The organism is Microvirga lotononidis, assembly GCF_034627025.1.
In the GTDB taxonomy this organism is placed as follows: Bacteria; Pseudomonadota; Alphaproteobacteria; order Rhizobiales; family Beijerinckiaceae; genus Microvirga; species Microvirga lotononidis.
Genome location: NZ_CP141048.1, coordinates 2030980 through 2947309, shown reverse-complemented (window position 1 = coordinate 2947309; position 916330 = coordinate 2030980). Strand labels below are relative to the sequence as shown.

The window sequence follows — 916330 nt, the reverse complement described above, 5'->3', positions numbered from 1 at the left end:
GCGCGCGGTCATGGCGGTCGAGTCGACGATATCCGTGAACATGATGGCGCGCAGGGCCGGATCGACCTTTCCGCCGGAACAGCAGCCCGCCGTCTCCGGGTCGGAGATGCGCCCGAGAAAGGCCTCGACGGCCGACAGATCGACCTCGATCACGTCGCGGGCGATCTGCCCGTGCGCCTCGTCATGGACCTGCATGGCGGTCTCGATGTCGGGCGCATCGATGAGGCAGAAGGCGGTGCCGCGCGTGTCGTCGAACCAGTAGGTCAGGAACCGCACCCCGTAGCGGTCCTGGACCTCCAGGTCCTGCTGGTGCGCGTGGGCGATGTCGGCGGCAGTCAGGCCCTTCAGCTCGTGCCGGTCCAGGAAGATGGGCATGGTGGATCTCCCTCCGTGCCCCTGGCGCATCGGATCCTAGACCGGACCCAGTTTCGGGTTCCGATCCGACGCACCGGCCCTAACTTACACGCTTCGTCCGCAGCGGGCGATGCCCCTTTCGCCCAGTCCCGAACGGGTGAGCGCCGAAGGGCACCCATCCGTCCGATCCCCCAGTTGTTGAAGGCACGGGAGACGCGCTATGTAAATCGCCTGCCTCATTGCCCTGCTGGAGAGTTCGATGGCCTATCTGCCCGCTGAAAACCGCTACGACGAGATGCTCTACAACCGGTGCGGCCGCAGCGGGTTGCTGCTGCCGGCGATCTCGCTCGGGCTCTGGCACAATTTCGGCGAGGACAAGTCGGCCGCGACCGCACGGGAGATCTGCCGGACCGCCTTCGACCTCGGCATCACCCATTTCGACCTCGCCAACAACTACGGCCCCCCTCCCGGCTCGGCTGAAACCTTGTTCGGCGAGATCCTGCGCAACGACTTCCACGGCCTGCGCGACGAGCTGGTGATCTCCACCAAGGCGGGCTACCGCATGTGGCCGGGACCTTACGGGGAATGGGGCAGCCGCAAGTATCTCCTGTCGAGCCTCGACCAGAGCCTCAAGCGCATGGGCCTCGACTACGTCGACATCTTCTATTCCCATCGCTTCGACCCGAACACGCCGCTGGAAGAGACCATGCTGGCCCTCGATTCGGCCGTCCGGCAGGGCAAGGCGCTCTATGTGGGCCTGTCGTCCTACAACAGCCAGCGCACCCGCGAGGCGCTGGCCATCCTGCGCGAGCTGAAGACGCCCTGCATCATCCACCAGCCGAGCTATTCGATGCTCAACCGCTGGATCGAGGAGGACGGGCTGCTCGACACCCTCGACGATCTCGGCATGGGATCCATCGTGTTCTCGCCGCTGGCGCAGGGCATGCTGACGACGAAATACCTCAACGGCATTCCGGACGAGAGCCGCGCGGCCCAGGGCAAGTCCCTGCGCACGAGCTTCCTCAACGAAGACAACATCGCCCGCATCCGCGGCCTCAACGGCATCGCCGAACGGCGCGGCCAGACCCTGGCGCAGATGGCCCTGGCCTGGGTGCTGCGCGGCGGGCGCGTCACCTCGGCGCTCATCGGCGCCAGCCGTCCCGAGCAGGTCGTCGACTGCGTCGGCGCGCTCAAGAATCCCTCCTTCACGGCGGAGGAGCTCGCCGAGATCGACCGCTATGCCGGCGAGGGCGACCTGAACATCTGGGCGGCCTCGGCGGAGCGGAAAGGACCTGCCCGGTAATCCACAGCAGAGCATCGGTCCCAAAGGGGACCTCCCCTTTCGGGACAGAGCACGATGCGCCATCCTTCAAGGAGCGCATCGTGCGGCGCGCATCCGCATGCCTGCGCGATCCACAAAAGGCCTTAGCTTTTAGACGAATACTCCTTCGGAGGGACTTGAGAAGTCGGTTAACAAGTGGTTAATGCCAAGCTTCATCGGCCACTTGACCTAAGGTCATCCCCATGGATTCCGTCACTGCCCTCGACAATCGTCGGAAAGACAGGCGTTTTCCCACGCATCACCCGGCAAAAATCATGCTGGGTCCTGAGGCGATGATCTCGTGCCTGGTGAAGGACATCTCCACCGGCGGGGCCAGGATCGCGGTCAAGCGGCACATGGATCTGCCGGAAAGCTTCGAGCTGTACATCGCGGCCCATGACCTGCAAGTTCGCCGCGCGCGGGTGTGCTGGCGCAACGGCGATTTTGCCGGGGTCGCCTTCAGCGCCGAGGAGGCCGATCTCGCACCGGCCGCGGAGGCCCCCGAGGCGCTGCGGTTCGAGGTATGCCTCGAACAGGCCGCCATGCCGCCCCATCTCGCATCCAAGCCTGCCCGCAAGAACCTCAAGCTCTATCGCACCACCGCCTGACGGGCGCATTTTTCGGGATCCAGGGCCGCGCGCCGCCTTCCCGCCTGCCTTCCCATGCAGCCGCTGAACGCCATCGCGGAGGCGAAACCAGCGGCCAAGCCCATCCGGGACTTCAGGTTGGCTATCATGTTTCGAGGCCTCGCACTTGGAAGGCTGGGCGAGTGACGGGATCTCCGCACACTCGCGCCAGTTGTCTCCCGTGGGCATATGACCCGTTCAGTAGCAGGGCCCATAGGGGTAATAGCCGCACAGGCCCCCGCCGCCGTATCCAAGGTCCGGATTGGCCGCCTCGGCGGCTCCCATGGCGGTTCCGGCGGCGATGCCGGCCGCCGTGGCGCCGGATCCATACCAGGCCCCTCGATAGACCGGGGCGTGCCAGTAATTGCCGCGCACGACATTGACGTCGCCGACGCGCGCATAGCCGAAGCGGTTGCCGTCGAGACGGTCCGCGCCTCCGAACCGATCGAACCCGCCGCCGCGGAATCCACCGCCGAAGCCGCCGAAATGATCGATGAACAGCGCCGCGGGTCCGCTCGCCCCGGCCAGATTGCCTTCCAGCACCGCAACGTCGAAGGTGAGATTGCCGCCCTCGAGCTTCGGCGATTTCAGCGTCACCACGGCGTCGCTGACCTTCGAGCCGTCACCGCCCAGGACGGACACGGTGGCATTGGGTGGATCCACGGCGAAGTTGTCCTTGCCCTCGTCCCACTGCATGATGAACTGCTCGGTCATCACATGGCCCGCTGCCCGCACGGGCCGATCGGCGAAGACGATCGAGTTCGCCGACACGCCGGTCAAGGTCAGCTTGTTGCCATCGAGCTTCGCTCCGGCTGCGTTGATGACGGCGAGCGAGGGAACCGGACCGGTGGGCGTGACCCGACCGATGGTCTTCGTCAGGGGCGGTTGCGGCCTCGTGCCCGCGTCCTGCGCGAGCGCCATGCCGGCCGTCGCGCAGAGGCTGCCGGTCACCAGAATGAAACAGGCGAATTGCTTGCTGAACATGGCGAGAGCTCCTTCTCGTATTGTCGGCTTCGTCGGGTTCTCCGCACCGACGTCATCACCTTGGGCAACACAGTCTGAACCGAGGCGGCCCGCAATCAGCGCGCCTCAGCCGGGAAGATGACTTTCCAATCGCGTTTCATGTCGACGACGGTCCACCTCTCCTGCGCTGCGGCGTCGAGCGCCTTGTCGAGCCGCCCAACCTTGGAATCCCGGTCATATGCGTATTCGCGCTCCGCATCGGTGTGATGCACGACGACACCGAGGCGACGTCCGCCGGTTTCGGTCGTCCATTGCAGCATTTCGAGATCGCCGTCGGAATTTCCGAAGGCCGCGACAGGACGCAGACCGATATGCTGATCGATCCCCACCGGCTTTCCGGGCCCGTCATCCACGAAGTTGACTTTCGGCAGCCGGAACAGCGTCGGCCTACCGTCACGGCGCTCGAAGGTCGTCACGATGCTGGAGCCCACGATCTGCCCCGACGGGATACCGTACCGCTCCGGCGCAAAGGCCCGCATGAACTCGATGCCTCCGCCTGAGACGATGAATGTCTTGAACCCGTTGGCGCGCATGTAGGCAAGCACTTCAAGCATGGGCTGATAAACAAGATCATCGTAGCGGCGGCCGAAGCGCGGATGCTTGGCGGTCGCGAGCCATTCCTTGGCGATTGTCCTGAAATCGTCCGGCGTCATGCCCGCATGCGTCGCAGCGACGATATCGACGGCGCCATGCTCTCCCATGGCTGCCACCGCCTCCATGTCCCCGTCGAGAACGGCCTTGAAGGGCTGCTTATCCCTCCATTCCGGATGCTGCGGCGCCAGCGTTTTCACCCTGTCGAGGGCGAAGGCGAACTGGACGTAGATCGGCTGCTCGATCCAAAGCGTACCGTCATTGTCGAAGGTGGCGATTCGATCGGATTCGGGGATGAAATCCGGAGATCCCTCCCGGGCTACAGCTGTGACGAAGGCGATGATCGCTTGCTTGACGCTGCCCTCGTTCCAGGAGGGCAGCGGATCGATCTGGGCAGTCGCGGCCGAGATCCAGAACGAAAAGAGAGCGATAATCGAGAGTGCTGCGACGCGAATTCTCGGCCATCCCATCCTGCTCATATTGGCTCTCCATGCCGTGCGCCCCGGAACAGGGTCGGCGCGTTCTGTTCACCCGACTTTGTCGAACGTCCGCCTGGCGGCTATCCGTCTAAGGCCTCATCGGACGTCTGAACTCCTGGGCCTCGACAGGCTCCGGTCCGATCAAGGCGAGCCGTGAACGCGCCGTTCGCTGCTATCTCACGTTCACCCTGTAGCTGAACACCGAGGTGCCGGGTTTCTCGTCGATGCTCTGCCCCGTTGCGGTGATCGCAAAGCTGTCGGGGCCGCTGTAGCCTGGGGCGGGCGTGTAGGTCCACGTGTCCTTGTCGACCATGTTCAGTGTGCCATGCTGCGGCCTCTGGCTGATCTCCGAACGGGTGAGCGTTCCCTGGGGGGTGAGATCGGACATGCATCCCTGTCCCGCCTGGACATCGAACGCAGCGTTCATGTTCGCCCCCATGATCGCTTGGTTGCCCTCGATGACGCACATGGCCGGCGCCTGTGCGAGCGCCGACCCGGCACACAGCAACGCCACTGGGAGCACTACGATTGAAATCGACTTCGTCATGACAGTCTCTCCTCTCGACAAGCCTCTGCAATTGATCGAGGCGTTCCCCCTGCACGGAATCTTCTTTTTGGATGGCGTGGCGAGCATCTCTCGATCGAATACCCGCCATGTCGCATCTCAGGACCGAGGGCCGCGGCTAATCGCTCGCGTGGCTGGCGTTGGCCTTCCTGACCTGTTCCAGCACGCCGCTGAGGTTGTAGGATTCTGAGGCCTGCAAGGGCGGGAACTTCTCGTACGTCAGAAGGTGCTGCACCACGGGGTGGTCGTCCAATCCTTTGATCGTCGAACCGGGACCATAGGGCCGGCGCCAGCTGGCGCCGAAGACGTAGGCCCACCACTGTCCCCAGTCGTTTACGTTCACCGGATAGTTCGGCGGGCTGAAGACGAGCGAGCCGGGCCTGAGCATATGCGGCAGAGCATTCGGATAGTCCTTCGGGTCCGGCTCTCTCTCGGCGAATGTGACGTAGCCGGTCGTGCGGACGAAGTCGCGGAACTGGCGGTTGGTGACTGGGCTCCTGTCGGTCCAGAACCCGTCGTCCGTCACGCGGTGGACAGGTGCCTCCTCGGGATAATGGCGGTCCGATCCCATCCGGAACGTGCCGCCCGGAATCCGGATCATGTCGGTGTGCGAACGGGCGCTGGGACGATGGGCGCAATGGTCTTGGGAAACGACACGCAACATGGGTTGTGCTCCCGTGCCGGCATGTCTGAACTGTCTCTCCGGACGCGGGTGCAAGTCTATTGGGGTCTGCCCTGAAATTGCTGGAGGCGAACCCTGGTTCAGCGCTTCCGTTGCCCTGGCTCCAATGCGAATGGCCATGCTGGGAAAGGCTCAGTTTCCGCGCTGCTCTTACGAGGATGGTCGACAGAAACCGGGTTCAGGGTTTAACCTATGTTATTGACCGAGGACGGTCGCGGTCTTGGTCCCGTTGCGTTGCCCTTGCGGCCGGAGGGCGCCGTCTTGAGCGATGGCACCGCACCGACAATCGCGCGCGCGCTTCCCAACCTGCCTCGGAGTCTACGAGGGCGGGTCGCCCTGATCTTCGCCACCATCATCCTGATCACATGCCTTGTCGCTGCCGCGCTGCTGCTCTCGAAGGCGCGGCATGAACGGGATATCATTCGAGAGCGTACTCTCGGCACGGCATTAGCGTTGTCCTTCGGCTTCGATCAGGAAGTATACGCGGGCAATGCCCTGCTGAAGGGATTGTCGTCGTCGCCTGCCCTGAAGGCCGGCGACGACAGGAGTTTCTACGACCAGCTCAAGGCAACGCCGATTCCCGCGGGATCCTGGCTGATCCTTCAGGACATGGACGGACAGGTCGCCAATACTCTCAAGCCGCTCGGTGCACCGCTTCCCCGGCACCGGGATTTCCCGAATTATCCTGAAGCCATCAACCGGATCCGGGACCGCGGCTGGGCGGTGTCGGGACGGATGGGGAGCCTCGTGAAGCCAGGAACGACCGTCATCGCACTCAGCCTGCGGATCAACCACGATGACGGGACCATGAAGGGCTTCATCACCACCATTCTCTCGCAGGACCATCTCGGCACCATCCTGAGAGGCCAAAACGCTCCCCAGGACTGGACGCTGGGCCTCTATGACCGGAAGCTCCAGCCTATCGTGACCATCAGAGGCAACGAGACGTCGTCGCGACCTCCCATGCCGGACGCCTTGGCGAGGCGTCTCGCGGGCGAAGACGGCGAGACCGCGCACGGTTTGATTGAGGGTGCCGACGAGCGCGGGATCCCGGTGCTGGTTGCGTATCGCAGCTCAGAGGCAACGGATTGGACAAGTGTCGTGACGGTCCCGCTCTCCGTTGTCGATGCACCGCTAGCAGGCGCTCTGCGGCAGATCGCCGGGATGGCCGCCATCCTCCTTGTCGCGGGTGGTTTCGCCGCCTTGTTCACCGCTCGCGAGGTGGAGCGCCCTCTCCAGTTGTTGTCCGATCAGGTCACCGGAGCGCGAAAGCAGGTCAGCGAGCTGTCCTACCAGCTGCTCTTTCTTCAGGAGGAGGAACGCCAGCGCATCGCCCGCGAACTCCACGATTCGACGGCTCAGCATATCGTGGCGGCCAATCTCAGGCTCAACGGCCTGGAAGGCGCGGTCTCGCAATACCCTGCAGCCCGCAAAGCGCTGGCCGATATCGAAGACCTCCAGACCGAGGCGTTGCGGGAACTTCGCATCTTCACCTACCTGCTGCATCCGCCGAACCTGACGAACGACGGTCTTCAGGCCACTCTCCGGGATTTCGCCGAAGGCTTCGCCGGTCGGACGGGACTTGTCGCTCGAATTCGGATTCCCGAGGAGGTCGATGATCTCCCGGCCGACCTCCAACGGACGATCCTGCGCGTGGTGCAGGAGGCCCTCACCAACGTCCACCGGCATGCGGGCGCTTCGCGGGTGTCGGTTGACGCCAGGATCCAATCGGGACGCTTGGTCGTTCGCATCCGCGACAACGGATACGGGATGGTGGGCCGCGACCGGACGGATGGCCCCGTCCGGCTCGGCGTGGGCATCGCGGGCATGCGCGCCCGTCTGGAGCAGTTCGGCGGCGACCTGAAGATCAGGACCGGCCCGCGCGGCACGTCGATCATTGCCATCGTTCCGGTGGCGGCGGCAGGACAGGCGCGGACCCATGCCCGCCGCCTGCTGCACCCGTGGCTGTCCCGTCCGGCGAAGGCCGACAGGGAAGTTCCGTTCTGAAGATTCAGGGTCTGCCGCCAGTGATTTCAGGGTTTTGACAAGGTGGGGCCGACCGCCCGAAGGTATATCCTTTCCGGATTCGGGAACGCCCGAACAGGCCGAACTGTCGTCAAAGGATGTTCCATGAAGACGCGCATCCTGATCGCCGACGATCACGACGTAGTCCGCTCCGGGGTCCGCACGATCCTGGAAGCACATGAAGGCTGGGAAGTGATCGGCGAGGCCCGGAACGGCAAGGATGCCATCGATCAGGCCGTGGCGACCCGTCCCGACGTGGTCATTCTCGATTACGGTCTTCCGCTGGTGAACGGTGTCGAGGCCACCCGGCAAATCCGGGGCCGGGTTCCCGGCATCGAGGTCCTGATCTTCACCATGCACGACACCGACAGCCTGATCAGGGACGTGCTGGAGGCGGGAGCCCGGGGCTTTCTGCTGAAATCCGACGCGAAACAGTTCCTCGTCTCGGCAGTGGAAAGTCTGGCCGCACACAAGCCGTTCTTCACCGGCAAGGTGTCGGAGGCCCTGCTCGAGACCTACCTGTCCAAGGGAACCACGAACGCCTCGGCGCTGACCTCCCGCGAGAAGGCCGTGGTGCAACTGATCGCCGAAGGCAAGACCAACAAGCAGATTGCCGACATCCTCAGCGTCAGCACCAAGACCGTCGAGACCCATCGCGCCCTGGCCCTGCGCAAGCTCAACCTCGACACGACCGCCGCCCTGATCCGCTACGCGATCCGCAACAAGCTCGTGGAGAATTAAAGCATTGTTCGGCGAAGTGGATCCGGTTCGCCGTCAAACAATGCGGCTCCGCACAGAAGGGATGATTCCACGCCAGCGGAAACAGCTCTAGAGCATCGAACGCAAAAGTGGGAACCGGCTCTGCGCACAAAGATGCGACAAAACAAAAACTTAGAGCATCTTCGGTGAACTAGGCCTGTCCGACAGGTCAGCGCCGTCCGAACAACCGCTCGATATCCGTCAGCTTCAACTCGACATAGGTCGGCCGGCCGTGATTGCACTGGCCGGAGAGCGGCGTCGCTTCCATCTCGCGCAGCAGCGCGTTCATTTCCTCGGGCCGCATGCGCCGTCCGGCCCGGATGGAGCCGTGGCAGGACATGCGCGAGAGCACGGCGTCCAGGCGCTCCTCCAGCGGGCTCGATGCCCCCTGCCCCCACTCCGCCAGGGCATCGGCCACGTCCTGCACCAAGGCCTTGATGCGTCCGCCAGCGAGGGCCGAGGGCACCTCGCGGACCAGCAGCGCCCCGTGACCAAAGGGCTCGACCACGAGGCCGAGGCTCTCGAGAGAAGAAGCCTCAGCGAGCACGCGGTCCGCATCGACGGGATCGAGGTCGACCACCTCGGGGATCAGCAGCAATTGCCGGGCGATGCCCGAGGCGGCGCGCTCGCGTTTCAGGCGCTCGTAGACGAGGCGCTCATGAGCCGCGTGCTGGTCGACGATGACGATGCCGTCCTGTGTCTGCGCGACGATGTAGGTGCCGTGGACTTGCGCCCGGGCAGCCCCCAGAGGCGCCTCTTCCGTTTCCGGCTCGATCTCGTGCAGCGTCGCTCGGCTGTCGGCCGACGGGCTCGCGAGATCGGGAAGGTTCGCCTGCCGCTCAGAGAGGCCCGAGGGAGACGCATAGGATCGCTCCGGCCCGTCGAGCGGCGCCTGCCAATGGGCGAAGGCGCTGGTCGGACGGATCGCATGCGTGCGGCGCGGATAGGCCGGAAGCGACGGCAGCCCTCCTTGAGGACGCAGGCTCTCCAGCGTGCGCGCGCCGCCGGTCGAGGACGCCCGGAAGGCATAGCGGGTAATCGCTTCCTTCAGCGCACCGACGACGAAGCCGCGCACGAAGGCGGGATCGCGGAAGCGCACTTCCGTCTTGGCCGGATGCACGTTGACGTCCACCGCCCTGGGATCGAGATCGATCATGATGGCGAGCACCGGATGCCGGTCCGAGGCCATCACGTCCGCATAGGCGCCGCGCACGGCGCCGAGCAGCAGCTTGTCGCGCACGGGCCGTCCGTTGACCACAAAATGGATCGCCGTACCGGTGCCGCGATGATAGGTCGGCAGGCTGGCGAAACCGGTGAGCCGCACGCCCTCGCGCTCGACGCCGATGGACATGGCGTTCTCGTGGAACTCCGCTCCCAGCACCCGCGACAGGCGCCGCAGGAAACCATGCTCGCCGGGCTCCTCCGGCGGATAGGTGAAGGCGGTGATGTGCTCGCCCGAGAGCGTGAAGCGGATCGTCGGATGCGCGATGGCAAGCCGCTTGACGATCTCGGCGACCGCCTGCGCTTCGGAGCGGTCGCTCTTCAGGAATTTCAGGCGGGCAGGCGTCGCGGCGAACAGGTCCGTCACCTCGACGCGGGTACCCTTCGGCGCAGGCGCGGGACGCACGGGGCCCTTCACGCCCGCCTCGACGACGAGCGACGAGCCGGTCTCGGCCTCACCTGTCCGGGTGACGATGGAGAGGCGCGCGACGGCCCCGATGGACGGCAGGGCCTCGCCGCGGAAGCCGAGAGTGTTGATCGAGAACAGGTCACCGTCCGGCAGCTTGGAGGTGGCGTGACGCTCGACCGCCAGCTCTAGGTCCTCCGGCGTCATGCCCCGGCCGTCATCGACGATGCGGATCAGGCGCCGCCCACCGGACTCGACAGCGATCTCGATGGAGGATGCCCCAGCGTCGACGGAATTCTCGACCAGTTCCTTGACGGCCGCCGCCGGGCGCTCGACGACCTCGCCCGCGGCGATGCGGTCGACGAGGATGGGATCGAGGCGGCGGACATGCATGCGAGGTTCGGGCGTTCAGATTCGGGATAGAGAACATAGGGGCTCACGGCGGCGGAAACCAGAACGCGCGGCGTTATTCCCCAGGCTCCGACGGATGAGGCGCTCCCCTTCGTCATCACCGGCCTTGTGCCGGTGATCCCGATTGTCGGAAGCGCCGAGTCTCACAGAAGCGGGATGGCCGGCACGAGGCCGGCCATGACGGTGAAGGATTGTCCGCCCCTCACCCCTGCGCGAGATATTCCTTCGCCAGGATCTTGGCCTCTTCCACGGCGGGCTGGTCGAACGGGTCGACGCCCATGGCATAGCCGGCCAGGATCGTTTCCAGCATGAAATGCATGAGAAGCTCGCCCAGGGCGCGCTCGTCCAGGGTCTCGATGTGGATCTGGCGGGTCGGACGGCTGTTCTTGGCGAAGGTGTCGGCCATGGCGCGACCCTGGGCGGCCACGAGATCGCCGATAGTCTTGCCCGCGAAAGCCGCCTGCCCGGCGCGCTTCGACAACCCCTCGTTCATGACCGGCCCCTTGCCGGCGACGCCGGTGGTCAGCACCGTGAAGAGCTTGTCGTTGGGGCCTGCAAGATAAAGCTGCTGCTGGCTGTGCTGGTCCACGGGACCGATGGCCGCGACGGGCTGCGTGCCCTTGCCGTCCTTGCCCACGCTCTCGGCCCAGAGCTGAACCCACCAACGGGTGAAGCGCTCGAGGCGGTCGGCATAGGCCATGGTGACCGCGATGCCCTTGCCGGCTTTCGCCGCCGCGACGTTTAGGGCCGCCCCCAGGGCGGCGGGCGCGTCCTTGGCCGCCGCTCCGTTGCGGAAGGGCTCATAGGCATCGGCCGCACCCCGACGGATGGCCTCGATGTCGAGGCCGAGCGCGGCGGCCGGCAGAAGGCCCACATTGGTCAGGACCGAATACCGCCCGCCGATGCCGGTGTGATGGTCGAGGAAACGCACGCCCTCGGGCTCCAGGAGATCGCGAAGGGCGTTCTTGACCCCGTCCTTGCGCGGCTCGGACACGCCGAGGAACACATCCTTGGGATGCGCGCGCAGACCCGCCTTCTCCAGGGCCGTGAGCACGGCGATGGTCTGCATCAGCGTCTCACCCGTGCCGCCCGATTTCGAGATCGCTACGAACCGGGTCGAAGAGAGCGGCAGCTTGTGCAGGACGCGGTCGAACGTGATGGGATCGAGATTGTCGAGGAAGTGGATGCGCGGGCTCTCGGTGAACCGGCCGGTGCCAGGCACCGCGTAATCCTTCAATTGCGCCAGGGTCTGGCCGCCGAGGCTCGATCCGCCGACGCCGAGAACGACCACGTCGGTGGCGTCGTCCCGCAGGAAGGCGGCGGCTTCGCGGATGCTCGCCAGATCGTCTGTGGTGCGCGGCATATGGAGCAGCGGCAGCCGGCCCGAGGCATCGTCCTCGGCCAGCCGTTTCATGGCCTCGCCGACGAGCCCAAGCGCGTCGTCGAGCGCCGCCTGCGCCAGACCGCCTCCCCCGATATTGGAGTCAAGGGCAAGATCGATCGATTGCTGCAGGGCCATAAGCGTACTCCGACTCGTTCAAAGCAGGAGCGAAAGATTAGGGCAGAGACGGCCCCGAGGCTAGGGTCGTGGCACTGAAGCTGAAATCTCTGCGTTGCGGACCGCGCCGCAACTCTCAACCTCATCCTGAGGAGCCTGCATGGAGAATCCGATCACGGGCAGGCTCTTGGGCATCAGCTGCCACGCCGGATCACACCCCGGTGGGCCGGCCTGCGATCACTGTGAACATCCGGCCGTCACCGAAAATGCGCTCGGCAGCCCTACGGATGTCGGCTTGCGTCACAGCTCCGACCAGGCCGTTGCGGCGGGCGATGTAGTCGATGCCGAGCCCCTCGAAGGCGATCTGCGCCAGGGTGTGGGCGATCTTGGTCGAGGTATCGAAGCCGAGCGCATAGGAGCCGATGAGGTAATCCTTCGCCTTCTGCAGTTCCTCGTCGGACGGTCCTTCGCTCGTCAGCTTCGCCATCTCGTCGGCGATCACGTCGAGCGCCTCGACCACGCGCTCGTTCTTGGTCGCGGTGTAGCCCCAGGTCATGCTCGCCGAGCGGTAGCTCACAAGCGACGTGCCGACGCTGTAGGCGAGACCACGCTTCTCGCGCACCTCCTGGAACAGGCGCGAGGTAAAAGCACCGCCGCCGAGGATGTGGTTGAGAACGTAAGCCGGAATGAAGCCCGGATCGCGCCAGGCAATGCCGTTCATGCCGAAGCGGATCACCGATTGCGGAACGTCGAGATCGACCACAATGCGCGATCCCAGCTTCTGCAGCGAAGCGGGCTCGATGATGCCGAGCGGTTTCGCGTCGGGCAGGGAGCCGAACACCTTGTCGAGAAGAACCGAGAGGTTGTCGCCGCTGATGGCGCCGACGACGGCCACCTTCACGCGTCCCCGCGCGATGATCGACCGGTGCATCGCGATGAGATCGTCCCGCGTGATCGCAGCCACGCTCTCGGGCGTGCCGGAGGTCGGGCGACCATAGGGATGACCGGCGAAGCCTTCCTCGAAGAAGCGACGCGTCGCCATGACGCCCGGATCGTTCTGCTGGTACTTGAGGCCCGCGATGGTCTGGGCCCGGACGCGCTCGATGGAATCCTGGTCGAAGCGCGGTTCGGCAAGCGCGACGCGCAGGAGCTCGAAGGCTTCGTCCGCATGCTTGACCAGCGTCTTGAGCGAACCGCCGAGCGCATCGTTGCCGGCGTTGAACGACAGCTCGATGGCATGCGCCGCAAGCCGCTCCTGGAACGCATCGGAATCGTATTCGCCCGCGCCTTCGTCGAGCAGGCGAGCCAGCATCTGCGCCACGCCGGGCTTGTCCGCGGGATCGTGCGCCGAGCCGCCTTCGAAGATGAAGGAAACGGCGATCAGCGGCACGACGTCGGATTCGACGTGCCAAGCCTCGACGCCCTTGGCGGAGGTCAGTGCCTTCACCGTGGTCGGAGACGAGGACATGGTTTCGACAGACGCTGTCATGATTACCTCGATTTCTTACGCAGGCGGCCTCAGGAGGCCGACTTCTGCAGATAGCCCGTCACGGAACGGCGGGGGATGAGATAGCGCTCGGCCGCGGAGGCGAGATCGTCCTTCGTGACGGTCTCGATCTCGACCGGCCAGCGGCGCACTTCCTCGATGGTCTCGCCGATGGCGAGCGCCGAACCGTAGATGCGGGCAAGGGAGGACTGGCTGTCCGTGGAATAGATCGTCTCGGCCACGAGGCGCGTCTTCGCGCGTTCGATGGAATCCGCGTCCAGGGCTTCCGCGGGGATCGTCTTGAGCACCTGATCGACGGCTTCTTCGAGCGCCTGCAGCGACACGCCTTCGGCTGGAACCGCATAGACGCAGAAACGCGTGTCCTCCATGGCGGAGGACATGTACCAGGCGCCCGCATTCACCGCGATGCCGCGTTCCATCACGAGCTTGCGGTAGAGATAGGATGTCGGGCCGCCACCGATCACTTCGGCGAGAAGCTCTAGCGCGTAGCAGTCGCGCTGCGAGGCGGTGCGGCAGGATGGAACGAGGTAGAGCCGCTGCATGGTCGGCTGCTCGACCTTCGGATCGGCCACGGTGATGTGACGCGCCGCCACCGGCTCCGGCTCGCGCGGACGCAAACGCATGGGACGCTTGCCCTGCGGGGCGATGCGTCCGTAGGTGGTATCGGCCAGACGGCGTACCTCGTCCTCGCTCACGTCGCCGGCAACGACCAGGATGCCGTTCTCAGGGGTATAGAAGCGGCGATAATAATCGAGTGCATGATCGCGATTGAGCGTCTCGATCTCGTGCATCCATCCGATGATCGGAATGCCGTACGGATGATGCACGAAGAGAGAAGCCGCCATCGCTTCCGAGAGCTGCGCCGACGGATCGGTCTCGACGCGCATGCGGCGTTCCTCCAGCACCACGTCACGCTCGGGACCAATGACGGATTCTTCAAGGAGGAGGTTCGTCATGCGATCCGCCTCGAATTCCATCATGGTCTTGAGGTTCTCGCGGGCGACGCGCTGGAAATAGGCCGTGTAATCGAACGACGTGAACGCATTCTCCTGACCGCCGAGGCCCGAGACAACCTTCGAGAACTCGCCGGCCGGATGCTTCTCCGTGCCTTTGAACATCAGGTGTTCGAGGAAATGCGCGATGCCCGATTGTCCGAGCGGATCGTCGGCCGAACCGTTGCGGTACCAGATCATGTGCGTAACGACGGGAACGCGGCGATCGGGAATGACCACGACATCGAGGCCGTTGTCGAGCGTGAAGGACGACAGGTTGGGACCGCTGCCTTCCGTCCGCCCGAAAGAGGCGGCGTCAGCGCGAAGGAGAGGCTTAGAGGCAGTGTCCATGATGTTTCAACCTTGGCGAGATCAAATCGTGTCGCAGGGTATTTCCTAGGGGATAGTCGAATTAGGAGGCTATGCAAGCGAAGCCGCAAATCTTTCCTGTGCGGCATTGTTTGTCCGGTTTTGTCGGATGGAGGCTTGGCTTTTCACAGCCCCATAACGTTTTCAGGCGAAGCGGGTAGACCCGTTCGCCTGAAGTGAAGTGAAGAGAGACAAAGCTTACTGCCTGCTCTGCTGCTGGCGGAGATAGGCTGATGGACTGTCGGGGTCGCCCGATATGATCGGATCCGAAGAAGCTTTGAGCTTGCGGCCTCCCTGGGCCCTGAGCAGGTCGCCCGGAGGATCGCTCAGGTAGCGACGGTCGAGGCCATTACCCTGCAGTTCCGGCTTCTCCTCCTTGGTGAAGGCGCGGAGTTCGTCGGGTGTCATGCGGGCGATGTCGGCTTGGCGGCCGACGGGCATCTGCGGGCCGGCGGAAGCATTGGGATTACGGCCGGCGCGCATCTCTTCGATCGAGAGGCGCTTGCCTTCGCTGTTCTTGTAGTATTCGGAACTGGTATAGGGCGTGCGGGCCTCGGCCGCGGCCTTGCGGCGGGCCGCCACATCCGGATCCTTGGGCCAGTTGCCGTTGCGGGCCTCGGCGCCGCCACCCGGAGCCGGCGCCGGCAGGTCCATCTTGGGCGGAAGCACGAGCGGCGCGCGCTCGTTATACACGATGGGCGCCTTTTCCTTGGGAATGATGCCGATGGAGCCGAGGATGCTCTTCATCGCCTCGCCTTCCTCGGCTGACGCTCCGGTAGCGACGATCAGAAGCGCCAAGGCCCCCGCACGGCCTATGATTCTCATTCCCTTCATGGCAACCCACCATTCGTTTCTCATTGTAGCCGGAAGGCCTGATCGCTCATTCTGGCGAACATATGGCAGAAGGCGCGATAAAATATCGTTATTTCGCCCGCCGCCCTTCCAGGACGAAGGAGTCATAAAGCAAACCGACCACCCCCGCAACGATGGCCGCGTCGGCCACGTTGAACACATACCAGGACCACGACCCGAAGTGGATCTGGATGAAATCGAACACGGCCCCGAACCAGAGGCGGTCGATGACGTTGCCGATCGCTCCGCCCACGATCAGCCCGAGGGAGGCCGCCAGAAGCTTGGCCTTGGTCCGGCGGATCCAGAAGGACAGGCCGATGGCAGCCAGGATGGAGATGACGATCAGCCCCCAGCGGCCGAGATCGGTGCTCTGCTGGAACAGGCCGTAGGAAATGCCCCGGTTCCAGACCACGATCAGGTTGACGAAAGAGGTCAGCTCGACCGGCTCCTTCACCGGAAGATCGTAGATGTAGAACGTGTAGAGCTTCGTCGCCTGGTCGAGGACGAAGGTGACGAGTGCGATGGAAAAGCCGAGGATCGCCGCGACCGGCAGTCCATTCTGGGCCGCGCGCGCCCTGCCCGTCCCCTTCTGGGAGCGCGGCCGGCTCGCCGCGCGCGGACGCGGCGAGCCGGGTTGAGACGTCATTCCCGCATCGGCAAGCGGTGCGCCGGTATCCTCGGGCTTGCTCATTCGGCAGCCGCCTTCAGCTGGTCCCATTCGCGCAGGGCCGCCGCGTCGCGGGGCGTCACGTCCGGGTACTCGGGATCGCTGCCCACATCCGGCGACACCTTCCACGAGCGGGCGCATTTACGGCCCCGCGCGAGCGCCGGCACGACGGCAACGCCCTTCACGTCGTCGAGACGGAAGGCCTCGGCCGGGCCTTCGCCCTGCACCACCTGAATGCCGGACGTGATGCAGATCTCGGCGAGATCGAGCCCCTGAACGGCCTTGAGCAGGCTCTCATCGGCGATATGCACCACAGGCGCCGCCTCCAGGCTCGCGCCGATGCGCTTCTGGGCACGCTCGATCTCCAGCGCGCCGGTGACGACCCGGCGTACGCGGCGGACCTTCGCCCAGCGCTCGGCAAGCGCATCGTCGCGCCATTCCGCCGGCACCTGCGGGAAGGTTTCGAGATGCACCGACTCGGCCTGCGGATACCGCGCGAGCCAGGCTTCCTCCGCCGTGAAGGCGAGGATCGGCGCGATCCAGGTCGCCACGCAGCGGAAGGTCCGGTCGATCACCGTCAGGGCGCTCTTGCGAACGGTGCTCGAGATCGGGTCGCAATAGAGCGAGTCCTTGCGGATGTCGAAGTAGAACGCCGACAGATCCGTGGTCATGAACGAGTTCAGCAGCGCGATCACGCGCTTGTAGTCGAACGTGGCATAGGCCTCGCGCATCTCGCCATCGAGTTCGGCGAGGCGGTGCAGCACGAAGCGCTCCAGTTCCGGCATCTCGTTCACGACGACCTTGTCGGCCTCGTCGAAATGCGCGAGCGAGCCCAGCATCCAGCGGATTGTGTTGCGCAGCTTGCGATAGGTCTCGATGAAGGTCTTCAGGATCTCCGGACCGATGCGCAGATCGTCCGAGTAGTCGGACGCCGCCACCCACAGGCGCAGGATGTCGGCGCCGGAATCCTGGATCACCTTCTGCGGCGCCACCACGTTGCCGAGCGACTTCGACATCTTCTGCCCCTTCTCGTCGAGGACGAAGCCGTGGGTCAGGACGATGTCGTAGGGCGCGCGGCCGCGCGTGCCGCAGCTTTCGAGCAGCGAGGAGTGGAACCAGCCGCGATGCTGGTCCGAGCCTTCCAGGTACATGACCTGATCGGGCCCGCCATCCACCTTGCGCGTCACCTTGAGGTCGTCGCGCTTTTCGAGCGCGAAGGCATGGGTGCAACCGGAATCGAACCACACATCGAGGATGTCGTTGATCTTGTCGAAATCGGCGAGGTCGTGGCCGCCTGCCTTCAGGAAGCGCGAACCGTCATCCGCATACCACGCATCCGCGCCTTCCTTCTCGAAGGCGTCGGCGATGGCCTCGTTGACGCGTTCGTCCTTGAGGATCTCGTTGGTGCCCTTCTTCACGAACACCGCGATCGGCACGCCCCAGGCGCGCTGACGGGAGACCACCCAGTCGGGGCGGTTCTCGATCATGCCGGTGATGCGGTTCTCGCCCGCTTCCGGCACCCACTCCACCGTCTTGATGGCATGGAGAGCGCGCTGCCGCAGAGTGTCACCGTGGTTGTCCAGCGGCTTGTCCATGGAGATGAACCATTGCGGCGTGTTGCGGAAGATCAGCGGACCTTTCGAGCGCCAGGAATGGGGATATTGGTGCTTGAGGCGACCGCGCGCGATGAGCGCGCCGACCTCGACGAGCTTCCTGATCACCGCCTCGTTGGCGCCCGCATCCTTGCCCTTGTCGTCGTAGATGCGCTCGCCGGCGAAGAACGGCACATCGGGGAAGTAGGACGAATCCGGCGAGACCGTGTGCGGCACTTCTTTGGTACCGCAGGCGGCGAACACGTCGCGGTGCTTCACATAGGTGTTGTAGTCGTCCGCGCCGTGGCCGGGAGCCGTATGCACGAAGCCCGTGCCCGCATCGTCGGTGACGTAATCGGCCGGCAGCACCGGAACGCCGAAATCCCAGTAGCCGTGCGCGCCTTCGAGGCCACGGAACGGATGTGCGCAGCGCTCGATCATCACCGGCAGCACGTCCTTCACGCGCTCGTAGCCGGCGACGCGCGCGGCCGCGAACACATCGGCCGCGAGCTTGTCGGCAAGGACGAGACGGTCTCCGACCTTGGCCCAATTATCGTCCGCCGCCTCGGTGACCTCGTAGAGGCCGTAGGCGATGTTCTCGCCGTAGGCGATGGCGCGGTTGGCCGGGATCGTCCAGGGAGTCGTCGTCCAGATCACCACCGACGCGCCGTCGAGATCACCGTCGAGCGTGTTGGTGATCCTGAACTTCACCCAGATCGTCGTGGAGGTCTTCTCGTGATACTCGACCTCGGCCTCGGCGAGCGCGGTCTTCTCGACGGAGGACCACATGACCGGCTTGGAGCCGCGATAGAGCTGGTCACTCACGGCGAACTTCATGATCTCGCGGGCGATCTGCGCTTCCGCGTCGTAGCTCATGGTCTGGTACGGGTTCGTCCAGTCGCCCTCGACGCCGAGGCGCTTGAACTCCTCGCGCTGCACGTCGATCCACTTCTCGGCGAAGGCCCGGCACTCACGACGGAACTCGACGATGTCCACATCGTCCTTGTTCTTGCCCTTGGCGCGATATTCTTCCTCGATCTTCCACTCGATTGGCAGACCGTGGCAGTCCCAGCCGGGCACGTAGTTGGAATCGAAGCCCAGCATGCCCTGCGAGCGGACCACCATGTCCTTCAGGATCTTGTTGAGCGCGTGGCCGATATGGATGTTGCCGTTGGCATAGGGAGGCCCGTCGTGCAGCACGAAGCGCGGCCGGCCCTTCTGGACCTCGCGCAGGCGCTGGTAGAGCCGGTTCTCGTTCCAGCGCTGCAGGAGTTGCGGCTCGCGTTGCGGCAGGCCAGCCCGCATGGGGAACTCGGTCTGAGGCAGGAACAGAGTTTCGGAATAGTCGCGCGCGGCGCTCTCGGGCTTATCGGTCATGACGGTCAATCGGTCTTGTGTGGCCTGCGATCGGCAGGCGCATCAGGCTTCTCTTAGGGCGAACGGCTAGGATCCCGGACCTTCGCAGATCATGCGAAAGCCGGGCCGATAATTCGCGCCGCACCGATGCGGGCCACATGCAGAGCCTGAGAAACCATGGGCATGGTGAGCCTTTTAGCAGTGCCGGGCCGGATAATAAAGCGTGGTGATTGCCGGGCCGGCTCCCTATTTAAGGACCGGAACCAGCCCTATAGTCACCCAGGCAAATGACGGGCAGGAAGGATTGATCATGGCAGACTCGACCACTACGGCCGAACGGCGCTCGAAAGCCGGTTTCGACCTCACCCCGCCCAGCCCCGAGCAGATGCACGTCCTGGTGGCCAACCTCGACGACGAGGAGCGCCGGGTCCTGCTCGAGCACGGCACGGAGAGGCCTTTCTGCGGCATCTTCAACGAGGCCAAGGAGAAGGGCACCTATTGCTGCCGCCTCTGCGGCCTGCCCCTGTTCAATGCCGGCACCAAGTTCGAATCCGGCACCGGCTGGCCAAGCTTCTTCGACCCCATCGACCGGGATCACATCGCCTTCGTGCGCGACACCAGCTACGGCATGGTCCGCACCGAGATCCGCTGCGCCCGCTGCGAAGGCCATCTCGGGCACGTGTTCAACGACGGCCCGCCCCCGACCGGCGAGCGCTATTGCATGAACTCGGTCTCCATGCGCTTCGTCGCGGAAGGCGACCCGCTGCCGGACGAGCTGGGCCGGGGCGCCCCTGAGGGTGAAACCGTGGGCTGACGGCCCGTGGACGCCACCGTTCATGAGGCGGACAGCCGGGCAGGATCCGATTTCTATGCCCGGCTGCCCGTGTTCGACCATTTCTCCCAATTGACCGATCCGGCGCTCTACATGCCGGTCCCGGACGATTGGGTGCTGGGCCTCAGCGACATCGTGCGTTCGACCTCAGCTGTCGAGGCCGGGCGCTACAAGGAGGTCAACACGGCGGCAGCCGCCGTGATCGCGGCCGTCTCCAACGAGCTCGGCACGAACGCATTCCCCTTCGTGTTCGGCGGCGACGGAGCAAGCTTCGCGCTGCCCGCCAAACAATCCGATCTCGCACGCGAGGTCCTCGCCTCCGTGGCCGCCTGGGTGCGGGATTCCTTCAGCTTCGAGCTGCGCATCGCGCTCGTTCCGGTGTCGGAGATCCGCGCCGACGGCCACGACGTGCGAATCGCCCGCTTCGCGGCGTCTCCCGACGTCTCCTATGCCATGTTCTCCGGCGGCGGCCTTGCCTATGCGGAGCGGCGGATGAAGGAAGGCGCCTTCGCCGTTCCCCCGGCACCGCCCGGCACCCTGCCCGATCTCACCGGACTGACCTGCCGGTTCGACGAGATCAGGCCCCAGCGCGGCATCATCCTGTCCCTGATCCTGCTTCCCGCTCCCGAGGCGGGCCCGGACGCCTTCAATGCTCTGGTCGGGCAGGTCCTGTCGCTCGCCGAGGGCCAGGAGGCCGGGCGGCCGGTGCCGGACGAGGGCCCCACCCTGTCAACGCCCTTCAAGGGCTTCGACATCGAAGCGAAGACCGTCAGGAAGGGTGCGGCGGGTCTCGTCACCCTGGCGAAGCTCGCGGGTCGGCGCCTGATCGCGTTCCTGATCCTCCGGTCGCGGCTGACGATCGGCGGGTTCGATCCAACCCGCTATCGGCACCAGTTCGTCGAGAACACGGATTTCCGCAAGTTCGACGACGGCCTGCGCATGACCCTGGACTGCACCCCCGCCCTCGCGGACCGGCTGGAAACGCTTCTGGCGGAGGCATGGCTGGCAGGGATCGCCCGTTACGGCCTACACCGGCAGGACGCGGCCCTCATGACCTGCTTCGTCCCCTCCGCCACCCGCAGCGACCACATCCATTTCGTCGACGGCGCCATGGGCGGCTACGCCATGGCGGCACGGGCGCTGAAGCCAGCTACGTGAGGGAACATCCCTGGGATGAACCAGACGTGTTTCGGACCAGCAACCGGATATGGCTCGGGTCCCCTCTCCCCCAGGGAGAGGTGAAGGGAGCCCCTCTCGTCAGGCAATCATCGAGACCGTCTTGCCCTCGGCGAGCATTCGCTTGGCCTCGGCTGAGTCGCGGTCCATCTGGGCGATTAGCGCGTCGATCCCGTCGAAGCGCTCCTCGCCACGGATCCAGCCGACGAACTCCACATCCAGCACCTGCCCGTAGAGGTCGCCGGAGAAGTCGAAGAGATGCACCTCGAGCAGCGGGGCGCCGTTGTCGAACGTCGGCCGCCGGCCGAAGCTGGCGACACCGTCGACCGGCCGGCCCGCCACCGAGGCACGAACCGCATAGATCCCGTGCCGGAGACGGCAATCGTCGGGAAGGCGCATATTGGCTGTGGGATAACCCAGTACCCGGCCCCGCTTGTCGCCATGGCGCACCTCCGCCTGGACGAACCAGCGATAGCCGAGAAGCCGGTTGGCCGTGGCGATGTCGCCGGCCTCCAGGGCGACCCGGATAGCGCTGGAGGAAACGGGCTCCGTCCCCTCCACGACCGCCGGAGCGATCAGGCAATCGAGCCCCCGCTCCCGGCAGAGCTCCGCCATGCGCGCCGGGTTGCCTTCCCGCCCGCGGCCGAAATGGAAATCATGGCCGATCACCACGCCCGAGAGCTGAAGCTCGTTCGCCAGCAGGTCCACGAAGCCTGCCGCCGTCAGGGCCGCGAGGTTCCCGCTGAAGCGCCGCTGGAAGACGCCGTCGAGACCGAGACGGGCGAAGATCTTGAGCTTCACGGGCTCGGGCGTGAGGCGAAAAAGAGGCCGGTCGGGCTGGAAGAAGGTGCGCGGATGCGGCTCGAAGGTCACGGCCGCGGCCGGCTTGCCGGAGTTCCGGACCATTCCCAGGAGATATTGATGGCCCCGGTGCACCCCGTCGAAATTGCCGATGGCCGCCACGGCGCCCTTGAGGCTCCGGGGCACGGGCTCGCCGTCGCGGCAGACCGCGAAAGAGGGGGACATCGGAGGAGAAATCTCGGAACTCATCGGTGCAGATATCGGTGCGGGCGCGACCCTGTCGAAAACCGGCCTTCGGGTCAAGGGAACTCGGTTCGGTGAGCCGCCTCGGTGTCATTCCCGGCCGGAGCGGAGCGACGGGAATCCACGATCAGGCGCAGAGCCATGGATTCCCTTCCCGCACGTCGTGCGTTGGGGATGACACCCGGCAAGTACGGCTCACCAGGACAGGACTTCCGCGAAGGCGGTCGGCCTGACGGGCTGCCGATCCACCCAATCCTGCACGTGGTCGGAGACCAGATCACCCTTGTGCAGGCCCAGTTCCTCCGCATGGATGCCGCGGGCGATCATCAGCGAGTCGATGCCGTAGCCCACCGCCCCTGCGATATCGGTGCGGATGGCATCGCCGACGGCGAGAACCCTGTCCTTCGCCATGGCCCGGCCGCTCACTTCGGCCGCGACGGACAGCGCCTGGTCGTAAACGGGGCCATGGGGCTTGCCGGCATAGAAGACATTGCCGCCCATTTCCTCGTAGGCGAGCGCGATGGTTCCCGCGCAGGGCAGGATCATGTTGCCGCGCTCGACGATGAGATCGGGGTTGGCACAGACCATCAGCAGGTCGCGCCGGAGCATGGCTTCGAGCTGAGGCCGGTAATCCTCGACCGTCTCCTCCTCGTCGTTGTCGAAACCGGAGCAGACCACGTAATCGGCCTCTTCGACGGAGCCGAAGCGGACGTCGAGGCCGTCATAGATCGGCATGTCGCGGGGCGGGCCGATATGGTGGACGATTCTGTCGATGCGCTCCTCGATGGCAAGCCGCGTCAGGTCGCCGGAGGTGACGATGGAATCATAGGCCGTGCGCGGCACGCCGAATCCGTCGAGCTGCGTGCCCACCGAGGCGCCGGGGCGCGGCGCGTTCGAGACGAGGACGACCCGCCCTCCCCGGGCGCGAAAACGGGTCAGCGCATCGCTCGCCGCCTCATAGGCTTTGACTCCGTTGTGCAGCACGCCCCAGACGTCGCACAGGACGAGATCGTATCGATCGGCGAGAGTATGCAGGCCCTCGACGTGAGCGGGACGGGACAAGGCGGTCATGAGATCTCACTAACGTATCGCGCGGACCCGCAGGACCGCGTCAGCGACCGAAAGGGCCGCCTTTGTGAAAAGTGGCCCGGTTTTCCCCGCCAAACGATACGTAAGTCAAGTCAATCCGATGCTCCCGCGTCATCGGGCGACCGCCCGATGCGCTGCCTGTCAACCGACGTGCCGCAGAAGAGTCGGCGCATTCTCAAGGCCGAAGGACTGCAGAGCCGGCGGCTCGGAAACTTCGGGCTTGACCGGACGCGGGGTCGCGAAAGCGAAGCCTTGCGCCAGCGGCACGCCGAGTTCGCAGAGCATCGGCACCATGCCGTCATCCTCTACCCGGTCGGCGATCAGCAGGATGCCCTGGCGGCGCAGGGCCGAAGCGAAGTCGCGCACGTCGAGTTCCGGTCCCGCATAGCGGCCATCGGCCCGCTCGGCAGCCTCGATCATAAGGTCCGCCGGCAGCTTCATGAACCGGATGCCGAGATCGGCCAGCCTCACCGGATCGAACCGGAGATCGGTGGCCCGGTCGAGGGAAAACGGCACGCCTCGCTCACGCAAGGCCGCAAGCGCCGCCCGGTGATCCGCGTCGATATAGCGCCAGCTCTGCTGGGACATTTCCAGGACGATCTTGCCGAGAAGATCGGGGCTGGCATCGAACAGTCGGGCCAGCGACCACAGGAAGCCGGGCTCGGCGACGGAATGAGCCGTGAGGTTCACGCCGACGATGGCCTCGCTGCCGCGAGCGACCAGATGGCGAGCGACGGCCATGGTGCGGACCAGCACGCGACGGTCGAAATCCGATGCGTGGCCCGATGCCTCGATGATCGGCAGGAATTCGGATGGCCTGAGAAGGGTTCCGTCCGACAGGCGCAGCCGGGCCAAGGCCTCGTAGAAGCGGATCTTATGCTGCGGCAAAGAGACCACGGGCTGCAGGTGCATCTCGATCCGGTCGGCCTCGAAGGCTTGGTTGACCAACCGCACGCGGCTGATCTCCTCGGCCGAAGGTCGGCGCATGGAAGGCAGCAGGGACGGCTCGGGGAAAGGCGCAGCCTGCATCCGCCCCGACAGCGCCGGGTCGGCTTCATCCCCGTGAACCTGCGGGCCGGCGGACATCGCCAGTTCCCGGAGGACGGTGACCGGGCTGACTGCCCGCACGGACGGACGCAGGACGAGTGGGTCGGCCGGAATCGGCGCCTCCTGATCGCGGGCGACGAGCTGTGTCACCCTCCCCTGCCGCTCCGTCTCGGCCTGCCACCACAGGAAGACGAGGCCGAAAAAGATGGCCATGATCAGGAAGCCGAAAACCGGCAGGATATGACCCGCCTCCATCGGCACATAGGCCGATGCGGCGGCGGCCAGAAAGGCCGGCGTGAAGGCGAGCATCGTCGCCTTCCTGTCCCGCAGGACAGAAATTTTCTTTGTGTTCGTCACCATGGGTGCCCCCGCTCCCCTGGCTCGGCGAATGTGCGCGAATCAGTGTGTTAACAGACAATGAATCAGCGCGAGTCGCGGGGCAAGTTTCGTCTTCCCGAAATGGATATTATTTCACCATTGCGCGTTTCCCTTCCATGAGAACCGCTCGATTCCGGAGCCGGAGAAAGAGGTGTTGTCGATGGAAGAACCTCGGAAGGACCTGCTGATGCAGGTCGACGGAATGACCTGCCAGGGATGCGTCACGTCGGTGACCAAGGCCATTCAGCGCCTCGATCCGGGTGCCACGGTCGAGGTGGATCTCGATCACGGCCGTGTGCATGTGACGACCAGGGCGCAGAGCGTCGAGGTCGCGCGCGCCTTGGACGCGGCCGGCTATGAGGCCCGCGCCATGACCGGATGAGCCGAGGATTGCATCCGGATCATGGCTTCGCCGAAAGTTCTTTTTGCGGCGCCCGGTCACGGCTGTTAGGTTCGCACCCATCAGCCATTTTCGGGGACCATGATGACTGCACAGACATCCAGAGCCGCCAACGACCTCATTGCACCCAACGACCTGGATGCCTGGTGGCTTCCCTTCACGGCGAACCGCTCCTTCAAGCAGCGCCCCCGGATGATCGCCCGCGCCAAGGGCATGTACTATTACACCCCCGACGGCCGGGAGGTGATCGACGGCGCCGCCGGCCTCTGGTGCTGCAATGCCGGTCATAACCGCGATGAGATCACGGCGGCCATCCAGGCCCAGGCGCAGGAACTCGACTATTCGCCGGCCTTCCAGTTCGGCCATGCGGGCGGCTTCGCCCTCGCGTCGCGCCTCGCTCAACTCGCGCCGGGCGACCTCAACCACGTGTTCTTCTGCAACTCGGGCTCCGAGGCCGTGGACACGGCGCTCAAGGTGGCGCTCGCCTATTGGAACGTGAAGGGCCAGGGCAGCAAGACGCGCCTCATCGGCCGCGAGCGCGGCTATCACGGCGTCGGCTTCGGCGGCATTTCGGTAGGCGGCATCGTCAAGAACCGGCAGTTCTTCGGCACCCTGCTGGCGGGCGTCGACCACCTTCCCCACACCTATAACCGGGCCGAGCAGGCCTTCTCCCGCGGAGAGCCCGAATGGGGCGCGCATCTGGCCGACGAGCTGGAGCGCATCGTGGCGCTCCACGACGCCTCGACCATCGCGGCCGTCATCGTCGAGCCGATGGCCGGCTCCACCGGCGTGCTGCCGCCGCCGAAGGGCTATCTGAAGCGCCTGCGCGAGATCTGCGACAAGCACGGCATCCTGCTTATCTTCGACGAGGTGATCTCGGGCTTCGGCCGTCTCGGCACCGCCTTCGCGGCCGAGCGCTACGGCGTGATCCCCGACATGATCACCTTCGCCAAGGGGGTGAATTCCGGCACCGTCCCCATGGGCGGCGTACTGGTGCGCGAGGGTCTCTACGATACCTTCATGAACGGCCCCGATCATATGATCGAGCTGTTCCACGGCTACACCTATTCCGGCCATCCGCTCGCCTGCGCGGCGGCGCTCGCGACCCAGGACATCTACCGGGACGAGAAGCTGTTCGAGCGCGCCAAGGCCCTGGAGCCGGTCTGGGCCGACGCAATCCATTCGCTGAAGGACCTGCCGAACGTGCTCGACATTCGCACCATCGGGCTCGTGGGCGCCATCGACCTCGCCTCGCGTCCCGACGCGGTGGGCAAGCGCGCCTTCGAGGCCATGGATCGCGGCTTCCAGGAATACGGCCTGATGATGCGCATCACCGGCGACACCATCGCCCTCTCCCCGCCGCTCATCATCACCGAGGAGCAGATCGGCGAGATCGTCGACAAGCTCACCAAGGTGATCAAGGCTGTGGCGTAAGCACTGCCGCCATGCCCGGCCTTGTGCCGGGTATCTAAGCCTTTATGGCGTAGCGGTTCAAAGGCGTGGATGGCCGGGCCAAGCCCGGCCATGACGCGTTTATGGGCAGCTGACAACCAACCCTTGCCCCTCCCGGCCACAGGGAGTAGGACCGCAGCACGTTTCTCCCACTTCAACGGCTGCTGTAAAACCATGTCCAAGGCCGACAAGATCAAGGCTCGCGCGCCGCGCGGCTTTGCCGACCGTACTCCCGCCGATCTTTCCGCCACCGAGCGCATGCTGGCGGCGATCCGCGATTCTTACGAGCTTTACGGCTTCGAGGGCGTCGAGACGCCCTTCGTCGAGTACACGGATGCCCTCGGCAAGTTCCTGCCGGACCAGGACCGGCCCAACGAGGGCGTGTTCTCGTTCCAGGACGACGACGAGCAATGGCTCTCGCTGCGCTACGACCTGACCGCGCCGCTGGCCCGCTACGTCGCCGAGAACTTCGACGCCCTGCCCAAGCCCTATCGCAGCTACCGGGTCGGCTGGGTGTTCCGCAACGAGAAGCCGGGCCCGGGCCGGTTCCGCCAGTTCATGCAGTTCGATGCCGACACGGTAGGCGCCGCCTCCGTCGCGGCGGATGCGGAAATCTGCATGATGGCCGCCGACACCATGGAGAAGCTCGGCCTCAAGCGCGGCGACTTCATCATCAAGATCAACAACCGCAAGGTGCTCGACGGTGTGCTCGAAGCCATCGGCCTCGGCGGCGAGGACAAGGCCGGTCAGCGCCTGACGGTGCTGCGCGCCATCGACAAGCTCGACCGCCTCGGCCCCGAGGGCGTAAGCCAGCTGCTGGGCGCAGGCCGCAAGGATGAGAGCGGCGATTTCACGAAGGGTGCGGGCCTCGATCCCAATGCCATCGCACGGGTGCTCGCCTTCACCGACGCCAAGGGCGCAAACAACGCTGCGACAGTCGAGAACCTGCGCAAGGTCGTCGGCGCATCGGCGCGCGGCCTCGAAGGTGCGGACGAACTGGCGGAGATCGCGTCTCTCGTCGCCGCCTCCGGCTATGAGGACCGCGTCACCATCGATCCGTCCGTGGTGCGCGGCCTCGAATACTACACGGGCCCCGTCTACGAGGCGGAGCTGACCTTCCAGGTGCAGGACGAGGACGGGCGCCCGGTGCGCTTCGGCTCCGTGGGCGGCGGCGGGCGCTATGACGGCCTCGTGGGCCGCTTCCGCTCCGAGCCCGTGCCGGCCACCGGGTTCTCCATCGGCGTCTCGCGCCTGCTTTCGGCCCTGCAGATGATCAGGAGCCCCATCGTATCCGGCGCCGAGAAGCCCGGCCCGGTAGTGGTGCTCGTCATGGACCGGGACCAGATCGCCGCCTATCAGCGCATGGTCTCGACCCTACGCCAGGCGGGCATCCGGGCCGAGCTCTATCTCGGCTCGTCGGGCATGAAGGCGCAGATGAAGTATGCCGACCGGCGCCAAAGCCCCTGCGTGGTGATCCAGGGCTCCAACGAGCGCGAGCGCGGCGAGGTCGAGGTCAAGGACCTGATCGAGGGCGCCAAGGCGGCAGGGGCCATCGCGTCCAACGAGGAATGGAAGGCCGCCCGCCCAGCGCAGTTCTCCGTGCCCGAAACCGATCTCGTCAAGGCCGTGCACGACGTGCTGGCGCGCCATTTCGGATGAGCTTGGCCTTTTGGAACCCCTGTGGTTCCATGGGGGTTGTTCCGGAAGCTTGACCATCAGGAGATGAACATGGCGAAGGCCAAGGACAAGGAAAAGAAATCGGGCACGAAGGCGAAGAAAGGCGTCGGCACGAAGCTGGCAAAGACGGCGAAGAAGTCCGGGCTGATGGACCTCATCAACACGGATCTCGGCCGCGAGATTCTGGCCGACGCCCTGATCGCCGCAGCAGGCGCGGCCGCCGCCGCCCTCACCAAGACCCGGACGGCGAAGAAGGCCGGCGCCGCCGCGGCCAAAGCCGGTGAGCAGGGTGTCGACCTGACCCAGACCGCGGCCGGCGCCGTCGCCGGCGTGGTCACGGAGGCCGCCCGTCACTTCCTGCCGGCCCGCCTCGTGGGCGAGGAAGCCGGCGGCGAGCAGGACACCAGGCCGGAGGCCAAGAAGGTCCGGTACGTCCAGCGCTCCAGCGACCACAGCAAGCGCAAGACGAGCAAGGCCAAGGCCGCCAAGAGCGAGAAGAGCGACACCGCCGGGAAGGCTTGAGTTTTCCCTGACACGTCATCCCGGATGCGGCGCGAGCCTGATCCGGGAGACCGACTGAGACGAAGGCGAGCCTCCCTCCCCTTGCAGGAGGCGTGAAGGCCGATCGCCAAGCCGCAGCCGCGCAGCCCGTCGACGAGAACGACGGCTGCGTCGGCTCTCTTTTTCCCTTGAAAAATTCACCCTCCCATGACCGGTTGCCCTGCCTCTCCGGTGGAGCACCCGCGTCGCCTGGCGCATCGTTCGGTGCGTTCGCCCGCATGCGACCGGCATTGCCCGGAAATATTAAACCAATCGGTTGACTATTCCTACGCGTACGCGCATATTCAACCACATGGTTGAATTACAAACATCCCGACTCGATACGGTCTTCCACGCTCTCGCCGATTCCACCCGGCGGCGGATGCTGAGCGATCTCGGCGGCGGCGAGCGCACGGTGAGCCAGCTGGCCGAACCCTTTGCGATCTCGCTCGCTGCTGCCTCGAAGCACATCAAGGTGCTGGAGCAGGCGGGCCTTCTCCGGCGCGAAATCCGCGGCCGCATCCATGTCTGCCGCCTCGATCCCGGGCCGCTGGCGAGCGCGCACCAATGGCTCGGCATCTACGAACACTTCTGGACCGAGCGTCTGGACGTGCTGGAACGGCTCCTTCGCGAGGAGGATGCCCAGAACGCCCCACCCCCAGCCGAAGAAGGAGACGAAGCATGACCGATCTTGCCACCCTCGACGCCTATGGCGTACTGACCGAACCCGCGACGCTCACGATCCAGCGCCTTCTGCCCGGCCCTGTCGACCGCGTCTGGGCCTACCTCACGGACGGCGACCTTCGCCGCCAATGGCTCGCGGCGGGCCACATGGGGACCGTGCCGGGTTCGTCCGTTGAGCTCGTCTGGCGCAACGACGAATTGTCGGATCCGCCCGGAAGACGCCCACCCGGCTTCTCCGAGGAGCACCGGATGGTCTGCCAGATCACCGAACTCGACCCGCTCTGCCGGCTCGCCATCACCTGGGGCTCGACCGGCGGCGTCACCTTCTCCCTGGAACCGCAGGGCTCCGACGTGCTGCTCACCGTGACCCATCACCGCGTCACCGACCGCGCCACCCTGCTCAGCGTCGGCGCCGGCTGGCACGCCCATCTCGATATCCTGGCTGCCCGCGTAGCCGGCGAGGCACCGGAGCCGTTCTGGGAGAGCTGGGGACGGTTGAAGGAGGAATATGAGCGGCGCTTCGCCGATTGAGGAATGTCGATATTCCCGCTGGCCGGTTCGGTCATCGCAGACGATCCACACGATCTGCCGTCCGGACCAAGTTAACGTGACAGCAACTCGTGGAGGCACCGAACTGCCTGTATACCGATAGCGGCGTGGATCTCACCGGTCACATCATGGAGCTGGCCACGCCGCTGTTGCAGAAGCCGCAGGGGCCCCTGCTTCCTTCGGGGGAGAAAGATGCTGCTTCAGCTGCTCCTGTGTGAGCTTTAGGGCACGTGCCAATCTCTCGACCTGGCCGGCTCCGCTCGTGGCGAGATCTGCGCTGGTGATTCTTCTCCAGCTGACGCAGATCTCGTGCACGGCTCTTGCTCCTACATTCGCCGAGGCGCTCTGCAGGCCATGAGCCTCAAGGCGGAACCGATGCGAGTCCCCCGCAGCCGCGGCGCTTTGCAACTCGGCGATAAGACGCTCCGCATCCGAGAAGAATTCCTCCACGAGGTTGAGGACGAATTCTCTCCCTCCCAATTGCTCCAGTTCCGCGAGAAGGGATTCGTCGATGAAGGAGGAATGGGCGTCCGGCTGACTGGTGGCGGCAGGAACCGTGTCCACAGGCCCTGGGGCGGAGGCGAGAACCGCATGCTCGTCGATTGCCTTGAGCAGCACGGCAGGCTGAACCGGCTTGGTCAGACAGGCATCCATCCCTGCAGCACGGCTCTCGGCGACGATCTCGGGCGTCGCGTCGGCCGTGAGGGCGATGATCGGAATGCGGGTACCCGGAGGTTCCGTGAACCGGAACAGGTTGGCAGCTTCGATGCCTGTCATCACGGGCATGTTGATGTCCATGATGACGAGGTCGAACCTCTCCGCCTCCAGGAGATTGAGGGCTTCCTCCCCGTTCTCGACGCATCGGGCGGCATGTCCGCCGCGCTCCAGGATCTTCGAGATCACGAGACGGTTCGTGGCGTTGTCGTCCGCCACCAGGATCGAAAGAGGCTGGGCCGCGACCGGAAGCTCAACCCTGCTCGTCTCGGTCCATATCGATTGAGCCCAGGATGTCTGAGCGGCCGTCACGGACATGGCGGTCCTTGCCTCATCCACCGTGAAATCGAGCGGCAGCACGCTGCTCGACACATGGACCAAGCCCGGCTCAACAAGTCTCCGGGGAGCGTTCGTGCGGATTAGAACCGGAAGAATGGGAAGCGCGACCTTCTCTATCTCGGTGGCCAGCGACGCGGCGGGCAGATCGCTGAAGCAGAACGGGACGACGGGCTCGCCCCGAGCCTGCAGCATCCATTCCTTCGCCTCGGCAAGGTTCCGGGCGATGGGGCAGTCGTCCCCGCCGCCAAGCCGGACCGCGAACCCCTCTGCAAGGGTCGGATCGGCGCAAACCAGAAGCGGTCGAAATGGGCGAGGCTGCTGCTCACTGGGAGCATCGCGGCTCGATGCTTCTTCCATCGGCAGGATGAACCAGAAGGAACTGCCGTGCCCCTCTCGGCTGTCCACGCCGATCCGGCCGCCCATGGCCCCGATCAGCTGCTGGCAGATGGAGAGGCCAAGCCCAGTTCCGCCGAAGCGGTTGATGATGGTTTCGTCGGCTTGGGTAAAGCTGTCGAAGATCCGGCCCAGGGCCTGCGGGGCGATGCCGATGCCCGTGTCGGAGGCGATGAAGCGCACGAAGCGCCTGCCGTTCTCGATCAAGGGATGGGCCGCGAGGGTGACGTAGCCCCGTTCCGTGAACTTGACGGCGTTACCGAGCAGGTTGAGCAGGATCTCCTCGAGATGATGCTTCGGTCCGTGGAGCTGCAGGGGTGTCTGCGGGGCGATATGAATCGTCACCCGAAGCCCTTTCTGCTGGGCTTGCGTGATAACCATCGCGCGGGCGGTAGAAAGCACCTCCAGCAGATCGAGGTCGACCCGTTCGATCGGCATTTTTCCCGCTTCGATGCGCGACAGGCTCAGGAGGCTGTTGATCTGCCGCAGAAGGGACTCGCCGGCGGAACCGATCGTGTGAACGATACCGCGCTGCTCCGCGTCGAGATTCGTCCCGGCCATGAGACTGGACAGGCCGATGACGGCGTTCAGCGGCGTTCTCAGCTCATGGCTGACGCTGGCGAGAAACAGGGTCTTCGCCTTATTGGCGGCTTCCGCCTGGGCCTTGGCGTTGGAAAGCTTCCGGATCAGCGTACTGGCATAGAGCGGGAGCACGATCAGGCTCAGCAGCAGGGTCGCCGAGAGATAGATGTCGTCACGCCAACGCGGCGTCGTGTAGATGACCATGGTGAAGCAGGCCACCGAGACGGCCACCGCAATATAGAGAAAGCGGATGCCGAAGCGAAATCCATTGCCGAATGTGATCCAGAGGTAGAGCAGGAAAAGAACGGACGACGTCTCCCCGACGTAATGGAGCTGCACCGAAGCCGTCGCGAGGTCGCTGACGATGGCGATGATCCGCCGGATCGTCGAGTGATGCGGCCGGAGGACAATGTGAACGGCGATGCCTATCGAGACGATGGCAAAGATCGTTGCGGCGATCAGCGCCTCGCGTGGGACAGAGGGGTTGATCCAGAACGTGTAGGCTGCGATCAGGCTCAGGAAGATGAGTCTGTTGAGGCTCATCTCGTGCTCGCGATCAGGGCTGCTCTTCAGCCGCGACAGGATGTCGGCGATCACGAACCTCGGACCTTCTTGGGCGACGCGTCCTGGTTCCGCAGCAGATAGCGAGGATAATCCCTGAGCAGGGATTCGAAATTGCCCGGCGGCACGGGTCGGCTGAACAGATAGCCCTGGGCCTCGTTGCAGGCATGACTGAGCAGGCAGGCAAGTTGGGGATTGGTCTCGACGCCCTCAGCAATCACTTTCAGCTCAAGGCTCCGGGCCAATGAGATGATGGCTTTGACGATGGCCTCGTCGCGGCTTTCGGCGAGAAGATTCGAAATGAATGAGCGGTCGATCTTCAAGGTGTCGACCTCGAAGTTCTTGAGATAGCTGAGGGAGGAGAAGCCCACGCCGAAATCGTCGATGGCGACCTTGACTCCGAGCTCCTTGAGGCCGTGCAGAACCTGCTTCGTGCGCTCGACGTCCTTGAGAAGGCTTCCCTCGGTGAGCTCGAGTTCGAGAGAGCCGGGATCCAGGCCGGTCTTCTCGAGGGTGTTCTCGACAAGCTGGACGATGTCTTGTCGGAGAAACTGCAGGGGCGACAGGTTGACCGAGATCCTGAACGGATCATATCCGAGGCTCTGCCACTCGGCGGCCTGCGCACAGGCCTTTGCGAGAACCCAGGCGCCGATCTCGTTGATCAGTCCCGTTTCCTCGGCGATGTCGATGAACACGTTAGGCGACGTGAGGCCGAATTCGGGCCTTCTCCAGCGCAGGAGAGCCTCTGCTCCCGCAATGGCTCCCGTCGCGAGATCGATCTGAGGCTGGTAATAGAGCTCGAACTGCTCCTGAGCGATCGCCTTGCGGAGATCGGCCTCCAGGCTGAGGTTGTTCCACGAGATGGTGTCCATCTCGGGCGAGTAGAAACGCAGGGTGTTCCTTCCCTCAGCCTTTGCCTGGTACATGGCGAGGTCCGCAAATCGGAGCAGCTTGTCGGCATTCCCGCTGTCCCGCGGCGCCAGGGTGATGCCGATCGTGCAGCCAATCCTAAGCTCGGTCTCTTCGAGGAGGAACGGTGCGGCCAGAGAATCGATGATCCTGCGTGCCAGGTTCTCCGCGTCCTCCGGGGCTGCGATATTCGCCTGCACGACGACGAATTCGTCGCCGGACATTCGCGCGACGAGATCGGTGCTCGACACCACCCCGAGGAGGCGGCCCGTCACCAGCTGGAGCATGCGATCGCCTCCGGCATGGCCGAGCGCGTCGTTGACCGCCTTGAACCGGTCGAGATCGATCAAGAGGATCGCAAACCGCGCGCCCTCGCTCGACAGCTCCTGCTGAATCCACTCGTTGAGCATTCTTCGATTGGGAAGGTCGGTCAGCGTGTCATGCAGCGCGATGTGCCGCATCGTGCTTTCCGCCTGCTTACGTTCCGTGATGTCGATCGACGTGGTCAGGACGCTCGTCTCCGCACCGGCAAAGGCGGGCATCGAGGTCTTGGTGGTCAGGAAAGCCCGTTCCGCGCCGGAGATGTCGACGATACTCTCCTCGAAGCTCACGGCGCTCCGCTGGTTCTTCAGAATGGAGCTGTGAACCTGTTGATTGAACTCCGACTTGTTGCTGCGCAGAACGTCGCTGAGCAGCCTTCCCGTCAGCGCCTGCGGCGTGGAACTGACGAAATCGGCCAGATGGGCATTCACGAAGACGATGCGGCTGTTTCTGTCGGTGGCACTGATCAGGGCCGGGACCGTGTCGATCACCTGGGCCAGCGCTTCCCGGCTGCTGCGGACGAGCTCCTCCTGCGATCGCTCGCTGATGCGCAGCTGCTGCTCGAGAGCCTGGGCACGGCCTTTGATATGCTGCTGCTGGCGCTGCAGCTTGAGCAGATTGCGCGCGCGGGTGACGAACTCATAATGATCGACCGGCGAGCGGAGAAAATCGGTGGCGCCCGCCTCCAGGGCACGAAGCCGGAAGGCCCTATCATCATAGGCGGTGATGACGATGATCGGAACATCGACTCCGTTGGCGCAGCCTCTTGCATGCCTGGTGAATTCCGCTCCATCCATGCCGGGCATGCGGAAGTCGGTCACGATCAGGTCGGGAGCATTGCCCTGGAGCCATTCGAGGGCCTCGACCGGCGAGGCAAAGGCATGCACCACTGCCCCATTCTCGATCGTCTGGGCGAGTCGGGAATAGATATTGCGGTTCGTGCTTTTGTCGTCGAGGATCAGAATGACTGCCATGTGTTGCCCCCGGCATCCCCCGGATTGCTTGCGTGGTCGCTCTTCGGAATCTGCTGAGTCTGCTCAGTCAACCCCGGCTATCGACCTCGTCCTTCGATGCCATTCCGCGATTCACGCGGTATGTCCTAGCGCGTGACGTTTATCCTTCTCGATAATTTATCCATACCTGCTGCCTGATCGCAGACTTGCATTCCAGGACACCTGAAATCTGCTTAGGACCAGGATAGTATTCATACCGCAATAACGTAGAGAATGCATGCTGCTCTCGCTGAATTTTATGCCGGATTGGTTAATATAGTTCCTTTTAATTCAGTATGATGACTTATAATTTGAAATATAATATCGCCGTCCTGATAATTTTTTCTCATTCAGACTTGGCTACGTTAACCACGCTTTGAGACAAATCTTCCTACGCACTATGAACAGTGCGGTTAAGGGATCATTATCCTTAAGGAAGGTCGCCTTCTCAACGGCGTCGCTCGGCAGTGGGATGAAGCCCGCTGCGTTAAAATTCTCTATGACGGAGAACAGGATGTTATCCCCGCTGGCCAAATCCCAAGGCCGTTCCTATCCCGACGAGCGACCCATTGTAGATCGGGACATCCCGACGCCGTCCGCTCCCGCACCGAAGCCGGTGGCCGAGCCGCCCCGCTCCGGCCTGAACAGTCTTCAGCTGCCGCATATCGACGTGACGCTCGACTTCGACCAGAAGATCTACTGGGCCGCCATGCGCCCGAGCCGGCACCCGATGATCACGATGGAGCTTCTGCAGGACATGATGTGCGTGCAGGAATCCGTGCGCGCGATCATGGAGGAGGGAAACCTCGAACAGCGTCAGCCCCTCGAGTATTTCGTTGCCGGATCCCAGACGCCCGGCGTGTACAATTTCGGCGGCAATCTGGCGTATTTCGCAGATTGCATTCAGCGCAAGGATTCCGAAGGTCTGCGGGAATATGCCTATGCCTGCATCGATGTGGTGCACGGAAATTCGGTCGGGTTCCGTACGCCCCTGATCACGATCGCCCTGGTGCAGGGCGATGCGCTGGGCGGCGGATTCGAATGCGCCCTCTCCTTCGACGTGCTCGTCGCCGAGAAAAGCGCCAAGATGGGTCTGCCCGAGGTCCTGTTCAACCTGTTCCCCGGCATGGGAGCCTACAGCTTCCTCTCGCGGAAGATCGGAACGGCCGCGGCCGAGAAGATGATCATGAGCGGGAAGGTTTACACTGCCGAGGAACTGCATCAGCTCGGGGTCGTCGATGTGCTTGCAGAGGACGGCCAGGGAGAGCATGCGGTCAGGGACTACATCGCCCGCAACCGCCGCAAGCACAATGCCCACAAGGCGATCTACCGTTCAAGGAGGCGCATCGACCCGGTCACTTATGAAGAATTGCGGGACATCGTCGACATCTGGGTTGAGGCCGCCATGAATCTCGACGAGCAGGACCTTCGGAAGATGATGCGGCTCGTGACCGCGCAGGAGCGACGTACGGACAAGCGCGAATAGGCGGCGGCTTCGTATTGGGCCTGCGAACTGATTTGATCATGATGAAGGCAACGGCGCGACAAAGAGGAAACGCGTAGCTGACGGCTGCCGTCTCGCGGCCCGATGCAATACGCTTGAAGCGCTTGAGCGCATCGCTCGCCTGCGGGGCCCATTCCCGGCGACGGACCAAAGCATCGAAGATCTGCCGAAGTACAGGCAATCTTCGAGCCGTTCAGCTCCTGCTCGGCCATACCACGAGCGAGAGCACGTTCGGCATCTTGGGATAGACGTCGCGACGCCTTTCTGATCGCAGAACAGGCTGAGACCTGACCGCAGAAGCGATCCGTCGACGAGACGCCTTAGAGCTGTCTCCACTAGGGTGGAATTATCTCTCTTCTTTGCGGAGCCGCATTTTTTGACGGCGAACCGGATCCACTTCGCCGAAAAATGCTCTAGTCTTCACGCATGCCAGAAAGGTCCGAACGTGAGAGGCTTAAGCAGCCAGGAGTCAAGCGATGTGCCCGTTCCACCCTACCCATCAGGTTCTCACGTCTAGCGGAGCCGTTTGCACTAAGACTTCGGAGGAGGCGTCCTTGCGATCGATGCTATGTCGATCCCGGCTGTATGGCTTCGTGAAATGCGCTTCAAGCCGACGTCCGACAAGCGCGATCGTCCAGCACAGCACAAAGTAGACGACCAGAATAGCACCATAAACCAGATAGGCCGGGCTCCCTCCGCGGGAAATGGTCGTCTGCTCGATGAGGACCTGCGCCGACCTCAGGAGCTCGTTGACCCCGAGAACGGCACCCAGCGAGCTTGCCTGCACCAGCCCGGTCACGAGGCTGATATAGGGCGGTAGGATGACCGGCATGGCTTGAGGAACGATCACCAGGAGAAGTCCCTTCCAGCCGCCGAGCCCAAAAGCCTGGACCGTCTCCCATTGTCCCTTGGGCACGGACGCGAGGCCCGCCCGGATGATATGCGCGCCGTTCGCGCCGCCCCATACCGAGACGCTGAGGGCGCTCGACCAGAACGGATCGAGCGAGATCCCGATGTTGGGCAGGACGAAATAGACAAGCAGCACCGTCACCATCAGGGGTATGTCCCGCAGACATTCCACGATGAGGAAGACGGGGCGACTGAGCCAGCGGGACGGCAGAGAAAGGCCGGCCGCGAAGACGATGGCGAACCCGGTTCCTCCCGCAATCATCACCAGCGACAGGAGCAGCGTGTTGAGGAGTCCGTCGAGCAGGAACGACCTGAATTCGAAAAGAAGCATCGCCTATCTCCCGGCAAACGGGCGGTTGAGCCGCCGCTCCAGCACGTGCCCGAGGCCGGAGAGCGTGAAGACGCAGAGCAGATAGATCACGCAGATGGAGAAGAACATTTCGATGGCTCGAAAGTCATAGGCGATGCGGTCGACGGCCACGAACGTCAGCTCCACGAGCCCGATGGCCTGGAGATAGGCCGAGTTCTTGACCGTGGCCACGATGGTGTTCATCGAGGACGGCAGTGCCGCCCGAGCCGCCAGCGGAAGAACGACCAGAAGGGCATGATGCCAGCGCTTAAGGCCGAGCGACGCCGATGCGTCATGGACGCCATGGCCGATAGCCGCGAGCCCTGCCCGGAAATTCTCGATCTGAAAGGCGCTCGCCCATACGGTCAGCGCCGCGACGCCCGACCAGAAGACCGACAGGCGCAGGCCCAGACTCGGCAGGCCATAGAAGATGAAGAAGATCTGCACGAGATAGGGCGTCCCGCGAATGAACTCCACATAGCTGGTGACGAGATACTCGGCCGGCTTGAAGCCGCTCATGCGGAGCGCCGCCCCGATGGCGCCGATGATGCAGGACAACAAGATGCCGAGGCCGCTCACCATGAGCGTCATCTTGAGACCTTTCATCAGGTCCGGCAGCGCATCGATAATATAAGTGAAATCCATCGTACTCCGCCCTTGCTGGAGATGACCAGAAGAACACCCGAGGCACCGGGTGGGAAAGCCCCACCCGGACTATCGGGCCCGCTTAGTTGGCAGCCGGCGGATCGGTCTCAAAGGACTTGATCATTTCCTTGGCGACGATCGGGTCGGAGACGTAGTTGGGCACCACCTGCGAGTAGAACTTCTCCTCTTTCAGCTTTCTCAGGGTGGCGTTCACGAAGGCCTTGAGTTCCGGCTCGTTCTTGCGGATGCCAACGCCGTTGAACCCGAGATCGACCTCCTCCTTCAGGACGCGGAGATTGGGATAGTTGCTGATCAGCGTCGCGATCGTGACCGCATCACCCACATAGCCGTCGGCTCGTCCCTGCAGCAGTGCCTGGATATTGTCCGCATTGGTGTTGAGCTGCACGAATTGGATGCCGGGAATGCGATCGCGCAACCATTTGAGCTGATTGCCGCCCTTGACGATCAGGATCGACTTGCCCTCGAGCTCGGCCAGCTTCTGAACGGGGCTTTCCTTCGGCACGATGACGTTGCTGCCGCCCCAGTAATAGATGTCGGAGTAATCGATCACCTGCTCACGGGGCGGGGTCTTGCCGAGGGTCGCGATGATCAGGTCGATCTTGCCGCCGGTCAGGGATGGGATGCGCGCGTCGGTGGCAACGCAGCTCAGCTCGGCCTTGTCGGGGGATCCGAAGGCGTAGGTGCCGATTTTCTTCGCCATTTCAACCTCCACGCCCACCGGCTTGCCGTCAGGGCCGGAGGAGCCGAAGGGTGGAGAATCGCATTTGACGCCGATCCGGATGACGCCCGCGTCCTTGATCGCCTTCGGGAGGGATGGAAGATCCTGCGCCATGGCCATCGTCGCGTGCGATGCGCATGTGGCGATGAGGGCCAACGATGCGATGGCTTGGCGAAGCATGCTGATTTGTCGGTTCATGAAGTCGTCCCTTTGGATTTCTGGTTTTGCGACGCGAACGTTGGCCGTTCATCGATTGTTGCCGCAGGATGCGATGTCCTGCGGAAGGTTGGTCGAACTCTAATGCAGGATCTGGCTCAGGAAGGCGCGGGTGCGGCTTTCCCGAGGATGGCTGAAGAATTCGTCGGGAGGGGCGGTTTCGACGATCCGGCCCGCATCCATGAAGATCACCCGGTCGGCCACCTGCCGGGCGAAGCCCATTTCGTGGGTGACGCACACCATCGTCATGCCGTCGTTGGCGAGTTGGGCCATGGTGTCCAGGACCTCGCGTACAAGCTCCGGGTCGAGCGCCGAGGTCGGCTCGTCGAACAGCATGATCTTCGGGTTCATGCAAAGGGAGCGTGCAATGGCCGCCCTCTGCTGCTGCCCGCCGGACAGCTGGCTCGGATAGAAGTGCGCCTTGTCCGGAATGCGCACGCGTTCGAGGTAGCGAAGCGCCAAGGCTTCGGCGTCCTTCCGCGACACGCCCTTCACCCATCGGGGCGCGAGTGTGCAGTTTTCCAGAACGGTGAGGTGTGGATAGAGGTTGAAGTTCTGAAACACCATGCCGACATCCTGCCGGACGCGATCGATGCTGCGCTTGTTCTCCGTCAGTTCGATCCCATTGACGGTGATGCGTCCCTTCTGATGCCTCTCGAGATGATTGATGCAGCGGATCATCGTGGATTTTCCCGATCCGGATGGGCCGCAGACCACGACCTTTTCGCCTTTTCCGACCGTCAGATTGATCCCATGCAGGACCTGTACGGCGCCGAACCACTTGTCGACATTGTTGAACTCGACGCAGATGTCGTGCCTCCCGCCGGGCGGCTGATGTTCGATTTGTCCCATGTCGGCCTCCTGTGCGTGTCGCGCCCCGTGCGGTATTTTGAGAGGCGGCTTTCCGTGCGAGGCGGAGAGCCGGATCCTCGCGTTAGGCGAACCGTCCGGGTCGGAACGTCGCGAGCAGAGGACTGACCTCCCCGGTGACGATTTCCCGGGCCAGCAATTCGCCGGTGATCAGGCCCATCGTGGCGCCGCTGTGGGTAAAGGCCACGAAGTATCCGGGAACGGCATCGAGGGCGCCGAGAACCGGCTCACCGTCCTGCGGCACAGGCTTCGGCCCGACTCCATAGGACTCGACCTCGATCCTCGGATTGCCCTCGAGAACCGCAGAGGCTTCCTCGGCGAGCTTCTGGACCGTTGATGGCTGCACCTCGAAGGTTCCGTCGGAGCGGCGGACGACCTCATCCTCCGACCACGCCGCGTCGAACACGATGGCGCCGTCAGGCGTGGGGCGCACGGCGACGCGCGGCGTATTGAGAACAGCCCGCAGCCCCGTCTTGAGGGGCTTGGACCGGACCAAAAGCGAGATCGGCGTTGCATCAGGGATCGTGACGCCGACCTCCGACACCATCCGGGGCACGGCGGCGCCGGTGGCGACCAGGATCGCATCGGCTTCGAATCTCTTGCCGCTTGCGGTCGACACGGCCGTGGCGCGCCCTCCCCTGATCTCGACGGAAGCACGGCCGGCCTGTGTCGTGATCTCGCCGCCCCGTGTGGCGAATTCGTCGAGCAGCACGCGGATGAGAGATGGCAGGTCGACCCAGCCTTCGCCCGGGTTGAAGATCGCCCCTTGGCGGGTGATCGCGCGCGCGTCGACCCCTGGTGTCACGGCTGCGACCTGTTCAGGGGACAGAAGCTGCGCGTCGTAGCCGATGCTCTGTTCGTGAGCGACGGCTTCGGCGATCCTGTTGGAATCGTCGTCGGCATCCCAGGTGAGGCCGCCGTCGAAGCGAAGCCAAGGCGCTGCCGGATACCGCACGGCAAGGGTGCGGTAGCGATCGATGCCGATCATGCGCAGCTTATGGTACTCGGCGGAGCGGAAACGGGCCGAGTTGAGCCAGGCCAGGGACCGGCCCGATGCTTCGCTGAAGAGATCGGCTTCGGTGACCAGGGTCACGCGAGCACCCAGGCGCGCAAGCTGCATGGCCGAGGACGCTCCGAGAATCCCGCCGCCGATCACAACGACCCGCTGGGTTGAGGATGGAGAGCTCACTGGATATTCCCTTCTGTGTCATTTTTCGTTGAAGGATTGAAGCTGTCAGCCTGAGAGTTCCGGCAGGCCGATCCGCTGCAACGGGGCGATCAGGGGCGCTCCCATTGCCCCGATCCGGCCGAGCGGAAGAGAGCATCGATCACGCGCATGTTGGACACGGCGTCGCCAACGCCCCATTCGAGGGGCTGCTCGCCGAGAATTGCCTGTGAGAAGGCGTCGCCTTGCAGAGTGTACTGGTCGGCTGGCGGGATCGTGACGTGCTCGCGACCGCTGCCGGACAGGTCCCGTCCGTCGTCAATCACGATGGTCGCTTCCATGCTCGCAGGTGCATTGAAAGGAATCTGGATCTCGATTCGTCCTTGCGTGCCGAGGATCTGCACGCGCTGACAGGGCACGAGCTGCGTTGCGCAGGTGAAAGCCAGCTGCCGGCCCTCGGGAAACACCGCAAGACCGCTGCTCAACCGATCCGTTCCCAGCCGAGGATCCACGTCCAGGATGCCGATCACGCGCTCGGGCTCGGCTTCGAACATGAAACGCGCCGTAGCGATGGCATAGCACCCGATATCGTAGAGCCCACCGCCACCGATATCGGCCTGGTTGCGGATGTTGCCTGGGTCGGTCAGGAAATAGGAAAAGATCGTCTGGATGGCGCGCACCTCTCCCAACCTTCCTTCGCGAACGATCTCGCGCGCACGCCGCCATTGCGGATGGAAGCGCACCATGAAGGCCTCGCCCACGAGCAATCCGCTTTTCTTCTGGGCTTCCTCGATCCGCCGCGCCTCCTCGGCGTCGAGCGCGATCGGCTTCTCGCAGAGCACATGCTTGCCAGCCTCCAGAGCCTTGATCGTCAAGGCCGCATGCAGATGGTTGGGCAGCGGATTGTAGATCGCGTCGATCTCGGGATCGGCGAGCATGGCCTCATAGGATCCGTAGGCCCGCGGAATTCCGAGCTCCGCCGCAGCCGCATGAGCCCGGCTCTCGTCTCGGGACGCAATCGCCACGACCTCCGTGAAGGCTCCCGCCTGCATGGCCGGAACGACATTGTTCCGGGCGATCTGGGCGGTGCTCAGCACGCCCCATCTGACTTTATTGGACACTGATCATGCACCTTCGCGGCAGGAGAAAGAACCAGGCGCGACGGGTGCCGCCGCGATACCTGGGTGGATGCGCAGCTTCACTGCACGTACGTCTCGAAGGCGATCCACACTCATCTGAGTTTCCATTTCCGGTGGACTAAGCGATCTGCTATTGTGAGACCGGTCTCAAGGCTATGTGAGACCGGTCTCATCTGTCAACAGGGCCTTCAGCTTGACGTTTCAGCAAAATGTCCCTTAGGTCGACGCGCATGAACAATAGAACAGCCCCGAAACGATTGGTCACTCTCCAGGACGTGGCTCGCGCGGCCGGCGTCTCGAAGGCCACAGCCGCAAGGGTGCTGGGCAGCTACGGAACCGCCAGCCCCGAGATGAGGGAGAAAGTTCTTACGGCTGCGCGGTCGCTGGGCTACCAGCCGAACGAACTCGCCCGCAGCATGACGACCGGCCGCTCGCGAACGATCGGCGTCATCGTCGGCGACATCGAGAACCCTTATTTCGGGCAGGCGGTCCGTGGCATCAGCGATGTCGCGCGCGCGGCCGGCTTCGATGTCATTCTGGCAAACTCCGGAGAGGAGGTCGAAAAGGAGCAGGCCGCGATCCAGGTTCTTCTCGGCAAGAGAGTCGACGGTCTGATCGTCACTCCTGCCTCCATGTCTCATATCCAGCATCTGGAAGGCGTGCAGAGATCGGGCCGCCCCTTGGTCCTGCTGGACCGTGCCGTCCCCAAGCTGAAGGTCGACAGCGTCGTTACCGATGACCGGGCGGCGGCCGCTGCGGCGACGCGCATGCTGATCGAGGCCGGACACAGGCACATCTCCTACATCACGGCGACCGCATCCGACGACCCGATCTACAAAGGACCGCACCAGATCAGCCTGACAACCGTAATGGATCGTATCGACGGTTTCCTGGCAGCGTCCGCCGAGGCGGGAATCGAGCGGCCCGAGCAATATATCCGCCTGGGAGCGACGCGTCAGGGAGGTTCGGGGCGGATCATCGCGGATCTCCTTTCGACGCCGCATCGCCCCACCGCCATACTCGCGTCGGACAATGTGGTCGGTCTCGAGGCGTTCAAAGTCATTCGGGCCATGGGCATGTCGATTCCGGACGACATTTCCCTCGTTGCCTTCCACGATGCGGATTGGACGAGCGTGACGAGCCCGCCGATCACCGTCATCGCGCAACCGGTCTACGATCTTGGCATGGAAAGCGCGCAGATCTTGATCAAGCGCATCAACAGCGCCGCCGGAACGCCCAAACGGATAATGCTGGCCACCAAGCTGATCGAAAGGCAGTCCGTCGGCGCACCGCCTCCCATCGCGAGAAAGGCGAAACTCCAGCCGATGGCGAAGGCGGCGACGGGTTAGGCTTGCTTCGCGAGCACGAAGCGACGACGAACCGCCAAGCGCGCGTCATTGATCGAGGAACCGGGATCCGAGGCTCCGATGCTGAATGCCATCCACCACGTTGCGATCATCTGCTCGGACTACGGCCGCTCGAAGGAATTCTACTCCGAGATCCTGGGTCTGCCGATCATCCGCGAGGTCTGGCGCGCGGAGCGGCGGTCCTGGAAATGCGATCTTCTGATCGGCTCGGCCCAGATCGAGCTTTTCTCGTTTCCCACCCCGCCGCCCCGCCCCTCGCACCCGGAGGCGCGCGGCCTGCGGCACCTCGCCTTCCGCGTGGAGACCCTGGAGCCGATCATCGAGCGTCTGGAAGCCTTCGGAATTGCAGTCGAACCGATCCGCATCGACGAACACACGCAGCAACGCTTCACCTTCTTCACCGATCCCGACGGGCTTCCCCTGGAACTCTATGAAGATAAAAAGGACGGTTCAGGGATAGACTGACCGATCTTCGATTGGAGACGAAAGGTCGGCAACCGACCCAACATTCACCGCCCCGCAAATCGGCAAACGTCGGCTCTTCAGCGCCTTCTGGCGCGACCAGCGCCAGCGGGCCATGCGTGTACCGTCACGGCTCCGGCGCTGAGGCGCAGGCTTGCGCGTCGAGGTGGCCCTTCCGCGGACGAAGGCCCGGAGAGGGCGCAGCCCCTCACCCGCGTTTCAAGGTGCTATCTCTCCCTTCGCAAGGTTGGCGCCCGCCCCTTCCCGGCCCTCGACCCTTCGGCTCATGGCTTCAAAGAGGCAGGCTCAGCGAGCAGCGCAGGCCGTCGGGCTGGAAGCGCAGGTCGAGGCCGCCGCCGAGCTCGTCGCGGATGCTGCGCTCGATGAGGCGCGAGCCGAAGCCGAGGCGCTTCGGGGGCTCCACCATGGGACCGCCCTGCTCGACCCAATCGAGCGACAACCGCCGCCGGCCGTCCTCGTCCATCTCGGCCCGCCAGGAGATGTCGAGCCGCCCATGCGGGATGGAGAGCGCGCCGTATTTCGCCGCGTTGGTGGCAAGCTCGTGCAGGGCGAGGCCGAAGCCGAGGGCCTGCTGCGGCTTCAGGCGGATCGGCTCGCCCGCCATGGTCACCCGGCCCTTGTCGAGCCCGCCATAGGGGATCATCTCCGCATGAAGGATGTCCTCGAGCGAGGCGCTCTCCCACAATTCGCGCGTCAGGATATTGTGCGTGGCCGACAGCGCCATGAGGCGCGCCAGGAACGTTTCCTGGAAGCCGTCGAGATCGCGGCTGCCCCGCCGCGTGTGATGCGCCAGCGACTGGACGACGGAGAGCGTGTTCGTCACGCGATGGTTCAGCTCCTGCACCAGGAGCATCTGCTGTTCCTGGGCGCGCTTCCGCTCCGTAATGTCCAGGCAGGCGCCCACCATGAGAGCCGGTCCGCCCTTGGTGTCCCGCAGCAGGCGGCTGCGGGTATACATCCAGCGCAGGGAACCGTCGGCCAGGATGGCCCGGAACTCGTAATCGACCGTGCTCCCGCTCTCGATCGCGCCGTCGATGCTGCGGCCGATATGCTCCTGATCGTCCGGGTGCACGTAGCGGCGGAAATCCCCCCGCTGGCGCGGCGCCTGCGCCGGTTCGAGGCCGAAGAGGCGTGCGAGGGCCGGGTCCCAGTCGACCGCATTGGCGCGGAAATCCCAGCGCCACGTCCCGGCGCCGGACGCTTCGAGGGTCGCGAGCAGCCTCTCCTGGGCGACTTCGAGCCGGGCCGCCGCGCTTCGCAGGGACGACGCCGCCACGACCGAGAAGGCGCCGCCGAACAGATAGATGATGAGCCCCGTCAGGGTCTGGGCGGAGAACGGTGCCGGTCCGGGGCTTACGGAGAGGAACCAGAAAGTGGCCGCCACGCCCAGGAGCAGCGCTCCCATTCCGGTCCAGCCTCCGGCCACGATGGCCGTGAACAGCACCGCCGGATAGAGTGTGATGTAGGGCAGCTCGTCGCCGAGCAGGGGATCGAGCGCATAGCGGGCGATCATCGCCACGCCGACAGCCCCCACGGCGTGCAGGGATGCGGCAGTCCAGGAAAGCGGGCTAAGCGTCGTGAAACGTATCAGCAAGCGGGGCCTATTCTTTCGTCCCGCTATAACACTACGGCAAAATGAATTCCACCTCTCGAAGGAAGCCCCCGGCCACGGCCGCAGGGCTCCCGTCGTTTAAGGGAGGGACGATCCCTCGATTTGGTTCTAGATCCGCCCCATCAGCAGCAGGATGATGAGGATGAGCAGGACGACGCCGAGAAGGCCGCTCGGCCCGTAACCCCAGCCGCGGCTGTAGGGCCAGGCGGGCACCGCGCCGATGAGCAGAAGGATGATGAGAATGAGCAGAATGGTGCTGAGTGCCATGGAAATACTCCGTCCACAATCTTCGCCGCGAGACGGCGGCGTTCGCTCAAGAAAACTTGACCGTAAGAGAAAAAGTTCCCGCGCTCTTGCCTGTGGATGAGTCCCAAAGGGTCGGGTCGGCAAGCGGAACGATCAGAGCGGCTTGACGTTACTTCCTCGGCGATGGGATGCCGCCTTCAGCGCGCCCTGCGGGAGATCGCCGCCCTCGATGGACCAGGACGACTCGATGCAGAAAAAGAATCCAAATCTGATGCCCTACGACGATCCAGAGCCCGTTCCTGGTCTCAACACGTCCACATCCCCTGCCCTCAGCCGCTCCGTCCAGGCCCAGATCGGCCAGCGTCTGCGCCAGTTCTACGATGCCCTGGCGCTGGGCGAGCAGCCGGTGCCGGACCGTTTCATCGAGATCATCAACCGGCTCGATGGCGTGAAGGGAGAGAAGCAGCAATCATGAGTATCGACATCGATTTGCGCGACTCCATGCTCAAGGCGACGCCGAACCTTCGCGCCTTCGCCATCTCGCTCACGAACAACGTGGACCGCGCCGACGACCTCGTGCAGGAAACCCTGATGCGGGCGATCGCCAATATCGACCGCTTCCAGCCGGGCACGAACATGCAGGCCTGGCTCTTCACCATCCTGCGCAACCTGTTCCATTCCGAGTACCGCAAGCGCCGTCGCGAGGTCGAGGATGCGGACGGCAAATACGCCGCCGCGCTCTCGGTCCAGCCGGACCAGATGCCCCATCTCGATTTCGAGGATCTGCAGAAGGCGCTCGCCCGCCTGCCCCACGACCAGCGCGAGGCGCTGCTGCTGGTGGGAGCCTCGGGCTTCTCCTACGAGCAGGCGGCGGAGATCTGCGGCTGCGCGGTCGGCACCATCAAGAGCCGCGTCAACCGCGCCCGCAACCGTCTCGCCGAACTCATGCACTTCACCGACATGGAGGAGGATCTCGGTCCCGACCGCGTCACCCTCTCGGTGATGCACGCGGTCGCGTGACGGGTCTCAAGGCAAGCCAGGAGCTTACTGCCGACAGGCGCACCCCCGGGAGCGCCTGTGGTTTTAGCGGCGCCGGAACTGCTGATTGCCGCGCTGCGGCGGGCGCGGACCGGAAGAGGCACCCGAATCCTTGTGACGGAAGATCAGTCGGCCCTTTTCCAGATCGTAGGGCGACATCTCGACGGTCACGCGGTCACCGGCCAGGGTCTTGATGCGGTTCTTCTTCATCTTTCCGGCCGTGTAGGCGATGACCTCGTGTCCGTTGTCGAGCTGCACGCGGTAGCGCGCATCGGGCAGAATCTCGGTCACAAGTCCCTCGAAGGTGATTAGTTCTTCCTTTGCCATGCAAAGCCTTTCCCATAACAAAAAAGCCGCCCCTGAACCGGAACGGCTATCTGCAAGAGGACGTGCGGGGCACGCCCTCCGGCATTAAACCTTACGCGTTCTGCAGGTTCACTGCAGACTGGCGGCCGGTGCGCTGGTCGGTCTGAAGCTCGTAAGAGATCTTCTGGCCTTCGCGCAAGCCGCGCATGCCGGCCCGCTCGAGAGCGGTCGCATGAACGAACACGTCCTTGCCGCCGTTGTCGGGCTGGATGAAACCATAACCCTTGGTTTCATTGTACCACTTCACGGTTCCCTGTTCCATTGGGAAATCCTTTTCACTGTCGATTGCACGTGGATGAGGGCCTGGGGCCAGCCACCCGTTAGTCGATAGATGGTAGAGAGAAGGAACGTGCGCCCGGCAGTGCCAAAGCGGGAAGCCCAGTCGTCCGGCCAAATGTCGATGGCCTGTACCTAAGGCACAGATGGGGCAATTACAAGGCAAAGGCCCGGCCGGGAGAGGAACGGCACGGCTGTGGAGAATCAGGGATTCCGGCCGCTCTGGCGGATCCCGGACACGATGTGCTGCAAGGCTTCCTCACCGGCCAGGGTGAAGACGATCTCCTGCCCGTCGGACTTGACGAAGCCCCGTCCGTCGAGTTCGTCCACAGCGGCGTCGCTGGCCTTGTGGCCGACGCCGTCCTTCTGGACCACGCCGCGGATCCGCTGACCGCTCGACAGCTCGTGATAGGCGGCGAAGGCGAAGACCGCCAGCGCGTCGTCGCTCAAACCGGACAGATCCGCCATCTTGCACCTCGGCTCGCTCGAGAATTCCGTTCCGGTCAATGCGGGCTGCGGCCCAAGCGTTCAAGCGCGGCCTTGGAAAAACCTCGGCGGGTTGTGGCGTTCACACCCAGGAACACTCGCCCGGCCTTCACGTTGGTTGCGCGACACCACCCTCCGGGTGGCCCGTTTCATGATGACGAGGAGCACTCCCATGGCCCATGAACGCCGCTACGGAAATCAGGATTTCGACTGGCGCGACCGCGAGGACGAAGGCTACATCGCCCGCCGAGGCTTCGGCAACCGGGCCGCGGGATACGAGCGGGGTTCCCGGTCGGGAGAGGACGACGGCTGGCGCCTGGAGCGTGAAGTCCGCGAGCGCGATTACGGCGACTCGGCCGGCTACGGCAGCGGCGGCTCGTCCCTGGACTGGCGCGATGTGGTCGGCGAGGATCGCGGGGGCTATGAGAGGCCCTTCTTCGGCTCCGACCGCCGCCGCGACCCGGATCAGTTCGGGCAGGACCGGTATGGCCGGAACCGTTCCGGATCGGAGAGCTTCGGACGCGGCTCGCGCGACTACAACGAGGATCGCGGCTTCTTCGAACGGGCGGGCGACGAGGTCCGGTCCTGGTTCGGCGACGAGGGAGCGGAACGCCGCCGCGAACGGGACATGCGCGAGGTCGGCATGCATCGAGGGCGCGGGCCGAAAGGTTATCAGCGCTCGGACGCCCGCATCACGGAAGACTTGAACGATCGTCTTACGGAGGATCCGCATGTCGACGCGTCGGAGATCGAGGTGCGGGTGGAGAACCGTGAGGTGACGCTCACCGGCACCGTGAACAGTCGCTTCGAGAAGCGGCACGCGGAGGATCTGGCCGAGGCGGTCTCCGGCGTCACTCACGTGCAGAACAACCTTAGGGTCCAGCAGCAGGCGGATGCGGGGATTGGCGGTTCTACGATGTCGGGCGTAGGCGCGGCGGGCGCGGGAAGCACCGGCTTGGTGGAAACCTCCGGCGCCGGCCGGGCCGCTTCGACCCGGCGGCGACCGGGCGGCTCTTCGGAAAGCGGGATCTGACCCGCCCTGCCCCGGTTTACCAGGCTGTGCTTCTCCCCTTGGGGGCGAGGCACATCTGTCGTACGAAGGTCGTAGCCTTTCCCTGACACAGGCGCTCCCCATATGGGAGATGGGAAAGACGAGGACGCTTATGGCAGGTATTTCAGTCACGCTCGAAGGCGACAACATCCAACTGGCATTCCAGAAGGGCGAGCAATCGACCGCCGTGGTCATGGATCCTCATGCTGCACGCTCGCTCGTCAGGGCCGTGAGCCAGTTGCTCACCGCCATCGGCGAATCCTCCGAGGAGGGCGGCGACGACACCCCGGAAGAGCTGGTGGACGTGACCTCTCAGACCATCGACGTCGGCATGGACGAGCACGGCATGGCCGTGGTGGCTCTCCAGGCCGGCATGATGCCGCCCTTCCTGTTGCGCCTCAAGGACGACGAAGCCCGCCACATCGCCCAGAGTCTGCTCGAAATTCTCAACAGCCCGCGCGATGTCCGTGTCTCGCACGGAGATCATTAGGGCGTTCTTCGGCGTCGTGGATCCGGTTCGGTGCGCGAGAATCCGGCACAGCTCCAAGCTCAAGAAAGCTTGATCCGGGCCTGCCGATCCTTCCGGCATTGAACTCGGCCGGTACGGAACTTCACTTCGGCCATTCTGTTGTCGAACGCGGGGCATTCTTGGCCGCGCTTGGACAAGGCCATGGCAGTTCACGACCCAGATCTCGTTTCAGGTTCCCATCACGGCGTCCCTCTCATGGATGCCAAGGCGGAACCGACCCTCAAATACCCGGAATCCGAAGCCTTCTATGCCGAGGCTCTTCGGGAGCTGAACAACCTCGGCCTGCCCTTCCTGCTCGCCGGCACCTATGCCCTATCGGCCTATACGGGGATCACCCGGCCGACCAAGGACCTCGACATCTTCTGCAAGGCCGGCGACTACACCCGCGTCCTGTCGCATTTCAAGAGCATCGGCTATTCCGTCGAGATCGAGGACGACCGCTGGCTCGGCAAGGTTTTCAAGGGTCAGTACTTCTTCGACGTGATCTTCGCCTCGTCGAACGGCACCATGCCGATCGGCGACCAGTGGTTCGAGCGCGCGCGCCAGATCGAGGTCTTCGGCACCCCGGTTCGTATCGTCGGGCCGACCGAGCTCGTCTGGTCGAAATGCTTCATCCAGCTGCGCCACCGCTATGACGGCGCGGACGTGGCGCACACGATTCTGAAGGCGCACGACCAGATCGACTGGCATGCCCTGCTCGCCTACATGGAAGTTCATTGGGAGGTGCTGCTCATGCACCTGCTCAACTTCCGTTGGATCTACCCGTCGGAGCGCGACAAGGTTCCGCGCTGGGTGATGGACGAGCTCCTCGACAGGCTTTCCAAGCAGCTCGATCTTCCGCCGCCGCAGATGAAGGTCTGTCGCGGACGAATGTTCTCCCGCATCGATTACGAGATCGATGTCAAGCAATGGGGCTTCGCCGATGTCGGCGGCGAAGGTGAATGGCGGAATGAGTGACGAACCACAGCACGTCATGAAGGTCGCGGCCATGGGCGACCTTCATGTTCGCGAAGACAACTGGACGTCCTATCGCGACCTGTTCGGCGAAATCTCAAGGGAGGCCGATGTCCTGGTTCTTGCCGGGGATCTCACCGATCTCGGCAAACCGAAGGAAGCCGAGCTTCTGGCGCAGGACATCAAGTCCTGCTCGGTTCCTGTGGTCGGCGTTCTCGGCAACCACGATTACGAATGCGGTGCGCACGAAGAGGTGACGCACATTCTCCGCGATGCCGGCATGCGTATCCTCGACGGACAATCCGTCGAGATCGACGGCGTCGGTTTCGTCGGCGTGAAAGGCTTCGCCGGCGGCTTCGGGCGCCGCATGCTGGGCTCTTTCGGCGAGCCGGCCATCAAGCAGTTCGTCGGCGAGACCATGAACGAGACGCTGCGGCTCGAAAACGCCATGCGCCAGGTGCGTGCGAAGCGCTCCATGGTCATTCTCCACTATGCGCCGATCACCGACACGATCGAGAGTGAGCCGCTGGAGATCTATCCGTTCCTGGGCTCGTCACGTCTGGCGGAGACCATCGACCGCTTCAAGGTCAGCGCCATCGTTCATGGCCATGCGCATCGCGGCCGCTTCGAGGGACGCACGCCCGGCGGCCAGCCGGTCTACAACGTCGCCAAGCATATCGAGAAGCCGAACGGCAAGCCTTACGCCATCATCGAGATCTGAGCCGGCGCCGAGGTCGCTGCCGGCTCAGCACGGGCCGACAACCCGGATCAGAATCGCGTACCGGGATCCGTCGGGTTGCCCGGAAGGTAATCGGGTTCGGAGCCTGGCCCCTTCGGATCGGTGATGCCCGGATCGTTGACGGGATACGGCGTGCGCGGTCCCGTCGGACCGATATCCGGCTCCTCGTCGGGCATGGATCCGGGCGGCACCTCGCTCGGGATGTTGCCGCCGGGAACAGGATCGTTGGTCGGCAGTCCTGGATTGGTCATCGTTTCTTCCTCTTTTCCAAAGCCATGACTGGGTCAACAGGAGCGTCCCGCCAGGGTTCCACCGAGCGGAACCCCTCATCTTTCCATCCGTTTTCAGACAGATCCCTCAATGAATGGAGAATGCGATGCCTGACATTAAACAGGCCAAGATCCTCATCATGGCGACCGATGGCTTCGAGGAATCGGAACTCACGGTTCCGCAGGGAAAGCTCGCCGATGCCGGTGCGACGGTCGAGATCGCGGCTCCGAAATCGCGCATGAAGTCCGGCAAGATCTACGGCTGGGACAAGACGGATTGGGGCAAGACCGTCTCCGTCGACAAGGACCTCGAGGATGTGAACCCGGCCGACTACGATGCGCTCGTCCTGCCCGGCGGACAGATCAATCCCGACAAGCTGCGCACCGAGCCCAAGGCGCTCGAGATCATCCGTGCCTTCTATTCTTCCGGCAAGACCCTGGCCGCCATCTGCCACGCACCCTGGCTTCTCATCGAGGCCGGCGTGATCAAAGGCAAGCAATGCACGTCCTATCACTCGATCAAGACGGACGTGATCAATGCCGGCGGCCAGTGGCGGGACGAGACGGTCGTGACCGATCAGGGCCTCATCACCAGCCGCAACCCGGGCGATCTCGATGCCTTCGTAAGCAAGATCATCGAGGAAGTCCGCGAAGGTTCGCATGCGGGCCGGCGTGCGGCGGCCGAATAGGTCCCGTCTCCCCATCCCGAACACAAAAAAGCGGCCGGTGGAGACCGGCCGCTTTCGTATTCGCGTGATCGGGAATTAGGCCTGCTGGATCGCCGAGACCTTCCAGGAACCGCCCTGGTCCCGGCGGAAGGTCCAGAGCTCCGTCGCCTCCTCGACCTTGTTCGGGTCGCCTTCCACCACACGGCCCGTAGCCCGGTCCGTCATCACGTCGGTAATGCCGAAGCGCATGGCGACGGTCGCGTAATCCGTGCTGCCCTCACGCCAGGCTTCCGACAGATCGCCTTGGTTCAGGCGCACATTGGAAAGCTTGTTCACGACGCCGCGGGCCGCGTTGTCGTTGAGCTCTTCCTGGATGTAGCCGGCCATCTCGGGCGTGGCGAGCTGCCAGAGCTTCGCGACGTCTTCGCGCGAATAGGCGTCCTGCATCTCGACGAGGCCGCGCTCGAAGGCAGCGTAATCGCTCTCGCCGATGCCGATCTCGTCTCGCACGCCCGGCCGGGCCTGAGCCTGCTGGGATCGGCCGCCGAGGGCGCCGCCCAGGGCACTGCCGAGACCACCGCCTAAACCAGCCCCCAAACCGCCGCTCATGGGCCGTCCGCCCGTCGGCGGCACGCTGCCGCCCATGGACCGGGCATAGCCCTGATCAGGGCCGGCATAGGCCGGCTCCTGGCGCCTGCGGAACCACTTCATGGCGAATGAGACCAGCAGGACCACGAGGCCGATCTGGAGCAGAAGGCCGAAGATCGAAGCAAGGCCGCCGAGGCCGCCGAAGAAGCCATGGCCGAACAGCATGCCGAGCAGGCCCGCGCCAAACAGGCCGGCCATCAGGCCCGTGCCGAAGCCGAAACGGCGCGGCTGCGCCACGTTCGGGGCCGGTGTACCGGGCCGGGTCATGTTCGGACCCTGGTTCGGAATCTGCGAGCGCTGGATCGGGGCCGCCGCTTCGGGCGCCGTCCGGGTCGCCGGCGGAGGTGTGTAGGTGCGTGCACCGCGCGAGCCGAAACTGCTCCGGCCGCCGACGCGAGCCTCGGCCGCACTTCCGGCAAGGACCAGGGCCGCCGCTAAGGCGACCATCACCCGACTGCGGCGAGAAGCAAATTTCATCATCGTGTCTGTTTTCCATCCCTCTGGAGCACAATGCTCCTTGGGCCCCATGTGGTGATAGCCGGAGGGTTTCGGAAGGGCTGAGCCATTCGATTTTGGCCGCCGCTGTCGCGTTCGTGAAAGCCAGAGGCGACAGCGGCGGCGCGTCGACCTTAACGCCCCTGCTTCTGCTTCAGCTGATCGATCCGCTTCGAGGCCTCGGCCTTGTCGAGACCGGGATCGAAAGCCTTCGGATCGTGGGCCTGCTCGGACAGGGTCTTCAGATACGAGGCTTGGGCGCCGGTCATCGGCTCGTCGCCGGAGACCCACTCGTCCGGATCCTTGATCTGGTTGTCGGAAGGATCAGGATGAACCTTCGGGTTATCTCCCTCTGCGGAAGATTTATGGTTAACCGCAGTGCGGCTTGCCGCTTTACCTTGCGAAGACATGCAGGACTCCTATTGTTCTCATTTTGTTCCAAAGCGAGAACACACTTACAGAGCCTTGGTTCCTCAAGGAAAGGAGGATTAACCCGGCCGATTAATCCCCGTTATCCACAGATACCGACCTCGACTCGCCGCCAAGCTTATGTTCTTGATTCGTTCTAGCACATCGTACGGACCCAGAGGGACGCGTCAGCGAAAAGTGGATCCGGTTTTCCGCACGATGCGCTCATCAATGGCGGGAGCATCGGATGGATCCCAAAAGTGCAAATCCACTTTTGGGTCCGAGGCTCTGGATCAGCAAGCAGGTGGCGGGATGCGCAAACCGACCGGGCTGGAGCGGCTCTACGTCGACTTCGATTCCTTCTTCGCCAGCGCCGAGCAGCACCTTCAGCCGCATCTGCGCGGCAAGCCGGTCGGGGTGATCCCAGTCGATTCCGAGCACACGGGCCTCATCGCCGCCAGCCGGGAGGCGAAGGCCAAGGGAATCAAGCGCGGCACCTTCGTGCGCGACGCCCGCAGGCAATGCCCCGACCTCGTTCTCGTGACCGCGCGGCACGAGCTGTATGTGGACCTGCACAAGGACATCATCCGGACCATCGAGACCGTTGTTCCGGTCAAGGCGGTCTGCTCCATCGACGAGATGCTCTGCGCGCTCCTGCCCGCCGAGTGGTCGCGGGCGCTCGACATCGGGCGGCGCGTCAAGGAGGCCATTGCCGCCGGGATCGGCCCGACCCTCACCTGTTCGGTCGGCCTCGGCCCCAACGACCTCCTGGCCAAGATCGCGGCCGAGATGGAAAAGCCCGACGGCCTCGTGGCCCTTCATCCGGATGATCTGCCGGGACGCCTGCTTTCCCTGGATCTGACGGATATCCCCGGCATCGCCCAAGGCAATGCGGCGCGCCTCGCCCGTGCCGGAATCGCCGACATGGAGGCCTTGTGGCGGCTCCAGCCCAAGGAGCTGCGCCGACTCTGGGGGAGCGTCGAGGGAGAGCGGCTCTGGATGGGGCTCCACGGCTATACCGTGGAACGCCCCGAGACTCAGCGCCGGATGTTCGGGCATGGACGGGTTCTGCCGTCGGACTGGCGCTCCCTGAACGGGGCCTATGCGGCGGCACGGGTTCTCCTCGCCAAAGCTGCGGCCCGCATGCGCCGCGCCGGCTTCTCGGCCCGGACGCTTTCCCTCTGGCTGACGGACAGGAACAGCGCCGGATGGTATGGGGAGGAACGCTTCCGGCCGACCTGGGACGACCCCTCCCTGCTGGCCTCGCTCAGCCGCCTCTTTCTCCATGCCGAACGGGAGGAAATGCATCGCAGCCGCAGCGTGCATGTCGCCCTGCACGATCTGGTGCCGCTGGGCGAGATCGAGGACGATCTGTTCGACCACACGCCGGAGGCGCAGCTCAAACGCCGGATGGAATATCTGTCGACCATCGCCGACCGGCTGAACGGAACCCACCGCAAGACCCTCCTTCACTGGGGGCCCTGGGTCACGATCCCCGGCGGCTATGCCGGGGCGAAAATCGCCTTCAACCGCATTCCCGATGCGGAGGATTTTTAGATCTCGTACCGCCCTGGCCGTGCCTGGACCCGATCCGGGGATCAGTCCCGGCGATCCCGATATGGTTAGGCTCGGTGCTTCAGAGGATCGGGACGGACGGCACTGGTCCCCGGATCAAGTCCCGGGAGGCCATGACGACGTGGTTGTCATTCCCGGCCGGAGCGCAGCGGAGGGGAAGGGAATCCATGGCTCGACGCTTGATCGTGGATCCCTTCCCTCGCTCCGCTCGCCGGGGATGACACCACCGCACGGCCGGGACCACCCCCGCCACGTCATCACCGGCCTTGTGCCGGTGATCTCGATCGGAAAGGCGCGGCGCTTCACCAATCGGGATGGCCGGGTCAAGCCAGGCCATGACGTGGGAGGGTGTCGTCCCGGTCTCGCCAGGACGATCCTTCGAGACGCAGGATGAGGGTGGAGGAGCGCTCCTCCCCTCGAAGGGTGTAAGGCAGTACCCGCGAGCGCGTTACGAACGAGATCGTCGAATGAGGGCTTGGGGGCGTGGCTGCAGGGCGACTTAAGCCGCCTTGCTCTTAGGCTGCACCTCGGCCGAGTAGTCCTCCATCAGCACCTTGGTCATGTTGCCGGGCTGGAAGCGGTAGGGACCGATCTCCGACACGGGCGTGACCTCGGCGGCCGTGCCGGTGATGAAGCACTCGTTGAAGCTCGGGAGCTCCTCCGGCATGATCCGGCGCTCTTCCACCCCGAAGCCGCGACGCTTGGCGAGATCGATCACCGTACGGCGGGTGATGCCATCAAGGAAGCAATCGGCGATCGGCGTGTGAACGACACCGTCGCGGATGAAGAACACGTTGGCGCCGGTGCATTCGGCAACCCGGCCCTGCCAGTCGAGCATGAGCGCATCGGCATAGCCCTTCCGCTCCGCCTTATGCTTGGAGATGGTGCAGATCATGTAGAGACCCGCGGCCTTCGCGGCCGATGGGGCCGTGGCCGGATCGGGACGGCGGTATTCCGCCATGTCGATGCGGATGCCCTTCATCTTCTGAGCCGGGTCGAAATAGCTCGGCCATTCCCAAGCTGCGATGGCAAGGTGGATCTTGTTGTCCTGCGCGGCCACGCCCATCATCTCCGAGCCGCGCCAGGCGACGGGACGCAGATAGGCGTCCTTCATCCCGTTCTTCTCCAGGACGAGGCGCTTGGCCGCATCGATCTCGGCCACCGTGTAGGGGATCTCGAAATCGAGGATTTGGCCCGATTTCTTGAGGCGCTCGGAATGCTCGGTCGACTTGAAGATCTCGCCGCCATAGGCCCGCTCGCCTTCGAACACGGAGGATCCGTAGTGCAGACCATGCGAGAGAACATGCAGCTTGGCGTCCTTCCAGGGTACGATCTGCCCGTCGTACCAGATCCATCCATCACGTTGATCGAAGGGGGTCGCGGACATCGTTCTTCTCCTTGAATGCCGACCTTTGTGGCAACCGGGGCCGTGTAATTTCCGGTTCGCTAACGGGCGATTTCAATTTCATTCATTTCGCCGAAGCGGCTTGACGAGTAACAATCGTCCTGAGATATGTCAACAAGGCTGACATAAAAATTGGGAACAGGATGGTGCCAGACGCAATTCCGGCTTTGAAGGCTCAGCAACCCGGCAAGGATGTTCTGGTCGAGCAGCCCGCCTACGACCTCATCGAATTGTTTTTCTTCGCCTATCGCGACTTCGTCAGCGATCCCGACAGAATCCTGGACGAGTACGGCTTCGGACGGGCCCATCACCGGGTCCTGCACTTCGTCAGCCGGCAGCCGGGCCTGACGATCGCTGAACTCCTGGACATTCTGAGGATCACGAAGCAGAGCCTCAACCGGGTCCTGAAGGAACTCATCGAAAAGGACTTCATCGAGAGCCGGATGGGCACGTCCGACCGGCGCCAGCGGCTTCTCTTCGCCACGTCCAAGGGCCACGATTTGGCCTTGAAGCTCGCCAAGCTGCAGACCCGCCGCATCATGCGGGCCCTGTCGGACATGGACCCGGAGGCGAAGGAAACGGTCAGCCGCTACCTTCTGAGCCTCATCGATCCGGACGACAACGCCCATGTGAAGCAGCTCGTATTCGGTCCCAAGAAAACCTGATAAGCAGGATCCGACAAAGCAGCTTGAAGCCTGATGGACGCACGCATCGACATTCCCGACCATGCCCCGCACGTGCTGGTGGTGGACGACGACCGCCGCCTGCGCGACCTTCTGACTCGCTTTCTCACCGAGAACGGCTACCGGGTCACCGCAGCCGCCAGCGCGGCCGAGGCACGGGCGAAAGCGGGCAATTTCGTGTTCGACGCCCTCGTGCTCGATGTGATGATGCCCGGGGAGACGGGGTTCGACTACGCCCGCTCCTTACGCGAGCATTCGCAGGTCCCGATCCTGATGCTCACGGCCCGGGCGGATGCCTCCGACCGGGTGACGGGACTTGAAATCGGCGCGGACGATTATCTGCCCAAGCCCTTCGAGCCGCGCGAGCTCCTGCTGCGCCTTGGCAACATCCTCAAGCGAGCCCTGCCCGTGCCGGGCGCGCCGGGCGACGACGCACCGGAGATCATCCATTTCGGTCCGTTCTCGTATCGCTTCGACCGCGGGGAGCTGCGGCGCGGGGACGAAATGGTGCGCATCACGGAGCGGGAGCGCGAGATCCTGACGATCCTCGGCAGCCATGCCGGCGACAACGTTCCGCGCGAGGCGCTTGCCGGCAACGGCATCGCGGCCAACGAGCGCACGGTGGACGTGCAGATCAACCGGTTGCGGCGCAAGATCGAGATCGACCCCGCCAATCCCACCTTCCTTCAGACCGTGCGCGGTATCGGCTATCGCCTCGTGATCGACCGATGAAGATCGGAGCGACCCTGCGCTATTCGCCTCTCGACCACGCCGCGCGCTGGTTCGGCCGCTTCCTGCCGAAAGGGCTCTACGCCCGCGCGCTCATCATCATCATCGCGCCCGTCATCCTGCTGCAATCCGTCGTCGCCTACGTGTTCATGGAGCGCCATTATCAGCTCGTCACCCGGCGCCTGTCCTCGGCGGTGACCGCCGATATCGCGGCCCTCATCGACATCTACGAGAGCTACCCGCAGGACAAGGATGCGAGCACCCTGTCCCGCATCGCGTCGGAACGACTGCAGCTCGACGTCGACATCCTGCGCAACACCGACCTGCCGCCGCCCGGCCCCAAACCCTTCTTCGACATTCTCGACGAAACCCTGACCGACGAGTTGCGGCGCCAGATCGATCGTCCGTACTGGATCGATACGGTCGGTCGCTCGAGCTATGTGGAGATCCGCATCAAGCTCGATCAGAACGACGTCATGCGCGTTCTGGCGCGGCGAAGCCAGGCCTATGCATCGAACTCGCACATCTTTCTCGTATGGATGGGCGGCTCGTCCTTCGTGCTGCTCGGCATCGCGATCCTGTTCCTGCGCAATCAGATCAGACCGATCCTGCGCCTCGCCGAGGCCGCCGAGGCCCTGGGCAAGGGACGCGAGATCGAGTTCCGCCCGCGCGGTGCGCGCGAGGTGCGCCAGGCCGGCCACGCCTTCCTCGAGATGAAGCGGCGCATCGAGCGCAACATCGAACAGCGCACCACCATGCTGAACGGCGTGAGCCACGACCTGCGCACCATTCTCACGCGCTTCAAGCTCTCGCTCGTCTTCCTCGGCCAGACACCGGAAGTGGAGGACCTCAAGCGCGACGTGGACGAGATGAGCCGGATGCTCGAAGGCTATCTCGCCTTCGCGCGGGGCGACGGCGGCGATGCGGGCGAGCAGGCGGTCGCGACGGATCTGCGGCAGCTCCTCGAGGAGGTTCAGTCGGATGCAGAGCGGCAGGGCCATGTGACGGAACTCGACATCATCGGGGATCCCATCATCACCGTTCGCCCGGATGCATTCCGTCGCCTTCTTTTCAACCTGGTCGGCAATGCGGCGCGCCATGGCGACCAGATCGAGATCACGGCCAATCACGAAACGCGCTGGCTCGTTCTGCATGTGGACGACGACGGCCCCGGCATCCCGCCCGAGATGCGTGAGGAAGTCTTCAAGCCCTTCGTGCGGCTGGATGAAGCGCGCAATCAGGACGAAGGCGGATCGGGCCTCGGCCTCGCCATCGCCCGGGACGTCGCCCGGTCCCATGGCGGCGACATCGTGCTGGGCGACAGCCCGCTCGGAGGCCTGCGCGCGACGGTGCGCCTGCCGGCCTGAGACCCGTCAGCGCACCTTCTTGCAGTGCATCTCGGGGGCGCGATAGCCCCATACCACAAGCGCTTCGCCCTGATGCTCCCAGAAGCTCTCGTTGCGCCCCTGATAACGCGCACCGCTTCCCGACGGCTGAACATACATCAGCGAGACGCTGTCGCCGCGCTCGGCGATCATGGTCGACGGATCGGTCTGGAAGAACGTGACGACGACCTCGTTGCGCGGATCGCCGTCGCAAGCGAAGGTCACGGGACCGATGCTGGGAACGAGCCGATAGCGCGCCTGCAATTCTGCGATGCGGCGGACATATTCTCCTTCCACGCAGCCACGTCTGTCATCGCTTTTCCAGCACTCGTCGCGTCCCTTGATCCACCCGCGCTGTTCCGCCTGCAGCACGGGTGGCTGCTCTTTCTCCGCTTGACGAGCGGCTTGGGCATAAACGTCGGCAAGCTTGCGATCGAGCGACGACAAAGCCGTATCGGTGCAGATCATCTCTTCGATACTGCCAGCCTTCGCCTTATCGCAGGAGAAGGAAGGCGCCTGCGCCATTGCCGCTTCAGATCCGAGCACCAGGACGAAGCAGCCGGGAAGCACGCCGATCACCTTCCGAAACGCATTCATCGATGCTCCTGACGGACAATACAGATTGTCCTGCCTCGAGGATCGGGCCAGATCTCAGTAAAGCCTCCCGCCCACCGGCACGTCGCGGTCCGGGCGGATCAGCATGACGTCGCCATTGGCATCCGGCACGCCGAGCGTCAGCACTTCCGACATGAACGGTCCGATCTGGCGCGGTGGAAAATTCACCACCGCCATCACCAGCGATCCCACGAGATCGTCCGGGGAATGGTTCACCGTGATCTGCGCCGAGGACCGCTTGGTACCGATCTCCGCGCCGAAATCGATGGTGAGCTTGAACGCGGGCTTGCGCGCCTGAGGAAACGGCTCCACGCCAACGATCCGGCCGACACGAATGTCGACCTTCAGGAAATCGTCGAACGTGATGGGCGCCGCCGTCGAACCCGCCTGATCCATCTTTGCCCCTTGCTCCTGTTCAAATCGCCGCCGCGGGATTCTGCGCATCGCCGTTGCCGTCTTCGGTGCGGCGCGTTTCCGGCCGTGTCGGCCTGCGCCCCTGCATGAGGGCACGTCCGACGGCACGCAGGGGCGCGCTCAGGCGGCGCAGATCCTCGGCTCCTTCCAGGATGCGCTCGGCGCGGCGCAGCTCGCGGTCGAGCCGCGCCATGGTCTTGGCGAGGGTCGGATCGTCGTCGTCGAGCCACGTGCGCATAGTGTTGGCGAAGACCAGGACGGCGCCCTGGAGCTTCAGCTTTCCGAGCGGCCCTTCCGTGTCGATGCCCGCCGCTGCCAGCATGAAGCGCTGGGAATTGAGCGAAACCTGATTGAGAGCGGCGAGCGAGACGGGGTCGTATTGCAGATCCTGGAAGATCCGCCGCAGAGCCTGCTTATAGGGCTCAAGGGCATCGAAGCGGCGCATCAACACATCGAAGATGCGCTCGCGCGCAGGCTCGCCCGCGAGATCGTCGGTCGTTCCCTCCAGCACCTGGCGGTCGATCTGGCGCGACAGCGCGCCGAGGACGGCACCCTTCGAGGGAAAGAGATCGCGGAACTCGGCCAGCGACACATGGGCGGCCTTCGCCACGTCGCCGATCTCGATTTCGTGCCAAGGCTGCCGCGCGGCGAGATCCATGAGCGCCTCGACGATGGCCTTGCGCTTATCCTTGGGAACGTCAGCGGTCATGATCCGTCTCCTGAATATTTGCCGTTGAGACTTAATCTAGGGGCGGACCGCAGCAACCCCAAGGTTCTAGCCCGCGAGTTCCTCGGCCCGCCGCTTGGCCGCCGCCACGGCTTCGCGCATGAGCGCCTTCAGCCCGTCCGGGTCGCGCATGAGGACTTCGAGCGCCGCCGCCGTGGTGCCGCCGGGCGAGGTGACATTCTGCCGGAGCGTGGCGGGCGGCAGGTCGCTCTGGAACAGAAGTTCCCCCGCGCCGGTCACCGTGGCCCGCGCCAGGCGCCGAGCCAGGTCAGGCGGAAGGCCGGCAGCCGTTCCGGCCTCGGCCAAGCACTCGACCAGATGGAACACGTAGGCCGGCCCGGACCCCGAGAGCGCCGTGACCGCATCGATCAGGTCTTCCGAGGGGAGCCATTCGACGATGCCGTTGCTGCTCAGGAGCGCGTCTGCGGTCAGGCGCTGCGTCTCGCTCACCTTCTCGTTCACGGCGGCTCCGGTCGCTCCACGCCCGATGCTGGCGGGCAGGTTCGGCATGGCGCGCACGATGGCACTGGAAGCAGGAAGCCTGGAGCGCAGATCGCCGATCGTCTTGCCGGCCAGGATCGAGATGATGAGGGTCTGCGGTCCGAGAAGGCCGTTCAGCGCAGGCGCGGCCTCGTCGAGCATCTGCGGCTTGATCGCCAGGACCAGCACGTCCGCCGCCGCGGGATCCGAAGGGTTCAGCGCGATGCCCTTCTCGCGGCAGAATCGGGTCATTTCCTCGGAAGGACGCGGATCGAGAACCGTGACGCCCTCAGGCTTCACGCCGACCTTGAGCCAGCCCTCCAGCATGGAGCCGCCCATCTTGCCGGCGCCGACGAGGATGAGGGATGACGGCAGATGCGATACGTTCGACGGCATGGGCTTGACCTGGCAGGATGAAATGATGAGGCCGCACTGTATTCACGGCCGCCCCGCCCTGTCGAGTTGGACCTCAGGCCTCGCCCTCGGTCTCGAACAGGACGGAATCGAGAGCCTCGCGGGCAGACTTGCCAGCCCAGATCACGAACTGGAAGGCCTGGAAATACCGCTCGCAGGCCTCGACCGCGACGCGCAGCATGGTTTCGCACTGCCCGTCGGTCGGATCGGCACCGCCTGCCAGCAGCAGGGCATGGCGGAACATCACCACGTTTTCCGTGCTCCACAGATCGAAATGCCCGACCCAGAGCTGCTCGTTGACGGAGGAAATGAGCTGGAGCACTTCCTGGCGCCGCCGCTCCGGGACCTTGAGATCGAAGGCGCAGGCCATGTGCATGGCCTCCACGTCCTCGATCCACGTAAAGGCGACGTCGTAATCGGCCCAGCGGCCTGCCACGGAGATCGACATCTCGTCCGCTTCGGCCCGGTCGAAGATCCAATGCCGCAGGGAAGCGAGGCGCTCGACCACATCCAGGGGATGCTCCGAGCGGTCGATTTCAAGATGAATCTGCGACATGTCGATCCTGGATGCTGAATTGCCCGATGATGGTAAACATATCGGGCAACACCATTGCGTAGATCCGGGGACTATTCGAAAGAAGTACTCAGAATACCTTCGGTATTCCGCGATCCCGCTGCCGCCGCCTCGAATCAGCTGATGAATCGACAGTCTTAGATTTCAGCCTTCGTCACAATGCGCGGGATTCACCTGTCCACAGCAGGAGACCCGCGCCGGACGCAGGGCGGATTCCCATCGGGATCAGGGCGTCGCGGGGTTCACGCCGGCCGTGGAAGCGAGCTTCGCCTCGAGGTCCTTGACCCGGGCTTCGAGCCGCTCGTTCTCTTCGCGGGCGGCCACCACCATCTCGCGCAGAACCTCGACCTCCTCGCGGGTGGCGACGTCCATATCCTTGATCAGGCGCTCGAACTGGCTGCGGACCACGGTCTCGACCTCCCGCCGGACACCCTGGGCAGCGCCTGCGGCATCGGTGGCGAAACGGGCGAGTTCATCGAAGATCCGGTTGGACGATTGGGTCATGGGAAAATCCACAGCGTTCGACGGGCCCTGAGCCCCTGGAAGCTCACACATGGGCGCATTTGCCACAAACTGCAACAGGGTTGACGTCCTTGGCCCCACGGGTCCAATGGCGATGCTTTCGAACAAGGCCTGCTCATGCCGCTCTCCTTTCCCCTCATCGATCCCGTGGCGATTTCCATCGGCCCCTTCGCGATCCGCTGGTATGCGCTGGCCTATGTGGCCGGCCTCCTGGGCGGCTGGTTCTACGCCAAGCGTCTCGCGGCGAAGGCCGAACTCTGGGGCGACTTGAAGCAGCCCAAGCCCCTGGATGTGGACGACCTCATCGTCTGGGTGGCGCTCGGCGTCGTGCTGGGCGGCCGGATTGGTTACGTGCTGTTCTACAATCTGGGCTCCTACCTCTCCCATCCGCTGGAAATCTTCGCGATCTGGCGCGGCGGCATGTCCTTCCATGGGGGCTTCCTGGGATCGGTGCTCGCCATCGTGCTCTTCTCCCGCTCGCGGGGACTCAACCCGCTGGCCATGCTCGACATGGCATCCGTGGTCACGCCGATCGGCCTGTTCTTCGGCCGCATCGCCAACTTCATCAACGGCGAGCTCTGGGGCCGCCCCGCCCCTGACTTTCCGTACGCGGTGGTCTTTCCCCATGCAGGTCCCGAGCCCCGCCATCCGAGCCAGCTCTATGAGGCTTTCGGGGAAGGCCTGATCCTGTTCCTCGTCATGGCCGTCGCCGCGCGGAGCTTCGGCTTCCGTCGCCCGGGCCTTCTCGGGGGCATCTTCGTGCTGGGCTATGCCGTCGCCCGCATCGTCTGCGAGTTCTTCCGCGAGCCGGACGCGCAACTCGGCTTCCTGTTCGGATCCTCCGTCCAGGCGCTCAGCGGCGGCATCACCATGGGCATGCTCCTGTCCATTCCCATGGCGCTCATCGGCGCGGGCCTCATCGTCATGGCCATGCGCGGCTACACCCGCCCCTCCAAGACCGCCGAGGCCGCGTGAGCCCGATGAAGGATACCTTACGTGAGACGATCGCCCTCGAGGGGCCGATCACGGTCGAGCGCTACATGAGCCTGTGCCTGAGGCACTACTACGCCACCCGCGATCCGCTGGGCGCCGCCGGCGACTTCACCACCGCTCCCGAGATCAGCCAGATGTTCGGCGAGCTTATCGGCCTCTGGCTGATGGAGATCTGGAACGGGATGGGACGCCCCTCCGGCTGCCGGCTCGTCGAGCCGGGGCCGGGCCGCGGCACCCTCATGGCCGACCTGCTGCGGGCGACACGACTGCTGCCCGACTTCAAGGCTGCCGCCACGGTGCATCTGGTCGAGACGAGCCCGTCCTTGCGAGAGAAGCAGCAGGAAGCCCTCGCTGCCTCGGGCTTCTCCCTGCACTGGCATGACCGGATCGAGGACGTGCCGCCGGGCCCGACCCTGCTCGTCGCCAACGAGTTCTTCGACGCCCTGCCCGTGCGCCAGTTCGTCGGCACGGAGCGCGGCTGGTGCGAGCGGCTCGTCGGTATCGAGAACGAGCGCCTGATCTTCGGCCTGCGTCCGGAGCCGGAGCCCGCCCTCGGCGCGCCGTTGAAGCCCGGCGACATCCTCGAATGGCCGGGCGCCTCCATCGACGTGATGAGCGAGCTAGCCGGACGGCTGGGACGCGACGGGGGCGCGGCCCTGATCCTCGATTACGGCTATTGGGGCCCGGCCTTCGGAGACACGCTGCAGGCGCTCAAGGCGCATAAGCCAGTCGACCCTCTCGATGAACCGGGGGAAGCGGATCTTACGACCCACGTCGACTTTCACCGCCTCGCCCAGGCCGCCGTCGTGCAGGGTGCCAGGGCTCACGGTATCGTCACCCAGGGCGACTTCCTCCGGTCTCTCGGCATCGAAGCGCGCGCCACCGCCCTGAAGGCTCGGGGCACGCCTACGCAAGCCGCCACTATCGACCAGGCGCTCTCACGGCTAACGGAGCGCGGACCGACCGGCATGGGTGATCTGTTTAAGGTTTTGGCCGTTACACATGAGACGATCGGCGCCGTGCCCGGCTTGCCTGCCCTGTCTTCCTCTTCCTAAGATTGCGCCATGTTCATTCAAGCCCCTGCCCTCGCGGCCCATTCCGGCATCCGCCACGCCTTCTTCACCCGCCAGGGTGGCACATCGGATGGGATCTACGCCTCTCTCAACGGCGGCATCGGATCATCGGACGACCCTGCGAAGGTGCATGAGAACCGCCGTCGCATGACGCAGGCTCTGGGGGTCGAGCAGGATGCTCTGATCAGCGTGTATCAGGTCCACTCCCCCGATGCGGTGTTCGTCGAGGCACCCTGGCAGGGCGAACGTCCCAAGGCCGACGCGATGGTCACGGCGACCCCCGGCCTCGCGCTCGGCATCACCACGGCCGATTGCGGACCGGTGCTGTTTTCCGATGCCGAGGCCCGCGTGATCGGAGCCGCCCATGCAGGCTGGCGCGGCGCCGTCACGGGCGTGCTGGAATCCACCATCGCGGCCATGGAGCAGCTGGGTGCGCGCCGCGAGAATATCGTCGCGGTGCTCGGTCCGACGATCAGCCAGAAGGCCTATGAGGTCGGACCGGACTTCATCCAGCGCTTCGCCGACGAGGCGCCCGGGCACGAGCGCTTTTTCACGAAAGCCGAGAGGCCGGATCACGCCATGTTCGATCTCCCCGGCTTCATCGGCGCGCGCCTCGAAGCCGCGGGCATCGGCGCCTTCACCGATCTCGGGCTCTGCACCTATTCCGACGAGGAACGGTTCTTCAGCTACCGCCGCACCACCCACCGCAAGGAGCCGGATTACGGCCGGTTGATCTCGGCGATCGCGCTCACTCCTTGATGCCGGCGACGTCGGGCGTTTCCCAGGCGAGATGCTGGCCGCCGTCGACGGCGATCATCTGGCCCGTGACGCTGCGCGCTTGCGCCAGATAGAGCACCGCATCGGCAATCTCGTCCGGCGTGCCGCCGTGCCCCAGCAGCACCGCATCGCTCTGCTTGGTAAAATCCTCGTCGCCCTGGCGCACGTTCGACAATGTCGGCCCGGGCCCGATGGCGTTGACGCGAATACGCGGCGCGAGCGCCTGCGCCATGGTCTGCGTCGCGGTGAACAAGGCGGCTTTCGTCAGCGTGTAGGAGAAGAACTGCGGCGTCGGCTTCCACACGCGCTGATCGACGATGTTGACGATGCAGCCATGCCTGTCGGCGGGAAGCTGATGGGCGAAGTCGCGCGCGAGAAAAGCCGGTGCGCGCAGGTTGACGGCGAAATGCCGATCCCATCGATCCTGCGAAAGCGTCTCGACGTCGTCCGGCTCGAATTCGGATGCGTTGTTGACGAGCAGCGTCAGAGATCCCAGCTCCCGAACGGCCTCCGGCACGATGCGCTCCACCGCTGCACCATCCGCCAGATCGGCCTGGACGACTGCGGCCCGTCCGCCCTGCTCGCGGATCCGCGCCGCCATCGCGTCCGCCTCGTCGGTCGAGCGTCGGCAATGGATCGCCATCGCATAGCCGTCCTCCACGAGTCGTTCGACGATTCGCCGCCCGATGCGCTGCGCTCCACCGGTCACGAGAGCGACCTTGTTCATGTTCAACCTCTTGAAATGTAAGCACGTCACGGCACGTCCGACCGTCGGACAAGAAAATGACATTTTTTCGCTCCGCCGTCGAACCAATGGCCAAGCTGCGCGTTTAGGACTCCGGCGATGACGCAAGGGGAAACTCGCACATTGCTGCCACAATCCTGCCACGGTGGTCTTTGCCGCTGTGGTTGTCAGGTCACAGCCCTCGACGGGTTGTCGCTCTATAAAAGGCCAGTGCTTGGCTTGACCCAGGAGACCGGGTCGAGCTCGCATGACATCGATAGGAAAGAGAAACCATGAAGAAAATTCTTCTCGCCAGCGTCGCTCTCTTCGGCTTTGCCGGAGCCGCTTCTGCTGCGGACCTTCCGCTCCGCGCTGCTCCGCCGGCTCCGATCGTTGCTGCCGTTCCGGTCTTCACCTGGACCGGCTTCTACGTCGGTGCCCAGGTCGGCTATGGCTGGAATGCCAACGACAACGACATCGTTCTCCCGAGCGGGTTCGTGGTGCAGAGCGGCGATTTTGGTGACAGCGGCGACGGCTTCCTGGCCGGTGTCCACGCTGGTTACAACTACCAGCTCGGCTCATTCGTGGTCGGTGTTGAAGGCGATATCGAAGGCGTGTTCGGCGACGACAACAATGACGTGGTCATCATTGGCCCCGGTGGCGGCGTGTTCACGAACTACGGCTTTGCCGGCAATGCTCTCGACTGGCAGGGCTCGATCCGCGCTCGCGCCGGTTTCGCGTTTGACCGTGCATTGATCTACGCGACCGGCGGTTTCGCCTTCGCTGGTGTCTCGGATGGTTTCGGCATCCGTGGCAACGACGACACGCTGACCGGATGGACGCTGGGTGCTGGTGTCGAATATGCCTTCACCAACAACCTGACCGCCCGTCTGGAATACCGTTACACCAACTTTGATGGTGGCGATAACTTCTTCAACAATGTCTCGCTCGGCAGCAACGACATTGAATTCCATACGGTCCGTGCCGGCATCAGCTACAAGTTCAGCACGTACTAAGATCCATCGCTTCGGCGATTGAAAAGGCCCGGTGGCGACACCGGGCCTTTTTGCTTTATGGCGTCACTCGCGTCTTGGCATAGGCCGGCACGCGAGCTTCGAAATCCGCGAGCCATGCGACGAGTCGGGGATAGCTCTCGCGCCAGCGAGCACCGAAGCGGAGGTCGAGGTAACCCAGCGCGCAGGCGAGAGCGATCTGGCCGATATGCAGGGGCTGACCCGGCTCGGCGAGATGGGCCTCCGCATGGTCGAGGCCGCGGCGGACCTTGTCCGCCTGATGCGAGACCCATTTCGGTTCGTGCCTGTCTTCCGGACGGAAGCGTCCTTCGTAGACCTGCAGCAGCGCCGCATCCATGATGCCGTCTGCGAGCGCTTGATCGCGCAGGGCCGAGAACCGCGCGGGGCCATTCGGAATGACGCCACCGCTCCCGGCGAGATGATCCAGGTAATCGACGATCACGCGGGAATCGTAGAGCACGTCACCGTTTTCGAGAATGAGCGCCGGGATCTTGCCGAGTGGATTCTGCTGCCGAATGGAATCCTCAGGGTTGAGAGTATCCGCATCGACGATCTGGATGCGGTCGGTCAGGCCGAGGATCGAAGCCGAGAGTTTGACCTTCCGCCCGAAGGGCGAAGCGGGCGAGGAGCGGAGAACGAGCATGGGTGACCCCTGTTGTTAGAGCGGCAGGAGTCATGAACCCTCGAAACCGGCGCGGCAATTGGTTTTAAGCAGGGGGCCCGAAGGCTTCACAGCGATAAGCGCCATAGCCGCTGCGCGACAGGCGCTCGGCCAAGGCGGGCAGCAGCGTTTCCGCCTCCTGCCGCAGGGCCCAGGGCGGATTGATGACGAAGAGGCCGCTGCCGTTGAGCCGCGAGGGGTCGCGCGGATCGTCCACATAGAGTTCGAGGCGAAGACCGGGACGCGAGCATTCCGCGTGCAGGCGCGCCGCCACCGCGTCGATGGAGCCGGCATCCTTGATCGGATACCACCCGGCATAGATTCCGGTCTGCCATTTGTTCACGGCGGCGAGCAGCTCCGTTCCGAGCCGCTCCAATTCGTTGGGCTTCTCGTAGGGCGGATCGATGAGCACGAGGCCGCGCTTCTCCTTGGGCGGGATCAGCGCATGCAGCGCTGTCCATCCGTCGAGATGCATCACCTTGAGATTCGCGACTTCGTTGAAGGCCTCGCTCAGAACAGCGTAATCGGCCGGATGCAGCTCCACGAACACGCCCCGGTCCTGCCGCCGCAGAAGCTCGCGCACGATGGCGGGCGAGCCGGGATAGATGGTATCGCCATGACGGGCCCGCACGTCGGCCACCACGCTCCTGTAGGGCGCGAGGATCTCCTCCACGTCGGGAGAGAAGGCCTCGTCCAAGCGCCCGATTCCCTCGACCCATTCGCCCGTCCGTCCAGCCTCGTCGCCGGCAAGGTCGTAGAGCCCGATGCCCGCATGGGTGTCGACGACGCGCAGGGGCGTCTCCTTGCGCTGCAGGTAAACCAGGATGCGCACCAGGAGCGCGTGTTTCATGACGTCGGCGAAATTGCCGGCGTGAAAGGCATGTCGGTAGTTCATTTGCGTCCTACGGCATCGGCCCGATGCCCATCTCGTTCATGCGCTTCGGACCGATGCGCTATCTTACGGCCGGAACGGTGATCTCGCCCGCCCGACAGCCGTCGCGGTCGACCTCCGGGCACTGGCGGAATCCGCGCAGGTCCTTGGTCAGGCAGATGCGGACCTCCTGAAAGATCCGCCTTCCGCAGGAAACCGAAATCATGTCGGGACGCAAGCCCGGATTGGCATTGATGAAGGCCCGTTCGATCTCGCTCGGCAGCACCTTCGGCCGGCTGTCCAGGCTGTTGAAACTGTCCGGGACCTGCACGAGGTCCCGGGCCCGCCGGACGGCGCGGAAATAGCCGCTCGGGCTTTCCCCCGTGCAGGTCCCGTGCTTGCGCCATTGGTAGCGGGCCAGATTATCGTCCGGGAAGAGCCCCTTGGCATCGGCCAGGGCCGCCTGTGGGACGAAGCGGCCGCTGGGCTCGCAGAAGCTCGGGAAACCTTGCTCCCATTGCGGCCACAGGCCGTGGGTCACGAAGCCGAGACCGCTGCCTGTGTCACATTGTCGGCTCCGGCTGCCGCTGCTCTCGCAGAAGCCGGGCGACCAGGACAGGGCCAGGACGTAGAAGTCGAACTGCCCCATCGGGGCGCCCCTCGCCTCCCGGGGTCCCTGGGCCGCGGAAGGCAGGATCGAGAAAACAAAGGCACCCGCGAAGGCGAGCCACCCACGCAGGATCAAGGGGCCGCCTGCTTGCAATGGGGCGCATAGGCGTAATCGCGGTCGAGCCCGTCGACGCAGGACTCCGTGTTCCAGCCGATGCCGATGAAGCCGAGATCCTCACGGATCGAGAAGTTGATCCGGCGCTTGAAGCCGTCGGACACCACCACGGTGCCCGTGCAGTAGCGGCGGGGAATGTAGTCGAGCCCCCAGGGGCGCCAGGCGACTTCCTGCACGCGCTCGAAGGCGAGCAGCTGAAGGCTGGAATTCCAGAACCGGCCTTCCTTGTGCGAGAACCGCGAGCTGATGCTCTGGAGCACCGCGGGATCGGCGCAGGCCGGCAGCGTGGCGTCGAAGGGCTCGTCCCGCCGTTCCGCGGGCGTGATCTCGCGCGCAAGCGCAGGGGCGCTCAACAGCATGCAGGAGATGATAGCCGCCAGCCATTTCATTGAAAATGCTCCACCAAGTCTTCAGACCGTGCAACATCGACCATGTGGGCGGCGTTCGCGAAGGTCAAGGTCCGGTTACGCTTTAATAGATGGCGTGGCTGTTGAGCATCATCGGCTGGCCGGCGGACCGCCCCTGCACCCGGGGCGGGGCATAAGTCTGCTCGACCGGACGGGCCATCGGCGGAAGGGGTGCCTGGGAAGCGCCCTGGGCAGGTGAAAACCTTGAGGAACCGGCATTCGATCCCGGCAGGTCGGCCGCATAGCGGCCGGAGGGGGCATGGGGCGCGGGACCGACGGGAGCGGCGATGGTCGGGGACGGGGGCGGCGGTGCCGGCGGGATGTAGGTCTCGCCATCCGCAACGTCCTGCTCCAGGTCGACGGGCGCCAGATCGCCGGAGGACGCTGCGCTCCGGAGGACCTCACGGCTGCGCTCGGGATCGATTCGCGGCTCGAACTTCAGGATCGGCTTGCAGATGCGCCGCTGGCCGCGAGGATCGTGCCGCGCCAGATCGATGTGGAAGTGATCGTAATGGAAGGCGTCCGAACCGGGGCCGAGCACCGTGGTGAAGTAGCGGCAGGCCCCGACGAGGGCCTCGCGCAGGAATTCCTGCGTGGCGGGATCCCCTCCCCGCCAGCCCTTCGCCACGACAATCTCCCGGCCGTCGGCCAGAACGAAGGCCATCACGTCCATGGCGTTTCCGAAGGCGTGCTCGGACACCTTCGCGCCCATCTGGTTGTTGCGGGGGCGGCAGGAATAGGAGCCGGCTTTGATATCGGCGAGCGGTACGCCGAAATACATCTGGGTGGCCGGCCTGACGATCTCGTCGAGCCAGGCATCGATGCTGGGGATGATCGGGCAGGCCAGGGTGACCTTGGATTTCAGCCCGACGGCGCCGTTGTTGAAGGCCGAGACCTTGAACGGATGGTCCATGCCGCAGACGCCCGGCCCGTCGATCTTGGAGCTGAGCGCCATGTAGGCGGAAGGCTGCACGAGACGCTGCGACAGGCACGCCTCTTCGGCCTGCGCGCGCCAAGGCTCGCGCTGCTCGAAACGAAACAGACCGCAACCGGTGAGCCCAAGCCCAACGAGCGATAGGGCAAAAAACGCAACTAACCCACGACGCATGGGCGCGAGACTCGCTCAAGGACGTAAACATCCCGTCAACGGAGGAAAGCCGCCCCGTCGCGCCCGCCCGCATCGGCGACCGGACGGCCCCGCGGATCGGGCTTTTCCCGCAGGATGGGGCACCGGAGCCTGCGCGGTTGTCGTTCCCGCGCAGGCGGGAGCGTAGATCCGCCGAGGGTTGAGGAAAGGGCAAGCCGCGTCGCACCGCGTGCGGCCGCGCCGGCGGGTCCGGGCTTCCGCTAAGCGGCGCCGGGATGACACCCGCGACGTCATCACCGGGCTCGTCCCGGTGATCGCGACAGCCTGAAACGCTGAGCCTGATCGGATCGGGACGGACGGCACACGGCCGGCCATGACGACGTGGTTGTCATTCCCGGCCGGAGCGCAGCGGAGGGGAAGGGAATCCATGGCTCGACGCTTGATCGTGGATCCCCTTCCCTCGCTCCGCTCGTCGGGGATGACACCACCGCACGGCCGGGACCACCCCCGCCACGACATCACCGGCCTTGTGCCGGTGATCCCGATCCGAATGGCGCCGTGCCTCACCGTATCGGGATGGCCGGCACGAGGCCGGCCATGACAGGGTGGGTGCCTGGTGATGGTTTCCTGTCAAAGAGCAGCACCTTGGGGCCCGCAGCTTGCGCTGCGAGCCTTTTCAGGAGATCGAGGGTGGCGTGTCGGGCAGCCCGGCTCGCTTGTGAGTGAGAATGGAAGAGCCGAACTGCTCGTCCCGCACGGTACTTTTAGGCGTTTAGACTTGGACCAGCACAGGGCTGCCAAGGGCCTCCCGTCGCAGGTGTGCGAGACCTGCGGCAGGACCGTTCCCCACCCCACAACTGCGACGCCTCGCGAGCGCGCCCCTCGTCAGGCGGGGATGGGTAACGATATAGCCAAGGTTCATCCCCCTGTCAAGAACAAAGTGAGAACATAACATCACGCTGCTCACACCCTCATCCGTCCTCACCTCCCCGGACTTGTTCCGGGGACCCGTGCCGGTGATCCCGATGAACTGAAGCGCCGAGCCTCATCGTATCGGGATGGCCGGGACGAGCCCGGCCATGACGTCGAGGGCGTCACTCCTGTCCTGTCAGGACGATCCTTCGAGACGCAGCTGCGCTGCTCCTCAGGTTGAGGGCGGAGCGGTGGGAAGGAAGGTGTGGGTGGCCGGGACGAGCACGGCCATGACGAAGGAGGATGCCGTGCCCGGCCCGCGACGGCATCGCTAGCGGAGGGGGCGTGGATCCATCATGGGGGCGGCGCGGTCCATGCCGGGTGTGAGGTCGAACCGATAGGCGACCTCGACAACCATCTGGCCACGCAGATCGAAGGATTGCTCGGCACCCGATTGTCCGCCCAGGGCCTCGTAGAAGCGGCGTGCGGACAGATTGTCCTTCAGCACCCACAGCCCGACCGAGCGGAAGCCGTGCCGGCCGAGATGATCGAGGACGCCGCGCATCAGCCTCAGGCCGATGCCCCGGCGCTTGACCTTGTCGAGCAGATAGATGGCGAAGATTTCCGCCTCGGTGCCGAGCTGTTCGGCACCCTCCCGAATCGGCCCGCCGCGGACGAAACCGACGATCCCGCCGTCATCCGTCTGCGCGACGAGAAGCTTGGCCCGCGGATCCGGCTGCGCGAAGGCGCCTTGCCACATCTGCATTCGCTCCTCGACGGAGAGGCCTGCCAGCGCCTCGGGGCGCAGGAAATCCCTGTAGGATTCGCGCCAGCCCTGGACGTGGACCCTGGCGATCCCCTCGACATCCCCCTCGACCGCGTCGCGGATGAGGATGCTCACTCGGCGGCGTCCTTGATCTTCTCGCGGAACGGGTCGGCCGGGTAGACGCCGAGGATGCGCAGTTCGCGGGAAAAGAACTCCAGCTCCTCCAGGGCCCGCTTGAGGTTCGTGTCCTCCGGGTGACCGTCCACCTCGGCATAGAACTGCGTCGCCAGGAACTCACCTTCGAGCATGTAGCTCTCGAGCTTCGTCATGTTGATGCCGTTGGTCGCGAACCCGCCCAGCGCCTTGTAGAGCGCGGCCGGCAGGTTGCGGACGCGGAACACGAAGGAGGTGACGGTCGGCCCCTGCCCGGCCGGCGTCCAATACGGCGTCTTGGACAGGACGACGAAGCGGGTGGTGTTGTGGGCTTCGTCCTCCACGTTCTCGGCCAGGATGTTCAGACCGTAGATCTCGGCCGCCATCCTCGGAGAAAGCGATGCCCGGGTCGGATCCTTCCACTCCGACACTTCCCGGGCCGAGCCTGCCGTATCACCGGCCACATGGGCTTTCAGCCCGAGCTTGCGGATGATCTTGCGGCACTGCCCCAGCGCATGGACATGGCTGTAGACGTCCTTCACGGAGCCGAGATCCGCGCCCGGGATCGCCATGAGGTGGAAGTGGATCGGCAGGAAATGCTCGCCGACGATGTGCAGGCCCGAGGTCGGCAGCATGTGGTGGATGTCGGCCACGCGCCCGGCGATGGAGTTCTCGATGGGGATCATGGCGAGGCCCGCAATCCCCTCGTTCACGGCCGCCAGGGCGTCTTCGAAGGTCGGGCACGGGAGAGGCTCCCAGTCGGGACGCGCCTCCGAGCACGCCGTGTGGGAATTGGCGCCCAGCTCACCTTGGAAGGAAATAAGCTTGCTCATGATGTCCTCCGGGACCCAATAGTTCTGGCCGCGAGGATCTCGCGCGCCCTGTCCAGATCGTGGGGAGTATCGACGCCGAGCGGCACGTCGTCGACCACGACGGCGTCGATCCGCATGCCGGCCTCCAGCGCCCGCAGCTGCTCGAGCCTCTCGCGCGTCTCCAGGGGGGACGGCTTGAGACCGACGAAACGCTGCAACGCCTTGCGGCGATAGGCATAGAGGCCGATGTGATGATAGAGCGGGCCTTCGCCGTAGGGCGCGGTCGCGCGGGTGAAGTAGAGGGCGCGGAAATGCCCGGCCGAGAGCGGGCTTCCTACCATCTTCACCACGTTGGGATTGGTTTTTTCCTCGTCCCTGACGATGGCGGCCACCAGGGTCGCGATGTCGACCGACGGGTCCGACAGCGGCACGATGGAAGCGGCGATCGCCGCCGGATCGATGGTCGGCAGGTCGCCCTGGACGTTCACGATCACGTCATGCCGCCCGTCCGGATCGAGCTTTTCCACAGCCTCGAAGATGCGATCCGACCCGGAGGCGTGGTCCGCCCGGGTCATGACCGCCTGCCCCCCTGCCCTGGTCACCGCCTCGGCGATCTCGGGAGCGTCGGTGGCCACGGCCACGGGCCCGATTCCCGCCTCCACGGCCCTGCGCCACACATGGACGATCATGGGTTCGCCGGCGATCTCGGCCAGGGGCTTGTTCGGCAGGCGGGTCGCGGCAAGGCGGGCGGGAATGAGGACGATGGGATCGGACATGGGGCTGCTTGTTCAGAAAAGTGCGCGGTCCTTAGCAAGGCGGAGGTCGTTTGTCATGGGCTCGACCCGGATCTTCGGCCGGCTCACCGCGTTCGACACCCGTGCTGCGACCACGAGAACGGCGAAAACTCCTGGAAACCCCATTGTCAAAACCCCATCACTACGGCTAAGCAACGGCCCTGCCGTGGGCATCCGCCCGCGAATCCGTTCTGCTGCGCTGATTTCGCCGGTGTACGAAGGCGAGGAGAGCCTAACTGATGAATATCGAGACCAATAAGATCGCGGGCGCCGTTTTCGGTACGCTTCTCTTCGTGGTCGGCGTCAACGTTATCGCCGGCGGCATGTTTGCTCCCCATAAGCCCGCTGTCCCCGGATACGACCTACCGGCCCCCGAAGCGGCCGCCGCCGGGGGCGCTGCCGCCTCGGCCGAGCCGGCACAGCCGCTTCCGGTCCTCCTGGCCAGCGCCGATCCGGCGAAGGGTCAGGCCCAGTCCAAGAAGTGCGCGGCCTGCCACACCCTCGACAAGGGCGGAGCGAACAAGGTCGGGCCGAATCTTTATGGCGTCGTCGGACGCCCCGTCGCCTCGCATGAGGGCTTCAACTACTCGGCCGGCATGAAGGCCCATGGCGGCAACTGGACCTATGAGGCTCTGGACGCCTTCGTCCACAACCCGAAGCAGGCGACCCCGGGCACCATCATGGCCTTCGCGGGCCTTGCCGGAGCCAAGGACCGGGCCGATCTGCTGGTCTACCTGCGGACTCTCTCGGACAACCCGGTTCCGCTGCCGGCCGCCCAGTAAGTCGTTCACATTGATCACATTTCGGAAAGCCGGGCCTGATGCCCGGCTTTTCTTTTAGGCACTTGCGGCATTTACGGTTTATCCCTTGCGCTCGCCCCCTTGCGCCCAAAATGTAAGCGGGCGCATCGTGCGGAAAAGTGATCCCACTTTTGGGTCCGATGCTTGAACGACAGACGCCTCGCCCTTTCAGGAGACGCCTTGTGATCCGTACCCTTCTGCCGAGCTTCCTCGCTGCCTGCCTCGCCTTCACCCCCCTCGCAGCTCAGGAAGCCCCATGGCGGCACGGCGCGGCCCTCCTGGACGAGCCCAAATATCCGCAAGGCTTCCCGCATTTCGACTACGTGAACCCGAACGCCCCCAAGGGCGGGACGGTGCGTCTGGGCGCGCTCGGCACATTCGACAGCTTCAACGTCGTGGTCGCGGGCGTGAAGGGATCGCCCGAGCAGGGGCTGGGCCTGATCTACGAGACCCTGACCACCTCCGCCCTCGACGAGGCGAACGCCTCCTACGGCCTGCTCGCGGAATCCTTCTCTTATCCGGAGGACTACTCCTCGGTCAGCTTCCGCCTGCGCCCGGAAGCCAGGTGGCACGACGGGCAGCCGGTGACGGCGGACGACGTGATCTTTTCCTTCGAGAGCCTGAAGGCGAACAGCCCGACCTATGCCTTCTACTACGCCAACGTCACGAAGGCCGAGAAGACGGGCGAGCGCGAGGTCACGTTCACGTTCAATCAGAAGGGCAATCGCGAGCTGCCGCAGATCATGGGCCAGCTGATGGTTCTTCCCAAGCATTGGTGGGAAGGCACCGCGCCGGACGGGCGCAAGCGCGACGTGACCCAGACCACCCTCGAGCCGCCGCTCGGCTCCGGTCCCTATCGCCTCAAGAATTTCGACGCTGGCCGCAACGCCACCTATGAGCGCGTGAAGGATTACTGGGGCGAAAAGGTCAACGTGAATGTCGGCCAGAACAACTTCGACGAGATCCGCTACGAATATTACCGCGACGCGACCGTGCTGCTCGAAGCCTTCAAGGCCGACCGTCTCGACTTCCGCACGGAGAACAGCGCCCGCAACTGGGCCACGGGATACGATTTCCCGGCCAGGCAGGAAGGCCGCGTCGTCCTGGAAGAATTCCCGTTCCGCGCCACGGGCGTCATGCAGGCCTTCGTGCTCAACATGCGCCGCGACAAGTTCAAGGATCAGCGCGTGCGCCGGGCGTTCAACCTGGCCTTTCCTTTCGAGGAGCTGAACAAGACGATCTTCTATGGCCTCTACGAACGGCCATCGAGCTATTTCTACGGGCTCGACCTCGCCTCGTCCGGCCTGCCCGAAGGCAAGGAACTGGAGATCCTGGAGAGCGTCCGCGACAAGGTTCCGGCGAGCGTCTTCACGACGCCCTACAAAAACCCGGTCAACGACTCGCCCGAGGCGATCCGCAACAACCTGCGCGAGGCGGACCGCCTGCTCAAGGAAGCGGGCTGGGAGGTGAAGAACGGCCGCCGCGTCAACGCCAAGGGAGAGGTCCTGAGCGTGGAGCTGCTCAGCAGCAGCCCCAACGAGGAGCGCGTGTTCCTGCCCTACAAGGCATCCCTGGATCGGCTGGGCATCGCCGCGAGCGTGCGCACCATCGACGACGTGCAATATACCAACCGCACCCGCTCCTTCGACTTCGACATCGCCACCGGCCTCTGGCCGCAATCGCTCTCGCCCGGCAACGAACAGCGCGAGTTCTGGGGTTCGCAGGCAGCAAGCAGGGAGGGCTCGCGCAACCTCGCCGGCATCGCCGATCCCGGCATCGACGCGCTGATCGACAAGGTGATCTTCGCCACGGACCGCGACGATCTCGTCGCCGCCACGAAGGCGCTCGATCGCGTCCTGCTCGCCCACGACTATGTCGTTCCGCAATGGACGTCGCTGAAGCAGCGCACCGCGCGATGGAACCGCTATTCCCATCCCGAGACCATGCCGCGTTATGGCGGAGCCGCCTTCCCGACCATCTGGTGGTACGATGAAGCCAAGGCCGCCAAGACGGGAGCACCGCGATGAGGGACATCAGCCGCCGGACCATTCTCAGGACCGGAGCGGCAGGTGCCGCTCTTTCCTTGCTGCCGCGCATCGGCTTTGCGCAGGACGGGGAGACCGAAACCCATGGCCTCTCGAGCTTCGGCGAGTTGAAGTACGGGCCCGAGTTCCGACACTTCGATTACGTGAACCCGTCGGCGCCCAAGGGCGGCACGCTGGCGATCCAGATCAAGCAAACCACGGGCAATCAGAACTTCGATACCTTCAACACGCTCAACGTTTTCGTGCTGCGCGGCGACGGCGCGGCCGGAATGACGAGCACCTTCGACAGCCTGATGGCAGGCTCGGGCGACGAGCCGGACGCGCTGTACGGGCTCGTGGCGAAGAGCGTGCGCATTTCCGACGACAAGCTCACCTACCGGTTCATTCTGCGTCCTGAAGCACGCTTCCACGACGGCTCGAAGCTGACCGCGAAGGACGTGGCCTTCTCGCTCGACATCCTCAAGACCAAGGGGCATCCGGTCTACAACCAGCTCCTGACCCAGATGGCCTCGGCGGAGCCGGAAGCGGACGACGTCCTGCGCGTCCAGTTCACGCCGCAGCGAAGCCGCGACATCCACCTCATCGTGGGCGGCATGCCGATCTTCTCCGAACGCTACTGGCAGGGAAAGGATTTCGAGGCGTCCACATTGGAGGCGCCGCTCGGCTCCGGGCCCTACAAGGTCGGCCGTTTCGAGGTCGGGCGCTTCATCGAGTTCGATCGCGTTCCCGATTACTGGGCCAAGGACCTGCCCGTGAATGTGGGGCAGAACAATTTCGAGCACGTCCGCTACGAATATTTCCGCGACCGTACCGTGGCCTTCGAAGCCTTCAAGAACGGAACGCTCAACTACAACGAAGAATATACGTCCCGCATCTGGTCGACGGGCTACGACTTCCCGGCCGTGCGCGAGGGCAAGGTGAAGAAGGAAGAGATTTCGAACGACGCGCCCTCGACGATCCAGGGCTGGTACTTCAACATGCGCCGGGACGCCTTCAAGGATCCGCGCATCCGCGAAGCCATCGGCCTTGCCTTCGATTTCGAATGGACGAACGCCAACATCATGTTCGGCCTGTTCAAGCGCACGACCTCGTTCTTCGAGAACAGCGACATGAAGGCGGTCGGCAAGCCCTCGCCGCAAGAGCTGGCGCTGCTGGAACCGTTTCGCGGCACGCTGCCCGCCGCCGTCTTCGGCGATCCCGTCCTGCCGCCGGTCTCCGACGGGTCGGGCCAGGACCGGCGTCTTCTGCGCCGCGCCGACGAGCTCCTGCGCGACGCGGGATGCAAGCGCGAGGGTGGAACGCTGAAGCTTCCGAACGGGCAGCCCTTCAGGATCGAGTTCCTCGATTTCCAACCCTCGCTTCAGCCGCATACGCAGCCGTTCCAGGCGAACCTGAAGCGACTCGGCATCGACGCCGTTTCGCGCATCGTCGATGCGGCGCAGTACCAGCGCCGGATGGACGAATATGATTTCGACATGGCGAGCCGCAATCTCGTCGGTTCGTCCACGCCCGGCGACAGCCTGCGCATCGTCTACGGCTCGGCCGCGGGCAAGAGGCCGGGATCGCAGAACCTCGCCGGGATCGACAACCCGGCGGTGGATGCCCTCATCGAGACGATCGGCAACGCCACGTCCCGCCAGGAACTCAACGTGGCCTGCCGTGCCCTGGACCGGGTCCTCCGTTCGGGCCATTATTGGGTCCCCATGTGGTACCGGGCCAGCGACTGGCTTGCCTATTGGGACCAGTTCTCGCGCCCCGAGACCAAGCCGCGTCTCTCCTCGGGCGCACCGGGAACCTGGTGGTACGATGCCGAGAAGGCGAAGCGGATCGGAAGAGGATAAGGCTTGGACACGACGCTGACGACACACAGGGAGGCGGACATGCCCCGCCTGATCCTGCGGCTCGAGGGGCTGGCCCTCTTCGTCCTGGCCACGGCCGCCTTTGCCCATATGGGCATATCCTGGTGGCTCTACGCCGTCCTCTTCTTCACACCCGACCTGAGCTTCGCGGCCTATACAGCGGGCCCTAGAACCGGAGCCGTTTTCTACAACGCTCTCCATACCACTCTCGGGCCCGCCATCCTGGCGGGATCGGGCTGGCTGTCGGACAGCTCTCTCTGTCTCGGTGTCGCGGTCATCTGGGCGGCGCATATCGGATTCGACCGCATGCTGGGCTACGGCTTGAAATACTCGTCCGGATTCAACGACACTCACCTTGGCCGCATCGGCCCCAAATCCGCAGGCGCTTGATGCTCGCCTATATCGCACGCCGCATTCTCCTCATGATCCCCACGATCCTCGGGATCATGCTCATCTCCTTCGCACTGGTGCAGTTCGCCCCCGGCGGCCCCGTCGAGCGCATCATCGCGCAGCTGCAGGGGCAGGATTCCAGCGCTTCCTCCCGCATTTCCGGCGGCGGCGGCGATTTCGGGGTTCAGAGTCCCGGCGGCGCGGGCGCCGGCGGCGGCGACACATCCCGCTACCGCGGCGCGCAGGGGCTCGATCCGCAATTCATCAAGCAACTCGAGGCGCAGTTCGGCTTCGACAAGCCGGCCTACGAACGCTTCCTGAAAATGCTGTGGGATTATGCCCGCTTCGACTTCGGCAAGAGCTACTTTCGTGACATCTCGGTCCTGGAGCTGATCAAGGAGAAGCTGCCCGTCTCCATCAGCCTCGGGCTCTGGATGACGCTCCTGTCCTATGCGATCTCGATCCCGCTCGGCATCAAGAAGGCCGTGCAGGACGGCTCCTCCTTCGACATCTGGACCTCCGCGGTCGTGATCATCGGCTATGCCATTCCGGGCTTTCTCTTCGCGATCCTGCTGATCGTGCTCTTCGCCGGCGGTTCGTTCTGGCAGATCTTCCCGTTGCGCGGCCTCACATCCGAAAGCTGGTCGCAGATGCCGTGGTACTGGCAGATCGTCGATTACTTCTGGCATCTGGTGTTGCCGATCACCGCCATGGCGCTCGGCGCCTTCGCCACCTCGACCCTGCTGACGAAGAACTCCTTCCTCGACGAGATCCGCAAGCAATACGTGCTCACGGCGCGCATGAAGGGATTGTCCGAGCGGCAGGTCCTCTACGGCCACGTGTTCCGCAATGCCATGCTCATCGTCATCGCGGGTTTTCCCGGAGCCTTCATCGGCGCCTTCTTCGCCGGGGCGCTTCTCATCGAGACCATCTTCTCCCTCGACGGCCTGGGGCTTCTGTCCTTCGAGTCGATCGTGAACCGCGACTATCCGGTGGTCTTCGCCAATCTCTACATCTTCTCGCTGGTGGGTCTCGCGGTGAACCTGGTCTCCGACCTCACCTATACCTGGATCGATCCGCGGATCGATTTCGAGACCAGGGAGGCGTGAGATGAACGAGAACGTGCCCCTCGTCTCTCCGGCGTCTTCGCCCGTGGCTCCTCCCCTGCCGAAGGAAGGCTTCATCAGGCTCTCGCCGCTCAATCGGCGACGGCTGCAGAACTTCAAGGCCAATAGGCGCGGCTACTGGTCGTTCTGGATCTTCATGATCCTGTTCGTGCTGAGCCTCTTCGCCGAGCTGATCGCCAACGACAAGCCGATCCTCGCCTCCTACAAGGGCGAGCTGCTCTATCCCGCCTTCGTGGACTATCCGGAAGAGAAGTTCGGCGGCTTCCTGGCGCAGACCGATTACCGCGATCCGGTCATCGCCAAGGAGATCCAGGACAACGGCTGGCTGCTCTGGGCGCCGGTGCGTTTCTCCTACAACACGCATAATCTCGACTTGCCCGTCCCGGCGCCGGCGCCGCCCACATGGATGCTCACCGACGAGCAATGCCGCCCCATCGCGGAGCGCACCGGCGGCACCGGCTGCAAGGACATCGAGTGGAACTGGCTCGGCACCGACGACCAGGGCCGGGACGTGGTGGCGCGCCTCATCTACGGCTTCCGCATCTCCGTGCTGTTCGGCCTGACCCTCGCCGGCATCTCGTCCATCGTGGGCATCCTTGCCGGCGCGGTGCAGGGCTATTACGGCGGCTGGACCGATCTCCTGTTCCAGCGCTTCATCGAGATCTGGACCGCAATCCCCTCGCTCTATCTTCTCATCATCATCTCGGCCGTGATCACGCCGAGCTTCTTCGTGCTGCTCGGCATCCTGCTGCTCTTCTCCTGGGTGTCGCTCGTCGGCGTGGTCCGCGCCGAGTTCCTGCGCGCGAGAAACTTCGAATACGTGCGCGCCGCACGCGCCTTGGGGCTGTCGAACGGCACCATCATGTTCAAGCACCTCCTGCCGAACGCCATGGTGGCGACGCTCACCTTCATGCCGTTCATCATCAACGGCTCGATCACGACGCTCACCTCCCTGGACTTCCTCGGCTTCGGCCTGCCGCCCGGCTCGCCCTCGCTCGGCGAGCTTCTGGCACAGGGCAAGGCCAACCTTCAGGCGCCATGGCTCGGCCTCGCGGGTTTCTTCGTGATCGCCATCATGCTCAGCCTCCTCATCTTCGTCGGCGAAGCGGTGCGCGACGCCTTCGATCCGCGGAAGACGTTCCGATGACCGAGCCCCTCCTGTCCGTCCAAGACCTCTCCGTCGCGTTCCGCCAGGGCGGCGGCGACATGCTGGCGGTCGACCGCGTCTCCTTCGACGTCATGCCGGGCGAAACGGTGGCGCTGGTTGGCGAATCCGGATCGGGCAAGTCCGTCACCGCCCTGTCGGCGCTCAAGCTCCTGCCCTACCCGTCCGCGCATCACCCATCGGGCCGCATCCTGTTCAAGGGCAAGGACCTGATCGCCGCCTACGAGGATGAGATGCGAAAGGTTCGCGGCGACGACATCACCATGGTGTTCCAGGAGCCGATGACCTCGCTCAATCCGCTCCACCCCATCGAGCGGCAGATCGGCGAGATCCTGAAACTGCATCGCGGCCTGTCCGATCGCCAGGCCCGCACCCGCACGCTCGAGCTTCTCACGCTTGTCGGCATTCGGGATGCGGAATCGCGGCTCGACGCCTATCCGCACCAGCTCTCCGGCGGCCAGCGCCAGCGCGTGATGATCGCCATGGCGCTCGCCAACGAGCCCGACCTCTTCATCGCCGACGAGCCGACCACTGCGCTCGACGTCACGGTGCAGGCGCAGATCCTGCAGCTGCTTGCGGAATTGAAGAGCAGGCTCAACATGTCGATGCTCTTCATCACCCACGACCTCGGCATCGTCCGCAAGATCGCCGACCGCGTCTGCGTGATGCTGAAGGGCAAGATCGTCGAGCACGGAACGGTCGCGGAGGTGTTCGGCAACCCGCAGCATCCCTACACGCAGCGCCTCCTCGCCGCCGAGCCGAAGGGACGCGCCAATCCAGTGGCGAAGGATGCGCCGGTCATCGTCGATGCCGGGCCGATCAAGGTGTGGTTCCCCATCAAGCGCGGCTTCTTCCAGAAGACCGTCGGCCATGTGAAGGCGGTCGACGGCGTATCGGTGCGCGTGCGCAGGGGCGAGACCGTCGGCGTGGTGGGCGAATCCGGCTCCGGCAAGACCACCCTCGGCCTCGCCATTCTGCGCCTCGTGCAATCGGAAGGCCCTGTCGTGTTCCTCGGCAACCGCATCGACGGCATGCGCGGGAAGGAGATCCGTCCGCTGCGCAAGGACCTGCAAGTGGTGTTCCAGGATCCTTACGGCTCCCTTTCGCCCCGCATGTCCGTGGCCGAGATCGTCGAGGAAGGGCTGCTCGTTCAGGACAAGGGCCTCACCTACGCGCAGCGTCGCGACATCGTCGCGCGATCCCTTCAGGATGTGGGCCTCGATCCATCGACCATGGACCGATATCCGCACGAGTTCTCCGGCGGCCAGCGCCAGCGTATCGCCATCGCCCGCGCCATGGCGCTCGAACCGCAATTCATCATGCTCGACGAGCCGACCTCGGCGCTCGACATGTCCGTGCAGGCGCAGATCGTCGAATTGCTGCGCGACCTCCAGAAGCGGCGCAACCTCGCCTACATGTTCATCAGCCACGATCTCAAGGTGGTGCGGGCGCTCGCGAACCACGTGGTGGTGATGCAGAACGGCAGGATCGTCGAGGAAGGCTCCGCCGAGAACATCTTCGCCGCCCCCCGGACCGACTATACCAAGGCCCTCTTCGCCGCCGCCTTCAACCTCGAAACGGCGGCATCGGACGCCGTTCGGGAATAGCGCGCTTGCGACCAGCCCCCAGGTCTGGATGTCCCCCCCCCTATTGAGGAGCATCGCATCTTTTGCCGTAATGCCGTATCAGTCGTGACTCTCGTGGGTTAAAGGACAAGAATTCATGCCTCGCGCTCTACTCATCGTGCTCGATTCCGTCGGTATCGGCGGGGCCGAGGATGCGCCGGCCTATGGCGATGCCGGAGCCGATACGCTCGGGCACATCGCGGAGGCCTGTGCGACGGGCGGAGGCGATCAGGCCGGTCTGCGCCAGGGGCCTCTCGACCTGCCCCATATGACCGCGCTCGGTCTCGGGCTTGCCTGCGAGGCTTCGACGGGGCGCATGCCGCCGAACCTTGCGCCACGTGGCGCACTGAAAGGCGCCTGGGGCTACGGCGTCGAGACCTCCAAGGGCAAGGATACGCCCTCGGGCCATTGGGAGATCGCGGGCGTTCCCGTCGCCTTCGACTGGGGCTACTTTCCCGATACGATCCCGTCCTTTCCGGAGAAATTGACCGCAGCACTGATCGAGCGCGGCAACCTTCCCGGCATTCTCGGCAACAAGCATGCCTCGGGCACCGCCGTCATCGACGAGCTGGGCGCCGAGCACATGCGCAGCGGCAAGCCGATCGTCTACACCTCTGTCGACAGCGTGCTGCAGATCGCGGCCCATGAGGACACCTTCGGGCTGGAGCGGCTCTATGACCTCTGCCGGATCGGGCGCGAGCTCTGCGACGAGTACAAGATCGGCCGCGTGATCGCCCGCCCCTTCCTGGGCGCCCCCGAAACGGGCTTCAAGCGCACCGGCAACCGCAAGGATTTCGCCACGCCGCCGCCTTCAGACACCATCCTCGATACGCTCACGAAGGCGGGCCGTCCGGTGGTCACCGTCGGCAAGATCGGCGACATCTTCGCCCATCGCGGCACGGGCAAGGAAATCAAGCCCAACGGCAACGATGCCTGCCTGTCCGCGGCCATCGGGGCGTTGAAGGACCTGCCCGACGGGGGCTTCGTCTTCGCCAATCTGGTCGATTTCGACAGCGAGTTCGGCCATCGACGCGACATTCCCGGCTACGCCGCCGCCCTGGAGGCCTTCGACCGGCGCATTCCGGAGATCGAGGCGGCGCTTCAGGACGGCGACCTCGTCATCATCACGGCCGACCACGGCAATGATCCCTCGTGGCGCGGATCCGACCATACCCGCGAGCACACACCGATCCTGAGCTTCGGGCGGGGTGTGGCACTGAACGCCATCGGACGGCGGGAAAGCTTTGCCGACATGGGGGCGAGCGTGCTGAAGCATCTGGGCGTGCCCCATGGCGCCAAGGGCAAGGCTTGGCTTTGATCCGCCACGTGACGGCAGGCACAAGGCCAATTGACGGCATGAAATCGCCTGCGCGCGAGCCTCGATAAGGGCCAAGCTGCCGCACCTTCGGCGCGCGGCATTGACGGCACCGAAACTTTGGATCAGTCTTCCATAGATCGTATGGAGGCTCTCCGACGATCCGTTGAGGGAGTCTTCCCGTTTTCGCGTGGAAGATCGTTCATGAGCTCGCCTAACCGCTCGACCCATATCCGGCTCACCTCTCACCCCGAGCCGAACGCAGGCACCATCAAGCATCCGATCAGATGGGGAGCGCAGGATCCCCAGGAGCGTGGCCCGATCATCGGCACCGTCACCAACCCGGCCGACCGCAACGTGATCGGCGCCCATGGCGGCTCCTATTCGCTCTACCGGGCCCTCGCCATTTCGGCCCGGGCGCTGAACCCGCTGGCGCGGCCGGATCTCCACAACACCCACCCGACCGCCGAGATCGGCCCGCATCCGCAATGGTTCGAGCCGGGCAGGATCGTCTCCCTCGATCCCTGGGGGCACAAGGTGGGCGAGATCTACAAGGACGAGATCGCCGGCGGCCTCGACATCAGGCCCAGCATCGCGGTCACCAAGGCGCGCCTCAACATGCCCGAGATCCTCTCCGCCATGGGGGCGAAGCGCCTCGAGGCGGATGGCGGCTTCCTGCATGAATCGGGCGACATCTCGGTCACGAAGATCGCGGTCGATCCGGTCTGGTACCTGCCGGGCATCGCCCAGCGCTTCGGTTGCTCCGAGGGCGAGTTGCGCCGCACCCTTTTCGAGCAGACGGGCGGCATGTTCCCCGAGCTCGTCACGCGGCCCGACATGAACGTCTTCCTGCCGCCCATCGGCAACACCACGGTCTATGTGGTGGGCGACGTCTCGCGCCTGAGCGATCCCAAGACACGCATCGCCTGCCGTGTCCACGACGAGTGCAACGGCTCCGACGTGTTCGGCTCCGACATCTGCACCTGCCGGCCCTATCTCGTGCACGGCATCGAGGAATGCGTCCGGGAGGCTCAAGGGGGCGGCGTCGGCGTGATCGCCTATAACCGCAAGGAAGGCCGGGCGCTCGGCGAGGTGACCAAGTTCCTGGTCTACAATGCCCGCAAGCGGCAGGAGGGCGGCGACCAGGCCGCCACCTATTTCGAGCGCACCGAATGCGTGGCCGGCGTGCAGGACGCGCGCTTCCAGCAGCTCATGCCCGATGTCCTGCATTGGCTCGGCATCCGCCGCATCGACCGGCTCATGTCCATGTCCAACATGAAGTACGACGCCATCACGGGCTCCGGCATCGAGGTGGTGGAGCGGGTGCCGATCCCGGCCGAGCTCGTGCCGCCGGATGCGCAGGTCGAGCTGGAAGCCAAGAAGGCCGCAGGCTACTACACCCCGGATGGCGCGCCCGACGCGGCCGAGCTGACGCAGGTGAAGGGCCGCGATCTGGAGCGCTTTTGAAGAAGTGCCGTCGAAACGGATGCCGGCTTGGCCGTCGGCGTCCGTTCGTTTTTAACCTTCCCGTCAAACGGCCGGCCGCCGGGACGCTGCGCCGGCTTGAGATTATGCTATCGCTCACGACCCGAAAGCACCGGAGCCCCGTGTGACCGACCAGCCTGACCTGTCTCCCGAAGCCCAAGCCGCGCGAAGCCTTCTCTCAGCCGCCGCCGTGCGCGAACGGTCGCACCAGCTCCTGCGGGTCGGGCTCGAAGGCCGCCTTCGCCATTTCACGGTCGATCCCGCCCGCCTGGAAGCTTGCGCCGACGAAGTCGTCAAGACGATCCGCGAGGCCTATCCGTCGCTCGATATCCCGTTCCATGCCCGCTGGCGCCATTTCTCCGCCGGAGGCCATGACCGCTGGGATGCGGTGATGCACGGCGCTCCCTGGGAAACCGCCGCCGACATGGCCCGTGCCGCCTTCGACCTTGCCATCGTGTCCGTCCTGCTCGATGCGGGCGCGGGGGCGCAGTGGCGCTACGAGGAAGGCCGTACGGGCGAAATCTATACCCGGTCCGAAGGCTTGGCGGTCGCGAGCTTCGACATGTTCGTGAGCGGCGCCTTTTCGAGCAAGCCCGAGGATCCGTTCCGCGTCGATGCCGACGTGCTCATGACATTGACGCCGGAGGATCTGGCCGAAGGTTTTCAGGTCTCGGACGACAATCCGCTCGTCGGGCTCGAAGGCCGCGCCGCCCTGCTGAACCGTCTCGGCCGCGTCGTCGCCACGAACCCCGATATCTTCGGACAGATCGACGATCCCCGTCCGGGCGGCCTCGTCGACGTCATCGCCGGCACGGCCGAGGACGACAGCATCCGGGCGACCGCGATCCTGGAGGCGCTGCTCACCCATCTCGGGCCGATCTGGCCGGGCCGGATCACGCTGGGCGGCGTCGATCTCGGCGACACCTGGCGTCACCCCCTGATCGAGGCGCCGGACGCCACGAAGGGGCTGATCCCCTTCCACAAGCTCTCCCAGTGGCTCTCCTATTCCCTGATCGAGCCGCTCGAATGGGCGGGCTTCACCGTCGTGGACATCGACGGCCTCACGGGCCTGCCCGAATACCGCAACGGCGGGCTTTTCCTCGATACGGGCGTAATCACTCTGAAGGACCCGGCGGACGCAACCCGCCCCCATGCGGTCGATTCCGAACTCGTGGTGGAATGGCGGGCCTTGACCGTGGCCCTTCTCGACCGCATTGCCGAACCGATCCGCGCGCAGCTAGGATTTGCCGCGAAGGACTTTCCTCTCGCCAAGGTGCTCGAGGGCGGCACATGGGCGACGGGACGAAGGCTCGCGAAAGAGAAGCGCGGCGACGGCTCGCCCCCTCTCAGCGTGATCAGCGACGGGACGGTTTTTTAGTGCATCGAACGCAGAAGAGAACCTTGAAGCATCGGATGGCTTCGCATTCCGCTCCGATGGTTTAGATGAATCAGCATACGACGATCAAAGAGGAAAAGAACATGCAGGGCGTCACCGTGGTCGATCATCCGCTGGTTCAGCACAAGCTGACCCTGATGCGGGACAAGGAGCGTTCGACGAAGGGCTTCCGCCAGCTCCTCAACGAGATCGGCATGCTGCTCTGCTACGAGGTCACACGCGACCTGCCCATGGAGCGCATCGAGATCGAGACTCCGATGACCAAGATGGAAGGTGCGCAGATCGCCGGCAAGAAGCTCGTCTTCGCTCCGATCCTGCGCGCGGGCGTCGGCTTTCTCGACGGCATGCTCACCCTGGTCCCCGCCGCCCGCGTCGCCCATATCGGCCTCTACCGCGATCCGGAATCGCTCCAGGCGGTCGAATATTATTTCAAGGCCCCGTCCGATCTCGCCGACCGCATGGTGCTGGTGCTCGACCCGATGCTCGCCACCGCGAACTCGGCCGTCGCGGCCATCGACCGACTGAAGGAGCGCGGCGCCAAGGACCTGCGCTTCGTCTGCCTGCTCGCCGCCCCCGAGGGCATCGAGAAGCTGCGCGGCGCGCATCCCGACGTGCATATCTGGACCGCGTCCATCGACGAGCGCCTCAACGACCACGGCTATATCGTGCCGGGGCTGGGCGATGCCGGCGACCGGATGTACGGAACCCGTTAATCAGGGATCATTGGCTTTGCGCTTCATCGTCGCCGATTGGGGAACGACCCGCTTTCGTGGCTATCTCATCGAGAACGAGACCATTATCGATCAGGTCTCGTCGGATGAGGGCGTGTCGTCCCTCCGACGCGGCCAGCATCGCGATGTTTTCTTGAGCCAATGCGGCCGTTGGCTGAAGGCGGAGCCGGATGCTCCCGTTCTGCTCGTCGGCATGGTGGGAAGCCGCGAAGGATGGGTCGAGGCGCCCTACGCGGCCTGTCCTGCAGGCCCCGCCGAGATCGCCCGGGCGCTCGCGCCGGTGGATCTGGAGAACGGCCGCCAGGGTTACATCATCCCCGGCCTGTTCTGCGAGCCTGCTCCCGGCGCCGCCGACGTGATGCGCGGCGAGGAGACGCTGGTTCTCGGCGCCGGCATCGAGAACGGGTTGATCTGCTCGGCCGGCACGCATCCGAAATGGATCGAGATGAGGAACGGGCGCATCGAGCGCTTCGCCACCTACATGACCGGCGAGATGTACGCGCTCTTGCGCGAGCATTCCATGATCGGCCGCCCGGCCACCGAACCGGAAGACCCGAAGGGTTTCGATCTCGGACTCGATGCGGCACAGCGCAACAGCGGCGAGAACAGGGTCGGCCTGCTGCATCTCCTGTTCAGCGCCCGCGCATCCGTGGTTTCGGGCCGCATGAACAGCAATCTTCTCGCACCTTACCTCTCCGGTCTGCTGACCGGAGACGAGATCAACGGCGCGCTGTCGCAATTCGGCCGCCCTTCTTCCGTCACCATCCTGGCCGCACCGGAGCGCGCGGAACTCTACATCCACGCTCTCGAGCGCCACGGCATCAAGGCAGAGACGAAGGACATGCAGCAGGCCCTGATCGCAGGTCTCGCGCGCATCGTGCGCGAGCATGCCATCGGGTGATGGGCATGACTTCACCCGATCAAAATGTCTTCCAATTCTTCCATCGTTAGGTCAAAGCCGATGCCCCATCCTCTCCTTGCCTCAGCGAAAGATGCCTCGAAGCCGGTCTGGCTCGTGACCGAGCAGACCTGGCCGGACGTTGCAGGGCAGCTCCCGCAACTTGCTCAGGGCTTCGCGAAAGCCCAGGGCTTCGAAGGCAAGGCCGGAAGCCATTGCCTGCTGCCGGGTGCCGATGGCGGCCTCATGGGCGTCGTCTTCGGACTCAACGGCGCCGATGCCAGGCACAACGATCCATTTCTCGTCGGCAAGCTTCCGACGCTCCTGCCGGACGGCGTCTACCGCTTCGAGACGGATGCGCCGAACCCGGCACTCGCCACCCTTGCCTGGCTTCTCGGCAGCTACAGCTTCGGCCGCTACCGCAAGCGAAGCGAGAAATCCGTGCGCCTCGTGACGCCGAAGGATGTCGATGCCGAGGAAGTCTCGCACATTGCGAACGCGGTCGTGACGAGCCGCGACCTCGTCAACACGCCGACCAGCGATCTCGGTCCCGACGGAATCGAGGCGGCGGCGCGCCGGCTCGCGGAGAATCACGGCGCTTCCTTCACCAGCATCGTCGGCGACGATCTGCTGAAGCAGAACTTTCCGATGATCCATGCGGTCGGGCGCGCGTCGGCCATTCCGCCGCGTCTGATCGACTTCACCTGGGGCAAGGCGGATGCGCCGTGCGTCACGCTCGTCGGCAAGGGCGTCGCTTTTGACACGGGCGGCCTCGACATCAAGCCTGCCTCGTCCATGCTGCTCATGCGCAAGGACATGGGCGGCGCGGCCGCGACTCTCGCGCTCGCCTCGATGATCATGGACGCCAAGCTCCCCGTGCGCCTGCGCGTGCTGATCCCCGCCGTCGAGAATTCCATTTCCAGCAATGCCTTCCGGCCCGGCGACATTCTTGCGAGCCGCAAGGGCATCAGCGTCGAGATCGGCAACACGGATGCGGAGGGTCGGCTCATCCTGGCCGATGCCCTGGCGCTGGCGGACGAGGAGAGCCCGGATCTGCTCGTCGATTTCGCGACGCTGACGGGCGCGGCCCGCGTGGCGCTCGGCCCCGAGCTGCCGCCCTTCTATACCGACGACGATGCGCTCGCCGCCGACATCGCCCGCCATGGCTCAAGCGTGAACGACCCCGTCTGGCGCATGCCGCTCTGGACGCCCTACCAGAGCCAGCTCGATTCCAAATTCGCCGACATGAACAACACCGGTGGGCCGATGGGCGGCTCGATCACCGCGGCGCTGTTCCTGCGCCGCTTCGTGGCGGCCGCCAAGGCGTACGTGCATTTCGACATCTTCGCCTGGAACAGCTCCACCAAGCCGGCGCGGCCGGAGGGCGGCGAGGTCCAGGCGGCGCGCGCCATGTTCGCCCTCCTGAAGGAGCGCTACGGGTCCTAAACTCGTAGCATCGTAGCATCCACGCGTTTAGAAGAACGCCGTAACCGTCCAGGAGCTGCCCCGATGAGTTTCGACCGCCGTATCACGCCCTTCCGTGACGATCTCGCCGACGAGCGCCTGCGCGGACAGGTGACCGCCGAGCGCTTCACGGCCGGCATGGTCAGGCGCGTGATCGCGACCTTCTCGCCGCTGCACCGCCACCCGTCCCGCGAGGCGCCGGTGGACACGCAGGCGATCTTTGGGGAAAGCGTGACCGTCTACGACGAGCACGAGGGCTGGGCCTGGGTGCAGCTTCACCATGACGGCTATGTGGGCTATCTGCCGAGTGCCGCTCTCGGCGAGCCCGGACCGGAGCCGACCCACAAGGTCCGCGCCGTCCGCACCTTCGTCTATCCGGGACCCAACCTGAAGCTGCCCTTCCAGGATTACCTGACGCTCAACTCGAAAGTGGCCGTCACGGGAACCGAAGGGGACTACGCGCGCCTCGCCACCGGCGGCTGGGTCTTCGCCGCGCACCTGAGCGGTCTCGATGTCTTCGAGACGGATTACGTGGGCGTCGCCGAGCGATTCCTGCACACGCCTTATCTCTGGGGCGGCAAGACGAGCCTCGGCATCGACTGTTCGGGGCTCGCACAGACCGTCTTGACGGCCGCCGGCATCAAGGCCCCGCGCGACAGCGACATGCAGGAGCGCGAGCTTGGGTCTTCCATCGAGGTGAATCCGGATCTCAGCGGCCTGCGGCGCGGCGATCTCGTGTTCTGGAAGGGCCATGTGGGCCTGATGATGGACGAGACGAACTTCATCCATGCCACCGGCCACAGCATGACCGTGATGATGGAGCCGCTGTCGGCCGCCGAGGAGCGCATCCGCAGGACGAGTTATGGGCCGATCAGTTTGATCAAGCGGTTAGTGTGACGCAACTGTCATGGCCGGGCTTGTGCCGGTGATGACGTGAGAAGGTGTCATTCCCGGCCGAAGCGTCAGCGGAGGGGAAGGGAATCCACGATCAGGCGCAACGCTATGGATCCCCTTCCCTCGCTTTGCTCGCCGGGGATGACATCCTTTAGATGCTCCCGGATCTTCACTGCGCTTCGTCCGGGATGACCAAAAACCGAACGATGCCCCTCAATAACCGCGCTTCCTGTCCACCACGTTCTCGAACGCCTCACCGGCCTCATGGCGGCGGATCTGCTGCGCGATGTAGCGCGCCGTCGCTTCAGGCTCACTCGTCGCCGAGTTGTGCGGCGTGATCGTCACGCGCGGGTGCGTCCAGAGAGGGGAGTTCTCCGGCAGGGGCTCGGTCTCGAACACGTCGAGCGTGGCGGCCATCAGGGTTCCGTCGTCGAGACAGGCGAGAATGTCGGATTCCACCTGCAGCTTGCCGCGCCCTGCATTGATCAGGACCGGTCCGCCGAGCCTGCCGTCGCGCGCGAGCTTCCCGAACAGGGAGCGGTTGAGGATGCCTTTCGTCTCCGGCGTGAGGGGCATGAGAGCGATGAGAATGTCGGTGCGGCCGAGGAAAGGCGCCAGCCCCTCGTCGCCCGCATAGACCTCGAAGCCCTCGACGGATTTCGGCATGCGGCTCCAGCCGGCCACGTCGAAGCCCATCACCTTCAGCTTGCGCGCCGCATCCTGACCGAGCACGCCGAAGCCCATGATGCCGACGCGCACGTCTCCGGCGATCGGAGGAGCGCGATCGGGGTTCCAGCGCTTGGCCTTCTGGTCCTCGTCGAAACGGCGCTGCTCGCGCAGGTACATGAGGCAGTGCAGCACCATGTACTCGCTCATGCGATGAGTGAGATCGTCCTGCGCCACGCGCACGATGGGCACGTCAGGCAGGTCCGGATAGCTCATGAGATGATCGACGCCTGCGCCGAGCGAGAAGATCGCCTCGAGATTGGGTAGGCCGGACAGGCTTCCTGGCTTCGGCCCCCAGGTCGCCACGTAGCGAACGGCGTCCCTGTCGAAATCCTCGCCCAGCACGACGATGTCACGATCAGGCAGATGGCGGGTGAAACGCTCGACCCAGGGCTGCGTCTCCCAGGTGACGGCAACGAGAAGGCTCATGCGGTCGCTCCGATCCGCTCCAGGATGGCGGGGCCGGGAGCGGCCTTGCCGTCGCCGATGGTGTAGGCGGCGCGAACGGCGCGGGCCGCCGCCTCGGCGGCCGCCTCGCTGCGCGCATGCACGATGGCGAGCGGACGCGAGGCATCGACGGTCTCGCCGATGGCCGCGAGTTCCGTCAGTCCGACCGCATGATCGATCGGGTCCTGCGGCCGCGTGCGGCCGCCGCCGAGTGCGACGACGGCGACGCCGATCGCCCGCGCGGCGACTTTCTGCACAATGCCCGTTCGTTCGGCGTGAACGGCACGAACGACAGGTGCTGCCTGCAGGTGAGTTCTGTGCTTTTCCAGAAAATCGGCGGGACCGCCCAGCGCCGTGACCATGCGCTGAAAAACCTCGGCCGCCTTGCCGGATGCAATCGCATGTTCGATTTTTTCGCGCGCGTCCTCGATGCTCGCGGCGAGCTTGCCGAGCAGCAGCATCTCGGCGGAAAGCTCCACCGTCACCGTGTGGAAGCGCTCCTCGCGGCGGCGTCCCGTCAGGTACTCGACCGCATAGATCATCTCGACCGCGTTGCCGGCGGCGGAGGCGAGCGACTCGTTCATGTCGGTGAGAAGCGCGCTCGTGGGCAGGCCGGCACCGTTGGCGACGAGCACAAGGCTCTCGGCGAGCTTTCGCGCATCGCCGGCATTGTCCATGAAGGCGCCGGAGCCGAATTTCACGTCCATCACGAGGCCCTGCAGGCCTGCGGCCAGCTTCTTCGAAAGAATGGACGCGGTGATGAGGTCGATGGATTCCACCGTCGCCGTCACGTCGCGGATGGCGTAGAGGCGCTTGTCGGCCGGCGCGAGATCGGCGGTCTGGCCGATGATGGCGCAACCGACCTCCCGCGTGACACGCCGGAACGTGTCGATATCGGGCTGCGTCACATAGCCGGGAATCGAATCGAACTTGTCGAGCGTGCCGCCCGTATGGCCGAGCCCGCGTCCTGAAATCATCGGCACGTATCCGCCGCAGGCCGCGACCGCGGGACCGAGCGCGAGGCTGACCGTATCACCCACGCCGCCGGTCGAATGCTTGTCGAGCACCGGCCCCGGCAGATCCCAGGTGAGCACGGTGCCGGAATTCATCATCGCACGGGTGAGCGCCACGCGCTCCGGCACGGAGAGGCCCCGGAAGAAGATGGCCATGGCGAAGGACGCCGCCTGTCCTTCGGTGACGCGCCCCCCTGTGAGGCCTTCGATGAAGTGCTCGATATGCGCGGGATCGAGGGTGCCGCCGTCGCGCTTGTGGCGGATGATTTCCTGCGGAAGAAGCGTCATGTCAGTAGGTTCCGGTGGCCGCCGTTCCGGCCCTTCCTTCGATGGCGGCGATCAGCGCGTCGTAGACGCTGCTCGCGCCGATGCGGAATGTCCGCGGCGTCGCCCAGCCCGGCCCCATGATACGGTCGGCGAGATCGAGATAGATCTTCGCATCGGCCACCGTGCGGATGCCGCCGGAGGGCTTGAGGCCGACGGGCTTGCCGGAAGCCTTGATGGCCTCGAGCATGATCTCCGCCGCTTCAGGCGTCGCCGAAACCGGCGTCTTTCCGGTCGAGGTCTTGATGAAGTCCGCGCCCGCCTCGATGGCGAGACGGCTCGCCGCCTCGATCAGCGCCGGATCCTTCAGCTCGCCCGTTTCGAGGATCACCTTGAGCAGACGCCCCTGATCGACGAGATCACGCACGGCCTCCACCATCTCGGCGGCTACGGCAACATCGCCCCGGCGCAGGGCTTCATAGGGCAGCACGAGATCGATCTCGTTGGCGCCGTCGGAGAGTGCCTCCTGCGTGTCGTCCGTGACGCGGCTCACATCCTCGCCACCGGCGGGGAAGTTCACCACCGTGGCGATGCGCACGGGCGAGCCTCGGAGGTTCTCCTGGGACCGCTTCACGAATTGCGGCCACACGCACACGGCCGCCACCGGCCCGCGTGGATCGAGCGCCTTCTTGCAGAGCGCATCGATGGCCTGATCGGTGCAGGTATCCGTGAGATCGGTGAGATCGAGACTGCGCAGGGCGCGCTCAGCTATTTGAGCATCAGACATGGGACAGCTCCGCAACGAAGGACCGAATGAGACGTTTGAACTTCTCCGACGCTTCGGCCGCCGTATCCTTGGTTTCCTGATGCGAGGGCGAAGCGCCTTCGATCCCCGCCGCGAGGTTCGTGACGACCGAAACGGCAGCGACCTTCAGGCCGTAATAGCGCGCGAGGATCACCTCCGGCACCGTGGACATGCCGACGAGGTCGCCGCCGAGAATCTGCACCATCCTGATCTCGGCCGGCGTCTCGAAGCTGGGGCCGGACAGCCAGGCATAAACGCCTTCGGGCAACGCGATGCCGCTCTTCTGCGCGGCGCGCTGCAGGACCTGGCGCAGATCCGCGTCATAGGCGTTGGTGAGCGAGACGAAGCGACCCTCCGTGTGATCGCGCAGCAGCGGGTTTCCACCCGAGAGATTGAGGTGATCGCTGATCGCCACGAGGCTGCCGGGGCGGATGTCCGCACGCACGGAGCCGGCCGCGTTGGTGGCGACGAGAACCGGAATGCCGAGTTCCTTCACGAAAGCAATGGGCAGGCGCATCGCACCGGCATCGCCCGTCTCGTAATAATGCGCGCGGCCCTGGAACAGCAGCACACGCTTGCCTTCGAGCGTGCCGGCGACGAGCTTGCCCGCATGGCCGGAGACGCCGCTCTTGGGGAAATGCGGAATCTCGGCATAAGGCAGGCTCACCGCATCGCTGACTTCGTCGACGAGGGTGCCGAGTCCCGTGCCGAGCACGAAAGCCGCATCGAAATGGCCGTCGAAGCCGCGGGCACGCACGAAGGCGGCCGCCTCTTGAATCATCTGTTGCATCGTCATCGTTTCAGGCCCGAAACGCAGGCCTTCCTTTCATGGTCGCAATCGGTCTCGGATCGAATTCAACGATCCGTCAAATTGTCCGGTCCGAAGGAGAAGGGCAACAGCGCGTCGAGCGTGAAGCGCTTCCGGATTCCCTCCGGCCCCGCAATGTGAATAGGCGTGTCGGACGCGGCGAATTCGCGAATGCGCTGGCGGCAGCCGCCGCAGGGGGTGACGAGATGCTCGCCCTCCCCCATCACGACGATGGCCGCGATGCGGCTTTCGCCGGCCGCGATCATGGCCGAGATCGCGCCCGCTTCGGCGCAGGATCCGACCGGATAAGCGGCGTTCTCCACGTTGCAGCCGACAAAGATCCTGCCGTCGGGCGTGGCGATCGCGGCGCCGACCTTGAAGCGCGAATACGGGGCGTAGGCCTTGGCCTGGATCGCCTTGGCGGCTTCGAACAGAGTGTCCAGCGATGTCATGCTCAGCGCTCCTTCACATAGGGTACGCCGGCGGCGCGCGGCGGGATGGCCTTGCCGATGACGCCTGCGAGCAGGATGACGGTCATGAGATAGGGCAGCGCCTGAATGGCCTGGACTGGCACCTCGCCGATCCCCGGCAGCGCAATGCCCTGCAGACGGATGGAGATGGCATCGAGCAGGCCGAAGAGGATGCAGGCGCCGAGGGCCGGCCATGCCCGCCACTTGGCGAAGATGAGCGCGGCGAGCGCGATGAAGCCCTTGCCGGCCGTCATGTTGTTCAGAAAGCCCGCCGATTGCCCCACGGAGAGATAGGTTCCGCCGATGCCGCAGAGCACACCTCCAATGATCACGGCGGTGTAGCGCAATCCGGTGACGGAAATGCCCGCCGTATCGACGGCGGCGGGGTTCTCGCCCACGGCGCGCAGGCGGAGGCCGAAACGGGTGCGTCCCAGCACGAACCAGGTGAGCGGCACGGCGAGCAGCACCACGTAGACGAGCGCCGAATGGCCGAAGATCACGTCCTCGAAGCGTTGCGCGCCCTCAAGCGGCGGCGTGCGTCCGCCCTGATTGTACCAGGCATTGCCCACGATGGCGGTGAGTCCGGCGGCCAGCATGTTGATGGCGACGCCGGACACGATCTGGTTGCCGCGCTGGCTGATGGACGCGAAGCCGTGGATGAGGCCGAAGACCACCGACGCGCCAATGCCCGCGATCAGGCCGATCCAGGCCGACCCGAAGGCGTATGCCGCTGCTGCGGCCGCGAAGGCCGCCACCAGCATCTTGCCTTCGAGGCCGATATCCACCACCCCCGATCGCTCGGACCAGAGCCCAGCCAGGCAGGCGGCGAGAAGCGGGATCGAGAGACGCAGGGTCGAGTCGAAGATCGTGACGAGAGAACTGAGTTCCATGGCTCAGGCCCTCGCCAGCTTCTGCCGGGTGAGCACATGCGCCACGGCGCGCCGGAACAGCCCATCGAGGGCGCCGGCGAACAGGATGATGATGCCGCCGATCACCACCACCATGTCGCGGGTGATGGCCGGCTGCTCGAAGGCCAGCTCCGCGCCGCCTTGGTAGAGAATGCCGAACAGGAGCGAGGCCAGGATGATGCCCACGGGGTGCGCGCGGCCCATGAGCGCCACGGCGATGCCGACGAAACCGTAGCCGGAGGTGAATTCGAGCAGCAGCCGGTGCTGGTAGCCCATGAGTTCATTGACCGCGAGACCGCCCGCCAGCGCGCCGGAGATGACCATCGCGATGATGATGATGCGCGCGGGCGAGATGCCCGCATAGACGGCCGCCGTGGGATTGGCACCGACGACGCGGATCGCATAGCCCAGGCGCGAGCGGTAGATGAGAAGCCACACGAAATAGGACGCAGCCAAGGCCAGCACCAGGGTGAGATTGAGCTGCGAGGCAGGGATCTCGATCCCGAACGCGGCGAAGACGTCGTGCATGAAGGGAATGTTCGCCGCCTCCGGGAAGGCTCGCGTTTCCGGGTTCATGGATTGGGGCTCGCGCAGCACGTTCACGAGCAGATAGACGATCAACACGCTGGCGAGCCAGTTGAACATGATGGTCGTGATCACGATGTGACTGCCGCGCTTCGCCTGAAGATAACCTGGAATGGCCGCCCATGCGGCCCCGAAGGCGGCCGCGCCCAGAATGCCGAGAGGGATCAGCAGGAAGCCCGGCAGGAAAGTCAGGTTGTTGAGAACCAGCGCGATACCGAGGCCCGCGAGCGTCGCCTGTCCTTCGCCGCCGATGTTGAACAGCCCCGCGTGATAGGCCACCGCGACCGCAAGACCCACGAAGATGAAGTCGGTCATGTAGAACAGGGTGAAGCCGAGCCCCTCCCCGGTGCCGAGGCTGCCCTGGATCAGGTAGCGGGTTGCCGAGAGCGGGTTTTCGCCGATGCCCAGCACGACGAGGCCGGCGACGAGAAAAGCCGCCACCACGGAGATGGCGGGCACGAGGACCGTGTCGGCCCATTTGGGCAGGTCGAGAGGAGCACTCACGTCTGAGAATCCGGCAGGAACATGTGGCCCTGCTCATCAAGAGGGAAAGACGGGTTCCAGGCGACTTCCCAAAGATGCCCGTCGGGATCGGCGAAATAACCCGAATAGCCGCCCCAGAACACATCGTGCAGCGGCTTGACGGGACGCGCGCCGGCCTTCACCGCAAGCGCATAGACCTCGTCGGCCTCTTCCTTGGATCGGGCATTGTAGGCGAGCGTAATGGCGGCAAAGCCTGTGGGCTTGTCCTCGATGCCCGCATCGGCGGCCAGGTCGGCACGGCCGAAAAGACCGAGCGCCAACCCGTTCGCCTGGAAGAAGGCGACGCTGGGCTGGCTGGCGGAGGAGGCCTTCCAGCCCCAGGCCTCGTAGAAGGCCCGGGACTTCGCGAGATCGGCGACGCCAAGGGTGACAAGTGTCAGTCGTGGTTGCATCAGGCGGCCTCGTCCGTCACGCCGGCCATGAGCAGGCCGAGATCCTGCTCGGTGGTCTCGGATGCCTTTCGCTCACCGGTGATCCTGCCGCCGCACATGGTGAGGATGCGATCCGACAGGTTCATGATCTCGTCGAGCTCCACCGAGACGAGGAGGATCGCCACACCCGCATCGCGCAACGCGATCAGGCGACGGTGAATGAACTCGATGGCGCCGATATCGACACCGCGGGTCGGCTGGCCGACGAGCAGCACCTTCGGGTTGCGCTCGATCTCGCGCGCCAACACGATCTTCTGCTGGTTGCCGCCGGAAAACTTGGACGATTTCAGCCTCGGCGCCGGTGGGCGCACGTCGTACTGCTCCATCTTCTTCTCGAGATCCGCGATCAGGCGGTCATGGTCGAGAATGGGCCCGCGGCCGAGATGCGGCTCGTCGCTGAAGCCGAGAATGGCGCTTTCGAAAGCCGGGAAGGCCGGAACGAGCCCCATGCGCAGCCGGTCTTCCGGCACGTGCAGCAAGCCGAGCTGGCGCATGCGATGCGGGTTGTGCTCCGAGGACGGAATGTCCCGTCCCTCAAGCCGGATCGAGCCGAGCGCAGGCTGGCGCATGCCGGCAATGGCCTCGAGAAGCTCGCTCTGGCCGTTGCCGGCCACGCCCGCGATGCCGACGATCTCGCCCGCGCGAACCGTGAACGATGCATTCGCCACGCGCACAACGCCGCGGGAATCGACAACGCTCAGGTCGCCGATTTCGAGCAGCGGCGCACCCGGCGCCTTCTCGGCTTTCTCGACGCGCAGGAGCACGCGGCGTCCCACCATCAGCTCCGCGAGCTCCGGCGGGGACGTGTCGGCGGTCTCGACGCTCGCGACCATCTCGCCGCGCCGCATGACCGAAACCCGGTCGGTGACGGCCATGATCTCACGCAGCTTGTGCGTGATGAGAATGACGGTCTTGCCCTGTTCCTTGAGCGAGCGAAGCAACTCGAACAGCGCATCCGCTTCGGCCGGCGTGAGCACCGCGGTGGGTTCGTCGAGGATCAGAATATCCGCGCCACGATAGAGCGCCTTCAGGATCTCGACGCGCTGCTGCAGGCCGACGGACAGGTCGCCCACGATGGCATCCACGTCGATTTCGAGCCCGTAATCCCTGGCGAGCCGTGCGAGTTCGGCCCGCGCCCTGGCCTCGCCCGCGCGCAGCATGGCGCCGCCCTCCGCGCCGAGCATCACGTTGTCGACCACGCTCAGGGGTTCCACCAGCATGAAATGCTGGTGGACCATGCCGATGCCTGCATGAATGGCATCGTTTGGAGACCGGATGGAAATCGGCTTGCCGTTGACGCGGATCTCGCCGGAATCCGCCTCGTAGAAGCCGTACAGGATCGACATCAGGGTCGACTTGCCGGCGCCGTTCTCGCCGACGATGCCGTGGATCGTGCCGCGCTCGACGCGCAGGTTCACATCCCGATTGGCGTGAACGGCGCCGAAGCTCTTGTTGATGGCAATGAGTTCAATGGCTGGGGACATCGGCCTCGAATGATCTGCCGGCTATGATGAAACGAGAGCCGGATCTTATCGGAAAAACAAAACTCGGTCGAAAAAAGATTTGGCCGCAGGCCCTTGCGGGACCTGCGGCCAAAACATGCCTCATCTTACATCGGGCACTTGGAGTCGGACATGTAGTCGTGCACCTGGATGGAGCCGGACTTGATGCCTTCGGCGGCCTTGTCGGCCGCCGCCTTCATGTCGGGGGTGACCAGCGACTTGTTGTTGTCGTCGAGCGCCCAGGCCACGCCGTCTTCCTTGAGGCCGAGAACCTGAAGGCCGCTCTTGAAGGAGCCCTTCTTGGCCTGGTCGAAGACATTGTAGGTCGCCACGTCCACGCGCTTGACCATGGAGGTCAGGATCTTGCCGGGATGGAGGGCATTCTGGTTCGAGTCGACGCCGATGCCGAGCTTGCCCGCGTCAGCCGTGGCGCGCAGCACGCCCACGCCGGTGCCGCCGGCCGCATGGTAGATCACGTCGGCGCCGCGATCGATCTGGCTCTTGGCGAGCTCGCCGCCCTTCACGGGATCGTTCCAGGCCGCGCCCGTGGTGCCGGTCATGTTCTGGAACACCTCGGCGTCCTTCTTGGCGTATTTCACGCCCTGGACGTAGCCGCAGGCGAACTTGCGGATCAGCGGGATATCCATGCCGCCCACGAATCCGACCTTGCCGGACTTGGAGGCCTGGGCCGCCAGGAGACCGACGAGGAACGAGCCCTCGTGCTCCTTGAAGACGATCGATTCCACATTCGGCTTCTCGACGACGGCGTCGATGATGGCGAACTGGGTCTTCGGGAACTCCTCGGCAACCTTCTTCAGGGCGGATTCCTGGGAGAAGCCGACGGCCACGATGGGCGAGAACCCGTCGCGGGCGAAGCGGCGCAGGGCCTGCTCGCGCTGTGCGTCGTTCTGCGGCTCGAAATCGCGGTAATCGGTGCCGGTGTCCTTCTTGAACTTCTCGGCGCCCGTGTGAACGCCTTCGTTGAAGGATTTGTCGAACTTGCCGCCGAGATCGTACACGACCGCGGGCTTGAAGGCCGCCTGCTGCGCGAAGGCAGCCGAAGCGGTGAAGGCGAGGCCCGCGACTGCGAGGCCGAACTTGGTTACTGTCATCGGCTTAGTTCCCTGTTAGACGCCGGCTTGGTGCCGGTTGCCCCATGACGATGGCACGGCAAGGGTCACAACGCCAAGGCCCCTGTCAAGACGGCATGTTATTTCCCATCAACGAATAGTTGATAGCTAAACCGATTCCCGTAAGGTCACGAGATGCCGCTCACCTCCGATGAAATCGACCGCTATGCCCGCCACCTCGTTCTTCGGGACGTGGGCGGCCCGGGACAACTGAAACTGAAGGCCGCGCGCGTGCTCGTGATCGGGGCCGGCGGCCTCGGCGCCCCTCTGATCCAGTATCTCGCCGCGGCCGGCATCGGTGCCATCGGCATCGTCGACGACGACGCGGTGAGCCTGTCCAACTTGCAGCGGCAGGTGATCCATTCCACGACGGATCTCGGGCGGCCCAAGGCGGAGAGCGCCGCGACAGCCGTCGGGCGCCTCAACCCGCACGTGACGGTCGAGCCCCACCTCATCCGCCTCACGCCCGACAATGCTCGGGACCTGATCGGCCGCTACGATATCGTGGCCGATGGCTCGGACAATTTCGACACCCGCTATGCGGTCTCGGATGCCTGCTTTTTCGAGAAGAAGCCCCTGGTGACGGCCGCCTTGGGCCAGTTCGACGGCTCACTCACCACGATCCGGGCTCATGAGAACGGCCCGGACGGCAAGCCGAACCCCACCTATCGCTGCCTTTTCCCCTCGCCGCCTCCGGCCGGCGCGATCCCGACCTGCGCGGAGGCCGGAGTGCTCGGCGCCCTGGCCGGGGTCATGGGCAGCCTGATGGCCCTGGAAGTGATCCGGGAAATCGTCGGGTTCGGAGAGAGCCTCGTCGGGCGCCTGCTGATGGTCGATGCCCGCGCGATGCGGTTCGATACGGTCAGCTACGGGTGGGATGAAGGGAACCCGTTGAACGGCTCCGGCGTCCGATCACTCGATCCGTAACCCACGATCCCCCACCACGTCGTCACCGGCCTTGTGCCGGTGATCCCGAGTCATCGAGACGCCGTGCTCTTCGGATCGAGATGGCCGGCACAAGGCCCGCCATCACAGGCGAGTTCGGCGGTCATCCCGGGTCTCGCTACGCTCGCCCGGGATGATCGCTGGACTTCACCCGCGCAGCACCGCGCCCGTCTTCTTGCTGACCTCGCCGACGATCTTGGCCGAGACGGCCTCGATCTCCACGTCGGTGAGCGTCTTTTCCGTGGGCTGCAGGGTAACGGCGATGGCCACGGACTTCTTGTCCGGGTCGATGCCGGTGCCCTCGTAGATGTCGAATACGTCGACGTCGACGATCAGCTGGCGCTCGGCACCCTGCGCGGCCTTCACGATGTCGCCGGCGGCCACGTTGCGGCCGACCACGAACGCGAAGTCGCGGGTGAGCGGTTGGAAGTCGGGCAGGTTGAGCTTCGGCTTCATCTTGGTCGGCTTCGCCTTGGGCGGCGGCAGCGCGTTGAGATTGAGCTCGAAGGCGACCAGCGGTCCCTTCAGGTCGAGCGCCTTCAGCACCTTGGGATGGATCTCTCCAAAGGCGCCGACCACGTTCTTGGGCCCGAACTGCAACGTGCCCGAGCGGCCGGGGTGGAACCAGGCCGGACCGCCTGGGACGATCTGGAGACCGCCGGACGGAATGCCGAGCGTCGCGAGCAAAGCCAGCACGTCCGCCTTGGCGTCGAAGGCATCGACGGCCTCTGCGCCGCCGTCCCAGTGACGGCCGACGCCCTCGGCCCGCGCCGTTCCACGACGCACGGCGGCGGCCTTGATCGACTGACCTTCCGGCTCGTCGGACGCGAAGGTCTGGCCGACCTCGAACAAAGCCACGTCGCCATAGCCGCGATCCGCGTTGCGCTGCGCGGCCTTAAGCAGGCCCGGCAGCAGGCTCGGACGCATGTCGGAAAGCTCTGCCGCAATCGGGTTGGCGAGCGCGAGCCGCGCATCGCCGCCGCCGAACAGTTCAGCCTCGCTCTTGGCGATGAAGGACCAGGTGACGGCCTCCACCAGCCCGCGTACGGCCAGCGAGCGGCGGGCGAGCCGCGTGCGCTTCTGGATCAGGGTGAGGATGGGCTTCGCAACGGCGGCTTCGAGGCGCGGCAGCGGCTGCGGCTCGATGCGGTCGACACCCGCGATGCGGATAACCTCCTCGACGAGATCCGCCTTGCCGTCGATATCGGGCCGCCAGGAGGGAGCCGTGACACTGACGCGCTCGCCCGAGCCCTGGATGTCGAAACCGAGCTTCTTGAGGATCGTCTCGGATTCGGCTGGCTGCACGTCGAGACCGGACAGGCGCGGCACCTCCGACCACGGAAACTCGACCGTGAGACGGTTGTCCGGGACCTGACCCGCCACGACGGCCTCGGACGGCTCGCCGCCGCACAGGTCCATGACCAGCTTGGTGGCGAGGTCGAGACCCGGCACGGTGAAGGCTGGATCGACGCCGCGCTCGAAGCGATAGCGCGCATCGGTGATGATCCCGAGCTTCCGGCCGGTCTGCGCGATGTTGAGCGGATCCCAGAGCGCGGATTCGATGAGCACGTCGGTCGTAGCCTCGTCGCAGCCCGAATGCTCGCCGCCCATGATGCCGCCGATGGATTCGACGCCGTTCTCGTCGGCGATCACCACGATGCTCGGATCGAGCTTGTAGGTTCGGGTGTCGAGCGCCAGCACCTCCTCGCCCTCCTTCGCGCGGCGGATTGTGAGGTTGCCCTTCACCTTCCTGGCGTCGAACACGTGGAGCGGACGGCCGCGGTCGAAGGTCATATAGTTGGTGATGTCGACCAGAGCGTTGATCGGACGAAGGCCGATGGAGAGCAGGCGGCGCTGCATCCATTCCGGCGACGGGCCGTTCTTCACGCCGCGCACGAGGCGGAGAGCGAAGGCCGGGCAGAGCTTCTCGTCCTCGATGGTCACCGAGACCGGGCAGGCCTCCTTGCCCGGGACGGGCGCGATGGCGTCACTCTTGAGCGTGCCGAGGCCGGCGGCCGCGAGATCGCGGGCGATGCCGTGGATCGACGTGCAGTCGGGACGGTTCGGCGTGAGGTTGATCTCGATCACCGGATCGTCCAAGCCCTCGTAGGCCGCATAGGGCACACCGACAGGCGCATCACTGGGCAGGTCGATGATGCCGTCGTGATCGTCGGAGATTTCGAGTTCCGCCGCCGAGCACAGCATGCCGGCACTCTCGACGCCGCGAATGGTGCCGACGCCGAGCGTGATGTTCTTGCCCGGAATGTAGGTGCCGGGCGGCGCGAACACGCTCTTCATGCCGGTGCGGGCATTGGGAGCGCCACACACGACCTGGATCGGATCGCCTTCGCCCGTATCGACCATGCACACGCGCAGGCGATCGGCGTTGGGGTGCTGCACGGCGGAGATCACATAGGCCACCTTGTAGGGCGCCAGCGTCTTCGCCTTGTCCTCGACCCCCTCGACCTCGAGGCCGATGCGGGTGAGCGTCTCGACGATCTCGTCGAGGGAGGCCGAGGTCTCGAGATGATCCTTCAGCCAGGAGAGGGTGAATTTCATGACACTGTTCCTTGAGTGTCATCCCGGACTGGCCAATCCAGATCCGGGATCGTGTTCGGAATAGGGAGCTTCACTTATCTTGCTGTCCCGGCGCCTCAGCCGGAATGATGCTTAGGAAGTGAGGCCGCTCACGAGGCTCGGGATGTCGAGCGGGCGGAAGCCGTAATGGTTCAGCCAGCGCACATCGGCCTCGAAGAAGGGGCGCAGGTCCGGCATGCCGTATTTCAGCATGGCGATGCGGTCGATGCCCATGCCCCAGGCGAAGCCCTGGTACTCGTCCGGATCGAGCCCGCAATTGCGCAGCACGTTCGGATGCACCATGCCGCAGCCGAGGATCTCGAGCCAATCGGTCCCCTCGCCGAAGCGGATCTCACCGCCCTTGCGCGAGCACTGGATATCCACTTCCGCAGAAGGTTCCGTGAAGGGGAAGAAGGACGGGCGAAAGCGCATCTTCACCTGCTCGACCTCGAAGAAGGCCTTGCAGAACTCCTCCAGGACCCACTTCATGTGCGCGATGTTGGCCTGCTTGTCGATGACGAGGCCTTCCACCTGGTGGAACATCGGCGTGTGGGTCTGGTCCGAGTCGTGGCGGTAGGTCCGGCCGGGAATGATCACGCGGATCGGCGGCGCCTTGGACGTCATCGTCCGGATCTGCACCGGCGAGGTATGCGTGCGCAGCACCTTGCGCTCACCCTTCTCGTCGGGGGCGAGGAAGAAGGTGTCGTGCATCTCGCGGGCCGGATGGCCTTCGGGGAAGTTGAGCGCCGTGAAGTTGAGATAATCCGTCTCGATATCCGGCCCCTCGGCCACGGAGAAGCCCATATCGGCGAAGATCGCCGTCAGTTCCTCGATCACCTGGCTGATGGGGTGGATGCGGCCGCGACCCTCAGGGGCCTCCGGTACGGGAAGCGTCACGTCGATGCGCTCGGCCGACAGGCGGGCTTCGAGCGCGGCCTCGGCGAGCGTGTCCTTCTTGGCCGCGATGGCGGTCTGCACCTTGTCGCGCAGGCCGTTGATGAGCGGTCCGCGCTCCTTGCGCTCCTCGGGCGTCATGGAGCCGAGGGTTTTCAGGAGTTCGGAGACGGAGCCCTTCTTGCCGAGCGCGGAAACGCGCACGGTTTCGAGAGCCGCTTCGTCGCCGGCGGCATCGACCTGGGTGAGCAGGTCACGTTCGAGTTGATTGAGATCGGTCATCGGTCCCTTGCCAGATGCAAGCGCTTTGAGTGAGGCGCGGCGCGGGAACCGTCAAGTCTTCCGAGCCGCGAAATGGCGACCGACAGCGCAAAAAGGCCGTCAGCGCGAATGGTCTCGGAGAAGGGGGAGTAAGGCGGTGCGGCTGAACAGGCCAGCCGCACCGAAATCTGGTCTATCCGACCTCAGGCGGCCTGCTGCGGCAGGGCGGCCTTGGCGGCATCCACGTAAGCGGCGAAAGCCGCCGGCTCATGGATGGCCATTTCGGACAGGACCTTGCGATCGACCTCGATCCCAGCCTTGCCGAGACCGTCGATAAATCGGGAATAGGTCAAGCCATGCGTGCGGACGGCAGCGTTGAGACGCTGGATCCAAAGAGCGCGGAAGGTGCGCTTCTTGTTGCGACGGTCGCGAGTGGCATATTGCATGCTCTTCTCGACCGCCTGCTTGGCGATGCGGATCGTGTTCTTGCGGCGGCCGTAGAAACCCTTGGCGGCCTTGAAAACCTTCTTGTGCTTGGCGTGGGCGGTAACGCCCCGTTTGACGCGGGCCATTTAAAAAACTCCTTCAAAATCCGGGATGTGGGGAAGAACCGCCTTAGCCGTTCGGCAGGAAGTACTTCTTCACGTTGTACGCATCGCCCTCGAACAGGGTCGTCGTGCCGCGCAGGTTGCGGATCTGCTTCTTGGTCCGCTTGATCATCCCGTGGCGCTTGCCGGCCTGGGCGTAAACGACCTTGCCGGTGCCAGTGATCTTGAAGCGCTTTTTCGCGCCAGACTTCGTCTTCAGCTTGGGCATTTGGCTCTCCTTTGGACAGGCGTCCGGAGCGGCAAGCCGCACCTTGGCCTTTTCATTGCTGCATTGAGCAAAACGAACCGCCACGGCAGCCCTAACAGCCGGGCGGTTCAATGAAGGGCGGCTTATGACAGAAGGACGCTCAAAAAGCAATGGCCGCCGGAACCCCGACGGCCATGAATTTCGCTGAGGCAAAGAGCTCTCTTACCGCGGCGCCAGGACCATCACGACCTGACGGCCTTCGAAGTTCGGCTCCATCTCGACCTTGGCGAGATCGCCCACGTCGGCCTTGACCCGGTCCAGAACCTTCAGGCCGAGCGACTGGTGCGCCATTTCGCGGCCACGGAAGCGCAGGGTGATCTTCACCTTGTTGCCTTCCTCGAAGAAGCCTTTCATGGCCTTCATCTTGACCTCGTAATCGTGGTCGTCGATGCCGGGACGCAGCTTGATTTCCTTGACCTCGACCGTCTTCTGCTTCTTGCGCGCCTCGGCGGCCTTCTTCTGCTCGAGGAAGCGGAATTTGCCGTAGTCGAGGATCTTGCAGACGGGAGGAGTGGCGTTCGGCGAGATCTCCACGAGATCAAGGCCTGCCTCTTCGGCAACCTTGAGGGCATCGAAGAAGGGTACGACACCCCGGTTCTGCCCTGCATCGTCGATCAGCTGCACTTCGCGAACACCGCGAATGTCTCGGTTGGCGCGCGGTCCGTCCTTCTGCGGCACCGGCATGGCTCTCATTGGTCTGCGAATGGCTCGTATCTCCTGTTGAGGGCTAGGCTGCGAACCGGGGACCCCGGAGGAATCCCTGCTGGTAGGCTCAGCCTTGCCACGAATGAATCGACATTTCGCGCAAATCCGCGGGAAGTCAACTTGTTCTATGGGTAAAACGGCCCGCCAGGAGGGCTGAATATACATCAAGGGTGCTCGAAACCATGCGCTCGAGCGAGAAATGCCGTTCCACATGGGTCCGGGCCCTCGTCCCGAGAGCGATCCTGGCGCTGGCTCCCAGGCCCAGCGCTGCCCCGACCGCCTCGGCCAGGGCATCGGCATCTCCGGCCGGGATCCGCCATCCGGTCCGCTCGTGCGGCGGCACGGCGGGCGGGGACAGGACCGTCTCCGGCACGGCCCCTAGATCGGACACGACCACGGGGGTGCCCATGGCCTGCGCCTCCACGGCGGAGCGGCCGAAGGCCTCCGGCTCCGTCGAGGGCACTGTGACGACCGAAGCCGCCAGGAACGCCGCCGGCATGTCGGTGCAGTGGCCCACCCGGCGCACGACGCCCTTGAGCTTGCGTGCCGCGATCAGGCCGTCGAGATCCTTCACATAGGCCTCCCTCCCCTGGGGATCGCCCGCGAGGATATAGGCCACATCGTTGAGGCCGGCGTCGCGCAGCTTGGCCGCTGCTTCGATCAGCACCTTCTGGCCCTTCCAGCCCGTGAGCCGAGCCGCCAGCAGGACCACGCGCTCATGGGGAGCGACCTCCCAGGCCTTCCGCAAGGCCTCGATTCGCTCGGGCGCCACCGCATGGGGTGAGAACGCGGAAAAGTCGGTGCCCCGGTGGATGACCCGGATCCGGTCCCCGGCCTGGGGATAGACCGAGCGGATCAGCTCGCCCGTATAGTGCGAATTGGCGATGACCGCATCGCCCCGCGCCATCACGGAATTGTACAGGACCTTGACCGACGAACGGCCGGAATAGCTGCCGTGATAGGTGGTGACGAAGGGGATGTTCAGGGAGCGCGCGGCCCCGAGGCCGACCCAGGCGGGCGCCCGAGAGCGCGCATGGACGAGGGAAACCCGTTCCTGATGGCAGATCCGGGCGAGCTTTCGCACGTTGACGAGCATGGAGAACGGATTCTTCGTGGCCGCCGGGAACGGGATCCACACGCCGCCCTTGGTCTGAAGCTCGCCGACGAGCCGGCCACCCTCCGTGGCCACGAGGGCCCGGGCCCCGGCATGGACAAGGCCCTCGGCGATATCCACCGTGGTGCGCTCGGCCCCTCCGGCTTCGAGCTCGGGCACGATCTGCAGGATGGTCCGACCCTCCAGCGGATGCATATGAGAGGACGGAAATGCCATCCCTCCGCCGGGTCGCGTTGAAAAACTCACGGATGTAAGAGCCTTCTCAAAAGAATCGTCTAGAAACGGTTGCTTCAAAGCAGTTGAGGATGAGTTAACCATGCCGCAAAGCGTCACGGTAGGCCAGGATGCCCGCTCCGTCGCGGTTTTATTCCGAGAGGGCAAGGGCCCGCCCGTCGTCTGGCTCGGGGGATTCAAGTCCGACATGCGCGCCACCAAGGCAACCGCCCTCGACGACTGGGCGAAGGAGACCGGCCGCGCCTTCCTGCGGTTCGATTACAGCGGCCACGGCGAATCAGGGGGAGCCTTCGAGGACGGCACCATCTCCCGCTGGCTCGAGGACGCGCTGTCCGTCATCGAGCTTTTCGTGACCGAACGCCCCATCCTCGTCGGATCGTCCATGGGGGGCTGGATCAGCCTGCTCGCCGCCCGCCGGCTCCTGGAGACGCGGCCAGAGATCGCTCCCGCCGGTATGGTCCTCATTGCCCCTGCCGTCGACATGACGGAGCGGCTCATGTGGGACCGTTTCCCGGAGGCGCTTCGGAAGAGCGTGCAGGAGACGGGAGTCTACCACCGTCCCTCCGCCTATTCGGACGATCCCTACCCGATCACCTGGAAGCTGATCGAGGACGGACGCCGGCACCTCCTCCTCGACCGGCCGATCCAGACCGGCTGCCCGGTTCACATCCTCCAAGGCATGGTGGATCCTGACGTGCCGTGGGAGCATGCCCTGCGCCTCGTCGAGCACCTGCCGGGAGACAGCGTATCGCTCACGCTGATCAAGGACGGCGACCACCGGCTCTCGCGTCCGGACGACATCGAGCGCCTGGTGAGGGCCGTCGCAGGGATGCCTTGAGCGGCGGAAGAGGAAGGGCTGCACGAGAAAGCCGAGGCGAAAAGCGAACAACCTTTGGTCCGGCCTTTCACTCCATGAGAAGCATATCGTTCGAGCGAAGCCTGAGGGCTCCGCGGAGCTAGAGCCGTTTCCACTCACGTAGAATCATCTCTCCTCTTGGCTTGGACGCATCTTTTTGACGGTGCCCTGCCCCAGCCTCACCGAAGGAGGCCTTAGATCTCCACGCGATCGAGGAGCGGGAGCCCAAAGAGCTGGAGATGGATCCTCCCGCGTCCGACCCGGACGATCCGGATCGGAGCCCCCTTCTCCTCCAGGCGACGTCGGAGCAGAAGCAGTCGCGTGTCGAGATTGTCCTTGATCTGGGGCAACCGCATCGTGGCGGAAAGCCGAAGCTCGCGGTTTGTGAACTCGATCCTTCCCTCGCGCTGATGAGCGTCGAGCATGAACATCAGCAACCGGCCCGCGACACCCTTGATGAGGTATTCGTTGTCGATGAAGATGCTGTCGTCCAGCGTGTGATACGACACGCGAAAGCCTCGCCCCACGGGGGCATCGGACGATGTGCGGTCTTCGGCAACCTGCTCCCGTGCCGCCAGGGCGTCCGCCAGAGCCAGGGAAGCTCCAGCCTGACATGCGATGATCGTCATGACGGCCTTGTCGTCCGCGCCGAAGGCGAGACGCTCCCGGCTTTCGGCGAGCAGAACGCCGGTGACCTTCCCCTGCACGATGATCGGAACGCCTATTCGGCTCATGATGTCCGGCAGGCTCGGCCATGACATCACCCCGCTCAGGTCTCCATCGTCCGATTCCGGGCGGGCCGTGTCGGCAGGCCGCATTCCATCGGTCATATCGGCGGCATCGACGGGACGCCCGTCGGGCGCGACCGCGCCGATCGGCCCGTCATCGAGGCGCATCTCCGGCCCGGCGCCCGCCCGCTCGTATCCGCGACTGCCACGCGGGATCAGAACCCCGCGCGACGCATCCAGGAGAAACAGCAGGAGATTCGTGTATCCGAACCGTTCGCTGAGGCCGTCGAGAACGGTCGCCACGATCTGACCCGCATCATTCTTCCGGGAGATCGCATCCGCAAGGGTGGCGGCATCCAACAATGGGGAGGGCTTCGGCATGGCAGGCGGCGGCGTCAGATCGGAGAAAGCCGGAAGCTTGTGCATCGGGCTTGAAAAGGGGATCCGCCTTCGGGATCCATCCAAGGCCACAATTTGGGAAAAGCGGTCCGCCGGGTGAGGACCCGCAGGATTGCCCTGCGTTCCTCATTCCTCCCTGGGCCGCATTTCCGAGCGGCGAGCCGGATCCTCTTGTCCGAGAGAAGCTCCAGGGCATCGTGCGGAAAAGCGCCCCCGGTTTTCGCTGCAGCGGCCCTCTGGATCTGCGCTGAACCACGCTCGAGCCGAGAAGAAAAACGTCGGACCCAAAAGCGGGTCCACTTTTGGGTCCGATGACGCAAGGGAACGGTGAAAGCCCCCGAAAGGGCGAACAGCTTCCGGAGGCGATCCGAACCACAAACGGTCGGGCGATACGATGCGCCGCGTCGATCATGTTGACGATGGGCCGTCACTCTGACGCCTATGATCGCGCGCAAGGGTCAGGTCAGAGGTCGGGTTTCGCCAGTATGGGGAATGGCCCGGGTCGCCTTGTTCAGCCAGAAGGCGGCCTGCTCGTGCCGCCAGTCCAATCGCAGGACGCTCCTGAAATCGTCGATGGCCTGATCATATTGGCCGACACTCAGGAAAATGCGTCCGCGGATCAGATGGAACCGAACGGTATGGGGCGAGGCATTCTTAAGTTTCCGCAAGGATAGCCTCAAGCCCCAACGTGTGATGTGGGCGGACAATGGCATTCTTGGCAGTTCAATGCAGTCCCGATCTTTAGGCATCGTTTCTTCCCAAGAGTACTGACCGATCCCAGCCACCTCAGTTCGTCGGAGCCGAACGCCCCTCCTCGCTGTGAGAAAAAAATGGCACCGCTCTTCCTCTGCGGAAATCGGAAAAGCGCACGACCTGTCGAAATTGCGCAGCAAACGTTTTGGCCCATTCGATTTGATGCTCGACCAGTCCACGCCGAAACAATGAAAACGAAACTTAGTTTCATGAACCGCGCGAATATTGCGACTCTATTTCAGATAACGTCTCTAGGGCGCTCACTGCTAAGGACCCGATCAAGCCATCACATTCCGATTTCCAGAAAAAGCTGTAGCAGTAGAGCAATGGAAGGGACTGATCACGGTGAGCCGGGGCGCTCTGCTGTTGGCTCTCGGCCCGTGGACTTCAGCGATGGATCGCTTTCGACAGGGTCTGCCTTGGGGTTTCGCCGAACGTGCGCTTGTAGAGAGCCCCGAACTCGCCCAGATGACCGAAGCCGCAGGCGAGCGCAATCTCCGTCACGGTGTCGATAGCCGGGTCCGCCGCGAGCAGCGCCCTGTTCGCGTGCTGCAGGCGAACAGACCGCAGGAAGGCCATCGGCGTCATGCCGCGGAAGCTCTGGAACCCATTCTGCAGGCTCCGGGCGCTCACGCCCGCATAATTGGCGACGTCGGCCAGCGACAAGGACTCGGTATAATTTGCTTCGATATAGGCTTCGGCGCGCTTCACGTAAAAGGGAGCAGCCGCAACTTGTGGGCGCAGAAGCGCATCGGAGTACGTATGGCGTTGGGACAGGAGCAATCCGGTGAGCAGGGATTGCTCGAACTGACGCCAGGCTATGGGCGAGTGCCTGATGAGAGCATCCGGATCGGACAACTCTCTCTCCACATATTCCAGGAGCCTCAGCCAGCTATGCCCGGTCGCGGATTCCAAATCGACACCGATGTCGAAGTCGAGAAAACCGGAGGGCTCATAGCCAAGGAGCTTGGCGCAGCAATCCGCGACCTTCTGTCGGCTCGTGATGAGCACACGATGCTCCGCATCCTTCGGGATTGTGAGAAGCCGCTGCGGCCCGGACGAGAAGATCACGCCCTGCCGCTGAGAGATCGTGAAGGCTTCCCGATTGATCTGAAGCTGGCTGGCCTCGCTCGGGCTGACCACGAAAGCCATCCGATCGTCCGCCTCCTCCGGCGACTGGTCTATCTCGACGTCGCTTTCGACATGAAGCCGGAAGATGCCAAGGTCGAAGTGGCCCCGATATCCGAACATGCCACCCGCCGGCCTTTCGCGCGATGTCGGGGCAAGGCGCTGGGGCGACACGAAGGTATTGAGCGCATTCTCCAACTCTTCGAGCTTGGTCGAACGCCAAGTCTGATCGATGATGAATTCGGTGCGAGGCGCCGCTTCGGCGTCCTGATCCAGCGTATCGTCCATGACCGTCTTCAGAGGAGAACTGGTTTTTCGTTATTCTCTTCGTGAAATATGAGAGAATCCGGCAGCAAAAACCTTGCGTATAATAAAAATCGGCTAAGTTTCTATTAAAAAATAACTAATCTCTTTCATGAAACGTCCGTTCTGCCGGTGATCCGCCACGATCGACTGTTTCCCAGTCCGTCACGAACGCCCCTCGGCGGCTTCACTCTGCGAGGATCCGGCCGACTTTTTTGTCTCTTCATCCATTTCCGATGCCCGGCTGTCTGAGACGAGGCCTCCAAGTCCGCATCCTTGCGCAGATCGGAAGAAACTCCGGCAGGTGTCCTGCCGGAGTGGATGACAAAACCGATCTTTCTCGTCAGATGACCCAGATATCCGTGACCTTGAGCCCTTTGACCTTCACGATCTCCACCGCGGTGCCTTTTCCGGAACCGTCGGCATCGTAGTAAAGCACGCCACCCTTGTAGACCAGGTAGTCGTTCTTGTCCTTTGCCTTGTTGGTCCTGAACATCGATGCATCGAGTTTGACGGGCGCATCGAACGTACCGGCCGTTCCGAGCTTCTTGAACACGGCGTTGTCGAGGAAGATCTTGTCCTGAGCGGACTTGAAGTCATAGATCTGGTCGAAGTTCGTCGCCTTGTTCGTCTTCTTGTTGAAGACGAAGGTGTCGTTCCCCGCGCCGCCATAGAGCTTGTCGTTACCCTCCTCGCCGTACAGGACGTCATCGTCGGCATCGCCCTTGAGAAGGTCGTTGCCTTTGCCGCCGTAGAGGACATCGTTGCCGAGGCCGCCGTACATCTTGTCGTTGCCGGCATCGCCCTTCAGGAAATCCTTGCCGGCATCGCCCTTCAGCGTGTCGTTGCCATTGCCGCCGTACAGGCTGTCGAGACCATCGCCGCCCACGAGGGAGTCGTCGCCGTTCTCGCCATAGAGCTGGTCGTCGCCAGCCAACCCCTTGATGATGTCCTTGGCGGTGCCGGTGCCCCCCTTGAGGATATCGTCCAAGGCAGAGCCATTCAGCTTGTCGGGCTTCTTGGTGCCGCGCTTGTTCAGGGTGACCTGATCGCCGACATTGATGGTGAAGACCTGATCCTGCACACCGCCATGACCGTCGTCGACGCGCACCTTGATCTGGTGGGACTTGGCTTCCTCATAATTGACGCCAGGTCCCGCCAGCACGAGCTTGTTGCCCGAGATGGCAAACCGACCGCCCGCATTCTCGAGGAGCGAGAAGGTGAGCGTCTGCCCATCCGGATCGGTTGCGGAGAGCACGCCGATCTCCGTCGAGCCGGGAGCGGCATATTCCAGGACGAAGTTGTTGCTCAGAGACAGACCCGCCGGGGCATGGTTGGGCTGGTTGGCCGGCGGCGTCGAGGTGACCTTCACGTCCGTGTTCGTCACCGGAGTGGTCGGATGGGCGACATCGGTCACTTTGATGGTGAACGTCGTGGTGACAGGCGCACCGCCGGCCGCCCGATCCGCGGGATCGAAGCGCAGGGCATGAAGAATATCGTTGACCTGCTGGGCAGTCAGATTGTTGCCGAAATCATACCGCTTGACCGTTCCCTGTCCTGGATTCGGAATAAACACGGAAGCGCCATCGGCGGCAATGAGGTTGCCGTCGGCTGCGTTGAACTCGATCGCCAACGAAAGCGTGTCGCTTTCCGCATCGGCGACGATCAGGTTGTCGAAGGCATCGACAGGTCCCTGGTTCGTCGCCGTAAACTCGACCTGACCATTGCCTCCCACCGCGATGGTGGGCAATGAATTGCCGGAATCGGTGTCGTCGTTCATGATCGTGCCCGTGGCAGTGGCACGGGTGATCGTCACGCCGGTCGTGGGGTTCGACAACGAGATCCGGAACGTTTCATTCTGCTCGAAGTCCGTATCGCCCGCCACCTGGATCACGACCTGCTGTGTGACCTGCCCAGCAGCAAAGTGAAGACTTCCATTAGCCGGATGGCCGGGATCGAAAACGAAATCCGTACCGTTTGTCGTGACATGACTGAGAGCCCAATCGACGTCCACCGCCACAGACGGGTCCCCCGACCGCGTCACGGTGAACGTGATCAGAGTCACGCCATTATTACCCTCATGGACCAACTGATCCTCGATGGCGAGGGAAGGCAGCGCCGTCGCCGTCACGGTGAAGTTCGTTCCGGTCACGGCCGTGTGCTGGCCGGCTCCGGTGTGCTGGTCGACCACCGAGTACGCGAACGTCTTCGTGCCCGCCGCCGTCGGCGTGAAGGTCACGGCGTCCAGGAATGTCGTCACCGCGCCGGCTTTGCCGGTGAACGTGAGCGTGCCGGTGCCCGCGTTGTTCACCACCGTCACGCCGCCGCCGCTCGTCAGCCCGCCCCAGGTGCCGCCGCCGGCCGCGAACGTCACCGTCAGGGTGATGTCGTCGTTCTCCTCGTCCGTCAGCACCATGTCCTTGAACGGATTGATCGCCGAACCGACCGTCGCCGCCTGGTCACCCTGGCCCGTGCTGATCACCGCGTTGTCGTTGATGTCCGCCGCCACCGCGATCGCATTGCTCGTCGCCGACCACGTGCCCGCGCCCTGCGGTTTCACCTGCACGGTGAAGGTGGTGGTCTGCCCCGCGCCGGTATAGCTGTCCGCCGGGTTGAACTGCAGCCCCGCCAGCCAGGTGTTGACCTGGGTCAGGGTGCCCGTGAAGCTGTAGATCTTGGTGGTCGCGTCGCCCCCGGCCGTCTGGCCCTGGAACGCGCCGTTGCCCGCCGGGAACGACACCTCCACCGTCAGCTGGTCGGTGGTGTTGCCGTAGCTCACCGACAGGTTGCCGTTGAACGGCGTCGCATAGACCGTGCCCGTCGATTCCGCATTCACCGTCGCCGCCGTCGCCGTGATCGTCGGCAGCGCCACGTCGTCTACCGGGTTATTAGTAACGAAGACCTTCATAGCCTTTGTGAAGGTCTGGTTTCCGGCATCCGTCGTCTTGACACCCACGATGTAGTAACGCGTCGTACCGCCATCATCCGACCTGAGTTTGCTGCCCGGCTGGCCATAACTGTCCCAGTCCAGCTGATTGCTCGCGCTCAGGACATAGACACCGTCAGCGTTCTGCGCGATTGAGAACAACTCATTCGCGTTGTTGGCGACCGTGTTGTCCAGTTGGAAGGTATTGCTGTAGCCTTGGTTTCCGCCCTCGTCCTGATCAACGCCGAACATGCCGGCGAGAGCGCCGGCCTGACCTTCCTGAATCGTCATTGATGCCGGCTGATCATAGCCGTCACTTGGCACAACCGTGAGAATGTCCGTCGACGGTTCGGCCACGTCCGTGAGATTGATCGTGAACTGACCGAGATCGATGACTGCTCCGGAGCCGTTCACACCCTCGATCTGAATACTGTGAAAGGGAAACTGACCATCGTAGTCAAACATGGCTGGGCCGCCTGAGGCGACATAGATCTTGATTTGACCATTCTCAATTGCGAACCGGTAACGGCCACCCTGATTCTGATCGACACCGCCGACCTTCTTCCAACGGTAGGTCAGCGTAGAGTCATAGGTCGTGACGGTACCGATAAGAACATCGGTTTGCTGGTTCTCGGGGAAGATAACGATTTTGTTGTTCGTGGGACTGTTATTGGTGCCGCCAGGCCCCGCGTTCCAATTCAGAATTGCCATTGTTCTTCTCCCGAGTCCAAGGATGAGTTTAAAAAGATGGGTTTTTTGTAACGTAATCTCGTAACGAAGGTCAAGCGCTGGACAACTGTTGACGGGAACCGGGCAACTGCTCCGCAGAACACGCTCGCTCCGTAAAAGACGAGCCGTCCGATACCGGGGCGAACTCACGGCAGTACGCCCCGGCGATGCCTATGGGATGATCAGGAAGTGATCCTTGGTCAGATTTAGTTGGGGAGACAGCTGAGCGATTTGGATCGCCGGTCGGAACAGGCTTCCATCAGGATCGTACCAGAGTGCTCCGGTAATCTTGTTGTAGATGATCCGGTCGAACCTGTCGGCGGCCTTGGAGCCAATGGCGAACTCCGACACATCCAAGGCACCTCCTATCGCACTGGCTGTCAAGCCAGCAAAGACGCCCTTCGACAACCAGATCATATCCGAGGAGGGGCCGGTGACGGTGAAGTCCCTGATCGTGTCCTTGTTGGTCTGCGTGTTCGGATTCGTGTCGAAGACGAACACGTCGTGGCCAGCACCACCTTGCAAGATGTCGTTGCCGTTTCCGCCATAGAGCGTGTCATCCCCCAGGCCACCGGCGAGGTTGTCATTCTCGTTTCCGGCGATGATCAGATCATTGCCGCCTGATCCAGCTGTGATCTCGAGAATCTGATTCACCACAGCAATCGTGAATGTCGCCGCCTCCGACAGCACAGTTCCGTCACTTGCCTTGATGCTAATGTCGAAAGTGTTGGGACTCTGCTCAAAATCGAGAAGCTGAACTCCCTGCTTAAGTGCGACCTTAAATCCGCTTGCTACATCTCCTACGATTTCGAACAAGCCGCTTGGATCGGTGAGTTCGAAACCCACCGCTCCGGGTGAAGACAGATCACCGATCAGCGTTCCTCCGTCGGACATTTCATCGATAAAGATATTGGATAGTGTTGGCGCCAACGGCGTGCCGGTGCCTGCTGGCGACACCGTCACGGTCTGCACCTCAGATACCGCCTGAAGCTCGGGATGAGCTGCGTCGTAAGCCACGATTCTGAACGTGTGGGTCGTGTTCGCATCCGTGTCGACGAGCGCACGGGTCAAACGCACTTGTCCGGAGACCTCATCGATCTCGAACAGACCGTCCGCGCTCGTCAGGCTCAGGTTACCATTCACCAGGAACTTGTAGTGATTGATCCGGAACTGATCGTTCAGCACGTCAGGATCGTTGGATCCGACGAGTACGAGACCCATGTCGTCCGAATCACCGACCCGGAGCGGCGTAAACGCCCCGAAGGTCACTTCCGTCGGCGCCTCGTTCACGTCCTGCAGGTTGAGCGTGATGTCCACATGGGCGGATTCAAGTCCGCTCGCCTGACCGTTACGGTCCTTCGTCCAAACGGTGACGGTCCAGCTGTGTTGAGCCAGCGCCTCGTAGTCGAGGCCTGCACGGAGGGCAATCCGGCCCGTCGCCTGGTCGATGTCGAACAGGCCGCTCTGATCGTCCATGAAGTAGACGAGATCGCCCGGGTTACCATCGTCATGGGCGACGATCTGCGCCACGAATCCGCCGCCCAGGACCGATTCGTCGAAGCCGATTGTCGTGACCGCCGGTCCGGCGCCATTGTTGACGCCGTCGACAACGGGCGCCTGGTTGCTGCCCGTGTCCGTGATCGCGATGTGGATTGTCGTCTCGGTGAAGGCCCCGCGGCTGTCCACAGCCCGGACCAGATATGGAAGATCGGGTATATCCGCATCGACGGAGGCATCGAGTACTTTGACAACACCACCGACGATCTGGAACCGGTTGTCCTGGCTCACCTGATGCAAGGCGTTATCATACCAGAAGCCCACCATCACGTCATCGCCGTCCTGGTCAATGACGCGCAGGGTACCCACCTCGGAGCCGACGACAGCCGTCTCGTCAATTGCCTTCGATACGGCATCGTCCGACCAGCCGGGAACGGCCGGCGCATGATTCACGTCCTCGGCTCCTCCATCGGCCGTGTTCACCGTAGCGGAGGTGATGACCGGATCATGATATTGATCCTGGACCGAGATCGTGAACACGTGCGGGCCGATCAGGCCGTCGATCGGATTGGCGGGATCGTAGTGAGCCGGGTTGTAGAGGAGAACCTGGAGGATGCCGTCCAGCGCATCCGCCGTCCCTGCGAAAGTGATCGTCACGATACCGCCCGAGGTCCGGACCTGCACGCTGGGATCATTTGCGTCGTAGCCGGTCAGCTCTCCCAGGGCACCGTTGAAGGAGATCTTGACGATCAGAGTATCGCCGTCCGTGTCCGTCAGATCGATGCCGCGGAACGGCGCAACGGCAGGTCCATCATCGGTGGCCGCCGTGACCTGCGTTCCAGGGAAGAACGTCACGCTCGGCTCGGCGTTCGGAACCGGATCAGTGCCATGGGTGGTGAACACGGTTACCTGCTTGGAAACCGGCTCGTGGGTCGCGTCCTGAACCGAGATCTCGAAGACCGTGTCCACGCTTGTCGGCGCATTCGCAGCCGAGTCGTCGGTCGGATTGAACGACAGGTTGTGCAACAGCTCGTCCAGACTGTCGGCATAACCGCTCACGGTGTAGGTCCGAATGCCGTTCACGAGCGACGATGTGACCTGCCACCCGTTGAAGCCGGAGAGCTCGCCGGCCGCATCGCTGACCCTGATGGTGAGGACGAGAACATCGTTGTCCACGTCCGAGATGTCGAACCCGCGGAACGGGTAGACGGCGGCGCCATTATCCGTGGCCCACGTGGTCTCAGAGCCCTGGGCGACATCGATGGACGGCGCAGCGTTCGCGGCCCCCGTGCCGCCAGGAGCTGTCACGACAGAGACCTGACCGAACGCTGGGGTATGCGTCGCGTCCTGGACCGTCATCGTGAATGCGGTCGTGATTGAATCCGTTCCCGTCAAGCCATCCGTTGGATCGAACGACAAGCCCTGCAGAATGGCATCCAGTTGGTCCGCCGTGCCCGTGAGAACATAGGTCCGGATCCCATTCGTCTGCGTCCATGCCGTGGGCAGATTGTCTCCCGCCAATGTCCCCGTTGCTGCTTCGAACGAGATCGTCAGAACAAGCACGTCGTTCTCATGATCCGAGATGTCGACGCCGCGGAAGGGATAGACGACAGGCCCGTCGCTGGTTGCATCGGTTGTTTCCGTCCCCGGGAAGATGTCGATGGAAGGCCACCCGTTTCCGGTATCGTCGCCGTTCTGCGTGTGCACGGTCACATGATCGATCACGGGCAGATGCGAGAGATCGCTCACACTGATCGTGAAGACAGTGTCAACCGCTCCGTTGTCGGCAGATCCATTCTCAGGATTGAAAGACAAGTAGTGCAGAACTTCTTTAAGGTAGCTCGCCTTGCCCCTGAAGGTGAAGGAGACAGTGCCGTCCGCATTCGGGACTCCGGTGACCGACCCGGTGCCCTGAAGCTGATCCGCCGCACCTCGGAAGGCGACCGTCAGGACCAGATCGTCGTCCTCGGCATCCGCCAGGTCCACGCCCCGGAACGGATGGACGGCCATACCGTCGTCCGTTGCATCGGTCGTTCTCGTATCCGGCGCGATGAACAGAACGGGGCGTCCGTTCGTGCTCGATTCCGTCACCACCGTCACCGCCTCCGGTGCGTTGGCGAGAGGATGGAGACCGTCGGTCAGAGCGAAGCTGAACGTCGTCGTGACGATCCCGCCGGCGGCCGAGTCATTGGATGCGTCGAATGTGACGCTGCCGAGGAAGGCTTCGAGGTCGCTCTGCCGGCCCTTGAAGGAATAGGCCACGAACTCTGCGTTAGGGTCGGAGACCCAGACATCCACCACACCAGGAACCGAGGTGACGTCCCCGAGGGTTCCATTCGCGGCACGGAATGTGACCGTCAAGACGATCACATCGTTCTCGCTGTCTCCGAGATCGAGGCCAATGAAGGGATTGACGGCGCCGGCACTGCCCTGACCGTTGTCCGAAACCACGAAGTGCTCGGCATTGTCGTCGATTGTCAGTGTCGGCGCCACGTTTGCCGGCGTATCTCGGACGAAGACGGTCAGCGTTTGAGAAGTTGCCTCTCCCTCCTCGTCGAATACGTTGACGGTGAAGTCCGTCGTCCGGTTCGGAGAGCCAACATACTGATCCTTCGGATTGAAGGTCAGCTGCCGAATAATCTGGTTCACCAGATTAATCGATCCCGTGACGATGAAGCTATAAGGATCGTTCTCCGGATCATAGATGTAATCGATTCCTGGCCGTCCCAAGGCGCTTGTAAGAGTGCCGTTGTTGCCGTCAAAGCTGATGACGACCGTAATGTTGCTGTCGGGTCCGGCATCATCCTGGAAGGACACGTTCTGGAACAGCTGGACCGTCGAGGTATCCGGAATGGGGCCCCAGTCGGTCGTACCGCCATCGTCCACGATGATGATCGGGGGAGCATTCCCTGACGCAATGGTGAACGTCACGGCCTGAACGATGGTGTTGGCATCGGGACCGGTACTGTCCGTGATCCTGACCCAGAGCGTCTTCGTACCGGCCGTCAGCGCCCCGTTCACGACGATGTTGCCGCCGGCGTCCACCCTGAAATCAGTTCCCGCATAGACCGTCGTGCCTGAGGCGTCGGTCACGAGTTGGTAGTGGAAGTCGCGGAACTCCGGACGTTCGTCCGGATCCTGAATTGCGATGCTCGCTGCGACCGTATCGGGCTGCGTCCCGACATTGATTCCGCCAACGGGCGTATAGGTCGCCGTCGGCGCCTCGTTCACGTCCGTCACGTAGATCCTCAGAATTTGTGGCTCGGAGGTCAGGTTATGATTGTCGATTGTCGTGACACTGATTTCATACCATCTGGTCTCCACACCGGTATCTGGATCGATCCATCGATGGAGACGCGGGTCGTTACTGTCGTAATCGAGCGGACCGGTAGCTATGACACGCCATGCGCCGTCGCTGTAGCCGAGCGTGAACAGACCTCCGGCGTCGTCGAACATATCAAAACCCTCGGCCGTGTCGCCGAGATCGGGATCAATGGCCGACAGAGTGCCGACAATCGCGCCGGGCTCGATGTCCTCCCGAACGGTGTTGTCCGTAATACTGGCAATAGGCGCAAGATTGCCAACATCGTTGATATCGATCCAGATCGTTGTCCTGGACGTTGCGCCATGCTGGTCCTTGACGATGATCACGTACTCGCGGCTCTCGCCGTTAGGAGCGACCTGGATCGGCGCGTTGGTCCGGATAATCTGATTATTCTCGATGCGGAACGCCCCGTCCGCGCTGGTATCCGATTGACCTGCCCCGACCTCGAAGAAGAACGTGATGGCGTCGTTCTCTGGATCCTCTGCCAGTAGCTCGGCAACATAGCTGCCCCCCGGGATCGTTTCGTCGATGATGCCGCCGTGCATCCCCCAGAGGTTGGGAGCCTCGTTCACATCGTCGACGTAGACCTTGATCTCTTTCCAACCCGATGTGTTGCCAGTATCGGATTCCTTGGCCCTGACCTTGACCAAGAAGAACTTGGCCTCGTTGGGCTGACCTGCGTTCTCAACCGCAAGCCCAGAGGTCTGCGACTCATAGTTAATAGATCCCTTGAAGTAGATCTTGCCTGAGCTTGGGTTTACGTAGAACAACATGCCATAGTCGTTTTCAATCTCGTACGTCAGAGCCCCCCCAATCCATCGTCATCGGAATAAGCTTGGGCAACCTCGACGCCAAAACCTTCAGTATACGCTTGGTCGTCGATCAAATGCAGAACTCCACTGTCACCGCCGACGACTATCGGATCCTCAGGCGGCGTATTTGTCACTTCACTGTCGACCTGGATCGCCACGGCCTGAACGATGGTGTTGGCATCGGGACCGGTACCGTCCGTGATCCTGACCCAGAGCGTCTTCGTGCCGGCCGTCAGCGCCCCGTTCACGACGATGTTGCCGCCGGCGTCCACCCTGAAATCAGTTCCCGCATAGACCGTCGTGCCTGAGGCGTCGGCCACGAGCTGGTAATGAAAGTCGCGGAAGGTCGGACGGGTATCCGGATCGCTGATCGTGACGGTTGCAACGACGGTATCGATCTGAGTGCCCACGGCGATTCCGCCGACTGGCGCATACGTCGCGGTCGGAGCCTCGTTCACGTCGTTCACATAGACCTTCACCGTCGTCGGAACACTGGTGAGGCTCGTATCATCCGTTGCCGTGACCTGGAGCAGGTAATAACGCTTTCCCGTCGCATCGGGTTCGTAAAGATAAGGATCCTCACGTTCGGATTCGTGATTGATCAAACCGCCGTTCCGGACAGTGATCATGCCGGAGAACTCATCGATCGCGAACCGCCCGCCGAGATCGTCAATCAGATTGTACCGGATCGTGGACCGACCGGCATCCGGATCTGTCGCGGACATGGTCGCGACAACCGGATTGTCCTGCACGTTCTCGTTGACCGAATTGACCGTACCGCCGACGATGATCGGCGCATTCGGTGCCTCCGGCCGATCCTCGACCTGGAAGCTGATCGTCAGAACCTGCGATGACAAGCGGCCGTCGGACACCTTAACTTGAAGCGTGTAGGACCGGCGCCCTTGAGCGTCAGGCGGCGAGAGATAAGGATCGTTGGTTGCCTCATAATCGATGAGGTGGGCCGCATCCACAATGATATCACCGGTCAATGCATTGATCTTGAAGCGCCCGCCCAGGGTGTCGAGCAACGAATAGGTCAAGGGCTGGTTGGCGAAGATATCAGGATCTGTCCCGGTGACCTTTGCAATGAGATCGCCCGGCGCCGGGTTTTCCAGGATGCTGGAAACCGGCGCTTGCGAGAAGGATATCGAAGGAGCTTCGTTGACATCGTCCAGATCGATCCGGACCGTCGTAATATCCGATGTCAGGTTGCCGTCGCTTGCCCTGACCTGAACCTCATACCAGCGCGTCGTGACTCCGTTCGAGTCGGTATGTTTCTGAAGAAAGGGGTCGCTGGCAGTATCCGCCTCGAAATTGAAGCTCTTATTCCCCACAGCGTAGATGTTGCCGCTCGCGTCGATCGTAAAACGTCCCCCGAGTGTGCTGACCAGAGAGTATGTTATCGTCTGAGCCGGGTTCGCGTAAATGTCGGGATCAGTCGACTTGACGGCCGCCACAATTCTGTTTGCGGTCAGGTTCTCCTCAAAATGCTGTGTGCTTCCCGGTTGCACTGAGGGCGCGAACGGCTTCTCATTCACATCATCCAGCTCAACCTGAACGGTTGTGATATTCGAGCTTAGATTACCAGCGCCGTTGTCCGTTGCTTTGACCTGGACATAATAGAAGCGTTTCGTGACACCATTGATCGTCTGGATATTGAGATAAGGATCGCTGACAGAATTCGCCTCGAAGTTAAAGCTTCCGCTTGCAAGAGCGATGATGTTTCCGCTCCCGTCGACTGTAAAACGCCCACCGAGACTATCCACGAGCGAGTAGGTCAAGGTCTGGGGCGGAGTTGCGTAGATATCCGGATCCGTCGACTTGACCGTGGCGACGATCGCATTGGTCGCCAGATTCTCGGAGAAATGAAGGAGACTTCCCGCCTGGACGACAGGGGCGGTCGGCTTTTCGTTAATGTCAGTCAGGTAGATGACGACCTTGAGCGGATCCGATGTCATCGTGTTCGTCGCGTCGTCCTTGGCCCGGACGTAGAGTTCATAATAGCGCACGCCACCGGGCGTGCCCTTCAGATAAGGATCTGCCGCCGAACTGGCTTCGTAATCGAGAAGGCCGCCCGACTTGACAGTGATCAACCCATCGCTCGACCTGATTGCAAACCGGCCGCCGAGATCGTCCACTAGCTCGTAAGTAAGAGTTTGGCGCTGAGCATAGGCGTTATCCGGATCCGTGGCGGTGACTTGCGCCACATAAGATCCTGTACCGTAGTTCTCAGAAATTGACCCGACTGAGCTCACTAAGGTGGGAACGTTCGGCTTTTCGTTGAGGTCTTCCAACTCAATTTTGATGCTTGAGACCCCGGACGACAAGACTGGGGAGCCATTGTCCGTTGCCTTGACCTGAAGCGTGTAGTAACGCTTGCCATTCGCATCCGGCGCAGACAAGTTGGGATCTACTGCTGCAAGCGCTTCGAAGTCGAAACGGTTGCCCGTACCACCGCGGGCCATGATCTCGCCCGTTTGCGCATTGATCGTAAAGCGTCCGTCCATATCATTCAGCAGCGAGTAGGTTGTAGTCTGACGCTGCGAGATGGCGTTATCGGGATCGAGCGATTGGACGGTCGCGACAGCATAGTCGCCCGCAAGGTTTTCCGTGAGTTTCAGCGGACCGGATGCAACGGAGGGATTGGTTGGAGCTTCGTTGATATCCCTCACGTTGATGGTGAAGGTCTGATCGGTATAGGTCGATCCAAAACCATCGCTCCCCGCCGTCGTCGCGCGAACAATGATCGTATAGGGCGTCGACACTTCATAATTGAGCTTGGTCCGGTCCGCAACGTAGACCCAGCCAGAGCTGTCGACCCCGATCGCCCCCGTGTGGCTGGAACCAATCAGACTCCAAACAACGTTCGTACCTTCATTCGACGTTGCGCGCAGGTTACCGATCGTCGTATTGTTTGGCGAATTCTCGTCAACGGACCCACCATTAAACCATTGAAGATTACTCGGCGCTTCCAGAACGTTCTTGACAGTGAAGTTGAACGTTGTGGATGTGGTTGCGGGCTCACCCCCCGTCCCTCCGATAGGATCAAAGGCTTCGATCTGAACGCTCACCCTCCAGTTCTGAGACGCCAGCGCCTCGTAGTTCAAATTGGTAGCGTAAAGCTGATTGCCATTCCTGACTTCGAAGGAGGCTGAGTTGGCGCTCCATGTAAGCTGACCTTTAGCACCGCTTGTCGCCAGATTGCCGATATACAAGGCAGATTGATCGTAAGCGACCTCGTTCGTGATCCGGTCGACAGCGGTCGATCCACTCAGAGAAATCGCCCCCAACGCGAGCGTGCCAAAATCTTCTGTAGACGAGTCAGACATCGAGCCGGTCATTGCCATGCGCCCAGTGCTCGTCCCAGGCTCAGCAGCCTCCGACATCACTGAACTCGCTTTGATCGGCTGCTGTGCGGGCTCAACCTTCCGCGCCTGCAGCGCCGCAGGAGCAGATTCTGCTATGAAGGGCGCCGGCGGCAGCTGAACTTGTGTCTTCATGGCGAGCGGCGCAAAAGCGGGATAATGGTCTGCCTTCTGCGAAGCCTCTCCGCTAGAGTGGATTGATGAGACAATTGACGAGAGGTTTGGGAATTCGGAGCGATAATCAAGGACTCTGCCGCTCCCGATTGGAACCTCAGCGGCAACGTCCGACGAGTCAGCTTCCGAGACGACATCGGACGATGCGCTCGCTCCTCTTGCGGCAACGAGCGCCTGCCCCACCCCTTCGGCCCGCTTGTCCCCTTGCTGCGTATCCTCCTCTTCGACGAGAACATCCAGCACGCCATCCACGAAGGTCTCGTCGATCACATCGCCGACATTGATGGCCTCGCCGGCGACTTGGTCGAAAACGGGCTTATTCATGGTGACGTCCCCTTCTGTCCGCTTGCAGACGCCTGAACCCTCAGGGAGATCAGGCGAATGTTACAATATTATTGACATCTAAGGACAATCCGGCCTGGCTGACAGCTCTCCGTTCGGGGAGGATAACGAGAGGGAATGCCGGGTTCGGAATTATTTTCCGAAGCTAAAGGATAATAGGGATCAACAGCAAAACTGCGTCATTCCGCTAAGCAATCCAAGATAACTTAATCAATAAAGCCAACATAAGCGCGTCATGAATCTTATTCAGGCAGTTTATCTGAATTTTAAACTGTATAATAAGCGCACATAGGCTGGTTTTATAAGTCTATACTACGATTATTATGCATCAAGACGAAAATTGTCGCCCACTCCCATGCGCAGCCACAAACTATTTTTGCGCAGATGCAAATTCGAAGACGTTAACTTTGTATTCATTTTTTGGGTCGAAACCGCCCAGCTGCAACCATAAGTCGGAACAAACTACCTTTGATAGTACCACCCTCAAGTCGTGCAAAAGTGCAAAGCTGTAGGCCACTTTCACCTGCCTATCAGCGCGTGCGATGATTGCATCCTGCGCAACGCAAGACCTCCAGCCCGAACCTGACGCAACCGCCGCCATCGATCGATATGCGCTTCCTTCGGTCCAAGGGAGGTTCCGAGACGGAGGTTGTGTCGTCCCATGACAGCATCTTCATTGATGTCGAGGCGACGAACAAACCCATGGCGGGAAGCCGACCGGCTCGAGAACTCGGTTGTGTGCCAGGAGGTGCGACGTCCCTCCAGGTCGCAAAACTCTCCACGACCCGACCTTGAGAACCGGAATTCGGATATTCCTGATGGGACGCGAGCCAAACCGTTCCTGGCAAATAACCGAGCACGATCCGTTCTCGGGAAGCACGACGCAATATTGCTTTCGACGCCGGCTCAGCTCATTCAGCGGATATGAGCACCGCCCGCTGAGCCCGGGATGAGCCCCTGCGAGACCTCAGAAACGCAGCTCGACATTGGATGCGAGACCGAAGGCGCAACTGAGCACTATCGAATGGAAGAGGAGGACGCCCGAAGGCACGACCGTTGTCGTTAATCGCGTTGCGCCGAACCATCTCACGCTCCCCTCAACAGGAGGATCTGCTGCAAAGGATGGAGACTCACAGTACGCGAAGGAATTCAGTCAGCGACTCGGGTGAATAGGGTCAACCCGAAACAGTGGCGCTTGACGGTGGTCACCACAGCTTGGCGGGGATCCAACCTGTGAGGCTTAAGCCTTTGATTTTGAAGTGGTACAGCCGCCCCGGCTCGAACGGGGGACCCCCAGATCCACAATCTGGTGCTCTAACCAACTGAGCTACGGCTGCACGTGAGGCAGGGTGTAATCGCCCGGGCGGGCAATTTCAAGCCCTGTTCGAGATTTCGAAATCTGAAATGAGAATGGCGGGCCCGGGAGCCCGCCATTCTATGGCTCAAGCTTGGGAAAGCTTACTCGGCCGTGGCGCCGGCGGCCTTGAGGACCGGGGTCCAGCGGGCCACTTCGCTCTCGACGAGCTTCTGTAGGGCTTCCGGGGTCCGCTCGGCGTTGCTCGGGATCACGCCGCCGAGGTCGAGGAGGCGTTTCTTGGTGTTCTCGTCGTCGAGGGACTTCATGAGCGCATCGCTGAGCTTCTTGACCACGTCCGGCGGGGTCGCCTTGGGGGCGAAGACCGCGTTCCAGGCACTGACCTCATAGCCCTCGAGGCCGGCCTCCTTGGTGGTCGGAACGTTCGGCAGCACCGGGGAGCGCTCAGGGGTCGCGATCGCGAAGGCCTTGATGTTGTTGCCCTGGATCTGCGGCGCCACGTTGACGATCTGGTCGGTCATGAAGTCGACCGTGTTGGCCATCAGGTCGTTCAGGGCCGGGCCCGTGCCGCGATAGGCGACCATGGTCGGCTTCACCTTGATGACCGAGTTGAAGAAGATGCCCGTGGAGTGCGAGACGGAGCCCACGCCCGCATGGGCCATGTTCACCTTGTCGCTGTTGGTCTTCAGGTACTCGAGGAAGCCCTTCAGGTCGTTGGCCGGAAAGTCCTTCTTGGCCACGATGACGATCGGCGTGCCGGCGGCGAGGCCGATGGGGGCGAAATCCTTGGTCGGATCGTATTTCAGGTTCGGGTACAGGGCGGGCGCGGCGCCGTGGGTGCCCATATGACCCATCATGATGGTGTAGCCGTCTGCTTGAGACTGGGCCGCACGGGTGATGCCCGTGGTGCCGCCGGCGCCGGCCACGTTCTCGATCACGATCTGCTGGCCGAGGGTGCGGCTCATGTGATCCGTGACGATGCGGGCGATCACGTCCGTCGGGCCACCAGCCGCAAAGGGCACGATCATGGTGATCGGCCGGGTGGGATAGCCTTGGGCCTGAGCACCCGTTGCGGCCAAGCCGGCGACAGCGGCAAGGGCCAGTGCGATCGTCTTCATCAGTTTCCTCCCTGGTTTAGGTTATGGTCTTACATGGACAAGGTGGGGTCGAAGGCAAGCTATTCCGTGAACACCTCGTCGCGGCCTTTGCGGATGGAAGGCAGCAGGGCGATCACAAGAAGGATGGCCGCGACGGCGAGCAGGCCGGCGCTGATCGGATGATTGACGAAGGTTTCCAGCGACCCGCGCGAGATGATGAGCGCGCGCCGCAAGTTCTCCTCCATCAGCTTGCCGAGCACGAAGCCCAGCAGCATCGGGGCCGGCTCGAAGCCGAGCTTGATCAGCACGTAGCCCACGAACCCGAACAGCCCGATGAACATCACGTCGGTGGGCAGCGAGTTGATCGAGTAGATGCCGATGGCGCAGAACATCAGGATCGCCGGGAACATCAGCCGGTACGGCACCTTCAACAAGCGCACCCACATCCCCACCATCGGCAGGTTGATCACCAGCAGCATCAGGTTGCCCACCCACATCGACGCGATCATGCCCCAGAACAGGTTCGGGTTCTTGGTCATCACCTGCGGGCCCGGGATGATGCCGTGGATCGTCATCGCGCCGACCATCAGGGCCATCACGGCATTCGGCGGAATGCCGAGCGTCAGCAGCGGGATGAACGAGGTCTGCGCGCCGGCGTTGTTGGCGCTCTCCGGCCCGGCCACGCCCTCGATGGCGCCGCGCCCGAAGCGGCGCGGATCCTTGGCGAGCTTCTTCTCCAGGGTGTAGGAGGCGAACGGCCCGAGCACCGCGCCGTTGCCGGGCAGGATGCCCAGGATCGCGCCGAGGATGGTGCCGCGCACCACCGGCTTGTAGGATTGCCGGAAGTCGTCGCGGTTCGGCAGCAGCCGGCCGATGGCCTGGCGCACCACGTCGCGGTGCTCGGTGTGGTCGAGGTTGCGCATGATCTCGGCGATGCCGAAGATGCCCATGGCCAGCACGGCGAAGTCGATGCCGTCGGACAGGAACGGCAGCCCGAAGGTCATGCGCTCCTCGCCGGTCTCGAGATCGGTGCCGACGGTGGACAGCAGCACCCCGACCAGGATCATGGCGATGGCCTTCAGGATCGAGCCCCGCGCCAGCACCACGGCGAAGACCAGGCCCATGACCATGAGCGAGAAGTACTCGGTCGGGCCGAACACCAGGGCGAGGCCGGTGAGCGGCGCGCCGAGCGCGGCGATGACCAGCGTCGCCACCGTGCCGGCGAAGAACGACCCGATGGCCGCGATGCCGAGCGCCACGCCGGCGCGGCCCTGCTTGGCCATCTCGTGACCGTCGAGCGCGGTGACCACGGAGGTGGCCTCGCCGGGGATGTTGACCAGGATCGCCGTGGTCGAGCCGCCGTACTGGGCGCCGTAATAGATGCCGGCCAGCATGATCAGCGCCCCGGTGGGATCGAGCCCGAAGGTGATCGGCAGCAGCATGGCGATGGTGGCGATCGGCCCGACGCCGGGCAGCACGCCGATCAGGGTGCCGACGAGGCAGCCGAGGAAGGCGAGCCCGAGGTTCTGCAGGCTGAGCGCGACGCCGAAGCCGAGGCTCAGGTTGGCGAAGAAGTCCCCCATCAGATCCTCCCGGAGTGGTCGGCCACGTCCACGGGGCCTGGGTGTCGGTTGCGCGTGGCGAGGAAGATCACGATGGCGCCGGCCGTCATGAGCGCCGCGCAGGCGCGCAGCACCGCCTTCTGCGACCAGTCGGCGGGAAAGAGGCTGGTCAGGGCCTGCGGGAAGACCGGGATCGGCAGGTTGAGCAGGTCGCCGAACAGCACCATGCAGAACGGCGTCAGGCTGAGCGCCAGGATGACGAGCTCGCGCAGGCGCGCCTCGGGGGTGGCATAGCCGCCGAGGATGATGCCGAGCGGCCCGGCCACCAGCAGGCCGAGGCCCGGAAGGGCGAAGGCCCCGAAGGAATAGCCGCGGATGGTCAGGGCGAAGGCGAGGATCGAGCCGATCACGAAGACCGGCCCGCGCAGGCTCCACCGCTCCAGAAAATCGCCGTCCTTGAGGAAGGCGGCGGCGAGCAGCGCCAGACCCGAGAGCCCGACGCCGATGGCGAGCCAGCGGGGCAGCATGGCCGGCCCCATGGCGTTGAGCGTGCCCTGGTCGAGATCGCGCGTCAGCAGCAAGGCAAGGGCTGCAAGGGCGACCAGGAGCAAGCCTCCCGCGAGACTTTGCGGCGCGCGCACCGGCCCACGATGACGCGGCGGCTCGGAGCCTTCGTGAAGAACAGACATGGACGACCTCCCGGCAGGCGCACCAGCGCCCAAGGTTATTGCTACCGATATGGCCCGAGGCCGCACGCTGGATCAAGCTTCTGTTGTCCCGCAGAGAAAGCTTCTCAACAAGACCTGACTGAATGAACAATCCTTAGGGAAAAGGTCTATTAAACTATAGGACAGTCACCCGAACCCTGCAGGAGGTGACTTGATCCCCGGCCTCGACTTGTCTAGATGGAACCTTGTAGCCAGGCCGGGCCCCTCTGGTCGCTCCTTGAGAACAGGAGCGGCGATGTCGGACTGGATGAAAACCAGGGCGGCCTGGGTTCGTTCAAAAAGACGGTTTTGCCTTGCATTTCGGCTCGCGGCCCGAGGAATTCCGGTCCCGACCGGGCACAGATGCGTCTTTTTGAGCGTTTCGCATGCGCTGTCCCTCAACCGACATATGAGGCACTGCATGTTTGATTTCTCACAGCTTTTGGGTCCCGAGGTCATCGCTTTCCTGATGGTGATCGGCATCGATCTGGCGCTCGCCGGCGACAATGCCATCGTCATCGGCATGGCCGCGGCCGGCCTTCCCAAGGAACAGCGCAACAAGGCGATCCTCCTCGGCGTCCTCGCCGCCACCGTCCTGCGCATCGCATTCGCGCTGGTCACGACCCAGCTTCTCCAGATCGTCGGCCTGCTTCTCGCCGGCGGCATCCTGCTGCTCTGGGTCTGCTGGAAGATGTGGCGCGAATTGCGCACGACCCATGAGGAAGAAGAGGCGGCCGAGGAGGCTCTGGAGGGCGCGGACCTCGACAAGGACGGCACCATCGCCGGCAAGGCTCCCCGCAAGACCTTCGCGCAGGCGGCCTGGCAGATCGTCATCGCCGACGTGTCCATGTCCCTCGACAACGTCCTCGCCGTGGCTGGCGCCGCGCGCGAGCATCCCTACATCCTCGCCTTCGGCCTGCTTCTGTCGATCGCCCTCATGGGCATTGCGGCTTCGTATATCGCCCGCCTGCTCCAGCGCTTCCGCTGGATCGCCTATGTCGGCCTCGCGATCATCCTCTACGTGTCGCTCAAGATGATCTACGAAGGCTTCCTCGAGGTCTATCCGCTGATGAACGGCGCCGTCGGCTAAATCGACGGACCCTGGTTCAATCTCGGATTGACGGCGGGGATGCGGGAAGGCAGAGAGCGTGACGCTCATGTCTCCCGCTCTCCGCCCTCATTTTTCCACTGCCGGCCTGCGCCATGGCGCCCGTGCGGCGCTGCCCGCGTTTCCCGGCTTCATCATGTTCGCCGTGGCCTTCGGCACGGCGGCAGCCCAGAAGGGATTGTCGCTCGGCGAAACGCTGGGCCTCTCCGCCTTCGTCTATGCGGGTGCGTCCCAGATGGTCGGGCTCGAGATCTGGCAACAGGCCTGGACGCCTTCGACGGTCCTCACGATCATGACCGTCACGGCCGTCGTGAACGCGCGCATGATCCTCTTGGGCGCAACCCTGCAGCCCTGGCTCAAGAATGAGCCGCTCGCCCGCACGGCCCTCAACCTGTTTCTCATCACGGAAGCCGGCTGGCTGGTCGGCACCCGCTATCATAGCGAAGGCGGCCGCGACGTCGGCGTGCTCCTGGGATGCGGGATCATTCTCTGGGTGGTCTGGCTCCTCGCAACGCTCAGCGGATTCTTCGCGGGAGCCCTCGTGCCGGAGCCAAGGCGTTTCGGCCTCGATCTCGTCATGCCGATCTTCTTCGGCGTCATGCTTGTGCCCTTGTGGAAAGGCGCGAAGGTCGCCCTGCCCTGGCTCGTGGCCGGACTTGTCTCCCTCATCGTCCATGCCCTCGTGCCCGGTTACGTGTTCATCATCGCCGGCGCTCTCGCGGGAGTCGCGGCCGGGATGCTGATCGAATGAACACCGCCGGAGCGATCATTGCGAGCCCGTGGGGCTCCGTTCTCGCCATCGGCGCCATGGCCCTGGTGACGTTCCTGTGCCGCATCGCAGGCGTCGTCCTGATGAGTCGGGTGCGGCTCACGCCGCGCATCGAACGGGGACTTCGCGCCCTGCCCGGCTCCATCATCCTGGCGACGATCCTGCCGGTGGCGATCGACAATGGACTACCGGCGATCATGGCCCTGACGGTCGCCATCGTGGCGATGATCGTCACGCGTATCGACATCGTCGGCCTTCTCGCGGGCCTAGGCACCCTCGCGGTCATCAGGGCTTTTGGTTGAGCCCTGCTTGAGCCGCAGGCGGATGCGGTACATCAATCCGTCGCGAATGTTGCGATAGGCATCGAGCACCTGCTCGCGGGAGCCCTGGGTGATGGTCGGATCGGGCGTGGGCCAGTATTCCACTTCGGCCGCGATGGTCCGCGTCAGTTCGAGCGCCGCGTGATGCGCTTCCGGCGAGAGGGAGATGATGAGGTCGAAATTCAGCCCCTCCCATTCCTCCAGCTCCTGCAGCGTGCGCGGCTTGTGCTTCGATGCGTCGATGCCGATCTCGGACAGGATCGACGCCGTGAACCCGTCCGCGTCGCTTTTGCGGACACCGGCGGATTGCACGTAGATCGATTGGCCGAAGTAATGCCGCGCGATGGCTTCGGCCATGACGGAACGCACCGCATTCATGGCGCAGACGAACAGAACCGAATGGATCCGTTTCGAGCGGGGCTCGTCCAAGCGTCAGCCCTTCCAGTGAAGCGCGAAGATCAATGTAAAGATGCGGCGCGCCGTATCGAAATCGAGGATCAGCTTGCCGTCCAGGCGCTTCATCAGGAGTTCGGCCGCCTCGTTGTGCAATCCGCGCCGACCCATGTCGATGGCCTCGATCTGCGCCGGCGACGCTGAGCGGATGGCCTGATAGTAGCTGTCGCAGATCAGCTCGTAGTCGCGGATCGCTTTGCGGAACGGCGTCAGGGACAGGTGATGGGAGACGAGATGCGCGCCGTCCTGTGCCGTGACCTCGAAGCAGAGCTTCTTCTCGACCAGTGAAATGCGAAGGGCGTAAGGCCCCCCCTCGTAGTTCGGCAGGGCGAAGTGGTTCGCCTCGATGATGTCGTAGATGGCGATGGCCCGCTCATGCTCCTGATCGGGATTGCCGCGGCCGATCGAGGCCTCGTCGAGGGTGACGGCGACCAGCCGGCTCCGCTCCTGCGCTTCGCTCGCCATCCGCCTCCCCTTTTTCCTTAAAGGTTCAGGCGGATCGCAACCGACCGCGCATGCCCCTCCAGCCCCTCCGAGCGCCCGAGCGTGATCGCCGCGGGGCCGAGCGCACGCAGCGCGTCCGCGTCGCATTTCAGGATTGAGGTTCGCTTCATGAAGTCAAGCACGCCGAGACCCGAGGAGAATCGGGCGGACCGGGCGGTGGGCAGGACGTGGTTCGGGCCGCCGACGTAATCGCCGATGGCTTCCGGCGTGTGGCTTCCGAGGAAGATCGAGCCCGCATTGCGGACTTTGGCCGCGAGTTCCTCGGCATTCTCCGTCTCGATTTCGAGGTGCTCGGGAGCAAGCCGGTCCACGAGGGGAATGGCATTCTCGAGCCGGTCGATCAGGATGATCGCGCCGTAATCGCGCCAGCTTGCGCGGGCGATCTCCGCCTTGGGCAAGGTTTCGAGCTGGCGCTCGACGGCCTTCTCCACGGCGTCCGCGAGAGCCGGAGAATCCGTCACGAGGATCGACTGCGAGGCCGGGTCGTGCTCGGCCTGGGCCAAGAGGTCCGCGGCGATCCAATCGGGATTGCCATGCCGGTCCGCCAGGATCAGCACCTCGGAGGGGCCGGCGATCATGTCGATCCCGACCTGGCCGAAGACACGGCGCTTGGCGGCCGCCACATAGGCATTGCCGGGACCGACGATCTTGGCGACCGGCTGCACCGATTCCGTCCCATAGGCCAGGGCTGCCACCGCCTGCGCACCGCCGATGCGGAAGACCTCGTCGACACCGGCGAGGCGCGCGGCCGCAAGGACGAGCGGGTTCGTCTCGCCCTTCGGGGTCGGCACCACCATAGCGATGCGCGGAACGCCAGCGACCTTCGCCGGAACGGCATTCATGAGGACAGAGGACGGATAGCTCGCACGTCCGCCGGGCACGTACAGGCCGACGGATTCGATTGCGGTCCAGCGCCAGCCCAGGGTGACGCCGAGCGGATCCGTGGACATGGAATCCTGCGGGCGCTGGGCCCGATGATAGGTCTCGATGCGCTCCTTGGCCAAGGCCAGGGCTTCCAGCGCCTCCTTGGGGCACTGGCCCTCGGCAGCGTCGATCTCGGCATCCGAAATGCGCAGGGTCTCGGGCTGGAGGGCCAACCCGTCGAAACGGTAGGTGAAGTCGATCAGGGCTTCGTCGCCTCGGGCGACCACATCCTCGATGATGGCCCGGACGGCCTGATCGACATCCTCCGACACCTCCCGCTTGGCCGTGAGGAGAGCGGCGAAAGCCAGCGGGAAGGACGGCTCCCGCGCATCGAGCCTCTGCACCATTACGGGCGCCCCGCCGGCTGCAGCTGCTCTTCGTGCGTGGGGCGGCTTTCGGCGGCCCAGACCGGGCCGGTATCTTTCATCTGCATTTCGATGCACTCCAGGTCCACCTGGATGGCTCCGCCGTCGGCAAAGATCAAGGTGGCAGTGCCCGATGGGGCATTGGTCTCCTCGAACGCAATGGCGAGAAGGTTAAGAACCGCATCCTTGTTGGTCTGGTCGATGCCACGGACGCGCACGCCCGTGACGTTCTCGAAATGCATGCAGGTCAACCGGCGCTGGGGCCTGTCGGCCTCCCAGTCGTAGCGGCGCGTCTGAATGGCGAAACGCCGTTCCTTGGGCAGATAGGCGATATCGCCCACCCGCAGCAGGGAGTCCTGCAGATGAGCGGAGATGACGGCAAGATCTTCCGGATCGAAAGCGACAAGTCTCAGGAGGTCCATGGGCCACCAACCTATTGTTGAACTTTAAGGTTTAGGTAGAGATCCCTCTGCCCCGCTGCAACCTTTCCAGGCGGCTTCTTCTTCATGGTCCGGAAAAGAAAGGGCCGGCAATGGAGCCGGCCCGATCATTCTAGCCTCTCAGGCGCTCGATCTGAGCGCCGCAGCGGGCGAGCTTGGCTTCGAGGGCCTCGAAGCCGCGATCCAGGTGGTAGACCCGGTTGATGGTGGTTTCGCCTTCGGCCACGAGACCTGCGATGACGAGGGACACCGACGCCCGCAGATCGGTCGCCATGACGGGCGCTCCCTTGAGGCCAGCCACGCCATCCACATAGGCGCTGTCACCGTCGAGGCGGATCTGCGCGCCGAGCCGGGCGAGTTCCTGCACGTGCATGAAGCGGTTCTCGAAGATCGTCTCGCGGATGCGGGACGTGCCGTTCGCCCGGGTCATGAGCGCCATGAACTGGGCCTGCAGGTCGGTCGGGAAGCCTGGGAACGGGTCTGTGGTAACATCTACCGGTTGGATGCCATTGCCGTTGCGCCGGATCCTGATGCCCCCATGGGTCGGAGACACATCGGCCCCGGCTTGGCCCAGGACGTCGAGAGCGGCCTGGAGATATTCGGGCCGGGTGTTGTCCAGAACGATGTCGCCGCCCGTCATGGCGACCGCCATGGCATAGGTGCCGGTCTCGATCCGGTCCGGCATGACGTCGTGGGATGTCCCGCCGAGGCTGGTCACGCCTTCCACCACGATCTCCGAGGTGCCGGCGCCCTGGATCTTGGCTCCCATCTTGATGAGGCACTCGGCCAGATCCACCACCTCGGGCTCACGGGCGGCGTTGCGAATGACGGTGGTTCCCCGCGCAAGCGTCGCGGCCATCAGGGCCACGTGGGTGCCGCCTACCGTCACCTTCGGGAAGTCGATCTCGGATCCGATCAGGCCCTTGGGAGCCGTCGCCACCACGTAGCCGGCTTCGATCTCGATGGCCGCGCCGAGCTTGGCGAGCGCCATGATGAGCAGGTCGACCGGCCGGGTGCCGATGGCGCAGCCGCCGGGCATGGACACCTTGGCATGGCCGAACCGGGCCACCAGGGGAGCGATGACCCAGAAGCTCGCCCGCATGGTCGAGACCAGCTCGTAGGGGGCCGTGGTGTCGATGACGCTCTTGGCCGCCAGGCGAATGGTCTGTCCCGTCTCCGAGGACTGGCCGGGCCGGCGGCCGGCGATCGAGTGATCGACACCGAAATTGCTCATGATCCGCAGCAGGGAGGAGATGTCCGCGAGGCGCGGGACATTGCCCAGCTCCAGGGTCTCTTCCGTGAGAAGGCTGGCGATCATGAGAGGCAGGGCCGCATTCTTGGCACCTGAAATCGGAATCAAGCCGTTGAGAGGCGCGCCGCCCCGGATGCGAATGCGATCCATCGAATTCCCCTTACACTGTTTTTAGCGAGCCAAGCGCTATGCGCGTCTCGAGCCCATCCGGCTAGTCGGACGGCTTGTCGCGCTCGTCCGTAACGCTCAAGCTCCCGGTTTCGGTTCCAGGCGCCTTCACGGCTTGCCGTCCACGAGCTTGAGCCTTGCGACGCTTAAGATTCTCTTTCAAGGCCGCCTTCAGCCGGTCAGCTTTCTCTTGCGATTTCACGTCAGTCATGGTTCACGCGACCCATCGTCGCCTTTATCAAATAGAGGCTTCGCAAGCGGCTCTCAACCGCAATATCACGGTTCAGGACTTTGACCCGGATCAATGCGATCTGGCATAATGGGTCCAGGATCCCCGGGCATTGCAGTGCCCACCCGGTGAGATGATGGATTATCAAAACTTCTTCACGTCAGCCCTCGATCGCCTCCAGGCCGAGCGGCGCTACCGCGTTTTTGCCGATATCGAGCGTCTGGCCGGCCGTTATCCCCAGGCAATCTGGCACTCTCATGAAGGTCCGCGCCCCATCACCGTCTGGTGCTCCAACGATTATCTCGGCATGGGCCAGAACCGCGACGTGACCCGCGCCATGGTCGAGGCCGCCTGGCGGCTAGGAACCGGCGCCGGCGGCACCCGCAACATCTCCGGCAACAGCAACCCCATCGTGGCGCTCGAAGCCGAGCTCGCCGACCTGCACGGCAAGGAGGCGGCCCTCGTCTTCACCTCGGGCTACGTCTCGAACCAGACCGGCATCTCGACGCTGGCCAAGCTGATCCCGAACTGCCTGATCCTCTCGGATGCGCTCAACCACAACTCGATGATCGAGGGCGTGCGCCAGTCCGGCTGCGACAAGGCGATCTTCCGCCACAACGACCTCGATCACCTGGAAGAGCTGCTTCGCGCGGCGGGCGACCGGCCCAAGCTGATCGTGTTCGAGAGCGTCTATTCCATGGACGGCGACATCTCTCCGATCCATGCCATCTGCGACCTCGCCGAGCGCTACGGCGCCATGACCTATATCGACGAGGTCCATGCGGTCGGCATGTACGGCCCGCGCGGCGCCGGCATCGCCGAGCGCGAGGGGGCCATGCACCGAATCGACGTGATCGAGGGCACCCTGGGCAAGGCCTTCGGCGTCATGGGCGGGTATCTGACCGGCACGAAGGCCGTGATGGATGCGATCCGCAGCTTCTCGCCGGGCTTCATCTTCACCACCGCCCTGCCCCCGGCGGTCGCAGCGGCGGCCACGGCCTCGATCCGGCACCTCAAGACCTCTTCAGCCGAGCGCCAGCAGCAGCAGCGCCAGGTGGCCCGCACCAAGGCGGTCCTGAGTGGCGTCGGACTGCCTGTCCTCGACACCGTCACGCATATCGTGCCGGTGATGGTAGGCGACGCGGAAGCCTGCAAGGCGGCATCCGACCGGCTGCTGGACAAGCACGGCATCTACATCCAGCCGATCAACTACCCCACCGTGCCCCGCGGCACGGAGCGGCTGCGCATCACGCCCGGGCCGTTCCACTCGAATGCCCATATCGACGCCCTGGCGGCCGCTCTCGTGGAAGTCTGGACGGCGCTGCGGCTTCCGCTGGAGCCAAAAGTCCAGGCGGCCGAATAAAGATCATTTTCAAGCTTGCATGGAGGGCTGCCCTGTGGCAGTAAGCGGCCCTCCCCGTTGGCGCGCTGCCGTAGCTCAGTGGTAGAGCACTCCCTTGGTAAGGGAGAGGTCGAGAGTTCGATCCTCTCTGGCAGCACCAGCCAAAATGCCTTTTAGTTCAAAGGCTTCGTCGCAGGTTCGACCCCACCACGAGGGCGAACAAAGCGGCAGTTCGCGGCAGAACGCGACGGGAACATGCCGCTTCAATCCGTGGAAAATCCGTGGAGCCACCTGGGCCACCGTAGCAACGGCTCAGTTTGATTCGTCCATCCCCGAAAACATGAGTCGGCTGAATCCTGTAGCCACGGTGGAACCGTGGTTCGCGCGTCGCGGTTTAGTCAGTCCATCCGATGAGGTCTGCGCTTATCTGGTGGAACGGGGTTGGGCTCGGCTCGTCCATGGGGCGTCCGGGCCCAATCACTTTGATCGACCGCGTCAGCGATGAGCAGCCGTAAGGCCGAAGACCCGGAGGGGCTGAGCCTGCAAGGTGCCAGCGCGGTGGCGAAGCCAGACGCCCTGCCCTAAACTCCATCCCATGACAGACGATCCCTCCATAGACCCCATCGAAGCCTTCATCTGGTTGCTTGGCGGATTAGGCCGTGATGAGACGGACAGATCCGCCAGGATCGCCAAGCGCATTCATACGGCGATAGGCTCGGATGATATTCATGTGATTGACCGGGCTTGCCGGGAGGCGCTTAAGACTTATCAGAGGCGGTTGATGGGGACGGATCGGCCGAAAGACTAGGCCGGTCATCCTTCCCGATCCCGCGTATTTCATAGGCTGCCAGGAAGAGAAGGCCGCAGATCGCGTGAAGGAGATGGGAGCGCCCGCTTTCCGGGTCTGCTCTCTCCCCCATCCAGAAGGCGATGAGATGCCGCTGGGTGGAGTTGTAATACCGGGACCAGTCGGCGCCGGCACACCAGTTGTCAGGGCCGTATTTATCAGCTCCGAAGCCGAGGATATGGACGACGCCTAAGAGCACGTCCCACGGCAGGAGGCTCCAGCGGGGCTTGCCGGCATCGTCTTTCTTGAATGCCGCAACCTGCATTCGGCCGACCTGCATTGTCCAATGGTCCTCAGGGACACGCTTTGTGGTGACGCTCACTCTTCGCCCCCTTCCTCATCAGGGCTCACGTACCGTTCCTCCGGCGGGACGTAGTAGGCACCCATGATCTCCTCCATGGACTTGGACGGAGGTGGCAGGCGCCAGAGCGTCACTTCATGGGCCGGCACCGTCTTTCCCTCGCGGATCGTCCAGGCCCCGTCTTTCCATTGGACGGAGTAGAGGCCGTAGGTCGGACGCCAAATTTCGATACGGGTTCCGTCTGTTGGCGCGGTCGCGATGGGCTGCATGTCGTCGGGAGGAACTTGGCTCATGCGTAACGCTCCTGCAATGTCTTCATCGAAACACGCGCAAAGTCATCAATGCGCCCATTCCGAATAATAACATCATGTACGCCATACCACCAAGAGGTTTGTGATAGTTTTGCGTAAGGTTCGACGTGTCCGTGTGGAAGACTAGTTCCCACATCGATCAAAGTAACGCCCTGCCCTTCACCTATCTTTGCAAACGTCTGATACGTTGCGCGATGGCTATGGCCTTTAATCAAATCATGCGCTAGATTATTCCCCATGATGTTCGGGCTGCTGTGAGGCTTGCCGATTACATTGAGGGGAACATGGACAAACCCGACGCCACCGATGAACGTGACCTTGCCAAAGTCGTAAGTCTTCCACCGAAATTGAGCGAAGTCCTGAAGGACATCGATCCAAAGGCTGTCTTCAAGCTCAGAGCGGAGGTCTTGGTAACGGCGAACTCGGTCTTCGTGGTTTCCGAGTGTTATAATTCTGGGAATGGTGCTCGGGCCAAGCTCACTGTCGAACAGTTTGAGGCTCTCGCGGAGGCACTCCATGTCGTGCCGCAACGAGGGGCGGCTCTTAGCTTTGACGGAACCGATTGGATCATGGGTCGAGACACTATCAAATGATGCCCAATCCCCAATCTGAACGATATGATCGGGTTGGGTCTCCCCGATATGCCGGGCAATCCACTTCAGCCGGGAGAGATCCTGACCGGGGGCAACGTGCAGATCGCCTATCACGCAAACCCGAATAGCCTCGGCCTCTTCCTTCAGCACCGGAGGAGTCTCAACCGCCCTCAGGTAAGGCACACGGACGCGAGGCTTCTCATTCGAGTTCGCCGCACTACTGGCAGCCAGTACACGTTCAAGCCGGTTGGCGACTGTGCTTCTGGTGAGCCCAAGATCACGGGCGATAGCAGCTTTGTTGCCGCCATGCCGGGCTACAGCCGCCTTGGTCTCTTCGATCTGTTCAGGGGTCAGCCGCATTAAACGTCCCATTGCTGAGAGAGCGCCTCATCACGGATGAAGCAGGGCATCCACGCCCCTTGGTAGGGACAGGTCTTTTCAAGCTTGGAGGGATGGAGTTGGCGCTTGGGTTGCGCGTGTGTCTCCCAGCCCAAGGCCAGGAGGCACAGCAAGCCGACCAGCACCGCAACGACGCGGCCTGTCATGGGAGGCTCCAGTTGTGGAAGGGTCAGCGCGGGAGAAACGGCAGGTATTTGGCGGCTATGCCGGCCGTGAAGCCGCCGATGGCAATGAGGATGCCGAGAAGCCAACGAGCCCCTTTGGCCTGCAAGAGAAGGTCGCGAAGCTCGGTCACGACGTCGTTGGTCTTGTCAAGAGTTTCGGCCAGGTGCTTCACCTGAACCTCCAGGGCGGCGATGCGCTCACGGGTATCGTCGCTCATTTGGCGGCCAGCGGCTTGGCCGCCCAACGACCATAGATGGTCCCGAACCCGCCAAGCACGGACAGCGCCGCCGTCCCGAGCATCTCAGGGTTATAATCGCCATTCGCCAGAGCCGTGGCGATTGTTCCGACACCACCAAAGATCGCACCGATGGCGCCCCACGTTACGCGGGACTTGTACCAAGGCTCGCCATTCGTCAGATGCTCGATGACCGGCACCAGCTCTTTACGGATGGCCGGGGCATCCGATGGGGTCACGGGGTTGGCAGGGTCTTTGACAATGCGGTCAACAAGCGCATCGATGATCTTGGGGGCGGCCGTCTGAGCCACCTGACCCAGGATGATGGGGATAAGAGCCGGGATCATGCGGCATTCCTTTTGAAGAGGCCGGCCAGGAGAGTGGCAAGCCAGGAGGTTTTCGGAGGTTCAGAGATCGGCTCTACGTCAGGGATCGGTGCGGCGGCCATGCTCAAAGCTTCCCGTTCGACCTTCTGAACGCGCTTGGTCCAACCCTTTCCATATTTCGGCCAGGTCGAGATCTTGCGGAGGAACGTCAGGCGCTCGCCGCACAGTTTGGTGATCAACGTTGCCGGGTTCTGCCGATTGACGGCCGCCAGCGTGAGAGGCCCGACATGCCCGTCATCAGCGACACCCACGCATTTCTGAAGCGCCATGGCCGCACGGGCGGGGCCGGAGTTGACGGCGAAGTCAAACACTGCGTGATCAACGCCAGCCGGAAGAGCATCGCCCCTCACCTTCGCCCAATAGTCTCTACGGTAGATGGAAGCCGCCGCTTCCAAGGTCAGGTTCTTGATGTCAAGGGTCGGGTACGCCATCGCACTGATGCCGTACTTCGTCCCCTTCAATTGCCCCTGACCGACGACGCCGCTGGTCCAGTTGCCTCGGTCGGCGCGGTCCATGCTAAGACCGCCTTCGTGGCCGAAGACAAGCGCCAGCGACCGCTCAAGTGTCGGTGCTGCCATTGTTCAATTGTCCTGAAATAAAAAGACCGCCTCTGGGGCGGTGTCCGGTTGCCGTCATTCAGCCGGGGCAACTTCGGCATCTATATATTACGGTAGCAGAAGACCCATCTAAACGCTAGATCTTGCTCGCCTGAACGAACAACTCGTCCATCTGCTCGTCGGTCAATCCGATCTCTACGCCAAGTGCTTGGACATAAGGATTGCCGCGTTCCCAATTGTTCGCATCGGCAAACCAAATCCGCACGATTTCATACGGGTGTGCAGCAACAACGGCCTTCACCTGATCGAGCAGCCCGCCATTGAACAATGCAATCTTTGCCTGTGCGGCCGTCACGACAGACGGGAACGGAGGCTCGGGCGTCGGAGGGGAATAGGGAACCACGCCCCCGTTCTCCCAACGCCTAAAGCCGCCGTTAGAAATGAACTCAAGCCACTGCTCATCGGTGATCTGAATGGCTGCATCTGGAATGTCGGAGCCATTGATCTCGGGCGCATAGAAGGCAGCAGGGAACCCTTCGGCATCGAAAACTGCATATTTCATCTTACTGTCCAATCGCCAGCCAATTAATACGGAACCCGGCACCCGAGCCTGGATTGGGGCGGACTGAGACGGCAAAGCTGGTGGTGGTTGTAACGCTGTTGATAACCCCAATCGACTGTGCGCCTAGGGTGATAACCTCCTGGTCGCCGTTCACCGGGATGACCGTGCGGACGGCTGTCGGGAATGCGATTGGGAAGGTAATTACAAAATTGCCGTTCGCGTTCGTTGTGCCGACCGTCGTTCCCCATTGCAGGATAAGCCCATTGGGGAGCTTCTGATACCCAGTGCCGGCAAGGCTGTTGGCAAAGTCTCCCTTGATGACGGCCATCAAAGCCCGCATGGAGTCGTTCAGCGAGGACGGGGCTTGGCCTTCGGAGAAGATAATTCCCGACGCGCTGTCGGCCGTGGCATTGGCGCTGGCCGTGGTGGACCAACTGGTAACTGGCATATGAAACCTCACAAAAGAAAAAGCCCCGGCTGTTGACCGAGGCTGCTGATGCGCTAAGTTGTTGCGTTAGTTAAAGAATACCCTGCGGATTATTGTCGTTGTACCCACTGAACTCGGAATACGATCCGTCGCCCACGCGGGCTCCGCTCTCGCGTCCCGTGTTTCGCGTCGGCTCTCGATCCGTCCAGTTGCCGTCCAGACCGAACGCCGCAAAATCGTCCGGCGTCAGGTTGGAATAGGCGTTCGCGTAACGGTCGAAGGCATTGGAGAACATGCCGCCAATGTCGAGCCCGCTATACAGCCCATTGGTCACCGCGCCGAACGGACCACCTGTGAGAAAGCCCATCGCCGCGCCTGTCGTCGCCTTGCCGAGCCTCGTATCGAGGAAGCCGGGAGACCAGCCCTGTGCGATCTGCGGATTAGCCATGGCGTCCATGAAGGACGTTTTTTCAATCGGGTCCATCAGGCCCAACGTTGAGCCGATACCCCGCAAGGACGGAGACGGCAGCGACGGCAAGCCGAGATCGAACGACGGGAGGTCGAAGTCCTTCGCCACCTGCTGCTGTGTGCGCGTCGGGCTGGGAGCCGGAGCGGACGGCAGCGAGACCGGAGCGGACTGAGGCGCGGCCCGTGTCACAGCCTGAGGGGCTGACTGCGGTGTCGCAGACGGGAAGTTCGGCCCAAACTCGTCGGGGATATCGCCCATCGGAGCCGTTGACGAAACCGAGGGGGCCTGCGTCACCGAAGCCACGGGAGCCGGAGCCATGGCCGGCGTCTGTGGCGCGATCTCGTTCATCAGGCTTTGTGCGATGGCCTCGTTCGTCAAATCCGGCGCCGTGGTGTTGCGCACCTGCATGGCGCCGTTGAAACGGTCCATGGCGTTGCGGGCTTCCAGCGAGGGAGCGGAGAAGTCAGGCGTTGCACCCCATGGCCCTTCGCCCAAGCCCGCCGAGAAGCCGGAAGGCTGCGGACCTGTCGGAACATCGGAAAGATTGACCGGCGCCGTATCCACGGGCGCAAAGCTCTCCATCGGGCTGGAGTACATATCCGCCGTGATGTCGGGATAGGTGCCGAGTTCCACATCCGAGAAATTCGGAGCGGCCGGCGCCGAAGGGCTGATGCTTGTCAGGGGGTCGAACGCCGTTCCCGCCGTGATGCTGGAGAAGTCCGCCCAAGGATCACCGAGGTACTGCGCCTCTTGGGCCTTGTGTAGTTGCTCCGCATAGGCCGTTGCCGCCTCTGGGGTGTCGAACAACCCGAGGTGTTGGCCCGTTGCCCTGAACTGGTCGATAGCCTCTTCATCGGACAGAAGGCGCCCATCGTCGCTCACAGTCGGGACCAGAGCTTCCACCCCATCCACGTTGATGGACATGGAACGAACCGTGCTGATTGTCCCATCCGGGTTCTCGACCATCGGCCTGTTATCGAGGTCGATATTGCCCGGCGAGAGCAGCCCAGAGGAGACATCAGAGTATGGCGTGATGCCGGAATATCCCGCGAACCCCGCAGGCCCAATTGGGCTATAGGTGCCGAAGTCCGGTTGCCACCCCTCCAAAGAAAAACCCGCCTCGCGGGCGGGTGTCAAATCGGGGATCGAGGAAACGTCTATTCGGTTGACGGGAACCCCTATGTCCCCGAGGAAGGCATCGGCCACGGGGATGCTGGCGGTGGCATTCCCGACAACCTTGTTCTGGAAGGTCTTGTTGGCCTGGATGATATCGACCACGCCACCGAGCTTGCGGCCGTAGTTGCGGTCGGTCGCGTAGCCGGACTTGCCAATGGAGGCGATCTGCTGGTCAACCGTTTGGTTCTTGCCGATATGGCCGTAGCGGCTGTTCCCCATCAGGTCGCCGTAATCCATGAAGGAGTCGAGCGGGTTGCTGTAGGCGCGGAAGCTGTCCGTAACCTTCGTCATCCCCACGCCGGGAATGTCCTCGTGGGTGACGACGGACTGGCCGGCACCCTTGATGCCGAACATATTGTTGCCGGCAACCGACTTGCCCCAGCCGCTCTCTAACGCAGCTTGTCCGAGAACGACCTCGGGAGCCATACCGGTGACTTCGGCCACATCAAGTGCGAAGTCTGTGTAGGCGTCGATGAACTTGTCTTGCGGGCTAACTGCCGAACGCGCCGATTGTGATCTTTTCGCCATTTAGCGTCCTGCGGGTAATGGGGGGAGCCTCTCGGGGAGGCCGTACTTCTCTTGGAGGTGTTTCGGGATCGGCTTATCCCCAACGAAGCGCCGCCACATCCAAATCCTCATCTCTTGCTGTGACGGCTCGGCATCTTGGTCTCGGAACCCGCCCTCTTGGTTAGGGACCTGTCGGAACGGATCAAACTCAGGCGTCTCTTTGGGAGCGGCCATAACAGCGCCTCCGATGATAATTAGAACTGCGATGAAAACGAAACGAGCCATGGCAACCTCCGAACGGGCTATCATGGCTCCAGATCCCTAAAATGGAAATGGCGGCCCTAAGACCGCCATCTCACCCCTGCCTTGCCTGGGCTCGCCTTGCATCGCCTAGCCGTATCTAGCCGCGCCAGACCATGCCCCGCCTCGCCTAGCGGTGCCACGCCGGGCCTCGCCAAGCCGGGCCTGGGATTATACGGCTTGCGCCATGAAGCGTCCGAACTTAGGGCGCCAATCGCCGATACCGACAACGGTACCCGCCGTGCGGACCATTTCCTCGACCTCCGACCGGTTCAACTGCCCCGGAAGAAAATCGATGGAAATCTCACATGACCAGTCTCGGAAGATTGGTCGAGTTCGCATGACCTTGTTCCGCTGGACCTTAACGCCAACTGTCAGCCTGAACCGGTCATCAGCCCACAATTCATTTACCGTTCGCGGGCCTTCATATTCAATCGGGAAGTTACCGACCGACAAAATGCCGGCCTTGGCTTGCTGCCCCTTCTTCTGCTTGCGGGCTGCCTCCACCAAAGCGGCCTCGACAATCTCGCCAGGGATGACGGGCTCGCCATTATCGAGGTACAGGCCACCAAAGAACTCAAGCCGCGCCAACTCCTCAAAGTCTGCGTCAGTCTTTGCCCGCTTGCTGGAAACCTTCTTCATCTCCTTGGCAATGCTGTTCAGCGGGTCCGCGAGTTGTCCATTGTGGCAGATCAGGGGTGATACGCCGGTAAGACGGAATTTCAAGTTTTGATACTGCATGTGCGGTCTCCACGCGCCCCGGAGTTATCCGCTCCACATCACTCACTGCATGAGTGCGGGAAGCGTACCGGCGGCGGCGAATAAGGGTTGTCAGGGCATGGTGGCAGCCATCAGAGCCACCACACAATGTCGTCAGATCATCAACGGTTTCAGTACCCAACACAGCTGGGTAGCAACGGTGGTGAACCTCAAGGTTCTCCGTCGTATTGCACCCACGGCAACGGAACCCATCGCGAGCCAGGGCCTCCTTGCGGAGAGCAGCCCATTTTGGCGATGCGATGTATTCCTCGTAGGTCACGCCCCCATCCTTTGCTCTTCACTGAGCAGCTTCATGCGGGAGTCGATGGACTCAGCCACACTGGCTAGATGGCGAATTAACTCGTTGATCTCCGCGACAACCTTCTGCGCACGAGGATCAAGCTCCTGCCGAACGTTGAACCGGTTGGCTGGAGCCTTCGGAAATGCTATGATGTTTGTAGCTTGAGCCATGACTAGACCTCATTGGCTGAGTTAGAGCCGGGATTAAGAGCACCACCTCTTGCCCGGCTTGTTTATTTATGGCACCATTAAATCATGAAGTCAATTGATGGTACCAAAAAATCTAGGCGAGGTAGACCTTTTGCTGATACGGAGGCCGTAAACCTCCGTCTCTCCAGAAAAATGGTCGATGCTCTTGAGGCTTTCCGACGAGACCAAGAGAAGATCCCGACGAGGCCAGAAGCCATTCGGATGATTATATCCAACTGGTTCGAGAACCACGGCTATTACAACAGATAGTCTAGTTGCGCGTTTGGGTTGCCCCCGCCATATTCACAGCGGGAGCACCATCCATGAGCCAATTGTCCAAGGGGCAATGGGGAGCCATCATCGGCACCGCCGTTGCCATTACCCTGAGCAAATACGACAAACTACCAACTGTTTACGCCGGCGATATCGTCGCAATTTGTATCATCGGCGCCCTGCTATTCTGGTTCCTTCGCCCTCGCGCTGATAGGAGCGGTGGCCAAGTAGTAGGACAGAGCCCGAGCGATAGTCTCGCGTTCAGAGTCGGCAAGAACCTGAAGCGCGTTTGGGGCGGCACGGGTCGCTGACGCATCGCCACCCGCCCGGATGATCCTGGACAGCTTCTCGACATTGGCCGGCGTTGCCCGGTCAGCGAGAAACTTGGCCCCAGCACCCGCCCCGGAGACAGCCAGAGCAGCCGGCCCGAACGCCGCCGCGCCACCAAGCCCCAACATCGCCATCAGGCCGTTGCCCTGTGGGGACAATTTGCCGATAAGACGGGCGATGTTTTGGGCCGTCGAACCCCTAACGATTGCCTCCAGAGCCAGCCTCTCGTCCTTAGTGAAGCCCCGCGCCTTCTTGGGATCGTCCAAGATGCGGCGGAGGTTCTGGCGGATGGCGTTATCCACGTTGCCGCCTGAGCCAGTGGAGTCGGCCCGACGCTGTGCCTTGGCCTTTAGATCATCAACCATTTCGGTCTTCTTGATCCGGGTCCACAGTTCGCGGGCTTCCTTCAGGGCCTTTACGCCCTCTCGGACATCGCCCATGACGACATCACCATACCCGAGATCCCCAACGAAGCCGTCAATCTCGCCGATGATCTTCTTCGCGATTGCTCGCTCAGAGGCGTCCGCGCTGGATGCCGCGTTAGAGGCCACGCGGCGGAACAGGTCCATCCCCTTGAGAGTGATGGGCTGCCCCTGGATGCGGTCCAACTCCTGGAGAGCAGCCCCGATGCGAGGGTGCAGCGCCGGAAGGTAGCCGCGCTCCGCGAGCTGGGTCTCGACCTTGCCCTTGAGGGTTTCTAGTCCCTTTGGCGCGATGACAATTCCAGCATCGTCCGCCTTCTGATATGCCGCTTCGGCCGCCTCTTTGAGTTCCTGACTGGTTGCGATCTTCGGGGCTGCGCTGAATGCGCCGGCCGCCTTGCCGACAGCCTTCGCGATGCCTTCGCCAGCGACGTTGCCAACAGCACCGCCGATGGCACCATAGAGGGCACCATCGCCCACGTCAGTGTCATGACCGGTGGCACTCAGAGCACCGAGGGCGGCACCATCAGCCGCCATAGCAGCCGAGCGGGCTGCTAGTCCCTTTGCCCCCTTGGCGGCGACTCCGGGAACCACGCGAGCGGCTGTGATGCCCGCCTTCGCCAGCCCCACGCCTGGAACGATAGTCGCACCGATATCAGTAGCAAGGCCGGCAGAACCCGCACGGTCGCGGGCTGCCTGCGTCTTGGCCCTTTCTGCGTCCGTACCTTCTCCGCCCAGATAGCCCGCCAGCTTATCGGCATAGCCGAACGTCAGGCCATCAGCCGCGATACGCACGATGTCATCGGCCGCTTCGCCTGCCTTCTTATACCAAGGCCGATTGTCCTCAGTGGGGGCGGTTTGCTCCGCCCCCTTCACACCAATGCTGGAGGCGATCTCCTCAACGGTGGCGTTCTGCTCCTCGGGCGATAGGGATAAGAAAGAGTCATCTACTGTGACTTTCTTATCCCCAATTGTGAGAGTTGCCATTTATTGAGCGCTCCACGACACGCCTGATTTTGTCTTGCCGGTGACAGCGCCTTGAGCACTCTGCCCTCGAACACTGCCTTCGTCATCCGTTGAGCCAGGACCGTGAATGATCTCATTGTAGATCTTCTTCACGCGCTTGAGGTTGCGGGTGAACTGTTCCTCGGTTTGAGACTGCTCAAGGCTTCCGATGGCTGCTCCAAGAAGCTTGTTTTCCGTGTCGGAGACGGCACCCAGAGCCGCGCCAGTGGGAGACGATGCCCGCATCTGCTGAAGCTTGTCGAAGGTAGCATTCGCCTTGATCGTATCGACCAGCCCCGAAACGTCGTGGGCCTGCGTACCGCCCACGTTGGAAAGAACCTGCCCTGTTTTTCCGGTCACGAGGCTGCTACCAAAGATCGGATCACGGGCGTTCTTGGTGATATCAAGAGCCCGGTCGATATCCTGAACTACGATGTCAGCGGCTTGGGCCCGCTGCTGTTGGGCCTGCGCCGCTTTCGAGGCTCCAGTGCCGAAGCCTTGGACGGGGCGGGTTTCAGCAGTCCGGGGATTGAAGTACACTGGCGTCTCAGACCCGTCAGTGTTCTTGACGGTCTTCAGCTCCCATTTGTCTTGGTCTTTGTTCAGACCGAGGAGAGCATTGGTTGCGGCCCCCCTCTGGTCTTCCGGTAGAGAGTTGAACAACCGTTCCTGGAACGACGCATCCTTGCTCTTGTACTTATCCAGAGCCAGCGAGTTCAGCACTTCCGGCATACCTGCAAGCTCGGGGCGGCCAAGCGATTGAGCAAGCTGCTGGTAGGCAACTCGCTGCTGCTGTTTTTCAGCCTCGGCCTGTTTGAGTAGGCGGGTGCGTTGGTCTTGGACCGCGCCCTGAGAATAGCCCTGCAAGCCAGCGGCGAACCCATCACCCGACATGAGCCCGGCAGCCATCCCCAAGAGAGACGCTTGGTTGTTCCGGGCGTAATCCTCAAAGCCCCCGAGGATGCCGTTCCCCTGCGGGAGCCCCATTCCAAGAATTCCGCCACTCATAGGAATGCCCCCATACCTGCACCAAGAATTCCGCCCCAGCCTGCACCAAGGCCGGGGATATTGGCGCCCATTGTTGCGCCCCCAAGAGCACCGCCAAGGATACTAGAGGCCGCGCTAGGTCCGGGCTTGCGCTCAATGGTTGTTGAACCCTGGCCGCCCATGCCGCCAAGGATACCGGTGTACCAGTTCAAGTTCTCTTTCGGGAAGTTTGCCTTTTGATCGATACGAGCCTGATCCCGGCTTTGGATGAAATCACCGATACCCGCGAGGCGAGAGGCACCATCGTAGCGGAGGTTGTTCAACTCCGAAGCGAGGCTGCCCCAACCGAGCTGGTTCTGCGCTCCAGCCGTTGCCAGCGAGCCCAACTGGCCCGCCGCCTGAAGCTGCCGGTTGCGGGAATTCTCGTTGCTCTGCAACATCAGGTCGTTGCTTGCGTTGCCGAGGGACTCGCCCATCTTGGCCCCGATGCCGGCAGAGCCGTACCGACCACCGCCCATAAGGGTTGCGGTCGAAAGTGCGGCACGGTTTTCGCGGTCAGCAATCGCCTGCTTCAGTCGCGGGTCTTCCTGATACGAGCCATTGGCGAAGTTCGTCAGGTAGCCGGCCGCGTCCTGCATGCCCTGCGTCATGCCGCCGTTCCCGAGAATGCCCGACTGAACGCCATAAAGCTGATCGAGGTTCGGAACGCCCTGCCCGGCAAGGTTCCTCGTCATGTCGAACGAGCCGAGGATGTCGCTGTTCAGCGGCGCCTGGCCCGGAAGCTTGGCGTTCTTGTAGACCTTGGCGGCCTGTCCAAGGGCGTTGTTCCACCCCTGCTCCAGGGCCGGGAACATCTGATTGGTAGAGGTGGAGGTCTTTGTAGAACTCCCGAATAGGGTAGCCATTCTTAAGGGTGCTCCAAAAGAAATGCCCGCACGGTGGCGGGCTGAAATCAGGTGATGTGCGAAGGGCACTAAGCGGGGTTGACGACCACGTAAGAGAAGGTGCGCGTCAGGGTTGAAGCTGAGTGAGCAACCGTGAATGATCCCGCTGCCGGAGTGATGCCAGTAATGCCGGCATCGATGGACCAGCCGCCCGCATCACTCGCCACCGGAAGGATAGTGGAGGAGGCGGTCACGTTGGCATCCGCTTTAACCGTTGAGGTGGCCGGGCTGACCGCGAGAGACACCGAGCCGAGGAAAATCGACGGCGTGGCCTCAAGAGCGGCAACCCGCTCCTCAAGGCTCCCGATCTCTTTGACCTTTCGCTTCAGGTCCGTGATGTCGCGGCCCCTTTGGTCGGTTGACCCGAAAGGATTTCCGCCGCTCATTGCTGACCATCCGGTTGTTCAGTCGTCGCCAAGCCCTGAGCGAACTTCCAGGAGGTCTGCGCTGGAATGACGACGCGGAAGGTGTGAAGTCGGGATGAGGCCCGAAGATGCGTCACGCCTGTTCTGGGATGCCGAGAGAATGGCCCCGTCCACACCACCTCGTCGCCGCTGTATTCCTGCTTGCCGACATAGATTGCAGGCGCCGCATCGCCCCAGACCCCTTTGAGGTCAGCCTGCGTGACGATAGCCCGCCCATTCGGGTTGAGTTGCAGCGGGGACACCTCAAGGGTTGCCTGCATCGCCGGTCCCGTGAGCAGCGCCAGCCTGCCGTCCGAGCCGACAGCCGCAACGGTCGGGCGACCGCCCTGGAACTGGCGAGAGTCGAGAGACACGTCCATTCCATCAATCGACGGATAGTTTGCGTCCAACTGCTCCAGGGTCATTCCTGGGACGGCTACGGGCTGCCAGTACTTCGCCGTGACTTCGACAAAGAACAGCCGGTCCAACTCGTAATCATAGCCGAGAAGGCGGTCATATGAGCTTGCCGCCGCGCTGGAGTAATACGCCCAATAGATGCGGGGCGAGTACGGGTCGGCAAAGCCCTGGATCTGTTCTAGGCGGGCCGTATCGCAGTTGGCGAGGAACTCCTTGGCGACGCGGTGCGAGCCAATCGCCCTGTTGCTGCCATCGAGGGCGAGCGTGTATGGCCCGTCCTCGGCCATGTAATAGACCTGCCCGTTTGCCGGGATCGTGGAATAGCCCGCTACTGCCGAGCGAATGCCGGCGATCTCCTCCACGCGCCAAGCGATATTGGGATCACCCTCAACCTGAATGATGCGCCGGGCCTTGCCGCCATCCTGAAGGATGAAGCCGAAGGAACCGAGCGTTCCAGGACCGGCGATATTGCCGCCATCGGGCAAGAGGAATTCATCACAGAGCTGCGAGCCGATGGTCCAGAACTCGGGCTGATTAAAGCCGCTGTTCAGGAAGCGCCTGCGGTTCGTGGCATCGGCCACGAACACGAAGTCCCCGACCGTCCACACATAGCGGGCGACCGGAGGGGAACCGCCCTGCGCTGTGAAGTTCGCCGCCCCGCTCTCGATGTCGATGATCTGGTTGGCATCGCTGCCGTTGACGGCGATGAATTTGCTATCGTATTGCGCGAACTGCCATTGGTTCCCCGGAAGGACGTTGTAATTCCCACCTGCGAGGCGGGAAACATCGTTCCAGGTGCCGGCCGAAAGCCGATAAAGCTTCGTGGATGTGCCGGCATAGACCTGGAACACGCCCGCCTTGGTCTTGGCAAAGCCCATGCCGACGCAGCCAGATGGCAGGGCGTTGGAACCATAGGTCGAAAGCGACGGCATCGGACCCCAGCCAATCGTATTGGGGTAGCAGTTCTTGGCAATGGTGAGGAGCCCGGTATCGAGGCCACCCCGATCCGGCTCCAGCTCTTTGAAGGGGATGATCACGGAAGCGGAATTCCCAAAAGAAAAGGCCCGCAAAAGCGAGCCTGAGAAAAGAGACTGATCGTGCCGGCTACCAGCTCACCCGCATATCCTTGACGTGGTGTTTGAGCGTCTCGGGAACGGCGCGGCGGTAGATGCCGACAGTCGGTTCGAAATGGGTCTGTCCGGTGTAGCCGACATTGATATTCTCGGCCGCGATGATCGTCTGGTTGTTGACGTAGAGCCGTGCGTAGCCGTTGCCCGTGGTGCTGTATTTCCACTCCACCCAGATATCCGTATCGACCCCGCGCGGGAACGGGAAGGACTTGAGATAGACCTCCTGCGGGTTCGATGTGCTGCCGCGCCGAATGATGAACTGGCAGGTATCGTTGCCTTCGAGCGTCAGGGCCACAGCGGGAGAGCCCATGCCGGCGCCGTTGTTGCGGGCGAATGCCTGCATGAGGACGCACCAGGGAGCCGTGTTCTGGGAACCAACCAGCTTGGACTTCCAGCCCATGCTGGAGTTCCACGCGACCGGAACCAGGAATTCGCTCTGAAGCTCGGAACGCTCCGAAGTGACCGGATCTGTCCAGCCTCCCTCGGGCGTCGGGTATCCGTAGCGGTCGCCGCTCCGAACCTCGAAGATGATCTCGTTGTTATCGGAAGAGGACCACGAATAAGGCAGGCGAGGAACGGTAACGCGCCACTTCGCCAGGTCATAGAGGGATGGATCAGACCCGACCGAGCGTTGCCCCCACGGGACGAGCTTGCTGCGGTCGTAGGTGACCGGGTTGACCTGGCTCGCCCAGATATATCCGCTCGCCAGCGCGGGCAGAGTGACCGGAGGAGTGCCACCCACTTCGGCAAGGACGTACTGGTAACCAACGGGTGGTGCGGGAGCCTTGCCGGCGAGACCCAGCGCGAGATTGTTAAGGGCCGCTTCAATGGTGGCGACGGACGAGACATTGGCCTTGGCGTTGATCGCGGACTGAAGCGCCAGGATGCTCGAAGCATCGGCCTTGGCGGACACCGCTGCGGCCGTAGCGTCCTTGCCGGCGTAATGCTGATCACCGATCAGCCGCACGATGTCAGCCCAATCTTCAGGGGTCGGGCCGCCTCCCCCCGGAGGGGAATATGAGCCACCTGCGAAGGCTCCACCAGGAACGTTCGGGCGGCTCATGGCGTCGGACCTTTCACGCGGACGGAAATGCGGGAATACCGCTTGGATTTGTCGAGGGTGTTGACCTCCTCCACGGCCGTCATGCCGCGTTGGTTCCAGGTCACAGCCTCTTCGTAGTTCTTGGCGAAGGCGTACAGTTCGGAGACCGTCAGGAAGAGGTACACGTCAGGATGCTTTGACAGCAGCCAATTGGAGGTGTTGATGTCGGAAAGCGCCGGGATCTTCTGGTAGTAGTCGAGGGCGATTTCCCCGGCATAGGCCGGGTACGTGATCAACGCCGCGCCCTGGATCGTAAAATACTTCGGGACGCCGCCCTCCCCGTTCGGGAAGCGCGAGGCGAGGAAGTTTGGCTCCTGGAACTCCAGCGGGCCATAAGGGAACGCTTCAACCCTGCGCCAGCCGGTATAATCGGTCGGCAGAGCAAGCATCCCGTTATCACTAGTGCCGGTCGAAGTCGCCTCCATTTCAGCGACCCGAAGGTGACGGTTCAACTTGGCCTCAACGAGGCTGATCGCTGTCGGAGCGTAAGCCGTCAGAGAGCTATCCCCCTCACGGCCAACGACACTGAGCGCCGCCTCTTGGAGGCCGGAATAGCTATCCAACGCCATGATTAGACGGTTCCCTCAAATGTGCGGAGTTTCTTGCGGTCGCCATCGTTCCAGAACCGCTTGAGCCACTTGATGTCGTGGTTCTCTTTGGCCTCGGCGTAGCCAGAGCTGAAATACAGCTCCAAGGGGACGGTCCCGATCACCTGACCATCGCCCCATTTGCGGCCCGCGTTCATGGAGCGGTCGGTCGCGGCGCTTTCCAGGATGCTATCGACGGGCATCACCTTCTTGATGGCGGTTCTGCCGTCGCCCAGATCCTGGATGTAGACCTTCATCCCCGAAATCGGGTCGGAGCGGACGAGCAACCAGTCGTTGCCCGTCCCGAAGTTCAGATCTTCGGTGTTCATCAGAACACGGCCTTGGCCTTGTCGGCATCGACGAGAGCCTGAGCCTCTTCGCGCGGGATCTGGATCACGTCGCCGGGCTGGGACTTCTCGTAAATCCTGGTGTTCGGCTCGTCGGGCGGGGTCGTGAACTTGGCGTTCGAGGGGACGTAGCCGTAGAGAAGGCGGACCGAAACGAGGTCTTCGGCTTCGGAGGCAGTTGCAGGCGTTTTAGCCATTGGGGACGCACCTTGTTGGCGTTGAAAAGAAAAAGGGCGGCCCGAAGACCGCCCCAAGTTGTCGTGAGATCAGGAAGGATTAGGTGGAAGCCGTCAGGCCGAAGAGGTCGGCAATGACGCCGAGAGCGGCTTCGTTCTTGACGATAAGCGTCTGCTCGGTGATGAGCACACCCGCCTTCGCATCGGCATTCGGCACAACGTCCGTGTCTTCCGCGATGGGGCGCAGGACGCCCATGGCGAGCTTGCCCGGCTCCAGGAGGAAGGCGTTACGGGCAGCGGCGGCACCGGCACGAGCCCACTGGCGGTTCGGCATGACGGTGATCAGGCCGAAGTCGGACAGATACTCGTCAGCCGCCGCATAAATGCGGGCCTGCTCCTTGCCTTCGACCTTGCCACGGTTGGCAACAACGTTGGCATCCGACATGAAGGTCGAGAAGACGCGCTTGTTGTAGGGCGAGACCATCAGCGTGGTCGGGTTGCCGCCGGCTTGGTAGACAGCCTGGATGTTGTTGTCCATCAGGGCCTTGGTGAAGGCGCGCTGAGTGCCGTTCGTGGCAGCGGTCACAAGGCCCGTGCCGGTGTTGTAGCCACCCGAGGCACCCGTAGCGCCCATGTCGTCGTTCGAGGCAACCCATGCGCGAAGACCGCCCAACTTGCCGGCCGTGGCGCCCGAGGGAGCAACGGAAGCCTGGTTGGACGCCGCGATGACCTCAAGGTCAATGCGGATCTCCTGGCCCTTCTTCAGCTTTTCGCGGTTGAAGTCGGACTTGGCGCCGGCCTTCTTCACCGCTTCCTGGGTCTTGGCGACGATGAAGGACTTGCGCAGGATCTGCGTGTAGTTGCCGACGCGGGTGGTCGGGGTGATGGCGTTGTAGCTGTACTGGTCGCCCTGAGCGAAGGCGTTCGCCGTGTCCGGGTTCGCCAGCGCATCGAGGTTCCATTCCGGCTTGATGCCTTCGACGGTCTCGGAGCCGATGAGCGTCAGAAGCGGCGTCTCGTCAGCGGTGATGATGGAGATCATGTCATCGAGCGTTTCACGATTACGCTTGGACAGATCCGTGGTGTGGGTATTGGAAATAGCGGCCATGTGTCATCCGCCCACCGGGATTGGACCGGTTGGTGCGGCTCCTAGTCTTGTGCGTTGAGGATGGCGAGAGCGTCATCGAAGCTCCCGGTTTTGCGCAGCCGGTCGAACTGTTGCTTCACCTGAGCCGCCTTCTGTTCGGTCGGGCTCACACGCCGTCCGGGGGCCTGGACCTGAACCGGAGGAGCGTCTTTCACCTTCGCGGCGACCTTGGCCTTTTCGGCCTGGAGCTTTTCGTACGCGATGGCGGCTTTCAGCACCCGAAGATGACGATGATCCGCAAGATTGCCGATCTCCTCCGCAGAGAAGCCGAACTTGGGAGCATGGGTCAGGATCTCCTCACGGAAAGCCTTGAAGCCTTCTTCCGTGCGGGTTTCGGGCACAGCGTCCTTGAGGAGTTGGATTTCCTTCTGGATGCGCTGCTGGTTGGCTTCGGCCTGCTCTCTCTTGGTCTGCTCGGTCCGGGCCTGTTCGGCCCGGTTCAGACCGTGCCACTTCTCCGCCGCGTGATTGTAGGCGGCAACCTGCTCCTGATACGTGATGATATCGAGTTCACCACGCTGGACGGCTGCATAATCAGGCTTGGGAGGGAAGTTGGCTTGAAGAACGGCCTTCGCCTGCTGGATGAGGTGAAGTGTCTGCTGTTCTTGGGCTGCAATGGCCTGCTGCTTCTGCTCGAACTCGCGTTCGCGGGCTTCGATTTCCGGCAGTTTGGCCTTGTATTCTTCGGCCTCGTCCCATCGCTTCTTTAGCTCGCTGATGGTAACTTCCTGACCATTCCGCAGACGGGTCTTGGCGTTGCCATGCAGGACTAATTCGGCTTCCGGTTCGGCTTCAGAGGTGGCCTCTTCCTCCTGAGTGGAGGCGTCAGCCTGGCCCGCTTCGACATCCTGTCCCTCGTCCGCAGACGCTTCGGATGCAGCGGTGGTTCCCTCAACAGGGGCTTCATCAGCCGCATTGAGGATCGAAAGAGCCGCGTCGAAGGACATAGGCTCAGAGGCGCCAACCTCCGCAGAGGGGACGCTTTGGGTTTCTTCTTCCATGGGTCACTTGTGGTTCCACGGGCCAGGATCGGACTGACCGTGAGGGGACGCACCCCTTGCGTGGGCTAAAGCCGTATTAGGCGACGGCCGGCGCCTTCTTGGAAGCCTGCTTTCCGGCGATAATCGCGGATCGCAAAGCATCCTTAAACCTACGAGAGGCGATGATCATTCGCCGCCCCTCTAAAATCTTGGCCTCTTCGGTTTCGAGAAGAAGCGCCTCATAGGCTCCCTTCTCTACCTGTTCGCAGTAAGGGGCGACTTCAGCCAGAAGGCGTTCGGCCTCTTCTGCCTTGCGCGTCACTTCGTTCATTCCGGCATTATCCCCAATTCGAGAAGCCCGAGAGCGTCCAGCCGGTCGGCTTTGTGTCGAGCGTCACGCTATCGCCCGCCGTAAAGAGCTGGGCCGCAACGAACACCGTGGGGCTGGCCGTGGTAATGTCGAACGGGTTGACCGTGGTGGACCAATCCGTCCCATTGAACGACGCCTGTGTCAGCTTGCCGTCGATGTCGATGGCGAGGAAGAAGCTCACCGGACGGGCTGTGCTGCCCCCGGTAATCCCAGTCCAGTCGCCCCGGTCACCGCCGTTGTACCAGATGCTATTATCGAGATAATAGGCGATGTCGTTGACGGACGAGCCGAGGTAGGTGTTCAGGCCATAGCTTGCATTGGCAAAGCCGACGCCGCCTTGGGTGATATCGGCCAGGGTCGCAATCGTGAACTTCGCGACCCACTTACCCGAGGTCTTGCCCGAAGCGGAGCGCACCGCCGCCTGTCCGTTGGCGCCGCTCTTGGTGGCGGTCAGGTTGCCGTTGGTCAGATCGACGGAGGCAGCCTTGTCGGCAGCGTTCCATGTGGTGGCGGGGGCGGATTGGGCTCTTACACGCCCTCTCGTCCTCCCGACGCCCAACCCTAGACCCATTCGCATCAGCCCGGCTCCCCGCCCATGCTCACCTTGGAGGTGGCAACGGATACTTGCGCGTTCATCACGCCCATTTCCCGTTTGATCTGCATCTCAGCCGCCATCTGCTCCCGCTTCAACTGAAGCTCGGAGACAAGCTGACGCTCCTTCAACTGGATCTCGGCCGCCAACTGCTCACGTTTCAGGGTCAGATCATTCTCAAGGCGCATCGCCTCGATCTGTGCCGTCTGCTGTGCCTTCTGGCTTTCGATCTGGGCGTTCTGCTCGGCCTTGGCCTGCTCGATCTGGAGCTTAGCCTGGGCTTCCATCATCTTCGGGTCGGGCTGCTGGCTCTTGGCCTGCATCCACTGCTGAAGCACCTCCGGGGTGACTTCCTTGAAGTACTTTTCGGCTACCCGAAGGCCACCAACCTCCACCATCTCGGCGAGGGTCTGGCGGTACTCGGACAGCGAGCACAGCGGGTTGTCAGGCCCGAGGGTCTGAAGGATGATCTCCTGCTTCCCGGCAATCGCCTGGAGCATGACCATATCCCGGTCCTTGGAGCCGGCCCCCAGACCCACGTTGATCGTGCAGTCCATGTCCGCGTTCCAGGGGCGAGGGTCCATCTCCACCCACTTGTCACGCAGGCGGATGACCTTGGGCCGGTCCTGGTTCTTGACCACCAGCTTCAGGATGCAGCTAAAGAGGCGCTGGAAGTCGATCTCCGCCATGTTGCGGGCGTAGAACTCCGTTTGCGTTTCTGAGGCGGCCCTGCCGTCCCGCACGGCCTCTGCCGTCTGGTTCTGGAGAGCGTCAGGCTCAAGGCCCATGGTCTGACGGCCAACGCCCGTTCGGCCCTGCTTGACCCCGTTCCAGTACTCGATGACGGGCAGGATCTTGTCGAAGATCGGAGGCGTGACGTTCGCCTGGATCATGCCAGGCCGTTTGACCCAGATCACCCCGCCCAACTCCCGGTTCACGAGAGCATCGTGGTTGATCACCTCCTCCTGAACGGCCTCGATCATAGGCTCGTTGACATGGTAGGTGTTATTCTGGATCGCACGGGACAGAGCGGTGTTGATCCGCTGGATATCCTGCGTCTCATCGAAGATCGAGCGGCCCCGGCGACGGTGAGCCACCGGATTGGGCGTCAGATCGGTGAACGGGAGAGCATCGCCCCATTCCTCGTTCAGGAGGATCTTGCGGGCCTCGTTCTCCGAGCGGTCGCCAATGACCACAAAGCGGCGCTCAGCCACTCCATCGCCATCGTAATCCACGAGCGGATACCACTCATAGATACAGACCTTCTCCATGCTCTTGTCGGGATTGGCGTTGCCTTCCCAAGTGCGCTTGGAGTCGCGGGCGTTCTTGGCGCTGTCGTCCACGCCTTCGGAATGGGCCGGCAGAGCGTCAACGATAGCCCGGTCATAGCCCTCTTTGACGAGGGTGGAGCGGGTGACGATACGCTCACGGCCAATGCCGGAGATTTCCTCGTCAATCGCCTTGGCATCCCGAGGGATGAGGAGTTCTTCAGGCGGGAGAGCTTCCAGACGAAGGCGACCGGTGCGAACGGTGCGCTTGATCTTTACATCGTGGAGGAGAGAGGGTTCAGGAGCGACAGGGGCTGGCAGCGCCGCGACCGGTCCTGGGCCTCCAACGCCCGGTTCCATGCCAACTGAAGATGCACCCTGGCCTCCATCTGCTCCTGGTACGAGGCCGGGGACAGGTTGGGTAGCGGCGAGGAGTTGTGCGTTTGGTTCTGCGGCTGCATAGGTGCCGCTGGCATCAGCATATTCCGTATGTTCAAGGACTTCGACATCATCGTCCGATACTAGCAGAGTAAAGGCGTCGTCGGAAAGGCCCGTGAAGGTTTCCACCTCATAGCACGGGGTCTTATCCCACCAGTGCATGATGACGCCGTTGCCGAGCCCGAGAGCATCGTCAAACGCGGTCAGGAGAACCTTGTAGCCCCGGCATTCCTTCAGGAACAGATAGTTGATGTAATCCGTCGCCTGATGGGCGTATTCCTCATCGCCTGGGCCTTTCGGCTCGAACTCCACCACCCTGTCCGAGTTGGCGAAGATGCGCATCAGGCCCGGCTTGATCCACGAGATGGTGTCATTGACATCCATCGACACGACAGAGGACTTGCCCTCTTCGGCCGGCAGATCATCCATGATGCCTTCGCGGTACTTGAGCGCCTTATCACGAAGAGAGGCGAGTTCGCTTTCCTCGTAGGAGACGGCATCCGCAATCTGCCCGTCGAGGAGCGCGGAAAGCTCGCTCTCCGACATCTTCTTGCGCTGCTTTGCCATCTATTACACCACCACTCTCGGGTTTCGTTTCGGGACCGAAGTCCGCGCTTCCTGCATGCTCACGGCCATGTACCGGAAGGCGTCAGCCCCGTGGCTCGCCTCGTCATGCAGAGGGTTCTTGCTGTACTGGCCCGTGTCAGGGTCCACGTCGTATCGGTAGCGCCTCAGGCACGTCAGGCCGTCAGCGCACTTGTCCTGGTCGAACCAGCACCGATTGAAGATCGAACGGGCCGCCTCGATGCCATTCGCCACGCTGATCTTCGGGACGATCTGAACGTCCTTGAAGACCGCTTGCACCTGTTGCTGAATGGTCCTCTCGGACCCAAGCAACTGGTTTTCGGCATCGTGAGGCAGCCAGTGAGTGCCCCACAGGTAATTCCTGTCCTGGAGCACCTTCAGGTAATGCCCGAGGGCAAAGCCCCGGTTCTCGTAATAATCGATCAGGCGGAACTCAAAGCCCACCTGCTGGGCGAACCAGATCGCCGTCTTGTCGGCGCGGCCCAAGTCCCAGAAGGTCGAGACCGGCTTGCTGGCGTCGCAGGGAACGCGGGTAAAACGCCCCTCCTCCGTCGCCTTGCGGATCTCGTTGGCGTAGATCGCACCGTCCAGAACCGCCTTGCAATGCCCTTCCCACACCGTGAGATAGGCGTCGTAGTTCGTAGCCCTCAGATGGTCCTTCTCATCAGCCAGAACCGCAGGAAACCACGGATTGTCCGACCAATTGACCTTGATGACCTTAGCGCCCGGAGGCGGGTTCTTCACGAACCGGACGTAGGTCTCGTCCGTGTCAAGCTCCGGGTTGAAGCTGATCCAGATCTCGGAGCCTTCCTTACGGATGGTCGGGATCAGCGTATCCCAGGAATTGCGGCTCACCGTCTGGGCTTCCTCAACCCAGCAGATGTCCACGCCTTCCTTGGACTTGATGTTGTGAACGTTGTGCTTGAGGCCGGCGAACAGGAAGAGGCTTCCGTTCTTGCCCCTGATCTCGTTGTTCAGGATCTCGTAGAAGTCGCCCAGCCCGAGGGCTGCTATCTGGTCCTTCAAGAGCTGGTGAACGGACTCACTGATGCTCTTCTGGATCTCACGAGCACAGAGCACCCGGAGAGGCTTGCCGGCTGCCATGACGAGAAGCGCACGGGCAATACCCCATGACTTGGCCCCGCCACGGCCGCCATAGCAAACCTTGTAGCGGGCAGGTTCGAAGAGGGGCGCCAGCTTCTCGGGGAACTCAACATTAGCTCGCATTGGGCTTGATGAAGGCGACGTTCAACCCGGTAAGCGGGATAGCCCCGCCGTCCGGCCCCGAATGCTCCACCTTCTCCTTAAACATGCCGAGATGCCGGCCTATATCGACCAGAGCGGCCCGTTTATCGTGCATCTTCAGCTTGACGCCCGTCTGCGTAAGCGAGACCTCAGCCACAGCGGCAGCGGTATCATCATCGAGCTTCTCACTCGGCACGAGGCTAACCGGGTAGATGTTCAGGCCATTGGGGTCGGCGTTCTCCGAAGTCTTGTCTCCGGGGTTCGCTCCCCATTTGACAGCCTTGCGGATGTCATAGAAGCCGATCTTAGCCAGCTCGGTCAGAACCCTATCCGCCGTGATGCCAGTGCGCTCAGAGCGGGCTTTCTGAGCCTCCTCGATAGCCGCCATGATGTCAGGTTTTGTCAGGTTCTCGGACCCGACAGAACGAGCGGTTTTCTCGCTATATCCTGCCCTAACGGCCGCCTGTGTGGCGTTCAGGTCAATGAGGTATTCCTCAACGAACCTCTTTTGCTTGTCGGTTAGCATTGGCTCATCTTTGCGGACGCACCGCTTATGATGGGTTCAGTCTCTCGGGCTGTACTTCTCGGCCCTGTAGAGGTTCAGCATGATTGCTCTTGGATCTTGGGGCCTCTGCCGTCCCCATCGGATGTCACGCGGCGAAAGCCAGACCTGGAAGGGCATACGGTCGAAGTAGAAGCCCCTCATGTCTCATCCCCTGGGTCTCTCTGCGGTCCCCAGCGCAAGTCTCGGTCGCCCCGATCCATCACCGGCAACTCATCGAAGTCCTCATCGATCACTGGCGTGTTGCCAATGAGAAGGGGCTTGGCGGATTGGTTGGCTTTTACCTGCCTGTCGATGGCATTGAAGATCTTACGAGAGGCATAGCCCTTCGGGTCGATCTTACGCGCCCTGGCTTCCAGGAAGGCGGTATGGGGAATGACAGTGGCGGTCATTTCTTCAACCCATCTATTTCCCTTGCCAGGATCAGGAGCGATTGCCGGACGTTATCGAACGTCGCCCAGCCGTAGCGCATCTGATGGGCGATCTCCCGCTCAACAGGCCCCATAGACATCCGACGCTCGATCTCTGCCTGGATCGCCATGACGGCTTCATCCATCTGCTCAGGGCTCATGCCTTCAGCCTTACGGCGCCAGAACTTCACTTCTTCACCTCTATGGTGATGGATTGGCCTGAGATGGGGTCGAATACGGTGATCATTTGCCACCCACGGGCCGCTGGACGGCAGAACAAGTAAAATTCAGCGAGTTGCGCTTCGGGCCCGTCTCACTAGGGTAGTACCAAGCGGTCTCTTTCCCGGCGCTAACGCAATCAGCTTCGGTCGGCAGATACCCGACCAGGACGACCCCGTTGCCCCACCAGAGGACTAGAGCGAATACGACTTCCATCACTCAGCCTCCCAGAACCACTGACGAACCGAATGAGACGGCCAGCCCTCGCCATAGGCATACTCAACCCGGAGGTATCGGCCCCAATCATCGGCTCTGATGAGAGGGTTGCCTGTCGGGATGTTCCAAGGACCGCCCATCATGCAGACCGCCCAGGTGGGCTACCAGCCGGACGCGAAGTGCTGATGGCGCCACAGCGTTCAGCGCCAACGAACTTATTCGGGTAGTGGCGGTTGGATCCGAACGGGATGCCCTCTACATGAACCAGCAAGCCAATGGCCTTGGCGATGTAGTGGACGATGCGTACTCGCCACCCATCTTGCGTAATAAGATTCAGGTTTCTCATTTCAGCGCCTTTTTGAGCCAATCGAGGAGCCAGGGATTGTCGCGGTAGACTTGCGTCCAAGCGGTCCCCATGATCGAGACAACCCGCTCTTCGCAGTCGCCTACCTCGATGCCGTAGGCCCACCAGATCGCGTGGGTAACCTCATGCAGAAACGTGTCGCAGACCCTAGAGAGGGTAGCCATATCGCCATCGATCGATATGCGGTTCTCGATGCTGGAGAAGAAGCCATAGCACCGCCCCTCCGCCGCTTGGCGGCTGTCCATCGCGTGAATGGCAATAGAGTGTGGCCCCACACGGATGCTCTCCGGGAGACTGGCAACCAGCTTCGCAGGGGTCATAGGCTCTCACTGTCGGTATTGGGCGCGGCCTGTATTCACCGCCTGTACGCTTGACCAAGAGGTTGCGGGTTGGTCGGCCCAAAGAGGTTTTCAGGGGGGAGCATGTGCATGATGCTCTAGCGGGCTTAGATGAGGGAACAGGCCCGAATGACGGGAGAGGCTAGCATCCTCGTCCAGAGGCGTACTCGTTACCGAGACGCGACCCCCTGAAACTGAATTGGAGTGGAATGAAGTGGTGATCAAAAATGAAAAGCCCGGCAGCTTTGTGGGCTCCGGGCACAATTCTCACGATGAATATTACGTTCTTACGCGCGCCCGCGCGAGTTGTCAAGCGGTATTATCGCTAACTACCTTGAGGCGCGGTTGAAGATCCTCGACATGCATAGCCCACCGCTGCACAGGGCGCGTCTCAAACCGGCAAGACACCACCCCGTCAGGCAGGCGCTTGCTTATCGGCACGAAGAACCGGAAGCCAATAGTCTCATCGATCTCCCCCTCCATCATACCCCGTGTCACCTCGTATTTGAGTTCGTGAAGAAGGCGCTCGATGCGCTCCATGCGGTAGTTCGGCTTATCGCTCATCACATCCTCGCCTGATTGATCGCATTCAGCCCCACCCTCAGGTTCCCCATCTCGTACTTATCCTGAGGGCCGATGTCCTCCACCAGAACGCGCAGAAGGATGGCCCTCAACGGTCCCGTGGTCCGCCCCTGATCCCCGTTCGCATGATAGAGGGCGCTCTGCGCATCCTCCCAGCGGCGCCGGACATCCATAACCCACCCTTCGCTGTCCTCGGGATGAGTACTGTAACCGCCTGTAATGGCCCCGTAGTCGATGGCTCGGACATTCGGGGAAGGAAGCCCCCTCACCTTCGCATGAGCCTTCCAGAGCCAAGCGAAGTACATCCCGGCGTCATACTGGTTCTGGTCGATTTCCTTTTGGAAGAGAAGGCGACCGAGGGCATAGCCGAGGAGCGGGTTGGAAACTCTCTTGCGGGCCTCTTCGAGCCGCCCTTTGCGCTTTGCTGTCAGATACACGTCAACCCCCAGAAGCTGGCGGATGCGGGCTTCTTCGGCCGTGGCCGTGATAGCCCCTGGGGATTGACGGTCGTACCCTGATGCGATCCGCCCTGTCTTGGGGTCTCTGGGGACCCCTTGCTTTCGTGGTCTGCCCCTACGGCTTGAAGCGGATAGCGTCATGGTCTGGCCCCTACGGTCGGATTGGTTTGTTATCTAGATTGGATTGGCGGGTGTTCCGCTCTCATCTTCGTTCGCGGCTGCTAACAGAGCATCAAGATCCGCAGCCGCGAGAGCGCAGAACCCGATAGGTGTCTCGGGATACCATTGGATAGTCCAGACGCTGTCCGTATCGATGGCCTTCTGGCGTTGCTCCGGGCTCACCCAATCGAACCAACAGTTGCCGGCCTCTTGATCTGCCAGCCATTGAGAGACTGTCTGGTAGTAGCTCTTATGGTCGTTGTGGGTCAGGTGAAGCGAACCCTCATGTTTCGGAAACTTGATGCTCATCCCCTATTCTCCATGATTGCCGCCAGCCTAGCGAGACTCTTCCGGCTGGCATCGTTGTCCTTGAGCCAGCCCTGCCGGGGCAGATCCCCAACCCTATGCAAGAGGAGTTCTTCAACCGCTTCATGCAGGCGGAGGCTCTCTTCGAATAATGCTTGGTTGCGAGCATTGAGCCTATCTACAGTACTCCACGCCTCTCCTCGCTGCGACCGAAGCTTCTCTATCTCGTCAGCAGCCTCGTCCACGATGCTCCATATGGTGGCCGCCTCGCTGCTCCGAAGGCGCTCGACTAGATCGCTCATTCCCCATTCTCCAGATGCCAGCTCACAAGGTCACACCAGACGATAATTCCCGCCGCATAAAGACGGCACCAGTCGATATATGAGGCGGGGGTGAGGATCATGGGGCCGAAACCTTGCCTGACACCTCGAACCGCACGAGGCTCCCAGGAACCCACCGGTCACCGATGCGTACCTGACATCGACCATAGAAGGAGTAGCGCCCCTCTAGACCGGCATCCGACGCCTGTGTGAGGCAGAACTCTCTAGCGCTGTTCTCGGAGAGAGTGTACAGGCCATAAATAAAGGCGGCGAGGCACCCGACGGCCCCGACGATGGTTACGACAATGACCTTCATCCCAACCACCCCACAAGCCACAGAAGACCAATGACAGGCAGGATGATCTGCCAGGCGAAGAACAGAGACACGATCCCGAAGGTGACGGTGATCCCTGCGATACAGGAGAGAAGGTCTCTCATTCCCAAGCTCCTAGAACGGAATGCTGTCGTCGGAGTCGAAGCCGCGTCCGCCGCCCTGCTGAGGAGCCGGCCGCCCCTGCCCGTCATTCTCACGTGGCACAAAGGCAGAGATCCAAACCTCGCCCTCGGCATTCGGGAGCGGAAGGGCCTCAAGCTTGATTGAGAAGCCTTCGCCCTGCTTGGACGGGAACATGACGCCGACCTTGGTCCAGCGCTTCTTGCCGTCCTTGTCGGTCTTGGATGTGAGTAGGTCGTAACGATTGCTCATGCTGCTTCCTTCATGTAGCTGATGGCCTTCCGGCCCCGGTCGGTGAGCGTTGCGGTTAGTTTGTCCTCGGAGAGCGTCAGGGCTTTCAGTTGCAAGAGGATATCCACCCTCTGGCCCCTTGCTTCCCCGTTTATCCTCCAGCCGTAGAGGCCGTGGCGGTCCATATCCCTCTCTGCCTTGCCGTGTTGATCGATCAGACGGAGAGTGCGGAGTTCGGCGTCGGTGAATTTCATGCGGCCTCCTTCGCCTTGAGGCGGGCGCGGTATCGGGCATCACAAGCCCTATCCATGGCCCGACCCTTCGGGGTCTTGCGGTAAGCCTTCTTGCTGGCGAGGCGCCTTTCGTATCGATCCGGGTCTAGCCAAAGACCGGCGGTAAACTCGGATATGCCGTACTCGTCCATGAGGGCTTCGATGGTCCAGCCACAGTGGGTCACGAGGATGAAACCTTGCTTGCGGCGTGGGAGACGCTCAAAAGCGGGGGATGCGGGGTCGATGTGCATCATATCGCCCACCCCCATGCAGCCGGCCCCGATTTAATGCGGGGGATGTCGTAGCCCCTGCGGCGAAGGACGCTGATGGTGACCTTCACGACGTTGGAACTCGTGCCGAGGCGTTCGGCAATCACCGGGCGGGGAAGCTTCTGACGGGCGAGCTTGAAGACGCGCTGCTGGAAGTGGGTCATGCGCCCTCTCCCTGATACGACGGGTCGAGTTGCAAGAACCGCTCCGTGTCTTCCTCGTACTTCATGAGGACATCGCCCTTCATGCCAGTGCCCTTGAAGCGGACTTTGGCAATGCGAATGACCGTATGTGGGCTCTCGGGGTTCTCAGGATCACGCCCGACCACCACACCGAGGTCCGGCTTGTTGTACCAATGGGCCGAGCCCTCGCAGTCATAGAGATTCGGCATCCGGGGGTTGTCGCCGGCCACGGCCTTGGTCGGGTGAACGATCACCGTTACGGCCACCTGACGCTCTTTGGCAAACCGCTTGAGCATTCGAATGCCGCGCCCGATGTAGTCGGGCATGGCCTCGCCGGCCGGCTTGGCGTGTTCGACCTCGTTCCAGGGGTCGATGATGAGGTGCTTGATGCCGTGCCGGTGCACAGCGTCGTGAGCCCTCTCGATTACCCATTCCAAGGTCATGTCCTCGTCAATCCCCTCCTCCGGGTCCGCGTCGAGGAAGACGAATGCCTCGTTGAGGAACTGGTCCGTCTCACGAAGTATTTGCCTGTCCTGCAACACGCGGTACAAAGGTAATCCCGAAGCTATGGTTCTCAGTTTATTATGAAGATGCGGGACTGTCGGCATTTCTGGAGAAAACACGGCAGTTTTCCACCCGAAGTTTCGTGCGATGTTGATTGACATCCCCATAGTCCAAGTCGTTTTCCCGTGGCCTGGGATGCCCGTTACAACTGTGAACGCACCCGGAAATAGTTTGAAGTGCTTGTCCACGGTCGCCCATCCGGTCCCAACCGTGCGGATGGGCTCGGCCGGCGGATAGTCCTCAAGCTTGTAGAGGCCCTTCACCGGATAGGGCTTGGCTCCGTTCAGAACCTCGGTCACCCCCTCAGGGCCGCATTGGGTCAGAACCTCGTTCAGATCCTTGCAGCCCTCGGGATAGGTCACGAAGGAGCAGCGGGAGGCACCGAGACGGCGCACCAGCTCGGACGCAAGACGAATGCCTGGCGGGTCATTGTCCACGGCCAGCACGAAACGCTTGATGCGCTTGAGACGGTCGCGGTTGTTGAACATGAACTGAAACTTGCCAGTCTGATCGTCCAGCGGGTTGTTGACGGTAGGCTCGCCCACGGCCGGCGGGGCACCATCAGGGACGGAGACGGTCAGCGGGAAACCGCACTCGATAGCGGTCAGAGCGTCAATCTCGCCCTCCGTGATGATGAGGGGCATGGAGCCCTGCTCAAGTGCCGGATCGTCCAGGGCGTCGGCGTTCCAGAAGGTTCGCTTGCCGCCGGATTCCTGCCAGAACTTCTTGTTAGCTCCCCGGAACTTGGCGCCGACCTCTTTGCCCTGCTCCGTGAAGGGGAACTTCAGGGCGCCATCAACCGTACAAATTCCGAAACGAACCGCTGTTTCGTCCGAGATCCCGCGCTTTTCGAGCCACCGGGTGTGCAGTTCGCTTATCATCGTAAAACCTCCCTCCGCTGAAATCGCATCCGTCGTTGTTGCACCCGTAGGAGACGCCCTCTGCGTCTATCGTGACCCCGAGACATCGCTTGTTGCGGTTGTGCGGCTTGCGGTGGTCGGAGCATTTGGGGCAGCGGGCGTAGAACCGTCCGATTGCCGTTGAGCGGGCCTGAATGCCCAGGTCGGCGAGGATTTGAGCGGCGGTCAGATCCATGTCGCGTTGAGCCTCCGTGCTCGTTCGCTGTGCGTCTCCTGGCGCTTCGGCTGGGCCTGCTGCTTCAGGGCGGCCTCGATCCACGGCACGGCGTCGGCCACTCGGTTTCGTCCGGCATCCTCGATCACCCGGAGAACCCTCACGGCGTCGTCGTTCGCATCCTTGAGCCACTTGCCGAGGAGCCCCCGCAGCTTTCCATCCGGCTTGCCTGTCAGTCCGGCCAGGAGTTTCAATCCCCGGCTGAACAGTTCGCCTCGGGGGTCAGCCAGAACGATCACGTTCTCGGCCAAATTCGAAATCGGGGCGGCAACGCCCGAAACGTTAGTTTCGGAAGAGGGAGAGTTAATTTCTTTAGAGGGTGTGGGAGACCTTTCTTTATCAGAGAGGGAGTCCACAACGCTGGTAACGTCCGATAACGCGTTATCTGCGTTACTATTCGTTACCTGTTCTTGCTTCTTTCTCTCTTTGAACCGACGCTGGCGCTCTGCATTGCCGGCGCGCTTGGCTGCCTTGCGAGCCTCATCCTGTTCGATCTGCTGCCGCTCAACAGCCTCCACAGCAGCCGCGATCTGTTCGACCGTGGCGCCGGTTGCGGCGAGGGCCTTAACGAGTTCGGCGAGCATCGTCATGATTACTCTCCCCTGCCGATGTTCTTGAGTGCGAGGCCGACCGCATCAGCGAGGGAGATCCACTCACCCAGGTCGTCGCCCTGCTTGCTATGGGTTTCCGGATAAGCCTCAACGGAGACGCGGACCCCGGACGGAACGGCATCATCCCAGCGGCAGTGGATGAACTCGCACTTGCTGTCGTCCTCGATGATGCCGCCATGAACGAGGGCATCGCTGATCGGCTTGATGATGTTGTCGAGATCCCGCTTGCGCCGGTCGGGACGCTTGGCGGCAATCTCGATGAAGTACTTGCCCTCGATCCGGCCATTGGCCCTGGCAGCCGCCTTAGCGGTCCACTCGGCGGCTTGCTTCCAGGCGGCATACTGCTTGGACAGGTACGTGGTCGGCCGGCCGCTGGAGCTGCGCCCGTTGCGCCAGAGATTGTTCGTGGACGGAGGATAGTCGAAGGTGACGGTAATCATGCCGCGTCTCCCCTCCACACGCCCATCTTGCGGATGGCGTGAAGAACCGAGGTGTGGTGCACCCCGAAGAACTGAGCGATCTTTTCGAGGGACCAGTGCGGGAACTCCACATAGATGGAGCTGATGGCCTCGTGACGGGCCGCGACGACCAGTGCCGTCCGAGTGCGGCCAAGGATATCGGCTGCTTGTAGACCATGCCTGTTCGCGATCAGACGAACGATGGTCTTGGCGTGGGCCTTAGGGATCAACGTACCCTTCAGGTCGATGATGTCCCGCACGACATCCTGGGCCGGCGCGACAGCCTGACTCATATCGATGCCGGAACCTACACCCTCTGGGAGCGTTACCGGCGCGACAACAGCGTCAGGAACCGCGTGTTCTGCGGGCATATCAACTCGCGTCGGGGTAATCCGGCGCGGGGCATAGCGGCTGCGCGCAACTTCCCTGGCATGAGCCAGAACATCGGCGCCGTTGGTGAAGTGTCTGTGCTGGATCATTTCAATTCTATGCCACCGATGATTTTGCAAAGGTGCGAAATCTTGAGCCGACCGCCGAACGCATCTTGGCTAGGGTCGGACGGCCCTTGAGAACTCGCTTCCACAGAGAGCGGATTGGCTTTGTATCGCCGTCACGCTCCAGGTAGAGGTGCACAAGGTTCAGGAGCTGGTGCCCGTGAAGGGTTGCCTTCGGGCAACGACCGGTAATGCGGCGGAGCCAGCGGGGAGATCCATCCAACTTGTCCGCCAAGAACTTCTGCGCCGCCTCCATGGAGAAGCGTTTCTTCTTCTCGACATCAAGGACGTGAAGAACGAGTGGGCGGACGGCCTCTTTCAGTTCGCTATCAGTGAACATTGGACACCTGTGGCCAAGGAAGCGTGGCAATGTCCCCATCATGAGAGAGGGACACATCGTGATTTACTTCGAAGGGAAAGGACCCCTGGGGTTTATGGCCGCCAGGGGCCAAGGAGTGCGGTTGGGCGTCTTTCAAAATCAGAGCCGACGAGCCAGGGAGGAAAGGTTCGCCGCTGACAATGAAAACAGGCGTCTCATGCAGAGGAAGCCTGCCTTGAGAACCGCTCTCAAGCTGAGAAACTGAAGGCCGGTTGATACCCTCCCCGACAACCGGCAAACGGGGCAAGAACTTCACACCGGGTTCCCTAGTGCGAAGGATGCGGGCTCCCATGGTGAGGAGATCCGCACTCTGGCGACAGCCGCCAAAGCTCGGGGAATAAGGCTGGGGGGCGGGGGCGGTCGCGGCGTTCATGCGGCCGCTCCCGTATTCTGTAGGGGCTCGACCTGACGCCAAAGCGAGGCCGGGGCCTGGGAGCCAAGGCGCTCCAGCTCATCCCGCATCACCGCATAGGCGTCACGAGGGTAAAAGCCACGCCGCTTGGCGTTGGAGATTGAACCAGCCGACTTGCCGGTAAGCCGGGCGATGGCGACCGTACCACCTAATTTGCGGTGCACGTCGCACAGGGTCGGGAGATACTGAAGAGGCTGCTTCTTTGACATGCGGCCAATCTACTAAACGCAGCGTTTAACGTCAAGAGGGGCATAAGGCGTTTAATGAGAATAAACGATACGTGGACTACCGTGGCTCAAACGAATCACCCGTGAACGCGGTAAAGGGATATGGATAACCCGGAGGTCATTGGGGGCCGCATCAGGCGGCTACGACTTGCGCTTGGCTACGATCAGGCCCGCGCCTTCTGCCAATTCGTCGGGTTCTCCGACCAGGCTCTCTACAACTATGAAACAGGAAAGCGGCGGATCTCGCTGGACGAGGTCATGAAGATCGTCACGAAGACCGGAGCCTCACTCGACTTCATTTATCGAGGACTGGAGCACACACTGCCGGGGCATGTGCTCGATAAGCTCGTAGAGTACGACAGACAGGAACAGAAGAAGAGAGCGGCCGGTTAATCGGCCGTTTTCTTAATCGGAACAACGGTTTCGGCCCACAATTCGGTGTCGCGGTGCCTCGGAAGGCGTTCGTCGGTCAGCCAGCGCCGAACATGATTGTCCACGATGTCCCGAACGATCAGGATCTCCGCCTCGTCGGTGGGGAGCTGGATCAGAAGCTGCATGGCAAGCGTCTCCAGCTCCCGGTACCTCTCTGAAGAGACAACAGCCCTAGGGTTACTTTCAAAAATCATAGGAATGCCCCCTGCCTTGTGCCGCTTGATGCCTGCACAAATGGCGTAATGAATGGTTAACGCACAAACCGTAAGCCAACTTTCCTCACTCCGTCCATAAAATCAGTGTCCGCTTTGGACAGTTTTGTTCTCTTTTCGTTCTAATTCAAGAAGCTCGTAATGAGCCCTGTGGATTAGTGTGGACATTCTGTCGCAAACCCATACGACTCCTGGCTCATTCAGCCTGTCGGCCCTGATTAAAGCGTGGCCTTTCGCGTCGTATTCGATCCAACCCTCCTCCCCCAACTCCTCCAGGCGCCGGAGGACGGATGTGCGCGGCATCCCGAGATACTCAGCAAGCTTCTGAACGCGGAATGGCCGCCCCTCGATGGCGCCGAGGGCAACGGCTGAGAGGACAAGCAATCGGTCCGGACGCGGTGGGGATTTCTCTCGCTTGGCTACGGTGAGCGCTCGTGTGAGATCCATCAAAAACCGGAAATAGACCCTTTGAAAATCAACGTTAGGGCTCATTGTCGCAACTCGTTGTTTAAAACAGTTCCAGCCCTAGCACACGGCGCCTGAATGCAAGGCAAATAACGAATTGCCGCACCGTGAAAGTTTTTTACACGTGGCGTTTAAAATAATGCTTGACGATAAACACAGCGTTTAATAGATTGGAGGCATCGGAAATGAGGGAACACACCGATGCCCCGGATCACAGAACTTCTGTCAATGGAAGGCGAAACACTCGCCACCTGGCGCGATATCGCCCCTGGCTGGGATAGCCGTCTCGCAATCTGGGCTCAGGCCCGCAACGAGATTGCCGACATGATCAACGCGCCGCTCCACCTGATCGAGGAAATCGAGGACGAGGACGGTGAGTTCTTCGGCTTCGACGGCGAGAAGCTCGGCTACCTCGTTCACCGCTTCGAGCCCTATCCGTCCGTTTCGCGGCCTCCGGTCGTGGATCTCGGTCGCTTCTTCCAGCAGGCGGCGGAGTAAGGCGATGAAGACGAGAACTGTAACCGTTGATGTCGATGTTGACATTGATCTGGACGATTTCGACACAGGCGATCTGATCGATGAACTGGAGTCTCGCGGGTACATCTGCCTCAAGAACGGCAAGCCCGAAGAAGACCTGATGATGGAGCGGCTCCAGGACGCCGCCGAGTGCCTAATGCGCGGCGACTTCGATGAAGCCTTGATCCACCTCTCCCGCAATCTTGGCCCCGACTTCCGGTCGTTGCCTGATCTGGCCCGCAGGAGCCGCTAACCATGGGCGCTTTCAAAAACATCCACATGGACCAGCAAGCCATGACCGCAGCCATCAACATCATCCGCACGGACATGGCCGATCATCTGAACGAAGGCTTCCCGCTGGAGGCTTATGGAGCGGCTCGGGTTACCGCCGCTCTGATCGCCCACGACATCGACCCATTCGACCTTGGGTTCACTGCGGGCGAACTCATCCGCGTGGCCTTTGCGCAAAGGTGCCTGGAGGCGCTGGCAGCATGACTGACCTCGAATTCTACGTGGCCCTCGGCCTCATCGCGTCCGGTGCTGGGCTGGTGATCTACGGCGCCATCCAGCTTTTCCGTCCCGCTCCGGTCAATCCCATCGATTGGGATGAAGAGGAGCCCTGCGGAGACTGGCCGAACACGGGAGGCTGCCGTGAATGAGGACAGCATCCTCCACCCCTCGCAATGGCCCGATGCCTTCGAAGAACTAGCCCGCTGGATACCAGAGATGGAGCGGGAATTCGAAGAGGCAGAGCAGGAAAAGCAAGTCACCAATCTGGAGCCGGCCGAATGAACGCCCATCAGACATTCTCACAGGAAATCGCTACAGCCGCTCTCGTCGTGAAGGCATTGGAAGACGCCGGCATTACGCCGGACGATCCCGACTATGCAACCCTCATCGAAAGCGAGTGCGACGCCATCGAGCGCATCCGCCGCATCCTTCGGGCCGCCCGTTGCACGGAAGCCAACAGCAAGGCTCTGAAGGAGATCGAGGAGGAGAACCGGGAACGTCGCAAGCGGTTCGAGGCCAAGGCCGAAACCCTTCGGGCCATCGCTCTCCAGGGCATGAAGGCTCTCCAGCTTCCGAAGGTTGAGGCGCCAGACTTCACCGCCTCCGTCACCGCGACCCGGCCGAGCGTTTCGATTGACGATCCCGAGGCCATTCCTTCGCAACTCTGCCGCATCAAGCGGGAGCCAGACAAGACGGCGATCAAGGCTGCTCTTGAACAGGGCGAGGCCGTTCCTGGCGCTTCCCTTTCTTCTGCCTCCCAAACTCTGACCGTGAGAACCCGCTAATGAACGCCACCGATAAGAAAATCTCCGAGACGTTGGCCCGCTTCGATGAACCTATGGCCGGCAACACATGGAAGGTTCAGGGCACGACGGTGATCTATCACAAGGCCCTGGAGCGGATCGCCGCCAAGGCGAAGATCCAATTCGATGTTCCGACCATCCTTCGCGCCGAGAAGGAAGAGGCTGTTTTGATGGTTGTCGGCCGCATGGGCGACCGCATGGAATGGTCCATCGGTGAAGCCACCATCGGCATGAACTACCGCGTTTCCGGCAAGCAGGCTGCCTATCCCTACGCCATGAGCGAGAAGCGCGCCAAAGACCGCGTAATTCTAAAGCTCATCGAGCTTTCCGGTATCCTCTACAGCGAGGAGGAAGCCGACGAGTTCAAGGAGGCTCGCCCTTTATCGACGCCATCTTCCGAACCTTCGGAGAACGAGAAAAAGGCGGTCGTAGCCAGCAAGAGCCGGCAGGACGAGATTACCGACTTCAAGCTGCTGATCGAGGAAGCACGAACCGTCCAGGCCGTCACCGACCTGATGCAGGACGAGGGAACGCAGGCTTGGCTCGAAAAGCTTCCGGCCGGCGAGCGTGACGAGATCCGCGCCTATGCGGTGGACAAGATGAAGTCCCTTGGCTGGCAGCCGAAGAGGGCAGCGTAATGAGCCAGCGTCTTCGCTACCTCGCCAATCAGGTTCGGAACCTGACCTATACCGAAATGATGGAAGTCGCCCGCTGGTTCGCCTTTGCCTGCCAGGAGCGCAACAACAACGACGCCCTCGATAGCACATTCAATGATGAAGACGCCAACGAGTGGGCGCAGTTCCTCAATGATTGGTCTGAAAGCTGGCTGGAGAACAACCCGGAGTCAGACGATGACTAGGGCAACTCTCATCCTTGCCAATGACCAAGTGCGGCAGCGGGCCATCAAATGGATCGGGCAAGCAAAGCCTGGGACCAAGGTTGAGTTCAAGGCTCCGCGTCGCAGTCTCGACCAGAACGCTCTCATGTGGATGCGCCTGGGAGAAATCGCCAAGGGCGTGGAATGGTACGGGCAATACCTCTCGGCCGAGGACTGGAAGGACATTCTGTCCGCCTCCCTCCGCAAGGCCCGTGTCGTACCCGGCATAGATCCTGGAACTTACGTCCCGCTTGGAATGCGGACGAGCGACATGACGAAAGAGGAAATGACAAATTTGCTTGAGCTTATCGCGGCCTTCGCGGCTCAGCAGGGCGTGGAGCTGTCGGCATGAGCTTCATCTGCGAAGACGTGGGAACCACCAAGCGCAAGAAGATGACCAAGACCCGCGCCCTCAAGATCTGGGAGGCTCACAAGGGCATCTGCGTCACCTGCAAGCAGGTCATCGACGCCACCCGCGAGGATTGGTTCATCGAGCATATCCGAGCCCTGGAACTCGGCGGCAAGGACGAGGACCCGAATTGCGGCCCCGCTCACATGAGCTGCAAGAAGGATAAGGACGCGGCCGATCATTCAGCCGCAGCCCAGGCCAAGCGTCGGAAGGCTCATCACCTCGGGATCAAAGACCCCAACCGGAAGCGCATTCCTCAGCCGCCCCGTGCCCCGAAGCGCGAAGGCAAAAAACCCCTTCCTCCCCGTCCCCTTTTTCAGAAAGCCTCCTAATGTCCCAATCTGATTTTGTGAGAGTAGAGAGAGAGGGCGCATCCCTGACGGGACCGGGCTCTTGTCGTTCCGATCAAGCCGCCTCCGGCGTCTTGCCCCTGACGGGCGGCGATCCCTTGCGCGAAGCGGCGCAGCCGGTCGCTGTGCATGCAATCGCGGTTACGCTCACGAAAGACATTCCCAACGGCAAGAACATTCAGACATGCCTCCGTATCTACAACGACGCGGCATCGAAAGATGAGGCTACCGGGCGAGCTATCGCCAGCGCGATGGAGGACAATCCAGAACATCAACTATTCACGGTCTGCGGCGGCGAAATCTTCGTTGCTCGCCCCCGCGTAAGCGATGAGCACTCGAAGAGCGAAGACCGCGATAGCGGGCTGAGTGCGCAGCATGCCAGCGCGGTCGGCATTCATGCCGAGACGCCCGATCACACTCCCCAAATCTCTCCTTCATCTGACAATCTGGTGGAGAGACTGAACAGCCATGCGACTGCGCTTGCTGCGGGTTATCCTCACGCCCGGGAAGTAGTCGCCAGCGACCTTCGCGAAGCCGCCCAAGTTCTCTCCACCCTGAAAGCTGAAAGGGATGAGGCGATCCGCGAGCGTGAGGAAGCCCGCGACCGTCTCGACGAGGTGATGAACGCGACCGAGGAGGGTACGGATGCCCTGATCGCCCGCATCATGGCTATGCCCGATGAGGTTGTTCTGCGGATCAAGCCGGATGACCTGCGTGAGGCCGAAGCCGCTCTCTCCAGCATGAGGAAAACGCTGGAGAGCGTTGACAACTTCGCGGTCAGGATTGCGGGTCGGAAAGACTACGCCATTCCCCTACATGTTCTGGAACAGGTCGAAGAAGCTCTCGGGAAATCCCGCGCCGCCCTCTCCCAGGAGACGGAGGCAGGCAATGGATAAGGCAATCGCCTTCGGCCTCGTTGCGGTTATTGCCGCCCCTTGGGGGAAGCGCACCGCCCACGCCTGGAATGAATACTTCAAGGGCTTGATCTGCGGGATAAGCGCCGTTCTCGCCGTCTACATGATCGCTCAAGGAGAGTGACCGATGACCGCTGATACCTCTATCAGAGAGGCGCTGGAGCGAATTGCTCGCCGGTTCGATTGGGCAGAGCATCCTGGTTCTCTGGAGTATCAAACACGGCAGGAGGCTCTCGCTGCCCTCGCCGCTCTCTCTCAAGAAAGAGGACGGGAGGGTGTGGACGCTCTAACGATTGTCGCGCTTCAGTCGGTAAAGGCCGAGTACGAGAAGCGAGGGTTCAACACTACGGCAGAACATATCAGCCGGGCTATTTCCGCCCTCTCCCCCCACCCAACCCGCCATGTCGCGCCGGATGAGGGAGGTCAGGGATGAAAGAAGATTTTTTATGTGACCTCCGTCGCTTCGCTCCTCGTATCGCAATGCAGGTCAGTACCCCGTCGCAAGGTTGGAGGTGGCTAGATGGCTTGGTCTCTGCTTAATCACATGATTGCCGATAAGGTGAACGAGCTGCTCGACACGCAGAAAGACAGCTATGGACCCGAAGAGGAGCGGTTTTATTCCCGGGAGGTCGCAGCGTCGATCATTCATGCTGCTGTTTGGGGATACTCGTGCCGGTCGAGCAGCACAGCCGGCGTGTATGCTGCCACCAACCTGCTCAATGCGCTTGGACTGAAGTTCTGGTCCTTCGACGACGAGGAGGCCGCTGCGCTTCAAGAGTTTCGAAGGGCACGGGCTAGGTCTCGTCTAGTTGAAGGCACGGGCGGGAATGCCGCCAGCGTCAGGGATGGCAACCCGGAGGGCCGAGACCTTGGGCTCGGGGCGAAGCCTGCCAGCCCGTCCGACGCCCAATCCCAACCTATTCAAAATCAAAGCGCAGAGAGAGAAGGTATAAGAGAATGAGCAAGCTGACCCTTTCGCTCAAGGCCGAGTATTTCAACGCCATTCGTGACGGCTCAAAGCCGGAAGAGTTCAGATTAGTCACGCCCTACTGGCAGAAGCGCCTTGAGGGCCGGGACTATGATGGGATCGTGCTGACCCTCGGCTATCCGAGCCGGGGCGATCAGAGCCGGCGCCTGGAGCGCCCTTGGCGCGGCTACCGCAGGACGGAGATCACGCACCCGCATTTCGGGCCTGATCCGGTCGAGGTCTACGCCATCGATGTCTCCCTAACCCCCTGATAATTCAATCCAGTCGCGCAGAGAGAGAAGGTATCTGCGCTTTGTACAAACCCTGAAGGTACGTACTAACGATCGTTTGAAGACAACTCCTAAACAACCCGAGGACGAACAATGACAGGTAACGAAGCAGAAGTTGAAGAAATCGCCCGCATCATCGCCCGCCGCCTGGGGCACAACGATGACACTGGGATGCATTGGGAACGCTATGTGCTTCCGGCCCAGGCTATCGTTGAGCACTACGAAAAGAAGCGCAGCGCCAAGGGGCGGATCGAGCAATTCGAGCGCAACGAACTCGGCGGCAAGACGCTCAATGAGTTCTTGAGCGGAAAATAAGCCGATAGTTGTCAGAATTGATGTTCTGCGAATCCAGAGGAAAGCAATCATGAAGAAAACCGTCGAAGTGACAATGATCGTAGAAGTCGAGGTGGATGAGAGCAAATTCACTCCCGAGTTTATGCGGGAGTTCCGCGAGAGCTTCTACGACTTTCACGAGGTCGAAGATCACATCATGCACATCGCGCAGCTAGAGGCGCGTGGACTGTTGAGCCCACGTTTTACCGAAGGCTACGGCCCGCTCGCCGACATGGGCATCAAGGCCGACGTGGTGGATCAGTCGCAAGAGATCCCCGAGCCGGTCTGACTTCTTGTCCAAAGGCCGCTTATGCGAATCCAGACAGTAAATAACGAAACATTTTGGGGCAGAAGATGAGAGTTGAGCACCTATCGGACGACGTGACGCTCTACCTGGGAGACTGCCGGGAGATCGTGCCGACGCTTGGCGAGGTGTGCGCAATCGTGACAGACCCGCCCTACGGGCTAGGCAAGCGGCTGAATGGCGGCACCTGGGGCGGATCGTTCGAGTGGGACGCCAACACAGTCGATGAGTTGGGCGCCATCCTGAAGGCCGGCAAGGAATTGATCGTGTGGGGCGGCAATTATTACGGTTTGCCGGCCTCGCGCTGCTGGCTGACGTGGCACAAGCCCGACGCGCCGCCGTCCATGGCCGATGTTGAACTAGCGTGGACGAATATGGATGCGAACAGTCGCCTTCTACGGCACACAATCGCCGCCACACGGGAGCATGATGAGCGGACGGGGCACCCCACACAAAAGCCTCTGCGCGTGATGACGTGGGCTCTTGGTTTTGTTGCGGGCAAGACAATCCTTGACCCGTTTATGGGATCGGGAACAACCGGAGTCGCCGCCGTCAGACTAGGGCGCAAGTTCATCGGCATTGAGATGAACCCAGATTATTTCGACATCGCCCGCGCCCGGATCGCCAAGGCCATTGATCAGCCGGACCTCTTCGCCGCCGCGAATGACGCCCTGCCCCCGAAGCAAGAGGCTTTGAAGCTGTGAACCAGACACCCGGAATCCAGGCAGGAGATAACATGGCACATAAGACCGCTTACATCACGGAACGACTGCGCGACTACAACGAGGGGCCGGGCTGGCCCTCCCTTAAGAAGCAATTCATGCTTGAAGCAGCAGACGAGATTGACCGACTGCGGATGGCACTGGAGGCGATTGCGGACGGCGAAGGAGATGCCCAGGAAATCGCACGGCGAACCCTGGAAAGGGTGAACCCGTGACGGCCAACAAGGTCACAAACCACATGCGCCGCCACATGCGCGAGAACCGCCAGAGCATGAGCCTGAGTGAGTTGGCGGCCATCCACGATGTCGAGCCCTGCACCGTTCGCGATCACACCAAGGACATTGCGCCCCCGCCGGGAGGCTGGAAGCCCAGCGGGCGCAAACCGAAGTTCTGCCGGGACAAGGCCAGACGCCTGGAGGCGCAGGGAGTAAGCCGCGCCGATATTGCCCGACGTTTTGGCGTAACCAAGCCAGCGGTGACAATCGCACTCGGGTCGAAGCGCAACTAGATCCACTTCTTGTCAAAGACGGCCTTATGCGCGGGAGAGTTAACCAAGCCTCCCTCAACTAACCAACTGATTTAACAGCTTTTGAGCGCGGACCCCGAACTTATCTGCGCTTCCCCTACGGTCATGGATGATTGAGGACGATGATGAACGAGGATCTTGAGACGATCAGAGACAGGTTGCTGAGGAAGGCTTGGCCGAGGATCGCCAACCGGGACGGCATTTCAGAGCAGACCGCTCGAATGGTTGCGGTGGCCGAGTTGGAGGAGATCGAAGCCTTTATGCGAGCCGTGGCGCGGGACGAGATGTTCTCTCGGCCACCCTCCCCGCAATCGGGTTCGAGCGACCAGTCGAGCCCAGGTGTGGATCCAAACTATAAGATGTGGAACGAGCCATGACCCACACCACGCAGGTGGAGACGGGGCTGCTTATCAGGATGATGGTGGCTCTCCTCGCGCTCAAGGAAGAGAATAACCGCTTCCGTGAGGCGCTGATCGAAATCAGGTCTGACCCCTATGCCGATATATGGGAACTGATCTTCACCGCAGACATGGCGCTCAAGGACGGCCTCCGGCGCCCTCAGAAGAAGAGGTACTTGCCGTGAGAAAGAAGCCAGTCCCCGTAGCCGAGCGGATGAGGCTTTATCGCAAGAGAAAGCGGGAAGGCATCCTGGATGTCGTTTTTGTTCCGGTGACATTCCCTCAAGCGAATTGGCTCATCAAGCATGGCTATCTCGACCGCAAAACACTGAGCCTCGATATGCCCCCCGACGACCGGCGCAAGGCTATCGGCGAGGCTATCGCGAAACTCGTATCCGCCTCCACCCAAACGAAGGTGGCTGCATGAGCCGACCAGACCTCAAAACCTACTCCATGAAGGAGGTCGCCCAGCGGCTCCACAAGAGCGAGCGGTGGCTGCGTGACTTCCTGCTGACCCTGCCCCGAGGCAAAGAGTACTTCCGCCAGGCTGGACGGACCAAGCTCTTTACCGAAGACCATATCAACCTCTTATTCGATGCCCTGCCATGCCCCTCAAGCTCCACCCGCCGCGCGCGGGGAAATCAACGAACTACACCATACGCGGGACCCACCTCGGGCAATACGTTGACCGATCTGCAAGAACTCCTGACAAGGCGACGGCTCGAAAGGTCCTCAAGAAGATCGAGCGGGACATCGAGGCCGGCACCTTCCGCGAGGAGACAGGGCCAACCTTCGCAGACGCGGCCTTAGCCTACCTGGAGGCTGGTGGGGACGACAGGTTCCTCGCCCCACTGACCTCCCACTTCAAGACGACCCCTCTTACCAGGATCGACCAAGCGGCAATCGATAAGGCGGCAGCCACCCTCTACCCAAACGGGGACAACGCCACCCGCAATCGGCAGGTCTACACGCCCATGTCGGCCATCCTTAAGCGGGCCGGGGTAGATTTCAAAATCAGGAGACCTAAAGGGGCCGAGGGGAAGAAGCGCACCCATTGGCTGTGGCCGGAGCAGGCCGAGAGCCTATTCAGAGCAGCGTCAGTCAGGGACGAGGAGTTCGCGATCCTGCTGGTCCTGCTCTGCTATACGGGGATGCGGCTGGAGGAGGGATTGTCGCTCGACTGCGGCATGGTCCGGCTGGACGATAACTATGCCTATGTGCCGGATACCAAGACCGGAGAGCCCAGGGCCGTGTTTCTGCCGCCTGTCGTGGTGGATGCTCTCAAGAGCCATCCGAGGGGGCTAGACCGGGAGGGTTGCGTGTTCCGGTATCATAAGAGCGGGGCTCTCTATAAGAAGCTGCGAGACGCTCTCAAAGCAGCTTCGATCACCCTGCCGCCTCGGGTGAAGTTTCATGTCTTCCGGCACACCTACGGCACGTGGATGACCCGCTATGCCGGGCTGGACACGAAGGGCCTGACGGACACGGGCACGTGGAAGGACATCAAGTCGGCGGCCCGCTACAGACACGCCGTGACCTCCGAAGAGGCCAAGAAGGCGGCTATGCTGCCAGACCTCACGAAATCGAAAATTGGTGGAAAAGGCGTGGAAAAGAAGTCTACAAAGAAAAAAGAGGAGCACAATGAGCCACTTAGCGAGTGACTATAATCCCTTGGTAAGGGAGAGGTCGAGAGTTCGATCCTCTCTGGCAGCACCAGCCAAACGCCCTTATGCGGTAAGGGTTCTAGGTTCGACACCCCTCACAATCGGGCAGCCCGAGGTCGTCGTGTCACGGCGGAACGGGGTGCGACCATGTTGCTTCCAGTCATGGAAAACCGGCAAAACGGAATCCTGGCCTGCTCCCGCGCTGTCGCAGGTTGAAGGGTGCGAGATGAGCGAGTGGTCTTGGTGCCATGAATGCGGCCGGGAAGAATTCCTCAGTCATCGAGAAGCGCATATCCGTGGCATTGTCGGATCCGATGATTCAAATAGAATCATGACTGACAGTTCGTGCCAGCAGAGCTGGTAGGAAGGCTGCTCGAAGAGCTCGGCCATCCTCCCCGAACCTGAAGATGGAGCCACGAGGCGACGATCAGGCCTCCTCAGGTATCATTGTCCGTGCACTTGCTTCCCGGAGAATGTTGATCGCACGAATTCCCAGGCCGCGACAAGATGACGGCGCAGCGCCTCCTCGGCGCCGTCCGGATCGCGCGCCGTGATGGCATCGAAGATTGCTTCATGCCCCGCATAGTTCATCTGGTCGATATCGGCTCCGCGCTTCATGGAGCGCCAGTGCTGGATAAGCCATTCCACATAGGCTTTGTGAACGGCCGGATAGATGGGATTTCCCGGGATCCGATAGAGAACCGCATGGAAGGCGGCATCGGTTTCGTCGAATTGAGACGAGTTGCCGATCGCCTGCCGATTGGCTTCCAGAGCGGCTCGAAGCTCTTCGAGATCGTCACGTCGCGCATGGCTGGCCGCCCAACGTGCCAGTGCCGCCTCAAGGAAGATCCGGGATTCGAACAGGTTCCAGACCCCGCTGCGATCAACCACGAGATGCCCGATGAGATTGCCGACCTTGTCGATGGCGATCTCGTAATCGGGCTTGCTCACGATGGGGCGATGCCCAAGGCGGGTTGTGACGAGCCCACGATTGGCCAACGACAGAATAGCTTCTCGGACCGCCGACCGGCTCACCCCATATCGCTGCATCAGCTCCCGTTCGGCCGGCAACCGATCGCCCTCCTGAAGGTCGCCGGACTGGATCATCCGCACGAGTTCCTGGGTCACTGCATCCGATCGACGCCCGACCGGCTTCGTGTCGAGCAGCTCCACGCCGTGCCCCATGTCTCACTCCCCTCGCCGGATCACCCGCGTCGACAGGCCTCTCAGTTAAGAAACCTCTCCATCGGCTAGCATATGGTCGGACCAAACTCCAGCCTACCTAAGGTGACGGACAGCTTCGATACGTCTCAAAGTACCATATCTCAGGAGTATTAGAGCATAGTGATCCGCCCTTGACAGTTCATCTTACCCTGTTCCATCCTTCCTTTCGGTCATACCAAACAGATCGGAAAACGACGATTGGTTTGACGTTGCTCAGCCTGAGCAAGCTCGGAGGAAACACGAGTGGCGCCATTTGCAGGCACGAAAGGGTCAGGCTTCCCGGCCCCGCTTCAGGGCGGATGTGTCGACGGGAGCACGCGATGACGGCTCCCACCCTGACCGCCCCCGCTGAAACCGTGACTCACTACCAGATGTACATCGATGGAGCCTGGACGGACGGTCAGGCGCCGGGACGTCTGGATGTGGAAAACCCGGCCAACGAGTTGGTTTTCGCCACCGTCCCAGCCGGCTCGGCGAACGACGCGACGGCCGCCCTGGAGGCCGCCAGGCGTGCCCAGCCTGCCTGGGCGGCCCTCCCACCCATCGTACGGGCCGGCTACGTTTTCGATCTCGCCGCGGCCGTCCGCCGGGAGAAGTCGCATCTTGCGCGGATCGTGGTGCGCGAGCAGGGAAAGCCCCTGAACCAGGCCGAGGGCGAAATCGACGCCGTGGTGACGTTTCTCACCTATGCCGCCGAGAACGCACGGCGCATCGAGGGCGATCTTCTGCCGTCGGACCATCCAAACGAGGATGTCTGGATCCGCCGCGTTCCCTTTGGCGTGGTCGTCGGTCTGACGGCTTGGAACTACCCGGCAGCGCTTGCGGCCCGCAAGATTGGTCCGGCTCTTGTCGCGGGCAACACCATCGTCGTGAAGGGCCACGAATCCACTCCCCTGTCGGCCATCGAGATCGCCCGCCTCGCCCATGAGGTCGGGCTGCCGAAAGGCGTACTCAACGTGGTGACCGGCGACGGGCGCACGGTCGGCGAGGCCCTCGTGCGGTCGCCCCTGAGCGATCTCATTTCCATGACGGGCAGCGTGCGTGCAGGACGGGAGATTTATGCGGCGGGTGCGCAGGACCTCAAGGTCATCCGTTTGGAACTGGGCGGAAAGGCGCCGTTCATCGTTCTGGAGGACGCGGATCTGGATGCGGCCGTCGAAGCCGCCATCGTCTCACGCTTCACGAATTGCGGACAGATCTGCACCTGCAACGAGCGCATGTATCTGCACAAGGCCGTTGCCGAGCCCTTCCTCGATAAGTTCGTCTCGCGGGTGAAAAGCCTGCGGCTCGCCGATCCCATGACCAATCCCGACATGGGGCCGAAGGTGAACCGGCCCGAGGTGGACAAGGTCGAGGAGATCGTCAACGAGGCGATAGGAGCCGGGGCCGAGGTCCTGGCCGGCGGACGTCGATTGACCGAAGGCGAGTTTGCCCGTGGGCACTGGTTCGAACCGACCGTGCTGCGGGTCGACAGCAATCGGGCATCCGTGATGCAGCGGGAAATCTTCGGGCCCGTGGCCCCGGTGATGACCGTCGACAGTTTCGAGCAGGCGCTGAGCTTCGCCAACGACACGAGCTATGGCCTGTCGGCTTACGTGTACACGAACGATCTTCGCCGGGTCATGCGATTGTCCCGTGAGCTTTCGTTCGGCGAGCTTTACGTCAACCGTCCTTGCGGAGAGCTGGTCCAGGGCTTCCACACGGGTTGGAAGCATTCGGGCCTCGGCGGCGAGGACGGCAAGTACGGTTTCGACGGCTACCTGCGCAAGCAGACAACGTATGTCCGTTGGTAACGTCCGGCAGCCATGAACGGCTGCGGCAAGACACGAAGACCCCGGGCAAAGGGGCAAGAACTTCATGGAGGAAAAGCATGCTCAGAAGAACTTTCCTTGCACTCGCGACGGGTGTGGCAGCCCTTGGCATCGGACTCGGCGGCGTGTCGGCGCAGGAGTTGCCGAAGCTGAAACAGAAGGACAAGTACAAGGTCGGGTTCGCCCAGACCGAGTCGAACAATCCCTGGCGCATCGCACAGACCGAGAGCATGAAGGCAGAGGCCGCGAAGCTCGGGCATCAGCTCGTCTATACGGATGCCGCCGGTTCCGCCGCCAAGCAGGTCGCGGACGTCAATTCGATGATCGCCCAGGGCGTCGATCTGATCTTCCTGGCCCCGCGCGAGGAGAAGCCTCTCATCCCCGCCGTGATGGCAGCCAAGAAGGCCGGCATTCCGGTCGTCCTGCTCGACCGCAACGTGGACCAGAGCCTCGCCAAAGCGGGCCGGGACTACGTCACCTTCATCGGCTCGGACTTCGTCGACGAAGGCAAGCGCGCGGCCGAGGCCCTGACCAAGGCCGTGGACGGCAAGGCCACGATCATCCAGCTCGAGGGCACCACGGGCTCCTCGCCGGCCAATGACCGCCGCAAGGGCTTCGAGGACTACATCAAGTCTCAGCCCGGCATGAAGATCGTGGCATCGCAGTCCGGCGATTTCGCCCGCGACAAGGGCCGTCAGGTCGCCGAGACGCTGCTGCAGGCTCATCCCGACGCGACGGCCATCTATGCGCACAACGACGAAATGGCGATCGGCGCGATCGCGGCTCTCGAGGCCGCCGGCAAGAAGCCGGGCAAGGACGTGATCGTCGTCTCCGTCGACGGCACCCGCGATGCGCTGCAGGCCATCGTCGACGGCAAGATGCTCGCGACCGTCGAGTGCAATCCGAAGTTCGGACCGAAGGCCTTCGAGACGTTAGCGCGCTATGCCAAGGGCGAGCAGATCCAGCCCTGGGTGGTAAACACCGACCGCTTCTTCGACAAGTCGAACGCGGCCCAGCTCATCGGCGACGCATACTGAACGCGAGGCGCTGCCTGCGGATGCAGGCAGCGCCTTCTTCGTTTGGCTGAATTGGTACTCGGAACTTTCATGGCGCCGCTCCTCACCATGCATGGCATCGACAAGCGCTTCGCCGGCATTCCGGCCCTGCGCGCAGCCGACCTCGTGGTCGAGAAAGGCGAGGTCCATGCGCTGATCGGCCAGAACGGCGCCGGCAAGTCGACCATGATCAAGATCCTGACCGGCTATTACCGCAAGGATGCCGGCGAGATCCTGTTCGACGGAAGCGCCGTCGAGTTCTCCTCCCCGCAGGAGGCGCAGAAGGCCGGCATCAGCACGATCTACCAGGAGATCAACCTGGTGCCCTATCGCTCCGTGACCGAGAACATCTGCCTCGGTCGGGAGAAGCACCGCTTCGGTCTCCTCGATTGGCCCGCCATGCACGCGGAAGCACGCGCCCTCCTTGCGCGCTTCAGCATCGACATCGACGTGCACCGTCCTCTCATGGTCTATCCGACCGCCGTGCAGCAGATGGTCGCCATCGCCCGGGCGATCGGTTTCGAGGCGAAGCTCGTCATCATGGACGAGCCTACGTCCTCTCTCGACGAACGTGAGGTCGGCGTACTGTTCGGGGTGATCCGCCAACTCAAGGCAGCCGGCGTCTCGGTCATCTTCGTCAGCCACAAGCTCGACGAACTCTACGCCGTCTGTGATCGCGTCACCATCATGCGCGACGGCCGCACGGTGCAGGTCGCTCCGATGAGCCAACTGTCGCGGCTAGACCTCGTCACTTCAATGCTGGGCCGCGAGCTCACCCAGATTCTGCAGGAGCCGCACGATGCGGGCACGTCCGAAGCCGATACCCGGACGCCGGTCCTGACCGTTCGGGGTCTCGCTGTCGGTCGCAAGGTCCGCGACGTCAGCTTCGAGGTCCGTCCGGGTGAAATCGTCGGTCTCGCTGGATTGCTCGGCGCCGGCCGGACCGAATCCGTCCGCGCCGTTTACGGAGCCGACCGGCCGGATTCCGGCACGATCACATTTGCCGGGAGGGATAACGCCATCGCGTCTCCATCCGACGCCATCCTGGCCGGCATGGGCTTCTGCTCGGAAGACCGAAAGCTCGAAGGCATCATCCCCGACATGTCGGTGCGTGAGAACCTCACGCTGGCACTCATGCCGCAACTGGCGCGAAACGGAATCGTCGACGAGGCCCGCAGCCGCGAGATCGTCGACCGCTTCATCAAGCGGCTGGGTATCCGTTGCTCCGGTCCGGAGCAACGGATCCGCGAGCTCTCGGGCGGCAACCAGCAGAAGGTGCTGCTGGCGCGTTGGCTCTGCATGAATCCGAAACTTCTCATCCTCGACGAGCCGACCCGCGGCATCGACGTGGGCGCGAAGGCCGAGATCCTCAGCCTGATCCGGGAACTGGCCGGACAGGGCCTCGGCGTCCTGATGATCTCTTCCGAACTCGAGGAGGTGGTGGACGCGGCAAGCCGCATCTTCGTTCTCCGTGACGGCCACACGGCTGCGGAACTGGAAGGCGATTCCGTGACCGAGCAGAACGTCATGGCCGCCATGGCTCATGGTCATGAGAGTGCCCGGGAGGCGCCCCATGGCTGAAACCGCCACGACACTCCCGCCGGCGCAAAGGGCCCCAGGCATTGACTTCAGATCCCTGCTGACGCGTCATGGGGCCTGGATTGCCCTGGCTCTTCTGATCTTATTCAATCTCGCTGTCACGCCCAACTTCGCCACCTGGCAGACGCTCAACGTCAACCTCACCCAGGTCTGCACCATCGTGATCGTGGGCGTCGGCATGACCCTGGTGATCGCGACCGGCGGCATCGACCTGTCCGTCGGCGCCCTCATGGCGATTGCCGGAGCGCTGGCACCGCTGATCTTTCTCGGCAAGCTCTTCCCCCTGCCCCATCCGGCGCTCGGCATCGCGCTTGCCTTCGTGCTGCCGGCCCTCGCCACCGGTGCGCTCGGCTGGTTCAACGGATGGCTGGTGACACGCCTGCGGATTCAGCCGATCATCGCGACACTCGTGCTGTTCATCGCGGGGCGCGGCATCGCCCAGGTCTTCACCAACGGCAACCTGCAGGTGTTCAACCTGCCGAGCTTCCAGTTCATCGGTCTGGGCCGGGTCTTCGGCATTCCGTTCCAGGCCCTCCTGATGATCGTCATCGTGGCGGTTGCGGCCTGGATGCTCCGGCGAACCGTCTTCGGCAGGCAGATCCTGGCCATTGGCGGCAACGAACGCGCGGCCCGGCTCTCCGGTATTCCCGTCGCGTCCGTGAAGCAGCGGGTCTACCTGATCAGCGGTCTCCTGTCCGGGATTGCGGGTCTCATCGTCATCGCCCGCAACTCCGCCGCCGACGCCAATCTCGTCGGCCTCGGCATGGAACTCGACGCCATCGCGGCCGTGGCCGTGGGTGGGACGCTGCTCACCGGCGGGCGAGCGACGGTGATCGGCACCCTCGTCGGCGCTCTCATCATCCAGCTCGTCCGCTACACGCTTCTCGCCAACGGCGTTCCCGATGCGGCGGCCCTCGTGGCGAAAGCCGTCATCATCGTTCTGGCCGTCTGGCTGCAGCGTCAGAGCCATCGCTGAGGTCGCCGATGAATTCCACCTCCCTCAAGCTGTTTCAGGGAATCGGCCGCTACGGGGTGCTTCTTGCGCTCCTGGCTCTCATCGTGTTCGGCTGGCTTCGGTACGACAATTTCCTCGGCACCTTCAACGTGCTTTCCGTCCTGCGCTACAACAGCATGTTCGCGCTGGTGGCGCTCGGGATGTGTTTCGTCATCATAACCGGCGGCATCGACCTCTCGGTCGGGTCCACGGCGGCTCTGGGCAGCGTCGTCGCCGCCATGCTCTCCCCTTACGGCTGGCTCCCTGGATTGCTCGGCGGACTGGCCGCCGGTCTGGCGGTCGGCGCCAGCAATGCGTTCATCATCACCCGCCTCAACATCCTTCCCTTCATCGCAACACTCGCGACCATGCTGGCCGCGGGCGGATGCGCGTTGCTGCTGGCGGAGAATCAGTCCGTCTCGGTGTCCTATGAATCGGGTTTCACCGAACTCGGACAGGGAGACTTCCTGGGCTTTCCCATCCCGGGCTGGATTGCGCTGATCGCTTATCTCCTCGGCTCCGTCGTCCTCAATCTCACCTCCTTCGGGCGCACGATCCTCGCCATCGGCGGGAACGAGGATGCGGCACGGCTGATGGGGTTGCCCGCAAACCGCGTGAAGGCACTCGTCTACCTGACGAGCGGCGGCCTCGCGGGCCTTGCGGGGGTGATCCTCGCAGCGCAGTTCGGTGCCGGCCAGCCCATCGAGGGCGTCGGCTGGGAACTCTTCGCCATCGCGGCGGTCGTCGTGGGAGGAACGCTGCTGACCGGCGGCGTCGGCTCCGTCGGCTCGACCCTCGCCGGCGTGCTCCTGCTGGGGCTCATCTTCAACATCCTGAATTTCGAGAACGGCCTCGGCTGGATCAGTCTCTCCGCCTATTGGCAATCGGTCATTCGCGGCGCGTTCCTACTGCTCGTCGTCGCCATCCAGGCACGTCTGAGCATGCGCCCCGAGGAGGCCGCGTGAAGGACGGCACAGCATTCGACACCTCAGCCAACGAAGGACGACCATGCCCCGGATCACCTCCATCGAACCCGGCTTCTACCGCATCCCGCTGCCGAGCGTTCTGACCGATTCCATGCATGGCGAGATGCGCGATTTCGAACTCAACACCGTGCGCATCCGCGATGCCGACGGGGCGGAGGGCGTCGGCTACACCTTCACGGTCGGGCGCAACGGCGCCGCCATCGACACGATCCTCGCGCGCGAGCTTCCTGAAATCATGGACGGCGCGGAGGCCGACGAGATCGAGCGCCTCTGGCACAAGGCCTGGTGGGCGCTCCATTATGGTGGCCGCGGGGGGCCGACCGTCCTGGCATTGTCGGCTTTCGACATGGCCCTGTGGGATCTCAAGGCGAAGCGTGCCAACCTTCCGCTCTGGAAGACCCTCGGTGGCTACGACCCACGCGTCCCCTGCTATGCCGGCGGCATCGATCTTTATCTCCCCCTCGACAGGCTCCTGCGGCAGACGGACGATAATCTCGGCAAGGGTTTCCGCGCCATCAAGATGAAGGTGGGGCGCGCCAACCTGTTCGAGGACGTGGAGCGCGTGCGGGCGATGCGCGAACATCTGGGCGTCGGTTTTCCGCTGATGGCCGATGCCAATATGAAGTGGAGCGTCGACGGCGCGATCCGGGCCGCGCGGGCACTTCAGCCTTTCGACCTCACCTGGCTCGAGGAGCCGACCATTCCCGACGATCCGGCGGGTCACGCCCGCATCGTGCGAGAGGGCGGATTGCCGATCGCGGCGGGCGAGAATCTGCGTACGCTCTGGGAGTTCAAGCTCTACGTGGCCGGCGGCGGCGTGACCTATCCGGAGCCGGACGTCACCAATTGCGGCGGCGTCACCCCGTTCATGAAGATCGCCCATCTGGCGGAGGCCTTCAATCTGCCGGTGACGAGCCATGGCGCACATGACGTGACCGTCCATCTCCTCGCTGCCTGCCCAAACCGCTCGTACCTCGAAGCCCATGGTTTCGGGCTCGAACGCTACATCGAAGAACCTCTCAGGATTGAGGAGGGCTTTGCCCTGGCGCCCGACCGGCCTGGTCATGGCATCGCCTTCGACTGGAAGGGGCTCGAGGCCATCAAGGCGTGACGGGTGAAGCCATGACAGAGCGTTTCGACTACATCATCGTCGGCGGCGGCTCTTCGGGATCCGTGGCGGCCGCGCGGCTGGTGAACGAAGGCCGGCGCGTGCTGCTCCTCGAAGGCGGATACTCCCACCGACACCCGCTCCTGGACATGCCGCCGGGCATCTTCAAGATGATCAACGGCAGCAAGTACATGCGGTATCACCATACGGTCCCGCAGGAGCATCTCGACGGGCGGGTCCACGACATCCCGCAGGCCAACGTTCTCGGCGGCGGCTCGTCGGTCAACGCGCAGGTCTACATGCGTGGCCGTCCTTCCGATTACGAAGAGTGGCATGAGATGCTGCACGGGGAGAACGATTATCCCGGCTGGAGCTGGGCCGACGTCCTGCCCCATTTCCGAACCATGGAAGGCAACAACCGCTTCTACAACGACTTGCACGGCGCCGATGGTCCGCTCCTCGTCTCCGACCCCGGCCACATCAACGACATGTCCCGCTGGTTCGTGCAGGCGATCCAGGCATTGGGCGAGCCGTTCAACCCGGATTTCAACGGGCCGACGCAGCGTGGCGTCGGGTTCTATCAATTCATGAACCGGCGCGGCAGGCGCAGCAGCGCCGCCTATGCCTTCCTGGCGCCACTCGCCGACAACCCGAACCTCGTCGTGCGCCTGCAGTCGCGGGTGCGCAGGATCGAGATCGAGAACGGCCGCGCCGTGGGAGTGACCTATCGCGACGCACACGGCGCCGATCACAAGGTCTTCGCGGACGGCGAAGTGATTGTCGCCTCCGGCGCGCTCGTCACGCCGCAACTCCTGATGCTGTCGGGCATCGGACCCGCCGATCAATTGCGGGAACACGGGATCGACTGCATCGCCGACCTGCCCGGCATCGGCGAAAATCTGATCGATCATCCGGAAGTGCCGCTCATTGCCAAGGCGAACGGGCCCTACGGTTATTACAAGCAGGGCGTGGGTTGGCGAATGCTCCTCAACGGCATTCATTTCCGGCTCTTCGGATCGGGCCCGATCCTCTCGGCCGGCGTCGAGGCCGGCGCCTTCGTCAATCCCACCGACCCGAATGCGGAACCCACGATCCAGGCCTTCTGCGTGCCGATCATCTACCTCGACCGCGACACGCTAGGCCTCGTCGACGACACTTACGGGCTGACCATCACGACCGTCGTGGTGAAACCGAAATCCCGCGGCTACGTCCGCCTGCGCTCGGGAAATCCGGACGACATGCCGCTCGTCTCGCCCAATCTGCTCAGGCATCCCGATGACGCACGCGCCATGATCGACGCCCAGCGCTTCTTCATTCGCGCCTTCCAGACGACCCCATTGAAGGAGCGCATCGAGCGCATCTCGATCCCTGATCCATCCGATCTCAGCGACGAGGCGATCATGAAACATTGCCGCCGCTTCGTGAAAACGAACTATCACCCGAGCGGCACGTGCCGGATGGGAACGGCCAGCGATCCGATGGCCGTGCTCGATTCCAGGCTTCGTGTTCGTGGCATCGAGAACCTGCGCGTCTGCGACCTCTCGGCCATGCCTAACATCAACGCGGGCAACACCAACGCTCCCGCCATGATGATGGGAAGCCGCTGCGCCGAACTCCTCACGGAGCACGCCACGGTCAGCACGTCCCAGTTCGGCCCACGCCTGTCCGAAAGGCACGACATGAGCGTCTCCACCTTGAGCTGAGCCGGCATCATTGCCTTCGAAATCGCGCGACCGGTCAAGGCTCACAGGGGACGCCGATGCAGGCCGGTGTGGGGCAACGTGGAGGTGTTGAACTGCCTCCACCGTCTCTTTTGCGTTCGATGGTTCAGACGGAACCTCCCGCATAGGGGAGGCTCCATTTTCCCTCAAGCCGCCATGGCATTTTTGAGGTTTTCGTCGATTTTGTCGAGGAAGCCGGTGGTGGAGAGCCACTTCTGCTCGGCGCCGACCAGCAGCGCGAGGTCCTTGGTCATGAAGCCGGCCTCGACCGTGTCGACGCACACCTTCTCCAGCGTCGCGGCGAAGCGGGCGAGCTCGGCGTTGTCGTCGAGCTTGGCCCGGTGCGCGAGGCCGCGGGTCCAGGCGAAGATCGAGGCGATCGAGTTGGTCGAGGTCTCCTTGCCCTTCTGGTGCTCGCGGTAGTGGCGCGTCACCGTGCCGTGGGCGGCTTCCGCCTCCACCGTCCGGCCGTCGGGCGTCATCAGCACCGAGGTCATCAGCCCGAGCGAGCCGAAGCCCTGCGCCACCGTGTCCGACTGCACGTCGCCGTCGTAGTTCTTGCACGCCCACACATAGCCGCCCGACCACTTCAGCGCCGAGGCCACCATGTCGTCGATCAGGCGGTGCTCGTAGATGATGCCGGCGGCGTCGAACTTGGCCTTGAACTCGTTCTGGTACACCTCCTCGAAGATGTCCTTGAAGCGCCCGTCATAGGCCTTGAGGATGGTGTTCTTGGTCGAGAGATAGACCGGGTACTTGCGCATCAGGCCGTAGTTCATCGACGCACGGGCGAACTCGCGGATCGAGTCGTCGAGGTTGTACATCGCCATGGCGACGCCGGCGTCGGGGAACTTGAACACCTCCTTCTCGATGACGGTGCCGTCCTCGCCCTCGAACTTGATCGTCAGGCGGCCCTTGCCCGGCACCTTGAAGTCGGTGGCGCGGTACTGGTCGCCGTAAGCATGGCGGCCGACGATGATCGGCTGGGTCCAGCCGGGCACCAGGCGCGGCACGTTCTTGCAGATGATCGGCTCGCGGAAGATCACGCCGCCGAGGATGTTGCGGATCGTGCCGTTGGGCGACTTCCACATCTCCTTGAGGTTGAACTCCTTCACCCGGCCCTCGTCCGGCGTGATCGTGGCGCACTTGACGCCGACCCCGTACTTCTTGATCGCCTCGGCGGCCTCGACCGTGACCCTGTCGTTCGTGGCGTCGCGGTGCTCCACGCCCAGGTCGTAGTACTTCAGGTCGAGGTCGAGATACGGGTGGATCAGCTTCTCCTTGATGAAGTGCCAGATAATGCGGGTCATCTCGTCGCCGTCGAGCTCGACGACCGGATTGGCTACCTTGATCTTCGCCACTTGTGGCTCCTAAATGTTTTCGACGTCGGCGGTTGTCCCGCCCTGAAATTGCACCGCAGCGCGCAGGGATGCGCTGCGGTGGTTCAATGCCCCTGCCGCATTCTCACGTTGCGAATGCGGGTTCCGCAGCCTAAACGACCACGACTTCGATCTTTCCGACGCCTTCGACGAAGCCTTCCAGAACATCGCCGCGCACGACCGCGCCGACGCCGGCCGGCGTTCCCGTCATGATGATGTCGCCCGGCTGCAGGGTGAAGAGTCCGGAGAGATAGGAGATCATCTCAGGCACCTTCCAGATGAGCTGGTTGAGGTCGCCCTGCTGGCGCAGTTCCCCGTTCACCTTCAGGGTGACCGCGCCCGAAGTCGGGTGACCAATCTCGCCCGCCGGGACCAGAGGACCGCAGGGGGCGGAGGCTTCGAAGGCTTTGCCGACTTCCCACGGCCGTCCCAGCTTCTTGGCCTCGCCCTGGAGGTCACGGCGGGTCATGTCAAGACCGACGCCATAGCCGAAAACATGGTCGAGTGCAGCTTCCGCCGGGATGTTGTCGCCCCCCTTGGCGAGAGCCACGATCATTTCGATCTCGTGGTGCACGTCGGAGGACTTGCTCGGATAGGGAAACTTGCCGTCCGTGGTTATGTTGTCGGGGTTCTTCTGGAAGAAGAACGGCGGCTCCTTCGAAGGATCATGCCCCATCTCAATGGCATGCTCGGCATAGTTGCGGCCGACGCAATAGATGCGATGGATCGGGAAGACTTTATCGGTGCCCTGCACGGGCAGCGTGGCAACCGGTGCCGGCTGAATGACATAACCGGTCATGGCGAGAGGCGCATTCATCATCTTACTCCTGCGTAATAGTCGATTTTCTTCTCAATGTACTCGATGGCCGCCGACATCAGCATCGCCGCAGCGAAGAGGATGATCGTCAGCGCCCAGAAGTTCTCCATGTCGAAGCTGCGTGAATAAAGCTCAAACAGTTCGCCATAACCGATGATCGCCACCAGAAGCTGGCCGATCACAACACCCTTTACGCCGCGCACAAGGCCGAGTCGGATCCCTGCGAGGATCTCCGGCAATGCGGCAAGGAGAACGATTTTTCCGTAAAGAGCGAAGGGAGAGGCGCCGTAGCAGCGCCCCATTTCGATGAGCGAGTTCGGAACATGCTGAATGCCCGCTCGCGTGTCCAACACGATGATCCACACGGCGAAGAGGAAGACCGTGACGATGACCGTGGTCTCGCCCATTCCGAACAGAATCATCAACACCGGGACGAGAGCCGAGAGCGGCGCGCTGACGAAGATATTGACCCAGATGCTGAACAGCTCGTCCACCGCCTTGAACCGCCCCATCAGTACGCCCAGCGCGACGCCGGCCACGATCGCCAAAACCATGCCCACGGCGAAGCTGTGCAGGGTGATCAGCGCGGCCGCCTGCCATGTGCCGGTCTGCACCATCGCGATGCCGGCCGCCACCACGCTCGAGAGCGGGGGTAGCAGGAACATGAGCCCGGATTGTCCAACCAATTCCCAGATCAAGCACCAGGCGAGCAGGGATGCCATCATCGGCACCCGGTATCCGTAAACGGTCATGCCGTCCTCCTCAGTCCACGTAGTGCTTGAGGCCCTGCCAGATCTCCTCGACCGTATCGAGGTAGCCCTGGTCACGGCGGATGGCATCGGGTGAGGCCGTTCGATCTATCGTCGGCTCAATGATCTGCGCGACGCGGCTCGGCCGTCGCGAGAGAAGCACGATCCGGTCAGACACGTAGACAGCCTCCTCGATGCTATGCGTCACGAAGATGAACGTCTTGCGCTCCTTCTCCACCAGTTGCAGAAGGTCCTCCTGGAACTTGCGACGGTTCTGCTCATCGACCGCCGAGAAGGGCTCGTCGAGCAGAAGCACCTCCGCATTGACGGCGAAAGCGCGCGCAAGTCCGACCCGCTGGCGCATGCCGCCGGAAAGCTCGTGCGGGTACTTGTCCTCGAAGCCTGTGAGGCCGACCTCGGCAATGTAGTGACGAGCGATCGATTGGCGCTCCGCCTTGCCCATGCCCTTCAGTTCGAGACCGAAGGCCACGTTGCGCATCACTGTCGCCCACGGCATCAGGGCGAAATCCTGGAACACGAAGGCGCGTTCCGGACCAGGACCGGTGACGATCTTCTCGTTCACACGCACATCGCCTGACGTGGGTTCGACGAGACCGGCGATGATCTTGAGCAGGGTGGTCTTGCCGCAACCCGAAGGGCCGAGCAATGTCGTGAGCTTGCCGCGGGGAAAGTCGAGATCGATCTGCCGGAGCGCTTCGACGTCGCCGTAGTTCTTGCAGATGCCGCGCACCTCGACCGCCACCTCGCTTTCCGTTCGAGGCATGGCATGGATGGAAGCAGTGGGAACACTCATGTCAGCCTCTCTTCTTTTCAGGGCGCAGCACACGGACCTCGAATGCCTCGAGTGCGGCGAGCGTCAGGGTCGAGACCAGGATGATGGAAACGACGGCGGCATACATTTCCGCGTAGTTGGCAACCGAACGATGATAGGTGATGAGATCCCCGATCCCGGTCGGTGTAATCAGGAGCTCGGCCAGGATGACGCCGATGAATCCCGCAGCGAGGCCGAGGCGCAATCCGGCGAAGATGACCGGACTGGCATCGGGAATGATGACCTTGGTGATCTGCTGGACACGTGTCCCCTGGAACGACCGGCACATGGCCACCAGCGAAGGATTGGCGTTCCTAACGGCCTTGTAGCCGTTCAGGACGATCACCGGCAGGGCGAGCATGATGACGGCAAGGGTCTTTGCCACCAGGCCGATGCCATACACGAACGTGATGAGCGGAATGAGGGCCGCCATGGGGGCCGACTGAAGAACGATGAACAGGGGTGCAACGAGCCATTCCGCCTTGCGCGACAAGCCCATGACGATGCCGAGCCCCACTCCTACCACCGCTGAGATCGCGATGCCGATGATCAGAGGCTGAACGGTAGACCCGTAGGCCGCCAGGAGGCTTCCATCGAGGAGCATCGCGACGAAGGCGTAAAGTGTCTCGAGGAAGGTCGGAAACGCGTAACTGATCGGCACACGCCCGGCGATCTCCCAGATCAGGAAGAAGAGTCCCAGAGAGCCTGCTCTTACGGCGATCGGGTGGCTTGTGAACAGGCGGCTGAGGCTCAAGCCCCACCCTGCCGGCGAATGGACGGCCCGCGCGGGGCCGTTCACGTGAGAGGAAACCATCATGATGTCGGCGCCTTACTTGGAGCCGACTTTGGCCAGGACGCGATCCAGCGGACGAGTGTCCCAGAAGTCCTCGACCTTGAGGCTGGAGGCTTCACCCGTGAGCTGGCCCGACAGGGTGTAGAAGGCGAAGTCGTCCTTCGCGGCTTCGGCGCCACCCCCATTCAGCGGAAATGCTTTGCCTTTCGCGAGCTCATCGAAATAAGGCCCGATGTCGGCGGCTTGCGCCGCAGGCAAGTCCGGCAGCAGCTTGTATTTGGCGCGCCACTCGGAAATCACGGCCGGATTGGCCGTCACCTCGCGCCAGGTGGTGAGAATGGCCTCGACGATTTTATCGACATCCGCTGCGTTCTTCTCAAGAAAGTTCGTGTTGGCGAACAGAGCCTCGTCCGTCGCTTTCACTCCTTCGAGCGGCAGGATGACGAACTTGCCGGGGGCTTGGGTCTCGAGCAGACGGCGGCCGGAGGAATCGACGATGCTGGCCTTGACGTTGCCCTGAAGCAGGGCGCCCGTACGCACCTCGGCGCCTGGAATGTAGCTGATCTTGGAGAACTTGATGCCCTGCCGCTGCTCCATCAGTTTCATGATGGCCTCCGTGCCGGAACCGCGGGAGTGAACGGCGACCTCCTGCCCGTTGAGATCCTTCCAGGTCTTGTAGAACTCGCCGTTGACGGCCGGGTAGAAGCGCAGCGTCGAAAGCTGCATGAACATCCGGATCGGGGCCTTGACCTTCTGGACGAGGGCGTAAGGACCGCCGACGCCGATATCCGCCTGCCCGCCGACCACAGCCTGAGCGGCGATGTCCTCGGACTTCAGATAGGTCATCTCGATATCGACGCCCTGTTCCTTGGCTCGTTCGAAGGCCGCGAGAAGGTGCAGGGACTCCACGCTCGGAATGTCGCCATATACCACACGAACCTTGGCCGCCTCTGCAGCATTCGATGCCGAGAGTGCCACACCAATCACGATCGCTGCGGCGCTGGTCTTCAAGCCCATGATGCTCTTGAACATGTTTCTCTCCCATTGTTTTAGGCGGTTCACCCGCTCTTAGGTTCGGCCGAACCTTTGTCGACCAATATCGTATTGGTTGCAATTGGCTGAGATGGTGTCAAGCATTATTTCTGTTGACGCATTGCAGTATTTCGCTAGAAGATCCAACCAATCCTAAATTGGTTGAGACAACCAGATGCAAATGTACAATGAAGCAGCATCCAATCGGGGTATCGTCACCCAGTTGCGGGCATATCTCGCGCAGGCCGAGCTGCCTGAAGATGGCCGACTGCCGCCCGAACGGGATCTCGCCGTTGCCCTTGGGGTCACGCGGACGGAGCTGAGAAAGGCCCTCGGAACGCTTGAGAGCGAGGGGCAGATCTGGCGTCATGTCGGGAAAGGCACATTCCTGGGAAACCGCCCTACCGACAGCCTTTCCGATATTGCGGCCCTGGCGAAGCGGACCAATCCGGCGGAGCTGATGCGTGCGCGCCTTGTGATCGAGCCCGAGATCGCCAGGGCGGCCGCTCTGACGGCGACGCCGATGCATCTCGCCGAGCTGAGGCTGTGCCAGACCCGGACGCGGGAAGCAGCCACGTGGCGGCAATACGAGAACTGGGATACCCGCCTCCACCGCACGATCGCCGAGGCGACACAGAACACGCCGTTGCTCGGATTGTTCGACATGCTGAACGCTCTACGCCGGGCAGTCACCTGGGGGCGCCTCCGGTCGAACCCGGTCAAGCCGGAGCCCGACCATCACAGCTTCACCGAGCATGAGATGATCATCACGGCCATCGAGAACCGTGACATGAATGCCGCTGCAGCAGCCATGCGCACTCATTTGCAGAGCGTGGAGCGGAACCTTTTGGCGAGGCAGTCGAATCCGGCCGACTGAAGCAGCCTAGAGCTGTTCCCACTTGCGTGGGAACAGCTCTCTTCTTTGTGGAACCGCATTTTTCGACGACGAACCGGATCCATTTCACTGAAAAATGCTCTAGCGATAGCCGGAAGCTTGCAGCTCGAACAGCTCAGCGTAACGCCCGCCCGAGGCAACGAGCTGTTCGTGCGAACCGGCCTCTACGACCCGCCCGTTCTCCAGAACGAGAATCCGGTCCGCCATGCGCACCGTCGAGAACCGGTGCGAGATCAGCACCGCGGTCTTTTCCTGACTGAGATCCCGGAATCGCTGGAAGACCTCGTATTCCGAGCGGGCATCGAGGGCAGCGGTCGGCTCGTCCAGGATCAGTACATCGGCATCCCGCATGTAAGCGCGTGCGATGGCGATCTTCTGCCATTCGCCCCCGGAGAGGTCCGCCCCCTCATTGAACCGCTTGCCGAGCGGCTGGTCATAGCCTCGGGGGAGGCGCTGGATGATGCGATCGGCAAGGCTGCGCTCCGCCGCCTGCTGGATCCGGCTGCGATTATCGGTGTCCTCGATTTGCCCCGTCCCGATGTTCTCGCCGGCCGTGAAATGAAACCGCACGAAATCCTGGAAGATGACGCCGATATGGCGCCGCAGGTCGGCCAGATCGTATTCCCGCAGATCGTGGCCGTCGAGGAGGATCCGTCCCTCGCTCGGATCGTAGAGGCGGGCAAGAAGCTTCACGATCGTCGTCTTGCCGGCCCCATTCTCCCCGACCAGAGCCACAACCTCTCGGGCTTTCAGGGTCAGGCTCAGGTGACGGACCGTCCAGCGATCGGATTCCGGATACCGGAAACCCACGTTCTCGAATACGATGCCCGACCGCAAGGGCTGCGGGAACGGCCGCGGGTTCGGCGGCGATGCGATGCTCGGGCTGACGTCGAAGAAGGAGAACAGATCCTCCAGGTACAATGCCTGCCCGGCAATCTGGGAAAAACCCAGAAGCAAATCCTCAAGGAGACCGCGCAGGCGCAGGAAAGAGCCTGACAGGAACGTCAGATCGCCAATGCTGAACTCTCCCTGCACCGTCCGCCAGACGATCAGGGCATAGGCCAGGTAATAGGCGCATGACGCGAGCGCCGCGAAGAGCGTGCCCCACGCGGCCCGACGGACAGCGAGTCGCCGGTTCTCCACATACATGCGGTCCGCGAAGCCTCTGAAACGCTCGACCAGGAAGGCATTCAGTCCGAAGAGTTTGATCTCCTTCGCTGTCTCGACGCTTGAGCCGAGATACCTGATGTAATCGAGCTGCCGTCGTTCCGGCGTGCGGAAATAGTTGAGCCGATAGCCCTGGGCGTTGAAATGCACCTCGCCGACAAAGGCTGGCAGGAGAGCAAGAATAATCAGAACGATGAGCCACGGCGCGTAAGCGAGAAGGCCCGCGGCGAGCGAAAGGACCGTGAGAACGTCCTGGACCTGCCCGAAAATCTGGGTCAGGAGGGTCGTCCGCCCGGTGACCTGACGGCGGGCACGTTCCAGCCGATCCTGCTGATCGCTGCTCTCGAACTGCTCGAGATCCAGCGTCGTCGCATGCTCCATCAGGCGTATGCTGGCGAAATTGCTGTAGCGTTCCGACAGGAGACTGTCGACAAGGGTACTGGCCCGCCCCAGGAGATCGGCCAGGATCGCCAGCACCAACTCCAGGAAGACCAGCCCGCCGAGAATATCGAGCCGGCCGCTCCCGATCCAATCGCCGAGGCTTACACCTGGCGAGGGAAGCCGGGACTGAGCCACGACCTCGTCGATGATGAGTTTGCCGACATAGAGGACAAGAATAGGCAGGGATGAGCGGCTCAGGCGCAGCCCGAAGCTCGCGATCGTGAGCCCCGGGCTGGCCTGCCAGACCAGACGAAGCAGCGATGGGACGTGACGCAAGGCGCCGACCCGCTCACGCAGGGGGCGGCTGACGGGAGGAACGGAAGCGACCATCCCCTTTAAGATGGGAGTTCGAGCCTCCTCGTCCAGTTGAGAGATGCATACTCCGCTATCAGATCACGGGCCGGCGCTCGCCGGCTTCGTGACCCCGAGCAGCTTGGCTGCCAGTAGCACCAGATAGGCGGGTCGAGACTCCGATACGTGTCCCCAGGTCGGCATTAGTTTCCCCCATCGACCCGGCGCGGATTATGGCCAATGCTTGTCGCCTGAACTGGATGCATCCCTTTTCAGGCTAGAGCTGCTTCCACGACATTGGAAACAGGTCTCCTCTTTGCTTGGCCGCATTTTTTGACGGTGAACCCGACCCACTTCACCGAAAAATGCTCTAGGCATGATCGAGATGCAGTCCCACTCCGCCGCGTTTGGACGTCACCAATTGGTGACCGAGCCATCCCTCCTCCGCAGATGCGGCGCCTCCCAGAACTCGAAGCTCTGCTTTGCGATCAGCTCCTCGTTGACCTCGATCCCGAGTCCGGGTGCATCGGGAACCGGATAATGCGCCCCCACAAGCCGTGGCTGAACAGGGAAGAAGTCCGAATTGTCGAAACCGAGATGCGTTTCCGCAGGGCTCGCGCGGGTTTCGAGCCAGGAGAAGTTCGGTACGGCTGCGGAGAAATGGATCGTTGCCGCCGTGCAGACTGGACCGAGGGGATTATGCGGCATCATGTCGACGTAATGAGTTTCGCTCCAGGCCGCGACCTTCATCGATTCCGTCAAGCCGCCGACATTGCAGACGTCGAGACGATTGAACTGATGGATATCGCGCTCGATGTAAGGCTGAAACTGCCACTTCGAGGCGAATTCCTCGCCGATCGCAAAAGGGATGTCGGTCAGGCGGCGCAGCGCCTCATAGGAACTCGGCGACTCGTCGCGGATCGGCTCCTCCAGGAAATCGAGGGTGCCGGACGGCATCTTCTGGCAGAAACTCGCTGCCTCCGCGACGCTGAGGCGATGGTGGTAGTCGATGCCCAGAACGACGTCCTCACCCAGCGCCTCGCGAGCCTTCACGCACCATTTCGCCGTGGTCGCGATGTGCTCGCGCGGCTCGTAGGTATCCTTGTTCTCATGGCCCGACGGCGAGAGGCGCATCGCCGTCCAACCATGCTCGACGAGCATCTGGGCCTGCTCGATCATCGCCGGGCCGGGCTCCGCGAAGGTGGTCGCGAAAGTGGGAATACGTTCGCGCTGCTTGCCGCCCAGCAGTTCATAGACCGGTACACCAAGAGCTTTTCCCTTAATGTCGTACAGCGCGATGTCGATGGCCGAAATCGCCGCCTGCAGCACGCGGCCGCCTTCGAAATACTGGCTGCGGTACATCTCCTGCCACAGCGCGCCGATCTTGAACGGGTCCCGCCTGCGCAGGAATTCCGCATAGTGTTCGAGTGCACCGACGACGGCTTTCTCGCGGCCCGAAAGGCCGCTCTCACCCCAGCCGGAGATGCCCTCGTCCGTCTCGACCTTCACCAGAAGCTGGTTTCGAATGCCGACCTTGACGGCATAGCTCTTGATCGCAGTGATCTTCATCTCGTCCTCGAATTACCAGTGCCACAGGGTGCCGTCTTCCAGACGGTTCACCGGCAGATAGGCCCGCTGATACGGATATTTCTCCGCCAGCCTTTCATCGATATCGACGCCATGACCAACAGCCTCGCCCGGATGCAGGTAGCCGTCGGACAGGCTCCAGGCGCTCGGGAAGACTTCGAGGATCTGCGGCAGATAGCCGGAATATTCCTGGATACCGAAGTTCGGAACCCACAGGTCGAGGTGGAGGTTCGCTCCGAGGCAGATCGGCGACATGTCCATCGCGCCGTGGCAAGCGGTGCGGACATTGTAGACGCTCGCGAAGTCCATGATGCGCCGCAGGGCCGTGACGCCGCCTGCATGCACGGTCGTCATGCGGATATAGTCGATGAGTTGTTCCTCCATGAGGAGTCGTGCGTCCCAGATCGTGTTGAACACCTCGCCGACTGCCAAGGGCGTCGTCGTATGTTTGCGGATCAGCCGGAAGCCCTCCTGGTGCTCGGCCGCCACCGCGTCCTCGAGCCAGAACAGGCGAGCGAATTCGAGATCCTTGCCGAGCCGGGCGGCTTCGATGGGCGTCAAACGATGGTGAGTGTCGTGCAGGAGTTCGATATCCCAGCCATGGGCCTCCCGTACCGCCTTGAAGAGTTCCGGAACATAGCGCAGGTACTTCGACGTTGACCAAGTTTCCTCATGGGGCACCGCGTCGTCGAGCGCGTTGTTCGTCACCGATTTGGCGCCGGTGCCGTACACGTCCGGAAGTCCGGGGATGCCGACCTGGACGCGGATGGCCTTGTAGCCCTGCTCCTTGCGCTTTCCGACGGCCTCTACGGCTTCGGCGATGTCGCGTCCCTGAGCATGGGTGTAGCACAGCACCTTCTCGCGGCTCGCTCCTCCGAGGAGCTGGTAAAGAGGCATATTGGCAGCCTTGGCCTTGATGTCCCAAAGCGCGGTATCGATGCCGGCGATGGCCGCCATGGTCACGGGACCGCGGCGCCAATAGGCCCCTTTGTAGAAATATTGCCAAATGTCTTCGATACGCCTTGGATCGCGGCCGATCAGAAGCGGCGCGAGATGGTCCTGCAGATAGGATGCGACAGCCAGCTCACGCCCGTTCAACGTCGCGTCACCGACGCCGGTCAGCCCTTCGTCGGTGAAGATCTTGACGGTGACGAAGTTGCGCCCGGGCGAGCAGACGATAATTTTGACCTCAGTGATTTTCATCGATTTATCCGTTGGCTGAGAGCGTGCGGCCGGAATCGTACCGAAACCGATTGTGGATGCGCCGATTGCGTGGATCGGGATGGGGAATGGCGGAAAGAAGCGCTCGGGTGTAATCGTGTGCCGGATCGTTGACGACCTGATCGGTCTCGCCCACCTCGACGATCTTGCCCCGGTACATGACCGCGACCCGGTCGCACATGTAGCGGATCACCGACATATCGTGGGATATAAACACGTAGGAGAGTCCGAGTTCGTCCTGCAGCTTCATCATGAGGTCGAGCATTTGCGACCGCAGAGAGACGTCGAGCGCCGACGTCGCCTCGTCGGCGATGATGAGCCTCGGATTCAAGGCGATCGCCCGGGCAATGCCGATGCGCTGCCGCTGACCGCCGGAGAAGGCATGCGGATAGCGCTCACGCCAGGCCGGCTCGAGCCCCGCCTGCTGCATCAGATCGGCGACACGCTCGTTGAGGACCCCGCCCTTCATGCCGGCGATCTTCAGCGGCTCGGCAATGATATCTCCCACGGTCTTGCGCGGGCTGAGTGACCCCACAGGATCCTGGAAGATCATGCGGACTTCACGGCGGATCTTGACCAGCGTTCCCTTGTCGGTCGTGCGGATATCGACCGTTTGACCATCGGTTCGACGATAATCGATGGTGCCCGACTGAGCGTCGTAGATGCGCAGCAGGCAGCGTCCCATCGTGGTCTTGCCGGATCCGGATTCTCCGACGATACCGAGCGTCTCGCCGGGACGCACGATCAACGAAACGTCGTCGACCGCCCTGAGGCCCGAGGGGAATGTCAACGAGAGATTTCGCACGTCGAGAAGCGGCGGGGTCTCAGCCGGTATTGCTGGACGCGACAGGCGTATCTCGGCCTTTTTCTCAAGCTTCACCACGGAGCCGATCAGCCGGCGAGTATACGCATCCTGCGGCGCGTGGAAGATCTGCTCGACGGTTCCGCGCTCCATCACTTTGCCACGATACATGACGAGGACTTCATCGGCGATTTCGGCGACGACGCCCATGTCATGGGTGATGAAGAGCACGGCCATGCCGTGGCTCTGCTGCAGCTTCTTGATGAGGTCCAGAATTTCGGCCTGGGTCGTGACGTCGAGTGCCGTGGTCGGCTCGTCGGCGATCAGCACGGATGGGTTGCAGGCGAGCGCCATGGCGATCATCACGCGCTGACGCATGCCGCCTGAGAACTCGAAGGTGTAGCGGTCGATGGCGGATTCCGGCCGCGGGATCTCCACCTGTCGCAGAAGTTCGAGAACGCGCTCGCGCTGCTGGTGTTTGGGCGTGCCGAAATGGATGCGTAGCGCCTCGCCGATCTGCGTGCCGATGCGGTGAACCGGTGAGAGCGAGCTCATCGGCTCCTGGAAGATCATGGCGATCTCCTTGCCGCGAACACTGCGGATCTCCTTTCCTCGTGGGTCGAGCTTGGCGAGATCGGTGGTGGAGCCGTCCGCCCGCGTGAGCAGCACGGTCCCGCTCTCGATCCGCCCGGGCCTGTCGACGATCTGCAGGATCGACCGAGCCGTCACCGACTTGCCGGAACCGGATTCGCCCACGACGCAGAGCGTCTGGCCACGTTTCAGTTCGAACGACACGCCGTCGACTGCCATGAAGGGGCCGGTGCGGGTCGGGAAAACCGTCCTGAGGTCCCGCACTTCGAGAATAGTATCCTTCGTCATGCTCATGACACCGACTCGTAAGGATCTGCGGCATCGCGGAGGCCATCGCCGAGGAAGTTGAGGGCGAGAACCGAGATGACAATGGCGGCGGCAGGCGTGAAGAGCAGCCAGGGCGCCTGAGCGACCGCGCGGATGTTCTGCGCCTCCTGCAACAGGACGCCCCAGGAGATGATCGGTGGTTGCAGACCGATGCCGAGGAAGGAAAGCGCCGTCTCGGCCAGGATCATCGAGGGAATGGCCAGCGTCAGTGTCGCGATGATGTGGCTGATGAAGGACGGAACCAAGTGATGGAAGATGATGCCGATCTCACTCATGCCGTCGAGACGCGCGGCAATGACGAAATCCTCGTTCCTCAGGGACAGGAACTTTCCGCGCACCTCACGCGCAAGGCTGGTCCAGCCGATCAACGATACGATCAGCGTGATGACGAAGTAGGTCCGAAGCGGCGGCCAACCCACGGGGATTGCGGCCGCGAAGCCCATCCAGAGAGGAATGGTCGGAATCGATCGCAGCAGCTCGATCAGACGCTGGATCGCAAGATCGATCCAGCCGCCGAAGAAGCCGGAGATACCGCCGATCGTCACTCCGAGGATCAAGCTGACGAAGACCCCCACGAGCCCGATGGAAAGCGAAATCTTGGCTCCGTGAACGACGCGCGAGAAGATGTCGCGACCGAGGCGGTCGGCACCGAAAATGTACAGACTGTCGCCCGGTTTCGGGTTCGTGAGGCCGAAGAGCTTGGTCTGCATCGGAATGAAGCCGAGCAGGTAATAAGGCTGCTGCGCCGGCACGAAGAAGGACACCGGAAGCGGCTTCGACGGGTCGGGCGAGAACTCCCGGCGCATCGATTCGGTGTTCAGAGTCATTTTGAGCTGGCTTACATGCGGCCTGAACGAACCGTCCTGGAACAGCGACAGAACCTGGGGCGGCGCGTACGTGAAGCGTGAGTTCGTGGCGTTAGGATCGGAAGGAGCGATGAAATCCGCAAAAGCCGCGACGAGATACATGAACAGGATCACCACGAGGCTCAGGAGCGCGATCCTGTGTTTCTTGAACTTGAGCCAGAACAGACGCCATTGGCCGGCGACGGCCATGTCCCTGCCGTGCAGGTCGAGTGAGGTCGCTGTCTCGGGCGGAAGGCTGGTGATGTCTGTCATTGGAGCCGGATCCGCGGATCGGTGATGGCGAGCAGGATGTCGGAGATCAGCGTGCCGATGATGGTCAGCACCGAGATCAGCAGGATGAGCGAGCCGGCGAGATACATGTCCTGGGCCAGCAGCGCCCGGAGCAGCAGCGGCCCGGTGGTCGGCAGGCTCATGACGACGGACACGATGATCTCGCCGGAAATGACCGCCGGAAGGATCCAGCCGAGGGTCGAGATCAGCGGGTTGAGGGCAAGGCGCACCGGATAGCGCAGCAACAGCTCGAGTTCCGACATGCCTTTAGCCCGAGCCGTGGTGACATAGGGCTTGGACAGCTCGTCGAGGAGATTGGCCCGCATGATGCGGACTAGAGCTGCAAGGGAGCCGAGGCCGATCACGACGACCGGCAGCCAGACATGCTGGGCGAAGTCGACAAGCTTGCCCAGACTCCATGGCGCATCGACATAATCGGGCGAGAACAGGCCGCCGACGCTCTGACCGAACCATGCCGACATGATGTACATGGCGGAAAGCGCCATCAGGAAGTCGGGTACGGCCAGGAAGAAGAAGGCCAGGAAGGTCGCCGTGTAATCGGAAATCGAGTACTGGCGCACTGCCGACAGGATGCCGATCGGAATGGCGATGGCCCATACGAAGCAGAGCGTGAGGAGCGAGAGCAGCAGCGAGAAGCCGAGACGGTTCCAGATGAGTTCCGTGACGGGCTTTCCGAGCTCGAAGGAGATCCCGAAATCGCCCCGTGTCAGGATTCCCGCGATCCACTTGTAATATTGGAAGTAGATCGGCTGATCGAGGCCGTAGCGCTCGCGCATGGCCGCGACGGTGCCGGCCTCGACGGCGCCGCCCTGGCTTGCCCAGTCGGCCATCAAGGTCGTGAGATAGTCGCCCGGCGGGAGCTGGATGATGATGAAGGCCACGACGGAGACGGCAAACAGCGTCGGGATTGCGAGCACTATTCGCTTGGCGATGTAGCGGAGCATAAGTCTGACCGTTCGACGAGATCGAAGGGGTGTCCGGTGGCGGCACTGAGGCCGCCACCGGCACCGGGAGGAGCCTTACAGGCAGACCTTACTTGGCCGGCTTGTCGAAATACCATTGGGTCAGCGTGGGAGCCGGGTGCCAGAGGTTGCCGGTGATCGGAATGCCGTTGACCACGTTCTTCAGGCTGTTCGAGGTCATCATGTATTTTGGCATGGGACGCGAGATGCCGATGTTGAGGAAGTTGTCAGCCGACAGGTTGAGAAATTCCTTCATCTTCTCGCGGCGGTCGTCGTCCGTGACGGCAGCGTTGACCTTGTCGTAAGCCGCCATCAAGGCCTTGATCTTCTCCGGCGGCTCCTCGCCCGTGGCATGGTTCGAATACCACTCGCTCCATTTCATCGCGAAGAAGATGTCGGCCTTCTGGAACGGCATGTAGCAGCGCGGATCCGTATAGACTTCCGAAAGCCCGCCCACGCAGTTCCAGATATAGGCATCCTGCTCGTTCGCCGACCACATCGTGTTGAGGCGCGCGCGGTCGGTGGTGCGCAGCTGGATATCGATACCGACATCCTTGGCATATTGCTGCACCATCTGCATCACGTCCGGATACGACAGGCCAAACACGTCGGCCACCATGAAGTTGATGGTGAAGCGCTTGCCCGTTTCATCGAGGCGGAATCCTTCGGCATCCTTCTTGGGCATGATCTTGTCGAGGATCTCGGCCGAGCGCTTCGGATCGAACTCGGTGTATTGCTTCGCCTCGCGCTCGTTGAAGAGCTCGTGCTCCGGTTGGACGGCCACCTGCGCGGGAGCACCCTGCCCCACATAGACGAGATCGATGATCTCCTGCCGATTGATCGCATGGCTGAGCGCGATCCGGAAGTCCTTGTTCTGGAAGATCTTGCGCTTGACCGGATCGGTCGAGTTCAAGTTGAGCAGGATGACGGCGTCGTTCGCCGGCAGGTCCTTCACGTCCACGAAGTGGTAGTTTCCGGTCTTCTGGCCATCGAACAGCACGGACTTGAAGGTGGAATTGTTGATGTGGCGGAATGCGAAGTCGAACTCGCCGGACGTCATCTTGAGAGCCATGAGCTGCGGGTCGTCGAGCTTGGCCCAGGTGATTCCGTCGATGTAGGGGAGCTGGTTTCCTGCCGTGTCCACCTTCCAGTAATAGGGATTGCGGGTCGCGACTACGCGTTCGCTATCCGCGTAGGGGACGGTCAGCACCCAGGGATTGAGGGTCGGCAGTTCGAGGTTTTGCCAGAAGGGCGGCTGGAAGGTCAGCGAGATCTTGGAATTGAACAGCGCCACCCAGTCGCCGGCCGCGGGATTGGCCTTCAGGAGCGCCGGAATGCCCTCCTTGTTATACTTCTCATGGAACTGGCTGAGATAGTGCTTGGGATAGATGACCGGCAGGTGCCCCTGACCGTAGGCGAGTTGCTGGAGAAAGAGACCGTAGGGAGACTCGAACTTGAACTCCACGGTCTGGTCGTCGATCTTCCTCACTTTTACTGGCTTGCCCGCCACCGTGAAAGTCGGGTTCTTGGCCGGAGACAACGCGCTGTTCATGAACACGTCTTCGTACCAGAACATGATGTCGTCGGCCGTGAAGGGCTGGCCGTCGCTCCACTTCAGGCCCTTGCGGAGCTTGAACGTATAGGTGGTCGCATCTTCGGAGGCACTGAATTCCTCCGCCAGCGACGGCATGACCTTCTTCCACTGCGGATCCCACCGCACGAGGAGCTCGTTGGCGATGGTGCGGGTCAAATTGTATTGGTCGCCGTTGGCAAGGATCGTCGTGCGCAGGGTGCCGCCATATTTGCCCACCCCGTCGACCATCGTCTCCACATAGGGATGTTCGGGAAGCCGGTCGGCGACGGCGGGCAGCTTTCCTGATTTCACCTTGTCATCGAGCATCGGTGCTTGCTTGTAGTCCGCCGCTTTGGCCGATGTCAGTGCCCCCAAAAGCGCGGCGCCTAACAAGCCTGTCGACATGACGAGGCCGGGCAGCTTGTGCTGAAAGCCCATAGCGTTTCTCCTCTTGGCCGGCTTTTTGCCGGTTCCTCCCAAACAACGGCCTCTTGGCTGTCGTACGGTAAAGTTTTCAAATCGTACATTATTTGTCAATCTGAATGTATGGTTTAAGATAGTTCGACCTTGGCAATGCTGAGGAAAGTGAATAAAGAAACATTTCCATGAGACAGATCGCAACCATCAGACAAACGGCTCCCGAGGATGAGGACACGGGGTCCTCGGTGTATGACCGGCTGCGGGACGACATCATCCATGGGCGCGTCAAGCCGAACGAGCGCCTCAAGGTGTCCGAGCTTGCAATCCGCATGAGCACCTCCACCAATCCGGTGAGGGAGGCTTTGCAGCAGCTGCGCGGTGAAGGCTTCGTCATCATGACGCCGAACCGCGGCGCGCGCGTTCGCCCTATCGACGAGGAGTTCGTACGCGACATCTGCGAAATCGAGGTTCTCATCGAACCGGCCTTGACCCGCTGGTTCGTCGGGATCGTGACCAAGACCGAGATCGAGGAGCTGGAACGCATCCAGGCGGAAATCGAGGCTCTCAATTTCGCGGACGAGATGAAGCACTCCAATCTCGATCTACAGTTTCATCAGCTCATGTACGACCGCCACTACAATCGGCATGCGGTCGACCTCTGGGTGCGCCACCGTCAGATCCTCTGGGCCATCAGCCGCCGCTTCCCGACTTCGCTCAGCCGGCAGGGGAACGTGCTGGAGGAACATCGCGAGTTGATCGCCTGCATCAAGGCGCAGGACGCCGAGGGAGCCGCTCAAGTGATCGCCCAGCACGTCAGCGGTTCCGGTCGTCATATCATGGAGCGCATGCGACTGGCCCGACTCTCGCCGCAGCCGTGAGGAATCTCGGTCCCCGGGCAAGGCTCCCGCGGCAAGAACAACTCCGCTGAGACAGCTCGGCGGAGTTTACGAAGCGAGGAGCGCTGGAGCGTCAAAATCTCCAGGTGAAGCTGCCCTTGAGGGCGTGCTCCTGGGCGTGCGATTCGATCTGCCCGGCATAGGCCACGCCGAGCGTCATGTCCGGGGCAATCCACCAGTCGAGGCCGGCCTCCACCACCAGCGCATTACGGTCGATCGGCGTTCCCGCCGCCGTGAAAGCACTTGCGCCGCCGCTGAAGGCGAGCAGCGCTTCTGGCTCGACATCGCCATAGGCATGGCGCCAGCCGACGAGACCACGCACGATCAGCGGGACCGTGTCGCTCAAACGGGCTTCGGCCCGCAGGCCCAGCGTGGTGGTGGCCAGATCCTGATCCCGCGCATAGCCCGTAAGCGCCGCGGCCCCACCCTTCTCCTGGAAGGCATCGGTGTGCAGCCGCAGGACCGAGGCACCGATGAACGGCTCCACCTGCGCGCCGTTCAGATCGACGCGGTAGCCCAACTCGCCGAAAGCATGCGCCGTCCAGCCGCCATAGGAGGCGCCGAGCTGATCGCGGAAGCCGGGGAACTGCACCTGCCGCTGGGTGTCGATGTCGTGCCGCGCATAGGACGCCCCCAGACGCAGGCGGATCCGGCCCCAGGAGGCCGACCCGTAGAGTGCGCCGAACACGGTCTCGTTCGAGCCCGAAGAGAGACGGCCGTCCACATCGAAGCTGGTGCGGGTGAAGCCGCCCGCCACGCCGAGCCGTAAAGTGTCGGACACCAGAGCGTCGGCACCGAGGATGAACCCGCCCGTGGATGCGTCGAGGCCGGCGGCATCGCCGTTGGAGCGGGAGCGCCCCCAGGAGCCGAAGCCATCGCCCCACAGAGCAAAGCGCCGTTGATCGAGCGTAGACAGGTCGATCGCCACCGGCTCGGGTGCGACGCCACGCGCATCGGCTGCATAGGCGCCCTGCACTTGAGCAAAGCTGGACATCGTCTCGCCCCGCATTCGGCTCATCAGGGTGTTCTGCACCAAGCTGGCGCTACCAATCGCCATTGTACCGACGGACGCGTGCGCCTCGCTCGACAAGGCAACGAACGCTTGCCTGGCTCCCGATACGCTTTGACCAATAATGGCGTCAAAAACCGCGTTTCCTGAGCCCAGCGCCTCCACGGCGTTGGCCACGTTGTACTGGTTGGGCGTCACGCTCACCCAATGGAAGGGGAGAGGCTTCGGATCCGGACGCGGCGGTGCTGGCCGCTCAGGCTGAGACGTCGGAGGCTCCGGCTCAGGCGTTGGAGGTTCCGGCTGCGGCTCGGTCTTGCGCGCGAGTGTCAGGTGCACATCATTGGCGCTGTAGCGCAATGATGGCTCGAGATAGGCGAAGTTGGAACTCACGCCGGCAAAGCTGCCGCTCACGCCTCCGGCGGCGGTCAGAATGGTGTAGGTGGTAGAAGGTTGGTAACTGCCAGTCTCCGCCAGCACCCGCACGGTGCCGTCGTTGAGAGCAGCCGCGCCATTGGCCCGCAGAAGGTCGCTGCCGGACGAATTGACACTCACCTGATAGATCGAGCCGGGGTTGAACACGACATTGCGCGACGCATCGAGCCGGCCGATGGCTGTCGAGCCGGTGCAAGGATGCCGCCATTCTCGACCACGATGCCTCCTACGGCTCCGGTTCGGCCGGGCGAGCCGCCTGTCACCCGCACATCCGAATTGACGAGCGAGCCGTTCACAGCCACCTGGCCGGCTCCTATGGTGGTTTGACCCGAGAACGAACTGGCCCCTGTGACCGTCCAGGTGCCTGAGCCTGTTTTCTCGAGAGAGGTGAAGCCCTGGTACTGGGGCGTGGCTCCCAGAGCCGACGCATCGAAGGTGCCGTCGGCCGTTCCGCTCAAGGCCAGGGTTCCTGTACCACTCTGTACGACGACGTTGCCGGTGATGACGGATCCTGCCTGAAGCTCAAGACGGTTCGCGCCGCCTGTGAATGTGATGGCGTTGGCGCGCCCGTAACTGTCAGCGTTCAAGCCTCCACTGATGATGCCGGAATTCGTGATGGAAAGCTCGGACCCGAAAATCCCCGCGCCGGCGAGACCGTCGGGGCCCGTCGTGCCGCCCCGACGTGCGGAGCCGGCTCCTCCGGCACCCGCCATGCCACCTTGGATCGTGCCTTTGTTGACGATGGTGAGGCCGTTGCCTTGGATTCCGTGCCCCCCGTTGCCCCCCATCGCACCGACGCCTCGCCAATACGCATAAGCACCGTCGCCGCCGTTGCCGCCAAGGATCTGACCGGCACCAGCAATCGTCGCAGAGCCGCCATACGCATCGAAGAACAGCCCCACCCCGCCATCTCCGCCTCCGCCTCCGCCGGCCTGGTATCCGTCACTGTTGCCGCCATGACCGCCGTTCCCGCCCCGATAGACGTAGCTGGTCACGATCCTGCCCGGAACCGGCAAGACGGCTCCGTAGCCCCCTGCGCCTCCACCACCTCCTGAAAGTCGTGGTCCTGTATATCCGCTTGCGCCGGGGTTGCCGGTAAATCCGGCACCGCCCGCCCCGCCGGGAGAGGTCGCAGCACCTGCGCCACCAGATTCACCGCCCGCATGCGCCTTTGCAGCACCCAGCAGCGATGCCAGTAAAACAAATCCGGTGATAGCCGTGGAAGAGGACAGGTTCCGCCGCATACGTCCTGCTGCCGATCGCTTTCGGTCCATGTTTGCCCCCTGGTTTGCGCCGTTGCCGCCGTCCGGAATTCGCCCGAGAGTTGTTCGTGACCGACAGCCATCGCTGAAGAAGCAACGGGTCGGCAACGGCGCATGGATCACGCAGCTGGGAAGCACCTCCGCAGCTCACCCCTAACAAGATCCGGCATGACATTCCCCAGCAACCGGATGGCGCCGCCCGGGAACCCCTCTCCTGCGCCCGGTGTTGACATCACTGATCCGTCCCGATGGGCTCACGTCCTGCCGAGGACTCTATCAGGCCTCCTCGATGTGGGAGTGGCGCGATGTGCCTCTGGTGTCCGGCTGAGACAGCCGACCAAGTTCCGGCACGGCGAAGTCGAGTGCTCCACCTTCTGGCACTTGTCGAGCACCCCGATGCGCTGCCGGCCTCCACCGCATTCCGCCTCGCCCAAGAGATCCTGAGACTGACTCAATCCAATGATACCATATGCCGTTGTGAGGAGATCGCCTCGCCGACCGATTCCGCAGCCGACGCGGAGAGACCGCCATGAGCGCAGATGCCACGAAGAGAGCCCCAGCACAGCAGTCCTGGCTTGATCTATCGGATGAGCTGCTGGCCGAGCTCGAGGAGATGTACAAGGATATCCACGCCCATCCCGAACTCTCGATGCAGGAGACGCGGACCGCCGGCCTCTCCGCCGCTTGGCTGCGCCGGCACGGCTACGAGGTCACCGAGGGAATCGGGGGGACGGGAGTCGTGGGGCTTCTGAGGAACGGCGAGGGAGCAACGGTGCTGCTGCGCGCCGATATGGACGCGCTGCCGATCGAGGAAAGCACAGGCTTGTCCTATGCCAGTCGGGAAAGCGGCATTGACCGTTTCGGCCAATCCACGGCCATCGCCCATTCCTGTGGCCACGACATGCACGTGGCGTGGCTGATGGGCGCGACACGGATCCTCTCCGAGAACCGCGACCGCTGGCACGGCACCGTGATCGCCGTGTTCCAACCGGGCGAAGAGACCGCCCAGGGCGCCCGCGCGATGATCGAGGATGGAATGGTCAAGCGCTTCCCGAAGCCAGACGTGACGCTCGGCCAGCACGTGATGCCGCTCAGCGCCGGGCAGATCGGCTGGCGCAAGGGCACCATGCTCTCGGCCGGAGACAGTTGGGAGGTGACGCTGTATGGCCGCGGCGCGCACGGATCGATGCCGCAGAAGAGCATCGATCCTGTCGTGATGGCCGCCGCCGCGGTCATGCGTCTCCAGACGGTGGTGTCGCGGGAGGTCGCGATGACCGATAGTGCCGTGGTCACCGTCGGCACTCTGCGGGCAGGCATGAGCGAGAATGTGATCCCTGATCGCGCCCTGCTGCGGCTCAACGTTCGCACCTTCAAGGATCAGGTCCGCACCCGGGCCCTCGCCGCGATCCGCCGGATACTGGATGCGGAAGCCGCCGCTTCAGGAGCATCGAAACCGCCCGACTACACGGTGCTCAGCGAGTACCCACGGACTCAGAACGACGAGGCCGCCATGGACCGTGTGGTCGCAGCCCTGGGACATCATTTCGGCTCAAATCGGATCCATGAGATCGAGCCGGCGACCGCCAGCGAAGACTTCAGCCTGTTCGGGGCGGCTTGGGACGTGCCAGTGGTGTTCTGGGTCATAGGCGGTATCGACCCGGACCGCTACCGCGCGGCCGAGCAGGCCGGCACCCTGGACGCGATCCCGGCCAACCATGCCCCGGACTTCGCGCCGGTGATCCACCCCACCCTGCGGACCGGCGTCGAGGCGATGCTCGCGGCCGCGGGCGCCTGGCTGATATCCGAGACGGCTTCGTCGCCAGTGGCCTGAACCGGGCGGATGCCGCTGCGGGCGTTCCTCTCCTGCTCAGTGCCCGGAGGTTTGCATTCCACGACTGGCTTCGAACAGAAACCAGACGCGCTTTTCGGTCTGGTCGATGAACTCCTCGAGCAGGCTCTCGGTCGCGACGTCGTCGTATTCGTCGCACAGGTCGTGCGTCTGCCGCATGAAGGCAGCCAACTGCTTGTTGTCCTCCATCAGCTCGGCGAGCATATCGGCAGGTTCGACATAGCCGGCATCGTTGTCGAGAAGCCGTTGCAGACGCCCGATATGGCCGATCGAGCGCAGGGTGGTTCCGCCGACCTTGCGGGCCCGCTCCGCCAAGGGGTCGCTCATGGCGAAGATCTCGGCCGCCTGTTCATCGAACATCAAGTGATAATCGCGGAAGTGAGGCCCGCTGACATGCCAGTGGAAGTTCTTGGTCTTGAGATAAAGCGCAAAGCTATCCGCAAGAAGTGCGGTCAGCGCCGCTGCAATCTCGTCGGTAGCTTGCGATGACAGGAAGGTTGGGGTCTCAAGCCGGGGCAAGGGACGGCTCTTGCGCTCGGCGACGATGTTGGTCGCGCCCTTTGTCCTGGTGGATTTCCGTGATGAGGGAGCCTTGGACATATGCAATCTCCGCTGGTGGACTGGCGCATCGATCCTCAGCACCTGAAGGCGACAGGTTTCCGAGCACCTCAGGCTGAACCCGCGCGATCCGTCTAGGTTCCAACGTGCCCGCAGGCGCGGGAGGATTACTCACCTGCCGATCTCGCGAACCTTCGATCACGCGCGCGCCATCCGGCACGCTTCAAGGCGCGAGCGTCGATGGCTGCCCCTTCTCGGCACGAGACGGTTGGTAGGGTCTGACCGAGAACGTCTGAAGACGCACGAGAGCCGCGCTCAGACGGGCTGCCTCCTCGTAGCGTGTCTCATCGTGGGGCGGCTGGTTGGTGTGGCCGCTGGCGAGCGCCTCCGTGGTCGCGACCAGCCGGCGGAGGGGTTTGGCGAGCCACGCCGAGAACAGGTAAAGCAGGATCAGACCCACCAGTGCACCGGCGCCGAGAAGCAACCAGAAGGCCTGCGCGATGGCGCGCGTGGGATCGAGCACCGTATTCAGGTTCGCACGCACGATGAGGCTCCACCCGAAGCTGGGCATGTCTTTGAACTGGATCGAGGGAATGACCGCCGCCATGTAATCCTTGGAGTCCGGCCATCTTTCGCGAAGCGCGATGGATGTTCCCTGGCCGGCGGCGACAGCAGAACTCTGGGACAACCTGGTCTCCTGAAGCTCGGGAGGGCCTGAGAGGACGACACGATCGCGGGAGACGAGAAGAGCATCCACCCCCTGCCCTCTCACGCCCTGGATGATGTCCCTGATCATGTTCCAATCGAAATGCGCTCCGATGACGCCGATCACCGCGCCTTGTTCGTTCCTTATCGGGGCAGAGAAGTCGAGAAAGCGGCGCGGCTCTCGGGTCGCGGGGAGAAGCTTCGCCAGAAGTACCGCTTCATGTACATCGACGGCGGCAGGGCCGTTGAGACCTCGGCGGAACCACGGCCTCTCCGCAACGCTTGCTCCTTCCAGTAGGCCCTGCGAGGCGGCAATCACATTTCCTTGCACGTCGGCGACACCGATCCAGGTATAACGGCGATCCACTTGGCTCAACAGCGTGAACTGGCGGCGGACCTCCTCGGGGTCCGCCAGACGAATGACGCGGGCCATCCCTTCGACGTCCTGCCAGAGCTCGTGCATGCGCCGTCCGAGCTGGTCGGCAACGATCTCGCCAAGAAGCCCCAGGCGGGCGCTGTTGGCAACCTCCGCGCGGCGCTGGATCGCGTTCGTGAACATGGCGCCGGCCACGACAGCGGGCACGAGCATGAGCAAGGCGCCGATGACAAATACAAGTGTCTTGATCCCAATGCGCATTCGCGTGTTCCCCTATCCTGCGTCTACCGCGACGCGAGGCCGCGCATCCAGCCTCTGATCATCTCAGGAAGATCCCCCCGCCCGGTTCCCGGCCTGGCATCGGCCGTGTGGAGCTTGCGCAGAATCCCGTCCCGCTGTTCCGGAGACGGCCGCAGGGACAAGCGATAGCCGTCGTTCGTCTCGTTCGAAATACGGATGGCGACATCGCCGACATCCGCAAGTGCGATCGTTCCAAGAGCGCCTACCGTCAGCCCCGACAATCCGCGGATGCGGGCATGGTCCACACCGAGTTCCAGGACCCACGAAGGCAATCGTTGCGAACCGACAGAGATCGTGGCGAGTTCGACATTCTCGCGTTGGGGCCGGTTGACGCGAGGTCTCTCGACGCAGACCAGCATGGTGATGGCGAGCACGACCAGATTGTAGATCGTCCAGAACAGGATGATCCTGATACCATCACCGGCCTTGGCCACATGGCCGAAATGATCCGGAAAGACCAGGGGCAGGAGTATCCCCAGGAGGGTCAGGCCAAAAAGGAGCGCGAAGGGCCTCATCATCGGCCATTGCACGATCGTCTTCGTCCGGTCGCCACCCTTTGCCGTCACGCGGAACTTATGCGGTCCTTTGGTCAACAAACCCATGGTTGCCGCACGCGTAATGGGCCACGCGGCAATGAGCTGGGACACGTCGTTGAGCACAGGCCAGATCATTCCGTGGGAGATCCAGTTCAACGTGATCAGAACGGCCGCATAATACGGTAGATAGTACGAGGTGATGTCCGTCAGCGAGGCATTCACGACGATGATGCCGAAATACCAGTAGAGCAGCGGGCCGATGAGAGCGATGAGACGAAACGGAAAGGTTGTCGTCCAGAACAATAGGGAGTCGACGAGGCTCAGGCGCTGCATGAAGCGCAAGCCATTGGCCCCGAAGGGATTGTAGACGTTGCGGACGATCTCCATCATGCCCAGGCACCACCGACCGCGCTGCACCACATATTCATGCAGCCCCTCCGGGGCGAGACCTTCGGTGAGCGCTTCGTTGAGATAGACAGTGCGATAGCCATGGCTGTCGAGGCGGATGGTCAGCAGGAAGTCTTCCGTCACGCTTTGCGTCGGAAGTCCGCCGATCTCGCGCAGAGCCGAGACGCGCACCATCGAGGAGGTTCCGCAGCATACGGCGATACCCCATGCGTCGCGTGCAGGTTCCAGATGCTCGAAGAAGAAGCGTTGCTCGTCTGGATAGGCGGAGGCGATGTAGAGATTATGCTGGATCGGATCGGGATTGAAGAAATGCTGCGGCGTCTGAACGAGGCCGACTTTCGGATCGTGGAACAGGGCAACGACCCGGCGTACGAAGTTGCGGTGCGGGACGAAATCTGCATCGAGAACGGCGACGAAGTCGGGCGCGTCCGCGTCTTTCATGCGCTGTGTCAGCGTGTAGTTGATGTTGCCGGCCTTCGCGTGCTCGTTGGTGGGTCGCGTCCTGTGCTCGGCACCGTAGCGGCGGCACACATCGGTCAGCCATTCCCTTCGCCCATCGTCGAGCACGAAGACGCGCAGGTTCGGATAGTCGCTCGCCTGCGCACCGGCGAGGGTGCGTTCGAGAACCTCCAGCTCCTCGTTGTAGGTCGCAATGTAAAGATCGACGCGGGGCGGGTCTCCCCCCCACCAGGCAATGTTCCGGCTTGCCTCCTCGTGTCTGTCCTTACGACGCGTGAGGAACAGATAGGCAGACGTCGAAGATACAAGAGCCAGGGCTTCGATTGCGACGAAAGTCCATCCGGCGATGACGTCGAAGGTGAGCCCGTCGACCGCCGGCGGAACTGTTTCCGTGATGCGCCAGATCATATAGCGCCAGCCCAGCACGGTCGTCAGGCCGAGCAAGAGGACGCGCATCCAGGCGCTTTTCGGCGTCGCGAGCGGCAGCAGCAGCAAGGCAAGGCCCACGACGATGGCGACGCCTGCCAGGCTCGACAGGGATTGGTCAAGGACGAGCATCTACAGTCCGAAATCCGCGAGCCTCTGCCTGATGTCCGCAAGCGGCCCGCCCATGAAGACCACGCGGCCTGTGCGTCCGACGGCGCAGGACAGATCCGGATCACCCGCGAGTTCAGGAATGCTCAAGGCAACGTCGAAGCGGGTCAAATGCTCGGGGCTCGGGCCGATGGCGAGGGTGCTGTAGAGGCCGGCCGCACCGGACCCGCCGAGGCGTGTGATGGTTCCCTGCATGACCCGGTCGTCCCCGATCAGCCGGAACTGCGCCGGCATGCCGATCCGGAGACTGGAATAAACCCGCTCGCTCACGCTGGCCGTGACCATCACGGCCGAGCAATCCACGAACCGAACGAGATCCTGCCCCTGGTTGACGTGCTCTCCGCTGCTGACGAGGAAGTTCCAGACGATGCCGGGGTTCTGGACAGAGAGTTCCGCCGAGGTCAGGCGGTTGACCCGAACCCGCTCGGCTGCGATCTGCTCAGAGACCACCTTCAGGCGGCTGCCGACATTGTCGGCCTCCGCCTTGAGTTCGGCCAGTCGGAGATCGAACTCCCGGATCCGCTGGATCGAGAACGGCGCATCGTTGTACGAGTCCCCGATGAAGACTCCATTCTGTGCCGAAGAGAGTTCCGCTGTGAGATAGGTGATGCGCTCGCGGGCGCTGGCGATATCCTGCTTCGCAACGTCGTACTGCGCCTGGGCACGGTCCAGCGTGATGGCAGTCTGGACGCCGCGTGAGTTGAGTTCGCGGGTTCGGTCCAGGGCGCTGTCCGCCTCGCGGAACCGAGCCTCCGCGGAATTCACCGCGGTCTGCGCGTCGGCGATGCGGGATCGGATCTGGCGCACCCGGCCTTCCTGATAGCTTTTGGCTTGGGCATCCAAGACCTTGCGGGCCTCGTCGACGGCAAGGGTCTGGGCTCGCAGCCGAGTGAGATCCGCCTCAAGGGTGGAGCGCGTGCGTTCCAGGTCGATCAGGCGGGCGTCGTCGAACTGGTTGTCGGTGATGCGCACCACTGCCTCTTCAGGCGAGACCCGCGCGCCGATGCTGCGCACCGAGAACTCCGCCAGCCCTTGAATCGGCGCCCGGAGCACCGTGGTTCGGGCATTGATCGCGGCATCGGCGCTGGTCCCGGAAAGGTACTCGCCGACGACCACATAGAGCCCTCCGAGGAGCAGGATGGCCCCCAAGAAGATACGAACGAATTTCATAGGTTTGAGCTCAATCGGGACCTGAGACGGAATTGGGTACGATGACCATGCCCTTGACCCTGATTGAAGACGCACCCGCTATCAGGATACGAGGTCAGTCAAAGACATAAGTCTCAATATGGCCTTTGGTTTCCAATGAGGTAGTTCGAAATAGGTATTTCGAACAAAATCCCTGTGTGAAGCCCGATACTTTGTTCGTCGATGCAAGGGGGCGGTCTTGTTGCTTCTATCGGGTATACTTGAACTCAAATTGTCCGCAGAGACCGATTGAATCGAAGGCAGTCATATGAAGAGAGATCCCAGAGGCAGCACCATCCGTCCTCCTTCGTTCAACCCAACTCTGCAGGAGCAAAAACCCCCTCGACCTCGATGAGAGTGCTGAGATCCTTGAAGCCCACCGATTTTCCCGCCTCTTGAAGGATCATCGCCACCAGAGGTGACTGGATCTCTCTGACGGTGCCTGATTTTCGGCAGACAAACGATATGCTCGTTTCATCTCTCTTTGGTTGTGCCGTCAAATCGGCCAATGCAAATGCGCGACTCGACTTGATCCGGCGTACGAGACCGGACTCCACGAGAAAGTCGAGAGCCCTGTAAACAGAAGCGGCATTTACCCGACGTCCCTCGGTGCTGATGTAAGAGGCGATATCATAGGCGCCGATTGCCCCGCCACGCAGCGCAATCTCGCGAAACACGCGACGCCTTAGAGAGGTGAACTCGAAGTTCTCTTTCATGCAACGCTGTTCGGCCATCCGCTCGAGTTCGTCAACATCTGGATCGGCGTCCTGTTTAAAGAGCGGCATCATTCTGAATTCGTCCTCGACATAGAGTGAAGTCGACAACCATCGTCGAAAGCTGCTCCATGTCCCGATCCTCGACCTTTGAACGCTTGTATGTCGAGCATGGAAGCAATACGCTTTCTCTATTCCATGCTTCGAGGCGTCATACCCCATTCAAAGAACTAGTTTTTGCTTGATTTCACCCGATACTCTGCTCGCTCGTATGCAATACCTACTTGGGAATTGAGGATGCAGTGAGAAATGCCTTTGATTGCGCAAGGGCGTGGACTGGGAGGAGCGGAACCTTTGTGCCGCCGATCCCCATCCTTGGAACCCTCGTAAGATAGTTTCCAGTCAGCGCATGTTCCCCGTATGCCCGAGCGAATAGCGCCCGGGCTGGGGCCAGACGGTAAGGCCATGCGGGCTCTGGCCAACGTGTACGCTCGTCATCTCGCCGGTTGCGGTGTCAATCGCATAAACCACGCCGTCGTAGCGGCCAGACAGCCAGAGCTTTCTTCCGTCCGCACTGACATTACCCATGTCGGGACTGCCGCCACCAGGGATCGGCCATGTCGTCTCGACTTTGCGCACCGCAAAGTCGATCACAGAAACGCTTCCCGGGCCGTGTGGCGGGCCACCGGGCCTATGGGAGCCGCGGTTTGTTACGTAGAGCTTCGTGCCGTCTCGACTGGGATAGAGACCGTGCGTGCCAAGGCCTGTGGGAATGAACCCGACCTCGGTCAGAGAGGCGCCATCCACCAGGAACACCCCGTCGGCCAGCATATCGGCTACGTAGAAGACATTGCCGTCCGGCGATATCCGAATGTCCTGGGGCATGCCGCCTTTCGAGAGCCGGAGGAACCCGACGACGGCATCCCTAACCAGATCGATCTTGACGAGGCTGCCGCCGAACTCGCAGGTGAAAATGACGTAGCGCCCATCGATGGAGAAATCGGCATGGTTGATCCCCGCGCATTGCGGAACCGGCAGGCTGTGCTGCAGCGCCATCGTTTTCGGATCGCGAAATTCGAGTCGGCGATAGGCCTCGGCTACGACGATGGCCGAGCGGCCATCCGGCGTGAAGTACATGTTGTACGCATCGGGCACCGGGATCGGGCGACCAGGCTGGCCGCTGACGGGATCGATCGGCAGGAGGCTGCCCCGCCCGTGTCGCTTTTCCGCGCTACCCGCCACCCATAAGGTCCTGAGATCCCAGGACGGCACCACATGCTGTGGGTTATGTCCCGCCTTGAAACGGCTCACGACCTTGAAGGTCTCTGGATCGATGACATCCACGATGCCGGATTTTACATTGGGCACATAGACCCTCGGCAAAGCCGATCCGGTGGCCGGGTTCAGTTGCCCGGCAGAAGCTTCACTGTAGAGATTGGAGGGATTGATGACCGACGGCATCCCGGGAAGGACGTCGATGGCGGCGGGTTCCGTCGCGCTCTGGGCCGTTGTTCCGTGCGGCGCACAGAGCAGGAGTGCCATCAGGCACAAGGCCATGGGATCTAATCGGATCCGCTGCAACATGCTTGGCTCCAACGAGAGCCAGAATAGCTTCCGCGAGAGAACCGTCAAGTTAACGATATGAGGCGAAAGCGCAGGTCCTCTTTCGGCAGATCATAAAGTCGCCTGAACTCCGGCCTCTCGCTCTGTCCCAAATTGGGCGCAACTTCGTTCGGCATATGCTTCGATGGACCCCGAATCAGAATGATAAGCAGACATCGGTGAACTCCCGAAAAACTGTCCTGCGATCCAACAGGGACTTGCAGTTGCGGATGTCGTCGGCCGGAAAAACCACGTGCAACCGGCATCTCAAGATCCGGCCAAGGCTGAAGCGCGGCACGTCCCGCTGACATTCACAAAGCGAAAAAGGTGCCGCCGGGACTTTCCCCGAGCGGCACCTTTTCATGCCCATACCTCTAATCAGATCACATAGAAATCATGGTAGTAAAGCTTCACCTTGTTGCTGATATTCGCAAACTTCACCTGGGCCGTTTTTCCTGTGCCATCGGCATCGTAGTACAGGTCACCGGTCTTCTTGTCGTAGATGATCCGGTCATCCTTGTCGTGCGCCTTTTTCCCCTCATAGAACATACCCGACTTGAACTTCACCGGCTTGGTTGGCGTTCCCTTGCCCAACTTGGTGAAGATGGCGTTATCGAGCCAGATACTGTCATCCGATGACTTGAAGTCGTATATCTTATCGACGTTCTTGGTCTTGTGCAGGCGTGTGTCGAAGACGAACGCGTCCTTACCCGACCCACCGTACAGCTTGTCATTCCCTTCCAAGCCGTAGAGCTTGTCGTTGCCGCCCTGCCCCTTCAGAACATTGGCGGCAGCATTGCCGCGAAGAACATTGGCGCCATTGCTTCCTACCAGGGGAGCGTTGGTGCCGTCTGCGAGAGACACACTGACGGACGAGGGAAGTCTCGACAGATCATAGGCCGTCTTCAAGAGGACCATGTTGGCTCCCCCGGCATCGATGATCACGTCGCCGGGATTGTCGATGACGAAGATGTCATCGCCCATACCGCCGATCATCGTATCGGCCCCTTCGCCGCCATCGATCCAGTTGCCGGCATCATTCCCTATGATGGTGTTGTTCAACCCATTGCCTGTGAGGGAAAGGGCTCCGAAGCCAGTTGCGGCGAGCGCCTCGAAATCTGCACCAAGCATGAAACTTTCCGTCGTCACTACTGTATCGTAGCCCGACCCGCCTGCTTCGCTAATGAAGTCGGTACCGTCGACATAATACGTGTCGTCGCCCGCTCCGCCATACATGACGTCGCTGCCACCCTGGCCAATGAGGATGTCGTTTCCGTCTCCGCCTTGAAGAACGTTATTGCCGCCATCGCCGTACAGAACGTCGGCAGAGTTACTACCGACGACATTCTCGATGCTGCTGTAGGTGTCACCCTCGGCGTAACCGCCTGAGCTCATTCCACCCAGCACCACCGTCACACCCGCAGCCGAACCCGAATAGTCGACCGTATCGATTCCAGCTCCGCCATAAAACGCATTCGCGCCCGCATCGCCGACAAATATATCGTTGTAGTTGGAGCCGATGACATTCTCGATGCTGTCATAGGTATCCCCTTGAGCGTCACCGCCGGCGCCGAATTTGGCAGCGAGGTTCACCATGACGCCAGCCGTTGACCTGGCATAGGAGACGGTATCGATACCTCCTCCACCACGCAACGTGTCTGCTCCCGCCCCGCCTTCGAGGGTATTGGCATTGTTGTCACCGATCAGCGTGTCGTTCCCGGATCCGCCGATAAGCCCCTCGATTTCTATTGCCATGCCATCGCGGCTATAACGATCGCCGGCCGCCTCGCCTGTGTTCTGGGTAGGGTCTGCGAGCGATGCCGTTATGCCGGTTCTCGCGTTCTCGTAGGATGCGAAGTCGATCCCGGCGCCGCCGACCATGGTGTCGGCGCCCGCCCCCCCCTGCAGGACGTCGTCGCCATTGCCGCCATCCAAGAAGTCGGCGACTGCACCACCGATCAGGGTATCGTTGCCGTTATAGCCGAAGAACTCGTTGTAGGTATCGACGCCGATGAAGGTATCGGCATAGTGAGTTCCGCCATAGGCCAGGATGTTGATAAAGACGTCGCCCTTCGCCTCACCCGTACTCTGGTTCGTATCCTTCAAGTTCAGTGTTATGCCCACACCTGCCTTGGAATACTCATAGGTTGCGATATTCCAGCCTGATCCGCCATCAAGAGTATCGGCGGCTATGCCCGCGCCGCCATAGAGCCGGTCGTCGCCCTCGGCGCCCATGATGCGGTTTGCAACCGCGTTGCCGCCCAGGACATCATTCTCGCTGGTGCCGCGCAGGTTCTCGATTGAGAAATAGGTGTCGCCCAATGCATCTCCTGTATTGGCGAAATCGCCGCCGAGGCTCGCCGCCAGACCTCTACCGCCGTAATAATCGGCCAGATCGGCGTCACCTGCGCCGCCGTCGAGAAGATCCGCGCCTGTACCGCCATGCAGTGTGTCATTCCCAGCGTCGCCATAGAGCTTATCGTTTCCGCCATGGCCGCGCAGGACGTCCCCGCTATATTCGGAGCCGTAATAGATATCGTTGCGTGCGGTGCCTTCGACTGTGACAGGCGCAATGCGAGGATCGAAGATCGAGGTCCTGATCGCTGACCCTCCGGGATAGGTCGGATCATGCCAAGTGATGGCCAAGCGACCGTCGGCCATCTCCGAAATCTCCGGCGCTTTCTGCTGGGAGAATTCCTTAAAGCCTAAGTCGTTGATGAGAGCCTTCTCGCCCAGCGTTCCATCCGCATTGACGATTTGCAGGAATATGTCGCCGTTATCGACCCTGCCATTTCCGTCGCGAGTGGTTTCACTAAATAGAATAGCAATCCGACCTCCCCTGAGCGCCGTCGCGCCAACGAAGTCGTTTTCGTTCAAGCCGCTGGATGAGATCTGAACACCAGTGCCGCCGATCGTATCGAACTTTGCTCTGAGGATGCTCCCTTGGTTATAGATGACGACGAAGTCACCATTGGGATTGCCCGCGGCATCCTTCAGGGCAACGACATCGGACCGAGCCCCCGGGCCGATACTGGTCTGAGCGTCATGATTGCCGTTGAAGGACATGACACGGTAGTACTGGGTACCGCTAATAGAGTAACTAAAGCGTTTTTGATCTGGGCTTGAAGCCATTCGGGTGGGCTGCGCGTTGACTGGGATATGGCCCAGGAGGCGAGCCATGCCCCAGCCCTATTCTCCTGATCTGCGTGAGCGCGTTCTGGTCGCCTGCGCACGCGGCGACCTTCCTCAGGTCGAGATCGCCCGCCGCTTCCAAGTTTGCCCGGCCACCGTGTCGAACTGGCGCCGCCAAGAACGCGAGGAAGGCCGGCGTGCTGCCAAGCCGCACAGCGGCGGCGTGCCTTCGCGCCTGGATGCGGCAGCTCTCGAGGTGCTGCGTCAGCTCGTGATCGAGGACAGTGACGCACTGCTGCGCGAGTACCGTGAGCGCCTGGCCGAGCGCACTGGCGTGACGGTGTGCCTGGCGGTGATCTGCGAGGCGCTCAAGCGCCTCAAGCTGCGTCCTAAAAAAAGACCCTTCGGGCGGCCGAGCAGGAGCGGCCCGAGGTTGCCGCCGAGCGCGAGGCTTACCGCCAGCAGATGAGCGTGCTTCCCGCGGAACGCTTGGTATTCCTGGATGAAAGCGGCGTCACCACCAAGATGGCGCGAACCCATGCGCGCGCTCCACGCGGGCAGCGGGCCTATGGGTCCATCCCGCTCGGCTCCTGGCAGCGGCTGACGGTGTTAGGAGCACTCGCCTGTGAGGGTCTAGTCGCCACGATGAGCATCGAGGCCTCGACTTCTACTTCCGTGCTGCTGGCTTATCTCGAGCAGATTCTAGTGCCGGCTCTCAAACGCGCCAAGCCGGATGCCATTCTGGTGATGGACAACCTGCGCCCGCATCACGCCACGGAGGTGCGGGATCTGCTCGATCAGGCTGGGATTGGACTGCTGTACCTGCCGCGGTACTCCCCGGAGTTCAACCCGATCGAGCCCGCCTGGGCCAAGGTGAAAGAGCGGCTCAAGGCGAAAGCGGCGCGCACTCTCGAAGCTTTGGAAGCAGAACTCAAACCCGCCCTCGACACCATCACTGCAAAAGATGCCCAAGGCTGGTTCAGGCACGCCGGCTATGCCCTACACTGAAACCAAAAGCGCTTTAACCACAAACTGGTTGTCGTTCACGATGGCAACATCGACGTACTGAGCGGCAGATACGGATGTGACCGGCTGGTTAGAGAGGATCTCACCATCGGAATTGTGTACCGCGAAACTGACGCCGGTGCCTGTACGGTAAACCGTGACAAATCCACCGTCGGACCTGCTTGCAACCGCAGGACGGTCCCAGTCACCGATAGACAAACCCGAGGCCAGGGTCTGTGTTTGTTTGATTGTCCCATCTGCCTTAAAGACGCGGGATTTGACGCTCCATAGATTGGACCCGGCTGATTCCTGCCAGCTCACAACGAAGTCGCCCTCGGACCCATAAGCCTGGATTTCGGGATCGTATTGCCTGTCGCCTGCCGTTTCGACGGCTGTTCTGGTGCCGACCATTTGTCCAGCGCCATCATATTGCTGGAAATAGACCCGGCCTTCCGTTGAATCGCTCCAGGATACGACGTATCCCCCGTTCGGCAGATTTGTGATGTTGCTTTTTCCGATATTCGACTTCGCAAAGACGATACTCTCGTCGTGCCAGATCCTGAACGTCATATCTCATCCTTCCCATCTCTAACCGGGCTCGATCCACTTGCGATCGAATCGAGATCCGGCTTGTGTGAGAATGAAATTGGCACGATCGACGGAGGGCCTCCCTAGGCGAACAACTAGGAAATGCGGGGCGAACGCGCTTTACCTCTACCGATGTGTGCTGACGCACTCATCCGTGCCCGCGTCCTCCAGTGCCACTCGTATGGACCTTCTTCCCGTTGAGCCCCCCTGAAGAGTCGGCCCTGTCCCGTTGGTTCACAGTGTCGCGCGAACCATGCCGCTCAGCAGCCCGTCGGGCCAATGAAAGATCTGCAGGATCAAGCTCTGTTGGCCGGCCGATGATTGGTGCGCTAATCCGTTCTCGCGCGAGAGAACCGGATCATGGAAACGCTTGAGCGTCTGAGGACCGCCGCTGTTCCGAATGATGTCGGATCCCCACCACAGAACATTATAAAAATTGATTGGAATCTACGGAATGTTGGACCGGAAAGGCTTTACGACTTTCGAGGGTCCCTGCTTTTCGACAAAAAGACGTTTTGGCAGGGAATGATACTCCATAAAAGATAAGCTTATTCATGGCCACAAGGATTGATACGCAACGCCTTCTACGAAAATTAACCTCAAATCTGCAACTAATGTCCTTTGTCCCAAACAGTCAAACTATATTATATATACCATCAACATGACATCATCAGCTATCGTCATTATCCTATGCGGAGATCAGAGATGATCGGCTTTGAGTAAGGTCTTCTCAATTGGCTAGAGGTTACGAATTCGGGAACTGTTCGTCATAGCCTTAATATCGTCATCTCATAAACCGTGACGACTTCATGATGTCATCATGCCTCGGCAGACAAAGTCTTTCGTGTGTTCGAATTTAATCAGACTGGTTGGGGTAGGTAATGCCTGAGAGTAAAGTAGTCGCCCAAACAATTCTTGTCATCGATCATAACGAGAGCAGCCCAGCAGCGTTCGCGGCATCCCTTCTGAACGAGAAAGGCATCATCCATTTGCATGAAGCGGCGACCCTCAAAACTGTCTAACTCGTGGAGGTGTCAGCGACGTGCTGTCACCTAAGGCTTTCGCTTGTCCAGTTTCGGGCTGCCGGTTTGGGGTAGAAAATGCCTGTGAGTAAAGTAGACGCCCAGACGATTCTTTATGTGGATCAGGATGATTTCAGTCGAGCATCATTCGCGTCATCTCTGCGAGACATTGGTTACTACGTAAAAGAGGCGGCAAATGCGGATGACGCAATCGCATCTTTATCGAATATTCTTCCCGACTTTATTATCTGCGATAGCGCATTGCCCAACATGGCCGCGACGGAGCTGCTGAGGGTCGTCCGTGAAAGATACGACACCTTGGACGGAACGCCATTCATTCTGGTCTCCGATTATGCAGATTCCGAAAGTGTGCTCAGTCTGAGAGAACTCGGTGCCGACGATGTCATCTTGAAGCCTATCGACTTACGCACCATGAAGCTGACGCTTCAAGCATGTCTTGCACAGGTCAAACGCCTGCAGCGGAGTAACGCACACGCTTGGAAACCCGCGGATCCAGAACGCTATGGACGTTACACGGTCGACGTCCAAGTCTCCTTCTCGAACCTTGCCGGAACATTGGACGGAATGTCACGAGGGATCATCTACCTTGATAGCTCCGGCAATATAAAGAACATGAACCGGACTGCTGAAGCTATTGTCTCTGAAGGCAGCTTCTTGAAGGTCGCGTCCGGCCGGCTCTGTGTAATGCAAGCGCCGCCAGCTCGTACCTTGCGGGAGGCCATTCGCGCCGCCACGAGGGATCAGCCAACCGCTAGCGTCGTACCGATTCCTCGCGAAACACAAGCGCCACTTGTTCTTCATGTCTGCCCTCTGGATATCAAAACTGGGACAGGATTACCGACCGTAGCTGTCGTGGTTATCGATCTGTCCGTGAACCCGCCTCTGTCCGCATCAATCATCGCGAAGATCTACGACCTCACGCGCACAGAGGCGCGGATTGCTGTTGCCTTGGCGGATGGGAATAGGCTCGACCAAATTGCAAAACAGTTCAATGTGTCTTCGGCGACTGTATCATTTCATGTCCAGAACCTCTTTCGTAAGACGAGAACGACCCGGCAGAGCGATCTGGTGGCTTTGCTGATGCGGAGTTCGATCAGTGCCCCTGTCCTGCAAGTCGCCGCGTGACGACGAGGAGGCAGGGGTACGCCGCTCTTGAGATGTACGCTCTCAAGAGCAGCGTACCGGAGGTGCTGAACTGGGCGATCTGCGACAGGCGTTCCCAAAACTGGATCTGGGCATCAGCGGTTGCAGCTCGACCGCATTGTGCTTTCAGGACCCGGCGTACTGGCGGGCCTCGCCACGCAACGAAAGAGCCAGCGCCGCAGCAATCACAGCCATTCCGCCGAAGCCGAAAAGATCAGGAACCTCATCGAAGAGGACGTATCCGAAGAACAAAGCAAAAGGGAGCTGCACATAGGAAACCGGTGCCAAAGTCGTAGCCGGTGTAATCTGGTAGGCCCTAAGGCTCATCCATTGACCGACGACGGCAAGAAGGCCGATCAGGAGGAGGGCTGCCAAATCCCATCCCCATCGTGGTGGTATCCAAGTCCACAGAGCCGGCGACGCCAGCAGGCCAGCCATCACGATGTTGAAATGAGCCAGCAATACGGGCTGCGTTTCATGCCTCGTCAGAGACGGCATCATCGCTCCCATGGCGCCATTGCAGATGGCTCCCAAGAGCGCGACGAGCGCCATTGCATGGATTCCCTCGGCGGATGGCCGCATCACGACCAGCATACCCACGAAGCCTAGGAACAGTGCCAACACGGTCGCGCGCGTCAATTTTTCTTTCAGGAAAGCGGATGCGAGAACCGCCGTCCAGAAAGGTGCTGTGAAGGCAATGGCGATAGCATTGGCCATGGGCATGTTCATCACGGACGCCATGCCAAAAGTCATCCCGCCAACGCCGAGCAGCGCTCGGGCCCACGACAACCATGGGCGATTGGGGCGAAGGATCGCGAGTCCATACCGGACGATGAAAGGTGTCAGGAAGAGACAGCCGATCGTCACCCTGACAAACGCGATTTCAAGCGCACCGATATGCCCCGCGAGCGTTTTCGCTATTGCAGCAAGAAGCGTAAAGCACGCCATGCAGCCAATCATCCAGAGAGATCCCTGTATGCCCACGGAGACGCCGCCCGGGGATATTTTCAGCGATCGATCCAAGCCAGCCACGTCGCTGCCGTCCAGGAGAAGTGCGCGCCACCTAACCCTTCACTCGTAGTCGGTTCCCAATATTCGTAGAATCCGGAAGATTGTATGAGCGAGCGAAGGTCTTCGCGGACCCGGCGCGCGAGATCGCTGAAACCGTATTCGGCGAGGCCCACGCCGATCATCCAGTTGACGTTCGGCCACACGGGACCGCGCCAGTAGCGACGTGGTTCGAAGCGCAGGTCCAGCGGCGAAGTGGAGGGCACGAGGTATCGTACCGCCCTGCCCCACTCTTCGAGCGCCTGCACCATGCGCTTGGCCTGAGCATCATCCGCGACACCTGCATAGAAGCCGAGCATGCCGCCGGATGTGCCGATCTCGATCTTCTCTCCGGTCAGCATGTCGAGAGGGACATAGCAGCCCTGTGTCTCACTCCAGAGGCGGCTGAATGCAGTCCGACCTCGTGCAATCCAGCCTTCGATTTCAGCCCGATCATTCTCTATGCCGAGTTGATCGCTCAAAGCTAGGAGGTCTCGGTCGGCGCGGTGCAGCACACAATTGGTGGTGGGATCGAGGACCTTGAATGGCGTTTCTGCCCACAGAACTTCGGGATCCCAGCCCGCGCGTTTGAAACGCGTCACGAGAGCCATGTAGCGGTCGTAATCGCTCTTTTGCGGACGTTGGTCGACGGCGATGTAGGCGGTATCCCGGCGCTCGTAAGGGTCGAGAATATCGGTTGGAACATTTGCCATGGGCGTGTCCCACATGGCGCTGTTGTCCATCCCCGATTCCCACGGATGGTAGATTGCGACAAGGCCCGTTCTTTCGGGATCGCGAGCTGCGCGCCACCAGCGATGTGCGCGAACGAGCACGGGGTAGAGCTCACGGGCGGTCTTTTCGGCGAGGGCCTGGTCGCACGTACACTCGAGCATCCAGCGCAGATGGGTCGCGAGAACCGGCGGCTGCGAGATGCCCGAGGTCGGCGGCTGATGCGATGTGCCCCAGGCTCCGGGGCCGGGGGAATAATTCGGATCGACCTTGTGGAAGATGATATGAGGGATCATGCCGTCGGGCCATTGCCCGGTCGCGAGGCGCCTCAGTTCCTCCCAGGCGCGCGGCTCGTTGAAAGTCTGCCACCCCAGAGCCGAGAAGCCGGAATCCCATAGCCACTGATAGGGGTAGAGCCGGGCAGTCGGCACCGTATAGCCACCTCGGTCGTTGTCGCGCAAAACCCGTTGCGCGTTCTCACGTGTTACGGAGCTGCCCTGGTCCAGCATGTCATGTCCTTTATTCGTTCAAGCTGCGGCCCGAGGCAACCAGCACAGACGGTCGGAATGGGGCCTGAGCCACAGCGTAGCGCCGGCCTTCACCTCAAGATCGGGCGGCACCGTTGCACGCAGCATCTGCCCGTCCACGTCAAGACTCAGGAGCAGGTGCGGGCCGAGCGGCTCGATCACCATCACGTGCGCCGGGAACGCATTCGGTGAATTCGGAGTGACGACGCTCAGATCCTCCGGTCGGACGCCCATGACGGGCTCGCTTGGCAGGTCGACTAAGGCCGCGATGGCAGCCTCCCCTATCAGAACCTGTCCACTCCCTCGCCGCACATTGAGGAAGTTCATGGGAGGATTACCGATGAAGGATCCGACGAAACGGGTAGCAGGGCGCTGATAGACGGCCATCGGAACGTCATACTGCTCCACATCCCCATTGCGCATCACGGCGATGCGATCGGCAAGGCTCATCGCCTCGACCTGATCGTGGGTCACATAGATCGTCGTCGTGCGGCTTTCCTGAAGGAGCTTTTTCAATTCCGTACGCATCTCGAGGCGCAGCAGCGCATCGAGGTTTGACAAGGGCTCGTCCATCAGCAGCACCTCCGGCTCAACAGCCAGGGCACGCGCAACCGCAACACGCTGGCGCTGCCCGCCCGAGAGCTGCGCGGGATAGCGTTCGAGCAGATGGTCGATATGCATGAGCTGCGAAACGCGGCCGACCTGCCGCTTGACGTCGCCATCTGGCTTCTTGGCCATGCGGAGCCCGAAGGCGATGTTCTCGAACACCGTCAGATGCGGAAAGACTGCATAGTTCTGAAACACCATGGCGATGCGCCGCTGGCGAGGCGGCAAACGGGTCACGTCGCGCCCACCGATACGGATGCTGCCGGAGCTAGCTGTTTCAAGTCCGGCGATGATGCGCAGAAGCGTCGTCTTCCCGCAACCCGAAGGCCCCAGAAGTACGACGAACTCCTGGTCCTTGATCTCAAGACGGATCTCTTTCAGGGCGTTGATGGAGCCGAAGCTCTTGCTCACCTGGTCGACAACAATATCGGCCATTACGAACTCCTATCGGCTGGTGACGCCCCAAAGGCTGAAGAGATAGCGGCGAACCGTGAAGATGAACACGACCGCCGGAACAACGAGAAAGAAGCCGCCCGCGAACTTCACGAAAATCGGCGCTTCATCGAGCATGGAAAGCAGAAATGCCGTGAGTGTACGCTCGCGCAGTGTCAGGAGGGTTGCCGCGAATACCTCGTTCCACGATACAACGAAAGCGAATACCGCCGTCGCCGTGAGCCCCGGCAGCGCGAGCGGCAGAAGAACCTTGCAGAAAGCCTTGAAGCGCGAGCAGCCGAGAATCCAGGCAGCCTCCTCCAGCTCGCGCGGAATTCCAACGAAGAGGCTCGATGTCACCAGCACGGCGAAGGGCAGCGCCAAGCAGGCATGGACGATGGCGACAGCATAGGGCGTATCGTACAATCCGATCTCGATGAACCGAACCGCCAAAGGCAGCGCAAGAATCGGCACCGGGAAAGCGCGGGTCAACAGTACAAGCACTCGGTAGCCATTCTTGCCTGGGAAGGTGAAGCGCGCCAGGGCATAGCCGGCGGGTGCACCGAGCGCGAGCGCGAGAACCATAGTGATCGAGGCGGCGATGACTGAGTTCATTGCGGCATTCAGCATGCCGGGCAGCTCGAAGAAGAACGCCACCGACGTCCAGCTGAACTGCTGGGGGAAAATCTCCTTCGGCCATTTGAAGGTCGACCGACGCTCCTGGAGAGCGCTGACGACAAGAAAATACACCGGAAGCAGAGACCAAGCCGCCAGGAAAACCGCTGCGGAGTAATAGACGGCGCGATTGCGGTTCATGGCAGCATCTCCTCGTGGACGCGCAAGAGGCGCAAATAGAGAAGCACAGCGATAACTGAGATCGCGAGGATCAGAACCGCATAGGCTGCGGCAACCCCCGAATTCTGATAGGCGCCCTGCCAGAGATACGCCTCGCCGACGAGCATCGGGAGATTGCGTCCAGCAAGCGCCATGACGAGAGAGAACATCTCGAAGGCCATGACGGTGCGCAGAATCAAAGCTGTCTGGAGACTAGGGCGAAGCAGAGGCAGTGTGACCTTGAAGAAGCGCGTCAAAGGGCCTGCACCGAATACTTCGCTGGCCTCATAATATTCCCTCGGAATCATCTGAAGACCCGCGAAAAGAATGACGAGCACGATCGCCGTGGCACGCCAGACTTCACTAACCACGACGGCGGTGAACAGCATGCCGAGGTTCTCGTGGCTCAGGAGAAGCTGCGGCCCCTGAATGACACCAAGTTCGAACAGGAAGGAGTTGAGGAATCCACGCTCGGTGAAGATCGCAAGCCAAACGATGCCCGCGGCGAGATCGGAGATCCCGAGCGGCATGGCGAAAATGTAAAGGAACGTATCGCGCCCACGGGTCAGCTTCGTGAGCAGCAGCGCCATGGCAAGCGCGAGCATCACCTGAAGGGGCACGACGATGCCAACGATCAGGAAGGTATTGCCCAGAGCAGGTATGAAATGGAGATCTTGCGCCATACGGACGAAGTTCGTGAGTGACCAGTGTCCCTGACCGTCCTGGAAAGCAAGAATTGCGGCATCGAGCATCGGCCAGAGGAAGAACGCCACGAGAAACAGCGCGCTTGGCGCGAGCAGCAGGAAGGGAAGGGACGTGCGATCGGACACAGGCGGAGCCTCGGAGCGGAGGTCTGAGAGAAGGCTTAAGGCCTAGGGCGGCGACAAGGCCGCCCTCGGTCGCTCAGCGACATCAGTCGAGCATGCAGGGAGCGCTGCCTGCCGGATCAGGAGCCCAGCAGGGTGCCTTGGTCTCGGCCACAATGCTGTTCAGGATCTTGATGCTATCGTCCAGAACCTTACTGATATCCTGGTTCTGCACCACGATCTGAGTGAAGGTGTCGAAGAAGACCTTGTTGAATTCGCCGTTCTTTGAGCCGAGGCCTGCTGGGATGAGCGCAGGAAGCGCATCGGCTGAACCCTGCATGGCGGTGATCGCGCCTGCCGCGTTTCGCACGCCCGCCGGAAGGTCGCTCGGCAGATCCATTTTCACGACTGGAAAGAAGCCCGTCTCGACCAGCGTTGCAGCCTGAATCTTCGGCGAAAGCAAGTGGCGCATCACGTCGACGGCCTTCTCGGCAGCAGGACCGCCTTCTGGCAGGGAGAAGCCGGCCAAAACCGGCATGAAGGCGCGCCCCTTGGGACCTGCCGGCGCCGGGAAGGCGACGAAGTCGGTCGGCATGTCGCTGAGCGCCGGCAACAGGCGCGCCACGTGATCCCAGGCGACCATTACGTCGCCCGCCATCAGCGGCTCGTTCATGAAGCCGTAATTGGTCGAGGCCGGGTTGGTGACGGACCAAAGCGCCTTGAGATCAGCCCACATCTTCTGGGCGTCGGGCGAACGCCATTTCTTCAGTGCTGAGCCGCTGTAAGCGGGAAGCGTGTAGCCCTGCAGGAAGCGGTGAAGCAGCCCCTTCGGGCCCGCCGGCAAACCGATCTGCTTCTTGCCGGTTGCCTTTTCGAGGTTTCGACCCCACTCGATGAGTTGCGTGTAGGTGAGCTTGCTGAGGTCGGCCCCCGGCGGCAGCTGTTTCAGCGCATCCTTGTGCGCGACCATGATGAAGGTCGCCTGCATCCACGGGACGAAATATTGCTTGTCCGTCCCGAACTTGCCGAGATCGATCAACGCCTTGTCGAACTGAACGCCATCCAACTTGCCGATTATGTCGTCGACAGGCTTCATGACTCCGGCGGCAACCATAGGCGCCATCTGCCCGTGCAGCGCACCGTAAAGGGCAACGGAGACTTTCTTGCCCTCCTTCTCAGCGATAGCGCGGGTCACCATAAGGCTATCGTCCTCGCCGACGAAGTCCACCTTGTGCGGCGCGTTCTTGAGCAGGACGGAGCGGACCTTCTGCGCTTCCTCCACGGGGCGGAACTGAGTGGACAGGAATACCACATCCTGTGCCTTGACCGTTCCTGAAATTGCGATCGAGGCGATGAACGCCGATGCCAGAACTGTTTTCATGCCGCCCCTCCTAGGAATTCTCTCTGATTTGCTTTTCGTTGTTGATTTTGTAGTCATCACTGCCTCAAGCCGCTTCTGCCCGAGGTGGCCTGACACGGCGGACGGCCGTGGGAGGATCGCGTTACGAACTCCGCCTGCATGAGACAGTTCAGCTGTGAAGCCGGTGCGCCGGTCGAACGGCGCTGAAGCATGTCGACCAGAGTGCACCCGATGTCCCGAACCGGCTGGCGCTGTGAGGTCAGCGGAGGACTTGCGAAGCGTGCATAGGGATTATCGTCGAAGCCGACGATACTGATGCCGCCGTCGCCGACTGGAAGAGATAGCTCGCGACAGGCCTCGATTGCTCCAAAGGCAATATCATCGCTGATGCAGACCAAAGCCGTCGGAGCGTCGGATTGGGACAGGAGAGAAAAGGCTGCCCTCCGCCCGCCTTCCGCATCTGGCGCAGCCTCTGCCATCCATTTTCCGCAAAGCTCCGCGGGAATCCCCTCGGCGACCAGACAATCCCGCCAGCCGGCGGTGCGGTGGCGCACGAAGTTCAGGTTGCGTCCTGTGTGAATCAGGCCAATGCGTCGGTGCCCGGCCTCGATCAATCGCCGGGTCATCGAGAAGAAGGCAGCATGGCCGTCGAGATCGACCCACGGAAAAGGATCGGCTATGGCATCGGACCGGCCGAAGGCGACGAAAGGAAAATTCTCGGCCAAGAGAAGACGGATGCGATCATCGTCAACGCGGGTGCGTGTGACGATGACTGAATCCACCTTTCGTCCTGCGAAGAGCCGCTTATAGCTCGGCTCTTCGTCCGGCCCTGGAGGACAGGACGTCACGATGAGATCCAGACCGTCGCAACGCAGGCGATTTGAGATTCCGGCGAGCAGCGCACTCAGGAACGGGTCGCTGAAATTGCCCTCAGGGGTCGGAAGAACGATGCCTACGGCATTCGCTCGGCCCTGCCGCAGGGAGCGGGCCACGGCATTGGGCGAATATCCGATGCGCTCCGCGGCCTCCAACACCCGGCGACGCGTATCAGGAGCGATATCGGGATAATCGTTGAGGGCGCGCGACACGGTGGTCACGGAGATGCGAAGCTCCTGCGCCAGCCTGCGAACACCCAAGTGTCCCTCCCGGTATCGTTTCGTTCAGAGCCGAAAACGTTTTCGTTTATCAATATAATTACGTTGCATAGACGGATGAACGTGTCAACTATCTTCCAGCTTGCCCCTGCGATCCAATTGGAACGCCGAAACAAGAGATTCGAGGGCTGTCTCGGTTTGGCGCGGGAGTGACCCATTTTCCAAACCGAGGGGGAGAGTAAGCTTGAGCTTTCGAGGATGGCGTTCGCAGGATCAGCCAGTGCCGTTGGGAGAGTGCAGGCTGGTTTCGGGAAGAAGCCGACGAGAGCCTAACTTAGCGCCGCTTCTGCCGATTGGGCCTCAACGGCACAGTGCTGGATAAACCAACACTTCGCGCAAACGCGACGGCCGCTCTCGTCCAAGTGACACCCTACGCCCTCTGTTCGAGAATGGCGATCGAGCGTTGATTGATGGAGCCGGGTTGGGAGCAAAGGCTTCGCAGTGAATGGCAGCCCAAGGCTGATGGAATGGGTCTGGCAGCACGCGAATACGGACTGGCCATACGCTCTTTATCGCTCAGAGAGTTCGCAATCCTGCAAAAAGCTCCGCGAACTCCGACACGGTCCGATGGAAGACCGGCGGCTCGCCGAAGGGCGCAGGTACCGTGACGTCCTGCCCTCCCCTGAACGTCCTGTCGGACCAAACATGGACCCATTCCGCCCCTTCCGGAAGATAGAGGCTCCACTCCGATTTCCCCGCTTGCCACACAGGCGCCACGAGAAGGTCGGAACCGTAGAGATAGGCGTCCTGGATGGCGTAGGTTCGGGGATCCTGCTCGAAATGGAGGAACAGCGGACGCTGTACCGGCAGGCCTCGCGTCGAGGCCTCCGCCACGAGCGATTTCAGGTAAGGCGAGAGATGGACGTAAACTCTCGTCATCCTGGCGAAATGTGCGAGGACCTGAGGGTCCTCGTCGATCTGCAGGTTGTCGCGCGGACGATTGCCTTCGTGGGTGCGCATGACCGGCGTGAACGCGCCCATCTCGGCCCAACGCATGATGAGCTCCGCCGTGCGCACATTGCCGAAGAGGCTCGTGTAGCCGCCGATATCCGAATGGTGATAGGCATTGCCGAGAAGCCCCGACGAAAGCGCTCCCGAGATCACCGTCACAAGGCCGTCGTGTCGTGTGAAGTCGACCGACTGGTCCCCGCCCCACAAGAGCGGGCAATGCTTCTGAACGCCCGTGAAGCCGGCACGCATGAAAAAGAGAGCCTCGCCGGTCTTGCCACGGCTGGCGACCGCACGCGCATTCACCTCGGCCCAGAGCGTCGGCCACGCATTGTGCATCAGCTTCGCGTCGATGCCATTGGATAGCTTCACGTCGATCGGCAGGTACTCTCCGAAATCGGCCATCCATCCGGAGAGCCCGAAATCGAGCATGTTCTTCCCGATCACCCGCTCGGCGAACCAGGCGGCCGCATCCGAATTGGTGAAGTCGACCACCCCGCAATCGAACTCGCCGAAATCCACGAGTGCCGTCTTTCCGTTTTCATCTTTGGCGAAGTAGCCCGCAGCCTCTGCTTCCGGGAACAGTGAGCCGTCGACGGCGAGATAGGGGTTCACGTAGCCCAGGAAACGGATGTCGCGCTCCTCCAGCTCCGCAATCCGCCCGCGCAGATTAGGATAGCGGTCATCGTTCGCCTTCCAGTCCCAGAATAGACGCGCCCCGAATGTAGTGTGGCGCAAGCCGATCCAGTCCTCGCACCAGAGGCCGGATACCTTCGCTCCGGCGGCAACGATAGCCTCGAGCCGCTCGAAGGAGCGGGCGCCATCTTTCAGGCCGATGATCGCACCGTTATAGACCCATTCCGGAAGCGGCGGTTGGCGGCCGAAGCGCTCGGACATGGCTTCGACGAGCGATACGAAGGAAGGCCGCGCCGTGAATTCGATCCGCTCCGGGATGGCCCAAACTTCGATCTCGTGGAAGTCCCCTCGGCGGAAGTCGAAGGCCGAGTAGGCTGTCGTCTCGACATGCAGCGCATAGCGTCGGGACGAGAGATAGGTCGGCTGCGGATAATTGGTGTTCCAGTAGTCGCCTCCCGACTTGCCGGAAACATCGGCCTTGAAGGTGATTTCCATGGTCTTGTCGCGGCCGACCCCTGGCTCCGATGTCCAAAGAGGAAAGCGGCGACCACGCATGTCGAAGTACGACATCTGCTCGCCGCCGCCCCAGACATGCTCGCCCTGTTCCGTCGCGATGCGGATCCAGATCCGGTTGAGAGCACCATCCTCCGAACGGAAGGCGATGGCGCCGTTCTGATCGTCGCCCGAGACCTGAAGGCTCAAACGGGTCTTCTGCCCCGAGGCCGCAGAGAAACCGATCTCGGATCCGACGACGACCGCATGGGCGAGCGGCGTACGTTCGACGACATAGTCCTCGATGTCGAAGTTGCCGCGATACATGTCCATCCGTGCATCGCCGTGCCCCACGAAAAGACACGGCGCATCGATGCGATGTCGCAGGATCAGCCTTCCATCGAGAACGATATCGAAGCCGCCGTCGGTCGTCAGAATCTGCATGGGACACTCTCAGTTCTGGGTCAGGCCTGCGTCGACGATGAAGTTCGCCCCCGTGCAGCCGATGCTCTCGTCGGAGGCCAGGAACAGAGCCATCTTCGCCACATGGCTGCCGTCGAGCCGGAACTTCAAAGCCTGGAGATCGAGAAATTGCTGGTTCAGTTCGGGCGTCAGCCAGAGCTGTCTCTGGCGCTCCGTGAGGATGGCACCCGGGACGATGCAGTTGACCCGGATGTTGGACGGCCCGAGCTCGCGGGCGAGGGTCCGGGTCATGCCATTGATCGCAGCCTTCGCAGTCGTGTACCCGACCATGCCGGGACGGCCCCGCATCCACGAGATGGACCCCAGCATGATGATGGAGCCGGAACCTCGCGCCGCCATCCCTTTCGAGACCGCCTGCGTGGCGAAGAACTGATGATCGAGATTGAGCGCAAGCGCCTGGCGCCAGTAATCGGGTTCGATCTCGGCCATATCGTGCCGATCGTCCTTGCCCGCATTGTTGACGAGAACATCGATGCCGCCGTGATCGCCTTCGATCCTGGCCAGCGCCTCGCGGAGCGCCGGGATGTCGGTGACATCGCACGCCTGGAAGGTCGCGCCCGTTGCACTTGCCAGCGCCCCTCCCGGTTCCTTCGCAATGTCGATGAACGATACGCGTGCACCTTGCGACACGAAGGCTTTCACCATCTCCTCGCCAATCCCCGACGCACCACCCGTGATGACGACGGAGCGGCCCTGGAGAGAATGGTACTGGACGGTTGTATAATCGGATGCCATTGCCATGGGGACTTAAATTCAATCTCAATAGGCTGCGGTCGGAGCATCCGAAGGTGCAGGTTGATCGCGCAGGGCGCCCAGCCACTCGGAGGCGCGGCTCGTCATCATAGCGATGTCGGACGCCACAGCGACGTAGCTGTAGCCATAATCGATGAAGCGGCGCACCATGTCAGGGTTGGGGCCAACGATGCCAACGGGCTTGCCCGCAGCACGGGCCATCTTGGCAGCCTTCTCGATCAGCGCCTGAACTTCGGGATGCGCGATATTGCCGATATGGCCCAGGGTAGCCGCGAGATCGCCAGGCCCGACGAACAGAGCGTCGATGCCAGGAACGGCCGCGATGTCCGGCAGCCGATCGACGGCCTCCGGCGTCTCCAGCTGGACGATCACAGCCACCTGATCGTTGGCACGCTTGAGATAATCCACGGCGCGGCCGAACCGCGACCCGCGATGCACTGCGGCGACGCCGCGAACGCCCTCCGGGGGATACTTCGCAAACGAGACCGCTTGCAGGGCCTCCTCGGCGGTCTGAACGAACGGGAGCATGATCGTCTGAGCCCCGGCATCGAGCACGCGCTTCACGAGCACTTGGTCGTTCCAGGCGAGGCGTACCACCGCATCGGCGGGCGTGCAGCCGATGGCGCGCAGGATATGGGCGAGATCCGACACTTCGATCGGCACATGCTCCATGTCGACGACGAGGAAGTCGAAGCCGCTGTAGCCCATCGCCTCGGCGCTTGCGGGAGCCGCCGCCATGAGCCAAGTGCCCAGCGGCGGGCGTGGCCCCTCGCCCTTCAGCCAGCCCTTGAAGCGGTTCTCAATGTCGATCATGGCGGGTCCCTAGAAGATGGACGGCTCGACCACCGGGCCGGGCGCGCTGAGGAAATCGAAGTCGCAGCCCTGGTCGGCCTGCGAGACATGGCGCTGGTAGAGGGCCGCGAAGGACCGGCCATAGACGTGCGCGGTCGGCTTCCATTCAGCACGGCGGCGCTCCAACTCGTCCCCATCGACCTTCATGTCGAGGCGACCGGCTGCGACGTCGAGCTCGACGAGGTCGCCCGTTCTGAGCAATCCCAGAGGGCCGCCCACGGCCGCCTCCGGGGCAACGTGCAGGATGCAGGTGCCGTAATGGGTGCCGCTCATGCGCCCATCGCAGATGCGCACCATGTCACGCACTCCTTGGCGAAGAAGCTTCTTCGGGATCGGCAGATTGCCCCATTCCGGCATGCCCGGCGCCCCGACGGGGCCGGCATTGCGCAGCACGAGAACCGTGTCTTCCGTGATGTCGAGATCCGGATCGTCGATCGCCTTGTTCATCTCAGCGGGGCTGTCGAAAACGAGGGCCGGCCCGACATGTTTGAGGAATTTCGGATTCGCCGCCGAGGACTTCATGACGGCGCCGTTCGGGGCGAGGTTGCCCCGCAGGAGCGCCAGCGTCTTGCCGCGCGAGAGCGGGACGACGGGATTGTCCTCGCCGCGAATGACATCGTCGTTCCAGCACTCGGCCCCGGCGATGTTCTCACCGAGCGTCCTGCCGTTCACCGTCATGGCCTCCCGGTCGAGATGGCTCTCCAGCTTCCTGAGCAGCGCGAGCAATCCGCCGGCGAAATAGAAATCCTCCATCAAGTATGCGCCGGACGGGAAGAGATTGGCGCAAACCGGAACCCTCCCGGCCATGTCGGACATGTCGTCGAGGGTCAGGTCGACGCCGGCCCGGCGCGCCATCGCGATCAGGTGCACGGCGGCGTTGGTGGAGCCGCCCAGCGCCATGTATGTAACGAGCCCGTTGCGGAAGCTCCTCGCGTCGAGAAACCGCGACGGTTTCCAGTCCTCCCAGATCATCTCGATGATGCGCTCGCCGCAGAGGGAAGCCATGCGCGGATGACCGCTGTCGGCGGCCGGGATCGAGGACGCGCCGGGAAGCGTGAGACCCATGGCGTCCACGATGGACGTCATGGTGGAAGCCGTTCCCATGGTGTTACAGGTACCGATGGAGCGGGTCATCCGGCTTTCCAGATCGACCCAGTCGTCTTGCGTGATGTTGCCGGCCCGGAGTTCGTCCCAATACTTCTTGGTGTGAGTTCCCGCGCCGGTCTTCTGGCCGCGCCACTGCCCGTTGGACATCGGACCCGCCGGGCAATAGATGACCGGGATGTCCATGCTGATCGCTCCCATGAGAAGCCCGGGCGTGGACTTGTCGCAACCACCCAGCAGAACGGCCCCGTCGATGGGATGCGAGCGCAGGAGCTCCTCCACTTCCATGGCGAGAAAGTTGCGGTAGAGCATGGTGGTAGGCTTCACCATCACCTCGCCGACCGAGAGCGCCGGCAGCTCCACCGGGTAGCCGCCCACCTGCCAGACACCGCGCTTCACGGCCTCGGCGCGGTCACGTAGATGCGAATGACACGGGCTCAGGTCACTCCAAGTATTGATGATGGCCACGACGGGCTTGCCGAGGAACTCTTCCCGCCGCAGGCCCATCTGCTGCGTGCGCTGGCGATGCGCGAAGCCGCGCATGTCGTCCGAGGCGAACCAGCGCTGGCTCCGCAACTCTCCGATGGATCGGCGTGTCATTTCGAACAGATCGGATCGTCAGGATCGAACCGTCGCCAAGCCTGTCTCATGGGTAATGTCCTTTCTCGTCGCTCGGTAGCCGATAGGACCCGCTCTCAGTCCTGAAAGGCCGGTTTACCCTGCACGACTTTGATGGATCCCGCCGGCGTTTCAATCCGGATCTGCCCTTCGATGCCGACAGGATGAATCGAGACCGTGTCGAAAGCTGGCCGGTAGGCACCGCTCGTGTCGAGAGACATCACGAAATCCCGACCGCTTCTCTGGAGCTGGAAGCGAAGCTCCAACCGGCCTTTACCCTGCCAGTCCGATGTATCGCCATCATCCTCATAGAGATCCGCGTGGGTGACGTCCTGCGGAGCCCCGAAGACGATCAACTCGCGCTGCGTATCGGTGCTCGGTTTGATCCCGTCGATCTGCCGCGTCACAGGGATGATGGCGCCACAGCGCACGAAAACAGGCAGGCGCCCGAGAGGAGCCTGGACCGTAATGATCTGCCCGCCCTCGAAGTGGCGGCCGTCGTGGAAGTCGAACCAGCCGCCCGCATGTTCCGGCAGATAAACCTGTCGGTCCTGGGCCCCCTCCTCGAGAACGGGCGCTACCAGAATATCCGGTCCCATCATGAAGCTGTCCTGCACATCGAGAGCCGAACGATCTTCAGGGAAGGAGTAGAACAGCGGGCGCACGACCGGCTCGTTCTCGCGTGAGGCACGCCACATCTGGGTGTAGAGATAGGGCATCAGCCGATAGCGCAGCTTGATCACGTCCCGAACCTGCGGAATGACGCTCTCGTGCATCCAGGGAAGGTTGACGATGCCGTCGTCCTTCCAGGAATTCATGACCATGCGTGGCCAGAGCGCGCAGAACTCGACGAAGCGGCAGAACAGCTCAGCATTCGGGCTGGGCCCGTGGAACCCGCCCACGTCATGCCCGATGTTGAACATGCCGGACAGGCTCATGTTGAGCCCTTGAGTCAGATTGAACCGAAGAGTCTTCCAGGCGGTCTCGTTGTCGCCGGACCATGTCTGCGCATAGCGCCACAGGCCCGCCGCTCCCCCGCGCGTGATGGCATAGGGTCGCTTTCCTGGCGTATGGGCCGCCTGCGCCTCGTAGGACAGCTTCGTCATGAGAAGCGGCTGCGCGGCCCGCGCCAAAACCTGCGGGAACGGGCGCCCGTCGCCGTTGCACACTGCATCCTCGTCCCAGATCTCGTATTCGTTGTTGTCGTTCCAGATCGTGACGACACCATAATCCAGGAGGGCGGATTGAATGCCGTTCCGCCACCAGGTGCGGCCATTGGGATTGGTGAAGTCGACGTGGAAGCCCAGGCCGTCCCAGAACTGAGCCACGGCCGGCTGCTCCGTCGCGCCGTCCTTGACGAGGATCCCCTGCTCCATCGCCTCGTTCAGCCGAGGATGATCGTCCAGGAGGCAAGGCTTGAGATTGGTGACCGGCTGCATGCCGGCTTCCTTCAGCCGGCGCATGGTGCCTGCCGGATCGGGAAACTTGTCGCGGTTCCAATTGAAGGCATAGCGGCGATGGCCGATGGAGGTATAGCCCGAGCCGAAATGGAAGCTGTCGCAGGGGATCTGATGATGGCGGCACTTCTCGATGTAGTCGGTGATCCTCGCATCGGCGTCGGGCGCATCCGCGATGGTCATCGACGTGGTGGCGAAGCCGAGAGACCATTTCGGTGCGAAGGCCTGACCGCCCGTGAGCCAGGAGAACCGCCGCACCACATCCGGCACGCTGGGGCCCGCCATCACATAGAAGTCGAGGTCGCCGTCCTGCGCGCTGTAGGACCGGAACGGCCCGTGATAGTTGTCGATCGTGCAGCCGAGGTCCATCTCGCCGACGGCGAGATTGTCGTAGAAGATGCCGTGAGCGCCCGTTGGCCCGTCGACCATGAGGAACGGGATCATCTTGTAGAGCGGGTCGCTGAGCTCCGCATCGAACCCGCAGGGGTCGACGGCGTCGATTTTGAAGCGGCGGCCCGTATGATCGAGAGGCCCCGCCTTGTCGCCCAGGCCGTAATGGCGCTCCTGATCATCGCGCGCCATGACGTGCTGAAGCGCGCCGGTCTTGCGCGACACGAAATAAGCCTGCGTCCGACGATCCTGCAGGAAGGGACGATTCTCGCCGGTCCGGTGCCAGGCAATTCCGAAGGGAGACAAGGTGACGATAGCCGTCAGGCCTTTAGCGGCAAGCACCACGGTACCGTCCTGTTCCGTGACGGATGCTTCCGGGCAGGCAAACCCCTCCACGGAATCCCTTGCTCTGCCTTCGTACGACGGCTCGCCCCCGTTGGGCGCGATGCTCCAGCCCCGATCGAGACGATGGCCGCCGTCACGCTTCAGGATGACCCGTCCGATGTCATGCTCGAGAATCCCGATGCGCATCTGCGTGTTCCAGCCCAATTCGAACACGGCCCAGATTCCGTCGCGGCCGCTATAGCGGCCCTCAGTCAATGCTTTCATCGAAAAAGGTCTCCTCAGGAATATCAGCGAATCCGGATCGCGTTTCCGTCTGCGTCGAACAGGTGAAGCGCATCGCGCTTGAGCCGCAGCCCGATCCTGTGGCTCCGGTCGTATGTGGCCTGACCATTCTGGCGCACAGTGATCTGCGGCAGGCCAGGACCAGACCCATACAGGTATGTCTCGCCACCGAGCTGCTCCACCAAGTCGATCGTGATGGCGAGATCCGCCTCGGTTTCGTCTACGACATCGATATGTTCGGGACGTGCACCCAGCGTGACGCTGTCCCCCGCGGACGCATGCCCGGTCGAAGGCACGGAAATTGTCCGCGCGTCGGCCCCTATCACGACTTGACCCGACGCCGCCACGCGGCCCGGGAGCAGGTTCATGCGGGGCGAGCCGATAAAACCTGCCACGAAAAGGTTGGCCGGATGATTGTAGACTTCGAGCGGCGTGCCGATCTGCTCGATACGCCCCGAATGCAGCACCACGATGCGATCGGCCAGAGTCATGGCCTCGACCTGATCGTGCGTGACGTAGATCATGGTGCCACCGATCTCCCCGTGCAGGGCGGCGAGCTCCTTGCGCGTCGCGACACGCAGCTCCGCGTCGAGATTCGACAGTGGCTCGTCGAACAGGAAGATCTTGGGATCGCGCACGATGGCGCGTCCGATCGCAACGCGCTGGCGCTGCCCCCCCGAGAGAGCCTTTGGCTTGCGGTCGAGGTAATCGGTCAGCCGGAGCATTTGAGCCGCGCGGCGGACGCGCTGATCGATTTCAGGCTGGCCGAGGCCCATGTTCTCGAGAGCGAAGGCCATGTTCTTGTAAACGCTCATATGCGGATAGAGCGCATAGGACTGGAACACCATCGCCAGTCCGCGGTCTGAGGCCGGCACGTTCGTCACGCTCTTCCCGTCGATCCGGATATCACCGCCGCTGACCGTCTCCAGCCCGGCGATGATGCGCAGAAGCGTGGACTTTCCGCAGCCGGACGGACCGACGAACACCACGAACTCGCCGTCGTCGATAGCAAGATCGATGCCATGAATGATCGTAGTGGCGCCGTAGGATTTCTTGATGTCGGTGAGTTGCAGCTCTGCCATGATTCATCCAGTCCGGTTATTTCATCCCGGTATTGGCGATACCGGTGGTGATGAAGCGTTGCAGGAACACGAAGACGAGAGCGACTGGGGTCAGGGTCATCACGGTCATCGCCAGGAGATACTGCCACTGGGTCTGCAATTCGCCCTGGAAGGCATTGAGGCCGATCTGCAGCGTGTAGGATTCCGTCTTCGTCAGCACGGCGAGCGGCCACAGGAACTCGTTCCAACGCCACATGATCGAGAAGATCGTCAGGACCGCAAGTGCCGGTAGGGTCAGGGGCATCACGATCCGCCAGTAGATCTGCCACTCTGATGCCTTGTCCATGCGGGCCGCTTCGATGAGATCGCGCGGCAAGGTCAGCATATATTGACGCAGGAGGAACACGCCCGTCGGCGTCGCCGCGCCCGGCAGGATCACGGCCCAGAGCGAATTGACGAGCCCGAGCTTGGTCACGACGAGATAGACCGGCACCAAGATGATGGTGATCGGGATCATGAGCGTTCCGATCACCATGAGCATGGCGGCGTTCTTGCCCTTGAACTCATAGATCGAAAGAGCATAGGCCGCCATGGAGTTGATCAGAAGCGTGATCAGGGTCGCGACCACGGTCACGAAAACCGAATTGGCGAGAAACCGCGGAAAAGCGAACCGTTGCAGCGGCTCCGAATAATTCTCCGTCGCCAGGGAGAATTGGCGGACGGGGGTGCGTTTGTCGATGGGGACCCTGAATTGCTGACTTGGATTGGCCGGATCAATCATCTGCGCCTGGATGCCGATCCGCCGAACTTGCGCGAGCTCGCGCTTGGTCCCGTCCTCCATCGTCACCGTAAACAAAGGCAGCGGCTGCGGATAGCCTGTCACGACAACCTCCTTCTGCGACAGGGGCAGAAGGGAGGGAGGAAACTCCAGAAGGCTCGCCTGCGTCTTGAACGACGACAGGACCAGCCACAACACGGGCCCGAACATCAGGACCACGCCGAGCAGCAGGTACGCGTAGGCGGCGATGTCGGTCCAGTGCCATCCCTTGGGATTGCGGCGGGCGGAGACGAGATGAGCGATGTTCATAACGGCCTCACGAGGACTTGCGTTGCGTGAAGGCGAGCTGCGCCAGTGTCAGGGCGAAGAGCACGATGCCGAGGACAACGGATGCCGCCGCCGCGAGACCGAAATTCTGAACCTGGTTCGAGAATGCCGTCTCGTAGATGTACTGCACGACCATGAGGGTGGATGTTCCCGGTCCGCCTCCGGTGAGCACGAAGACCTCGTCGAAGGTCTGCACGGCGCGGATCAGGGACAGGACGATCACGACGATGAGGTTGGGCCAGAGCAGCGGCAGGGTAAGGCGCCAGAACACGCGCCACCGGGGCGTCGCGTCCATCTCGGCCGCCTCGTAGATATCCGTCGGAATGGCCTGGAGCCCCGCCAGCAGAATGAGGGTGTAGAACCCCATATGAGCCCAGACCGATACGAAGATGACCCAGAACATCGCCCAGCCGGGCTCCGCCAGAAAGAGCGTCCTGTCGCCGCCCAGGCCCATGATGGCGGCGTTCAAAAGGCCGTCCCGCTGCAGGATCCACTTCCAGATCAACGCCACCACGACGGGAGACAGCAGCACGGGGAAGAAATAGACCGCGCGGAAGAAGCCGCGGCCGCGGATCTTCATGTTGAGCACGACGGCCGTCAGGAGCGACAGCCCTACCATTGCGACGACCTGGAAGAAGGAGAAGAAGAGCGTGTTGTAGACGCCGCGCCAGAAATGGTCCTCGCGGCAGGTGTTCGGATCCACGTAGGACCCGCAATCGAACAGATACGAATACTGGCCGGCACCGACATAGGGACGCTCGGACGGAAACAGGGCCGGACCGCCGGTGACCGAATAGACGAAGTTGATAGCGATCGGCACGAACACGAAGAGGCCGAAGAACACGAGGTTCGGCAGAAGGAAGACATAGGGCATCCGCCGCTCGCCGATGAGGCGCTGCAGACCCGCCATCGGCCAGTCGAGAACCCGGGTGACCAGTTTCAGGACGGGGTTCGTTCCGCCCGATGGCGCGAGGCTTGCTGCCGGAGCCGGCGATGTCGCCGGAGAGGTCTTCGACGTGAGGGTCATGGTGTCCTCAGCCAGAGCGGGAATGCTCCGGGCGCAGTCGCCCGGAGCAGGTTGCAGGCTTTACTTCCTGGTACGCTCAGCAATCTGCTGCTGCACATCCGACTCGATGCGCTGGTAGGCCTCGTCGAGCGTGGACTCGCCGGCGATGGCCTGGCCGAGACGGCTGATCACCGCATTGAAGATCACGCGGTTGTGGACATAGCCCTGAAGCTTGGTTGCGACCGGCGAGAGCTGAGAGACGCCTTCGTTGAAGACCTTCAACGCGGCCTTGCCCTGCGGCGTGGCGCTCTTGTACTCGAGGCCCTTCTTGGCAATGCCCAGGTGTCCCGGCACGAAGAGGGAGCGTTCATAGAACTCCGCTGCGATCGGCTCGCTGGCGAGGAACTCCATGAGGCGCGCGACCTCCTGAGGATGCTGCGTCGTCTTGATGGCCACGAGCGCGGCGCCACCGGGCATGCCGGAGCAGTTGGCGGGCCCGCAGGGCGTCGGAACCGCCACCCAGTCGAAGGCGTCGCCGATCGTCTTGTCGAATTGCCCGATCTGCCAGGAGCCGGACTCGTACATCACGACCTGGGCGTTCTTGAACTCGTCATTGGCACCGCGGTAGGCCGTGCCGGCGACCGAGCCCCAGAGCTCCTTCGACATCACGCCATTCTTGTGCCAGTCGAAAACGAGCTGCGCGCCCTTCTTGAATCCTTCATCGACGACGGCGGGCTCGCCCTTGTCGTTGAACACCTTCGCGCCCTGCGTGATGGCAAGGCTGAAGAACCGATGTCCGGACCGATCGATGGCGATCGGAAATGGCGCCTGCACCTTGGCCGCGACATCCTTCGCGGCTTTCGCCCATTCCTCCCAGGTCGCCTTCGGACCGGGCATGGGAACATTGGCCTGCTCGAACAAGGTCTTGTTCACGAAGGGGCCCGTCAGGGTGAGCTGGGTCATGAAGCCCGGAATCGAGCTCGTGTCGCCCGGGACCCGCATCCATTCGAGGAAGGGGCCGAAATTGGTCTCGAAATAGGCTGCATCCTTCAGATGAGGACGCAGATCGAGCATGTAACGGGCAACGCCTCCGAGATCCGCGACGCGCGCAAGATCCGGCCCCTGCCCTGCCGCGAGCTGGACAGGGAGGTTCTCGTTGATGGCTTTGAACGGGACCTGATCAAGAACGACCTTGATGCCCTTGTTCTGCTCCTCGAATCGGCGAAGAAGATCGGACATGACCTCCCCCTCGTTCCCGTCCGAGTACCAGGTCATCCGCAGCGTTGTTTGTGCTTGAGCATGGCCGACCCCAAGGCTTGCTGCGAATAAGGCGCAGCCCAGGAGCATCGTTGTACCCTTCATGGTTTCCTCCCTTATGTATTCTTATCGAACGTCCAGATTTGCTCGGATCTGTGGCGCCACAGGGGCATCAGATCTCATTGAACCCCTTCTCTGGTAGTCGACGTCATCCCTCCAGCGGAGAAGTTCGCTGAAGCCAGGGTTGGGCGAGATTCCGCTCTACCCATGCATCAATCAGTGACTGCTTGCGGGCGGCACATCCGCCATGATGCCCATCCTGCACTTGGACTTTGGCAAACGTTTGCCTAAACTGTCTATCATTCTTTGGTATAAGCATCCTGGTGAGTGCATCGGAGCTCTCGACAGGACCCGCGAATGTGGTGAACAAGGTGGCATGAACAAGCAGAAGCTCATCGGCCAAGAACCTGTTTCACTGGCGACGGTAGCGGCTCAAGCCGGGGTCTCCGTTGCTACTGTATCACGCATTGTGAACGGCGAAACCCGTCGAGCCTCTGCCGAGACCGTCGAGCGGGTTCAAAAGATCGTGGCAGCGCTCGGCTATCGGCCGAACCATGTAGGCCGGACGTTGCGCAGGCGGGAAAGCCGCGTCGTCGCCATGCTTTCTCCCAACCTCGACAACCCGGCCATGGCCGCCATCGCGGCCTCGGTCGAGACGGCTCTCCGCTCGGCGGGCTACGTCATGATCCTGTGCGACACGCATGATCGTGCCGATCTTCAGGATGAATATCTGCACGTGATGCGGTCGCAGGTCGTTCAGGGCTATATCGTCGTCAACCCGGTACGCAGCGAGGCACTGTCGGCCTCCGTGAGCCGCGGCGACCCCATCGTGTTCGTCGGACGCCGAAACCCCGACGGAGGGGGAGCCTTCGTGGGCATCGACAACCGCCGCGCCGGGCGGGATGCGGCCGACCATCTTTGGGCACGCGGGATCGAGGAATTCGGGGTCATCTACCCAACCCAGGGATCATCGGCGACGCGCGATCGCGTGGGAGGATTCATCACACGCCTTGAGGAGCTTGGCCTGTCCGATGAAGCCGTCCGGCAAGCCGAGGCGCCCGGGCTGTCGCATCTGGAGGTTGGCTACGCTGCCGCTCAGAGGCTCGTGAACGGACACTCCTGGCCCCAGGGATTGTTCTGTCCGAGCGATCTCATGGCCTATGGCGCTTACCGTCTCGCTCTGGAAACCAAGGTCCGCATCCCTGAAGATTGCAGGGTCGTCGGCGTCGACGACAACAAGCTCAATGCCTGGATCGCCCCCTGGCTGACCTCGGTCCACATCCCCTATGCCGATTTCGGCGCCAAGGTCCTGGATCAGTTGCAATCCCTGTGGGCCGGTGAATACCCCTCCGAGCAGCTTCTCCCGCACACGCTTATCGTCCGCTAGAGCATCGAACGCAAAAGTGGGAACCGGTTTTGTGTGGAAAGATGCGTCAAACCCGAAAGTGAGAGCATCGGACGTGCGTTCGATTGCACGTCCGATGCTCTAGCTCGACCCGGGTCCTGCGTCGCAGTTTGGAGACATGTTGAGGAAAGCGGCCCGCATCCACGTAGACGCAGGCCGCTCTACCATCTTGCCTAGAAGCCGCGCCTATTCGGCCGCGACCCCGACGCCGATCTGGCAGGACACGCCCGTGCCGCCGAGACCGCAATAGCCGTTCGGGTTCTTGGCCAGATATTGCTGATGGTAGTCCTCAGCGAAGTAGAACGGCCCCGCATCGAGGATTTCCGTCGTGATCGGCCCGTAGCCCTTGGCCGCGAGTGCCTCGTCGTAAGCCGCCTTGGAGGCCTCGGCAGCCTTTCTCTGAGCCTCATCGAACACATAGATCCCGGAGCGGTACTGGGTGCCCGTATCGTTGCCCTGGCGCATGCCCTGCGTCGGATCGTGGTTCTCCCAGAAGGTCTTCAGCAGGGTCTCGTAGGAGACCACCTTCGGGTCGTAAACCACCAGCACGACCTCATTGTGCCCAGTCAGGCCGGAGCAGACCTCCTCGTAGGTCGGGTTCGGCGTGAGGCCTGCGGCATAACCCGCGGCAGTGATCCAGATACCGTCGCCCAGCTGCCAGAACTTGCGCTCAGCGCCCCAGAAGCAGCCGAGGCCGAATACGGCCTTTTCCATTCCGTCGGGATAGGGCGGTTGGAGGGGGCGATCGTTGATGAAGTGCTTTTCAGCCGTCGGGATCGGGCTGGTGCGGCCGGGCAGCGCCTCAGCGGCGTTGGGCAGGTCGAGTCGTTTGCGGAAGCTGAACATGGAGGTCCCTCGCGTGACCTCGCTGATGTAAGCACTCCTGCGCGTGAGCGCGAGAGCCCCACCGTCACCTTCCCGTGAAAGAACAGGCTCAACGGCCCGCGAGATAACCGATCGGCTCCAGGGGCTTCTGGCCGACCCACATCAGAAGCGCACCCAGCAAGAAGGCCGTGACCGAAGCGGGCATCTGCAGGACATAGGTAGCAATCGGATCCCACAGCCAGGGATATCCGCGCTGAGCGATGCTTCCCTCGAGCTCAGCCAGCCCGTTGGGAGAAAGAACGCCCGCCACCTTCCCGATGGATTCGAACGATACAGCATTGTTGACGATGGATCGGGTGCCGTCGATCACCAGTCCGACGAACCCTGCCGCGATAAGCAGGAGGCCAAGGCTACGCGCTAGGAACTTCAAAGGAAGATACCTCTATGAACAGAGGGGGAATTATCTAGAGCGTTTTGCCGCAATGGCAAAGGCGATTCCGGCTAATTTGTCACAAGTTCGGTCTTGCCTTTCCCCCCGGTTTGGCGATACACGAGCGCTCTGCCGATGATATCGGGGAGAACCTGTCCGTTCCGCACGACGGGCCGAGGTTTCTGGAGCCTTAAGAGGCTCATGCTGGAGGGGTGGCCGAGTGGTTGAAGGCGCACGCCTGGAAAGTGTGTATACGGGAAACCGTATCGCGGGTTCGAATCCCGCTCCCTCCGCCATATCCAAAAAAGAAGTCGTTGATTTGGGTGGAATTTCAGAGAGTTTCTCAGAATGAGCCCACAACTCGACCCATGTTTCTATTTGGCTTCGGCTGATCGCCTTTAGATCGCTCTAGATAACTGGCTAACCCACCACGCTTGGTTATGGACTGCCTCACAGCGCCTGAACGCCAGTGTTCGATGGCGAGCTCGGCGCAGGCGAACTCGAAGGCGTGGCAGAGGAACGACTGCTCCCGCGAGAGCCAGCGTCTCGGCACGATCCACGACCTGATCGGCGGCTGAGCGAAAATTATGTGTTAACCATCTGGACAGAAAGCGAGCTTAGGCATTATCCAAAGCGCAAGACCTTCCGACTTGAAAGGAAGCGCGATGGAAGAAACGGGCAAACGCCACCCGGCCAATGATGCCTTGGCCTATTTGATGAACATGATCGCTCTCGCGTTCAGCGTCAGCTGTCTATGGGTCGTCGCATCCGCCGCGAAGATGTAATTGAGTATCGCTTTCAAGTTTTTCAGCGAGCACGAAATTCCTTGACCGCATCGGCGGCCTGATAGCTCCAATAGGTAAGCTGAACCGCGGCGCGACCGAAGATGCCGCCATTCCATGCCAGATCGAAGGGCGCAAAGAGGCGATAGCGATCGCTTTCGCCCGTTAGTCCTTCCGCGATGACCGTGCCGCCGATCGCGGTGGTGTTCATGCCGTGGCCGCCGAAGGCCGTGCAGTACCAGACACCCGGCTTCCACTGGCCGATTTGCGGCATCAGGTGCCTGGCGTAAGCCATGAGGCCCGACCAGGCGATCTCCACCTGCAAGTCCGACAGTTGCGGATATGTCGTCACCATCTCGCGCCGGAGAAGAGCCGCAATGTCGCGTGGATCGGTCGTGCGCGTCGTGATGCGCCCGCCCCAGAGGATCCGGTTTCCGCCGTCGACGAGTCGGTAATAATCCCCTGCCCGACGATCGTCGAGAATGGCCGCCCGGGTCCGGATCGCGCCCTGCACCAGTTCCGGCGCCTGTTCGGTCAGCAGAACGTAGGTGGCAATCGGCAGGAACGAACGCTGCAGCGCGGGCAGCACGCCACCGGTATAGCCACCCGTCGTGAACACCACATGCTCGGCCGCGATCTCGGCACTTTTCGTGCGCACGATCTTGCGGGCACCATCGAGATCGGCGGCCACCACAGGCGAGTGCTCATGGATCGCCGCCCCGAGCCGGGACGCCTCGCGGGCCAGCGCGCGTGCATAGTTCAGCGGATGGAAGTGGAAGGCGCCTTCGTCGAGGACCGCTTCGTGATACTTGGGAGAGATGAAAAGCTCCCTCACCTCATCCCTGGGCAAGTAGCGGAGCTGCAGCCCGAATTCGCTCTGCTGGCGCTCGCTCGTCTGTTTGAGGGCTCCGCGCGAGTCATATCGCAGCGCCTTCGCGATGCCCGGGACAGAATGCGCATCTCTGATCCCAAGCACGTCGATCGTGTTGCGGACGATCTCCACGCCCTCCATGGAGAGACGAAACAGCTCCCGCGCCTGATCGGGCCCGACCCGGCGTTCTATGGCGACAAGCCCCGTGGCATAGCCGGCGGAGACGAACCCGCCGTTGCGGCCGGAGGCGCCCCACGCCACGCGCTGGGCTTCGAGCAGCACGACCTTGCGCCCGCTGCGCGCCAGCTTCAATGCCGCGGTCAGGCCGGCGAGCCCACCGCCGACGATGCAGACATCCGCCTCGATGCGTCCCGCTGCCGCCGGATAACGTTCCGGCGTGGCGGTGGTGCGGCTGTAATAGGTGTCGGTATAGGCGGGCTGCATGTGTCGGTTAAAGCGCCAGCTCGGAAGCCGCGAGATAGATCTGCACGAGCGTCTCGCAGCCTTCGCGATCCTCTTCGTCGAACCGGTTCGGGTTCGGGCTGTCCAGATCGAGCACACCGAGGACGCGACCGTCCTTGACGAGAGGCACGACAAGCTCGGACCGGGAGGCACTGTCGCAGGCGATGTGGCCCGGAAACGCATGGACGTCGGGAACGACGATGGATTCCTTGCGCTCGACGGCGGTCCCGCACACGCCGCGCCCGACGGCGATGCGCACGCAGGCCGTCTTGCCCTGGAAGGGACCGAGAACGAGTTCCGGGCCACGCATGAAATAGAATCCGGCCCAGTTCAGATCCGGCAGGAACTGATAGATCAGGGCCGACATGTTGGCCGCATTCGCGATCGCATCCGGCTCGCCCTCCAGAAGTCCGGTGAGCTGCTGGGCGAGCGAGGCATAGAAGTCCCGCTTGTTGTCGGAAAGGGGAATGTCTTTGACTTCGAACATGGGATTTTCCTTAAGATTCCAAAAGGATCTTGTCCAGATGCCCTACTCGGCGGCCACGTCGGACCGGGGCGCCTTTGCGAGATCCAACCCCTGATGATCGCAGAGGCGCCGGTAAAGGCCGCCCTTGCGATACAGCGTGAGATGATCCCCCTCCTCCACCATCCGCCCCTTGTCGAAGACGAGGATGCGGTCGAGAGCGCGCACCGTGGAGAGGCGGTGCGCGATCACGATAGAGGTGCGCCCCACCATGAGCCGTTCCATGGCCTGCTGGATCAGAACCTCCGATTCCGAATCGAGCGCCGAGGTCGCCTCGTCCAGGATCAGGATGGGCGCATCGGCCAGGAAGGCGCGCGCGATGGCAACCCGCTGACGTTCGCCGCCCGAGAGCTTCACGCCGCGCTCGCCCACGAGGGTCGAGTAGCCCTTGGGCAAGTTGACGATGAAGTCGTGTGCGTTGGCCAGCCGCGCCGCGCGCTCGATCTCCGCCATGGATGCGCCGGGACGTCCATAGGCGATGTTCTCGGCCAGCGTGCGGTGAAACAGGATCGGCTCCTGCTGCACGATGGCGATCTGCGCGCGCAGGGACGCCTGCTCGCTTTGCGCGATGTTCTGACCGTCGATCAGGATCTTCCCGCCGGTCACGTCGTAAAGACGCTGGATGAGCTTCACGAGGGTCGTCTTGCCTGAACCCGACGGGCCGACGAGGCCGACGCGCTCACCCGCCCGGATCGTCAGTGACAGGTCCCGGTAGAGCGGCGTGTCATGCCCCGCGTAGTGGAACGTGACGTGATCGAACGCGACCTCGCCGCGCGAGATGCGAATGGGCTTCGCATCGGGACGATCCGGCACGCCGACGCGCTCGCGATGAATCTCGACGAGTTCCTCCATGTCGTTCACCGAACGGCGCAGGTTGTTAATATGCATGCCCACGTCGCGCAGGTAGCCGTGGATCACGAAATAGGTCGTGAGCACGTAGGCAAGATCGCCCGGCGTCGCGCGATTGTCCCACCACAGCCAGATCGCGGTGCCGATGATGGCCGCGCGGATGCCGAGCAGGGCGATGAACTGCACCGTGCCGCTGTTGGTGCCTCGCTGCCAGAGACGGCGCGTGCGGCTCTGCCACTTGCGCAGGACCCAGGTGAGGCGCTGGTCCTCGCGGATCTCGGCCCCGAAGGCCTTCACGACGGGATTGCAGCTCAGGGCATCGGCCAGGGTACCGCCGACGCGTGTATCCCAGGCATTCGCCAGCCGCGCCGCAGGCGCGACATAGCGCGTCGCCAGGAAGCCCGTCATGACGATATAGGCGAGCGCGCTCACCCCGATGACGACGCCCATGACCGGCCAGCGCAGGCCGAGCACGATCATCGAGCCGGCAAGCACCGTGAGAGAAGGCAGCAGCGCCAGGAGAAGCGTGTCGTGCATCAGGTCGAGCGCCCACATGCCGCGCGTGATCTTGCGGACGGTGGAGCCGGCGAAGGAATTGGCGTGCCAATCCGTCGAGAAGCGCTGGACACGCGCGAACGCATCCTGCGCCACGCGTCCCATGACGCACAGCGTCAGCTCCACGATGCCGTAGAATGCCAGATGGCGCATGACGATCATGAGCAGACCGAGGCCGGTCATGAAGGCGAACGCGACGAGGGCGGCATGAAGCGCCGCGTCACGGTCGTTGCCTCCCATGGAGATGGCATCGACGAGCCGTCCTGCGAAGACGGGCATGAACACGTCGGCCAAAGTCGAAACCATCATGGTGACGACGATCAGCACCACGTAGCGCGGTTCTTCGCGCCAGTGTTGGAACGTGAATCTCAGGACATCGCGGGTGGCGTCCCCGCTCTTCTTCTGCTGTTTCATGGAAGCGAACAGGCGGCACTCGGAGCGCGCACCTCTCCCCGGAATTTCAAGGAGCGACAGAAGGAACACCCGTTGACGGCGCCCAAGATCGCTCGAAGATCATAAATTGTGAAGGCTTGATAAGGTTTGCCGGGCCTCGGAGCCCCGCACGGTCCGAACTAAAGTTTGGACGCGGGAGGAACGTTCAGCAAGCGGATAGAAGCCATGCAGTCCTCCCTCTCTAGAAATTAAACCTATGCACAAACGTAGTGCAGTTCGTTCAACTTGGCAACCGTGGTTTTGTTTCAGCGAGATCGACGCTTTCAGACGACCTCGAGCGGTCGATGCGGCGCGGGCGGCAATTCGACCTGAACGGCATCGCCCGGCCTTACCTCCCCGGCCTCCAGGACGATCGCCATGATGCCGGACTTGCGGATGAGATTGCCCTGTTCGTCCTTGCCGAGCACCGCCTTCATGAGGCCTTTCTGGAAACGGTCGATCTGGATGCAGGGATTGCGCAGCCCCGTCACCTCGATCACGGCGCCCGAGCCGAAGCGAAGGCGAGTGCCCGCCGGCAGGCCGAGCAGATCGATTCCGCGCATGGTGACGTTCTCGCCCAGGTCGCCGGCGGACACATCGAATCCGGCCTCGCGCAGCTCATCGTGGAGTTCCGCGTGGATCACATGAACCTGCCGCAGGTTCGGCTGGCTCGGATCCTTGGCCACGCGCGAACGATGCTTGACGGTCGTACCGAGATGCGCGTCGCCCTCAACGCCGAGACCGGCGAGAAGCCGGATGACGTCGCGGTTGGGTTTGCTGAAGCTGTGGCTCGCGCTGCTGCTCACGGCCGTGACGATTGCCTGCATGACTGTCCCCCTGCCCTGTCTTGTGTAGCCTCAGAGAACGGTCAGATCCACCGTCTCGAAGCCTCTCTCCGCGAGGTGCTGCGCCAGAACGCGGCGGTGGCAGTTGGCAGGATCACGCTCGAAACAGAGAAGGCAGATCGGCTGGGCCTCGGCCAGCGCCTCGAGTTCCCGAAAGGCCTCTTGGGCCGGTTCGGTCACCAGGACCTCGTTGCAATAGATCCGGCGCATCAGGTCGCCATCCCCGGCGCGCGCCGCCTGGCGCCCTTCCTTGGGCGTTCCAAGCTTGATGAAATGCTGATAGCCGATGCCCTGGTTCGCCAAGGCATCGCGCAGGGCGGACTTGGAGAACCCCCGCTTGCGCGAGAGTGCGACCGCGCGCACGTCCGCGAGCGTTCCGACTCCTGCATCCTTCAAGGTGGCGAGGAAGCGGTCCACGTCCGCTCCCTCGTACCCGATCGTAAAAACCTGCGGCTTTGCCATGCCGCGAAGTTACATGGACGGCTGCGGATGTCGAGGTGCTTCCGGTTGCGTGTAGGGGCGCAGGGCCTCAGGCGTGCGGAAGTCCCGCGGCACTTCGAAATCGCGGGCAACGCCGTGGCTCTGTTCGAGACCGCGCGGATAGCCGGTGCGGTTCGAATAATCCTGCAGCGGCGGCAGCGGATGCGGGCTCTCCCGGCTCAGGGTCTGGGCGCAGTAGACATCGAGCGCCGTCACGCCGGCCACAGCCGCCATGGCGACGCCGACATTGCCCTTCTTCGGGTTGTTGCCTTCGAGAGCCGTGGCGAGCGTTGCAAGGTCGAGCCCGTCGCCCGCGACACGCCCCCAGATCCAGGGCGTCGGATCCTTCGAGGCGAGAATGCCGATACCGGTGGCGATCTCGCGAAGGCCATAGCCGGCAATCAGCCCCTCCTGCCCCTTCATGCCGAGCGTGTGCGCCAATGCGCGAGGCGCGGCGATCTGGGCGATCCCGAGAGCAATGGAGAACAGCCCGAGCCCACGGGCCAGAGTGTCGGTTGCCGTGTCGGCGTGACCACGGCGGCGCGTTCTTTCGGTTTCGTAGCGCATGATCTCACCTGTCAGGGCTTGAGGACGACCTTGATGCAGCCGTCCTGCTTGTCGCGGAAGATCTTGTACATGTCCGGCCCCTCATCGAGGGACACGGTGTGCGTGATGACGAAGGACGGATCGATCTGGCCCTCTTCGATGCGGCGCAGGAGGTCGTCGGTCCAGCGGTTCACATGGGTCTGGCCCGTGCGGATGGTCAGGCCCTTGTTCATGATGGCTCCGAAGGGGATCTTGTCGAGCAGGCCGCCATAGACGCCTGGAACCGACAGCGTGCCCGCGGGGCGGCAGACATAGGCCATCTCGCGCAGAACGTGCGGACGGTCCGTCTCCATCATGGTCGCCTGCTTCACCCGGTCGTACATGGCATCCACCGTGCCGGCGGCATGGGCCTCCATGCCGACCGCGTCGATGCATTTCTCGGGGCCTTTGCCGTTGGTGAGCTCGTTGAGACGCTCGATCACGCTCTCCTCGTCGAAATTGATGGTCACGGCGCCGCCCGCCTCCGCCATGGCGAGGCGTTCGGGAATCCGGTCGATCACGATCACCTGCTTGGCGCCGAGAAGAATGGCGCTGCGGATCGCCATCTGACCGACCGGCCCTGCGCCCCAGATGGCGACCGTGTCGGTCGGCTGGATGTCGCACTGGACGGCCGCCTGCCAGCCCGTGGGGAAGATGTCGCTGAGGAAGAGGAGCTTTTCGTCGGGAATGCCGTCCGGCACCTTGATGTGGGTGGTGTCGGCGAAGGGCACCCGCAGGTACTCGGCTTGCCCGCCGGGATAGCCGCCCGTCAGATGCGTGTAGCCGAAGAGGCCCGCCGTGGTGTGGCCGAAGGCCTTGGCGGCGATGTGACCGTTGCGGTTGGTTCGCTCGCAGACGGAGAAATTGCCGCGCTTGCACTGATCGCACTCGCCGCAGATGATCGTGAAGGGGATGACGACCCGGTCGCCGACCTTCAGCTTGCCTTTGGTCTCGGAGCCGACCTCGACGACCTCGCCCATGGTCTCGTGGCCCATGATGTCGCCGGATTTCATGCCCGGCATGAAGTGGTCGTAGAGATGGAGATCGGAGCCGCAAATGGCGCAGCTCGTCACCTTGATGATCGCGTCGCGGGGATGCTCGATCTGCGGATCGGGAACCGAATCGCAACGGATATCGGTGGTGCCATGCCAAACAAGCGCCTTCATTGAAATCTCCTCACATGCCTGCAGATAGCCAAGCTCCGCCGCTCGACCGCGTTCGTCAGTGGAAAGACTTCTTGGGGGGCTTTGCGTTCCCTTCTAGGCGGCAAAAACTGCCGCTACTCCGCCGCGAGCGGTTGCACATGCTCCGGCAAACTCCGGATAAGTTCGGCCAGAGCAGGCTCAAGCACCTGATGGGCAGCCTCCTCGACGTCGAACCATCGCGCTTGGCGCTGCCCCTTCTCGCGCCACGACTTGAGCTGCTTGGAGACCTCGAGCGGATAGACGTTGACGCGGCACAGGTCGAAATGGGCGGCGCGGCGCTTCCAGTAATCGTAGGAGCCCAGGGGCCGGCTTCCGATCTCGCCCTTGACGCCGGCCTCCTCCTCGGCCTCCTGCGCGGCCGCCTTGTGAGGCTTCTTGCCCTTCATGGGCCAACCCTTCGGAATCAGCCAGCGCTTGGTCTCGCGGGACGTGACGAGAAGCACCTCGACCTTGCCGTTCTTGATCCGGAAAGGGAGGGCCGCAACCTGGCTGAGTTCTTCTTTAGGTGTCTGGGGCATTCGACGAGAGTAGAATTCCTATCAGGATAGTTTGTAACGTAGATGATTTGAGCCGGCTAATAAAGGGTCAATTTGAGAAAGGTGTGACCGCTATCGGCCTCAGGCCGAACGATTCTCCATTCTCTCACGGATCCATGACCGCTTCATAACAATGGACAGCCCGAATTTGATCCAGAAGGACGCCCCCACGCGATGACAACAGAAAGTCTGGATATGAGATTCGCCGCGGCCTGCGCGATCGCCCGCGAGGCGGGCGTGCTGGCGCGCAAGCGCTTCCTGGAGCGGCCCCGCTCGCAGCGCCCCGATTTCAAGGGACCACAGGATTTCCTGACGGCGACCGACGCGGAGGTCGAGGAGCTGATCCGCAGCCGCCTGAGCGAGCTGTTTCCCGGTGATTCGTTCTTCGGCGAGGAAGGCGGCGGCTCCTTCGAGCGCAACGTCTGGGTGGTAGACCCCATCGACGGCACGGCGAATTTCGCCCGAGGGATCCCGCACTTCGCGATCTCCATCGCCTTCGTCCGCGAGGGCCGCGTCGAGATCGGCGTGATCTACGACGTGATGCATGCCGAGCTCTACACCGCTCAGCGTGGACGGGGCGCCATCCTCAACGGCGAGTCGATCCGGGTGAGCGGTCTGGCCCAGATGAACCAAGCTACCGTTGAGGCAGGCTGGTCGTCTCGCCTGCCGCCGGAACCTTACGTAACCGTCGTCGACAATCTGAAGAAGGCCGGCGCCAATGTGCGTCGCGCAGGATCGGGAACCCTCGGCCTGGCCTATGTCGCGGACGGGCGCATCGACGCCTATTGCGAGCTCCACATCAACTCCTGGGATGCCCTCGCGGGACTTCTGATCATCAAAGAAGCGGGCGGCTGGACCAACGATTTCCTGGCCAATGACGGCCTCAGGAAGGGCAATCCCATTCTGGCCTGCACGCCTGAACTGGCTGATGCGCTCACCCGGGCCACGGGAATCGCAAGGGAACCATGAGGGGCATCTTATTCTAAAGATTCAGATTTGATGCACAGGCTAGGCACTTGACCCGCCGTCCCATTGGGGAGAGCTTAGCCGACCAACCAATAACAAGAACGACATCTTGGGAGGATGATATGACAATGAAGAAGAACCTCGCTGCGGCGACCATGCTGGCAGGCACCATGACGGCCCTGTCCTTCATGTCGGCTGGCGCAGCCCAGGCGCAGGGCGCGCTGGTCATGTATTGCGGCGTGCAGGAAGAATGGTGCCGCGCCATGACCACTGCCTTCGAGCGCGAAACCGGCATCAAGGTCTCCATGACGCGCAAGAGCGCGGGCGAAGTCTACGCCCAGGTCAAGGCGGAAGCGGCCAATCCCCGCGCCGACATCTGGTGGGGCGGCACAGGCGACCCGCACATGCAGGCGGCGGAAGAGGGAATCACCGACGAGTACAAGTCTCCGAAGATGGGTGAGCTCCAGGATTGGGCCGTGCGCCAGTGGGAGCAGTCCAAGGGCCGCACCGTGGGCATCTACTCCGGCGCGCTCGGTTTCGGCTACAACACCGACCTCGCCCAATCGAAGAAGATCGGCGAGCCGAAATGCTGGGCGGATCTCTTGAAGCCCGAACTGAAGGACGAAGTGCAGGTCGCGGATCCGAACTCCTCCGGTACCGCCTACACGCTTCTCGCCACCATCGTGCAGATCATGGGTGAGGACAAAGGCTTCGAGTACCTCAAGGCCCTGCACAAGAACGTCAATCAATACACCAAGTCGGGCGCCGCCCCGGCCAAGGCCATGGCGCTTGGAGAGACGACCGCGGGCATCGCCTTCATGCACGATATCGTCACGATGGTCGTCGACAAGGCGCCCGTGAAGGTGGTCGCGCCTTGCGAAGGCACGGGCTATGAGATCGGCTCCATGTCGATCATCAAGGGCGCCAAGAATCTGGACAACGCCAAGAAATTCTACGACTGGGCTCTCACCGCCGATGCGCAGAAGCTCGGCGCGGAAGCGAAGTCCTATCAGGTGCCGTCGAACAAGAACACGCCGATTCCGCCCCAGGCCCCCAAGCTCAACGACATCAAGCTGATCAATTTCGACTTCGCGAAATACGGCTCCTCCGCCGAGCGCAAGCGCCTCCTGTCCAAGTGGGACAACGAGGTGAAGAACCTGCCGAAATAGTCGGGCGCAAGACAACCGACGGCGAGGCGGCTCACCGCCTCGCCGTCGCGCATCGATATCCTGATCATATGACGGCCGGGCATGAGCACCGGCCTCGAAGCGAGAACAGAAGATGTCACGGGCAACCCTTGGCTGGATCGTTCTGGGCTGGGTCGGCTTTGCCCTCCTGCCCTGGTACGGCTTCGACCGCAGCACCGTCCCCACCCTGGCCGATTACTTCGTCAGCGGCTCGGCTCTGATCCATGGTCTCAGAGGTGCGTGGTGGCTCCTGCCGATCCTGGCGCCCTTGTGCCTGGCTCTGGTTCCAGTGATCCGCCCATCGGCGGAATCCAAGGGCAACTGGCTCATCGCGTCGGGGATCCTCGGCCTTGCTCTCGTGGTTCTTCAGGGCTTCTCCATCGGCCTCAATGGATGGACACTGGACATCCTCAGAAGCTTTTTCGGCGCGCCGGGCCCTCATCAGGCGGGCATGGGTTACGGTGCGGCTCTCACCGCGGCCGCCTTCCTCATTATCCTGTGTCACGGCCTTGCGGCTCATGGCTGGTGCCGGGGCGATGCGTTCGTCACCTCGTCCATCGGCGTCGTCATCGCGCTGATCATCGTTTTCGTGTTCTTCCCGGTCTCGACCATTCTCGCAAGCGCCTTCGCCGACAACGACGGCAATTTCGCCCCTTACGAATTCTTCGCGAAATTCATGGACCGCTCGATCTGGGGGCTCGACTGCCTGTCGAGCGACCTGCGCTGCGGCGTGGCGTGGAACACGCTCTTTCTCGGGCTGCTCGTGGGCGTCGGCACCACGGCCCTCGGCCTCGCCTTCGCGCTGATCGCAACGCGCACGGGCTTCCGGTTCAAGAAGCTCCTGCGCCTGATGAGCGTTCTGCCCATCATCACGCCGCCCTTCGTGATCGGCTTGGCTCTGATCCTGCTCTTCGGCCGTTCAGGAGCGCTCTCCGCCGTGCTGTGGGAGTGGTTCGGCGTGCCGCGCTCGCGCTGGATCTACGGCCTTCCCGGTGTTTTCATCGCGCAGCTTCTCGCCTTCACGCCGATCGCATTCCTCGTCCTGATCGGCGTTGTGCAGGGCATCAGCCCGACGCTCGAGGAAGCCTCGCAGACCTTGCGCGCCAAGAGCTGGACGACCTTCTGGACCGTGACGCTGCCGCTCATGCGCCCGGGTCTCGCCAACGCCTTCCTTCTTGGATTCGTGGAAAGCCTCGCGGATTTCGGCAATCCGCTGGTGCTCGGCGGCAATTACGAAGTGCTCTCCACCAAGATCTTCTTCGCGGTCGTCGGCGCGCAGCAGGACCAGGGCCGCGCGGCCGTTCTGTCCATCATCCTGCTCGCGTTCACCCTCGGCGCCTTCTGGCTCCAGCACGCCTGGCTCGGCAAGAAGGTCTACACGACCGTCACCGGCAAGGGCGACGCCGGCATTCCCCTGCCGCTTCCGCGGCGCGTGGCGTTCGCCTCCTACCTCACGGCCATTCCGTGGGCGCTCTTCACTGTCGCCGTCTATGCGATCATCGTGGTCGGCGCCTTCGTCCGCTCCATGGGCCGCGACTACACGCCGACCTTCGAGCACTTCCTCACCGCCTTCCGGGTCGAGCGCGCCGATTGGGGCTTCTACTTCTCGGGTTCGGCCTGGAACTCATTCTTCGCCACCGTGAAAGTGGCCGCGCTCTCGGCACCGCTGACGGCGGCCATCGGCCTTCTCACCGCCTATCTCCTCACCCGCCAGCGCTTCTCCGGGCAGCGCGCCTTCGAGTTCGGCACGCTCCTGAGCTTCGCGATCCCCGGCACGGTCGTCGGCGTGTCCTACATCCTCGCCTTCAACGTGCCGCCCATCGAGATCACCGGCACGGGCTTCATCCTCGTGATGTGCTTCGTGTTCCGCAACATGCCGGTGGGCGTGCGCTCGGGCATCGCAACCCTGAGCCAGATCGACAAGAGCCTCGACGAGGCTTCGTTGACGCTGGGAGCCCGCTCGTCGACGACCATGCGCCGCGTGGTGCTGCCGCTGCTGCGTCCGGCCATCGTCGCTTCCCTGGTCTATTCCTTCGTCCGCGCCATGACCGCCGTGAGCGCCGTGATCTTCCTGGTCACCGCCGAATACAACATGGCGACGACCTATATCGTCGGCCGTGTCGAGGCCGGCGAGTTCGGCCTCGCGATCGCCTATTCCACCGTGCTCATCCTCGTCATGCTGGTCGCCATCGCGCTCATCCAGCTGGCCGTCGGCGAGCGGCGCCTCGGGCGCCGCAGCGCGAGCACCGCCCCCTCCCCCGTTGCCGTGCAGGCTGTCCCATGAACAAGATGTCATCCGTCCATTCCCTGTCCCGCCCCGGGACATCCAAGAAGCAGGCGGCTTCGGTTCAGTTCCGCAACGTGACGAAGCGCTACGGCAACGTCACGGCGGTGGACGACGTCTCCTTCACCATCGAGCCCGGCCAGCTCGTGACCCTGCTCGGCCCTTCCGGCTGCGGCAAGACCACGACTTTGCGCATGATCGCAGGGCTTGAGATGGCGAGCGAAGGCCAGATTCTGATCGGCGGGCGCGACGTGACGAACCTCTCCGCTGCGGACCGTGACGTGAGCATGGTGTTTCAGTCCTACGCGCTCTTTCCGCACATGTCGGTGCTGGAGAACGTCGCGTATGGACCTTCCGTACAAGGCGCCTCGAAGAAGGACGCCTACGAGATGGCCATGGAGAAATTGTCCCTGATCGGCCTCAAGGGACTGGAGAAGCGCGCGCCGTCCGAACTTTCGGGCGGGCAGCAGCAGCGCGTAGCCGTGGCCCGCGCCCTCGTGCTGGAGCCGCAGGTTCTCCTGTTCGACGAACCCCTGTCCAATCTCGACGCGAAGCTGCGCCGCCGCGTGCGCGAGGATATCCGCGAGCTCCAGCAGAGCCTCAACCTCACCGTGGCCTACGTGACGCACGACCAGGAGGAGGCGCTTGCGGTCTCGGACCACATCATCGTGATGTCGAATGCCCGTATCGCGCAGACCGGCACGCCGCGAGAGCTCTACGAGGAGCCCGCCGACCTGTTCGTGGCCGATTTCATCGGCGACGCCAATATCATCTCCGGCGATCTCGTGAGCGTTGCCGGGCCGACCGCCGAGGTGAAGATCGGCAATGTGAGCCTCCAGCTCCCGCACAGGAACGCCCGCCAAGGCACCGTCAAGCTCGCCGTGCGGCCCGATGCCATCTTCCTCGACGAGACGGCAGCCACGACCTCCGGCGCGCTGACCGGCACCGTGCGAAAGGCGTCCTATCTCGGCACCCAGGTGGAATACGAGGTGGACAGCGCCATCGGGGACCTGTTCGTGGTTCAATACGGACGCAAGGAGCCGATTGCTCCGGGCACGCCTGTGTCGATCTCGTTCGCGAACCTGCGTGGCGTCGCGATCGTTCCGAACCCGTGACGCATCGAACGCAAAAGCGGGAGCCGGTTTTGCGCTCGACGCGTGAAGCCGAAACTTGAAGCGTTCAGATCGCCCCTTCATCCGGAATGTTGAGGACCGTGCCGCAGGCTTTGCAGTGCACTGCATCCCGGTCGTGCCGCTGAAGGGCGCAGACGGGGCATGGGAAGCGGACCTTGTCGGGCCTGAGCAGCACCTGCACGAGGCGCAGGAAAAGCGTGACGCCGAAGATCATGATGATGACGGAAATCAGGTGTCCCAGCGTTCCCGTCAGCGTGATGTCGCCGAAGCCGGTGGTGGTCAGCGCCGCGATGGTGAAGTACAGCGCATCGATGTAATTTCCGATGTTCGTGTTCGTCCAGCGCTGCGTCTCATAAACGAAGCCGGTCATGACGAAGATGAAGACGCAGAGATTGACGGCAGCGATGATGAGATCCTCGTTGCGCCGGAAGAAGACGCTGTCGGACCGCAGGCGGGCAAGCAGCTGATAAGTTCTCAGCAGACGAAGCGTGCGCAGAATCCTCAGGAACCCGATGCCTTCCCCGACCACCGGAGCGAGAAAGGACACGATGGCCGCAACATCCGCCAGCGTCGTCGGATGAGCCAGATCCCGCCAGGGTGTCCGGCTGATGGCGATGCGAGCCGAGAAGTCGGCCAGAACGATCAGACCGATAATCACGTCCATCCACTCGAAGGCCGGGGACCGCGGCAGGAACGACGACAGAACGATGAAGAGGATCGTGGCCGCATCGAACACCAGGAGGCCGTAGCGGAACTGATGCGCCTCCGGCGTGTCCCCCTCGTAGAAAAGCCGGAGTCGGTCGATCATCCGCATCGGAAAATCTCGTCGGTGCGGCGGGAAAGAATGCGAACCATCGGTGGGATCACGCTTTATACAGTTTCACAGGTCCTCGATTATCTATAGAGCTGGGCTGCAATTCCAACGGGGTGCCTTCCGGGGCCGAACGTTCTATTCCTGTACGCCAAGATGCGACATTCACTAAGAGGCGTTCCCATGCTCAAAGCACTGATCTTCGATATGGACGGCACATTGGTGCACAGCGACCCCGTCCATCTCAAGGCCTTCGCGGAAGTCCTGGGACCCGAGGGGGTCGTCATCGACGACGAACTCTATCGCACCAGGATCATCGGCCACACGAACGAGTCCATCTTCGCGTCGCTCCTGCCTCATCTGCCGGTCGAAGAGCACGAAGTCTATGCCGACCGGAAGGAGGCGGCCTTCCGCCGCCTTGCACGGGAACTCAAGCCGCTGGAAGGCTTGACCGAGCTGCTCGACTGGGCGGACGACCACCGCGTCAAGATAGCCCTGGTGACGAATGCGCCGCTTCTGAACGCGACCCATGTTCTCGACATTCTGGGCATCACCGACCGCTTCGAGATCAAGATCACCATCGATCAGGTCGAGCGCGGCAAGCCCGATCCGCTGCCCTATCTTACGGCCCTGGAGCGCCTCGGCATTCAGGCCGAGGAAGCCGTGGCCTTCGAGGATTCCCCGTCAGGCATGAGGGCCGCCAAGGCGGCAGGCCTCTTCTCCTTCGGCGTGCTGACCGGCTTGACCGCCGACGAGATGCGGGAGATCGGCGCCGACGGCGCCATCGTGACCTTCCATGACCGGGCGCTCTGGGAGATTCTGGAACACAGGGCCGGCTCCGGCTCGTGATCTGGCGCAGGGCTGCCGGTTGACACCGTTGCCGGGTCTCGCGACCCTGAGCGAATGTCCGGTCTCCCTCCTGTATTTCACACCTGCGCCTCTCTGAAGCGGGACCTCATCGATCTCGGTGTCGCCGCAGGGGACACGGTCATGGTGCATGCCGCCATGAGCCGTGTCGGACGGCTGCTCAACGGCCCGGATGCTCTGATCGGCGCCCTTCTCGATGCGGTCGGCCCCACGGGCACGATCATGAGCTATACGGATTGGGACGCGGCCTATGACGAGTTGCTGGATTCAGCAGGACGAGTTCCGCCGGAATGGCGCGACCACATCCCGGCCTATGATCCCGCCGCCTCGCGGGCCATTCGCGACAACGGGGTGCTGGCCGAGTTCATCCGCACCACGCCCGGTGCCAGACGCAGCGGCAACCCGGCAGCTTCCGTGGCTGCCATCGGCGCCCGCGCCGAGTGGCTGACGTCGGATCACGCTCTCGACTACGGATATGGCGAGGGCTCGCCCTTGGCGAAGCTCGTTGAAGCCGGCGGCAAGGTCCTGATGGTGGGGGCGCCGCTGGATACCATGACCCTTCTCCACCACGCCGAGCACTTGGCTTCCATCCCGGGCAAGCGCATCCGCCGCTATGAGGTGCCGTTCGCCACGCCTGAAGGCGTCATATGGCGCATGGTGGAGGAGTTCGACACCTCCGAGCCTATCGCGGAAGGCTTGGCCGACGATTACTTCGCGACGATCGTGCAGGACTTCCTCGCCACAGGCCGGGGTGCGCAGGGCTGCATCGGTCTGGCTCCCTCGGTCCTGGTCGACGCAGCTCCCGTCTGTGCCTTTGCCGTCACGTGGTTACAGCGGAATGCCGGATTCTAGAGCTTTTCTCGTTGCGCACCGTCAGCTCCAACCGGGGATGACGCGATGAACGATGCTCCATGACGGAACGGAGCACCGGATGGGCCGATCAGGCAGCATCGGACTGTGTCTGTCCGGCCCCATGATCGTCACCGGTCCCGGCGTCGAAGCGGCGCCGCGCGGCCAGGATCTCGTCCCGATTGGCGATCGCCCAGTCGCCCAGCCCCCGGACAGTCTTGAGCAGGGAGCAACCCAGCCCTGTGAGCTGGTAATCCACCCGGGGCGGAATGGTCGGGTAGACGGTGCGCGTCACGAGCCCGTCCCGCTCCAACCCGCGCAGGGTCAGGGTGAGCATCCGCTGCGATATCCCGCTGACGATCCTTCGTAACTCGTTGAATCTCTTAGGACCTTCACCGAGCTGGACGACGACCTGAACGCTCCACTTGTCGCCGACGCGCGACAGGATCTCGGTCACGGTCCCGCAATCGGTGGGCACATGGATGTGACTGGGTGACATGAAAGTGCCTCCTTGCATTACGCTAGGGAAGTTACTTAATGAGCCTCGGTTACAAAACGGAACTTAAGCGTTCCGGCCTTCGAATGCAAACCAAGGACATGTCATGAAGCCCAAGCTTCACATCATCATCGGCAGCACCCGTCCCGGCCGGATCGGTCCGAGCGTCGCCCAATGGTTCAGCGATTATACCGCGGAGCACGGCAAGTTCGAGCCGGTTCTGGTGGACCTGGCGTCGTTCAAACTGCCGGTCTTCGACGAGCCGGAACACCCGATGAAGCAGAATTATCATCACGCCCACACGAAGGCTTGGGCGGCGAGCGTGAGCTCCGCCGATGCCTTCGTGTTCGTGACGCCGGAGTACAACTATGCTCCGCCTCCGGCTCTCGTGAACGCGCTCAACTACCTGTCCCGCGAGTGGAACTACGCCCCTGCCGGCTTCGTCAGCTATGGCGGCATCTCGGGCGGCCTGCGGTCGGTACAGGTCGCGAAGCAGATCGTCACGACCTTGAAGATGATGCCGATTCCGGAAGGCGTGCCCATGCCGATGGTATTCCAGAATCTGGACGAGAACGGCACTCTCAACGCGCCCGAGATCTACCGGACCTCGGCGGCTGCGATGATCGACGAGCTCTTCCGCTGGACGGAAGCCCTCAAGTCCCTGCGCGCCGAGCGCAAGGCGCCGCTGAAGGCTGCAGCTTAACCAAGAGCAGTCCCGGCCAATCAAAAGGCACCGCTGTGACGAACAGCGGTGCCTTTTTTGCATGGCGCGACGCTCAGAGACGCCCGGAGAGCGCATCCTCGAAGAGCTTGCGAGAGCTCTCCTTGGTGATCGGAACGGGGTTTCCGCCCGCCGTGGGATCGTTCGGCGCCATCTCGGACATCTCGTCGAAGCGGGCGGCATCGACCTTCAGGCCTTCCAGCGTATGCGGCACGCCGAGATCCTTGCGCAGCTGGAGCACCCAATCGAGGAACGCCTGGAACGAAGGCTGCAAGCCGATATAGGCGGCGAGGCGCTCGATCCTCTCCTCGATCGCCCTGCGGTTATAGACCAGCACATAAGGCATGAAGACCGCATTGGTGAGGCCGTGATGCGTGTCGTAGAGCGCGCCGGTCGGGTGTGAGAGCGCATGGATCGCGCCCAGGCCCTTCTGGAACGCGGTCGCGCCCATGGCCGCCGCCGACATCAGCTGCGCCCGCGCCTCGATGTCCCGGCCGTCCCGATAGGCGCGCGGCAGGTATTCCTTCACGAGGCGGATGCCCTCCACCGCAATGCCGTCCGCCATCGGATGGTAGCCGGGGGCGCAATAGGCCTCGATGCAATGCGCGAGCGCGTCGAGGCCCGTGCCGGCCGTGATGTGGGGCGGCATGCCCATCGTCAGCTCCGGATCGCAGATCACGATCTTCGGCATCATGAGGGGATGGAAGATCACCTTCTTGGTATGGGTCGCTTCCTGCGTGATCACGCCCGCACGTCCGACCTCCGAGCCTGTTCCGGCCGTGGTCGGCACCGCGATGATCGGCAGGATGCCCTTCGGATCCGCGCGGGTCCACCAATCGCCGATATCCTCGAAATCCCACATGGGCCGGGTCTGGCCCGCCATGAAGGCGATGACCTTGCCTGCGTCGAGCGCCGAGCCGCCGCCGAAAGCGACGACACCGTCATGCCTGCCGGAGCGCAGCACCTCGAGGCCCTTGTAGACATTCGTCTCGACCGGGTTCGGCTTGATCTCGGAAAAGATCGCAGCCCGGAGACCGGCGCTCGTCAGCTGGTCGAGCGCCGCCTTCGTCATCGGTTGCGTGGCGAGGAACGGGTCCGTGACGATCAACGGCGAGGATATGCCGACCGCCTTGCAGGCCTCGGCCAGTTCCGCGATGCGGCCTGCGCCGAAGCGCACGGCTGTGGGGTAGTTCCAGTTGGAGCGAGGGGACGTGGTCATGATGCTTTCAATCAGATCTGACGGAGGTGGTAGGATTTCGGGCGGGTCAGCGACTCGTAGGCCAGCCGCGACAGGCTCGCGCCGCGGCCGGTATCCTTCACGCCGGTCCAAGCTAGCGCGGGATCGAGGTAATCGCAGCGGTTCATGAAGACGGTTCCGGTCTCGATCTTCTCGCCGATCGCCTCGGCGGCATCGACATCGGAGGTCCAGATAGCCGCGGAGAGACCGTAGGGCGAATCGTTCATGAGGCGGATCGCCTCCTCGTCACCCTTCACCTTCATGATGCCGACGGTCGGGCCGAAGCTCTCATCGCGCATCACGCTCATGGAGTGATCGACGTCGGTAAGCACCTGCGGCGCGAGATAGGCCGTATCGCCCACATCGGCAGAAAACGCCTTCGCGTCGATATGCGCCTTCGCGCCTTTGGCAACGGCCTCGGCATTCTGCTGACGCACGAGATCGGCGAAGCGGTTGTGCGCCATCGGACCAAGCGTGGTCGCCTCCTCCAGCGGGTTGCCGAGCACGTACTTGTTGACGAAATCGACGGCCCCTTCGACGAAGCGGTCGTAGTGCTTCTCGTGCACATAGATGCGCTCGATGCCGCAGCAGCACTGTCCGGAATTGAAGAACGCGCCGTCGACGAGGTTCTCGATGGCATGGTCGATATTCGCATCCGCGCGCACATAGGCCGGATCCTTGCCGCCGAGTTCGAGGCCAAGGGACGTGAAGGTGCCGGCCGCCGCGCGCTCGATGGCGCGGCCACCGCCGACGGACCCGGTGAAGTTGCAATGGTCGACGAGACCACCGCCGAGGATGCGGCTCGTCTGGTCATGGGAAAGGTGCATGTTCTGGAAAAGTCCCTTCGGCATGCCGGCGCGGTCCATCGCCATCTGGAAGCGCTCGCCCGCGAGCACCGTCTGCGACGCATGCTTCAGCAGCACGGCATTGCCGGCCATGAGCGCCGGCACGATGGTGTTGATCGCCGTCAGGTAGGGATAGTTCCAGGGCGCGATGACGAGAACGAGGCCCACGGGCTCGCGCTTGATCATACGCCGGAAGCCAGGCTTCTCGTCATCGGCCGGAATGGGTTGCAGGCTCTTCTCCGCGATCGCGATCATGTGGCGCGTGCGCTCCTCAACCCCGCGGAACTCGCCGCCATAGCGCACCGGCCGGCCCATCTGCTGGGCGATTTCCGGCACCACCTCCTGGTTCATGGCGAGCAGCGCATCGAGAAAGGCCGAGACCCTGGCGGCGCGCTCAGGTAGCGGCACGTTGCGCCAAGCCTTCTGCGCATCGCGGGCAACCGCGATCGCCGCGTCGATGGCGGCCTCGGACATGATGGGGCGGCGGACGAGTTCGCGCCCGTCGATGGGGGAAATGCAGACGATATCGGTATCAGCCATGATGTGATGTCCGAAAGACCATAGCCCGCGAGGACCATGGTCTTCTCCTGTGCTTGTTCTGGATAAGTCTTTTAAATGATCTCGAAGTAACGGGCGAGCTGCCAATCCGTGATCGCCTTGCGGGCTTCCCTCTCCTCCCATTCGCGCGTGGCCGCGTAATGATCGACGAAGGTATCGCCGAAGAGCTGGCGGGCCGCCTGCGAGCCCTTCAGGCGCTCGGCGGCCTCGCCGAGGGAACGCGGAAGGGCCCGCTCCTTCGGGTGCTCCACCGCATAGGCGTTACCCTCGATGGGTTCGCCCGGGTCGATCCGATTCTCGATGCCCCACAGGCCGGAGCCGATGGCAGCCGCGAGAGCGATGTACGGGTTGATGTCGGCGGCGGCGACCCGGTATTCCACGCGCTGCGACTTTTCGGAGCCGGGAATGACGCGCAGGGCCGTCGTGCGGTTCTCCACGCCCCAGGCCGAGTCGGTCGGAGCCCAGAAGCCGGGGATGAGCCGGGTATAGCTGTTCACCGTGCAGGCCACCATGGCGAGGATCTCGGGCATCAGCTTCTGCTGGCCGCCGACGAACCAGCGCATGGTCTCCGACATCGAATGCTTGCCGTTCGCATCGTAGAAGACGCCCTTGCCGGTGCGAAGATCGCGCAGGGAGGCGTGCAGATGGCCGGACTGGCCGGGCCAATCGCGCGACCATTTCGCCATGAAGGTGGCCATCCAGCCGCGTCGCTGTGCGAGGATCTTGGTGTAGGTCTTGAACAGGGCGGCCTTGTCGGCTGCCTTCAACGCGTCGTCGACGCGGATCGCGGCTTCCAGAACACCGGGCCCGGTTTCGGTATGCAGCCCTTCGATCTCGAAATCCATCCTGTTCGCGAGATCGAGAAGCTCGTGATAGAAATCCGCGTGAACGCCTGAGCGCAGCACCGAATAGCCGAAGAAGCCCGGCGTGATGTTCTTCAAATCGCGATAGTTCTTCTCGCGCACGGAATGCGGCGTTTCCTCGAACAGGAAGAACTCGAACTCGGCGGCGGCCGATACGGCAAAGCCCATATCCTCCGCCTTCTTCAGCACGCGGCGCAGCACGCCGCGCGGACAGGCAGCCTCCGCATAGCCGTCGAACTCGGCGAGGAAGAACGGCAGGTCGTTCTCGAAGGGGATGAGTCGCATCGTTTCGGGCAGGATCCGCACGGATGCATCCGGATAGGCCGTATGCCAGCCGGTAAGCTTCGTGTTGTCGTAGAGCTGATCGTTGGAATCCCAACCCAGAACCACGTCGCAGAAGCCGAAGCCCTTATCGAGAGCGGATTCGAACTTGTCGCGGGCCATGTACTTGCCGCGCATGATGCCGTCCACGTCGACGACGCCGACCTTCACGAAGGGGAGATCGCGGCTGCGCACATACTCGGCGGCCTCGGCGGCATTCTTGATCTTGGGAGCGTCCATACGAAATACCTTCAGCGGAAAGGGAGGGAGCGCGGCGGCCGCGCTCCCCTGGGATCGTTCGAGCATCGGACCCAAAAGCGGACTTGCACTTTTGGGATTGATCCGGTGCTCAATCCCTTAAGCGGCGCATCGTTCTTGCGGAAAACCGGGTCCACTTTTCCGCACGATGCGCTAGTGCGTCTTGTATTCCGCCTGGCCCTTGGTGAGAGCGAACTCTTCCTCCGGAGAGAGGATGAGCTTGTGGCGTCCGATGATCAGGAAGTAGGCCATCATGACCGCATAATAGATGGCGACACCGATGACGGCCGTCTGGAAGACCGAGTCGGTGAGCTGGAAGTAGAGCGTCACCGCCGCGATGACCATGCAGGTCACTGCCCCGGCGATGCCGAAGGGGCTCTTGTAGGGTCGATGCAGGCCCGGAAACTTCCGCTTCAGGACGATGTAGGACATGCCCTGCATGAAGTAGGCCAGCATCGCGCCGGCGACCGCCATGTTGAGCAGTGTGCCGCCGATGACGGTCGCGCCCGCCTCGGCACCTTGGGCGAACCAGATGATCAGCATCACCAGCAGGCCGAGTGCGGCGCCCGCGATCAGGGCCACGTGGGGGGTCTTACGCTGCCCGTGCGTGACCGACAGGAAGCTCGGGAAGTATCCCGCCCGCGAGAGAGAATAGATCTGCCGCCCGAAGGCGAAGATGATGGTGTGGAACGACGCGATCAGCCCGATCACGGCAACGGCCGCCAGAATCTTGGCGATGTCCGTGCCGAACAGGGTGCGGAAGCCATCGAGCAGCGGCTCGCCGGACTTGCCCAAACCCGCGGCACCCGGCGCAATGCCCGTGTTCAGGAAGAGCACGAGGAAAGCTGAGGCGATCAAGGTCAGGATGCCGGCGATGATGCCCTTGGGCATGTCGTTCTGCGGATCGTGCGATTCCTCGGCAGCGAGCGGAAGCTGCTCGATGGCGAGAAACAGCCAGACCGCGAAGGGCAACGACGCGAGGATACTGCCCACGCCCATGGGCAGGAACGGGCCGTTGCCGTTCGGAAGCTCCGCTCCGTCCGGACCGAGGTTCAGCGCCCAGCGCGAGAACGCGAACTGCCCGGAGAGCAGCACCGACACGTAGAAGAAAGCGAGCACTGCGAGTGCCGCCAGAGTCACGCCCACGGTGACCTTGAACGAGAGCTCGACGCCGATGATGTTGAGGCCGACGAACAGGGCGTAGCAGAGAACCCAATAGACCGGCTGAAAGGCCGGCGCGGTCTCGAAGATCGCCGACAGGTACGAGCTGATGAAGAACACGATCACGGCCGGTGTGAGCACGAACTCGATGTTCTCCGCGATGCCCGTGATGTAGCCAGCCCATGGCCCCATGGAGGTGCGCGCGAACGAATAGGCGCCACCCGTATGCGGCAGAGCGGGCGACATCTCCGCGAGCGAGAAGGTGAGGCCCAGATACATGACGGCGATGATGATGGTCGCGAAGAACATCGCGCCGAAGCCGTTGGTGAGGCCCAGGTTCCATCCGGAATAATGGCCCGAGATGACCGCTCCCACGCCGAGCGCCCAGAGCGACCAGACGCGGGCGTGGCGCTTCAGGCGCCGCGCCTCGAAATAGCTTTCATCCACCGTCGTATAGGTAATTCCGGCCGCGCTTTGTGCTCCGGCCGGCGGGGCGTGCACTCCTGTACTTCCTTGTCCGACTGACATTGAGTTGATCCTCCAAGAAGTTCTGCCTTTCGGGTCACGGCACGTCATGCGCCATGCCCGTCATCAGAGCGTCCGTGCCCCCTCCCTCAAAAGCGGCGCGAGACGGCGAGCCCACAACGCCTGTTCGTCTTGTGTGCGAATCAGGTCGTTGCGGATTTCGATCATCAGCGGAGGAAGGCCGCGCCTCTCGGCGTGGCGCTCGAGGGTGTGGAACACCCGGTCCGCCGGTGAATAGGGTTCGTTCATGCCGACGGCGAGCGCCGGATCCCGCTTCAATCCGGCCTCGACGCTGCGCGCATAGCGCTCGTCGCGGTCGAAGATCAGGCCGATCTGCCACGGACGCGAAACATCCCGGTAGACCGGCGTGAAGGAGTGGATGGAGACGATAGCCGCCAGTTGCCCTGCGGCCTTTCGGGCATCGGCGAAGACGTCGATCGCGTCGTGAAACGCATCGTAGACCTCGCGGACACGGAACGTCCGCTCCGCCTCGTCGAGGTCGAGATTGCCCGGGATCGGCGTACGTTCGCTGATCGTGCAGATCGAGTCCGGGGCGGACGGCTCGCGGTTGAGGTCGAGAACCAGGCGCGAAACGGCGGCATGGATCAGCGGGGCGTCGAGGAGATGCGCGAGCTCCTTCGCCACGCCGAGCGCTCCAGGATCCCAGGCGATATGACTTTCCAGTTCGGCAGGCCCGAGCCCCAGGGTGCCATACCGGGCCGGCAGATGATTGGAGGCATGTTCGCAGATGAGCAGAATCGGCGAGCCCCCTTCCGGGTTCTCGATTCTGGCAACCGGGGCCACCGCCTGCGCGGCAGATTCCTGACCGAATGCCACCCGACTCGCATGTGCCATGCGACCCTCCGTTCCCTGCGGGATGCAGATTTTCAACCCTCGTTTGAACGCTTGGTACGTTTCTGGACGATTTTTGTTGTATGAAATTTTTGATACAGCTTTTAATAACCGTCAAGGTGGGGAGACGAAACATTCCAACATGAAAAGTGACAACGCCATTCCGCCGGTGGATCCGCCGAGCCTAGCCGAACGCATCCGCCTCGACATGGACGGCTTCACGCCCAGCGAGAAAAAGGCCGCGCATCTGCTGCTCAGCCATTATCCCTTTGCGGGCCTCGATACGGTAGCCGAGTTCGCTTCCAGGGCCGGAATATCCGCTCCGTCAGCCTTACGTTTCGTAAGCCGCCTGGGCTTCAGCGGCTTTCCGGATTTCCAGAAACACCTGCGCGAGGAATTGGAAGCCCAACTACTCTCGCCCCTGGCCAAGGCGAGCCCTTCGGACAAGGGCCAGGGCGCCCCTGCGCTGGCTTCCTTCGCCGAAGCGGTGATCGGGAACCTGCGGGCGACGGTGGAGAACATCGCCCCGACCGAATTCGATGCGGTCGTCGCCCTTCTCAGCGACCCGCGCCGGCGGATCCATTTCACGGGCGGCCGGTTCACAGGGGCGCTCGCGCGCTATGCCGAGAGCCATTTCCGGATCGTGCGCAGCCATGTGGATTTCATCGAAGGGCAGCCCGTCGTCTGGCGCGACCGGGTGATCGAGATCGGGCGGAAGGACGTGATCGTCGTCTTCGACATCCGACGCTACCAGGAGGATGTGACAGCCTTCTGCGAGACGGCCGCGAAACAAGGCGCGACCGTCGTTCTCCTGACGGATCCCTGGCTCTCCCCCATCGCCCGCATCGCCCGCCATGTCCTGCCGGCCCATATCGTGGCGCCGTCGAACTGGGATTCCTCGGCCGGCCTTCTTCTCCTGACCGAGGCGCTCATATCGGCGGTCACCAAGCACCTGTGGGACACCGCCAAGCCGCGCATGGAGGCCGTGGAACGGCTGCGGGGCGGGAAGCCGTAAGGCCTATTCCGCAGCCTCTGGCCGGGCTCTCTGCAGCCAGCCGATGAGGAACGGCAGCACCAGTCCGATCCCCAGGAAACGGACGAGGTGGTGGATGCCCACATAGAGCGGGTCGAGGCCGAGGATCAGAGCCAGCACGGTCATGGCCTCCAATCCGCCCGGCGCGAAGGCCACGAGACCGTTGGCGAAGCTGACCCCGGCAAGCCAGGCGGCCACGCTCGCGAAGAGGGCGGCCACCACCATCCCGACCGTGAAGGAGCCAAGCGCGGACACGAGCGCCCTCCTGAGGGTCGAGCGCTGGAGGTTGCGGAACCGGTCGGCGATGAAGAGTCCGATCAGCACGAGGCCGCCCGTGGCGATGGCCGGGGGAATCACGCCGGTGACGAATTCGGTGCCATGGCTCACGGAGCTGACCACGGTCGCGCCGAGCAGGATCGGAGCGGCGACCTTCAACCGCTTGAACACCGTCCCCAATGCAAGTCCGCCGAGCAGGATGAAGGCCATGCCGCCCGGGCTCTCGACGGGAAGTCCCGCGCCGACCAGCGCACCCGTGTTGCCTCCTCCTCCGGTCATGACGACGAGGCTCGGCAGCAGCGCGATCAGCACGAAGAGCCGGAAATTCTGCACGATGGCGATGGCGGCCACCTCGGCCTTCCGGTCGGCCGCGACGGCCAGGACGGTGGACAGCGCGCCGGGGACGGAGGCGAGCACCGCATCGGCCTTGCGCCAGCCCGACATGCGCACCAGCCACGCGCTCGATGTGGCGGAAATCGCCACGATGCCGAGAACCAGCAGGAGGAGACTGCCCGGGTAACGTCCCATCGCCTCGATGGCGGCGGGCGTCACCGCCGCGCCCATCGCGGCGCCCGAGGTCAGCATGGCGGCATCGGCGAGCGCCTTCGGCAGGGGCACGGCCAAGCCGGTCAGCCCCCAGAGCGTTGCCGCGATGGCGGAGCCGGACAGCCATGCGGCCGGAACGCCGAGCCAGTAGAAGACGAATCCGCCGAGGCCGGCAACCAGGATCTGTATGAGATGGGCAAGGATGAGACGCATCACAGCTTCGCTGAATGAACGTCCTTGCTTTTAAGGTCAAATGCCCAGGATGCGCAGATGCCATGCGGCCAAGGTCTGCCCGCGCCGAGGCGCACCGTTGCGAAGATCGCGAAAGCCTGCTGAGATCATGCGCATACAGGCAGGATCAAGGAGGAAACGGTGCTGCACGGAATCGACCCGGCTCTCAATGCGGATCTACTCTATGTGCTCCAGGCCATGGGGCACGGCGACGATCTCGTGATCTGCGATGCCAATTTCCCCGCCGATTCCATCGCGCGCCAGACCGCCTATGGCCGGGTGATCCGCATGGACAATATCGGGTCGCCGCGAGCCATCCGCGCCGTCCTCTCGCTGATGCCCCTCGACAGCTTCGTCGAGTATCCCGCGGAGCGCATGGAGGTCGTCGGCGATCCCGGCGAGCTCCCGGCCATTCAGCAGGAAGCTCAGGCCGAAATCGACGCGGTCGCGCGCCGCGACGCCAGGCGCGACAGCTGGCCAATGGGGTCCGTCGAACGTTTCGCATTCTACGAGCGCGCCAAGAATGCCTATGCCGTCGTGGCCACAGGCGAGCGCCGCTTTTACGGCTGCTTCATCCTCAAGAAAGGCGTGATCCCGCCTCCCTAGAGCATCGAGAGCAAAAGCGGGAACCTGTTTTGCGTGGAAAGATGCAACACGACAAAACCTGAGAGCATTGGACATGCGTTCGATTTCACGTCCGATGCTCTAGACGGCATCCTCTCTTCAGGCCACCAGCCTCGGCAGGGCTTCGCTGATGCGGCGGACCGCCTCCTCCACATCCTCGGGCTTGCGCAGGTAGCACAGACGCAGATAGCCTTCGCCGGCCTCGCCGAAGGCGGAGCCCGGCGCGAGGCCGACATTGGCCTCGTCGATGAGCCGGAAGGCGATGTCCTTCGAGTCCGTCGCGCCCTTGATCTTCAGGAACGCGTAGAAGGCGCCGCTCGGCGGCGGCAGTTCCACGAGCCCGGTTTCCGCGAGGCGTCCGACCACCTCGCGGCCGTGACGGGCCTTGGCGATCTGGTCGGCCAGGAAGTCCTCGCCCTGCTCGATGGCCGCCACGCCCGCGCGCTGGATGAAGACCGGCGTGCCGGAGGTCTGATACTGCACGAGGTTCTCGATCACCTGCCCGAGGGAGGACGGTGCCTCCAGCCAGCCGAGGCGCCAGCCGGTCATCGCCCAATTCTTCGAGAAGGTCTGGACGAAGATGACCTTGTCCTCCGGCTCCATCACATCGCGGAAGGAGGGCGTGCGTCCGTCGATCGTGAGGGCAGGATCATGGACGAAGCGTCCGTAGATCTCGTCGGCCACGATCCACAGGCCGTGCCGCCGGGCGAGATCGAGCGCGGTGCGCAGGTCCGCATGGGTCGCGACCCAGCCGGTGGGATTGGACGGCGAGTTGATGACGAGCACGCGGGTGCGCGGCGTGATCGCCTTCTCGAGCCGCTCGAAATCGAGATGCCAGCCCTCGGCATCGATCGTCATCGGCACGCCGACGGGGCGCGCGCCCGCGATGGTGATCGCGCCGGCGAAGTTCGGCCAGGCCGGCGTCGGGACCAGGACCTCGTCGCCGTTGCCGCCCAGCATGCGGAAGGCGATCTGCATCGCGGGCATACCGCCGGAGGTCACGAAGAAGCGCTCCGGATCGAACGCCTTGCCATAGACCCGCTCATGATAGCCGGCGATGGCCTGACGGAGTTCCGGAATGCCGCGCTGATAGGTGTAGAAGGTCTCGCCCTTCGCCAGCGACTGGGCCGCGGCCTCGCAGATGAAGGACGGGGTCGGCAGATCGCCCTCCCCGACCCAGAGCGGGATGATTCCCGGCTTCAGCCGCCCGTAGCTGAACACGTCGACGATGCCGCTGGTCGGCGCCTGCTCCGCCTCGGGACGCAGGTTGAGAGCGGACGGAACCGGCACGGGCATATTCATGGAGAACTTCCTCGAAAAGAGGCGAACAGGGATGGCCTGTTCGCCGGTTCAAGGCAAGTCCGGAATAGGGCTCATGACAAAAGACGAAGGATCCGATCGAAACCCGTGATGGATGTCAGGTCGTCCGGCCCGTCTTCAGGAGATCGCGGATTTCCGTCAGCAGCTTCACGTCGGCCGGGATTTCCGGGGGCTTTTCGGCGGTCCCGGTCTTCGCATCCTCCGTGCGGCGCAGGCGGTTCATACCCTTGACCAGAAGGAAGAGGATCCAGGCGATGATGGCGAAGTTGATGGCGACCGTGATGAAGTGCCCCCAGCCGAGCACCGCACCCTGCTTCTTCGCCTCGTCGAGGGACCCGGCCGTGACGTTGCCCGACAGGGCCGTGAAGTAGTTCGAAAAATCGAGGCCGCCGGTGACGGCCCCGATGATGGGCATGAAGATGTCCCCGACGAGGGAATCGACGATCCTGCCGAAGGCGGCACCGATGATGATGCCGATGGCGAGATCGATCACATTGCCGCGCAGGGCGAACTGCTTGAACTCATTCCACATGACGGACCCCTTTGCTTTACCCCTAAGCTAAAGCTGCCCGATCTGGGAATTTCGTCAAGCTTCGCGGGCCGCCAGCAGGTCCTGCAGGTCGAGGCGTTGCGTGACCATGGCAAGCTCGCCGTTCGCGGTCTTGGGCCACTGGTCCTCCGGCCGGTCGACATAGAGCTCGATGCCGTTGCCGTCCGGATCGCTCAGATAAAGCGCTTCGCTGACCCCGTGATCGCTCGCGCCCTGCAGCGGAATGCCGGCCTCGGCCAGACGGTAGAGCGCATCCGCGAGGGCCGCCCGTGTCGGATAGAGGATCGCCACATGGTAGAGCCCTGTCGTGCCGGGAGGCGGCGGGGAGCCACCCTTGCTCTCCCAGGTGTTCAGGCCGATGTGGTGGTGGTAGCCGCCCGCCGAGACGAAGGCGGCCTGGGTCCCGTAGCGCTGGATCAGCTCGAAACCGAGCACCCCGCAATAGAAGGCGAGCGCACGATCGAGATCGGCCACCTTCAGGTGGACATGGCCGATCCTGACGCCGGGATCGATGGGACGGGCCACCGGTACTCCGGTGGCATCCTGGTGAAGGGGCTTGACCATGGCTTTGCCTCAGGCTGAGCGCGTGGAGAAAGTGGGAGCAGTCTTGGCCGATCCGGCCCGCACCGCAAGAGCGCCGTCGCCCAGGAGAGCCTGCGCCAAGAGTGCCGCGATCCAGAACGCCAGATATTCCCAGCCGCCATTCGGATTGTTGAAGAAGAAGCCCGCAGGGCCGTGGACGAACGCGATGGCGCCGAGCAGGATCGGGATCAGGGCCAGGGAGACCCAGCGGGTGTAGAGGCCCAGGATGAGGGCGATGCCGCCGGCGGTCTCGGCCGCGATGGTCAGGTAGGCCAGGGCCGGGGGCAGGCCGAGGCTGCCGAAGAACTGGGCCGCGCCGGCCGGCGTGAACACGAACACTTTCAATCCGGCATGGGCAAGGAACACGAGGCCGAGCGTGACGCGCAGGATCAGGGCGGCGTAGGGAGCGGTGCGGGTATCGATCATGAAGGATCTCCTGGGATGATCCTTCCATATGACTTCAAACTGCCAATGTGATAAGCCTGCGATTAGAATATCAGTTCACACGGCGAGAGTGAGATCATCGGATGCTTGACCGCATCACGGGCATGCAGGTTTTCGTTCGCGTCGCGACGCTCGGCAGCTTCTCGGCGGCGGCACGGGCGCTCCACCTGTCGCAGACCATGGTGACGAAGCACGTCGCGGCTCTCGAGGAGCGGCTCGGGGTCAAGCTGCTGCACCGGTCCACCCGCAAGCTGGTGCTGACCGAAGAGGGCCGGGCCTATCTCGCCGCCTGCGAGCGGATCCTCGCCGAGATCGAGGAGGCGGAGGTCTCCGCCAGCCTCGACCGCATCGAGCCCCGGGGAACGCTGCGGCTCAACGTTCCCCTCACCTTCGGCTTCCGGCAGGTCGTTCCGGCCCTGACGGAATTCAGCCGGCTTTATCCCGCCGTCTCGTTCGACCTCGGGCTTGCGGACCGCTATGTCGATCTCATCGAGGAAGGGTGGGACCTCGCGATCCGGATCGGGCGCCTGAAGGATTCGAGCCTGGTGGCGCGGCGGCTCGCCGCCTGCAGGACCACCGTCTGCGCCGCTCCGGCCTATCTGAAGGACCATGGAACCCCGCAGACCCTGGAGGATCTCGCCCGGCACAACTGCCTTGGCTATACCCTGCCGAGCGCCATCGGGGCGAGCCGCTGGGCCTTCGGCCTCGACGGCGACATCGTGGTGTCGATCCAGGGCAACCTGCGGGCCAATAACGGCGATGCCCTCCTGGCGGCGGCCGTTGCCGGACAGGGCCTGATCTATCAGCCCACCTTCATCGTCGGCGACAGCCTGCGCGACGGCAGTCTCGTTCCGGTCCTGACCGCCTATCCGACCTACGAACCCGCCATCCATGCCGTCCTGCCCTCGGCCCGGCAGGCTCCGGCCAAGGTCCGCGCCTTCGTGGCGTTCCTGGCCGAACGTTTCGGGCCGGAGCCTGAATGGGACCGCGACCTGTGACGCCTGCCGTGGTGGCGTTCACATTCGTAAGTCGCTAAAGCTGTTTCGTGTTTGCTTTCGAGGGTTGAGCCTATGGTCGCCACCTGGGCCGTCATACTGTCCGCGCTGGTCTATCTCTGCTTCCTGTTCACCGTGGCCCATTGGGGCGACAATGGCGGGCGGCGCTTCATACAGGGTCCTGCCCGTTCCACCATCGCGGCCCTTGCCCTCGCGGTCTATTGCACGTCCTGGACCTTCTTCGGATCGGTGGGCTTGGCGAGCCATTCCGGCTTCGACTTCCTGGCGATCTATATCGGCCCGATCCTGGTGATCGGACTGGCCTATCCGCTGGTCGCCCGGATCGTGCGGGTGGCGAAGACGCAGAACATCTCCTCCATCGCCGATTTCGTCGCGGCCCGTTACGGCAAGAGCGAGCGGGTTGCGGCCCTCGTCAGCCTGATCGCGCTTGTCGGCTCCATTCCCTACATCGCCCTGCAGCTGAAAGCCGTCTCGTCCTCGCTCGACGTATTCCTGACGGCCGCCAACGAGACCTTCCTGATGAAGCCTCCCTTCATCGGCGACCTCGCTCTCGTGGTTGCTCTCGTGCTGGCGGGCTTCGCCGTCGCCTTCGGCACCCGCCACACCGACGCGACCGAGCACCAGAACGGCCTCCTGCTGGCGATCTCCCTGGAATCGGTGGTGAAGCTCGTCGCCTTCCTGGTGGTCGGCGGCTACATCACCTTCGTGGTGTTCGACGGCTACGACGCCATCGTGCAGCGCCTCCACGAACAGGGCACCACCGCGGACCTGATGAGCCGGACCTCGGGGTTCGGCAGTTACGTCACGCTCATCCTGCTCTCGAGCTGTGCCGCGCTTCTCCTGCCGCGCCAGTTCCATGTGACGGTGGTCGAGAACCACGACATCGCGGACCTGAAGCGCGCCGCGTGGCTGTTTCCACTTTATCTGGTGCTCATCAACCTTTTCGTGCTCCCGATCGCTCTTGCGGGACTTGCGTCGTTCGCCGAAGGCACCGTCGACCGCGACATGACCCTGCTTGCGCTGCCGCTCGCGGACAAGGCGGGCACCATCGCGGTTCTCGCCTTCCTCGGCGGCTTCTCGGCAGCCACGGCGATGGTCATCGTCGATTCCGTCGCCGTGGCGGTGATGATCTCGAACCATCTCGTCATGCCGATCGTCCTGCGGCGGCGCGCCTTCGCAGGGATCGATCCCGGCAATTTCGTGATCGGCGTGAGGCGCATCTCCATCGTCCTGGTCATCCTCCTCGGCTATGCCTATTACCGGGCCTCCGGCGAAGCGGCGCTCGCGGCCATCGGCCTTCTGTCCTTCGCCGCCATCGCGCAGGTCGCGCCGGCCTTTCTCGGCGGGCTCATCTGGTCCCGCGGCACGGCGCTCGGTGCCAGCATCGGGCTGATCGTCGGCTTTCTCACCTGGGCCTATACGCTTCTCCTTCCCAGCCTCGTCTGGGACGGCGTGTTCTGGTCCGACGTGGTCGTCACCGGCCCCTTCGGCATCACGGCTCTCAAGCCGACGGCCCTGTTCGGGGTCGACCTGCCGCAGCTCACCCATGGCGTCGTCTGGAGTCTGACGCTGAACATTCTCTGCTATATCGGCTTCTCGCTCTGGCGGCCGGTGACGGCGATGGAGCAGATCCAGGCCAATATCTTCCTGGGCGAAGCCGCCGCCTCCGCGACGCCGAGTTTCCGCCTGTTTCGTGCCAGCGTCACCGTCGGCGAGCTGCGCGCCACCGTCGCGCGCTATCTCGGCGAGGAGCGCACGACCCGTTCCTTCGAGGGCTTCACCCATAGCCGAGGACAGAACCTCGAACCCCGCGCCGAAGCCGACGTCCATCTTCTGCGCTATGCGGAACACCTGCTGGCTTCCGCCATCGGCACGGCATCGTCGCGCCTCGCGCTGTCCCTTCTGCTGCGCCGCCGCACCGTGTCGACTGAAGCGGCGCTCAAGCTGCTCGACGACGCCTCCGCGGCCATCCAGCACAGCCGCGACCTTCTCCAGCACGCGCTCAACTATGCCAAGCAGGGCATCACCGTGCTCGACAGCGACTTGCGCCTGCTGGCCTGGAACCAGGCCTTCATCGATCTGTACGACATGCCGCCCAACTTCGTGCATGTGGGCATCAGCATGGAGCGCATCGTTCACTACAACGCCTCGCGCGGATCCTATGGACCAGGCAGGATCGAAGAACTCGTCGAAGCTCGCCTGCACTCCTTCCGCCACGACGTGGAGCCGGTGCGCCTCAAGCTCTATCCGTCCGGCAAGGTCATCGAGATCCGCTCGAACCTGCTGCCCGACGGCGGCCACGTGACGACCTATACGGACGTCACCGAAACCGTTCTGGCGGAAGAGGCGAGCCGCCGCGCGAACGAGACGCTGGAGCAGCGGGTCCGCGAGCGCACCGAGGAATTGACGCGCCTCAACGAGGCCTTGCGAAGCGCGAAGGCCGAGGCCGATGAGGCGAACATTTCCAAGACGCGCTTCCTGGCCGCCGCCTCGCACGACATTCTCCAGCCGCTCAATGCGGCGCGTCTCTACGCGGTCTCCCTCGTGGAGCGGGATCGCGAAGCCGGCGACGGGACGCTGGCCGAGAACATCGACGCCTCGCTCGACGCGGTCGAGGAAATCCTGACCGCCATCCTCGACATCTCGCGCCTCGACACCGGCGCCATGAAGCCGCAATGGTCTAGCTTCCGCATCGACGAATTGTTCCGTCAGCTGCAGCGCGAGTTCGAGCCCGTCGCCCGCAACAAGGGCCTGAAGCTCACCTTCGTGCCCTCGTCCCTGACCGTCCGCTCGGACCGTCGCCTCATGCGGCGCCTGCTCCAGAACCTGATCTCCAACGCGATCAAGTACACGCCATCGGGCCGCGTGATCGTCGGCGGGCGTCGGCGCGGCGGCCATCTCGTGCTGGAGGTGTGGGACACGGGCCTCGGCATTCCGGCCTCGAAGCAGCGCATCGTGTTCCGCGAATTCCAGCGCCTCGACCAGGGCGTGAAGGCCGCGCGGGGCCTAGGGCTCGGGCTCTCCATCGTCGAGCGCATCGGTCGCGTGCTCAAGCACCCGATCACACTGAACTCGGAAGTGGGCACCGGTTCCGTGTTCCGGGTCGAGGTGCCGGTGGTGGCGGCTCTTCCGGCGACGGCGGCCGCGCCCGAGGCGCCGAAACCGGCCGCGACGGTGCTTTCGGGCCTGCGCGTCCTCGTCATCGACAACGAGCCCGCCATCCTCGAGGGCATGCGACTGCTGCTCTCGGGCTGGGGCTGCGATACCTGGACGGCATCCGATCTCGACACGGCGCACCAAGCCCTGAGAACCCACAAGGCTCTGCCCGAGGTCATCATCGCCGATTATCACCTGGACGACACGGACGGGCTCGAGCTCATCAAGGCCCTGCGCTGGAAGACCCAGGTCGATACGCCGGCCGTTCTCGTGACCGCCGACCGCACGCCGGCCGTGCGCGACGCCGCCGCGGCCATGAATATCCACGTGCTCAACAAGCCGCTGAAACCGGCGGCCCTGCGGGCCCTGTTGACGCAGTGGCGCGCAACGCGGGCAGCGGCTGAATAAGCCGACAACGCACGTCGTCACCGGCCTTGTGCCGGTGATCTCGATCGTTTGAAGCGCTGCGTCTCACAAAATCGGGATGGTCGGCACAAGGCCGGCCATGACGTGGCTGGCGCTGACAGCGGGGCGCTTCAACCCACCGTCAACGCCCGGTCCACTGCCGCAACCGCGTGGATCGTCGTCGTGTCGAAGAGGGGCACAGCGCTGTCCTCGTCGGAGACCAGCAGCATGATCTCCGTGCAGCCGAGGATGATGCCCTGCGCGCCACGTTCGATCAGGCGCGCGATGATATCCCGGTAGGCGTGGCGCGATTCCGGCTTGATGACCCCAAGCACGAGTTCCTTGTAGATGATCTCGTGCACGATCCGCCGATCCTCTTCGTCCGGCACGATCACGTCGAGCCCATGACGCTCGTGCAGGCGGCCCTTGTAGAAATCCTGCTCCATCGTGAAAGCGGTTCCGAGAAGGCCGATCCGATTGAATCCGGCAGCCCTGATCCTGTCGGCCGTGGGATCCGCGATGTGAAGCAACGGAAGGCTCACGGCCGATGAAATCGCATTGGCGACCCGGTGCATGGTGTTGGTGCACAGGACGATGAAATCCGCCCCGCCGCGCTCCAGGCGCGATGCTGCCTCCTGCATCGCTTGTGCGAGGCTGTCCCAGTCACCCTCGTGCTGCATCCGCTTGATGTCCTCGAAATCGACGGAATACATCAGGCATTGCGCCGAGCGCACCCCGCCGAGCCGCCGGTTCGCCTCCTGATTGATGATGCGGTAATACTCGGCCGAGCTTTCCCAGCTCATGCCGCCGATAAGTCCGATGGTCTGCATGGCGAGATCAGGGGTTCGGCGTATAGGGCGAGCGCCCGGAGCTCAGCGCGTCGTCGAGAAGTTCGAGCCGGTCCTGGCCCCAGAACACCTCGCCGTCGAGCACATAGGCCGGCGACCCGAAGACGTCGCCCGCGACGGCATTCTCCAGGTTGAGGGCATAGATCGCCTCCGTGGTGCTGCCGGTCACCACGTCCATGAGCGCGGACGAGTCGAGTCCCGCCTGTTCCGCCAGCTCGGACAGGACGAGCGGATCACCCAGGTCCCGCTCCTCCTCCCAGATGGCCGCGAAGGCTCGGCGCAGGAAAGCATCCGGGCTCCTGCCGGAGGCCGTGATCGCAATGACGAAGCGGTCGGCGAGGTTCACGTCGAAGGGCCAGTGCTTCGGATTGATATTGAAGGTCAAGCCACGCTTCTCGCGCCAGCGCTGCAGTTCGACGATCCTATAACGCTGGCGCGCCGGATGACGCTGAGCGAGCGGCAGGCCCCCGGTTTCCGAGAAGACCCGCCCGAGAAAGACAGGCTTGTAATTGACCTCGACCCCGTGCTTCTGCGCGACCTCCATGAAGGGCGCGTGGCCGATATAGGCCCAGGGGCTCACGAGGGAGAAGTAGTAATCGATGGTGCGGGGCATGGGTTCGGTTCGCCGGTAGCTGAAACGGTGCCCCCACCTTGGACCATCAGGCGGCGCTCTTCAACGCCTCTTCGGCCCTGAGGAAAGCCTCGACCTCGGGCGACGCCGCAGGCGCCTTCTCCTGAATGCCGACCTCTTCGAGCAGGCGGCTCATGGGCACGAAGCTCTTCTTGCGGCGGTCGTAGACCCCGGCCCTGACGAGGGCGATGGCGTTGAGGATCGGGCTGCCGTCCCTGGCCGTCGAGACCAGCCGATGCTCCATCACCACATGGCTGTCGGACCAGGTGAGGATACGGGTTTCAAGGGTGAAGGACCGGAAGAGCCTGAGCTCCCGCCTGAACCGGATCTGCCCCGCCGCCACCACGGGCACCCAGCCGTGCCTGAAGATGGGCCGCCACAGACCGGAGCGGATCATGATGTCGGAACGGCCGAGATCCATGAGGGTCCAGTAGCGCCCGTTGTTCATGTGGAGCGAGGTGTCGAGGTCATGCGGCCACACCCGGAAGGCCAGGCGTGACACGTCCCGCACCGGATCGAGCCTCGGCCGGAAGAACGAGGCGACGATCAGCTGAAGGACGCGCAGCCACAGGTTCATGCGAGGCCCATTCCGGTCTGGCGCTGGAACAGGATCAGGTCGAGAGCAGGCGCATCGAGGCCGAAGCCCGTCAACAGGCAATGCACCTGCCCGCGGTGGTGCGTCTGATGATTGAAGAGATGGATCAGGGCCGGCGCGAGGGGCTGCTCGATCTCCGCCGGGTTCGTGATCGTCTTGTAGCGGATGCGGCCTGCGAGATCGGCCTCGGAGAGCCCCTCGATATAGGCGACGATCCGCTCGTCTTCCTTCCGGCGCGCGTCCCGAAGATCATCGAAATTCTCGAACAGGACCGCATCGAGCCGGTTCGGCGCCTCGCCCTGCGCCGTAAAGCGCTTCAGCCAGATCCGGTCCGTGGCGAGGAGGTGGTTCAGGGTGCCGTGGACCGATTTGAAGAAAGCGCCGCGATCCGCGCGGTAGTCGGCGTCGGAAAGCTGCGCGGCGGCATCGTAGACGCGCTCGTTGCACCATGCATTGTAGCCCGCCATCATGGCAAAGTGCGGTTTCATGGAAAGGCTCCTTCAGATCGTCCCGATGTTGAAGCGACACCTTATCGTCATCCCGGCCGAAGCGCAGCGAAGATCCCGGATCGTCGGACGAGAGTAGCGCGGATGTCCCCTCCCCCTTGGGGGGGAGAGGGCCGGTCGCGCCATGTTCTGGAAACGATCCAGCGTATTTGATCAAGCCGCCTTCTTTGCTCCGGCGCGGCCGTAGAACGTGTCGCCGGAGGCGGCCATGTCGAGCAGGATCCTCGGCGGGGCGAAGCGGTCGCCGTGCTTGGCCTGCAGGCTCCGGCACAAGTCCACGAAGGCCTTCGCGCCCATGAAGTCGATGTAGGACAGGGCGCCGCCCGTATAAGGCGCGAAACCGAAGCCCAGGATGGAGCCCACATCCGCCTCGCGCGGATCGGTGATCACCCCCTCCTCGAAGGTGCGCGCGGCCTCCAGGGCCTGCGTGACGAGCAGGCGCTGTTTCAGCTCCTGCATGTCGACCAGTTCGGCCTCCACATGCTTCGCCTGAAGATCCGTCAGGCCCGGCCAGAGGCGCTTCTGCCCGCCTTCCGGATAATCGTAGAAGCCTTTCCGGTTCTTGCGGCCGAGACGGCCTTCCTTCTCCACCAGGGTCGTGAGCAGTTCTTCCTGCTCCGGCACGATGGACGTTTCGCCCAGCTGGGCCTTCGTGGCGCGCAGGATCTTGAGGCCGAGATCGACGCCCACCTCGTCGTTGAGCGAGAGCGGGCCGACCGGCATGCCGGCCTGCTTGCCCGCCTGCTCGATCATGGCCGCAGGCAGCCCCTCGGTGAACATGAGGTGGCCTTCGAGAATATAGGCCAGCACGCAACGGTTCGCGAAGAAGCCGCGGGAATCGTTGACCACGATCGGCGTCTTCTTGATCAGCCGCACATAGTCGAGTGCGGTGGCGAGCGCCTTGTCACCGGTTTCCTTGCCCATGATGATCTCCACCAGCATCATCTTCTCGACGGGCGAGAAGAAATGAATGCCGATGAACTGGTCCGGCCTCTTCGACTGCTTGGCGAGACCGGAGATCGGTAGGGTCGAGGTGTTGGACGCGAAGATGCAATCCGGCCGGATCGCGGCCTCCACCTTTCCGATCACCTCGGCCTTGACCTTGGGGTCCTCGAACACGGCCTCGATGACGAGATCGCAATCGGCGAGATCGCCGTAATCGGCGGACGCCTTGATGCGGGATAACAGCGCATCGCGATCCGCCGTCTTGGCGCGGCCCTTCATGATCTGGTCCGACATGAGCTTGTGCGAATGCGCCTTGCCCTTCTCGGCCGCTTCAATGTCGCGGTCGATGAGCACGACGTTGAGTCCGGCATTGGCCGTGACGTAGGCCACGCTGGCGCCCATGAAGCCTGCGCCGACGACACCCACCTTCTTCAGGCTGGACGGCGGCACGTCCTTGGGGCGACGGGCGCCCTTGTTGAGATCCTGCATGGAGATGAAGAGCGTGCGGATCATCGCCGCCGCTTCCTTCGAGCGCAGGATCTTGGCAAACCAGCGCGATTCCACTTTCAGGGCAAGATCCATCGGCAGCTGCAAACCCTGATACACGGATTCGAGGATCGCGCGGATCGCCGGGTAATTGTCCTGCGTCTCGCGGCGATAGATGGCGTTCGCCGGCGGCCAGATCTGCATGCCGGCCGCGGAATAGACCTTGTTGGAGGGCAGCTTGTAGCCCTTCTGATCCCAGGGGGCGACGGCAGAGCCACCTTGCTTGATCCAGTCCCTTGCCGTCTGAACGATCGCATCACGTGGCGCGACCGCATGAACGAGCCCCATGTTGCGCGCCATGAGCGGACGGATCTGCTCGCCCTTGAACAGCATCTGCAAAGCGTCGCCGGTCTGCATGAGACGTGCCACGCGCTGCGTGCCGCCGGCGCCGGGGAACAGCCCGACCTTCACCTCCGGCAATCCGACGCGGGTGGAATCCACGTCGGAGAGAACCCGGAAGTGGCAGGCGAGCGCCAGCTCGAAGGCGCCGCCGAGACACACGCCATGAACGGCAGCCGCGAAAGGCTTGCCGCTCGTTTCGAGACGGCGATAGAGCAGCGAGAGCTTGCGCGATTCCTCGAAGAAGAACTGCATGGCGGTCTCTTCGCCCTTCTCCTTCGCGAGGCGCCCGTATTCGGCGCCGAGGCCCTGGAGCATGGTCAGGTCCGCGCCGCCGGAGAAAGCCTCCTTGCCCGAGGTGATGACGCAGCCCTTGATCGCTTCGTCGCCAGCGACCTTTTCGATGATCTGCTCCAGCTCGCCCATCACCTCGGGCGTGATCACGTTCATGGAGCGGCCGGGCATGTCCCAGGTCGCAAGCGCAATTCCGTCGGCATCGACCTCGAAGCGGAAATTGGTGACGTTCGTCATGGTATTTCTCCCCTTCCCGCTTTCTCAAACCCGCTCGATGATCGCAGCCGTGCCCATGCCGGCGGCGACGCACAGCGTGATCAGGGCCGTCTGCTTGTTCGTGCGCTCGAGCTCATCGAGCACCGTGCCCAGGATCATGGCGCCGGTGGCGCCGAGCGGATGGCCCATGGCGATGGCGCCGCCGTTCACGTTGACCTTCGCTGGGTCGAGATCCATGGCCTGCATGTAGCGCAGCACTACCGACGAGAAGGCCTCGTTGATCTCGAAGAGATCGATGTCGTCCTTGGTCATGCCGGCCTTGCGCAAGGCGAGTTCCGACACGTCGATGGGGCCGGTGAGCATCAGCGCGAGGTCGGAGCCGATGGAGGCAAAGCCCTTGAGGCGCGCGCGCGGCTTCATGCCCATCTTCTCGCCGCCCTGCTTCGAGCCCACGAGCACGGCCGCCGCACCGTCTACGATGCCCGACGAATTGCCCGCGTGATGCACATGGTTGACGAATTCCACGTCCGGATGAGCCGCGATGGCGACGGCGTCGAAACCGCCCATTTCGCCCATCTGGACGAAGGCGGCTTTCAGCTGGCCGAGCGACTGCATGTCGGTCTGCGGCCGCATGTGCTCGTCCTTCGACAGGATCGTGATGCCGTTGACGTCCTTCACCGGCACGATCGATTTGGCGAACCGCCCTTCGTCCCATGCCTTCGCGGCACGCTTTTGCGACTCGACCGCATAGGCGTCGACGTCATCGCGCGAGAAGCCGTATTTCGTCGCGATCAGATCCGCCGAGATGCCCTGGGGCAGGAAGTAGGTCGGAATGGCAATGCCGGGATCGACCGGCCATGCGCCGCCCGATGCGCCCATGCCGATGCGGCTCATGGATTCGACGCCGCCGCCGATGGCGATGTCCTTCATGCCGGACATGACCTGCGCGGCGGCGAAGTTCACCGCATCCAGGCCCGAGGCGCAGAAGCGGTTGATCTGCACGCCCGGCACCTCCTTGCCGAAGCCTGCCTTCAAAGCGGCCGCACGCGCAATGTCGCCGCCGGCCTCGCCGACGGGATCGACGCAGCCGAGCACCACGTCTTCCACCAGCATCGGATCGATCTCGTTGCGCTTGCGGATCGCGTCGAGCGCCGTCACGGCGAGATCGACCGCCGGAACCTCGTGCAATGACCCATCCGGCTTGCCGCGTCCGCGCGGCGTGCGAACGGCGTCGTAGATATAGGCTTCAGCCATGGCGGCCTCCCAGATTTGTTTCGGCGTCATCCCGGGCAAGCGAAGCGCGGCTCGGGATCGTTGTCAGAATTAGGCACTATACTCGTCATGCGATCCCGGCTCTTCGCTCATGCTCCGGCCGGGATGATATATGTCGGTTAGAAGGCCTCCATCGGCAGCGCCATGGTGGTGTCCGCACCGGCGGAAATGCGCGCGAGGCGCATCCCGGTCTCGGGCATCATGCGCTCCATGAAGAAGCGTCCCGTGAGAAGCTTCGCATCCATCCTGTCGGCGACGCCGTTGCCTTGCGCCTTCTTCGCCTGTGCGGCCTTTGCCATCTTGGCCCACATGTAGCCCAGCACCACGAGGCCGAAGAGGTGCATGTAGTCGGTGGCGCCCGCACCCGCATTGTCGGGCTTCGCCATGGCGTTCTGCATGAACCACATGGTCGCCTGCTGCAGATGGCCGAGCCCCTGCTGCAGGGGAGCGATGTAGGCTTTCAGGGTCTCGTCGCCGGCATTCTCCTGGCAGAAGGCGCCGACCTCGTTGAAGAAGGCCATGACGGCGCGTCCGCCGTCCTTGCCGAGCTTGCGGCCGACGAGATCCATGGCCTGAATGCCGTTGGCGCCCTCGTAGATCATGGCGATGCGGGCATCGCGCACGAACTGCGACATGCCCCATTCCTCGATATAGCCGTGGCCGCCGAACATCTGCTGCGCCTTGACGGCATTGTCGAAGCCGAGATCGGTCAGCACGCCTTTCACCACGGGCGTCATCAGGCCCATGTAATCCTCGGCGGTCTGGCGCTGCGCGTCGTCCGACGAGCGATGCGCGATGTCGCTGTTGAGCCCCGTCCAGACGACGAGCGCGCGTGCCGCCTCATTGAACGCCTTGATCGAGAGAAGCGTGCGGCGCACATCCGGATGCACGATGATCGGATCGGCCGGCTTGTCGGGGAACTTCGCACCCGTGAGCGAGCGGCCCTGCAGGCGATCCTTCGCGTAGGCCACGGCGTTCTGATAGGCGACCTCGGACTGCGACAATCCCTGGACGCCGACCGCGAGCCGCGCCTCGTTCATCATCACGAACATCGCGTTGAGGCCGCGGTTCGCCTCGCCGACGAGCCAGCCCTTGGCGCCATCGTAATTCATCACGCAGGTAGCGTTGCCGTGGATGCCCATCTTGTGCTCGAGGGAGCCGCAGGAGACGCCGTTGCGGTCACCGAGCGAGCCGTCGGCGTTGACGAGGAATTTCGGCACGACGAAGAGCGAGATGCCCTTGGTGCCGGCCGGCGCTCCTTCGATGCGGGCGAGCACCAGATGGACGATGTTCTCCGCCATGTCGTGCTCGCCGGCCGAGATGAAGATCTTGGTGCCGGAGATCGCGTAGGAGCCGTCGCCGTTCGGCACTGCCTTGGACTTGAGCAGGCCGAGATCCGTGCCGCAATGGGGCTCGGTGAGGTTCATGGTGCCGGTCCAGGCCCCCTCCACCATCTTCGGCAGATAAGTCCTCTTCTGCTCCTCGGTCCCGTGCACGAGGAGCGCCGCGATGGCTCCCTGGGTCAGCCCCGGATACATGCCGAGCGCCAGATTCGCCGAGGAGATGAATTCCTGCATGATGGTATTGAGGACGGAGGGAAGCCCCTGCCCGCCATAGTCCTCGGGCGCTGCCAGCCCCATCCAGCCGCCGGCCGCATAGGCATCGTAGGCCGCCTTGAAGCCCTTCGGCGTCGTCACCGATCCGTCCGGATTGCGAGTGCAGCCCTCCTGGTCGCCTGACAGGTTCAGGGGCGCGAACGCCTCCTCGCACAGCTTGGCGCCTTCGCCGAGAATAGCCTCCACCATGTCGGGCGTCGCATCGGCAAAACCGGGAAGATTGTTGTACCGCTCAATCGGGAACACGTCGTTCAGGAGGAACATGACGTCTTCGACGGGGGCCTTGTAGACCGGCATTCGGACTCTCCCAGATCGGTTTCCGGTGCCGAATACCCAAAGGAATTCGCACCGGGCAAAGATATAGTTCACATATAAACTATATCCCCGTTTTGGAAAGAGGTAGGGTGGAATATCTTTGGTGGAAGCGAGGGGTCGAGTTTTCAGCCAAGCTGCGACCCTGGCGCCTCGGAGGCCCGCTGGCTGATGGATGATGGACAGCGCCCTGTCCGCCCCTGTCCCGTCATCATCGGCCTCGCGCCGATGATGACGATCGGGAAAGCGCAGCGCTTCACCGACGCGGGATAGCCGGACAAGCCGGCCGTGACATGGCGGAGCACCCTCAGTCCGGGCGAGGCAGCGCAGACTCACCCCAGACGAACAGTAACGCCCACCCGGCAGCAGGCCTCGACCTGCTCTCGAATGGACGTCTTTGCAGGAAATTGAACCGGGACGGAAACGCTGCCGTTCAGGCGGCGGCCGCGAGACCGGCGCGGCGCGTCTGGAGCTCGGCCAGGGCTTCCTCGATTTCCTTCTTCTGCTGTTCGAGGTGCTGGATCTGGCTCTCGATCTGATCGAGAGAGAGCTTGAGGTTCATGGCCGGACCGCTCCCCGCCCTCTCCTCCGCCACCATGGCGCGGATCTCGGTGAGCGTGAAGCCGAGCTGCTTTCCCTTGAGGATAACGGAAAGACGCTCGCGGTCGCGGGCATCATAGATGCGCGCCGTGCCGTCCCGGCGCGGAGACAGGAGGCCGCGATCCTCGTAGAAGCGCAGGGTCCGCAGCGTTACGCCGAACTCGCGTGCGAGATCGCCGATCGTGTAGAATTTGGCACCCTCTCCGGCCTCGCCGGCATCGGGAGTGACGGTAAACTGATTCATGGAACGTCCCATCGATTGTTATTGTCGGAGGATCCGTGCCTGGCACCTATCCTTTGGTAATGCAATAATAGAACATATTCGCGTCATCTTGCAAGAGTATTGCAACTCGGTTGTTCCGCAGAGGCAAAGGGCGCTCGTCCGGTCTGATGACGCAACGGCAGCCGGCTAAGATCCGGATATCGTTGCCGCTAACTCCTCTTCCCTTAACGAGTTTTTTACTACGCCGGACAAAAGTTGCGGCGTCGGGCGAAGGGTTTGGAAGTGGCGTGATTCGCCCCTTCATGTCCCGGATCCGTCAGGCGGGCAGCGGCACGGGGCCATGCCAGCCACACCAGTTCACGAGTATCCCCCCGCGAGTCCCATCATGAGACGACCCGTCCTCTCGAGACCTGACGACCTGGACCTCAAAGCCCGCGAGCTGATCGCCGCCGCGGCCCGCCGGGCCGGCATGAGCCTTGAGGAATGGACCGCCGCCGTGCTCGAAAAGACGAAAGCCCCGCCGGCGTCACCAAACCGGAAGGCCGGGAGCGACCTCGACAGCCTGATCCCCCGGGTGTCTCCTCCGCTCCGCTCCCCACCCGGGCGGGATTATGACACCCTGATGGCGACCGTGGCGCAGGAGAGCGAGCGCCAGGCCAAGGACCAGGCCGCGCAAACCGCGATCGCCCTCGAATCCATGGCCAACTGGATCGAGCAGGCCGAGATCCGTCTCAACGAGGCGACCCGCAGCTCCGTGGATCAGCAGGACCGGATCGCCGGCGTGCTGTCCCAGGCCCTGTCATCGTTGAAGAACCGCCTCGACTCGGTCGAGCGCCAGGTGATCTCGGAACGCGCGGCGCCGGCGCGGATCGAATTCCCCATGGAGGAAGCGCTCAAGGCGCTTGCCCCCGTGTCCGAGACGCTGACCGGCCTGCGGGCAGACATGTCCCGCCTCGCGGCGCAGCTCGAGCAGCCCCAGTCCCTCTGGGCCCCGGCCGTCGAAGGCATCCGGAACGAGATCGACGGATTGCGCAGCGGCATCGAAAGCTTGGCCACCCGCGACGAGATCGCGGCTCTCGGCGCCGCACTCGGCTCCATCGGCAAGGAGCTCGAACAGGGTCCGACGACCAAGGATCTGCGAACGCTCGCCAGCTCGATCAGCGTGCTCTACGAACAGGTCCAGTCCCTTTCGGAGGACGTCAGCGACGGCCTGCACCGGCGCATCGGCCGCGAGATCGATCACATCAAGGGCAAAGTCGATACCCTGGCCGCCACCGGGGTGGACCGGTCCGTCGTCGACTTCCTCAGCGGCCAGATCGTCGACCTGCGTCAGGATCTGGCCCATCGGGCCGAACCGCAGCAGATATCCCGCCTGTCCGACGAGATCGGGATGATCAGCCGCCAGGTTTCGGAGCTTCGCCTCCACCAGGTGAGCAAGAGCGATTTCACCGCTCTGAAGACATCCCTCGACGATGTCTGCTCGGCTCTCTACGTCACCGCCACCGCGCAGGAGACGAGCAAGGTTCCCGAGCAGCTGGAGACCTTGAGCCGGCGCATCGACGCTCTCGTCCGCCGCCCGGATCCCGTGTCGACCGATCTCACCCCGATCAGCGCACAGCTCGCGCTGCTGACCGAGCGCATGGCGAGCCTGTCGGAGAGCCGCGTCGACGGTGGCGATGCGCTCACCGGAACCATCGAGCGGCTGTCCTCGCGGATCGAAGCCGTCGCCGAACGGGAGACCTCTTCCTACGAGCCCCTGATGCGGCGGTTCGACCGCATCGAGCAGGAGCTGCGCGAACTCGGCCGGCCCGCCGACACCGCCGACATGGCGCAGACGCTCCGTTCCATCGACGAGAGGCTCGGACGGATACCGTCTCAACCGGCGGGGCTCGATTCCCTCGAGCAGCAGATCAGAACCCTGACCGAGCGTTTCGAGCAGATGCCCGGGGAGACCCTGCACACGGTCCTGGCCGAGGCCACCGGCCATCTCAGGACGCTTCAGGACGAAGCGGTCGGCATCGCCGAGCGCGCCGCCCGAACGGTGCTCAACGACCTCCGGCCCTCCCTGCCGGCGGCGGACGACTTCGATGCGCTCAAGCATGGCTTCGTCGAGCTGAAGGCGCTGCACAGCCGTTCCGACAAGAAGACGCAGGAAACCCTGCGCGCCGTTCACGACGCGCTCGAGGCTCTCGTCTCCCGCATGCCGAACGAGAACGCGGCCTCCATCGCCGGTGCAGGCCGAACGACACCCGTCCCGGCGGTCGAAGCGCTGCCCCCGGCGGACCGCCTGGAAGCCGCCGTGCGCAGGCTCCATACAGCCACCCTCACCCAGATCGAGGAGACCGCTCCGCCGACCCTGGACATCGCCGTCCGGGATCCCTCCACGGCGCAGGGTCCCGACGCGGCTCCCGAACCCGATCTCGGGCACGTGCGTGCCAACTTCATCGCGGCGGCGCGCCGGGCCGTCCAGAATACGGCACCGGAACTGCCACCGGCCGAAGGCGCCTCCTCGTCCTGGGGGGTGGAGTTCGTGGAGACGGACGAGCAGGAATCCGACGATCCTCTGTCCCCTCCCGGGTCCTTCTTCGAGCGCCTGCGCCGGACCCTCGACAGCCGGCGCCGTCCCCTTCTCTTCGGGCTCGCCTTCCTGATCCTGGCCGCAGGCACGTACCAGATCCTCTCCGTCACCGGGAATCTGCAGGACCTGTCGATGACGCCGGCAAGCCTGGAGGAGCAGGCTCAACCCGCGCTGGCGAAGCGCGCCGACGAGGCACGCAAGATCCCTCCGGTCGAAGAGACGAATCTCTTCCAGTCGTCGAGCCTCGCCACGGGATCCATTCCTGCGGCTCCCGTGCCGGCCGGGCAATTCCTCGTCGATCCGGCGACCATCGACGGCATCCCGGTCGATACCCCGGCATCGTTGCAGCACGCGGCCTTGTCCGGCGATGCGGCGGCGCTCTACGAGATCGCGTCGCGGGCCGCGGAAGGACGCGGCATGGCGAGGGACACGAAAGCCGCCGCCCGTCTGTTCGAGCGTGTCGCCCAGGCCGGCCTGCCTCCGGCCCAGGAACGGCTTGCCATGATGCATGAGAAGGGGGAAGGCATTCCGCTCGACCTCAAGCAGGCGGCCTTCTGGTACGAGCGGGCGGCGCTGGGCGGCAACATCCGCTCCATGCACAACCTCGCCACCGTTCTCGCTTCGGGCAAGAACGGCAAGCCGGACTATGCCGCCGCCCTTCGCTGGTACGCGGAGGCTGCGGAATACGGCCTGCGGGACAGCCAGTACAACCTGGGCATCCTGCTCGCCCGCGGGATCGGGGCGAAGCCCGATCGCTCCAAGGCCTATCAGTGGTTCTCCCTCGCGGCTGATCAGGGCGACACGGAAGCCGTCCAGAAGCGCGAAGAGATCGCCGTGTTCATGAGCCAGGCGGAGCTGAAGGCCGCCAAGGTTGCCGTCGAACTCTGGCGCCCGAGGGCCGCCGACCCCGTCGCGAACAAGCCGCCGGCCGCGCTGCAGGGCCAGACCGCGGTCCTGGATCGGACGCAGGGCAACCGGAGTTGACGGCACGCGGGCTTTGTCATCTTCCGTTCAGAACATGACCGTTACATGGCCTGTATGATGCTGTAACAACGACATGGCTGCACCGGCCATTGGGGGAACCGGGGTGCAAATCTATTTGCCGATCGCCGAGATGCCCGTGAGCGTTCTTCTCATCCTTGGGATGGGTGCGGCCGTCGGTTTCATTTCAGGGCTTTTCGGGATCGGCGGCGGCTTTCTGATGACCCCGCTCCTGATCTTCCTCGGCATTCCCCCGGCCGTCGCTGTGGCGACTCAATCGGCGCAGATCGTCGCCTCCTCGACCACGAGCGTGCTCGGCGCGCTGCGCCGCAACGCCCTCGATCATAAGCTCGGCGCCATCCTGGTCGCGGGAGGATTCGTCGGCTCGGCGCTGGGCGTATGGTTCTTCGCGGCCGCGCGGCGGGCCGGCCAGCTCGATCTCGTCATCGTCGTCTCCTACGTGACGCTGTTCACCATCGTGGGCAGCCTGATGCTCAAGGAGAGCATCCGGGAATTCTGGAGCCGCCGAAAGGGCGGCGCCGTGCGCCCGCGGCGCAGGGCCGGCGAGCATGCGCCCTATCTCGGCTGGCCCCTGCGCATGCGCTTCTACCGGTCCAAGCTTTATGTGAGCATCATCCCGATCGTCGGGCTGTCGCTGTTCATCGGCTTTGCCGGCGCGCTGCTGGGCATCGGCGGCGGCTTCATCGTGGTGCCGGCCCTGCTCTACATCTTCCGGGTGCCGACCAACGTGGTCGTCGGGACCTCCCAGTTCCAGATCGTCTGCACCACCCTCGTCGCCCTCATCCTTCATGCGGTGACGAACCAGGCCGTCGACATGGTGCTGGCGATCCTGCTCATCGTCGGCGGCGTGTTCGGCGCGCAGTTCGGCGCGCGCATGGGCCGCCATCTGCGGGCGGAACTCTTTCGCTTCCTGCTCGCCATCCTGCTGCTGGCCGTCGGCCTGCGCTTCGGCCTCGAACTCGTGATGAAGCCGGATGAGCCGTTCTCCATCACGGTGCAGGAGGTGCGCACGTGAGGCTCGCCGCTGCCATCCTGATCCTTCTCGGCACGATGGTCTGCGCCCACGCGGAAACCCTCATCACATCCCTGTCGAACCACCGGGTCCTGATCAACTCGAACTATACGGGAACGCAGATCGCCGTGTTCGGCGCCATCGAGCGGGACGCGCAGACGATCGCCCGGGCCACGGGCTACGACATCGTCGTGACCGTTCGCGGCCCGCGCCAGTTCCTCACCGTGCGCGAGAAGGAGCGGCTCGGCCCCGTCTGGATCAACCAGGATCAGCAGAAGTTCCCGACGGCTCCGTCCTACCTGAACGTGCTCAGCTCCCGGCCCATCGAGGAGATCACGAGCGATCAGCTGCGCCAGCGCCAGAAGATCGGCCTGAGCGCAATCATCAATTCCGGCGATTTCACGCTGGCGCGCGGTGGCGCGGACCAGCCGTTCCGGGATGCGCTGTACCGGCTCAAATCCGAGGAAGGCCTGTATCTGGAAGACGAGCGCGGCGTGACCTTCCTGACGCCCGAAATCTTCCGCGCCGCCATCGCGCTGCCGGCGACCGCCCCGCCCGGCAATTACGACGTCGACGTGACGCTCTTTGCCGACACCGTGATCCTGGCCCGCACGCAGACCCATTTCGAGCTGGTCAAGACCGGCTTCGAGGAACAGATCGGCGTCATCGCCCGCGACTGGTCCCTGGCCTACGGCCTGACCACAGCCTTCATCGCGCTCCTCTTCGGCTGGCTCGCCAGCACGATCTTCCGGCGGGATTGAAAGGCACCTTCATCCCCCTTTACGCGGCAGAACAGGCGGGCAATCCTGCTGCCGGCAGGAACGAGGGACAGACCATGATGCTCCGGTGTGGAACGGTTCAATTTCATCACAAGGCCGACGACAAGGACTACAACATGTCGGTGGTGGAGCGCTTCGTCCGGGAAGCCGCCGAGGCGCAGGTCAAGGTCCTGGCCTTTCCGGAGATGTGCCTCACCGGGTACTGGCATGTCCGCAATCTGGGACGCGAGAGGCTGGAACAGCTTGCGGAGCCCGTGCCCGCAGGCCCCTCGACCCGAGCCGTCCTTGAACTCGCGGGCCGCTACGACATGGCCATCGGCGTCGGCCTGATCGAGCGCGGGGACGACGGGCGCCTGTTCAACACCTATGTCGTCTGCCTGCCTGACGGGCAGGTCCACCGCCACCGCAAGCTTCATGCCTTCGAGAACGACGCCATCGCCAGCGGCGACAGCTATACGGTGTTCGACACGCCTTTCGGCGTGAAGGTCGGGGTTCTCATCTGCTGGGACAACAACCTCGTGGAGAACGCCCGGGCCACCGCTCTCCTGGGCGCCGACATCGTCATGGCCCCTCACCAGACCGGCGGCTGCCACTCGCGTAGCCCCCAGGCCATGGGTCTCATCGACCCTGCCTTATGGGACAATCGCCATCACGACCCTGAAGCCATCGAAGCCGAATTCCGCGGACCGAAAGGGCGCGAATGGCTGCTGCGCTGGCTCCCTGCCCGTGCCCACGACAACGGGTATTTCCTGCTCTTTTCCAACGGCGTCGGCGAAGACGACGGCGAGGTCCGCACCGGCAACGCCATGATCATCGATTGCTACGGCCGCATCATCAACGAGACCTGGAAGGCGCAGGACGCCCTCGTGGTAGCCGATCTCGACCTCGGCCTTCTGCCGCTCGCCACGGGCCGGCGCTGGATTCGCGGCCGTCGGCCGGATCTTTACGGCCTTCTCACTCAGCCGCAGGGCCACGAACTCGCACCGCGACAGGCGCGCTTCTCCGAGGCGCCCGTGGTGAAGAAGACTGGGTAAGCCAACGGCACATTGTCATCATCGGCACAAGGCCGGTGATCCCGACCGAGTGAAGCACAGCGCTTTTCAAATCGAGGTGGTCAGGACAAGCCCGGCCATGACAGCAAAGGACGACAACTGCTCTGCTCAATCCCGGCAGAGCATCGTCCGGGCAATCGCGAAAATGCGCTCGGTGCCGATGAGATGCGCGGTGAAGCCCTGCGGGAACAGCGGTCGGAAGGCGGCATCGCAGGCGTTCAGCCCGCCCGCATAGGCGCCGAGCGCGGGCATCACGCAGCGCCGGCCGTCCGTGAGGAAGCAGCGCCTCCGGGTGGCGCGCCCGCGCATCACCACCTTGCCGACCGGATGCAGATGGCCGGCGATTTCCGCCTGCTCCCCTGGGGCCGGCTCATGGCGCAGGGTGAGAGACCCGAGCGCCATCTCCTCGACCACCTGTCCCCCGATGCTGTCGGGCAGGATGCGGTCGTGATTGCCCGTCACCCAGATCCACTCGCGCCCCTTCTGCACCTCGGCCAGGGTGGCGCGCTCCTCGGTCCCGAGCCGATCCGGCCCACCGATGTCGTGGAAGCTGTCGCCAAGGGCGATGACGGTCTTGGGATTGAAGCGAAACACCGCGTCGGAGAGCGCGATCAGGGTCTCGCGGGTGTCGTAGGGCGGCAGCATCATGCCACGCCGGGCGAACGACGAGCCCTTCTCGAAATGGAGGTCGGCCACAAGCATGGCGTGGTGCGCCGGCAGGACCATCGCGCCGGTCAGGTCGAGGAGCGCCAGCTGACCGGCCAGCTCGATCTCGTGTGTTGTCTGTTTGTTCTTGCGCAATGCCGTCACGCCAAAGCCTCGTCGAGAAGCGCCGCTTCCGCCTCGGCCAGAATTTCGTCCGCGTTGTCGCTATAGACGCGCTCGCGGCCGATCTCCAGCATGACGGACACGCTCAAAGGAGAAACCCGGTCGAGCGGCTTGTGGATGATTCGCCCCCGGATGCGCTCTAACATCATGCCGAGGCGCCGCACGTCGAGGAGTCCCGTTGCCGCATCCGCCCGCGCGGCGCGCAGCAGCACGTGGTCGGGCTCGTGCTTGCGCAGCACGTCGTAGACGAGATCGGTCGAGATCGTGACCTGCCGGCCGGTCTTCTTCTCCCCTGGAAAGCGGCGCTCGATCAAGCCCGCGATCACGGCGCATTGGCGGAAGGTTCGCTTCATGAGGGCCGATTCGGCAAGCCAGTCCTCCAGGTCGTCGCCGAGCATGTCCTCGGAGAAGAGGTCGTCCATGAAGGTCGGGTCGCGCCCGGCGCGGGCCGCGACGTCGCCCGAGGCATACACGGCGATGCCGTAATCATTGGCCACGAAGCCGAGCGGCTTGAGCTTCGCCCGCTCCAGCCGGCGGGTCAGCAGCATGCCGAGCGTCTGGTGCGCGAGCCGTCCCTCGAAGGGAAAGCAGGTCATGTAGAAGCGGTTGCCGCGCGGGAAGGTCTCGACCAGGAGGTCGCGCGGCCCGGGCACGATCGAGCGGCGGCGCTGCTGCAGGAGCCACTCGGTCATCTGCGGCGGCAGGCGGTCCCATTCGAACGGATCGGCCAGGATCGCCCGCACCCGCGCGGCGAGAAAGGTCGAGAGCGGGAACTTGCCGCCCTCGTAGGACGGGATCATCGGATCGGTGCCGGAGCCTGCCCGCGTCACCAGGACCTCGTCCTCGGAGATGCCCTCGAAGCGCAGCACCTCGCCGGCGAACAGGAACGTGTCGCCCGGGGTGAGCGTCTCGGCGAAGTATTCCTCGATCTCGCCGAGGATTCGTCCGCGCGGCAGCACCGTTCCCGGACGCGAGCGCGCGCTCTTGCCGAGCCGCACCTTGATCATGCTGGATTCGACGATGGTGCCCACATTCAGCCGGTATTGCTGCGCGACCTTCGCGTCGCGCACGCGCCAGAGATCGTCCTTGCCCTTCACGATCTTGGCGAAGCGTTCATAGGCGCGAAGCGCGTATCCCCCCGTCGCCACGAAGGCGACGCAGGCTTCGAAATCCTCCCAGGTCAGGCCCGCATAGGGCGCGGCGGAGCGCACCTCGTCGTAGAGCGCGTCGAGCCTGAACGGCTCGGCGCAGGCCATGCCGAGGATATGCTGGCAGAGAACGTCGAGGGCGCCGGTGCGCGCATCCGGCGTATCCTGGGCGGCCTCGTGCACCGCGTCGAGCGCCGCCCGGCATTCGAGGATCTCGAAGCGGTTCGCCGGCACCAGATAGGCTTCCGACGGCTCGTCCATGCGGTGGTTCGAGCGGCCGATGCGCTGCATGATGCGAGACGCCCCCTTCGGGGCGCCCACATTCACCACGAGATCCACGTCACCCCAGTCGATGCCGAGATCCAGCGTCGCGGTGCACACCACCGCCTTCAGCCTTCCCGCCGCCATCGCCTCTTCGACGCGGCGGCGCTGCGACACGTCGAGGGAGCCGTGATGGAGCGCGATGGCGAGGTTGTCGTCGTTGAGCTTCCAGAGCTCCTGGAACGTGTATTCCGCCTGCAGCCGCGTGTTGACGAACACGAGGGTGGTCTTGTGCGCACGGATCAGATCGTAGATCGCGGGCATCGACAGGGAGGCCGTGTGGCCGGCGAGCGGCAGGCGCTCGTCGAGTGCGAGCATGCGGATATCGGGCTGCGCGCCGCCCTGGACCACGACGAGGTCGGCGAGCAGCTCTTCATCCTCCCCTTGAGGAGGAGGGTCGGAGTGCATAGGCGCTCCGGGATGGGATGGAAGCGCCAACGCCGATAAGGTCGCGCCTCCCACCCCCTCCCGCACCTGCGTTGCGGCCTCTCCCCTCAAGGGGGAGGCGGAATGCTGCGGCACCAGATAACGCCGCAGATCGTCCGGTTCGCGCACCGTCGCCGAGAGCCCCACCGCCGTCGCCTCCGGGGCAATGGCCATGAGCCTTGCCAATCCCAGCGACAGCAGGTCGCCGCGCTTCGAAGTGACCAGCGAGTGCAGCTCGTCCAGCACCACGCGGCGCAGGTCCTTGAAAAACTCCCGCGCCTCCGCATGGGCGAGCAGGAGCGCGAGCTGCTCCGGGGTGGTCAGCAGGATGTCCGGCGGACGCTCGATCTGCCGGGCGCGCTTGTGGGAGGGCGTATCGCCCGTGCGCGTCTCGATGCGGATGGGCAGCCCCATCTCCTGCACGGGCGTTTCGAGATTGCGGGCGACGTCGGTGGCAAGCGCCTTGAGCGGCGAGATGTAGAGGGTGTGGAGCCCTCGCCTGTCCTTCGCCGTGCCCCGCCCCGGCCCCCTCTCGGCCAGCTCCACGAGGCTCGGCAGGAACCCGGCGAGCGTCTTGCCCGCTCCCGTGGGCGCCACGAGCAGCACGGACCGTCCCTGCCGGGCCTTGGCGAGCAGTTCAAGCTGGTGCTCGCGCGGCGCCCAGCCTCGGCTCTTGAACCAGTCACGGAAGATTTTCGGGAGAAGGGACGCTTGCGACATGGGTCCTGAACATAAGGTGCGACGGGCCTTTCGCCAGTGACTTCCCGAGTCAAAGAAATAAAGTTACATATCAGCCACGGGCCTTGGTGTGAACGCCGACCAATGGCCGCTTGCCATCGTCCGTCGGATCCTTTCAGCTGGGACGACGCCAACAACGAGAATGAAAAGGCAGAATGCCATGTCGGACGACTTCCAATTCCAGAATGCCGTCGCCGTCGTCACGGGAGGTACGCAAGGGCTCGGCGAGGCCATCGCCCGCACCTTCGCCGAACGCGGCGCCAAGGGGCTCGTGATCTGCGGCCGCAACGCGGAGCGCGGACACGCCGTCGCGCGGGAGATTTCGGGCCAGGGATGCCACACGGAGTTCGTGCAGGCCGATCTCGAAAGCGTCGAGGAGGCGCGCCAGGTCACCGCGCGGGCGGACAGCGTGTTCGGGCGCGTCGACGCGCTGGTGAACGCCGCCGGCATCACCGACCGCGGCACGATCTTCGACACCAGCCCGGAGCTGTTCGACCGCATGTTCGCGGTCAATGTGCGTGCGCCGTTCTTCCTGATGCAGGAGGCCGCCAAGATCATGCGGCGCGAGAAGATCGAGGGCGCCATGGTCAACATCCTGTCCATGTCGGCCCATGGGGGCCAGCCCTTCATCACGGCCTATAGCGGCTCGAAGGGCGCGCTCGCCACCCTCACCAAGAACGCCGCCTTCAGCCTCATGCCCTGGCGCATCCGCGTGAACGCCCTGAACATCGGCTGGATGAACACGCCGGGCGAGGACCGGATCATACGGCTTTATCACGGCGCCCAGGACGGATGGCTGGAGAAGGCCATGAAGGAACAGCCATTCGGCCGCCTTCTCGAGCCGAAGGAAGTGGCCCGCGCCGTGGCTTTCCTGTGCAGTTCGGAATCCGGCATGATGACCGGCTCGGTGATCGATTTCGACCAGTCGGTGATGGGCTGCTACGAGAGCGCCCCGCATCCCTCGACGCCGGCGCAGTAGACCGACCGGATGAGACATCGGCTCACCTCTCCCTCAGGGAGAGGTGAGCGTGCCGAAGCAGGTCGCCCTGTCGTTTCTTAACGCTGCAGCACCACCAGAAACCCGGGCACCGGCACGCCACGATCCTCCCGCGTCGAGGCGCGTTCGAAGACGATGGGCGTGAACCCCAGGCTGTCCGCGAGCCGGCGAAGGTAAGGCTCGCTGTGCGCGTACCGGGCATCGTCGCCGAGAATATAGCCGTCGCCTTCATGGGCCTGAACCGTGAAGGCGAAGAGGCCCTCGGGCTTCAGCACCCGATGCGCCTGCCGGAAAACCCCATCGAGCGCTGCCATGTAGACGAACACGTCGGCCGCCACGACGAGATCGGCCTCGTACGTCTCACGCCCGCTCAGGAAGGCAACGAGCTCCCCTTCGTGCAGGGCATCGTAGAGCTTCGTCCTTTCGGCCTTCTCCAGCATGCGCGGTGAGAGATCGACGCCGACGATCCCGGCGCAGAGGCCGGCGATTTCCTGCGCCATCAGCCCGGTGCCGCAGCCCAGATCGAAGGTGAGCCCGAACCGGAAATCCCGGATCTGCCTGGAACGGGTCCGGCGCAGGGCCTCAGCGATCAGTGCCGGACCTCGATAGGCGAGACTCCCGGTCAGATGGCGGTCGAACTTCGGCGCGTAATCGTCGAAGAGCGCCCGCACATAGCCGTCGGTGATCGCCTCGTCGGGCGCCACCGCGCCGAGCCTGGCGAGATCGAGGCGCACGCCCAGCGCATCCTCGGGCTCCAGGGCAAGAGCCCGATGCAGAGCCTCGACCGCCTCCTCCCGTGCCCCCAATTCGGCGAGAGAGCGCCCCAGCATCGCGTGGGCGGCCGCAAAATCCGGAGCAAGCTCGAGCACCTGCCGGGCGAGATCGGCAGCGGCCGCGAAGTCGCGCTCGTCGAAAGCCCCGCGGGCATATTCGTAGCGACGGTCGGCCAGAAAGTCGCCGGAGGATCGAACGGAGGAGGTCGATGACATGGCCTTTGGATGCGGGAGAGCCGAAGGGCTGTCAATGGCGCGCCAGCTGCGGCACGCGTGCCGGAGGCACGGGCCGGATCGCGGGGCGGTCATTGCGATTGGAAGAAGGGCACGCCCCCGGCCACGTCATGGCCGGCCTTGTGCCGGCCATCCCGCTTGTGTGAAGCGCCGCGCTTGTCCGATCGGGATCACCGGGACAAGCCCGGCCATGACGTAAAGAGGTGGCGAGGGCAACGTTATGTTCTCACTTTGTTCTTGACAGGGGGATGAACCTTGGCTATATCGTTGCACAGCCTGATCCGACGAGGGGCGCGCTTCGCGAGGCGTCGCACGGTGTGGGAGCAGGCACGGTCCTGTCCGACGGTCACGCAGCCGGCGGCAGGAGGCCCTTGGCAGCCCTGTGCTGGTCCAAGTCGAAACGCCTAAAAGAACCGTGCGCGAAGCGGCCTTCCGGCTCTTCTAGCTAACTTAACACAGCGAGCCGGACGGCCCGTCGCGCCACCCTCGATCTCCTGTAAAGGCTCGCAGCGCAAGCTGCGGGCCCACAGGTGCTGGCTCTTTGACAGACATAACCACCACCCGCCCGTCATGGCCGGGCCTGTCCCGGCCATCCCGGTCCGGTGAGGCTCGGCGTTTCAAGAAATCGGGATCACCGGCACGAGGCCGGTGATGACGTCGCGGATGTCCCTGGCTGTGATGGCAAGGGTGCCATCCCCTCCGACCATGGCGAGCGCGGTGCGACGCCGCTCGCCGCGCCCGGCCTCCTCCGCAGGTACGGGGAGCCGCCTGCGCGGGAATGACAGCTTCGAGGTGCCGGTGCCCGATCCTGCCGAAGAAACCCGATCGGCGCGACCGTCCGGTCACCGATGGAGCCCATCGGCCCGGACGGCATTATCCCTGAACCTGATTTCGACCGGGCGAACCCTATATTCTCAACCCATGGCGCTGCGTTCCACCGACATCCTCACCCAGACCCCGCAAGGGCTCTACTGCCCCCTCGGCGACTTCCACATCGACCCGGTCCGACCCGTCAAACGGGCGCTGATTACCCATGGGCACTCGGATCACGCGCGGTCGGGCCATCGATCCGTCCTGGCGACCCGGGAAACCCTGCTCATCATGGCCGTGCGCTACGGCGAGGATTTCGCCGGCTCGACCCAGGAGGCGCCCTTGGGCGAGGGCCTGCGGATCGGCGACGTGACCGTGCGCTTCACGCCCGCCGGCCACGTGCTGGGCTCGGCCCAGATCGCCATCGAGGCCGGCGGCACCCGGGTCGTGGTCTCGGGCGACTACAAGCGCGCGGAGGACCCGACCTGCCTGCCCTACGAGGTCGTGCCCTGCGACGTCTTCATCACCGAGGCGACCTTCGGCCTGCCGGTCTTCCGCCATCCCGACACGCGGGCAGAGGTTCGCAAGCTCCTGGATTCGGTCGCCCTGTTCCCGGAGCGTGCCCATATCGTCGGCGCGTATGCGCTGGGAAAGGCGCAGAGGGTCATGGCCCTGCTGCGCGAGGAGGGCTACGACAGGCCGATCCATCTCCACGGCGCCATGGAGCGCCTCACCGAATTCTACAAGTCGGAAGGTGTCCCGTTGGGCGAGACCCCGAAGGTCGTGGCCTCCGAGCGGTCGAAGCTCACCGGCGCCATCGTGATCTGCCCGCCCTCGTCGATCCAGGACCTGTGGTCCCGCCGCTTTCCCGACCCGGTCACCTGCTTCGCCTCCGGCTGGATGCGGGTGCGGGCCCACGCCCGCCAGAAGGGCGTCGAGCTGCCGCTGGTGATTTCCGACCATTCCGATTGGGACGATCTGTGCCGCACGATCCGCGAGACCGGGGCCGGCGAGGTCTGGGTCACGCATGGGCAGGAGGACGCCTTGGTCCATTGGTGCACCACCCACGGCATCCGGGCGCGCCCCCTGCACATGCTGGGCTATGGCGACGAGGGCGAGGCGGAGGAGGCCCAGCCCACCCCCGCGGATGCGGGAGGCTCCGCATGAATCGCTTCGCCGCCCTCCTCGATCGCCTCGGCTACGAGCCCCGCCGCAACGCGAAGCTGCGGCTCCTCACCGATTACTTCCGCCACACGCCGGATCCGGAACGCGGCTATGCCCTCGCGGCCATGACCGGCGCGCTCATGTTCAAGGAGGCCAAGCCCGGCCTGATCCGCGGCCTCGTCGAGGAGCGGACCGACCCGGAGCTGTTCCGCATGTCCTATCATTATGTGGGCGATCTCGCGGAGACCGTGGCCCTGATCTGGCCCTCACCGGGGCATGAGAGCGTGGCTCCTGCCTCAGACGCTCCGGCCATCGGCCACAACAACCCGCCGCCCCATGTCCCGACCCTCACCGAGGTGATCGAGACGCTCGCGACGACCGGCAAGAGCGACCTGCCCGGCAAAGTGGCCGAGTGGATGGACGCCCTGGACGAGACCGGGCGCTGGGCGCTGATCAAGCTCATCACCAGGGAGCTGCGCGTCGGCGTCTCGGCACGGCTCGCCAAGACCGCCGTCGCCCAGCTCGGCGAGATCGAGCCGGACGAGGTCGAGCTGGTCTGGCACGGCCTGGAGGCGCCCTACGAGGATCTTTTCGCCTGGGTCGAGGGTCGCGGACCCAAGCCCGAATCCGGCAATCCCGCGCCCTTTCGCCCGTCCATGCTCTCCCATCCCCTGGAGGACGAGGATTTCGAAAAGCTCGACGCCTCCGCGTTCCTGGCCGAGTGGAAATGGGACGGCATCCGCCTCCAGGCCGCCGCCGGCCACGGCAGCGACGGGCGGCCGGTGAAACGAATCTATTCCCGCACCGGAGAGGACGTGTCCCGGGCCTTTCCGGATCTCGTGGAGGCGCTGACCTTCGAGGGTGCCATCGACGGCGAATTGCTGATCGTGCGCGAGGGGCGCGTCCAGAGCTTCAACGTGCTCCAGCAACGCCTGAACCGGAAGGCCGTGACGCCCAAGCTCATCGCGGAGTTTCCGGCGCATTTGCGCGTCTACGACATCCTGTTCGAGGGCGAGGAAGACCTGCGCGGCCTCCCCTTTGCCGAAAGGCGCAAGCGCCTGGAGGCGCTCGTCGCCCGCATCGGCGATCCGCGCATCGACCTCTCGCCCATGGTGCCGTTCGCGACCTGGGACGATCTCGCCGCGGCCCGCGCCGACCCGGCTTCCGTGGGGGCCGGTCTGGACGCGGACGCCATCGAGGGCTGCATGGTGAAGCGGGCGGACAGCCCCTACCTGCCCGGCCGGCCGAAGGGCTATTGGTACAAGTGGAAGCGCGATCCCTACCTCGTCGATGCCGTGATGATGTACGGCCAGCGGGGGCACGGAAAGCGCTCGTCCTTCTATTCCGATTACACGTTCGGCGTCTGGCGCGACGGGCCGGGCGGGGACGAGCTGGTGCCGGTCGGCAAGGCCTATCACGGCTTCACCGACGAGGAGCTCGTGAAGCTCGACCGCTATGTCCGCAACCACACGGTCAACCGCTTCGGCCCGGTGCGGGAGGTGGAATACGGCAAGGACCGGGGCCTCGTGCTCGAGGTCGCCTTCGAGGGGCTGCAGCGCTCGACCCGGCACAAATCCGGCGTCGCGATGCGCTTTCCCCGCATCAACCGGATTCGGTGGGACAAGCCCGCCGGGGAGGCGGATCGGATCGAGACCTTGGAAAAGATCCTGGAGCGCGGCGAGGAGGAGGTCTATCCCCTGCAGGACAAGGAAGCGAAGAGGAAAAAGGGATGAGGATCGAGACCCTGTCCGAGGGCGAGATCAGGCGGCAGGCCAGCGGCCGGACGAGCGTCGGGACGCGGGGGCCGGGCTTGACCGAGATCACCGACGCGGTGGCCGAGTGGGTGTCCGGCACCGGGATCCGGAGTGGCCTGTTGACCGTCTTCTGCCGCCACACCTCGGCCTCGCTCCTGATCCAGGAGAATGCCGACCCGGACGTCCGCCGGGATCTGCTGGCGGCCTTCGACCGGCTGGCGCCCCGCAACGCGGGCTATGTCCACACCACCGAGGGTCCGGACGATATGCCGGCCCATATCCGCACCGTGCTCTCGGGCGTATCCCTGAGCATTCCCGTAACGGAAGGTCAGATGACTCTAGGGACCTGGCAGGGGATCTACATCGCCGAACACCGGGACAGCCCCCAGCGCCGCGACCTTATATTTCACCTGATCGGGACTTAATCCACATGATTGGATATGACGCCCCCGCAGATTGCCTTAGAATAGCCGAGATCAACGTTTGCCGCCTTGCCATCCTGCGAAGGATGCGGATAAGGCTCAGGAAAGCTCTCGTGGGAGAAGACGGAACGTGCAGAGTCAAACCACCACGATCATCATTGCCGATGACCATCCGTTGTTTCGCGGGGCGTTGAGGCAGGCCGTCGCCTCCACGATGCCTCAGGCCAGGGTCGTCGAGGCGAGCGGCATGGATGACCTGAACACGACGCTGACCCAGGAGAGGGATGTCGACCTGATCCTGCTCGACCTGACGATGCCGGGCGTGCAGGGCTTCTCCGGGCTGATGTCGCTCCGGGCTCAATACCCGGAACTGCCGGTCGTGATCGTTTCCGCAACGGAAGAGCCGACCGTGATCCGCCGCGCCATGGATTTCGGCGCCTCCGGCTTCATCCCGAAATCCATCGACACCGACAGCATCGGCGGCGCCATCCAGGCGGTGCTCGCGGGCGACACCTGGACCCCGCCCGATGTGGACCTGTCCGCGTCGGAGGATGCCGAAACCGCCGACCTCGTCCGCCGCCTCGGCACACTGACGCCGCAGCAGGTCCGCGTCCTGACCATGCTGTCCGAAGGATTGCTCAACAAGCAGATCGCCTACGAGCTCGGCGTCTCGGAAGCCACCGTGAAGGCCCATGTCTCGGCCATCCTCGACAAGCTCGGCGTCGACAGCCGCACGCAGGCCGTCATTGCCGCATCGAAGATCGGCGTCACCCAGCGCCCCTCCCCGGCAGGCGCCGACTAGCGCATTGGATGGATCCCAAAAGTGCAAGTCCACTTTTGGGTCCGATGCTCTAAAGCCCCTCGATGAAACCGTCGATCCGCGCCAGCGCCTGTTCCGAGAGCACGCTGTCGAAGCGGATGAACACGTGGCAGCCGCCGGGCCAGACGGCGAGTTCGGTCGTATTCCCGGCAGCCGCCCAGCGGGACGCCATGAAGAGCGTGTCGTCGAGGAGCATGTCCTTCGTCCCCACGGAGAACAGCGCCGGGGGCAGGCCATTGAGGTCGGCGTGGAGAGGGGAAATATCCGGATCGGTCCGATCGCCCACATGGCCGACGAAATTCTCGGCAAAGACCCTCACGTCGTTCGTGTTGAGGATCAACCGCTCAGGTCCCCAGTGCCGGACGCTGGGCGTCAGCCTGAGATCGTAGCAGCCCGCGAACAGGTTCGCGCCCCGGAAAGGCTTCAGTCCGTGCTTGTCCCGAAGACGCAGGATCGTGACGGCCGACAGATGGGCCCCCGCCGACTCGCCGCCGATGAACAGGCGCGAGGTGCCGAACCGGCTCTCCATCTCCCGGATCACCCAGAGGGCCGCCGCCTCGCAATCGTCGAGCGGGGCCGGATAGGGATTTTCAGGCGCCAGGCGGTATTCGACCGAGACGACCGCCAAGCCGCAGCGATCCGCCAGCCGGTCGAGCCAAGGGTCCTGCTCGTCCGCCGTGCCCCAGGTCCAGCCACCGCCATGAATGTGAAGATAGACGCCGCGAGGATTCTCGGGCGCGATGATCCGCAAGGGAATGGGGCCTGCGGGACCATCGATGGCAATCGTCCTGGCCTTGCTGCTCAGCGGCATCAGGGGAAACGGCCCCAGGCCCTGACGGCGCCGCTCCCGCACCAGCGCCGGAGGAACCGACATGGGGTCCGGCAGGGCCGCGAGCTTTGCCACGATCTCGGCATTCTGGGCACGGATCTCGTCGCTGATGGCGGAGGGGTCGAAAACGGCTGGATCGATCATGCGAAGCTCGGTTTGGGTTGCGTTCGTCGCCGGCCCTTGCGATGAAGCACAGGCGACGCCCCAGGTCTATTACGCTTTCTTCCAGTGACGCTTCTGACGAGATGAGGACATGTCCAACCTGAACCGCTTTCTCGGCGGCTCCCCCGGCTCGGTGCTGGTGAAGCTGATTTTCCTGTCTCTCCTCGTCGGCGCCTTCCTGGCCTTTTACGAGATCACGCCGTTCGAACTGATCGAGCGCCTGTTCAATTGGCTCGCCTCCATTTTCAATCTCAGCTTTGAGACAGTTCTCGAGGTCGGCCGCTGGATCCTCTACGGCGCGATCATCGTCGTGCCGCTCTGGCTCCTCTCCCGGCTGTTCGGCAGCCGCCGCTGAGGCGTTCGAGGCTGATCATGGACGGATCGACGAACCCAAGGCGCCTGGACATCTCCCATCGGCGCATCCTGTTACTCGCCCTTCCGATGACCCTGTCGCACGTGACGACGCCCCTCCTCGGGCTCGTCGACGCGACGGTGATCGGGCGGCTCGGCGAGGCGCATCTGCTCGGAGCGGTGGCCTTGGGCGCCGTGATCTTCGACTTCGTGTTCTGGAGCTTCGGCTCCCTGCGCATGGCGACTGCGGGCCTGACCGCGCAGGCGACCGGGGCCGGGAACCGGCATGAGGTCGACCTGACGCTCGCCCGGGCCTTCCTGGTGGCGGGCGTGACGGGTGTCCTGCTGATCCTGCTGCAATGGCCCATCGCGACGCTGGCCTTCTCCATGGCGGGCGCGAGCCCGGCCGTCACGGAAGCGCTCTCGACCTATTTCTTCATTCGCATCTGGGCCGCACCCTTCACTTTGGCGAATTACGTGATCCTCGGGTCCACCCTGGGGCGCGGGCGAACGGATCTCGGGCTGTTGCTTCAGGTGGCCATCAATGTGGCGAACATCGTGTTCACGATGGCGCTGGTCCTCGGCTTCGGTCTCGGCATCGCGGGCGCGGCCATCGGCACGGCCCTGGCCGAAGTGGTGGGTGTCGGCCTCGGCATCGTGGTTCTGCGCCGCCTCGGCTCGAACCCGCTGGCCGTCACACGGCATGAGGTCCTCAACCGGACGGCGATGGTGCAGACGCTCGCCATGAATCGGGACATCATGATCCGCAACGTGGCGCTGATCCTCGCCTTCTCGATCTTCAGCGCGCTCGGCGCGCGCTCGGGCGACGTCACGCTCGCGGCGAATGCGGTGCTCTACAACATGTTCCTGATCGGCGGCTATTTCCTCGACGGCTTCGCTACCGCCGCAGAGACCCTGTGCGGCCAATGCATCGGCGCCCGGGACGAACGCGGCTTCCGGCGCGCCATCCGCCTGAGCCTGGGCTGGTGCATCGGCTTCGGGTTCGCCGTCTCGAGCCTGTTCCTCATCGGCGGCGGCGTGTTCATCGACTTCGTGTCGACGAATCCGGACGTGCGCGCCTATGCACGGGAATATCTGGTCTTCGCCGCCCTGACCCCGTTCTTCGGCGCCGCCGCCTTCGCGTTCGACGGCATCTACACCGGAGCCACCTGGACCCGGTCCATGCGCGACCTGATGGTCATCGCCCTCATCGCTTACGGAGCCATTCTTCTGGTGGCCCACGATCTCGGCAACACGGCCTTATGGATTGCGCTCCTCACGTTCCTGAGCGCGCGCGGCCTCGGGCAGTTCATCCTCTATCCGCGGCTGGCGAAGAAGACCTTCGCCAGCATGTCCTGAATGGGGATCGTCAGAATCGTCCCTGAGCGATCGCCGATGCATCACGGCCAACGGCTTGCGCCAGGGTCGTCCTCTCCGTTCCGAGAACCTGCAGCAGGCCGCGCTTGATGTCGCCGATGAGACCGGGGCCCTTGTAGACCATGGCCGAATAGAGCTGCACCAGGCTTGCCCCTGCGCGGATCTTGCCCCAAGCCGCCTCGGCGGAATCGACGCCGCCGACGCCGACGAGCGGAATCTTCCGCTCCACCCGCAGGAACGTCTCGGCCAGGAGCTTCGTGGACGGCATGAAGAGAGGCTTGCCGGACAGGCCGCCCGTTTCGGATGCAAGCGCCTTTTCCTTCAGGCTGTCGGGCCGGGCAATGGTGGTGTTGGACACGGTCAGCCCGTCGATTCCGCGCTTGAGAGCCGTGGCGACGATCGCATCGAGCGTATCGAGGGAAATATCGGGCGCGATCTTCAACAGGACGATCGTCTTGCGCCTGCCCTGGTCTGCCCTGTCGCGGGCCTCCATGCTGCGGGCAAGAAGGTCATCGAGGAACGCCTCGCCCTGCAGGTCGCGCAAGCCCGGCGTGTTGGGTGAGGATACGTTGATCGTCAGGAAATCCGCCAACCCGCACAGACGCTCGATGCACAGAACGTAATCGGCGATGCGATCCGTCGAGTCCTTGTTCGCCCCGATATTGACTCCGACGATGCCCGGGCGTCCGCGACGGCCGGCAAGCCGCCGGCGGGCGGCATCGAGCCCTTCGCTGTTGAGGCCGAACCGATTGATCACGGCCTCGTCGCGCGCCAGACGAAAGACGCGTGGGCGCGGATTGCCGGCTTGGGGCTTCGGCACGACGCCGCCGAGCTCGACGAAGCCGAAGCCCAGTCCGAGGAGCTGGTCGGGAACCTCGCATTGCTTGTCGAAGCCTGCCGCAAGGCCGACGGGATTGGGGAAGCGCCGGCCGAAAACGTCGGTGGAGAGACGCGCATCGTCCGCAGGCGCGGGCGAAATCGGCATCAGCGACAATCCACGGATCGTCAACTGGTGGGCCGTCTCCGCATCGAGCGCGTGAAGAGCGGGTTTGGCAAAGGAAAAGAGCGTACCGATCATCGGGAAAGATCCGGAAAAATGTGCTGACCATCCGCGCCGAGCGGCAGCGGCTTCACCCATCGGACCGCAGACAAGGGCAGCGGCGCGTAGAGATGCGGGAACAGATCTCCCCCTCGGGACGGCTCATAACGAAGAGCCTCGCCGAGCGAATCGCCATCGATGGCGATCAGCAGCAGATCGTTCTGATCCGCAAAATGCCTTTTGGCCGTTTCGTGGACCTGTTTTTCCGTTGAAAAATGGATGTACCCATCTTGGATATCGACGGGTGCTCCTTCGAAGGAACCGGCGCTTTCCGCCTCCTGCCAAAGCAAAGCAGGGCAAATTTTATAAATAATGCGCATGAAGATTTGAGTATCCGCGCGTCACATCGGGAGCAACCCAAATTAGACATATTGTCTCAATAGTCTGTTGCCAAGCGGCTAACTTTTCGGTCACATTTAATTCCTAATTGTAGGTTCGCTTTCATTAGATTTCGCTCTTAGCGAAGGTTCGTACAATGTTATCTCACGAGCGCGTGTGGGCTGCTATCGATGCATTGGCATCACGTCATGGCATGACCGCATCAGGACTGGCGCGCAAGGCCGGTCTCGACGCGACTAGCTTCAACAAGTCGAAGCGCGTGAGTCCCGAGGGCCGGGAGCGATGGCCCTCCACGGAATCCATCTCGAAGATCCTGAAGGCAACCGGCGCGACCCTGGAGGATTTCCTCCGCCTCGTCGAGCCCTCCGGCTCCTTGCGCCGCTCCATGATCCCGTTGATCGGCATGGAGGATGCGGCCGCCGGCAAAGTCTTCAACGAAGAAGGCATGCCCAACGAAGGCCCCGGCTGGGACGAGATCGAGTTTCCCGATTTCGGGCAGGAAAAGGTTTTCGCCCTCGAGGTCACGGGCGACACCCTCGCTCCTCTCTACCGCGACGGCGATATTCTCATCGTCTCGCCGACGGCCAGCACCCGCAAGGGTGACCGGATCGTCGTCTGCACGACCACCGGAGGTATCCTGGCCAAGGAGCTCAAGCGCCGCTCGGCCAAGACCCTGGAGATGGCGTCCCTCGCCAAGGACCAGGAAGATCAGGTGATCCCGGCCGAGGAGGTCTCCTGGTCGGCCCGGATCATGTGGGCCCGGCAATAGGCGGAGCTCACGCGGCACGTTCCTTCAGGAACGCCTCGTGCTCGCGCACGAGGTCGCCGTTCAGCGCTTTTTGAATCAGCGCCCGCGTCTCCTTCACCCCGTAGAGAGCGATGAACGAGCCGAAGCGTGGACCGCGGGGTTCGCCCAGCAGCACCTGATAGATCGTGTTGAACCATTCGATGGACACGCCCGGACGGTCGGGCGTCGCGCCCTTGGCCTTGAGGTCCTGATAGCGCGGCTCGGCCCGGCCTACATTGTAGATCTCTTCCTGGATCGCTTCCGCCGTCGCGGGCCTCTCCCCGGTCTCGAAGGAGCCGAGCGCCTCTTCCAGGCGCCTCAGCGAAGCGGCTTCGACCTCGTCGGCCAGGCGATAGGCCTTCTGCGGCTTCACGAAATCCTCGAAGTAGCGCACGGCGCGCTTCACGAGGCTGTCGAGTCGGGGATGCGTCTCGGGCGAAACGCCCGGCGCGTACCGGCGGATGAAGCCCCAAAGCACATTGGGATCCTCGGAATTCGCCACGGCCACCAGATTGAGCAGCATGGAGAAGGAAATCGTCGTGCCAGGCTGGTTGCCGCCGCCGGACGAGACCAACTCGGGCGCCGGCGGTTCGCCTGAATGGAGATGCCAGACCGGATTCATCAGGCGTGCCTTGGCATCCTGCGCCGGGTACTTCTCCAGGAAGGTCAGATAATCGTCCACCTGCCGCGGGATCACGTCGAAATAGAGCTTCTTCGCCTCGCGCGGCTTGTTGAACATGAACAGCCGAAGGCTGTCCGGCGTGCCATAGGTCAGCCACTCGTCGATGGTGAGTCCGTTGCCCTTCGACTTGGAGATCTTCTGGCCCTTCTCGTCCAGGAAGAGCTCGTAGTTGAACCCGTCCGGGGGCAAGCCGCCGAGCGCCTTGGCGATCTCGCCCGACAGCTTCACGCTGTCGATCAGGTCCTTGCCGGCCATCTCGTAGTCGACGCCGAGCGCGACCCAGCGCATGGCCCAGTCGGGCTTCCACTGCAGCTTGGCATGGCCGCCGGTCACGGGCGTCTCGAAACGCTCGCCCGTATCGGGATCGCGCCACACGATGGTGCCGGCATCCAGCTTGCGCTCGTCGATCGGCACCTGCATGACGATGCCGGTCTTCGGGTGGACGGGCAGGAAGGGCGAGTAGGATTGCTGGCGCTCCTCGCGCAGCGACGGCAGCATGATCGCCATCACGGCATCGTAGCGCTCGAGCACCGTGAGCAGGGTCTTGTCGAAGCGGCCGGCCTTGTAGCACTCGGTCGCGGACATGAACTCGTAATCGAACCCGAAGGCATCGAGGAACTCGCGCAGGCGCGCATTGTTGTGGTGCGCGAAGCTCTCATGGGTGCCGAAGGGGTCGGGCACCTGGGTCAGCGGCTTGCCCAGCGCCGAGGCCACGAGCTCCTTATTGGGGATGTTGTCCGGCACCTTGCGCAGGCCGTCCATGTCGTCCGAGAAGGCGACGAGGCGCGTCGGGATGCTGTCGCCGGTCAAGACCCGGAAGGCATGACGCACCATGCTGGTGCGCGCCACCTCGCCGAAGGTGCCGATATGCGGCAGCCCCGAGGGACCGTAGCCCGTCTCGAACAGAGCCTCCTTCTTCCCCGTCCGTTTGAGCCGCTCGACGAGCTTGCGCGCCTCCTCGAAAGGCCAGGCATTGGCGGTCTGGGCGGCTTCAATCAGGGCAGGATCAAGGGTCAGAGGGTGAGACATGGGCCTAGTGCTTGCAGGAAATGCTTCCAGAAGCGCGGCACACTAGGGATCAGACCCGCGAGGGTCAATGCGGTAAACCCGTCTTCATCTCAGCGGAGATGGCTTCAAAACGGGCTGATCGGGAAGAAGCGGAGATAAAGTTCGGCGTACTTTCCTTCCTTCCAAAGCTGCTGCAGGGCGAAATCCAGGGCACGGCGCAAGGGTTCATCCTCGGTCCGGGTGACGAAGCCGATGCCCTCGCCGAAGAAGCGGCTCTCCAGGTAAGGCCCTCCCGAGAAGTCGCAGCAGCCGCCCGCCTCCTCTCCCCCGATCCAGAGGGCGAGACCGAGACCATCGGCGAACAGGTAATCGATTTCGCCGGCCTTGAGGGCAGCCTGAGCGGCGGCCAGATCCGGGAAGGGCTTGAGATTGCTTCCCGCCGCGAAGGCCTTGGCGAAGGCCTCGTGGGCCGTGCCCCCAACGACCCCGATGGTCTTGCCCTGCAGCGCTCTGGCTTCGGGTGCCGGCTGATTGCGGTCCTTGCGCACGGCGAACCGCGCCGGAAGCTTGAAATAGGGAGCCGTGACGGCAAAGCGGCTCCGCAGATCCGTCGTGATGGGAATGGCTGCGGCCACCACATCGCCTTGGCGCTCCTGCAAAGCGTCGAGCAGCGTGTCGAAGCGGCGGACCTGGACGGTGCAGGTGAGGCTCAGCCGCTCACAGGCGGCACGGGCGAGCTCCACCGACAAGCCGGTCGGATTGCCGTCCAGCCCCGGGAAATGCAGCGGCGGGAAATCGTCGTCGACGAGAAAGCGGATTGTGCGGTTCGTCGGCAGGTCGGGACGCTCGAGCAGTGCCCTGGGATCCCAGAAGTTCGGGATCGTCACGCCCTCGGCTCGTGCCAGACCCGATACCGACATCAGCAGGAGCACCGGCAAGGCCCGGAGGCATCCGAGGGGGTTGATCTTGGGAAGGAAGCGCGCAACCAATGTAACAATATCTCGAAGCATCAATCGATCATCTCTTGCACGCAACTTGGCACACATCAACAGCGCTCCGTGAAAGCGTCTGCTCATGAGGCAGGGTCTAGCGGAGCCGAGCCCACAGTCAACAGCACTGCCGGTCGAGATCGGGTTCCTGGCACATCATGGCCACGCCCCGGAAACGCTGCGCCAAGCCGCAATCCTCGCCCGTTTCGCCGGGATTTCGGCCGATGAGTTTCTGCTGAAACACAACCTCGTAGGCGAGGACGACTTCTATCGCGCCCTCGCGGCCGAGCTCCGGCTACCGTTCCTGTCCGCCCCTCCCCTGTCGCAGGCCGCCCTTTACCCGGACAGCATTCTGGCGGGCATCGCCCCTTTGGCCGGACTTCAGGCAGGGTTCGTAACGGCCCCTCGCGGTGCCGCGCTCGCCCGTCTCCTTGGCACGAGGCTCCGCAGCCGTACGCTTGCCATCACATCTCCGTCGCGCCTGAGAGAAGCGGTCTTTCGCAGGCAGGGCCCGTGGATCGCCGATCGGGCCGCCTCGGATCTGGCCCGGTGGGCGCCCGAGCTGGCGACCGACCTCGGCTACGGGCAAATCACCGTCCTGTTCGTCGTCCTGACCGTCACCGCGTTCGGCATTGGCCACGCTCCAGGGCCGACGCTGGCGATCATCGGGGCTGCTCTGGGGCCGCTCTTTCTGGGCATGATCGTCCTGAGGCTCGCGGCATCGGTGCTCAAAAACTCCCTCGAACCGAACGACGAGGCTCCCCGTACCGAGGACGCCGCGCTGCCGGTCTACACGATCATCGCGGCCCTCTATCGGGAGAAGCGGGTGGCCGCCACGCTCATCCAGGCCCTGTCGCGGCTCGATTATCCGGCGGCCAAGCTCGACATCAAGCTCGTTCTCGAATCCGACGATAGGGAAACGCTCGATGCCCTTCGGGCCGTCGACCTGCCGGGCAATATGGAGATCGTCGTCGCGCCCAAAGGGGAGCCGCGCACCAAACCACGAGCTCTCAATGTTGCCCTGCCCCTGGCGCGGGGACGCTTCACGGTCATCTACGATGCCGAGGACGTCCCGGATCCCGGTCAGCTGCGCCTCGCCGTTGCCCGGTTCGCCCGCCTGCCGCCGCAGGTCGCCTGTCTCCAGGCGCGACTCACCATCGACAACACGGACGATTCCTGGCTCACGCGCCTTTTCACCATCGAATACGCGGCGTTGTTCGATGTGTTCAACCCGGGTCTGGCCGAGATCGGGAGCCCCATTCCCCTGGGCGGCACCTCGAACCATTTCCGCACCTCGGTTCTCAAGGCAGTCCATGGGTGGGATGCCTGGAACGTGACAGAGGATGCGGATCTCGGCCTTCGCCTAGCACGGCTGGGCTATGAGGTCAGGGATCTTCCCTCATCGACGCTGGAGGAGGCGCCGGTCACCCTGGGCTCCTGGATGCGGCAACGGACCCGGTGGATGAAAGGTTTCGTCCAGACCGCCACGACCCATTCGCGCAGGCCGTGGGTCCTGCTCCGGCAATTGGGCGTCTGGCGCTGTTACGGCGCTCTCGTCCTGACCTGGGGTATCGTGCTCAGCGCCTTGTTCTACCCGCTTTTCTCCGTGCTGTTCCTGGCAGAGTGGTTTTCCGGAACGACCAGGCTTTATGCCTCGCGCTGGGACACCGTCGCCTGGTTCTACAGCCTGACGCTTTTCCTCTCCGGTACGGCGGCGATCATGATCCCGGCCTTGGTCGCCTTGCACAGCCGCAGGCTCTGGCGGCTTTGGCCGTGGCTGCCGCTGCTGCCGTTCTATTACGGTCTCGTGAGCATCGCGGCATGGCGGGGATTGTGGGAATTGGCGACGGCGACGTTCCGATGGAACAAGACGAGCCATGGCCACGCCAGGACGTCGCGCGCCGGATTGGTTCTCAGAAGCACCAGGCGAGAGTGGTCAGCACGAGATCATTGAACACGGCGCCTCCATAGCGCCACCAGAGGATCCCGCCGGAGGCAACCAGGCACAGGATCGTCCCGGCGAGAAGGCCTGTGCGGACCCGCCGTTCCTGCTGGTTGATCTGTCCGGTATCGACATTCATCTCCGCGATCCCACAAGACACTGGAACAACCACTATAGATGGCAGCCCCTCCAAGGGAAAGGGATCAGGCCTCGAGCCAGTTCCGCAATCGGGAGAGGCGAGGTTCCTCTTCCTGGGCAACGGCTTGAGCGAGCGCGGCTCGGCTTCCAACCAGGACGACGAGGCGGCTGGCGCGCGTTACACCCGTATAGAGCAGCTTGCGTCGCAGCATGGAGGCCTGCTGCAGCGCCACGGGAACGATCACCGCCGGATATTCCGATCCTTGAGCCTTGTGAATCGTCACCGCATAAGCGAGCGCAAGCTCGTCGAGTTCCTTCAATGTATAGACGACGAGCCTGTCGTCGAACGCGACCGTGAGTTCGCCGTATTCCCGGTTCACCTCACGCACGATGCCGACCTCGCCGTTATAGACGTCGCGCTCGTAATCGTTCCGGACCTGCATGACCTTGTCGCCGGGACCATAGACCCATCCGGCGCGGTGCAGACTGTCGGGCCCAGGCGGATTGAAGATCTGCTGCAATTCCCCGTTCAGCATATGCGTGCCGAGCCGCCCTCGGTTCATGGGGCATAACACCTGAACATCGCGCACGGGATCGAGGCCGAACTTTCGCGGGATGCGATCGCGCATAAGGATCGTCATCTTGGCCATGGCATCGCCCGGCGTATCGGCCTCGATGAAATAGAGATCCGAATCCGGCCGGTGCGAGAGATCGGGCACGAGCCCGCGATTGATGGCGTGCGCCACGGTGATGATGCGGCTTTCCCGCTCCTGCCGGAACACCTCCCGAAGATGCACCACTGGAATGCCACCGGACGCGATGATGTCGGACAGGATCTGTCCGGGCCCGATGGAAGGAAGCTGGTCCACGTCGCCGACGAGGAGCAGGCAAGCCTCGTTGGGCAAGGCACGCAAGAGAGCCGCCATGAGCCGGATATCGAGCATGGAAGCCTCGTCCACCACGAGGAGATTGCAATCGAGCGGCGCTTTGGCGTTGCGCCGGAACCCGCCCTCGGACGCTTCGAGAAGCCTGTGCACGGTCTTGGCCGGAAACCCCGTGCTCTCGGCGAGCCGCTTCGCCGCACGCCCCGTGGGCGCGCAGAGGGCCACCTGCAATTCGTGCTTCGCGCAGAGATGCGTGAGGCTGCGAATGAGCGTGGTCTTGCCGACGCCGGGACCGCCCGTGACGACAAGCACTTTCGCCTGGCAGGAGGCGATGAGCGCGTCGCGCTGGCTTGCCGAGTAGGAGACGCCAGCGACCTTCTCCGCCTCGGCGATCACCTGTGCGGTGTCGAGACCGCGCCAGGGATGGAAGCCCTGGGCGATCTCCTTAAGGCGCTGCGCGATGAAGATCTCGGCGCCGTAGAGGCTCTTGAGAAAGATGCAGCGACGGCCGTCGAGCTCATCGGCCACAAGCTGACCCGCGGAACATTGGGCGTCGAGCACGGGAGAGAGTTCACTCGTCCGGACATCGAGGAGCGCGCTCGCCTGCTGCAGGAGTTCATCGGCCGGCAAGCCGGAATGCCCGTCCTTCACGGCTTCGGACAGGACGTTGGCGAGACCGGCCTGGAGCCGGATCTCAGCCGTCGGCTCGACGGCAAGCTGCATGGCCACGTGGTCGGCCAGCGCGAATTCGAAACCGGGAATGTCGAGCGCAAGCCGGTAGGGATTGGCCGAAATGATGTCGATGGCCCCGACGCCATAGGCGCGATAGATGCGCGTGAGCAGGAAGCCGCCGATGCCGTGGGCATTGAGGAAGGCGGCGATGTCCTTCAAGGCGCGGTGCTCGGCCCAGGCTTCGCCGATGCCGAGTGCCTTCGCCATGCCGATGCCGTGCACGCGCGTCAGCTCGTGCGGCTTCTTCTCGATGACATCGAGAATGCGCGATCCGAAGGAGGCGATGAGCCGTTGCGCGACGGCAGGGCCGACGCCCTTCAGCAGGCCCGATCCGAGAAACCGCTGCAGGTCTTCCGCGGTCGTCGGCGCCGAGGTCTTCAGCTCGGCGGCGCGGAACTGAACCCCGTGATTGCGATCATGCAGCCACTCGCCGCTCGCCTCGATCACTTCGCCGATGGCGACCGACGGCGCATGACCGACGACGGCAACGGGCCTGCGGTGGCCGCGTGCCTTGACGCGCAGCACGCAGAAACCAGTCTCGTCGTTGTGGAACGTCACCCGCTCGATGGAGCCGACGAGATGCTCGGAGAGGGATAGGGCGTCCTGCCGAAGGGCAGGAAGGGCGGATGATTTCGGCATCGATCAAAAAGACCAGGAGCGCCGGAACGCTACCGCGGGAAGAAAAATGGACGAGACGATTGTCAGATCATCTCGTCCATGATCGCAGCGAAAGTTAGGCTGCCTTTTTGGTCGGCCAGCCGAGTTCGACGAGGCGCGCCTTGGCGAAGTCGCGGATCTCGTCGCGGATGCCTTCCGGCAGATCGGCGAGCGTCTTCTGGGTGTCGGCGTGAAGCATCAGGTCCGTGACCGCATTGATGGTCTTGGCCTTCTTGATCTTCGCCTTCAGATCGTCCTCGACCTTGGCATCGGCAGCGGCCGCTTCGACCTTTCCCTTCTGCGGCTCGGTCTTCTCGAGCTCAACATGCGGGTCGGCATAGCCCGGACGGCCCTGCTTGAACTCGTCGGCCTCCTCCTCGGAATAGACATAGCCGTGCAGCTCGATGAGCTTGAGGATCACGCGGTCTTTCGCGCGCTTCTCCGCCATGGCGTAGACATAGGCGGCCTGCTTGCCGGAGACCCGATAGTTCACGCCGATCAGCGCCTCGCCGATGGACCACTCCACCCGGTCGCCCATGCGGCCGGTCACCTGGATGACGGCCTCGTCGCGCTCGGCGCGAATGATCTTGGGCTCGTCGAAGACGACTTTCGCCTGGGCGGCGATGCGCTCCAGGGTCTTGTGATAGATGACCGCCGTTCCCTGGACGCGCCAGACGTTCCCGGCCATCGGCTCGCCGAATTTCGCAAGCACCTCTGAAATCTTCTTGTCCGTCGTATTCATCCTCGATCCTAACGTTCTCAGGAGCCCGCAAATCGGTGACGCGCTCTTGTCGCAGCCTTGTCCCGGCCAGCGCGTTCGGTATTTGTTCTATAGCAAATTTGAGCCGCCCGGTCCACTTTCAAACTATCTGAATCGGCCAATAAAGCTTTATATCACAATACTTTATACCATGTGCCATTTTGTCCCAATCCTGCCGGATGGCAGCGTATCGCAACGCTGGGCAACTCTATCCTCCGACGGCCACGCAAAGTTTGACCCATCGACTTATGTTCTATATATGTTCTCGTGACCGTCATGGGCAAAGGACAGCCCATCCTTACAAAAAGCCAAGATGGAGGCCCCGATGTCCGCGCAAGCGCTCCTCGACCTTTCGGACAGGCGCCCTGCCCGCCGCTCGGGAACCCGCCGGGCCCAGAAGCGCCCGTCCACGCCGCTCACGCGCAACGCCCTGATCGCCGATTACCTGGCGCTCTGCGAACTCGACGCCGAGGTGGAATCCCTGCGCGCTCCGGCCGATCCGGCGGAGTTCGCCGTCGGCGACGAGACTCTCGAGCACCTGGCGGATTTCGAGATCGTCAGGGACGGCACTGCCTATCTGGTCGACGTGGTGACCGACGAAGACTTGCTGAAGCATCCGCTGCGGGCTGCCGCTATCCACGGCATCGCCTCGTCGGATGGGCGCTCATTCGCGATCGAAACCGCCGCGAGCATCCGGGCCGAGCCGCGTTTCACGACCATGCGCCTGATCCTGGCCTGCAAGCGCACGCCCGTGACGGCAGGCGACCGGGTGCGGGTCCTGCATCAGCTCGATGAGGTCGGAACCATGCGGCTGGTGGATTGCGCCAGCGCCGTCATGAACACGCAGGACGGCGTCGCGGCCGTTCTCGCGCTCGCCTGCGAGGGGCTGGTCGCTGTCGACATCAGCCGCCCGATCCTCCCGGAGACGCAGGTACGCCGGCGCCGCCTGGCCTATAGCGATCCATTCGCCTTCTAAAGCATCGAACGTGAGTTCGCTTCTACGTCCGATGCTCTAAGACTGCGCCGCGTGGCGCTCCACCGCCTCGCCGAGGAGCGAGCGCACGATGGCGCGCACGGCATCCGACGTGTTGTCGGCGTTGAACTTCGCTTCGATCTCGTCACGGACGATCGAGCCGTCGCCGCTCCGCTTCAGTTCCGTGGCGGATTCCGCCTGCAGCAACGTGACGAAGGCGCTTTCCACCTCCCGCGCCACGACGGCTCCATCCGCCGCATCGACGACGCGCCCGGTCAGATCGAATACGTTGCTCTCATAAGGCAGGGCATGCGGCTCCAAGGCACCGCTTCCGTCCAGGATCCAGGCGCGCGGCACGTGATCGACGAGATCGACGGATTGCCGCGTGATGTTGCCGGGATTCATCCAGCGGGTCCGTCCGGCCAAAATGGACTTCTGCGTCTTGTGGATGTGCCCGTTGATGAGGACGTCGCAGCCTTCGACCGCGAAAGGCGGCACCGCGCCCGGATACCCGCCGTCGAAGGCGATGTCGTGATGCGTGAACCATGCGTGCAGATCGACGCCCGTGAAGGAGCCCCGCGCATCGGTCGGGATCGTCTGGCCGTAAGGGGTCATGCCGATGCCGATCCGGCGCGCATCGATCTGGAATTCCGTCACCGGCGCCGATGTGGCCACCACGTCGACCACGTCGCACAGGCCCAGCAAGGCGAGCGAGTCGCTGTCCGTCAGCGTCATGTGCTGGATGTCGTGATTGCCCACATTGACGATGGGCCGCTGCCTGAAGCCCTTCAGGACACGGATGAGCTGGTTCTTGAGAGCCATGTCGGTTTCGACCGGCCGGTCGAACAGATCACCCAGGATCACGACGGCGAGCCCCCGCTCGTTGGCGATGGACACGCAATGCTCCAGCTTGCCGAGCACGGCCTGGGGCCACACGACATCCTTGCGTCGGCCAGGGCGTCTCGAGCCCACATGAGGATCCCCGATCACCAGGATGCCGTTGCAGGCGACGGGGGGAAGACGATCTCCGGACAGGATCATGCGGTCAGCCTCTCCGACGGCGTGGTAGAGTGGGTGGCGTGGGCGTGATGGTCCAGCAGGTTCTCGGGCTTCACGGGCGAGCCGCAGGTGGGGCAGAGCCCGCCAGTCTCTTCCATGAGCTCCGCCATCTCCGCCTGCAAGGATGCGAGCCCCTCGTCGACCTGCGCGATGCGGCTTTGCGCAATCCGAGCACCATTCCGAAGATCCGCCATGTGCCTCAGCATGTTTTGTGCCGAGGCCGTGTTTTCAAGACTTGGAACAGCCTCCGGGAGGCTTCTCAATGCCGCAACCCGGGCCCTGCTCCGGGCAAGATCGCGGCCGAGACCGATGACCCGCTCCGCGATCCGCCGGTGCTCACGCGAGCGCTCCACCCGGCGCGTGATGTCCATCAGCCGCTCGGCTTCAGGCAGCGTTGCCGTGACATCGGTGCGTGCCCGCGCTTTCTCCAAGCGCCGGTGGAGCTCGGTGAGTTGCGTTGCGCGCTGTCGCAGCCCGTGCAGCCGCCCCGAGACCTCCTTGAGCTCGCCGGCCTGGCTGCGGATCGCCGACAGCTTGTCCTTGAGCGCATCGAGGTCATTCATCCCGTCGAGCGTTTCGCCGAGTGCGATCAGCTCCCGCTCGCCGTTGCGCACGAGATCGTTGTCGCGTCGGCAGCGTTCGCGATGAATGACGAGCATGTCGCGGATGTAGCCCGCCTCCTGGCCGATCGAGAGAACGGCGGATCGGCGGGACGGCGTCTCTCCGAGAAGGAAGACGGGGAACTTCTGATGCGCGATGTGAACGTCGAGATCCTCTACCTTGCGGATGCGGATGAGGTCGGCGACCCAATCCGCCACATTGCGGCCGCCCGTCTCGTAGCGCATGCCCTGCTCCTCGACGACGGAACCGTCCGCTTCGTGCAAGGACCAGACGTTGATGGGCGAACGGCGCGGCTGGCGCGTGAAGCGCAATGTCCGACGCCCCGCCACACCGATCTCGACGGTCGCGGCCTTCGCCCCCGCGCGCACGAGACTGTCCCTGGCTTCGCCGTAGAACACTGCGCGCAGCGCCCGAATGAAAGTGGACTTGCCGCGGTTGTTCGGCCCGATCAGCGCATTCACGCCGGGGCTCAAGTGGAGCGTCGCATCCTCGTAGGCTTGCACGTTCACGAGCCGGATGAAGCGCAGACCCGGCTGAGATTCGCTCCATGCAGCGCTGGTGTCGGTGGATTGTACATCGACGCCGGAGACGGGATCGCCGACAATCCGGGCGATGTGGAACGAGCCCGAGAACTGCGACAGGTCGTGATGCGAGACGGCCAGACATTGCACGCCGAGGCGCGCGGCACCATCCTCCAGCACCTTGTAGAAGGACGAGACGCGGTCCGGCGCAATCCAGCAATCCGCTTCGTCGAGAGCAAGAAAGCGGGCGACATCCGCCTTGACCACGGCGATCAGCCGCAGCGCCATTCCGATCACGTTCGTCAGTGCGCCGCCATTGTCCTCCAGGACGTCCTCGAGCGTGCCGTCGGCGCGACGCACGCAGATGTCGAGCGAAGCGAGGCCGCGCTCCGTCGAGAGGTCGAGGGCCGCGGGTTTTTCGCCCGGCAGAACCTCCTGAACCAGAGCGGTGAGCAGCGTCTCGAACGCGGACAGGCTGCGGCGGCTTGCAGAGCCGTGCACGGCCTCGATGAAGGCCTCCACCTCATCCTTGACGGCAAGGCGGCCCTTGGCGAGTTCGATCTCGCGCGTCAGCTCCTGGCGGCGGCTGCGCAGGGCATCGCGTCGCCCTTCCAGTCGCGCCAGGGACGCTTGCGCCCGTGCGACGTCATGATCGATATCAGGACCGATCAACGCTCGTCTCCGAGCTGCTTGAGGCGCGCTTCGACATCGCGCAGGGCGGCGGCGAATTCGTCTGCGAGCTTGGCATTGCGCGCCTGCGCATCCTCGATCAGTCCCTGAAGCTGTCCTTCGTCGTCGGTGCCGAATTCCGACAGGGCGAGAGCCCGCGCCTCTTCCAGTTCGCGCGTGAGACGCTCGACCTCGCCTTCCGCGCGTATCCGCTCCGCCCGCAGTTTATCGAAGGTCTTGCGCATGTCCTCCAGGCGCCGGAGCTGGTCCGTCTCGAAGCGTGTCGGGTTGGTCATGGGGTGGCGAATCCACTGCGTTGGAATGGTCGAGCTTCAGTTATCGCCAGCGATATTTCGCCGCAACGACTTTGCCACTTTTTGAGCGGGATCCGGAGCGATCTCTTCAATCCTGCCATCTGACCCTCCACATAGTATCGGTTACTCCGAGATTACAGTCCCACAGCGCCGACTTTGCTTGACACGGCGGACATCGGGAGTATGTTCTTGGTTTGTTCGCATCCTGTGTATGCGTCGTGGATGTGACGCCATTAGGGCAGCCGCGCCTCACCGCCGCAAAGGATCCTGCGATGACCGCTATGACGGACGAGAGACCGATTTTCGAGAACGAGGAATGGCTCGTGGTCGAGAGCGGTCTGGAGCACAAGCGAACGGGCTATTTCATCGACCGTGACAGCGTCGGCCAGCGGCGCGAGGACGGCCTATGGACGTGGCCGCTGCACATGGCGGAGAAGAGCTGGTGCGCCATCGAGCCGTTCTCCGAGGCGTTCTCCTGCGCAGCCTCCGTCTATGGTGTCCCGGCAGGCGCGGAGCTGGCGCGAACTTTCAAGTTGGCGCGCTGCGAGATCTCGCCCTGGCCGAAGGTTGCGAGGGAGTCCAGGCGGCGATCGAACCCCGTTCCGCTGATCCCGAGAACCTTGCATTCGCAGGACTCAAACCCCATCTTCATTGAGCCGCGCTCTTCGGACAAACCCTTGAATGGTCAAGGTTTTCCAAGCTCGGACGATGTCTGGCGCATCCGCCCGCAAACAGGCGTGCGCCTGTTTCTGAAGAACCCGCGTATCCGTTCCGAACGCCCGAATCCGACGCGAGACGCCGACCTTCCATGGCGGGCGCAGCGCCGGATCCGCAAGACCGGGACAAAGCTCGTCCGGCTGCTTCAGGCTGCCTGGACTCTAAGGTGAGAGCAATGCCGAGCTTCGGCCTCGAAGAAACCATGCGCTACGGCGCCCATGCTTTTCAGGGAGACGCCTCCGGTGTGGACACCATACCTCCCGAGACGGCGGACGAGTTCGCCCAGCTGGTGATCGAAGCGATCTGCCATGCGAGCGTGACGCCCGATATCGGTCGCCGCACGTTCGAGCGCTGTATGCGCGCGCTTGCGGTCGGGTCGACGGCTCGCGTCGGCTTCCGTCACCCGGCCAAGGCCGAGGCGATCGACACGATCTGGAGCGAGCGTGAGCACCTGTTCGGAGACTACAACGCAAGTCCCGACAAGCTGCGCTTTCTCGCGACGCTGCCCTGGGTGGGGACTGTGACGAAACATTCCCTGGCTCGCCGGCTCGGCATCTATGCTGAGCATGGACAGCGGGCCGTTGCTTAAGAACGAAACAACAAGAAGAGGAATCATCCGATGGCCAAGGTTCGCGCAAGCGATGTCGGGTTCTGCGTTGTCGACGACAACGCCAATGTCATCGCCGACAATCTCGTTCACCGCATCCGCGAGGCTGCCGCCGAGATGGAGAGCCAGGTCAACCGGCTCTATCGCGGACGGGAAGCTTACGATCTCGAAGACGGCACCAAGCTCGATCTCGACAAAGCCATCGAGCAGCTGACCTACATGGCCCGCACCCTGCGCGAGGTTCAGAGAGAACAGTCGAAAGTGGTTTATCTCCAGGCAGCGGAATAGACCGGCCTTCTCGAAAGCGGTGTCCCTGGCACCGCTTTTTTTATTACTCGCTCGCTGGTGCCTTCACGGCCAGGATGAACAGCACGAGCGGGGCATGCCGGTACCAGCGTTTCAGCCAATCATGTTTGCGGGCCATTTCTTCGCTCGGGCGCGGCTCCTCGATTCTCACAATTCTGAATCCGGCTTCACTGACGGCGTTGATGTAATCGGAGAGGGTCCGCGGGAACCGCGGCACCTCGAACTTCGGCGCGCCGGTCTTCTGTTCGCCTCCGTCGCGCCTGCTGAACCGCCAATGTTCGACGAAGGGCTCTCTTTCGAAATACTGGCCGACCCGCAATCCGAGATGGCCTCCTGCTTCATCCGCAAGCCACGCGATGGCCGGCGTGATGAAGCAAGGATGGAGAACGCTGAAGCACAAGGCGCCACCAAGTTTGAGCACCCGTGAAGCAGCCTGCATCGAGGCCGACAGATCCGGCCCGTCCATGAGCGCCATGGTTGACAGGGCCGCATCGAACGCACCATCGGCGAAAGGAGCGAGGTCGCCGAAGGAGGCGATCTCGTAGACGATCCCGAGAGGCTCATCTTTTTCCTGCTCCCGGGCACGTCTGATCATCCCACTCGAGAGATCGATTCCCGTCATGACGCCGCCGAGCCTCGCAAACCGGCGTGTATTGGAGCCCTCGCCGCAGCCGAGATCGATCACGCGTTTCCCCGCGATGGGAGGCATGAAGTCCAGGAAGGCAGGGAACGTGTAAAGCTCACGATAAAGGTCGAGCCCGCTTCGGACCTCCTGTGTCCAGATGTCGGCATTCCGGTCCCATGCCGCCGCAACGGCCGCCTCGTCCAAGATCGTATCCGTCAAGGCAGCCTCCCGAAGCTTGGCCAGGATGTTACAGCCTATGTAACCTCCTTATCGACATCGGCCAGAATGGTCCGATCCGGCGTATTCGGAAAGGTGCGCCGTTCTCGGCTGAAGCCATGTCTCATGGTCACGGCCGTGGCTCCACCGGGTTCGCCCCGTTCATTCGTTGCCCTTCCCAGCCTCCTGCCCGGGAATCCGCTCTTGTGTTTCACGTGGAACAAATATAGAACAGTAGGTGATGCCCCTCCTTGAACGGCGCCCGCCGCATGTCCGCACGGAGCGCCAGGGCAGGAATGTGCAACCGACCTGAAAACGTGAGGCATCCTTTTGCCCCAGCCGTTCAGGAGAGACGAAGTGGAGAGGCTGTCATGGCAGGCAGTGTGAACAAGGTGATTTTGGTGGGGAACCTGGGTCGGGACCCTGAGGTGCGGCGTCTGTCGAACGGGGAGCCGGTGGTGAACCTGCGGATCGCCACGTCGGAGACGTGGAAGGACAAGGGCACGGGCGAGCGCAAGGAGAAGACCGAGTGGCACTCGGTGGTGATCTTCAACGAGAACCTAGCGCGGGTGGCGGAGCAGTACCTGAAGAAGGGCTCGAAGGTGTATGTCGAGGGCCAGCTGCAGACGCGCAAGTGGACGGACCAGCAGGGGCAGGAGAAGTACACCACCGAGGTGGTGCTGCAGCGCTTCCGCGGTGAGCTGACGATCCTGGACAGCCGCGGCGGGGGTGGCGCCTCCGAGTACGGCGACGAGGAGCCGGGCCAGATCAGCCGCGGCGGCGATTTCGGACGCTCGTCCCCCATGGAGCGCAGGCCTGAACCGGCCGGCAGCTCGCGCCACAACGACTTCGACGACGACATTCCGTTCTAGAGCTTAGAGCATTCTTCGGCGAAGTGGACCCGGTTCGCCGTCAAACGATGCGGCTCCGCAATAAAGAGAGATGATTCTACGTGAGTGGAAACAGCTCTAGTGCGGGCAAGCGGACTCACTTGTCCGCACGATCCGCTGGCCTAAAGCATCGAACGCAAAGCGGAACCGCCTTCGCGCTCGATGCTCTAATAGCCGACCGTGCCGTGCCAGAATGCGAAGGCGACGGCACCGCCCGCGAGCAGGATGAGCGGGTTGAGCTTCGGACGCCACAACAGAATAACCGCCGCGATGCCTGCGATGGCCCAGGAGGGGACACCAGCCCCCGCGATTCTGAAGATCGCGACCACACCGGCCAGGATCAGCCCCGCTCCGATGGGTGCAAGGCCATTTTCCAGCGCTGTATGCCAGTGGCGTCCGCGATAATGGTTCCACATCCTGGTGACCCCGTAGCAGAGCAGCGACGAGGGAACGAACAGCGCGAGCGTCGCCACGATGGCGCCAGTCCAGCCCGCCACCTTCCAGCCGAGCAGGGTCACGAGCATGGAGCCCGGACCAGGCGCAGCCCGAGCGATGGCGAAGAGATCGACGAATTCCCGGGCGCTGACCCAGTGATAGACCTCGACGGATTGATGCTGGATTCCGGCGAAGATGCTCGGACCGCCGCCGATCGAAACCAGCGAGAACGGCACGAAGACGACGATCAGAGACCAGAGGGCATTCTCACGCATGGGACCGTGCCTTTCGCCACGCGAGACAGATTGAAATCGGGGCCAGCACGAGAACGACCGGAACGAGAGGCCATTGCAGCACACCGACGGCGATGAAGGTGGCGAGCAGAAACAGGAAGGGCAGAATTCCAGTGCTCGCACTGCGCGCCCCCTTGATGGCGACGACCAGCAGCAGGCCAATGGCGGCCGCCGCAGCTCCGCTCATGCCGTCCTGGATCCACGGCATCGTGGATAGCAGATCATAGGCTCCGAGAATGCCGAGGACCGCGAAGAAGGGACCGATCACGAGACCCGAAACGGCGCAGATCGAGCCGGCGGGACCACGCAACCGCTGCCCGATATAGACGGAAAGATTCGTGACGTTCGCTCCAGGCAGGATCTGGGACAGAGCCAGGCCGGAGAGAAAATCCGCGTCGCTCATCCAGCCCCGCACCGTGACCACGTCGCGGTAGATCCAACCGGACAGCCCTCCTCCGAAACTGAAAAGACCGATTCTGAAGAAGACAAGGAAAATGGAGACGAGAGAAACGGGAAGTTTTTCCGAGGACATCACGTTATCGGGAAGTTGTGGCGGCATGGTCAGAACGGGATGGCCACAGCAGCACATCCGGGATGCGGGGGCAATGGTTTGAGGGAGCCAACTCCATCGTCATCGATGTCCCTCGCACTTTGCAATGCCCGTTACGCGTACGACGCGCCGGCGCAGGAATGCACCGGCGGCATCGCGCGGCGACCGAAGTCTGTGGGGCAGCAGAGCGGACGCCTGCAGCCACATGGTCGTCGATGTTCCTGAAGTTGCCGCTGAACGGAGAGCATCGGAGTTCTCAAGACGCTCGTGCAGCCGGACGGTAAAGATCCGAATATCGTTCCCGCAGGATGTTCTTCTGGACCTTTCCCATGGTGTTGCGCGGGAGTTCCTCGACGAAGACAACCCGCTTTGGCAGTTTGAACTTCGCCAAGCGATCTTCAAGCGCCGACAGGATCGTCCTCTCGTCGACCGCCGCCTCCCCGGACCGCACCACCACGGCCGTGACCCCTTCGCCGAAATCCGCGTGCGGCACGCCGATCACCGCGCTCTCGAACACGCCCGGGATGGCGTCGATCTCGTCCTCGATCTCCTTCGGGTAGACATTGAAGCCCCCGGTGATCACCAGATCCTTGCCGCGCCCCAGGATGTGGACATAGCCGCGCTCATCCATCTTGCCGAGATCGCCGGTGATGAAGAATCCGTCCGTGCGGAATTCGGCCGCGGTCTTCTCCGGCATGCGCCAATACCCCTTGAACACGTTCGGCCCCTTCACTTCGATCATGCCGATCTCGTTGCGTGCCAATTCGCGTCCGCTTTCCGGATCGGTGATGCGCGCCGACACCCCGGGCAGCGGCAGGCCCACGGCGCCGGGTACCCTGTCGCCATCATACGGGTTCGAAGTGTTCATGTTCGTCTCGGTCATGCCATAACGCTCGAGGATGGCGTGACCGGTGCGGGCACTCCACGCGCGGTGGGTTTCCGCGAGCAGCGGAGCGGAGCCCGACACGAACAGGCGCATGCCGGATGTCGACTCCTGCGTGAGACCTGGGTGCTGCAGCAGGCGCACATAGAAGGTCGGCACACCCATCAGCGCCGTGGCGCGGGACATCAGCCCGAGGATCTCATCCGCGTCGAATTTCGGCAGGAAGATCATCGACGCGCCGGAGAACAGGGTGACGTTGCTGGCCACGAACAGACCATGCGTGTGATAGATCGGCAGGGCATGGATCAGCACGTCCTCCGCCGTGAAGCGCCAAACCTCCTTAAGGGTCAGAGCGTTGGAGACGAGATTGTCGTGGGTCAGCATCGCTCCCTTGGAGCGGCCCGTCGTACCGGATGTGTAGAGGATCGCCGCCAAATCGTCGCCGGCCCTTGATACCGTCTCGAACGCATCGGGCGCATCAGCGGCGGCCTCCATCAACGTGCCCTGCCCTTCGGCGTCGAGCCCTTCGACGGCGGCGCCCACCTTCGCAGCCAGCGGCTCGATACCTTGACGCTTGGCAGGATCGCAGACGATGAGAGATGGCTCGGCATCACCGATGAAGTAATCCAACTCCGCCAGCGTATAGGCGGTGTTGAGCGGCAGATAGACGGCGCCGGCGCGGACAGTCGCAAGGTACAGAACCAGTGCCGGGACCGATTTCTCGACCTGGACGGCAACCCGGTCGCCGGGCTTTACCCCGCGGCGGACGAGCACGTTCGCCAACCGGCCGGACAGGGCGATCAGATCCGCATAGCTGACGGCCGTCTCGGCCGGCGTCGCGATGGCGGTCTTGGCAAGGTCGGCGATCGAGCGTTCGAGGCGATCAAACAGGTTGGCATTCATGGCGTAAGCTCCGCAGCGGGGCTGGAGTGAATCCGGACAAGGTACGGGAACGGGGCCGTGATCAGGTGGGCACAAGATCGCGGGATGGCAGGTCGGCCCGCAAGGCCTTGCGGACTGCGGACGAAGCGGCGACCGTCCCCTTCTCGGCGAAAGCCTCATGGTTCTTCTCGATCTCATCGAGAGCATAGAGGTAGTTGACCATCAGCCCATGGGACTGCTTCAGGCCCTTCGGCGACACGTCGCCGAGGAAGTTCATGCGCTCCAGCCGTGCGCCGTTGCCGAGATGGAATCGGGCCACCGGATCGATCGGACGGCCCTTGGAATCCTTGGCCTTCAGGAAGTAGTAGGCCGCGGCTGAGAGCAGGACGGCGCGAACGCTCTCCGCTCTCGCCGGATCGTCCTGCCAGGCCGGCTCGTCGAGGACCCGCAACGTTGCCTTGGACGCCTCGTCAAGACAGGCCGAGGCCTCGGCCTTGCGCTCGCGATCGAGCCAGCGAGAGAAGCCCGGGACGGGCGAGAGGGTCACGAAGGTTTTCAGGTTCGGCGCTTCGCCCTTGAGGGTCTCCACCACCTGCTTGATCAGGAAGTTGCCGAAGGACACGCCGCCCAGGCCCTTCTGGGTGTTCGAGATCGAGTAGAACACCGCGGTCGTCGCCTCGGCGGCAGCGATCGGGGTACGGCTCAGGTCGAGCAGCGGACCGATCGCATCGGGAATTGCCCGGGTGAGCGCGACTTCGACGAAGATCAGCGGCTCGTCGACGAGCTGCGGATGGAAGAAGCCGTAGCAGCGGCGATCGCCGGGTTCGAGGCGGTTGCGCAAATCGTCCCAGTTCTGGATCGCATGCACAGCTTCATAGCGGATGATCTTCTCGAGGATGTTGGCAGGCGTGGTCCAATCAATCGGCCGCAGCACCAGAAACCCCCTATTGAACCAGGACGAGAACAAGTGGGTGAAATCGGCATCCACGCACTTCAAGCCAGGATGGCGCGTGATGTGATCCCCGAGCTCTTCGCGCATGCGGATCAGGGCCGCGGTCCCGCCCGGGGCGAGGTTGAGCCGCCGGAACAGCTCCTGCCGCCGTGGCTCGGCGGCCGCATGCAGCGCCTCGAGGGCCTCCGTCCCCTGATCCTTGCGGACCGCCTCGATGGCCCGCTCCACGCGACGACGGTCGGGCCCGAAGCGCTCGGCAAGTGCCTGGAGGAATGCGAGCCGATCCGGCTCCGGCGCGGATTCGTAGCTCGCCAGGAGAGTTTGCGCCAAAGCCACGCCCGAGGCCTCGCCCCTGCGAGAGAGCAACAGCTCGCCCAAGGCGATCAGATCGAGATGCGGGATGGCCTTGCGCTCTCCCTTGCGCCCGAGCAAAGCCCGGCCCCTCTCGGTCAGCGTATCGATGAGATCCCCAAGGAACGTAGAGGCATCGGCTGTTTCAGACCGTGAGCTGTAGAACTTCATGCTTGGCCTCCACCAGATCTTGTTCAGCTGAGGAACGTTGTGTCGAGTTCCCAGCGGAGTACGGCTCGGTATCGCTGGACAGCGGAGTGAACGCGACGGCACGCATACGGAAAGAGGAATGGCTTTAATAACTGCCGGGATCGACGGCAGGCATGGACCGTCCGGGCACCCAACTCGCCGCCAAACAGCTCTTCTCGCCGAGCTATGCCCCTTCCGGGCATCGGCCACCCACTGCACGTTCCCGGCTTTCCGGAGGACGGGATCATGGGTGTTGAAAATTTCATGCGGCCGATTGCTCGGCCAAGGCTGCGATCAGATCCTCAAAGCGCTCACCTTGGATGATGATGTGCGACTTGAGCGCTTGCTCGGCCTGCGCACCGTCTCCGTTGAAGATGGCATCAACGATCCTTTCATGTTCCGCAAGCGATGTCTTCATCCTGTTGACGGCGCGCAATTGCAGGCGGCGGTAAGGACGCAAACGCCTTTGCAAGGTCAGGCATTGGTCGAGCAGAAAGCCATTCCGGCTCGCAGCATAGATCGCCTGATGGAAGCGCTCGTTCTCGTAATAATATGCATCGGTATCGCCGCGTTCCGCTGCGGCTCTGCACTCGTCGTGCGCAGCCTCGATGGCTTTCCTGTCGGCGCTCGTGCACCGGCGGGCCGCCAGCCGCCCCGCCATGGCTTCCAGCTCGGCCATCACCTCGAACATCTGCACCAACTGCTCCGCGCCGACTTGGGCGACGATCGCTCCGCGATTGGGGCGGATCTCGACCAATCCTACGGAGTCGAGTTGTGCCAACGCTTCCCGCACTGGAGTGCGGGATACGCCGAAACGTCGGGCCAGCGATGCCTCATCCAGGCGCTCGCCTGGCCGGAGAACGCTCGTGAGGATCTCATTTTCGATAGCATCCCGAAGCTGGGTTGCGACATTCTTCTTCATGTTCCGCCCTGAGGCCAAACGCGTCCGCCGACGCACATTGCATGCAATAATTTCACTATTGTACGCAATATAACTCTGGATGGCAACTACCTCCGAGATGGCATTTGCCTTAACCGGACGTCTCATATGTCCTAGCTGCGGCACCCGAGAGTCGTGAACTCTGCCGCAGAGGGCCAACGCTGCTTGTCCCAAACTGCAAAGTGCTTGTCCTGAAGTGTCAAGCAGATCGAATTGAAGCTAGGATGCTTAACCTACGGTAAGGTTTGAGCATGAAGACGGTTCTTCTCGGACCTTCGATCCAGTTCCAGCCAAGGCTCAACGTGCCGATTTATCGGACGTTCAGCGGGAGGGGCGCATGCACAGTCGTTACTCGGGCCAGGGCACCCTTCGGTTGATCGGAACGACCTGCATGTTGGGCCTGCTGGCTGCGGTCTGGACGCCGGTCGAAGCGAGCTCCCTATCGTCGGATACCGCATATCTGCAATTCCCGACCAGATTGCTCGAGGGCATTCGGGATAGGCATTTGGAGTACACGCGAGCGGCCGTGCGTGGCCCCAGGGGCGGTGCAGTTGCGCGCGGTCCGCGCGGCGCGGTGGCGCGTGGCCCTCACGGTGGGGTGGCTGCTCGTGGGCCCTATGGCGGAGCCGCGGCGCGCGGTCCCGCCGGCAACGTCGCCGTCCGTCCGGGATATCGCCCTCCCGTGCCAGCGGGCGGGTGGTACCGTCCTCCATCCTATTGGTGGCGGCCCGGGGCAGCGGTCGCCGCCGGCGCGGCCCTTGGGTTCGTAACGGCAGCCGCAGCCACGACCTATGCCGCCTCGCCGTCGCCGGGCACCGGCTATTGCTGGTACTACACCAATTCGCAGCGCACTCAGGGATTTTGGGATGTCTGTCCGAAGTGAGTGGATCATGCCGATCGTCTCTTGTTTACCTTGCCGTCAACGAGTCTCCGTACCGGTGAAACCAGACAGCTGGCCCGACGCGCATTGGAGGAAAAGGCAGGAACCTTGAGTTCATGACTGCCAGGACCTCTTCCGTTCGCAGTAATTCGCCAAGGCACAACGGTCGAGGGCATCGGCCGGGCAGGCTTTGCACCGCTTCTCCGAAGCCGACGGGACATGACGATGCAGGACAACATTGAGCCGGCACACGAGGATCCGAGCAAAGGACGAGCAGAGCCGATTGCGGCGGCGCCGGTCGCCCCGCCCTCGTCCGCTCGAGGAACGATTCCTCCCGGGTACATCCATCTTGGGGTCAGCAAAGAGATCGCCCCGGTCTTGCGCGAGTTCGGCCTTGATCCGAACGCACTCATCCGCGCATCGGGCCTCGATCCCCGCCTGTTCGAGGACAGCACGAATGTCGTTCCGATTGCCGCGCTTGCCCGATTGTACACCCTGAGTGCTGCAGCCACGCGCTGTCCGCATCTTGGGCTGCTGGTCGGCCGGCGCGCCACCATCCTGTCCATGGACTTGGTCGGACGCCTGATGCAGCACTCGGACACCGTGGGCGCGGCCCTGGATGGACTTGTATCCAATCTGAACGTCCAGGATCGCGCCGTCGTGGCCTCGCTGACAAAGGTCGATGGCATGGCATTGCTCACGTTCGCCGTCTACTCGCCGCAGACCGAGAGTACAGAGCAGATCACCGATGCCTCCCTGGCTGTTGCGGTCAATGCGCTGCGGGCGCTGTGCGGCTCCGAATGGAATCCGATCGAGGTGCTCGTGCCCCGCACAAACCCAGCCGATCCGAAATCCTATCGGCAGCATTTTCGAGCACCGGTCCGGTTCAATCAGGAGAGCGCCACACTAGTGTTTCCGGCCGAGGACCTGACGCGCGCCGTGGCTGGCGCCGATCCCCTGCTGCGGGCCGTCCTGGAGGACCGCATACGGCAGCTGAGGACCAACGCGGGTGCCGGCTTCCAGGACGATATCCGTCGGCTGCTGCGTACGCGGATGCTCGGCGCCCGCTCCTCGGCGGAGGATATCGCCGGTTTGCTAGCCGTGCATCGCCGCACCTTGAGCCGCCGTCTCAAAGGCAGCGGCCAGGGCTATCGATCGATGACCAATGAGATCCGGTTCGAGATTGCCCGCCAATTGCTGGGTGACACCGAGGTGCCGCTTGCCGAGATCGCAGCAGCCCTCGGCTATTCCGAGGCCAGCGCATTCACCCGTGCCTTTCGACGCTGGTCCGGCCAGACACCGACAGCTTGGCGTGCAGGATGGGCTCACGGGGCTTGTCTCCTGGACGGCGCACCCTTTTCGGCACTCAGCGGCGGCGTGCAATGCCGCTGAGCCGGGCAGTCTCGACAAGCCTCATCGCGAACACTGTTTGTACTGAGTGCCGGTCGTGTCATGCGCATTGAAGTAGCGCCTGAGCGAGCCATCTGACTGTACCGACAGAAGAACCCCTACCTGGCTGCCGGCCACTGCGTTGGCGCAATCCAGGGCCAGACGCTGGCGGTCTCCATCCGGCTTGACCGCTTTGATACGGCACGATGCTTGCGGCGTCCTCAGACGGTTCCCCGCGACGATGAAAGCCGGCGCGAAGATGTCGACCGGCTTCTTGAACGATGGCCCCTTCCCGCCGGTTGCGAAAATCTCCGCGCAATCCTCACTGCCCGACAGCCAGGCGCCCTGCAGTCCCGCGAGCCCTCCCTGCGCCACCGCGTCGGACGCAGCAAGACTCAAGCAAAGTCCAGCGGCTGTCAGGATCTCCGCAATTCTCATCGCAACCTCCGCAATGGCGGAACACTCTCGTTCCCTGCTGTCCACCACAGCACATTGTATGCATGGCGCAGCACGATGCTTGACTGAAGAGGACAGCCCTTTGACAATTTGGGCCTACGACGATCCAGGCCGCGCTCAATTCATGATGGGGCAGCCTGGCGACAAACGTGCGGCTTTTCCCAGATCGGAAGACATCGTTTGCAAAGAGCCGCCGGCCCTCGCGTCAGTGCCGATGCAGGCGCATCGTCCCTGGAGATCCCGTGGGATGAGAGCGAGACTCCCCAACCGCAGCCTATGACCCGTACTGGTCGTCGGAAACCTTCTCCATCCAGTCGACGACTTTACCGTCCTGCACCTCCTGCAAGGCGATGTGCGGCATGGCCGTGTTGAGAGCCGCGCCGTGCCAGTGCTTTTCGCCCGGAGGGAACCAGACGATATCGCCGGGACGGATCTCCTCGACCGGTCCGCCCCAGCGCTGCACCCGTCCAGCGCCGGCAGTGACGATCAGAGTCTGACCGAGCGGGTGAGTGTGCCAGGCGGTGCGCGCCCCCGGCTCGAAGGTGACCGCCGCGCCTTGCACGCGCTCCGGGGCGAACCGGTTGAACAGAGGATCGATGCGCACGGTGCCGGTAAACCAATCGTCCGGTCCCTTCGCGGAGGCGGCGGAGCCCGCTCTGATGATTTCCATGGATTGTCCTCTCGAGGTTATCGTTCTCGGCCCGCGGCCAGTCGCGGACCGGCGCGATCTCTTATCGACCGTACACGCTCTGCATCTGATCGGCCAATGTCGCGTCGAGAAACATATCTAGAGACCGACCGTCGAGGAGGTCGGGATGCAATGACGGCATTTCCGCGCGACGAAGGAGCGAATTCGTCCAGAAGGATGTAGTCGCAGCGATCGTCGGATGGAGGGATCAGCTTGCGAGCGGGGTTCCGACACCCAGCAGCGCCTCGCCCTGGTTCACGGACAGGCTGGTGAGCCGGTACAGAATGAAGCCTTCCTTTTCCGAGCGCACGGTCGCGAGAACCTTTCCGAAGACATCCTTGATCTCGCCCAGCACGTCGCCCACGGCCACCGGATCGCTGAGTTCCTTGGCGGAGTACCAGAGCCCAGCGGAGGGAGCAGACGGCACCCACATCGTGACGAATTGCGGGACCGTCTGAAGCGCGGGTTGCACAGGACCCGGAATCATCCCGAGATGGTGCATCACGCGCTCGACACCTGCCATCATCTCACTGACCGTATCCTCGCCCCAGAGTCCATTGCCGCTCACCTCCGGCAGGATGCTCGGCACCCCGACGTTGTAGGCGGAATTGACCGTATAACCCTCCCCGCCAGCAGCGACGGCGACCGGAATCCCGAACGCGGTGGCAAGCGCCTTCGACTTCTCGCAGCCGCTCGGAAAGATCGTGAACGGCGCGAGCGACTCGTCGAGGTCACCGCCATGGAGATCGAGATAGGCATCCGCCTGCGGGTAGACGTTCGTCACGAGCCAATGCGCGAGCCTCTCGCTTGTCGAGCCGTCAGCCCGGCCCGGGAACATCCGGTTCAGGTTCTTCCCATCCTCCGGCATGATGTAGATGCTGCGCTTATGGAAGCCTTGGACGTTCAGAATCGGCAGGACGACAAGCGTTCCCTTGATCTCTTCAGGCCTTCTCTTCATCAGGCGAACGGCCGTCTCGATGGAGCAGAACTCGGAACCATGAACGCCTGCAGTGACGAGCAGACAAGGACCGGGCTCAGAGCCCTCGACGATTCCGAAGGGGATTTCAACGCCATCGAAGGGGCGGACATAGCCCTGCTCGATTCGGACTTCCCCAGTGCGAAAGGGCGGGAGCGTATTCATCGTCATGGTCCTATCGAGCGATTTCAGGGTTCGGTTCTCAATGCGCCCGTCCCATGGATCAGAAACGTGCGCATCTCTGCACCACGATCGACTTGCGTGCGCCTGCGCATCGAGACTGCGGGTAGTCTCTAAAAGCCTGCTTACCGATCAGTAGGTATGTCTCCATAAGGCGTCAACAGCAGAGCTTGTCCTCTTCAACTCCGCTCCTTGCAGAGGAATGGCTCTGAATGGCCCGCCATAAGCAGAGAAATGATGTCATATTGAAACGCCGCAACATCCGCAGCCCCTCCCGCACTCCCCCTATTGCTGCGGTGAAATCGGCCCGTAACCGAGGCGAACCTCCGTTCCCGGCACGGCGCTCCAGAGACCTCCTCGCCACCATCATAACGGACCCCAGAACACGCCGCGCTTGACTGGATAACCGTGGTATGTATTTTGGTCTGACCAAGGTAAAATAGATGACCGCTGATCTTGAAATCACGCGGCTTAGGGAGAGTGGCGGCAAGGGGTTCGAAAAAGTGTTCGCCTTCCTGCGCGAACGCTTGCTCGCAGGCTCATTGCGACCGGGCGACCGGCTTATCCCTGAACGCGATCTTGCTGCGCAGCTCGGTGTCAGCCGACCGATCCTGCGTGAGGCTTTGCGTGCTCTGACGGTGCTCGGGGTCGTCGAGATCCGCGACCGGGTCGGCACGATCGTCCGCCGTCCCGACCTCTCCGTCCTCAACGATTTCTTCACCTTCGCCTTCGCGCAGCAATCGGAGGTCATCGATGACGTGATGCAGGCGCGGATCGCCATCGAGTGCCAAGCCGTCCGGCTGGCCGCGGAGCGGGCGACGGTGTCGGATTTCGAGAAGCTTCAACTCGCCCTCACCCGGATCGCCGAGACGATCGACGACGCAGATGCCGGCAGCGCCGCGGATTTCAAGTTCCATCGCGCCGTCGTCACGGCGGGAAAATCCGAGACGCTCATCGTCCTTCACGATTCCATGTCGGGAATTCTGATGCGGTCGCATCGGACACGGAGAGAACTCCTCCAGGTCTTCGACACGATGAAGACATACCTGATCGAGGATCATCGCCGCATCTTCGATGCGATCGTGGGACGCGATCCGGAACATGCCGAAAAGGTCATGCGTGAGCATTTCGCGATCGGCGACGATTTCCGCCGTCGCGCGGCCATCGGCAAGACCCAAAGCGCCTCGTGATAAAACCAGAAGGAGAGACGCCGTGACGGAGAAGAACGTCCGCAAAGGAACCGTCGGCTTTGTCGGCTTAGGCACCATGGGACGGGAGATGGCCCTCAACCTGCTCAAGGCAGGCTACACGGTCCATGCCTACGACGTCCGGATGGAAGCCGTGGACGATCTTCTCCGTCATGGCGCCATCGGCGCCGAAAATCTGGCTGATGCCACGACCGATGCGGACATCGTCATCTCCATGCTTCCCGACACGCCGCAGGTCGAAGAGATCGTCTATGGCGAAGACGGCCTTCTGGCCTTGCCGCCGCGGGGGTGCCTCTTCGTCGACATGAGCACGATCTCGCCCGTCGCGGTTCGGCGCATGCATGCCGATCTTCGGGCCAAAGGGATTGCCTTTCTCGATGCGCCCGTCTCCGGCGGCCCGGTCGGCGCCAAGAGCGCTACCCTTTCGATCATGGCGGGCGGCGACAAAGACGCCTTCCTGGCCGCCGAACCGTATTTCCGTGCCATGGGCACGACGATCACCCATGTGGGCGAGGCGGGAGCGGGGCAGACGGTCAAGCTCTGCAACCAGCTCGTCTGCGCCATCAATATCCAGGCCGTTTGCGAAGCGCTTGCACTCGGCCGCGCCTCCGGCGTGGCCCTCGACACGCTTCGCACTGTGCTCCTCGGCGGCTCAGCCGCATCCTGGATGCTCGACAAGCTCGGTCCCGCGATGATCGCCGGCGATGCCTCCGCGGGTTTTCGCATCGACCTGATGCTCAAGGACCTTCGTCTCGTGCAGGAGCAGGCGCTCTCGCTGTCCGTCCCACTGCCGGGAACCGCGCTCGTGACGAGCCAGTATGTCGAGGCGAGCGCGCATGGCGAAGGCACGAACGGCAACCAGGCTCTCTTCCGCGTCTATGACCGGATGACGAACCAGGCCGCCGCGTGACGAGGGACGGATTGGAATGAACATCAATCTGGACTTCGCCACCATCTTCGAGCGATGGCCGGCCTTCCTGGACGGGGCGCTGCTTACCCTTCAGCTCGCCTTCATCGCCACCTTGCTCGGCACGGTCATCGGCGTTCTCGGCGCCATCGGCCGGCGCAGCCATCATCCCATCGTTTCGCGGATCTGCGGCATCTATGTCGAGTCGATCCGCAATACGCCGCTTCTGGTCCAGATCTTCCTCGTCTATTTCGGCCTCGCCAGCCTGGGGCTGAAGTTCTCCGCCTTCGCCGTCGCGGCGGCGGCTCTCACGATCAATGTCGGGGCCTACACAACCGAGATCATCCGCGCGGGCTTCGACTCGATCCCCCGCGGGCAGATCGAAGCCGCCGAAGGCCTCGCGCTCTCCCGCGCCCAGATCTACTGGCACGTAGTCATGTGGCCGGCGATCGAAAAGGTCTATCCATCGCTGACCAGCCAGTTCGTGCTGCTGATGCTGGCCTCGTCGGTGACGTCTCAGATCTCGGCCGAGGAACTGACGGCCGTCGCGAACTACGTGCAGTCCGACACCTATCGGGCCTTCGAGACCTATATTCTGGTCGCGCTCGTCTACATCGTTCTGTCGCTGGTCATGCGTGCCGGGTTCTGGTTGCTCGGACTTGTGATCTTCCCGCGTCGCCGACGCCTCGGCACCCCTTTGTGAGGAGGAGACGATGGGCGGTTCCCTGAATGCCAATCACCTCATGTTCCTCGGCTATGGAGCCTTGTGGACCATAGGCCTGTCACTCATCGGCCTGCTCGGCGGCGGCATCGCGGGCTTCATCATTGCCCTGTGCCGCATCTCGCCGAGCCGGATCGTCCGGCTCCTCAGTGCCGGCTACGTTCAGCTCATCCAGGGCACGCCGCTGCTTGTCATCATGTTCCTGACCTATTTCGGTCTGCCGACGCTGGGCATCACCGTCTCTCCGCTGACGGCCGCCGGAGCCTCGCTGACGATCTATGTCGGAGCCTATCTCGGCGAAATCTGGCGCGGCAGCATCGAGTCCGTTCCGAAGCCGCAATGGGAAGCGGCGGAAGGGCTTGCCCTCAGCCGCTCCCAGCGGATGGTGAAAGTCATCCTGCCGCAGGCGGTTCGCATCGCCACGCCTCCGACCGTCGGCTTCATGGTCCAGATCATCAAGAACACCTCGCTGGCCTCGGTGGTCGGCTTCGTGGAGCTCGCTCGCTCGGGCCAGATCATCAACAACTCCCTGTTCGAGCCCTTCCTGATCTACACCATCATCGCCGTGATCTACTTCGCCCTCTGCTATCCGATCTCCCTCATCAGCCGCCGCCTGGAGATGCGCAGCGGCCCTGCCCGCCTCTCACTCGGGACTGCCTGACATGCACCAGACACTGAACGCGGCACCCACATCGCCGGTGGTTTCCCTCAAGAACGTGCACAAGAGCTTCGGTCCGCTCAAAGTGCTCGACGGCGTCAGCTTCGAGGTGGATCGCGGAGAGGTTCTCGTCCTGATCGGACGGAGCGGTTCCGGCAAGAGCACGGCCCTTCGCTGCATCGACCGGTTCGAGAAGATCGACAGCGGGGAGATTGTCGTGTGCGACCATCGGGTCAGCGATCCCAAGCTCGACCTGAGAGCCTTGCGGCAGGATGTCGGCATCGTCTTCCAGAGCTACAACCTGTTCCCTCACCTGACGATCGAGGAGAACATCACGCTTGCCCCCTGCTCCGTGAAGGGCATTTCCAAGGCCCAGGCGAAGGAGCAGGCGCGGCAAGTCCTGGCCCAGGTCGGGCTGGAGGACAAGCTCCATCAGTATCCCGAACAGCTTTCCGGCGGCCAGCAGCAGCGGGCGGCGATTGCGCGCTCGCTTGCCATGCAGCCCAAGGTGATGCTGTTCGACGAAGTGACGTCGGCCCTCGATCCGGAACTCACCGGAGAGGTGCTGAAAGTCATCGAAGCGCTCGCTGCGGACGGCATGACCATGGTGATGGTCACGCACGAGATGGGATTTGCCAGGGGTATCGCCAACCGGGTGGTGTTCATGCACCGCGGCAAGGTCCATGAGACCGGACCTGCCGCGATCCTGACATCGCCCGCAACTCCGGAACTCGCCCAGTTCGTTGGCACAGGGCTTTAACGACAACGACGATTGAGGGAGAAAACGACGATGATGAAGCGCTCACTATCAGCCGCCGCCTTCGCCATGACCTGCATGGTTGCATTCGGCACCTCGGCCGCCCATGCAGACCTTCTCGACGACATCATGAAGGCGAAGAAGATCCGGATCGCGACCGATATGGCGATCCCGCCGTCCGGCATGATGGACGCCAATCTCAAGCCGACCGGCTCGGACGTGGAGACCGCTCAGCTTCTGGCGAAGGATTGGGGCCTCGAGCTCGAATTCGTCCAGACCACGGGCGCAACCCGCATCCCGAATGTCCAGACCAACAAGGCGGACATCATCGTCTCGACCCTTTCCGTCACGCCGGAACGCGCCAAGGTGATCGACTTCACCAAGGCCTATGCGGCGCTGCAATCCGTCGTCGCCTGCCTGAAGACGGTCGAAGCGAAGGATTGGAGCGACCTGAAGGGCAAAACCATCGCGGTTTCCCGCGGCACGACCCAGGATACCGAATTGTCGAACATGAAGGATCGCAACCTCACTCTCGCCCGATTCGACGACGACGCCACCATGGTGACGGCCGCCGTTTCCGGACAGGCGGACTGCGTCGCGACCTCGGCGACGATCGCCAACCAGATCGGCGTCAAGAACCCATCTCGCGTGTTCGAGCCGAAGGTTCTCATCCGCACCTTCGATCTCGCCATCGGCGTCCGCAAAGGCGAGCCGGCCCTGGTCGAGAAGCTCAACGAGTGGATCTCGACCAACCTGAAGAACGGCAAGCTGAACGAGATCTACAAGAAGTTCCATGGCACCGAGCTTCCGCAGGAAATGCGGAGCTGAGTCTAAACGAATACGCGTGGTGCCCCCGGCACCACGCGGCCTGCAATCGCAAAGCAAAAAAGGTTATTTTCAATGCGCGTCGTAATCGGATCGGATCACGCCGGATGGCCCCTGAAGAACGCGGTGGTCGAACACGTACGCTCGCTCGGCCATGAAGTGATCGACGTCGGATCCTTCGACGATAAGCCCGTCGACTTCCCGGACATTGCCCGCGCGTTGACCCAGAAGGTGAAATCCGGCGAGGCCGAGCGCGGCATCATGGTCTGCGGGACGGGCGTCGGCGCGTCGATTGCGGCCAACAAGGTCAAGGGCATCCGCGCCGCCGTCTGCCACGACATCCATTCGGCTCATCAATCGGTCGAGCATGACGACGTGAACGTGATGTGCATTGGGGCCAAGATCGTCGGCGCCTGGCTCGCGCAGGACCTCGTTGCGTCCTATCTGTCGGCTGAATTCTCAACTGATGAGGATTGCCGCCGTCGCGTCGAAATGCTTCACGCCATGGATGCCGAAGGCTGAAGCTGGTAACGGGTCGGGAGCGCGGGCGACATGACCGTCGATGTGGCGCGCTCCACCTGGCCTTTTTGCATGTGGGTCCCGACCCCATCTTGCCGTCAGCTGGGATCGGGTACGCTCTTCAGCAGGCGAACTGCCGCGTTTCCGTCATTCAGCGAGATAGCGCTCCACCAAGCGGGCCCACAATGCGGCTCCCGTGGTCAGGCTTCCGTCGGCGAAGTCGTATTTCGAGCTGTGCAGGATGGCGGAGTTCGTCCCATTTCCGAGCCGCAGGAAGCTGCCGGGCTTGTGCTCGAGGAAATAGGCGAAATCCTCGCTTCCCGGAATGAGATGACAGGTCGAAACCCTGTCTGTCCCGATCAGCTCCTCGGCAACGGTGCGGGCAAAGGCCGTCTCCTCTTCGGAGTTGACCACGACGGGATATCCCCGCTCGTACTCGATCTCGGCCGTCGCGCCATAGCCGTCGACGACGGATTGAGTCAGCTTGAGGATCCTCTCCTGCAGGAGATCCCGGATCTTCGGATCGAAGGAGCGGACGCTCAGCGCGAGCTTGGCATATTCCGGAATGACGTTGACGGCGCTGCCTGCATGGATCGTTCCAACAGTGACGACGGCCGTCTGGGTCGGGTCGATATTCCGCGACACGATCGTCTGCAGCGAGACCACCAGGTTGCACGCGACCACCACCGGATCGATGGTGAGATGGGGCCGCGAGGCATGCCCCCCTTTGCCTGTGATCGTGATGTTGACGGTGTCGGACGAGGCCATCATCGGGCCGGAGCGCAAGAGGATGTTGCCTTCAGGCGCGCCGGGGTGATTGTGCAGGCCGAAGATGGCATCGAAGGGAAAGCGCTCGAAGAGACCATCGGCAATCATGGCCTGGGCGCCGCTGAACTTGCCGGCCTCTTCGGCCGGCTGGAAGACCAGCGTGACGGTGCCATTGAACCGCCGGGTCCGGGCCAGATATTCGGCGGCTCCGAGCAGCACGGTCGTATGCCCGTCATGGCCGCAGGCGTGCATCTTGCCGAGGGATTGGCTTGCATAGGCTAGACCGCTCTCTTCCACGATCGGGAGAGCGTCCATGTCGGCCCGAATGGCGATGCCCTTCCGTCCGTCGCCCGCGCTCAGGCGCGCAACGACACCATGCCCGCCGACATTGCGGGTTACCTCATAGCCCCAACCCTCGAGCTTGTCGGCGACGAAGCGCGCCGTTTCGGCCTCCTCGAAGGAGAGTTCAGGATTGGCATGGAGATGGTGGCGGATGCCCGTGAGCTCCGCTTCCATGGCTTCGAAATCCGAGACTCTGGCAAAGACGTTGTCGTTGAGCATGGTATTCGTCCGAATGGCAATGAAACGCTGGCTTGGAAGAAGGCCGTCGACGGTCACAGGAAGCGCGACAGGAAGGCCTTCGTGCGAGGATGCTGAGGATTTCCGATCACATCGTCCGGGCTGCCCATCTCGACGATCTTGCCGCCATCCATGAACACGACCCGGTCCGCCGCCTCGCGGGCGAAGCCGATCTCGTGGGTGACGACGATCATGGTGAGACCCTGCTTGGCGAGATCGCGCATGGTGGCGAGCACCTCGCCGACCAGCTCCGGGTCGAGGGCCGATGTGGGCTCGTCGAACAGCATCAGTTTGGGCTTGATCGCAAGGGCGCGGGCAATCGCGACGCGCTGCTGCTGGCCGCCGGAAAGCTGGCGCGGATAGCTGCCGGCCTTTTCCGACAACCCGACCCGCTCCAGGAGACTCAGGGCGTTCCGGGTCGCTTCCTGGCGGCTTTCGCCATGAATGCCCACGGGCGCCTCGATGATGTTCTGCAGCACCGTCATGTGCGGGTACAGATTGAACTGCTGGAACACCATGCCGATCTTCCGGCGCTGGCGGGCGATGCCGTTCGCGGAGAGCTTCTCGAGACGATCGCCGCGGAGCCGGTAGCCGATCTGCTCGCCATCGACCGCGATGAAGCCCTTGTTGATGGCCTCCAAGTGGTTGATGCAGCGCAGGAAGGTGGATTTTCCCGAGCCGGAGGGACCGAGGATCACGACGACCTCTCCCGGCATGACGTCGAGGTCGATTCCCTTCAGCACTTCAAGCTGATCGAAGGATTTATGGACATCGTTGGCCTGGACAAGCGGCGTCAGGGTCTGGGCGGCACTCAATGGCTTGCCTCCTCTACGGCTGCAACGACAGGCGCCGGTTTATCGGCGGTTCTGTTGCGGCGCTCGCTGCGGCCGTAATAGGCCTCGATATAGCTCTGCCCGACATTGAGGATCGAGGTGATGAGCAGATACCAGATGACCGCCACGAGCAGCATCGGAATGATTTCGAAGGTGCGGTTGTAGATCGACTGCACGGAATAGAGCAGATCGGCCATCGCGATCACGCTGACGAGAGACGTCGCCTTGATCATGCTGATCAGCTGGTTGCCGGTCGGGGGAACGATGGAGCGCATGGCCTGCGGGATGATGATCCGCCATAGAGCCCTGGCCCGCGTCATGCCGAAGGCTTCGGCTGTTTCCGTCTGGCCGCGATCCACGGAGAGGAGGCCGCCGCGAATGATTTCCGCCATGTAGGCTGCCTCGTTCAGCGCGAGCCCGACGATGGCGGCCGTCATCGGCGTGATGACCGAATTCGTATCCCAGCTCGCGAGCGTGGGCCCGAAGGGAATGGAAATCGACAGGCGCGGGAACAAGGTCGACAGGTTGTACCAGAAGATGAGCTGCACGAGCAGCGGCGTGCCCCGGAAGAACCAGATGAACAGGGAGGCGAACGAGTTCGCCAGCCGGTCCTTGGACATGCGGGCGATGGCGAGAACGAGTCCGAGAACCGTGCCGATCGCCATCGCGACGACTGTGAGCCCAAGGCTGACATAGAGGCCGTTGATGACCGTCGGATCGAAGAAATAGGCGACCACGACAGGCCAGCCGAAGTTTTCGTTATGGGCGACGATCCAGGCGAAGTTCGCCGCCACGAGAAGGATGACGGCCCAGAGAATCAACCGGCCGAGGCGGAAGGGAGCGTGGGCCGTCGCCACGTCCCGGAAGTGCGCATCGCCCAAGGGCGATGCGCTCGACAGATCAAGACGGTTCATTTCGGCAGCGCTCCACCAAGGTTGATGCCGGGCTCCTTGATCATGTTGTTCTCAAGGCCCCATTTCTTCATGATGGCCGCGTAGGTTCCATTGCTCATCAAGAGCTTGATGGTATCGAGCAGCACCGGGCCGAGCGGCGATCCCTTGGGAACGACGGCGCCCTGATAGAGATCCTCGAATCCGTTCTTCTGCCCGACGCCGGTCAGTTCGAGCTGGCCGTTGGCCTGGGCAACGAAGTACGTCAGGGGCGCCTGCGAGGAGAAGAACGCATCGGCGCGCTTCGAGCGGACGGAGAGGATCGAGCTCGGCTGGTCCGTATAGGACTGAACCGTGAGAGGCTCCCTGCCGTCGGCCTTGCACTTCTCGGCTTGGACTTGGATCACGCGCTCAGCGGATCCGCCTGCCATGACGGCGATGCGGTTGCCGCAGGCGGTATCGAGCGAGGTGATGCCCTTGGGGTTACCCTTCTGAACGGCGAAGACGACGAATTCCTGAACCCAGTCGACGAAATCATTGGCTTCTTCGCGGCTCTTGAAATCGCCCACGGGGCCGAACGCGAACTGGTAGCGCCCGGAATTCACGCCGGCGAGCAGCGCCGGCAGGCCGCCGACCGTGGCATGCTCGATCTTGACGCCGAGAACCTGACCGATCGCATCCGTCAGATCGCTGCTGGCGCCGGTCATCTCGGTTCCGGTGACGATCTCATAGGGAGGGAACGAACCGTTGTTGACCGAGATCATCTTGCCCTCGGTGCGGATGTTCTCCGGAAGGCGTGCCCGCAGCTCCTGGTTCACGCTCTGCTTCGGGATGCCTGCTTCTTGCGCAATGGCCGAGCCTGCGACAAGCAGGGCAGCGAATGCGGCGGAGGCGATCAATTTCGACTGCATGGAAGAAACCCTTTCTATTTAAAGACGCCGTTTCAGGTCGTCAGTCCCTCTGACGGAATTCATTGCGCACGCGCGTGCCAGGGAAAGAGATCGGCCGGCGTCAGAGCGCGCGGCAGGATCTTCTGCTCGTAGAGCTCGGTGCCGAAGTCGCCGATCATCTTCTCGTTCGCCTCGAGCCCGCTGACATTCCACGAGGGCGACAGGTCCGCGGCGCAACGGCGAAGCTCATCGATCATCCAGGGGGTCGTATCCGCGTATTTCTCACGCTTCTGCAGCCACATGCGCTGAGAGGCGTCGATCAATTCGCTGAGTTCATCCATGACCCACGGATGCTCCTGCACAAGCTCAGCCTTGAGGCCGATCAGGTGCATGCCTGGTACGTAACCGACATCATGGTAGTAAGCGACCTCGGCAGCCCTGAAGTCGTCAAGGACCTGGCGAAGCGGGGAATCCTGATCGAAGAAGCCCGGCGGCATGAAGGGGGTGAAAATGGCATCCAGGCCACCATCCTTCAGAAGATCGACCATCGGCCTCTCGCCAGGAGCCGCTTCGATGCGCCCCGGACGGCCGAACCCGTCGAGCCGGTCAGTGATGGGATGTGCTTCAGTCAGCCTGCCCGCGTACCACATGGCATCTTCGATCCCGACGCCTTCGCGACGGAGGGCGGCGCGGGTCCAGGTGTTGCCGGAATCCCGCCAGCCCGTCACGCCGATCTTCTTGCCGGCAAGATCCGACAATTTGCGGATTGGGCTTTCCTTCGTGGTGATGATGCATCGATGGCGGAACCCGCGCATGATGAAATTCGGGATGCCCACGACGCTGTCGTCTCCGTCATGCCGCAGCTGCGAATAGCGGCTGAAGGACATCTCGGCCCCTTCGTACGACGGGTCACGGGCGACATTGGAAATGAGCGTCCCGACGCGATCAACCTTGATATCGAGACGATCGGACCGAACGTCACCCAACACCAGGGGCGTCATGTAGTCCCAGTCGCGAAGGGCAAGACGGAGGGTCAATGGCATCAGATTTCACTCGCAGCAAACTTGGTCTGCCTGTAATTAAAATGTTCATATTAAGTTGATCAAACTCTATTATGTTATTGAACATTAAATTTGGTGCCGCATGGTTGAAAGCAGAGACGCGCAGTGGTTTGCCGAGAAATTGAACGATAGGACCATTCGCGGGATCGCTCTCGAGACCAGAGCGCTCATCCGCGCTGGCGCGCTTACCGTTGGTACGAAGTTGCCTCCAATCCGCGATCTTGCATTCGCGCTTGGGGTCAGCCCTGCGACGATCTCGGAAGCGTGGAGTGAGTTGCGGCGTCAGAACATCATCAGCGGCCGAGGGAGAAACGGCACCTGGGTGAGCGGAGACCGCTTCGTCGCGAAGCCAAACCGCCTCGGGAGTTCCGGCAATTACGGCGAAGGTATTCTGAACTTGACCGCAGCCGTTCCCGATGTCCGCCTGCTGCCGCCCCTCGCGAATGCAATGGCCTACGGCGCCTCTGCGGAGAACCTCAACAGCTACGAGCGCAATCGAATCTTGCCTGAGCTCGAAGAGGAAGTGAGGAAAACGTGGCCTTATGAGCCGGAGGCCTTTCTGGCGACGAATGGCGGCTACAACGCGGTCTACACCCTGGTTCACGCATTACTGCCGCCGGGAGCATCCGTGGCGATTGAAAATCCGACGGGGATGCGCCTCCTCGACATTCTAGAAGACCGAGGGGTTCGTATCGTGCCGGTCGAATGCGACAACGAAGGACCGCTGCCTTCATCCCTTGAGGTGGCACTGAAAACAAGACCTGCCGCATTCATCTTTCAGCCCCGCCTGCATTCCGTGACCGGCCAGAGCGTCAGTCGGGAGCGTTTCGAAGCGCTTGTCGACATTCTGAAGGAGTCAGACACCCTCATCGTCGAAGACGACGGTGTCGGAGATATCTCTTCAGCGCCACGCCATTCGATGGGAATTCACTTTCCGAACCGGGTCATCCACATCCTGTCGTTCTCGAAAACGCATGGGCCGGACTTGCGTTTGGCGGTCCTCTCCAGCTCCCGCGCCATTGTTGAGCAGATCCAGTCCTACCGCAGCTTCAGCGCCGGCTGGACGAGCCGAATCCTGCAAGGTGCCACGGCATGGTTGTTACGTGATTCAGCCACGCGGCAATCCATCGACCACGCTCGTACGATTTACCACAACCGGCGCGCTCGTCTCGTTGGCGCCCTGCAACAGAGGGGCGTCAACGCATTGCATGGCGAAGGTCTATGCGCCTGGGTCCCCGTGTCGTCCGAGCCATTCGCCATGGTAACGCTCGCGGCTCATGGCATCGCTGTCCACCCGGGAGCCAAGTTTTCCAACTTGCCGACGTGGCATCTGCGCATTGCAACAGCCACATTGTCGGATCGCTACGAGCGAGTAGCAGACTCGATTGCACTGGCGGCGGCGACGTGAATATGCCTCGGATACAATCACACTGCCTAGCGCTGGTCACTCGGACGTTCAGCTCTGGTCCGAAAGGGAACAGGCTCTTATGCTACCGGCGATGAGGCACCCAAGAAAATAAGCTTATTTAGAGGACAATCGTCAATAAGCGCGCCTGAAGGAGAGCTCGATCTCTCTCACGCGTGTATGAAATCGTGGAATATCCTGCCTGCGTCGCCTACTTGACCTACTCCAAGACGCGCATACTTTTGCCCGGTCGATTTTGTCACACCGAATATTGCCTATTTGGACAGCGAAACCTTAAGGTCTTGTTCACGTCTTTGCCCAATTTTGGCGCAGCCCGGTTCATGTGCGTCTGGGGGCGCGCGCTTCTCGCGGCGATGCGAGCGGGCCAATGAAAGACAATGAGAATCCTCGACAATGTGAAACTTCTCACCAAGATCGCCATTCCGGTGGTGATCTTTGTTGCCATTACCCTAGGCCTGATAGCAATGGCGGTCTCGGGCCTCGATGAAATGAACGCCAATGCCGAGCGCATCGTCGATAACGATGCAAAACGGCTGAGCCTGGTCCAGAGTGTAAACACGCAGATCAACGAGGCCTCGATTCAAGAGAAGGGCATGATCCTGACGCCGAAGAACCTTCCGGACCGGGTCAGGAGCGTTGAAAATGCATTCAAGACCGCGACCAGGAAGGCATCTGAGGATCTCGATAAGATCGTTGAGCTTTCCAGTTCGGCCGAGTTCAGGAAGCTGAATGAGAACCTGAGAAGCGCGACCCTGAACTACTTCCGGGTATTGGAGCAGAGCCTTGCCGCTTCGATGGCGGGCAACGATGCGGCGGCGACCGAGATCACGAATGGTGCAGCGCGCGACCTGCGCCGCGCTTTGCGCGATCAGATCACCACCAGCAGCGACGGCATCGCGCTCGAACTCGAGCAGATGAAGCAGGATGCGTCTTCCGATGCGCTGAGCACGAGGTGGTGGCTTGTCGGCTCTGCCGCAGGTGGGTTGATCTTCGCCGTCGGATTGATTTGCTCAATCGTTCTCCTCGGCGTGACCCGGCCGCTCGGAGCGATGACCAAAACCATGGGCCGCTTGGCCGCGGGAGAGCTCGATATTCGGGTAACCGGCACCGATCGTCAGGATGAGGTCGGCGCATTGGCCCGGTCGCTCCAGGTCTTCAAGGATAACGCCATTGAAGCCCGACGCCTTGCTGCCGAGCAGGAGGCCGAGAACGAAGCGAAGATGCGCCGCGCCCAAGTGCTCGATCAGCTGACCAAGGACTTCGAGCGCAATGTCTCTGCCATGACACAGGGGTTGGCTTCGGCTGCGACGGAAATGGAAGCCACGGCGCAGACCATGACGTCGATTGCCGATCAGACCAACAACCAGACGGTCAGCGCGGCCTCGGCCGCCGAGCAAACCTCTGCCAACGTGCAGACGGTGGCAGCCGCCACGGAAGAGTTGTCGATCTCGATCAGGGAAATCGCCTCGCAGGTATCCCAGTCCTCGCGGATTGCGGAACGTGCGGTGCATGATGCCCAGCGCACCGACGCCATCGTGCAGCAGCTGGCTTCCACGGCGGAGCGGATCGGCAACGTCATCGCCCTGATCAATTCGGTGGCTGGACAGACCAACCTGCTCGCGCTCAACGCCACCATCGAGGCGGCTCGCGCTGGTGAGGCGGGCAAGGGCTTTGCGGTCGTTGCCTCCGAGGTCAAGGAACTGGCCAACCAGACGGCAAAGGCCACGGATGAGATCTCGACGCAGATCGCATCGGTGCAGCAGGCCACCCGAGAGGCGGTACAGGCTATCCATACCATCACGCAGACGATCGGAGAAATGTCGCAGATCTCGGTCACGATCGCCGCAGCCATGGAGGAACAAGGGGCTGCAACGGGCGAGATCGCTCGCAACGTCCACGAAGCGGCCCGCGGCACCGAGCATGTGACCGGCAACATCGGCGACGTGCGCCGGGGTGCCGGTGAGACCGGGGCTGCCGCGTCGCAGGTGCTGAGCGCGGCCCAGGAACTGGCCCGCCATTCCAACAGCCTCGGGGACGAGGTCGGCCAATTCCTGCGCGGCGTAAAGGCTGCCTGAAGCGAGATCTCTGTTCCCGGCGGATTGCGGTTCGTCGGGACGGCTCAACTCTCCATCGTGCTTAGTCTGAAAGGCGCCCCTGTCGCGATGGGGCGCTTTTCTCTTTTGCAGGCTCATCGCCTCAGGTTCCTCGCTTTCGTTAGCGCTCGACAACCGGTGTGCATCCATGTCGGGCATAGTAACCGGCCAGGACGGCACCGACGATGATCTGGATCTGGTTATAGAACATGATCGGCAGCACGATCATGCCGAAGCCCGGAGCTGTTGCGAACAGGACCTTCGCGAGCGGCAGGCCCGATGCCAGGCTCTTCTTCGAGCCGCAGAACACCGCAGCGATTTCATCGGCCCTCGAGAACCCGAACTGGCGTGCGATGAAGGCCGTGAGCGCCAGCACAACGGCCAGCAAGACCAAGCACAGGACAGCCGTCAGGACCACGCTGGCTGGCGGAAGCCGGGTCCATAAGCCGTCGACCACGGACTGTGAGAATGCCGTGTAGACGATCAGCAGAATGACACCTTGATCGAGGTGACCGATCCGGCGCTCGTGCCGGGCCATGATCCCCGCCAGCCACGGGCGGGCCATCTGGCCGGCCGCGAACGGGACCAGGAGTTGAAGCACCACGTCGCCGAGTGCTTTGCTGAGGTCGAAGCCGCCCTCGACGGAGGTCCGCGTAAGCAGCGACAGCAGAACCGGCGTCAGCAGCAGGCCGAAAACGTTCGAGGCCGCCGAGCTGCAAATCGCCGCCGGCACATTCCCCATGGCCATGGCTGTGAAGGCAATGGAGGATGACACTGCCGACGGCAACGCCGCCAAGTAGAGGAAACCCAGGAGAAGATCCGCCGGCATCCATGTCGACGGCAGCATGCCATACGGCATGACAGCGATGGGAAACACCACGAACGTGATGGCGAAGATGAAGAGATGCAGCCGCCATTGAACGAGGCCCTGGATCACCACCTCTCGCGGAAGCGCGGCACCATGGACGAAGAAGAGCAGTGCGATTCCCAAGACGCCCAACGTGTCGAGGATGTCCGCACCGACACCCTGCGCGGGAAGTAAGCTGGCCACGGCGATGGCCGCCATGATCAGCAGGAGAAACGGGTCGATCTTTCGCATGCTTATTCCGATCTGACGATGAACTGTATGCTGGCGCAGTCAGGTGTACGGCCACACAGAGGGGCGATCCGCTTCCAGATCGCGACGCTGACATGCCGGGTCAGGCATTCTCCTCGCCAACGTGAGCATGGCACTGAGAAATGCCAGGGAACCAACCAGAACCGCCGGGACAATGAGGGCCGCCGCCCCGAACGCGCTGGTCAACCGGGCGCCGGCCAGGGCTCCCGCCACGAGAGCTCCCCACAGCAAGGCATGGCCAGGCGGACGCCAAGCGTCGGCTTGGCCGAGAAGAGCGCGTCCGAGCGCCTGCCCAAGACTTACCAGCGTGCCGGTAATGAAGGTTGCGCCGAGCCTCACCCCATTCACAGGCGGCAAGGCCGTGTTCTGGATGCCCATGGCCGCCGTGACCGGAACGATCGAGGCGGAGATAGTCCATCCGGAGGTGGCGAGCAGAGCCGCTCCCGCCAGAAGGAGCGCTTCCAGGAGCAGGATCGCCGGAGGAGCCCACAGACCCAGAACACCCGACAGGAACGTGCCAAGCGTGACGCCGCCAAGAAAGGAAGCGATCATGAACAGGCCCTGACCGACGACATCCCAACGACTGCTCTCGAGCCCGACCCCGAGTGACACGCTGGCCCCGCTCATGAAGGAAGCGAACAGCCCGCCGAGGCCGATGCAACCAACGGCGTCGACGAAGCCGGCACCGGCAGTCAGAAGCACACCCAGGAAAATCTGAGTGTGAAGGCTCGTCGATAAGCCGCTTGTGCGTGTCACTGTCGGCCCCGCCACGGCTCACAGGACCCGAAAAAGTCCGTCGATGACGATCCAGATGAACATGGGATAGATCAGCAGTCCCAGAATGGTGCCGATGAGGCGGCCGATGCGGACAGCCGGGTCGGGAATAGGCTCATCGCCGAAAAATCGGTCAGCAAGTGTCGCTTTCATCAGACATCCCTCTCCATTCATCCGGCACGGCCTAGGCTTTCGCGATCGGGCCGGACCTACTACATAGGCCGGATCGGAATTGGTCTAAAAATTGGTCTGGAATTTATGTCTGGCACACGTGTGACGAAGGAGGCCGCCATCCAGCGCCTGCGCGCCCATCTTCGGCGGCGCGCCTACGGCCCGCAGGACCGATTGGAACCGGAGCGGGTCTTGGCCCCCATGATCGGTTGCAGCCGCGAGACCCTGCGGGCGGTGCTGGAGGTATTGGAGAAGGAAGGCCTGATCTGGCGGCACGTAGGGCAAGGTACCTTCGTCGGACCGCCCCCAGCCTCCGAACCGGTCCGCCCGTCGATCCTGGTCGAAATGGCCTCCCCCGCCGACGTGCTCGCCGCTCGGCTTCTGATCGAGCCTCCCATCGCCGGTGAAGCCGCATTGCGCGCGACCGCCGAGGATATCGGCCACCTCCGCGGCCATGCGTTGAGGAGCAGCGAAGCGTCTGACTGGCAAGCTTATGAGCAGTCGGACGACGCCTTCCACAAGGGGATCGCCCGCATTACCGGCAATCCCCTGGTGATCGCCTTCCTCAATGTCCTGTCATCGGTACGCGGCCGTGCCCGCTGGCAACGGCAGCACGACCTCGCTTTCCGGCGGGCGCGCAAGAAGGAATATGCGGCCCAACAGGGGCGCATGCATTTGGCCATCGTCGAGGCTATCGCGGCACGGGATCCCGCAGCGGCGCGGCAAGCGATGTTCGACCACCTGAGCACGATCCGGACCATCATGATTCACAAGAGCGATTAGCGCATCGAGCAGCTCAGGCAACCGAACCCATCTTGAGCGACCGATGAGGTTGCCCAGAGGCCGATTGCTTGTGTCAGCAAGAGCCGGGCCGAGTTCGGCTGTCCGGAGACTGCCGCCTTCGCGACGCCTTGAGCAGGTCGGGAGAGGCGCGGACAGGAACGTCGAGCATTGCCTTCTCATGCGGAGAGAGGTGCCGGACCGAGCCTTTCGGCAGGTCCCCCAGCTTCACGCCACCCACATCGACGCGCACGAGGCGAAGCACATCGGCACCGACGGCGTCGAGCAGACGCCGGATCTGGCGGTTTTTGCCCTCGTTGAGAACGACCTCCAGCCATGCATTGCGTGTACCGGCCCGGAGCACGCTTGCCGACTTTGCGACCAGACGTTCGCCGTCGAGCATCATGCCCGCCTGAAGCCGCGCCAACACGCCATCATCGGGCATACGGTCGACCTGGACGTGGTAGACCTTCTCGACGTTCGACATGGGGTCGAGCACGCGCTGCGCCCATCGGGTGTCGTTGGTCAGGAGCAGCAGTCCTTCGCTTGCCTTGTCCAACCGGCCAACGGGAGCAACGAACGGGAGATCGAACCCTCCCAGGCAATCGTAGACCGTCGATCGCTGGTCGGGATCGTCTCGCGTTGTGACCAAGCCGCGCGGCTTGTTGAGCATCAGGTACACCTTGCGCTCGGCCGCGACCGGTTGGCCGTCGACCGTCATGCGCGTGCGCTGCGGATCGACACGGGTTGCGGGATTGCGGGCAATTCGGCCGTCGACGCTCACGCGCCCGGCCGCAATCAGGGTTTCGGCTTGTGCACGGGAGCAGAACCCGAGCTTTGACAAGGCGCGCGGCAAGCTGACCACGGCGCCGTTCTGACGCGGTGTCCGAGCCGCGCCGTTTGATCGGGGCGGAGGCTTCATGATGGTATCGTTCCGGGCGTCAGCTCGTGAAGAACTGCTGCGTGCCGTGCGCCTCGATGGCACCCGCAAGCCGCGAGAGCGCATGCACGTAGGCCGCGCTGCGCAGGGTGATGCCTTTCTCTCGGGCGAGCGCCCAGATCGCATCCCCTTCGCGTTCCATCGTCGACTTCAGCCGCGCATGCACGTCGTCGACCGGCCAGTAATAGCCCTGCCGGTTCTGCACCCACTCGAAGTAAGAGACGGTGACGCCGCCCGCATTCGCCAGAATATCCGGCAGCACGACAACGTTCTTGGTGGCCAGGATGTCGTCGGCTTCGGGCGTGATCGGACCGTTGGCGAGTTCGAGGATGACGCGAGCCTTCACGCTGCCGGCATTCCTCTCATGGATCATGTCCTCCAGGGCTGCCGGAATGAACAACTCGCAATCGACAGAAACGAGGTCTTCGGCGCCAAGGGAGGAGATACCGTCAGCCCCGGCCAGACTCGTGACGCTCCCCTGCCCTTTGGCAGCCATGAGCCTGTCGACGTCGATCCCTGCCGGGCTGTGGATCGCACCCTTTGAATCGGAGACGGCCACGATGGTGTATCCGTCCGCAGCCAGCAAGCGCGCGATGTGCTGGCCCGCGTTGCCGAAGCCTTGGATCACCACCCGCGCCCCCGGCTCCAATCCGAGCGCCCGCGCCAGATGCTGGACGAGATAGTAGCCGCCACGGGCCGTCGCATCGTCACGCCCGAGCGAGCCGCCAAGGGCGATGGGCTTGCCCGTGATCACCGCCGGCGTCGCCTCGCCTACGATGGAGGCGTATTCGTCGGCCATCCAGCCCATGATCATCGAATTCGTATAAACGTCCGGCGCCGGGATGTCGCGGTCAGGCCCGATGATTTTCGAGAACGCCTGCACGTAGGCGCGCGAGAGGCGCTCCAGTTCGGCCTTCGACAGAGTGCGGGGATCGACCTGCACTGCACCCTTGCCTCCGCCATATGGCAGGTTCATCACCGCGCATTTGAAAGTCATCCAGAAAGCAAGCGTCTCCACCTCCTCCATGGTCGAGTCCGGATGGAAGCGAATGCCTCCCTTGGTCGGCCCACGAGTGTCGTCATAGCGGCAGCGCCAAGCCATGAAGGACTTGCGGGAGCCGTCGTCCATGCGGATCATCAGGCGGACCTTCGTGGTCTCGCGCGGGTACTTCAATTTCTCGAGAACGTCTGCGTCGAGGTCGAGGTGCCGGGCTGCTTCGTCAAGGCGTGTCAGAGCCTGGTCCAGCATGGAGGCTGCTTGCAATCTATCTTGCTCCTATGTGTTGATGCCAATCGGGCAGCTTATCGCTCGGTAGCCTTAATGGCGACTTCCGCTTCGGAGCGCAATATCCTGCACAGGGCTGCGTCGATCCGGAACAAGCGCATCCATCCTGTGGCCCTACTCCCTTCGCGCGAGCGCCTGCGACGCCAGCAACCTTGCATTCGCGCGCAACAGGGCTATCTTGTCGTTGTCATGATTATGTTCGCGAAAGATCTTCGCCTTCAGGCGCACGCGGGTTGCCTCAAAGCAGGCAAGTAAGCCCCAGGAGCCGGCTCGATCCATTGTGGTCGCCGGCACTCCGGGGCGTCAAATCTCTCTCATTCCATCGTTGAGCCGTTACGCGCTGTTCAGGCGTGTTGGCTCGTCATGTCCATCTGCCCTGCGGGAACGCACCTGCGCGTCAGGCACCCGACCGTTTCGAGGAGGCTTACATGAGCACGCGGAACAAACTCCCACCGATTACCATCGCGACCAACGACTACAACCGCCTGCTGTTCACCGCAATGATGCAGCAGAATCGTAACCGCCGTACGCCCGACTTCCTTCTTGAGGAACTGCGTCGCGCAGAGGTCTGCCACCCGGCCGCCCTGCCGGAAGATGTCGTTTCGACGAACTGTCGCGTGATCTATCGCATCGACGACGATCCGAAATCGTATGCGCACCTGCTCGTCCACGCTGAGGACCTCATCTGGCCCGGTGCGGAGATCTCCGTCACCACGCCGCTGGGAACGGCGCTCCTGGGTCTTCGCGTCGGCGATCGTATGCCGTTTGTCGAGGATGGCAGTATCCGCGAGGTGTATGTGGAAAGTATCGGTCTACGCTTCCTGGATGCCGGATCGACTGTCACCCGCACGCCTTGCAACGCAATTTGGACATGACGCCGTTCGCCGGTTTGTAACCGCACGGTTCAGGTGTCCAAGGTGGATCCGGTTTCCCAGGCGGCAGCGATGTTCACAACGATGGGCAGCAAGTCGGGCATGGTATCGATCAAGCGATCTGCGCCGAGCTCCGCGTGAGGCTTGTGGCTGTAGCCGTAGGTGACCGCAACGGCGCGCACGCCGGCTGCCCGGGCCGCCTGCACATCATGATAGTTGTCGCCGATCATGAGTGCCGCCTCGGGTGGGACGCCGAGCTGGCTCAACGCCGCCAGGATCGGAGCAGGGTGCGGCTTGCGATCGGGAAGCGTATCGCCTCCGATGATCGCATCGAAATAGATCCGCAGGCCAAGGGCTTCCAGAATATCGATGGTAGGCCCGTAGGGCTTGTTGGTGACGACCGCCAACGGAAGCCCGAGGGCGCGCAGACTGGCCAGCGTGTCTGCGACACCAGGATAAGCCTCGGTTTGGCGGGACGCATTGGCTTCATAGGCCTGAAGGAAGCGGGCGACGAGTTCCGAAACGCGCGACATATCCCCACCCGTGGCCGAGACGGCCCGCTCCACGAGCTTGGCCACTCCGTCTCCGATCATGGACTTGACCTCGCCGAGGTCGAGTTGCCGGAGGCCTTCTTGTGACAGGAGGGTGTTCACCGCGTCCCTCAGATCGGAGGCGCTGTCGACCAAAGTCCCATCGAGATCGAAGATGATGGCTTTCAGAGGAGACATGCGCTCGTACTAGCGTTTGGAGGATGTCGTGACAATGGCGAAGGGGCGGGCCCCGTGTGGCGACAGGCCCGAGGCGGACGGTGCAATCAAGACTTCGTCAAGGATCTGAATGCGCCATAAAGCGAACTCATACGCCTTTGAGGAGCATGTCGTTGAGCCGCCGCAAATGGAATCTCAAGATATCAGAACAATATATCCCGGATCATCTTCCAGCTTTCTGCATCCGGAGCGCAGATGATCCCCCCGGTTCGGAGCGCTGGATGATAGAGCGTTCCGTCGAACCGTGCGGAGTACCCGCCGGCCTCGCGATGAAGGAGCCAACCCGCTGCATGGTCCCAAGGCATCAACTTCGCATGGACAAGGAAGTGGCAATGTCCGGCTGCTGCCATCCGATACTCGTGTGCCGCGCAGCGATAACATGCAACGGCCCCGAGGCCGCTCAGGTTCGCCGCCACGGTCGAGCGCATGGGCTCCTGCATATGATTCCAGGATGCGCAGCCTGACATTTCCTGGACTGGAGCCGGAGTCGCGACGCGAAGCTCGACGTGATTGCCGGATCGCTGGATCCACGCCCCCTCTCCGCGAAGGGCGATCGCGGTGTCGTCCCCCACGGGATCATGGATCCAGCCGGCAACGATTTCCCCTCGCACCACGGCCGCCACCATCACTCCGAACAAGGGGAGACCTGAGGCGAAATTCTTGGTGCCGTCCACCGGATCGATGAGGAGAGCAAGTTCCGCGTCCGCCAGCTTGTTCAGAAGCGATGGATCCCGCTCCGTGGCTTCCTCGCCGATCGTCACAGCCTGAGGAAAGATCTGCCTCAGGCCTCTGCTGATCATCCGTTCGGCCGCCTCGTCGGCATCCGTCACAAGGTCCATGGCGGACGATTTCTGCCGGACCTCATGGGCTGCCAGATTGCGGAAACGCGGCATGATCTCGACCCTTGCGACTTCGCGGAGGAGTTGATCCACGGCTTCGACATCACGGGGCGAGAAGGGCATAAGGAACCGCTTTCATGAAATTCAGGAGGAGTAAGTCTCCGCGCGGTGGGCGGGATCGTATTGTCGCCATCCAACGTCGAAGATCAAAGCCAGGTCAGGCCATTCCCATTGCTTCGACGAGAGGATCCTTCAGGCCCGATGTGCAGCCGAGCACGATGTTGCCGTCCCGCAGCCCCGAGCTGGCGAGGAAATCGTTCACCCATCCTCCGGCCTCCTCGATCAACAGCAGACCGGCTAAGGCATCCCAGGAGTTCATGTGCAGTTCGCAATAGCCGTCTATCCGGCCGGCCGCCACATACGCGAGGGCGAGCGCGCCCGATCCGCCGCGCCGGACGCCCGCTCCGTCCGCCAGAACCCGGTCCACGAGTTCGACATATCGGGCAAGGGGCAATCGGGTGGACCAGCCCGCCTCGATGGTCGCCGATTGCATATCGGCCAAACCGCTGACTCGGATCAGCTCACCGTTCAGGGTCGCTCCCCGGCCGCGCTCCGCGGCAAACAGCTCGTCGTGCATCGGATCGTAGATGATCCCGATTTGTGTCCGGCCATCGCTCACATAGGCAATGGAGATGCAGAACTGCGCGATTCCACGCACGAAGTTCGCAGTTCCATCGATAGGATCCACCACCCAGACATTGCTGTCGAACGACCCTCCCCCCTCCTCGCCGAAGAAAGAGTCCTCAGGAAAGCTTTCCACCAATCGCATCCGAACCAGAGTCTCGACCTCGGCATCCACAGCCGAGAGGTAGTCCTGATGTCCCTTGAGATTGATGCCGGTCGTGCCGGGGCGTCCATTGAAACGGCGACGTGCCAAGGCTCCCGCTTCGCGCGCAACCGCACAGGCAACGGAGAATCTGAGGTCGCCCCTCTCTGCCGTAGGCAAAGGAGCAGTATCTGAAGCCCTGGCAATGTTCGAGAAGGCCATGAGGGTCTGTCCTGGTTATCGACTGGAGGAAACGGCCTGCGGGGCCGGGTGCTTGTCGCTCTCGATCCGCTGGATCCACGCAGCAGCGTAACGGGCGGCCTCGATCAGCATCGGCTTCGGCGTCTCCATCCATTCATCGGGGTGGAGTTCGCGCGTGACACGCAGGTGGCCGATGGCTGAATCAAGGGTCGGGAAGCGGTCGGGAAGTTGGATGTGGATGTACAAGGCCGCGAGGATTACGGACCGGCTGCGACCGCCGCGGCAGTGCAGCAGGACATTGCCGCGACGTCGATGCGGGTAGGTGTAGCGGTCGGGCAGTTGCTGGTGCAGGGCGCCATCGAGCAGATAATAGCCGGCCAGAAGCATCGTGTCCGGGTTACCCGCATCGTCGATGAGGCCCAGCTTGTAGTTCCGGACCGGTCCGTGGGGCGACGCGATCTCCGAAGCTCCTACGCCGGCCGCGTAGTCGATGTCGAGATTGACGGCACAATTCACCACGATGGCAATGTCGTTGCTCTCGAGCATCTCCCTGTCCGAGGCTGCGTTCGCGTCCCCGACATAGAGCTTGACGCCGAACGGCGGAAGATCGTCGACGACCAGGCTCATCGAAGGACGGGGGAAGTTGAATTGGGTCGCCATCTCGTATCCTATAGTTTGTAACGAATTACCGCGACGGTCCGGCCGCGGGCTGCCCTCAGGCCGCATGGGATGCACCGAGAACAGGTTGTTGCAGCGGGACTCGGTTTCCGGCCTTATCGAAGAAAGTGAGCTGGTCGGCAGGAAATTCGATCCAGATATTCTTCCTCGACAGGGATGTTTCGAAGCGCGGGATGAGGACCGTCACCCGCTGCCCTTTGACCGAGAGCGAAATGATCGTCTGCGATCCAGTGGGCTGAACGATGTCGACCTCGGCCGGCAGGCTGAACGGGCCCTGCCGCTCGACAATCGTGATGTTCTCCGGGCGGATCGCGAACGTCACTGGACCGTCACCGCATTGCAGACGCGCTGGAACGGGAATGGTGCTGTCCTCGAAGCGCAGGATGCGATCACTCCCGTTCATACTCAGAATTCCCTCGAACAGGTTGATCCTGGGATCGCCGATGAACTCGGCGACGAAGAGATTGGCGGGGTTGTGATAGATCTCATATGGCGAACCCTGCTGCTGGATGACGCCGTCCTTCATCACGACCACGATGTCCGACATCGTCAACGCCTCGACCTGATCGTGCGTGACATAGACCGTCGTCGCCTGCAGCTCGCGGTGCATGCGTTTCAGCTCCGTCCGCATCTCCGTCCTGAGCTTCGCGTCGAGGTTCGACAGAGGCTCGTCCATGAGCAGGATCGAGTTGCGAGCGGCGATCAGGCGCGCCACGGCGACGCGCTGCTGCTGCCCCCCCGACAGTTCGGACGGGTAGCGGTCGGCAAGTCCGGTCAGCTGAACCTTCGCGAGTGCTTCGGTGAGCCGATCCTCGATCACCTGCTTCGGCTGCTTCGCCTCCGAGAGCGCCAGGGTGATGTTCCGGTCGACCTTCATGTTCGGCCAAAGCGCATAGCTTTGGAAAATGAAGCCGAGGCCGCGCCGCTCGGGCGGGACGAAGACGCCGGTCCCGCTGGAGTAAACCGTCTTGCCGCCAAGTACGACCTCGCCGGTGGTCGCCTGTTCGAGGCCGGCGATGACGCGCAAGGTCGTGGTCTTGCCGCAGCCCGACGGCCCGAGGAGGGTGACGAAGCTTCCCTTCGGAATGTCGAGGTCGAGGCTCGGAAGGGCCAGATGGCTTCCGTACGACTTGGTGATGTTTCTGAGGGTAATTTCAGACATGGGCACTCTCTCGTGCGGAAGCCATTCAGGTCAGGTTAGCGGCTTGTCTCGGCCATCCAGAAGTCGCTGATCTTCGCGATGTTGTCCCTCACGAATTCAGGCGACGCCGTGAGCTTCCGGGCCTTGGGCCACATCTCGCTGTAGGGTGGCGGCGGAACGTCGGTGCGTGGCGAGAAGGTGCCGACCTGATAGAACGCCGCCATGCCCTGCAGGAGCTCCAGAGACTTGCCCGATCGGAACGGTGCCTTCAGCTCGGAACTGCCGTTCAGATCCTTGCTGCCCATCAGGAACGCCACGAAGAGTTTCGCGGCATTCGAATGCGGCGCCTGCCCGGCAACCGCCACATAGGTCGGGTAGGAGAACAGGGCCGACGGCGTCAGATCATAGGGAACCGCATTCGCGTAATTGTCGCTCTGGTTCTTCGTCAGATAGTGGATCACCGAGAATGCCATCGGCGGCTTGGCCTGGCCGCGAAGGCCGACGGCCGTGGCAATCTTCGAGCTGTTATCCGAGATGACGATGTCGTTTCCGATCAGCCGGTGAAGAAACTCGTAGCCGGCGTTCTCGACCCCGGACGAGAGTTCGAGCTTCTTGCCATAGTGCTGTTCATAGGCCTTTTGCATCTCATCGGAATGCTCGACGATGGACGCCAGCATCATCAGCGTCGTGAGCGAGCCGGCCGGCGACTTCATGGAGAAGCGGCCCTTCCATTGCGGCTCGGTGAGCTCCCACAGGGTCTTGATCGGCGGCTGAGGGTATGTTTCAGAATTGTAGAAGACGCCGTAGGCCTCGATCACGTGCGTCAGCAGCGGCTCGCGATGCGCCGCGGGGATCTTGTCAGTCAGGTAGGATGGCACGTAGTTGACGATGCGGTGATTGGGAAGCAAATCGAACACCATCTGCTCCGTGCCACCCGAGTAGACGACGTCAGCCGCATACACACCGGCCTGATGCTCACGCACGACTTTCTCGATCGTCTTCTCAGAGCCAAGATCATAGGCCTTGACCTTGATGTCCGGATAGAATTTCCCGAAATCCTCGGCCACCTTCAGCATCGTACCGGTGGAGGAGTACACAACGACCTCCCCCTCCTTCTTTGCGTTGGCGATGACCTCGTCCCAATTCTCGTTCTTCTGGTAAGGGCCGAGTTGGCTCTTCTGCAACCAGGCATCCCATTTCGGATCGGATTTCTGCGCCAGGGCCGGCGCCGCCAATGCGAGGGTCAGGGCGCCAGCCGCGAGCCAGGCTCCAGCGCTGCGGAATGTCGGTGTCATGATGGGCTTCCTCCTTCTTGTCTCGTTATGACGATTTGGCCGGAGCGTCAGACAGCTCCGACCCGCGTCTTCGTTGACACGGCACGGACGACCAGGTTGACCGCAATCACGATGGCGACGAGCAGCACAGTGGCGACGCCGACAAGCTGCGGCATGTCCTGGTTCTGGTAGTTGTAGATGACGCCTGCGAGCACGTTCGTCGAAGGCGTGACGAGAAGAATGATGAGCGACAACTCGCGCATGATGCTGATGAAGCTAAGAAGCATGCCGGAGAGAAGTCCGCCGGCAGCGATGGGCACGATGATCCGGATCATCCTGCGGAACCAGCCGATACCTTGGACGCGCGCCGCCTCCTCCAGCGACTTGTCGATCTGCAGCAGCGCGGCGATTCCCGTGCGCGAGGTGAAGGGCAGCGTCTTGACGGAGCAGATCAGGACGAGCAGCGCGAAGGTGCCGTAGAGAGCGGGGATCGGCCCGAACGGGCGGGCGAACATGCCGATATAGATCGCCCCGAAGGCGAGAGCCGGAAAGATGTAAGGCAGGAAGGCCACCATCTCGAGCGTACGCGAGGTGAGCGAGCCGCGGGTCCTGACCACGACATAGCCGATGAGGAACCCGAAAATGCCTGTCGTCATGGCCGTGAGGAACGCGAGCTTGAGACTGTTCCAGGTGGCATCGATGATGTTGCCGTTGTCGACAAGCGCTGCCTGCAGCTGATCGACACCCTCGCCTCCGCCGCCGATCCAGTAATGCAGGGTCAGATTGCCCAGGCTATAATTGCCTGCCGTCTTGATCAGCGATTGCAGAACCAGCAGGACGAGCGGGAACGCGACAGCCGCCGTCATGAGCAGCATGATCAAGATGAAGAGCGGCCACCGCCATGCCCCAAGATCGATCTCCTTGCTGCGGAAGCCCTTGCCGGACAAGGTCACGAAGCTCTTGCGGACGCCGATGAGGCGCTGGTTGATGAAGATGAACAGGCACGCGAGAACGACGAGCACCAGAGCGAGGAGAAAGCCATCGCCCGCATTGCGGGTTCCCATGGCGGCATAGATCTGCGTCGGCAGCACGTAATAGCGCACCGGCATGCCGAGCACGGCGGGCGTCCCGAACGATCCAACCACTCGGATGAACGTCATCACCACGGCGGAGCCGATGGCGGGCAGCAGCAGCGGAGCCGTGATCCACAGGAACTGCTTCAGACGAGAAAGTCCTGCCATCGCTCCCGCCTCCTCGAGCTGACTGTCGACGCTTGTGATCGAGCTCGACACCGAGAGGTAGGCGTAGACGTAGTAATGCAGCGACAGGCAGATGATGATCGGGATTGGACCATAGGCGATCCAGTCCGGCGGCTGCACGCCGAAGAAATATGCAAAGGCGCCCGAGGCCCCGCCGATGCGGTCGTTCTTGAAGAACGTGATCCAGGCTAGTGCCATGACCCACGACGGAAGCATGTAGGGGATCATCACCAATGTATGCAGGAAATTCCGGAACGGGATGTTCGTGCGTACGATCAGCCAGGCGAAGCCTGCGCCGAAAGCAAGGCAGATGATGGTGGCGGTGAATGCCGTGATGAGAGAGTTGAAGAACGGCTTGTAGAAAATCGCCCAGGAGAGGCGACCGGCGAAGACGCGCTCGTAGTGAAACCACGTGAACTCGCCCGGCTGGGCCTTCGGCAAGTACGCGCGGTCATAGGGCTGGACAGTCAAAGTCTCCCGGATCAGCTCGAACAGCGGCACGAGAACCAATCCAGCCAACACGATGGCGAGGAGAATACCCAACAGGCGTTCGGGCTGGGTGAAGGAATGCCAGAGGTGCCCCACGACGGCTCTTACCGAGGGGACGCGCGATGGGGTCTGCACCGGTGCCGCCGAACTCGTCATTCCGCTCCATCCTTCCCGAGGCCGGAAGCCGGCCCAATAGCGTTTCCCATAGCGTCTGACATTCGGATGCTCTCATCCGGCTTAGCCGGACGGGCCGTCAGTTTGCTGAGCTTCCCCCATCACGTGGGTGACGCAGCGTTAAGTTTGCACACGTGTGCAAAGGTTGCAAGAGCCTTTCTGAGCAAGAAATTTTCTTGGTTTGGAAAGGGGATGGGATCAGGAGGTGGAGCGGACGGTCGCTCGCTCGACGAGTTCGACAGGGAGAACCTCATGCGCGAGGTCACCCCTCTCCCCGGTCATTTTCCGCTCGATCGCCGCCAGCACGGAGTCCGTGAGATCGCTCATCGACTGCCTGATCGTGGTCAGGCGATAGGCGGCCCATGCCGATTGCTGGATGTCGTCGAAGCCGATGATCGACAGATCGTCGGGAACGCGCCGCCCCATCTCGCGCGCGCCATCGAGGAAGCCTAGAGCCATGAGGTCCGTGACGCAGAAGACACCATCGAGGTCATGGGTGGAAAGCAGGCCCCTGGCGGCGTCCATCCCGGTCTCGTAGGCAGTCCCGCCCGAGGCCCAGACAGCCGGCTCTATCCCGGCTTCCCTGACGCGGTCCACGAAAGCACCGCGGCGGCGGATCTGGGTCGGCGTCCGAACTCCGCTTCCGACGACGCCGATCCGTCCGCAACCCGCGCGGAGCAGGCGCTCGGCCGCAAGGCGGGCCCCACTGAGATCATCGCTGATGATCGTATCGGCTTCGGTATCGTCCGCCTGTCGATTGACCAGGATCACCCGCACGCCGTTGGCCATGCACTCGTCGATGATCGACGACGGAGGCGAACCCGACATCACCACGATGGCCCGGACCCGGAACTCCAGGATGAGTTCGATCAGCGGTGCGATCCCCTGCTCCGCCTCGGCGGCATTGAGGAGCAGGCATTGCATCCCGCGCTTCAGAAGCTCCCGGCTCAGCTCGTCGAGCTGGCGTGCCATGAAGGGCAAGGACAAGTTGGCGCCGACGACCCCGACCAGATTGGACTGATCGCTGATCAGGCTCCGCGCCAAGCGATTGACTCGATATCCAAGGGTTTTGGCCGCCTCCTGAACGCGATGCCTCACATCGGCCGAGACGCTGGCGCCGGGCGTAAAGGTCCGTGAAACGGCCGATCGGGAGACGCCGGCGAGCCGCGCTACGTCCTCCGACGTCACGAAGCTTCGCGTTGTGCGGTCACGTTTCAGATGGTCTTCGCGATCCGAAGAGGCCTCTGGTGGGGCTTGCTCCGCGTCCATTGATGCCCTGTATGCGTTCGACGGCTAATATTCAGCACGTTCCCGGAGTGACAAGGGAAATCTATGCCCCGCCTTCGGCGCAGGCAACCGCTTGGGAGGCCAGCTTCAGGATGATCGACCGGTCGACGAACCTGGGAGCGGATGTCACCGACAGCATGATCGACGGCAGCAATCTCGGGCAAAGCTGTCACTGCTTTGATCTCGCCGTCGAGGCACGCTGGACCGTCTCCACCAACTCGGTGAGGCGATAAGGCTTGACGAGGAAAGGCACGCCCACCGATGCGCACCGGCCGTGATAGATCCGAGAGCGGCCGGAGGTGAAGACAAGCGATAGGAACGGCTGAAGGGACAAAGCGGTCTGCGCCAATTCGAAGCCATCTTGACCACCCAGATCGATGTCGGTGAACAAAATATCCACTGACATATCTCGTAGAATGATTGCGGCCTCCTCGGCGCTGGCCGCTGTGAAGACCTCGTAGCCCGCATCGGTGAGCGCCTCCGCAGCAAGCTCTCCGATGATCAACTCGTCCTCGACGACGAGAACGCGCTGACGCAAGGATTTGAAGGCTGGTGTCTTCGCCGGCTTGGGCCAAGTCCAAGGGGACAGCATTGGAGCCATGTACGCAACCTCACTGAACGCTTCCGTGTGGTTAACGACCAATCATGGCAGGTGTTCGAGGTGGGCCTCGCCAAGTACGGGTATGGTCACCAAAGAGTTAACGACTGATCCGGCATTATTGATACAGGGAGCTGTCCCACGGATAATCTTCCGCCCGTGACCGAAACTCTTTCCGGTTATGCGGATAATACGTATTCCTTTTCCATCCCAATCCGGTAGCCTCCCACCGGTTCAAGAAACATCACACTCTGAACCTAGGCGCTAAATCGATCATGTCCGGTCTGCCGTCCTTTTCCTTCGTCGGATCTGCGGCCTCATCCGCCGAAGAGGCTTTCTGGACGTGGCGCAGCATAACCTCTCCCCTGTTCGATATATCGATCCCTGACTCACGAGCAGTCGATGCCTTCCAGGTGAACGTCGATAGCTACCATCTCGGCCCTCTCGTCTTTGGGAGCGTGAGCGCAAACGCTCAGCGGTTTCATCGCTCTCCGCTCACGATCGCCCGCAGCGGTGTCGATCATTATCTCGTCCAGCTTTACACACATGGCGGCTATGCTGGGGAAGTGGAAGGCCGTGCCATCGAGGTCAGGTCAGGCGATATCAGCATCCTCGACCTGTCGCAGACCGTGCGGACACAGGCCGAGCGCTTCCACAATCTGAACTGCATCGTGCCGAGATCCATGCTGGAACCACTGGTCAGATATCCCGACGGTCTGCACGGTACCGTTCTGTCCGGCCAGACGGGGCTCGGCCATGTCCTTGCCACCTACATGCAGACGATTCATAAAACGGCCAACTCGTTGAGTGCGGAGGATGGGGCAGCCATCTCCGAGGCGACGGCAAGCCTAATCGCCGGCTGCTTCGGCCCCTCGGCTGAATCACGGGAGACGGTCGCAACGGCCAAGAGAGGCGCCCTTCTCCTGACCGTTAAGCGTTACATCGAAGCGAACCTGGCCGATCCAGGTCTGACGGTCGAAGGCATAACCCGAGAGTTCCATGTGTCGCGAGCAACCCTCGTCCGAATGTTCGAACCTCTCGGCGGACTAAGCGGCTATATCCGGGAGCGCCGCATGTTGCGCTGCTTTGCCGAACTGACCTCTCCCTCCCCTTCGCACCGCTCGATAGCGGATCTCTCGTATTCGTGGGGCTTCGGAAATGAAGCAGCCTTCAGCCGGGCGTTCCGGCGCATGTTCGACATGTCGCCTCGGGAGGCTCGCGCTGAAGGGACGCTGGCTCAGGTCGCTGTCCAGCGCTACAGATCTGGCTCGACCGGGCCGATTGTGGCCCAGTGGATCCGCGATCTGCGGGTGTGATTAACCCTGCTGCCACGGCCTCCTCGCTTGAGGCAGACGGCACAGAGATTGCGCCGGTCGGCAAAGTGAGACGCTCCTCCTGACGCTATGATAGCTTGAAACAGCGTTGCTGGGGAGCAACTATCATGACAGGTAAAATTATCTGCCTTCGCTGCAGACGAAAGCAGGGATCTCATCTGCGGCCCAGGCCACCCGCATCCGCTCCGATCCTCTCCCCGGAAGAGGCTCACGTCCTATGCTTGGTCGCAAGTGGTGAAACGAGCCGCGACATCGCACGGGCGCTATCGGTGAGTGACGGCGCCGTCAGGCAGCACGTCAAGTCACTGCTCTATAAGGCACGAGCCCTAACTACGTCGCCCCGCGCAGTTTCGTCATATGGATCCGTCGAGTCTCAGCGTCGCTCCTGATGCGGCTTGCGGCGCCAATTCAAAGGCTCGTCCGCCATGCGGCAATCGCCTCCACGCCGGCCCGGCCGCGCCCCCTCACCGCTCAAGTGCTCTCAAGTTCTGACCTCAGCCGCACTGCAAGATCAGGACCATCGGTCGTGATTTGCCGAACGGGCTGGCTCAACCAGTAGCGCAGATCGGCATCTTCGTTCGGCACCCACGCGCCGAGCCTATTGGAACCGAATGCCGCGGTGAACTCCTGCATGGTGTGGATCAGCAGGGACTTTTCAACCGCCACATAGATCTCCGGAATGGCCTTGAGACGATCGATGGCTCGATCCAGCCCTCCCAGCATCTCGCAGGAACGGCGATCGACGGAGGCCAGCACCGGAATAGTGGGCTCGAGCCGGCGAACGGTCTCGAGCACCTCCAGCATGAAACAGGTCAAGATCGATCTTGTCTCGAGGCCATGCCGGCGCACGGCCTCCAGGACCTTGGCCTCCATGCCGGCATAGGCACGTCCAACGGCATTGGTCTTCAGCTCGATGTGGAGTTCAAGCGAGCTGCCTCCGAGCACTTTCAGGACCTGATCAAGACTCGGGACGCATTCCCGACCGTCGCGCAGGGGAGTTGCCTGGAGTTCCGCCAGGGTCCGAGCGCCCACGGGACCGGATCCCATCGTGGTCCGTTCGAGCGTCGGATCGTGAATCACCGCGAGCTCACCGTCCGCAGTCAGGTGCACATCGAACTCGACGCCCTCTACGCCAAGCTCTGCGAGCCTGCGGAATCCTTCCAGGCTGTTCTCAGGCCACAGATTGCGCGCCCCGCGATGACCGATGATCATGACCATAGGAGTTGTGCCTTACTTACTGCTGTCGACGAGGCCCCGCACGAACCAGCGCTGCATGATGAGGACTACCAGAACAGGCGGGAGCATCACCAGGAGCGCACCGCTCATCGCCACGTTCCAGGCCGGCTCCGTGTCGGAACGCGGGATGAGGTGCTTCACGCCGATGACGGCGGTCGCCATGTCCTTCTCGGTCGTGAAGAGCAGCGGCCAGAGATACTGGTTCCACCCGTAGAGAAACAGGATGATCGACAGGGCGATGATGTTGGACCGCGAGAGCGGCAGCAGGATCGTCCAGAAGAAGCGCATGGCCGATGCGCCGTCAAGGCGAGCCGCCTCCAGAAGCTCCTCGGGAACGGTAAGGAAGAACTGCCGGAACAGGAAGGTAGCGGATGCCGAGGCGACTAGCGGCAGGATCAGCCCCTGATAGGTATTCAGCATGTTCCATTCGAGAGTGATCTCGATCCGGCTACCGGATATCCACTCCCAGAGCCCTTGGATGTTCAGGAAATCGGCCATCCATTGGATCGGCAGCGCCGCATTCGCAACCGCCTCGTAGGTCGGCACGATCCGCACCTCGACCGGCAGCATGAGCGACGTGAAGATCAGCCAGAAAGCAAGAATACGGAACCGGAATCTGAAATAAGTAATTGCAAATGCGGACAGGAGAGAGATTGCCACTTTTCCGATCGTAATGCCGATCGCCACGATGAAGGAGTTCAGGAGGAGTTGTCCAAAATCCGCTTTGATCCATGCGGTCGCCAAGTTCTCCAGGAAGTGCCCCCCGGGCAGCCACGGCATCGGCACCTGCTGCACCTCCTCCATCGTCAGCGAGCCGGCGATGAATGCGAAGTAGAGAGGCAAACAGACCAGCACGATGCCACCGAGGAGGACCAGATGGCAAATCATCGTGAGAATGGGGGAGCGTTCGACCATGATCAGATGCTGTAATTGACCTTGCGTTCAACATACTTGAACTGCAGCAGAGTCAGGAGGAGAGCGAATGTCATCAGGAGAACTGACTGAGCCGCGGAGGATCCAAGATCGAGATTAACGAAGCCATCCTGATAGACCTTGTAGACCAGGATATTCGTGGCACCAGCCGGACCACCCCGAGTGACCGCGTCGATGATGGCGAACGTCTCGAAGAATCCGTAAACGAAGTTCATGGTCGTGAGGAAGAAGAGCGTGGGCCCGAGCAGCGGCAGCGCGATCTGGGAGAAGCGTCTGATCGGCCCTGCTCCGTCGACTGCGGCTGCCTCCATCAACGATCTCGGCACGGCCAGAAGTCCCGCTACGAGAAAGATATAATCGTAGCAGATATGCTTCCATGAGGCCGCGAGCACTACGAGCAGCATGGCATCGGAACCATTGCGGTTTGGATCCCACTGGAAGCCCAGAGCCTTGATGAAGAACGCGATGGGTCCAACGGCCGGATTGAACAGGAACGCCCACATGACGCCCGCAATGACAGGTGCGATCGCATAAGGCAGCAAGATCACGCTTTTATAGCCGGACTGGAAGCGCACGACCCGGTCCGTCGCGAAGGCGAGAACGAGCGCGACGGCGATCGTCACGACGTTCTGAGCCAGGGTGAACCAGATCGTCACCCAGATGGAGTTGCGGTAGCTGTCGCTCGCGAAGAGCGCCGTGAAATTGTCGAACCAGACAAAGTGGACGCTGGCCCCAAACGGATCCGTCAGCAGGAACGCCTGCATGAGGGCCCGTATGGACGGAATAAAGAAAAAGAAGAGAAGAATGAGGAGCTGCGGCAGAAGCAGCAGGGCCGGCAGGCCAGCAGTCTGAAAGTGGGCATGTTTCAGACCGGGTTCGTGAGTGGTTGCGACCACGTCAAATCTCCGCTCGACAGACACGATGCGGCACTGATTCGGACTAGGATCAGTGCCGCTTCATTCGATCAGTACTTGCCCTTGTTAAGCCGCTCGTACTGGCGGAGAACTTCGTTGCCGCGCTTTACGGCATCGTCCATCGCCTGTTGCGCATCCTTCTTTCCGGCGAACAGCGCCTCGACTTCCTCACGCTGTGCGAACATGGACTGCGTGAAGTTGCCGAAATGGAATCCGAGGGAGTTGTCGGTCGGCGTACCACGGTTGAGCTGCTGAATGGCGATCTCGCGCGTAGGACTCTCCTTGTAGTAACCTTCGAACTTCGCCATCTCATAGGCCTTGTTGGTAAGCGGGACATATCCCGTCGCCTTGTGCCACCAGAGCTGCGTCTCGGGCTTCGCGAGATAGTCGAAGAAGGCCGCAATCGCTTTTTCCTCCTCCGGCTTGTGGCCTTTGATCACCCACAGCGCAGCACCACCGATGGTGCTGTTCTTCGGCTGCACGCCTTCCTCCCAGGGGAGGAAGGTCGCGCTCCAGGCGATCTTCGAATTGCGCTCGATTCCACTATGCGCGGCGGTCGACGCGAAGTAGGTCGCGCATTTCCCGGACGTGAAGAGCTGCTCCGGGCTGAATCCTTGGCCGGCAATCTGAAGCACGCCATCATCGAGCCACTTCTTCAGGCGGGCCACCTGCGGCACCACGAGCGTCTTGTTGTAGACGAACTCCGTGTCGAGCCCATTGTAGCCGTTCGCCTTGGTCGCATAGGGCTGGTCGTTGATGGCGCTGTAGTTCTCGATCAGGCTCCAGTGGTAATCCGTCGCCAGCGCCGTCCCGCATTCGGCCGCGCCGGATTTCTTGATGGCGTAAAGCTGCTTATCGAACTCGCCCCAGGTCTCCGCCGGCTTGTCGAACCCGGCCTTCTGGAACTGGTCCTTGTTGTAGAAGAGGATCGGCGAGGACGAGTTGAAGGGCATCGCCGCGAGTTTGCCCTTGTAGGAATAGAACCCGGCCACCGGCTTGATGAAATCGGACCAATCCACCTTGTGGCCAGTCTTGTCCATGAGATCCTGCACCGGGACGATGGCGTCCGAGAGGAGCATGGTCATGAATCCCCGCTCGTAGATCTGCACGATGTGGGGCGGACGCTTGGCCCGATAGGCCGCGATGGTGCTGTTGATAACCTCGTCGTAGTTGCCCTTGTTCACCGCGACGACCCTGTACTGGTCGTTGGACTCGTTGAACTTCTTGGCAAGCTCTTCGACGCGCTCTCCGTTGACGCCGTTCATGGCGTGCCACCATTGCACCTCGACTGGCTCGGCATAGGCGGCACCGGACATGATCAGGGTCAGCGCTCCGATGGCTATGCGCGGTATCGTCTTGTCATTTCTCATTATGCTGTCCTCCCATTTGTTCCTTGTCTCGCGCTTCAGGGCATCGAGACAGCGATCCCCTGCCCTTTTGAACGCCTTCCCCAGAAGCCTTCACCAGCCATGAGGGCGGCAATTCCCTTGTCGAGCCAACCCAGATCGTCAAGAAGATCCAGGATGGTGAAGCGCCGGCGGATCAGCCGTGCGCGCCGATATTCCTTCGCCAATTGCGCCAGTGGCAGCCCGAGGTCGCCGGGATGTGCTGCGGCGCCGGCCGCACGAAGCCACGTTTCCATCTCGTCGGGCGCAATGCAGTACCGGCGCAGCTCTTCGCGCAGGGCCGGCCAGTCAGCGGCGAGCGTCGCAAGGCGTTCCGCTCGGCGCGGAGCCCTCTCCATCTTGACGCGCATCTCCGTCCGCGCAGAGTCGGCAATATGCCGATCCGTGAATGCCGCTTCGATTTCAGCCTCCACAGCCTCGGGCGTTGATGCGGCGCCCCGCGCTTGCGCGACGACGTTCTCATCGATGTGCTGCCCCAGGAACCACTCGTAAAGGGCGAGGATCGCGACGGTCCCGATCCCCACGCAGGCACCGTGCGCGGCAGGCTCCCCCTCGTAGGTGAGGCGTTCCATTTCCCACACGTGGGAAATGAGATGTTCCGCTCCGCTCGCCGGCCGCGAATTGCCGTGCGCCTGCATGGCGAAGCCCGAGACAAGCAGGCCGTTCACGAGGTCGCCCATGGCTGCAGGATTGCCGGCTCCGATCGCATCGGGCTGCGACAGCCATCCGCGGACATTGTCCTGCACAAGGGCGAACGGCTCGTGATTGATCGGTTCCTCGCCGAGCAGATCGGCCAGTTTCCAGTCGGCACCGGCGACGATCTTTCCAGCGAGGTCGCCATAGCCCCAGCCTGCCATGCGGGCAGGAGCGCGCGCGATCACATCGAGATCGGCCACGATGCTGACGGGCGGCGCGCAATCCAGCGTGCGCTTGAAGCCGTCGTCGAGCAAGGCGGCGCCCGAGGCCGCGTAGCCGTCCATCGAGGCCGCCGTCGCGACGCAGACATAAGGAACGCCGGCGATTTCGGCCGCATACTTCGTGAGGTCATTGATGACGCCCGACCCGACAGCGACCGGGATCGCTCCCTGCGCCTTGATCGCATCGGCAATGCCCCTCGCGAGGGACGCGTGAGGCTTTACCCGAGGCACGGCCTCCAGAAGGATCGGCTCGATGTCCGCAAGACCGACCTGTCCGAGGCTCGCGAGCGCATCGCGGCCTGCGGCCTCCATAGTATTCCGATCAGCGATGATCATCGGCACGCGGCCTCCCGCGGAGCGAACCGCATCGGGCAGAAAGGCAAGCGCCGCGGAGGAGACGAACACCTGACGTGTCGTCGTCGCCCTTCGTACCGCCTCGTTGAGAACCTGCGCCTGACCTGCCATCAACCCCTCGCTCGCGATACATTTGAATATCATGTATTACATTTGTATGACATTGACAATGGGCGCTTTCGGCCCTTGCTCCTGCCGAAGGATTTGTTCGATGATCGCTGCGATACTTTGTTCCACTCCCATGATGGCCCTCCCATGATCGAAGTGCTTTGCAAGAGAAGGCTCGAACCGACACAGCTCTGCGGAAGCGCCTCGGAGGCCGGATCCAGGCTTTGGACAACCATGTTAGGCTCGCGACCATGCTGAAGACGGATGACAACGCTCTCGAGACCCGCGTCGCGTGGCTTTACTTCATGGAAGGGATGACGCAGGCCGACATCGCGGAGAAACTCGGAATGACGAGACTGCGCGTGAATCGGATGCTCGTGGAAGCGCGGACAAGCGGCCTTATCAGCATTACCCTCAATTCGCGGTTCGCCACTTGCGTCGAACTCGAACAGATCCTCATACGCGAGCACGGCCTTAAGGATGCCGTGATCATTCCAACGCCGGACGATGCGAATCTCGTTCCGGTCCTGCTCGGGCAGGCGGCGGGCGAGTATCTGTCGAATTTCCTTGACACGAATCACGTCAAGGGGCTCGGCCTAGGCTGGGGCGCGACCCTGCGCGAGACCATCCGCAACACGCGGCCGGGCCGCTATCCGGAATTGTGCGTCAACTCGATGATGGGCGGGCTGACCCATGGGCTGGAACTCAACACTTTCGAGACGGCGAGCAGTCTTGCCAACCTGCTGAATGCCGAGTGCCAATATCTGGCTGCGCCTATTTATGCGGGGAGCCCTGCATCACGCGACATCATCCTGTCACAGGACGTGTTTCGCGAGGCATTCGAGCGTATTTCGGCAAACGATGTAGCCGTTCTCAGCATCGGGGATCTGTCGCTCCGCTCCCTGTTGATCCGCTATGGACTGCCGCGAGACGTGCCCGTCGAGGAACTGCTCGCCCTCGGCGCGGTCGGCGACATTCTAGGCCAGTTCTACGATCATGAGGGTCGGGTTATCGACCATCCCCTGAACCTGCGTGCCATTGCGCTGCCGCTTACCGAACTCTCACGCATTCCGACGGTCATTCTCGCATCCGGCGGGCACAACAAGATTCCTGCCATTGCGGCAGCTCTGAAGGCTCGCCTCGCTTCCGTAATCATCTGCGATGAGAACACGGCCAGGACCGCACGGGATCTCGCTCTTGCCAAGGAAGCGCCCAGCAAGTCACAAACAGGAATGCGCAACGGCCGCCCATAGCCAATCGCCTGGACGACATGTCGGCCATGCGTCTGTTCACTCGAATGGACGGTAACGATCCGGGTGCCGTGGCTTTCCCTCGGCATCCGAATGGTGGGCCGTCTGGGCGCTTGGACCTCTCCAGGCCATCGCGCTGCCAACTCCAACCGACGGTCGCGCGGCAAGCACTGCCTGTCCGGTCGATGGAACCGGATCGCGTTAGATATCGACCTTCACTTCCAGCAGCGGGGCATACTGCTGCGCTCCAAAAATATCAGAGTCTCCCGCACTTCCACTCGGACGTCGCCGGAAGATTGTAAACTTGATAGCACAGGCAGGGTCGTACTCCACGAACTCGGCGATGCGGCTTTCCTCGATTCCGTAGAGTTTCGCAACCGTTGTGGGTGTAAGCGCCTTGCTCCGCAGGACCTGCTCATAGATGCCACGGTCCGTGAAGATGATGTCGAACGTGATCTTATCGACGCCGGCATTCTTGCTGCGAATGGTTTTTGCGAGGTCTGACAGTTTTTTCATGACAAACGTCCTCAGGCGCCGACGGTGACGGTGTGGGTCGGAAAGAGTTCGAGTGGATCGTCGACGGCAAGCGTATGATTGACCGTCCAGCGATAGGCAGGCGATGCTTTCAAGACTTCATCCAACACGAAGGCGACACCGCCGGCCGTACCCTTCACCTCAGGCAGGCGGGCATAGAAGAGCTGACGCGTGCCGGTCATGCAGACCTCCTCCGCCATTTCCTCGGTCGGGGCGACGCCCTGCACGACGATGCAGAGTTCGTGAGCAGGGGTCTTCACAGGCTCAAGTTCTCCCATCACGCCGTTCTTGCCATAGACACCGTAGTGCAGCTCGTAGCCCGATTGGCCGAAGCGCTCGAATACCTGCGCCTGCGCCCACGCAATGACCTCGTCAATGTGAGCAATGGTATAGGGGTCGCGGATCGAGGCGATCCCGATGAAACGCTCGCCGACCTTGCCTGCGCCTTCAAGCTTGACTCGGATCCGCTCCGCCGGGACGAAGCGCTGTCCTGTGACACGGGTCGTTCGCGGGTCGATCTGCTCATAGTGACAGTCACGCATGTCCAATCGCCCGCCTGCGACGAACTCATCATAGGGGTTCGAACGTTCATACATTGCATGGCCGGCCACCGAGGCGATGGTACAGCGCTGATCAGGGTGCATGGCGGTTACCGTCACGCCATTTCCGTTCACCGCGCCGAGCACGGTCTCCTTCGCGCCGTAGGGCTCGGCGCAGAAGGATGCGCATTCGAGAACCTTGCCGAGGTAATAGGCGTCGGCCTCGGTCGTGCCACGATGAAGGGCGGCCGCTGCGAAGATCGCGCAATCGCTGGAGCGACCACCGATGATCACGTCGCAACCCTGTTCCAGTAACTTGCGGTAAGGATGAACGCCTGCCATGGCGACGATCCGGTTCGTCGCATCGAGTTCGGCTTGGGTCAGAGGATCGCGCCCGTCGAGACCAAGCACCGGCTCGTCGCTCCCGATGGCGCTGCGCACCCGATCCTTGTCGACCTCGGAGTAGAAGTAGCCGAGCTTGAAGGGCGCGAGACCATGTTTCTTCGCGAGCTCCTGGATGATCGCCACGTACCGATCGACCCGACTGTTCGTCCCCGTGTCGCCTGCGGACCCGATGATCATCGGAACGTCGATCCGGCGGGCGGCCAGCAGCATGGCTTCCAGGTCTTGGCGCTGCCAGGCCTCAGGCGACGTTGACGTATCCGTTCCAAGAGGCACGGGGCCAATATCGTCACTTCCGGAATCCGCCGCGATATAATCCGGTCCTGCCGCCACGCCACGCTGGAAGCTGTCGGGCTTGAGAGGAGCAAAGCCCAAATGGCCATTCGGGCAAATGATTTTTATGGACGGCATGATGGGCATTCTCCGGTAAGCGTCACAGCGCGACGATCGGGATTAAGCAAGTCTCATGCCAATCGAATATAGTCGATCTAACTTATTGAATTTATTTGAAGATATTTATTTTCCGAAGACAAGTCTCCTCCTGCACGCTCCAGGGTTTGCGACTTCCACGCATGCCCGCGCGGGATACGCGCGCCTAGAGCCTTTTTCGGTGAAGTGGATGAGGTTCGCCGTCAAAAAGGCGACTCGGCTCTAGGCGATGTCGAGCTTCAACATCTGATGCCGAAGGGCGTGGCGAGACAGGCCCAAGCGCGTCGCCGCTTCGGTCAAGCTGCCATTGGTCGCCGCCAGCATATGGCGAATGAGCTTGATCTGAAAAGCTGTGGTCGCCTCGTAGTAATCGACACTTCCTTTAGTGATCGCCTCTCTGATTTCGGAGGGCTGCTCAGTCTTCTCGCCCTCTTTGATGTCCCGCAGGATACGGGCGGGTAAATGCTTGAGCATGATCGTATTCTCATCCTCAAGGATGAAGATGCGTTCGAGCAGGTTCTCCAGCTCGCGCACATTGCCCGGCCAGCGGTAGCGCCGAAAAATATCGACGACCTCCGTGTCCAGGCCCCGGATGACGCGCCCGTAGCGGCTGGAAAGGCGGCGGAGAAAGTGCTCAGTCAACACGAAGATGTCATCGCCTCGTTCCCGCAGGGGCGGAACATTGATGGCGACGACTTGCAACCGGTAATAAAGATCTTCGCGGAACCGACCCGCATTCACTTCCGATAGAAGAATGCGGTTCGTAGCGGCGATAAAACGGACATCGACCTCCACAGGGCTGGTCGCCCCGACGCGACGGAGGCGCTGCGTGTCGAGCACGGTCAGCAACTTCGCCTGCATGACCAGGTTCATGTCGCGAATTTCATCGAGAAAGATCGATCCGCCGTTTGCCACCTCGATCAGTCCGGATTTCCGGGAAACGGCCCCGGTAAATGCCCCCTTCTCGTGGCCGAACAGCTCGGATTCGAGAAGCTGATCAGGGATCGCGGCGCAATTGACGTCGATGAACTCCTGAGGTCTTCGGGGAGATTGCTGGTGTACGAGACGGGCTATAAGCCCCTTGCCCGTGCCTGTTTCCCCGTAGATGAGAACGGCGCGTGCCGCACTCTTGGCAATTCGTTCGATGAGACGTCTGACTTCGAGAATCGAGGCATGTTCGCCGATCAAACCTGCTTCGTAGGCCACGCTGGTCCATCCCGGTTAGGGCCCTATCAGGCGAAGTGGACCCGGGTTCGCCGTCCGAAAAGGCACAGAAACAAAGAAACCCAAACCCGATTTCGGGTGGGCGGGTCTAGGGCCGGCAGTCGAAGGAACTCCACTGGCCGGCACAGGGTTCACGGGATGAAAAGTAAAGGCGAAGCTCGGCCGGTGCAAATATAGAGGAGGAGATCGTCCGCGCATGATCATCCTGCCCATGGCGGCACAGGGCTTCCTCACTGCTTGTCGTGTGGCCCCCCATCAGAGCGACGATCTCGGAAAGAGGCGGACAATCGTCCTGGTCTCCAAGCCACGCCTCGATCCGAGCGTAACGCCCTTTCGTGCTGGCCGCCATAGGATCGCTCGCCGCCGGGAGCCATGATGAGGCGCATGCCGACGATACGAAGTGGTTCGTCCGCACCACATAGGGCCCGGTTTCAATCGAAAGGGCCTTGTGCCCCAACTCGACGGCGGCGCAATCTCCCGACGCATCCGCCATGACAATCGTACCTCCCCCTGCATGCGGCGTTTCAGCGATGAGTTCCAGGGCCTCTTCCACGGAGCCGCAATTCCAGAGAAGACGAGTCATGAGAAAATAGCGCAGGAGACCCGGGCCATGATCGCTCGTCGAGACGTGGGTATCGACAAGGGCGAAGCCATGCGCGTTCATGCCGCTGGAAAATGCCCCGGGGCTACCGAGGCTTCCGACGCAGAGGATGGCCCTACCCGGCCGTTCCGGATCCCGATGAAGAAAAACTCTCTGCAGCAGGGCGTGCTCGCCGCGATAGTCGCGGTTCTTGACGAGCACAGGCCTGCTCGTCGGCGATGCTCCCCAACTCCAGGCGGAGCAGCCATCCGTCGCGAAGTCGGCGAGAATTCCCAGGTGCAGATAGGTAAAAACGGTGTCGAAGCTTCTGTCGAATCCGTCAGCGATGCCTCTCACCTCCGCTGTCGATTCAGGATCGAGAACCTCCAGTAGACGCGCCTGCTCATCCAGGAAGGATCGTATGGACGGCTTTTCCAACAATGCCCCTGCCCGTATGAGACGCGTGTCGATTGCGCCCTGCACGGCGCCACGCAATGGCTCACCGCAGAAAGCCTGCATCCGTCCGCGCATGTATGCATCGCCCGTCAGCAGAATGGGGGAACCAGGTTCTACTTTCATCACGATGCACCCGCCAAATGACAGGCTGCCTTCATGCCTCCTCCGACATCCCGAAGAGCTGGGACCTCATGACGGCAGCGTTCGATAGCGAAGGGGCAGCGCGTATGAAACTTGCAGCCGGGAGGGGGCGCCAAGGGAGAAGGCAAGTCGCCGGTGAGCTTCACCCTATCGCGTTTCACTCCTGAATCGATCTGTGGCACAGCCGAGAGGAGAGCCTTGGTATATGGGTGCTTCGGCGACCTTAAGACGTCGCGACTTGGACCTATCTCGACAATGTCACCCAGATACATCACGGCGATCCGGTCGCTCACGTGACCGATGACGCCGATGTCGTGCGAGATGAACAGATAGGTTAGCCCCAGCTCACGCTTGAGCGATCCCAGGAGTGCGATGATCTGCGCCTGGATCGAGACGTCCAGAGCTGAAACAGGCTCATCGCAGACGACGAAGCTCGGATTAAGGATCAGCGCTCTGGCGATTCCGATACGTTGGCGCTGCCCACCCGAGAACTGATGGGGGTAGCGGCCTAGATGGGCACTCTTCAAGCCGACGCTTTCGAGCATCACAACGACTCTGTCCCGGATCTCCCCGCGCCGGGCAATGCCATGGAGCGACAGCGGCAAGCCGACGATGTCTTCGACCGATTTGCGCGGATTGAGAGAGGCATACGGATCCTGGAAGATGATCTGCATGCGGCGGCGCAGGGCCGTCATCTCCCGATGAGGCAATTTCGTGATGTCGCTTCCCTCGAAGCTGATGCTGCCAGCAGTGGGCTCGTGCAAGCGCAGGACCGTCCGGGCAAGCGTCGACTTACCGCAACCGGATTCGCCGATGAGGCCGAGCGTCTCTCCTGCCCGAACCGAAAAGCTCACCTTGTCAACCGCACGGAGGTCGAGCGCAGGCTGCCGGGCAAGTCTTTGCATGAAGCCGCTGTTGAGGTGATAGACCTTTTCGAGGTCGCGGACTTCGAGGAGAGGAGGGCTCTGCGCATCGTTCATGACAGGCTCTCCTCGACCCGGATGCAGCGCACCTGCCGGTTCGGCCCGGCAGCTATCATCGGGATGTCGGACCGGCAGCGAGGCATGCGCTCATCGCAGCGATCATGAAAGCGGCAAATTCCGCCGAGTCCGATAAGTTCAGGGACCTGCCCCTCGATCGGCTTAATGGGTGCATCAAGATCCGACAGACGTGGGATCAAGCCAATGAGGCCGCGCGTGTAAGGGTGTTTGGGCAGGCTGATGAGTTCATGAGTCGGACCCGTTTCGACGACTTGGCCGGCATACATCACCGCGACTCGGTCGGTGTGCTCGGCCACAACCCCGAGATCGTGCGTGATGAGAACCACGCTCATGCCGAGTTCGCGGCGAAGATCCCCGATCAGATCGAGCACCTGCGCTTGGATCGTAACATCGAGAGCGGTCGTCGGCTCATCCGCGATCAGCAGCTTCGGGCGGCAAGACAGGGCAATGGCGATCATGATGCGCTGACGCATGCCGCCTGAGAACTGATGCGGATAATCGTCGATCCGCTTGTCGGGAGCTGGGATGCCGACGAGCCGCAGCATCTCGATGGATCGGCATCGTGCGGCTTCCTGGCGTCCCTTCCGGGGGAGATCCGAAGCGTGCGCGAGCAGGACCTCCTCGATCTGCTCTGCGACCGTGAGAGCCGGGTTGAGCGCAGTGAGCGCGTCCTGCATCGTCATCGCGATGTCGCGCCCGCGCAGGCGGCGCCACTGCTCGGCCTCGAGATGTCTCAAATCGATGCCATCGAAGCGGATCGACCCGTCGGCGATATAACCCGGAGAACGCACGAGGCCGATGACACTGGCGAAGGTCACGCTCTTCCCGGAGCCGCTCTCGCCTACGATGCCGAGACACTCGCCGGGATAAAGGTCCAGATCGACCCCATCGACCGCCGTCACCAATCCCGCGCGGGTGGGAAAACAGGTCTTGAGATTGCGGATCGAGAGGAGAGGCTCCGGCATCTCAATCACTGAACTTCGGGTCAAAAGCATCGCGCAGGCCCTGGCTTGCCACATTGATCGAGAGGACGAGGATGAGGATGGCGATGCCTGGAAAGGTGCTGACCCACCACGCATCCAGGATGAAGCCACGTCCGTCGGCCACCATCGACCCCCACGATGCGGTCGGCGGCTGAACGCCGATACCCAGGAAGGACAGGCTTGCTTCCAGGATGATCACGTGCGCCATCCGGATGGTGGACACGACGATCACCGGCGAGAGGATGTTCGGCAGGATTTCGCGGAACATGATGTGAAGGCGCGGCGCGCCGATCGCCCGGGCTGCCTCCACGTATTCCATCTCGCGAGCGGCGAGCACCTCGCCGCGAACGACGCGCGCAGGAACGACCCACTCTTTGTAGACCAGGGCCAGGATAATGTTCTGCAGGCCCGGCCCCATCATGGCCATCAGCGCAATGGCAAAGATGAGATAGGGAAAACCGAGAAGGATATCCACGACGCGCGAGATCGCGATGTCGACCCACCCTCGCATGTAGCCCGCAGCGAGACCGAGTACCGTCCCGATGGCTGTCGCGATGAGGACGACGGCCAATCCGATGGTAATCGAAACCTGGGAGCCGTAAATGATGCGCGAGAGGATATCCCGGCCAAGCGCATCGCACCCGAGGACATAGCTCCACTCGCCCCCCTCCATCCAGGCTGGAGGCTGAAGACGGCGCAGAAGATCCGTCTCATAGGGATCATGAGGCGCAATCCAGGGTGCCAGGATTGCCAGCAGAACGAAGATGAGAACGGCGATCGCAGCCGCAACGGAGAATCCATCGCTGGAGAAACGTTTCACGCTCTGCCATGTCGGAGTCTCGGCCTGCTCCGGCAGGGTAGCGGGTGCTTGAATGGCGGCACTCACAGGCGAACCCTCGGATTGAGCAGCGTGTAGAGGATATCGGCAACAAAATTCAGCAGCACGTAGGTGACGGCGTAGAGCAGCACGGCCGCCTGCACGAGGGGATAATTGCGAACGAAGATACTCTCGACGACCAGGCGGCCGAGGCCGGGCCAGCCGAAAACGGTTTCCACCACCATATTGCCGCCGAGGAGAGAGCCCGTCTCGATGGCCGCGACGGTCACGGTAGGCACCAGCGCGTTCTTGAGAGCATGACGCCAGAGAATCCTGCGGCGCGAGAGGCCCTTGGCCTGGGCGAAGACGATGTAATCGGACCGCAGCACCTCCAGCATCGCCGCCCTTTGGACGCGGGTGAGAACGGCGGCCATGGGAAGCGCCAATGTGAGCGCGGGGAGGATCAGATGTGACAGAGCGTCGGCGAAACAATCAGGCCGTCCGCGCAGCAAGCTGTCGATGGTCATGAGCCTGGTGATCGGCGCCACCTCGCAGGCGAAATCCATGCGCCCCGAGACCGGCAGCCAGCGCATCTGCACCGCGAAGAGAATGATGAGGATGATTCCGAACCAGAAACCCGGAAGGGAGACGCCGAACAGCGAGCCGATGGCAGCGAGCCGGTCGACCAGACGGTTCTTCTTGACAGCCGCAGCGACGCCGAGAGGAATCGAGATTGCGAGAGCCAGAAGCAGCGCCGCGAGCGTCAGTTCGATGGTTGCCGGAAGACGCTCCGCAATGACGTCGAAGACCGGACGGCGGTGGAAGAAGCTCAGGCCGAAGTTTCCCGTTAGTGCATTTCCGAGAAAAATGCCGAACCGCTCCAGAGCCGGACGGTCGAGCCCCATATCATGGCGGAGCACCTGAGCCTGCTCAGCGGTAGCCTGCTGGTCGGCCAGCATGATCTCCACGGGATCGCCCGGCGTCAGGGCCATCATCACGAAGACGATGACACTGACGCCGAGGAGGACCGGCAGGAGCTGGGCGATGCGACCTATGAGCGCCAACGGTTTCATCGGGCTCTTTCTCCTTGAGCAGGTACTGGGCCGGAGCCTACTTCACACAGGCATCGTGTAGGTTGATCTTGCTGTCTGCGCTCGGCTCCCAGCCGCTGACGCGCTTCGAGACGCCATAGATATCCTGAGGCAGCCAGAGGAAGATCCAGGGAGCGTCCTTGTTCACGATCACCTGCGCCTTCTTATAGAGATCGACGCGCTTGGCTGGATCGAGCTCGACATTGGCGGCATCCAGCAGCGCATCGACTTCCTTGTTCGAATAGAAGGCGCTGTTGCCGCGATCTCCGGTCTTCAACGTCGGCACGAAGATATCGGCCGGATCGAGGGAGCCGTTGCCCCAGGAGGTGAAGTACATGTCGCCGGTCTTCTCACCTTTCGGAGCCCATTTCGCTCGCAGCGTCGAGCCTTCGCCGACATTCACCTTGGCACGGATGCCGGCCTTCGTCAGCATCGAGGCCACGGCCTCCGTCATCTCCTTGAAAGCACCTTCGGCATCGATGGTCACGTCGACGCCGTTCGGATAGCCAGCCTCTGCAAGGAGCTTTTTCGCCCTCTCCGGATCGAAGCCATAGGCAGGAAGATCGGGATTGTAGCCGAATGCATCGGGGCTCATGACACCGTTGAGGGGAACAGCGGTCCCGAGCAGGACCTTGTCGATGATAAGGGCTTTGTTGACCGCCATATTGGCAGCTTGGCGTACGCGCGGATCGTCGAAGGGTTTCTTCGCATTGTTCAGGGCAACGAAGAACGTGCGCGTGCCATTGGCCTTCATCACCTTCGTGTTCGAATTGGCCTCCACCTTCTTCATGTCGAAGGGAGGCAGTTCGTTGATGATGTCAACCTCGCCAGCGAGCAGAGCGGCGACGCGGGAGGCATTCTCCGGAATGATGCGGAAAATAGCGCGGTCGACGCAAGCCTTCCCAACGGGAGGGATGTCGGTCGCCCCACCGTAGTATCCATCAAAGCGCTCCATGATGATGGAATCACCCTTGCGCCATTCCACCAACTTGAACGGACCGGTACCGTTCGTCTTCGTCGCAAGTCCCTGCGATCCCACCTTCTCGGTGAAGGCCTTGCTCACCACTTCCTGGAAAGGAAGCATGGCGGGCAGGATCGGCCATGGCTCGCTCAAAGTGAACCGAACCGTCCTGTCGTCGACCTTCGTGATCGACTTGACGGGGCCGACGAGATCCTTGCGTGGACTCGTCTGTCCGTCCATGGCGCCATCCTTGGTGAGGCGCTCGAAGGTGAAGACGATATCGTCCGCAGTCATCGGAGAGCCGTCATGGAACGTCACACCCTGCCGAACCGTGAAATCATAGGTCAGGGGATCGACTTGTTTCCAGGATTCAGCCAGTTCCGGAACGACCTTCATCTTGGCATCGCGGGTCAAGAGACCGTCGTAGATGTTCCGAATGATGGTTTCCGTTTCGCGTTTACGGTGGTTGGCAGGATCCAGCGTCAGTGCGTCCAGGGTAAACCCAACCCGAATTTCGCTTGCAGCCGCGTGAACGGACATCGCTGCCGTGATGACAGCCGTCATTGTGAGAGCTTTGAACATTCTTCCTCTCCATTCCGCGATCGGTGTTCCCTGAGCTTATGCTTACGCGGACACGGCAAAGCTAGCAAAAATCGTGCCACCTAGGCGCGCAGACGATTTTGAACTTATATCAGCCACTTAATCGACTCCCTCCTCGTCCGCCCCTATATACCGGGCGTGAGAATCCCGCGTTGCGCGCAGATTACACCCATATCCGGAAGCGCCTCGATCCGCCTCTCTGGAATGCTATGTCCATGACAACTGTCAAGTTGCGCGTGGCCGTTTCGGGAAGCCATTGCACGCCTCCTGCGGCCTGCACGTCTAAGCGGAGAATTCTCATCAGCCCAGGCTGTCGGTCCCGTGCAGTGCAGTCCCTGCCTTCGCAAAGCCCGTTCCTTGATTGCACGGCATAGAGCTTGGGACTAAGTACCTACTCGATGCTTGCTGTTCGTTTGTGTCATCATCCGGATTCAACGCGGCCCGTGCCGAGGATTGAGGCGGCTGAACAACCGCCTCCAACGTCTCGGAGCCCATGCGAGGTCTGGGGCTTGTGGAACCAGCCCCATGGCGGATTCCATTCCTTGTGTTAGTTACCTATTGTATCAGCATCACACGGCAGGGCTCCCATCGAGTGATGGGAGCGGGGCAAGCCCTGCCCCATGAGAGCCAACTCTGATCGGACGCGGAATGATCTCGTTCTTCACACCCTACCGCCATGACTTTGTTCGCATCGCGGCCTGTGTGCCGCGGATCGAGGTCGCGGATCCAACTTTCAATGCCGACCGGACCCTCGAACTGCTGCGGCAGGGGCACCAGGAGCGGATCGCCCTGATGGTGTTCCCGGAGCTCGGCATATCAGCCTATGCCATCGACGACCTCCTGCATCAGGACGCTCTCCTGAAGGCCGTCGAACACGCACTGAGCCGCCTTGCGGAGGAAAGCGCCGACCTCTTTCCTGCCTTCGTTGTGGGGGCCCCTCTCCGATTGGATGGACGCCTCTACAACGCCGCCGTGGTCATCCACGCCGGGCGTATCCTGGGTGTCGTGCCGAAGGCATACCTGCCGAACTACCGCGAGTTCTATGAGCGCCGGCACTTCGCCCCGGGAGCAAGCATCAGAGAGCAGATGATTACACTCGCCGGACTGCAGGTTCCCTTTGGCGTCGATCTTCTCTTCCGATCAGCCGGCAGCTGCGCCTTCACGTTCCATGTGGAAATATGCGAGGACATGTGGGTGCCGCAGCCGCCCAGCACCACGGCCGCCCTGGCGGGCGCCGAGATCCTCCTCAATCTCTCGGCCAGCAACATCACCATCGGCAAAGCCGAGGACCGACGCCTCCTCTGCGGCTCCCAGTCCATGCGCTGCATCGCTGCTTATGCTTACTCGGCGGCGGGCCCGGGCGAATCGACGACGGATCTCGCCTGGGATGGCCATGGGGGCATCTTCGAGGACGGCCTGCGGCTTGCCGAGACCGGGCGTTTTCCTCCAGACTCCACCATGGCAGTGGCCGATATCGATCTCGGGCGCCTGCGTCAGGAACGCATGCGGCGGGTCACCTTTCGTGATTGCGCCGACGAGTTGAAGGTCGTTCCGGGCAATTTCCGCATCGTCCCTCTGCACTTGGATGCGCCGGAGGAGGCGCTTGCGCTGCGCCGGCCCATCGAGCGGTTTCCCTATGTTCCCGCTGACCCCGCCAAGCTCGCGGAGAACTGCTACGAGGCCTATAACATCCAGGTCCAGGGCCTCGCGAAACGCCTGCAAGCAACCCGGACGGAGAAAGTGGTCATCGGCGTATCCGGCGGCCTCGATTCCACGCAAGCGCTCCTGGTCTGCTGCCGCGCCATGGACAAGCTCGGCCTTCCCCGCACCAACATCCTTGCCTACACGCTGCCTGGATTCGCGACGAGCGAAGGCACCAAGGGCAATGCCTGGGCGCTCATGCGAGCTCTGGGAGTCACTGCATCCGAAATCGACATCCGACCAGCAGCGCGGCAGGTGTTGAAGGATCTCGGGCACCCCTTTGCCGAAGGTGAGCCGGCCTACGACGTGACTTTCGAGAATGTTCAGGCGGGTTTGCGGACCGATTACCTGTTCCGGCTCGCCAACCATCACCGCGGCATCGTCGTAGGTACTGGCGACCTCTCCGAACTGGGGCTCGGCTGGTGCACCTACGGCGTCGGCGATCAGATGTCACACTACAACGTCAACGCATCGGTCGCGAAGACCCTGATCCAGCATCTGATTCGATTCGTTGCAGCTTCCGGCGATGTGGACGAGGACACAGCAAACATTCTCTATGCGATCTTGGCCACCGAAATCTCCCCCGAACTCGTGCCCCAGGATGCATCCGGGCAAATCCAGTCGACGGAGGCCATGATCGGTCCCTACGCCCTGCAGGACTTCAATCTCTACTATCTGACGCGCTACGGCTTCCGACCATCCAAGATTGCTTATCTTTCCTGGCAGGCATGGAGAGATAAGGAAGCGGGTACGTGGCCGCCCAACATCCCGGAGACATCGCATAGGGCTTACGAACTGGGCGAGATCAAGAAATGGCTGCGGGTATTCCTCAGCCGATTTTTCACCAGCCAGTTCAAGCGCACCGCCATGCCCAACGGGCCTAAGATCTCGTCCGGCGGATCGCTGTCGCCGCGCGGCGACTGGCGTGCTCCATCCGATGCAGGACCGGGAATCTGGCTTGCCGAGCTGGAGGACGGTGTCCCGGACGCTGAATCCTCTTGATTGGAGGCGGCATTCGACATCTTGAGGGTGAGAAGCAACCAAGAGCAGCGTGCACAAAAATCTGGAACTTCAGTCGCAGCGTTCGACCTCGGCTGGCGCGCGGCTATCGTCTGCGAGAGCGAAGCGATGCTACCGTATTTCCGATGCCGTACCTGAACGGTGTCTCTGTCAGATTGACAAATGGCAAGGCCACCGAAGGTACGATCAGGTAGGTAATTTCGAAGCGGTGTTGGGGATGATGAATCCTATGCCCAAATACTTCTTCAATATCGTCCTGGATGGCCAGTCGACATTGGATGGACTGGGTCAGATGTTTTCGGAGGAAAATGCTGCCCGAGCGCATGCCCGACACCTGACCCTTCTCCTTGCGGATCGTTGCCGCGATCCAATGCATAGCTTTGTCGCCGTGAGCGGGACGGATGGTCGCCTGGTCTTCAAGGTAGCATTTCAACCATCCGAACCACAGACATGAGATTAGATGAGCTTTGATTCGACCCTCTAAAAGATGACACAGGGTGCGCCTCCCAGTGGAATGAAGGCAATCTTGCGTCCCCTGTCCCACAACTCGACAGCGTTGCCGGTTGCGTATTCCTTGGCCTTGCTGATCGCCTCATCGTCGGATTGGCAGATCAGCGCGTGAGCAATCAGAATCCCACCGTTAGGATCGATTACATAGGCACGGTAAACTGGATGGCTGGTGAGCGAAACGTCCATGGCAACCCTCGACCACCAGCATATGGCGGGAGACAGCTCTGGTTCTACGCTCACGCTTTTAAACCATGTTAATAGACTGTGACAGGCGCCAAATTGTCTCTATCGGCCCAACCCGGAGAGTCTGGCCCGGGGTTGGATATTACCAAGCGCACAATGCCGCAACCGGTCACAACTCGAGCTGAAAGTTCCGGCGACGTGCCGTCGTGCCGTGCCCCGTGTAACTTTTCTTTGGGTAGCTGCAGTTAAGAATGGAGTGATTGCGATCAGGAGCAGCCAGATCATAACGGCTGAGCCACTCGCGGAAGTGTCCATTTTAGAGCAACAATCCACTACGGACTTGGAAGAGTGATCGATACCGCAACGCCGACGATCAGAGGAATACCGGCGAAGTGCTTGGACTGAGACTGGGCCAGGGGCAAAGCTTCAGCTCGCTGACGAGGTCTAGGCTGCGCTTGCGTGTTCTCCCTAGGCCTCGCCAGGATGGCACGCAGATTTATCAAAGTCTCATCGTTGTCGTTGAGCGCGGATGCATCGAAAACGGGCATGACAAGCCCCTTTCAAGTCAGATTTAGTTGGGCGAGGTGATCGATGACGTGCGATCCTTATTTCACTCCCTCATCGGGCGAAGCCAGATTGGGCGCATGCCGCATGACGTCATCCACCCGCTTCTGAATCGCGCTTCGACTGAAGGCTAGCCCAGTCGCGAAATCCGCTGCCCCGGCGAGAGCTGTCAGCGCAAGGGCTGCCCGTGCGCCTGCACCTAGGAAGGAGATAGGACGAGCGACATTCATGGCGGGCTCCCATCTTGGTTCACAGGGCCATAGAAGACTGCTTTTGTGACGCCCGAACCGCATAGCCGCCAAATCGTGTGCCGTTATGTGACGGTTTGTAATAGACGTGCGAGCCTACGCGCATGATCTGGCCTGCTTCTCGGCTATGATTCCGTGGCATCGAGAACCTCTCGGATGGTCCGCGCCAGCTCTAGAGTACTGTAAGGTTTTTTCAGCCAGCGCGCTTCGGTTTCTTGGCCGCGGCGCACCACATCCGGCTCCGCATACCCTGATGTGAACAGGACCTTGGTCTTAGGCCGCCTGCTACGCACCGCTTCCGCCAGATCAGTGCCCGTCATGCCGCCAGGCATTACCATATCGGTAAACAGCAGCTCGATCTCCGGATGTAGATCTAAGAGTGCCAGTGCTGCTGGACCATTGGCCGCATCCAGCACGCGGTAGCCCAAGTCGTACAGACGAGCTGCCGTCATCCGCCGTACCCGTGCCTCGTCCTCGACCAGCAGCACGGCTTCTCCCTGTCCACGCAAGGCGTCCACGGATGTCGAGGGTGCAGGTGCCTCCGTAGACTCCTCCAGCGTCGCGGCCCGGGGAAGATACATCCTGATGGTCGTTCCATGACCGATCTCACTATAGATCGTCACATGACCGCCTGACTGCTTGACGAAGCCATAGACCATCGATAGGCCGAGCCCGCTTCCGGCCCCCACCTCCTTCGTGGTGAAGAATGGCTCGAATGCGCGCTCCTGAATCTCCTTCGGCATGCCTGTGCCGGTATCTGTGACGGCCACCAGCACATAACGACCTGCTCGAACTTCCGGATGCAGGCGGGCATAGTCCGGTTCAAGCTCTGCATTCTCGGCCATGATCGTCAGCCGACCGCCAGAAGTCATTGCATCACGAGCGTTGATCGCCAAGTTCAGGATCGCGTTCTGCAACTGGCTCGGATCGACCAGGACCTGCCAGAGATCGCTGTCCGAGCGGCTCCTCACCTGGACCGTCTCACCCAATGTGCGCCGCAACAGGGGTACCATCTCGCCTAGGAGATCCCCGACATCCGTCAGCTTGGGCTGCAGCGGCTGCCGACGCCCGAAGGCGAGCAGACGTTCGGTCAGCTGAGCACCATTCTCAGCCGTCTCTCGTGCCTCTCGCACCAACTCCAAGTCACGATCATCAGTCAGCCGCATCTCGAGCATCTCGAGATTGCCGAGAATGATGGTGAGCAGATTGTTGAAGTCGTGAGCAACGCCGCCGGTCAGTTGGCCGACCGCTTCCATCTTCTGGGCCTGACGCAGTTCCTGTTCGACTTTCTGGGTTGCTGTGAGATCGCGGATGAAACCGGTGAACATATGCTGTCCGCCCACCTTAACCTCGCCAACGGCGAGTTCCATGGGAAACACGCTGCCGTCCTTGCGCTGCCCGCTGACGACACGCCCGATGCCGATGATGCGCTTCTCGCCCGTCTGGAGGTACCGCTCCAAGTAGCTGCCATGCGCTTCCCGATATGGCGAAGGCATCAGCATGCTGATGTTTCGCCCGATCACCTCGTCGGGAAGGTAACCGAAAAGCGCAGCGGCCGAGCGGCTGAAGGACTCGACGATTCCCTGTTCGCTGATCGTGATGAGAGCCTCCGGCACCGTTTCCAGAATGGAATGGAGACGCGCCTCGCGTTCCTGCAGCACGGCCTCCGAATGCCTGCGAGCCGTGATATCGACGGCGGCGGCAATGGCCCCGACCACCGTTCCGGAATTGTCCCGCAGCGGCGAAGCGTTGTACAGCAGGTCCACACGCCGACCATCCTCGAAATGGCACTCCCATTCCTCATTGCGCACTTCCTCGCCTTGGATCGCTCGTCGAAGAGGCGCCTGATCCGGAGGGACTTCCAGACCGTTCCGGAAGGTGTGGCTGTAAGACAGTGCCCCGGAACTCTGATCGGGCAGACACAAGGCGAGAGGCAGTTCGAGCAACTCGGAGGCGAGCCGATTGGCCCTCACCTCACGCAGGTCGGGGTCGTAGGTGAACCAGACGGCTACCGGCGCAGTCTCGATCAGAGCCTCCCACTCCGTCGTCCGTGCCTGCAGGGCTGCCTCGGAGGCCTTACGCTCTGAAAGATCGAGTGCAAACACCGCGAAGGTATGGCCGTTTTTGACGGAAGCCAGTTTCAGGAGAACCGGAATGCGTTCGCCGTTGCGGAGATATTCTTTCTCGTACATGGAGGAGACGCCGTGGGCCCGGGCCTCGGCGATCGCCCGCTCGTCGGCGGCCAGCCATTCGGGCGGCGTGATTTCGTCCCAACGCACCCGGCCCGCATGGAGATCCGCCAGCGAGCGCCCGATCAGATCGAGATAGGCCTTGTTGGCCTCGATTACACGGCCTTCGGCGTCCGACAGAATTGCCCCGATGGGGATAGCCTCCAGCACGGTGCGCAGACGAGCTTCGCTCGCCCGCTGCACTTCCTCGGCCTGCTTTCGCTCGCCGATATCCTCGACGATCGAAAGACGATAGGGATGGTCAGGATCGGCCGCGGCCAAGGAAGAGGTTACGCGAACCCAGGCGGTCTCACCGCTCTTGCACAGGTAGCGTTTCTCGATCCGGTAACTTGGAATCTCGCGCGCCATGAGTTGGGCCGCGAGCGCCAACACCCGCGGTCGATCCTCGGGATGAATGATCTCCTCGAAGCTGCGCCCGATCAGCTCATTTTTTGCATAGCCGAGCAGAGTACAGACGGCCGCATTGACGTCGAGCAAGCGGCCATTGCTATCCACCAGCTCAATACCGACGACCACTTGGTCGAACACGAGTTGGAAGAGCGAATGATCGGGGCTGTTGACCAGATCGGCCGTCCCTCCGGAGGAACCCGATGGATGCGCCCCTTTGACATCGTGGCTCATGCGATCCAATCCCGCTCCCGAATGCTTCTGACCAGAAGGGGAAAGAGGCGATAGATCTCGTAAGGTCGCCGGCAATTCCACATCATTCCGGGAGATCATGGCTCGGTTACCCGCTCAGAAACACCGAAATCCGGACTAGAGCATCGTCGGAAAAATGGACCGGCGCTTTCGGGACCGGCCTGATGCTCACTCCCCGGTCAGTGTATCATCAGAAGTGGAAAGAGCGACCTTTTCATCCTTCATTGTGGCCACTTGGCCTGAATGTAGGTTGGAGCATGCGGGTCAGCATCATCGAACTCGCCTGCGAGGTGCTGCAGATCAGTCATTCGCATAAGGATGATCTTGTGACGGCCTTCCAAGGCGACCAATCCATCGCGCTTGAGCTTCGATAGGACACGGCAAACAGTCTCGATGGTCAGGCCAAGGTAATCGGCAATGTCCTGGCGCGTCATCGGCAACTCGATCGTAACCGGACGCCGCTGGTCAGCTCCTGTCCGACGGGCCGCCGACACCAGAAAATGAGCCGTCCGCTCCTCGGCTCCCAGCTGCCCCAGCACGATGATGTGCTGCCGGGCAGCGCGAATCTCCTCGAAGATCTTCGCAAGGAGCAGCGGTTGCAATTGCCTGACCTCCTCTCCCATCGCCCGCAGCCGGGCGCGGCTCAGTCGACGCAGCCGAACGGACGTGACCGCCTCGGCTGTGTAGCAATAAGTTCCTTCGCAGGAGAGGCCGAGCGTCTCGCCGGCGAACCTAAAGCCCATGATGGCTCGTCGTCCGTCCGGCAGGATACGGTAAAGGCGCAGGCAGCCTTCGATGATCTGGAAGATATCGGCAGACTTATCCCCCTCCCAGAACACTCCTTCCCCAGCGGCAAATTTGTTCGCCGGCTGGCCGGCAAACACAATATCCAAGGTTAAAGGCTCCGCTGGCGGACCAAATGTCGGGATGGCCGCGCTCCCAACCGAGGAAAGGAGATGCGAGGAGTACATGAAATGCTCCAATCACGATCCGGATTGCCATGACTAAAGCAGGCGAATGTCACACCCGTGCCGTTGTCCTGTACGAGTATGTGCCGGCTTGTAACAATCCGTGACGCGTCCACGTATCCAACCTGGAGAGCTGCCCCGGAGTTTGAGCGCATGCATCGGAGACCGATCCTCGCTCAACCGTGGCAATTTAGGAGGATTCCCAGATCTAGGGCTTGTCCCATAACGCAGCAGCACCAACGTCAAGAGCGACGGAACTCATGGACCTTGGCCGGTGATGACAGATGCGCCGCATATCCTCATCGTCGATGACGATGCCAGAATCCGTCAGATGATCAGCCGCTATCTGGCCGATGAAGGATTTCAGGTCAGCGCCGCCGCCAACGGCGAGGCCATGCGGGAATGCCTGACCAAGTCGAAGATCGATCTGGTGTTGCTGGATCTGGTCCTACCCGGCGAGGACGGCTTTCAGCTCGCTCGGGAGGTTCGGGCACGACCGAGCACCGGGAAGACAGGAATCATCATGCTGACCGGCCGGTCGGACATGGTGGACATGGTGGTCGGCCTGGAGGTGGGAGCGGACGATTATATCGCCAAGCCGTTCCACTTGCGCGAGGTTCTGGCTCGGATCAGGAGCGTCCTGCGCCGCACCCAACCAACCTTGCCGCTGGAACCAAGCCCCATGGCACTGCCGCATGCGGGCGATGTCATCCGGTTCGATGGATGGCGGCTCGATCTGGGACGGCGAGAGCTGAAGGCGCCGAACGGCGCCGAAATCACGTTGACAACCGGGGAATTCGAGCTTCTGGCAACCTTTGCTCGCCATCCCGGCCGAGTTCTGAACCGCGATCAGCTGATGGACCTGACACGAGGACGGCACTGGGAGGCCATCGACCGCTCGATCGATGCCCAGGTGGCGCGCCTGCGGCGCAAGATCGAGACGGATCCGAAGCACCCCATGCTCGTGAAATCGGTGCGTGGCGTGGGATATGTGTTCACCGGGCATGTTCAATAGAACCGGATCGAAAGCGAGGGCGCAAAGCCCTGCCTCCTCGCGATGATAGGCAGCCATCATATATCCGCTTGGGTTCCAAATGGCTGTGCGCCGCTGATGCGGTCGATTCCATGGAAGACCGTCATGGAGTCGCGACGAGCGATCCCGATGAGCGTGATGTCGAGATGCCGCGCCCGCTCCAAGGCGAGCGAGGTCGGCGCCGAGATCGAAACGAGTGTCCGCGCTCCGAAGGCGGCAACCTTCTCCACCAGCTCGAAAGAACAGCGGCTTGTGACGATGACGAAACCACTGTCCGGTTCCGTGCCCGCCCGGCATGCCGCTCCGATGAGCTTGTCGAGAGCATTATGGCGACCGACATCCTCGCGGACGAAGCGGATCGCTCCATCGAGATCGGCCCAGGCGGCCGCATGGACGGCATGCGTCAGTTCGTTGAGAGCCTGCCGACGATCAAGCCCGAGGAGAGCGGACTGAATGGCCGGCAAGGCGATGACGGGCGCATTCCCTTCATTTGCCCGGGCCTGCGGCAGAGACTTGAGATCGTCGATGCCGCATAATCCGCAGCCCGTTCGACCAGACAGGGCGCGCTTCCGCGCCAGATGTTCGTGCAGCCTGTCGGGAACCAGGTCGATGGCGAGACGAAGGCCACGCTCATCCTGCTCGATGCGAATGCCACGGATGTCATGCGGATGCTTGATGACGCCCTCTGTAAGGCTGAAGCCCAGTGCGAAATCCTCCAAGTCCGAGGGCGTCGTCATCATGACCGCGAAGGGAATGCCGCCATAGACGAGATTGACCGGCACCTCCGACGCGATGGCCCGCGCTCCTCGCGAGGCCTTGGTCCCATTGAAGGGAATAACCGTGATCGGCTCCTGACAAGCCGTAGGATATGCGGAATCTTCGTGCTCCTTATTGAGGGCGTTCTCCTGCCTGGCATCGTCCACCGGCTTCATCGGCTCCCTTGCTCCCAAGCGCGTTCATGGCAAATCATCGGTAGCCTTCTCATAGGGGCATTCCGCGTATCGAAACGCAAGGTCCTGGTCCTGCCCGGATAAGCTTGGGCTTCAGGCCAATGCCTTGGAGGCCAGCGCGGTTGCCTTATGGGCCCGGACCTGAAACCATGATTGGAAAGTGGGAGGAGGACGCTCATGGATATGCCAAACGTTCGGCTCAGTCATTTGTCGCATGGTGGCGGATGCGGCTGCAAACTCGCACCATCGGTCCTCCAGCAGCTTCTCTCCGAACAGCCCGAAGCCGGGCCGTTCCGCCAACTTCTCGTCGGCACCGAAACGGCCGATGATGCGGCCGTCTGGCAGTTGGACGACGAGACTTGCATCATTGCGACCACGGACTTCTTCATGCCCATGGTGGACAACCCGTTCGATTTCGGGCGTATCGCGGCAACCAATTCCATTTCTGACGTCTACGCCATGGGCGGCCGTCCGATTATGGCTCTGGCTATCCTGGGCATGCCGCTGGGCAAAATCGCGCCTGCGACCGTCCGGGAGATCTTGAGGGGCGGCGCCGCGATCTGCGCCGAGGCCGGGATTCCCGTGGCAGGCGGGCATTCCATCGACTGCCCGGAGCCCGTCTACGGCCTCGCTGTGATCGGAACCGCGAAACCCGGCGAGATTCGCCGCAACAGCGGCGCGCAAGCCGGGGATGCGCTCATCCTGACGAAGGCTCTGGGCGTCGGAATCTATTCGGCAGCCTTCAAGAAGGACGCGCTCGCCCCGGACGCCTACGCGGAAATGATGAGCTCGGTCACCCTGCTGAACCGGATCGGCGCCGAGCTTGCCCGGAATCCCGACGTTCATGCCATCACGGATGTCACCGGCTTCGGCATTCTTGGCCACGGGCTCGAAATGGCCCGAGGGTCGGGCCTGACTTTGAGCATCGACCATGCCCAGCTGCCCCTGCTCCAGGAAGCCGAGTCGCTCGCTCGGCAAGGGTATGTGACAGGCGCCTCGACCCGCAATTGGGACAGCTATGGCGACGGCATCCTGCTTCCCGACGGCCTTGAGCCATGGCAGAGGCAGTTGCTCACGGATCCCCAGACCTCGGGCGGCCTCCTGATCGCCTGCGCGCCGGAGCGGGCGGAGCGCATTCTCGGGCAGATCGTCGATGCTGGCTATCCATTTGCCCGGATCGTCGGCCACGCTGAGGCGGGCTCCCCGCAGGTCAAAGTGACCTAGAGCATCGGCCGTGGAAATCGGACTCGTGTCCAATGCTCTAACTTTTTGGTCTGTCGCATCTTTCCACGCAAAACCGGTTCCCAATTTTGCGTTCGATGCTTCAGGGTCTGCCGGAACCCGCCATGCTCCGTCACGTTGCTCCCACAGCTTAGCCAACAGGAGCCGGATGCGATGCGTGCCCCCCTGATCCTTTTCGTTGCGGCTGTCGGTTTATCGACACCGTGCTTTGCGCAGAATCCCTGTCCGGAGGAGCCTGCGTCCACGGCCGCCACGACGCCCGACCCGAACAGTCAGGCCTCCGGCACGTCGCCCGGGACGGCAGGATCGTCCGGCTGGACGGGGGGACTCGGCGGCTCCTATATCGGCACGACTCCGAAGGGGCCCACTCCGCAATCGCCATCGGATCATCCCGCGACGGCTAGCGGCCTCGACCCGATGAAAAACGCCGCCACTCCTACGGCCGGGCCGTCCGGAGGATGCACCCCGTCCCGCTGAGTGGCATGGGGCGGCGGTCGACTCCGTCCCTGCTTCACGCGGATGGGGACGATGGCGGAAGAGAGTGGGAGTCGAACCCACTTAGGACCGGCTCGCGGCCCCACCCGGATTTGAAGTCCGGACGCCCCACCGGGGACGCTTCTCCTCCTTGAACATCGGCAATAGGCGGAATCGCACGGAAGAGATCCAGCCGATGGGGATTGATGCGACGAAGATCGCCGCGACGCAAGGTTACGCCGTGACGATCGAAGAATTCCAGGATCTGGATGGCGACCTTGCGCCCGTTCTGGACACAATCCCGGAACTGTGCCGCTGTGAATTGCCCATCCTGTGCCCGAAGGCCAAGATCCTGGAGGATCCCGACCATCTCGGCGACCGTGCTGCGCAGGAAGAAATGATCATGAGCAACCTCGTCAAGTTGTCCAAGTCGGCTCAGAAGCTTGCAGAGGCGGCGGATCTCGTCCTCCGGCAAGGCCATCAGGCCAGCGATGTCGCGTACCCGGGGCGGCCTGAAGCGCTCCTCGCCCGCAAGGAGCGGCCGGATCGCCTGCCATGTCTCCTCCTCCCCGGCGTCGAGACGCACCTCGTGAGACGGCAGACGCACCCATGAACCGTCGAGCCTGATCCGGCCATTTGCGACGAGAGACTGCAATGCCGCGCGGAAGGCCTGTACCGGTAGGCGTGGCTCGCATTGAAGGCGTAGGCGCTCTAAACCCAGGCCCTGAAGATCCGGGTTCTCCTGGTGGAACTTGTCGAGAACGCCGACCAACCCGGCCTCGAAGGAAACCCAACGCTCTCGCGCGAGTGCCAGAACGGCGGGGCCTGCGGCAAGGCGCACATATCCAAGCCTGTCGGCGATGCTTGTTGCGGCGCCGAGGGACATGGCCCGATCCCGGGCGAAAGCCACCAGATCGAAGAACCAGGGCGGCACTGACGTCAGTTCCTTCATGGCGACAGCCGGATCAGCCTGTGCCAGAGCGGAGATTTGCTGACGCCGCTCCTCGCTACGCCTGTGTCGTGCGGGGGCGCGCAGGTCGACGAAGAACCCGCCTCCGATGGTTCGCTGGGCAGAGGTGTCACGCAGAACGAAGCGGTCGTGGGTGGCCGCGGCAATCGGTCTGTCGAGGACAAGTTGCGCCACACTTCTCTCGCCCGGTTGCATGGGATCATCCTGCAGAAGGACGATCCGCGCCCCGACCTCGATGGCCGCATGATGCAGGCGAACGGGGAACCACTGTCCGATAGGCTTCTTCTCGCCCGGGAGAATGCGCAGACTCGCATCGATCCGGTCGGTCGGCGCATGAAGTTCGGGCGCGAGCACCATGTCGCCTCGGGCGATGCTATCCTTCGATATCCCCTCTCCTGCCAGATTGAGGGCGCAGCGCTGCCCCGCGACGCCGCGCTCTGCGGGACGATTCTGGGCGTGGATCGAACGAACGCGGGCCACACGTCCGGACGGGCTGACGACAACCGGGTCCCCCACTGAAATCGAACCGGAGAGCACGGTCCCCGTAACCACTGTCCCGGCGCCGGACAGGGCGAAGCTGCGGTCGACCGACAGGCGAAAGAGCCCGATCTCGGCCCGTTTTCTCCGCACCGAAGCCGCCGCCTGAAGATGCACTTTTAGAGACTCGATCCCTTCACCGGTGACAGTGGATACGGGAAGGATCGGCCATCCCGCCAGGACCGTGCCTGCCAGGGCATTGCGGATCTGCGTGATTGCCTCCCCACGCCGCTCCTCGCTCGCAAGGTCGGCTTTGCTGAGGACGACCACGCCTTGGTCGATTCCCAGAATGTCGATGATCGCCAGGTGCTCAAGCGTCTGCGGCTTCACCGCATCGTCGGCGGCCACAACCAGCATGACGAAATCGACGCCGCTGGCGCCCGCTACCATGGTATGGACGAAGCGCTCATGGCCGGGTACGTCGACGAAGCCGATCACAGCGCCATTGCCCTGGTGCCAGTAGGCGAAGCCGAGATCGATGGTGATTCCGCGTGCCTTTTCCTCTTTGAGGCGGTCCGCGTCGATCCCCGTCAGCGCTTTGACGAGGGCGGTCTTGCCGTGATCGATGTGTCCTGCCGTGCCGACGATCATGAGGCGATCTCGTCTCGCAGGGAGGCAAGGTTCCGCTGAAACAAGCTCTCGTCTTCCAGGCACCTGAGATCGAAGACGAGTGCGCCCTCGGCCACACGGCCGATCACCGGCCATGGCAGGCGCCTGAAAGCCGCGCTCAAAGCCTCGACCGCCTGCCCGCTGCCTTTCGGCCGTATGACAAGTCCGAAGCTCGGGATCGTGTCGAGCGGCAACGCCCCCGAGCCGATCTGGCTCGCGCATGGCGCGGCTTCGACGACGGCGCTGCCTCCCATGATCTCGGCCAGAGCGGGTGCGAGGCGAAGAGCCTGCTGCCGTATGTCTTCCATGCTCCGCGCGAGGAAACGCATGGTGGGAAGCCTCTGTGCGAGCCGGTCAGGATCGCGGTAGAGCCTTAAGGTCGCCTCGCAGGCCGCGAGCCGCATCTTGTCCACCCGCAATGCACGCTTCATGGGATTGCGGTTGATGGCTGCGATGAGATCCTTCCGGCCGATAATGAAACCCGCCTGCGGTCCGCCGAGAAGCTTGTCGCCGGAGAACGTGACGAGATCCGCACCCTCCTCTACCGACTCGCGGACGGTCGGCTCTTTTCTGAGCCCGAACCGGGAAAGATCGACGAGCGTTCCGGAGCCGAGATCGTTGACGAAGGGCACATGATGTTGCCGCGCGAGTTTCGCGAGATCGCGGGCGCCGACCTCCGCCGTAAATCCTTCGATGCGGTAATTCGACGTATGGACCTTCAGGATCAGGCCGGTCTCAGGGTTCATCGCATCAGCGTAATCACGCGGATGAGTGCGGTTCGTCGTACCGACCTCGCACAGGCGCGCGCCCGCCCGCGCCATGATTTCGGGCATACGGAAGGCGCCCCCGATCTCGATGAGCTCGCCACGAGACACGATGGCTTCCCTGCCATGCGCGAAGGTGTTCAGGGCAAGGAGCACGGCAGCTGCATTGTTGTTGACGAGGGTGGCATCCTCTGCGCCCGTCAACTCGCAGACGAGCGCGCGGACATGGTCGTCCCGCTCCCCTCTCCTGCCACTTGCGAGATCGAACTCGAGAGACACGGCCTCGCGCATGGCGGATGTCGCGGCCTTGACGGCCTCTTCCGCGAGGATCGCGCGACCGAGATTGGTGTGGAGCACTGTCCCGGTCAGATTGAAGAGCGGTCTTAGCCGCGGTTTCGCCCGTGCATCGAGACGCGCCAGGACTGCGGAGGTGATGATCGTGTCGTCGACCACGGCTCCAGGCCGCATTTCCTCGCGCAGAGCCGCAAGCGTCTCGCGAACGGCCTGCGTTGTTTCCACGCGCCCGTGTTTCTCGATGAGTGTCGCGACATCTGGCTGACGCAGTACGCGATCGACAGAGGGAAGCTGGCGCAGGGACGGAGCAGCCTCGACCATCCTTAAATTCCGAGTAGGAAAGGATTGAAGCTTCCTCGGCGGTATTCCCCATCCTTCAGAAGAAGATCGAGCCCGAGGCTGGCGATGTCGTCAGCCACCGGATCAAGAGCCATATCCTTCTGCTGATACAGGATTTTGACATAGCCTCGACAATTGTCGCAACACTCCGCCTTGATCGTGCCGGCGCCGCCTTCGATCTCCTGGTAGCCGATCCCTTTTCCTGAGCTGCACAACACGCATTTCACGCGAACGACGTTCCAGAGCGTTCCGCACAGGGAGCAGGAGCAATAACGTGTCCCCTCGGCTTCCATCCATCCGACGACGAGGGAAGAGGTCGGCGCGCCGCCGCAGCAGGGGCATGCGCCGTCGCTGATCCGGGCAAGCTTATCCTTGTCGAGCCTCGCCGCCAGACGGGCAAAATGAACCTGAAGCCCCGCCGCCACATAAACATGCTCGGCGATGGCATCGGCCGGGATGGCATCCGCGAGGACATCGCGTACCATGATGCGCATCTCCTCCGGCGAGGCCGCCTTCACCCGGGAGAGAGCTGCCTGCGCCTCGCTCGGCTTGTCCAGGGACATGACCGCGTCGAAGAGACGGTTCAAGGTTCCGCCGATCACATCGTCAACATCGACCTGATTGCGATCGAGCGGCGGCATGCCGAATTCGCGGGCGCGGGCGAGCGCATCAGGGGGCGGAAGCTCCGGCTCGGGCAGACCATCCTGAATGGCGCTCTGGGCCGCCGCGATGCCTGCAATGAAGCGCAGGTAAGGCGCAAGCTCGCTCGTCTGAGCGAGAAACTCGAGACGCTCCCTCCGCGCTTCGAACAATCGTCTCGGATCGGGCAGTCTGACGAATGGAGGGCTTGGGATGCGCCCGATGGCGGCGGGATTGGGATCGACGGAACCTGGATGTGTCATGCAACCTCACGAACCGCACGGGTCACGTGTCATCATGTGCTTACTCGGCAGGCGTAGCCGGCTTCTTCACTCTATGACGCTCCGCCAGTTCCTTCAACCAGAGCCGGTGGTGCTTCCAGGCCCAGCCTCCCGTCACCGAACCGCGCGTCATGGCCCGGAGCGTGCCGCGCGCCCAGATCGCCGCATAGACGTGGGCGATCCAGATGCAGATCAGCGCGACGGCCGCTAGCGAATGAATGAGCACAGCGACACGCTTCTGGGGAATGGTGGTCCAATCGAAGAAATATTGGTCCCAGATCGCGATCCCTGTCAGGATCAATGCGATGATCAGGAGAGACATGACCCAGAAATTGAACTTCTGAATCGGATTGTACCGCCCGACCGGCGGCACCTTCTCCTCGTCGCCCTTGATCATGTCGCCGGCATGGGCGAGCCATTGCCGGTCCGCCTTCTCCGGTAGATTGGCGCGCCAGAAGCGAACGAAGAGCCCCGCGAAGCTGAAGAACAGAACGACGCCGATCCAGGGGTGGAGGGCACGGGCGCTTTGCCCGCCCCCGAACAGGCCCGTCAGGAAGAACAGGGAAGGATGGAAGAAGGCAAGGCCCGACAAAGCCAGAAGAATGAGCGATATTGCCGTGATCCAGTGATTGGCCCGTGCGCCCAGGTTGTACCGGTCGACGACGACCGGGTTGCCGGGATGGATCGCATCCTCCTTCTCGATGCTCGTCTGCGCCATCAGGTCTTCTCCTTCACGAGATCCTCGGCCTTCTCTTCATCCTCGCGCGTGACTCGGTTCGGGCTGACCAGCGCCGAATGGAGAACGCCGGCCGCCGCTGCGAGCCCCATGGCGGCGAAGCCGAGATACTTGGCCATTCCCTTCCAGGCAGTCACGACGGGGCTGACCCTCGGATCTCTCGGCAGGCCCGCATAGATCTCCGGCTGGTCGTTGTGATGCAGAACGTACATCACATGCGTCCCGCCGACGCCTGGCGGATCGTAGAGGCCGGCATTGTCGTAGCCTCGGGACTTGAGATCCTCGATGCGGCTGTCAGCCAGCTTCTTCATGTCGTCCTTCGTGCCGAAGGTGATCGCATGAGTCGGACAGGCCTTTGCGCAGGCAGGACCCTGCCCGACGGCGACACGGTCGGAGCAGAGAGTGCACTTATACGCCGTGTGATCGACCTTCGAGATGCGCGGGATGTTGAACGGGCATCCCTTGATGCAATAGCCGCAGCCGATGCAGTTCTCGTGCACGAAATCCACGATGCCGTTGGAGTACTGCACAATGGCTCCAGGCGCCGGGCAGGCTTTTAAACAGCCCGGATCCTCGCAATGCATGCAGCCATCCTTGCGGATCAGCCATTCGAGATTGCCCGTCTGCGGATTGTCCCATTCGGTGAACCGCATCAGGGTGAACATGTCGGGCGCCAGGTCATGCGGGTTGTCGTAGACGCCCGTGTTGGTCTCGATGGCCGGATTGGTATCGTTCCACTCGATGCAGGCCGACTGGCAGGCCTTGCAGCCGATGCACTTGGATACGTCGATGAGCTTGGCGACTGGCTCCAGCTGCCGCGCAGGCGGTGGGACCGTCGAGGCGGAGCGGCGCACGAGATCCCGCTCCGTCAGGTTTGTGTTGGTCGCGGCGACCGGCGGGTTGCTGGTGGCGGTGCGAGGACTTGGTTCCATTCCGCTTCTCCTCAGACCGATGCCGGGGCCGTCGTAGGCTCGATATTGACCAGGAACGCCTTGTATTCAGGCGTCTCGATATTGGCGTCACCCACGAATGGCGTGAGGGAATTCGGTCCCCAGCCCTTCCGCGCTTGGCCCGTGAACCCCCAATGGAGCGGGATGCCGACCACATGGACGGACTTGCCGTCGCAAACGAGCGGCTTGATCCGCTTCGTCACGACGGCCTTCGCCTTCACCTCGCCGCGCTTGGACCAGACCCGCACCCATGATCCGGGCGCGATACCCTTTTCCGCTGCGAGCTGCTCGGAGATCTCCACGAAGAATTCCGGCTGAAGCGTCGCGTTCACATGATTGTGCTTCGTCCAGTAGTGGAAGTGCTCCGTCAGGCGATAGGACGTCGCCGCATAGGGGAATTCCTCCGATGTGGCGAACTGCGCCACGTCGCTCTGGAAGATCCGCGCGACCGGGTTGCCCCGAATCTTCGGCGCGATCACGTTGGCGATCGGAGCCTCGAACGGCTCGTAATGCACCGGGAACGGGCCTTCCCGCATGAGTCCGCGGGCGAAGAGACGCGACACACCCTCCTGGTTCATGATGAAAGGGCCGACCATGTCCGGCTTGGCATTGGGCGCGATGTCCGGAACGTCGTAGCCGGACCATTTGGTTCCGTCCCAGGCGATCAGCTTGCGGGATGGATCCCACGGGTTGCCCTGCAGGTCCGCAGAGGCACGGTTGTAGAGGATGCGCCGGTTGAGCGGCCAGGAGAATGACCAATTAGGATAGGCTCCCGTGTCATCCGGGTCGGTGTTGTCCCGGCGCGCCATGTTGTTTCCGGCTTCGTTGAAGCAGCCGGAATAGATCCAGCAGGCGCAAGCGGTGGTGCCGTCATCGCGCATGACCGAAAAGTTGACGAGTTGCTTTCCCTTCTCCAGCACGACCTTGGTCGGGTCTGCCGGATCGGTGAGTGTCTCGACCGCGTAGCCGTTGAGTTCCTTGGCAAGCTCTTCTGGGGTAGGCTCCTCCGGGTCCCGGTAGTTCCAGGTGAGTTTGAGGATCGGATCCGGAAAGGCTCCGCCCTCCTTCTCGTAGAGCGCACGCAGCCGGCGATAGATCTGCGCCAGGATCCACGTATCGTGCTTCGCCTCGCCTGGAGGGCTGCCACCCGCCCAGTGCCATTGCAGCCAACGCCCGGAATTGACGAGCGCGCCCTCGTCCTCGGCGAAGCAGGTCGAAGGCAGCTGGATCACCTCCGTCTGGATCGACGCCGGATTCACGTTGTTGAACTCGCCGTGATTCTCCCAGAATCGCGACGTCTCGGTCTCCAGGGGATCTATGGTCACGAGCCATTTCAGGCGCGACAGTGACTCCGTGATCTTCTGGCGGTTCGGGAAGGCCAGAAGCGGGTTGAAGCCCTGGCAGAAATACCCGTTCACCTTTCCCTGGTGCATCATCTCGAAGGTGCGCAGCACGTCATAGGCCGGCACGTCGAGCTTGGGCAGGTACTGATAGGCGAAGTCGTTCTGCGCCGTCGCCGCCTCACCCCACATGACCTTCTGGAAACTGACGAAAAACTTCTTGTAGTTCTGCCAGTAGCTGGTCTGGTTCGGCCGCAGCGGCTTGAACGCCCGGCTTGACATGTAGGTCGCGAAGTCGGTCTCCCGCTCCACCGGAATGTTCAGGTAGCCCGGGATCAGATTCGACATCAGGCCGATATCAGTCAGGCCCTGAATGTTCGAATGCCCGCGCAAGGCATTCATGCCGCCGCCACGCACGCCGATATTGCCAAGGATGAGCTGCAGCATCGCCATGGATCGAATGTTCTGCGATCCCTTGGAATGCTGTGTCCAGCCGAGCGCGTACATCGACGTCATGGTCTTCGTCGGAGACGAGCACTCCGAGATCATCTGCGCTACCTTCAGGAACTTGTCCTTGGGTGTGCCGCAGATGCGTTCGACCATTTCGGGCGTATAGGTCGCCACATGCGTCTTCAGCAGATTCCAGACGCAACGCGGATTCTGCAGCGTGTCGTCGACTACGGCAAAGCCATCCGGCCCGATCTCGTATTCCCAGGTCGAGCGGTCGTAATCGCGCTTGTTCTCGTCGTAACCCGTGAACAGGCCGTCGCTATAGGCGAATCCCTCCTTCACCACATAGGCCGCGTTGGTGAAGGCCTTCACGTATTCCCACTGCACCTTGTCGTTCTGGATGCAGTAATTGATCACGCCGAGCAGGAACGCGATGTCGGTTCCCTGCCGAATGGGCGCGTAGAAGTCGGACACCGAGGCCGAGCGCGTATAGCGCGGATCGACGACGATCAGCTTGGCGCCGCGATTGGCCTTCGCCTCCGTAACCCATTTGAATCCGCACGGATGCGCTTCAGCGGCATTGCCGCCCATGATGACGACGAGATCCGTATTCCGGATATCCGTCCAAGAATTGGTCATCGCGCCACGACCGAAAGTTGGGCCCAGACTGGACACCGTGGGGCCGTGTCAAACGCGCGCCTGATTATCGAATGCGACGATTCCCGTACTGCGGACGACCTTGTAGGTCAGCCATGCTGTTTCGTTCGTGGTTGCCGACGCGGCGAGGAAGCCGACCGTCGTCCAGCGGTTGACCGGAACGCCGGCCGCGTTCGTGGCGATGAAGTTCGCGTCGCGATCATCCTTCAGCAGCCGGGCAATACGATCGAGAGCCTGATCCCATGATACCTGCTCGAACTTGTCGGATCCCGGCTTGCGAACCATCGGGTATTTCAGCCGGGTCTCAGCCTTCACGAAGTCCTTGAGCGCCGCGCCTTTCGGGCAGAGAGTGCCACGGTTCGTCGGGTGATCGGCGTCACCTTCGATATGCACGATCTCGGCCGCCTCGCCTTTTCGAAGGTCCCCCTTCGAATACATGATGATGCCGCAGGCCACCGAGCAATACGGACAAGTATTGCGCGTCTCCATCGTGTTCGTCAGCTTGAAGGGCCTGATGGCCGCGGCCTGCGCCGCCTCAAGATCAGCGAACCCGAAGGCTCCCATCGTGGTCCCGGCAACACCCACGCCTGCAGCCTTGAGGAAGCCGCGTCGTGAGAGTTCCATGTTCATGGTAACCCTCCCTATGATTTCGCACTGCAACAACTTCTCTGCTTTAAAATAGGTTAGTTTCGAACATTTCTAGTGTCAAACATCGCGCACCTTAGCCGCGCGCCCTGCGTTCGAAGCGCGCAACCTGCATCCGGAGCATCAAACCGAACCGTCCGTCGGATCCCGCTCCGCTACGCACCCGGCGAAGAATGCGGCGTTGAGCGCAACTCGGCAGGCCAGTATCGGCAAAAAACCGGCTCCACATTTCGAGCCGATGCGCTAGAGAGGCTCATGCCACATCTAAACAGGGGTCAGGGCACATTCGATGGGGTCTAGGGGCTGGGCGGCGTTCCGACACACGGATTTTCGATTGTTCTGCGCGGCCCGGTTTGCCATGGCGCTTGCCATACAGGTCCAAACCGTCGCTGTCGCGTGGCTCGTTTACGACTTCAGCGGCTCTGCGCTGAACCTCGGCCTTGTCGGCCTCGCATCGTTCCTGCCCACGATGACTCTCGTGCTCGTCACCGGCCTTGTGGCGGACCGATACAGCCGGCGATGGATCCTCCTTCTCGTCTTCTCAGCGATGACCCTGACCTCCCTCGGCCTGCTCGCGCAGGTGCATGCGGGTGCGCCGAGCCTCTGGCCGATCTACGGCCTCCTGGTCGCCTTCGGGGCTGCCCGGGCCTTCGGCAACCCTGCCGCACAAGCGATCGTGCCAGCCCTTGTGCCGACAGGCGACCTGGCGAATGCGATCGCCTGGAACTCTTCCGTCATGCAGGTGGCCACCGTCAGCGGCCCGGCGGTCGGGGGAATTCTCTATGCTGTTCACCCGACAGCACCTTTCCTCGGATCGGCCGTCTGTTTCGGACTGGCCGCCCTGCTCATCGTCGCCCTGCGTCTGCGCCCGGCTGAGGTCAAGCGAGAACCTGTAACCTGGTCGCGCCTCGTTGCAGGGCTCGTCTTCCTTCGTGCGAAGCCACTTCTGCTCGGAGCGATCTCCCTGGACCTGTTTGCCGTTCTGCTTGGAGGAGCGACGGCCCTGATGCCGATCTTCGCCCGCGACGTATTCCACGTTGGGCCCTGGGGGCTCGGCCTCCTGCGTTCCATGCCGGCCGTCGGCGCCGTTACCATGGCGATCGTCCTGGCCCATTCGTCTCTTCTCAGCCGCCGTTCCGGCCTGCGCATGCTGCAGGCGGTCGGCGTCTTCGGGCTGGCAACCATAGGCTTCGGGTTGTCGACGAGCTTTGGTCTGACGCTTGTGCTGCTCGCCATCCTGGGCGCCGCCGACATGGTCAGTGTGGTCGTGCGCCAGACCCTCGTTCAGGCGGAAACGCCGGATGAACTGCGGGGACGCGTGGCAGCCGTGAACACGGTATTCATCGGCGCCTCCAATGAGCTCGGCGAGTTCGAGTCAGGGACGCTGGCTTGGTTGGTCGGGGCTCCCGCAGCTGTCGTGATCGGCGGCATCGGGACCTTTACGCTTGCTGTTCTCTGGAGATCCTGGTTCCCCGACCTTGCCCGTCGGGATCAGCTCGTCCGCAGCGAAGTGTCCGGAAGCGGCCAGCCTCAGAAGGCATAGCATTTCATCGCCGTTGGCCTATGAGCGTTCGCGCGTGACGGCTTCCACTCCTACGAGCTTATCGGTACAGCACCCTTCGACGGCACGGGAACCTGCCCCGGCCGGCAAAGAGGAATCTCGAATACGATCCGGCAGCGCCCGTTGCCCTTGATGTCGACGCTCGTGCCATACTCCGCCAGGATATCCTCCACGATCCCAAGGCCGAGCCCACTCGAGTCCGGGTCGGAGCGTGCGGGCACGCCGCGCTCGGGTCTCCCCCCATGAGCATGGCCGGCGAAGCCTGGCCCATCGTCCTCGATGCTGATCCGGGCCTTGTCGCCCTGCCTCCCGACCTGAACCTCGACCCGGGTCTTCGCCCACTTACGGGCATTGTCGAGCAAATTGCCCATAACCTCGCCGAAGTCATGAGGATCCATGTCGACGGCCAGTCCCGCCGGAATGTCGGCCTCCCAGATCAGCCGCTCCCCTCTGGGCATGTGCTGCATCAATCTCAGAAGGCGAGCGACCGTTTCGTCCACCTGCGTATAGGCGCCGCAGCCCACGGATGCACCACTGGTGCGAGCCCGCGCAACCTCACGCTCGACATGTGCATAGATCAGCTGCAACTGTTCCTGCATGCATCCTGCGGCATCCTGCAGGCCTGCCTGCTCGAGCCGCCTCACCTCGCCGCGCAGAATCGTCAGCGGAGTCTTCAGCCCATGCGCCAATGCACCGGCACGGTCACGGGCCTTGCGGACGAGATCCTCCTGTCGGTCGAGGAGCTTGTTGATGCTCTCGACGAGTGGCTCCACCTCATCGGGAAAGCGTTGCGTCATGCGCCGGATCTGGCCCATCTGAACGGCATTCAGCTCATGTCCAACCGCCCGCAGGGGACGCAGGCCCAACCAGAGCTGAAGCCAGGCGAAGAGAACGAGAACCGCCGCAATTGGGATGAGGACCCGTGTGACGTCCCACCCGAAAGCTTGGCGCAGCTCGACGATCTGACCGTGATCGAGGGCAACGGATAGGCTCACGCGACGAGGCCCCTGGTCGCCGTCTACCGTCACCTCCCGCTCGATCACGTAGAGCTCCGATCCGTCAGGCCCGTCGAGTTCGAAGGCCTTGTCGCGGTCCGCGTCGGCGCGCGGCCCGGCCAGGGGGAGCTCCTTGTCCCAGAGGGAGCGCGACCGCACGATCGGGCGTCCGCCCTCGGAGACCTGCCAATAGGCTCCGCCATACGGTTGGTGATAGCGCGGGTCCGTCAGCTTCTGGCCGATGCCGGCCTCTCCCTCCGTGCCGAAGGCCGTGGCAAGCTCCGTCCAGTGAATGTTGAGATCCTGCTCCACGTAGCGGAGCACCTGCCGTTCGAAGAACACGACGAGGGAAGCACCGGCCACGGCAATCGTCACGAGGATGGATGTCACGGCGACGACCAGCAGGCGCAGCCGGATAGAATTGCATATCATGGTGCAGGCGTCTCCATGATGTAGCCGTGGCCGCGCCGGGTTCCGATCGTGTTGGCCCCGATCTTGCGCCGAAGGCGGGCCACGAGGGCCTCGACGGCATTGCTTTCCGGCTCGTCCGAACCGTAGACGTGCTCGACCAGCTCGCTCTGGGCGACGACGCGATCGCGGTTATGAGCCAGATATCTGAGCAGGCGAAACTCAAGGGGCGACAGCTCGATGGCTCTGCCGTTGAGCATCACCCGCAGCCGCCGCGTATCGATGCGCAGGGCACCGATCTCGATCAGCGGCGTGACGTGTCGCCCGACCCGGCGCAGCAGCGCGGCCAGTCGGGCCAACAGCTCCTCCATCTCGAAGGGCTTGGTCAGATAATCGTCGGCACCGGCATCAATGCCTTCGACCCTTTGCAGCCACGCGCCTCGGGCCGTCAGCACGAGGATCGGGACGGTGCTCGCCTCGTCCCGCAGCCGCCGCACAACGGACAGACCATCGAGCTTGGGCAACCCCAAGTCCAGGATTAGCGCGTCGTAGTCTTCGGTCGAAGCGCGAAACCAGCCCTCCTCCCCATCCCGGACGACATCCACCACATACCCGGTACCGGCCAGTGCATGCTGGATATCCCGGGCGATGGCTGGCTCATCTTCGACGAGAAGGACCCTCATTAGCGTCTCCGGACCTGAAGGATCTGACTGTTGCGGGCATCGACGACGACTTCCTGATAACGGCGATCCCGGGTGAGTATGAGAAATTCATAGCGCCATTGGCCGCTCCAGGATTGCCGGAGGTCGACCTCCAGAACCTGCCCGGGAACAGCCCGCGAGACGGTCGGAAGCACTGAACTCAAGGCGAGGGCCCAGCCCTGCGAGACGGCCTCTCGGGCACTCTCGGATGAAGTCCTGCCCCAGCCGCGCTGGGTCGGCTCGTCCTCGTCCCCACCACGCCCTCTGCCTCGGCCACGCCCTCCATCGTCGCCCTGGCCCCTGCCCTGACCTCCGTCATTCCCGCCTCGGCCGGGTCCGCCGTCGTCGCCGCCTCCCCGGCCACTGTTGTCGCCACCCCCGTGGCCGCCTCCGCCGTCGCTCCCTCCTCCACCTCCGCCGCCTCCGTCGCCGTCCTTGGCGAGCGCCGTGGCGGGCCAAGCACACTCCATGGCGGTGAAGGCCATACTGGCCGCGAACAGAACGATGAGGCGACGTCGGATCATGAAATCTTCCAAAGCGATCCAGCATAGCACGGCGAACCTGATATTTCGCTGACATCCCCCATCAGGTTCGCATGCCCGGTTCGGTTCAGATTGCCCTGGCATCGGCGCCAACCTCTCGCGCCGGATGAACGGAGGAATACGATGATGAAGCCCATCAAGAGCGGACCGAGCGTGTTGGTCCTTGGTGCAATTCTGGCCTCCCTGACGGCCGCAGCACTTCCGGCGGCCATCGCTGGTGCCTACCTCTCACCGGCCTTGGCGCATGGAGGCGATGACGGCGGACGGGGTGGGGACGGCGGAGGCAGTCGAGGCGGCCGCGGGAGCGACGACCACGGCGGCGCGCGAAGCGGAGACGACAGCGGCGGCCGTGGGGGCCGCGGCGGAGACGACAGCGGACGCGGCCGAAGCAGCGATGACGGCGGCAAAAGCGGCGGCGATGCCGGGCGCGGACGCGGGCGTGGTGGCGATGACGGCCCCACCCGGAGCCGCGCCGACAACGGGCGCAATCATAACCGGGCCGATGACAGAGCTCGGACGAGAACCCAGGAGCAGCACCAGACCCAGACACGCACCCGCGGGACGAACGACATCGCCGAATTGCGGCGGGTGCTGGGCCGCGGTGCGGATGACGCGGGCCTTCCGGATGATAACGGTGGCCGCTTGGACCGCGACAAGCGCTTCGAGCCTGGAGATGACCGCAGGATCAACGGCCAATAAGAGGACGTTGTCATCCATGACCGTGGGCGCGATCGCGCCCACGGTCGCCCCCGTGACATCGCAATCATCCTGAGATGCGGCTCTTGCATAGGAAACGCGTGAGATCGAAGGACGTGAGGAGACCCAGGGTGCAAACCCCGATACCGAGGATCTCCGCATAGCTCGGCCATTCGCCGAGAAGCGGAATCGCGAGCAGAAGCGCACCTGAAGGAACCAGGGCAGGGAAGAGCGCGGCCTCGCCTGCTCCAACGCGGGACACCGCTTTGGCGATGGCGACAGGAGCCAAACAGCCCCCAAGAATCCCTTGGAAGAATGCTTGAGCCATCCAGACATCCGACGATATGGCGCCGTCATGATGTCTCGCCAGGAAGAACGGGAGGAAGGCGAACACCGATAGGAAGGACACCTGTCCGATACCGACGATCGGGTCAACCTTCCAGCGTCCGAGAAGATATGTGAACGAACCCCACAGCGATCCCGCTGCAAGGAAGCACAGATCCCCGAGCCAGATCTGAGATGTGGATTGCGGCATTTGAGGATTCTGGGCCGATGCAATGAAGAGCAGGCCAACGATGAGAATCATCATGCCCAACAAGCGGAAGATGGGCGGGCGCCTGCCATCCAACCTCCATGCAAGACCGTTGGCACTCATCATCGTCGCGCCTGCGGTCAACACCACCGCATGGGACAAGGGAGCAAGTCCGAAGGCTGTATTGATGAGCAGGCCGAAGAGAGGCCCCGCCAAGACCGTGAGTGAAAGAAGCCGCCCCCATCCCAGCCTGTAAGTTTTGCGGCGGGACAGCACCAACGGCATTAAGAGGAGAGCCGCAACGCCGAAGCGAAGCATGGACATGTCCACGGCCTGCAGGCCCTCCATCCGTCCAAGCCTGGAACCCACATTGTAGCCCGTCCAGGCCAGAGCGGCCGTCATTCCCCAAAGGATGCCGATCGCTGCAGATGCCCATGTCCTTGTCTGGACTTCGCTCGCCTGGACAAGAGACATGCCACGGCACCTTTCCAAGCGCTCATTCGATCCGCCTGAATCCGGAGAACGGACGAGCGACCACCGGCACGAGAGGGACGAACCCTCTCGTGCAATCCTTACCAATTAGCCCTGGAGTTGAGCCCACATGTCGCGGTCACGCTCGGCGGTCCAGATGACGGGATGATCGATCCCTGAAGCCTCGTCGAAGGCGCGCGAGACGTTGAACGGCAGGCAATGCTCATAGATGGCGAAGTTACCGAATTTCGGGTCCATCACCTCGCGTGTGGCGGCGAAGGTTTCCTTCAAGGAGCGCCCGCGGGCCACGGACAATTCCGCCGCGCCATAAAGCGTGTTGACGAAATCCCGCGTCATCGCCACGGCCTCGCGCACCGCCTGATCGCCTTGCAACGCATCACCCCGCCCAGGCGCGATGGCCTTGGGCTGGAAGTCCAGGATGGAATCGAGCGTCTGGGGCCATTCGCGCAAGTGGGCGTCGCCGCAATAGCAAGCCGAGTGGTACTCCACCAGGTCGCCCGTGAACATCACCTCGGCATCCGGGACCCAGGCGACGATATCGCCCGCCGTATGGCCGGCGCCAAGGTGGAACAGCTTGACCTCTCGCTTCCCCAAGAACACCGACATGCCGCTTTCGAAAGTCAGGGTTGGCCAGGTCAATCCCTCCGGGATGCTGCTCTCGCCGCGGAACAGGCGTGGAAATCGTCCGATCTCCGAGGCCTTGTCCTGCTCGCCGCGCTCGACGATGAGGTCGTACGTGGCGTTCGATGCGATGATGCCCTGGGCTTGGTAGGCGGAGGCGCCGAGCACCCTCACGGCATGGTAGTGGGAGAGCACCACGTACTTGATCGGCTTGTCGGTCACGGTACGCACGCGGGCGATCACGTCCTCGGCCATGGCGGGCGTGGCCTGGGCATCGATCACCATGCAGCCGTCGTCGCCGACGATGATGCCGGAATTTGGGTCGCCCTCGGCGGTGTACGCGTAGAGGTCCGGTCCGATCTCGGTGAAAGAGACCGTCTTGGCGGCCATGTCGCCCGTCGAGGCAAAAGATTTGGCAGTCATTGTGCTGTTTCTCCCAGCTGATGGCCGGAGCCTGTCAGACTCCTGACGCTGTTGTCGGTAAACTTGAGCTTCTCCATGAGCGGCGCTCGCCTTGCGAGCCAGGGCCCATGCTGGATCGGCCAGTCCTCAAACCCACGATCATGGCCTAGCGCGTGAGCAGCGTGGTGGGGCCAGTAGGGATCGTAGAGAGCCTGTCGGCCAATGGCAATCAGGTCTGCCTTGCCGTCTTGGAGGATCGATTCCGCTTGGTGACCGTCGAGGATGACGCCGACAGCCTGAGTCATGACATCCGCCTCACGGCGAATTCTGTCCGAGAATGGCACCTGGAAGCCGAGCCCACGCGGGACGTTCATATTGCGCGTTTCGTCCGACAGCCCACCGGAGGAGCAATCGATCACATCCACACCGACAGCCTTGAGCTCTCGCGCAAGCGCGACGGAATCATCCAAGCTCCATCCATCCTCGGTTCCGTCGACAGCTGAGATGCGCACGAAGAGCGGCTTCTCCGCGGGCCATACGGCGCGTATGTCGGCTGCGATTTCGAGGCCGAGCCTCATGCGGTTCTCGCGCGAGCCTCCATATTCATCCTCCCGACGATTAGACTGCGGCGAGAGGAAGGAGGCTACGAGATAACCATGCCCGAAATGCAGCTCCAGAACATCGAAGCCGGCCTGGTCTGCTCGTCTGGCTGCATCGACGAACATCCGCCGGATCTCCGTGATCTCCTCCACGCTCAGAGCATCAGGCACCGACCATTCGGGCCCAGCCGAGACGGCACTCGGGCCAACGCGCCGCCACGGCTCCCCGGTCGCATGCAGTTGCTCCATCGTGAGCGCCCTGCCGCCCTCCCACAGGGCCTGCGAACCGGCCTTTCGCCCCGCATGCGCCAATTGCACGCCGATTCCGGCGCCGTTCTGATGAACGAAGTCGACGATGGCCTTGAAGGGAGCGATCTGCTCGTCCGCCCACAACCCGACATCCCGCACACCGATCCGCGCGCTCTGCTCGACGGCCGTGCTCTCGACGAAGATCAACCCTGCTCCACCCAGGGCGAACTTACCGAGGTGGACCAGATGCCAGGCCCCCGCCAATCCACCTTCCGCCGAATGCTGGCACATGGGCGAGATGACGATGCGGTTCTTAAGAGTGAGCCCCCGGATCGTCAGGGGCTCGAAGAGCCTTGGCTGTCGGCAAGCCGGTTTCATCGCTCCGTCTCCGAAACGGTTGATACGCTCCCCATGTTCGCGCCTCAAGCCGCCGGTCGGTCCGCGGTCGAAGCAGCGTCGGCCGTAGCGCCTGCAAGATGACGCCCCGCGATGAAGCCGAAGGTCATGGCCGGCCCGAGCGTGATGCCGCCGCCGGGATAGTTGCCGCCCATGATGCTCGCCATGTCATTGCCGGCGGCATAGAGGCCGGGAATGACATTTCCACTTTCGTCGATCACCCGCGCATCGGCGTCGGTGCGAAGCCCTGCGAAAGTCCCGAGATCCCCCGGCACGACCTTCACCGCATAGAACGGACCGTTCTCGATGGGACCGACGCAAGGATTGGGTTTGTGATCCGGATCGCCGAGATAGCGGTTGTATGCGGTGCTGCCGCGCTTGAACTGCGGATCCTCGCCCCGACGCGCGTCCCGATTATACGTCTCGACCGTCTGCTCGAACGTGGCTGCGTCGATACCGAGTTTTTCCGCCAGTTCGCGCAGGGTGCGCCCCTTCACCAAATAGCCGTTCTGCAGCGCGGGCGTCAGAGGCACCGGGAACGGCTTCACGAAACCCAGGCCGTAACGGCGGATCGTCGGATGATCGACGATGAGCCAAGCCGCCTTCTCCGGATTGTCGCCGCAGGCATTGACCATGGCCTGCACGAAATCATGGTAGGAATTCGCTTCGTTCGTGAAACGCTTGCCGCTCTTCGTCACAGCGATGACGCCAGGCTTGCCGCGGTCGATGAAATGCGGGAACGGACCTGACGTGCCGTCCCGGCGCGGAACGAGGGACACGGGAACCCAGGCCGCCGCATTGGGAAGCCCCTCGATGGCCTTGCCCCCGACCCGCTCACCCAAGCGAATGCCATCACCGGTGTTGCCGGGAGGGGCTGGAGACCAGTGTTCAGCCCCAGTCGGCGCATGCGGGAACAGCTCCTTGCGGCGCAGCAGGTCCTGCGGGAAGCCACCGGCCGCCAGCACCACGCCCCGGCGGGTGAGAACCTCCGTCATTCCATCCTCGGTCTGAACCAATGCTCCCTTCACGGCTCCATCTCGAACGATCAGATCCTTTACGGGCGACGAGGTCCAGATCGGGATGTTCTGGTCCAGCGCGGACTTGGCGAGACGCCCGATCAGGGCATTGCCGTTCGTCAGCCGCATCGCACGACCGTGGGAGACAAGGTCGCGACCGTACTTCGCCAGAAGGACGCCCACATAGGCGGCCGATTTCACGGAGCGCGTGACGTTGAAGAAGTGCAGAAGCTCCTTGCCCGATCCGATCATCATGCCGAGGAAAGTGATCTCCTTCAGCGGAGGCCTCAGGCGGGCGATCTCCTTGCCGAGCTTGCGTCCATCGTAAGGCGTCGCCACGACTGAGCGGCCGCCGGGCATGCCACCCGGAGCGTCGGGATGATAATCGGAGAAGGCCGGACCGAGGGTGAAATCCATCTCGGTCTTTTCCTGGAAAAACTCGACCATCTTCGGGCCGTTCTCAAGAAAGGCGTCGACGCGAGCGGCATCGAAGTGGTTGCCGGCTTCATGCTGAAGATAGGTGCGCGCCGCCTCGCGGGAATCCTTGAAGCCTTCACGCTTTGCCAGCGGGTTGCACGGGATCCACATCCATCCGCCGGAGCGGGCCGTCGTCCCGCCGAAGACCGGCTCCTTCTCGGTGATGATCACGTCGAGCCCATGAAGCCGGGCGGTCAGCGCGGTCGCGAAACCACCGGCGCCGGACCCAACAACCAGAACATCGCAGGTGACAGTTTTCGTCGGCTTCATGGCGTTCCTCATATATCGCCCCGCTCTATCGTCCGATGAGCGCTTCTGATTCAGCATTCGCGAATGTGTTCGTTGCATTTGTTTTAGACGAACGCATTCGCTATTTCAAGATGGCCTGAGCCCATTCCGGTTGGCTTCGGGCCCGCTCGTCAGATCACTTCATGTGGCTCCACGAGGAACGTCGTAATTTCCTCGATGAAGCTGAGCGCATGGGTCTGCGAGACGTTCGCTGCAGGAGAGCGAAAAGCCGCTTCGATATCGGCAACGGAGCGGAACCACAGCTCCACCATGCCGTCGATGGGAAGTGCCTCGTAGGATGCGGTCTGCCCCAAGCCGACGCTGCGGTCGGTGACGAAATTCTGGGTGTAGCCCATGAGGTTCGGAAACTTCTTCACGGCTTCGGCATGAAAGCCCCACCATTCCGACTTGAATTTCTCGGGCGTCAGGCCGCGCTTGCGCGTTAGGATCGACATGCGCTTGACCAGCGGTCCCGCGGCGGCCTCCACCGGCACGACGACGTTCTGCTCGGCCGTGATCAATCCCGTGTCGCCGACGAAGCGCACATGATCTTCAGCAACCTCCCGGTAGGCATCGGACGAGACCGCCCGGTGCATATCGTCGACATTGTCGAACCACAGCTCGGAAATTCCATCGATCGACCATGATCCTCTGGCATGATCGATGGCGAGCTGGCTGCTGTCGACGACGTGGTTCTGATGATAACGCCGCAGGCCCGGCAGGCGGGCCGCCAAAGGCCCATGCACGTCCCGCCAATGGTGGCGGAAATCTTCGGTGCTCAAGCCCGCCTTGCGGGTCAGAAGTCCCATGCGAACGATCATGATGCTCTCCTCAGACGGCGAGATAGCCGCCGTCGACGACGAGCGTCGTTCCCGTCACGTAGCTCGACATGTCGGATGCCAGAAACACCGTCGGGCCGATCAACTCCTCGGGCTCGCCGAACCGGCCGAGCGGAATGCGCGCGAGGAAGCGCTCCGCGCGCTCAGGATTGGTCCGGGTCGCTTCGGTCATCGGCGTGTTGAGCGTGCCCGGCGCAATCGCGTTGACACGCACGCCGTCCTTGGCGAGTTCCTGCGCGAGGTTCTGCGTCAGCATGCGCACGGCAGCCTTCGAGGTCGAATAGCTGATCGACGTGGATGTCGACACGAAGGATGCGATCGATGCCATGTTGATGACCGTTCCTTTCGTCGCCCTTAAGGCCGCAACGAAAGCCAGGGTCACATTCAGCGTGCCATCGAGATTGACCTGCATCGCCGCGTCCCAGGAGCGGCGCACGTCGGGGCTGTCGATCGTGTTGCGCGGGCATATGCCTGCATTGTTGATGAGTACTGAGACTTGGCCGATGGATGCCTCGACCTCGCGCGCCAGCGACGTGCAGGCCTCGGCATCGGCCACGTTGAGCGTGTAGGACCACGCTTCGCCGCCTGACTGAACAATGCCGTCAGCCGTCCGCTTGGCCGCCTCGCCATTCACATCAGTCACGATGACACGCGCTCCTTCAGCGGCAACTCCGCGCGCAATGGCGGCGCCATTGCCCTGACCAGCACCGGTGACGAGTGCGATACGCCCTTTGAGCAACATCTGTTTCGGCTCCCTGATTGTGATTGATGCGGTGCCCGAGCATGACTCATCGAGCGTTGGATCAAGATAATCATATGGCGAACGCATTCGCAAATAGCGAATAGTCGTAGATTGACGTTTCTGCCGCCGATGGAGCCGCAATGCAGAAAAACACGCTCTGCTGCGCAGAGCGTGCAGCACCGGGGAAGCCGATGAGAAAGCGGTTAAGCGCGGCGCCGGCGCTTCGCGACAGGCGCCGCGACGATCTCGGCTCCTTCGTCCGAGGAAGCCTCGGCATCCGCATGCGGCGCATAGCCAAGCTGCGCCGATAGTTTCCGGGTGAAGGCCAGCAACGCCTTCGCATCGGCGCTCTTGGGACCGATATCGAGGACGCCCGTCGGCCCGATCAACGTGATGGCGAGCTGCATCTGCCCGCTGTAATCGAAAACGGGAGCCGCAATGCCGTTAATGCCCGTGACCGGCTTGCTCTCGGTGGTCGCGTAGCCAAGCCGTCTCGCCGTGGCCACTTCCGCTTCCAGTTCCTTGCGCGAGGTCGACGCGCCGACGCCCTGGATGCGGGCACCTTTCCGAAGCTCCTCGGCCAGATGCGCCTCGATGATCTTCGGAGGCATGAACGCGGCGAACACCTTGCCTGTTGCCGTGCCGGTGATCGAGAAGACGGTTCCCGTGCGCACGTTCACGTGGACCTGATCGCTGCCTTCCTGCACCTGGACGATGGTGGCGCCGTGGGTTCCCCATACGGCGATCGTCACCATGAGGCCGACCTCTTCGGCGAACTCGACAACCGCCTGGGCGGCGAGGCGCAGCGGGTCGAAGCTTCGCAGGCGCGCAATGCCGAGCTGCAGAGCGAAGGGACCGAGCTGGTAGCGTCCGCTCGCGGCATCCTGCTCGACCAGCTCCAGCTTGCGGAAGCTGACGAGATAGGCATGCGCCTGAGCCGGCGCGACATCCGCCAGCGTGGCCAGTTCGCGCAGCATCAGGGGCTTTCCCGCCTTGACCATGGCCGCGAGGATCCTCCCCCCTACTTCGACCGATTGTACGCCGCGTCCCTCGATACTCATGGCTCAATCCAATCTTCCCGCAGGCCGCGGCGTCACGCCGTGCCGTGGGATACCCCGAGATAGGCCGCGCGAACCTTCGGGTCGTGAAGGAGCTGCTGCCCTGTTCCGGACAATGTCACATTGCCGGTCTCAAGAACATAGGCCCTGTCCGCGATGGCCAGTGCCATATTGGCCATCTGTTCCACAAGAAGGATCGTGATGCCGGACCGGCGCAGGGATACGATGATGTCGAAGATTTCCTGGATGATCTTCGGCGCGAGGCCCAGCGAAGGCTCATCGAGCAGGAGCAGCCGGGGCTTGCCCATGAGCGCCCGGGCGATGGCGAGCATCTGCTGCTCACCGCCCGACAGGGTCACGGCCAGCTGGTTCCGGCGCTCGCGCAGGCGTGGGAACAGCTTGAACTGCTCCTCGACCTCCGCCTCCAGGGCCTCGTTGGAAAGCCGCCGGAAATAGGCTCCAAGGGTCAGGTTGTCGTAGACGCTCTGGTCCGGGAAAACCTGCCTGCCTTCGGGCGACAGAGCGATGCCGCGCGCGACCCTGCGATGGGGCGGAAGCCTGGTGACGTCTTCCTCTTCGAACAGGATCTGTCCGGAGCTGACCGGCATCAATCCGGCGATACCCTTCAGCAAGGTGCTTTTTCCGGCGCCGTTGCCGCCGACGATGGCCACGACCTCGCCGGCCTCGACCTCGATGGTGGCTTTGCGGACGGCCGAAATCGGGCCGTAGGCGAGATGAACGTCCTGAATTTTCAGCATTGTCGCTCTCCTGGCCTTAAGCAGCCTCTGTGGAGGTGCCGAGATAGGCCTCCATCACTCGCGGATCGGCCTGGATCTTGGCCGGCGCGCCTTCGGCGATCTTCTGACCGTAATCGAGAACGATCACGTGATCCGAGATGGACATGACGAGATCCATGTGATGCTCGATCAGCAGGATCGTGATTCCTTCGTTGCGGATGCGCACGAGCAATTGCCCCAGCTCCGCCGTCTCCTGCGGGTTCAGGCCCGCGGCCGGCTCGTCGAGCAGGAGAAGGAACGGCTCGGACGCGAGGGCCCGCGCCAGCTCGACCCGGCGCTGTAGGCCGTAAGCCAGGCTGCCGGCCGGCGTCTCGGCATAGCGCGAGAGGCCCGTGAACGCCAGGATCGCATTGACCTTCCGGAGCGCCTGGGCCTCTTCCCGCCACGCCCTGGGCAACCCCAGGAGCGATGAGACGAAGCCGTTTCGCATCCGGGAATGCTGGCCGAGCAGCACGTTCTCGCGCACGGACAGATCCTTGAACAGCCGGAGGTTCTGGAAGGTCCGGGCGATCCCCTGATCGCAGATCCCGTGCACGGTTTGCCGGGTGATCTCGCTTCCCAGGAAAGTCACCGTTCCCTGATCCGGACGGATGATCCCGGTGAGCATGTTGATGAAGGTGCTCTTGCCCGCTCCGTTCGGGCCGATCAGGGCATGGATGTGCCCCCCCGTCAGGTTGACGGAGACGTCCCTGGCGGGGACGACACCGCCGAAGGCCTTGTTGAGCTTGTCGGCCGTCAGAAGGCTTCCCGCATCTGGCCGAGCCAAGGCTCTGGTCGGCAGCCGGGGTACAGCCGTGCCTTGCGCTGCGCCGACACCGGGGCTCCTGGCGTGATTCAGTCCGAGCTTGTGGAAGAGCGAGCCGAACACACCCGCCAGCCCCTTGGGCATCGCGTAGAGGGCGAACAGCAGGAGCGCGCCGTTGACGAAATGCTCGATCCAGGACCAACGCGCCACGAGAGCCCCGATGATCACGAGCGTCACCGAACCGAGCAGCGGCCCATAGAGCGATCCGCTTCCGCCGAACAGCACCAGCAGGAGGATGAAGACCGAAAGGTGGAAATTGATGAAGTCGGAGTTGATGTACTGGTTCTGCTGGGCCACCAGCGCCCCGGCAAGGCCGCAGGTCACGGCCGCAATCACGAAGGCGAGGACCTTGTAGCGATAGACCGCGACGCCGACCGCCCCGGCGGCCACCTCGTCGGCCTGGAGGGACAGAAAGGCGCGCCCGAACCGGCCGCGGAGCAGGTTGCGGAGCAGGAGGTGGGTCACGAGGCACAGGAGCAATCCGAACCAGACCCATTGCACCATCGTGAACGGCGTACCGCCAATGTTCAGCGGCTGGATGGCGTAGATGCCCATGGCGCCGCCGAAGACTTCGGAGCCTTCCGTCACCACCTTCTCGATGACGATGCCGAAGGCCAATGTCACCATGGCGAGGCTCGGCCCCTTCACCCGCAGGGAGGGCACGGCGATCAGGATGCCGAAGACTCCTGATACGAAGCAGGCGAGAAGCAGCGACAGCCACGGGCCGACCTCGTAGCGGGTGGTCAACAGGGCGACCGCATAGGCGCCCGCCGCGAAGAGGCCCGCCTGGCCGAGGGATTTCTGCCCCGCGAATCCCAGCAGCACGTTCATGCCTGCGGCACAGAGGAAATAGATGCAGATCATGAAGAGCGTGCGCAGATAGAATTCGTTCTCGATGAACGAGGCGCCGACCGCGAGAGCCGCAACGAGGACGATGGATCCGATGACGTGGCGCATGCGCTTAAACCTTGTCGACGGCGGCCCGGCCGAAGAGGCCTGTCGGGCGGAATGCCAGAACCAGGATGATCAGGCCGAACACGACGATCTCGCGCCATTGCGCCTGCCACAGGCCGACCCCGGATTCCAGGACGCCCAGGATGAAGCCGCCATAGATGCAGCCGCGCGGGTTGTTCAAACCACCGATGATGGCGCCGGAGAAAGCCTTGAGGGCAAATCCCATGCCCATGAAAAGCGACGCCGAGGCAATCGGCGCGATCAGCACGCCGGCCACGCCCGCAAGACCGCTCGACAGGGCGAACGCGCCGATCATGACCAGGTTGACATTGATGCCCATGAGGCTTGCGGTCTGCGGCGAATGCGCGACGGCCATCATGGCCTTGCCGATGCGGGTGCGGCGCATGACGAGATCGAGCGCGATCATGATCAGGATGGCGCAGGCGAGCACGAGCAGCTCCTGCGGACGGACACCGGCTCCGGCGATGCGCAGCACGTCGTCGCCCAGGGGAGACGGCACCATGACGGGCGCGGGTCCCCAGATGGCGAGGCCGATGCTCTGCAGGATCACGCCGAACCCGATGGTGCTCATCACCCAGTTCATGCCGCCCTTGCCGGCGAAAGGACGGACGGCGAGGACGAAGATGAGGATGCCCATGACGCCTGCCACCACGCCGGCGCCCACGACCGCCGCTGGATAGCGCCAAGCCGCGGCAGCTTCACTGGGGACGGCCGTTGCCGTTCCGGCGAGACCGGACAGGAGCAGGAGCATCGTCACGCCGATGAAGGCGCCGAACGAGATGAACTCGCCCTGGGCGAAGTTGAGCGTCTTCGTGGTGGTGAAGGTGATGCTGAAGCCGAGGGCGATCAGGGCATAGACCCCTCCAACGGCGAGGCCGCTCAGGAGAGTCTGGAGATATACGTCCAGCATGGCGCGTTCCAACGGTGCAAGATATCAGACCCGCCGAACAGGGCCGGCAGGCCCGGAGCATTGTCCGGCGAAGCCAATCCGGTTCGCCGTCACGGAGACGATGCAGCCGATCAGGAGAGATGGCCCCACTCGCGTGGAACCATCTCTCATGGTCGAAGGCTTACTGCGTAAAGTCCGAAGGCTTCAGCGCCTTCACCACATCGTCGCTGTAGGAGACGAGCTTGCCGTCCTTCCAGTGCGTCCAGCGATAGTCGGAAGCGGTCAGCGCCTCGTGCTCGGTCGCGGAGAACGGCTTGTTGTAGGTCTTCATGATGCCTTCGACCGGCGCCTGAAGATTCTCGAGCGCCTCGCGCATCTTCGGCCCTTCGGTGCTGCCCGCCTGCTTGATGGCGGCGGCCGCGATCATCGTCGCGTCGTAGCAATGCGCCGCGAAGCTGAAGGCGCTCTTGGAGGTCAGCTTGGGACCAAGGCGGTCGTAGAGCTGCTGCTGCTTCGGCGTCCGGTCCTCGGTGATCGTGCGCATGAAGATCGGCTTCTCGGCGAGGGTCTTTCCGGCCGTGTCGTAGAAGCTCGCATTGTCGGACGACCAGGAGGTCAGCGTCACGGGGAAGTAGTTGATCTTCTCCATGCTGCGCACGAGCTGGCCGATGGGCGTGCCCTGCGCCCAGACGAGCACCGTATCGACGCCGGCGGCCTTCAGCTTGTTGAGCTGCGAGGTCATGTCGGTGTCGTTGACGCCGAATTTCTCGGTCGCGACCGGCTTCAGCCCCTTGGCGTCTCCGAGTTCCTGAAGATCCTTCAGGCCGCCCTGGCCATAGCCGGTGGTCTCGACGAGGTAGCCGACATTCTTGGTGGAAGGATTGTTCTTCGCGTAGGCGATGAGGCCGGCAACCTGCGCGCGGTCGACCATCGACACGCGGTACATGTAGTTCTCGCCGCCGGCGGCCTTCGTGATGTCCGTCGCCGAGCCGATGCAGCCGATGGACGGATTCTTCTTCTGGTTCGGAATGTGCTTCCAGGCCAGCGCATTGCCGGAATTGGTCGGACCGAGAACCGCAACCACCTTCTCGTTGTCGATCAGGTCGCTCATGTTCTGGATCGACTTGGGCGGCTGCGAGAGATCGTCGCGAACCACGAGCGACAGCTTGCGGCCGAGAATGCCGCCGGCGGCGTTGATGTCTTCGATCGCGGCCTGGATGCCGAGCACGCCGGCCTGTCCGCTCTGGGCGGACGGCGAAGCCGACAGATCGCCGTTGAAGCCGATCTTGATGTCCTGGGCATGGGCGACGGTCGAAAGGGCGAGCGCGCTTCCGAGAAGAGCCGCGTTCAGCGCTGCAGATTTTGGCGTCATGGTGTTCCTTCCCTCAAGGGTGCGATTGCTGCGGGCGCAACGCCGGTCGCGCGCCCCCGCTCAAGGCTTTTTCAGCTCGGCAAGAACCTGCCGGTTGTCGAAAGTCGAACGAAAGGGAGGAGCGGCGCGGAGTTCTTCCCGCGCATGCCGGCCGCGACAGCGCAAGCATCGCCGTTCTCGGCATGAGGACGCTTCTCTCCTACTGCGTTTTCTTGGCCGCTCTTGTGTCAGAGCTTGCTGATAGTCGTAGCTCACAGCGAACGCGTTTGCAATAGACGAATTCCCGACTTTAGTCTCGCCGGTGCGGCTGTAACTCTCCACGTCATCACCGGGCTCGTCCCGGTGATCGCGACAGCCTGAAACGCTGAGCCTGATCGGATCGGGACGGACGGCACACGGCCGGCCATGACGACGTGGTTGTCATTCCCGGCCGGAGCGCAGCGGAGGGGAAGGGAATCCATGGCTCGACGCTTGATCGTGGATCCCCTTCCCTCGCTCCGCTCGTCGGGGATGACACCACCGCACGGCCAGGACCACCCACGACGTCATCACCGGCCTTGTGCCGGTGATCCCGATCCGAATGGCGCCGCGCCTCACCGTATCGGGATGGCCGGCACGAGGCCGGCCATGACAGGGTGGGTGCCTGGTGATGGTTTCCTGTCAAAGAGCAGCACCTTGGGGCCCGCAGCTTGCGCTGCGAGCCTGTCAGGAGATCGAGGGTGGCGTGTCGGGCAGCCCGGCTCGCTTGTGAGTGAGAATGGAAGAGCCGAACTGCTCGTCCCGCACGGTACTTTTAGGCGTTTAGACTTGGACCAGCACAGGGCTGCCAAGGGCCTCCCGTCGCAGGTGTGCGAGACCTGCGGCAGGACCGTTCCCCACCCCACAACTGCGACGCCTCGCGAGCGCGCCCCTCGTCAGGCGGGGATGGGTAACGATATAGCCAAGGTTCATCCCCCTGTCAAGAACAAAGTGAGAACATAACATCACGCTGTCCACACCCGCTCCGGCACGGGTCCCCGGACTTGTTCCGGGGACCCGTGCCGGTGATCCCGATGAACTGAAGCGCCGTGCCTCATCGTATCGGGATGGCGGGGACGAGCCCGGCCATGACGTGGCGTGGCGGGAGCCATGACAGGGTGGGGATCAGAGCCAGAGGACGAGTGGCGGCTTCCGAGACCGGAAAACTACTCCGCATCCGGCTGAGCGGATGGGTGCGCTTTCCGGAAGGCCTCGTGCTCGGCGGCGAGTTTTTCCACCCGAAGGATGCGGGGATAGGATTCCAGAGGCACGTTGAACCGTCGCGCCGCGTAGAGCTGAGGCACCAGATAGACATCCGCCATGCCGGGTTCGGGCCCGAAGCAGAAGCCGTCATCTCCGATCAGCGCTTCGACGGCGGCAAACCCCTGCCCCACCCATGTGGCGATCCAGCCCGTCACGTCCTGCTCTGAGCGCTCGAACTTCTGTCTCAGGTGATTGAGCGGACCGACATTGTGCAGGGGATGGATGTCGCAGCCGATGATCGCGGCAACGGCGCGCACCTTCGCCCGGTGGACGAGGTCGGATGGAAGCAACGCGGGATCCGGATAAGCCTCCTCCAGATATTCCAGGATCGCAGGAGATTGAGTGACGACGTTCTGCGCATCGAGAGCAAGAGCCGGCACGCGGCCTTGCGGATTGATGGCGCGATAGGCGGGTGCGTTCTGCTCGCCTCCGTTACGGACGAGGTGAATGAAGGCCTGCTCGGCCTCGATGTTCTTCAAGGCCAGAGCGATCCGCACGCGATAGGAGGAGGTGGACCTCCAGTAGGTATAGAGCTTCATAGGAATACCTCAGAGCGCAGGCAGGATCACGGCCCGGCACTCGCCGAAGCCGATCGGAGCGCAACCCTCGCGGCGGCCGCGGGCCCGCAGGATCACCTCGTCGCCGTCTTCCAGGAAGCGCCGCTCCTCACCGGAGGCGAGCACGACCGGGTTCTTGCCGCCGAGCGTCGTCTCGAGAATGCTGCCGCAGCTCTCCCGGTCAGGCCCCGAGAGCGTTCCTGTGCCCAGCAGGTCGCCCGGCTGAAGATTGCAGCCGTTGCTGGTGTGGTGCGCGATCATCTGCGCCACGGTCCAGTACATGTGACGCGCATTCGACACGGCGAGCCGGTGCGGCTTCAGGCCCTTGTCCCGCAAGCCCGGCGTGAGGAGCAGGACCTCGAGTTCCAGGTCGAACGCGCCCTCGCGCTGATCGGCCTCGTCGAGCAGGTAAGGCAAGGGCGCAGGGTCGCCCTCCGGTCGCTTCGGCTGAGCGATCCGGAACGGCGCCATCGCTTCCGGCGTGACGATCCAGGTCGAGATGGTGCTGCCGAAGCTCTTGGAGAGAAACGGTCCCAGCGGCTGGTACTCCCAGGCCTGGATGTCGCGAGACGACCAATCGTTCAGGAGGCAATAGCCGCCGACATGGCCGGACGCCTCGGCGATGCCGATCGGCGTGCCGAGGTCGTTGCCGGGCCCGACCCAGACGCCGAGCTCCAGCTCGTAGTCGAGCCGCTGGCTCGGACCGAAACCCGGAACTGCAGCATCCGCAGGCTTCGCCTGACCCCGCGGGCGGCGCACGGGCACGCCGGACGGGCGGATGGACGAGACCCGGCCATGATAGCCGATGGGCACGTATTTATAGTTCGGCAGCAGCGGATTGTCCGGGCGGAACTGCTTGCCGATATTGGTGGCGTGGTGAATGCCGACGTAAAAGTCTGTGTAGTCGCCGATGCGCGCCGGCAGGTGCGATGTGCAGTCGGCGGCATCGTGCAGACACGTCTCCACCTTGCTCTGCTCCGGGCTGCCCTGAGCCAGCAGATCGGACAGCCGCAAGCGCAACGCCTGCCGCGCTCCGGCTCCAAGCGCCAGAAAGGCGTTGAGCGCGGAACCTGACGCGGCCTCCGCCGCCTTGGCGGCCGCGCCTGTGAAGAGACCGGCCGCGAGAGCCTCCGTGAGATCGAGGATCCTGTCGCCGATGGCCACCCCTCCTCGCGGAGCACCGTCGCCGGGACTGAAGACGCCCAGCGGCAGGTTCTGGATCGGGAAGTCCGGATGGCCGTTGGCCGAGGGCACGAAGCTTTGACGCTTCGGGTCATGCGTGTGATCGAGCACAGTCATCGTTCCCATCAGCGCTGGTTCGGGTTGAAGTGCTTCTTCAGCTTATGGCCGTAAGCGCCATAATCCTTCTGCAGCGACTCGGTGCCCGCGGCGAACGCCGTCACCTTCTGCGGGAAGCGGGTCTCGAACATGAAGGCCAAGGTGCCTTCGAGCCGGTGCGGCTTCAGCTCCACGTTGCTCGCCTTCTCGAACGCGTCCATGTCGGGACCGTGCGGCAGCATGGTGTTGTGGAGCGACATGCCGCCCGGCACGAAGCCGCCCCCGGTCTTGGCGTCGTAGACGCCGTAGATCAGCCCCATGAACTCGCTCATCACGTTCATGTGGTACCACGGCGGCCGGAAGGTGTTCTCCGCCACGAGCCAGCGGTCCGGGAAGATCACGAAGTCGATGTTGGCGGTGCCGGGCGTCTCCGACGGCGACGTCAGCACGGTGAAGATCGACGGGTCGGCGTGATCGTAGAGGATCGGGCCCACCGGCGAGTAGCGCCGCAGGTCGTACTTGTACGGCGCGTAGTTGCCGTGCCACGCCACCACGTCGAGAGGCGAGTGATCCATGTCGGCGACCCACAGCGAGCCGCCCCACTTCACGTACATCTTGGAGGGCGCGTCCTTGTCCTCGTAGGCCGCGACGGGCGTGAGGAAATCGCGCGGGTTGGCGAGGCAATTGGCCCCGATGGGCCCGCGCTCTGGGAGCGTGAAGGCGCCGCCGTAATTCTCGCAGAAATATCCCCGTGCCGGCCCGTTCGGGAGCTCGACCCGGATCTTCACGCCACGCGGGATCACGGCGATCTCGCCCGGCTCGATGTCGATGATGCCGAACTCCGTCCACAGGCGCACATCGCCCTGCTGCGGCACGAACAGCATCTCGCCGTCGGCATTGTAGAAGTACTCGTCCACCATGGAGCGGGTGATGAGATAGACATGGGCGCCCATGCCGGCTTGGCTGCCGGCATCGCCCGCCGTGGTGATGGTGCGCACGCCTTCGAGGAACGAGACGCTCTCCTCGGGCAGCGGGATGGGGCTCCAGCGCATGGGCGCGATCGGGATCTCCACCTCGACGGCCGGCGCCGTGCGCCAGAGGCCGATATCGGCCTTCTGGAACTCGCCCCAATGGGTGACCGTCGGGCGGATGCGGTAGAGCCAGGAGCGCTCGTTGGTCGTGCGCGGCGCGGTGAAGGGCGACCCGGAGAGCTGCTCGGCATAGAGGCCGTAGGAGCATTTCTGGGGCGAGTTCCGACCGATGGGGAGCGCCCCGGGCAGAGCCTCGGTCTCGAAGCCGTTGCCGAAACCGGACATGTAGCCGGGCTGGATGGCGCTCTCCAGCCGTTCGGCGGCTTGGCCTTTCAGGGATGGATTCTGGACATTCATGGTCGTGACCTCCACAATTGGTCACAACTGTAACTGTCTATTTTGTAACCAACAACGCCATGGCCAAACTCCAGCTCGAACAATTCCTGCCCTACCGGCTCAACCGGATCGCCTCGGCGGTCTCGCAGGATTTCCGCTCCGTCTACGGCCCCCATCACGACCTGACGATTCCGGAATGGCGGGTGCTGGCAACCCTTGGACAGTTCGAGGAAATGGGCGCCAAGGCCATCGGCCGGCACTCGGCCATGCACAAGACCAAGGTGAGCCGCGCCGTGCGCGCCCTGGAGGAGAGGCGCTGGCTCAAGCGCCGCGAGAGCGAGGAGGACAGACGGGAGGAAATCCTGACCCTCACGGCGCTCGGCCGGAAGGTCTATCTCGATATCATCCCGAAAGCGGTGGCGTTCGAGCGCCGCATCCTGGACGAGCTCGGCCCGGAGGCCAAGCCGCTCCTCAAGGTGCTGGAGCGGCTCGAACGCATTTTCGGCGCAGACTGAAGGGAGCCGGTGCCGGAACCGCTCGGGGTTCCGGCACCGGAATCTTGGAGAGGTCTCAGCGCGGCGTGACGTCGAAGCCGAAATACTTCATCGAGAGCTTCTCGATCGTCCCGTCGGCCTTCGCTTCGGTGATGGCCTTGTCGAACAGGGCCTTCAGCTCCGGATCGCTCTTGCGCAGGCCGACCGAGCTTCCGCGTCCGAGCATGCCGCCCTGGAATCGCGGCCCGACCAGCGTCATCTCCTCGTTGCCGACCTTCGCGGCAGCGCCCGACAGGTAGGCCGTCGATGCCATGATGAGATCGATGCGCCCGGCCGTCAGATCGAGATCGTGCTGCTCCGTGGTCTTGTATTCCCGGATCTCCGCCGTGCCCTTCAGATACTTGTCGAGGAAGTTAGCGGCGATCGAGGAGCCCTGCACGCCGATGGTCTTGCCCTTCAGGACCGGCTTCAGCTCCTCGATGGCCGCCGCGGCGCCCGCCTCATTGGTGGCCAGGGAGAAGATCTTGCCGTTCAGGGGCATGGTTGCGAGAGGGCTCGACTTCAGGACCGCGAATGTCTGGCCGGTCGTGCCGTAGGCCTGGGTGAAGGCCATCACCTCCTCGCGCTTGGCCGTGGCCGACATGCCGGCCATGATCGCATCGAACTTGCCTGCGTTCAGCGCCGGGATGATGCCGTCGAAGGACTGCGCCTCGATGGTGCACTCGACCTTCATGCGCTTGCAGAGATCCTTGTAGAGATCGATCTCGAAGCCATCGAGCGTCCCGTCCGGCTTGGTGAAGTTCCACGGCGCGAAGGCGCCTTCCGTCGCAATGCGGACCTTCGTCCAGGTCTTCTCCTGCGCCATCGCGCCCGTCCCAAGCGCGAGCGTTGCGCCCGTGAGCGCGAGTGCCAAAATCTTGCCGATGGTCTTCATGGATGTCCCTCTTTCGATACTGGGCGGGCGTTTCGCGCCCGCATGTGTGGTGATTGGAAGAATGATAGGCGCCACGTCATGCCCGGGCTCAACTCTCCCTCGCCATGACGGGCGGATCGACGTCGTCCGGGATCGGGTTGACGAAGGGCGTCCCCTCGAGCCGCTCGCGGAAATCGGCCTTGGCAGCGTCGATCAAGGCGGGGTCGAGAAGGAGATCGACCGCCGTGCCGGCCATCACCTTCGCGGCATGCTCCATGCCCTTGTGGGCGGCCGGCGCCTTGCCCTGCGCCACGAGCTGCCAGGAATGTCCGGGCGTGCCGACGGCATAGGTGGCGCCGCGCATCTGAACGGTCGGCACCACCCAGCTGACGGTTCCGACATCGGTGGACCCCACGAGCGTTCCATCCCCGCTCTCAGGCGGAAAGATCGTATCGCACAAAGGGACGCCCATGCGCGGCTTCAGGCCGAAGCGCGCGAAGGACGACTTGATGTCCTCGACGGAGAGCGTCTTCTGGATCTCGGCCGCGAAGGCCCTGTCCTGCTCGTCGAAGACGGGCGGCCCGAGCCGCTCCAGGTTCTGGTGCATCAACTGCTCCAGCGGTGTGTTGCCGACCAGGTTAGCGTCGCCGCTGACGATCTCGCTGCGAACGGACGTCTCCGTCATCAGCGCTGCTCCCTCGGCGATCTTCTTCACCCGATGGAGCAATCCCTGCATTTCAGGCAGGTCGCGCGCGCGGATCAGATAGCGCACCGTCGCCTTGGCCTGCACCACGTTCGGTGCGATTCCACCCGTGTCGGTGACGGCATAATGAATGCGCGCGGTGCTCGGCATATGCTCGCGCATATAATTGACGCCGACATTCATGAGCTCGACCGCATCCAGCGCGCTTCGGCCCAGATGGGGCGAGGCCGCCGCGTGGGAGGCCCGTCCGCTGAAATGGAAGTTGATCTCGTTGCAGGCCAGCGAAATCGGGTTGTTGACGCCGGCGAAAGGTGCGGGATGCCAGGAAATGGCGATGTCGACGTCGTCGAAGACCCCCGCCCGCACCATGAAGCCCTTGGCCGATCCGCCTTCCTCGGCCGGGCAGCCGTAATAGCGGACGCGTCCCTTGACGCCATGAGCCTCCAGGTAATCCTTCACGGCCGTCGCGGCCATGAGCGAGCCGCTGCCGAGCAGGTTATGGCCGCAGCCATGACCGTTGCCGCCTGCGACAAGCGGCTTCTGCTCGGCCACTCCCGCAACCTGGCTCAGTCCCGGCAGGGCGTCGTACTCGCCCAGGATGGCGATGACCGGTCCGCCCTCACCCGCCTCGCCCATGACGGCGGTCGGGATGCCGGCGACGTCGCGGGTGATCCGAAAACCCTGCTGCTCAAGGACCGCGACGTGTTCGGCACAAGAGCGGTGTTCCTCGAAATTGAGCTCGGGCATGTCCCAGACCCGATCGCTGAGGTCATAGAAGACCTGCCGCTTGGCCTCGACCAGCTCCCAGATCTCCGAGGCATTTTTTCCCGACACGCTCCGCCCTTTCCTTGCGCCTTCCTGCAGCCCCTTTCCGGAGGGCTCGCCGTCAGGCTCCTTGAATGCGCACCAAAATTGGTACCAATATGATGCACGCCTACGGAAGCGACGCAAGAGGAAGCTTGGCGAATGATTTTGCGGTTGCGGTGCTTTCTGCCTAAAGGAAGAGCAGCGCCATCCCGCAGGAGGTGACGACATTACATGACCGCGACGGATTCTCCCTTGAAGAAGCCCTGGATGAATGTCGCCGATCTGATCGCGCGGGACGTGCGATCCGGCTCCTTCGCTCCAGGCACGTGGCTGAAGCAGATCGACCTCGAGCATCGCTACGGGTCCGGCCGCTCCGACATCCGTCGCGCGCTCGACTATCTCGCGCAGAAGCGGCTGGTGCAGCACGTGCCCAATCGCGGCTATCATGTCGTCCTGCCCGACAGCGATCAGACGGCCCATATTCTCGAGCTCCGGGTCATTCTCGAGACGGCCGCCGTCGACAGCATCGTGGCCAATGCGACACCCGCAGCCGTCGCGCGGATTCAGGCTCTCGCCCGCAGCTTCGACGAGATGATCCTCCACGGCACCGTCCTGGAGCAATACGAAGCGAACCTCGCCTTTCATCGGGAACTTCTCGGTTTGTGCTCCAACCCGGAACTATCCTCTCTCGTGACGGATCTGAGGAGCAGGACGTCGTCCGCATTGGCCGGTCAATGGAGCACGCGGGCGCGCGTCGAGCAGTCGAGCCGCGAACATCATGCCATGGTCGAGGCTCTCGATGCCCGGGACGCGCAGCGGCTCAGGGACCTTATCGCCCTGCACATCCGCCAGCCCAAACATTCGGCTCCTGGCATGTAGAAGCGAGGACCGGCCGTTTTTGGCGTTTCTCATCTTTCACGCAAACGAAACATCGGGCGCGAGGACGAACCCGCGTCCGATGCCTGAGCGAATCGATGACGGCATCACACGCCGGCAACGACCGGCCGAATGTTCCGGCCTTCGACGAAGGCTTCGAGCGCCGCTCCGAGTCTCCCGACGTCCTTGAGGTAGGGAAACGTGTTGTGGCCTGTTTCCAGCTCGATCACATCGGTTTGCGGAAAACGGCCCAATCGGCTTGCCGCCTCCATGTCGAAGGCATTCTGCCTGCCCACCAGGATCGTGATGGAACTCGACGCATTGGCGGACAGGACAGGCGTCAGGTCTCCACATTCGACCCGCGTCTCTTTCAGATGCCGGACGCTCAGACTGCCCGGCAAGTTCAGGATATATTCCGGCGCAGAAGCCAGGATGCGGTCGGCCCCGATAGCGACACCTATTCCTAAGGCCGGGAAGGCCCCCATCGAATGCCCCAGGCACAGGATTTCGTGGTCGGCGAAGTCCGCTTTCACATCCCGAAGGAATGCGATGAGACCAGAATAGGAGGAGGCAACGCCGGGAACGCCCGTCTGATACCACTCGTTCCGGCCGGGATTCAGGAAAAGCTTCTTGCAATCGACATGACGCAGAAAACTCGAGTGCGACCGCGTCCCAAGTTTCTGGTCGATATAGGCAAACACAATCAAAAGCGTCTTACGGTCGGAATTCGGTTCGAAAATAACATGGCCCGAATTTTGAATGAAAATTGATTCAATTCCGATCAACTCTTGCAACATTCCAGGATCGATCCTCTGCAATACCCATCGTCCGTTGCCTGCATCCATCCCGTTCCTCGCGCCCGAGCTCCGCCTTCGGCCTGTCGTCGACGGAAGAGCCATCCTTCGAGCGGCCATCGGAACGTCCTGCATCAATCCCGATGAGGTGGATGCGGCAAGACCGGATCACTCATCCGAGCCCATGTCGCGATAGCGGACGGCATTGCTCCATGTCTGCTCGATGCGCTTCAGCGTCCGGAATGTCGTCTCCAGGTTGCGCACTTCCGCCTCGTTGCGGGCCATGAGCTGCTGATACGTCTTGTCGTTCTGCCGGATCATGTCGCACAAGGCGCGCCCCTTCTCCGATAGGCGGATGCGGGCGGATCGGCGATCGCGCTCCGAGGCCGTGCGAATGACATACTCGGCCTCGACGAGCCGCTTGAGACTGTAGGACGCATTCGACCCAAGATAGTAGCCGCGCTCGATCAGGTCGCGGACAGACAGCTCGCTCGACCCGATGGTGAACAGCATCATGACCTGGGACGGGCTCAAATCGTCGATCCCGGCCTCGATGAGATCGGCCCGCACGAGATCGAGCGAACGCCGGTGCAACCTCTCGATCACGCGAACGATCTCGATATGGCTGATGACGGCCTGCTCCCCCTGAGGCGCTTCGGATCCTTCAGTCGGACTCGCGGGTGCATCGCCCCTGCGTGTGAGCGCCTGCAGCGCCGTGGGCAACAGAGGATCGGACTCGTCCTGCGCGACGACCCAAGGCAATGAGTTTGATATATTTTGCATATTATACCCCGTTATTGGCCAATTAAATTAGTTCGAAATTCGAACTAATTTAATATTTCTCTTGGCGTCGGACGCTTATACAGGAAGTAAACTCAAACAACCCTGGATAGCGCTTACTGTTGTTTCCTCTGCCAGAGCCTCTTATTGTTAGGCGAATCATACTTTATGGGTAGACGTTCTACCATCGGTGTTTCATAAATCCCTTCGAATATCTTTTAGGCAAAATTGAGTTCTGCCGCATCATTGCCTCTTTTGGAGCCATTCCTGCATGAGCAAAACGGCCAATTCCCAAGCTGCCGATATCCTTCACCAGGGGCGCAAGGCATTTGCCGTCGGCGTGGCCTACGCGGCCGCCCTGAGTGCCGTCATCAACGTGCTTCAGCTGATCGTCCCCCTCTTCATGCTGCAGGTCCATGACCGTGTCGTGAACAGCCAGAGCACGGACACGTTGATCATGCTGATCATCGTCTCCGCCATCGGCCTCGTCATCTACTGCATTCTGGATTACGTGCGCGCCCTCACCTACCAGGTGATGGCGAGCAAGCTGGTCAGAAAACTGAATCTCCCGGTTCTGGAAGCCGCGATCTCCGCCTCCGTGACGAAGGGCATCTCCAAGTCCGGGCAATCGATCCGCGACCTCAACGACATTCGCACGTTCATCGTCGGCAGCGCGATCAGCGTCCCGCTGGAAGCCTTCTGGGCTCCCATCTTCCTCGCAGTCCTGTTTGCCCTCCACTGGCTCTATGGCCTGGTGGCCCTGGTCTCGGCCACCATCATCATCTCCTTGAGCCTTCTGTCCGATTTCCTGACGCGCAGGGCCATGAAGCGCGCCAACGAATCGTCGTTGCAGAACATCAGCGAGATCGGCGGCACCCTTCGTCACGCCGAGGCGATCGAGGCCATGGGCATGCTCCCGGCCCTCTCGGAGCGGTGGCGGCATTCCCAACTGCACACGCAGGATCTTCTGGACGTCGTGACCCGCCGGAGCCGCGCCATGGCATCGTTCACCCGCACCTGCCGGTATGCCATGCAGATCGCCGTTCTGTCGGTCGGGGCCATTCTGGTCATCAAGCAGGAGGTCAGCCCGGGCTCGATGGTGGCGTCGAGCATCATCATGGGCCGCATGCTCCTGCCCTTCGATTCGATGGTCGACGGCTGGCGGCAATGGGTGCTCGCCATATCGGCCTGGAAGAACGTGAGCGATCTCATCGAGCACCAGGCTCCCAAGCGCGAGACGAAGCCGACGCCGCGCACGCAGGGCGATCTTACGGTCGACCGGCTGGTCTATGCTCCTCCCGGGTCCGACGTTCCCGTGCTCAAGGGCATCTCGTTCACCCTCGCGCCGGGCGAAGTGCTCGGCATCGTCGGCCCCTCGGCGGCCGGCAAGTCCACTCTCGCCCGCGCGCTGATCGGCGTGACCAAGCCCACGTCGGGCGGGGTCTATCTCGACGGCAACAACGTCTATCTCTGGGAGCGCGGCTCGTTCGGCGACATGGTCGGCTACCTGCCGCAGAGCGTCTCTCTCCTCGACGGGACCATCCGGGACAACATCGCCCGGATGCGCGATTCGGACCCGCGCCTCGTCCTGGAGGCCGCCCGCCTCGCCGACGTCCATGAAATGATCGGCCGCCTGCCGCTCGGATACGACACGCCGTTGGGCGACGGGGGTCTCGCCCTCTCCGGCGGCCAGCGCCAGCGGATCGGCCTAGCGCGGGCCATCTACGGCAAGCCGCGCCTGATCGTGCTCGACGAGCCCAATTCCAATCTCGACACGGACGGCGAGAGGGCTCTCGTGCGCACCATCGAGGCCCTGCGCGCCGACGGCGCCATCATCATCCTGATCGCGCACCGCCCCTCCGTCATGCAGGCCGCCGACAAGCTCATGGTTCTCCAGGAGGGCAGGATCAGCCAGTTCGGTCCGAGAACCTCCGTCGTGAGCACGATCACCCCCGGCGAGAAGCCGATTGCCGCCGTGAAAGGAAGCGCATGAAAAAGCGTTCTGAGATCATGGAACGGAAGCCGTCCATGCCGGCGACCTACGCGACCGTTCATGTCGAAGCGGCCAGAGACCGCCTCCCGCCGCGGGACCCGGGCGAGCCGTCCTATCGCGGGCCGGTGATCGCCGGGCTGGCGACGATCTTCCTCGGTCTCGGCGGTCTCACCACGTGGGCCTTCTCGGCGCATCTCGACAGTGCCGCGATCGCCACCGCCACCGTCGTGGTCGATTCCAAGCGCAAGACCATCAGCCATCTCGAAGGCGGCATCCTGAAGACCCTGCTCGCCCACGAGGGAGAGGTCGTGAAGGCTGGGCAGCCGCTGCTACGCCTCGACGACACGCGGCCGAAGGCCGAGCTCGAGCAGCTGCGTTCCAAGCGGCTCGGCCTTGAGGCGCGGCTCGTGCGGCTGCGCGCCGAACAGGCCGGGCTGAACGACCTCACCTTTCCCGATGCCCTGCTCCAGGCGGGCGGGCCGACGGCCGAGGACATCCTGAACGCCGAACGGAAGTACTTCACGGCGCGGCGCGAGATGTTCGAACGCCGCGTCGACATCCAACGCAAGACCATCGCCCAGCAGGTGGCGGAACTCGAGGCCGTGAGGTCTCAGACCGAGGCGAATACACGACAGGCGGAACTGCTCGATCGGGAGCTCAAGGCGATCGCGGGCCTCGTCGAGAAGGGCTATGCGCCGCGCCCGCGCCTCACGGAAATGCAGACGCGCGAAAGCCAGCTTCAGGGCAATGCCGGCGAATTGCTGTCGCGCAAGGCGAAGGCGGAACAGGCCAAGGCGGCGGCGGAGTTGGAAATCCTTTCGCTCGGCAACGACTTCCAGCAGCAGGTCGCGTCCGACATCCAGACCGCGCAGCTCGAACTCGCCGATACGGTCGGGCGGATCGACGCCGCGACCGACATTCTGCGACGTGTCGAGATCGTGTCTCCGGAGAGGGGCATCGTGACCAACATCCGCTCGCACACCCTGGGCAGCGTCATCGGCGCCGGCCAGCCGATTCTCGACATCGTGCCGGAGAACGAGCCGCTGATCGTCGAGGCCAAGATCGGACTGCGCGACGTCGATTCCGTTCGCGTCGGGGCGCCGGTCCAGATCCGGCTGACAGCCTACAACAGCCGCAGCACGCCACCGCTCGCGGGAAAGCTGACCTATCTGTCGGCCGACCAGCAGATGGACGACCGGAACAACTACGCCTATTTCGTCGCTCGCGCCGAGATCGCGCCCGAAAGCCTCAAGGCGAATTCCAAGGTCACCCTCTATCCCGGAATGCCGGCCGAAGTCCTGATCGTCAACCAACCCCGGCGCGCCATCGACTACCTGCTGGCACCGATCACCGAAAGTTTCGACCGCGCATTCCGTGAGGAATGAGCCGAAATCCTCCCGCGCCGTCCGCGCCCACCCGCGCCCACCCGCGCTTCCGGCGCGGGCGGCGTCGCGCACGATAGTTCGAATTTCGAAGCAAATCGAATTCATTCACAAAATACATTCAAACAAATCAAATACAATATTGACTGATATATACTAGTAACTTGTTGCTCATTGAAAATACTACTTTAGGATTTACAAGTACTCCTTATTGTTTTACTTAGTATTCGCCGGGACACTCTCGACACAGTCACCTCCCGGAAATCTCCTTGCGCAAATAGCGCTTCATTTTGGCTCGAACATGCAACCGGGTGCGTCGCGGCTTGCCCGGTGCTGACAACAAGGATGAGAGATATGGCGACTATTGGTGGTGGAGCCTCAAGCGACGTCTTGCACGGCACGCACGGTCCGGACGTAATTTTCGGTAACGGCGGCGACGACCTGATCTTCGGCGGCAACGACAGCGATGCCCTGTCCGGCGGCGCTGGAGCGGACACGATCTTCGGCGGCAACCACGACGACTGGATTTCCGGCGGCGCCAATGACGACGTTCTGTTCGGCGGCAACGGAGCCGACGTGATTCAAGGCGATGCCGGAAACGACATCCTGTTCGGCGGAAACGGCGACGACATTCTGCTCGGCGGCGCCGGCGACGATTATCTGCGCGGCGGCAACGGCAACGACGTCCTTCAGGGCGGCGACGGGAACGACGTTCTCGAAGGCGGTTCCGGTGACGACATCCTGAACGGCGGCGCAGGCGACGACATTCTGCGCGGCGGATCCGGTGACGACATCCTGAATGGTGGCGCAGGCGACGACATCCTCCAGGGTGGCGCCGGTCGCGACACCTTCGTCTTCAGCGGCGGCGGCGGCAACGACGTCATCCTCGACTTCAAGGCCGGTCAGGACATCCTGCAGATCTCCAAGGGGATCAACGGAACCGATATCGCTTCGGCGGAAGATCTCGCCAGCCGCGTTCATCAGGTGGGCCACAACACGATCGTCGATCTCGGCAACGGCGACACGGTCACCCTCGTGAACGTGAACGCCGACGACGTCAACAACAACCCGGGCGACTACTTCTCGGTTCACTGATCTGCCTCTTCGGCAAAGAGCGGATGTCGCGGAGCTTACTGCGGCATCCCACAAGGACAGATGGAGACAGACAGCGATGGCGGAGCTTGCCATGCTCACCTCACCAGCCGACCGTCTCGCTTCCCCACGGGTGGCCTCGCTCGGGCGCGACGCGGTTCTGCTCACCTGGGACCTGCCGCACGCCGAACAGGGCTCGCCCTCCAGCCTCAAGAGCGACGGCGAAGACATCTGGCCTTCCGCGTCGCTGCGTCTTTCCTTGCCGGCCGGCGGAGCACGGCACTTCTGGGTCTTCCACTATCCGGCCGACGACCGGACAAGCCTCGATCTGCGCCTCGACACGGGCAGTTTTGGAACGTCCGTCACCATCGATCACCATCGGACGCTTGCCCCGGCGGATGCCGAGGACATGATCGACGGCATCGACAGCCATGGTCGCGTGGCCCTCGTATCCGCCCTGTTCAACGTATGGGGTCCGATGTTCCGCCTTCGCCGGGACGCAACTTTCATCGAGCTTCTCAGCGACCTTCTCTTGCAGATGGCACCTACGCCCGGACAGGCGGTCGCCATCGCGCAGATCGCCGATGATTTCGTCCTGACACGGACGTCGCTCGTCACGGGCTTCGGCAAGATCGACGCGATCTATACGTTCGGCCGGAACGGTCCGACGCGCATTCATGCCCTTCCCCACAGGATCCGGAGCGGGAAGGATGGACGGGATGTCGTTCATCTTCTGATCGATCGCGCGAAGATCCCCGCCGACGATCCTCTCCTGATTCTGATTGGCCCAGGAGGTCTGTCCGTCCGACGTCTGATCAAGCAGGACGCACGCGTCCCTTCCATCGAGCATTGGTTCCGCGCACAGGGGCATGCGGCTCACAGCCTGCGTGAGCACGTTCTGAAAGAGATCGCCGGACGGTCCGAGGCGGGGCCTGCTTATGCGCTCGAGCTCCAACTGCGGTCTCCCCTGCGCCCTCGCCGATTTGTGAGCAGCCACACGGCTCCTTCGGCCGAGATCGTCTCCGCGCTGGCGACCTCCGCCGGAACCTTGGTGACGGGATGGTATCGCGATCCGGTCAGCCTCTTCGCGGGAATCGAAGTCGACGGCTCCGAGGGAGAACCGCTGGATCTGACGAAGGATCTGTTCACGTTCCCCGTTGAAGTCGCGGGTCCGACGAAAGGAACCCGCCTCGGCGCCACGGGCTTCGCGGTTCTGGCTCCGACAGGCACGGGAGCGGCGCAGAACCTGCAACCGCGTTTTCATCTTCGCCTGAAATCCGGCGCACGTCATTCTCTCGTGCCGCGTCCTCAGCCGGCCGATCCGGCCGAGGCTCGCGCCATGGCCTTGCGGGCGATTCCGCCGCAGCACGTGGATCGATCCGTCCTGAGGCAGGTCCTTCGTCCGGCCATCGCCGATCTTCACGGGCAGGTCCGCAGCCGGATCGGGCACCCCACGATCCGAAGGATCGGTGCCGCTCAACAGCGTCCGAAAGCGTCGGTGATCATTCCGCTTTATCGGAACCTGGAGTTCCTTCGTTTCCAGATCGCCGCGTTCGCAGCCGATCCGTGGCTCCGCGCGAACGCGGAACTCATTTACGTGCTCGACTCCCCGGAACAGGCTCAGGAGGTCGAGCATCTCCTGGGCGGGCTCCATCTCATCTACGGCCTCTCGGTCGTTCTCGTCGTCATGGAGAGAAACGGCGGATATGCGCGCGCCAACAATGTCGGCGTATCGGTTGCTCAGGGCGATGTTCTGGCACTGGTCAATTCCGACATCATCCCGGTTTCTTCCGGATGGCTGGAAGCCATGGCCGCGCGCCTGAACGGCCGCCGCCGTATCGGTGCCGTTGGCCCCAAGCTTCTGTTCGAGGACGGATCGATTCAGCACGCCGGCATGTACTTCTCGCAAGACCATCGCGGCGACTGGCTCAACCAGCATTTTCACAAGGGCATGCCGCGCGACTACGCTCCGGCCTGCGAAGAGCGCATCGTTCCCGCCGTGACCGGCGCCTGTCTCGTCACCACGAGATCCCTGTTCGAATCCGTTGGCGGTTTCACGGAAGATTATGTGGTCGGAGATTACGAAGACAGCGATCTCTGCCTCAAAATAACCATGACGGAGCGCAAGATCGCGTACCTCCCCGACATCGAACTCTACCACCTCGAACGGAGGTCGATGTCTCTCAACGCCGAGTACATGCGCGGGATCGCCTGGCAGTACAATTGCGCTCTCCATACCGAGCGCTGGCGCGATGTCATGATTGCAACAATGCAGAACGGACGTCCTCGCAAAGGAAGGAATGCCGCCATATGAATGCGCAGTTCGATCTCACGAACGCTTCGCGTGCACCGACCCTCGATCCGGATTCCGACGTGATCCTTCGGAACTTGATGGAACAGATCGCGCAGGACGATTCCCTGCCGGCGCCTCCACCGGAGAACGTCTTCGTCGGCGATGGCGATTATCGCGCGATCGGTGTCGAATATCTCGGCCACTTCGTTCGTCTCGGCGGCCTGCGGCCGACCGATTCGGTGCTCGACATCGGATGCGGAATCGGACGAATGGCCGTTCCGCTGACGCAATACCTCGATCCCGATAAAGCCTCGTACGAGGGTGTCGATCCCGTGAATGCCGGAATCGAGTGGTGTGTGCAGAACATCACCGCATCCTACCCGACCTTCCGGTTCTGCCGTGTGGATGTCGCCCACGAATTGTACAACCCTGGCGGAGCGATCGCAGGCCATGAGATTGTACTGCCGTTCACCGATGCGAAGTTCGACTTCGTCACGATGGTATCCGTCGCGACCCATCTGCCCGAAGCGGAGATTTCCGCTTACGCACGAGAGGTCATGCGCCTTCTCAGGCCCGGCGGGCGCCTGTTCCTCACGGCCTTCGTGGTCGCCGCGGGAGATCCGGATCGGCAGAATGCCCGTCCGCGGTTCACCCGGGGAACGAAGCCGGGCACATGGTATGGCGACCCATTGGCGCCGCTCGGCGCCATCGGCTTCGATGCGGGAATCATCGAGAACGTTCTCAAGAAGGCCGGCCTTCAGATCCGCCGCCTGAGCCTCGGCCATTGGCGGGGCATCGACAGCAACCACTACCAGGATGTCATCATCGCCGTGAAGCCGGAGTAGATCACGTGACGACGCGCGTTCTGATTGTTGCCCACAATCATCCGGATTTTCATCCCGGCGGGACGGAAATCCTCGCCCATGATCTCTTCCGTGAGTACCGCTCGCGCCCTGACGTGGAAGCCCTGTTTCTCGCCGCGACGAACAATCTTCATCGCGGTCAAAGGCCGGGAACGAGCTTCCAGTCGCCTGGAGGCGCGCCGGACGAAGTCGTCATGTGGTGCGGGCATTTCGACCAGTTCAACCTGAGCCAGATCGATGCTTACGGTGTCGTGCCTCATCTCGTCAGCCTGCTCGAGGATTTTCGCCCCGACATCGTCCACATCCACCATGTCCTCCTCATGGGCGTTGAGTTCATCGCGCTGGTGCGCCGCATCCTGCCGAGCGCGCGCATCGTCATGACGCTTCATGACTACTTCCCCATCTGCGCCCATGACGGGCTGATGATGCGCACGGCGGGAAAGGAGCGATGCGACCGCGCGACACCCCATCGCTGCAATGGATGCTTCCCGGACATCCCGGCCGACCGGTTTCTCCTTCGAGAGAAATATATCCGGACCCATCTCGACCAGGTTCACCGGTTCATCGCTCCCAGCCGCTTCCTCAAGGATCGTTTCGTGAGCTGGGGCCTGCCATCCGGCTCGATCGAGATCGTGCCGAACGGTCGACCGGCCGTCACGCCGGCCGCTCACCGATCGACCCCTTCGGGCAGGCGATCGGTGTTCGGGTATTTCGGCAATCTCAATCCTTGGAAGGGCGTTCCCGTTCTCCTCAAGGCGGCTCAGCGCCTCATCGCCGACGGTGTCGAGGATTTCGAGCTTCGCCTGCATGGCGGTGCGCCGTTTCAGGCGAAGGAGTTCGTCGAGAAGATCGATGACCTGCTGAGCGAAACGGAGCCTCACGTCGTGCGGCTCGGGCCTTACGGGCGCGAGGATATTCCCGGCCTCATGGCGGCCGTCGACTGGGTGGTGGTGCCGTCGATCTGGTGGGAGAACGCTCCCCTGGTGATCCAGGAGGCCTTCGCCCATCGGCGCCCCGTCATCGCCAGCGGGATCGGTGGAATGGCGGAGGCCGTCCGGGACGGGATCGACGGCCTGCACGTCCGTCCTGACGACCCGTCCCTGCTCGCCCGCACCATGCGACGGGCGATCGAGACACCCGATCTCTGGGAGACGCTGATGGCCGGAATCACGCCGCCGGACGACATGACGACCGTCGCGGATCGTCATCTCTCCCTCTATCGCAGCCTCCTCAAAGGCGCCGACATCATCGAATTGAAGGCGAACGCCGCATGAGCACAGCACAATCGAAGAATGCAGTAGCCGTTCCGGTGGGACCGCAGCTTCAGGGCCGCGTCGATGCCATCGAAGGGCGGCGCCTGTTCGGATGGGTCTGGGATCGCTCCCGCCCGACTGAGCGTCTCCTTGTCCGGATCGCCCTGAACGGAGAGAACCTCGCATCGACCACAGCCGACATGCCGCGCGTCGATCTGCGCCGCAACGGGATCGGCGACGGCGGCTACGCCTTCGAGATCGAGCTGCCGGACGGCGCCGGACAGGGCACGGCCGACCTCTCGGTGGTGGCCATCTCCCCGTCGACCGGCGAGGAACTCGTTCTGCAGGCTCCGAGCCAGGACGAGCGCGCCGCCGAGGCGGCGATCAACGCGCCGCTGAACCGGGTGTTCGATCGGCTCGAACTGCTCATCGAGGCGCAGCGACGGTCGCAGATCCTGCAGCGCGAGGCCGTCGAGAGCCTCCGGGGAACGTCGACGCAGATCAACGAGATCGTCGCCGAAGAGAACGGGATCGCGGCAGCCCTCGACACCGTCCGGGTCAATCAAGCCGACCTCGCCAAGAAGATCTCCGACATCGAGGTCTTTCATATGCGCTTCGACAGGATCCTGGCGGATTTCGGAAAGCAGATCGATGACCTCGGATCCTCGGTCGATCGCCCGATGCGAAGAGCCGTCGCGCTTCTGATGGCGTTCGGTGGAATCTCCGCCGTGAGTGCCATCGCGGCGCTGGTCGTCCTCCTGCGTCATCCCCCCTGGTAATCCGATCCCTCGAAGCGCGAGCGGACACGGCCCTCGAACGGAAATTCAGGTCTCCCATGCAGTACAATACGCAACAGGTGGAAATGCGCGAACTGCCACTCGACGGCGAGAGCGCCCTCGTCACTCCGATCGGCGACGACCTTGCGCTGATCGCCGGCGTGGCCGACGCCATGACCGATCAGGTCGAGACGCTGCTCAACGGCGATCCCTCCATGTCGATGAAGGCCGATACCATCTGCTGGCCCCGCAAGGATGCGTCTGCGGATGCCGCGACAGGTTTCGTCGCCATCGTGCCGATCCGCCTCGCCGCCAAGGTCCGCCTGCGCTCCGTAGTGATGCGGCGCAGCGGGCCGCCGATCCGCTACACCCTGATCAAGCCGGCGGTCCCGCTGGCCACGTTGATCCGGATCGTCTCCGCCGACGCGGGTGATCGCTCGTCGAACGTCATCGACCGCATCGCTCAGGCCCTGATCGGCGGCAAGACCAGTCAGAAGCGCCTGGAAGCCGCCGTTTCGGTGCTCGGCGCCGCCGGTCCGACGGACGGCTGGATCGAGGTCATCGGCTCGATCGATACGGGACAGGTGTTCCTTCAGGGCTGGGCCACCGACCTGCCTTGCGACAAGGTGCGCGTCCTTGCCGCCCACGAGGGGCTCATCGCCGGCGAGTTCAAGTCGGCGTCCGTCCCTCGCAGCGATCTCGGCGAGCAAGGCAAGGGCTTCGTGGGCCTGCTCGACACGGGAGCATCCGCGATCGATCCCGGCACGCTCAAGACTTTGTTCTTCCGTGGACGGGACGGGTGGCGGAGCCTCGAAGTCTACGAGCGCCGCGTTCTCCTGTCCCCGACCGACGTTCCCGCGCATATCCGGGACGGCCTGGTCAGGGCGAATGCAAATCCGGACACGATGCTGACTCTCCGGCGGGCCGGCGAACGGTTCGACGGCCGGGACACCGTGTCGGATCTCAAGGTTCCGGTCCGCATCGGCATGGACATGGTCGCCGAGATTCCGGGCGGCGGCATTCTGGTGGCCGGCTGGATGCTCGATCCGGAAGGCCACGTGGATTCCCTCACGCTGCGCACAGGCGCGACCCAGCAGCGGATCGACGAGACCTGGACCCGCCTTCCGCGCTCCGACGTCTCATCCGCGTTCCAGCACAACAGCCTCTTCGCCGGACGTCTCGATCCAGCCCGCAACGATCACGGCTTCCTGGCCTTCATTCCCGGTCCGCCGGCGGCCTCGGACGGACCCGTCTATTTCGAGATGGCCGTTGGCGACAACGTCGCGTTCTACCCTCTCACGCCTCTTCGCGGCATGTCGCGCCGATCGCTCGAGCGGCTCATCTCGCCTCTCGATCCACGGACGGCGGCGGCAGGCGCCGCGATCGAGCGTCATATCGGCCCCATGATGCAGGCCATGGCCGCGCCCGCGCCGGCGGTCACGGAAATCCGCGACTTCGATTTCGACGATTCCGAAGCCGGACGGGCGCTGGTGATCGGAGCCGGAATCGATGTCGAGGAAGCGGCCGTGACGTTGTCCCTTCTCGCGCTCGATGCCGAGACGAAGGAGATGCCGATCATCGTCGCGGCTCCCCTGGAAGCTTTCGACAGCATTGCCCCGGAAGCGGAACGGCTCTCCCGTTTCTACGGCATCAAGGTCCGGGTGATCGGCGCAACGGGCGTGCAGGATGCCTGCGACGCATTCGAGGCTGCCATCCAGGCGACGAAGGCGGAAACGCTGATCTTTCTGGCCGCTGGCGTCCTGCCTCGGCAGGCAGGATGGATCTCGTCGCTGGAACGCGCCTATCGCAACCGCGGCGGCAAGGCGCTGATCAGCCCCACGATCCTCTACGAGGACAATTCCATTCGCTTCGCGGGAACCTGGCTCGACCAGGAGGAGCAGAAACTCGTCGACCGCTATATCGGCTACCCGCGCGACGTGGTGCGCGGATCGCAGCCGACGGAGGTCATCGCCGGATCGCTCTCGTGCTGCATCGTCTCCCGCGAATCCATCGCGTCGGTCGGCGGATTCACGCGCTCCTATCTGGGCGCCGGAGAGAAGGGGCGCGATCTCTGCCTCAAGATGAGGCTCGGAGGGACGCCCGCTGTCTGGCTCCCGGATGTCGAGATGATCTCGGCCGACAACGATGTCGGCCCCTCGACCTTCCCGGCGCACCGCCTGGCGCAGAAAGTCGATCGCTGGAGCTTCGACCGCAAGTGGTCGCTCCTCATCAACAACATGAGGTAGTCAAAGCATGCCCAATCCCTCTCCTCGCGTCCTCATCGTCTCCCATGGCCATCCGAGCTTCTCCCTCGGGGGCGCCGAGATCGCCGCGTACAATCTGCACAAGGGCCTCAACCGGATCGGCAACGTCGAATCGCGCTTCCTCGCGCGCGTCGGACACCCGGTCGCGCGGCACAGCCGGACGGCTCTGATGAGCCTTCGCCAGACCGAGGGCGAGTTCCTCTATCACGCGGATGAGTACGATCACTTTCTCATCTCGAACCGGAACACGGAGGAGATCGAGCGCGACTTCCTCCGGGTCCTGAAAGACCTGAGGCCCGACGTCGTCCATTTCCACCACTTCATCGGCCTGGGTCTCGAAATGATCTACGCCGTCCGCCGGGCGCTTCCCGATTGCGTGATCGTCATTACGTTCCACGAGTTCCTGTCGATCTGCAGCCATCACGGGCAGATGGTGAAGACCGGCGGCACGAAACTCTGCCACAGGGCCTCGCCATCGGATTGCAACGCCTGCTTCCCGGAGATCTCGCCGGCGCGCTTCCTGCGCCGGGAGCACTTCATCCGCGGTCTTCTCGACGTGGCCGATTTCTTCGTGTCTCCCAGCCAGTTCCTCGTCGACCGCTATGTGGATTGGGGCCTGGACCGGTCTCGCTTCATCGTCATCGAGAACGGCCTGGACATCGCCGAGACCGCGCCGCCGCGAACCCTGCCCCAGCGAGGAGGCCGGCGCTCCCGGTTCGGCTATTTCGGCCAGATCACGCAGTTCAAGGGCGTCGACGTCCTGCTCGATGCCGTCACCTGCATTCCGGATTCGGTCTGGGGCGACGATGCCCAGCTGATGATCTTCGGCGGCAATCTCGAGCGGCAACCGGAAGCGTTCCAGGAGAAGATCAGGAATCTGGTGGAACGCGCCGGATCGCGGGTGCGGTTCTACGGCTCCTACCAGAACAGCGAGATGCCGCGCCTCATGCGCTCGATCGACTGGACGATCATTCCCTCCATCTGGTGGGAGAACTCCCCCATCGTGATCCAGGAATCCTTCCATCACGGACGTCCGATGATCTGCAGCAACATCGGCGGCATGGCCGAGAAGATCGTCGACGGCGTCAACGGGCTGCACTTCCGCGTCGGCTCGTCCCAGGACCTCGTCGACCGCATGACCGAGGCCTTGACGTCGCCGAAGCTTTGGAACGACCTGCGTGCGGGGATCGGGCAGCCGATCACCTACGAGGAATGCGCCCAGCTTCATCTCGATCTTTATCAGGAACTTGCAGCGAAAAAGGCGACAAGCCCGTCAACGGTCGCGCTGACGGCCTAGCCGCTCCTGGCGGACATACTTGGAGGCATAATCATGAAGCGTATTCTCGTCATCAGCCCGTCGGGCGAAGTCTACAATCACGACAATGTCCGCTGGTACCGGCACAAGGACATCCAGCGCAGCATCAATCATTACCACAACATCGGCGACGCTTTCGTCTTCGACTCGTCGTTGAAGCTCCTGAACTACGACAAGCTCGATGCGCTGGAGATCGCGAAGCCCGACCTTGCCCAGATCGACCGGATCAATGCCGAGTACGATTACGTGTTCCTGCGCGGATCGAACTACGTCCACAAGGACATGGTCTGGGACCAGGCGGTCGACGTCCTCAAGAAGCTCAAGATCCCGGTCATCGCCTGGGGCATCGGCGCGCAGGCTCCGGTCAAGGGCAAGATCGAGCTGTCGGAGGAAACCAAGACGGTCCTTCGCATGATGGCCGATTCCACCACCTCCATCGGCGTGCGTGGGGCCTATTCGGCACAGGTCCTTTGGGATCTCGGAATCAAGAACATCCGCATCGTCGGCTGCCCGACCGCGTTCCGCCGAAACAACCCCGACCTGAACATTCAGCTGTCGCCTCTGGAGAAGATCCGGACGGCCGGCATCACGGTGCGCCGCGAGGTGTCGTCCACCTATGCCCGCGACATCAAGCAGTACCTGACGTTCCATCGCGACCTTGTGAAAAATCTGGCGGCGCGGTTCGACGTGGTGCTGATGGCGCAAGGCGAGGTCGAGGAGAAGAAGATCGTTCTCGGCACGGCGGAGCAGCGGGAAGAGGCGTTCAAGGCCCTGCGCGCCGACAAGCAGGTCAACGACTGGTATCTCGACGAGACCATGGAGAAGCTCCATCGGGAGAGGCTGTTCTATTCCGACGTGGTCGCCGATTACGAGGATCTCGTCCAGCAGAAGGACATGGTCCTCGGATACCGGCTCCACGGCAATCTGATGGCGCTCGCCAACGGCGTCCCGTCGATCTACTTCACCTATGACAGCCGGACGGTGGAATTCGCCGAGACCTATCAGATCCCGAGCTTCGACGTGTTCTCCGGCAAGGAGTTCAGGCTTGAGGATTACTGGGACCAGTCTCTCTTCGACAAATTCAACCGCGCCTATCATCACACCTACCGCGAAATGCATCAGTTCCTGGTCGAGAACGGGGCGGATACGAAGATGCAGCCCGTGATGCGGCAGAGCGAATTCAGGCAGTTGCAGGCCGCATGATCGTCCTATGGGGATGCCGGCCGTGTTCCGGCATCCCATTCCCTTCTCTCCATGTCACAGCAAAGAGCGAGAGACATCATGACTGTGTTGGTAACGGGCGGCGCCGGCTATATCGGGAGCCATATGGTACTGGCCTTGGCCGATGCCGGAAGGGACGTGGTGGTCCTGGACGACCTCAGCACCGGCTTCGACTGGATGGTTCATCCGGCCGCGACCCTCATCGAGGGCGATGTGGGTGACGAGGCCCTCGTCGCCGGGATCATCCGCAAGCATTCCATCAAGGCGATTGCCCACTTCGCGGGCTCGATCGTCGTTCCGGAATCCGTCACCGATCCGCTGAAATACTACCTGAACAACACGGTCAGGTCGCGCTCGCTCATCAGCGCGGCGGTGCAGAACGGCGTCGAGCAGTTTCTGTTCTCCTCGACCGCCGCCGTGTACGGCGATGCCAAGGAGAGCCCGATCTCCGAAGGCGCGCCGCTCAACCCCGTCTCGCCCTATGGCACATCGAAGCTCATGACAGAGATGATGCTGAGGGATGTGACCAGGGCCCATCCCCTCCGCTTCGTGGCCCTCCGGTACTTCAACGTCGCGGGCGCCGACCCGAAGGGCCGCAGCGGGCAAAGCACCCGCCAGGCGACGCATCTCATCAAGGTCGCCACCCAGGCGGCTCTTGGCGAGAGATCCCACATCGACATCTTCGGAACCGACTACCCCACGCCCGACGGCACCTGCCTGCGCGACTACATTCACGTGTCGGACCTGGCCCAGGCCCACATGCTCGCGCTCGACTACCTCGATGCGGGCGGCAACAGCACGGTCTTCAATTGCGGCTATGGTCGCGGATACTCGGTGCATGAGGTCATCGAGGCCGTGAAGCGCGTCTCGGGCGTCGATTTCACCGTGAACCTGTCCCCCCGACGGTCCGGCGATCCCGCCACCCTGATCGCAAGCGCCGACCGGATCCGCGAGACCCTGAACTGGTCTCCGCAGCTCGACGATCTCGAGGAGATCATCCGCCACGCATTATCGTGGGAGAACAGCCTGAGGCTGCGCCGAGCGGAAGCCGCTTGATCCCTGACAACACTCGATTTCAGAATGGATTTCATATGCTCGACGAAATGACCATGGACAAGCCGATCAGCCCGCCCGCTCCGGCGCCGAAGGCTCCCGCCAAGCCTCTGCGGGTCGCGATCCTGTGGAAGTATCCGTCCCTCGGACTCTATTCGAACGCCGCGTTCGAGGATCTCTACAATGGGATCGGCCACAACAACGGCAACCTGGCCTTCGTCTATGCCATCGCCAGCCACATTTCCAATCCGGTCAAGTTCTTCAGCTGGAGCGCATCGGCCGAGAGCCTGAAGGAGAACGCCGACATCATCGTCATTCCGTGCGCGAACCAGCTGGGCCGCCACACGGATTACGGCACCATGGCGGACAACCTGGAGAAATCAGGCCTGCCGATCGTTGCCATCGGGCTTGGCGCCCAGGCGGACAGCTACGATCAGGACATCCAGCTGACCGACGGCACCCGTCGGTGGGCCGAAGTCATCGCGCGCTCCAATCCGTCCTCGGCGGGCTCCAACATCTATACGCGCGGTGCGTTCACCACGTCGCAGCTCGACAAGCTGGGTATCCATGGCTCGGTTGCCGGCGGCTGCCCTTCGTATTTCACGAACCCGAATCCGGGCCTCGGCCAGAAGATCCACAAGCAGTGGTCAAACCTTCCCCTGCCGCGCTCCATCTCGGTCGCCGCAGGTCATCAGGCGTGGCTGAAGACCCGGGACATCGAGCATCAGCTTATCGGCCTCATGATGGATCCGATGTATCCGGGTCAGTACGTGGTTCAATCGATGGGAGAGATGATCCAGATTTCCCGAGAGATCTTCGACGAGATCGATCCGCATGCGCTCAAGGAGATTCACAACCACACCGTGCCGCACTATTCCTTCGAGGAGTTCAAGGGCTGGTGCCGAAACTACGTCCGATCGTTCTATGACGTTCCGGCCTGGATGGACACGCTGCGCCGCCACGACCTCACGATCGGGTCCCGGTATCATGGCGTCGCCCTGGCTCTCCAGGCGGAGCGCATGGGCCTGACCGTCACGATCGATTCCCGAACCCAGGAACTCTGCGAGAACACGGGCGTCCCGCATGTCGCCGCAGCCGACCTGACCGCGCCGCTCACCCGCTCCAGCCTGAAGAAGATGATCCGCTTCGATCCCGATGCCTATGACCGGCACCGGAGTGCGGCGGCCGCCCGGTATCTGGACTTCCTTAACGCGAACAGGCTCCAGCCGGCACCCTTCCTGAGCCGCATCGCAGCCGGCACCTGAGATGAAGATATCCCGATGAGGATGGAACGTTGGAACGCCCTCGCATGGCTGGCCCTTCTGCTTCTCATGATGGGCAGGGTCGCGATTGCGGGCGAACAGCTTCACTTCTCGGTCTTTCCCGAGCCCGAGGTGGTCTACAGCTATGAACGGCAGCGCTGCGACTGGCGCACGATCCCGGATTCGCCCGCCAGGGCCTATCGCCGCCAGGACGGTTCCATTGCGCTGATCGCCGCGCATTTCCGGAACAGAGTTTTGGAAGGATCGAGCTTCGCCGATCTGCGCACCGATTGTTCCATCGTCTCCCAGGGCGGGGAATCGGCGGATCCCGCAGCGCTCGATGACCGGTTCTGGGTGCAGAGCCTCATCCCGCTCGGTGGCGGGCGTGTTCTCGGATTGGCGAGCCAGGAGTTCTCCGGGCTCCGCCATGACGGGCTTTGCGCCAAGGGGCCCGGCAAGCCGGAATGCTGGTATCTTTCCCTCGTCGCCCTGGAGGCGGATGAGCGGGATTTCTCCTTCAAGCTTCTGCCCCGTGGCCAGCGCCTCGTCGCCGGGTCGAACGAGCGCTTCGACACGAACACCAAGGCCGCGGGCTTCCTCACGCTCTCGAACACCGTGTTCGACCGAGAATATGCCTATTTCATTGCCTGGACGGAGGATGCCGCGGAACCGGGCGGGCGCGGGAACTGCCTGTTCCGCGCTCCGCGATCCGATCTCGTGACCGGTTGGCGGATGATGAGCAGAGGCAGCTTCGTTCAGCCCCCGAACCCCTACCCGGCCGATGGGCAGAAACCCGTTCGGGCCACATGCGACCGTCTCGGGAACGGCGACATGAGCGGCAAGGTGCGGTCCCTGATCCGTCTGGAATCGAGGAATCTCTGGATGGTCGTCTGGTCCACGCGGGTGAACGACACTGGGGGCGTCTATTATGCGACCTCGCCCGACCTGCGGAACTGGTCGGCCGCCGCCCTGCTCGCCCCGTTCGATCCGCCCTGGGGCACCACCGAGAAGAAGGCCTATTACGACTATCCCTCGATCATCGATCACGACAGCCCGTCGCCGGTGTTCCAGACCGCCGGAAGCACGTTCTATCTCTACCTGACCCGCTTCAACTGGCAGACGAAGCGCCCGACCATGAACAGGGACCTGGTTCGCTTCAAGGTCACGGTGGATTGATGGTGCGCCGAATTCGGGGCAACCGCGTCACCCCGCCGAGACCGCCCCTGACACCCGCTCTGACCGAGGGGTGTTCCTCCCCATGCGGGAGCGGGAGACGATCCTGCGATGGAGCTCGTCCACATGGCGGACGGATTGCAGGGCCGCGAGCATCGGCTCGCAGATCAGCCGCTCTCCGTCGGGATCGCGATGGCAGACGGGATCCCAGAGCCCCATCGGAGTCCAGATATCCGGGTCGTGCCATTCCGGCATGCCGAGGATAGGGTAAAGGCACACCCCTCGCAGGGGCACCCCGTCCTGAAGCAGCTCCTCGGCCTCCTGCGCCACCTCCCGCAGCCAGCGCCCGCGGCTGTCGCCGATATGGCTGGTTTCCGTGATCATCACTTCGCCGCCGTAACGCTTCCACACCGAGCGGACGAGGGCGCTCAAGGGCCATCTGCGGGGATCCTCGTCCGCCAGCGGCGGGATGACCCCGTCGGCCTTCGGGATTCCTCCGAACTCCCACTGGTTGGTCCAGTAATAGTTGATTCCCACGATGCCCAAATGCCGCCTGCTGCCCCCGAGCTCGGGCAGCAGGCGGCCGCACAGCATGTCCCAGCCCTGGAACACGAGGCGGTCATTGAAGTCCCTCACCTGATCCTCGAGCTCCGGACGGCCGGGAGGCACGGCCACGCGGCAGAGGGGATCGACGTTCACCATCCGTGCGCCGGGACAGGCCGCCCACAGGGCATTGATGCCCTCGATCGCCGCTCGGGACAGGGCCACCTTGAGATCCCACCCACGCCCCGTGGCATGAGGCGCGAACAAGCCCTTCTCACCGGCCGCGTAGGACATGAACGAGGGCTCGTTCACCGGCGTGAAGGCGCAGATGCCTTCGGTGCGCTGGGCGATGTAGCGGCCGACCGCGTAGCAGTAATCGGCGAAGCGCCTGGGGAAATCCTCGCTCCACAGGTCGAGCCCCTTTGGATAGCCGTAATGGAAGAGATCCCACACGACTTCCACATGGTGCCGACGCGAGGCCTCGACGAAGGGCTCGACCGTGGAGAAGTCGTAGCGCCCACGCCCGAGATCCACCAAGGGCCAGCGGATCGTTTCGCGAGCGGCATGGATGTCGAGCCGGGCGAGCTGCCGATAATCGTCGTCCACCGTCCTGTCATGTCCGGTCGCCACGACCTGGTCGAACCAATGGCCGTGCCGGTTGTAGCCGGTGGAGCCCTCAAAGCCCGCGAGAAAGAAGCTTCTGAACATCGCGCTCTCCCCTTCCGCCTCAAAGCGCTGCCGCGGCGCGGGACGGCACTTGGGACAACCTCCCGACGCTCTCAGCCCCGCCTTGCACCAGGCGGCGATAGATATCCACGCCGGAGGTCCGAACCCGGCGCAGCGGATCGGCTTCGTCCGGGACGATGTCCCACAATCCCATCTGCGCCAGGTGCTCGGTCACGGGGCGGTTTCCCTGGCGGTAGGCCCATGTGACAAGCGCGAACATCGGCCACCAGGTATATCCTACCAGCGGAATGCCATCTTCCCGCAGCTGCCGGGTGGCCGCGACCGACGCATCGAGCCAGTCGAGCCGGCGCCGCAGGGAGCCCATGGAGGCCGTCTCCGAGATCATGAGTGGAGCCCCGTAGCGCTCATAATAGAGCCGCCCGAGCCGGGTGATGAGATCGGCGCCGGCATAGGGCATGCGGATCCGGAAGCGCCCTCCTGCGTCACGCAGCAGCTTCTTCTGCGTGAACATCGGGTAGAGGTTCATGCCGATGACCGGCAGCGCCACGGCATTGTCGAGGAAGTAAGCGAGATCGGCCTCCCGCGCGCCGTTCTTCAAAAGCCAGTCCCAGAGGGAATGGCGCTCGTCGATCCGCCCGGAGACGAGATCGAGGGCGAGGAAGACGATATCCTGGCGGCGCCGTGCCTCGTCCTCGAAGGCGGGGTCGTCGGTATCGAACAGGTCCGTGGCATCGACGAAATAGGGCACGATCTCCGGGTCGACGCTCTCCAGGGCCTTGACGGTTTCAACCATGCCTTTGGCAATGGCCAGCATTAGCGCCACGAAGCCCGGCCAGCTGCGCCGGAACGGCGGCCACCAGCCGAGGCGGCCGCAATACCAGCCCGTAATGCGCGGCTCGTTGAGCGGGGTGTACCAGGTGATCCGCCCCCGAAAGCGCTCGGCAAGGCGCGCCGCGTAATCGGAAACGAGCTTCGGGTAGTCGGGATGCAGGAAGGCGCCCTCGATCCAGGCGGGCAATCCATAATGGACCAGGTCGACTTGTGGATCGACGCCGAGGTCGAGAAGCCTCTCCAGGGTTTCGTCCGGGAAGGTCCAGTCCCAGGTGGTCGCCGTGGGCTGAATGCGGTGCCACGGCACGCCGTAGCGGGCGCAGGGCACGGCGAGCTCGGCCACGAGGCCCAGATCGCCGTGCCAGCGGTCGTAGTGACCGGTCAGCTCGTACTCGTCGAGGGTCCGCCCCGTGACCGGATGCGGGGCCGTGATGAAGGTGTCCTCGATTCCGGTGGACCACCAGAACGCCTCTGGGGCAGTGAGGCGATGAAGGTGGGATCGAGGTGGGAGCGCTTGGGTCATGCCGAGGCCATCCCTTGAGCGTCAGTGCTTCCACTGCAGCACAGCGGTGAGGCCGCGGGCGAACCTCGGCCGTCATGTGATCCAAGTTGGGGAACGGCTTACCTAAGGGAAGGTTTCATCGCAGAGCGCTCTTGAGAACCTCCCCGGCCCTCACGCGTTGGTCGGAACGAGAGGACAAGCCTGCCTCCTGCCCGGTTGCGGCAGCACAATAACAGGGGGATGGAACATGACCGAGACGACCATTCCAGCCGAGCTCCACCCTCACCCGCAACTGCGCCGTGACCGCTGGATCGACCTGTGCGGCCCGTGGGGCTTCGCGTTCGACGGCGAAGACGAGGGGCTTGCCGAGCGCTGGTTCGAGCGGACGGAACCATTCGACCGCGAAATCATGGTGCCCTTCGCACCCGAGAGCAAATCATCCGGCATACACGAAACCGGGTTCCATCCGGTCGTCTGGTACCGCCGCGAAGTGCAGGTTCAGGAGGCGGATCGCCGGGAGCGCCTCGTCATCCATTTCGGTGCCGTCGACTACAAGGCCACGATCTGGGTCAACGGCCGCATGGCGGTGGAGCACACGGGCGGACAGACGCCGTTCTCCGCCGACATCACCCCCCTGCTCGCTCCCGGCGAGACCCAGATCGTCGTGGTTCGAGCCGAGGATGAGCCCCGGGATCTCCAGCAGCCGCGAGGCAAGCAGTACTGGGAAGAGCAGCCTGGCTATATCTGGTATCATCGCACCACCGGCATCTGGCAGCCCGTCTGGCTGGAACCAGTCCCGAGGGTCGCCATTGCCGAGCTGCGGTGGACGCCCGACGTCGACCGCTTCGGCGTCGGGCTGGTCCTTCGCCTAGACCGAACGCCTCCTGCGGGCTGGCACCTGCGCGTGCAGCTGAAGGGAGATAGGCCGACCCGCACGCTCGTCGAGGACACCTATCTGCTCTCGGGGCGCGAATTGCGGCGGGACCTCCTCCTCGATATCAACGATGCGGCGATCCGCCGGCGCCGCACCCTGCTGTGGGCGCCCGAGCATCCCAACCTCATCGAGGCGTTGATCGAACTGACCGACGAGAACGGCGCCGTCATCGACCGTGTCGAAAGCTATTTCGGCCTGCGCCGCATCGAAGCCCGCGACGGGCGCTTCATCATCAACGGCATTCCGACGTTCCTGCGCCTCGTTCTGGCGCAGAACTACTGGCCGGATTCTCTCCTCACAGCCCCAGATGCAGGTGCCCTCAAGCGCGAGGTGGAGCTGGCGCAATCCTTGGGCTTCAATGGCGTTCGCATTCACCAGAAGCTGGAGGACCCGCGCTTCCTGTTCTGGTGCGACCGACTCGGCATGCTCGTCTGGAGCGAGGCCGCCAACGCTTATGTCTATTCGGACCGCGCCGCTGAAATGCTCACCCGCGAATGGCTGGAGGCCGTCCGCCGCGACTACAACCATCCCAGCATCATCACCTGGGTTCCCCTGAACGAAAGCTGGGGCGTGCCGGACCTCGACCGCTCCAGGCAGCAGCGTGACTTCGTCAGCGCCCTCTATCACCTCACACGAGCCGTCGACCCGACGCGACCGGTGATCGCCAATGACGGCTGGCAGCACGCCGTCGGCGACATCTTCGGCGTACACGATTACGCGCAGACCGGAGACGTGCTGCGCGAGCGCTACGTCGATCGGCAGGCCATCGCACGGACGTTCCGCGAAGTCCGTCCGCACCACCATCCTCTTTTGGGCGAAGGGGTCGAAATCGAAGACGAGCCCATCGTGATCAGCGAATTCGGCGGTCTCGGATTCGTGCCTCAGGCCGCCGAGGATTGGTTCGGGTACGGCCAATTCGCCAGTCCCGATGCTCTTCTCGCCCGTTACGAGGAACTCGTCGATGCGCTGCTGGCCTCCACGGCGCTTGCCGGTTTCTGCTACACTCAGCTCACCGATACGGCACAGGAAACCAACGGCCTCCTGACCGTCGATCGTGAGCCGAAGTTCGACACCGAGCGCCTGCGCGCCATCAACGGTCGGCCTTCGAAGGCGGTGCCGAGCGAGATTCTCGACGTGCTGATCAAACAGGAAGTCGAACGGCGGCGGCGCGACCGCGGGCAGGAATAGAATTGCGACCTCCCGGGACATTCGAATCCCGTCCAGGCCGCGATGCCTCCTTCCTTGACCGGAACCTAGCGCTCCACTGATGATTGCCCCTTTACCGACCCTGAAAGACGCCTCAACCGCGGAGCGCCGCCTGAATGCCCATCCCTCTGCCGAACCAGCCTTATCCCGAGCCGACACCGGCGGATCCCAATCCGGCCCCGGTGAGTCCACCCACGCCGCCCGAAGGCCCTCAGCCTGAGCCGATCGGCGTGCCCCCGGCGACGCCCGGAGACATTCCGCCGCCCGGCGAACCCGTCGGGGTGCCCCCGACGTCGCCCCCTGAAATCCCCGTGACGCCGACGACTCCCCAACCGACGGCATGAAGCCTATCGGGCGGGACCGGCCATAGAATCGGCGCCCCTGAGTTCCGGATGGAAATGCCTGTTCAGAAGCGCTGCGCCGAATAAGGCTTGAGATCGATTTCACCGGCCATGCCGTCGATGAGATCCGCCACTAGGCGCGATGTGACGGCGGCCTGGGTCAATCCGTGATGGCCATGACCGAACGCGTAGACGATGCGAGGGTCCCGCCTGGAAGGACCTATCACGGGCAGGGAATCCGGAATGGACGGGCGAAAGCCCATCCAGCGTTTCGCATCCTGGTCGGCATCGAAGTCCGGCAGAAAGCGCTTGAGCCGTACGATCATCGCGGAAGTGCGATCATGATTGGGCTTGGCGTCCAGGCCCGCGAACTCGACGGCGCCCCCGACCCTGTCTCCGGTATCGAGCGGCGTCGTCACGAAGCCTTCACCCTCGAACATGGTGGGACGATGGAGACCGAACGAACCCTTAGGATAGGTGGCATTGTAGCCGCGCTCCGTATCAAGGGGAATCCGGTCTCCCAGGATCTTCGCGAGCGGCCGTGACCAGACCCCGGCAGCGATGACGACCCTGTCGGCAACGATTGCGCCGGCGGTACCCTCCGCCTGGATGCGGATCGCGGCATCGCTTGGCTCTACTGCCAGGACGCGAGCAGCGACATGCTGCGCGCCACGTGCGAGTGCGAGCCTTCTAAGGTCCGACGCCAGATGGGCCGGATCGGAGATGTGACATGCGTCCGGGAAAAGCGCGCCTGCTTCGACGTTACGGAGTGAGGGCTCCAGGCTGGCGAGCTCCGTCCGGTCGAGGATCTCGACTCCGATGCCGAGGTCGCGCTGACGGTCGAGGACGTCCTTAGCCCGCAGAAAAGCCTCATGCCGCTTCCAGACGGAGAGAATGCCCTTCTCGCGCAGATGCGTGTTCAGGTCCAACGAGGACAGCAGCCTCTTCCAGGAGGGCAACGCTTCGGCGTTGATGGCGCGGATAGCCGCCATGCTGGCCTTGATCCGCAGGGGCGACGACGCCAGCATGAAGCGCATCAGCCACGGCATCAGAGCGGGAAGATAGGCAGGCCTGATGGTGAGAGGCCCCAGCGGATCCATCAGCCAGCCTGGAAGATCCCTCCACACCTTGGGAGAGGCCAGCGGCATGATGTCGGTATGAGCGATCCAGCCGGCATTGCCGTCCGTCGGCCGTGCGGTCTGATTGCCCGGATCGATCAGAATGACTTCATGTCCCCGATCCAGAAGGGAGTGAGCGGCCGCGAGGCCAACGATTCCAGCTCCGACAATCGCGATCCGCATCGTGCATCCATTCGGGAGAAAGTTCGATCCGCATCTGACGCTTAGGCGTTACCGGTGTGAAGGTCGGTCCACGACCTGGAACCCTTTCGCAAAGGGATCGCGGTCGTCGATGATGATCGTGTTGAAGCCGGTCACCCGCGCCCATCCTTCGATGGATGGAATGATGGCATCCCGGTCTCCGACCTTTGCCCGCCCCTCGATGCGTCCGACGAAGGTGGACCCGATGATGCTCTCATGGACGAACGCATCGCCCTCCTTCAGATCGCCGCGTGCCGCGAGATGAGCCATGCGAGCCGATGTTCCCGTCCCACAAGGTGACCGATCGATGGCCTTGTCGCCATAGAACACGGCATTGCGGGCCGTTCCGCCTGCGGTCTGCGCACGTCCGGTCCACAGGACATGGGTCAGACAGTTGATGTCCGGGTTCTCCGGATGCGCGATCCGGTAACGCGCATTGAAGGCGTCCCGCAGTTTGGGACTCCAGCGCAGAACGTCCGACGGATTGATGTCCGCCAGATCGGAATAGAGCGGCTGCGGCTCGACGATAGCGTAGAAATTGCCGCCATAGGCGACATCCACCGTCAGATGCCCGAGCCCTTCCACCTCGACCTCGTAGCCATTCCCATAGAGGAAGGATGGAATGTTGGTGATGCGGACCCGCTCGATGAAGGGACCATTCTGTTCATAGCGGGCCTCGACCACGCCGGCCGGCGTATCGAGACGCAGGAGCCCGGGTGTTCTGGGATGGATCAGGCCGTTCTCGAGGGCGATGGTCACGGTCCCGATCGTCCCATGTCCACACATGGGGAGGCAGCCGGACGTCTCGATGAACAGGATCCCGACATCGCAATCGGGGCGCGTCGGCGGATAGAGGATCGAGCCGGACATCATGTCGTGCCCGCGGGGCTCGAACATCAAGCCGGTTCGGATCCAGTCGTACTCCGCCAGAAAATGCTGACGGCGCTCGAACATCGTCCCGCCCTTCAGCTGCGGGATGCTGCCGCCGGAAACTACGCGGACCGGGTTTCCACAGGTGTGGCCGTCGATGCAAAAGAAGGTGTGGCGCGCCATAGCTGCACTCGCTGATCGTAAGACAAATAACGACAACAGAACGGCGGAGGACATCAAGGCCCTCCGCCGCGTTTTCGATCAGGCGGCGGACTTCAGCCCGACATCGGGAAGGACCGGACGGTTCTTCAGCGCCCTGTCCATCACCGCCTCGACCTCGGCGCGCTCCCCGGCGCTCAGAGCAAGGCGCGGGGGACGCGTCAGTTCCGAGCCACGACCCATGATCGCCTCGCACAGCTTGATGCATTGCACGAGATCGGGCCTCGCATCGAGGTGAAGCAGCGGCATGAACCAATCGTAAAGGGCGCGCGCCTCTTCGTAGCGCCCGGCTTTCGCGAGGCGGAACAGGGTTTCGCCCTCCTGGGGAAAGGCGTTCGACATGCCGGAGATCCAGCCTTGCGCACCGAGCATCACGCTCTCGACCACCACGTCGTCAAGGCCCGCGAACAGCACGAAGCGGTCGCCGACCATGTTGCGCGTGTCGGTGAAGCGGCGCGTGTCGCCGGATGAATCCTTGAAGCACACGACGGTTTCGCAATCGGCGAGCGAGGCCAGAATGTCGGGTGTCACGTCGTTCTTGTAGATCGGCGGATTGTTGTAGACCATCACCGGCAGATCGGTCGCCTTGGCGACGCCGCGGAAATGGGCGGCCGTTTCGTGCGGCTTCGAGGAATAGACGAGCGCGGGCATGACCATGACGCCGTCGAGGCCCACGCGGGCAGCCTCCTTCGCGACCTCACAGGCGAATGGGGTGGTGAATTCGGCGATGCCGGCGATCACCGGCACCCGGCCGCCGGAGACGGCCTTCGCCGTTTCCATGACGGCCACCTTTTCGGAGCGGCTGAGCGACGTGTTTTCGCCGACCGTTCCGCAGACGATCAACCCGGAGACGCCGTCCCGGATCAAGCCGTCCATCACCCTGGCGGTGGCCTCGATATCCAAGTCGTAATTCGCCTTGAACTGGGTGGTCACCGCAGGGAATACCCCTTCCCAACCGATCCTCGCCATGCCGTCCTTCTCCCACTCTGGACATTCGGAGGCATTATTGTAGATTGTATAAAATCTACCTTGTCAAGCCAATCTCTTGGGGCGCTGCTATGGATGCGTTCCTGGACGTTCAGTGATAGCTCGAGTCATGACTCTTGAAACCAAGCCATCTCCCAGGACCGCGCAGAAGTCCCTTCAGCACCGGACGATTGCCGCTGCCGTTGCGGAAAGTCTGCGCGAGCGGATTCTCGATGGCGAGTTCAGGGCGGGGTCCCCCCTGCGGCAGGATGCCCTGGCGGGCGAGTTCGGCGTGAGCCGCATTCCCGTTCGGGAGGCCCTGATGCAGCTTGAGGCGGAGGGGCTGGTCAAGATCCACCCTCACCGGGGCGCCATCGTGTCCGAACTGTCCATGGAGGAAGTCCAGGAGCTGTTTGCCTTGAGGGTGCTCCTGGAGCCCCGCCTGCTGGAGGCCTCCGCCAGGCAGCTGACCGCAGGCGACTACGATCAGCTCAACCGGATCCTCCAGGAATACAGCGCCGAACTTCGGGCGAACCATGTCCGGCGCTGGGGCGAGCTGAATACGCAGTTCCACATGCTGCTGTACCGTCACGCCGGGCAGCCGCGCACCTCGGCGATCGTGGCCAACCTCCTGCAGGAATGCGACAGGCATACCCGGCTGCAGCTCTCCCTCACGGACGGGATGAAGCGCGCGGAGACCGAGCATGCCGCGCTGGTGCGCCTCTGCGAGGCCGGACAGGTCGCAGAGGCGTGTGCTCTTCTCAGGACGCATATCGAGGATGTGGGGAAATCCCTGCAGACCTACATCGAAACGCACCAGAGGACCGATGCGGGCCGTTGACCGGTGTCTCGCGACTCCGGTTCGGGCAACCCTTATTCCTCGCGGAATGCCTTCGCCATGTTGTCGGCGATAGGCTTCGTCAGGTACGAGAAGACCGTGCGGTAGCCTGTCTGGATGAAGCCTTCCACGGGCATGCCGGGCATGAGCTTGAGAGCGCCGAGGCGATCGCGCTCCCCATCCGCGAAGGCCACCCGCACCGGATAGTACTGGATGCCCGAGCGCTGATCCGTCACCAGATCGGCCGCGATCAGGCTCACCCTGCCCTTGATCTCCGGTGTGGTGCGCTGGTTGAAGGCTGAGAGGCGCAGGACCGTGTCGAGTCCCGGCCGCAGCTGATCGATGTCCTGCGGCGAGACCTTCACTTCGATCGAGAGCTCGTCGGACTCGGGAACGATCATCATCAGAGGTTCGCCGGCATTGATGACGCCGCCCACCGTGTGGACCATCGATTGATGCACGAACCCATCCTGCGGCGCCCGGATGTCGATCCGCTTCAGCTGATCCTCGGCCGCCACGCGGCGCTCGACCAGTTCGGCGATCTTGGCCTGAACCTCACGCAACTCCTTCGAGACTTCGCTCTTGAGATCCTGCTCGATCTGCAGGATCTGGAGCGCCGTTTCGCTGATCCGGCCTTTCGACTGCGCGATGTTCGAGATGAGCTGCCCGCGTTCGCCGCGCAGGCGCGTCTCCTCCCGCTTGAGCGCCGTCACGCGGGTGATGGGAACGAGGTTCTTCCGCCAGAGCTGCTCGACGCCGCTCAGTTCGCTTTGAATGAGCTGGATCTCGTCGGCCTTCGCGGCCGCCTGGAGATCGAGCCCGTCGATCTGCTCCTGCAGCTGCGCGATCCGCTCCTTGAGCTGCGCCTTCTGCCCTTCGCGCGCTTCGCGGCGAGACTCGAAAACCCGGGTCTCGCTTCGGGTCAGTTCGACGATGTCAGTCTCGTCGAGACGGCTTCTGAGGGCCGCGGGAAAAGTGATGTCCCTCGCCCCATCCCGCTCGGATTCGAGGCGCCCCTGGCGGGCCGCGAGCTCGTCCAGGCTCTTGGACACCATTGCGAGATTGGCGCGGGCGACCGTCTCGTCGAGCCGGATCACGATGTCTCCCGCTCGAACGCGGTCTCCGTCACGGGCATGGATCTCGCCCACGACGCCGCCGGTCGGATGCTGGACCTTCTTGACGTGACTGTCCACCACCACGGCTCCCGGCGCCACGACCGCTCCGGACAGCTCCGTCACCACGGCCCAGCCGCCGAGCCCGCCGACAAGGAAGAGTGCGGCCGACAAGCCGAGCAAGGTATGACGGCGGATGGATGTACGGGCGCTTGCCTTCTGTGCGTGACTCATGACGCAACTCCCAGATCTTCGACGACTTTCAACGGTGTGACGGGAGCGACCCGCGGTTCGGACGCCTGTGCCGCCGGCACGGGACGCAGGACCTTGCTCAGAACCTCGTCCTTGTGGCCGAAGGTTTGCACATGCCCCTCACCCATCACGAGAACCATGTCGACACCGGCAAGGGCGCTGGGACGGTGAGCGATCACGATCACCACGCCGCCCCGGGCCCTGATGCTCATGATGGCTGCGGTCAGAGCCTGCTCCCCCTCGTTGTCGAGGTTGGAGTTCGGCTCGTCGAGCACCACGAGGAACGGATTGCCGTAGAGAGCCCGGGCCAGAGCGATACGCTGCCGCTGTCCCCCAGAGAGCGCGGCACCGGCCTCGCCGACCTGCGTCTCGTAGCCGTCCGGGAGCTGCAGGATCATCTCGTGCACATTGGCGAACTTGGCGGCCTCGATGATGGCCTCGGGCTTCGGATCCGGATCGAAGCGTGCGATGTTCTGCGCCACGCTCCCGGCGAAGAGCTCGACGTCCTGCGGCAGGTAGCCGATGTGGCGTCCCAGATCCTCCGGCAGCCACTGCTCCAGCGCGGCTCCATCCAGGCGGACCTTGCCCCGCCATGTCGGCCAGACACCGACGATCATACGGGCGAGGGAAGACTTCCCGGATGCGCTCGGTCCGATGACTCCAAGCCCGCTTCCCGCATTCAGTTGAAATGCGACGTCCTGGATGGCGAAGCGTTGGCCGCCCGGAGCTCCGGTTCCCGCATTCTCGAGGGAAAGAACGGATCGTGGCGCGGGCAGCTTCAAGGGCGCCTCGACGCTCGCATTGGCGTCCAGAAGAGTCTTGAGCCGATGCCAGCCCTGGCGCGCGCTCACGAAGCCTTTCCAGTTGGCGATGGCGAGTTCGACAGGCGCCAAAGCCCGCGACGTCAGGATCGAACTGGCGATCATGATGCCGCCCGTCGCTTGGCCGTCGATGACGAGATAGGCACCGAGCGCGAGAACGGCCGATTGCAGCAGCATTCTCAGAACCTTCGACATGGCGCCGAAGCCGCCGGCCACGTCGGATGTCTTCTGCTGATAGGACAGATAGGTCGCATTGGCCTGGCTCCAGCGGGTTCCGATCCGCTGCGCCATGCCCATGGCGTGGACGACCTCTGCATTTCGACGCGCCCCATCGGAGATCCCATTCCTGACCAGAGCAGCACTCACAGCAGCCTTCGAGGCTTCCCGCGTGAAGAACTCGGTCAGAAGAGTGATCGCGACGAGGACGATCGCGCCGCCCAAAGCGACGGCTCCGAGCCAAGGATGGAACGCGAAGCAGATGAACAGGTAGAGCGGCATCCACGGCAGGTCGAAGAGCGCCGACGGCCCGCCTCCAGCGAGGAAGGCCCGGAGCTGATCGAGATCGCGGAGGGGCTGCTGCCCGTCGCCTTCCGCCTTGCCTTTGATCGGCGCGGCGAGCTGGCCCTGAAACACTTTCTGGCTCAGGTCCTCGTCGAGCGCGGCACCGACCCGGGCGAGAATCCGGCCTCGCACCATGTCGAACAGGCCTTGAAAGAGATAGAGCACGACGATGATGATGGAGAGCCCGACCAACGTCGGGATGCTGCGGCTGGGCAGGACCCGGTCGTAGACCTCCATCATGAAAATGGAGCCCGACAGGTAGAGAAGGTTGATCAAGCCGCTCAGCACCGCGACGCCGAGGAAGGCGCCACGGCAGGAAGCGACGATACTAAGACGGCCTTTAAGCGGATTGGTCATCGGCGTTGCCTCGGAAGAGCGCACCGGCAGAGGTGCTCAGCTTCGACATCGGAAAATTTCCAGCAGTCCATTGGTTTGAGATCCCGCCGGGAGAATTTTGGGGGGCTAACCCTCCCGGCGGGACCATCGCGATCTCAGACAAACCGCATCAGAAGATGAAGTCGCTGTTGTCGAGATCGGATGCGTTGACACCCTTCAGGATAAGGATGTCGGAACCGTGTGAGACCATCGCGTCGTGGCCGAGTTGCGTCACGGTCAGGTCGGACACTTTGTCCACGCCGACCAGGCCCCTCGCGTCGATCCTGTCCTGACCGTTTCGGAAGTCGGTGACCGTGTCCCAGCCGCCGTTCTTCTCGAAGACGAAGGTGTCCTGACCCGAGCCTCCGGTCAGCCGGTCGTTGCCGGATCCGCCCTTCAGCAGATCATTGCCCGATCCGCCGTTGAGGATATCCCGACCGGATCCGCCATGGAGTTGGTCATCCCCGGCCATGCCTTTCAGCACATCGCTGCCCGAGCCACCCTTGAGGATGTTGTTTCCGGCATTGCCCGTGAGGCTGTTGTCCAGATGGTTGCCGGTGCCGTTGATGTCGCCCGATCCGGTAAGGACGAGCTTCTCCACGTGAGTTCCGGCAAGCGAGTAGGACACGCTGCTCCTGACGGTGTCGATGCCCTGGCCACTGCGCTCGATGACCCGGTCGCCGGCACTGTCGACGACGTAGACATCGTTGCCCCGGCCGCCGTCCATCCGGTCGTTGCCGGTGCCGCCGTCGAGACGATCGTTGCCGTCCCCACCGATCAGGTGGTCGTCGCCGGCACCACCGTAGAGCTTGTCGTGGCCACGCCCGCCGTCCAGCCGGTCGCTTCCGTCGTCACCCCTGAGAGTCTCGCTCCGCGACGAACCTTTGAGGACGATGCTCGCAGGCGCCTCCGGCTGGGTCGGAGAGATCGGGATCGGATTGCTCGGGGTCTCGGGTGTCGTCGGCGTCGCCGGCGTGACCGGATCCGCCGGTGGGTTGGGCTGCGTCGGAGTTCCGGGGTTATTCGGAACTTCGGGCTGCGTCGGGGTCTCAGGCTGTGGCGTCAGCGGGACTTCGCAGAGGTTCGGCCTGCGCCCCCCTTCGCACCGGAAGGTTACCCGATGGACGCCGGAGGTGATCGTCGTCGTCCCATCGTCGTTGTCCTCCCACTCGTACTCGTCCGCCTTGCGGCCGGGTTCGAGTTCGATCACGTCCTGCTCCCGCAGCGTGCCGATGATGGTATCGTTGCCTCCGTTGGAGCGGAACACGATCCGGTGTGCCGAAGTGAGCTGCGAGATGTCGACCGTATCGGCATCGCTGGTCCCGTTCACCGTGATGGTGTTCAGAGCCAGGCTCGTTCCCGTGAAGTCGCCGATGATCTGGACCGTGTCGTTCCCGCCGGCATTGCCTCCGACCGGACCGCCCGGCACCGTCACCTCGCGGGTTCCGATGATGATCTCCTCGATGTTGTCGAGTTCGGCAATCACGGAGGTGTTGCCGTTCACCGTGCGGGTGACGACGATCTCCGTGGCGGCGACGAGATTGGTGATGCCCGCCGCGATCGCGGCATCGCGGGAATACACCCGGAACGTCTCGGACAGCCCGCTTCCGTTCACATCGAAGGTATCGACGCCATCCCCACCATCGACGAAGTCGCGTCCATCCTGAGAGGTCTCGAACGTGACGCCGAAGATGGTCGTCGAGGTCGCATTCCAGACGATGGTATCGTTGCCGCCGCCGGCCAGGATCGTGTCGTTTCCGGTATGCCCGTCGAAGGTGCTGCCGGATCCGTCCCCGATCAGGATGTTGTTTCCTGTCGTACCATCGACCGGGTTCGTGTCGCGTGTCACCGTGACGCTGGCCGTATCGGTGCGGACCGGGCTGCCACCATCGCTGACGGTATAGTTGAAGGAACCACCTGCTGTACCCGTATCCGTGAAGGTCACGGAGCCGGGATTCGCCGTCAGCGAAAGGTTGCCGAGACCGTTCGGGTTGCTCACGGCCGTGATATCCAGTGCCGGACCGTCCGGGTCGGTGTCGTTCGACAGCAGCACCCATTCCGGAACCACGATGGGACCGTTTACGATGTTGGTGATGATGGTGTCGTTGTTCGCATTGACCGGATCGTTGACCGCGATCACGTTGACCGTGGTGGTCGCGACGTTGCTGTCCATGATCCCGTCATTCACCGTCACCTGGATGACGCGGCTTCCCGCAACCGGGTTATCGGAGTTGTTGTCGAACGTTACCGCCTGGATAGCCCTCTGGTAAGCGACCAGGGATGCCGTGCCCGTCAGGTTCACGGTGATCCTGCCCGCCACCGAGGTGTCGACGGTCGCCGATATTCCTGCCGGCAACGTGCCGAAGTTGAGCTCGTCGGCTGCCTGGGCATTGGTCAGCACGATCCGGGCTGACACCATCTGCGCGGCGTCGTCGATGATCCCGGGATTGCTCGAGATCGCGACCGCCGCGCCGCCCTCGGTGAAGGAGGTCGCATAGTTGACGGTCGGTGCCGTTGCCGGGACCAGGACGCTGACCGACAGGTTGTCGATGTTCACGAACTCGTTGTTCGCGTTGATGCCCGAGGCCACGAAGCGGATTGCGGCACCTGCCGTGAACGGCCCCGAGATGTCGAAACCTCGGTTCCCGCCATTGGTTGCCCCGCCGATGGTTTCGATCAGGGTCCAGGCTGAGCCGTCTCTGGAGAACCAGACCTCGACCTGCTCGCCGTTATCCAGCCCCTGCTCGGCGACCGAGTAGGTCAGCCGCGCCGTGGCAACGCCTGCCAGGTTGAGACCGCGTTGAATGCTGGCGCCGTCACCCTGGTCGAACCGCAGGGCTCCACCCGTAATCTGGATCTGCCCGTTGAGCGACGTCGCGCTACCGTCATCTCCAGTCTCGATCCAGTTGGTCGCCCATGGGCGGGAACCGTCGGACCGGCTGTAGAATGCCGAGTTGAAGTTGTCCGCGTAATTGCCGCCGGCATCGAAAGCATGGAGAGACAGCTTCGGTGGGGTCACGTTCACTTCAACATCTGCGAAGCGCAGCTTCTCGATGTTGAACAGGCGATCGGTCCCGTCCGAGACCCGATTGTTGCCAGTCGTCGGATCCGTCTCGACTGTCACCGTCACGTGCTGGACGGTGACGCTGCCGTCGGCATTGCTCGTGATCGTGTAGTTCGCCCGAAGGTCGCCGTAGACCGCTACGTCGATGGCGCTGTTGTCCAGATCGCCGTCGACGATCTCACGGACGATGCTGAGCTGGCCCGGGTTGAGGGTCGCGCTGAGCATCAGGGCATCGAGGGTCTTGCCACCGAACTGGGCGACAGCGCCGGCTTTCGGAGCTCCATGCTCATAGTCGGACTCGAAGTAGACCTTTTCCGTCATCCCGTCGGCCGTGTAGGTGACGCCATCCTTGACGATCCGGATGCGCACGTTGAGCCACTTGTCGCCGTCGATGATGTCGTCTCCGGCGAAGCCCTTGATGGTGTCGCTGCCGCCGCCGCCGAGGATGATATCCGCTGCCTGCGAGGTATCGAGAACGATCAGTTCGGGATTCCCGTTCTTATCGAGTACAGGCCTGCCTTGCGCATCCACCACCGGGATTCGGGTGCGGTGTGCCACCAGCTGGTCCAGACCAGCGATCAGGTGAACGTTCTTCTGCAGCAGGTCGTTGGAGAAGGATTCGAGTGGTGAGTTCGGGCCTGGGATCGCAGCCGTTCCCGTCGCCTCCGCCCTGGTGTTCACGGCGGCGACACGCCCGGTGAGGATGTCGTTGTGCTTCCATCCGGACAGACCCTCGACCAGGTCGAAGCGGTCGCGAAGAATAAACGCCTCCTGGTTGTCGAAGATCGGGATGCCGAGGTCGGAATTCGCCGCGACGGCGTCGCCCTTGTGGATGGCCCAGTCGAAGCCGGCCATGCCGTTGTTGCGCTGGATGCCCTCGCCCTGGAACATGATGTCGTCGCCGGATTCGGCATCGTAGTCCGTGTCGCTGGCGCCGCCGTTAAGCACGTCGTGGCCGATGATGGTGGAATTGAAGAACAATTCCGAGTTCTCACCGGCAATGACGTCGAACCGGGCGCCACCCTCGATCCAGTCGTCTCCCTCGTTGCCGAGCAGGAAGTCGCCGCCGTCACCTCCGAGGATGAAGTCGTTGTCCGTTCCGCCGAAGACCTGCTTCCCGTCCGGTCCGGCGATCAGGAAGTCCTGCCCCTGGTTGCCGAAGATCAGCGCCAAGCCGCTGCCGCCCTGGATGACGTCGTTGCCCTCCTCGCCATGCAGTTTGTCGGTCATGCCGATATCGGTGCCGGCATTGGTGATGATGTCGTCGCCTTTGCCGCCATGGATGATGTCGACGCCGTAGCCGGCCTCGATGGTGTCGTTGCCCTCATAGCCCCAGACGGTGTCGTCGCCCTCGCCGGCCACGATATAATCGTCCTCGGCCGAACCGCCCATGACCACATGGTCGGTGCCGTTGTAGATGAGGACATCGTCGTCGCCGTCGCCGTCGAGGTCCTTGCGCACCACGAGCGGCGTGAGCGCCTGGAGGATGGGATTGTCCCAGACCGGGTCTGCCCCGATCTGCTTCGACCGGATGATCTCGAGCGTGTAGGCAGGCGTCGCGAAGATGTCTCCCGGAAGCGCCGTCCGTCCCTCGTCGCCGAGGTCGGTGTTGCGCATGATGATGTCCGTCATCGAGTTGTTTTCAAGCTCGTTGAGGAGGTTCAATCCCTGGACGCGGGAGAGGTAGTAGAACCGGTCGGCGTCCTGGAGGCTTTCCAGCTGGGCCTCGAAGACGAAGGAGAAGGTCGACCCGAGCATGCCGCCGAAGTCCATCTTCTTCTCGGCGAGACCGCCGATCCACAGATCGATATCGTTGAGGCCCGAGTTCTGGGCGGTCCATGCACCCGTCGCATTGAGGAAGTCGAGGCGGTCCGCAGGAGCGCCGGTTCCGCCGAGCACGAGCAGAGTCGCCGCAGCCCGCTTGGCTTCGAGGGTGGTCGCGGCCTCGATCAGCGGATGCTTCCCATAGGCCGCGATGAAGTTGATGATCGACAGAGAGTTCTGAAGGTTGAGGGCGAAGTCGGTCCAGCTCACATAGGGCTTGAGCTGCGAATCCTGCCCGGACATCTGGTAGAACTGCGCACGCGCCTCGTTCAGAGACGGCAGGCCGAGATCGCGGCCGCGGGCGATGTTCAAGGCGGCGAGATCGAGCGGGATGCCGACGAGCTGGTTACGCAGCACGTGCGTGACGAACTCGTCGATCTCATTGCCGTGCTGGCGGGACATGCCGCGCATGATCGCACCGGCCGCCTGCTCGTGGTCGATGGTCACGTTGCCGTTGGCGTCGGTCGCTCCGAAGCCCAGCGGATTGAGGAAGCCGTCGAACAGCTTCATCGAGAACGGATTTCCGTTGGCGTCGATGGTGTCGATGTTCTCGTTGAGCATCGAGTGGCCGAAGCGGTACACGGCCTGTGCGAACTCCGCGAAGATCGCCGGGTTGATGTCGACCGACGGCTCGAACACGAAGGCGTCCACGTCGGGCTGCATCTTGCGGGCGAATTCCTCGAAGACGAGGTGCTGATACTCCATCTCGTTCGTGAAGCGGGCCGCCTGGAACAGGCGCTCACCGTCCCATTGCAGGCCGGCAATGGCCGTGGGATCCGTCGGAATTGCGGAGACCGGGATACGCAGCCACTCGTTCAGGAAAGCAAGGTCGCCGCTAGCGAGAACCACCGACCTGACCTGGTCGACCAGGTGGTTGTGCTCGGAGTGGAAAACGTGGTGGATCGCCGTTAGACCGACGTTCTCGTTGCCGCGGCCGTCGCCCGTGATGTAGTGGGCGTCGAGCAGCTCGTTATCGTAGGCCGTGTTCGAGCCGCGGGAATTGACGAGCCCCGTCGTGCTCCCGTCCGCATTCGCGTAGCCGACGGCACTGTCGCCATCCTTCTGAAGAACGCCCCCGACGATGACGGGCACCGCCGCGTGAGCAATGTCGTCGAGGAAAGCGTGTCCGGTGAGGATCGCGTTCACGAGGCTCGCCGGAGCGTTCGGCGTGCCCGAGACCACGATGTCGTCCGACGTGTTCGGAACGCCGTCAGGACCAAGGCCGACGATGACCTGTGCGAAACCCGTCTGGGGATCGGGAACAAAGTTTCCGTATGGGTCCGTGCGCAGCAACGGAACCTTGCCGACATTGGCATCGGTCAAATCGATGCCGAGCATGGTGCGCGCCTGCTCCTTGACGTCGGCCCAGGTGGCAAGGCCTCTGTCGCCGTCGAGCAGCCTGCCGGTGGCGACCGTCCTGCCGCTCGCATCGGTCGTGTATTCGCGCAGGAAGACCTGGTGCGAAGCATGCGAGGTGTAGGTCTGGTTCTGATCGACCCAGGGCGTCGTCACGTTGACGGTATCGCCGTCCGCATCGCGGCTGGCGCGCGTCATGACCATGAAGTTGGTGTGAGGCGTCGCCGGGTTGTAGAGCGGATCGTCCGGCGAAAGCGGGATGTAGACCGTGCCGCTGCCACCCTTTGCGATCAGGTCGAGGCCGTGATCGAAAAACTGGCCGAAGAGGGTGAACAGGGAGTTATAAGGTGCCGAGTCGCCGATATCGGGTGAGACATTGGGGATGAGGACGGTGCTTCCGTCCATCACGATGCCCTTCTCGGCAAGGAGATTGGCGAGCGCGAGCTTCGCCGCATCGATGGCCGCCGTGGCGGTCTGGGCATTCGTCTGACCGGCAGACAGACTGTCCTGAGCCGTCGCAAGTTGCGCAGTCTTCGTCACCAAACCAGCCTGCGCAGCCGCAACTGCGCCTGCGGAGGCGTCGGCGACCGCCTGGGCTTCGTTCTTGACCTGTTGCTTGTCGTTCAAGACGTCCTGGACGATGAGCAGGTTGGCATTCGCCTCATTGAAGGCAGCGAGTTCATCCGGCGTGACACCACCCGCAATGAGCCCGTCGAATATGGCCTGCACCTCATCGACGGCTGCCTGCGCGGCGGCGAGCTCGATCTGGGCTGCAGCGAGAACGTCCTGGTTCGCCTGGTTCTGTTCCTGAGCGGTCGCGAGAGCAACCTCGGCCTCGGTGACGGCTGTCGCCGCAGCGGTGACGGCGGCCTGAAGCCCTGAGATCGCGCCGGATGCCGAGCCGGCATCGGCGACAGCGTCAGCAATGACTGCGCGTGCGTCCTGGATCTGCTTGATGGCGGCCATCTGAGCCGCGCCCGTGATGCCGGCATAGGTCAGCGCGGCCCCGATCGCGGCGGGATTGTCCAGCGTCTGATCGGCGACAAGGTTCGAGATGAGACGCGGATCTGCATCGACGACGGTGCCGGGTGCCAGCATCGGCGATCCCGTGGCTGATCCAGGCGTGTAATTGTTGTTCGTCAGCCAGACCGGATTGGCGGGCGTCCCGAACATCATCGAGTCGTCGCCCTCGTTCAGGTAATCCGGGCTCGACATGTCGGGAAACGGCTGGTCGGCAGCGCCCCAGGTCTCTCGTCCCTCGACGAGGTTGTTGTAGGTGCCATCGACCGTACGCAGGCCGTAGGGCAGCAGGAACGCCTGGGTCGGCGTGGTGGCCGCGTTGGGATCCATGCCTCCGGCTTCCGCCACGAGGGCGGTTAGATCCTCGCCCGCAGCGTGCCTCTCCGCAACCTTGATCTGCTTCAGGATGAACTCGAGATCGTGCTTGACCAGATTCACCATTGTCGTCCCCTCCAAGTCGTCGCCGCAATATTGACGGCACCTGGACACATTCTGGGCAAATTAAGGGGCTCTTAACTATACGGCCTGAGGTCCGAATCCGCGCCTTGGTCCCTCAGTCCCATCATGGTCTCAGACCCGTCCCGGACTTTGGTCGGTCGACCGACCATGGTCGGAAGCGGACGCTGCATTGCCGAGGGTTTCGGGACCGAAACATTGGCTCTTCCTGTCCTCGCATGACCGCGAACCGACGTTCGCAGGTCATGTCTTGCGACGGCAAACTACCTCTTTGGGATAGTCTTTACCCACGAGGAGGCTGCGCCTTACCTTAGAAGGATCTCTAGATCCTGACCCTATATGAGAAGGCAACGGTCCGGGGCCGGAGGGATCGTCGCTGTGCTTGTTCTCGAGAAAATGAGGTTTGGAAGACCGTCGAGGGCAAGGCGGCAGAGGAGAAGTCTTGCCAGGCAATTCCTCCTGGTGGCATTCGCCGTCATGCTGACCGGGATGTTCGCCATGGGCACTCTCGTCTCCTGGCAGATCGAGAAGAGCGTCGCCGAGGTCAAGGCTGCATCCACGGCACTCTTCATCAACACCTTCATCGCTCCCCATCTTCAGAATCTCTCAGGGAACACCCTCCCGGTCAGCAGCATCCAGGGCCTCAACCAAGCGATGGAAAGACCTGACTTCCAGGCCAGCATCACGGCCGTCAGGGTTTGGAGCCGCGACGGCATGATCGTTCATAGCGGCGAGCCTGAACTCATCGGCAAGAAATTCACTCCGCCGTCCGCGTCCCGGAGAGCCTGGGCCGGTGCGATCGCGGCGGAATTCGACGACACGCCTGGCGACGAGGAAATCGCCGAACGATTCAGCGGACTTCCCCTCCTCAAGGTCTTTGCCCCGATCTGGAACTTCGAGACCGGCGAAATCATTGCCGTCGTCGAGTTCCACGAACGCGCGGAGCGATTGAACTCCGAACTCGCCGCATCGGAATGGAAGACCTGGCTCGCGACGGCTTTGATCACCCTGAACATGATGGGATGCCTGTTCGTCATCGTCGCCAATGGCAGCAGAACCATCGACAGGCAGCGCGCTGCATTGAAGGAACGCATTTCTCAGCTCTCGGAGCTGCTTCGACAGAATCGGATCCTGCAAAATCGGGTCGAGCGTGCGGCTCAGAATGCCACGGAAGACAACGAGCGGCTGATGCGGCGGATGGGCTATGATCTGCACGACGGGGTCGCGCAACTGATCAGCCTCGCATTGCTGCGGCTCGACCGGGTTCAGGGATTGGAAGCCGAGCGTGACAACCTCCGGAAAATCCAAAAGGCCCTTTCCGACGCGCTCAACGATACGCGCAACATCTGCAAGGGGCTTCTTCTTCCGGAGATCCAAACTCTGACGCTCAGGGATGCATTGATGTTCATGATCCGTCAGCATGAACGTCGAACGGGAACGACGATTTCCTGTCGGATCGCCGATCTCCCGGAGAATACGCCACAATTCGTCAAGATCGCCCTGTGCCGCTATGTTCAGGAGGGACTCAACAACGCCTTCAAACATGCCGATGGCCAGGAGCAGCAGGTCGAAGTGAGTTGGGACGGAGCGACCGTGACCGTCGAAGTCGCAGACAGAGGCCCGGGCATCTGCGACGAGAGCATCGCCTTGAGCGAGCCTCGTCTGGGATTGGCGAGCCTTAAGGATAGAATCGAAAGTATTGGAGGAGCTTTGAGCATCAAGAGCATTCCTGGCAACGGAACACGCATCCAAGCATCTCTGCCTTTGGTTAACGCGGGGACCTCGGATGCGGCCTAGAATTCGCGTCGGAATCGTCGACGACCATCCGCTTTATAGGGACGGGGTCGTATTCGCCTTGGAGTCCGAATCCGACATCGAGGTCATCGGGCAAGGGGAAAGCGCACAGGATGCCCTTCACATCGCTCAGGAGCACTCGCCGGACGTTCTTCTTCTGGATATGAACATGCCGGGAGGAGGCATCAATGCCGTGTCGAAGATCGCGCAACGCTGCCCGACAACCAAGACCCTGATGCTGACCGTCGTCGATGACGAAGATGAAGTGCGAAGCGCCTTGAGGAAAGGCGCGAAAGGCTACCTCCTGAAAGGCACGGGAAGTTCGGAACTCGTGAACGCGATCAGGTCGATCCATCGGGGCCAGAACTACGTCTCACCAAGTTTTGCGGCGCAGCTCATCATGTCGAGAGGCCTTGGAGAAAGCGCGACTCCCGACACGGTGCGGCGGTTTCCCGAGCTCTCCGACCGCGAAGAGCAGATCCTGATGCTGATCCTTCAGGGTCTCAGCAACAGGCTGATCGGCGATGAGCTCGGGCTGACCGAGAAGACCGTCAAAGGATACGTAACATCCATTATGGATAAGCTTCACGTTCGCAATCGCGTGGAAGCGGCGATGCTGGCTTCGGAACGCGTATCCGGAAAGCGATGACCTTTAACGGCGTCGTTTCCAGACAGAATGGTGAACATATTTCGTATCAAACCCGGTTCCGACGAAGGCGGCCGATACCCCTTTGGGGCTAACGCGCAAGAGACGGTCGGACCATATCCTGTCACTTCATAGACATTGCTGAATACAACCTTGGCTTAGTACTCTGAGAGGACGGTGAGGCTCATTGAGCCCACGAGAGTTGGCTGCAGGTGTATTGGCAGCAGACCAAATTGGAACTGGGGGGCTCCAATGAAAGTACAAGTTCGCGTCGGCGTTATCGACAGGCACCCGCTCTTCAGGGACGGCGTGACCCTTGCCCTGAACTCTCAATCTGACATCAAGGTCGTCGCCCAAGGCGCATCGGTCTGGGATGCCATCGACATCGCCCAACGAGACGCTCCGGACGTGATTGTTCTGGACGCCGACGTCCTGGATCGCAGCATGGGGGCCGTGGAATCGATCCTCCAGCACCACCCTGCAATTCGCATCGTCATTCTTGCCGACGCCGCGGACGAAGAGCATGTTTATGGCGCCTTGAAGCGTGGCGTACGTGGTTATCTTCTGAAGGGCACTTGCGGCAAGGAGCTGATTCAGACGGTCCGGGTCTTGGATCAGGGCCAGAGCTTCATTTCGCCCAGCCTTGCCGCAAGGCTTCTGATGAGGTCGGGTCCCGGCAGTATCGTAGAAACCAAGGGTTCAGGCGCCCTTCCCCCTCTCACGCCTCGCGAACAGCAAATCCTGGCGATCTTGGTTCAGGGACGCAGCAACAAGGAAATCGGAAACAAGCTTGAACTGAGTGAAAAGACGATCAAGCACCACCTGACCAACATCCTGCAGAAACTGCGCGTCCGCAATCGGGTGGAGGCAGCTCTTCTGGCCTCCAACCATCTTCCGCAAAGTGTTCTGTCCTCTTAAGAGGATCGGCCCAAAAGCGAACCTCCATCAAGGTTCTACGCTCTATCGGCCTCTATCCCTGCGCCAAGCCGCAAACTCGGCGTGGGTCCGCTCGTCCGTCGGTGGATAGAGCCCCAGGATGGAACGGCCCTTCATGACCTCTTCCTGCACGAAATCCTCAAACGCCGTCATCTCCACGGCCTCTCCGGCGATCTCATCCGCCAAGTGAGCTGGAATAACGACGACGCCTTCGGCATCGCCGACGACCACGTCGCCGGGCCACACTGGCACGTCACCGCAACCGATCGGAACATTGATGTCGAGCGCCTGATGGTGCGTGAGATTGGTCGGAGCGGAAGGACGGTTGTGGTAGGCGGGGATGTCGAGCCGCGCGATTTCAGGCGAATCCCGGAACCCGCCATCGGTAACGACGCCGGCGACGCCCCGCTTCATCAGACGAGACACCAGAATTCCGCCGGCCGAGGCGGCGCGGGCGTCCTTGCGGCTGTCGATCACCATGACGGCTCCCGGAGGGCACTCCTCCACAGCCTTGCGCTGGGGGTGGGAGCGGTCCTGGAATACACTGATCGGGTTCAGGTCCTCGCGGGCGGGAATGTAACGAAGCGTGAAGGCCTCACCCACCATGTTACCGAGGTCCGGGTTCAGCGGGCGCACATCCTGGATGAACTGGTTCCGCAGGCCGCGCTTGTAAAGCGCGGTGCACAGCGTTGCGGTACTCACGCCCTTGAGCTTCTCGCGGGTCTCCGGTTTCAGCGTGGCCATGATCCTCTCCCTATGTCAGTCGATGGCGGGTTCGCCAGTGGACTGATCGAAGCTTGCTTTTTGGAAAGCGAAGGCGGAGCTACGCCTGAGGTGGAGTCCAGTCATCCCCACTCCTCGCGACGGCGCTCCAGTTCGTCATCAGAGATGTTGCTGATGTGGGCTGCTGCATTCACCGAGAGCCTGCGGCCATTGTTCGCCTGTGCTCACGGTCTTCGCATCCGGACATTTGTCAGGAGCAGCATCGCGTATCCCCCGCCTCGTCGATTTCTTCGGCATTGGTAGCATGCCCCATTCCGGCATGCCAAGCCTCTCCTGTGCACGGGTATTGCGCGGAATCAAGGCGCGTCCGCACCAGATCTCGATCGTCACGGGCAGGGCATTGGGCGGCCGATACAGGACCGCGTTAGGGAGAGGGAATCCCGGTTCTCGCATTCCGTGATGCGACAGGCTGGGGATGGAGCATCGAAGGCGATTCCGGAAGGACCCCGCCTTTAGGCCCAACGCGTTAAGGGCATCGCGTCGATGACGAGCCAAGATCGAAGCCCGCGATGCTATCCGGCTATACTGAGGTCCAATCTGTCAGTGTGAGCCTCGTCGCCCAGAGAGCGGCCTGGGTGCGGTTGCAGACGCCGATCTTCTTCAAGATGGCTTTGACATGAACCTTCACCGTCGCTTCGGAGAGGCTCAGCTTGCGGGCAATGACCTTGTTGGGGGCTCCGTCCCTCAGATACGCTAGGATCTCGACCTCTCGGTTGGATAATGTCGGACCCGCGGCTTTCCTGTGGTGAATGTCATCCACGAATGCATGATGGCTGTAGTGAGCAGGCATCCCTGCAACCGGCAGGACAATGTTTGCAGGAAGAACCGTTTCTCCCAGCATCACCAATTCGAGAGATTTGATGAACACCTCTCGCCCTTGAGTCGAGAGGCAGAATCCTTGAACCCCGGCATCCCAGGCCGTGAGCACGGCATGTGGTTCGAATGCATCCGCCACAATGGCGATCCTTGCCGAAGGAGCATGATTTTTCAACCTCTTGACGAGGTCTATGGCTCCGCTCGCAAAGCTGCCCGCATCGATCATGAAGAGCGCCGGCAGCCCGTGTTCGACCGCAGGCAGGCAAGCGAAGCCATCGATATTCTCATGCCAAACAGTGAAGTCTGTCTCGGAAAGGAGACCTTCCAGACCGAGGCGCAGGACGTGATTTCTGCAGACAGGAAAAACGACGGCAGAGAAGCGGTCGCCGCGATAGAGATCGAAGCAAGCTCCATTCACACTATGAAATGCCATGACCAGACCACCCCTTCCTTGGGCAGATAATCATTCTCTTTCGTCCGTTGGCTCGCAGCTCTCATTGTATGACGTAGATGATCGTGCGAGATGCCGCGTCGACAATGAGGCGATGGCCGTCGACCATGGCATAACGGTAGGTTTCATGCCTCGGGATCGCATGCAGTTCGACGGAATGGGAGAGACTTTCGCTAATGGAGATTTTCCCTTCGGCGCGGGGCGCCGCCGATCCAGGCGGTCTCGCGGCCAGCCTCGAGGATACTTCCGAGGCAACATTGCGGACGATGCCCGGAACGGCATAGGTATAACCCGCCGATTCCGGGGCCGGATCCGTCGCGTTCGGAGCTGTCGTCGGCGCCGCAACGGCTCCCACGGAGAAAAAAGCCCAAGCCAGATGATACGCGGCTTTCATCCTCACACTCTCTCACATGCTGGACGCGAGCAGAGAACGGAACAGCGAACTGGTTTATTCCACCTTCTTAGAAGATTATCGACAATGCGGGCAAAAGCACCTTAAGCTCAAGCTCAGCGCCCTGGCTCCGCGAGAGCCCGTGCCTCTGCATCACCCATCAAGGCTTCACCCGCACTGATATTTCGCAAATAAGTCGTCATCAGGTCATCCCCGTCGCTCGGAGCATATTCGGCCTCCGTTACTGCGATTGCGACGGCGAAAGTCGTATTCCAGTCATTCCTGCGGCAGGCGACGGCATTCGTCGCCTCCTTGGCCGCTTGCAGCCGGAATTCCCGGCACAAGGAGCCATCTGCCAACCGATAGGTTGAGATCACCCGCAGGCGACCGAACGGCAGTTCCACGTCCTGCCCCGAGGCGATCGTGCTTAGCGTGCGGTGAACAGCCGGGGTTTCAAGCTGAGCCATGAGGCCGCCTGCCCCGGCTCCCTCTCGAGATCCTGCGAAATACCCCAGGGAGAGCGCAACGGCTGCAATCGATGCCGCCAGAGCCATTTGGACAAAGGAAGACTTCCGGTGAAACCAGCCTCTTCTCGCTGACTCGACATGCGAATCGGAACTTGCCCGACGAGCCGCCTCATAGGTCTCGATCTGAGCCGACACCGAAGCGCGCAGCTGCGGCGGGACGTCGAGCATGGAACCAGCGGAGAAGACGGAACGCGTCAGACGGCGGCTTTGCTGGAAATCCGTGATGCGCTTGGCCACAGCGGGATCCTCGGCCATCGTCTTGGCAATGGCCGTCGTCGTGGGTCCGTCGAGTTCACCATCGGCGAACGCCATCAGGATTTCATCGCTGAGGTGTAGCTGGGACATTCTATTGGCTTCCCTCTTGCATGCTTCCAGCACCTAGGCGGCCGCCGTCAATTCCATCAGCCGCTTGCGCGCCCGTGCCAAACGGCTCATCACGGTCCCGATGGGAACTCCAAGAATTTCGGCGGTCTCCCGATAGCTCAGATCCTCGGCGCAGACGAGGAGAAGCACCTCCCGTTGCTCTTGAGGCAGGTTGTCGATGGCACGCTGAACATCGGTCAGAGCCAGCCTGCTCAGGATCGGCCCTTCGCCCGGATCGCCGATAAGTTGTGTTTGCTGCGATAAATCTTCCGCCATGCCTTCGGTTCTCATCCGCCTGAGATGATCGATCCAGTAATTGCGGAGAATCCGGAACATCCACGCATCGAACTTGGTCCCTGGCGACCAGCTGTCCGCGTTGGCAAGCGCACGTTCGCAGGCTCCTTGGACGAGATCGTCCGCGAGCGGTTGCGAGCGACAAAGCACGAGCGCAAAACGTCTCAGCCGTGGCAGAAGAGCCACCAGTTCCTGTCCTATGGCTGCCGGCATTCCTGCTCCGCATAGCCTCCTTGCTTCATAACGGTGAACCTAGTCGCTTTATTCCAATCTCAAGTGGGAAAGAGCGACAGAGCGCCCGATACGAAAACGGGCGGCCTCTCGGCCGCCCGTCATCGGATTCGGAGAATCCGATCGCTTTAGTGAATGACCTGCACGATCTTGCGGCTGCTCGGCTCGACCAGCACAGGGGTGTTGTTCACGACCGTGTACTTGTAACCCTTCACCTTGTACTGGGCCGGCACCTCATGATAGGTCACGCCGGACTCGGGCAGAACCGCACCCACGCGCACCTCTTCCTTGTAGGTATAGGACGGAACGGACTGGGTGGTCACGTACTGACGGAATTCAGGCTGCTGCTGGTCGGCGATGCCTCCCACGATGGCGCCCGTCACTCCGCCAACGGCCGCACCGACCGGGCCGCCGACAACCGCACCGCCGACCGCGCCGGTCGCGGCACCGGCGGCAGCGCCGCCCTGAGCAAAGGCTGCCGCGGGGGCAAGGGATGCAAGAACGGCACCGGCGAGAAGAAGCTTCTTCGACATGATCTTACTCCTGAATGAATGTTCGGGTTTCGCAACCCGGCAACCGACAACGCGTCATTCATCAAGTAGTTTCACAGCAAATTTCAGCTTACCATGCTCTTTCCATCCTCTCCCCGGGGTGGAACATGGCAACTGAGCATCAGACGGGAAAATCACACCTTGCTGTTATTCATCTGATGTTCATCTAAAATCGGAGTTTCTCAATATCTCAAGAATAGTGCTGATCAGTCCGTCCCAAGGACTATCCGCCTTCCCCGGGAGCGAGCCGCCCTTCCGATGAAACAAACCCATTGCCTTGGCCATTATTGCCTATTGGGTCAGGCGCCCCAATTCTGCTCCTGAGGTCCCGCTGGAGACCCCACTGCAAAGGTGAGCGTTCCGATGAAGTCAAGACGACGCCATCTTCTGATTGCCGTATCGTGCCTCACGTTCGTGTACCCGCTGGAGATCCAGGTCGAAATCGCCAAGAGCGGCAATCTCACCTTGGGAGGCGCCTCCGCGATCGCCAGGGAAGGCAACAATGGCGGCGGAAGGGGAAACGGTAGAGGCGGCGATAACGGGAACTCGGGCGGCAACGGCAATGCCGGGAATAGCGGCAACAATGGAAACGCAGGCGGCAACGGCACCTCAGGACGAAGCGAAGCTGCAGGCCCCGCCGGCAACAATGGCAACGGCAGAGGGAACGGCAACGGGGCCAATGCGAGCAACGGAAATGGCCCCGGCGCCGGAAACGCAAATGCGGGGCAAGGCAATTCCGGTGCTCGCGGCAGCTCGTCCAGCCAAGGCACCACCTCAAGTCCTGCGAGTTCGCCGAGCCAAGGGAGCTCCGCCAACCGGGACACTTCCTCCGAGCAAACCAAGACGACGAACAACGGAAAAGCTTTAGGACGAACGGTGGCTGCCTCGTCCGTCAAGAACCAGTCGCCACCTGCGGTCACCGGCGGACTGTCGGCCCTCTTCGGGGCGATCTCCAACAGCCTGCGCCCGCTGACGCCGCCACCGGCGGCTTCAGCCGAGAAAGCGAAGGCCCGCGCGAACGTCACGAAGACGAAATCCACATCCACAACTGCCCGGTCGAAGCAATCCACGGCGAATGCGGGGCAAAGGACCAAGGGACAGGCTGCACCCGCAAGCACGGATGCGCGTTCGACGAACCAGGGGTGGTCCGCAGATCGAAAGACATCAGCAGCGCCGGCCGATCAGTCGCTTGCCAGACCCTTGCGGGCTCAACATTCGCTTGTCGCGGTCGGCCTGACATCAAGCGGCTTGGCGCGTTTGAGCGCGCAGGGCTTCCGAATGGAGAAGCAGACGAAAGGAAGCCTTGCGAGCGTCGTTCAGCTCATCCCTCCGCGTGGAATGTCTCTTGACCAGGCCCAGCGCAAGGTCCGCACGGCCGATGGAAGCGCTACGGTCGATCTTGACCATTACTATTACACGGATGAAGGGCCGGCAGATTGCACCGGCCCGAGCTGCGAGGCGATTTCGCTCGTCGGCTGGAGCGTATCGGCTTCCGAACAATGCAGCCCCGCCGCGACGATCGGCATGATCGATACCGGGATCAATCGCGATCATGAAGCGCTGAAAGGCCAGTCGGTCGAGATCCTGTCGGACCTTGGCCTCCGTGGCAGCCCGTCTCAACGGGATCATGGCACGGCGATCGCCGCTCTTCTGGTCGGCAAAAACGGTAGCAGCACTCCTGGCCTCCTGCCCGATGCCCATCTTCTCGCTGTGGATGCGTTCTACCGGGATGGCGGAACAGCGGACCGGACCGACGTGGTTACGCTCGTCCGCGCTTTGGAAGCCTTGGCGGAGCGCAATGTGCGCATCGTCAATATGAGTCTGTCCGGACCTCCGAACGAGGTTCTGAAGCGGGCGATTGCGTCAGCTCAAGCAAAAGGCATGATCATTTTTGCCGCGGCTGGCAACAATGGCGCAGGAGCGGAGCCGTCCTATCCCGCCGCCTATCCTGGTGTGATCGCGGTAACCGCGATCGACAAGAAGCTCGCCGTCTATGCGCGCGCCACGCAGGGAGACTACATCGACATCGCGGCTCCCGGAGTGGACTTGTGGGTCGCGTCATCGGATGGCGGCACCGTCAGGAGCGGCACCTCCTATGCCGTTCCGTTCGTAACGGCAGCAGCGGCGATCCTCAGCGCATCAAGAGCGTCATTGAGCGCGCGAGATCTTCAATCGATCCTGGAGAGCAGCACCCTCGACCTCGGTGCTCCGGGCCGTGATAAAACCTATGGCTACGGACTGCTGCAGGCCGAGAACCTCTGCGCGCCCGGTCAGGAGAAGACACCCGTCGCCCACTCGACCATCGGATCGGGCGCCGACCTCCCCTGACGCCGTTCGTCAGCTCGATCTAAATATGAAGTTCCATGCCTAAGGCCTTGAGCGTCGCCTCTTGGAAGGCCTCTCCCTGCGTCGGATGCGCATGGATCGTGCCGGCTATGTCCTCGAGGCGCGCGCCCATTTCGAGCGCCAGGCTGAAGGCCGCCGCCAGTTCGGAGATGGCTTGTCCTACGGCCTGGATGCCGATCACCAGATGGTTGTCCGCCCGGGCGACGACCCGCACGAACCCGTCCTCGCCCATCCTGGTCATCGCGCGGCCGTTGGCCGAGAACGGAAACTGTCCGATTTTGATGTCGACACCCGTTCGGCGCGCCTCTTCCGGCGACAGGCCGACGGAGACGATTTCCGGATCGGTGAAGCAAACCGCAGGAATGCTGCGCTTGTCCCAGACGCGCCTGTGGCCCGCGACGAGTTCGGCCGTCATCTCGCCCTGCGCCATGGCACGGTGAGCCAGCATCGGTTCGCCGGTCACATCGCCGATGGCATAGATCCCGCGCATCGACGTCTGGCATCGTTCGTCGATGCGGATGAACGGGCCATCCATGTCGAGGACGAGTTCGTCGAGACCCCACCCCTGCGTGACGGGTCGCCGTCCAACTGTGACGAGAATCCTGTCGGCCTCAAGCGACGTCTCCGATCCGTCCTCCGTCGCGACCAGCAGCGAGCCGCTCGCCTTCGCCAAGCCCTTCGCCTTGGCGCCCGTCATCACCGCGATGCCGAGGGCCTGCAGCCGCTTGGCGACCGGGCGCGTCAGTTCCGCATCGTATTGCGGCAGGATGCGCCCTTGAGCCTCGACGATCGTCACTTGGGCACCCATCTTCGCGAAGGCCGTGCCGAGTTCCAGGCCGATATAGCCTCCGCCGACCACGACGAGGCGCCCCGGCACGGATGTCAATGAAAGCGCATCGGTCGAAGAGATCACGGGGCCGCCGAAGGGTAGGTTCGGCAGTTCGACGGGAGCCGACCCCGTGGCGATCACCACGTTCTCGGCCCGAACGATCTGAAGACCCGTTTCCGTTTCGACCTCGATCGTCTTGCCGTCGCGGAAGCGCGCATGGCCCTGCACGATCTTCACCTTGGCCTTCTTGAGCAGGCCCGACACGCCGCTGTTGAGGCGCCCGACGATGCCGTCCTTCCAGGCGACTGTCTGGGTGAGGTCGATCTCAGGCTTCGTGGCGGCGATTCCGAGCGGATTCCGGCCGTGCGCCAGATGAACGATCCGGTCGTATTCCTCGGCCGCATGAATGAGCGCCTTGGAGGGAATGCAGCCGACGTTGAGGCAGGTGCCGCCGGGCTTGCCAGGGTCGACGATCACCGTATCAATCCCGAGCTGGCCGGCCCGGATGGCGCAGACATAGCCGCCCGGCCCGGCTCCGATAATGAGGAGCTTGCAGGAAATATCCTTCATCGGATTCAAGCCTCCACGAAGATCATGGCGGGGGTCTCCAGCAGCGTCTTGATGCGCTGAACGAAGACCGCCGCGTCCCAGCCGTCGATGATGCGATGATCGAAGCTGGACGACAGGTTCATCATTTTGCGAGGGACGAAGGTCGAGCCGTCCCAGACCGGCCGCACCATCATCTTGTTGACACCGACGATTGCGACTTCCGGATAATTGATCACCGGCGTGGTGACGATGCCCCCCATGGCGCCGAGCGACGTGATGGTGATCGTCGATCCGCTCAGCTCTTCGCGCGTGGCGAGGCCGGATTTCGCCGCCTCGGCGAGCCGGTTCAGCTCCGCCGCGCATTCCCACAGATCACGCGCTTCCGCATGCCTCACCACCGGCACCATGAGGCCGGAGCCCGTCTGCGTCGCAATGCCGATATGAACGCCGCCATGCTGGTGCACCACACCCGCTTCATCGTCGTAGATGGAGTTGAGGTGGGGCTGCTCGGAGATGGCCCTCACCATCGCGCGCATGAGGAACGGGAGCAGCGTGAGTTTCGGTCGGTCGGCGCGCTTGTTCGCATTGAGCGCCGCGCGCAGATCCTCAACTGCCGTTACGTCGACCTCTTCCACATAGGTGATGTGGGGGATGTGCGATTTCGCAATCGCCATCTTCTCCGCGATCTTGCGGCGGAGGCCGACGACCTTGATGTGCTCGACGGACGTGTTCTGGGCAAACCCGGGTGCCTTGGCGGTCTGGCGCCCGTGAACGAAGAAGGCATCCAGATCCTCGTGGGTGATCCGGCCCGCGGGACCGGAGCCCGGAACCTGGCGCAGATCGACCCCGGATTCCCGCGCCCGCAACCGAACGGCCGGCGAGGCGACCGGCCTCTCGCCCTCGGCACACGTCACGGGTGCGCGGTGCATTCGCGCAGCGGGGGCCTGCGGCCTCTCGACCGGCTGCGGCGGCGTGCTTTTCGCCTGCCGTTCGACGATGGCGTCCGGAACTTTGACCGCTCCATCCGCCTGGGCCTCGATCTCACCGGTTTGGGCGGGAGGCTCGGCCGCCCTTTCCGACGGGCCGCTCCCGGAGGACGCGCTGCCCTCGCTTTCGACCTTCAGCCGGATCAGGGGCGAGCCGATCGCCACCACGTCGCCGATATCGGCCCCGAGCCACAGAACTTCGCCATCGACGGGCGAGGGAATTTCCACCGTCGCCTTGTCGGTCATGACGGCCGCCAGCACCGCATCCTCGCGGACGAGGTCGCCGACCTTCACGTGCCACTCGACGAGTTCGGCCTCGGCGATGCCTTCCCCGACATCGGGCATTTTGATCAGGTGCTCGCCCATGTCAGGCCTCCATCGTCTCGACAAGGGCGCGGCCGACACGGGCCGACCCCGGGAAGTAGTCCCATTCCTGAGCATGGGGATAGGGTGTGTCCCATCCCGTCACACGGGCAACGGGCGCTTCCAGGTGGAAGAAGCAATTTTCCTGCACGAGGGCCGCCAGTTCCGCCCCGAAACCCGACGTGAGGGTGGCTTCGTGCACCACGACGCAGCGACCCGTCTTCCTGACGGAAGCGGCAATGGTCTCCAGGTCGAGCGGGATCAGGGTCCGCAGGTCGATGATCTCGGCATCGATCCCGGTTTCCTCCACGGCCGCCTGCGCCACATAGACCATCGTGCCGTAGGCCAGCACGGTCAGGGCGGCGCCTTCCCGAAGGATGGAAGCCTTGCCGAGCGGCAGGTTGAAATGGCCGGTCGGCACTTCGCTCAGGTCGTGTTTCGACCATGGCGTCACCGGGCGGTCGTGGTGTCCGTCGAAGGGGCCGTTGTAGAGGCGCTTCGGCTCCAGGAAGATCACGGGATCCGGATCCTCGATCGCCGCGATCAGAAGCCCCTTGGCATCGCGGGGGTTGGACGGCACGACCGTCTTCAGGCCCGACACGTGCGTGAACAAAGCCTCGGGGCTCTGGCTATGGGTCTGCCCGCCGAAGATGCCGCCTCCGGTCGGCATCCGAATGACCATGGGGCAGGTGAACTCGCCGTTCGAACGGTAGCGCAGCCGGGCCGCCTCGGACACGATCTGGTCGTAGGCCGGGTACATGTAATCGGCGAACTGAATCTCGATGCACGGCAACAGGCCATAGCTCGCCATGCCGATGGCTGTGCCCACGATGCCGGATTCGCTGATCGGCGCATCGAAGCAGCGCGTCTTGCCGTATTTCTGCTGGAGGCCGGCCGTGCAGCGGAAGACGCCGCCGAAATAGCCCACGTCCTCACCGAAGACCACGACACGTTCGTCGCGCGCCATCATCACATCCATGGCGTCGCGGATCGCTTCAATCATCGTCATGCGCGCCATGGCTTCAGACTCCCGCCTGCTGGCGCTGACGGCGCAGATGCGGCGGCATCTCGGCATAGACCCCGTCGAAGATCTCGCGGGCGGACGGCTTGGCGCCCGCATGAAGCGTGCCGTAGCTCTCCGCCTCCTTCTGGGCCGCGATCACCGTATCGAGGATCTCGGCCTCCGCCTGCTTGTGCCGCTCCTCCGACCAGGCGCCGCGCAGGATGAGATGGCTCTTCAGCCGCATGATGGGATCGCCCAAGGGCCAGGCATCGGATTCGGTCTTCGGGCGATAGGCCGATGGATCGTCCGACGTCGAATGCGCGCCGACCCGGTAAGTCACGTATTCGACGAGGGTCGGGCCGAGATTGCGCCGGGCCCGCTCGGCGGCCCACTTCGCCACCGCGTAGACGGCGAGATAATCGTTGCCGTCGACCCGCAGCGAGGGAATGCCGAAGCCCAGGCCACGCGCGGCGAACGTTCCCGCGCCACCTCGCGCGATGCCCTGGAACGTGGAGATCGCCCATTGATTGTTGACGATGTTGAGGATGACCGGCGCCTTGTAGGTGGACGCGAAGACGAGCGCCGCATGGAAATCCGATTCCGCCGTCGATCCGTCGCCGATCCAGGCGGCCGCGATCTTGGTGTCGTTGCGGATCGCCGAGGCCATGGCCCAGCCGACCGCCTGGACATATTGCGTGGCGAGATTGCCCGAGATGGTGAAGAACCCGTGCTCCTTGGAGGAGTACATGACGGGCAGCTGACGCCCCTTCAAAGGGTCGCGGGAATTCGAATAGACCTGACACATCATGTCGACCATGGAATAGCCGCCGGCGATCAGAAGGCCGGCCTGCCGGTAGGTCGGGAAGTTCATGTCCCCCGGCGCGAGCGCCTTTCGGAAGGCGCAGCTGATCGCCTCCTCGCCCAGATGCTGCATGTAGAAGGAGGTCTTGCCCTGCCGCTGCGCGATCAGCATACGCGCATCGAAGGTGCGCAGGGTCATCATGTTGCGCATTCCCTCGATGAGTTCCTCGTCGCTCAGAAGCCCGGCCCACGGCCCGACCGCCTCTCCGGCGCGGTTGAGAACGCGGATGATGGAGAAGGCGAGGTCGCGGATGGTTTCCGGCTCCACGTCCACGTCGGGGCGTGGGACGGCACCGGCCTTGGGGATCTTCACATTCGAGAAGTCTGGGGTCCCGCCCGGACGGACGGCGGGCTCGGGCACATGGAGGGTCAGCGGTCCATAATCTTTCATGGTCTTTCGTTCTCCTCCCCAGGAAACTAGGAACGAAACACCATTCGGCCATAGGCTGGGCTGTTTCTAAAGGAGCAAATGCCGGTTATCGACAGTCTCGAACAGCGCACCCGAATCTGCCGCTGCCATCAAGGCTTCACGGCAGCCAAGACCTCGCCGGCCGTGATTTCCGGTTCGCCTTGAATCAGGTCGGCCAGGCTCGCGCGGACCCAAGCCAGGGCCTTCTCGTTGGCCGCAAGGGCAGCCTCACGGCTATCGAACAGAGTGATGGATCCGCCGGCACCATTGCCGCAATCGAAGACATGATAGCTCTGGAAACCCGGAGATTGCCGCAGGATCTGGCCGATTCCGCTCTCCGCCCGCCGAGCCGCCTCGGGCACCGAGCGCATATTGCTGAACTTACGAATGACGACATACATGGATGCCTCCACCTGCTGTCGAAGAACGCTACTCCGCCTTACCAAGAAGATCGGCGTGAAGCCTCGCGATCCGCTAATGTGCCATCAGGACCGGAATGCCCGCATGGGAGATGATGTGGCTCGTCGCGCCGCCGAAGATCATCTGCCTCAGGCGGCTCTGGGTATAGGCTCCCTTGATGAGGAGATCCGCGTGAAACGAGGCTGCTTCCTCCAGAATGGCCTCACCCGGAGAGCGCGTGTTCAGCCTGCGAACCACCGCCTCGGCCCGGACGCCGTTTCGCTCGAGGCGGAAAGCCAGCTCAGCGCCGCTCGGACCGTCCCCTCCCCAGCTATCCAGTGCCAGCACGATGACCCGACCGGCCTTCTTCAGGATGGGCATCGCGAGCGCCACGGTCCGGGCCGTTTCCGTGCTGCCGTTCCAGGCGATCACGACCGTCTCGCCGATCGATGCCGGGGACGCGGGCGGGACCATGAGGACGGGCCGTCCGCCTTCGAACAGGGCGGCCTCCAGGGTGGCCAGTCTCGGCGGCTCATCCTGCGCGCCGGGGCGTCCGAGCACGATCAGGTCGAAGACCCGGCCGAAACTGCCGATATAGCTGTCTGCGAACAGCTGCTGCCCGACGAAGTCGCAGGTGACTTCGTCCGCCGCTTCCGATTTACGCGGCACCCCACAGGAGAGCATGAACTCCTCGAAGAGGTGCTGCGATCGCGACAGGTGCTCGCGCTGTTCCTTTTCGCTCAGGATGGTCCAGCCGACCGGGACATCGAAAGCGATGACCTCCGGGATATCGGGACCGAGCGCCAACCCCTCCACGTGGCTCCCGAACCGGCCCGCAATCAGCAGGGCGGCATCCAGGACCGAACGGATGAAGCTATGGGGCTCAACCGGAACCAGAATGGCTTTCATGACAACCACCTCGGCAAACCTGCGAGCCGATGTCCTGGACAGCATTATACTCCCAAAGCGGGCATCCGGCACAATCAATCTTCACGGGCCTCAGCGCGTCGGTGCGGGCCGGTCAAGAAGAAGCTTCCGATGCTCTAGACATGCACGTTGCCGAAGGCCAACTCCCCCTCGCCCTTGGGCTTGCGCAGGGTGGCGTAGAGAATCCAGCCATAGAAGACGCCCAACCCGGCGATCACGGCCCATCCTGGGATGGGCCCGATAGCGACGTTGCGGACCCATTCCCCGACCGAACCGACGAGATGGGCATCGACGGCGTTCTCCTGCATTCGGATGAAGGTGGTCTTCACCAGCCAAGCGAACAGCAGGATCAGGAACATCCAACAATAGTTGCGCCGGAGCCGCCTCGTGATGGCCTCGCTGGTGCTCGTCAGGAACAGGGGGCGCCGGAGATCCTCCCCCAGCTTCTGCACCCAATCGTCCGTGGTGCCCTCCTCCGGAGCGAAGATCTGGGCGAAGTAATTGCGCTCCATCCGGCGGACCCGGTTCCGGTACACGTCGAAGAAGCGGTACCGCCGCGCCTCGATCACCAGGAGCAGGAGGACCAGCACCATGGCGAAGATCAACACGCCATGGTGAGCGGTCGAGGTGGACAGGGAGACCGACAGCATAGCGGCCACCACGGTGATGGCCCAGTTGGTCGTCCGGTCGATCCGGTCGCGCCAGCCCGCCATGCGGGCGATCTCGGCGCGGTGGTAATGGGCCATGACGTTGATGAATTCGGTGGAATTGCTAGGAAAGACCGGCGCCTTAACGGAAGGGCGGAGGGTCTGCACGATGGCTTGCTCGTTCTTCGGCAGCATGATCTTGCTCCCTTAAGCGCCGGCGGCATCTTGGCGTGCCCGATCAGCCCTGGAGACTTGTTTGTTTATAGGTCTCACCGAGACAAATTCATCATGCCATCGCGAGGTTCCGAACTGGAACGGACGGTGGAAGGAACTTCCAGACGATCGTCTACCGGGGGTGTCCCTTGTCAGAGCGCCTTGCCTTTAAAGCCAAGCCGGTGCGGGCAAATTCCTGATGACAGCCGGTTGGCAGCGCGTACCACATGGGGGGCGAGACGCATCGATCAGCGGCTTTCAATCGGACGAGCCGGGCGGATCTGGCTCCCGTCAGTCCCAGACCGCATGGGGAAGTGCATCGAGCGGGATCTTGAGGTAGCGGGTCCCATTGCTCTCCGGCTCCGGCAGACGCCCTCCCGCCATGTTCACCTGGAGGGCGTGTAGGATCAGCTTGGGCATCGGCAGCCTGGCGTCCCGCGCCTGGCGCATGGCGACGAACGCGTCCTCGGTGCGGGCCTGGGCCAGATGCACATTGTGGGCCTTCTGCCCGGCGACGGAGCTCTCCCAAGCCGGAGCCCGGCCGCCCGGCATGTAGTCGTGGCCGGAGAACAGGCGCGTATGCTCGGGCAGGGACAGGATGCGCTGGATGGTGCGCCACAGGGCCCGGGCATCCCCGCCGGGGAAGTCGCATCGGGCCGTGCCGAAATCGGGCATGAAGAGCGTGTCGTGGATGAAGGCGGCATCGCCGACCACGTAGGTGATGGAGGCGAGCGTATGGCCCGGCGAGAACATGACCCGCACATCCATCTCGCCGATCCGGAATTCATCCCCGTCGGCGAACAGGCGATCCCATTGCGAGCCATCCGCCTCGAAGCCCGGAAGGTTGTAGATCGTCTTCCAGAGCCGCTGAACGTCGACGACGCGCTCGCCGATGGCCGTCTTCGCGCCCGTGCGATCCTTGAGGTATGCGGCCGCCGACAGGTGGTCCGCGTGCGGATGCGTATCGAGGATCCACTCGACGGTCAGGCCCTTCTCCTTCACGCAGGCGAGCAGGGCATCGGCAGATACGGTCGCGATGGATCCCGACTTCTCGTCGTAATCGAGGACCGGATCGACGAGGGCGCAGCGCCGCGTCGCGGGATCGGACACCACGTATTGGACGCTGCAGGTGCGCTTGTCGAAGAACGCATCCACCTGCGGACTTGCGGTTGAACGGTCGAGCGCCGATGGAGGGGACACTGCGGTGCTCATGGCTTCTCCTCCTTCAGACGCACCCGACCGTTCATGCTTTTTCAACCCGACGCCTCATGCATCGGGCTGCGGCACGATCCGGATATAGGGCTTCGGCGCTTTCCATCCCTGCGGGTAGATCTTCTTGGCCTCTTCATCCGGCACGGAACCCGCGATGATGACGTCCTCGCCCTGCTTCCAGTTCGCAGGCGTCGCGACCCGGTGCTTCGCGGTCAGCTGCAACGAGTCGATGACGCGAAGCACCTCGTCGAAGTTGCGGCCCGTGGTCATGGGATAGACGAGCACGAGCTTGATCTTCTTGTCGGGCCCGATGACGAAAACGTTGCGGACGGTCTGATTGTCCGCCGGCGTCCTGCCTTCCGACGTGCCGCCCGTGCTGGCCGGGAGCATCCCGTAGAGCTTCGAGATCGAGAGATCGGTATCGCCGATCATCGGAAAGTTGGGCGCTGTGCCTTGCGTCTCACGGATGTCCTCGGCCCACCGCGCATGATTGTCTGTCGGGTCGACGCTGAGCCCGATGATCTTCACATCGCGCCGGTCGAACTCTGGCTTGATCCGGGCCATGTACCCCAACTCGGTCGTGCAGACCGGGGTGAAGTCCTTGGGGTGGGAGAAGAGCACGCACCAGGAATTGCCGATCCAATCGTGAAAGCGGATACGCCCTTCGGTCGTCTCGGCCTCGAAATCCGGCGCGACGTCGCCAATCTGGAGTGTCATCGAAACCTCCTGTCATCCGCGCATCGTACGAATCTGCGTGCCCGCGCCGCACGATGCGCCCGTCAAAGAGTGAAGCATCGGGATCGATCCAGAAAGTGCAAGTCACTTTCAGGTCAGATGCTCAAATAACGTAACAAGCATGTTGAGGTGGCTTGCCACCTCAGGTCACTCGGCCGCGTCCGAGCGTCCTGCATCGTCCAAATCTCAGTTTCGCGTTGCTCACGCTACCAAGGAACTCGACAGCTGAGAGGCTATGGCAGCCTGTCTCGTTGGCGAACTTATCACACATAGCCCTTCTGTTGAATAGAAGGAGCCGACCTTGGCATCACTACCAAAGATCAACCACCGTTGATCTTTAAAATGGGCGGCTTAAGCAACGGAACCTTCGTCTCGACACATATTAACTTGGATGTTAAGCGATCCTGGTTCCCCAATCACCGAAAAGCTGCACGGCCCTTCATGAGAATGAGCTATCGTCCGGAGATCGACGGGCTTCGTGCTGTTGCCGTGCTTCCCGTTATATTATTCCATGCCGGATTTTCGTGGTTCAGCGGAGGCTACGTCGGGGTGGACGTGTTCTTCGTCATCAGCGGCTTCCTCATTACCTCGATCATTCTGGCTGACCTTCAGGGCGGGCGTTTCAGCATCAGAACCTTCTACGAGCGTCGGGCGAGACGGATCCTGCCGGCGCTTTTCGTAGTTATGGCAGCCTGTGTTCCGGCGGCTTGGTTCCTGTTGCCTTACAAAGAACTTTTCGAGTTCGGCCAAAGCGTCGTGAGCGTGTCGGCATTCGTATCCAACATCTATTTCTGGCTCACGACAGGTTACTTTGAAACGGAGGCGGAGCTTAAGCCGCTTCTTCACACATGGAGCCTCGCCGTCGAAGAGCAGTATTACATCGTAGCGCCGATCTTGCTGTGGTTCCTTTGGACGCGTGCGAAGGGCGCTATGATACCGCTGCTGAGCCTTCTGGCTGCCGGCAGCATGATTCTTGCTGAACACGGTTCACGCACTGCCCCCGAGGCAGCTTTCTTCCTGCCGCATACCCGGATCTGGGAACTAACGCTCGGCGCACTCGCCGCCATCGTCACAGAGCAGCGGGGTGCAGTTCGCCACAATGGCATCCTGAGCCTTATCGGTTTCATGATGATCGCGGCCGCCATCGTCATTTACGACGCGGCGACTCCCTTTCCGGGTGTTTACGCGCTTCTGCCGACGGTAGGGGCCGTCCTGGTCCTCACTTTTACCGGGCCCGGTACGATTGCTCATCGCTTCCTGAGCATGAAGCCGCTCGTCGGAATCGGCCTTATCAGCTACTCCGCCTATCTGTGGCATCAGCCGCTCTTTGCATTTGCAAGGCATCTCAGCATTTCGGAGCCTGCGCCTTCTGTCATGCTGTCATTGTCGGGAATCGCCCTGATACTGGCCTATTTCAGCTGGCGCTTCGTCGAGCAACCGTTTCGCCGCTCGAATCTCATATCATGCCGGACGATTTTCTGCCTTTCGGGAGCATGCCTTGTTGCGAGTGCAGCGCTTGGCATCTTCATTGTGCGCTCCGAGTTATCGCGCACACGAGCGACCTTAGGAGGAGAGAGTTTTCTCGCGCTGAACGAGGTAACGCGTCCGAATACAGGTCTCAGCAACCTGTGCAAGCAATTCACGACGGTGGAACAATGTACACTGGGCCCGAACCCGGTCGCGGTCCTTTGGGGTGATAGTTACGCCATGCATCTCGCACAGGCGCTCCGCGACAGCCCTTCCGCGCTGCCATTCGTCCAGATGACCAAGTCCGCCTGCGCACCGATCCTTGGGATTGCCTTCAATGGGCCGAAATACAATACCAATTGGGGCATGGGTTGCATCAAGCATAATGATCAGGTGCTTGAGTGGCTCAAGGAGCAGCAGGGCATTCGTTACGTCATTCTCTCTTCGACTTTCGCATTGTTGGAGAAGGAAAGCCAGATAACTGTGGCGAGTGGCGCCGTGGTGCAGTCGGCTTCCCTCAGTGAAACAAGATTTGTAGAGACCCTCAAGCGTATCCGCGAATTGGGTAAGTCGGTGGTCATTGTGTCGCCCACTCCGGATCCTGGGTTCAGCGTAGGCCGATGCCTCGCCATCCAAAGCACCCTCGGTCGGCCGCTGGATCGTTGCCACTTTCCGCTCGAAGGGCATAGACGTTCTGGCGTTTTCGGAAAGCTCGCCGATATATCGGCGCGCACTGGTGCGGGTCTTGTTCTCTTGGGCGATCTCATCTGCGAAGAAGGGGTCTGCCAAAGTTCCCGTAACGGCACGATGATCTTCAGCAACGGCGGACACCTTTCCCCCAAAGGATCATCCCTTCTGGGGCGTTCCAAGGACTTGTCCAAGCGGATATTGGCAGCCGCGCAGAGATCAGCCACCTAGAGCATCGAACGCAAAAATGGGCCCGGTTTTCCGGCCCGAACGATGCTCGGACCTATCAACGAAGCAGCGGAGTGAATCCCAAAAGTGCAAATCCACTTTTGGGCCCGATGCTCTGGGACGGGGCTCGAACACGCCTCTTCGCCTGCACCGGGTAGAGACCGCGCGACCCCACCGATGAAGTGGCGCCTCTCGCCCGGATGTCCTGGACCATCGTCTCCTGTTCACGCCTGCACGAAGACCTCGGGGTGCTCGATGGAGAAACGCTCCAGCTCGTCGACGACAGCCTCCAGGTGAGCCTCCATGGCCCTCCGGGCCGCCGGGCTGTCGTGCGCCTCGAGGGCGCGGAAGAGCTCACGATGCTCCGCGAGGGTCACGGCATGACGCCGGGGCGATGAAAGGAGACGGCGCACGCGGTCGATATTGGCCCGTGAGGCGTCGATCACGGCCGCGACCCGGGGCATCCCCAGCCCCTCCACCAGGATCGTGTGGAATTCCAGGTCCAGCGTATAGAAGCCGGGGCGATCCCCCTGCGAGACGGCGTCCTGCTGCGCGTCCAGGTTGGCGCGAAGCGCCTCGATGGCCGTAGGCGGCAGGTGCGTGGCGGCCGCCTCGGCCACCATGCCCTCCAGGGCCCGCCGGATCAGCATCGATTCCCTGATCTCCGGCAGGCGGATGCGCGCCGCACGGGATCCGCGCTGGGGCAGGATCTCGACGAGCCCCTCGGCGGCCAGACGCGCCAGGGCCTCGGACACCGGGAACCGGGACACCCCGAGCGCCGTGCACACGGCCCCCTTGTCGATGAATTCCCCGGGGGCAATGTCGAGACCCACGATCGCGGTCCGGAGCGACGCTTCCACCTTATCGGTCGTATGCCCCCGCGCTCCCCGCTCCAGAGGACCGAGGAAATCGTATCTTTTTCTCTTGTCCAGCGCGTCCATTTGCCTAACATGTTAGCCGAACCGATGGGCCCACGCCATCAGCTTGTCGGGTCCCTCGCACGGGCGGAACCGCTCGTGACCACTCGTCAACCGGCCGCAGAGCCGGCTTTCCGGAGGAACGCCTATGCCATTTCTAACCCGCCGCCTAGCTTTGGGCCTAGTTGCCGCTGCGACAGCCATCCTGCCCGCCCTGCCGGCCAGTGCCCAGACGAAGCTGAAATGGGCCCATGTCTACGAGACCTCGGAACCCTTCCATACCCAATCCGTCTGGGCCGCCCAGGAAATCGCGAAGCGCACCAACAACCGCTACCAGATCGACGTCTATCCGGCCTCCCAGCTCGGCAAGGAGAGCGACATCAACCAGGGCCTGTCGCTCGGCACGGTCGACATGATCATCTCCGGCCCGAGCTTCGCCGCGCGCAGCTATCCGCCCATCGGCATCGGCTACTATCCCTACATCTTCCGCGATTCCGGCCATCTGCTCGCCTTCGCGAAGAGCGACGTGTTCAAGGAGCTCAGCGCGGGTTACGCGGAAAAGACCGGGAACCACATGGTCGCCCTCACCTATTATGGCGTGCGCCACAGCTCCACGAACAAGCCGTTCAAGACCTGCGCCGAGATGAAGGGCCTCAAGATCCGCGTGCCCGACGCCCCGGCCTATCTGGCCATGCCGCGCTCCTGCGGCGCGAACACCTCGCCGATCGCCTTCGCGGAGGTTTATCTGGCGCTTCAGAACGGCACCGTCGACGCGCAGGAGAACCCGCTCACCACCATCGAAGCCAAGAAGTTCTTCGAGGTTCAGAAGAATATCGTGCTCACCGGCCACATCGTCGATCACCTGGCGACGATCATCTCCAAGCAGCTCTGGGCCAAGCTCTCGGATGAAGACAAGAAGATCTTCACCGACGTCGCCCAGGAAGCCGCGATCCGGGCCTCGGGAGAGATCCAGGCGAAGGAGAAGGAACTGCTCGAAACCTTCAAGCAGAAGGGCCTGACGATCACGGAGGTCAACAAGGACGAGTTCAAGGATGCGGTGATGAAGAGCGTCACCCTGGAATCCCTGGGCTATCGCAAGGCGGATTACGACAAGATCCAGGCCTTGAAATCGGAAGGTCTTTGAGTGGCAAGGGCCGCCTCCGGCGGCCCGCCTTTCCCTGTTGTCCGTCGCGAGGGAATTGCTCCAGGCTTGAGAGGCTCGACGAACCATGAAGACTGAGATCCACACCCAGGTCAGCGCCGAGGAACTGGCGCAGACCTTCGACGAGAGCGAGAACGCGCCGGTCGATCTCTCAGACTATGCCTTCGAGGATTGGCTGGCCCTGGCCCTGTTCTGGGCGATGGCGCTCGCCGTCTTCGTTCAATTCTTCACCCGTTACGTTCTGAACGATTCCTTCGCCTGGACGGAGGAGATTGCCACCAATCTCAACGTGGCCCTGGTCTTCGTCGGATCGGCCATGTGCGTGCGCCTGAACCGCCACATCCAGGTCGACTTCCTCTATCGTTATCTTCCGTCCGGACCGGCCCGCGTGCTGGCGACGGGGATCGACCTCATCCGTGTCGCCTTCTTCGCTTACGGGGCTCTCCTCATCTGGCGTTTCATGAGCATCGTCGGCGACGAGCAGATGACCACCGTCGCCCTGCCGAAGAACCTCAGCTACGCCTTTGTCTTCATCGGCTTCATCCTCATGTGCTTCCGCTCCGTTCAGGTCGCCGTCGCCAACTGGCGCCGCGGCTTTTCCATCCTCGAGCGGCCCGAAGCTTTCGATGCACCTTTAGTGGCGGAAACCTGATGCTCATCCTGATCGGCTCCTTCCTTATACTGATGATCCTCGGGCTGCCGGTGGGCATCTCGATGGCCGTTGCGTCCCTGCTCTACATCCTCGCCACCGGGACCGTTCCCGACGTCATCGTGGCGCAGCGCATGATCGCGGGCGTCGAGAGCTTTCCGCTTCTCGCCGTCCCCTTCTTCATTCTCGCCGGCAACCTCATGAACATCGCCGGCGTCACCGGCCGCATCTACTCCTTTGCCGTTGCCCTCGTCGGCTGGATGAAAGGCGGCCTCGGACAGGTGAACATCATCGGCTCGGTGATTTTCTCAGGCATGTCCGGCACCGCCATCGCGGACGCGGCCGGCCTCGGAACCATCGAGATCAAGGCCATGAAGGACCATGGCTACTCGACGGAGTTCTCTGTCGGCGTGACGGCTGCTTCCGCGACCCTCGGGCCGATCATTCCGCCCTCCCTGCCCTTCGTCATCTACGGGATGATGGCGAACGTCTCCATCGGCGCGCTCTTCCTGGGCGGACTGATCCCCGGCATCGTCATGACGCTGCTGATGATGGCGACGGTGGCCTATTTCGCCTACAAGAACGGCTGGGGAGCGGACACGCCCTTCTCGTGGCGCCAGCTTGGCAATGCGAGCGTCGAGGTCGTCATCGTCCTGATGTTCCCCGTCGCGGTATGGCTGATGATGCAGGCGGGGCTTTCATCGAACGTTTCCATCGGCATCGCGCTGGCCGTGCTTCTCGCCCTCGACTGGTACTACGACTTCTCGGCCGTGATGGCCCTGATGGCGCCCGTGATCCTGATCGGCGGCATGACGCTGGGCCTCTTCACGCCCACCGAGGCGGCTGTCGCGGCGGTCATCTGGTCGCTGTTCCTCGGCCTCGTCCGCTATCGCTCCATGACCTTCAGGAGTCTCGCCAAGGCGACCTTCGACACCATCGAGACGACCGCCTCGGTTCTCTTCATCGTGACCGCGGCGTCGATCTTCGCATGGCTTCTGACGGTCAGCCAGGCGGCCCAGATCCTCTCCGACGCGATCCTCGGATTCACGCAGAACAAATGGGTGTTCCTGCTTCTCGCCAACATCCTGATCCTGTTCGTCGGCTGCTTCATCGACACCATCGCGGCCATCACCATCCTGGTGCCGATCCTGCTGCCGATCGTGCTCAAGCTCGGCATCGACCCGATCCATTTCGGGCTCATCATGACGCTCAACCTGATGATCGGGCTGCTTCACCCGCCCCTCGGCATGGTCCTCTTCGTTCTGGCACGGGTGTCCAAGCTGTCCGTCGAGCGCACTACTGTGGCGATCCTTCCCTGGCTCGTACCCTTGATGCTGGCGCTCATCGCGATCACCTATATTCCGGAACTGACTCTCTGGCTCCCGCAGAAGATGGGACTGGGGCGGTGACGGACCGCCCCAACATCACATACGCCTATAGAAGAGACATTCATGAGCACGCCCCGCACCATCCGCCTCTCTCCCGATGACAACGTGGTCATCGCCATCGACCTCGTGAACCAGGGCGCGGACGCGGCGGGTCTGACGGCCCGCGAGCGCATCCTGAAAGGCCACAAGATGGCCGCGGAAGCGATCCGCGAGGGCGAACCGATCCGGAAGTTCGGCCAGATCATCGGCTTCGCCAAGACCCATATCGCGCCGGGCGAATGGGTGCACGAGCACAATGTCGGCCTGCACGATTTCGAGCGCGACTACGCCTTCGGCGTCGAGGCGCGGGAGGACGACCTCATTGCGCCCGACCTGCGCGGCACCTTCCAGGGCTACCGCCGCGCCTCGGGCAAGACGGGCACGCGCAACTACATCGGGATCCTGACCTCGGTGAATTGCTCGGCTTCCGTCGCGCGTTTCGCCGCCGCGGAGGTGGAGCGCTCCGGCCTCTTGCGCGACTACCCGGGGATCGACGGCATCGTGGCCATCGTTCACGGCACCGGCTGCGGGCACGCGGCCTACGGCGAAGGGTTCGATATCCTCCGCCGGACGCAATGGGGCTACGCCAGCCACCCGAACTTCGCCGGCGTGATCATGGTCGGGCTCGGCTGCGAGGTATTTCAGATCGGCCGCATGAAGCAGGAATACGGCCTGACCGAAAGCGACACCTTCCGCACCCTCACGATCCAGGAAACGGGCGGCACGCGGCGCACCGTGCAGGCCATCGTCGATGCGGTGAAGGACATGCTGCCCATCGCCGCCAAAGCGCGGCGCGAGACGCGCCCCGCATCGGAGCTGGTGCTCGCGCTCCAGTGCGGCGGCTCCGACGGCTATTCCGCCCTGACGGCCAATCCGGCCCTCGGCGTCGCGTCCGATCTGCTGGTGCGCCACGGCGGAACGTCGATCCTGTCCGAGACTCCTGAGATCTACGGGGCCGAACACCTGCTCACCCGGCGCGCCGCCACGCGGGAGATCGGCGAGAAGCTCATCTCGCGGATCCATTGGTGGGAGGATTACACCGCCCGCAACGGCGGCGAGATGAACAACAATCCCTCACCCGGCAACAAGGCGGGCGGATTGACGACGATCCTCGAGAAGTCTTTGGGCGCGGCCGCAAAGGGCGGGCGCTCCACGCTTCGCGCCGTCTACGAATATGCAGAGCCCGTGAAAGAGCACGGCTTCGTCTACATGGATACGCCGGGCTACGATCCCGTCGCGGCGACCGGCCAGGTGGCGGGCGGCGCGAACCTGATCGCGTTCACGACGGGACGCGGCTCGGCCTTCGGCTGCAAGCCGGTGCCGAGCCTGAAACTCGCGACGAATTCCGACATCTATCGCCGCATGCTGGACGACATGGACATCAACTGCGGCGACATCCTCGACGGCATCTCCCTCGAGGACAAGGGCCGGGAGATCTTCGACATCCTCCTGCGCGTCGCGTCCGGCGAGCACACGAAATCGGAGGAACTCGGCTACGGCGACCTCGAATTCGTTCCCTGGCAGGTCGGCGCGACCATGTGATCGCGCCAATACGTTAACGGCTTGTTAACCATAAGACCCGCATAGTGCGTATGCCGATCCGCCATGCGGACAGGCTCTCTCCCAAAAGCGACCGGGGCGCGGATGTACCGCCTCGCTCGCTTTGGGATGCAGGATGCAGCGATGATCGCCCCTGCTCTCACCCGAACACGTAATAGGCCGCTCCAAGCACCGCCATCGCACCGACGAACGCGTAAGGGTACCAAGACGGAAATGGCTTGTCGTGACCGTCGTAGCTCAAGCGGAATCTCCCAGGTAAGAAGCACGGCCACTCTTCCTCACGCATCATGGTATTTTCGTGAAATCCGCTCGATGCTCATGGCCTTTCAACCGGCAAGATCGCGGTCGGAGCCAGGAAAAATTACTTTGAAGCTCTTTTAAGGAAGCGAATTCCATCCCGATCTCAAGGCCGTAGCGGGTCTTTTAGAACGCCTCTGATCTTCTCCTAACCCCTTGATCGACTTACGTTCTTTCCGATACTTCATCGGCCGCCCCGGGAAAGCTCCCGGCCCTCAGGCGCCAACTGATCCGCCGATGTGAAGGAGAACGCGTTCATGGGCACGAGCACCTGGAATGATCCCGGATATGCATCCGGCAGCATCCTCGCCTGTCTGGCCCTGTTCCTGCCTTTCAGCGGAACGGCTCTCGCCCAGGACAATGCCTCGAGTCCTCTCCGCATCGAGTTGAACAGGATCGAGGCCGCAGGCGAAAGCTGCCGGACTTATTTTCTCATCGACAACCAGAAGGGCGAGAGCTGGAAGTCCCTGAAGCTCGATCTGTTCGCTCTGGACACCGACGGCATTGCGGCCAAGAGGCTCGCCGTGGAAGTCGGTCCGGTGCCCCGCCGCAAGACCCTGATCAAGCTGTTCGATTTTCCCGGGCTGGCCTGCCCGCGCGTCGGGCGCGTCCTCCTCAACGACGTCCTGACCTGCGACGGCGCGAGCGCCGCGCGGGAGGAGTGCCTGTCCGCCATCGAGACGGCCTCGAAGGTCGATTCCGTGTCCTTCGTGAAGTGAGATTGTGATCATGAACGAGATCATGCCCGCGGCCGCGCACGACATGTCCTTTCTCGGGCTGTTCCTGCAGGCCGACCCGATCGTCAAGAGCGTGATGATCCTGCTCGTCCTCGCTTCGCTCGGCTGCTGGACCATCGTGTTCGAGAAGCTCCTGCGCCTCGGCAAACTCCGCCGCCAGGCCCGCGCCTTCGAAGCCGCGGCGCGCTCGGGCGACAGGCTCTCCCCGCAGATGGCCGGCGCAACGGGCCGGATCGTCACGGCGGGCCACGAGGCATGGCGCGACCAGGACGCGTCCGAGAGCCGCGCCGAGCGGCGAGAGCGCATTGAGCGCGCCATGCGGGCGGCGCTCTCCGCCGACATGCGCCGGCTCCAGGTCGGCCTGCCGTTCCTGGCCACCATCGGTTCGGCCGCGCCCTTCATCGGGTTGTTCGGCACGGTCTGGGGCATCATGAACTCGTTCTCGGCCATCGCGGCGAGCCAGGACACGAGCCTGTCCGTCGTGGCTCCCGGAATCGCGGAAGCGCTGTTCGCCACCGCCATCGGGCTCGTCGCTGCCATTCCGGCCGTGATCGCCTACAACAAGCTCACGACCGATCTCGGCCGCCTGCAGCAATCCTTCGCGGCCGGCATCACGGCGCTCGGCGACCGCTTGGCGCGTGACCGCAAGCTCCACGTTCGTGCCGAGGCGGCGGAATAATGGGCATGGGACCCATCCGGGCGCAGGACACGGAGGACGAGTTCGGAACCGCTCCCCTGTCGGAGATCAACGTCACGCCGCTCGTAGACGTGATGCTCGTCCTGCTCATCATCTTCATGGTGGCCGCGCCCCTCATGACTGTGGGCATACCCGTGCAGTTGCCGAAGACGGCCGCGCCGAAAGTCGCGCAGCCGAAGCAGCCGGTCGTGGTCACCATAGATGCGCAGGGGCAAGCCTTCCTCGACAAGGAGCCGCTGGCGCCCGAGACCATGATGCCGCGCCTGCGGGCGCTTGCGAGCATCGAGCCGGGCCAGGTCGTGCTCGTGCGAGGCGACAGGGCCGTTCCCTATGGCCGCATCATCGAGATCATGGGGCAGATCAACGCGGCGGGATTCAGCCGCGTCTCCCTGGTCGCGCAGGCCCCGGGCGGACCGGCGACGCCATAGATCCTGAACCCCTCCGATGTCCGTTCAAAGCATGAGATCGCCCCAGGAACCGAGCCGGCTCGGTATCGCCTTCGCCACGGCGCTGCTCCTGCATGGCACCGTGCTGACGGCCGTGACGTTCTGGCCGTCCGACAAGGCCGAAGCGCCCGGCGAGCAGGAGATCACCATCGACCTCGCTCCTGCCATGGAGGAGCTCGTATCGGTGGCGCCGTCGCTGGAGCAATCCCAGGAGGTATCGCCCGTCGAAACGGAATCGCCGCCGATGGAATCGGAAACCATCGCAGAGCAGCCGCCCGAAGAGATCATCGAGGCCCAGCCTCAGGACGTGACCGAAGCAGCGCCTGTCGAAGCGGTTCCGCTCGAACAGGAAATTGTCCCGACGGAAGCCGTCATCCTTCCGCCGCCCGAGGCGGTGGTCGCCAAGCCTCTCGAAGAGAAGCCTGCGCCCAAGCCTGAGAAGAAGCCGCCACCGAAGCCGGTGGAGCGCAAGCCCCCTCCACGCCGGGCCGTTGCGGAACCGAGACCGCGTCCGTCCGACGAGCGCCAGGGACAGGCCTCGGCTTCCCGTGAGAACATGGGCGGACAAGCGGCCTCGGCCGATCCGACCGCGCGCAATCGCTATCTGACGAGCCTCGTGGCGTCGCTGCGCAATCGCCTGCGCTATCCGGACGTCGCGCGCAGCCAGGGCGTCACGGGCATTGCCACCGTGCGCTTCACCATGGACCGGTCGGGCCGCATCGTCGGCGCATCGCTCGTCCGGAGCGCGGGGCACCCGGCGCTCGATCAGGCTGCGCTTGCCGCGGCGAGCCCCGGATCCTCCCTGCCGCCGATCCCGGACTTCATTCCGCAATCGACCTTCACCGTGCCGCTCCGCTTCAACCTGCGCTGAGCCCTGCCCCGTCCCGGCGATCTTGACGGTTACAATCTCGAGACTGACCCTGTCCGTCAGCAGCGCAAACAGCCGTCGGCGGCAGAAGACCGATGGTGTGGATTGCGCGGAACGACAGGGAGAAACGTCATGGCCGAAAGGCTTATGCCTTGATCCGTCCTCTCCGTGCTACGGCCACGGGCCAAACCCATTCCGCCATGATCGGCGACCGCACCCGCGTGGCCGTCGATGCAAAGGCCACGCCATGAACACCCGCAAGATTCTCTACCAGTTCGGCTACCGCCGCTGCGCCGACCAGGATCGCCCCTCTCCCGCCCGGCATCCCGTGATCGTCGTCGGCGCGGGTCCCGTCGGTCTTTGCACCGCCATCGATCTGGCGCAGCGCGGCGTCTCGGTCGTACTCCTCGACGATGCGGATCGGATCGGTGAAGGCTCGCGCGGCATCTGCTATGCCAAGCGCACCCTCGAGATCCTCGACCGGCTCGGCGTCGCTAAGCCCTGCCTCGAGAAGGGCGTGACCTGGAAGCTCGGCAAGGTGTTCCAGCGCGACGATCAGCTCTACGCCTTCGATCTTCTGCCCGAGGACGGGCACAAGATGCCGGCCTTCATCAACCTGCAGCAATATTATCTCGAACACGCGCTCGTGGAGCGCGCCGCCGAACTGCCGCATCTCGACATCCGCTGGCGTAACAAGGTCATCGGCCTCAAGCGCCGGAACGACGGCGTGACGCTCACCGTCGAGACGCCCGAGGGCTCTTACGATCTCGATGCCGATTGGGTGGTGGCGGCCGACGGCGCGCGCTCCGCCTTGCGCGGAATGCTCGGGCTCGATTTCAGAGGCGAGGTCTTCGAGGATCGTTTTCTGATCGCCGATGTGAAGATGAAGGGCGATTTCCCGCCCGAGCGCTGGTTCTGGTTCGATCCGCCCTTCCACGACGGCCGTTCCGCCCTCCTCCACAAGCAGCCGGACGACGTCTGGCGCATCGACCTGCAGCTCGGCCCCGATGCCGACGCGAAGGCCGAGCAGGCGCCTGAGCGCGTGATCCCGCGCATCCGCCAGATGCTGGGGCATGACGCGTTCACGCTCGAATGGGTATCGGTCTACACGTTCCAGTGTCGGCGCCTGGAGCGCTTCGCGCATGGCCGCGTGGTCTTCGCCGGCGACGCCGCCCATCAGGTCTCACCCTTCGGCGCGCGCGGCGCCAATTCCGGCATCCAGGACGCGGAGAACCTCGCCTGGAAGCTCGCACTCGTAATCCGGGGCGAAGCGCCGGAGAGCCTGATCGAGACCTACGATGCCGAACGCTCAGCCGCCGCCGACGAGAATATCGGCCATTCCACCCGCTCGACGGATTTCATCGCGCCGCGCTCCGCCCAGGAACTGCGCTTCCGCGATGCGGTGCTCGCTCTCGCGCGCCACGCGCCCTTCGCCAAGCGCATGGTGAATTCCGGCAGACTGTCCATGCCGTCGACCTATGAGACGCCTCTGTCGACGCCGGATGCGGATGAATGGTCGGGCTCCGTCCGCCTCGGCGCGCCGTTGCCCGATGCTCCCATGCGCAATGGCCACGATCAGACCGTCTGGCTGCTCGAAGCGCTGGACGGTGAGGAGACGCTCATCCATGTGCCCAACGGCGGCACGCCGCCCGCCGGCCGGCGCGTTCTTGTCATCGGACATGACCTGATCGACCAGGACGGGTTCTTCGCCCGGCGTTTCGACGCGACGCCCGGCAGCACCTACCTGATCCGCCCGGATCAGCACCTCGCGGCGCGCTGGCGCCACACGACACCGGAAGCGATCGAGCGCGCCTCCCGCCGCCTCAAAGGTCTCGACGGAGAACACGCATGAGCGTCCTGGTCACCGAAAGCCGCTTTCCCGATCCCGATCGCGCCTACCGGGCCCTGATCGAGGCGCATCGCGGATTGTCGGACGAACAGAGCGCCGCGCTCAATTCGTCCCTCGTGCTGATCCTCGCCAATCATATCGGCGACGTGGCCGTGCTCCAGGATGCACTTGCGCTCGCAAGGCAGAGTCTGGAGCAGGCGCGATCCTCGCCGGAATAGAACGGCTCGTTACTGATAGAACGTCCAGAGAAGATTCTCGCTGAGTTCCTTCAGAGCCTCGACGGCATCGGGCCGCTCGCGGGCCACCGCGGCCACGATCGCATCGGCAAGCGCGAAGGCGGCGGTCGGCGAATTCGGCAGCAGCCTATTCCTCGCCGGAGCGAACAGGGTGATGTCCGCGATGGGGACGAGCGGAGAACTCGGTCCGTCCGTCAGGGCCATGACCGTCGCCCCGCGGTTCTTGGCGAGTTTCGCCAGATCGACGGTTCCCCGTGAATAACGTGGAAGCGAGATGGCGAGCACGAGATCGTCCTCCCCCACGTTCATCAGGTGCCTGACGGCTTTTTCAGCGCCCCCACGGGACGACGCGAAGATCACGTTCGCGTCGAGATAGAGCGTCAGCCCCTCGTCGAGATGGGCCGCCACATGGTGGCTCGCGCCGGATCCGACGATGAAGATGCGGCGGGCGCGGAGCAGCACGTCCATGGCCCGGGTGCAGGTTTCCTCGTCGACGGCCGCGAGGGTCTCGTCCAGATTGGCCGCCTGATCCTTGAGCGCCGTCACGAAGGTCGCGAAGGCGGAGCTTTTCGTGCTGTGGGCATCGGCGAAACTGTCGACGGGCGCCATGGCGAGGCGGAGCGCCTCCGACAACGCCGCCCGGAATTCGCTGTAGCCGGCATAATTGAGCGCGCGAACGAAGCGCGTCACCGTCGCCGTGGAGGCGCCGCTGCGCTCTGCGAAACCCTCGATCGTCATCGTCGCCGTCTCGAGGGGGTTCTGAAGCACGAAGTCCGCCGCGCGCCGGTGCGCTTCGCTGAGCGAGGCGTAAACGACCGCGATTCGGTGAGCCAGATCCGTCGTCGGCTTCAAGACTTGAGACACGCGGGCTCCAGACTGGTTGACGTCATAAAATTTTCATGATTTTTAATCTGAGAAAATAAATCTGTCAAAAGGCAGCCACCAAGGGAACCGGAGAGAGATTCAATGCGCCGTCCACTAGTATTCGCCTTCGTCGCCAGCACCTGTCTGCTCAGTGCTCCCGCATGGGCTCAGTCGCTCAAGATCGCACTCAGCTCGGAGCCGACCGCGATCGACCCACACTATCACGATCTGACGCCGAACAACGCCCTCGCGGCTCATATCTTCGACGGATTGACCAAGCAGGACGAGCAGCAGAAAGTTCTGCCCAGCCTTGCGACGTCCTGGGAGAACGACGGCCAGAACCGCTGGACCTTCAAGCTCCGTCAAGGCGTGACCTTCTCCAACGGCAAGCCTTTCACCGCTGACGACGTGATCTTCAGCTTCTGCCGCACCCTGAAGAACGAGACGGCGATCGCAGGCTCGTTTGCCGACATCACGGGCAACTTCACGGCCGTCGAGGCGCCCGATCCGCAGACCATCGTCATCACCACGAAGGCGCCGGACCCGCTGCTGCCGAATTTCCTTTCGAGCATCGCCATCCTGAGCTCGTCGATTCTTCCGCATGACAAGCTGGCTTTCGACGTCGCCAAGAACTGCGGCGTCACCGGACCGTGGCCCGTCGTCGGCGACTTCAACGACGGCAAGCTCGCCATCGGCACAGGCCCCTACAAGTTCAAGAGCTACACGAAGGGGACGAGTGTCGAACTCGAACGCAACGACAAATACTGGGGCCCGGCGGAGCCTTGGGCCAACGTGACGTTCGTGCCGGTCCCCAATGCCGGTCCGCGCCTCGCAGGCCTGCTTGCCGGCGACTACGACGTGATCGAGAACCCGGCTGCGCGCGACGTGGCCCGCATCAAGGACGACAAGCGCTTCGGCCATGTCATCACGCCCTCGACCCGCGTCATCTACTTCCAGCTCGACGTGGAGCGCGAGCCGAGCCCGCTCGTGAAGGCCGAGAACGGCAAGAACCCGTTGAAGGATCCGAAGGTGCGCAAGGCGATGTCGCTTGCCATCGACCGTGACGCCATCATCAAGCGCATCATGGACGGCGCCGCCGAGCCGGCCTATCAGTTCCTGCCCAACGGCATGTTCGGCGCGCTGGAGAACCCGCCGAAGCTCGCCTACGATCCGGCTGCGGCGAAGAAGCTCCTGGCCGAGGCCGGCTATCCCAATGGCTTCCAGATCACGCTCTCGACGACCAACGACCGCTACATCAACGACAGCCAGATCACGCAGGCCGTCGCCCAGTACCTGACGCAGGTCGGCATCCGCTCCGAAGTGGACGCCATGGCCCGCGCCATCTACTTCCCGCGTCGCGCCAAGAAGGAATTCAGCGTGGCTCTCGGCGGCTGGGGCTCCACGAGCGGCGAGGCCTCGTCCTTCCTGAAGCAGTGGGCCGCAACGCCGGATGAAGCGAAGACCATCGGAGGCTCGAACTACGGCGGCTATGCCGATCCGGAATTCGACAAGCTGATCCGCACGGCGATCACCACCCTGGATGACGCCAAGCGTGCGGAGATTCTCAAGCAGGCGGGCGTGAAGGTCATCGAAGGCGGCGCGTTCATTCCGCTGCATTTCGAGAGCACGATCTGGGCCTACAAGGCGAACCTGAAGTATACCGGCCGCGCGGACCAGTTCACGATGGCCATGCAGGTCAAGCCCGCGAAGTAAGCAAGCCATGAACGAAGCCGCGAGCAGATCGGAACGCGTCACATGACGGCCTACATCCTGCAACGTCTGATCCAGAGCGTCCTGGTTCTGCTCGCGGTTTCCGTCGTGGTCTTCCTCGCCGTCTACGGCATCGGAGACCCGATCGAACTTCTGGTCCCTCCGCAGGTCAGCGCCGCCGAACGCACGGCGATGATCCAGCGCCTGGGACTCGATCTGCCAGTCTGGCAGCAATATCTCGCCTTCCTGGGCAAGGCTCTGAAAGGCGACCTCGGATATTCCTTCGTCCACGGTGTTCCAGCGGTCGACCTCATCCTGGCGCGGTTGCCGGCCACCTTCGAACTCGTTCTCCTCGCCATGAGCTTTGCGGCCGCCATCGGCGTTCCGCTTGGTCTCCTGGCCGGCCTCAACCCCGAGAGCCGTCCCAGCCGCGCCATCATGGCCGGGACGATCCTGGGCTTCTCCCTTCCGAGCTTCTGGAAGGGCATGATGCTCATCCTGCTCTTCAGCGTGTTCCTCGGATGGCTGCCCACGGCAGGACGCGGAGAGACGGTTTCCGTGTTCGGATTTCCCACGAGCCTGCTGACGCTCGACGGGTGGAAACATCTCGCCTTGCCGGCCCTGAACCTCGCCATTCCCAACATGGCCCTGATGATCCGCCTCGTGGCGGCGGGGACCACGGAGGCGATGACGCAGGACTACGTCAAATATGCCCGTGCCAAGGGTGTGCGCAGCAAGCGCATCGTCGGGCGGCACGTGCTGCGAAACATCCTGATCCCGGTCGTGACCGTCGCCGGCATGGAATTCGGCAGCCTCGTGGCCTTCTCGACCATCACCGAGACCGTGTTCGCATGGCCGGGCATGGGCAAGCTCCTCATCGACAGCATCTATCAGCTCGACCGTCCCGTCGTGGTCGCCTACGTGATGCTCGCAACGCTGCTTTTCGTCGCCGTGAACTTCCTCGTCGACATCCTCTACGCGGCGCTCGATCCCCGCGTGAAGCTGACGGGAGAAATGGCATGACCGCTTCGAGAATGGTAGCGGCCGACGCCGATACGGTGTTGCGCCACAAGGTCCTGCGCCGGATCAAAAGCCGCCCGACGACACGCGGCGCAATCGTCCTGCTCGGGATCCTCCTGCTGCTCGCGCTGCTCGCGCCCTTCATCGCGCCGCAGAACCCGCACGACCTCGCATCGCTGAGCGTGATGGACAACCGCCTGGAGCCCGGCGCGCAGGGCATGACCGGCATCACCTACTGGCTCGGCACCGACGCGCAGGGCCGCGACATGCTCAGCGCCATCCTGTACGGCCTCCGGACCAGCCTGCTGGTCGGCCTGGCATCCACCGCGGGCGCGCTCGCCATCGGAGTCCTCGCCGGGCTCGTCGCGGCCCAATTCGGCGGAGCCATCGATGCGGCGATCATGCGCGTCGTCGACTTCATGCTCGGCTTCCCGTCGATCCTGATCGCCCTCGTGCTTCTCGCGTCCATCGGGCGCGGCGTCGACAAGGTGATCATCGCCATCATCCTGGTGCAATGGGCGCAATATGCCCGCCTGATGCGCGCCGCGGCCCTTGTCGAGCGGCGTAAGGAATATATCGAGGCAGCGGTCAATTTCGGCCTGCCGACGCGCCACATCATGCTGGCGCATCTCCTGCCGAACTCCATCAGCTCCGTTCTCGTCGTCTCGACGATCAGCATCGCGAACGCGATCACGCTGGAAGCCACCCTGTCCTTCCTCGGTGTCGGCGTTCCGGTGACGCAGCCTTCCCTCGGGCTCCTGATCGCCAATGGGTTCGAGTTCCTGCTCTCGGGCGAATACTGGATCGCGGCCTTCCCGGGCATCGCCCTCGTATTGCTGATCATGTCGCTCAATCTCGTGGGCGAGCGCCTGCGCCGAAGCTTCAATGTGAGGGGCCAATGACCTCCCCGCTGCTCGAAGTTCGCGGCCTGCGGACCGTCTTCCACGATCTCGCCGGCGCGTGGCCCGCCGTCGACGGTGTCGACCTGGTCGTGCGGCCGGGCGAGATCGTGGGCCTCGTCGGCGAGTCCGGCTCGGGAAAGTCGGTGACCGGTTTCTCCCTGGTCCAGCTGATCGACGCTCCCGGCGAGATCGTTGCCGGCGACGTCCTGTTCAAGGGGGAAGATTTGCGCCGTGCATCCGACGAGCGCTTGCGCCATCTGCGCGGCGACCGCATCGCGATGATCTTTCAGGATCCGTTGATGACCCTCAACCCGGTCCTCACCATCGGCGAGCAGATGTGCGAGGCCATCCTGGAGCACCGGTCCTGCAGCATGCATGACGCCCTGGCGGAGGCGTCGCGAGCCCTGTCCCGGGTCGGCATCTCGTCTCCGGACGCGCGCCTGAAGCAGTATCCGCACGAATTCTCCGGCGGCATGCGCCAGCGTGTGGCGATCGCGACGGCCCTCCTGAACGGCCCCGACCTGATCATCGCCGACGAGCCGACGACGGCGCTCGACGTCACGATTCAAAGCCAGATCCTGTTCGAGGTCCAGAAGCTCAGCCGCGAGACCGGCACGGCGGTGCTCTGGATCACACACGACCTCGCCGTCGTCGCCGAGCTCGCCGACCGGGTCGCCGTCATGTATGCGGGGCGGATCGTCGAGACGGGAACCGTCGACGACGTTCTCGACCGTCCCCGCCATCCCTACACGCTCGGCCTGCTCGGCTCCTCGGCCGCGACGGTTGCTCCCGGCGAGCGGCTGAGGCAGATCAATGGAGCGGCGCCCAGCATTGACGCGCGCCCGAGCGGATGCCCATTCCGTCCGCGATGCGAGCGCGCCCTGCCGGTCTGCGCGCAGATCGATCCTCCGTCGCAGGTCATGAGCAACGGGCAGAGCTATCGCTGCCACAACCCCGTGCCCGAAGGCTCCGCCCTATGACCGAACCCTTCTTCGAGCTGCGCGGCGTCAAGAAATACTTCCGCGGCAAGGCGACGCTCGCGCAGCGCATTCTGGCCGCGACCGGAAACCTTCCGCCGCCGCCCGTGCTGAAAGCGGTCGACGGCGTCGACCTCACCGTGACGCGGGGCGAGGTTCTCGGCCTCGTCGGCGAATCCGGTTGCGGCAAGTCCACGCTGGCACGGGCCGCGACCGGCATCACCAAGCCCAGCGCCGGAGACATCGTTTACGAGGGACGTCGCGTTGCCGAACTGCGCGGCAAGGACCGGCTGGACTATCTCCTCAAGGTCCAGATGGTGTTCCAGGATCCCTATGCCTCGCTCAATCCGCGCATGCAGGTGCGCAACATCGTCGGAGAGGCACTGCGGGTTCATGGGCTTCTGCCGAAGAGCGAGATCGACGCGGCCGTCGACAAGGCCTTGACCGAAGTCGGCCTCGATGTCGCCTACCGCAACCGCTATCCGCATCAGTTCTCCGGAGGCCAGCGCCAGCGCATCGGCATCGCCCGCGCGCTCGCGGTGAAGCCCGGCTTCCTGGTCTGCGACGAGCCGGTCTCCGCGCTCGACGTCTCGATCCAGGCGCAGGTCATCAACCTGTTCATGGATATCCGCGAGAAGCACGGGCTGACCTATCTGTTCGTCAGCCACGACCTGGGAGTCGTGCGCCACATCAGCGACCGGGTCGCGATCATGTATCTCGGGCGCATAGTGGAGATCGGGCCGGCTTCCGCCGTCTTCGCCCAACCGGCCCATCCCTACAGCGCGGCACTCATCGCGGCGAGCCCTTCCACGGAGCGGCGCAAGCGCGCCTTCCAGCCGCTCAAAGGCGAGCTGCCCTCTCCCCTGGCACCGCCCAGCGGCTGCCCGTTCCACCCTCGCTGCGAGCACGCGATGGCGAAATGCCGTGACGTTCGCCCGGTCCTGAAGGAGATCGCTCCGGGACGCAGCGCAGCCTGCCATCTCCACAATTCGGACACCCCATGACGACAACCACGCTTAGCCCCGAGACCGGCCGCAGCACGCTTCCCTTCGTCGACGCGCATCACCCCGACAGGCAGATCGACGTCAACTTCTACCGCCCGGCCGGCCATGGTCCCGACGATCCGGTCGTCATCGTCCAGCACGGCATGCTCCGCAACGGCGACGAGTATCGGGATTTCTGGATTCCCGCCGCCGAGAAGCACCGCATCCTGATTGCAGCGCCGACCTTCTCCGATGCGTCTTTTCCAGGCCCGGAATCGTACAACAACGGTCTGGTCATAGGGAGCGACGGAAGCACAAGCCCTGTCGAGAAGTGGCTCTACGCCGTCCCGGCCCGCGTCTTCGCGGCCCTGCAGAAGGGCGGCGTGACGCGCCGCCAGAAGGCGCGACTCTTCGGTCACTCGGCCGGGGGGCAGTTCGCGCACCGGATGCTCGCCACGCAGGACCATGGATCGTTCGATGCGGTCGCCGCAGGTAATCCGGGCTGGTACACCCTGCCGACTTTGGAGCGCAGCTTCCCTGAAGGGCTCGGCGGTCTCGGCCTCGATGAAACCAGCATGGCTCGCTGGTTCGCCTATCCCATGCACATCTTCGCGGGCGATCAGGATATCAGCACCGACGACCCGAACCTGCCGGCCCAGGCGGAAGCCCTGCGGCAAGGGCCGCATCGCTATGCGCGTGCGCAGTTCGTCTACGATTTCGCGCGCCGCGAAGCCGAACGTCTTGGACTTCCGTTCCATTGGAAATTGATCCACGTCGAAGGAGTGGGCCATGACGGTGCCGCCATGTCTCGCGCGGCCGCCGCTTACTGGTTCGAGGGGCGCATTCCATCGGCTGACGAGTTGATCACCGCCGAAGTGGGCGCATTGTAACGCGGCAGAGCTGCGACGACCGTTCACGACCCGATTCTGGAGCAAGACATGAACGTCCGAAACGAGATCTGGCAGCATGTGGATGCTGCGAAGAGCCGCCTCATCGAATTGAGCGACCGCATCTGGGGGATGCCGGAGGTCTGCTATACCGAGGTGCGCTCGGCCGCCGAGCATGCCGCGGAACTGCGCCACCAAGGCTTTCGCGTCACCGAAGGTGTCGCGGGCATTCCGACCGCCGTCATCGGCGAAGCCGGCGACGGCGGTCCGGTCATCGCATTCCTCGGCGAGTACGATGCCCTTCCGGGGCTCAGCCAGGAATCCGGCGTCGCGGAGCATCGTCCCATCGAGGCCGGCGGCCATGGCCACGGATGCGGCCACAATCTCCTGGGATCGGGCGCCATGCTGGCCGCCGTCGCTCTGAAGAACTGGCTTGCGGAGAAAGGCATTCCGGGCCGCGTCCGGTATTATGGCTGCCCGGCCGAGGAAGGCGGCGCGGCCAAGGCCTTCATGGTGCGCGCCGGCGCCTTCGACGATGCCGATATCGCGATCTCCTGGCATCCCTACAGCTTCTGGGAGGTCGCGCCCGCCTTGTCGCTGGCCAACACCCGCGCCGACTTCGCCTTCAGGGGCCGCGCGGCTCACGCGGCTGCATCGCCCCATCTGGGCCGCAGCGCACTCGACGCCGTCGAGCTGATGAATGTGGGCGTGAACTACATGCGCGAGCACATGCCCTCGGATGCCCGTGTGCATTACGCCCTGCTCGACACGGGCGGCATCGCGCCGAACGTGGTGCAGGCTTACGCCCGCGTGCGCTATTCGATCCGCGCCATGGATCTCCAGGGCATGCTCGACCTCGTCGAGCGCGTGCACAAGATCGCCCAGGGAGCCGCGCTCATGACGGAGACCAGCGTCGAGATGCGCATCGTCAGCGCAGTCTCGAATACGCTCGGGAACACGCCGCTGGAACATGCGCTGCACAACGCCATGGAAGAGCTCGGAGCGCCGCCGTTCGACGATTCCGACCGTGACTTCGCCCGCAAGATCCGCGCGACCCTGTCGGACCAGGAGATCGCATCCGTCTACCGCGCCATCGGCCAGCCGAGGACCGATGCTCCCCTGGCCGATTTCCTGACGCCTCTCGACTCGCCGCGCAAGCCCATGATCGGCTCGACCGATATCGGCGACGTGAGCTGGGTGGTTCCCACCGTGCAGGCCCACGCGCCGACGGTTGCGATCGGTACGCCGTTCCACACGTGGCAGGTCGTGGCCCAGGGCAAGATGCCGGCGGCGCACAAGGCGATGGTGCATGTCGCCAAGGCGATGGCCGCGACCGGCATGGCCGCGATCACCGACCCGTCCCTGATCGCCGCCGCCAAGGCGGACCTTGCAGAGAGAACGCGGGAAACCCCGTATGTGAGCCCGCTTCGTGAAGGCGTCGAGCCGCCGTTGGATATGTCGCGCGGCTGAGCTTTTCCTGACCGCGGATTCTCGCGGAGTTGAACAGGTTGTCGGCCCATGTGCCCCCTCTCGGTTGAAGCGACCGAGAGCGTGTTCCTGGGCCGCCACACCGACAGGGGTTCGATCTTGCTTTATTCGGCGGACCTCAAGCACCATACTCCGCGTCGGTCACAGGAGAACCAGATGATGACAGGAAGCCTACGGATGATCGCCTTGTCCTTATTACTGACCGCCGCGCCGCAGGCTTTCGCCGAACCGCTGACGGCCGAGCAACGCGGTCAGGTCGTTCGCGCCGTGAGCAACTACGCTCCCCGCATGAACGATGTGGCTGACACCATTTGGAAGCATCCCGAACTGGGCTACCTGGAAACGGCAACCGCAGACCTGCTGATCAAGGAGCTGGAAGCTCATGGATTCAAGGTCGAGCGGAATGTCGCCGGGATTCCGACCGCCTTTGTCGCACGCTACGGCACGGACACTGGACCGGTCATAGGGCTTCTCGCCGAGATGGACGCGCTACCGGGCTTTTCGCAGGCCGCCGCACCGCAACAGCAGGCCGTGGAAGGCCTCGCCAGCGGCCATGCCTGCGGGCATCATCTGTTCGGAGCCGGATCGGTCGCGGCAGCCATCGCGGTCGCTCAGTGGCTGAAGGACAATCGGGTCGACGGCCAGATCCGCCTGTATGGAACGCCGGCTGAGGAAGGCGGGTCGGGCAAGGTTTACATGGTCCGCAGTGGCCTGTTCGACGATGTCGATGTCGCCCTGCACTGGCACCCCTCGGACTCGAACTCGACCGAGCAGGGGCGCTCGCTCGCCAATGTCAGCGCGAAGATCCGCTTCAAGGGCGAATCCGCCCATGCGGCGATGCAGCCGGAGCGCGGGCGTTCGGCGCTCGATGGTCTCGAGGCCATGCATCACATGATTAACCTCATGCGTGAACATGTCCCGCAGGAGACGCGGATCCATTACGTGACCACGAATGGCGGAGCGGCACCGAACGTCGTGCCGGATTTCGCCGAGAGTTACCTCTACGTCCGTCATCCGGATCCGAGAGTGGTCGGCGAGGTTTTCGAGTGGATCACGAAGACCGCCGAAGGTGCGGCCCTGGGGACAGGAACGAAAGCTTCCATCGAGCGCCTGGGCGGCGTGTACTCCGTGCTCCCGAACGACGTGCTCGGAAGAGCCATGGATCGCAATCTGCGTGCCGCGGGAGCGATCAAATGGACGCCTGAGGAAACCGCGTTTGCCACCGAACTTCAGAAAACGCTTCGCACGAAGCCTCCTCTTTCGTCGGTGTCGGAGATCGAGGATTATTCATTCGGAAAGCAGGGCTTCTATTCCACGGATGTCGGAGACGTGAGCTGGGTCGTGCCGACGGTCGGCCTGGGCACGGCTACGTGGGTGCCGGGCACGGCGACGCATAGCTGGCAAGCCGTTGCTGCCGGGGGCATGTCGATCGGCCACAAGGGGACGCGGCTGGCCGCCGAGACGCTCGCCACGACAGTCGTCGAGTTGTTCCAGTCGCCGAAGCTGGTCGCAGACGCCAAGGCGGAATTCGATCGGGCACGCGGCGGATCGTTCTCCTACTCGGCTCTGATCGGCGACCGGAACCCGCCTTTGGATTATCGCCTGAAGAACTAATATGCGTCGATCCTCATCGACCCAGCAAGGTTGCGCCCCCTCGGCAGTATCGTTCGAGGAGGCGCTCTGGCCGGGTCTGATCAGGCGGCAGTGAGCATCGTGAGATCTAGTCAGCGGAGAAGGCGAATCTTCGCCTCCCTGCAACATGTTTTCCGACCCACGCCGGTGCGGCGGACCGGCACGGATTGGCAGGCATCGCATGCCAAAGCGGGAGCCCGTCTTACGTAAGAGGCGCGGAACCGGAAGCGTGACGCATCGGACGCGGCGTCGCATGCGTGTCCGATACTCTAGACAACCTCCTCCGCGCCACCTTTCAGCGTCACCGGGATCATCAGATAGCGTACGCCGTTGGCCTCGGCGGGCGGGAATTTACCGGCCCGGATATTGGTCTGGATCGAGGGCAGAAGAAGGCGCGGGGCTGCGAGCTTGGCGTCTCGCCCTTGGCGCATCGCCACGAACTCGTCCTCCGTGACGCCGTCTTTCAGGTGAACGTTGTTCCGCGCATCGGCGACCGTGGTTTCCCAGGCATAGATGTCGCGACCCGGCGCCTTGTAGTCGTGGCACATGAACAGGCGCGTCTCAGGCGGCAGCGCGAGCAGGCGCTGGATCGAGCGATAGAGTTTATGCGCATCGCCCCCCGGGAAGTCGGCGCGCGCCGTGCCGTAATCCGGCATGAACATCGTGTCGCCGACGAACACTGCGTTCTCGATCCTGTAGGCGATGTCCGCCGGCGTATGGCCGGGCGTGTGCAGCACTTCCACGTCGAGGTCGCCGATCGTGAAGTGCTCGCCGTCCTTGAACAGATGGTCGAAGTCGCGGCCGCTGGTGTCCAGGTCGGTGGCGTTGAAGATCGGCCGGAAGATCCGCTGCACCTCGGTGATGTGTTCGCCGATGCCGATCTTCGCCCTGGTCTTGGCCTTGATGTAGGGCGCACCGGACAGGTGGTCGGCATGGGCGTGTGTCTCGAGCACCCATTCGACCACGTAACCCGCCTCCTCGGCAGCCTTGAGCATCGCCTCGACGGAGCGCGTATCGACCGTGCCGGAATTATGATCGTAGTCAAAGACCGGATCGATGATCGCTGCTTTCCTAGTCGCAGGATCGGCCACGAGATAGCTCACCGTATTGGTGGGTTCGTCGAAGAACGCCCGGATGGTGGGTCGGCCTGACATGATCTGAATCTCCATCTCCTCGATGTCTCGTTCGCTATTGACAATATATAAGATATATCTAAATAAGCAATCTCTAATTTAAAAGTAGCAAACCAACCGGAGCTGCTCCTTGCCCACCCTTCGCAGGGGGACGACGTGGTCCGGCTCAGGAGACCCCATGACGCTTTCGCTTTTTCAAAGCGCCCTCGGACTGGCCTCGGGCTCCCTCGTCGGCTTCACGCTCGGGCTCGTGGGCGGAGGCGGCTCGATCCTGGCCGTGCCGCTGCTGGTCTATCTGGTGGGAGTCACGAACCCGCATGTGGCGATCGGCACCAGCGCGGTGGCCGTGGCGGCCAATGCCGCGGTCAATCTCGGCACCCATGCCCGCGCCAGAAACGTGAAATGGCGCTGCGCCCTGGTCTTCACGGTTGCCGGCGTCATCGGCGCCTTCGGCGGCTCCACCATTGGCAAAATGGTCGACGGCCAGAAGCTTCTCGCCCTCTTCGCCGTGCTGATGATGGCGGTCGGCGCCCTCATGCTGCGCAAGCGCTCCGGCGAGGGGGACGACGGCGTGCGGCTCGGCCGGGAGAACTTTTTCAAGCTGGTCGGCATCGGCCTCGCGACCGGCGCCCTTTCAGGCTTCTTCGGCATCGGCGGCGGCTTCCTGATCGTGCCGGGGCTGATCCTGGCAACCGGGATGCCGATCCTCTACGCGGTCGGCTCCTCGCTCGTGGCGGTGACCGGCTTCGGCCTGACCACAGCGGCGAACTACGCCTTCTCGGGTCTGGTCGACTGGCCCCTGGCCGGGCTGTTCATCGGCGGCGGCATCCTCGGCGGCCTGCTCGGCGCCAGCCTCGCATCGAAGCTCGCGGTCAGGAAGGGGGCCCTCAACAACGTCTTCGCCGGCCTGATCTTCGCCGTCGCAATCTACATGCTGGTCAAGAGCCTCAACCTGCTGTGACGCTCAGAGAACGTCAGCGGCAATTCTCTAACCTCTAGGAGACGATCCATGAAAATCGCCAAGCTCACGGACAACCTCTCGGTCGCGCCTCAGCTCAGTCCGGAGGATCTGCAGCAGGCTGCCGCCGCAGGCTTCCGGTCCATCATCAACAACCGCCCGGACGGCGAGGCTCCGGACCAGCCATCGAGCGACACCCTCGCGGCGGCGGCCCATCGCCTGGGTCTCGCCTACCGGCACATCCCGGTCATTCCTGGCCAGATGTCGCCCGAGCAGGTGGAGGCGTTCAAGGAGGCCCTCGCGGCGGGCACCGGGCCGACCCTCGCCTTGTGCCGGACCGGCACCCGCTCCGCCAGCCTGTGGGCCCTCGCTTCGGCCCGTCACCTTGCGCCCGATGTGATCCTGCGGATGGCTGCGGATGCCGGATACGACCTGGACGCCTTGCGCCCTCGGATCGAGGCGGCTTCCCGCAATCCACCGCCGGATGCCGGATAGCCGCGTCCGCCGAGAACCCAGCGAGGCTTACCCCTCATGACACCGGCCCGGCGGGGATGGCTGCAAGCGTCCGGGCCCGCCGATCCTTGACTTACGTCAATCGATGTCCGATATTTCAGAAAATTCTGAAATTTCAGGACACACCGTGAACCTCCCTCCTCTTGTCCAAACCTTCGTGCTGCATTTCGGCGAGATGGGCTCGCGCTGGGGGATCAACCGCACCGTCGGTCAGATTTACGCCCTGCTTTACCTCTCCAAGGAGCCGCTGAACGCCGAGGACATCGTCGAGCGACTCGGCGTCTCCCGCTCCAACGTCAGCATGGGCCTGAAGGAGTTGCAGGCCTGGAACCTCGTGCGGCTCCAGCACAAGCCCGGCGACCGGCGCGACTACTTCGCCACGCCCGACGACATCTGGCAGATCGTCCGCACCCTGGTCGAGGAGCGCAAGAAGCGCGAGATCGACCCGACCATGACGCTCCTGCGCGAGGTGCTCATGCAGGAGCCGGCGAGCGCCGAAGAGCGCCACGCCCAGGAGCGCATGCGCGACATGCACGACCTCTTCGAGCTCCTGACCGGCTGGTACGCCGATGTGCAGCGGCTCGATACCGAGCGCCTCGTCCAGCTCCTGACGCTCGGCTCGAAGGTGCAGAAAATCCTCGAGATGAAGGACCGTCTCTTCGTCGTGCCCGGATCGAAGAAGAGCCGCCGCGAAGACCCCAAGGAAAAGTAAAAATGTTCGACCAGTTCGACGCCCTGCTCCTGGCGCGTTTCCAGTTCGCGTTCACGGTCACCTTCCACTTCATCTTCCCATCCTTCTCGATCGGGCTGGCGAGCTATCTCGCCGTTCTGGAGGGGCTGTGGCTCTGGACCGGCCGCGAGGTCTATCTCAACCTGTTCAAGTACTGGCTCAAGATCTTCGCCCTCGCCTTCGCCATGGGCGTGGTCTCCGGCATCGTCATGTCCTACCAGTTCGGCACCAACTGGGCCGTGTTCTCCGATAAGGCCGGACCGGTCATCGGTCCGTTGATGGCCTATGAGGTCATGACCGCGTTCTTCCTGGAGGCGGGTTTCCTCGGCATCATGCTGTTCGGCATGGGACGGGTCGGCCGCAAGCTGCACTTCGCCGCCACGCTCGCGGTTGCGGTCGGCACCTTCATCTCGGCCTTCTGGATCCTGTCCGCCAACTCGTGGATGCAGACGCCCGTCGGCTACGCCATCAACGAAGCCGGGCAATTCGTGCCGGAGGATTGGTGGGCGATCATCTTCAATCCATCCTTCCCCTATCGCCTCGTCCATACGGTGTTCGCCGCCTATCTCACCACCGCCTTGGTGGTCGGCGGGGTCGGAGCCTGGCATCTCCTGCGCGAGCGCACCAACAAGGGTGCCCGGGTGATGTTCTCGATGGCCATGGGCATGATCACCATCGTCGCCCCGTTGCAGATCCTGGCCGGCGACATGCATGGCCTCAACACCCTCGAGCACCAGCCCGCCAAGGTCATGGCGATGGAAGGACACTTCCAGAGCCATCCCGAGGGCGCGCCCCTGATCCTGTTCGGCATTCCCGACCAGGAAGCCGGCACGGTGCGCCATGCCATCGAGATCCCGAAAGCCTCCTCGCTTATCCTCAAGCATGACCTGAACGCACCCTTGAACGGACTCGATACCATCGACCGTGCCGACTGGCCCTACGTGCCGGTGGTGTTCTGGTCGTTCCGCATCATGGTGGCCTTGGGATTCGCGATGCTCGGCCTCGGAGCGCTCAGCCTCCTCGCCCGCTGGCGCGGCCGGCTCTACGACTGGCGCCTGCTGCACCGGCTGGCGCTGCTGATGGGACCTTCAGGCTTCGTGGCAGTCATCGCCGGCTGGGTGACGACCGAGGTCGGCCGCCAGCCCTTCACCGTCTACGGCCTGCTCAGGACAGCCGTTTCGGCTTCGCCGCTCGAAGCTCCGGCCGTGGCGGCCTCGCTTCTCACCTTCATCGTAGTCTATTTCATCGTGTTCGGCGCCGGCACCGGATACATCCTCAAGCTCATGGCCAAGCCGCCGCATGCGGGTGAGACCGGGCCCGAGGCCGGACGCGATCCGATCCGGACCGCCGGCATCACACCGGCCCCGGCTGTCAACCCGGCCCGCACCCTCGGCGCAAAGGCGTAACCCATGGCGACCCTCCTCGATCTCCCCACTCTCTGGGCCTTCGTCATCGCGTTCGCAGTCTTCGCCTATGTGGTGATGGACGGCTTCGACCTCGGCATCGGCATCCTGTTCCCGTTCTTCAGCCCGGGACCGGAGCGCGACAGTGCCATGAACTCGGTCGCGCCGGTTTGGGACGGCAACGAAACCTGGCTCGTGCTCGGGGGCGGCGGCCTGATGGCGGCCTTCCCGCTGGCCTATGCCATCATCCTGCCTGCCCTCTATGCGCCGATCATCGCCATGGTGCTGGCGCTGATCTTCCGCGGCGTCGCCTTCGAGTTCCGCTGGCGCGACCCCGGCCATCGCCGTTACTGGGACTTCGCGTTCACGACGGGCTCGGTGGCGGCAACGCTGGCACAGGGCATCACGCTCGGCGCGCTCCTCCAGGGCATCGCGGTCGAGGGTCGCTCCTACGCCGGCGGATGGTGGGATTGGCTCACGCCGTTCAGCCTGCTGGTCGGCGTCAGCCTCGTGATCGGTTATGCCCTGCTCGGCGCGACCTGGCTCGTCATGAAGACCGAGGGTGCCGTCCAGGACCACAGCTTCCGCCTTGCCGGCAAGCTCGCGATCGGCCTGATCATCTGCATCGGACTCGTGAGCGCGGCGACACCGTTTTTGAGCGGCGCCTATTACGAGCGCTGGTTCGCCTGGCCACAGGTCCTGTTCACCGCCCAGGTGCCGCTGCTCGTCGGCCTCTGCTCCGGGGCGCTCGTGGTGAGCCTGATGCGCCGCTGGGAATACTGGCCGTTCCTGCTGACGCTGGGGCTGTTCGCCCTCTGCCTCGTCGGGCTGGGCATCAGCATGTTCCCGCACGTGGTGCCGAACGCCGTCACCATCCATGAGGCCGCGGCGCCGCATGCCAGCCTTCAGTTCATGCTGGTCGGCGCGAGCGTGCTGATCCCGATCATTCTCGCCTATACCGGATATGCGTATTGGGTGTTCCGCGGCAAGACGGGACACGAGGGATATCACTGATGGGCAACGATCTCGAACAAGGCTCCGCTCTCAGGCAATGGCTGTGGTTCGCGGGCCTCTGGGCCGCCGGCGTCGGCGTCACCGGAGCCGTCAGCCTCGTCCTGAGGGCTTGGCTGCTCGGCTGATCGGTGAAGAACGGATGCTCAGCCATCCATCTGCGAGGCCTCGCGGCGGAAGGAGACCTGCGGCCAATCGGCAGGCACAAGGCGGAAGATCGCCATGCCGACGATCATGGCGGCCACGAAGACGAGGACCTCCCACGGACCGAAAGTCAGCCCGACCAAGGCCGGGCCCGGGCAGAGACCGACAAGGCCCCAGCCGATTCCGAACAGGGCTGCCCCGCCGATCAGCCGCGGGTCGAGGTCGCGCCGGGTCGGGATCTCAAGGCATGGCGCCAGCACGGGCATTCCACGCCGCCTCGCGACGAGGGTACCCAGCGCCGACATCGCCACGGCGACGCCCATGACCAGAGCGAGGCTCGGGTCCCAGTGGCCGAAAATGTCGAGAAAGCCGAGCACCTTGGCCGGGTTGACCATCTGAGACACGATCAATCCGAGGCCGAACAGCAGACCCGACGCAAAGGCGGACAGGAGCAGGGGCATGGCTTACATTCCGATGACGTGACGAGCGAGGAAGACCGTAGTGACGGCAGTGGCCATGAAAACGAGCGTCGCCACGATGGAACGCGGTGAGCCTCGTCCGATGCCACAGACGCCATGGCCACTGGTGCAGCCCGCCCCCAGACGCGTGCCGAACCCGACGATCAACCCCGCCACGATCAGCACAGGCAGGGATGCGCCGATCTTGACCGGCGGCAACGTGCCACCGGCCATGAGGTAGATCGGGGTCGAGACGAGCATCCCGGCCGGGAAGGCGAGGCGCCAGCCGACCTGACCACGCTCGGGCGGGATCAGGCCGCCGAGGATGCCGCTGATGCCCGCGATACGCCCATTCAGCACCAGGAACAGGGCAGCCGACGTTCCGATCAGAAGGCCGCCGAACAGCGCCGACACAGGTGTGAGATTGTCCATAATTGCCTCCGATCAGGCGGACTTGTCCGTCTTGGCCTGCTTGCAATACAGCTCGTAGAGAAGGCCGAAGAGCTGCTCGATGCGAGGATCGGCGATGCGGTACCAGATCGTCTGGCTCTCGCGCCGGGTGGTGACGATGCCCTCGTCCCGCATCTTGGCCAGATGCTGCGACAAGGCCGATTGCGACAGTCCGACGGCCTCGACAAGCGAGGTGACGTTGGCCTCACCCCACTCCACCAGCTTGCACAGGATCATCAGCCGTCGTTCGTTCGCGAGTGCCCGCAGAATGTCCGCGACCTCGGTCGCCTTCTGTTCAAACGTCTCAAGATCGAGTTCCAAGCCGGGCATTCGTACACCTATCTAAATCAGATATTTCTAATTTAGATATTTCTTATTGATATGCAAGGGCCGTCCGTGACTGATCTTCGTTCCGGCGATCGACCCGCCAATGCCCCTTGCCTTTGGTGCGGCAAAAAGCATGGACCATGCGGGGCCCCGCTCTTCGCCTCCTCACGGGTGCAGCATTAAGGGTACATCCAAGCCGAAATGGGTTGACGGCAAAGGCCGACACGCCCAAACCGCGTGCACCCCGCGCACTTGCTGCTTCTCACCCCACTCGCCTGATGCTGCTTCCCCCTCGCCTTCCGGCGCTCCCGAACATTCGCAAGCCGACAGGCTCGTTCCGTCTGGTTGGTCTCGCCATCGTGATCGGCATCCTGACGGGCGTGATGGTGGCGGTCGTGCAGCAATTCGTCGTCTTCGCGCAGCGCGCCATGCTCGGCTTCGCCGCAGAGCGGCGGATCGTCCTGCCGGACCACGCCTCCTTCCTCAGGATCGCTCTGGCCCTGGCCTGCAGCGCCTTCCTTGTCACCCTGCTGTCGCATCTGATCGGGCGCTGGAAGACCAAGGACCCCGTCGACGCGGTCGAGGCGAATGCCCTCAACGGGGGCAGGATGGGCTGGTACGATGCCACGGGAGTCGTCATCCCGATCCTCGCCTCGGTCTGTTTCGGAGCCTCGGTCGGAATCGAGGCCGCCGTCACCCAGCTTGGGGCCGTGCTCGCCAGCCGCCTCGGACGAAGGCTGAACCGGCCGCGCTCCGACCTGCGCCTGCTGGTGGCCGTCGGTGCCGCAGCCGCCATCGCCGCCGCCTATAGGGCACCGATCGCCGGCATGCTCTATGCCTATGAGCTGCTGCTGGGGACCTTCTCACGCCGGACCCTGGCCCCGATCGGGCTCGGCGCTATCGCGGCCGTGATGACGATCTGGCTGCTCCTGGGACAGGCGCGGCCCTTCAGCCTCGAGACAGGGCCCGGCACATCCTGGTCCGACTATCCTCTGGCCGTCCTGCTCGGCGGCATCGCGGCCTTCGTCGGCATCGTCGTCATGCTTCTGGTCTCGGCGATGGAGCGCCTCCTCAAGCGTTTCCTGAGGGACGGGATTCTGCGCCGGCTCGCGGCCGCCCTTCTCCTCACGGCACTGGCGACCCGCTTCCCGGCCGTCCTGGGTAGCGGTCATGCGGCCATCGAGCATGCCGTGTCCGGCGACATCGCCGGTCGCCATGCCCTCGGTCTGCTGGCCGCGAAGGGGCTGGCCTCCGCGGCCAGCCTCGGATCCGGCTTTCGCGGCGGCCTGTTCGGCGCCTCGCTCATGATCGGCGCCCTGCTGGGACAGGTGATGGCCTGGCTGTTGGCCTTCATCCCGGGTGCTCCGACCTGGAGCCCGGCCCTGTGCGCCGTGATCGGCATGGCCTCGGTCGGAGCGAGCGTGATCGGCAGTCCGCTGGCGATGATCTTCCTGGTCCTCGAGACCACCGGGGACTTCGACGCCACCATCCTGGTGGCTATCGGGGCCCTGACCGCTTCGTTCCTGACAGACCGTCTGTTCGGCTACTCGTTCGCAACCTGGCGCTTCCAGCAGCGTGGCCTCGCCATCGAGGGCGGTCACGACGTCTCGCGCCTAGAGGCCGCGACGATCGGCGAGATCATCAAGCCGCCGAAGCGGGCGGTGATGGCCAATGCCAGCCTGGAGGAGGTTCGCCGGGCGCTGTCGACGGCAGGCGCGCGCGGTACGGCCGTCTATGCGGTGGACGGAACCTTCCTTGGCCTGATCGATCCTCGCCTGGTCGAGGCGATCGAGGCCGAGAGTGCCGACCTGCCCGTGGTGGCCGCGGAACTGGTCTACGAGTCGGGTCCGATCGTGACGCCGGCCGCATCCCTTGCGGAGGTGCTCGACATCTTCCGCAGCGACGACCGGGCCACATTGGCCGTGATCGGTTTCGAGGACCGCAACAAGATCGTCGGCTGCATCCGCGCTCGGGATGCATTCGCGCTGGCCTCCGCGCTCCTGGACGCTCAGCGCCGTGAGGATCTCGGCGTCGGAAGCTGGAAGTGATCCGACAGGTCGAGACCTTCGCGATGGCTCAGGATCCATTCCCGGTCTGCCCGTCGGCTCGCTCTCGATGGAAGCCAAGGATGCCGGCTCGGGTGACATGAAGTCGCCTATTTGACCTGTCAGGCCGAACCGACCTCCCCCCGTTACGGCGGCTTACGCCGTCTCCGGAACCACGCCCCACCTGTCGGCTCGGGGAGCACCCGGATCCGCCAAAGGCCCTGCGGCCATCCTGACGCTCGACGTACATAGGGTACCCCCCTATATGACATGAGCACTCGCAGAGGAGGCGGCATGTCCCACACCATCAAGGAAAAGACGAAGCTGCTCGCCCGCGTCCGCCGGATCAAGGGTCAGGTGGAAGCCATCGAGCGTGCGCTCGAGGCCGAGCTCGGCTGTGCCGACGTGCTGATGCTGGTCGCTTCGGTGCGCGGAGCCGTGAACGGCCTGACCGTCGAGCTGATGGAGGACCACATCCGCAACCACGTCGTCGACCCGGCGCATGAGCCGGATCCGGAGCGCGCCAAGGGCGCGGCCGAACTCATCGACGTCGTCCGTACCTACCTGAAGTGACCTCCTCCCGGGCGGCTGGGAGAAGTGTCGCCGCCGCGAGACATTGCTGGAATACCGATGCCCGATATTGCTCAACTTCTTCAGTCCGGCAGCAACGGCTGGCTGTATCTTCCCGTCGCCGTGCTGCTCGGCGCCCTGCACGGGCTGGAGCCCGGCCACTCCAAGACCATGATGGCCGCCTACATCGTGGCGATCCGCGGCACCATCGGGCAGGCCGTCCTGCTCGGCATCTGTGCCGCTCTCTCCCACTCGCTCGTGGTCTGGATCGTGGCCATGCTCGGCCTGTCGCTCGGCCGCGACATCCTGAACTCGCACTTCGAGGGCTGGCTGCTGATCGCCTCGGGCGTGATCATCATCGGCATCGCCGCCTGGATGATCTGGCGCACGGGCCGGAGCCTCGGCTGGTTCCGGCAACGCCACCATGGTCATCACCATGATCATGACGCTCATCATCATGGCGACGAGGCAAGGATCATCGACACCGGGCACGGCGTCGTGGAGCTGTCGATTTTCGAAGACGGCGTGCCGCCGCGCTGGCGTCTGCGGATCTTAAGTGGCAGCGCGTGGAGAGCCGAGGACGTGCTGGTTGAGACCATCCGGGACGACGGCTCCGGCGAGCGTTTCCGGTTCGTCGAGCGTGACGGCTACCTCGAGTCAGCCGGGGAAATCCCGGAGCCGCACGCGTTCACGGCCCGGCTGCGTCTGTCGCACGGCGACCACGCCCATACCTATAAGGCGACCTTTGCCGAGCACGATCACGGACATCATCATGATCATGCCGAGCATGACGAGGACGCGCATGAGCGCGAGCACGCCGAGCAGATCGCCCGCCAGCTCGCGGCCAACGGCGGCAACGTCACCACGGCCCAGATCGCATTGTTCGGCATTACCGGCGGCCTGATCCCCTGCCCTGCGTCAATTACCGTGCTGTTGATCTGCCTTCAGCTCGGCCAGTTCACGCTTGGCGCAGCAACAGTCGCGGCCTTCAGCTTGGGGCTGGCGATCACGATGGTGTCGATCGGTGTCGCAGCCGCCTGGGGCGTGCAGCATGCGGCGAAGCGGGTCAACTTCTCCGACCATCTGCTCAGGCGCCTGCCGCTCGCCTCGGCTGGCCTTGTAGGCATCCTCGGCGTGGTCATGCTGGTGCAGGGCTTCGTCGACCTTGCCGCACCCGTGACGGCCCTGTCGTAGGCAGCGCCAAACTGTCAGCCGAAGTCATCCGATGGTGCTGAAACGAGTGGCGCACGCCGACCAATCGCTCACCGAGGCCGTAAGCCCTCATCCGCTCACGGCTCTGCGAGCAGGATCAAGGCGCAGGGATCGATGCAGTCCCGTCCCGAGCGATCACCTTTCCGCCCTTGATCACGATCTTGCGCGGCCGGCGGCTGACGACGGCCTCGGCGAGCGTTTCACCGTCGAGCAGAACCAGATCCGCTCTGCAGCCGGGCTTGAGGCCATAATCATCGAGGCCCATCATACGGGCCCCGCCATACGTGCAGGTGTCGAGAGCCAGCGCAACCTCATCGTCGCGACGCAGGTTGTTGCGCAAGCCGACGAGGACGGCCCGCTCCAGCATGTCCGGATTGTTGTAGGGTCCCCAGGTGTCGCGCACCCCATCGGATCCCGCTGCGACAACGATGCCCGCCTCCACCAGCCGCTTGACGGCAGGCGCCGGCCTTGAGGCCGGTGCCGTTGTCAGAATGTGGATCTGCGCTTGAGCGAGTTCGTCGATCAGCGCTGCGACATAATCCTGATCGGTCATGCCGAGACAGAACGCGTGACTGATCGTGACCTTGCCCTGCAGGCCCAGGGCCTTCGTACGCTCGATGATGAGCTCCATGGAGAATGCACCCAGCTCCGCCGGTTCATGGAGATGAATATCGACCGGAACGGCATAGCGTTCAGCAAGGCCGAAGACGACATCGAGATGCCCCTTCGGATCGCGGTCGATCCCAGCCGGATCAAGTCCGCCGACAACCTGAGCGCCGAGTTGAAGAGCCCGTTCCATGAGCTCGACGGTACCGGGCCGAATGAGCATGCCGCTCTGCGGGAACGCAACGAGTTCGATATCGACGAGGTCACGATAGCGCTCCCGTGTTTCGAGAACGCCCACGATGCCTGCAACGCCGACCTCTGTGTCCACATCCACGTGGGTCCGGATATGCGTCGTGCCGAGGGAGGCTGCGAGCACAGCCTGCCGGGCGGACTGACGGGCGGGATCGATGCCAAGAACACGCCTTTGCATCCGCTCGTTGTCGATCTTGTCGATGAGGCGCGGCCCCACCTCGTTGCGATACCAGCCCATGCCGAGAAGCGTCTTGTCCATATGCGTATGGGCCTCGACGAGTCCGGGAATCAGGATCGCTCCGCCGCCATCCAGGAGCTCCGCACCCTCCTGGACATGCCAACCGTAACTCTGGATCCGGCCGTCGCTGACCGTCACCGAGGTTGCCTCCCCGCCCATCGGGCGCACATTGTGGATCACTAGGCTCTGCATCAGCGTCCTCGTTTCTCTGGCCTCGTCCGGGCAATACGATTGGACGCATTGCCAATTCCGGCTTATTGTATACAATTATGAATACACAATGCCAGTAAAATCGACCTTCCTGATCGGTCGGTTTTGTGGAACATAGTTCGTCCCTGGAGCTCCTCTGCATAGCCCTATGAATACCCCAGCGAGAAAACCCAAGTCAGCCGCCGGCACTCGGAGCGATTCCGTTTATGCCGGGCTTCGCCGTGCCATCATCGAGCAGGCACTGATGCCGGGTGACAAGCTGACTGAAGATGTCATCGGCGAGCGGTTCGGCGTCAGCCGCACGATCGTCCGGACCGTTCTGGCGCGCCTTCATGCCGAGGGCCTCGTCGACATGCAGCCGAACAAGGGTGCCACCATTGCGCAGCCGAGCCTGTCGGAAGCGCAGGACGTTTTCGAGACGCGTATGTGCCTGGAGCGCCAAGTTCTTGTTCGGCTTGCGGAAAAGGTCACGAGCGAAGACATCGATCGCCTCCAGCGGCATGTGAATCTGGAGACGAAAGCGAACGCGGATGATGGGCCCGCCGCCATCCGCCTCGCCGGAGAATTCCATATTCTCCTAGCCTCTCTCTCCGGCAACCGGGTGCTTGCGCGGTATATCGACGAGGTGGTGTCACGCTGCTCCCTCATCCTGGCACTCTACAGCCGACCTCACTCCTCCGATTGCTCAATCCATGAGCATCAGCAGATCATCGATGCATTGCGGTCCGGGAACAGCCAAGCGGCCATCCACGCCATGGACCACCATCTCAAGGCCGTGACGGACAGAGCCCTCCTGTCCTCCACGTCCGACAAGCATCGGGACATCCGGTCCATCCTCGACCGCTACGCTTCCTGACAACGGGACCTGCCCCGGCCAAACGGGTTCTTCGGCACCGGAGTGCCCTCCGGAAGCGAGGAGCATCGCTTGCGGCTGCGTAGATTCGCATCGCCGGATGATGAAAATTCAGCCGACTGCCGAATTGACGGCTCGATTTATGTATGCAATTTTTTTCCGTATTGTATCCAATAAAGAATCCATTCCAGAGGATCTGCGGAGGTCAAACATGAAAGCCAAACTTGCGACCGGCCTGGCCGTCGCCGTCGGCGCCCTGATGGGAATGTCGGCGGAGGCCAAGACCCTGAGATGGGCCTCGCCCACGGACATCACGACGCTCGATCCCTATGCGCATACGGAGAGCTTCACCACGAGCATGCTGCACCACGTCTTCGACCCGTTGGTGCGCCGCGGCCGTAATCTCGAGCTGGAACCTGCTCTGGCGGTGAGCTGGAAGACGGTGAAGCCTGATACTTGGCGCTTCGAGCTGCGTCGAAACGTGAAATTCCACAACGGCAATCCGTTCACCGCCGACGATGTGGTCGCCTCCATCACCCGCATCCTCGATCCCGGCGCCAGGGCTCGCGGCAATCTCGCGACCGTGGTCAGAGCAGAGAAGGTCGACGACTTCACGGTCGACATCATCACGCAGGGGCCCTACCCGCTTCTCCTCAACGACCTCGCCGGCATCTACATCCTGGACAAGGAATGGATGGAGGCCAACGGGGCCCTGAAGCCCGGCAATATCGCTACCGGCGTCACGACGGCGGCATCGACCACAGCCATCGGCACCGGCCCCTTCAAGGTGGAATCGTACAAGCCTGACGCGGGCACGACCTTCGTGGTGAACCCCGATTGGTGGGACAAGCCTCAGCACAATCTCACCCGTATCGAGTTCAAGCCGGTGAAGTCTGATGCGACCCGCGTTGCCGCCCTGCTGTCGGGCGAGTTGGACCTGATCGCGCCGGCGCCTCTGCAGGACCTTCAGCGGATCTCCTCATCGCAGGGCTTCAAGGTCATCGAGGAGCCGTCCCTGCGCCTGATCATGCTCTCGCTCAACGTCCGTCCCGAGCTGAAGGCGATGCCCGGCCAGAAGAACCCTCTGCTCGACGTCAAGGTGCGTCAGGCCATGTGGCATGCCATTGATATGGAGACGATCAAGAAACGCGTGATGCGCGACAAGTCGCGCAATACCGGCACGCTCGTCGCACCGCCCGTCCCAGGCTATGCGAAGGAAAACGATGTACCGCTCGCCTTCGATCCGAACAGGGCCAAGCAGCTTTTGGCGGAAGCCGGCTACCCGAACGGCTTCAAGACCAAATTGAACTGCCCGAACGATCGCTACATCAACGACGAGCAGACCTGCGTGGCCATCGCTTCCATGTGGGCGAAGGTCGGCATCCAGGCGGACCTCCAGACCGAGTCTCGCGCCACCTACTTCCCGCGCCAGGACCGCGGCGAATTCGACGTGTCCATGGTGGGCTGGGCAACCCTGCCGCCGATGGACGGCTTCAGCGTCCTCTCGTCCCTGCTCACCGAGCAGAAAGACGGTTACGGCGGCTCCAACGCGGGCACCTACAGCAATCCGAAAATCGAGGAACTGACCCGCAAGGCGGCCGTCGAGCTCGACGAGACGAAGCGCCGTGCCATGCTGACGGAAGCCCTCAAGGTCGCACGGGACACCGTCGCCTACATCCCGCTCCACCAGCAGCCGCTGGCCTGGGCCGTCCGCGACGGCGTCGACGTTCCGCAGTTCCCGGACGAGTATGTCCGCCTGTGGTTCGCGACCGTCAAGTAAACCCGCAGCAGGAGATGGCGGCTCGCCTGAACGGAGCGGGCCGCCGAGGAAGCACTCATGTTCAACGTCCTCGTCTCCCGACTGGGCCAGGCCGCCCTCGTGATGCTCGTGGTATCGGCGGTGTCGTTCGTGATGTTCCGCTATGTCGGCGATCCCGTTGCGACCATGTCGCGCGAGAATGCCTCCGTGGAGGAGAAGGCCGAACTCCGACGCTCGCTCGGCCTCGATCAGCCGCTGGTCGTTCAGTACGGCCGCTTCCTCGGCCGCACCCTGAAGGGCGACCTGGGAATCAGCTACCGCAATCAGCGCCCGGTCACGGAACTCATCGCCGAACGGCTTCCCGCCACGCTGGAACTGGTGATCGTCGCGACGATCCTGTCGCTTTCTCTCGGCATCCCGCTCGGCGTGCTCTGCGCGCTCAAGCCCCATGGTATCGCCGCGCGACTGGTTCAGGCACTCTCCCTCGTGGGCATATCGACACCCACCTTCGTGACCGGCATCGTGCTCATTCTGATCTTCGCGGTGTCTCTCGGGTGGCTGCCTTCGTTCGGACGCGGCCAGGTCGTCGATCTCGGATGGTGGTCGACAGGATTCCTGACGATCAGCGGATTGAAGTCCCTGCTCCTCCCGGGAATCACGCTCGCCCTCTACCAGCTCACCCTCATCATGCGTCTGGTTCGGGCGGAGATGATCGACGTTCTGTCCAGCGACTACATTCGCTTTGCGAAGGCGCGTGGACTGCCGGCGCGGTACGTCCACTTCCGGCTCGCTTTGCGAAACGCGCTGATGCCGGTCATCACGGTCACGGGCCTCCAGATCGGCTCCCTCATCGCCTTCGCCATCGTGACGGAAACCGTCTTTCAATGGCCGGGCATGGGGCTTCTCTTCATCCAGGCCGTGAGCTTCGTCGATATTCCCGTCATGGCGGCCTACCTGCTCTTCGTCGGTCTGCTCTTCGTCCTCATCAACACCGTCGTCGACATTCTCTACGCGGTGGTCGATCCCCGCCTGCGCGCGAGGTCCGCATGAAAACACTCGCCCCCACTCCCGGCCTGTTCGTCCGACTGGGCGCTCCGGTATCGGTCATCGTCGCCGCCATCCTGGCCTTGTGCCTTGTGGCCTGCGCCTTGCTGGCCTCGTGGATCGCGCCATACGATCCAACCGATCTCGCTTCGTTCGAGCTGATAAACGCCGAGCTGCCACCGGCCTTCACGGCAGACGGCGATCCGAACTTCCTTCTGGGAACGGACAATCAAGGCCGCGACCTGCTCTCCGCCATGCTCTACGGCGCGCGCGTCTCCATCGCCATCGGCGGCGGCGCTGTTCTGCTCGCGGCCACCCTCGGCGTCACGCTGGGTCTCCTCGCCGGCTATTTCGGTGGCAGGGTCGATGCCCTGATCATGCGGATCGCCGACGTGATCCTGAGCTTCCCCACAATCCTGCTGGCGCTTCTGGTCAGCGGGATCGCACGGGCGATCTTCCCCGGAGCGGCCACGGCCGAATGGGCACCGATCATCCTGATCTGCGCCATCGCCATCCACGAATGGGTGCAATATGCGCGCACCGTGCGGGCCGCCACCATGGTCGAAACCGCGAAGGATTATGTCCGCGCCGCCAAGGTGATCGGTCTTCCGCCACGGAGAATCATGCTGCGGCACATCCTGCCGAACGTGATGAGTCCGGTGCTGGTCATCTCCACGATCAATCTTGCGGCCGCCGTGCTCACCGAGGCGACCTTGTCCTTCCTCGGGGTCGGCATGCCTCCCACCTATCCTTCGCTCGGCACGCTCATCCGCATCGGCAATGAGTTCGTGTTCTCGGGCATATGGTGGATCGCCCTCTTCCCGGCGCTTGCCCTCGTGATCCTGGTCCTTGCCGTCAACATCGTCGGTGACTGGCTTCGCGATCGGTTCAATCCAAAGCTGAGGGTGAAACGATGAACGCGCAATCCGCACCCGTTCTCGCCATCGATGGTCTGCGCGTCGAATATCCTCTCGCCAACGGCAGCGTCTTCACCGCCGTGGAGAGCGCCTCTCTCGTCATCCGCTCAGGCGAGATCCACGCCCTCGTTGGCGAATCCGGCGCCGGCAAGACGACCATCGGCAATACCGTGATGGGGCTTCTCGAGAAGCCCGGACGCATCGCGGCAGGCAGCATCCATATCGATGGCAAGCGCTTCGACCCTGCCAGGGGCTCGGCGGAAGGCATCGTTCTCGGCCGCGATGTTGGAGCCGTGTTTCAGGATCCGATGACGAGCCTGAATCCGCTCTTCACCATCGGGAGCCAACTCACGGAAGCGATGCGCTTTCACCTCAGGCTGGGCAAGGCAGCCGCTCAAGCACGTGCACTCGAATTGCTCGAAGCCGTGGGAATCCCAGAGCCTCGTCGACGCCTCAAGGCCTATCCTCACCAGTTGTCCGGAGGCCAGCGCCAGCGTGTCGTGATCGCAGCCGCCCTGTCGTGCAACCCCAGGCTCCTGGTCGCCGACGAGCCGACGACGGCGCTCGACGTGTCGGTTCAGGCGCAAATCCTCAAGCTGTTGCGCGATCTGGCGGATAATCGTGGGATCGGCATCCTGCTCGTCACCCACAACATGGGCGTCGTCGCCCAGATCGCCGATCGCGTCACGATCATGCACCGGGGCAAGGTTGTCGAGACCGGATTGACGGAAGAGGTCCTGCGCCGTCCCAAGGCCCCCTATGCCAAGGCGTTGATCGGCGCGGTTCCCCGGATCGACCAGCGCCTCGACCGCTTTCCGGTTCTGGGCGACGAGGGCAAGGGCCGCGCGGAGCAGGCAAGGGCCGAACTGCGCGCGAAGGCCGATCCTGCGGACGCGTCTTCGGATGATGCGCCGATCCTGTCCGTCGAGAACCTATGTGTCGATTACAAGACCAGCGGCTGGCTTCCCGGCTCGAAGGGCCATCGCTTCCGCGCGGTCGATGGCGTCTCCTTCTCTGTCCGCAGCGGCGAGGTCTTCGGGCTCGTGGGCGAATCCGGCTGCGGCAAGACGACCATCGCCAATGTCGTCTCGGGGCTCGTGCATCCGACGTCGGGCCATGTGCTCTATCGCGGCCGGAGCATTGCCGGCGAGGGCGCCACACGCCGTGTCGGGCCGCTTCGGCAGGCGATTCAGATGATCTTTCAGGATCCCTATTCATCGCTCAACAGCCGCATGCGGATCGGATCCATCCTGTCCGAGCCGATTCTCTTCTATCGCCTCGCCGACACCCGTTCCGAGGCCGAGCGCGACGTGGAGCGGCTGATCGAGGCCGTCGGCCTCGATGCGGAGGCGTCGCAACGCTTCCCCCATGCGTTCTCCGGCGGCCAGAGACAGCGTCTCTCCATCGCTCGGGCGCTTGGCGCCAGACCCAAGCTCATCGTCTGCGACGAGCCGACATCCTCCCTCGACGTCTCCGTCCAGGCGCAGATCCTGAACCTGCTGAAGGACCTGCGTGACGCCACCGGCCTGACCCTTCTTCTGATCAGCCACGACCTCGCCGTGGTGCGCCAGATGTGCGACCGGGTGGCCGTGATGCGCCAGGGCAAGCTCCTGGAACAGGCAGATTCCGAAACTCTCTTCGATGCGCCGCAGCATGCCTATACGCAGGAACTGCTGTCGCTCGTTCCGACCCTCGACCGTATTCGCGGCGAAATCAAAGCCGCCTGACCGACCGGAGTTCATCCCATGGCCGACATCATCATCACCAACGGCATCGTCGTCACGATGGACCCGCACCGGCGGATCATCGAGAACGGCGCAGTCGCCATCGACAAGGACCGGATCGTCGCTGTCGGGCCGACCGAGGAGGTCTTGGCGAGCCATCAGGCGCCCACGATGATCGACGCGAGTCGAAAGATCGTCATGCCTGGTCTGATCGACGGGCATGCCCACGCGGGCCACGGCTTGATCAAGACCATGGGCGGCGGCGACAGCGATGCGTGGTACGAGGCCTGCCACAAAGCCTACACGGTGGCCTCGACGCCCGAATTCTGGCGTGCCGAGGCCCGTCTCGCGGCACTCGAGCGTTTGCGCTTCGGCGTGACCACAGGCGTTTCGCTGCTGGGCGGCGGAGACACGATCCTTCGCACCGACGAGCCCATTTACGGCGACGCTCATTGCGAAGGTGTGCGAGAGGTTGGCACCCGGTCCGTCGTCGCCGTCGGACCGACCCGCCCTCCCCATCCGCGCACCTATGCGCGCATCGTGGACGGGAAAGCCGTCGAGCGCCCCGTGAGCTTCGAGGAGCAGTTCGAAACCTGCAAGACACTTATCGACACCTGGCACGGCAAGCACGGCGGGCGCCTCAACATCGCGCTCATCACACCGACCCTGCGGGCAGAGCATCTTGCGGAACTCGGTGCGGAGAATCTGGAGGAAGCCAAGCGCCAGGCCCGGCTAACGGCAGATCTCGCCAAGGAGGCCGGTCTCGTCTTCACGCAGGATGGACACACGAAGGGCAGCGTCGCCTATGCCAAGGAACTCGGGATCCTGGGGCCGAACGCACTGCTCTCGCACTCCACCAACCTCACCGAGGATGAAATCCGGATCGTCGCCGACACGGGAACGAGCATCGCCCACAACCCGAGCGCCATCGCGTCGATTCTGGGACGGTGCCCGGTGCCTGAATTGCTGGAAGCGGGAGCCAATGTCTGCCTCGGCTCGGACGCCACGGCGCCGGATCGATCCGGCGACATGTTCCGGCACATGCAGCAATGCATGCACTACCACCGGACCTATTTCAAGGATCCCACCTGGTTGCCGCCGGGCCGCGTTCTGGAGATGTGCACCATCGACGGCGCCAGGGCGCTCGGGATGGACAAGGACATCGGATCCCTCGAAGTCGGCAAGAAGGCCGACGTGGTGCTGCTCGACCTGCGCCGTCCGCACCTCTACCCCCTCAACATGCCGGTCTTCCGTCTCATCTACTTCGCCAACGGCAACGACGTAGACACGGTGATCGTCGATGGACGCATTGCCCTGCAAGACCGTAAAGCCCTATTCGTCGACGAGGACGAAGTGCTCGATGACGCGCAGCGCGAGACCGACGCGATGCTCGAGCGGACCGGCTTCCAGTCCATGCTCGAGACGCCGAAGATGTTCTGGCACCACGTGAGAGCCACCGATCAGATCGAGCATTGACGGATCACGACGGCGGGGTCGAACCCGCTGCATCCGAGCATCACGACAAACCGCACCAGACGCGTCCACGCGTCTGGAAGGATAGATCATGCCATTAGTACGCGACCGGGAGACGAAGGAGGCGCAAGCGCTGCGCGGCGGCACGCGGAGTGAATCGCTCCCCGTTGCCTTCGTCGTTGCCTGCGTCGTGGTCGCCGCGCTCAACCTTCGACCCGCCCTCACCTCGACCGCAACCATGATGACGGAGATCCAGGCGGGCTTGGATCTCAGCCGGGCATGGATCGGCGTTCTGACCACGATGCCTGTGCTCTGCTTCGGTGCGTTTGGGCCGCTTGCTCCCTTCCTGTCCGCGACGCTCGGCCTCGAACGGGCCATCGCGGCTCTTCTCCTGGGGCTTGCGGCGGGACTTGCCTTGCGCGCGCTTCCGGTGAGTTTCGCGCTATTCGGCGGCACCCTCATCGCAGGAGCAGCCATCGGCATGGCGGGCGTGCTCCTGCCGGTCGTGATCCGCCGTCGCTTTCCCGCACAGCTCGGCCCGATGACCGGATTCTATACGATGGTCCTGAGCGTCGGGGGAGCCAGCGCCGCGGGGCTGACGCCTGTTCTCGAAGAGGCCTGGCACTCTTGGCCCCTGGCTTTGGCGAGCTGGAGCATTCTCGCCTTTGCCGGTGGCGTCATGTGGACCGCCCTCGCTTCCGTCGAGCCGGTTTCCTTCAGCACCGCTCGCCTGCCACGTTTCTCGCTTCTGATGCGCGATCGCCTGGCGTGGTCGGTCACGGCTTTCATGGGCCTTCAGGCTGGGCTGGCCTTCATCGTGCTCGGCTGGCTGCCGACGCTGCTGCGGGATCGGGGGCTCGATGTCCTTGACGCAGGCGTCGTCACTTCCGTTTCGATCCTGTCGCAGACCGCGACAGCGCTGCTGGTGCCGTCGCTTGCGACGCGACGTGTATCGCCACGACTTCTGATCCTGCTGGTTCTCGTGGCCACCTGCGCGGGATTTCTCGGCCTGCTCTATGCGCCGCTCACCACTCGCATCCCGTGGGCGCTCGTCCTCGGCCTCGGGCAAGGAGGACTGTTTGGACTGGCGCTGCTTTTCGTCTCGCTGCGCTCGCCGACTGCGGAGGTTACGGCGATGCTGTCGGGCATGTCGCAGAGTATCGGCTATCTCGGCGCGTCCCTGTGCCCCTTTGCCGTCGGCGTGCTGCGCAGCAGCGACGATCCCTTCCGCGGACCTGCCGTCATGGTGGTGGTGATAACGGCAGGCTGCATCTGGTCAGGCCTCCGGGCGGCGGCACCCGCTTACGTTCTACCTCATCTCAAACAGCGCTGACGACATAGTCCTTCAAGGTGGTGGCGGATGAAGACCGGCAGGAGCCTGTCAGACCACCTCCGGCAACTTGTCGATCAGTTTGTCCAGCGTGAGCGGATAGTCGCGCACGCGAATGCCGGTGGCGTTATAGACCGCATTCGCGACCGCTGCTCCGACGCCGCAGATGCCGAGTTCCGCCACCCCCTTGGCCTTCATCGGTGACGACATCGGGTCGACCTCGTCGAGGAAGATGACGTCCTGATGCGGGATATCCGCATGAACGGGCACTTCGTAGCCGGCGAGATCGTGATTGACGAAGAAGCCGCGTTTCGTATCGACCGCGAGCTTCTCCATCAGGGCTGCGCCGACTCCCATGGTCATCGCCCCGATGACCTGGCTCCGGGCCGATTTCGGGTTCAGGATGCGGCCCGCCGCACACACCGCCAGCATGCGCCGAACCCGAATTTCGGCCGTCGCGGCATCGACGCCGACTTCGACGAAATGACCGGCGAAGGTCGATTGCTGCTGCTTCTTGGCCAAGTCTCCATATTCGATCAGATCCTCGGCGACGAGTTCGCCTCCCCTCGCGGCGTCAGCGAGGGCGACGCTCCGGTTGCCGGAGCGAACCTCACCATCCTGGAACACCGCTTCGGCTGAGTTGAAGCCGAGCTTTGCGGCCACGGCCTCGCGCAGCTTCACGCAGGCGGCATAGACGCCGGCCGTTGAATTGTTGGCGCCCCATTGCCCGCCGGACCCGGCCGAGGCTGGAAAGGCGGAATCGCCAAGCCGGACGGTCACTTTTTCGAGGGAGACGCCCATCATCTCGGCCGCCGTCTGGGCGAGGATGGTATAGGAGCCTGTCCCGATATCGGTCATGTCGGTTTCGACCGTCACCATGCCTGTTCCATCGAGGCGTACGCGGGCCGCCGACTTGGTCAACAGGTTATTGCGGAACCCGACCGCCATGCCGTATCCCACGAGCCAGCGCCCGTCACGCAGCTGGCCCGGCTCTTGCGGACGCTTATCCCAACCGAAGCGTTCGGCACCCTGCCGCAGGCACCCAACCAGATCTCGATGCGAGAAGCGGCGCTCCGGCTTCTCGGGATCGACCTGGGTATCATTGATGATGCGGAACTGGACAGGATCGAGACCGAGCTTCTCGGCCATCTCGTCCATGGCGATCTCAAGCGCCAGAAGGCCAGGCGCCTCTCCAGGCGCCCGCATGGCGTTCCCTTCTGGAAGGTCGAGATGCGCAAGGCGCAAGGCCGTCAGTCGGTTGGCCCCAGCATAGAGCAACCGCGTCTGATCGACGGCCGTCTCGGGCTTGCCGTCAGCGAGGTTTCCCGACGTACTCTCGTGCGCGATCGCCGTGATCGTGCCGTCAGGGTTCGCGCCGATCCGGATGCGCTGGATCGTAGCCGGCCGATGGGTGGTGTTGTTGGCGATCAAGGGACGCGTCAACGCCAGTTTGACGGGCCTCCCCGCGGCTTTGGCTCCAAGAGCCGCCAGCACCGCATCGGAACGGATGAAGAGCTTTCCTCCGAAGCCGCCGCCGACATAGGGCGAATCCAGGCGCACGTTTTCGGCCGGGATGCCAAGGATCTTGGCGATGCTGCCCTTGCCCCAGGCAATCATCTGGTTCGAGGTCCAGAGGGTGAGCTTGTCGGCGTTCCAAGCCGCAATCGTGGCATGCGGCTCCATCATGGCATGGCTTTCGTCGGAGGTCTCGTAGCGCTCGTCGAGCTTGACCGGCGCTGCCGCGAAAGCCTCCTCGAAGTTTCCGACGCGAGCCTCGTGCGGCGCCCCGCTGCCTTCGCCGCTGTCACTGGCGACCGGCTCCGCGTGGGGAGCTTCGGCCTCGAGGTCGAACTTGCCGGGCTCCTGCTGATAATCCACCTGGATCAGGTACGCCGCTGCGCGGGCCTGCTCGAAGGTCTCCGCGACCACGACGGCTATTGCCTGATGGTAGTGCTGGATGTCCGGCCCGCCGAACAGGTAGGCGGCGTTCATACGGCCCCGTCCCAATCGAGGCATGTCGAGCGTCGTGACGATCGCCAGAACGCCGGGGGCTCTCCGAGCCTCGCTCAGATGCATTGCGATGATACGCCCCTTGGCGATCCCGGAGCCCAGCACGAAGCCGTAGGCCTGGTTTGGCACCGCATCATGACGCTCATAGGCGTAGGGAGCCGTCCCGGTGGTCTTGTACTTGCCGTCGATCCGGTCGGTCGGACGACCAACGACCTTGAGTTGATCGATGGGATTTTGACCGGCAGGAGTGTCGAACTTCATGGCTCAGGCCCTTGCTTCGGTGAGAACGGATGCAATGGTGCGCTCGACGAGCGGAAGCTTGAAGGCGTTGTCGCGGGTTGGCCTTGCATCGGCGAGGAGGGCCGCCGCTGCGGCTTTTGCGCCGCGAGACAGTTCCGCGTCTGCGGCTTCGTTTCGCCAGGGTTTGTGCGCCACGCCGCCAAGGGCCACTCGCCCTGTCCCATCCCGCTGCACGATGGCGGCGACTGAAACCAGCGCGAAGGCATAGGAGGCCCGGTCTCGGACCTTGCGGTAGATCTGCTGGCCGCCGACCGGCGGCGGCAAGGTGACGGCCGTAATCAGCTCGCCGGTCTGGAGCGAGGTCTCGATATGGGGCGTATCGCCGGGAAGACGATGGAACTCCGCGATCGGGATCGTCCGCGTCGTGCCGCCGGCATCGACCGTCTCGACCGTCACATCGAGGGCCCGCATGGCGACCGCCATGTCGGATGGATTGGTGGCGATGCAGGCTTCGCTCACGCCGACGATCCCGAGCTGCCGGCTGACCCCATCCAGGGCCGAGCAGCCTGAGCCCGGATCCCGCTTGTTGCAGGGCTGGGCCGTGTCGTAGAAATAGGGGCAGCGGGTGCGCTGCAGCAGGTTGCCCGCGGTTGTCGCCCGGTTGCGCAGCTGCCCGGAGGCGCCGGCGAGGAGCGCCCGCGACAGGACCCCGTAATCACGTCGAATCCGCTCGTCGGCTGCGAGATCCGTGTTGCGCACAAGTGCCCCGATGCGCAGGCCGCCTTCGGGTGTCGGCTCGATCCGATCGAGTTCGAGGCTGTTGATGTCGACGAGATGGGCGGGCGTCTCGATCTGGAGCTTCATCAGATCGAGCAGATTCGTCCCGCCCGCGATGAACTTGGCGCCTGGATGGCGCGCAACCGCAGCAGCGGCCTGCGCCGGTGAGCCGACGCGCTCGTAGGTGAAGGCCTTCATCCTTGCCTCTCCGCGACTTCGGTAATGGCTTCAACGATGTTGGAATAAGCGCCGCAGCGACAGATGTTGCCGCTCATGCGCTCGCGCAGCTCGGTCTCGGTCAAATGAACGGGCGCGAGGAGGTCCGCCGTGACATGGCTCGGGATGCCGGCCTTGACTTCCTCAAGCATGGCGACGCTCGAGCAGATCTGGCCCGGCGTGCAGTAGCCGCATTGATAGCCGTCATGCTTGATGAAAGCGGCCTGCATCGGATGGAGATTGTCGGGCTGGCCCAGCCCCTCGATCGTGGTGACCGCGGCGCCCTCGTGCATGATGGCGAGCGTCAGGCAGGAATTGATGCGACGCCCGTCCACGATCACCGTGCAGGCGCCGCACTGACCGTGGTCGCAGCCCTTCTTGGTGCCGGTCAGATGCAGGTTCTCGCGAAGAAGGTCGAGAAGCGTCGTCCGAGTATCGACGCTCAGCGTGTGGGATTTCCCGTTCACCTTGAGGGAAACCTCGAACTCGACGGGCGTCTCGGCGGATTCTGGTTGCGCCGCCGCGGCCGTCGGAACGGCCGGCATGGCCGCGTACGCGCCAGCGCCGACCATCAGATCACGCCGGTTCAGATTCAGGTCGTCCGAACCCACCATTTTCGGTCTCCAGTCTGTCGAGGATTTTGTGATATCGGGAATGACTCGCCCACACCCACGATGCCCCGCGCATCTCGCCGAACGCCTCCACGGCCTGAACAGTTCCGGCGAGCGGCGTCGCGGCTTTCAACATTCCAGCACGGAACATGCAACAAGACCCAGACAAGTGTGGCGGGTGAAGAAATTGTCCAGACCGAACATTGTTCTAATCGAGCTGAGCCTTATCAGGCCAGCTTCCATTCGGCCGCTGGGTGCCTCGCGCAGATCATAGGAACCGAAGCCAGTCTCGTGTAACGGCGCCCTTACGCGATGCCGAGATAGGCCGCCTTGATCTGAGGATCGGCGAGCAGCACGGAGCCGGAGCCGCTATGCGCGACTTTTCCAGTTTCCAGCACATAGCCACGATCCGCAATCGCCAGGGCCGCGCTGGCGTTCTGCTCGACGAGGAGAACCGTAATACCGTCCTTCTTGAGAGACACGATGGCATCCAGGATCTGGTCGACGAGGAGCGGCGAAAGGCCCAGCGACGGCTCGTCCAGCAGAAGAAGCTTCGGGCGTCCCATGAGTGCGCGGCCGATGGCGAGCATCTGCTGCTGCCCGCCCGACAATCCTCCCGCCAGAAGATGCCGTTTCTCGGCTAGGACCGGGAACATGCTGAAGATGCGGTCGCGATCCTGATCGATCCCCTTGTCACGGCGCCTGTAGGCTCCGAGCTGCAGGTTGTCCTCGACGGTCAGTGATCCGAAGACCTGCCGCCCTTCCGGCGACTGCGTCATGCCCATTTCCACCCGCTTATGGGGCGGCAGCCGGTCGATGCGTTGGCCGTTGAAGCGGATCTCGCCGCCGGTGATCGGCTGAACGCCGGAGAGCGCGCGAAGCAGCGTCGTCTTGCCCGCCCCATTCGAGCCCACCAGGGCGACGATCTCGCCGGTTTGAACATCCAGGTCGATGCCCTTGAGCACCTCGATCCGGCCATAGGCACTGCGCAAGTTCCTGACTTCAAGCACGGGCAGCCTCCCGTGCGCCGTGCTGTCCCAGATAAGCCTCAAGGACTCTCGGATCATCGCGCACCTCCCGCGGTGTTCCTTCGGCAAGTGGCCGTCCGCGCTCGAGCACGAGGATCCTGTCGGAGATCTTCATCACGAGCTTCATGTCGTGCTCGACAAGGACGACGGCGACGCCTCGGTCAGCGACCTGCTTGATCAGGTGGTCGATCTCCTCCGTCTCCACCGCATTACAGCCGGCGGCGGGCTCGTCGAGAAGAAGCACGCGCGGCTCGGCCGCGAGCGCACGCGCAATCTCGAGCCGCTTGCACGCTCCGTATGGCAAGGAGCCTGCGGGAACATCGGCTGCGTCCCTCAAGCCCACCTCGGCAAGGAGTTCGAGAGCCGCCGCCCGGGTCTCCCGGTTCTGGCGCGTGACGGAAGGCGTTCTGAACAGGGCCGGCAACAGGCTGCACTTTTCCCGCAGATGGCGTCCCACCATCACGTTCTCGCAGGCTGTCATGCGCTGGAAGATCTGAAGGTTCTGGAAAGTCCGGGAGAGCCCGCGCGCGGCGAGCTTGTGAGGGGGAAGTCCAGTCACGTCCTCGTCGGCGAGATGGATCGATCCGCGGCTCGCCGCATAGACGCCGGACACGATGTTGAAGAGCGTCGTCTTGCCGGCCCCGTTGGGTCCGATGATCGACAGGATCTGGCCGGGGCTGGCCGAAAAGCTCACGCCGTCGACCGCCTTCACGCCGCCGAAGGAGATGCCGATATCCGTCGCTTTCAGGATCGTCATGAGCGGGTCCTCCGGACCATCAGGCCTGACAGGCTCGGCACGATGCCGTTGCGCATGAAGATCATCGCCACGATGATGATGAGACCCAGCAGGAGATGCTCGTATTCCTGGAAGATCGTCAGGGCTTGCGGGAGCGTGATGAGCACCGCGGCGCCGACGATGCTTCCGACCACGGATCCGAGCCCGCCCAGCACGACGATGGTGACGAGCTCGACCGAATGCAGGAAGCCCGCCTGATCCGGATTGATGAAGCCGTTCATGAAGGCAAGGGCGGAGCCTGCGAGAGAGGCGTAGATGGCGGCGATCACGAAGGCCTGCAGCTTGAAGCGGGCCACGTCGACGCCGACAACCTGCGCGGCCACCTCGCTGTCATGGAGCGCGCGGAAAGCCCGCCCGGTCGGCGTCTCGTCGAGGTTGAGCGCGATCCAGGTCCCAATGAGCAGGAGCCCTCCGGTGACCCAGTACCATGTATAGGAGCCGCTCACCCGCCAGCCGAACAGCGTGAGCCGCTCGACCGGCATGCCGTCCGGTCCGCCGGTCCAGCGGCTTTCCGTCGTGATGACGAGAGCCACGAGCACGCCTAGGCCAAGCGTGGCGATGGCGAGGTAATGTCCTTTCAGGCGCAGGATCGGGCGTCCGACCAAGTAAGCTAGAATGCCTGAGAGAACCGCGCCGACGAGCAGGGCGGCCCAGGGGGGAATGCCGAGATGTGTCGGCCCAATCGCCACCGCATAGGCGCCGATGCCGAAGAAGGCCGCATGTCCCAGGCTGACCTGCCCAGCCTGTCCCATCAGGATGTTGAGGCCGATGGCGGCCAGCGCCGAGACCCAGACGAGCGAAGCCACCCGGAAGTAATAGCCAGACGGAAAGACGAGCGGCAGCGCGGCGATCACCGCCGCCAGCACGACGAGCGTAATGAAGCGCTGGTTCAGGAGTGCCCGCATGTCTACACCCTCTCCACGACCCGACGCCCGAACAGGCCCTGGGGAGCCGCGAACAGGACGATGAGAATGACGACGAACGCGAAGGCATCCTTGTAGGTCGAGCTGATGTAGCCTGCGCCGAACGCTTCCAGAAGACCAAGCAGCAGACCGCCCACGACGGCGCCCACAGGATTGCCCATGCCGCCCAGCATGGCGGCGGCGAAGCCCTTCAGGGCCAGCAGCGTGCCGACATCGTAGCTCGTCAGCGTGATCGGCGTCACCAGGATGCCGGCGATGGCCCCGATGGCGGCGGATCCGCCGAAGGCCAGCGCCATGATCGTGGTCGTGTTGATCCCCACGAGACGTGCCGCAAGGCGGTTCGCGGCCGTCGCCAGCACGGCCTTGCCCGTGATCGTATGTTCGAGGAAGACATAGAGCGCGAGGACGACGACCGCCGTTCCGCCAAGCACCCAGAAGCTCTGCGGCTGGACGGCCGCGCCCAGCACATCGACCGGCGCATCACCCGTGAAGGCGGGCAGCTTATGGAACTGCTTGTCGAAGACGATGGCCGCGAGACCGCGCAGCAGGATCGACGCGCCGATGGTGATGATGATGAGGGTCACGGCGGATGCGCCGCGAGCGGGCTCGATGGCGAACCGGTGCAGCAGCAGCCCGATGGCGACGGCTATGCCGATGGCAATGACGGCCGCCAGCGGAAGGGGCACGCCGGCCGCCGACACGAACACCGTCACCATGCCGCCGAGCATGACGAATTCGCCCTGAGCGAAATTCACCACGCCCGACGCGTTGTAGATCAAGGTGAAGCCGAGTGCGACCAGCGCATAGACGGCTCCCACCGTCAGACCGGAAATAAGGAACTGAAGGAACTCGGCCATGATGCTGTCCTGCGACCTTCTAGAGCATCGGACCCAAAAGGGGATCTGCACTTTTGGGTCCGATGCTCCGCCTTCGAAGGCGCATCGTTCGGTGCGGACAGCCGGGTCCACTTTTCCGCACGATGCGCCAGGTGCGAGACGGGAGGCTGACTACCAGCCTCCCGTCCGATCGTTTGCGGTGAGGAATCAGCTTCCCGAGGCGATCAGGTTCCAGTCGCCGCCTTTGATCTCCAACATGCGGAAGGCCGAGAGGTCGAGACCGAGATGGTCGGTGGGGGACATGTTCACGATGCCGCCGGTGCCGACGAATCCCTTGGTCTTCTCGATCTCGTCGCGGATCTTCTTCGGATCGGTCGAGTTCGCGCGCTTCATGGCCTCGACCAGGATGAACAGGCCGTCATAGGCGTGACCGCCAAAGGTCGAGACCGGCTGCTTGGTCGCGCCTTCGTAGGCCTGCTTGTATTCCGTCACGACCTTCTTCTGCGGATCGCTCTCCGGCAGCTTGTCGCCGACGAGAAGCGCCGCAGCCGGCAGGCGCACACCTTCGGCGGCCGCTCCGGCCAGGTCGATGAAGCTCTTCGAGGCCACGCCATGGCTCTGGTAGAACGGGATGTTGGTCATGCCAAGCTGGGCGTAGTTGCGGGTCACGATGGCCGGACCCTGGCCAAAGCCCGGATTGACGACCGCCTGCACGCCGGCCGTGTTCTTGATCTTCGTGAGCTGAGCGGTCATGTCGCTGTCGCGCGGGCCGTAATTCTCGTCGACGATGATTTCCATCCCGTAATTCGGCGCGACCTTGACGCATTGCGCGCGCATGGAAGCCCCAAACCCGTCCGTACCCGAGATCAGGCCGATCTTGGTGAGGTTGCGCTTCTTCAGATCCTCGAAGATCTTCTCGCACGCCATCTTGTCGGTGTGCGGCGTCTTGAAGACGAACTTGCGCACCGGGTCGATCACCTCGATGGCGCCGGCAAGCGAGATGAACGGAACCTGCGCCTCCTCGAAGACTGGGATCATCGCCATGGTGCTGCCGGTGGTCGTTCCGCCCACCATGGCGATCACCTCGTCATCCTCGATCAGGCGCGTTGCGAAAGTGCGCGCCTTGTTGGCATCGCCACCGTCGTCGTAGATCACGAGCTCGATCTTCTTGCCGGCAACGCCGCCCGCAGCATTGATCTTGTCGACATAGAGCTTCAGCGTCTTGTCTTCCGGCTCGCCGAGGAAGGACGAGGGCCCGGTGACCGAGAGCACCGATCCGATCTTGACGGTGTTCTGGGCCAGCGCGCCCTGCGAGAAGCCGAAAGCCATGACGCTGGCGGCCAGAAGTGATGTGAGAGCGGTTTTCGACTTCATCTGTTTCCTCCGGTTTCGTTGTCGTTATTTGTTTTTATTGTTGCGCAATGGTTCAGGCCGCCAGGAGCCCGCGGATCATTGCGGAAAGGAAGCGATCGGAACCCTGCAAAGCTGGCGTAGCTTTGCATGCGAACCCCGTCGGTCGTCAAAGCACGCCATCTCGCTTATCTCCGTAAAGGACCGAGTGTTGGCACATTGACGCTGTTTGCCTCATCAATATAATTGACCGGACGGTTGGTCAATAGTAAACAAGTCGCAAGACCACCCGCTTGCCATCAGCGAAAATTCGGGAGGCCATGGTGGAGAACGATCTCGTCGTCACGGAGCGCCGCGAGGGCTATCGGGTCCTCGTCCTCAACAGGCCCGACCGCCTGAACTCCTTCAACGAGGCGATGCATGCAGCCCTGATGTCCGCTCTGCTCGATGCAGAGGCGGACGAGACCTGCCGCGCCATCGTCCTCACGGGCGCCGGACGTGGGTTTTGTGCCGGCCAGGATCTGTCGGACCGGGTCTTCACCTCCGGACAGGTTCCGGATCTCTCCTCCACCCTGGAGCGCCTCTACAATCCGCTCGTGCGCAAGCTGCGCGCGCTGCAGGTGCCCGTCATCTGCGCCGTGAACGGCGTTGCCGCGGGAGCAGGCGCCAATATCGCGCTGGCTTGCGACATCGTTCTGGCAGGCCGGTCGGCCAAGTTCATCCAGGCTTTTTCCAAGCTCGGCCTCGTGCCGGATTCGGGCGGTACCTGGTTCCTGCCGCGATTGATCGGCCCAGCGCGTGCGCGGGCACTTGCCTTTCTTGCCGAGCCGGTTCCCGCCGAGCAGGCGGAAGCCTGGGGCATGATCTGGAAGGCGGTCGACGACGCCGCCCTGATGGACGAGGCCCAACGTCTTGCTGCTCACTTCGCCGCTCAGCCGACCGTCGGCCTCGGATTGATCAAGCAGGCGCTCGATGCTTCCGAGACGAACGATCTCGACCGGCAGCTCGATCTCGAGCGCGACCTGCAGGGACAGGCCGGGCGCACGCCGGACTACATCGAAGGCGTCACGGCGTTCTTCGAAAAGCGGCAACCGAGATTCACCGGGAGAGCCTGATGGACGCACGATCAAACCGACAAAGCGACGCGTCTCACGAGATCGCCGCTGCCTGCGCCGAAGCCATGTGGGCGGAGGACCAGGCGAGCCAAGGACTCGGCATGGTGATCGAGCGCGTGTCGCCCGGCGAGGCCATCCTCTCCATGACGATCCGCCCCGACATGACGAACGGGCATGGCATCTGCCACGGCGGCTTCATCTTCACGCTGGCCGACTCGGCCTTCGCGTTCGCCTGCAACACCTACGATCAGCGTACCGTCGCGCAGCATTGCGCGGTAACCTTCCTGCAGCCGGGACGGCGGGGCGACAGGCTCACGGCCCATGCGGTCGAACGCCATCGTTCGGGTCGCTCCGGCATCTACGACGTGACGGTTCGCGACGGCAAAGGCGAAGTCGTCGCTGAATTCCGCGGACACTCGCGCACCATCGCCGGCACGTTGCTCGGCTCAGAACCCCAATAAAAACGAACGAATGGGAGGTTATCTTGCTTCAGATCCCGAATCGCAAGCTGTCCGAACTCAAGCCACAGCCCACCCAGCTCGATCGTTTCGAACTCGCATCGCAGGATGAGCTCGCCGCCTGGCAGCGCGAGCGCCTCGCCTGGTCCTTGCGCCATGCCTACGAGAACGTGCCGCACTACAGGGCGAAGTTCGACGCAGCGGGCGTTCATCCGGATGATTTCAAGGATCTGAGCGACCTCGCCAAGTTCCCCTTCACCACCAAGGCCGACCTGCGGGACAATTACCCCTTCGGCATGTTCGCCGTTCCGCAGAACCAGATCGCCCGCGTGCACGGCTCCTCCGGCACCACCGGCAAGCCCACCGTCGTCGGCTATACCAAACGCGACATCGACACCTGGGCCGACGTGATGGCCCGCTCGATCAGAGCGAGCGGCGGCCGCCCCGGCATGAAGGTGCATGTTGCCTATGGCTATGGCCTCTTCACCGGCGGCTTGGGCGCCCATTACGGCGCCGAGCGTCTAGGCTGCATGGTCATCCCCATGTCGGGCGGCATGACGGAACGCCAAGTGCAGCTCATCCAGGATTTCGAGCCCGACATCATCATGGTCACGCCGTCCTACATGCTGGCGATCCTCGACGAGTTCCGGAAGCAGGGGCTCGATCCGCGCCGCTCCTCGCTCAAGGTCGGCATCTTCGGTGCCGAGCCCTGGACGAACGCCATGCGGGCGGAAATCGAAGAGGCCTTCGACATCCATGCGGTCGACATCTACGGCCTCTCCGAGGTCATGGGCCCCGGCGTTGCCTGCGAATGCGTGGAAAGCAAGGACGGGCTGCACATCTGGGAAGACCATTTCTATCCGGAGGTGATCAACCCGGTGACCGGCGAAGTCCTGCCTGATGGTGAGGAGGGCGAACTCGTCTTCACCTCGCTGACCAAGGAGGCCATGCCCGTCATCCGCTACCGCACCCGGGACCTGACACGCCTCCTGCCCGGCACCGCCCGGGCCATGCGCCGCATGGAGAAGATCACCGGTCGCACCGACGACATGATGATCATCCGGGGCGTCAACGTCTTCCCGACCCAGATCGAGGAAAAGCTCCTGACGATACCGACCCTGTCGGGGCATTATCAGATCATCCTGACCCGCGAAGGCCGGATGGACCAGATGGAGATCCGGGCCGAGATCAGGCCGGATGCCGATTATCCGGAAACCCGCAAAGCCGCCGCCGAGCGCCTGGGCCAGTCGATCAAGGATACCATCGGCATCACGGCTCATGTAAACGTTCTCGATCCTGAAGGAATCGAGCGCTCCCTCGGCAAGGCGAGGCGCGTGATCGACCGCAGGCCGAAAGAATAGAAGAGTCCCATGGCCCGAACCCGTGCCACCGATTATGACGACAAGCGCCGGGCGATCCTCGATCGCTCGGCCGAACTCTTTGCGGAGCACGGATACGACCGCGCCTCCATGAGCAAGATCGCGGAAGCCTGCGGGGTCTCCAAGGCCAATCTTTACCACTACTACAGGGATAAGGAGGAGCTGCTCTTCGACGTGATCCGTTTCCATCTCGAGGAACTGCTCGAGGTGGTCGAGGCGGCCGACCGACCGGACCTTTCACCCGAAGATCGCCTGAAGGAGCTGGTCGCGGCCCTGCTCGAGGCCTATCGCGATGCCGATGCCCAGCACAACGTGCAGATCAACGGCATGCGCCTGCTCCCTGCCGATCGGCAGGGAGAGCTCAAGTCCGTGGAGCGGGAGCTGGTGAAGATCTTCTCCGATGCGGTGGCGGGCGTGGCGCCGCAGCTCAAGGGGACAAAGCTGCTCAAGCCCGTGACCATGTCTCTCTTCGGCATGATCAACTGGCACTATCTCTGGTTCAAGAGCACCGGCGAGGTGACCCGCGCGGATTATGCCGCACTCGTTTCGCAGCTCATCGTGGATGGAACCCGCAATCTCCACGCAGAGCCCGCCGCCTCGTCACGGCGCGCCAGCGCAGCGGAATAGGACCTTGTCCGCTCAAGGATCGTTCTGCCCCGCGGGTCGACGCGATGCATGCAGAGTCGATCCGAGATCTCCCAACGTCATGGCCGCACTTGTTGCGGCCATCCCGCTTCCGTAAAGCGCCGCGCCTTTCCGATCGAGATCACCGGGACGAGCCCGGTGATGACATGGGAGGTGACGACCTGGCGGATATCGTCTCCGGAACAGCAAGACCAAAGCGCGAGAGCATCGGATGGACGAGGCTCTGCCACTCGACGGTCAACTCCTCCCGGCCCTTCTGACGCAATCCGTATTTCCGATGCTGGGCGAAATGGTCCGACGCGCTGCTGCCGAAGGTGTCGGCCACGCGAGGATACCAGTAATTGACCGAGGCCTGGGCGTCGGTCCTGTCGTGCCCTCTCTCCAAGGCAACCTGCAATCCCTGTTGTCCGAGCTCCGCGTGGCGCTTTTCGGCAGGAAGGATGTCGGCCAACGCGTCGGCAAGAGGCTGGTAGGAACCGCGCGTCAGCTCGTCGAGCTGCACCACGGTTGCCTGTCCCATCAGGCAGTTCATCACCACCGCGTCGACCCAGCCGTTGATCGGGTAGTGGAACACGTTGAGCCGCATGTCGCCTTCCATGCGCCGCGTGCCGAGATTGACGCTGCGGTCGAGACGGGATCCCCAGGGATGGGCGCCCACATACTGGGCCGTGTTGGCGCCGAACTGCTCCATCAGGTCCAGAACCTGCCGGGCATGGTTGAACTTGTCGAAGACGATGCGGGTCGCGATGATCCGCTCCTTCAGTCCCGGTGCCAGGTTGATGCAGTCGGCGAAACCGGAGGCCCCCGCCATCTCCGAATCGATGAAGATCGCCATCAGGCGCATCAGCTCGCCGCGATAACGCGGCGTGACGTTCCCCGGCGCGCTCAGCCGGCCGCCGCCGGCTATGAAGGTGACGAGATCCTCATCATCGACCATGGGAGCCGCTCCCTCGTCATTTGTCGAAATCGACCAGGATCTTGTCGCTCACGGGATAGCTCTGGCAAGTCAGGATATACCCGCGGGCGATCTCGTAATCTTCCAAAGCGAAGTTCGCGTCCATGTCGACCTCGCCTTCGACCAGCATGGCCCGGCAGGTGGAGCAGACGCCCCCCTTGCAGGCATAAGGGAGCTCGAGCCCCTCGGCCGTGGCAGCATCGAGAACCGAGGCGGTGCCCTTCTCGAATGTGAGGCTCCGGGCCCGCCCGTCGATGACGATGGTGGCCTCGCACAGGTTCTTGCGATCCTCCGCGGCCGTCTCCTCGGGCCGGCGCTGTCGGCGGCTCGGCGTCGAGGTGGCGAAGAGCTCGAACTTGATCTGGCGCTTGTCGAGGCCATGCTCCTCGAGGCTCTGCGCGACGCCCAGCATCATGTCCTGCGGCCCGCAGATGAAAGCGGTGTCGATAGACGATGCGTCGATCCAATGGTCGAGGAGCTGATCGCATTTTTCCTTGGTCAGGCGCCCATTGAAGAGGTCGATATCCTGCTGCTCGCGGCTGAGGATGTGGATCAGGCTGAACCGGTCGAGATGCTCGTTCTTCAGATCCTCCAGCTCCTCGCGGAACATGATCGAGCTCGAAGCGCGGTTGCCGTAGAACAGCGTGAAGGAGGATTGCGGTTCGGCAACCAGCGTCGTCTTGACGATGCTGAGCAGAGGCGTGATCCCGCTGCCTGCCGCGAAGCCCACGAAGTGACGCTTGCGGGTCTGGTCGAGAGGCACGAAGAAATTGCCCATCGGCGGCATCGCCTCGATGACCTGCCCGGGTGCGAGCTTCTCGCTGGCCCAGCTGGAGAATGCGCCGCCGGCGATTTTCTTGATGCCGACGCGGAGCCTGCCCTCCATCGGCGTCGCGCAGATGGAATAGGATCGCCGCACCTCGTCGCCGTCGATGGTGGTGCGCAGGGTCAGGTACTGCCCCGGCGAGAAGCGGAACGCCTCCTTGTGCTCATCCGGCACGTCCAGCGTGAGGATGATCGCATCGCGGGTTTCGCGTCGCACATCGGCAATTGTGACGGGATAGAACTTCGTCATGGACCGTCCGCTCGTTTCAAATGCATTTGAAGTAGTCGAAAGGCTCGAGGCAGTCGCGGCACCGGTACTGCGCCTTGCACGGCGTCGATCCGAATTCGCTCACCCGCTCCGTGTTCACCGACTTGCAGCGCGGACAGGCAATCGCCAGCGGCTTGCGCAGGAAGCGGTCGAAAGGCGATGGCCCGCCGGCATTCTCGGCGGGCGGCGCAATGCCGTAAGCTTCCAACCGGCGCCGTCCTTGAGAGGTGATCCAATCCGTCGTCCAGGGCGGCGAAAGGCGCCGCTCGACGCGCACGTGTTCGATGCCCCGCGCCCGCAGGGCGGCTTCGATCTCGAACGCGATGACGCTCGTCGCGGGGCAGCCCGAATAGGTCGGGGTGATCGCGACGACGAGTACATCGCCGTCCCACTGCACATCGCGAACGATCCCGAGATCCATGACCGAGACGGCGGGCACCTCCGGATCGGGAACATCGTCCAGCCAGCGTCTGATCTGATCCGGGTCCGGTCGTGTCAGGCTGTCGATCATCGGTCCCGCGCTCCTCACCACGTCGCGTTGGGATAGGCCCGCTGCAGGAATTGGAGATCGGCCAGGATGTAGCCGAGATGCTCGGAATGGACGCCGCGCTTTCCGCCCTTCTGAGCCCAGCCGAGCTGCGGGAGGCTCAGCGTCGCCTCCTCGGCCGTCGCGCGGACGAGGCCGTGCCAGGGTTCATGCAGCGCCGCGAGATCGGGGCCCAGCCCCGCCTGGACCATGGCCTTGTCGATGTCGTCACCCTCGAACAGCTCGCCCGTATACATCCAGAGATCGTCGATGGCGCTTTGCATCCGGCGATGGCTTTCCTCCGTGCCGTCGCCGAGGCGCAAAACCCAGTCGCGGCTCCGCTCGAGGTGGTAGGTGACCTCCTTGAGGCTCTTCGCGGCGATCTCGGCGATGCGGGAATCCTTGGATCCGGTCAGCTCGCGCAGCAACAGGTAATGCCAGGCATCGAAATAGAACTGCCGCGCCATCGTGGCGGCAAAGTCGCCGTTCGGCTGCTCGACGAGAAGGACATTGCGGAAGTCGCGCGCATCGCGAAGATACGCGAGCTTGTCGGCGTCCCGTCCCTTGTCCTCCACCTCGCCCGCGAGGTTCAGCCAGAGCTGGGTCTGCCCGATCAGGTCGAGAGCGACGTTGGAGAGCGCCAGATCTTCCTCGAGGGCCGGCGAGTGCCCGCACCATTCCGACAGGCGATGCCCCAGGATCAGGGCATTGTCCCCAAGCCGCAGCAGATACTCGAAAAGAGCCTCCTGCCCGTTCATCACATGTGCCCCAGCTCTTCGGGAATTTCGTAGAAGGTCGGGTGGCGGTAGACCTTGCTGTTGGCAGGGTCGAAGAGCGGACCCTTCTCGCCGGGCGAACTCGCCGAGATGTCAGCGGCCTTCACGACCCAGATGCTGACGCCCTCGTTGCGGCGCGTATAGACGTCCCGCGCGTTCATGATCGCCATCTCGGCATCGGGCGCATGCAGGCTGCCCACGTGGCGGTGCGCCAGGCCGTGCTGGCTGCGGATGAACACCTCCCAGAGAGGCCATTCCTTCTTGTCGGTCATGTCTTGTCTCCCGCTTACGCAGCCTTGGCCTTTGCCCGTGCCGCCTTCTTGGCCGCATAAGCGTCGGCCGCATCGCGCACCCACTGTCCCTCCTCATAGGCCTTCACACGGGCGCGCAGGCGCTGACGGTTGCAGGGACCGTTGCCGGCAATAACTTGGTAGAACTCGTCCCAGTTGATCTCGCCGAAATCGTAATGGCCGCGCTCCGCGTTCCATTTGAGGTCGGGATCCGGAACGGTGAGGCCGAGATACTCGGCCTGCGGCACGGTCTGGTCGACGAATTTCTGGCGCAGCTCGTCGTTGGAGTTGATCTTGATCTTCCAGCGCATGGACTGGGCGCTATGCACCGAATCCGCATCGGAGGGGCCGAACATCATGAGCGACGGCCACCACCAGCGATTCAAGGCGTCCTGCGCCATCTGCCTCTGCTCGGGCGTCCCGCGGGCGAGCTTCGTCATGGCGTCGTAGCCTTGGCGCTGATGGAAGCTCTCCTCCTTGCAGATGCGGATCATGGCACGGGAATAGGGGCCATAGGAACAGCGCTGCAACGGCACCTGGTTCATGATCGCGGCGCCGTCGACGAGCCAGCCGATGGCCCCGATATCGGCCCAGGTGAGCGTCGGATAGTTGAAGATGCTGGAATACTTGGCCTTGCCACTGTTGAGCTGCTCCATCATCTCGTCGCGGCTCACGCCCAGGGTCTCGGCCGCGCAATAGAGATAAAGGCCGTGACCGGCCTCGTCCTGCACCTTGGCGAGCAGGATCGCCTTGCGCTCCAGGGTCGGCGCCCGGGTGATCCAGTTGCCCTCCGGCTGCATGCCGATGATCTCGGAATGGGCATGCTGCGAGATCTGCCGGATCAGCGTCTTGCGATAGGCCTCCGGCATCCACTCCTTCGGCTCGATCTTGATGTCGGCATCGACGCGATCCTGGAAGGCCTGCTCCTCCGGGGACATCTCCTCCTTGGAGCGGACATGCTCGACGCCCGTCTTCACCATCTGTGCGTACACGGCGCTTCTCCCTGACTTCGCGGCCGGGTCGACTTCTTCCCATCTCTGGCGCGGGCAAGATCCCTGCGCGCGGGCGTCAGGCCTCTCCGGCTTTCCGCAGACCTTTTTAATATGTCACAGAAATGAGTTTATGCAAGAATTTCTTGTAACGTATTCATCAACCGATCTTCAAAGCGGCAACCGGCTCCGCGGACGCAAACCGCCGCCCGAAATCCCGGTCGGCCGACGGCAGCGGTCCCGTGTCGTTCTGGGCATGGGTGTCGATCCAGCGCTCGGCCGCTGGAAGCAGCGTCCTGTAGATCGTGCCGCAGAGAGTGCGGGCCTCCACTCCCGCCCAGGGCTGGGGAAGGAGCTGCGCGGGCAGAAGCGGATCCTTCAGGACGGATCGGCGGTAATCGTGGATCAGGAGGATACGGACCAGAAGGGCGTCGAGATTGGCAAACCCGGCGCCCCTCGTCAGGGCCCTGAGGATTCCCGAATAGGTCTCGATGAAACGCCTGTAGCGGCTCTCGATCTCAGCCAGGGGCCATGCCCTTTCCACGAGCCTCCGGGCCGTCGCCGGATCGGCCGGGGTCGCGCTCAACCTCAGGAATGGACCCGTTCCGTCAGTGGAGGCCGCAGCGGCCAACAGGAGGTCCGGGCCGAGAGCGCCGTAACCTGCCGCCGTGAGTTCACTCCTGAGCGCGCTCCGGTCCTGGGCATTGTCGAGCAGGAGGAGATCGAAGGATCCTTGCCAATCCTGGGGCTGGTCGGCGTAAATCCGCCGCGTGGCCTGGGCGAAAGCCTCCTGACCATGGGGCGTCAGGCGGTAATAGCTGTTGCGGCCGACCTTCCATCGCTCGAACCAACCCTCGGACACGAGGCGGGACAAGGCCGTCCGAACGAGCGTATCGCTGATGCGGAAGGCCCGCATGATCTCGTGCAGGGACGTCAGGGACAGCACTCCGCCCCTTGGTACCACCGCATCGCCGAAGACCGTCACGATCAGCGACCCTGCCCGGATCGGTGTCCGTTCGTGGAACTTGTCCAGCAGAGTCTCCACAAACGCGACCATGCAAGCCTACTCCGGTTCTCTATGGTCAAGGCGACATTTGCCTCTCACCTACCCATTCTTCGGCATGCCTGTCGAGCCATGCGTCCGCCCGGGACCATCCTCAAAATTCCTTGACTAACCGGCCGGTCGGTTAATAATGCAGCAAAAATCCGGCGATGCCAATGCCGCCGCATGTCATAGCATTCCAAGGTGCCTCCATGAGACTCGAAAGCTTCGTTCGCGGAAGTTGGATGTCGCCCGGTCAGGACTTGGCCGACATTCACAGCGCCGTCACTGGCGACGTGGTCGCCCAAGTCGCCAGCGGCGGTCTCGATATGGGCGAGGTGCTGGCCTTTGCCCGGCAGGTCGGCGGACCCGCCTTGCGGAAGCTCACCTTCCACCAACGGGCGGAGCTTCTGAAACGCCTTGCCATTTACCTGTCGGAGCGCAAGGAGCAGCTCTACACGCTCTCCTTCCAGACCGGCACCACGCGGACCGACAACTTCATCGACGTGGACGGCGGCATCGGCACCCTCTTCGTCTATGCCTCCAAGGGTCGCCGCGAGCTGCCCAACACCACCTTCCTTCTGGATGGAAATGTCGAGGCCCTGTCGAAGGGCGGCAGCTTCGTCGGCCAGCACGTAATGACGCCCCTCCATGGCGTCGCCGTTCACATCAACGCCTTCAATTTCCCGTGCTGGGGCATGCTCGAGAAGCTAGCTCCCGCCATCCTGGCCGGCGTGCCGGTGGTCACGAAGCCCGCGACGATCACGTCCTATGTGGCGCATGCGCTCGTGCGCATGATCGCGGAATCCCGCATCCTTCCCGAGGGTGCGCTGCAATGCATCGTCGGCTCCACGGGCGATCTCTTCGATCACCTCACCTGCCAGGACGTGGTCTCGTTCACCGGCTCCGCCGACACGGCCCAGAAGCTGCAGCGGCACCCGGTCATCGCGCGCGAATCCGTGCGCTTCATCGCCGAACGCGACTCACTCAACGCCGCGATCCTGGCGCCCGACGCCGGGCCGGGAACGCCGGAATTCGACCTCTTCGTCAAGGAGGTCGCCAAGGAAATGACCGTGAAGGCGGGACAGAAATGCACGGCCATCAGGCGTGCCATCGCGCCCAATGCCCTTGTGCCGGCAGTGATCGACGCGCTGGGCGAGCGGCTGTCCAAGATCAAGGTCGGCAATCCCGAGCTCGAAAGCGTCCGCATGGGCCCGGTCGTCGGCCTCGGACAGCGCCGGGACGTGCTCGCCCAGGTGGCGAAGCTGCGTGCGGAAGCGGATATCGTCGTCGGCGATCCCGACAACTTCACGGTCGAGGGCGCCGACCGCGAACGCGGAGCCTTCCTTCCCCCACTCGTCCTGCATTGCCCGGACCCGATCCGGGCCACCAACGTGCACAGCGTCGAGGCTTTCGGCCCCGTCTGCACCGTCATGGGCTATGACGGCCTCGATCAGGCCGTGGCCCTGGCGAACAAGGGCGACGGCAGCCTCGTCGCCTCGCTCTATACCTACGATCCCTCGGCTGCGGCCGACCTCGTCTTCGGCGTCGGCGCCTTCCACGGCCGCCTCGTGCTGATCGACCGCGACTGCGCCAAGGAACAGACGGGCCACGGCTCCCCGATGCCCCACATGGTTCATGGCGGGCCGGGACGCGCGGGCGGAGGCGAGGAACTCGGCGGCATGCGCGGTGTCCACCATTACATGCAGCGCACAGCCCTGCAGGGTTCGCCCGCCATGCTCTCGCGGGTGACGCAGAGCTGGATGAAGGGCACTCCCACGATCGAAGCGGGACGCCACCCCTTCCGCTATCATTTCGAGGATCTCGCCATCGGCCAGACCTTCGTGTCCAAGGAACGCACGATCAGTCTCGAAGACATCGAGCATTTCGCTGAATTCACCGGCGACACCTTCTATGCCCATATGAGCGAGGAGGCGACGAAGAACCATCCGTTCTTCCCCGGCCGCGTGGCCCACGGCTATCTGCTCCTGTCCTTCGCGGCGGGCCTCTTCGTCGACCCGGATCTCGGACCGGTGCTTGCCAATTACGGTCTCGACTCCTTACGTTTCGTCAAACCCGTGCAGCCGGGCGAGACCATCAAGGTCCGGCTGACGGCGAAATCCAAATCGCCGCGCAACGAACAGTACGGCGAGGTACGCTGGGACGTGGAGATCATGACGGACAAGGGTGAAACGGTTGCGACCTACGAACTCCTCACGATGAACGCGGTGCGCCCATGACGGTGGCCTCGCGCGAGGGCGTCGATCCGGTCAGGTTGAACTCCACAAGCCCAGTCGCCCTGATCGAAATCGACAATCCTCCCGTCAATGCCACGTCGCAGGCGGTCCGGGCGGGATTGCTCGCCGCGATCCGGGAGGCGGACAGCGATCCCCGGATCGAAGCCGTGGTGATCGCCTGCGCGGGAAAGACCTTCGTCGCGGGCGCCGACATCCGCGAATTCGGCCAGGTGCCGCGCGAGCCGCACCTGCCCGACGTGATCAATGCCATCGAAGCCTGCTCCAAGCCCGTCGTCGCGGCCATCCAGGGCACGGCCCTCGGCGGCGGCTGCGAGATCGCGCTGGCCTGCCATGCCCGCGTGGCCGAGCCGGGCGCGAGCCTGGGCCTGCCGGAGGTCAAGCTCGGGCTGGTGCCCGGGGCCGGAGGCACGCAGCGCCTGCCCCGGCTCGTCGGGCTGGAGGCGGCCCTGGACCTCGTCACCGGCGGACGCCCCGTCAGGGCGCCGGAAGCCCTGCGTCTCGGCCTCATCGACCGGCTTTCGTCCGGCGATCTCCGCCAGGATGCGATGGCGCTGGCGCGGGAACTCATCGGCCAGCCGCTCCGCCGCACCGGCGAGCGGAGCGTAGCCCCGTTGGACGCCGAGACAGCATCCGCCAAAGTCGCGGAAATCCGCAAGAAGGCACGGGGCGCTGAAGCGCCGGGCAAGGCCGCGGAACTCGTTCTGCTGGCCGCAAACCTGCCGCTTCAGGACGGCATGGCGCGGGAGCGCGAAACCTTTCTGGAGCTGCGCTCCTCCGCGCAATCGGCTGCCCTGCGGCATGCCTTCTTCGGCGAGCGGGAGGTGATGCGCCTGCCGGGTCTCGATTCGGTCGAGCCCCGCCCCATTCAGAAGGTCGGGATCGTCGGGGCTGGGACCATGGGCTCCGGGATCGCCATCGCCTTTGCGGATGCGGGCTTCGACGTCAGGATCGTCGAGACGAGCGAGCAGGCGCTCAGCGCCGGGCAGGCCCGGGTGACGGACGTCTACGACAAGCAGGTCGCGAGCGGCCGGATCACCCCGGCGGCGCAGGACGAGCGCCTGAAAGCCATCGGGTATGCAATTGGCACCTCCTCCCTGTTGGACCGGGATCTCGTGATCGAGGCGGTGTTCGAGGACCTGGAGGTCAAACGCGCGCTTTTCCGCGATCTCGACGCCATTCTGCCTCCTGGCACGATCCTGGCAACGAATACCAGTTACCTGGATGTCTCGCTGATAGCCGCCGCCACATCGCGGCCGGCCGACGTGGTGGGCCTGCATTTCTTCAGCCCGGCCCATGTGATGAAGCTCCTCGAGATCGTCCGGACCGACGCGACGGCCGCCGACGTGGTCGCCACGGGCCTCGCCCTTGCCAAGCGCCTGCGCAAGATCCCGGTGGTCTGCCGGGTCTGCGACGGGTTCGTGGGCAACCGGATCCTGTCGCGCTATCGCCAGCAGGCGGAGTACCTCCTCGAAGAGGGCGCGCTGCCGCATGAGGTCGACGCCGCCCTCGAAGCCTTCGGCTTCCCCATGGGCCCCTTCGCCGTCTCGGACCTCGCCGGGCTCGACATCAATTGGGCGCGCCGCAAGCGCCTGGCCCCGACCCGCGATCCGCGCGAGCGCTATGTGGACATCGCCGACCGTCTCTGCGAGGCGGGCCGCTTCGGGCGCAAGACCGGCGCGGGCTGGTATCGTTATGAGGACGGCAAGCGCGAGATCGACCCGGCCGTGACGGCGCTCGTGGAGGAATCCTCGCAGCGGCGCGGACTGACGCGGCGCGCGATTTCGGCGGACGAGATCCAGTCGCGCATCCGCGCCGCCATCGTCAACGAGGCGTGCAAGATTCTCGACGAGCGCATCGTCGAACGGCCGCTCGATGTCGATGTGGTGATGATGCACGGCTACGGCTACCCGGCCTGGCGCGGCGGTCCGCTGTTCGAGGCGGACCGCGTGGGATTGCAGCCGATCCTCGCGCAGGTGAAGGAGCGCGCCGCGCAGGACGGACCCGGCTGGGAACCGGCTAAAGGTCTCGTCGACCGCGCCGCGTCGGGAGCGAAGTTCTATCCATAAGTGCCGCGCGCAAAGCGGCAAGCGGGGGAGCCTTCATGTTCGATCGGACGGCCGCCGAGGCCATGCTCGAAAGCGTCTTCGCGCCATGGGTGCAGGCGCTCGATCTCTCCATCGAGAGCCTCGACAAGGAAAGTGCGACCTTGCGCATGCGGTTCTCCGAAAAGCTCTGCCGCGACAACGGCGTGATCTGCGGGCAGGCCCTTATGAGCCTCGCCGACACCGCGATGGTGTTCGCCGTGTCCTCCGCTGCGGGCGCCTATCGGCCGATGACGACGGTCGACCAGACCATGCACTTCCTGCGCCCTGCGGCGAATGCCGACGTGCTGGCGGACGCGAAGGTCATCCGCCTGGGCCGCACCATGGCCTTCGGCAGCGTGACGCTCACCACCGACGGCGACTCGCGGCCCGTCGCGATGGCGCAGCTCGCCTATGCGCTGCTCGGCTGAGGGCGGGTAGAGGCGGCGATCGTTTCATGTCATGGCCAGGCCTGTCCCGGCCATCTCGATCAATTGAGGCGCGGCGTTTCCCGTGATCGGGATCACCGGCACGAGGCCGGTGCCGACGTGGGAGGGAAAACCTTGTCGATCCGCCCGCTCAAAACGGCAGCGCCACGCTCGTCTTGATCTCCTTCAGGACCACGTTGGTGCGCACATAGCGGATGCCCGGCAGGCGGAACATGAACTCGTCGAGGAAAGCATTGTAGGCCTTCATGTCGCGCACGACGACGCGCAGGTGGTAATCGGCGTCGCCCGTGGTGGCGAAGCACTCCATCACCTCGGCGCGCTCGGTCACGCGGGACACGAACTCGTCGACGAATTTCGCATCATGCCGTTCGAGCGAGACGTGCAGGATGGCCGAGGTGGCGAACCCCGCCTTCTCCCGGTCGACCAGGGCCGAATAGCCCACGATCACGCCGGTTTCCTCGAGCGAGCGCACGCGCCGCCAGCAGGCCGAGGTGGACATGCCCACATCCTCGGCGAGTTGCTGGTTCGTCGTGCGGCCCTCCTTCTGGAGCTGCGCCAGAATATGCTCGTCCTGCCTGTCCAACATGGCGCCGCTCTCCCTGGTAGCCTCTTCCATTTATAACGCCTGTTTCCGCGACATCTACCGCACGTTGCCGCCTTTCGGGAAGGAATAGGAAACATCTACCAGCCGTTCGGGATTATTCTGGAGATCAACGAAGAATTCGCCCTGCTTCGGGAGGAAGCTGATGAAAAGCGTTCCGTCACTCGATTTCTATCAGCTCGCCGACCGCTATGCCCGCGAGACGGGCCGGGTGTTCCTCACCGGCACCCAGGCCATCGTCCGCATCGTGCTCGACCAGGCCAAGCGCGACAGGGCGGCGGGGCTCGACACCGCCGGCTTCGTGTCCGGCTATCGCGGTTCGCCGCTGGGCGGCGTCGATCTCGAACTCTGGCGCGTGAAGGAGCAACTGAAGGCCAACCGGATCGAGTTCCTGCCCGCCGTCAACGAGGATCTCGCCGCGACGGCGGTTCTCGGCTCGCAACAGGTCGAGACCAATCCGGATCGGCAGGTGCAGGGTGTGTTCGGCCTCTGGTACGGCAAGGGCCCGGGCGTCGACCGCTCGGGCGATGCGCTCAAGCACGGCAACGCCTATGGCTCTTCGCCCCATGGCGGCGTGCTGGTGATCGCCGGCGACGATCATGGCTGCGTGTCCTCCTCGATGCCGCACCAATCCGACGTCGCCTTCATGAGCTGGTTCATGCCGACGCTGCATCCGGCGAGCGTCGGCGAATATCTCGAATTCGGCGAATACGGTTATGCGCTGAGCCGCTTCTCCGGCATGTGGGTCGGCTTCAAGGCCGTCTCCGAGATCGTCGAATCCGGCGCCTCCGTCGAGCTGCATCCGCCGCGTCAATTCCTCGAGCCCGATTTCACGCCGCCGCCCGGCGGCCTGCATTATCGCTGGCCGGACCTGCCGGGGCCGCAGATCGAAGAGCGCATGGAGGCGAAGAAGCACGCAGTCTATGCCTTCGCCAAGGCCAACCCGATCGACCGGCGCATCTACGACATCCCGAACGCGAGCTACGGCATCGTCACGGCCGGCAAGGCGCATCTCGACCTGATGGAGGCGCTGCGCCTCATCGGCCTCGACGAGGCCGCCTGCCGCGCGCATGGCATCGACATCTACAAGGTCGGCATGGTGTGGCCGCTCGCCCTTCACGACGCGCTGGAATTCGTGAAGGGCAAGCGCGAGATCCTCGTGATCGAGGAAAAGCGCGGCATCATCGAGAGCCAGTTCAAGGAATACTTTTACGACTACCCGGGCTCGAAGCCCGAGCGCATGGTCGGCAAGCACGACGAGAGGGGCGAGCGGCTCATCCCCTGGACGGGCGAGCTTTCACCTCGCTTCCTCGCCGGCGTTCTCGCACAGCGCCTCGACCCGATCTTCCCGGATCTCGACCTCGCGGGGCGGGCCGCCGCGCTGACGCCGGAACCGGAGCGCGTGATCACTGTATCGGGTGCGACGCGCACGCCTTACTTCTGCTCCGGCTGCCCGCACAACACCTCGACCAAGGTGCCGGAAGGCTCGAAGGCGCTCGCGGGCATCGGCTGCCACTTCATGGCGAGCTGGATGGATCGCGAGACGTCGTCCCTCATCCAGATGGGCGGCGAAGGCGTGAACTGGGCGGCGTCATCGAAGTTCACCGGCCAGGGGCACATCTTCCAAAATCTCGGCGAAGGCACCTATTACCATTCCGGCTCCATGGCGATCCGGCAGGCCATCGCGGCCGGCGCCAACATCACCTACAAGATCCTGTTCAACGATGCGGTCGCCATGACGGGCGGCCAGCCGGTCGACGGGCCGGTGAGCGTCCAGGCCATCGCGCACAGCGTGCGCGCCGAGGGCGTGTCGCGCATCGCGCTCGTGTCGGACCATCCGGACAAGTTCGCCGCAGCCGACCTACCGAAAGGCGTGACGATCCATCCGCGCGAGGATCTCGATGCGGTGCAGAAGGAGCTGCGCGCCATCGCCGGCGTCACGGTGCTGATCTACGAGCAGACCTGCGCGACGGAAAAGCGCCGCCGCCGCAAGCGCGGACAGATGGAAGACCCGAAGCGCTTCGCCTATATCAACGACCTCGTCTGCGAAGGCTGCGGCGATTGTTCGGTCGCATCCAACTGCCTGAGCGTCGAGCCGAAGGAGACGCCGTTCGGGCGCAAGCGCAAGATCAACCTCTCCACCTGCAACAAGGACTTCTCCTGCCTGGATGGCTTCTGCCCCAGCTTCGTCACCGTGGAAGGCGCCACGCGCCGGGCGAAGACCACGAGCGGCTTCGATGCCGCCGCGCGCGCCGCGTCCCTGCCGTCCCCTGCCCTTCCCGAACTCTCGAAGCCGTTCGATCTTCTCGTGACGGGCGTCGGCGGCACGGGCGTCGTCACCATCGGGGCGCTCATCAGCATGGCGGCGCATCTGGAAGGACGCGGCGTGTCGGTCCTCGACTTCACGGGCTTCGCACAGAAGTTCGGGCCGGTGCTGAGCTTCGTCCGGCTCGCGGCGAATCCCGATGCGCTGCATCAGGTGCGCATCGATCAGGGTGCGGCCGACGCGCTGATCGGCTGCGATCTCGTCGTCAGCTCCTCGCCTAAAGCCTCGGGCACCTATCGCCACGGCACGCGCGCCGTGGTCAACACCGCCGAGATGCCGACCGGCGACGTGGTGCGCTTCCGCGATGCGGATCTCGCCAGCCGGACGCGGCTTCGCGCCATCGAGCGCGTGATCGGCGCGAGCAACATGGCGACCCTCGATGCCAACGCGCTTGCCGAGACGCTGCTCGGCGACACAGTCTATGCGAACGTGATGATGCTCGGCTTCGCGTGGCAGCAGGGTCTCGTGCCGGTGTCGTTCGAGGCGCTCTCCCGCGCCATCGAGCTCAACGGCGTCACGGTCGAGCGCAACCGGCAGGCTCTCGCCTGGGGCCGGCTCCTCTGCGCCGCCCCCGACGTCGTTCATCAGGTTGCGGGCGACGAGCCCGAACAGGTCGAGACGCTCGATCAGGTGATCGCCCGGCGGGTCGCGTTCCTCACCGATTACCAGAACGCCGCCTATGCGGGCCGTTTCGGGTCCCTGGTCGCGCGTGTGCGCAAGGCCGAGAGCGCGCTCGGGTCCGAGGCGCTGACCGACGCGGTGGCGCGTTCGCTCTTCAAGCTCATGGCTTACAAGGACGAATACGAGGTCGCGCGCCTCCACATGGAGACTGGCTTCCTCGACGAGCTGAAGCGGCAGTTCGACGGCGACTTCACGGTGCATTACCATCTGGCGCCGCCACTCCTGCCCGCGAAGCGCGATGCGCGCGGCCGCCCGCGCAAGCGCAGCTTCGGTCCCTGGCTCCAGACGCCCCTGTCCGTCCTCGCCAAATTGAAGGTGCTGCGCGGCACTCCGCTCGACGTCTTCGGCTACACGGCCGAGCGGCGCATGGAGCGGGCGCTCATCGGCTGGTACGAGGCGCAGATCGACAGGATTCTCGCCGCCCTCGGCCAGCGGTCCTTCGCCGACCTGCTCGCCATCGCCAAGGCTCCGATGGACATCCGCGGCTATGGCCCGGTCAAGGATACGGCCATCCATCAGGTGCAGGCGCATGTCGAGAAACTGTGGGAACGCGCATCGTCGGCATCGGAGATGATCGACAGCCGCGCCCCCCGGGCCGTTCGGGCTTGAGGGCCCACTCTCCACCCGCACGTCATCACCGGCCCTGTGCCGGTGATGACGATTGTTTGAGGCACGGCGCGTCTCCGGCTTGAGAGGGCCGGCACAAGCCCGGCCATGACGTGGTGGGCTGTCAGAAGCGCCTAAGAAAAGAGAACTCGCCGACCGGCCTCAGGAATCCTGGCTCACCCCGCCCTGCGCCGTCGCCATGACCTGCGTCAGAGCCGCCACGAGATCGTCGGGCAGGATGGGCTTGTGCAGGAACGCCGCATTGGGCGGCATGTCGCCGGGGCCCGGCCCGGTCTTGCCGGAAATGACGAGCACCCCCACCTCGGGCCAGCCCTGCCGGACGAGGCGCGCGAATTCGAAACCGTCGATGGAGCCCGGCATGTCCACATCCGTGAGAACCGCAGAGATGTCCGGACGGGACTTGAGCACCTCGAAGGCCTCGTCGGCATCCTGAGCCTCGACGACCCAGAACTCGGCCTCGCGCAGAATATCGACCTGGGTCAGACGAACCAGCGGTTCGTCTTCAACCAGGAGCACAACCGGCTGTTTGACAATTCTGCGATGGGGTTTCATGCACGTTCAAACGGGCTTCCTCCGATCCGGTTCCCACGGCTCGCACAAGCGTGAGCTTGTCCCCTGTCCGTCATGGCCGGGCCTGTCCCGGCCGTCCGGATCCGGAGACGCGCCGCGCCTCAAGCAATCGGGATCACCGGCACAAGGCCGGTGATGACGTGAGGGAGATGCACGACATTGCCGGGCCTGAGAGCCCTCAGGAGCGCCGGGCCTTCGCCGTCAGCTGCTTGATGCGGTCGACCACATCCTGGGATGGGTAGGGCTTCTTCAGCAGCGGGCCGGCCTCGCACAGGGTCGCGGCGATGTCGGCCGAGCGCTCCGCCCCTGAGGTGAGGATCACCTGGGTCCCCGGCTTGTTGGTTCGGATCCATCGTGCCAGCCCGAAGCCGTCCATGGTCCCGTGCATTTCGACATCGCTGAATACCACGTCGACGGAAACCTCCGGCGATTGAAGGATCGCCACGGCCTCCTCAGCGTTCACGGCCTCATGGACCCGGTAGCCGCATTCGCGCAGGTAATCCGCGATCACAAGGCGAATCAGCACTTCGTCCTCGACCACGAGGACCGTCGGGAGAGGGGTTTCGGCATCGGCCGTGATGTTCGTCGATAGGGTGCTCACGGCTTCCTTAACCGCTGAGCTTCCGTCCTGGTTCCCTTCCTGTTTTCCGTCCTGGCATCCCGGCGCCTCAGGCAGGCTCGGGCCAGTTGAGGCTGCGCATGACGAGGCCGACCACCTCGGACGGGGGATAGGGTTTTCGCACGAGGGGACCGAGGCTGCCCGGCTCGATGTCGCCGTCCGCGGAGGCGAAGATGATCCTCATGGGCTTCTGCCGGGCGCCGGCGAGACGGGCGGTCTCCGGGCCGCTTGGCGTCCCCGGCAGGTCGAGGGCGATGAACAGGAGATCGACCCGGACGGCGTCGATCACCGTCAGGGTTTCCTGGGCGGACCCGGCTTCCAGGACCCTGAAGCCCGAGCCCCGCAGCTCGTCGCTGACGAGGCAGCGGACCCTGACATCGGCTTCGGCGACCAGGATGGTGGGAGGTGTCCGGCGTGGGAGGACCGTGACGGATGCAGCGTTCATTCTTGCCCCTGACGCGATACAATACGCGGACAACGTGCATCCGTCCCAAGGGTTCTCCCACAAATTCGCGCCGTTTTCCGTCGACTGGCTGGCCTGAGGGGGCGGATCGGTCTATTAAGGGTCGCGTTTCGCGTCCCTTGCTCCTTCACCGTACGTTGGCCTCTTGTCCGATCCGAAACCCATAGGCGTCATTCTCCTGGTGGAAGACGAGCCGCTCGTGCGGCTGGTGGCGGCCGAGATTCTCATGGAGGCGCATTTCCGCGTGATCGAGGCAGCCGACGCCGAGGAGGCTCTGACGGTCCTGAAGGCCGAGATCTGCGTCGACGTCCTCCTGTCGGATGTCGAGATGCCGCCCGGCATGGACGGTTTCGAGCTCGCCTGGCAGGTCCATCGGATCAGGCCCTGGATCGGGCTTCTCATCGCGTCGGGCCGGCAATGGCCGCGGGAGAACGATCTGCCGCCGGGAGCCGTCTTCCTGGCCAAACCTTATTCGCAGGCAACCCTGCTGTCCCATGTCCGGGCCGCAGTCGAGACGGCCAAGGCCGCCCGGGCCCGGACGCAGAACAGCACGGGCGACGCAGGAACGCCCGTGCCCAGGACCGCCTGAGCGCGGCGGTCTAGGCCGCCCGCACTCCCTGGAGGAAGCCATCCACCTCCCGGCTCAGCGCGTTCGAGTTGGCCGCCAGCTCGCCCGCCGCGGCGAGCACCTGAGACGCGGCCGATCCCGCATGGGTCGCGGCGCCCTGGACCTGGACGATGCTCTCGCTCACGTCCTGCGTGCCCCTCGCCGCCTCGCTGACATTGCGCGCGATCTCCTGCGTGGCCGCCTGCTGCTCCTCGACGGCGGCCGCGACGCTGGTGGCGATCTGATGCACTTCCTCGATGGTGAGGCCGATGTCCTGGATGGCCTCGACCGCATCCTTGGTCGATTGCTGGATCTGGTGGATATGCGCGCCGATATCCTCGGTCGCCCGTGAGGTCTGGTTGGCGAGTTCCTTCACCTCGGCGGCCACGACGGCAAATCCCTTGCCGGCTTCGCCTGCCCGCGCCGCCTCGATGGTGGCGTTGAGCGCCAGAAGGTTGGTCTGGCTCGCGATCGTGTTGATCAAGGCGACGACCTCGCCGATCTTCTGCGCGCCGTCCGCCAGGGTCTCGACCAGCGCGTTGGTCCTGCGCGCGTTCTGCACGGCGCGGGCCGCCGCGACCGAGGTCTGCGACACCTGCGAGCCGATCTCGTTGGACGAGGCGGCGAGCTGCTCCGCCGCCGCCGCGACGGCCTGCACGTTGCTCGAGGTTTCTTCGGCCGCCGCCGCCACCGAGTTCGATTGCTGGTTCGTCTGCTGCGCGGTCGACGCCATGGAGCGGGCCGTCGCCTCCATCTGCTGCGCGGCGACGGTCAGATGCTGCACCAGGCCGCCGACGCTGCCCTCGAAGCTTTGGGCGAGCGCCATCATGTCGATCCGACGCCGCTCCGCCGCCTGCTTCTCGGTCTGGGCCTGCGCATGACGCAGGTTCTCGGCCTCCTGCATGGCACCGGCGAAGACCTGCGTCGCCTGCCAGATATCGCCGATCTCGTCCTTGCCCGCCTTGGCCTTCGGGAGGTCGTAGTCGCCCGACGCGAGCCTGCGGATGGCCTCCGTCACGCCCTTCAGGGGCCGGGCGATCTGGCGGTGGCCGACGAGCCAGCCGATCAGCAGCGCAAGGACGGTGCCGGCGAGCGCGATCCCGACGAGGAGCATCAGGCGCTGGTCGTAGAGTTCGGCCGCATGCCGGTTGACAGCCTCGATCTCCTCGCTGCCGCGCTTGGTCAACGCATCGATGCTGACCTGGAAGGCCTTGCGGTTGGCGCGGTTCGCGTCGTTGTTGCCCTGCGCATTGGCGGCGGCGGGCGAGACCTCGTTGCCCAGGCGGACAGTCTCGGAGCGGAACTTGCCGAACTCCGCCGCATCCCTGACGACCGCATCGAACAGCGCCTTGCCGTCGGCTGGAACGATCGGCTGCCATTCCTTCAGCAGCCCGTCGATGTCCTTCAAGGTGGCGAGAAGCCCGTCGCCGAACTTGCGCGCCTCCGCGTTGTCCTTCGACGCATAGATGCCCCTGGATTCCATCACCACCTGGGTCACGAGTCGGTTGAGGCGCTCGCCGTAAAGGGCGCGCGTGGCCGCAAGCCGAACATCGTCGACGGCCTGGTGATAGCTTTGCAACGTATTGATACCGACGGCGGCGGTCACGACCGCAACAAGGCTCAGGGCCGCCACAAGCGCGAAAATCTTCGTCCTAATTTTCATGATAAACCTCGGGCGGTCGAAGCCGCCGCAACATCTTCCGACGACGATCATCGTATCGCCCGGTGGCTTGCGCGAGGCTTGCTCTCGAGCTGTTTCCACGGGCGTGGAATCATCTCTCTTCTTTGCGGAGCCGCATTTTTGGCGAACCGGATTCACTTCGCCGAAAAACGCTCTAGCCCTTTGGAGGTATACAGCCAAGTTTGACGGGGTGAAGTGACGAATTCTTAAGCATAAGCCCATACGCATGGTGGCACGTGGTTCTCAACGTGGCGGTTTCCATGGGCATTCGGTTCGACAAGGTTTTGGAGCAGGTGGCCAGGGCTGGAAGCGCCAGGGAACATGTCTCCACGGCCGAACGCCGGGAGCGCAAGGTCCAGCGCATCGAGGACTCGATCCGCGCGCGCGAGGCTGTCGGCGACCGCATCGTGATGTGCCTCGGCTTGGCCCTCACGCTGTCGGCCATCGGCCTGCCGGTCTACGCCCTGCATTTCAGCGAAAGCTACACCTATCTCACCAGCGCCGTGGCCGACACGACCATCGGCAAGGCCGTCACGCGCACCGTGGACCTGAACCCCGCGACGACGGGCTCACTGGCGAAGAAGGATCTCGAACTGAGCGCAGGCCACAAGGTCGCCACGACCCAGAGCGCCAACCGAGGCCCGCAGTTTCAACGCTACGTTCTCCACCGGGCCACGGGCGAATCCGCCCTGATCGAGGGCCCCGACGGCATCTGGTGGGTCACGCCCGGAATGACGCTGCCGGGCATCGGACAGGTCATCTCCATCGAGCGCTCCGATGCCGGCTGGGTGGTCCTGACCACCGAGACCATGATCACGCAATCGCCTGCGCGGGCGTCGAGCTGAAGAGCATAGGGCGCGCCGTCACGCGCCTTGCCCCGCATCACTGCAGGAACGGATAGCGGCGTTTCACGAAGAGCCGTCGCTTATTTCGTCGCGGTCACGACCGGCGCCGCCTGGTTTCCGAGCCAAACCCAGTCGGCGCTGTCCGACCCTTCCCGCTTCACATAGCGATAGCCTGTCTGCTGCCAGGGCAGAACGGCGTTGCGCTTGTTGTCGAGGATGTAGTCGCCACGATCCGTCCGGGCCATGAGAACCGCATGCCCCGCGCCGAGTTCGTCGATCACCACGGTCATGCGCAAGGCCCGCTGCGGCAGGCCGGCCTGCGTGAGACGACGGCGCTTCAACAGCTGGATGTCTTCGCAATCGCCCATGCCGTCATCCGGATAATCCCAGCGATCCGCGACGCCCCAGTGATCCTGGTCCGTGACCGGCACGATTTCCCTGTTCACCTGCTCGTTCACGTCGACGATCAGCTTCCAGGTCGCCTGATCGAGAACGATGGTGTCGGGCTCCGAGGGATTGTACGCGCATTCCCGCGGCAGCTGCGCGCAGAATACGATCCAGGCCGGCGTCGGCCCGGCGGCCCCGACGGCGAAGAGCGTGTCGCCGGACGCCCGCGTGGCGAAGTGAGGAAAGTCGAACGCCGATCCGGCTCCGGCCGTGCCGGACAGGACAAGGGCCGCGAGACCTGCCGAAGCGAAGAAGCCACGAAGGCGTTTACTACGCCGTCTTGAATCTCTGAAAGTAATCCCGCACATGCCCCGCACCTGTTCAGTTTTATTATTTTCAATAAAGCTGTCAGCAGCGGATGCCCGGCGCAAGCGCGAACTTGCCGCAAGATCACGAACGGCCCGGCACTGTTGACTTCCAGCAACAGAACAAGCGATCGCTGCTCTCGACCTCTTCGAATGAAGAGGAAAAGATCAGTCGTGAGGCAATGCCAATACAATCATGTCTATGTCAGCGCAGGGTTTGCATCTCAAACCGATGAAGCGACCCGTGCGGCAAATGCGGAGAAACTCGTCTGCAACGTCGCAGACGAGCATCGCGCCTTCATTCGACGCATCCGCGGGCGGCGGCTTGAATTCTTTCAGGACCGGCCCTGCACCAGGCTCCGACTTCTGGCCCAATGCCTTGTTCTTGCGGACGACATCATGAGGCGAATGACGGGCATTCCAATCAGCCCGACCAGGGATGCTGCGACGACCGGCACCAGTACGACTGCCACGGATATCTCCTCATCACTCGGAGGTACTCCTTCAATATGAAGCAGAAACCTTGCCCGAAACTGACGTTACCCGATGCGGCCCCGGCAGCCGCGGTCGATGATTTACTACGCTGGCAGGAAACACTTCTTCCGCTTCGGATCGCCGATATAGTGCATGCTCGACACGCGTTTAGTTCGGCCTGGGGGATTGTCTTGAGAATGCTCTTCGCAACACTTGCGGTTGCCGTCGGCGCGGGCGGCTGCGTGCCGGCCGTCCAAGAACCCCTCGCCCTTTCATGCTCGGACTATATTGGCAAACCCATATCGGCGCGCATTGCGGCCTGGGGGCCGCCAAAGACGGTCTACCGGATCAGTCCGACCCAGGTCGGCTACATCTTCGAGAGCAGACAGAGCGCCTATATCGGCGGGGAGCCCTATTATACGGTGAATTACCTGATCGGCGCCGACAAGCACCATGCGCCTGTCCGCAAGGTGACGACCATCTGCAGCGGCGTCTTCATCGTGAACGCGCCCACCGATGCGGTTCCGGTCGATGAAAGGATCGTCGTGAACGTGGTCTCGGCGAAAGGCTAGAGCATCGAACGCAAAAGTGGGAACCGGTTTTGCGTGGAAAGATGCGTCAAGCCAGAAAGGCTAGAGCATCTTCCGGCCACGTTAATCCGGTTATTCCTGAACAGTGCGGCTCATCAAAATAAGAGATGGTTCCCCGCAATAAGAAGCAGCTCTGGATCAGAAGCCCCCGCGCCTGAGCTTCGTGATGCTCATCATCAGGTCGACGCTGATGCCTGCTGATTCCGTCGGATCCGAGAACAGGGTCAGCACCGGTGCGACCTCCTCGAGAGTGGAATTGTTCATGTCCCACATGGCGGAGAACCGCTGGATCAGCTTGTCGACCTTCTTGGGATCCTGGAAATCTTTGACGTTGATGTGCTTTTCCAGGTTGCGGACCTGCAGATCGATGCTGGCCTTGGATGCTTCCTTGGGAATGTTGAACGTCGTCTGCATGACCGTCAGAAGGCCCTTGTCCGCCAGCAATCCCATCGTCGAGGTGACGCTGGACGCCTTGCGCTTGAAGTAGAGAGCAAGCCTCACGCCTTCGTTCTGCTCGCCCTCCTTGTTCTCAAGCGTCTGCTGATAGTACTTGCTCACGGCTTCCGTGGTCGCGCTGGCCTGAGAGGTCGCCTTGTCGCCCTTGCCGGCGAAGTCGAACGCCTTGGCGAACTCCTTGTAGCGCGGGTCGACGAGCTTGTTCGCCATGCTCTTGGTATCGGCAACACCCTCTGTGAGCACCTTCTTCATGAAGGCCTTGGCGTAGATCATGTCCCCAAGGCCATAGGCCTTCATGGCGTAGCTGAAGAGACGGTAATCCTTCATGAACTCGTCGACGGTCTTCACCTTGGAGATGTTCGCCAGGTAGTAATCGGTATCGCGCTTGACGATGGCGTCGTTCTGGGTGAGCGTCTTTGTCAGCGCCGTGTTGGTCTGCAACATCTGGTAGCGGGTCATCGTGCTGATCATGGTTCACTCCTTCGGCTCGTATGGCCGCGCCGCTCGTCAATCCTTCGCCGTTGCGATGGTCCGGCAATCCTTCGAGAACCGCTCTGCCACCGCCTGGGTCTCGCCGGGATCGAGGTAGAACTTCACGCTCTGCGGTTCGAGGCGGAAATTCGCAAGTTCCACAATAAGCGTCTGCGCTGTCGCGAGGCTTGCGACGAAGCCCATGACCTGGTCCTCGCCGCGCAATTGCCCGTAGCGGTCGCGGTAAACCCAATGGGACACTTCCGGCGGACGTTCATCCAGCCAGTAGACCGTGCTCCGCCCCCGGTTGTCGCTGGGCCCGAGATAGGCCTTCTGCATCACGGTGGCCGCGACGGCCACCTGCGACGGCTCGTCTTCTCCCGTCACCTTCGTGCAGGAGAACCAGAGCGAGCTTCCCCCCTCCCCCCTGATCTGTGCGAGCGCGCGGCTCGGGGCGCCGCTCTGGTCGGTCTGGAGGGCATAGTTCCAGGCCCGGAGCGCGCCTGTTGCGGCGGTGGCGGACAAGTCGTGCGCTGCCGCGCCCAGCGAGCAGGCGACAACGAGGGCGGCTATACGAGGAAGGGCGTTCAACATGGCTCAGCGTTCCGCGAGCAGACCGAAAAAGAAAGCCCCGCCTTTTGCAAGACGGGGCCTCGTTCTCACCGATCAGGAGGCTCTTACTGGAAGAGCTTCAGGATCATCTGGCTGTTCTGGTTGGCGATCGAGAGCGACTGCACGCCGAGCTGCTGCTGCGTCTGCAGAGCCTGGAGGCGGGTCGAAGCCTCGTTCATGTCCGCGTCGACCAGGGTGCTGACGCTGTTCGTCATTGCTTCGCCGAGGGCGCTCAGGAACTTCGACTGCGCGTCGATCTGGTTCTTGGCGGCGCCGAGCTCGGTGGCGAAGTTACGGACCGACTCAAGGGCCGTTTCCACTTCACCGGCCACCGTGTCGACGAGCGTCTGAGCCGTCGCACCCGTGCCGGTGATATTGATGGCGTTGACAGCCAGCGTGCTCGCGCCTGCCTTGTTCAGCACGCCCGTGCCTGCGCCGGCCGCGACACCGCCGAGGTCCGTCAGATTGACGTTGATGGTCTTGAAGCCGCTGCCGGTCGTGCCGCCGGACCAGCCAGCCGCCAACTTGATCTGATTGCCGGCAGCCCCCGCATCCATGTCGGAGACGGAGTTGTCGAGGAGGTTCACGCCGTTGAGGGCCGCGTTCTCCAGAACGCCGTCGAGCTCGGCACCGAGCTTGGCCAGCGAGGTGTTGATGGCGTCGAAGTTGTCGTCCTTGACGTCCTTGGCCTTGGCGAGCTCGACCTTGATCTTGTCGATGGTGGCGATCAGGTTGTCCATCGCCGACGAAGCGGTGTTCAGCAGATCGCTGTTCTGCTTCAGCGTGTCCTTGATGGTGTTGATGACGCTGTTGTCGGTCTTGATCTGGGTCGACACCGACCAGTTGGTGGTGTTGTCGGAGGCCGACGCCACCTTGAGGCCGGTGGAGATCTGGCCCTGGGTCTTGTTCAGCGCGTTCTGCGTGTTGGCGAGGTTGCGCAGGGCGGTCAGGGCGGAGGCATTGGTGAGGATGGAAGCCATGTGTATGTTCCTTGAATGATGAAGCGAGTTCAGGGAATGTCGGAATCTAACCGACCCAGCGGAGTGGCATCATGCCTCGAGGAAGTTCGATCCGCTGTTCACATGCATCCGGGCTTGAACCGATAAAGTGGAGCGGCGTCATGCCGAGCCGAAGTAGAGGCTCTCCACAGTGCTGTCTTAGCGCGTCCGATCGATGTCTCGATCTGTCGTCGCGTCCATGCCCTTTGAATAGCGACGCCCTTTCTCCGCGTCAAGGATAAAAATTAAACTTAATGAGGCCTAGGAGCATATTTACTTTTCGTTAACTTTTTACGCAACGCTTCCCGTAAGCACAACCGCACAATCGCGACAGTAAACAGCAACTGAATACTTGCACTCGGCCATCTCACACATGATTTGGGCCCTCCACGCGCGAAACGAAAAAGGCCCTGCCTCTCGCGAGGCAGGGCCTTCATTTGGTGATCTTTGAGGCTCTTACTGGAAGAGGCGCAGGATCATCTGGCTGTTCTGGTTGGCGATCGAGAGCGACTGCACGCCGAGCTGCTGCTGCGTCTGCAGAGCCTGGAGGCGGGTCGAAACCTCGTTCATGTCCGCGTCGACCAGAGTGCTGACGCTGTTCGTCATTGCTTCGCCCAGAGCGCCCAGGAACTTCGACTGCGCGTCGATCTGGTTCTTGGCGGCGCCGAGCTCGGTGGCGAAGTTACGGACCGACTTCAGGGCCGTTTCCACGTCCTTGGCCATGTTGTCGACGAGCGTCTGAGCCGTCGCACCCGTGCCGGTGATCTTCAGGGAGTTGACCGCCTGGGTGCTCGCGTTCGTACCAGCCGCAGTCAGCGCGCCAGCGGCGGAGCTGCCGAGGTCCGTCAGATCGACGTTGATGGTCTTGAAGCCGCTGCCGGTCGTGCCGCCGGACCAGCCGGCCGCCAACTTGATCTGCTTGCCGGCAGCCCCACCGTCCATGTCGGAGACGGAGTCGTCGAGGAGGTTCACGCCGTTGAGGGCCGCGTTCTCCAGAACGCCGTCGAGCTCGGCACCGAGCTTGGCCAGCGAGGTGTTGATGGCGTCGAAGTTGTCGTCCTTGACGTCCTTGGCCTTGGCGAGCTCGACCTTGATCTTGTCGATGGTGGTGAGCAGGTTGTCCATCGCCGACGAGGCGGTGTTCACCAGGTCGCTGTTCTGCTTCAGCGTGTCCTTGATGGTGTTGACGACGCTGTTGTCGGTCTTGATCTGGGTCGACACCGACCAGTTGGTGGTGTTGTCGGAGGCGGACGCCACCTTGAGGCCGGTGGAGATCTGGCTCTGGGTCTTGCTCAGGGCGCCCTGCGTGTTGGCGAGGTTGCGCAGGGCGGTCAGGGCGGAGGCATTGGTGAGGATGGAAGCCATGTGTGTGTTCCTTGAATGATGAAGCGAGTTCAGGGAATGTCGGAATCTAACCGACCCAGCGGAGTGGCATCATGCCTCGAGGAAGTTCGATCCGCTGTTCACATGCATCCGGGCTTGAACCGGTAAAATAGAACGGCGTCATGCCGAGCCGAAGTAAAGGCTCTCTATAGTGCTGTCTTAACGCATCCGAATTCGGATTTCTCTTTGCGTCTGATCCTATTCATAGAAGATCACTCCGCTTGACGTCAAACAACAACGGCACCTCCGCCGGCCAATCCCTGCGTTTACCTTAACGATTGTTTGATCGCTCAGTCGAGGTGGAGCATTATAGTTAACGGATCCTGTCCCTGTCGGGACTAGCGGGACCGCAAAGAAAAAGGGCGGCTCCGCGGAGCCGCCCCTCTCTTTTCTCACGCTGGATCGCCCCTCCCCTTCCGGGGCCTTCGCCTCCTACCGCATGCCCATCGCCCGCTGGGTCGGCGTCGCCGCCATCGCGGGCGTCTTCGCGTAGAGACCGCGGTGAGCCGGATCGAGCGTCAGAGCGTCGGTCACGCCGAGCACGGTCTCGGAGGCGCCGAGCAAGAGCGAGCCGTCGGCCGCCATCAGGTTGGCGATCCGGCGCAGGACGTCAGCCTTCAGGGCGGCATCGAAATAGATCAGCACGTTGCGGCAATAGACGATGTCGAAGGATCCCAGACGGCTGAAATCCTCGAGCAGGTTGAGATAGCGGAAATCCACCATCGCCCTGATCTCGGGCGAGATCTGCCATTGATCCCCGGTCTGCGTGAAGTACTTCACGAGGAGGCGGATCGGAAGGCCGCGCTGGACCTCGAACTGGTTGTAGAGACCCACCTTCGCCTTCTCCAGGACTTCCGTCGAGATGTCGGAGGCGACGATGTCGATGTGCCAGCCGGGCATCCGGGCAGATGCCTCCTTCAGGATCATCGCGAGCGAATACGGTTCCTGTCCGCTCGATGCGGCCGCGCACCAGATCCGCAGCCTGCGGCTTCCCGCCCGCTCCTTCAGGTACTTGGGCAAAAGGACGTCCTGGAAGAGATCGAACGGCGTCTTGTCCCGGAAGAAGAAGGTCTCGTTCGTCGTCATCGCCTCGATGGTGGCCTTTTCGAGCGCCATGGCGCGGCCGGCCCTGATCTCGCGGATGAGGTGCGAGAGGCTCTCGAGCTTGAAGCGCGTACAGACGGAGGAGAGACGGCTCTCGACGAGATAGCGCTTGTCCGGCGACAGCGCCAGGCCCGACCTGGCCTTCAGGAACACGCGCAGGGCTTCGAATTCGGCTTCGGTCATGTCGAAGCTCCGGTGATGAGGCCTTTCAGCGAACGGCCGATGGATTCCAGCGGAAGGACCTCGTGGGCGAGGCCCGCCTTCACGATGCTGCCCGGCATGCCCCAGACGATGCTCGTCGCCTCGTCCTGGGCGATCACGGTCGCACCCGCCTTCGAGAGAATGCGCGCCCCGTGCGTTCCGTCCGAGCCCATGCCTGTCAGGACGACGGCCAAGGCGGACGCGCCGTATATGGCGGCGGCTTCGCGGAACAGGACGTCGACTGCCGGGCGGCAGAAGTTTTCGGGCGGTCCGTCATTGAGCCTGATCGCAACCTTGCCTCCGGACGAGACGACACCCATGTGCCGCCCGCCGGGCGCGACGAGGATGGTTCCGGGAGCAACCGCATCGCCATCCCGCGCCTCCCGGGCGGGAAGGGACAGAAGCGTCTGGAGATGATCCGCGAACACAGCCGTGAACATCGCCGGCATGTGCTGCACGATCAGCACCGGGATTCTCGACAGCGCCGGCTTCATGTCCAGGAGAACGCGCTCCACCGCCCGCGGGCCGCCCGTGGACGAGCCGATGAGCAGGCATTGCGGCTTCGTGCTGCCGGGCCTCGGGATCGCCGCCGGTGCCGGCGACACGACCTTGGGAGCGGGTGCCGCGGAGAATCGCGGCGTCCGGGCTTTTGTCTCGCTCAAGGCGCGCATCTTCTCGACGAGCTCGCGCCGGAATTCGTTCGCAGCCCCCGGAGCGCGCGCACTCTCCGGCTTCGCCAGATAATCGACGGCGCCGAGAGAGAGGCACTTCAGGGAGATCTCCGCATTCCTCTGGGTGAGGGTCGAGATCACGATCACCTTACTCGCCGGATGGGCCTTCAGGATGAGCGGCAGGGCTGCGAGGCCGTCGATCTCGGGCATCTCGAGGTCGAGCAGGATGATCTCGGGCTTCGTGCGGGCCGCCGCATCGACAGCCATGCGGCCGTTCGAGGCCGTCGCGACGATCTCGAATCCGCCGGCTTCGGTGAGCCAGCGGCCGATCATGCCGCGGATGACGGCGCTGTCGTCCACGATCATCACACGGGTGATACGTCCGGGAGCCGGACTTGCCTGGGTTACAGGGGAGAGAGCCATGACCTCACGCCGAATGTGATGCCGGAAGAACGCCCAGCTCTTGGAATTTCGCCGCGAGAATGTCCCTATCGAAGGGCTTCATCACATATTCGTCCGCGCCTGCTTCCAGTGCGCGCGTGATATGGTCGAGACTGTTCTCGGTCGTACAGAAGACGACCTTAGGCATCCGACCTTCCGGCGTGGCGCGCAAGGCCTTCAGGAAGCTGTAACCGTCCATGACGGGCATGTTCCAGTCGAGGAGGATCACATCCGGCATCTCGGTCCGGCAGGCTTCGAGACCCGCCTCGCCGTTCTCCGCCTCCGAGACGCGGAAATCGAGGCTCTCGACGATGTCGCGGGATACCTTCCGGATCACGCGGGAGTCATCAATGATCAGGCAATAGTTCATAAAATGTCTTTCCAGGCCTCATCGCCCGGCCGCTTTGGAATAGGCGTGGGCGCTACGAACGGATGTCCGACTTGTCGACGAAGTTGAAATTCTCGACCAGGATCTCCTTGACGATCTCCGCCCCCAACCGCTTGTTGATCTTCTCCCGGACACTGGCGATCATACCGTTCACGTTGTATCGGGAGAGTTTTTTGAAATCGAGCGTCTCATCGGCATAGACGTGGCGGAAGATCTCGTCCTGGATGAAGGCTTCGGGAGGAACGGAGATCTCGCGCAGGGTCTTGGCGTCGGCCGTGAAGACCAGGTTCGCGACCACATAGCCCTGCACCGCCCCCTCGGCGACGACCGGAATATTCATCGCGGGCAGCTTCTTGTACTGCAGCCCTTCGTAGTTCCCCTTCTCCTCCGTGGGAGCCTTGCCGACGGTCCAGGTCACGGCCGCATAGCAGGATGCCAGCGTGACCGCGCAGACCCAGAAGCCCGCCATGACGTTCTTCATCATGCGCCGAAGCCCGCCTTGTTCATGTAGGCCGAGTACGTGCTGTCGGACTCAGCCTTCTGGATCGCATTCGAGATGATGCTCGCGACTTCCTGCACGGCCTGCATGTGCCGCTGAAGCATGTCCTGGTTGGTCTCGATCTTGGCCTGGAGATCCTGCAGCCGCTTCGTCGCTTTCTGGTCCAGGGCGTGGACGTCCGCCGTCCGGACCATTCGGCTGATCTCGAGAAGGCACTGGCTCTTCCGCCGGTTGAACTCTTCAAGGTTCGACAGATCCCGCGCCATGAGGGCTGCGGTTTCCTGATCCAGGGTTTCTTCAAGCCGATCGAGGGACTTCATCAGCATCATGTTGCTTCCTGTTTAAGGGCGATGGTCGAACGCCATCCTCGTCATGTCGTCTGGGGTCAGACCTTGCCGGAAAACGATGCAGGGGCCGGAGGGACGCGTATATCGGATGAACGTCCGGTGTCCTGCGCATCGAGAAGCCGCTTCGCGATTCCGATGCCGCCCGCCTTCGAGATCTGTGCTCCGATCTGCTCGGCCATCATGGATTTCCAGATGGAGCCCGCATTTCCCTTGCCGTAGGTATTCTCCGCATCCTTCGGCAGCATGGACTCCACGAAAGTCTGGAGAATATAGGCTTCGAACTCCTGATGCGCCTTCTGGGCTCTTGCCGTACCGGCCGACTCGGCGTCATTGCGAAGCGAATTCCGCAGCGTGTAAATATCGGCGCCGGGTGCCATCAGAGGCTGGCTTGCCATGGACTTCATGGCGTCGTCGAAGCTCGCCCCATCCAGGGCCGACGCGCCGTCGAGAAGCTTTTGGGCCGCGGCCTGATAGCGTGCGGGGTCCGCAGCCCTGGCGACGTCGTTGATAATATCTGAGGGCGGGCTGATCGCCATCTCGCATCTCTCACATTTCAGACTTGAGACGAGGTTTAACGCGGCTAGCTTACGGGAAGCTTGCGCCATCGCCTTTCGCAAGCAGCTCGATGATGGAGGCGAGGTCCTTCTTCTCGCTGTCCCGGCGCTCTTGGTCCTTGAGTCCGGAGAGCATTTTCTCCGCCCGCTTCGCCTGCATGGCCTTGTCGACGGCGACGGCCTTCTGCGTCACCTTGGCCTTTTCGACGACGCCCGCCTGCGATGCCAGTCCCTGAAGGCGCTTGGCCGCGACATCCACGAAGAGGCCATGGAGCGTCTCATGGTCGTTCATCGTTTGGATCAGCGTCTCCTGTGCGAGCTTGAGCTCGGATGCCTTTCGCTCCAGCTGGGCGAGTTTCAGCTCGGCCTCCTTCTGCAGGTGCTGCTGCACCTGCAGGATACGGTCGATCTTTCGGATTCTCTGCTTCATCCGATCTATCCGTCCCGAAGCCAGGTCGAGAACGACTCCATGAACAGGAGCACGTAGTCGCTTGCGGCGAAATAGATGATCAGCAATCCACCGAGCATGATGAAAGGCGTCGCCAGGAAGTAGACCGGAATCTGAGGCGTGAGCTTGTTGGTGAGCCCGACCGCCAGGTTGACGATGACGGAATACAGGATGAACGGGCTGCTGATCCGGAGCGCCAGCACAAAGGCGATGCCGATCTGGTCGACGAGCTGCGTCAGGGAGAGATTCATGCCCAGCCCTTCTCCGACCGGCAGCCTCGCGTAGGAGGCGATGAGCCCTCGGAAGAACTCCCAATGAAGGTCCGACATGAAGAGAACGGCTGTCGCCACCATCATGATGAAGGTCGTGATCGGCGGAAGAGCCTCCGCTTCGTCGATCGGCGTCCCCGGCATGCCGCCGAGGCTCAGGGCCATCGCGACGGCGTTCAACATGGTCTGCAGCGCGAGGAAATAGACACGGCCCAGAAGGCCGATCAGGAGGCCCGTCAGAAGTTCCTTGCCGACATAGAGGAGAACGGCCGCGGGAACCTGCGAGGTGACGCCCGCCTGGACTTTCTCGAGCAGCACCGGCGCCAGCGCCAGGCTGGTCGCCAGACCGATGAAGAGCCGCACATGCATCGGGATCCGGTTGCTCGAGAAACCCGGGGCGATCATCAGGCATCCGCCGATCCGGCAGAAGATCAGGAAGACCGCCAGAAGGGTCTCGGGCGTGACTTGGTTCACGAAATCGTCCCGAGCGAGTTGACCTCGACGCCCCGGGCGATTTCCAGATGCGACAGGACAGGCAGGGACGAGAACATGCGCTCGATGATCATGCGCACATAGGGGCGGGCATCCGGCGCGGTGACGACGGCAAAGGTCTGGACCTGCCCCATGCGCGTCTTGATGGCGTCCGACGCCTCGGCGCCGAACTGCTCCACAAGACGGGGATCGATGTCGAACTCGACCACGTCGCCCTTCGCATCACGCTTCAGGCTCTGGTGGAACGCGATATCCCATTTGTTCCCGAGCCTCAGAACATTGAGGGCGCCTCCCTCGGCGAGATCGCCGCAGATCTGCTGGGCGATGCGGACACGCACATGCTCCACCAGCTGCTCGGCGCGGCGTGCGTGGGGGGCGATCTCGGCGATCGCTTCCAGGATCAGGCTCAGGTTGCGGATGGACACGCGCTCGGCCAGTAGGAGCTTCAGGACGGATTGAAGGCCGGAATAGGAGATCTGCGAGGGGCAGATGTCGTCGAGCAGGCGCTTATACTCGGAATCAAGGCCGTCCAGGAGATTGCGCACGTCCTTGTAGGACAGGAGCTGAGGCAGGTTGTTGCGGATCACTTCGCTCAGATGCGTGAGGAGGACCGAGGCTCCATCCACGGACTGGAAGCCCTGCCGCTTGATTTCGCTCATATAGACGTCCGACACCCAGAGAGCCTTCATGCCGAAAGCCGGCTCGCGCACCTCGTCTCCGGGAACGTCGGGGACCGGTCCGTCGCCGAGCACGACGAGAAGATCGCCGGGGCGGATCTCCTGGGTCGCCACGACGGTTCCGTGGATTTTGATCTGGTAGCTCTTCGGCGGGATCATCAGGCTGTCGGAGAGCTTCACGTCCGGGAGAACGAAACCGTAATCTTGGGCGAACTTCTTGCGCATCTTGCTGACGCGGTGTGCCAGGTCTCCGTGCGAGGTCGCAAGGTAGGATGCGAGATGCTTGCCGAGGCACAGCTCGATCTCGGCGAGCTTCAGGGTTTCTTTGACCGAGTCGCGTGATTCCAGGAGATTCTTCTGCTGCTCCTGCGCCAGCTTGGCCTGGGCCTTCGCCTCCTGCTCCGCCCTTTGCTTCGGGATCGAATAGGCGATGAAGCTCATGCAGCCGCCGAGCACGAGGAACGGAATCATCGGCAGGCCGGGCACGATGGAAAAGACGAACATCAGGGCTGCGGCCACCATGAGGGCCCGCGGATAGGCGCCGAGCTGCCCGAGCACGGCCTGCTGGGCCTGCCCCCTCGTTCCGCCCTTCGAGACCAGAAGGCCTGCGGCCAGCGAGACGACGAGAGCCGGAATCTGGCTGACAAGTCCGTCGCCGACCGAGAGCTGGACGAAGACATCCGCCGCCTTGGACAGGGGCATGCCGTGACGCGTGACGCCGATGACGATGCCGCCGAAGATGTTGACCGCGATGGTAATCAGGCTGGCGACGGCCTCGCCGCGAACGAACTTCGAGGCACCGTCCATGGAGCCGAAGAAGGCGCTTTCCTCTTCGAGTTCTCGACGCCTCTTCTGAGCCTCCTTCTCGTCGATCAGACCGGCGGACAGGTCCGCGTCGATGGCCATCTGCTTGCCGGGAATGGCATCGAGGGTAAAGCGGGCCCCGACCTCGGCGATACGGGTCGCGCCCTTGGTGATGACCAGGAAGTTGACCGTGATCAGGATGATGAAGACGACGATGCCGATGACGAAATCGCCGCTCATCACGAATTGGGAGAAGCCGCTGATCACATGGCCCGCGGCATCGACGCCCTTGTGGCCGTCGGACAGGATGAGGCGGGTCGACGCGATGCTGAGCGCCAGTCGCAACAGAGTTGCGATAAGCAGCACGGTGGGAAAGGCCGAGAATTCGAGAGGCTTCTGAATCCAGAGCGCCACCATCAGGATCAGGACGGACAGCGCGACCGAGAAAGCGAGCCCCATGTCGATCGCCATCGGCGGAATGGGGAGAAAGAGAATGGCAAGGATGCCGACAACGGCGCCGGCGAATGCCAGATCCCTGCCGCGCCCCTGGGCTGTAACTTCGCTTGCTTCCATGTGCCTGCCAGCTCAACGGATGAAGGATGAAACTGACACATGAACCATGAAGCTTGCGCGAGGGTCGCCGGCCCGGCATCGATCAGCGCGGAAGGCTAAATCATTCTTCAGTCCCGTGGATCCGCTTCACCGTCGACACGTGCGACCCGGCAATGACAGGTGGTGATTCCACGCAAGCGGAACCAACTCTAGAAGCCCGTTACGATCTTGCCGTAGACCAGTTCGGTGAAGGCAAAGATCTGCGATCCGACGAAGGAGCCGGTCACGAGGGCCACCACTAGGATGGCGATGATCTTCGGGATGAACGTGAGGGTGACCTCCTGGATCTGCGTCAAGGCCTGAACCAGGGCGATGACGATGCCGATGATCATCGCTGCGGCGACGGCCGGTCCCGCGGCGATGATGACGGTCCAGATGGCTGCCCGTACGAGCTCCAGGGCATCGACTTCGTTCATCGTCAGCTCACAATGACGCCCGGGCCCAGAAGAATCTGTTCCCCGCTGGTCAACTTGGCGACGGCACCCTCGCTGACGATCGTGACGGACGTCACCTGGCCGGAGACCTTGCCGTCGGCCGTCGAGATCGTGCGGCCGATGACGCTGTCGGCCTGGGAGAGGGCCGACGAGGCCAGAAGCGCATCTAGTTTGGAATTGCTCTTCACAGTCTGCTCGACCTGGGAGAAGGTCGCGAGCTGGGCCATGTAGTCGGTCGACTTCATGGGCTCGGTCGGATCCTGATTCTTCATCTGAGCCATCAGCAGCTTCAGGAAGTTGTCGTAGCTCGCCGTCGAGGACGTGGCACTCGTCGCGGCGCGCTGCGCCCCGACAGGGCCGGAAACGGAGGAGACATTCATGATGGGACTCCTGATTTATGCCGCTTGGACGGCGGCTTCCGCCGCGGCGGATGGGCGAGCCTCGACCGGCTCGAACAGGGTTCGGATGAGCTTGAGCGCCTCGAAGGTCCGATCGGCTTTCACCAGATCGCCCACCTTGCCCAGGGTCTCCTTCACCACGTCGTCGATGGCGACTTCGACCAGGGCGTCGTGCAGCTTGCGGAAGGCACCCATCACCTTGCCGGCTTCCTGAGGGTTGATCAGGAGGGATTGCACGACGAAATAGAGCTGACGCATCGGCGTCGTCGCCTCCGTCACCTGGAGCACGTGGCTCTCCAGGAGGAAGCGCGCTTCGTTCAAAAGGCTCAGCGTCACCTTCTGGCTGACCGTCAGGACGGCGCCGTTGATGAAGATGCGCTCACCGGCTTTGAGGGAGAACCGCATTTTGGCTTTCATTTCAGGCCCTCCTGAATCATGGCGTTGATATCGATCAGCGCAGTCAGATTGTTGTGTTCACCGCTGGCGACGCGGCTCGTTTCCCGCATCACCCAAAAGCCTATCGAGATGAGCTGCGCCTTGAGCTTGTCGGGCAGATCGTTGTCGGGATGCGCGAGATCCTTGACGAGGGACGTCCACAGCTGCTGGAGGAATTCCAGGGCCTTTCTCATCTCGGGAGATCTGGAAGGCAGGCCATCTGCGGCCTTCAGAAGCCCAATCGCCTGCCCGAAGACTTCATATTCGCGCTGCCGGCATTCCCTGGGAGCGTCTTCGACGACTTCTGCATACGAGAACCGATACATCGATGGAATCCGAGACTAGAGATAATTGATCAGGCTCAACTGCTTGAGCTGGGCCGTGAGAGAATAGGATGTTTGAATCTGGGTCATGAGTTGATCGACCCGGACTTTCGCCTCCGCGGGGTCGACGGCCTCCAGCTTGCCGATGCGCTCCTCGAAGATCGACTTCTGCAGTTCCATTCTCTCGTTGGCGCTCTCAGCTTTCGCATGCGCCGTTCCGACGCTTGCCTGCACGTCGATGATGCCGCTGACGGCCGTGGACAGGATCTGGGTTGCCTTTGCGATCACCACGTTCCGTGTTGCTGGGCTGAGCGACTCGATGCCGAGATCGTAGATCATCGTGTAGGCCATCGCGATCTGCCGAAGGGGCGCCGTATTCGCGTTCGTCGATGTCTCGACCTTTTCCGTGGGCGAGATCAGGCTCTGGATGTTCTGATCCGACGCATTCGAGAATGCAGTCCAGTCCGGCCCTTCGAAAATCTGCTTGAAGGGACCGTCCAGAAAGGCCTCCATGTCGGCAGGGGAGATCCCGGAGACGAGCGGGTCGTTCTGCGGGAAGCCGAAGCCCCCGGCTCCCGCCGGCGCTGTGAATGCGCCTGCAACCAGATCCTTGAGCGAAGCCGGGACTCCGTTTGCATAGCCGTTGGCGGGTGCGGTCGTCGTGTTGATTCCGCCGAAAACGAACCGCCCGTCGATGGACGTGTTGAGGTCTCCGGCTAGGCCGCTCAGATAGGCTCCCGCCTGACTCTTGATGGTGTCGACGGGAGGGTTCATGGGCAAGCCCGCCAAGGCATCCCTGAACTTGGTCGCATTCTCGCGGATGCTGTCCAGGGCGGCCGTCGTCGTCTTCAGGCGTTGGATGACCGAGCTGTTGCTGTCGGCCAGCGTGTCGATTTCCGCTCTCTGCTGGCGCAGGGAGAGCGACTCCCCGACCTTGTGTCCGAGAGCAAGCCCGATATCCGCGTACCGTCCCGTCGTCAGCTCCGTATTGGCTTTCGTCAGGCCGCTCTGCAGCTTGTCGAGAGTCGACTTGGATGAATTCCAAAGCGACATGGTCGAGACGAAGGTCGTTCTCATGGCTTAGCCTACAACGTTGAGAAGAGTCTTGAGCATCTGGTCGATGACCGACAGCAGTTTTGCCGATGCGGCGTAGGATTTCTCCAGCTGCAGCATCAGGGCCGTCTCGTCGTCCATGTTGACGTCGGTCGCATTCGACAGGGCTTCCGAGGCATGGGCGAGAAGTGTCGTCTGGTAATCGACGCTCTGGCTGGCGCTCTGGCGTGTGGCCTCCAGCCAGCCCCCCGTCAGGGACGCGAATCCCTGCAGGGACGCGCTGGGCCCGAAGCCGAAGGCGGGATCGAAAGGTCGATCCGCGGCCATTCCATCCACCAGAGCGTAGAGGCGCCCCGAGAAGGCCGCGTTGGCGCTTCCGCTCGGATTGTAGTTGTAGTCAGTGCCGTTGATCCCGCCGTCGCGGATCGCATCGAACGTGCCGCCCTTCGTCGGGTCGATGGCGTCGCTGACGCGGATCAGCCCAGCCAACCCCGCAGAGGCCGGCATGGTGGGAATGCCTGCGGCTCCCGCGAAGGTGAAGATTCCCGGCATGTCGGGCTTTCCGGCCCCGCTCTGGTCGCTTTCGGCGAAGGCCTGGATCACCCCCCGGGCGAGCTCGTCGAGCTGCTTCTGGTAGGTGACGGCGACGTCGTCGCGCACCTGCGCCAGCCCGACGAGATTGCCGGAGTTCAAGGGCATCAGAGCCCCGGGACCCGTCACGCGGATCCCATCGATGAAGACGTCTCCCCCCGCGGTGGCGGGTCCGAACGTCGTGGTGGGGCTGAAGGTCACGGGCCGCGCCGTCCGCTCGAACAGCGGCACGCCGCTGTCCGTGTACAGGGCAATGTCGTTGCCCGCGCGCGGCACGACCGTGATGCCGATCTCCTCGGACAGCTGCGCGATGAGATTGTCACGCGTGTCCATGGCATCGCTGACATCGGCCCCGAGGGCGGAACCGCTCATGACCTGCTGGTTTGCCTTCTCGAACTTCTGCAGAAGATCGTTGATGCGGTCGACCGAGCCGGCCATCCCCTTGTCGGCTTCGAGACGAACGGACTGGATCGCCGCAGTCGCCCGGTTCAAAGTATCCGCGACGTCGTTCGCGGCTTTCACGAAGGCCCGTGCGAAGGTCGGATTATCGGGCGCATTGGCATATTGCTTCAAGGCGCTGTCCAGCGCGCCGATTCGGGCTGCGGCGGATTGATCGAGCTCCGTGTCGCCGATGGTCTGACTGAGCTTCTGCAACCCGTCGAGCAGCGCCTTCTGCGTTGCCGTTGCGGAGGTCGTTTCCAGCATCTTCGTCAGGAGCGCCTGATCGCTGGCCCGGAGGACCGTGACGCGGGCGTACCCACCAGTGGTGCTGAGGACGCCGATCTTGCGCGAATAGCTCGGATCGGAGGCCCCGGATGTGTTGCGCGACACGACCGCCATCTGCGATTGCGACGCCTGCAACGAGGAACGCGCCGTATTATAGGCTACTGACAGAGACATGGATCATTGATCCTTGAGCAGAAGGGGAGCGCGTTACCGCTTCAGGTTCATCAGAACGTCGAGCAGCTCGGATCCCGTCTGGAAGACCTTCGAGTTCGCCGTATAGCTGGTCTGAGCCTCGATCATCGCCGTCAGCTCGGTGCCGATATCGACGTTCGATCCTTCCAAAGCGCCGGACGCGATGGACCCGAAGCCGGACATTTCCGGGAAGCCGACCTGGTAGCCGCCGGACTGGGCCGTCGTCTCGTAGACGTTGCCGGCACGGGGGCTCAGATTGTCCGGGCTCGAGACATTGGCGAGCGGGATCCGATAAGCGCCGACGCGGGTGCCGTCCTCATAAACCGCGTAGACCGTACCGTCCGAAGCAAACTCGACGTCTTTGACAGCGGACGGCGCATTGCCGTTCGCCTGACCGGTGACGTTGTACTCGCCGGCCAGCTGGGTCATGCCCGACATGTCGAGGTCGAAGGGCTCGCCGCCGGGAATGCCGAAGCTCAGGACGGCAGGACCGGTGATCTGACCATCGGCGTTGAAGGTCAGGTTCATCGAAGTCGTGCCGGTCAGGGGAGATGCCGGGTCGGAGCCGTTGGCGACCGTGATGCTCCATTCGGTCGGGCTGATCTTCGACAAAGAGATGTCGATCTTGATCGGGTTGCCGACCTTGTCATAAACCTGAAGCGAGGATTGCTTCGTGACCGCGGGAGGCACGGCAACGTCGGCGCCGTCGGGCAGATTGCCCTTGAAGGTTCCCTTCGTGGAGCCGCTGGCCTGCATGGCGAACGAGGACATGTTGACAGGCACGACGCCATCGAGGCTGTTCAGGGAGGGATTAACGGCTCCCTCTCCCAGCTTGTATCCCATGAGGGTGAAGCCGTAGGCGTTCACGAGATTGCCTGTCCGGCCGTCCTTGACGAAGTTGCCGGCGCGGGTCAGGTAGGGAGATCCGCCCGGATCGGTCACGACGAAGAAGCCGTTGCCAGAAATCGCGAGATCCGAAGGAGATGTCGTGTAGGCGATCGGCCCCTGCTCGGCGATCGTGTAGCGAACGCGGCTCGTGACGGAGCCGGAATTGTAGTTTCCTTCGCTCGACGGCAGGATCAGAGACGAGAACTCGGTCGAGGCGCGCTTGTATCCAGTGGTGCTCGAGTTCTGGATGTTCTCAGCGACGGTACCCAACTTGTTCGACTGGGCGTTCATTCCGGAAACGCCACTACGAAGAACGCCATAAAGACTCATCTGAAGCTCCTACGGTTTCAAACTGGACCTAACACCATGACGCTTGTGCGAAGCTGTGTTCCATTCCAGGGATGGTGATGCGAAACGTGATCGACTCTATTGCTTGAGGGCTTGGGCCAGATCCATGAAGGCGTCACGGCTGGCAGGCATGGACGGATCCTGCCGAAGCGCCTCGTAGATCTTCGGGACGATCACGACAGCTTGGTCCAACTCCTGATCGTTGCCCGGGTGATAGCCGCCCATCAGCCTGAGATCGCGCGTATCCTCGAACCGCGCGATCATTCCCCGGAGGCGGCGCACCAGCTCCTTCTGGTCCGGCGACCAGACGTGATCGGCCAGGCGCGAGATCGATCCGAGAACGTTGATGGCCGGATATCGCCCCTGGTCGGCGATTGCGCGATCCAGGACGATATGACCGTCGAGCGTTCCGCGAATGTTGTCGGCGACAGGGTCGTTATGATCGTCGCCGTCGATGAGAACGGAGAAGATGCCTGTGATGGAGCCCTTCCCCTCGGCCCCGGGCCCTGCCCTCTCCAGAAGGCGGGGCAAGTCGCTGAAGACGCTGGGCGTGTAGCCACGGGCCACGGCTGGCTCCCCGGCCGCCAGGGCCACATCGCGGGCCGCATGGGCATAACGCGTCACCGAATCCACGATGAGCAGGACCGAATCCCCGCAATCGCGGAAGTACTCCGCGATGGAAACCGCGGTGCGCGGCGCCTGGCGCCGCATCATCGGACTCTCGTCTCCGGTCGACACCACCATGACCGACTTGTGAAGGTTCGCGTGGATGGGGCCTTCCAGGAACTCCCGTACCTCGCGACCGCGCTCTCCCACGAGGGCGACGACGATCGTGTCGAAGCCTTCGCATTTGGCCAGCATGGTCAGAAGCGTGGACTTTCCGACGCCCGAGCCCGCGAAGATGCCGATGCGCTGCCCTTGGCAGATCGGCGTGAACAGGTCGATGGCCTTGACGCCCGTTTTCAGGGGCATCGTGACCCTTGCCCGCGTCATGGCGGACGGCGGCTCGGCGTCGTTCCGGACCGAATCGTGGCCCGGGATGAGCGGCCCGCGATCATCCAGCGGTTCGCCGAGCGCGTTGATGACCCGCCCGCGCCACGTCTGATCCGGCCTGAGGCCCGTGTCGCTCACGATAAAGACGGCCGTTCCGATCCCGGCTTCGATGCGTCCGTTGAAGGGTTTTACCGTGACGCCACCGTCATCGATTCGGACGACCTCTCCGGTCTGCGTCCTTCCATCGGAGGAGAAGCCCACGCGGTCCCCGAGCTTCACGAATTGCGACAGGCCCGCAACACGGTAATAGCCGGGATTCACTTCGCGAATGGTGCCGCTGATCTGAATCTTTCGTCGTCCGGCCGTTTCGGCCAGAACGAACTCTTCAAGCCTTTGGAGTGCGTTCATCACGGCCGTCAGGTGCTGGGACCAAGGGACCGGATGGCATCCATGAAGGTCGACTCACTCTCTTGGATCGTCGTCGCGGCGCTGTCGAAGTTCCGTTGAACCGCGATCATCTTCGTCATCTCCAGCACGGGATTGACGTTAGAACCTTCGCTGAAGCCCTGTTGAACGCCATTGGAGTTGAAGTCCTGAACGACCTCGCCCGGAATGCTCGACGTGACGCCGGAATTTCCGAAGCGGCTGAGCCGGCTGTCATTGCGCAAATTGAAGAGACCGATCGCTCCGACCTGGTTGGTTCCCTGCGTGATCGTTCCATCGTGACCGATGGTCGGGGCGCCTCCCATCGGATCGAGGGCGATGGGGGAGCCGCCGGCATCCAGAACCCGGTAGCCCTCGACGGTCAGGAGATCGCCGTTCTCGTTCATCTTGAAGCGCCCGTCCCGGGTATAGACAGCGCCATTGGGGCCGCTGAACGCGAACCAGGCCTCGCCCTGGATGGCGACATCGAGCGGATTGTCGGTCTTCACGACGGGACCAGTCCGCCGGGACACGTAGTTATGTCCGGAAGACGCAAAGGACACGTTTTCCTTGGCCGCAAGCGAGAGGATCTCCTCGAACTTCACCTCGTCGGCCCGGAAGCCACCCGTATTCATATTTGCAACGTTGTTCGCAATCGTATTGAGGCGCTTTTCCATGGCCACCTGGGCCGAAAGTGCGACATAGAGCGAGGATTGCATCGAGGAGCTCCGGCCTTTTCTCTCATGAGGGCGAACGCTTGGCGACCTTCATGGCGCGGCTTCCGTCTGCCGCATGAACCTAGCCTGAGGATTAGCCGGACAGCCTTGCACGAGGCTTGCCCCTCCGTTTCCAGCTTCGCGCAAGCCTCCGGGATTAAGACATCGTCAGCAGGTTGGACTTTCGCAAAAGGGACCACAACGTTGGGCGTTTTGATCGGATTGGCAGTCGCCATTGGCTCGCTCGTGAGCGGCTATGTCGCCATGGGCGGTCACTTGGCTGTGATATGGCAGCCTTGGGAATACGTGATCATCTGCGGCATCGCGATCGGCACGTTCATCATCGCAAACCCCATGCCGCTGGTGAAGGACACCGGCCGGGCCGCCCGCGAGGCGATCACCGGGACCGTTCCGAAGAGAGACCATTACCTCTCGATCCTGGGCCTACTCTACGCTCTCATGCGGGAACTCAAGAACAAGCCGCGCAATGAGGTGGAAGGGCATATCGACCAGCCGGAAGAGTCGGACATCTTCAAGGCGTTCCCGAGCGTGCTGAAGGACAAGGACCTCACCCTTTTCATCTGCGACTATGCGCGCCTGATCATCATCGGCAATGCTCGTCCCCATGAAATCGAAGCGCTCATGGAAGAAGAAATCGCGACCCTCAAGCGCGACCGCACGAAACCCTATTACTCCATCAACACCGTGTCCGAAGCGCTCCCCGCCCTCGGCATCGTCGCGGCCGTACTCGGCATCGTGAAGGCTCTCGGCGCCATCGATCAATCGCCGACCATCCTGGGCGGCCTCATTGCCTCGGCGCTCGTCGGAACCTTCGGCGGCATTTTCATCTCTTACGCATTCCTGTCGCCGCTTGCGAACAAGGTGAAGGCTACGCGGGAGAAGCAGACCCGCGTCTACGTCATCGTCAAGCAGGCGCTCATCGCCTACATGAACGGCGCCCTTCCCCAGATTGCCGTGGAGCATGGCCGCAAGGGCATCTCCGTGGATTATCGCCCGACCATCGACGAAGTCGAAGCCGCCACGACCACGGGCGGACGCGCAGAAGACCTGAAAGAGGCCGCGTGATGATGAGCGGATCACAAAGCGCCACCGACATCCGCGACATGCTGCTGGACGCGGCGGGTCTTTCCCTCGACCGCCTGCCGATGCTCCATGTGATCTTCGACCGCATGTCGACGAGCTGCGCCGAGCATCTGCGTCACATGGCGGCCTCGCCCATGTACTACTCGCTGAGCGGGCTCGAGAGCGGGCGCATCACCGAGATCCTGGAGATGTACGAGGCCAACGCGGTTGCGGGCATTTTCCACGCTCCGGAATGGGACAGCCATATCCTGATCGGTTTCGACCGTGACTTCATCTACACGATGGTGGAGGTTCTCTTCGGGTCCGACGGCTCGGAGCCGCCGGTCGAGGAAGCGCGGGGCTTCTCGAACATCGAGCTCAAGATGGCGCAAACCCTCTTCGAGCAGGTCGCAAAGGCCCTGCAGGCCTCGTTCTCGCCGATCGTCGACACGAAGTTCAAGCTCGAGCGCATCGAAACCCGCATGGACTTCGCGGTCATCGGGCGGCGGAACAATCAGGCCGTCGCGGCGAAATTCCTACTCCAGGCGCTCAATCGCGGCGGAGAAATGTTCGTCATCATCCCGCAATCGGTCCTCAATCCGATGCGCAAGGCCCTCTCCCAGGTGGTTACCGGCGAATCGTCGGGCCGCGATCCACGCTGGATGAAGCAGATCGCCACCGAGGTGAAGAAGACCGAGGTGACGCTCAAGGCCGTTCTCGAGGAGCGCTTCCTTTCGCTCGGCGAGATCGCCGACCTGAAGATCGGCGACGTCATCGAGCTGCAGGCGACGCCACGCAGCCGCGTCAAGCTCGAAAGCAATCAGCAGGGCCTCTTCTGGTGCCATATCGGCCAGTCGGAGGGCTCCTACGTTCTCAAAGTCGATGAACTCATCGATCAGGAAAAAGAGTTTCTCGATGACGTCCTCCCTCGCTAACACCATTCTCTTCCTTGCCCTCGTGACGACCAGCGTCATGGTCGCAGTGATGTACCGGAAGCTTCGCAAGCTCGACCGCTATCACGCTGAGTATCAGCAGATCTTCGACAAGACCGGATCTGCCCTTCTGGCCGCCCAGAACGCCGTGACGAGCTTCGGCACCGAGGGCAAGGAGACACTCGTCCTTCTCGGCCAGCGCATCGAAGAAGCGAAGGCCGTTTCCGAGCGTCTCGAAGCTCTTCTTCGAGACGCTCGCCAGCAATCGCAGCCGCGCACCGGCACCATCAACTCATAAGGTCCGCTCTCATGACGAATCCATTCGATCCCAAGCAAGACAAAGCCGTATGGCAGCAGGAAAACGCCTTCGACGGCGCGGGCCTGAACGACGACAAGCTGGGGAGCGGGAGAAACCTCGACTCGATCCTGCGCATTCCCGTCACGATCCAGGTCGTTCTCGGTTCCGCGACCATGCCTGTCGCCAACCTGATGAAGCTCGGACGCGGCGCGATCGTGCCCCTCGATCACAGGGTCGGAGAGCCGGTCGACGTGGTCGTGAACGGACGCATCATCGCCCGCGGCGAGGTCGTGGTCGTCGAAGACGACAACTCCCGTTTCGGCATTTCGCTGACCGAAATCGTCGGTCCGCCCACCAACGATCTTAACGGCTAAATCGGCTTTTCGGCATGGTCGCTCACGTTCCCATGAAGGCGAATGGCACGAAGGTCCTCAAAGGGCCCGAGCGTGTCGCAACCCTCCTTTTCGCCATGGGGAAACCTGCCGCGAGCAGGATCCTCAAGCATTTCAGCGAAGAGGAGATTCGTCTCGTCACGAAATCCGCTGCGCAGCTCGGGCCCGTTTCCCCGACGCAGATCGAGCAGCTCGTCGAGGAGTTTGCCTCGAACTTCTCCGACGGCGCGGACCTGATCGGAGGCGCCGCCCATATCGAGAAGCTTCTGACCGGAATCCTGAGCCCGGAGCAGATCTCAAGCATAATGAGCGAGGTCGTGGGCAATGCGAACCGGAGCATCTGGGAACGCATCTCGACCGTCAGCGAAGGCGCGATCGCATCCTATCTCATGAAGGAGCATCCGCAGACGGCTGCCCTCATCCTGTCGAAGGTCAAGCCTTCCTGCGCCGCGAAGGTGATGACGCAGCTGCCGCAGCCGCTGCGGAACAACCTCATGCGCCGCATGCTGAGCATGAAGCCCATCGTCGACGAGACGATGAAGAACATCGAGAAGACCTTACACGACGACTTCATGGCGAACTTCTCGAAGAATGCGGGCTCCGACACTCACGCGAAGATCGCCGACATCATCAACAAGATGGAGCGCGATCACATGGAGGACGTGCTGACGAACCTCTCGTCCGTTCGCCCGAAATCGGCCGAGATTCTCAGAGGCCTGCTCTTCACCTTCGACGATATCGTGAAGCTCACACCGAAGGACCGCACGACCCTCTTCGACCAAGTCCCTCCGGATCGCGTCGTCCTGGCCCTGAAGGGCACCAACGACGATTTCCGCAAGGTGGTCCTGTCGGCCCTCTCCTCGCGCGTCCGTCGCATGATCGAGCACGAGCTCAACAGCAAGGAGCCGTCGGCTCATCGCGACATCGCCGAGGCCAGACGCACCATCACGGATCTCGCGCTGGAGATGGCGGGTCGGGGAGAGATCGTCATCAATTCGGAGAACGAGGAAGAAGCGTACTTCTAGTGCATCGTGCGCAACGGAACGAAGCCTGCCCCAGATGCGTAATCCGCTCTCGGGTCCGATGCTCTAGCAGCCGAACCTCGGATCATGTCTGACACCGACGACAAGGACAGCAAAACAGAAGCGCCTTCCGACAAGAAGGTCCGGGACGCCATCGAGAAGGGGAATATTCCCTTCTCGAGAGAAGCACCCATGTTTGCGTCCATCGTGGGCATCCTGATCGTCCTGGCCTTCGCCGCACGCGGCACCACCAAGACCCTGACGGAAAAGCTCTCGCTCTTCGTCAACCGCCCTCAGGACTTCCGGCTCGATTCCGGCTCGGACGCCATCGCGCTGATCCACGCCGTCGCTCTCGAAGCCGGCCAGTTCCTGATTCCGACGATCATCATTCTGGCGGCTTGCAGCCTTGCGGCATCGATCCTGCAGAATGTGCCGTCCCTGGTCACGGAGCGGATCAGGCCGCAATGGAACAGAATTTCACCCGTGAGCGGTTGGAACCGGATTTTCGGTCGTCAGGGCTTAGTGGAATTTTCGAAGTCATTATTCAAGTTCGCGACAATGACGCTCGTCAGCATCCTGCTTCTCAAGTCGGAGCAATACAAGGTTCTGAATGCCATGTTCACCGATCCTTCCCTCCTTCCGGAGTTGATGCTGACCATGGCCATGCGGCTTGTCTCCGCCATCGCGATCGCGACGATCGTCCTTGTGGCGGCGGACCTGCTCTGGGCCCGGTTCAAGTGGCACAGCGACCTAAAGATGACGAAGCAGGAGGTCAAGGAAGAGTACAAGCAGATGGAGGGCGATCCCATGGTCAAGGCGCGGATGCGCTCCCTGGCCCAGGATCGAAGCCGCAAGCGCATGCTCGCCGCCGTGCCCAAGGCGACCTTCGTGATCGCCAACCCGACCCATTTCGCGATCGCCATGCGCTACGAGCGCAGCGAGGCCAGCGCTCCGATCGTCGTCGCCAAGGGCAAGGATCTCATCGCGCTGAAGATCCGCGAGATCGCCGAAAAGAACGGCGTGCCCGTGATCGAGGACAAGCCTCTCGCAAGGTCCATGTATGATCATGTCGAAGTCGACCGGATGATTCCTCCCGACTTCTACAAAGCAGTCGCCCAGATCCTGTTCTACATCCTCACGAGGTCTAAATGAGAAGCCTTCGCGCCGTCGAAGCCGCTGCTCCGTTGAGAGAGCATTGGGATATTCAAGCGTTCGAGGAGGTCCTGGCCTGCAACATCAAGGATGTCATCGCCGATTTCTGTCTCACGGATCCTGAGATCATCCGCTTCTATGCCGACAATCAGCTGCATGGAAACATGGACGAGATGGTGAACTCTTCGGCCGAGCTCTATTTCAAGGGTCGGACATTGTCATACGGGTATGTCGCCCAAGTCGGCTCTGGCCGGGAGGATGCCTCCAGCATCGCCCTCGACATGGAATTCAATCACGATTCCGTGACAGTCTTCTTCCAACTCATTTTCAGCAGCTGTTACATCGGCGTCAAAATCAGCGAAGTTCTGCTGGAAGCGGCTCTCCGCAAGGTGGATTTCAATCCATCGCTCTTTGGAAGGATTCTCTCATCCGCCCGCTTGCGGCCTCTCCCGGCCCGATTCAAATCGCCGTATTGCCCCGCCGGCTCCATGCGCCATTGAGCATCAGAGAAGGTCTTCCGATGCTGCGCAACTGTTTCAATGCGGCGAGCCTGTTGACGCTGACGGCCGCAATCGCGGCTTGCAGCTCGACCGACCCTTCATACAGTCAGGGACCTTGGGCCCAGGGATATGCCCGTAGAGCTTATCCGGAATACGCCTCTCCCTGGGGGCGCCGGCTTCCCGAACCGCCCGGCTTCGTGATCGTTGAACCCGCGGTTCCTTCCGTGGAAATCGTTGAAACTCCCGGCATACGTCCTGAGAGGCGGCGCGAAGTCCGCTTCGAAGCCGATATGGGTTCTCTTCCCCCGTCGCAAGACAGGACGGTCGCGGCTCCTCTTGAGCCGGTACCCCTCGCGGCACCTTATCCGCCTACGCCGAACCCGCCGCCGCTCGCAACGCCTCCGGTCTACACGGAACTCCAGTCGAACCCTCCAGGAGTATTCACCCCGTCTCAGCGTGCAACCTCGTATGCAGGAACCTGGAATGTCAGTGTCGGGGCAACCTCCTGCAAGGTTCAGCTCACCAGCGTGCCTTCCCTCGACCTCTACAAAGCCTCGACGCAGGGCTGCAAGGATGAGGCCGTCCGCAGCGTGAATGGATGGAGTTTTCGCGAGAACCAGGTCATCCTCTTCTCGCGCGGAACCGTGGTTGGCCGGTTGTCAGGCGCGGAAGCAGCCCTTTCCGGAACGCTGAGCGGCTCCGGCTCCGAAATCAGAATGTCGCGCTAACAGACGGATCGCCCGGATGGCAGTGTCAGCCGTCCGAGGCGGTCTGCCCGCTGCCCAAGCCTGGCGCGTCGGCGCAGAACGTCTTGGCTCCCGGCGTCCACTGGCCGAAGCCGGTTGCAACCATATTGGCGATCACGCGGCAGACATATCGTTTCTGGGCAGGATCGTTGTTCGGGCCAGCATGATAACGCGCGACGGCCATCGTCCAAGTGTCGTGGCGCGTCTTGAGCTCTCTGAGAAAGCGGGCCGCATATTCCACGTTCGTGCGCGGATCAAGCATGCTCGCCAGGGACGGGAAGTTCTCACGATGATAGAGGTGGTTGATCTGCATGCAGCCGAGATCGATGAGTTTCGCACCGCTGCGGCTCGCCTCCTCGAAACGCTGCATCGCTTCCGCCGCGCTGTTCGAGAACACGGCTTTTCCTTCGACGTTCATGGCGTAGGGCTGCAGGCTGCCGCGCCGCCCCGTCTCGGTGAGGCCGACCGAGTAGAGCATGCCGATCGGCACGCCGTATTTCGACGACGCGCGCATCATCTCTCTTTCACACATGCCGGACGGCGACTGGGCAAAAGCCGGAGCAACCATCCAGGCGCTAGAGATAGATCCCGCCAGAGCGGCTGCCGCCAGAAGCCAAACCTTCGCTCCCATCCGGATGGACGTCCCGTCCGCTGGTGCCATAACGGTCTCCCTGATGGCGTGAGGAGTTGCCCTGCCCCGCGGCAGCGCCCTGATCGAAGGACTGATTTCCCGTGCTTCCCTGTTGCGGACGGTGGAACGATGAACGGTCATGGGAGGCAGATTCGGCTGATTGGATGTTGATCACGTCCGGACGATAGCCGGACACGCGCAGAAGACTGGACAGCTTGTCGGCGTCGTTTCGCAGAAGCTCAGCCGTTTCCTCGTGCTGAGCCTGGATTTCCATCTCGATGCTGTCGCCGGAAAGGCGCATTCGGATCGTCACGAGGCCTAGTTCCGCCGGCTTCAGTTGAAGATCGAGGACCCTGAGGACCCCGGCTGAGGCTCTTGCCGTGGCGACCCGGTTCAGGCCGTCGTGCTGGAAGGCGGGATGTTGAGGCTCGGATATCCCTTTGGCATCCTCGACGATGGACCTTGCAAGGTGCTGAAGCGTGGAGGACGGGAGAGAAGCAGCTTCGCTCTTAGCCCCATTGATCGGTGCCTGCTTCTGGACGTCCAAGCGATCCATCATGCGATCCGAGGCTGTGCTCCTGACGGCTCCGCGCTCATCGTCGGTCACAGCAACCTCTGCATCGGCAGCCGCCCCGGCTACTGCCTGGAGCGTCTCATCGGTGCTGTCGGGCTGTAAGCCCTTCACGCCACCGCTCCTCAGCTTCTCCTGGAGCGGGTTCACCGGCATCTGCCCGATTTCCTCACTTGGAAGGGGCAGTCCCGAATCCGTCGGAGCGCCGGTCAATCCTTCAATGATGGGCTTGAAATGGGCTTCCTGGTTTTGAACCGATACGGCGAGCTTCGATCCAAGGCCCGCATTCGTCGGGCTCAGGTCCTCCAAGTCCGGTTGCATCATGGCCAAGGAGGGCGACGCGAAGGATGTTCCGGAACGCCCTGCATCGGCATGGCCTCCGTTGCCGGTTCGCGCCAGGATGCGAGGAAGGAGATTCTCGATGATCGCGAAGGCGGAATTTCCAGCTTCAACAGCCGAGCCATCGTCGGCATCCTCGCGCGACGACACCTCGGGCAGAAGATCCTGCAACGGATCGGCATCGACCTCTCCCGCTATCGAGATCACCTTGTCCCCTTCAGGGCCCAGCAGAGTCGGACCGAGCTGGGATGGCCCTAAGCCTTCTCTTGGCTGCCTTCCGGAGAATCCATCCAGGAGCGAACCGAAATCGGACGCGGCCACTTGTCCATCGCCCTGATTGTCCGTGCTCGAAGACGGGTTGCGCGACTGAGCGTCCGCAAGCCTCGGCATTGTCTGTGACAGAAGGTCTAATCGGCTCATCGGCTTGCTAACGCCTAGTTCTTGATCAACTTGTCGACGCGCCTCAGAGCGTCACGTGCTTTGGATAGGGCCTGAAGCTGTTCCAGCCCTTGCGCAGGGGCGGAAGCGCTCACGGGTGCCTCTGCGGCGACTTTCGTCACCTCCGGTTTCGCCGGAGTAGCCACGCGGGATTGAACGTCGGGAACTCTGCGAATCTGGTCCGCCATCGCGAGTGCGGAGTCCAGCAGGCTCACGTCGCTCGCCGTCAGATTCGACCTGTCGATGCTGCGCAACTCGTTGACGGCGCCGTCGATGGATTGCGGCGACGTGATCAGCGACGCCGCCCGATAGAGCTTGGCCCTTGCCCTGCTCTCCTGATCCGTCCCGGCGAGCTCCCGGGCCTTGTCGGCCAGCATCTGGGCCGATTTGGTGAAGCCCTGCTCGATCGACGAGCGCGACGCGAGGAGATACAGATCGCGTCGCGCCTCGGGTTCAAGCTCGGACATCATCGCAACGAACCCGTCGAAGCGCGACGCCTCTTTCCCGAAATCGATCCGCGTCAGCGCGGAAGCCAAACGCTGTCGGAAGTTGCCGGCATAGATCGAGTGGCGGTATCGTCGCAGGTAATCGGTCGCGAGCGATTGGAACTTCTCCATCTTGCCGGTCTGGCTGGCAATGAAGACCTGCCTGCGCAGAGCTGCCTCTTCCAGGAGGGTCCCCGGCGCCTGAAGCCGGACGAAATCCAGCAACTCATCGGATTTCGCCGCGTCCTTACGCACGATGAGCGCCGACTGGGCCAAGGCCAGCTGCGCACCCAGCATGGGAGGAAGGGAGCGGGGATCCACGGATGCAAGCACGCTCTGGGCCGCATCCTCCCTGCCCTCGACATAGGCGAGCGCACCTTCGACCAGAGGACGATCGCTCTCCGCAATCACGGAGGCACCCAGTCCCAGGAGCTTCCTCAGGATGGAGGGATTTCCGCCGCTGAGGACGAACGATATGGCCGCTTGCACATTCTTGCCTGACTGCCAGGTCTCGGGTTCCAGGTTCATGAACCTGTCATCCAGAATGCCCAACAGGCCGCGCTGCGCGACGTGAGCCTCCGTCGAGCCGACGGCGATCTGGTCCTGCATCAGGTGCAACGTTCTCACCAGTTGCACCGGACTGGGGACGCCGACGGCCTCGACCTTCTGCTCTGCAGGAACCTCCGACGGCCCGGTGTTCTCGGCCATGGCCGCGCCTGCGCCGAGACACACCGACATCGCAATTAGAGGGAATGAGCGACTTATCATCGTGATCACTCCTGCAGAAGGATCTCGACCCGGCGGTTCTGATCCGCATTCGGATCGCTCGGGATCTTCGGATCCCGATCCGCATGTCCCTCGACCCGCACGATCCGGCCCTCGTTCAGCCCACCACGGACGAGCATGTACAGAGCCATCTGGGCTCGCGCCTGAGACAGCCGCCAATTATCGTAATTGGCCGATTTGAAGGGCCGGGCATCCGTATGGCCCCGGATGACGATCTTCCCCGGACGCGACTGCAGGATCTTCGCGATCTCGGCCATGGCTCGCACGACCTTCGCATGGGGCTCCGCCGAGCCCACGGCAAACATGGTGAAGTCGAAATCATCCGTCAGGCTGATCAACGTTCCCGCTCCGGTCCGGCGAACGTCGATGCGCGGCTGTGGCGATGTATCCTTGGCCGGCTGAACGGCTTTCATGATGTCCCGCTTGAGCTCCGCCGCCTTCAGGTCGACTGCATTTGCCGCGCTCGGATCGTTGCTCGCAGGCTGCGCCACCGCATCGGGCGGAGTTCCGTTCGATACAGGCGCAGACGCGGGAGCCTTCGTATCCGGGTTACCTGCGGCTGGAGATTTCTGACTCAGAGCGGCGACAACGTCCATGATCGCCTTCGAAGGAGCAGGCGCTGCCGTTCCTGGCTTCGGGGCCGGATCCATCTTCAGCTTGTCGACTGGCGCGACCTGCCAGTACAGAGGGTCGAACGGGTCCCTGAACGCCTCGCCCGCCTTGAGGCCAGGCACCTCCGTGTCGCCCGGCGTCGCGTCGGCGCCGAGCGTGTCATAGGGGGTTACATCGGCCTCCTCGGCGATCCGGGCCAGCACGGCGTAAGGATCCTGGAAGAGAGCTCCCTCCTTGAAGCGCGGCTTGCGCAGCTGGTGGGACTTTCCGCCGGTTCCCTCGCCGCTCCCCTTCTGCTTTCCGTCCTTGGTGTTGTCCGTCTCGTTGTCGGGCGGCACGTCCTGCGGGTCGTCGAGTCCCTTCTTGTTCGGGGTCGATTCCGCGAGCTGGACCGGATTGAAATAATTGGCGACGCCGCTGCGGGTTTTCTCATCGGTCATACCGATGAGCCACATCACGAGGAAGAACGCCATCATAGCCGTCATGAAGTCCGCATGCGCGATCTTCCATGCGCCACCCTTGACGACATCCTCGCCATCGTCGTTCCGACGGACGATGACGATCTCCTGCTTACTTGAATTCGGCATCGATCATCAGCCTTCCAACGCCTGGAACAGTCGGGCCGACCAGGCATTCAATTGCGTTTGAGCCAGCGTATCTTGTGCCTTCACGCTCACTTCGACATGCTCGCCGGGCGTAAACTCGATCATATTCCTGGAGGGTCCGAGACTGCCCTGCAAAGCCATGAGCAGATCCTCCGGACCGGAAACATTCAAAAGACGTGCGTTGCTGCCGGACAGCAATGTCGCAAGCACCTCCTTGAATTCGGCGAGCGCCTGCTGCCGAAAAGCCTCCGCCACAAAAGGCCTGAGGATGTTGGCGACCTTCGCCGAGAGATCGGCTTCGAGACGATCGAGCGTGGCGGCAATCTGAGATGAGAGTTGCAGAGCCTGCTGCTCGACCCAGATCGCACGCTTCTCGTTCATGTCCTCCAGGTAGCGGGCCCTCTCTGCCGCTATGGCGTCTTCGAGTTCTCGGCGCGCCGCCTCCCGTTCCTCGGTCCTGACTCGTGCCTCGACCGACGTAACGATCTCCGCGTGGCGGTCGACCGCGGGCGGCGGGGGCGACTCCGGGGTCGGCTCAGGCGCGACCTTGATAGTGCGCAGCAGGCTGATCCCGGATGGTGCTCCAGCGGGCGGACTCGAGAAATCCGCCAGGAGGCTGGCAAGAGTCCCGGCCATCACGCGGCCTCCCGCCCGAGCCATTGCTTCAGAACGGCAGCGGCCTGCTCCTCACTCAACTCGATGATCTGCTCGAGCTTGCGCTGCGGCGTCCTCGGCATCTCTATCAGGTTCTGCTCGTCAAGCTCGGACGCCACCTGCAGGGCAGTCTCCCTGCTGGATTCGAGAGCCTCTTCGGCCTCCGCTGCCGCCAGAGCTGCCGCCTGCTCGCGCTGGAGTTCGAGCTCAGCCTGATGGCGAGCCATGAGCATCCGGACGGCCGGACGCAAGCCGAACCAGATCATCATGGCGCACAGGGCGAGGATCGTCAGCGCGTTCACGACCGTTCCGAACTGGCGCATGAGGATTTCCGTCAAAGACGGCCCCTGAACCGGCTGAAGCATTCCGCCGTCGTCGACGAAGCTGACGGCCGCCACCTTGATCTGATCGCCGCGGTCCTTGCTGAAGCCTGCGGCCGAAGAGACGAGCTGCTCGATCTCGGCGACCTTGGCGTCCATCTCGGCCGAAGTCACATTCTCACCGAGAAGAGACGTGATGCGAGACCTGTTCACCAGGACAGCGACGGACAGGTTCTTGATCTGGTAGCCGTCACTGATCGTCTGAACGGTCTTCGACGAGATCTCGTAGTTCGTCAGCTCTTCACGCCGCTGGTTGTCTTCGCTCGCGCTGTCGCCCGATTCGCTCCGGACATTCTCGTCCGGCAGGTTCTGCTGAACCGTGGTGGGCTTCTGGCCGCTCTTGTTCTGCGAGACCTCGGTCTCCCTGATCGTCCGGGTCGAACGCTCGACTTTCGATTCGGGATTGAAGATCGTCTCGTTGGTACTGACCTTGTCCGTGCTCAGTCGGGCTGCCACGCTGACTTCGAAATTGCCGGTTCCGAGATAAGGCGCGAGCGTGCGGCGCACATTGTCCTGAATCTCGAGGCCGACCGTCTTCTCGAGGCGCGCCATCTTGCCCGTCGAGGCGTTGGCGGCATCGTCGCCCGACATCAGGAGCGTCCCGTCCGTGTTCATGACGGTGACCTTGTCGACAGCCATGCCGGGAATGGCGGCCGCGACGAGATGCCGGATGGCCTGTGCGGACGACGCATCGTCAGAGGGCACCGTGCGAATGACCACGGAGGCCGAGGGCGGCTGCTGGTCGCGGCGGAACGAGCCGCGATCCGGCAGGACGATGTGGACGCGTGCCGCCTTGATGCCCTTCATGCCCTGGATCGTCCGAGCCAGCTCGCCTTCGAGCGCTCGAACCTTGGTGACTTCCTGCATGAAGGACGTGAGGCCCAGCGAGCCGAGATCGTTGAAGAGCTCGTAGCCGGATTTCGTGCTGTGAGGCAGCCCTTTCTCGGCCAGCAGCATACGGGCCTGAGCGGTGTTGCCGTAGCTGACGAGGAGGGCAGTTCCGTCGGTGCTCACATCGAAGGGAATGCCTGCATCCTTCAGGACGGCTCCCATCCGCCCGACATCCTCGCGGTCGAGCCCTGTATAGAGCATCTCCTGAGCCGGCCGGCTGAGGTAATAGGTGCCGATGCCGACGGACAGGAAAACGGCAAGACCGATCGCGGCCAAGGCAGCCAGGCGGCGGGCGCCAAGCTGCATCAAACTACTCCACAATCTTTCAGCGTGCTGACGACCAGGCATAGAGAATCTCGGTACTGGTAAGAGGTGTCGAGATCACTTGTGCGTCGTCAACCTTGTGCGAAGGTTGCTGCCCCTTTGCCTGAAGTCTTCTTTCCTGACTTGCAGGGCATGGCGGCGCTCAGAAATACGATCGTACCAGGCCGCTCACGAGGATGTTCCACCCATCGATCAGGACGAAGAATAGGATTTTGAATGGAAGAGCCAGAACGGTCGGTGGCATCATCATCATGCCCATGGACATCACCAGAGTGGCCACGATCATGTCGATGACGAGGAAAGGCAGGGCGATCAGGAACCCGATCTCGAACCCTCGCCTCAATTCCGAGATCATGAAGGCCGGGATCAGGATCCGGAGGTCGATCTTCTCGCCCTCGCTGGGCCGGGGATAATTGACGGCCGCCAGATCGGTGAACATCTGGAGATCCTTGGGTCGCACATGGGTCATCATGAATTCGCGGAAGGGCTCCGTCGTTCGGGTAAACGCCTCCGCCTCGGAAATCTGGTTTTCCGTCAGAGGCCTGACCCCGTCGTTCCAGGCCCGGTCGAAGGTCGGCCCCATGACGAAGAAGGTCATGAACAGAGACAGGCTGATGAGGAACAGATTGGCGGGCGTACTCTGAAGCCCCAACCCCGAACGCAGGAAGGAGAAAGCCACGACGAACCGGGTGAAACTGGTCACCATGATCAGCAGACCCGGCGCCAGGGACAGCACGGTCAGAAGAACGACGAGCTGAATGATCCGCCCGCTGACTGCGCCGTCGCCGGCGGGGATAAGCGATTCGAGACCGGCGATCTGCGCGTGGGCGCTCGTTGCCGTCAGAAGGAATGCACCAGTGAATATGAAACGAAAGGGCATCGGTCACTATGTCTTTCAAGAATATGTAAGGCATCCGCATAAACGACCTGCGAATGCAGCAGAAGCTTCGTCCTATTGTACAACCAGGGTTTCAAGCACCAGCTCTTGGATGGTGCCCTTCGAGCGCAGTCTTGCACGCTCGTTGAGATCCTCACGCAAATGAAGGAGCCCGCTCGGCCCCTGGATCTGCGCCAGCGATACGGTGCGCATATAGGACAGGATATCCTGCCTCGTCTCCGATGCCAGTACGTCCGGATGCTGCTCCTCGCCGGGCTTGTAAACGATGGAAGCTTCTAGCCTGACCCAATCGCTTTGCGAGCCTGCCAGATTGGTCACGACGGCCGCGAGCTGCTTGATCGCGATAGCACCCTTGTAAGGGCTGGCGACCTCGGTCTTCTGTGGCAGCGCCTTGTACTTCTCCTCGACCTGACGCTCGATCCCCGAGACCATGACCAGGCCGAACCCGCCTCCGATGGCGGCGGACAGAAGGGTCAGAAGCCCGAGCGTCAGGAGCCACCGGAGCGATCCTTCTTTGCTCTGCGTGCCGCCGTCGGGCGCAGGAAGTGCTAGAGCCTTGGCCATTCTTCTCTCGTCCTGGTGATCTGCCTAGAAAGGCGCCACGGCATCGTAGATCTGTTGTCCGTAGGCCGGCTGCTGGACCTCCATCAGGCGTCCGCGCCCCCCATAGGATACTCGAGCCTCGGCAATCTTGTCGTAGCTGATCGTGTTCTTCGGCGAGATGTCCCTCGGCCGCACGATCCCGGCGATGTTCAGGATGCGGAGCTCGTAGTTCACACGCACCTCCTGCGATCCGCTGATGACGACGTTTCCGTTCGGCAGCACCTCATTGACCACGGCAGCCACGGAAAGGCGCAGCTTCTCCGACCGGTCGATGGTTCCCTGCCCGGCCGAGGACGACGACGAGTTGACGCCGTAATCTCCGGTTCCGTTCGCGTTCCATCCCTTGAAGGCGAAAGCATAATCCAGGCCCGCTCCGATCGATGACTTCCTCGATCGGTCGCTTGCGTTGTCGAACTGGGCCTTGTCGTCGATCTGGATATTGACGGTGACGATATCGCCGACCTGCCGGGCCCGCGGGCTCGTGAAGAGGTCGGCGCTGGCATTGCTCCAGGTGGAATTCGCCGCCGTGGGGCCATTGGCTTTGAAGAGATGAGGAAGCGGCTCGCGATCGACGAGGACGCCCGCCCCGACAGGGGTCATGACCGGTTCACGCCCGATCTCCTCCGGCCGGGTCGCGCAAGCGCCGAGGAAGCACAGGCCGGCAATCAGAATAAGGTGTTTCAATTCTGCCTCACGGTATTCTTGTCCCGCTTAGGGGCATCGGTGATGACATTCGCCAGCTGCGCGGCGCGGGCCGGCTCCATCTCGTTCAGCACGGCACTGGCCACGCGGGGATTCAGCCTGGCGATAACGGCCGCAGCGATCTCTTCATCCATATTGGTGAGCTGCAATGCCGCAGCATCCGGGCGCATGCGCGAATAGATCAGGACGATGGTCTCGTCGGCCTTCGCCAGCACCTCGTTCCGACGGCGCAGCCAATCCTCATATTCCGCGCGTTTGGCCTCGAGGACCTTGATTCGGCCCTCGATCTCCTTCTCCATGTCGGCGAGTGCCTGCTTCTGGAGTGCGAAACGCGTGTCCGAGGCTGCATCCGCGATGCTGGCGCAATATTGGCTGTTCTTGGCATCAGCCTTGGCTTCCTGCGCCACGACACCGTGATGGGCTGCTGTCCCGAGGAGAAGTCCGGCGGCAATGGCCATCGGCTTGAGGCTTGTGACGATCTTCGATTCGGTCATTGGATCACCAGCTCCGCTTGAAGTGCCCCGGCCGTTTTCACGGCTTGGAGAATGGCGATGACATCGGAGGGCTTGAGACCCATCTGGTTGAGCCCCTTGACGAGAGTCTGGAGGTCGGCTCCGCGGACAATGGCGAGCGGGACCCTCTCCTCGGCGGCCGTGATTTGGGTGCGTGGCACGACGACGGTCTGCCCCATGGAGAACGGATCGGGCTGAGACACCTCAGGAGTTTCCGTCACGCGGATCGTCAAAGCCCCATGGGTGATCGCCACCGTTGAGATCTGGACGTTCTTTCCGATCACGACCGTTCCCGTCCGTTGATCCACGACGATCCGGGCCGGCGTATCCGGCCTGATCTCGAGGTCGCCCAGTTCGGCTATGAAGCGGGTCGCCGCCACATTCTTCGGCTTCTGCAGGAGAACCGTGCGGAAGTCGCGCGGCGACGCGACGCGAACGCCGTAACGCTGCTGGGTATAGAGGTTGATCGCATCGGTGATCAGCGTCGCGGTCTTGTAATCGGGGTTCTTGAGCTCGAAGGCCAACGGGCCCATGGCATTGAAACCGCCCTGAACCTCCCGCTCGATCAAGGCGCCGTTCGGAATTCGTCCCGCGGTCGCGACGCCCGAGGTCAGGGTCTCGGCCTGCCCCTGGGCGGAGAATCCTGAAACGGCAATGGCGCCTTGTGCAACGGCATAAACCTGTCCATCGCCACCTTGCAGGGCGGTGAGCATCAGGGTGCCGCCCTTCAAAGAGGTGGCGTCACCCATGGACGTGACCGTCACGTCGATGCGCGAGCCGGACCCGACGAAGGCAGGGAGATCCGCCGTGACGATCACGGCCGCCACATTGCGGGTGCGCAGGTTGATGTCGCGGACATTGACCCCCATCCGATCGAGCATCGATTGGAGGGACTGCTCGGTAAACTGGGAATTGCGAAGCGTGTCACCGGTTCCCTGGAGGCCCATGACCAAGCCGTACCCGATCAACTGGTTGTCGCGCACCCCTTGAACGGCGGCCACATCCTTGATGCGGGTCGCCGCCTGGCTCTGAAGCGAGACGAGTACGGTGAGGAGGAAAAGGATCGCGCGGAGCATCATCAGAATCCGATCCGAACCCGCCCGTCGGGCTGAACCCGGCCGGTAATGATGCGGCCGCTGTCGACGTTCTTGACCTGGATCGTTTCGCCCAGAGTACCCGACTGAAGCGGGATACCGATCCCCATGATCGACAGCCCACCCTCTTCAAACACGATCTGAGTCTGCGTACCACGCGTCACGAGCTTCGGATCGTCCACGGCATTCATCGGAATCGGCTCGCCTGGCAGAAGCGTCCGGCGAGCCATCTTGCCGGCGAGAACCCGCGGGGACTCGATGACGGCGGTCCGATAGCGGTAGTTCTCCGGGAACACGCGATCCTTGAGCATCGACTCGTTGATCGTGTCGCCCGGATAAATGGTCACCGAGGGAACCGGGAGAATGCGCTCTTCAGCCATGGCAGCCTGGGAGGCCGCCAGCGTCATGACGCTCGCCGCAAGAGCAATATGGACGAGATGCTTCATGAATCTTTCACCCGGCTTTCGCCCTTAGCGGATGCCCTTGGACACGGTTCCGGCCATATCGTCGGCGGCCTGGATGACCTTCGAGTTCATCTCGAAGGCGCGCTGCGCGGAGATCAGGTTCGTGATCTCCTTGATCGGATCGACGTTGGAGGCCTCGAGATAACCCTGATGGATTTTCCCGAATCCCGGATCGGACGGCATGCCCACGACCGGCGCGCCGGATGCGAGGGTCTCGCGGTAGTAGTTGCTGCCGATCGGCTCCAGGCCCGCGTCGTTGGCGAAGTTGGCGAGCGACAGCTGACCGAGGTTCTGCGGCTGGGCCTGGCCATCGATCTTGGCAAAGACTTCGCCGGATTCGTTGATGGTCACGTCAAGCGTATTCGCCGGAACGATGATCGGCGGGTTGAGGGTGTAGCCGTCGAGGGTGACGAGCTGCCCGTTGCCGTCCTTGTTGAACGAACCCGCGCGGGTGTAGACGATTTCGCCGCTCGGAGCATTGACCTGGAACCATCCGCGCCCGTTCAGGGCAAGGTCGAACTGGTTCGACGTGTTGGTCAGCGATCCCTGGCGGTGCAGGTTGCGGATTGCCGCCGTCTTGACGCCGAGGCCCAGCATTGCGCCTTCCGGAACCGGACTCGACCCAGCCTGATTGGGAACGGCTTGAGAGCGCTCGGCTTGGTAGAGCAGGTCCGTGAACTCGGCCCGTGCCCCCTTGAAGGCGGTGGTGTTCACGTTCGAAATGTTGTTTGCAATGACTTCGACGTTAAGCTGCTGGGCATTCATGCCGGTAGCGGCGATCGCGAGCGCTCTCATTTCGGTCCCCTTAAATCGTCATCCGGGAGATTTCTTGATAGGCCGCGACAACCTTGTCGCGGATCGCGATGGCCGTCTGAAGCGTCTGCTCCGCCGACATCACCGCTTCGACGACCTGCTGCACCGTGGCCTTGCCCTGGATCCCGGCGATCGACGCCGCTTCGCCTGCCTTCATGGTATCGATGGCCGAATTGGCCACCTGAGCCATCATGTCGCCGAAGCTCGCCTGGGATGCACCGGCCACGGCTCCCGCGGCTGGCGTCCCGCCGAACGTGGGGATGGCTGCGACCGCCGACGGGCGATCGATCATTGATGAAATCGAGGAAACAGCGCTGACCATATCAGCCTCTCATGAGATCGATTGTTGCAGTGATCATGGCTCTCACCTGCTTCATCATCTGCAGGTTCGCCTGATAGGATCGATTGGCTTCGCGCATGTCCGCCATTTCGATCAGCATGTTCACGTTCGGCTTCTTGACCATGCCGTTTTCATCCGCGGCAGGGTTGCCGGGATCGTACTCGACCGGGAAAGCGGAATCGTCCTGCCCGATATCCTTCACGGCGACCGAAGCAGCGCCGAGAGTCCGATCCAGCTCGGATTTGAAGGTGATCGTCTTGCGCGTGTAGGGATCGGAACCCGGCGTCCGCCCCGTCGATTGAGCGTTCGCGATGTTCTCCGAGATGACCCGGAGACGCGCCGACTGGGCCTCCAGGCCCGAGCTCGATAATTTACTGGATGCAACCAAAGGGTCGATCATCACGAAGTCCTCACGCTTGACATCAGCATCCGGTGGAATGACTTGACGATGCTTGTGTTCAACGAGTGCTGCCGATTGACCTCACCAGCCTTGATGAGCTCCTGCTCGAGGCTGACGGAGTTCTTGGAATAGACCGTGTCCCAGCTGTCCGCCTTCTTGACCTTGCTTGCTTCGGCCTTCGACGGGGTAAAGCCGATATGGCTGGCATTCGTCGCAGCCATGGCCAGCTTGGTTTTGTCCATGACGTCAGCAAACGGCTCGACATCCCTGGCCCGATAGCCAGGGGTGTTGGCGTTGGCGACGTTTCCGGAAATGGTCGTTTGGCGGGCGGCGAGCCATTGAGCCTGTCGCGATGCCAGATCGAACAGATAGACAGGTGCCGTCACAGGGGGTCTCCAGGCGAATATGGTAAAGAGGCGTTTAACCCGCCAACCTTGCTCGAGGCTGACCTGCACGCCGCTTCGGCCTCCGGCTTGAGCCTGGCTGATCCATTTTGCGGAGGATAGGCGAACCCTGGTTCCTGACAGAAGGAAGGTGTGAGGCGGAATCGAGTGATACGAAGTATCGTTTAGCTGATCGTCACTGCGCTGTTCGGCGCGACAATATAGCATCAGCGATCGATGGAGTTTTCGATTGCCGATTCCGGCGTGCTGATGCAATCGCGTCAGTGACATTTCTCGCCGGACGGGCATATCAATGGTGTTGCCCTCGGCGATTCTTCGCCATTAAGTTTAGATCCTGCACGCGACGCAGCACATGGGTTGGGGGGAATGACTCATACTTCTGCGTTAAATACGAGAATCGATGCGCGATCCGGGCAGAATACCCGTCAGATCGTCGATGCCGGTCGCGTCCTCAACGCCATTCGCGATTTCGCGCTGATCACGCTCGATCCCCGCGGAAACATTGTATCATGGAACGACGGCGCGGAGCAGATCTACGGTTGGAAAGCCGATGAAGTTCTGGGCGCCCATTTCTCCATCCTCTACCCATCGGATGCTTGGAGCCGCAACAAATCCGTTCAGGATCTGAAAGTTGCCGAGAGCCTCGGCCATTTTGGAGATCAGACGCGCTGCAGAACGAAGCAAGGCATTCACCTCCTTTGCAGGGTCACGTTTGATGTCGTCAGGGATGATTCCGGAACTCTATGCAACTATGTTCTGACGTCGCGCGACGTCAGCCGGTTCATGGCCGCCGAGGCCGCCCTTAAAACCCAGGAAGAGCGGTACCGGGCCCTGATCGAGGCAAGCGCCGCCATGGTCTGGCGAGCCTCACCGACCGGCTCGATCATTGACGGCATACTGAGTTGGGGGAACTCCCATAGCCCATCGGCAAGTGATCTCAAGGACGCTACATGGCTGGACGCCGTTCACGATGATGATCGTGAACGGGCAACCTCGTCCTGGCTGGAGACGCTCGCGTCCGAACAACCTGGAACAAGCGAGTATCGTGTCCGTCAGCTCAACGGTGAATACCGGTGGGTTCTCATGCGGGCCGTTCCCCTCCGGGACGCCGATGGCGAGGTGCAGGAATGGGTCGGCACTGTCACGGATATTCACGAGCAGAAGTCCGCCGCCGAGCGCCTGCGTCAAAACGAAGAGCAGTACCGGGCTCTGATCGAAGCGAGCGCGGCGATCGTCTGGCGCGCCGGGACGGATGGAGCCGTCAGCAAAGTCTGGGGATGGGAAGCATTCAGCGGCGAATCCAGGGAAGCCTATTTGGGCTTCGGATTTATCGAAGCCGTTCATGCGGATGATCGAGAGAAGCTGCTGGCCCAATGGCAAGCCGTTCGCGCATCCCAAGAACCCGGTATGTTCGAGTACCGCACGCGACGCTCGGACGGGGCATACCGCTGGGTTCTCGCAAGAGCCGTACCGCTCCTGGGCGAAGACGGCATCGTCCTGGAATGGGTGGGCACGGTCACGGATATTCACGACCAGCGTCTGGCCGAGATGAAACTTCGCAGCAGCGAGGAACGCCTGCGGCTGGCCATCGAAACCACGGCCCTCGGCATTTGGGATCAGGATCTTGTCACCGGGCGTCGCCAATGGACACCCGAAGCCCGCCAGATCCTGGGCCTCGGACCGGATGTCGATGTCACCCGTGAGATCGTCCTCGGATGCGTCCATCCCGACGACCGCGACGACTTGGAAGATACGTTCTTCACTGACGAGCCGGGCGCCAGCCTGACCTATAGCGGCACGTTCCGGGTATTTCGCGCAGATACCGGTGACGAGCGCTGGGTGACGGCGATCGGTCGCACAATGGTGGATGAAGGCGGCCGGCCCATTCGCAAGATCGGTACGATCCAGGACATCACGGAGCGCAAACTCGCGGAAAATGCCCTTCGCTCCAGCGAGGAGCGGTTGCGTACGAGGGAGGCCCATCTCCGTTCGATTCTCGAAACGGTTCCCGATGCCATGATCGTCGCGGATGAGAGCGGCATCATCCGCTCCTTCAGCGCCACTGCCGTACATATGTTCGGCTATCAACCGGACGAGGTCATCGGGACGAATGTCAAGTTTCTGATGCCCCTCCCCTACAGGGAACAGCATGACGGTTACATCCGCCGTTATCGTGAAACAGACGAAAGCCGGATCATCGGAAGCGGGCGCGTGGCTGTCGCCCAGCGCAAGGATGGCTCGACCTTTCCCATGGAAGTCCAGGTCGGCGAAATGGAATCCGACGGCGAGCGTTTCTTCACGGCTTTCATTCGCGATCTGACGGAGCGCCAGCGAACCGAAACACGGATGCAGGAACTGCAATCCGAACTCGCCTACATGTCCCGCTTCACGGCTTTGGGTGAAATGGGATCGACGCTGGCGCACGAGATCAATCAGCCCCTGACGGCGATCACCAGCTATCTCAAGGGCTGCGGAATGATTCTGAACGGCATCGAAGGCGATAAAATTGCGCTTGTCCGCCACGCGGTGAACGAAGCGGCCGAGGAGGCTCTCCGGGCCGGGGAGGTCATCAGGCAACTGCGCGAATTCGTCGCCCGCGGAGGCAGCGAGCATCAGATCGAAGGGCTTCAGAGGCTCGTCGAGGAGGCTGGCGCCTTGGCGCTGGTCGGCGCCAAGGAGCAGGAAGTGAAGGTCGAGTTCGACTTTCCGCCCGACGATCCACTGGTCTTCGTGAACCGCGTTCAGATCCAGCAGGTTCTCCTCAATCTCATCCGCAATGCGATCGAGGCCATGCAGGATGTGAGGCAGCGTGAGTTGACGATCGGAGCAAGAACCTTGCCTGCCGAATCGCTCGTTCAGATCAGTGTACGGGATACCGGATCCGGGATCCCGCCGGAGATCTTGAAGAACCTGTTCAAGCCGTTTACCACCACGAAACAGAGTGGCATGGGGGTTGGCCTCTCGATCAGCCGGACGATCGTGGAATCCCACGGCGGCAAGATCTGGGCGGAATCCGTTCCAGGCGAGGGGACAACCTTCCATTTCACTCTAAGAACCATCGATATGGAGGACATGGCCAGTGTCGAACACGCCGATCGTGTATGTGGTGGATGATGACATTGGAGTGCGAAAAGCTCTTTCGTTTCTTCTGGTATCGGCCGGACTGAACGTTCGTCTCTACGAGTCCGCGAAGGCGTTCCTCGACGAGGTTCAAGATCCTGGGAGATGCTGTATCGTCACGGATGTCCGCATGCCGGGGATCGACGGTCTGGAATTCATTCGCCGCCTCCATGGTCGCGGTCTGAATGTTCCGGTTGTCGTCATGACAGGGCACGCAGACATTCCTCTCGCGGTCGAGGCCATGAAAGTCGGAGCCATCGACTTCCTTGAGAAACCCTTCCGGGAAGATCGGTTCCTAGAGGTGGTGCGCTTCGCTTTGGTATGCGATGAGAAAAGCGTCCGAAAGAACCAGGAGCTTCTTCGCACCCAAGCCAGACTGCAGTCGCTGTCCCAGCGGGAGCGTCAGGTGCTCGATGGGCTTGTCGCCGGAAAAGCCAATAAGATGATCGCGCACGAACTGAACATCAGCATCCGTACAGTGGAAATCCATCGATCCAATGTCATGTCGAAGATGGAAGCGAAGAGTCTTTCCGAGCTGATCCGCATGGCCCTGTTTCTTGAAGTCGCTATCGGAAGCTAGGCAGGTATGGCTGGATAGACGCCCTCGGCCCCATAAGCCGCGGAGATGCCATGCTCGTCCCAAGCCGTTCCGCATCTCAGGTCCGGCCCGTCGTGTCTCCGCACGCTCCTAGCTCATGAAATTCCTTGATAAGGCTTTGACATCCGCATGCCTGAAGTCAGACAAATTTCCTTGGCTCTACGGGACCAGGCTGCAGAAGGCTCTACAGGCGACGCTCATGTCGTCGCGAACCACAACCGCTGGTCCCGGATCGTTTTCGACATCAAGGACATTGCCGGCGATACCTGGTGCGAGGTCGGATTTCAGATCACTTGGCATACGGAGGAGCAAGCCCGCTCCGTCCTCGACTTTGCATCGGTCGGAATCGACTTCCTGGCGGAAGATGGATCGAACATCGACTTCGCCTATGTCCCAGGACTGTCAAGGACACAGATCGATCCTCACAGCCATTACATCGCTGGCCCGGCGTTCCATGACCGAAGCAGCGATGATTCTCATTCAGCTCGGGTGCTCTTCAACTTCTTCGTCCCGGCGCCGGCACGCCACCTGACCCTGACGATCCGCAGTTGGCGCAACTCGCATCCGTTCACGGTCGGAGAGCTCAGCATCCGTCAAAATGTCGAGGCGTCCCTGTCTGCACATGAGGAGCCTTCGGCATCCCCGTCAGGCGACAGGCCGATAGCGACTGCGCGCCGTGCTTGGTGGGCTCTGAGCATGACGCCGCTCTGGCTGAACTACGGGGTCGCTCCCGGGCATCCCCTCCTCGTCCGCGGGCAACTGATCAACAGCGGCAAAGCGAGTGATGGGGCCTTGGCGCGGATCATCTTCCGGGATGCGAAAGGCAAGCAAATTCCGCCTCCCTATGAGGGTGTTTCGTCGTCACCGGCTTACGGCCCCCTCCTCGATATTCCGATCCACCGACAGGCAAGACGCTTCACGCTTGAATTGACGCCTCCATCAGGTGCCGCGACCGTCGAACTTGGCTTTCAGGTCTTGGAGGACGAGTCCCAGATCAGTTTGGTCGCTCCCCTGGAGGTCTCAATCGGAGATGATCTCCTGCTCGAGAACATTCTGGAGGACGACGTTACCAATCCGCTGAGTTTCCTGGACAAGGTGCGCGATCGCCTTCATGTTCATCACCCGGTCGAATCTCCGCGGCTGCGCGCGAGCCCGGTCGACCAGTGGATCGACTCGAAGAACCTTGGGCCTCTGCTCACTTTTCATGATCGCCTTAAAGCCATCCAGCTCGAAGAAGCACCGGCTATCATCGATGGCCGATTGACCTTATGCGGTCTTGAGCCATGGCCCCTCCCCGAGGTCATCGAATGGACGGAAGACCCGTACAAGTCTCCTGCATGGCGCCTGGAATTCCAGTCTCTTTCGTGGCTCCTTGACCTCGCCGGCCGGCCTGAACTCGGTGGCCCCGAGAGAGCTGTGGAGCTTGCACTGTCGTGGGTCCAATCCAATACGTGGGATGAGCCCAAGGATGCCTTGAGCACGTATCCACTCGCGATGGCGACGCGCATCGAAGTGCTTCTGCATCTCCTCGCGATGGTCGCAGGCTCGAAGAACGGCAAGGACATCAAACGTCGGCAGTCGCTCTTCGCCGAGATCATACGATGCGGTTTCGCCCTCTCCGAAATTGTAAGCCAGAACATCTTCTCGCCTTCCGTCCTTCAGGTGCGTACCGCATGCGCGTTGCTTGCCGTTGGCCGCGCCATTCCTCTCTTTCCGTTAGCATCATACTGGCGATCCATCGCGCGTGCTCAACTCCGCAGCGGATTCGAGCAAGTGATCGGCCCCGATGGCTCGTCCATCGAGCAGTCGCTTCATGAGCGGCTTGAGATCATCTCCATCGGATTGCTCCTGACGCACAGCCTCGGGAGCGAACCGGAGGCAAGGGACTTTCGAGAGCGCCTATCTGATCGTCTGAGGGCCGGACTCAAAATCATCGTCGGAGTGACAGATCCGGGCGGAATGCTTCCCCCTATCGGCGATGCACCTCAGGGCTATCACCATGCCTCCTGGCTCCGGCGACTGATCTCCAGTCATGGGCGCGCGCTCCTGACTGACTCTGAACTGGCGGAGGAGTTGTCTTATCCGACCGGTCCACGGACGTTTGTTTCGGACAACGACGGTATCATCGTCTTCCGGGATTACGAGCGTAAGCCGCACTGGAGCTATTTGTGCGCCTCCTTCGGGGAGCAGCGGCGCGAGAATGGCCATTTCAACTGCTCATCCTTTGTGTACACGGCCCGCGGCACCCGGTGGATCACGGATCCCGGCGGGTCGAGTCTTCATGACACGGGCTCGATCCGGCATTTCCTGGCATCGTCTCGGGCACACAACGTCGCCAGGCCGGACGGGCGCGATCAATCGTCGGGCCGGGGATGGATCGAGGCGAGAACGTCGCTCGCCAATGCGAACATCGTTCGCGTCAGGACGAATGTGTACGGCCCCGGCTACGATCACGCTCGCGTTTTCATGTGCCTCGACAATCTCAACGCCATTGCCGTTTTTGATTGTTTCCGAGGTTTCGGAAGGTCCATCTCGTTTGAAGGGAACTTACATTTCGCCGAGAACGTCGCGGTCGCGTTGGCAAACACAAACCTTGCAGTCGGCTTTCACAATAGAAACCGACTGCGCATGATCCCCTACGCGGTGGCGGGCGAGTACAACGGCATGGCCGTTGTCAATGGGCACAATGATCGCCGTGGATCCTTGCAGGGCTTTGTCTCTCATGCACAGGGCGCCCTTCGCCCGGCCAATGTCCTGACCTACAGGTTTTCCGGTTCAGGCCATGTGTGCGGGGGAATGATCCTCACGGTCAGCGAGCAAGGCTTCCGACGGATCATGGATCTCGTGGCCATGCCGGACGTGAGGGAATTGCTGCAGATGACCTGACCTGCGGGTCGGATGGTGCAGCTTGATTCGATGGCGTCGTGACGGGACGGTACCCGGCGTCTGCAAGGACGGGTACCGTTTCAGGCAGCGCTCATAGGCGCCTCATCAATCGAAGAGCGCGTCGATGGCATCCTGGGATGTTACACCCTTGTCGGTCGCGAGAGCGGGACCATTCAGGAGCGCCGCTTCTCCCTTTCGCCCCGCCTCGTCCACCGGCTCGATGTCCTTGAAGCTTTCAAGGCCGCCCCAGATGTCGATCATGTGATGAACCCGCTCCTCGACGAACTTCATCGCATTGACGACCTTGCTGATGCGCTGGCCCGTAATGTCCTGAAAGTTGCAGGCTTCGAAGATGCCGATGACATGATCCAGGATCTCGCGGGCAATCTCCTGGTCTCCTCCGGTCAGGCGCGAGGACAGGTTGCTGGAGAGATCGTCGATCCTCTCGGCCGCGGCCAGGATCGAATTGGTCGCCGTCTCGGTTCCGAGAACGATGGCCCCGAGCTCATCGGTCACACGAGTGATCTCCTGGCCCTGGGCGCCGGCATAGCGAAGGGTCGCGATCTCCCTCTTGGTCCGCTCGATGGCCTCGTAGATCGAGTCGAGCTCCACCTTCAGGCGAAGGGCCTCCTGCATGTCGCGCCGATGCTCTTCGAGCAGGGACGCTGAGATCTCGCGTGCGGGAACGATGGATTCCTTGATCGTGCCGAGCATGCTCATGATCTCGGAATGGCGCTCCTGTATCCCCTCATCGTATTGAAGGGGATCCATGCTCGCTTCGATGCGATAGCTTTTACGTGGCTTCATGACCCTGCCCGCCATCACTTATCCGTTGAAGACGGCGCTGATCTTCGTCCGCAGCGTCTCGGCATTGAAGGGTTTTACGATGTAGTTGTTGACGCCGGCCTTCTTGGCCGCGACGACGTTCTCCGTCTTTGCTTCAGCGGTGACCATGATGAACGGCAGAGAGTTCAGCTCCGCATCGGAGCGAACATGTTGCAACAGCTCATAGCCCGTCATCGGCGCCATATTCCAGTCGGAGATCACAAGACCGTATTTCCTCGCCCGCAGCTTCTCCAGCGCCGCCTGTCCGTCGGAGGCATCATCGACGTCGTTGAAGCCGATCTGCTTGAGGAGGTTGCGAAGGATTCGGACCATCGTCTGATAATCATCGACGACCAGGACGGGGGTAGAAAGATCAAGGCTCACGGTTCTAGATCCTTAAGGGCCCGAAAACGGGCTTGGACGATGAATGAATTACGCTGCTTCCCGTTCGGTCTCGAAGGCCAGGACAGCATCCACGTCTAGGACGATCAGCAGCTTATCGTGCAGCTGATGCACCCCTTGCGACAGGCCGACCCAGCCTCGGTCCATATGGACCGGATTGGGCTGCATCCCGTCCGGATCGAGCTTGAGGACCTCTCCGACCTCGTCCACGAGCAAGCCATAAGCCTCACCGTGATTCTCCAGCCCTACGGCCATCCGACGCTCCGTTCCGCCGGCATCGCCGAGGCCCAGACGCCGCCGAAGCGAGACCGCGGTGACGACCCGGCCGCGCAGGTTCAGAAGGCCTGCAATCTCACCGGGCGCCAGCGGCACGGTGGTCATCTCGCTGACGACGAAAACATCGTGAACCCGGCTTATGGGCAGGCCGAGCAGTTGCCCCGCAACCATGACCGTTACGAACTCCATCTGCTTGGAAGCTCCCTTGGTCACCGCGGATGTGATCGGTTCGATCGGTTTCATGGTCATGCAGCCTCTTCAAGAGACGCGTTGAGCTCGGCCAATGCGGCGAGCAGCCCACGCCTGTCGATCTTCGAAACGATTTCTGAGATGCGCAGCTTTCTCGCCAGGGCGATCTGCTGCGGGTCGGGCTTGACGGTCATGCCGATGACGGGCGTCGCGCTGTGGTGCGGGTCTGCCCTCAAGGAGGCCACGAGCGCGAAGCCCGAATGCCCCGTGAGTTCCAGATCCGTTACGACCACGTCGACCTGCAATCCGTTGGACAGCAGGCGAACGGCTTCCTGGGCTGTCGAGGCCGTCTGGACACGATAGCCCGATGCCTTGAGGACAGGGACGAGCATGTCGCGGAAGAAGGTCGAGCTGTCGACCAGGAGCAGGGACCTGTCCGGCCCGTTGCGCCGATCTTTGCGAGACCATGTCTCGAGTACCATCGGGAGGTAATGGGCGATGTTGACGATTTCCGTAGTGCGGCCACGAACGACGGCGGATCCGACGAGATCCGAGCGCTCCGCGAGCAGTTCTACATCGAGCTTGTCTTCGACGATATCCACGATCTCGGCGACTGCGAGCCCCATGGAGACTTCACCATCGGAGAACACCAACAGGGATTGCATGCCTTGCCGCTTGATGGCGAGTTCCTCGTCGCAGGACACCAGCGGCATCAAACGCCCGCGGTACTGGACCACCGGCCGTCCGCTCGACCACTCGATCGTGGAGGCGTCGATTTCCTCAAGGCGCGTCACCAAGGATAAAGGCACCGCCTTGAGGCTTTCGCCTCCGCCGCGGAAGACGAGAAGGCTCGTCAGTTCCTCCGCGGCCGCTACCGTCTGCTCGAGACCTGCATCGGTCTGGAACTCGTTGGTATCGGCGCCCGATCCGACCATCCGGGCGAGACCATTGGGGTCGATGATGAGCACCACGGCCCCGTCACCGAGAATCGTGTTGCCGGAGAAGAGCTGAATATGCCTCAGCTTGGACGACATCGGCTTGACGACGATTTCCTCCGTATGGAAGACTCCGTCCACCAGGATGCCGAAGCGCTGATGAGCAACCTGCGTGACGACCACGAAGCCATGGTTCGCATCTTCATCCGTGGAGAGGCCCATGACCTTCGAAAGCGGGACGATCGGCAGCAACCGGTCGCGCAGGCGCAGGATGGGCGTACCGTTGATCCGTTCAATGGAATGTTCCGAGGCGGGAGAGACCCTGACGAGCTCCGACACGGCCACCTGCGGAATGGCGAAGCGCTGATCCTTGGAAGCCACGATGAGCGCCGCGACGATGGCTAGGGTCAGCGGAATCTTGATCGTGAAAGTCGTCCCGCGCCCCTGCTCGGAACGGATGTCCACCGTGCCGCCGATCAGCTCGATATTCGTCTTGACCACATCCATGCCGACGCCACGACCGGACACCGAGGTCACCTTCGCGGCGGTTGAGAAGCCGGGATGGAAGATGAACTTGGCCACTTGGGCATCGCTCATCCGCTCCACTTCAGCGTCGCCAGCAATGCCCCTTTCCACGGCTTTCTTGCGGATGGCCGCGAAGTTAAGCCCCTTGCCGTCATCGGCGATCTCGATGGTGATCGAGCCACCCTCATGATACGCGTTGAGGCGGATCGTGCCCTTCTCGGGCTTACCGGCTGCCTTGCGATCCGCCGGGCTCTCGATCCCATGATCGGCCGAGTTGCGGACCATATGCGTCAGGGGATCCTTGATCACCTCCAGTACTTGTCGGTCGAGCTCGGTGTCGGCTCCCTGCATCACGAGCTCGATCTTCTTCGAAAGCTCGTTGGATAGGTCGCGAACGACACGCGGCAGCTTCTGCCATGCGTTCCCGATAGGCTGCATGCGGGTCTTCATGACGCCGTCCTGCAGCTCGGCCGTGACTTGCGAAAGACGCTGCAGAGGCACCTTGTAGCCGTGATCCTCGGAGCTCCGCCGGGCGATCTCGAGCAGCTGATTGCGTGTCAGAACGAGCTCCGACACCATGGTCATCAGGTGCTCGAGCGTATCGACATTGACGCGGATGGTTTGGACCTTGCCGGCTATCCCTTCCCCGCCCTCGCTCGAATCCGAGGCCTCGGTATTCTTCTTGGCGGCTTGAGGGGACGACGGAAGCGGTACCTCCTCTTTCACGGAAGGCGCAGACGGCTTCTCGATGACGAGCGGAGCCGGTCCCGGCGCCTCACGGAAGGCGCGCTCGAGTTCGTCGAGGGACACTTCGCCTGGCTTCAGGGGCCGTTCGAGCACCTGATACGTCAGGGTACCGGATGTCGACGCCTTTGCAGGGCCCGGCGCCTCCTGAAATGCCCTCTCGAGTTCATCGAGCGAAACTTCTCCCGGACGCAGTTCCCGTTCAAGCACCTGATATACCAATTGTCCCGATGCCTGTTGCGACGACGGCGCCGAAGCCGCTTCGGGAGCGGGCGCCTCCTGCGAGGCCATTCGTTCCAGCTGCTCGATCAGGTCGTTGTCAGAACCTTCCGGCTCCGCGCCCTGGCGCTCCAGTTCTCCGAGAATCTCCTTGATCCGGTCGAGCGTCACGAGGATCAGCGAAACCGCAGGAGTCGTAACCGGCATCCCATCGCGGAACTTCCCCATCAGGGTCTCGGCCGCATGCGCAAGCGCCTCGAGGCGGGGCAAGCCGAGGAAGCCGCAGGTCCCCTTGATCGTATGAACCAGGCGGAAGATGTTGCTGAGAATCGCTTCGTTGTTCGGGTCCTGCTCGAAGCGGACCATCTCCACATCGACCGTCTCGAGATGCTCGTTGGTCTCGGTGAGAAACTCAAGAAGAAGGTCGTCCATTGCCGTGTCTCAACTCTTACTACGCGAACTGATCGGCATTGATCATCAAGCCGCTTCAGGTGGAGGATCGCGCGGCCTTCACGCCGGCAACAAAGCGCTGAACGTCATGTCCACGCTTGCGAATGCAGGGGAGCTTCCTTGCTCCGCACTCAACCGCCTAGACGCATCTCGCCCGAACGCGATTGCTTCTGAATTGAGATCGGCATTGTTCTTATTGTCATGCCCTGCCCCATACGCTTTCACTGCGCCAGACCCTTCGCCGATCTTCTTCGACGGGCCACTTTGGAGCCGCTTTGCCGCCTCTGCCGGCCGCGTGCGTCACTCCATAATGCTTACCCTGTCCTGACAGCTTCGATCTTGACGTTGAGGAAGAATACTGGCCCGTTTCCTGCAATAAAGTTAACGCGCGGAACGGGTATGAGATTTATTTAAGGCATTAAAGCATCGAACCGACTATTGGGCTTTATCTGCCAGCCCACTCGTCAGGATGCGGATCGTTTGGAGAACCAATTCCACTTTTTTGCGAGAGTGCCCCAGCGGCTGCCGACGCTGCTTATGGACTCTGCACGTTTCATGAAAGACGAACGGCCACCGTGCTGGAAGATCCTACACGGGGACCGCAGTCAGTGCATCAATGCTATAACGGACCTGACGGTTCGCACCCGTCCGACGATCTCGTCAGGCAGCTGTTTCAGGAGGCCGCTCCGACGTAGGAATATCCAATGTACCGCTTTGCATCGATGGGATCATAGCCGAGGCGCTGACGAAGCTTCTTACGAAGCTTGCTGATATGCCCCTCAACGACGCTGTCCTCCACATCGTCGCTGTAGATTCCATAGACCGCGTCGAAGATCTGCTTCTTGGTCAGGCGATGACCTCTCTTTCGAACGAGATACTCGAGGATATGCCGCTCGCGGCGAGGAAGCGACAGGGGCAACCCGTCGATCTCCGGATCGCGACCATCGAAGAAGACCTTGAGACGGTCGTTATCGCTCTGCGTCTTCTTTCCTGCGTTCGCATTGACCCTTCGCCAGATCGCTTCCGAGCGGGCCAAGATCTCCCGGACATGGACAGGCTTACGGACGACGTCGTCGAACTTCGCCGTGAAGAGTTCGAGCGTCTCTTCGAGAGAGCGGACATCGCTCAAAGCGATGATGGGAGCCTTGGAATAGCGGCGAATGCTCTCGGCAGAATGAACCCGCTCTTCGAAGGTTCCTAGAACGAAGCCCTGAACAGCCTCGAGATCTGCATCCGATGCCGATTCCAACCAATCGGTAAATTCATCTGCATATAAGCCAAGGGAGGATATGCCTTCTCGCTTGAAGCTCGCAACATATCCGGACGTAACCATCTGCCGGTCATCGACGACGATATACATGTTATTCTGCCCCGCCTTAATAATTAAGCGCGTTCTAATTAGGTTTTACATGCCGCCTTAGTATTTTTACTCAACGCATTTGTGTTTTGCAGCGACGTCCAGAAACTATAATTTAGCGAATGCGCGGACAATACGTAAATAATGGGAGCGCCTCCCAGGTTATGGTTAATGCCTCTTAACCAACCTTAAGCAGTCCTTAAACCGGTCGCCTCGGTGCCGGGTTTATAGGCGCAGCTCTCATCCATCGGAGCAAAGACCTGAAAAACCTGACATTTTCCCACTCTTTAATGTTGCAATGTTGCTTATGCGCTCGCTCCAAAGGAGCCTTTTCACGCCAATCGCTACGTAATTTCCGCAATCTTGGCGTACGTAGAACCACCTATTCTACGATACGCCTGCGCCTCAGGATCGGGGGCCGGTTCGCGTACGTTCGTCGGACTCCAGGTCACGGACGAGCGCCGTCGGCTCTGCGAATCGACACGTGAGGAGCACATCGCCCCTGTAGGGCGTTGTGCCGCATGAAGGTTGCGTGAGGCATACCTTGGTTCGCAAAGGATCGAACGCGAAAGTGGGAACCGGCTTTGCGTGAGAAGATGCCAGAGAATAAAACCTTGGAGCCCCGGGCGTGAGTTCGATTGCACGTCTGGTGCTCTAGATAGCGAATGGGAATCGACGGCGATGACGGGACGAGCTCTCCCGCCCTGTCATGAGGCGTCCGTTAAGAAATTGTTAACTGTGAATCTTGAGGAGCTTTTCCGCTTCTTGACCACGGTCTGAGACGAACGCTATGCCTTGAGCCGACTATAGTTCAAATGATTGCGGACAATAGATCGATCAGCACTATGGCGCGCCTGTTCATGGGCGGCATGACGCTCTGCCATTTTACCGGTCTGAGCCCGGATGTTCTGTGAGCAACGGATCGAGTAACTCTCGATGCATGATGCTGTTCCGTTGCGTCGGTTAGACTCCGACATGCCCCGAACAACCCAGACGCCTCCGAGCGGACCGATTTCGAATGATGGAATATGCTGGTTCCAGCACTCTTCCTCCATGGGAGGAGGTCGATCGTCTTGCTGCGCTCCAGAAATATGACATTCTGGATACCGCACCAGAGATCGAGTTCGATAACATCGCCCGGATCGCGGCCCACATCTGCGATGCGCCGTTCGCTTTCATTTCCTTCCTGGACGAGCGCAGGCAGTGGTTCAAATCCAAGATTGGGTTTGAGATCCGCGAGACGCCGCGTGAGTTCTCCATTTGCAACCATGCGATCCAGCAGCCCGGCGTATTCGTTGTTCGCGATATCGCTGCCGATCCTCGGTTTAGGAGAGAGCATGCGGATGGCAGCGCAATGCCGTCGTTCTATGCCGGGGCCGCTTTAAGAACCAAGGATGGCTTGCCGCTCGGAATGCTGTGCGTGCTCGATTACGAGGCACGCCCCTCTGGCTTGAGCAGGCCGCAGGAAGACGCACTGACCGCTCTCGCTGAGACGGTCATGACTCAACTCGATCTGAAGCTTGCCACGAGAATGGCAGCAGACAGTGAGGAGTTCACGCGGCGCCTTCTGGCAAGTTCGAATGATTGGATCAAGGTTTTCGACCTGCAGGGACACCTGCGCTTCATGAGCCGCGGCGGGCTGCGCGAAAAGGAAGCAGCAGACTTCAGCTCGACTGACGGGGTCGACTGGGCGTCCTTCTGGAGCGGCGCAGCATCGGAAGATGCCTCTGAAGCTTTCGAGAAGGCCAAAGCCGGTGGAACCGGACGCTTTCAGGCGTCCCGCGAAACTACGACAGGAACGCGGCAATGGTGGGATGTCGTCACGACGGCCATCATGAATCGGGACGGAACCCCACAAGGGTGCCTGTGCATCTCTCGCGACGTTACGGAGTTCCGAAAAGCGGAACAGAACCTGCGCAAGAGCGAAAGGCGCCTCCGTACGCTCGTCGAAGCGATGCCGCTCTCCTTCACCTCTCCGCAGATCGTTTGGTTCAGCGATGCGGATGGCGAGCTCACTTATTGTAGTGACGTTTGGTATGAGTATACGGGATTAGGAACTGACACCGGCTGCAAGGAATGGCATTCGGTCATCCACCCGCTGCACCGGGATAGCATCCTGGGGTTATGGAAGGCTTCCATCAGGAAGGGCATAACTTTTGAAATGGAGATGCCCCTTCGGCGTGCATCTGATGGGATGCATCGCTGGTTCATCGTCCGAGGCGAGCCTCTCAAGAATGAGCAGGGCAAGGTCGAGCAATGGTTCGGCATCGCCTTGGATATTCACGAACGCAAGCAGTCCGAACAGGCCTTGAGCGCGAGCGAGGAGCGCCTTCAACTTGCATTGAAGGCAGCCCATATGATTGCGTGGGAACTCAATCCGCAGACCGGGATCACGACACGATCAGACAATTCGCTCGCGCTTCTGGGAATCCAGCCTGGAGCCGACAAGACCTTTATGACAGGCCTTCACCCTGATGATCACCACAAGGTTGAAGACTTCCTGGAGAGAATACAAATCAGCGGATCGGACTCGGTCGAGTGCCGCTACATCATGCCAAGCGGAGCGATCCGGTGGCTGCGCGCGCGCGCGGAAAGAGCGGCGCCTGATCGTATCGTCGGCGTAACGTTCGACATCAGCGAGCAGAGGGAAGCGGAGGAGGAAATATGGCGTTCGGCCAATCATGACGGACTGACGCGTCTTCCCAATCGCAATCTCTTTCAACGCCGCCTCGAGGCAGCTCTGAACGCAGCCAAGCAGAACGACACATGCGTGAGTCTGCTCTTGATCGACCTGGACGATTTCAAGGATATCAACGACACTCTCGGGCACGATGCGGGAGATGCCTTGCTTCAGGAGACCGCGCGTCGCCTCTCCGCCATGGTTCGCAGCTGTGACACCGTAGCCCGGATCGGAGGCGACGAGTTCGCCGTGCTCGTCATCGACCCGCTGAGACTCGAGAATGCCACGCGCCTGGGTGCCCTGATTGCCGAGATGCTGCGCCAGCCCTTCACCTATCAGAAGCGGTCTCTCGTCAGCCGGGTAAGCATCGGCATCGCGGCCTTTCCAGACCACGATGGAACGCCGGCGGAGTTGGTCAAGGACGCGGACATTGCGATGTACCAGGCAAAATCGCAAGGACGGAACCGGGTCGTCACCTACTCGCCTGAGATGCGCCAGGTGCTCGAGCAGCGTGTCTCCCTCGGACGCGGAATGCGCGAGGCCCTCGCCAACGATGAAATCATTCCGTTCTATCAGCCTAAGGTAAGCCTCGCGACAGGCGAAATCGTGGGTCTTGAAGCACTGGCGCGCTGGCAGCACCCGACGAAAGGCATCCTGACGCCCGGCTTCTTCGGAGCCGTGTTCGAAGATCATGAAATTGCGGCCTCCATCGGCAAGCTCCTGACCTCGAAAGTCGCGGCCGACGTGCGCCAGTGGCTCGATCAGGACCTTCCATTCGGCCGTATTGCGCTCAATCTGTCGCCAGCCGAGTTCGGCCAGTCGCATCTCGTGGATACGATGCTGAGGACCCTCGACTGGATGAAGGTACCGCCGAGTTCCTTCGAGGTCGAGGTCACGGAAACGGTTCTGCTGGGCAGAAACGCCAATAACGTTTCCTCCGCACTGACACAGTTCCGCGAAAGTGGGATCCAGATTGCACTCGATGATTTCGGCACCGGCTATGCTTCTCTGACTCATCTGAAGCAGTTCCCTGTGGATCATATCAAGATCGACCGCAGCTTCGTGCGGGATCTGGAGAAGGATTCCGACGATGAGGCGATCATCACTGCCGTCATCAGCCTTGGTCGAAGCCTGCAGCTCCAAGTGACGGCAGAGGGCGTGGAAACACATGGCCAAGCGCGCCGGCTGCGCGAGTTGGGCTGCGACCATGCTCAGGGCTATCTCTATGCAAAGCCGATGGCCGCCTCCCAAATCCCGGATCTCGTGAAGCGCTGGAACGCGATGCTCATAAAACCGCGCAAGGAGCGAAACGAAAGGCTGCGAAGCAGCGGGATTTCCCTGTGACGAAGGTGATCCCGCTCACGGCCTGATCAAGGCGGCAGTCTGGTGAGGAGGGGGATGGTCTTCTGCACGTGGATCAGCTGTCATGAGCATATGACTCGCAGCGACAAGCAAAACCTCCATCGCTGGCCTTGCAGCCCGTCCCTATCGTTCCGTGTTTTGCTTGGAACGCCCACCCCTTCACTTCTGTTATCTCTCGGGGTGTTTATATAAGCTTGGCAAGGGAGCGCGAGCGTCAACGGGTATACCGAAGAGAAGGTGTATGATGAATTCTCCACTCGGTCAGCTACTCAATCATTGCCGTATCCTGGTAGTCGAGGACGAATATTTCATCGCCGACGATATGGCCAAAGCGTTAGAGAGCCTCGGCGCTGACGTCGTCGGACCCGCATCGGATCAGCAGAAGGCATTGGCTCTTCTCTCTTCGACAGAGAAGGTCCATGCAGCGGTGCTCGATATCAATCTTCGTGGATGCACCGCATTCCCGATCGCCGATACCCTCATCGAGCAGGGCGTCCCCTTCGTGTTCACGACCGGTTATGCTCCCGCTTCGGTTCCGCCGATCTACGCTGACATCCCGAGATGGGAAAAACCATTTAACTATAACGACTTGGCGCAATCCCTCCCGGATCTCGTCAGGAACGGCTAGTTTCCGGAGAACCGCGAGCGAAGGTCGGTCTTTCGCGTTCAACAGCGCCCTGCCGCTCTAGCTTGAGCTGCTTTTAGCCGATACTCCTTGTCCGGACAGAGATTCAGGCCAAGGAGCCGCCGGATGAACGTTACCATTTCGAGCCCCCGTCTTCGGGCGCAGATGTCAGAGAAAGGTGCGGAGCTCGTGCGCCTTCAAGACGAGATGGGCCGGGACCTTCTGTGGGACGGTAACCCCGCCTTCTGGACAGGGCGCTCTCCTCTGCTCTTTCCCATCGTCGGCCGCGTGCGGAACGATCACATCCGGGTCGGCGGAACGGAATACGGGCTGCCGAAGCACGGCTTCGCACGCACGGCTCTCTTCGCGATCCGGGAGGCGGATCCGTCCGAATGCCGGTTCAGCCTCGTTTCCGGCGAGACCACGCTGGGGCAGTATCCATTCCGGTTCGCGCTGGACGTGTCCTACAGGATCGAGGACGCCACGCTGACGATCACAGCCTCGGTGATCAACAAGGGCGCTAAGGCCATGCCTGCCTCTTTCGGCTTCCACCCGGCCTTTCGATGGCCCCTGCCTTATGGAGCACCGCGGGACGCTCATGCTGTCCGCTTCGAGCGCGAAGAGGCGGCCCCGGTCCGTCGGCCGGTGGATGGGCTCATCAGCCGGGATGTCGAGGAAAGTCCTGTCCAGGGACGAATGCTCCGCTTGCAGGATCATCTCTTCGAGGCAGATGCCCTTGTTTTCGACCGCCTTGAGAGCAGGTCCGTTACCTATGGAGCGCCCGATGGCGGTTCGATCCGGATCGACTTTCCGGATATGCCGCATCTGGGTATCTGGACCAAGCCCGGAGCGGGTTTCATCTGCATCGAACCCTGGCAAGGCCATGCGGATCCCGAAGGATTCGACGGAGAATTTGCCGACAAACCAGGGAACGTTCTGATCCAACCGAGTGAAACGCGAAGCTTCACGATGACCATCACCGTCAACGATGCCGGCCTGTAAAGCTTGGCGGCGCCCTGTCCCGAGAGTTCTTTTCGAGCCCTTTCCGGCGTCAATGACTCGTTACCAGTTCACGGATATGCTTGACCACATCCTCGCTGGAATAGGGTTTCGGCACGAAGCGGCCGTCATCGGGGATCTGCTCAGGAAGCGGCTTGTGATAGGCGGATGAGATCAAAAGAGAGATGTGCGGCCAGCGCTGCTGGACGTTCTCCGCCAAATCCAGGCCATTCATGGTTCCCGGCATATCGATATCCGTGAACAGCACCTGCACATCATGAGAACAGGCTTCCAGAACGGCCAGGGCGACATCGGCATTGGCGGCCTCCAGCACATGGAAGCCCGCATCCTGCAGATCCTCCGCCGCCGCCATTCGCACCAGGAGTTCGTCCTCGACGAGGAGAACCACAGGCGTATCGTCTGAATAATTGTTCATCATGAGCGATGGAACGAAACTAACTTATGTTAGTTCCTACTGCTCAGGTGGCTTTTATTCGGGGGATCCGGGCTATGGCGTCGCACAGGTTCAAGGTTGGGGATCAAGTGCGACTGGTCAAGCTTGCGAGCACGAATACCGTCGAGGCATTCTTGAACATGGTGACGGCTATCGATGTCACCCGTTCCCAGGACGTCTGGGAAGTCACGCGCCTTCTTCCCGCCGACAGAAACGGTTTCCAGTACCATATCAAGGGAGATCGGGAAGGCCCCGCACGCCTTGTCCGCGAGGAACAGCTTCAGTCCGCCTGATCTATGGCCGTCGGCCGGTCTGAAGATGCAAGCATCGCCCGATCAATCCGATACCGGCGATGCTTTCTTTCAAGCACTATAACGGTGGCTGGCTCAGCTTGCCTTGCGGAGCAGGCTTTCATCGGCCTGATCGGCCACAGGCACAGCGCGACTGCGGAACTGGTGCAGTTCTTGCCGAACCGTTTCAAGAACCGGATCGAAGGTCGGTCCATGCTCCTTCGCAATATCGACAAGCACGTCGATCGCCCGGAGCAGGCGCTCCTCGGTCACCGGCTCCCACTTGCGTCCTGACCAATCGTCCATCTCAGACCCTCCTCGTGGCTTGTGGGAGACACTGGTCCAGAGAATCTTGCATCCGGGTTAAAGGCGCCGCTCAAAATGCAAGCATGCACAGCCCTCTGAACTGCCCCGGCTCGCGCGATTACGTATCGGGATGGAATCCCTCGTGCCAACGCCCAGATAAGCCCGTGGAACCGCTGCGTTATTCGGAAGGTTTACGGTTGAACCAGGCCGTTTAGCCTGCAACCGATCAATGAGGCTGTGTCCGATCATGGCAGACAATCCGGCTATCCAGCAACCTGGAGCGCGGCAATCCTCCTCCTCTTCGACTGTCACGACCATGTGGGCTGTGGTTCTCGGATGGGCCCTCGTGCGCCTCGTGGCAAGCGGGGACCGCCCTGCTCCCTCCTCGCCCCGTGCGGGACGCTCCTCATCAGCCCCCGTGCAGGCGCGGGCACAAGCGCGGAACACCGGCTCGGACATCGGCGAGAAGCAGCACGCTCCACCTCATGCTGCTGCGGAGAAGGGCCGCGGGCGAGACGCAGACACGCCGACCGAGATCCCGGCGCGAGGATGGAAGGACATCCTGTGGCGCACCTACGAGGAGTTCAATAAAGACCGCGTTCTGTCGGTTGCCGCCGGGGTGACCTATTACGCCCTACTCGCCGTCTTCCCTGCCATCGCCGCCCTGGTCTCGATCTACGGCCTCTTCGCGGATCCGGCGACGATCCAGGATCACCTGAACACTGTGTCCGGCGTCTTACCCGGCGGCGCCCTCGACATCATCCGCGAGCAGGTGACGCGCATCGCCTCGCAGGGAGGCGGGACGCTCGGCTTCGGCTTCATCTTCGGTCTGGTCCTGTCTCTCTGGAGCGCCAATGCCGGCATGAAAGCAATCTTCGACGCCCTCAACATTGTCTATGGCGAAGACGAGAAAAGAAGTTTCGTTCACCTGAATGCGCTGTCGCTCTCCTTCACCCTGGGAGCGATCGTCTTCATTCTCTTCGCTCTCGCAGCGATCATCGTGCTTCCGATCATCCTGAGATTCATCGGCCTCGGCTCTGGCACCGAGTGGCTCGTCTCCCTCTCGCGCTGGCCGATCCTTCTGATCGGGGTCACCTTCGGATTGTCACTCATCTATCGCTTCGGTCCTAGCCGCGACAAGGCGGAATGGCGCTGGGTCACACCCGGCGGACTCGTCGCTGCCGTCCTTTGGCTCGCCGTCTCCATGCTCTTCTCGTGGTACGTGGCGAATTTCGGGAGCTACAACGAGACCTACGGTTCCCTCGGCGCAGTGATTGGCTTCATGACATGGATCTGGCTGTCGACCACCATCGTTCTGCTTGGCGCCGAGATCAATGCCGAGATGGAGCATCAAACGGCCCAGGACACGACCGAAGGCACCGATCAGCCGATGGGGACTCGGGGCGCCCAGATGGCCGACACGATTGGCGTTGCGAAAAGCTGAACGCCGACATCAACCACAAGAACAAGAAAGGCACCCTTCAAGGGCGCCTTTTCCTTGCGCGCTTCACAGGCGAACAAAGAAAATGCGCCGACAAGAGCCGGCGCATCACGATCCACAAGGACAACTATGAACCTCACGCCTACCCGGCCGAGATCGCATCCCCCAGGTTCGTCACCTTGTGAGGCCGACCATCGTCGGCACGATCCTCCGAGAACCAGGCGATCGTCGACTTCAGACCTGCGTCGAGCGACGTCCGAGGAGACCAGCCGAGAAGCTTCTTGGCCAAGGTAATATCGGGGCGCCGACGACGCGGGTCGTCCACCGGGAGCGGCCGTTTGACGACCCGGGACGACGATCCGGTCATCGCCAGAACCCTTTCGGCCAAGTTTCCGACGGTGAGCTCCACCGGGTTGCCGAGGTTCACGGCTCCTGGGAACGGTCCCTCATAAGCCATAAGCCGCATGAAGCCTTCCACGAGGTCCGATACATAGCAGAAGGAACGCGTCTGGCTCCCGTCACCATAAATCGTGATGTCCTCGCCCGAGAGAGCCTGACAGATGACATTAGAGACGACACGCCCGTCATCGGCCCGCATGCGCGGGCCGTAAGTGTTGAAGATCCGTGCTACGCGCACATCGGCGCGCCTAGCCCGATCGAAGTCGAATGTAAGCGTCTCCGCGGCCCGTTTTCCCTCATCATAGCAGGCGCGCGGTCCGGTCGGGTTGACATTGCCCCAATAACTTTCCGTTTGCGGATGGACCTCCGGATCGCCGTAGATCTCGCTTGTCGAAGCGAGGAAAAAACGCGCATGAACGGACTCTGCGAAAGTGAGAAGGTTGTGCGTCCCAACCACGCTCGTCAGCATGGTATGCTCGGGATCCGCTTGGTAATGCGGAGGAGACGCGGCACAGGCAAGATTGAAGACCTCATCGATCTTGAGACGCCTGGAACGCAACCGAGCCGACAGAGGCTTGATGATATCGCCGTCGAGGATATCGAAACGCGGTTCACGCTCGAGGTGACGAAGATTCTGCTTTCTCCCGGTTTGAAAGTTGTCGAGGGCGATCACGTGAGCGCCTTCACTGAGAAGAGCATCGCAGAGGTGAGACCCGAGGAATCCGGCACCACCTGCTACGAGAACGTACTTACTATTGCTATTCTTCATCAGAACGCTCTCCTTTTCAGATCCTGACGGATCTAAAGGTACAAACTGGCTCTGCCCCAACGTTCACGCACGGCATTTTCGCAATGCCTTGATAGAATGAATTCACAAGATCAGGACTCAACTGCCAAAGCGAACGGCTGTTCCTGGCGCCGCAGCAGGATAGCCTCGAGGAGGTCCCGCTCCATCGAGGCCGCCCGATGAGCAGCGGTGTGTTCCGCAAGAATGCGGCGTCGCGCCCTTGCACCCAAAGCCCTTCTCTGGTCTTCGGGCCATGTCGCGAGCACATCGACGACCTGTTCAGGCCTGGAGGCCAGAAGGATCTCACGCCCCGGTTCAAGGAGCGTCTCGATGCCTTCCCAGATATCGGAGATGATCGGCGTCCCGCAGGCGGCTGCCTCGAACAGGCGGACGCTGGGACTGAATCCGGCACGGATCATATCGGCACGCGTCACATTGAGCGTGTATCGACTTTGTGCATAGAAAGCCGGGTGCTCATCCGGCGGCACGTGATCGATACGCTCGACGTTGTCCGGCCAGGGGGTCCCGTCAGGGTATTGCGGGCCGGCCACTGCGAAGCGCAGGTGAGGAGCACGGCGCGCGGGTTCGATCAGAAGCCGCTCCAAGGTCGGCTGCCGATCAGGACTGTAGGTGCCGAGATAACTGAGATCCCAGCGTTTTTCCTGATCGAGAATCGGATAGGACTCCGGATCGACGGAGCAGTACAGAGCTCTTGCAGCGGGAGATCCATAACGTCCCATGATGACATCGAGCGTCGGTCCCCCAGTGAAGGAGAAATAGACGTCGTAATCAGGAACGAGACCGGGCGACAGATATTCGTAGTCGCCCCGCTCGAGCTTTGCGAGCGTGACCGGCGTATCGATGTCGTAGAACGCCACGATGCCGTTGGCCAGACGCTGCACATAGCAGCCGACATCGACGCCTTCCGGCACATAGGACCCGACGATCACCGCATCCGCATTCGAAATTGCGTCACGATATCGCTCCAGATCCCCCAGAACGGAATAGAATTCCAGACGGCAATAATCGGGATGCTTCAGATCGCGATGAGCGGCGTACCACGGCACCTCGCGCTCGAGAAACAGGATGTCGTGGCCACGGGCCGCAAAGGCTCTCAGCAAGGCGCGGAAGGTCGTCGCATGACCGTTCCCCCATGACGAGGACAGGCTCAATCCCAGGACGACGACACGGAGCTTGGTCACGCCACGCTCCTCTCACGCTTCTGGGCGGCTTCCTCGCGCAGGATGACGTCGACCTCTGCGCCGCGACCGGTATAGGTGTGCTCGGCCATGATCCGGGCACGTGCGGCATCCCCGATCGCGCGCGCGCGATCGGGAGTCAGCGCCTCGACGTGATCGGCGACATCCTTGCCGTCGCGCGCCACCAGAACCTCCTCGCCCTCCTTCAGGAACAGCTCCAATCCGATCCACGCATCGGTGATGAGACAGGCACCCGCTCCTGCGGCTTCGAACACGCGGGTGGCGGGCGAGTAGCCCGTACTGGCCATGGAATCGCGCGCAATATTGAGAACCGCCAGCGGGCTCGTGTTGAAGGCGTTGTGATCGCGCGTGTACACATGGCCGATATGGCGCACGTTCTCCGGCATTCCTTTCGTCTCCCAGCCATTGCCGCCGATCAGGAAGCTGCGCTTCGGCAAGCGCCCGGCCGGTCCAAGAAAGAACTGCTCTACGCGCGCCTCGCGGTCGGGCAGGCGGTTTCCGAGGAACGATAGATCGGCCCTGAATCGATCATCGGCCGGGACAGGATGATGGGTCGTTGGATCGCAGGCATTGTAGATCGGGATACAGCGACGGGCGCCGAAGCCCTCGTAGGCTTCGATTACCGGCGGGCCGCCGCCATAGGTGAGCACAAGATCAAGAGCCGACATCGTGCGATGGAGCGGATGGTCGGGGCTTTCGCGCAGTTCGGCCAAAGTGGCCGGTGCATCCACGTCCCAGAAGATGCGGATCGCTTCGGGACGCGAGGCCGCCATGATTCCTTCCAGCAATTCGTTGTCGAAGACACCGACGCCGGAAGCCTTCACAACGACGTCGGCCTTAGCGGCTTCGGCTACGACGCCGCGCATGGCCTCTTCCGTCGCCGGATAGACCTTCACTTCGGCCCAAGCCGGCAGCTCTATGTCCCGGTGTTTCTGGCGGTCGAAAGCATCAGGCTCATAGAAAGTGATGTTATAGCCGCGGCGTGCAAGATCGCTCAGAAGACCGCGATAATAGGTTGCGGCTCCATTCCAGTATGAAGACAGAAGGCTGGAGCCATAAAAAGCGATCTTCATGCAGACATCTCCATCGGCACTGAAGCGCCATGACTTGCAAGAATGGTGAGTAGCTGATCGGTCCTGTGAGCACAGGAATGGCGATTGCGAATGGCCTGGAGGCCATTCTCCACCAAGGAGCGGCGCAGGTCGGCATCGTTGAGGATTGCCTTCATATGGCGCTCCATCTGTGTCTCGTTCTGAGCGACGAGATAATCCGCTCCAGGGCTGAACAAGCCCTCCGCGTCGTTCCATGGGGCACAGATCAGCGGGATGCCGCAGGCGAGAGCCTCGAAGACGCGGATCGTGGGAATACCCGGGAGCATATCGACGTAAAAGCGCCTTGGCACATGGACGGTCGCGAGGTGCTTTGCGAAGATCTCGGGGGCGCGGGCATTCGGCAGCCATCCACGATAGGCGACGCCATAGCGGGCGAGCGTTTGAAGGGCGGCCTCCGGGTACCGGACGCCGTAGATGTCGAGCGGGAGGCCGACGGCTTGCGCCGGTCGGAAGAGAAAACTTTCCAGTTCCGCGCCTCTCTCGCCGTCACCCCAGTTGCCGATCCAGACAAGCCCTTCCCGTTGCGACTCTTCCGCGGGAGGATGAAAGAGCCGTGTATCGGCGGCCTCATGCCAGACATGAACCCGATTGCCCCAGCCCCAACGGCGATAGACCTCCGCGAGCGTTTCGCCGAAGGCGAGAACGCCGTCATAGCCCGTGAGATCGAACTGGCGAATGGCGTCGGGATCGCTCACCGCCCGGTGGTGCGTGTCATGGAAGAGAAGGGTGAAACGCCCGCCTTGCCGCCGCGCTTTGCCGATGGCTGCGACGAGCAAGGGTTCGTTCCATTCATGGACGATTACCACTTCCGCGTCGAACAAGGTCTGTTCGAAATCGAGATCGGGATCGAAGATCGTCGAGGACAGCTCCGGGTAAAGGTCACGATAGGCGCCCAACCCTTCCTTTCCATGATCCCTCAAAAGGTTATCCAGGCTCCACGCGCCTCGCGGCTCATAGGCCCTGACCTCATGGCCGCGATGAACGAGCTCACGCAAGACCCCACGCAGGAAATGTGCGTTGCCGTGATTCCAGCAGGAGGTCAGGGAATGCGTGAAATAGACGAACTTCATGCAGCGGCTCCCTCGAGGGAGGATCTCGGAGACTTGCGGCGCAAGACGGAATTGTAAGCGCTCAGAACGCCTGCGCTCATGGATTCAACCGTATAAGCCTCGGCTCGCTCCTGCGCGGCACGCCCCATTGCGGCGCGGGCTTCCGAATCCTGCAGAAGTCGCTCGATCTCCTCAGCCGCCGACCGATCATCATCGGGCGCAACGAACGACGCAGCGCCCTCCCATAACTCACGTAACGTCGGGATGTCCGACAGAACGAGCGCGCATCGCCTCTGAGCGGCTTCCAAGACTGCAAGTCCGAAAGGCTCGTACCGCGCCATGGAGAGAAAGATCGGCTCTCTGCTCAGGTGTCGGACGATCTCGGAGTCGCTCAAGCGACCAAGAGGCCTCGCGTGGTTCACGTCAGCGCGCGCGCCGTTCGGACCGTCAAATGGCCCTGCCGCAAGAACTGGCACCCTGAGCCGGGATGCGATCCGATCGACGGCAGCGAAGTTCTTCCCTTCATCCCAGAGACGTCCCGCAGTGAAGACGTAATCTCCCCCGCACTCTGATCGACTCGCCACCACGGAACGCCTGCCGTTCCTCACCACGTGCGGCGCCTGAACGAGACCATAGGTCTGGGCCGTCGCCCGCGCGAAGGCCAGCGTCGGCGCGAGCAGCCGGTCCGCCGCAGCATAACCTTTCGCCGCGAGTTCCGTACGCCAGACGAATTCCTCCGGCAGAGGGCCACCCTTGACGGCCTGCCACCAAGTTGCCACGCAGGAATGGCAGACCGCTACGACCGGGATGTCGAACGACACGTGAGCTGCAAGGGCCGGGGAGTTGAGATGAACGAGATCGGGTCCGATCTGCGCCGCAAGACGAGCGATCGCCCGGCCGGCCCCCTCGACCTGATATGCATTGTCCGCTGTCCAATCGAGTGGAAGGCCCGTCAGGATGAGCCTTGCACCGACGGCCTCGGCCATGGCCTGCTGATCTGCCGAGGGTGGAGGTCCCAAAACTGCGATTGTCGTTCTGACACATTCCGATCGCAGGCCCCTCGCGAGATCCAGCGTGTATTGCCAGACGCCGCCGACCGCATCCGCCGTCATGAGCACATGCAGATGGGCGATTCCATCAGACCGGTTCATAGCTGACCTCGGCTCCACGAACGCGGAGGCGACATGACCTCCCATTACAAAGCCTCTGCCTTATGCAAACGTGACGGAGAAGAACCCGAAGGCGAGCGTCCGTGCTCCTCCTGCAACCACCTCGCCAAAGCAGCCACGCCCTTGAGCCAGTTAACCGGTTGCTTCAGCCCAAGCTCCCGAGTTGCGAGGCTTGTATCAGAGACATAGTAGCGCTGATCGCCCGCACGCCAGTCGTCGTAGATCGTTTCGACAGGACGGCCGATGACCTCCTCGATATGAGTGAGAAGCTGGCGCAAACTGATGGCATTGGACGGGCCGCCGCCGAGATTGAAGGCTCTGCCTTGGGCCGCATCGATACGCCTCCACGCGGAGGCATAGGCGGAAACGGCATCGGAGATGTCGAGTACGTCACGGACCTGGCATCCATCGCCGTAGATGGTGATAGGCTCCCCCTGAAGAGCACGGATCAGGAAATGGGCCACCCACCCCTGATCCTCGGTACCCATTTGCCGCTGGCCGTAGATGCAGCTCATCCGCATGACGCAGGTCGGGATTCCGAACGATCGGGCATAATCCAATACGTACTGATCGGCCGCGCCCTTTGAACAGCCATAGGGCGTATGAAAATCGAGCGGCCGTCCTTCGCCGATCCCGCTGTTTCTAACCCGCGGATCGCGCGGCTTGTAGGCGTCGTTCGTCTTCTCCAGCTCGACGTCTGCAAGGTCGCCATAGACCTTGTTCGTGGACGCGAAGATCAACGGAACACGCTCGCCGCGTTGTCTCAGCGCATCGAGCACGTTCAGCGTCCCGCGAACGTTGATCTCGAAGTCCTCGCGGGGGTTGACGAGACTCGTCGTTACCGCAACCTGCGCGGCCATATGGAACACGGCCTGTGCGTCGCGGACAACATCGGTGACGGAGGCTTCGTCCCGGACATCGCCGATCACGGCGGACACTTTGTCCGGGTGCCGCTTCTTGAGCCATTCGAGGTTCCGATCGACTCCGGAACGCGCCAGTGCATCATAGATCAGGACATCATGACCCTCGCTTGCGAAACGGTCGACGAGGTTGGAGCCGATGAAGCCTGCGCCACCTGTTACAAGGATCGGGCGGCGACGGAGGACAGCCGGCGCTGCGGCCGATGTGTCGGACGCCGTCATGCCACCAGACCTCGCGCCTCAAGCTCCTTCCGGGCTTCGTTCACAAGATCCTTGGCTTCCTGCCTGGCGACCCATTCGGCGAGTTCCGCCAGCCCCTCCGCGAAGTCTTTCTCTGGTTTATAGCCCAGTTCCTGCTGGATCTTGCCGATATCGGCGATGCAATGACGGATGTCGCCCATACGCGCTTTGCCGGTGATTTCCGGCGCCATAGGCCGGTTCATCGCCTGGGACAGAAGTTCCGCCACTTCGGATACGGTACGGTCCTGCCCGCTGCCGACGTTGTAGACACCCCCTGGAGCATTGTCATGCTCCAGGGCCAGAACGAACGCCTGCGCCACGTCCTCCACATGGACGAAATCGCGACGCTGCTGACCATCCTCGAAGATCATCGGCGGCTGTCCGTTATGAAGCCGCGACGCAAAGATTGCGAGGACGCCGGTATAGGGATTGGACAGGGCCTGCCCTGGGCCATAAGCATTCCATAGCCGAAGTGCCACGCCCTCCATGCCATAAGCCGGGCACAGGGTCAGCGTCAGCCGCTCCTGGACATACTTTGACAGCGCATAGACGGAGGCAAGCGCAGGCTTCTTCCACTCAGGGGTCGGAGCGGGGACGAGCGGGCGCCCTTGCCCGTCCAGCGGATCCCAAGACTCGCTCTCGCTTCTGCGAGGCGTCCTGACGACATTCTCGTGAATGCGGCCATCGGGATCCTTATAGAGACCTTCGCCGTAGATGCTCATGGATGAAGCCACGACCACCCGCTTGACGGGATTGTCGATGAGCTGCTGAAACAGCACGGCCGTACCGTAATCGTTGACCGAGACATAGCGGTCGACCGCATACATGCTTTGGCCGACGCCAACCTCGGCAGCAAGGTGAATGACTTTCGTGGCTCCCTTCAAGGCTCTAAGAAGCGCCGTCTCCTCGCGAATATCGCCGACGACAACCTCCACATCTGGATTGAGACCGGCGGCCTGCGTGCTGTTGCCGTGAACCTGCTCGATCAGGCTGTCGAGCACGCGCACCTTATGGCCACGCTCCAAACAAGCCTGGGCAACATAGCGTCCGATGAAGCCCGCACCGCCGGTAATGAGGATCGTATCCGTCACAAGATGTCTCCAGATTGGTTTCCGGTCTAATCGCTGATGGATCAGTCAGGAGACGACAGCCCATCCTCAAATTGGAAATGCGACGCGGAACAAGCACATCTTCCAGTTTGGGAACGGGTCCTGAAGCGGACCTCGCCGAACGAGGTCTTCGCTATATATCCCCTTCAAAAGCTTGTGAGTGCGCAGAGAGAACTACGCATCTTCATCTTTGTTCCTGTCTTGAACATAGTAGTTTGGGCGATCTGCGAAGAAGACAAGAGTCACAGGACCGGAATCTCGGCGGAACAACAAACCTTCTTCAAACGTTGGAGGCCACGCCTTGAAGAAAGGTCGAGGCTCTATGCCTGCGGCCCGCAGTCGCGTTTTGCCTGAAAAGATAACACCCGGCGGGCCGTGCAAGGGAGATCAGTCATGAGTTCGAGGAAAGTCCGTGTCGGCATCGTGGGCCTCGGCAACTGCGCCTCGTCCTTTGTGCAAGGCCTCTCCTACTACAAAGATGCAAAAGGCAATGAGCCGGTTCCTGGTCTCATGAACGTCGAACTTGGCGGGTATCATATCAGCGACATCGAAGTTTCCGCCGCCTTCGACGTGAATGTCTCGAAAGTTGGACGCGACGTCTCAGACGCGATCTTTTGCGAGCCGAACAATACCCAACGCTTCGCCTCCGTTCCCCCAAGCGGGATTATCGTCAATCGAGGCAAGACGCTTGATGGGCTTGGCAAATATCTTCACGATGTGATCGATGAATCTCCCGATGATGAAGCCGACGTCACGGAGGTGTTGCGTCGGTCAAAGACGGATGTTCTCGTCTCCTACCTGCCCGTCGGCTCACAGAAGGCGACGGAATGGTACGCCGAGCGGGCTCTCGAAGCAGGCTGCGCCTTCGTGAATTGCATTCCCGTCTTCATCGCGTCGAATCCGGAATGGCGCAGGCGGTTCGAAGAACGCGGCCTTCCTCTTGTCGGCGACGATATCAAGAGCCAGGTAGGCGCGACCATTGTTCACCGGGTTCTCGCGAACCTCTTCCGCGAGCGCGGCGTTCGCCTCGATCGTACCTATCAGCTCAACTTCGGCGGCAATACCGACTTTCAGAACATGCTGGAGCGCGAGCGCCTTGAATCGAAGAAGATATCCAAAACGCAGGCTGTCGCAAGCCAGCTGGATATCCCCCTTCCCGCCGGCGACATCCATGTGGGACCGAGCGATCATGTTCCGTGGCTCACCGACCGCAAATGGGCTTACATCCGCCTGGAGGGAACGACCTTCGGCGGCGTTCCGCTGAACATGGAAGTGAAGCTCGAGGTCTGGGATTCTCCAAACTCAGCCGGCATCGTGATCGATGCCGTACGATGCGCGAAGCTCGCCATGGACCGTAAGATCGGTGGCGCTCTCACCGGCCCGTCCAGCTACTTCATGAAGTCTCCGCCCCAGCAATTCACCGACAACGAAGCGCGAGAGAGGACGATCCGCTTCATCAACGGCGAGGGCGACTGAGAACGCAAGGGCGTCGAGATGACCACCACGTTCTATCTCGTGCGCCATGCGGACCATGATCGGGTGGGAACCGTTCTCTGCGGCCGGATGCCTGACGTTCATCTCGGATCCGTCGGGCGAGCCCAGGCAGAGCGTCTGGCTCAGCGCTTTGGCGACGAGAACGTGGCCGGCATTTATACAAGTCCCCTTGAGCGAGCGGTGGAAACGGCCCAGCCCATTGCCGCTCGCCTCGCGCAAGCTTGCCAGGTGTGCGATGCCATCAGCGAAATCGATGTCGGCCGCTGGTCGGGCTTGAGCTTCGAAGTTCTGAATCAAGACCCGCTCTGGTCTTCCTGGAATTCTTCACGCGGTACCAATCGCGCGCCCGAAGGCGAGACGATGCTGGAGGTTCAGGCTCGCGTTGTCGGAGCCATGGAACGGATGCGTAACCGTCATGCGGAGCGCTCGGTCATTCTCGTGAGTCACAGCGACGTCATCAAGGCCGCGCTCCTCTATCATCTCGGCATGCCCATCGACGCGTATACTCGGATCGAGGTGGAGCCCGCTTCGACCAGCACGCTCGTGATAGGGGACTGGGGCTCCAAGCTTCTCCGATTGAACGAAGTGGTGGCCGCATGAAGATCGTCATATTCGGCCTGACCATCTCCTCCTCCTGGGGCAACGGCCACGCGACCTTGTGGCGCGGCCTGTGCCGGTCGCTCGCGAAGCGAGGTCATCGCATCGTTTTCTTCGAGAAGGACGCCCCCTATTACGCATCGAACAGAGACCTCGTCGAAATCCCCGGCGGCGATCTCGTTCTCTACGAGGATTGGAACGGCGTTCGTGCTCGCGCAGAAAAGGAACTCGTGGATGCCGACGTCGCCCTCGTTACGTCCTATTGCCCCGATGGCGTCGCGGCCGGCGATCTCCTGCTCTCTACTCCGCGTGCCATTCGCGCTTTCTACGATCTCGATACGCCCGTTACGTTCTCACGCCTCGATGCCGGCGATCCGATCAGCTACATCGGCTCGTGCGGCCTCGGAGGTTACGACCTCGTCCTGAGTTATACGGGAGGCCGAGCCCTCGAACGGCTGCGGACGGATCTTGGCGCCCGACATGTGGCTCCCCTCTATGGCCATGTGGATCCGGACGTGCACCGACCCGTGGAAACCGTGGAGCATTATGTCTCGGACCTGTCCTACCTTGGCACCTATGCGTCGGACCGCCAGGGAACGTTGCAGCGGCTCTTCATCGATCCTGCCGCCTGCCGTCCGGACCGGCGCTTCCTGATCGGCGGAGCGCAATATCCGGCAGACTTTCCGTGGCAGCCGAATGTTCACTTCGTCCAGCACCTGCCGCCATCGGAGCATCCCGCGTTCTTCTCCTCTTCGCGCCTCACACTCAACGTTACGCGTCAAGCCATGGCCGAGATGGGCTGGTGCCCCTCCGGGCGCCTGTTCGAGGCGGCTGCCTGCGGCGCACCGATTCTCTCGGACCGGTGGGAAGGGTTCGACAGCTTCTTTGAGCCTGGCAAGGACATCCTGATTGCCGAAAGCACGGCCGATGCCGTCGCGGCCCTCGACCTCACGGACGCAGAGCTGGCACGAATTGCCAAGGCCGGCCGCGAGAGGGTGCTCGCGGAGCATACATCGGATCACAGAGCAAAGCAGCTTGAGATCCTTCTTGAGGGCACCACATCCCCTTTGCCCTCGCCCGGCGGCTCCGCCGCCATGATGGAGGCGTGATCATGTGGGGAATCATACCTGCCGCGGGCATCGGCAGCCGCATCCAACCCCTGGCCTTTTCGAAGGAGCTTCTTCCAGTGGGAAGCCGCCTCGACAACGGCATAGAGCGCCCCTGTGCCGTCAGTGAATATCTCGTCGAGCGCATGATTCATGGTGGAGCAGACAAGATCTGCTTCGTCATTTCCCCCGGCAAATCGGATATCATGGAATATTACGGCGCAAGCTACGGGGATGCCCTGATCGCCTATGTCGTCCAGCCGGAGGCACGTGGCTTATGTGATGCGATCTTCCGAGCGGCTCCCATCATTCCCGCCGATGAGAACGTGATCGTCGGCTTGCCGGATACAGTCTGGTTTCCCGAGAAGGCTCTGTCGGAGCTGCCAGAGGATTGTCTCTCCTTCCTGCTCTTTCCCGTAGACAATCCGGAAGTCTTCGACGCGGTGATCCTGGACGAGACGATGCAGGTTCAGGAAATCCAGGTGAAACAGGCCGATGCCGCGTCACGTTGGATCTGGGGCGCGTTCAAGATGCCGGGCCATGTTCTGGAAACGCTGCGTCAGCTCTGGATGTCGCGCGGCCGTGACGACGAATATTTCGGCACGCTCGCGAATGCCTATTTGGCTGAGGGCGGCAAGGCAATCGGTGTGAAGGCGGGTGAATCCTATGTCGATGTGGGCACCTTGCATGGCTACCGCGCCGCCATAGGCCTCCTGAGCGATGCCGCTCAGCATAAAACCGTGACAGGCGCACGCGTTGCCCTCGGCTGGCCGGCGGGCCGGCTGCCGCGCGGACTTCATGATTTGAACAGGGAGTAATCGTCACGATGAATGCCGTCGATCCCATGCCGTCTGACGAGATCCGCCGGAAAGCCGAAGCGCTCGGACCCTGGTTTCACAACATCGAGCTCAGGGGCGGCGTCTGGACCGCGCCGAATCACTTTCTCGGCAATTATCCTGCCGTAAAATGGCAGCGTTTTGCCGGTGCGATCCCGCAAGACCTCACGGGGAAAAGCGTCCTCGATATCGGCTGCAACGGCGGCTTCTACTCCATGGAGATGAAGAAGCGCGGCGCAGAGCGCGTGCTCGGGATCGACTTCGACGAAACCTATCTCGCCCAGGCACGTTTCGCCGCACAGACGATGGGTTACGACATCGAGTTCCGGAAGCTATCCGTGTATGACCTGGGACAGCTCGGCGAGCGTTTCGATGTCGTGCTCTTCATGGGCGTTCTCTATCACCTGCGGCATCCCTTGCTGGCACTCGATCTCATTCACGAGCACGTCGCCAAGGATCTTCTCGTGTTCCAGTCGATGCAGCGTGGATCGACGGAGGTCATGCCTGTCGACGAGAACTATACCTTCTGGCAGACGGATCACTTCGACGATCCGCGTTATCCGAAGATGCACTTCATCGAGCATCGCTATGCCGACGATCCCACCAACTGGTGGGCGCCGAACTCCGCCTGCGTCGAGGCCATGCTCCGCAGCGCAGGGTTCGAGATCGTCCAGCATCCTGAAACCGAAGTTTACATCTGTCGCCGTGTCGAGGCCCCGCCTGGTGCGGGTGCGGTCTACCCGGCACAAGGGAGATATGCATGATCGAAGCCGCAATGATCTGGAATGAGCCCAACAACAAGTCCCATTGGGATCCGGAGATCGACCCGGATTGGAAGCTCTTCTCCGACATGGTGATTTCCGCCAGCCAGGCGATCAAGGCGGAGAACCCCAATCTGCCGCGTGTTCTTGGGGGAATTTCGCCCATCGATCCCGGCTTCATCAGGAAATTGGAGGGCCATGGCGCTCTCGATCACCTCGATGTCGTGGCCGTCCATGGCTTCCCGCTCGACTGGAACCTGTGGCAGATTCACGAATGGCCCGCGAAGATCGACGAGATCCGCGCCGTGACGGACAAGCCCATCTGGGTCAGCGAAGTCGGCATATCCACCTTCGGGGCCGAGGAAGTCCAGGTCTGGGGCTTGAATCGGACTGCCGAGCTTTTGATCGGCAAGGTGCCGAAGATCCATTGGTACAGCCTCTACGATCTTCCCCGCGCGTGGGAAGCCACGACGCGGCACAGGGAAGCCGAGGGCTCTTCCTATTACCGGCACTTCTACATGGGTCTCCTACGAGAGGACGGCACGCCGAAGCCTTCTCTTGAGGAATTCGCCAAATATGCGCCGCAGATGGGCCTCTGCCAGTGGTTCCACTATGAAGACCACCGCCTCGATGACGCCGTGGCATGGATGAAGCGCCTCGGCGTCAAGTACCTGCGCACCGGCCTGTCCTGGGCCGACAGCTTCCGTCCGAACGCGTTGGATTGGTTCGACCGGCAGATGGAGGCGCTCGCGGATTTCGACGTGACGGTGACCTTCTGCTTCACCCCGGAGCATCGCGGGATTGCCCCTCATCACACCAGTGCGCCGCAGGTGAAAGAGGAGTTTGCAGAATTCTGCGCGAGCATGATCCGCCGTTACGCTCCTGCGGGCGAGCCCGTTCGGGCCAGCAAGGTTTTGGAGGTTCTCTGAGGCAGGTCTCGTTTCTACGGACTGACGCCTCCAAGTCATGGCCGGCCTTGGGCCGGCCATCCCGATTGGAACGTCACGGCAGCTAACAGCAGGGATGCCATCGACACAAGTCCGGTGAGATGGCGCCTCTACGGATAGCTGAGAATGGCTGCGCCGATCTCTTATTCGAACGAGCGCCCGTAAATCCGGTCGAGCACCTTTGCGACGTCGACCAGTTGCTCCGCGGCCGGATCGAAACGCTCCCCTGCCGCAAGGCGCGACGCCCAGTCGGCCGCCGCGCGGCCACCCCACTCATCAGGCGGCGTGGTCAACGTCTCCCGCGACTTGCCCCAATAGCGCTCGGCCGTGAAATCATAGAACGATCCGTTCACGTTGCGCAGCGATACACCGCCCTTCGTCCCGTAGAACGTGACGGAAATGATCGCATCGCTTCCGGCCTGAAGCCGCCAGGAACAGGCGAGCTGCACCACGGTGCCCGTGTCTAGCTCGACGGTCGCGACGGCGTAATCCTCCACCTGCGATGTGGTGTCCTTGAGAGGCGCGCCATCGGCGAAGAGCTTGCCCGCGACGCTCCCGACTCCCGGGTTGTTCAGTGTCCAAAGGGCGAGATCGACCAGATGGACGCCGAGGTCCATCACGCAGCCGCCGCCCGACAGGGCCGGATCGTAGAACCAGGGCTTGTCCGGGCCGTAAGCGTTGTGGAACACGACATCCACCGCATAGACGTGCCCCAGCTCTCCTGAATCGATGATCTCGCGAATGTGCCGCATGCCTTCCGTGAAGCGGTAGGAGAGATCCACGCACAACAACCGGTCGGCCTTTCGTGCCGCATCGACCACGGCGTGGACCTCCGCCATCGTTCTCCCGAGCGGCTTCTGGCAGAACACGGCGGCGCCGCGCTCCAGTGCTCTGATCGATTGTTCCGCATGCATGGCACTTGGAGTCGCAATCACGACACCATCGACGCCGAGGTCGAGGATGTCGTCGAGACCGGAAACCAGTTGCGCGTCAGGCGCTAGCTTGCCGGCTTCTGCAGCCATCTCAGAGGACGGGTCGGCGACAGCCACGACATCGACGGCGCCGGTACCGAGGATCGCCTGCATGCGGTGCCGGCCGATCCATCCGACGCCGAGAAAGCCCAGACGCGGACGGGCAAGGGAGGTCCCGGAATTCGTCTTGAGCATAGCCTGTGGCACCATCAATACGTCACGAGGGCTTTGAGGAAACCATCCGGTCGATCGCGCGTGGCATTGAGCGCTTCATCGAGCCGCTCGAGAGGATAGACGTGGGTGTAGAGAAAGCTCGGATCGAGACGCCCCGATGCGATCGCATCAACGGCCTCGCGCAATCCCTGCACGTAGATCTTGGGATCGCGTTCGTGAGCGTTGATCACGTCGAGGCCGCGCCAGTTCCAGAGCCACATATTGACCTGCCGTGGGCCGTCCTGGTGGTAGCCGGCCACGATCAGCTTTCCGCGCTCGCGGGTCAGCTCGCCCGCGAGGTCGAGCGGCCATTGCTTGCCGACCGCCTCGATGACCCGGTCGCAGAATGCGCCGCCGGTCAGTTCCTTGACCTGCTCGATGATCGCATGGTGATCCTCCATCGGGATCGTCTCGGCCGCGCCCATGCGGCGCGCGAGATCGAGCGAGAATGGCCGTCGCGAGATGGCGATCACCCGCGCACCGGCATCGGCGGCGAGCTTCGTGAGGATAGCGCCCAGAAAGCCGATGCCGATAATGGCGATCGTCTGCCCGGCCTCGATGTCGCTGCGTTGGAAGATGTTCATGGCACAGCCGAGCGGCTCGCCGGGAAAGGGCTGGCCCGCCAGGGCATCCGGCAGGGGAACGACGGCATCAGCCTCGGCCAGATCATATTCCGCATAGGATTTGTAGGAGAGTGCCGCGACCCGGTCTCCGACCGCCAAGTCTTCGACGCCCTCACCTGCCGCGTCCACGAACCCCCAGGCCTCATGTCCGAGAGCGCCCGGCTCGGTGGGATACTGCATCCATTCAGGGCCGGCCCATGGCGTGAGGTTCGAAGCGCACACGCCGCATCCTTCCAAGCGGAGCCGCACTTGCCCCCGCCCCGGCACCGGACGCGCAACCTCGCTGATCTTGATCTGCCCAGGTCCCGTGAGAATGGCGGCCCGCATGGTTCCCGCCGCCCCGGCGGGCTCGTCACTTCGTTTCGACGAAGATGCGGAAATATCGTCGCTGGCAGCACTCTCTTTCAGCAAGTCTGTCCCTCCACCATGCCGCCCGAGCAATTAGAGACGGGTGCGGAGACTTCAAGACTTGGCCGTTTGGGAACGATAATGTGAGGCTACACGGAGATCCGGGCGCTCATCTCAGCGGCATATGTCGTGCGCGCCTTTCCATCAGGCTCCAGGCCCTTTTCCTCACACCACGTCGCGAACGCGTCGGGCTCGATCAGGATGCGTTCAATCCGAAGGCCAGCCTGCTGGCCGACGCTCTCGTTATTCTCGGCCGAGGCCAGCCAGGCCTCATAGGTCGGGGCAAGGTTGTGCTGGTCGGTCATCATGGCGCGGATGCGGGGATAATCTTCCCGGTTGTACCAGGGCAATCCAATCCGACGGGGCGGCGCATCCGACATTCATCAGGTCTCCGAACAATCGGCACCGGGCCCGCTGATCAGGAGGCTCGGTGCCGCAGCATTCTTTCAGCTCAGCAGGTAGAACACTGCCGGGGCGGCTGTGAGCAGCCCGGCCGTCGTGAACAGCATGAGCCGATGATCGGGGTTCGCGATACGATGGACTTTTCGTGCTGTCGAGCCTGCTTCCATGCTCCAGCCGTTCATGCAAGAGCAGAGAAGGCGGTGGGAGGCTCCTTCCGATAACTCGAAGAACTCCATGGCATCCCCGAGCGTGTCGCCCTTCAGGCCGGCGGCGCGCAGGACCGGATCTTCAAACGCGACCGTAACGGGTGATTCGTCCGACCTCAGTTCCGGCCGCTTGTCCTTCGGGACGAACTCGATCTCACCCAGTGACCTCAAGCGCCGCTTCGGCTGGCGCTCCAACACTTCGGCCCAACGCTCGAGGCGTTCGCGCCGGGACAGGAAACCTTGGCTCAACTCATGCACTTCAGCGACGCTACGCAGCTTCTCTACAGGCTTGTGTTCCATAGGTATTCTCCTGCAAGGGAGCCGACCCCGAAACCAGGGCCGAGCCCAGGGAACCCTATGGTCGCGTGAGTCCCAGGCTTTTTTGCGTCAAAGTGTCTTTTAAAAGAGCGTTTCGTGCGGGTGAGCCACGTGCTCCTGGAAGATCGCTCCGGTGGCCGGTTCCACCTCTTTCAGCACCACCGCATAGCCCCAGAGATTGGCCACCATCTGCAGGACCCGCTGGGCGTCGTCCTTGTGCAGCAGGGTGCGATTGAGAACGTGATGATGCAGGATCAGGCGCCGATCTCCCGCGAGGTCCACGTCAACGACCTGGATATCGGGATCGCTCCAGCCGACATCATAATGGCGCGAAAGCGAGCGTCGCAGACGCCTGTATCCCCGCTCGTCATGGATCGCTTCGATCATGAGCTCGGGCTGGTCCGGATCGTCGACGAGGTGGAACATGCGCCACTGCCGGATCAGGTGCGGACTCAGAAACTGCGAGATGAAGCTCTCGTCGCGATAGTTCGCCCAGACCTCGCGCAGCACCGCCATGGCATCCCCGCTGCCTGCAATGTCGGGGAACCAATCCCGGTCCTCAGTGGTCGGCTGGGTACATATGCGTTCGATGTCCTGCATCATGCCGAAGCCGAGGGCATAGGGATTGATGCCGCCGTAATGCGGATCGTCGAATTCCGGCTGCCGGGTCACGTTGGTATGGGACTGCAGGAATTCGAGGAAGGAACCGTCGCTGATCTGTCCCGTCTCGTGCAGGCGGGTCATGATGCGGTAATGGCAATAGGTGGCACAGCCCTCGTTCATCACCTTGGTCTGGCGCTGCGGATAGAAATACTGCGCGATCTGGCGCACGATGCGCAGGATCTCGCGCTGCCAGGGCTGCAGGCGCGGCGCCGACTTCTCAAGGAAGTACAGGATGTTCTCCTGCGGCAGCTCGAGGAGGGCGCGGCGGCGCTCCTCGCTCAGCTGTGGCTTGGCGGCCGCCCCCTTGGTCGGGACGGTGCGCCACAGGTCATTGAAGGTCTGCTCCTGGTGGAGATGGCGCTCCCGCTCCCGGCGCTCCTCCGAACGCAGATCGGGCCGCTTCTTGCGCGGATAGCGGTGCACGCCATGGGACATCAGGGCATGGGCAGCGTCGAGAACGCGCTCCACGGCCGCATGCCCGTAGCGCTCCTCGCAGCGTGTGATGTAACCCTTGGCGAATTCGAGATAGTCGAGGATCCCGTCCGCATCGGTCCATTCCTTGAAGAGGTAGTTGTTCTTGAAGAAATGGTTGTGGCCGAAAGCCGCGTGGGCGATGACGAGCGTCTGCATCGTCGCCGAGTTCTCCTCCATGATGTAGGAGATGCACGGGTTCGAGTTGATGACGATCTCGTAGGCAAGGCCCATGAGGCCCTGGCGATAGCTCGATTCATGCAGGGCGAAGCGCTTGCCGAAGGACCAGTGCTTGTAGAACAGGGGCATGCCGATCGACGCATAGGCATCGAGCATCTGCTCGGCGGTAATCACCTCGATCTGGTTCGGATAGACGTCGAGCCCCAGCTCGCCGACGCCGATGGCTTCGACGGCGTCATGGATGCGTTGGATCGTTCCGAAATCCCAGTCGGCCCCGTGGAACAGCAGGCTGTCGTGCAGGGTCACGCTCATGGCACCCTCGCTCCTGCTTCCGCGTCGCGCCGACGGAAGAGCTCGCGGAAGACCGGATAGATTTCGCGACGGTGATTCACCTTGCGCATGGCGAGGTTGGCCCCCTCTTCCAGGAGCGCCTCGTAGGTCTGCCACAGGGACGTCTTGTGGTTGATGAATCCGGTCTGCATCCGGTCGCTGTCGCTGCCGACCTCGAGATAGGCATAGTACTGGCAGACCGGCAGGATTACGTCGCGCAGCAGGGCAGCGCTGGTGGTGCCGTCGTTGGGCGAGTTGTCGCCGTCGGAGGCCTGGGCCGCGTAGATGTTCCACGCATCCGGCGAATAGCGCTCCTCCACGATCCGCTGCATCTCGCGCAGAGCGGAGGACACCACCGTTCCACCGGTCTCCGGGCTGTTGAAGAAGGTCTCCTCGTCCACCTCCTTGGCTTCGTGCGTGTGGCGGATGAAAACGATCTCCACGTGCTTGTAGCGGCGCGTCAGGAAGATGTAGAGCAGCATGTAGAACCGCTTGGCCAAATCCTTCATGTGCTCGGTCATGGAGCCCGAGACGTCCATGAGGCAGAACATGACCGCCTGGGCAACCGGCTTCGAAACGGGTTCGAAGCGGCGATAGCGCAGATCGATGGGATCGATATAGGGAAAGCGCTTGGTGCGCAGCTGAAGCTGCTCCAGCTCCTCGCGCAGAGCGGTCAAGCGTTCGGACGGACCTCCATGCTCTTCAAGACGTGCGATCTCCTCTTGAAGGTGGAGCAGGTCCTCCGATTTCGGGCGCCTCATGGCGATGCGGCGGGAGAGGGCATTGCGCATGGAGCGCAGCAAGGCGAGGTTCACGGGGGAGCCGGTGACCGTATAGCCGGCCCGCCGCATCCCTTGCGTCTCCACCGTCGCGACGCGCCGCTTGGCCAAGTCCGGCAGCTCCAGGTCGTCGAGGAAAAGGTCGAGGAACTCGTCGCGGGTCAGGACGAAGCGGAAGTCGTCCTCGCCCTCGCCGCTGTCACCGCCCGCCGCGCCGCCGCCGCCGCCCGGAGGCCGCTCGACGGTATCGCCTTCCACGAAGCGCTTGTTGCCGGGAAGAATGTGATCGTGCACTCCGCCCTCGCCGGATCGCCGGAAGCTGGGCTCGCGAACGCCATCGGCCGGGATCGAGACCTCCCCTCCCCGTTCGAGATCGGTGATGTCCCGATCGCCTGCGGTCTGGCGTACGGCCCGCTGGATCTGCGCCTTGGCTCGGCGCAGAAAACGTTGGCGGTTGGCCAGACTCTTGCCCCCTGGGTTGAGGCGCCGGTCGATGATGTACATAGGAAAGCCTGATCTGCCTCCGTCTTCCGTCAGCCCGCCTGCTTCACGCGCATGTACCACTCCACCAGGCGTCGCACCTGACGCTCGGTGTAACCGCGGTCCATCATGCGCTCCACGAATTCTCCGTGCTTCTTCTCGGTCTCGCTGTCCTTCTTGGAGCCGAAGCTGATGACGGGCAGCAATTCCTCCACCTGCGAGAACATGCGACGCTCGATCACGTCGCGGATCTTCTCATAGCTCGTCCAGGACGGGTTGCGGCCCTGATTGCCGGCCCGCGCGCGGAGCGAGAACTTGACCACCTCGTTACGGAAATCCTTCGGGTTGGCGATTCCGGCGGGCTTCTCGATCTTGGTCAGCTCCTGGTTCAGGAGCTCCCGGTTCAGGAGCTGGCCGGTGTCGGGATCCTTGAAGTCCTGATCCTCGATCCAGGCATCCGCATAGGCCACGTAGCGGTCGAAAAGGTTCTGGCCATAATCGTGATAGGACTCGAGATACGCCTTCTGGATTTCGTGGCCGATGAAATCCGCGTAGCGCGGTGCCAGCTCGGCCTTGATGAATTCCAGATAGCGACGCTCCACGTCCTGGGGCAGCTGTTCGCGCCGCAGGGATTGTTCGAGCACATACATGAGATGGACAGGGTCGGCTGCCACCTCGATGGTATCGTGATTGAAGGTCGCGGACAGGACTTTGAACGCGAAGCGGGTCGAGATGCCGTCCATGCCTTCGTCGACGCCGGCGGAATCTTTGTACTCCTGCAGGCTGCGCGCGCGAGGATCGACCTCGCGCAGGCTCTCGCCGTCATAGACCCGCATCTTCGAGAAGAAGTTCGAGTTCTCATGCGCCCGCAAGCGCGACAGGACCGAAAACCGGGCCAGCATTTCGAGCGTAGCCGGAGCGCAGGGAGCCCCCGCCAGCTCCGAGCTGCGGATCAGCTTCTCGTAGATCTTCTGCTCTTCCGTGACCCGCAGGCAATACGGCACCTTGATCACGTAGATGCGGTCGATGAAGGCCTCGTTGTTCTTGTTGGTGCGGAAGGTCTGCCACTCCGCCTCGTTCGAATGCGCCAGGATGATGCCGCTGAACGGGATGGACCCGATGTTCTCGGTACCGACGTAATTCCCCTCCTGCGTGGCGGTGAGCAGGGGGTGAAGCATCTTGATCGGCGCCTTGAACATCTCGACGAATTCGAGAATGCCCTGGTTGGCGCGGTTGAGGCCTCCGGAATAGCTGTAGGCGTCGGGATCGGCCTGGGACAGGGTCTCGAGCTTGCGGATGTCGACCTTGCCCACGAGGGACGAAATGTCCTGATTGTTCTCGTCGCCGGGCTCCGTCTTGGCGATGGCGATCTGCCTCAGGCGGGATGGGTTGATCTTCACCACCCGGAACTTGGAGATGTCACCCTTGAACTCGTCGAGCCGCTTGATCGCCCAGGGGCTGAGAAGGTTGGTCAGGCGCCGGCGCGGAATGCCGTACCTCTCCTCCAGAATCGGCCCCATCTGCTCCGGGTCGAAAAGTCCGAGCGGGCTCTCGAAGACCGGGCTGATCTCGTCTCCGGCCTTCAGGACGTAAATGGGATTGACTTCCATGAGGGCCTTCAGGCGCTCGGCAAGGGAGGATTTTCCGCCGCCAACGGGACCGAGCAGGTAGAGGATCTGCTTGCGCTCTTCGAGGCCTTGGGCAGCGTGGCGGAAGAAGCTCACGATCATCTCGATCGTCTCTTCCATGCCGTAGAATTCGGAAAAGGCCGGGTAAACCCGGATCGTGCGGTTCATGAAGATGCGGCCGAGGCGGGCATCCTTCGACGTATCGACAAGCCTGGGCTCGCCGATGGCCGCTAGGATGCGCTCGGGAGCGCTCGCATACATCATGGGATCGTTGCGGCACCCTTCCAGGTAGTCCGCCAGGGACATCTCCGCCTCGCGGCGGGTTTCGTATGTCTTCAGGAAACTCGAGAACAGGTCGTCGGAATGATGCATGGCGCCACCGAAATCCAATCCCTCTCAGAGACAACTATTGTGCACCGCTAAGGTTGCTCAGACCAGCGATACTGACGATGCGGTCAAATGATGCGGCGTACTCCTTTTGTCATGGCGGAGTAAAAAGCAGGTCGTGACAGGTTCGGCTCTGTCCGGGTCAACCCGTTCGACTTGAAGATAGGCCCGCCCTCGATATCTAGCCTCGCGGATTGCGGGCAGGACAGCAAGCTAAAGTTTCTGGCAGACATCCGAAAATCCACTGTGCCGTCTGCTCATGATGTGGTGATCGGCCGTGCATTCCTGCAAGGCTTTCACCCGCAGATTGCCCATCAATTGGGCGTTACCGTCATTAAGCCATGTCGGTTCTTAACCGAGGCTGAATCCGGCCGCGGAGCCATGGGAGACGCAGGGGCAGGTCCTTGGCGAATGATGCTCTCGAACAAACATGCCGCTCATCGGTTGACGGGGGCTTGGTCGAACCTATCGTCTGTTGCGCTTGAGCGTCTTGCGACGTTCTTGCGCCGTGGCAGGACCTGTCCTTTTTGACGACCGATAATCCGGAGAACCTCCCGTGATCAAAGCTTTCGGCTATGCCGCCCAGGATGCGGCCACCCCGCTCGCCCCCTTCAGCTTCGAGCGCCGGGAGCCCCGCGAGAACGACGTTCAGATCGAGATTCTCTATTGCGGCGTCTGCCATTCCGACCTGCACACGGCACGGGAGGAATGGGGTGGCACTCTCTACCCCTGTGTGCCAGGACACGAGATCGTCGGTCGCGTTACGCGCGTCGGCCCGGGTGTGCAGAAATTCAAGGAAGGCGACCTCGTCGGCGTAGGCTGCATGGTCGATTCCTGCCGCAGCTGCCGCAGCTGCCGCGAAGGCCTGGAGCAATACTGCGAGGTCGGATTCACGGGCACCTATAACGGCCCCGAGCAGGGCACGGGAGCCAATACCTATGGCGGCTATTCCAACAACATCGTCGTCGACGAGAGCTTCGTCCTGAAGGTGCCCGAGGGCATGGACCTCGCCGCCGCCGCGCCTCTTCTCTGTGCCGGGATTACCACCTATTCCCCCCTCCGCCGCTGGCGCGTGCAGCCCGGGCACAAGGTGGGCGTGGTCGGCCTCGGCGGCCTGGGCCATATGGCCGTCAAGCTCGCGCGGGCCATGGGGGCGCATGTGGTGCTGTTCACCACCTCGCCCAACAAGCGGGAGGATGCGTTTGCCCTCGGGGCCCACGAAGTCGTCGTGTCGCGGGATCCCGAAGCCATGAAGGAGCACGTGAACAGCTTCGATTTCATCCTGGATACCGTCGCCGCGCCGCATGACCTCGACAGCTATCTCGTATTGCTCGCCCGCGACGGCGCCATGGTCCTCGTGGGCGCCCCGGCCGAGCCGCATCCGGCCACGACGGTGTTCAACCTGATCATGAAGCGTCGGCAGATTGCCGGTTCCCTGATCGGCGGCATCGCCGAGACGCAGGAGATGCTCGATTTCTGCGCCCAGCACGGCATCACCTCCGAGATCGAGATCATCCCGATCCAGAAGATCAACGAGGCGTATGAGCGGATGCTGAGAAGCGACGTGAAATACCGCTTCGTCATCGACATGGCATCGCTGAAGCAGGAGGCGGCTGCTTAACTGCGACGGCACGCATCTCCATGCTGGTCTACGGCGATGTGGAACATACCGTTACGGTAGGTGCCAAGCAGGCTGCCATCGAGAGCATCCTGTCCGAGATCCCTTTCATGCCGGCCGGAATCGTGCGGCATGGGGCACTGGTGACGGCTTTTGTCGCCACCGGAGAACTCGTTCAGGGGCTCATCGACGCCGAGTTTCATGAGCTCGGCGTCGATACGCTTTCGCCAACCCATCGAAACGGTATGGATTGCCTTTTCATGCTTGCCTGCGCCATCGATCGATCATGGCGCAGCGGGTTTAAGGAAAGCTCTGTGCAGGGGGAGTTCCTCGCCAAGCTTTTCAGCTTCGACCCTTCGGGGATGATCCATGCCAAGCAGGCGGAAGGCTACGCATTCTACGCCCTCTATCCGGAGAATTACCTGGAGGCCGCCCGAGCGTCGGGCCTAGGCCCCGACACGCAGGTGATCGGCATCCGCAGCATCGGCACGGGTCTCGGTGCCCTGGTCGCTGCCGCTCTCGGAGCTTCCGCGCCTCTCACCCTTCGTCCTACCGGCCATCCCTTCCGGCGGGAGGTGAACGTGGATCGACCGCTTGCCAAGAGCTTGGCAAAACAAGCCGGGGCTTTTGCCATTGTCGACGAAGGGCCCGGCCTCTCTGGAAGCTCCTTCGGGGCCGTTGCCGACTGGCTCGAAGAGGCCGGCGTGCCGCGGCAGAGAATTCACTTCTTTCCAAGTCACGAGGGCCTGCTCGGGCCTCAGGCTAGCCCTAAACACCGGGAGCGGTGGGATCTGGCCCCGCGTCACGTCCGCACCATGGACGATCTCCTGTTTGGTGAGGTTGGCTGTCACCGCCTGACTACCTGGGTGGAAGACCTCGTGGGTCCACTGGATGCCCCGCTCGAAGAGATATCGGGTGGGGAATGGCGGCGACACCGCTACCAGGACGAAGCGAGCTGGCCGCCGTCCATTCTTCAGCAGGAACGTCGGAAATTCCTGGCACGGGGCAGCGGGAAATCCTGGATGGTGAAATTCGCGGGCCTTGGGGAAACCGGATCCAGAAAGCTGCGGATGGCCCGGCGTCTGCATGAGGCGGGGTTCGCGCCGGCCGTCGCGGGCTTGCGCCATGGCTTTCTCGTACAGATCTGGCATGAGGATGGGCGAAGCCTTGACCAGATCACATTCGACCGTGACCGGCTGATCGGGCAGGTCGGAGCCTATCTGGGCTTCCGCGCCCGCCAATATCCTGCTGCAGGGCAGCCAGGCGCCTCATTGGGCGAATTGCGCCACATGGCGGTCTACAACGCCCAGCAGGCCCTGGGAGACGACGTAGGGGCATTCCTGGACCGATCCCTGCCGCCTCCGGACAACCTCGAGGGCCAGGTTCGCCGGGTCTGGTCCGACAACCGGATGCATCTATGGGAATGGCTGGTCTCCAGGGACCGACTCTTCAAGGCCGACGCCCTGGATCACGGCTCCGCTCACGACCTGATCGGCCACCAAGACATCGCCTGGGACATCGCCGGAGCCGTTGTCGAACTGAACCTGTCCGAGTCAGAGACGGCCCGGCTCTGCACCATCGTCGAACGGGAGAGCGGGTATCCGGTTGCTCCCGAGCTGCTGGCCTTCCTCATTCCCTGCTATTGCGCCTTTCACATGGGCGCCAGCCTCATGGCCGCAGGCGCGATCGGAGGCGCAGAAGAGGCTCGCCTGCGCGGGGCGGCGGACCATTATGGACAGCTCCTGAAACGGCATGAGAGCTTGGGACTCGGGCTGCGATCCTGACAGGAACAAGGAAAAGTTCCTGCCCGTTAACGGCCAAGGCAACATATTCACCATGCCGGGCCTGTTTGCCCGGCAGGATCGGTCCCTGCATGTTCTCCGAGACTTGGCGGCTTTTGAAGGTGGCATTCGCAGGCTGGTGGAACGACCGCGCCATGAGCCTCGGCGCCTCCATCGCGTTCTTCACGGTCTTCTCCCTGGCTCCGATGCTGCTCGCGGCCATCGCGGTCGCCGGGCTGGCCTTCGGGCACGAGGCCGCGCAGGGGGCCATCGTCGGGGAGCTAGGGGGATTGATCGGGACCAAAGAGGCCTCCGCCCTCGAGGCCATGATCGCCAGCGCCAGCAATGTGGGTTCCGGCCTCATCGGCACGACGGTCGGCATCGTGACGTTTCTTCTCCTGGTGACCGGCGCCGTCGTCGAACTCCAGGACGATCTGAATATCGTCTGGAAGGCCAATCCGCCCGCGAGCTACGGGATTCTGGATTTCGTGCGCACGCGGCTCGTCAGCCTCGCGCTGATTCTTGGTATCGGCTTCCTGCTGCTCGTGTCGCTCGTCATCGACACCGGACTGACCGCGATCGGTCATTATCTCGAATCCAATTTCTCGGGCGCGACGATCATCCTGCGTTTCCTGAACAGCATCGTGGCTTTCGCCATCGCCACGCTCCTGTTCGCGATGATGTTCAAAATGCTGCCGGCCGTTGACCTGAGATGGAGCGACGTCTGGACCGGGTCCCTGGTGACGGCCCTCCTGTTCACCATCGGCAAGTTCCTGATCGGGTATTACCTCGGCAAGAGCAACGTCGCGTCAAGCTACGGCGCCGCAGCCTCCGTCATCACGATCCTGCTGTGGATCTATTACTCGTCCCTGATCCTGCTCTTCGGGGCCGAATTCACGAAAGCCTATGCCGAGAGCCGCGGAAGCCGGTGCCCGAGGCAGTCCTCGGAGCCGGAAAATGGAACGGGCCGGGAAGTCCCGACCCGCTCCTCTTCGACTTTGGCCTGAGGCCTACTCGGCCGCCTGACGCGCTGCCGGCTCCGTCGGTACGTTGCGCATGCCGCCCAGCACCTCCTCGGCCGAGGCCTTGTAGTTCTTTACGGAACTCGTCCACTGCCCCCACACGGTCGGGTCGATCTTGTCGCCGTTCTTGCCGAGATTCTGAAGGCGGCGCTTGTCCTCGTCGGTCAGGACCTGCTTCGGCAGCGGCGGAAGATTCTTCACGTCGTCGGCCTTGATGCCGAGCATCTCGCCGACGCGGGTCCCGTAATCGTCGTGCACCAGCAGGAGGTGCCACACCATGCGCTCCTGCACGTCCCGCTCGCACTGGCCCAGGAGCGTGCCCATGTTGAGGACGAGATCGTCGCGTTCCCAATCCATCATGGTGCAGTAGCGACCCCGGGCGTGGATGTAGTCGTTGCGCCGCTCGATCACGCTGCGGGTCAGACGCCCGCGGATCTCCGGCGGGTTGTTGGGCTCCTCGCGGGCCGATTCATGCAGGCCGTTATGGATCGACGGCTCGAAGTTGATGTGCGGATTCTGCCCCGGTGCCAGATCGCGGCGGAAGGACATCTGCCCGCCGTTCAGGTTGGTCGAGACCTTGGCATTCTTGGCCTGGTTCACTGGCAGCTGCAGGTAGTTCGTGCCGACGCGGTAGCGCTGCGTGTCGGAATAGGAGAAGGTCCGGCCCACCAGCATCTTGTCGTCGGAGAAGTCGAGCCCGTCCACGAGGACACCCGTGCCCATGGCGATCTGCTCGTTCTCGTTGAAGTGATCCTCCACATTGCGGTTCAGGGTCATGACGCCAATGTGCCGCAGGGGGAAGTCTTTCTCCGGCCAGATCTTGGTATCGTCCAGCGGATCCCAGTCGAGTTCCGGATGGTCATGGTCTTCCATGATCTGCACGTACACGTCCCATTGGGGATATTCGCCACGTTCGATGGCTTCGAAGAGATCCTTGGAGGCCGAGCCGAGGTCCTGCCCCTGCACCTTGGCCGCCTCTTCCGCCGTCAGGCTCGCCAGCCCGCAGCGGGGGTGGAAATGGTACTTCACCAGAACGGTATCGCCGTGGGCGTTGACCATCTTGTAGGTGTTGACGCCAAAGCCCTCCATGTGCCGGTAGCTCGCCGGAATGCCGCGCGGGCTGAACAGATGGGTCAGCATGTGCATGGATTCGGGCGTCTGGCTCATGAAGTCGAAGATGCGGTTCGGCTCCTGGCGGAAGGTCACCGGATCCGGCTTCAGGGAGTGGATGACATCTGGGAACTTGATGGCATCTCGTATGAAGAAGACGGCCAGGTTGTTGCCGACGAGATCCCAATTGCCGTCCTCGGTATAGAACTTGACCGCGAAGCCGCGTGGATCGCGTGCCACTTCCGAGGAATCGCGACCGCCGATCACGGTCGAGAACCGGATAGCCAGCGGGGTCTTCTTGCCGGCGGCCTGGAACAGCTTGGCGCGGGTATATTTCGAAGCCGGCTCGCCGCCGATCTTGCCGGTCGCCTCGAACTCGCCATAGCACACGAAGCCGCGGGCATGGACGACCCGTTCCGGGATACGCTCACGGTCGAAATGGGTGATCTTCTCAAGGAACTGATAGTTTTCCAGCGTGGCCGGACCACGGCTGCCCACGGTACGCTGAGATTGGTTGTTGGTGATTGGATGGCCCTGCCTGTTCGTCAGGACCTGATCGGACGTTCCCGACGGCGTTTGAGGGTTCTTGGCCATGGCGATCTCCCTTGATGACCGGTTGATAGCAACACGCCCCCAATTAGGATCGTATGGGCGAACGACAATCAGCGCCAATCGATATTCCTGACCGTCATGATCAGTTTATCTGATTGAGCGCCACCCGCAGGGGAGCAGGTTTCCGGGGGCAACATTCGGAAATCGCAATGGTTGCGCGGGGCCGGCTCCAGGCGGCGGATTGACGCCGCTCAACGGAAAACCCGGTCGCCCTGCTCGTCGATGATCTGCTTGCCTTTTGCGATGGCGAATGAAGCGGCGTCATCCTTGCTCGGATGCGTCTCCGCCCGCACGAAGCGGTGCTCCTTCATGCCGGTGTCGAAATCCTTCTCGATCACGCCGGCGGTCTGATACCCGCCTTTGGCGGAATAAGGTGCTGGCCGGATGCGAAATCCCTTGTATTCCACCGCCTCGGCGGCAGGCTCCTCACGCTCGCCTGTGCTGCCCCCGCCTGACAGGCGGTTCCAGATATCCTTCAAGATCGATGCCATCGCTGTCCCTGAACAAGGGTTGATTCGAGGGACGGAGCATAGCCGGGACATGGCGGGGGAGCGAATCCCCGGAACCTCCATCACGATCCGATGATCGGGACCGATCGCGCCTCCAGACGACTTGACGCCTCGCCTGCTGCGGCGAACTCTGACCGCATGCTCTGGCTCAAAGCACAGGAGCCTATCATGAGACTTCCTTTGTTCGGACTGTGTCTCTCGGGAGCTCTCCTGACCGGCGGCATGGCCTACGCTCATCACGGCTGGGGTGGCTATGACGCAAGCCGTCCCATGACGATCACGGGATCCGTCGAACGGATCGAGTGGGAGAACCCGCATGTCATGATGGTCATCCCTTACCAGGGAAAGAGCTGGGAAGCGGTGCTTGCGCCGCCGCTCCGCATGAGCGCACGCGGGCTGAACGCCGACATGCTCAAGCCCGGAACCCAGGTCAAGCTTGAAGGCTATCCATCCAGGCACGGAGAAGCGGAGTTGAGAGCCGAGAGGATCGTCGTCAGCGGCAAGACCTACGAATTGCGGTAAGCCTCATGTATCTCGATCTCCTTGCCGCCTTGGAGAGTTCCTGGCTCGGCCATGCGGGACGTCATTCCGCTTGGCTCTATACGGTCGCGAACCTGCTGCACGTTCTCGGCTCGGCCTTCGTGGTGGGCGGCATCGCGGTTTTCGACCTCAAGGTTCTGGCGGAGCACGGCAAGCACGCATGGGAGGTCGGACGCTATGCCATACCGCTGGCCGCCGCCGGCCTCGCCCTTCAGGTTCCGACCGGAGCCATTCTTCTTGCCGCGGAGGCGCGTTCGCTCGGCGTCAACCCTGCCTTCTACGTAAAACTCGTCTTCATTGCGCTGGGTCTCGTCAATGTCGCCCTCTTTCACCTGCGTTTCGGAAAGGTGCTACGGGCCGGCGCTCTGCCGCCGGAGGCCCGCGCCTATGCCTTCGTTTCCCTCGCCGCCTGGGTCATCGTGCTCTTGGCAGGACGAATGATCGCCTATCTGTAGCTTGGCACGCGACTTTCATTCATTCGCATCTCAGTTTTCCGAGCGGGGTTGTTCATGCGCTTCCGGCTGGCGCTTTGCGGAATTCTTCTCTGCTGGGGCCCCGCCATGGCCGATCCTGGAGCATCGTCGGAGAGTGTCGAGCACGCCCTCTGCCGGCTGATCGAAGGAGCTGCGCGCAGCCAGCGGATTCCCCACGATCTTCTGACGAAGCTGATCTGGCAGGAGAGCTCGTTTCGGCCCCATGTGGTCAGCCCTGCAGGCGCACAGGGCATCGCCCAGTTCATGCCGGGCACCGCGCGGGAACGAGGGTTGATCGATCCGTTCGATCCCGAACAGGCGATTCCCAAGGCGGCCGAGTTCATCGCCCATCTGTCGGAGCAGTTCGGCAATCTGGGCCTCGCGGCAGCCGCCTACAACGGAGGCCCCGCGCGGGTGACCTCCTGGCTCGCCGGTCAGGGAGGATTGCCGGCCGAGACCAGGAACTACGTGATCGCCGTCACCGGCCGCTCCGCCGAGGATTGGGCCGCCGATGCCAAGGAGCGGAAGAGCACTGACTGGGATTCGTCCGGGCAGACCTGCCAGCAGATCGTCGCCACCCTGAGGATTCCCGGGCGTGGCGAAACGATCGAGGCTCCCTTCGCACCATGGGGCGTTCAGCTGGCCGGCAACTTCTCGAAGGCGCAGGCTCTCGCCACGTTCAGGCGTACGAGCCAAGCCTACGCTTCTCTGCTGAAGGATGTGCGCCCGATGATCATCGGGACGCGGCTGCGTTATCGCGGGACGCGCACCTTCTATCGCGTCCGCGCACCCGCCGAAACGCGGCAGGCGGCAGAGCAATTGTGCCGCAACATCCGCACGGCGGGCGGCAGCTGCATCGTACTGCCGAGCTGAAAAAGCCTGCGCCACACGAATGGCGCAGGCTCTGGTCCGAACGAGGGATTGAATCGACGATCAGCGACGCTGAGGCCGGAGCGAACGGGCCAGCTCGCGGATGACATTGTCCTCGATGTTGAGGTTCAGATCGTTGTCATCGCCGGCCTCGTCATCCCCGAGATCCGCATCCGCCGTGGCGGCCGGCCTGGACAGAACGCCCCGCTGCGGCGGCTGCGCGACCCTCTCATTAGGCTGGGCGGGAGCCGCCGGCGCATTGCGCTGGCTTGGCCCGGCTTCCGCCGGGCTGCGCACCGGTGCGTGCGGGGTATAGCCGCGTGGAGCGGAATAGCGGTTCTCGAGCGTGTCGAGCAGGCTGTTGAGGGCCGCGTTCGACATCGGGACGTCGGGGGCCTGAGGCGCCCCTTCGAGGGCGATGGAACGATTCTGATAAGCCACTTCCGTGGTGACGTCCGAACCGAACCAGGACAGTGGGCGGAAATCTCTCGCCTCTTCCTCGCTCTCGAACGGAACGGAGATCAGGTCCAGCGGTCCCGGCGTCACGAAGCGCACGATCTGAATGTCGCGTGTGCCGACGGTGAGATGGGTGAGCAGGTAGTCGAGCTTGCCCGGCGTGACATCGAGAAGAGCCTCGGCATGGGCGCGCGGAACTTCGGTGCGCTCTTCGATCGGCCCGCTCGGGCCCGTGTGAAGCAGGACAAGGCTACCCTTGTCGCCTTCCACAACCACGAAGGAGCTGCGATCAGCCTGATTGGGGAAGTGGCCTTCCGTGACACGATTGCCTCCCCGCTCCTTGCGGATCAGACGCGCAAGCGAAGAAGCAATAAGATAACGTCTGGAAGTAACCATATTAAGTTCTCTACTATTGAAGGAGTGCCGCTCACCGGCTCGCAGAACTAGCAGCATCCATTCTCAATAGAACGAAATTGCAATTCAGTCTTCCACGCCAGTTAGCCCGGAATTGAACGCAACAACGTTTACCACTGCAGGAGTTCGAGCCTGTAAGTACCGGTTCTCTTGATAGCCTATGATGGCGTTCCCATGGCAAAGTTCAATGCATTGAGCCAAAAGCTGCCTGAGTTTTGTCGATAAAGTTAACGCTGCTCCGGATGGAGCATCGGCAATGCACTCAAACTAGAAACGATCCCGCTTCGCCGCGGAAGAAGATGCCATCGTATCAACATTCAACCATCACATAAGTTAATGGCCTCGGCATCTCGTCGATGGAGATGCCGAGGCCATGAGACGCACGATCGTAACAGTGCTACTCGCTGCCCTTCGTCTTCGGCACGTAGGGACCATTGCCGTCGAAGGTATAGGCGGTCTTCACCGTGGTGTAGAACTCCTCCGCATAGCGGCCCTGCTCGCGCGGTCCATAGGACGAACCTTTGCGGCCGCCGAACGGCACATGGTAGTCGACGCCCGCCGTCGGCAGGTTCACCATCACCATGCCGGCTTCCGCATTGCGCTTGAAGTGCGAGGCGTATTTCAGGCTGGTGGTGCAGATGCCGGACGACAGGCCGAACGGGGTATCGTTGGCCAGTTCAAGCGCCTCGTCGTAGTCCTTCGCGCGCGTGACGGTCGCCACCGGGCCGAAGATCTCCTCGCGGGCCACCCGCATCTGGTTGCTCACCTCGGTGAACAAAGCCGGCGCGAGATAGAAACCGGGTGCATCGCGCTTCAGGAGTTCGCCACCGGCCACCAGCTTGGCGCCCTCCTCCTGACCGATGCGGATGTACTTCAGATCCTGGTCGAGCTGGCTCTGGTCGACGACCGGGCCGATATGCGTGCCGGCCTTCAGGGCATCGTCGATGACGAGCCCCTGCATGCGCTCCTGCATGGCGGCGACGAATCGATCGTGAATGCCCTCGGTGACGATCAGCCGCGAGGAAGCGGTGCAGCGCTGGCCGGTGGAGAAGAACGCGCTGTTGACCGCGCATTCCACGGCCACCTTCAGGTCGGCGTCGTCGAGCACCACCATCGGGTTCTTGCCGCCCATCTCCAGCTGGACCTTCTTCATGGGTTCGGCCGTGATGCAGGTCTGGGCCACCTTGCGGCCCGTGGGCACGGAGCCGGTGAAGGAGATCGCCGACACCTTGGGGCTTTTCAGCATGGCCTCGCCGACCACCGAGCCGCGGCCCATGACCAGATTGAACACGCCGGCCGGCACGCCGGCCCGAATGATGATCTCGGAGAGCGCGTGGGCCGAGCCCGGCACGAGGTCGGCCGGCTTGAACACCACCGTGTTGCCGTAGGCGAGCGCCGGCGCGATCTTCCAGGCCGGGATCGCGATCGGGAAGTTCCATGGCGTGATCAGGCCGACGACGCCTACGGGCTCGCGGGTGATCTCCACGTCGATGAACGGACGGACGGACGGAACCTTCTCGCCGGCCATGCGCAGGCACTCGCCGGAGAAGAACAGGAAGATCTGACCGGCGCGCGTGACCTCGCCGATGCCTTCCGGCAGGGTCTTGCCCTCCTCGCGCGACAGCAGGCGGCCGAGCTCCTCCTTGCGGGCCAGGATCTCGTCGCCCACCGCCTTGAGGATGTCGTGGCGCTGCTGGATCGAGGACCGCGACCAGGCCGGGAAGGCGTCGTAGGCGGCGGCAATGGCGCGCTCGGCTTCCGCAGCCGAAGCGCGGGCATATTCACCGACCACGTCGTTGGTGTTCGACGGGTTGATGTTGGCCGAGGCTTCCGTGGCCGAGATCCATTCGCCCGCAATATAGTTCTTCGTCATCATTAACCTGCCTGTCTGGTGTTGATGAGGCCCCGCTGGGCCAGGTTGGACATGAGAGCGCCGATGCCGAAGGTCCAGGGCTCGCATTCGGAGCTCGGCTTCATGCGGTTCACGAGCGCTCCAAGCTTGGGAGCCGCAATGGTGACGATGTCGCCGCGCTTATGCGTGAAGCCCATGCCGGCATCATCGCGGTCCTGCGTGGGAGCGAACATCGTTCCAAGGAAGAGGGCGAAACCGTCCGGGTACTGATGGTGAGGACCGACGGTCTGCGCGACGAGATCCTCGGGATCGCGGCTGATCTTGGTGATCGACGACGAGCCCTCGAGCTTGAACCCATCCTCACCTTCAACGGTCAGCGTCACATTGGTCCGGCGGACATCGTCAAGGGAGAACGTCTCGTCGAAGAACCGGATGAACGGGCCGACCGAGCAGGATGCGTTGTTGTCCTTGGCCTTCGAGAGAAGCAGCGCAGAGCGTCCCTCGAAATCGCGCAGGTTCACGTCGTTGCCCAGGGTGGCTCCGACGATCCTGCCTTCGGCGGTGACGATGATCACCACCTCGGGCTCGGGATTGTTCCACGTGGATTTGGGATGCAGGCCCGCATCCATGAACGTCCCGACGGAAGAGAGCGTCGGAGCCTTGGTGAAGACCTCCGCGTCCGGACCGATGCCTACTTCGAGATACTGGCTCCAGGCCCCTTGCGCGACGAGCACCTCCTTCAGGGCCATGGCCTCGGGCGAGCCCGGCTTGAGCCGGCTCAGGTCATCGCCGACGAGGCGCAGAACCTCGGTCCGGATGGCGGCAGCCGCGCTGGCATCGCCTCGGGCCCGCTCCTCGATGACGCGCTCCAGCATCGAGACCGCGAAGGTGACGCCGGCCGCCTTGACGACCTGGAGGTCGATGGGAGCGAGCAGCCAGGGCTTCGCCGGATCCCGACGATCGGGGGACGTGTTGCCGGCAATGTCCTCGAGGGATCCGACCGGCTCGCCCTTGGCGGCCTTCAGGACGCCCGCCGGATCGTCCAGAGCGGCCAAGCCGCTGACGGTGGCGCAGGTGGCGGAGATATCGAAGAGGCCGTCTTCCCGCACCGCCACGACCGAGGGCCCGATGCCGGGGCGCCAGACACGTCCGACAAGGGCGCCTTGGAATCCATCCGTCGGCAGAATTCGGGCTATGTTCGTCGAAGACAGATGGTCCATCGGCTGGCGCTCGCTTTCCGTTTTGCTGTTCAGAGTCGTTTCCCCGGAGCACGGGCCCTACGGGTCCGTTGCCCTTCCTTATGACGAGCGCATGGTCCGGTGCGGAGCCGGAGGCCCACACGATGCGCTGTGCGTCCTTGATATAACCGCCGGGGCGCGAGGGGCTATAGGGAAAATGACTTTCTCCAGCTTCGAGCGGTGAAAGCGCGGCCCCCCTCGATTTTCGCTTCGCATCAGGGTTTCGGCGCGGCGGCTCGCAGGATCCTGCCGCGGTCGGCGAGCCGCCTTGCGGACCCGTCCGGACGGCGGAGAGTTAACCCGGCCTTGAAAGTGTGCTTTGTGCAGGTCCTCGAGTCAAAGGAGCCTCCTTCATGAACGACGCCAAGCCTTCGAACGCCGCCAACATCGCCTCGCCGTCCTATCGGCTGGCGGCGATGGATCAGGATTTTCTCCTGGGCGATTCCATGCGAGGCGTCCGGTTCATGCTGGAATACGCCAAGGCCGAGGAAAACCTGCGGATCTGGGGCGTGCGCTCCACCATCGTGGTTTTCGGCAGCGCACGCGTGCGGGAGAACGGTCCTGGAAAGCATCCTTTCTGGTACAGTGAAGCGCGCGCCTTCGGAGCCCTTGCATCGCAGCGCGGCGGCGCGCTGACCGACAATGGCGGCAAGCGGGACAACGTGATCGCCACCGGCGGTGGCCCCGGCATCATGGAGGCCGCGAACAGAGGAGCCTTCGACGCCGGCGCCCCATCCATCGGCTTCAACATCACCTTGCCGCACGAGCAGGAGCCCAATGCCTATTCGACCCCGGATCTGACGTTCCGCTTCCACTACTTCGCCATGCGCAAGATGCACCTGGCGATGCGGGCCAATGCCCTGGTGGTGTTCCCCGGCGGCTTCGGCACCCTCGATGAATTGTTCGAGCTCCTGACCCTGCGCCAGACCGGCAAGGCGCCTCCCCTGCCGATCGTCCTGTTCGACCACGATTACTGGCAATCCGTCATCAAGTTCGATGCGCTGCTCGCACACGGCATGGTGAGCGAGCAGGATCGCAAGCTCGTGAACTTCGCCGAGACTGCGGAGGATGTGTGGAAGACCCTCATCGACAACGGCCTCGTCGTGCAGACGCTGGAACGGAAGCCCGATGAGGAATTCTGACGAGAGCGCCGGATGCAGGCTGGTTGACAAACCCTTGGTAGAAGTATGGAATATGCTTCATGGGGATTGCGATCTCCCCACGAGGCGACATGCCCAAGCATCGCATCCGCTCTGAACCATTACGGATGCACCCATGTCGTCATTCAACACCATCTCTCCTGAAAAACTCGCGCGCCTTATCGGCACGCCGAAATGCCCTCTCCTCATCGATGTGCGCACCGATGAGGACTTCGACGACGACCCTCGTCTAGTACCCGGCTCCAGGCGCCGATCATTCGAAACCGTCGCCGATTGGCCTCCTGAGCCAGATGGTCAGTCTGCCGTCGTGATCTGTCAGAAAGGCCTGAAGCTCAGCCATGGGGCGGCCGCTTGGCTGCGCCATGCGGGATTGTCGGCCGATTCCCTGGAAGGTGGAACACAGGCCTGGGCAGAGGCCGGTTTGCCCATGGTACCGGCCAGCCGGATCCCCCCTCGTGATCGTGAAGGACGGACAATCTGGGTCACCCGTTCCCGGCCCAAGATCGACCGGATCGCCTGTCCCTGGCTGATCCGCCGCTTCGTCGACCGCAATGCCATCTTCCTGTTCGTCCCCACGTCGGAAGTTCAGGGAGTAGCGGAGCGCTTTTCAGCCACGCCTTTCGACATCGAAGGCGACGGTGTTTTCTGGAGCCACCGTGGCGAGTTGTGCACCTTCGACGTCATGGTCGAGGAGTTCGGCCTTTCGACCGAGCCTCTGAAGCGGCTCGCCACCATCGTAAGAGGAGCCGACACGGCGCGGCTCGACCTCGCGCCAGAAGCTCCCGGCCTGCTCGCTGCTTCGTTGGGGTTGTCCCGGATGTATACGGATGATCTCACGCAGCTCGAAGCCGGGCTCCTGCTCTACGATGCCTTCTATCGGTGGTGCCGAGATGCGACCGACGAGACACACAACTGGCCCTCGAAGAAGCCGGGAGCCTGACGTGACGGATACAGAACAGAACTCGGGCGCGCGCATCGCTCACGTTTCACCGAGCCATGGCGTCTCGCTGGGCGAGGCCTTTCGCGTCTGGCTGCGGGTCGCGGCCTTGAGCTTCGGCGGCCCCGCCGGGCAGATCGCGGTGATGCATCGGATCCTGGTCGAGGAAAAGCGCTGGATCTCCGAGAACCGCTTTCTCCATGCCCTCAATTACTGCATGCTGCTGCCGGGGCCTGAGGCGCAGCAGCTCGCTACCTATGTGGGCTGGCTCATGCACCGCACCCTCGGCGGCCTCATGGCGGGCGGATTGTTCATCCTGCCCGGCGTCGTGGCCATCATGGGATTGAGCTGGATCTATGCTCTCTACGGCAAGATCGGCATCGTCGCGGCGCTCTTCTTCGGCCTGAAGGCCGCCGTGCTCGCCATCGTGCTCGAAGCGGTGCTGAGGATCGGCAGGCGGGCCCTCAAGAACCGCCTCCTGATCGGCATCGCCGCGGCGGCCTTCGTGGCGATCTTCTTCCTCGGCGCGCCCTTCCCGCTCATCGTGTTCGCAGCCGGCCTGATCGGCTTCTTCGGCGGTCGAGCGGGTCTTCCGCAGTTCCAGCCGGGCGGCAACGGCAACGGCTCAGGGAGCCATGGAGACCTCCTGGGCGAGGATCTTCCTGCCCATGCCGCGCCGAACGCGAGACGAAGCCTGCATGTGGCGGCGATCTGGCTGACGCTCTGGCTCGTGCCGGTCCTGATGCTCTTGCTCTTCCTCGGCAGAGCCGACGTCTTCAGCCAGATCGCGGTCTTCTTCTCCAAGATGGCGATGGTCACCTTCGGCGGCGCCTATGCCGTTCTGGCCTATGTGGCGCAGCAGGCGGTGGACACCTATGGCTGGCTGCGGCCCGGCGAGATGCTCGATGGTCTCGGCATGGCCGAGACGACGCCCGGGCCGTTGATCATGGTGCTGCAATTCGTGGGCTTCATGGCGGCCTTCCGGAACGCCGGCTCGCTCGATCCGCTGCTGGCCGGCACCCTGGGCGGCCTTCTCACCACATGGGTGACCTTCGCGCCGTGCTTTCTCTGGATCTTCCTCGGCGCTCCCTACATCGAGGTCATGCGCGGCAACCGGGCTCTGAGCGGAGCCCTCTCGGCCATCACGGCCGCCGTGGTCGGCGTGATCCTGAATCTGGCGATCTGGTTCGGCATCCATACGATCTTCGGCACCGTCCAAAGCGTGACGTGGGGACCGCTCCGTTTCGATGCCCCGGTATGGGACAGCGTCAACCTCTGGGCGCTGCTGCTCTCGGGCGCTGCCGTCCTCGCCATGTTCCGCTTCCATGTCGGCATGCTGCCGACGCTTGCCGCGACATCGGCGGCGGGAATAGCTCTCTATGGGGCGGGAATCATCACTTGATCGAATGAGGTGAGGCGGATGGCCGCCTCACCTGAACATTGTCGGTATCAGGTCGTGGACGAGATCTGCCCGCCGTCGACGCGCAGGATCGAGCCCGTCATGAACGAGGCCTTCTCGCTTGCGAGGAAGACAGCCGCGGCCGCGAACTCCTCGATCTCGCCGTAGCGGCCCGCCGGGATGCCGGCGCGCGCCGCAGCAGCCACGTCCTCGACGGATCGGCCGGTGCGCTCCGCATTGGCGGCATCGAGCTGCTTCAGGCGATCGGTGGCGATGCGGCCCGGCGCGATGGCGTTCACGGTCACGCCCGCGGAGGCCACTTCGCTCGCCAGCGTCTTGCCCCACCCCACCAGTGCCGGCCGGATGGCATTCGAGATGGCGAGGTTCGGGATCGGCTGGATCACCCCGGAGGAGATCACGGAAATGATGCGGCCGAACTTGCGCTCGATCATGCCGGGAAGAAGCTGGTCGGCGATCCGCACGAGATTGACGAACATGGCCTCGAAGGACTGGCGCCACTGGTCGGACGACACACCCTGGGCCTTGCCGGGCGGCGGGCCGCCGCTGTTGAGCACGAGAATGTCCACGCCACCGAGAGCGGCCGTCACATCCTTCACCAGCGCGTCGACCTGATCGACCTTGCCGGTATCGCAGATGAAGGGAAGGACATCCCTGCCGATCTTGTCGGCGGCAGCCTTCGAGCCCTCCAACGTGCGGCTGGCGATGGCGACGCGCGCGCCCTCCTCCGCAAGGCCTTGGGCGATGCCGAAGCCCAGCCCCTTGCTCGCGCCGAGAACGAGTGCGCGCTTTCCGTTCAATCCTGTTTCCATTCGAAAAACTCCCCTTGCAGATTTACGGGCGCTCGATGCGCTCCATCAGCCATTCGATCTCGGCAATGGTTTCCGGGCTCAGCTTCGGCCCGGGCTTGCGCAGCGTGTCGGACGCGATGATGCCGCGCCGCTTCAGCACGTACTTGCGCACGGCAAGCCCCACGCCGGGCTGCGTCTCGTAGCGCACCAGAGGCAGATGGCGGTCGAAGAGATCGTGTGCCTCCTTCCGCTTGCCTTGGTTGATGAGATCGACCACGCCGACCAGCATTTCAGGATAGGCATAACCCGTCATGGCGCCGTCGGCGCCGCGTTCCATCTCGAAGGGAAGGAACATGCCGCCGTTGCCGCAGAGAATGGACACGCGGCGCACCTGACCGGCATCGCTCGCGCGGCGCAGCGTCGTGATCTTGTCGAGTCCCGGCCAATCCTCGTGCTTGAGCATCACGCAGGAGGGGCTCTGCTCGATGATCCGCATGATCACCTTGGGCGTCATGACCACGTTGGTGGTGAGCGGGTAATCCTGGATCACCCACGGCACGTCCGTGCCGATCGCTTCCACCGCATCGGCATAATAGGAGACGATCTGGTCGTCGGTCTTGAGCGTCGAGGGCGGGGCGATCATGACGCCGGCAGCCCCCGCATCCATCACTTTGGAGGAGAGGCCCGACATGGCGGCGAAGCCTGCCGCCGAAACGCCGACGATGACGGGAACGCGTCCGGCCACCGTGGCGATGACCTGCCGGGCGAAGGCAAGAGCCTCGTCGGCCGCCAGCTTGGGCGCTTCGCCCATGATGCCGAGGATCGTCAGTCCTGTAGCGCCGGCTTTCAGATAGGCCTCGACCATCCGGTCGGTCGAGGCGACGTCCACGCGCCCGTCGCTCTCGAAGGGCGTGGGACAGATGACGTAGACGCCGGCGGCAGAACTCGTGAGCAAGGCTTCCTCCATGGCAGGATGGGGCGGGAGAGATCAGGGTCCCTCCATACACCCGCTTTCCGCCCGGCGCACTACCTTAGCTGCCGTCGGCCCTCATACCTTTAGCGGTGGCCGGAACCGCCCTTCTTGCCGCCGCCGTCCTGCTTGTTGACGGTGGCCCAGGCGCGACGCTCCGCTTCCTTCTCCGAGACGCCACGGTTCTCATAGCCTTCTTCGATATGCTCGGCCTTGCGCTTCTGCTTGTCCGTATAGGCTGACTTGTCACCGCGGGACATGAGTATCTCCTCTCGAGCTGATAGTCGGGGAGCATCCTGCTGGGATGCGCTCTCGAAGGAATCAACCGGGAAGCCTCGATCGGGTTCCGAAACTCTGTTTCCTAGCCGCTGTTGCGCAGGCCCGCCGCGATGCCGTTGATGGACAGGTGGATTCCCTGCACGACCTGCTCGTCGGCATCGCCGGAACGGTGACGCTTCAGCAACTCGATCTGCAGGTGGTTCAGCGGGTCGAGATAGGGGAAGCGATTGCGGATCGAGCGGGCCAGAAGCGGATTGCCGTCGAGCAGGGATTGCTGCTGCATGATGGCGAGCAGCTGCCTGATCGAATCCTCCCATTCGCGGCGCAGGCGCGGGAAGATGGCCTCGCGCAAGCTGTCATCCGCAACAAGGTTGGAATAACGTGAGGCGATGGCGATGTTGCTCTTCGCCAGCACCATGTCCATGTTCGAGAGCAGGGCCTGGAAGAAGGGCCATTCGCGGTACATTGCCTGCAGCAGCGCCAGGCCGGTCTCGGGCCGCTTTTCAAGCCACTCGTTGACGGCGGAGCCGAAGCCGTACCAGCCCGGCAGCATGAGACGGCACTGAGCCCAGCCGAACACCCAGGGGATGGCGCGCAGGTCCTCGATGCGCCGCGAATTGGCGCGTGAAGCGGGCCGGCTGCCGATGTTCAGGTTGGCGATCTCGCCGATTACCGTCGATTCCCAGAAATAGCGCTCGAAGCCTTCGGTCTCGTAGACGAGCGCTCGATAGGCCCTGAAGGCGCTGTCCGACAGCTCCTCCATGGCATTGAGATATTCCGCGCGTGGTGCAGACTGGCCGGAATGCAGCAGCGAGGCCTCGAGGGTCGCGGCGGCCAGGATCTCGAGATTGCGCCGTCCCAGATCGGGATTGGAGTACTTGCCCGCGATCACCTCGCCCTGTTCCGTGATGCGGATGGCACCCTGCACGGCCCCTCCGGGCTGCGCGAGGATCGCCTGATAGCTAGGCCCGCCGCCACGGCCCACCGATCCCCCGCGTCCATGGAAGAGGCGGAGGGCCACGCCATGACGCTTGAACACCTCGATCAGCTCGATCTCCGCCTTGTAGAGTTCCCAGCCCGACGTGAGGAAGCCGCCGTCCTTGTTGCTGTCGGAATATCCGAGCATCACCTCCTGCGCCTGACCGCGGCTGCGCAACAGGCGCATGTAATCGGGCAAAGCGAAGAGCGCATCCATCACGCCGCTGCAATGGCGCAGATCCGCGATGGTCTCGAAGAGCGGAATGATGTTCACGTCCATCTCGCCGCCACGCGGACGCAGCAGACCCGCTTCCTTCAAAAGAAGAGCGACTTCCAGAATGTCCGACGGATCGCTCGCCTTGGAGATGACGTAGTTCGGCACGGCCGCGCGGCCGTAGCGCCGGTGCGCTTCGGCGGCCTCTCGGACGATGGCGAGCTCGGATGTGGTTTCCGTCGAGTATTCGAGATAGGGCGATGTCAGGAGGCGTGGTGTCGCGAGCTCTTCCAGAAGCAGCGCGACACGCTTGTCTTCCGACAAGCCTTCATAATCGGTACCGGGAACCGCCTTCTCGAAAAGCTCGGCGACCACGCGCTGATGAACGTCCGAGTTCTGCCGCATGTCGAGACTTGCCAGATGGAAGCCGAACACGTCGAGGGCGCGTCGCAGTTTGCGCAGGCGGCCCCGCGACAGAGAGCCCGATCCGTTCGATCGCAGGGAGCGGTGCAGGATGGACAGATCGCCTTCGAATTCCTCGACGCTGTCATAGGCCGGTGCCTCACCGACCGCATGACGCGCCACGTCGCCGTGCCCCAGTCGCGCTGCAGTTGCCGCAAGGCGCGCGTAGATGCCCGTGATCGCCCGGCGATAGGGCTCGTCCTGGCGATGAGGCGAAGGATCGGGCGACGCCTTGGCGAGTTCCTGGACCTCGTCGGAGACGTTCACATAGCGCCCATCGAGCGACAGCTCGGCGCCCAGGCAATGGAGTTCTTCGAGATAGAAACTGAGCGCGTGCTTGCTCTGCAGCAGCAGCGCCTGACGCAGAGCATCGGCCGTCACGAAGGGGTTGCCGTCTCGGTCGCCGCCGATCCAGCTTCCCATCCGCAGGAAGGAGGGGAGCTCGGTATTGTCCCAGACAGGGTCCATGGCCGCGAGCTGATCCTCGAGCGCGGCATAGACGCGAGGCACCTCCTTGAAGAAGGTATAGTCGTAATACGAGAGGCCGTTATTGACCTCGTCGATCACTTTCAGCCTGTTCCGGCGCAGGATGCTCGTCTGCCAGAGGGTGAGGATCGCGCGGCGAAGGCCGTCCTGGCAGGCCGCCTCCTCGTCCGGGGTCATCTGCTGCCGGTCGCGCTGGGCCAGGATCTGGGAGATCTCCATCTCCCGGTCGATGGTGCTCTTGCGGCGCACCTCCGTCGGATGCGCCGTCAGGACCGGACAGACGAGAGCGGAGCCGAAGAAGGCCTGCAGCGCGTTGTGGCTGATGCCTGCCTCCTGAATGAGCTTGAGGGCCCGCGCCAATGTTCCCTCGCGTGGTGCAGCGGCCTCCATGGCGTGAGCGCCCGCCATGGCATGGGCGCGGGAGCGGCGGACATGGTGCTGGTCCTCGGCGAGGTTCGCCAGATGTGAGAAATAGCTGTAGGCCCGGATGATCTGGTTGGTGCGCCCCCGCGAGAGGCTGTTCAGGATCGTCTCGAGCTCCCGGCGGGCGATTTCGTCCTCATCGCGGTGGAAGCGGATCGAGGTCTGGCGGATCCGCTCCACGATCTCGAAAGCCGCCTCGCCCTCCTGTTCACGGATCGTATCGCCGAGGATGCGCCCCAGAAGCCGGATATCGTCACGAAGGGGAAAGTCCTTCTCGGGCGTGACGTCAGGGTTGATCAGGGACATGCGAGGGCTCCCGCTTCATGTGCAATGTTGCACTGCGAAATAAAACCCTTTGTCACAGGACGGCAAGCGTAATTATATTTTAAATTCGGCCTAATTCGTGACAGCCCAGCGCTCCGGCGCCTCGGATTGGCCGATCAGGGCCAACCCATAGGCGATGGATTCGAACTGGTCCGCGGAGGTCAGCCTGGTCTCGCCGAACCGGTCGACGAACAGGCGGCGGATGGCCGGAACGAAGGACGTGCCGCCGGTGAGGAACACCCGCTCGATCTCCGCGGGCTTCACACCGGCTTTGGCCAGCGCCTCGTCGACCGTCTGGGCGATCCGGTCGACGTCCTCCGCGATCCAGGACTCGAAATCGGCACGGGAGATCTTCGCCTGAATATCGACACCCTCGCCCTGGAAGCGGAAATCCGTCTCCTCATGGTTGGAGAGCGCCACCTTGGCCGAAGACACGGCCCGATAGAGGGCAAACCCTAGGTCGTATTCGATGATATCGATGAACTTCTCCAAGGGTTTGGGCTCCAGGGCGACCCGGGCGAGCTCCCGCAGCTCCTTCAAATCGCCGCTGCCCTTCATCATGGCGAGCTGGTTCCAGCGGGCGAAATTGGCGTAGTAGTGATTGGGGATCGACAGGATCTTGTCCATGGAGCGATACAGCCCGCCCTTGCCGAGGCGCGGCGACACGACCTTGTCGACGATCCGGTAATCGAAGGCATCGCCCGCAAGACCGATACCCGCATGCCCCAGGGGCTCGGCGCGCAGCACGCCGCCGGCCTTCGAGAACCGCATGACCGAAAAGTCGCTGGTGCCGCCGCCGAAATCCGCCACGAGCACGGTGGCGTCGTGGTCGAGCTGGCGCGCATAGAAGAACGCGGCGCCGACCGGCTCATAGACATAGTGGGCCTGCTCGGCCCCGAGCCGGCCGAAAGCAGTCCGGTAGCGCTGCATGGCGAGATCGTCGTCGGGATTGTAGCCCGCGAACTGGACCGGTCGGCCGATGACGACATTTCCGGCACCCCAATCCAGCCGGGAGCCGCCGTGATGCGCAAGCGTGCGCAGGAACGCGCTCAACAGGTCCTCGAAGGCGTAGCGCTCCCGGAAGATGCGGGTCTCCTTGAAGGTGGCGCTGGCGGCGAAAGTCTTGAAGGACTGGATGAAACGGTGGGCATGGAGTCCTTCGAGGAACTGCTCGATCGCCCAGGGCCCGCCCTCGACTTCCGTGCGCAGGCCGTTGCCGTGCCGCTCGTCCCAGAAGCAGAGCGCCGTGACATAGACCTTCAGGCGCTCTCCCCCATGCTCGAAGGTCAGCGCCTCCACATTCCCCTGCGGATCCGCGATGGCCACGACCGTGTTGCTGGTGCCGAAATCGATGCCGATGGAAAAATCAGGGGACAGGGGCATGGGGACCTCGGACGACCGCTTGAAGGGTCGGACGGTCTATACGCCAAGGCCAGACAAGCCAAGGGGGAAAGCCAAACATTCCATTACCCAACGGCACTGCGACCCCGGGGCTGTGGACGGCCCGTTGACCGGGAGGCGCCCCGCGCCGTAGAAGCCGCGCCTTATGCATTCTCGGAGACTTTCATGCTATCCATCGGTCAGCGCATCGCGAACGAACTGAATGTTCAGGAATGGCAGGTCAAGGCGGCCGTCGATCTGCTGGACGGCGGCTCCACCGTTCCCTTCATCGCGCGCTACCGCAAGGAAGTCACCGGCACCCTGGACGACGCGCAGCTGCGGACCCTGGAGGAGCGCCTGCGCTACCTTCGCGAGATGGAGGACCGCCGCAAGACGATCCTCGACAGCATCCGCGAACAGGGCAAGCTCACGGACGAGCTGGCGCTCCAGATCAACAACGCCGACACAAAGGCGCGCCTCGAAGACCTCTACCTGCCGTACAAGCCCAAGCGGCGCACCAAGGCGCAGATCGCCAAGGAGGCGGGTCTGGAGCCCCTGGCCGATCTTCTCCTGAGCGAGCCCGCCCGCGAGCCGAAGGAAGCGGCGGCCGCCTTCGTGAATGCCGAGAAGGAAGTCGCCACGCCCGAGGCGGCCCTGGAAGGCGCCCGTTCGATCCTGGTCGAGCGTTTCTCGGAAAACGCCGAGTTGCTGGGCTCCCTGCGCGACATCTACTGGGAGCGAGGCAGCCTCACTTCCAAGGTCCGCGACGGCAAGCAGACGGACGGGGCGAAGTTCTCCGATTACTTCGACTTCGCCGAGCCGCTGACGAAGCTCCCCTCCCACCGCATCCTCGCGCTGTTCCGCGGGGAGAAGGAAGAAATCCTCGACCTGCGCATGGAGGAGGACAAGGACGCCGCCGAGCCTGGCTATGTCAGCCGCTACGAGGGCCGCACGGCGCTCGCCTTCGGCATCGTCGACCAGGGCCGTCCGGGGGACAAGTGGCTCCTGGAGACCGTGCGCTGGGCCTGGCGCACGAAGCTGCGGTTCTCCATCGAGCTCGACATGAAGATGAAGCTCTGGCAGCTCGCCGAGGACGAGGCCGTGAAGGTGTTCGCGGGCAACCTGCGCGACCTGCTGCTCGCGGCTCCCGCCGGCGCGCGCCCGACGCTCGGCCTCGACCCCGGATACCGCACCGGCGTGAAGGTGGCCGTGGTGGATGCGACCGGAAAGGTCGTGGCAACCGATACCATCTACCCGCACGAGCCGAAGCGCCAATGGGACGAATCGCTCGCGACGCTGGCGCGGCTCTGCCGCGTGCACAAGGTCGAACTCGTCGCCATCGGCAACGGCACGGCCTCGCGCGAGACAGACAAGCTCGCGGCCGAACTGGTGTCGAAGCACCCGGATCTGAAGCTCACCAAGATCATGGTCTCGGAGGCGGGCGCTTCCGTGTATTCCGCATCCGCCTTCGCCAGCCAGGAATTGCCGGGGCTCGACGTGTCCCTGCGTGGTGCCGTCTCCATCGCGCGCCGTCTGCAGGATCCGCTGGCGGAACTCGTGAAGATCGACCCGAAATCGATCGGCGTCGGGCAGTACCAGCACGATCTCGCCGAATACAAGCTCTCGCGCTCCCTCGATGCGGTGGTGGAGGATTGCGTGAACGCGGTCGGCGTCGATCTCAACACCGCGTCCGCGCCGCTTCTCTCCCGCGTGTCGGGTCTCGGCGAGTGGGTGGCGAAGAACATCGTCGAGCACCGCGATGCCAATGGTCCGTTCAAGACCCGCAAGGCGCTCACCAAGGTGTCGGGCCTCGGTCCGAAGACCTTCGAGCAGGCGGCCGGCTTCCTGCGCATTCCCAACGGCGACGACCCGCTCGATGCCTCCGGCGTCCATCCGGAAGCCTATCCGGTGGTGCGCCGCATTCTTGAGGCCACGAAGAGCGATATCAAGGTCGTGATCGGCAACGGGGCCGTCCTGAAGAAGCTCAACCCGCAGGCCTTCACGGACGAGAAGTTCGGCGTGCCGACCGTGAAGGACATCCTGAGCGAACTCGAGAAGCCCGGCCGCGATCCGCGCCCCGAATTCAAGACCGCCACCTTCATGGAGGGCGTGGAGAAGATCAGCGACCTCAAGCCCGGGATGATGCTGGAAGGGGTCGTGACCAACGTGGCCGCGTTCGGCGCCTTCGTCGACGTGGGCGTGCACCAGGACGGGCTCGTGCACATCTCGGCGCTGGCCGACACCTTCGTGAAGGACCCGCGCACCGTCGTGAAGCCGGGCGACATCGTGAAGGTGAAGGTGCTCGAGGTCGACGTTCCGAGGAAGCGCATCTCGCTGTCCATGCGCATGAGCGACCCGGCCGAGAAGCGGCCTCAGGGCCGGCAGGACGACAACCGGGCCGCGTTCCAGAAGCACCGTTCCCAGGCAGAGCGGAAGCCGGCTCCGCAGGCCCAAGCCTCCGGCGGCGCCCTGGCCGATGCCCTGCGCCGGGCTGCGATGACGGGCGGCAAGGACAAGAGCGGCCGGAAATAAGCCCGACTGGGGCGGCTTGTGGCCGCCCCTGAACTGTTTTAGAAGCGACATGTCTCACGGGGAGCCTATGCGGGGCTGAGAGGTGGCAGGGCCACCGACCCGTCGAACCTGATCCGGGTCATGCCGGCGGAGGGAATGAGCATGCGACATCGCCAGAAAAGCCATGCCCCGTGCAATCTGCGCCGCCGGTCCGGCCTGCCTCATGCATGGGAGCGCCCCTGATGTTACGCCGACTTCTTCTCACCCTCGCGACGCTTGGGCTCGCGACGGGCCTTGCCCAAGCCCAGACCAAACCGACGCTCACGGTCTACACCTATAGCTCGTTCGCCGGAAAATACGGTCCCGGCAAGACCGTCAAGGAGCGTTTCGAGGCGACCTGCGGCTGCGAGCTGACCTGGGTCACGGCCGAGGACGCCGGAAGCCTGCTCGGGCGGCTGCGGCTTGAGGGCGAGAACACCAAGGCCGACGTGGTGGTCGGTCTCGACATGAATCTCATGGCCGAGGCCAAGTCCCTCAACCTCTTCGCCCCCCACGGCGTGAATGACAGGGATCTGGCACTTCCTATCACATGGAGTGACAGCACCTTCCTTCCCTTCGACTGGGGCTATTACGCCTTCGTGTACGATGCCAACAAGCTCGCCCATCCGCCCAAGAGCCTGAAGGAGCTGGTCGAGGATCCGAACGGCCCGAAGGTGGTCCTGCAGGATCCCCGCACCAGCGCTCCGGGCCTCGGCCTCCTGCTCTGGATGCAGAAGATCTATGGCGACCAAGCCGGCGCGGCCTGGGGCAAGCTCAAGCCCCGCATCGTCACCTTCACCAAGGGCTGGTCCGAGGCCTATGGCCTGTTCCTGAAGGGCGAAGCCGACATGGTGATGTCCTACACCACCTCCCCGGCCTATCACATCGTCGCGGAGAAGAAGGACAACTACAAGGCTGCCGCCTTTACGGAAGGGCACTATCTCCACGTGGAGCTGGCCGGCATGACCCGCACGACGAAGCAGCCGGACCTCGCCAAGCAGTTCATGGCCTTCATCCTCAGCGAGCCGTTCCAGTCGGCCATGCCCGAGGGCAACTGGATGATGCCGGCCAAGACCCCGGCCTCCGGCTTGCCCGATGCCTTCAGGACCCTCGTGCAGCCGGACAAGGCGCTTCTCTTCACCCCCGAGGAGGTGCAGCAGAACCGCCGCGCCTTCACGGATGCCTGGCTCAACGCCACCGCGCGCTGATCGCCGCCCATGGTCCTGAAGCTGCCCCATCCCGGAAGCCTGGTGGCCTTCGCCATCGTGAGTCTGGTTGCCGGCGGCTTCGTAGCCCTCGCCACGGTCGATGGAGGGACGCCCGCGCTTCTCTCCATCGGCCCCTATCTCGGACGCGTGCTCGCCTTCTCCGTCGTCCAGGCCCTGCTCTCGACCGCGCTCTCCCTCGTCCTCGGGATCGGCCTGGCGCTCGCGCTGGCGCGCCGGAGGTTCCCGGGGCGCAATCTCGTCCTGGCCGTCTTGAGCACCACGATGGTGCTGCCGACCATCGTGGCCGTGTTCGCGGTCTTCGCCGTCTACGGCCGCAGTGGATGGCTCGCCGAAGGGCTCGCGCTTCTCGGCTGGAAGAGCGGCTTCAGCATCTTCGGCTATCCGGGCATCCTGATCGCGCACGTATTCCTGAACGGCCCCTTCGTGGCGCGGATCGCCCTCGACGGATTGAACCAGGTCCCGGCCGAGCATTGGCGCCTCGCGGGCGCCTTGGGCTTCACACCCGCTCAAGTGTTCCGCCATCTCGACTGGCCGGTGCTGCGGGCGGAGCTGCCCGGCATAGCGGGCCTGATCTTCCTCATGTGCTTCAAGAGCTTCGCCATCGTGCTGGCGCTCGGTGGCGGACCGAGCCGGTCCACCCTCGAGGTGGCGATCTACGAGGCGCTCAAGATCGATCTCGATTTCGGCCGCGTCGCCTGGCTTGCCCTGATCCAGCTCGCGATCTGCCTGTCGATGACGGGTCTGCTCCACTGGGCCTTCACGCGCCCTCCCGTCGGCCACACGATCCGCAGCCTCGTCCGTCGCCCCGATGCGAAGAACCGGCGTCTGAAGATCCTCGACGTCTTCGTGCTCGTCGTCAGCGCCCTGTTCATCGGGCCGCTGGCCTTCAGCGTGCTGACGGGGTTTCGCAGCCTTGCCGCCGTAATCGATGCCGATCTGCTGCGCGCCTTCGTCACGAGCCTGACGATTGCGAGCTGCGCCGCCATCCTGGCCTGCCTCCTCGCTTATGCGCTCGCCTCCGCGGCGCGACGGCAGCGCATCGTCCTGCGCTCGCCGCGGATCGCAGCCTTCTACGACCTGCTGCCCGATACGATGCTTGCCGTTCCGCCCTTCGCGCTGACCGCCGGCCTGTTCCTGCTGATCCGGCGCTTTGGCGACCCCTCGACGGCGGGCTTCATCCTGCTCCCCCTCATCAACGGGCTCGCCGCCGTGCCCTTCGCCTATCGCTACGTGGCGCCGCATCTCCTCACCACAGAAGAGCGGTACGGCCGCGTCGCCGCGTCTCTCGGCCTCACCGGCTGGTCGAAGCTGACGATCATGGACTGGCCCGCTCTCAAGCGCCCGCTTGCGGCGGGCTTCGCGCTCGCCATGGCCCTGTCCTTCGGCGATTTCGGCATCGTCGCGCTGTTCGGCGGTACGGAGCTGGTGACCCTGCCCTATCTCCTCTACGAGCGTCTCGGCGCCTACCGCCTGGACGAGGCCTCGAGCATCGGCCTCGTCATCGTCCTCTTGGCCGTCCTGCTCGCTCACGTTTCCGGTCGATTGTCCCATGCTGGTGATTGAGAATTGCCGCCTGACCTGGCCGGATTTCGCGGCCGATTACACGCTGACCGTGCCGGCGGGACATCTCTGCGCCGTCATCGGCCCGTCGGGCGGCGGCAAGACCACCCTGCTCCACATGATCGCCGGGTTCGAGGTCCCTGAGAGCGGCACCCTGACCTTCGACGGACAAGATCTCCTGCCGCTGGAGCCGGCCAAGCGCCCGGCGGCCATCGTGTTCCAGGACCACAACCTGTTTCCGCATCTGAGCGCCGCGCAGAATGTCGGCCTGGGCCTGCGCCCTTCCCTGCGCTTGAGCGCGGACGAGAAGCGCCTCGTCGGCGAGATGCTCGATGCTGTCGGCCTCGACGGATTCGACGATCGCAAGCCGGGCGAGATGTCGGGTGGGCAGCGTCAGCGGGTGGCGCTGGCGCGCGCGCTCGTCTCCGGCCGTCCGCTCATTCTCCTCGACGAGCCCTTCAGCAGCCTCGATCCTGCGCTCCGCCGCGACATGATCCTGCTCGTCGATTCCCTGCGGCGCAGGCGCCCGGTCACGATCCTCATGACGATCCACACGCCCGAGGACGTGGCCGATGTGGCCGACCAGATGGCCTTCGTGGCCGACGGACGCGTCGTGTCCTCAGGCAAACCCGCCGACATTCTCACGAGCGCGCTCGCGCCGAGGATTGCGGCGGCTGTGTCGAATTCGTGAGGGATGACAAACACCACGTCATCACCGGGCTCGTCCCGGTGATCTTGATCGGAAAGGCGCGGCGTTTCAGCGTATCGGGATGGCCGGGACAAGCCCGGCCATGACATCGGTGGGTGTCATTTCCGGCCGGAGTGCGGCGTCACCCCCGCCCGGCGAGCACCGACATGCCCGAGGCATCGAACACGTGCAGGGCCCGGCGCGGCACGTGGGCCGTGTAGGAACCGCCGGGCGCCGCATCGGTTTCGCCCGGGGCGCGGACGATCACGTCGTCGCCGCTCGCGAGCCTCATGTAGACATAGCTCGACTCGCCGAGCTGCTCGACCGCGTCGATGGTGCCGCGCAGCGAGGTCGCATCGGCTCCGCCCACTTCCATGTGCTCGGGCCGGATACCGATGGTCACGGAATCGCCCGCCGACAGGCTGCCCGTTCTCACATCCACCAATGCTTCCGTTCCGGCGAACCCGATGGTGGCGCTGCTGCCCTCGACACGCAGGACCTGCCCCTTGATGAAGTTCATCCGCGGCGAGCCGATGAAGCCTGCGACGAACAGGTTGCGAGGGAAGCGGTAGAGCTCCAGAGGCGCGCCGACCTGCTCGATCCGGCCGTGATTCATCACCACGATCTTGGACGCGAGCGTCATCGCCTCAACCTGGTCGTGGGTGACGTAGATCATCGTGGCGCCGAGGTCGCGGTGCAGCTTGGCGATCTCGAGGCGCGTGTTGACGCGCAGCGCCGCATCGAGATTCGACAGCGGCTCGTCGAACAGGAAGACGCTCGGGTTGCGCACGATGGCCCGGCCGATGGCCACGCGCTGGCGCTGACCGCCCGACAGCTCGCGCGGCTTGCGGTCGAGGAGCGGGGTGAGCTTCAAAATTTCCGCCGCCTGCCGTACGCGCCGGTCCACCTCGGCCTTGTCCGTCTTGGCGAATTTCAGCCCGAAGGCCATGTTCTTGTAGACGTTCATATGCGGGTAGAGCGCATAGGACTGGAACACCATGGCGATCTTGCGATCCGCCGGCGGCAGCTCGTTCACCCGCCGGCTGTCGATCCTGATCTCGCCGCCACTCACCGTCTCCAGGCCGGCGATGATGCGAAGCAACGTGGATTTGCCGCAGCCGGACGGACCGACGAAGACGACGAACTCACCGTCGTCGACGGAAAGATCGATGTCGCGCAGGATCTCCGTTGCGCCGAAGGATTTGGCCACACCATGCAGGGAAACATCAGCCATCGCGGTCAATTCCAACCATGAATCGTCACTTCACCGCGCCGGCCGTGAGGCCACGCACGAGATAGCGCGAGAAGACGAGATAAAGGACGAGCACGGGAGCGATCGCCAGGGTGAGCGAGGCGAGAACAGCGTTCCAGTCCGTCACGTACTGGCCGATGAATTGCTGGACGCCCAGGGTGATCGTCTGCTTGCCGTCGCCGGGCGCCAGGATCAGCGGGAACCAGAGATCGTTCCAGACCGGCACCATGGTGAACACGGCCACCGTCGCGATGGCCGGGCTGATGAGCGGCAGGATGATGCTGAAGAAGATCCGGTATTCGCTCACCCCGTCGCAGCGGGCCGCATCGCGCAGGTCCTTCGGGATCTGCTGGATGAACTCGCCGAGGATCAGGATGGCGAGCGGCAAGCCTTGTGCCACGTAGACGAGGATCAGCGCCGTGAGCGTGTTGACGAGGTTCAGCTCCACCATCATGCGCAGGATACTGACACTGCCGAGGCGGATCGGCACCATGATGCCGATGGCAAGATAGAGGCTCAGCAGCGTGTTGCCGGGAAACCTGTATTCCGTCAGCGCCCAGGCGGCCATGGCGCCGATGAGCACGATCAGCACGAGGGAGACCAAGGTGACCGTCAGGCTGTTGAAGAAATAGAGCCCGAAATCCGCATTGGCGAAAACCCGGTCGAACCCGATGGTGGTGAAGGTCTGGCCGTTGGGCAGCCCGAGCGGATCGGCGAAGATCGCGCGCCGCGTCTTGAAGGCGTTGACCAGGATGAGGAGGATCGGTCCGAGCGCCAGGATCGTGTAGAGAATCAAGGCGATGTGAACGGCGATGCGGCCGGGCCTGACGGTTGTTCCCATGGCGTCCTCAGAACGTGTGCCGCTGCAGCCGCCGCTGCACGCCGAAGAGATAGATCAGCACGCCGATCAGGATGATGACGAGCATGGCGGTCGCCACCGCGGCTCCCATGGTCGGACTGCCGACCTGGAGCTGGAAGCCGAAGAAGGTGCGGTAGAAGAACGTGCCGAGAATGTCGGTCGAGAAGTTTGGGCCCGCGAGCGCGCCCTTGATCGCGTAGATCAGGTCGAACGCATTGAAGTTGGCGACGAAGGTGAGGATCGACACGACGCCGAGCGTCGGCAGGATGAGCGGCAGGCGCACGAACCAGAACACGCTGAAGGGCCCCGCCCCGTCGACGGTGGCGGCGTCGAGGAGATCGTCGGGAATGTTCAGGAGCGCCGCATAGATCAGCATCATGGGAATGCCGACGAACTGCCAGACCGAGATGAGCGAGACGGTGAGCAGGGCGGTCGATTCCTGGCCGAGCCAGGGACCGAAGAGGCTCCCCAGGCCCACGGCCTTGAGAAGGCTCGGTGCGATGCCCCAGAGCGGATTGAGGATGAGCTGCCAGATGAAGCCGATGATGACGACGGACAGCATGGTGGGCAGGAAGATGAGCGTGCGGTAGAGGCTGCCGCCGGTGAGGCGCGGCAGGCTGAGCAGCATGGCGAGCCCCAGGCCGATGCCGTTCTGCACCACCATGTGGATCAGGAAGAAGATCAGGTTGTTGCGCAGCGCGTTCCAGAACTGACCCGACCAGTTGGGATCGGCCAGCAGGGTGCGGAAGTTCTGCAGCCCGACGAAGCTGCGGATGCCGGCCTCGTCGCCCGCGTAAAGGCTCAGGCGGATCGTGTCGATCAGCGGATAGATCGAGAACAGCGTGTAGATCGCAACCGCCGGCGCGAGAAAGACCGCGATATGGACGGGAAAGCGCGAGCGGACCCGCCCCGCATCCGTCGACCGAACCTGTGAAGCCGTGAGATCCGTCATGCTGCTCCGGGCCGAAGGAGAAGGAAAAGCGGGCCGCCTTTCGGAAGCGGCCCGCCCTGTCGCGTGTCGGCTCTTACTTCTTGTGCGGCTCATACCAGCTGGCGAGGCCGTCCTCGGCCTTCTTGGCGGCCTCTTCCGGCTTCATGCTGCCGTTCATCACCTGGGCGCTCACGTTCCAAAGCTCGTTCTCGAGGTTCGGCGTGCCGCGCGACAGGATCTGGTAGGAGTTGCGGATCGAGCTTTCGCAGGTGCCGCGCCAGCCGACGAACTTCGCCGCGACCGGGTCCTTCACCTCGACCTTCGCCTTGGAGAGCGGGAAGAAGCCCGGCAGCTCGTTGGCGTAGATCTCGGCGAATTCAGGCGAGGCCACCCACGACAGGAAGGCCTTGGCCGCGTCCATGTTCTTGGACTTGGCGTTGATGCCGATCGCGATATCCGTGTGGTCGCTGATGTAGCACTTGTCGCCGTCCTTCACGACCGGCGGCGCGAAGGCGTCGAACTGGAAATCGGCCTGCTTGCGGAAGATCGGCACGTCCCAGGAGCCGGCCGGGTAGATCGCCGCGCGGCCGAGCGTGAACAGGTTCTGCGTGTCCGGATATTTCTGCGACTTGTAGCCGTCGCCCATGTAGGGCGCCCAGCTCGCCAGTTCCTTGAACACGTCCACATAGGCCGGGTCGGTGAATTTCTGCTTGCCCTCGATGAGCGCCTTGCGGCCCTCCTCGCCCTTCCAGTAGTTCACGCCGATGTTCTGGAAGCCCATGGTGGCGGCCTCCCATTGATCGGCCGTGCCCATGGCGATCGGCGTGTACTTGCCGTCGGCCTTGATCTTGTCGAGCACCGCGTGGAACTCGGCCACCGTCTTCGGCGGCGTGAGCTTCAGCTCGTCGAAGATCTCCTTGTTGAAGACGAAGCCGTGGATCACCGAGGCCATCGGCATGCAGAACGTGGTCTTGCCGTCGTCCGTGGACCAGGCGCTCTTGGCCACGTCGGAAAAGTTCTCGATGCCCTTCACGTCGTTGACGGAGACCAGGCTGCCCTTCTTGAACAGGTCCAGGGAGGCGTCGAACGGGCGGCAGGTGATGAGGTCGCCCGCCGTGCCGCCGGCAAGACGCGCGTTCAGGGCGGCGTTGTACTCGGTCGGCGGGTCGGCCTTGAACTGCACCTTGATGTCGGGGTGCTTCTTGTTGAAGGCCGGAATGATCTTGGTGTTCCAGACATCCGCGTCGTCGTTGCGCCAGCTCTCGATGGTGAGCGTCTGGGCGGACGCGGCATGGGCGAAAGCAAGGGCCGACGCGGCCACCGAGGCGCCCGCGAGCAGCCGTCCTGCGCGGCGCAGAAACGCTTTCGAATGGAGTTTCTTCATCGTCTTCTTCCTCCGTGACCGAGAGGCGCTCTGGACGCCCCTGATGATGATGGCCTTCTGATTGTCCCGTGCCGATTTATTGCATTCTTGTGCCCGCCGACGGACCAGCCTGACTGTTCCACCGGAAGGCTCTTTGGACAAGTGACCTCATATTGGTATCGGCAAAAACCAAAGACAACTCCTCTTTATGGACACGGTGCACATTTTGCCGGCTCTGCTTTTCCGTTGCTTTGCGCTCTTGGGAAATGTTCGTTGACGGGCCTGTGGACAACACGGCTGGGGTTTCCATCCCGGTGCCCCTTCCCGAACTGGACATTAAGTGGCATGGTGCCTGTCCGTAAGATCGACTCCGAGATCCCATTGCATGACCGACCTTCTGTTCCTTGGCATTGACGGTGGCGGCACCAAGTGCCGGGCCCGGCTGCGCGATGCGAAGGGAACGCTTCTGGGCGAGGGAACGGGCGGTCCGTCCAACTTACGCCTCGATCCCGAACTGGTCTGGAACTCGCTCCTGACCGCCTGCCGCGAGGCGCTCGCGCAGGCGGGGCTTCAGGAGAGCGATCTCGAGCGCATCCATGCCGGCATGGGAGCGGCCGGTGCCGGGCAGACCAGCGCGGTCGAGCGCCTTCTGTCGCACGCTCATCCCTTCGCCTCCTTCGAGATCGAGACCGACGCCCACACGGCCTGGCTCGGCGCCTTCAACGGCGGCGACGGGGCCATCCTGATCGTCGGCACCGGCTCCTGCGGCTATGGCGGTACCAGCGGCCAGTGCCATTATGTCGGCGGCTGGGGCTACGAGATTTCCGATGAAGGCAGCGGCGCCTCCATCGGGCGCGAATTGCTGCGCCGCTGCATCTGGGCCTATGACGGCCGCACGGCCTCGACGCCGCTCTCCGAGGCGGTTCTGGCCGAGTTCAAGAACGACCTTGAAATCCTGGTCGACTGGGTCGGCAGGGCCCGCCCGGCCGATTACGGACGCTATGCGCCGCTCGTCCTGCAGCATGCGGAACGGCGCGATCCGCTTGGCATCGCCATCATCGAGGACGCGGCCGCCGGACTGAGCGCGATCGGCATGCGCCTGCTCGATCTCGGCGCTCCCGCGATCTGTCTCTTCGGCGGATTGTCGGCGCCGCTCCGTCCCTGGCTCTCGCCACCCGTGCAGCGAACCATCGCGGAACCCATGGCCGACGCGCTCGACGGCGCCATTCTGCTCGCCCGCATGGCCCTCCGGGAGCGGCGGCCATGAACGAGCAGTCCAGCGAGCCTCTCGCCTTCGTCCCCCTGGACGAAGGCAACCCCACGCCGCTCTATCTCCAGCTTCAGCAATCCATCGAGGAGGCGGTCCGCAAGGGAGCGCTCAAGGCCGATGCGGCCCTTCCGGGCGAACGGGATCTCGCCAAGCAGCTCGGCATTTCGCGCGTTACGGTGCGTAAGGCCATTACCGGCTTGGTGCAGAAGGGCGTGCTCGTCCAGCGCTGGGGATCGGGCACCTTCATCGCGCCGCAGATGCGTCTCGAACAGCCCCTGTCACGCCTGTCGAGTTTCACCGACGACATGTCGGCCCGCGGACTGAACTCCTCGGCCGTGATGCTGAGCCGCTCGACCGGGCAGGCCTCGACCGACGAGCTCATGGCGCTCGGCCTCTCGCCGGGAGACCTCGTCAGCCGCGTCAACCGCCTGCGCCTCGCCAACGGCATTCCCATGGCGATCGAGAACGCGGTCATCCCCTCGAAGGTCCTGCCCGATCCCTCCCTCGTCAAGCAATCGCTCTATGCGGTGCTGCACGAGCAGGGCTTCATGCCGACCCGCGCCCTGCAACGCCTGCATGCGGTTCTCCTCAACGAGGAACAGGCCGAGCTGCTCGGCGTTGCGCCTCAGAGTCCCGCGCTCTACATCGAACGTCGCTCGTTCACCGCCGCGGGCGAAGTCGTCGAGTTCACCTCGTCCTACTACCGGGGCGATGCCTATGATTTCGTGGCCGAGCTGACCATCAGCCAGCCCGAACGGATGCACAATGATGATACCTGATACGAATGCTTCTTCCATGACGGCCATGCTGCGCGAGGCGCGGGAGGCGCCGGAGGTCGTGGCGCGCCTGCTTGAGAGCAACGCGCCCCTGTGCCGCGAGCTCGGCGAGCGCCTGCGCGCCTCCCCGCCGCCCTTCGCCGTCACCTGCGCGCGCGGCAGCTCCGACAATGCCGCGACCTTCGTCAAATATCTGCTCGAGATTCATTCCGGCCTCGTCACCGCCTCCGTCGGTCCGTCCGTGACCTCCGTCTACGAGGCGCGCCCGCGCATGCGCGACGCCCTCTTCCTCGCCGTGTCACAATCGGGCCGCAGCCCCGACATCCTCAACCTTGCCCAGGCCGGGCGCGACGACGGCGCCCTGACGGTCGCGCTCGTGAACGACACGACCTCGCCGCTCGCCTCCACCTGCGAGGTCGTGCTGCCGCTGCACGCCGGCCCCGAGAAGAGCGTGGCGGCCACGAAATCCTTCATCGCGGCACTCGCGGCCGGATTGCAGCTCGTGGCGCACTGGTCGCAGGACCGGGCGCTGCTCGAGGCCCTCGACACCCTGCCCGACGTGCTGGCGAAGGCCGCCGCGACCGACTGGTCGGCGGCGCTTCCGGTGCTCTCCGACGCCGACAACCTGTTCGTCGTCGGGCGCGGCGTGGGCTTCGCCGTCGCCCAGGAAGCCGCCCTCAAGCTCAAGGAAACCTCCGGCGTGCACGCCGAGGCGATGAGCGCCGCCGAGCTGATGCACGGCCCCTGGACCCTGGCGGGCGACCACTTCCCGATCCTGGTGCTCAGCCAGCGCGACGAGACCCTGAGCGGCGTCAACGATCTCGTGACGAAGCTGAACGAGCAGGGCGTGCCCGTCATCGTCGCCGGCGCCGCCGAGGGCGCGGCCAGCGTCGCCCTGCCGGGGGGCGAGGACGCGCATCCCTATCTCGCCCCCATCGCGCTCATCCAGAGCTTCTATCCGCTCGTGAATGCCATTGCCCTGGCGCGCGGCCGCAATCCCGACAGCCCGCCGCGCCTGCGCAAGGTGACGGAGACCGTGTGATGCCGATCGCCCTCGTGGGAGCCCGCGTCTTCGACGGCGCGCACATGCTCGACGGCCGCGCCGTCGTGATCGAGAACGGCCGCATCCTCGGCCTGCCGCCCGCGCAGGATCTCGGCGCCGGCATCGAGCAGCGCCGGGTCGAGGGCCTGCTCGCCCCCGGCTTCATCGACGTGCAGGTCAACGGCGGCGGCGGCGTGCTCTACAACGACGTGCGCACGGTCGAGGGCATCCGCACCATCGCCGCGGCGCACCGGGCCTTTGGCACCACGGGCCTGCTGCCGACCTTCATCACCGACACCCGCGAGACCATGGCGGAGGCCGTGGACGCGATGCGCCAGGCCCTGGCCGCGCGCGTCCCGGGCGTTCTCGGCATCCATCTGGAAGGCCCCTTCATCAGCCCCGAGCGCAAGGGCGTGCACAACCCCGCCTTCATCCGCCCGATGAAGGAGGAGGACCTTGCGATCCTGACCGCGCTGAGCGAGGGCTGCACGCTGGTGACGTTGGCGCCCGAGCGCACCGGCCTGGCGGCGATTGCGCGGCTGGCGGCAGCGGGCGTGCTGGTCTGCGCCGGGCACACGGCGGGTGACTACGCGACCATCGTGGAAGCGGCGCGCCATGGGCTACGCGGCTTCACGCATCTCTACAACGCGATGCCGCCCCTGGCCGGGCGCGATCCGGGCCCGGTGGGCGCGGCGCTCGACACCCCCGACACCTGGTGCGGGCTCATCGTCGACGGGCACCATGTGAGCGATGCGGCCCTGCGCGTGGCGATGGCCGCCAAGGGCACGGAGCACATGATGCTGGTGACCGACGCCATGGCGGTGACCGGCACCGATCTCACCGGCTTCGAGCTGCACGGCCGCACGATCTACCGCCGCGACGGCCGGCTTACGACGGCGGACGGCACGCTGGCGGGCTCCGACCTCGACATGGCGAGCGCCGTGCGCAACAGCGTCCAGCGGCTCGGCCTCGGCCTGCCCGAGGTGCTGCGCATGGCCTCGCTGATCCCGGCCCGGTTCCTGCGCCTCGACCACGAGCTGGGCCGCATCGCGCCCGGCTACCGCGCCGATCTCGTGCTTCTCGACGAGAGCCTCCACGTGCGGCAGACTTGGATCGGCGGAAGCAGCAACTGAACGGAGTTCTTCGATGAGCGCACAACGGGTTCTCGTGGTCGGGCTCGGGAACATGGGATTGTCCCATGCTCTCGCCTACAGCCGGATCGACGGCTACGAGATTGCGGGGCTCTGCACGCGCAACATCGACGGCATGGAGCTTCCTGCCGCCTTGCGGGACGCCCCGCGCTTCTCCGATTTCGAGGAAGCTCTCGATGCCTTGAAACCCGATGTGGTGTCGATCAACACGTGGTCCGACACGCATGCGCCCTATGCCATCCGCGCCATGGAAGCCGGTGCGCATGTCTTCGTGGAGAAGCCGCTCGCCGACAATGTGAAGGATGCCGAGCGCGTGGTCGAGACGGCGATGCGCACCGGGCGCAAGCTCGTCATCGGCTACATCCTTCGCCACCATCCCTCCTGGATCAAGTTCATCGAGATCGCCAGGACGCTCGGCACGCCCCACGTCTTCCGCATGAACCTCAATCAGCAATCGAGCGGGGCCGCCTGGGATGCGCATAAGCGCCTGCTGCAATCCCTTTCGCCCATCGTCGATTGCGGCGTGCATTACGTGGACGTGATGTGCCAGATCACGAAGGCGAGGCCCGTTCAAGTCCACGGCGTCGGCACGCGCCTGACGGAGGACATGCCGGACGGCATGTACAATTACGGGCATCTCCACGTGACCTTCGACGACGGTTCGGTCGGCTGGTACGAGGCCGGATGGGGCCCGATGATGAGCGAGACGGCCTATTTCGTGAAGGACGTGATCGGGCCGAAGGGAAGCGTGAGCATCGTCATGGCCGAAACGGTCGGCGAGATCCGTTCGGACGACATCAACGCGCATACCAAGACCAACCAGATCCTGCTTCATCACGCAGCGCTCGCGGACGACGGCAGCTTCGCGAAGGCGGACGAGCGCATCAGCACAACGGACGAGCCCGATCACGATGCCCTCTGCGAGCGCGAGCAGCGCTTCCTGCTGCGGGCAATCCGCGACGATCTGGACCTGACCGATCACATGAACGATGCCGTCCGCTCCCTCCGCATCGTGCTCGCCGCCGACGAGGCGGTGCGAACCGGGCGGGTGATCTCGCTATAGAGCATCGGACGTAAATTCGAATTCACGGATACTCTAGAGTATCCGTATTGATCAAGCGGGTTTTGGAGACCAGTTTCGCTGATCTCGCAAGAGCGCATTGGCCAGGATGATGAGCTTTCGCATGATGGCCGTCAGGGCGACTTTCACCGGCTTGCCCGCCGCGCGCAGGGCTTGGTACTTAGCTTTCAGATCCGGGTTGAAGCGGGCCGCAACCAGCGCCGGCATGTACAGCGCCTGACGCAGATGGGCGCGGCCGCCCCGGATCGTGCGGCGCCCGCGGGAAGCCCCGCTGTCGCGCGCCACCGGAGCCAAGCCGGCGAGGCTGGCCACCTGGCTCTGATCGAGGCTGCCGAGTTCAGGCATCTCGACGAGCAGGCTCAAGGCAGTGGCTTGAGCAATGCCAGGAATGCTCATGAGAATCGCCAGGCGCGGGGTGAGATCCGCATCACCCAGACACAAGCTGTGAAGCTGGGCGTCGATCGCAGCCAGGTGGCGGGCAACTTGGCGCAGCCGCTGTTCGAGCTGACGCCGCAACAAGGGAGAGCCGACCACCTTCTGCCGGTTGAGAGCAGCGGTGCGATCCTTGATCAAGGCCTGGCGGGCGACCAACAGTTCCTTCATGGCCTCCAGCGTGGGGCTGAGCACAGGCCGGGTCGGAGGCTCGAGCAGAGCTCCAAAGCGTGCCAGCAGCGCCGCATCGAGCCGATCGGTTTTGGCAAGCTGACCTAAGGCTTGGGCGAAGCGGCGGGCGTGGCGGGGATTGATCTTCGCCAGCGGCAGGTCGGCACTGGCAAGGCTGCGCTCCAGCACGCGGTGATACGCGCCGGTTGGCTCGAAGACCACGCGCTGAATGGAGTACGCGGCCAGCCAGGCGATGAGGGCGCGATGACCCTTGGCGTCGTTGGGGAAGCGGCGCGTGGCTCCATCGGGATAGAGACAAACATCGAGCTGATCTTTGGCAATGTCGATGCCGGCGGTCTGTGGTATAGGATGATGCATCTTTTCCGCGTCCTTGGCTTGTCATACGGGCCATCACGCCCGGGTATCCGTTCAGGCCACGAGGAAAAGAGAGGGGCGGTCCGACTCTAGCTCGACCCGCACCGGTCTGCATCGGAACGACCCGTCCCCTCCCACCGCCAGCGAGCTCGCGTCTCGCTGGCGGTGTCCTCATCTTGCTCGATCAGGACAGGAAAATCATAAGACAAGCATCGGACCTAAAAGTGGACACCCCTTTGGGATTCATCCGATGCTCCTTCTCCTGGCTGGCGCATCGGATGAGACGGGCCCGGAGCGCCGCGTCGGCGAAAACCGGGTCCACTTTTCCGTCCAACGGTGGCTGGGTCCAGTGTCGGGCCTACCGGAGCAGCGGACGATCCCTTTCGGCCGACAGCAGACGTTGGGAGCATCAGGGCATGAGCCTGCGTCTGTCCACGCTTGGCCAGTTCGGCCAAGCGTGGACACGTTCTTGCGACTAGACGGTCGGCACAGTGCCGCCGTCGATGACAAACTCTGCACCGTGGATCGCGGCGGCGCGATCCGACGCCAGGTAGGCGATGACGTCGGCGACCTCATGAGGTTCGGCGGCGCGCCCGATCGAGATCCCGCCTAGGCTGTCGAGGACGACCTGCCGCGCCTCCTCGATGGTGCCGCCATTGGCGGCCTGGATGCGCTTCAGGAAATCCACGGACGCCTCGGTCATGATCCAGCCGGGGGAGACGACGTTGACCCGCACGCCCTTTGGACCCAGTTCCTTGGAGATCGACTTGCTGTAGGTCCTGAGGGCTGCCTTGGCGGCGGCGTAGGCCGTGGTCGCCTCGGGGAGCGGCAGGACCGACTGGATGGAGGTGACGTGCACCACCGCGCCGACGCCGCGCGCGATCATCTGCGGAATCAGCAGGCGATCGAGACGGACCGTCGCCAGAAGGTTCACGTTCAGTTCGGAGAGCCAGTGATCGTCCGTGAGGGCGATAAAGCCGCCGCCTGGGGTGGCCGAGCCGCCGATCACGTGGGCGAGGATGTCGACACCGCCCAGACGCTCGAGCGCGGCCTTGGCCAGCATTTCCCCGCCCTCGGCCGTCGTCAGGTCCGCCTGGACGAACTCGACGCCTTCGATGGGCTCCAGGCTTCCGCGGGCGGCGGTGATCACCCGGGCGCCGCCGGCCAGGAAGCGGTCGACGGTGGCGCGGCCCAAACCCTTGGAGCCGCCACTGACGAGCACGCGCTTGCCCGCGAATTCGGTCGGATCGGTCTTGAGGGTCATGCCGTGATCTCCAGGGCCTTGATGGCGTCGTTTTCGAGCGTGAAGCGGTAGGTGAAGCGGATCGGGCTGCCCTTGAAGTCACCATGGGCGGGGCCTTCGACGACCACTTGGCTGTCCTCGTGCCGGGCGGTGTCCGGCGTGAAGATCGCCTTCACGGGAACCACGGCCTCTTCAAACAAGGACCTGATTTCGGAGCGCCCCCGCAAAACAGCGCCGTTATCGCGAACGACGGCGTCGGCTGCGAAGGGTTCGAGCATGGCGTCGACGTCCAAGCGGGCGTTCGCAGCCACATACGCGGCAATAGGGGATGGAAGTTCGGGCGTCATAGGCTTGTCCTGCTTACTGCGGTTGCGGCCGGGGCGGCCGCAGGTGCGGGTGCCAGCTAAAATAGCGATGGACACATGGCGCGATAATCAGGACAATTTGGGACGTCGCATCACGGAAAGAGGGACAATCGTGCGGAGCAGCCTGACAGAATTGGACGCCGTTCTCATGGTTGCTCGCCAGGGGAGATTCCGGGCTGCGGCGCTTGAGCTCGGCGTCTCAACCACCGCGCTCAGCAATGCGGTAGGGAAGCTGGAGCGCACGCTCGGCGTACGGCTTTTCAACCGGACGACGCGAAGCGTCTCTCTCACGGAGGCAGGCCAGCAATTCGTCGCGCAAGTCGCTCCCGCTGTGCGGGATATCCATGAGGCGATGGAAGTTGCGCGCTCTCAAACGGCGACGCCGTCGGGGACACTGCGCATCAACGCCTTTCCGACTGCGGCGCGGGAGATCTTTTCTTCGCTCGTCCTACCCTTTCTACGCGCGCATCCTCAGGTTCACGTCGACATCGTCACGGAAGGTCGCCTGGTGGATGTTGTAGCGGGCGGCTTCGACCTCGGCGTTCGTAGCGCCGACCTCGTGCCGGCGGACATGATCGCACTCCCCTTGGGGGACGTGCGGCGCAATGTTGTGGTGGCCACACCGAGCTATCTGAATGCGCGCGGGACGCCCATGGTCCCGCAGGACCTCGCGGAGCATTCCTGTCTCCGCGTGCGGCTCCCCAATGGCGCGATTCACCGCTGGCCGTTCGAGAAGGATGGAAAATCGGTCCATATCGACGTCCAGGGCACCATAACTCTCGACGAGGCGAGCCTCGCGCGCACCGCAGTCCTCGCTTCCCTCGGCCTCGCCCTGGCCATGGAGTCCGACGTACGAGACGACATCGAGGCAGGCCGCCTTGTGCGCGTGCTTGAGGATTGGACGCCCACCCTCTCGCCCTTGAGCCTCTACTATCCGAGCCGACGCAACCCGACTGCCGCGTTCAAGGCCTTCATCGACTTCGCGCGGCGGCAAAGTGGAGCCAGCGGTACCCTGCGGCCGCCCCGTCGAATGCCGTCCTGAAAGTTACGCCGATTGAGTCCGGACCCTTGAGCTGTTTCCACGTCCGTAGAATCAGCTCTCTTCTTTGCTCTGACGTGTTTTTTCAAGACGCATCGGATCCCCTTCACAGAAAAGAGCGCTAGAGCATCGGAGCCAAAAGTGGACTTGCACTTTTGGGATCGCTCCGATGCTCCACTCTTGGCTGGCGCATCGTTCGACGCGGCCCTCCGGGTCCGCACGATGCGCGAGGCCTGTCCGTTAAGCCCGTGACGTGGCCACGGCGGGATTGCCCCGGGCAAGGGGCGGCAGAGGATTCCGGGCTGCGCCCTCCGCATGGGAGGACAGCGGCGTGGATTCGGAAGGCGGAACCGCCAGTGCAAAGATTTGCGTCGTCACGATCGTAGCCGCCAGAACGAAAACATAGCTCAGCACGAGCGGCAGCGCCGGCAGGAAATTGAATTGAGGGAATGCACCGAGGACGAACGGCACGTACCACGAGGTTCCCGAGACGGCGCCGGATGTCAGCAGCAGGAAGCGCTGGCCCGGGCTCAAGCCATCGAACAGAGGCCGTCCAATATGATCGTGGATCAGGGGCAGGACGGCTCGATGAATGAAGAGGCCGTTCAAGGTCAGGACGCCGACAACGACCAGCTTGGCCCAGACCTTCTGGTTCGACAGCTTGTCCGGATCAAAATAGCTGTAGAAGGCGAGAAATCCCAATCCCGTGACCCATAGGAGCAACAGGCCCGAAGCAACGATCTTGGAGAACAGGTGAATGACTTCGTAATGATCTTTGCTGACCCTACGCGGAAGAACGAACTTAAAAATGAAGATATCGAGCAGTGTTGCCGTCCCGAGACCGAAGACCAGGCCGATGAGGTGCCCTATGATCAGGCTGGACTTCAGCGTTGCCACCGGGTCGAGCATCATTCTGTCGAACAAAATTTGTGGGGACATGGGTTCCCTCCACAGACTTTGAGATTTTCGGCGAATTCTACATTGAGACGGATTTTCCGGCCGAAAATGGCGAAAACTTGGAAAATATCAATGCATTCGCAACCGAAATTAACATAGTTATGCATAAAACTGACTAGTACTTTATACATGCGTCTCTTTAGACGTGTTCGCGACTACACGTTCTTGAAGCCGAATTATCCTAGGCTACTTATGTCCAGCCGCGAAAAAATTTCTATGCAGTCGATCGACTGTTCAACCATGTATAGGCGAGGCGACATCTCTGGTCAGTTAAATGAATCACAGAGATCCGGTTCAGGCTCGGTCGTGTCGGATGCTTGCCGGATGGACAGGTCGACTTGGGGTCGACCGATCAGGAACCACGCCATCGTCGCCAGAGCCGTATCTGCAGGCTATTGGCGACGCGGAATGATGCTCTAGTCCTTCACGTAACACACGAAGCGGCGATTGCGTCCTGCGAACTCTCGCTCATAGTCCCGCGCGATCCGCCAGCCGTGACGCTCATAGAAGCGGCGGGCTCCGTGATTGTCCCGAAAGCACTCGAGGCTCTTCGCGCCGCGTGCTTCGGCCTCCCGCAGCAGAAGCGCACCGCCTCCTTTGCCGCCGGCGCCGGGGTCCATGAACAGCATGTCGATGTGCTGATCCGTCATGAGCAGGAACCCGACCGGGCCGCCATCGGCGAGCGCGACCAGCATGCGCTTCCAGGAAACCGCGAACCGCTCGCCGAAATAGGCGGCGTTCCGGCCCGCGAGCACGTCCTGTTCCAGGATATCCGCGAAGGCCGCCCCGTAGGATCGTTCGGCGATGGCCGCCAGGGCCGGAATATCCTCGGTCCTGGCCGGACGGACGATCACGATTGGCCCCTGAGGCGCGGATCGAGCGTGTCGCGCAGGGCATCGCCTAAGAGATTGAACCCGAAGGACAGGAACAGGATCGCGAAACCGGCGAAGATCGCGCTCCACGGCGAGAGCATGAGGAAGTTGCGGCCTTCCGACAGCATCAGGCCCAGCGACGGCGTCGGCGGCTGCGTGCCGAGGCCGAGGAACGAGAGCGAGGCTTCGACCAGAATGGCGGCGGAGAGCAGGAGGCTCGTCTGGACCAGGATGACGGAAGCGAGGTTCGGCAGGATGTGCAGGAAGATGATGCGTGCATCCGAGGCGCCGATGGCCTTCGCGCCCGCCACATACTCGCTTTCGCACAGGACGAGCGCCGGGCCGCGCAGCAGGCGCGCGAAGATCGGCGTGTAGACCACCGCGATGGCGGCGGCCGCGCTGTAGGTGTGCGGCCCCAGGACGGCGATGATGCCGATGGCGAGCAGCATCACCGGGAAGGCGAAGAGCACGTCCATGACGCGCATGATGATGCGGTCGAGCCAGCCGCGGTAATAGGCGGCGATGAGGCCGAGCGCACCGCCGGCCAGCAGCGCGATGCCGACCGCGATCAGGCAGGCGATGAGCGAGGTGCGATAGCCGTAGAGGATGCGCGTCAGCACGTCCCGCCCGAGCTGGTCCGTGCCGAACCAGTTGAGTTCGGAGGGCGGGCGCAGACGCCGCGCGACGCTCTGCGCCATCGGATCGTAAGGTGCGAAGAGCGGAGCCCCGACGGCGAGGATGAGCTGGATCGCCACCAGGATGACGGCGAAGGCGAGAAGCTTGTTCTTGGCCAGTTGCTTCACGGCTCAGGCCCTCACGCGGGGGTCGACGACGATGTAGAGGAAGTCGACGAGAAAGTTCACGAACACGAATCCTGCCGTCACCACCAGGATGGTGGCCTGGATCAGCGGATAATTGCGCTCGGCGATGGCGCCGAGGATCAGGCGGCCGAGCCCCGGAATGGCGAAGACCTGCTCGACCACGATGGCGCCGCCGAGCAGATAGCCGGTCATGATGCCGACGCTGGTGAGGAACGGGATCAGCGCATTGCGCAGGGCGTGCTTGTAGACGACGCGGCGCTCCGGCAGGCCCTTGGCGCGGGCGGTACGCACGTAATCCTGCCCCAGCGCGTCGAGCATGGCCGAGCGCACGAGGCGCGAGAGATTGGCGAGGATCGGCAGCGCCAGGGCGAAGGCGGGCAGCACCATGCGCTGGAGATTGCCGACGGGATCTTCCGAGAAGGGCACGTAGCCAAGCGAGGCGAAACCGGGCGCCCAGCTGGAGAGGAGCAGGATCAGCACGATCCCGAGCCAGAAGGACGGGATCGTCAGGCCCGCGATGGCGGAGACGCGCATGACCACATCGGCGGCGCCGCCGCGGGTCTGCGCCATCAGGCAACCGACCGGAACGGCCAGGACGGCCCCGACGAGGAGCGACAGAAAGGTGAGCTCCAGCGTCGGCCACAGATGCAGGAGGATCTCGGTCGAGACGGGCCGCCCCGTCCAGAGCGAGGTGCCGAAATCGCCGCGAAGGGCGGACCCGGCCCAGAGCAGGTATTGCTCGATGATCGGACGGTCGAGCCCGACGCGGCGGTTGAGCTCCGCCATGCGTTCGGGCGTGATCTCGGTGTTCGCGCCGAGCATGATCGCCACCGCGTCGCCGGGGATCATCCGGATCATCAGGAACACGATGATCGACACGCCGAAGAGGACGATGACGAGGTCGATGAGGCGTGCGAGCAGGACGCGGTTCATGCGGACGGGCTCTCTTCAAACAAAGATCCCGGCGCCGCGCGAGACGGCGCCGGGATGATGGCGGACGATCAGTAGGACGCGTTGCGCAGCATCAGGAGCGAACGGTTCGGCATCGTCTCGAAGGCCTGCAGCTTGCTGTTCATGGCCGAGAACAGGGTGCCGTAGGTCAGGTGCGCCACCGGACCCGAGCAGGCGAGCTTCTGCTGCACCTTATCGTAGGCCGTCTTGCGGGCGGCCTGGTCCTGCTGGGTGCGCGCCTGGTCGAGCAGCCCGTCGATCTCAGCGTCCGAATACTTGAACACGTTGGTCGAGCCGCCCGTGCGGAACGTGCGGTAGAAGTAGTCGTCCGGATCGGGCTGGCCGGCATTGATCGAGGCGAACAGGTCGAAATTGCTGTTGCGCCAATCCTGGATGAATTGGCCCTGCTCCTGGTTGACGAGCTCGACCTTGAAGCCTGCCTTGTTCAGCTGCTCCTGCACCACCTGGGCGATGTCCTTGATGTCCTGGCGCGGCAGGACCTTCATGGTGACGGAAACCGGCGTGGCGACGCCCGCTTCCTTCAACAGCGCCTGCGCCTTCGCGGGGTCCGGCTTGTAGCAGGCAAACTTGCTCACATCGAGCGCCCAGTTCTTCAGGGCCGGCGACAGCGGACCGCCGGGAACGCCGGCGCCGAAGAGCGCCGCATCGACGATCTCCTGGCGGTTGATGGCGTAGTTCACCGCCTCGCGCACCTTCGGATTGTCGAAGGGCGGCTTCGACACGTTCATGCCGATGAGCGTGTAGGCGAGATCCATGGTCTCGGAGAGCTTCACGTTCGGCTTGCCCTTGAGCTGCAGGGCGGTGGCCGCGTCGATGTTGGGCAGAAGCGCATACTGGCCGTTGCTCAGGCCGACCTGACGGGTCGCCGATTCCGGCACGATGTTGAACTTGAGGCCTGCGAGCTTCGGCATGCCCTTGTCCCAGTAGGCCTCATTCTTCGTGAGAAGAATGAACCCGTTGGGCTGCCATTCCTGGAACTTGAACGGCCCGGTGCCGACAGGCGCCTTCTGCAGGGCGTCCTTGTTCGCTTCCATGCTGCCCGGCACGATGGCGATGGTGGCGAGCGAGCTCAGGAGCGCGGCGGACGGCTCTTTCAGCTTCAGCTCCACGGTCGTGGCATCGACCGCGTTGGCGCTCTCGACCGCCGAGAGGCGGCTCGCGAGCGGCGAAGCGATGTCCTTGCTCAGCACGCGGTTGATCGAGGCGACCACGTCCTGGGCCTCCATCGCGGAGCCGTCATGGAATTTCACGCCCTGGCGCAGCTTGAAGGTGTAGGCCTTGCCATCCGGAGCGACGGTCCAGGATTCGGCCAGCCCCGGGACGATCTTCAGGTCCCTGTCGACGGCCGTGAGGCCCTCGTAGATGTTGCCGTTCACCACCATGAAGCTCGGAAAGGCCGTGATGAGATGCGGATCGAGACCCGTGGGGCCGTTATCCGCGCCGATCTCCAGAACCTGAGCCGAGGCGGAGGCCATTGCCGCCACCATGAAACCTGCACCGATTGCGCTGCGCAGTGCTGACCTGACCATGCGTCTTTTCTCCCTTGGAAGCCGCCGTGGATTTATAGGCCATCGGCGGAGACCTGTCATGGTCCAATATCATACCACTCTGGACCAGTTCAGCGCCTGTGCTATGGTCGACCGAGGAACCCAAGCATCCCGGAGCAGCCCATGTCGCAACGCCCCCTCGTCAAAGCCATCGGCGTGATCAGCGGCACGTCCATGGACGGCATCGACGTGTCCGTCGTGGATACGGACGGCGACACGGTCGTGAAGCCGGGGCCGGGGCGGACCTTCTCCTATCCGGAGGATCTGAGAAAGACCCTCCAGACGCTCATCGCCCAGCCGGAGCGGGCGCAGAGCGAGCCGTTGGAGGATCTCGAGCGGGCGGTGACGGACGCGCATATCGCGGCGATCCGGCGCTTCATGTCGGAGACCGGCATTTCCACCGGCGACGTGAGCCTGATCGGCTTTCACGGTCAGACCGTCTATCACCGGCCGGAGGTGCGCTTCACGCGGCAGCTCGGCCTCGGCGACCGGGTGGCGGCGGCGCTCGGCATCGACACCGTCTATCGCTTCCGCCATGCGGACGTGGCCTCGGGCGGCGAAGGCGCGCCGTTCGTGCCGCTCTATCATCGGGCCCTGGCGAGCGGGCTCGCGCAGCCGCTCATGATCCTCAATCTCGGCGGGGTCGGAAACGTCACCTATATCGACCGCGATACGGTGATCGCCTTCGACACCGGCCCGGCGAGCGCGCTGCTCGACGATTTCATCCTGCGCCGCCGGGGCTTGAGCTTCGACGAGAACGGCCAGCTCGCGGCCTCCGGCAAGGCGGACGCGAAGCTCGTCATGGAGTTCATGCTCAATCCCTTCTTCGACCGCCCCGCCCCGAAATCCCTCGACCGTCAGGATTTCCATGCCCGCGCCAAGGGCGTGGAGACCCTGTCCGACGCGGACGGGGCCGCGACCCTGGCGGAGTTCACGATCCAGTCCGTCATCGCGTCCTTGCGCCACGTTCCAGGCGCACCGCAGCGCTGGCTCGTCACCGGCGGCGGACGGCGCAATGCGCATTTCATGAAGCGCCTGCACGCGGAACTCCGCGTGCCCGTCGACCCGGTCGAGGCCGTGGGATGGGACGGCGATTTCCTCGAGGCGCAGGCCTTCGGCTATCTGGCCGTGCGCTCCACCCTCGGCCTGCCCTTGAGCCTTCCCACGACGACGGGCGTGCCGCATCCCATGCCCGGCGGTGAACTGAACCGCGCGGCGTGAACCGGCCATGTCCCTGACCGCCCTGATCGACCGGGCCTTCACGCCCGCCGCGGAATCCGTTCGAGCCGGCAACATTCCCGGCGCCGTGCTCGGCATCGTTACGGCAGACGGCGAGCGGGCCGTGCAATGGACGGGATATGCGCAGATCGAGCCGGAGCGCGAACTTGTTTCCCGCGAGACATGGTTCGACCTCGCGTCCCTCACCAAGGTGATCTTCACCACGACGCGCATTCTGCAGCTGGTGGAAGCGGGCCGGATCGCGCTCGACGATCCCCTCGTGACGGTCATTCCCGATCTTCGCCAATATGACATGAACGCGGCGGAGCGGCGGCTCACCTTCCGTCAGTGCCTCGCGCACCAGACGCACCTGCCGGCCGTCGAGCCGCTCTACACCTACGGCCAGGACCCGAACACCCTGCGGGCCTTCATCCTGCAGCGCGTCTGGCAAAGCGGGCCTCCCGTCTACTCCGACATCAACTTCATGCTGCTCGGCATCGCCATCGAGCGCATCACCGGACAGGCGCTGATCGATCAGCCCTTGCCCGAACGCTTCTCGTTCCGGCCCGACCCGAAGCTCTGCGCCGCGACCGAGAAGGACACGTGGCGCGGACGCGTCGTTCGCGGCGAGGTGCATGACGAGAACGCCTTCGCCCTCGGCGGCGCCTCGGGCCACGCGGGGTTGTTCGGCACCATCGACGGGGTGCTCGATTTCGCCCATTCGCTCCTCGACGGGTCCGCCCTTTCGCCCGTCTCCATCAAGGCCATCCGCACGCGCGAATCGGAGAAGCGCACGGTCGGATGGGAGGGCTTCCATCCGGGCTGGCATGGCGGCGATTCCTGCTCTCCCGACACCATCGGCCACACGGGCTTCACGGGCACCGGACTATGGGTCGATTTCGAGCGCGGGCTCGCCTGGTCGCTCCTCACCAACCGCGTCCATCCGAGCCGTCACAAGGACAGCGGAATCCTTAGCCTGCGCCGTGCAACGGGCGACCAAGTGATCGCGTTGTTCGACCGAACCGAACGACTTTAAGGATGCCGACAGAAAGTTGATCGCTGGCCCTGCCCGGCTTTACTCGGGCCGTTGTGGAGCGTCACCAACTGGTCCTATACTGGTCTGGAAGAAAGTTGGCACAATGGCGACAGAACATTTCAGCACCCGCTACCAAGATCTCGACACGTGGCCGAGCCTCGACGTCCTCTCGGCTTTCTACGAGGGCCAGCTCGCGGCGGTGGCCGCCGTCCGGCCCTCCCTCCCGGCCATCGCGGCCGCGGCGGAGGAGGCGGTAAAGCGCCTGCGCCGGGGCGGGCGGCTCGTCTATGCGGGAGCCGGCACCTCGGGCCGCATCGGCGTCCAGGACGGAACGGAATTGCCGCCGACCTTCAACTGGCCTGACGACCGGGTGGTGTATCTGATCGCCGGCGGCACGGGCGCCATCATGCAGGCGGTCGAGAACGCCGAGGATTCGGTCGAGGAAGGCATCGCGGGAATCCGCGACAACGGCATCGGTCCGGACGATGTGGTGATCGGCGTCGCGGCCAGCGGCCGGACGCCCTTCACCATCGCGGCCTTGAAGGAAGCGGCCTCGCGCGGCGCGCAGACCATCGGCATCTCCAACAATCCCGATACACCCATTCTGGAAGCCTGCTCGCACCCGATCCTCGCCGATACGGGCGAAGAGGTGATCGCCGGTTCGACCCGCATGAAGGCAGGCACGGCGCAGAAGGTCATTCTCAACCTCCTGTCCACCCTGATCATGGTCCGGATGGACCGGGTCTATCGCGGTCTCATGGTCAACATGCGGGCCACGAACGCCAAGCTGCGCCGCCGCAGCGAGATCATGGTCTCGCAGATCACCGATTGCGACGATGCCACCGCCATCGAGGCGATCCGGCAATCGGACGGCGATCTGAAGACGGCCGTTCTCATCGCGCTCGGCGCGAACCTTGAGGATGCGCGCGGCGCGCTCGCGCGAAACGGTGGCAATCTGCGCAAAGCCCTGGCAGACTTCACCAGGACTGCATAAGGGCCGGCCAGTCAGCCGGCTGAAACAAGAGGCGACGGGTCATGGGGCTGGGGCTTGGCATCGACGCGGGCGGCACCGCTACGCGCTGGCGGCTGGCGGATCCGAGCGGCCAGTGCATGGCTCAAGGGGCCGTCGCTCCCCTGACCGGCCACCTCTTCTCCGCCGCGGCCGAGGAGCGCGCCCGGCAGATCGTCCTCGACATGGCCCAGGCGGTGATGAAGCAGGGCCGGCCGCTCGGCATCATCGCGGGCATCACGGGGCTGACCCGCGACACCCCGGCCGAGGCGACCATGCGGGCCCTCTTCGCGGAGACCTTCGAGCTCGCACCCGACAAGGTCTTCGTCGCGGAGGACATGTGGATCGCCTACCTGTCCTATTTCGCCCTGGGCGAAGGTATTCTGGTCTATAGCGGCACCGGCTCCATCGGCTATTACCTGTCGGAGGACAAGGACGTCATCCGGGTCGGCGGGCGCGGCAACCTGATCGATGACGGCGGCTCCGGCTTCTGGATCGCCCGCGAGGCCCTCAAGGCCGTGCTGCGTGCCGAGGAGGAAAGCCCGGGAGCGGGCTGGACGACGATCCTCGGCACCTGTCTGGCCAAGGCGCTCGGCGGCACGGACTGGAACATCGTGCGATCCTTCGTTTATGGCGGCGACCGCGGCAAGATCGGCTCTCTCGCCCGCGCCGTGGGCGAAGCGGCCCAGGCCGGCGACGGGACCGCCCTGACCATCCTGAAGGATGCGGGCGAGGAGCTGGCCCGCCTCGCCAATGCGCTGATCAAGCGCCTCGGCCCCCGGCCCGTGGCCTTGGTGGGCGGCTCGGCGCGCCTCCACCCGCTCCTGTCCGATTCCTTCCGGAAGCAGCTGGTGGCCCCGGTCGAGTTCATCGCCACCGACCTTGACGCGGCCCTCACGGCGGCCCGGCTGGCAGCCACGCTCAACAAGGTGTGATGCAGGATCAAGGTCGCCCTCGTGCGGCCGCCCGATGCGACAAGCGCTCCGGTGGAATCCCCTATGGCAGGGGATGGCACCCTCCCCCGTCATGGCCGTTCCCGGATCAGGTCCGGGAACGGTTCGGCCATCGCGTCAGCGCCTGGAACGACACCCTCTCCGTCATGGCCGGGCTCGTCCCGGCCATCTCGATTGTGTGAAGCGCGGCGCTCCAAGGCATCGGGATCACCGGCACGGGTCCCCGGATCAAGTCCGGGGAGGTGATGACGCGGCGGGTGTGGGAAGCGTGATGTTATGTTCTCACTTTGTTCTTGACAGGGGGATGAACCTTGGCTATATCGTTGCACAGCCTGATCCGACGAGGGGCGCGCTTCGCGAGGCGTCGCACGGTGTGGGATCCGGCACGGTCCTGTCCGCCGGTCACGCAGCCGGCGGCAGGAGGCCCTTGGCAGCCCTGCGCTGGTCCAAGTCGAAACGCCTAAAAGAACCGTGCGCGAAGCGGCCTTCCGGCTATTCTAGCTAATCTCCATAAGCGAGCCGGACGGCCCGTCGCGCCACCCTCGATCCCTGAAAGGCTCGCAGCGCAAGCTGCGGGCCCCAAGGTGCTGCTCTTTGACAGGAACCGATCAACGTGCACCCGGGCCGTCATGGCCGGGCCTGTCCCGGCCATCCCGATCCGGTGAGGCTCGGCGTCAGGGGATCGGGATCACCGGGCCCGCCTCGCCCAGCCCCTGGGCCGGAAGAGCTTGCCTAATCGGCCCTGCTCGTCCAAGACTTCCCGCATCGTATCCAGATCCGAGACGATTTCAGCCATGCATGCTCTCTTCGTGGGCCAGACCTATATCGACGTGACCTTCCTGGCGGACGAGCTTCCGACGGGGGATGAGAAAACCGTGGCGCGTGATTATGCGATCTCGTTCGGCGGCAACGCGGTCACGGCCGCCTTCGCCTGCGCCAAGCTCGGAATCGCGCCGGACCTTCTGACCTCCATCGCCGACGACTGGCTCGGCCGGATGTTCATCGACATGGCGGCGAAGTACGGCATCTCGGTCCACCACAGGAAGGTCCATGAATCGTCCCTGTCCTTCATCATGCCCCGGGGCGGCAAGCGCGCCATCGTCCGCTGCCGCGACGATCACTATCTGCACCCGGTGCCGCCACTGAACCTCCAGGGCTGCAAAGCCCTGCATCTCGACGGCCACCAGGCCGACGCGGCCATGCACTACGCGAAGATCTGCCGCGAATCCGGCATCCTGACCTCGCTCGACGGCGGCGGCCTGCGTTCCAACACCCATGAACTCCTGGAATTCATCGACGTCGCCATCGTGGCCGAGCGTCTCTGCGAGCAGATGGACCTGAGCCCGTCCGGGATGCTGGAATACCTCAAGAGCCGCGGCTGCAAGATCGGCGGCGTGACCTTGGGCGAGCGCGGCCTCGTCTGGTACGACGAGACCGGGCAGGAAAGCGTCCTGCCGGCCCTGAACGTTCCCGGCGACGCCGTGGTGGACACCAACGGCGCCGGCGATATCTTCCACGGCGCCTATGTCTATTCCGCCATGGCCCGCCCCGACCTGCCCTGGCGCGAGCATTTCATCTTCGCCCGCGCGGCATCCGCCCATGCGATCCAGCATCTCGGCAACGAGGCGAGCCTGCCGAGCATCGAAGACATCTCGCAGGTGCAGGAGCGCTACGCCGAGCGCAAGCTGGCCGCCTGAGCCCTACGCCCTCTCCCGATTGCAGCATCGGACGGCGCTCCCACGTTACGCCCGATGCCCGCCCCTTTCACGAGAGCGTCATGTCGTGTCCCCGAGATTCCATCGGCGCGTGATCCGGACAGATTCGAGAAACGCCCCGTCGTGACTGACGATCAAGAGCGCCCCGTCATAGGCGCGCAGCCCCGCCTCGACGGCTTCGATGGAATCGATATCGAGATGGTTCGTCGGTTCGTCGAGAATCAAGAAGGCGGGCGGCTTCGGCCCACCCAGCACGCAGGCGAGGCCCGCGCGCAGCAATTGCCCTCCGCTCAATGTTGAGACGGGCTGCAACGCCGCATCGGCCCGGAACATGAAACGGGCCAGAGCGGCCCGGCAGGTGTTCTCGTTCGCATCCGGATTGATGCGGCGGAAATTGTCGCGGATCGTGAGAGACGGATCAAGCAGGCTCACCTGCTGGTCGAACAGCGCGAATTCCGTCATGACCTTCACGCTCCCGGTCCAGGCCTGCAGCTGCCCGGTGATCAACGCCAGCAACGTGGTCTTGCCCGATCCGTTCGGCCCGGTGACGGCGACGCGCTCCGGCCCGACGATGGTGAACGAGAGATCGCGCAGGATCGGCCGCTCCGGCTCGTAGCCGACGCTCGCGGCATCAATAGCGAGAACCGTCCTGCCGGCAGGCAGATGCGTCGGCGCAAGCACCACGGAGAACGGCTGCAGGATCTCGATGCGTTCGCGCGCGGAAGCAGCCTCCTCGTGAGCCTGCACGCGACGGCGCTCGGCAAGGCGGGCGTTGCTGCCGCTCGTTTCCTCGCTGCGGTTCTTCAACCCGTTCATGAGGATGCGCGGCATGTCACCCCTGGCGCGTTTTCGCTTGGCCGCGCCATCCTTGCGCGCCTTTCGCTCGACGACCTCCTGCGCCTTACGGTCGATCTCGGCCACACGCTTTTCCGCGTCCGCCAGATCGCGCCGAGCCGCCGCGAGTTCCAGCGCCTTGCGTTCGCGGTACCGGCTCCAGTTGCCGCCGTAACGCGTGGCACCGAGCGAGGTCAGCTCGACGACGGCATCCATGGTGTCGAGCAGTTCGCGGTCATGGCTGACGACGATCGCTCCTCCCCTCCAGCGTTCGAGGAGGTCCAGCACCGCGTCGCGTCCGTCCCGGTCGAGATTGTTCGTCGGTTCGTCGAGGAGCAGGAAGTCGGGCTTGGCGAAGATCAGCGCCGCAAGGCGGGCTCGCGTATTCTGCCCGCCCGACAGGTTCGACAGAAATGTCTCCGGCGGCACGTCGAGTCCGACGTCCGCGAGAGCGGAAGCCATGCGAGCCTCCAGCGTCCAGTCGGCGCCGGCCAGTTCCTCGGCCGATGCCTCACCGGTCTCGGCGCGGCGCAGGAGCGCCAGCGCATCGACGGCACCGAACAGGGACGCGATGGTCCCGGCCGGGTCGATCTGCACCGTCTGGCGCAAGATCCCCAGGCTGCCATGAACGGTGACGCTGCCCGCATGGGGCGGCAGCGCGCCGGTGATCAATCGGAGCAGCGTGGTCTTGCCGACGCCGTTGCGGCCGACGAGCCCTGTCCGCTCCGGACCGAAGCTCAGGTCGAGATCGGAAAGGAGGGAGCGCCCGTCAGGCGCGGACCATGAAAGATGGGAGAGAGTGATCGAAGCAGGCATGGAAATGGATGTCCCCGGTGGCAAGGCAGGTCGGCATTGCTGTCCGGTTGAAATCCATTGCGGCACACATCCTGTCGAAACGAACGCCTCTCGGGCGTCCGGTGTCACATATACAAAAGGCTGCGCCCCGCCGCAAGTTTGCGGCCGGGCGCTTCCTCGTCACAAGGCCGTCAGGCCGCCTTCTTCTGATAATCCTTCACGTCCGAGAACCGGATCGCCTTGTAGCGGTCGACCTCGTACTGAAGGTTGAACATGTTCGGCGCCATGAAGACCGGAGCGTCGTCGAGGTCCCGCGCCATGGACGACAGGTGGCTCTCGATGAACTTGTCGAGCTCGCGCGGATCGTCCGCCGTGATCCATCGGCAGATCGAGAAGCGCGTCGGCTCGTAATCGATCGGCAGGCCGTATTCGGCCGCGAGCCGCTCCTTCAGCACGTCGAGCTGCAGCGCGCCCACCACGCCGACGATGGCGCCTGAGCCGTCCTGCGGCACGAAGAGCTGAACGACGCCTTCCTCCGCCATCTGCTGCAGCGCCTCGCGCAGCTTCTTCGCCTTCATGGCGTCCTGCAGCTTGATGCGGCGCAGGATCTCCGGCGCGAAGCTCGGCACGCCGCGGAACACGATGTCTTCGCCCTCCGTGAGCGTATCGCCGATGCGCAGCGTCCCGTGGTTGGGAATGCCGACCACGTCGCCCGCCCAGGCCTCATCCGCGATGGCGCGGTCCTGGGCGAAGAAGAACTGCGGCGAGTTCAGGCTCATGGGCTTGCCCGTGCGCACGAGCTTCACCTTCATGCCGCGCTGGAGCTTGCCCGAACAGATGCGCATGAAGGCGATGCGGTCGCGGTGATTCGGATCCATGTTCGCCTGGATCTTGAACACGAAGCCCGACATCTTCGGCTCGCCCGCCTCGACAAGGCGCTTGTCGGCCTCCTGGCCGCGCGGCGGCGGCGCATAGGAGGCCAGCGCGTCGATGAGATCGCGCACGCCGAAATTGCGCAGAGCCGAGCCGAAGAACACGGGCGTGAGATGGCCTTCGCGGAAGGCCTGCAGATCGAAGGGCTTGCAGGCTTCCTGCGCCAGCATGACCTCCTCCTGCCATGCATCCGCCTCCTCGGGCGGCAGCAGGCTCATCAACTTCGGATCCTCCGGGCCCGCGACCTCCGTCGGCTCCTCGTCGGTATCGATGCGGCGGACCATGTTGCGGCGCAGGTCGAAGGTCCCGGCGAAGCTCTTGCCCTGGCTGATCGGCCAAGTGACAGGCGCGGTGTCCAGCGCCAGCGTCTTCTCGATCTCGTCGAGCAGGTCGAAGGGGCTGCGCGCCTCGCGGTCCATCTTGTTGATGAAGGTCACGATGGGGATGTCGCGCATGCGGCACACCTCGAAGAGCTTGCGCGTGCGCGCCTCGATGCCCTTCGCGGCGTCGATCACCATGATGGCCGAATCCACCGCCGTGAGCGTGCGGTAGGTATCCTCCGAAAAGTCCTCGTGGCCCGGCGTGTCGAGCAAGTTGAAGACGCAGCCGCCATACTCGAAGGTCATGACCGAGGTCACGACCGAGATGCCGCGCTCCTTCTCGATGCCCATCCAGTCGGACCGGGTGGAGACGCGGTTCTTCTTGGCCTTCACCTCGCCGGCGAGCTGAATCGCGCCTCCGAACAGCAGGAGCTTTTCGGTCAGCGTGGTCTTACCCGCGTCCGGGTGGGAGATGATCGCAAAGGTGCGGCGGCGGCCCACGGGGGCCGGAAGATCGGTCATGGCGGTCAAAAATTCTCTGGGAACGACGGTGGGGACAGAACGCCGCAGCGCCCCGCCCTTTTGCTGTGCTCTTCTCACCCCATATGGGGGTTTCCCGTCAACAGCGAAAGGAGGTGATCCAGTGTCTCATTGTCATACCCTACGGTCCCCGGTTGCCGTGACCTGGATCTTGGCCTCTGCCGAGATTAGTGCGTAACGCACAAACTGGCCGGCTTTAAGCGGGCCGTGGAACCGACAATGGAAAGGCCGCCTCTCGGGGCGGCCTTTCTTTTTGGTCTGGAGCTGGCTCCAATCTCTAGCATCGTCCCGAGGGCTACGAGGGTCAGCCCGGTGTGACCCACTCCCTTTACGCCCCGAGCAGCTTGCCCGTCCGCTTGGCCGTGGTGCCGGCCACCTTGGCGATCCGCATGCCTTTCGTGGCGAAGCGCACGGCGACCCGGGCGAACATCACGCCATCGGTAGGCGCCTTGGCCGGGGTTACGGCGCCGGTCAGCGGGTCGATCACGTCCGCCAGGACCTCACCCTCCTTCACCTTCGTGCCGATTTCGGTCCTGAACACCAGGATGCCGTTCTCCGGAGCCTGCACCGGTTCGGAGGCGGCCAGGGGGGTCGCCCGGCACAGGGCCTCGGGCACCTGGGGCATCTCGCCGGCGATGGCGCCGCGCAGGATCAGGTAATCGATCATCGCGGCCGCATCGGCTTGGCCGGTTTCATGGGTCACGTCGCGCTCGCCCCGGAACTCCAGGGTCGTGGAATGGCAGGCGAACGGGACCGGGCGATCCGGAAAGCGGTCGGCCAGCTCCGCCCAGGGGCGGCTGCAGGCCTCGTCGAAGGGCTCGTCGCCCGATTCGTCGGCAAGCAGATAGGCATGGGAGCCGATCAGCGCGGAGAGCGGGGCGAATTCCTCGGCCGAGCGCGTGTGGGTGTAGAGATGCACCACGGCTTCCGAGTCGCAGTGCAGGTCGAGCACGATGTCCGCCTCCTGGGCGAGGCCCAGCAAAGCCTTCTTCATGACCTCGGCGGCGTTCGACGGCTGCCAGGCCTCCAGCTCGGCCCGCAGGGCTTCACGGATCAGGCGGACATTCGCCTCGCCGTCCTGCGTAAGTTGGCCAGAGATCCGCTCGGCCACTTTCGGGACGAGGTACGGATAGCCCCGGTTGAAGTTGACGCCATCGGCGAGATGGAAGCGGCCGATATGGTCCCCCATCACCCGCTGGGCGAGGCCGATGGGATTGGCGGCGGGCACGAGGACGATCTCGCCCTTGATGCGTCCCTCGGCCTCGAGAGCCGTCAGGCGCTCGCGCAGGTGGTGGGCCGCGATCATGCCGGGAATCTCGTCGGCATGGAGCGAGGACTGGACGTAGATGCGGGGACGGGCCCCTGCCTGTCCGAAGCGCTGAACCGTCAGGGACAGGTTCGCCCCGGGGGCGAGAGGCGAAAGAGCAATCTGTTCTGTTTTCATATGCAACCAAAAGGTTTCCGACGCGGGAGACGGCCACACCGTCCCCATGCGTTTCCAGCAGTGCCTTCAGGTAGCCTGCCACCCTTGCGATTGGAAGATGAAACGCTGCGGATTCGACACGATGGCGGCCAATCCCTCCAGGGCCGGTTCCGGGTTGACGATGGCGTAGACCGGCACCTTGCGGGCCCAGGCATCGTGCGGCGCCTTGCGGTCGAACGCGTCCCGGAAGTCGCCCGACTGGAGAATGTCGATCATGCGGGGGGCGATGCCGCCCGCGATGAAGACGCCGCCGGAGGATTCGAAGGTGAGCGCCAGATCGCCGGCAAAGCGGCCGAGGAAGCGCGAGAAATGCCTCAGCGCATCCACCGCCAGCGCGTTGCCTTCGCGGGCTGCCGCCAGCACGTCGTTCGGGATCGTGAAGGGGCAGTCCACGCAGCGATGGGCGGCCAGCGCCTTGGCGATTCGGAACAAGCCGGGGCCGGACAGCACGACCTCTCCCGAGATCCGCCCGCCGACCCGCTCCAGATGCGGCCAGATGGCGGTCTCCTCGTCGTTCGTCGGCCCGAATTCGATGTGACCTGCCTCCGTCGCGAGGATCGCCAGGCGATCCTCGACGGGGACCAGGGCCCCTGCCCCGAGACCCGTTCCGGGTCCGAGCACGACCCGCGCGCCGTGCTTGGGTGGCGCGAACGTCCCGATGGGGGCAAGGTCGCCCTTGGCCTCGTCGAGCACCGCCACGGAGGCGGCGACCGGCGTATAATCGTTGACGAGGGTGACGCGCTCGAGGTCCAGCGCCTTGCCGATGGCTTCGGCATCGATCACCCAATGGGCATTGGTGAGGCGGATCGCGGGCGCATCGACGCGGGTCGCCACGGCGATGATGGCCGAGCGGGGCGCGGGGCCATCATAGGCCTCGAGCGCTATCCTGATCGCTCCGACCGGATCGGGCGTCTGCGCCGTCAGCGTGCGCGGCAGGAGTTTGACGGCCGCTCCAGGCGCGGGCAGCACGGCGAAGCGGGCATTGGTCCCGCCGATATCCCCGAGCAGAACAGGAAATGCAAACATCGAAGCCTATCGTCCTTTCCGCCACTCACGCCCCAGAGCATCGCCATGATGCCGAATTCCGAACAACGTACGGTGCGAACAATCGGATCCGTTTTTCGCACCATGCGCCGCCCGCCGATCAGAACGCCTCTTCCCAGCTCCGGCTCAGGCGCACGGCGGAGTTGATGAGACCGACCATGGAATAAGTCTGCGGGAAATTCCCCCACAATTCGCCGGTCGTGAAGTCCGCATCCTCCGAGAAGAGCCCGAAGGAGTTGCGCAAGCTCAGGATGTGCTCGAACAATTCCTTCGCCTCGTCCTTGCGCCCGATGGCGTTCAGCGCATCCACGTACCAGAAGCCGCAGATCATGAAAGCCGTATGCATGAGGCCGAAATCGTCTTCCACATCATAACGCAGGAGAAGATCGCCGCGCCGCAGGGCCTTGCCCACCGCATCGACAGTGGCGATGAAGCGCGGGTCGTCGGCCTTCACGAAATCGAGTTCCGCCAGGAGCAGGAGCGTCGCGTCGAGATCGGCGCCGTCGAAGGAGGAGACGAACGTCCCCTTCTCGGGGTTGTAGGAACGCTCGTTGATGACCCTGTGCATGCGGTCGGCATTCTCCCGCCAGAACGCAGCCCGGTCCTCGCGTCCCATGGCTTCGGCGATCTTGATGAGGCGGTCGCAGGCCGCCCAGCACATCACGCTCGGAAAGGTGTGCACGGCCGCCTTGGTGCGCAGCTCCCACGGCCCGGCGTCGGGCTGGTCGAAAACCTCGATGGCACGGTGCCCGAGCTTTTCCAGGTGCGAGAACAGGGCCCTGTTGCCGGTGCGGATCAGCCGCTTGTCGAGGAAGGCGTGCACGGATGCCAGGACGATGCTGCCATAAGCGTCGTTCTGGATCTGCGTGTAGGCCGCGTTGCCCACGCGCACCGGCCCCATGCCGCGATAGCCGGCGAGCGCCGTGGCCTCCCGCTCCTCCAGGTCCGGCGAGCGCGTGATGCTGAAGAGCGGCGGCATGTCCCGCTGGTCGGGGATCGCCTCCATGTCGTCGACGATGTTGGTGATGTAGGTGAGATATTCTTCCATCGTCTTGGTGGTGCCGAGCCGGTTCAGGGCCTGGATGACGAAATAGGCGTCCCGCAGCCAGCAATAGCGGTAATCCCAGTTGCGCTTCGTGTGCGGCGCTTCCGGCACCGAGGTTGTCAGCGCCGCCACGATGGCGCCCGTCTCCTCGTAATTGCAGAGCTTGAGCGTGATGGCGGCGCGGATGACCGCTTCCTGCCAATCGAAGGGAATGGAGAGCGACCGCACCCAGTCGCGCCAGAAATCGACCGTGCTGTCGAGGAACGCGCGGGCCGTGGAATCCGTCTCCGACCGGAGCGGTTCGTCCTCGCCGAAGAAGAACGACAGGGGCCGGTCCACCACGAAGGGGCGCTCGTCCTGCACGTAGGACACGGAGGCGTCGGTGGTGAGACGCAGCGAATAGGCCGGTCCGACGAAACGCAGGTGGTTGCTGCCGCGAGTCAGGTTCGGCGGGCAGCCGCCCCAGTCGTAATGAGGCCGCAAACGCACGCGAATGCGCGGGCGGCCCTTCACCGGATAGACCCGGCGGATCAGCATGGGCGGACGGAAGGTGCGGTCGTAATGCTTGAACCGCGGCGCGAAATCCGTGATCTCGAGAATGTTGCCGAACGAATCCGTGAGGCGCGACACGAGAACCGCCGTGTTCTCGAGATAGGTCTGCTCGCAGCTGACCATGCCGACCATGTCGATGGCGAAGATGCCTTTCTGCTCCGCATCGGTCTGGCCCTCGGGGCTGTCGAGAAGGGCGGAGAACACGGGATCGCCATCGAAGCGGGGAAAGCAGCTCCAGACGATCTGCGCGCGGCGATCCACCAGGGCCGAGATCGTGCAGTTGCCGATGACGGCAAGATCTAGCGAACTCATATCAGAAATCATCCCCTTTAAAAGGCAGCGTCCCGTCGAAGGCCCACGTGGACAGGCAATGTCGCAGATCCGCAGGCGTTCCAAGGCGGACCTTGGCAATGGTATCCCCGGCGCCGATACGCACGGACAGGCCGTCATGAACATTGACGGTCTTGAATCCGTGCTCGTCGGTGAGGTCGTCGCCGATGAAGATCGGGCGCCGACCCTTGTAGGGAACCTCCTGGAGGAATCGCTCGATCACCTTGCCCTTCCCGGCCGCCGAAGGAAGGATTTCTGCCACAGCTTTCCCGTGTTGAACACGGTAATCCGCACCCAGCGCCTCGACGGCCGCATGAGCGGTGGCGAGCGCGAAATCCTTCTCGTGCGGAGCAAGGCGCCAATGGATCGCGACGGAGCAGCCCTTGTCCTCGATCAGGACGCCCTCCTTGTCCGCAACAATCTTGCACAGCCGATCGACCGTCTCGCGCAGGGCAGGATGCTCGTCGGGATCGCACATGGAGAGGTGGCCGGCGATCCGATGTTCGAGCCCGTGGAGACCGGCCATGTCGAAGACATCGGGCGCGAAGCGCGCATCGAGGAACTCGACGGGACGTCCGCTGATGATCGCGAGCGCACCGCCGAGCCGTTCCTGCAGCCGGGTGAGGATGTCCGGCAGCGCCGGGTCTACGACCACGGCATCGGGCCGCTCGACAATATCGACCAGGGTTCCGTCGAAATCGAGAAAGAGCGCATAGTCCTTGTTCGCATCGAGCATTGAATGGAGTCTCGCAGGCGTTTCACGCATTGGCCGACGCAAGCCTCCGCCCCCTGGCGATCAATCGCCTGATCCGCTGCTGCTTGCGCAGGCGGGAGGCGGCCAGCAGCATCTGGCCCGCCCAGCGATAGACGTTTCTCTCCTTGACCTGATCGCGCATCAGCCGCATCCGCTCGCGTTGCTCGGGCTGCTGCATGGTAAGTGCCCGGTTGATGGCCTCGCCCATGGCGTGGGCGTTGTATGGATTGACGATCAACGCTTCGGACAGCTCGCGGGATGCCCCGGCGAAAGCCGACAGGATGAGCACGCCCTGTTCGTCGTCCCGCGCGGCCACGAATTCCTTGGCGACGAGATTCATGCCGTCGTGCAGGCTCGACACGATGCATAGATCGGCCGCGCGGAAGAGTTCGAACACCTGATCGGGCTCGTGATGGCGAATGAGGAGCTTGATGGGCTCGTATCCATTGCCGCCATGCCTCTCGTTGATGTCGCGCGCCAAGGCTTCGGCCTCTTCCTGGAGCTGCCGGTAATTCGAAAGCTTGCTTCTGGTAGGCGCCGCCACCTGAATGAATGCAAAATTACCGTGCCATTCCGGATGTTCGTTGAGCAGCGCGTCGATGGCCTGCATGCGGTCGAGAATGCCCTTCGTGTAGTCGAAGCGCTCGATGCCGACGCCGATGCGCATGTCCGGGGACAACCCCAGGCGCTCGCGCACGATCCTGCGGCATTCCTCCACGGGCTTCTGGCCCTCCATGGCGGTCGGCGGCCACTCGATGGAGATCGGATAGGGACGAATCAGGGTTTCCTCGCCGCCGAAGAACACCGAATCCTTCTCCCGGTCGATGCGGCTTTCCACGTAGGAATCGACCGCGTCCATGAAGTTGTTGCAATGCGCCTGGGTGTGAAAGCCGAGGATCGAAGAGCCCAGGAGCCCGTCGATGATCTCCTCGCGCCAGGGGCAGATGCCGAAGGTCTCCGCATTCGGCCAGGGGATGTGCCAGAAGGTCACGATGGTGGCCCGGGGCAGCCGGTCGCGGATCATGCGCGGCAGCAGGGCGAAATGGTAATCCTGCACCAGGATGATAGGATCCTCGCGCTTGGCCTCGGCCACGATCGCCTCGGCGAATTTCTCGTTGACGGAACGGTAGTACTGCCAGTCCGACTCACGGAAGATCGGCCGCACGAAGGCGATGTGGCATAGAGGCCAGAGACCTTCGTTGGCTGCGCCGTAGTAGTAGCCGTCCTGCTCCTCGTCCGTGAGCCAGACGCGCCGCAGGGTATAGGACGGGTGATTCGGCGGCACGGGCACGCGGTCGTTGGCATCGACCGTCTCCCGGTCCGCCGTGCCGCTGCCATGGGCGACCCAGGTGCCGCCACACGCACGCACCACCGGCTCCAGGGCCGAGACGAGACCGCTGGCGGGGATCTGAAGGGAAATCTCGCCGCTCTCCGTCCGATTGTGGATGTAGGGCTCGCGGTTCGACACCACGATGACCTCCGAGCCCGACAATTCGTTGGCGAGGGCCGCCCTCAGGGTGTCGGGATTCCAGTCCGTATGTGCGGCATCGATGGTCCGCCGCGAGGCCTCCAGTTCCTGGAGCACGTCGCGGATTTCCTGCCCGAGCGGGATGATGTTCTCCTCCGCGGGCGGATTGGCATTGCCGGCGCGGGCGCTCTCGAGAGCCTGCCGGATGGAGGCCAGCCAGCGGCGCATGATGAGGGCCGCGATCATGGCCGCCAGGGCCGCGGCCCCGAAGGCGACACCGGCGAGAGCCAGGAAGAGATAATTCCTCGCTTCTCCGCCGCGCTGATCGGCATAGCTTAGGTCGTGCAGGACCACGAGATGCCCGGTCCGTCCCCCGGCGGTCAGCGGAAAGGAGCTGACCAGGATGTTGTGATCCTGGTTCCTGACGACGGAGAAGCTTTCCGCGTCGGATCTGGAGGCCTCCCGGCAGGAGAAGGACGGCGGCATGTTGCTGGTGGGGAAGCGCAGTTCCTGCCCGTCGCAATAGCCGATGGCGAGAACACGCTCGTCGGTGGCGATGCGCTCGAACAGGATGCCGGCCTGCTGGGTATCGTTGCGGGCCAGGAGGCCGCTGACCTGGTCCCGGACGGAGTTGAAGACGAGGCGGGATCGCAGCTCGACATCGCGGCGCGACCATTGTTCCACGAAGGATGTAGCAAAGGGCAGCACGGCCAGGATGACGATGGCCGCGACGAGCATTGCGATACCGCCAAAGCGGAAGATGATCCTCAAAACGCTAAATTCCTCAAGACAACCAAGACCTTCATCGAGGCGGGCCGGCCCGGAAGAGGACCGCGGATTTTGCCTTCGATGGAGGGCCGCAGGAGAACACGGCCCACGCCCCTGTTATGGGTTCCCGAGCGGAACTTTCCAGGCTTGGCTGATCTGCGGTTGTGTCACGTGTCGTCGGCGCTGGATCATGCCCCAAGGCGCCTCAACGAAAACGCGGCCGAGGCTCAGGGCCCCGACCGCGTTTTCCGTTGCTTGTCTGGCAGGAAGGATCAGTGCTCGCGGAAAGCGCGGGCGATCTGCTCTTCCATGGGCTTGAAGAAGTACTCGAACGGGGTGCGCTGGTTCACCTCGACGAACACCTCGGCCTGCATGCCGGCGATGAGGTGAATGTTCTCGAGCTTCTTGATCTCGTCCTGAGGCAGCTCGATCCGGGTCGTGTAGAAGGTCGCGCCGGTCTGCTGGTCCCTGGACACGTCCGCCGAGATACGGCTCACGGTACCGTGCAGATCCGGGATCATGCGCGCATTCGAGGCGTGGACCTTCACGGTCGCCTTCTGGCCGATCTTCACCTGGTCGATCTCGTTGGGCAGCACCTTGGCTTCGAGTTCGAGCTTGTCGTTCACCGGCACGATGTTCATGACCGGCTCGGCGGGTGAGATCACTCCGCCGATGGTATGAACGTTCAGCTGGTGGACATAGCCGTCGCTGGGCGCACGGATATCGATGCGCTTCAGCTGATCCTCGGCGGCCACGCGGCGCTCGGTATATTCCGCGATCTTGCCCTGGATCTCGCGCAGCTCCTGCATGGCCTCGGCACGCATCTGCTCGTCGATCTGGATGATCTGGAACTTGGTCTCGGCGATGCGGCTCTCGGCCTGGGCGACGGCGGCGATGAGCTGGCCGCGCTGGCCCTCGATGCTCGCGGCGTCACGCTCGAGAGCGTTCAGGCGGGTGATCGGAACCAGATTCTTCTCATACAGGTCGCGAACGCCTTTGAGCTCCGCGACGATCAGCTCGGCCTCGCGGGCCTTGGCCGTCTGCTGGGCCTTCAGGCCCACGATCTCGTCCTCGGACTGCGCAATGCGCTTGCGGAGCTGGTCCTTCTGCGCGTCGCGGGAGGCGCCGCGCGCGGTGAAGAGGGTGCGCTCGGACGACATGATCTTGATGACGGCCGGATCGTTGATGCGGCCGGCGAATTCCTCGGGCGTCTTGACCTCGGACGATCCATCCCGCTCGGCTTCCAGGCGCGACTGGCGACCCAGATACTCGTCGAGCTGCTTGGCCACCACCTGCAGGTTGGCGCGCGTCAGGGTCTCGTCCAGGCGGATCAGGAGATCGCCCTGGGCTACCCGGTCGCCTTCCTTGACCTTCAGCTCGCCAACGATGCCGCCGGTCGAGTGCTGGATCTTCTTGACGCTGGTATCCACCACGAACTGGCCCCCGGCCACGACGGCGCCGGACAAGGTCGACGTGGCCGCCCAGAGACCGATGGTTCCGCCGAAGAGGGCGATCATGGCCACACCGCCGATGGTCGACTGCCGCAGGACCCGCTGGTGGACGGAGGGTTTTTGGGGAGCTTGAATGACCAACATTTAACCAACCTCTCGCAGGTTCGCAGCCTGAGCTGCCGGCGCCTGCTGCGGCCGCACCGGGGCCGGTGCCGGCGTCGCATTGCGTTTCATGACGGACTGCAGAACTTCGTCGCGCGGTCCGACGGCCTTGATCCGGCCCTCTTCCATGATGGCGACCTGGTCGACCTGACCGAGAGCCGCCGGGCGGTGCGTGATGACGACGACGACGCCGCCGCGCTTGCGGACCGCCAGGATGGCCTGGTTCAGAGCCTCGTCGCCTGCGCCGTCGAGGCTGGCATTCGGCTCGTCGAGCACGATCAGGAACGGGTTTCCGTAGAGCGCGCGGGCAAGAGCCACGCGCTGGCGCTGACCACCCGAGAGGGAGGCCCCGCCCTCACCGATCCGGGTATCGTAGCCGTCCGGCAGATTGAGGATGAGCTCATGCGCACCGGCGGTCTGCGCGGCCGCGATGACGTCGTCCGGCTTGGCGTTCGGCTGGAAGCGGGCGATGTTCTCGGCGACGGTGCCCTCGAACAGCTCCACATCCTGCGGGAGATAGCCCACGTGGCGGCCGAGAGAGTCCGGCTCCCACTGGTCGAGCGCCGCGCCGTCGAGGCGGATCTCGCCGCGCAGGGTCGGCCACACGCCGACGAGGGCGCGGGCGAGGGTCGACTTGCCCGAGGCGCTGGGGCCGATGAGGCCCAGGCCCTGGCCGGCCTGGAGCCGGAGCGAGGCGGACTGGACGATGGGCAGCGAGGCGCCGGGAGCGCCGACGAAGACGTCTTCCACCGAAAGGGCGGCCTTCGGGGCGGGCAGCGGCATGCGCTGGCCCTGGGCCGGCACGAGAGTCATGATGTGCTGCAAGCGGCGATAGGCCTGGCGGGACGCGGTGAAGCCCTTCCAGTGCGCGACGGCGATCTCGATCGGCGCGAGCGCGCGGGACATCAGGATCGAGCCGGCGATCATCAGGCCGCCCGACATCTGTCCCTGGATGACGTAGTAGGCGCCAAGGCCCAGGACGGCCGACTGGATCACCATGCGGAAGACCTTGGCGAAGGCGCTGATGCCGGCCGAGGATTCGCTGGCGAGCAGACCGTCATTGACGTGACGGACATGCACCTCGTCGTAGCGCTTGGCCAGGAAGCCGAGCATGCCGTTGGCGCGGATGGCCTCCGCGTTGCGGCGGCTGGTCTCGGCCATGGCATGACGCTCGGCGCCGCTTTTGGTCACCTCGAAGGACGGGCCCTTGCTCTTGGCGTCCGTGTAGAGGGTCAGGAAGATGATGACCACGCCACCGACGACCGACAGAACGCCGATGCCGGGATGGATCATGAAGCAGCCGATGAGGAAGATCGGCATGAAGGGCATGTCGAACAGGGCCGTGGGGCCCAGGCTCGACAGGAAGCCCCGGATGGTGTCAAGGTCGCGGATCGGCTGCATGCTCTCGGATTGCTTGGCGCCCTTGAGGGGCATCGTGGCCACGAGGTCGAAGACCCTGTGCGAGAGCAGCTCGTCGAAGCGGGCGCCGATGCGCGCCAGCATGCGGCCGCGCAGCATGTCGAGGCCGCCCGAGAGGGAATAGGCCGCGAGGGTGATCAGCGACAGGCCGATCAGGGTGGGAATGCTTCGGCTCGACAGCACGCGGTCATAGACCTGGAGCATGTAGATGGAGCCGGTGAGGGCCAGAAGGTTGACCACTGCCGAGAACACGGCAACCCCGGTGAAGGAGGGAAGGCAGGACTTCAGAGCGTCTTGGACCTCTGTGCTTTCTTCCCGATTTCTCGATGCCTGCTTCATAATCTTCTTCCATCGGCAGAGCGGTAACCCGGTGCCTTCGTGGTGATAGAGCCATTGCGCAAGGTTATACCTTACCACAATGTTCGCCATCTGGCGATGGCTGCGATATCGGGCTGTGGCCCCACAAGAGTATCTCGTTATGGTTAGGCCTGGAAGGCCCGGTTTCTAGCACTCTTATGGGTATTGGAGGTGCCCCAAGATGGTCGCTTTCCGTTACGCCATCTTTTGTAACCCTATTATATGTAACTATGTCAACAATAAGTTCGGTTTATCGATAAATTACTGGCGCTCCTCTCATTTTGGAGAGGGCATGTAACGTAAGCACTTAACTGTAAAGATAACCCTTTGGTAAACTTTCAGGGTTAATGCTCTCTGACCTGGAAATGAGGTCGGAATATGGACATCAACATACGTTCTCAGGACCGTGGCGAAGCGGCCGAGCAGGCCGGTGCCGCGTCGCACACTCCGATCCAGATCGACCCTGCCGCCAGCGCGGCCCTGGAACAGGCCATCCGAAGCGCGAAGCTCGGCCTGAAGCCCGACCCCTCTCCCAAGGTCGGGACTGACGAAGCCGCAGCAGCAGGCCGTCGGGCATCTCCCGCCAGGTTCCTGGGACAGGCCGCGGTGGCCCTGCTCCTCGTCGGGGCCGGCTGGGCCGCGTCCTACATGGGAACATTGGCCAATCAGGACGCCATCCGGCGTCTCGAAACCGAGACCGCCCGCAGCCAGGAGATCCTCGCCCGATTGAGCACCGACCTGGAGGCCCTTCGGGAGACCGTCGTCGCGTTCAAGGACGTCGAGCACACCGCGTCCACATCCTCGGCCTCGGAACGAACGGAGCTGTCGGACAAGGTCGAGCGCCTGACCATCGGCCTGCAGGAGCCGGGCAAGAAGCTCTCCTCCCTTGAGGAGAGGCTGGGCCGGATGGAAAGCCAGATCATGACGGCTCTGGCGGAACAGAACGCGAAGCCGGCGACGCCCGTCGCGCCTCCGGTGACCGAAGCGGCCTTGCGCGAGGAAGTCCCCACGCCAAAGCCGGTGAAAAGCGAACCCGTGGACGGATGGGTGCTTCGGGAAGTCTATGACGGGGCGGCCCTCGTCGAGAACCGCAATCGCCGCCTCTACGAGGTCATGCCCGGCGGCCTGCTTCCCGGCGTCGGCCGCATCGAAGCCATCGAGCGTCGCGGCGCCCGCTGGGTCGTCGTCACCGACAAGGGCTTCATCGGCGCGTATCGTTAGAGCTGTTTCCACCGGCGTGGAATCATCTCGCCTTTCGGCGGATCGGCTCCGGCTCGCCGAAGAATGTCCTAATGGGGAATGATGCCCCTCAGGCCGTAGACGAGCACCGCGAAGACCGCGAGGCTCGCCACATACATCATGACGAACCAGAGAAGACGTTTCGAGCGCGTTTCCGGCGGGCGATCCATCTCAGCCTGCATCAATGATACCCATAGCCGCCGCCCGAAATCTCCTCGGCGACCTTGCCGCGGAAGACGTAGTAGGCGTAGGCCGTGTAGGCGAAGGTGATCGGCAGCACGATGGCGAAGCCCACCAGCGCGAAGAGCTGGGAATGAACGGTGTTGGCGGTGTCCCAGATCGTGAGGCTCGGCGGCACGATGAAGGGAAAGAGGCTGACGCCGAGACCGAGATAGCCCAGCAGGAACAGCGAAATCGCCAGGAAGAACGGCCTCACATGCCGGCCCTCCTCCAGGTCGCGGAAGAGCCTGTAGGCCACATAGGCCGTGACCAGCGGGATCGGCGCGAGGAAGGCGATGTTCGGCCAGGTGAACCAGCGTGTCTCGATCTGCCTTCCCAAGAACGGCACCCATACCGAGACGATCGCCATGGCCAGAACGGTGGCGAGGAGAAAGCGCACCGCCATGCGGCGCGCCCAGATTTCCAGTTCCCCCGTGGTCTTCATCACGCACCAGGTCGCCCCGAGAAGCCCGTAGCCGCAGATCAGGCTGATGCCGGTGAGCACGCTGAAGGGCGTCAGGAAATCGAGGGTGCCGCCGGTGAACTGGCGGCCGTCGGTGGGAAAGCCCTGCACGAAGGCGCCCAGCACCATGCCCTGGAAGAACGTCGCCAGCAGCGAGCCGAAGAAGAAGGCGTTGTCCCACAGGAATTTCGACCGTTCCGCCTTGAACCGGAACTCGAAGGCGACACCGCGAAAGATCAGCGCGATCAGCATGAGGATGATCGGCACGTAGAGCGCCGGCATCAGCACCGCATAGGCGATGTGGAACACGGCGAAGAGTCCGCCGCCGCCGAGAATGAGCCAGGTCTCGTTGCCGTCCCAGATAGGCGCGACCGAAAACATCATCCGGTCGCGCCAATTCTCGCTTCCGGCTGCCTTGAAGAGGATGCCGACGCCGAGGTCGAACCCATCGACGATCACGTACATGGCGACGGCGACCGCGATCAGGCCCGCCCAGATCAACGGCAGCCAGAAGGCCAGTCCTTCGTGTTCCATTCCGAAACCGAACATGCCCCGCCCTCCTATTCCGCCGGCTGCGCGCGATGGCCCGACCGCCCTTCGATTCCTTCGTCCGGCACCGAGAGCGGACGCTTCGGCTTCTTGCCGAGATCGTCTCCGCGGATATCCTCGACCGGATCCGGGCCACGCCGCAGGAGCTTGGCGAGATAGTAGGAGCCGAAGCCGAACACGAAGGCATAGACGGCGATGAAGATCAGGAGCGATGCGGTCACCGCTCCGGCCATGACGGGCGACACCGCATCGGCCGTGCGCAGTTGGCCGTAGACCACATAAGGCTGGCGGCCTATCTCCGCGACGAACCAGCCGAAGAGCACGGCCCCGAAACCGGACGGCGTCATGATCATGGCCACGGTCAGGAAGGTTCGGTTGGTGAACAGCGTACCCTTCCAGCGCAGATACAGGCTCCACAGCCCGACGCCGAGCATCGCGAATCCGATGGCGACCATGATGCGGAAGGAGAAGAAGACCGGCCAGACCGGCGGGCGATTGTTCGGTGCCACGTCCTTCAGGCCGGGCACGACGCCGTCGAAAGCGTGGGTCAGAACCCAGCTCCCGATCTTCGGAACGGCGATTTCGTAATGGTTCGTTTCCGCGACCTCGTCGGGAAGAGCGAAAAGACGAAGCGGCATGTTCGCCATGCGGTCCCAGTTGCCCTCGATGGCCGCCAGTTTCGTCGGCTGATATTTCAGCACGCCGAGGCCGTGAAGATCGCCGATCAGGATCTGCACCGGAACGAAGATGGTGGCGAACCACAGCGCCATCGACATGGAACGCCGCGAGGCGGCGAGCTTCGCGGCCGGCGCATCGTGGGGATGCCGGAGCAGCATCCAGGCGGACATGCCGGCGACCGCGAAAGCCGTCGTCAGGTAGCAGCCCATGACCATATGCGCATAGCGAAGCGGGAAGGACGGATTGAAGACGACCTTGAACCAGTCGACCGGAACGGCCTTGCCGTTCTCGATGGCGAACCCATCGGGCGTCTGCATCCAGGAATTGGCGGAAAGGATCCAGAAGGCCGAAATCAGGGTTCCCAAGGCCACCATGCAGGTGGCGAAGAAATGCAGGCGGTCGCCGACTCTTTCCCAGCCGAAGAGCATGATGCCCAGGAAGGCCGCCTCCAGGAAGAACGCGGTGATCACCTCGTAGGCGATGACGGGCCCGAGCACGTTGCCGGTGAATTCGGAGAAGCGCGACCAGTTCGTTCCGAACTGGTAGCTCATCACGATCCCGGACACGACGCCGAGGCCGAAGGAAACGGCGAAGACCTTGACCCAGAAGCGGAAGAGATTGCGATAAAGCGGGTCGCCCGTGCGGAGCCAGTTGAATTCCAACGCAGCGAGCCAGCTGGCAAGACCGATGGTGAAGGCCGGGAAGATGATGTGAAAGGCGATCGTAAACGCGAACTGGATGCGCGAGAGCAACAGGGCATCGAATTCCATTTCCGTGTCCCCTTATCGGCCTACCTGCCTGCTTTTAGGGCGACGGCCGGCAGTGACCAGGGGGAGGAGCTGTTTCCACGAGCGTGGAGACAGTTCCATTCCGGATTCCTCGCATTTCAACAGCGGACCAGAGTTCCTCCGTCAACCATGCTTTCGTGGTTCAATGGGCCCGCAGATGGGGACTGTAGGGCGTGGAGATCGGCCGCCATCCCGTGCTCAGGCGCTGCAGCGCCTCGAACTCGATCGGGTCATGGCTGCAAAAGATCTTCACGTTGCCGGGTTCGTCGTTGGCTAATGCGCGCAGCCGTTCCTGGTTGTGGAGGCGCAGCGGCCGGTCCTCCTCCATCAAGGTCTGATAGGCGCGAAGCCCCGGCGTGCAGGACGGGTCTTCATCCATCTCGTGACGATGAAAATATGCGTCGCCCGCATTCAGCAGCCAGCCCTCCGGCGTTTCGATGGCGATTCCGGCATGACCCATGGTGTGACCCGGGAGCGGGATCATCAGGATCTCGGGCGGCAATCCGTCGAGGTCGCGCACGGAACGGAAGCCGAACCACCCCTCACCCGTCGGATCGTAGAAACGCCAGTCCCGCACCTCGTCCCATTGGCCGGGGCTGTAGCGGCGTCGATGGATGAAGCCGTGCCTCACCTCGGCCTCTTCGATCTCCGCGCGCAGGATATGAACGGTCGCGTCCGGAAAATCCTCAAGGCCGCCGGCGTGGTCGAAATCGAGGTGGGTTAGAACGATGTGGCGCACGTCGCGAGGTGAAAAGCCGAGGCTCCTCACCTGCTCCAGAGCTGTGTATCGATGCTCCAGCTGGATCCGGTTGGTGTGGATGAAAAGCGGGCTGATGCGCCCATAAGGATCCTCCACATCCCTTGAGCCGAACCCCGTATCGACAAGAACGAGGCCGCTGTTGTCCGTCTCGACGAGCAGGCAATGGCAGATCAGATGCCCGGTCAGACCGCGGCTTGCGCCATCCCAAAGCCTTCCCCCCACGGGACACATGCAGCCGCAATTGAGATGATGAACGCGCATGGATTGGCCTCGCTGAAATCGGAGTGGCGAAGCCCTAACGGGTGAAGCTGCGAAATGTTCGCGCCGACCATGTCGACGGGTCGGCCCTTCACTTGCGGCATGAGAAGGGCGGGAATGTGCTCGCCGTTCCGGCATTCATGGCGGCAACCACCATCATGTTGGCGAGGTCGAGTTCCTCCGCAGAACGTGGGCAGACATCGCCCTTCGTCGTGCAGCCAGAAGCCAGGAAAGTGTCGTGACGCTCGATGAAGTCCCGGCTCAAGCCCTTCATGCCGCGATGGGCAAGTGCCTCCGACCACGCCTTCTTGTAGCGGGCGCACTTCACCTCGGGCCAGCTTTGAGGTTGCGGCTCCTGTGCGGTCGATGGCACCGTTCCGCCCACGACGAGGCCGGCGAGGAAGATCATGGCGGCGGCGATTGACGGCAGTGGACGGCTCATCTCACTCGGTTCCAGTTGACCGGATGGGATGAGCATGTGAGACGCGAGGGGTCAAGGTGCTGTGACACCTCTACGCCATCATCGGCCTTGAACCGGCCCGCTCCTCAAACCCGCATCTCGGGTTGAGCCTTGTGCTTTCGCCCCGCCGAAGCGCGACGCTTCTTGGCGGGCGTCTCCTCCGCATGCTTCTCGACCTCACGGGAGAGGCGCTGCTCCAGCAGGGCCAGGACGGCGGCTTCCTCGGGTTTGAGGCTGGAGAGATCCTCGCGCAGCTCCGTCTCGATCTCCTGCTTGATGTCCAACAGCAGGCTTCCGTCGAGATAGCTGGCGAAGATCTCCGGGTGCACGTAGCATTGGCGGCAGATGCTCGGCGTGTTACCCAGGCGCGAGGAGACCTTCTCGATGGCGGCGCGGATGTTCTTCTTGGCCTTCGCATCGCTGTCGAAATCCTCGAATTCTGCAAGGGCGAGCGCCGCCAGCACGGTTCCGGCCCAGGTGCGGAAATCCTTCGCCGTGATGTCGCGTCCGGTGATCTCCTTCAGGTAGGCGTTCACATCGGCCGAGGCGATCGATTGCTGTCGGCCATCCTCATCGAGATATTGGAACAGATCCTGTCCCGGCAGATCCTGGCAGGCCTTCACGATCCTGGCGATCCGCCGGTCCTTGACCTGCAGGCGCCACGTCTTGCCGCTCTTGCCCTTGAACTGGAAGCGCAGCTCACTGCCGTCCACCTTCACGTGCGGGTCGCGCAGGGTGGTGAGGCCATAGCTCTTGTTCTGCTTGACGTAGTCCGAGTTGCCGACGCGGATGAGCGTGGTCTCCAGGAGATGCACCACCGTCGCCAGCACCTTTTCCCGTGGCAGGCCCCGCAGGCTCATATGCTCGTCGATGGTCTTGCGGATCGCCGGCAGGCCCTTGGCGAATTCGATCATATGCTCGTATTTCGTGCTCTCCCGAACCTCACGGAAGGCGCTGTGGTAGCGGTATTGCTTGCGCCCTTTGGCGTCGCGGCCCGTCGCCTGGATATGGCCGTTGGCCCTCGCGCAGATCCACACATCCGTATAGGCCGGCGGGATCGCGAGCGACCGGATGCGATCGAGCGTCGCCTCGTCCTCCACTTTCTTGCCGTCCGGCTTGGTATAGGTGAAACCTTTGCCGGACTTCTTGCGCCGGATGCCGGGCTCCTCGTCGGAGACGTAGCGCAGACCCGCCGTCTCGGCGGCATCGCGAGGATCGACGATGTTTTCGGTGGTGGCGTTCGGGTCCAGCATGGGAAGCCTTGATCGAGGTGCAGAACGTCAACCGGGCCGCGCCAGTCCGGGTTCCCTGTGCGACTGTGTGCCTTGGGCCTTGCGTCGGTCGTTGCGGATCTTGAAGACCAGGATGGTGGCGCTCAGGCCCAAGCTTAACAGGTTGAAGATCATCACGGGCCAGCTGCCGATCAGATACCCGTAGCTCGACCACAGCACGAAGGCCGTGACCGTGACCATGTACATGTGCTTCGAAATGGCTTTCGTGTCCCGCTCCCGCCAAGCCTTGATCACCTGCGGGACGAAGCTCAAGGTCGAGAGAATGCCGGCAATCGTCGCCAGGAGGGTCGGCAGCCAATCCGGCATGTTTTTGTCTCCCTGTAACAAGTTGACGGCAACGGGTCCCGATCCAGGGAGTTCCCTTTTGCCCCTGACGGAGGGTAGAAGGGCGAAACCGTTTCATCTGGATTGTTCCTTGTCTTCCTTTCCTAAGCCTGATGTCCAGGGCCGCAAGCTCGTCTTCGTGATCACCGAGGACTGGTTCTTCGCCTCCCACTTCCTGCCCATGGCCAGGGCCGCGCGCGAACTCGGGTTGGATGTTGCCGTCGTGACCCGTGTGCGCTCGCATCGGGACGTGATCGAAGCCACGGGCGCCAGGGTGATCCCGCTCGAGGCCGAGCGGCGCAGCCTGAACCCCATGGCGGCGGGCTATGCCGCCGGACAGCTGGCCGCGATCCTGAAGAGCGAGAAGGCGGACCTCGTCCATTGCATAGCGCTCAAGGGCATCCTGGTCGGAGGCTTTGCCGCCGCCATGGCAGGCATCCCCCGTCGGGTCTATGCGCTGACCGGTTCCGGCTTCCTGGGCGCGCGCAAGGACATGATCGCGCGCCTGTCGCAGCGGGCCGTGCGCCTGCTCGTGCGCGGCCTGGAGACGAACAAGACTCGCTACGTCTTCGAGAACACGGATGATCCCAAGCTTCTCGGCCTCGACCCCGCGAGCGACCGCGTCACGATCCTTGGCGGCGCCGGCATCGATCCGGATGTTCTCAGGCCCACCCCCCTGCCGCCGCAGCCGCCGCTCAAGGTCGCGGTGGTGGCGCGCATGCTCTGGTCCAAGGGGATCGACGTGGCGGTGGATGCCGTGCGGGCCGCAAGGGCGCAGGGCGCGGCCGTCGAGCTGTCCCTCTACGGCGCCCCCGATCCCTCGAACCCGAAGGCGATCCCAGTGGACACGCTGAAGACCTGGAGCGCCGGGCCCGGCATCTCCTGGTATGGAGCAACCAGGGACGTAGCCGCCGTCTGGCGCGAGCACCATGTCGCCTGCCTCCCCTCGCGGGGCGGCGAGGGCCTGCCGCGGACGCTGCTGGAGGCCGCCGCCTGTGGCCGGGCCATCGTCACCACGGATGTCCCCGGATGCCGCACGCTGGTGCGGGACGGCGTCGAAGGGCTCCTCGTCTCTCCCGGCGACGCGGCAGGCCTCGCCGAGGCCCTCGTGACCCTGTCCCGCGAGCCCGATCGCGTCGCCCTTATGGGCGAGGCCGCCCGCGCCCGGGTTCTCGACGGCTTCACGGAGCGGGACGTCATCGACACCGTCAAAGATCTCTATCGCGCCATGCTCGCCTCATGATTGCCGATCCTGCCGCTTTCATCCGGTCCGAGACCCGCCTTCGCCCCGTGCCCTACGCACCGGAAATTTCCCTGCACGTGGCCGATGAAGCGACGGAGCTTTGGCAGAAGACCGAAGAGGAGCTTGGCGAGATCGGCCTGCCGCCGCCGTTCTGGGCATTTGCCTGGGCGGGCGGGCAGGCGCTCGCCCGCTACGTCCTCGACAATCCGGAGACGGTGCGCGGGCGGCATGTGCTCGATTTCGCCTCGGGCTCGGGGCTCGTCGCCATCGCGGCCATGAAAGGGGGCGCCGCGGAGGTCACCGCCTGCGACATCGATTCCTTCGCCATTGCGGCGATTAACATCAATGCGTCGGCCAATGGCGTTCCGATCACTCCGCTCCAGGCGGACATCGTTGGTCAGGACAGAGGCTGGGATACGGTGCTGGCCGGCGACATCTGCTACGAGCGCGATCTCGCCGAGCGGGTCATCCAATGGCTGTTCTCCTTGAGCGAGAGGGGTGCCACGGTGCTGATCGGCGATCCTGGGCGCAGCTACCTGCCCAAGGACCGGCTGGAGATTCTTGCCGCCTACGAGGTTCCCGTGACCCGCACCCTCGAAGACGCCGACATCAAGAAATCCAACGTCTGGCGCTTCCGGCAGCCGTAATCGGCTCCCGTTTGCATCCGAGGCTCCAGCGCATCGGGCGGAAAAGTGGGCCCGGTTTTCACGCCCAACGATGCGGCAGCCAAGAGAATGAGCATCGGATGAAGCCCAAAAGTGGTCTCCACTTTTGGGTCCGAGGCTTCAGGCCGCGCTTGACGAAGAAGGCATTTGGCATCAGCTAAACGGCGGCAGCCTGGAGTTGCCGTCCTGGATTGCAGCATGTCCCTCACCTCGTCTCCCGAGACCTCCTCCGCCCCTGAGAGCCTCGCCGGTCCCGCCCCCCGTCACCACACGGTCGGCGTGCGCGTGGGCTCCGTCATGGTCGGGGGCGGTGCGCCGATCGTGGTCCAGTCGATGACCAACACCGATACGGCGGACGTGGACGCGACCGTGAAGCAGGTCGCCGCGCTCGCCCGGGCGGGTTCGGAGATCGTGCGGATCACCGTGGACCGGGACGAGGCCGCCGCCGCGGTGCCCAGGATCCGCGAGAGGCTCGACCGGCTTGGTATCGACGTGCCGCTGGTCGGCGACTTCCACTATATCGGCCACCAGCTCCTCGCCGACCATCCGGCCTGCGCCGAGGCTCTCGCCAAATACCGCATCAATCCGGGCAATGTGGGCTTCAGGGAGAAGAAGGACAGGCAGTTCGGGGCCATCGTCGAGCAGGCGATCCGTTACGGCAAGGCGGTGCGCATCGGGGCCAATTGGGGGTCGCTCGACCAGGAGCTGCTGACCCATCTCATGAACGAGAACGCGGCCTCCGCGAACCCGCGCGACATGCGCTGGGTCACCCGCGAGGCCATGATCCAGTCGGCCCTGCTCTCCGCCGCCCGCGCGGAGGAGATCGGCCTGGGCAAGGACCGTATCATCCTGTCGGCGAAGGTTTCGGCCGTGCAGGACCTGATCGCCGTCTACCAGGATCTCGCCCGCCGGTCCGATTACGCCATCCACCTCGGCCTCACCGAGGCCGGCATGGGCACGAAGGGCATCGTGGCCTCGTCCGCCGCCATGGGCATCCTGCTCCAGCAGGGCATCGGCGACACGATTCGTTATTCCCTGACCCCGGAGCCGGGCGGAGACCGGACCCTGGAGGTCAAGACGGCCCAGGAGCTGCTCCAGACCATGGGCTTCCGCACCTTCGTGCCGCTGGTCGCCGCCTGCCCCGGCTGCGGACGCACCACCTCGTCGGTTTTCCAGGAGCTGGCCCGGGACATCCAGAGCTGGATCTCCACCTCCATGCCTGAATGGCGCCGGACCTATCCCGGCGTCGAGAACCTGAACGTGGCCGTGATGGGCTGCATCGTGAACGGTCCAGGCGAGTCGAAGCATGCCAATATCGGCATCTCCCTCCCCGGCACCGGCGAGCAGCCAGCTGCCCCGGTCTTCATCGACGGTCGCAAGGCCATGACCCTGCGCGGCCCGACCCTGGCCCAGGACTTCCAGAAGATCGTCCTCGACTATATCGAGAGGAACTATGGCCAGCCCGGACGCGACGCCGCCGAGTGAGTCGGCAAGCGGGGCCATGGAACCTCGGGCGAAATTCCGTTTTTAAGCTAAAGCGCGATGTGCTAGAGAGCGCGCCGCGCCGGCAGTGACGGCCGCTGCGCTCTCTGGAGAAATGGGCGGAGATCGAGCTGCCCTTCGTCGTTTGCAGGGTGTTTCAACAAGGGCCGTCTGCGGGCACGTCCGCGAAGAAAAGCACACATGGCACAACAGAACGCCGTTGCCCCAGGACATGCAGATTCCCCTGTACCTGAGGCCACCTTACCGGACAGCCATTCCAAGGCGAGCTTCTGGACCCTGACCCTCGGCGCCATCGGCGTCGTTTATGGAGATATCGGTACCAGCCCGCTCTACGCCATGCGGGAGACGGTGATGGCCGCCACCGGTGGACACCATGGCACTCCCGTTCCCTTGACTCGCGAACTGGTGATCAGCATCCTGTCGCTCCTACTCTGGGCGCTGATCCTCACGGTTTCGGTCAAGTATGTCCTGCTCCTCCTGCGAGCCGACAACAAGGGCGAAGGCGGTTCACTGACCCTGGTCGCCTTAGCGCAGCGCGCGCTCGGACGGCGCAGCCTGCCGGTGCTCATGATGGGGATGGCCGGAGCGGCCCTGTTCTACGGCGACGCCGCCATCACGCCAGCGATCTCGGTGCTTTCGGCCCTTGAAGGCCTGAAGCTCGTCACGCCTTCCTTCGATGCCTATGTCCTGCCCGGCGCCCTGGTCATCCTTATCGCCCTATTCACTGTACAAAGCCGCGGCACCGGCAAGGTGGCGGCCTTCTTCGGCCCGCTCACGCTCCTGTGGTTCATCTCCATGGCGGGCCTCGGCCTCATCCATATCGCCGACGATTGGGAAGTGCTCCTGGCCTTCAACCCCTATTACGGCGTGTCCTTTCTCCTGACTCACCCTGGCACGGCCTTCGCCATCCTCGGCAGCGTCTGCCTTGCCGTGACCGGAGCCGAGGCGCTTTATGCGGATCTCGGCCATTTCGGCCGCAATCCGATCCGCGTGGCCTGGGGCAGCGTCGTCTTCCCCGCGCTGGCGCTGAACTATCTCGGTCAGGGCGCCCTCGTCCTGTCCAACCCGGAAGCCATTACCAACCCGTTCTTCCTCCTGGCCCCGCCGTGGCTGCTCCTGCCCCTGGTGATCCTTGCGACGCTCGCGACCATCGTGGCGAGCCAGGCCGTGATTACCGGCGCCTTTTCGCTGACCCGGCAGGCCGTTCAGCTCGGCCTGCTGCCGCGCCTGGAGGTTCGCTTCACCTCGGAGACGCACCAGGGGCAGATCTACCTGCCCCGGGTGAACTGGCTGCTCCTGGGTGCCGTCGTCGGCCTCGTGCTGCTCTTCGGCTCTTCCAGCAGCCTCGCCAGCGCCTACGGCATCGCGGTCTTCGGCACCATGGTGGTCACCACCCTGCTCGCCTGCCTGGTGATGAGCCGGAGCTGGGGCTGGGGTCCGGCGAAGACCGGGCTCATCATGATTCCCCTGCTGCTGATCGACCTTACCTTCCTCTCGTCGAACCTGGTCAAGCTGCTCGACGGCGGCTATGTCCCGCTGATCATCGCGAGCGTCTTCTTCGTCGTCATGTGGACCTGGGTGAAGGGAACCCGGATCCTGTTCGAGAAGACCCGCAAGATCGACGTGCCGTTCCTCGAACTGGTGCAGATGCTGGAGAAGAGCCCGCCGCACCGGGTCAAGGGCACGGCCGTGTTCCTGACCAGCGATCCGGACACGGCGCCGGCCGCCCTCCTGCACAACCTCAAGCACAACAAGGTCCTGCACGAGAAGAACGTGATCCTCACCGTCAACAGTGCGGACGTTCCCCGGGTCGAGGACGAGGACCGCGTGACCCTCGAGCATGTGGGGGATTCGTTCTGGCGCATCCGTCTGAGCTACGGCTACATGGAAACGCCCAACATCCCGCGCGGCCTCGCGATCCTGCGCAAGCAGGGCTTCAAGTTCGACATCATGGCGACATCGTTCTTCCTGTCACGCCGCTCGATCCGCCCCGCCAGCCAGTCGGGCATGCCGCTCTGGCAGGACAAGCTCTTCATCAGCCTGGCGAAATCGGCGAGCGACGCCACGGACTTCTTCCAGATCCCGACCGGACGCGTGGTGGAGGTCGGCACGCAGGTGACGGTCTAACGCACCGGACCCACACGTGGACCTAGACTTCCGGATCCGATGCTTGAGGGCCTGTTGCCCTCGAGATCGCGCGGTGTCAGTTTGGGCAATCCATGACCGACATCGCTCTCATTCGTCCAAGACTGGACTGGCTTCCCTTCTACGCCGATGCTCTGGAGCGGGGCTGGTCCCCCAACACGGACCAGGATATCAGCCGCGAGCAGCTTCTCCAGCTCGGGCGCAACCCCGAGCGCTTCCTTCACGACCTCTACAACAGCCCCACGGTCCTGCTGCCGGACGGCCGCGAAGTGCCGCGTCTTCCGGCCCACGACTTCTGGATCAGCGACGGGGAATTCTGCGGTCGAATCGGGTTTCGGTTCCAACGGGGAACGGAGGATCTGCCGGTCGCCATCTACGGCCATATCGGCTATACCGTCGTACCCTGGAAGCAGCGGCGCGGCTATGCCACGCAGGCGCTCCGCATGATCCTGCCGGTCTGCCGCTCGGAAGGTTTCTCGCGGGTGCTGATCACCTGCGACGACGACAACGAGGCCTCGCGAAAGGTCATTCTCGCCAATGGCGGCGTGCCCGCAGGCTCCCTCCCGCACAACCGCCGCCCTGGTCACATCAAGCTGACGTTCTGGGTGCCGACGGCTTGAAAATTGGCGCCGTTCGCGCTTGCTTGCGGAGCCGGTCGGGCTCCGCGTCGCGTTTGGCGCATCGTGCGACCCCGCAGGGCCGTGTCGAACAGATGCGCTCTTCCAAGAGCGGAGCATCGGATCGGTCCCAAAAATACAGGTCCGCTGTTGGGTCCGATGCTCTCGCCCGACCGCTCAGATGATGAGAAAATCGGCCCGGGTCAGGGCCGGATTTCCTTCGACGGTCGCGAATTGTACCTGGGCCGAGGCCGTGCCGGTACCATCGGCATCGTAATAAAGGGCTCCCGTCGCAGTGTCGTAGATGATGCGGTCGGTGGTATGGGCGGCTGCCGTTCCGATATGGAAGGCGTCGGCCGTCAGGACGCCTTTGGGCAGTCCTACAAAGACGGAACTGGCCAGCTGGATCGTATCGGAAGCGGGGTTGAAGTCCCGGATGGTGTCGATGTTACTGCTGCCCAGGGCGGAATTGAACACGAAGGCATCCGCCCCGCGTCCGCCGTTCAGGATATCGTTGCCGAGGCCGCCGTTGAGAGTGTCGCGGCCAGTGCCTCCGGACAGGCTGTCATTGCCGATCCCTCCATCGAGCCGGTCGTTCCCCGGACCGCCGATCAGGGTGTCGTTGCCGCTTTCACCGAACAGCCTGTCGTTGCCCCGGCCACCGTCCAGCAGATCGTTCCCCGCCCGGCCGAAGATGCTGTCGTTGCCGCCGAGGCCTGGCAGGAAGTCGGCATCGGCCGTGCCCCTGACCGTATTGCTGTTGTCGTTGGAAATCGCGAACCATTGTCCCCGGATCGCGCCATTCGGAAAGCCCGATGTCGTGGCATCCGTATAGAAAGGCGCATCGAACCCGGGGGGACTGAATTTGAGGAGGCTGGCGAGCCCCACGATCCAGAAGCTGGCCGGATCCGCCGGATCCCAAACGCCGCTCAAGGTCCAGGACCCGTCGCTGTTGGGGGTAATCTTCAGATTGGGGTCCTGGTCAGGGTTGATCTGACCGAAAACGAGATCGGCGTTGGAGCCTGCCGGACCGATATGGAAATGGAAACCCGTGACATCGTCATTGGGATCGGCCGTCTGAGGTCCGGTGCCCGTCACGGACCCGAAGTCGAGGCCCGATACCCTGAACGTGTAGGAAGCCGTGACGGCGATGCTGTCATAGATCACCGTCCCGACACCTGTCGCTGTTGAGTTCGTCGACGGCACGACTTGACTTCCGGTCATGTTTACGCGGAACGCTGTGGCCATCTATTCCTCCCGTTGATCCAAGCCCCCGGGGTAAGAAGCCCAACCCAATGTCTCCGATCGACGCGCTCTGTCGATGGTCGGGCGCACCTCACGATTGCATCGACTCTCGGTGCCAGGCTGAGAAGAGTGTGAATCAACTCGCGTGATTTTCACAGGCGTAAAGAGCTTGGTAGCTTCGGGGTTACGCCTTCGTCGCAAGTGATCGAACGGCGCGATTTTCGCGTGCCAATCCGCAGGGCAATGGTCGCCGCATTCCGGCGAGGCGCGGCCGTTGCGCACCCAGTCGTTGCGATCCGTGAGCGAAGCTGCTCATTACACAAGCAATCTCTGTGGATCCTATCCTTTCATCACGATGATCGTCTCCCGGATCGATCCTTCGACAAGCTGCAGAAGCCGCCTGAGCCGACGCGGCCACGACGATCCTTGCGGCTGCAACGCTTGCCGCGGCCGCTGCGCGATTATCCATAATAGTTCAATGGCTTAGCTTCGCAGTGAACGGAGGACTGCGTTTTTGCGGGACGAGCGGCCCGGGAAGCGATGGGCGAGCCCGATTCAGATCAGATTCGCCTCTGCGCGATCGTGTCGGCCAAGGGGTCCCGTTCAAACCTGACGTTCGACCACGAAGCGCACCGCTTCGCGCAAAGTCTGCGCTTGCGGGCCGAACGCGTCGAGCGCGCTTTCAGCCCTCTCCACGAGCTGCCGGCACTCGCCGCGTGCGCCCTCCATCCCGAGCAGATCGACGAGGGTGGCTTTCCCCTTCTCCTGATCCTTGCCGGTGCGTTTCCCGAGGGTTTCCGAGGTCGCCTCGCGGTCGAGGATGTCGTCCGCGACCTGAAAGGCCGCTCCGAGCGCGCGTCCGTATTCGATGAGCCTGCCGCGCGCCGCCGCATCGGCCTGTCCCAGGATCACGCCCGCCTCGACGGAGAACGTCAGCATGGCGCCGGTCTTCATCATCTGGAGCAGCCGCACATCGGCTTCGCCCATGGTGACGGTTCCGTAGCGTCCCTCCGCGGTCAGGTCGAGCAGCTGTCCCCCGACCATGCCGCCCAGGCCCGAGGCGCGGGCGAGGCCGAGCACGAGGTCGGAACGGATGGCCGCATCGCCGGCCGTCGCCGGATCGGCGAGGACCTCGAAGGCGAGAGTTTGCAGGGCATCGCCCACCAGGATGGCCGTGGCCTCGTCATAAGCCTTGTGCACGGTCGGGCGCCCCCGGCGCAGGTCGTCGTCGTCCATGGACGGCAGGTCGTCATGCACCAGGGAGTAACAATGCAGGAGCTCGACCGCGCAGCCTGCCCTGAGGGGGCCCTGCCCTTCCACCCCGAAGAGGCGCGCCGCCTCGATGGTCAGGAAAGGACGCAGGCGCTTGCCGCCTCCCAAGACGGCGTGACGCATGGCGGCCATGAGGCGCGGCGGACGGGCAAGCTCGCCGGGGACGGCATTGTCTGATAGCAAGGCTTCGAGATTTGCTTCGACAATCCTCGCGGCATCGGTGAGCCGGGTCGTGAAAGTGCTGGTGGATGGCGTCATGATGAGCCTGAATTCGGATGGAGCCGCCGCTCCGCCCGAGGGGAGCGTTGATGAACGAGCGAGGCCGAAATGGACACTGCGGTCGGGGCGGCCGCGGAAGCCGATGACGGTCGCCCGCTTTTTCCGCCGACTCGTTCAGATCGGCCTTGGTCTCATTCTCTTATGGGTCGGGGCAGTCTTTTGGCTAGGCCTTTTGTACTGGGCCGTGCCGCCGGCCTCGACTCTGATGCTCGGGCGCTGGCTCACCCTGCAGCCTGTCGAGAGGACCTTCGTCGGCCTAGACGAGATCTCTCCGAACCTCCCGCTCGCGGTCATGACGTCCGAGGACAGTCGCTTCTGCGAGCATAACGGCGTGGATTGGGGCGCGCTCTGGGACGTGGTGGAGGCTGCCGACGGGGACGGACCGTCCCGTGGCGCTTCGACCATTCCCATGCAGGTGGCGAAAAATCTGTTTCTGTGGCCAAGCCGCTCCTATCTCCGCAAGGGGCTGGAAATCCCGGTCGCCCTCTATCTCGACCTGATCTGGTCGAAGCGGAAGATGATGGAGGTCTATCTCAACGTCGCCGAATGGGGCGACGGAATCTTCGGAGTCGAGACGGCCGCCCGGACCTATTTCCGCAAACCTGCCAAGAATCTGACCCGTCAGGAGGCGGCCCTCCTGGCGCGGGCTCTCCCCAATCCCCTGGTCCGCAACCCGGCCCGGCCGCGGCCCGGCCATCGGTCCCTGGCGGGTCAGCTCCAGGCGCGCATGGAGCGGGCCGCGCCTTTCAGCGATTGCCTCAAGCGGTAGCGCATCGTTCGGCCCCAGGGTGCAGATCCCGTTCTGGATCCGATGCGCGAGAGCCCCTGCGGCAATGAAAAACCCTCGGATTGCTTCGAGGGACTAGATATTTCCCCAAAGACCTTGTATGAGGCGCAACCTCATCAAGTTTGAGATGTGAGCGTTCCCCGGTTGAGCGGGCGCTCCGCTATTTTAACCGGAGACGAGAAATGGCCGTTCCAAAAAGAAAAACGTCGCCTTCGCGGCGCGGAATGCGTCGCTCCGCCGATGCCTTGCAGGCCCCGACCTACATCGAGGACAAGGATTCCGGCGAGCTGCGCCGCCCTCACCATGTTGACCTGAAGACCGGCATGTATCGTGGCCGTCAGGTTCTCAAGGTGAAGACCGACGCGTAATCGACGCAACATGCGACGATCCGAACCGGCGCCCCAAGCGCCGGTTTTTTTATGCCCGCAATCCCCAAACATCCTGATTTCCTTTCGCTTTTTACCCTTCATTAAGCGTAGGGGCGGATCCTGTATCCCTTGATTTCCCGGGCAGTCAGGCTTGTGCAGGCACTTTGGCCGTTCCCGGGTCGTGCGTATTTCGAGGGTTGAGTGTGATGGCGACGAAGGGGCAGGGCCGGACGGGGCTTTTCAAGGGCGTTTCCCGGCCGCGACGCCAAGCCTCGCGGAGCCCTTTGCGCTCCACGGCGAGCCTCACCTATGCCTGGGATCTGCAATCCGACGCCCTGACCTGGGGGCCCGGCGCGGCCGAAATCCTCGGCGTGCCGGCGAAAGATCTGCCGAAGACGGGCCAAGGCTTCTCCCACATGATCGAACCCGGCTGCGGGTTGTCCCGCCGGGACGCCATTGCCTCTGCCGAGGCTCGGGGCGGCGCCTACGAAACCCGGTATGCCCTGCGCTTCGAACCCGACCGGGTGACGATGGTCGAGGACGCGGGACGCTGGCAGCCGGATATCCATGGACACCCGGCCTTCGCCCGTGGCCAGTTGCGCCTCGACCCGGTTCCGAGTGCGCGGGATCTGCTGCCCGCGATGCTGAAACAGCGCTCGGAGCTCCTGTGCAGCATCCAGAACGGCATCAATGAAGCCCTGAGAGTGTCCCAGACCTGCACCCTGATCGTCGGGGCCCTCGACGATGCGGGGGCCGACGCGATGACGGAGATCGCCCGGAAGGTGCGTCCGATGATGCGCCGCCATGACCTCTTCACCATCCTCGAGCCCCAGCGCTTCGCCCTGACCCTGACCTGCTGCCCGGCCGCCGATGCTCCGAGCGCCATGAAGCGCCTCGCCGGGCTCATCGAGGATCACCCGGCCGTTGCCTCGCTGAACCTGGGAGCGGCCTGTGCGCCGGACCATACCTTCAAGGCCACCAAGCTGCTGCGCTTCGCCGAGCAGGCCCTGGCCTCGAGTCTCGAGCACGGGGAAGCCTGCAGGCTCTACGACGCGCGCCCGAAGGCTCCCTCGCCGGCGGCGGAGCAGGCCCCGTTCGACTGGGTCGACGCCCTCAACAGCCGGAGCCTCGCTCTTGCCTGCCAGCCGGTGGTGGAGGCCCAAAGCCGTGTGCCTGCCCTGATGCAGGCCTATGCCGCCCTCGCGGGCTCTGGAGACCACCCGCTCCTGCTCGGCCCGGTGCCGAAGCTCAAGGACACGAACCTCGCCCTCCTCGTCGACGGGCGCATGCTGGAGCTGGCGGCCGATCACCTGAGAGACCATCCCGATCGGCGTCTGGCGCTGCCGGTCTCCGTCAGGACCCTGCAGGATGCCGAATGGCTGCCCATGCTGGCGGCCCATCTCGGTGCCCGGCCCGGCATCGAGTCGCGCCTCATCGTCGAAGTTCCCGAGGCTGCCCTGGCCGAGCCACGGGCCGTTCTGGGCCGCCTCCATGCCATGAAGGCCTTAGGCGTCGGCCTCGCGCTCAACGGCTTCGGGGCAGGCTACGTGACGCAGGATCAACTGCGGATGCTGCCCGTCGACATTCTCAAGATCGACGGCGTCTTCATCCAGCCGCTCAAGCGCTCGACCGACGACCGCCTCACCGTCAGGACCCTGATCGACAGGGCCCAGCACCTCGGCATCGCCACGGCGGCGGAATGGGTGGATGACGAGGCCACCGCCCACCTGCTCTCCGCCTGGGGCGTGGATTACCTGGAGGGGGCCCTGTTCGGGGAGCCGGAGATCGTCGCGCAGCCCCTGAGCCTCCGGCGGATGCTGAAAAAGGCCGCGATGTAAGGAGCTCAGGCCACTTGGCTGGCGGGCCCGATCGAGGGGTGGGGTCTCAACTCGGCATGAGCATCCGGCGGGAGCTCGATATCGAAGTCATCCAGCAGAACTCTCAGATAGGTTGCTTCATCCTCTATGAGCCGGATCTCGACATCGCCGCCGCGAACGATCTTCATCTCGTTGTTGGTCAACATCAGGCGGCGGTCCCGCCGCGCCGAAGCAACGACGCGGTTGTTGTAGAAGAACGAATCCATCGAATGCGAGTGATAGAAATTCATCACGTCCACATCGACCGGATAGCAAGGCATCTCGTCGAACCAATAGAGAGAGACCCACCCGTCCGGGGTCTGCATCTCCAGTTCGAGGCCCCTATTGCCTGAGGCGATCACGCGGTAGGTTTCGCCTCCGGCCCGATGTGAACGGCCCATTTCGAACGGCACCGGTTCAAGAAGCCCGTGCCCCCCGAATCCCACATCGGCAATCCACGTCCGCCCGCCCGTCTCCACCAGCGAGAGAAGATGTCCTCGCGGGCGCGGAGCCTTGGCGCCGAAAGTCGTCCGGCCCAGAACCGGCCGTACCTTGAAGCCGATCCTTTCCAGCATCGCGGCGAACAGGCCGTTCTGCTCGAAGCAGTATCCGCCCCGCCTGTGGAGCACCATCTTTGCGAAAAGCGCCGCGATGTCGCTGGAAAGCGCCTTGCCGAGGTGAATGTCGAGATTCTCGAAAGGGATGGCTTCGCTGTGAGCCGCATGCAGCGACGCCAGCGTGTCCTCGGTTGCAATCAGCGCTCCGCGATGGCCGATGCGATCAAGGTATCGTTCAACGGAAATCATAGGCTGTCGGACGTGATGGCAGGTGCATCACCCTACAGCACCGTTATTCCATCTCAAAGACCTATTTGGTGGCCAGCTTGTCGAGCTTGGCCTGCATGTCGGCCATCTGCTGCTTCAGGCGGTCGAGATCGTTCGTTTCCTCGCTCTTGGCCGCCGGCTTCGTCTCGGACGTCCCGGACGACGCCTGAGGGAAAGGCGAGAACATGCGCATTGCTTCCGTGAAGAAGCCCATGTTCTTGCGCACCTGCTCCTCCATGGCCTGAAAGGCCCCGGGCCCGAAGGTCTGCGCCATCTGCTCGCGGAGCTTCTGCTGTTCCTGGGACAGGTTGTTCATGGAAAATTCGAGGTAGCTGGGCACCAAGGCCTGCATGCTGTCGCCGTAGAAGCGGATCAGCTGGCGGAGCACCGTGACGGGCAGGAGGTTCGGCCCTTCCTTGTTCTCCTGCTCGAAGATGATCTGCGCCAGGACCGAGCGGGTGATCTCCTCGCCGGACTTCGCGTCATAGACCACGAAGTCTTCGCCTTTGCGCACCATGCCGGCCAGATCTTCCAGCGTCACGTAGGTGGATGTGCCCGTGTGGTAGAGGCGGCGGTTGGCATATTTCTTGATGATCGTCGGTTGTTTGTCCGTCGCCATTTCGCCCGATACGCTCCCGGGAAAACTACCATGGACGACATCCCCGATCCCGATCCGTCAGGATGTCGACCGTTAATGATTATAAGCCTTATGCTGATCGATCAAAGCGCCAAAAGTCTAAGACGGGTCGGAGCAGGGTTGCGCATCCGGTCCTTGACATCCCACCCCCTGGGGATTTGATCGAGCCGGCACTACATTCATTCTGCGACCAGACAATCAGCATGAGGAGAGAGGAATGGCCGGAGATAGGATCGTCATCGTCGGCGCGGCACGCACCCCCGTCGGCTCGTTCAACGGCGCCTTCGCCAATACCCCGGCTCATGAGCTCGGCGCCGTCGCTATCAAGGCTGCCCTCGAGCGCGCCAAGGTCGAAGGCGGAGAAGTGGACGAGGTGATCCTCGGCCAGATCCTCACCGCAGGCCAGGGCCAGAACCCGGCCCGCCAAGCCGCCATGGCGGCGGGCGTCCCGCAGGAAAAGACTGCCTGGGGCCTCAACCAGCTCTGCGGCTCGGGCCTGCGCACGGTCGCCATCGGCATGCAGCAGATCGCCAACGGCGATGCCGCCATCATCGTGGCGGGCGGACAGGAATCCATGTCGCTGGCGCCTCACGCTGCCCATATGCGGGCCGGCACCAAGATGGGCGATTTCAAGCTCGTGGACACCATGCTCAAGGACGGCCTGATGGATGCCTTCCACGGCTACCACATGGGCAACACCGCCGAGAACGTGGCCCAGCGCTGGCAGCTCACCCGCGAGGAGCAGGACCAGTTCGCCACCGGCTCCCAGAACAAGGCGGAGGCCGCCCAGAAGGAAGGCCGCTTCAAGGACGAGATCACCCCTGTGACGATTTCCTCCCGCAAGGGGGACATCGTCGTGGACCAGGACGAGTACATCCGCGCCGGCACCACGGTCGAATCGTTGGCCAAGCTCCGCCCCGCCTTCTCCAAGGACGGTACGGTGACGGCCGGCAACGCCTCGGGCATCAATGACGGTGCTGCCGCCATCGTGCTGATGACGGAGGCCGAGGCCGAGAAGCGCGGCCTGACCCCGCTCGCCCGCATCGCCTCCTGGGCGACCGCCGGCGTGGATCCGGCCATCATGGGCACGGGCCCGATCCCGTCCTCGCGCAAGGCGCTGGAGAAGGCTGGCTGGAAGGTGTCCGACCTCGAACTCGTCGAGGCCAACGAGGCCTTCGCCGCCCAGGCGCTCGCCGTCAACAAGGATATGGGCTGGGATCCGGCCATCGTGAACGTGAACGGCGGCGCCATCGCCATCGGCCACCCGATTGGCGCGTCGGGCGCCCGGGTGCTCGTGACCCTGCTTCACGAAATGGGCCGACGCAACGCCAAGAAGGGTCTCGCCACCCTCTGCATCGGCGGCGGCATGGGCGTCGCCATGTGCCTCGAGCGCTGAACCGCCTGAAGCCCGCAAACTGCTAAAACGTCATGAAGCTCCGGAAATTCCGGAGCTTCTCTCTTTCCCGTTCCGTCAAATATCCTAAGCTATATTGCAGGAGGCTCGGATCGAGCCGCCTGACAATGAATGGATCCTCGAGAGATCCGCACGGGAACGGTCTTGGGAAGGAAACAGCATGGCGCGTGTTGCATTGGTCACCGGCGGCACCCGCGGCATCGGTGCCGCGATTTCAAAAGGCTTGAAGGACGCGGGCTATAGGGTTGCCGCCAATTACGGCGGCAATGACGAAGCGGCCAACCAATTCAAGCAGGAGACCGGAATCCCGGTCTTCAAGTTCGACGTTTCCGATGCGGCATCGTGCGAGAGCGGCATCAAGACGGTCCAAGCCGAACTCGGCCCGGTCGACATCCTGGTCAACAATGCGGGCATCACCCGCGACGGCATGTTCCACAAGATGAGCTACGACCAGTGGTCCGCCGTGATCCGCACCAATCTCGATTCCATGTTCACCTGCACGCGCCCCGTGATCGAGGGCATGCGCGAGCGCGGTTTCGGACGCATCATCATCATCTCGTCCATCAACGGCCAGAAGGGCCAGATGGGACAGGCGAACTATTCCGCCGCAAAGGCGGGCGTGATCGGCTTCGCCAAGGCCCTGGCGCAGGAGAATGCCAATAAGGGCGTCACGGTCAACGTGATCGCGCCGGGCTACATCGCCACGGAAATGGTGAAGGCCGTCCCCGAAGAGGTTCTCAAGTCGAAGATCCTGCCGCTCATTCCCGTCGGTCGCCTCGGCGAGGCCGAGGAAATCGCCCGCAGCGTGCTCTTCCTGGCCGCCGACGAGGCCGGCTTCGTCACCGGCTCGACCCTGTCCGTCAACGGCGGCCAATACATGGCCTGATCCGCACGGCATCGTTCCGGACCCGGCCCCTGTTGTGCGCCGGGTTTCGGAACGATGCGCCTTATCCTGCCTGCAATACGGAGAATGTGAGGCATGAACCGCATCGACATGGCGGGCCGAACCGTCGTGATCACGGGAGGAGCTCGCGGCATCGGCTATGCGATCGGCGAGCGCCTCGTGCAGTCGGGCGCCCGGGTCGCCATCTGGGATCTTCGTCTCGACGATTCCCAGACCAGTGCCGCTGCGCTCTCCAAGGATTGCCTCGGCCTGAGCGTCGACGTCTCCGACAGCCTGTCGGTGGAGCACGCCGCGCAGCAGACCCGCGCCGCGTTCGGGCGCATCGACGGCCTGGTGAACGGGGCCGGGATCACGGGACCGGTCAAGCCTCTCGCCGAGTACTCCGTCGATGAGTGGCGCAGCGTCGTCGAGGTCAACCTGACCGGCACCTTCAATTGCTGCCGCTCCATCGTGCCGATCATGCAGGAGAACGATTACGGCCGCATCGTCAACATTTCCTCGGTCGCCGGGAAGGAAGGCAACCCGAACCTCGCCGCCTACAGTGCCGCCAAGGCCGGGATCATCGGCCTCACCAAGTCGCTGGGCAAGGAGCTGGCCAAGACGGGCATCGCGGTGAACTGCATTACGCCGACGACGGCCAAGACGAAGATCCTGGATTCCCTGACGCCGGAATTCATCGAATACATGCGCGTGCGCATCCCGCGCGACCGCTTCGCCGAGCTGCACGAGATCGCCGCCATGGTGGCCTGGATGCTCTCCGAGGAGAACTCCTTCACCACGGCCGCCACCTTCGACCTGAGCGGCGGGCGCACGACCTACTAGAATTTCCCGGCCGCCGCGTTTCAGCCCTTCGCGTCCTCGATGAAGACATGGTAGGTGGCGGCCATGACGACTCGCACCGCCACCTCCATCGGCCTCATCGCCATCCTGCTCTGGTCCATGCTCGCCCTGTTCACGGCGGCGACCGGCACGATCCCGCCGTTCCAGCTCAACGCCATGACGTTCCTCATCGGCGGACTGGTGGGCGTGGGGAGCTGGATCGTGCGGCCTCAGGGGCTCAAGGCCCTGCGCCAGAAGCCTGTCGTCTGGGCCTTGGGAATCGGCGGTCTGTTCGGCTACCACGCGCTCTATTTCGCCGCCCTGCGCTGGGCGCCGCCGGCCGAGTCGGGCCTGATCAACTATCTCTGGCCTTTGCTGATCGTCCTGTTCTCCTCGCTGCTGCCCGGCGAGCATCTGCGGCGGGCGCACATCCTGGGGGCATTGCTCGGTTTTGCCGGCGTCATCACGCTCATCGCCGGGCGCGGGGCCTTCGATGCTCGCGCCGAATACATGCCGGGCTACGTCTGCGCCTTCGTGGCCGCCTTCGTCTGGGCAGGCTATTCGGTGCTTTCCCGCCGTTTCGGCCAGGTGCCGACCGATGCGGTGGCGGGCTTCTGCCTCATGACCTCGCTCCTGAGCCTCGTCTGCCACCTGGCCTTCGAAACCACGGTCTGGCCCGAGACGACGACGCAATGGCTCGCGCTCCTGGCGCTCGGCCTCGGCCCCGTGGGGGCGGCCTTCTATGTATGGGACATCGGCATGAAGCGCGGCGACATCCGCTTCCTCGGCGTCGCCTCCTATGCGACGCCGGTCCTGTCGACCCTGCTGCTGGTGGTGGCCGGCTACGCGGAGCCCACCCTGACGCTCGCCCTCGCCTGCGGCCTCATCGTGGCCGGCGCCCTGGTCGCGACTCTCACACCGAAGAGGAACGTCCCGGCATGACCCGGTGGGTGTAGCGATAGGCGGTCTCGAAGCCGAGCGTGCCATAGAGCGCGCGGGCGATCTCATTTTCCTCGCGCACCTGGAGGTAGGCTGTATGCGCGCCCTCCCGGCAGCCCCAGGCGATGAGGCTCGCCACCACGCGGCGTCCCAGGCCGATGCCCCGCAGATCCGGCGCAACCACGATGTCGTAGAGGCCGACATAGCCGCGCTCCACGACGCCCAGGCCCCAGGCTACGGGCCGCTCGTCGAGGCTTAAGGTGGCGTATGCCGTCTTCTGACGGATCCGCGAAACGATCCTCATCAGGGTCTCGTCATCGGCCTTATCGCCGCCGTAGGATTCCGCCGCCGCCCGCACCCAGCGCTTGGACGCCTGAGGCTCGAGACTCACTTCCGGATCGCTCTCGCAATCGCCGGCCTTGATCGGAACCGTGAGGACATGCGTCGGCTCGATCTCCTTGAAGCCCCGCTCCTTCAGCAACTCGTCCACCTGGGGCGCCTCCACCCCGTTGAGGCGGAAGGTGGGACGCACGTTGGCCTCCACGAAGCGTCCGATCATGTAGTCGAGCAGCTCGTCGTCGAGGCCGATATCCGGCCGGAAGGGCGTCGCGGAATTGGCGCGCTTGGAATAGCCGTTCGCAAGACGGAGGACCCAGCCGTCGTAGAGCTGATAATCGAACGAGGGCCAGGCGTTCAGGAGACGGCTCTCGAGTCCGATGATGAGGCTGTGGTCGTTCATGAGGCTGTCGGCTCCCGTAAGGTCATGCCTTCATCAGAACCCGTTCTTCCATTCGCGCAAGGCCTGAAACACCTCCACGGGCGAGGCTCCTTCCTTATGAACGGATTTCGCGAGCGCAGGCTCCCCGGCCCGTAAAAAAGGGTTGGTGGCCTTCTCCTGAGCGATGGTCGTCGGCACGAGGAAACGGCCCTGCGTCTTGGCTTTTTCCGCCTCCGCCGCCCGTGCCTTCAGAGCCTCGTTGTCCGGGTCGGCGGCGAGCGCGAAACGCGCATTGGACAGCGTGTAATCGTGTCCGCAATAGACCCGCGCCTCGTCCGGCAGGGAAGCGAGACGCTGGAGCGTGGCCCAGAACTCCGCGTAGGTTCCCTCGAACATCCGCCCGCAGCCGAGGGTGAAGAGGGTGTCGCCCGCGAACAGCGCCCGATCCGCCGCGAACCAGTAGGAGACGTGGTCGAGGCAATGGCCCGGTGTCTCCCAGACATGCGCCTGAAGGCCGCCCACATGCACCGTGTCGCCCTCGCGCACATAGGCATCGGCGGACGGCACCGCCTCGCGTGCCTTGACCGGGGCCACGACCCGGCAGCCCGTGCGGCGCTTCAGAGGCTCCACGCCCTCCACGTGATCGCCGTGACGGTGCGTGACGAGGATGTCGGTGAGCTGCCACCCGGTCTGGGCGAGAGCCGCCAGAATGGCCCCCTCCTCCGGCGCATCGATGGCCGCGCAGGCTCCCGTATTGGGATCGCGGACCAGAACACCGATATTGTCCTTGAGGCAGAGAAAGGCGTGGATCTGGGCGGACATCGAGGCACCTTGTCTTGATGTGTTCTGAGCTATCATGGAACAGTCGGCCCGTGAAACCAGACCCGGAGCCCGCAATCCCTTGCGGACGGGATCGAGAGGCATCCTGTTGAGGCCATGAGCATCGACATCACCGATCTGCGCGGCTTTTACGCCAGCCCCTTGGGAGCCGTGACGCGCCGATTCGTCGGACGCGCCATCGACCGGTTCTGGGGTCCGCTCACGGGCCTGCGCGTGCTCGGCCTCGGCTATGCGCCCCCCTATCTCTCAGACGTAAAGGGCGAAAGCGAGCGGACGCTGGCTTTCATGCCGGCGAACCAGGGCGTGGTGAACTGGCCCAGGACCGGTGCCTCGGCTTCGGCGCTCGTCGATCCGCTGATGATGCCCCTGCCCGACGCCTCCATCGACCGCGTCCTCGTAGTCCACGCCCTGGAGACGGTGGAGAGCCCGAGCGAGCTCCTGCACGAGATCTGGCGCATTCTCACCCCGGGCGGGCGGATCATCCTGGTGGCTCCCAACCGGCGCGGCCTGTGGGCGCGCATGGACACGACCCCTTTCGGCTATGGGCAGCCCTACAGCCGCTCGCAGCTCAAAAGCCTGATGAGACAGACCTGGTTCTCCCCCGAAGGCTGGGCGGAGACCCTCTACGTCCCGCCTTTGCGCAACCGCTTCCTGCTCCAGACCGCCCAGGCCTGGGAACGGGTCGGCGCCGGGTTCTCGCTGCCCTTCGCGGGCCTTCACATCGTGGAGGCGACGAAGCAGCTCTATCGGCCGGGAGCCGTCCATACGGTGCGCCGCTCCCGCCGCCTCTCGCCCGTTTTCGTCCCGGCGCCGGCCGCCCCGGCCTCGCGAATGACGCCGGCGTCCTTGATTCCGCCGGGTTTTACGGGAGTAAGACAGGGCTCAACTTGACTTGAGTCCTCCAAAACGCCAGTGTCCGGCCCGCTTCGGCAGGGCTATCCGGTCACGCCGGCCTTCATGTTCATAGAGTCTGATGCGCAGTTATCTCGATTTCGAAAAGCCCGTCGCCGAGCTGGAAGCCAAGGTCGAGGAGCTCCGCGCCCTCGGCGAGAACCGGGACGCCGTCTCCATCACCGACGACATCTCCCGGCTGGAGGTCAAGGCCGCCGACGCCCTGAAGGAGCTCTATGCCAAGCTCACGCCCTGGCAGAAGACCCTGGTGGCGCGCCATCCGCAGCGCCCGCATTTCATCGATTACTGCGCCGGTCTCATCACCGAGTTCACCCCGCTCGCCGGCGACCGCAAGTTCGCCGAGGACGAGGCCATCGTCGGCGGTTTCGGCCGTTTCCGCGGCCAGCCCGTCTGCGTGATGGGCCAGGAGAAGGGCCACAACACCGAGACCCGCATCCGGCACAATTTCGGCATGGCCCGCCCCGAAGGCTACCGCAAGGCCGTGCGCCTGATGGAGATGGCCGATCGGTTCGGCCTCCCCGTCCTCTCCTTCGTGGACACTGCCGGCGCCTATCCCGGCATCGAGGCGGAGGAGCGCGGTCAGGCCGAGGCCATCGCCCGCTCGACCGAGATGCAGCTCGCCCTCGGCGTGCCGAACGTCTCCATCGTGATCGGCGAAGGCGGTTCCGGCGGCGCCATCGCCATCGCCACGGCCAACAAGGTGCTGATGCTGGAGCATGCGATCTACAGCGTGATCTCTCCGGAAGGCGCAGCCTCGATTCTCTGGCGCGATGCCGCCCGTGCCCAGGACGCGGCCACCAACATGAAGATCACGGCCCAGGACCTCCTGCGTCTCGGCATCATCGACGGTATCGTCACGGAGCCGGTGGGCGGTGCGCACCGGGATCCGCAGGCGACCATCCAGGCCGCCGGCAACGCCATCGAGGAAGCCCTGCAGGATCTCGGCAACATGGGGCCGGCCGAGATCCGCGACCATCGCGCCGACAAGTTCCTCAATATCGGTCGGAAACTCTAATTCGACTCGTCCGGTTTCGCGCCCGCCCGGCTCCCCGGGCGGGTTCCTTTGACGGTTCTCCCTTTACCCCGGAAGAGACAGGCACCCCTCCGATGAGCGGTGCCGAAGCCTCTCGCAGGCGGGTCTTTTACCTCCGATTCAGCATAACTCCATTACGGCTCCGCTTGCAGTAAGGACCAGTTAAGGCTAACGATTTAGGGGTTAAAGGGGAACTGAACGGCACAGACGCCGGGCAGATCAAAAATTGCGGGGTCCCCCATGATGAAGCGTTTTGCATTGGCCGCGAGCCTGGTGCTCGCGCTTGCTGCCTGTCAGGACGACCAGCTTTCCCGTGGCTCCACACGACATCTCGTTCCGATTCCACCGGCCACGATGGCGCTGATGTCCACGAAGGGCATGTCCAAGGAAGACCCTATCCTGGTCCGGGCCTATAAGAAGGAATCGGAGCTGGAGGTTTGGAAGCGCGGCTCCAACGGGAAGTACGCGCTCCTCAAGACCTATCCCATCTGCCGCTGGTCGGGCCAGCTCGGCCCCAAGACCCGCGAGGGCGACCGTCAGGTGCCGGAAGGCTTCTACTCGGTCACGCCGGCCCAGATGAACCCGAACTCGGCCTATTACCTGTCGTTCGATACCGGCTATCCGAACGCCTACGACCGGTCCTTCGGCCGTAACGGCGGCGACATCATGGTCCATGGCGCGTGCTCCTCGCGCGGCTGCTTCGCCATGACGGATCAGAACATCGCCGAGATCTACGCCATCGCTCGCGAGGCCCTCGGCGCCGGTCAGCGCAGCTTCCAGTTCCAGTCCTACCCGTTCCGGATGACGGCCGAGAACCTGGCCAAGCACCGGCTCGACGCGAATATCGGCTTCTGGAAGAACCTGAAGGAAGGCTCCGACACCTTCGACGTGTCGAAGGAGGAGCTGCGCGTGGCCGTCGCCAACCACCGCTACGTCTTCAACGCGGATGAAAGCACGGTGGCCGCCGTGGCGCAGAAACAGCGTCACGACGAGCAGGAGGTGGCCGAGCTGGTCGCCAAGGGCGAAAAGCCGATCAAGCTCGTCTACAACGACGGCGACACGCACGAATCCTTCCGGGCCGCCCTGGCCAGCGCGTCGGGCGTGTCCGACAGCAAGCTCGGATTCGTGAGCCGAACCGAGGGCATTTCCTCGGGTCCGCAGCAGATCGCGCTCGACGACAGCGGTCGCGAGAAGATCGACACGCCGTCGACCGCGCTCGCCTTCGCGTCGATGAAGGAAGTCCCCGCCGCGCAGCCTGAGACCCGTCAGGCCGGAAGCCGTGTGGCGGTGACCCAGCAGACCGCGCCAGTCGCAGCCGCAGCGGCTGCCACGGCATCGTCGCAGGAGACACCCTTCTACAAGAAGATGTTCAGCGGCGTGTCCGATCTGTTCAGCACCTCGGACGCCCGGCCTGTGGCCGAGACAGTCCAGGTCGCCCCGGTCCCCGGCAAGGCGGCACCGGCCGCAAAGACCGTGCCCCAGAAGCGGGCACAGGCTTCCACGGCCGTCAACGTGGCGGCGGCGAACTGACCCGCTTGCCTCAGGCTTGAGATGCGAAAGCCCGCCTCACCGGCGGGCTTTTTGTTTGCGCTGTCGGGAGTGGCGAAAGCAAAAAGCCCGGCACCATGGCCGGGCTTCGATTGGCTTCGGGGACCGGTCTGGTCAGCCGAAAAGGGCGTCGATGGCATCCTGGGAGGTGCGGTTGGGATCGCTGTCGAGGGCCGGTCCGTTCAGCAGGGCTTCGTCCCCTTCCCGCTCCGGCATCTGGAAGGCGTCCACGTCGTTGAAGCTCTCCAGCCCACCCCAGATATGCGCCATCTGGGTCACGCGCTCCTCGATGAACTTCATCGAGCCGACGACCTTGCTGATGCGCTGGCCGGTAATGTCCTGGAAGTTGCAGGCCTCGAAGATCGTGATGACCTTGTCGGAGATGCGCTGGGCCATCGCAGCGTCCTCGCCGGACAGACGTGCGGAGAGTGTCCCGGAGATCTCGTCGATCTCCTCGGCCGCCGCCAGGATGCTGTTGGTGGCCTCTTCCGTACCGGAAACGACGGCGCCTAATTCATCCGTGACGCTGGTCACCTGCCCACCCGGCGTATGCGAATGCAGGGTCGCGATCTCCCGCTTGGTGCGCTGGATCGATTCCGTGATGGCGTCGAGCTCTTCCTTGAGCCTGAGCGCCTCGCGAAGGTCGGTGCGGATCTGGTCCAGGAGGGCCTTGGAAGCCCCGCTGTTCGGCTCGAGCGCCGCGTGAATGGCCGCCATGCCCCGCATGATCTCCGCATGGCGCCGGGCGGCGATGCTCTCGCGGGACTGAGCCAGGAGGTCCAGGCTCAAAGGGTCGAAGGAGACGGGTGGCGGAAGGCGCATCGTCGCTACTCGCCCAGCACCGCGGCGATCTTCGAGCGCAGGGTGTCCGCGTTGAAGGGCTTCACGATGTAGTTGTTCACGCCCGCCTGCTTGGCGGCCACGACGTTCTCGGTCTTGGCCTCGGCGGTGATCATGATGAAGGGAAGGGCATTCAGCTCCGCGTCGGCCCGGACCTTCTGGAGCAGCTCGAAGCCGGTCATCGGGGCCATGTTCCAGTCGGAGATCACAAGTCCGTACTTCTTCTCCTTGAGCTTGCCCAGGGCTTCCGAACCGTCCTTGGCCTCGTCGACATCGGTGAAGCCGATCTGCTTGAGGAGGTTGCGGATGATGCGCAGCATCGTCTGGTAATCGTCGACGATGAGCACCGGAAGGGAGGTATTCAATGCCATGATGTTTCGGCCCGAACTGAGAAAGGGTTGCGGATCGGGCCCCATGACGGGACCCTGTTCCAAAAAGGGTTGTTGTGTCCCTGCCTTATTCACGACGATGCTTGCCTAAAGCTGACGTCGCGACGGCAGCAGAAAGCCCGGCACGATGGCCGGGCTTGTGGTTTCGCTCCTCAGGGATCCGCTCAGTGGCGCAGGCCCGGGGCTTCCTGGCCGGTGCGGGCCACGTATTCGGTATAGCCGCCGCCATATTGGTGAATGCCGTCCGGGGTGAGTTCGAGCACCCGGTTGGACAGGGCGGCCAGGAAGTGGCGGTCGTGGGAAACGAAGAGCATGGTGCCCTCGTATTTCGACAAGGCCTCGATCAGCATCTCCTTCGTGGCCATGTCGAGATGGTTCGTCGGCTCGTCGAGCACCAGGAAGTTCGGCGGGTCGTAGAGCATCTTGGCCATGACGAGGCGCGCCTTCTCGCCGCCCGAGAGCACGCGGCATTTCTTCTCCGCGTCGTCGCCCGAGAAGCCGAAGCAGCCGGCAAGCGTCCGAAGGGAGCCCTGCCCGGCCTGCGGGAAGGAATCCTCCAGGAACTCGAACACCGTGCGGTCGCCTTCCAGCACCTCCATGGCGTGCTGGGCGAAATAGCCCATCTTCACGCTCGCTCCGATCGTCACCGTTCCGTCGTCGGGCGTTGCGGAGCCGGCCACCAGCTTCAGCAGGGTCGACTTGCCGGCGCCGTTGACGCCCATGACGCACCACCGCTCCTTGCGGCGCACCGCGAAATCCAGCCCCTCGTAGATGCTGCGGCTGCCATAGCGTTTGTGCACGCCCTTCAGGCTGACCACGTCTTCTCCCGAGCGCGGGGCCGGCAGGAATTCGAAGGCGACCGCCTGGCGGCGCTTCGGCGGCTCGACCCGGTCGATCTTCTCCAGCTTCTTGACCCGGCTCTGCACCTGGGCCGCATGCGAGGCGCGCGCCTTGAAGCGCTCGATGAACTTGATTTCCTTGGCGAGCATGGCCTGCTGGCGCTCGAACTGGGCCTGCTGCTGCTTCTCGTTGAGCGCACGCTGCTGCTCGTAGAATTCGTAATCGCCGGAATAAGTGGTGAGAGAGCCGCCGTCGATCTCCATGATCTTGTTGACGATGCGGTTCATGAAGGCGCGGTCGTGCGAGGTCATGAGCAGCGCGCCCTCGTAGCCCTTCAGGAATTCCTCAAGCCAGATGATGCTTTCGAGATCCAGGTGGTTGCTCGGCTCGTCGAGGAGCATCACGTCCGGTCGCATCAGGAGGATGCGGCCGAGCGCGACGCGCATCTTCCAGCCGCCGGACAGGGCGCTCACGTCGCCGTCCATCATCTCCTGGCTGAAGCCCAATCCGGCCAGAACCTCGCGTGCCCGGCCCTCCAGGGAATAACCGTCCAATTCCTCGTAGCGCGCCTGCACCTCGCCGTAACGCTCGATGATCGCCTCGAGATCGCCCGCCTTGTCCGGGTCCACCATGGCGGCTTCCAGCTCGCGCAGCTCGGCCGCCACGGCGCTGACGGGGCCAGCCCCTTCCATCACTTCGGCGACGGCGCTGCGGCCGGCCATCTCGCCCACGTCCTGGCTGAAATAGCCAATGGTCACGCCGCGATCGACGGACACCTGCCCCTCGTCGGGGTGCTCCTCCTTGTTGATCATCCGGAAGAGCGTCGTCTTGCCCGCACCATTGGGGCCCACCAAACCGACCTTCTCGCCTTTCTGGAGCGTTCCCGAGGCCTCGATGAAGAGGATGCGGTGGCTGTTCTGCTTACTGATGTTCTCGACGCGAATCATAATTCGTGAGGCCTGGCGCATCGTGCGGAAAAGGGGTTCCGGTCTTCCACTCCGAACGATGCGCGCTTCAAAGGGAAATGAGCATCGAACAGGGTCCGGAAGCGAATTCCACGACCGGGCGCGATGCTCTGGAGGAGTTGTTGCGGCCTTATGGCATGGCTCGCGCCTGGGCGCGAGCACCAAGGCGTGGGCAAAACGTCAGGGGCCGGGATTGGGCGCCTCAGCCGAATAGCCGCGTCTAACCCTCTTTTCCTATGGTCTCGGTCGAAGTGCGGGGACATCCTTCTAGGGAGGAGAAAGGATGGTCGCCATGCGAAGGACCGTCATTGCTGCAGTCACCGTGCTGATCGCCAGCGGGCTCGGAGTGCTCGCCCAATCCAACGATCCGATCATCCAGCGCCAGAATCTGATGAAGAACAATCAGGAACAGGTCCGCGCGCTCACCGGCATGGCCCGGGGACAGGTTCCGTTCAATGCTTCCACCGCGCAGGCGGCCTTCCAGCGGATCGCGCAGAACGCTCAGCAGATCCCCGGATTGTTCCCGGCAGGCTCGAACCGTGGCAAGACCGACGCTCTTCCGGCCATCTGGGAGCGGAAGGCGGATTTCGACGGCCGCGCGGCCAAGCTCGAACAAGATGCCAAGGCGGCCCAGGCGGGTATCACGGACCAGACGGGCCTGCAGGCCGCCATCCAGCGGGTCGGCCAGAATTGCGGCGGCTGTCACGAATCGTATCGCCGCAAGGAAAGCTGACGTAACATCCGAAGATCCAAGGAGACCCGGATCTTCCGAGGGAGATCGCGATGCGGTGTCCCAGGGCTTCATGGCCGTTTCCCGCTCTCGTGGCGGGCCTTCTGACCGTCGCCCCCGCCTGGCAGCGGGCGCCCGACGAGGTCGACCTCGCCCTCGTGCTGGCCGTCGATGTCTCCACTTCCATGGACCCGGACGAGCAGGCCCTGCAGCGGCAGGGCTATGTAGAGGCCTTCCGCTCAGGAACGGTGCACCAGGCGATCCGCAGCGGCATGCTGGGGCGCATCGCCGTCACCTATGTGGAATGGGCCGGGGCGCACCCGCCTGTCCAGAACGTCATCGTGCCCTGGACCGTGCTGGAAGGCCCGAAGGACGGCCTCGCCTTCGCCGACCGGCTGGCCAGCGCGCCCATCCGGCGGGAGGCCGGAACCTCGATCTCGGAAGCCATCGACTTCAGCCTGGCCCTTATCGCGGTCGCCCCCGTCCTGCCCGCGCGCCGCGTGATCGATATCTCAGGCGACGGCTCGAACAACCAGGGGCCCCTGGTCATGGAGGCGCGCGACAGAGCGGTGGCGCGGGGCGTCACGATCAACGGCCTTCCCATTATGCTCCATCCCACCGACCGGCGGGAGGACGCGATGCTGGACGCCTATTACCGCGACTGTGTGATCGGGGGCGTGAGCGCGTTCGTGGTGCCGGTGCGGGACCGCGGGCAGTTCCTCACCGAGACCCGCGCCAAGATCGTCCATGAGATCGCCGATACGACCGAATCCGCCGGGCTGATTCAGCCTGCAGGAAGCGCCTCGAAGACCGATTGCGACACGAGCGAAAGTCTTTGGGACGACGTAATCCCCTCGCCGCATACCCCCGACGGCTCCATCGGCCACGAGCTTTAGAGCATCGGACGCGCAATCGAACTCACGTCCGATTCTCTCACTTTCTGGTTTGACGCATCTTTCCACGCAAAACCGGTTCCCACTTTTGCATTCGATGCCTTAGGCGAGCGTCCGTGCCTCACTCGGCCATCGTCTCGCCCGATCCACCGACCTCGGCTGGAAAGTCTCTCATCTTCGGCAGCCCGTCCCGCATGGGCAGCACCGTCTCCGCATAATTGAGGTGGACGGCGGGAACGAAGTCGAGGCTCGGGATCGTCGCGGCGAACACGTCGACGAGCCCGATCGTCGGATGGTTGGCCATCAGGTGCCCGCCGCATTTCGAGCAGTATTGCCGCTGGCTGAACGGGGTCTTCTCGAACGTTGCGAGATGCTCGCCGCCGGAGGTGACCCGCACGGCCTCGGGTTTCCACAGGCTGAAGGCATTCACCGGACCGCCGGACCACGAGCGGCAGGATCGGCAATGGCAATAACCCATGACCTCGGGCGACCCGCTGACCTCGATCTGGACGGCACCGCAAAAACAGCTTCCGGCATGAGACATGGCTCTCTCCTTCGGTTCGGCCGCGGGCGTGCCCGGCATGGCGGACTGAGCGCAGCCCGGCGCCCTGCACACGTTGGTTGCGCCCATTCTACCCCTGGCCGGCTTCGAGATCTGCTGGCGCAACGGAGGTAGGAAGGCGACGCGGCTCAGGGGAGGAACCTTGCAGCAAAAAGCCCGGCGCGAGAGGGCCGGGCTTTTCCCATGGGCGATGTCTTGACCGCTTACGCCACGAACTGTCCGTGGCAGTGCTTGAACTTCTTGCCCGAGCCGCAGGGGCAGGGCTCGTTGCGGCTCACGCGGCCCCAGGTCGAGGGATCGTTCGGGTCGCGCTGGGCGCCCGTGGCCGGATCGACGGAGGTTGCCGCATAACCGAGCGCTCCGCCCTCGCCGAAGGCCGAACCCTGGGGCATGTCGAACTCGTTCTCCCCGGTGGCCGGATCGAGGTGCTGGGCGAACATGGGCGGGAGGCCCTGCGGCTCCGGCTGCTGGAACACCACTTGGATGCGCATCAGCTGGCCCGTCACCTGCTCGCGCAGATGGCCGATCAGGCCGTTGAAGAGTTCGAACGCCTCGGACTTGTACTCGTTCAGCGGATCGCGCTGGGCCAGGCCGCGCCAGCCGATGACCTGACGCAGGTGGTCGAGGGTCACGAGGTGTTCGCGCCAGAGGTGATCCAGGCTCTGCAGCAGAACCTGCTTCTCCACGTAGTTCATCACCTCGGACGTGTTGGCCTCGATGCGCTGGGCATAGGCCTCGTCGGCCGCCTTGGTGATGCGCTCGCGGATCTCGTCGTCGGCAATGCCCTCCTCCTTGGCCCATTCCTCGATCGGCAGGTCGAGGTTGAGGAAGTTGACGGCATTCTGCTTCAGGCCTTCGACGTCCCATTGCTCCGCATAGGCGTTCTCCGGGATGGCCCGGGAGACGATGTCCTCGATCACCCCGTGACGCATGTCGTCGATGGTCTCGCGGACGCTCTCCTCGGCCATGAACTCCTTGCGCTGCTCGAACACGACCTTGCGCTGGTCGTTCATGACGTTGTCGTATTTCAGGATGTTCTTGCGGATATCGAAGTTGCGCGCCTCGACCTTCGCCTGCGCCCGCTCGATGGCCTTGTTGATCCACGGGTGGATGATGGCCTCGCCTTCCTTCAGGCCGAGCTTCTGCAGCATGCCGTCCATGCGGTCGGAGCCGAAGATGCGCATCAGGTCGTCCTGGAGGGACAGGTAGAACTTGGAGCGGCCCGGATCGCCCTGGCGGCCGGAGCGGCCACGCAGCTGGTTGTCGATGCGGCGGGATTCGTGGCGCTCGGTGCCGAGCACGTAGAGGCCGCCGGCGGCGAGCGCACGCTCCTTGAAGGACGCAACCTCGTCGAGGATCTCCTTCTCGCGGCGGGCGCGTTCCTCACCCTCGACGCCGACGAGCTCGCGCTCGATGCGCATCTTGGCGTTACCGCCGAGCTGAATGTCGGTGCCGCGGCCGGCCATGTTCGTGGCGATCGTGATCGCGCCCGGCACGCCGGCCTGGGCGACGATGAAGGCCTCCTGCTCGTGGAAGCGGGCGTTGAGCACGGCGAAGTGCTTGGTGCCCCGGCCGGCTCGCGCGTCGCGGTAGAGGGGTTCGAGCGCCTGCGGGTTCTCGAAATCGATGAGCTTGTAGCCCTCCTGGACCAGAAGGTCGGCCAGATGCTCCGACTTCTCGATGGACGTGGTGCCGACCAGGATCGGCTGGCCCTTGGCCGAAGCCGCCTCGATGTCCCGGATGACCGCCTTGTAGCGTTCCTCGACGGTCCGGTAGACCTCGTCGTCGTCGTCGATACGGGAAACGGGACGGTTGGTCGGGATCTCCACCACTTCGAGGTTGTAGATCTCCAGGAACTCGTCGGCCTCGGTGGCGGCCGTGCCGGTCATGCCGCCGAGCTTGTCGTAGAGGCGGAAATAGTTCTGGAAGGTGATGGAGGCCAGCGTCTGGTTCTCCGGCTGGACCTGGACCTTTTCCTTCGCCTCTAGCGCCTGGTGCAGGCCTTCCGAGTAGCGGCGGCCCTGCATCATGCGGCCGGTGAATTCGTCGATGATCACCACCTCGCCGTTGCGGACGATGTAGTCCTTGTCGCGCTGGAACAGGGTATGGGCGCGCAGGGCCTGGTTCATGTGGTGGACCAGGGTGGCGTTCTGGGCGTCGTAGAGGTCGCCCTCCTTCAAAAGGCCGATCTCCCGCAGCAGCGTCTCGATCTTCTCGGTGCCCTCTTCGGTGAGGGCGACGGAACGCTGCTTCTCGTCGAGCTCGTAATCGCTCTTGTTCAGGCGCGGGATCACCACGTCGATGGCGTTATAGAGCTCGGAACGGTCGTCGAGGGGGCCCGAGATGATGAGCGGCGTCCGGGCCTCGTCGACGAGGATCGAATCCACCTCGTCCACGATGGCGAAGTTGTGGCCCCGTTGGACCATCTGCGCCATCTCGTACTTCATGTTGTCGCGAAGGTAGTCGAAGCCGTATTCGTTGTTGGTCCCGTAGGTGATGTCGGCCGCGTAGGCGGCGGCGCGCTCGGAATCGTCGAGCCCATGGACGATCACCCCGACCGTGAGGCCCAGGAAGCGGTAGATCTGACCCATCCACTCGGAGTCGCGGCGGGCGAGATAATCGTTGACCGTCACCACATGGACGCCCTTGCCGGCAAGGGCGTTCAGGTAGACCGGCAGGGTCGCCACCAGGGTTTTGCCCTCGCCCGTGCGCATTTCGGCGATCGAGCCCTCGTGGAGCACCATGCCGCCGATGAGCTGCACGTCGAAATGCCGCTGGCCGAGGGTGCGCTTGGCTGCTTCGCGGACCGTGGCGAAGGCCGGCACCAGGATGTCGTCCAGGGTCTTGCCGGCGGCGAGCTGGGCCTTGAAGTCCTCGGTGCGGGCACGGAGCTGCTCGTCGGACAGGGCCTCCAGCTCGGCCTCCATCGCGTTGATGGCCGCTACCTTCGGCCGATAGGACTTCAGACGGCGATCATTGACCGAGCCGAAGATTTTCTTCGCGAGAGAACCGAACATCGAGAGCCTTCGAAATTCCAGAATGCAGGAGAAAGGTGCGTTTGCGCCGCCTTATAGACCTAATTACGCCGGAGCGCATCTTAAAGACCATGACTTTAGTAGCGCAGTCTCGAGCGGCCCGAAGGCCCCTACAAGACCCCGCGAGCGGCGCTGCTGTGACATAAATATGCCATCACTTGCAAACGTAAACACATTCGGCCATCTGATCGTCGCTGTCCGTGGGCGATCACGCTCACCAGAGGAAACCATATGTCCCGCTCACTCACGTTCCGTAAGAGCCTTCTGACCCTCGGCGTCGCCCTGCCCTTCATGGCCGGTGCTGCCTTCGCCCAGACCCCTCCGGCCCCCTCTGCCGCGCCCGCGACCTCCCCTGCGGCCGTCCCGGCCGTCGATCCCGCCAAGGTGATCGCCCGCGTGAACGGCGTCGAGATCACGGAAGGGGATCTCGCCATCGCGTCCGAGGACCCGGCTCTCCAGATGCCGAACGTGCCAGAGGAGCAGAAGCGTGAACTGCTCACCGGCTACATGATCGACCTGAAGCTCGGCGCCAAGGCCGCCGAGGCGGCCAAGGTCGGCAGCAGCGCCGAATTCGCCCGCAAGCTCGCCTATAACCGGGACAAGACCCTGCTCGACGAGTACCTCGACCAGGAATCCAAGAAGGCCGTGACCCCCGAGGCAGCCCGCAAGCTCTATGAGGAAACGGTCAAGAGCGTGCCGGCCGAGCAGGAGGTCCGCGCCCGCCACATCCTGGTCGAGAACGAGGACGAGGCCAAGAAGATCGCGGCCCGCGTGAAGGGCGGCGAGGATTTCGCCAAGGTCGCCGGAGAGGTCTCGAAGGACCCAGGCTCCAAGACCGATGGCGGCGACCTCGGCTTCTTTACCAAGGACCGCATGGTCGAGCCCTTCGCGGAAGCTGCCTTCAAGCTCGAGCCCGGCCAGATCTCCGATCCGGTGAAGAGCCAGTTCGGCTGGCACGTGATCAAGGTCGAGGAAAAGCGCACCAAGCCGGCCCCGTCCTTCGAGGAGACCAAGGACCAGGTCGAGACCTACCTTGCCCGCAAGGCTCAGCAGGATCTGATCATGGGCCTGCGCAAGAACGCGAAGATCGAGCGCCTGGACGACAAGGGCAACCTCGTCGAGCAGAAGCAGCCTTAAGCTTCCGGCTCCATCGGCATTCGAAGGGCGGCTTGAAGGCCGCCCTTCTTGTTTCCGAATGATCCCCCACCCCGTCATGGCCGCCCCGGACTTGATCCGGGGATCAGTTCCGGCCACCCCGATTAGGTGAATCGTCGCGCTCTTCGAAGCGAGATCACCGGCACCAGGCCGGTGATGACGTGAAGAAGGCTGGTAAACCCAGTCGACGTCACTTGTTGTGCCGTCCCATTCGATTCGGATCGACACCGCCCTGGCGGTTCGTCTGGTTCTCCACGTCGCCCTGGAAGGTTGAGCCGCCGTCGAGGTCGCGCGGATCCTCGCCGGTCATGTTGGAGCCCTTCGAACGGCCGATGCCCGGATCGACAGCGAGATCGCTGCGTGGGCGCTCCTGCGGTTGGGTCTTGGAATGTTTGCCCGTCATCAAAGCCTCCATCGCTTGCAGACCGGGTCAACGAGGTCACACTTGCTGCGTTCCTTGGTCCGGGCCGCCTCGCCTTTGCAGCTTTGACTTGACAAAAAGCCTTAAAAAACCACAGGTCGCGTTTCCTAAACGGTATTCCATCCGCTCACCCTGAGACCTTCTGCATGTCCAAGTCCGTGTCTCCGCTCGCGCCCAAGTCGTTTCCGGCGCTTCCCGCCATCGACGGCGTCAGGATTGCGACGGCGGAGGCCGGCATCCGATACAAGAACCGAACCGACGTTCTCTATGTGACGCTGCCCAAGGACACGACCGTGGCAGGCGTGTTCACCCGCTCCAAATGCCCGTCGGCCCCGGTCGACTGGTGCCGCAAGAACCTGAGCAAGGGCACGGCCCGGGCCCTGGTGGTCAATTCCGGCAACGCGAATGCCTTCACGGGCAAGAAGGGCGCCGAGGCGGTCAAGCTCACGGCCGATATCGCCGCCGAGGCGGCCGGCTGCCGCGCGTCCCAGGTCTTCATCGCCTCCACGGGCGTGATCGGCGAGCCTCTCGATGCGACGAAGTTCGAGAACGTGCTCACGGCCTGCGAGAAGAAGGCGAAGCCCACCGCCTGGCTCGACGCCGCCAAGGCGATCATGACCACCGACACCTTCCCCAAGGTGGCGACCCGCACGGCCACCATCGGCGGCGTCGAGGTCACGATCAACGGCATCGCCAAGGGCGCCGGCATGATCGCGCCGGACATGGCGACCATGCTCTCCTTCATCTTCACCGACGCGCCCATTGCCGCCCCGGTGCTGCAGGCGCTGCTCAAGAAGGGCGCCGACAAGAGCTTCAACTGCGTGACCGTGGACAGCGACACCTCCACGTCCGATACCCTGCTCTTCTTCGCGACCGGCGCGGCCGCGGCCAAAGGCGCGCCTGCGATTTCCCTGCCGAGCGACAGGCGCCTGAAGGAGTTCCGCGGCGCGCTGGAGAGTCTCCTGACCGACCTCGCCCAGCAGGTCGCCCGCGACGGCGAAGGCGCGCGCAAGTTCGTGACGGTGAAGGTGACCGGCGCCACGGGCGCCACCTCGGCCAAGCGGATCGCCATGGCGATCGCCAATTCCCCCCTGGTGAAGACGGCGGTGGCCGGCGAGGACGCCAATTGGGGCCGCGTGGTCATGGCCGTGGGCAAGGCCGGCGAGCCGGCCGAGCGCGACAAGCTCGCGATCTGGTTCGGCGACATCCGCGTCGCCGTCAAAGGTGCCCGCGATCCGGAATACGACGAGGCCCGGACCTCCACCTACATGCAGGGCGACGAGATCACGATCCGCGTCGACCTCGGCCTCGGCCGCGGCGAGGCCACCGCCTGGACCTGCGACCTCACCAAGGCCTATGTGGAGATCAACGGCGATTACCGGAGCTGATCCCGCTCAGGGAACGACGGTAACCTTGCGCTTGACGGTGATCCGCATCGGGCCGCCGTACTGGCTCATCCCGATGAACGTGTAGGCGAACTCGTCCGATCCCTGATACCCAGGCTTGGACACATAATAGGGTTTGAGCCCATCGACACCGGCCCGGCCCGACTTCGGCTTCTGCGAGATCACCGTTTCCCTGAGGGCGCCCGGGATGCCGTTGAGGCCGAAAACACAGCCCTTGCCGGATTTTACGGTCAATTCGCCCTCGACCTCGGCCAGTTCCCCGTTGAAATAGATCGGGGCGCCTGAGCAGTCCTGCGCCTGCGCCGATCCCGTTCCGAGGACGCAAGCGAGTGCGGCGGAAGCCGCAATGCATAGTGACGCAATGCATAGTGAGCGGATCATGAAAGCCCCTGGAGAACGGTTGTGTTGCCAACCGGAATTATTTCTTCAGGTTGCGTTTCAAAGTTACATTTGTCAAGCGAGGTGAAACCGGTTCGCTTTGGGGCCGAAGCAGGGTATGAGAGCGGCGTTGCTCCTCCCACACAGGCGACTCGATCACCCGTGCCCCCTCTCAAGCTCACCGTCGTCGTTGCCGTCGCCCTGATCGATACGGACAATCGCATCCTTCTGGCTCAACGGCCTGAAGGGAAGCAGCTCGCCGGCCTGTGGGAGTTTCCCGGCGGCAAGCTGGAGCCCGGCGAGCGGCCGGAGGAGACGCTGATCCGCGAGCTGCGCGAGGAGCTCGGCATCACCGTGAAGGAGCCCTGCCTGGCGCCTCTGACCTTCGCGAGCCACGCCTATGAGACCTTCCACCTGCTCATGCCGCTCTACATCTGCCGACGCTGGGAAGGCTTCGTGCAGCCGCTCGAGGGGCAGGCCCTGAAATGGGTCAAGGCTCAGGAACTCCGCAGCTATCCCATGCCGCCTGCCGACGAGCCGCTGATCCCGTTCCTCGTCGATCTTCTGGTCTGAGGTCACGCATGTCCACCGCATCCGGGGAAGTCGCCACGCTCCCTGCAGCTCCGACCCCGGCCTTCATGGCGACGAACCTCCTTGTCTGCTCGATGCTGTGGTCGACCTCGTTCCTGTTCATCAAGCTGAGCGGAAGCATAAACCCCTTCGTACTGGCCTCCATTCGCGGCCTCATCGGCGCATCCGCCCTCGCCCTGTGGTTCGTTGTGCAGGCCAAGAGCTTCCGCCCCGACAACGGCCAGTGGCACCATTGGGTGGTCCTGGGCGCCCTCAATGGCTGGATCCCGAATGTGCTCGTGGCGCATGCGCTGACCCAGATCGGAACAGCGCCGGCGGCCATGATCCAGGCCTCAGGACCGCTCCTCGTCGCGGTTCTGTCGCACCTGCTCTATGCGGACGAGCGGCTGACCCCGCGGCGCTTCGTGGGCGTCGTCATCGGCCTTGCGGGCATGGGTATTCTCATCGGACCTACGGCCCTGCCGGACAGCGGCATCAGCCCTTGGGGCGCGCTGACCATGGTGGCGACTGCCCTCAGCTATGCGGCCGCGAACCTCTATGTCCGCTCGATCAGACATGCGGATCCCGCCCGCCTCGCTCTCGGCCAGCAGATCTGCTCCGGCATCCCGGCGACCACGCTGGCGCTCGTTGTTGCAGGGCCTTCCGCCTTCGCCGCAGTGCCGGGCAGCGCAGCCTCGCTGCTGGCGCTCGGCATCGTCTCGACCGCCCTGCCGATCCTGCTCTTCATGCGGCTCATTCGCCGCGCCGGTCCCACCAGGGCCTCGATGGTCGGCTATCTCCAGCCGGTCTGGACGACCATCATGGCCGTGCTGTTCCTCGGCGAGAGCATCGGCCTGCGGGAGCTCACCGGAGGCGTGGTGGTGCTGACCGGTGTGGCGCTCGTGTCCTTCAGCGGACGGGTCAAAGCCATTCGCTGAGCAGGCCCCGCGTCTCGGGAGGAATCTCAACCGGGCGCTGGGTGGCGCGGTCCACATAGACATGGACGAAATGGCCCTGGGCTGCGGCCTGCTCGGCGCCGCTCCTGAAGATTCCGATCTGGTAGCGCACCGAGGAACGGCCGAGATGCGCGACGGCGATGCCGGCCTCCAGGGCTTCTGGAAAGGCGACGCTCTCGAAATAGGTGCAGCCCGATTCCACCACGAGGCCGATGACCGGACTCTCGGCGATGGCAAGCTGCCCTTTCTCCACGAGCCACCCGTTCACGGCGCTGTCGAAATACGAGTAGTAATGCACGTTGTTCACGTGCCCGTAGGCATCGTTGTCCATCCACCGCGTCGCGACGGGGCGAAACAGCCTGAAGGCGGAGCGGTGAAGGCGCGTGGGGCGGTCCGACATCGGGATCGTCACCAGGCCGCTTCGTAGATGGCGCGCGCATCCTCGAGGGTGAGCGGACGCGGGTTGTTCACGAGTAGCCGCGTCTGCTTCATGGCATCCTCGGCCATCATCGGAACGGCCTCCTGGGGAATTCCCACGTCGCGCAAGCGCGGCTGAAGACCGACTTTCCCGCACAAGGCGGCAAGCGCTTCTACGAAAGCCGCGCCCGACGCAGAGCCTTCAAGCTCCGGGAAGGCATGGGGCGCAAGCTCCGCATAAGCCGCCTCGCAGGCGCTCGCATTGAAGCGCAGCACGTGCGGCAGGACGAGCGCATTGGACAACCCGTGCGGCACGCCGAAATGCCCGCCGATGGGATAGGCCAGCGCGTGAACGGCGGCCACGGGCGAATTGGCGAAGGCCTGCCCGGCCAGCATGGAGCCGAGCAGCATGGCGGAGCGGGCCTCGATATCGTGGCCGTGATGCACGGCGCGCTCGATGTTGCGGCCGAGCAGGCGCAGGGCCTCCTTCGCCAATGTCCGCGAGACCGGATTGTTGTTGGGGCTCGTCGAGGTATAGGCCTCGATCGCATGGACCATCGCGTCGATGCCGGTCGCCGCCGTCACGTGGGGCGGCAGATTCACGGTCAGATCCGGATCGAGCAGCGCAATGTCGGGAATGATGAGCGGCGAGACGACGCCCTTCTTCTCGTGCCTCCCGGTGGTCACGATGGAGATCGGCGTCACCTCCGATCCCGTTCCGGCCGTCGTAGGAATGGCGAGCAGCGGCAGCCGGGGACCTTTCGCGATGCCGACGCCGTAGATCTCGGGAAGTTTCTCATCGCTCGCCGCGAGAAGCGCGACGAGCTTCGCCACGTCGATGGAGGAGCCGCCGCCGAATCCGATCACCGCCCTTGCCTCGAAATCCTTGGCTTTCGCAACGGCGGCCAGCACCACATCCTCGGGCGGATCGGCCACGACCGCGTCGAAGACGTCGACCGCGATGCCCGCCTCCTCCAGCACATGGAGGGCCGGTTCGATCAGCCCGGCTTTCACGAGGCCCGCATCGGTGACCACGAGTACGCGGGGCCCGAGGCGCTGAGCCGCGATCTCGCCCAGGCGCGCGATGCTGCCGGAGCCGACGATAAGCGAGGGTGCGGTGTTGAAAGTGAACGGCGACATGGACTGTCCCAAAAGTGGGTTCCTCTGCGCCCAGAGTGCCGCGAGCCGAAGGGGCCAGCAACCCGCCTGCGCTTCAGCCATTAGAACGAGGGGCTAATCCTGGAATTCCTCGATGGCGTCGACCTTCTCCGGATAGAACGCCAAGTGCTCCTTGATGGCCGCGACGGCGGGGGCAGGCTCCTCGTAGCTCCATGCCGCGTTCTCGCGCACAAGCCCGCCGCCGTTCACGGTGAAATACGAGGCGTCGCCCTTGTAGGGGCAATGGGTCCTGTGCTCGGTGGAATCAAGCAGATCCATCCGCACATCCTCGCGGGGGATGTAATGCACCGGCGGAAGAGTGGCCTCTCGGAGGGTTAGGCCCTTCGTCGTCTCGGCGACGATGAAGCCGCCGAGCATGACCCGGATGCGGTGCGGGTTCTTCGTAATCGTGATCGGATGATCCGGGCCGGGCTCTTTCATGGGGTCACCGCTTTCCAGAGAAGTCTTCTCAAGTGAGAAGATAGGGCAACCCGGTTGCGGCCCAAGACGGGATGAGAATCACGTCTTGTCGGGCCGGGGCGCGGGGTCTCCCTCCTTCACGCCCAAAGCATCGGCCAATCGCGCCTTGGCGGAGCCGGGACGCAGAGGCTTCTGCTGGCTTTCATGCGGGGTCCAGCCGGAGAGCCAGACGATCTCGAAGGTTGCCGGGATGCGGCCGTCCGCGTCGCCGAAGCGCTCCGCATAGATCTCGGCCGCCCGCATCAGGGTCGCGCGCCGCAGAGGCGTCCTCCGGCGGTCGAGCAGGGCGTTGGTCAGCCCCATCCGGCGCAGGTCCCGCATGAGCGCGAAGGCATTGGCATAGCGCACCCGGACCACATCCGTATCGGTGACCGGGAGGGCAAAGCCTGCGCGCTGCAGCAGGCCGCCGATGTCGCGTAGGTCGGCGAACGGCGCCACGCGAGGGCTCACGCCGCCCTCGACCTCCGCTTCGGCCTGGGTCAGGGACTGACGCAGCTCCGTCAGGGTCGAACCGCCCAGGAGCGCGCCGATGAAGAGGCCGTCGGCCTTCAGCGCCCGGCGGATCTGGATGAGGGATCCGGGCAGGTCGTTGACGCCGTGCAGGGCCAGGAGCGACACCGCGAGATCGAAGCGCTCGCCCGAGAACGGCAGGCGCTCTTCGTCTCCGACCACGCTCCCACGCTCCGGCACCGGGGCCAGTCGGATGACGGTCCCGACGTGCCCGCTTCGGCGCAGGGCCTCGGCGGCGATCGGCGTCGGCGTACCCACATCGAGCGCGAGATCGAAGCTCCGCAGCACCGTGGACAGCCGCTCCTCCAGATCCTCGACGGCGCGGACCAGAAGGAAATCGGCATAGCCTTGGTCGAGCGCGCGGGTCAGGCGGCGGCGGACGAGGGGACGGTCGAAAACGAGGGGCGTGGTCATGAGGCGCTCGATATGGCGTGTGCGAGTCCAAGAACCAAGGATTTTTTATCCGTCTCAGCGACGGAGATGCCAAGGCGGCAGCCTTCCGCTAAGCTTCGCTCATGAGCGAGCCTGCCGAAGTCGAACCGATCCCGCCGAGCGCCCGCTTCCGTGCGGGAGCGCGCGCGGCATGGCGATCGGCCCTCGGCCTGATCTATCCGCCGACCTGCATCGCCTGCCAGGCGGCCACGGGTGAGCCCCATGCCCTGTGCGCGGCCTGCTGGTCGCAGATCCGGTTCATCGAGCGTCCCTTCTGCGAGCGGCTGGGGACGCCCTTTACGGTCGATCTCGGCCAGCCGCTTCTCTCGCCGGCCGCCATTGCGGACCCGCCGGTCTTTCAGCGCGCCCGGGCGGTGGCGGAGTATGACGGCACGGCGAGCCTGCTCGTCCACCGGCTGAAATACAACGACCGCCTGGAACTCGCCCGGGCGCTCGGCGGCATGATGGCCCGGGCCGGCGCCGAGCTTCTCGCCGAAGCGGATGTGATCGTGCCGGTGCCGCTGCATCGCTGGCGGCTTTGGCGGCGACGGTTCAATCAGGCCATGGCTCTCGCCAGGATCGTCTCGGTGGAGAGCTGCGTCGCCTGCGACCCGTTCCTGCTCGCCCGCGTCAAGCACACCCGCCGCCAAGTGGGGCTCACCAAGGCGCAGAGGCAGGAAAATCTCCAGGGCGCTTTCCGTGTGCCCCTGGACGCCCGGGCCAGGCTCAAGGGCAAGCGGGTGCTCCTGATCGACGACGTGCTGACCACCGGGTCCACGGCCAATGCGGCCTCGCGGGCACTCCTGCGCGGCGGCGCGACCGCCGTGGATATTCTGGCCTTCGCCCGAGTTGTCCAGGAGTTGTGAAGATAGCCCAAGGCTTCCTATATCCTCGCCATCCAAGGAGAATTGTCCCCCATGCCGTCCATCACGATCTACACGAAGAGCTGGTGCCCCTATTGCTCGGCCGCCAAGAAGCTCCTCACCGAGAAAGGCGCCGCCTTCACCGAGATCGACATCGAGAAGAAGCCGGAAGCCCGCGCCGAGATGATGCAGAAGGCGAACGGCCGATCGACCGTCCCGCAGATCTTCATCGGCGAAAAGCATGTCGGCGGCTGCGATGATCTGTATGCTCTTGATGACAGGGGCCAGCTTGAGCCTTTATTGCAGGCCTGACGGAGACCAGACTTCATGACCTCGACTCGCTTCACCGCCGCCTGCGTCCAGATGCGCTCCGGACGCGACGTTCTAAAGAACCGCGACGATGCGGTCGCGCTCGTTCGCGAGGCCGCTTCCCAGGGCGCGCATTTCGCCCAGACGCCGGAGATGACCTCCCTCGTCTGCCGGGACCGGGCGGAGCTGTTCGACAAGGTGGGGCCGGAGGCGCAGGACCCCGTGCTGGCGGCCCTGCGCGAGGTGGCGCGGGAGAAGGGCGTCGTCGTTCAGATCGGCTCGATCGCCGTGAAAGAAGGCGACAAGGTCGCCAACCGCGCCTTCCTGATCGGCCAGGACGGCGACATCATCGCCTCCTACGACAAGATCCACCTCTACGACGTGGACCTGCCGAACGGCGAGAGCTGGCGCGAATCGGCCACCTATACGGGCGGAGCCTCGGCTGTGGCGGCCGAGACCCCCTGGGGCTATCTCGGCATGACCATCTGCTACGACGTGCGCTTCGCCGCCCTCTACAAGGCGCTGGCCGAGAACGGCGCCTCGTTCCTCTCGGCCCCGGCGGCCTTCACCAAGCAGACCGGCGAAGCCCATTGGCACGTCCTGCACCGGGCACGAGCGATCGAGACCGGCTCCTTCATGATCTCCGCCGCGCAGGGCGGCCTGCACGAGGACGGCCGCGAGACCTTCGGGCACTCAGTCATCATCGATCCCTGGGGCCGGGTGCTGGCGGAAGGCGGAACGGAACCCGGCGTCTTCCTGGCCGAGATCGACACCGCCCTCGTGGCCGATGTGCGCGGCCGTATCCCGACCCTCAAGAACGCCCGGCCCTTCAAGGTCGAGGTCGTCCCCTTCATCGAGACGGATCGGGCGGCCAGCGCCTGATCCCTTCCCATTCCGCGCTTCAATCCTTAAATCTCCACAGGACATGATCAAGTATGCCTTGGCCTGCGAGCAGGCCCATGAGTTCGAGAGTTGGTTCCCGTCGAGTGAGGCGTTCGAGACGCAGCGCAAGCGCGGCTTCGTGACCTGCCCTTACTGCAACTCGGCCAAGGTCGAGAAGCAGATCATGGCCCCGTCCGTGGCGCGGACGGACAAGACCCCGAAGGTGCCGGCGCCGGAGCCGCAGCCCGTCGCCGTCCTGTCGGAGCGCGAGCGAGGGATGCGCGCCGCGTTGCGGGCCCTGCGCGAGCATGTGATGAAGAACTCCGAGAATGTCGGCAAAGGCTTCGTCGAGGAAGCGCGCAAGATGCATTACGGCGAGGCGGAAGAGCGCTCGATCTACGGCGAGGCGGATCTGGCCGAGGCGCGGGCCCTGCTCGAGGAAGGCATCGACGTGCTGCCCCTGCCCGCCGTGCCGGACGACCGGAACTAGTTTCCTTTGCTTTCGAGATCCGACTTCAGGCGGTCGAGCATTTCCACGGCACGGCCCGCATAGGCGCCGATCCAGCGGTCGTAGATCTGCTTGATCGGGAGCGGGTTGAGATGGTTCCAGCGTTCCCGCCCCTCGCGCCTGACGATCACGAGATCCGCTCCCTCCAGGACCTTCAGGTGCTGCATCACGGTGCAGCGGTCGAGCGCCGGGAACCGGGCGCACAACTCGCCCGTGGTCTGGGGCTTGTCCTTCAACGCATCGAGAATGTCGCGGCGGGTCGCGGCCGACAGGGCCTTGAAGATCCGGTCGTTGTCCTCGTCGCTTGACATGTTATGTTTTTATAACATGATGGCCGAACCTTCAAGGAGAGCGCCATGGATCTGACGTTCAAGGTGTCTGCAAGGATTGCGAAGCCGGTGGCCGAGGTGTTCGAGGCGGTCGCCAATCCGGACGAGCTGTCGCGCTACTTCACGACCGGCGGGGCCAAGGGCCGCCTCGAAACCGGCGCGACCGTCTCGTGGGATTTCCACGACTTTCCGGGAGCCTTCCCGGTCTGGGTCGTCGAGGTGGTGCCGGAAAGGCGGATCGTCCTTCAATGGGAGGCCAATGAGGGCGACTCGATGGCCAGCTACAGAACCACCGTGACGATGACCTTCGAGCCGCTCGACGACGGGCGGACCCTGGTTTCGATTTCCGAGGAAGGCTGGCGCGAAACGAAAGACGGCCTGAAGGCGTCCTATGGCAATTGCCAGGGCTGGATGCAGATGCTCTGCGCTCTCAAGGCCTACAAGGAATACGGCATCAACCTGCGGGAAGGCATGTTCAAGTAGGAGCCTGACCGGAACGAGCCCGGGGTTCTGGGCTTATGTCTCATCCGAGACGATGATCGAGACGGGCTTCTCTTGACGGTTTTCTTCACCAGCGACACGCATTTCGGCGACCCCCGGGTCCTGCGGATCGACAAGCGTCCATTCAAGACGATCGCCGCCCACGACGACGCCCTCATCGCCAACTGGAACGAGGTGGTCTCGCCGGAGGACGAGGTCTGGCACCTGGGCGATTTCGCCCTGCACGTGAAGCCGGAGCGGATCGACGAACTGCTTGGGATTCTCAACGGCCGCAAGCACCTGATCACCGGCAACAATGACGGCTCGGCAACCCTTGCGGCGCAAGGCTGGGCGAGCGTTCAGGCCTATGCGGAACTCATGCTGGAAGGCCATGCCCTGGTGATGTGCCACTATGCCTTCCGCACCTGGAAGAACATGGGCCGCGGCTGGATCGACCTGCACGGCCATTCGCACGCCAAGCTGAAGCCGCAGACACGGCAATACGACGTGGGCGTGGATGCGTTCGATTATCGCCCGGTCACGCTCGAGACGATTCTGGCCTCCCGGACGAGACGCCGGAAGGCCAGTGCCGACATGGTATCCGACTGATAGGCACGATCAGACAGGAGCCTTCACCGGCTTCCAATTCATCGGACTGCCGGCGCGATCGAGCCTGCGGCTCCAGAGCGCCAGGAGGAGGCCCGAGGCCGGCAGCAGGGCGGCGACCCACGGGACAGAGCCCAGGCCCAATCCGTGATCGATCACGAAGCCCCCGAGCCAGGCGCCGAGCGCGTTGCCGAGGTTGAAGGCTGCGATGTTGAGGCTGGAGGCCAGGCTCTGGCCGGCACCGTCGGCCTTTTCCAGAACCCACATCTGCAGCGGCGGCACGGTCGCGAAGGCGGCGGCGCCGAGCAGGCCCACGAACACGATGGCCGTGGCCTTGTCGTGAATCCCTAAGGTCATCGCGGCGAGGACCAGGGCCAGGACCCCGAGGGACCCGAGCAGGGTCGCCATGAGGTGCCGGTCGGCGAGCCGGCCGCCGAGGAGGTTGCCCAGCACCAAGCCGCCGCCGAAGACGAGCAGGATCGGCGAGACGGCGGCCTCCGAGAAGCCGGTGATCTCGGTCAGGATTGGCGCGATATAGGTGAAGACCGCGAACACGCCCGCATAGCCGAGCACCGTGGTGAGGAGCCCGAGCAGCACGGGCCGGCGGGAGAGCACCTTCAGCTCGTCGCGAAGGCTGCCGCCCTCGGCCTTCTCGTGGCGGCCCTTGGGGACGAAAAGCGCGATGACCGCCAGCGCCGCGAGGCCGACGAAGGTCACGGCCCAGAAGGTCGCGCGCCAGCCATAGGCCTGGCCGAGCCAGGTGCCGAACGGGACGCCGAGGATGTTGGCGACCGTGAGGCCCGTGAACATGACCGCGATGGCCGAGGCCCTCTTGTCCGCGGGCACGAGGCTCGTCGCCACGACGGAGCCGACGCCGAAGAAGGTGCCGTGCGCGAAGGCCGTCAGGACCCGGGCGGCCATGAGCGTCGCGTAGTCCGGCGCGACCGCGCAGGCGAGATTGCCGAGGGTGAAGACGATCATGAGGGCGAGAAGCACGGTCTTGCGCGACCAGCGTCCCGTCAGGGTGGTGAGCAGCGGCGCCCCGACCACGACGCCGAGGGCATAGCCGGAAATGAGCAGGCCCGCGGCCGAGATCGAGACGCCGAGATCGGCGCTCACCTGGAGAAGCAGGCCCATGATGACGAATTCCGTGACGCCGATGCCGAAGGCACCGGCCGTCAGGGCGTAGAGGGCAAGAGGCATGGGAGAGGTCCTTTGACGAACACCGGCCGCAAGATGGACGCCCTGTCGCTTATGAACTAGCCTGCCATCGGGAACAGAATTTATGAATTGAAGTCACAATGGCCCGAATGGACATCAACCGGTCCGGCGAGATGGAGGTCTTCGTCCGGGCCGTGGATCTCGGCGGGTTTTCCGCCGCCGCCCGGGCTCTCCGGATGACGCCTTCGGCCGTAAGCAAGCTCATGGCCCGGCTGGAGGCGCGCCTGGGCGCCCGCCTCGTCAACCGCTCGACCCGCAAGCTCCAGCTGACGCCGGAGGGCGCCGCCTACTACGATCGGGCGGTGAGCATCCTGGCGGATCTCGACGAGGCCGAGCGCAGCGCCGCGGCGGGAGCCGCGCCGCGCGGCCGCCTGCGGGTCAATACGAGCGTCCCGTTCGGCACGCACCGCCTGATCCCCCTGCTGCCGGATTTTCTCGAGCGGCATCCCGAGGTCACGGTCGAGATCACGTTGACGGACACGGTGGTCGACCTGATCGAGGACCGGGCCGACGTGGCGATCCGCGTCGGGCCGCTGAAATCCTCCCAGCTCGTGGCGCGCAAGCTCGGCGAGAGCCGGATGATGCTGGTGGCGGCTCCCTCCTACCTGGACCGGCGCGGCATGCCGCAAAGCCCTGAGGACCTCGCCCGCCACAACCTTCTCGGCTTCAGCTTCGCCCGTCAGAGCAACGGCTGGCCGTTCCAGGACGGGAACGGTCATGTGAGCGCCGTCGTGCCGACCGGCAATGCCCAGGTGAGCGACGGCGAGTCCATGCGGCTTCTCGTGCTCGCCGGCCTCGGCATCAGCCGCCTCTCGGTGCTCCATGTGGCGCCCGACATCGCAGCCGGGCGGCTCGTCCCCGTGCTGGAGGCCTACAATCCCGGCGACACGGAGAGCGTCCATGCCGTCTATGTGGGCGGCGGCCACCTGCCCGCCCGGGTCCGCGCCTTCCTCGACTACCTCGTCGAGAACGCCCGGCTCAGTTGAGCAGAGTTGCTCCTGGTTTTGTGATGGGAGAATGCCGTTTCCGACTTTTCCCGCGAACATTTCCGCCTATGACGGGTTGCGTTCGAACGGGAGACAGGAATGGATCTGCCGAAAAGCGATTTGAGGCCCACGCGACGCATCTCGTTGATGCGCCGGTTCTTCGACAGCGAAGCCTCCGGCGGCATGATCCTCATGGGCGTGACGGTGATCGCCCTGGCGGTCGCCAACTCGCCCCTGGCGGACATCTATTTCGGTGTCCTGAAATCCTACATCCTGGGCCTGAGCGTCCTGCACTGGATCAACGACGCCCTCATGGCCGTGTTCTTCCTGCTGGTAGGCCTCGAGATCAAGCGCGAGATGCTGGACGGGCAGCTCTCCACCTGGCCGCGCCGGATCCTGCCCGGCATCGCGGCCCTCGGCGGCATGGTGGTGCCGGCCCTGATTTATCTCATCATCACGTCGAACGAGCCGCAGCTGCGTCACGGCTGGGCGATCCCGACCGCCACCGACATCGCCTTTGCGCTCGGCGTGCTGGCGATCCTCGGCCCGAGGGTGCCGAAATCCCTCACGATCTTCCTGACGGCGCTCGCCATCCTGGACGATCTCGGGGCGATCATCATCATCGCGCTCTTCTACACGAGCGACCTCTCGCTCGCGATGCTCGGTGCCGCCGCCCTCTGCCTTCTCGTGCTCGTCGCCTTCAACCGCTTCAACGTGACGGCGCTCCTGCCCTATCTGGCCGTCGGGGCGATCCTGTGGTTCTTCGTGCTTCAATCCGGCATCCACGCGACCCTCGCGGGCGTGGCGCTTGCCCTCACGATCCCGCTTCATGCCGCACCGAAGAAGACCAGGGCCGAGGATTCGCCCCTGCATCGGCTGGAGCATGCCATCCAGCCCTCGGTCGCTTATGCGATCATCCCGATCTTCGGCTTCGCCAATGCGGGCGTGCCGCTCTCAGGCCTGTCGTTCGGCTACCTCATGGACCCCCTGCCGCTGGGCATTGCCCTGGGCCTGTTCATCGGCAAGCAGGTCGGCGTCTATGCCTTTTCCCACGCGGCCATCCATCTCGGCTTCGCCGATGTGCCCGCAGGCGCGACGCGTCTTCAATGCTACGGCGTCGCCCTGCTTTGCGGCATCGGCTTCACCATGAGCCTGTTCATCGGCGCCCTCGCCTTCCCGGGCCAGGAGAACCTGATGAACGCGACCAAGGTCGGCGTGCTCATGGGATCCGCCCTGTCGGCGCTCGCCGGCTACCTCGTGCTCAGCGTCGCGCCCCGGGAACAGCCCCTCAAGCCCTCGCGGCCAGCAGCATGTAATTGACGGCCGTATCGTGGGACAGGGACCAGCTGTCCCGCAGCGGGTTGTAGGCCACGCCCATGAGGTCGTTGACGGCAAAGCCCGCCGCCCGGATGGCGTCGGTCAGCTCGTCCGGGGTGACGAACTTGTCCCATTCGTGGGTGCCCTTGGGCAGCCAGCCGAGGATGTACTCGGCGCCCACGATGGCGGACGCGAAGGAGCGCAGGGTCCGGTTGATGGTCGCCATGACGAGGCACCCGCCGGGCTTCACCCCTTGCGCGCAGGCGTTCACGAAAGCCTGCCGGTCCGCCACATGCTCCACCACCTCCATGGCCAGCACCATGTCGAAGGTCTCGCCGCGGGCGACCACCTCCTCGACGGTCTCGTTGCGGTAATCGACCGGGAGGCCGGCCCGCTCCGCATGGAGCCGTGCCACCGAGATATTGGTAGGCGCCGGATCGAGCCCGGTCACCCTGGCGCCGAGCCGCGCCAGCGGCTCCGACAGCACGCCGCCGCCGCAGCCCACGTCCAGGATCGTGATCCCGTCCAGGGAGCGGGCCGAGCGCGGATCGCGCCCGAACCGGCGGCAGGCCTCGTCCCGGATATAGGCCAGCCGCACCGGGTTGAACTTGTGCAGGACCTTCATGGGCCCCTTCGGGTCCCACCAGGTCTCGGCGATCTTCTCGAAGCGGGCGACCTCGGCCGGGTCGATGGTGGTCATGAGATCCTCCGCGGAGATTCTCTCCCATGCAGGGAGGATTAAGGGTGGCTCGACCGGGTGAGACCTTCACGTCATGGCCGGGCGTGTCCCGGCCATCCCGCTTCGAAGAGCCTTGCGCTTCTCACATCGGGAACACCGGCACAAGACCGGGGACGACCTGAGGGCAAAACTGCGCGTTGACAGCGAGAGTCCCTACCGTCATGTATACGCGCCTTTTCGCGGCGCGAAGGGGCTGAATCTCTCCAATCTCACCACGGCCTTCTTCGTCCATGCCCCGTCTTGTCATGAAGTTCGGCGGAACATCCGTCGCCACCGTAGAGCGCATCCGCAATGTGGCGCGGCATGTCAAACGCGAGGTCGAGGCCGGCTATGACGTCGCCGTCGTCGTGTCCGCGATGGCGGGCAAGACCAACGAGCTCGTCGGCTGGGTGAAAGAGGCCCACGCCTTCTACGATTCGAAGGAATACGACGTGGTCGTCGCCTCGGGCGAGCAGGTGACCTCGGGTCTGCTCGCCATCGCCCTGCAGGAGATGGGTCTGAAGGCCCGCTCGTGGCAGGGCTGGCAGATCCCGATCATGACCTCCGACGCCCATGGCTCGGCGCGAATCGCCGCCATCGACGGCACCGGGATCATCAAGGGCTTCGCGGATGCGAAGGAAGTGGCCGTCGTGTCCGGCTTCCAGGGCGTGCATCAGCCCACGGGCCGCGTGACCACCCTGGGCCGCGGCGGATCGGACACCAGCGCCGTGGCGCTGGCGGCCGCCATCCAGGCCGAGCGCTGCGACATCTACACGGACGTGGACGGCGTCTACACCACCGATCCGCGCATCGTGCCCAAGGCCCGGCGCCTGGACAAGGTATCCTACGAGGAAATGCTGGAAATGGCCTCGCTGGGGGCCAAGGTGCTCCAGGTGCGCTCGGTGGAGCTCGCCATGATGCACCGCGTGCCCACTTATGTGCGCTCCAGCTTCGACGATCCCGCCGATCCCAAGCTCGGCACCCTCATCTGCGACGAGGAAGACATCATGGAACAGCAGGTTGTCACGGGCATCGCCTATTCGCGCGACGAAGCCCAGATCACGCTGCGGGACATTGCGGACAAGCCGGGCATCGCCGCTTCGATCTTCGTGCCCCTGGCCGACGCCAACATCAACGTGGACATGATCATCCAGGTCGTGTCCGACAACGCCGCCACCACGGACCTGACCTTCACGGTGCCCACCGCCGATTACGAGCGGGCCTGCGCGATCCTCAACTCCCACCGGGACGAAATCGCCTTCAAGGAGCTCCAGGGAGCGACCGACGTGGTCAAGGTCTCGGCCATCGGGGTCGGCATGCGCAGCCATGCGGGCGTCGCCGCGCGGGCCTTCAAGGCCTTGGCCGACAAGGGCATCAACATCCGGGCGATCACCACGTCCGAGATCAAATTCTCAGTCCTGATCGAATCGGCCTATACGGAGCTTGCGGTGCGCACGCTCCACTCGCTATACGGCCTTGATCAAGCCTGATTGACGAAGGAACCGTCGGGCTGCGACATTTATAGTATGTAGCCGCCGGTTCGCTTCGCCGGCTCACGAAGGACGGGAACTGTAGCTCATGCCAAGTGCTCCCGGCGGTCCGCGCCTTCTGCTGCGCCGCCTCCGCGAGATCATGGCGGAGCCGGTCGGGGCGCAGGACCGCCTTGACAAGATCGTCACCCAGATCGCCGCCAACATGGTGGCGGAGGTGTGCTCCGTCTACGTGATGCGCGGCGACGGCGTGCTCGAACTGTTCGCCACCGAGGGCCTCAACCGGGAGGCCGTCCACCTCACGATCATGCGCTCGGGCGAGGGCCTGGTGGGTCTCATCGCCTCCACGGCCGAGCCCCTGGCGCTCTCGGACGCGCAAAGCCACCCGTCCTTCTCCTACAAGCCCGAGACGGGCGAAGAGATCTACCACGCCTTCCTGGGCGTGCCGCTGCTGCGCGCCGGCAATACCCTGGGCGTCCTGGTCGTCCAGAACCGCACCTACCGGGTCTATACCGAGGAAGAGGTCGAGGCGCTCCAGACCACCGCCATGGTGGTGGCCGAGATGCTCGCCACCGGCGAGCTGCAGGCCCTGGCGCCCGTGGACACGGGCATCGCGCTCCGCCGCCCCGTCTACCAGAAGGGCGTCGCGCTCGCCGACGGCGTGGGCCTCGGCCATGTGGTGCTCCACGAGCCCCGCGTGGTCGTCAAGAACCTCATCGCCGAGAACATCGAGGCGGAGCTCCAGCGGCTCGATTCGGCCATCGCCGAGGTGCGCCTGTCCATCGACGAGCTGATCGAGCGCGGCGACGTGGCCCATCACGGGGAGCACCGGGAGGTCCTGGAGACCTTCCGCATGTTCGCCCACGATCAGGGCTGGCTCCGGCGCATGCGCGAGGCCGTGACCTCCGGCCTGACGGCGGAAGCCGCCGTCGAGCGGGTGCAGTCCGACAACCGGGCCCGAATGCTGCGCCAGACCGACCCCTATCTGCGCGAGCGCCTGCACGATCTCGACGACCTCGCCAACCGCCTGCTGCACCGCCTCGTCGGACGCGACCTGGTGGTCGAGCGCAAGCACCTGCCCGAGAACGCCATCCTGGTGGCCCGGTCCATGGGCCCGGCGGCGCTCCTCGACTACGACCGCTCGCGCCTGCGAGGCCTCGTGCTCGAAGAGGGCGGGCCCACGAGCCACATCGCCATCGTGGCCCGCGCCCTCGGCATTCCCGCCGTGGGCGAGGTGTCGAACGCCACCTCCCTGACGGAGCAGGGCGACGCCATCATCGTCGACGGCGCGGCCGGCGACGTGCAGATCAGGCCCAATCCCGACGTGGAGGCCGCCTATGCCGAGAAGGCGCGCCTGCGCGCCCGCCGGCAGGAGCAATACCTCAAGCTGCGTGACGTGCCCTCCGTCACCAAGGACGGGGTCGAGGTCACCCTGCAGATCAATGCCGGCCTCGTGGTCGACCTGCCGCATCTGGACGAGACCGGGGCGGCGGGCGTCGGCCTGTTCCGCACCGAGCTGCAGTTCATGATCGCCGAGCGGATGCCCTCGGCGTCCGAGCAGCAGGCGCTCTACAGCACCGTCTTCGCCGAGGCGGGCGGCCGCCCCGTCACCTTCCGCACCCTCGACATCGGCGGCGACAAGGTCCTGCCCTACATGCAATCCGTCGAGGAGGAGAACCCGGCGCTCGGCTGGCGGGCGATCCGCATCGGCCTCGACCGTCCGGGCCTTCTGCGCGCCCAGGTGCGTGCCCTCCTCAAGGCCGCGGCCGGGCGCCCGCTCAAGATCATGTTCCCCATGGTGGCGACCTGCGACGAGTTCGAGCGCGCCAAGCAGATCGTCGAGCGCGAGAAGGCGCATCTCGCCAATCACGGCCATCCGCTGCCCTCGGACCTGAAGCTCGGCCTCATGCTGGAGGTGCCCTCCCTCCTGTTCCAGCTCGAGGAAATCTGCCAGAGCGCCGATTTCATTTCGCTCGGCACCAACGACCTGATGCAGTTCTTCTTCGCCATCGACCGGGAGAACCGGCGCGTGGCGGACCGCTTCGACCCCTTGAGCGCGCCCATGCTGCGCGCCCTCAACATGGTGGCCGAGCAGGCCCAGGCGGCCGGCTGCGTCGCCACCGTCTGCGGCGAGATCGGCGGACGGCCCCTCGAGGCGATGGCGCTGATCGGCCTCGGCTTCCGCTCGCTCTCCATGTCCCCGGCCTCCATCGGTCCGGTCAAGGCCATGCTGCTGGAAATGAACGTCGCGGAACTCAGCACCCTGATCCGTGAGGAGCTGAAGAACGCCGGGGGCGGCGAAACGCTGCGTCCCAAGCTCGCCCATTTTGCGGAAACCCGTGGTATCCCGGTCTGATGTCGATTGCGCCTCCCTCCGACCGCCTGAACGCCATTCTTGCCCGCCATGACATCATCACGGCGACGCTCAATGCAGGCCCAGATCCCGAAACCTTCGTCGCCCTCTCCCGCGAGCTCGCCGAGCTCGACGGCGTCGTGTCCGCCATCCGCGCCTACCGGGCCATGGAGGACAACCTGAACGGCCTCCAGGCCCTCATCGACGACGCTTCGACCGACGCCGAGATGCGCTCGCTCGCCGAGGACGAGCTGCCTCAGGCCCGCGAGGATCTGGAGAGAGCCGCGCAGGACCTGCGCATCATGCTGCTCCCCAAGGACGAGGCGGACGAGAAGAGCGCCATCCTGGAAATCCGCGCCGGCACCGGCGGCGACGAGGCCGCCCTCTTCGCCGGCGACCTGCTGCGCATGTACACCCGCTACGCCGACCTGAAGGGCTGGAAGGTCGAGATCGTGTCCGAGAGCGAGGGCACGGCCGGCGGCTACAAGGAAGTGGTGGCCGAGATCAAGGGGCGCGGGGTCTTCGCAAGGCTCAAGTTCGAGAGCGGCGTCCACCGGGTCCAGCGCGTGCCGGACACGGAAACCCAAGGCCGGATCCACACCTCCGCGGCGACCGTGGCCGTGCTGCCGGAGGCCGAGGACGTGGACGTGGTGCTCAACGACGCGGACCTGAAGATCGATACCATGCGGGCGCAAGGCGCCGGCGGCCAGCACGTGAACAAGACCGAATCGGCGATCCGCATCACCCACATCCCGACCGGCACGGTGGTGTTCGTCCAGGACGAGCGCTCCCAGCACAAGAACCGCGCCCGCGCCATGGCGCTGCTGCGCGCCCGCCTCTACGACGCCGAGCGCACCGCCAAGGACGCGGCGCGTGCGGCCGACCGCAAGGCCCAGGTCGGTTCCGGCGACCGCTCCGAGCGCATCCGCACCTACAACTTCCCGCAGGGCCGCGTGACCGACCACCGGATCAACCTGACCCTCTACAAGCTGGAAGAGGTGATCAGCGGCAACGCCCTGGACGAGCTGATCGACGCGCTCATCACCGAGCACCAGGCCGCCCAGCTCGCCGCCCAGGACCAGGCGGCATGATCGAGGGCCTCAGCCACATCACGCTCATCACCCGCGACCTCGATCGCATGACCGTCATCATCGAAGGAGCGCTGGGAGGCCTGGAAATCTACGCCTCCGGTAACGAGACTTTCTCCCTGTCGCGGGAAAAGTTCTTCGATGTGGGCGGTCTCTGGATCGCCGTCATGGAAGGCGAGAGTCTCCCGTCCCGGACATACAACCACATCGCCTTCAAGATCCCGGCCTCTGCCGTCGAGGACTACCGGACCCGGATCGAGGCGCTGGGGCTGGAGATCCGCGAATCCCGCCCACGGGTCGAGGGCGAGGGCCATTCGCTGTATTTCTACGACGATGACAACCACCTGTTCGAGCTGCATACCGGCACACTGGAGGAGCGGCTCGAACGCTACCGCCGGGGTCCGACGCCTTGAAGACCCGCTCGGACGCTCTGAAGAACCTGCGCCAGGCCCTGACCGAGGCCGGGTTCGAGACCGCGGCGCTCGATGCCCGCCTTCTCCTTCTTTCGGCGCTGGGGATTTCGGCCACGGAGCTGATCACCCGGCCGGACAGCCCCCTGTCGGCGGCCGAGGCCGAGACCCTCGCGGGATTCACCCGGCGCCGCCTCGCCCATGAGCCGGTCGCCCGGATCGTCGGAACACGGGAGTTCTGGGGCCTGCCCTTCCGCCTCTCTCCCGAGACCCTGGTGCCCCGGCCCGACACGGAAACCGTGGTCGAGACCGCGCTCGACCTGATCCCGGACCGGCAGGCGCCCCTCAGGATCGTGGATTTCGGCACCGGTTCGGGCTGCATCCTGGTGGCGCTCCTCCACGAGCTGCCCAATGCTACGGGCCTGGGGGTCGACCTGTCCCTCGGGGCCCTCAGGACCGCCCGCATCAATGCAACCGACAACGGAGTCGGCAGCCGCAGCCGTTTCGCCCTCTCGCGCTGGGCCGACGGGGTTTCGGGGTCCTTCGACCTGATCGTCTCGAACCCGCCCTACATCGCCTCCGGGGTGATCCCGAGCCTCGACGAGGAGGTGCGGGAGCACGATCCGAGGCTCGCCCTCGACGGAGGCCCGGACGGCCTGGAGCCCTACCGGGTCCTCTTGCTGGAAGCCGGGCGGCTGCTCGTGCCCGGCGGCCTGATCGTGTTCGAGATCGGCTACGACCAAGCCGAGGATTTAACCGCTCTGGCGGAGGCTCGCGGCCTTGAAATCCTGCGGATCGCCCCCGATCTATCAGGGAACCCCCGCTGTATCGCCATGAAGCGATCGTGATGAACGGATGCGTCTTTTGTGTCCCAGGGCGGGATAAAGTCGGAATTACCCCTTGTTGGACCGAGAGGAACCCGCTAGATTCGGGTCTAGAGATCGTCCTCGGTCTAAACAAATCGGCAGTCCCCCGGGGACATGCCGGAAGACCAAACGATATCAATCGCGCAGGCAGGGGCTTTTGAAACAGAAACAGCCTGGCGCGATCACCTGAACCCGACACTGAAGGATGGCCGGAAGCCTTGCAGGGCTATGGCTGAATGTCAGACGGTTGCCACGCGAACGGTGGGCGTTGAGCCCGTTCGGTGAATATTGGCTTGCATATCGCGTGGGCATGAAGAACCAGCGAGGCTCGTAGAGCGAACAATGAGACCAGGACAAAACAGGCGGATGCGCGGTCGTAACAACAACAACCGCAACAACAAGGGGCCCAATCCCCTCACGAAGAGCTATGAGTCGAACGGCCCGGACGTGAAGATCCGCGGCACGGCTCAGCATATCGCCGAGAAATACAGCCAGCTCGCCCGCGACGCGCAATCGAGCGGCGACCCGGTGGCGGCCGAGAACTATTTCCAGCACGCCGAGCACTATTTCCGCATCATCGCCGCCGCCCAGGAGCAGCTGCGCGAGCAGTACGGCTACCAGCAGCGGCCCTTCGACGAGGAGGGCGGCGAGGACGAGGGCTTCTCCCAAGGTGAGCGCCAGGGCTTCGACCGGTCCGGCGGTCAGGATTTCGGCAACGGCGACGACCAGGATTTCGGCTCACAGCCGCAGCCCTACGAATCCCGCGGCGAGCGCAACGACCGCCCGAGCCGCTTCGACCGGCAGGATCGTGGTGACCGCCAAGATCGCGGCGACCGGCAGGACCGGAACGACCGCCAGGATCGTGGCGATCGGAACGATCGCGGCGACCGTCGCGAGCGCTTCCAGCGCGACCGAGGCCCGCGCCAGGATTACCAGCGCCAGGATTACCAGCGCCAGGATTCGCGTCAGGACTCGCAGCGTCAGGACGAGCTGCCCTACGAGGCGCGCCAGGACAGCGGCGAGCGCAATGAGCGCCCTGCCCGTTTCGAGCGCAACGACCGGGGCGACCGGCCGGAGCGCCAGGAGCGGAGCGACCGTTTCGAGCGCAGCGAGCGTTCTGAGCGTCCCGAGCGCCGTGAGCGCTTCCAGCGCGAACGCCGTCGTGAGGAAGCCGAGGCGCCCGAGCAGGGCACCCTGCCGGCCTTCCTGACCAACCCCGTCCGCTCCCCGGCTCCCCCGGTGGCCGTCGAGGAGGCTCCGCCCGCCCCTCCGGTGGTGCAGGAAGCGGCCAACGACGAGGAGGCTCCCCGCCCCCGCCGTCGCCGCCGCACCCGCCAGGAGATGCTCGACGCGGCCAATGCCGAGAAAGCCGGTTTCGCGCCCGATCCGGCCGAGACCCCGGCGGCCGAGTAAGGCTTCATGACAGACGATACGAAAAGGGAGGGCTTGGCCCTCCCTTTTTTGTTGGCGATATTATACTTGACGTACCCAAAGACCGTGATACCTTAAGCGTATCAACAGTTTGAGGTCCGTCGTGTCCATCCTTTCCGCCCCTCACTTCCATGATGAAGAGGCCGCTTACGCCTTCGTCGAAGCGCGGGTGTGGCCGGAAGGCCCAGTGTGCCCTCACTGCGGTGGCTTCGAGCGCATCTCCAAGATGGGCGGTAAGAGCACCCGGATCGGGGCCTACAAGTGCTACCAGTGCCGTAAACCCTTCACGGTGAAGGTTGGGACGGTCTTTGAGAGCAGCCATGTTCCGTTGCATGTCTGGCTTCAGGCCATGTACCTTCTCTGCTCCAGTAAGAAGGGTATCAGCTCCAACCAGCTTCACCGCACCCTTGGGGTGACGCTCAAGACGGCCTGGTTCATGTCTCACCGCATCCGCGAGGCTATGAGGGAGGGCGACCTGTCCCCTTTTGGGGCTGACGGCGGCGTGGTTGAAGTCGATGAGACCTTCATCGGCCGCAAGAAGGGCGCACCCAAAAAGCGGGCGTACCATCACAAAATGAAGGTGCTGACGCTGGTTGAGCGGAATACGGGCAGGGCCACAAGCATGGTCGTGGACGACCTAAAGCCCGCTACCATTACCCCGATCCTGCGCCAAAACCTTGCCAAAGAGGCCAGCGTCATGACGGACGAAGCCGGACACTACTACCATCTGAGCAAGGACTTCGCAGAGCATCGGTTCGTGCGTCATGGACAGGGTGAGTATGTCTCCCTTGAAGATCGCACAGTTCATACGAACACGATTGAGGGTTATTTCTCCGTATTCAAGCGGGGAATGAAGGGCGTTTACCAACATTGCGGAGAGAAGCACCTTCACCGCTATCTTGCTGAGTTCGACTTTAGATATAATCACCGCGCCGCTCTCGGCCTTGGAGATCAGGAACGATCTGATAAGGTCTTGGTTGGCATCGTGGGTAAACGGTTAATGTACCGGGACTCGTTGGCCGCGTAGGTTCTCCAATGGAACAGCGATTAGATACGCCTCTGCCCCAGAAGTTAGAGATCGTCGTTGCAGCATTGGGCGGCGAAGGCACAGATGTGTCTTTAGATGACTTCATTGCGGAGCTTGAGGCTATTGGCCAAGTCCTAGAAGCCATTGATGAGGATCTACACGCTCATAAGACCCTCACCTGGAAGGTTGTGGACCTCCATCACTCCGATGCTACCGTGGTCCTAGGCGGTATTGCTCTCGACCAAGCGTCCAGCTTCAATTCTGCGAGTAACGTGCTTCAGCGGTTCTTTGGCGGGGTCAATCAGCTTGCGAGAGGCGTCGATGCGGAGGAGTTGAGCAACTCCGCCCTTGAGGGTATCCGCAGCGCCCTAAAGCCAGTTGGCCATTCCGTTCGCGCCACCAAGCTACGCTGGCTGGATCAGGCCGTAGAAATAGGAATTGAGCTTAAGTCCGCCTTTGAGAAGGTGACTTTCCGCAACGAGGCTCATACGGAAGAGTGGCAGGGCCTAATCGAAGAAATCAATGTTCATTCCGCCAAGCCAACATTCCGGCTCTATCCGGCTGTTGGACCGAAGTGGATAACTTGCGAGTTCGCTCGCGACGAGATTGAAAAGCACAAGCGGGCGTTGACCCATAAGGCATCTGTGTACGGCAAAGCCGTATACCGTCCCAATGCACGGTATCCTCATCGAATATTCGTTGAGGAAGTAACCGTGTTGGACGAAGTAGAAAGCTTAGACCTTATGGAGTTTGGGGGCGTATTCGCCGACTCTCGCAGGGAAATATTCGAGCAGTTGGCGAAGATACGCGATGGCTGGACAGAATAAGCCAAAAATATACCTTGATACGTGCTTTGTTCTTGATTGGCTGACCGGCAATCAGGGCCGAGGAGATGCGCACGATGTTGGCGGCATTATATCTGAGTTATGCAGCGACAGGTTTATCGGCGTAACCTCTGTAATAACTAAACTTGAGGTACTCGAATGCAAAAACGATCCCACTATGTGGGCTGTTTGGCAAAGACTGCAAGCGAGGAGTAACTTTCAAGTTCTCCCCGTCTTAGATCGCATCGGAGACTGCGCGTACAAGATTAGGAACTTCTATCAGGCTCAAAAAGATGCAGGAGCCATCACAAAGAAGGCTCCCCAAGTTCCAGATACTATTCACATCGCAACGGCTATTCATGCTGGCTGTGATTACATGGTAACTTCAGATGCGGGGCGAATGGACTCCAAGCATCTATCTCCTTTAGAACTCAACGGAATGGTTGCGAACCTATGGCCTCTTCGGATCGAAAGACCTCGCGCCGTGCAAACAGCCCTGAACATCTAAAGGCGGATCAGGCGGCGCGCTTTGTTGCTGCCGCTAAAGCAGCGGGGTGCGACGAAACGGGCGAAGCCTTTGAGAAGGCATTTGGCAAGGTTGTGCCGCCGAAACGACCAGACAAACGAGAGAAGGGCGATAAGCCCGAAACTAAGAAACCCGGCCAGTGAGCCGGGTTTTTCCTTGGTAGGAGATGAGAATGAAAATCGTGAGGCTGCGTATAGTATTCGCAGTGGCCGCATTGTTGCGAGTGCCAATCAGAGCGCGCGAGTCCTATTGGCTAGGGCACTAGTAGCGGCGGATATTATTCTGGAGCCACTGTGCACCTTCCGGCTTGGCTCGCATGGTGCCCCACTCTGATCCTTGCTTCAACTCGATTAAAGCGAAGCTGTCATCATTATCTATCAAGGTCGTAAGTACCTGAGAAACCTGAGCTATGGTGGCCGTTGACGAAAGCAGCCACAGCGACTCCAGAAGGCGCACCCCGCCCTGGTTGGTTAAGAAATTCCACATCGGCTCGTAGTCGCGCCTCCAATGAAGATCGTAGCTAATCAAGTACTGTGCCATTTGCCCCTCCCTCTAGGTGATTGAGAGGGGCATCGAAGCATGCCCGCGCTTAGGAGTCTACTCCTTGGGTACGTCAAGTATAATATCGCCTTTTTGTTGTCCCGGTGCCTGTCGGGATGGACATCCGCAACGTCATGGCCTGGCTTGTCCCGGCCATCCCGATCCGGTGAGGCTCGGCGCTTCAATCCATCCAGATCACCGGCACAAGGCCGGTGATGACGTGGAGAGTATGCCCCTGTGCGGGCGCCCCCTTCCGCCCGGAAGAGGACGAAGATCACAACGCCAGCGTCGTCTGCTCCGCCTCGAGATCCTCGCCGATTTCGAGCGTTCCCCCGTCCAGCACCTCGGCATAGATGCCGCAATCGAAATGGCCATAGGCCGCCATGAGGCTTTTCGGAATCTGCAGGTCGCGGAGGCCGGTCTGCGGATCCACGTTGGTGGCGGCGCAGCGCTCGATGCGCTTGGTCACTTTCAGGCGCGCGCCCGAGGGCGTGGTCAGCACCTGGCCGACGAGGTCGAACTCCGCCCAAGGGTCGAGCCCCTCGATGTGGATGTTGCCGCGAAAGCGCAGCGGATCGACGGCCGAGCCGACCACCTTCTCCAGCTCGCGTACGCTCGCGAGATTGATCAGCGAGACGAAGCCGCGCCGGGAATCCGTGAAGCGGAAGCCCTGCGGCGCTGTCAGCAGCTTCGGTGCGCCGCGCAGCTCCTTCGGCATGAAGCGGCGGAAGAAGGCCTCGATGGCGAGCCGCCCTTCCTTCGTCGAGAGATCGCCCCGCGCCACCTCGCGCCCGCCCTGCTCGATGAAAAGGGTCGTGATCGAATCGAGATAACGGGTCCTGAGCCGCGCCAGGCTCTCGTTGCGCATCAGCATCAGGAACTTGATCTTGGGCTGATGCTGCGGGTTGTCCGGGTCGAACCCGGCCGGGCCGTTCTCGATGGCGAACAGCCGGTCACCGGGAAAGTAATCGCCCTTCGTGAGGGAGACCTGGGTCAGTGGCTCGGGAGACAGGCCCTTGACCGGATAGCGCTGGAGGGAAGCGATGCGGATGCTCATGGCGTAGCGATAATGGGCGCGGCGATGCGGGGCAAGAGGATGACAGAGCGCCGACCTCATTGTCATTCCCGGCCGGAGCGTAGCGGAGGGGAAGGGAATCCAGAGCGCTGAGCGTGTAGGTGGATCCCCTTCCCTCGCTTCGCTCACCAGGGATGACAACGACAGTACATTTTGTTATAGAGTATCAAAAAACTGAGACTGTTACGATGCACGAACGCTACGCCGTCTACATTCTGGCCAGTCAGAAGAACGGCACGCTGTACATCGGCGTGACCGGTAATCTGGTACAACGGGTGGAGCAGCATAAATCCCTGGCTATTCCTGGATTTACGAGGCGGTACCGGGTCACTCGCCTCGTCTATGTAGAGATGTTTGCAGATGTGATCGATGCGATTGCGCGAGAAAAGCAGCTCAAAGGTTGGAACAGAGCATGGAAGATCAAGCTCATCGAGCGCTCCAATCCTGATTGGATAGAACTTGATCCGACGGCGCGCTGACCCGCTGTGTCATCCCCGGCGAGCGCAGCGAGGGAAGGGGATCCACTCCCAAGCGCTGCGCTATGGATCCCCTTCCCCTTCGCTACGCTCCGGCCGGGGATGACACCGGGGCTACAAACAAAAAAGCCCCGCCGTTTCGGCGGGGCTTTTCTCAGGCGCGTACGCAACTCTTACGAAGCGTCGCCCGAGCGGGCCACCTTCGAGCGCTTGAGTTGGGGGGTGAAACCGGCTTCGCGGCCGCGGGTGGCGTCGACCTCCACCTGGTGCGGATCCTGCTGGTGCATACCTTCGTGCGAGGTCTGATGCTCAGGAATCTTCGTTTGCGGGCCGGCCTCCTGCTTCATGCGCAGGGCCTTCTCGGCATTGGCCTTCAGTTCCTCGCGCGCCTTCTCGGCCTGTTCGGCCTTGCGCTTCTTCGGGCTCAGACGGGCGATAAGATCGGATAGGGCCATCATTCGTCACTCCTTGGCGCGGGTGAGCACGCCGTCTTCTTCGTCGCTGCGATGAGTCGGAGGGGCCTTCACGTGCTTGGGATCGACCGGGATGTCCCGGGACGTGGCGATGCTTCCGGTGGAATCACCGATGTCCCGGCCTGCTTCGACCTCGGCGGACGTCTGGCCGGGCAAGGGGGGCACCCGCCCGTTCTCGGTGGTGTCGCCGAAGGTTTCCGGCGTGACCGACGGTCCTTCCTCGACCGGGCTTTCCGGGACCGCAAGGCCAAGCTCCGCGTTGCGGGCAAGGTCTGCGCGGGCTTTCTCGGCGTCCGAGCGCGGGTCACGTGTCATGAAGACCTCCTCAAACTGTTGCTGGGTCAATGCCAGGAGGACATGCCGGTTCCCCTCTTGTTGTTCCTGATCCATGCTCCCACCTAAGGTTTGCGGATGCTCCAGAAGGAGGTCCGACATCGCAGGATCGGCCCGTGCCTCCAGAAGGGCGGGCGGATCTGAGGAGGGATGAGAATGAATTTCGAAAAATATACTGAGCGTGCCCGGGGCTTCGTTCAGGCGGCGCAGAACCTTGCCGTGCGCGAAGGGCACCCGCAGCTCGCTCCCGGTCACATCCTGAAGGTTCTGCTCGACGATCCGGAGGGCCTGTGCGCCGGTCTCATCGACCGTGCCGGCGGGCGCTCCCGCGACGCCCATGCGACCGTCGAGCAATGGCTCGCCAAGCAGCCTAAGGTGTCCGGTTCGGCTTCGCAGCCGCAGGCCACGCGCGAACTGATGCGCTTCTTCGACACCGCCGAGAAAGCAGCCGAGAAGGCGGGCGATTCCTTCGTCACCGTCGAGCGGATGCTGCTGGCGCTCGCCGTCGAGAAGGACACGGAAGCAGGCAAGATCCTGGCTCAGGCCGGCGTGACGGCCCAGGGCCTCAACGCCGCCATCAATGCGCTGCGCAAGGGCCGCACCGCCGACAACGCGACGGCGGAGAACGCCTATGACGCGCTGAAGAAATACGCGCGAGACCTGACGGAAGCGGCCCGCGACGGCAAGCTCGACCCGGTGATCGGCCGCGACGAGGAAATCCGCCGCACGATCCAGGTTCTGTCGCGCCGCACCAAGAACAACCCGGTGCTCATCGGCGAGCCCGGCGTCGGCAAGACCGCCATCGTCGAAGGCCTGGCGCTGCGCATCGTCAACGGCGACGTGCCCGAGAGCCTGAAGGACAAGCAGCTGCTCGCCCTCGACATGGGCGCGCTGATCGCCGGCGCGAAATATCGCGGCGAGTTCGAGGAACGCCTGAAGGCCGTGCTTCAGGAAGTCACGTCGGCCGAGGGCGGAATCATCCTGTTCATCGACGAGATGCATACGCTGGTCGGCGCCGGCAAAGCCGACGGCGCCATGGATGCGTCGAATCTCCTGAAGCCCGCGCTCGCGCGCGGCGAGCTGCACTGCGTCGGCGCGACCACGCTCGACGAGTACCGCAAGCACGTGGAGAAGGACGCGGCCCTCGCCCGTCGGTTCCAGCCGGTCTTCGTGAGCGAGCCCACGGTGGAGGACACCGTGTCGATCCTGCGCGGACTGAAGGAGAAGTACGAGCAGCATCACGGCGTACGCATCACCGACTCGGCGCTCGTGGCCGCCGCCACGCTGTCGAACCGCTACATCACCGACCGCTTCCTGCCCGACAAGGCCATCGACCTCGTCGACGAGGCGTCCTCGCGCCTGCGCATGCAGGTGGATTCGAAGCCCGAAGAGCTCGACAACATCGACCGCGAGATCGTGCGTCTGAAGATCGAGCAGGAGGCGCTCAAGAAGGAAACGGACACCGCTTCCAAGGACCGCCTCGAGCGCCTCTCGAAGGAGCTCGCGGACCTGGAAGAGCAGTCGGACGCGATCACCACGCGCTGGAAGGCCGAGAAGGACAAGCTCGGAACGGCCGCCGACCTCAAGAAGAAGCTCGAGGAGGCGCGCAACCAGCTGGCCGCCGCGCAACGCGGCGGCGATTGGGCGAAGGCGGGCGAGCTGTCCTACGGGGTCATCCCGGGGCTTGAGAAGCAGCTGTCCGAAGTCGAGGCGCGCGCCGATGGCGGCGGCCTGATGGAAGAAGCCGTGACGCCCGACCACGTGGCGCAGGTCGTCTCGCGCTGGACCGGCGTGCCCGTCGACAAGATGCTCGAGGGCGAGCGCGAGAAGCTGCTTCACATGGAGCAGGATCTGGCGAAGCGCGTCGTCGGCCAGGCCGAAGCCGTCACGGCGGTGTCGACCGCCGTGCGCCGTGCGCGTGCAGGATTGCAGGATCCGAACCGGCCGATCGGCTCGTTCATGTTCCTCGGCCCCACGGGCGTCGGCAAGACCGAGCTGACGAAGGCGCTCGCGAGCTTCCTGTTCGACGACGAGACCGCGCTCGTGCGCATCGACATGTCGGAATACATGGAGAAGCACTCGGTCGCCCGGCTCATCGGCGCGCCTCCCGGCTACGTGGGCTACGAGGAGGGCGGTGCTCTCACCGAAGCCGTGCGCCGCAGGCCCTATCAGGTGGTGCTGTTCGACGAGATCGAGAAGGCGCATCCGGACGTGTTCAACGTCCTGCTGCAGGTGCTCGACGACGGACGCCTCACGGACGGCCAAGGCCGCACCGTGGACTTCCGCAACACGCTCATCATCATGACGTCGAATCTCGGCGCCGAATATCTGGTGAACCAGCCCGAGGGCCAGGACACGGACGCGGTGCGCGACGAAGTCATGAGCGTGGTGCGCTCGCATTTCCGGCCGGAATTCCTCAACCGCGTGGACGAGATCATCCTGTTCCACCGGCTGAAGCGTTCGGAGATGGGCGCGATCGTCGACATCCAGATGCGCCGCCTGCAGAAGCTGCTGGAGGATCGCAAGATCACGCTGCAGCTCGACGAGGAGGCACGCAACTGGCTCGCCGACAAGGGCTACGATCCGGCCTACGGGGCGCGTCCCCTGAAGCGCGTGATCCAGAAGAACGTGCAGGATCCGCTGGCGGAGCTCATTCTCTCGGGCGAGATCCACGACGGCGAGACCGTGCCGGTGCATGCGGGCCCCATGGGCCTGATGATCGGCGACGTCACCGTCGGCGGCACGGAGCGCCCGCCGCAAGGCGCGCGGCTGAACTGAGCGGGTTGCCTATAGCGACAAAGACGATGGCCGGGCGCGAAGCCCGGCCATTTTTTTGTGCCCGTTACGCCTTGTCCTCGCGGCGGCGGCCGAAATCCGGCTCCGGGGTTTCCTGGCCCGACGAGATGATGCCGCGGCGGATGGCGCGGGTGCGGGTGAAGAGGTCGAAGAGCTTGTCGCCCTCGCCCCAGCGGATGGCGCGGGCGAGCAGCGCGATGTCCTCGTTGAGGCGGCCCAGCATCTCCAGCACGGCTTCCCGGTTGTGCAGGAAGACGTCGCGCCACATGGTCGGGTCGGAGGCGGCGATGCGGGTGAAGTCGCGGAAGCCGCCGGCGGAGAACTTGATCACCTCGCCTTGCGTGACGGTCTCCAGATCCGCCGCCGTGCCGACGATGTTGTAGGCGATCAGGTGCGGCACGTGGCTGGTGATGGCGAGCACGAGATCATGGTGCTGCGCGCTCATCACCTCGACATTGGAGCCCATCGCTTCCCAGAAGGCGCGCACGCGCGCGACGGCCGCCTCGTCCGTGCCGTCCGGCGGCGTGAGGATGCACCAGCGATTGTGGAAGAGCGTCACGAAGCCCGCATCCGGGCCTGAATGCTCCGTGCCGGCCACGGGATGGGCGGGCACGAACGACACGCCCTCGGGCAGATGCGGCTGCACCTGCGCGATGACGGAGGCCTTCACCGAACCCACATCCGACACGATGCAGCCGGGCTTGAGGCCCGAGCGCATGGCCTCGGCCACCGTCCCGCAGACGCCCACGGGCACGCAGAGGATCACGAGATCCGCATCCCGCACGCCCGCCACAACGTCGGTCGTCGCCTCGTCGGCGATCCCGAGTTCCTTGACCCGTTCGACCACGGCCTCGCTCGCATCGACGGCCACGATGGTGCGCGCGAGGTTGAGATGGCGCGCCGCGCGGGCGATGGACGAGCCAATCAGCCCGAGGCCGATGAGGGTCACGCGCTCGAAGAGCGGCGTGTCGCGCGGAGGACCGAGACGCTCAGGCATGCTGCCCCCCGAGAAAATCGCGCAGGGCCGCCACCACGAGGCCGTTCGCCTCCTCGTCGCCCACGGTCAGGCGAAGCGCGTTCGGCAGGCCATAGGCGTCGATCCGGCGCAGGATCAGGCCGCGGCCGGAGAGAAACGCATCGGCATCCTGCGCGGTCCGGCCCGCTTCCTTCGGGAAGTGGACCATCAGGAAATTGCCGACGCTCGGCGTGACCGTCAGGCCCAGGGCCTCGATCTCGCGGGTGAGCCATGCGAGCCAGCGCTCGTTGTGCTCGATGGCCTTCGCCAGATGGGCCTCGTCCTGGATCGCCGCGACGCCGGCCGCCATGGCCGGGCCGCTGACGTTGAACGGTCCGCGAATGCGGTTGACCGCGTCGGCGATGTGGGCGGGCGCCACCATCCAGCCGAGACGAAGGTTGGCGAGGCCGTAGATCTTCGAGAAGGTGCGCGTCATCACCACGTTCTCGGACGTGGCGACGAGCTCGAGGCCCGATTCGTAGTCGTTGCGGCGGACGTATTCCGCATAGGCCGCGTCGAGCACCAGCACCACATGGGGCGGCAGTCCCGCATGCAGGCGCTTCACCTCGTCGAAGGGAATGTAGGTGCCGGTCGGGTTGTTGGGATTGGCCAGGAAGACGATCTTGGTCTTCTCCGTCACCCGGCTAAGGATCGCATCCACGTCGGTGCGCAGGTCCTTTTCCGGCGCCACCACGGGCGTCCCTCCGGCGGCCAGGATCGCGATGCGGTAGACCAGGAAACCGTGCTCGGTGAAGATGCCCTCGTCGCCCGGGCCCACATAGGCATGGGTGATCATCGCGAGCAGCTCGTCCGAGCCCGCGCCGCAGATGATGCGGCTCGGATCGAGGCCGTATTTCGCCCCGATCGCCTCGCGCAGCTTCGTCGCCGCGCCGTCCGGATAAAGCTCGAGATGGTCGAAGGACCGGAACGCTTCCATGGCCTTCGGCGAGGGGCCGAGGGGTGTCTCGTTCGAGGAGAGCTTATGGACCTTGGCAACCCCTGCGGCCTTGCTCTTGCCGGGCACATAGGCGTCGATCTGCATCACGCCGGGACGGGGCTGGGGACGGGTGGACATCTTCACTTCCTAGCAATCGGTCTGTTGGCGGATGCTCTAGCGCAGCTTCATGTTCATTTCACGTGGAAACGTTCGGCATGGCTGCCGATCTCGGCGAGCTGGGCGAGGCTCGCGCCCGCCTTGGTGAGGGCCTGGCGCAGCTGCGCGGGCTCGACGGCGCCGGGCACGGCGATGAGCTCGGACAGGCCGTTCGTGTCGGCCGCGCTCGCCACCACCTCGCCGCCGAGCTGGATCAGCGCTTCGTTGGCGCCCTTGTGCCAGCGCTCGAACTGGGCGGCATAGAGCACCACGTCCCGCACGGCCGCGTCGGTCAGGGGCTTGGAGATGACGAAGACCGGCGTTCCGGCCGGGTGGTCGGGCCGCTCGATGAAGGGCAGGCGCGCGATGATCTTCGGGCGGCGCTTGTCGGCCAGCGTGCGCCACCAGGCGCCGCTGGTCGCGCCCTGGTCGAGCCGGAAGATGCCAAGATCGCCTCGCGAAGCAGCCACCGCCTCGATCACGGCCGCGGCGCTCGGATGGGTGACGTAAGGCACCGTGAAGCCGAAATGGAACCGGGCCGAGTCGCGCATGGGCGCGTCCCCGCCCGAAATGTCGGCATGGACCGAGTAGTTGGACTGGACGTAGGTGAAGGTGCCGATGATCACCCGCCAGATGCTCTCCACCGTGTCGAGGGGCAGCAGCCCCTCATGACGCTCGGCCAGAGCCTTCATCATCGAGGCCTCGCGGCCGGGCCGGAAGGCGGAGCTTATGCCTGTCTGGGAGGCCTTCTTGGAGGCGATCAGCCGGTCGATGATGGTGCCGCGCTCCATGAGCAGCCGGTGCATCGCCTCGTCGATCCGGTCGATCTCCTGGCGCAGCTCGGCAAGGGAGGGGGCGGGCTTCTCGGCGGACATGTCACGTCATCCTTCGGTCGGGCCCTTTCTTTGACGGTTTTGCCCGGCCTTGTCATCACCGATTGCACTGGGGGTTTTACGGGCCATCAGGTCCCGGCCAGGAAATCGATGACGGCCCTGACGGATGAAAGCTCGCTGCGCCGATGGGGCGTCAGGATCGTGGAGGTTACGCTTCCGGCCGACCAGTCCGGCAGCACCCCTGTCAGTTCTCCGGCTTCCATGGCCGCCGCCGGGATGGATTCGGGAAGGCATGCGATCCCAAGCCCGGCGGCCGCGGCCCTCAACAGCACCAGGGATTCATCGGCAACGAGCCGCGGTGCCGGGGTGACCTGCACGTCCCGGCCGTCCTTGTGCGTCAGGCGCCAGGTCCTTGTCGTGGGTCCCGTCAACAGCCCGTCATGGCGAACGATGTCCTCGGGGTGCTTCGGCACGCCCTGAAGAGCCAGGTAGTCCGGCGCTGCGACCAGTATGATGCGCTCGACCGCCATCCGGCGCTGGACAAGGTCGGAATCGGGTAAAGGCGAGAAATGGCTTCGGATCGCGATGTCGAAGCCTTCCCGAACCAGGTCGACGAAGCGATCCGTGATGTGGAGCTGCAGATCGAGCCTGGGATAGGCACGCGCAAGAGCGGGCAGACGGTGGGCAAGGTGGTACTGCGCCACCGGAACGGAAGCGGTGATCCGAACGAGGCCCTGGGGCTCTTCCCGCCGCCGCTGCACCACGCTCTCGGCCGCCTCCGCCTCGATGACGGCCGCCCGGGCATGGTCGTAGAAATCCCGGCCGACATCGGTCAACACGAAGCTGCGCGAGGTCCGGTGGATCAGGCGAATACCGAGATCGGCCTCGAGCTCGGCGACGCGTTTGCTGATGGTCGATTTGGGCATGTTCAACTGCCGTGCGGCGGCGGCGAAACCTCCGTGCTCCACGGCCTGGACGAAGACATGCAGATCGTTGAAGCTGAACCTCATCCCTATCGTTCACAATTGTGGACTTTGAGTCTCAAAACTATCATCTACAGACCTAAAGTCCACAATGGCATCGTGGTGACGTCATCAAGAACGGAGACACACCATGATTCAGACCCTCATGTACGGCGTTCCCTCGGGATGCTCGTTCGGCTCGATCGTTGCCCTGGAATGGCTTGGGGAACCCTATCGCCTCTGCCGCATCGAAATGCCCGCCGTCGTAACGAGCGACGCCTATCGGACGATCAATCCGCTCGGAGAAACCCCGACCCTGGTCACCGCCAAGGGCGAGCGGATCAACGAGAGCATGGCCATCCTCAATCATCTTGGTGCACGGGGCATCGACAAGGGATTATCCTTCCCGCAGGGGACGTCAGGGTTCGATCGCCTCAACCAGATGCTGGCCTTTCTCAACACCAGCTTCTTCGCCGCCTTCGGCCCGCTCTGGCATGCCCTCGAGCACGGCGCGGTGGGGAGCGAAAAGGATGTTCTCAGAGCCTATGGGGCGGCGCAGGTCACGAAAGCCCATACCAACCTGAATGCGCTGCTCGGGAGCAAGGAATGGCTTCTGGGTGAACAGCGCACATTGGCCGATGCCTATTTCATCGGCATTGCCCGCTGGACCAAATATCACGACGTCGTCGACCGGCGCGACTATCCCGGCTTGCAGCGCCTCTTCGAGAAGCTGGAGGCGGACCCGGCGGTCCAGTTCGCTCACGCGATCGAGCGAGGCGAGAAGGCCGCCGGCACCGGCGGGTTCAGGGGAGAGATGTCCCTGGACGACTTCCTGCGCCAGCAAGCGCTCGCAGCCTGATCAAGAGTTGAAAGCCCGCCTCTCGCCATGAGGCGGGCTTTTCGCGAAATGGAAGGTCGTCGACAACCTTATCCCAGGGACTTACAGGCCCCGGCGAGACGTTATGTTCGTTGACGCGACAGCCGCTCCGCAGTACCGGTTGTTCGAAAGAACGAACATTTCCGCTCAATGATGTCATTTGCGCCCCTGTCCTCCGAACCGCGAAGCCAGGTCGACGACCCGTCGAGCCTCGTGATGCGCTTTGGCGCGGACGAGCCCTTGATGATGGATTCCGGGGTGGCCTTGTCCCCCTGGCAGATCGCCTACCAGACCTACGGCACCCTTAACGCTGACAAGTCCAACGCCGTGCTCATCTGCCATGCCCTGACCGGCGACCAGCACGTGGCGAACGACAACCCGGTGACGGGCAAGCCTGGCTGGTGGCTGACAATGGTGGGGCCCGGCAAGCCGGTGGACACGGACCGCTTCTTCGTGATCTGCGCCAACGTGATCGGCGGCTGCATGGGCACCACGGGCCCGGCCTCGATCAACCCGGCCACGGGCGAGCCCTATGCGCTCGACTTCCCGGTCGTCACCATCCGGGACATGGTGCGGGCCCAGGCCGCCTTGATCGACAAGCTCGGCATCGAAAGCCTGTTCTGCGTCGTCGGCGGCTCCATGGGCGGCATGCAGGTGCTGCAATGGGCGGTGAGCTATTCCAACCGGGTGTTTTCCGCCCTGCCCATCGCGACGGCCGCCCGCCATTCCGCCCAGAACATCGCCTTCCACGAAGTCGGCCGTCAGGCCGTGATGGCCGATCCGGAATGGCGCAGCGGGCGCTACCTCGTCGAGGGCACGCGGCCTTCCAAGGGCCTCGCGGTCGCCCGCATGGGCGCGCATATCACTTATCTCTCCGAGATGGCCCTGCACCGGAAGTTCGGACGCAACTTCCAGGACCGCAGCGCCCCGACCTTCTCCTTCGACGCCGATTTCCAGATCGAGAGCTACCTGCGCTACCAGGGCATCGCCTTCGTCGAGCGGTTCGACGCCAATTCCTATCTCTACGTCACCCGGGCGATGGATTATTTCGACATCGCGGCGGAGCATGGCGGCTCGCTTGCGAAAGCCTTCAAGGGTTCCGCCACGCGCTTCTGCGTGATCTCCTTCACCTCCGACTGGCTCTTCCCCACCTCCGACTCGCGGGCCATCGTCCATGCGCTCAATGCGGCGGCGGCCTCCGTCGGCTTCGTCGAGGTGGAGAGCGACAAGGGGCACGACGCCTTCCTGCTCGAAGAGCCCGAAATGTTCGCGGCCGCCCGCGGCTTCATCGACGCGGCCGCGCGGGTGCGGGGAATCGCATGAACCTGCCTGCCACCCTGCCCCTGACCGACAGCGAGACCGGACACCGCCTGGACTTCCTGATGGTGGCCGACATGGTCGAGCCGGGCTCCCGCGTGCTCGACATCGGCTGCGGCGACGGTTCCCTGCTCGCCATCCTGCGCGACCGCAGGCAAGTCGACGGACGCGGAATCGAGATCTCGCGGGAGGGGGTGAACGCGTGCCTCGCCAAGGGCCTGCCGGTCATCCAGGGCGACGCCGACACGGACTTGGCCGATTATCCCGACGACGCCTTCGATTACGTGATCCTCTCGCAGACCATCCAGGCGACGCGCCAGCCCAAGGTCGTGCTGGAGCATCTCCTGCGCATCGGCCGCCGGGCCATCGTGTCCTTCCCCAATTTCGGCCATTGGCGCGTGCGTTTCGACCTCGGCTTCCGCGGTCGCATGCCCATGACCGAGAACCTGCCCTATTCCTGGTACGACACGCCGAACATCCATTTCTGCACCATCCGGGATTTCGTGGAGCTGTGTCGCGAGGTCGGCGCCCAGATGGAAAAGGCCGTCGCGCTCAATGCCGGCGGCCAGCCCATCCGCGTCACCCTGCCCTGGTGGGTCTGGAACCTGCTCGGCGACCAGGGTGTGTTCCTGCTGAAGCGGCGGTAATCGCCTCTCGATGTCATTCCCGGAGGGACCCGCCGTAGAGGGGAAGGGATTCCGTCGCGCAGCGCTTGAGCATGGATCCCCTTTCCTCGCTTTGCTCAGCCTGAGGATGACACCCTCCCACGTCATGACCGGCCTTGTGCCGGCCATCCCGATTGTGTGAAGCGCCGCGCCTTTCCGGTCGGGATCACCGGCACGAGGCCGGTCATGACGTGGGAGGGTAGTATTGCCGCCCCGGCACTTTGTGCTCCAGCTCTAACCCTCACTGCCGTCATGGCCGGGACACGCCCGGCCATGACGGCAAGGCTCCGAGAGCAACGTTATGTTCCCACTTTGTTCTTGACAGGGGGATGAACCTTGGCTATATCGTTACCATCCCCGCCTGACGAGGGGCGCGCTCGCGAGGCGTCGCAGTTGTGGGGTGGGGAACGGTCCGGTCGCAGGTCTCGCACACCTGCGACGGGAGGCCCTTGGCAGCCCTGTGCTGGTCCAAGTCTAAACGCCTAAAAGTACCGTGCGGGACGAGCAGTTCGGCTCTTCCATTCTCACTCACAAGCGAGCCGGACGGCCCGTCGCGCCACCCTCGATCTCCTGTAAAGGCTCGCAGCGCAAGCTGCGGGCCCCAAGGTGCTGCTCTTTGACAGGAACCGATCAGCACTCCGCGCCGTCATGGTCACCCCGAACTTGACCCCGGGATCGTCCGCCCTCACGGCAGGGATGGCGTCGTTCTCTCCGGAAGCGGCGGTAACACGCCCCGCGCCGTCATTCCGGGGCCGCGTAGCGGAACCCGGAACCCATAACCGCTGACAGCGCAGACATGCTTGTGCCGCCGGGAGCCTCTTCCTGGACCGTGGTGTTTATGGGTTCCGGACTCGCCTTCGGCGCCCCAGAATGACAGTGGGAGAACCCTACCCCTCCCCGGTTTCCGCCAGCGGATGGAGGTCGCGCACCATGCTCTTCAGGCGCTCGTCGAGCACGTGGGTGTAGATCTGGGTCGTCGAGATGTCGGAATGGCCCAGCAGCTCCTGCACGATGCGCAGGTCGGCCCCGTTCTGGAGCAGGTGGCTGGCGAAGGCGTGGCGGAGCACGTGGGGGCTGACCTTGTCGGCCCTCAAGCCCGCCGCCCCGGCGACCGCCTTCAGGTCGCGGGCGAAGGCCTGGCGGGTGAGATGCCCGCTCTCGCTGTCGGCCGGAAAAAGCCAGGGGCCGACGGGTTTTCTCTGCTCCTCCAGAAGGGCGATATAGGCGCGCGCCGCATCCCGGGCCGCATCGGTGAGCGGAACGAGCCGCTCCTTCGCGCCCTTCCCCCGCACGACGAGAAAGCGGTCGCGGGTCCTGGCGGCGCTGCTCGGCAGGGCGATAAGCTCCGAGACGCGCAGGCCTGTGGCGTAGAGCAGCTCCAGCAGGCAGGCCATGCGGGCGGCCCGCAGCCGGTCGCCGGGCGTGGCCTCCGGGTTCCGGACACCGTCATAGGCGACCTGCAGCAGGCGGTCGACCTCGGCGACGGACAGGACTTTCGGAAGCACCCTGCCCCGCTTCGGAGCCGAGACGGCAGCCGTGGGATCGGCCGGGGCATAGCCTTCCACGTAGAGGAACTTGTGGAACTGGCGCACCGCCGAGAGGCGGCGGGCCGCCGAGGAGGCCTTCAGGCCCCGCTCCTCCAGGCTGGCCATGAAGCCCCGGATCGCCGTGGAAGTGGCGTTGTCCGGCTGGCCGCCGATTTCCTTTAGGTAAGCGAGATAATCGTCGAGGTCGCGCCGATAGGCATCGAGCGTGTTCTTGGAGGCGCCGCGCTCGGCGGCGAGCATGTCGAGGAAGAGGCTGGCGTGGCGTGCGCCGCTCATGAAGACGAGGGCGTCTTGCTGGTATGCACCGGAACCGAGATCTCGCGCGGATCGGGCTGGACGAAGGTCGCCAGGGCGATCATGGCGGCAAAGCCAAGGCCCGCGAGGACGGCGACGACGAAGAGAAATCGGAACAGGGTGGGCACGTGAGCCTCTTGAAGCGTTAGGTCGCTACAACCATGCCTGCGCCGGGAAGGCAAGTCCTTGACTTCGGTTAAGTTTGACGGGGAAAACAGGATAACATCGTTGTGACAGGGCGCCGCGCCCGATTCAGGCGGGCAATGAGCTCCGGATAGCTTCCGAAAGTGCATTCCACTTTCTGGCCCGATGCTCTACGACATTCACATGAACACTATCAGCCGCTTCAATTCGCTCGATGAAGTCGGCGGGCAAAACCAGGCAAGCCAGCGCGGCCATCCCGTCAGCCGCCTGCTCGGCACGCGATCGATTGTGCTCGTCGGGCTCATGGGCGCCGGAAAGAGCACCGTGGGCCGGCGGCTCGCGCAGGCGCTCAAGCTGCCTTTCCGTGACGCCGATCACGAGATCGAGGCCGCGGCCGGCATGACCATCCCCGAGATCTTCGCCATCCACGGCGAGGAGCATTTCCGCGACGGCGAGCGCCGCGTGATCGCGCGCCTGCTCCAGGACGGCCCGATCGTGCTCGCCACCGGCGGCGGAGCCTTCATGAACGAGGAGACCCGCCGGCGCATCGCCGAGCACGGCATCTCGCTCTGGCTCAAGGCCGATCTCGACATCCTCATGCGTCGCGTCCGCAAGCGCGCGACCCGCCCGCTGCTGCAGAACCCCGATCCCGAAGGCACCATGCGCCGCCTGATGGAGCTGCGCTACCCGGTCTATGCCACGGCGGACATCACCCTCGATTCCCACGAGGCGCCGCACGACCGGGTGGTCGCCGACGCCGTCAAGGCGCTCACCGAGTGGCTCGCCCGCGAAACACAAGGGAACGCCGAACCATGACGCCCCTCGCCGCCCTTACGGAGGGCGCCTCCTTCATCACGGTCCCGGTCCCGCTCGGCGACCGGGCCTACGACATCCTGGTCGGGCGCGGCCTGATCGAAACGGCCGGGACGCGGATCGCGCGTTTGGGCGCCCGCGCAGCCGCCATCGTGACGGACGAGCATGTGGGGCCGCTTTATGCCGGGCTTCTCGCGGGCGCCCTGGAGGCCCAGGGACTGCGCACGTCCGTGGTCACGTTGCCTCCCGGCGAGGCCACCAAATCCTATGCCAGCCTGGAACGGGTCTGCGACGCGGTGCTCGCCGCGAAGATCGAGCGCGGCGACTTGGTGGTGGCGCTCGGCGGGGGCGTGATCGGGGACCTGGCGGGCTTCGCGGCCGCCGTCGCGCGCCGGGGCGTGCGCTTCGTCCAGGTGCCGACCACCCTGCTGTCCCAGGTCGATTCCTCCGTCGGCGGCAAGACCGGCATCAATTCCCGCCACGGCAAGAATCTCGTCGGGGCGTTCCACCAGCCGAGCCTGGTCCTGGCCGACACGGCCCTCCTCGACACCCTGCCGGTCCGCGAGATGCGCGCCGGTTATGCCGAGGTGGCGAAATACGGGCTCATCGACGACGAGCGCTTCTTTTCGTGGTGCGAGGCCAACTGGCAGGGCGTCTTCGCCGGCGGCCCGGAGCGGGACGAGGCCGTGGCCCAGAGCTGCCGGGCCAAGGCCGCCGTGGTGGTGCGCGACGAGCATGAGAACGGCGACCGCGCCCTGCTCAATCTCGGCCATACCTTCGGCCACGCCCTCGAGCGGATCACGGCTTACGATTCCGCCCGCCTCGTCCATGGCGAGGGCGTCGCCATCGGGCTGGCCCTCGCCTTCCGCTTCTCCGCCGCGCTCGGCCTGTGCCCGCCGTCGGATGCCGAGCGCGTGGAGGCGCACCTGTCGGCCGCTGGACTTCCGACGCGCCTCGCCCATGTTCCCGGTGGCTGCGGCACGGTCGACGATCTTCTCGACGCCATGGCCCAGGACAAGAAGGTGAAGGGCGGCGCCCTGACCTTCATCCTGGCCCGGGGCATCGGGCAGAGCTTCATCGCTCCCGGCATCGAGGCCGACAAGGTCCGCAGCTTCCTGGACAGCGAACTCGACCCGTCACGCTCATGATCGAAGAATCCTCCGGCGATCTCTGGTTTGCCGCCCTGGTGGTCATCTTCTGCCTTCTGCTCTCGGCCTTCTTCTCGGCCGGGGAGACGGCCTTCACGGGCTCGTCGCGCTCCCGCATGCTGGTTCTCGAGAGAGGCGGCGACAAGCGCGCCAAGTTGGTCAACCGCCTTCTCGAAATGCGCGAGCGCTTCATCGGCACGGTGCTGATCGGCAACAACATCGTCAATATCGGCGTCTCGTCCTTCGCCACCAGCGTGCTCGTGGCGATCTTCGGCCACGAGGGCGCGATCTACGCCACCGTGCTCATGTCGATCCTGGTGATCGTCTTCGCCGAGGTGCTGCCGAAGACCCTTGCCATCTCGTCACCCGAGACCGTGTCTCTCGCTCTCTCGCGCCCCATGACATGGGCCGTGGCGTTTATCGGACCGCTCGCGCTCGCCATCGAGCGGATCGTGCGGCTCATGCTGCTCCCCTTCGGCATCCGGATCGGGGCGAACACGCCGATCCTCTCCGCCTCGGAAGAGATCCGCGGACAGGTGGCGCTGCTGCACAAGGAAGGCGGCGTCGCGAAGGTCGAGCGCGACATGCTGGGCGGCCTCCTCGACCTCGAGGACCTGACGGTCTCGGAGGTCATGGTCCACCGCACCAAGATGCGCACCATCAACGCGGATCTCTCGTCGGAAGAGATCGTCCGCGAGGTGCTCTCCTCGCCCTATACCCGCATGCCGCTCTGGCGCGGGAGCCAGGAGAACATCGTCGGCGTGCTCCATGCCAAGGATCTCCTGCGCGCCCTCGACGCGGTCGGCGGCGATGCGAGCAAGCTGAGGGTCGAGGCGATCGCGCTTGAAACCTGGTTCGTGCCCGACACCACGTCCCTGCGCGACCAGCTGAAGGCCTTCCTCGCCAAGAAGACCCACTTCGCCCTCGTGGTCGACGAATACGGCGAGGTGATGGGACTGGTGACCCTGGAGGACATCCTCGAAGAGATCGTCGGCGACATCAAGGACGAGCACGACCTCTCGGTCCAGGGCGTGCGGCCGCAGCCGAACGGCTCGGTGAACGTGGACGGCTCGGTGCCGATCCGCGACCTCAACCGGGCCATGGACTGGAACTTGCCCGACGAGGAGGCGACCACCATCGCGGGCCTCGTCATCCACGAGGCGCAGACCATTCCCGACACGGGCCAGATCTTCACCTTCCACGGCTTCCGTTTCCAGGTCCTGCGCAAGTCGCGCAACCGGATCATGGCGTTGAGAATCACGCCGCTCGCCCTGGTGCGCCCCCGGGTCGAGTGAGATCGAGACTCGCACCCGCCTAAGCCCTCATCCTGAGGAGCGAAGCGTCTCGAAGGATCAGGGCGCTTTCAGCGCTCTCCGGACCCTCCTTCGAGACGCAGCTGCGCTGCGCCTCAGGATGAAGTCAGAGATTGATGGACTTAACTTTCAGGCTTTCAAAAACTCCACCATGGCCGCGTTCACGGCCTCCGGCTCCTCGTGCTGGACCCAATGGGTGGCGGTCTCGATCCAGCGAACGTCGCCTGAGCGGCACAGGGCAAGGCTCGCCTCCGCCAAGCCCCGTTCGAGAAACCGGTCGCGCGTGCCCCAGATGACGAACGTCGGGGCGCGGACCGTGGGATCCTTCATGTCGGGCTTGAACGGCAGTGCCCGGTACCAGTTGAGCATGGCCGTGACTGCGCCGGGCTGCACCCAGGCTGTCTCGTATCGTGCGAGATCCTCGTCGGAGAACGTGCCGGGCCGACTCGTGCGCCGAAGCGCGTCCTTGAGGCTGCGATGGCCGTTGGCCGAGAGCATGGCCTCGGGCAGAAACGGGATCTGGAAAAACCCCACATAGAGGCTTCGCACCATCTGGCTCGGATGCGAGCGCATATAGGATCCCGCAACGGCCGGATGAGGCGCATTGAGCACGACGAGTTTCTCGACGCGATCCGGATAGCGCGAGGCCGTCCACCAGGCGACGAGCCCGCCCCAGTCGTGGCCGACGACGGAAAACTTCTCGCGTCCAAGCGCATCTGCCAGCCCCACGACGTCCCTCGCCAATCTCTCGAGATCGTAGGCGCGCCGCCCCTCGGGCTTGTCGCTGAGGTTGTAGCCGCGCTGGTCGGGCACGAGCACACGAAAGCCCGCGTCCGCCAGAGGGCCGATCTGGTAGCGCCAGCCCCACCAGAACTCGGGAAAGCCGTGGAGCAAAATGATGAGGGGCCCATCTTGCGCTCCCGCCTCGATGGCATGAAGCGTCACGCCGTCGATCTGATAACGGGTGCCCGGGATCCGTGGATCGAAGGCCTGTTTCATGCGTGTGCCGATACCCTCACGCGCTTCGGCGGAGGCTCCTCGACGGCCATGAACTGCGCCTTCGCGAGTTCCGCGAAACGGCCGCCCTTCGCCACGAGCTCGTCGAAGGTGCCGGTCTCGATCACGCGGCCCTGGTCGAAGACGAGGATGCGGTTGGCGTTGCGGATGGTGGCGAGGCGATGGGCGATGACGAAGGTCGTGCGGCCCTTCATCACCTCGTCCAGCGCGAGCTGGAGCTTGCGTTCTGTCGCGGCGTCGAGCGCGCTCGTGGCCTCGTCGAGGATGAGGATCGGCGGGTTCTTCAGGAGCGCGCGCGCGATCGACAGTCGCTGGCGCTCGCCGCCGGAGAGGGAGCGCCCGCGCTCGCCGATGACCGTGTCGAGCCCCTCCGACTGGCGCGAGATGAACTCGATGGCCTGGGCCCGTTCCAGCGCTTCGATCATTTCCGCGTCGGTGGCGTCGGGCCGCCCGACCTGGAGGTTCTCGCGGATGGTGCGGGCGAACAGCATCGGCTCCTGGAACACCACGCCGATGTTGCGCCGCAGGGACGAGAGGGTCACGTCGCGGATGTCGAGCTCGTCGATGCGGATGCAGCCCGATTGCGGATCGAAGGCGCGATGGAGGAGCCCCAGGGTCGTCGACTTGCCGGAGCCCGTCGCGCCGACCAGCGCCACGTTCTCGCCGGACTGCACACCAAACGACACATCCTGCACGGCAGGGCGCTTGCCGTCGTAGGAGAAGCTCACATTGTCGAAGACCACGTCGCCGCGATAGCGCTCTATGTTCCTGGCATTGGCGCGGTCGTGGACGGCGGGCGTCGTGTCCAGGATCTCGAAGAATTCCTGCAGCTTCGGCGCCTGCATGAAGAGCTGGTTGATGAAGCTCACCGCCTGTTCCAGCCGGCCGATCAGCATGGTGGCCATGCTCATGAACATGACGACTTCGCCGATGGTGGCGAGCCCGTTGAGGTGCAGCCATGTGCCCATGAGGAAGATCGCCGTGACCGTGATCGTCGCCGAGGCGCGCGACGCGACGGAGGCCAGTGCCCACCAGGACAGAACCGGGTTCTGCGCCTGGAGCAGTTGCTGGATGATGGTCCGCAAGGAGCGGCTCTCGGCCTCGATGCGGGTGAAGGACTGGATCACCGGCACGTTGCCGAGCGCGTCGGAAGCATGCTCGGCAAGGCTCGAATGGTAGCGCTCCACGGACCCCTGCAGGGTCTCCGTCTTGCGCAGCACGATGGCGGTGAGAAGGGCGAAGACCGCCACAAGCGCCACGAGAAGAAGCCCCAGGCGCCAGTTCAGGAACACGGTGAGCGGCAGGAGGACGACAAGCGCGATGAGCGCCGAGAGATGCTCGCGGAAGAAGCCGAGCCAGAGCCAGGACATGGCGCCGGAGCCTTCGAGCATGACCTTCAGCACGCGGCCGGAATGGGTCGAGGTGTGGAAGGCGAGCGGCAGTTCGAGCACATGCTCGAAATAATTCGCCACGACGGCGAGCCTGCGGCGATGGGCGAGGCGGTCCGCATGCAGCGCCACGAGCGCTCCCGCCCCAATGGAGAATAACCCGAACGCCACCCAGGCGAGGATGAGCGGCGTGAGGACGCCGAAGGTCACGGGCGGCGAATTCGGGATCTGGGCCCGGGTCAGCACGTCGATGATGCGCCCGAACAGAATGGGCTCTGCGAAGGCCGAGATCGCAAGCGCGATGTTGGCCAGAGCCAGCAGGGCGCCGATTCTCATGTCGGACCCGAGCTGGCCCAGAACGCGGATATACAACCTGATCAGCCGCATGGGGATCTACCTGCGAACGTGACGTCGGGCACTTCGTCTCCGGCCAAGAGTTGCGCACTTCACTCGGCTTGAAAAGCCGGGACGCTCCGGACCGGTTCCCCTCATGCGCGGCTCCGTACCGACTTCAGGCTCCGGCGAAAGCGTCCGATCCATTTCGGACCGAGCTTCGACGAAGAGGTCCCGTTCTGCCGAGTCCGGGGCCGGGCCAGGAGAATAGCCCCTTCCCTGGTCTTGCGAATGTGAAGGGTGCGGGTGTGGAACTCCTCGAGGCCGGGCCGGTGACCGATCGACAGGACGCTCGCGCCCTTCAGCTCGTTCTCGAACAGCGCAAGCATGGAGGCCTGGTTCTCCTCGTCGAGGGCGGAGGTCGCCTCATCCATGAACACCCATTTCGGCCGGTGCAGCAGCACCCGGGCAAAAGCCACCCGCTGCTGCTGGCCCAGCGACAGGCTGCGGTCCCAGCGCTCATGCTTGTCGAGCATATCGACGAACTCACCCAGGCCGCAGCGTTCAAGAGCCTCACGGATCCGGGCATCGTCGAACGTGTTGGGCGAGGCCGGGTAGCTGATCGCGGCCCTGAGCGACCCCAAGGGAAGATAGGGACGCTGCGGCAGGAACATCATCTCCTCCGCCTTGGGAATGCGGACCTTGCCGGAACCCCAAGGCCAGAGACCGGAAATGGCCCGGAACAGCGTGCTCTTGCCGGCGCCCGATTCGCCCATGATCAGCACCCGCTCGCCGGGCTGGATCTCGGCCGTCGCATCCTCGATGAGGATGCTGCCGTCGTTGAGCGCGATGGAGACGCTCTCGAAGCTGAGCCAGCCCTTGGGATGAGGGCCGATCTCGATCTTGCGGCTCTCGGCCGTGACCTCGTCGAGGTCGATGGCGGCCTGCCGGAAGGTGGCGACGCGCAGGACCGCGGAGCGCCAATCGGCGATCTTCGGGAAGTTGTCGACGAAGTAGCGCAGGGCCGACTGCACCTGATTGAAGGCGCCGACCACCATCATCATCTCGCCGAAAGACAGGCGTCCCGCGAAGTAATCCGGCGCGGCGGCGAGGATCGGCACGACGATGGCGAGCCAGCCGTACCCGGAGGTGATCCAGGTCAGGCGGGCCAGGCCGCCGGAGAGACGCCGGGAGGCCTTGAGGACGGCCTCGACGAACTCGTCGAGGTTGCGGCGCTCGTCCGGTTCCCCGTTATAGAGGGCGACGCTCTCGGCGCTCTCGTTCACGCGCACGAGGGCGAAACGCAGCTCCGCCTCCCGGGCATAGCGGAGCGTATTCAGCCGGATCATCGGGCGGCCGACGAGCCAGGTGAGCCCGGAGCCAATTCCCGCATAGCCCACGGCGACCCAGACCATGTAGCCGGAAATCGTGATCTCGCGCCCCCCGAGGGTGAAGCTGACGGGTCCGGACAGGGCCCACAGGACGCCGATGAAGCTTACGAGGAGCAGGAAGGCCTGGAGCATGCCGACTCCGAGCTCTGTGGAGAGTTCGGAAAAGAGGCGACAATCCTCCTGCATCCGCTGGTCGGGCTGGGCGCCGTTCTCGCCCATGAAGCCCATCTGGTAGGCGCGGTTGGGCTTGAGCCAGATGTCGAGCAGGACCTGGGTCAGGCGCTGCCGGAGCCGGATCTTCAGGCGCTCCTGCAGCCAGGTTTGCGCCACCACGAGGGCCAGCAGCACGCCGACGATGACCATGAAGACCAGGAGCTGATGGAAGAACGCGGAGGTGTCGCGCTTCTCCACCGCATCGAAGAAGGCGCCGTTCCACTGATTGAGCCGGACCTGGCCGAACATGTTGAAGACGAGGATGACGAGGATGGCCGCTCCGAGACGGAGCATGGGCCAGCCCTTCCCTTTCCGGAACATGTCGCGAAAGAGCTGAAAAAGCTCCCGCACGATGCTGGGCGTCATCTCGGGGGAATGCGGCGTTTCCGGGTGATGGGCCGCCGCAGTGGCAGCCTCCTTCGCCAGGGTAGTACCTTGGCCGGGTCCGACCTCCTGCTCGCTCCCCAACGCCGGCGGCGGGGGTAGCTGCTTGCCCAGTTTAGGGTCGAAATCCGGCATGTGACGAAACGCGTACTCGTTGAGCTTGAGAGTTCCTCAAGCTAAAGCGCGTTCACATAGGTTAGGTTCCGGAATGGCCGCGCTCCGGGACGCGGCATGTCGTCAGCGCCTGTCGGCGGCAACCGCCAGAACCCAATAGACCTTGTACTTGGAGTTCGGCGCATAGGCCGTCGCGATCCCGATCCGGGTCGCCTTGGAATCGAGGAGAACCCGGTTGTGCTGCGGGCTCTCGCGCCAGCCGGAGAAGGCCTCGGCCAAGGTGTGGTAGCCGGCCGAAATATTGGCGGCCGGTGCCGCAAATCCTCTGGAGCTCAGACGGGCCTTGAAGGTTTCGGCCGAGCTCGGCTTGTCGGCGCGAGCCATCGCATCGGCCTCCGCCTGGGCGGCGGCCTGAAGATCAGGATCGAGGGTCAGGGGACGCAAGCCGTTGTTGCCGCGATAGGCGCCAATCATGTCGCGCGCCATGGCGGCGTCCACCCGGGCATCGGCGCTCGCCATGGAGACGTAGAAGCTCGGGGTCTGGCTGCGCTGGGCAGGCTTCTCGCTCTGGCAGGCGGCCAGAGCGAGGGCGGGGAGGATCAACGGGATGAGACGCTTCATGCGGGCGTCTTATCCTTGAGAAGGGTTAAGGTTTCGTCCTCTTTCTCGTCCGCCTTCGGGGCCTTGTCCTGCGGCTCTTCGTCCGGCGCGGGAGCAGGCGCCGGCGCAGGAACGCCGATGCCGGCCTTCCGCAGGCCGCGGAAGATCTCGAAATAGATGTCGCTGGAGACGCGGCCAGCGGAATCAATGTCGTCCACGAAGCAGACGAGATCGAAATCGATGGTGTTTTCCGTGACCTTCTTGAACAGAACCCGGGGCGTCGGCTCGCTCATGATCTCGCGGTGGGCGAGCGCCGCCTTGCGCATGATCTCCGCGACCTGGTCCGGATCCGAGGCCCGGGGAACGGGAACCGAGACGAGCACGCGGCCGACCCGGTCGTTGCGCACGCGGTTGCGGACGATGCCGGAGATCAGGTTCGAGTTCGGCACGATGATCGTCGAGCGGTCGAAGGCCTGGATTTCCGTCGAGCGCACGTTGATCCGGCGCACGTAGCCCTCCCCGTCGCCCACGACCACGAGGTCGCCGACGCGGATCGGACGCTCCCAGAGCAGGATCAGGCCCGAGATGAAGTTGTTGACGATGGATTGCAGGCCGAAACCGATACCGACCGAGAGCGCGCCGGCCACGATGGTCACCCGCTCCAGGCTGAGGCCCAGGTAGGTGAAGGCGAGCACGCCCGCGATGATGACGCCCACATAACCCGCCGCCGTGCTGATCGAGTTGCGCAGGCCCGCATCGAGGTCCGTCGCCGGGAGGAAGGTGTTGTTGAGCCAGCGCTGGACCATGCGCGTGACCGCGAAGCCCGCGGCGAACAGCGCGGCCGCGATGAGGATCGACGACAGGGAGATCGTGACGTCGCCCACGCTGAACCCGAAGAACATGGCCCGCAGGGAGCCCGTCACGTCGGTGGATTCGATGCCCCACGGCGCCAGCACCAGCAGGAAGCCGATGACGATGAGGGCCAGCCGCGCAAAGCCGCTGCCGAGGACGCCGATCTGCTCCAGGGAGCGGCGGCGCAGACCCGTATTGGCCTGGAGCGTGGTGGCAAGCCTCGTCTGCCCGCGTAAGGAACCGCCAATGAATTCGTCCGCGAGTGCGACGCACAGCCCAACCAGCGCGACCACGATGGAGATCCAGGCGGCCTGATCGACCAGGAAGGAGGCCAGCGCCACATAGCCGCCGAGCACGCTGCCGACGATGAGGGCGACGAGGAACCAGCCGAGGCTGCGCAGAGGCCCGCCGATGTCTACGTCCTGCGAGACGTAAGGACCGAGACAGGCTTCGTCCTGGTTCTCGCGAGCCGCGAAGCGCCGCAGGAGTTCGGCGAAGACGAGGGCCCATGCCAGGGCGAAGACCGCCCGGGTCATGACGGTGATGGGCAAGGCTGCCGCGATGGCGGCGTTGAACGACTCGATGACCTTGCCGACGACCATGACGGTCGCCAGGGTGACGGAGAAGCTCATGATCCGGGCGGCGGAGGCATCCCGGACCGGGATCAGCCGCCAGGACGTATGGTCCGGCGCCAGGATCGCGTCGATCAGGGCCCGCACGAAGGCGATGAAGGCGAGGCCGCTCAGGATGGCCTTGCCGACTTGCTCGATCCGCGACGGGACGATATCGACGGAATCGAAGGCCACCCAGACGATCCAGCTGCCCGCGATGGCCGGGCCGGCCCCCAGGATCAGAACGCCCAGAGCGGCCAGGAGACGGCTGCGGCGCGCCGGATCGACGATGGCGGGATCGCGCCGGACCAGGCGCGGCGCGATGGAGCGCCGCCCGGCATAAAGGGCGATCGCCACGCCAATGGCCAATCCCATGAGCAGCAGGACCCCGAGCGAGGTGGTCCGCTGGAGCTGCTCCAGGGCATCGCCCATGACGATTCCCAACGACCGCAACTCCCGCGGAACGGCCTGGACCACATTCATCCAGAGGCTGGGGCTGATGAGACCGTCGCTCTGCTCGAACAGGGCGCGGGTGAAACCCGAGCGCCGCAGGTCGCCGATCTGGGTGCTCAGCTGCTCGGCCTGGACCAGGAGGGCGCGCCCGAGCCGCTGGGTCTCGTCGAGTTCCGCCACGGCGGCCTCGCGCTCGGCACGATCGCGGGCCACGTCGGCGCTTTCCTCCGGCTGTCCTTTGTCGGGCTTCGGCCCGAGCTGGCTCAGGCGCTGCTTGCTGGCATCGAGCTTGGGCGCCTGCTCCTCGATGACCTTGCGGATCTCGGCGATGATCGGCTCGAGCTGCTGACGGATATTCTGCAGGTCCGCGTCAGCCATGACACGGCCCTGGATCGCAGCCTCCTTCTGTTCGAGATCGGCCTTGAAGCCGTCGAGCTTGGCGCGGGCGGCCTTCGTCTCCGGCGACACCGGTGCCGGGGCCACGGCCGGAGCGGGCGCCTGGATCTGGGGCGTGGCCGGGGCTTGTGCCGGGGGCTGGGCATTGGGAGAGGTCTGAGCCTGCTGCGCATAGGACGCGCCGCCCGCTGCCATGCTCAACACGATCGCAGCGGCCCGGAAGAGCCCCTTCATGCCAATCCTCGTCATTCAGTCCAACCCCGTCGCATTCTCATGAGTGCATCGCCCGGCGCGAACGGGACGTCCGCGCGGGCGATCAAGACCGGCACATCTTCGCAGCAGGATGCGTCAGCGGGCCGGTTCTTTGCGAATCATTACGGCGAAAAGTCGCCGCCTCATCGACGAAGCGCAACAAAAAAGCCGGGAGGGCACGAGCGCCTCTCCCGGCTTCCGTTAGGGAATTTGATTATGGCTTCGGCGCGTCGTTGGCCGAAGGCCGCGCGCCCGGGGCCGGATAAGCCGGGTTGGCCGGCGATGTCCGATTGGTGGGGTTGGCATTGGACGATCCGGTCGTCGAGCCCGTCACATTGGCGCGAGCCGCATCGGTTCCCGGATCGTCGGGGGACGTGGAGCCCGCCCAGATGAGATAGCCGGAAACGGCCACGGCGAGGAGCAGGAGCGAACCGATCAGAACGCCCAGAACCGGGCGGCCTGATCCTCCCTGTCGGGCGCGATCGTCTGGAATCTGTTGAGCCATCTGTAGCCTCTTTGAGAAACAGGGTGTCGGGCGAGCGGCGAGGCTCGGCATTGTCAGGGCAACGCGAGATGGAAGAGCCGGTTCCTGTCACCCCAGCTGGATCGAGGTGCCGGAGCCGCTCGTCACCTTGGATCCAATGAAGCTTTTCACCGTTGTTCGAAACGGACCACCAACCACGGTCAGAGACGAGGGGCGATGAGACGAGCACGGCTCGGTGACGCGCGATGTCGCAGGCGGGATACCTTCCCGCGTGGCCTGCCTTCAGTCATGTTTTCGCCGCTTTCGAAACCCTTGGGTAATCTCTGATTCAAGGAGATGTCATGCAGGACAATCGCATCAGTCTGGATGGGAATTGGGAATTTTTGCACGTGGCCGACGATCGTCTGTCGGGCCCTGCGGAGGTTCGCCAGATCACCGTTCCCAGTCCGTGGCAGGCCCAGTTCGCGGATCTGCGCATGCGTGCCGGCATCGGCATCTATCGCAGGACGATCGAGATCGACGAAGCTTGGCTGCGCGACAGCGTCTGGATCCGCTTCGGCGCCGTCTTTCACAACACCAAGGTGTTCATCAACGGCGAGGTGGTGGGCCACAACGAGGGTGGTTTCCTGCCCTTCTCGTTCGACGTGACGCCGCATCTCAAGCCCGGCGCCAACGAGATCAAGGTCCGCGTCGATAGCCCGACCGACAACCCGGCCGAGTTTCCGGATTCGCCCTTCGCCGAAATCCCGTTCGGCAAGCAGAGCTGGTATGGCCCCCTCTCCGGCATCTGGCAGCCGGTGTATTTCGAGCGTCGCATCCCCGATCACATGAACCGCGTCCGCCTCGTGCCCAACCTGACCACGGGAAAGGTGAGTTCCGGCGTGTTCTTCGCACGTCCGCTCACCGACGCGACCCAGATCCGCATCGCGGTGATGGACCCATCGGGCGACGTCGTGCTCGATGAGATGCACGAGACGCAGGTGGGCGTCACCTCCATGCCGTTCGAATTCATCATCGACGACGTGCGCGCTTGGTCGCCGGACCATCCGAACCTCTACCGCATTCGCCTCGAGTTCATCCGCAACGGCGAGGTGAAGGACGAGATCGCGGACAATTTCGGCTTCCGCTCGATCGAGACGCGCAACGGCAAGTTCTATCTTAACGGAGAGCCGCTCTACCTGCGCTCCGCTCTCGACCAGGACTATTACCCGGACACGATCTGCACAGTGCCTTCCGTGGAATTCCTGGAAGATCAGTTCCGCAAGGCCAAGGAACTCGGCCTCAACTGCCTGCGCTGCCACATCAAGGCGGCCGATCCGCGCTACTACGAAGTGGCGGACCGGATGGGCATGCTCATCTGGACCGAGCTGCCGAACGGCGGCATGGCCACGGACCGCTCCCGCGGGCGCAAGGAAAAGCTGCTGAAAGGCATCGTCGACCGCGACGGAAATCATCCGTCCATCGTGATCTGGACGATCATCAACGAGAACTGGGGCGTCGATCTCGTCAACGACGCGGATCATCGCGACTGGCTCAAGCGCACCTTCGCGTGGCTGAAGGCCTACGACCCGACGCGCCTCGTGGTCGACAACTCGCCGCTCGCGCCGAGCTTCCACGTGGAATCCGACATCGCGGATTATCACTTCTATGCCGCCTATCCCGATCACCGCGCGGCGTGGGACCAGTTCGTCGACGAACTCTCGAACCGGGCCTCATGGCTCTACTCGCCTCACGGCGATGCAGTCATCACGGGGCGCGAGCCGCTGATGTGCTCCGAGTTCGGCAATTGGGGCCTGCCCTATCCGAAGGACCTGCGCGACGCCAAGGGCGAGGAGCCCTGGTGGTTCGAGACGGGGCACGACTGGGGCGAGGGCGTGATGTATGCTCACGGCGTCGAGAACAGGTTTTCCGACTGGAGCCTCGACCGTGTCTTCGGCGACCTGCGCCGCTTCGTCATCGCGGCCCAGTGGCAGCAGTTCCGCGCCTTGAAATATGAGATCGAGGCCATGCGACGGAAGCCGAACCTCGCCGGCTACGTCATCACCGAACTGCACGATTGCCATTGGGAATCCAACGGCCTTCTCGACATGCGCCGGAACCCGCGCGTGTTCCATGAGCTGTTTCACATCATCAATTCCGACACGGTGATCGTGCCGAAATGGGAGCGCGCGTCCTACTGGGCGGGCGAGACGGCGTCCCTCGGCCTGGCCATCGCCCATGGAGCCGGACAGGTTCTTGAGGACTGCAAGCTGGAGATCTCCCTCTGCGGCGAGAGCCAGGTGATCGATCTACCGCGGATCGAGGCACCGAACGTGCTCGATCTCGGCCTTATCGAGATCCGCCTGCCGGACATGAGCGAGCCCTCGCTGCGGCGCATCAGCTTGGACCTGCGCACGGCGGACGGACGCGTGGTCGCGCATAACCACCACGACATAGCGATTCATCCCAAGCGTACCCGACCGGTTCATGCCCGCGAACTGGTGTGGTCGCCGGACGAGGACATCCGCGAGCGCTTCCAGGCCCTGGGCTACACCCTGGCCCGCGCCTTCGAGGAATCAACCCTGATCGTGTCGCGCACGCACAACAAGGCCATCGCGGATCACGTGCGGGCGGGCGCCAAGCTTCTGCTCCTGCCGGAAGAGGATATGAGCCTTTATCCGTTCTTCCCGCACTGGCAGGCCGTGAAGGTGCAGGCGCGCGCCGGCACCCTCTGGTCGGGCGACTGGGCGTCGTCCTTCGGCTGGCTGCGGCGCCAGGGCCACTTCGCCCGCTTCCCGTCGGGCCCGCTGCTCGACGAGACGATGGACCGGGTGCTGCCGGACTACGTGATCGCCAACTGCAACCTGCTCGATTTCCAGGCCCGCGTGTTCTCCGGCCTCGTGGTCGGCTGGATCCACAAGCCGGTCGCGCTCGGCGTCGAACGTTCCTACGGCCGCGGCCGCTTGGTTGCCTCGACCCTGCGCCTGTTCCGGGACGAGGCTCTGGCCGACCCGACCGCCACGGTGCTGACGGACGCGCTGGTGGAGCTGGCCGTGGAATCCCGGGCCGCGCGCCTCGAGGAAGCCGTCCGGGCGGCGGAGGCTGCGGCTTAACACTTCAGGTCGCACGATATCAACAAAGGCGGCCGGAGCGATCCGGCCGCCTTTCTTTCGTTCTGATGCTGAAGGGCCTACTCGGCGGCTATCTTCAACGCGTCGTCGGACCATTCCACTTCGCTGTCGATGAAGAACCGGTCGAGGGCGCTGTCGAGCCGCGGCATGAGAATGCCGCGCTCCGTGAACAGAGCCGTATTGAGCGCCGGAAGATCGCCCGCATCGGTCACGAGGCCCGGATCGAACCCTGCACGCTCCGCCGCCATGGCGGCGAGGTCGCGCCACGACGTTTCGCCGATATTGGCCATGTGCCAGATGCCCGTGCCGCCGTCGATCAGGAGATCGAGCGAGGTGTTCACGAGATCGGGCACATAGGTGGGCGACACGACATCGAGGCTCGCCCGCACGCCCTCGCCCTTGCTGAGGGTATTCAGGATCGACCAGACGAAATTGTAGCGGTCCCACGGACCGAAGAAGGCACTCGTGCGCAGGACGAGAGCCTTGTCGTGCGCCGCCAGCACCCTGCGCTCCGCCTCGGCTTTGCTCTCGCCATAGACGGTCGTGGGATTGACCTCGTCGCTCTCGACGTAAGGCTGCCCCAGCGTCCCGTCGAACACGAGATCGGATGAAAAGGTCACGAGGGGAATGCCGAGATCGGCACAGGCCCTCGCCAGTATCTCCGCCCCGATGACGTTCTCCCGGAAGCAGGCTTCCCTGTCGTTCTCGGCCTCCACCACGCGGACATAGCCGGCTGTGTTGATCACGGCCCAGGGACGATAGCACGCGAGAGCCTCGGAGACGCTCTTCGGATCGGCGATGTCCATCTCCTGGCGCGAGAGCAGCACATGATTGAGCCCGCGGAAATCGCACAGGCGGGAATAGGCTCGGCCGAGCGTTCCCGTGGCGCCCGTGATCAGGATTTGTCGCGGCGCATCGGCGAGCCAGCAGGATTTCGACTGCCGCGCCGGCGGCTTGTAGAATCGGATGTCCCGCTTCCACCAGCCTGCGCGATCAAGCACCGGATGATCGAAGGTGCCGGTCCTGGCGAGTGCTTCCGCCGCATGCGCGAGCGCCGTGCGGCGCGGCTCGGGAGCCCGCACATCGAAGGGTCCCGGCTCGTAGAAACCATTGCGGCGAGTGAGCAGGCTGTTCCAATCGACGGCGCCATAGAGGGACCAGACGGTCACGGCCCGGATATCCGCGCCCTCGTTGCGCAGCGTGTTGACGTCTTTCCAGATTTCCGTGAGCCAGCGCAGCTGATCGTCGCGGGAGCTGCCGTGATGCGCCTCCGTGACGGCCATGGGTCGCTTATAGCGTTCCCACACCTCCCGCAGGCGGGCGGCGGGTCCGAGCTCGGACGGCGGCAGGGGCATGCGGACGGCCTCCGCATCCGCATAGCGATGCCTGCCGTTGCCGCCCCAATGATGCTCGGGATAGCGCGCCATGCGCTCGTCGAGATAACGCTCGCTTGTGAGATAATGATTGATGCCGATGATATCGGGCGCGGCATCCGCTTCGAGAAGAAGCTCGAGATCGTCCTGCGCGACACCGTTCTCCAGGAAGATGTTCCACCAGGGATGGTCCCGGTCGACCATGCCGCAGAGAAGGTCGAAGCTCAGGAAGCGCCGCTGATTCTCGTGCTCGGCCTGATAGGCGAGTGTCGGGGTCGAAAAGGTCTTGCCCATGTCGTCCGTCTGAACGAGCTGCGCATCGGGCCGGACCTTGCGGATGGCGCGCATGGACAGGACGGTGGCCTTGCACTCGTTGACGAGGATCTTGAGGAAGGCTTCGTAACTCGTGCCATGCGGGTACCAATGGCCATACAGACCCGAGAAGCGCGCCGTCGTGAGCGGCTCGTTGACGGGCGTATAGAGATCCAGATGCGGATAGCGCTGCGCCACATTGGCGGCATGTCGCGCCAGAAGCTCCGGCCAGGCGGGATCGAGCATGTGGGTGTAGTGCGGGCCGCTGCCATGATGGCACAGGCCGGCAATAGCACGGATGTCGAGCTTCTGAAGGTGAGCCAGACGCTCGTCATGCCAGGAAAAGTCCGTGCGATTCGGGCTCTCGGGAGAAATCCTCTCCCAGAGCACCGGGTAGCGCAACGTGCGGATCCCGAGTTCGGCAATGCGGTCGAGATCCGCGATTCGATCGTAATGACCGGTCTCCAGGCTCTGATCGCGGTAGTCGTCACCAACTCTCGCGACGGTACATTCCAGGCCGCCCCAGAGTTCCAGCGGTCGATTCATCATACACTCCGAGCTATTACTGACAGGCACTCAACAACTATGCTTAGCGCGGATTGTTCGATGCATTGCGACTAGGAGACCATGGCGGCTGAATTCGGCACGACTTTCACTGAACTCGTGTCCGCACCGACCGGAAGAGATTCGTTGATGCGCCGGAAGGTGGCGAGAGCCTGACCGACGATCTGGTCCATGTTGTAATACCGGTAGGTCGCGAGCCGGCCGACGAACCACACGTCGGGGGTGGAGAGGGCAAGGCGCTCGTATTTCTTGAACAGCTCCTGGTTCTCCGCCTTCGGGATCGGGTAGTAGGGATCACCTTCGGCGGACGGATACTCGTATGTGAGCGCCGTCTTGGCGTGGTCCTGGCCGGTGAGATGCTTGTATTCCGTGACGCGGGTGTAGTCGTGCGTCTGCGGGTAGTTCACCACACCCACGGGCTGATGCCAGGCCTTGTCGAGGGTGACATGCTCGAAGCGAAGCGAGCGATAGGGCAGCTTGCCGAACTGAAAATTGAAGTACTCGTCGATCGGGCCCGTATAGATCACGCGGCGATGGGGGACGACGTGCTTGACGTCGTCGTAATCGGTCTGCGTCATCACGTGGATGTTGGGATGGCTCACCATCTTCTCGAACATCCGGGTGTAGCCGTGCTTGGGCATGAACTGGAATTCGTCCGTGAAATAGCGGTCGTCCCGGTTCGTGCGCGTCGGCACCCGCGAGGTGACCGACTTGTCGAGCTCCGACGGGTCGAGCCCCCATTGCTTGCGGGTATAGCCGCGGAAGAATTTTTCGTAGAGCTCACGGCCGACGGCGGAGACCACCACGTCTTCCGAGGTCTTGATCTCGCCGTTCTTTTCCGCCCGCTCGGCGAACCAATCCTGCAGCTGCTCGGAGGTGAGGTTCAGTCCATAGAGCTTGTTGACCGTGTCGAGGTTGATCGGAATCGGCACCAGCATGTCGTCCACTTCGGCGAGAACCCGGTGCTCGTAGAAGCGCCACTCCGTGAATCGGGACAGATGGTCGAAGATCTGCTTGGAATTGGTGTGGAAGATGTGAGGTCCATACTGGTGGATGAGCAGGCCGTCATCGTCGTATCGATCATAGGCATTGCCGCCGATGTGATTGCGACGATCGATCAGAAGGACGCGCTCGTTTCGCTCCGTGGCCAAGCGCTCAGCCAGGACGCTGCCCGCAAAGCCGGCGCCGACAATCAACCAATCATACATTCGAGATCACTCCGCAGGCGTGGTAGCGTAAATGGGAAGAGATGAGGCGGGTCGATCGATCGCGGCATCGCCGGTGGCGTCCAGCATGAGCTTGTGCATGGAGGACCAGGTCTTGTCCCAGGATCCGGCCGCGAGGTGACGGTCGACCTTGGCGAGCCACGCATCCTTCGGCCGGGCGAGGATCGTCTCGACCTTGGCCACGACTTCCTTCGCATCCTTGGCGATTTCGACAAGGCCCTTCTCGCCGTATGGCCGCACCACGTCGGTGATCGGCGTCGAGACGACCGGCACGCCGGCCGCCAGGAATTCCGGCGTCTTCGTCGGGCTGATGAACTTCGTCGCCTCGTTCAAGGCGAAGTTCATGAATCCTACGTCCCAGCCCGAAAGATAGTTCGGCAGCTCATTGTAGGATTTTCCGCCGAGCCAATGGATGTTGGGCCGCTGCGGCAATGTGGATGGGTCGATCTTCACGACCGGTCCGATCATCACGAACTGCCAGTCGGGCCGCAATTCGGCGACCTCGGCCAGGAGATCGATGTCCATGCGCTCGTCGACGACACCGAAGAAGCCGAGGCGGACATGCGGGATCTGCGCCTGATCGTCGGGATCCGTGTCGATGGAGCGCGCCTGGGAGAAGTGGTTGAAGTCGATGGATGACGGGAAGCCGTGAACGCTGCGGTGACGATGACGCTTAGCCTCGTAGAGGCTCATGCCGCCCGTGAAGACCAGATCGCAACGGGCGAAGAGAGCGCTCTCCAGGTCGAGCAGTTCCTGCGACGCACCGCGGAAAAGCGAAAGCTCGTCCATGTTGTCGTACACGCACAGATCGCATTCGAGATCGCTGGTGAAGGCCATCGCCATCGGCGTGTAGTACCAGAACACCCGCGGACCGGTGGCCTCACGACCGATCAGCTCTTCGATCAGATCATGCTGCTCGGCAAGAATATCTTCATGCGAGAGCCCCTCAGGCAGGACCGGAACGGCAATGGTGACGCCCTGCGGCCGATCACTCACGTCCATATGAGGCTTCGCGCCCGCCTTGAAAACCGGTTCTTCGATGATCAGCACGTCGTAGTGCTTGACCGCGCGGCTGAGGAGATGCTGCGGCCGCTGCCAGACGAAATCCCAACGGAGATGGGAGAAACAGACGAGGAGAGGTTTTTCTGAACCGGCTTTGACAGGCGAACGAAGGGCATAGGAGTGCGTCATCAAACGCTCATGCATAGCGCCATCCTCAAATACAGGTGTGTTGTCGCGATCGGACGGAAGAACACGGCCCGTGGTGAATAAATGCGATGTCTTAAGTGAAGCGCACCAGCGTTGGGTCGTGGTCGCAATCGATTGTAGAACGCAGATGGGGCGTTTTGGTTCCCTCCGCGTTCACCTTTATGAACGTCTATTCATGGAATATAGCCAGACTCATTTCTTCTCGAGCAGCAAAGTGCCTTGCTTTTGGATGAAGGTCTTGGCCTTCTCTGCAACCATCGCGAGGATCCACGGCAGCTGCACTTCGACACGCACCTGATCCTGCATGACTTCCAGATGGCCGCTCACATTCTGTCCCATGGCGCCGACGCGAAAATCCATGCGGTTGCCGTCCCAGGTCTCATCGATCGACGCGACCTTGTCGCCGAACTGCGACTTCAGACCCGACATGCCGCCGTGAAGCCGCCGCATCGCTTCGGCTTGGCCGAGATTATGGGGAATCGAAACTACGAGGGGCTTGGCCATGGGAATGCTCCACTTTTCAACGACAAGCGAAGCAGTGCGGGTCGGGTTCCCTCGTTACAGCATTTCCACCTTGATCGCCCGCATCACGATGGTCTCCTGCTCGAACCGCCGCTCCAGGTCGGCGCGATAGCGCTCCCACCAGGCGTGATCGAGCTCGCGGGCCATCACCTCGAACACGACGATGTCGTCGTGGGACGTATGGCCGCCCTCCTTCCAGACGCCTTCGGCGGGCGCGCGCGTGAAGCTCGTAATTCCGCCGAACCGCTCTGACAATTCCTTGCGGACCCGTGCATAGGCCGCCCCGTCGAGGCGGCGGCCTTTGTTGTCGGCGAGCGGCAGCAGAATCTGAACCAGATGCATCGGCATCCCCTGACAAGCGCCATCGGCTGGCGCAGGAAAATAGTTCAGGGAATGGAAAAGGCGAGGCCTTCAGGCTTGCAGGGCAGCGAACAACTCGCGATCCGATTCGGGCCAATCGTCGGCAAGCCGATAGCGGCCCGACGGCTTCGATACGCGCCATGGGTATGCCGTCGACGCATGGAACGCCTCGGAAGGCCGGAGACGGCGCACAGTACCGTCGGCCTGAACCTCGTCGATCGTGACGAAGCCGAAAATCGTGAGTCGAGTCGCCATGACCTTGGTGGCGCGATCGTCCGCCGCAATCGGCAACGAGCCCGCGGCATAGACCGCATCCATCAGGCTTCGTTGATCGCGGTGCGGATTCGCCGACGAGCGTGCGCCCGGAAAGCGTATGACATTCGTCGGCTGAGACGATCTCGATTCCATGTAAGCAACCCTTGGTCCCGAATCGGGGCCAGAATCGCCGGAAGGAATTAAGAAGCGCCTAATCGAGGAGATGGAGCGACACGTAGGCCGTGCCCTCGGAGGTCAAGCCAAGCGCCTGGGCGGGCCCTTTTGCGAGATCGATGATCCGACGATGGGCGAAGGGACCGCGGTCGTTCACCCGGACGACGACGGAGCGGCCATTGGACTCGTTTACGACCTTGAGCTTCGTTCCGAACGGCAGGGAGCGATGGGCGGCCGTCATGTCGGAGGAATTGAAGCGCTCGCCGCTGGCGGTTTTGCGGCCATGAAACCCTGGGCCGTACCAGGAGGCGGTACCGCGCTGAATGGCGGGACCGGCGTCGATATTGGCTTGCGAGATGGATCCTGTGATGTGTGGGTCGTTCGAGGCGGTTGTATTGCAGGCTGCTACGAGAAGAATAGGCACAATTGCAGATGCCCGGGTGAGGATGTTCTTCAACGACAGTCTCCGCTTCCGTTTCGATTGGAAGTGAAACTGAGCCTTAAGAAGGCAAGAATAAGGCGATCGGATTTTTTATACGTTCACTCACTCTTCAGAGATGTGAAACTATACCGAGATATAGCCTGGACATTTTCAGCGTTCCTCCTAGATAGCCTGATTAAACGCTACGATATTACAGGTTGAATTTTGCCCTTCCCGCAATTTTGAATCATCGCCTCTGGTCGAAGGCCGTGGCCGGTCTAGTTCAGGTAGCCAATGTTCCACGCTAGTCAGGGCTGCCGGCTCATGCGCGAATCCGCCCGATCACCGCAGGTCGCCGTCGTTGGGGCGGGGCCCGGAGGATTGGCTTCCGCCATGCTGCTGGCGCGCGAGGGCGTCCCCGTCACGGTGTTCGAACGGGAACCTGCCGTCGGCGGCCGCACCCGGACCGTCCATGCGCCCGGCGGCTACAAGTTCGATATCGGCCCGACCTTCTTCCTGTATCCCCGCGTCCTGCGGGACATCTTCGAGGCCTGCGGGGAGCGGCTGGAAGACCATGTCGAACTCAAGCGCCTCGACCCGCAGTATCATGTGATCTTCGAGGGCGGCGGCTCCATTCGGGCCACTTACGATCTTAACCGACTCGAACAGGAAATCGCCCGTCTGGCCCCCGCCGATGCACGCAACGTGCGCCGTTTTCTCGACGATAACCGCGACAAGCTCGAAGCCTTCCGCCCAGTGCTGGAACAAGCCTTTTCGAGCCCGGCCGATCTCTTCTCGCCGGCGATGCTGGCCGCTTTGCCGAAGCTGAGACCTTTTTCCAGCGTCGACAGCGATCTCAAGCGCTACTTCGCCGATCCGCGCGTGCGCCTCGCCTTTTCGTTCCAGACTAAATATCTCGGCATGTCGCCGTTCCAGTGCCCGAGCCTCTTCACCATTCTGTCGTTCCTCGAATACGAGCACGGCGTCTTCCATCCCATGGGCGGCTGCGGCGCGGTTTCGGAAGCCATGGCGAAAGTCGCACGCAAGATGGGTGTCGACATCCGCCTCAACACGCCCGTCGAGTGCATCGTTTACGAGAACGGCGAGGCCGTCGGCTTGGAGGCGGGCGGCGAGCGCTTCGCGGCGGGTTCCGTGGTGATCAACGGCGATTTCGGTCACGCCATGCGTCACCTCGTGCCGGAAGACATGCGCCCGCGCTGGACGGACAGGAAGCTCGATCGCGCGAAGATCTCCTGCTCCACTTTCATGCTCTATCTCGGCATCGAAGGCGATGTCGGCAATCTCGCCCACCACACGATCCTGCTGTCGCGGGACTATGAACGCAATATTCACGAGATCACGAACGGCATCCTGCCCGAAGAACCGTCTATTTACGTGCAGCACGCCGGCGCGACCGATGCGACGATGGCTCCTGACGGCCACACCAGCCTTTACGTGCTCGTGCCCGTGCCGAACCTGCGCTGCGGGATCGATTGGGCGCGCGAGGCGCCGCGTTATCGCGGGCTTGCGCTCGATCGGCTGAAGGTGCTCGGATTGACCGACATCGAAAGCCGCATCCGTTACGAGCGCGTGGTCACGCCACGCGGTTGGGAGAGCGAGTTCTCCGTGTTCGAGGGCGCCACCTTCAACCTCGCCCACAACCTGACGCAGATGCTCTATTTCCGTCCGCACAACCGCTTCGGCCGCAACGTGTATCTCGTCGGCGGCGGCACGCACCCCGGCAGCGGGCTTCCCGTGATTTATGAAGGAGCGCGCATCACGACGCGGCTGCTGCTGGAGGATCGCGAGCGTCGACGCGCGGGCGACCACGAAGCGAAACCCGCCGTCGCACCGCTTGGCGAAGCCGCTCTATGATGGGGTACCGGATGAGACGCGCTGGACTGACCGCTTTTCTTCTCCTTTCCGTCTCATCCGCCCACGCGGCAACGCTGACGATCCGCGCACAGGGCGTTCAGCCGGACGGGAACATGGTCTATGCCGGGGTCTGCGACACCAGCTTCGAGGAGTCCACCTGCCCCTACAAGGACCGCGGCCAAGCCACGGCAGCAACCGTGGAGCTGCGCATCAGGAACGTGAAGCCGGGCGCCTATGCCATTGCGGTTTTTCATGACGTGAACGGCAACGGCAAGCTCGACCGCAACCTCATCGGCCTTCCGAGCGAACCCTACGGGTTCTCGAACGATGTGGGCCGCCGCGGACCTCCGAATTTCGACGCCGCCCGCATCGTCGTCAGGGAGCCTGCGACGACCGTCGTAATCCCGATCCGATAGAGGTCCCCATGCTGTGGCGCGCCTATGCTCTTCTGTCCCACGGGGGAGACCGCATAGGCCTCGGCTCCATCGGCCTGCCGTCCTGGCACGGTCCGGCCGCTCCGTCGTTCCAGCGAACGGGCGACGTGCTGAAGGTGCTCGAAGAGGCCGACACGGCCATCTGGTCGGCGAGCGCCCTCTCGGCCTGCGCCGAGACAGGTCTTCTCGCCCATCTCGACAAGCCGGCGACGATCGACACGCTGGCGGACGCCGCCTCGCTGTCGCCAGCGCTTGTCCGGACGCTGATCGACGTGCTCGCCAGCCACAGGTTCGTGGTGTGGGAGCAGGACCGGGTGCAGGCGGCCCCTGCCCTCATGCCTTTCACGACCCCCGAGGGCGTGGCGACCTTCCGTGCGTCGCTGCGGGCTCCTCTCCTTCAGGCCGACAGCTTCCGGCGCAACCTCGCCGACCGCAGGCTGTCCCTCGATGGCTGGACCCATACGGACGACGCCATCATCGAGTCCCAGGGCACCCTGACCCGGCTCTGGACTACCCGGGCCCTGCCGAAACTGAAATTCCTGCCGGGCCTCGTCCCGCGCCTCGAGAAACCCGGCGCGGCCCTTCTCGACGTGGGCGCGGGAGCCGCGGGTCTTTCGATTGTGCTCTGCAGGCATTTTCCTCATCTGAAGGCCGTGGCCCTCGAGCCCGCGCCGCATCCGGCCGAGATCGGCGAACGCCATGTGCGGGAAGCCGGGCTGGAGGATCGTGTCGTCATGCGCCGGCAGCGCGCGGAGGACCTGGTCGACGAGCGGGCCTTCGACCTCGCTTTCCTGCCGCAGATGTTCCTGCCGGATGCAATCATCCGGGAGGCCATCGAGCGGATCTTCCGGGCGTTGCGGCCGGGAGGATGGCTTCTCGTGGCCGCCCTGGCCCAGGAAGGCGGCGGAACGGTCTCCGCCGTCAACCGGCTGAAGAACCTGCTCTGGGGCGGCAATACGCGCGCCGTGCACCACCTGATGCCCCTCCTGGCCGCCGCCGGGTTCGGTCCGGTGATCCGCGCGCCCGGCCGGCACTCGCTCCGCATGATCTGCGCCCGCCGCCCAATCCTTCGTGATCCGTCTTGAACTGGCCCATGGGCTTCCTAGAACCATCACGATTGGACATGGGCGAATGACGGACAGGCTCGTGCCTCGCGGGAGGAATGCGTGAACGCTCAAGGCACTTCGGTTGCGGTCATCGGCGGAGGATTGGGCGGATTGGCGGCCGCCTGCGTCGCAGCGGCCCGCGGGCACAAGGTCACCCTCTATGACAAGAACCCCTGGATCGGCGGCAAGGCGGCGGTCCTGCATGGTGACGGCTTTCGCTTCGACATGGGGCCGACGATACTGACGGTGCCGCGGGTTCTGGAGCGCATCTTCGCAGAGGCCGGCCGCAATCTCTCCGACTATCTCGACCTCGTGCGGCTCGATCCGCAATGGCGCTGCTTCTTCGACGACGGCACCCAGATCGACCTGCAGGAAAACATCGACGCCATGGCCGAGACCATGGATCGCTTTGCGCCCGGAAAGAATGCCGGCGAGGGATACAGGCGCTTCCAGGAAATCTCCGCACATCTTCACGACATCTCGAACCGGTTCTTCTTCTGGAAGCCGGTGGAGGATCTCTTCGACACCATCAACATCCGCGCCAACATGAATCCCGCAACCTTGCGGGATGTTTTGTCTCTGCGCATGGGTTCGTCCGTTGCAGGCACCATCCGATCCAAGGTGAAGGACGAACGCTTGGCGCAGATGCTCGATCACTTCACGCAATATGTCGGCTCGTCGCCCTATGGCTCGCCCGCCGTGCTCTGCGCCATCGCCCACATGCAGGCGGCGGACGGCGTGTGGTATCCCATGGGCGGCACCCGTGCGGTCGCGGAGGCCCTGGCGAAACTGGCGACCGAACTCGGCGCCACGTTCAAGACCGACAGCGAGGTGTCTTCACTCAAGATCGAGAACGGGGCGGTGACGGGCATCGTCCTCGCGAGCGGCGATGTCGTTCCTTACGACAACGTCATCTCCAACATGGATTCGATCCGCACCTATCGCGAACTCGTCGGCGGCGAGGTGGGCGAGCACTACGCCCGCAAGGACTTCGAGCCTGCCTGCTCGGGCGTGGTTCTCTATCTCGGCCTGAACAAGCGCTACGACCATATCCTCCATCACGATTTCGTGTTCTCGCGCGATCCGGAGGAGGAGTTCGACTTCATCTATCGGCGCGGTGAGCCCGCGCCCGACCCGACCTGCTATCTCGCGGCCCCTTCCGCCACCGATCCAAGCGTTGCCCCGGAAGGCGGCGAGGCTTTGTATGTGCTCGTCCATACACCCTATCTTCGCCCCCACCATGACTGGTCGCAGATGTTTCCCGCCTATCGGCAGGTGATCATCGACAAGCTGAAACGCACGGCCGGCATGAGCGATCTCGAGGAGCGCATCGTGGTCGAACACCACCTGACGCCGCAGGATATTCATGACCGCTACAAAGTGCTCAACGGCGCCATCTACGGTCTGGCGAGCCATGGCAAGTTCATGGGGGCGTTCAAGCCGGGCAACCGCAGCCGGCAAGTGCGTGGCCTTTACCTGGCTGGCGGGGCAGCCCATCCCGGCCCGGGCATGCCGATGGTCATGATGTCGGGCTGGATCGCCGCCGACGCGCTCGATGCGGATGGCAAGGTCGAGAATCTACGGAACGTGTCTTGAGGCAGGAAACGGGCAAGGCAGGGACGGAGCGCTCTTCATCCGGTCGCGCGGGAGGTTCTCCCATCGCGCGCCGCTCCGCCTTGCTTCACCGCTTCATGGTCTCGACCTTCCGGCGCTATTTCACACGCCACATGAACGCCCTGCGGATCGCCCAATGGGGCATGCCCGCCGCTCCCCAGCAGGGTCCGATCATCGTCTATTCCAATCACCCGGCCTGGTGGGACGCGGCCGTCTACGTCCTGGCGGCGGACCGCTTCCTTCCGTCCTACGAGAGCTACGCACCCATCGATGCCGCAATGCTGAGGCAATACGGCATCTTCGGCCGCATCGGCGCCTTCGGCGTTGATCTCGAAAGTCCCCGCGGTGCGGCCGATTTCCTCAAGGCCGGATCGGAGATTCTTTCCGTTCCCCATCGCGCGCTCTGGATCACCGCGCAGGGACGCTTCGGCGACGTGCGCGAGCGGCCCCTCGGCCTCAAGCCCGGCGTGGCATATCTCCTCGAGCGTGCGCCCGGATGTACCGTCCTTCCGCTCGCCATCGAGTACGGCTTCTGGCTGGAGCGCGGAGCAGAAGCCTTCATCGCGTTCGGGCCACCGATGCGCGGACAGGATCTTCTCAACCTCGCACGCTCGGACCGGCTGAAGCGCCTTGAAGGTGAGCTGACGACGACGCTCGATCGCTTGAGCGCCGACGTGCGGAGCCGAGACCCGGCCCGATTCCGGGCCGTGCTCGAAGGCCGCGCCGGGATTGGCGGCCTCTACGACGGATGGCGGCGCTTGGCGGCGGCCCTGCGCGGGCGCGCCTTCGATCCGTCTCATGAGGGACGGCCATCATGACGGCGCTCGGTCTCGTCCTGCTTGCACTGGCCGCGATCCCGTTCGTTCTCGCGCTCATGAACCTGGGCATCCTGCGCGCGACGCCGCCCCAGGCGCCGCAGGGAGACATGCTCGTTTCCATCCTCATCCCGGCGCGCAACGAGGCGGCGAATATAGGCCCCGCTGTCGAAGCGGCGCTCGGCAGCATGGGCGTCCCGGTCGAAGTCCTGGTCATGGACGATGGGTCGACGGATGCGACCGCCGATATCGTCCGCGCCTATGCGGCCCGCGACAGCCGCGTGCGCCTCCTTGCGGCTCCGGCTCTCGATGAGGGCTGGACCGGCAAGGTCCATGCCTGCCACCATCTCTCCGAGGCCGCACGGGGCACGCATTTTCTCTTCGTGGATGCGGATGTGCGTCTTTCCCCTCATGCTGCGGCTTCGCTCGCAGGCCATGCGCAGGCGACCGATGCCGGCCTCGTCAGTGCCGTGCCGCGCCAGATCATGATCACGCCCGGCGAATTGCTGACGGTGCCGACGATCAACCTGCTCCTACTCGGCTATCTTCCCATCGGCTTCATGCGCCTCTCCCGCGATCCGGGACTGGGAGCAGCCTGCGGCCAGCTCATGCTTGTCGAGCGCGAGGCCTATCGGGCGAGCGGCGGACACGCGGCGATCCGAGCGCGCATCCATGACGGCATCCAGCTGGCCCGGCTCTTCCGACGCAAGGGCCTGATGACGGATCTCGTCCCTGGTGAGCGCCTCGCCACCTGCCGCATGTATGCGAGGTTCGACGAGGCCTGGGTGGGCTTTGCCAAGAATGCCCACGAGGGCATGGCGACACCGGTGGCATTGCCGGTCTGGACCGTTCTTCTTTTCGGCGGCCATGTGCTGCCATTCCTGCTCCTGCCGTTTGCGCCCAGCATCCTGTTCGCCTGGGCGGCCCTTCTTTCCCTCGGCGCACGCAGTCTCGTGACCTTCGCGACGCGGGAAAACCCTTGGTCGATCCCTCTTCATCCCCTCACCATCCTGGTCGGCCTTGCGATCCAGTGGAGCGTGCTCCTGCGGATCGGCGAGGCGCGCCTCGCGGGATGGAAAGGAAGGCTTTATCCGCTGGAGGAAAAGCCATGAGCGTGGACCTTTCAGGAACGACGAAGCGACCGAGCGACGAGAACTTTCCGGTCGCCTCCCTGGTGCTCTCGCGCCAGCACCGGGATGCCGTTCTCGCCTTCTACGCTTTCGCCCGAATGGCGGACGACATCGCCGACGCACCCGATCTCGGAGCGGCCGAGAAGCTGGCGCGCCTCGATGCTCTCGAACAGGCGCTCTTAGCTGGCGATCCGACGATTCCACGGGCCGCGCGCCTTCACGAAGTCGACGGACAGCGCAAGGCCGGACGAGACCCGGCCCGCGATCTGCTGCGCGCTTTCCGTCAGGACGTAGTCAAGGCCCGCTACAACGATTGGGCGGAGCTGATCGATTATTGCCGCTATTCCGCCAACCCGGTCGGCCGCTTCCTGCTGACGCTTCACGGGGAGCGCAGCTCCGCCTTTGGGCCGGTGGATGCCCTTTGCACGGCGTTGCAGATCCTCAATCACCTGCAGGATTGCGGCAAGGATCGCGAGCAGATGGGCCGCATCTACATCCCGATCCGGTGGATGCTGGCGGCGGGCTCCGAGGCGGCATTCTTCGATCCTTCACGCACGGCGCTCCGCCGCGCTGTTTTCGACGCCATGCTCGACCGGGTCGACGCGCTGATCGACCAAGCGCAATCCCTGCCCGAGCATCTGCAGAATGCGCGCCTGCGGGCACAGAGCCTTGCGACCATCGCCCTCGCCCGGCGCCTGAGCCGCCGTCTGCGGCAAGCCGATCCGGTTCTGGAGCGGGTGCAGGTGAGCAGGCCGGATGCCTGCGTCGCCTTCCTGTGCGGTCTTCCCGGAACGATCCGGAGGCCCTCTCCTCGCGACCATCGCGTGACCGCCGCGGCCGTGCGGCGTTCGGGCTCGTCCTTTCGCCTCGGCATGCAGAGTCTCTCTCCCGAGCGCCGCCGCGCCATTCATGCCGTCTATGCCTTCTGTCGCGCGGTGGACGATATTGCCGACGGCGCCGCGCCTGCTTCCGAGAAACGGGGCTTCCTGCGCGAATGGCGGCGCGAGCTCGACCGGCTGCACCGTGCACCGGAAACGCCGATCGGACGCGAGCTCGCCCGCGCCTCGACCCTGTTCAAGCTGCCCCTGGAGGAATGCCACGCCCTGCTCGACGGCATGGAGACCGACAGTGCTGATCGCGTGCGCCTTGCCAGCGACTATGAGCTCGGGCTCTATGGCCGCCGTGTCGCGGGATCCGTCGGAGCGCTCTCGATCCGCATCTTCGGCGCTCCGTCCGCTCACGACTTCGCCCTCAATCTCGGACGCACTCTGCAACTCGTGAACATCCTGCGCGACGTCGACGAGGACGCGGCCCACGAGCGGGTCTACGTTCCTCTTTCGCGGCTTGCGCAGCTCGGTTTGAGCGATGCTCCCGCCGCCACTCTCGTGGCAGATCCACGCTTCGCCCGTGTCTGCGAAAGTCTCGCCGAAGAGGCCCGCGCCGGCTTTGCCGCAGCGGATACAGCCCTCATGCGGCTCGATCGCCGGGCGCTGAAACCCGCGATCCTGATGATGGAGAATTACCGCCGCGTGCTCGACCGGCTGCAGGCGCGCGGCTGGGGCCGACGTCAGGGCAGGCTGCGCCTGAGCACGGCCGATCGATTGCATCTCATCACCCGCGCCATGAGGCCCGCATGACGGTCAGGCGCACCCATATCGTCGGAGCGGGGGTCGCCGGCTTGAGCGCTGCGCTCGCCGTCACGGCCGATGGCGGCGCGGCCGTCGTCTACGAGGCCGCGCCGCAGCCGGGCGGACGCTGCCGGACCCTGCAGCCTGCCGACGGCTTCATCCATGACAACGGCACCCATGTGCTGTTCACGGCCAATGGACGTACGCTCGATCTCCTCGAGGTCATCGGTGCCCGCGACCGCTGGTTCGAGCCGGAACCCAAAGGGCTTCCGCTCTACGATGGACGAACGGGCGAGATCCAACGGGTGGGACTCTCGCCCTGGTCGTGGCTGTTTCCCTCACGGCGACCGCACGGCCTAACCCTGCCCGATCTCGCGCGGATCCTGCGCCTCGTCTTCACCGCGAAGGATTGTCCGGTCGCGTCCATCATCGGCGATCGTCCGATCATGGACAGCCTCATCGAGCCGCTGACGGTGGCTGTGCTCAATACGCCCCCCGCGCAGGCCTCCTCGCAGCGCCTCGCCTGCGCCTTGCGGCGGCTCATCCGGCCCGGTGCCGGACGCCTGCTCGTGGCGCGCAACGGCCTGAGCGAAGACCTGATCGAGCCCGCTGTTGCGACCCTCACAGCGAGAGGCGCTGCCGTTCACACCGGGCAGCGCCTGCGCCGGCTTCTGACCAGCCAGGAGCGCGTCATCGGGTTGGCGCTGCCGGACCGCACCGTGATGCTCGGCCCCGAAGACCGCGTGATCCTCGCATTGCCGCCCTACGAGGTGGGGCGGCTTCTTCCCGCGCTGCCCGTGCCGACCTCTTTCGAGCCGATCCTCAACGTGCATTATCGCATGAAGGGCCTGGCGAGCCCGCGCTTCATCGGTTTCAGCGGCACGCTGGCGCAATGGGCCCTGGTCCGTCCCTCTCATGTGAGCGTCACGGTTTCGGCCGCCGATGCGGTGATGGACCACCATGTCGACGACGTGGCTGCAAGAATCTGGAGCGACATCGCGCCGGCCCTGCGCCGTCTCGGGCTCGATGCGGAAACCGGTCGTCAGCCCGAGAGCCGGGTGGTGAAGGAGAAACGCGCGACCATCCGCCAAGCTGCCGAGGAGCTCCCGCAGCCTCCCTTGCGGCCTCTGACTAACCTCGCCCTGGCCGGAGACTGGATCGGCTCTCTTCCGGCCACCATCGAGAGCGCCGTGATGGCAGGCGAGCACGCCGCCTCCCTGCTGCGGCATGTCCGCTGCAGCCGCCAGACCGCTCCGCGCGACCGCCCCTTGAAGACGGAGAATGCGGCATGATCCAGGACCATTCCCCGCTGACTGTTCTGCTCGCCGCCCCGCGCAGTTTCTGTGCCGGAGTCGAACGCGCCATACGGGCCGTCGAGGAGGCCCTCGACCGGACGGGCAGACCCGTCTATGTGCGCCACGAGATCGTGCATAACGACCGCGTGGTGGAAGACCTGAAGCGCAAGGGTGCGATCTTCGTCGAGGATCTGGCGGACATCCCGGACGGGGCCGTCGCCATCTTCAGCGCCCACGGCGTTTCGCGCGCAGTGGAACGGGAAGCGGCGAGCCGGGGCCTGTCCGTGCTCGACGCCACCTGCCCGCTCGTGCGCCGCGTCCATCTCGAAGGACAGCGCCATTCCAAAGCCGGCCGCGAGGTCATCGTCATCGGCCATCGCGGCCATGTGGAGATCGAGGGAACCACCGGGCAGATCGACGGTACCGTCCATGTGATCGAAAGCGTTGCGGAAGCGCTGACCGTTCGGGTTCTGAACCCGGAGCGCATCGCCTACATCACCCAGACGACGCTCTCCGTCGACGATACCCGCGAGATCATCGCGGCCCTGAAGAAGCGCTTTCCGGCCGTTCAGGGGCCCGACATCAAGACGATCTGCTATGCGACGCAGAACCGGCAGATGGCTGTGCGCGTGATCGCCAGGCGCGCGGAGCGGATCATCGTATGCGGCGCGCGCAACTCGTCGAACACCAACCGCCTGTGCGAGGTGGCCGTCAACGAGGGGCGCCAGGCGCTCCTCATGCAGGATCCGAAGGACCTGACGCTCTCCTTCATCGACGGCGCCGCCGTGATCGGCCTGACCGCAGGCGCCTCCGCTCCCGAAGATTTGGTGCAGGAGGCCCTGGCCCAGCTCGCGCAATGGCGGCGGCTCACGGTGGAGGAGGTGCGCGTCACCCGCGAGGACGCCCAGTTCGCCCCCGTGGATCTCTCGCACCTCGTTCCTCAGCTCGCGAACGCCTCCTGAACGTCCCGCGGCGTCGCCGTGACCAGCCCCAGCCTGTCGCGGCGCACCCAGCGCCAGAGCATCAGGCAGGCCACGACGGCGAGCCCGCTGGCCAGCCCGATCCAGATGCCGACTCCCCGCAGCGACGTGCCGAAGGCCAGGGTCGCGCCAAGCGGCAGGCCCACGCCCCAATAGCCGAGCGCCGCGTAGATCATCGGCACGCGGGTATCCTGCAACCCGCGCAGCATTCCGGCCCCGACCGCCTGCGCGCCGTCCACCAGCTGGAAGATGGCGGCCACCACCAGGAAGGTGCGCGCCAGATCGATGACGAGCGCGTTCTTGGGATCGGCCACGTCGAGGAAGACGCCGAGCAACAGGTGCGGAGCGAACAGCATGAGCGATGCAGTGACGGTCATGAAGCCGGTGCCCAGCGCGAACGACGTCCAGCCGGCTCGGGTGACGCCTGCCGTATCCTGGGCGCCATAGGCGCGGCCCACACGCACCGTCACGGCCTGTCCGATGCCGAGCGGGACGGAGAAGCAGAAGGACGCGATCTGCAGGGCAATGGCATGGGCGGCCAGCTCGCTCTCGCCGATCCGGCCCATCAGCATGGCGGCCGCGTTGAAGATCGTGACCTCGAACATCAGCGTCAGGCCAATCGGGAGGCCGATCTGCCAGAGGGTGCGATAGCGCGGCCAGTCGGGCCGCCAGAAGCGCCCGAAGATATGATAGCGCTTGAGCCGGGGATGGAGGACGATCACTACGGCGAGCGCCACGAACATGAAGGCGCTCGAGATCACCGTGCCGAGACCCGCCCCGACGAGCCCAAGAGCCGGCAGGCCGAGGGCGCCGAACATCAGCGCATAGGCCGCGCCGAAATTGACCGGGATGGCGAGCAGGCCGATGAACAGGGCCCAGCCGGGGCGCTCCAGGGCGGCCAGGAACGAGCGCAGCACCAAGAAGAGCAGGAACGGCAGAAGGCTCCATTGCAGGGCGCGGATATATTGGCCCGCATTGTGGGCGAGGACGGGCGCCTGTCCGATGGCGAGCAGGATCGCCTCTCCGTTCCAGGCCACGAGCCAAATCGGGACGGCGACGGTGACGGAGGCCCAGAAGCCCTGGCGCACGGTGCGTCGCACCTCGCGGACGGAATGGCGCTTGCGGCCGAGTTCCTCGGCGATCATCGGCGAGGTCGCATTGACGAGGCCGATCCCGAAGATCAGGAAGGCGAAGTAGAGATTGGTGCCGAGCGCACCCGCCGCCAGGGCGTCCGATCCCATCCAGCCCATCAGAATGACGTCGGACGTGATCAGGGCGTTCTGTGCAATCGTTGCAAGAACCAGGGGCCAGCCGAGGGCCAGGGTCGCACGCAGCTCCGTCATCCAGGCGGCGCGCTCGAAGGTCGATTCTCTCGAGATCATGATGGCGCGGTTGTATACAACCCGAAGCTGGAATGCCACACCTGCCGAGAGACCAGGAAGCACCCAAATGGCAAGGAACCTGAGCGGAAGCGCGCCCGTTCATCCCATTGCTCACGTTTCCGTGTTATTTTTCGGAGTTCTCGATGGCGCAACCGGCGCTTTCAACCGAGATCGATTTTGCCCTGCCGCCGGTCCTGCTCAACGAGCAGGGGCAGATGCGCACGGTCGGGATTGAGATCGAGTTCGTGGGTCCGTCTGCCGAAAGGACCGTCCAGGCCTTGCAGGAGGCGCTGGGCGGCCGGCTCATCGAGGAGGATCCGCATGCCTTCGCCTTGAAGGAATCGGCCATCGGCGACCTGACCGTCGAACTCGACAGCCGGATCCTGCACCCGGGCAAGCAGGCCGGGACGCAGAAGGGCGTCCTGCCCAAGATCGCGGCCCTGTTCGGCTTCGCGGCCCGTTATCTCGTTCCCTGCGAGCTGGTCACGGCACCGATCCCGGTCGACCGGCTTCAGGAACTCAATCGTATCCTGGCGATCCTGCGCGGGGTCGGCGCCAAGGGCACGCAGGATGGACCCTTTTATGCCTTCGGCCTGCACTTCAACCCGGAGATCCCGCGTCGGGATGTAGCGACCCTCACGGCCTTCATGAAGAGCTTCGCTCTGCTTAATCCGTGGCTCCGGCGCGAGGCTTCGCCGGACGCCACGCGCAATCTCCTGGGCTTTGCCGATCCTTTCCCGGCCGAATATGTCCGCCGGATCGGCGATCCGTATTACTGGCCGGACATGCCCGGCTTCATCGACGACTACCTCGCCTACAATGCGACACGAAACCGGGATCTCGATCTTCTGCCGCTCCTGCACGACTTCGACGCGACCCGGGTCCGTGCCGTCCTGCCGAACGAGAAGATCAACGGCCGCCCCACCTTCCATTACCGCCTGCCCGATGCCCGGGTGAGCGATCCCGGCTGGAGCATCGCGCCGGATTGGAACCGCTGGGTCTGCGTCGAGCGGCTCGCCGCGGACCGCGAGAAGCTGGATGCGGTGGGTGCCGCCTACCTGTCGTTCGAAGGCGAGGACAAGAGCTGGGCCAATGTGGTGGAGCAGATCGTAAGGTCATGACGAGCCCCCTGATCGGCGTCACCACGTCGAGACGTGGCGGATGGCGCAGCTACCTCATGCACCGGCTGGCGCTCTACCGTGCGGGCGCGCGCGCCGTGCGCCTGATGCCCGGCCATCCGCTGCCGACGGAGCCGCTGCAAGGACTGGTGATCGGCGGCGGCGACGATATCGGCGCGGAGATCTACGGCGGGCAGGTCCTGCCGGACGTGCGCATCGACCCTGAGCGCGACAAGCTGGAGCTCGGCCTGCTGAAGGCGGCGCTCCCGGCAGGGCTGCCGATCCTCGGCATCTGCCGCGGATCGCAGATGATCAATGTGGCGCTCGGCGGCACGCTGCACACGGACATCTATGAGGTCTATGTCCAGGCGCCGAAAATGCGCACGGTTCTGCCGCGCAAGACCGTGACCATCGAGCGAGGCTCCCGGCTGGGCCGGATCCTGAGCTGCAATCCCTGTCAGGTGAACGCCCTGCATCACCAGTCGGTCGACCGTCTCGGTCGGGGATTGAGAATCGCCGCGTGCGACGAGAGCGGGATCGTGCAGGCCATCGAGAGCGACAGCGCGCCGTTCCTGCTCGGCGTGCAATGGCATCCGGAGCTCCTGGTCTGGAAGAAGCCGCAGCAGCGATTGTTCGCAGCCCTGACAGACGCCGCGCGCGAGGCTACGGTTCCGCTCTCCGCGACGGCGCTCGCCCTGTGACTCAGCGCGCCCGTCGCGACGTGCGCGGGAACAGCGGAATGACCTTGTTGTCGCTGTGCACGTTCAGGTGCCGCTGGATCGCCACATGCAGGTCGCGGCTGACGATGGGCTTCTGAAGCAGCGGAAACTCGCTGTCTCCGCCGGCGACATCGGGATTGCCGGTGATCAGCAGCACGGGCAGGCTCGGGAAGACCTGCCGCACTTCGCGCGCCAGCATGACGCCATTCATGCTGCCGGGCATGGCAACGTCGGCCAGCACGAGGGCGGGCCTGCGCACGCTCAAGGATTTCACCGCCTGCGCCGCATCGGTCGCGATGCTGGTGACATAGCCGAACTCTTCCAGGGTCGATTGCAGCGCGAGCGCGACTTCGAGCTCGTCGTCGACGACGAGGATTTCCGTATGGCCCTGCACGCTCTCATCCGGCGTGTCGTCCTCGTTCAACGAGTTCGACGGCAACAGGGTCGCGGCATCGGTCCGCGGGATGTAGAGGAGGATCGAGGTTTCTCCCCCGTCCCGCCGCACTTCCGATGCGCCGCCGAGATCCTGCAGGAAATGCAGGCTCTGGCGCAGGGACAGCCAGGAGGACAGGTCGAGATCCCGCACGGAGAAGGATTGCTCCAGATCGGTCTCCGGAGCGTGACGCACCTCCTCGGAGAGGCCGGCGCTGCGGATCGCGAGCTGCACGAAGTCGCCCTCGCGGGTGAGATCCGGCAGCGAACCTTTTTCGACCTGCACGTTCCGGGCTTCGAGCGTAATGGTGCCACCCTGGGGCAGAGCATCCCGGACATGGGCGCTCAAGGTCACGATGGCGGTCTGGATATCGTCCGGGTTGGCCTTGATGGACCAGAGATCCTCCGCCAAGGAGACGCGCAGCTCGACCGTGTCGCGCAGCAGGGAATGGCTCAGGAGATCGGCCACCGAACTCACCTGCTCTGCGATATTCACATATTGCACCTTGGCCTCGCCCTGCCGGGCGAAGGCCGTCGATTGGGCGATGAGCTTGGCGGCCTGGTCGGAGGCTACGAGAGCGGAGAGCAGCTTGCGCTGCAGGATCGGCTGATCCTTCAGCTGGCGGGCCGCCGCATCGATATTGGCGCTGATCACCATAAGCCGGTTGTTGAGATCGTGAGCGATGCCGTCCCGGAGCCGGTCTACGGCCTGCGCCTTCTGCAGGCGGCGCAGCGCGTCGTCTTCTTCAGGAGCCGGCGCTTCCTCGAAGGCGGAAAACTCGGCAAAGGACAGGAGTGTCTCGGCGGGCGGCTCGAAGGGAGCGGCCGTCACGTCGTCGAACACGGTGAACTCGTCGGACGCACCGTCATCTCTATGGCGGAAGGCCTGCTTGATCTGCCGTCCGATCAGCAGGGGAGCTCCGGCGGCAATCAAGAGGAAAAGCCCCGCTGCCGCGGCAATGAGGGCCGAATTCCTGACATAGGCCGCAGCCGCCAGCGCGAAGCCCGACATGATCAAGGCGCCGGACAGGCTCAGCAGAGACAGCTTCAATGAGACTGGCAGCAGATGCATAAGGCTTTTCTAAAATATGATTTGACCTGACGGACCCCAGACGCCACTTGCAGACCTATCTTGTGTAGCACGAGCAGGCGGCAAGCGAGGGCGACCTCGCGATTAAGTGTTACTGTTCCATAAAGGAGATAATTGTGCGGCTTTCTGATGTCCCTGGCTTGACGCAACTGGTGCTTGCATTCGCCCTCACGGTCTCGTTTCTCCCAACGGCAGGTGCCCAGGAATCCCAAGAACAGGCCATCGAGCGCCGCGTGAACGAGCTTCTCGGTCGCATGACCCTCGAAGAGAAGGTCGGCCAGCTGAATCTTGTCTCCCACGGCCCGCCGCTGCGCTGGGAGGACATCTCCGAGGGGAAGGCCGGAGCCGTTCTGAACTTCAACAGCGCCGAGGATGTGGCGCGCGCTCAAGCGCTGGTCCGTGAAAGCCACCTGAAGATTCCGCTGCTCTTCGGCCTCGACGTCCTGCACGGGTTCCGCACCCAGTTTCCTTTGCCTCTCGGTGAGGCCGCGGCCTTCAGCCCACGCGTCTCCCGGCTCGCCTCCGAATGGGCCGCCCGGGAAGCGTCCTATGTCGGCGTGAACTGGACCTTCGCACCCATGGCCGACCTGTCGCGCGACAGCCGCTGGGGCCGCATCGTCGAAGGTTTCGGCGAGGATCCCACCCTCGGCGCCGCCCTCACGGCGGCCCGCGTGGAAGGCTTCCGCAAAGGCGGTCTCGCGGCGGCGGCCAAGCATTTCGCAGGCTACGGCGCTCCGCAGGGCGGGCGTGACTACGACACGACCTATATCCCGCGCGCGGAGATGTACGACACTTATCTGCCGCCGTTCCGCGCCGCGGTGGAAGCGGGCACGGCGAGCTTCATGGCCGCGTTCAACGCCCTGAACGGCGAGCCCTCGACGGCGAATCCGTGGCTGCTGACGGATGTGCTGCGCACTCAATGGGGCTTCGACGGCTTCGTCACCTCCGATTGGGTCGGGATCGGCGAACTCGTCAACCACGGCATCGCGGCCGACGGCGCGGAGGCCGCCCGCAAGGCGATCCTCGCCGGTGTCGACATGGACATGATGGGCCAGCTCTACATCAACCATCTTCCCGACGAGGTGCGCGCCGGCCGGGTGCCGGAGAGCGTGATCGACGAATCCGTGCGGCGCGTTCTGCGCACCAAGTTCCGCCTGGGCCTGTTCGATCGTCCCGATGTCGATTCCTCTCATCTTGATTCGGAATTCCCATCGCCGGAATCGCGCCAGGCTGCCCGCGAGGTCGCCCGCGAAACCTTCGTGCTGCTGCAGAACCGGGACGATGTGCTGCCGATCCCGTCGAAGGTTCGCTCCATAGCGGTCGTCGGACCTCTCGCCGATGCGCCGCAGGACCAGATGGGGCCTCACGCGGCGCGTGGCCACAAGGAGGACAGCGTCACGATCCTCGAAGGCATTCGCCGCCGCGCGCAGAGCGCAGGCATCGCGGTCCGGCATGCTCCGGGCTGCGACCTATTCTGCCGCAACACGGACGCGCTGCCCGGGGCGCTCGAGGCTGCCAGGCAGTCGGATTTCGTGATCGCCGTTTTCGGCGAGCCGCAGGAATTGTCCGGCGAGGCCGCCTCCCGGGCCAACATGGAACTCAACGGCAAGCAGATCGAGGTGCTGGAGGAACTCGCCAAGACCGGCAAGCCCGTCGCTCTCGTCATCATGGGCGGGCGTCCTCAGGTTCTGGGGCCGGTGGCGGATCGAATCCCGTCGATCCTGATGGCCTGGTATCCTGGGACGGAGGCAGGACCCGCGGTGGCCGACGTGCTGTTCGGCGACGTGAGCCCGAGCGGCAAGCTTCCACTCACCTGGCCGCGCGCCACGGGACAGCTGCCGCTCTATTACAACCGGCTTCCCACGGGGCGCCCCACCCTGGCCAACAACCGCTTCACCCTGCACTACATCGATGAGAGCATCGCGCCGCTCTACCCCTTCGGCTGGGGCCTGAGCTACACGCACTTCGCCTATTCCGACGCGAGGATCGCGAGCCGGCAGCTCGACGAGGGGCAGGTTCTGGAGGTTTCCCTCGATGTGAAGAACACGGGGGCGCGGGACGGCCAGGAGGTCGTGCAGCTCTACACCCGCGACCCGGTGGCCAGCCGCAGCCGCCCCTTACGCGAGCTGAAGGCCTTCGAGAAGATCGCCCTCAAGTCCGGCGAAACGAAGCGCGTGACCCTGCGCGTACCCGTCGAGTCCCTCGGCTTCCATCTCGATGACGGCACCTATCTGGTCGAGGCCGGCGCCATCCAGGTCTTCGTCGGCGGCTCGTCGCTCGCGGATCAGGTCGGCGAGGCCGAGATCCTCAAGACCTTCCGCATCCCACCCATGGAGCGACGTGCCTCCGCCTCGACCGGCGTTGCGCAGTAAAGGACGGAGACGATTCGTTTCCTGACCGCTCGGCGCATCGTGGATGCGGAAAACCGGATCCCCTTTTCCGCATGATGCGCTAAGCTGGCGGCCATGAGCGCCCAGTCGACAAAGCCGGAAACGCGCGACTTCACCATGCGGGCGGTGAAGACCATCGCGGCTTTCGAGCGGACGAACGTGACGGATACCCTGCTGGGAATGTCTCTCACCTTCGTGGCCGGAGCCATCAATGCCGGCGGCTTCCTCGCCGTCGGCCAATACACGTCGCATATGTCGGGCATCTTCTCATCCATGGCCGACAATCTCGCTCTCGGCTCGCTCGGGCTGGCGAGCCTGGGGCTCCTGGGCTTAGTGCCCTTCGTCATGGGTGCGGCCTGCTCGGCCATGCTGATCAACTGGGGCCGGCGGCATCACCTGGGCAGCCGCTACGCGATGCCGCTGATGGTCGAATCCTTCCTGCTTCTCGGGTTCGGGATCCTGGGCTGGCTCGCCCATCCGTCGCCGGTTTTCGTCGCGGTCGCGATTCCCCTGCTCTGCTTCATCATGGGCCTGCAGAACGCCACCGTCACGAAGATCTCCGGCGCGCGCATGCGCACCACCCATGTGACCGGCATCGTCACGGATATCGGCATCGAGCTCGGCAAGCTCCTCTACTGGAACCGGAATGCCCACAATCCGGATCGGATCATGGCCGATCGCGAGAAGTTGCGCCTGCTCGTCCTGCTGCTCACCTCGTTCTTCATCGGGGGCGTCATCGGCGCCATCGGGTTCAGCCATATCGGCTTCCTGTTCGCGCTGCCTTTCGCTCTCCTGTTGCTCCTGCTGGCGGGGCCGCCGCTCGCGGAGGATGCCGCGACCCTGGCCCGCCGGATGACGAAGCGCTGACGCGCCATTGGCTTGAGGCGGAAGAAACCTAGATTCCTTCCATGCAAGAGAAAGCCGCGGCTCCTTTTTCCCAGCCGTTCGACGGCGATGCTCCCGATGCCCGCGCCCGGCGGGTCACGCGCCTCATCGGTGCGGCGGCGCTCGTCGGGCTCGCTCTCTGGATGATCGGCTCCTATCTCACCACGATCGGCTGGGCGGCAATCATCGCCATCAGCGTCTGGCCGCTTCATCGCCGGTTCCAGGCCCGCCTGGGAGGCTCGCGCCTCATCGCCCCCCTGCTGATGACGATCGGGCTCGCCGTGCTCCTTCTCGTGCCGGTCGCCCTCGTCCTGACCGAGATCGGCCGGGAAAGCCAGTTCGTCATGGAATGGCTGGCGCGGCTGCAGCAGAACGGCATGCCTGTGCCGGACTGGGTCCATCGCCTGCCGCTCTTCGGACAGCACTTGGATACATGGTGGCAGGCGCATCTGGGGCGGCCGGAATCCGCCGGCCAGCTCCTGAGCGGCATCGACAGCGAGACGCTGACCGAGTGGTCGAGGACCCTCGGCGGTGCACTGGCGACGCGCGTTCTCCATACCTTCCTGACCTTCCTGGTCCTGTTCATCCTCCTGCGCCACGGCCGCGAGATCGGGCAGCACGTGCTCGCCGCCATCGACCGCTGGTTCGGCGCACCGGGCGAGCGCCTGGCGGAGACCATGGCATCGGCCGTGCGCGGAACGGTGAACGGGACGATCCTCGTGGCCGTGGGCGAAGCCGTCCTGATCGGGATCGGCTTCGTGGCCGCGGGCGTGCCGCATGCCGTGCTGTTCGCATTCCTGACCGCCGCCTTCGCCATGCTGCCGATGGGAGCCTGGTTCGCCTTCGTGGCCGCCGCGATCGTGCTGGTTCTCGGCGGTGGCTCCCTTCTCGCGGCCGCGGGCGTCGTGGGATGGGGCGCCGCCGTGATGCTGATCGGCGACAATCTCGTTCAGCCGGCCCTGATCGGCGGAGCGGCTCATATTCCCTTCCTGTGGACCCTTTTCGGCATTCTCGGCGGCCTGGAAACCTTCGGCCTGATCGGGCTCTTCGTCGGCCCCGTCCTCATGGCCGCCCTCCTGACGATCTGGCGCCAGCAGAGCAGGCCCGTTCCTGACCAAGTGCCTTGAGGAACATTGACGAAGGCTGGGCGGTTCACCTCTGACACAAAGGAGCCGCTCGTCATGTCCCGGATCAGTCCCAACCCCGTCGAGGCCCTGGCCCGTTTCGGCTATGGAGCGCGGGGGGTGGTCTATGGACTGGTCGGGGGCCTTGCCCTTCTCGCCGCCATCGGCTCGGGCGGACAGACGGGAGGCAGCCGCAGCGCCCTGCAGACCTTGCTCACGCAGCCATTCGGCAAGCTCTGGCTGATCCTGATCGCCATGGGCCTCTTCGGCTTTTGCGCTTGGCGGGTGCTGGAGGCGCTGACCGATGCCGATCATCGCGGTTCCGACGCGAAGGGATGGGGCGTCAGGGGAGCCCATCTGATCAGCGGCATCATCTATGCGGGACTTGCCGTCTCGGCGCTCAATCTCGCCCTCGGACGCGGTTCGGGCGGCGGCGAGGACAAGGCGGCCCAGGACTGGACCGCGTGGCTCATGAACCAGCCCTTCGGCCAATGGCTGGTCGGCCTCGTGGGTCTTGCCGTGGCGGGAGCGGGCCTCGCCTTCCTCTGGAAAGCCTGGCAGGGGAAAGTGGCGGAACGCCTCTCGCTGCCTGGCGACAAGCGTGACTGGTTCATCACGATCGGCCGCATGGGCTTTGCCGCCCGCGGCGTCGTGTTCCTGATGATCGGCGGCTTCCTGGTCCTGGCGGCCCTCCACGCCTCGTCCTCGGACGTCCATGGGCTGGGCGGCGCGCTGCAGGCCCTGCAGCGGCAACCTTATGGCTGGGTGCTCCTGGCCCTGACGGCCCTGGGCCTCTTCGCCTTCGGCCTCTTCGGGCTCGTCCAGGCCCGCTACCGCCACATCGACGCGCCCGATCTCGACGACGCGAAGGCGGCCGTCGCGCGGGTGGCGCGATAAGAGACCATATGGGCTGAAATACTGGCGATCCCGGGAAGACTCGAACTTCCGACCTTCGGTTTAGGAAACCGCTGCTCTGTCCTGCTGAGCTACGGGACCGCTTGAGACGAGGGGATTTAGCACGGTCGGCAGGGTCATTCCAGGGGGTTCGTGCCCTTGGGATCAGCAAGTGACGACGAGATCGTGCCTGGGCGGGCCGCCGTGTCGCCGGCCAGGGGCACAGCGGCCCGGACGGAGGCCTTACCGGGTCGCGGCTTCCGGCGACCGGACCGGGAGCATCAGGTGCTCGTAGGGCGTATCCGGCCACATCACGTAAGGCTGCGTGGTGTCGGGCTTCGGGGTGCGGGGATATCCCTCCATCATGCCTTTGGCCCCGACCACCATCACATGAGGCCCGGTCTCGATCCAGTTGTTGTTGGGTTCCGGTTTCTGCGCATAGGGGTCGGTGTTGCTGGCATCCGTTCCGCCGGAGAGCATGTACATGAAGCCGACCTTGTTGCGCGGCGGCTCCTTCTTCTCGAGCCAGGCCTGCGCCCATTCCATGGCGTTCTTGTCGCCGCACATGGGGTCCGGCCCAGGCGTGTTCGGATTGTCCGCCAGACAGGTGAAGCCGTTCGTCCCCTTGCGGACGACGCGGGTTTTCCCGTCCGGAGAGACATCCACGATGGTCGCGTCCTTGGCGACGGCGGGCGGCGCCGCCGCCATGGCGCTCTTGATGATGTCCTCATCGCTCATGGAGCCCGCTATGCCCTGATGCTGGGCGAATACCACAGGGATGAAGCCGAATGTCGAGATGACGCTGCACGCGAACCAGACGAGAGTGCGATGCCCATTCATGGCCCACCTCCTGTTGCTGCGCGACCGGCACCTCTCATTCTACGCCTGCAGGGCATTTGAGGGGAGAGCCCTTTGCAACCTGCCCTGACGAGGCCCCAAGGAACTCTGCTTGGCCCGATCAGGTTGAGAAGGAACCGGAGGCATATCATGGCGCAGACGCTTCGCGATTTCCTGAAACAGATCGAGAATCTTCCCCCCGACACCCTGCTCTGTGTCGCCGAGGTGGACGAGGCCTTCGCGGCCCATGTGGCCGAGATCGAAATCATCGAGGATGCGAAGGCGCAGAACCGCAAGACGGAAGGCCTGGAAGCGGTCGAGCTGGGCAACGGACGCGAGAGGGTCGTGGTGATCCGGTGGTAGGAACCCGGAAAGGGAGAACTCGTTGCCGGCGGCAGGCAGGGCGGCGCGTCCGATCAGGAGACCCGTGACGCCAACAAGCACGACAATTCCGGGCACGGCGGATATGAACCGCAGCAGCACCATCCGGCACAGGAAAGGCGCTGAACCGGCCCCCAAGCGTAGCCGTTTTGCTCTGAATGGGTATGATCCCGTCTCATGACGGGATCAGCCCTACGGACATTGGTGACCATCGGCCTCGGCTTAGGTCTCGCATTCGCCGCGTCGAGCGGGCGGGCGCAGCCTGCCGCGAGCGGGCGCCCCGTAACCGTCTGCACCGCCGAGGCGCGGCCGGATCGCCTGCAGGATCTCTCTCCGGAAGGGGATCTTGTTCTGACCTCCCTCGGCCCGGCCCGTCTCGCCGGCATCCGGCTCCCTGAAGGGCCTCCCCATCGCGACCAGGCCCTGGCCTGGCTGCGGGACCGCGCAGGCGAGCCCAGCCTCGTTCAAGACACGGGGCATGCCGACCGCTGGGGCCGCAAATCCGTCCGGATCCGGTCCGTCGGCACGATGCCTTCCCTCGATTGGAGCCACAGCCTCATCGAGGCCGGTCTCGCGATCACGGATGCCGGCCTGGATGCCCCCTTTTGCCAGCGGGAATTGCTCGCTCTCGAGGCCACTGCCCGCGAACGACACCTTGGTCTTTGGGCCGATGACCGCTATAAGCCCATGGACGTCAATCAACCCGAGCGTCTGCGGGACCGAATCGGCAACTTCATCCTGGTCGAGGGTCGCGTCAGAAGCATCGGCGAGCGCAAGCAGCGGACCTATTTGAACTTCGGGGGGCACTGGGCAGAAGACTTCACGATCATCATTCCTAGGAATACCTGGAAGCAGATGTCCGACCGGGGCATGGGCGCCGAGGCGCTCAGAGGCCAGCGGATCAGGGCCCGAGGCGTTTTGCAGCCTTGGCAGGGGACAGCCTTCTCCATTGTCGTTCCGGACATGATCGAACGCCTTGAAGGCGGCCGCCTGCCACGATGAACGAGCATGAGCACAATACGTCAGAGAGGTAGCTTTTCGTTACTTGGCAGCGTCCTGCTTGCAGCTCTTGTCGCGGGCTGCTCGGGCTTCGGCAACGACGTCTCGCTGCCGGCCAATGCACCGCGGGTCCTCGGCCCGGACCGAGACCGGGATCACCTCCGGCTCGTGAGGGCGTTCGGCGGCGAAGGCCGGGCCCCGCAGCTCCAGCAGATGCTGACCGACGTGACCAACCGGCTCGTGATGGCCACCGACAGGCCCGACGAGGCCTTCCAGGTGACGATCCTCAACTCGCCGGTGGTCAATGCCTTCGCGCTGCCGAACGGACGGCTTTACGTGACGCGAGGGCTCCTGGCGCTCGCCAACGACACCTCGGAGGTTGCGGCCGTGCTCTCGCACGAGATCGCGCACGTCACCCTCCGTCATGCATCCCAGCGCAGCGAATTGCAGGCCCGCTCGGACCTGATCGAACGCGTGGCCGAGAACGTGCTGAACGATGCCGAAGAGGCTGCCATGGCCCAGAGCCAGGCCCGTTCGGCCCTGGCCAGCTTCTCGCGGGCGCAGGAGCTCGAGGCGGATCAGACCGGCGTGAAGGTCCTGGCGCGGGCGGGGTTCGACCCCTACGGGGCTCCGCGCTTCCTGACGGCCCTCGGACGCTCGAGCGCCAGTTCGGATTCGTCGACCGCCGAACGGAACGCTTCCCACCCGAGGACGGACGACCGGGTGGCGCGAGCGCTCCAGGCGGCGCGGCGGACGGGCATGGAGGGAACAGGCGAAACGGGTCGCCTCGCCTATCTGACGGCCCTCGACGGCCTCTCCTATGGCGATGATCCGGCCGACGGCGTCGTGAAGGGCCGCCGTTTCATCCATTCGAGGCTCGGCGTCGCCTTCGAGGCACCGGAGGGCTTCACCCTGGAGAATACCTCCCAGGCCGTGCTGGGCTCTTCCGGCGACAGCGAGCGCCGCCTCCTGTTCGATGCCGCCGATACGCCGCTCGGTCAGAGCTTGGAGGACGTGCTGCGGTCAACCTGGACGGATACGATCGAGCCCGGCACCCTGACGATCGGCACGGTGAACGGCCTGCCCGTGGTCACCGCCCTGTCGAACGGCAAGGAATGGACCTTCCGCCTCTCAGCCATCCGGATCGGCAATACCACGTTCCGGCTCATCATGGCGACCCGGGGGAACAGGGGAGACCTGGAAGCCATCTTCCAGCAGACCCTCAACAGCGTCCGCCAGGTGCAGCCCGACGAGGCCCGCCGGATCAGGCCGCTGAAGCTGCAGATCGTCACCGCCCAGCGCGGCGACACGGTCCAGAACCTGGCGGCCCGGATGCCCGTCGACCGGGCACTCGACAAGTTCCTGCTGCTCAATGGTCTCAACAGGAACGACACGATCAAGATCGGCGAGCGCTACAAGATCGTCGTCGAGTAGGCGTTCAGGATCGACAAAAGAAATCGGCGAGGTGGTTGCCCGCCTCGCCGTTCGAAATCCTGATCTTTTTCAGCTCTTAAACGAATGCGCCCGAGGCCTGGGGGTATTTTTCGACCAGAGCGCGCTTGAGCTTTTCCAGGGCCCGGTTCTCGATCTGGCGCACGCGCTCCTTCGAGATGCCGAGCCGGTCGCCCAGGAACTCCAAGGTCACCTGCTCGTCGTCGAGACGACGAGCGCGCAGGATCCGCAATTCGCGCTCGTTGAGCACTTCCAGCGCCTGCTGCAGCCAGCGCACGCGGCGCTCGGTGTCGATCACGTCGGTGACGCTCTCGTCGGGCAGCGGGCTGTTGTCGACCAGGAACTCGACGCGTTCGGCGGAATTGGATGCGTCGGCGTCCAGGACGGGCGCATTGAGGGACGTGTCGGGCGCCGAGAGACGGGCGTCCATGAGGGCCACGTCGGCTTTGGACACGCCGATCGCCTCGGCGATCTTCGCATGCACGTCCGACGAGATCCGCTCCTCGCCACCACGAGTCAGGCGGGCGCGCAGGCGGCGCAGATTGAAGAAAAGCGCTTTCTGGGCGGAACTCGTTCCTCCGCGGACGATTGACCAATTGCGAAGGATGTAATCTTGCACGGAGGCGCGGATCCACCAGGTCGCATAGGTCGAGAAACGAACTTCGCGTTCAGGCTCGAAGCGAGCGGCGGCTTCGAGAAGCCCCACATGGCCTTCCTGAACGAGATCGGCCATCGGCAGGCCGTAGTGACGGAAACGGGCTGCCAGCGCGATCACGAGGCGCATGTGGGCAGCAGTCAGTTGATGAAGCGCCGCTTCATCGCGGTTCTCTTTCCAGCGCACAGCAAGAAGATGCTCCTCTTCCCTTTCGAGAAAAGGTGCATTCATGGCAGCGCGGACGAACCGGCGGCGAACCCCTGAGATTTCTCCCATTGTGTGCTCTCCCTTGGCAGAGACACAACGAGCGAGGCCGCGAAAAGTTCACTTCTCACAGCCAAGTTTTGCAAAATAGATTCCGAGCCTTGGAAAACAAGGCTTCGGCAAAGAAAAAGCCCGGCTTGGAGCCGGGCTTTTTGCGGGATGGAAGGCGCCTCGGATCAGGCGGCTTCTTCCTGAAGGTCGTCGCCTTCGGCTTCGGCGCCCTTGGCACGACGCGGGGACTTGGCAAGGCTCTGCTCGATGAGCTTGAGGGCTTCCGTGTCCGTGATCTTGTTCACTGCGGCGATCTCGCGAACCACGCGGTCGAGGGCGGATTCGTAGAGCTGGCGCTCGCTGTAGGATTGCTCGGGCTGAGCCTCGGAGCGATAGAGATCGCGCACGACCTCCGTGACGGCGATCAGGTCGCCGGAATTGATCTTCGCCTCGTATTCCTGCGCGCGGCGCGACCACATGGTGCGCTTCACGCGAGCACGACCCGTCAGCACGTCCAGAGCCTTTTGCACCAGGGCCGGTTCGGCAAGCTTGCGCATGCCCACGCTGGAAGCTTTACCGGTCGGAACGCGAAGGACCATCTTGTCCTTGTCGAAGGAGACCACGTAGAGCTCCAGCTTGAAGCCTGCAATTTCCTGCTCTTCGATGGCCGTGATGCGGCCGACACCGTGAGCGGGATACACAATCGCTTCACCGGACTTGAACCCAAGGCGCTGGGCGGACTTCTTGGCGGTTGTCATGCGAGAGAGGCCTCCTTGCATGGTCCTCGCTTGGCAGCGAGGAAGCTGTGGTTCCACTGGGCAGGGACCCAGGGGAACGAGGATCGAGATTGAGCATCACGGAACTTGACTATTCCGCTCGTCTCCCTGATGTAAGCCAGCGGCTAAATACGCTCATACCCTTGACCAAGGCAGCGACGCTCCCTTAAGTCAAAGGACGCGAATCTTTGCTTCAATTATGCGAACCGCCGGTCTGCAGAGACGGTGCACGGCTTGAGCGCAAGCGACGGCATTTGCGGACCCTATCACAGTCCGGCCGAAAAAGCAAAAATATTTCAACGGGCAGCGTAAAGCAGGCCCTTTATGGCCGCGCTTTGAAATCTAACGCATCGTAAGGAAACTGGTTCCGCGTTCCGCTGCCGGCAGGTCGGGATGCGAAGCGGACGGGAGGCGTCCTAGGCGGCGGCCTCCCCGGGTCCGCTATTAGTCGCCCTCACCCGGATTGGCCGAGAAATACGTCTCGAACTTGCCCGCAACGCCGTCGAACTCCTTGGCGTCGGCAGGCGCATCCTTCTTGATGGTGATGTTGGGCCAGCTCTTGGCCATGTCGGCATTGAGCTTGAGCCATTGCTCAAGGCCCGGCTCCGCATCCGGCTTGATCGCCTCGGCGGGGCATTCCGGCTCGCAGACGCCGCAATCGATGCACTCGTCGGGATGGATGACGAGCATGTTCTCGCCCTCGTAGAAGCAATCGACCGGGCATACCTCGACGCAGTCCATGTATTTGCACTTGATGCAATTTTCAGTGACGACGTAGGTCATGCACGGTCCTTCGAGGGTCTGTTCGAAAGTCAACGAAACGGCGTTATGCCGCCGCTCTAGCCCTTGTCGGGGTCGCTGACAAGCGCTGCGTTGTCCTGGTTGAGGTCTATGTAGAGCTGCCTTGCTTCGGGCGCAGGGCCGCGCCGCTCGCCGAGGCTTTCGACCCGGACCACCAGGGTCGTCCGGGCCAGCGCGAGAGTGATCACGTCACCGATGGCAACCGCCTTGGCGGCATTGTCGGTGCGCTGGCCGTTGAGCCGGACGAAGCCGCCGGCGACCAGCTTGGCCGCCAGCGTCCTGGTCTTCGCGAAGCGCGCGAACCACAGCCACTTGTCGAGCCGCTGCCGGTCCTCACGCATGCACGTCACATCCTCACTTCTTGTTGTCTTCGAGCTGCGCCTTGAGGGCCATCAGCTTGGCGAAGGGCGAGTTCGGGTCCGGCTGCTTCTCGCGACGCTCGTGTCCACCCTCCCGGCGGTTGTCGGGGCGCTTGTCGGGACGGGGTCCACGACGTTCCTCGCCGCGACGATCCTCCCCACGGCCGGGGCCGCGCGGCAGGCGGTTCTGCGGACGCCCGCCCTCCCCTTGCGCCTCGCGGCGCTCGGGACGCGGACGGCGCTCGCCGGGCTCGCCCTGGGCTTCGCCGCCATGACGCTGGCGACGCTCGCCGCGCTCCTGGTGACGTCCGCCGCGGGCGTCGCGGCCATGCCGGGCCTGCCCGCCCTCGTGGTGGCGGCGACCCTGGCGCCAGACCTCGATCATCTCAGGCTCGGCCGGGGTTTCAGCCGCAGGAACCTCGGACGAAGCCTCGACGGGAGCCAGCAACTGGCCTTCGGGGGAAGCCACGGCCTCGGCGGCGCTCGTCGCCAACTCCTGCTCCGAGACGCTCGCCTCAGGCTCGGCCACCGCGACGGCCCCGATCTCTTCCGTACCGACAGCGGTTTCGGTGGTCTCGGTCGGAGCGGCAATGTCACTCTCGACAGCAGCGGCCTGCGGCTCGACGACCTTCGGAGCCTCGACGAGCGGGACGGTGATGGCGGGTCCGGGCCGGCGGTCCATCACGTAGCCGAGGGACTTGAGGATCGTGGCGAAGTCCTCGCCGGCGCAGCCCACGAGCGAGGTCATGGACACGGTCGGGACGAAGCTCTCCCCGTCGGCCGCACCGGCCGGGGGCTCGCCAGGGGTGATGCCGGGACGGTAGGCGATGGCGGGACGGATCAGGTCAGCCAAGCGCTCCAGGATGTCGACGCGCACGGCGCGGCCGCCGAGCACGCGGAAGCCGGCCGCGCGATAGAGTCCGTGGGCGATCTCGGGATCGACCGGGATCGAGGTCCGGCCGGACTGGGCGAGATGGGCGATCTCGTCGATGCCCTTCTGGTCGAGGCCGCCGTTCCGCAGGGCCCAGAGCTGGGTCGCCAGGACGCGGGGCGCCGGCTTCAGGAGAGCGGGCAGGTAGAGGTGATAGGCGCCGAACCGGATGCCGGCCTTGCGCAGGGCACCGCGGGCATCCTGGTCGAGGCTGCGCACGTCGTTGAGGACCTTCGCGCGCTCCAGAACGCCCAGGGCCTCGCCGATCTGGAACCCGATGCCGCGGGCAAGGCCCGTCAGCTCGGCGCTGTCCTCGAGCTGCAGCAGCGGTCCGAGCAGGCGCACGACATAGGCCTTCAGCCAGGCGCGCAGGCGTGTGTCCACTTTCTCCCGGGCCGAGCCCGTGAGGTGCTCGTCCGAGAGGATGCGCACGCGGGGCTCGAACAGCTTGTCGCCGGCCTCCAGCTTGGCGACCGGGTCGCCCATCCAGCGGATCGTGCCGTCGTTCGACAGCACGAGCATGGCATCGGGAGCCTCGGCGAACCGGTCAGCCCGCGCTTCGATCTCCCCGGCCAGGGCCTTGCTGGCCGCGTTGCGCAGGGTCTTGGCCTCCGTGGTGTCGGCCTGGGGATCGGGCACGAAATGAAAGCCGTGCAGGTGACCGATATGCTGACCCTCGACGGTGACGTCGCCGGTGGTCGTAATTTCCGCTTCGAGCATCGTTTTCTCTCTCAAGCGCCGCATGAGAACGCTCGTCCGCCGGTCGATGAATCGTTGGGCGAGGCGTTCATGGAGCGCATCCGATAGCTTGTCCTCTACCTGACGCGCAACATCCTGCCAATGCTCTGGATCCTTCAACCAGTCGGGACGGTTAGCGACGAAGGACCAGGTCCGGACCTGGGCGATGCGGTTGGAGAGGGTGTCGATATCCCCATCGGTCCGGTCCATGGCGGACAGATGGCGGGCGAACCAGTCGGCCGGGATGGCCCCATCCTTCATGAGGAAACGATAGAGCTGGCCGACGAGATCCGCATGAGTCTGCGGGGAAACCTTCCGGTAATCCGGCACCTGGCAGATCTGCCAGAGCCGTTCCACGGCATATTGGGTGCGGGTCATGGCCCGGATGTCGTCCTCCCGGGCCAGGACCTCGAGGGCGGTCACATCCTCGCCGGTGGGCGCCCGCACGAGACCGTGCTCCCTCGGCTGCGTCCCGAGGGAATCGCGCAGGCGGGCGAGCGAGGAGAAATCCAGGTCCGGATTGCGCCATTGCAGGATCCGCACCGGGTCGAAGGTATGATTTTCGAGCGCCTCGACGGTTTCCGCATCGAAAGGCGGACAACGGCCCGTGGAGCCGAAGGTGCCGTCGCGCATGTAACGGCCGGCGCGGCCGGCGATCTGGGCGAGTTCCGGATTGTTGAGCTTGCGGAACTGGAACCCATCGAACTTCTTGTCGGACGCGAACGCCACATGGTCCACGTCGAGATTGAGCCCCATGCCGATGGCATCGGTGGCGATGAGGTAATCCACGTCCCCGTTCTGGTAGAGCTCGACCTGGGCGTTGCGGGTCCGGGGCGACAGGGCGCCCAGCACCACAGCGGCGCCGCCGCTCTGGCGGCGGATCAGCTCGGCGATGCCGTAGACCTCCTCGGCCGAGAAGGCCACGATGGCCGAGCGGCGGGGCAGGCGCGAAACCTTCTTCTCGCCTGCGAAGGACAGCTTCGACAGGCGCGGCCGCGTGACCACGTGCACACCGGGGATCAGCGCCTCGATCAGGGGGCGCATGGTGGCCGAGCCGATGAGAAGCGTCTCCTCGCGTCCGCGCTGGTTCAGGAGGCGGTCGGTGAACACGTGCCCCCGGTCCAGATCGCTGGCGAGCTGGATCTCGTCCACGGCCACGAAGGCGAGATCGAGATCCCGCGGCATGGCTTCGACGGTGGAGATCCAGTAGCGCGGCCGGTCCGGCTTGATCTTCTCCTCGCCCGTCACCAGGGCGACGTTGTGATGCCCCGCCTTCTCCACCACGCGGTTGTAGACCTCGCGCGCCAGGAGGCGCAGGGGCAGGCCGATCATGCCGCTGTCGTGGCCGAGCATGCGCTCGATGGCCAGATGGGTCTTGCCGGTGTTGGTGGGGCCGAGCACGGCGGTCACGCCGCGCGCACGCACTTGCGGAGGAAGGGAACGACGGGACATGCCTGGATGACGGGTAATGCTGAAAAGGTCCCGGAGTGAGAGCCGAGAGGCTTTAGAGCCGGAGACCGGCGCCAGGAGCCTTCCCTACGAAGCAGCCTCGGGCCCATGCGGCAGGCTGCGGTTAGCCCCTTATATGGTGCCGCAGCCCGCTTTCGCTACCTGAAACAACATGAATCGCGAGGGGTTTTCAGGACTTACTGGACGACCTCCGCCTTGATGGTCTCGTCGGCCTTCATGGTCTTTCGGGACGGTGCAGGCGATTTCCCGTCCTCCAGGGACCAGAGAGAAGCCTGCATCTCGCCCATGCCGATCATGGTACGCACCGAGACCTTGAGCGGAAAGAGCACGCGCGGTCCTTCGACGGGCGCCAGCCATACGGACATGTCCTTGTTGTCCTGCATGAATTTCGTGCCGGGACGTTCGCTCCGGTGCCCGGAAATCGGCACGTAACGGGCATTGCATACCAGGACAGGCCCGGAATAACCCGGTACCTCGACCTTCTTCGTCTCCGCATAGGAGAGGACCACGTTCAGGCGGGAGGCGCCGTCGAAGACCGGGATGGTCCGGTCGCAATTGGCCGGGTCGGTCAGGTTCTTCGACGCCATGGCCGGCATGAGCAGGGCACTCATGGGATCGACCACGCCCTTCTTGTCGGCTGCCTTGACGGGAACCCGGTCGGGCTTGGGCTCCAAGGGCGGATCGATCTCGACCTGGGCCACCCGGCCGCTCCTGATCCCCATGCGGACGACGCGCTGGTTGTCCGAGGTCTTCGACACCACGGAGAAGGTGTTCGAACGGGGCGGCGCATCGCCGTCCAGGGTGCCGGAGGCATTGGCCTCGCCCCGGCCGCCGGTCAGGATCATGGCGAGCCCGGTCAGCTTCGCCCGCCCCTCCATCTCGTATTTCGGTCCCTTGAAGGACGACGACAGGTCGGCCTTACCCAAGGGCAGACCTGCCAGGGTGATGTCATAGCTCACTTTCAGGGTCTGGGCCGGCCCCGTCTGGGCTTGCGCGAGCGCGCCCGATCCGGCGAAAGCCAAGGTCATGAGAGCTGAGGCGATGAGGCGCATGGAGGCTGTCCTGATAGTCTATTCCGTTGCATCGCACGAGATTCGGAATAAATCATGACCTCGGTGCTTCAAAAAAACGAGATGCGGCGTCGCACTATTCTTGACGTCCTCCCCTTTTTTGGCCTATAGGCTCGCACCTTCCAAGGACTTCTGGTGTCCGGCCGCGCGGGATCTGCGATCAGGCAAACCCGCGAATTCGAGGTCGCGACCCTTTATAGACGAATAGGATTGAACCCATGTCGCGCCGTTGCGAATTGACCGGCAAGGCCGTGCTGAGTGGCCACCTGGTGAGCCACTCGAACCGCAAGACGAAGCGGAAGTTCCTGCCGAACCTCTGCAACGTCACGCTCCAATCTGACACCCTGCAGCGCTCCGTGCGCCTGCGCGTCTCCGCCAATGCGCTCCGCTCGGTCGAGCATCGCGGCGGCCTCGACGCCTTCCTGGCCAAGGCCAAGGCTGGAGAGCTCTCCACCACCGCCCTCGCTGTGAAGCGCGAGATCGAGAAGAAGCTCGCTGCAGCGAGCTGATCTCCGATCGTCAGTGAATCGGCTTTGCGGGCGGCCTCGGTGCCGCCCGTTTTGCGTTGCATGAAGCCTTAGCTGTTGGCTCAAGAGAAACCGATGATGACAAAGCTCGACCGCCGCGACTTTCTCATTGCCCTTGCGGCAATGACCCTCGTCGTCCTCTCGTCGAACATTCTGGTCCAATATCCCTTCCAGCACTTGGGCCTGGACAATTACCTGACCTGGGGCGCCTTCAGCTATCCGTTCTCGTTCCTGGTCACCGATCTGGCGAGCCGGCGCTTTGGCCCTCAAGGCGCCCGCCGGGTGGTTTATGTCGGCTTCGCGCTGGCGGTGGCACTCTCGGTCATCCTCGCATCGCCTCGCATCGCGATCGCCTCGGGGGCGGCCTTCCTGACCTCTCAGCTCCTCGACATCCAGATCTTCTTCCGCCTGCGCGGTCATGCCTGGTGGATGCCGCCCTTCGTGTCTTCCGTGATTTCCTCGGCCCTGGACACGGCGATCTTCTTCTCCTTCGCCTTCTATTGCGGCGTGGTGCCCGGCCTCGGCCTCACCATCAGCGACGCGCTCGGACATGTCGGCATCGCGGATCAGTGCATCGCCCTGCCCTGGACCAATCTGGCGGTGGCCGACTATCTGGTGAAGCTCGCGCTCGCGGCGATTGCGATTGCTCCCTATGGGGCGGTCCTGCAGCTCATGCGCTACGACGCGAAGCGTCACCACCACCGGACCGCTTGAGCACCGCGCCGGGATCTTACGAACCTCCGCCAGGAAGAGTCGAAGGATAGCCGATCTCGCGGATCTCTTCTGCGAGGTCGGTCATGCTCCGATCCGGGTTCAGTGCGTGGACGAGGTCCGATTCGAGCGTTCGGTGGGCATAGATCGCGTCGATGGCCGATGCCACCAGAGCCTTCCCGTAATACCCCTCCGCCCAGGCCTGATAAGTGCGCGGATTACCATCCAAGATGGATAGAACACGTCGCGCCTCATTCCGATCGCCATGCGATGAGTGTCGCGCCGGCCAGCCGCCCCATCCCTCGCTTTCCCACGTTGCCCATCGGCAGAACGTCGCCTTCTCGAAACTGAAGGCGGGCTCTTGAAGAGCGGCATGGAATTCCGCCGGAACGGTTTGGAGCAGGCTCGGTTCGGTGGACGGGCGCTCCATGCGCATCCCAACCGCATGTCCCCTGACGAACACGCCATGGGGATTGAAGAGGATGAAGCAGTTGTCGCCCTCGCCGTTCCGCATCGAAGCCATCATCTCGCCCTCTCCCCAATGCGCATTGAAGGAGTGGTAGCGCAGATCCCAATCCGGCATGAGAATCGCGTCAAGCGTGGCCAGCGCCTGACAAAGGCGGGAGAGCTTACGAGGCCGGCACGGCGCCATCACGAAGCCCTCGTTCACCATCAGCCCACAAGGCGCCGCTCACCGAGCTGACCGTCAGAGAACCTCTTCCGCATAAGGCGGGTGGGGAATGGCCTGATGGGCCGCGCGCAGGGCCGCCGACCACCGCTCGCGCAGGTCGCGGAAATACGGCTCGTCTTCCTGGATCCGGTAGGTCACCTGCGCCTTCAGGGCATCGCGCCTCGCCACCACGATGTCGATCGGCAGGCCGACGCCGAGATTGGACTTCAGGGTCGAATCCATCGAGATGAGGCCAAGCTTCAGGGCCTCCACGAGGCTGGTGCCGTGGGAGATCGCCCGGTCGAGGATCGGCTTGCCGTATTTCGGCTCCCCGATCTGCAGGAAGGGCGTATCGACGGTGGCCTCGATGGCATTGCCGGCGGAATAGACCTGATAGAGCCGCATGGGGCTCGATCCGATCTGCCCGCCGAGCAGCATGGTGACGTCGAAGGTCATCTGGCGCTTCTCGATCTCGACCCCGTCCACCTCGTAGACCTGACGGATGGCGCGGCCGACGAGCTGGGCCGCCTTGAACATGCTGGGCACCGTCAGGAGTGTCTCGACCACGCCGGTTTCGGAATTCTCGAGCCCTTCGGTCAAGAGCGACATGACGGACTGGCTGGCCGACAGATTGCCGGCGGTGGCGAGCGTGATGATGCGCTCGCCGGGGTTCTCGAACAGGTGCAGCTTGCGGAAGGTCGCGATGTTGTCGACGCCCGCATTGGTGCGCGTATCCGCGATCATGACGAGGCCGTCCCGCACCAGGATGCCGACACAATACGTCATGGGTGTTCCTCCTGGGGCCCTCTGGTCGAGTTGCTCTGTTGTCGAGGCCATTCTCACGCCTGTGATTGACGGGCGCTTTCGATCCTCAAACGAACGTCGAGCGCTTCACGGGTGATACCGTAATAGCTTCCTCGAACCGGGGCCGCATCAAGATAATCGAGTCCGATGGCCAGTCGGACATAATGTTCTGTTGCGGAAACAGCATTGGCAGGGTCGAAACTCACCCAGCCGAGATCCGGAATATAGGCCTCGACCCAGGCATGGCCGGCCTCCTGCTCAATCTCGCCGGGCTTATGCAGATAACCGGAAACATAGCGGGCGGGGATCTCGAGGCAGCGTGCCGCGCTCAGGAAAACATGGGTGAAGTCCTGACAGACCCCATGGCCTGCCGCGAAAGCGTCCGCGCCCGTGGTCGTGGCGCTGGTGGCCTGCGTGTCGAAGCGCAGGCGCGCGGGGATGGCGCCGAGGAGCGCATGGGCCTGGTCGAGCGGATTGGTGAAACGGCCCGCCGTGAGCTCGGCGAACTCGCGAATGGCGGCGTCGGCCCGGGTCAGCGGCGTATCCCGCAGGTAGAAGATCTCGGGGAAGCGTTCCACCCCTCCCCGGATGATCCCGGCCGTGTCCGTGGTCTCGATCTCGCCGGCCACATGCAGGGTGATCTGGCTCAGGGGACCGGAGACGGACAGGCTGTGGACGATGTTGCCGTACCAGTCCTCCCGGCGCATCAGCCGGGCATCGCCGTCCATGTCGATGTTCCAGGACAGGACGGTCTGGCTGTCGCAGCCTCGCGGCGTCAGCCGCAGGAGCTGGATCGCCGACTTGGCGGGCTCGCTGTAGTGATAGACCGTCTCGTGAGTGATGCGGATGCGCATGGCTCAGCACAGATACTGGTTCGTGATGGCCTGCCCGAGCCGGTTGTTCTCGGCAAGAAAGTCCTGCAGGAACTCGTGCAGCCCGTGCTGGAAGATGTCCTCGATGTTCTGGTTCGCGAGGCGCGCATGCGTCGCCCGCGCCTGTCGCTGGGCCGCACCCGACGTTCCGTAACGGTGAGAGATGTCGTCCAGGTGGCGGGACAGGAACGCGTAGCAGGCGGCGAGTGAGCGCGGCATCTCCTCGCGCAGGATCAGCAGATCCGCCACGAGCCAGGGCCGCAGGTTCTGGTGATAGACCCATTGATAGCTCACCAGCGCCGAGACCGAGCGCAGGATGGCGGCCCATTGGTAATAATCGATGCCGCCGCCCACCGCCGCATCCTGCGGCAGGAGCACGTGATACTTCACATCCAGCACCCGCGCGGTGTTGTCGGCGCGCTCGATGTAGACGCCGAGCCGCGAGAACCAATAGGCATCGTTGCGCAGCATCGTTCGCATGGCCGAGCCGTCGTAGCGCAGCGAGGCTTCCTTCACGAGGTTCAGGAAACGGGGAAGATCCTCGACGTTGATCTTCTTCGACCGGTAGCGGCGCAGGTCGAGCCAGGCGGAGTTGATCGCCTCCCACATCTCGGAGGTGAGCGCGGACCGCACGGAGCGGGCATTCTGCCGCGCCGTGTCGAAGCTGCTCTGGATGCTCGACGGATTGGCCTCGGAGAAGGCCAGGAACTCGATCACGTTCTCGGGCGTCGCATCCCCATGGACGGCGCGGAACTGATCGATGCCGCCGGCCGTGACGAGGGCCGATTCCCATTCGTTGGTCTCGACGCCGTTATAGGAGATCGGCATCGAGGCCATGCGATAGGCGACATCGAGAATGCGCGCCGTGTTCTCGGCCCGCTCCACGTAGCGGGAGAGCCAGTAAAGGCTGTCGGCATCACGACTCAGCACGCGAAACGCTCCCGCTCATTCACTCAGCACCCAGGTATCCTTGGTTCCGCCGCCCTGGCTCGAATTGACCACGAGCGACCCTTCGGTCAGGGCCACGCGGGTGAGCCCGCCGGGCACGAGCCTGACGCCGTCGCGGCCCGTCAGGACGAAGGGGCGCAGATCCACGTGGCGGGGCGCCAGCCCCTTCTCGGTGAAGATCGGGCTCGTCGAGAGGGCCAGCGTCGGCTGGGCAATGTAATTGTCCGGATTGGCGAGGATCCGCGCCTTGAAATGCTCGCGGGCTTCCGCGCTCGCATGCGGTCCCACCAGCATGCCGTAGCCGCCCGAGCCGTTGACCTCCTTCACGACGAGTTCGTGCAGGTTGTCGAGCACGTAGGACAGCGCCTCCCGCTCGCGGCAGCGCCAGGTCGGCACGTTCTTCAGGATCGGTTCCTCGCCCATGTAGAAGCGCACGATGTCGGGCACGTAGGAGTACATGGCCTTGTCGTCGGCTACCCCCGTTCCGGGCGCATTGGCGATGGCGACGTTACCGGCGCGATAGGCGGCGATCAGGCCCGGCACACCCAGGGCGGAATCCGGACGGAAGACCAGCGGGTCGAGGAAGTCGTCGTCGATGCGGCTGTAGATCACGTCGACGCGCTTCGGCCCCTCGGTGGTGCGCATGTAGACCATCTCGTCGCGCACGAAGAGGTCACGTCCCTCGACCAGTTCCACGCCCATCCGGTCGGCCAGGAAGCTGTGCTCGTAATAGGCGGAATTGAGCGAACCGGGCGTGAGGAGAACCACGGTCGGATCCCAGGGAGAACTCGCCGGCGCGACCGATTTGAGGGTGCCCAAAAGCTCGTCGATATAATTCTCGATAGGCCGGATGCGCTGCATTCCCACGAGTTCGGGGAAGAGGCGCATCATCACCTCCCGGTTCTCCAGCATGTAGGAGACCCCGGAGGGCGTACGCAGGTTGTCCTCGAGCACATAGAAATCCTGGTCGTCGACCCGGACGATGTCGATCCCCGCCACCTGCACGTAGATGTCGCTGTTCAGGGACAGCCCGTGCATCTGCGGGCGGTAATAGGGATTGAGATAGACGAGCTCCGGCGGAATGATTCCGGCGCGCAGGATCTCCCGCGGCCCGTAGATGTCCTTCAGGAACAGGTTGAGGGCCTTCACGCGCTGTTCGAGGCCCTGCGAGAGTCGCTTCCATTCCTTGCCCGAGAGGATGCGCGGGATGATGTCGAAAGGGATCAGCCGCTCCTCGGCTTCCGTGTTGCCGTAGACCGCGAAGGTGATCCCGACCCTGCGGAAGAAGAGCTCCGCTTCCTCGCGGCGATGCTCCAGCAAGTGCGGCGGGGCGGATTTCAGCCAGTCCTGGAGGATCCGGTAGGCATCCCTGCTCTGGCCGTCATGGCCGCTCATCTCGTCGAAGACCGCCCGTGCCGCCACCGGATCTCCTCAAGCCTCGAAGGCGGACACCCGGCGCAAAAATTGGCAACGGGCCCGCGTGAAGGGAGCTTAGTATCGTGAAACCCGACGTTTCAAGCACGACGAAGGATAGAGGCAGGCAAAGAATGATGAGAAAAAAGGCGAATTGCCTATGCGTAAGGCAGGGTCAGCCGAGAAGGGAAAACTCGAGCAGCACGGTTTTCTGCAGAGAGCTGAAATTGTCGTCGGAGATGAGGGACAGAACGGTATCTCGGCCTTCCCTATGGATCGCCAGCCCCTCCATGTTGTCGACCTGATGCGAGGCTTCGCTCTCGTAGAGAACGTTGCCGTCGACACGGGCCCCTGCCTTCAGCGCAGCCGCCTCGATGCGGCGAAGGCGGCAGCCGAAAAAGCCGAATAGCGAGAAGCGGCGCTCCAGGATCACCGCATCGCCTTCGGGAAGGAAAGCGAGATCGGTCACCGCATAGCCGCCGGAAAGAGCGATCTCGAAAGCGCCCTGCCGCGGGCCCGTCAGGATGAAACCGCTGCCGCCTTCGGCGATTCCGACGAGCGCTCCATTCAAGGGCGAGCGCCGGGGCGCAACGCCGAGAGCCTCCAGGCCGCCGTTGCTCGGCAGATCCTTCACCGCCTGCGGCACGGGAATCGGAACGCCGCGAACGATGCTGCCCGTATCCGTCCGCTCGAATTTGATCACCGCGTGGTTGCGCTCGACGCCGACATAGGCGGCATTGCCCGCAAGCGCGAGGCTCTCCGTGTCGTAATAGCGCGAACGCCGCAACGGAACGCCGTTGCTCAAAATCAGGGGCGACAGCACTGGGTTCGACAGGCCCGAGAGCCGTCCGTCCGATGTCTCGACCCGGGCCTTCAGCACCTGCGCATTGTCGGCGAGCGCAATGAGGTCCTGCCCGTCGGGCGAGCGCCAGAGCCCGGAAAAGCCGCCGAAGGCCGACACCCGCGAGCGCAGATCGATTCCGGAGCGGAACATCAGGGCGCCGAAGCGGGAGCGATCAGGATCGGTGGTGGAGAGGCGGCTGATCGGCCGCGCCTCCACGTCGATGGAGGTCGCGCTCCGGAAAGCTTGCGGCCGCTGCGCGAGAGCGACGCCCGTGCAGGCCAGGGTCGCGGCGGCAGCACCGCCGCCGATCAGGAAATTCCGCCGGGTCAGCCTCAAGCGACGGCCCTGCGGCGGAATGCTCCGCGGGACGGGGGCGCTGCGTTCTCCTCGAACAGCTCCGCAAGCTTCTCGGTCATGACGCCGCCGAGTTCCTCCGCGTCGACGATGGTCACCGCGCGGCGGTAATAGCGGGTCACGTCGTGACCGATGCCGATGGCGATGAGCTCCACGGGCGAGCGGGTCTCGATCTCCTCGATGATGAAGCGCAGGTGCCGCTCGAGATAGTTGCCGGGATTGACCGACAGGGTCGAGTCGTCCACCGGCGCGCCGTCCGAGATCACCATCAGGATGCGCCGCTGCTCGGGCCGACCCAGTAGGCGCTTGTGCGCCCAATCAAGCGCCTCGCCGTCGATGTTTTCCTTGAGCAGGCCCTCGCGCATCATCAGGCCGAGATTCTTGCGCGCACGCCGCCAGGGCGCATCCGCCGACTTGTAGATGATGTGGCGCAGATCGTTCAGGCGGCCGGGATTGGCCGGCTTGCCGTTCTGCAGCCACATCTCGCGGGATTGGCCGCCCTTCCAGGCGCGCGTCGTGAAGCCGAGGATCTCGACCTTCACGCCGCAGCGCTCAAGGGTACGGGCGAGAATGTCCGCGCAGGTAGCCGCGACCGTGATCGGGCGCCCGCGCATGGAGCCGGAATTGTCGAGGAGCAGCGTCACCACCGTGTCGCGGAAGTTCGTGTCCTGCTCCTGCTTGAAGCTCAGGGGCTGGTACGGATCCATGATGATGCGCGGCAGGCGCACGGGATCGAGGGTTCCCTCCTCCAGGTCGAATTCCCAGGAGCGGTTCTGCTGCGCCATCAGGCGGCGCTGCAGGCGGTTCGCGAGACGCCCGACCACGCCCTGGAGATGGGCGAGCTGCTTGTCGAGATAGGCACGAAGGCGCGTGAGCTCGTCCGCATCGCAGAGATCCTCCGCGTGGATGATCTCGTCGAACTTGTTGGTGTAGGCCTTGTAGTCCGGGCCGCGGGCCTCGTTGGAGCGCGACGGCGGACGCCAGGACTCGCCGGCATCTTCAGAATCCGCTTCCTCGGATTCCTCGGGCATCTCTCCGGAAGGACCATCGGCCTCTTCCGTCGCGCCGTCCTCCATCTCGTCGCTCGAATCCTCGCTGATCTCCACGTCGGCGCGGTCGCCCTGGCTCTCCTGCTCGGATTCGCCTTCGCCCTGGCTCTCCTGCTCCTCGGATTCGTTCTCGTCCTCGTTCTCCTCGTCCTCGGAATCGAGGGCCGCTTCGTCGGCCATGTCGAGGGAGGAGAGCATGTCGCGGATGTTGCGGGCGAAGCTGCGCTGGTTCTCGATGTTCTTGAGAAGACCGTCGAGATCGTGCCCGGCGCGGTCCTCGATGAAGTCGCGCCAGAGATCGACGATCTTGGTGGCCGACGCGGGTGGCTTCTCGCCGGTCAGGCGCTCGCGCACCATGAGGGCGAGTGCATCCTCGAGCGGCGCATCGGCCCGGTCGGTGATCTCCTCGTACTTGCCGCCGCGATGGTAGCGGTCCTCCAGCATGGCCGAGATGTTGGACGAGATGCCGGCCATGCGCCGCGAGCCGATGGATTCCACGCGCGCCTGCTCGACCGCATCGAACACCGCGCGGGCCGCCTGCCCCTCGGGGGCGAGTTTCCGGTGCAGGGCGGTGTCGTGGCAGGCGAGGCGAAGTGCCATGGCGTCGGCATTGCCGCGCAGCACCGCCACGTCCTGCGAGGTCAGCCGCCGGGGCGGCTCCGGCAGGCGCGCCTTGTCCTGCCCCATGAGCACCGGACGGTCGGACGCGTAGGCGACCTCGAGGTCGGGCTTGCGGGCGATCGCCTTCATGGTGCCGGCGATGGAGCGCTTCAGCGGCTCCGCCGGCGCTTCCTTCTTCTCACCCGGCTTGCGGTTCGAGATGGACATCTCACCTCTCCTGACGCCCGTTTCGTGTCATCCCCGCGGAAGCGGGGATCCATCACCACGACAGCATGGGGATGGTTGCTGCGTATCCATCTGATCCTGAAACGTTGGCGTTTCAGGATTCCGGGCCCGGCTTGGGCCGGCCCGGAACGACAGGGCTGGTTTTACGACAGCACCATATTCACGGCGCTCTCCGGCAGTTCCTTGCCGAAGGAGCGCTGATAGAACTCGGCCACGAGGGTGCGCTCGAGCTCATCGCACTTGTTGAGGAACGTCACGCGGAACGCGAAGCCCGTGTCGCCGAAGATCTCGGCATTCTCGGCCCAGGTGATCACCGTGCGCGGGCTCATGACGGTCGAGAGATCGCCGTTCATGAAGGCCGAGCGGGTGAGGTCGGCCACGCGCACCATCTTGTTGACGATATCCCGGCCGGACGCATCCTCCTGGTAGTGCTTCGCCTTGGAGAGGACGATGTCCACTTCCTTGTCGTGCGGCAGGTAGTTGAGCGTCGTGACGATGGACCAGCGGTCCATCTGGCCCTGGTTGATCTGCTGCGTGCCGTGGTAGAGGCCCGACGTGTCGCCGAGGCCAACCGTGTTGGCGGTGGCGAAGAGGCGGAAGGCCGGGTGAGGCCGGATCACGCGCTTCTGGTCGAGCAGGGTGAGCTTGCCAGACTGCTCCAGCACGCGCTGGATCACGAACATCACGTCCGGGCGGCCGGCATCGTATTCGTCGAACACGAGGGCCACGTTGTTCTGCAGGGCCCAGGGCAGGATGCCGTCCTGGAAGGCGGTGACCTGCTTGCCGTCCTGCAGCACGATGGCGTCCTTACCGACGAGGTCGATACGCGACACGTGGCTGTCCAGGTTCACGCGCACGCAAGGCCAGTTGAGGCGAGCCGCCACCTGCTCGATATGGGTCGACTTGCCGGTGCCGTGATAGCCCGTGATCATGACGCGGCGGTTGCGCGCGAAGCCGGCCAGGATGGCAAGGGTCGTATCCCGGTCGAAGAGATAATCGGGATCGAGATCCGGCACGTGCTGCTCGGCTTGCGAAAAGGCAGGAACTTCCAGATCCGAGTCGATCCCGAAGACCTGTCGCACGGACACCTTCATGTCAGGCAGAAGGGTCGCTGTCTCGGTTTGTGCCGTCATAGGGGCCTCTCGGTCTTTGAAGTTTGTCTCGAAAACGTCACGGGCTTCTTAACCTCCATGACGGAATGGCGCAATTTCCTAATGCGCGCGTCTGCCTTGCCTAAAAGGCTACCATTTCAGCACAGGCCGGCGCTCTTGAGGGCATCGTGCGCCTTGATGATGTCGCGCAGGCGCTCCTCGAAGGATCGGTCGCCGCCGTTGGCATCCGGGTGGAAGCGCTTCACCAGGGACTTGTACTGAGCCTTGATGGCGGGACCGTCGGCGGTCTCGTCGAGCCCGAGGATGTCCAGCGCCCGGCGCACGGCCCCGCTGTAGCGCGGGCGTTTCGGCTCGGGCTTGGCCCGACTGGTCCGAGCCTGGGTGAAGTCCTCGCCCTTGAGGATGCCGAGGGGATCAAAATAGCCCCAATCCCGCGGTTCGGCCTTGGCATTCTGCTCCTCGCCCTGGCCGGACCCGTTCATGCCCATGGTCCAGGTCGGACGGTGGCCGATGATGGAATCCTTCTGGAAGGCCGCGACGGCAGAATCCGACATGCCGGCGAAGTAATTGTACGAGGCGTTGTATTCGCGCACGTGCTGGAGGCAGAAGCGCCAGTACTGGCCCTCCCGATCCCGCCCCTTGGGCGCGCGGTATTCTCCTGCCGCCTTGCAGGACGGATGCTCGCAAACGGGACCCTTGGCCTCCTGCGGCTCTTCGCAGGAAGGCTTGATCCGGATACGGTCGAAAAAAGGCGAGTTGAGATCCATGATTCAGTGATTATGAGTGGCTTGGGGCCTTGAGCCAAGGCCTGAACGCTTTTCGCCGCAGACCCGTTCAAAAAGGTTTTACAAATCAGCATGACCCTTCAGCACTGGATCACACAGACTTTGCAGGAGAGCCTGCAGCCGACCGAGCTGACCGTCATCGACGAATCAGAAAAGCATCACGGCCATGCCGGGTGGCGGGAAGGCGGGGAAACTCATTTCCAGGTTTATATCGTGTCGCAGGTCTTCTCCGGCAAGAGCCGGGTCGAGCGTCACCGGCTCGTGAACGGGGTCTTGAAAGGCGCCTTCGACAGGGGGCTGCACGCCTTGGCGATCCAGGCCAAGGCGCCGGGGGAGTAAGCCTCGAGCGTCATTCCCGACCGAAGCGACGGCCGGGACTGACGCCCGCTCACGCCATCACCGGCACAAAGCCGGTGACGACGTCGCGGGTATTCTCACAGGACGGAGCTATGCGGCTTCGTCACTTGATCCGCTCGAGCACGCTTACGTAATTCGCCACGGCCGCGCCGCCCATGTTGAAGATGCCGCCGAGCTTCGGGTTCCTCACCTGGATGCCGCCGGCCTCCTCGCAGAGTTGCATGGCGGAGAGCGCGTGCATCGAGACGCCGGTGGCCCCGATGGGATGGCCCTTGGCCTTGAGGCCCCCGGAGGGGTTCACGGGCAGCCTGCCGTCCCGGTTCGTCCAGCCTTCCTTGACGGCTATCGCACCCTGACCGGGGGCCGTCAGGCCCATGGCCTCGTACTCGATGAGCTCCGCGATGGTGAAGCAGTCGTGGGTCTCGACGAAGGAGAGATCGGTGAGCTGAACGCCCGCCTGGGACAGGGCCCTCCGCCAGGCCTCCGCGCAGCCCTCGAACTGGACGATGTCGCGCTTCGACATGGGCAGGAAATCCTGCGCATGGGCCGTAGCCCGGAAGGCCACCGCCCGCTTCATGCGAAGCGCCGTCTCGGTATCGGCCAGGATCAGGGCGGCGGCTCCGTCGGACACGAGCGAGCAATCGGTGCGCTTCAGGGGACCGGCGACGTAAGGGTTCTTCTCGCTCTCGGCACGGCAGAAATCGAAGCCCAGATCCTTGCGCATCTGCGCGTAAGGGTTGTCGACGCCGTTCCTGTGGTTCTTGGCCGCGATCAGGGCAAGCGCATCCGACTGGTCCCCGTAACGCTGGAAGTAAGTGCCGGCGATCTTGCCGAACACGCCCGCGAAACCGCCCGGCGTGCCGCCGTCCTCCGGCAGGTAGGAGGCCTTGAGCAGGATGTTGCCGATCTCCGGCCCCGGCGTCTTCGTCATCTGCTCCACGCCGACCACCAGCACGGTCTTGGCGCGGCGCGCCTCGATGGCCTTGATCGCCTGGTGCACCGCGGCCGATCCCGTTGCGCAGGCATTCTCGACCCGTGTCGCCGGCTTGAAGCGAAACCTGTCGCTGGCCTGGAAGACCAGGGAGGCGGTGAAATCCTGGGCCGAGAAGCCCCCGTTGAAATGGCCGAGCACCACCTCGTCCACGTCCTCCGGGCCGAGGCCCGCATGCTCCAGCGCCTCGTTGGTGACGCGGACGATCAGGCTTTCGACGGACTCGGTGTCGAGCTTGCCGAAGGGGGTATGGGCCCAGCCGACGATGCAGGCAGTCATGGATGTCTCCTCGGGGATCGTGTTGTTGAACGACAAGGTGGCCCTCTTTGGGGCCTTCAGCAAGTCGGACATTCCATGCCCGGGCCTGGATCGGGTCTTGAGCCTGGCCCGTTCCTGTCGTTCATCGGTGGCTTACGCGAATCACGAAGGACAATCCCATGCGCCTGTGTGTCTTCTGCGGGTCCAGCAGCGGCCAGGATCCCGTTTACCTCGCAGCCGCCCGGTCGCTCGGCGAGGCCTTGGCGGCTCAGGGGATCGAGCTGGTCTATGGCGGCGCCTCGGTCGGGCTCATGGGCGCGGTCGCCGATGCGGCCCTCGAAAAGGGCGGCCATGTGATCGGCGTCATGCCGCAGGCGCTGGTGGACAAGGAGATCGCCCATCGCTCCCTGAGCGACATGCGGGTGGTGAGCTCCATGCACGAGCGCAAGGCCCTGATGGCGGAACTCTCGGACGGCTTCATCGCCCTGCCCGGGGGCTTAGGCACCTTTGAGGAATTGTTCGAGGTCTGGACCTGGGCGCAGCTCGGCTACCATCGCAAGCCCTGCGCTCTCCTGAATGCCGGCGGCTTCTACGACAAGCTGACGGATTTCCTGGACGATGTGGTCGAGCGCGGTTTCGTGAAGCCGATCCACCGGGCGATGCTGATCGTCGAGGAGGAGCCTGTCGCGCTGATCGCGGCCGTTCGCGCCTACGAGCCGCCGAAGGTCGACAAGTGGATCAAGGCGGGCGAGCGGTGATCGAGATCGTCACCGCCCTGGTTCGCGACCCGCATGGGCATGTTCCGCTCGTGCGCAAGCGCGGCACGGCGAGCTTCATGCAACCGGGCGGTAAGCGCGAACCGGGCGAGAGCGATCTGGAATCATTGGCACGGGAACTTTCCGAGGAACTCGGCTGCGGTCTCGTTCCGGGTTCCGCGAGCAAGCTCGGAATCTTCGAGGCTCCGGCGGCGAACGAACCAGGGCAACGGGTGCGGGCCGCCATCTACGCGGCCCGTCTTGAGGGCGTCATCTCCTGCAAGGCCGAGATCGAAGACCATGTCTGGATCGACCCGCGCGAACCGGGCGACACGCCGCTGGCACCGCTCACGCGGGACACCGTCCTGCCTCTCGCCCAGTCCCTGAACGAGAGCGATCAGGCCTTGTAGGCGCCCACATCCTCGCTGAGATGGGCGTTGTTCGCCTCGCGGATCCTGGCGGCTTCCTCGTCGTAGAGGAAGGGCAGGAAGGCGAAGCGGCGCCCTTCGGTCACGCGTGACACCGCGTGCAGCAGCGGGCAGGAGAACACCACCGCGCCGCCGGGCGAAGCCTTGTAGCTGCGCGATCCGTATTCGGGGAAGCTCACCTCCCCGCCATCGAAATCGTCGTTGAGGTTGATGGAGACCGCGAAGTGGCGATGGGCCGTGCCGCTCGTCGTGTTGTCGCGGTGCGCGCGGAAGTGCCCGCCATCCTCCGCCGCGTAGCAGGAGACGATATAGCGCTCCATGCGGGTCGGCTTGAAGAAGTGCACCCGCTCGATCTCCGGATTGATGCGGCGGATGATGCGGTGCTGCACCTGCCGGATCAGGTTCGGGTCTTCGATCGTGTAGTCCTTGCGGCGCTTGTGGTTCGGATCATGGGCCGCGACGGTCTTGCCGTCGACCTCGCGCATGAAGCCCGATTCCTGCCCGCCATGCTGCTCATAGAGGCCGATCAGGTGCCGGCAGAATTCCGGCTCGAATACGTCCGGAATCACGAGCACGGGCGCCGGGATCTCGAACCCGGCGAACCGGTCCACCGGCGGCAGGTCGCGCAGGTAGGCCATCACCTTCTCCCGATCGCTGCCGTCCGGTTCGAACGGGAACATGGCGCGTACGCGCAGGGTGGGGTTGAGGACCATCCAGAAGCGGCGGATGGGGACCTGCGACTGCTCGGGCGAGATGTTGCGCGGGAGAGCCCCGTAGAGGCGCCCGATCGCGCCGTCGAAATCCCAGAAATGGCGAATGCCGGGGATGACCTGCTTGGCCCGCGCTTCCGCCTCGTCCGAGGGATCGACGCTCACACCGAAGATCGCGATCCTGTCGTCGTCGAACAGGTCGCGGTGCGTCTCCTGGAACGACGCCAGAGTCGCGCTGCCGATCTCGTCCGAACCCGTTCCATAGAAGCACAGGACGATGTAGCGCCCGGCCACCGTATCGAAGCTGAACCGCGGGTTGCTGGTCGAATTCTGCTTGAACCAGGGAACCGGATCACCGGCCTGGAGGATGCGGTAGGCCGGTTGTACGGTTTCGGAAGCGGCGGAATCGATCATCAATACAGTCCAGGCACGGCAGAGCGATATGGTATCTCGTTTATTATGGTACCTTTGTCACAGCGGCAAGTTACCTTTGCGCCAGGATCTTACCTTTGCGCCAAGAGCAGGAGGCCGACGCCTGCGAGGATCAGCAGCATTCCGGCCAGCTCCCGCCGCGTCGTCGCCTGCGCCAGGAAGCGGTGGGATACGGCCTGCGCCATCAGGACCTCGACGAGAGCGAGCGTGCGCACATTGGCGGCCGTCGTGAGCGCGAAGCCGATGAACCAGAACTGGGAGGCCAGCGCCCCGAGGAACCCTGCTCCCAGCGAGGGGCGCCAGGCTTTGAAGCTCGCGACCAGGGCCTTGCGGTCCAGAAGCCCAAGCCAGATCATGAGAATAACCGTCTGCAGGCCCAAGCCCCAGACCAGGGTCGTGGAGGCCCGGATCAGCGGAGAGCCCTGGTCGAGCGACAGGATGGCGCCGCGAAAGCCGATGGCCGCCAGGGCGAAGAAAGCGCCCGAGGCGAGGCCGAAGACAACCGGCTTCGCGCCCGAGGACGTGAGGCTCGTGCCCGGCTTCACGGACATGAGCAGAACGCCCGAGGTCGCAACCGCTATAGCGAGCGCCATGGCGAGCGTGAGATGATCGCCGAGCAGCACCAGCCCGAACAGGGCCACCTGGACCGGCTCGGTCTTGGTGTAGGCCGTGACCACCGAGAAGGCGCGCTCCCGCATGGCCGCGAGCATGAGGGCCGTGGCCAGGATCTGGGTGACCGCTCCGGTAAGGGCATAGGCCAGGAAGGTCGCATTGGGCCCTGGAACAACCTCTCCGGTCACAAGGTTCATTACGGCCAGGGCCAGGAGGGCGAAGGGAAACCCATAGAGGAATCGAACCTGGGTCGCGCCCACGGTCCCGATGGTCTCGGTCAGGCGCCGCTGGGTGGCGTTGCGGCCGGTCTGGGCCGCGGCTGCGGCCAGGGTCACCGGGATCCAGAGGAGGGATGTTGTCATATCGATCTTCAAACCGCGCCGCTCTTGCCACTCTCTTGACACGAATTTCGTTAAGAAGGGCGGTATAAACTGTCAAAAATCCGGCCAACCTAGCCAAGGCTAGGGATTGGCCCTACAAATGGCCCAGCTGACAGGCGGGGCCTCATCGAGATCCTCTCCTATCGTTGGACGAAGCCAAGGAGTCGTTCCGCATGAACGTTAGCCGTGCCCTCCGCGCGACAGCCTTTGCCTTTGCCGCCTTGTTCAGCGGTTCGGCGCTGGCGGCCGGCGGCCCTGCTCTTGTCGTTGAACTCGAATCGGGCCGCGTCCTGCACGCGGAACGGGCGACCGACCCCTGGTTTCCGGCTTCGATCACCAAGCTGATGACGGCCTATGTGGCCCTCGACAAGGTGCGCTCCGGCCAGATGAGCATGGAGACGCTGCTCACCGTCACCGACGGCGCGGCCGCCCTGCCGCCGTCCAAGATGGGCTTCAAGCCCGGCACGCAGATCCGCCTCGACAACGCCCTCAAGATCATGATGGTGAAGTCGGCAAACGACATCGCCGCGACCATCGCGGAGAATATCGGCGGCTCGATCGACGGCTTCGCCGACCTGATGAACGCCCATGCCCAGCGCCTCGGCATGGTCAGCAGTCATTTCGTCAACCCCCACGGCCTGCCCGACGAGCGCAACCAGACCTCGGCCCGCGACATGGCGATCCTGGCCCGGGCGCTTCTGCTCGAGTTCCCGCAGGACAGGGAGCTGTTCGATATCGGGGCGGTTCAGTTCGGCCGTCGTATCATGCGCAACACGAACGGTCTCATCGGCCGCTATCCGGGCGCCGACGGCATGAAGACCGGCTTCATCTGCTCGGCCGGCTTCAACGTTGTGGCGAGCGCCACGCGCAGCGGCCGCCACCTGATCACGGTGGTGCTCGGCGCCCAATCGGCCAACGAGCGCACGATCAAAGCGGCCGAGCTGTTCGACCGCGGCTTCAGCAGCAAGGTGAACTTCACCAATCCGGAACTCGCGGCCCTCCCGGTTTCCAGCAACACCACGCCGCCGGACATGCGCCCCGTCATCTGCGACCGTCGCGGGCCGATGCCGCAGGAAGAGGACGCCCCGGCCGTCGCCGAGACGGACAGCAACATCCCGAACCTGTTCTCCTCCGAGGTCATGGCCTTCGCCGGGGACACGGCCGAGAAGCCGGTACGCACCGTGCTCGGCCCCCGCGCGGCGGTTCAGCCGGAGCGCGTCTGGATCGGTCTCAATCCTCCGTCCGAGGCCGAGCTCGCCGCGCAGGCCGCCGCGGAGGAAGCCGCCGAGCAGGCCCGCAAGGCGAAGACCAAGAAGGCCACCGCTTCCAAGAAGGCGCCGGCCAAGAAGACCGATGCCAAGGCGGCGGACGAGAGCGAGACGGCCGACAAGGAGCCCGTGAAGTCCACGGCGAAGGGCAAGGACCACGGCCGCGCCAGTGTGGCGGTCAAGCCGGTGAGCGGCAATGCCAAGCCCGCTTCCAAGGCCTCCGCGAAAGCCCCTCAAAAAGCCGACGCCAACGGGAAGCCCAAATCCGTCGCGAACTGATCCTTGAGACGGCCATTCCCCTGAAACGCCCGGTCCACGACCGGGCGTTTTGCTTGCTCCCTTGCTTTCCGGTGCAATCCGCGCGAACGGTGCGGAGCCTAAATAGTCCGCATAGTCCGCGTGCCTGATGATCCGCTCCCCCTCCTCCGCCGACGGTCTCCTCTTCGCCCTTGCCTCGGCCAGCCTCTACGGCTTCAACATCGTCTATGCCCGGATGGCCTCCTTTGCCGGAGCCAGCGGCTCGGCCATCGTGGTCTATCGGGTGCTCCTGATGCTGGTGCTGGTCGGCATCGTGGCGGCCGTCGCGAGACGCTCGCTCGCCATGGCGCGGGAGGAGCGGGGAAAGCTGATCGTCCTCGGGATTTCCAGCGCCCTGCAGGGGATCGGCTACCTGTCGTCCGTTGCGTTCATTCCGGTGACGGTTGCGGCGGTCGTCTTCTACACCTATCCCATCATCATCGTCCTCGCGAGCCCCTTCGTGGAAAGGACGCCTCTGACCCCGGCCCTCGTTGGGATCGTCGCCGTCGCGACCCTCGGCGTCTGTCTGGTGGTGGGGCCCGCCTTTTCCGATCTCGACTGGCGTGGCCTTGCCCTTGCATTCGGCGCCAGCATCGCCACGGCCATCCAGTTCTTCGCCGCGGCGCGCTGCACGAGGACGGGCGTGGTGGCCAAGGTGTTCTGGATTCAGCTGATCATCCTGCCGACCGCGATCCTCATCAGCCTCACTGTCGGACAACTGGCGCCCCCATCGATCCTGGCTCTGGCGCCCTTTGCCGTGACGATGACGATCGCCGGCTACATCGGCGGGTTCGTCCTGCAATTCCTGGCGCTCGGACGCGTCACGGCGGTGGCGGCCGGGATCATCTTCTGTACCGAGCCGGTGGTGGCGGCCCTGTCCTCGGCCTTCATCCTGAACGAGACGCTGGCGCCGATGCAAATCGCCGGCGGGGCTCTTGTGCTGGCCGCCATCATGGCCAACGTTCTCTTGGACCAACGGCGCCTGAAGGATATGCCGAAGCATCGAAGGCAAAAGCGGGAACCCGTTTTGCGTGAAGAGATGCGAGAAACCCGAAACTGAAAGCACCGGACGCCAATGCATATCCGATGCTTCGGTACCTGTTGCGGACTGACACGATGACGACCATGACCCCTCCCGCGCCAATTCCGCTCACCATCCTCACCGGCTTCCTGGGCTCCGGGAAAACGACGCTGCTCAATCGGCTCCTGAAGGATCCGGCCCTGCGGGACACGGTGGTCATCATGAACGAGTTCGGCGAGATCGGCCTCGATCACCTGCTGGTGGAGACCGTGGACGAAGGCATGGTGCTGCTCTCCGCCGGATGCCTCTGCTGCACCGTGCGCGGCGACCTCATCGCGACCCTGGAGGATCTCCTGCGCAAACGCGACAACGGCCGCATCCTGCCGTTCAGGCGCGTGATCATCGAGACCACTGGCCTCGCCGACCCGGCGCCGATCCTCCACGCGGTGCTGTACCACCCCTATCTCTCGATGCGCTACGCCGTGGAAGGCGTGGTGACAACGGTCGACGCTGTTAATGGAGTGGCCACCCTGGACGCCCATCGGGAGGCCGTGAAGCAGGCGGCCGTCGCCGAGCGGATCGTCGTCACCAAGACCGACCTCGTGGATGACCGGCAGGGTCTCGACCGGCTGCGCGAGCGGCTGCATCAGCTCAATCCCGGCGCCGCCCTCCTGGAGGCCGATGCGCCGGCCAAAGCCGTCATCTCGGGCGGTCTCTTCGGCCTCGACGGCAAGATCGCCGATGTGGCCCAATGGCTGAAGACGGAGGCCGTTGAGGAGGCGGAGCGCGAGAGCCACGCCCATCAGCACAGCCATCACCATCACGGCCATGGGCACGATCATCACCACCATCATCACGACGTGAACCGGCACGACGACAGGATCCATTCCTTCTGCCTGACCAGCGACCAGCCGATCCGCCAGGGCACGCTCGACATGTTCCTGGACCTCCTGCGCTCGTCCCAAGGCGCGAAGCTGCTGCGGGTGAAGGGTCTCGTGGCTCTGGCCGAGGATCCCGAACATCCGGTGGTCATCCACGGCGTGCAGCATGTGATCCATGTTCCCGCCGTTCTGCCGCGCTGGCCAAGCGACGATCGTCGCAGCCGTATCGTCTTCATCGTCGACGACCTGGAGCGCGAAACGGTAGAAAAGCTCTGGAACGCCTTTCTCGGGCGCCCGGCCATCGATGCCCCCGATGCGGCTGCCCTCTCGGACAACCCGCTGTCTCTTCGACGCTGAAGGCACTTCCGCAAGCCTCGCCATTCTGATACGTTATAAAAATTCCATAACGATGATTCTGTAGGGCTGATTGCGATGCGGGGTTCGATATTCGTCCGGGCCGTTCTTCTGTGCGGCACCGCTCTGGCCGTTCCGGCTCAGGCGAAGCAGCTTCCCGGCCCCCGCATCCTGAAGATCGACCTGCGAGTGGAAGGCTCGGAGGGCTGGCAGACCAAGGTCAGTTCCGAGAAGGGCACGATCTCGGAGCGCTTCTTCCTGGCGACCGTCCTGGAGCCGAGCGACAGCCTGGACGCCATGAATCCCCTCGACCCGGATTCCATCCGCAAGGCACAGGAAACCAGCGCCCGGCAGATCGCCAACGTCCAGAAGATCCAGGACCGCAACAGGGCTCTGGCGCCCGCAGCAGCTCCGAATGCCGCCATGCAGCAGCAGGTCAACCAGGCGATCATGCAGTCCTATGCCAGATGCAAGGGCGACGAGGCCTGCATCAAGGCCGCCGTGATGCAGTCGAACCCCGGCCTGATGACCCCGCCTCCCGGGGCCACCATGAAGCCCGGCATCCCGGATACCTCAACGGCATCCCCGGAGGAGAGGGCGGTCTACCGGCAATGGTTCGGCGTTGAGGGCTGCCCCGGCAAGTTCAGGGCCACCCGCAACGACGTCAGCCAGGGCTCCGTCGCCGACGTAGGCGCGTCGAAGCCCTGGAACCACGAAGCCAGGTTCGACATCGCGCAGGCCAAGTCGTCCCTGTGCCTGTCCTATCCGATGTCGGTCGTGAACGAGGAAGCCGGGACGCTCTTTCTCCCGGGCTTCCTGTTTCCGGAAATTCCCGCCGTGCAGAAGAGCATGGGTGCCGTCACCACGGCCGTTCCCGGGGAAATCGCCGCGTGGGCGGCCAAGACACTCAAGGGTGCGCCCCTCTCCGGCACGAACAGCGAGACGATCAATCTGACCAGGCCCATCCTGGTTCTCCCGCTGGCCAACGCCTCCTACAAGGGCAGCGTCAAGGTCACCATGACCTGGAGCCTCACGGAAGGCTACAAGGCGGGCGCGGCCTTGCCGGATCAGTGAGCGCGGACGCGCCGCTCTGTGCCTACGCGGCCATCTGCGAGCGCTGCGCCCAGCCGGTCATGGAGCGCTCCACATAGGCCGTGATCGCGTACATGACGACGCCCAAAACCGCGAGCACCAGGAGGGCCGCCCACACCAGCGGCACCTCGAAGGCTGCCGAGGCACGGGTGAGCAGGTTGCCGATGCCCACATTGGACGCGTTCTGCTCGCCGATGACGGAGCCCACATAGGCGAGCGTGATCCCGACCTTCAGGGAGCCGAAGAAATACGGCATGGCGCGGGGCACGCCGACCTTGAGCACGATGTCGCGCTTCGAGGCGCCGAGCGCCCGCAGCACGTCCTCCATTTCCGGTTCCACCGTGGAGATGCCGGTGGCCACGTTCACCACGATGGGGAAGAACGAGATCAGGAAAGCCGTCATCACTGGCGGCACCCAGCCGACCCCGAACCAGAACACGAGGATCGGCACCACGGCCACCTTCGGGATCGAGTTGAAGCCCACGAGCAGCGGATAGGACCCCGCATTGATGAGCCGCGAGGAGCCGAGCACCATGCCGAGGAGCAGGCCGAACGCGACCGCGAGGCCGAAACCGGCCAGCGTCATCCAGAGGGTATGCATGGCGTGATAGGCGAGCTGGGTCCGGTATTCCCACACGGCGAGAAGGATCGTGGAGGGCGCCGGAAGGATGAAGCTCGACACCTTCAGGACGCGGCAGACGATCTCCCACAGCACGAAGAACCCGATGGTGAAGATCCAGGGAGCAAGGGCAAGCTGGTTCTTGGTTTTCATGGGTTTCAAGCCGCCTTGCGCGCCTGCGCGATATGCCCGCGCAATTCATGGACCAGGGCAGAGAATTCCGGCGCGTAGGCGATCTCGAGATCGCGCGGCCGCGGAAACTCCACTTCCCGCTCGGCGACGATCCGGCCCGGGCGCGCGCTCATGCAGAAGATCCGATCCGACAGGAACGCGGCCTCGCGCAGATCGTGGGTGACGAGAATGATCGTGACCTTCTGGGCCGCATGGAGGTCGCGCATCACGCACCACAATTCCTCGCGTGTGAAGCTGTCGAGCGCGCCGAAGGGCTCGTCGAGCATCAGGAGCTTCGGCTCATGGATCAGCGCGCGGCAGAGGGAGGCGCGCTGCTGCATCCCGCCGGAGAGCTGCCAGGGAAATTTGTGCCCCTGGCCCTTCAGGCCGACCTGCTCCAGCAGAGCCTCTGCCTTGGCCACGTACTCTGCCTTGTGGCGACGCAGGCGCGAGCGGTGCGGCTCCACGATCTCGAGCGGCAGGAGAATATTGTCGAGGGTGGTGCGCCAGGGCAGCATGGTAGGATTCTGGAAGGCCATGCCAGCGAGCTTGACAGGAGCTCCCACCTGCTTGCCATCGACGATGACCGTTCCCTCGCGGGGGAACTGCAGCCCGGTGGCGAGCTTCATGAGAGTGGACTTGCCGCAGCCGGAAGGGCCGACGATGGCGGCGAACTCGCCCTCGTTTACCTTGAGGGTGAGGTTCCTGACCGCAGGCAGTCCGTCCTCGGCCCGCGCATAGACGTGGGTGACGTCGTGAATATCGACAAAGGGTTTCATGACAGGAAGCCGGCGAGCCAAAAGAAGAGCCCGGCTGTTGAGCAGCCGGGCTTGCGGGATCAATTCACCTTGCGCTGGTCGGCCGCGGGGAGGAATTCCTCCGTGAACACGGCGCCGACTTCGGGCTTCGCCTTGTAGGTGAAGGTCAGGCCGATCTGGTCGAGGGCCTTGGCGAAGCGGTCCTTGTCGATGCCGCCGAAGCCGTTCTCCTTCACCCAGGGCGTGATCATGTTCTGCTCCAGCACCATCTTGAGGCGCTCGAGCTCCACGTCCTTCTTGGCCACGTCGTTGCGCTTGATCACCGAATCCACCGCGCTCGACGGATCCTTCACCGTGTCCTGCACGCCCTTCATGATGGCGCGCAGCAGGCCCTTCACGGCCTCCGGCTTCTCCTGGGCGAACTTCTGCGACACGATGATGGTGTTGCCGTAAAGATCGACGCCGTAATCGCTCATGAGCAGCACGACGATGTCGTCCGCCGGCACGCCGCGGGATTTCAGGTTGATGTAGGACGACATCGAGAAGCCGAACACCGCATCGACCTCGCCCTGCGCCAGCATGGGCTCACGGACCGGAAAGCCCACATTCTCGAACTTCATGGTGGAATCGTCGATCTTGTTGACGGCCTTGAAGATCGGCCATTGCGCGTAGGCGCCGTCCGCCGCCGGAGCACCGAATTTTCGGCCCTGCAGGCTCGACACGTCCTTGGTGACGCCGCGGCTCTTGCGTCCGATGATGGCGAAGGGCGGCCGGTCGTAGATCACCATCACGGCCTTGATGTCCGTGCCGGGATTCTCGTCGCGGAAGCGCACGAGAGAGTTCACATCGCCGAAGCCCACGTCGTAGGTACCCGACGCCACGCGCGAGATCGGCTCGCGGGAGCCCGCAGCCGGGTCGATGGTCACGTCGAGACCCTCGGCCTTGAAGTAGCCCTTGTCGATCGCCACGGCGAAGGGCGCGGCCGGCCCCTCCCAGCGCCAGTCCAGGGAGAACCGCACCGGGGTCTGAGCCTGGGCCGCGGCGGACCCGAGAAGCACGGCCGCCCCGGCCAGCATCCCCCTGATCCACGCCGCCTTCGTCGCACGATCCGCAAACATTACCGTCACCTCTGCTTTTTTATGGTCGGGAGCTTTGTGGCGCTCTTCCTGGACGCCTGCCCGGTTCTTGACCATGCAACCAGATCCGCCCTCCGGGTCAAGTCTCTTGCCCAGGCATCACTGCCCCTGGGGCAGGCATCTGACGGAAAATTGAGCAGACGAGCTATGACCCGGAACCCTTGACGGTCGCGGCAGGGCTCCCCACGTGACCTCCATCGGCGACCGGGCCCCTCTGGCAGGACGTGCGCGCACGACTGTGATGTCGGAGCCGATGCTTGTACGAAAAGCAATCATAGGTCCGGTTATGCCAGAATTCCTGCTCGTGGAATGGCTGGGAAAGCCCGTCTGGATGTGGACGGCTTTCTTGAGCCTTGTCGTGTTTCTTCTCGCCTTCGATCTCGGTGTCCTGAACAGGAAGGACCGGGAACTCGGCGTGAAGGAGAGTCTTCTCCTGTCCGCCTTCTATATCGGTATCGCGGCGCTCTTCGGCGCCTATATCTGGTGGTCGTTCGAGACCGGCCTCCTAGTGACGCAGGACGGCAGCCATGCGGGCGTCGCCTATTTCACGGGCTTCTTCATCGAGAAGTCCCTGTCCATCGATAACGTCTTCGTGATCTCGCTGATCTTCAGCTATTTCGCCATCCCCCGGAAATACCAGTACCGGGCCCTCGTGTGGGGCATCATCGGCGTCATCGTCCTGCGCGGCATCATGATCGCCGTGGGCGCGGCGCTCGTGCAGGAATACGCCTGGATGCTTTATCTCTTCGGCGCGTTCCTCATCGTGACCGGCGTCAAGATGCTGCTCGTGCCCGAGAGCGAGCCGAACATCGACAACAACGCCATGGTGCGCTTCTTGCGCCGGCACATGCGGGTTTCGGACCGCCTGCACGAACAGCGCTTCTTCGTGCGGGAGCCCGATCCGAAGACAGGCCGGATCGTCACCTGGGCGACGCCGCTCTTCCTCGCCCTGGTGGTGATCAACGTGGCCGACCTGATCTTCGCGGTCGATTCGGTACCGGCAATCTTCGCCATCACGACGGACACCTTCGTGGTCTATACGGCGAACATCATGGCGATCCTCGGCCTGCGCGCGCTCTACTTCGCGCTCGCCGCCATGGTGCACCGGTTCCACTACCTGAAATATGCGCTGGCCCTGGTTCTCGTCTTCATCGGCGGCAAGATCTTCTGGAACCAGCTCGTCGGCAAGCTCGATCCCACGATCTCGCTCGGCGTCACCTTCGCCCTGATCGCCGGCGGCGTCGTGTTCTCGCTCTGGAAGACGAAGAACGAGCCGGAGACGATTTCCGGGTAAGGCATTTCTGTCCTGTCATGGCCGGCCTTGCGCCGGCCATCTCGTTTCCGTGAAGCGCTGCGCCTCAACCCATCGGGATCACCGGCACGAGGCCGGTGATGACGTAAGAGGACGCCCCGACCCTCACACCGGCAGCATCCCGTCGCTCTTCACCTCCTCCATCACCGCATAGGTGCGGGTTTCCTTCACGCCCGGGAGCGCCAGGAGGATCTCGCCGAGGAAGTGGCGATAGGAGGCCATGTCGGCCACGCGGGTCTTGACCAGATAATCGAAGCCGCCCGCCACCATGTGGCATTCGAGGACCTCCGGCGCCCGCTTCACGGCGGCGGCGAATTTCTCGAACACGTCGGGCGTCGTCTTGTCGAGGGAGACCTCCACGAAGACCAGCAGTTCGAGCCCGAGCCGGTGCGGATCGAGCCGGGCCCCGTAGCCGGCGATGACCCCTTCGCGCTGGAGGCGCTTGACGCGCTCCCCCGTGGAGGTTGGCGACAACCCCACCTTTTCGGCCAGCTCCACGGTGGCGATGCGGCCATCGGCCTGAAGCGCCTTGAGGATCTTGCGATCGATCCTGTCCAAATCCGTCATTTTCACGGTCTTTCTACGATCTTGCCGCCGTTCATAAGGCGAGACCGTCAATTTCGCCATCGAAACACGGCCGGCGGCTCCATATATTCCGGGATAATATCCAGAGGATTATCGATGAGCCCTGCCCCCGTTGCCCCCCTGCCCTTCAACCCGCCCTTCGCCGAAGACGACAAGGCCCTTGCGACCCGCCTGCTGGCGAGTTCCCGTCTCTCGCCGGAACGCGAGAAGCGCGTGGACGAGCAGGCCACCCGCCTGATCGAGGCGATTCGCGCCAAGGGCGGCGGGCTCGGCGGCGTCGAGGAGATGCTGCGGGAATATGCGCTGTCCACCAAGGAGGGCCTTGCCCTCATGGTCCTCGCCGAGGCCCTGCTACGGGTGCCGGATGCCGCCACCTCCGACCGGCTGATCGAGGACAAGCTGGGACAAGCCGATTTTGCCGGGCACGAGGCCAAGTCCGATGCCTTCCTGGTCTCGGCCTCGGCCTGGGCGCTCGGCATCACTGCTCGGATCATCCAGCCCGGCGAGACCCCGGAGAGCATCCTGGGCCAACTCACCAAGCGCCTTGGTCTGCCGGCCGTGCGCACCGCCACCCGCCAAGCCATGCGGGTCATGGGCAATCACTTCGTGCTCGGCCAAACCATCGAGGAGGCGCTCAAGCGCGCCACCTCGTCCAAGGGCCGGATCTACCGCTACTCCTTCGACATGCTGGGCGAAGGCGCGCGCACGGCCGAGGATGCGCGCCGCTATTTCGATTCCTATGCCTCCGCCATCGACGCCATCGGCCGCTCGGCGGGCAACGAGCCGCTGCCGAACCGTCCCGGCATCTCGGTGAAGCTCTCGGCCCTCCATCCGCGCTACGAAGCCACGAGCCGTGAGCGGGTGATGCGCGAGCTGGTGCCGCTCGTGATCGCGCTGGCGCAAAAGGCGAAATCCTACGATCTCAACTTCACGGTCGATGCGGAAGAGGCCGACCGGCTCGAATTGTCCCTCGAGGTGATCGAGGCCGTGCTGGCCGATTCCTCGCTCGCCGGCTGGAAGGGCTTCGGGCTCGCCATTCAGGCTTACCAGAAGCGTGCCGGCTCCGTGGTCGATGCCATCGCGGCCATGGCCGAGAAATACGACCGCCAGCTGATGGTGCGTCTCGTGAAGGGCGCCTATTGGGACACGGAGGTGAAGCGGGCCCAGGAGCGCGGGCTCGACGATTATCCGGTCTTCACCCGCAAGGCGATGACGGACCTGCACTACATGGCCTGCGCCGAGAAGATGCTGGCTTTGCGCCCGCGCATCTATCCGCAATTCGCCACGCACAATGCGCTCACCGTTGCGTCCATCATCGAGCGCGCCGGCGGCACCGAAGGCTACGAGTTCCAGCGCCTGCACGGCATGGGCGAGGCGCTCTATGCGCGCCTGCTCGAGGACAATCCGGGCCTCGCCTGCCGCGCCTATGCGCCGGTGGGCGGCCATCGCGACCTACTGGCCTATCTCGTGCGACGCCTGTTGGAGAACGGTGCGAACTCGTCCTTCGTGTCGGTGGCGGCCGATCCGAACGTGCCGGTCGAGGCGCTGTTGAAGCGCCCTGCCGACATCATCGTGTCGGCCGACAAGGCGCGCCATCCCAAGCTGCCACTGCCCCGCGATCTCTACGGGCCAGAGCGCGCGAATTCGAGGGGCGTGGAGTTCGGTCATCGGGCGTCGCTCGATGCGCTTCTCGCCGAGATCGAGAAGGGACGGCAGCAGAGCTTCAAGGCCGAGCCGCTGATCGACGGCAAGGCGGCGTCGGGCGCGGCACGCCCGGTCGTCAGCCCCATCGACGGCACGACCGTGGTCGGCCAGGTGACGGAAGCGGCGCCGGAGGTGGCCGACCGCGCGATGGCGGCCGCGCAGGCCGGCTTCGTCAACTGGAGCCGCACGGATGCCAAGACCCGGGCTCAGGCACTGCAACGAGCAGCCGATCTCCTGGAAGAGCGGCGCGGCGCCCTGCTTCACCTCCTGCAGGTGGAGGCCGGCAAGACCCTCGACGATGCGCTCTCCGAGGTCCGCGAGGCGATCGACTTCCTGCGCTATTACGCCGTCCAGGGCCGCACGCTTTTTGGTGCGGGCGACACGATGCCGGGGCCGACGGGCGAGAGCAACGTGCTGCGCCTGCGCGGTCGCGGCGTGTTTGTGGCGATCTCGCCGTGGAACTTCCCGCTCGCCATCTTCCTCGGCCAGGTCAGCGCCGCCCTGATGGCGGGTAACGCCGTGGTGGCTAAGCCCGCCGAGCAGACGCCGCTGATCGCCGATCTCGCCGTGCGCATCCTGCACGAGGCGGGCGTGCCGAAGACGGCCCTTCATCTCATGCCGGGCGACGGGCGCGTGGGCGCGCGCCTCGTGGAACACAAGGACGTGGCGGGCGTGGTCTTCACCGGTTCGACGGAGGTCGCCCGCATCATCAACCGCACACTCGCGAACAAGGATGCGGCCATCGTGCCGCTGATCGCCGAGACGGGCGGCATCAACGCGATGATCGTGGATGCGACCGCCCTGCCCGAGCAGGTGGCCGACGACGTGGTGATGTCGGCCTTCCGCTCGGCAGGACAGCGCTGCTCGGCCCTGCGCCTGCTCTGCGTCCAGGACGACGTGGCCGACCGCATGATCGAGATGATCGCCGGCAATGCCCGCGAGCTGAAGATCGCCGATCCGCGCGAGGTCTCGACCCATGTGGGTCCCGTGATCGACCGGGAGGCGAAGGACAAGCTGGACGCGCATATCGAGGCGATGAAGCGCGCGGCGAAAGTGCGCTATGCCGGAGAGGCGCCCGCGACCGGGACCTATGTGGCGCCGCATATCTTCGAGCTCGACAGGCCGCATGATCTCGCCCAGGAGGTGTTCGGCCCGGTCCTGCATGTGGTGCGCTACAAGGCGGACCGCCTGGAGGATGTGCTGCGCGCCATCGAGGGCACCGGCTACGGGCTGACGCTCGGCGTGCATTCGCGGATCGACGCGACGGTCGCGCGGGTCGTGCAGGCCCTGTCCGTCGGCAACGTCTATGTGAACCGCAACATGATCGGCGCGGTGGTCGGCGTGCAGCCCTTCGGCGGGCACGGGCTCTCCGGCACGGGTCCGAAGGCCGGCGGCCCGCACTACCTCCTGCGCTTCGCCACCGAACAGACGGTGACGATCAACACGGCGGCCGCGGGCGGAAATGCCAACCTGATCGCCATGGGGGAGTGAGCACTCACGTGCTCGCTTTTCTGGCCTGACGAGGGGACACATTCTGCAATACGGTCCTCACCACGTCACGCCGGGCGTACCTACCCTAACGTCATCACCGGCCTTGTGCCGGTGATCTCGATCAGGAAAACGCGGTGCTTCAACGAATCGGCATGGCCGGGACAAGCCCGGCCAAGACGTCGTGCGTGCCATCCCCGGCTGGAGCGTCAGCGGAGAGGAAGGGAATCCACGATCAGGCGCAACGCGATGGATCCCCTTCCCGCACCTCGTGCACCGGGATGGCGTGAGGTTGATATCACCGGGAAAATCCAAAACTCCGCACCTTCTCCCACGGCCCTCCCCGATACCACCACAGGTCCAACCCTCTGGCCTCGACCCGGAAGGGCTTGAATCCGTCGCGCAGTTCGTCCAGCAGAGCCCAGGCGGCAGATGGGTGGACCTTGTTTTGCACGGTCACGTGCGGCTGGTGGTTCTGCCGGTCCTGTGGCTTGAGCCAGTCGTTCCAGCAGAGGGCGAGTTCGCGGCGCAGTGCCGTCAGTTCCGTGGATGCGAGGGCGTAGGCAACGCCACGTCCGAGGGGCCGCAGGCCCGTAACGTCGAGCGTGAAAGATGAGTGGTGCGAAGAGCTGGTCTCGATGTCCTGCTCGATCCGCGACAGGTGCTCGCCGGGCAGTGCATGAAACAGCGTCAGGTGGGCCGGGATGAAGTTCCGCTGGGGCGGAAAATAGCGCCGTCGCTGCGCATCGAAGAAGGCGAAGGATCGTTCGTCGAACTGGAGCGTGAGAATGAGCGGCGCGACAGGTTCCATGAAAGAAAAACCCGGCTTGGGGCCGGGTTGTTTCAGGTTCAGAAGTTCAGCGCAGCCTTGGCTTCGCGGAGTTGCGCGATGGCCGCTTCGGCCACGTGCTTCGCGGCCGGCTCGGTTGCCGCGTCATAGTGCATTTCGGCGGTCAGGATTTCCTGGTCGAGGATATCCTGGGTGATCTCTTCCTCCGGGAGCGCGCGCTCGGCGAGGACCGTGAGGCCGTTCTGGCTGATGTCGGCGAAGCCGCCGCGAACGAGAACACGCCGGCCGTTACCGGGTGTGCTGGTGACGACGAGGAACCCGGTCTTCAGGGTCGTCATCACGGGCGAATGGCCGGCCAGAACCGTCATGTCGCCTTCGGTCGCCGGCAGCACCACGGCGTCGACCTCGCCGGAGAACAGCACGCGCTCGGGAGAGACGAGTTCGAAAGTGAAGGTAGCCATCTGAGCTCCTCGTCATCCCGTGACCGGTGAACGGCCGGGAATCGTTTGGGAGATACGCTTTGAAAAGGTCTTTTGGACAAGAACATCCCGGAGCGTGCGGACACGGCTCCGGGATGGTGCTTGATGGCGATTAAGCCGCTTCGGCAGCGAGGCGCTGGGCCTTCTCGACGGCTTCGTCGATGGTGCCGACCATGTAGAAGGCAGCCTCGGGAAGGTGGTCGTACTGACCCTCGACCAGACCCTTGAAGCCCTTGATGGTGTCTTCGAGCGCGACGAGCTTGCCGGGCGAGCCGGTGAACACTTCGGCCACGTGGAAGGGCTGGCTGAGGAAGCGCTCGATCTTGCGGGCGCGGGCGACGGTGAGCTTGTCCTCTTCGGACAGCTCGTCCATGCCCAGGATCGCGATGATGTCCTGGAGCGCCTTGTAGCGCTGCAGCACCTGCTGGACCTGACGGGCGACGTTGTAGTGCTCCTCGCCGACGATGGCGGCCGAGAGCATGCGCGAGGTCGAGTCGAGCGGGTCCACCGCCGGGTAGATGCCCTTCTCGGCGATCGAACGCGACAGCACGGTCGTGGCGTCGAGGTGGGCGAAGGAGGTCGCCGGGGCCGGGTCTGTCAGGTCGTCGGCGGGCACGTAGATGGCCTGCACCGAGGTGATTGAGCCCTTGGTGGTGGTGGTGATGCGCTCCTGCAGGGCGCCCATGTCGGTGGACAGGGTCGGCTGATAGCCCACGGCCGAAGGAATACGGCCGAGAAGGGCCGACACCTCGGAGCCCGCCTGGGTGAAGCGGAAGATGTTGTCCACGAAGAACAGCACGTCCTGGCCCTGGTCGCGGAAGTTCTCGGCGACGGTCAGGCCGGTAAGCGCGACGCGCGCGCGGGCGCCCGGGGGCTCGTTCATCTGGCCGTACACGAGGGCGCACTTGGAGCCGGCGGCAGAGCCTGCCTCGCGGGGATCCACGTTCACCTTGGACTCGATCATCTCGTGATAGAGGTCGTTGCCCTCGCGGGTACGCTCGCCGACGCCGGCGAACACGGAGTAACCACCGTGCGCCTTCGCGACGTTGTTGATGAGCTCCATGATCAGCACGGTCTTGCCGACGCCGGCGCCGCCGAACAGGCCGATCTTACCGCCCTTGGCGTAGGGAGCGAGCAGGTCGACGACCTTGATGCCCGTCACGAGGATCTGGCCCTCGGTGGACTGCTCGGCATAGGACGGAGCGGGCTGGTGGATGGCGCGGGTGCCTTCGCCGACGATCGGGCCGGCTTCGTCCACCGGCTCGCCGATGACGTTCATGATGCGGCCGAGGGTGGCGGCTCCGACAGGCACCGAGATCGGCGCGCCGGTGTCGGTGACTTCCTGGCCGCGGACGAGACCTTCGGAGGTGTCCATGGCGATGCAGCGCACGGTGCTCTCGCCGAGCTGCTGAGCCACTTCGAGCACGAGGCGGGTGCCGCCGTTCGTGGTCTCGAGAGCGTTGAGGATCTCCGGCAGGTGGCCTTCGAACTGCACGTCGACGACGGCGCCGATGACCTGGGTGATGCGACCGGTCGCTTTACCGGCAGTGGTAGCGGTGTTGGCCATGATTGGCTCCTCTCGGATTCGTCAGAGCGCTTCGGCGCCCGAAATGATTTCGATCAGTTCCTTGGTGATCATCGCCTGACGCGACCGGTTGTAGGTCATCGTCTGCTTCTTGATCATCTCGCCCGCGTTGCGGGTCGCGTTGTCCATGGCGCTCATGCGGGCGCCCTGTTCGGAAGCGGCGTTCTCGAGCAGCGCGCGGAAGATCTGCACGGTGAGGTTCCGCGGCAGGAGCGTCGTCAGGATCTCGCCTTCCTCGGGCTCGTACTCGTAGACCGCGTCGGGCGCGCCGGCGCTGGCCTCGATCTGGGCCGGGATGATCTGCTGCGCGGTCGGGATCTGGGCGATCACCGAGCGGAAGCGCGAGTAGAACAGGGTCGCCACGTCGAACTCGCCGGCTTCGAAGCGGGCGAGCACCTTCTGGGCGATCATGTCCGCCTGCTCGAATCCGATCTGGCGCACGGAGCGCAGGTCCACGAACTCGATGATCTGCTCGGCGAATTGGCGACGCAGGATGTCGTAGCCCTTCTTGCCGACGCAGACGATCTTCACCGTCTTGCCTTCGGCGAGCAGCCGATTGGCATGGTCGCGGGCGAGACGGGCGATCGAGGAGTTGAAGGCGCCGCAGAGGCCACGCTCTGCGGTGCAGACGATCAGCAGATGAACGCGGTCGGAGCCGGTCCCGGCCAGAAGACGCGGCGTCTCCGGCCCGACGGTGATGCCGGACGCGATGTTGCCGAGCACCACCGCCATACGCTCCGCATAGGGACGCGCGGCTTCCGCCGCGGTCTGCGCGCGGCGCAGCTTCGCGGCGGCCACCATCTGCATGGCCTTGGTGATCTTCTGCGTCGCCTTGACCGAGGCGATGCGGTTACGAAGGTCTTTCAAGCTCGGCATCGAGCAGCCCTACCTCTCCGGTATCCCGGTTCGATCTGTATGAGAACCCAAGCCTTTACGAGAAAGACTTGGCGTAGTTCTGGACGACGTCCTTGAGCTTCGCTTCCGAGTCGCTCGACAGGTCCTTCGAAGCGCGGATGGCTTCGAGGATATCGGCGTGCTTGCCGCGCAGGAGCGAGAGCAGGCCGTCTTCGAACGCGCGCACCCGGTTGAGCGGCAGGTTGTCGAGGTAGCCGTTCACGCCGGCATAGATCACGGCGACCTGCTCTTCCATCTTCAGCGGCGAGAATTGCGGCTGCTTCAGGAGCTCGGTCAGGCGCGAACCGCGGTTCAGCAGGCGCTGCGTAGTGGCGTCGAGATCGGAGCCGAACTGGGCGAAGGCCGCCATTTCGCGGTACTGAGCCAGCTCGCCCTTGATCTTGCCCGCGACCTTCTTCATCGCCTTCGTCTGGGCCGAGGAGCCCACGCGCGACACCGAGAGGCCGACGTTCACCGCCGGGCGGATGCCCTGGTAGAACAGGTCCGTCTCGAGGAAGATCTGACCGTCGGTGATCGAGATCACGTTGGTCGGGATGTAGGCCGACACGTCGTTGGCCTGCGTCTCGATGACCGGCAGAGCGGTGAGCGAACCCGCGCCCTGGCTGTCGTTGAGCTTCGCGGCGCGCTCCAGAAGGCGGGAGTGAAGGTAGAACACGTCGCCCGGATAAGCCTCGCGGCCCGGCGGACGGCGCAGCAGCAGCGACATCTGGCGGTAGGCGACGGCCTGCTTCGACAGGTCGTCGTACACGATCACGGCATGCATGCCGTTGTCGCGGAAGAACTCGCCCATGGCGCAGCCGGCGAAGGGCGCCAGGAACTGCATCGGAGCCGGATCGGAAGCGGTCGCGGCGACGACGATGGAATATTCCAGCGCGCCGTTCTCTTCGAGCACCTTCACGAACTGGGCGACCGTGGAGCGCTTCTGGCCGACGGCAACGTACACGCAGTAGAGCTTCTGCGACTCGTCGTTGCCCTGGTTCAGCGGCTTCTGGTTCAGGATCGTGTCGAGGGCGACGGCGGTCTTGCCGGTCTGGCGGTCGCCGATGATCAGCTCGCGCTGGCCGCGGCCGACCGGGATCAGGGCGTCGATCGCCTTGAGGCCCGTCGCCATCGGCTCATGCACGGACTTGCGCGGAATGATGCCGGGGGCCTTCACGTCCACGCGGCGGCGCTCGGTGGCCTGGATCGGGCCCTTGCCGTCGATGGGGTTGCCGAGCGCGTCGACGACGCGGCCGAGCAGGCCCTTGCCGACCGGCACGTCCACGATGGCGCCGGTGCGCTTCACGGTCTGGCCTTCGGCGATCTCACGGTCGGAGCCGAACACCACGACACCGACGTTGTCGGTCTCGAGGTTGAGGGCCATGCCGCGCACGCCGCTCTCGAATTCGACCATCTCGCCGGCCTGGACCTTGTCGAGGCCGTAGCAACGGGCAATGCCGTCACCGACGGACAGAACCTGCCCGACTTCGGTGACTTCAGCCTCGGTACCGAAGTTCTTGATCTGCTCTTTGAGGATCGCGGAGATCTCAGCGGCTCGAATGTCCATCAGCGGACCTCTTTCATCGCTAGACGAATGGAATTGAGTTTGGTGCGCACCGAGGCATCCACCATGCGGGACCCCATCTTCACGATGAGACCGCCGATGAGGCTCGGGTCGATTTTGACGTCGACGGAGACGTCAGCCTTGGCGACGTCGCGCAGCGCCGCCTTGATTTCGTTGAGAACGGTGTCGGAGGGCGCCTCCGCCAGGACGACCTGCGCCCGAACGATCCCCTTCGCGTCGGACACCAGGTTCTGGAAGGCGCGGATCATGTCGGGAAGCGCGAAGAGCCGGCGCTTGGACGCGACGAGGCGGATGAAATTGCCCGCGAGGCCAGAAATGCCGACCTTGTCGAGAATGGCTCCGATCGCGCCGGACTGCTCTTCCGCCGTGAAGACAGGGTTCTGGATCAGACGCTGCAGGTCGTCGCTGCCGCGGATCAGCTGGTCGAAGCGGGCCAGGTCGCCGGCGACGGCGTCCACGGCATTCGCTTCCCGGGCGAGTTCGAACAGCGCCGAAGCATAGCGCAATGCTACGCCCGACAGGAGGGGTCCTTCTTGCGAACCGCTTTGCGCCACGTAACCGTCTCTCTCGTGTCTTAACGGGCCTCGGACCGGGACGGCCTGCAGGAGGCGCTCGGGAAACCCGTCAGGTGTGGAAATGAGCCTGGGGCGGAAGCCTAATCCACCTGCCGGGCGAGGGTGCACTAGCATGGGTTTTTCTGAGGCGCAAGGCGAGCTAGGCCCTGTCTTGCCTGGAAAAAACCGGGTTGCCGATTAAGGTAAAGGGCGAGAGCCGCCTCCTTTCGGTGGAAGCAGCTCCCCTTCCCCCTCCGGCATTTTCGGCCGCGTGACGCCGGAAAGACCCTAAAGCTCCAGGGTGGCGACCTCGCAATTGGCGAGGAACCGGCCGGTGAGCTTGCTGAAGAAGGTGCCGTGCCCGACCACGGCGATCATCGTCTCCGGCCGCTCCGCGAGCCAGCCCCGGAAGCGCTCGACCCGCTCCTCGAACAGATGAGCCGGCTCGGTGACGAAGCCCCGCTCGTTGATCTCGCCCTCGTTGTGCCACCAGATCTCGTCCAGATGCCCGAAGGACAGGTGGGGAAACTCCCGCGACAGGTGAGAGACGGCGCTGCCGACATCGCAGCTGCTCTCCAGATGCTCGCGATGGAGGCATTCCACCAGGATGGTCGGCCGGGCCGGATGGTCGGCGAACAGACCCAGGGTGGTCTGGATGGCCCGGGTCAGCGGCGAGGTCACGATAAGTTCATAAGGGTTCGGGCGCAGTTCGGGCGCCCGCTCGGCCACCTGGCGCAGGCCGAGCTCGGTCAGGCGCGCATCGAAATGCCCGGGATCCTCGCCATGCTCGGCGTAGTGGGCGTTGAAGGTCGATTGGCCGTGGCGGATGCAGTGGACGATCTTGGTCATGGGGCGTTTCTGACCATAAGAAGTAGCCTTCGTCCAGAGAAAGGTCTGAGTCCCTACTTTATGATATTTTGTTTCATCAATATGTTGTATCTCTGACAATCTATCGTTGGTGTGGGAGCCTCCTGTGTGGTCGATATTCAGAGCTTTGAAAGGGATTTCTCGTCGTAGAGACAGAACATCCCAAATTCTCGATCCTTCACCGATGCTTGAAGAAGCGGCGGATTGGGCAGCCTCTAAGCTGAAATCCCTTGGGTACGAAGCTGACTTCTCGCTCGAAAGCCTTCAAGAAGTAGATCGTTTTCTGGCCAATCAAAGTTCAAACGGTGAACCCAATCCCAATGGTTGCCTAGTCGAAAATCCGGTGCGTTGGGCATTCGCTATAGGTGCTTACGTGGGAGAGGTTATCCGCCAAAAAAGGGGTGGCTCGTGGATCGCACCGGCTGCGGGCCTGGATGCCCCCTTTGACTTCGAACTTCACCTTAGTGGCGACCTCATAGCTTGGCCTATTCAAAGAGTAGGCAAGCGGATTAGAAACGGTGAAGAGGATAGCCTTCCAATTTATGGATCTGCCTTGATCAAGTCAGACTAAAGCGCTTTTGGTTTCAGTGTAGGGCATAGCCGGCGTGCCTGAACCAGCCTTGGGCATCTTTTGCAGTGATGGTGTCGAGGGCGGGTTTGAGTTCTGCTTCCAAAGCTTCGAGAGTGCGCGCCGCTTTCGCCTTGAGCCGCTCTTTCACCTTGGCCCAGGCGGGCTCGATCGGGTTGAACTCCGGGGAGTACCGCGGCAGGTACAGCAGTCCAATCCCAGCCTGATCGAGCAGATCCCGCACCTCCGTGGCGTGATGCGGGCGCAGGTTGTCCATCACCAGAATGGCATCCGGCTTGGCGCGTTTGAGAGCCGGCACTAGAATCTGCTCGAGATAAGCCAGCAGCACGGAAGTAGAAGTCGAGGCCTCGATGCTCATCGTGGCGACTAGACCCTCACAGGCGAGTGCTCCTAACACCGTCAGCCGCTGCCAGGAGCCGAGCGGGATGGACCCATAGGCCCGCTGCCCGCGTGGAGCGCGCGCATGGGTTCGCGCCATCTTGGTGGTGACGCCGCTTTCATCCAGGAATACCAAGCGTTCCGCGGGAAGCACGCTCATCTGCTGGCGGTAAGCCTCGCGCTCGGCGGCAACCTCGGGCCGCTCCTGCTCGGCCGCCCGAAGGGTCTTTTTTTAGGACGCAGCTTGAGGCGCTTGAGCGCCTCGCAGATCACCGCCAGGCACACCGTCACGCCAGTGCGCTCGGCCAGGCGCTCACGGTACTCGCGCAGCAGTGCGTCACTGTCCTCGATCACGAGCTGACGCAGCACCTCGAGAGCTGCCGCATCCAGGCGCGAAGGCACGCCGCCGCTGTGCGGCTTGGCAGCACGCCGGCCTTCCTCGCGTTCTTGGCGGCGCCAGTTCGACACGGTGGCCGGGCAAACTTGGAAGCGGCGGGCGATCTCGACCTGAGGAAGGTCGCCGCGTGCGCAGGCGACCAGAACGCGCTCACGCAGATCAGGAGAATAGGGCTGGGGCATGGCTCGCCTCCTGGGCCATATCCCAGTCAACGCGCAGCCCACCCGAATGGCTTCAAGCCCAGATCAAAAACGCTTTAGTTACAAAAAGCTCTGGGGATCCACGTCGATGGACACGCGGGTGTTGCCGCGGATCTTCGGGCAGCGGGCCATCCAGCTTCTCAGATAAGCCTGGAGATCCACCTCCCGCTCGGTCTTCACCAGGAGCCGGAAGCGATAGCGGCCACGGATCAGGGCCAGCGGCGCCTCGGCGGGGCCGAGCACCGTCACGCCCGGCGGCGGTTCCGCCACGAGGGCCATGGCGCGGGCATGGGTTTCCGCCGCCTCGCGCTCGGCCGCCGAGACGACGAGGGAGGCAAGCCGTCCGAAGGGGGGCAGGCCCGCCATCTCGCGGACGCGGGTTTCCTCCTCGTAGAACCGCTCGGCATCGCCGGAAATGAGGGCTGCGATCACCGGATGGTCCGGCTGCCACGTCTGGACCAGCGCCCGTCCCGGCTTCTCGCCGCGTCCGGCCCGGCCCGTGACCTGCTGGAGCATCTGGAAGGTGCGCTCGGCGGCGCGCGGATCGCCCGAGGTGAGGCCGATATCGGCATCGAGCACGCCCACCAGGGTCATGAGCGGGAAATTGTGCCCCTTGGCGACCAGCTGGGTGCCGATGACGATGTCGAACTCGCCCGCCGCGATGGCCGCCAGCTCTGCCCGAAGGCGTTCCGTGCCGCCGGGGAAGTCGCTCGACAGCACGATGCAGCGCTTATCCGGAAACAGCTCCGAGGCTTCCTCGGCGATTCGCTCCACGCCGGGTCCGCAGGGCACCAGCGAATCGACGCTGCCGCATTCCACGCAGGCATGAGGCGTCCGTTCCACATGGCCGCAATGGTGGCAGACCAGGGAACGCCGGAAGCGGTGCTCCACCAGCCAGGAGGAACAGTTCGGGCACTCGTAGCGATGGGCGCAGGACCGGCAGAGGGTGAGCGGCGCATAGCCCCGCCGGTTGAGGAAGAGCAGCGCCTGCTCGCCCCGGGCGACCGTATCTTCCACGGCCGCCACCAGGGTCGGCGAGAGCCAGCGGCCCTTCGGGATGGCTTCCTTGCGCAGATCCACGGCCCGGATCTGCGGCATGGAGCGCCCTCCAAACCGCTCGGGCAGCTTCACATGGCGATACCGCCCACGCTCCACATTGACCCGGCTCTCGATGGAGGGCGTCGCGGAGGCCAGCACCACGGGGGCGTTTTCGATCTTGCCGCGCACCACCGCCATGTCGCGGGCATGGTAATGGACGCCGTCGTCCTGCTTGTAGGCCGTCTCGTGCTCCTCATCGACGATGATGAGGCCGAGATCCGCATAGGGCAGGAACAGGGCCGATCGGGCGCCCGCCACCACCTTCACCTCATTGGCCGCGATGGCCGTATAGAGCCGCTCCCTCTTCCGGCCCGTGACGCCGGAATGCCATGTGGCCGGCTTCACGCCGAAGCGGGCGGCGAAGCGGTCGAGGAACTGGGCCGTCAGGGCGATTTCCGGCATGAGGATCAGCGTCTGCCGGCCCTGCTGCATGGCCTCCGCCACCGCCTCGAAATAGACCTCGGTCTTTCCTGAGCCCGTGACGCCCTCGAGCAGAAGCACGGGGGCGTGCTCCTCGCCCATGGCGGCGACGAGCGTGTCCGCCGCCTCCCGCTGGCCGTCGGAGAGCGCCGTATGGCCGAAGGCGGGATCGGGCATCTCGGCGACCGGCTCGGCCAGGAGCGTCACGGTCTCCAGGACGCCCTCGTCGATGAGACCGTTGACCACGCCCGCACTGACCCCGGCCGCATGGGCCAACTCGCTTTTCAGCCGAACCGTTCCGTCCTGGGCGACCTCCATGACCTTCTGCCGCGCGGGCGTCATGCGCTTCGGCGAAGGGCCGGCGAGCTTCACGCCCACACGGGCAACCTCCTGCCGGTCCGGGTCCGGGATCTTCAGCCCCATGGCGAGGGCCGAGCCCTTCGGCGCCAGGGTGTACCAGGCGATCCAGTCCAGGAACTTGCGCATCTTGGGCGACAGGTTCGGCGCCTCGATCACGGCGGTCACCTTCTTGAGGTTACCCCCCTGCCCGTCCCGCATGCCCCAGACGACCCCGGCTACCTCGCGGTTGGCGAGCGGCACCTGCACGACATCGCCCTCCTCGACGGCGAGGCCATCCGGCACGGCATAGGAATAGGCCGTGTCCAGCGCCAGCGGGATGAGGACATCGGCGATGCGGCTTGTCATCGATAAGGAGTTAACCTGTGAATGTTAGGGTTCTGCCCTTGCATAAATGGGACTCATGTCAAGCAGCGCCACACAAAATGTTCTCGATCTGGTCCTTCCCGGCGCGGACGACACCCGCCGCGAGGCGATGGCCTGGCTTGCTTCGCTCGCCAAGGAGCGGCGGCTCTCAGGGAAAACCGTCGAGGCTTATGGGCGGGATCTGCGCCAGTTCCTGGCCTTTCTCACGAACCATCTCGGCGAGCCGCCGAGCGTCAAGGGGATCCTTGGCTTGAAGCCGATGGACATCCGGTCCTTCCTGGCGGCCCGGCGGATGGATTCGGTCGGAAGCCGCTCGCTCATGCGCCAGCTCGCGGCCCTGCGCTCCTTCGCCCGCCACCTGGAGCGGGAGGGCCACGGCACGGCCTCGGCCTTCGCGGCGATTCGCACCCCGAAGGTGGACAAGAACCTGCCGCGTCCGCTCTCCGCCTCCTCGGCCGTCGCGGTGACGAGTGCCGACACGCGTGCGTCCGAAGACCGTAAGCCCTGGATCCTCGCCCGCGACGCCGCCGTGCTCTCGCTTCTCTATGGGGCGGGCCTGCGCATCTCGGAGGCGCTCGGCCTGCAGCGGCGCGACGCCCCGGTGAACGGCGTCGACACGATCACGGTGACCGGTAAGGGCGGCAAGATGCGCGGCGTGCCGGTCATTCCACCGATCCAGCGCGCCGTGGAGGAATACCTTCAGCTCTGCCCTTATGCTATCCCGCCGGAGGGCCCGCTCTTCGTCGGGGCGCGGGGCGGACCTCTGTCGCCCCGCATCATCCAGCTCGCCGTCGAGGAGCTGCGCGGAGCATTGGGCCTGCCGGACAGCGCCACGCCCCATGCCCTGCGCCACTCCTTCGCGACTCATCTTCTCGCCAGGGGCGGCGACCTGCGCGGAATCCAGGAGCTCCTGGGCCACGCCTCGCTCTCGACCACGCAGCTCTACACGAAGGTCGATGCGGCACGATTGATGGACGCCTTCAACGCGGCGCATCCGCGGGCACGGGTGAAATAGCTTTTCTCGTCATGACCGCACTTGTGCCGGTCATGACGAGGCGGCTCGTGGGCTACTCCGCCGCGATGGGATGCGCCAGCAGCTGGCGCGCGGCGGGGCCGATGTCGCCTTTCGTCCAGTGAGGGCGGCAGACGGACACGTAGCGGCCTTCGCCTCCGATCTCCACCACCTCGCCCGAGCGCACGGCCTCGCCGTTGCGGTCGTATTTCAGGATCATCGTGGCCTTGCGGCCGCAATGGCAGAGCTGCTTGATTTCCTGGAAATCCTCGGCCAGCGCCATCATGGCCACGATGGCGTCGCTGAACAGCGTTCCGTACACGTTGTTCTTCAGCCCATAGGCCATGACCGGGATCTTCAGCTCGTCGACGATCCAGGCCAGCTGACGGACCTGGTCGGCCGTCATGAACTGAACTTCATCGATGAGGACGACCGTCACCTTCTTCCGGGCATGCTCCGCCGCCACGAAGGCTGCGATATCGTCGTCTTTTCGCAGCGGAATCGCATCGGCCTCGAGGCCGATGCGCGACTTCACCTTGCCGACGCCGAACCGGTCGTCGATTAGGCTCGTGAACAGCAGCACGTGGCCGCCGTTCTCGATGTAGTTGTAACGAACCTGCAGGAGATGGGTCGTCTTGCCTGCGTTCATCACCGAGTAGATGAAGTGAAGCTTTGCCATGAATCCATGTTACATATGGATGGCGCGCTTCTCCACCGCCAAAGCGGCTTCCTTCACAGCTTCCGCGAGCGTCGGATGCGCATGGCAGGTGCGGGCGATATCCTCGGAGGATCCACCGAACTCCATGGTGATCGCCGCCTCGTGGATGAGGTTGCCGGCTTCCGGCCCGATGATGTGCACGCCGAGCACCTTGTCGGTGGTCGCATCGGCCAGTATCTTCACGAAGCCGTCCGTGGTGCGGTTGACCTTGGCGCGGCCATTGGCCGTGAAGGGGAACTTGCCGACATTGTAGGCGACGCCCGCCGCCTTCAGTTCTTCCTCGGTCTTGCCGATGGAGGCCACCTCGGGGAACGTGTAGACCACGCTCGGGATCACGTCGTAGTTCACGTGACCCGCCTTGCCGGCGATGATCTCCGCAACAGCGACGCCCTCGTCCTCGGCCTTGTGGGCGAGCATGGGACCGGCGATCACGTCACCGATGGCGTAGATGCCGGTGACGTTGGTGGAGAAATGCGAATCCGTCTGGATGCGGCCACGGCTGTCGAGCTGGACGCCCACCCGGTCGAGGCCCAGGCCCTGCGTGTAGGGCACGCGGCCGATGGCGACGAGCACCACGTCGGCCTCGATGGTCTCAGGGTTTCCGCCGGCGGCCGGCTCGAAGGTGAGCGTCGCGCCGGTGGCGGTCTTCTCGACCTTGGTGACCTTGGAGCCGAGCTTGAACTGGAAGCCTTGCTTGGTCAGGATGCGCTGGAAGTTCTTGGCGACCTCGCCGTCCATGCCGGGCAGGATGCGGTCGAGATATTCCACCACCGTGACCTCGGAACCGAGGCGGCGCCATACGGAGCCGAGCTCCAGGCCGATCACGCCCGCGCCGATGACCACGAGGCGCTTCGGCACGCTCTCGAGTTCGAGCGCGCCCGTGGACGAAACGACGATCTTCTCATCGATCTCGATGCCGGGCAGGCGCGTCACGTCGGAACCCGTGGCGATGATGATGTTCTTCGTCTCGAGAATCTGGTTCGAGCCGTCCTCGCCCGTCACCTCAACCTGGCCGGGAGCCGCGATGCGCGCGGTGCCGATGAAGGCGTCGATCTTGTTCTTCTTAAGCAGGAACTCGACGCCCTTGGTGTTGCCGTCGACGCCTTCCTGCTTGAAGGCCTGCATGGTCTTGAGATCGAGGGTCGGCGCCGACACGCCGATGCCGAGGCCGGCGAAGTGATCCCGCGCTTCCTCGAACATGTGCGAGGCGTGCAGCAGGGCCTTGGAGGGAATGCAGCCCACGTTGAGGCAGGTGCCGCCATGGGTCTTGCGCTTCTCGACGACGGCGGTCTTCAGGCCGAGCTGCGCGGCCCGTATGGCGGCCACGTAGCCGCCGGGGCCGGTGCCGATGACGATAACATCGTAGGACATGGGAGTGATCCCCTTGAACGTCATGGCCGGGCTTGTCCCGGCCACCCACGTCTTGGGATAGCCGCCCGGCTCGAAAGGCGTGGATGCCCGGCACGAGGCCGGGCATGACGAAGTGTTGCGATTAAAGGTCGAGAACGAGGCGGGCCGGATCTTCCAGCGCGTCCTTGACCCGCACGAGGAAGGTCACGGCTTCCTTGCCGTCGACGATGCGGTGATCGTAGGAGAGCGCGAGATACATCATCGGACGCACGACGATCTGGCCGTTGCGGACCACCGGACGCTCCTCGATGCGGTGCATGCCGAGGATGCCCGATTGCGGCGCGTTGAGGATCGGCGTCGACATGAGCGAGCCGTAGATGCCGCCGTTGGTGATCGTGAAGGTGCCGCCCTGCATCTCGTCGATGGAGAGCTTGCCGTCGCGGGCGCGGCGGCCGAAATCGGCGATCTGCTTCTCGATGCCGGCGACCGAGAGATCGTCCGCGTCGCGCACCACGGGAACCACGAGGCCCTTCTCGGTGCCGACCGCGATGCCGATGTGGTAGTAGTTCTTGTAGACGAGATCCTGGCCGTCGATCTCGGCGTTCACCGCCGGGACGTCCTTGAGCGCTTGGATCACCGCCTTGGTGAAGAAGCCCATGAAGCCGAGCTTGGTGCCGTGCTTCTTCTCGAACACGTCCTTGTACTGGCTGCGGAGCTGCATCACGGCGCTCATGTCCACGTCGTTGAACGTGGTGAGCATGGCGGCGGTGTTCTGCGCGTCCTTCAGGCGGCGCGCGATGGTCTGACGAAGCTTCGTCATCTTCACGCGCTCTTCCCGTTCCGCATCGACCGGCGCCGAGGGAGCGCGGACCTGAACGGGAGCGGCAGGCGCGGCAGCCGAAGCGCCACCCGTGGCGATGGCGGCGAGCATGTCGCCCTTGGTCACGCGACCGTCCTTGCCGGTGCCGGCGACGCCCGCCGGGCTCACGCCGCTCTCGGCCGCAAGGCGGGCGACCGCCGGGCCGTGGTCCTTGGCGGCCCCGGGGGCAGCAGCAGCCGGGGCAGGAGCGGAAGCAGCAACGGCGGGTGCCGGAGCGGCCTTGGTGGCCTCGGCCTTCGGCGCAGCCGCGGGAGCCGCCGTTGCGCCACCTTCGACGATGGAGCCGAGCACCGCGCCGGGAGTCACCGTCTCGCCGTCCTTAGCCACGATGTCGCCGAGCGTGCCGCTCGCGGGAGCGTTGACCTCGAGGGTCACCTTGTCGGTCTCGAGCTCGAGCACGGGCTCGTCGGCCTTCACGGGATCGCCGGGCTTCTTGAACCAGCGGCCGATGGTGGCCTCTGACACGGATTCGCCAAGGGTGGGTACGCGGATTTCGGTTGCCATGGTCGTCTTTGGTCTTGCGGGGCTCGAGCTAAGCCCCTCGGAATGAGGAGAGAACTTTCGCGGCGATCAAGCCGCGAAAGCCTCGTCGAGGAAAGCCTGCAATTGGGCCGTATGCTTGGACATCAAGCCGGTGGCGGTGGCGGCGGAGGCGGGGCGGCCCACGTAGCGCGGACGATCCACCTTGGAGCCGGCCGTCTTGAGCACCCATTCGAGATAGGGCTCGACGAACATCCAGGAGCCCATGTTCTTGGGCTCTTCCTGGCACCACACCACGTCGGCCTTCTTGAAGCGGGACAGCTCGGCCGCCACGGACTTGGCCGGGAACGGATAGAGCTGCTCGACGCGAAGCAGATAGACATCGTCGATGCCCCGCTTCTCGCGCTCCTCGAGCAGGTCGTAATAGACCTTGCCCGTGCAGATCACCACGCGCCGGATCTTGTCGTCCTTCACCAGCTTGATGCCCTCGGACGCACCCTGCGCGCTGTCGCGCAGGACGCGGTGGAAATAGGTTCCCTCCGAGATGTCGGCGAGGCTGGACGTGCAGCGCTTGTGGCGCAGCAGGGATTTCGGCGTCATCAGGATCAGCGGCTTGCGGAAGTCGCGCTTCAGCTGGCGGCGCAGGATGTGGAAGTAGTTGGCGGGCGTCGAGCAGTAGCCCACCTGCATGTTGTCCTCGGCGCACATCTGCAGGAAGCGCTCCAGGCGGGCGGAGGAATGCTCCGGCCCCTGCCCTTCGTAGCCATGCGGCAGCAGGCAGACGAGACCGGACATGCGCAGCCACTTGCGCTCGCCCGAGGAGATGAACTGGTCGAACACCACCTGGGCGCCGTTGGCGAAGTCGCCGAACTGCGCTTCCCACAGGGTCAGGGCGTTGGGCTCCGACAGGGTGTAGCCGTATTCGAAGCCGAGCACCGCCTCTTCCGACAGCATCGAGTTGATGACCTCGTAGCGGGCCTGGTTCTCGCTGATGTGGTTGAGGTTGGTGTAACGCTCCTCGTTTTCCTGGTCGGTGAGAACCGAGTGGCGCTGCGAGAAGGTGCCGCGCTCCACGTCCTGGCCGGAGAGGCGCACGCGATGGCCTTCGAGCAGGAGCGAACCGAAGGCGAGCGCCTCGGCCATGGCCCAGTCGAGACCTTCGCCGGTCTCCAGCATCTTCTTGCGGTTGTCGAGGAAGCGCTGGATCGTGCGGTGGACGTGGAAGCCCTCCGGAACCGTGGTGAGCGCCTTGCCGATCTGCTCCAGGGTCTGGGTCGACACGCCCGTCTGACCGCGACGCGGATCGTCCTGGTCCTCGCGGACCGCCTTGAGGCCGGACCAGCGCCCGTCGAGCCAATCGGCCTTGTTGGGCTTGTAGTTGGATGCGATGTCGAACTCGGCATCGAGCTTCGAACGCCAGCTCGACTTCATCTCCTCGACCTCGGCCTCGGTGACGACGCCCTCTTCGACGAGCTTCTTGGAATACATCTCGACGATCGCCGGATGCGACCGGATCTTGCGGTACATGAGCGGCTGGGTGAAGGCCGGCTCGTCGCCCTCGTTGTGGCCGAAGCGACGGTAGCAGAACATGTCGATGACGACAGGCTTCTGGAAGCGCTGGCGGTACTCGGCCGCCACCTTGGCGGCGAACACGACAGCCTCGGGATCGTCACCGTTCACGTGGAAGATCGGCGCCTCGACCATTTTCGCCACGTCCGACGGATAGGGCGAGGAACGCGAGAAGCGCGGATCGGTGGTGAAGCCGATCTGGTTGTTGATGATGAAGTGGATCGAGCCGCCGGTGCGGTGACCGCGCAGGCCGGACAATCCGAAGCACTCCGCTACCACGCCCTGGCCGGCGAAGGCCGCATCGCCGTGGATGAGCAGCGGCATCACGGCCGTGCGGTTGTCGGGTGAGCAGCCATGCTGGTCCTGCTTGGCGCGAACCTTGCCGAGCACGACGGGATCGACGATCTCGAGGTGCGAGGGGTTGGCAGTCAGCGACAGGTGGACGTTGTTGCCGTCGAAGGTGCGGTCCGAAGAAGCACCGAGATGGTACTTCACGTCGCCCGAGCCTTCCACGTCGTCGGGCGCGAAGGAACCGCCCTTGAACTCGTGGAACAGGGCCCGGTGCGGCTTGCCCATGACCTGGGTGAGAACGTTGAGACGGCCGCGATGGGCCATGCCGAACACGATCTCCTTCACGCCGAGATTGCCGCCGCGCTTGATGATCTGCTCGAGAGCCGGGATGAGCGACTCGCCGCCGTCGAGGCCGAAGCGCTTGGTGCCCGTGTAGCGGACATCCAGGAACTTCTCGAAGCCTTCAGCTTCGACAAGCTTGTTGAGGATGGCGCGCTTGCCTTCCGTGGTGAAGATGATTTCCTTATCCGGACCTTCGATGCGCTCCTGGATCCAGGCCTTCTCGACCGGATCGGAGATGTGCATGAACTCGACGCCCAGCGTCTGGCAATAGGTGCGCTCCAGGATCGCGACGATCTGGCGGATCGTGCCGAACTCCATGCCGAGCACGTTGTCGAGGAAGATCTTGCGGTCCCAGTCGGCTTCCGTGAAGCCGTAATGGGACGGATGCAGCTCCTGGTCGTTCGGGAGCGGATTGATGCCGAGCGGGTCGAGCTTCGCATGCAGGTGACCGCGCACGCGATAGGCGCGGATCAGCATGATGGCGCGAACGGAATCGCGGGTCGCCTGCTGCACGTCGATCTGGCTGATCTCGGGGCCCTTGGCCTCGGCCTTCGCCTTGATCTTGTCGCCCACGGCCTTTTCGACCTGGGCCCAGTTGCCATCAAGGGCGGAGATCAGTTCGCCATTGGCATGGATCGGCCAATTCGGCTTCTCCCAGGAGGGACCGTTGGCCGCCTTCTCGACAGCCTGCTTGTCGTCCCTCAAGGCGCCGAAGAATGCCTGCCACTCGGCGTCGACCGAGCTGGGATCCTTCTCATAGCGGGCCTGGAGCTCCTCGATATAGGACGCGTTCGCCCCATAGAGGAAAGCGGTGTTCAGGAAGTTTTCGTTGGCGTCTTGGCGTGCCATGGCAACCTACAATCCAAAAAGCTGTTTGGCCGCCCCATCGTCGGGGCGGCCTGTTCGTTATCGACCCTTGAGAACCTCGACCAGGGTCTTGCCGAGTCGGGCCGGCGACGGCGACACGCGGATGCCCGCGGCCTCCATGGCGGCGATCTTGTCCTCGGCACCGCCCTTGCCACCGGAGATGATGGCGCCGGCATGGCCCATGCGGCGTCCGGGAGGAGCCGTGCGGCCGGCGATGAAGCCGACCATCGGCTTCTTGCGGCCCTTCTTGGCCTCGCGGGCGATGAACGCGGCGGCTTCTTCTTCCGCCGAGCCGCCGATCTCGCCGATCATGACGATCGACTCGGTCTTGGGATCGGACAGGAACATGTCGAGCATCTCGATGAACTCGGTGCCCTTCACCGGGTCGCCGCCGATGCCGACCGCCGTCGTCTGGCCGAGGCCTTCATTGGTGGTCTGGAACACGGCCTCGTAGGTGAGCGTGCCGGAGCGCGACACGATGCCGACGGAGCCGGGCTTGAAGATGTTGGCCGGCATGATGCCGATCTTCGACTCGCCGGCCGTCACGATGCCGGGGCAGTTCGGGCCGATGAGGCGCGACTTGGAGCCTTCCAGCGCCCGCTTCACGCGCACCATGTCGAGCACAGGGATGCCTTCCGTGATGCAGACGATGAGCGGGATCTCGGCCTGTATGGCCTCGCAGATGGCGTCGGCCGCGCCCGGAGGCGGAACGTAGACGACCGAGGCATCGGCGCCGGTCTTCTCGCGTGCTTCCATGACCGTGTCGAACACGGGCAGGTTCAGGTGCGTCGAGCCGCCTTTGCCGGGCGAGGTGCCGCCGACCATCTTGGTGCCGTAGGCGATGGCCTGCTCGGAATGGAAGGTCCCGTTCTTGCCGGTGAAGCCCTGGCAGATGACCTTGGTGTCTTTGTTGATGAGGATGGACATCAGCTCGAAACCTTACTTTCCGCCGCGCACGGCGTTCACGATCTTCTGGGCGGCGTCGTCGAGGTCGTCCGCCGGGATCACGTTGAGGCCGGAATCGCGGATGATCTGCTTGCCCTCTTCCACGTTGGTGCCCTCGAGGCGCACCACCAGCGGGACCTGCAGGCCGACGGCCTTCACGGCGGCGATCACGCCGCGGGCGATGACGTCGCACTTCATGATGCCGCCGAAGATGTTGACGAGAATGCCCTTCACGTTCGGGTCGGCCGTGATGATCTTGAACGCCGCCGTCACCTTTTCCTCGGACGCTCCGCCGCCGACATCGAGGAAGTTCGCCGGCTCCTCGCCGTAGAGCTTGATGATGTCGAGGGTCGCCATGGCGAGGCCGGCGCCGTTGACCATGCAGCCGATGGTGCCGTCGAGGGCGATATAGGCGAGGTCGTACTTGGAGGCCTCGATTTCCTTCTCGTCCTCCTCCGTGATGTCGCGGAGTTCCTGGATCTCAGGATGACGATAGAGGGCGTTGCCGTCGAAGGAGATCTTGGCGTCCAGGCACTTGAGGTGCTGGTCCTTGGTGATGATCAGCGGGTTGATCTCCAGCATCTCCATGTCCTTCGCGATGAAGGCCGTGTAGAGCTTGGTCACCAGATCCTCGGCTTCCTTGGCGAGCGCGCCCTTCAGGCCCAGCGCCTTGGCGACCGTGCGGCCATGATGGGGCATCACGCCGGTGGCCGGGTCGACCGAGAAGGTCAGGATCTTCTCAGGAGTGTCGTGAGCGACCTGCTCGATATCCATGCCGCCTTCCGTCGAGACGACGAAAGCGACCTGGCCCGTGGCGCGATCGACGAGCATGGAGAGATAGAGCTCGGTGTCGATGTCGGAACCATCCTCGATATAGAGGCGGTTGACCTGCTTGCCGGCTTCGCCCGTCTGGACCGTGACCAGGGTGTTGCCGAGCATCTGACGCGCGAATTCCTTCACCTCGTCGATGGACTTGGCGAGGCGCACGCCGCCCTTCTCGCCCGCGGCGGCTTCCTTGAACTTGCCCTTGCCGCGACCGCCCGCGTGGATCTGGGACTTCACGACCCAGAGCGGGCCGCCGAGTTCTTGTGCCGCGGCTTCCGCCTCGTCGGCGGAGAAGATGGCCTTGCCGCGGGAGACAGGCAGGCCGAATTCCTTCAGGACCGCTTTGCCTTGATATTCATGGATGTTCATTCGTTTCTCTCCGCGTCAGCGGTTGAAGACGTGGATGGCCGGCCCGAAGCCGGCCATGACGTTTGAGGATTAAGCGAGGGTCGAATTGATCTGCTTGCAGGCGTCCACGAGGCCCTGCACGGAGGCGACGGACTTCTCGAACATGGCCTTCTCGTCGGCCGAGAACTCGACTTCGACAATGCGCTCGACGCCGTTCTCGCCGATCACGATCGGAACGCCCACGAACATGTCCTTCACGCCGTACTGGCCGTTGAGATAGGCCGCGCAGGGCAGGACGCGCTTCTTGTCCTTGAGGTAGCTTTCGGCCATGGCGATGGCGGAGGCGGCCGGAGCGTAGAAGGCGGAGCCGGTCTTGAGGAGGTTGACGATCTCGCCGCCGCCCTTGCGGGTGCGCTCGACCATGGCGTCGAGCTTCTCCTGCGAGGTCCAGCCCATCTTCACGAGGTCGGGCAGCGGAACGCCCGCGACCGTGGAGTAGCGCACCAGCGGCACCATGTCGTCGCCGTGGCCGCCGAGCACGAAGGCGGTCACGTCCTCGACCGACACGTTGAACTCTTCGGCCAGGAAGTGGCGGAAGCGGGCCGAGTCCAGCACGCCGGCCATGCCGACGATCTTGTTCTGCGGCAGGCCGGAGAACTTCTGGAGCGCCCATACCATGGCGTCGAGCGGGTTGGTGATGCAGATGACGAAGGCGTTCGGGGCATATTGCTTGATGCCGTTGCCCACCGCTTCCATGACCTTCAGGTTGATGCCGATCAGGTCGTCGCGGCTCATGCCGGGCTTGCGCGGCACGCCGGCGGTCACGATGATGACGTCGGCGCCTTCGATGGCTGCGTAGTCGTTCGCGCCCTTGTACTTGGCATCGAACCCATCGACCGGCGCGGATTCGGCGATGTCGAGACCTTTGCCCTGGGGGATGCCTTCCGCGATGTCGAAGAGAACGACGTCGCCGAGTTCCTTCAAGCCGACGAGATGGGCGAGGGTTCCGCCGATCTGGCCTGCACCGATGAGCGCGATCTTTTTCCGGGCCATGGTCTGTCCTTGGGTTTTGGCAGAAGCCTTATTCGAGGCGCCGCCTTTTTGAGGTGGCGCTGTTTGCCATGAGAGATGGGCCGCCATCAAGCGACCAAAAGGTTAACAGGCAGGGCTTTCCGACACAGGGAAAGTCTCGCTAAGCTTAACGGTTCGAAAATACTGTACATTTACAGGGGCTTGAGCCCTCGGGAACTGCTCGAATTTTTGTGTTACAAATTTCAAATTTTGTAACTGTTGTTACACGCTACCGTTCGCCAGGGCCCGCAGAACGACCCGGATCATGGTCGCGAGACGCTGGTCGAGGATGTCCTGGGGCACGTCGGCGTCGAGCCGGACGGTCAAGGGATTGATGAAGCGATAGACGGAATCCGTGACGAAGGCATGTGCTTTCTCACGGTCGCGGGGGTCGAACTTGGCCGTCGCGATCCCCTCGTCCAGCACCCGGTCGATCAGGACACGCATCCGGGACCGATGCTTGCGGATGAGCGGCCGGGAGGTTTCGGTGGCCGAGCAATAGACGTCGAAGAGGTTCCTGTCGTCCTTCAAAAGATCCCGATGGATCCGCGCCCAGGCCTGGATCAGGCGCTCCAGCTTGTCGTCGGCCGGATCGGGGGAATCCGCGATATCCGCGATGGTCGCCTCCATCCGCCGCAGCCATTGCCCGGCCACCGCATCGACGAGGGCCGCCTTGTTGGCGAAGTAGCGATAGACATTGGCGTGGGTCATCCCGGCCGCGTCGGCGATGCCGACCACGGTGATGTGCCTGGGGCCGTGGCGGCGCAGTTCATCGGCCGCAATGGCGAGGAGCCTCGTCTCCACCGGCATGGTATGGCGTACGTTCTTCATGACATCCGGACCGCGGACGGCCCCTCGCGTGAAGCGGGATCGGTCAGGAGCCTCGTTAGCATGACGAGAGGCCGCGGGGCCAGAATGCATCCGCTTGACGGGCCGGCCCTCCGTCACACCTAATATCGGGATCATCAGTGCTCGCAGGTCCCATGTGCCGAAACCTGTGCCGAGACGTCGCAGATCCCTCTTCAACCTGCTGGGTCCTGGCCTGATCACGGGTGCGGCCGATGACGACCCGAGTGGGATCGCCACCTATTCCCAGGCCGGTGCCCAGACAGGGTTCGGCCTGCTGTGGACGGTGTTCCTGACTACACCCTTCATGACGGCCATCCAGATCATCAGCGCCCGCATCGGTGCGATCACGGGACGCGGGATTACGGCCAATGCCCTGGCCATCTATCCGCGCCCCCTCGTGCTCGGGCTGATCGCCCTCCTCTGCGGCGCCAACGCCATCAACATCGCGGCGGATCTGGCGGCCATGGGCGAAGCCATGCGAATGCTGACCGGCGGCCGCGCTCACGCCTATGCCGCAGCCTTCGGCCTCTTCTGCCTCATATTCGAAGTCTTCATCTCGTACAGGCGCTATGCGCCCTATCTCAAAGGCCTGACGCTCGCTCTCTTCGCCTATGTGGCGGCGGCCTTCAGCATCGACGTGCCCTGGAGCGAGGTGTTCACGGCGACCTTCATCCCGCGTCTCTCCTTCAGCTCGGATTACTGGTTCCTCGTCGTCGCGATCCTCGGCACCACCATCAGCCCCTATCTCTTCTTCTGGCAGGCCGCCGAGGAAGTGGAGGAAGACAAGCTGAAGCACAGCAACAGCTTCACGCGCTCGCCTCAACGGGCGCAGGTGCGGCTCAACGAGATCAGCATCGATACCTGGATCGGAATGGCGTTCTCCAACCTCGTCGCCTTCTTCATTATCGTCACGACCGCGGCCACCCTGCACAAGGGCGGGGTCACCGATATCCAGACAGCCGCACAGGCAGCCGAGGCTCTTCGCCCCATCGCCGGCCCCTTCACCTTCTTCATCTTCGCTGCGGGCATCATCGGAACCGGATTGCTGGCCGTGCCGGTTCTCGCCGGCTCCGCCGCCTATGCGGTGGCCGATGCCTTCGGATGGCGCAGCAGCCTCGAACTGAACGTCATGCATGCGCGCGGGTTCTACCTGATCCTCGGCGGCGCCACATGCCTGGGCATTCTTCTGGCGCTCTCGCACATCGATCCCATCAAGCTGCTTCTGTGGAGCGCCGTGATCAACGGCATCGCGGCCGCCCCCATCATGGCCATGATGATGGGCGTCGTCACCAGCAAGCGGGTGTTGGGGGACTATACGGTCAAGGCCTGGCTCGCCGGGGTCGGATGGGGCGCGACAGGCCTCATGGGGCTGACCGTCATCGCCCTCGTCGCGAGCCTGTTCCTCGCCTGAGCCGCGAGTGCATGGTGCGGACCCGTTTTCGCTGACGCGGCCATCGGGTGCGCACGTGCGTTACGTCTCGACCAATCCTTCGGAACTACTGGACTTTTCCCGTCCATGCGGCAGGGACAGGTATTCTTCGGAGCGCATCTCGATGAGGCGGGACACCGTGCGATCGAACTCGAACGCCTCGCGGCCGCTGTCGGCGCGATAGAGCTCATGAACCTCGGCCTCTGCGGAAGCGAGGAGCTTCACATGGGCATCGTAGAGGGCATCGATGAGCAGGATGAAGCGCTTGGCCTCGTTGCGCCGCTCGAAGGACATGGCCGGGATGTTGTCGAGAACAACCGTGTGGAACTCCTCGGCGACTGCAAGGTAATCGGCGGCCCCCAGGGGCTTGGAGCAGAGATCTGCGAAGGAGAAGCGCGCCACGCCGCCGGCCGCCTGGGGCACCTCGACGGGATGGCCCTTGACCGTCAGCGTCAGCGGCTTGCCGCTCTCGCGGCCCGTCAGGCTCTTGAAGGCGCGGGTGAGCGCAAGGTGAGCGTGGTTGTCGGCCGGCGCATAGAAGACCGGGCTTCCGGCGAGCTTCTCGAGCCGGAAATCCGTGCGGGACTCGAGCTTCACCACCGTCATCCGCTCCTGCAACAGCCCGATGAAGGGCAGGAAGAGCGAACGGTTGAGGCCGCCCTCGTAGAGCCGGTCCGGTTCCACGTTGGAGGTGGCGACCACCACGACCCCATGGGCGAAGAGCGCCGTGAACAGGCGCCCGAGGATCATGGCGTCGGCGATGTCCGTGACGGTGAACTCGTCGAAGCACAGCACCCAGGCCTCCTGGGCCAAAGCGTCCGCCACGGGCGCGATGGGATCGTCGCCCGTGACAATCCCGCTTTTCAGTTTCTGCCGATACTCGTGAATGCGCCCGTGCACATCGGCCATGAAGGCGTGGAAATGGACCCGGCGCTTGCGCCGCACGGGCAGCGCCTCGAAGAACAGGTCCATCAGCATGGTCTTGCCGCGCCCGACCGAGCCCCAGACGTAAAGCCCTTTGGGCGTTTCCGTGCTCTTCTTGCCGAACAGCCAGCCGAGGGCGCTGGGCTTGCGCGCGAGACGATGGTTGGCGAGGCTCCCGGCGAGGGCATCGAGCCGCTTGAGCAGGGCGACCTGCGCCGGATCGCGCTCGATGGCGCCCGACGTGACCAGGGCTTGATAGCGGGACGTGATGGATTGAGGCGAGGAATAGGACGTGTCGTTCACGGGATGACCGATACCCCTCCCGGCCCTGGAGCGCAAACGTCTTGAGGACAGCAGGGTTGGAAAAACGGCCGTTCTCGCGTCTGGCCGTCCATACATTCACCCACCACGTCATCACCGGCCTTGTGCCGGTGATCCCGCTTTTTGCAGAGCCCGGGCCTTTCAGAATCGAGATGGCCGGCACAAGGCCGGCCATGACGGGGGCTCGCTCATCATCACCGCGTCAGGCTGAGCGGTGCGCCGGACTTGGCGAGAACGCCGCTGAGCGACGAGGAGGATCCGCGCAGGCGCGCCGTCACCGAGCCGCCGGTCTGGTAGAGATAGACCTCGCCGTCGCGGTAATCCCAGGCATTGACCTTGGACAAGTCCTGGTTGGAGCAACCGGACGCGGAGGCCCGGTAGAGATCGAGCGCGGGAGAGCTGGAAAGCTGGACCCGGCAGGAGCCCCCGGAGGTCTGAACGCTCCAGTTGCCCACCATGGCGGTGCGGCTCGTCGGAGCCGGGGCGGGAGCCGGCGCGGGGGCAGGCCCGCCGATGGTTGGCGGCGGAGGCGCGGGCGGAAGGCCCGCGATCTCGGTCCCGCCGGCCGGGGGAGCCGTCATGCCGGGGGCGATGGGCGCGCCGGCGATCGGCGGCAGCGGGGACGCCTCGATCGGCCCGGACGGAACGGCTTCGACTGGAGGAGCCTCCGTGATCGGCGCCGCCGCAGCGCCGCGGACCGGCGGTCCGCCGAGGCGGGTCGAAGAGCATGCGCCGAGCGCGAGGGCGGAGCACAGAGCGGCAGTCAGGGCATAACGACTTTTCATCATCATCGCGGCAGGTGCTTTACTCTTGGGATCGTGATGGGCGGGCTACCGTCAAATGGCAGAGATTAGCTTCGAGTCAAGGCGAGACGATCTTTCAGCATTTTGAGGCAGTTGACCTGGATCGGGGTTGGCTCTCCGTCGATGGCAGCGATGCGAGCCGCCATGGCATGGAGATCCATGCGCTCCGAAGGCTGCAGCGCCGCCAGCCAAAGCCTGGAGAACCGGAGCGACAGGGTGTTGGGATCGGTCGCGTGGTCCGCGACCCATCTGGCGAAGGTGAAGACCTCGTCCACCGAGGACAGGCCCATGACCTGCTCCATTTCGGCCTTGATCGCCCGCTCCGCGGCGAGGCTCAGGGTGCCCTGCTCAGATGCCAGGGCAATGAGCATCGCGGCTGCGGCCGCAGCGGGGTCCTCGACGGCCTCGATGGGTGAACTCTCGGCCTTGGTCCTGAATCGCTTACGCCGATAGGCGCCGCGCACGCGCTGGGCGGCATCGACCACTTCGTGGGCGGCACGCCCCACGTCGCGCAGGCGATAGTACCAGAAGGCAGCTGCCCCAAGGGCACCGATGATTGCGAGCAGAACCGGCATAAGAAAACTCCGGGCGTGGTGTCATCCCAGCCCGGAGTGTTACAATAGAACTTGGCGATCGCGCTAGGCGTCTCGTCCTGTCACACCACCCGCGCGACCATCATCTTCTTGACCTCGGCGATGGCCTTGGCCGGGTTCAGGCCCTTGGGGCAGGTGTTGGCGCAATTCATGATCGTGTGGCAGCGATAGAGCCGGAACGGATCATGCAGGTTGTCGAGGCGCTCGCCGGTGTTCTCGTCGCGGCTGTCGATGAGCCAGCGATAGGCCTGGAGCAGGGCCGCGGGTCCCAGGAACCGGTCGCCGTTCCACCAATAGCTCGGGCAGGAGGTGGTGCAGCAGGCGCAGAGAATGCACTCGTAGAGGCCGTCGAGCTTGGAACGCTCCTCCGGCGTCTGGCGCCACTCGGTCTCCGGCGCCGGCGTCTCCGTCTGGAGCCAGGGCTCGACGGAGGCGTGCTGGGCGAAGAAACTCGTCAGGTCCGGCACCAGATCCTTCAGCACCGGCATGTGCGGCAGCGGATAGATCTTGATGGAATCCGACCCGCAATCGTCGATGCCCAGCGTGCAGGCCAGCGTGTTGCCGCCCATGATGTTCATGGCGCAGGAGCCGCAGATGCCCTCACGGCAGGAGCGGCGGAAGACCAGCGTCGAGTCGACGTTGTTCTTGATCCACAAAAGCGCGTCGAGAACCATCGGGCCGCAATCGTCCCGGTCGACGTAATAGGTGTCGATGCGCGGGTTCTGCCCGTCGTCCGGGTTCCAGCGGTAGATGCGGAATTCCTGGACGTTGGTGGCGCCGGCCGGCTTCGGCCAGGACTTGCCTTCGGTGTACTTGGAGTTTTTGGGAAGAGTGAACTGAGCCATCGTTTTTCGTCTTCCTTAGTACACGCGAGCCTTGGGCTCGATGTACTGGATGTCGTTCGACATGGTGTAGGTGTGCACCGGGCGGTAATTGAGGGTCACCTTGTGGGAGGTGTCGTCGAGCCACGCCAGCGTGTGCTTCATCCAGTTCTTGTCGTCGCGCTCGGTGAAGTCCTCGCGGGCATGGGCGCCGCGGGATTCCTGACGGTTCGCAGCACCCTCCATGGTGACGACGGCCTGTCCGATCAGGTTGTCGAACTCCAGCGTCTCGAGGAGGTCGGTGTTCCAGATCAGCGAGCGGTCCGTGACCTTGATGTCGGCGGAGGCGCTCCACACGTCGTGGATGAGCTTGCGGCCCTCTTCCAGGACCTCGCCGGTGCGGAACACCGCGCAGTTGTTCTGCATGGTCTTCTGCATCTGGAGGCGCAGCTCGGCGGTCGGGGTCGATCCGTTGGCGTAGCGGAACTTGTCGAGGCGCGAGAGCGCGAGCTCGTCGGCGCTCTTCGGCAGGTCCGCGTGGCGGGCGTTCGGCTCCAGGATCTCGGCGCAGCGCAGGCCGGCCGCGCGGCCGAACACCACGAGGTCGATGAGCGAGTTCGAGCCGAGGCGGTTCGCGCCGTGCACGGACACGCAGGCCGCTTCGCCGAGCGCCATCAGGCCCGGCACCACCGTGTCCGGGTTGCCGTTCTTAAGCGTCAGCACTTCGCCGTGATAATTCGTCGGGATGCCGCCCATGTTGTAGTGAACGGTCGGCAGGACCGGGATCGGCTCCTTCGTCACGTCGACGCCCGCGAAGATCTTCGCGCTTTCCGAAATGCCGGGCAGGCGCTCGTGCAGAATCTTCGGGTCGAGGTGGTCGAGGTGGAGATAGATGTGGTCCTTGTTCTTGCCCACGCCGCGACCGGCGCGGATCTCCATGGTCATGGCGCGCGAGACCACGTCACGGGAGGCGAGGTCCTTGGCGGACGGGGCATAGCGCTCCATGAAGCGCTCGCCTTCCGAGTTGGTGAGGTACCCGCCCTCGCCGCGCGCGCCCTCGGTGATGAGGCAGCCCGAGCCGTAGATGCCGGTCGGGTGGAACTGCACGAACTCCATGTCCTGCAGCGGCAAGCCGGCGCGCAGCACCATGGCGTTGCCGTCGCCCGTGCAGGTATGGGCCGACGTCGCCGAGAAATAGGCGCGTCCGTAGCCGCCCGTGGCGAGGATCGTCATGTGGGCGCGGAAGCGGTGGATCTCGCCGGTGGACTGGTTCAGCGCCACGACGCCGACGCAGCGGCCGTCGGAATCCATCATCAGGTCGAGGGCGAAATACTCGATGAAGAAGTTGGTCTGGTTCTTCACCGCCTGGCCGTAGAGCGTGTGCAGGATCGCGTGGCCCGTACGGTCGGCAGCCGCGCAGGTGCGCTGGGCGGTGCCCTTGCCGAAATCGGTGGTCATGCCGCCGAAGGGACGCTGGTAGATCTTGCCCTCGGCCGTGCGGGAGAAGGGAACGCCCCAGTGCTCCAGCTCGTAGACGGCGGCGGGCGCGTTGCGCACGAGATACTCGATGGCGTCCTGGTCGCCGAGCCAGTCCGAGCCCTTCACGGTGTCGTACATGTGCCAGCGCCAATCGTCCGGCCCCATGTTGCCCAGCGACGCGGAGATGCCGCCCTGCGCCGCCACCGTGTGCGAGCGGGTCGGGAACACCTTGGTGATGCAGGCGGTGCGCAGGCCGGCCTGCGAGCAGCCGACGGTGGCGCGAAGGCCCGCGCCGCCCGCGCCCACGATCACCACGTCGAAGGTATGATCGATGATGGTATAGGCCTTGCCGTTGACGGCGGCGCCGTTCGTTGCTTGAGCCATGTGTGAATTCCTTAAAGCAAGATGCGGCCGAGGCTGACCTTGAGGATGGCATAGAGGCAGGCCACCCCGACGATCACGGCGTAGAAGTTGTTCGCGATGACGGCCGCGATCTTCGGGCCCTTGTCGTGGACGTAGTCCTCGATGACGATCTGCATGCCGAGGCGCATGTGGTTCACGACCGAGATCACCGCGAGGATGAGGATGATCGCCACCAGCGGATGCGAGATGACCGCGATGGCCTCCTGGTAGGACGGGGAATGAGCCAGCGCCGCGACGATGATCACGAAGGAGATGATGAGGGGGACGTTCGACACCGCCGTGACGCGGTGGAGCCACCAATGCTCGACCCCATGCCCGGAGGCGCCGAGGCCCTTCACGCGGGCGAGCGGGGTGCGCATGGAAACGCGGGTATCAGCCCTGTTGTCGGCCATGGATCCTGCTCCTTTAGAAGGCGATGAAGGCGACGACCCAGATCGCCAGCGTGAGCGCGACCGAGCCGACGAGGGTGAAGCGGGCCATGTTGATGCGCTGCTCCGGCTCCATGCCGTAGCCGAAATCCCATACCAGGTGGCGCACGCCGCCCAGCATGTGGTGCATCAGGATCCAGGTGTAGACGAACAGGATCAGGTACCCGAGGGGCGAGCCGAAGAACCATTGCACGGCGTTAAAAGCCGACGGCCCGGAGGCCAGGGCCACGAGCCAGATGGCGAACAGCGCGATGCCGCCATAGAGCGCGATGCCCGTGATGCGATGGGCGACGGACATCGCCATCGTCCAGCTCCACCGGTAAATCTGAAGATGCGGGGACAGGGGCCGCGGGGCCACTTTCGCCTCAGCCATGGTGTTCACTCCTGATCGGCGACGTCGGCCGCCCGTAGTTTGGAACGGTTCGTAACGGAAGCGCGGCAACACCGCAATGCGCCTTCCGCCGGATCAGCGGCAGGAGACACACTTCGTCGGCCGCGAAGTTTGCTATAGGGTCGCTTATAGGACAATTTTTAATTATTCTTATCTCCCTTCGCGTTTGACGAAGGATACCTATGCAATTCGATCTGACGGACCTGAGCCTCTTCCGCCACGTGGTCGAGGCCGGCAGCATCACCCACGGGGCCGAGCGGGCCCATCTGGCGCTGGCGGCGGCGAGCACCCGCATCCGCAACATGGAAAAATCCCTCGGCGCCCCCCTGCTCCTGCGGACCCGCGCCGGGGTGACCCCGACGCCTGCCGGCCGAACCCTGCTCCAGCATGCCCGCATCCTCCTCGCAGGGGCCGAGCGCCTGCGCGAGGATCTGGGCACCTATACGGGCGGTCTCACGGGCCAGATCCGGATCCTCTCCAACACCAACGCCCTCACGGAGTTCCTGCCGGAGGCGCTCGGCGCCTTCCTGGCCGAGCATCCGCACGTCTCGATCGACCTGGAGGAACGGTTGAGCGACGAGATCGTGGGCCTGATCGCCGAGGGGGTCGGCGATCTCGGCATCGTGGCCGGCACCGTCGATACGGGCCGCCTGGAGACTTATCCGTTCCGCAGCGACCGCTTCGTGCTCGTCGTGCCGAAAGGGCATCCCCTCGCGTCCCGCGCCAGCATCCCGTTCGCCGAAGTGCTGGAACACGATTTCGTCGGCCTCGACCGGGCGAGCGCCCTCCAGCGTTTCCTCGCCGGCAAGGCGACGCGGACCGGCAAGCCCATCCGCCTGCGGGTGCAGCTGCGCAGCTTCGATGCGGTCTGCCGCATGGTGGAGGCCGGCGTGGGGCTCGGCATCGTGCCCGAAACCACCGCCCGCCGCGCCGCCCGGACCACGGCCATCGTGCCGGTCGAGCTGGAGGATGCCTGGGCCGCCCGCGACCTCACCCTCTGCATCCGGTCCCTCAAGGACCTCCCGCCCTCGGCCAGGCAGCTGGTGGAGCATCTGCGCAAGGAGGCCTGACGGCCCCCTCGGAATGGCTCTCCCATGCCCTCAAAACGCCGTGAGAAGGGAATGTTTCTTCTGTCAGGATTGTCTCTGGAACCGTCCGTCGCGAACAAGGACGGTCTCGATCCCCAAGGAGGAAGAACAATGCACATCATGAATGGCGGCCGGCTCTTGGCCGCAATCGGGCTGCTCGCCCTCGTGCCCACGGGCTCCGCTCTGGCGCAGAGCGCCCAGGACACGACGTTCTTCGTCACCAGCGTGGGTTCAGGCAAGGGCGCGGATCTGGGCGGGCTCGAGGGAGCGGACCGGCATTGCCAAAGCCTGGCGGAAGCCGCCGGCATCCGCGGGAAGGTTTGGCGGGCCTATCTCTCGACTCAAGCCTCGGGCGGCGGCACGTCCGTCAACGCCAAGGACCGCATCGGACGCGGGCCCTGGCAGAACGCCAAGGGCGTCGTGATCGCCAAGGACGTGGCGGACCTGCACGGGCCTGCCAACAATCTCACCAAGCAGACGGCCTTGACCGAGAAGGGCGAGCCGGTGAAGGGCCGGGGCGACCAGCCGAACGAGCACGACATGCTGACCGGCTCCCAACCCGACGGCACGGCCTTCGCCGGCAGCGAGGACATGACCTGCGGCAACTGGACGAAGAGCGGCACGGAAGGAGCCGCCATGCTCGGGCACCACGACCGCAGCGGCCTGGATGAGTCGCCCCCGGCCAAGTCCTGGAACTCGTCCCACGCGTCGCGCGGCGGATGCAGCCAGGACGCCCTGAAGAGCACCGGCGGCGCGGGGCTCTTTTATTGCTTCGCTGCGAACTGATCGGGCGGGAAAGGCTGTCGCTCCCGAAGCGGTTTCACGTTCGGGAGCGATTTGTTAGTGCCGGAAATGCCGGTAGCCGGTGAACACCATGGCGAGGCCGGCCTCGTCGGCGGCCTTGATGACCTCGTCGTCACGCATGGAGCCGCCGGGCTGGATCACCGCGGTGGCGCCCGCCTCGGCGGCCGCCAGAAGGCCGTCCGCGAAGGGGAAGAAGGCATCGGAGGCAACGACCGAGCCCTTGGCGAGGGTCTCGGATAGGCCCGCGGCCTTGGCCGCTTCGGCGGCCTTCCAGGCGGCAATGCGGGAGGAATCGACGCGGCTCATCTGGCCGGCGCCGACGCCGACCGTCGCGAGATCCCGGGCGTAGACGATGGCGTTCGATTTCACATGCTTGGCGACCCGGAAGGCGAAGCGCAGGTCTTCCAGCTCGCGGTCTGTCGGGGCGCGCTTCGTCACCACCTTCAGGTCCATGGCGTCGATCACCGCGTTGTCCCGGTTCTGGGCCAGGAAGCCGCCCGCGACCGTGCGCAGCGTCAGGCCCTCCTGGCGCGGATCGGGCAGGCCGCCGGCCAGCAGCAGGCGCAGGTTCTTCTTGGCCGCCACGATGGCGATCGCCTCCTCGGTCGCGTCGGGCGCGATGATCACCTCGGTGAAGATCTCCGTGATGGCCTTCGCGGCCTCCGCGTCGAGCGGCCGGTTCATGGCCACGATGCCGCCGAAGGCCGAGACCGGATCGCAGCGAAGCGCCTTCTCGTAAGCCTCGCGCAGGGACGCGCCTTCCGCGACGCCGCAAGGGTTGGCGTGCTTGACGATCACGATGGCGGCGGAGCGCTCAGGAAGGAACTCGGCCACGGCCTCGTAGGCGGCATCGGTGTCGTTGATGTTGTTGTAGGAGAGCTGCTTGCCCTGCACCTGGCGGGCGGTGGCGACGCCGGGGCGCTGTTCCGGCGTGCGGTAGAACGCGGCGCTCTGGTGCGGGTTCTCGCCGTAGCGCAGCACCTCGGCGATGGAGCCGCCGAGCGCCCGGAAGGGCGGGGTCGCCTCGCCGATCTCGGCGGCGAACCAGTTGGAGATCGCCGCATCGTAGGCGGCCGTGCGGGCATAGGCCTTCTGGGCCAGGCGACGGC

At 63.5% G+C, this 916330-nt stretch carries 859 protein-coding genes, 5 tRNA genes, 2 pseudogenes and 1 riboswitch (2 of these 867 running past the window's edge); of the genes and pseudogenes, 339 read left to right on the top strand and 527 right to left on the bottom strand.

Annotation, left to right across the window (positions count from 1 at the left end; translation table 11 throughout):
* Nucleotides 1-375, bottom strand: the 5' portion of a protein-coding gene (locus tag U0023_RS13955) for a nickel-binding protein (RefSeq protein WP_009494708.1). It extends 438 nt beyond the left edge of the window; the window shows 375 of its 813 coding nt (coding positions 1-375); the start codon lies at nucleotides 373-375; its stop codon lies off the left edge, out of view.
* Nucleotides 376-613: 238 nt separating this feature from the next.
* On the opposite strand from U0023_RS13955, the gene mgrA reads away from it, so the two are divergent.
* Together mgrA and U0023_RS13945 are read left to right on the top strand one after the other, a co-directional pair.
* Nucleotides 614-1657, top strand: coding sequence for an L-glyceraldehyde 3-phosphate reductase (mgrA, locus tag U0023_RS13950; RefSeq protein WP_009494707.1), 1044 nt, complete (start codon nucleotides 614-616; stop codon nucleotides 1655-1657).
* A gap of 221 nt (nucleotides 1658-1878) precedes the next feature.
* Nucleotides 1879-2283 carry a PilZ domain-containing protein gene (locus U0023_RS13945; RefSeq protein ID WP_009494705.1) on the top strand — a complete coding sequence of 135 codons (405 nt, stop codon included), beginning with the start codon at nucleotides 1879-1881 and terminating at the stop codon, nucleotides 2281-2283.
* A 216-nt stretch (nucleotides 2284-2499) separates the two neighbouring features.
* On the opposite strand, the gene U0023_RS13940 is transcribed toward U0023_RS13945, so the two are convergent.
* The 4 genes and pseudogenes from U0023_RS13940 to U0023_RS13925 all read right to left on the bottom strand — a co-directional run.
* Nucleotides 2500-3285: a hypothetical protein gene (locus tag U0023_RS13940; protein ID WP_009494693.1), complete on the bottom strand. Its 786-nt coding sequence runs from the start codon at nucleotides 3283-3285 to the stop codon at nucleotides 2500-2502.
* A gap of 95 nt (nucleotides 3286-3380) precedes the next feature.
* Nucleotides 3381-4385, bottom strand: coding sequence for an HAD family hydrolase (locus U0023_RS13935; protein ID WP_040639675.1), 1005 nt, complete (start codon nucleotides 4383-4385; stop codon nucleotides 3381-3383).
* A 181-nt stretch (nucleotides 4386-4566) separates the two neighbouring features.
* Nucleotides 4567-4941, bottom strand: a complete 375-nt coding sequence (locus tag U0023_RS13930; RefSeq protein ID WP_009494689.1) for an Ig-like domain-containing protein — start codon at nucleotides 4939-4941, stop codon at nucleotides 4567-4569.
* Between the two features lie 250 nt (nucleotides 4942-5191).
* A pseudogene (locus U0023_RS13925) lies at nucleotides 5192-5560 on the bottom strand (SUMF1/EgtB/PvdO family nonheme iron enzyme); the annotation flags it as partial.
* Nucleotides 5561-5902: 342 nt separating this feature from the next.
* Between U0023_RS13925 and U0023_RS13920 the strand changes: the two are divergent.
* Together U0023_RS13920 and U0023_RS13915 are read left to right on the top strand one after the other, a co-directional pair.
* Complete coding sequence (locus U0023_RS13920; protein WP_195904259.1) at nucleotides 5903-7648, top strand: sensor histidine kinase; 1746 nt, start codon at nucleotides 5903-5905, stop codon at nucleotides 7646-7648.
* Nucleotides 7649-7771: 123 nt separating this feature from the next.
* Nucleotides 7772-8407, top strand: coding sequence for a response regulator (locus U0023_RS13915; RefSeq protein WP_009494684.1), 636 nt, complete (start codon nucleotides 7772-7774; stop codon nucleotides 8405-8407).
* 187 nt (nucleotides 8408-8594) lie between these two features.
* On the opposite strand, the gene mutL is transcribed toward U0023_RS13915, so the two are convergent.
* The 7 genes from mutL to ileS form a co-directional block, all read right to left on the bottom strand.
* The gene (mutL, locus tag U0023_RS13910) at nucleotides 8595-10445 is read right to left on the bottom strand and encodes a DNA mismatch repair endonuclease MutL (protein ID WP_009494683.1); all 1851 of its coding nucleotides are present in this window, start codon (nucleotides 10443-10445) and stop codon (nucleotides 8595-8597) included.
* Nucleotides 10446-10665: 220 nt separating this feature from the next.
* Nucleotides 10666-11982 carry a glucose-6-phosphate isomerase gene (locus tag U0023_RS13905; protein WP_009494682.1) on the bottom strand — a complete coding sequence of 439 codons (1317 nt, stop codon included), beginning with the start codon at nucleotides 11980-11982 and terminating at the stop codon, nucleotides 10666-10668.
* Between the two features lie 190 nt (nucleotides 11983-12172).
* The gene (locus U0023_RS13900) at nucleotides 12173-13450 is read right to left on the bottom strand and encodes a M16 family metallopeptidase (RefSeq protein WP_009494681.1); all 1278 of its coding nucleotides are present in this window, start codon (nucleotides 13448-13450) and stop codon (nucleotides 12173-12175) included.
* Between the two features lie 29 nt (nucleotides 13451-13479).
* Nucleotides 13480-14811: a M16 family metallopeptidase gene (locus U0023_RS13895; protein WP_009494679.1), complete on the bottom strand. Its 1332-nt coding sequence runs from the start codon at nucleotides 14809-14811 to the stop codon at nucleotides 13480-13482.
* Between the two features lie 216 nt (nucleotides 14812-15027).
* Nucleotides 15028-15663, bottom strand: a complete 636-nt coding sequence (locus tag U0023_RS13890) for a hypothetical protein (RefSeq protein ID WP_009494677.1) — start codon at nucleotides 15661-15663, stop codon at nucleotides 15028-15030.
* A gap of 88 nt (nucleotides 15664-15751) precedes the next feature.
* Entirely contained in the window at nucleotides 15752-16219 is a 468-nt protein-coding gene (lspA, locus tag U0023_RS13885; protein WP_040639670.1) for a signal peptidase II, read from the bottom strand.
* 149 nt (nucleotides 16220-16368) lie between these two features.
* A complete protein-coding gene (gene ileS / locus U0023_RS13880) occupies nucleotides 16369-19317 on the bottom strand; it encodes an isoleucine--tRNA ligase (RefSeq protein WP_009494669.1) in 2949 nt (982 codons plus the stop codon).
* Nucleotides 19318-19681: 364 nt separating this feature from the next.
* On the opposite strand from ileS, the gene msrB reads away from it, so the two are divergent.
* Nucleotides 19682-20110, top strand: a complete 429-nt coding sequence (msrB, locus tag U0023_RS13875; RefSeq protein WP_245273155.1) for a peptide-methionine (R)-S-oxide reductase MsrB — start codon at nucleotides 19682-19684, stop codon at nucleotides 20108-20110.
* Nucleotides 20111-20116: 6 nt separating this feature from the next.
* Nucleotides 20117-21286: a DUF3095 domain-containing protein gene (locus tag U0023_RS13870; protein WP_009494665.1), complete on the top strand. Its 1170-nt coding sequence runs from the start codon at nucleotides 20117-20119 to the stop codon at nucleotides 21284-21286.
* A gap of 99 nt (nucleotides 21287-21385) precedes the next feature.
* Here U0023_RS13870 and U0023_RS13865 read toward each other — a convergent pair whose 3' ends face one another.
* The 3 genes from U0023_RS13865 to U0023_RS13855 all read right to left on the bottom strand — a co-directional run bounded on the left by U0023_RS13865 (nucleotide 21386) and on the right by U0023_RS13855 (nucleotide 24844).
* A complete protein-coding gene (locus U0023_RS13865; RefSeq protein WP_009494663.1) occupies nucleotides 21386-22330 on the bottom strand; it encodes a bifunctional riboflavin kinase/FAD synthetase in 945 nt (314 codons plus the stop codon).
* Nucleotides 22331-22543: 213 nt separating this feature from the next.
* On the bottom strand, nucleotides 22544-23419 hold the full coding sequence (locus tag U0023_RS13860) for a TIGR01459 family HAD-type hydrolase (protein ID WP_009494661.1): 876 nt from the start codon (nucleotides 23417-23419) through the stop codon (nucleotides 22544-22546).
* Nucleotides 23420-23578: 159 nt separating this feature from the next.
* Nucleotides 23579-24844, bottom strand: a complete 1266-nt coding sequence (locus U0023_RS13855) for an EAL domain-containing protein (RefSeq protein ID WP_009494658.1) — start codon at nucleotides 24842-24844, stop codon at nucleotides 23579-23581.
* Nucleotides 24845-25022: 178 nt separating this feature from the next.
* Here U0023_RS13855 and U0023_RS13850 point away from each other — a divergent pair, with 178 nt between their 5' ends.
* The 6 genes from U0023_RS13850 (at nucleotide 25023) to U0023_RS13825 (ending at nucleotide 30146) form a co-directional block, all read left to right on the top strand.
* Nucleotides 25023-25244, top strand: a complete 222-nt coding sequence (locus U0023_RS13850; protein ID WP_009494657.1) for a heavy-metal-associated domain-containing protein — start codon at nucleotides 25023-25025, stop codon at nucleotides 25242-25244.
* 102 nt (nucleotides 25245-25346) lie between these two features.
* Complete coding sequence (locus tag U0023_RS13845; RefSeq protein WP_009494655.1) at nucleotides 25347-26696, top strand: aspartate aminotransferase family protein; 1350 nt, start codon at nucleotides 25347-25349, stop codon at nucleotides 26694-26696.
* 192 nt (nucleotides 26697-26888) lie between these two features.
* Nucleotides 26889-28373 (top strand): histidine--tRNA ligase, encoded by a 1485-nt coding sequence (gene hisS / locus U0023_RS13840; RefSeq protein WP_040639346.1) that lies wholly within the window; start codon nucleotides 26889-26891, stop codon nucleotides 28371-28373.
* 69 nt (nucleotides 28374-28442) lie between these two features.
* Entirely contained in the window at nucleotides 28443-28913 is a 471-nt protein-coding gene (locus tag U0023_RS13835; RefSeq protein ID WP_009494652.1) for a hypothetical protein, read from the top strand.
* Between the two features lie 331 nt (nucleotides 28914-29244).
* Nucleotides 29245-29616 (top strand): ArsR/SmtB family transcription factor, encoded by a 372-nt coding sequence (locus U0023_RS13830; RefSeq protein ID WP_009494641.1) that lies wholly within the window; start codon nucleotides 29245-29247, stop codon nucleotides 29614-29616.
* On the top strand, nucleotides 29613-30146 hold the full coding sequence (locus U0023_RS13825; protein WP_009494639.1) for an SRPBCC family protein: 534 nt from the start codon (nucleotides 29613-29615) through the stop codon (nucleotides 30144-30146). The genes U0023_RS13830 and U0023_RS13825 overlap by 4 nt, the downstream gene beginning before the upstream one ends.
* Nucleotides 30147-30290: 144 nt before the next feature.
* On the opposite strand, the gene U0023_RS13820 is transcribed toward U0023_RS13825, so the two are convergent.
* Together U0023_RS13820 and U0023_RS13815 are read right to left on the bottom strand one after the other, a co-directional pair.
* A complete protein-coding gene (locus U0023_RS13820; RefSeq protein ID WP_009494632.1) occupies nucleotides 30291-32789 on the bottom strand; it encodes a response regulator in 2499 nt (832 codons plus the stop codon).
* Nucleotides 32786-34957, bottom strand: a complete 2172-nt coding sequence (locus U0023_RS13815; protein ID WP_009494631.1) for a putative bifunctional diguanylate cyclase/phosphodiesterase — start codon at nucleotides 34955-34957, stop codon at nucleotides 32786-32788. Before U0023_RS13815 ends, U0023_RS13820 begins: the two co-directional genes overlap by 4 nt.
* Before the next feature lie 532 nt (nucleotides 34958-35489).
* Here U0023_RS13815 and U0023_RS13810 point away from each other — a divergent pair.
* Nucleotides 35490-36461 carry a crotonase/enoyl-CoA hydratase family protein gene (locus tag U0023_RS13810; RefSeq protein WP_009494630.1) on the top strand — a complete coding sequence of 324 codons (972 nt, stop codon included), beginning with the start codon at nucleotides 35490-35492 and terminating at the stop codon, nucleotides 36459-36461.
* A gap of 517 nt (nucleotides 36462-36978) precedes the next feature.
* Here the strand turns inward: U0023_RS13810 and U0023_RS13805 are convergent.
* The 6 genes from U0023_RS13805 to U0023_RS13780 all read right to left on the bottom strand — a co-directional run bounded on the left by U0023_RS13805 (nucleotide 36979) and on the right by U0023_RS13780 (nucleotide 42493).
* On the bottom strand, nucleotides 36979-37719 hold the full coding sequence (locus U0023_RS13805) for an amino acid ABC transporter permease (RefSeq protein ID WP_009494629.1): 741 nt from the start codon (nucleotides 37717-37719) through the stop codon (nucleotides 36979-36981).
* Nucleotides 37720-37722: 3 nt separating this feature from the next.
* Nucleotides 37723-38382 carry an amino acid ABC transporter permease gene (locus U0023_RS13800; RefSeq protein ID WP_009494628.1) on the bottom strand — a complete coding sequence of 220 codons (660 nt, stop codon included), beginning with the start codon at nucleotides 38380-38382 and terminating at the stop codon, nucleotides 37723-37725.
* Nucleotides 38383-38464: 82 nt separating this feature from the next.
* Complete coding sequence (locus U0023_RS13795) at nucleotides 38465-39319, bottom strand: transporter substrate-binding domain-containing protein (protein ID WP_009494627.1); 855 nt, start codon at nucleotides 39317-39319, stop codon at nucleotides 38465-38467.
* Between the two features lie 99 nt (nucleotides 39320-39418).
* Nucleotides 39419-40189, bottom strand: coding sequence for an amino acid ABC transporter ATP-binding protein (locus U0023_RS13790; protein WP_009494626.1), 771 nt, complete (start codon nucleotides 40187-40189; stop codon nucleotides 39419-39421).
* Between the two features lie 82 nt (nucleotides 40190-40271).
* Nucleotides 40272-41396, bottom strand: a complete 1125-nt coding sequence (locus U0023_RS13785) for an NAD(P)/FAD-dependent oxidoreductase (protein WP_009494625.1) — start codon at nucleotides 41394-41396, stop codon at nucleotides 40272-40274.
* 89 nt (nucleotides 41397-41485) lie between these two features.
* Entirely contained in the window at nucleotides 41486-42493 is a 1008-nt protein-coding gene (locus U0023_RS13780) for a Gfo/Idh/MocA family protein (RefSeq protein ID WP_009494624.1), read from the bottom strand.
* 248 nt (nucleotides 42494-42741) lie between these two features.
* Between U0023_RS13780 and U0023_RS13775 the strand changes: the two genes are divergently transcribed.
* Nucleotides 42742-43860, top strand: a complete 1119-nt coding sequence (locus U0023_RS13775; protein WP_009494623.1) for a LacI family DNA-binding transcriptional regulator — start codon at nucleotides 42742-42744, stop codon at nucleotides 43858-43860.
* Nucleotides 43861-43938: 78 nt separating this feature from the next.
* The gene (gene gloA2 / locus U0023_RS13770) at nucleotides 43939-44343 is read left to right on the top strand and encodes an SMU1112c/YaeR family gloxylase I-like metalloprotein (RefSeq protein WP_009494622.1); all 405 of its coding nucleotides are present in this window, start codon (nucleotides 43939-43941) and stop codon (nucleotides 44341-44343) included.
* A 289-nt stretch (nucleotides 44344-44632) separates the two neighbouring features.
* Here gloA2 and U0023_RS13765 read toward each other — a convergent pair whose 3' ends face one another.
* Together U0023_RS13765 and U0023_RS13760 are read right to left on the bottom strand one after the other, a co-directional pair.
* Nucleotides 44633-45955, bottom strand: coding sequence for a sensor histidine kinase (locus U0023_RS13765; RefSeq protein ID WP_009494621.1), 1323 nt, complete (start codon nucleotides 45953-45955; stop codon nucleotides 44633-44635).
* Between the two features lie 126 nt (nucleotides 45956-46081).
* Nucleotides 46082-46240, bottom strand: coding sequence for a DUF3309 family protein (locus U0023_RS13760; RefSeq protein ID WP_009494620.1), 159 nt, complete (start codon nucleotides 46238-46240; stop codon nucleotides 46082-46084).
* A gap of 226 nt (nucleotides 46241-46466) precedes the next feature.
* Between U0023_RS13760 and U0023_RS13755 the strand changes: the two genes are divergently transcribed.
* Entirely contained in the window at nucleotides 46467-46694 is a 228-nt protein-coding gene (locus U0023_RS13755; RefSeq protein ID WP_009494619.1) for a NepR family anti-sigma factor, read from the top strand.
* Nucleotides 46691-47239, top strand: a complete 549-nt coding sequence (locus U0023_RS13750; RefSeq protein ID WP_009494618.1) for a sigma-70 family RNA polymerase sigma factor — start codon at nucleotides 46691-46693, stop codon at nucleotides 47237-47239. Before U0023_RS13755 ends, U0023_RS13750 begins: the two co-directional genes overlap by 4 nt.
* Before the next feature lie 63 nt (nucleotides 47240-47302).
* Here the strand turns inward: U0023_RS13750 and infA are convergent, their stop codons facing one another.
* The 3 genes from infA to U0023_RS13735 form a co-directional block, all read right to left on the bottom strand.
* Nucleotides 47303-47584 carry a translation initiation factor IF-1 gene (infA, locus tag U0023_RS13745; protein WP_009494617.1) on the bottom strand — a complete coding sequence of 94 codons (282 nt, stop codon included), beginning with the start codon at nucleotides 47582-47584 and terminating at the stop codon, nucleotides 47303-47305.
* A gap of 91 nt (nucleotides 47585-47675) precedes the next feature.
* Entirely contained in the window at nucleotides 47676-47885 is a 210-nt protein-coding gene (locus tag U0023_RS13740) for a cold-shock protein (protein ID WP_009494616.1), read from the bottom strand.
* Nucleotides 47886-48103: 218 nt separating this feature from the next.
* Entirely contained in the window at nucleotides 48104-48367 is a 264-nt protein-coding gene (locus tag U0023_RS13735) for a hypothetical protein (RefSeq protein ID WP_009494615.1), read from the bottom strand.
* 190 nt (nucleotides 48368-48557) lie between these two features.
* Between U0023_RS13735 and U0023_RS13730 the strand changes: the two genes are divergently transcribed.
* The 4 genes from U0023_RS13730 to U0023_RS13715 all read left to right on the top strand — a co-directional run bounded on the left by U0023_RS13730 (nucleotide 48558) and on the right by U0023_RS13715 (nucleotide 51640).
* Nucleotides 48558-49418 carry a BON domain-containing protein gene (locus U0023_RS13730; protein WP_009494614.1) on the top strand — a complete coding sequence of 287 codons (861 nt, stop codon included), beginning with the start codon at nucleotides 48558-48560 and terminating at the stop codon, nucleotides 49416-49418.
* A gap of 130 nt (nucleotides 49419-49548) precedes the next feature.
* Entirely contained in the window at nucleotides 49549-49926 is a 378-nt protein-coding gene (locus U0023_RS13725) for a hypothetical protein (protein WP_009494613.1), read from the top strand.
* A gap of 180 nt (nucleotides 49927-50106) precedes the next feature.
* Nucleotides 50107-50922 (top strand): nucleotidyltransferase family protein, encoded by an 816-nt coding sequence (locus U0023_RS13720; protein WP_154661283.1) that lies wholly within the window; start codon nucleotides 50107-50109, stop codon nucleotides 50920-50922.
* Nucleotides 50915-51640: a metallophosphoesterase family protein gene (locus tag U0023_RS13715; protein ID WP_040639659.1), complete on the top strand. Its 726-nt coding sequence runs from the start codon at nucleotides 50915-50917 to the stop codon at nucleotides 51638-51640. The genes U0023_RS13720 and U0023_RS13715 overlap by 8 nt, the downstream gene beginning before the upstream one ends.
* Before the next feature lie 47 nt (nucleotides 51641-51687).
* On the opposite strand, the gene U0023_RS13710 is transcribed toward U0023_RS13715, so the two are convergent.
* Nucleotides 51688-51909: a hypothetical protein gene (locus U0023_RS13710; protein ID WP_009494610.1), complete on the bottom strand. Its 222-nt coding sequence runs from the start codon at nucleotides 51907-51909 to the stop codon at nucleotides 51688-51690.
* 125 nt (nucleotides 51910-52034) lie between these two features.
* On the opposite strand from U0023_RS13710, the gene U0023_RS13705 reads away from it, so the two are divergent.
* Nucleotides 52035-52616, top strand: coding sequence for a type 1 glutamine amidotransferase domain-containing protein (locus tag U0023_RS13705; RefSeq protein ID WP_009494609.1), 582 nt, complete (start codon nucleotides 52035-52037; stop codon nucleotides 52614-52616).
* 75 nt (nucleotides 52617-52691) lie between these two features.
* Here U0023_RS13705 and U0023_RS13700 read toward each other — a convergent pair whose 3' ends face one another.
* Entirely contained in the window at nucleotides 52692-53723 is a 1032-nt protein-coding gene (locus U0023_RS13700; protein WP_009494608.1) for a Tim44 domain-containing protein, read from the bottom strand.
* A gap of 149 nt (nucleotides 53724-53872) precedes the next feature.
* On the bottom strand, nucleotides 53873-54148 hold the full coding sequence (locus U0023_RS13695) for a DUF3072 domain-containing protein (protein WP_009494607.1): 276 nt from the start codon (nucleotides 54146-54148) through the stop codon (nucleotides 53873-53875).
* Nucleotides 54149-54458: 310 nt separating this feature from the next.
* Here U0023_RS13695 and U0023_RS13690 point away from each other — a divergent pair, with 310 nt between their 5' ends.
* A complete protein-coding gene (locus U0023_RS13690; protein ID WP_009494606.1) occupies nucleotides 54459-55703 on the top strand; it encodes a Y-family DNA polymerase in 1245 nt (414 codons plus the stop codon).
* A gap of 517 nt (nucleotides 55704-56220) precedes the next feature.
* Here U0023_RS13690 and U0023_RS13685 read toward each other — a convergent pair.
* Complete coding sequence (locus U0023_RS13685; RefSeq protein ID WP_009494605.1) at nucleotides 56221-57108, bottom strand: branched-chain amino acid aminotransferase; 888 nt, start codon at nucleotides 57106-57108, stop codon at nucleotides 56221-56223.
* 161 nt (nucleotides 57109-57269) lie between these two features.
* Here U0023_RS13685 and U0023_RS13680 point away from each other — a divergent pair, with 161 nt between their 5' ends.
* Genes U0023_RS13680 through U0023_RS13670 form a run of 3 tightly spaced genes read left to right on the top strand, consistent with a single transcriptional unit; the run spans nucleotide 57270 to nucleotide 59905 of the window.
* Nucleotides 57270-57791, top strand: coding sequence for a MarR family winged helix-turn-helix transcriptional regulator (locus tag U0023_RS13680; RefSeq protein WP_009494604.1), 522 nt, complete (start codon nucleotides 57270-57272; stop codon nucleotides 57789-57791).
* Between the two features lie 33 nt (nucleotides 57792-57824).
* On the top strand, nucleotides 57825-58541 hold the full coding sequence (locus U0023_RS13675) for a response regulator (protein ID WP_009494603.1): 717 nt from the start codon (nucleotides 57825-57827) through the stop codon (nucleotides 58539-58541).
* Nucleotides 58538-59905, top strand: coding sequence for an ATP-binding protein (locus tag U0023_RS13670; protein ID WP_009494602.1), 1368 nt, complete (start codon nucleotides 58538-58540; stop codon nucleotides 59903-59905). The genes U0023_RS13675 and U0023_RS13670 overlap by 4 nt, the downstream gene beginning before the upstream one ends.
* A gap of 6 nt (nucleotides 59906-59911) precedes the next feature.
* On the opposite strand, the gene U0023_RS13665 is transcribed toward U0023_RS13670, so the two are convergent.
* The 6 genes from U0023_RS13665 to U0023_RS13640 form a co-directional block, all read right to left on the bottom strand.
* Nucleotides 59912-60520, bottom strand: a complete 609-nt coding sequence (locus tag U0023_RS13665; RefSeq protein WP_009494601.1) for an MliC family protein — start codon at nucleotides 60518-60520, stop codon at nucleotides 59912-59914.
* Between the two features lie 54 nt (nucleotides 60521-60574).
* Complete coding sequence (locus tag U0023_RS13660) at nucleotides 60575-60934, bottom strand: tRNA-binding protein (protein WP_009494600.1); 360 nt, start codon at nucleotides 60932-60934, stop codon at nucleotides 60575-60577.
* Nucleotides 60935-60953: 19 nt separating this feature from the next.
* Nucleotides 60954-61661 (bottom strand): TetR/AcrR family transcriptional regulator, encoded by a 708-nt coding sequence (locus U0023_RS13655; RefSeq protein ID WP_009494599.1) that lies wholly within the window; start codon nucleotides 61659-61661, stop codon nucleotides 60954-60956.
* A 66-nt stretch (nucleotides 61662-61727) separates the two neighbouring features.
* The gene (gene proC / locus U0023_RS13650) at nucleotides 61728-62555 is read right to left on the bottom strand and encodes a pyrroline-5-carboxylate reductase (RefSeq protein WP_009494598.1); all 828 of its coding nucleotides are present in this window, start codon (nucleotides 62553-62555) and stop codon (nucleotides 61728-61730) included.
* Nucleotides 62556-62628: 73 nt separating this feature from the next.
* Complete coding sequence (locus tag U0023_RS13645) at nucleotides 62629-63129, bottom strand: type III secretion system chaperone family protein (protein ID WP_009494597.1); 501 nt, start codon at nucleotides 63127-63129, stop codon at nucleotides 62629-62631.
* A 243-nt stretch (nucleotides 63130-63372) separates the two neighbouring features.
* On the bottom strand, nucleotides 63373-63651 hold the full coding sequence (locus U0023_RS13640) for an accessory factor UbiK family protein (protein WP_009494596.1): 279 nt from the start codon (nucleotides 63649-63651) through the stop codon (nucleotides 63373-63375).
* A 135-nt stretch (nucleotides 63652-63786) separates the two neighbouring features.
* Between U0023_RS13640 and lgt the strand changes: the two genes are divergently transcribed.
* The 3 genes from lgt to pgeF are packed head-to-tail and all read left to right on the top strand — an operon-like array spanning nucleotide 63787 to nucleotide 66494.
* Nucleotides 63787-64644 (top strand): prolipoprotein diacylglyceryl transferase, encoded by an 858-nt coding sequence (lgt, locus tag U0023_RS13635; RefSeq protein WP_009494595.1) that lies wholly within the window; start codon nucleotides 63787-63789, stop codon nucleotides 64642-64644.
* A gap of 5 nt (nucleotides 64645-64649) precedes the next feature.
* Nucleotides 64650-65717: a class I SAM-dependent methyltransferase gene (locus U0023_RS13630; protein ID WP_009494594.1), complete on the top strand. Its 1068-nt coding sequence runs from the start codon at nucleotides 64650-64652 to the stop codon at nucleotides 65715-65717.
* A gap of 9 nt (nucleotides 65718-65726) precedes the next feature.
* Nucleotides 65727-66494, top strand: coding sequence for a peptidoglycan editing factor PgeF (pgeF, locus tag U0023_RS13625; protein WP_009494593.1), 768 nt, complete (start codon nucleotides 65727-65729; stop codon nucleotides 66492-66494).
* On the opposite strand, the gene U0023_RS13620 is transcribed toward pgeF, so the two are convergent.
* Nucleotides 66484-67239: an SDR family oxidoreductase gene (locus U0023_RS13620; protein ID WP_009494592.1), complete on the bottom strand. Its 756-nt coding sequence runs from the start codon at nucleotides 67237-67239 to the stop codon at nucleotides 66484-66486. The two genes, pgeF and U0023_RS13620, sit on opposite strands and share 11 nt — an antisense overlap.
* Nucleotides 67240-67529: 290 nt before the next feature.
* Between U0023_RS13620 and U0023_RS13615 the strand changes: the two genes are divergently transcribed.
* Nucleotides 67530-68252: an outer membrane protein gene (locus tag U0023_RS13615; RefSeq protein WP_009494591.1), complete on the top strand. Its 723-nt coding sequence runs from the start codon at nucleotides 67530-67532 to the stop codon at nucleotides 68250-68252.
* Nucleotides 68253-68307: 55 nt separating this feature from the next.
* Here the strand turns inward: U0023_RS13615 and U0023_RS13610 are convergent, their stop codons facing one another.
* The 8 genes from U0023_RS13610 to U0023_RS13575 all read right to left on the bottom strand — a co-directional run bounded on the left by U0023_RS13610 (nucleotide 68308) and on the right by U0023_RS13575 (nucleotide 75499).
* Complete coding sequence (locus tag U0023_RS13610) at nucleotides 68308-68913, bottom strand: glutathione S-transferase family protein (RefSeq protein ID WP_009494590.1); 606 nt, start codon at nucleotides 68911-68913, stop codon at nucleotides 68308-68310.
* Nucleotides 68914-68977: 64 nt separating this feature from the next.
* Nucleotides 68978-69826 carry a 23S rRNA (adenine(2030)-N(6))-methyltransferase RlmJ gene (locus tag U0023_RS13605; protein WP_009494589.1) on the bottom strand — a complete coding sequence of 283 codons (849 nt, stop codon included), beginning with the start codon at nucleotides 69824-69826 and terminating at the stop codon, nucleotides 68978-68980.
* 58 nt (nucleotides 69827-69884) lie between these two features.
* Nucleotides 69885-70547 carry a ribonuclease T2 family protein gene (locus tag U0023_RS13600; protein ID WP_009494588.1) on the bottom strand — a complete coding sequence of 221 codons (663 nt, stop codon included), beginning with the start codon at nucleotides 70545-70547 and terminating at the stop codon, nucleotides 69885-69887.
* A complete protein-coding gene (locus tag U0023_RS13595; protein WP_009494587.1) occupies nucleotides 70544-70975 on the bottom strand; it encodes a hypothetical protein in 432 nt (143 codons plus the stop codon). Before U0023_RS13595 ends, U0023_RS13600 begins: the two co-directional genes overlap by 4 nt.
* An 82-nt stretch (nucleotides 70976-71057) precedes the next feature.
* Nucleotides 71058-72101, bottom strand: coding sequence for an extensin-like domain-containing protein (locus tag U0023_RS13590; protein WP_009494586.1), 1044 nt, complete (start codon nucleotides 72099-72101; stop codon nucleotides 71058-71060).
* Nucleotides 72102-73323: 1222 nt separating this feature from the next.
* Nucleotides 73324-73893, bottom strand: a complete 570-nt coding sequence (locus tag U0023_RS13585) for a GNAT family N-acetyltransferase (RefSeq protein WP_009494585.1) — start codon at nucleotides 73891-73893, stop codon at nucleotides 73324-73326.
* The gene (locus tag U0023_RS13580; RefSeq protein WP_009494584.1) at nucleotides 73890-74744 is read right to left on the bottom strand and encodes a prephenate dehydratase; all 855 of its coding nucleotides are present in this window, start codon (nucleotides 74742-74744) and stop codon (nucleotides 73890-73892) included. Before U0023_RS13580 ends, U0023_RS13585 begins: the two co-directional genes overlap by 4 nt.
* Nucleotides 74741-75499, bottom strand: a complete 759-nt coding sequence (locus U0023_RS13575) for a 3-deoxy-manno-octulosonate cytidylyltransferase (protein WP_009494583.1) — start codon at nucleotides 75497-75499, stop codon at nucleotides 74741-74743. Before U0023_RS13575 ends, U0023_RS13580 begins: the two co-directional genes overlap by 4 nt.
* A 257-nt stretch (nucleotides 75500-75756) precedes the next feature.
* On the opposite strand from U0023_RS13575, the gene U0023_RS13570 reads away from it, so the two are divergent.
* From U0023_RS13570 to U0023_RS13505, 14 genes are all read left to right on the top strand, one after another.
* Nucleotides 75757-76299: a c-type cytochrome gene (locus U0023_RS13570; RefSeq protein WP_009494581.1), complete on the top strand. Its 543-nt coding sequence runs from the start codon at nucleotides 75757-75759 to the stop codon at nucleotides 76297-76299.
* Between the two features lie 158 nt (nucleotides 76300-76457).
* Entirely contained in the window at nucleotides 76458-78344 is a 1887-nt protein-coding gene (locus tag U0023_RS13565) for an extracellular solute-binding protein (protein ID WP_052600696.1), read from the top strand.
* On the top strand, nucleotides 78341-80203 hold the full coding sequence (locus U0023_RS13560) for an extracellular solute-binding protein (RefSeq protein ID WP_009494579.1): 1863 nt from the start codon (nucleotides 78341-78343) through the stop codon (nucleotides 80201-80203). Before U0023_RS13565 ends, U0023_RS13560 begins: the two co-directional genes overlap by 4 nt.
* 39 nt (nucleotides 80204-80242) lie before the next feature.
* Complete coding sequence (locus tag U0023_RS13555; RefSeq protein ID WP_009494578.1) at nucleotides 80243-80611, top strand: DUF4260 domain-containing protein; 369 nt, start codon at nucleotides 80243-80245, stop codon at nucleotides 80609-80611.
* A complete protein-coding gene (locus U0023_RS13550; RefSeq protein ID WP_009494577.1) occupies nucleotides 80611-81720 on the top strand; it encodes a microcin C ABC transporter permease YejB in 1110 nt (369 codons plus the stop codon). The genes U0023_RS13555 and U0023_RS13550 overlap by 1 nt, the downstream gene beginning before the upstream one ends.
* Nucleotide 81721: 1 nt before the next feature.
* Entirely contained in the window at nucleotides 81722-82885 is a 1164-nt protein-coding gene (locus U0023_RS13545; RefSeq protein WP_009494576.1) for an ABC transporter permease, read from the top strand.
* Nucleotides 82882-84510, top strand: coding sequence for an ABC transporter ATP-binding protein (locus tag U0023_RS13540; RefSeq protein ID WP_009494575.1), 1629 nt, complete (start codon nucleotides 82882-82884; stop codon nucleotides 84508-84510). Before U0023_RS13545 ends, U0023_RS13540 begins: the two co-directional genes overlap by 4 nt.
* Nucleotides 84511-84625: 115 nt before the next feature.
* On the top strand, nucleotides 84626-85846 hold the full coding sequence (locus tag U0023_RS13535; RefSeq protein WP_009494574.1) for a phosphopentomutase: 1221 nt from the start codon (nucleotides 84626-84628) through the stop codon (nucleotides 85844-85846).
* 201 nt (nucleotides 85847-86047) lie between these two features.
* On the top strand, nucleotides 86048-87310 hold the full coding sequence (locus U0023_RS13530) for a GTP cyclohydrolase II (protein WP_009494573.1): 1263 nt from the start codon (nucleotides 86048-86050) through the stop codon (nucleotides 87308-87310).
* 142 nt (nucleotides 87311-87452) lie between these two features.
* The gene (locus U0023_RS13525; protein ID WP_009494572.1) at nucleotides 87453-88706 is read left to right on the top strand and encodes a URC4/urg3 family protein; all 1254 of its coding nucleotides are present in this window, start codon (nucleotides 87453-87455) and stop codon (nucleotides 88704-88706) included.
* Nucleotides 88707-88807: 101 nt separating this feature from the next.
* Nucleotides 88808-89437, top strand: a complete 630-nt coding sequence (gene upp / locus U0023_RS13520) for a uracil phosphoribosyltransferase (protein WP_009494571.1) — start codon at nucleotides 88808-88810, stop codon at nucleotides 89435-89437.
* A 10-nt stretch (nucleotides 89438-89447) separates the two neighbouring features.
* The gene (locus U0023_RS13515; RefSeq protein WP_210161050.1) at nucleotides 89448-90356 is read left to right on the top strand and encodes a 2-dehydro-3-deoxygalactonokinase; all 909 of its coding nucleotides are present in this window, start codon (nucleotides 89448-89450) and stop codon (nucleotides 90354-90356) included.
* Between the two features lie 60 nt (nucleotides 90357-90416).
* Nucleotides 90417-91799 carry a leucyl aminopeptidase family protein gene (locus U0023_RS13510; RefSeq protein ID WP_009494569.1) on the top strand — a complete coding sequence of 461 codons (1383 nt, stop codon included), beginning with the start codon at nucleotides 90417-90419 and terminating at the stop codon, nucleotides 91797-91799.
* Nucleotides 91800-91862: 63 nt separating this feature from the next.
* Nucleotides 91863-92714 (top strand): C40 family peptidase, encoded by an 852-nt coding sequence (locus U0023_RS13505; RefSeq protein WP_009494568.1) that lies wholly within the window; start codon nucleotides 91863-91865, stop codon nucleotides 92712-92714.
* Between the two features lie 210 nt (nucleotides 92715-92924).
* Here U0023_RS13505 and U0023_RS13500 read toward each other — a convergent pair whose 3' ends face one another.
* The 10 genes from U0023_RS13500 to U0023_RS13455 all read right to left on the bottom strand — a co-directional run bounded on the left by U0023_RS13500 (nucleotide 92925) and on the right by U0023_RS13455 (nucleotide 102325).
* The gene (locus tag U0023_RS13500) at nucleotides 92925-93866 is read right to left on the bottom strand and encodes a 2-hydroxyacid dehydrogenase (RefSeq protein WP_009494567.1); all 942 of its coding nucleotides are present in this window, start codon (nucleotides 93864-93866) and stop codon (nucleotides 92925-92927) included.
* Nucleotides 93863-95185 carry a thymidine phosphorylase gene (gene deoA, locus U0023_RS13495; RefSeq protein WP_009494566.1) on the bottom strand — a complete coding sequence of 441 codons (1323 nt, stop codon included), beginning with the start codon at nucleotides 95183-95185 and terminating at the stop codon, nucleotides 93863-93865. The genes U0023_RS13500 and deoA overlap by 4 nt, the downstream gene beginning before the upstream one ends.
* 1 nt (nucleotide 95186) lies before the next feature.
* The gene (gene deoC, locus U0023_RS13490; RefSeq protein ID WP_009494565.1) at nucleotides 95187-95948 is read right to left on the bottom strand and encodes a deoxyribose-phosphate aldolase; all 762 of its coding nucleotides are present in this window, start codon (nucleotides 95946-95948) and stop codon (nucleotides 95187-95189) included.
* Nucleotides 95941-96762, bottom strand: a complete 822-nt coding sequence (locus U0023_RS13485; protein ID WP_009494564.1) for a purine-nucleoside phosphorylase — start codon at nucleotides 96760-96762, stop codon at nucleotides 95941-95943. The genes deoC and U0023_RS13485 overlap by 8 nt, the downstream gene beginning before the upstream one ends.
* 59 nt (nucleotides 96763-96821) lie before the next feature.
* Nucleotides 96822-97226 (bottom strand): cytidine deaminase, encoded by a 405-nt coding sequence (cdd, locus tag U0023_RS13480; protein WP_009494563.1) that lies wholly within the window; start codon nucleotides 97224-97226, stop codon nucleotides 96822-96824.
* A gap of 2 nt (nucleotides 97227-97228) precedes the next feature.
* The gene (locus U0023_RS13475; protein WP_009494562.1) at nucleotides 97229-98134 is read right to left on the bottom strand and encodes an ABC transporter permease; all 906 of its coding nucleotides are present in this window, start codon (nucleotides 98132-98134) and stop codon (nucleotides 97229-97231) included.
* A 3-nt stretch (nucleotides 98135-98137) separates the two neighbouring features.
* On the bottom strand, nucleotides 98138-99241 hold the full coding sequence (locus tag U0023_RS13470; RefSeq protein ID WP_009494561.1) for an ABC transporter permease: 1104 nt from the start codon (nucleotides 99239-99241) through the stop codon (nucleotides 98138-98140).
* A complete protein-coding gene (locus tag U0023_RS13465) occupies nucleotides 99238-99672 on the bottom strand; it encodes a VOC family protein (RefSeq protein ID WP_009494560.1) in 435 nt (144 codons plus the stop codon). Before U0023_RS13465 ends, U0023_RS13470 begins: the two co-directional genes overlap by 4 nt.
* Nucleotides 99672-101195 carry an ABC transporter ATP-binding protein gene (locus tag U0023_RS13460; RefSeq protein ID WP_009494559.1) on the bottom strand — a complete coding sequence of 508 codons (1524 nt, stop codon included), beginning with the start codon at nucleotides 101193-101195 and terminating at the stop codon, nucleotides 99672-99674. The genes U0023_RS13465 and U0023_RS13460 overlap by 1 nt, the downstream gene beginning before the upstream one ends.
* Before the next feature lie 125 nt (nucleotides 101196-101320).
* Nucleotides 101321-102325, bottom strand: coding sequence for a BMP family lipoprotein (locus U0023_RS13455; RefSeq protein ID WP_009494558.1), 1005 nt, complete (start codon nucleotides 102323-102325; stop codon nucleotides 101321-101323).
* 153 nt (nucleotides 102326-102478) lie between these two features.
* Between U0023_RS13455 and U0023_RS13450 the strand changes: the two genes are divergently transcribed.
* Nucleotides 102479-103270, top strand: a complete 792-nt coding sequence (locus U0023_RS13450; protein ID WP_009494557.1) for a HesA/MoeB/ThiF family protein — start codon at nucleotides 102479-102481, stop codon at nucleotides 103268-103270.
* Nucleotides 103271-103435: 165 nt separating this feature from the next.
* Here the strand turns inward: U0023_RS13450 and pheT are convergent, their stop codons facing one another.
* The 6 genes from pheT to U0023_RS13420 form a co-directional block, all read right to left on the bottom strand.
* A complete protein-coding gene (gene pheT, locus U0023_RS13445) occupies nucleotides 103436-105847 on the bottom strand; it encodes a phenylalanine--tRNA ligase subunit beta (RefSeq protein WP_009494556.1) in 2412 nt (803 codons plus the stop codon).
* Between the two features lie 111 nt (nucleotides 105848-105958).
* On the bottom strand, nucleotides 105959-107041 hold the full coding sequence (gene pheS, locus U0023_RS13440; protein WP_009494555.1) for a phenylalanine--tRNA ligase subunit alpha: 1083 nt from the start codon (nucleotides 107039-107041) through the stop codon (nucleotides 105959-105961).
* A 182-nt stretch (nucleotides 107042-107223) separates the two neighbouring features.
* Nucleotides 107224-107592: a 50S ribosomal protein L20 gene (rplT, locus tag U0023_RS13435; RefSeq protein ID WP_009494554.1), complete on the bottom strand. Its 369-nt coding sequence runs from the start codon at nucleotides 107590-107592 to the stop codon at nucleotides 107224-107226.
* A gap of 43 nt (nucleotides 107593-107635) precedes the next feature.
* Complete coding sequence (gene rpmI / locus U0023_RS13430; RefSeq protein ID WP_009494553.1) at nucleotides 107636-107836, bottom strand: 50S ribosomal protein L35; 201 nt, start codon at nucleotides 107834-107836, stop codon at nucleotides 107636-107638.
* Between the two features lie 201 nt (nucleotides 107837-108037).
* The gene (infC, locus tag U0023_RS13425) at nucleotides 108038-108559 is read right to left on the bottom strand and encodes a translation initiation factor IF-3 (protein ID WP_009494552.1); all 522 of its coding nucleotides are present in this window, start codon (nucleotides 108557-108559) and stop codon (nucleotides 108038-108040) included.
* A 136-nt stretch (nucleotides 108560-108695) separates the two neighbouring features.
* Nucleotides 108696-109910 (bottom strand): glycosyltransferase family 4 protein, encoded by a 1215-nt coding sequence (locus U0023_RS13420; protein WP_009494551.1) that lies wholly within the window; start codon nucleotides 109908-109910, stop codon nucleotides 108696-108698.
* Nucleotides 109911-110010: 100 nt separating this feature from the next.
* On the opposite strand from U0023_RS13420, the gene U0023_RS13415 reads away from it, so the two are divergent.
* Nucleotides 110011-110766, top strand: coding sequence for an alpha/beta hydrolase (locus tag U0023_RS13415; RefSeq protein ID WP_009494550.1), 756 nt, complete (start codon nucleotides 110011-110013; stop codon nucleotides 110764-110766).
* A 212-nt stretch (nucleotides 110767-110978) separates the two neighbouring features.
* Here the strand turns inward: U0023_RS13415 and U0023_RS13410 are convergent, their stop codons facing one another.
* The 10 genes from U0023_RS13410 to U0023_RS13365 form a co-directional block, all read right to left on the bottom strand.
* Nucleotides 110979-111938: a GAF domain-containing protein gene (locus tag U0023_RS13410; RefSeq protein ID WP_009494549.1), complete on the bottom strand. Its 960-nt coding sequence runs from the start codon at nucleotides 111936-111938 to the stop codon at nucleotides 110979-110981.
* A gap of 431 nt (nucleotides 111939-112369) precedes the next feature.
* Nucleotides 112370-112579, bottom strand: a complete 210-nt coding sequence (locus U0023_RS13405) for a tetratricopeptide repeat protein (RefSeq protein WP_009494548.1) — start codon at nucleotides 112577-112579, stop codon at nucleotides 112370-112372.
* Between the two features lie 472 nt (nucleotides 112580-113051).
* The gene (locus tag U0023_RS13400) at nucleotides 113052-114080 is read right to left on the bottom strand and encodes an AraC family transcriptional regulator (protein WP_009494547.1); all 1029 of its coding nucleotides are present in this window, start codon (nucleotides 114078-114080) and stop codon (nucleotides 113052-113054) included.
* A gap of 358 nt (nucleotides 114081-114438) precedes the next feature.
* Nucleotides 114439-117732 (bottom strand): Calx-beta domain-containing protein, encoded by a 3294-nt coding sequence (locus tag U0023_RS13395; RefSeq protein ID WP_009494545.1) that lies wholly within the window; start codon nucleotides 117730-117732, stop codon nucleotides 114439-114441.
* Nucleotides 117733-117921: 189 nt separating this feature from the next.
* The gene (locus U0023_RS13390) at nucleotides 117922-123345 is read right to left on the bottom strand and encodes a hypothetical protein (RefSeq protein WP_009494543.1); all 5424 of its coding nucleotides are present in this window, start codon (nucleotides 123343-123345) and stop codon (nucleotides 117922-117924) included.
* Nucleotides 123346-123371: 26 nt separating this feature from the next.
* Complete coding sequence (locus U0023_RS13385; protein WP_009494541.1) at nucleotides 123372-127247, bottom strand: cadherin repeat domain-containing protein; 3876 nt, start codon at nucleotides 127245-127247, stop codon at nucleotides 123372-123374.
* A gap of 1278 nt (nucleotides 127248-128525) precedes the next feature.
* Nucleotides 128526-128602 (bottom strand) — tRNA-His (locus tag U0023_RS13380).
* 121 nt (nucleotides 128603-128723) lie between these two features.
* On the bottom strand, nucleotides 128724-129698 hold the full coding sequence (locus U0023_RS13375; protein WP_009494539.1) for a tripartite tricarboxylate transporter substrate-binding protein: 975 nt from the start codon (nucleotides 129696-129698) through the stop codon (nucleotides 128724-128726).
* A gap of 59 nt (nucleotides 129699-129757) precedes the next feature.
* Entirely contained in the window at nucleotides 129758-131260 is a 1503-nt protein-coding gene (locus tag U0023_RS13370; RefSeq protein ID WP_322883745.1) for a tripartite tricarboxylate transporter permease, read from the bottom strand.
* Nucleotides 131260-131928, bottom strand: a complete 669-nt coding sequence (locus tag U0023_RS13365; RefSeq protein ID WP_009494533.1) for a tripartite tricarboxylate transporter TctB family protein — start codon at nucleotides 131926-131928, stop codon at nucleotides 131260-131262. The genes U0023_RS13370 and U0023_RS13365 overlap by 1 nt, the downstream gene beginning before the upstream one ends.
* Nucleotides 131929-132367: 439 nt before the next feature.
* Between U0023_RS13365 and U0023_RS13360 the strand changes: the two genes are divergently transcribed.
* The 3 genes from U0023_RS13360 to U0023_RS13350 all read left to right on the top strand — a co-directional run bounded on the left by U0023_RS13360 (nucleotide 132368) and on the right by U0023_RS13350 (nucleotide 134125).
* Nucleotides 132368-133036, top strand: coding sequence for a TerC family protein (locus U0023_RS13360; RefSeq protein ID WP_009494531.1), 669 nt, complete (start codon nucleotides 132368-132370; stop codon nucleotides 133034-133036).
* Nucleotides 133037-133103: 67 nt separating this feature from the next.
* Nucleotides 133104-133805, top strand: coding sequence for an AzlC family ABC transporter permease (locus U0023_RS13355; RefSeq protein ID WP_009494529.1), 702 nt, complete (start codon nucleotides 133104-133106; stop codon nucleotides 133803-133805).
* Entirely contained in the window at nucleotides 133802-134125 is a 324-nt protein-coding gene (locus U0023_RS13350; protein WP_009494527.1) for an AzlD family protein, read from the top strand. The genes U0023_RS13355 and U0023_RS13350 overlap by 4 nt, the downstream gene beginning before the upstream one ends.
* Here U0023_RS13350 and U0023_RS13345 read toward each other — a convergent pair.
* The 5 genes from U0023_RS13345 to murA form a co-directional block, all read right to left on the bottom strand.
* Nucleotides 134090-134572 carry an arsenate-mycothiol transferase ArsC gene (locus tag U0023_RS13345; protein ID WP_009494525.1) on the bottom strand — a complete coding sequence of 161 codons (483 nt, stop codon included), beginning with the start codon at nucleotides 134570-134572 and terminating at the stop codon, nucleotides 134090-134092. The genes U0023_RS13350 and U0023_RS13345 overlap by 36 nt on opposite strands.
* Nucleotides 134573-134575: 3 nt before the next feature.
* Nucleotides 134576-135061 (bottom strand): UPF0262 family protein, encoded by a 486-nt coding sequence (locus U0023_RS13340; protein ID WP_009494523.1) that lies wholly within the window; start codon nucleotides 135059-135061, stop codon nucleotides 134576-134578.
* 17 nt (nucleotides 135062-135078) lie between these two features.
* Nucleotides 135079-136368, bottom strand: coding sequence for a histidinol dehydrogenase (gene hisD, locus U0023_RS13335; RefSeq protein ID WP_040639645.1), 1290 nt, complete (start codon nucleotides 136366-136368; stop codon nucleotides 135079-135081).
* Between the two features lie 2 nt (nucleotides 136369-136370).
* A complete protein-coding gene (locus U0023_RS13330) occupies nucleotides 136371-136811 on the bottom strand; it encodes a DUF2948 family protein (protein WP_009494519.1) in 441 nt (146 codons plus the stop codon).
* A 130-nt stretch (nucleotides 136812-136941) separates the two neighbouring features.
* A complete protein-coding gene (murA, locus tag U0023_RS13325; RefSeq protein ID WP_009494517.1) occupies nucleotides 136942-138231 on the bottom strand; it encodes a UDP-N-acetylglucosamine 1-carboxyvinyltransferase in 1290 nt (429 codons plus the stop codon).
* 383 nt (nucleotides 138232-138614) lie between these two features.
* On the opposite strand from murA, the gene hemA reads away from it, so the two are divergent.
* Nucleotides 138615-139841, top strand: a complete 1227-nt coding sequence (hemA, locus tag U0023_RS13320; protein ID WP_040639644.1) for a 5-aminolevulinate synthase — start codon at nucleotides 138615-138617, stop codon at nucleotides 139839-139841.
* A gap of 64 nt (nucleotides 139842-139905) precedes the next feature.
* A tRNA-Thr gene (locus U0023_RS13315) sits at nucleotides 139906-139980 on the top strand.
* Between the two features lie 598 nt (nucleotides 139981-140578).
* Here the strand turns inward: U0023_RS13315 and U0023_RS13310 are convergent.
* The 46 genes from U0023_RS13310 to U0023_RS13085 all read right to left on the bottom strand — a co-directional run bounded on the left by U0023_RS13310 (nucleotide 140579) and on the right by U0023_RS13085 (nucleotide 172655).
* A complete protein-coding gene (locus tag U0023_RS13310; protein ID WP_009494513.1) occupies nucleotides 140579-140947 on the bottom strand; it encodes a dATP/dGTP diphosphohydrolase domain-containing protein in 369 nt (122 codons plus the stop codon).
* Between the two features lie 38 nt (nucleotides 140948-140985).
* Nucleotides 140986-141261, bottom strand: a complete 276-nt coding sequence (locus U0023_RS13305) for a hypothetical protein (RefSeq protein ID WP_009494510.1) — start codon at nucleotides 141259-141261, stop codon at nucleotides 140986-140988.
* The gene (locus U0023_RS13300; protein WP_195904258.1) at nucleotides 141258-142232 is read right to left on the bottom strand and encodes a metallophosphoesterase; all 975 of its coding nucleotides are present in this window, start codon (nucleotides 142230-142232) and stop codon (nucleotides 141258-141260) included. Before U0023_RS13300 ends, U0023_RS13305 begins: the two co-directional genes overlap by 4 nt.
* Nucleotides 142232-142417, bottom strand: coding sequence for a hypothetical protein (locus U0023_RS13295; protein WP_009494505.1), 186 nt, complete (start codon nucleotides 142415-142417; stop codon nucleotides 142232-142234). The genes U0023_RS13300 and U0023_RS13295 overlap by 1 nt, the downstream gene beginning before the upstream one ends.
* 23 nt (nucleotides 142418-142440) lie before the next feature.
* Complete coding sequence (locus tag U0023_RS13290) at nucleotides 142441-142653, bottom strand: hypothetical protein (RefSeq protein ID WP_009494503.1); 213 nt, start codon at nucleotides 142651-142653, stop codon at nucleotides 142441-142443.
* The gene (locus tag U0023_RS13285) at nucleotides 142650-143018 is read right to left on the bottom strand and encodes a hypothetical protein (RefSeq protein ID WP_009494501.1); all 369 of its coding nucleotides are present in this window, start codon (nucleotides 143016-143018) and stop codon (nucleotides 142650-142652) included. Before U0023_RS13285 ends, U0023_RS13290 begins: the two co-directional genes overlap by 4 nt.
* Nucleotides 143015-143635, bottom strand: a complete 621-nt coding sequence (locus tag U0023_RS13280) for a glycoside hydrolase family 108 protein (RefSeq protein WP_009494499.1) — start codon at nucleotides 143633-143635, stop codon at nucleotides 143015-143017. Before U0023_RS13280 ends, U0023_RS13285 begins: the two co-directional genes overlap by 4 nt.
* A gap of 115 nt (nucleotides 143636-143750) precedes the next feature.
* A complete protein-coding gene (locus U0023_RS13275; protein WP_009494497.1) occupies nucleotides 143751-144176 on the bottom strand; it encodes a hypothetical protein in 426 nt (141 codons plus the stop codon).
* A 1-nt stretch (nucleotide 144177) separates the two neighbouring features.
* On the bottom strand, nucleotides 144178-144624 hold the full coding sequence (locus U0023_RS13270) for a gp53-like domain-containing protein (RefSeq protein ID WP_009494495.1): 447 nt from the start codon (nucleotides 144622-144624) through the stop codon (nucleotides 144178-144180).
* A 70-nt stretch (nucleotides 144625-144694) separates the two neighbouring features.
* Nucleotides 144695-146776 (bottom strand): glycoside hydrolase family 73 protein, encoded by a 2082-nt coding sequence (locus U0023_RS13265; protein ID WP_009494493.1) that lies wholly within the window; start codon nucleotides 146774-146776, stop codon nucleotides 144695-144697.
* Nucleotides 146777-147226: 450 nt separating this feature from the next.
* Nucleotides 147227-147796 (bottom strand): hypothetical protein, encoded by a 570-nt coding sequence (locus U0023_RS13260; RefSeq protein ID WP_009494491.1) that lies wholly within the window; start codon nucleotides 147794-147796, stop codon nucleotides 147227-147229.
* A gap of 294 nt (nucleotides 147797-148090) precedes the next feature.
* Nucleotides 148091-148285, bottom strand: a complete 195-nt coding sequence (locus U0023_RS13255) for a hypothetical protein (protein ID WP_009494238.1) — start codon at nucleotides 148283-148285, stop codon at nucleotides 148091-148093.
* A 473-nt stretch (nucleotides 148286-148758) separates the two neighbouring features.
* Nucleotides 148759-150315 carry a hypothetical protein gene (locus U0023_RS13250; protein WP_009494236.1) on the bottom strand — a complete coding sequence of 519 codons (1557 nt, stop codon included), beginning with the start codon at nucleotides 150313-150315 and terminating at the stop codon, nucleotides 148759-148761.
* Complete coding sequence (locus U0023_RS13245) at nucleotides 150316-151341, bottom strand: hypothetical protein (RefSeq protein WP_154661282.1); 1026 nt, start codon at nucleotides 151339-151341, stop codon at nucleotides 150316-150318.
* Nucleotides 151338-152174, bottom strand: a complete 837-nt coding sequence (locus U0023_RS13240) for a hypothetical protein (RefSeq protein WP_040639336.1) — start codon at nucleotides 152172-152174, stop codon at nucleotides 151338-151340. The genes U0023_RS13245 and U0023_RS13240 overlap by 4 nt, the downstream gene beginning before the upstream one ends.
* A gap of 119 nt (nucleotides 152175-152293) precedes the next feature.
* Nucleotides 152294-152650: a hypothetical protein gene (locus U0023_RS13235; RefSeq protein WP_009494233.1), complete on the bottom strand. Its 357-nt coding sequence runs from the start codon at nucleotides 152648-152650 to the stop codon at nucleotides 152294-152296.
* On the bottom strand, nucleotides 152647-154122 hold the full coding sequence (locus U0023_RS13230) for a hypothetical protein (RefSeq protein WP_009494232.1): 1476 nt from the start codon (nucleotides 154120-154122) through the stop codon (nucleotides 152647-152649). The genes U0023_RS13235 and U0023_RS13230 overlap by 4 nt, the downstream gene beginning before the upstream one ends.
* 67 nt (nucleotides 154123-154189) lie before the next feature.
* Nucleotides 154190-155278, bottom strand: coding sequence for a heparin lyase I family protein (locus U0023_RS13225; protein ID WP_009494231.1), 1089 nt, complete (start codon nucleotides 155276-155278; stop codon nucleotides 154190-154192).
* Nucleotides 155275-155886 (bottom strand): phage adaptor protein, encoded by a 612-nt coding sequence (locus tag U0023_RS13220; protein WP_009494230.1) that lies wholly within the window; start codon nucleotides 155884-155886, stop codon nucleotides 155275-155277. Before U0023_RS13220 ends, U0023_RS13225 begins: the two co-directional genes overlap by 4 nt.
* Before the next feature lie 2 nt (nucleotides 155887-155888).
* Entirely contained in the window at nucleotides 155889-156233 is a 345-nt protein-coding gene (locus U0023_RS13215) for a hypothetical protein (RefSeq protein ID WP_009494229.1), read from the bottom strand.
* A complete protein-coding gene (locus U0023_RS13210; RefSeq protein WP_009494228.1) occupies nucleotides 156233-156448 on the bottom strand; it encodes a hypothetical protein in 216 nt (71 codons plus the stop codon). Before U0023_RS13210 ends, U0023_RS13215 begins: the two co-directional genes overlap by 1 nt.
* Before the next feature lie 79 nt (nucleotides 156449-156527).
* The gene (locus U0023_RS13205; RefSeq protein ID WP_009494227.1) at nucleotides 156528-157535 is read right to left on the bottom strand and encodes a DUF5309 domain-containing protein; all 1008 of its coding nucleotides are present in this window, start codon (nucleotides 157533-157535) and stop codon (nucleotides 156528-156530) included.
* 41 nt (nucleotides 157536-157576) lie between these two features.
* Nucleotides 157577-158575 carry a hypothetical protein gene (locus U0023_RS13200; protein WP_009494226.1) on the bottom strand — a complete coding sequence of 333 codons (999 nt, stop codon included), beginning with the start codon at nucleotides 158573-158575 and terminating at the stop codon, nucleotides 157577-157579.
* A 76-nt stretch (nucleotides 158576-158651) separates the two neighbouring features.
* On the bottom strand, nucleotides 158652-158885 hold the full coding sequence (locus U0023_RS13195; protein ID WP_009494225.1) for a hypothetical protein: 234 nt from the start codon (nucleotides 158883-158885) through the stop codon (nucleotides 158652-158654).
* A 7-nt stretch (nucleotides 158886-158892) separates the two neighbouring features.
* A complete protein-coding gene (locus U0023_RS13190) occupies nucleotides 158893-159501 on the bottom strand; it encodes a hypothetical protein (RefSeq protein WP_009494224.1) in 609 nt (202 codons plus the stop codon).
* A complete protein-coding gene (locus U0023_RS13185; protein WP_009494223.1) occupies nucleotides 159501-161789 on the bottom strand; it encodes a portal protein in 2289 nt (762 codons plus the stop codon). Before U0023_RS13185 ends, U0023_RS13190 begins: the two co-directional genes overlap by 1 nt.
* A gap of 3 nt (nucleotides 161790-161792) precedes the next feature.
* Entirely contained in the window at nucleotides 161793-163034 is a 1242-nt protein-coding gene (locus U0023_RS13180) for a PBSX family phage terminase large subunit (RefSeq protein WP_009494222.1), read from the bottom strand.
* A complete protein-coding gene (locus tag U0023_RS13175) occupies nucleotides 163024-163578 on the bottom strand; it encodes a terminase small subunit (protein WP_009494221.1) in 555 nt (184 codons plus the stop codon). The genes U0023_RS13180 and U0023_RS13175 overlap by 11 nt, the downstream gene beginning before the upstream one ends.
* Nucleotides 163579-163754: 176 nt before the next feature.
* The gene (locus U0023_RS13170; RefSeq protein WP_009494219.1) at nucleotides 163755-164006 is read right to left on the bottom strand and encodes a hypothetical protein; all 252 of its coding nucleotides are present in this window, start codon (nucleotides 164004-164006) and stop codon (nucleotides 163755-163757) included.
* A complete protein-coding gene (locus U0023_RS13165) occupies nucleotides 164003-164215 on the bottom strand; it encodes a hypothetical protein (RefSeq protein WP_009494218.1) in 213 nt (70 codons plus the stop codon). Before U0023_RS13165 ends, U0023_RS13170 begins: the two co-directional genes overlap by 4 nt.
* Nucleotides 164216-164801: 586 nt before the next feature.
* A complete protein-coding gene (locus U0023_RS13160) occupies nucleotides 164802-165143 on the bottom strand; it encodes a hypothetical protein (RefSeq protein ID WP_009494215.1) in 342 nt (113 codons plus the stop codon).
* Nucleotides 165144-165470: 327 nt separating this feature from the next.
* Entirely contained in the window at nucleotides 165471-165725 is a 255-nt protein-coding gene (locus U0023_RS13155) for a hypothetical protein (protein WP_009494214.1), read from the bottom strand.
* Nucleotides 165725-166180 carry a hypothetical protein gene (locus U0023_RS13150; protein WP_040639332.1) on the bottom strand — a complete coding sequence of 152 codons (456 nt, stop codon included), beginning with the start codon at nucleotides 166178-166180 and terminating at the stop codon, nucleotides 165725-165727. The genes U0023_RS13155 and U0023_RS13150 overlap by 1 nt, the downstream gene beginning before the upstream one ends.
* A 195-nt stretch (nucleotides 166181-166375) precedes the next feature.
* Nucleotides 166376-166669: a hypothetical protein gene (locus U0023_RS13145; protein ID WP_009494212.1), complete on the bottom strand. Its 294-nt coding sequence runs from the start codon at nucleotides 166667-166669 to the stop codon at nucleotides 166376-166378.
* Nucleotides 166666-166968: a hypothetical protein gene (locus U0023_RS13140; protein ID WP_009494211.1), complete on the bottom strand. Its 303-nt coding sequence runs from the start codon at nucleotides 166966-166968 to the stop codon at nucleotides 166666-166668. Before U0023_RS13140 ends, U0023_RS13145 begins: the two co-directional genes overlap by 4 nt.
* Nucleotides 166969-167298: 330 nt before the next feature.
* Nucleotides 167299-167424, bottom strand: a complete 126-nt coding sequence (locus U0023_RS13135; protein ID WP_009494208.1) for a hypothetical protein — start codon at nucleotides 167422-167424, stop codon at nucleotides 167299-167301.
* 10 nt (nucleotides 167425-167434) lie between these two features.
* Nucleotides 167435-167692 (bottom strand): hypothetical protein, encoded by a 258-nt coding sequence (locus U0023_RS13130; RefSeq protein ID WP_009494207.1) that lies wholly within the window; start codon nucleotides 167690-167692, stop codon nucleotides 167435-167437.
* Nucleotides 167689-167925 (bottom strand): hypothetical protein, encoded by a 237-nt coding sequence (locus tag U0023_RS13125; protein ID WP_009494206.1) that lies wholly within the window; start codon nucleotides 167923-167925, stop codon nucleotides 167689-167691. Before U0023_RS13125 ends, U0023_RS13130 begins: the two co-directional genes overlap by 4 nt.
* Complete coding sequence (locus tag U0023_RS13120) at nucleotides 167922-168197, bottom strand: hypothetical protein (protein WP_009494205.1); 276 nt, start codon at nucleotides 168195-168197, stop codon at nucleotides 167922-167924. Before U0023_RS13120 ends, U0023_RS13125 begins: the two co-directional genes overlap by 4 nt.
* Nucleotides 168194-168376 (bottom strand): hypothetical protein, encoded by a 183-nt coding sequence (locus U0023_RS13115; RefSeq protein ID WP_009494204.1) that lies wholly within the window; start codon nucleotides 168374-168376, stop codon nucleotides 168194-168196. The genes U0023_RS13120 and U0023_RS13115 overlap by 4 nt, the downstream gene beginning before the upstream one ends.
* Nucleotides 168373-169839, bottom strand: a complete 1467-nt coding sequence (locus tag U0023_RS13110) for a DnaB-like helicase C-terminal domain-containing protein (RefSeq protein WP_009494203.1) — start codon at nucleotides 169837-169839, stop codon at nucleotides 168373-168375. Before U0023_RS13110 ends, U0023_RS13115 begins: the two co-directional genes overlap by 4 nt.
* Nucleotides 169840-170043: 204 nt before the next feature.
* The gene (locus tag U0023_RS13105; RefSeq protein ID WP_009494202.1) at nucleotides 170044-170682 is read right to left on the bottom strand and encodes a hypothetical protein; all 639 of its coding nucleotides are present in this window, start codon (nucleotides 170680-170682) and stop codon (nucleotides 170044-170046) included.
* Nucleotides 170683-170684: 2 nt separating this feature from the next.
* Entirely contained in the window at nucleotides 170685-171143 is a 459-nt protein-coding gene (locus U0023_RS13100; protein ID WP_009494201.1) for a RusA family crossover junction endodeoxyribonuclease, read from the bottom strand.
* A complete protein-coding gene (locus tag U0023_RS13095) occupies nucleotides 171140-171640 on the bottom strand; it encodes a helix-turn-helix domain-containing protein (RefSeq protein WP_009494200.1) in 501 nt (166 codons plus the stop codon). The genes U0023_RS13100 and U0023_RS13095 overlap by 4 nt, the downstream gene beginning before the upstream one ends.
* Nucleotides 171641-171647: 7 nt before the next feature.
* Nucleotides 171648-171995 (bottom strand): hypothetical protein, encoded by a 348-nt coding sequence (locus U0023_RS13090; protein ID WP_009494199.1) that lies wholly within the window; start codon nucleotides 171993-171995, stop codon nucleotides 171648-171650.
* A gap of 408 nt (nucleotides 171996-172403) precedes the next feature.
* Nucleotides 172404-172655 carry a hypothetical protein gene (locus U0023_RS13085; RefSeq protein WP_009494197.1) on the bottom strand — a complete coding sequence of 84 codons (252 nt, stop codon included), beginning with the start codon at nucleotides 172653-172655 and terminating at the stop codon, nucleotides 172404-172406.
* A 120-nt stretch (nucleotides 172656-172775) separates the two neighbouring features.
* Between U0023_RS13085 and U0023_RS13080 the strand changes: the two genes are divergently transcribed.
* Nucleotides 172776-173066 (top strand): helix-turn-helix domain-containing protein, encoded by a 291-nt coding sequence (locus U0023_RS13080; protein WP_009494196.1) that lies wholly within the window; start codon nucleotides 172776-172778, stop codon nucleotides 173064-173066.
* On the opposite strand, the gene U0023_RS13075 is transcribed toward U0023_RS13080, so the two are convergent.
* Entirely contained in the window at nucleotides 173063-173230 is a 168-nt protein-coding gene (locus U0023_RS13075) for a hypothetical protein (RefSeq protein ID WP_154661281.1), read from the bottom strand. The two genes, U0023_RS13080 and U0023_RS13075, sit on opposite strands and share 4 nt — an antisense overlap.
* 171 nt (nucleotides 173231-173401) lie before the next feature.
* Nucleotides 173402-173764: a helix-turn-helix domain-containing protein gene (locus U0023_RS35550; protein ID WP_407667418.1), complete on the bottom strand. Its 363-nt coding sequence runs from the start codon at nucleotides 173762-173764 to the stop codon at nucleotides 173402-173404.
* 219 nt (nucleotides 173765-173983) lie between these two features.
* Here U0023_RS35550 and U0023_RS13070 point away from each other — a divergent pair, with 219 nt between their 5' ends.
* The 23 genes from U0023_RS13070 to U0023_RS12960 all read left to right on the top strand — a co-directional run bounded on the left by U0023_RS13070 (nucleotide 173984) and on the right by U0023_RS12960 (nucleotide 183362).
* Nucleotides 173984-174280: a hypothetical protein gene (locus U0023_RS13070; RefSeq protein ID WP_009494193.1), complete on the top strand. Its 297-nt coding sequence runs from the start codon at nucleotides 173984-173986 to the stop codon at nucleotides 174278-174280.
* A gap of 4 nt (nucleotides 174281-174284) precedes the next feature.
* Nucleotides 174285-174551 carry a hypothetical protein gene (locus tag U0023_RS13065; RefSeq protein WP_009494192.1) on the top strand — a complete coding sequence of 89 codons (267 nt, stop codon included), beginning with the start codon at nucleotides 174285-174287 and terminating at the stop codon, nucleotides 174549-174551.
* Between the two features lie 2 nt (nucleotides 174552-174553).
* Nucleotides 174554-174793, top strand: a complete 240-nt coding sequence (locus U0023_RS13060) for a hypothetical protein (protein ID WP_009494191.1) — start codon at nucleotides 174554-174556, stop codon at nucleotides 174791-174793.
* On the top strand, nucleotides 174790-174957 hold the full coding sequence (locus U0023_RS13055) for a hypothetical protein (RefSeq protein WP_009494190.1): 168 nt from the start codon (nucleotides 174790-174792) through the stop codon (nucleotides 174955-174957). The genes U0023_RS13060 and U0023_RS13055 overlap by 4 nt, the downstream gene beginning before the upstream one ends.
* On the top strand, nucleotides 174950-175090 hold the full coding sequence (locus U0023_RS13050) for a hypothetical protein (protein WP_009494189.1): 141 nt from the start codon (nucleotides 174950-174952) through the stop codon (nucleotides 175088-175090). Before U0023_RS13055 ends, U0023_RS13050 begins: the two co-directional genes overlap by 8 nt.
* Nucleotides 175087-175593: a siphovirus Gp157 family protein gene (locus U0023_RS13045; protein ID WP_009494188.1), complete on the top strand. Its 507-nt coding sequence runs from the start codon at nucleotides 175087-175089 to the stop codon at nucleotides 175591-175593. The genes U0023_RS13050 and U0023_RS13045 overlap by 4 nt, the downstream gene beginning before the upstream one ends.
* Entirely contained in the window at nucleotides 175593-176249 is a 657-nt protein-coding gene (locus U0023_RS13040) for a hypothetical protein (RefSeq protein WP_009494187.1), read from the top strand. Before U0023_RS13045 ends, U0023_RS13040 begins: the two co-directional genes overlap by 1 nt.
* Nucleotides 176249-176470: a hypothetical protein gene (locus tag U0023_RS13035; protein ID WP_009494186.1), complete on the top strand. Its 222-nt coding sequence runs from the start codon at nucleotides 176249-176251 to the stop codon at nucleotides 176468-176470. Before U0023_RS13040 ends, U0023_RS13035 begins: the two co-directional genes overlap by 1 nt.
* Entirely contained in the window at nucleotides 176463-176840 is a 378-nt protein-coding gene (locus U0023_RS13030) for a recombination protein NinB (RefSeq protein ID WP_009494185.1), read from the top strand. The genes U0023_RS13035 and U0023_RS13030 overlap by 8 nt, the downstream gene beginning before the upstream one ends.
* A complete protein-coding gene (locus U0023_RS13025; protein ID WP_009494184.1) occupies nucleotides 176837-177229 on the top strand; it encodes a hypothetical protein in 393 nt (130 codons plus the stop codon). The genes U0023_RS13030 and U0023_RS13025 overlap by 4 nt, the downstream gene beginning before the upstream one ends.
* Before the next feature lie 116 nt (nucleotides 177230-177345).
* The gene (locus tag U0023_RS13020; protein ID WP_154661280.1) at nucleotides 177346-178143 is read left to right on the top strand and encodes a hypothetical protein; all 798 of its coding nucleotides are present in this window, start codon (nucleotides 177346-177348) and stop codon (nucleotides 178141-178143) included.
* Nucleotides 178136-178285 carry a hypothetical protein gene (locus U0023_RS13015; protein ID WP_009494182.1) on the top strand — a complete coding sequence of 50 codons (150 nt, stop codon included), beginning with the start codon at nucleotides 178136-178138 and terminating at the stop codon, nucleotides 178283-178285. The genes U0023_RS13020 and U0023_RS13015 overlap by 8 nt, the downstream gene beginning before the upstream one ends.
* Before the next feature lie 3 nt (nucleotides 178286-178288).
* Nucleotides 178289-178594, top strand: a complete 306-nt coding sequence (locus U0023_RS13010; RefSeq protein WP_009494181.1) for a hypothetical protein — start codon at nucleotides 178289-178291, stop codon at nucleotides 178592-178594.
* 87 nt (nucleotides 178595-178681) lie between these two features.
* Nucleotides 178682-179122, top strand: coding sequence for a hypothetical protein (locus U0023_RS13005; RefSeq protein ID WP_009494180.1), 441 nt, complete (start codon nucleotides 178682-178684; stop codon nucleotides 179120-179122).
* The gene (locus tag U0023_RS13000) at nucleotides 179119-179400 is read left to right on the top strand and encodes an RNA-binding protein (RefSeq protein ID WP_009494179.1); all 282 of its coding nucleotides are present in this window, start codon (nucleotides 179119-179121) and stop codon (nucleotides 179398-179400) included. Before U0023_RS13005 ends, U0023_RS13000 begins: the two co-directional genes overlap by 4 nt.
* A 111-nt stretch (nucleotides 179401-179511) precedes the next feature.
* On the top strand, nucleotides 179512-179733 hold the full coding sequence (locus tag U0023_RS12995; RefSeq protein ID WP_009494178.1) for a hypothetical protein: 222 nt from the start codon (nucleotides 179512-179514) through the stop codon (nucleotides 179731-179733).
* Between the two features lie 49 nt (nucleotides 179734-179782).
* A complete protein-coding gene (locus U0023_RS12990; RefSeq protein WP_009494177.1) occupies nucleotides 179783-180040 on the top strand; it encodes a hypothetical protein in 258 nt (85 codons plus the stop codon).
* 92 nt (nucleotides 180041-180132) lie between these two features.
* Entirely contained in the window at nucleotides 180133-180759 is a 627-nt protein-coding gene (locus tag U0023_RS12985; protein WP_407667357.1) for a DNA-methyltransferase, read from the top strand.
* Between the two features lie 32 nt (nucleotides 180760-180791).
* Nucleotides 180792-180992 carry a hypothetical protein gene (locus U0023_RS12980; RefSeq protein WP_009494175.1) on the top strand — a complete coding sequence of 67 codons (201 nt, stop codon included), beginning with the start codon at nucleotides 180792-180794 and terminating at the stop codon, nucleotides 180990-180992.
* A complete protein-coding gene (locus U0023_RS12975) occupies nucleotides 180989-181285 on the top strand; it encodes a helix-turn-helix domain-containing protein (RefSeq protein ID WP_009494174.1) in 297 nt (98 codons plus the stop codon). Before U0023_RS12980 ends, U0023_RS12975 begins: the two co-directional genes overlap by 4 nt.
* 391 nt (nucleotides 181286-181676) lie before the next feature.
* Complete coding sequence (locus U0023_RS12970; RefSeq protein ID WP_009494172.1) at nucleotides 181677-181886, top strand: hypothetical protein; 210 nt, start codon at nucleotides 181677-181679, stop codon at nucleotides 181884-181886.
* Entirely contained in the window at nucleotides 181883-182128 is a 246-nt protein-coding gene (locus U0023_RS12965; RefSeq protein ID WP_009494170.1) for a hypothetical protein, read from the top strand. The genes U0023_RS12970 and U0023_RS12965 overlap by 4 nt, the downstream gene beginning before the upstream one ends.
* A 178-nt stretch (nucleotides 182129-182306) precedes the next feature.
* Nucleotides 182307-183362 (top strand): tyrosine-type recombinase/integrase, encoded by a 1056-nt coding sequence (locus U0023_RS12960; protein WP_009494167.1) that lies wholly within the window; start codon nucleotides 182307-182309, stop codon nucleotides 183360-183362.
* A 447-nt stretch (nucleotides 183363-183809) separates the two neighbouring features.
* Here U0023_RS12960 and U0023_RS12955 read toward each other — a convergent pair whose 3' ends face one another.
* A complete protein-coding gene (locus tag U0023_RS12955) occupies nucleotides 183810-184550 on the bottom strand; it encodes an FCD domain-containing protein (protein WP_009494166.1) in 741 nt (246 codons plus the stop codon).
* Between the two features lie 359 nt (nucleotides 184551-184909).
* On the opposite strand from U0023_RS12955, the gene aldA reads away from it, so the two are divergent.
* From aldA to U0023_RS12920, 7 genes are all read left to right on the top strand, one after another.
* The gene (gene aldA / locus U0023_RS12950) at nucleotides 184910-186382 is read left to right on the top strand and encodes an aldehyde dehydrogenase (protein WP_009494164.1); all 1473 of its coding nucleotides are present in this window, start codon (nucleotides 184910-184912) and stop codon (nucleotides 186380-186382) included.
* A gap of 77 nt (nucleotides 186383-186459) precedes the next feature.
* Nucleotides 186460-187437 carry an ABC transporter substrate-binding protein gene (locus U0023_RS12945; protein WP_009494162.1) on the top strand — a complete coding sequence of 326 codons (978 nt, stop codon included), beginning with the start codon at nucleotides 186460-186462 and terminating at the stop codon, nucleotides 187435-187437.
* A gap of 69 nt (nucleotides 187438-187506) precedes the next feature.
* Nucleotides 187507-189036: a sugar ABC transporter ATP-binding protein gene (locus U0023_RS12940; RefSeq protein ID WP_009494160.1), complete on the top strand. Its 1530-nt coding sequence runs from the start codon at nucleotides 187507-187509 to the stop codon at nucleotides 189034-189036.
* Nucleotides 189029-190030, top strand: a complete 1002-nt coding sequence (locus U0023_RS12935; protein WP_009494159.1) for an ABC transporter permease — start codon at nucleotides 189029-189031, stop codon at nucleotides 190028-190030. The genes U0023_RS12940 and U0023_RS12935 overlap by 8 nt, the downstream gene beginning before the upstream one ends.
* A gap of 8 nt (nucleotides 190031-190038) precedes the next feature.
* Complete coding sequence (locus tag U0023_RS12930) at nucleotides 190039-191013, top strand: ABC transporter permease (RefSeq protein WP_009494157.1); 975 nt, start codon at nucleotides 190039-190041, stop codon at nucleotides 191011-191013.
* 43 nt (nucleotides 191014-191056) lie between these two features.
* Entirely contained in the window at nucleotides 191057-192145 is a 1089-nt protein-coding gene (locus tag U0023_RS12925) for a mandelate racemase/muconate lactonizing enzyme family protein (RefSeq protein ID WP_009494155.1), read from the top strand.
* A gap of 11 nt (nucleotides 192146-192156) precedes the next feature.
* A complete protein-coding gene (locus U0023_RS12920; protein WP_040639631.1) occupies nucleotides 192157-193845 on the top strand; it encodes a GMC family oxidoreductase in 1689 nt (562 codons plus the stop codon).
* Between the two features lie 164 nt (nucleotides 193846-194009).
* Here the strand turns inward: U0023_RS12920 and U0023_RS12915 are convergent, their stop codons facing one another.
* The 6 genes from U0023_RS12915 to U0023_RS12890 all read right to left on the bottom strand — a co-directional run bounded on the left by U0023_RS12915 (nucleotide 194010) and on the right by U0023_RS12890 (nucleotide 199465).
* Nucleotides 194010-195224: an NADP-dependent isocitrate dehydrogenase gene (locus tag U0023_RS12915; RefSeq protein WP_009494151.1), complete on the bottom strand. Its 1215-nt coding sequence runs from the start codon at nucleotides 195222-195224 to the stop codon at nucleotides 194010-194012.
* A gap of 130 nt (nucleotides 195225-195354) precedes the next feature.
* A complete protein-coding gene (locus tag U0023_RS12910; protein ID WP_009491263.1) occupies nucleotides 195355-196059 on the bottom strand; it encodes a fumarylacetoacetate hydrolase family protein in 705 nt (234 codons plus the stop codon).
* Nucleotides 196059-196811 (bottom strand): ABC transporter permease, encoded by a 753-nt coding sequence (locus U0023_RS12905; protein WP_009491264.1) that lies wholly within the window; start codon nucleotides 196809-196811, stop codon nucleotides 196059-196061. The genes U0023_RS12910 and U0023_RS12905 overlap by 1 nt, the downstream gene beginning before the upstream one ends.
* Before the next feature lie 10 nt (nucleotides 196812-196821).
* Complete coding sequence (locus U0023_RS12900) at nucleotides 196822-197622, bottom strand: ABC transporter ATP-binding protein (protein ID WP_009491265.1); 801 nt, start codon at nucleotides 197620-197622, stop codon at nucleotides 196822-196824.
* A 1-nt stretch (nucleotide 197623) separates the two neighbouring features.
* The gene (locus U0023_RS12895) at nucleotides 197624-198457 is read right to left on the bottom strand and encodes an ABC transporter permease (protein WP_009491266.1); all 834 of its coding nucleotides are present in this window, start codon (nucleotides 198455-198457) and stop codon (nucleotides 197624-197626) included.
* Between the two features lie 12 nt (nucleotides 198458-198469).
* Nucleotides 198470-199465 carry an ABC transporter substrate-binding protein gene (locus tag U0023_RS12890; RefSeq protein ID WP_009491267.1) on the bottom strand — a complete coding sequence of 332 codons (996 nt, stop codon included), beginning with the start codon at nucleotides 199463-199465 and terminating at the stop codon, nucleotides 198470-198472.
* Nucleotides 199466-199640: 175 nt separating this feature from the next.
* Here U0023_RS12890 and U0023_RS12885 point away from each other — a divergent pair, with 175 nt between their 5' ends.
* Nucleotides 199641-200342 (top strand): FadR/GntR family transcriptional regulator, encoded by a 702-nt coding sequence (locus U0023_RS12885; protein ID WP_009491268.1) that lies wholly within the window; start codon nucleotides 199641-199643, stop codon nucleotides 200340-200342.
* A 99-nt stretch (nucleotides 200343-200441) separates the two neighbouring features.
* Here U0023_RS12885 and U0023_RS12880 read toward each other — a convergent pair whose 3' ends face one another.
* The 7 genes from U0023_RS12880 to U0023_RS12850 all read right to left on the bottom strand — a co-directional run bounded on the left by U0023_RS12880 (nucleotide 200442) and on the right by U0023_RS12850 (nucleotide 210917).
* Nucleotides 200442-202298: an ABC transporter ATP-binding protein gene (locus U0023_RS12880; RefSeq protein WP_009491269.1), complete on the bottom strand. Its 1857-nt coding sequence runs from the start codon at nucleotides 202296-202298 to the stop codon at nucleotides 200442-200444.
* 375 nt (nucleotides 202299-202673) lie between these two features.
* Nucleotides 202674-203828, bottom strand: coding sequence for a mandelate racemase/muconate lactonizing enzyme family protein (locus tag U0023_RS12875; RefSeq protein WP_009491270.1), 1155 nt, complete (start codon nucleotides 203826-203828; stop codon nucleotides 202674-202676).
* Between the two features lie 12 nt (nucleotides 203829-203840).
* Nucleotides 203841-205049, bottom strand: coding sequence for a D-mannonate dehydratase ManD (gene manD, locus U0023_RS12870; protein ID WP_009491271.1), 1209 nt, complete (start codon nucleotides 205047-205049; stop codon nucleotides 203841-203843).
* 4 nt (nucleotides 205050-205053) lie between these two features.
* On the bottom strand, nucleotides 205054-206754 hold the full coding sequence (locus U0023_RS12865) for an ABC transporter ATP-binding protein (protein ID WP_009491272.1): 1701 nt from the start codon (nucleotides 206752-206754) through the stop codon (nucleotides 205054-205056).
* A complete protein-coding gene (locus tag U0023_RS12860) occupies nucleotides 206751-207905 on the bottom strand; it encodes an ABC transporter permease (RefSeq protein WP_009491273.1) in 1155 nt (384 codons plus the stop codon). The genes U0023_RS12865 and U0023_RS12860 overlap by 4 nt, the downstream gene beginning before the upstream one ends.
* Nucleotides 207902-208888, bottom strand: a complete 987-nt coding sequence (locus U0023_RS12855) for an ABC transporter permease (RefSeq protein WP_009491274.1) — start codon at nucleotides 208886-208888, stop codon at nucleotides 207902-207904. Before U0023_RS12855 ends, U0023_RS12860 begins: the two co-directional genes overlap by 4 nt.
* An 88-nt stretch (nucleotides 208889-208976) precedes the next feature.
* A complete protein-coding gene (locus tag U0023_RS12850; RefSeq protein ID WP_009491275.1) occupies nucleotides 208977-210917 on the bottom strand; it encodes an ABC transporter substrate-binding protein in 1941 nt (646 codons plus the stop codon).
* A 167-nt stretch (nucleotides 210918-211084) separates the two neighbouring features.
* Between U0023_RS12850 and U0023_RS12845 the strand changes: the two genes are divergently transcribed.
* The gene (locus U0023_RS12845) at nucleotides 211085-211777 is read left to right on the top strand and encodes a GntR family transcriptional regulator (RefSeq protein WP_009491276.1); all 693 of its coding nucleotides are present in this window, start codon (nucleotides 211085-211087) and stop codon (nucleotides 211775-211777) included.
* Between the two features lie 91 nt (nucleotides 211778-211868).
* Here U0023_RS12845 and U0023_RS12840 read toward each other — a convergent pair whose 3' ends face one another.
* Together U0023_RS12840 and U0023_RS12835 are read right to left on the bottom strand one after the other, a co-directional pair.
* Complete coding sequence (locus tag U0023_RS12840) at nucleotides 211869-213383, bottom strand: autotransporter outer membrane beta-barrel domain-containing protein (RefSeq protein ID WP_009491277.1); 1515 nt, start codon at nucleotides 213381-213383, stop codon at nucleotides 211869-211871.
* A complete protein-coding gene (locus U0023_RS12835) occupies nucleotides 213353-214231 on the bottom strand; it encodes an autotransporter-associated beta strand repeat-containing protein (RefSeq protein ID WP_195904178.1) in 879 nt (292 codons plus the stop codon). The genes U0023_RS12840 and U0023_RS12835 overlap by 31 nt, the downstream gene beginning before the upstream one ends.
* Nucleotides 214232-215027: 796 nt before the next feature.
* On the opposite strand from U0023_RS12835, the gene U0023_RS12830 reads away from it, so the two are divergent.
* Nucleotides 215028-216329, top strand: a complete 1302-nt coding sequence (locus tag U0023_RS12830) for an amidohydrolase (RefSeq protein ID WP_009491280.1) — start codon at nucleotides 215028-215030, stop codon at nucleotides 216327-216329.
* 36 nt (nucleotides 216330-216365) lie between these two features.
* Here U0023_RS12830 and U0023_RS12825 read toward each other — a convergent pair whose 3' ends face one another.
* The 7 genes from U0023_RS12825 to U0023_RS12795 form a co-directional block, all read right to left on the bottom strand.
* Nucleotides 216366-216947: a Dps family protein gene (locus U0023_RS12825; RefSeq protein WP_009491281.1), complete on the bottom strand. Its 582-nt coding sequence runs from the start codon at nucleotides 216945-216947 to the stop codon at nucleotides 216366-216368.
* Nucleotides 216948-217128: 181 nt separating this feature from the next.
* Nucleotides 217129-218247, bottom strand: coding sequence for a cache domain-containing protein (locus U0023_RS12820; protein WP_009491282.1), 1119 nt, complete (start codon nucleotides 218245-218247; stop codon nucleotides 217129-217131).
* A gap of 23 nt (nucleotides 218248-218270) precedes the next feature.
* The gene (locus U0023_RS12815) at nucleotides 218271-220247 is read right to left on the bottom strand and encodes a glycosyltransferase family 2 protein (RefSeq protein WP_009491283.1); all 1977 of its coding nucleotides are present in this window, start codon (nucleotides 220245-220247) and stop codon (nucleotides 218271-218273) included.
* A complete protein-coding gene (locus tag U0023_RS12810) occupies nucleotides 220248-221453 on the bottom strand; it encodes an HlyD family secretion protein (protein ID WP_009491284.1) in 1206 nt (401 codons plus the stop codon).
* 329 nt (nucleotides 221454-221782) lie between these two features.
* On the bottom strand, nucleotides 221783-222259 hold the full coding sequence (locus U0023_RS12805; protein ID WP_009491285.1) for a Fur family transcriptional regulator: 477 nt from the start codon (nucleotides 222257-222259) through the stop codon (nucleotides 221783-221785).
* Nucleotides 222260-222586: 327 nt separating this feature from the next.
* Nucleotides 222587-223768, bottom strand: coding sequence for a YncE family protein (locus U0023_RS12800; RefSeq protein WP_009491286.1), 1182 nt, complete (start codon nucleotides 223766-223768; stop codon nucleotides 222587-222589).
* 396 nt (nucleotides 223769-224164) lie between these two features.
* Complete coding sequence (locus U0023_RS12795; RefSeq protein WP_083861371.1) at nucleotides 224165-226966, bottom strand: calcium-binding protein; 2802 nt, start codon at nucleotides 226964-226966, stop codon at nucleotides 224165-224167.
* Between U0023_RS12795 and U0023_RS12790 the strand changes: the two genes are divergently transcribed.
* Together U0023_RS12790 and U0023_RS12785 are read left to right on the top strand one after the other, a co-directional pair.
* Nucleotides 226965-227387 carry a helix-turn-helix domain-containing protein gene (locus U0023_RS12790; RefSeq protein ID WP_009491289.1) on the top strand — a complete coding sequence of 141 codons (423 nt, stop codon included), beginning with the start codon at nucleotides 226965-226967 and terminating at the stop codon, nucleotides 227385-227387. The genes U0023_RS12795 and U0023_RS12790 overlap by 2 nt on opposite strands.
* Nucleotides 227384-227926, top strand: a complete 543-nt coding sequence (locus U0023_RS12785; protein WP_009491290.1) for an IS630 family transposase — start codon at nucleotides 227384-227386, stop codon at nucleotides 227924-227926. Before U0023_RS12790 ends, U0023_RS12785 begins: the two co-directional genes overlap by 4 nt.
* On the opposite strand, the gene U0023_RS12780 is transcribed toward U0023_RS12785, so the two are convergent.
* Nucleotides 227918-228493, bottom strand: coding sequence for a hypothetical protein (locus U0023_RS12780; protein WP_009491291.1), 576 nt, complete (start codon nucleotides 228491-228493; stop codon nucleotides 227918-227920). The genes U0023_RS12785 and U0023_RS12780 overlap by 9 nt on opposite strands.
* 1124 nt (nucleotides 228494-229617) lie before the next feature.
* Between U0023_RS12780 and U0023_RS12775 the strand changes: the two genes are divergently transcribed.
* Nucleotides 229618-230679 (top strand): DNA-binding response regulator, encoded by a 1062-nt coding sequence (locus U0023_RS12775; protein ID WP_040638416.1) that lies wholly within the window; start codon nucleotides 229618-229620, stop codon nucleotides 230677-230679.
* Nucleotides 230680-230823: 144 nt separating this feature from the next.
* On the opposite strand, the gene U0023_RS12770 is transcribed toward U0023_RS12775, so the two are convergent.
* The 16 genes from U0023_RS12770 to U0023_RS12695 all read right to left on the bottom strand — a co-directional run bounded on the left by U0023_RS12770 (nucleotide 230824) and on the right by U0023_RS12695 (nucleotide 250963).
* A complete protein-coding gene (locus U0023_RS12770) occupies nucleotides 230824-231657 on the bottom strand; it encodes a DMT family transporter (protein ID WP_009491293.1) in 834 nt (277 codons plus the stop codon).
* A 47-nt stretch (nucleotides 231658-231704) separates the two neighbouring features.
* Nucleotides 231705-232982: an amylo-alpha-1,6-glucosidase gene (locus U0023_RS12765; protein ID WP_009491294.1), complete on the bottom strand. Its 1278-nt coding sequence runs from the start codon at nucleotides 232980-232982 to the stop codon at nucleotides 231705-231707.
* Between the two features lie 18 nt (nucleotides 232983-233000).
* Complete coding sequence (locus tag U0023_RS12760; RefSeq protein WP_009491295.1) at nucleotides 233001-234041, bottom strand: ABC transporter ATP-binding protein; 1041 nt, start codon at nucleotides 234039-234041, stop codon at nucleotides 233001-233003.
* A gap of 9 nt (nucleotides 234042-234050) precedes the next feature.
* On the bottom strand, nucleotides 234051-234854 hold the full coding sequence (locus U0023_RS12755; protein WP_009491296.1) for a carbohydrate ABC transporter permease: 804 nt from the start codon (nucleotides 234852-234854) through the stop codon (nucleotides 234051-234053).
* Nucleotides 234851-235702 (bottom strand): carbohydrate ABC transporter permease, encoded by an 852-nt coding sequence (locus U0023_RS12750; RefSeq protein WP_009491297.1) that lies wholly within the window; start codon nucleotides 235700-235702, stop codon nucleotides 234851-234853. The genes U0023_RS12755 and U0023_RS12750 overlap by 4 nt, the downstream gene beginning before the upstream one ends.
* Before the next feature lie 82 nt (nucleotides 235703-235784).
* The gene (locus tag U0023_RS12745) at nucleotides 235785-237059 is read right to left on the bottom strand and encodes an ABC transporter substrate-binding protein (RefSeq protein WP_009491298.1); all 1275 of its coding nucleotides are present in this window, start codon (nucleotides 237057-237059) and stop codon (nucleotides 235785-235787) included.
* A gap of 56 nt (nucleotides 237060-237115) precedes the next feature.
* Entirely contained in the window at nucleotides 237116-238174 is a 1059-nt protein-coding gene (locus U0023_RS12740) for a substrate-binding domain-containing protein (protein ID WP_009491299.1), read from the bottom strand.
* Nucleotides 238175-238708: 534 nt separating this feature from the next.
* Complete coding sequence (locus U0023_RS12735; RefSeq protein WP_009491300.1) at nucleotides 238709-240712, bottom strand: alpha-glucosidase; 2004 nt, start codon at nucleotides 240710-240712, stop codon at nucleotides 238709-238711.
* A gap of 9 nt (nucleotides 240713-240721) precedes the next feature.
* Nucleotides 240722-241486 (bottom strand): SDR family NAD(P)-dependent oxidoreductase, encoded by a 765-nt coding sequence (locus U0023_RS12730; protein ID WP_040638417.1) that lies wholly within the window; start codon nucleotides 241484-241486, stop codon nucleotides 240722-240724.
* Between the two features lie 24 nt (nucleotides 241487-241510).
* Nucleotides 241511-242317 carry an HpcH/HpaI aldolase family protein gene (locus U0023_RS12725; RefSeq protein ID WP_009491302.1) on the bottom strand — a complete coding sequence of 269 codons (807 nt, stop codon included), beginning with the start codon at nucleotides 242315-242317 and terminating at the stop codon, nucleotides 241511-241513.
* 9 nt (nucleotides 242318-242326) lie between these two features.
* Entirely contained in the window at nucleotides 242327-244060 is a 1734-nt protein-coding gene (araD, locus tag U0023_RS12720; protein WP_009491303.1) for an L-arabinonate dehydratase, read from the bottom strand.
* 95 nt (nucleotides 244061-244155) lie between these two features.
* Nucleotides 244156-246534, bottom strand: coding sequence for a glycoside hydrolase family 31 protein (locus tag U0023_RS12715; protein ID WP_009491304.1), 2379 nt, complete (start codon nucleotides 246532-246534; stop codon nucleotides 244156-244158).
* Between the two features lie 23 nt (nucleotides 246535-246557).
* A complete protein-coding gene (locus tag U0023_RS12710) occupies nucleotides 246558-247637 on the bottom strand; it encodes an ABC transporter ATP-binding protein (protein ID WP_407667416.1) in 1080 nt (359 codons plus the stop codon).
* A gap of 13 nt (nucleotides 247638-247650) precedes the next feature.
* Nucleotides 247651-248700 carry a carbohydrate ABC transporter permease gene (locus U0023_RS12705; protein ID WP_009491306.1) on the bottom strand — a complete coding sequence of 350 codons (1050 nt, stop codon included), beginning with the start codon at nucleotides 248698-248700 and terminating at the stop codon, nucleotides 247651-247653.
* Between the two features lie 7 nt (nucleotides 248701-248707).
* Nucleotides 248708-249745 carry a carbohydrate ABC transporter permease gene (locus U0023_RS12700; protein WP_009491307.1) on the bottom strand — a complete coding sequence of 346 codons (1038 nt, stop codon included), beginning with the start codon at nucleotides 249743-249745 and terminating at the stop codon, nucleotides 248708-248710.
* Between the two features lie 60 nt (nucleotides 249746-249805).
* Nucleotides 249806-250963 carry an ABC transporter substrate-binding protein gene (locus tag U0023_RS12695; RefSeq protein ID WP_245272921.1) on the bottom strand — a complete coding sequence of 386 codons (1158 nt, stop codon included), beginning with the start codon at nucleotides 250961-250963 and terminating at the stop codon, nucleotides 249806-249808.
* 454 nt (nucleotides 250964-251417) lie between these two features.
* On the opposite strand from U0023_RS12695, the gene U0023_RS12690 reads away from it, so the two are divergent.
* Nucleotides 251418-252428 carry a LacI family DNA-binding transcriptional regulator gene (locus U0023_RS12690; protein ID WP_040638418.1) on the top strand — a complete coding sequence of 337 codons (1011 nt, stop codon included), beginning with the start codon at nucleotides 251418-251420 and terminating at the stop codon, nucleotides 252426-252428.
* Between the two features lie 204 nt (nucleotides 252429-252632).
* Here U0023_RS12690 and msrA read toward each other — a convergent pair whose 3' ends face one another.
* Nucleotides 252633-253292, bottom strand: a complete 660-nt coding sequence (gene msrA / locus U0023_RS12685) for a peptide-methionine (S)-S-oxide reductase MsrA (RefSeq protein ID WP_009491310.1) — start codon at nucleotides 253290-253292, stop codon at nucleotides 252633-252635.
* Between the two features lie 88 nt (nucleotides 253293-253380).
* A complete protein-coding gene (locus tag U0023_RS12680) occupies nucleotides 253381-253701 on the bottom strand; it encodes a hypothetical protein (protein WP_009491311.1) in 321 nt (106 codons plus the stop codon).
* 206 nt (nucleotides 253702-253907) lie between these two features.
* Between U0023_RS12680 and U0023_RS12675 the strand changes: the two genes are divergently transcribed.
* Nucleotides 253908-253997: transfer RNA gene (locus tag U0023_RS12675), tRNA-Ser, on the top strand.
* A 511-nt stretch (nucleotides 253998-254508) separates the two neighbouring features.
* On the opposite strand, the gene U0023_RS12670 is transcribed toward U0023_RS12675, so the two are convergent.
* The 8 genes from U0023_RS12670 to U0023_RS12635 all read right to left on the bottom strand — a co-directional run bounded on the left by U0023_RS12670 (nucleotide 254509) and on the right by U0023_RS12635 (nucleotide 261808).
* Complete coding sequence (locus U0023_RS12670; RefSeq protein ID WP_009491313.1) at nucleotides 254509-255798, bottom strand: NAD(P)/FAD-dependent oxidoreductase; 1290 nt, start codon at nucleotides 255796-255798, stop codon at nucleotides 254509-254511.
* 7 nt (nucleotides 255799-255805) lie between these two features.
* A complete protein-coding gene (locus U0023_RS12665) occupies nucleotides 255806-256303 on the bottom strand; it encodes a GAF domain-containing protein (protein WP_009491314.1) in 498 nt (165 codons plus the stop codon).
* A gap of 42 nt (nucleotides 256304-256345) precedes the next feature.
* A complete protein-coding gene (locus tag U0023_RS12660; RefSeq protein ID WP_009491315.1) occupies nucleotides 256346-258157 on the bottom strand; it encodes an ABC transporter ATP-binding protein in 1812 nt (603 codons plus the stop codon).
* A gap of 302 nt (nucleotides 258158-258459) precedes the next feature.
* Nucleotides 258460-259002: an MOSC domain-containing protein gene (locus U0023_RS12655; protein ID WP_009491317.1), complete on the bottom strand. Its 543-nt coding sequence runs from the start codon at nucleotides 259000-259002 to the stop codon at nucleotides 258460-258462.
* A 30-nt stretch (nucleotides 259003-259032) separates the two neighbouring features.
* Complete coding sequence (locus tag U0023_RS12650; RefSeq protein WP_009491320.1) at nucleotides 259033-259482, bottom strand: DUF488 domain-containing protein; 450 nt, start codon at nucleotides 259480-259482, stop codon at nucleotides 259033-259035.
* 9 nt (nucleotides 259483-259491) lie between these two features.
* Nucleotides 259492-260067 carry a hypothetical protein gene (locus U0023_RS12645; protein WP_009491322.1) on the bottom strand — a complete coding sequence of 192 codons (576 nt, stop codon included), beginning with the start codon at nucleotides 260065-260067 and terminating at the stop codon, nucleotides 259492-259494.
* Nucleotides 260068-260078: 11 nt separating this feature from the next.
* The gene (locus tag U0023_RS12640; protein WP_009491324.1) at nucleotides 260079-261251 is read right to left on the bottom strand and encodes a zinc-dependent alcohol dehydrogenase; all 1173 of its coding nucleotides are present in this window, start codon (nucleotides 261249-261251) and stop codon (nucleotides 260079-260081) included.
* Nucleotides 261252-261364: 113 nt separating this feature from the next.
* Nucleotides 261365-261808 (bottom strand): NUDIX hydrolase, encoded by a 444-nt coding sequence (locus U0023_RS12635; RefSeq protein WP_009491325.1) that lies wholly within the window; start codon nucleotides 261806-261808, stop codon nucleotides 261365-261367.
* A 213-nt stretch (nucleotides 261809-262021) separates the two neighbouring features.
* On the opposite strand from U0023_RS12635, the gene U0023_RS12630 reads away from it, so the two are divergent.
* The 4 genes from U0023_RS12630 (at nucleotide 262022) to U0023_RS12615 (ending at nucleotide 267378) form a co-directional block, all read left to right on the top strand.
* Nucleotides 262022-262795, top strand: a complete 774-nt coding sequence (locus tag U0023_RS12630) for an inositol monophosphatase family protein (RefSeq protein ID WP_245272922.1) — start codon at nucleotides 262022-262024, stop codon at nucleotides 262793-262795.
* A 119-nt stretch (nucleotides 262796-262914) separates the two neighbouring features.
* Nucleotides 262915-263961 carry an ABC transporter substrate-binding protein gene (locus tag U0023_RS12625; protein ID WP_009491329.1) on the top strand — a complete coding sequence of 349 codons (1047 nt, stop codon included), beginning with the start codon at nucleotides 262915-262917 and terminating at the stop codon, nucleotides 263959-263961.
* Between the two features lie 112 nt (nucleotides 263962-264073).
* Nucleotides 264074-266263: an ABC transporter permease gene (locus U0023_RS12620; RefSeq protein WP_009491332.1), complete on the top strand. Its 2190-nt coding sequence runs from the start codon at nucleotides 264074-264076 to the stop codon at nucleotides 266261-266263.
* A gap of 5 nt (nucleotides 266264-266268) precedes the next feature.
* The gene (locus tag U0023_RS12615; RefSeq protein WP_322883785.1) at nucleotides 266269-267378 is read left to right on the top strand and encodes an ABC transporter ATP-binding protein; all 1110 of its coding nucleotides are present in this window, start codon (nucleotides 266269-266271) and stop codon (nucleotides 267376-267378) included.
* Between the two features lie 64 nt (nucleotides 267379-267442).
* Here the strand turns inward: U0023_RS12615 and U0023_RS12610 are convergent, their stop codons facing one another.
* Complete coding sequence (locus U0023_RS12610; RefSeq protein WP_009491335.1) at nucleotides 267443-268210, bottom strand: potassium channel family protein; 768 nt, start codon at nucleotides 268208-268210, stop codon at nucleotides 267443-267445.
* Between the two features lie 180 nt (nucleotides 268211-268390).
* Between U0023_RS12610 and U0023_RS12605 the strand changes: the two genes are divergently transcribed.
* Complete coding sequence (locus U0023_RS12605) at nucleotides 268391-269056, top strand: HAD family hydrolase (protein WP_009491337.1); 666 nt, start codon at nucleotides 268391-268393, stop codon at nucleotides 269054-269056.
* Between the two features lie 54 nt (nucleotides 269057-269110).
* A complete protein-coding gene (gene aac(3), locus U0023_RS12600; RefSeq protein ID WP_009491339.1) occupies nucleotides 269111-269926 on the top strand; it encodes an aminoglycoside 3-N-acetyltransferase in 816 nt (271 codons plus the stop codon).
* Between the two features lie 88 nt (nucleotides 269927-270014).
* On the opposite strand, the gene U0023_RS12595 is transcribed toward aac(3), so the two are convergent.
* Nucleotides 270015-270422, bottom strand: coding sequence for a winged helix-turn-helix transcriptional regulator (locus tag U0023_RS12595; protein WP_009491341.1), 408 nt, complete (start codon nucleotides 270420-270422; stop codon nucleotides 270015-270017).
* 103 nt (nucleotides 270423-270525) lie between these two features.
* Here U0023_RS12595 and U0023_RS12590 point away from each other — a divergent pair, with 103 nt between their 5' ends.
* Nucleotides 270526-271122, top strand: coding sequence for an NADPH-dependent FMN reductase (locus tag U0023_RS12590; RefSeq protein WP_009491343.1), 597 nt, complete (start codon nucleotides 270526-270528; stop codon nucleotides 271120-271122).
* A gap of 73 nt (nucleotides 271123-271195) precedes the next feature.
* On the opposite strand, the gene U0023_RS12585 is transcribed toward U0023_RS12590, so the two are convergent.
* The 5 genes from U0023_RS12585 to U0023_RS12565 form a co-directional block, all read right to left on the bottom strand.
* Entirely contained in the window at nucleotides 271196-272359 is a 1164-nt protein-coding gene (locus U0023_RS12585) for an iron-containing alcohol dehydrogenase (RefSeq protein WP_009491345.1), read from the bottom strand.
* Between the two features lie 11 nt (nucleotides 272360-272370).
* A complete protein-coding gene (locus U0023_RS12580; protein WP_009491347.1) occupies nucleotides 272371-273762 on the bottom strand; it encodes an aldehyde dehydrogenase family protein in 1392 nt (463 codons plus the stop codon).
* Between the two features lie 71 nt (nucleotides 273763-273833).
* Nucleotides 273834-275204, bottom strand: a complete 1371-nt coding sequence (locus U0023_RS12575; RefSeq protein WP_009491349.1) for a glutamine synthetase family protein — start codon at nucleotides 275202-275204, stop codon at nucleotides 273834-273836.
* Nucleotides 275205-275375: 171 nt separating this feature from the next.
* Nucleotides 275376-276911, bottom strand: a complete 1536-nt coding sequence (locus tag U0023_RS12570; protein ID WP_009491351.1) for an amino acid permease — start codon at nucleotides 276909-276911, stop codon at nucleotides 275376-275378.
* A gap of 63 nt (nucleotides 276912-276974) precedes the next feature.
* Nucleotides 276975-277745, bottom strand: a complete 771-nt coding sequence (locus U0023_RS12565) for an N-formylglutamate amidohydrolase (RefSeq protein ID WP_040638459.1) — start codon at nucleotides 277743-277745, stop codon at nucleotides 276975-276977.
* 157 nt (nucleotides 277746-277902) lie between these two features.
* Between U0023_RS12565 and U0023_RS12560 the strand changes: the two genes are divergently transcribed.
* Nucleotides 277903-278775 (top strand): MurR/RpiR family transcriptional regulator, encoded by an 873-nt coding sequence (locus tag U0023_RS12560; RefSeq protein ID WP_009491355.1) that lies wholly within the window; start codon nucleotides 277903-277905, stop codon nucleotides 278773-278775.
* 3 nt (nucleotides 278776-278778) lie between these two features.
* On the opposite strand, the gene U0023_RS12555 is transcribed toward U0023_RS12560, so the two are convergent.
* Nucleotides 278779-279828, bottom strand: a complete 1050-nt coding sequence (locus tag U0023_RS12555) for an AbrB family transcriptional regulator (RefSeq protein WP_009491358.1) — start codon at nucleotides 279826-279828, stop codon at nucleotides 278779-278781.
* Between the two features lie 159 nt (nucleotides 279829-279987).
* Here U0023_RS12555 and U0023_RS12550 point away from each other — a divergent pair, with 159 nt between their 5' ends.
* Nucleotides 279988-280452: an RbsD/FucU family protein gene (locus tag U0023_RS12550; protein WP_009491360.1), complete on the top strand. Its 465-nt coding sequence runs from the start codon at nucleotides 279988-279990 to the stop codon at nucleotides 280450-280452.
* Nucleotides 280453-280569: 117 nt separating this feature from the next.
* Here the strand turns inward: U0023_RS12550 and U0023_RS12545 are convergent, their stop codons facing one another.
* The 4 genes from U0023_RS12545 to U0023_RS12530 form a co-directional block, all read right to left on the bottom strand.
* Nucleotides 280570-281772, bottom strand: coding sequence for a pyridoxal phosphate-dependent aminotransferase (locus U0023_RS12545; RefSeq protein ID WP_009491362.1), 1203 nt, complete (start codon nucleotides 281770-281772; stop codon nucleotides 280570-280572).
* Nucleotides 281773-281887: 115 nt separating this feature from the next.
* Nucleotides 281888-282322, bottom strand: a complete 435-nt coding sequence (gene mscL / locus U0023_RS12540; RefSeq protein ID WP_009491364.1) for a large conductance mechanosensitive channel protein MscL — start codon at nucleotides 282320-282322, stop codon at nucleotides 281888-281890.
* 54 nt (nucleotides 282323-282376) lie between these two features.
* A complete protein-coding gene (locus U0023_RS12535) occupies nucleotides 282377-282904 on the bottom strand; it encodes a VOC family protein (RefSeq protein WP_009491367.1) in 528 nt (175 codons plus the stop codon).
* Between the two features lie 9 nt (nucleotides 282905-282913).
* The gene (locus U0023_RS12530) at nucleotides 282914-283348 is read right to left on the bottom strand and encodes a DoxX family protein (RefSeq protein ID WP_009491370.1); all 435 of its coding nucleotides are present in this window, start codon (nucleotides 283346-283348) and stop codon (nucleotides 282914-282916) included.
* 101 nt (nucleotides 283349-283449) lie between these two features.
* Between U0023_RS12530 and U0023_RS12525 the strand changes: the two genes are divergently transcribed.
* Complete coding sequence (locus U0023_RS12525; RefSeq protein ID WP_009491372.1) at nucleotides 283450-284364, top strand: LysR family transcriptional regulator; 915 nt, start codon at nucleotides 283450-283452, stop codon at nucleotides 284362-284364.
* 72 nt (nucleotides 284365-284436) lie between these two features.
* The gene (locus U0023_RS12520; RefSeq protein WP_009491374.1) at nucleotides 284437-287946 is read left to right on the top strand and encodes a PAS domain-containing hybrid sensor histidine kinase/response regulator; all 3510 of its coding nucleotides are present in this window, start codon (nucleotides 284437-284439) and stop codon (nucleotides 287944-287946) included.
* 128 nt (nucleotides 287947-288074) lie between these two features.
* Here the strand turns inward: U0023_RS12520 and U0023_RS12515 are convergent, their stop codons facing one another.
* The 8 genes from U0023_RS12515 to U0023_RS12480 all read right to left on the bottom strand — a co-directional run bounded on the left by U0023_RS12515 (nucleotide 288075) and on the right by U0023_RS12480 (nucleotide 296907).
* Complete coding sequence (locus U0023_RS12515; protein WP_009491376.1) at nucleotides 288075-288773, bottom strand: aspartate/glutamate racemase family protein; 699 nt, start codon at nucleotides 288771-288773, stop codon at nucleotides 288075-288077.
* Nucleotides 288774-288780: 7 nt separating this feature from the next.
* Nucleotides 288781-289404 carry a 2-hydroxychromene-2-carboxylate isomerase gene (locus U0023_RS12510; protein WP_009491378.1) on the bottom strand — a complete coding sequence of 208 codons (624 nt, stop codon included), beginning with the start codon at nucleotides 289402-289404 and terminating at the stop codon, nucleotides 288781-288783.
* Nucleotides 289405-289450: 46 nt separating this feature from the next.
* Nucleotides 289451-289999 carry a thioesterase family protein gene (locus U0023_RS12505; protein ID WP_009491380.1) on the bottom strand — a complete coding sequence of 183 codons (549 nt, stop codon included), beginning with the start codon at nucleotides 289997-289999 and terminating at the stop codon, nucleotides 289451-289453.
* Complete coding sequence (locus tag U0023_RS12500) at nucleotides 289996-290505, bottom strand: DinB family protein (protein WP_009491382.1); 510 nt, start codon at nucleotides 290503-290505, stop codon at nucleotides 289996-289998. Before U0023_RS12500 ends, U0023_RS12505 begins: the two co-directional genes overlap by 4 nt.
* 171 nt (nucleotides 290506-290676) lie before the next feature.
* Nucleotides 290677-292884, bottom strand: coding sequence for an FAD-dependent oxidoreductase (locus U0023_RS12495; RefSeq protein WP_009491384.1), 2208 nt, complete (start codon nucleotides 292882-292884; stop codon nucleotides 290677-290679).
* 24 nt (nucleotides 292885-292908) lie between these two features.
* A complete protein-coding gene (locus U0023_RS12490) occupies nucleotides 292909-294117 on the bottom strand; it encodes an acetyl-CoA C-acetyltransferase (protein ID WP_009491385.1) in 1209 nt (402 codons plus the stop codon).
* A 137-nt stretch (nucleotides 294118-294254) separates the two neighbouring features.
* Nucleotides 294255-296048, bottom strand: coding sequence for an acyl-CoA dehydrogenase C-terminal domain-containing protein (locus U0023_RS12485; RefSeq protein ID WP_009491386.1), 1794 nt, complete (start codon nucleotides 296046-296048; stop codon nucleotides 294255-294257).
* 448 nt (nucleotides 296049-296496) lie between these two features.
* Nucleotides 296497-296907: a MerR family transcriptional regulator gene (locus U0023_RS12480; RefSeq protein ID WP_009491387.1), complete on the bottom strand. Its 411-nt coding sequence runs from the start codon at nucleotides 296905-296907 to the stop codon at nucleotides 296497-296499.
* Between the two features lie 364 nt (nucleotides 296908-297271).
* Between U0023_RS12480 and U0023_RS12475 the strand changes: the two genes are divergently transcribed.
* From U0023_RS12475 to U0023_RS12460, 4 genes are all read left to right on the top strand, one after another.
* Nucleotides 297272-300448 (top strand): SEL1-like repeat protein, encoded by a 3177-nt coding sequence (locus U0023_RS12475; RefSeq protein WP_009491388.1) that lies wholly within the window; start codon nucleotides 297272-297274, stop codon nucleotides 300446-300448.
* A 103-nt stretch (nucleotides 300449-300551) separates the two neighbouring features.
* Nucleotides 300552-301481 (top strand): sulfite exporter TauE/SafE family protein, encoded by a 930-nt coding sequence (locus tag U0023_RS12470; protein ID WP_040638420.1) that lies wholly within the window; start codon nucleotides 300552-300554, stop codon nucleotides 301479-301481.
* On the top strand, nucleotides 301478-302239 hold the full coding sequence (locus U0023_RS12465) for a TIGR02186 family protein (protein WP_009491390.1): 762 nt from the start codon (nucleotides 301478-301480) through the stop codon (nucleotides 302237-302239). Before U0023_RS12470 ends, U0023_RS12465 begins: the two co-directional genes overlap by 4 nt.
* Nucleotides 302236-303291 (top strand): nitrilase family protein, encoded by a 1056-nt coding sequence (locus U0023_RS12460; RefSeq protein WP_245272923.1) that lies wholly within the window; start codon nucleotides 302236-302238, stop codon nucleotides 303289-303291. The genes U0023_RS12465 and U0023_RS12460 overlap by 4 nt, the downstream gene beginning before the upstream one ends.
* A 126-nt stretch (nucleotides 303292-303417) precedes the next feature.
* On the opposite strand, the gene pdeM is transcribed toward U0023_RS12460, so the two are convergent.
* Together pdeM and U0023_RS12450 are read right to left on the bottom strand one after the other, a co-directional pair.
* A complete protein-coding gene (gene pdeM / locus U0023_RS12455) occupies nucleotides 303418-304119 on the bottom strand; it encodes a ligase-associated DNA damage response endonuclease PdeM (protein WP_009491392.1) in 702 nt (233 codons plus the stop codon).
* A complete protein-coding gene (locus U0023_RS12450; RefSeq protein ID WP_009491393.1) occupies nucleotides 304116-306752 on the bottom strand; it encodes a ligase-associated DNA damage response DEXH box helicase in 2637 nt (878 codons plus the stop codon). Before U0023_RS12450 ends, pdeM begins: the two co-directional genes overlap by 4 nt.
* Before the next feature lie 178 nt (nucleotides 306753-306930).
* On the opposite strand from U0023_RS12450, the gene U0023_RS12445 reads away from it, so the two are divergent.
* Nucleotides 306931-307749, top strand: a complete 819-nt coding sequence (locus tag U0023_RS12445; RefSeq protein WP_009491394.1) for an SDR family oxidoreductase — start codon at nucleotides 306931-306933, stop codon at nucleotides 307747-307749.
* Between the two features lie 77 nt (nucleotides 307750-307826).
* Here U0023_RS12445 and U0023_RS12440 read toward each other — a convergent pair whose 3' ends face one another.
* The gene (locus tag U0023_RS12440) at nucleotides 307827-308756 is read right to left on the bottom strand and encodes a class I SAM-dependent DNA methyltransferase (RefSeq protein WP_009491395.1); all 930 of its coding nucleotides are present in this window, start codon (nucleotides 308754-308756) and stop codon (nucleotides 307827-307829) included.
* A gap of 939 nt (nucleotides 308757-309695) precedes the next feature.
* Here U0023_RS12440 and U0023_RS12435 point away from each other — a divergent pair.
* The 4 genes from U0023_RS12435 to U0023_RS12420 all read left to right on the top strand — a co-directional run bounded on the left by U0023_RS12435 (nucleotide 309696) and on the right by U0023_RS12420 (nucleotide 313726).
* Nucleotides 309696-310751 carry a ligase-associated DNA damage response exonuclease gene (locus U0023_RS12435; protein WP_040638421.1) on the top strand — a complete coding sequence of 352 codons (1056 nt, stop codon included), beginning with the start codon at nucleotides 309696-309698 and terminating at the stop codon, nucleotides 310749-310751.
* Entirely contained in the window at nucleotides 310748-312481 is a 1734-nt protein-coding gene (locus U0023_RS12430) for a cisplatin damage response ATP-dependent DNA ligase (RefSeq protein ID WP_009491397.1), read from the top strand. Before U0023_RS12435 ends, U0023_RS12430 begins: the two co-directional genes overlap by 4 nt.
* Entirely contained in the window at nucleotides 312478-312927 is a 450-nt protein-coding gene (locus U0023_RS12425) for a secondary thiamine-phosphate synthase enzyme YjbQ (protein WP_009491398.1), read from the top strand. The genes U0023_RS12430 and U0023_RS12425 overlap by 4 nt, the downstream gene beginning before the upstream one ends.
* A gap of 127 nt (nucleotides 312928-313054) precedes the next feature.
* Nucleotides 313055-313726 carry a response regulator gene (locus U0023_RS12420; RefSeq protein ID WP_009491399.1) on the top strand — a complete coding sequence of 224 codons (672 nt, stop codon included), beginning with the start codon at nucleotides 313055-313057 and terminating at the stop codon, nucleotides 313724-313726.
* A gap of 49 nt (nucleotides 313727-313775) precedes the next feature.
* Here the strand turns inward: U0023_RS12420 and U0023_RS12415 are convergent, their stop codons facing one another.
* Nucleotides 313776-314717 carry an alpha/beta hydrolase gene (locus tag U0023_RS12415; RefSeq protein ID WP_009491400.1) on the bottom strand — a complete coding sequence of 314 codons (942 nt, stop codon included), beginning with the start codon at nucleotides 314715-314717 and terminating at the stop codon, nucleotides 313776-313778.
* 109 nt (nucleotides 314718-314826) lie between these two features.
* Here U0023_RS12415 and U0023_RS12410 point away from each other — a divergent pair, with 109 nt between their 5' ends.
* Together U0023_RS12410 and U0023_RS12405 are read left to right on the top strand one after the other, a co-directional pair.
* Nucleotides 314827-315090, top strand: coding sequence for a DUF6460 domain-containing protein (locus U0023_RS12410; protein ID WP_009491401.1), 264 nt, complete (start codon nucleotides 314827-314829; stop codon nucleotides 315088-315090).
* Nucleotides 315091-315107: 17 nt separating this feature from the next.
* Nucleotides 315108-316445 (top strand): MATE family efflux transporter, encoded by a 1338-nt coding sequence (locus U0023_RS12405; RefSeq protein WP_009491402.1) that lies wholly within the window; start codon nucleotides 315108-315110, stop codon nucleotides 316443-316445.
* A 10-nt stretch (nucleotides 316446-316455) separates the two neighbouring features.
* Here U0023_RS12405 and U0023_RS12400 read toward each other — a convergent pair whose 3' ends face one another.
* Together U0023_RS12400 and U0023_RS12395 are read right to left on the bottom strand one after the other, a co-directional pair.
* Complete coding sequence (locus U0023_RS12400) at nucleotides 316456-317541, bottom strand: quinone-dependent dihydroorotate dehydrogenase (RefSeq protein ID WP_009491403.1); 1086 nt, start codon at nucleotides 317539-317541, stop codon at nucleotides 316456-316458.
* A complete protein-coding gene (locus U0023_RS12395; protein WP_009491404.1) occupies nucleotides 317538-317882 on the bottom strand; it encodes a DUF952 domain-containing protein in 345 nt (114 codons plus the stop codon). The genes U0023_RS12400 and U0023_RS12395 overlap by 4 nt, the downstream gene beginning before the upstream one ends.
* Nucleotides 317883-318037: 155 nt before the next feature.
* Between U0023_RS12395 and U0023_RS12390 the strand changes: the two genes are divergently transcribed.
* The gene (locus U0023_RS12390; RefSeq protein ID WP_009491405.1) at nucleotides 318038-318670 is read left to right on the top strand and encodes a S24 family peptidase; all 633 of its coding nucleotides are present in this window, start codon (nucleotides 318038-318040) and stop codon (nucleotides 318668-318670) included.
* Between the two features lie 7 nt (nucleotides 318671-318677).
* On the opposite strand, the gene U0023_RS12385 is transcribed toward U0023_RS12390, so the two are convergent.
* A complete protein-coding gene (locus U0023_RS12385; RefSeq protein ID WP_009491406.1) occupies nucleotides 318678-320399 on the bottom strand; it encodes a lysine--tRNA ligase in 1722 nt (573 codons plus the stop codon).
* Nucleotides 320400-320503: 104 nt separating this feature from the next.
* Nucleotides 320504-321298 carry a transporter substrate-binding domain-containing protein gene (locus U0023_RS12380; protein WP_052600529.1) on the bottom strand — a complete coding sequence of 265 codons (795 nt, stop codon included), beginning with the start codon at nucleotides 321296-321298 and terminating at the stop codon, nucleotides 320504-320506.
* A 154-nt stretch (nucleotides 321299-321452) separates the two neighbouring features.
* Here U0023_RS12380 and U0023_RS12375 point away from each other — a divergent pair, with 154 nt between their 5' ends.
* Nucleotides 321453-323321 (top strand): glycosyltransferase, encoded by a 1869-nt coding sequence (locus U0023_RS12375; RefSeq protein ID WP_009491408.1) that lies wholly within the window; start codon nucleotides 321453-321455, stop codon nucleotides 323319-323321.
* On the opposite strand, the gene U0023_RS12370 is transcribed toward U0023_RS12375, so the two are convergent.
* The 3 genes from U0023_RS12370 to U0023_RS12360 all read right to left on the bottom strand — a co-directional run bounded on the left by U0023_RS12370 (nucleotide 323281) and on the right by U0023_RS12360 (nucleotide 326462).
* Nucleotides 323281-323448, bottom strand: a complete 168-nt coding sequence (locus U0023_RS12370; RefSeq protein ID WP_009491409.1) for a hypothetical protein — start codon at nucleotides 323446-323448, stop codon at nucleotides 323281-323283. The two genes, U0023_RS12375 and U0023_RS12370, sit on opposite strands and share 41 nt — an antisense overlap.
* A 64-nt stretch (nucleotides 323449-323512) precedes the next feature.
* Nucleotides 323513-325702: an SF1B family DNA helicase RecD2 gene (gene recD2, locus U0023_RS12365; protein WP_009491410.1), complete on the bottom strand. Its 2190-nt coding sequence runs from the start codon at nucleotides 325700-325702 to the stop codon at nucleotides 323513-323515.
* A 94-nt stretch (nucleotides 325703-325796) separates the two neighbouring features.
* Entirely contained in the window at nucleotides 325797-326462 is a 666-nt protein-coding gene (locus U0023_RS12360) for a hypothetical protein (protein WP_009491411.1), read from the bottom strand.
* Nucleotides 326463-326805: 343 nt separating this feature from the next.
* On the opposite strand from U0023_RS12360, the gene U0023_RS12355 reads away from it, so the two are divergent.
* Nucleotides 326806-327456, top strand: coding sequence for a hypothetical protein (locus tag U0023_RS12355; RefSeq protein ID WP_009491412.1), 651 nt, complete (start codon nucleotides 326806-326808; stop codon nucleotides 327454-327456).
* 36 nt (nucleotides 327457-327492) lie between these two features.
* On the opposite strand, the gene U0023_RS12350 is transcribed toward U0023_RS12355, so the two are convergent.
* From U0023_RS12350 to U0023_RS12340, 3 genes are read right to left on the bottom strand one after another with little or no spacing between them, the layout of a single operon-like run.
* Entirely contained in the window at nucleotides 327493-328494 is a 1002-nt protein-coding gene (locus U0023_RS12350) for a metallophosphoesterase (RefSeq protein ID WP_009491413.1), read from the bottom strand.
* Nucleotides 328491-330326 carry an AAA family ATPase gene (locus U0023_RS12345; RefSeq protein ID WP_009491414.1) on the bottom strand — a complete coding sequence of 612 codons (1836 nt, stop codon included), beginning with the start codon at nucleotides 330324-330326 and terminating at the stop codon, nucleotides 328491-328493. The genes U0023_RS12350 and U0023_RS12345 overlap by 4 nt, the downstream gene beginning before the upstream one ends.
* On the bottom strand, nucleotides 330323-330619 hold the full coding sequence (locus U0023_RS12340) for a hypothetical protein (protein ID WP_009491415.1): 297 nt from the start codon (nucleotides 330617-330619) through the stop codon (nucleotides 330323-330325). The genes U0023_RS12345 and U0023_RS12340 overlap by 4 nt, the downstream gene beginning before the upstream one ends.
* A 290-nt stretch (nucleotides 330620-330909) precedes the next feature.
* Between U0023_RS12340 and U0023_RS12335 the strand changes: the two genes are divergently transcribed.
* From U0023_RS12335 to U0023_RS12325, 3 genes are read left to right on the top strand one after another with little or no spacing between them, the layout of a single operon-like run.
* Entirely contained in the window at nucleotides 330910-331524 is a 615-nt protein-coding gene (locus tag U0023_RS12335; protein ID WP_009491416.1) for a hypothetical protein, read from the top strand.
* Nucleotides 331525-331529: 5 nt separating this feature from the next.
* Nucleotides 331530-331943: a hypothetical protein gene (locus tag U0023_RS12330; protein ID WP_009491417.1), complete on the top strand. Its 414-nt coding sequence runs from the start codon at nucleotides 331530-331532 to the stop codon at nucleotides 331941-331943.
* A 30-nt stretch (nucleotides 331944-331973) separates the two neighbouring features.
* Nucleotides 331974-332249, top strand: coding sequence for a hypothetical protein (locus tag U0023_RS12325; RefSeq protein WP_009491418.1), 276 nt, complete (start codon nucleotides 331974-331976; stop codon nucleotides 332247-332249).
* Nucleotides 332250-332292: 43 nt separating this feature from the next.
* Here U0023_RS12325 and U0023_RS12320 read toward each other — a convergent pair whose 3' ends face one another.
* A complete protein-coding gene (locus U0023_RS12320) occupies nucleotides 332293-333111 on the bottom strand; it encodes a class I SAM-dependent methyltransferase (RefSeq protein WP_009491419.1) in 819 nt (272 codons plus the stop codon).
* Nucleotides 333112-333479: 368 nt separating this feature from the next.
* On the opposite strand from U0023_RS12320, the gene ssb reads away from it, so the two are divergent.
* Nucleotides 333480-333980, top strand: coding sequence for a single-stranded DNA-binding protein (ssb, locus tag U0023_RS12315; RefSeq protein ID WP_009491420.1), 501 nt, complete (start codon nucleotides 333480-333482; stop codon nucleotides 333978-333980).
* A 185-nt stretch (nucleotides 333981-334165) separates the two neighbouring features.
* On the opposite strand, the gene U0023_RS12310 is transcribed toward ssb, so the two are convergent.
* From U0023_RS12310 to U0023_RS12290, 5 genes are all read right to left on the bottom strand, one after another.
* Nucleotides 334166-334708 (bottom strand): chromate transporter, encoded by a 543-nt coding sequence (locus tag U0023_RS12310; RefSeq protein WP_009491421.1) that lies wholly within the window; start codon nucleotides 334706-334708, stop codon nucleotides 334166-334168.
* Nucleotides 334701-335258 carry a chromate transporter gene (locus U0023_RS12305; protein ID WP_009491422.1) on the bottom strand — a complete coding sequence of 186 codons (558 nt, stop codon included), beginning with the start codon at nucleotides 335256-335258 and terminating at the stop codon, nucleotides 334701-334703. The genes U0023_RS12310 and U0023_RS12305 overlap by 8 nt, the downstream gene beginning before the upstream one ends.
* A gap of 274 nt (nucleotides 335259-335532) precedes the next feature.
* Entirely contained in the window at nucleotides 335533-337062 is a 1530-nt protein-coding gene (locus U0023_RS12300) for a malonate--CoA ligase (RefSeq protein WP_009491423.1), read from the bottom strand.
* 61 nt (nucleotides 337063-337123) lie between these two features.
* Complete coding sequence (locus tag U0023_RS12295) at nucleotides 337124-338515, bottom strand: malonyl-CoA decarboxylase (RefSeq protein WP_009491424.1); 1392 nt, start codon at nucleotides 338513-338515, stop codon at nucleotides 337124-337126.
* A 280-nt stretch (nucleotides 338516-338795) separates the two neighbouring features.
* Nucleotides 338796-339455, bottom strand: a complete 660-nt coding sequence (locus U0023_RS12290) for a GntR family transcriptional regulator (protein WP_009491425.1) — start codon at nucleotides 339453-339455, stop codon at nucleotides 338796-338798.
* A gap of 355 nt (nucleotides 339456-339810) precedes the next feature.
* Here U0023_RS12290 and U0023_RS12285 point away from each other — a divergent pair, with 355 nt between their 5' ends.
* Both U0023_RS12285 and U0023_RS12280 read left to right on the top strand, forming a co-directional pair.
* Nucleotides 339811-340356 (top strand): hypothetical protein, encoded by a 546-nt coding sequence (locus U0023_RS12285; protein ID WP_009491426.1) that lies wholly within the window; start codon nucleotides 339811-339813, stop codon nucleotides 340354-340356.
* Nucleotides 340357-340578: 222 nt separating this feature from the next.
* Nucleotides 340579-341745: an AraC family transcriptional regulator gene (locus tag U0023_RS12280; protein WP_009491427.1), complete on the top strand. Its 1167-nt coding sequence runs from the start codon at nucleotides 340579-340581 to the stop codon at nucleotides 341743-341745.
* A 21-nt stretch (nucleotides 341746-341766) separates the two neighbouring features.
* Here the strand turns inward: U0023_RS12280 and U0023_RS12275 are convergent, their stop codons facing one another.
* The 3 genes from U0023_RS12275 to U0023_RS12265 form a co-directional block, all read right to left on the bottom strand.
* Nucleotides 341767-342180, bottom strand: a complete 414-nt coding sequence (locus U0023_RS12275) for a hypothetical protein (RefSeq protein WP_009491428.1) — start codon at nucleotides 342178-342180, stop codon at nucleotides 341767-341769.
* Between the two features lie 292 nt (nucleotides 342181-342472).
* Entirely contained in the window at nucleotides 342473-342868 is a 396-nt protein-coding gene (locus U0023_RS12270) for a (R)-mandelonitrile lyase (protein WP_009491429.1), read from the bottom strand.
* 226 nt (nucleotides 342869-343094) lie between these two features.
* Nucleotides 343095-344033, bottom strand: coding sequence for a succinylglutamate desuccinylase/aspartoacylase family protein (locus U0023_RS12265; RefSeq protein ID WP_052600509.1), 939 nt, complete (start codon nucleotides 344031-344033; stop codon nucleotides 343095-343097).
* 452 nt (nucleotides 344034-344485) lie between these two features.
* Between U0023_RS12265 and U0023_RS12260 the strand changes: the two genes are divergently transcribed.
* The 7 genes from U0023_RS12260 to rpiB all read left to right on the top strand — a co-directional run bounded on the left by U0023_RS12260 (nucleotide 344486) and on the right by rpiB (nucleotide 349640).
* The gene (locus U0023_RS12260) at nucleotides 344486-345232 is read left to right on the top strand and encodes a FadR/GntR family transcriptional regulator (protein WP_009491431.1); all 747 of its coding nucleotides are present in this window, start codon (nucleotides 344486-344488) and stop codon (nucleotides 345230-345232) included.
* Nucleotides 345117-346160: an NAD(P)-dependent oxidoreductase gene (locus tag U0023_RS12255; protein ID WP_322883744.1), complete on the top strand. Its 1044-nt coding sequence runs from the start codon at nucleotides 345117-345119 to the stop codon at nucleotides 346158-346160. Before U0023_RS12260 ends, U0023_RS12255 begins: the two co-directional genes overlap by 116 nt.
* Nucleotides 346161-346176: 16 nt before the next feature.
* The gene (locus U0023_RS12250) at nucleotides 346177-346860 is read left to right on the top strand and encodes an amino acid ABC transporter permease (protein WP_009491433.1); all 684 of its coding nucleotides are present in this window, start codon (nucleotides 346177-346179) and stop codon (nucleotides 346858-346860) included.
* A 10-nt stretch (nucleotides 346861-346870) separates the two neighbouring features.
* Nucleotides 346871-347539, top strand: a complete 669-nt coding sequence (locus U0023_RS12245; RefSeq protein WP_009491434.1) for an amino acid ABC transporter permease — start codon at nucleotides 346871-346873, stop codon at nucleotides 347537-347539.
* A 1-nt stretch (nucleotide 347540) separates the two neighbouring features.
* A complete protein-coding gene (locus tag U0023_RS12240) occupies nucleotides 347541-348296 on the top strand; it encodes an amino acid ABC transporter ATP-binding protein (protein ID WP_009491435.1) in 756 nt (251 codons plus the stop codon).
* 66 nt (nucleotides 348297-348362) lie between these two features.
* A complete protein-coding gene (locus tag U0023_RS12235) occupies nucleotides 348363-349121 on the top strand; it encodes a transporter substrate-binding domain-containing protein (protein WP_407667415.1) in 759 nt (252 codons plus the stop codon).
* A gap of 72 nt (nucleotides 349122-349193) precedes the next feature.
* A complete protein-coding gene (rpiB, locus tag U0023_RS12230) occupies nucleotides 349194-349640 on the top strand; it encodes a ribose 5-phosphate isomerase B (RefSeq protein ID WP_009491437.1) in 447 nt (148 codons plus the stop codon).
* Nucleotides 349641-349784: 144 nt separating this feature from the next.
* Here the strand turns inward: rpiB and U0023_RS12225 are convergent, their stop codons facing one another.
* From U0023_RS12225 to U0023_RS12205, 5 genes are read right to left on the bottom strand one after another with little or no spacing between them, the layout of a single operon-like run.
* Complete coding sequence (locus U0023_RS12225) at nucleotides 349785-350966, bottom strand: M20 aminoacylase family protein (RefSeq protein WP_009491438.1); 1182 nt, start codon at nucleotides 350964-350966, stop codon at nucleotides 349785-349787.
* A 53-nt stretch (nucleotides 350967-351019) separates the two neighbouring features.
* The gene (locus U0023_RS12220) at nucleotides 351020-351799 is read right to left on the bottom strand and encodes an amino acid ABC transporter ATP-binding protein (RefSeq protein ID WP_009491439.1); all 780 of its coding nucleotides are present in this window, start codon (nucleotides 351797-351799) and stop codon (nucleotides 351020-351022) included.
* Nucleotides 351796-352731 carry an amino acid ABC transporter permease gene (locus tag U0023_RS12215; protein ID WP_009491440.1) on the bottom strand — a complete coding sequence of 312 codons (936 nt, stop codon included), beginning with the start codon at nucleotides 352729-352731 and terminating at the stop codon, nucleotides 351796-351798. The genes U0023_RS12220 and U0023_RS12215 overlap by 4 nt, the downstream gene beginning before the upstream one ends.
* A complete protein-coding gene (locus U0023_RS12210) occupies nucleotides 352728-353618 on the bottom strand; it encodes an ABC transporter substrate-binding protein (protein WP_009491441.1) in 891 nt (296 codons plus the stop codon). The genes U0023_RS12215 and U0023_RS12210 overlap by 4 nt, the downstream gene beginning before the upstream one ends.
* A 59-nt stretch (nucleotides 353619-353677) precedes the next feature.
* The gene (locus tag U0023_RS12205; RefSeq protein WP_009491442.1) at nucleotides 353678-354640 is read right to left on the bottom strand and encodes a substrate-binding domain-containing protein; all 963 of its coding nucleotides are present in this window, start codon (nucleotides 354638-354640) and stop codon (nucleotides 353678-353680) included.
* Nucleotides 354641-354740: 100 nt separating this feature from the next.
* Between U0023_RS12205 and U0023_RS12200 the strand changes: the two genes are divergently transcribed.
* Nucleotides 354741-356066 (top strand): aminotransferase-like domain-containing protein, encoded by a 1326-nt coding sequence (locus U0023_RS12200; RefSeq protein ID WP_009491443.1) that lies wholly within the window; start codon nucleotides 354741-354743, stop codon nucleotides 356064-356066.
* 395 nt (nucleotides 356067-356461) lie between these two features.
* Nucleotides 356462-358159: a methyl-accepting chemotaxis protein gene (locus tag U0023_RS12195; protein ID WP_009491444.1), complete on the top strand. Its 1698-nt coding sequence runs from the start codon at nucleotides 356462-356464 to the stop codon at nucleotides 358157-358159.
* A 139-nt stretch (nucleotides 358160-358298) separates the two neighbouring features.
* On the opposite strand, the gene U0023_RS12190 is transcribed toward U0023_RS12195, so the two are convergent.
* From U0023_RS12190 to U0023_RS12180, 3 genes are read right to left on the bottom strand one after another with little or no spacing between them, the layout of a single operon-like run.
* Nucleotides 358299-359276, bottom strand: a complete 978-nt coding sequence (locus tag U0023_RS12190) for a bile acid:sodium symporter family protein (protein WP_009491445.1) — start codon at nucleotides 359274-359276, stop codon at nucleotides 358299-358301.
* Nucleotides 359277-359315: 39 nt separating this feature from the next.
* Nucleotides 359316-360050: a YoaK family protein gene (locus U0023_RS12185; RefSeq protein ID WP_009491446.1), complete on the bottom strand. Its 735-nt coding sequence runs from the start codon at nucleotides 360048-360050 to the stop codon at nucleotides 359316-359318.
* 18 nt (nucleotides 360051-360068) lie between these two features.
* Entirely contained in the window at nucleotides 360069-360221 is a 153-nt protein-coding gene (locus U0023_RS12180) for a hypothetical protein (protein ID WP_009491447.1), read from the bottom strand.
* A 105-nt stretch (nucleotides 360222-360326) separates the two neighbouring features.
* Here U0023_RS12180 and U0023_RS12175 point away from each other — a divergent pair, with 105 nt between their 5' ends.
* Complete coding sequence (locus tag U0023_RS12175) at nucleotides 360327-361022, top strand: FadR/GntR family transcriptional regulator (RefSeq protein WP_009491448.1); 696 nt, start codon at nucleotides 360327-360329, stop codon at nucleotides 361020-361022.
* Nucleotides 361023-361095: 73 nt separating this feature from the next.
* Here U0023_RS12175 and U0023_RS12170 read toward each other — a convergent pair whose 3' ends face one another.
* Nucleotides 361096-361941 carry a pseudouridine synthase gene (locus tag U0023_RS12170; RefSeq protein ID WP_009491449.1) on the bottom strand — a complete coding sequence of 282 codons (846 nt, stop codon included), beginning with the start codon at nucleotides 361939-361941 and terminating at the stop codon, nucleotides 361096-361098.
* Between the two features lie 19 nt (nucleotides 361942-361960).
* Nucleotides 361961-363208 carry a Glu/Leu/Phe/Val family dehydrogenase gene (locus tag U0023_RS12165; RefSeq protein ID WP_195904186.1) on the bottom strand — a complete coding sequence of 416 codons (1248 nt, stop codon included), beginning with the start codon at nucleotides 363206-363208 and terminating at the stop codon, nucleotides 361961-361963.
* 464 nt (nucleotides 363209-363672) lie between these two features.
* Here U0023_RS12165 and U0023_RS12160 point away from each other — a divergent pair, with 464 nt between their 5' ends.
* Nucleotides 363673-364119 (top strand): GreA/GreB family elongation factor, encoded by a 447-nt coding sequence (locus tag U0023_RS12160; RefSeq protein ID WP_009491451.1) that lies wholly within the window; start codon nucleotides 363673-363675, stop codon nucleotides 364117-364119.
* Between the two features lie 29 nt (nucleotides 364120-364148).
* On the opposite strand, the gene gph is transcribed toward U0023_RS12160, so the two are convergent.
* From gph to U0023_RS12115, 9 genes are all read right to left on the bottom strand, one after another.
* Nucleotides 364149-364844 carry a phosphoglycolate phosphatase gene (gph, locus tag U0023_RS12155; protein WP_009491452.1) on the bottom strand — a complete coding sequence of 232 codons (696 nt, stop codon included), beginning with the start codon at nucleotides 364842-364844 and terminating at the stop codon, nucleotides 364149-364151.
* Between the two features lie 182 nt (nucleotides 364845-365026).
* Nucleotides 365027-365845 carry an inositol monophosphatase family protein gene (locus U0023_RS12150; protein ID WP_040638423.1) on the bottom strand — a complete coding sequence of 273 codons (819 nt, stop codon included), beginning with the start codon at nucleotides 365843-365845 and terminating at the stop codon, nucleotides 365027-365029.
* Between the two features lie 94 nt (nucleotides 365846-365939).
* Nucleotides 365940-366770 carry an inositol monophosphatase family protein gene (locus U0023_RS12145; RefSeq protein ID WP_009491454.1) on the bottom strand — a complete coding sequence of 277 codons (831 nt, stop codon included), beginning with the start codon at nucleotides 366768-366770 and terminating at the stop codon, nucleotides 365940-365942.
* A 15-nt stretch (nucleotides 366771-366785) separates the two neighbouring features.
* A complete protein-coding gene (locus U0023_RS12140; protein WP_009491455.1) occupies nucleotides 366786-367409 on the bottom strand; it encodes a protein-tyrosine phosphatase family protein in 624 nt (207 codons plus the stop codon).
* 55 nt (nucleotides 367410-367464) lie between these two features.
* Nucleotides 367465-368589: an ABC transporter ATP-binding protein gene (locus tag U0023_RS12135; protein ID WP_009491456.1), complete on the bottom strand. Its 1125-nt coding sequence runs from the start codon at nucleotides 368587-368589 to the stop codon at nucleotides 367465-367467.
* A gap of 35 nt (nucleotides 368590-368624) precedes the next feature.
* Nucleotides 368625-369863 (bottom strand): ABC transporter substrate-binding protein, encoded by a 1239-nt coding sequence (locus U0023_RS12130; RefSeq protein WP_009491457.1) that lies wholly within the window; start codon nucleotides 369861-369863, stop codon nucleotides 368625-368627.
* 47 nt (nucleotides 369864-369910) lie between these two features.
* Complete coding sequence (locus U0023_RS12125; RefSeq protein WP_009491458.1) at nucleotides 369911-371746, bottom strand: ABC transporter permease; 1836 nt, start codon at nucleotides 371744-371746, stop codon at nucleotides 369911-369913.
* 216 nt (nucleotides 371747-371962) lie between these two features.
* The gene (locus tag U0023_RS12120; RefSeq protein ID WP_009491459.1) at nucleotides 371963-373033 is read right to left on the bottom strand and encodes a LacI family DNA-binding transcriptional regulator; all 1071 of its coding nucleotides are present in this window, start codon (nucleotides 373031-373033) and stop codon (nucleotides 371963-371965) included.
* A 187-nt stretch (nucleotides 373034-373220) separates the two neighbouring features.
* Nucleotides 373221-373652, bottom strand: coding sequence for a response regulator (locus tag U0023_RS12115; protein WP_009491461.1), 432 nt, complete (start codon nucleotides 373650-373652; stop codon nucleotides 373221-373223).
* Nucleotides 373653-373924: 272 nt separating this feature from the next.
* On the opposite strand from U0023_RS12115, the gene U0023_RS12110 reads away from it, so the two are divergent.
* Together U0023_RS12110 and U0023_RS35545 are read left to right on the top strand one after the other, a co-directional pair.
* Nucleotides 373925-374965 carry a helix-turn-helix domain-containing protein gene (locus U0023_RS12110; protein WP_009491462.1) on the top strand — a complete coding sequence of 347 codons (1041 nt, stop codon included), beginning with the start codon at nucleotides 373925-373927 and terminating at the stop codon, nucleotides 374963-374965.
* 125 nt (nucleotides 374966-375090) lie between these two features.
* Entirely contained in the window at nucleotides 375091-375372 is a 282-nt protein-coding gene (locus U0023_RS35545; RefSeq protein WP_083861377.1) for a LuxR C-terminal-related transcriptional regulator, read from the top strand.
* 82 nt (nucleotides 375373-375454) lie between these two features.
* On the opposite strand, the gene U0023_RS12105 is transcribed toward U0023_RS35545, so the two are convergent.
* The 5 genes from U0023_RS12105 to U0023_RS12085 all read right to left on the bottom strand — a co-directional run bounded on the left by U0023_RS12105 (nucleotide 375455) and on the right by U0023_RS12085 (nucleotide 380854).
* The gene (locus U0023_RS12105; RefSeq protein ID WP_009491463.1) at nucleotides 375455-376201 is read right to left on the bottom strand and encodes a glycerophosphodiester phosphodiesterase family protein; all 747 of its coding nucleotides are present in this window, start codon (nucleotides 376199-376201) and stop codon (nucleotides 375455-375457) included.
* A gap of 12 nt (nucleotides 376202-376213) precedes the next feature.
* The gene (locus U0023_RS12100) at nucleotides 376214-377134 is read right to left on the bottom strand and encodes an ABC transporter permease subunit (protein WP_009491464.1); all 921 of its coding nucleotides are present in this window, start codon (nucleotides 377132-377134) and stop codon (nucleotides 376214-376216) included.
* 2 nt (nucleotides 377135-377136) lie between these two features.
* On the bottom strand, nucleotides 377137-378048 hold the full coding sequence (locus U0023_RS12095; RefSeq protein WP_009491465.1) for an ABC transporter permease subunit: 912 nt from the start codon (nucleotides 378046-378048) through the stop codon (nucleotides 377137-377139).
* 68 nt (nucleotides 378049-378116) lie between these two features.
* Entirely contained in the window at nucleotides 378117-379436 is a 1320-nt protein-coding gene (locus U0023_RS12090; protein WP_009491466.1) for an extracellular solute-binding protein, read from the bottom strand.
* Nucleotides 379437-379471: 35 nt separating this feature from the next.
* Entirely contained in the window at nucleotides 379472-380854 is a 1383-nt protein-coding gene (locus U0023_RS12085; protein ID WP_009491468.1) for a sn-glycerol-1-phosphate dehydrogenase, read from the bottom strand.
* Nucleotides 380855-381102: 248 nt separating this feature from the next.
* Here U0023_RS12085 and U0023_RS12080 point away from each other — a divergent pair, with 248 nt between their 5' ends.
* Complete coding sequence (locus U0023_RS12080; RefSeq protein WP_009491471.1) at nucleotides 381103-382104, top strand: sugar-binding transcriptional regulator; 1002 nt, start codon at nucleotides 381103-381105, stop codon at nucleotides 382102-382104.
* A gap of 198 nt (nucleotides 382105-382302) precedes the next feature.
* Here U0023_RS12080 and U0023_RS12075 read toward each other — a convergent pair whose 3' ends face one another.
* From U0023_RS12075 to U0023_RS12035, 9 genes are all read right to left on the bottom strand, one after another.
* Nucleotides 382303-382617, bottom strand: a complete 315-nt coding sequence (locus U0023_RS12075) for a DUF4387 domain-containing protein (RefSeq protein ID WP_009491472.1) — start codon at nucleotides 382615-382617, stop codon at nucleotides 382303-382305.
* 11 nt (nucleotides 382618-382628) lie between these two features.
* Nucleotides 382629-383987, bottom strand: coding sequence for an acyclic terpene utilization AtuA family protein (locus U0023_RS12070; RefSeq protein ID WP_009491473.1), 1359 nt, complete (start codon nucleotides 383985-383987; stop codon nucleotides 382629-382631).
* 240 nt (nucleotides 383988-384227) lie between these two features.
* A complete protein-coding gene (locus U0023_RS12065; protein WP_009491474.1) occupies nucleotides 384228-385211 on the bottom strand; it encodes a sigma-54 interaction domain-containing protein in 984 nt (327 codons plus the stop codon).
* A 106-nt stretch (nucleotides 385212-385317) separates the two neighbouring features.
* A complete protein-coding gene (locus tag U0023_RS12060) occupies nucleotides 385318-386388 on the bottom strand; it encodes a C45 family autoproteolytic acyltransferase/hydolase (protein ID WP_009491475.1) in 1071 nt (356 codons plus the stop codon).
* Nucleotides 386388-387386, bottom strand: a complete 999-nt coding sequence (locus U0023_RS12055; protein ID WP_009491476.1) for an ABC transporter ATP-binding protein — start codon at nucleotides 387384-387386, stop codon at nucleotides 386388-386390. Before U0023_RS12055 ends, U0023_RS12060 begins: the two co-directional genes overlap by 1 nt.
* Entirely contained in the window at nucleotides 387383-388372 is a 990-nt protein-coding gene (locus U0023_RS12050; RefSeq protein WP_040638424.1) for an ABC transporter ATP-binding protein, read from the bottom strand. Before U0023_RS12050 ends, U0023_RS12055 begins: the two co-directional genes overlap by 4 nt.
* Before the next feature lies 1 nt (nucleotide 388373).
* A complete protein-coding gene (locus tag U0023_RS12045) occupies nucleotides 388374-389276 on the bottom strand; it encodes an ABC transporter permease (RefSeq protein WP_009491478.1) in 903 nt (300 codons plus the stop codon).
* A complete protein-coding gene (locus tag U0023_RS12040; RefSeq protein ID WP_009491479.1) occupies nucleotides 389273-390280 on the bottom strand; it encodes an ABC transporter permease in 1008 nt (335 codons plus the stop codon). The genes U0023_RS12045 and U0023_RS12040 overlap by 4 nt, the downstream gene beginning before the upstream one ends.
* Nucleotides 390281-390317: 37 nt before the next feature.
* Nucleotides 390318-391841 (bottom strand): ABC transporter substrate-binding protein, encoded by a 1524-nt coding sequence (locus U0023_RS12035; RefSeq protein WP_009491480.1) that lies wholly within the window; start codon nucleotides 391839-391841, stop codon nucleotides 390318-390320.
* 666 nt (nucleotides 391842-392507) lie between these two features.
* Here U0023_RS12035 and U0023_RS12030 point away from each other — a divergent pair.
* Complete coding sequence (locus U0023_RS12030; protein WP_009491481.1) at nucleotides 392508-394562, top strand: NAD(+) synthase; 2055 nt, start codon at nucleotides 392508-392510, stop codon at nucleotides 394560-394562.
* A 235-nt stretch (nucleotides 394563-394797) separates the two neighbouring features.
* Nucleotides 394798-395034 (top strand): DUF6894 family protein, encoded by a 237-nt coding sequence (locus U0023_RS35540; RefSeq protein ID WP_407667356.1) that lies wholly within the window; start codon nucleotides 394798-394800, stop codon nucleotides 395032-395034.
* A 26-nt stretch (nucleotides 395035-395060) separates the two neighbouring features.
* On the opposite strand, the gene U0023_RS12025 is transcribed toward U0023_RS35540, so the two are convergent.
* The 3 genes from U0023_RS12025 to U0023_RS12015 form a co-directional block, all read right to left on the bottom strand.
* On the bottom strand, nucleotides 395061-395276 hold the full coding sequence (locus U0023_RS12025) for a hypothetical protein (protein WP_009491482.1): 216 nt from the start codon (nucleotides 395274-395276) through the stop codon (nucleotides 395061-395063).
* A gap of 934 nt (nucleotides 395277-396210) precedes the next feature.
* Complete coding sequence (locus tag U0023_RS12020) at nucleotides 396211-398955, bottom strand: hybrid sensor histidine kinase/response regulator (RefSeq protein WP_009491485.1); 2745 nt, start codon at nucleotides 398953-398955, stop codon at nucleotides 396211-396213.
* Nucleotides 398956-399194: 239 nt separating this feature from the next.
* The gene (locus tag U0023_RS12015; RefSeq protein WP_009491486.1) at nucleotides 399195-399944 is read right to left on the bottom strand and encodes a helix-turn-helix domain-containing protein; all 750 of its coding nucleotides are present in this window, start codon (nucleotides 399942-399944) and stop codon (nucleotides 399195-399197) included.
* Between the two features lie 274 nt (nucleotides 399945-400218).
* On the opposite strand from U0023_RS12015, the gene U0023_RS12010 reads away from it, so the two are divergent.
* A complete protein-coding gene (locus tag U0023_RS12010) occupies nucleotides 400219-400956 on the top strand; it encodes a response regulator (protein WP_009491487.1) in 738 nt (245 codons plus the stop codon).
* A 56-nt stretch (nucleotides 400957-401012) separates the two neighbouring features.
* Here U0023_RS12010 and fdhD read toward each other — a convergent pair whose 3' ends face one another.
* The gene (gene fdhD / locus U0023_RS12005) at nucleotides 401013-401906 is read right to left on the bottom strand and encodes a formate dehydrogenase accessory sulfurtransferase FdhD (RefSeq protein ID WP_009491488.1); all 894 of its coding nucleotides are present in this window, start codon (nucleotides 401904-401906) and stop codon (nucleotides 401013-401015) included.
* A gap of 195 nt (nucleotides 401907-402101) precedes the next feature.
* On the opposite strand from fdhD, the gene selD reads away from it, so the two are divergent.
* Nucleotides 402102-403148: a selenide, water dikinase SelD gene (gene selD, locus U0023_RS12000; RefSeq protein WP_009491489.1), complete on the top strand. Its 1047-nt coding sequence runs from the start codon at nucleotides 402102-402104 to the stop codon at nucleotides 403146-403148.
* Between the two features lie 171 nt (nucleotides 403149-403319).
* On the top strand, nucleotides 403320-403643 hold the full coding sequence (locus U0023_RS11995) for a hypothetical protein (protein WP_009491490.1): 324 nt from the start codon (nucleotides 403320-403322) through the stop codon (nucleotides 403641-403643).
* A 52-nt stretch (nucleotides 403644-403695) separates the two neighbouring features.
* Here U0023_RS11995 and U0023_RS11990 read toward each other — a convergent pair.
* The 7 genes and pseudogenes from U0023_RS11990 to fdnG form a co-directional block, all read right to left on the bottom strand.
* Nucleotides 403696-403791: transfer RNA gene (locus tag U0023_RS11990), tRNA-Sec, on the bottom strand.
* A gap of 117 nt (nucleotides 403792-403908) precedes the next feature.
* Nucleotides 403909-405738: pseudogene (gene selB, locus U0023_RS11985) on the bottom strand (selenocysteine-specific translation elongation factor); the annotation flags it as partial.
* Entirely contained in the window at nucleotides 405735-407135 is a 1401-nt protein-coding gene (selA, locus tag U0023_RS11980) for an L-seryl-tRNA(Sec) selenium transferase (protein WP_009491491.1), read from the bottom strand. The gene selA and the pseudogene selB, both read right to left, overlap by 4 nt.
* A gap of 2 nt (nucleotides 407136-407137) precedes the next feature.
* Nucleotides 407138-408055, bottom strand: a complete 918-nt coding sequence (gene fdhE / locus U0023_RS11975; protein WP_009491492.1) for a formate dehydrogenase accessory protein FdhE — start codon at nucleotides 408053-408055, stop codon at nucleotides 407138-407140.
* A gap of 40 nt (nucleotides 408056-408095) precedes the next feature.
* Nucleotides 408096-408791 carry a formate dehydrogenase subunit gamma gene (locus U0023_RS11970; protein WP_009491493.1) on the bottom strand — a complete coding sequence of 232 codons (696 nt, stop codon included), beginning with the start codon at nucleotides 408789-408791 and terminating at the stop codon, nucleotides 408096-408098.
* On the bottom strand, nucleotides 408791-409741 hold the full coding sequence (fdxH, locus tag U0023_RS11965) for a formate dehydrogenase subunit beta (protein WP_009491494.1): 951 nt from the start codon (nucleotides 409739-409741) through the stop codon (nucleotides 408791-408793). Before fdxH ends, U0023_RS11970 begins: the two co-directional genes overlap by 1 nt.
* Before the next feature lie 11 nt (nucleotides 409742-409752).
* On the bottom strand, nucleotides 409753-412836 hold the full coding sequence (gene fdnG, locus U0023_RS11960) for a formate dehydrogenase-N subunit alpha (RefSeq protein WP_083861378.1): 3084 nt from the start codon (nucleotides 412834-412836) through the stop codon (nucleotides 409753-409755).
* A gap of 304 nt (nucleotides 412837-413140) precedes the next feature.
* Here fdnG and U0023_RS11955 point away from each other — a divergent pair, with 304 nt between their 5' ends.
* Nucleotides 413141-414394, top strand: coding sequence for an MFS transporter (locus tag U0023_RS11955; RefSeq protein ID WP_009491497.1), 1254 nt, complete (start codon nucleotides 413141-413143; stop codon nucleotides 414392-414394).
* 50 nt (nucleotides 414395-414444) lie between these two features.
* On the opposite strand, the gene U0023_RS11950 is transcribed toward U0023_RS11955, so the two are convergent.
* The 18 genes from U0023_RS11950 to hmgA all read right to left on the bottom strand — a co-directional run bounded on the left by U0023_RS11950 (nucleotide 414445) and on the right by hmgA (nucleotide 434807).
* Nucleotides 414445-415839 carry a sensor histidine kinase gene (locus U0023_RS11950; protein ID WP_009491498.1) on the bottom strand — a complete coding sequence of 465 codons (1395 nt, stop codon included), beginning with the start codon at nucleotides 415837-415839 and terminating at the stop codon, nucleotides 414445-414447.
* Nucleotides 415836-416498, bottom strand: a complete 663-nt coding sequence (locus U0023_RS11945) for a response regulator transcription factor (protein ID WP_009491499.1) — start codon at nucleotides 416496-416498, stop codon at nucleotides 415836-415838. The genes U0023_RS11950 and U0023_RS11945 overlap by 4 nt, the downstream gene beginning before the upstream one ends.
* On the bottom strand, nucleotides 416498-417040 hold the full coding sequence (locus U0023_RS11940; protein WP_052600514.1) for a PepSY domain-containing protein: 543 nt from the start codon (nucleotides 417038-417040) through the stop codon (nucleotides 416498-416500). The genes U0023_RS11945 and U0023_RS11940 overlap by 1 nt, the downstream gene beginning before the upstream one ends.
* Nucleotides 417041-417286: 246 nt before the next feature.
* Complete coding sequence (locus tag U0023_RS11935; RefSeq protein WP_154661039.1) at nucleotides 417287-417775, bottom strand: hypothetical protein; 489 nt, start codon at nucleotides 417773-417775, stop codon at nucleotides 417287-417289.
* A gap of 46 nt (nucleotides 417776-417821) precedes the next feature.
* Nucleotides 417822-418760 (bottom strand): DMT family transporter, encoded by a 939-nt coding sequence (locus tag U0023_RS11930; protein ID WP_009491502.1) that lies wholly within the window; start codon nucleotides 418758-418760, stop codon nucleotides 417822-417824.
* A gap of 105 nt (nucleotides 418761-418865) precedes the next feature.
* Nucleotides 418866-419822 (bottom strand): MBL fold metallo-hydrolase, encoded by a 957-nt coding sequence (locus tag U0023_RS11925; protein WP_009491503.1) that lies wholly within the window; start codon nucleotides 419820-419822, stop codon nucleotides 418866-418868.
* Nucleotides 419819-421027, bottom strand: coding sequence for an NADH:flavin oxidoreductase/NADH oxidase (locus U0023_RS11920; protein ID WP_009491504.1), 1209 nt, complete (start codon nucleotides 421025-421027; stop codon nucleotides 419819-419821). Before U0023_RS11920 ends, U0023_RS11925 begins: the two co-directional genes overlap by 4 nt.
* 44 nt (nucleotides 421028-421071) lie before the next feature.
* Nucleotides 421072-422808: an FAD-dependent oxidoreductase gene (locus U0023_RS11915; protein ID WP_009491505.1), complete on the bottom strand. Its 1737-nt coding sequence runs from the start codon at nucleotides 422806-422808 to the stop codon at nucleotides 421072-421074.
* A gap of 149 nt (nucleotides 422809-422957) precedes the next feature.
* Nucleotides 422958-423647 (bottom strand): EthD domain-containing protein, encoded by a 690-nt coding sequence (locus U0023_RS11910; protein WP_009491506.1) that lies wholly within the window; start codon nucleotides 423645-423647, stop codon nucleotides 422958-422960.
* 10 nt (nucleotides 423648-423657) lie between these two features.
* Nucleotides 423658-424407, bottom strand: coding sequence for an SDR family NAD(P)-dependent oxidoreductase (locus U0023_RS11905; RefSeq protein ID WP_009491507.1), 750 nt, complete (start codon nucleotides 424405-424407; stop codon nucleotides 423658-423660).
* Nucleotides 424408-424610: 203 nt separating this feature from the next.
* Complete coding sequence (locus U0023_RS11900; protein WP_009491508.1) at nucleotides 424611-425468, bottom strand: IclR family transcriptional regulator; 858 nt, start codon at nucleotides 425466-425468, stop codon at nucleotides 424611-424613.
* 32 nt (nucleotides 425469-425500) lie between these two features.
* Nucleotides 425501-426223 carry an ABC transporter ATP-binding protein gene (locus U0023_RS11895; RefSeq protein ID WP_009491509.1) on the bottom strand — a complete coding sequence of 241 codons (723 nt, stop codon included), beginning with the start codon at nucleotides 426221-426223 and terminating at the stop codon, nucleotides 425501-425503.
* 16 nt (nucleotides 426224-426239) lie between these two features.
* Nucleotides 426240-428024, bottom strand: coding sequence for a branched-chain amino acid ABC transporter ATP-binding protein/permease (locus U0023_RS11890; RefSeq protein WP_009491510.1), 1785 nt, complete (start codon nucleotides 428022-428024; stop codon nucleotides 426240-426242).
* Between the two features lie 4 nt (nucleotides 428025-428028).
* On the bottom strand, nucleotides 428029-428952 hold the full coding sequence (locus tag U0023_RS11885) for a branched-chain amino acid ABC transporter permease (protein WP_009491511.1): 924 nt from the start codon (nucleotides 428950-428952) through the stop codon (nucleotides 428029-428031).
* A 160-nt stretch (nucleotides 428953-429112) separates the two neighbouring features.
* The gene (locus U0023_RS11880; RefSeq protein ID WP_009491512.1) at nucleotides 429113-430303 is read right to left on the bottom strand and encodes an ABC transporter substrate-binding protein; all 1191 of its coding nucleotides are present in this window, start codon (nucleotides 430301-430303) and stop codon (nucleotides 429113-429115) included.
* A gap of 1184 nt (nucleotides 430304-431487) precedes the next feature.
* Entirely contained in the window at nucleotides 431488-432123 is a 636-nt protein-coding gene (gene maiA, locus U0023_RS11875; protein ID WP_009492709.1) for a maleylacetoacetate isomerase, read from the bottom strand.
* Nucleotides 432124-432132: 9 nt separating this feature from the next.
* Nucleotides 432133-433440: a fumarylacetoacetase gene (gene fahA / locus U0023_RS11870; protein WP_040639435.1), complete on the bottom strand. Its 1308-nt coding sequence runs from the start codon at nucleotides 433438-433440 to the stop codon at nucleotides 432133-432135.
* Between the two features lie 8 nt (nucleotides 433441-433448).
* Complete coding sequence (gene hmgA, locus U0023_RS11865; RefSeq protein ID WP_009492713.1) at nucleotides 433449-434807, bottom strand: homogentisate 1,2-dioxygenase; 1359 nt, start codon at nucleotides 434805-434807, stop codon at nucleotides 433449-433451.
* A 59-nt stretch (nucleotides 434808-434866) separates the two neighbouring features.
* On the opposite strand from hmgA, the gene U0023_RS11860 reads away from it, so the two are divergent.
* Nucleotides 434867-435301, top strand: a complete 435-nt coding sequence (locus U0023_RS11860) for a MarR family winged helix-turn-helix transcriptional regulator (protein ID WP_009492715.1) — start codon at nucleotides 434867-434869, stop codon at nucleotides 435299-435301.
* Nucleotides 435302-435356: 55 nt separating this feature from the next.
* Here U0023_RS11860 and U0023_RS11855 read toward each other — a convergent pair whose 3' ends face one another.
* Together U0023_RS11855 and U0023_RS11850 are read right to left on the bottom strand one after the other, a co-directional pair.
* On the bottom strand, nucleotides 435357-436214 hold the full coding sequence (locus tag U0023_RS11855) for a transporter substrate-binding domain-containing protein (RefSeq protein ID WP_009492717.1): 858 nt from the start codon (nucleotides 436212-436214) through the stop codon (nucleotides 435357-435359).
* Between the two features lie 88 nt (nucleotides 436215-436302).
* Nucleotides 436303-437730 carry a M20 family metallopeptidase gene (locus U0023_RS11850; protein WP_009492719.1) on the bottom strand — a complete coding sequence of 476 codons (1428 nt, stop codon included), beginning with the start codon at nucleotides 437728-437730 and terminating at the stop codon, nucleotides 436303-436305.
* A 204-nt stretch (nucleotides 437731-437934) separates the two neighbouring features.
* Between U0023_RS11850 and U0023_RS11845 the strand changes: the two genes are divergently transcribed.
* The gene (locus U0023_RS11845) at nucleotides 437935-438582 is read left to right on the top strand and encodes a GntR family transcriptional regulator (RefSeq protein WP_009492721.1); all 648 of its coding nucleotides are present in this window, start codon (nucleotides 437935-437937) and stop codon (nucleotides 438580-438582) included.
* Between the two features lie 104 nt (nucleotides 438583-438686).
* On the opposite strand, the gene U0023_RS11840 is transcribed toward U0023_RS11845, so the two are convergent.
* Together U0023_RS11840 and U0023_RS11835 are read right to left on the bottom strand one after the other, a co-directional pair.
* Entirely contained in the window at nucleotides 438687-439424 is a 738-nt protein-coding gene (locus tag U0023_RS11840; RefSeq protein ID WP_009492723.1) for a hypothetical protein, read from the bottom strand.
* Nucleotides 439425-439541: 117 nt separating this feature from the next.
* Nucleotides 439542-440156, bottom strand: coding sequence for a winged helix DNA-binding protein (locus U0023_RS11835; protein ID WP_009492725.1), 615 nt, complete (start codon nucleotides 440154-440156; stop codon nucleotides 439542-439544).
* Nucleotides 440157-440424: 268 nt separating this feature from the next.
* Here U0023_RS11835 and U0023_RS11830 point away from each other — a divergent pair, with 268 nt between their 5' ends.
* The 13 genes from U0023_RS11830 (at nucleotide 440425) to U0023_RS11770 (ending at nucleotide 458096) form a co-directional block, all read left to right on the top strand.
* Nucleotides 440425-442146 (top strand): type I secretion system permease/ATPase, encoded by a 1722-nt coding sequence (locus U0023_RS11830; protein ID WP_009492727.1) that lies wholly within the window; start codon nucleotides 440425-440427, stop codon nucleotides 442144-442146.
* Entirely contained in the window at nucleotides 442143-443531 is a 1389-nt protein-coding gene (locus U0023_RS11825) for an HlyD family type I secretion periplasmic adaptor subunit (protein WP_009492729.1), read from the top strand. Before U0023_RS11830 ends, U0023_RS11825 begins: the two co-directional genes overlap by 4 nt.
* Nucleotides 443532-443882: 351 nt before the next feature.
* Nucleotides 443883-444623 carry a calcium-binding protein gene (locus U0023_RS11820; RefSeq protein WP_009492731.1) on the top strand — a complete coding sequence of 247 codons (741 nt, stop codon included), beginning with the start codon at nucleotides 443883-443885 and terminating at the stop codon, nucleotides 444621-444623.
* Between the two features lie 76 nt (nucleotides 444624-444699).
* On the top strand, nucleotides 444700-446934 hold the full coding sequence (locus U0023_RS11815; protein ID WP_009492733.1) for a glycosyltransferase: 2235 nt from the start codon (nucleotides 444700-444702) through the stop codon (nucleotides 446932-446934).
* Nucleotides 446931-447758, top strand: coding sequence for a class I SAM-dependent methyltransferase (locus tag U0023_RS11810; RefSeq protein ID WP_009492735.1), 828 nt, complete (start codon nucleotides 446931-446933; stop codon nucleotides 447756-447758). The genes U0023_RS11815 and U0023_RS11810 overlap by 4 nt, the downstream gene beginning before the upstream one ends.
* Before the next feature lie 5 nt (nucleotides 447759-447763).
* Nucleotides 447764-449050, top strand: a complete 1287-nt coding sequence (locus U0023_RS11805) for a glycosyltransferase family 4 protein (RefSeq protein WP_009492737.1) — start codon at nucleotides 447764-447766, stop codon at nucleotides 449048-449050.
* Complete coding sequence (locus tag U0023_RS11800) at nucleotides 449047-449808, top strand: hypothetical protein (protein WP_009492739.1); 762 nt, start codon at nucleotides 449047-449049, stop codon at nucleotides 449806-449808. The genes U0023_RS11805 and U0023_RS11800 overlap by 4 nt, the downstream gene beginning before the upstream one ends.
* Before the next feature lie 83 nt (nucleotides 449809-449891).
* The gene (locus U0023_RS11795; RefSeq protein ID WP_040639439.1) at nucleotides 449892-452051 is read left to right on the top strand and encodes a glycosyltransferase family 2 protein; all 2160 of its coding nucleotides are present in this window, start codon (nucleotides 449892-449894) and stop codon (nucleotides 452049-452051) included.
* A 7-nt stretch (nucleotides 452052-452058) separates the two neighbouring features.
* A complete protein-coding gene (locus tag U0023_RS11790) occupies nucleotides 452059-453366 on the top strand; it encodes a glycosyltransferase family 4 protein (RefSeq protein ID WP_009492965.1) in 1308 nt (435 codons plus the stop codon).
* A 33-nt stretch (nucleotides 453367-453399) separates the two neighbouring features.
* On the top strand, nucleotides 453400-454587 hold the full coding sequence (locus tag U0023_RS11785) for a polysaccharide pyruvyl transferase family protein (RefSeq protein ID WP_009492966.1): 1188 nt from the start codon (nucleotides 453400-453402) through the stop codon (nucleotides 454585-454587).
* Nucleotides 454588-454665: 78 nt separating this feature from the next.
* Complete coding sequence (gene galE / locus U0023_RS11780; RefSeq protein WP_009492967.1) at nucleotides 454666-455661, top strand: UDP-glucose 4-epimerase GalE; 996 nt, start codon at nucleotides 454666-454668, stop codon at nucleotides 455659-455661.
* A gap of 35 nt (nucleotides 455662-455696) precedes the next feature.
* Nucleotides 455697-456923: a polysaccharide pyruvyl transferase family protein gene (locus tag U0023_RS11775; protein WP_009492968.1), complete on the top strand. Its 1227-nt coding sequence runs from the start codon at nucleotides 455697-455699 to the stop codon at nucleotides 456921-456923.
* A 15-nt stretch (nucleotides 456924-456938) separates the two neighbouring features.
* The gene (locus tag U0023_RS11770; protein ID WP_009492969.1) at nucleotides 456939-458096 is read left to right on the top strand and encodes a hypothetical protein; all 1158 of its coding nucleotides are present in this window, start codon (nucleotides 456939-456941) and stop codon (nucleotides 458094-458096) included.
* 27 nt (nucleotides 458097-458123) lie between these two features.
* Here U0023_RS11770 and U0023_RS11765 read toward each other — a convergent pair whose 3' ends face one another.
* Both U0023_RS11765 and U0023_RS11760 read right to left on the bottom strand, forming a co-directional pair.
* Nucleotides 458124-459344 carry a hypothetical protein gene (locus U0023_RS11765; RefSeq protein ID WP_009492970.1) on the bottom strand — a complete coding sequence of 407 codons (1221 nt, stop codon included), beginning with the start codon at nucleotides 459342-459344 and terminating at the stop codon, nucleotides 458124-458126.
* Between the two features lie 19 nt (nucleotides 459345-459363).
* On the bottom strand, nucleotides 459364-460677 hold the full coding sequence (locus U0023_RS11760; RefSeq protein WP_009492971.1) for a family 1 glycosylhydrolase: 1314 nt from the start codon (nucleotides 460675-460677) through the stop codon (nucleotides 459364-459366).
* Between the two features lie 226 nt (nucleotides 460678-460903).
* On the opposite strand from U0023_RS11760, the gene U0023_RS11755 reads away from it, so the two are divergent.
* Nucleotides 460904-462778: a glycoside hydrolase family 2 protein gene (locus U0023_RS11755; RefSeq protein ID WP_009492972.1), complete on the top strand. Its 1875-nt coding sequence runs from the start codon at nucleotides 460904-460906 to the stop codon at nucleotides 462776-462778.
* Nucleotides 462779-462912: 134 nt separating this feature from the next.
* Nucleotides 462913-463140 (top strand): hypothetical protein, encoded by a 228-nt coding sequence (locus U0023_RS11750; protein ID WP_009492973.1) that lies wholly within the window; start codon nucleotides 462913-462915, stop codon nucleotides 463138-463140.
* Between the two features lie 62 nt (nucleotides 463141-463202).
* Here the strand turns inward: U0023_RS11750 and U0023_RS11745 are convergent, their stop codons facing one another.
* The 3 genes from U0023_RS11745 to U0023_RS11735 form a co-directional block, all read right to left on the bottom strand.
* Nucleotides 463203-464438, bottom strand: coding sequence for an NAD(P)/FAD-dependent oxidoreductase (locus U0023_RS11745; protein ID WP_009492974.1), 1236 nt, complete (start codon nucleotides 464436-464438; stop codon nucleotides 463203-463205).
* 48 nt (nucleotides 464439-464486) lie between these two features.
* The gene (locus U0023_RS11740; RefSeq protein ID WP_040639254.1) at nucleotides 464487-465509 is read right to left on the bottom strand and encodes a 4-hydroxyproline epimerase; all 1023 of its coding nucleotides are present in this window, start codon (nucleotides 465507-465509) and stop codon (nucleotides 464487-464489) included.
* 78 nt (nucleotides 465510-465587) lie between these two features.
* A complete protein-coding gene (locus U0023_RS11735) occupies nucleotides 465588-466514 on the bottom strand; it encodes a dihydrodipicolinate synthase family protein (RefSeq protein ID WP_009492976.1) in 927 nt (308 codons plus the stop codon).
* Between the two features lie 127 nt (nucleotides 466515-466641).
* Here U0023_RS11735 and U0023_RS11730 point away from each other — a divergent pair, with 127 nt between their 5' ends.
* Nucleotides 466642-467352: a GntR family transcriptional regulator gene (locus U0023_RS11730; protein WP_009492977.1), complete on the top strand. Its 711-nt coding sequence runs from the start codon at nucleotides 466642-466644 to the stop codon at nucleotides 467350-467352.
* Nucleotides 467353-467384: 32 nt separating this feature from the next.
* Here the strand turns inward: U0023_RS11730 and U0023_RS11725 are convergent, their stop codons facing one another.
* From U0023_RS11725 to U0023_RS11715, 3 genes are all read right to left on the bottom strand, one after another.
* Nucleotides 467385-468695, bottom strand: a complete 1311-nt coding sequence (locus tag U0023_RS11725) for an HlyD family type I secretion periplasmic adaptor subunit (RefSeq protein WP_009492978.1) — start codon at nucleotides 468693-468695, stop codon at nucleotides 467385-467387.
* Nucleotides 468692-470452, bottom strand: a complete 1761-nt coding sequence (locus U0023_RS11720) for a type I secretion system permease/ATPase (RefSeq protein WP_009492979.1) — start codon at nucleotides 470450-470452, stop codon at nucleotides 468692-468694. The genes U0023_RS11725 and U0023_RS11720 overlap by 4 nt, the downstream gene beginning before the upstream one ends.
* Before the next feature lie 148 nt (nucleotides 470453-470600).
* Nucleotides 470601-478175 (bottom strand): peroxidase family protein, encoded by a 7575-nt coding sequence (locus U0023_RS11715; protein WP_009492980.1) that lies wholly within the window; start codon nucleotides 478173-478175, stop codon nucleotides 470601-470603.
* 513 nt (nucleotides 478176-478688) lie between these two features.
* On the opposite strand from U0023_RS11715, the gene U0023_RS11710 reads away from it, so the two are divergent.
* The 3 genes from U0023_RS11710 to U0023_RS11700 all read left to right on the top strand — a co-directional run bounded on the left by U0023_RS11710 (nucleotide 478689) and on the right by U0023_RS11700 (nucleotide 481548).
* A complete protein-coding gene (locus tag U0023_RS11710; protein ID WP_195904237.1) occupies nucleotides 478689-479987 on the top strand; it encodes a sensor histidine kinase in 1299 nt (432 codons plus the stop codon).
* A complete protein-coding gene (locus U0023_RS11705; protein ID WP_009492982.1) occupies nucleotides 479977-480633 on the top strand; it encodes a response regulator in 657 nt (218 codons plus the stop codon). Before U0023_RS11710 ends, U0023_RS11705 begins: the two co-directional genes overlap by 11 nt.
* Nucleotides 480634-480882: 249 nt before the next feature.
* A complete protein-coding gene (locus tag U0023_RS11700) occupies nucleotides 480883-481548 on the top strand; it encodes a LuxR C-terminal-related transcriptional regulator (protein ID WP_009492983.1) in 666 nt (221 codons plus the stop codon).
* A 42-nt stretch (nucleotides 481549-481590) separates the two neighbouring features.
* On the opposite strand, the gene U0023_RS11695 is transcribed toward U0023_RS11700, so the two are convergent.
* The 6 genes from U0023_RS11695 to U0023_RS11670 form a co-directional block, all read right to left on the bottom strand.
* Nucleotides 481591-482310, bottom strand: a complete 720-nt coding sequence (locus U0023_RS11695; protein ID WP_009492984.1) for a ribonuclease activity regulator RraA — start codon at nucleotides 482308-482310, stop codon at nucleotides 481591-481593.
* A gap of 559 nt (nucleotides 482311-482869) precedes the next feature.
* Nucleotides 482870-483598: a LuxR C-terminal-related transcriptional regulator gene (locus tag U0023_RS11690; protein ID WP_009492985.1), complete on the bottom strand. Its 729-nt coding sequence runs from the start codon at nucleotides 483596-483598 to the stop codon at nucleotides 482870-482872.
* A 61-nt stretch (nucleotides 483599-483659) separates the two neighbouring features.
* A complete protein-coding gene (locus tag U0023_RS11685) occupies nucleotides 483660-484010 on the bottom strand; it encodes a DUF1236 domain-containing protein (RefSeq protein ID WP_009492986.1) in 351 nt (116 codons plus the stop codon).
* Between the two features lie 113 nt (nucleotides 484011-484123).
* Entirely contained in the window at nucleotides 484124-484879 is a 756-nt protein-coding gene (locus U0023_RS11680) for an anti-sigma factor family protein (protein WP_009492987.1), read from the bottom strand.
* A gap of 33 nt (nucleotides 484880-484912) precedes the next feature.
* Nucleotides 484913-485404, bottom strand: coding sequence for an RNA polymerase sigma factor (locus tag U0023_RS11675; protein WP_009492988.1), 492 nt, complete (start codon nucleotides 485402-485404; stop codon nucleotides 484913-484915).
* A gap of 146 nt (nucleotides 485405-485550) precedes the next feature.
* On the bottom strand, nucleotides 485551-485955 hold the full coding sequence (locus U0023_RS11670) for a DUF1236 domain-containing protein (protein ID WP_009492989.1): 405 nt from the start codon (nucleotides 485953-485955) through the stop codon (nucleotides 485551-485553).
* A 381-nt stretch (nucleotides 485956-486336) separates the two neighbouring features.
* On the opposite strand from U0023_RS11670, the gene U0023_RS11665 reads away from it, so the two are divergent.
* On the top strand, nucleotides 486337-488301 hold the full coding sequence (locus U0023_RS11665; protein WP_009492990.1) for a S8 family serine peptidase: 1965 nt from the start codon (nucleotides 486337-486339) through the stop codon (nucleotides 488299-488301).
* Between the two features lie 19 nt (nucleotides 488302-488320).
* Here U0023_RS11665 and lpdA (U0023_RS11660) read toward each other — a convergent pair whose 3' ends face one another.
* The 9 genes from lpdA (U0023_RS11660) to U0023_RS11620 form a co-directional block, all read right to left on the bottom strand.
* Entirely contained in the window at nucleotides 488321-489718 is a 1398-nt protein-coding gene (gene lpdA / locus U0023_RS11660; RefSeq protein WP_009492991.1) for a dihydrolipoyl dehydrogenase, read from the bottom strand.
* Nucleotides 489719-489723: 5 nt separating this feature from the next.
* On the bottom strand, nucleotides 489724-491049 hold the full coding sequence (locus U0023_RS11655; RefSeq protein WP_009492992.1) for a dihydrolipoamide acetyltransferase family protein: 1326 nt from the start codon (nucleotides 491047-491049) through the stop codon (nucleotides 489724-489726).
* 1 nt (nucleotide 491050) lies between these two features.
* The gene (locus U0023_RS11650; protein WP_009492993.1) at nucleotides 491051-492064 is read right to left on the bottom strand and encodes an alpha-ketoacid dehydrogenase subunit beta; all 1014 of its coding nucleotides are present in this window, start codon (nucleotides 492062-492064) and stop codon (nucleotides 491051-491053) included.
* A 4-nt stretch (nucleotides 492065-492068) separates the two neighbouring features.
* Nucleotides 492069-493301 (bottom strand): 3-methyl-2-oxobutanoate dehydrogenase (2-methylpropanoyl-transferring) subunit alpha, encoded by a 1233-nt coding sequence (locus U0023_RS11645; RefSeq protein WP_009492994.1) that lies wholly within the window; start codon nucleotides 493299-493301, stop codon nucleotides 492069-492071.
* Nucleotides 493302-493429: 128 nt separating this feature from the next.
* The gene (locus U0023_RS11640; RefSeq protein ID WP_009492995.1) at nucleotides 493430-493720 is read right to left on the bottom strand and encodes a hypothetical protein; all 291 of its coding nucleotides are present in this window, start codon (nucleotides 493718-493720) and stop codon (nucleotides 493430-493432) included.
* Nucleotides 493721-493793: 73 nt separating this feature from the next.
* Nucleotides 493794-494627, bottom strand: a complete 834-nt coding sequence (locus U0023_RS11635) for a universal stress protein (RefSeq protein ID WP_009492996.1) — start codon at nucleotides 494625-494627, stop codon at nucleotides 493794-493796.
* A 134-nt stretch (nucleotides 494628-494761) separates the two neighbouring features.
* Nucleotides 494762-495487: a DUF2270 domain-containing protein gene (locus U0023_RS11630; RefSeq protein WP_009492997.1), complete on the bottom strand. Its 726-nt coding sequence runs from the start codon at nucleotides 495485-495487 to the stop codon at nucleotides 494762-494764.
* A gap of 309 nt (nucleotides 495488-495796) precedes the next feature.
* Entirely contained in the window at nucleotides 495797-496717 is a 921-nt protein-coding gene (locus U0023_RS11625; RefSeq protein ID WP_009492998.1) for an MBL fold metallo-hydrolase, read from the bottom strand.
* 54 nt (nucleotides 496718-496771) lie between these two features.
* Nucleotides 496772-497434, bottom strand: a complete 663-nt coding sequence (locus tag U0023_RS11620; protein ID WP_009492999.1) for a peroxiredoxin — start codon at nucleotides 497432-497434, stop codon at nucleotides 496772-496774.
* Nucleotides 497435-497899: 465 nt separating this feature from the next.
* Here U0023_RS11620 and U0023_RS11615 point away from each other — a divergent pair, with 465 nt between their 5' ends.
* Nucleotides 497900-499837 carry an acyltransferase family protein gene (locus U0023_RS11615; protein WP_052600671.1) on the top strand — a complete coding sequence of 646 codons (1938 nt, stop codon included), beginning with the start codon at nucleotides 497900-497902 and terminating at the stop codon, nucleotides 499835-499837.
* A gap of 221 nt (nucleotides 499838-500058) precedes the next feature.
* Here U0023_RS11615 and U0023_RS11610 read toward each other — a convergent pair whose 3' ends face one another.
* Nucleotides 500059-500775 (bottom strand): GntR family transcriptional regulator, encoded by a 717-nt coding sequence (locus tag U0023_RS11610; RefSeq protein WP_009493001.1) that lies wholly within the window; start codon nucleotides 500773-500775, stop codon nucleotides 500059-500061.
* Between the two features lie 124 nt (nucleotides 500776-500899).
* On the opposite strand from U0023_RS11610, the gene U0023_RS11605 reads away from it, so the two are divergent.
* The 10 genes from U0023_RS11605 (at nucleotide 500900) to U0023_RS11560 (ending at nucleotide 510661) form a co-directional block, all read left to right on the top strand.
* Nucleotides 500900-501895 (top strand): sialic acid TRAP transporter substrate-binding protein SiaP, encoded by a 996-nt coding sequence (locus U0023_RS11605; RefSeq protein WP_009493002.1) that lies wholly within the window; start codon nucleotides 500900-500902, stop codon nucleotides 501893-501895.
* An 85-nt stretch (nucleotides 501896-501980) separates the two neighbouring features.
* The gene (locus U0023_RS11600; RefSeq protein ID WP_009493003.1) at nucleotides 501981-502565 is read left to right on the top strand and encodes a TRAP transporter small permease; all 585 of its coding nucleotides are present in this window, start codon (nucleotides 501981-501983) and stop codon (nucleotides 502563-502565) included.
* Entirely contained in the window at nucleotides 502565-503971 is a 1407-nt protein-coding gene (locus tag U0023_RS11595) for a TRAP transporter large permease (protein WP_009493004.1), read from the top strand. The genes U0023_RS11600 and U0023_RS11595 overlap by 1 nt, the downstream gene beginning before the upstream one ends.
* A gap of 42 nt (nucleotides 503972-504013) precedes the next feature.
* On the top strand, nucleotides 504014-505531 hold the full coding sequence (locus tag U0023_RS11590) for a UxaA family hydrolase (protein WP_009493005.1): 1518 nt from the start codon (nucleotides 504014-504016) through the stop codon (nucleotides 505529-505531).
* 572 nt (nucleotides 505532-506103) lie between these two features.
* Nucleotides 506104-506565 (top strand): hypothetical protein, encoded by a 462-nt coding sequence (locus U0023_RS11585; RefSeq protein WP_009493006.1) that lies wholly within the window; start codon nucleotides 506104-506106, stop codon nucleotides 506563-506565.
* 10 nt (nucleotides 506566-506575) lie between these two features.
* A complete protein-coding gene (locus U0023_RS11580) occupies nucleotides 506576-507262 on the top strand; it encodes a MotA/TolQ/ExbB proton channel family protein (RefSeq protein WP_009493007.1) in 687 nt (228 codons plus the stop codon).
* Nucleotides 507262-507708 (top strand): ExbD/TolR family protein, encoded by a 447-nt coding sequence (locus tag U0023_RS11575; RefSeq protein WP_009493008.1) that lies wholly within the window; start codon nucleotides 507262-507264, stop codon nucleotides 507706-507708. Before U0023_RS11580 ends, U0023_RS11575 begins: the two co-directional genes overlap by 1 nt.
* A gap of 31 nt (nucleotides 507709-507739) precedes the next feature.
* Complete coding sequence (locus tag U0023_RS11570; RefSeq protein ID WP_009493009.1) at nucleotides 507740-508597, top strand: TonB family protein; 858 nt, start codon at nucleotides 507740-507742, stop codon at nucleotides 508595-508597.
* A gap of 244 nt (nucleotides 508598-508841) precedes the next feature.
* A complete protein-coding gene (locus tag U0023_RS11565; RefSeq protein WP_009493011.1) occupies nucleotides 508842-510446 on the top strand; it encodes an FAD-dependent oxidoreductase in 1605 nt (534 codons plus the stop codon).
* Nucleotides 510443-510661, top strand: a complete 219-nt coding sequence (locus U0023_RS11560; RefSeq protein WP_009493012.1) for a DUF2783 domain-containing protein — start codon at nucleotides 510443-510445, stop codon at nucleotides 510659-510661. Before U0023_RS11565 ends, U0023_RS11560 begins: the two co-directional genes overlap by 4 nt.
* A gap of 9 nt (nucleotides 510662-510670) precedes the next feature.
* Here the strand turns inward: U0023_RS11560 and U0023_RS11555 are convergent, their stop codons facing one another.
* Nucleotides 510671-511543 (bottom strand): MurR/RpiR family transcriptional regulator, encoded by an 873-nt coding sequence (locus tag U0023_RS11555; RefSeq protein ID WP_009493013.1) that lies wholly within the window; start codon nucleotides 511541-511543, stop codon nucleotides 510671-510673.
* Between the two features lie 102 nt (nucleotides 511544-511645).
* Here U0023_RS11555 and U0023_RS11550 point away from each other — a divergent pair, with 102 nt between their 5' ends.
* The 8 genes from U0023_RS11550 (at nucleotide 511646) to U0023_RS11515 (ending at nucleotide 521124) form a co-directional block, all read left to right on the top strand.
* Nucleotides 511646-513256, top strand: a complete 1611-nt coding sequence (locus U0023_RS11550) for an ABC transporter substrate-binding protein (RefSeq protein WP_009493014.1) — start codon at nucleotides 511646-511648, stop codon at nucleotides 513254-513256.
* A 42-nt stretch (nucleotides 513257-513298) separates the two neighbouring features.
* Nucleotides 513299-514276, top strand: coding sequence for an ABC transporter permease (locus tag U0023_RS11545; protein WP_009493015.1), 978 nt, complete (start codon nucleotides 513299-513301; stop codon nucleotides 514274-514276).
* Nucleotides 514273-515175, top strand: coding sequence for an ABC transporter permease (locus U0023_RS11540; protein ID WP_009493016.1), 903 nt, complete (start codon nucleotides 514273-514275; stop codon nucleotides 515173-515175). Before U0023_RS11545 ends, U0023_RS11540 begins: the two co-directional genes overlap by 4 nt.
* On the top strand, nucleotides 515172-516155 hold the full coding sequence (locus U0023_RS11535) for an ABC transporter ATP-binding protein (protein ID WP_009493017.1): 984 nt from the start codon (nucleotides 515172-515174) through the stop codon (nucleotides 516153-516155). The genes U0023_RS11540 and U0023_RS11535 overlap by 4 nt, the downstream gene beginning before the upstream one ends.
* On the top strand, nucleotides 516152-517156 hold the full coding sequence (locus U0023_RS11530; protein ID WP_009493018.1) for an ABC transporter ATP-binding protein: 1005 nt from the start codon (nucleotides 516152-516154) through the stop codon (nucleotides 517154-517156). Before U0023_RS11535 ends, U0023_RS11530 begins: the two co-directional genes overlap by 4 nt.
* A complete protein-coding gene (locus U0023_RS11525) occupies nucleotides 517153-518025 on the top strand; it encodes a hydrolase (RefSeq protein ID WP_009493019.1) in 873 nt (290 codons plus the stop codon). The genes U0023_RS11530 and U0023_RS11525 overlap by 4 nt, the downstream gene beginning before the upstream one ends.
* 48 nt (nucleotides 518026-518073) lie before the next feature.
* Entirely contained in the window at nucleotides 518074-519492 is a 1419-nt protein-coding gene (locus U0023_RS11520) for a M20 family metallopeptidase (RefSeq protein WP_009493020.1), read from the top strand.
* Between the two features lie 174 nt (nucleotides 519493-519666).
* On the top strand, nucleotides 519667-521124 hold the full coding sequence (locus U0023_RS11515; protein ID WP_040639447.1) for an amidohydrolase: 1458 nt from the start codon (nucleotides 519667-519669) through the stop codon (nucleotides 521122-521124).
* A 287-nt stretch (nucleotides 521125-521411) separates the two neighbouring features.
* Here U0023_RS11515 and U0023_RS11510 read toward each other — a convergent pair whose 3' ends face one another.
* Nucleotides 521412-522296: an MBL fold metallo-hydrolase gene (locus tag U0023_RS11510; protein WP_009493022.1), complete on the bottom strand. Its 885-nt coding sequence runs from the start codon at nucleotides 522294-522296 to the stop codon at nucleotides 521412-521414.
* 157 nt (nucleotides 522297-522453) lie between these two features.
* On the opposite strand from U0023_RS11510, the gene U0023_RS11505 reads away from it, so the two are divergent.
* The 6 genes from U0023_RS11505 (at nucleotide 522454) to U0023_RS11480 (ending at nucleotide 527018) form a co-directional block, all read left to right on the top strand.
* Nucleotides 522454-523236: a sulfite exporter TauE/SafE family protein gene (locus U0023_RS11505; protein ID WP_009493023.1), complete on the top strand. Its 783-nt coding sequence runs from the start codon at nucleotides 522454-522456 to the stop codon at nucleotides 523234-523236.
* A gap of 48 nt (nucleotides 523237-523284) precedes the next feature.
* Nucleotides 523285-523728, top strand: a complete 444-nt coding sequence (locus tag U0023_RS11500) for a TIGR01244 family sulfur transferase (RefSeq protein ID WP_009493024.1) — start codon at nucleotides 523285-523287, stop codon at nucleotides 523726-523728.
* A 145-nt stretch (nucleotides 523729-523873) separates the two neighbouring features.
* Complete coding sequence (locus U0023_RS11495; RefSeq protein ID WP_009493025.1) at nucleotides 523874-524458, top strand: GbsR/MarR family transcriptional regulator; 585 nt, start codon at nucleotides 523874-523876, stop codon at nucleotides 524456-524458.
* A gap of 2 nt (nucleotides 524459-524460) precedes the next feature.
* Nucleotides 524461-525882: a cytochrome ubiquinol oxidase subunit I gene (locus tag U0023_RS11490; RefSeq protein WP_009493026.1), complete on the top strand. Its 1422-nt coding sequence runs from the start codon at nucleotides 524461-524463 to the stop codon at nucleotides 525880-525882.
* A 3-nt stretch (nucleotides 525883-525885) separates the two neighbouring features.
* The gene (gene cydB / locus U0023_RS11485; RefSeq protein WP_009493027.1) at nucleotides 525886-526893 is read left to right on the top strand and encodes a cytochrome d ubiquinol oxidase subunit II; all 1008 of its coding nucleotides are present in this window, start codon (nucleotides 525886-525888) and stop codon (nucleotides 526891-526893) included.
* Nucleotides 526893-527018 (top strand): hypothetical protein, encoded by a 126-nt coding sequence (locus tag U0023_RS11480; RefSeq protein WP_009493028.1) that lies wholly within the window; start codon nucleotides 526893-526895, stop codon nucleotides 527016-527018. Before cydB (U0023_RS11485) ends, U0023_RS11480 begins: the two co-directional genes overlap by 1 nt.
* An 18-nt stretch (nucleotides 527019-527036) precedes the next feature.
* On the opposite strand, the gene U0023_RS11475 is transcribed toward U0023_RS11480, so the two are convergent.
* From U0023_RS11475 to U0023_RS11465, 3 genes are read right to left on the bottom strand one after another with little or no spacing between them, the layout of a single operon-like run.
* Nucleotides 527037-527495, bottom strand: a complete 459-nt coding sequence (locus U0023_RS11475) for a DUF6691 family protein (protein ID WP_009493029.1) — start codon at nucleotides 527493-527495, stop codon at nucleotides 527037-527039.
* A gap of 3 nt (nucleotides 527496-527498) precedes the next feature.
* Entirely contained in the window at nucleotides 527499-527924 is a 426-nt protein-coding gene (locus U0023_RS11470; RefSeq protein ID WP_009493030.1) for a YeeE/YedE family protein, read from the bottom strand.
* A 12-nt stretch (nucleotides 527925-527936) separates the two neighbouring features.
* A complete protein-coding gene (locus U0023_RS11465; RefSeq protein WP_009493031.1) occupies nucleotides 527937-528272 on the bottom strand; it encodes an ArsR/SmtB family transcription factor in 336 nt (111 codons plus the stop codon).
* Between the two features lie 275 nt (nucleotides 528273-528547).
* Between U0023_RS11465 and U0023_RS11460 the strand changes: the two genes are divergently transcribed.
* The 3 genes from U0023_RS11460 to U0023_RS11450 all read left to right on the top strand — a co-directional run bounded on the left by U0023_RS11460 (nucleotide 528548) and on the right by U0023_RS11450 (nucleotide 532078).
* Nucleotides 528548-530317: a chloride channel protein gene (locus U0023_RS11460; RefSeq protein ID WP_009493032.1), complete on the top strand. Its 1770-nt coding sequence runs from the start codon at nucleotides 528548-528550 to the stop codon at nucleotides 530315-530317.
* Nucleotides 530318-530608: 291 nt separating this feature from the next.
* On the top strand, nucleotides 530609-530887 hold the full coding sequence (locus U0023_RS11455) for a metal/formaldehyde-sensitive transcriptional repressor (protein ID WP_009493033.1): 279 nt from the start codon (nucleotides 530609-530611) through the stop codon (nucleotides 530885-530887).
* Nucleotides 530888-530944: 57 nt separating this feature from the next.
* Complete coding sequence (locus tag U0023_RS11450) at nucleotides 530945-532078, top strand: HoxN/HupN/NixA family nickel/cobalt transporter (protein WP_009493034.1); 1134 nt, start codon at nucleotides 530945-530947, stop codon at nucleotides 532076-532078.
* A gap of 115 nt (nucleotides 532079-532193) precedes the next feature.
* On the opposite strand, the gene U0023_RS11445 is transcribed toward U0023_RS11450, so the two are convergent.
* Complete coding sequence (locus tag U0023_RS11445; RefSeq protein WP_009493035.1) at nucleotides 532194-533384, bottom strand: amidohydrolase family protein; 1191 nt, start codon at nucleotides 533382-533384, stop codon at nucleotides 532194-532196.
* A 166-nt stretch (nucleotides 533385-533550) separates the two neighbouring features.
* On the opposite strand from U0023_RS11445, the gene U0023_RS11440 reads away from it, so the two are divergent.
* The 7 genes from U0023_RS11440 (at nucleotide 533551) to U0023_RS11410 (ending at nucleotide 542505) form a co-directional block, all read left to right on the top strand.
* Nucleotides 533551-534258 carry a GntR family transcriptional regulator gene (locus U0023_RS11440; RefSeq protein ID WP_040639258.1) on the top strand — a complete coding sequence of 236 codons (708 nt, stop codon included), beginning with the start codon at nucleotides 533551-533553 and terminating at the stop codon, nucleotides 534256-534258.
* A gap of 208 nt (nucleotides 534259-534466) precedes the next feature.
* Complete coding sequence (locus tag U0023_RS11435; protein WP_009493037.1) at nucleotides 534467-536035, top strand: ABC transporter substrate-binding protein; 1569 nt, start codon at nucleotides 534467-534469, stop codon at nucleotides 536033-536035.
* Between the two features lie 57 nt (nucleotides 536036-536092).
* Nucleotides 536093-537064 carry an ABC transporter permease gene (locus tag U0023_RS11430; RefSeq protein WP_009493038.1) on the top strand — a complete coding sequence of 324 codons (972 nt, stop codon included), beginning with the start codon at nucleotides 536093-536095 and terminating at the stop codon, nucleotides 537062-537064.
* Nucleotides 537061-537975: an ABC transporter permease gene (locus tag U0023_RS11425; protein WP_009493039.1), complete on the top strand. Its 915-nt coding sequence runs from the start codon at nucleotides 537061-537063 to the stop codon at nucleotides 537973-537975. The genes U0023_RS11430 and U0023_RS11425 overlap by 4 nt, the downstream gene beginning before the upstream one ends.
* Nucleotides 537972-539702: a dipeptide ABC transporter ATP-binding protein gene (locus U0023_RS11420; protein ID WP_009493040.1), complete on the top strand. Its 1731-nt coding sequence runs from the start codon at nucleotides 537972-537974 to the stop codon at nucleotides 539700-539702. Before U0023_RS11425 ends, U0023_RS11420 begins: the two co-directional genes overlap by 4 nt.
* An 18-nt stretch (nucleotides 539703-539720) precedes the next feature.
* Nucleotides 539721-541175, top strand: a complete 1455-nt coding sequence (locus U0023_RS11415; protein ID WP_009493041.1) for an amidohydrolase family protein — start codon at nucleotides 539721-539723, stop codon at nucleotides 541173-541175.
* An 88-nt stretch (nucleotides 541176-541263) separates the two neighbouring features.
* Nucleotides 541264-542505: an MFS transporter gene (locus U0023_RS11410; protein ID WP_009493042.1), complete on the top strand. Its 1242-nt coding sequence runs from the start codon at nucleotides 541264-541266 to the stop codon at nucleotides 542503-542505.
* A gap of 48 nt (nucleotides 542506-542553) precedes the next feature.
* On the opposite strand, the gene paoC is transcribed toward U0023_RS11410, so the two are convergent.
* The 8 genes from paoC to U0023_RS11370 form a co-directional block, all read right to left on the bottom strand.
* Nucleotides 542554-544773 carry an aldehyde oxidoreductase molybdenum-binding subunit PaoC gene (gene paoC, locus U0023_RS11405; protein WP_009493043.1) on the bottom strand — a complete coding sequence of 740 codons (2220 nt, stop codon included), beginning with the start codon at nucleotides 544771-544773 and terminating at the stop codon, nucleotides 542554-542556.
* A gap of 3 nt (nucleotides 544774-544776) precedes the next feature.
* A complete protein-coding gene (locus U0023_RS11400; protein WP_009493044.1) occupies nucleotides 544777-545727 on the bottom strand; it encodes an FAD binding domain-containing protein in 951 nt (316 codons plus the stop codon).
* Entirely contained in the window at nucleotides 545724-546359 is a 636-nt protein-coding gene (gene paoA / locus U0023_RS11395; protein ID WP_009493045.1) for an aldehyde dehydrogenase iron-sulfur subunit PaoA, read from the bottom strand. Before paoA ends, U0023_RS11400 begins: the two co-directional genes overlap by 4 nt.
* A gap of 302 nt (nucleotides 546360-546661) precedes the next feature.
* Nucleotides 546662-547366: an ABC transporter ATP-binding protein gene (locus U0023_RS11390; protein WP_009493046.1), complete on the bottom strand. Its 705-nt coding sequence runs from the start codon at nucleotides 547364-547366 to the stop codon at nucleotides 546662-546664.
* A complete protein-coding gene (locus U0023_RS11385) occupies nucleotides 547359-548141 on the bottom strand; it encodes an ABC transporter ATP-binding protein (RefSeq protein ID WP_009493047.1) in 783 nt (260 codons plus the stop codon). Before U0023_RS11385 ends, U0023_RS11390 begins: the two co-directional genes overlap by 8 nt.
* A complete protein-coding gene (locus U0023_RS11380; protein ID WP_009493048.1) occupies nucleotides 548138-549085 on the bottom strand; it encodes a branched-chain amino acid ABC transporter permease in 948 nt (315 codons plus the stop codon). Before U0023_RS11380 ends, U0023_RS11385 begins: the two co-directional genes overlap by 4 nt.
* 2 nt (nucleotides 549086-549087) lie before the next feature.
* Nucleotides 549088-549960, bottom strand: coding sequence for a branched-chain amino acid ABC transporter permease (locus U0023_RS11375; RefSeq protein WP_009493049.1), 873 nt, complete (start codon nucleotides 549958-549960; stop codon nucleotides 549088-549090).
* A gap of 186 nt (nucleotides 549961-550146) precedes the next feature.
* Nucleotides 550147-551313 (bottom strand): ABC transporter substrate-binding protein, encoded by a 1167-nt coding sequence (locus U0023_RS11370; RefSeq protein WP_009493050.1) that lies wholly within the window; start codon nucleotides 551311-551313, stop codon nucleotides 550147-550149.
* A gap of 299 nt (nucleotides 551314-551612) precedes the next feature.
* On the opposite strand from U0023_RS11370, the gene paaG reads away from it, so the two are divergent.
* The 4 genes from paaG to U0023_RS11350 are packed head-to-tail and all read left to right on the top strand — an operon-like array spanning nucleotide 551613 to nucleotide 554868.
* Nucleotides 551613-552404, top strand: a complete 792-nt coding sequence (gene paaG, locus U0023_RS11365) for a 2-(1,2-epoxy-1,2-dihydrophenyl)acetyl-CoA isomerase PaaG (RefSeq protein ID WP_009493051.1) — start codon at nucleotides 551613-551615, stop codon at nucleotides 552402-552404.
* Entirely contained in the window at nucleotides 552404-552865 is a 462-nt protein-coding gene (paaI, locus tag U0023_RS11360) for a hydroxyphenylacetyl-CoA thioesterase PaaI (RefSeq protein WP_009493052.1), read from the top strand. Before paaG ends, paaI begins: the two co-directional genes overlap by 1 nt.
* Before the next feature lie 23 nt (nucleotides 552866-552888).
* Nucleotides 552889-554223: a phenylacetate--CoA ligase PaaK gene (paaK, locus tag U0023_RS11355; protein ID WP_009493053.1), complete on the top strand. Its 1335-nt coding sequence runs from the start codon at nucleotides 552889-552891 to the stop codon at nucleotides 554221-554223.
* 9 nt (nucleotides 554224-554232) lie between these two features.
* Entirely contained in the window at nucleotides 554233-554868 is a 636-nt protein-coding gene (locus tag U0023_RS11350) for a TetR/AcrR family transcriptional regulator (RefSeq protein WP_009493054.1), read from the top strand.
* A gap of 139 nt (nucleotides 554869-555007) precedes the next feature.
* Here U0023_RS11350 and U0023_RS11345 read toward each other — a convergent pair whose 3' ends face one another.
* The 7 genes from U0023_RS11345 to U0023_RS11315 all read right to left on the bottom strand — a co-directional run bounded on the left by U0023_RS11345 (nucleotide 555008) and on the right by U0023_RS11315 (nucleotide 560572).
* The gene (locus tag U0023_RS11345) at nucleotides 555008-555823 is read right to left on the bottom strand and encodes a Phenylacetic acid catabolic protein (protein ID WP_009493055.1); all 816 of its coding nucleotides are present in this window, start codon (nucleotides 555821-555823) and stop codon (nucleotides 555008-555010) included.
* 16 nt (nucleotides 555824-555839) lie between these two features.
* A complete protein-coding gene (gene paaE, locus U0023_RS11340; protein ID WP_009493056.1) occupies nucleotides 555840-556916 on the bottom strand; it encodes a 1,2-phenylacetyl-CoA epoxidase subunit PaaE in 1077 nt (358 codons plus the stop codon).
* Between the two features lie 16 nt (nucleotides 556917-556932).
* Nucleotides 556933-557445: a 1,2-phenylacetyl-CoA epoxidase subunit PaaD gene (paaD, locus tag U0023_RS11335; protein ID WP_009493057.1), complete on the bottom strand. Its 513-nt coding sequence runs from the start codon at nucleotides 557443-557445 to the stop codon at nucleotides 556933-556935.
* Between the two features lie 14 nt (nucleotides 557446-557459).
* Complete coding sequence (gene paaC, locus U0023_RS11330; protein ID WP_009493058.1) at nucleotides 557460-558218, bottom strand: 1,2-phenylacetyl-CoA epoxidase subunit PaaC; 759 nt, start codon at nucleotides 558216-558218, stop codon at nucleotides 557460-557462.
* The gene (gene paaB, locus U0023_RS11325; protein ID WP_009493059.1) at nucleotides 558218-558508 is read right to left on the bottom strand and encodes a 1,2-phenylacetyl-CoA epoxidase subunit PaaB; all 291 of its coding nucleotides are present in this window, start codon (nucleotides 558506-558508) and stop codon (nucleotides 558218-558220) included. Before paaB ends, paaC begins: the two co-directional genes overlap by 1 nt.
* A gap of 14 nt (nucleotides 558509-558522) precedes the next feature.
* Entirely contained in the window at nucleotides 558523-559518 is a 996-nt protein-coding gene (gene paaA, locus U0023_RS11320) for a 1,2-phenylacetyl-CoA epoxidase subunit PaaA (protein WP_009493060.1), read from the bottom strand.
* Between the two features lie 157 nt (nucleotides 559519-559675).
* The gene (locus U0023_RS11315) at nucleotides 559676-560572 is read right to left on the bottom strand and encodes a PaaX family transcriptional regulator (protein ID WP_009493061.1); all 897 of its coding nucleotides are present in this window, start codon (nucleotides 560570-560572) and stop codon (nucleotides 559676-559678) included.
* A gap of 197 nt (nucleotides 560573-560769) precedes the next feature.
* On the opposite strand from U0023_RS11315, the gene paaZ reads away from it, so the two are divergent.
* From paaZ to U0023_RS11300, 3 genes are read left to right on the top strand one after another with little or no spacing between them, the layout of a single operon-like run.
* Nucleotides 560770-562797, top strand: coding sequence for a phenylacetic acid degradation bifunctional protein PaaZ (gene paaZ / locus U0023_RS11310; protein ID WP_009493062.1), 2028 nt, complete (start codon nucleotides 560770-560772; stop codon nucleotides 562795-562797).
* A complete protein-coding gene (locus U0023_RS11305) occupies nucleotides 562794-564881 on the top strand; it encodes a 3-hydroxyacyl-CoA dehydrogenase NAD-binding domain-containing protein (RefSeq protein WP_009493063.1) in 2088 nt (695 codons plus the stop codon). Before paaZ ends, U0023_RS11305 begins: the two co-directional genes overlap by 4 nt.
* A gap of 35 nt (nucleotides 564882-564916) precedes the next feature.
* The gene (locus U0023_RS11300) at nucleotides 564917-565327 is read left to right on the top strand and encodes a PaaI family thioesterase (RefSeq protein ID WP_009493064.1); all 411 of its coding nucleotides are present in this window, start codon (nucleotides 564917-564919) and stop codon (nucleotides 565325-565327) included.
* A 148-nt stretch (nucleotides 565328-565475) separates the two neighbouring features.
* On the opposite strand, the gene U0023_RS11295 is transcribed toward U0023_RS11300, so the two are convergent.
* Complete coding sequence (locus tag U0023_RS11295; RefSeq protein WP_009493065.1) at nucleotides 565476-565931, bottom strand: Lrp/AsnC family transcriptional regulator; 456 nt, start codon at nucleotides 565929-565931, stop codon at nucleotides 565476-565478.
* Between the two features lie 160 nt (nucleotides 565932-566091).
* Between U0023_RS11295 and U0023_RS11290 the strand changes: the two genes are divergently transcribed.
* A complete protein-coding gene (locus tag U0023_RS11290; protein ID WP_009493066.1) occupies nucleotides 566092-569562 on the top strand; it encodes an indolepyruvate ferredoxin oxidoreductase family protein in 3471 nt (1156 codons plus the stop codon).
* A 159-nt stretch (nucleotides 569563-569721) separates the two neighbouring features.
* On the opposite strand, the gene U0023_RS11285 is transcribed toward U0023_RS11290, so the two are convergent.
* From U0023_RS11285 to U0023_RS11275, 3 genes are all read right to left on the bottom strand, one after another.
* Entirely contained in the window at nucleotides 569722-570132 is a 411-nt protein-coding gene (locus tag U0023_RS11285; RefSeq protein WP_009493067.1) for a response regulator, read from the bottom strand.
* A gap of 196 nt (nucleotides 570133-570328) precedes the next feature.
* Nucleotides 570329-570751, bottom strand: coding sequence for a response regulator (locus U0023_RS11280; protein ID WP_009493068.1), 423 nt, complete (start codon nucleotides 570749-570751; stop codon nucleotides 570329-570331).
* 67 nt (nucleotides 570752-570818) lie between these two features.
* Complete coding sequence (locus tag U0023_RS11275) at nucleotides 570819-571214, bottom strand: response regulator (protein WP_009493069.1); 396 nt, start codon at nucleotides 571212-571214, stop codon at nucleotides 570819-570821.
* Between the two features lie 163 nt (nucleotides 571215-571377).
* Between U0023_RS11275 and U0023_RS11270 the strand changes: the two genes are divergently transcribed.
* Complete coding sequence (locus U0023_RS11270; RefSeq protein WP_009493070.1) at nucleotides 571378-571821, top strand: response regulator; 444 nt, start codon at nucleotides 571378-571380, stop codon at nucleotides 571819-571821.
* 10 nt (nucleotides 571822-571831) lie between these two features.
* On the opposite strand, the gene U0023_RS11265 is transcribed toward U0023_RS11270, so the two are convergent.
* On the bottom strand, nucleotides 571832-573502 hold the full coding sequence (locus tag U0023_RS11265; protein ID WP_009493071.1) for a methyl-accepting chemotaxis protein: 1671 nt from the start codon (nucleotides 573500-573502) through the stop codon (nucleotides 571832-571834).
* Nucleotides 573503-573780: 278 nt separating this feature from the next.
* On the opposite strand from U0023_RS11265, the gene U0023_RS11260 reads away from it, so the two are divergent.
* On the top strand, nucleotides 573781-574365 hold the full coding sequence (locus tag U0023_RS11260) for a hypothetical protein (protein WP_009493072.1): 585 nt from the start codon (nucleotides 573781-573783) through the stop codon (nucleotides 574363-574365).
* A gap of 80 nt (nucleotides 574366-574445) precedes the next feature.
* On the opposite strand, the gene U0023_RS11255 is transcribed toward U0023_RS11260, so the two are convergent.
* Complete coding sequence (locus tag U0023_RS11255; RefSeq protein ID WP_009493073.1) at nucleotides 574446-575120, bottom strand: transglutaminase-like cysteine peptidase; 675 nt, start codon at nucleotides 575118-575120, stop codon at nucleotides 574446-574448.
* Between the two features lie 668 nt (nucleotides 575121-575788).
* On the opposite strand from U0023_RS11255, the gene U0023_RS11250 reads away from it, so the two are divergent.
* A complete protein-coding gene (locus U0023_RS11250) occupies nucleotides 575789-576163 on the top strand; it encodes a hypothetical protein (RefSeq protein ID WP_040639261.1) in 375 nt (124 codons plus the stop codon).
* Nucleotides 576164-576319: 156 nt separating this feature from the next.
* Here U0023_RS11250 and U0023_RS11245 read toward each other — a convergent pair whose 3' ends face one another.
* The 22 genes from U0023_RS11245 to flgF all read right to left on the bottom strand — a co-directional run bounded on the left by U0023_RS11245 (nucleotide 576320) and on the right by flgF (nucleotide 595131).
* A complete protein-coding gene (locus tag U0023_RS11245; protein WP_009493075.1) occupies nucleotides 576320-577108 on the bottom strand; it encodes a DUF1217 domain-containing protein in 789 nt (262 codons plus the stop codon).
* A 36-nt stretch (nucleotides 577109-577144) separates the two neighbouring features.
* Entirely contained in the window at nucleotides 577145-577702 is a 558-nt protein-coding gene (locus U0023_RS11240) for a hypothetical protein (RefSeq protein WP_009493076.1), read from the bottom strand.
* A gap of 83 nt (nucleotides 577703-577785) precedes the next feature.
* Nucleotides 577786-578700, bottom strand: coding sequence for a flagellin (locus U0023_RS11235; RefSeq protein WP_009493077.1), 915 nt, complete (start codon nucleotides 578698-578700; stop codon nucleotides 577786-577788).
* A 474-nt stretch (nucleotides 578701-579174) separates the two neighbouring features.
* Nucleotides 579175-580083: a flagellin gene (locus U0023_RS11230; protein WP_009493078.1), complete on the bottom strand. Its 909-nt coding sequence runs from the start codon at nucleotides 580081-580083 to the stop codon at nucleotides 579175-579177.
* A gap of 450 nt (nucleotides 580084-580533) precedes the next feature.
* Nucleotides 580534-581388, bottom strand: a complete 855-nt coding sequence (locus U0023_RS11225; protein ID WP_009493079.1) for a CheR family methyltransferase — start codon at nucleotides 581386-581388, stop codon at nucleotides 580534-580536.
* Nucleotides 581385-582500, bottom strand: coding sequence for a protein-glutamate methylesterase/protein-glutamine glutaminase (locus tag U0023_RS11220; RefSeq protein ID WP_009493080.1), 1116 nt, complete (start codon nucleotides 582498-582500; stop codon nucleotides 581385-581387). Before U0023_RS11220 ends, U0023_RS11225 begins: the two co-directional genes overlap by 4 nt.
* A gap of 4 nt (nucleotides 582501-582504) precedes the next feature.
* Nucleotides 582505-582888 (bottom strand): response regulator, encoded by a 384-nt coding sequence (locus U0023_RS11215; RefSeq protein ID WP_009493081.1) that lies wholly within the window; start codon nucleotides 582886-582888, stop codon nucleotides 582505-582507.
* A gap of 52 nt (nucleotides 582889-582940) precedes the next feature.
* The gene (locus tag U0023_RS11210; protein WP_009493082.1) at nucleotides 582941-583390 is read right to left on the bottom strand and encodes a hypothetical protein; all 450 of its coding nucleotides are present in this window, start codon (nucleotides 583388-583390) and stop codon (nucleotides 582941-582943) included.
* Nucleotides 583387-583734 (bottom strand): magnesium transporter CorA family protein, encoded by a 348-nt coding sequence (locus tag U0023_RS11205; RefSeq protein WP_009493083.1) that lies wholly within the window; start codon nucleotides 583732-583734, stop codon nucleotides 583387-583389. The genes U0023_RS11210 and U0023_RS11205 overlap by 4 nt, the downstream gene beginning before the upstream one ends.
* A 56-nt stretch (nucleotides 583735-583790) precedes the next feature.
* Entirely contained in the window at nucleotides 583791-584288 is a 498-nt protein-coding gene (locus U0023_RS11200) for a rod-binding protein (RefSeq protein WP_009493084.1), read from the bottom strand.
* Nucleotides 584289-584337: 49 nt separating this feature from the next.
* Entirely contained in the window at nucleotides 584338-584736 is a 399-nt protein-coding gene (locus U0023_RS11195) for a hypothetical protein (protein ID WP_009493085.1), read from the bottom strand.
* Between the two features lie 5 nt (nucleotides 584737-584741).
* Nucleotides 584742-585497: a flagellar biosynthesis protein FliR gene (gene fliR / locus U0023_RS11190; RefSeq protein WP_009493086.1), complete on the bottom strand. Its 756-nt coding sequence runs from the start codon at nucleotides 585495-585497 to the stop codon at nucleotides 584742-584744.
* The gene (gene flhA / locus U0023_RS11185) at nucleotides 585494-587569 is read right to left on the bottom strand and encodes a flagellar biosynthesis protein FlhA (RefSeq protein ID WP_009493087.1); all 2076 of its coding nucleotides are present in this window, start codon (nucleotides 587567-587569) and stop codon (nucleotides 585494-585496) included. Before flhA ends, fliR begins: the two co-directional genes overlap by 4 nt.
* A 188-nt stretch (nucleotides 587570-587757) precedes the next feature.
* Nucleotides 587758-588024 carry a flagellar biosynthetic protein FliQ gene (locus U0023_RS11180; RefSeq protein WP_009493088.1) on the bottom strand — a complete coding sequence of 89 codons (267 nt, stop codon included), beginning with the start codon at nucleotides 588022-588024 and terminating at the stop codon, nucleotides 587758-587760.
* Nucleotides 588025-588026: 2 nt separating this feature from the next.
* Nucleotides 588027-588422: a flagellar hook assembly protein FlgD gene (gene flgD, locus U0023_RS11175; protein WP_009493089.1), complete on the bottom strand. Its 396-nt coding sequence runs from the start codon at nucleotides 588420-588422 to the stop codon at nucleotides 588027-588029.
* A 15-nt stretch (nucleotides 588423-588437) separates the two neighbouring features.
* Entirely contained in the window at nucleotides 588438-588857 is a 420-nt protein-coding gene (gene flbT / locus U0023_RS11170; RefSeq protein ID WP_009493090.1) for a flagellar biosynthesis repressor FlbT, read from the bottom strand.
* Complete coding sequence (gene flaF, locus U0023_RS11165; RefSeq protein WP_009493091.1) at nucleotides 588854-589201, bottom strand: flagellar biosynthesis regulator FlaF; 348 nt, start codon at nucleotides 589199-589201, stop codon at nucleotides 588854-588856. Before flaF ends, flbT begins: the two co-directional genes overlap by 4 nt.
* 15 nt (nucleotides 589202-589216) lie before the next feature.
* Nucleotides 589217-590275 (bottom strand): flagellar hook-associated family protein, encoded by a 1059-nt coding sequence (locus U0023_RS11160; protein ID WP_009493092.1) that lies wholly within the window; start codon nucleotides 590273-590275, stop codon nucleotides 589217-589219.
* Between the two features lie 3 nt (nucleotides 590276-590278).
* Nucleotides 590279-591742, bottom strand: coding sequence for a flagellar hook-associated protein FlgK (gene flgK / locus U0023_RS11155; protein ID WP_009493093.1), 1464 nt, complete (start codon nucleotides 591740-591742; stop codon nucleotides 590279-590281).
* Nucleotides 591743-591775: 33 nt separating this feature from the next.
* Nucleotides 591776-592978, bottom strand: a complete 1203-nt coding sequence (locus tag U0023_RS11150) for a flagellar hook protein FlgE (protein ID WP_009493094.1) — start codon at nucleotides 592976-592978, stop codon at nucleotides 591776-591778.
* A 96-nt stretch (nucleotides 592979-593074) separates the two neighbouring features.
* Nucleotides 593075-594397: a flagellar protein export ATPase FliI gene (gene fliI / locus U0023_RS11145; protein WP_009493095.1), complete on the bottom strand. Its 1323-nt coding sequence runs from the start codon at nucleotides 594395-594397 to the stop codon at nucleotides 593075-593077.
* Nucleotides 594398-594405: 8 nt separating this feature from the next.
* Nucleotides 594406-595131: a flagellar basal-body rod protein FlgF gene (gene flgF, locus U0023_RS11140; RefSeq protein WP_009493096.1), complete on the bottom strand. Its 726-nt coding sequence runs from the start codon at nucleotides 595129-595131 to the stop codon at nucleotides 594406-594408.
* Between the two features lie 201 nt (nucleotides 595132-595332).
* Between flgF and motA the strand changes: the two genes are divergently transcribed.
* The 8 genes from motA (at nucleotide 595333) to U0023_RS11100 (ending at nucleotide 601235) form a co-directional block, all read left to right on the top strand.
* Nucleotides 595333-596214: a flagellar motor stator protein MotA gene (gene motA / locus U0023_RS11135; RefSeq protein WP_009493097.1), complete on the top strand. Its 882-nt coding sequence runs from the start codon at nucleotides 595333-595335 to the stop codon at nucleotides 596212-596214.
* Nucleotides 596214-597146: a flagellar motor switch protein FliM gene (locus U0023_RS11130; RefSeq protein WP_009493098.1), complete on the top strand. Its 933-nt coding sequence runs from the start codon at nucleotides 596214-596216 to the stop codon at nucleotides 597144-597146. Before motA ends, U0023_RS11130 begins: the two co-directional genes overlap by 1 nt.
* A complete protein-coding gene (locus U0023_RS11125; protein WP_009493099.1) occupies nucleotides 597127-597441 on the top strand; it encodes a hypothetical protein in 315 nt (104 codons plus the stop codon). The genes U0023_RS11130 and U0023_RS11125 overlap by 20 nt, the downstream gene beginning before the upstream one ends.
* An 11-nt stretch (nucleotides 597442-597452) precedes the next feature.
* A complete protein-coding gene (gene fliN / locus U0023_RS11120) occupies nucleotides 597453-597815 on the top strand; it encodes a flagellar motor switch protein FliN (protein ID WP_009493100.1) in 363 nt (120 codons plus the stop codon).
* A gap of 14 nt (nucleotides 597816-597829) precedes the next feature.
* A complete protein-coding gene (locus U0023_RS11115) occupies nucleotides 597830-598858 on the top strand; it encodes a flagellar motor switch protein FliG (protein ID WP_154661250.1) in 1029 nt (342 codons plus the stop codon).
* Nucleotides 598859-598942: 84 nt separating this feature from the next.
* Complete coding sequence (flhB, locus tag U0023_RS11110; protein ID WP_009493102.1) at nucleotides 598943-600007, top strand: flagellar biosynthesis protein FlhB; 1065 nt, start codon at nucleotides 598943-598945, stop codon at nucleotides 600005-600007.
* Nucleotides 600004-600507 (top strand): hypothetical protein, encoded by a 504-nt coding sequence (locus U0023_RS11105; protein WP_009493103.1) that lies wholly within the window; start codon nucleotides 600004-600006, stop codon nucleotides 600505-600507. The genes flhB and U0023_RS11105 overlap by 4 nt, the downstream gene beginning before the upstream one ends.
* 20 nt (nucleotides 600508-600527) lie before the next feature.
* On the top strand, nucleotides 600528-601235 hold the full coding sequence (locus U0023_RS11100) for an AprI/Inh family metalloprotease inhibitor (RefSeq protein WP_009493104.1): 708 nt from the start codon (nucleotides 600528-600530) through the stop codon (nucleotides 601233-601235).
* A 25-nt stretch (nucleotides 601236-601260) separates the two neighbouring features.
* On the opposite strand, the gene U0023_RS11095 is transcribed toward U0023_RS11100, so the two are convergent.
* The 16 genes from U0023_RS11095 to flgB form a co-directional block, all read right to left on the bottom strand.
* Complete coding sequence (locus tag U0023_RS11095; protein ID WP_083861496.1) at nucleotides 601261-601884, bottom strand: transglycosylase SLT domain-containing protein; 624 nt, start codon at nucleotides 601882-601884, stop codon at nucleotides 601261-601263.
* Entirely contained in the window at nucleotides 601829-603001 is a 1173-nt protein-coding gene (gene fliK / locus U0023_RS11090; RefSeq protein ID WP_195904240.1) for a flagellar hook-length control protein FliK, read from the bottom strand. Before fliK ends, U0023_RS11095 begins: the two co-directional genes overlap by 56 nt.
* A 227-nt stretch (nucleotides 603002-603228) precedes the next feature.
* Nucleotides 603229-604425, bottom strand: a complete 1197-nt coding sequence (locus tag U0023_RS11085; RefSeq protein ID WP_052600715.1) for a hypothetical protein — start codon at nucleotides 604423-604425, stop codon at nucleotides 603229-603231.
* Nucleotides 604426-604490: 65 nt separating this feature from the next.
* On the bottom strand, nucleotides 604491-605702 hold the full coding sequence (locus U0023_RS11080; protein ID WP_009493108.1) for a MotB family protein: 1212 nt from the start codon (nucleotides 605700-605702) through the stop codon (nucleotides 604491-604493).
* Nucleotides 605703-605708: 6 nt separating this feature from the next.
* Nucleotides 605709-606101, bottom strand: a complete 393-nt coding sequence (locus U0023_RS11075; protein WP_322883783.1) for a hypothetical protein — start codon at nucleotides 606099-606101, stop codon at nucleotides 605709-605711.
* 254 nt (nucleotides 606102-606355) lie between these two features.
* Nucleotides 606356-607993, bottom strand: coding sequence for a flagellar basal-body MS-ring/collar protein FliF (gene fliF / locus U0023_RS11070; RefSeq protein WP_040639264.1), 1638 nt, complete (start codon nucleotides 607991-607993; stop codon nucleotides 606356-606358).
* A 118-nt stretch (nucleotides 607994-608111) separates the two neighbouring features.
* Nucleotides 608112-608849, bottom strand: coding sequence for a flagellar type III secretion system pore protein FliP (gene fliP, locus U0023_RS11065; RefSeq protein ID WP_009493111.1), 738 nt, complete (start codon nucleotides 608847-608849; stop codon nucleotides 608112-608114).
* Between the two features lie 72 nt (nucleotides 608850-608921).
* A complete protein-coding gene (locus U0023_RS11060) occupies nucleotides 608922-609431 on the bottom strand; it encodes a flagellar basal body-associated FliL family protein (RefSeq protein WP_009493112.1) in 510 nt (169 codons plus the stop codon).
* A gap of 24 nt (nucleotides 609432-609455) precedes the next feature.
* Nucleotides 609456-610154 carry a flagellar basal body L-ring protein FlgH gene (gene flgH / locus U0023_RS11055; protein ID WP_009493113.1) on the bottom strand — a complete coding sequence of 233 codons (699 nt, stop codon included), beginning with the start codon at nucleotides 610152-610154 and terminating at the stop codon, nucleotides 609456-609458.
* A complete protein-coding gene (locus U0023_RS11050) occupies nucleotides 610151-610666 on the bottom strand; it encodes a MotE family protein (RefSeq protein WP_009493114.1) in 516 nt (171 codons plus the stop codon). The genes flgH and U0023_RS11050 overlap by 4 nt, the downstream gene beginning before the upstream one ends.
* Nucleotides 610663-611763 (bottom strand): flagellar basal body P-ring protein FlgI, encoded by a 1101-nt coding sequence (flgI, locus tag U0023_RS11045; protein ID WP_009493115.1) that lies wholly within the window; start codon nucleotides 611761-611763, stop codon nucleotides 610663-610665. The genes U0023_RS11050 and flgI overlap by 4 nt, the downstream gene beginning before the upstream one ends.
* Nucleotides 611763-612224 carry a flagellar basal body P-ring formation chaperone FlgA gene (flgA, locus tag U0023_RS11040; RefSeq protein ID WP_009493116.1) on the bottom strand — a complete coding sequence of 154 codons (462 nt, stop codon included), beginning with the start codon at nucleotides 612222-612224 and terminating at the stop codon, nucleotides 611763-611765. The genes flgI and flgA overlap by 1 nt, the downstream gene beginning before the upstream one ends.
* A 24-nt stretch (nucleotides 612225-612248) precedes the next feature.
* Nucleotides 612249-613037: a flagellar basal-body rod protein FlgG gene (flgG, locus tag U0023_RS11035; protein WP_009493117.1), complete on the bottom strand. Its 789-nt coding sequence runs from the start codon at nucleotides 613035-613037 to the stop codon at nucleotides 612249-612251.
* Nucleotides 613038-613047: 10 nt separating this feature from the next.
* On the bottom strand, nucleotides 613048-613347 hold the full coding sequence (locus U0023_RS11030; protein WP_407667401.1) for a flagellar hook-basal body complex protein FliE: 300 nt from the start codon (nucleotides 613345-613347) through the stop codon (nucleotides 613048-613050).
* Nucleotides 613348-613378: 31 nt separating this feature from the next.
* A complete protein-coding gene (gene flgC, locus U0023_RS11025; RefSeq protein ID WP_009493119.1) occupies nucleotides 613379-613795 on the bottom strand; it encodes a flagellar basal body rod protein FlgC in 417 nt (138 codons plus the stop codon).
* A complete protein-coding gene (gene flgB, locus U0023_RS11020) occupies nucleotides 613795-614181 on the bottom strand; it encodes a flagellar basal body rod protein FlgB (RefSeq protein WP_040639265.1) in 387 nt (128 codons plus the stop codon). Before flgB ends, flgC begins: the two co-directional genes overlap by 1 nt.
* A gap of 384 nt (nucleotides 614182-614565) precedes the next feature.
* On the opposite strand from flgB, the gene U0023_RS35535 reads away from it, so the two are divergent.
* From U0023_RS35535 to U0023_RS11000, 3 genes are all read left to right on the top strand, one after another.
* A complete protein-coding gene (locus tag U0023_RS35535) occupies nucleotides 614566-617313 on the top strand; it encodes a PAS domain S-box protein (protein WP_009493121.1) in 2748 nt (915 codons plus the stop codon).
* Complete coding sequence (gene fixJ, locus U0023_RS11005) at nucleotides 617279-617899, top strand: response regulator FixJ (protein ID WP_009493122.1); 621 nt, start codon at nucleotides 617279-617281, stop codon at nucleotides 617897-617899. The genes U0023_RS35535 and fixJ overlap by 35 nt, the downstream gene beginning before the upstream one ends.
* Before the next feature lie 147 nt (nucleotides 617900-618046).
* Complete coding sequence (locus U0023_RS11000) at nucleotides 618047-620803, top strand: heparinase II/III domain-containing protein (RefSeq protein ID WP_009493123.1); 2757 nt, start codon at nucleotides 618047-618049, stop codon at nucleotides 620801-620803.
* Nucleotides 620804-620908: 105 nt separating this feature from the next.
* Here U0023_RS11000 and U0023_RS10995 read toward each other — a convergent pair whose 3' ends face one another.
* From U0023_RS10995 to U0023_RS10975, 5 genes are all read right to left on the bottom strand, one after another.
* The gene (locus tag U0023_RS10995) at nucleotides 620909-621610 is read right to left on the bottom strand and encodes a protein phosphatase CheZ (protein ID WP_154661251.1); all 702 of its coding nucleotides are present in this window, start codon (nucleotides 621608-621610) and stop codon (nucleotides 620909-620911) included.
* Between the two features lie 18 nt (nucleotides 621611-621628).
* Nucleotides 621629-622012 (bottom strand): response regulator, encoded by a 384-nt coding sequence (locus U0023_RS10990; protein ID WP_009493125.1) that lies wholly within the window; start codon nucleotides 622010-622012, stop codon nucleotides 621629-621631.
* A 48-nt stretch (nucleotides 622013-622060) separates the two neighbouring features.
* The gene (locus U0023_RS10985; RefSeq protein WP_009493126.1) at nucleotides 622061-622549 is read right to left on the bottom strand and encodes a chemotaxis protein CheW; all 489 of its coding nucleotides are present in this window, start codon (nucleotides 622547-622549) and stop codon (nucleotides 622061-622063) included.
* Between the two features lie 2 nt (nucleotides 622550-622551).
* Nucleotides 622552-625350, bottom strand: coding sequence for a hybrid sensor histidine kinase/response regulator (locus U0023_RS10980; RefSeq protein WP_009493127.1), 2799 nt, complete (start codon nucleotides 625348-625350; stop codon nucleotides 622552-622554).
* A 691-nt stretch (nucleotides 625351-626041) separates the two neighbouring features.
* Nucleotides 626042-626728, bottom strand: coding sequence for a response regulator transcription factor (locus U0023_RS10975; RefSeq protein WP_009493128.1), 687 nt, complete (start codon nucleotides 626726-626728; stop codon nucleotides 626042-626044).
* A 1015-nt stretch (nucleotides 626729-627743) separates the two neighbouring features.
* Between U0023_RS10975 and U0023_RS10970 the strand changes: the two genes are divergently transcribed.
* The 3 genes from U0023_RS10970 to U0023_RS10960 all read left to right on the top strand — a co-directional run bounded on the left by U0023_RS10970 (nucleotide 627744) and on the right by U0023_RS10960 (nucleotide 632394).
* On the top strand, nucleotides 627744-630749 hold the full coding sequence (locus U0023_RS10970; RefSeq protein ID WP_009493129.1) for a bifunctional diguanylate cyclase/phosphodiesterase: 3006 nt from the start codon (nucleotides 627744-627746) through the stop codon (nucleotides 630747-630749).
* 259 nt (nucleotides 630750-631008) lie between these two features.
* On the top strand, nucleotides 631009-631395 hold the full coding sequence (locus U0023_RS10965) for a response regulator (RefSeq protein ID WP_040639266.1): 387 nt from the start codon (nucleotides 631009-631011) through the stop codon (nucleotides 631393-631395).
* Nucleotides 631396-631518: 123 nt separating this feature from the next.
* Entirely contained in the window at nucleotides 631519-632394 is an 876-nt protein-coding gene (locus U0023_RS10960) for an aldose 1-epimerase family protein (protein WP_009493131.1), read from the top strand.
* Nucleotides 632395-632443: 49 nt separating this feature from the next.
* Here the strand turns inward: U0023_RS10960 and U0023_RS10955 are convergent, their stop codons facing one another.
* Nucleotides 632444-632827: a response regulator gene (locus U0023_RS10955; protein WP_322883784.1), complete on the bottom strand. Its 384-nt coding sequence runs from the start codon at nucleotides 632825-632827 to the stop codon at nucleotides 632444-632446.
* Between the two features lie 74 nt (nucleotides 632828-632901).
* On the opposite strand from U0023_RS10955, the gene U0023_RS10950 reads away from it, so the two are divergent.
* On the top strand, nucleotides 632902-633138 hold the full coding sequence (locus tag U0023_RS10950; protein ID WP_009493133.1) for a hypothetical protein: 237 nt from the start codon (nucleotides 632902-632904) through the stop codon (nucleotides 633136-633138).
* Nucleotides 633139-633231: 93 nt separating this feature from the next.
* Here the strand turns inward: U0023_RS10950 and U0023_RS10945 are convergent, their stop codons facing one another.
* Nucleotides 633232-633441 carry a hypothetical protein gene (locus tag U0023_RS10945; RefSeq protein ID WP_009493134.1) on the bottom strand — a complete coding sequence of 70 codons (210 nt, stop codon included), beginning with the start codon at nucleotides 633439-633441 and terminating at the stop codon, nucleotides 633232-633234.
* Between the two features lie 247 nt (nucleotides 633442-633688).
* Between U0023_RS10945 and U0023_RS10940 the strand changes: the two genes are divergently transcribed.
* On the top strand, nucleotides 633689-634885 hold the full coding sequence (locus tag U0023_RS10940) for a YihY/virulence factor BrkB family protein (RefSeq protein WP_009493135.1): 1197 nt from the start codon (nucleotides 633689-633691) through the stop codon (nucleotides 634883-634885).
* Nucleotides 634886-635024: 139 nt separating this feature from the next.
* Here U0023_RS10940 and U0023_RS10935 read toward each other — a convergent pair whose 3' ends face one another.
* The 7 genes from U0023_RS10935 to U0023_RS10905 all read right to left on the bottom strand — a co-directional run bounded on the left by U0023_RS10935 (nucleotide 635025) and on the right by U0023_RS10905 (nucleotide 642869).
* Nucleotides 635025-636050 carry a UDP-glucuronic acid decarboxylase family protein gene (locus U0023_RS10935; RefSeq protein ID WP_009493136.1) on the bottom strand — a complete coding sequence of 342 codons (1026 nt, stop codon included), beginning with the start codon at nucleotides 636048-636050 and terminating at the stop codon, nucleotides 635025-635027.
* A gap of 110 nt (nucleotides 636051-636160) precedes the next feature.
* Nucleotides 636161-637270: a CgeB family protein gene (locus U0023_RS10930; RefSeq protein WP_009493137.1), complete on the bottom strand. Its 1110-nt coding sequence runs from the start codon at nucleotides 637268-637270 to the stop codon at nucleotides 636161-636163.
* Complete coding sequence (locus U0023_RS10925; RefSeq protein WP_009493138.1) at nucleotides 637267-638361, bottom strand: CgeB family protein; 1095 nt, start codon at nucleotides 638359-638361, stop codon at nucleotides 637267-637269. The genes U0023_RS10930 and U0023_RS10925 overlap by 4 nt, the downstream gene beginning before the upstream one ends.
* On the bottom strand, nucleotides 638358-639470 hold the full coding sequence (locus U0023_RS10920; protein WP_009493139.1) for a CgeB family protein: 1113 nt from the start codon (nucleotides 639468-639470) through the stop codon (nucleotides 638358-638360). Before U0023_RS10920 ends, U0023_RS10925 begins: the two co-directional genes overlap by 4 nt.
* Nucleotides 639467-640600 carry a glycosyltransferase family 4 protein gene (locus tag U0023_RS10915; RefSeq protein WP_040639268.1) on the bottom strand — a complete coding sequence of 378 codons (1134 nt, stop codon included), beginning with the start codon at nucleotides 640598-640600 and terminating at the stop codon, nucleotides 639467-639469. The genes U0023_RS10920 and U0023_RS10915 overlap by 4 nt, the downstream gene beginning before the upstream one ends.
* Nucleotides 640601-640644: 44 nt before the next feature.
* Entirely contained in the window at nucleotides 640645-641760 is a 1116-nt protein-coding gene (locus tag U0023_RS10910) for an SDR family NAD(P)-dependent oxidoreductase (protein WP_009493141.1), read from the bottom strand.
* Nucleotides 641757-642869 (bottom strand): NAD-dependent epimerase/dehydratase family protein, encoded by a 1113-nt coding sequence (locus U0023_RS10905; protein ID WP_009493142.1) that lies wholly within the window; start codon nucleotides 642867-642869, stop codon nucleotides 641757-641759. The genes U0023_RS10910 and U0023_RS10905 overlap by 4 nt, the downstream gene beginning before the upstream one ends.
* 411 nt (nucleotides 642870-643280) lie before the next feature.
* Here U0023_RS10905 and U0023_RS10900 point away from each other — a divergent pair, with 411 nt between their 5' ends.
* The 6 genes from U0023_RS10900 to U0023_RS10875 are packed head-to-tail and all read left to right on the top strand — an operon-like array spanning nucleotide 643281 to nucleotide 648610.
* Nucleotides 643281-644363, top strand: coding sequence for an inositol-3-phosphate synthase (locus tag U0023_RS10900; RefSeq protein ID WP_009493143.1), 1083 nt, complete (start codon nucleotides 643281-643283; stop codon nucleotides 644361-644363).
* 18 nt (nucleotides 644364-644381) lie between these two features.
* Complete coding sequence (locus U0023_RS10895) at nucleotides 644382-644981, top strand: histidine phosphatase family protein (RefSeq protein WP_009493144.1); 600 nt, start codon at nucleotides 644382-644384, stop codon at nucleotides 644979-644981.
* Entirely contained in the window at nucleotides 644978-646087 is a 1110-nt protein-coding gene (locus U0023_RS10890) for a CgeB family protein (RefSeq protein WP_009493145.1), read from the top strand. Before U0023_RS10895 ends, U0023_RS10890 begins: the two co-directional genes overlap by 4 nt.
* 2 nt (nucleotides 646088-646089) lie before the next feature.
* The gene (locus U0023_RS10885; RefSeq protein WP_009493146.1) at nucleotides 646090-646902 is read left to right on the top strand and encodes a nucleotidyltransferase family protein; all 813 of its coding nucleotides are present in this window, start codon (nucleotides 646090-646092) and stop codon (nucleotides 646900-646902) included.
* Between the two features lie 8 nt (nucleotides 646903-646910).
* The gene (locus U0023_RS10880; protein WP_009493147.1) at nucleotides 646911-647684 is read left to right on the top strand and encodes a TIGR04290 family methyltransferase; all 774 of its coding nucleotides are present in this window, start codon (nucleotides 646911-646913) and stop codon (nucleotides 647682-647684) included.
* Complete coding sequence (locus U0023_RS10875) at nucleotides 647681-648610, top strand: glycoside hydrolase 5 family protein (RefSeq protein WP_009493148.1); 930 nt, start codon at nucleotides 647681-647683, stop codon at nucleotides 648608-648610. The genes U0023_RS10880 and U0023_RS10875 overlap by 4 nt, the downstream gene beginning before the upstream one ends.
* A 161-nt stretch (nucleotides 648611-648771) precedes the next feature.
* On the opposite strand, the gene U0023_RS10870 is transcribed toward U0023_RS10875, so the two are convergent.
* The 7 genes from U0023_RS10870 to U0023_RS10840 all read right to left on the bottom strand — a co-directional run bounded on the left by U0023_RS10870 (nucleotide 648772) and on the right by U0023_RS10840 (nucleotide 656672).
* The gene (locus U0023_RS10870) at nucleotides 648772-649794 is read right to left on the bottom strand and encodes a Gfo/Idh/MocA family protein (RefSeq protein WP_040639269.1); all 1023 of its coding nucleotides are present in this window, start codon (nucleotides 649792-649794) and stop codon (nucleotides 648772-648774) included.
* Between the two features lie 14 nt (nucleotides 649795-649808).
* Nucleotides 649809-650762, bottom strand: coding sequence for an MDR/zinc-dependent alcohol dehydrogenase-like family protein (locus U0023_RS10865; protein WP_009493150.1), 954 nt, complete (start codon nucleotides 650760-650762; stop codon nucleotides 649809-649811).
* 170 nt (nucleotides 650763-650932) lie between these two features.
* A complete protein-coding gene (locus tag U0023_RS10860) occupies nucleotides 650933-651223 on the bottom strand; it encodes a hypothetical protein (RefSeq protein WP_009493151.1) in 291 nt (96 codons plus the stop codon).
* 66 nt (nucleotides 651224-651289) lie between these two features.
* A complete protein-coding gene (locus tag U0023_RS10855) occupies nucleotides 651290-651751 on the bottom strand; it encodes a hypothetical protein (RefSeq protein WP_009493152.1) in 462 nt (153 codons plus the stop codon).
* Between the two features lie 99 nt (nucleotides 651752-651850).
* Nucleotides 651851-653395 carry a SpoVR family protein gene (locus U0023_RS10850; protein WP_009493153.1) on the bottom strand — a complete coding sequence of 515 codons (1545 nt, stop codon included), beginning with the start codon at nucleotides 653393-653395 and terminating at the stop codon, nucleotides 651851-651853.
* Nucleotides 653392-654696, bottom strand: coding sequence for a YeaH/YhbH family protein (locus U0023_RS10845; RefSeq protein ID WP_009493154.1), 1305 nt, complete (start codon nucleotides 654694-654696; stop codon nucleotides 653392-653394). Before U0023_RS10845 ends, U0023_RS10850 begins: the two co-directional genes overlap by 4 nt.
* Before the next feature lie 29 nt (nucleotides 654697-654725).
* Entirely contained in the window at nucleotides 654726-656672 is a 1947-nt protein-coding gene (locus tag U0023_RS10840; RefSeq protein WP_009493156.1) for a PrkA family serine protein kinase, read from the bottom strand.
* A gap of 571 nt (nucleotides 656673-657243) precedes the next feature.
* Here U0023_RS10840 and U0023_RS10835 point away from each other — a divergent pair.
* From U0023_RS10835 to U0023_RS10825, 3 genes are all read left to right on the top strand, one after another.
* Entirely contained in the window at nucleotides 657244-658308 is a 1065-nt protein-coding gene (locus tag U0023_RS10835) for an NAD(P)-dependent alcohol dehydrogenase (protein ID WP_009493158.1), read from the top strand.
* 20 nt (nucleotides 658309-658328) lie between these two features.
* On the top strand, nucleotides 658329-660089 hold the full coding sequence (locus U0023_RS10830; protein ID WP_009493160.1) for a hypothetical protein: 1761 nt from the start codon (nucleotides 658329-658331) through the stop codon (nucleotides 660087-660089).
* 89 nt (nucleotides 660090-660178) lie between these two features.
* On the top strand, nucleotides 660179-661093 hold the full coding sequence (locus U0023_RS10825; RefSeq protein ID WP_009493162.1) for a YihY/virulence factor BrkB family protein: 915 nt from the start codon (nucleotides 660179-660181) through the stop codon (nucleotides 661091-661093).
* A gap of 3 nt (nucleotides 661094-661096) precedes the next feature.
* Here the strand turns inward: U0023_RS10825 and U0023_RS10820 are convergent, their stop codons facing one another.
* Both U0023_RS10820 and U0023_RS10815 read right to left on the bottom strand, forming a co-directional pair.
* Complete coding sequence (locus U0023_RS10820; protein ID WP_009493164.1) at nucleotides 661097-662812, bottom strand: catalase; 1716 nt, start codon at nucleotides 662810-662812, stop codon at nucleotides 661097-661099.
* A 209-nt stretch (nucleotides 662813-663021) separates the two neighbouring features.
* Nucleotides 663022-663321, bottom strand: coding sequence for an HlyU family transcriptional regulator (locus tag U0023_RS10815; protein WP_009493165.1), 300 nt, complete (start codon nucleotides 663319-663321; stop codon nucleotides 663022-663024).
* Between the two features lie 186 nt (nucleotides 663322-663507).
* On the opposite strand from U0023_RS10815, the gene U0023_RS10810 reads away from it, so the two are divergent.
* From U0023_RS10810 to U0023_RS10800, 3 genes are read left to right on the top strand one after another with little or no spacing between them, the layout of a single operon-like run.
* Nucleotides 663508-663861: a DUF6152 family protein gene (locus U0023_RS10810; RefSeq protein ID WP_009493167.1), complete on the top strand. Its 354-nt coding sequence runs from the start codon at nucleotides 663508-663510 to the stop codon at nucleotides 663859-663861.
* 5 nt (nucleotides 663862-663866) lie between these two features.
* A complete protein-coding gene (locus U0023_RS10805; RefSeq protein ID WP_009493169.1) occupies nucleotides 663867-664334 on the top strand; it encodes a hypothetical protein in 468 nt (155 codons plus the stop codon).
* Nucleotides 664335-664388: 54 nt separating this feature from the next.
* A complete protein-coding gene (locus U0023_RS10800; RefSeq protein WP_009493171.1) occupies nucleotides 664389-665225 on the top strand; it encodes a lytic transglycosylase domain-containing protein in 837 nt (278 codons plus the stop codon).
* Nucleotides 665226-665285: 60 nt separating this feature from the next.
* Here U0023_RS10800 and U0023_RS10795 read toward each other — a convergent pair whose 3' ends face one another.
* The 3 genes from U0023_RS10795 to U0023_RS10785 all read right to left on the bottom strand — a co-directional run bounded on the left by U0023_RS10795 (nucleotide 665286) and on the right by U0023_RS10785 (nucleotide 669164).
* Complete coding sequence (locus U0023_RS10795; RefSeq protein ID WP_009493174.1) at nucleotides 665286-666074, bottom strand: CYTH domain-containing protein; 789 nt, start codon at nucleotides 666072-666074, stop codon at nucleotides 665286-665288.
* A 415-nt stretch (nucleotides 666075-666489) separates the two neighbouring features.
* Nucleotides 666490-667968 (bottom strand): aldehyde dehydrogenase family protein, encoded by a 1479-nt coding sequence (locus U0023_RS10790; RefSeq protein WP_009493175.1) that lies wholly within the window; start codon nucleotides 667966-667968, stop codon nucleotides 666490-666492.
* The gene (locus U0023_RS10785) at nucleotides 667968-669164 is read right to left on the bottom strand and encodes a fumarylacetoacetate hydrolase family protein (protein WP_009493177.1); all 1197 of its coding nucleotides are present in this window, start codon (nucleotides 669162-669164) and stop codon (nucleotides 667968-667970) included. The genes U0023_RS10790 and U0023_RS10785 overlap by 1 nt, the downstream gene beginning before the upstream one ends.
* Before the next feature lie 371 nt (nucleotides 669165-669535).
* Here U0023_RS10785 and U0023_RS10780 point away from each other — a divergent pair, with 371 nt between their 5' ends.
* The 3 genes from U0023_RS10780 (at nucleotide 669536) to chrA (ending at nucleotide 672681) form a co-directional block, all read left to right on the top strand.
* A complete protein-coding gene (locus U0023_RS10780; RefSeq protein ID WP_009493178.1) occupies nucleotides 669536-670324 on the top strand; it encodes an LOG family protein in 789 nt (262 codons plus the stop codon).
* A gap of 133 nt (nucleotides 670325-670457) precedes the next feature.
* Nucleotides 670458-671282 carry a chromate resistance protein ChrB domain-containing protein gene (locus tag U0023_RS10775; RefSeq protein WP_009493180.1) on the top strand — a complete coding sequence of 275 codons (825 nt, stop codon included), beginning with the start codon at nucleotides 670458-670460 and terminating at the stop codon, nucleotides 671280-671282.
* A gap of 1 nt (nucleotide 671283) precedes the next feature.
* Nucleotides 671284-672681, top strand: coding sequence for a chromate efflux transporter (gene chrA / locus U0023_RS10770; RefSeq protein WP_009493182.1), 1398 nt, complete (start codon nucleotides 671284-671286; stop codon nucleotides 672679-672681).
* 47 nt (nucleotides 672682-672728) lie between these two features.
* Here chrA and U0023_RS10765 read toward each other — a convergent pair whose 3' ends face one another.
* From U0023_RS10765 to U0023_RS10745, 5 genes are all read right to left on the bottom strand, one after another.
* Entirely contained in the window at nucleotides 672729-673508 is a 780-nt protein-coding gene (locus U0023_RS10765; RefSeq protein WP_009493184.1) for an SDR family oxidoreductase, read from the bottom strand.
* A 22-nt stretch (nucleotides 673509-673530) separates the two neighbouring features.
* On the bottom strand, nucleotides 673531-674454 hold the full coding sequence (locus U0023_RS10760) for a dihydrodipicolinate synthase family protein (protein WP_040639270.1): 924 nt from the start codon (nucleotides 674452-674454) through the stop codon (nucleotides 673531-673533).
* An 89-nt stretch (nucleotides 674455-674543) separates the two neighbouring features.
* On the bottom strand, nucleotides 674544-674717 hold the full coding sequence (locus U0023_RS10755) for a hypothetical protein (RefSeq protein WP_009493188.1): 174 nt from the start codon (nucleotides 674715-674717) through the stop codon (nucleotides 674544-674546).
* A 101-nt stretch (nucleotides 674718-674818) separates the two neighbouring features.
* The gene (gene ppc / locus U0023_RS10750; RefSeq protein WP_009493189.1) at nucleotides 674819-677605 is read right to left on the bottom strand and encodes a phosphoenolpyruvate carboxylase; all 2787 of its coding nucleotides are present in this window, start codon (nucleotides 677603-677605) and stop codon (nucleotides 674819-674821) included.
* A gap of 90 nt (nucleotides 677606-677695) precedes the next feature.
* Nucleotides 677696-679006: an Hsp70 family protein gene (locus U0023_RS10745; RefSeq protein ID WP_009493191.1), complete on the bottom strand. Its 1311-nt coding sequence runs from the start codon at nucleotides 679004-679006 to the stop codon at nucleotides 677696-677698.
* 183 nt (nucleotides 679007-679189) lie between these two features.
* Here U0023_RS10745 and U0023_RS10740 point away from each other — a divergent pair, with 183 nt between their 5' ends.
* The 4 genes from U0023_RS10740 (at nucleotide 679190) to U0023_RS10725 (ending at nucleotide 685033) form a co-directional block, all read left to right on the top strand.
* Entirely contained in the window at nucleotides 679190-681535 is a 2346-nt protein-coding gene (locus U0023_RS10740) for a Tex family protein (RefSeq protein ID WP_009493192.1), read from the top strand.
* A 47-nt stretch (nucleotides 681536-681582) separates the two neighbouring features.
* A riboswitch (TPP riboswitch) is annotated at nucleotides 681583-681688 on the top strand.
* Nucleotides 681689-681756: 68 nt separating this feature from the next.
* On the top strand, nucleotides 681757-682761 hold the full coding sequence (thiB, locus tag U0023_RS10735) for a thiamine ABC transporter substrate binding subunit (RefSeq protein ID WP_009493194.1): 1005 nt from the start codon (nucleotides 681757-681759) through the stop codon (nucleotides 682759-682761).
* 9 nt (nucleotides 682762-682770) lie between these two features.
* Nucleotides 682771-684345: an ABC transporter permease subunit gene (locus U0023_RS10730; RefSeq protein WP_009493196.1), complete on the top strand. Its 1575-nt coding sequence runs from the start codon at nucleotides 682771-682773 to the stop codon at nucleotides 684343-684345.
* Nucleotides 684332-685033, top strand: a complete 702-nt coding sequence (locus U0023_RS10725; protein WP_009493198.1) for a thiamine ABC transporter ATP-binding protein — start codon at nucleotides 684332-684334, stop codon at nucleotides 685031-685033. The genes U0023_RS10730 and U0023_RS10725 overlap by 14 nt, the downstream gene beginning before the upstream one ends.
* A 139-nt stretch (nucleotides 685034-685172) precedes the next feature.
* Here the strand turns inward: U0023_RS10725 and U0023_RS10720 are convergent, their stop codons facing one another.
* The 4 genes from U0023_RS10720 to U0023_RS10705 form a co-directional block, all read right to left on the bottom strand.
* Nucleotides 685173-686264, bottom strand: a complete 1092-nt coding sequence (locus U0023_RS10720) for an ABC transporter ATP-binding protein (RefSeq protein ID WP_009493201.1) — start codon at nucleotides 686262-686264, stop codon at nucleotides 685173-685175.
* A 25-nt stretch (nucleotides 686265-686289) separates the two neighbouring features.
* Nucleotides 686290-687123 (bottom strand): carbohydrate ABC transporter permease, encoded by an 834-nt coding sequence (locus U0023_RS10715; protein ID WP_009493202.1) that lies wholly within the window; start codon nucleotides 687121-687123, stop codon nucleotides 686290-686292.
* Between the two features lie 7 nt (nucleotides 687124-687130).
* Nucleotides 687131-688093 (bottom strand): carbohydrate ABC transporter permease, encoded by a 963-nt coding sequence (locus U0023_RS10710; protein WP_009493203.1) that lies wholly within the window; start codon nucleotides 688091-688093, stop codon nucleotides 687131-687133.
* Between the two features lie 73 nt (nucleotides 688094-688166).
* A complete protein-coding gene (locus U0023_RS10705; protein WP_009493206.1) occupies nucleotides 688167-689456 on the bottom strand; it encodes an ABC transporter substrate-binding protein in 1290 nt (429 codons plus the stop codon).
* A 364-nt stretch (nucleotides 689457-689820) separates the two neighbouring features.
* Here U0023_RS10705 and U0023_RS10700 point away from each other — a divergent pair, with 364 nt between their 5' ends.
* From U0023_RS10700 to U0023_RS10680, 5 genes are read left to right on the top strand one after another with little or no spacing between them, the layout of a single operon-like run.
* On the top strand, nucleotides 689821-690702 hold the full coding sequence (locus tag U0023_RS10700) for a BadF/BadG/BcrA/BcrD ATPase family protein (protein ID WP_009493208.1): 882 nt from the start codon (nucleotides 689821-689823) through the stop codon (nucleotides 690700-690702).
* Nucleotides 690699-691484 carry a GntR family transcriptional regulator gene (locus U0023_RS10695; RefSeq protein WP_009493210.1) on the top strand — a complete coding sequence of 262 codons (786 nt, stop codon included), beginning with the start codon at nucleotides 690699-690701 and terminating at the stop codon, nucleotides 691482-691484. The genes U0023_RS10700 and U0023_RS10695 overlap by 4 nt, the downstream gene beginning before the upstream one ends.
* Entirely contained in the window at nucleotides 691471-692523 is a 1053-nt protein-coding gene (locus U0023_RS10690) for an SIS domain-containing protein (RefSeq protein ID WP_009493211.1), read from the top strand. Before U0023_RS10695 ends, U0023_RS10690 begins: the two co-directional genes overlap by 14 nt.
* Nucleotides 692523-693656 (top strand): N-acetylglucosamine-6-phosphate deacetylase, encoded by a 1134-nt coding sequence (nagA, locus tag U0023_RS10685; protein WP_322883782.1) that lies wholly within the window; start codon nucleotides 692523-692525, stop codon nucleotides 693654-693656. Before U0023_RS10690 ends, nagA begins: the two co-directional genes overlap by 1 nt.
* Before the next feature lie 13 nt (nucleotides 693657-693669).
* A complete protein-coding gene (locus tag U0023_RS10680; RefSeq protein ID WP_322883781.1) occupies nucleotides 693670-694737 on the top strand; it encodes a Gfo/Idh/MocA family oxidoreductase in 1068 nt (355 codons plus the stop codon).
* A gap of 51 nt (nucleotides 694738-694788) precedes the next feature.
* Here U0023_RS10680 and U0023_RS10675 read toward each other — a convergent pair whose 3' ends face one another.
* The 3 genes from U0023_RS10675 to U0023_RS10665 form a co-directional block, all read right to left on the bottom strand.
* Nucleotides 694789-695736, bottom strand: a complete 948-nt coding sequence (locus U0023_RS10675; RefSeq protein WP_009489281.1) for an IS110 family RNA-guided transposase — start codon at nucleotides 695734-695736, stop codon at nucleotides 694789-694791.
* A gap of 472 nt (nucleotides 695737-696208) precedes the next feature.
* Nucleotides 696209-696997, bottom strand: coding sequence for an SDR family oxidoreductase (locus U0023_RS10670; protein ID WP_009493215.1), 789 nt, complete (start codon nucleotides 696995-696997; stop codon nucleotides 696209-696211).
* Nucleotides 696994-697323 (bottom strand): nuclear transport factor 2 family protein, encoded by a 330-nt coding sequence (locus U0023_RS10665; RefSeq protein WP_009493216.1) that lies wholly within the window; start codon nucleotides 697321-697323, stop codon nucleotides 696994-696996. Before U0023_RS10665 ends, U0023_RS10670 begins: the two co-directional genes overlap by 4 nt.
* Nucleotides 697324-697390: 67 nt before the next feature.
* On the opposite strand from U0023_RS10665, the gene U0023_RS10660 reads away from it, so the two are divergent.
* Nucleotides 697391-698383 carry a LysR family transcriptional regulator gene (locus tag U0023_RS10660; RefSeq protein WP_210161044.1) on the top strand — a complete coding sequence of 331 codons (993 nt, stop codon included), beginning with the start codon at nucleotides 697391-697393 and terminating at the stop codon, nucleotides 698381-698383.
* A gap of 237 nt (nucleotides 698384-698620) precedes the next feature.
* Here the strand turns inward: U0023_RS10660 and U0023_RS10655 are convergent, their stop codons facing one another.
* The 5 genes from U0023_RS10655 to U0023_RS10635 form a co-directional block, all read right to left on the bottom strand.
* Nucleotides 698621-699319, bottom strand: a complete 699-nt coding sequence (locus tag U0023_RS10655; RefSeq protein WP_009493218.1) for a hypothetical protein — start codon at nucleotides 699317-699319, stop codon at nucleotides 698621-698623.
* Nucleotides 699320-699753: 434 nt separating this feature from the next.
* Entirely contained in the window at nucleotides 699754-700191 is a 438-nt protein-coding gene (locus U0023_RS10650; protein ID WP_009493219.1) for a GNAT family N-acetyltransferase, read from the bottom strand.
* On the bottom strand, nucleotides 700188-701012 hold the full coding sequence (locus U0023_RS10645; RefSeq protein WP_009493220.1) for an ABC transporter permease: 825 nt from the start codon (nucleotides 701010-701012) through the stop codon (nucleotides 700188-700190). Before U0023_RS10645 ends, U0023_RS10650 begins: the two co-directional genes overlap by 4 nt.
* 3 nt (nucleotides 701013-701015) lie before the next feature.
* Complete coding sequence (locus tag U0023_RS10640; protein WP_009493221.1) at nucleotides 701016-701963, bottom strand: ABC transporter permease; 948 nt, start codon at nucleotides 701961-701963, stop codon at nucleotides 701016-701018.
* Between the two features lie 68 nt (nucleotides 701964-702031).
* Entirely contained in the window at nucleotides 702032-703531 is a 1500-nt protein-coding gene (locus U0023_RS10635) for an ABC transporter substrate-binding protein (protein WP_009493222.1), read from the bottom strand.
* A 141-nt stretch (nucleotides 703532-703672) separates the two neighbouring features.
* Here U0023_RS10635 and U0023_RS10630 point away from each other — a divergent pair, with 141 nt between their 5' ends.
* The 6 genes from U0023_RS10630 (at nucleotide 703673) to U0023_RS10605 (ending at nucleotide 709462) form a co-directional block, all read left to right on the top strand.
* Nucleotides 703673-704770, top strand: a complete 1098-nt coding sequence (locus U0023_RS10630; protein ID WP_009493223.1) for an anhydro-N-acetylmuramic acid kinase — start codon at nucleotides 703673-703675, stop codon at nucleotides 704768-704770.
* Between the two features lie 7 nt (nucleotides 704771-704777).
* Entirely contained in the window at nucleotides 704778-705803 is a 1026-nt protein-coding gene (locus U0023_RS10625; protein WP_009493224.1) for a serine hydrolase domain-containing protein, read from the top strand.
* Between the two features lie 103 nt (nucleotides 705804-705906).
* Nucleotides 705907-706797: an N-acetylmuramic acid 6-phosphate etherase gene (locus tag U0023_RS10620; RefSeq protein ID WP_009493225.1), complete on the top strand. Its 891-nt coding sequence runs from the start codon at nucleotides 705907-705909 to the stop codon at nucleotides 706795-706797.
* 41 nt (nucleotides 706798-706838) lie between these two features.
* Entirely contained in the window at nucleotides 706839-707747 is a 909-nt protein-coding gene (locus U0023_RS10615; protein WP_009493226.1) for an N-acetylglucosamine kinase, read from the top strand.
* Entirely contained in the window at nucleotides 707747-707947 is a 201-nt protein-coding gene (locus U0023_RS10610) for a hypothetical protein (RefSeq protein ID WP_009493227.1), read from the top strand. Before U0023_RS10615 ends, U0023_RS10610 begins: the two co-directional genes overlap by 1 nt.
* Before the next feature lie 612 nt (nucleotides 707948-708559).
* Nucleotides 708560-709462 (top strand): sugar kinase, encoded by a 903-nt coding sequence (locus tag U0023_RS10605; RefSeq protein ID WP_009493228.1) that lies wholly within the window; start codon nucleotides 708560-708562, stop codon nucleotides 709460-709462.
* A gap of 78 nt (nucleotides 709463-709540) precedes the next feature.
* Here U0023_RS10605 and U0023_RS10600 read toward each other — a convergent pair whose 3' ends face one another.
* The 9 genes from U0023_RS10600 to U0023_RS10560 form a co-directional block, all read right to left on the bottom strand.
* The gene (locus tag U0023_RS10600) at nucleotides 709541-711130 is read right to left on the bottom strand and encodes an ABC-F family ATP-binding cassette domain-containing protein (RefSeq protein WP_009493229.1); all 1590 of its coding nucleotides are present in this window, start codon (nucleotides 711128-711130) and stop codon (nucleotides 709541-709543) included.
* A gap of 170 nt (nucleotides 711131-711300) precedes the next feature.
* Nucleotides 711301-712884: a peptide chain release factor 3 gene (locus U0023_RS10595; protein ID WP_009493230.1), complete on the bottom strand. Its 1584-nt coding sequence runs from the start codon at nucleotides 712882-712884 to the stop codon at nucleotides 711301-711303.
* A gap of 346 nt (nucleotides 712885-713230) precedes the next feature.
* Nucleotides 713231-714346: a succinylglutamate desuccinylase/aspartoacylase family protein gene (locus U0023_RS10590; protein WP_040639271.1), complete on the bottom strand. Its 1116-nt coding sequence runs from the start codon at nucleotides 714344-714346 to the stop codon at nucleotides 713231-713233.
* 66 nt (nucleotides 714347-714412) lie between these two features.
* Complete coding sequence (locus U0023_RS10585) at nucleotides 714413-715354, bottom strand: glucokinase (RefSeq protein ID WP_407667397.1); 942 nt, start codon at nucleotides 715352-715354, stop codon at nucleotides 714413-714415.
* A gap of 175 nt (nucleotides 715355-715529) precedes the next feature.
* Nucleotides 715530-717338, bottom strand: coding sequence for a glycoside hydrolase family 15 protein (locus tag U0023_RS10580; RefSeq protein WP_009493233.1), 1809 nt, complete (start codon nucleotides 717336-717338; stop codon nucleotides 715530-715532).
* Nucleotide 717339: 1 nt separating this feature from the next.
* Nucleotides 717340-718092 carry a trehalose-phosphatase gene (gene otsB / locus U0023_RS10575; protein ID WP_009493234.1) on the bottom strand — a complete coding sequence of 251 codons (753 nt, stop codon included), beginning with the start codon at nucleotides 718090-718092 and terminating at the stop codon, nucleotides 717340-717342.
* Nucleotides 718093-718114: 22 nt separating this feature from the next.
* A complete protein-coding gene (locus tag U0023_RS10570) occupies nucleotides 718115-720349 on the bottom strand; it encodes an alpha,alpha-trehalose-phosphate synthase (UDP-forming) (RefSeq protein ID WP_009493235.1) in 2235 nt (744 codons plus the stop codon).
* Nucleotides 720350-720618: 269 nt separating this feature from the next.
* Nucleotides 720619-721941: an HlyD family type I secretion periplasmic adaptor subunit gene (locus U0023_RS10565; RefSeq protein ID WP_009493236.1), complete on the bottom strand. Its 1323-nt coding sequence runs from the start codon at nucleotides 721939-721941 to the stop codon at nucleotides 720619-720621.
* Nucleotides 721942-723717, bottom strand: a complete 1776-nt coding sequence (locus U0023_RS10560) for a type I secretion system permease/ATPase (protein ID WP_040639272.1) — start codon at nucleotides 723715-723717, stop codon at nucleotides 721942-721944. It abuts the gene before it with no gap.
* Nucleotides 723718-724113: 396 nt separating this feature from the next.
* Here U0023_RS10560 and U0023_RS10555 point away from each other — a divergent pair, with 396 nt between their 5' ends.
* A complete protein-coding gene (locus U0023_RS10555) occupies nucleotides 724114-724956 on the top strand; it encodes a hypothetical protein (RefSeq protein WP_009493239.1) in 843 nt (280 codons plus the stop codon).
* A 199-nt stretch (nucleotides 724957-725155) separates the two neighbouring features.
* On the opposite strand, the gene cydB (U0023_RS10550) is transcribed toward U0023_RS10555, so the two are convergent.
* From cydB (U0023_RS10550) to U0023_RS10525, 6 genes are all read right to left on the bottom strand, one after another.
* Nucleotides 725156-726205, bottom strand: a complete 1050-nt coding sequence (cydB, locus tag U0023_RS10550; RefSeq protein WP_009493241.1) for a cytochrome d ubiquinol oxidase subunit II — start codon at nucleotides 726203-726205, stop codon at nucleotides 725156-725158.
* 11 nt (nucleotides 726206-726216) lie between these two features.
* Entirely contained in the window at nucleotides 726217-727653 is a 1437-nt protein-coding gene (locus U0023_RS10545; protein WP_009493242.1) for a cytochrome ubiquinol oxidase subunit I, read from the bottom strand.
* A 160-nt stretch (nucleotides 727654-727813) separates the two neighbouring features.
* Nucleotides 727814-728692 carry an MBL fold metallo-hydrolase gene (locus U0023_RS10540; protein WP_009493243.1) on the bottom strand — a complete coding sequence of 293 codons (879 nt, stop codon included), beginning with the start codon at nucleotides 728690-728692 and terminating at the stop codon, nucleotides 727814-727816.
* Nucleotides 728693-728780: 88 nt separating this feature from the next.
* Nucleotides 728781-729131 (bottom strand): hypothetical protein, encoded by a 351-nt coding sequence (locus U0023_RS10535; RefSeq protein WP_009493244.1) that lies wholly within the window; start codon nucleotides 729129-729131, stop codon nucleotides 728781-728783.
* A gap of 104 nt (nucleotides 729132-729235) precedes the next feature.
* Nucleotides 729236-730402, bottom strand: coding sequence for a DNA topoisomerase IB (locus U0023_RS10530; protein ID WP_009493245.1), 1167 nt, complete (start codon nucleotides 730400-730402; stop codon nucleotides 729236-729238).
* A 27-nt stretch (nucleotides 730403-730429) separates the two neighbouring features.
* Nucleotides 730430-730747: a SemiSWEET family sugar transporter gene (locus U0023_RS10525; RefSeq protein WP_009493246.1), complete on the bottom strand. Its 318-nt coding sequence runs from the start codon at nucleotides 730745-730747 to the stop codon at nucleotides 730430-730432.
* A 109-nt stretch (nucleotides 730748-730856) separates the two neighbouring features.
* Between U0023_RS10525 and U0023_RS10520 the strand changes: the two genes are divergently transcribed.
* From U0023_RS10520 to U0023_RS10500, 5 genes are all read left to right on the top strand, one after another.
* The gene (locus tag U0023_RS10520) at nucleotides 730857-732008 is read left to right on the top strand and encodes a glycosyltransferase family 4 protein (RefSeq protein ID WP_009493247.1); all 1152 of its coding nucleotides are present in this window, start codon (nucleotides 730857-730859) and stop codon (nucleotides 732006-732008) included.
* Entirely contained in the window at nucleotides 732005-732655 is a 651-nt protein-coding gene (locus U0023_RS10515) for a class I SAM-dependent methyltransferase (RefSeq protein WP_009493248.1), read from the top strand. Before U0023_RS10520 ends, U0023_RS10515 begins: the two co-directional genes overlap by 4 nt.
* Nucleotides 732656-732871: 216 nt before the next feature.
* Entirely contained in the window at nucleotides 732872-734158 is a 1287-nt protein-coding gene (gene ispG, locus U0023_RS10510; RefSeq protein WP_009493249.1) for a flavodoxin-dependent (E)-4-hydroxy-3-methylbut-2-enyl-diphosphate synthase, read from the top strand.
* A 198-nt stretch (nucleotides 734159-734356) separates the two neighbouring features.
* The gene (locus U0023_RS10505) at nucleotides 734357-736303 is read left to right on the top strand and encodes a potassium transporter Kup (RefSeq protein ID WP_009493250.1); all 1947 of its coding nucleotides are present in this window, start codon (nucleotides 734357-734359) and stop codon (nucleotides 736301-736303) included.
* A 92-nt stretch (nucleotides 736304-736395) separates the two neighbouring features.
* Complete coding sequence (locus tag U0023_RS10500) at nucleotides 736396-736941, top strand: GNAT family N-acetyltransferase (RefSeq protein WP_009493251.1); 546 nt, start codon at nucleotides 736396-736398, stop codon at nucleotides 736939-736941.
* Between the two features lie 174 nt (nucleotides 736942-737115).
* Here U0023_RS10500 and U0023_RS10495 read toward each other — a convergent pair whose 3' ends face one another.
* Nucleotides 737116-738186: a calcium-binding protein gene (locus U0023_RS10495; RefSeq protein ID WP_009493252.1), complete on the bottom strand. Its 1071-nt coding sequence runs from the start codon at nucleotides 738184-738186 to the stop codon at nucleotides 737116-737118.
* Between the two features lie 600 nt (nucleotides 738187-738786).
* The gene (locus U0023_RS10490) at nucleotides 738787-739713 is read right to left on the bottom strand and encodes a polyprenyl synthetase family protein (RefSeq protein WP_009493253.1); all 927 of its coding nucleotides are present in this window, start codon (nucleotides 739711-739713) and stop codon (nucleotides 738787-738789) included.
* Between U0023_RS10490 and mtgA the strand changes: the two genes are divergently transcribed.
* The 3 genes from mtgA (at nucleotide 739712) to U0023_RS10475 (ending at nucleotide 742727) form a co-directional block, all read left to right on the top strand.
* Nucleotides 739712-740503: a monofunctional biosynthetic peptidoglycan transglycosylase gene (gene mtgA, locus U0023_RS10485; protein WP_154661254.1), complete on the top strand. Its 792-nt coding sequence runs from the start codon at nucleotides 739712-739714 to the stop codon at nucleotides 740501-740503. The genes U0023_RS10490 and mtgA overlap by 2 nt on opposite strands.
* A gap of 200 nt (nucleotides 740504-740703) precedes the next feature.
* Nucleotides 740704-740889 carry a 50S ribosomal protein L32 gene (rpmF, locus tag U0023_RS10480; RefSeq protein ID WP_009493255.1) on the top strand — a complete coding sequence of 62 codons (186 nt, stop codon included), beginning with the start codon at nucleotides 740704-740706 and terminating at the stop codon, nucleotides 740887-740889.
* Between the two features lie 206 nt (nucleotides 740890-741095).
* A complete protein-coding gene (locus tag U0023_RS10475; protein WP_009493256.1) occupies nucleotides 741096-742727 on the top strand; it encodes a GGDEF domain-containing phosphodiesterase in 1632 nt (543 codons plus the stop codon).
* 5 nt (nucleotides 742728-742732) lie between these two features.
* Here U0023_RS10475 and U0023_RS10470 read toward each other — a convergent pair whose 3' ends face one another.
* Both U0023_RS10470 and phaR read right to left on the bottom strand, forming a co-directional pair.
* Nucleotides 742733-743551 (bottom strand): arylamine N-acetyltransferase family protein, encoded by an 819-nt coding sequence (locus U0023_RS10470; protein WP_009493257.1) that lies wholly within the window; start codon nucleotides 743549-743551, stop codon nucleotides 742733-742735.
* Nucleotides 743552-743612: 61 nt separating this feature from the next.
* Complete coding sequence (phaR, locus tag U0023_RS10465) at nucleotides 743613-744188, bottom strand: polyhydroxyalkanoate synthesis repressor PhaR (RefSeq protein ID WP_009493258.1); 576 nt, start codon at nucleotides 744186-744188, stop codon at nucleotides 743613-743615.
* 235 nt (nucleotides 744189-744423) lie between these two features.
* Between phaR and U0023_RS10460 the strand changes: the two genes are divergently transcribed.
* The 4 genes from U0023_RS10460 (at nucleotide 744424) to yddG (ending at nucleotide 748285) form a co-directional block, all read left to right on the top strand.
* On the top strand, nucleotides 744424-745602 hold the full coding sequence (locus tag U0023_RS10460) for an acetyl-CoA C-acetyltransferase (RefSeq protein WP_009493259.1): 1179 nt from the start codon (nucleotides 744424-744426) through the stop codon (nucleotides 745600-745602).
* A 178-nt stretch (nucleotides 745603-745780) separates the two neighbouring features.
* Nucleotides 745781-746506 carry an acetoacetyl-CoA reductase gene (phbB, locus tag U0023_RS10455; RefSeq protein WP_009493260.1) on the top strand — a complete coding sequence of 242 codons (726 nt, stop codon included), beginning with the start codon at nucleotides 745781-745783 and terminating at the stop codon, nucleotides 746504-746506.
* 93 nt (nucleotides 746507-746599) lie between these two features.
* Complete coding sequence (locus U0023_RS10450) at nucleotides 746600-747346, top strand: SDR family NAD(P)-dependent oxidoreductase (protein ID WP_009493261.1); 747 nt, start codon at nucleotides 746600-746602, stop codon at nucleotides 747344-747346.
* Nucleotides 747347-747409: 63 nt separating this feature from the next.
* Nucleotides 747410-748285: an aromatic amino acid exporter YddG gene (yddG, locus tag U0023_RS10445; RefSeq protein ID WP_009493262.1), complete on the top strand. Its 876-nt coding sequence runs from the start codon at nucleotides 747410-747412 to the stop codon at nucleotides 748283-748285.
* On the opposite strand, the gene U0023_RS10440 is transcribed toward yddG, so the two are convergent.
* Both U0023_RS10440 and gloB read right to left on the bottom strand, forming a co-directional pair.
* Nucleotides 748257-749021, bottom strand: a complete 765-nt coding sequence (locus U0023_RS10440) for a GNAT family N-acetyltransferase (protein ID WP_009493263.1) — start codon at nucleotides 749019-749021, stop codon at nucleotides 748257-748259. The genes yddG and U0023_RS10440 overlap by 29 nt on opposite strands.
* 33 nt (nucleotides 749022-749054) lie before the next feature.
* On the bottom strand, nucleotides 749055-749822 hold the full coding sequence (gloB, locus tag U0023_RS10435; protein ID WP_009493264.1) for a hydroxyacylglutathione hydrolase: 768 nt from the start codon (nucleotides 749820-749822) through the stop codon (nucleotides 749055-749057).
* A gap of 114 nt (nucleotides 749823-749936) precedes the next feature.
* Between gloB and U0023_RS10430 the strand changes: the two genes are divergently transcribed.
* The 3 genes from U0023_RS10430 (at nucleotide 749937) to U0023_RS10420 (ending at nucleotide 753315) form a co-directional block, all read left to right on the top strand.
* Nucleotides 749937-750731: a class I SAM-dependent methyltransferase gene (locus U0023_RS10430; RefSeq protein ID WP_009493265.1), complete on the top strand. Its 795-nt coding sequence runs from the start codon at nucleotides 749937-749939 to the stop codon at nucleotides 750729-750731.
* Nucleotides 750732-750813: 82 nt separating this feature from the next.
* Entirely contained in the window at nucleotides 750814-751767 is a 954-nt protein-coding gene (locus U0023_RS10425) for an acetyl-CoA carboxylase carboxyltransferase subunit alpha (RefSeq protein WP_009493266.1), read from the top strand.
* A gap of 258 nt (nucleotides 751768-752025) precedes the next feature.
* On the top strand, nucleotides 752026-753315 hold the full coding sequence (locus tag U0023_RS10420) for a L,D-transpeptidase family protein (protein ID WP_009493267.1): 1290 nt from the start codon (nucleotides 752026-752028) through the stop codon (nucleotides 753313-753315).
* Between the two features lie 132 nt (nucleotides 753316-753447).
* Here the strand turns inward: U0023_RS10420 and U0023_RS10415 are convergent, their stop codons facing one another.
* The 3 genes from U0023_RS10415 to U0023_RS10405 all read right to left on the bottom strand — a co-directional run bounded on the left by U0023_RS10415 (nucleotide 753448) and on the right by U0023_RS10405 (nucleotide 756349).
* On the bottom strand, nucleotides 753448-754155 hold the full coding sequence (locus tag U0023_RS10415; RefSeq protein WP_009493268.1) for a protein phosphatase CheZ: 708 nt from the start codon (nucleotides 754153-754155) through the stop codon (nucleotides 753448-753450).
* Nucleotides 754156-754160: 5 nt separating this feature from the next.
* Nucleotides 754161-754544, bottom strand: coding sequence for a response regulator (locus U0023_RS10410; protein WP_040639492.1), 384 nt, complete (start codon nucleotides 754542-754544; stop codon nucleotides 754161-754163).
* 182 nt (nucleotides 754545-754726) lie between these two features.
* Nucleotides 754727-756349: an ABC-F family ATP-binding cassette domain-containing protein gene (locus tag U0023_RS10405; protein WP_009493270.1), complete on the bottom strand. Its 1623-nt coding sequence runs from the start codon at nucleotides 756347-756349 to the stop codon at nucleotides 754727-754729.
* A gap of 310 nt (nucleotides 756350-756659) precedes the next feature.
* Between U0023_RS10405 and U0023_RS10400 the strand changes: the two genes are divergently transcribed.
* The gene (locus U0023_RS10400; protein WP_195904241.1) at nucleotides 756660-757100 is read left to right on the top strand and encodes a c-type cytochrome; all 441 of its coding nucleotides are present in this window, start codon (nucleotides 756660-756662) and stop codon (nucleotides 757098-757100) included.
* A gap of 50 nt (nucleotides 757101-757150) precedes the next feature.
* A complete protein-coding gene (locus U0023_RS10395; RefSeq protein ID WP_009493272.1) occupies nucleotides 757151-757993 on the top strand; it encodes a DUF1194 domain-containing protein in 843 nt (280 codons plus the stop codon).
* A 118-nt stretch (nucleotides 757994-758111) separates the two neighbouring features.
* Here U0023_RS10395 and U0023_RS10390 read toward each other — a convergent pair whose 3' ends face one another.
* Both U0023_RS10390 and secA read right to left on the bottom strand, forming a co-directional pair.
* On the bottom strand, nucleotides 758112-758534 hold the full coding sequence (locus tag U0023_RS10390; protein ID WP_009493273.1) for a GFA family protein: 423 nt from the start codon (nucleotides 758532-758534) through the stop codon (nucleotides 758112-758114).
* 221 nt (nucleotides 758535-758755) lie between these two features.
* Entirely contained in the window at nucleotides 758756-761569 is a 2814-nt protein-coding gene (gene secA, locus U0023_RS10385; RefSeq protein ID WP_009493274.1) for a preprotein translocase subunit SecA, read from the bottom strand.
* 249 nt (nucleotides 761570-761818) lie between these two features.
* Between secA and U0023_RS10380 the strand changes: the two genes are divergently transcribed.
* Complete coding sequence (locus tag U0023_RS10380; protein ID WP_009493275.1) at nucleotides 761819-762724, top strand: peptidylprolyl isomerase; 906 nt, start codon at nucleotides 761819-761821, stop codon at nucleotides 762722-762724.
* A gap of 208 nt (nucleotides 762725-762932) precedes the next feature.
* Here U0023_RS10380 and U0023_RS10375 read toward each other — a convergent pair whose 3' ends face one another.
* Entirely contained in the window at nucleotides 762933-763145 is a 213-nt protein-coding gene (locus tag U0023_RS10375; RefSeq protein WP_009493276.1) for a hypothetical protein, read from the bottom strand.
* 164 nt (nucleotides 763146-763309) lie between these two features.
* Here U0023_RS10375 and argJ point away from each other — a divergent pair, with 164 nt between their 5' ends.
* Nucleotides 763310-764551, top strand: a complete 1242-nt coding sequence (argJ, locus tag U0023_RS10370) for a bifunctional glutamate N-acetyltransferase/amino-acid acetyltransferase ArgJ (RefSeq protein WP_009493277.1) — start codon at nucleotides 763310-763312, stop codon at nucleotides 764549-764551.
* A 6-nt stretch (nucleotides 764552-764557) separates the two neighbouring features.
* Here argJ and U0023_RS10365 read toward each other — a convergent pair whose 3' ends face one another.
* Nucleotides 764558-764950, bottom strand: coding sequence for a hypothetical protein (locus U0023_RS10365; RefSeq protein WP_009493278.1), 393 nt, complete (start codon nucleotides 764948-764950; stop codon nucleotides 764558-764560).
* A gap of 159 nt (nucleotides 764951-765109) precedes the next feature.
* Between U0023_RS10365 and mutT the strand changes: the two genes are divergently transcribed.
* Together mutT and U0023_RS10355 are read left to right on the top strand one after the other, a co-directional pair.
* Nucleotides 765110-765520: an 8-oxo-dGTP diphosphatase MutT gene (gene mutT / locus U0023_RS10360; RefSeq protein WP_040639273.1), complete on the top strand. Its 411-nt coding sequence runs from the start codon at nucleotides 765110-765112 to the stop codon at nucleotides 765518-765520.
* Nucleotides 765521-765528: 8 nt separating this feature from the next.
* Nucleotides 765529-766455 (top strand): DMT family transporter, encoded by a 927-nt coding sequence (locus tag U0023_RS10355; RefSeq protein ID WP_009493280.1) that lies wholly within the window; start codon nucleotides 765529-765531, stop codon nucleotides 766453-766455.
* Here the strand turns inward: U0023_RS10355 and U0023_RS10350 are convergent.
* From U0023_RS10350 to U0023_RS10335, 4 genes are all read right to left on the bottom strand, one after another.
* Complete coding sequence (locus tag U0023_RS10350; RefSeq protein WP_009493281.1) at nucleotides 766439-766873, bottom strand: acyl-CoA thioesterase; 435 nt, start codon at nucleotides 766871-766873, stop codon at nucleotides 766439-766441. The two genes, U0023_RS10355 and U0023_RS10350, sit on opposite strands and share 17 nt — an antisense overlap.
* 8 nt (nucleotides 766874-766881) lie before the next feature.
* Nucleotides 766882-768030 carry an iron-containing alcohol dehydrogenase gene (locus U0023_RS10345; protein ID WP_009493282.1) on the bottom strand — a complete coding sequence of 383 codons (1149 nt, stop codon included), beginning with the start codon at nucleotides 768028-768030 and terminating at the stop codon, nucleotides 766882-766884.
* A 93-nt stretch (nucleotides 768031-768123) separates the two neighbouring features.
* On the bottom strand, nucleotides 768124-768489 hold the full coding sequence (locus U0023_RS10340; protein WP_009493283.1) for a DUF427 domain-containing protein: 366 nt from the start codon (nucleotides 768487-768489) through the stop codon (nucleotides 768124-768126).
* Nucleotides 768490-768567: 78 nt separating this feature from the next.
* On the bottom strand, nucleotides 768568-769452 hold the full coding sequence (locus tag U0023_RS10335; RefSeq protein WP_009493284.1) for a methyltransferase domain-containing protein: 885 nt from the start codon (nucleotides 769450-769452) through the stop codon (nucleotides 768568-768570).
* A 101-nt stretch (nucleotides 769453-769553) separates the two neighbouring features.
* Between U0023_RS10335 and U0023_RS10330 the strand changes: the two genes are divergently transcribed.
* The 4 genes from U0023_RS10330 to U0023_RS10315 are packed head-to-tail and all read left to right on the top strand — an operon-like array spanning nucleotide 769554 to nucleotide 772014.
* On the top strand, nucleotides 769554-770336 hold the full coding sequence (locus U0023_RS10330; RefSeq protein ID WP_009493285.1) for a ComF family protein: 783 nt from the start codon (nucleotides 769554-769556) through the stop codon (nucleotides 770334-770336).
* A 51-nt stretch (nucleotides 770337-770387) separates the two neighbouring features.
* Nucleotides 770388-770645 carry a glutaredoxin 3 gene (grxC, locus tag U0023_RS10325; RefSeq protein WP_009493286.1) on the top strand — a complete coding sequence of 86 codons (258 nt, stop codon included), beginning with the start codon at nucleotides 770388-770390 and terminating at the stop codon, nucleotides 770643-770645.
* A 15-nt stretch (nucleotides 770646-770660) separates the two neighbouring features.
* Nucleotides 770661-771524, top strand: a complete 864-nt coding sequence (locus U0023_RS10320; RefSeq protein ID WP_009493287.1) for a carbon-nitrogen hydrolase family protein — start codon at nucleotides 770661-770663, stop codon at nucleotides 771522-771524.
* Between the two features lie 43 nt (nucleotides 771525-771567).
* Nucleotides 771568-772014: a DUF1178 family protein gene (locus U0023_RS10315; RefSeq protein ID WP_009493288.1), complete on the top strand. Its 447-nt coding sequence runs from the start codon at nucleotides 771568-771570 to the stop codon at nucleotides 772012-772014.
* Here the strand turns inward: U0023_RS10315 and U0023_RS10310 are convergent.
* Nucleotides 772011-772343, bottom strand: coding sequence for an ArsR/SmtB family transcription factor (locus tag U0023_RS10310; RefSeq protein WP_009493289.1), 333 nt, complete (start codon nucleotides 772341-772343; stop codon nucleotides 772011-772013). The two genes, U0023_RS10315 and U0023_RS10310, sit on opposite strands and share 4 nt — an antisense overlap.
* 45 nt (nucleotides 772344-772388) lie before the next feature.
* Between U0023_RS10310 and U0023_RS10305 the strand changes: the two genes are divergently transcribed.
* Both U0023_RS10305 and U0023_RS10300 read left to right on the top strand, forming a co-directional pair.
* Complete coding sequence (locus tag U0023_RS10305; RefSeq protein ID WP_009493290.1) at nucleotides 772389-772844, top strand: SRPBCC domain-containing protein; 456 nt, start codon at nucleotides 772389-772391, stop codon at nucleotides 772842-772844.
* Nucleotides 772845-772916: 72 nt separating this feature from the next.
* Nucleotides 772917-773450, top strand: coding sequence for a metallophosphoesterase family protein (locus U0023_RS10300; RefSeq protein ID WP_009493291.1), 534 nt, complete (start codon nucleotides 772917-772919; stop codon nucleotides 773448-773450).
* Nucleotides 773451-773459: 9 nt separating this feature from the next.
* Here U0023_RS10300 and U0023_RS10295 read toward each other — a convergent pair whose 3' ends face one another.
* On the bottom strand, nucleotides 773460-774650 hold the full coding sequence (locus U0023_RS10295; protein ID WP_009493292.1) for an MFS transporter: 1191 nt from the start codon (nucleotides 774648-774650) through the stop codon (nucleotides 773460-773462).
* 98 nt (nucleotides 774651-774748) lie between these two features.
* On the opposite strand from U0023_RS10295, the gene U0023_RS10290 reads away from it, so the two are divergent.
* Nucleotides 774749-775654 (top strand): LysR family transcriptional regulator, encoded by a 906-nt coding sequence (locus tag U0023_RS10290; RefSeq protein ID WP_009493293.1) that lies wholly within the window; start codon nucleotides 774749-774751, stop codon nucleotides 775652-775654.
* Nucleotides 775655-775753: 99 nt separating this feature from the next.
* Nucleotides 775754-776974 (top strand): Na+/H+ antiporter NhaA, encoded by a 1221-nt coding sequence (nhaA, locus tag U0023_RS10285; RefSeq protein ID WP_009493294.1) that lies wholly within the window; start codon nucleotides 775754-775756, stop codon nucleotides 776972-776974.
* Here the strand turns inward: nhaA and ubiG are convergent.
* Nucleotides 776943-777671: a bifunctional 2-polyprenyl-6-hydroxyphenol methylase/3-demethylubiquinol 3-O-methyltransferase UbiG gene (gene ubiG, locus U0023_RS10280; protein ID WP_009493295.1), complete on the bottom strand. Its 729-nt coding sequence runs from the start codon at nucleotides 777669-777671 to the stop codon at nucleotides 776943-776945. The two genes, nhaA and ubiG, sit on opposite strands and share 32 nt — an antisense overlap.
* 269 nt (nucleotides 777672-777940) lie before the next feature.
* Here ubiG and U0023_RS10275 point away from each other — a divergent pair, with 269 nt between their 5' ends.
* The 10 genes from U0023_RS10275 (at nucleotide 777941) to U0023_RS10235 (ending at nucleotide 787847) form a co-directional block, all read left to right on the top strand.
* The gene (locus U0023_RS10275) at nucleotides 777941-779179 is read left to right on the top strand and encodes an aspartate kinase (RefSeq protein ID WP_009493296.1); all 1239 of its coding nucleotides are present in this window, start codon (nucleotides 777941-777943) and stop codon (nucleotides 779177-779179) included.
* A gap of 88 nt (nucleotides 779180-779267) precedes the next feature.
* Nucleotides 779268-781535: a phosphoenolpyruvate--protein phosphotransferase gene (gene ptsP, locus U0023_RS10270; protein WP_009493297.1), complete on the top strand. Its 2268-nt coding sequence runs from the start codon at nucleotides 779268-779270 to the stop codon at nucleotides 781533-781535.
* Nucleotides 781535-782623 carry a peptide chain release factor 1 gene (gene prfA / locus U0023_RS10265; protein ID WP_009493298.1) on the top strand — a complete coding sequence of 363 codons (1089 nt, stop codon included), beginning with the start codon at nucleotides 781535-781537 and terminating at the stop codon, nucleotides 782621-782623. Before ptsP ends, prfA begins: the two co-directional genes overlap by 1 nt.
* On the top strand, nucleotides 782620-783033 hold the full coding sequence (gene fosX, locus U0023_RS10260; RefSeq protein WP_009493299.1) for a FosX/FosE/FosI family fosfomycin resistance hydrolase: 414 nt from the start codon (nucleotides 782620-782622) through the stop codon (nucleotides 783031-783033). The genes prfA and fosX overlap by 4 nt, the downstream gene beginning before the upstream one ends.
* Nucleotides 783030-783878 (top strand): peptide chain release factor N(5)-glutamine methyltransferase, encoded by an 849-nt coding sequence (prmC, locus tag U0023_RS10255; RefSeq protein WP_009493300.1) that lies wholly within the window; start codon nucleotides 783030-783032, stop codon nucleotides 783876-783878. Before fosX ends, prmC begins: the two co-directional genes overlap by 4 nt.
* Before the next feature lie 384 nt (nucleotides 783879-784262).
* A complete protein-coding gene (locus U0023_RS10250; protein ID WP_009493301.1) occupies nucleotides 784263-785309 on the top strand; it encodes a DUF4167 domain-containing protein in 1047 nt (348 codons plus the stop codon).
* Between the two features lie 121 nt (nucleotides 785310-785430).
* The gene (locus U0023_RS10245) at nucleotides 785431-786354 is read left to right on the top strand and encodes an IS1595 family transposase (RefSeq protein WP_009493302.1); all 924 of its coding nucleotides are present in this window, start codon (nucleotides 785431-785433) and stop codon (nucleotides 786352-786354) included.
* 8 nt (nucleotides 786355-786362) lie between these two features.
* Complete coding sequence (locus U0023_RS10240) at nucleotides 786363-787181, top strand: hypothetical protein (protein WP_009493303.1); 819 nt, start codon at nucleotides 786363-786365, stop codon at nucleotides 787179-787181.
* A complete protein-coding gene (locus U0023_RS35530; protein WP_083861501.1) occupies nucleotides 787165-787686 on the top strand; it encodes a type II toxin-antitoxin system VapC family toxin in 522 nt (173 codons plus the stop codon). Before U0023_RS10240 ends, U0023_RS35530 begins: the two co-directional genes overlap by 17 nt.
* Nucleotides 787632-787847, top strand: coding sequence for a hypothetical protein (locus U0023_RS10235; RefSeq protein WP_195904278.1), 216 nt, complete (start codon nucleotides 787632-787634; stop codon nucleotides 787845-787847). Before U0023_RS35530 ends, U0023_RS10235 begins: the two co-directional genes overlap by 55 nt.
* A gap of 118 nt (nucleotides 787848-787965) precedes the next feature.
* Here the strand turns inward: U0023_RS10235 and U0023_RS10230 are convergent, their stop codons facing one another.
* Both U0023_RS10230 and U0023_RS10225 read right to left on the bottom strand, forming a co-directional pair.
* Nucleotides 787966-788244, bottom strand: a complete 279-nt coding sequence (locus U0023_RS10230) for a hypothetical protein (RefSeq protein WP_009493304.1) — start codon at nucleotides 788242-788244, stop codon at nucleotides 787966-787968.
* Between the two features lie 274 nt (nucleotides 788245-788518).
* Complete coding sequence (locus tag U0023_RS10225) at nucleotides 788519-789301, bottom strand: MOSC domain-containing protein (protein WP_040639495.1); 783 nt, start codon at nucleotides 789299-789301, stop codon at nucleotides 788519-788521.
* A gap of 206 nt (nucleotides 789302-789507) precedes the next feature.
* Here U0023_RS10225 and U0023_RS10220 point away from each other — a divergent pair, with 206 nt between their 5' ends.
* A complete protein-coding gene (locus U0023_RS10220) occupies nucleotides 789508-789798 on the top strand; it encodes a GIY-YIG nuclease family protein (protein ID WP_009493306.1) in 291 nt (96 codons plus the stop codon).
* A gap of 170 nt (nucleotides 789799-789968) precedes the next feature.
* On the opposite strand, the gene U0023_RS10215 is transcribed toward U0023_RS10220, so the two are convergent.
* Together U0023_RS10215 and U0023_RS10210 are read right to left on the bottom strand one after the other, a co-directional pair.
* A complete protein-coding gene (locus tag U0023_RS10215; protein ID WP_040639274.1) occupies nucleotides 789969-790253 on the bottom strand; it encodes a hypothetical protein in 285 nt (94 codons plus the stop codon).
* A gap of 3 nt (nucleotides 790254-790256) precedes the next feature.
* Complete coding sequence (locus U0023_RS10210) at nucleotides 790257-790583, bottom strand: hypothetical protein (RefSeq protein WP_154661256.1); 327 nt, start codon at nucleotides 790581-790583, stop codon at nucleotides 790257-790259.
* 174 nt (nucleotides 790584-790757) lie between these two features.
* Here U0023_RS10210 and clpB point away from each other — a divergent pair, with 174 nt between their 5' ends.
* A complete protein-coding gene (clpB, locus tag U0023_RS10205; RefSeq protein ID WP_009493309.1) occupies nucleotides 790758-793379 on the top strand; it encodes an ATP-dependent chaperone ClpB in 2622 nt (873 codons plus the stop codon).
* 64 nt (nucleotides 793380-793443) lie between these two features.
* Here clpB and U0023_RS10200 read toward each other — a convergent pair whose 3' ends face one another.
* The 4 genes from U0023_RS10200 to U0023_RS10185 form a co-directional block, all read right to left on the bottom strand.
* Nucleotides 793444-794394, bottom strand: coding sequence for a prephenate/arogenate dehydrogenase family protein (locus U0023_RS10200; RefSeq protein WP_009493310.1), 951 nt, complete (start codon nucleotides 794392-794394; stop codon nucleotides 793444-793446).
* Complete coding sequence (locus U0023_RS10195) at nucleotides 794387-795487, bottom strand: pyridoxal phosphate-dependent aminotransferase (RefSeq protein ID WP_009493311.1); 1101 nt, start codon at nucleotides 795485-795487, stop codon at nucleotides 794387-794389. The genes U0023_RS10200 and U0023_RS10195 overlap by 8 nt, the downstream gene beginning before the upstream one ends.
* Before the next feature lie 53 nt (nucleotides 795488-795540).
* Complete coding sequence (locus U0023_RS10190; protein ID WP_009493312.1) at nucleotides 795541-796380, bottom strand: chorismate mutase; 840 nt, start codon at nucleotides 796378-796380, stop codon at nucleotides 795541-795543.
* 86 nt (nucleotides 796381-796466) lie between these two features.
* Nucleotides 796467-797348 carry a LysR family transcriptional regulator gene (locus tag U0023_RS10185; RefSeq protein ID WP_009493313.1) on the bottom strand — a complete coding sequence of 294 codons (882 nt, stop codon included), beginning with the start codon at nucleotides 797346-797348 and terminating at the stop codon, nucleotides 796467-796469.
* Nucleotides 797349-797451: 103 nt separating this feature from the next.
* Here U0023_RS10185 and U0023_RS10180 point away from each other — a divergent pair, with 103 nt between their 5' ends.
* From U0023_RS10180 to metW, 3 genes are all read left to right on the top strand, one after another.
* A complete protein-coding gene (locus U0023_RS10180; RefSeq protein ID WP_009493314.1) occupies nucleotides 797452-798159 on the top strand; it encodes a glutathione S-transferase family protein in 708 nt (235 codons plus the stop codon).
* Between the two features lie 168 nt (nucleotides 798160-798327).
* A complete protein-coding gene (metX, locus tag U0023_RS10175; RefSeq protein ID WP_009493315.1) occupies nucleotides 798328-799500 on the top strand; it encodes a homoserine O-acetyltransferase MetX in 1173 nt (390 codons plus the stop codon).
* The gene (metW, locus tag U0023_RS10170) at nucleotides 799497-800141 is read left to right on the top strand and encodes a methionine biosynthesis protein MetW (protein WP_009493316.1); all 645 of its coding nucleotides are present in this window, start codon (nucleotides 799497-799499) and stop codon (nucleotides 800139-800141) included. The genes metX and metW overlap by 4 nt, the downstream gene beginning before the upstream one ends.
* 905 nt (nucleotides 800142-801046) lie before the next feature.
* Here the strand turns inward: metW and xerD are convergent.
* Together xerD and U0023_RS10160 are read right to left on the bottom strand one after the other, a co-directional pair.
* Complete coding sequence (xerD, locus tag U0023_RS10165) at nucleotides 801047-801982, bottom strand: site-specific tyrosine recombinase XerD (protein WP_009493317.1); 936 nt, start codon at nucleotides 801980-801982, stop codon at nucleotides 801047-801049.
* Nucleotides 801979-802128: a hypothetical protein gene (locus U0023_RS10160; protein ID WP_009493318.1), complete on the bottom strand. Its 150-nt coding sequence runs from the start codon at nucleotides 802126-802128 to the stop codon at nucleotides 801979-801981. The genes xerD and U0023_RS10160 overlap by 4 nt, the downstream gene beginning before the upstream one ends.
* 199 nt (nucleotides 802129-802327) lie before the next feature.
* Here U0023_RS10160 and U0023_RS10155 point away from each other — a divergent pair, with 199 nt between their 5' ends.
* The 3 genes from U0023_RS10155 to U0023_RS10145 are packed head-to-tail and all read left to right on the top strand — an operon-like array spanning nucleotide 802328 to nucleotide 805400.
* Nucleotides 802328-802960 (top strand): shikimate kinase, encoded by a 633-nt coding sequence (locus U0023_RS10155; RefSeq protein WP_154661257.1) that lies wholly within the window; start codon nucleotides 802328-802330, stop codon nucleotides 802958-802960.
* The gene (aroB, locus tag U0023_RS10150) at nucleotides 802957-804105 is read left to right on the top strand and encodes a 3-dehydroquinate synthase (RefSeq protein WP_009493320.1); all 1149 of its coding nucleotides are present in this window, start codon (nucleotides 802957-802959) and stop codon (nucleotides 804103-804105) included. Before U0023_RS10155 ends, aroB begins: the two co-directional genes overlap by 4 nt.
* Entirely contained in the window at nucleotides 804102-805400 is a 1299-nt protein-coding gene (locus U0023_RS10145) for an HlyC/CorC family transporter (protein WP_009493322.1), read from the top strand. The genes aroB and U0023_RS10145 overlap by 4 nt, the downstream gene beginning before the upstream one ends.
* 147 nt (nucleotides 805401-805547) lie before the next feature.
* On the opposite strand, the gene U0023_RS10140 is transcribed toward U0023_RS10145, so the two are convergent.
* The 6 genes from U0023_RS10140 to U0023_RS10115 all read right to left on the bottom strand — a co-directional run bounded on the left by U0023_RS10140 (nucleotide 805548) and on the right by U0023_RS10115 (nucleotide 813927).
* Nucleotides 805548-806417 carry an alpha/beta fold hydrolase gene (locus tag U0023_RS10140; RefSeq protein ID WP_009493324.1) on the bottom strand — a complete coding sequence of 290 codons (870 nt, stop codon included), beginning with the start codon at nucleotides 806415-806417 and terminating at the stop codon, nucleotides 805548-805550.
* Entirely contained in the window at nucleotides 806414-808210 is a 1797-nt protein-coding gene (locus U0023_RS10135; RefSeq protein WP_009493326.1) for a glucan ABC transporter ATP-binding protein/ permease, read from the bottom strand. Before U0023_RS10135 ends, U0023_RS10140 begins: the two co-directional genes overlap by 4 nt.
* A 101-nt stretch (nucleotides 808211-808311) precedes the next feature.
* Nucleotides 808312-810279: an ABC transporter ATP-binding protein/permease gene (locus tag U0023_RS10130; RefSeq protein ID WP_009493328.1), complete on the bottom strand. Its 1968-nt coding sequence runs from the start codon at nucleotides 810277-810279 to the stop codon at nucleotides 808312-808314.
* Nucleotides 810280-810381: 102 nt separating this feature from the next.
* The gene (locus U0023_RS10125) at nucleotides 810382-810879 is read right to left on the bottom strand and encodes a CAP domain-containing protein (RefSeq protein WP_009493330.1); all 498 of its coding nucleotides are present in this window, start codon (nucleotides 810877-810879) and stop codon (nucleotides 810382-810384) included.
* Nucleotides 810876-813404, bottom strand: coding sequence for a DUF3772 domain-containing protein (locus tag U0023_RS10120; protein ID WP_009493332.1), 2529 nt, complete (start codon nucleotides 813402-813404; stop codon nucleotides 810876-810878). The genes U0023_RS10125 and U0023_RS10120 overlap by 4 nt, the downstream gene beginning before the upstream one ends.
* Before the next feature lie 232 nt (nucleotides 813405-813636).
* Nucleotides 813637-813927 (bottom strand): hypothetical protein, encoded by a 291-nt coding sequence (locus U0023_RS10115; RefSeq protein ID WP_009493334.1) that lies wholly within the window; start codon nucleotides 813925-813927, stop codon nucleotides 813637-813639.
* Between the two features lie 320 nt (nucleotides 813928-814247).
* Here U0023_RS10115 and U0023_RS10110 point away from each other — a divergent pair, with 320 nt between their 5' ends.
* Complete coding sequence (locus U0023_RS10110; protein WP_009493336.1) at nucleotides 814248-816998, top strand: glycoside hydrolase family 2 protein; 2751 nt, start codon at nucleotides 814248-814250, stop codon at nucleotides 816996-816998.
* 77 nt (nucleotides 816999-817075) lie between these two features.
* Here U0023_RS10110 and U0023_RS10105 read toward each other — a convergent pair whose 3' ends face one another.
* The 7 genes from U0023_RS10105 to U0023_RS10075 form a co-directional block, all read right to left on the bottom strand.
* Complete coding sequence (locus U0023_RS10105) at nucleotides 817076-819250, bottom strand: family 1 glycosylhydrolase (RefSeq protein ID WP_210161045.1); 2175 nt, start codon at nucleotides 819248-819250, stop codon at nucleotides 817076-817078.
* A gap of 68 nt (nucleotides 819251-819318) precedes the next feature.
* On the bottom strand, nucleotides 819319-820473 hold the full coding sequence (glf, locus tag U0023_RS10100; protein ID WP_009493340.1) for a UDP-galactopyranose mutase: 1155 nt from the start codon (nucleotides 820471-820473) through the stop codon (nucleotides 819319-819321).
* Between the two features lie 6 nt (nucleotides 820474-820479).
* Complete coding sequence (locus tag U0023_RS10095; RefSeq protein ID WP_210161046.1) at nucleotides 820480-821682, bottom strand: glycosyltransferase; 1203 nt, start codon at nucleotides 821680-821682, stop codon at nucleotides 820480-820482.
* Between the two features lie 210 nt (nucleotides 821683-821892).
* On the bottom strand, nucleotides 821893-822204 hold the full coding sequence (locus U0023_RS10090; RefSeq protein ID WP_009493344.1) for a polyhydroxyalkanoic acid system family protein: 312 nt from the start codon (nucleotides 822202-822204) through the stop codon (nucleotides 821893-821895).
* 54 nt (nucleotides 822205-822258) lie between these two features.
* Nucleotides 822259-822564, bottom strand: coding sequence for a hypothetical protein (locus U0023_RS10085; protein ID WP_009493346.1), 306 nt, complete (start codon nucleotides 822562-822564; stop codon nucleotides 822259-822261).
* Nucleotides 822565-822633: 69 nt separating this feature from the next.
* Nucleotides 822634-822900 (bottom strand): hypothetical protein, encoded by a 267-nt coding sequence (locus tag U0023_RS10080; protein WP_040639277.1) that lies wholly within the window; start codon nucleotides 822898-822900, stop codon nucleotides 822634-822636.
* A gap of 148 nt (nucleotides 822901-823048) precedes the next feature.
* Complete coding sequence (locus U0023_RS10075) at nucleotides 823049-823468, bottom strand: septal ring lytic transglycosylase RlpA family protein (protein ID WP_009493350.1); 420 nt, start codon at nucleotides 823466-823468, stop codon at nucleotides 823049-823051.
* 288 nt (nucleotides 823469-823756) lie between these two features.
* On the opposite strand from U0023_RS10075, the gene crtI reads away from it, so the two are divergent.
* From crtI to ispH, 9 genes are all read left to right on the top strand, one after another.
* Entirely contained in the window at nucleotides 823757-825307 is a 1551-nt protein-coding gene (gene crtI / locus U0023_RS10070; protein WP_407667394.1) for a phytoene desaturase family protein, read from the top strand.
* Between the two features lie 11 nt (nucleotides 825308-825318).
* Nucleotides 825319-825723: a DUF2141 domain-containing protein gene (locus U0023_RS10065; protein WP_052600675.1), complete on the top strand. Its 405-nt coding sequence runs from the start codon at nucleotides 825319-825321 to the stop codon at nucleotides 825721-825723.
* Nucleotides 825724-825731: 8 nt separating this feature from the next.
* On the top strand, nucleotides 825732-826826 hold the full coding sequence (locus tag U0023_RS10060; RefSeq protein ID WP_009493356.1) for an SAM-dependent methyltransferase: 1095 nt from the start codon (nucleotides 825732-825734) through the stop codon (nucleotides 826824-826826).
* Between the two features lie 81 nt (nucleotides 826827-826907).
* Nucleotides 826908-828443 carry a phytoene desaturase family protein gene (locus U0023_RS10055; protein WP_009493358.1) on the top strand — a complete coding sequence of 512 codons (1536 nt, stop codon included), beginning with the start codon at nucleotides 826908-826910 and terminating at the stop codon, nucleotides 828441-828443.
* A gap of 95 nt (nucleotides 828444-828538) precedes the next feature.
* Nucleotides 828539-829279 (top strand): lysophospholipid acyltransferase family protein, encoded by a 741-nt coding sequence (locus tag U0023_RS10050; protein WP_052600721.1) that lies wholly within the window; start codon nucleotides 828539-828541, stop codon nucleotides 829277-829279.
* Nucleotides 829276-830388 (top strand): glycosyltransferase, encoded by a 1113-nt coding sequence (locus U0023_RS10045; RefSeq protein WP_009493362.1) that lies wholly within the window; start codon nucleotides 829276-829278, stop codon nucleotides 830386-830388. Before U0023_RS10050 ends, U0023_RS10045 begins: the two co-directional genes overlap by 4 nt.
* Nucleotides 830385-832043: a squalene/phytoene synthase family protein gene (locus tag U0023_RS10040; RefSeq protein WP_009493364.1), complete on the top strand. Its 1659-nt coding sequence runs from the start codon at nucleotides 830385-830387 to the stop codon at nucleotides 832041-832043. The genes U0023_RS10045 and U0023_RS10040 overlap by 4 nt, the downstream gene beginning before the upstream one ends.
* Entirely contained in the window at nucleotides 832040-833326 is a 1287-nt protein-coding gene (locus U0023_RS10035) for a hydroxysqualene dehydroxylase (protein ID WP_009493366.1), read from the top strand. The genes U0023_RS10040 and U0023_RS10035 overlap by 4 nt, the downstream gene beginning before the upstream one ends.
* On the top strand, nucleotides 833323-834291 hold the full coding sequence (ispH, locus tag U0023_RS10030) for a 4-hydroxy-3-methylbut-2-enyl diphosphate reductase (protein WP_009493368.1): 969 nt from the start codon (nucleotides 833323-833325) through the stop codon (nucleotides 834289-834291). The genes U0023_RS10035 and ispH overlap by 4 nt, the downstream gene beginning before the upstream one ends.
* Here ispH and U0023_RS10025 read toward each other — a convergent pair.
* Nucleotides 834270-835691 carry an MATE family efflux transporter gene (locus tag U0023_RS10025; RefSeq protein ID WP_009493370.1) on the bottom strand — a complete coding sequence of 474 codons (1422 nt, stop codon included), beginning with the start codon at nucleotides 835689-835691 and terminating at the stop codon, nucleotides 834270-834272. The genes ispH and U0023_RS10025 overlap by 22 nt on opposite strands.
* Before the next feature lie 143 nt (nucleotides 835692-835834).
* Between U0023_RS10025 and U0023_RS10020 the strand changes: the two genes are divergently transcribed.
* On the top strand, nucleotides 835835-836812 hold the full coding sequence (locus U0023_RS10020) for an amidoligase family protein (protein WP_009493372.1): 978 nt from the start codon (nucleotides 835835-835837) through the stop codon (nucleotides 836810-836812).
* A complete protein-coding gene (locus U0023_RS10015; RefSeq protein ID WP_009493374.1) occupies nucleotides 836809-837510 on the top strand; it encodes a gamma-glutamyl-gamma-aminobutyrate hydrolase family protein in 702 nt (233 codons plus the stop codon). Before U0023_RS10020 ends, U0023_RS10015 begins: the two co-directional genes overlap by 4 nt.
* A 1-nt stretch (nucleotide 837511) precedes the next feature.
* Here U0023_RS10015 and U0023_RS10010 read toward each other — a convergent pair whose 3' ends face one another.
* Nucleotides 837512-839032, bottom strand: a complete 1521-nt coding sequence (locus U0023_RS10010; protein ID WP_009493376.1) for a response regulator — start codon at nucleotides 839030-839032, stop codon at nucleotides 837512-837514.
* A gap of 134 nt (nucleotides 839033-839166) precedes the next feature.
* Between U0023_RS10010 and U0023_RS10005 the strand changes: the two genes are divergently transcribed.
* From U0023_RS10005 to U0023_RS09990, 4 genes are all read left to right on the top strand, one after another.
* The gene (locus U0023_RS10005) at nucleotides 839167-841422 is read left to right on the top strand and encodes a glycoside hydrolase family 3 N-terminal domain-containing protein (protein ID WP_009493377.1); all 2256 of its coding nucleotides are present in this window, start codon (nucleotides 839167-839169) and stop codon (nucleotides 841420-841422) included.
* Nucleotides 841423-841515: 93 nt separating this feature from the next.
* Nucleotides 841516-842307 (top strand): YoaK family protein, encoded by a 792-nt coding sequence (locus U0023_RS10000; protein WP_009493379.1) that lies wholly within the window; start codon nucleotides 841516-841518, stop codon nucleotides 842305-842307.
* Nucleotides 842308-842348: 41 nt separating this feature from the next.
* A complete protein-coding gene (locus U0023_RS09995; RefSeq protein ID WP_009493381.1) occupies nucleotides 842349-843452 on the top strand; it encodes an AI-2E family transporter in 1104 nt (367 codons plus the stop codon).
* 54 nt (nucleotides 843453-843506) lie between these two features.
* Nucleotides 843507-844346: a DUF1206 domain-containing protein gene (locus U0023_RS09990; RefSeq protein WP_009493383.1), complete on the top strand. Its 840-nt coding sequence runs from the start codon at nucleotides 843507-843509 to the stop codon at nucleotides 844344-844346.
* A 22-nt stretch (nucleotides 844347-844368) separates the two neighbouring features.
* Here U0023_RS09990 and U0023_RS09985 read toward each other — a convergent pair.
* Nucleotides 844369-844445 (bottom strand) — tRNA-Arg (locus U0023_RS09985).
* A 141-nt stretch (nucleotides 844446-844586) separates the two neighbouring features.
* Nucleotides 844587-845183 carry a hypothetical protein gene (locus tag U0023_RS09980; RefSeq protein WP_009493385.1) on the bottom strand — a complete coding sequence of 199 codons (597 nt, stop codon included), beginning with the start codon at nucleotides 845181-845183 and terminating at the stop codon, nucleotides 844587-844589.
* Nucleotides 845184-845330: 147 nt separating this feature from the next.
* On the opposite strand from U0023_RS09980, the gene U0023_RS09975 reads away from it, so the two are divergent.
* From U0023_RS09975 to U0023_RS09965, 3 genes are all read left to right on the top strand, one after another.
* Entirely contained in the window at nucleotides 845331-845543 is a 213-nt protein-coding gene (locus tag U0023_RS09975; protein WP_009493387.1) for a hypothetical protein, read from the top strand.
* Between the two features lie 195 nt (nucleotides 845544-845738).
* Entirely contained in the window at nucleotides 845739-846563 is an 825-nt protein-coding gene (locus tag U0023_RS09970; RefSeq protein ID WP_009493389.1) for a thermonuclease family protein, read from the top strand.
* Nucleotides 846564-846569: 6 nt separating this feature from the next.
* The gene (locus U0023_RS09965; protein ID WP_009493391.1) at nucleotides 846570-847994 is read left to right on the top strand and encodes a M48 family metalloprotease; all 1425 of its coding nucleotides are present in this window, start codon (nucleotides 846570-846572) and stop codon (nucleotides 847992-847994) included.
* A 76-nt stretch (nucleotides 847995-848070) separates the two neighbouring features.
* Here U0023_RS09965 and U0023_RS09960 read toward each other — a convergent pair whose 3' ends face one another.
* The 6 genes from U0023_RS09960 to U0023_RS09935 form a co-directional block, all read right to left on the bottom strand.
* Nucleotides 848071-848943 carry an RNA polymerase factor sigma-32 gene (locus U0023_RS09960; RefSeq protein WP_009493393.1) on the bottom strand — a complete coding sequence of 291 codons (873 nt, stop codon included), beginning with the start codon at nucleotides 848941-848943 and terminating at the stop codon, nucleotides 848071-848073.
* A 164-nt stretch (nucleotides 848944-849107) separates the two neighbouring features.
* The gene (locus U0023_RS09955) at nucleotides 849108-849680 is read right to left on the bottom strand and encodes a CarD family transcriptional regulator (protein ID WP_009493395.1); all 573 of its coding nucleotides are present in this window, start codon (nucleotides 849678-849680) and stop codon (nucleotides 849108-849110) included.
* Nucleotides 849681-850142: 462 nt separating this feature from the next.
* Complete coding sequence (fdxA, locus tag U0023_RS09950) at nucleotides 850143-850481, bottom strand: ferredoxin FdxA (RefSeq protein ID WP_009493396.1); 339 nt, start codon at nucleotides 850479-850481, stop codon at nucleotides 850143-850145.
* Between the two features lie 56 nt (nucleotides 850482-850537).
* Nucleotides 850538-850840, bottom strand: coding sequence for an RNA-binding S4 domain-containing protein (locus U0023_RS09945; protein WP_009493398.1), 303 nt, complete (start codon nucleotides 850838-850840; stop codon nucleotides 850538-850540).
* Between the two features lie 13 nt (nucleotides 850841-850853).
* Nucleotides 850854-853979 carry a helicase-related protein gene (locus tag U0023_RS09940; protein WP_322883780.1) on the bottom strand — a complete coding sequence of 1042 codons (3126 nt, stop codon included), beginning with the start codon at nucleotides 853977-853979 and terminating at the stop codon, nucleotides 850854-850856.
* A 194-nt stretch (nucleotides 853980-854173) separates the two neighbouring features.
* Nucleotides 854174-855049, bottom strand: a complete 876-nt coding sequence (locus U0023_RS09935) for a DUF3108 domain-containing protein (protein ID WP_009493400.1) — start codon at nucleotides 855047-855049, stop codon at nucleotides 854174-854176.
* A gap of 236 nt (nucleotides 855050-855285) precedes the next feature.
* On the opposite strand from U0023_RS09935, the gene rpmB reads away from it, so the two are divergent.
* Both rpmB and U0023_RS09925 read left to right on the top strand, forming a co-directional pair.
* Nucleotides 855286-855576, top strand: coding sequence for a 50S ribosomal protein L28 (gene rpmB, locus U0023_RS09930; RefSeq protein ID WP_009493402.1), 291 nt, complete (start codon nucleotides 855286-855288; stop codon nucleotides 855574-855576).
* Between the two features lie 93 nt (nucleotides 855577-855669).
* Nucleotides 855670-856308, top strand: a complete 639-nt coding sequence (locus tag U0023_RS09925; protein WP_009493403.1) for a queuosine precursor transporter — start codon at nucleotides 855670-855672, stop codon at nucleotides 856306-856308.
* 16 nt (nucleotides 856309-856324) lie between these two features.
* On the opposite strand, the gene U0023_RS09920 is transcribed toward U0023_RS09925, so the two are convergent.
* The 9 genes from U0023_RS09920 to U0023_RS09880 form a co-directional block, all read right to left on the bottom strand.
* Nucleotides 856325-856888, bottom strand: coding sequence for a hypothetical protein (locus tag U0023_RS09920; protein ID WP_154661259.1), 564 nt, complete (start codon nucleotides 856886-856888; stop codon nucleotides 856325-856327).
* 123 nt (nucleotides 856889-857011) lie between these two features.
* Nucleotides 857012-857761, bottom strand: coding sequence for a peptidase (locus U0023_RS09915; protein ID WP_009493405.1), 750 nt, complete (start codon nucleotides 857759-857761; stop codon nucleotides 857012-857014).
* Nucleotides 857762-857814: 53 nt separating this feature from the next.
* A complete protein-coding gene (locus U0023_RS09910) occupies nucleotides 857815-858633 on the bottom strand; it encodes a transglutaminase family protein (RefSeq protein ID WP_009493406.1) in 819 nt (272 codons plus the stop codon).
* 3 nt (nucleotides 858634-858636) lie between these two features.
* Nucleotides 858637-859581, bottom strand: coding sequence for an alpha-E domain-containing protein (locus U0023_RS09905; RefSeq protein WP_009493407.1), 945 nt, complete (start codon nucleotides 859579-859581; stop codon nucleotides 858637-858639).
* 15 nt (nucleotides 859582-859596) lie between these two features.
* A complete protein-coding gene (locus U0023_RS09900; protein WP_040639515.1) occupies nucleotides 859597-860994 on the bottom strand; it encodes a circularly permuted type 2 ATP-grasp protein in 1398 nt (465 codons plus the stop codon).
* A 193-nt stretch (nucleotides 860995-861187) separates the two neighbouring features.
* Nucleotides 861188-862192 carry an esterase-like activity of phytase family protein gene (locus U0023_RS09895; protein WP_009493411.1) on the bottom strand — a complete coding sequence of 335 codons (1005 nt, stop codon included), beginning with the start codon at nucleotides 862190-862192 and terminating at the stop codon, nucleotides 861188-861190.
* Nucleotides 862189-864087, bottom strand: a complete 1899-nt coding sequence (gene cobT / locus U0023_RS09890) for a cobaltochelatase subunit CobT (RefSeq protein ID WP_009493413.1) — start codon at nucleotides 864085-864087, stop codon at nucleotides 862189-862191. Before cobT ends, U0023_RS09895 begins: the two co-directional genes overlap by 4 nt.
* 161 nt (nucleotides 864088-864248) lie before the next feature.
* A complete protein-coding gene (gene cobS / locus U0023_RS09885; protein WP_009493414.1) occupies nucleotides 864249-865238 on the bottom strand; it encodes a cobaltochelatase subunit CobS in 990 nt (329 codons plus the stop codon).
* Nucleotides 865239-865354: 116 nt separating this feature from the next.
* Nucleotides 865355-865984 carry a J domain-containing protein gene (locus U0023_RS09880; RefSeq protein WP_009493415.1) on the bottom strand — a complete coding sequence of 210 codons (630 nt, stop codon included), beginning with the start codon at nucleotides 865982-865984 and terminating at the stop codon, nucleotides 865355-865357.
* Nucleotides 865985-866074: 90 nt separating this feature from the next.
* Between U0023_RS09880 and U0023_RS09875 the strand changes: the two genes are divergently transcribed.
* Nucleotides 866075-866341, top strand: a complete 267-nt coding sequence (locus U0023_RS09875; protein ID WP_009493417.1) for a BolA family protein — start codon at nucleotides 866075-866077, stop codon at nucleotides 866339-866341.
* A gap of 121 nt (nucleotides 866342-866462) precedes the next feature.
* On the opposite strand, the gene U0023_RS09870 is transcribed toward U0023_RS09875, so the two are convergent.
* On the bottom strand, nucleotides 866463-867629 hold the full coding sequence (locus tag U0023_RS09870) for an acetyl-CoA acetyltransferase (protein ID WP_040639516.1): 1167 nt from the start codon (nucleotides 867627-867629) through the stop codon (nucleotides 866463-866465).
* A 158-nt stretch (nucleotides 867630-867787) separates the two neighbouring features.
* Here U0023_RS09870 and U0023_RS09865 point away from each other — a divergent pair, with 158 nt between their 5' ends.
* On the top strand, nucleotides 867788-868366 hold the full coding sequence (locus tag U0023_RS09865) for an LOG family protein (RefSeq protein ID WP_009493421.1): 579 nt from the start codon (nucleotides 867788-867790) through the stop codon (nucleotides 868364-868366).
* On the top strand, nucleotides 868363-868773 hold the full coding sequence (locus U0023_RS09860) for an NUDIX hydrolase (protein ID WP_009493423.1): 411 nt from the start codon (nucleotides 868363-868365) through the stop codon (nucleotides 868771-868773). The genes U0023_RS09865 and U0023_RS09860 overlap by 4 nt, the downstream gene beginning before the upstream one ends.
* On the opposite strand, the gene U0023_RS09855 is transcribed toward U0023_RS09860, so the two are convergent.
* Together U0023_RS09855 and U0023_RS09850 are read right to left on the bottom strand one after the other, a co-directional pair.
* Nucleotides 868761-869915: a 2OG-Fe(II) oxygenase gene (locus U0023_RS09855; protein ID WP_009493425.1), complete on the bottom strand. Its 1155-nt coding sequence runs from the start codon at nucleotides 869913-869915 to the stop codon at nucleotides 868761-868763. The two genes, U0023_RS09860 and U0023_RS09855, sit on opposite strands and share 13 nt — an antisense overlap.
* Before the next feature lie 89 nt (nucleotides 869916-870004).
* On the bottom strand, nucleotides 870005-870907 hold the full coding sequence (locus U0023_RS09850; RefSeq protein WP_009493427.1) for an EamA family transporter: 903 nt from the start codon (nucleotides 870905-870907) through the stop codon (nucleotides 870005-870007).
* Between the two features lie 191 nt (nucleotides 870908-871098).
* Between U0023_RS09850 and U0023_RS09845 the strand changes: the two genes are divergently transcribed.
* The 4 genes from U0023_RS09845 to U0023_RS09830 all read left to right on the top strand — a co-directional run bounded on the left by U0023_RS09845 (nucleotide 871099) and on the right by U0023_RS09830 (nucleotide 875820).
* The gene (locus tag U0023_RS09845; protein ID WP_009493429.1) at nucleotides 871099-872472 is read left to right on the top strand and encodes a D-alanyl-D-alanine carboxypeptidase family protein; all 1374 of its coding nucleotides are present in this window, start codon (nucleotides 871099-871101) and stop codon (nucleotides 872470-872472) included.
* Nucleotides 872473-872599: 127 nt separating this feature from the next.
* A complete protein-coding gene (locus tag U0023_RS09840) occupies nucleotides 872600-873550 on the top strand; it encodes a DMT family transporter (protein WP_009493431.1) in 951 nt (316 codons plus the stop codon).
* A 56-nt stretch (nucleotides 873551-873606) separates the two neighbouring features.
* The gene (locus tag U0023_RS09835) at nucleotides 873607-874749 is read left to right on the top strand and encodes a CobW family GTP-binding protein (protein WP_009493433.1); all 1143 of its coding nucleotides are present in this window, start codon (nucleotides 873607-873609) and stop codon (nucleotides 874747-874749) included.
* Between the two features lie 75 nt (nucleotides 874750-874824).
* Complete coding sequence (locus tag U0023_RS09830) at nucleotides 874825-875820, top strand: hypothetical protein (RefSeq protein ID WP_009493435.1); 996 nt, start codon at nucleotides 874825-874827, stop codon at nucleotides 875818-875820.
* A 22-nt stretch (nucleotides 875821-875842) separates the two neighbouring features.
* Here U0023_RS09830 and U0023_RS09825 read toward each other — a convergent pair whose 3' ends face one another.
* From U0023_RS09825 to U0023_RS09815, 3 genes are read right to left on the bottom strand one after another with little or no spacing between them, the layout of a single operon-like run.
* Nucleotides 875843-876610, bottom strand: coding sequence for an ABC transporter permease (locus U0023_RS09825; RefSeq protein ID WP_009493437.1), 768 nt, complete (start codon nucleotides 876608-876610; stop codon nucleotides 875843-875845).
* 5 nt (nucleotides 876611-876615) lie between these two features.
* Nucleotides 876616-877407 (bottom strand): ABC transporter ATP-binding protein, encoded by a 792-nt coding sequence (locus tag U0023_RS09820; RefSeq protein WP_009493439.1) that lies wholly within the window; start codon nucleotides 877405-877407, stop codon nucleotides 876616-876618.
* Between the two features lie 59 nt (nucleotides 877408-877466).
* The gene (locus U0023_RS09815; protein ID WP_009493441.1) at nucleotides 877467-878579 is read right to left on the bottom strand and encodes an ABC transporter substrate-binding protein; all 1113 of its coding nucleotides are present in this window, start codon (nucleotides 878577-878579) and stop codon (nucleotides 877467-877469) included.
* A gap of 229 nt (nucleotides 878580-878808) precedes the next feature.
* Here U0023_RS09815 and U0023_RS09810 point away from each other — a divergent pair, with 229 nt between their 5' ends.
* Complete coding sequence (locus U0023_RS09810; RefSeq protein WP_009493443.1) at nucleotides 878809-879816, top strand: TerC family protein; 1008 nt, start codon at nucleotides 878809-878811, stop codon at nucleotides 879814-879816.
* 123 nt (nucleotides 879817-879939) lie between these two features.
* Here the strand turns inward: U0023_RS09810 and U0023_RS09805 are convergent, their stop codons facing one another.
* A complete protein-coding gene (locus U0023_RS09805; RefSeq protein WP_009493445.1) occupies nucleotides 879940-880401 on the bottom strand; it encodes an Lrp/AsnC ligand binding domain-containing protein in 462 nt (153 codons plus the stop codon).
* A 114-nt stretch (nucleotides 880402-880515) separates the two neighbouring features.
* Between U0023_RS09805 and putA the strand changes: the two genes are divergently transcribed.
* Nucleotides 880516-883614: a bifunctional proline dehydrogenase/L-glutamate gamma-semialdehyde dehydrogenase PutA gene (gene putA, locus U0023_RS09800; RefSeq protein ID WP_009493447.1), complete on the top strand. Its 3099-nt coding sequence runs from the start codon at nucleotides 880516-880518 to the stop codon at nucleotides 883612-883614.
* A 295-nt stretch (nucleotides 883615-883909) separates the two neighbouring features.
* Here putA and U0023_RS09795 read toward each other — a convergent pair whose 3' ends face one another.
* The 7 genes from U0023_RS09795 to U0023_RS09765 form a co-directional block, all read right to left on the bottom strand.
* Nucleotides 883910-884422 (bottom strand): 2'-5' RNA ligase family protein, encoded by a 513-nt coding sequence (locus tag U0023_RS09795; RefSeq protein WP_009493456.1) that lies wholly within the window; start codon nucleotides 884420-884422, stop codon nucleotides 883910-883912.
* Nucleotides 884423-884460: 38 nt separating this feature from the next.
* Nucleotides 884461-884862: a F0F1 ATP synthase subunit epsilon gene (locus U0023_RS09790; protein WP_009493458.1), complete on the bottom strand. Its 402-nt coding sequence runs from the start codon at nucleotides 884860-884862 to the stop codon at nucleotides 884461-884463.
* A gap of 130 nt (nucleotides 884863-884992) precedes the next feature.
* The gene (atpD, locus tag U0023_RS09785; protein ID WP_009493460.1) at nucleotides 884993-886447 is read right to left on the bottom strand and encodes a F0F1 ATP synthase subunit beta; all 1455 of its coding nucleotides are present in this window, start codon (nucleotides 886445-886447) and stop codon (nucleotides 884993-884995) included.
* 21 nt (nucleotides 886448-886468) lie between these two features.
* Nucleotides 886469-887341: a F0F1 ATP synthase subunit gamma gene (locus U0023_RS09780; RefSeq protein WP_009493462.1), complete on the bottom strand. Its 873-nt coding sequence runs from the start codon at nucleotides 887339-887341 to the stop codon at nucleotides 886469-886471.
* 55 nt (nucleotides 887342-887396) lie between these two features.
* On the bottom strand, nucleotides 887397-888926 hold the full coding sequence (gene atpA / locus U0023_RS09775) for a F0F1 ATP synthase subunit alpha (protein ID WP_009493464.1): 1530 nt from the start codon (nucleotides 888924-888926) through the stop codon (nucleotides 887397-887399).
* Nucleotides 888926-889498, bottom strand: a complete 573-nt coding sequence (locus U0023_RS09770) for a F0F1 ATP synthase subunit delta (RefSeq protein WP_040639279.1) — start codon at nucleotides 889496-889498, stop codon at nucleotides 888926-888928. Before U0023_RS09770 ends, atpA begins: the two co-directional genes overlap by 1 nt.
* 288 nt (nucleotides 889499-889786) lie before the next feature.
* Nucleotides 889787-890347, bottom strand: coding sequence for a histidine phosphatase family protein (locus U0023_RS09765; protein WP_009493468.1), 561 nt, complete (start codon nucleotides 890345-890347; stop codon nucleotides 889787-889789).
* Nucleotides 890348-890471: 124 nt separating this feature from the next.
* Here U0023_RS09765 and U0023_RS09760 point away from each other — a divergent pair, with 124 nt between their 5' ends.
* Complete coding sequence (locus U0023_RS09760; RefSeq protein ID WP_154661261.1) at nucleotides 890472-890936, top strand: hypothetical protein; 465 nt, start codon at nucleotides 890472-890474, stop codon at nucleotides 890934-890936.
* Nucleotides 890937-890949: 13 nt separating this feature from the next.
* Here U0023_RS09760 and U0023_RS09755 read toward each other — a convergent pair whose 3' ends face one another.
* The 3 genes from U0023_RS09755 to U0023_RS09745 form a co-directional block, all read right to left on the bottom strand.
* Entirely contained in the window at nucleotides 890950-891492 is a 543-nt protein-coding gene (locus U0023_RS09755) for an IS630 family transposase (RefSeq protein WP_009491290.1), read from the bottom strand.
* Nucleotides 891489-891911 (bottom strand): helix-turn-helix domain-containing protein, encoded by a 423-nt coding sequence (locus U0023_RS09750; RefSeq protein ID WP_009491289.1) that lies wholly within the window; start codon nucleotides 891909-891911, stop codon nucleotides 891489-891491. Before U0023_RS09750 ends, U0023_RS09755 begins: the two co-directional genes overlap by 4 nt.
* Nucleotides 891912-891989: 78 nt before the next feature.
* Complete coding sequence (locus U0023_RS09745; RefSeq protein WP_009493471.1) at nucleotides 891990-894152, bottom strand: primosomal protein N'; 2163 nt, start codon at nucleotides 894150-894152, stop codon at nucleotides 891990-891992.
* A 46-nt stretch (nucleotides 894153-894198) separates the two neighbouring features.
* On the opposite strand from U0023_RS09745, the gene U0023_RS09740 reads away from it, so the two are divergent.
* Nucleotides 894199-895185 carry a tyrosine recombinase XerC gene (locus U0023_RS09740; protein WP_009493472.1) on the top strand — a complete coding sequence of 329 codons (987 nt, stop codon included), beginning with the start codon at nucleotides 894199-894201 and terminating at the stop codon, nucleotides 895183-895185.
* Between the two features lie 52 nt (nucleotides 895186-895237).
* On the opposite strand, the gene U0023_RS09735 is transcribed toward U0023_RS09740, so the two are convergent.
* The 8 genes from U0023_RS09735 to U0023_RS09700 form a co-directional block, all read right to left on the bottom strand.
* Nucleotides 895238-895861 carry a thymidine kinase gene (locus tag U0023_RS09735; protein WP_009493473.1) on the bottom strand — a complete coding sequence of 208 codons (624 nt, stop codon included), beginning with the start codon at nucleotides 895859-895861 and terminating at the stop codon, nucleotides 895238-895240.
* Between the two features lie 9 nt (nucleotides 895862-895870).
* Complete coding sequence (gene lpdA / locus U0023_RS09730) at nucleotides 895871-897271, bottom strand: dihydrolipoyl dehydrogenase (protein WP_040639281.1); 1401 nt, start codon at nucleotides 897269-897271, stop codon at nucleotides 895871-895873.
* 121 nt (nucleotides 897272-897392) lie between these two features.
* A complete protein-coding gene (gene odhB, locus U0023_RS09725) occupies nucleotides 897393-898634 on the bottom strand; it encodes a 2-oxoglutarate dehydrogenase complex dihydrolipoyllysine-residue succinyltransferase (RefSeq protein WP_009493477.1) in 1242 nt (413 codons plus the stop codon).
* Nucleotides 898635-898700: 66 nt separating this feature from the next.
* On the bottom strand, nucleotides 898701-901661 hold the full coding sequence (locus U0023_RS09720) for a 2-oxoglutarate dehydrogenase E1 component (protein WP_009493479.1): 2961 nt from the start codon (nucleotides 901659-901661) through the stop codon (nucleotides 898701-898703).
* Between the two features lie 57 nt (nucleotides 901662-901718).
* Nucleotides 901719-902606: a succinate--CoA ligase subunit alpha gene (sucD, locus tag U0023_RS09715; RefSeq protein ID WP_009493481.1), complete on the bottom strand. Its 888-nt coding sequence runs from the start codon at nucleotides 902604-902606 to the stop codon at nucleotides 901719-901721.
* 12 nt (nucleotides 902607-902618) lie between these two features.
* Entirely contained in the window at nucleotides 902619-903818 is a 1200-nt protein-coding gene (gene sucC / locus U0023_RS09710) for an ADP-forming succinate--CoA ligase subunit beta (protein WP_009493482.1), read from the bottom strand.
* A gap of 69 nt (nucleotides 903819-903887) precedes the next feature.
* A complete protein-coding gene (mdh, locus tag U0023_RS09705) occupies nucleotides 903888-904850 on the bottom strand; it encodes a malate dehydrogenase (RefSeq protein ID WP_009493484.1) in 963 nt (320 codons plus the stop codon).
* A gap of 240 nt (nucleotides 904851-905090) precedes the next feature.
* Nucleotides 905091-905699 (bottom strand): TetR/AcrR family transcriptional regulator, encoded by a 609-nt coding sequence (locus tag U0023_RS09700; RefSeq protein ID WP_245273085.1) that lies wholly within the window; start codon nucleotides 905697-905699, stop codon nucleotides 905091-905093.
* Between the two features lie 154 nt (nucleotides 905700-905853).
* Between U0023_RS09700 and U0023_RS09695 the strand changes: the two genes are divergently transcribed.
* Nucleotides 905854-907128, top strand: a complete 1275-nt coding sequence (locus tag U0023_RS09695) for an NRAMP family divalent metal transporter (protein ID WP_009493488.1) — start codon at nucleotides 905854-905856, stop codon at nucleotides 907126-907128.
* Nucleotides 907129-907188: 60 nt separating this feature from the next.
* Here the strand turns inward: U0023_RS09695 and zapE are convergent, their stop codons facing one another.
* From zapE to sdhC, 7 genes are all read right to left on the bottom strand, one after another.
* Complete coding sequence (gene zapE, locus U0023_RS09690; RefSeq protein ID WP_009493489.1) at nucleotides 907189-908469, bottom strand: cell division protein ZapE; 1281 nt, start codon at nucleotides 908467-908469, stop codon at nucleotides 907189-907191.
* A 116-nt stretch (nucleotides 908470-908585) separates the two neighbouring features.
* Nucleotides 908586-909182 (bottom strand): AprI/Inh family metalloprotease inhibitor, encoded by a 597-nt coding sequence (locus U0023_RS09685; protein ID WP_322883779.1) that lies wholly within the window; start codon nucleotides 909180-909182, stop codon nucleotides 908586-908588.
* 59 nt (nucleotides 909183-909241) lie between these two features.
* Nucleotides 909242-909769 (bottom strand): hypothetical protein, encoded by a 528-nt coding sequence (locus U0023_RS09680; protein WP_009493494.1) that lies wholly within the window; start codon nucleotides 909767-909769, stop codon nucleotides 909242-909244.
* Nucleotides 909770-909849: 80 nt separating this feature from the next.
* Entirely contained in the window at nucleotides 909850-910632 is a 783-nt protein-coding gene (locus tag U0023_RS09675) for a succinate dehydrogenase iron-sulfur subunit (protein WP_009493496.1), read from the bottom strand.
* Nucleotides 910633-910647: 15 nt separating this feature from the next.
* Complete coding sequence (gene sdhA, locus U0023_RS09670) at nucleotides 910648-912471, bottom strand: succinate dehydrogenase flavoprotein subunit (RefSeq protein WP_009493498.1); 1824 nt, start codon at nucleotides 912469-912471, stop codon at nucleotides 910648-910650.
* Between the two features lie 11 nt (nucleotides 912472-912482).
* Nucleotides 912483-912902: a succinate dehydrogenase, hydrophobic membrane anchor protein gene (gene sdhD / locus U0023_RS09665; protein ID WP_009493500.1), complete on the bottom strand. Its 420-nt coding sequence runs from the start codon at nucleotides 912900-912902 to the stop codon at nucleotides 912483-912485.
* Nucleotides 912903-912915: 13 nt separating this feature from the next.
* Nucleotides 912916-913311 carry a succinate dehydrogenase, cytochrome b556 subunit gene (sdhC, locus tag U0023_RS09660; RefSeq protein ID WP_009493502.1) on the bottom strand — a complete coding sequence of 132 codons (396 nt, stop codon included), beginning with the start codon at nucleotides 913309-913311 and terminating at the stop codon, nucleotides 912916-912918.
* A 200-nt stretch (nucleotides 913312-913511) separates the two neighbouring features.
* Between sdhC and U0023_RS09655 the strand changes: the two genes are divergently transcribed.
* Both U0023_RS09655 and U0023_RS09650 read left to right on the top strand, forming a co-directional pair.
* Nucleotides 913512-914399, top strand: a complete 888-nt coding sequence (locus U0023_RS09655; protein WP_009493504.1) for a LysR substrate-binding domain-containing protein — start codon at nucleotides 913512-913514, stop codon at nucleotides 914397-914399.
* 138 nt (nucleotides 914400-914537) lie between these two features.
* Nucleotides 914538-915203: a hypothetical protein gene (locus U0023_RS09650; protein ID WP_085985185.1), complete on the top strand. Its 666-nt coding sequence runs from the start codon at nucleotides 914538-914540 to the stop codon at nucleotides 915201-915203.
* Nucleotides 915204-915257: 54 nt separating this feature from the next.
* Here U0023_RS09650 and purH read toward each other — a convergent pair whose 3' ends face one another.
* Nucleotides 915258-916330 carry the 3' portion of a bifunctional phosphoribosylaminoimidazolecarboxamide formyltransferase/IMP cyclohydrolase gene (gene purH, locus U0023_RS09645; RefSeq protein WP_009493507.1) on the bottom strand. It continues 520 nt past the right edge of the window, so only the last 1073 of its 1593 coding nucleotides appear in the window; its start codon lies off the right edge, out of view; it ends in the stop codon at nucleotides 915258-915260.

Coding starts and splice junctions, on each gene's coding strand:
- U0023_RS12255 (WP_322883744.1), top strand. CDS start 345,117: ATGCGATCGTGGGACGCGATCCGGAACATGCCGAAAAGGTCATGCGTG.
- U0023_RS12820 (WP_009491282.1), bottom strand. CDS start 218,247: ATGCGCATTGGGATCAAGACACTTGTATTTGTCATCGGCGCCTTGCTC.
- U0023_RS12080 (WP_009491471.1), top strand. CDS start 381,103: ATGCTGAAGACGGATGACAACGCTCTCGAGACCCGCGTCGCGTGGCTT.
- U0023_RS13485 (WP_009494564.1), bottom strand. CDS start 96,762: ATGACGATGCAACAGATGATTCAAGAGGCGGCCGCCTTCGTGCGTGCC.
- U0023_RS12850 (WP_009491275.1), bottom strand. CDS start 210,917: ATGGGCTTTCAGCACAAGCTGCCCGGCCTCGTCATGTCGACAGGCTTG.
- U0023_RS13060 (WP_009494191.1), top strand. CDS start 174,554: ATGGGCGCTTTCAAAAACATCCACATGGACCAGCAAGCCATGACCGCA.
- U0023_RS12050 (WP_040638424.1), bottom strand. CDS start 388,372: ATGCCGGAGCCTCTCCTCTCGATCCGCAATCTCAAGACCTGTTTTCCC.
- U0023_RS12890 (WP_009491267.1), bottom strand. CDS start 199,465: ATGTTCAAGAGCATCATGGGCTTGAAGACCAGCGCCGCAGCGATCGTG.
- U0023_RS12295 (WP_009491424.1), bottom strand. CDS start 338,515: ATGAAGTTCTACAGCTCACGGTCTGAAACAGCCGATGCCTCTACGTTC.
- U0023_RS11465 (WP_009493031.1), bottom strand. CDS start 528,272: ATGCCCGGCTTGGAACTCGATCTTGAGACGTTTGAACAGAAGGCGACC.
- U0023_RS12380 (WP_052600529.1), bottom strand. CDS start 321,298: ATGTCGGTATCGGGTCTGGCACGAGCCGAGGGCGTGACGATCCCGAAC.
- U0023_RS11000 (WP_009493123.1), top strand. CDS start 618,047: ATGCCTGAAGTCAGACAAATTTCCTTGGCTCTACGGGACCAGGCTGCA.
- gph (WP_009491452.1), bottom strand. CDS start 364,844: ATGTCTCCTCTGAAAGCCATCATCTTCGATCTCGATGGGACTTTGGTC.
- U0023_RS11480 (WP_009493028.1), top strand. CDS start 526,893: ATGGGCAACGATCTCGAACAAGGCTCCGCTCTCAGGCAATGGCTGTGG.
- U0023_RS13100 (WP_009494201.1), bottom strand. CDS start 171,143: ATGATTACCGTCACCTTCGACTATCCTCCGTCCACGAACAATCTCTGG.
- deoA (WP_009494566.1), bottom strand. CDS start 95,185: ATGACGCTTCTTCCGCAGGAAATCATCCGCCACAAGCGCGACGGCGGC.
- U0023_RS12670 (WP_009491313.1), bottom strand. CDS start 255,798: ATGCAGCCCGCCTATACCGACACCTATTACAGCCGCACCACCGCCACG.
- U0023_RS13160 (WP_009494215.1), bottom strand. CDS start 165,143: ATGACCCCTGCGAAGCTGGTTGCCAGTCTCCCGGAGAGCATCCGTGTG.
- fliF (WP_040639264.1), bottom strand. CDS start 607,993: ATGCCTGGTCGTCAGCACGCTGAAAGATTGTGGAGTAGTTTGATGCAG.
- U0023_RS13530 (WP_009494573.1), top strand. CDS start 86,048: ATGAGCTCGCCTAACCGCTCGACCCATATCCGGCTCACCTCTCACCCC.
- U0023_RS13705 (WP_009494609.1), top strand. CDS start 52,035: ATGCCTGACATTAAACAGGCCAAGATCCTCATCATGGCGACCGATGGC.
- U0023_RS10405 (WP_009493270.1), bottom strand. CDS start 756,349: ATGATTCGCGTCGAGAACATCAGTAAGCAGAACAGCCACCGCATCCTC.
- U0023_RS12665 (WP_009491314.1), bottom strand. CDS start 256,303: ATGTTCGAAGTCAAAGACATTCCCCTTTCCGACAACAAGCGGGACTTC.
- U0023_RS11030 (WP_407667401.1), bottom strand. CDS start 613,347: ATGATCGATCGCCCGTCGGCGGTCGCAGCCATCCCCACGTTCGGCGGG.
- U0023_RS11735 (WP_009492976.1), bottom strand. CDS start 466,514: ATGGCGAGGATCGGTTGGGAAGGGGTATTCCCTGCGGTGACCACCCAG.
- U0023_RS10065 (WP_052600675.1), top strand. CDS start 825,319: ATGAGACGCGCTGGACTGACCGCTTTTCTTCTCCTTTCCGTCTCATCC.
- U0023_RS12605 (WP_009491337.1), top strand. CDS start 268,391: ATGCTCAAAGCACTGATCTTCGATATGGACGGCACATTGGTGCACAGC.
- U0023_RS13860 (WP_009494661.1), bottom strand. CDS start 23,419: ATGACCGCCTTGTCCCGTCCCGCTCACGTCGAGGGCCTGCATACTCTC.
- U0023_RS10045 (WP_009493362.1), top strand. CDS start 829,276: ATGACGGCGCTCGGTCTCGTCCTGCTTGCACTGGCCGCGATCCCGTTC.
- U0023_RS13560 (WP_009494579.1), top strand. CDS start 78,341: ATGAGGGACATCAGCCGCCGGACCATTCTCAGGACCGGAGCGGCAGGT.
- U0023_RS13610 (WP_009494590.1), bottom strand. CDS start 68,913: ATGCTCGTTCTCCGCTCCTCGCCCGCTTCGCCCTTCGGGCGGAAGGTC.
- U0023_RS10690 (WP_009493211.1), top strand. CDS start 691,471: ATGATGATACCTGATACGAATGCTTCTTCCATGACGGCCATGCTGCGC.
- U0023_RS12150 (WP_040638423.1), bottom strand. CDS start 365,845: ATGCCCTTCTCGCCCCGTGATGTCGAAGCCGTGGATCAACTCCTCCGC.
- U0023_RS13900 (WP_009494681.1), bottom strand. CDS start 13,450: ATGACAGCGTCTGTCGAAACCATGTCCTCGTCTCCGACCACGGTGAAG.
- U0023_RS11050 (WP_009493114.1), bottom strand. CDS start 610,666: ATGACCGAATCGAAGATCGTCACAAGCCTCAAGCCGATGGCCATTGCC.
- U0023_RS11300 (WP_009493064.1), top strand. CDS start 564,917: ATGTTCGATCGGACGGCCGCCGAGGCCATGCTCGAAAGCGTCTTCGCG.
- U0023_RS12765 (WP_009491294.1), bottom strand. CDS start 232,982: ATGCTGGACCAGGGCAGCTCCGTAACACGTGAGAACGCGCAACGGGTT.
- U0023_RS12790 (WP_009491289.1), top strand. CDS start 226,965: ATGCCCCAGCCCTATTCTCCTGATCTGCGTGAGCGCGTTCTGGTCGCC.
- U0023_RS10590 (WP_040639271.1), bottom strand. CDS start 714,346: ATGAAAACAGAACAGATTGCTCTTTCGCCTCTCGCCCCCGGGGCGAAC.
- U0023_RS09920 (WP_154661259.1), bottom strand. CDS start 856,888: ATGCCGGATTGGGATCTGCGCTACCACTCCTTCAATGCGCATTGGGGA.
- U0023_RS11380 (WP_009493048.1), bottom strand. CDS start 549,085: ATGCGGGCACTCCTGAACCAGCGCTTCATTACGCTCGTCGTGCTGGCG.
- U0023_RS12995 (WP_009494178.1), top strand. CDS start 179,512: ATGACAGGTAACGAAGCAGAAGTTGAAGAAATCGCCCGCATCATCGCC.
- U0023_RS12390 (WP_009491405.1), top strand. CDS start 318,038: ATGTTATCTCACGAGCGCGTGTGGGCTGCTATCGATGCATTGGCATCA.
- U0023_RS10840 (WP_009493156.1), bottom strand. CDS start 656,672: ATGCATCATTCCGACGACCTGTTCTCGAGTTTCCTGAAGACATACGAA.
- U0023_RS10850 (WP_009493153.1), bottom strand. CDS start 653,395: ATGAGCGTGACCCTGCACGACAGCCTGCTGTTCCACGGGGCCGACTGG.
- U0023_RS11240 (WP_009493076.1), bottom strand. CDS start 577,702: ATGTTGAACGCCCTTCCTCGTATAGCCGCCCTCGTTGTCGCCTGCTCG.
- U0023_RS10970 (WP_009493129.1), top strand. CDS start 627,744: ATGATGGAATATGCTGGTTCCAGCACTCTTCCTCCATGGGAGGAGGTC.
- U0023_RS10400 (WP_195904241.1), top strand. CDS start 756,660: ATGCGAAGGACCGTCATTGCTGCAGTCACCGTGCTGATCGCCAGCGGG.
- U0023_RS12275 (WP_009491428.1), bottom strand. CDS start 342,180: ATGAGAATTGCGGAGATCCTGACAGCCGCTGGACTTTGCTTGAGTCTT.
- U0023_RS10815 (WP_009493165.1), bottom strand. CDS start 663,321: ATGGCATCGATCTTGAAGGATATCTGGAACCGCCTGTCAGGCGGGGGC.
- fahA (WP_040639435.1), bottom strand. CDS start 433,440: ATGACTGTGCTCGATCACACGCATGACCCGAAGCGTCAAAGCTTCGTG.
- U0023_RS09685 (WP_322883779.1), bottom strand. CDS start 909,182: ATGATGATGAAAAGTCGTTATGCCCTGACTGCCGCTCTGTGCTCCGCC.
- U0023_RS11505 (WP_009493023.1), top strand. CDS start 522,454: ATGACGCTTTCGCTTTTTCAAAGCGCCCTCGGACTGGCCTCGGGCTCC.
- U0023_RS10505 (WP_009493250.1), top strand. CDS start 734,357: ATGGCACAACAGAACGCCGTTGCCCCAGGACATGCAGATTCCCCTGTA.
- otsB (WP_009493234.1), bottom strand. CDS start 718,092: ATGCTCGATGCGAACAAGGACTATGCGCTCTTTCTCGATTTCGACGGA.
- U0023_RS11770 (WP_009492969.1), top strand. CDS start 456,939: ATGAGGATGGAACGTTGGAACGCCCTCGCATGGCTGGCCCTTCTGCTT.
- U0023_RS11420 (WP_009493040.1), top strand. CDS start 537,972: ATGAACGCGCAATCCGCACCCGTTCTCGCCATCGATGGTCTGCGCGTC.
- U0023_RS13500 (WP_009494567.1), bottom strand. CDS start 93,866: ATGAGCCTTCTCGTTGCCGTCACCTGGGAGACGCAGCCCTGGGTCGAG.
- U0023_RS12510 (WP_009491378.1), bottom strand. CDS start 289,404: ATGCCCCGCACCATCGATTACTACTTCTCCCTCGTGAGCCCCTGGGCC.
- U0023_RS13280 (WP_009494499.1), bottom strand. CDS start 143,635: ATGGCAGCACCGACACTTGAGCGGTCGCTGGCGCTTGTCTTCGGCCAC.
- U0023_RS13890 (WP_009494677.1), bottom strand. CDS start 15,663: ATGAAGGGAATGAGAATCATAGGCCGTGCGGGGGCCTTGGCGCTTCTG.
- U0023_RS13395 (WP_009494545.1), bottom strand. CDS start 117,732: ATGGCAATTCTGAATTGGAACGCGGGGCCTGGCGGCACCAATAACAGT.
- U0023_RS13740 (WP_009494616.1), bottom strand. CDS start 47,885: ATGGAACAGGGAACCGTGAAGTGGTACAATGAAACCAAGGGTTATGGT.
- U0023_RS11425 (WP_009493039.1), top strand. CDS start 537,061: ATGAAAACACTCGCCCCCACTCCCGGCCTGTTCGTCCGACTGGGCGCT.
- nagA (WP_322883782.1), top strand. CDS start 692,523: ATGCCGATCGCCCTCGTGGGAGCCCGCGTCTTCGACGGCGCGCACATG.
- U0023_RS11525 (WP_009493019.1), top strand. CDS start 517,153: ATGACGACAACCACGCTTAGCCCCGAGACCGGCCGCAGCACGCTTCCC.
- U0023_RS12120 (WP_009491459.1), bottom strand. CDS start 373,033: ATGGACGCGGAGCAAGCCCCACCAGAGGCCTCTTCGGATCGCGAAGAC.
- U0023_RS11760 (WP_009492971.1), bottom strand. CDS start 460,677: ATGACCCAAGCGCTCCCACCTCGATCCCACCTTCATCGCCTCACTGCC.
- maiA (WP_009492709.1), bottom strand. CDS start 432,123: ATGAAGCTCTATACCTACTGGAGGTCCACCTCCTCCTATCGCGTGCGG.
- U0023_RS11220 (WP_009493080.1), bottom strand. CDS start 582,500: ATGGCTCTCTCCCCTGTAACCCAGGCAAGTCCGGCTCCCGGACGTATC.
- U0023_RS11490 (WP_009493026.1), top strand. CDS start 524,461: ATGTTCGACCAGTTCGACGCCCTGCTCCTGGCGCGTTTCCAGTTCGCG.
- U0023_RS11825 (WP_009492729.1), top strand. CDS start 442,143: ATGAAAAAGCGTTCTGAGATCATGGAACGGAAGCCGTCCATGCCGGCG.
- U0023_RS10155 (WP_154661257.1), top strand. CDS start 802,328: ATGAACACTATCAGCCGCTTCAATTCGCTCGATGAAGTCGGCGGGCAA.
- U0023_RS12240 (WP_009491435.1), top strand. CDS start 347,541: ATGCACCAGACACTGAACGCGGCACCCACATCGCCGGTGGTTTCCCTC.
- hemA (WP_040639644.1), top strand. CDS start 138,615: ATGGATTATCAAAACTTCTTCACGTCAGCCCTCGATCGCCTCCAGGCC.
- U0023_RS10135 (WP_009493326.1), bottom strand. CDS start 808,210: ATGCGGCTGATCAGGTTGTATATCCGCGTTCTGGGCCAGCTCGGGTCC.
- U0023_RS10540 (WP_009493243.1), bottom strand. CDS start 728,692: ATGCGCGTTCATCATCTCAATTGCGGCTGCATGTGTCCCGTGGGGGGA.
- U0023_RS11265 (WP_009493071.1), bottom strand. CDS start 573,502: ATGAAAATTAGGACGAAGATTTTCGCGCTTGTGGCGGCCCTGAGCCTT.
- U0023_RS13940 (WP_009494693.1), bottom strand. CDS start 3,285: ATGTTCAGCAAGCAATTCGCCTGTTTCATTCTGGTGACCGGCAGCCTC.
- U0023_RS12595 (WP_009491341.1), bottom strand. CDS start 270,422: ATGTCACCCAGTCACATCCATGTGCCCACCGATTGCGGGACCGTGACC.
- U0023_RS10460 (WP_009493259.1), top strand. CDS start 744,424: ATGGCCGGAGATAGGATCGTCATCGTCGGCGCGGCACGCACCCCCGTC.
- fdxH (WP_009491494.1), bottom strand. CDS start 409,741: ATGGAACCAAGTCCTCGCACCGCCACCAGCAACCCGCCGGTCGCCGCG.
- U0023_RS10615 (WP_009493226.1), top strand. CDS start 706,839: ATGGGGCTGGGGCTTGGCATCGACGCGGGCGGCACCGCTACGCGCTGG.
- U0023_RS11275 (WP_009493069.1), bottom strand. CDS start 571,214: ATGAACGCTGCATCCGTCACGGTCCTCCCACGCCGGACACCTCCCACC.
- U0023_RS09830 (WP_009493435.1), top strand. CDS start 874,825: ATGCGGGGTTCGATATTCGTCCGGGCCGTTCTTCTGTGCGGCACCGCT.
- U0023_RS10120 (WP_009493332.1), bottom strand. CDS start 813,404: ATGAAGGGGCTCTTCCGGGCCGCTGCGATCGTGTTGAGCATGGCAGCG.
- mgrA (WP_009494707.1), top strand. CDS start 614: ATGGCCTATCTGCCCGCTGAAAACCGCTACGACGAGATGCTCTACAAC.
- U0023_RS09825 (WP_009493437.1), bottom strand. CDS start 876,610: ATGAAAACCAAGAACCAGCTTGCCCTTGCTCCCTGGATCTTCACCATC.
- U0023_RS11710 (WP_195904237.1), top strand. CDS start 478,689: ATGGGCACTCTCGTCTCCTGGCAGATCGAGAAGAGCGTCGCCGAGGTC.
- U0023_RS12640 (WP_009491324.1), bottom strand. CDS start 261,251: ATGAAGGCGCTTGTTTGGCATGGCACCACCGATATCCGTTGCGATTCG.
- U0023_RS12570 (WP_009491351.1), bottom strand. CDS start 276,911: ATGTCAGTCGGACAAGGAAGTACAGGAGTGCACGCCCCGCCGGCCGGA.
- U0023_RS10180 (WP_009493314.1), top strand. CDS start 797,452: ATGATTCAGACCCTCATGTACGGCGTTCCCTCGGGATGCTCGTTCGGC.
- U0023_RS10800 (WP_009493171.1), top strand. CDS start 664,389: ATGCGCTTCCGGCTGGCGCTTTGCGGAATTCTTCTCTGCTGGGGCCCC.
- U0023_RS10725 (WP_009493198.1), top strand. CDS start 684,332: ATGCTGGTGATTGAGAATTGCCGCCTGACCTGGCCGGATTTCGCGGCC.
- U0023_RS13580 (WP_009494584.1), bottom strand. CDS start 74,744: ATGAGCAAGCTTATTTCCTTCCAAGGTGAGCTGGGCGCCAATTCCCAC.
- cydB (WP_009493241.1), bottom strand. CDS start 726,205: ATGTTCGGTTTCGGAATGGAACACGAAGGACTGGCCTTCTGGCTGCCG.
- U0023_RS10935 (WP_009493136.1), bottom strand. CDS start 636,050: ATGAAGAATAGCAATAGTAAGTACGTTCTCGTAGCAGGTGGTGCCGGA.
- U0023_RS12130 (WP_009491457.1), bottom strand. CDS start 369,863: ATGACACCGACATTCCGCAGCGCTGGAGCCTGGCTCGCGGCTGGCGCC.
- sdhA (WP_009493498.1), bottom strand. CDS start 912,471: ATGGCTCAAGCAACGAACGGCGCCGCCGTCAACGGCAAGGCCTATACC.
- U0023_RS13275 (WP_009494497.1), bottom strand. CDS start 144,176: ATGAAATATGCAGTTTTCGATGCCGAAGGGTTCCCTGCTGCCTTCTAT.
- mtgA (WP_154661254.1), top strand. CDS start 739,712: ATGATGAGCCTGAATTCGGATGGAGCCGCCGCTCCGCCCGAGGGGAGC.
- U0023_RS10275 (WP_009493296.1), top strand. CDS start 777,941: ATGCCCCGTCTTGTCATGAAGTTCGGCGGAACATCCGTCGCCACCGTA.
- U0023_RS11675 (WP_009492988.1), bottom strand. CDS start 485,404: ATGCCGGCAGCCATAGGACAGGAACTGGTGGCTCTTCTGCCACGGCTG.
- U0023_RS12960 (WP_009494167.1), top strand. CDS start 182,307: ATGCCCCTCAAGCTCCACCCGCCGCGCGCGGGGAAATCAACGAACTAC.
- paoA (WP_009493045.1), bottom strand. CDS start 546,359: ATGGTGGGTTCGGACGACCTGAATCTGAACCGGCGTGATCTGATGGTC.
- U0023_RS10020 (WP_009493372.1), top strand. CDS start 835,835: ATGGCGCAACCGGCGCTTTCAACCGAGATCGATTTTGCCCTGCCGCCG.
- U0023_RS10890 (WP_009493145.1), top strand. CDS start 644,978: ATGAAGATCGTCATATTCGGCCTGACCATCTCCTCCTCCTGGGGCAAC.
- U0023_RS12855 (WP_009491274.1), bottom strand. CDS start 208,888: ATGCTCCGCTACATCGCCAAGCGAATAGTGCTCGCAATCCCGACGCTG.
- U0023_RS11370 (WP_009493050.1), bottom strand. CDS start 551,313: ATGAAGTCGAAAACCGCTCTCACATCACTTCTGGCCGCCAGCGTCATG.
- U0023_RS10660 (WP_210161044.1), top strand. CDS start 697,391: ATGGACACATGGCGCGATAATCAGGACAATTTGGGACGTCGCATCACG.
- U0023_RS11385 (WP_009493047.1), bottom strand. CDS start 548,141: ATGACGATCCTGAAAGCGACGGATATCGGCATCTCCTTCGGCGGCGTG.
- U0023_RS12290 (WP_009491425.1), bottom strand. CDS start 339,455: ATGAAGAAGAATGTCGCAACCCAGCTTCGGGATGCTATCGAAAATGAG.
- U0023_RS11260 (WP_009493072.1), top strand. CDS start 573,781: ATGGGCATTCGGTTCGACAAGGTTTTGGAGCAGGTGGCCAGGGCTGGA.
- U0023_RS12645 (WP_009491322.1), bottom strand. CDS start 260,067: ATGCGCTACGAAACCGAAAGAACGCGCCGCCGTGGTCACGCCGACACG.
- U0023_RS13010 (WP_009494181.1), top strand. CDS start 178,289: ATGACCGCTGATACCTCTATCAGAGAGGCGCTGGAGCGAATTGCTCGC.
- U0023_RS10190 (WP_009493312.1), bottom strand. CDS start 796,380: ATGTCCGCCGAGAAGCCCGCCCCCTCCCTTGCCGAGCTGCGCCAGGAG.
- U0023_RS10390 (WP_009493273.1), bottom strand. CDS start 758,534: ATGTCTCATGCCGGAAGCTGTTTTTGCGGTGCCGTCCAGATCGAGGTC.
- grxC (WP_009493286.1), top strand. CDS start 770,388: ATGCCGTCCATCACGATCTACACGAAGAGCTGGTGCCCCTATTGCTCG.
- U0023_RS12125 (WP_009491458.1), bottom strand. CDS start 371,746: ATGACGAGTTCGGCGGCACCGGTGCAGACCCCATCGCGCGTCCCCTCG.
- U0023_RS11210 (WP_009493082.1), bottom strand. CDS start 583,390: ATGATGAAGAACGTCATGGCGGGCTTCTGGGTCTGCGCGGTCACGCTG.
- U0023_RS11215 (WP_009493081.1), bottom strand. CDS start 582,888: ATGAACTATTGCCTGATCATTGATGACTCCCGCGTGATCCGGAAGGTA.
- U0023_RS13250 (WP_009494236.1), bottom strand. CDS start 150,315: ATGGCAACTCTCACAATTGGGGATAAGAAAGTCACAGTAGATGACTCT.
- U0023_RS11255 (WP_009493073.1), bottom strand. CDS start 575,120: ATGTGCGGGATTACTTTCAGAGATTCAAGACGGCGTAGTAAACGCCTT.
- fliI (WP_009493095.1), bottom strand. CDS start 594,397: ATGAACGCACTCCAAAGGCTTGAAGAGTTCGTTCTGGCCGAAACGGCC.
- U0023_RS11800 (WP_009492739.1), top strand. CDS start 449,047: ATGAGCACAGCACAATCGAAGAATGCAGTAGCCGTTCCGGTGGGACCG.
- U0023_RS12020 (WP_009491485.1), bottom strand. CDS start 398,955: ATGAGCCACGATGTCAAAGGGGCGCATCCATCGGGTTCCTCCGGAGGG.
- U0023_RS12280 (WP_009491427.1), top strand. CDS start 340,579: ATGCAGGACAACATTGAGCCGGCACACGAGGATCCGAGCAAAGGACGA.
- nhaA (WP_009493294.1), top strand. CDS start 775,754: ATGGATCTGCCGAAAAGCGATTTGAGGCCCACGCGACGCATCTCGTTG.
- U0023_RS11690 (WP_009492985.1), bottom strand. CDS start 483,598: ATGGCATTTCATAGTGTGAATGGAGCTTGCTTCGATCTCTATCGCGGC.
- U0023_RS13630 (WP_009494594.1), top strand. CDS start 64,650: ATGAAGGATACCTTACGTGAGACGATCGCCCTCGAGGGGCCGATCACG.
- U0023_RS13135 (WP_009494208.1), bottom strand. CDS start 167,424: ATGAGAGACCTTCTCTCCTGTATCGCAGGGATCACCGTCACCTTCGGG.
- U0023_RS09875 (WP_009493417.1), top strand. CDS start 866,075: ATGACCCTTCAGCACTGGATCACACAGACTTTGCAGGAGAGCCTGCAG.
- U0023_RS10050 (WP_052600721.1), top strand. CDS start 828,539: ATGGTCTCGACCTTCCGGCGCTATTTCACACGCCACATGAACGCCCTG.
- U0023_RS13535 (WP_009494574.1), top strand. CDS start 84,626: ATGCCTCGCGCTCTACTCATCGTGCTCGATTCCGTCGGTATCGGCGGG.
- U0023_RS10895 (WP_009493144.1), top strand. CDS start 644,382: ATGACCACCACGTTCTATCTCGTGCGCCATGCGGACCATGATCGGGTG.
- U0023_RS11775 (WP_009492968.1), top strand. CDS start 455,697: ATGCTCGACGAAATGACCATGGACAAGCCGATCAGCCCGCCCGCTCCG.
- U0023_RS10830 (WP_009493160.1), top strand. CDS start 658,329: ATGCTGGTCTACGGCGATGTGGAACATACCGTTACGGTAGGTGCCAAG.
- U0023_RS12335 (WP_009491416.1), top strand. CDS start 330,910: ATGACCGCTATGACGGACGAGAGACCGATTTTCGAGAACGAGGAATGG.
- U0023_RS13185 (WP_009494223.1), bottom strand. CDS start 161,789: ATGGCAAAGCAGCGCAAGAAGATGTCGGAGAGCGAGCTTTCCGCGCTC.
- U0023_RS13715 (WP_040639659.1), top strand. CDS start 50,915: ATGAGTGACGAACCACAGCACGTCATGAAGGTCGCGGCCATGGGCGAC.
- U0023_RS10210 (WP_154661256.1), bottom strand. CDS start 790,583: ATGACACGTGACCCGCGCTCGGACGCCGAGAAAGCCCGCGCAGACCTT.
- U0023_RS10475 (WP_009493256.1), top strand. CDS start 741,096: ATGGCGACGAAGGGGCAGGGCCGGACGGGGCTTTTCAAGGGCGTTTCC.
- atpA (WP_009493464.1), bottom strand. CDS start 888,926: ATGGACATTCGAGCCGCTGAGATCTCCGCGATCCTCAAAGAGCAGATC.
- upp (WP_009494571.1), top strand. CDS start 88,808: ATGCAGGGCGTCACCGTGGTCGATCATCCGCTGGTTCAGCACAAGCTG.
- U0023_RS12940 (WP_009494160.1), top strand. CDS start 187,507: ATGGCGCCGCTCCTCACCATGCATGGCATCGACAAGCGCTTCGCCGGC.
- U0023_RS12795 (WP_083861371.1), bottom strand. CDS start 226,966: ATGGCTCGCCTCCTGGGCCATATCCCAGTCAACGCGCAGCCCACCCGA.
- U0023_RS12430 (WP_009491397.1), top strand. CDS start 310,748: ATGAATCGCTTCGCCGCCCTCCTCGATCGCCTCGGCTACGAGCCCCGC.
- hmgA (WP_009492713.1), bottom strand. CDS start 434,807: ATGAATGTCCAGAATCCATCCCTGAAAGGCCAAGCCGCCGAACGGCTG.
- U0023_RS09680 (WP_009493494.1), bottom strand. CDS start 909,769: ATGCCGGTTCTGCTCGCAATCATCGGTGCCCTTGGGGCAGCTGCCTTC.
- U0023_RS12205 (WP_009491442.1), bottom strand. CDS start 354,640: ATGCCATTGACCCTCCGTCTTGCCCTTCGCGACTGGGACTACATGACG.
- U0023_RS10430 (WP_009493265.1), top strand. CDS start 749,937: ATGAGCATCGACATCACCGATCTGCGCGGCTTTTACGCCAGCCCCTTG.
- U0023_RS10010 (WP_009493376.1), bottom strand. CDS start 839,032: ATGCATCTGCTGCCAGTCTCATTGAAGCTGTCTCTGCTGAGCCTGTCC.
- U0023_RS10920 (WP_009493139.1), bottom strand. CDS start 639,470: ATGAAGTTCGTCTATTTCACGCATTCCCTGACCTCCTGCTGGAATCAC.
- U0023_RS11460 (WP_009493032.1), top strand. CDS start 528,548: ATGCTGCTTCCCCCTCGCCTTCCGGCGCTCCCGAACATTCGCAAGCCG.
- U0023_RS10215 (WP_040639274.1), bottom strand. CDS start 790,253: ATGATGGCCCTATCCGATCTTATCGCCCGTCTGAGCCCGAAGAAGCGC.
- U0023_RS12015 (WP_009491486.1), bottom strand. CDS start 399,944: ATGTACTCCTCGCATCTCCTTTCCTCGGTTGGGAGCGCGGCCATCCCG.
- U0023_RS10885 (WP_009493146.1), top strand. CDS start 646,090: ATGTGGGGAATCATACCTGCCGCGGGCATCGGCAGCCGCATCCAACCC.
- U0023_RS12590 (WP_009491343.1), top strand. CDS start 270,526: ATGAAGCCCAAGCTTCACATCATCATCGGCAGCACCCGTCCCGGCCGG.
- U0023_RS10525 (WP_009493246.1), bottom strand. CDS start 730,747: ATGCCGGATTGGCTGCCGACCCTCCTGGCGACGATTGCCGGCATTCTC.
- cydB (WP_009493027.1), top strand. CDS start 525,886: ATGGCGACCCTCCTCGATCTCCCCACTCTCTGGGCCTTCGTCATCGCG.
- aldA (WP_009494164.1), top strand. CDS start 184,910: ATGACGGCTCCCACCCTGACCGCCCCCGCTGAAACCGTGACTCACTAC.
- U0023_RS11285 (WP_009493067.1), bottom strand. CDS start 570,132: ATGAAACCCCATCGCAGAATTGTCAAACAGCCGGTTGTGCTCCTGGTT.
- U0023_RS09735 (WP_009493473.1), bottom strand. CDS start 895,861: ATGGCAAAGCTTCACTTCATCTACTCGGTGATGAACGCAGGCAAGACG.
- U0023_RS10580 (WP_009493233.1), bottom strand. CDS start 717,338: ATGAGTTCGCTAGATCTTGCCGTCATCGGCAACTGCACGATCTCGGCC.
- U0023_RS12105 (WP_009491463.1), bottom strand. CDS start 376,201: ATGGTCATGATCATCGGTCATCGCGGGGCGCGCAATCTGTGGCCTGAG.
- U0023_RS10700 (WP_009493208.1), top strand. CDS start 689,821: ATGACCGACCTTCTGTTCCTTGGCATTGACGGTGGCGGCACCAAGTGC.
- U0023_RS11350 (WP_009493054.1), top strand. CDS start 554,233: ATGGCCCGAACCCGTGCCACCGATTATGACGACAAGCGCCGGGCGATC.
- U0023_RS12905 (WP_009491264.1), bottom strand. CDS start 196,811: ATGACCGTTTACGGATACCGGGTGCCGATGATGGCATCCCTGCTCGCC.
- U0023_RS11750 (WP_009492973.1), top strand. CDS start 462,913: ATGCCCATCCCTCTGCCGAACCAGCCTTATCCCGAGCCGACACCGGCG.
- U0023_RS35535 (WP_009493121.1), top strand. CDS start 614,566: ATGACTCATACTTCTGCGTTAAATACGAGAATCGATGCGCGATCCGGG.
- U0023_RS12450 (WP_009491393.1), bottom strand. CDS start 306,752: ATGTCGCAAGCGTCCCTTCTCCCGAAAATCTTCCGTGACTGGTTCAAG.
- U0023_RS13935 (WP_040639675.1), bottom strand. CDS start 4,385: ATGGGATGGCCGAGAATTCGCGTCGCAGCACTCTCGATTATCGCTCTC.
- U0023_RS10745 (WP_009493191.1), bottom strand. CDS start 679,006: ATGCCCCTGTCCCCTGATTTTTCCATCGGCATCGATTTCGGCACCAGC.
- U0023_RS12475 (WP_009491388.1), top strand. CDS start 297,272: ATGAGACGACCCGTCCTCTCGAGACCTGACGACCTGGACCTCAAAGCC.
- U0023_RS09865 (WP_009493421.1), top strand. CDS start 867,788: ATGCGCCTGTGTGTCTTCTGCGGGTCCAGCAGCGGCCAGGATCCCGTT.
- U0023_RS11540 (WP_009493016.1), top strand. CDS start 514,273: ATGACCGCTTCGAGAATGGTAGCGGCCGACGCCGATACGGTGTTGCGC.
- U0023_RS10140 (WP_009493324.1), bottom strand. CDS start 806,417: ATGAAACAGGCCTTCGATCCACGGATCCCGGGCACCCGTTATCAGATC.
- U0023_RS11900 (WP_009491508.1), bottom strand. CDS start 425,468: ATGAGTATCGAGGGACGCGGCGTACAATCGGTCGAAGTAGGGGGGAGG.
- U0023_RS12610 (WP_009491335.1), bottom strand. CDS start 268,210: ATGCGGATGATCGACCGACTCCGGCTTTTCTACGAGGGGGACACGCCG.
- lpdA (WP_040639281.1), bottom strand. CDS start 897,271: ATGTCCTACGATGTTATCGTCATCGGCACCGGCCCCGGCGGCTACGTG.
- U0023_RS11115 (WP_154661250.1), top strand. CDS start 597,830: ATGGTCGCTCACGTTCCCATGAAGGCGAATGGCACGAAGGTCCTCAAA.
- U0023_RS13305 (WP_009494510.1), bottom strand. CDS start 141,261: ATGAGCCAAGTTCCTCCCGACGACATGCAGCCCATCGCGACCGCGCCA.
- U0023_RS12395 (WP_009491404.1), bottom strand. CDS start 317,882: ATGCGCATTATTTATAAAATTTGCCCTGCTTTGCTTTGGCAGGAGGCG.
- U0023_RS10625 (WP_009493224.1), top strand. CDS start 704,778: ATGTCCCTGACCGCCCTGATCGACCGGGCCTTCACGCCCGCCGCGGAA.
- U0023_RS11625 (WP_009492998.1), bottom strand. CDS start 496,717: ATGAGCACCGCAGTGTCCCCTCCATCGGCGCTCGACCGTTCAACCGCA.
- U0023_RS10600 (WP_009493229.1), bottom strand. CDS start 711,130: ATGCCTGCTTCGATCACTCTCTCCCATCTTTCATGGTCCGCGCCTGAC.
- U0023_RS12260 (WP_009491431.1), top strand. CDS start 344,486: ATGACCGCTGATCTTGAAATCACGCGGCTTAGGGAGAGTGGCGGCAAG.
- U0023_RS09980 (WP_009493385.1), bottom strand. CDS start 845,183: ATGAATGGGCATCGCACTCTCGTCTGGTTCGCGTGCAGCGTCATCTCG.
- U0023_RS13385 (WP_009494541.1), bottom strand. CDS start 127,247: ATGAATAAGCCCGTTTTCGACCAAGTCGCCGGCGAGGCCATCAATGTC.
- U0023_RS11945 (WP_009491499.1), bottom strand. CDS start 416,498: ATGAGGGTCCTTCTCGTCGAAGATGAGCCAGCCATCGCCCGGGATATC.
- U0023_RS11250 (WP_040639261.1), top strand. CDS start 575,789: ATGCTCTTCGCAACACTTGCGGTTGCCGTCGGCGCGGGCGGCTGCGTG.
- U0023_RS11650 (WP_009492993.1), bottom strand. CDS start 492,064: ATGGCGCGCATGACGATGATTGAAGCGATCCGCGACGCCATGGATGTG.
- U0023_RS13700 (WP_009494608.1), bottom strand. CDS start 53,723: ATGATGAAATTTGCTTCTCGCCGCAGTCGGGTGATGGTCGCCTTAGCG.
- U0023_RS12875 (WP_009491270.1), bottom strand. CDS start 203,828: ATGAAGATCACTGCGATCAAGAGCTATGCCGTCAAGGTCGGCATTCGA.
- pheT (WP_009494556.1), bottom strand. CDS start 105,847: ATGAAATTCACCCTCTCCTGGCTGAAGGATCATCTCGAGACCTCGGCC.
- U0023_RS12830 (WP_009491280.1), top strand. CDS start 215,028: ATGAGCGCAGATGCCACGAAGAGAGCCCCAGCACAGCAGTCCTGGCTT.
- U0023_RS11545 (WP_009493015.1), top strand. CDS start 513,299: ATGACGGCCTACATCCTGCAACGTCTGATCCAGAGCGTCCTGGTTCTG.
- U0023_RS10740 (WP_009493192.1), top strand. CDS start 679,190: ATGCTATCCATCGGTCAGCGCATCGCGAACGAACTGAATGTTCAGGAA.
- metX (WP_009493315.1), top strand. CDS start 798,328: ATGATGTCATTTGCGCCCCTGTCCTCCGAACCGCGAAGCCAGGTCGAC.
- U0023_RS10980 (WP_009493127.1), bottom strand. CDS start 625,350: ATGGACGACCTTCTTCTTGAGTTTCTCACCGAGACCAACGAGCATCTC.
- U0023_RS11520 (WP_009493020.1), top strand. CDS start 518,074: ATGAACGTCCGAAACGAGATCTGGCAGCATGTGGATGCTGCGAAGAGC.
- U0023_RS13025 (WP_009494184.1), top strand. CDS start 176,837: ATGAGCTTCATCTGCGAAGACGTGGGAACCACCAAGCGCAAGAAGATG.
- U0023_RS10115 (WP_009493334.1), bottom strand. CDS start 813,927: ATGGCTCAACAGATTCCAGACGATCGCGCCCGACAGGGAGGATCAGGC.
- U0023_RS10915 (WP_040639268.1), bottom strand. CDS start 640,600: ATGAACCGGTCTGATGGAATCGCCCATCTGCATGTGCTCATGACGGCG.
- U0023_RS12145 (WP_009491454.1), bottom strand. CDS start 366,770: ATGGCCTTCTCGAACATTGCCAGGGCTTCAGATACTGCTCCTTTGCCT.
- U0023_RS12310 (WP_009491421.1), bottom strand. CDS start 334,708: ATGCGTGAGAATGCCCTCTGGTCTCTGATCGTCGTCTTCGTGCCGTTC.
- U0023_RS10940 (WP_009493135.1), top strand. CDS start 633,689: ATGGCAGACAATCCGGCTATCCAGCAACCTGGAGCGCGGCAATCCTCC.
- U0023_RS11705 (WP_009492982.1), top strand. CDS start 479,977: ATGCGGCCTAGAATTCGCGTCGGAATCGTCGACGACCATCCGCTTTAT.
- U0023_RS09700 (WP_245273085.1), bottom strand. CDS start 905,699: ATGAAGAACGTACGCCATACCATGCCGGTGGAGACGAGGCTCCTCGCC.
- U0023_RS12215 (WP_009491440.1), bottom strand. CDS start 352,731: ATGAACCGTCTTGATCTGTCGAGCGCATCGCCCTTGGGCGATGCGCAC.
- U0023_RS12030 (WP_009491481.1), top strand. CDS start 392,508: ATGATCTCGTTCTTCACACCCTACCGCCATGACTTTGTTCGCATCGCG.
- U0023_RS13145 (WP_009494212.1), bottom strand. CDS start 166,669: ATGAGCATCAAGTTTCCGAAACATGAGGGTTCGCTTCACCTGACCCAC.
- U0023_RS13120 (WP_009494205.1), bottom strand. CDS start 168,197: ATGATGCACATCGACCCCGCATCCCCCGCTTTTGAGCGTCTCCCACGC.
- U0023_RS13420 (WP_009494551.1), bottom strand. CDS start 109,910: ATGGCATTTCCGTCCTCTCATATGCATCCGCTGGAGGGTCGGACCATC.
- U0023_RS12405 (WP_009491402.1), top strand. CDS start 315,108: ATGGACGGATCGACGAACCCAAGGCGCCTGGACATCTCCCATCGGCGC.
- U0023_RS11230 (WP_009493078.1), bottom strand. CDS start 580,083: ATGGCTTCCATCCTCACCAATGCCTCCGCCCTGACCGCCCTGCGCAAC.
- U0023_RS12845 (WP_009491276.1), top strand. CDS start 211,085: ATGAGACAGATCGCAACCATCAGACAAACGGCTCCCGAGGATGAGGAC.
- U0023_RS11745 (WP_009492974.1), bottom strand. CDS start 464,438: ATGCGGATCGCGATTGTCGGAGCTGGAATCGTTGGCCTCGCGGCCGCT.
- U0023_RS12545 (WP_009491362.1), bottom strand. CDS start 281,772: ATGAATATGCCCGTGCCGGTTCCGTCCGCTCTCAACCTGCGTCCCGAG.
- U0023_RS10230 (WP_009493304.1), bottom strand. CDS start 788,244: ATGGCACAGTACTTGATTAGCTACGATCTTCATTGGAGGCGCGACTAC.
- U0023_RS12700 (WP_009491307.1), bottom strand. CDS start 249,745: ATGACCCTCACGTCGAAGACCTCTCCGGCGACATCGCCGGCTCCGGCA.
- U0023_RS11835 (WP_009492725.1), bottom strand. CDS start 440,156: ATGCAAAATATATCAAACTCATTGCCTTGGGTCGTCGCGCAGGACGAG.
- sucC (WP_009493482.1), bottom strand. CDS start 903,818: ATGAACATCCATGAATATCAAGGCAAAGCGGTCCTGAAGGAATTCGGC.
- U0023_RS12055 (WP_009491476.1), bottom strand. CDS start 387,386: ATGAACGATGCGCAGAGCCCTCCTCTCCTCGAAGTCCGCGACCTCGAA.
- U0023_RS13390 (WP_009494543.1), bottom strand. CDS start 123,345: ATGTTGTTCTACGTAAACCCAAGCTCAGGCAAGATCTACTTCAAGGGA.
- U0023_RS13340 (WP_009494523.1), bottom strand. CDS start 135,061: ATGGCGAGCGAAGCGCAGGAGCGGAGCCGGCTGGTCGCCGTCACCCTC.
- flgD (WP_009493089.1), bottom strand. CDS start 588,422: ATGAATGTCTCCTCCGTTTCCGGCCCTGTCGGGGCGCAGCGCGCCGCG.
- U0023_RS10665 (WP_009493216.1), bottom strand. CDS start 697,323: ATGACGCCCGAACTTCCATCCCCTATTGCCGCGTATGTGGCTGCGAAC.
- U0023_RS10125 (WP_009493330.1), bottom strand. CDS start 810,879: ATGAAGCGTCTCATCCCGTTGATCCTCCCCGCCCTCGCTCTGGCCGCC.
- U0023_RS12755 (WP_009491296.1), bottom strand. CDS start 234,854: ATGAACCGCAATCGCGCCGTCTATTACTCCGCAGCGGTTTTCCTGGCG.
- U0023_RS10720 (WP_009493201.1), bottom strand. CDS start 686,264: ATGGCTGATGTTTCCCTGCATGGTGTGGCCAAATCCTTCGGCGCAACG.
- U0023_RS12780 (WP_009491291.1), bottom strand. CDS start 228,493: ATGACGTTCAGGATCTGGCACGACGAGAGTATCGTCTTTGCGAAGTCG.
- U0023_RS12930 (WP_009494157.1), top strand. CDS start 190,039: ATGAATTCCACCTCCCTCAAGCTGTTTCAGGGAATCGGCCGCTACGGG.
- galE (WP_009492967.1), top strand. CDS start 454,666: ATGACTGTGTTGGTAACGGGCGGCGCCGGCTATATCGGGAGCCATATG.
- U0023_RS12735 (WP_009491300.1), bottom strand. CDS start 240,712: ATGCAGATTCTGACGACCGACGGCGGCTTCGATATCGTTCTCGATGGA.
- mutL (WP_009494683.1), bottom strand. CDS start 10,445: ATGCATGTCCGCCGCCTCGATCCCATCCTCGTCGACCGCATCGCCGCG.
- U0023_RS13285 (WP_009494501.1), bottom strand. CDS start 143,018: ATGATCCCGGCTCTTATCCCCATCATCCTGGGTCAGGTGGCTCAGACG.
- U0023_RS10560 (WP_040639272.1), bottom strand. CDS start 723,717: ATGAAGCAGGCATCGAGAAATCGGGAAGAAAGCACAGAGGTCCAAGAC.
- U0023_RS12895 (WP_009491266.1), bottom strand. CDS start 198,457: ATGATGGTTTCCTCTCACGTGAACGGCCCCGCGCGGGCCGTCCATTCG.
- U0023_RS12865 (WP_009491272.1), bottom strand. CDS start 206,754: ATGAGCATGACGAAGGATACTATTCTCGAAGTGCGGGACCTCAGGACG.
- U0023_RS12425 (WP_009491398.1), top strand. CDS start 312,478: ATGAGGATCGAGACCCTGTCCGAGGGCGAGATCAGGCGGCAGGCCAGC.
- U0023_RS12575 (WP_009491349.1), bottom strand. CDS start 275,204: ATGGACGCTCCCAAGATCAAGAATGCCGCCGAGGCCGCCGAGTATGTG.
- U0023_RS10200 (WP_009493310.1), bottom strand. CDS start 794,394: ATGCCTGAGCGTCTCGGTCCTCCGCGCGACACGCCGCTCTTCGAGCGC.
- flgC (WP_009493119.1), bottom strand. CDS start 613,795: ATGATCGACCCTTTGGTTGCATCCAGTAAATTATCGAGCTCGGGCCTG.
- U0023_RS10490 (WP_009493253.1), bottom strand. CDS start 739,713: ATGACGCCATCCACCAGCACTTTCACGACCCGGCTCACCGATGCCGCG.
- U0023_RS11790 (WP_009492965.1), top strand. CDS start 452,059: ATGCCCAATCCCTCTCCTCGCGTCCTCATCGTCTCCCATGGCCATCCG.
- U0023_RS13110 (WP_009494203.1), bottom strand. CDS start 169,839: ATGATAAGCGAACTGCACACCCGGTGGCTCGAAAAGCGCGGGATCTCG.
- U0023_RS11895 (WP_009491509.1), bottom strand. CDS start 426,223: ATGCTGAAAATTCAGGACGTTCATCTCGCCTACGGCCCGATTTCGGCC.
- U0023_RS09750 (WP_009491289.1), bottom strand. CDS start 891,911: ATGCCCCAGCCCTATTCTCCTGATCTGCGTGAGCGCGTTCTGGTCGCC.
- U0023_RS13260 (WP_009494491.1), bottom strand. CDS start 147,796: ATGCAGTATCAAAACTTGAAATTCCGTCTTACCGGCGTATCACCCCTG.
- U0023_RS11590 (WP_009493005.1), top strand. CDS start 504,014: ATGAGCACGCCCCGCACCATCCGCCTCTCTCCCGATGACAACGTGGTC.
- U0023_RS12730 (WP_040638417.1), bottom strand. CDS start 241,486: ATGGCATCCGATTATACAACCGTCCAGTACCATTCTCTCCAGGGCCGC.
- proC (WP_009494598.1), bottom strand. CDS start 62,555: ATGCCGTCGAACGTATCGCATCTGCCGTCATCCCTCATCCTCGTCGGC.
- U0023_RS13125 (WP_009494206.1), bottom strand. CDS start 167,925: ATGAAATTCACCGACGCCGAACTCCGCACTCTCCGTCTGATCGATCAA.
- U0023_RS10145 (WP_009493322.1), top strand. CDS start 804,102: ATGATCGAAGAATCCTCCGGCGATCTCTGGTTTGCCGCCCTGGTGGTC.
- U0023_RS11430 (WP_009493038.1), top strand. CDS start 536,093: ATGTTCAACGTCCTCGTCTCCCGACTGGGCCAGGCCGCCCTCGTGATG.
- U0023_RS12040 (WP_009491479.1), bottom strand. CDS start 390,280: ATGAAACCGTTGGCGCTCATAGGTCGCATCGCCCAGCTCCTGCCGGTC.
- U0023_RS11715 (WP_009492980.1), bottom strand. CDS start 478,175: ATGGTGAATCTGGTCAAGCACGATCTCGAGTTCATCCTGAAGCAGATC.
- U0023_RS11125 (WP_009493099.1), top strand. CDS start 597,127: ATGACGTCCTCCCTCGCTAACACCATTCTCTTCCTTGCCCTCGTGACG.
- hisS (WP_040639346.1), top strand. CDS start 26,889: ATGTCCAAGGCCGACAAGATCAAGGCTCGCGCGCCGCGCGGCTTTGCC.
- U0023_RS12110 (WP_009491462.1), top strand. CDS start 373,925: ATGTCCGGTCTGCCGTCCTTTTCCTTCGTCGGATCTGCGGCCTCATCC.
- U0023_RS11830 (WP_009492727.1), top strand. CDS start 440,425: ATGAGCAAAACGGCCAATTCCCAAGCTGCCGATATCCTTCACCAGGGG.
- lgt (WP_009494595.1), top strand. CDS start 63,787: ATGCCGCTCTCCTTTCCCCTCATCGATCCCGTGGCGATTTCCATCGGC.
- U0023_RS09900 (WP_040639515.1), bottom strand. CDS start 860,994: ATGAGCGGCCATGACGGCCAGAGCAGGGATGCCTACCGGATCCTCCAG.
- U0023_RS11150 (WP_009493094.1), bottom strand. CDS start 592,978: ATGAGTCTTTATGGCGTTCTTCGTAGTGGCGTTTCCGGAATGAACGCC.
- U0023_RS11930 (WP_009491502.1), bottom strand. CDS start 418,760: ATGTCTCTTGTCCAGGCGAGCGAAGTCCAGACAAGGACATGGGCATCT.
- U0023_RS12355 (WP_009491412.1), top strand. CDS start 326,806: ATGTCCGCGCAAGCGCTCCTCGACCTTTCGGACAGGCGCCCTGCCCGC.
- U0023_RS11295 (WP_009493065.1), bottom strand. CDS start 565,931: ATGTTGGACAGGCAGGACGAGCATATTCTGGCGCAGCTCCAGAAGGAG.
- U0023_RS10220 (WP_009493306.1), top strand. CDS start 789,508: ATGCACGAACGCTACGCCGTCTACATTCTGGCCAGTCAGAAGAACGGC.
- U0023_RS10440 (WP_009493263.1), bottom strand. CDS start 749,021: ATGAACGACCACAGCCTCATCATCGGACTCGAGAGCCGTCTCCTGAAC.
- U0023_RS13175 (WP_009494221.1), bottom strand. CDS start 163,578: ATGCTAACCGACAAGCAAAAGAGGTTCGTTGAGGAATACCTCATTGAC.
- U0023_RS11765 (WP_009492970.1), bottom strand. CDS start 459,344: ATGTTCAGAAGCTTCTTTCTCGCGGGCTTTGAGGGCTCCACCGGCTAC.
- U0023_RS13675 (WP_009494603.1), top strand. CDS start 57,825: ATGGACGCACGCATCGACATTCCCGACCATGCCCCGCACGTGCTGGTG.
- U0023_RS11305 (WP_009493063.1), top strand. CDS start 562,794: ATGACGGTGGCCTCGCGCGAGGGCGTCGATCCGGTCAGGTTGAACTCC.
- cdd (WP_009494563.1), bottom strand. CDS start 97,226: ATGACATCGCTGGACACTCTGTTCGAAGCCGCCAAGGCGATCCAGGCC.
- U0023_RS12615 (WP_322883785.1), top strand. CDS start 266,269: ATGTCATCCGTCCATTCCCTGTCCCGCCCCGGGACATCCAAGAAGCAG.
- U0023_RS13615 (WP_009494591.1), top strand. CDS start 67,530: ATGAAGAAAATTCTTCTCGCCAGCGTCGCTCTCTTCGGCTTTGCCGGA.
- putA (WP_009493447.1), top strand. CDS start 880,516: ATGAGCCCTGCCCCCGTTGCCCCCCTGCCCTTCAACCCGCCCTTCGCC.
- U0023_RS13005 (WP_009494180.1), top strand. CDS start 178,682: ATGGCTTGGTCTCTGCTTAATCACATGATTGCCGATAAGGTGAACGAG.
- U0023_RS12690 (WP_040638418.1), top strand. CDS start 251,418: ATGAACAAGCAGAAGCTCATCGGCCAAGAACCTGTTTCACTGGCGACG.
- pheS (WP_009494555.1), bottom strand. CDS start 107,041: ATGACCGATCTCAATCAACTCGAACGTGACCTGCTCACCCAGGTCGAT.
- U0023_RS13755 (WP_009494619.1), top strand. CDS start 46,467: ATGCAGAAAAAGAATCCAAATCTGATGCCCTACGACGATCCAGAGCCC.
- U0023_RS12955 (WP_009494166.1), bottom strand. CDS start 184,550: ATGGGGCACGGCGTGGAGCTGCTCGACACGAAGCCGGTCGGGCGTCGA.
- U0023_RS09795 (WP_009493456.1), bottom strand. CDS start 884,422: ATGGAACCTGTCGCGCCGCTCATTCTCACGCTCCAGTTCGACGAACGA.
- U0023_RS10620 (WP_009493225.1), top strand. CDS start 705,907: ATGGCGACAGAACATTTCAGCACCCGCTACCAAGATCTCGACACGTGG.
- U0023_RS10865 (WP_009493150.1), bottom strand. CDS start 650,762: ATGCGGGCCGCCATTCTCACGGGACCTGGGCAGATCAAGATCAGCGAG.
- U0023_RS10195 (WP_009493311.1), bottom strand. CDS start 795,487: ATGTCCACCCGTCCCCAGCCCCGTCCCGGCGTGATGCAGATCGACGCC.
- U0023_RS12035 (WP_009491480.1), bottom strand. CDS start 391,841: ATGTTCAAAGCTCTCACAATGACGGCTGTCATCACGGCAGCGATGTCC.
- U0023_RS11620 (WP_009492999.1), bottom strand. CDS start 497,434: ATGACACTCCAGATTGGCGACGTCGCGCCGGATTTCGAGGCCGAGACG.
- U0023_RS13170 (WP_009494219.1), bottom strand. CDS start 164,006: ATGACCGCCACTGTCATTCCCCATACCGCCTTCCTGGAAGCCAGGGCG.
- U0023_RS10395 (WP_009493272.1), top strand. CDS start 757,151: ATGCGGTGTCCCAGGGCTTCATGGCCGTTTCCCGCTCTCGTGGCGGGC.
- U0023_RS11955 (WP_009491497.1), top strand. CDS start 413,141: ATGGGGTCTAGGGGCTGGGCGGCGTTCCGACACACGGATTTTCGATTG.
- U0023_RS10655 (WP_009493218.1), bottom strand. CDS start 699,319: ATGTCCCCACAAATTTTGTTCGACAGAATGATGCTCGACCCGGTGGCA.
- U0023_RS13735 (WP_009494615.1), bottom strand. CDS start 48,367: ATGGCGGATCTGTCCGGTTTGAGCGACGACGCGCTGGCGGTCTTCGCC.
- U0023_RS12860 (WP_009491273.1), bottom strand. CDS start 207,905: ATGACAGACATCACCAGCCTTCCGCCCGAGACAGCGACCTCACTCGAC.
- U0023_RS11500 (WP_009493024.1), top strand. CDS start 523,285: ATGAAAATCGCCAAGCTCACGGACAACCTCTCGGTCGCGCCTCAGCTC.
- U0023_RS10110 (WP_009493336.1), top strand. CDS start 814,248: ATGCAGGACAATCGCATCAGTCTGGATGGGAATTGGGAATTTTTGCAC.
- U0023_RS09975 (WP_009493387.1), top strand. CDS start 845,331: ATGGCGCAGACGCTTCGCGATTTCCTGAAACAGATCGAGAATCTTCCC.
- U0023_RS13055 (WP_009494190.1), top strand. CDS start 174,790: ATGACTGACCTCGAATTCTACGTGGCCCTCGGCCTCATCGCGTCCGGT.
- U0023_RS11345 (WP_009493055.1), bottom strand. CDS start 555,823: ATGGTCGATGATGAGGATCTCGTCACCTTCATAGCCGGCGGCGGCCGG.
- U0023_RS13730 (WP_009494614.1), top strand. CDS start 48,558: ATGGCCCATGAACGCCGCTACGGAAATCAGGATTTCGACTGGCGCGAC.
- U0023_RS12990 (WP_009494177.1), top strand. CDS start 179,783: ATGAAGAAAACCGTCGAAGTGACAATGATCGTAGAAGTCGAGGTGGAT.
- araD (WP_009491303.1), bottom strand. CDS start 244,060: ATGACACGCCGATCCATCGGAGAGTTGCGGAGCCAGCGCTGGTTCGCC.
- U0023_RS11635 (WP_009492996.1), bottom strand. CDS start 494,627: ATGAAAGCCATTCTGGTTCCGGTTGAGCCCCATAGCTTCATCCGTTCG.
- U0023_RS09990 (WP_009493383.1), top strand. CDS start 843,507: ATGTCCCGGATCAGTCCCAACCCCGTCGAGGCCCTGGCCCGTTTCGGC.
- U0023_RS13835 (WP_009494652.1), top strand. CDS start 28,443: ATGGCGAAGGCCAAGGACAAGGAAAAGAAATCGGGCACGAAGGCGAAG.
- U0023_RS13155 (WP_009494214.1), bottom strand. CDS start 165,725: ATGAGCGATAAGCCGAACTACCGCATGGAGCGCATCGAGCGCCTTCTT.
- U0023_RS12760 (WP_009491295.1), bottom strand. CDS start 234,041: ATGGCCGATATTGTTGTCGACCAGGTGAGCAAGAGCTTCGGCTCCATC.
- U0023_RS10715 (WP_009493202.1), bottom strand. CDS start 687,123: ATGGGAACAACCGTCAGGCCCGGCCGCATCGCCGTTCACATCGCCTTG.
- U0023_RS10535 (WP_009493244.1), bottom strand. CDS start 729,131: ATGAGCCGTCCACTGCCGTCAATCGCCGCCGCCATGATCTTCCTCGCC.
- U0023_RS12165 (WP_195904186.1), bottom strand. CDS start 363,208: ATGCTGGACCAGGCTCTGACACGCCTTGACGAAGCAGCCCGGCACCTC.
- U0023_RS13210 (WP_009494228.1), bottom strand. CDS start 156,448: ATGGCTAAAACGCCTGCAACTGCCTCCGAAGCCGAAGACCTCGTTTCG.
- U0023_RS10845 (WP_009493154.1), bottom strand. CDS start 654,696: ATGTACATCATCGACCGGCGCCTCAACCCAGGGGGCAAGAGTCTGGCC.
- odhB (WP_009493477.1), bottom strand. CDS start 898,634: ATGGCAACCGAAATCCGCGTACCCACCCTTGGCGAATCCGTGTCAGAG.
- U0023_RS13040 (WP_009494187.1), top strand. CDS start 175,593: ATGAACGCCACCGATAAGAAAATCTCCGAGACGTTGGCCCGCTTCGAT.
- U0023_RS11435 (WP_009493037.1), top strand. CDS start 534,467: ATGAAAGCCAAACTTGCGACCGGCCTGGCCGTCGCCGTCGGCGCCCTG.
- U0023_RS11615 (WP_052600671.1), top strand. CDS start 497,900: ATGAGCTATCGTCCGGAGATCGACGGGCTTCGTGCTGTTGCCGTGCTT.
- U0023_RS12805 (WP_009491285.1), bottom strand. CDS start 222,259: ATGATGCCGCTCTTTAAACAGGACGCCGATCCAGATGTTGACGAACTC.
- U0023_RS12025 (WP_009491482.1), bottom strand. CDS start 395,276: ATGGACGTTTCGCTCACCAGCCATCCAGTTTACCGTGCCTATGTAATC.
- U0023_RS12480 (WP_009491387.1), bottom strand. CDS start 296,907: ATGAATCAGTTTACCGTCACTCCCGATGCCGGCGAGGCCGGAGAGGGT.
- U0023_RS09820 (WP_009493439.1), bottom strand. CDS start 877,407: ATGAAACCCTTTGTCGATATTCACGACGTCACCCACGTCTATGCGCGG.
- U0023_RS13620 (WP_009494592.1), bottom strand. CDS start 67,239: ATGAACAAGGTCGCTCTCGTGACCGGTGGAGCGCAGCGCATCGGGCGG.
- U0023_RS11630 (WP_009492997.1), bottom strand. CDS start 495,487: ATGCTGCCGAAGAACGAGCAAGCCATCGTGCAGACCCTCCGCCCTTCC.
- U0023_RS11995 (WP_009491490.1), top strand. CDS start 403,320: ATGCGTGCCCCCCTGATCCTTTTCGTTGCGGCTGTCGGTTTATCGACA.
- infC (WP_009494552.1), bottom strand. CDS start 108,559: ATGCCGGTGCCGCAGAAGGACGGACCGCGCGCCAACCGAGACATTCGC.
- U0023_RS12900 (WP_009491265.1), bottom strand. CDS start 197,622: ATGAGTGTTCCCACTGCTTCCATCCATGCCATGCCTCGAACGGAAAGC.
- U0023_RS12515 (WP_009491376.1), bottom strand. CDS start 288,773: ATGCAGACCATCGGACTTATCGGCGGCATGAGCTGGGAAAGCTCGGCC.
- U0023_RS10130 (WP_009493328.1), bottom strand. CDS start 810,279: ATGCCGGATTTCGACCCTAAACTGGGCAAGCAGCTACCCCCGCCGCCG.
- U0023_RS10240 (WP_009493303.1), top strand. CDS start 786,363: ATGGAACAGCGATTAGATACGCCTCTGCCCCAGAAGTTAGAGATCGTC.
- U0023_RS11700 (WP_009492983.1), top strand. CDS start 480,883: ATGAAAGTACAAGTTCGCGTCGGCGTTATCGACAGGCACCCGCTCTTC.
- paaD (WP_009493057.1), bottom strand. CDS start 557,445: ATGATCGACAGCCTGACACGACCGGACCCGGATCAGATCAGACGCTGG.
- U0023_RS10975 (WP_009493128.1), bottom strand. CDS start 626,728: ATGTATATCGTCGTCGATGACCGGCAGATGGTTACGTCCGGATATGTT.
- U0023_RS11740 (WP_040639254.1), bottom strand. CDS start 465,509: ATGGCGCGCCACACCTTCTTTTGCATCGACGGCCACACCTGTGGAAAC.
- U0023_RS09740 (WP_009493472.1), top strand. CDS start 894,199: ATGGGACTCATGTCAAGCAGCGCCACACAAAATGTTCTCGATCTGGTC.
- U0023_RS12100 (WP_009491464.1), bottom strand. CDS start 377,134: ATGGTCGAACGCTCCCCCATTCTCACGATGATTTGCCATCTGGTCCTC.
- U0023_RS12190 (WP_009491445.1), bottom strand. CDS start 359,276: ATGCGAAAGATCGACCCGTTTCTCCTGCTGATCATGGCGGCCATCGCC.
- U0023_RS10320 (WP_009493287.1), top strand. CDS start 770,661: ATGACCTCGACTCGCTTCACCGCCGCCTGCGTCCAGATGCGCTCCGGA.
- U0023_RS13565 (WP_052600696.1), top strand. CDS start 76,458: ATGCTTGAACGACAGACGCCTCGCCCTTTCAGGAGACGCCTTGTGATC.
- U0023_RS10555 (WP_009493239.1), top strand. CDS start 724,114: ATGGACATCAACATACGTTCTCAGGACCGTGGCGAAGCGGCCGAGCAG.
- U0023_RS12415 (WP_009491400.1), bottom strand. CDS start 314,717: ATGATCGATCCAGCCGTTTTCGACCCCTCCGCCATCAGCGACGAGATC.
- U0023_RS12250 (WP_009491433.1), top strand. CDS start 346,177: ATGAACATCAATCTGGACTTCGCCACCATCTTCGAGCGATGGCCGGCC.
- U0023_RS13205 (WP_009494227.1), bottom strand. CDS start 157,535: ATGGCCGCTATTTCCAATACCCACACCACGGATCTGTCCAAGCGTAAT.
- U0023_RS13195 (WP_009494225.1), bottom strand. CDS start 158,885: ATGAACGAAGTGACGCGCAAGGCAGAAGAGGCCGAACGCCTTCTGGCT.
- U0023_RS13140 (WP_009494211.1), bottom strand. CDS start 166,968: ATGAGCGATCTAGTCGAGCGCCTTCGGAGCAGCGAGGCGGCCACCATA.
- U0023_RS09765 (WP_009493468.1), bottom strand. CDS start 890,347: ATGACCAAGATCGTCCACTGCATCCGCCACGGCCAATCGACCTTCAAC.
- flgF (WP_009493096.1), bottom strand. CDS start 595,131: ATGCAATCCTCGCTCTATGTCGCACTTTCGGCCCAGGTGGCCATGGAA.
- U0023_RS12340 (WP_009491415.1), bottom strand. CDS start 330,619: ATGACCAACCCGACACGCTTCGAGACGGACCAGCTCCGGCGCCTGGAG.
- U0023_RS13295 (WP_009494505.1), bottom strand. CDS start 142,417: ATGACAGGCCGCGTCGTTGCGGTGCTGGTCGGCTTGCTGTGCCTCCTG.
- U0023_RS13865 (WP_009494663.1), bottom strand. CDS start 22,330: ATGTCCCCCTCTTTCGCGGTCTGCCGCGACGGCGAGCCCGTGCCCCGG.
- U0023_RS11885 (WP_009491511.1), bottom strand. CDS start 428,952: ATGCTGGACGTATATCTCCAGACTCTCCTGAGCGGCCTCGCCGTTGGA.
- U0023_RS10755 (WP_009493188.1), bottom strand. CDS start 674,717: ATGTCCCGCGGTGACAAGTCAGCCTATACGGACAAGCAGAAGCGCAAG.
- paaZ (WP_009493062.1), top strand. CDS start 560,770: ATGAGACTCGAAAGCTTCGTTCGCGGAAGTTGGATGTCGCCCGGTCAG.
- U0023_RS11105 (WP_009493103.1), top strand. CDS start 600,004: ATGAGAAGCCTTCGCGCCGTCGAAGCCGCTGCTCCGTTGAGAGAGCAT.
- U0023_RS10680 (WP_322883781.1), top strand. CDS start 693,670: ATGAGCGCACAACGGGTTCTCGTGGTCGGGCTCGGGAACATGGGATTG.
- U0023_RS12625 (WP_009491329.1), top strand. CDS start 262,915: ATGACAATGAAGAAGAACCTCGCTGCGGCGACCATGCTGGCAGGCACC.
- U0023_RS09855 (WP_009493425.1), bottom strand. CDS start 869,915: ATGATCGATTCCGCCGCTTCCGAAACCGTACAACCGGCCTACCGCATC.
- U0023_RS11605 (WP_009493002.1), top strand. CDS start 500,900: ATGCCATTTCTAACCCGCCGCCTAGCTTTGGGCCTAGTTGCCGCTGCG.
- U0023_RS10420 (WP_009493267.1), top strand. CDS start 752,026: ATGATGAAGCGTTTTGCATTGGCCGCGAGCCTGGTGCTCGCGCTTGCT.
- U0023_RS10235 (WP_195904278.1), top strand. CDS start 787,632: ATGGCCTCTTCGGATCGAAAGACCTCGCGCCGTGCAAACAGCCCTGAA.
- U0023_RS11415 (WP_009493041.1), top strand. CDS start 539,721: ATGGCCGACATCATCATCACCAACGGCATCGTCGTCACGATGGACCCG.
- U0023_RS13710 (WP_009494610.1), bottom strand. CDS start 51,909: ATGACCAATCCAGGACTGCCGACCAACGATCCTGTTCCCGGCGGCAAC.
- U0023_RS10380 (WP_009493275.1), top strand. CDS start 761,819: ATGTCCCGCTCACTCACGTTCCGTAAGAGCCTTCTGACCCTCGGCGTC.
- U0023_RS11445 (WP_009493035.1), bottom strand. CDS start 533,384: ATGCAGAGCCTAGTGATCCACAATGTGCGCCCGATGGGCGGGGAGGCA.
- U0023_RS11670 (WP_009492989.1), bottom strand. CDS start 485,955: ATGTCGAAGAAGCTTCTTCTCGCCGGTGCCGTTCTTGCATCCCTTGCC.
- U0023_RS11840 (WP_009492723.1), bottom strand. CDS start 439,424: ATGGATGCAGGCAACGGACGATGGGTATTGCAGAGGATCGATCCTGGA.
- U0023_RS12265 (WP_052600509.1), bottom strand. CDS start 344,033: ATGACGATGAATACGCTCCCGCCCTTTCGCACTGGGGAAGTCCGAATC.
- U0023_RS13670 (WP_009494602.1), top strand. CDS start 58,538: ATGAAGATCGGAGCGACCCTGCGCTATTCGCCTCTCGACCACGCCGCG.
- U0023_RS11645 (WP_009492994.1), bottom strand. CDS start 493,301: ATGAAAGATTATGGACCGCTGACCCTCCATGTGCCCGAGCCCGCCGTC.
- atpD (WP_009493460.1), bottom strand. CDS start 886,447: ATGGCCAACACCGCTACCACTGCCGGTAAAGCGACCGGTCGCATCACC.
- U0023_RS13115 (WP_009494204.1), bottom strand. CDS start 168,376: ATGACCCACTTCCAGCAGCGCGTCTTCAAGCTCGCCCGTCAGAAGCTT.
- selA (WP_009491491.1), bottom strand. CDS start 407,135: ATGGTCGAGGCTGCTCCGTCCCTGCGCCAGCTTCCCTCTGTCGATCGC.
- U0023_RS10595 (WP_009493230.1), bottom strand. CDS start 712,884: ATGACCGATCTTCCGGCCCCCGTGGGCCGCCGCCGCACCTTTGCGATC.
- U0023_RS11530 (WP_009493018.1), top strand. CDS start 516,152: ATGACCGAACCCTTCTTCGAGCTGCGCGGCGTCAAGAAATACTTCCGC.
- U0023_RS12070 (WP_009491473.1), bottom strand. CDS start 383,987: ATGCCGTCCATAAAAATCATTTGCCCGAATGGCCATTTGGGCTTTGCT.
- U0023_RS13645 (WP_009494597.1), bottom strand. CDS start 63,129: ATGTCGCAGATTCATCTTGAAATCGACCGCTCGGAGCATCCCCTGGAT.
- U0023_RS13825 (WP_009494639.1), top strand. CDS start 29,613: ATGACCGATCTTGCCACCCTCGACGCCTATGGCGTACTGACCGAACCC.
- U0023_RS11640 (WP_009492995.1), bottom strand. CDS start 493,720: ATGTATGTCGTCATTCGTAAGTTCAGCAATATGCGCTCGGTGCCCGAG.
- U0023_RS12495 (WP_009491384.1), bottom strand. CDS start 292,884: ATGACGAACGTCACCAATTTCCGCTTCGAGGTCGATGCCGACGGAATT.
- U0023_RS12400 (WP_009491403.1), bottom strand. CDS start 317,541: ATGATCGGTACGCTCTTTTCCTTTGCCAAACCCGCTCTTCACGCGCTC.
- U0023_RS13895 (WP_009494679.1), bottom strand. CDS start 14,811: ATGGACACTGCCTCTAAGCCTCTCCTTCGCGCTGACGCCGCCTCTTTC.
- U0023_RS13775 (WP_009494623.1), top strand. CDS start 42,742: ATGAACAATAGAACAGCCCCGAAACGATTGGTCACTCTCCAGGACGTG.
- U0023_RS12370 (WP_009491409.1), bottom strand. CDS start 323,448: ATGAATGTCGATACCGGACAGATCAACCAGCAGGAACGGCGGGTCCGC.
- flgA (WP_009493116.1), bottom strand. CDS start 612,224: ATGAAGCATCTCGTCCATATTGCTCTTGCGGCGAGCGTCATGACGCTG.
- U0023_RS12175 (WP_009491448.1), top strand. CDS start 360,327: ATGTCTGGCACACGTGTGACGAAGGAGGCCGCCATCCAGCGCCTGCGC.
- U0023_RS13640 (WP_009494596.1), bottom strand. CDS start 63,651: ATGACCCAATCGTCCAACCGGATCTTCGATGAACTCGCCCGTTTCGCC.
- U0023_RS12825 (WP_009491281.1), bottom strand. CDS start 216,947: ATGTCCAAGGCTCCCTCATCACGGAAATCCACCAGGACAAAGGGCGCG.
- mscL (WP_009491364.1), bottom strand. CDS start 282,322: ATGTGGAATGAGTTCAAGCAGTTCGCCCTGCGCGGCAATGTGATCGAT.
- flhA (WP_009493087.1), bottom strand. CDS start 587,569: ATGGAAGCAAGCGAAGTTACAGCCCAGGGGCGCGGCAGGGATCTGGCA.
- U0023_RS12530 (WP_009491370.1), bottom strand. CDS start 283,348: ATGATCGATACCCGCACCGCTCCCTACGCCGCCCTGATCCTGCGCGTC.
- U0023_RS11095 (WP_083861496.1), bottom strand. CDS start 601,884: ATGGGAGCGAAGGTTTGGCTTCTGGCGGCAGCCGCTCTGGCGGGATCT.
- U0023_RS13330 (WP_009494519.1), bottom strand. CDS start 136,811: ATGGACCTCCTGAGACTTGTCGCTTTCGATCCGGAAGATCTTGCCGTC.
- ssb (WP_009491420.1), top strand. CDS start 333,480: ATGGCAGGCAGTGTGAACAAGGTGATTTTGGTGGGGAACCTGGGTCGG.
- U0023_RS10825 (WP_009493162.1), top strand. CDS start 660,179: ATGTTCTCCGAGACTTGGCGGCTTTTGAAGGTGGCATTCGCAGGCTGG.
- fdhE (WP_009491492.1), bottom strand. CDS start 408,055: ATGACACATCCAGGTTCCGTCGATCCCAATCCCGCCGCCATCGGGCGC.
- paaE (WP_009493056.1), bottom strand. CDS start 556,916: ATGACGAAGTTCTATCCCGTCACAATTGCCGATGTGCGACGCGAAACC.
- U0023_RS13290 (WP_009494503.1), bottom strand. CDS start 142,653: ATGAGCGACGATACCCGTGAGCGCATCGCCGCCCTGGAGGTTCAGGTG.
- U0023_RS12305 (WP_009491422.1), bottom strand. CDS start 335,258: ATGTCCTCGGAAAAACTTCCCGTTTCTCTCGTCTCCATTTTCCTTGTC.
- U0023_RS11450 (WP_009493034.1), top strand. CDS start 530,945: ATGCCCGATATTGCTCAACTTCTTCAGTCCGGCAGCAACGGCTGGCTG.
- U0023_RS11180 (WP_009493088.1), bottom strand. CDS start 588,024: ATGAACGAAGTCGATGCCCTGGAGCTCGTACGGGCAGCCATCTGGACC.
- infA (WP_009494617.1), bottom strand. CDS start 47,584: ATGGCAAAGGAAGAACTAATCACCTTCGAGGGACTTGTGACCGAGATT.
- U0023_RS11680 (WP_009492987.1), bottom strand. CDS start 484,879: ATGTCCCAGCTACACCTCAGCGATGAAATCCTGATGGCGTTCGCCGAT.
- fosX (WP_009493299.1), top strand. CDS start 782,620: ATGATCGAGGGCCTCAGCCACATCACGCTCATCACCCGCGACCTCGAT.
- U0023_RS13310 (WP_009494513.1), bottom strand. CDS start 140,947: ATGCAGGTCGGCCGAATGCAGGTTGCGGCATTCAAGAAAGACGATGCC.
- U0023_RS12785 (WP_009491290.1), top strand. CDS start 227,384: ATGAGCGTGCTTCCCGCGGAACGCTTGGTATTCCTGGATGAAAGCGGC.
- U0023_RS13475 (WP_009494562.1), bottom strand. CDS start 98,134: ATGGAACTCAGTTCTCTCGTCACGATCTTCGACTCGACCCTGCGTCTC.
- U0023_RS13360 (WP_009494531.1), top strand. CDS start 132,368: ATGTTTGATTTCTCACAGCTTTTGGGTCCCGAGGTCATCGCTTTCCTG.
- U0023_RS10335 (WP_009493284.1), bottom strand. CDS start 769,452: ATGACCACGCCCCTCGTTTTCGACCGTCCCCTCGTCCGCCGCCGCCTG.
- cobS (WP_009493414.1), bottom strand. CDS start 865,238: ATGACGGCACAAACCGAGACAGCGACCCTTCTGCCTGACATGAAGGTG.
- ubiG (WP_009493295.1), bottom strand. CDS start 777,671: ATGACCACCATCGACCCGGCCGAGGTCGCCCGCTTCGAGAAGATCGCC.
- fdhD (WP_009491488.1), bottom strand. CDS start 401,906: ATGAAGCCGGTGGACGATGCCAGGCAGGAGAACGCCCTCAATAAGGAG.
- U0023_RS11100 (WP_009493104.1), top strand. CDS start 600,528: ATGCTGCGCAACTGTTTCAATGCGGCGAGCCTGTTGACGCTGACGGCC.
- U0023_RS10355 (WP_009493280.1), top strand. CDS start 765,529: ATGTCCACCGCATCCGGGGAAGTCGCCACGCTCCCTGCAGCTCCGACC.
- U0023_RS09955 (WP_009493395.1), bottom strand. CDS start 849,680: ATGACAACCGCCAAGAAGTCCGCCCAGCGCCTTGGGTTCAAGTCCGGT.
- ispH (WP_009493368.1), top strand. CDS start 833,323: ATGATCCAGGACCATTCCCCGCTGACTGTTCTGCTCGCCGCCCCGCGC.
- U0023_RS13945 (WP_009494705.1), top strand. CDS start 1,879: ATGGATTCCGTCACTGCCCTCGACAATCGTCGGAAAGACAGGCGTTTT.
- U0023_RS10880 (WP_009493147.1), top strand. CDS start 646,911: ATGAATGCCGTCGATCCCATGCCGTCTGACGAGATCCGCCGGAAAGCC.
- U0023_RS10965 (WP_040639266.1), top strand. CDS start 631,009: ATGATGAATTCTCCACTCGGTCAGCTACTCAATCATTGCCGTATCCTG.
- U0023_RS12010 (WP_009491487.1), top strand. CDS start 400,219: ATGACAGATGCGCCGCATATCCTCATCGTCGATGACGATGCCAGAATC.
- U0023_RS09780 (WP_009493462.1), bottom strand. CDS start 887,341: ATGCCGAGCTTGAAAGACCTTCGTAACCGCATCGCCTCGGTCAAGGCG.
- U0023_RS10000 (WP_009493379.1), top strand. CDS start 841,516: ATGAGCGCCCAGTCGACAAAGCCGGAAACGCGCGACTTCACCATGCGG.
- U0023_RS10415 (WP_009493268.1), bottom strand. CDS start 754,155: ATGCGCCTTCCGCCACCCGTCTCCTTCGACCCTTTGAGCCTGGACCTC.
- U0023_RS10090 (WP_009493344.1), bottom strand. CDS start 822,204: ATGGCCAAGCCCCTCGTAGTTTCGATTCCCCATAATCTCGGCCAAGCC.
- U0023_RS12695 (WP_245272921.1), bottom strand. CDS start 250,963: ATGTCCGATCTTCTTCGCCGATTCGAGGAGCAGAACAAGGGCATCAAG.
- paoC (WP_009493043.1), bottom strand. CDS start 544,773: ATGAAGTTCGACACTCCTGCCGGTCAAAATCCCATCGATCAACTCAAG.
- U0023_RS12085 (WP_009491468.1), bottom strand. CDS start 380,854: ATGGCAGGTCAGGCGCAGGTTCTCAACGAGGCGGTACGAAGGGCGACG.
- U0023_RS11905 (WP_009491507.1), bottom strand. CDS start 424,407: ATGTTGCTCAAAGGGCGTATCGCACTCGTCACCGGTGCTGGTCAGGGC.
- U0023_RS13805 (WP_009494629.1), bottom strand. CDS start 37,719: ATGCTTCTTTTCGAATTCAGGTCGTTCCTGCTCGACGGACTCCTCAAC.
- U0023_RS11950 (WP_009491498.1), bottom strand. CDS start 415,839: ATGATATGCAATTCTATCCGGCTGCGCCTGCTGGTCGTCGCCGTGACA.
- U0023_RS11080 (WP_009493108.1), bottom strand. CDS start 605,702: ATGCCGAATTCAAGTAAGCAGGAGATCGTCATCGTCCGTCGGAACGAC.
- U0023_RS12060 (WP_009491475.1), bottom strand. CDS start 386,388: ATGAAAGTAGAACCTGGTTCCCCCATTCTGCTGACGGGCGATGCATAC.
- U0023_RS10315 (WP_009493288.1), top strand. CDS start 771,568: ATGATCAAGTATGCCTTGGCCTGCGAGCAGGCCCATGAGTTCGAGAGT.
- U0023_RS11200 (WP_009493084.1), bottom strand. CDS start 584,288: ATGGCGATCAGCCCGCCCTCAGATATTATCAACGACGTCGCCAGGGCT.
- U0023_RS11075 (WP_322883783.1), bottom strand. CDS start 606,101: ATGAACGAGAAGCGTGCGATCTGGGTCGAGCAGCAGGCTCTGCAACTC.
- fliN (WP_009493100.1), top strand. CDS start 597,453: ATGACGAATCCATTCGATCCCAAGCAAGACAAAGCCGTATGGCAGCAG.
- U0023_RS12980 (WP_009494175.1), top strand. CDS start 180,792: ATGGCACATAAGACCGCTTACATCACGGAACGACTGCGCGACTACAAC.
- U0023_RS11665 (WP_009492990.1), top strand. CDS start 486,337: ATGAAGTCAAGACGACGCCATCTTCTGATTGCCGTATCGTGCCTCACG.
- ppc (WP_009493189.1), bottom strand. CDS start 677,605: ATGTCCCTGATCAACCCTGACGTCACGCCCGAGAAGGACTTTCCCCTT.
- U0023_RS13575 (WP_009494583.1), bottom strand. CDS start 75,499: ATGTCCGATCCCATCGTCCTCATTCCCGCCCGCCTTGCCGCGACCCGC.
- U0023_RS09805 (WP_009493445.1), bottom strand. CDS start 880,401: ATGACGGATTTGGACAGGATCGATCGCAAGATCCTCAAGGCGCTTCAG.
- U0023_RS11455 (WP_009493033.1), top strand. CDS start 530,609: ATGTCCCACACCATCAAGGAAAAGACGAAGCTGCTCGCCCGCGTCCGC.
- U0023_RS13550 (WP_009494577.1), top strand. CDS start 80,611: ATGCTCGCCTATATCGCACGCCGCATTCTCCTCATGATCCCCACGATC.
- sdhC (WP_009493502.1), bottom strand. CDS start 913,311: ATGGCTGAGGCGAAAGTGGCCCCGCGGCCCCTGTCCCCGCATCTTCAG.
- U0023_RS13245 (WP_154661282.1), bottom strand. CDS start 151,341: ATGAGTGGCGGAATTCTTGGAATGGGGCTCCCGCAGGGGAACGGCATC.
- U0023_RS13750 (WP_009494618.1), top strand. CDS start 46,691: ATGAGTATCGACATCGATTTGCGCGACTCCATGCTCAAGGCGACGCCG.
- U0023_RS10995 (WP_154661251.1), bottom strand. CDS start 621,610: ATGAAGCCACGTAAAAGCTATCGCATCGAAGCGAGCATGGATCCCCTT.
- U0023_RS09965 (WP_009493391.1), top strand. CDS start 846,570: ATGAGCACAATACGTCAGAGAGGTAGCTTTTCGTTACTTGGCAGCGTC.
- U0023_RS11855 (WP_009492717.1), bottom strand. CDS start 436,214: ATGAAGACCATCGGCAAGATTTTGGCACTCGCGCTCACGGGCGCAACG.
- U0023_RS11720 (WP_009492979.1), bottom strand. CDS start 470,452: ATGACCAATCCGCTTAAAGGCCGTCTTAGTATCGTCGCTTCCTGCCGT.
- manD (WP_009491271.1), bottom strand. CDS start 205,049: ATGAAAATCACTGAGGTCAAAATTATCGTCTGCTCGCCCGGGCGCAAC.
- U0023_RS10705 (WP_009493206.1), bottom strand. CDS start 689,456: ATGAAGAAACTCCATTCGAAAGCGTTTCTGCGCCGCGCAGGACGGCTG.
- U0023_RS09675 (WP_009493496.1), bottom strand. CDS start 910,632: ATGGCTCAGTTCACTCTTCCCAAAAACTCCAAGTACACCGAAGGCAAG.
- U0023_RS09970 (WP_009493389.1), top strand. CDS start 845,739: ATGACGGGATCAGCCCTACGGACATTGGTGACCATCGGCCTCGGCTTA.
- U0023_RS10810 (WP_009493167.1), top strand. CDS start 663,508: ATGAGACTTCCTTTGTTCGGACTGTGTCTCTCGGGAGCTCTCCTGACC.
- U0023_RS13465 (WP_009494560.1), bottom strand. CDS start 99,672: ATGCAACCACGACTGACACTTGTCACCCTTGGCGTCGCCGATCTCGCG.
- U0023_RS10040 (WP_009493364.1), top strand. CDS start 830,385: ATGAGCGTGGACCTTTCAGGAACGACGAAGCGACCGAGCGACGAGAAC.
- U0023_RS11915 (WP_009491505.1), bottom strand. CDS start 422,808: ATGAAGCCGACGAAAACTGTCACCTGCGATGTTCTGGTTGTTGGGTCC.
- U0023_RS10820 (WP_009493164.1), bottom strand. CDS start 662,812: ATGGCCAAGAACCCTCAAACGCCGTCGGGAACGTCCGATCAGGTCCTG.
- U0023_RS10730 (WP_009493196.1), top strand. CDS start 682,771: ATGGTCCTGAAGCTGCCCCATCCCGGAAGCCTGGTGGCCTTCGCCATC.
- U0023_RS12180 (WP_009491447.1), bottom strand. CDS start 360,221: ATGAAAGCGACACTTGCTGACCGATTTTTCGGCGATGAGCCTATTCCC.
- U0023_RS13545 (WP_009494576.1), top strand. CDS start 81,722: ATGAACGAGAACGTGCCCCTCGTCTCTCCGGCGTCTTCGCCCGTGGCT.
- U0023_RS12115 (WP_009491461.1), bottom strand. CDS start 373,652: ATGGCTCCAATGCTGTCCCCTTGGACTTGGCCCAAGCCGGCGAAGACA.
- U0023_RS10095 (WP_210161046.1), bottom strand. CDS start 821,682: ATGACGCACTCCTATGCCCTTCGTTCGCCTGTCAAAGCCGGTTCAGAA.
- U0023_RS10340 (WP_009493283.1), bottom strand. CDS start 768,489: ATGAAAGAGCCCGGCCCGGATCATCCGATCACGATTACGAAGAACCCG.
- U0023_RS12140 (WP_009491455.1), bottom strand. CDS start 367,409: ATGGCGACCCAATTCAACTTCCCCCGTCCTTCGATGAGCCTGGTCGTC.
- U0023_RS13190 (WP_009494224.1), bottom strand. CDS start 159,501: ATGCGAATGGGTCTAGGGTTGGGCGTCGGGAGGACGAGAGGGCGTGTA.
- U0023_RS12815 (WP_009491283.1), bottom strand. CDS start 220,247: ATGCTCGTCCTTGACCAATCCCTGTCGAGCCTGGCAGGCGTCGCCATC.
- U0023_RS10500 (WP_009493251.1), top strand. CDS start 736,396: ATGACCGACATCGCTCTCATTCGTCCAAGACTGGACTGGCTTCCCTTC.
- U0023_RS13130 (WP_009494207.1), bottom strand. CDS start 167,692: ATGAGCAATCGTTACGACCTACTCACATCCAAGACCGACAAGGACGGC.
- U0023_RS13605 (WP_009494589.1), bottom strand. CDS start 69,826: ATGAACTACCGACATGCCTTTCACGCCGGCAATTTCGCCGACGTCATG.
- U0023_RS13685 (WP_009494605.1), bottom strand. CDS start 57,108: ATGTCCGCGACCCCCTTCGATCAACGTGATGGATGGATCTGGTACGAC.
- U0023_RS13095 (WP_009494200.1), bottom strand. CDS start 171,640: ATGATCCAGCACAGACACTTCACCAACGGCGCCGATGTTCTGGCTCAT.
- paaB (WP_009493059.1), bottom strand. CDS start 558,508: ATGACCGACAAGAAGGAATGGCCTCTCTGGGAGGTGTTCATCCGCAGC.
- U0023_RS09925 (WP_009493403.1), top strand. CDS start 855,670: ATGATGACAAAGCTCGACCGCCGCGACTTTCTCATTGCCCTTGCGGCA.
- aroB (WP_009493320.1), top strand. CDS start 802,957: ATGACGCCCCTCGCCGCCCTTACGGAGGGCGCCTCCTTCATCACGGTC.
- U0023_RS13855 (WP_009494658.1), bottom strand. CDS start 24,844: ATGGTGACGAACACAAAGAAAATTTCTGTCCTGCGGGACAGGAAGGCG.
- U0023_RS10035 (WP_009493366.1), top strand. CDS start 832,040: ATGACGGTCAGGCGCACCCATATCGTCGGAGCGGGGGTCGCCGGCTTG.
- U0023_RS13365 (WP_009494533.1), bottom strand. CDS start 131,928: ATGTCTGTTCTTCACGAAGGCTCCGAGCCGCCGCGTCATCGTGGGCCG.
- U0023_RS10780 (WP_009493178.1), top strand. CDS start 669,536: ATGAACGACGCCAAGCCTTCGAACGCCGCCAACATCGCCTCGCCGTCC.
- U0023_RS11410 (WP_009493042.1), top strand. CDS start 541,264: ATGCCATTAGTACGCGACCGGGAGACGAAGGAGGCGCAAGCGCTGCGC.
- U0023_RS13240 (WP_040639336.1), bottom strand. CDS start 152,174: ATGTTCCCGGCCCTGGAGCAGGGGTGGAACAACGCCCTTGGACAGGCC.
- clpB (WP_009493309.1), top strand. CDS start 790,758: ATGAATTTCGAAAAATATACTGAGCGTGCCCGGGGCTTCGTTCAGGCG.
- U0023_RS11570 (WP_009493009.1), top strand. CDS start 507,740: ATGAGATCGCCCCAGGAACCGAGCCGGCTCGGTATCGCCTTCGCCACG.
- U0023_RS13200 (WP_009494226.1), bottom strand. CDS start 158,575: ATGGAAGAAGAAACCCAAAGCGTCCCCTCTGCGGAGGTTGGCGCCTCT.
- U0023_RS12235 (WP_407667415.1), top strand. CDS start 348,363: ATGACCTGCATGGTTGCATTCGGCACCTCGGCCGCCCATGCAGACCTT.
- U0023_RS13080 (WP_009494196.1), top strand. CDS start 172,776: ATGGATAACCCGGAGGTCATTGGGGGCCGCATCAGGCGGCTACGACTT.
- U0023_RS10960 (WP_009493131.1), top strand. CDS start 631,519: ATGAACGTTACCATTTCGAGCCCCCGTCTTCGGGCGCAGATGTCAGAG.
- U0023_RS10470 (WP_009493257.1), bottom strand. CDS start 743,551: ATGATTTCCGTTGAACGATACCTTGATCGCATCGGCCATCGCGGAGCG.
- U0023_RS10630 (WP_009493223.1), top strand. CDS start 703,673: ATGTCGCAACGCCCCCTCGTCAAAGCCATCGGCGTGATCAGCGGCACG.
- U0023_RS12725 (WP_009491302.1), bottom strand. CDS start 242,317: ATGATCGACATTGAGAACCGCTTCAAGGGCTGGCTGAAGGGCGAGGGG.
- U0023_RS13350 (WP_009494527.1), top strand. CDS start 133,802: ATGAACACCGCCGGAGCGATCATTGCGAGCCCGTGGGGCTCCGTTCTC.
- gloB (WP_009493264.1), bottom strand. CDS start 749,822: ATGTCCGCCCAGATCCACGCCTTTCTCTGCCTCAAGGACAATATCGGT.
- U0023_RS11535 (WP_009493017.1), top strand. CDS start 515,172: ATGACCTCCCCGCTGCTCGAAGTTCGCGGCCTGCGGACCGTCTTCCAC.
- U0023_RS10025 (WP_009493370.1), bottom strand. CDS start 835,691: ATGATCTCGAGAGAATCGACCTTCGAGCGCGCCGCCTGGATGACGGAG.
- U0023_RS13695 (WP_009494607.1), bottom strand. CDS start 54,148: ATGTCTTCGCAAGGTAAAGCGGCAAGCCGCACTGCGGTTAACCATAAA.
- paaI (WP_009493052.1), top strand. CDS start 552,404: ATGGACGCACGATCAAACCGACAAAGCGACGCGTCTCACGAGATCGCC.
- U0023_RS09995 (WP_009493381.1), top strand. CDS start 842,349: ATGCAAGAGAAAGCCGCGGCTCCTTTTTCCCAGCCGTTCGACGGCGAT.
- msrA (WP_009491310.1), bottom strand. CDS start 253,292: ATGTTCAGCTTCCGCAAACGACTCGACCTGCCCAACGCCGCTGAGGCG.
- U0023_RS11600 (WP_009493003.1), top strand. CDS start 501,981: ATGAAGACTGAGATCCACACCCAGGTCAGCGCCGAGGAACTGGCGCAG.
- U0023_RS12705 (WP_009491306.1), bottom strand. CDS start 248,700: ATGAACATCGCTCATCTCGTCTCCGCCCGCCGCAATCCCAAGGGATGG.
- U0023_RS13415 (WP_009494550.1), top strand. CDS start 110,011: ATGCCGCAAAGCGTCACGGTAGGCCAGGATGCCCGCTCCGTCGCGGTT.
- fdxA (WP_009493396.1), bottom strand. CDS start 850,481: ATGACCTACGTCGTCACTGAAAATTGCATCAAGTGCAAATACATGGAC.
- U0023_RS11315 (WP_009493061.1), bottom strand. CDS start 560,572: ATGGTCGCGTTTGTGGAGACTCTGCTGGACAAGTTCCACGAACGGACA.
- U0023_RS11890 (WP_009491510.1), bottom strand. CDS start 428,024: ATGCGCCACGTCATCGGATCCATCGTCCTCGTTGCGGCTCTCGCGGTC.
- U0023_RS12270 (WP_009491429.1), bottom strand. CDS start 342,868: ATGGAAATCATCAGAGCGGGCTCCGCCGCCTCCGCGAAGGGACCGGAC.
- U0023_RS11925 (WP_009491503.1), bottom strand. CDS start 419,822: ATGACTGCCAAATCTTTTGCCTCGACGGGCGACATGGCCGCCAAGACG.
- U0023_RS11860 (WP_009492715.1), top strand. CDS start 434,867: ATGGCCAAACTCCAGCTCGAACAATTCCTGCCCTACCGGCTCAACCGG.
- U0023_RS10515 (WP_009493248.1), top strand. CDS start 732,005: ATGATTGCCGATCCTGCCGCTTTCATCCGGTCCGAGACCCGCCTTCGC.
- U0023_RS13030 (WP_009494185.1), top strand. CDS start 176,463: ATGACTAGGGCAACTCTCATCCTTGCCAATGACCAAGTGCGGCAGCGG.
- U0023_RS13850 (WP_009494657.1), top strand. CDS start 25,023: ATGGAAGAACCTCGGAAGGACCTGCTGATGCAGGTCGACGGAATGACC.
- U0023_RS09810 (WP_009493443.1), top strand. CDS start 878,809: ATGCCAGAATTCCTGCTCGTGGAATGGCTGGGAAAGCCCGTCTGGATG.
- U0023_RS12360 (WP_009491411.1), bottom strand. CDS start 326,462: ATGAATACGACGGACAAGAAGATTTCAGAGGTGCTTGCGAAATTCGGC.
- U0023_RS10450 (WP_009493261.1), top strand. CDS start 746,600: ATGAACCGCATCGACATGGCGGGCCGAACCGTCGTGATCACGGGAGGA.
- flgK (WP_009493093.1), bottom strand. CDS start 591,742: ATGTCTCTGTCAGTAGCCTATAATACGGCGCGTTCCTCGTTGCAGGCG.
- U0023_RS12620 (WP_009491332.1), top strand. CDS start 264,074: ATGTCACGGGCAACCCTTGGCTGGATCGTTCTGGGCTGGGTCGGCTTT.
- U0023_RS10080 (WP_040639277.1), bottom strand. CDS start 822,900: ATGGATGCGGTCTATGCCGCGGGCTCGTTGCCGATTGCGGCGGACGAT.
- U0023_RS12525 (WP_009491372.1), top strand. CDS start 283,450: ATGCTTGACCGCATCACGGGCATGCAGGTTTTCGTTCGCGTCGCGACG.
- U0023_RS11595 (WP_009493004.1), top strand. CDS start 502,565: ATGCTCATCCTGATCGGCTCCTTCCTTATACTGATGATCCTCGGGCTG.
- U0023_RS13660 (WP_009494600.1), bottom strand. CDS start 60,934: ATGGATCAGGCGGGTTCGACGGCGGCGCCCATCACGTTCGACGATTTC.
- U0023_RS13035 (WP_009494186.1), top strand. CDS start 176,249: ATGAGCCAGCGTCTTCGCTACCTCGCCAATCAGGTTCGGAACCTGACC.
- U0023_RS11575 (WP_009493008.1), top strand. CDS start 507,262: ATGGGCATGGGACCCATCCGGGCGCAGGACACGGAGGACGAGTTCGGA.
- cobT (WP_009493413.1), bottom strand. CDS start 864,087: ATGTCCATCTCGAACCGCAAGCCGGGTGAGAAGAAGGAAGCGCCGGCG.
- U0023_RS10925 (WP_009493138.1), bottom strand. CDS start 638,361: ATGAAGATCGCTTTTTATGGCTCCAGCCTTCTGTCTTCATACTGGAAT.
- U0023_RS09790 (WP_009493458.1), bottom strand. CDS start 884,862: ATGGCTACCTTCACTTTCGAACTCGTCTCTCCCGAGCGCGTGCTGTTC.
- U0023_RS09935 (WP_009493400.1), bottom strand. CDS start 855,049: ATGCGCCTCATCGCCTCAGCTCTCATGACCTTGGCTTTCGCCGGATCG.
- U0023_RS11610 (WP_009493001.1), bottom strand. CDS start 500,775: ATGGACGCGCTGGACAAGAGAAAAAGATACGATTTCCTCGGTCCTCTG.
- U0023_RS10790 (WP_009493175.1), bottom strand. CDS start 667,968: ATGATGACGAAGAACTATATTGCGGGCGAATGGATCTCGGCCACGGAA.
- phbB (WP_009493260.1), top strand. CDS start 745,781: ATGGCGCGTGTTGCATTGGTCACCGGCGGCACCCGCGGCATCGGTGCC.
- prfA (WP_009493298.1), top strand. CDS start 781,535: ATGTCGATTGCGCCTCCCTCCGACCGCCTGAACGCCATTCTTGCCCGC.
- U0023_RS10530 (WP_009493245.1), bottom strand. CDS start 730,402: ATGCTGGACCCGAACGCCACCACCGAAAACATCGTCGATCCTCGCGAT.
- U0023_RS09960 (WP_009493393.1), bottom strand. CDS start 848,943: ATGGGAGAAATCTCAGGGGTTCGCCGCCGGTTCGTCCGCGCTGCCATG.
- secA (WP_009493274.1), bottom strand. CDS start 761,569: ATGTTCGGTTCTCTCGCGAAGAAAATCTTCGGCTCGGTCAATGATCGC.
- U0023_RS09835 (WP_009493433.1), top strand. CDS start 873,607: ATGACGACCATGACCCCTCCCGCGCCAATTCCGCTCACCATCCTCACC.
- U0023_RS12200 (WP_009491443.1), top strand. CDS start 354,741: ATGGTTGAAAGCAGAGACGCGCAGTGGTTTGCCGAGAAATTGAACGAT.
- ptsP (WP_009493297.1), top strand. CDS start 779,268: ATGCCAAGTGCTCCCGGCGGTCCGCGCCTTCTGCTGCGCCGCCTCCGC.
- U0023_RS12935 (WP_009494159.1), top strand. CDS start 189,029: ATGGCTGAAACCGCCACGACACTCCCGCCGGCGCAAAGGGCCCCAGGC.
- U0023_RS13105 (WP_009494202.1), bottom strand. CDS start 170,682: ATGACGATGCTCGCCGAACTCGTTAAGGCCCTCGCCGCAACCGGCGCC.
- flgI (WP_009493115.1), bottom strand. CDS start 611,763: ATGATGCTCCGCGCGATCCTTTTCCTCCTCACCGTACTCGTCTCGCTT.
- U0023_RS09850 (WP_009493427.1), bottom strand. CDS start 870,907: ATGACAACATCCCTCCTCTGGATCCCGGTGACCCTGGCCGCAGCCGCG.
- U0023_RS12350 (WP_009491413.1), bottom strand. CDS start 328,494: ATGATCCTGTCCGGAGATCGTCTTCCCCCCGTCGCCTGCAACGGCATC.
- U0023_RS11845 (WP_009492721.1), top strand. CDS start 437,935: ATGACCGCGACGGATTCTCCCTTGAAGAAGCCCTGGATGAATGTCGCC.
- flgG (WP_009493117.1), bottom strand. CDS start 613,037: ATGAGAGCGCTCGCGATCGCCGCTACCGGCATGAATGCCCAGCAGCTT.
- U0023_RS13790 (WP_009494626.1), bottom strand. CDS start 40,189: ATGGGACAAATCGAACATCAGCCGCCCGGCGGGAGGCACGACATCTGC.
- U0023_RS10605 (WP_009493228.1), top strand. CDS start 708,560: ATGCATGCTCTCTTCGTGGGCCAGACCTATATCGACGTGACCTTCCTG.
- U0023_RS12770 (WP_009491293.1), bottom strand. CDS start 231,657: ATGATTGGCTGCATGGCGTGCTTTACGCTTCTTGCTGCAATAGCGAAA.
- U0023_RS12505 (WP_009491380.1), bottom strand. CDS start 289,999: ATGAACCTGTGGCTGCGCGTCCTTCAGCTGATCGTCGCCTCGTTCTTC.
- U0023_RS12970 (WP_009494172.1), top strand. CDS start 181,677: ATGACCCACACCACGCAGGTGGAGACGGGGCTGCTTATCAGGATGATG.
- U0023_RS12945 (WP_009494162.1), top strand. CDS start 186,460: ATGCTCAGAAGAACTTTCCTTGCACTCGCGACGGGTGTGGCAGCCCTT.
- U0023_RS11585 (WP_009493006.1), top strand. CDS start 506,104: ATGGGCACGAGCACCTGGAATGATCCCGGATATGCATCCGGCAGCATC.
- U0023_RS11510 (WP_009493022.1), bottom strand. CDS start 522,296: ATGTCAGGCCGACCCACCATCCGGGCGTTCTTCGACGAACCCACCAAT.
- U0023_RS12435 (WP_040638421.1), top strand. CDS start 309,696: ATGGCGCTGCGTTCCACCGACATCCTCACCCAGACCCCGCAAGGGCTC.
- ileS (WP_009494669.1), bottom strand. CDS start 19,317: ATGACCGATAAGCCCGAGAGCGCCGCGCGCGACTATTCCGAAACTCTG.
- U0023_RS09755 (WP_009491290.1), bottom strand. CDS start 891,492: ATGAGCGTGCTTCCCGCGGAACGCTTGGTATTCCTGGATGAAAGCGGC.
- U0023_RS13085 (WP_009494197.1), bottom strand. CDS start 172,655: ATGTCAAAGAAGCAGCCTCTTCAGTATCTCCCGACCCTGTGCGACGTG.
- U0023_RS10805 (WP_009493169.1), top strand. CDS start 663,867: ATGTATCTCGATCTCCTTGCCGCCTTGGAGAGTTCCTGGCTCGGCCAT.
- U0023_RS11940 (WP_052600514.1), bottom strand. CDS start 417,040: ATGATCCGACGTCGCCTCATCGTTCTGTTCGCGGCCAGTATGGCCTTC.
- U0023_RS10860 (WP_009493151.1), bottom strand. CDS start 651,223: ATGTCGGATGCGCCGCCCCGTCGGATTGGATTGCCCTGGTACAACCGG.
- U0023_RS12090 (WP_009491466.1), bottom strand. CDS start 379,436: ATGAGAAATGACAAGACGATACCGCGCATAGCCATCGGAGCGCTGACC.
- phaR (WP_009493258.1), bottom strand. CDS start 744,188: ATGGCGACGGACAAACAACCGACGATCATCAAGAAATATGCCAACCGC.
- U0023_RS12445 (WP_009491394.1), top strand. CDS start 306,931: ATGTCGGACGACTTCCAATTCCAGAATGCCGTCGCCGTCGTCACGGGA.
- U0023_RS13265 (WP_009494493.1), bottom strand. CDS start 146,776: ATGGCGAAAAGATCACAATCGGCGCGTTCGGCAGTTAGCCCGCAAGAC.
- U0023_RS10985 (WP_009493126.1), bottom strand. CDS start 622,549: ATGAAACCGATCGAACCGATCACATCCGCGGTGACCAAGGGAGCTTCC.
- U0023_RS12410 (WP_009491401.1), top strand. CDS start 314,827: ATGTCCAACCTGAACCGCTTTCTCGGCGGCTCCCCCGGCTCGGTGCTG.
- gloA2 (WP_009494622.1), top strand. CDS start 43,939: ATGCTGAATGCCATCCACCACGTTGCGATCATCTGCTCGGACTACGGC.
- U0023_RS11920 (WP_009491504.1), bottom strand. CDS start 421,027: ATGAAACCGGCTTGCCGACAGCCAAGGCTCTTCGAGCCCCTGACGATC.
- U0023_RS13510 (WP_009494569.1), top strand. CDS start 90,417: ATGCCCCATCCTCTCCTTGCCTCAGCGAAAGATGCCTCGAAGCCGGTC.
- U0023_RS10545 (WP_009493242.1), bottom strand. CDS start 727,653: ATGGAATTCGATGCCCTGTTGCTCTCGCGCATCCAGTTCGCGTTTACG.
- U0023_RS09945 (WP_009493398.1), bottom strand. CDS start 850,840: ATGCGTGAGGACCGGCAGCGGCTCGACAAGTGGCTGTGGTTCGCGCGC.
- U0023_RS11685 (WP_009492986.1), bottom strand. CDS start 484,010: ATGAAAGCCGCGTATCATCTGGCTTGGGCTTTTTTCTCCGTGGGAGCC.
- U0023_RS10875 (WP_009493148.1), top strand. CDS start 647,681: ATGATCGAAGCCGCAATGATCTGGAATGAGCCCAACAACAAGTCCCAT.
- U0023_RS11910 (WP_009491506.1), bottom strand. CDS start 423,647: ATGATCGTTCGCATGGGACTTCTGACCCGCAAGGCGGGCTTGAGCACC.
- U0023_RS12195 (WP_009491444.1), top strand. CDS start 356,462: ATGAGAATCCTCGACAATGTGAAACTTCTCACCAAGATCGCCATTCCG.
- flhB (WP_009493102.1), top strand. CDS start 598,943: ATGTCTGACACCGACGACAAGGACAGCAAAACAGAAGCGCCTTCCGAC.
- U0023_RS11550 (WP_009493014.1), top strand. CDS start 511,646: ATGCGCCGTCCACTAGTATTCGCCTTCGTCGCCAGCACCTGTCTGCTC.
- murA (WP_009494517.1), bottom strand. CDS start 138,231: ATGGATCGCATTCGCATCCGGGGCGGCGCGCCTCTCAACGGCTTGATT.
- U0023_RS12880 (WP_009491269.1), bottom strand. CDS start 202,298: ATGGTCGCTTCCGTTCCTCCCGTCAGCCGCCCCCTGCGTGAGCGGGTC.
- U0023_RS35550 (WP_407667418.1), bottom strand. CDS start 173,764: ATGGATCTCACACGAGCGCTCACCGTAGCCAAGCGAGAGAAATCCCCA.
- lpdA (WP_009492991.1), bottom strand. CDS start 489,718: ATGAAGGATATTTCCTGCAAGCTCCTCATTATCGGAGCCGGGCCGGGC.
- U0023_RS13000 (WP_009494179.1), top strand. CDS start 179,119: ATGAGCAAGCTGACCCTTTCGCTCAAGGCCGAGTATTTCAACGCCATT.
- U0023_RS09840 (WP_009493431.1), top strand. CDS start 872,600: ATGATCCGCTCCCCCTCCTCCGCCGACGGTCTCCTCTTCGCCCTTGCC.
- U0023_RS35530 (WP_083861501.1), top strand. CDS start 787,165: ATGGCTGGACAGAATAAGCCAAAAATATACCTTGATACGTGCTTTGTT.
- U0023_RS09915 (WP_009493405.1), bottom strand. CDS start 857,761: ATGACGTATTGTGTCGGCATCCTGGTGCGGGACGGCCTCGTCATGATC.
- U0023_RS12330 (WP_009491417.1), top strand. CDS start 331,530: ATGCCGAGCTTCGGCCTCGAAGAAACCATGCGCTACGGCGCCCATGCT.
- U0023_RS10105 (WP_210161045.1), bottom strand. CDS start 819,250: ATGATGAATCGACCGCTGGAACTCTGGGGCGGCCTGGAATGTACCGTC.
- U0023_RS13540 (WP_009494575.1), top strand. CDS start 82,882: ATGACCGAGCCCCTCCTGTCCGTCCAAGACCTCTCCGTCGCGTTCCGC.
- U0023_RS10765 (WP_009493184.1), bottom strand. CDS start 673,508: ATGGAAACAGGATTGAACGGAAAGCGCGCACTCGTTCTCGGCGCGAGC.
- U0023_RS13065 (WP_009494192.1), top strand. CDS start 174,285: ATGAAGACGAGAACTGTAACCGTTGATGTCGATGTTGACATTGATCTG.
- fliP (WP_009493111.1), bottom strand. CDS start 608,849: ATGCCCTTTCGTTTCATATTCACTGGTGCATTCCTTCTGACGGCAACG.
- U0023_RS10565 (WP_009493236.1), bottom strand. CDS start 721,941: ATGTTGGTCATTCAAGCTCCCCAAAAACCCTCCGTCCACCAGCGGGTC.
- U0023_RS10955 (WP_322883784.1), bottom strand. CDS start 632,827: ATGAACAATTATTCAGACGATACGCCTGTGGTTCTCCTCGTCGAGGAC.
- U0023_RS11935 (WP_154661039.1), bottom strand. CDS start 417,775: ATGGATGACAACGTCCTCTTATTGGCCGTTGATCCTGCGGTCATCTCC.
- U0023_RS10425 (WP_009493266.1), top strand. CDS start 750,814: ATGCGCAGTTATCTCGATTTCGAAAAGCCCGTCGCCGAGCTGGAAGCC.
- U0023_RS09650 (WP_085985185.1), top strand. CDS start 914,538: ATGAATGGCGGCCGGCTCTTGGCCGCAATCGGGCTGCTCGCCCTCGTG.
- selD (WP_009491489.1), top strand. CDS start 402,102: ATGGATATGCCAAACGTTCGGCTCAGTCATTTGTCGCATGGTGGCGGA.
- U0023_RS09910 (WP_009493406.1), bottom strand. CDS start 858,633: ATGCGCATCCGCATCACTCACGAGACGGTCTATCACTACAGCGAGCCC.
- U0023_RS11880 (WP_009491512.1), bottom strand. CDS start 430,303: ATGACGCCAAAATCTGCAGCGCTGAACGCGGCTCTTCTCGGAAGCGCG.
- U0023_RS10695 (WP_009493210.1), top strand. CDS start 690,699: ATGAACGAGCAGTCCAGCGAGCCTCTCGCCTTCGTCCCCCTGGACGAA.
- U0023_RS12660 (WP_009491315.1), bottom strand. CDS start 258,157: ATGAAACAGCAGAAGAAGAGCGGGGACGCCACCCGCGATGTCCTGAGA.
- U0023_RS11440 (WP_040639258.1), top strand. CDS start 533,551: ATGAATACCCCAGCGAGAAAACCCAAGTCAGCCGCCGGCACTCGGAGC.
- rpmI (WP_009494553.1), bottom strand. CDS start 107,836: ATGCCCAAGCTGAAGACGAAGTCTGGCGCGAAAAAGCGCTTCAAGATC.
- U0023_RS12745 (WP_009491298.1), bottom strand. CDS start 237,059: ATGAAAACAGTTCTGGCATCGGCGTTCATCGCCTCGATCGCAATTTCA.
- U0023_RS10950 (WP_009493133.1), top strand. CDS start 632,902: ATGGCGTCGCACAGGTTCAAGGTTGGGGATCAAGTGCGACTGGTCAAG.
- U0023_RS12920 (WP_040639631.1), top strand. CDS start 192,157: ATGACAGAGCGTTTCGACTACATCATCGTCGGCGGCGGCTCTTCGGGA.
- U0023_RS12325 (WP_009491418.1), top strand. CDS start 331,974: ATGGCCAAGGTTCGCGCAAGCGATGTCGGGTTCTGCGTTGTCGACGAC.
- U0023_RS11655 (WP_009492992.1), bottom strand. CDS start 491,049: ATGGGCGAGCACCTGATCAAAATGCCCGATGTCGGGGAAGGCATCGCC.
- U0023_RS09870 (WP_040639516.1), bottom strand. CDS start 867,629: ATGACTGCCTGCATCGTCGGCTGGGCCCATACCCCCTTCGGCAAGCTC.
- paaC (WP_009493058.1), bottom strand. CDS start 558,218: ATGAACGGGCAGGAGGCTCTTTTCGAGTATCTGCTGCGGCTTGGGGAC.
- metW (WP_009493316.1), top strand. CDS start 799,497: ATGAACCTGCCTGCCACCCTGCCCCTGACCGACAGCGAGACCGGACAC.
- yddG (WP_009493262.1), top strand. CDS start 747,410: ATGACGACTCGCACCGCCACCTCCATCGGCCTCATCGCCATCCTGCTC.
- U0023_RS13830 (WP_009494641.1), top strand. CDS start 29,245: ATGGTTGAATTACAAACATCCCGACTCGATACGGTCTTCCACGCTCTC.
- flaF (WP_009493091.1), bottom strand. CDS start 589,201: ATGTATCGGTTCTCGTATGCAGAAGTCGTCGAAGACGCTCCCAGGGAA.
- U0023_RS12650 (WP_009491320.1), bottom strand. CDS start 259,482: ATGGCAAAGCCGCAGGTTTTTACGATCGGGTACGAGGGAGCGGACGTG.
- U0023_RS12635 (WP_009491325.1), bottom strand. CDS start 261,808: ATGCCCCAGACACCTAAAGAAGAACTCAGCCAGGTTGCGGCCCTCCCT.
- U0023_RS11560 (WP_009493012.1), top strand. CDS start 510,443: ATGAGCGTCCTGGTCACCGAAAGCCGCTTTCCCGATCCCGATCGCGCC.
- U0023_RS13070 (WP_009494193.1), top strand. CDS start 173,984: ATGCCCCGGATCACAGAACTTCTGTCAATGGAAGGCGAAACACTCGCC.
- U0023_RS35540 (WP_407667356.1), top strand. CDS start 394,798: ATGATGAATCCTATGCCCAAATACTTCTTCAATATCGTCCTGGATGGC.
- U0023_RS10775 (WP_009493180.1), top strand. CDS start 670,458: ATGTCGTCATTCAACACCATCTCTCCTGAAAAACTCGCGCGCCTTATC.
- U0023_RS10610 (WP_009493227.1), top strand. CDS start 707,747: ATGCAGGATCAAGGTCGCCCTCGTGCGGCCGCCCGATGCGACAAGCGC.
- argJ (WP_009493277.1), top strand. CDS start 763,310: ATGTCCAAGTCCGTGTCTCCGCTCGCGCCCAAGTCGTTTCCGGCGCTT.
- U0023_RS35545 (WP_083861377.1), top strand. CDS start 375,091: ATGACAGGTAAAATTATCTGCCTTCGCTGCAGACGAAAGCAGGGATCT.
- U0023_RS11475 (WP_009493029.1), bottom strand. CDS start 527,495: ATGCCCCTGCTCCTGTCCGCCTTTGCGTCGGGTCTGCTGTTCGGCCTC.
- U0023_RS12300 (WP_009491423.1), bottom strand. CDS start 337,062: ATGAATGCCAACCTGTTTGATCGCCTCGAACGCTCGATCGCCGACCTT.
- U0023_RS12385 (WP_009491406.1), bottom strand. CDS start 320,399: ATGTCTCACCCTCTGACCCTTGATCCTGCCCTGATTGAAGCCGCCCAG.
- U0023_RS10785 (WP_009493177.1), bottom strand. CDS start 669,164: ATGGACCATCTGTCTTCGACGAACATAGCCCGAATTCTGCCGACGGAT.
- U0023_RS11695 (WP_009492984.1), bottom strand. CDS start 482,310: ATGGCCACGCTGAAACCGGAGACCCGCGAGAAGCTCAAGGGCGTGAGT.
- U0023_RS12135 (WP_009491456.1), bottom strand. CDS start 368,589: ATGTCTGAAATTACCCTCAGAAACATCACCAAGTCGTACGGAAGCCAT.
- zapE (WP_009493489.1), bottom strand. CDS start 908,469: ATGTATGGACGGCCAGACGCGAGAACGGCCGTTTTTCCAACCCTGCTG.
- U0023_RS13255 (WP_009494238.1), bottom strand. CDS start 148,285: ATGGCTCAAGCTACAAACATCATAGCATTTCCGAAGGCTCCAGCCAAC.
- U0023_RS11785 (WP_009492966.1), top strand. CDS start 453,400: ATGAAGCGTATTCTCGTCATCAGCCCGTCGGGCGAAGTCTACAATCAC.
- U0023_RS12715 (WP_009491304.1), bottom strand. CDS start 246,534: ATGAAAGCATTGACTGAGGGCCGCTATAGCGGCCGCGACGGAATCTGG.
- U0023_RS11815 (WP_009492733.1), top strand. CDS start 444,700: ATGGCGGAGCTTGCCATGCTCACCTCACCAGCCGACCGTCTCGCTTCC.
- U0023_RS11290 (WP_009493066.1), top strand. CDS start 566,092: ATGAAAAGCGTTCCGTCACTCGATTTCTATCAGCTCGCCGACCGCTAT.
- U0023_RS12285 (WP_009491426.1), top strand. CDS start 339,811: ATGCACAGTCGTTACTCGGGCCAGGGCACCCTTCGGTTGATCGGAACG.
- pgeF (WP_009494593.1), top strand. CDS start 65,727: ATGTTCATTCAAGCCCCTGCCCTCGCGGCCCATTCCGGCATCCGCCAC.
- U0023_RS11820 (WP_009492731.1), top strand. CDS start 443,883: ATGGCGACTATTGGTGGTGGAGCCTCAAGCGACGTCTTGCACGGCACG.
- U0023_RS12655 (WP_009491317.1), bottom strand. CDS start 259,002: ATGCAGGCAATCGTCACGGCCGTGAGCAGCAGCGCGAGCCACAGCTTC.
- U0023_RS12440 (WP_009491395.1), bottom strand. CDS start 308,756: ATGTCATCGACCTCCTCCGTTCGATCCTCCGGCGACTTTCTGGCCGAC.
- sucD (WP_009493481.1), bottom strand. CDS start 902,606: ATGTCCATCCTCATCAACAAAGACACCAAGGTCATCTGCCAGGGCTTC.
- U0023_RS11160 (WP_009493092.1), bottom strand. CDS start 590,275: ATGAGAACGACCTTCGTCTCGACCATGTCGCTTTGGAATTCATCCAAG.
- U0023_RS13045 (WP_009494188.1), top strand. CDS start 175,087: ATGAACGCCCATCAGACATTCTCACAGGAAATCGCTACAGCCGCTCTC.
- U0023_RS11060 (WP_009493112.1), bottom strand. CDS start 609,431: ATGGCCAAGGCTCTAGCACTTCCTGCGCCCGACGGCGGCACGCAGAGC.
- U0023_RS12630 (WP_245272922.1), top strand. CDS start 262,022: ATGAGATTCGCCGCGGCCTGCGCGATCGCCCGCGAGGCGGGCGTGCTG.
- U0023_RS13795 (WP_009494627.1), bottom strand. CDS start 39,319: ATGAACCGACAAATCAGCATGCTTCGCCAAGCCATCGCATCGTTGGCC.
- U0023_RS12075 (WP_009491472.1), bottom strand. CDS start 382,617: ATGAAAAAACTGTCAGACCTCGCAAAAACCATTCGCAGCAAGAATGCC.
- U0023_RS11565 (WP_009493011.1), top strand. CDS start 508,842: ATGAACACCCGCAAGATTCTCTACCAGTTCGGCTACCGCCGCTGCGCC.
- U0023_RS10345 (WP_009493282.1), bottom strand. CDS start 768,030: ATGTCGCCGTTCACTTTCAACACCGCACCCTCGCTTATCGTCGGCTCC.
- U0023_RS13555 (WP_009494578.1), top strand. CDS start 80,243: ATGCCCCGCCTGATCCTGCGGCTCGAGGGGCTGGCCCTCTTCGTCCTG.
- rpmF (WP_009493255.1), top strand. CDS start 740,704: ATGGCCGTTCCAAAAAGAAAAACGTCGCCTTCGCGGCGCGGAATGCGT.
- U0023_RS13090 (WP_009494199.1), bottom strand. CDS start 171,995: ATGTTCACTGATAGCGAACTGAAAGAGGCCGTCCGCCCACTCGTTCTT.
- U0023_RS11580 (WP_009493007.1), top strand. CDS start 506,576: ATGAACGAGATCATGCCCGCGGCCGCGCACGACATGTCCTTTCTCGGG.
- U0023_RS10250 (WP_009493301.1), top strand. CDS start 784,263: ATGCGCGGTCGTAACAACAACAACCGCAACAACAAGGGGCCCAATCCC.
- U0023_RS10640 (WP_009493221.1), bottom strand. CDS start 701,963: ATGAACCGCGTCCTGCTCGCACGCCTCATCGACCTCGTCATCGTCCTC.
- U0023_RS10015 (WP_009493374.1), top strand. CDS start 836,809: ATGACGAGCCCCCTGATCGGCGTCACCACGTCGAGACGTGGCGGATGG.
- sdhD (WP_009493500.1), bottom strand. CDS start 912,902: ATGGCCGACAACAGGGCTGATACCCGCGTTTCCATGCGCACCCCGCTC.
- U0023_RS11195 (WP_009493085.1), bottom strand. CDS start 584,736: ATGAAGCAGAGAATCCGAAAGATCGACCGTATCCTGCAGGTGCAGCAG.
- U0023_RS10310 (WP_009493289.1), bottom strand. CDS start 772,343: ATGTCAAGCGACGAGGACAACGACCGGATCTTCAAGGCCCTGTCGGCC.
- U0023_RS13460 (WP_009494559.1), bottom strand. CDS start 101,195: ATGTCCCCAGCCATTGAACTCATTGCCATCAACAAGAGCTTCGGCGCC.
- U0023_RS10225 (WP_040639495.1), bottom strand. CDS start 789,301: ATGAGCATCCGCATCGCTTCCCTCCAGCGCTATCCGGTCAAGGGCCTG.
- U0023_RS13725 (WP_009494613.1), top strand. CDS start 49,549: ATGGCAGGTATTTCAGTCACGCTCGAAGGCGACAACATCCAACTGGCA.
- U0023_RS10495 (WP_009493252.1), bottom strand. CDS start 738,186: ATGGCCACAGCGTTCCGCGTAAACATGACCGGAAGTCAAGTCGTGCCG.
- U0023_RS11730 (WP_009492977.1), top strand. CDS start 466,642: ATGACTCTTGAAACCAAGCCATCTCCCAGGACCGCGCAGAAGTCCCTT.
- U0023_RS13370 (WP_322883745.1), bottom strand. CDS start 131,260: ATGGGGGACTTCTTCGCCAACCTGAGCCTCGGCTTCGGCGTCGCGCTC.
- U0023_RS09940 (WP_322883780.1), bottom strand. CDS start 853,979: ATGTCCCGTCGTTCCCTTCCTCCGCAAGTGCGTGCGCGCGGCGTGACC.
- U0023_RS13215 (WP_009494229.1), bottom strand. CDS start 156,233: ATGAACACCGAAGATCTGAACTTCGGGACGGGCAACGACTGGTTGCTC.
- mdh (WP_009493484.1), bottom strand. CDS start 904,850: ATGGCCCGGAAAAAGATCGCGCTCATCGGTGCAGGCCAGATCGGCGGA.
- recD2 (WP_009491410.1), bottom strand. CDS start 325,702: ATGCCGAAATCATCCGCCCTTCCTGCCCTTCGGCAGGACGCCCTATCC.
- U0023_RS12800 (WP_009491286.1), bottom strand. CDS start 223,768: ATGTTGCAGCGGATCCGATTAGATCCCATGGCCTTGTGCCTGATGGCA.
- crtI (WP_407667394.1), top strand. CDS start 823,757: ATGCGCGAATCCGCCCGATCACCGCAGGTCGCCGTCGTTGGGGCGGGG.
- U0023_RS13570 (WP_009494581.1), top strand. CDS start 75,757: ATGAATATCGAGACCAATAAGATCGCGGGCGCCGTTTTCGGTACGCTT.
- U0023_RS13410 (WP_009494549.1), bottom strand. CDS start 111,938: ATGCACAAGCTTCCGGCTTTCTCCGATCTGACGCCGCCGCCTGCCATG.
- U0023_RS13075 (WP_154661281.1), bottom strand. CDS start 173,230: ATGCAGCTTCTGATCCAGCTCCCCACCGACGAGGCGGAGATCCTGATC.
- U0023_RS13225 (WP_009494231.1), bottom strand. CDS start 155,278: ATGAGCCGCCCGAACGTTCCTGGTGGAGCCTTCGCAGGTGGCTCATAT.
- U0023_RS10710 (WP_009493203.1), bottom strand. CDS start 688,093: ATGACGGATCTCACGGCTTCACAGGTTCGGTCGACGGATGCGGGGCGG.
- U0023_RS13300 (WP_195904258.1), bottom strand. CDS start 142,232: ATGCGGCTGACCCCTGAACAGATCGAAGAGACCAAGGCGGCTGTAGCC.
- U0023_RS10290 (WP_009493293.1), top strand. CDS start 774,749: ATGGCCCGAATGGACATCAACCGGTCCGGCGAGATGGAGGTCTTCGTC.
- U0023_RS11085 (WP_052600715.1), bottom strand. CDS start 604,425: ATGGCCGAGAACACCGGGCCGTCGGAGGTTCCTGCAGAGCAGAAGGTC.
- U0023_RS12555 (WP_009491358.1), bottom strand. CDS start 279,828: ATGCGTCTCATCCTTGCCCATCTCATACAGATCCTGGTTGCCGGCCTC.
- U0023_RS10330 (WP_009493285.1), top strand. CDS start 769,554: ATGAGCGAGCCTGCCGAAGTCGAACCGATCCCGCCGAGCGCCCGCTTC.
- U0023_RS11795 (WP_040639439.1), top strand. CDS start 449,892: ATGCGCGAACTGCCACTCGACGGCGAGAGCGCCCTCGTCACTCCGATC.
- U0023_RS10900 (WP_009493143.1), top strand. CDS start 643,281: ATGAGTTCGAGGAAAGTCCGTGTCGGCATCGTGGGCCTCGGCAACTGC.
- U0023_RS11375 (WP_009493049.1), bottom strand. CDS start 549,960: ATGGCCGAGTTCCTTCAGTTCCTTATTTCCGGTCTGACGGTGGGAGCC.
- U0023_RS12580 (WP_009491347.1), bottom strand. CDS start 273,762: ATGGCTGATACCGATATCGTCTGCATTTCCCCCATCGACGGGCGCGAA.
- U0023_RS11400 (WP_009493044.1), bottom strand. CDS start 545,727: ATGAAGGCCTTCACCTACGAGCGCGTCGGCTCACCGGCGCAGGCCGCT.
- U0023_RS10670 (WP_009493215.1), bottom strand. CDS start 696,997: ATGACCCTCAAGACCGATCCGACCGAATTCGCGGGCAAGCGCGTGCTC.
- U0023_RS10375 (WP_009493276.1), bottom strand. CDS start 763,145: ATGACGGGCAAACATTCCAAGACCCAACCGCAGGAGCGCCCACGCAGC.
- U0023_RS10675 (WP_009489281.1), bottom strand. CDS start 695,736: ATGCATCATCCTATACCACAGACCGCCGGCATCGACATTGCCAAAGAT.
- U0023_RS13815 (WP_009494631.1), bottom strand. CDS start 34,957: ATGGCAGTCATTCTGATCCTCGACGACAAAAGCACGAACCGCAATATC.
- U0023_RS10635 (WP_009493222.1), bottom strand. CDS start 703,531: ATGGTCAGGTCAGCACTGCGCAGCGCAATCGGTGCAGGTTTCATGGTG.
- U0023_RS13375 (WP_009494539.1), bottom strand. CDS start 129,698: ATGAAGACGATCGCACTGGCCCTTGCCGCTGTCGCCGGCTTGGCCGCA.
- U0023_RS12490 (WP_009491385.1), bottom strand. CDS start 294,117: ATGGCTGAAGCCTATATCTACGACGCCGTTCGCACGCCGCGCGGACGC.
- U0023_RS11470 (WP_009493030.1), bottom strand. CDS start 527,924: ATGGACAATCTCACACCTGTGTCGGCGCTGTTCGGCGGCCTTCTGATC.
- U0023_RS12520 (WP_009491374.1), top strand. CDS start 284,437: ATGGTCGCCACCTGGGCCGTCATACTGTCCGCGCTGGTCTATCTCTGC.
- U0023_RS11205 (WP_009493083.1), bottom strand. CDS start 583,734: ATGATGCTGATGAAGTCCCTCGATCGGCTTGAAGAAACCCTGGATCAG.
- glf (WP_009493340.1), bottom strand. CDS start 820,473: ATGTATGATTGGTTGATTGTCGGCGCCGGCTTTGCGGGCAGCGTCCTG.
- U0023_RS13800 (WP_009494628.1), bottom strand. CDS start 38,382: ATGGATTTCACTTATATTATCGATGCGCTGCCGGACCTGATGAAAGGT.
- U0023_RS13220 (WP_009494230.1), bottom strand. CDS start 155,886: ATGGCGTTGGATAGCTATTCCGGCCTCCAAGAGGCGGCGCTCAGTGTC.
- flbT (WP_009493090.1), bottom strand. CDS start 588,857: ATGAAAGCCAAAATGCGGTTCTCCCTCAAAGCCGGTGAGCGCATCTTC.
- deoC (WP_009494565.1), bottom strand. CDS start 95,948: ATGTCTGATGCTCAAATAGCTGAGCGCGCCCTGCGCAGTCTCGATCTC.
- U0023_RS12560 (WP_009491355.1), top strand. CDS start 277,903: ATGAAAAGTGACAACGCCATTCCGCCGGTGGATCCGCCGAGCCTAGCC.
- U0023_RS09720 (WP_009493479.1), bottom strand. CDS start 901,661: ATGGCACGCCAAGACGCCAACGAAAACTTCCTGAACACCGCTTTCCTC.
- U0023_RS11725 (WP_009492978.1), bottom strand. CDS start 468,695: ATGAGTCACGCACAGAAGGCAAGCGCCCGTACATCCATCCGCCGTCAT.
- U0023_RS12925 (WP_009494155.1), top strand. CDS start 191,057: ATGCCCCGGATCACCTCCATCGAACCCGGCTTCTACCGCATCCCGCTG.
- U0023_RS10410 (WP_040639492.1), bottom strand. CDS start 754,544: ATGGCATTGAATACCTCCCTTCCGGTGCTCATCGTCGACGATTACCAG.
- U0023_RS10910 (WP_009493141.1), bottom strand. CDS start 641,760: ATGACGGCGTCCGACACATCGGCCGCAGCGCCGGCTGTCCTCCGTCGC.
- U0023_RS12225 (WP_009491438.1), bottom strand. CDS start 350,966: ATGCTCAACGACAACGTCTTTGCCAGAGTCTCGGATTTCGAAGCCATG.
- U0023_RS10760 (WP_040639270.1), bottom strand. CDS start 674,454: ATGGAGGAAGCCTTGCTCACGAGTTCTGCCGCCGGCGTCTACGTCATC.
- U0023_RS13450 (WP_009494557.1), top strand. CDS start 102,479: ATGCCGCTCACCTCCGATGAAATCGACCGCTATGCCCGCCACCTCGTT.
- msrB (WP_245273155.1), top strand. CDS start 19,682: ATGCACGTCCTGGTGGCCAACCTCGACGACGAGGAGCGCCGGGTCCTG.
- U0023_RS10060 (WP_009493356.1), top strand. CDS start 825,732: ATGCTGTGGCGCGCCTATGCTCTTCTGTCCCACGGGGGAGACCGCATA.
- U0023_RS10945 (WP_009493134.1), bottom strand. CDS start 633,441: ATGGACGATTGGTCAGGACGCAAGTGGGAGCCGGTGACCGAGGAGCGC.
- U0023_RS09745 (WP_009493471.1), bottom strand. CDS start 894,152: ATGACAAGCCGCATCGCCGATGTCCTCATCCCGCTGGCGCTGGACACG.
- U0023_RS12375 (WP_009491408.1), top strand. CDS start 321,453: ATGAGGCAGGGTCTAGCGGAGCCGAGCCCACAGTCAACAGCACTGCCG.
- U0023_RS13595 (WP_009494587.1), bottom strand. CDS start 70,975: ATGAAATGGCTGGCGGCTATCATCTCCTGCATGCTGTTGAGCGCCCCT.
- U0023_RS13355 (WP_009494529.1), top strand. CDS start 133,104: ATGTCTCCCGCTCTCCGCCCTCATTTTTCCACTGCCGGCCTGCGCCAT.
- U0023_RS10185 (WP_009493313.1), bottom strand. CDS start 797,348: ATGAGGTTCAGCTTCAACGATCTGCATGTCTTCGTCCAGGCCGTGGAG.
- rpiB (WP_009491437.1), top strand. CDS start 349,194: ATGCGCGTCGTAATCGGATCGGATCACGCCGGATGGCCCCTGAAGAAC.
- U0023_RS13810 (WP_009494630.1), top strand. CDS start 35,490: ATGTTATCCCCGCTGGCCAAATCCCAAGGCCGTTCCTATCCCGACGAG.
- U0023_RS10795 (WP_009493174.1), bottom strand. CDS start 666,074: ATGGTTACTTCCAGACGTTATCTTATTGCTTCTTCGCTTGCGCGTCTG.
- U0023_RS13015 (WP_009494182.1), top strand. CDS start 178,136: ATGGATAAGGCAATCGCCTTCGGCCTCGTTGCGGTTATTGCCGCCCCT.
- U0023_RS12210 (WP_009491441.1), bottom strand. CDS start 353,618: ATGCAGTCGAAATTGATCGCCTCCGCCGCATTCGCTGCCCTGCTTGTC.
- U0023_RS12810 (WP_009491284.1), bottom strand. CDS start 221,453: ATGAAATTCGTTCGTATCTTCTTGGGGGCCATCCTGCTCCTCGGAGGG.
- U0023_RS11810 (WP_009492735.1), top strand. CDS start 446,931: ATGAATGCGCAGTTCGATCTCACGAACGCTTCGCGTGCACCGACCCTC.
- U0023_RS12585 (WP_009491345.1), bottom strand. CDS start 272,359: ATGACCACGTCCCCTCGCTCCAACTGGAACTACCCCACAGCCGTGCGC.
- U0023_RS13690 (WP_009494606.1), top strand. CDS start 54,459: ATGCGCAAACCGACCGGGCTGGAGCGGCTCTACGTCGACTTCGATTCC.
- U0023_RS13655 (WP_009494599.1), bottom strand. CDS start 61,661: ATGACCGCTGACGTTCCCAAGGATAAGCGCAAGGCCATCGTCGAGGCG.
- U0023_RS13180 (WP_009494222.1), bottom strand. CDS start 163,034: ATGCGAGCTAATGTTGAGTTCCCCGAGAAGCTGGCGCCCCTCTTCGAA.
- U0023_RS12535 (WP_009491367.1), bottom strand. CDS start 282,904: ATGGTCAAGCCCCTTCACCAGGATGCCACCGGAGTACCGGTGGCCCGT.
- U0023_RS13400 (WP_009494547.1), bottom strand. CDS start 114,080: ATGGACGATACGCTGGATCAGGACGCCGAAGCGGCGCCTCGCACCGAA.
- U0023_RS13665 (WP_009494601.1), bottom strand. CDS start 60,520: ATGAATGCGTTTCGGAAGGTGATCGGCGTGCTTCCCGGCTGCTTCGTC.
- U0023_RS12500 (WP_009491382.1), bottom strand. CDS start 290,505: ATGAAACCGCACTTTGCCATGATGGCGGGCTACAATGCATGGTGCAAC.
- U0023_RS11225 (WP_009493079.1), bottom strand. CDS start 581,388: ATGACCGAAGCCGAATTCGAAGCCCTGCGCGTGTTCCTGAAGGCCAGG.
- U0023_RS09880 (WP_009493415.1), bottom strand. CDS start 865,984: ATGGATCTCAACTCGCCTTTTTTCGACCGTATCCGGATCAAGCCTTCC.
- U0023_RS12245 (WP_009491434.1), top strand. CDS start 346,871: ATGGGCGGTTCCCTGAATGCCAATCACCTCATGTTCCTCGGCTATGGA.
- U0023_RS11235 (WP_009493077.1), bottom strand. CDS start 578,700: ATGGCTTCCATCCTCACCAATGCCTCCGCCCTGACCGCCCTGCGCAAC.
- U0023_RS13845 (WP_009494655.1), top strand. CDS start 25,347: ATGACTGCACAGACATCCAGAGCCGCCAACGACCTCATTGCACCCAAC.
- U0023_RS10350 (WP_009493281.1), bottom strand. CDS start 766,873: ATGTCGGACCGCCCCACGCGCCTTCACCGCTCCGCCTTCAGGCTGTTT.
- U0023_RS13930 (WP_009494689.1), bottom strand. CDS start 4,941: ATGACGAAGTCGATTTCAATCGTAGTGCTCCCAGTGGCGTTGCTGTGT.
- U0023_RS13905 (WP_009494682.1), bottom strand. CDS start 11,982: ATGGCCCTGCAGCAATCGATCGATCTTGCCCTTGACTCCAATATCGGG.
- U0023_RS13760 (WP_009494620.1), bottom strand. CDS start 46,240: ATGGCACTCAGCACCATTCTGCTCATTCTCATCATCCTTCTGCTCATC.
- U0023_RS12485 (WP_009491386.1), bottom strand. CDS start 296,048: ATGCCGGTCTACAAGGCCCCCGTCGAAGACGTCATGTTCCTCCTGAAC.
- U0023_RS13455 (WP_009494558.1), bottom strand. CDS start 102,325: ATGACAGTAACCAAGTTCGGCCTCGCAGTCGCGGGCCTCGCCTTCACC.
- U0023_RS13680 (WP_009494604.1), top strand. CDS start 57,270: ATGGTGCCAGACGCAATTCCGGCTTTGAAGGCTCAGCAACCCGGCAAG.
- U0023_RS10295 (WP_009493292.1), bottom strand. CDS start 774,650: ATGCCTCTTGCCCTCTACGCCCTGACGGCCGGTGCCTTCGGCATCGGC.
- U0023_RS09655 (WP_009493504.1), top strand. CDS start 913,512: ATGCAATTCGATCTGACGGACCTGAGCCTCTTCCGCCACGTGGTCGAG.
- U0023_RS10085 (WP_009493346.1), bottom strand. CDS start 822,564: ATGCATCTGGTTCAGATTCTGCTGCCGCTCGCCGACAACAAAGGCCGC.
- U0023_RS09815 (WP_009493441.1), bottom strand. CDS start 878,579: ATGGTCAAGAACCGGGCAGGCGTCCAGGAAGAGCGCCACAAAGCTCCC.
- thiB (WP_009493194.1), top strand. CDS start 681,757: ATGTTACGCCGACTTCTTCTCACCCTCGCGACGCTTGGGCTCGCGACG.
- U0023_RS13235 (WP_009494233.1), bottom strand. CDS start 152,650: ATGAGCGGCGGAAATCCTTTCGGGTCAACCGACCAAAGGGGCCGCGAC.
- U0023_RS11245 (WP_009493075.1), bottom strand. CDS start 577,108: ATGATCAGCACGATGACCCGCTACCAGATGTTGCAGACCAACACGGCG.
- xerD (WP_009493317.1), bottom strand. CDS start 801,982: ATGAGCGGCGCACGCCACGCCAGCCTCTTCCTCGACATGCTCGCCGCC.
- U0023_RS09845 (WP_009493429.1), top strand. CDS start 871,099: ATGAACGTTAGCCGTGCCCTCCGCGCGACAGCCTTTGCCTTTGCCGCC.
- U0023_RS10305 (WP_009493290.1), top strand. CDS start 772,389: ATGGATCTGACGTTCAAGGTGTCTGCAAGGATTGCGAAGCCGGTGGCC.
- rpmB (WP_009493402.1), top strand. CDS start 855,286: ATGTCGCGCCGTTGCGAATTGACCGGCAAGGCCGTGCTGAGTGGCCAC.
- U0023_RS12910 (WP_009491263.1), bottom strand. CDS start 196,059: ATGAATGCGCCTCTCGCCATGACCGGTTATGTCATTCAGCCGGCACCG.
- U0023_RS13270 (WP_009494495.1), bottom strand. CDS start 144,624: ATGCCAGTTACCAGTTGGTCCACCACGGCCAGCGCCAATGCCACGGCC.
- U0023_RS13720 (WP_154661283.1), top strand. CDS start 50,107: ATGGCAGTTCACGACCCAGATCTCGTTTCAGGTTCCCATCACGGCGTC.
- U0023_RS12160 (WP_009491451.1), top strand. CDS start 363,673: ATGAGCACGCGGAACAAACTCCCACCGATTACCATCGCGACCAACGAC.
- U0023_RS11755 (WP_009492972.1), top strand. CDS start 460,904: ATGACCGAGACGACCATTCCAGCCGAGCTCCACCCTCACCCGCAACTG.
- U0023_RS11130 (WP_009493098.1), top strand. CDS start 596,214: ATGATGAGCGGATCACAAAGCGCCACCGACATCCGCGACATGCTGCTG.
- U0023_RS13505 (WP_009494568.1), top strand. CDS start 91,863: ATGAGTTTCGACCGCCGTATCACGCCCTTCCGTGACGATCTCGCCGAC.
- U0023_RS11515 (WP_040639447.1), top strand. CDS start 519,667: ATGATGACAGGAAGCCTACGGATGATCGCCTTGTCCTTATTACTGACC.
- U0023_RS13590 (WP_009494586.1), bottom strand. CDS start 72,101: ATGCGTCGTGGGTTAGTTGCGTTTTTTGCCCTATCGCTCGTTGGGCTT.
- U0023_RS10855 (WP_009493152.1), bottom strand. CDS start 651,751: ATGGAACACAAGCCTGTAGAGAAGCTGCGTAGCGTCGCTGAAGTGCAT.
- U0023_RS12885 (WP_009491268.1), top strand. CDS start 199,641: ATGCAAATGTACAATGAAGCAGCATCCAATCGGGGTATCGTCACCCAG.
- U0023_RS11970 (WP_009491493.1), bottom strand. CDS start 408,791: ATGGCGCAGACGAGCATCGAGAAGGAGGATGCGATCCATCCCGGCAAC.
- U0023_RS13915 (WP_009494684.1), top strand. CDS start 7,772: ATGAAGACGCGCATCCTGATCGCCGACGATCACGACGTAGTCCGCTCC.
- U0023_RS12170 (WP_009491449.1), bottom strand. CDS start 361,941: ATGAAGCCTCCGCCCCGATCAAACGGCGCGGCTCGGACACCGCGTCAG.
- U0023_RS10870 (WP_040639269.1), bottom strand. CDS start 649,794: ATGCTCAAGACGAATTCCGGGACCTCCCTTGCCCGTCCGCGTCTGGGC.
- rplT (WP_009494554.1), bottom strand. CDS start 107,592: ATGGCCCGCGTCAAACGGGGCGTTACCGCCCACGCCAAGCACAAGAAG.
- U0023_RS10365 (WP_009493278.1), bottom strand. CDS start 764,950: ATGATCCGCTCACTATGCATTGCGTCACTATGCATTGCGGCTTCCGCC.
- ispG (WP_009493249.1), top strand. CDS start 732,872: ATGTCCCTCACCTCGTCTCCCGAGACCTCCTCCGCCCCTGAGAGCCTC.